At 59.7% G+C, this 728,489-nt stretch carries 649 protein-coding genes, 10 tRNA genes, 1 rRNA gene, 13 pseudogenes and 3 riboswitches; of the genes and pseudogenes, 381 read left to right on the plus strand and 292 right to left on the minus strand.

Translation table 11 applies throughout. The features are described from left to right. Nucleotides 1-190 precede the first annotated feature (190 nt). The 12 genes from rrf to xerD all read left to right on the plus strand — a co-directional run bounded on the left by rrf (nt 191) and on the right by xerD (nt 11,663). Nucleotides 191-307 (plus strand): 5S ribosomal RNA (gene rrf, locus ABIB48_RS00005). A gap of 284 nt (nt 308-591) precedes the next feature. Further along, nucleotides 592-1,083, plus strand: a complete 492-nt coding sequence (locus ABIB48_RS00010) for an SRPBCC family protein (protein ID WP_354211203.1) — start codon at nt 592-594, stop codon at nt 1,081-1,083. 105 nt (nt 1,084-1,188) lie between these two features. Then, nucleotides 1,189-2,328, plus strand: coding sequence for a hypothetical protein (locus ABIB48_RS00015; RefSeq protein WP_354211205.1), 1,140 nt, complete (start codon nt 1,189-1,191; stop codon nt 2,326-2,328). 77 nt (nt 2,329-2,405) lie between these two features. Then, on the plus strand, nt 2,406-3,314 hold the full coding sequence (locus ABIB48_RS00020) for a tetratricopeptide repeat protein (protein WP_354211207.1): 909 nt from the start codon (nt 2,406-2,408) through the stop codon (nt 3,312-3,314). Then, entirely contained in the window at nt 3,304-4,314 is a 1,011-nt protein-coding gene (locus ABIB48_RS00025; protein WP_354211209.1) for an HAD-IIA family hydrolase, read from the plus strand. The genes ABIB48_RS00020 and ABIB48_RS00025 overlap by 11 nt, the downstream gene beginning before the upstream one ends. After that, nucleotides 4,311-4,547 (plus strand): hypothetical protein, encoded by a 237-nt coding sequence (locus ABIB48_RS00030; RefSeq protein WP_354211211.1) that lies wholly within the window; start codon nt 4,311-4,313, stop codon nt 4,545-4,547. The genes ABIB48_RS00025 and ABIB48_RS00030 overlap by 4 nt, the downstream gene beginning before the upstream one ends. Further along, the gene (locus tag ABIB48_RS00035; protein ID WP_354211213.1) at nt 4,544-5,350 is read left to right on the plus strand and encodes a TlyA family RNA methyltransferase; all 807 of its coding nucleotides are present in this window, start codon (nt 4,544-4,546) and stop codon (nt 5,348-5,350) included. The genes ABIB48_RS00030 and ABIB48_RS00035 overlap by 4 nt, the downstream gene beginning before the upstream one ends. A gap of 75 nt (nt 5,351-5,425) precedes the next feature. Further along, nucleotides 5,426-6,502 (plus strand): NAD kinase, encoded by a 1,077-nt coding sequence (locus ABIB48_RS00040; protein ID WP_110105975.1) that lies wholly within the window; start codon nt 5,426-5,428, stop codon nt 6,500-6,502. Next, nucleotides 6,499-8,226, plus strand: coding sequence for a DNA repair protein RecN (gene recN / locus ABIB48_RS00045; RefSeq protein ID WP_315915646.1), 1,728 nt, complete (start codon nt 6,499-6,501; stop codon nt 8,224-8,226). The genes ABIB48_RS00040 and recN overlap by 4 nt, the downstream gene beginning before the upstream one ends. 60 nt (nt 8,227-8,286) lie before the next feature. Beyond that, a complete protein-coding gene (gene pyrG, locus ABIB48_RS00050) occupies nt 8,287-9,993 on the plus strand; it encodes a CTP synthase (RefSeq protein WP_110105977.1) in 1,707 nt (568 codons plus the stop codon). After that, complete coding sequence (locus ABIB48_RS00055; RefSeq protein WP_354211217.1) at nt 9,994-10,692, plus strand: NUDIX domain-containing protein; 699 nt, start codon at nt 9,994-9,996, stop codon at nt 10,690-10,692. It begins immediately after the preceding gene. Then, nucleotides 10,659-11,663: a site-specific tyrosine recombinase XerD gene (gene xerD, locus ABIB48_RS00060; protein WP_502914077.1), complete on the plus strand. Its 1,005-nt coding sequence runs from the start codon at nt 10,659-10,661 to the stop codon at nt 11,661-11,663. The genes ABIB48_RS00055 and xerD overlap by 34 nt, the downstream gene beginning before the upstream one ends. A 61-nt stretch (nt 11,664-11,724) precedes the next feature. Here xerD and ABIB48_RS00065 read toward each other — a convergent pair whose 3' ends face one another. Genes ABIB48_RS00065 through ABIB48_RS00075 form a run of 3 tightly spaced genes read right to left on the minus strand, consistent with a single transcriptional unit; the run spans nt 11,725 to nt 13,902 of the window. Beyond that, a complete protein-coding gene (locus ABIB48_RS00065; protein WP_315915649.1) occupies nt 11,725-12,129 on the minus strand; it encodes a RidA family protein in 405 nt (134 codons plus the stop codon). After that, nucleotides 12,122-12,886 (minus strand): IclR family transcriptional regulator, encoded by a 765-nt coding sequence (locus tag ABIB48_RS00070; protein WP_110105980.1) that lies wholly within the window; start codon nt 12,884-12,886, stop codon nt 12,122-12,124. The genes ABIB48_RS00065 and ABIB48_RS00070 overlap by 8 nt, the downstream gene beginning before the upstream one ends. Further along, entirely contained in the window at nt 12,883-13,902 is a 1,020-nt protein-coding gene (locus ABIB48_RS00075) for a sugar kinase (protein ID WP_354211220.1), read from the minus strand. Before ABIB48_RS00075 ends, ABIB48_RS00070 begins: the two co-directional genes overlap by 4 nt. Before the next feature lie 180 nt (nt 13,903-14,082). Here ABIB48_RS00075 and ABIB48_RS00080 point away from each other — a divergent pair, with 180 nt between their 5' ends. Genes ABIB48_RS00080 through ABIB48_RS00095 form a run of 4 tightly spaced genes read left to right on the plus strand, consistent with a single transcriptional unit; the run spans nt 14,083 to nt 19,218 of the window. After that, nucleotides 14,083-15,519, plus strand: a complete 1,437-nt coding sequence (locus tag ABIB48_RS00080; RefSeq protein ID WP_354211222.1) for a type III PLP-dependent enzyme domain-containing protein — start codon at nt 14,083-14,085, stop codon at nt 15,517-15,519. 3 nt (nt 15,520-15,522) lie between these two features. Beyond that, nucleotides 15,523-17,166 carry an N-acyl-D-amino-acid deacylase family protein gene (locus ABIB48_RS00085; protein WP_110105982.1) on the plus strand — a complete coding sequence of 548 codons (1,644 nt, stop codon included), beginning with the start codon at nt 15,523-15,525 and terminating at the stop codon, nt 17,164-17,166. Further along, a complete protein-coding gene (locus ABIB48_RS00090) occupies nt 17,163-17,798 on the plus strand; it encodes a bifunctional 4-hydroxy-2-oxoglutarate aldolase/2-dehydro-3-deoxy-phosphogluconate aldolase (protein WP_315915653.1) in 636 nt (211 codons plus the stop codon). The genes ABIB48_RS00085 and ABIB48_RS00090 overlap by 4 nt, the downstream gene beginning before the upstream one ends. 25 nt (nt 17,799-17,823) lie before the next feature. After that, entirely contained in the window at nt 17,824-19,218 is a 1,395-nt protein-coding gene (locus ABIB48_RS00095) for a GntP family permease (RefSeq protein WP_110105984.1), read from the plus strand. Between the two features lie 107 nt (nt 19,219-19,325). Here ABIB48_RS00095 and ABIB48_RS00100 read toward each other — a convergent pair whose 3' ends face one another. The 5 genes from ABIB48_RS00100 to ABIB48_RS00120 all read right to left on the minus strand — a co-directional run bounded on the left by ABIB48_RS00100 (nt 19,326) and on the right by ABIB48_RS00120 (nt 25,073). Next, nucleotides 19,326-20,162 carry an IclR family transcriptional regulator gene (locus ABIB48_RS00100; protein ID WP_110105985.1) on the minus strand — a complete coding sequence of 279 codons (837 nt, stop codon included), beginning with the start codon at nt 20,160-20,162 and terminating at the stop codon, nt 19,326-19,328. Further along, nucleotides 20,159-21,802, minus strand: a complete 1,644-nt coding sequence (locus ABIB48_RS00105; RefSeq protein ID WP_315915655.1) for a beta-N-acetylhexosaminidase — start codon at nt 21,800-21,802, stop codon at nt 20,159-20,161. Before ABIB48_RS00105 ends, ABIB48_RS00100 begins: the two co-directional genes overlap by 4 nt. 55 nt (nt 21,803-21,857) lie before the next feature. Further along, nucleotides 21,858-22,682 carry a carbohydrate ABC transporter permease gene (locus ABIB48_RS00110; protein WP_354211983.1) on the minus strand — a complete coding sequence of 275 codons (825 nt, stop codon included), beginning with the start codon at nt 22,680-22,682 and terminating at the stop codon, nt 21,858-21,860. An 83-nt stretch (nt 22,683-22,765) separates the two neighbouring features. Beyond that, complete coding sequence (locus ABIB48_RS00115) at nt 22,766-23,746, minus strand: carbohydrate ABC transporter permease (RefSeq protein ID WP_110105987.1); 981 nt, start codon at nt 23,744-23,746, stop codon at nt 22,766-22,768. Nucleotides 23,747-23,780: 34 nt separating this feature from the next. Then, on the minus strand, nt 23,781-25,073 hold the full coding sequence (locus ABIB48_RS00120; RefSeq protein ID WP_354211227.1) for an extracellular solute-binding protein: 1,293 nt from the start codon (nt 25,071-25,073) through the stop codon (nt 23,781-23,783). Nucleotides 25,074-25,627: 554 nt separating this feature from the next. On the opposite strand from ABIB48_RS00120, the gene ABIB48_RS00125 reads away from it, so the two are divergent. Then, nucleotides 25,628-26,143, plus strand: coding sequence for an 8-oxo-dGTP diphosphatase (locus tag ABIB48_RS00125; RefSeq protein ID WP_354211229.1), 516 nt, complete (start codon nt 25,628-25,630; stop codon nt 26,141-26,143). A 61-nt stretch (nt 26,144-26,204) separates the two neighbouring features. On the opposite strand, the gene ABIB48_RS00130 is transcribed toward ABIB48_RS00125, so the two are convergent. From ABIB48_RS00130 to ABIB48_RS00150, 5 genes are all read right to left on the minus strand, one after another. Continuing rightward, a complete protein-coding gene (locus ABIB48_RS00130; protein WP_354211231.1) occupies nt 26,205-26,534 on the minus strand; it encodes a cupin domain-containing protein in 330 nt (109 codons plus the stop codon). Nucleotides 26,535-26,846: 312 nt separating this feature from the next. Beyond that, nucleotides 26,847-27,986: a bifunctional 2-methylcitrate synthase/citrate synthase gene (locus tag ABIB48_RS00135; RefSeq protein ID WP_354211233.1), complete on the minus strand. Its 1,140-nt coding sequence runs from the start codon at nt 27,984-27,986 to the stop codon at nt 26,847-26,849. 49 nt (nt 27,987-28,035) lie between these two features. Beyond that, a complete protein-coding gene (gene prpB / locus ABIB48_RS00140) occupies nt 28,036-28,965 on the minus strand; it encodes a methylisocitrate lyase (RefSeq protein WP_354211234.1) in 930 nt (309 codons plus the stop codon). Nucleotide 28,966: 1 nt separating this feature from the next. Then, the gene (locus ABIB48_RS00145; RefSeq protein WP_354211236.1) at nt 28,967-30,487 is read right to left on the minus strand and encodes an MmgE/PrpD family protein; all 1,521 of its coding nucleotides are present in this window, start codon (nt 30,485-30,487) and stop codon (nt 28,967-28,969) included. Between the two features lie 61 nt (nt 30,488-30,548). Then, nucleotides 30,549-31,184 carry a GntR family transcriptional regulator gene (locus tag ABIB48_RS00150; RefSeq protein ID WP_354211238.1) on the minus strand — a complete coding sequence of 212 codons (636 nt, stop codon included), beginning with the start codon at nt 31,182-31,184 and terminating at the stop codon, nt 30,549-30,551. A gap of 208 nt (nt 31,185-31,392) precedes the next feature. On the opposite strand from ABIB48_RS00150, the gene ABIB48_RS00155 reads away from it, so the two are divergent. Beyond that, nucleotides 31,393-33,288, plus strand: coding sequence for an AMP-binding protein (locus ABIB48_RS00155; protein WP_354211240.1), 1,896 nt, complete (start codon nt 31,393-31,395; stop codon nt 33,286-33,288). Between the two features lie 21 nt (nt 33,289-33,309). On the opposite strand, the gene ABIB48_RS00160 is transcribed toward ABIB48_RS00155, so the two are convergent. The 6 genes from ABIB48_RS00160 to ABIB48_RS00185 all read right to left on the minus strand — a co-directional run bounded on the left by ABIB48_RS00160 (nt 33,310) and on the right by ABIB48_RS00185 (nt 39,810). Next, nucleotides 33,310-34,593: a dicarboxylate/amino acid:cation symporter gene (locus ABIB48_RS00160; RefSeq protein ID WP_354211242.1), complete on the minus strand. Its 1,284-nt coding sequence runs from the start codon at nt 34,591-34,593 to the stop codon at nt 33,310-33,312. Between the two features lie 195 nt (nt 34,594-34,788). Next, entirely contained in the window at nt 34,789-34,899 is a 111-nt protein-coding gene (locus tag ABIB48_RS00165) for an LPXTG cell wall anchor domain-containing protein (protein WP_354211985.1), read from the minus strand. 1 nt (nt 34,900) lies between these two features. After that, a complete protein-coding gene (locus ABIB48_RS00170) occupies nt 34,901-36,100 on the minus strand; it encodes a family 20 glycosylhydrolase (RefSeq protein WP_354211244.1) in 1,200 nt (399 codons plus the stop codon). A gap of 23 nt (nt 36,101-36,123) precedes the next feature. Continuing rightward, nucleotides 36,124-37,047 carry a glycoside hydrolase family 20 zincin-like fold domain-containing protein gene (locus ABIB48_RS00175; protein ID WP_354211246.1) on the minus strand — a complete coding sequence of 308 codons (924 nt, stop codon included), beginning with the start codon at nt 37,045-37,047 and terminating at the stop codon, nt 36,124-36,126. A 335-nt stretch (nt 37,048-37,382) separates the two neighbouring features. Next, the gene (locus ABIB48_RS00180; RefSeq protein WP_354211248.1) at nt 37,383-39,056 is read right to left on the minus strand and encodes a DUF6297 family protein; all 1,674 of its coding nucleotides are present in this window, start codon (nt 39,054-39,056) and stop codon (nt 37,383-37,385) included. 4 nt (nt 39,057-39,060) lie between these two features. After that, a complete protein-coding gene (locus ABIB48_RS00185; RefSeq protein ID WP_354211250.1) occupies nt 39,061-39,810 on the minus strand; it encodes an ABC transporter ATP-binding protein in 750 nt (249 codons plus the stop codon). A 159-nt stretch (nt 39,811-39,969) separates the two neighbouring features. Here ABIB48_RS00185 and ABIB48_RS00190 point away from each other — a divergent pair, with 159 nt between their 5' ends. From ABIB48_RS00190 to ABIB48_RS00230, 9 genes are all read left to right on the plus strand, one after another. Continuing rightward, a complete protein-coding gene (locus tag ABIB48_RS00190; protein ID WP_110106000.1) occupies nt 39,970-40,851 on the plus strand; it encodes a ParA family protein in 882 nt (293 codons plus the stop codon). Nucleotide 40,852: 1 nt separating this feature from the next. After that, entirely contained in the window at nt 40,853-41,866 is a 1,014-nt protein-coding gene (locus ABIB48_RS00195; RefSeq protein WP_502914078.1) for a segregation and condensation protein A, read from the plus strand. Continuing rightward, entirely contained in the window at nt 41,859-42,503 is a 645-nt protein-coding gene (gene scpB / locus ABIB48_RS00200) for an SMC-Scp complex subunit ScpB (protein ID WP_354211253.1), read from the plus strand. The genes ABIB48_RS00195 and scpB overlap by 8 nt, the downstream gene beginning before the upstream one ends. A 36-nt stretch (nt 42,504-42,539) precedes the next feature. After that, the gene (locus ABIB48_RS00205) at nt 42,540-43,703 is read left to right on the plus strand and encodes a pseudouridine synthase (protein ID WP_354211255.1); all 1,164 of its coding nucleotides are present in this window, start codon (nt 42,540-42,542) and stop codon (nt 43,701-43,703) included. Nucleotides 43,704-43,710: 7 nt separating this feature from the next. After that, nucleotides 43,711-44,814, plus strand: a complete 1,104-nt coding sequence (locus tag ABIB48_RS00210) for a prephenate dehydrogenase (RefSeq protein WP_110106004.1) — start codon at nt 43,711-43,713, stop codon at nt 44,812-44,814. Further along, entirely contained in the window at nt 44,811-45,530 is a 720-nt protein-coding gene (gene cmk / locus ABIB48_RS00215; protein WP_354211257.1) for a (d)CMP kinase, read from the plus strand. The genes ABIB48_RS00210 and cmk overlap by 4 nt, the downstream gene beginning before the upstream one ends. Then, nucleotides 45,527-46,249, plus strand: coding sequence for a lysophospholipid acyltransferase family protein (locus ABIB48_RS00220; RefSeq protein ID WP_354211259.1), 723 nt, complete (start codon nt 45,527-45,529; stop codon nt 46,247-46,249). The genes cmk and ABIB48_RS00220 overlap by 4 nt, the downstream gene beginning before the upstream one ends. Next, nucleotides 46,246-47,787 carry a ribosome biogenesis GTPase Der gene (gene der / locus ABIB48_RS00225; RefSeq protein WP_110106007.1) on the plus strand — a complete coding sequence of 514 codons (1,542 nt, stop codon included), beginning with the start codon at nt 46,246-46,248 and terminating at the stop codon, nt 47,785-47,787. Before ABIB48_RS00220 ends, der begins: the two co-directional genes overlap by 4 nt. Nucleotides 47,788-47,935: 148 nt before the next feature. Next, nucleotides 47,936-48,009: transfer RNA gene (locus tag ABIB48_RS00230), tRNA-Pro, on the plus strand. A gap of 114 nt (nt 48,010-48,123) precedes the next feature. Here ABIB48_RS00230 and ABIB48_RS00235 read toward each other — a convergent pair. The 4 genes from ABIB48_RS00235 to ABIB48_RS00250 all read right to left on the minus strand — a co-directional run bounded on the left by ABIB48_RS00235 (nt 48,124) and on the right by ABIB48_RS00250 (nt 49,898). Next, complete coding sequence (locus ABIB48_RS00235) at nt 48,124-48,267, minus strand: hypothetical protein (protein WP_170120943.1); 144 nt, start codon at nt 48,265-48,267, stop codon at nt 48,124-48,126. Nucleotides 48,268-48,421: 154 nt separating this feature from the next. After that, nucleotides 48,422-48,670 (minus strand): response regulator, encoded by a 249-nt coding sequence (locus ABIB48_RS00240; protein WP_354211262.1) that lies wholly within the window; start codon nt 48,668-48,670, stop codon nt 48,422-48,424. Next, nucleotides 48,667-48,810: a hypothetical protein gene (locus ABIB48_RS00245; protein ID WP_354211264.1), complete on the minus strand. Its 144-nt coding sequence runs from the start codon at nt 48,808-48,810 to the stop codon at nt 48,667-48,669. The genes ABIB48_RS00240 and ABIB48_RS00245 overlap by 4 nt, the downstream gene beginning before the upstream one ends. Before the next feature lie 167 nt (nt 48,811-48,977). Then, the gene (locus tag ABIB48_RS00250) at nt 48,978-49,898 is read right to left on the minus strand and encodes an NADP-dependent oxidoreductase (RefSeq protein WP_354211989.1); all 921 of its coding nucleotides are present in this window, start codon (nt 49,896-49,898) and stop codon (nt 48,978-48,980) included. 816 nt (nt 49,899-50,714) lie between these two features. Here ABIB48_RS00250 and ABIB48_RS00255 point away from each other — a divergent pair. The 5 genes from ABIB48_RS00255 to ABIB48_RS00275 all read left to right on the plus strand — a co-directional run bounded on the left by ABIB48_RS00255 (nt 50,715) and on the right by ABIB48_RS00275 (nt 54,899). Next, nucleotides 50,715-50,987 (plus strand): hypothetical protein, encoded by a 273-nt coding sequence (locus tag ABIB48_RS00255; protein ID WP_354211266.1) that lies wholly within the window; start codon nt 50,715-50,717, stop codon nt 50,985-50,987. Between the two features lie 170 nt (nt 50,988-51,157). After that, nucleotides 51,158-51,433: a hypothetical protein gene (locus ABIB48_RS00260; RefSeq protein ID WP_354211268.1), complete on the plus strand. Its 276-nt coding sequence runs from the start codon at nt 51,158-51,160 to the stop codon at nt 51,431-51,433. Beyond that, on the plus strand, nt 51,364-52,095 hold the full coding sequence (locus tag ABIB48_RS00265) for a histidine kinase (RefSeq protein WP_354211270.1): 732 nt from the start codon (nt 51,364-51,366) through the stop codon (nt 52,093-52,095). The genes ABIB48_RS00260 and ABIB48_RS00265 overlap by 70 nt, the downstream gene beginning before the upstream one ends. A gap of 61 nt (nt 52,096-52,156) precedes the next feature. Continuing rightward, the gene (locus tag ABIB48_RS00270) at nt 52,157-52,594 is read left to right on the plus strand and encodes a response regulator (RefSeq protein WP_170120945.1); all 438 of its coding nucleotides are present in this window, start codon (nt 52,157-52,159) and stop codon (nt 52,592-52,594) included. 178 nt (nt 52,595-52,772) lie between these two features. Next, nucleotides 52,773-54,899 (plus strand): HNH endonuclease signature motif containing protein, encoded by a 2,127-nt coding sequence (locus ABIB48_RS00275; RefSeq protein WP_354211272.1) that lies wholly within the window; start codon nt 52,773-52,775, stop codon nt 54,897-54,899. A 246-nt stretch (nt 54,900-55,145) separates the two neighbouring features. On the opposite strand, the gene ABIB48_RS00280 is transcribed toward ABIB48_RS00275, so the two are convergent. Further along, entirely contained in the window at nt 55,146-56,942 is a 1,797-nt protein-coding gene (locus ABIB48_RS00280) for an acyl-CoA dehydrogenase family protein (protein WP_315915000.1), read from the minus strand. Between the two features lie 506 nt (nt 56,943-57,448). On the opposite strand from ABIB48_RS00280, the gene ABIB48_RS00285 reads away from it, so the two are divergent. Next, nucleotides 57,449-57,940 (plus strand): GNAT family N-acetyltransferase, encoded by a 492-nt coding sequence (locus ABIB48_RS00285; protein WP_354211275.1) that lies wholly within the window; start codon nt 57,449-57,451, stop codon nt 57,938-57,940. 366 nt (nt 57,941-58,306) lie between these two features. Here the strand turns inward: ABIB48_RS00285 and ABIB48_RS00290 are convergent, their stop codons facing one another. Beyond that, nucleotides 58,307-59,032, minus strand: coding sequence for a TMEM175 family protein (locus ABIB48_RS00290; RefSeq protein WP_354211277.1), 726 nt, complete (start codon nt 59,030-59,032; stop codon nt 58,307-58,309). Between the two features lie 217 nt (nt 59,033-59,249). Here ABIB48_RS00290 and gcvH point away from each other — a divergent pair, with 217 nt between their 5' ends. The 5 genes from gcvH (at nt 59,250) to ABIB48_RS00315 (ending at nt 62,424) form a co-directional block, all read left to right on the plus strand. Continuing rightward, on the plus strand, nt 59,250-59,636 hold the full coding sequence (gene gcvH / locus ABIB48_RS00295) for a glycine cleavage system protein GcvH (RefSeq protein ID WP_110106222.1): 387 nt from the start codon (nt 59,250-59,252) through the stop codon (nt 59,634-59,636). A 143-nt stretch (nt 59,637-59,779) separates the two neighbouring features. Further along, entirely contained in the window at nt 59,780-60,280 is a 501-nt protein-coding gene (locus ABIB48_RS00300) for an FHA domain-containing protein (protein ID WP_354211279.1), read from the plus strand. Between the two features lie 49 nt (nt 60,281-60,329). Beyond that, the gene (ftsR, locus tag ABIB48_RS00305) at nt 60,330-61,055 is read left to right on the plus strand and encodes a transcriptional regulator FtsR (protein ID WP_315915153.1); all 726 of its coding nucleotides are present in this window, start codon (nt 60,330-60,332) and stop codon (nt 61,053-61,055) included. Further along, nucleotides 61,052-61,570 (plus strand): bifunctional nuclease family protein, encoded by a 519-nt coding sequence (locus ABIB48_RS00310; RefSeq protein ID WP_354211281.1) that lies wholly within the window; start codon nt 61,052-61,054, stop codon nt 61,568-61,570. The genes ftsR and ABIB48_RS00310 overlap by 4 nt, the downstream gene beginning before the upstream one ends. 317 nt (nt 61,571-61,887) lie before the next feature. Then, nucleotides 61,888-62,424: a MerR family transcriptional regulator gene (locus ABIB48_RS00315; RefSeq protein ID WP_179442535.1), complete on the plus strand. Its 537-nt coding sequence runs from the start codon at nt 61,888-61,890 to the stop codon at nt 62,422-62,424. 154 nt (nt 62,425-62,578) lie between these two features. Here ABIB48_RS00315 and ABIB48_RS00320 read toward each other — a convergent pair whose 3' ends face one another. Then, a complete protein-coding gene (locus ABIB48_RS00320; protein WP_110106022.1) occupies nt 62,579-63,415 on the minus strand; it encodes a ParA family protein in 837 nt (278 codons plus the stop codon). A gap of 151 nt (nt 63,416-63,566) precedes the next feature. Between ABIB48_RS00320 and gcvP the strand changes: the two genes are divergently transcribed. Together gcvP and ABIB48_RS00330 are read left to right on the plus strand one after the other, a co-directional pair. After that, nucleotides 63,567-66,443 (plus strand): aminomethyl-transferring glycine dehydrogenase, encoded by a 2,877-nt coding sequence (gcvP, locus tag ABIB48_RS00325; protein WP_315915154.1) that lies wholly within the window; start codon nt 63,567-63,569, stop codon nt 66,441-66,443. A gap of 282 nt (nt 66,444-66,725) precedes the next feature. Then, on the plus strand, nt 66,726-70,121 hold the full coding sequence (locus ABIB48_RS00330; protein WP_354211284.1) for a pyruvate carboxylase: 3,396 nt from the start codon (nt 66,726-66,728) through the stop codon (nt 70,119-70,121). Nucleotides 70,122-70,249: 128 nt separating this feature from the next. Here the strand turns inward: ABIB48_RS00330 and ABIB48_RS00335 are convergent, their stop codons facing one another. Beyond that, nucleotides 70,250-72,064, minus strand: a complete 1,815-nt coding sequence (locus ABIB48_RS00335; protein ID WP_354211286.1) for an AMP-dependent synthetase/ligase — start codon at nt 72,062-72,064, stop codon at nt 70,250-70,252. 161 nt (nt 72,065-72,225) lie between these two features. On the opposite strand from ABIB48_RS00335, the gene ABIB48_RS00340 reads away from it, so the two are divergent. Beyond that, entirely contained in the window at nt 72,226-73,221 is a 996-nt protein-coding gene (locus ABIB48_RS00340; protein ID WP_354211288.1) for an ROK family glucokinase, read from the plus strand. A 45-nt stretch (nt 73,222-73,266) separates the two neighbouring features. Here the strand turns inward: ABIB48_RS00340 and ABIB48_RS00345 are convergent, their stop codons facing one another. Beyond that, complete coding sequence (locus ABIB48_RS00345) at nt 73,267-73,980, minus strand: hypothetical protein (RefSeq protein ID WP_354211290.1); 714 nt, start codon at nt 73,978-73,980, stop codon at nt 73,267-73,269. Continuing rightward, nucleotides 73,970-74,713, minus strand: coding sequence for an alpha/beta hydrolase (locus tag ABIB48_RS00350; protein WP_315915012.1), 744 nt, complete (start codon nt 74,711-74,713; stop codon nt 73,970-73,972). The genes ABIB48_RS00345 and ABIB48_RS00350 overlap by 11 nt, the downstream gene beginning before the upstream one ends. A gap of 178 nt (nt 74,714-74,891) precedes the next feature. Here ABIB48_RS00350 and ABIB48_RS00355 point away from each other — a divergent pair, with 178 nt between their 5' ends. Both ABIB48_RS00355 and ABIB48_RS00360 read left to right on the plus strand, forming a co-directional pair. Next, complete coding sequence (locus tag ABIB48_RS00355; RefSeq protein WP_354211292.1) at nt 74,892-75,836, plus strand: lysophospholipid acyltransferase family protein; 945 nt, start codon at nt 74,892-74,894, stop codon at nt 75,834-75,836. A 101-nt stretch (nt 75,837-75,937) separates the two neighbouring features. Beyond that, the gene (locus ABIB48_RS00360; RefSeq protein ID WP_354211294.1) at nt 75,938-77,335 is read left to right on the plus strand and encodes a class II 3-deoxy-7-phosphoheptulonate synthase; all 1,398 of its coding nucleotides are present in this window, start codon (nt 75,938-75,940) and stop codon (nt 77,333-77,335) included. A 167-nt stretch (nt 77,336-77,502) separates the two neighbouring features. Here the strand turns inward: ABIB48_RS00360 and ABIB48_RS00365 are convergent, their stop codons facing one another. Both ABIB48_RS00365 and ABIB48_RS00370 read right to left on the minus strand, forming a co-directional pair. After that, nucleotides 77,503-79,659 (minus strand): Stk1 family PASTA domain-containing Ser/Thr kinase, encoded by a 2,157-nt coding sequence (locus ABIB48_RS00365; RefSeq protein ID WP_354211296.1) that lies wholly within the window; start codon nt 79,657-79,659, stop codon nt 77,503-77,505. A gap of 87 nt (nt 79,660-79,746) precedes the next feature. Continuing rightward, on the minus strand, nt 79,747-81,372 hold the full coding sequence (locus tag ABIB48_RS00370) for a LysM peptidoglycan-binding domain-containing protein (protein WP_354211298.1): 1,626 nt from the start codon (nt 81,370-81,372) through the stop codon (nt 79,747-79,749). A 161-nt stretch (nt 81,373-81,533) separates the two neighbouring features. On the opposite strand from ABIB48_RS00370, the gene ABIB48_RS00375 reads away from it, so the two are divergent. Next, on the plus strand, nt 81,534-81,887 hold the full coding sequence (locus ABIB48_RS00375; RefSeq protein ID WP_110106225.1) for an Rv2175c family DNA-binding protein: 354 nt from the start codon (nt 81,534-81,536) through the stop codon (nt 81,885-81,887). A 138-nt stretch (nt 81,888-82,025) separates the two neighbouring features. Here ABIB48_RS00375 and ABIB48_RS00380 read toward each other — a convergent pair whose 3' ends face one another. Next, nucleotides 82,026-83,159: a polyprenyl synthetase family protein gene (locus ABIB48_RS00380; RefSeq protein WP_354211300.1), complete on the minus strand. Its 1,134-nt coding sequence runs from the start codon at nt 83,157-83,159 to the stop codon at nt 82,026-82,028. 73 nt (nt 83,160-83,232) lie between these two features. Then, the gene (locus ABIB48_RS00385; RefSeq protein WP_110106032.1) at nt 83,233-83,802 is read right to left on the minus strand and encodes a hypothetical protein; all 570 of its coding nucleotides are present in this window, start codon (nt 83,800-83,802) and stop codon (nt 83,233-83,235) included. A 218-nt stretch (nt 83,803-84,020) separates the two neighbouring features. Between ABIB48_RS00385 and dinB the strand changes: the two genes are divergently transcribed. The 26 genes from dinB to nrdR all read left to right on the plus strand — a co-directional run bounded on the left by dinB (nt 84,021) and on the right by nrdR (nt 114,674). Next, a complete protein-coding gene (dinB, locus tag ABIB48_RS00390; RefSeq protein ID WP_110106226.1) occupies nt 84,021-85,172 on the plus strand; it encodes a DNA polymerase IV in 1,152 nt (383 codons plus the stop codon). A gap of 242 nt (nt 85,173-85,414) precedes the next feature. After that, nucleotides 85,415-85,792 (plus strand): SCO2097 family morphological protein, encoded by a 378-nt coding sequence (locus tag ABIB48_RS00395; RefSeq protein ID WP_110106033.1) that lies wholly within the window; start codon nt 85,415-85,417, stop codon nt 85,790-85,792. Between the two features lie 544 nt (nt 85,793-86,336). Continuing rightward, the gene (gene mraZ / locus ABIB48_RS00400) at nt 86,337-86,768 is read left to right on the plus strand and encodes a division/cell wall cluster transcriptional repressor MraZ (protein WP_110106034.1); all 432 of its coding nucleotides are present in this window, start codon (nt 86,337-86,339) and stop codon (nt 86,766-86,768) included. A gap of 294 nt (nt 86,769-87,062) precedes the next feature. Further along, nucleotides 87,063-88,061 carry a 16S rRNA (cytosine(1402)-N(4))-methyltransferase RsmH gene (gene rsmH, locus ABIB48_RS00405; protein ID WP_354211304.1) on the plus strand — a complete coding sequence of 333 codons (999 nt, stop codon included), beginning with the start codon at nt 87,063-87,065 and terminating at the stop codon, nt 88,059-88,061. Further along, nucleotides 88,058-88,708, plus strand: coding sequence for a cell division protein FtsL (gene ftsL, locus ABIB48_RS00410; protein WP_354211306.1), 651 nt, complete (start codon nt 88,058-88,060; stop codon nt 88,706-88,708). Before rsmH ends, ftsL begins: the two co-directional genes overlap by 4 nt. A gap of 64 nt (nt 88,709-88,772) precedes the next feature. Further along, nucleotides 88,773-90,620 (plus strand): peptidoglycan D,D-transpeptidase FtsI family protein, encoded by a 1,848-nt coding sequence (locus tag ABIB48_RS00415; RefSeq protein ID WP_354211308.1) that lies wholly within the window; start codon nt 88,773-88,775, stop codon nt 90,618-90,620. A gap of 22 nt (nt 90,621-90,642) precedes the next feature. After that, nucleotides 90,643-92,403, plus strand: a complete 1,761-nt coding sequence (locus tag ABIB48_RS00420) for a Mur ligase family protein (RefSeq protein WP_354211310.1) — start codon at nt 90,643-90,645, stop codon at nt 92,401-92,403. Next, nucleotides 92,396-93,889: a UDP-N-acetylmuramoyl-tripeptide--D-alanyl-D-alanine ligase gene (locus tag ABIB48_RS00425; protein WP_354211312.1), complete on the plus strand. Its 1,494-nt coding sequence runs from the start codon at nt 92,396-92,398 to the stop codon at nt 93,887-93,889. The genes ABIB48_RS00420 and ABIB48_RS00425 overlap by 8 nt, the downstream gene beginning before the upstream one ends. Further along, nucleotides 93,886-94,998, plus strand: a complete 1,113-nt coding sequence (mraY, locus tag ABIB48_RS00430) for a phospho-N-acetylmuramoyl-pentapeptide-transferase (protein WP_354211314.1) — start codon at nt 93,886-93,888, stop codon at nt 94,996-94,998. The genes ABIB48_RS00425 and mraY overlap by 4 nt, the downstream gene beginning before the upstream one ends. Beyond that, nucleotides 94,995-96,551, plus strand: a complete 1,557-nt coding sequence (gene murD / locus ABIB48_RS00435; protein ID WP_354211316.1) for a UDP-N-acetylmuramoyl-L-alanine--D-glutamate ligase — start codon at nt 94,995-94,997, stop codon at nt 96,549-96,551. The genes mraY and murD overlap by 4 nt, the downstream gene beginning before the upstream one ends. Continuing rightward, nucleotides 96,551-97,891: a putative lipid II flippase FtsW gene (ftsW, locus tag ABIB48_RS00440; protein ID WP_354211318.1), complete on the plus strand. Its 1,341-nt coding sequence runs from the start codon at nt 96,551-96,553 to the stop codon at nt 97,889-97,891. The genes murD and ftsW overlap by 1 nt, the downstream gene beginning before the upstream one ends. Next, the gene (gene murG, locus ABIB48_RS00445) at nt 97,888-98,997 is read left to right on the plus strand and encodes an undecaprenyldiphospho-muramoylpentapeptide beta-N-acetylglucosaminyltransferase (protein WP_354211320.1); all 1,110 of its coding nucleotides are present in this window, start codon (nt 97,888-97,890) and stop codon (nt 98,995-98,997) included. The genes ftsW and murG overlap by 4 nt, the downstream gene beginning before the upstream one ends. 6 nt (nt 98,998-99,003) lie before the next feature. Further along, nucleotides 99,004-100,440: a UDP-N-acetylmuramate--L-alanine ligase gene (gene murC, locus ABIB48_RS00450; RefSeq protein ID WP_354211322.1), complete on the plus strand. Its 1,437-nt coding sequence runs from the start codon at nt 99,004-99,006 to the stop codon at nt 100,438-100,440. Next, nucleotides 100,433-101,719: a cell division protein FtsQ/DivIB gene (locus ABIB48_RS00455; protein WP_354211324.1), complete on the plus strand. Its 1,287-nt coding sequence runs from the start codon at nt 100,433-100,435 to the stop codon at nt 101,717-101,719. The genes murC and ABIB48_RS00455 overlap by 8 nt, the downstream gene beginning before the upstream one ends. A gap of 309 nt (nt 101,720-102,028) precedes the next feature. After that, a complete protein-coding gene (gene ftsZ, locus ABIB48_RS00460) occupies nt 102,029-103,198 on the plus strand; it encodes a cell division protein FtsZ (RefSeq protein WP_315915028.1) in 1,170 nt (389 codons plus the stop codon). Nucleotides 103,199-103,276: 78 nt separating this feature from the next. Beyond that, a complete protein-coding gene (locus ABIB48_RS00465; protein WP_354211326.1) occupies nt 103,277-104,008 on the plus strand; it encodes a purine nucleoside phosphorylase YfiH/LACC1 family protein in 732 nt (243 codons plus the stop codon). A 39-nt stretch (nt 104,009-104,047) separates the two neighbouring features. Further along, a complete protein-coding gene (locus tag ABIB48_RS00470; RefSeq protein WP_354211328.1) occupies nt 104,048-104,809 on the plus strand; it encodes a YggS family pyridoxal phosphate enzyme in 762 nt (253 codons plus the stop codon). Nucleotides 104,810-104,886: 77 nt separating this feature from the next. Beyond that, a complete protein-coding gene (locus ABIB48_RS00475) occupies nt 104,887-105,414 on the plus strand; it encodes a cell division protein SepF (RefSeq protein ID WP_110106046.1) in 528 nt (175 codons plus the stop codon). Between the two features lie 183 nt (nt 105,415-105,597). Further along, nucleotides 105,598-105,888 (plus strand): YggT family protein, encoded by a 291-nt coding sequence (locus tag ABIB48_RS00480; protein ID WP_110106230.1) that lies wholly within the window; start codon nt 105,598-105,600, stop codon nt 105,886-105,888. Between the two features lie 148 nt (nt 105,889-106,036). Next, nucleotides 106,037-106,711, plus strand: coding sequence for a DivIVA domain-containing protein (locus tag ABIB48_RS00485; protein WP_110106047.1), 675 nt, complete (start codon nt 106,037-106,039; stop codon nt 106,709-106,711). Nucleotides 106,712-106,863: 152 nt separating this feature from the next. Continuing rightward, on the plus strand, nt 106,864-107,463 hold the full coding sequence (lspA, locus tag ABIB48_RS00490; protein ID WP_315915032.1) for a signal peptidase II: 600 nt from the start codon (nt 106,864-106,866) through the stop codon (nt 107,461-107,463). Next, entirely contained in the window at nt 107,456-108,379 is a 924-nt protein-coding gene (locus tag ABIB48_RS00495; RefSeq protein ID WP_354211332.1) for an RluA family pseudouridine synthase, read from the plus strand. Before lspA ends, ABIB48_RS00495 begins: the two co-directional genes overlap by 8 nt. Before the next feature lie 144 nt (nt 108,380-108,523). Beyond that, the gene (gene dnaE / locus ABIB48_RS00500) at nt 108,524-112,090 is read left to right on the plus strand and encodes a DNA polymerase III subunit alpha (RefSeq protein WP_110106050.1); all 3,567 of its coding nucleotides are present in this window, start codon (nt 108,524-108,526) and stop codon (nt 112,088-112,090) included. Between the two features lie 2 nt (nt 112,091-112,092). Next, nucleotides 112,093-112,668 (plus strand): hypothetical protein, encoded by a 576-nt coding sequence (locus ABIB48_RS00505; RefSeq protein ID WP_354211334.1) that lies wholly within the window; start codon nt 112,093-112,095, stop codon nt 112,666-112,668. A gap of 37 nt (nt 112,669-112,705) precedes the next feature. Beyond that, complete coding sequence (gene hisD / locus ABIB48_RS00510; RefSeq protein WP_396334246.1) at nt 112,706-114,103, plus strand: histidinol dehydrogenase; 1,398 nt, start codon at nt 112,706-112,708, stop codon at nt 114,101-114,103. A 118-nt stretch (nt 114,104-114,221) separates the two neighbouring features. After that, nucleotides 114,222-114,674 carry a transcriptional regulator NrdR gene (gene nrdR / locus ABIB48_RS00515; protein ID WP_110106053.1) on the plus strand — a complete coding sequence of 151 codons (453 nt, stop codon included), beginning with the start codon at nt 114,222-114,224 and terminating at the stop codon, nt 114,672-114,674. A 98-nt stretch (nt 114,675-114,772) separates the two neighbouring features. Here the strand turns inward: nrdR and ppgK are convergent, their stop codons facing one another. Beyond that, nucleotides 114,773-115,567: a polyphosphate--glucose phosphotransferase gene (ppgK, locus tag ABIB48_RS00520; protein ID WP_110106054.1), complete on the minus strand. Its 795-nt coding sequence runs from the start codon at nt 115,565-115,567 to the stop codon at nt 114,773-114,775. 86 nt (nt 115,568-115,653) lie between these two features. Next, entirely contained in the window at nt 115,654-116,532 is an 879-nt protein-coding gene (map, locus tag ABIB48_RS00525) for a type I methionyl aminopeptidase (protein ID WP_110106055.1), read from the minus strand. A gap of 139 nt (nt 116,533-116,671) precedes the next feature. On the opposite strand from map, the gene ABIB48_RS00530 reads away from it, so the two are divergent. Beyond that, nucleotides 116,672-116,845, plus strand: coding sequence for an SPOR domain-containing protein (locus tag ABIB48_RS00530; RefSeq protein ID WP_110106056.1), 174 nt, complete (start codon nt 116,672-116,674; stop codon nt 116,843-116,845). 56 nt (nt 116,846-116,901) lie between these two features. Here the strand turns inward: ABIB48_RS00530 and panB are convergent, their stop codons facing one another. After that, nucleotides 116,902-117,819 carry a 3-methyl-2-oxobutanoate hydroxymethyltransferase gene (panB, locus tag ABIB48_RS00535; RefSeq protein WP_354211338.1) on the minus strand — a complete coding sequence of 306 codons (918 nt, stop codon included), beginning with the start codon at nt 117,817-117,819 and terminating at the stop codon, nt 116,902-116,904. A 158-nt stretch (nt 117,820-117,977) separates the two neighbouring features. Here panB and glnA (ABIB48_RS00540) point away from each other — a divergent pair, with 158 nt between their 5' ends. From glnA (ABIB48_RS00540) to ABIB48_RS00565, 6 genes are all read left to right on the plus strand, one after another. After that, a complete protein-coding gene (glnA, locus tag ABIB48_RS00540; RefSeq protein WP_110106058.1) occupies nt 117,978-119,324 on the plus strand; it encodes a type I glutamate--ammonia ligase in 1,347 nt (448 codons plus the stop codon). Nucleotides 119,325-119,333: 9 nt separating this feature from the next. Then, entirely contained in the window at nt 119,334-122,393 is a 3,060-nt protein-coding gene (locus ABIB48_RS00545) for a bifunctional [glutamine synthetase] adenylyltransferase/[glutamine synthetase]-adenylyl-L-tyrosine phosphorylase (RefSeq protein ID WP_354211340.1), read from the plus strand. A 236-nt stretch (nt 122,394-122,629) separates the two neighbouring features. Then, nucleotides 122,630-122,923 carry a hypothetical protein gene (locus ABIB48_RS00550; protein WP_354211342.1) on the plus strand — a complete coding sequence of 98 codons (294 nt, stop codon included), beginning with the start codon at nt 122,630-122,632 and terminating at the stop codon, nt 122,921-122,923. Continuing rightward, a complete protein-coding gene (locus ABIB48_RS00555) occupies nt 122,851-123,480 on the plus strand; it encodes a Gfo/Idh/MocA family protein (protein WP_354211344.1) in 630 nt (209 codons plus the stop codon). Before ABIB48_RS00550 ends, ABIB48_RS00555 begins: the two co-directional genes overlap by 73 nt. Nucleotides 123,481-123,626: 146 nt before the next feature. Further along, nucleotides 123,627-123,875 carry a hypothetical protein gene (locus tag ABIB48_RS00560; protein ID WP_315915041.1) on the plus strand — a complete coding sequence of 83 codons (249 nt, stop codon included), beginning with the start codon at nt 123,627-123,629 and terminating at the stop codon, nt 123,873-123,875. Between the two features lie 28 nt (nt 123,876-123,903). Then, on the plus strand, nt 123,904-125,376 hold the full coding sequence (locus tag ABIB48_RS00565; RefSeq protein WP_354211346.1) for a beta-sandwich domain-containing protein: 1,473 nt from the start codon (nt 123,904-123,906) through the stop codon (nt 125,374-125,376). Nucleotides 125,377-125,380: 4 nt separating this feature from the next. Here the strand turns inward: ABIB48_RS00565 and ABIB48_RS00570 are convergent, their stop codons facing one another. Continuing rightward, complete coding sequence (locus ABIB48_RS00570) at nt 125,381-126,877, minus strand: arylsulfatase (protein WP_110106061.1); 1,497 nt, start codon at nt 126,875-126,877, stop codon at nt 125,381-125,383. Nucleotides 126,878-127,193: 316 nt separating this feature from the next. Between ABIB48_RS00570 and ABIB48_RS00575 the strand changes: the two genes are divergently transcribed. The 3 genes from ABIB48_RS00575 (at nt 127,194) to ABIB48_RS00585 (ending at nt 130,406) form a co-directional block, all read left to right on the plus strand. Beyond that, nucleotides 127,194-128,621, plus strand: coding sequence for an amino acid ABC transporter substrate-binding protein/permease (locus ABIB48_RS00575; protein WP_502914092.1), 1,428 nt, complete (start codon nt 127,194-127,196; stop codon nt 128,619-128,621). After that, entirely contained in the window at nt 128,618-129,352 is a 735-nt protein-coding gene (locus ABIB48_RS00580) for an amino acid ABC transporter ATP-binding protein (protein ID WP_110106062.1), read from the plus strand. Before ABIB48_RS00575 ends, ABIB48_RS00580 begins: the two co-directional genes overlap by 4 nt. A gap of 142 nt (nt 129,353-129,494) precedes the next feature. Then, nucleotides 129,495-130,406 carry a glutaminase gene (locus ABIB48_RS00585; RefSeq protein ID WP_354211993.1) on the plus strand — a complete coding sequence of 304 codons (912 nt, stop codon included), beginning with the start codon at nt 129,495-129,497 and terminating at the stop codon, nt 130,404-130,406. Nucleotides 130,407-130,534: 128 nt separating this feature from the next. On the opposite strand, the gene glnA (ABIB48_RS00590) is transcribed toward ABIB48_RS00585, so the two are convergent. After that, nucleotides 130,535-131,959, minus strand: coding sequence for a type I glutamate--ammonia ligase (gene glnA / locus ABIB48_RS00590; RefSeq protein ID WP_110106063.1), 1,425 nt, complete (start codon nt 131,957-131,959; stop codon nt 130,535-130,537). Nucleotides 131,960-132,137: 178 nt separating this feature from the next. Here glnA (ABIB48_RS00590) and ABIB48_RS00595 point away from each other — a divergent pair, with 178 nt between their 5' ends. Then, nucleotides 132,138-132,575, plus strand: a complete 438-nt coding sequence (locus ABIB48_RS00595; RefSeq protein ID WP_110106064.1) for an RDD family protein — start codon at nt 132,138-132,140, stop codon at nt 132,573-132,575. 89 nt (nt 132,576-132,664) lie between these two features. On the opposite strand, the gene ABIB48_RS00600 is transcribed toward ABIB48_RS00595, so the two are convergent. The 3 genes and pseudogenes from ABIB48_RS00600 to lipB form a co-directional block, all read right to left on the minus strand. After that, nucleotides 132,665-133,426 carry a DUF4191 domain-containing protein gene (locus ABIB48_RS00600; protein ID WP_315915046.1) on the minus strand — a complete coding sequence of 254 codons (762 nt, stop codon included), beginning with the start codon at nt 133,424-133,426 and terminating at the stop codon, nt 132,665-132,667. Between the two features lie 31 nt (nt 133,427-133,457). Beyond that, complete coding sequence (lipA, locus tag ABIB48_RS00605) at nt 133,458-134,474, minus strand: lipoyl synthase (RefSeq protein ID WP_110106066.1); 1,017 nt, start codon at nt 134,472-134,474, stop codon at nt 133,458-133,460. Further along, nucleotides 134,471-135,217: pseudogene (lipB, locus tag ABIB48_RS00610) on the minus strand (lipoyl(octanoyl) transferase LipB); the annotation flags it as partial. The pseudogene lipB and the gene lipA, both read right to left, overlap by 4 nt. An 82-nt stretch (nt 135,218-135,299) precedes the next feature. On the opposite strand from lipB, the gene ABIB48_RS00615 reads away from it, so the two are divergent. Then, entirely contained in the window at nt 135,300-137,135 is a 1,836-nt protein-coding gene (locus ABIB48_RS00615) for a serine/threonine-protein kinase (protein WP_354211354.1), read from the plus strand. 113 nt (nt 137,136-137,248) lie between these two features. Here ABIB48_RS00615 and ABIB48_RS00620 read toward each other — a convergent pair whose 3' ends face one another. The 5 genes from ABIB48_RS00620 to ABIB48_RS00640 form a co-directional block, all read right to left on the minus strand. Beyond that, nucleotides 137,249-137,677: an OsmC family peroxiredoxin gene (locus ABIB48_RS00620; RefSeq protein ID WP_110106069.1), complete on the minus strand. Its 429-nt coding sequence runs from the start codon at nt 137,675-137,677 to the stop codon at nt 137,249-137,251. A gap of 316 nt (nt 137,678-137,993) precedes the next feature. Beyond that, entirely contained in the window at nt 137,994-138,344 is a 351-nt protein-coding gene (locus ABIB48_RS00625; RefSeq protein WP_110106070.1) for a hypothetical protein, read from the minus strand. A gap of 125 nt (nt 138,345-138,469) precedes the next feature. Next, nucleotides 138,470-140,176 carry a 2-oxoglutarate dehydrogenase, E2 component, dihydrolipoamide succinyltransferase gene (gene sucB, locus ABIB48_RS00630; RefSeq protein WP_354211357.1) on the minus strand — a complete coding sequence of 569 codons (1,707 nt, stop codon included), beginning with the start codon at nt 140,174-140,176 and terminating at the stop codon, nt 138,470-138,472. A gap of 140 nt (nt 140,177-140,316) precedes the next feature. Next, the gene (gene lpdA / locus ABIB48_RS00635) at nt 140,317-141,699 is read right to left on the minus strand and encodes a dihydrolipoyl dehydrogenase (protein WP_354211359.1); all 1,383 of its coding nucleotides are present in this window, start codon (nt 141,697-141,699) and stop codon (nt 140,317-140,319) included. 244 nt (nt 141,700-141,943) lie between these two features. Beyond that, a complete protein-coding gene (locus ABIB48_RS00640) occupies nt 141,944-143,467 on the minus strand; it encodes a leucyl aminopeptidase (protein ID WP_354211361.1) in 1,524 nt (507 codons plus the stop codon). Nucleotides 143,468-143,682: 215 nt separating this feature from the next. On the opposite strand from ABIB48_RS00640, the gene gcvT reads away from it, so the two are divergent. The 5 genes from gcvT to ABIB48_RS00665 all read left to right on the plus strand — a co-directional run bounded on the left by gcvT (nt 143,683) and on the right by ABIB48_RS00665 (nt 150,291). Continuing rightward, nucleotides 143,683-144,816 (plus strand): glycine cleavage system aminomethyltransferase GcvT, encoded by a 1,134-nt coding sequence (gene gcvT, locus ABIB48_RS00645; protein WP_110106073.1) that lies wholly within the window; start codon nt 143,683-143,685, stop codon nt 144,814-144,816. 154 nt (nt 144,817-144,970) lie between these two features. Further along, nucleotides 144,971-145,936 (plus strand): proteasome assembly chaperone family protein, encoded by a 966-nt coding sequence (locus ABIB48_RS00650; RefSeq protein WP_110106074.1) that lies wholly within the window; start codon nt 144,971-144,973, stop codon nt 145,934-145,936. A gap of 4 nt (nt 145,937-145,940) precedes the next feature. Continuing rightward, a complete protein-coding gene (locus tag ABIB48_RS00655) occupies nt 145,941-147,299 on the plus strand; it encodes an MFS transporter (RefSeq protein WP_354211364.1) in 1,359 nt (452 codons plus the stop codon). 117 nt (nt 147,300-147,416) lie between these two features. Further along, nucleotides 147,417-148,715, plus strand: a complete 1,299-nt coding sequence (locus ABIB48_RS00660) for a DUF4192 domain-containing protein (RefSeq protein ID WP_354211366.1) — start codon at nt 147,417-147,419, stop codon at nt 148,713-148,715. Between the two features lie 301 nt (nt 148,716-149,016). Continuing rightward, entirely contained in the window at nt 149,017-150,291 is a 1,275-nt protein-coding gene (locus tag ABIB48_RS00665) for an RNA polymerase sigma factor (protein ID WP_110106077.1), read from the plus strand. A 240-nt stretch (nt 150,292-150,531) separates the two neighbouring features. On the opposite strand, the gene ABIB48_RS00670 is transcribed toward ABIB48_RS00665, so the two are convergent. Then, nucleotides 150,532-150,756 (minus strand): DUF7455 domain-containing protein, encoded by a 225-nt coding sequence (locus tag ABIB48_RS00670; RefSeq protein WP_110106078.1) that lies wholly within the window; start codon nt 150,754-150,756, stop codon nt 150,532-150,534. Nucleotides 150,757-150,944: 188 nt separating this feature from the next. On the opposite strand from ABIB48_RS00670, the gene ABIB48_RS00675 reads away from it, so the two are divergent. Then, nucleotides 150,945-153,065 (plus strand): DNA gyrase/topoisomerase IV subunit B, encoded by a 2,121-nt coding sequence (locus ABIB48_RS00675; protein ID WP_110106079.1) that lies wholly within the window; start codon nt 150,945-150,947, stop codon nt 153,063-153,065. Between the two features lie 69 nt (nt 153,066-153,134). Here ABIB48_RS00675 and ABIB48_RS00680 read toward each other — a convergent pair whose 3' ends face one another. Together ABIB48_RS00680 and ABIB48_RS00685 are read right to left on the minus strand one after the other, a co-directional pair. Then, nucleotides 153,135-154,085, minus strand: a complete 951-nt coding sequence (locus ABIB48_RS00680) for a M48 family metalloprotease (RefSeq protein ID WP_315915055.1) — start codon at nt 154,083-154,085, stop codon at nt 153,135-153,137. Between the two features lie 118 nt (nt 154,086-154,203). Beyond that, on the minus strand, nt 154,204-154,578 hold the full coding sequence (locus ABIB48_RS00685) for a BlaI/MecI/CopY family transcriptional regulator (RefSeq protein ID WP_110106081.1): 375 nt from the start codon (nt 154,576-154,578) through the stop codon (nt 154,204-154,206). A gap of 177 nt (nt 154,579-154,755) precedes the next feature. On the opposite strand from ABIB48_RS00685, the gene ABIB48_RS00690 reads away from it, so the two are divergent. The 5 genes from ABIB48_RS00690 (at nt 154,756) to ABIB48_RS00710 (ending at nt 163,043) form a co-directional block, all read left to right on the plus strand. Beyond that, a complete protein-coding gene (locus ABIB48_RS00690) occupies nt 154,756-156,342 on the plus strand; it encodes a cytochrome ubiquinol oxidase subunit I (protein ID WP_354211370.1) in 1,587 nt (528 codons plus the stop codon). Nucleotides 156,343-156,404: 62 nt separating this feature from the next. Further along, a complete protein-coding gene (cydB, locus tag ABIB48_RS00695; RefSeq protein ID WP_110106234.1) occupies nt 156,405-157,493 on the plus strand; it encodes a cytochrome d ubiquinol oxidase subunit II in 1,089 nt (362 codons plus the stop codon). A gap of 1 nt (nt 157,494) precedes the next feature. After that, on the plus strand, nt 157,495-160,911 hold the full coding sequence (gene cydC / locus ABIB48_RS00700; protein ID WP_354211372.1) for a thiol reductant ABC exporter subunit CydC: 3,417 nt from the start codon (nt 157,495-157,497) through the stop codon (nt 160,909-160,911). Between the two features lie 9 nt (nt 160,912-160,920). Further along, entirely contained in the window at nt 160,921-161,952 is a 1,032-nt protein-coding gene (locus tag ABIB48_RS00705; protein ID WP_354211374.1) for a GNAT family N-acetyltransferase, read from the plus strand. Between the two features lie 146 nt (nt 161,953-162,098). Further along, a complete protein-coding gene (locus tag ABIB48_RS00710; RefSeq protein WP_354211376.1) occupies nt 162,099-163,043 on the plus strand; it encodes a zinc-binding dehydrogenase in 945 nt (314 codons plus the stop codon). 476 nt (nt 163,044-163,519) lie between these two features. Here the strand turns inward: ABIB48_RS00710 and ABIB48_RS00715 are convergent, their stop codons facing one another. Genes ABIB48_RS00715 through ABIB48_RS00725 form a run of 3 tightly spaced genes read right to left on the minus strand, consistent with a single transcriptional unit; the run spans nt 163,520 to nt 167,675 of the window. Continuing rightward, the gene (locus tag ABIB48_RS00715) at nt 163,520-164,461 is read right to left on the minus strand and encodes a hypothetical protein (RefSeq protein ID WP_110106086.1); all 942 of its coding nucleotides are present in this window, start codon (nt 164,459-164,461) and stop codon (nt 163,520-163,522) included. Nucleotides 164,462-164,485: 24 nt separating this feature from the next. Further along, nucleotides 164,486-165,004, minus strand: a complete 519-nt coding sequence (locus ABIB48_RS00720; protein WP_110106087.1) for a DinB family protein — start codon at nt 165,002-165,004, stop codon at nt 164,486-164,488. A 49-nt stretch (nt 165,005-165,053) separates the two neighbouring features. Then, the gene (locus ABIB48_RS00725) at nt 165,054-167,675 is read right to left on the minus strand and encodes a DNA gyrase/topoisomerase IV subunit A (RefSeq protein WP_110106088.1); all 2,622 of its coding nucleotides are present in this window, start codon (nt 167,673-167,675) and stop codon (nt 165,054-165,056) included. A gap of 81 nt (nt 167,676-167,756) precedes the next feature. Between ABIB48_RS00725 and ABIB48_RS00730 the strand changes: the two genes are divergently transcribed. The 3 genes from ABIB48_RS00730 to ABIB48_RS00740 all read left to right on the plus strand — a co-directional run bounded on the left by ABIB48_RS00730 (nt 167,757) and on the right by ABIB48_RS00740 (nt 172,430). After that, nucleotides 167,757-170,432, plus strand: coding sequence for a bifunctional acetate--CoA ligase family protein/GNAT family N-acetyltransferase (locus tag ABIB48_RS00730; protein WP_110106089.1), 2,676 nt, complete (start codon nt 167,757-167,759; stop codon nt 170,430-170,432). A 77-nt stretch (nt 170,433-170,509) separates the two neighbouring features. Then, nucleotides 170,510-171,190: a DUF5998 family protein gene (locus ABIB48_RS00735; RefSeq protein WP_110106090.1), complete on the plus strand. Its 681-nt coding sequence runs from the start codon at nt 170,510-170,512 to the stop codon at nt 171,188-171,190. Beyond that, nucleotides 171,126-172,430 (plus strand): alkaline phosphatase family protein, encoded by a 1,305-nt coding sequence (locus tag ABIB48_RS00740; RefSeq protein WP_354211381.1) that lies wholly within the window; start codon nt 171,126-171,128, stop codon nt 172,428-172,430. The genes ABIB48_RS00735 and ABIB48_RS00740 overlap by 65 nt, the downstream gene beginning before the upstream one ends. 305 nt (nt 172,431-172,735) lie before the next feature. Here ABIB48_RS00740 and sepH read toward each other — a convergent pair whose 3' ends face one another. Continuing rightward, nucleotides 172,736-174,070, minus strand: a complete 1,335-nt coding sequence (gene sepH, locus ABIB48_RS00745; RefSeq protein WP_354211383.1) for a septation protein SepH — start codon at nt 174,068-174,070, stop codon at nt 172,736-172,738. Between the two features lie 259 nt (nt 174,071-174,329). Between sepH and ABIB48_RS00750 the strand changes: the two genes are divergently transcribed. Then, nucleotides 174,330-174,590: a DUF4193 family protein gene (locus ABIB48_RS00750; protein ID WP_354211385.1), complete on the plus strand. Its 261-nt coding sequence runs from the start codon at nt 174,330-174,332 to the stop codon at nt 174,588-174,590. 69 nt (nt 174,591-174,659) lie between these two features. On the opposite strand, the gene ABIB48_RS00755 is transcribed toward ABIB48_RS00750, so the two are convergent. Next, the gene (locus ABIB48_RS00755) at nt 174,660-175,136 is read right to left on the minus strand and encodes a DUF3093 domain-containing protein (RefSeq protein ID WP_110106094.1); all 477 of its coding nucleotides are present in this window, start codon (nt 175,134-175,136) and stop codon (nt 174,660-174,662) included. Between the two features lie 95 nt (nt 175,137-175,231). Here ABIB48_RS00755 and dut point away from each other — a divergent pair, with 95 nt between their 5' ends. The 4 genes from dut to ABIB48_RS00775 are packed head-to-tail and all read left to right on the plus strand — an operon-like array spanning nt 175,232 to nt 177,660. Next, nucleotides 175,232-175,750 carry a dUTP diphosphatase gene (dut, locus tag ABIB48_RS00760; RefSeq protein ID WP_315915073.1) on the plus strand — a complete coding sequence of 173 codons (519 nt, stop codon included), beginning with the start codon at nt 175,232-175,234 and terminating at the stop codon, nt 175,748-175,750. Between the two features lie 45 nt (nt 175,751-175,795). Then, nucleotides 175,796-176,605, plus strand: a complete 810-nt coding sequence (locus ABIB48_RS00765; protein WP_110106096.1) for a DUF3710 domain-containing protein — start codon at nt 175,796-175,798, stop codon at nt 176,603-176,605. Nucleotides 176,606-176,607: 2 nt separating this feature from the next. Next, nucleotides 176,608-176,946 (plus strand): single stranded DNA-binding domain-containing protein, encoded by a 339-nt coding sequence (locus ABIB48_RS00770; protein WP_315915076.1) that lies wholly within the window; start codon nt 176,608-176,610, stop codon nt 176,944-176,946. Between the two features lie 27 nt (nt 176,947-176,973). Further along, nucleotides 176,974-177,660, plus strand: coding sequence for a DUF3159 domain-containing protein (locus ABIB48_RS00775; RefSeq protein ID WP_354211995.1), 687 nt, complete (start codon nt 176,974-176,976; stop codon nt 177,658-177,660). 37 nt (nt 177,661-177,697) lie between these two features. Here the strand turns inward: ABIB48_RS00775 and ABIB48_RS00780 are convergent, their stop codons facing one another. Then, nucleotides 177,698-178,357 carry a potassium channel family protein gene (locus tag ABIB48_RS00780; RefSeq protein ID WP_110106097.1) on the minus strand — a complete coding sequence of 220 codons (660 nt, stop codon included), beginning with the start codon at nt 178,355-178,357 and terminating at the stop codon, nt 177,698-177,700. 1 nt (nt 178,358) lies between these two features. Then, entirely contained in the window at nt 178,359-179,030 is a 672-nt protein-coding gene (locus ABIB48_RS00785; RefSeq protein ID WP_315915077.1) for a potassium channel family protein, read from the minus strand. Between the two features lie 223 nt (nt 179,031-179,253). Between ABIB48_RS00785 and ABIB48_RS00790 the strand changes: the two genes are divergently transcribed. From ABIB48_RS00790 to ABIB48_RS00825, 8 genes are all read left to right on the plus strand, one after another. Continuing rightward, nucleotides 179,254-181,224: an APC family permease gene (locus ABIB48_RS00790; RefSeq protein WP_245932147.1), complete on the plus strand. Its 1,971-nt coding sequence runs from the start codon at nt 179,254-179,256 to the stop codon at nt 181,222-181,224. A gap of 15 nt (nt 181,225-181,239) precedes the next feature. Then, on the plus strand, nt 181,240-182,676 hold the full coding sequence (locus tag ABIB48_RS00795) for a class I SAM-dependent RNA methyltransferase (RefSeq protein ID WP_315915082.1): 1,437 nt from the start codon (nt 181,240-181,242) through the stop codon (nt 182,674-182,676). An 8-nt stretch (nt 182,677-182,684) separates the two neighbouring features. After that, on the plus strand, nt 182,685-185,303 hold the full coding sequence (locus ABIB48_RS00800; RefSeq protein WP_354211389.1) for an HAD-IC family P-type ATPase: 2,619 nt from the start codon (nt 182,685-182,687) through the stop codon (nt 185,301-185,303). A gap of 68 nt (nt 185,304-185,371) precedes the next feature. Continuing rightward, a complete protein-coding gene (locus tag ABIB48_RS00805; protein ID WP_354211391.1) occupies nt 185,372-188,197 on the plus strand; it encodes an aconitate hydratase in 2,826 nt (941 codons plus the stop codon). Nucleotides 188,198-188,434: 237 nt separating this feature from the next. Next, a complete protein-coding gene (gene dxs, locus ABIB48_RS00810) occupies nt 188,435-190,426 on the plus strand; it encodes a 1-deoxy-D-xylulose-5-phosphate synthase (RefSeq protein ID WP_315915087.1) in 1,992 nt (663 codons plus the stop codon). Then, complete coding sequence (locus ABIB48_RS00815; RefSeq protein ID WP_315915089.1) at nt 190,423-191,004, plus strand: DUF402 domain-containing protein; 582 nt, start codon at nt 190,423-190,425, stop codon at nt 191,002-191,004. Before dxs ends, ABIB48_RS00815 begins: the two co-directional genes overlap by 4 nt. After that, nucleotides 191,001-191,669, plus strand: a complete 669-nt coding sequence (locus ABIB48_RS00820) for a hypothetical protein (RefSeq protein ID WP_354211394.1) — start codon at nt 191,001-191,003, stop codon at nt 191,667-191,669. The genes ABIB48_RS00815 and ABIB48_RS00820 overlap by 4 nt, the downstream gene beginning before the upstream one ends. Before the next feature lie 149 nt (nt 191,670-191,818). Further along, entirely contained in the window at nt 191,819-192,808 is a 990-nt protein-coding gene (locus tag ABIB48_RS00825) for an aldo/keto reductase (protein WP_354211396.1), read from the plus strand. A gap of 69 nt (nt 192,809-192,877) precedes the next feature. Here the strand turns inward: ABIB48_RS00825 and ABIB48_RS00830 are convergent, their stop codons facing one another. The 10 genes from ABIB48_RS00830 to ABIB48_RS00875 form a co-directional block, all read right to left on the minus strand. Beyond that, entirely contained in the window at nt 192,878-193,330 is a 453-nt protein-coding gene (locus tag ABIB48_RS00830; protein WP_354211398.1) for a Rieske (2Fe-2S) protein, read from the minus strand. A gap of 232 nt (nt 193,331-193,562) precedes the next feature. Beyond that, a complete protein-coding gene (locus ABIB48_RS00835) occupies nt 193,563-195,707 on the minus strand; it encodes a 3-hydroxyacyl-CoA dehydrogenase NAD-binding domain-containing protein (protein WP_354211400.1) in 2,145 nt (714 codons plus the stop codon). After that, complete coding sequence (locus ABIB48_RS00840; protein WP_354211402.1) at nt 195,704-196,945, minus strand: thiolase family protein; 1,242 nt, start codon at nt 196,943-196,945, stop codon at nt 195,704-195,706. The genes ABIB48_RS00835 and ABIB48_RS00840 overlap by 4 nt, the downstream gene beginning before the upstream one ends. 268 nt (nt 196,946-197,213) lie before the next feature. Beyond that, entirely contained in the window at nt 197,214-198,572 is a 1,359-nt protein-coding gene (locus ABIB48_RS00845) for an HRDC domain-containing protein (RefSeq protein WP_502914093.1), read from the minus strand. A 238-nt stretch (nt 198,573-198,810) separates the two neighbouring features. Continuing rightward, a complete protein-coding gene (locus tag ABIB48_RS00850) occupies nt 198,811-199,389 on the minus strand; it encodes a DUF3000 domain-containing protein (RefSeq protein WP_315915096.1) in 579 nt (192 codons plus the stop codon). Between the two features lie 107 nt (nt 199,390-199,496). Then, the gene (locus tag ABIB48_RS00855) at nt 199,497-200,576 is read right to left on the minus strand and encodes a threonine aldolase family protein (RefSeq protein ID WP_354211407.1); all 1,080 of its coding nucleotides are present in this window, start codon (nt 200,574-200,576) and stop codon (nt 199,497-199,499) included. 15 nt (nt 200,577-200,591) lie between these two features. Further along, nucleotides 200,592-201,317, minus strand: a complete 726-nt coding sequence (locus ABIB48_RS00860) for an SDR family oxidoreductase (protein WP_354211409.1) — start codon at nt 201,315-201,317, stop codon at nt 200,592-200,594. An 18-nt stretch (nt 201,318-201,335) separates the two neighbouring features. Further along, entirely contained in the window at nt 201,336-202,736 is a 1,401-nt protein-coding gene (locus ABIB48_RS00865; RefSeq protein WP_354211411.1) for a DUF6421 family protein, read from the minus strand. A gap of 214 nt (nt 202,737-202,950) precedes the next feature. Next, nucleotides 202,951-203,376 carry a peptide-methionine (R)-S-oxide reductase MsrB gene (msrB, locus tag ABIB48_RS00870; RefSeq protein ID WP_110106109.1) on the minus strand — a complete coding sequence of 142 codons (426 nt, stop codon included), beginning with the start codon at nt 203,374-203,376 and terminating at the stop codon, nt 202,951-202,953. 14 nt (nt 203,377-203,390) lie between these two features. Further along, the gene (locus ABIB48_RS00875; RefSeq protein WP_354211414.1) at nt 203,391-203,882 is read right to left on the minus strand and encodes a hypothetical protein; all 492 of its coding nucleotides are present in this window, start codon (nt 203,880-203,882) and stop codon (nt 203,391-203,393) included. A gap of 120 nt (nt 203,883-204,002) precedes the next feature. On the opposite strand from ABIB48_RS00875, the gene ABIB48_RS00880 reads away from it, so the two are divergent. Next, nucleotides 204,003-205,220 (plus strand): alpha/beta hydrolase family protein, encoded by a 1,218-nt coding sequence (locus ABIB48_RS00880; RefSeq protein ID WP_110106111.1) that lies wholly within the window; start codon nt 204,003-204,005, stop codon nt 205,218-205,220. Between the two features lie 130 nt (nt 205,221-205,350). On the opposite strand, the gene ABIB48_RS00885 is transcribed toward ABIB48_RS00880, so the two are convergent. From ABIB48_RS00885 to ABIB48_RS00940, 12 genes and pseudogenes are all read right to left on the minus strand, one after another. Further along, nucleotides 205,351-206,397 (minus strand): DUF2252 domain-containing protein, encoded by a 1,047-nt coding sequence (locus ABIB48_RS00885; RefSeq protein ID WP_354211416.1) that lies wholly within the window; start codon nt 206,395-206,397, stop codon nt 205,351-205,353. Next, entirely contained in the window at nt 206,355-206,564 is a 210-nt protein-coding gene (locus ABIB48_RS00890; protein ID WP_354211418.1) for a DUF2252 family protein, read from the minus strand. Before ABIB48_RS00890 ends, ABIB48_RS00885 begins: the two co-directional genes overlap by 43 nt. Nucleotides 206,565-207,208: 644 nt before the next feature. Beyond that, on the minus strand, nt 207,209-207,481 hold the full coding sequence (locus tag ABIB48_RS00895; RefSeq protein WP_354212043.1) for a hypothetical protein: 273 nt from the start codon (nt 207,479-207,481) through the stop codon (nt 207,209-207,211). Further along, nucleotides 207,397-207,681, minus strand: a pseudogene (locus ABIB48_RS00900) (hypothetical protein). Before ABIB48_RS00900 ends, ABIB48_RS00895 begins: the two are co-directional and overlap by 85 nt. 172 nt (nt 207,682-207,853) lie before the next feature. Beyond that, entirely contained in the window at nt 207,854-208,552 is a 699-nt protein-coding gene (locus tag ABIB48_RS00905; RefSeq protein ID WP_502914094.1) for an aconitase family protein, read from the minus strand. Between the two features lie 226 nt (nt 208,553-208,778). Further along, entirely contained in the window at nt 208,779-209,000 is a 222-nt protein-coding gene (locus ABIB48_RS00910; protein ID WP_306457006.1) for a hypothetical protein, read from the minus strand. A gap of 108 nt (nt 209,001-209,108) precedes the next feature. Continuing rightward, nucleotides 209,109-209,858, minus strand: coding sequence for a succinate dehydrogenase/fumarate reductase iron-sulfur subunit (locus ABIB48_RS00915; RefSeq protein ID WP_110106117.1), 750 nt, complete (start codon nt 209,856-209,858; stop codon nt 209,109-209,111). Then, nucleotides 209,855-211,795 carry a fumarate reductase/succinate dehydrogenase flavoprotein subunit gene (locus ABIB48_RS00920; protein WP_502914080.1) on the minus strand — a complete coding sequence of 647 codons (1,941 nt, stop codon included), beginning with the start codon at nt 211,793-211,795 and terminating at the stop codon, nt 209,855-209,857. The genes ABIB48_RS00915 and ABIB48_RS00920 overlap by 4 nt, the downstream gene beginning before the upstream one ends. Further along, nucleotides 211,795-212,514 carry a succinate dehydrogenase cytochrome b subunit gene (locus tag ABIB48_RS00925; RefSeq protein ID WP_179442403.1) on the minus strand — a complete coding sequence of 240 codons (720 nt, stop codon included), beginning with the start codon at nt 212,512-212,514 and terminating at the stop codon, nt 211,795-211,797. Before ABIB48_RS00925 ends, ABIB48_RS00920 begins: the two co-directional genes overlap by 1 nt. 67 nt (nt 212,515-212,581) lie before the next feature. Beyond that, nucleotides 212,582-213,838: an NAD(P)/FAD-dependent oxidoreductase gene (locus ABIB48_RS00930; RefSeq protein WP_354211425.1), complete on the minus strand. Its 1,257-nt coding sequence runs from the start codon at nt 213,836-213,838 to the stop codon at nt 212,582-212,584. Between the two features lie 36 nt (nt 213,839-213,874). Next, nucleotides 213,875-215,713 (minus strand): molybdopterin-dependent oxidoreductase, encoded by a 1,839-nt coding sequence (locus ABIB48_RS00935; protein ID WP_354211427.1) that lies wholly within the window; start codon nt 215,711-215,713, stop codon nt 213,875-213,877. A 91-nt stretch (nt 215,714-215,804) separates the two neighbouring features. Next, nucleotides 215,805-217,268, minus strand: coding sequence for a sugar porter family MFS transporter (locus tag ABIB48_RS00940; RefSeq protein WP_354211429.1), 1,464 nt, complete (start codon nt 217,266-217,268; stop codon nt 215,805-215,807). Nucleotides 217,269-217,606: 338 nt separating this feature from the next. Between ABIB48_RS00940 and ABIB48_RS00945 the strand changes: the two genes are divergently transcribed. From ABIB48_RS00945 to mgtA, 7 genes are all read left to right on the plus strand, one after another. Continuing rightward, on the plus strand, nt 217,607-219,484 hold the full coding sequence (locus ABIB48_RS00945) for a transketolase (RefSeq protein WP_354211431.1): 1,878 nt from the start codon (nt 217,607-217,609) through the stop codon (nt 219,482-219,484). 31 nt (nt 219,485-219,515) lie between these two features. Next, the gene (gene tal / locus ABIB48_RS00950) at nt 219,516-220,577 is read left to right on the plus strand and encodes a transaldolase (protein WP_110106122.1); all 1,062 of its coding nucleotides are present in this window, start codon (nt 219,516-219,518) and stop codon (nt 220,575-220,577) included. 85 nt (nt 220,578-220,662) lie between these two features. Beyond that, nucleotides 220,663-221,151, plus strand: coding sequence for a PRC-barrel domain-containing protein (locus ABIB48_RS00955; protein ID WP_110106123.1), 489 nt, complete (start codon nt 220,663-220,665; stop codon nt 221,149-221,151). A 35-nt stretch (nt 221,152-221,186) separates the two neighbouring features. Continuing rightward, nucleotides 221,187-221,885, plus strand: coding sequence for an FAD-dependent oxidoreductase (locus ABIB48_RS18005; RefSeq protein ID WP_218868001.1), 699 nt, complete (start codon nt 221,187-221,189; stop codon nt 221,883-221,885). 35 nt (nt 221,886-221,920) lie between these two features. Then, the gene (locus ABIB48_RS00965; protein ID WP_354211434.1) at nt 221,921-222,679 is read left to right on the plus strand and encodes a diacylglycerol/lipid kinase family protein; all 759 of its coding nucleotides are present in this window, start codon (nt 221,921-221,923) and stop codon (nt 222,677-222,679) included. A 262-nt stretch (nt 222,680-222,941) separates the two neighbouring features. Continuing rightward, complete coding sequence (locus ABIB48_RS00970; protein WP_354211436.1) at nt 222,942-223,451, plus strand: universal stress protein; 510 nt, start codon at nt 222,942-222,944, stop codon at nt 223,449-223,451. Further along, complete coding sequence (gene mgtA, locus ABIB48_RS00975) at nt 223,429-226,080, plus strand: magnesium-translocating P-type ATPase (protein WP_110106125.1); 2,652 nt, start codon at nt 223,429-223,431, stop codon at nt 226,078-226,080. Before ABIB48_RS00970 ends, mgtA begins: the two co-directional genes overlap by 23 nt. A gap of 1,013 nt (nt 226,081-227,093) precedes the next feature. Here mgtA and ABIB48_RS00980 read toward each other — a convergent pair. Beyond that, on the minus strand, nt 227,094-228,740 hold the full coding sequence (locus ABIB48_RS00980; RefSeq protein ID WP_110106127.1) for an ABC1 kinase family protein: 1,647 nt from the start codon (nt 228,738-228,740) through the stop codon (nt 227,094-227,096). Nucleotides 228,741-229,169: 429 nt separating this feature from the next. Between ABIB48_RS00980 and ABIB48_RS00985 the strand changes: the two genes are divergently transcribed. Genes ABIB48_RS00985 through ABIB48_RS00995 form a run of 3 tightly spaced genes read left to right on the plus strand, consistent with a single transcriptional unit; the run spans nt 229,170 to nt 234,523 of the window. Next, complete coding sequence (locus ABIB48_RS00985) at nt 229,170-229,721, plus strand: SPFH domain-containing protein (RefSeq protein WP_354211439.1); 552 nt, start codon at nt 229,170-229,172, stop codon at nt 229,719-229,721. Beyond that, nucleotides 229,663-232,008, plus strand: a complete 2,346-nt coding sequence (locus ABIB48_RS00990; protein WP_354211999.1) for a phosphoketolase family protein — start codon at nt 229,663-229,665, stop codon at nt 232,006-232,008. The genes ABIB48_RS00985 and ABIB48_RS00990 overlap by 59 nt, the downstream gene beginning before the upstream one ends. Further along, the gene (locus ABIB48_RS00995; protein ID WP_354211441.1) at nt 231,998-234,523 is read left to right on the plus strand and encodes a plasma-membrane proton-efflux P-type ATPase; all 2,526 of its coding nucleotides are present in this window, start codon (nt 231,998-232,000) and stop codon (nt 234,521-234,523) included. The genes ABIB48_RS00990 and ABIB48_RS00995 overlap by 11 nt, the downstream gene beginning before the upstream one ends. A gap of 115 nt (nt 234,524-234,638) precedes the next feature. On the opposite strand, the gene ABIB48_RS01000 is transcribed toward ABIB48_RS00995, so the two are convergent. From ABIB48_RS01000 to ABIB48_RS01015, 4 genes are all read right to left on the minus strand, one after another. Beyond that, a complete protein-coding gene (locus tag ABIB48_RS01000; RefSeq protein ID WP_315915114.1) occupies nt 234,639-235,916 on the minus strand; it encodes a beta-phosphoglucomutase family hydrolase in 1,278 nt (425 codons plus the stop codon). Continuing rightward, nucleotides 235,913-238,303, minus strand: a complete 2,391-nt coding sequence (locus tag ABIB48_RS01005) for a glycoside hydrolase family 65 protein (RefSeq protein WP_354211444.1) — start codon at nt 238,301-238,303, stop codon at nt 235,913-235,915. The genes ABIB48_RS01000 and ABIB48_RS01005 overlap by 4 nt, the downstream gene beginning before the upstream one ends. Then, nucleotides 238,300-238,608, minus strand: coding sequence for a DUF488 domain-containing protein (locus ABIB48_RS01010; RefSeq protein WP_354211445.1), 309 nt, complete (start codon nt 238,606-238,608; stop codon nt 238,300-238,302). The genes ABIB48_RS01005 and ABIB48_RS01010 overlap by 4 nt, the downstream gene beginning before the upstream one ends. 871 nt (nt 238,609-239,479) lie before the next feature. Then, entirely contained in the window at nt 239,480-239,644 is a 165-nt protein-coding gene (locus tag ABIB48_RS01015; RefSeq protein ID WP_315915117.1) for a hypothetical protein, read from the minus strand. Between the two features lie 384 nt (nt 239,645-240,028). On the opposite strand from ABIB48_RS01015, the gene ABIB48_RS01020 reads away from it, so the two are divergent. The 10 genes from ABIB48_RS01020 to ABIB48_RS01065 all read left to right on the plus strand — a co-directional run bounded on the left by ABIB48_RS01020 (nt 240,029) and on the right by ABIB48_RS01065 (nt 249,077). Beyond that, on the plus strand, nt 240,029-241,009 hold the full coding sequence (locus ABIB48_RS01020) for a 1-phosphofructokinase family hexose kinase (protein WP_110106133.1): 981 nt from the start codon (nt 240,029-240,031) through the stop codon (nt 241,007-241,009). Nucleotides 241,010-241,316: 307 nt separating this feature from the next. Further along, the gene (locus ABIB48_RS01025; protein ID WP_110106134.1) at nt 241,317-241,817 is read left to right on the plus strand and encodes a hypothetical protein; all 501 of its coding nucleotides are present in this window, start codon (nt 241,317-241,319) and stop codon (nt 241,815-241,817) included. 41 nt (nt 241,818-241,858) lie between these two features. Further along, on the plus strand, nt 241,859-242,743 hold the full coding sequence (locus tag ABIB48_RS01030) for a hypothetical protein (RefSeq protein WP_354211448.1): 885 nt from the start codon (nt 241,859-241,861) through the stop codon (nt 242,741-242,743). Continuing rightward, nucleotides 242,730-244,049: a V-type ATPase 116kDa subunit family protein gene (locus ABIB48_RS01035; RefSeq protein WP_354211450.1), complete on the plus strand. Its 1,320-nt coding sequence runs from the start codon at nt 242,730-242,732 to the stop codon at nt 244,047-244,049. The genes ABIB48_RS01030 and ABIB48_RS01035 overlap by 14 nt, the downstream gene beginning before the upstream one ends. Continuing rightward, entirely contained in the window at nt 244,046-244,489 is a 444-nt protein-coding gene (locus ABIB48_RS01040; RefSeq protein ID WP_354211452.1) for an ATP synthase subunit C, read from the plus strand. Before ABIB48_RS01035 ends, ABIB48_RS01040 begins: the two co-directional genes overlap by 4 nt. After that, nucleotides 244,486-244,776, plus strand: a complete 291-nt coding sequence (locus tag ABIB48_RS01045) for a hypothetical protein (RefSeq protein ID WP_146213032.1) — start codon at nt 244,486-244,488, stop codon at nt 244,774-244,776. Before ABIB48_RS01040 ends, ABIB48_RS01045 begins: the two co-directional genes overlap by 4 nt. Next, the gene (locus tag ABIB48_RS01050) at nt 244,773-245,294 is read left to right on the plus strand and encodes a V-type ATP synthase subunit E family protein (RefSeq protein ID WP_354211455.1); all 522 of its coding nucleotides are present in this window, start codon (nt 244,773-244,775) and stop codon (nt 245,292-245,294) included. The genes ABIB48_RS01045 and ABIB48_RS01050 overlap by 4 nt, the downstream gene beginning before the upstream one ends. After that, a complete protein-coding gene (locus ABIB48_RS01055; RefSeq protein ID WP_354211457.1) occupies nt 245,282-247,030 on the plus strand; it encodes a V-type ATP synthase subunit A in 1,749 nt (582 codons plus the stop codon). The genes ABIB48_RS01050 and ABIB48_RS01055 overlap by 13 nt, the downstream gene beginning before the upstream one ends. After that, nucleotides 247,027-248,475, plus strand: a complete 1,449-nt coding sequence (locus ABIB48_RS01060) for a V-type ATP synthase subunit B (RefSeq protein ID WP_315915124.1) — start codon at nt 247,027-247,029, stop codon at nt 248,473-248,475. The genes ABIB48_RS01055 and ABIB48_RS01060 overlap by 4 nt, the downstream gene beginning before the upstream one ends. A 2-nt stretch (nt 248,476-248,477) precedes the next feature. Beyond that, a complete protein-coding gene (locus tag ABIB48_RS01065) occupies nt 248,478-249,077 on the plus strand; it encodes a V-type ATP synthase subunit D (RefSeq protein WP_354211459.1) in 600 nt (199 codons plus the stop codon). Nucleotides 249,078-249,272: 195 nt separating this feature from the next. Here ABIB48_RS01065 and ABIB48_RS01070 read toward each other — a convergent pair whose 3' ends face one another. Next, complete coding sequence (locus ABIB48_RS01070) at nt 249,273-249,812, minus strand: flavodoxin family protein (RefSeq protein ID WP_110106142.1); 540 nt, start codon at nt 249,810-249,812, stop codon at nt 249,273-249,275. 1,005 nt (nt 249,813-250,817) lie between these two features. Here ABIB48_RS01070 and ABIB48_RS01075 point away from each other — a divergent pair. Then, nucleotides 250,818-251,270: a universal stress protein gene (locus tag ABIB48_RS01075; protein WP_110106143.1), complete on the plus strand. Its 453-nt coding sequence runs from the start codon at nt 250,818-250,820 to the stop codon at nt 251,268-251,270. A gap of 121 nt (nt 251,271-251,391) precedes the next feature. Here ABIB48_RS01075 and ABIB48_RS01080 read toward each other — a convergent pair whose 3' ends face one another. Then, nucleotides 251,392-251,862, minus strand: coding sequence for a pyridoxamine 5'-phosphate oxidase family protein (locus ABIB48_RS01080; protein ID WP_110106245.1), 471 nt, complete (start codon nt 251,860-251,862; stop codon nt 251,392-251,394). Between the two features lie 829 nt (nt 251,863-252,691). On the opposite strand from ABIB48_RS01080, the gene ppsA reads away from it, so the two are divergent. Further along, entirely contained in the window at nt 252,692-255,112 is a 2,421-nt protein-coding gene (gene ppsA, locus ABIB48_RS01085) for a phosphoenolpyruvate synthase (protein ID WP_354211462.1), read from the plus strand. Between the two features lie 1,868 nt (nt 255,113-256,980). Here the strand turns inward: ppsA and ABIB48_RS01090 are convergent. Further along, nucleotides 256,981-257,642, minus strand: a pseudogene (locus ABIB48_RS01090) (VIT1/CCC1 transporter family protein). A gap of 658 nt (nt 257,643-258,300) precedes the next feature. Here ABIB48_RS01090 and ABIB48_RS01095 point away from each other — a divergent pair. After that, on the plus strand, nt 258,301-258,846 hold the full coding sequence (locus tag ABIB48_RS01095; protein ID WP_354211464.1) for a universal stress protein: 546 nt from the start codon (nt 258,301-258,303) through the stop codon (nt 258,844-258,846). Between the two features lie 113 nt (nt 258,847-258,959). Here ABIB48_RS01095 and ABIB48_RS01100 read toward each other — a convergent pair. Next, nucleotides 258,960-259,214 (minus strand): annotated as a pseudogene (locus ABIB48_RS01100) (hypothetical protein); the annotation flags it as partial. A gap of 987 nt (nt 259,215-260,201) precedes the next feature. Between ABIB48_RS01100 and ABIB48_RS01105 the strand changes: the two are divergent. Both ABIB48_RS01105 and ABIB48_RS01110 read left to right on the plus strand, forming a co-directional pair. Further along, a complete protein-coding gene (locus ABIB48_RS01105) occupies nt 260,202-260,642 on the plus strand; it encodes a prevent-host-death protein (protein ID WP_110106247.1) in 441 nt (146 codons plus the stop codon). A gap of 44 nt (nt 260,643-260,686) precedes the next feature. Then, nucleotides 260,687-261,082: a cytotoxic translational repressor of toxin-antitoxin stability system gene (locus ABIB48_RS01110; RefSeq protein WP_211315119.1), complete on the plus strand. Its 396-nt coding sequence runs from the start codon at nt 260,687-260,689 to the stop codon at nt 261,080-261,082. Between the two features lie 481 nt (nt 261,083-261,563). On the opposite strand, the gene ABIB48_RS01115 is transcribed toward ABIB48_RS01110, so the two are convergent. The 3 genes from ABIB48_RS01115 to ABIB48_RS01125 all read right to left on the minus strand — a co-directional run bounded on the left by ABIB48_RS01115 (nt 261,564) and on the right by ABIB48_RS01125 (nt 263,469). Continuing rightward, nucleotides 261,564-261,785, minus strand: a complete 222-nt coding sequence (locus ABIB48_RS01115) for a helix-turn-helix domain-containing protein (protein WP_110106147.1) — start codon at nt 261,783-261,785, stop codon at nt 261,564-261,566. Between the two features lie 408 nt (nt 261,786-262,193). Beyond that, a complete protein-coding gene (gene heR / locus ABIB48_RS01120) occupies nt 262,194-262,997 on the minus strand; it encodes a heliorhodopsin HeR (RefSeq protein WP_354211467.1) in 804 nt (267 codons plus the stop codon). 124 nt (nt 262,998-263,121) lie between these two features. Further along, on the minus strand, nt 263,122-263,469 hold the full coding sequence (locus ABIB48_RS01125) for a DUF4158 domain-containing protein (RefSeq protein WP_502914081.1): 348 nt from the start codon (nt 263,467-263,469) through the stop codon (nt 263,122-263,124). Between the two features lie 1,302 nt (nt 263,470-264,771). On the opposite strand from ABIB48_RS01125, the gene ABIB48_RS01130 reads away from it, so the two are divergent. Both ABIB48_RS01130 and ABIB48_RS01135 read left to right on the plus strand, forming a co-directional pair. Then, entirely contained in the window at nt 264,772-265,125 is a 354-nt protein-coding gene (locus ABIB48_RS01130) for a type II toxin-antitoxin system RelE/ParE family toxin (RefSeq protein WP_354211469.1), read from the plus strand. A 5-nt stretch (nt 265,126-265,130) separates the two neighbouring features. Further along, nucleotides 265,131-265,430, plus strand: coding sequence for a helix-turn-helix domain-containing protein (locus ABIB48_RS01135; RefSeq protein WP_354212001.1), 300 nt, complete (start codon nt 265,131-265,133; stop codon nt 265,428-265,430). A gap of 20 nt (nt 265,431-265,450) precedes the next feature. Here the strand turns inward: ABIB48_RS01135 and ABIB48_RS01140 are convergent, their stop codons facing one another. The 4 genes from ABIB48_RS01140 to ABIB48_RS01155 form a co-directional block, all read right to left on the minus strand. After that, the gene (locus ABIB48_RS01140) at nt 265,451-267,445 is read right to left on the minus strand and encodes a DUF6493 family protein (RefSeq protein WP_354211471.1); all 1,995 of its coding nucleotides are present in this window, start codon (nt 267,443-267,445) and stop codon (nt 265,451-265,453) included. Between the two features lie 1,017 nt (nt 267,446-268,462). Then, nucleotides 268,463-268,960, minus strand: a complete 498-nt coding sequence (gene ybaK / locus ABIB48_RS01145) for a Cys-tRNA(Pro) deacylase (protein ID WP_354211473.1) — start codon at nt 268,958-268,960, stop codon at nt 268,463-268,465. A 24-nt stretch (nt 268,961-268,984) separates the two neighbouring features. After that, nucleotides 268,985-269,443, minus strand: a complete 459-nt coding sequence (locus ABIB48_RS01150; protein WP_354211475.1) for a SufE family protein — start codon at nt 269,441-269,443, stop codon at nt 268,985-268,987. Between the two features lie 125 nt (nt 269,444-269,568). After that, nucleotides 269,569-270,489 (minus strand): sulfurtransferase, encoded by a 921-nt coding sequence (locus tag ABIB48_RS01155; protein ID WP_315915152.1) that lies wholly within the window; start codon nt 270,487-270,489, stop codon nt 269,569-269,571. A 259-nt stretch (nt 270,490-270,748) separates the two neighbouring features. Between ABIB48_RS01155 and zapE the strand changes: the two genes are divergently transcribed. Continuing rightward, nucleotides 270,749-271,810, plus strand: a complete 1,062-nt coding sequence (gene zapE / locus ABIB48_RS01160; RefSeq protein WP_110106248.1) for a cell division protein ZapE — start codon at nt 270,749-270,751, stop codon at nt 271,808-271,810. Nucleotides 271,811-271,900: 90 nt separating this feature from the next. On the opposite strand, the gene ABIB48_RS01165 is transcribed toward zapE, so the two are convergent. Continuing rightward, a complete protein-coding gene (locus ABIB48_RS01165; protein WP_110106153.1) occupies nt 271,901-272,086 on the minus strand; it encodes an antitoxin in 186 nt (61 codons plus the stop codon). A gap of 136 nt (nt 272,087-272,222) precedes the next feature. Beyond that, nucleotides 272,223-272,284: riboswitch (guanidine-III (ykkC-III) riboswitch) on the plus strand. 12 nt (nt 272,285-272,296) lie between these two features. On the opposite strand from ABIB48_RS01165, the gene ABIB48_RS01170 reads away from it, so the two are divergent. Further along, nucleotides 272,297-272,611, plus strand: coding sequence for a DMT family transporter (locus ABIB48_RS01170; protein WP_110106154.1), 315 nt, complete (start codon nt 272,297-272,299; stop codon nt 272,609-272,611). Between the two features lie 111 nt (nt 272,612-272,722). On the opposite strand, the gene ABIB48_RS01175 is transcribed toward ABIB48_RS01170, so the two are convergent. Together ABIB48_RS01175 and ABIB48_RS01180 are read right to left on the minus strand one after the other, a co-directional pair. Next, a complete protein-coding gene (locus ABIB48_RS01175; RefSeq protein WP_110106155.1) occupies nt 272,723-272,908 on the minus strand; it encodes a CsbD family protein in 186 nt (61 codons plus the stop codon). A gap of 199 nt (nt 272,909-273,107) precedes the next feature. Next, nucleotides 273,108-273,182, minus strand: a tRNA-Val gene (locus tag ABIB48_RS01180). A gap of 537 nt (nt 273,183-273,719) precedes the next feature. On the opposite strand from ABIB48_RS01180, the gene ABIB48_RS01185 reads away from it, so the two are divergent. From ABIB48_RS01185 to hisF, 20 genes are all read left to right on the plus strand, one after another. Then, nucleotides 273,720-273,792 (plus strand) — tRNA-Gly (locus ABIB48_RS01185). A gap of 26 nt (nt 273,793-273,818) precedes the next feature. After that, nucleotides 273,819-273,892 (plus strand) — tRNA-Cys (locus ABIB48_RS01190). Nucleotides 273,893-273,940: 48 nt separating this feature from the next. After that, nucleotides 273,941-274,012 (plus strand) — tRNA-Val (locus tag ABIB48_RS01195). 52 nt (nt 274,013-274,064) lie between these two features. After that, nucleotides 274,065-274,137, plus strand: a tRNA-Gly gene (locus tag ABIB48_RS01200). Nucleotides 274,138-274,226: 89 nt separating this feature from the next. Further along, a tRNA-Val gene (locus ABIB48_RS01205) sits at nt 274,227-274,298 on the plus strand. A gap of 52 nt (nt 274,299-274,350) precedes the next feature. Further along, nucleotides 274,351-274,426, plus strand: a tRNA-Gly gene (locus ABIB48_RS01210). Between the two features lie 180 nt (nt 274,427-274,606). Next, nucleotides 274,607-275,449 carry a cytochrome gene (locus ABIB48_RS01215; protein ID WP_354211479.1) on the plus strand — a complete coding sequence of 281 codons (843 nt, stop codon included), beginning with the start codon at nt 274,607-274,609 and terminating at the stop codon, nt 275,447-275,449. 79 nt (nt 275,450-275,528) lie between these two features. Beyond that, nucleotides 275,529-276,110 (plus strand): peptide deformylase, encoded by a 582-nt coding sequence (gene def / locus ABIB48_RS01220; RefSeq protein WP_354211481.1) that lies wholly within the window; start codon nt 275,529-275,531, stop codon nt 276,108-276,110. Continuing rightward, on the plus strand, nt 276,107-277,027 hold the full coding sequence (locus tag ABIB48_RS01225; protein ID WP_354211483.1) for a methionyl-tRNA formyltransferase: 921 nt from the start codon (nt 276,107-276,109) through the stop codon (nt 277,025-277,027). The genes def and ABIB48_RS01225 overlap by 4 nt, the downstream gene beginning before the upstream one ends. Further along, nucleotides 277,024-278,619: an RsmB/NOP family class I SAM-dependent RNA methyltransferase gene (locus tag ABIB48_RS01230; RefSeq protein WP_354211485.1), complete on the plus strand. Its 1,596-nt coding sequence runs from the start codon at nt 277,024-277,026 to the stop codon at nt 278,617-278,619. Before ABIB48_RS01225 ends, ABIB48_RS01230 begins: the two co-directional genes overlap by 4 nt. Before the next feature lie 90 nt (nt 278,620-278,709). Then, a complete protein-coding gene (rpe, locus tag ABIB48_RS01235) occupies nt 278,710-279,387 on the plus strand; it encodes a ribulose-phosphate 3-epimerase (RefSeq protein ID WP_315915685.1) in 678 nt (225 codons plus the stop codon). 116 nt (nt 279,388-279,503) lie between these two features. Beyond that, nucleotides 279,504-279,648, plus strand: a riboswitch (FMN riboswitch). A 123-nt stretch (nt 279,649-279,771) separates the two neighbouring features. After that, nucleotides 279,772-280,512 (plus strand): nicotinamide riboside transporter PnuC, encoded by a 741-nt coding sequence (gene pnuC, locus ABIB48_RS01240; protein ID WP_354211488.1) that lies wholly within the window; start codon nt 279,772-279,774, stop codon nt 280,510-280,512. Beyond that, complete coding sequence (ribD, locus tag ABIB48_RS01245; RefSeq protein WP_354211490.1) at nt 280,509-281,684, plus strand: bifunctional diaminohydroxyphosphoribosylaminopyrimidine deaminase/5-amino-6-(5-phosphoribosylamino)uracil reductase RibD; 1,176 nt, start codon at nt 280,509-280,511, stop codon at nt 281,682-281,684. Before pnuC ends, ribD begins: the two co-directional genes overlap by 4 nt. 2 nt (nt 281,685-281,686) lie before the next feature. Beyond that, on the plus strand, nt 281,687-282,319 hold the full coding sequence (locus ABIB48_RS01250) for a riboflavin synthase (protein ID WP_110106162.1): 633 nt from the start codon (nt 281,687-281,689) through the stop codon (nt 282,317-282,319). Beyond that, nucleotides 282,316-282,954 carry a 3,4-dihydroxy-2-butanone-4-phosphate synthase gene (gene ribB / locus ABIB48_RS01255; protein ID WP_315915689.1) on the plus strand — a complete coding sequence of 213 codons (639 nt, stop codon included), beginning with the start codon at nt 282,316-282,318 and terminating at the stop codon, nt 282,952-282,954. The genes ABIB48_RS01250 and ribB overlap by 4 nt, the downstream gene beginning before the upstream one ends. Next, nucleotides 282,947-283,705: a GTP cyclohydrolase II gene (locus tag ABIB48_RS01260; protein ID WP_354211492.1), complete on the plus strand. Its 759-nt coding sequence runs from the start codon at nt 282,947-282,949 to the stop codon at nt 283,703-283,705. Before ribB ends, ABIB48_RS01260 begins: the two co-directional genes overlap by 8 nt. Continuing rightward, entirely contained in the window at nt 283,702-284,190 is a 489-nt protein-coding gene (gene ribH / locus ABIB48_RS01265; RefSeq protein WP_354211494.1) for a 6,7-dimethyl-8-ribityllumazine synthase, read from the plus strand. Before ABIB48_RS01260 ends, ribH begins: the two co-directional genes overlap by 4 nt. A 213-nt stretch (nt 284,191-284,403) precedes the next feature. Beyond that, the gene (locus ABIB48_RS01270) at nt 284,404-284,667 is read left to right on the plus strand and encodes a phosphoribosyl-ATP diphosphatase (RefSeq protein ID WP_315915692.1); all 264 of its coding nucleotides are present in this window, start codon (nt 284,404-284,406) and stop codon (nt 284,665-284,667) included. 90 nt (nt 284,668-284,757) lie between these two features. After that, a complete protein-coding gene (hisG, locus tag ABIB48_RS01275; protein WP_110106167.1) occupies nt 284,758-285,603 on the plus strand; it encodes an ATP phosphoribosyltransferase in 846 nt (281 codons plus the stop codon). 44 nt (nt 285,604-285,647) lie between these two features. After that, on the plus strand, nt 285,648-286,418 hold the full coding sequence (gene hisF, locus ABIB48_RS01280; protein WP_110106168.1) for an imidazole glycerol phosphate synthase subunit HisF: 771 nt from the start codon (nt 285,648-285,650) through the stop codon (nt 286,416-286,418). Between the two features lie 159 nt (nt 286,419-286,577). On the opposite strand, the gene ABIB48_RS01285 is transcribed toward hisF, so the two are convergent. Next, entirely contained in the window at nt 286,578-287,222 is a 645-nt protein-coding gene (locus tag ABIB48_RS01285) for a TIGR03085 family metal-binding protein (protein WP_315915703.1), read from the minus strand. 113 nt (nt 287,223-287,335) lie between these two features. Between ABIB48_RS01285 and hisI the strand changes: the two genes are divergently transcribed. From hisI to pyk, 11 genes are all read left to right on the plus strand, one after another. Continuing rightward, nucleotides 287,336-287,749 carry a phosphoribosyl-AMP cyclohydrolase gene (hisI, locus tag ABIB48_RS01290; protein ID WP_110106251.1) on the plus strand — a complete coding sequence of 138 codons (414 nt, stop codon included), beginning with the start codon at nt 287,336-287,338 and terminating at the stop codon, nt 287,747-287,749. A 192-nt stretch (nt 287,750-287,941) separates the two neighbouring features. Next, on the plus strand, nt 287,942-289,546 hold the full coding sequence (locus tag ABIB48_RS01295) for an anthranilate synthase component I (protein WP_110106169.1): 1,605 nt from the start codon (nt 287,942-287,944) through the stop codon (nt 289,544-289,546). A gap of 3 nt (nt 289,547-289,549) precedes the next feature. After that, nucleotides 289,550-290,191 carry a Trp biosynthesis-associated membrane protein gene (locus ABIB48_RS01300; protein WP_110106170.1) on the plus strand — a complete coding sequence of 214 codons (642 nt, stop codon included), beginning with the start codon at nt 289,550-289,552 and terminating at the stop codon, nt 290,189-290,191. 98 nt (nt 290,192-290,289) lie between these two features. After that, nucleotides 290,290-290,565 carry an HGxxPAAW family protein gene (locus ABIB48_RS01305; RefSeq protein ID WP_110106171.1) on the plus strand — a complete coding sequence of 92 codons (276 nt, stop codon included), beginning with the start codon at nt 290,290-290,292 and terminating at the stop codon, nt 290,563-290,565. Between the two features lie 2 nt (nt 290,566-290,567). After that, nucleotides 290,568-291,398, plus strand: a complete 831-nt coding sequence (gene trpC / locus ABIB48_RS01310) for an indole-3-glycerol phosphate synthase TrpC (RefSeq protein WP_315915697.1) — start codon at nt 290,568-290,570, stop codon at nt 291,396-291,398. 129 nt (nt 291,399-291,527) lie between these two features. After that, nucleotides 291,528-292,946 (plus strand): tryptophan synthase subunit beta, encoded by a 1,419-nt coding sequence (gene trpB, locus ABIB48_RS01315; RefSeq protein ID WP_315915704.1) that lies wholly within the window; start codon nt 291,528-291,530, stop codon nt 292,944-292,946. Continuing rightward, entirely contained in the window at nt 292,939-293,823 is an 885-nt protein-coding gene (trpA, locus tag ABIB48_RS01320; protein WP_354211499.1) for a tryptophan synthase subunit alpha, read from the plus strand. Before trpB ends, trpA begins: the two co-directional genes overlap by 8 nt. Further along, nucleotides 293,823-294,857, plus strand: coding sequence for a prolipoprotein diacylglyceryl transferase (gene lgt, locus ABIB48_RS01325; protein WP_179442529.1), 1,035 nt, complete (start codon nt 293,823-293,825; stop codon nt 294,855-294,857). The genes trpA and lgt overlap by 1 nt, the downstream gene beginning before the upstream one ends. A 776-nt stretch (nt 294,858-295,633) precedes the next feature. Continuing rightward, entirely contained in the window at nt 295,634-300,193 is a 4,560-nt protein-coding gene (gene gltB / locus ABIB48_RS01330) for a glutamate synthase large subunit (protein ID WP_354212005.1), read from the plus strand. Continuing rightward, the gene (locus tag ABIB48_RS01335) at nt 300,186-301,652 is read left to right on the plus strand and encodes a glutamate synthase subunit beta (protein ID WP_354211502.1); all 1,467 of its coding nucleotides are present in this window, start codon (nt 300,186-300,188) and stop codon (nt 301,650-301,652) included. Before gltB ends, ABIB48_RS01335 begins: the two co-directional genes overlap by 8 nt. A gap of 69 nt (nt 301,653-301,721) precedes the next feature. After that, nucleotides 301,722-303,206, plus strand: coding sequence for a pyruvate kinase (gene pyk, locus ABIB48_RS01340; RefSeq protein WP_110106176.1), 1,485 nt, complete (start codon nt 301,722-301,724; stop codon nt 303,204-303,206). A 141-nt stretch (nt 303,207-303,347) separates the two neighbouring features. Here the strand turns inward: pyk and ABIB48_RS01345 are convergent, their stop codons facing one another. Then, entirely contained in the window at nt 303,348-303,950 is a 603-nt protein-coding gene (locus tag ABIB48_RS01345; RefSeq protein ID WP_110106177.1) for an ANTAR domain-containing response regulator, read from the minus strand. Between the two features lie 180 nt (nt 303,951-304,130). Between ABIB48_RS01345 and ABIB48_RS01350 the strand changes: the two genes are divergently transcribed. Further along, nucleotides 304,131-304,211, plus strand: a tRNA-Leu gene (locus ABIB48_RS01350). A gap of 165 nt (nt 304,212-304,376) precedes the next feature. Here the strand turns inward: ABIB48_RS01350 and ABIB48_RS01355 are convergent. The 4 genes from ABIB48_RS01355 to ABIB48_RS01370 form a co-directional block, all read right to left on the minus strand. After that, a complete protein-coding gene (locus ABIB48_RS01355) occupies nt 304,377-304,832 on the minus strand; it encodes a universal stress protein (RefSeq protein ID WP_354211505.1) in 456 nt (151 codons plus the stop codon). Beyond that, nucleotides 304,829-305,023, minus strand: coding sequence for a phosphoketolase family protein (locus ABIB48_RS01360; RefSeq protein ID WP_354212007.1), 195 nt, complete (start codon nt 305,021-305,023; stop codon nt 304,829-304,831). The genes ABIB48_RS01355 and ABIB48_RS01360 overlap by 4 nt, the downstream gene beginning before the upstream one ends. Nucleotides 305,024-305,125: 102 nt before the next feature. Then, nucleotides 305,126-305,425 carry a hypothetical protein gene (locus ABIB48_RS01365; RefSeq protein ID WP_315915606.1) on the minus strand — a complete coding sequence of 100 codons (300 nt, stop codon included), beginning with the start codon at nt 305,423-305,425 and terminating at the stop codon, nt 305,126-305,128. After that, nucleotides 305,425-305,727: a phosphoketolase family protein gene (locus ABIB48_RS01370; RefSeq protein ID WP_354211507.1), complete on the minus strand. Its 303-nt coding sequence runs from the start codon at nt 305,725-305,727 to the stop codon at nt 305,425-305,427. The genes ABIB48_RS01365 and ABIB48_RS01370 overlap by 1 nt, the downstream gene beginning before the upstream one ends. 205 nt (nt 305,728-305,932) lie before the next feature. On the opposite strand from ABIB48_RS01370, the gene ABIB48_RS01375 reads away from it, so the two are divergent. The 4 genes from ABIB48_RS01375 (at nt 305,933) to ABIB48_RS01390 (ending at nt 307,856) form a co-directional block, all read left to right on the plus strand. Continuing rightward, on the plus strand, nt 305,933-306,439 hold the full coding sequence (locus ABIB48_RS01375) for a universal stress protein (RefSeq protein WP_354211509.1): 507 nt from the start codon (nt 305,933-305,935) through the stop codon (nt 306,437-306,439). A 230-nt stretch (nt 306,440-306,669) separates the two neighbouring features. After that, nucleotides 306,670-306,813: a hypothetical protein gene (locus ABIB48_RS01380; RefSeq protein WP_354211511.1), complete on the plus strand. Its 144-nt coding sequence runs from the start codon at nt 306,670-306,672 to the stop codon at nt 306,811-306,813. A 66-nt stretch (nt 306,814-306,879) separates the two neighbouring features. Beyond that, nucleotides 306,880-307,368 carry an SPFH domain-containing protein gene (locus tag ABIB48_RS01385; RefSeq protein ID WP_354211513.1) on the plus strand — a complete coding sequence of 163 codons (489 nt, stop codon included), beginning with the start codon at nt 306,880-306,882 and terminating at the stop codon, nt 307,366-307,368. Then, nucleotides 307,365-307,856, plus strand: coding sequence for a universal stress protein (locus tag ABIB48_RS01390; protein WP_354211515.1), 492 nt, complete (start codon nt 307,365-307,367; stop codon nt 307,854-307,856). The genes ABIB48_RS01385 and ABIB48_RS01390 overlap by 4 nt, the downstream gene beginning before the upstream one ends. Here ABIB48_RS01390 and ABIB48_RS01395 read toward each other — a convergent pair. Together ABIB48_RS01395 and ABIB48_RS01400 are read right to left on the minus strand one after the other, a co-directional pair. Then, nucleotides 307,831-308,901 carry a zinc-dependent alcohol dehydrogenase family protein gene (locus tag ABIB48_RS01395; RefSeq protein ID WP_354211517.1) on the minus strand — a complete coding sequence of 357 codons (1,071 nt, stop codon included), beginning with the start codon at nt 308,899-308,901 and terminating at the stop codon, nt 307,831-307,833. The genes ABIB48_RS01390 and ABIB48_RS01395 overlap by 26 nt on opposite strands. Before the next feature lie 39 nt (nt 308,902-308,940). Next, complete coding sequence (locus ABIB48_RS01400) at nt 308,941-309,366, minus strand: pyridoxamine 5'-phosphate oxidase family protein (RefSeq protein ID WP_354211519.1); 426 nt, start codon at nt 309,364-309,366, stop codon at nt 308,941-308,943. Between the two features lie 175 nt (nt 309,367-309,541). On the opposite strand from ABIB48_RS01400, the gene ABIB48_RS01405 reads away from it, so the two are divergent. Continuing rightward, a complete protein-coding gene (locus tag ABIB48_RS01405; protein WP_354211520.1) occupies nt 309,542-311,263 on the plus strand; it encodes a GAF domain-containing sensor histidine kinase in 1,722 nt (573 codons plus the stop codon). On the opposite strand, the gene ABIB48_RS01410 is transcribed toward ABIB48_RS01405, so the two are convergent. From ABIB48_RS01410 to ABIB48_RS01420, 3 genes are all read right to left on the minus strand, one after another. Continuing rightward, nucleotides 311,257-311,955, minus strand: coding sequence for a response regulator (locus ABIB48_RS01410; RefSeq protein ID WP_354211522.1), 699 nt, complete (start codon nt 311,953-311,955; stop codon nt 311,257-311,259). The genes ABIB48_RS01405 and ABIB48_RS01410 overlap by 7 nt on opposite strands. Before the next feature lie 264 nt (nt 311,956-312,219). Beyond that, the gene (locus tag ABIB48_RS01415; protein ID WP_315915622.1) at nt 312,220-312,861 is read right to left on the minus strand and encodes an NADPH-dependent F420 reductase; all 642 of its coding nucleotides are present in this window, start codon (nt 312,859-312,861) and stop codon (nt 312,220-312,222) included. Nucleotides 312,862-312,919: 58 nt separating this feature from the next. After that, entirely contained in the window at nt 312,920-313,390 is a 471-nt protein-coding gene (locus ABIB48_RS01420; protein ID WP_354211524.1) for a pyridoxamine 5'-phosphate oxidase family protein, read from the minus strand. Nucleotides 313,391-314,218: 828 nt separating this feature from the next. Here ABIB48_RS01420 and ABIB48_RS01425 point away from each other — a divergent pair. From ABIB48_RS01425 to ABIB48_RS01440, 4 genes are all read left to right on the plus strand, one after another. Beyond that, nucleotides 314,219-314,713 carry a MarR family winged helix-turn-helix transcriptional regulator gene (locus tag ABIB48_RS01425; protein WP_245932166.1) on the plus strand — a complete coding sequence of 165 codons (495 nt, stop codon included), beginning with the start codon at nt 314,219-314,221 and terminating at the stop codon, nt 314,711-314,713. Continuing rightward, nucleotides 314,710-315,132, plus strand: coding sequence for an organic hydroperoxide resistance protein (locus ABIB48_RS01430; protein WP_110106187.1), 423 nt, complete (start codon nt 314,710-314,712; stop codon nt 315,130-315,132). The genes ABIB48_RS01425 and ABIB48_RS01430 overlap by 4 nt, the downstream gene beginning before the upstream one ends. Nucleotides 315,133-315,234: 102 nt before the next feature. After that, entirely contained in the window at nt 315,235-316,212 is a 978-nt protein-coding gene (locus ABIB48_RS01435) for a zinc-binding dehydrogenase (RefSeq protein WP_354211527.1), read from the plus strand. A 92-nt stretch (nt 316,213-316,304) separates the two neighbouring features. Continuing rightward, complete coding sequence (locus tag ABIB48_RS01440; protein ID WP_354211528.1) at nt 316,305-317,222, plus strand: DUF6578 domain-containing protein; 918 nt, start codon at nt 316,305-316,307, stop codon at nt 317,220-317,222. 267 nt (nt 317,223-317,489) lie between these two features. Here ABIB48_RS01440 and ABIB48_RS01445 read toward each other — a convergent pair whose 3' ends face one another. Together ABIB48_RS01445 and ABIB48_RS01450 are read right to left on the minus strand one after the other, a co-directional pair. Beyond that, the gene (locus ABIB48_RS01445; RefSeq protein ID WP_354211530.1) at nt 317,490-319,103 is read right to left on the minus strand and encodes a MutS-related protein; all 1,614 of its coding nucleotides are present in this window, start codon (nt 319,101-319,103) and stop codon (nt 317,490-317,492) included. Further along, nucleotides 319,100-320,704 carry a MutS-related protein gene (locus ABIB48_RS01450; protein ID WP_354212009.1) on the minus strand — a complete coding sequence of 535 codons (1,605 nt, stop codon included), beginning with the start codon at nt 320,702-320,704 and terminating at the stop codon, nt 319,100-319,102. The genes ABIB48_RS01445 and ABIB48_RS01450 overlap by 4 nt, the downstream gene beginning before the upstream one ends. Before the next feature lie 115 nt (nt 320,705-320,819). On the opposite strand from ABIB48_RS01450, the gene ABIB48_RS01455 reads away from it, so the two are divergent. Next, nucleotides 320,820-322,256, plus strand: a complete 1,437-nt coding sequence (locus ABIB48_RS01455; protein WP_354211531.1) for a class I adenylate-forming enzyme family protein — start codon at nt 320,820-320,822, stop codon at nt 322,254-322,256. Beyond that, nucleotides 322,237-323,520, plus strand: a complete 1,284-nt coding sequence (locus ABIB48_RS01460; RefSeq protein WP_354211532.1) for a thiolase family protein — start codon at nt 322,237-322,239, stop codon at nt 323,518-323,520. Before ABIB48_RS01455 ends, ABIB48_RS01460 begins: the two co-directional genes overlap by 20 nt. A 55-nt stretch (nt 323,521-323,575) precedes the next feature. Here ABIB48_RS01460 and ABIB48_RS01465 read toward each other — a convergent pair whose 3' ends face one another. The 3 genes from ABIB48_RS01465 to ABIB48_RS01475 form a co-directional block, all read right to left on the minus strand. Then, nucleotides 323,576-324,325 (minus strand): energy-coupling factor transporter transmembrane component T family protein, encoded by a 750-nt coding sequence (locus ABIB48_RS01465; RefSeq protein ID WP_354211534.1) that lies wholly within the window; start codon nt 324,323-324,325, stop codon nt 323,576-323,578. Continuing rightward, complete coding sequence (locus ABIB48_RS01470; protein WP_502914095.1) at nt 324,325-325,020, minus strand: energy-coupling factor ABC transporter ATP-binding protein; 696 nt, start codon at nt 325,018-325,020, stop codon at nt 324,325-324,327. The genes ABIB48_RS01465 and ABIB48_RS01470 overlap by 1 nt, the downstream gene beginning before the upstream one ends. Nucleotides 325,021-325,112: 92 nt before the next feature. Further along, a complete protein-coding gene (locus ABIB48_RS01475) occupies nt 325,113-325,769 on the minus strand; it encodes a biotin transporter BioY (RefSeq protein ID WP_354211536.1) in 657 nt (218 codons plus the stop codon). A gap of 122 nt (nt 325,770-325,891) precedes the next feature. Between ABIB48_RS01475 and ABIB48_RS01480 the strand changes: the two genes are divergently transcribed. After that, nucleotides 325,892-327,490, plus strand: a complete 1,599-nt coding sequence (locus ABIB48_RS01480; protein ID WP_354211538.1) for an ABC-F family ATP-binding cassette domain-containing protein — start codon at nt 325,892-325,894, stop codon at nt 327,488-327,490. A gap of 64 nt (nt 327,491-327,554) precedes the next feature. Here ABIB48_RS01480 and ABIB48_RS01485 read toward each other — a convergent pair whose 3' ends face one another. Genes ABIB48_RS01485 through ABIB48_RS01500 form a run of 4 tightly spaced genes read right to left on the minus strand, consistent with a single transcriptional unit; the run spans nt 327,555 to nt 329,768 of the window. After that, nucleotides 327,555-328,058, minus strand: coding sequence for a YbaK/EbsC family protein (locus ABIB48_RS01485; protein WP_354211540.1), 504 nt, complete (start codon nt 328,056-328,058; stop codon nt 327,555-327,557). Nucleotides 328,059-328,097: 39 nt separating this feature from the next. Next, nucleotides 328,098-328,991, minus strand: coding sequence for an SURF1 family cytochrome oxidase biogenesis protein (locus tag ABIB48_RS01490; protein WP_354211542.1), 894 nt, complete (start codon nt 328,989-328,991; stop codon nt 328,098-328,100). Nucleotides 328,992-329,007: 16 nt separating this feature from the next. Further along, on the minus strand, nt 329,008-329,265 hold the full coding sequence (locus ABIB48_RS01495; protein WP_373366682.1) for a hypothetical protein: 258 nt from the start codon (nt 329,263-329,265) through the stop codon (nt 329,008-329,010). Next, the gene (locus tag ABIB48_RS01500) at nt 329,262-329,768 is read right to left on the minus strand and encodes a DUF3099 domain-containing protein (protein ID WP_354211543.1); all 507 of its coding nucleotides are present in this window, start codon (nt 329,766-329,768) and stop codon (nt 329,262-329,264) included. The genes ABIB48_RS01495 and ABIB48_RS01500 overlap by 4 nt, the downstream gene beginning before the upstream one ends. A gap of 137 nt (nt 329,769-329,905) precedes the next feature. On the opposite strand from ABIB48_RS01500, the gene ABIB48_RS01505 reads away from it, so the two are divergent. Beyond that, nucleotides 329,906-330,640, plus strand: a complete 735-nt coding sequence (locus ABIB48_RS01505; protein ID WP_110106200.1) for a beta-ketoacyl-ACP reductase — start codon at nt 329,906-329,908, stop codon at nt 330,638-330,640. A gap of 244 nt (nt 330,641-330,884) precedes the next feature. Then, nucleotides 330,885-331,625: an SDR family oxidoreductase gene (locus ABIB48_RS01510; protein WP_110106201.1), complete on the plus strand. Its 741-nt coding sequence runs from the start codon at nt 330,885-330,887 to the stop codon at nt 331,623-331,625. 133 nt (nt 331,626-331,758) lie between these two features. Here the strand turns inward: ABIB48_RS01510 and serB are convergent, their stop codons facing one another. Then, a complete protein-coding gene (gene serB, locus ABIB48_RS01515) occupies nt 331,759-332,673 on the minus strand; it encodes a phosphoserine phosphatase SerB (protein ID WP_354211546.1) in 915 nt (304 codons plus the stop codon). Between the two features lie 159 nt (nt 332,674-332,832). On the opposite strand from serB, the gene ABIB48_RS01520 reads away from it, so the two are divergent. The 7 genes from ABIB48_RS01520 to ABIB48_RS01550 all read left to right on the plus strand — a co-directional run bounded on the left by ABIB48_RS01520 (nt 332,833) and on the right by ABIB48_RS01550 (nt 338,316). Then, nucleotides 332,833-333,618 (plus strand): ABC transporter ATP-binding protein, encoded by a 786-nt coding sequence (locus tag ABIB48_RS01520; protein ID WP_315915636.1) that lies wholly within the window; start codon nt 332,833-332,835, stop codon nt 333,616-333,618. Nucleotides 333,619-333,636: 18 nt separating this feature from the next. Further along, a complete protein-coding gene (locus tag ABIB48_RS01525; protein WP_110106203.1) occupies nt 333,637-334,416 on the plus strand; it encodes a sulfite exporter TauE/SafE family protein in 780 nt (259 codons plus the stop codon). Continuing rightward, nucleotides 334,413-335,222, plus strand: a complete 810-nt coding sequence (locus tag ABIB48_RS01530; RefSeq protein ID WP_110106204.1) for a TrmH family RNA methyltransferase — start codon at nt 334,413-334,415, stop codon at nt 335,220-335,222. Before ABIB48_RS01525 ends, ABIB48_RS01530 begins: the two co-directional genes overlap by 4 nt. Before the next feature lie 36 nt (nt 335,223-335,258). Continuing rightward, nucleotides 335,259-335,720, plus strand: a complete 462-nt coding sequence (locus ABIB48_RS01535) for a peroxiredoxin (RefSeq protein WP_110106205.1) — start codon at nt 335,259-335,261, stop codon at nt 335,718-335,720. Nucleotides 335,721-335,815: 95 nt separating this feature from the next. After that, a complete protein-coding gene (locus tag ABIB48_RS01540; RefSeq protein ID WP_110106206.1) occupies nt 335,816-336,070 on the plus strand; it encodes a type B 50S ribosomal protein L31 in 255 nt (84 codons plus the stop codon). Between the two features lie 99 nt (nt 336,071-336,169). Next, entirely contained in the window at nt 336,170-337,252 is a 1,083-nt protein-coding gene (gene lplAB / locus ABIB48_RS01545; RefSeq protein ID WP_110106207.1) for a lipoate-protein ligase LplAB, read from the plus strand. Then, nucleotides 337,231-338,316 (plus strand): tellurite resistance/C4-dicarboxylate transporter family protein, encoded by a 1,086-nt coding sequence (locus ABIB48_RS01550; RefSeq protein WP_315915637.1) that lies wholly within the window; start codon nt 337,231-337,233, stop codon nt 338,314-338,316. The genes lplAB and ABIB48_RS01550 overlap by 22 nt, the downstream gene beginning before the upstream one ends. Here the strand turns inward: ABIB48_RS01550 and pepN are convergent. From pepN to glgC, 4 genes are all read right to left on the minus strand, one after another. Further along, the gene (pepN, locus tag ABIB48_RS01555; protein WP_354211550.1) at nt 338,313-340,952 is read right to left on the minus strand and encodes an aminopeptidase N; all 2,640 of its coding nucleotides are present in this window, start codon (nt 340,950-340,952) and stop codon (nt 338,313-338,315) included. The genes ABIB48_RS01550 and pepN overlap by 4 nt on opposite strands. A gap of 102 nt (nt 340,953-341,054) precedes the next feature. Continuing rightward, on the minus strand, nt 341,055-342,140 hold the full coding sequence (locus tag ABIB48_RS01560; RefSeq protein WP_110106210.1) for a YeiH family protein: 1,086 nt from the start codon (nt 342,138-342,140) through the stop codon (nt 341,055-341,057). Next, entirely contained in the window at nt 342,134-343,573 is a 1,440-nt protein-coding gene (locus tag ABIB48_RS01565) for an SDR family NAD(P)-dependent oxidoreductase (RefSeq protein ID WP_110106211.1), read from the minus strand. The genes ABIB48_RS01560 and ABIB48_RS01565 overlap by 7 nt, the downstream gene beginning before the upstream one ends. Beyond that, nucleotides 343,570-345,015 (minus strand): glucose-1-phosphate adenylyltransferase, encoded by a 1,446-nt coding sequence (gene glgC / locus ABIB48_RS01570; RefSeq protein WP_354211552.1) that lies wholly within the window; start codon nt 345,013-345,015, stop codon nt 343,570-343,572. Before glgC ends, ABIB48_RS01565 begins: the two co-directional genes overlap by 4 nt. A 107-nt stretch (nt 345,016-345,122) precedes the next feature. On the opposite strand from glgC, the gene glgA reads away from it, so the two are divergent. Beyond that, entirely contained in the window at nt 345,123-346,322 is a 1,200-nt protein-coding gene (gene glgA / locus ABIB48_RS01575; RefSeq protein WP_110106213.1) for a glycogen synthase, read from the plus strand. Between the two features lie 121 nt (nt 346,323-346,443). On the opposite strand, the gene ABIB48_RS01580 is transcribed toward glgA, so the two are convergent. Next, nucleotides 346,444-348,582, minus strand: coding sequence for an HNH endonuclease signature motif containing protein (locus tag ABIB48_RS01580; RefSeq protein WP_354211554.1), 2,139 nt, complete (start codon nt 348,580-348,582; stop codon nt 346,444-346,446). A 214-nt stretch (nt 348,583-348,796) separates the two neighbouring features. Here ABIB48_RS01580 and ABIB48_RS01585 point away from each other — a divergent pair, with 214 nt between their 5' ends. Further along, complete coding sequence (locus tag ABIB48_RS01585; RefSeq protein WP_354211556.1) at nt 348,797-349,552, plus strand: DUF6318 family protein; 756 nt, start codon at nt 348,797-348,799, stop codon at nt 349,550-349,552. 35 nt (nt 349,553-349,587) lie between these two features. Continuing rightward, nucleotides 349,588-350,454 (plus strand): hypothetical protein, encoded by an 867-nt coding sequence (locus ABIB48_RS01590; protein ID WP_354211558.1) that lies wholly within the window; start codon nt 349,588-349,590, stop codon nt 350,452-350,454. A gap of 76 nt (nt 350,455-350,530) precedes the next feature. On the opposite strand, the gene ABIB48_RS01595 is transcribed toward ABIB48_RS01590, so the two are convergent. After that, nucleotides 350,531-352,606, minus strand: coding sequence for an acyl-CoA dehydrogenase family protein (locus tag ABIB48_RS01595; protein WP_315915420.1), 2,076 nt, complete (start codon nt 352,604-352,606; stop codon nt 350,531-350,533). Continuing rightward, entirely contained in the window at nt 352,603-353,370 is a 768-nt protein-coding gene (locus tag ABIB48_RS01600) for a TetR/AcrR family transcriptional regulator (RefSeq protein WP_110106745.1), read from the minus strand. The genes ABIB48_RS01595 and ABIB48_RS01600 overlap by 4 nt, the downstream gene beginning before the upstream one ends. A gap of 65 nt (nt 353,371-353,435) precedes the next feature. Here ABIB48_RS01600 and ABIB48_RS01605 point away from each other — a divergent pair, with 65 nt between their 5' ends. The 3 genes from ABIB48_RS01605 to ABIB48_RS01615 are packed head-to-tail and all read left to right on the plus strand — an operon-like array spanning nt 353,436 to nt 357,101. Continuing rightward, entirely contained in the window at nt 353,436-354,818 is a 1,383-nt protein-coding gene (locus ABIB48_RS01605) for an acetyl-CoA C-acetyltransferase (RefSeq protein ID WP_354211561.1), read from the plus strand. A 4-nt stretch (nt 354,819-354,822) separates the two neighbouring features. Further along, nucleotides 354,823-356,199, plus strand: a complete 1,377-nt coding sequence (locus tag ABIB48_RS01610) for a 3-oxoacyl-ACP reductase (protein WP_354211562.1) — start codon at nt 354,823-354,825, stop codon at nt 356,197-356,199. Beyond that, nucleotides 356,196-357,101 carry a MaoC family dehydratase gene (locus tag ABIB48_RS01615; protein ID WP_354211564.1) on the plus strand — a complete coding sequence of 302 codons (906 nt, stop codon included), beginning with the start codon at nt 356,196-356,198 and terminating at the stop codon, nt 357,099-357,101. Before ABIB48_RS01610 ends, ABIB48_RS01615 begins: the two co-directional genes overlap by 4 nt. A 521-nt stretch (nt 357,102-357,622) precedes the next feature. Here ABIB48_RS01615 and ABIB48_RS01620 read toward each other — a convergent pair. Beyond that, complete coding sequence (locus tag ABIB48_RS01620) at nt 357,623-358,387, minus strand: DUF2786 domain-containing protein (RefSeq protein ID WP_315915412.1); 765 nt, start codon at nt 358,385-358,387, stop codon at nt 357,623-357,625. A 313-nt stretch (nt 358,388-358,700) separates the two neighbouring features. Then, a tRNA-Leu gene (locus ABIB48_RS01625) sits at nt 358,701-358,783 on the minus strand. Nucleotides 358,784-358,973: 190 nt separating this feature from the next. On the opposite strand from ABIB48_RS01625, the gene ABIB48_RS01630 reads away from it, so the two are divergent. Both ABIB48_RS01630 and ABIB48_RS01635 read left to right on the plus strand, forming a co-directional pair. Next, nucleotides 358,974-360,278: a M20/M25/M40 family metallo-hydrolase gene (locus tag ABIB48_RS01630; RefSeq protein WP_354211567.1), complete on the plus strand. Its 1,305-nt coding sequence runs from the start codon at nt 358,974-358,976 to the stop codon at nt 360,276-360,278. An 11-nt stretch (nt 360,279-360,289) separates the two neighbouring features. After that, complete coding sequence (locus ABIB48_RS01635; protein WP_354211569.1) at nt 360,290-361,447, plus strand: acyl-CoA dehydrogenase family protein; 1,158 nt, start codon at nt 360,290-360,292, stop codon at nt 361,445-361,447. A gap of 100 nt (nt 361,448-361,547) precedes the next feature. Here the strand turns inward: ABIB48_RS01635 and ABIB48_RS01640 are convergent, their stop codons facing one another. Beyond that, on the minus strand, nt 361,548-361,787 hold the full coding sequence (locus ABIB48_RS01640) for a DUF5703 family protein (protein ID WP_110106753.1): 240 nt from the start codon (nt 361,785-361,787) through the stop codon (nt 361,548-361,550). Nucleotides 361,788-361,916: 129 nt separating this feature from the next. Here ABIB48_RS01640 and ABIB48_RS01645 point away from each other — a divergent pair, with 129 nt between their 5' ends. After that, nucleotides 361,917-362,231 carry a hypothetical protein gene (locus ABIB48_RS01645; RefSeq protein WP_354211571.1) on the plus strand — a complete coding sequence of 105 codons (315 nt, stop codon included), beginning with the start codon at nt 361,917-361,919 and terminating at the stop codon, nt 362,229-362,231. 78 nt (nt 362,232-362,309) lie between these two features. On the opposite strand, the gene ABIB48_RS01650 is transcribed toward ABIB48_RS01645, so the two are convergent. Next, nucleotides 362,310-363,245, minus strand: coding sequence for an aldo/keto reductase (locus tag ABIB48_RS01650; RefSeq protein ID WP_110106873.1), 936 nt, complete (start codon nt 363,243-363,245; stop codon nt 362,310-362,312). 92 nt (nt 363,246-363,337) lie between these two features. On the opposite strand from ABIB48_RS01650, the gene ABIB48_RS01655 reads away from it, so the two are divergent. Beyond that, nucleotides 363,338-364,174: an undecaprenyl-diphosphate phosphatase gene (locus tag ABIB48_RS01655; RefSeq protein WP_354211574.1), complete on the plus strand. Its 837-nt coding sequence runs from the start codon at nt 363,338-363,340 to the stop codon at nt 364,172-364,174. Between the two features lie 85 nt (nt 364,175-364,259). Further along, nucleotides 364,260-365,549, plus strand: a complete 1,290-nt coding sequence (gene mshC, locus ABIB48_RS01660) for a cysteine--1-D-myo-inosityl 2-amino-2-deoxy-alpha-D-glucopyranoside ligase (RefSeq protein WP_354211576.1) — start codon at nt 364,260-364,262, stop codon at nt 365,547-365,549. A gap of 34 nt (nt 365,550-365,583) precedes the next feature. Here the strand turns inward: mshC and ABIB48_RS01665 are convergent, their stop codons facing one another. Continuing rightward, nucleotides 365,584-366,474, minus strand: a complete 891-nt coding sequence (locus tag ABIB48_RS01665) for a PAC2 family protein (protein ID WP_502914082.1) — start codon at nt 366,472-366,474, stop codon at nt 365,584-365,586. A gap of 96 nt (nt 366,475-366,570) precedes the next feature. Between ABIB48_RS01665 and ABIB48_RS01670 the strand changes: the two genes are divergently transcribed. From ABIB48_RS01670 to ABIB48_RS01755, 18 genes are all read left to right on the plus strand, one after another. After that, the gene (locus ABIB48_RS01670) at nt 366,571-367,350 is read left to right on the plus strand and encodes an HAD family hydrolase (protein ID WP_354211578.1); all 780 of its coding nucleotides are present in this window, start codon (nt 366,571-366,573) and stop codon (nt 367,348-367,350) included. Continuing rightward, complete coding sequence (locus tag ABIB48_RS01675) at nt 367,347-368,513, plus strand: site-2 protease family protein (protein ID WP_354211580.1); 1,167 nt, start codon at nt 367,347-367,349, stop codon at nt 368,511-368,513. The genes ABIB48_RS01670 and ABIB48_RS01675 overlap by 4 nt, the downstream gene beginning before the upstream one ends. Nucleotides 368,514-368,674: 161 nt before the next feature. Beyond that, complete coding sequence (locus ABIB48_RS01680) at nt 368,675-369,742, plus strand: tRNA (adenine-N1)-methyltransferase (protein ID WP_110106758.1); 1,068 nt, start codon at nt 368,675-368,677, stop codon at nt 369,740-369,742. A gap of 66 nt (nt 369,743-369,808) precedes the next feature. Continuing rightward, nucleotides 369,809-371,605 carry a proteasome ATPase gene (gene arc, locus ABIB48_RS01685; protein ID WP_502914084.1) on the plus strand — a complete coding sequence of 599 codons (1,797 nt, stop codon included), beginning with the start codon at nt 369,809-369,811 and terminating at the stop codon, nt 371,603-371,605. A 14-nt stretch (nt 371,606-371,619) separates the two neighbouring features. Next, nucleotides 371,620-373,206, plus strand: a complete 1,587-nt coding sequence (gene dop, locus ABIB48_RS01690; RefSeq protein WP_110106876.1) for a depupylase/deamidase Dop — start codon at nt 371,620-371,622, stop codon at nt 373,204-373,206. Between the two features lie 121 nt (nt 373,207-373,327). Beyond that, nucleotides 373,328-373,534, plus strand: a complete 207-nt coding sequence (locus ABIB48_RS01695; protein WP_110106760.1) for a ubiquitin-like protein Pup — start codon at nt 373,328-373,330, stop codon at nt 373,532-373,534. Nucleotides 373,535-373,539: 5 nt separating this feature from the next. Then, nucleotides 373,540-374,361, plus strand: a complete 822-nt coding sequence (gene prcB / locus ABIB48_RS01700; protein ID WP_354211583.1) for a proteasome subunit beta — start codon at nt 373,540-373,542, stop codon at nt 374,359-374,361. Nucleotide 374,362: 1 nt separating this feature from the next. Then, nucleotides 374,363-375,121, plus strand: coding sequence for a proteasome subunit alpha (gene prcA / locus ABIB48_RS01705; RefSeq protein WP_110106762.1), 759 nt, complete (start codon nt 374,363-374,365; stop codon nt 375,119-375,121). A 64-nt stretch (nt 375,122-375,185) separates the two neighbouring features. Beyond that, nucleotides 375,186-376,556, plus strand: coding sequence for a Pup--protein ligase (pafA, locus tag ABIB48_RS01710; RefSeq protein WP_354211585.1), 1,371 nt, complete (start codon nt 375,186-375,188; stop codon nt 376,554-376,556). Nucleotides 376,557-376,726: 170 nt separating this feature from the next. After that, on the plus strand, nt 376,727-377,710 hold the full coding sequence (locus ABIB48_RS01715; protein ID WP_354211587.1) for an FKBP-type peptidyl-prolyl cis-trans isomerase: 984 nt from the start codon (nt 376,727-376,729) through the stop codon (nt 377,708-377,710). 22 nt (nt 377,711-377,732) lie between these two features. After that, a complete protein-coding gene (locus ABIB48_RS01720; protein ID WP_110106765.1) occupies nt 377,733-378,128 on the plus strand; it encodes an FKBP-type peptidyl-prolyl cis-trans isomerase in 396 nt (131 codons plus the stop codon). 145 nt (nt 378,129-378,273) lie between these two features. Further along, nucleotides 378,274-380,340: a helix-turn-helix transcriptional regulator gene (locus ABIB48_RS01725; RefSeq protein ID WP_110106766.1), complete on the plus strand. Its 2,067-nt coding sequence runs from the start codon at nt 378,274-378,276 to the stop codon at nt 380,338-380,340. 55 nt (nt 380,341-380,395) lie between these two features. Beyond that, the gene (locus ABIB48_RS01730) at nt 380,396-380,722 is read left to right on the plus strand and encodes a hypothetical protein (RefSeq protein WP_245932236.1); all 327 of its coding nucleotides are present in this window, start codon (nt 380,396-380,398) and stop codon (nt 380,720-380,722) included. 21 nt (nt 380,723-380,743) lie between these two features. Beyond that, nucleotides 380,744-381,028 (plus strand): Sec-independent protein translocase subunit TatA, encoded by a 285-nt coding sequence (tatA, locus tag ABIB48_RS01735; RefSeq protein ID WP_110106768.1) that lies wholly within the window; start codon nt 380,744-380,746, stop codon nt 381,026-381,028. Nucleotides 381,029-381,045: 17 nt separating this feature from the next. Continuing rightward, nucleotides 381,046-381,882 carry a twin-arginine translocase subunit TatC gene (gene tatC / locus ABIB48_RS01740; RefSeq protein ID WP_245932237.1) on the plus strand — a complete coding sequence of 279 codons (837 nt, stop codon included), beginning with the start codon at nt 381,046-381,048 and terminating at the stop codon, nt 381,880-381,882. Between the two features lie 35 nt (nt 381,883-381,917). Next, complete coding sequence (locus tag ABIB48_RS01745) at nt 381,918-384,815, plus strand: DEAD/DEAH box helicase (protein ID WP_354211591.1); 2,898 nt, start codon at nt 381,918-381,920, stop codon at nt 384,813-384,815. Nucleotides 384,816-384,948: 133 nt separating this feature from the next. Beyond that, nucleotides 384,949-386,577, plus strand: coding sequence for an amidohydrolase (locus ABIB48_RS01750; RefSeq protein WP_110106770.1), 1,629 nt, complete (start codon nt 384,949-384,951; stop codon nt 386,575-386,577). Nucleotides 386,578-387,018: 441 nt separating this feature from the next. Then, nucleotides 387,019-387,747, plus strand: coding sequence for a polyprenol monophosphomannose synthase (locus ABIB48_RS01755; protein WP_110106878.1), 729 nt, complete (start codon nt 387,019-387,021; stop codon nt 387,745-387,747). 107 nt (nt 387,748-387,854) lie between these two features. Here the strand turns inward: ABIB48_RS01755 and ABIB48_RS01760 are convergent, their stop codons facing one another. The 4 genes from ABIB48_RS01760 to yczR all read right to left on the minus strand — a co-directional run bounded on the left by ABIB48_RS01760 (nt 387,855) and on the right by yczR (nt 391,335). After that, the gene (locus ABIB48_RS01760; protein ID WP_110106771.1) at nt 387,855-388,196 is read right to left on the minus strand and encodes an RNA polymerase-binding protein RbpA; all 342 of its coding nucleotides are present in this window, start codon (nt 388,194-388,196) and stop codon (nt 387,855-387,857) included. A 161-nt stretch (nt 388,197-388,357) separates the two neighbouring features. Then, the gene (locus ABIB48_RS01765) at nt 388,358-389,293 is read right to left on the minus strand and encodes an SPFH domain-containing protein (RefSeq protein ID WP_110106772.1); all 936 of its coding nucleotides are present in this window, start codon (nt 389,291-389,293) and stop codon (nt 388,358-388,360) included. An 83-nt stretch (nt 389,294-389,376) separates the two neighbouring features. Next, the gene (locus ABIB48_RS01770; RefSeq protein ID WP_110106773.1) at nt 389,377-389,862 is read right to left on the minus strand and encodes an NfeD family protein; all 486 of its coding nucleotides are present in this window, start codon (nt 389,860-389,862) and stop codon (nt 389,377-389,379) included. A gap of 63 nt (nt 389,863-389,925) precedes the next feature. Then, nucleotides 389,926-391,335 carry a MocR-like transcription factor YczR gene (gene yczR, locus ABIB48_RS01775; RefSeq protein WP_110106774.1) on the minus strand — a complete coding sequence of 470 codons (1,410 nt, stop codon included), beginning with the start codon at nt 391,333-391,335 and terminating at the stop codon, nt 389,926-389,928. 59 nt (nt 391,336-391,394) lie between these two features. Between yczR and yczE the strand changes: the two genes are divergently transcribed. After that, nucleotides 391,395-392,207, plus strand: a complete 813-nt coding sequence (gene yczE / locus ABIB48_RS01780) for a membrane protein YczE (RefSeq protein ID WP_179442391.1) — start codon at nt 391,395-391,397, stop codon at nt 392,205-392,207. An 18-nt stretch (nt 392,208-392,225) separates the two neighbouring features. On the opposite strand, the gene ABIB48_RS01785 is transcribed toward yczE, so the two are convergent. Together ABIB48_RS01785 and ABIB48_RS01790 are read right to left on the minus strand one after the other, a co-directional pair. Next, the gene (locus ABIB48_RS01785) at nt 392,226-393,164 is read right to left on the minus strand and encodes a putative RNA methyltransferase (RefSeq protein ID WP_110106775.1); all 939 of its coding nucleotides are present in this window, start codon (nt 393,162-393,164) and stop codon (nt 392,226-392,228) included. A gap of 24 nt (nt 393,165-393,188) precedes the next feature. Next, nucleotides 393,189-393,899 carry a peptide deformylase gene (locus tag ABIB48_RS01790; protein WP_354211595.1) on the minus strand — a complete coding sequence of 237 codons (711 nt, stop codon included), beginning with the start codon at nt 393,897-393,899 and terminating at the stop codon, nt 393,189-393,191. Between the two features lie 91 nt (nt 393,900-393,990). Here ABIB48_RS01790 and ABIB48_RS01795 point away from each other — a divergent pair, with 91 nt between their 5' ends. The 5 genes from ABIB48_RS01795 to ABIB48_RS01815 all read left to right on the plus strand — a co-directional run bounded on the left by ABIB48_RS01795 (nt 393,991) and on the right by ABIB48_RS01815 (nt 401,235). Continuing rightward, the gene (locus ABIB48_RS01795) at nt 393,991-396,789 is read left to right on the plus strand and encodes an aconitate hydratase (protein WP_354211597.1); all 2,799 of its coding nucleotides are present in this window, start codon (nt 393,991-393,993) and stop codon (nt 396,787-396,789) included. Between the two features lie 221 nt (nt 396,790-397,010). Further along, the gene (locus tag ABIB48_RS01800; RefSeq protein WP_110106778.1) at nt 397,011-397,556 is read left to right on the plus strand and encodes a GNAT family N-acetyltransferase; all 546 of its coding nucleotides are present in this window, start codon (nt 397,011-397,013) and stop codon (nt 397,554-397,556) included. A gap of 425 nt (nt 397,557-397,981) precedes the next feature. Further along, nucleotides 397,982-398,401: a GrpB family protein gene (locus ABIB48_RS01805; protein ID WP_354211600.1), complete on the plus strand. Its 420-nt coding sequence runs from the start codon at nt 397,982-397,984 to the stop codon at nt 398,399-398,401. A gap of 95 nt (nt 398,402-398,496) precedes the next feature. Continuing rightward, entirely contained in the window at nt 398,497-400,881 is a 2,385-nt protein-coding gene (locus tag ABIB48_RS01810) for an ATP-binding cassette domain-containing protein (RefSeq protein WP_354212018.1), read from the plus strand. A 234-nt stretch (nt 400,882-401,115) separates the two neighbouring features. Beyond that, entirely contained in the window at nt 401,116-401,235 is a 120-nt protein-coding gene (locus tag ABIB48_RS01815; RefSeq protein ID WP_354211602.1) for a type II toxin-antitoxin system YoeB family toxin, read from the plus strand. Nucleotides 401,236-401,512: 277 nt separating this feature from the next. Here the strand turns inward: ABIB48_RS01815 and ABIB48_RS01820 are convergent, their stop codons facing one another. From ABIB48_RS01820 to ABIB48_RS01850, 7 genes are all read right to left on the minus strand, one after another. Beyond that, on the minus strand, nt 401,513-402,520 hold the full coding sequence (locus tag ABIB48_RS01820; RefSeq protein ID WP_354211604.1) for a zinc-binding dehydrogenase: 1,008 nt from the start codon (nt 402,518-402,520) through the stop codon (nt 401,513-401,515). Nucleotides 402,521-402,669: 149 nt separating this feature from the next. Beyond that, a complete protein-coding gene (locus tag ABIB48_RS01825) occupies nt 402,670-403,026 on the minus strand; it encodes a hypothetical protein (RefSeq protein WP_170120977.1) in 357 nt (118 codons plus the stop codon). A 62-nt stretch (nt 403,027-403,088) separates the two neighbouring features. Next, nucleotides 403,089-406,055 (minus strand): Tn3 family transposase, encoded by a 2,967-nt coding sequence (locus ABIB48_RS01830; protein ID WP_110106784.1) that lies wholly within the window; start codon nt 406,053-406,055, stop codon nt 403,089-403,091. 79 nt (nt 406,056-406,134) lie between these two features. Next, nucleotides 406,135-406,707: a recombinase family protein gene (locus ABIB48_RS01835; protein ID WP_110106785.1), complete on the minus strand. Its 573-nt coding sequence runs from the start codon at nt 406,705-406,707 to the stop codon at nt 406,135-406,137. A gap of 564 nt (nt 406,708-407,271) precedes the next feature. Next, entirely contained in the window at nt 407,272-407,925 is a 654-nt protein-coding gene (locus ABIB48_RS01840; RefSeq protein WP_110106786.1) for an ABC transporter ATP-binding protein, read from the minus strand. Between the two features lie 14 nt (nt 407,926-407,939). Further along, nucleotides 407,940-409,895 carry a bacteriocin-associated integral membrane family protein gene (locus tag ABIB48_RS01845; RefSeq protein WP_146213052.1) on the minus strand — a complete coding sequence of 652 codons (1,956 nt, stop codon included), beginning with the start codon at nt 409,893-409,895 and terminating at the stop codon, nt 407,940-407,942. 228 nt (nt 409,896-410,123) lie between these two features. Further along, nucleotides 410,124-410,417 (minus strand): lactococcin 972 family bacteriocin, encoded by a 294-nt coding sequence (locus tag ABIB48_RS01850; protein ID WP_110106788.1) that lies wholly within the window; start codon nt 410,415-410,417, stop codon nt 410,124-410,126. Between the two features lie 449 nt (nt 410,418-410,866). On the opposite strand from ABIB48_RS01850, the gene ABIB48_RS01855 reads away from it, so the two are divergent. Beyond that, the gene (locus ABIB48_RS01855; RefSeq protein ID WP_170120978.1) at nt 410,867-411,043 is read left to right on the plus strand and encodes a helix-turn-helix domain-containing protein; all 177 of its coding nucleotides are present in this window, start codon (nt 410,867-410,869) and stop codon (nt 411,041-411,043) included. Nucleotides 411,044-411,551: 508 nt separating this feature from the next. Here the strand turns inward: ABIB48_RS01855 and ABIB48_RS01860 are convergent. The 5 genes from ABIB48_RS01860 to ABIB48_RS01880 all read right to left on the minus strand — a co-directional run bounded on the left by ABIB48_RS01860 (nt 411,552) and on the right by ABIB48_RS01880 (nt 415,078). Beyond that, nucleotides 411,552-411,929: a PadR family transcriptional regulator gene (locus tag ABIB48_RS01860; RefSeq protein ID WP_110106791.1), complete on the minus strand. Its 378-nt coding sequence runs from the start codon at nt 411,927-411,929 to the stop codon at nt 411,552-411,554. A gap of 171 nt (nt 411,930-412,100) precedes the next feature. Then, complete coding sequence (locus ABIB48_RS01865) at nt 412,101-413,042, minus strand: DMT family transporter (protein WP_211315134.1); 942 nt, start codon at nt 413,040-413,042, stop codon at nt 412,101-412,103. A gap of 10 nt (nt 413,043-413,052) precedes the next feature. Next, the gene (locus ABIB48_RS01870; protein WP_306457003.1) at nt 413,053-413,433 is read right to left on the minus strand and encodes a GntR family transcriptional regulator; all 381 of its coding nucleotides are present in this window, start codon (nt 413,431-413,433) and stop codon (nt 413,053-413,055) included. Beyond that, nucleotides 413,430-414,380 (minus strand): hypothetical protein, encoded by a 951-nt coding sequence (locus ABIB48_RS01875; RefSeq protein WP_146213053.1) that lies wholly within the window; start codon nt 414,378-414,380, stop codon nt 413,430-413,432. The genes ABIB48_RS01870 and ABIB48_RS01875 overlap by 4 nt, the downstream gene beginning before the upstream one ends. A gap of 119 nt (nt 414,381-414,499) precedes the next feature. Continuing rightward, complete coding sequence (locus ABIB48_RS01880; RefSeq protein WP_354211610.1) at nt 414,500-415,078, minus strand: helix-turn-helix domain-containing protein; 579 nt, start codon at nt 415,076-415,078, stop codon at nt 414,500-414,502. A 47-nt stretch (nt 415,079-415,125) separates the two neighbouring features. Here ABIB48_RS01880 and ABIB48_RS01885 point away from each other — a divergent pair, with 47 nt between their 5' ends. The 3 genes from ABIB48_RS01885 to ABIB48_RS01895 are packed head-to-tail and all read left to right on the plus strand — an operon-like array spanning nt 415,126 to nt 418,219. Next, nucleotides 415,126-416,016 carry a class I SAM-dependent methyltransferase gene (locus ABIB48_RS01885; protein WP_354211612.1) on the plus strand — a complete coding sequence of 297 codons (891 nt, stop codon included), beginning with the start codon at nt 415,126-415,128 and terminating at the stop codon, nt 416,014-416,016. Between the two features lie 55 nt (nt 416,017-416,071). Beyond that, complete coding sequence (locus tag ABIB48_RS01890; protein ID WP_354211614.1) at nt 416,072-416,557, plus strand: hypothetical protein; 486 nt, start codon at nt 416,072-416,074, stop codon at nt 416,555-416,557. 21 nt (nt 416,558-416,578) lie between these two features. After that, nucleotides 416,579-418,219 carry a DUF1990 family protein gene (locus ABIB48_RS01895; protein WP_354211616.1) on the plus strand — a complete coding sequence of 547 codons (1,641 nt, stop codon included), beginning with the start codon at nt 416,579-416,581 and terminating at the stop codon, nt 418,217-418,219. A 629-nt stretch (nt 418,220-418,848) separates the two neighbouring features. Here the strand turns inward: ABIB48_RS01895 and ABIB48_RS01900 are convergent. Together ABIB48_RS01900 and ABIB48_RS01905 are read right to left on the minus strand one after the other, a co-directional pair. Beyond that, nucleotides 418,849-419,154: a hypothetical protein gene (locus ABIB48_RS01900; RefSeq protein WP_354211618.1), complete on the minus strand. Its 306-nt coding sequence runs from the start codon at nt 419,152-419,154 to the stop codon at nt 418,849-418,851. A gap of 161 nt (nt 419,155-419,315) precedes the next feature. Further along, entirely contained in the window at nt 419,316-419,579 is a 264-nt protein-coding gene (locus ABIB48_RS01905) for a hypothetical protein (protein ID WP_354211620.1), read from the minus strand. 140 nt (nt 419,580-419,719) lie between these two features. Here ABIB48_RS01905 and ABIB48_RS01910 point away from each other — a divergent pair, with 140 nt between their 5' ends. Further along, nucleotides 419,720-420,301, plus strand: a complete 582-nt coding sequence (locus ABIB48_RS01910) for a hypothetical protein (RefSeq protein ID WP_354211622.1) — start codon at nt 419,720-419,722, stop codon at nt 420,299-420,301. A gap of 7 nt (nt 420,302-420,308) precedes the next feature. Beyond that, complete coding sequence (locus ABIB48_RS01915; RefSeq protein ID WP_315915376.1) at nt 420,309-421,031, plus strand: AAA family ATPase; 723 nt, start codon at nt 420,309-420,311, stop codon at nt 421,029-421,031. On the opposite strand, the gene ABIB48_RS01920 is transcribed toward ABIB48_RS01915, so the two are convergent. The 3 genes from ABIB48_RS01920 to ABIB48_RS01930 are packed head-to-tail and all read right to left on the minus strand — an operon-like array spanning nt 421,028 to nt 424,316. After that, nucleotides 421,028-421,939, minus strand: coding sequence for a sugar phosphate isomerase/epimerase family protein (locus tag ABIB48_RS01920; protein WP_354211624.1), 912 nt, complete (start codon nt 421,937-421,939; stop codon nt 421,028-421,030). The two genes, ABIB48_RS01915 and ABIB48_RS01920, sit on opposite strands and share 4 nt — an antisense overlap. After that, nucleotides 421,936-423,180 (minus strand): dihydrodipicolinate synthase family protein, encoded by a 1,245-nt coding sequence (locus ABIB48_RS01925; protein ID WP_354211626.1) that lies wholly within the window; start codon nt 423,178-423,180, stop codon nt 421,936-421,938. Before ABIB48_RS01925 ends, ABIB48_RS01920 begins: the two co-directional genes overlap by 4 nt. Before the next feature lie 2 nt (nt 423,181-423,182). Next, complete coding sequence (locus ABIB48_RS01930) at nt 423,183-424,316, minus strand: Gfo/Idh/MocA family protein (protein ID WP_354212020.1); 1,134 nt, start codon at nt 424,314-424,316, stop codon at nt 423,183-423,185. A 252-nt stretch (nt 424,317-424,568) separates the two neighbouring features. On the opposite strand from ABIB48_RS01930, the gene ABIB48_RS01935 reads away from it, so the two are divergent. Both ABIB48_RS01935 and ABIB48_RS01940 read left to right on the plus strand, forming a co-directional pair. Beyond that, nucleotides 424,569-425,657: a LacI family DNA-binding transcriptional regulator gene (locus ABIB48_RS01935; protein ID WP_315915372.1), complete on the plus strand. Its 1,089-nt coding sequence runs from the start codon at nt 424,569-424,571 to the stop codon at nt 425,655-425,657. Between the two features lie 7 nt (nt 425,658-425,664). After that, nucleotides 425,665-426,087 carry a pyridoxamine 5'-phosphate oxidase family protein gene (locus ABIB48_RS01940; RefSeq protein WP_354211629.1) on the plus strand — a complete coding sequence of 141 codons (423 nt, stop codon included), beginning with the start codon at nt 425,665-425,667 and terminating at the stop codon, nt 426,085-426,087. Nucleotides 426,088-426,094: 7 nt separating this feature from the next. Here ABIB48_RS01940 and ABIB48_RS01945 read toward each other — a convergent pair whose 3' ends face one another. Both ABIB48_RS01945 and ABIB48_RS01950 read right to left on the minus strand, forming a co-directional pair. Continuing rightward, nucleotides 426,095-428,284: an HNH endonuclease signature motif containing protein gene (locus ABIB48_RS01945; RefSeq protein ID WP_354211631.1), complete on the minus strand. Its 2,190-nt coding sequence runs from the start codon at nt 428,282-428,284 to the stop codon at nt 426,095-426,097. A gap of 192 nt (nt 428,285-428,476) precedes the next feature. Beyond that, on the minus strand, nt 428,477-429,022 hold the full coding sequence (locus ABIB48_RS01950) for an AMIN-like domain-containing (lipo)protein (RefSeq protein ID WP_354211633.1): 546 nt from the start codon (nt 429,020-429,022) through the stop codon (nt 428,477-428,479). A gap of 221 nt (nt 429,023-429,243) precedes the next feature. On the opposite strand from ABIB48_RS01950, the gene cyoE reads away from it, so the two are divergent. After that, nucleotides 429,244-430,236 carry a heme o synthase gene (gene cyoE / locus ABIB48_RS01955; RefSeq protein WP_354211635.1) on the plus strand — a complete coding sequence of 331 codons (993 nt, stop codon included), beginning with the start codon at nt 429,244-429,246 and terminating at the stop codon, nt 430,234-430,236. Nucleotides 430,237-430,335: 99 nt separating this feature from the next. Further along, entirely contained in the window at nt 430,336-430,959 is a 624-nt protein-coding gene (locus ABIB48_RS01960) for a hypothetical protein (RefSeq protein ID WP_354211637.1), read from the plus strand. A gap of 10 nt (nt 430,960-430,969) precedes the next feature. On the opposite strand, the gene ABIB48_RS01965 is transcribed toward ABIB48_RS01960, so the two are convergent. Next, a complete protein-coding gene (locus tag ABIB48_RS01965) occupies nt 430,970-431,398 on the minus strand; it encodes a universal stress protein (RefSeq protein WP_315915366.1) in 429 nt (142 codons plus the stop codon). A gap of 1,259 nt (nt 431,399-432,657) precedes the next feature. Here ABIB48_RS01965 and ABIB48_RS01970 point away from each other — a divergent pair. Continuing rightward, entirely contained in the window at nt 432,658-433,431 is a 774-nt protein-coding gene (locus tag ABIB48_RS01970) for a hypothetical protein (RefSeq protein WP_354211639.1), read from the plus strand. Between the two features lie 11 nt (nt 433,432-433,442). On the opposite strand, the gene ABIB48_RS01975 is transcribed toward ABIB48_RS01970, so the two are convergent. From ABIB48_RS01975 to ABIB48_RS01985, 3 genes are all read right to left on the minus strand, one after another. Next, complete coding sequence (locus ABIB48_RS01975) at nt 433,443-434,483, minus strand: tyrosine-type recombinase/integrase (RefSeq protein WP_354211641.1); 1,041 nt, start codon at nt 434,481-434,483, stop codon at nt 433,443-433,445. Beyond that, nucleotides 434,480-435,220: a tyrosine-type recombinase/integrase gene (locus ABIB48_RS01980; protein WP_354211643.1), complete on the minus strand. Its 741-nt coding sequence runs from the start codon at nt 435,218-435,220 to the stop codon at nt 434,480-434,482. The genes ABIB48_RS01975 and ABIB48_RS01980 overlap by 4 nt, the downstream gene beginning before the upstream one ends. Nucleotides 435,221-435,438: 218 nt before the next feature. Then, the gene (locus ABIB48_RS01985; RefSeq protein ID WP_354211645.1) at nt 435,439-436,647 is read right to left on the minus strand and encodes a site-specific integrase; all 1,209 of its coding nucleotides are present in this window, start codon (nt 436,645-436,647) and stop codon (nt 435,439-435,441) included. Nucleotides 436,648-436,927: 280 nt separating this feature from the next. Here ABIB48_RS01985 and ABIB48_RS01990 point away from each other — a divergent pair, with 280 nt between their 5' ends. The 4 genes and pseudogenes from ABIB48_RS01990 to ABIB48_RS02005 form a co-directional block, all read left to right on the plus strand. Further along, a complete protein-coding gene (locus ABIB48_RS01990) occupies nt 436,928-437,326 on the plus strand; it encodes a hypothetical protein (protein ID WP_354211647.1) in 399 nt (132 codons plus the stop codon). A 67-nt stretch (nt 437,327-437,393) separates the two neighbouring features. Next, on the plus strand, nt 437,394-438,620 hold the full coding sequence (locus ABIB48_RS01995) for an IS110 family RNA-guided transposase (protein WP_354211649.1): 1,227 nt from the start codon (nt 437,394-437,396) through the stop codon (nt 438,618-438,620). A 38-nt stretch (nt 438,621-438,658) separates the two neighbouring features. Beyond that, nucleotides 438,659-438,955: a transposase gene (locus ABIB48_RS02000; RefSeq protein WP_354211651.1), complete on the plus strand. Its 297-nt coding sequence runs from the start codon at nt 438,659-438,661 to the stop codon at nt 438,953-438,955. Between the two features lie 28 nt (nt 438,956-438,983). Then, a pseudogene (locus ABIB48_RS02005) lies at nt 438,984-439,616 on the plus strand (IS3 family transposase); the annotation flags it as partial. Nucleotides 439,617-439,647: 31 nt separating this feature from the next. Here ABIB48_RS02005 and ABIB48_RS02010 read toward each other — a convergent pair. Next, nucleotides 439,648-439,776 carry a hypothetical protein gene (locus ABIB48_RS02010; RefSeq protein ID WP_354211653.1) on the minus strand — a complete coding sequence of 43 codons (129 nt, stop codon included), beginning with the start codon at nt 439,774-439,776 and terminating at the stop codon, nt 439,648-439,650. 260 nt (nt 439,777-440,036) lie between these two features. On the opposite strand from ABIB48_RS02010, the gene ABIB48_RS18010 reads away from it, so the two are divergent. Next, on the plus strand, nt 440,037-440,246 hold the full coding sequence (locus ABIB48_RS18010; protein ID WP_502914085.1) for an IS3 family transposase: 210 nt from the start codon (nt 440,037-440,039) through the stop codon (nt 440,244-440,246). A gap of 210 nt (nt 440,247-440,456) precedes the next feature. Here the strand turns inward: ABIB48_RS18010 and ABIB48_RS02020 are convergent, their stop codons facing one another. The 9 genes from ABIB48_RS02020 to relB form a co-directional block, all read right to left on the minus strand. Continuing rightward, the gene (locus tag ABIB48_RS02020; RefSeq protein WP_354211655.1) at nt 440,457-440,846 is read right to left on the minus strand and encodes a hypothetical protein; all 390 of its coding nucleotides are present in this window, start codon (nt 440,844-440,846) and stop codon (nt 440,457-440,459) included. 307 nt (nt 440,847-441,153) lie between these two features. Beyond that, complete coding sequence (locus tag ABIB48_RS02025; protein WP_354211657.1) at nt 441,154-441,924, minus strand: YfbU family protein; 771 nt, start codon at nt 441,922-441,924, stop codon at nt 441,154-441,156. 294 nt (nt 441,925-442,218) lie between these two features. Further along, nucleotides 442,219-442,689 (minus strand): hypothetical protein, encoded by a 471-nt coding sequence (locus ABIB48_RS02030; RefSeq protein WP_354211659.1) that lies wholly within the window; start codon nt 442,687-442,689, stop codon nt 442,219-442,221. Nucleotides 442,690-443,309: 620 nt separating this feature from the next. Beyond that, entirely contained in the window at nt 443,310-443,771 is a 462-nt protein-coding gene (locus ABIB48_RS02035) for a DUF7919 family protein (RefSeq protein ID WP_354211661.1), read from the minus strand. Between the two features lie 136 nt (nt 443,772-443,907). Further along, nucleotides 443,908-444,129 carry a hypothetical protein gene (locus ABIB48_RS18015; protein WP_440148722.1) on the minus strand — a complete coding sequence of 74 codons (222 nt, stop codon included), beginning with the start codon at nt 444,127-444,129 and terminating at the stop codon, nt 443,908-443,910. A gap of 197 nt (nt 444,130-444,326) precedes the next feature. Next, entirely contained in the window at nt 444,327-444,914 is a 588-nt protein-coding gene (locus ABIB48_RS02040) for a DinB family protein (RefSeq protein ID WP_354211663.1), read from the minus strand. 27 nt (nt 444,915-444,941) lie between these two features. Beyond that, nucleotides 444,942-445,091, minus strand: a complete 150-nt coding sequence (locus ABIB48_RS02045) for a hypothetical protein (RefSeq protein WP_170120980.1) — start codon at nt 445,089-445,091, stop codon at nt 444,942-444,944. Further along, nucleotides 445,088-445,351 (minus strand): type II toxin-antitoxin system RelE family toxin, encoded by a 264-nt coding sequence (locus ABIB48_RS02050; protein ID WP_354211665.1) that lies wholly within the window; start codon nt 445,349-445,351, stop codon nt 445,088-445,090. Before ABIB48_RS02050 ends, ABIB48_RS02045 begins: the two co-directional genes overlap by 4 nt. Further along, entirely contained in the window at nt 445,348-445,635 is a 288-nt protein-coding gene (gene relB / locus ABIB48_RS02055; RefSeq protein WP_354211667.1) for a type II toxin-antitoxin system RelB family antitoxin, read from the minus strand. The genes ABIB48_RS02050 and relB overlap by 4 nt, the downstream gene beginning before the upstream one ends. A 269-nt stretch (nt 445,636-445,904) precedes the next feature. Between relB and ABIB48_RS02060 the strand changes: the two genes are divergently transcribed. Then, the gene (locus ABIB48_RS02060; protein WP_354211669.1) at nt 445,905-446,351 is read left to right on the plus strand and encodes a Clp protease N-terminal domain-containing protein; all 447 of its coding nucleotides are present in this window, start codon (nt 445,905-445,907) and stop codon (nt 446,349-446,351) included. A gap of 431 nt (nt 446,352-446,782) precedes the next feature. Next, nucleotides 446,783-447,010: a hypothetical protein gene (locus tag ABIB48_RS02065; RefSeq protein ID WP_354211671.1), complete on the plus strand. Its 228-nt coding sequence runs from the start codon at nt 446,783-446,785 to the stop codon at nt 447,008-447,010. A gap of 620 nt (nt 447,011-447,630) precedes the next feature. Here ABIB48_RS02065 and ABIB48_RS02070 read toward each other — a convergent pair. Together ABIB48_RS02070 and ABIB48_RS02075 are read right to left on the minus strand one after the other, a co-directional pair. After that, on the minus strand, nt 447,631-450,024 hold the full coding sequence (locus ABIB48_RS02070) for a transglycosylase domain-containing protein (protein ID WP_354211673.1): 2,394 nt from the start codon (nt 450,022-450,024) through the stop codon (nt 447,631-447,633). Nucleotides 450,025-450,209: 185 nt separating this feature from the next. After that, nucleotides 450,210-450,506: an FMN-binding negative transcriptional regulator gene (locus ABIB48_RS02075; RefSeq protein WP_354211675.1), complete on the minus strand. Its 297-nt coding sequence runs from the start codon at nt 450,504-450,506 to the stop codon at nt 450,210-450,212. A 57-nt stretch (nt 450,507-450,563) separates the two neighbouring features. Between ABIB48_RS02075 and ABIB48_RS02080 the strand changes: the two are divergent. Further along, nucleotides 450,564-450,770: pseudogene (locus tag ABIB48_RS02080) on the plus strand (PLP-dependent aminotransferase family protein); the annotation flags it as partial. Between the two features lie 240 nt (nt 450,771-451,010). Further along, nucleotides 451,011-451,631 carry an L-threonylcarbamoyladenylate synthase gene (locus ABIB48_RS02085; RefSeq protein ID WP_110106883.1) on the plus strand — a complete coding sequence of 207 codons (621 nt, stop codon included), beginning with the start codon at nt 451,011-451,013 and terminating at the stop codon, nt 451,629-451,631. 162 nt (nt 451,632-451,793) lie between these two features. Here ABIB48_RS02085 and ABIB48_RS02090 read toward each other — a convergent pair whose 3' ends face one another. Beyond that, nucleotides 451,794-453,656, minus strand: a complete 1,863-nt coding sequence (locus tag ABIB48_RS02090) for a family 20 glycosylhydrolase (protein WP_354211677.1) — start codon at nt 453,654-453,656, stop codon at nt 451,794-451,796. 353 nt (nt 453,657-454,009) lie between these two features. Between ABIB48_RS02090 and ABIB48_RS02095 the strand changes: the two genes are divergently transcribed. Then, nucleotides 454,010-454,573 (plus strand): Dps family protein, encoded by a 564-nt coding sequence (locus tag ABIB48_RS02095; protein WP_110106818.1) that lies wholly within the window; start codon nt 454,010-454,012, stop codon nt 454,571-454,573. Continuing rightward, nucleotides 454,573-455,433, plus strand: coding sequence for an SDR family oxidoreductase (locus tag ABIB48_RS02100; protein WP_308467726.1), 861 nt, complete (start codon nt 454,573-454,575; stop codon nt 455,431-455,433). Before ABIB48_RS02095 ends, ABIB48_RS02100 begins: the two co-directional genes overlap by 1 nt. Nucleotides 455,434-455,479: 46 nt before the next feature. Here ABIB48_RS02100 and hrpB read toward each other — a convergent pair whose 3' ends face one another. The 3 genes from hrpB to ABIB48_RS02115 all read right to left on the minus strand — a co-directional run bounded on the left by hrpB (nt 455,480) and on the right by ABIB48_RS02115 (nt 459,303). After that, a complete protein-coding gene (gene hrpB, locus ABIB48_RS02105; RefSeq protein ID WP_502914087.1) occupies nt 455,480-458,215 on the minus strand; it encodes an ATP-dependent helicase HrpB in 2,736 nt (911 codons plus the stop codon). Then, entirely contained in the window at nt 458,212-458,535 is a 324-nt protein-coding gene (locus ABIB48_RS02110; protein WP_315915352.1) for a putative quinol monooxygenase, read from the minus strand. Before ABIB48_RS02110 ends, hrpB begins: the two co-directional genes overlap by 4 nt. Before the next feature lie 87 nt (nt 458,536-458,622). Further along, a complete protein-coding gene (locus tag ABIB48_RS02115; RefSeq protein ID WP_315915351.1) occupies nt 458,623-459,303 on the minus strand; it encodes an MBL fold metallo-hydrolase in 681 nt (226 codons plus the stop codon). On the opposite strand from ABIB48_RS02115, the gene ABIB48_RS02120 reads away from it, so the two are divergent. Further along, entirely contained in the window at nt 459,302-459,910 is a 609-nt protein-coding gene (locus tag ABIB48_RS02120; RefSeq protein WP_315915350.1) for a pyridoxal-phosphate dependent enzyme, read from the plus strand. The two genes, ABIB48_RS02115 and ABIB48_RS02120, sit on opposite strands and share 2 nt — an antisense overlap. Before the next feature lie 29 nt (nt 459,911-459,939). Here the strand turns inward: ABIB48_RS02120 and ABIB48_RS02125 are convergent, their stop codons facing one another. The 4 genes from ABIB48_RS02125 to ABIB48_RS02140 all read right to left on the minus strand — a co-directional run bounded on the left by ABIB48_RS02125 (nt 459,940) and on the right by ABIB48_RS02140 (nt 463,729). Further along, a complete protein-coding gene (locus tag ABIB48_RS02125) occupies nt 459,940-461,445 on the minus strand; it encodes a flotillin family protein (protein WP_110106823.1) in 1,506 nt (501 codons plus the stop codon). A 118-nt stretch (nt 461,446-461,563) separates the two neighbouring features. After that, nucleotides 461,564-461,839, minus strand: coding sequence for a hypothetical protein (locus tag ABIB48_RS02130; protein ID WP_315915348.1), 276 nt, complete (start codon nt 461,837-461,839; stop codon nt 461,564-461,566). A 101-nt stretch (nt 461,840-461,940) separates the two neighbouring features. Then, nucleotides 461,941-462,405, minus strand: coding sequence for a GatB/YqeY domain-containing protein (locus ABIB48_RS02135; protein WP_110106824.1), 465 nt, complete (start codon nt 462,403-462,405; stop codon nt 461,941-461,943). A 247-nt stretch (nt 462,406-462,652) separates the two neighbouring features. Beyond that, a complete protein-coding gene (locus tag ABIB48_RS02140) occupies nt 462,653-463,729 on the minus strand; it encodes an NADH:flavin oxidoreductase/NADH oxidase (RefSeq protein WP_110106825.1) in 1,077 nt (358 codons plus the stop codon). 91 nt (nt 463,730-463,820) lie between these two features. Here ABIB48_RS02140 and ABIB48_RS02145 point away from each other — a divergent pair, with 91 nt between their 5' ends. From ABIB48_RS02145 to ABIB48_RS02180, 8 genes are all read left to right on the plus strand, one after another. Further along, nucleotides 463,821-464,723, plus strand: coding sequence for a metal-dependent hydrolase (locus ABIB48_RS02145; protein WP_354211683.1), 903 nt, complete (start codon nt 463,821-463,823; stop codon nt 464,721-464,723). A 179-nt stretch (nt 464,724-464,902) separates the two neighbouring features. Further along, entirely contained in the window at nt 464,903-465,571 is a 669-nt protein-coding gene (locus ABIB48_RS02150; RefSeq protein ID WP_354211685.1) for a phosphoribosylanthranilate isomerase, read from the plus strand. 92 nt (nt 465,572-465,663) lie between these two features. Further along, entirely contained in the window at nt 465,664-466,830 is a 1,167-nt protein-coding gene (locus tag ABIB48_RS02155; protein ID WP_110106828.1) for an ROK family transcriptional regulator, read from the plus strand. A 141-nt stretch (nt 466,831-466,971) separates the two neighbouring features. After that, nucleotides 466,972-467,850 (plus strand): ABC transporter permease, encoded by an 879-nt coding sequence (locus ABIB48_RS02160; protein WP_110106829.1) that lies wholly within the window; start codon nt 466,972-466,974, stop codon nt 467,848-467,850. 9 nt (nt 467,851-467,859) lie between these two features. Then, nucleotides 467,860-468,657 (plus strand): ABC transporter ATP-binding protein, encoded by a 798-nt coding sequence (locus ABIB48_RS02165; RefSeq protein ID WP_110106830.1) that lies wholly within the window; start codon nt 467,860-467,862, stop codon nt 468,655-468,657. Between the two features lie 70 nt (nt 468,658-468,727). Continuing rightward, on the plus strand, nt 468,728-469,750 hold the full coding sequence (locus ABIB48_RS02170; protein ID WP_354211688.1) for an aliphatic sulfonate ABC transporter substrate-binding protein: 1,023 nt from the start codon (nt 468,728-468,730) through the stop codon (nt 469,748-469,750). 15 nt (nt 469,751-469,765) lie between these two features. Further along, nucleotides 469,766-471,280, plus strand: a complete 1,515-nt coding sequence (locus tag ABIB48_RS02175) for a sulfatase family protein (RefSeq protein WP_354211690.1) — start codon at nt 469,766-469,768, stop codon at nt 471,278-471,280. 66 nt (nt 471,281-471,346) lie between these two features. Continuing rightward, complete coding sequence (locus ABIB48_RS02180) at nt 471,347-474,190, plus strand: family 20 glycosylhydrolase (RefSeq protein ID WP_170120982.1); 2,844 nt, start codon at nt 471,347-471,349, stop codon at nt 474,188-474,190. Between the two features lie 386 nt (nt 474,191-474,576). Here the strand turns inward: ABIB48_RS02180 and ABIB48_RS02185 are convergent, their stop codons facing one another. After that, entirely contained in the window at nt 474,577-474,975 is a 399-nt protein-coding gene (locus ABIB48_RS02185; protein ID WP_354211693.1) for a DoxX family protein, read from the minus strand. Nucleotides 474,976-475,357: 382 nt separating this feature from the next. On the opposite strand from ABIB48_RS02185, the gene ABIB48_RS02190 reads away from it, so the two are divergent. Beyond that, nucleotides 475,358-475,954 carry an NADPH-dependent FMN reductase gene (locus ABIB48_RS02190; protein WP_354211695.1) on the plus strand — a complete coding sequence of 199 codons (597 nt, stop codon included), beginning with the start codon at nt 475,358-475,360 and terminating at the stop codon, nt 475,952-475,954. A gap of 260 nt (nt 475,955-476,214) precedes the next feature. Here ABIB48_RS02190 and ABIB48_RS02195 read toward each other — a convergent pair whose 3' ends face one another. Both ABIB48_RS02195 and ABIB48_RS02200 read right to left on the minus strand, forming a co-directional pair. After that, a complete protein-coding gene (locus tag ABIB48_RS02195; RefSeq protein ID WP_354211697.1) occupies nt 476,215-477,792 on the minus strand; it encodes an amino acid permease in 1,578 nt (525 codons plus the stop codon). A 399-nt stretch (nt 477,793-478,191) separates the two neighbouring features. Then, nucleotides 478,192-478,434 (minus strand): hypothetical protein, encoded by a 243-nt coding sequence (locus ABIB48_RS02200; RefSeq protein ID WP_354211699.1) that lies wholly within the window; start codon nt 478,432-478,434, stop codon nt 478,192-478,194. Between the two features lie 551 nt (nt 478,435-478,985). Here ABIB48_RS02200 and arfB point away from each other — a divergent pair. The 12 genes from arfB to ABIB48_RS02260 all read left to right on the plus strand — a co-directional run bounded on the left by arfB (nt 478,986) and on the right by ABIB48_RS02260 (nt 491,565). Continuing rightward, entirely contained in the window at nt 478,986-479,408 is a 423-nt protein-coding gene (gene arfB, locus ABIB48_RS02205; RefSeq protein ID WP_110106837.1) for an alternative ribosome rescue aminoacyl-tRNA hydrolase ArfB, read from the plus strand. A 19-nt stretch (nt 479,409-479,427) separates the two neighbouring features. Further along, nucleotides 479,428-480,216 (plus strand): nucleotidyltransferase family protein, encoded by a 789-nt coding sequence (locus ABIB48_RS02210; RefSeq protein ID WP_354211701.1) that lies wholly within the window; start codon nt 479,428-479,430, stop codon nt 480,214-480,216. A gap of 84 nt (nt 480,217-480,300) precedes the next feature. Beyond that, nucleotides 480,301-481,374 carry an alkene reductase gene (locus tag ABIB48_RS02215; RefSeq protein ID WP_354212024.1) on the plus strand — a complete coding sequence of 358 codons (1,074 nt, stop codon included), beginning with the start codon at nt 480,301-480,303 and terminating at the stop codon, nt 481,372-481,374. 235 nt (nt 481,375-481,609) lie between these two features. After that, a complete protein-coding gene (locus ABIB48_RS02220; RefSeq protein ID WP_354211703.1) occupies nt 481,610-482,509 on the plus strand; it encodes an AAA family ATPase in 900 nt (299 codons plus the stop codon). 3 nt (nt 482,510-482,512) lie between these two features. After that, nucleotides 482,513-483,670, plus strand: coding sequence for a vWA domain-containing protein (locus ABIB48_RS02225; RefSeq protein WP_354211705.1), 1,158 nt, complete (start codon nt 482,513-482,515; stop codon nt 483,668-483,670). Then, on the plus strand, nt 483,663-484,844 hold the full coding sequence (locus ABIB48_RS02230) for an XdhC family protein (protein ID WP_354211707.1): 1,182 nt from the start codon (nt 483,663-483,665) through the stop codon (nt 484,842-484,844). Before ABIB48_RS02225 ends, ABIB48_RS02230 begins: the two co-directional genes overlap by 8 nt. A 117-nt stretch (nt 484,845-484,961) precedes the next feature. Next, nucleotides 484,962-485,540 (plus strand): (2Fe-2S)-binding protein, encoded by a 579-nt coding sequence (locus tag ABIB48_RS02235; protein ID WP_110106841.1) that lies wholly within the window; start codon nt 484,962-484,964, stop codon nt 485,538-485,540. Then, on the plus strand, nt 485,537-487,939 hold the full coding sequence (locus tag ABIB48_RS02240) for a xanthine dehydrogenase family protein molybdopterin-binding subunit (protein ID WP_354211710.1): 2,403 nt from the start codon (nt 485,537-485,539) through the stop codon (nt 487,937-487,939). Before ABIB48_RS02235 ends, ABIB48_RS02240 begins: the two co-directional genes overlap by 4 nt. Beyond that, complete coding sequence (locus ABIB48_RS02245) at nt 487,936-488,814, plus strand: FAD binding domain-containing protein (protein ID WP_354211712.1); 879 nt, start codon at nt 487,936-487,938, stop codon at nt 488,812-488,814. Before ABIB48_RS02240 ends, ABIB48_RS02245 begins: the two co-directional genes overlap by 4 nt. Before the next feature lie 4 nt (nt 488,815-488,818). Then, nucleotides 488,819-489,493: an SRPBCC family protein gene (locus ABIB48_RS02250; protein WP_354211714.1), complete on the plus strand. Its 675-nt coding sequence runs from the start codon at nt 488,819-488,821 to the stop codon at nt 489,491-489,493. Nucleotides 489,494-489,668: 175 nt separating this feature from the next. After that, a complete protein-coding gene (locus ABIB48_RS02255) occupies nt 489,669-490,793 on the plus strand; it encodes an AI-2E family transporter (RefSeq protein ID WP_315915320.1) in 1,125 nt (374 codons plus the stop codon). 277 nt (nt 490,794-491,070) lie between these two features. Beyond that, nucleotides 491,071-491,565 (plus strand): FBP domain-containing protein, encoded by a 495-nt coding sequence (locus ABIB48_RS02260; protein WP_315915319.1) that lies wholly within the window; start codon nt 491,071-491,073, stop codon nt 491,563-491,565. Between the two features lie 268 nt (nt 491,566-491,833). On the opposite strand, the gene ABIB48_RS02265 is transcribed toward ABIB48_RS02260, so the two are convergent. Continuing rightward, nucleotides 491,834-493,042, minus strand: a complete 1,209-nt coding sequence (locus tag ABIB48_RS02265) for an acyl-CoA dehydrogenase family protein (RefSeq protein ID WP_354211717.1) — start codon at nt 493,040-493,042, stop codon at nt 491,834-491,836. Nucleotides 493,043-493,473: 431 nt separating this feature from the next. Between ABIB48_RS02265 and ABIB48_RS02270 the strand changes: the two genes are divergently transcribed. Next, the gene (locus ABIB48_RS02270) at nt 493,474-494,886 is read left to right on the plus strand and encodes a mycothione reductase (protein ID WP_354211719.1); all 1,413 of its coding nucleotides are present in this window, start codon (nt 493,474-493,476) and stop codon (nt 494,884-494,886) included. Between the two features lie 68 nt (nt 494,887-494,954). Here the strand turns inward: ABIB48_RS02270 and ABIB48_RS02275 are convergent, their stop codons facing one another. From ABIB48_RS02275 to ABIB48_RS02300, 6 genes and pseudogenes are all read right to left on the minus strand, one after another. Continuing rightward, nucleotides 494,955-495,332, minus strand: coding sequence for a YciI family protein (locus tag ABIB48_RS02275; RefSeq protein WP_110106849.1), 378 nt, complete (start codon nt 495,330-495,332; stop codon nt 494,955-494,957). Nucleotides 495,333-495,442: 110 nt separating this feature from the next. After that, complete coding sequence (locus ABIB48_RS02280) at nt 495,443-495,661, minus strand: hypothetical protein (protein WP_146213056.1); 219 nt, start codon at nt 495,659-495,661, stop codon at nt 495,443-495,445. A gap of 91 nt (nt 495,662-495,752) precedes the next feature. Beyond that, complete coding sequence (locus tag ABIB48_RS02285) at nt 495,753-496,337, minus strand: SDR family oxidoreductase (protein WP_354211722.1); 585 nt, start codon at nt 496,335-496,337, stop codon at nt 495,753-495,755. 16 nt (nt 496,338-496,353) lie between these two features. After that, complete coding sequence (locus tag ABIB48_RS02290) at nt 496,354-497,385, minus strand: aldo/keto reductase (RefSeq protein ID WP_354211724.1); 1,032 nt, start codon at nt 497,383-497,385, stop codon at nt 496,354-496,356. 131 nt (nt 497,386-497,516) lie between these two features. Beyond that, nucleotides 497,517-498,893, minus strand: coding sequence for an aminotransferase-like domain-containing protein (locus ABIB48_RS02295; RefSeq protein ID WP_354211726.1), 1,377 nt, complete (start codon nt 498,891-498,893; stop codon nt 497,517-497,519). 318 nt (nt 498,894-499,211) lie between these two features. After that, nucleotides 499,212-499,712, minus strand: a pseudogene (locus ABIB48_RS02300) (recombinase family protein); the annotation flags it as partial. Nucleotides 499,713-500,030: 318 nt separating this feature from the next. Between ABIB48_RS02300 and ABIB48_RS02305 the strand changes: the two are divergent. Further along, on the plus strand, nt 500,031-500,342 hold the full coding sequence (locus tag ABIB48_RS02305) for a hypothetical protein (RefSeq protein ID WP_354211728.1): 312 nt from the start codon (nt 500,031-500,033) through the stop codon (nt 500,340-500,342). A gap of 144 nt (nt 500,343-500,486) precedes the next feature. Here the strand turns inward: ABIB48_RS02305 and ABIB48_RS02310 are convergent, their stop codons facing one another. Further along, nucleotides 500,487-501,269, minus strand: coding sequence for a hypothetical protein (locus tag ABIB48_RS02310; RefSeq protein WP_146213097.1), 783 nt, complete (start codon nt 501,267-501,269; stop codon nt 500,487-500,489). 1,242 nt (nt 501,270-502,511) lie between these two features. Beyond that, nucleotides 502,512-502,922, minus strand: coding sequence for a hypothetical protein (locus ABIB48_RS02315; RefSeq protein WP_146213098.1), 411 nt, complete (start codon nt 502,920-502,922; stop codon nt 502,512-502,514). Nucleotides 502,923-503,423: 501 nt separating this feature from the next. Between ABIB48_RS02315 and ABIB48_RS02320 the strand changes: the two genes are divergently transcribed. Together ABIB48_RS02320 and ABIB48_RS02325 are read left to right on the plus strand one after the other, a co-directional pair. Next, nucleotides 503,424-503,621 (plus strand): hypothetical protein, encoded by a 198-nt coding sequence (locus tag ABIB48_RS02320; RefSeq protein WP_110107656.1) that lies wholly within the window; start codon nt 503,424-503,426, stop codon nt 503,619-503,621. Between the two features lie 37 nt (nt 503,622-503,658). After that, the gene (locus tag ABIB48_RS02325) at nt 503,659-504,249 is read left to right on the plus strand and encodes a hypothetical protein (protein WP_110107658.1); all 591 of its coding nucleotides are present in this window, start codon (nt 503,659-503,661) and stop codon (nt 504,247-504,249) included. 74 nt (nt 504,250-504,323) lie between these two features. Here ABIB48_RS02325 and ABIB48_RS02330 read toward each other — a convergent pair whose 3' ends face one another. After that, the gene (locus tag ABIB48_RS02330) at nt 504,324-504,518 is read right to left on the minus strand and encodes a hypothetical protein (protein ID WP_354211732.1); all 195 of its coding nucleotides are present in this window, start codon (nt 504,516-504,518) and stop codon (nt 504,324-504,326) included. A 62-nt stretch (nt 504,519-504,580) separates the two neighbouring features. Then, a complete protein-coding gene (locus ABIB48_RS02335) occupies nt 504,581-505,036 on the minus strand; it encodes a GNAT family N-acetyltransferase (protein ID WP_354211734.1) in 456 nt (151 codons plus the stop codon). Between the two features lie 182 nt (nt 505,037-505,218). Between ABIB48_RS02335 and ABIB48_RS02340 the strand changes: the two genes are divergently transcribed. Beyond that, entirely contained in the window at nt 505,219-505,680 is a 462-nt protein-coding gene (locus tag ABIB48_RS02340) for a DUF2975 domain-containing protein (RefSeq protein ID WP_354211736.1), read from the plus strand. A gap of 478 nt (nt 505,681-506,158) precedes the next feature. On the opposite strand, the gene ABIB48_RS02345 is transcribed toward ABIB48_RS02340, so the two are convergent. The 5 genes from ABIB48_RS02345 to ABIB48_RS02365 all read right to left on the minus strand — a co-directional run bounded on the left by ABIB48_RS02345 (nt 506,159) and on the right by ABIB48_RS02365 (nt 510,427). Beyond that, nucleotides 506,159-507,211 carry a HEAT repeat domain-containing protein gene (locus ABIB48_RS02345; RefSeq protein WP_354211738.1) on the minus strand — a complete coding sequence of 351 codons (1,053 nt, stop codon included), beginning with the start codon at nt 507,209-507,211 and terminating at the stop codon, nt 506,159-506,161. Between the two features lie 164 nt (nt 507,212-507,375). Beyond that, complete coding sequence (locus ABIB48_RS02350; protein ID WP_110107737.1) at nt 507,376-508,194, minus strand: alpha/beta fold hydrolase; 819 nt, start codon at nt 508,192-508,194, stop codon at nt 507,376-507,378. A 227-nt stretch (nt 508,195-508,421) separates the two neighbouring features. Then, nucleotides 508,422-508,883, minus strand: coding sequence for a GNAT family N-acetyltransferase (locus tag ABIB48_RS02355; RefSeq protein WP_179442409.1), 462 nt, complete (start codon nt 508,881-508,883; stop codon nt 508,422-508,424). A gap of 387 nt (nt 508,884-509,270) precedes the next feature. Beyond that, nucleotides 509,271-509,729: a GNAT family N-acetyltransferase gene (locus ABIB48_RS02360; protein WP_110107741.1), complete on the minus strand. Its 459-nt coding sequence runs from the start codon at nt 509,727-509,729 to the stop codon at nt 509,271-509,273. A gap of 143 nt (nt 509,730-509,872) precedes the next feature. Continuing rightward, nucleotides 509,873-510,427 (minus strand): hypothetical protein, encoded by a 555-nt coding sequence (locus ABIB48_RS02365; RefSeq protein ID WP_354211740.1) that lies wholly within the window; start codon nt 510,425-510,427, stop codon nt 509,873-509,875. Between the two features lie 264 nt (nt 510,428-510,691). On the opposite strand from ABIB48_RS02365, the gene ABIB48_RS02370 reads away from it, so the two are divergent. Continuing rightward, nucleotides 510,692-511,126 (plus strand): protein-tyrosine phosphatase family protein, encoded by a 435-nt coding sequence (locus ABIB48_RS02370; RefSeq protein ID WP_110107745.1) that lies wholly within the window; start codon nt 510,692-510,694, stop codon nt 511,124-511,126. Nucleotides 511,127-511,394: 268 nt separating this feature from the next. Here ABIB48_RS02370 and ABIB48_RS02375 read toward each other — a convergent pair whose 3' ends face one another. Together ABIB48_RS02375 and ABIB48_RS02380 are read right to left on the minus strand one after the other, a co-directional pair. After that, nucleotides 511,395-511,619: a transcriptional regulator gene (locus ABIB48_RS02375; RefSeq protein ID WP_245932315.1), complete on the minus strand. Its 225-nt coding sequence runs from the start codon at nt 511,617-511,619 to the stop codon at nt 511,395-511,397. 302 nt (nt 511,620-511,921) lie between these two features. Further along, complete coding sequence (locus ABIB48_RS02380) at nt 511,922-513,139, minus strand: integrase catalytic domain-containing protein (protein ID WP_354211742.1); 1,218 nt, start codon at nt 513,137-513,139, stop codon at nt 511,922-511,924. 157 nt (nt 513,140-513,296) lie between these two features. Here ABIB48_RS02380 and ABIB48_RS02385 point away from each other — a divergent pair, with 157 nt between their 5' ends. Both ABIB48_RS02385 and ABIB48_RS02390 read left to right on the plus strand, forming a co-directional pair. After that, nucleotides 513,297-513,758, plus strand: a complete 462-nt coding sequence (locus ABIB48_RS02385) for a hypothetical protein (protein WP_354211744.1) — start codon at nt 513,297-513,299, stop codon at nt 513,756-513,758. A gap of 133 nt (nt 513,759-513,891) precedes the next feature. Continuing rightward, the gene (locus tag ABIB48_RS02390; RefSeq protein WP_315913543.1) at nt 513,892-514,209 is read left to right on the plus strand and encodes a hypothetical protein; all 318 of its coding nucleotides are present in this window, start codon (nt 513,892-513,894) and stop codon (nt 514,207-514,209) included. 117 nt (nt 514,210-514,326) lie between these two features. Here ABIB48_RS02390 and ABIB48_RS18020 read toward each other — a convergent pair. Continuing rightward, nucleotides 514,327-515,362 (minus strand): annotated as a pseudogene (locus tag ABIB48_RS18020) (IS30 family transposase); the annotation flags it as partial. A 346-nt stretch (nt 515,363-515,708) separates the two neighbouring features. Between ABIB48_RS18020 and ABIB48_RS02405 the strand changes: the two are divergent. Continuing rightward, nucleotides 515,709-516,728, plus strand: a complete 1,020-nt coding sequence (locus ABIB48_RS02405; RefSeq protein ID WP_354211749.1) for a glycosyltransferase — start codon at nt 515,709-515,711, stop codon at nt 516,726-516,728. Further along, nucleotides 516,725-517,804 (plus strand): hypothetical protein, encoded by a 1,080-nt coding sequence (locus ABIB48_RS02410; RefSeq protein ID WP_354211751.1) that lies wholly within the window; start codon nt 516,725-516,727, stop codon nt 517,802-517,804. The genes ABIB48_RS02405 and ABIB48_RS02410 overlap by 4 nt, the downstream gene beginning before the upstream one ends. Here the strand turns inward: ABIB48_RS02410 and ABIB48_RS02415 are convergent. The 3 genes from ABIB48_RS02415 to ABIB48_RS02425 form a co-directional block, all read right to left on the minus strand. Further along, the gene (locus ABIB48_RS02415; RefSeq protein ID WP_354211753.1) at nt 517,801-518,685 is read right to left on the minus strand and encodes a glycosyltransferase family 2 protein; all 885 of its coding nucleotides are present in this window, start codon (nt 518,683-518,685) and stop codon (nt 517,801-517,803) included. The genes ABIB48_RS02410 and ABIB48_RS02415 overlap by 4 nt on opposite strands. A 387-nt stretch (nt 518,686-519,072) precedes the next feature. Next, a complete protein-coding gene (locus ABIB48_RS02420; protein WP_354211755.1) occupies nt 519,073-519,810 on the minus strand; it encodes an aromatic acid exporter family protein in 738 nt (245 codons plus the stop codon). Between the two features lie 41 nt (nt 519,811-519,851). Next, a complete protein-coding gene (locus ABIB48_RS02425; protein WP_354211757.1) occupies nt 519,852-520,181 on the minus strand; it encodes an FUSC family protein in 330 nt (109 codons plus the stop codon). A 624-nt stretch (nt 520,182-520,805) separates the two neighbouring features. Here ABIB48_RS02425 and ABIB48_RS02430 point away from each other — a divergent pair. Together ABIB48_RS02430 and ABIB48_RS02435 are read left to right on the plus strand one after the other, a co-directional pair. Next, nucleotides 520,806-522,062, plus strand: a complete 1,257-nt coding sequence (locus ABIB48_RS02430; RefSeq protein WP_354211759.1) for a BTB/POZ domain-containing protein — start codon at nt 520,806-520,808, stop codon at nt 522,060-522,062. 215 nt (nt 522,063-522,277) lie between these two features. Further along, complete coding sequence (locus tag ABIB48_RS02435; protein ID WP_110106893.1) at nt 522,278-522,790, plus strand: tetratricopeptide repeat protein; 513 nt, start codon at nt 522,278-522,280, stop codon at nt 522,788-522,790. Between the two features lie 17 nt (nt 522,791-522,807). Here the strand turns inward: ABIB48_RS02435 and ABIB48_RS02440 are convergent, their stop codons facing one another. The 3 genes from ABIB48_RS02440 to ABIB48_RS02450 all read right to left on the minus strand — a co-directional run bounded on the left by ABIB48_RS02440 (nt 522,808) and on the right by ABIB48_RS02450 (nt 524,217). Next, nucleotides 522,808-523,308, minus strand: coding sequence for a hypothetical protein (locus ABIB48_RS02440; RefSeq protein WP_354211762.1), 501 nt, complete (start codon nt 523,306-523,308; stop codon nt 522,808-522,810). A gap of 237 nt (nt 523,309-523,545) precedes the next feature. Beyond that, nucleotides 523,546-523,845 carry a DinB family protein gene (locus ABIB48_RS02445; protein ID WP_354211764.1) on the minus strand — a complete coding sequence of 100 codons (300 nt, stop codon included), beginning with the start codon at nt 523,843-523,845 and terminating at the stop codon, nt 523,546-523,548. A 66-nt stretch (nt 523,846-523,911) separates the two neighbouring features. After that, nucleotides 523,912-524,217 (minus strand): maleylpyruvate isomerase N-terminal domain-containing protein, encoded by a 306-nt coding sequence (locus tag ABIB48_RS02450; RefSeq protein WP_354211766.1) that lies wholly within the window; start codon nt 524,215-524,217, stop codon nt 523,912-523,914. Nucleotides 524,218-524,375: 158 nt separating this feature from the next. Here ABIB48_RS02450 and ABIB48_RS02455 point away from each other — a divergent pair, with 158 nt between their 5' ends. Together ABIB48_RS02455 and ABIB48_RS02460 are read left to right on the plus strand one after the other, a co-directional pair. Further along, the gene (locus ABIB48_RS02455; RefSeq protein ID WP_110106895.1) at nt 524,376-524,690 is read left to right on the plus strand and encodes a class I SAM-dependent methyltransferase; all 315 of its coding nucleotides are present in this window, start codon (nt 524,376-524,378) and stop codon (nt 524,688-524,690) included. A 435-nt stretch (nt 524,691-525,125) separates the two neighbouring features. Continuing rightward, nucleotides 525,126-525,260, plus strand: a complete 135-nt coding sequence (locus tag ABIB48_RS02460; RefSeq protein ID WP_306457008.1) for a VOC family protein — start codon at nt 525,126-525,128, stop codon at nt 525,258-525,260. A gap of 92 nt (nt 525,261-525,352) precedes the next feature. Here the strand turns inward: ABIB48_RS02460 and ABIB48_RS02465 are convergent, their stop codons facing one another. Further along, complete coding sequence (locus tag ABIB48_RS02465) at nt 525,353-525,766, minus strand: SRPBCC family protein (RefSeq protein WP_110106896.1); 414 nt, start codon at nt 525,764-525,766, stop codon at nt 525,353-525,355. A gap of 334 nt (nt 525,767-526,100) precedes the next feature. Between ABIB48_RS02465 and ABIB48_RS02470 the strand changes: the two genes are divergently transcribed. Further along, on the plus strand, nt 526,101-526,496 hold the full coding sequence (locus tag ABIB48_RS02470) for a GNAT family N-acetyltransferase (protein WP_245932245.1): 396 nt from the start codon (nt 526,101-526,103) through the stop codon (nt 526,494-526,496). A gap of 300 nt (nt 526,497-526,796) precedes the next feature. On the opposite strand, the gene ABIB48_RS02475 is transcribed toward ABIB48_RS02470, so the two are convergent. The 3 genes from ABIB48_RS02475 to ABIB48_RS02485 form a co-directional block, all read right to left on the minus strand. Further along, entirely contained in the window at nt 526,797-527,057 is a 261-nt protein-coding gene (locus ABIB48_RS02475; protein WP_354211770.1) for a hypothetical protein, read from the minus strand. 416 nt (nt 527,058-527,473) lie between these two features. Further along, on the minus strand, nt 527,474-528,133 hold the full coding sequence (locus ABIB48_RS02480; protein WP_354211772.1) for a hypothetical protein: 660 nt from the start codon (nt 528,131-528,133) through the stop codon (nt 527,474-527,476). After that, nucleotides 528,121-528,951: an SDR family NAD(P)-dependent oxidoreductase gene (locus ABIB48_RS02485; protein ID WP_354211774.1), complete on the minus strand. Its 831-nt coding sequence runs from the start codon at nt 528,949-528,951 to the stop codon at nt 528,121-528,123. Before ABIB48_RS02485 ends, ABIB48_RS02480 begins: the two co-directional genes overlap by 13 nt. Nucleotides 528,952-529,309: 358 nt before the next feature. Here ABIB48_RS02485 and ABIB48_RS02490 point away from each other — a divergent pair, with 358 nt between their 5' ends. After that, nucleotides 529,310-529,564 carry a hypothetical protein gene (locus tag ABIB48_RS02490; RefSeq protein WP_110106901.1) on the plus strand — a complete coding sequence of 85 codons (255 nt, stop codon included), beginning with the start codon at nt 529,310-529,312 and terminating at the stop codon, nt 529,562-529,564. Nucleotides 529,565-529,574: 10 nt separating this feature from the next. Then, complete coding sequence (locus ABIB48_RS02495; protein WP_110106902.1) at nt 529,575-530,465, plus strand: FHA domain-containing protein; 891 nt, start codon at nt 529,575-529,577, stop codon at nt 530,463-530,465. 141 nt (nt 530,466-530,606) lie between these two features. Here the strand turns inward: ABIB48_RS02495 and ABIB48_RS02500 are convergent, their stop codons facing one another. The 5 genes from ABIB48_RS02500 to acs all read right to left on the minus strand — a co-directional run bounded on the left by ABIB48_RS02500 (nt 530,607) and on the right by acs (nt 536,502). Next, complete coding sequence (locus ABIB48_RS02500; protein ID WP_354211777.1) at nt 530,607-531,632, minus strand: alpha/beta hydrolase; 1,026 nt, start codon at nt 531,630-531,632, stop codon at nt 530,607-530,609. Nucleotides 531,633-531,749: 117 nt separating this feature from the next. Further along, entirely contained in the window at nt 531,750-532,439 is a 690-nt protein-coding gene (locus ABIB48_RS02505; RefSeq protein WP_354211779.1) for an SDR family NAD(P)-dependent oxidoreductase, read from the minus strand. A 74-nt stretch (nt 532,440-532,513) separates the two neighbouring features. Further along, nucleotides 532,514-533,008 (minus strand): CoA-binding protein, encoded by a 495-nt coding sequence (locus ABIB48_RS02510; RefSeq protein WP_354211781.1) that lies wholly within the window; start codon nt 533,006-533,008, stop codon nt 532,514-532,516. After that, a complete protein-coding gene (locus ABIB48_RS02515) occupies nt 533,005-534,360 on the minus strand; it encodes an O-acetylhomoserine aminocarboxypropyltransferase/cysteine synthase family protein (protein WP_354211783.1) in 1,356 nt (451 codons plus the stop codon). Before ABIB48_RS02515 ends, ABIB48_RS02510 begins: the two co-directional genes overlap by 4 nt. Before the next feature lie 78 nt (nt 534,361-534,438). Further along, a complete protein-coding gene (gene acs / locus ABIB48_RS02520; RefSeq protein WP_354211785.1) occupies nt 534,439-536,502 on the minus strand; it encodes an acetate--CoA ligase in 2,064 nt (687 codons plus the stop codon). Nucleotides 536,503-536,826: 324 nt separating this feature from the next. Here acs and ABIB48_RS02525 point away from each other — a divergent pair, with 324 nt between their 5' ends. From ABIB48_RS02525 to ABIB48_RS02555, 7 genes are all read left to right on the plus strand, one after another. Beyond that, entirely contained in the window at nt 536,827-537,048 is a 222-nt protein-coding gene (locus ABIB48_RS02525) for a 5-oxoprolinase subunit C family protein (RefSeq protein ID WP_354212026.1), read from the plus strand. Between the two features lie 394 nt (nt 537,049-537,442). Beyond that, nucleotides 537,443-538,168, plus strand: coding sequence for a hypothetical protein (locus ABIB48_RS02530; protein ID WP_354211787.1), 726 nt, complete (start codon nt 537,443-537,445; stop codon nt 538,166-538,168). 178 nt (nt 538,169-538,346) lie between these two features. Continuing rightward, on the plus strand, nt 538,347-540,011 hold the full coding sequence (locus tag ABIB48_RS02535; RefSeq protein ID WP_354211789.1) for an ABC transporter substrate-binding protein: 1,665 nt from the start codon (nt 538,347-538,349) through the stop codon (nt 540,009-540,011). A gap of 9 nt (nt 540,012-540,020) precedes the next feature. Further along, a complete protein-coding gene (locus ABIB48_RS02540; protein ID WP_110106911.1) occupies nt 540,021-540,986 on the plus strand; it encodes an ABC transporter permease in 966 nt (321 codons plus the stop codon). Continuing rightward, nucleotides 540,983-541,876: an ABC transporter permease gene (locus ABIB48_RS02545; RefSeq protein ID WP_245932246.1), complete on the plus strand. Its 894-nt coding sequence runs from the start codon at nt 540,983-540,985 to the stop codon at nt 541,874-541,876. The genes ABIB48_RS02540 and ABIB48_RS02545 overlap by 4 nt, the downstream gene beginning before the upstream one ends. Further along, nucleotides 541,873-543,522 (plus strand): dipeptide ABC transporter ATP-binding protein, encoded by a 1,650-nt coding sequence (locus tag ABIB48_RS02550; protein WP_354211792.1) that lies wholly within the window; start codon nt 541,873-541,875, stop codon nt 543,520-543,522. The genes ABIB48_RS02545 and ABIB48_RS02550 overlap by 4 nt, the downstream gene beginning before the upstream one ends. Before the next feature lie 14 nt (nt 543,523-543,536). Then, a complete protein-coding gene (locus ABIB48_RS02555) occupies nt 543,537-543,845 on the plus strand; it encodes a hypothetical protein (protein WP_354211794.1) in 309 nt (102 codons plus the stop codon). 2 nt (nt 543,846-543,847) lie between these two features. Here the strand turns inward: ABIB48_RS02555 and ABIB48_RS02560 are convergent, their stop codons facing one another. Then, nucleotides 543,848-544,123: a GNAT family N-acetyltransferase gene (locus ABIB48_RS02560; protein WP_354212028.1), complete on the minus strand. Its 276-nt coding sequence runs from the start codon at nt 544,121-544,123 to the stop codon at nt 543,848-543,850. Continuing rightward, nucleotides 544,124-544,252 (minus strand): hypothetical protein, encoded by a 129-nt coding sequence (locus tag ABIB48_RS02565; RefSeq protein WP_354211796.1) that lies wholly within the window; start codon nt 544,250-544,252, stop codon nt 544,124-544,126. Between the two features lie 696 nt (nt 544,253-544,948). On the opposite strand from ABIB48_RS02565, the gene ABIB48_RS02570 reads away from it, so the two are divergent. Together ABIB48_RS02570 and mtnN are read left to right on the plus strand one after the other, a co-directional pair. Further along, a complete protein-coding gene (locus ABIB48_RS02570; protein ID WP_354211797.1) occupies nt 544,949-545,416 on the plus strand; it encodes an S-ribosylhomocysteine lyase in 468 nt (155 codons plus the stop codon). Further along, nucleotides 545,413-546,180 carry a 5'-methylthioadenosine/S-adenosylhomocysteine nucleosidase gene (mtnN, locus tag ABIB48_RS02575; RefSeq protein ID WP_354211799.1) on the plus strand — a complete coding sequence of 256 codons (768 nt, stop codon included), beginning with the start codon at nt 545,413-545,415 and terminating at the stop codon, nt 546,178-546,180. The genes ABIB48_RS02570 and mtnN overlap by 4 nt, the downstream gene beginning before the upstream one ends. Here the strand turns inward: mtnN and ABIB48_RS02580 are convergent. Continuing rightward, complete coding sequence (locus tag ABIB48_RS02580) at nt 546,177-546,329, minus strand: hypothetical protein (RefSeq protein WP_170120988.1); 153 nt, start codon at nt 546,327-546,329, stop codon at nt 546,177-546,179. The two genes, mtnN and ABIB48_RS02580, sit on opposite strands and share 4 nt — an antisense overlap. Before the next feature lie 64 nt (nt 546,330-546,393). On the opposite strand from ABIB48_RS02580, the gene ABIB48_RS02585 reads away from it, so the two are divergent. Further along, nucleotides 546,394-547,581: a hypothetical protein gene (locus tag ABIB48_RS02585; RefSeq protein ID WP_354211801.1), complete on the plus strand. Its 1,188-nt coding sequence runs from the start codon at nt 546,394-546,396 to the stop codon at nt 547,579-547,581. Between the two features lie 44 nt (nt 547,582-547,625). Here the strand turns inward: ABIB48_RS02585 and ABIB48_RS02590 are convergent, their stop codons facing one another. Further along, nucleotides 547,626-548,498, minus strand: a complete 873-nt coding sequence (locus tag ABIB48_RS02590; RefSeq protein WP_354211802.1) for an NAD-dependent epimerase/dehydratase family protein — start codon at nt 548,496-548,498, stop codon at nt 547,626-547,628. A gap of 312 nt (nt 548,499-548,810) precedes the next feature. Between ABIB48_RS02590 and ABIB48_RS02595 the strand changes: the two genes are divergently transcribed. Together ABIB48_RS02595 and ABIB48_RS02600 are read left to right on the plus strand one after the other, a co-directional pair. Further along, on the plus strand, nt 548,811-549,263 hold the full coding sequence (locus ABIB48_RS02595; protein ID WP_110106917.1) for a hypothetical protein: 453 nt from the start codon (nt 548,811-548,813) through the stop codon (nt 549,261-549,263). A gap of 143 nt (nt 549,264-549,406) precedes the next feature. Further along, nucleotides 549,407-550,288 (plus strand): VOC family protein, encoded by an 882-nt coding sequence (locus ABIB48_RS02600; RefSeq protein ID WP_110106918.1) that lies wholly within the window; start codon nt 549,407-549,409, stop codon nt 550,286-550,288. Between the two features lie 547 nt (nt 550,289-550,835). Here ABIB48_RS02600 and ABIB48_RS02605 read toward each other — a convergent pair. The 3 genes from ABIB48_RS02605 to ABIB48_RS02615 form a co-directional block, all read right to left on the minus strand. Further along, nucleotides 550,836-551,342: a hypothetical protein gene (locus ABIB48_RS02605; protein WP_110106919.1), complete on the minus strand. Its 507-nt coding sequence runs from the start codon at nt 551,340-551,342 to the stop codon at nt 550,836-550,838. 179 nt (nt 551,343-551,521) lie between these two features. Then, nucleotides 551,522-551,680 carry a hypothetical protein gene (locus ABIB48_RS02610; RefSeq protein ID WP_170120989.1) on the minus strand — a complete coding sequence of 53 codons (159 nt, stop codon included), beginning with the start codon at nt 551,678-551,680 and terminating at the stop codon, nt 551,522-551,524. A gap of 177 nt (nt 551,681-551,857) precedes the next feature. Then, nucleotides 551,858-552,337: a hypothetical protein gene (locus tag ABIB48_RS02615; protein ID WP_110106920.1), complete on the minus strand. Its 480-nt coding sequence runs from the start codon at nt 552,335-552,337 to the stop codon at nt 551,858-551,860. Between the two features lie 154 nt (nt 552,338-552,491). On the opposite strand from ABIB48_RS02615, the gene ABIB48_RS02620 reads away from it, so the two are divergent. Then, entirely contained in the window at nt 552,492-552,668 is a 177-nt protein-coding gene (locus tag ABIB48_RS02620) for a hypothetical protein (protein WP_170120990.1), read from the plus strand. A 40-nt stretch (nt 552,669-552,708) separates the two neighbouring features. Here ABIB48_RS02620 and ABIB48_RS02625 read toward each other — a convergent pair whose 3' ends face one another. Beyond that, on the minus strand, nt 552,709-553,641 hold the full coding sequence (locus ABIB48_RS02625) for a DUF808 domain-containing protein (protein WP_354211806.1): 933 nt from the start codon (nt 553,639-553,641) through the stop codon (nt 552,709-552,711). Between the two features lie 244 nt (nt 553,642-553,885). Between ABIB48_RS02625 and ABIB48_RS02630 the strand changes: the two genes are divergently transcribed. From ABIB48_RS02630 to ABIB48_RS02640, 3 genes are read left to right on the plus strand one after another with little or no spacing between them, the layout of a single operon-like run. Beyond that, nucleotides 553,886-554,848, plus strand: coding sequence for a metal ABC transporter substrate-binding protein (locus ABIB48_RS02630; RefSeq protein ID WP_354211808.1), 963 nt, complete (start codon nt 553,886-553,888; stop codon nt 554,846-554,848). Then, complete coding sequence (locus ABIB48_RS02635; RefSeq protein ID WP_354211809.1) at nt 554,845-555,588, plus strand: metal ABC transporter ATP-binding protein; 744 nt, start codon at nt 554,845-554,847, stop codon at nt 555,586-555,588. The genes ABIB48_RS02630 and ABIB48_RS02635 overlap by 4 nt, the downstream gene beginning before the upstream one ends. Nucleotides 555,589-555,629: 41 nt before the next feature. Next, entirely contained in the window at nt 555,630-556,490 is an 861-nt protein-coding gene (locus ABIB48_RS02640) for a metal ABC transporter permease (protein ID WP_440147954.1), read from the plus strand. A gap of 1 nt (nt 556,491) precedes the next feature. Here the strand turns inward: ABIB48_RS02640 and ABIB48_RS02645 are convergent, their stop codons facing one another. Then, nucleotides 556,492-557,148, minus strand: a complete 657-nt coding sequence (locus ABIB48_RS02645) for an SDR family NAD(P)-dependent oxidoreductase (RefSeq protein WP_354211812.1) — start codon at nt 557,146-557,148, stop codon at nt 556,492-556,494. 361 nt (nt 557,149-557,509) lie between these two features. On the opposite strand from ABIB48_RS02645, the gene cmtR reads away from it, so the two are divergent. Together cmtR and ABIB48_RS02655 are read left to right on the plus strand one after the other, a co-directional pair. Beyond that, nucleotides 557,510-557,869 (plus strand): Cd(II)/Pb(II)-sensing metalloregulatory transcriptional regulator CmtR, encoded by a 360-nt coding sequence (gene cmtR, locus ABIB48_RS02650; protein ID WP_110106927.1) that lies wholly within the window; start codon nt 557,510-557,512, stop codon nt 557,867-557,869. A 24-nt stretch (nt 557,870-557,893) separates the two neighbouring features. Beyond that, complete coding sequence (locus ABIB48_RS02655; protein ID WP_354211815.1) at nt 557,894-559,939, plus strand: heavy metal translocating P-type ATPase; 2,046 nt, start codon at nt 557,894-557,896, stop codon at nt 559,937-559,939. Nucleotides 559,940-560,315: 376 nt separating this feature from the next. Here the strand turns inward: ABIB48_RS02655 and crcB are convergent, their stop codons facing one another. From crcB to ABIB48_RS02680, 5 genes are read right to left on the minus strand one after another with little or no spacing between them, the layout of a single operon-like run. Beyond that, nucleotides 560,316-560,681 (minus strand): fluoride efflux transporter CrcB, encoded by a 366-nt coding sequence (gene crcB, locus ABIB48_RS02660; RefSeq protein ID WP_315913780.1) that lies wholly within the window; start codon nt 560,679-560,681, stop codon nt 560,316-560,318. Then, on the minus strand, nt 560,678-561,184 hold the full coding sequence (locus ABIB48_RS02665; RefSeq protein WP_354211817.1) for a fluoride efflux transporter FluC: 507 nt from the start codon (nt 561,182-561,184) through the stop codon (nt 560,678-560,680). The genes crcB and ABIB48_RS02665 overlap by 4 nt, the downstream gene beginning before the upstream one ends. 38 nt (nt 561,185-561,222) lie before the next feature. Next, nucleotides 561,223-561,777 (minus strand): universal stress protein, encoded by a 555-nt coding sequence (locus ABIB48_RS02670; RefSeq protein WP_354211819.1) that lies wholly within the window; start codon nt 561,775-561,777, stop codon nt 561,223-561,225. Further along, entirely contained in the window at nt 561,770-563,065 is a 1,296-nt protein-coding gene (eno, locus tag ABIB48_RS02675; protein WP_354211821.1) for a phosphopyruvate hydratase, read from the minus strand. Before eno ends, ABIB48_RS02670 begins: the two co-directional genes overlap by 8 nt. Before the next feature lie 54 nt (nt 563,066-563,119). After that, entirely contained in the window at nt 563,120-563,875 is a 756-nt protein-coding gene (locus tag ABIB48_RS02680) for a 2,3-bisphosphoglycerate-dependent phosphoglycerate mutase (protein WP_354211823.1), read from the minus strand. A gap of 16 nt (nt 563,876-563,891) precedes the next feature. Then, nucleotides 563,892-563,968, minus strand: a riboswitch (Fluoride riboswitch). A gap of 103 nt (nt 563,969-564,071) precedes the next feature. Between ABIB48_RS02680 and ypfJ the strand changes: the two genes are divergently transcribed. Further along, nucleotides 564,072-564,986: a KPN_02809 family neutral zinc metallopeptidase gene (ypfJ, locus tag ABIB48_RS02685; protein ID WP_354211825.1), complete on the plus strand. Its 915-nt coding sequence runs from the start codon at nt 564,072-564,074 to the stop codon at nt 564,984-564,986. A gap of 121 nt (nt 564,987-565,107) precedes the next feature. On the opposite strand, the gene ABIB48_RS02690 is transcribed toward ypfJ, so the two are convergent. From ABIB48_RS02690 to ABIB48_RS02715, 6 genes are read right to left on the minus strand one after another with little or no spacing between them, the layout of a single operon-like run. Then, nucleotides 565,108-565,458, minus strand: a complete 351-nt coding sequence (locus tag ABIB48_RS02690; RefSeq protein ID WP_110106934.1) for a metal-sulfur cluster assembly factor — start codon at nt 565,456-565,458, stop codon at nt 565,108-565,110. 35 nt (nt 565,459-565,493) lie between these two features. Then, the gene (gene sufC, locus ABIB48_RS02695; protein ID WP_110106935.1) at nt 565,494-566,261 is read right to left on the minus strand and encodes a Fe-S cluster assembly ATPase SufC; all 768 of its coding nucleotides are present in this window, start codon (nt 566,259-566,261) and stop codon (nt 565,494-565,496) included. Nucleotides 566,262-566,306: 45 nt separating this feature from the next. Next, a complete protein-coding gene (locus ABIB48_RS02700; RefSeq protein WP_110106936.1) occupies nt 566,307-566,663 on the minus strand; it encodes a non-heme iron oxygenase ferredoxin subunit in 357 nt (118 codons plus the stop codon). Then, nucleotides 566,660-567,973 (minus strand): Fe-S cluster assembly protein SufD, encoded by a 1,314-nt coding sequence (gene sufD / locus ABIB48_RS02705; RefSeq protein WP_110106937.1) that lies wholly within the window; start codon nt 567,971-567,973, stop codon nt 566,660-566,662. The genes ABIB48_RS02700 and sufD overlap by 4 nt, the downstream gene beginning before the upstream one ends. Next, on the minus strand, nt 567,974-569,449 hold the full coding sequence (gene sufB / locus ABIB48_RS02710; RefSeq protein ID WP_110106938.1) for a Fe-S cluster assembly protein SufB: 1,476 nt from the start codon (nt 569,447-569,449) through the stop codon (nt 567,974-567,976). Then, nucleotides 569,449-570,222, minus strand: a complete 774-nt coding sequence (locus ABIB48_RS02715) for a helix-turn-helix transcriptional regulator (RefSeq protein ID WP_315913776.1) — start codon at nt 570,220-570,222, stop codon at nt 569,449-569,451. The genes sufB and ABIB48_RS02715 overlap by 1 nt, the downstream gene beginning before the upstream one ends. A 164-nt stretch (nt 570,223-570,386) precedes the next feature. Here ABIB48_RS02715 and ABIB48_RS02720 point away from each other — a divergent pair, with 164 nt between their 5' ends. Genes ABIB48_RS02720 through ABIB48_RS02730 form a run of 3 tightly spaced genes read left to right on the plus strand, consistent with a single transcriptional unit; the run spans nt 570,387 to nt 573,126 of the window. Then, the gene (locus tag ABIB48_RS02720) at nt 570,387-571,391 is read left to right on the plus strand and encodes an ABC transporter ATP-binding protein (protein ID WP_110106997.1); all 1,005 of its coding nucleotides are present in this window, start codon (nt 570,387-570,389) and stop codon (nt 571,389-571,391) included. Beyond that, a complete protein-coding gene (locus tag ABIB48_RS02725) occupies nt 571,388-572,158 on the plus strand; it encodes an ABC transporter permease (RefSeq protein ID WP_110106940.1) in 771 nt (256 codons plus the stop codon). The genes ABIB48_RS02720 and ABIB48_RS02725 overlap by 4 nt, the downstream gene beginning before the upstream one ends. A 14-nt stretch (nt 572,159-572,172) precedes the next feature. Further along, nucleotides 572,173-573,126 carry a COX15/CtaA family protein gene (locus ABIB48_RS02730; protein ID WP_354211831.1) on the plus strand — a complete coding sequence of 318 codons (954 nt, stop codon included), beginning with the start codon at nt 572,173-572,175 and terminating at the stop codon, nt 573,124-573,126. A 350-nt stretch (nt 573,127-573,476) separates the two neighbouring features. Here the strand turns inward: ABIB48_RS02730 and ABIB48_RS02735 are convergent, their stop codons facing one another. Beyond that, on the minus strand, nt 573,477-574,448 hold the full coding sequence (locus ABIB48_RS02735; protein WP_110106998.1) for a heme o synthase: 972 nt from the start codon (nt 574,446-574,448) through the stop codon (nt 573,477-573,479). 417 nt (nt 574,449-574,865) lie between these two features. On the opposite strand from ABIB48_RS02735, the gene tkt reads away from it, so the two are divergent. The 6 genes from tkt (at nt 574,866) to pgl (ending at nt 583,223) form a co-directional block, all read left to right on the plus strand. Further along, complete coding sequence (tkt, locus tag ABIB48_RS02740; RefSeq protein WP_245932248.1) at nt 574,866-576,992, plus strand: transketolase; 2,127 nt, start codon at nt 574,866-574,868, stop codon at nt 576,990-576,992. A 167-nt stretch (nt 576,993-577,159) separates the two neighbouring features. After that, on the plus strand, nt 577,160-578,281 hold the full coding sequence (gene tal / locus ABIB48_RS02745; RefSeq protein WP_354211833.1) for a transaldolase: 1,122 nt from the start codon (nt 577,160-577,162) through the stop codon (nt 578,279-578,281). 5 nt (nt 578,282-578,286) lie between these two features. Beyond that, entirely contained in the window at nt 578,287-579,924 is a 1,638-nt protein-coding gene (locus tag ABIB48_RS02750) for a glucose-6-phosphate isomerase (RefSeq protein ID WP_354211835.1), read from the plus strand. Nucleotides 579,925-579,940: 16 nt separating this feature from the next. Then, nucleotides 579,941-581,485 carry a glucose-6-phosphate dehydrogenase gene (gene zwf / locus ABIB48_RS02755; protein WP_354211837.1) on the plus strand — a complete coding sequence of 515 codons (1,545 nt, stop codon included), beginning with the start codon at nt 579,941-579,943 and terminating at the stop codon, nt 581,483-581,485. Beyond that, the gene (locus ABIB48_RS02760) at nt 581,482-582,423 is read left to right on the plus strand and encodes a glucose-6-phosphate dehydrogenase assembly protein OpcA (RefSeq protein WP_354211839.1); all 942 of its coding nucleotides are present in this window, start codon (nt 581,482-581,484) and stop codon (nt 582,421-582,423) included. Before zwf ends, ABIB48_RS02760 begins: the two co-directional genes overlap by 4 nt. Beyond that, complete coding sequence (gene pgl, locus ABIB48_RS02765) at nt 582,420-583,223, plus strand: 6-phosphogluconolactonase (RefSeq protein WP_110106947.1); 804 nt, start codon at nt 582,420-582,422, stop codon at nt 583,221-583,223. The genes ABIB48_RS02760 and pgl overlap by 4 nt, the downstream gene beginning before the upstream one ends. Nucleotides 583,224-583,327: 104 nt before the next feature. Here pgl and secG read toward each other — a convergent pair whose 3' ends face one another. From secG to ABIB48_RS02850, 17 genes are all read right to left on the minus strand, one after another. Next, nucleotides 583,328-583,600, minus strand: coding sequence for a preprotein translocase subunit SecG (secG, locus tag ABIB48_RS02770; RefSeq protein WP_218868251.1), 273 nt, complete (start codon nt 583,598-583,600; stop codon nt 583,328-583,330). A 256-nt stretch (nt 583,601-583,856) separates the two neighbouring features. Then, the gene (gene tpiA / locus ABIB48_RS02775; protein WP_315913768.1) at nt 583,857-584,672 is read right to left on the minus strand and encodes a triose-phosphate isomerase; all 816 of its coding nucleotides are present in this window, start codon (nt 584,670-584,672) and stop codon (nt 583,857-583,859) included. Nucleotides 584,673-584,739: 67 nt separating this feature from the next. Then, nucleotides 584,740-585,978: a phosphoglycerate kinase gene (locus ABIB48_RS02780; protein WP_354211842.1), complete on the minus strand. Its 1,239-nt coding sequence runs from the start codon at nt 585,976-585,978 to the stop codon at nt 584,740-584,742. An 8-nt stretch (nt 585,979-585,986) separates the two neighbouring features. After that, nucleotides 585,987-586,994 (minus strand): type I glyceraldehyde-3-phosphate dehydrogenase, encoded by a 1,008-nt coding sequence (gap, locus tag ABIB48_RS02785; RefSeq protein WP_315913766.1) that lies wholly within the window; start codon nt 586,992-586,994, stop codon nt 585,987-585,989. A gap of 239 nt (nt 586,995-587,233) precedes the next feature. Beyond that, nucleotides 587,234-587,857, minus strand: coding sequence for a superoxide dismutase (locus ABIB48_RS02790; RefSeq protein WP_110106951.1), 624 nt, complete (start codon nt 587,855-587,857; stop codon nt 587,234-587,236). A gap of 108 nt (nt 587,858-587,965) precedes the next feature. Continuing rightward, on the minus strand, nt 587,966-588,946 hold the full coding sequence (gene whiA, locus ABIB48_RS02795; protein WP_110106952.1) for a DNA-binding protein WhiA: 981 nt from the start codon (nt 588,944-588,946) through the stop codon (nt 587,966-587,968). Nucleotides 588,947-588,969: 23 nt separating this feature from the next. Then, a complete protein-coding gene (locus tag ABIB48_RS02800; RefSeq protein ID WP_110106953.1) occupies nt 588,970-589,968 on the minus strand; it encodes a gluconeogenesis factor YvcK family protein in 999 nt (332 codons plus the stop codon). 2 nt (nt 589,969-589,970) lie between these two features. Then, entirely contained in the window at nt 589,971-590,894 is a 924-nt protein-coding gene (gene rapZ / locus ABIB48_RS02805; protein ID WP_110106954.1) for an RNase adapter RapZ, read from the minus strand. Between the two features lie 143 nt (nt 590,895-591,037). Next, complete coding sequence (gene uvrC, locus ABIB48_RS02810; RefSeq protein ID WP_354211846.1) at nt 591,038-593,104, minus strand: excinuclease ABC subunit UvrC; 2,067 nt, start codon at nt 593,102-593,104, stop codon at nt 591,038-591,040. 239 nt (nt 593,105-593,343) lie between these two features. Further along, nucleotides 593,344-594,012 (minus strand): lysophospholipid acyltransferase family protein, encoded by a 669-nt coding sequence (locus ABIB48_RS02815; protein WP_110106956.1) that lies wholly within the window; start codon nt 594,010-594,012, stop codon nt 593,344-593,346. Next, nucleotides 593,999-594,814 carry an HAD hydrolase-like protein gene (locus tag ABIB48_RS02820; RefSeq protein WP_354211849.1) on the minus strand — a complete coding sequence of 272 codons (816 nt, stop codon included), beginning with the start codon at nt 594,812-594,814 and terminating at the stop codon, nt 593,999-594,001. The genes ABIB48_RS02815 and ABIB48_RS02820 overlap by 14 nt, the downstream gene beginning before the upstream one ends. A gap of 80 nt (nt 594,815-594,894) precedes the next feature. Continuing rightward, on the minus strand, nt 594,895-597,828 hold the full coding sequence (gene uvrA / locus ABIB48_RS02825; protein WP_354211851.1) for an excinuclease ABC subunit UvrA: 2,934 nt from the start codon (nt 597,826-597,828) through the stop codon (nt 594,895-594,897). A gap of 189 nt (nt 597,829-598,017) precedes the next feature. Next, nucleotides 598,018-598,392: a GntR family transcriptional regulator gene (locus ABIB48_RS02830; RefSeq protein ID WP_354212031.1), complete on the minus strand. Its 375-nt coding sequence runs from the start codon at nt 598,390-598,392 to the stop codon at nt 598,018-598,020. A 5-nt stretch (nt 598,393-598,397) separates the two neighbouring features. Beyond that, nucleotides 598,398-600,335 carry an ABC transporter ATP-binding protein gene (locus ABIB48_RS02835; RefSeq protein ID WP_354211853.1) on the minus strand — a complete coding sequence of 646 codons (1,938 nt, stop codon included), beginning with the start codon at nt 600,333-600,335 and terminating at the stop codon, nt 598,398-598,400. Beyond that, the gene (locus ABIB48_RS02840) at nt 600,332-602,083 is read right to left on the minus strand and encodes an ABC transporter ATP-binding protein (RefSeq protein WP_110106960.1); all 1,752 of its coding nucleotides are present in this window, start codon (nt 602,081-602,083) and stop codon (nt 600,332-600,334) included. The genes ABIB48_RS02835 and ABIB48_RS02840 overlap by 4 nt, the downstream gene beginning before the upstream one ends. Before the next feature lie 168 nt (nt 602,084-602,251). After that, nucleotides 602,252-602,950, minus strand: a complete 699-nt coding sequence (locus tag ABIB48_RS02845; protein WP_211315145.1) for a PIG-L deacetylase family protein — start codon at nt 602,948-602,950, stop codon at nt 602,252-602,254. Continuing rightward, nucleotides 602,947-603,861 carry a methyltransferase domain-containing protein gene (locus tag ABIB48_RS02850; RefSeq protein ID WP_354211856.1) on the minus strand — a complete coding sequence of 305 codons (915 nt, stop codon included), beginning with the start codon at nt 603,859-603,861 and terminating at the stop codon, nt 602,947-602,949. The genes ABIB48_RS02845 and ABIB48_RS02850 overlap by 4 nt, the downstream gene beginning before the upstream one ends. A gap of 44 nt (nt 603,862-603,905) precedes the next feature. Between ABIB48_RS02850 and ABIB48_RS02855 the strand changes: the two genes are divergently transcribed. The 12 genes from ABIB48_RS02855 (at nt 603,906) to ABIB48_RS02910 (ending at nt 618,930) form a co-directional block, all read left to right on the plus strand. After that, nucleotides 603,906-606,452: a DEAD/DEAH box helicase gene (locus tag ABIB48_RS02855; protein WP_110106963.1), complete on the plus strand. Its 2,547-nt coding sequence runs from the start codon at nt 603,906-603,908 to the stop codon at nt 606,450-606,452. Between the two features lie 21 nt (nt 606,453-606,473). Continuing rightward, the gene (locus ABIB48_RS02860) at nt 606,474-606,983 is read left to right on the plus strand and encodes a GNAT family N-acetyltransferase (protein ID WP_354211858.1); all 510 of its coding nucleotides are present in this window, start codon (nt 606,474-606,476) and stop codon (nt 606,981-606,983) included. Continuing rightward, a complete protein-coding gene (locus tag ABIB48_RS02865; RefSeq protein WP_354211860.1) occupies nt 606,980-608,263 on the plus strand; it encodes an alpha/beta fold hydrolase in 1,284 nt (427 codons plus the stop codon). Before ABIB48_RS02860 ends, ABIB48_RS02865 begins: the two co-directional genes overlap by 4 nt. 997 nt (nt 608,264-609,260) lie before the next feature. After that, nucleotides 609,261-609,620, plus strand: a complete 360-nt coding sequence (locus ABIB48_RS02870; RefSeq protein ID WP_315913757.1) for a hypothetical protein — start codon at nt 609,261-609,263, stop codon at nt 609,618-609,620. Between the two features lie 1,429 nt (nt 609,621-611,049). Continuing rightward, nucleotides 611,050-611,379: a heavy-metal-associated domain-containing protein gene (locus ABIB48_RS02875; RefSeq protein ID WP_354211862.1), complete on the plus strand. Its 330-nt coding sequence runs from the start codon at nt 611,050-611,052 to the stop codon at nt 611,377-611,379. Nucleotides 611,380-611,504: 125 nt separating this feature from the next. After that, on the plus strand, nt 611,505-613,556 hold the full coding sequence (locus ABIB48_RS02880) for a copper-translocating P-type ATPase (RefSeq protein WP_354212032.1): 2,052 nt from the start codon (nt 611,505-611,507) through the stop codon (nt 613,554-613,556). A gap of 84 nt (nt 613,557-613,640) precedes the next feature. Then, complete coding sequence (locus ABIB48_RS02885) at nt 613,641-614,138, plus strand: hypothetical protein (RefSeq protein WP_354211864.1); 498 nt, start codon at nt 613,641-613,643, stop codon at nt 614,136-614,138. Nucleotides 614,139-614,244: 106 nt separating this feature from the next. Then, nucleotides 614,245-614,847: a DUF305 domain-containing protein gene (locus tag ABIB48_RS02890; protein WP_354211866.1), complete on the plus strand. Its 603-nt coding sequence runs from the start codon at nt 614,245-614,247 to the stop codon at nt 614,845-614,847. A gap of 90 nt (nt 614,848-614,937) precedes the next feature. Then, entirely contained in the window at nt 614,938-615,831 is an 894-nt protein-coding gene (locus tag ABIB48_RS02895; protein WP_110106970.1) for a F510_1955 family glycosylhydrolase, read from the plus strand. A 10-nt stretch (nt 615,832-615,841) separates the two neighbouring features. Then, nucleotides 615,842-616,267, plus strand: a complete 426-nt coding sequence (locus ABIB48_RS02900) for a hypothetical protein (protein ID WP_354211868.1) — start codon at nt 615,842-615,844, stop codon at nt 616,265-616,267. Nucleotides 616,268-616,293: 26 nt separating this feature from the next. Continuing rightward, on the plus strand, nt 616,294-617,799 hold the full coding sequence (locus ABIB48_RS02905; RefSeq protein ID WP_354211870.1) for a multicopper oxidase family protein: 1,506 nt from the start codon (nt 616,294-616,296) through the stop codon (nt 617,797-617,799). 408 nt (nt 617,800-618,207) lie between these two features. Then, nucleotides 618,208-618,930: a VIT1/CCC1 transporter family protein gene (locus ABIB48_RS02910; RefSeq protein WP_354211872.1), complete on the plus strand. Its 723-nt coding sequence runs from the start codon at nt 618,208-618,210 to the stop codon at nt 618,928-618,930. On the opposite strand, the gene ABIB48_RS02915 is transcribed toward ABIB48_RS02910, so the two are convergent. After that, nucleotides 618,923-619,144, minus strand: a complete 222-nt coding sequence (locus tag ABIB48_RS02915; RefSeq protein ID WP_354211874.1) for a ferredoxin — start codon at nt 619,142-619,144, stop codon at nt 618,923-618,925. The two genes, ABIB48_RS02910 and ABIB48_RS02915, sit on opposite strands and share 8 nt — an antisense overlap. Nucleotides 619,145-619,962: 818 nt before the next feature. Here ABIB48_RS02915 and ABIB48_RS02920 point away from each other — a divergent pair. Together ABIB48_RS02920 and ABIB48_RS02925 are read left to right on the plus strand one after the other, a co-directional pair. After that, entirely contained in the window at nt 619,963-620,628 is a 666-nt protein-coding gene (locus ABIB48_RS02920) for a response regulator transcription factor (protein WP_110106973.1), read from the plus strand. Next, on the plus strand, nt 620,603-621,709 hold the full coding sequence (locus ABIB48_RS02925) for a sensor histidine kinase (RefSeq protein WP_354211876.1): 1,107 nt from the start codon (nt 620,603-620,605) through the stop codon (nt 621,707-621,709). The genes ABIB48_RS02920 and ABIB48_RS02925 overlap by 26 nt, the downstream gene beginning before the upstream one ends. A gap of 68 nt (nt 621,710-621,777) precedes the next feature. On the opposite strand, the gene ABIB48_RS02930 is transcribed toward ABIB48_RS02925, so the two are convergent. Both ABIB48_RS02930 and ABIB48_RS02935 read right to left on the minus strand, forming a co-directional pair. Further along, nucleotides 621,778-623,487, minus strand: a complete 1,710-nt coding sequence (locus tag ABIB48_RS02930; RefSeq protein WP_354211878.1) for a copper resistance CopC/CopD family protein — start codon at nt 623,485-623,487, stop codon at nt 621,778-621,780. Nucleotides 623,488-623,554: 67 nt separating this feature from the next. Next, nucleotides 623,555-629,512, minus strand: coding sequence for an Ig-like domain-containing protein (locus tag ABIB48_RS02935; protein ID WP_354211880.1), 5,958 nt, complete (start codon nt 629,510-629,512; stop codon nt 623,555-623,557). Between the two features lie 501 nt (nt 629,513-630,013). Between ABIB48_RS02935 and ABIB48_RS02940 the strand changes: the two genes are divergently transcribed. Further along, nucleotides 630,014-631,051, plus strand: a complete 1,038-nt coding sequence (locus ABIB48_RS02940) for a hypothetical protein (RefSeq protein WP_354211882.1) — start codon at nt 630,014-630,016, stop codon at nt 631,049-631,051. 23 nt (nt 631,052-631,074) lie between these two features. Here ABIB48_RS02940 and ABIB48_RS02945 read toward each other — a convergent pair whose 3' ends face one another. Next, a complete protein-coding gene (locus ABIB48_RS02945; protein WP_354211884.1) occupies nt 631,075-632,040 on the minus strand; it encodes a ketopantoate reductase family protein in 966 nt (321 codons plus the stop codon). Between the two features lie 829 nt (nt 632,041-632,869). Between ABIB48_RS02945 and ABIB48_RS02950 the strand changes: the two genes are divergently transcribed. The 8 genes from ABIB48_RS02950 (at nt 632,870) to ABIB48_RS02985 (ending at nt 643,204) form a co-directional block, all read left to right on the plus strand. Further along, the gene (locus ABIB48_RS02950) at nt 632,870-634,036 is read left to right on the plus strand and encodes an ABC transporter substrate-binding protein (RefSeq protein ID WP_315913733.1); all 1,167 of its coding nucleotides are present in this window, start codon (nt 632,870-632,872) and stop codon (nt 634,034-634,036) included. A gap of 40 nt (nt 634,037-634,076) precedes the next feature. After that, nucleotides 634,077-635,840, plus strand: coding sequence for an ABC transporter permease (locus ABIB48_RS02955; protein WP_315913732.1), 1,764 nt, complete (start codon nt 634,077-634,079; stop codon nt 635,838-635,840). Beyond that, complete coding sequence (locus ABIB48_RS02960) at nt 635,833-636,957, plus strand: ABC transporter ATP-binding protein (protein ID WP_354211887.1); 1,125 nt, start codon at nt 635,833-635,835, stop codon at nt 636,955-636,957. Before ABIB48_RS02955 ends, ABIB48_RS02960 begins: the two co-directional genes overlap by 8 nt. 10 nt (nt 636,958-636,967) lie before the next feature. Next, entirely contained in the window at nt 636,968-638,197 is a 1,230-nt protein-coding gene (locus ABIB48_RS02965; RefSeq protein ID WP_354211889.1) for an MFS transporter, read from the plus strand. Next, nucleotides 638,181-639,959 carry an ATP-binding protein gene (locus ABIB48_RS02970; protein ID WP_354211891.1) on the plus strand — a complete coding sequence of 593 codons (1,779 nt, stop codon included), beginning with the start codon at nt 638,181-638,183 and terminating at the stop codon, nt 639,957-639,959. Before ABIB48_RS02965 ends, ABIB48_RS02970 begins: the two co-directional genes overlap by 17 nt. Then, nucleotides 639,956-640,642: a response regulator gene (locus tag ABIB48_RS02975; protein ID WP_354211893.1), complete on the plus strand. Its 687-nt coding sequence runs from the start codon at nt 639,956-639,958 to the stop codon at nt 640,640-640,642. The genes ABIB48_RS02970 and ABIB48_RS02975 overlap by 4 nt, the downstream gene beginning before the upstream one ends. Nucleotides 640,643-641,491: 849 nt before the next feature. Next, the gene (locus tag ABIB48_RS02980) at nt 641,492-642,874 is read left to right on the plus strand and encodes a threonine/serine exporter family protein (RefSeq protein WP_315913727.1); all 1,383 of its coding nucleotides are present in this window, start codon (nt 641,492-641,494) and stop codon (nt 642,872-642,874) included. Nucleotides 642,875-643,021: 147 nt separating this feature from the next. After that, nucleotides 643,022-643,204, plus strand: coding sequence for a hypothetical protein (locus ABIB48_RS02985; protein ID WP_354211895.1), 183 nt, complete (start codon nt 643,022-643,024; stop codon nt 643,202-643,204). A 1,977-nt stretch (nt 643,205-645,181) separates the two neighbouring features. Here ABIB48_RS02985 and ABIB48_RS02990 read toward each other — a convergent pair. Further along, a complete protein-coding gene (locus ABIB48_RS02990; RefSeq protein WP_354212034.1) occupies nt 645,182-645,574 on the minus strand; it encodes a DUF3253 domain-containing protein in 393 nt (130 codons plus the stop codon). Between the two features lie 418 nt (nt 645,575-645,992). Between ABIB48_RS02990 and ABIB48_RS02995 the strand changes: the two genes are divergently transcribed. Then, nucleotides 645,993-647,528 carry a stealth family protein gene (locus ABIB48_RS02995; RefSeq protein WP_354212036.1) on the plus strand — a complete coding sequence of 512 codons (1,536 nt, stop codon included), beginning with the start codon at nt 645,993-645,995 and terminating at the stop codon, nt 647,526-647,528. 37 nt (nt 647,529-647,565) lie between these two features. Here ABIB48_RS02995 and ABIB48_RS03000 read toward each other — a convergent pair whose 3' ends face one another. Then, complete coding sequence (locus tag ABIB48_RS03000; protein WP_354211897.1) at nt 647,566-648,507, minus strand: phosphodiesterase; 942 nt, start codon at nt 648,505-648,507, stop codon at nt 647,566-647,568. Nucleotides 648,508-649,036: 529 nt separating this feature from the next. Further along, on the minus strand, nt 649,037-649,357 hold the full coding sequence (locus tag ABIB48_RS03005) for a DUF1622 domain-containing protein (protein ID WP_354211899.1): 321 nt from the start codon (nt 649,355-649,357) through the stop codon (nt 649,037-649,039). Nucleotides 649,358-650,038: 681 nt separating this feature from the next. On the opposite strand from ABIB48_RS03005, the pseudogene ABIB48_RS03010 reads away from it, so the two are divergent. Next, nucleotides 650,039-651,237, plus strand: a pseudogene (locus ABIB48_RS03010) (IS110 family RNA-guided transposase). A gap of 337 nt (nt 651,238-651,574) precedes the next feature. Here ABIB48_RS03010 and ABIB48_RS03015 read toward each other — a convergent pair. Continuing rightward, nucleotides 651,575-653,920, minus strand: coding sequence for an FdhF/YdeP family oxidoreductase (locus ABIB48_RS03015; RefSeq protein ID WP_354211901.1), 2,346 nt, complete (start codon nt 653,918-653,920; stop codon nt 651,575-651,577). Between the two features lie 477 nt (nt 653,921-654,397). Here ABIB48_RS03015 and ABIB48_RS03020 point away from each other — a divergent pair, with 477 nt between their 5' ends. The 6 genes and pseudogenes from ABIB48_RS03020 to ABIB48_RS03045 all read left to right on the plus strand — a co-directional run bounded on the left by ABIB48_RS03020 (nt 654,398) and on the right by ABIB48_RS03045 (nt 658,549). Then, a complete protein-coding gene (locus ABIB48_RS03020) occupies nt 654,398-654,859 on the plus strand; it encodes a hypothetical protein (protein WP_354211903.1) in 462 nt (153 codons plus the stop codon). Nucleotides 654,860-655,044: 185 nt separating this feature from the next. Next, nucleotides 655,045-655,257: a hypothetical protein gene (locus tag ABIB48_RS03025; protein ID WP_354211905.1), complete on the plus strand. Its 213-nt coding sequence runs from the start codon at nt 655,045-655,047 to the stop codon at nt 655,255-655,257. Nucleotides 655,258-655,594: 337 nt separating this feature from the next. Next, nucleotides 655,595-656,803: pseudogene (locus ABIB48_RS03030) on the plus strand (ISL3 family transposase); the annotation flags it as partial. An 850-nt stretch (nt 656,804-657,653) separates the two neighbouring features. Beyond that, the gene (locus ABIB48_RS18025) at nt 657,654-657,956 is read left to right on the plus strand and encodes a DDE-type integrase/transposase/recombinase (RefSeq protein WP_502914089.1); all 303 of its coding nucleotides are present in this window, start codon (nt 657,654-657,656) and stop codon (nt 657,954-657,956) included. Continuing rightward, entirely contained in the window at nt 657,953-658,081 is a 129-nt protein-coding gene (locus ABIB48_RS03040) for a hypothetical protein (protein WP_354211653.1), read from the plus strand. Before ABIB48_RS18025 ends, ABIB48_RS03040 begins: the two co-directional genes overlap by 4 nt. Nucleotides 658,082-658,324: 243 nt before the next feature. After that, the gene (locus tag ABIB48_RS03045; protein WP_502914090.1) at nt 658,325-658,549 is read left to right on the plus strand and encodes an IS3 family transposase; all 225 of its coding nucleotides are present in this window, start codon (nt 658,325-658,327) and stop codon (nt 658,547-658,549) included. A gap of 186 nt (nt 658,550-658,735) precedes the next feature. Here ABIB48_RS03045 and ABIB48_RS03050 read toward each other — a convergent pair whose 3' ends face one another. After that, nucleotides 658,736-658,993, minus strand: a complete 258-nt coding sequence (locus ABIB48_RS03050; RefSeq protein ID WP_354211909.1) for a hypothetical protein — start codon at nt 658,991-658,993, stop codon at nt 658,736-658,738. Nucleotides 658,994-659,165: 172 nt separating this feature from the next. On the opposite strand from ABIB48_RS03050, the gene ABIB48_RS03055 reads away from it, so the two are divergent. Continuing rightward, nucleotides 659,166-659,483, plus strand: coding sequence for a hypothetical protein (locus ABIB48_RS03055; RefSeq protein ID WP_354211911.1), 318 nt, complete (start codon nt 659,166-659,168; stop codon nt 659,481-659,483). Nucleotides 659,484-659,913: 430 nt separating this feature from the next. Here the strand turns inward: ABIB48_RS03055 and ABIB48_RS03060 are convergent, their stop codons facing one another. Both ABIB48_RS03060 and ABIB48_RS18030 read right to left on the minus strand, forming a co-directional pair. Further along, a complete protein-coding gene (locus ABIB48_RS03060) occupies nt 659,914-660,177 on the minus strand; it encodes a TetR/AcrR family transcriptional regulator (protein ID WP_354211913.1) in 264 nt (87 codons plus the stop codon). Continuing rightward, on the minus strand, nt 660,137-660,736 hold the full coding sequence (locus ABIB48_RS18030) for an SPW repeat protein (protein ID WP_502914096.1): 600 nt from the start codon (nt 660,734-660,736) through the stop codon (nt 660,137-660,139). Before ABIB48_RS18030 ends, ABIB48_RS03060 begins: the two co-directional genes overlap by 41 nt. 594 nt (nt 660,737-661,330) lie before the next feature. Here ABIB48_RS18030 and ABIB48_RS03075 point away from each other — a divergent pair. Beyond that, complete coding sequence (locus ABIB48_RS03075; RefSeq protein WP_440147692.1) at nt 661,331-661,567, plus strand: DUF4193 family protein; 237 nt, start codon at nt 661,331-661,333, stop codon at nt 661,565-661,567. A 272-nt stretch (nt 661,568-661,839) separates the two neighbouring features. Here the strand turns inward: ABIB48_RS03075 and ABIB48_RS03080 are convergent. Beyond that, a pseudogene (locus ABIB48_RS03080) lies at nt 661,840-661,989 on the minus strand (cold shock domain-containing protein); the annotation flags it as partial. Between the two features lie 1,367 nt (nt 661,990-663,356). Here ABIB48_RS03080 and ABIB48_RS03085 point away from each other — a divergent pair. From ABIB48_RS03085 to ABIB48_RS03120, 8 genes and pseudogenes are all read left to right on the plus strand, one after another. Further along, nucleotides 663,357-664,210: pseudogene (locus ABIB48_RS03085) on the plus strand (AI-2E family transporter). 1,185 nt (nt 664,211-665,395) lie between these two features. After that, on the plus strand, nt 665,396-665,872 hold the full coding sequence (locus ABIB48_RS03090; protein ID WP_354211917.1) for a hypothetical protein: 477 nt from the start codon (nt 665,396-665,398) through the stop codon (nt 665,870-665,872). Further along, entirely contained in the window at nt 665,869-666,510 is a 642-nt protein-coding gene (locus ABIB48_RS03095; RefSeq protein ID WP_354211919.1) for a gluconate 2-dehydrogenase subunit 3 family protein, read from the plus strand. The genes ABIB48_RS03090 and ABIB48_RS03095 overlap by 4 nt, the downstream gene beginning before the upstream one ends. Then, the gene (locus ABIB48_RS03100; RefSeq protein WP_354211921.1) at nt 666,507-668,153 is read left to right on the plus strand and encodes a GMC family oxidoreductase; all 1,647 of its coding nucleotides are present in this window, start codon (nt 666,507-666,509) and stop codon (nt 668,151-668,153) included. Before ABIB48_RS03095 ends, ABIB48_RS03100 begins: the two co-directional genes overlap by 4 nt. Next, nucleotides 668,150-669,253 (plus strand): enolase C-terminal domain-like protein, encoded by a 1,104-nt coding sequence (locus ABIB48_RS03105; protein WP_354211923.1) that lies wholly within the window; start codon nt 668,150-668,152, stop codon nt 669,251-669,253. The genes ABIB48_RS03100 and ABIB48_RS03105 overlap by 4 nt, the downstream gene beginning before the upstream one ends. An 87-nt stretch (nt 669,254-669,340) precedes the next feature. Beyond that, nucleotides 669,341-669,625 (plus strand): annotated as a pseudogene (locus ABIB48_RS03110) (DUF2254 family protein); the annotation flags it as partial. A gap of 92 nt (nt 669,626-669,717) precedes the next feature. Beyond that, on the plus strand, nt 669,718-670,731 hold the full coding sequence (locus tag ABIB48_RS03115) for an SDR family oxidoreductase (RefSeq protein WP_354211925.1): 1,014 nt from the start codon (nt 669,718-669,720) through the stop codon (nt 670,729-670,731). Beyond that, nucleotides 670,728-671,099, plus strand: a complete 372-nt coding sequence (locus ABIB48_RS03120) for a hypothetical protein (protein WP_354211927.1) — start codon at nt 670,728-670,730, stop codon at nt 671,097-671,099. The genes ABIB48_RS03115 and ABIB48_RS03120 overlap by 4 nt, the downstream gene beginning before the upstream one ends. A gap of 75 nt (nt 671,100-671,174) precedes the next feature. Here ABIB48_RS03120 and ABIB48_RS03125 read toward each other — a convergent pair whose 3' ends face one another. The 3 genes from ABIB48_RS03125 to ABIB48_RS03135 form a co-directional block, all read right to left on the minus strand. Continuing rightward, the gene (locus tag ABIB48_RS03125) at nt 671,175-672,947 is read right to left on the minus strand and encodes a glycoside hydrolase family 15 protein (RefSeq protein WP_354211929.1); all 1,773 of its coding nucleotides are present in this window, start codon (nt 672,945-672,947) and stop codon (nt 671,175-671,177) included. Between the two features lie 40 nt (nt 672,948-672,987). After that, nucleotides 672,988-674,478 (minus strand): molybdopterin-dependent oxidoreductase, encoded by a 1,491-nt coding sequence (locus ABIB48_RS03130; protein ID WP_354211931.1) that lies wholly within the window; start codon nt 674,476-674,478, stop codon nt 672,988-672,990. Between the two features lie 173 nt (nt 674,479-674,651). Then, nucleotides 674,652-676,487: a thiamine pyrophosphate-requiring protein gene (locus ABIB48_RS03135; RefSeq protein ID WP_354211933.1), complete on the minus strand. Its 1,836-nt coding sequence runs from the start codon at nt 676,485-676,487 to the stop codon at nt 674,652-674,654. 482 nt (nt 676,488-676,969) lie between these two features. On the opposite strand from ABIB48_RS03135, the gene ABIB48_RS03140 reads away from it, so the two are divergent. From ABIB48_RS03140 to ABIB48_RS03150, 3 genes are all read left to right on the plus strand, one after another. Further along, the gene (locus ABIB48_RS03140) at nt 676,970-677,185 is read left to right on the plus strand and encodes a hypothetical protein (RefSeq protein ID WP_354211935.1); all 216 of its coding nucleotides are present in this window, start codon (nt 676,970-676,972) and stop codon (nt 677,183-677,185) included. A gap of 179 nt (nt 677,186-677,364) precedes the next feature. Beyond that, on the plus strand, nt 677,365-677,853 hold the full coding sequence (locus ABIB48_RS03145) for a hypothetical protein (RefSeq protein WP_354211937.1): 489 nt from the start codon (nt 677,365-677,367) through the stop codon (nt 677,851-677,853). Between the two features lie 219 nt (nt 677,854-678,072). Next, nucleotides 678,073-678,315 carry an HAD family hydrolase gene (locus tag ABIB48_RS03150; RefSeq protein ID WP_354211938.1) on the plus strand — a complete coding sequence of 81 codons (243 nt, stop codon included), beginning with the start codon at nt 678,073-678,075 and terminating at the stop codon, nt 678,313-678,315. A gap of 391 nt (nt 678,316-678,706) precedes the next feature. Here ABIB48_RS03150 and ABIB48_RS03155 read toward each other — a convergent pair whose 3' ends face one another. Both ABIB48_RS03155 and uvrB read right to left on the minus strand, forming a co-directional pair. Continuing rightward, nucleotides 678,707-679,162 carry a recombinase family protein gene (locus tag ABIB48_RS03155; protein WP_354211940.1) on the minus strand — a complete coding sequence of 152 codons (456 nt, stop codon included), beginning with the start codon at nt 679,160-679,162 and terminating at the stop codon, nt 678,707-678,709. Nucleotides 679,163-679,575: 413 nt separating this feature from the next. Then, nucleotides 679,576-681,660, minus strand: a complete 2,085-nt coding sequence (gene uvrB / locus ABIB48_RS03160; protein ID WP_110106491.1) for an excinuclease ABC subunit UvrB — start codon at nt 681,658-681,660, stop codon at nt 679,576-679,578. Between the two features lie 233 nt (nt 681,661-681,893). Between uvrB and ABIB48_RS03165 the strand changes: the two genes are divergently transcribed. Then, the gene (locus ABIB48_RS03165) at nt 681,894-682,370 is read left to right on the plus strand and encodes a DUF4190 domain-containing protein (protein ID WP_354211943.1); all 477 of its coding nucleotides are present in this window, start codon (nt 681,894-681,896) and stop codon (nt 682,368-682,370) included. A gap of 82 nt (nt 682,371-682,452) precedes the next feature. Here the strand turns inward: ABIB48_RS03165 and coaE are convergent, their stop codons facing one another. Further along, complete coding sequence (gene coaE / locus ABIB48_RS03170) at nt 682,453-683,385, minus strand: dephospho-CoA kinase (RefSeq protein ID WP_354211945.1); 933 nt, start codon at nt 683,383-683,385, stop codon at nt 682,453-682,455. A gap of 22 nt (nt 683,386-683,407) precedes the next feature. Here coaE and ABIB48_RS03175 point away from each other — a divergent pair, with 22 nt between their 5' ends. Beyond that, complete coding sequence (locus tag ABIB48_RS03175; protein WP_354211947.1) at nt 683,408-684,136, plus strand: IMPACT family protein; 729 nt, start codon at nt 683,408-683,410, stop codon at nt 684,134-684,136. A gap of 68 nt (nt 684,137-684,204) precedes the next feature. On the opposite strand, the gene rpsA is transcribed toward ABIB48_RS03175, so the two are convergent. Continuing rightward, on the minus strand, nt 684,205-685,686 hold the full coding sequence (rpsA, locus tag ABIB48_RS03180; protein WP_110106486.1) for a 30S ribosomal protein S1: 1,482 nt from the start codon (nt 685,684-685,686) through the stop codon (nt 684,205-684,207). A 258-nt stretch (nt 685,687-685,944) separates the two neighbouring features. Between rpsA and ABIB48_RS03185 the strand changes: the two genes are divergently transcribed. Then, nucleotides 685,945-686,706, plus strand: a complete 762-nt coding sequence (locus ABIB48_RS03185) for an ABC transporter permease (protein ID WP_354211949.1) — start codon at nt 685,945-685,947, stop codon at nt 686,704-686,706. Between the two features lie 72 nt (nt 686,707-686,778). Here ABIB48_RS03185 and ABIB48_RS03190 read toward each other — a convergent pair whose 3' ends face one another. Both ABIB48_RS03190 and polA read right to left on the minus strand, forming a co-directional pair. Beyond that, a complete protein-coding gene (locus ABIB48_RS03190; RefSeq protein WP_354211951.1) occupies nt 686,779-688,122 on the minus strand; it encodes a GNAT family N-acetyltransferase in 1,344 nt (447 codons plus the stop codon). Between the two features lie 89 nt (nt 688,123-688,211). Further along, complete coding sequence (polA, locus tag ABIB48_RS03195; RefSeq protein ID WP_502914097.1) at nt 688,212-690,836, minus strand: DNA polymerase I; 2,625 nt, start codon at nt 690,834-690,836, stop codon at nt 688,212-688,214. A 163-nt stretch (nt 690,837-690,999) separates the two neighbouring features. Between polA and ABIB48_RS03200 the strand changes: the two genes are divergently transcribed. Beyond that, nucleotides 691,000-691,458, plus strand: coding sequence for a hotdog fold thioesterase (locus ABIB48_RS03200; RefSeq protein WP_315913719.1), 459 nt, complete (start codon nt 691,000-691,002; stop codon nt 691,456-691,458). 141 nt (nt 691,459-691,599) lie between these two features. Here ABIB48_RS03200 and ABIB48_RS03205 read toward each other — a convergent pair whose 3' ends face one another. Together ABIB48_RS03205 and ABIB48_RS03210 are read right to left on the minus strand one after the other, a co-directional pair. Continuing rightward, on the minus strand, nt 691,600-691,854 hold the full coding sequence (locus tag ABIB48_RS03205; RefSeq protein ID WP_110106481.1) for a hypothetical protein: 255 nt from the start codon (nt 691,852-691,854) through the stop codon (nt 691,600-691,602). Continuing rightward, nucleotides 691,851-693,239, minus strand: coding sequence for an inorganic phosphate transporter (locus ABIB48_RS03210; RefSeq protein ID WP_110106480.1), 1,389 nt, complete (start codon nt 693,237-693,239; stop codon nt 691,851-691,853). The genes ABIB48_RS03205 and ABIB48_RS03210 overlap by 4 nt, the downstream gene beginning before the upstream one ends. Nucleotides 693,240-693,650: 411 nt before the next feature. On the opposite strand from ABIB48_RS03210, the gene ABIB48_RS03215 reads away from it, so the two are divergent. After that, nucleotides 693,651-694,526, plus strand: a complete 876-nt coding sequence (locus ABIB48_RS03215; protein ID WP_306457054.1) for a pirin family protein — start codon at nt 693,651-693,653, stop codon at nt 694,524-694,526. 28 nt (nt 694,527-694,554) lie between these two features. On the opposite strand, the gene ABIB48_RS03220 is transcribed toward ABIB48_RS03215, so the two are convergent. The 4 genes from ABIB48_RS03220 to ABIB48_RS03235 all read right to left on the minus strand — a co-directional run bounded on the left by ABIB48_RS03220 (nt 694,555) and on the right by ABIB48_RS03235 (nt 699,301). Continuing rightward, nucleotides 694,555-695,613 carry an LLM class flavin-dependent oxidoreductase gene (locus tag ABIB48_RS03220; RefSeq protein WP_245932201.1) on the minus strand — a complete coding sequence of 353 codons (1,059 nt, stop codon included), beginning with the start codon at nt 695,611-695,613 and terminating at the stop codon, nt 694,555-694,557. A 114-nt stretch (nt 695,614-695,727) separates the two neighbouring features. After that, nucleotides 695,728-696,969, minus strand: a complete 1,242-nt coding sequence (locus ABIB48_RS03225) for a pyridoxal phosphate-dependent aminotransferase (RefSeq protein ID WP_354211955.1) — start codon at nt 696,967-696,969, stop codon at nt 695,728-695,730. A gap of 88 nt (nt 696,970-697,057) precedes the next feature. Further along, the gene (locus ABIB48_RS03230) at nt 697,058-697,435 is read right to left on the minus strand and encodes a VOC family protein (RefSeq protein ID WP_315913716.1); all 378 of its coding nucleotides are present in this window, start codon (nt 697,433-697,435) and stop codon (nt 697,058-697,060) included. A gap of 144 nt (nt 697,436-697,579) precedes the next feature. After that, a complete protein-coding gene (locus ABIB48_RS03235) occupies nt 697,580-699,301 on the minus strand; it encodes a long-chain-fatty-acid--CoA ligase (RefSeq protein WP_315913715.1) in 1,722 nt (573 codons plus the stop codon). Nucleotides 699,302-699,488: 187 nt separating this feature from the next. Here ABIB48_RS03235 and ABIB48_RS03240 point away from each other — a divergent pair, with 187 nt between their 5' ends. The 6 genes from ABIB48_RS03240 to ABIB48_RS03265 all read left to right on the plus strand — a co-directional run bounded on the left by ABIB48_RS03240 (nt 699,489) and on the right by ABIB48_RS03265 (nt 703,925). After that, the gene (locus ABIB48_RS03240) at nt 699,489-699,758 is read left to right on the plus strand and encodes a GlsB/YeaQ/YmgE family stress response membrane protein (RefSeq protein ID WP_110106474.1); all 270 of its coding nucleotides are present in this window, start codon (nt 699,489-699,491) and stop codon (nt 699,756-699,758) included. Nucleotides 699,759-699,771: 13 nt separating this feature from the next. After that, nucleotides 699,772-700,974 (plus strand): YihY/virulence factor BrkB family protein, encoded by a 1,203-nt coding sequence (locus ABIB48_RS03245; protein ID WP_354211958.1) that lies wholly within the window; start codon nt 699,772-699,774, stop codon nt 700,972-700,974. 269 nt (nt 700,975-701,243) lie between these two features. Continuing rightward, complete coding sequence (locus tag ABIB48_RS03250) at nt 701,244-701,879, plus strand: uracil-DNA glycosylase family protein (protein ID WP_110106473.1); 636 nt, start codon at nt 701,244-701,246, stop codon at nt 701,877-701,879. A gap of 553 nt (nt 701,880-702,432) precedes the next feature. Continuing rightward, a complete protein-coding gene (locus ABIB48_RS03255) occupies nt 702,433-702,825 on the plus strand; it encodes a DUF3054 domain-containing protein (RefSeq protein ID WP_354211960.1) in 393 nt (130 codons plus the stop codon). 75 nt (nt 702,826-702,900) lie between these two features. Further along, on the plus strand, nt 702,901-703,182 hold the full coding sequence (locus ABIB48_RS03260; RefSeq protein ID WP_354211962.1) for an Lrp/AsnC family transcriptional regulator: 282 nt from the start codon (nt 702,901-702,903) through the stop codon (nt 703,180-703,182). An 8-nt stretch (nt 703,183-703,190) separates the two neighbouring features. Then, nucleotides 703,191-703,925: a copper homeostasis protein CutC gene (locus ABIB48_RS03265; RefSeq protein ID WP_110106471.1), complete on the plus strand. Its 735-nt coding sequence runs from the start codon at nt 703,191-703,193 to the stop codon at nt 703,923-703,925. A gap of 146 nt (nt 703,926-704,071) precedes the next feature. On the opposite strand, the gene trpD is transcribed toward ABIB48_RS03265, so the two are convergent. After that, a complete protein-coding gene (trpD, locus tag ABIB48_RS03270; RefSeq protein WP_354211964.1) occupies nt 704,072-705,142 on the minus strand; it encodes an anthranilate phosphoribosyltransferase in 1,071 nt (356 codons plus the stop codon). Between the two features lie 186 nt (nt 705,143-705,328). Here trpD and ctaE point away from each other — a divergent pair, with 186 nt between their 5' ends. The 4 genes from ctaE to qcrB all read left to right on the plus strand — a co-directional run bounded on the left by ctaE (nt 705,329) and on the right by qcrB (nt 709,662). Beyond that, the gene (gene ctaE / locus ABIB48_RS03275) at nt 705,329-705,967 is read left to right on the plus strand and encodes an aa3-type cytochrome oxidase subunit III (RefSeq protein WP_179442420.1); all 639 of its coding nucleotides are present in this window, start codon (nt 705,329-705,331) and stop codon (nt 705,965-705,967) included. Between the two features lie 90 nt (nt 705,968-706,057). Then, nucleotides 706,058-706,846 carry a cytochrome bc1 complex diheme cytochrome c subunit gene (gene qcrC / locus ABIB48_RS03280; RefSeq protein WP_110106468.1) on the plus strand — a complete coding sequence of 263 codons (789 nt, stop codon included), beginning with the start codon at nt 706,058-706,060 and terminating at the stop codon, nt 706,844-706,846. Between the two features lie 98 nt (nt 706,847-706,944). After that, nucleotides 706,945-707,973 (plus strand): cytochrome bc1 complex Rieske iron-sulfur subunit, encoded by a 1,029-nt coding sequence (qcrA, locus tag ABIB48_RS03285; RefSeq protein WP_110106467.1) that lies wholly within the window; start codon nt 706,945-706,947, stop codon nt 707,971-707,973. Nucleotides 707,974-707,976: 3 nt separating this feature from the next. Further along, a complete protein-coding gene (gene qcrB, locus ABIB48_RS03290) occupies nt 707,977-709,662 on the plus strand; it encodes a cytochrome bc1 complex cytochrome b subunit (RefSeq protein ID WP_110106466.1) in 1,686 nt (561 codons plus the stop codon). Nucleotides 709,663-709,872: 210 nt separating this feature from the next. Here the strand turns inward: qcrB and ABIB48_RS03295 are convergent, their stop codons facing one another. Further along, a complete protein-coding gene (locus ABIB48_RS03295; protein WP_354211967.1) occupies nt 709,873-710,652 on the minus strand; it encodes a GntR family transcriptional regulator in 780 nt (259 codons plus the stop codon). Between the two features lie 76 nt (nt 710,653-710,728). Between ABIB48_RS03295 and ABIB48_RS03300 the strand changes: the two genes are divergently transcribed. Continuing rightward, the gene (locus tag ABIB48_RS03300) at nt 710,729-711,016 is read left to right on the plus strand and encodes an HPr family phosphocarrier protein (RefSeq protein ID WP_110106464.1); all 288 of its coding nucleotides are present in this window, start codon (nt 710,729-710,731) and stop codon (nt 711,014-711,016) included. Nucleotides 711,017-711,195: 179 nt separating this feature from the next. Here ABIB48_RS03300 and ABIB48_RS03305 read toward each other — a convergent pair whose 3' ends face one another. The 5 genes from ABIB48_RS03305 to ABIB48_RS03325 all read right to left on the minus strand — a co-directional run bounded on the left by ABIB48_RS03305 (nt 711,196) and on the right by ABIB48_RS03325 (nt 716,284). Then, complete coding sequence (locus ABIB48_RS03305) at nt 711,196-711,597, minus strand: cytochrome c oxidase subunit 4 (RefSeq protein WP_110106463.1); 402 nt, start codon at nt 711,595-711,597, stop codon at nt 711,196-711,198. Further along, complete coding sequence (gene ctaD / locus ABIB48_RS03310; RefSeq protein WP_110106462.1) at nt 711,594-713,303, minus strand: aa3-type cytochrome oxidase subunit I; 1,710 nt, start codon at nt 713,301-713,303, stop codon at nt 711,594-711,596. The genes ABIB48_RS03305 and ctaD overlap by 4 nt, the downstream gene beginning before the upstream one ends. A gap of 13 nt (nt 713,304-713,316) precedes the next feature. Then, nucleotides 713,317-714,201, minus strand: coding sequence for an aa3-type cytochrome oxidase subunit II (ctaC, locus tag ABIB48_RS03315; RefSeq protein ID WP_110106461.1), 885 nt, complete (start codon nt 714,199-714,201; stop codon nt 713,317-713,319). Nucleotides 714,202-714,380: 179 nt separating this feature from the next. Next, entirely contained in the window at nt 714,381-714,764 is a 384-nt protein-coding gene (locus tag ABIB48_RS03320; protein WP_110106460.1) for a HesB/IscA family protein, read from the minus strand. A 65-nt stretch (nt 714,765-714,829) separates the two neighbouring features. Beyond that, entirely contained in the window at nt 714,830-716,284 is a 1,455-nt protein-coding gene (locus tag ABIB48_RS03325; RefSeq protein ID WP_502914091.1) for a dipeptidase, read from the minus strand. A 70-nt stretch (nt 716,285-716,354) separates the two neighbouring features. Here ABIB48_RS03325 and ABIB48_RS03330 point away from each other — a divergent pair, with 70 nt between their 5' ends. Continuing rightward, nucleotides 716,355-716,957 (plus strand): DUF3043 domain-containing protein, encoded by a 603-nt coding sequence (locus ABIB48_RS03330; protein WP_308467738.1) that lies wholly within the window; start codon nt 716,355-716,357, stop codon nt 716,955-716,957. A 313-nt stretch (nt 716,958-717,270) separates the two neighbouring features. Continuing rightward, entirely contained in the window at nt 717,271-718,275 is a 1,005-nt protein-coding gene (locus ABIB48_RS03335) for an aldo/keto reductase family protein (protein ID WP_354211972.1), read from the plus strand. Between the two features lie 151 nt (nt 718,276-718,426). On the opposite strand, the gene ABIB48_RS03340 is transcribed toward ABIB48_RS03335, so the two are convergent. Next, a complete protein-coding gene (locus ABIB48_RS03340) occupies nt 718,427-719,494 on the minus strand; it encodes a quinone-dependent dihydroorotate dehydrogenase (RefSeq protein WP_354211974.1) in 1,068 nt (355 codons plus the stop codon). 93 nt (nt 719,495-719,587) lie between these two features. Between ABIB48_RS03340 and ABIB48_RS03345 the strand changes: the two genes are divergently transcribed. Continuing rightward, a complete protein-coding gene (locus ABIB48_RS03345) occupies nt 719,588-721,291 on the plus strand; it encodes an FAD-binding dehydrogenase (RefSeq protein ID WP_354211976.1) in 1,704 nt (567 codons plus the stop codon). Continuing rightward, on the plus strand, nt 721,288-722,454 hold the full coding sequence (locus ABIB48_RS03350) for an alpha/beta hydrolase (protein WP_354211978.1): 1,167 nt from the start codon (nt 721,288-721,290) through the stop codon (nt 722,452-722,454). The genes ABIB48_RS03345 and ABIB48_RS03350 overlap by 4 nt, the downstream gene beginning before the upstream one ends. A gap of 72 nt (nt 722,455-722,526) precedes the next feature. Here the strand turns inward: ABIB48_RS03350 and ABIB48_RS03355 are convergent, their stop codons facing one another. From ABIB48_RS03355 to leuA, 3 genes are all read right to left on the minus strand, one after another. Further along, a complete protein-coding gene (locus ABIB48_RS03355) occupies nt 722,527-723,363 on the minus strand; it encodes an isoprenyl transferase (RefSeq protein WP_245932197.1) in 837 nt (278 codons plus the stop codon). A gap of 9 nt (nt 723,364-723,372) precedes the next feature. Beyond that, entirely contained in the window at nt 723,373-724,125 is a 753-nt protein-coding gene (recO, locus tag ABIB48_RS03360; protein WP_110106453.1) for a DNA repair protein RecO, read from the minus strand. Nucleotides 724,126-724,261: 136 nt separating this feature from the next. After that, nucleotides 724,262-726,004, minus strand: a complete 1,743-nt coding sequence (gene leuA, locus ABIB48_RS03365; protein ID WP_110106452.1) for a 2-isopropylmalate synthase — start codon at nt 726,002-726,004, stop codon at nt 724,262-724,264. Nucleotides 726,005-726,303: 299 nt separating this feature from the next. Here leuA and ABIB48_RS03370 point away from each other — a divergent pair, with 299 nt between their 5' ends. Beyond that, nucleotides 726,304-728,268: a M13 family metallopeptidase gene (locus ABIB48_RS03370; protein WP_354211981.1), complete on the plus strand. Its 1,965-nt coding sequence runs from the start codon at nt 726,304-726,306 to the stop codon at nt 728,266-728,268. Nucleotides 728,269-728,489: the final 221 nt, after the last annotated feature.

Genomic DNA, 728,489 nt, shown 5'->3' on the forward strand with positions numbered 1-728,489 from the left:
GCGTTCACTATGTGGTTCCCAACCAACAAACCCACCCGGTTTACTGGCCAAGGAAACCAACCATGATTTTACTAACAAACACGGACCCCGGTCCGCAACCCTTAGTAAAAACATGTACAATAAAATACTGTTGTTCATCACAAGAACACCCAACAAGCCACCCACCCCCACACAGGGTCGGGGAACGAGTTACGGTGGTCATAGCGTGGGGGAAACGCCCGGTCCCATTCCGAACCCGGAAGCTAAGACCCACAGCGCCGATGGTACTGCATTCGTGAGGATGTGGGAGAGTAGGACACCGCCGGACAACACCAAAAAGGGTAGAGGCCCCACACCACCAGGTGCGGGGCCTCCCCACCTTTAACACCACCTTTTTCAGAACCACCGGGCTATCAACACCAGCAACAATAACCACCACCACTCGAGCCGTCCCGCACCAGGGCGGCTCCACTTGTTTAACAATCCACCACCCGAAGGCGCCGGCGAGCCATAATTTTGACGCGACCACCTCGCCCTGCAAGCCCTGCCGCGACCACCCGTGCCGAGCACATTGAGCGGCATCCAGCCCGTGGCCAAAGAGAGTATGGTGGCTTGATGCAGAATCTTTTTTCTCACGCGCACGAACCCGACTATGTGTCTCTACAGCCAACTGAAGAGGCTGCACTTGAGGTGGTGATTGGCGTCCCATCTGATGAGGCCTTCGATGGCTTCACCGACGGCATCCATCTTTGGTGGCCGGTAGCTGAACAGAGTGTGTTCGGTGAAAGTAGCCATGTCGCGATGCTCCGTGATCACTTGGTGGAGGAATCCCTCGAGGGTGAGGAGATCATCTTGGCAGACATAGAGTCCTGGGAGTCGCCAACCCATTTGAGTCTGGTGTGGGCTTTCGGCAATGAATCTGTTGAAGAACGTGAGGTTGATATTAGCTTCGATCTTGTCGAAGGGGGGATGACTCGCGTCAAAGCTACTTTTCACACGCTGCAGGGCTTGGACAGCCTAGGTGAGGGGGAGTTTTTCTGTGATTGGTCACTCATCTTGTCCAGATACGCCAGATTCATGGGTGGAGCCGTTCAGCTCGACTAGACTGGTAGCTGGACCAAAGCGTCCAAGGATTTTTTCGAAGAACATCAAAAGTGAAGAGCGGCTGTTACTGTGCCAGTTAGTGCGCTCGAAGGTTTAGGAGTCGGCATGGCTGAGCATTACGAGGGAAAACGCGAAGACAACTCACGCGGACAAGACAACAAGGGGAACAGCGGTCGGCCTTATGGTGACCGCCCGGCGACGAATGATCGTCAGCCAGCGCGACCTTACAACGAGCGCGGCAACAACAGCAGCCGTAGCTATGGTGATCGTCCTGCCCGTAGCAACGATCGCCCCTCATACGGTGACCGCGATAACCGTGGTGGCCAAGGTGGACGCCCTGCCGGTGACCGCGACTCACGCCCTTCATACGGTGACCGTGATAACCGCAGCGCTGACCGCCCCATGGTTAATGGACGTCGAGAAGACCGTAAGCCTTATGGTGAGCGTGACAACCGTGGTGGCCAAGGTGGCCGCCCTACCGGTGACCGCGATTCACGCCCTTCATACGGCAACCGCGACGACCGTCCGGCCCGCACTGGTGGAGATCGCCCCTACGATGACCGTCCGGCCCGCACTGGTGGAGACCGCCCCTACGGTGACCGTCCCGCCCGTAGCAACGACCGCCCCTCATACGGTGACCGCGATAACCGTGGTGGCCAAGGTGGCCGCCCTACCGGTGACCGCGATTCACGTCCTTCATACGGCAACCGCGACGACCGTCCGGCCCGCACTGGTGGAGACCGCCCCTACGGCGACCGTCCCGTCCGTAGCAACGACCGCCCTTCCTACGGTGACCGTCCCGCACGTAGCAATGATCGCCCTTCATACGGTGACCGCGATAACCGTGGTGGCCAGGGTGGCCGCCCCACTGGTGACCGCGATTCACGCCCCTCATACGGCAACCGCGACGACCGTCCGGCACGCACTGGTGGAGACCGCCCCTCTACGGTGACCGTCCCGCACGTAGCAATGACCGTCCTTCATACGGTGACCGCGATAACCGTGGTGGCCAAGGTGGCCGCCCTACCGGTGACCGCGATTCACGCCCTTCATACGGCAACCGCGATGACCGTCCGGCACGCACTGGTGGAGACCGCCCCTACGGTGACCGTCCCGCCCGTAGCAACGACCGTCCTTCATACGGTGACCGCGATAACCGTGGTGGCCAGGGTGGACGTACCAGCAGTGACCGCACCAGCAGTGCCCGTCCGCATAGCGATCGGGAAGACCGCGGTCCCCGCGTAGCACCGGAACGCAACGCAGCGGACCTGCGCAGTTCCAACCGCCCGGACCGCGACCGTTCACCGGAGATTGATCCGGATGTGACAGGCCAGGAACTGGACAAGGTAACCCGCGCCCAGCTTCGGATCCTCGACGAGCGCAACAACGAGTGGGTATCCAAGCACTTGGTCATGGCCGGGCGTTTGATCGATTTTGTTCCTGAGCTGGCTTTCGAGCACGCGCTGGCTGCAAGCCGTCGCGGTGGCCGTCTGGCCTGTGTCCGTGAAGCTGTTGCCATGACAGCCTACGCGGCAGGCAAGTACGGGGAAGCCCTGCGTGAATTGCGCACCTTCCGCCGCATCAGCGGTTCCAACGTCCACTTGCCGCTCATGGCTGACTGTGAACGCGGTCTGGGCCGACCCGACAAAGCTATTGACCTCATCCAGTCCGAGGACGCACAAACGTTGGACACTGCCGGCAAGGTAGAACTGGCCATTGTTGAATCCGGTGCCCGCGGCGACCTTGGCGAAATGGAAGCAGCCCTCTCAGCCCTGGAAATCCCGCAGTTGGATATCAACCGCGCCTTCTCCTTCAGCCCCCGCCTGTTCCGTGCCTACGGCATGGTGCTGCGCGCAGTCGATCGTAAGGATGAAGCCAAGACCTGGGAGCGCCAGGCACTTGTTGCTGAGGAAGCACTGGGTGTGGACGAGGGATTTGACCAGCTCATCATTGATCTGGGCGACGATGAGGACATCCCGTTGGAATCGCCGCGCGTGCGTGTTGCTGATGTCATGGAACCGGCCACCGCGCCGGTCATGGACGACGACGCCAAGGTACAAAGCGCCGAACTCACCTCAGAGGATGGGAGCCAGGACGAGGTCAATACCGATGACGCCGAGTCCTCCTACTTCGAATCCGATGATGCTGAATCAGACGCTGACAGTGTAGAAGAAGACGAGTTCAGCGCTGCTGAAGGCGAGGAATCAGATAATCCCAGCAGTGAGCACTAATATCTTGCTGACTGATTTTGATGCGGTATTGGCGGATCTGGATGGCGTGGTTTACGCCGGTCCAGCCGCCATTCCCGGAGCCATTGAGGCTCTGAATGGCCTCGCGGCCCGCAACGTCAAGCTGGCGTACGTAACGAATAACGCCTCACGTACGCCAGCGCAGGTTGCCGCGCATTTGCGTGAGCTTGGAGCTCCTGCCGAGGACGGCCAGGTGGTCAGTTCAGCCCAAGCTGGAGCGGCCCTTCTGGCCAAAAAATTCCCGGCTGGCACCAAGGTTCTGGTCACTGGCAGCACGGCTCTGGCCCAAGAAGTTCAAGGCTTAGGAATGAGTGTTGTTGACAGTGCTCATGAGGCACCCGAGGTGGTTATTCAGGGCTTTGACCCGTCCCTTGGCTGGGCAGATCTGGCTGAAGCTACCTACGCCATCAACGCAGGTGCTGTGTGGATTGCTACCAATACCGACATGACCATTCCTCGTGAGCGTGGCATTGCCCCGGGGAACGGGACCTTGGTCGCAGCGGTTCGGGCCGCCGTCGGGCATGATCCGTTAGTTGCGGGAAAGCCTGAGGCGCCCTTGTTTCATACTGCGGCGAGCCGGCTGCAGGTGCTGGCTCCGCTGGTTGTGGGCGACAGACTGGACACGGATATTCTCGGCGGTAACAACGCCGGTATGGCCACGGCGCTGGTCCTTACCGGTGTTGATTCAGGGGACTCGGCGCTGCGGGCCCGCTCTGCGGAACGCCCGCACTTCATCATTGCGGACTTGGGTGAGTTGTATGCCCCCTATCCGGAGGTGACGTTCCACGCCGGCATACTCACCTGTGGTGCTGCTGCCGCACGCGTAGTTGTGGATCAAAGCGGGCGCCAAGGCGTGCAGATTGCTGGGCATGCCGACGATCTCAATGCTTGGCGTGTTGCCTGTGCCGCATGGTGGCGGGCCGTTCCTGAGGCTGCACAGGCCACTGATCCGTTCCTTGACTGGTGCGTGGAACTCCCATGATTGAGCCCGTAACTGAGCTCACCACTGAGCCCACCACTGAGCGCGTGACCGTGCCCACAGGAGATCCGTCCGTGGACGCCCTCGTGGACCTGGCTGCATCAACAAGCCAGCTCTCCGCCGGCGAGCACAAAGCGGTGTATTCGGCCGTCATTGAGGGGCTGGAACGCGAACTGGATGCCGATCCCGCAACTGCGCCGGCCGGCACTCCGCGTAAGAACCGGGAGCTACCATGACCAGGCTGGATCAAGAACTCGTTAACCGCGGGCTTGCGCGCTCACGCACCGTGGCGGCAACGCTCATCAAGGCCGGGCGCGTGCAGGTGGGCGGCGCCCCGGTCCGCAAGTCTGCGCTGAGTGTGGATGAGCACAGTGACATTATGGTGCTGCCAGGAACGGAAGAGGACTACGTCTCCAGGGCCGGACACAAACTGGCCGGTGCTTTGGCGTATTTCCCTGATGTGTCCATTGCCGGCAAGCGCTGCCTGGATGCCGGAGCGTCCACCGGTGGCTTCACCGATGTGCTCCTACGCCGGGGTGCCGCCACCGTGGCCGCCGTGGATGTGGGGCACGGACAATTGGTGGATTCGCTGCGCAATGACACTCGGGTGGCCGTCCACGAGGGGCTAAACATCCGCTACATGCTCCCGGAGGACATTGGCGGGCCAGCAGATCTCACGGTCTGCGATCTTTCCTTCATTTCCCTGACCCTTGTCATGGCGCCCTTGACGCTCTCAACCAAGGTGGGCGGGCAATTAGTCTTAATGGTCAAGCCACAATTTGAGGTTGGTAAGGACCGTCTGGCCCGGACAGGCGTGGTGAGCAGTGAGAATGAACGACGCCGGGCCGTGGCCGTGGTTGCCTCCGCTGCGGTGGCAAATGGGCTACTTTTGGAGGGCATTGGGGTGAGTCCGCTGCCCGGGCAAGATGGAAATATTGAGTATTTCCTACTGGCCAGCCGCCTTGTGTCGGCGCCTGCACCTAAGATCGAAGAACAGGACCGCTCCGTGGAGACGTTATTGTCGCTACTCTGGCCCTGAGCCCTCACTGGGCGTTTGGAAAACCGGGTACAACAGCCCCACCAGAACAGCTACACGAGGATGAGGAAACAGCACATGACTCGGCGCGTCTTGATTCTGGCCCATACGGGCCGTGAAGAGTCGATGCTTGCAGCCCTTGAGGCGTGCGTGGAACTACATGCCAACAACATTGTTCCCGTCATGTACGGCGATGAACTTGCCGATATGACAGGTTACTTGGGTGTTTCCAGCGTCAACATGGAAATCCTTGACAGGGATGTCACGCTCGCCGAGATTGAACTTGTCATGGTGTTGGGTGGGGACGGAACCATTTTGCGCGCCGCCGAGATCGTCCGGGATTATGATGTCCCCTTGCTCGGGGTCAACCTGGGCCATGTGGGTTTCTTGGCGGAGAGTGAGCGAGAAGAGCTCATTCAGACGGTCTCCGCCGTTGTTCAACGCAGGTACTCCGTGGAGGAACGCATGTGCCTGGACGTTATTGTCAGGGTGGCCGGGAAGGTCATGGCTCACACCTGGGCGTTGAACGAGGTGGCTCTGGAAAAGGGCAACCGGGAACGCATGATTGAAGTTGTTACCGAAGTTGATGGACGTCCGCTGACCTCCTTCGGTTGCGACGGCGTGGTCATGGCCACCCCCACAGGGTCCACGGCCTATGCTTTCTCCGCCGGGGGACCTGTTGTTTGGCCCACCGTGGAAGCCCTGCTCATGGTCCCCATCAGCGCCCACGCCTTGTTTGCAAAACCACTCGTGGTGGCTCCCACCTCCACACTGGCCGTGGAAGTTTTGAGCCGCAACGGCGCGCATGGGGTCATTTGGTGTGATGGCCGGCGCACCGTGGAACTCCTGCCAGGGGCACGCATTGAGGTCACCCGCTCGGCGAAACCGGTGAAGTTGGCCCGAACCCAGCAATCCACCTTTTCCGAACGCCTGGTGCGCAAGTTTGAGCTCCCTGTCCAGGGCTGGCGCGGGCCCTCCGTGGAGGAGTCTTCGGTACCCACCACACAATTACCCATCATCAGAACGCCCAAGCCCAAGAGTCCTCTTGAGGGGCACCCGGCCGGGCAGATTCCCCAGCCCCCGGACCTGACCATTGTGACCCACACAGAGAGCTATTCAGGAACCACGGGATACTACGGGCAGGACAACGCATGATCGAAGAAATCCGGATCCGGGACTTGGGTGTCATCTCCGAATCCACCCTGCCGCTGGGACCTGGGCTCAGTGTGGTCAGTGGTGAAACCGGGGCCGGAAAGACCATGGTGGTGACCGCCGTCGGGCTCTTGTTGGGAAACCGCGCGGATGCCGGGGCCGTGCGCACAGGAGCCAAAACGGCCTCCGCGGAGGCAACTGTGACCCTGCCAGCGGGGCATCCGGCCCTGCTACGGGCTGTGGAGGCCGGCGCGGACCTTGACGAGTTCGACGGCGGTGCCGAGCTGATTCTGGCCCGCACCGTCAGTGCGGATGGACGCAGTCGCGCCCACGTGGGCGGACGCAGCGCCCCCATTGGTGTCCTCAGCGAAATAGGGGAGACCTTAGTTGCCGTGCACGGGCAGTCGGATCAGATCAGACTCAAGAATCCCTCAGCTCAACGTGTTGCCCTGGATAAGTATGCGGCGGAGGCCAACAAGGGCTTTACCGGAAAGCTGCGCAGTTACAAGAGTGTTTTTGAGCGGTGGCGGGCCGTCCAGGTCCAACTGCAGGAACTGCGTTCCGCGAGCCGGGAACGTTTGCGCGAAGCCGACTCCTTGACCACCGCACTGGCCGAGATTGATGCCGTTGAACCGCTTCCGGCGGAAGATGAAATCCTCAAGGCACAGGCCGTGAAGCTGGGCAACGTGGAGGAACTGCGCAAAGCTACTCTCGGCGCTCATGAGGCGCTCAGTGCTGCTGACTACGGTGACGGGTTGGATGCCATCACCCTCGTGGACAGTGCCAAACGGCAGGTGGAAGCGGTAGCTGACGCGGATGAAGAACTGGTGCAAACCACTAAGCGTCTCTCCGAAGTGGGCTTTTTATTGGCCGATATTGCCCGGGACCTTGCCAGCTATGCCACGAACCTGGACACGGAGGGCCCTGGCCGGCTGGCCGAGGTGGAGGACCGCCGCGGGGAGTTGGCCGTTCTGGTGCGCAAGTATGCTCCCAGCATTGATGAAGTCATTGAGTGGGCAGATGCTGCACGGCTGCGCCTGAGCGAGCTCAGCGATGATTCTGGCCGGATTGAAACGCTGGAAGCCGAGGAAGTGGCTGCGCTGGCCGAACTGGGCGTGTTGGCGGGGGAGGTGAGCGCGTTACGGCACAAGGCTGGGGCGAAGCTTGCCAAGGCTGTCAGTGCCGAGCTGAAGGCTCTCGCCATGCCCGATGCCAGGCTGGTCATTGAGATTACTGGTGCCGAACGGAGTATCCACGGCGAGGATGACATCGCCTTCCTCTTGGCTCCTCATGCCGGCGCACTGCCGCGCCCCCTGGGTAAGGGGGCCTCCGGTGGTGAACTTTCCCGAGTGATGCTGGCGCTGGAAGTGGTGTTGGCGGCCGTAGACCCCGTTCCCACTTTTGTGTTTGACGAAGTCGACTCGGGGGTGGGTGGCAAAGCTGCGGTGGAAATTGGTCGCAGGCTTGCCATGCTCGCCGAGCACGTGCAGGTTCTGGTGGTGACGCATCTGCCCCAAGTGGCCGCGTTTGCGGACCATCACGTGTTGGTGACCAAGAGCTCTGTGAGCAAAAACTCAACAGGGATTACCACCAGCAATGTGAAGATTCTCAGCTATGAGGAACGGGTGGTTGAGCTGGCCCGTATGCTGGCAGGACAGGAAGATTCCGCCACCGCACAGGCCCATGCCAAGGAACTGTTGGCACAGGCCGCAAGGGTAGCAAAGTAAAAATAAGGGGTGGGTGCACAGAAATTGTGCACCGTTCGCGAACGTTTATTGGTTCATTAGATGATAGGCTCAAATCCCGTGGTGCAACGATCAAATTCCCGGTTCAGTGGTCAGTCCAAGACGACCAAACATATCTTCGTCACCGGCGGAGTCGCTTCCTCGCTCGGCAAGGGACTGACGGCTTCTAGCCTCGGTCACCTCCTGCGCGCACGCGGCCTCTCGGTAACAATGCAGAAGCTCGATCCCTACCTCAATGTGGATCCAGGCACAATGAATCCCTTCCAGCACGGTGAAGTCTTCGTCACTGACGACGGCGCCGAAACGGACTTGGACATTGGCCATTACGAGCGCTTCCTTGATGAAAATCTTGAAGGTTCTGCCAACGTCACAACAGGACAGGTGTACTCCACCGTTATTGCCAAGGAACGCCGCGGCGAGTACTTAGGTGACACGGTGCAGGTCATCCCGCACATCACTGATGAGATCAAGCGCCGCATGCGCCTGCCATCCGAAGGGGAGAACGCACCTGATGTGATCATCACCGAAATCGGCGGCACGGTGGGAGACATTGAGTCTCAGCCGTTCTTGGAGTCCGCACGCCAGGTGCGCCAGGACGTGGGCCGCAACAACGTGTTCTTCGCCCACGTCTCACTGGTGCCTTACATTGGCCCGTCGCAGGAACTCAAGACCAAGCCCACCCAGCACTCAGTTGCTGCGCTGCGCTCCCTAGGTATCCAGCCTGACGCCATCATCTTGCGGTCAGACCGTATTCTGCCCGACGCCATGCATGCCAAAATTGGTCGTGCCTGTGACGTGGATGTGGAAGCCGTCATTGGCTGCCCGGATGCTTCCAGTATTTACCAGATCCCCAAGACCTTGCACGAGCAGGGACTTGACTCCTACATTGTTCGCGCCCTGGACTTGCCCTTCAAGGACGTTGACTGGACCAAGTGGGACAAGCTGCTCGAAGTAGTGAACAACCCCGCACACCACATTGAGATTGCCCTGGTGGGCAAGTACATCGATTTGCCTGACGCCTACCTGTCCGTGACTGAGGCGCTGCGGGCCGGCGGTTTCGCCAACGCCACCAAGGTCAAGATCCGCTGGGTCCCCTCCGATTACTGCGCCACCGAGGCCGGTGCCCGCACGGCCCTGGCCGATGTTGACGCTATCTGCGTCCCGGGTGGGTTCGGCATCCGCGGTTTGGAAGGCAAGCTGGGCGCTTTGAAGTTTGCCCGCGAAAACCTGATCCCCACCTTGGGCCTTTGCCTGGGGCTGCAGTCAATGGTGATTGAGTACGCACGCAACGTTGTGGGACTCGAAGGGGCTTCCTCCTCCGAGTTTGACGAGGACCCGAAGTACCCGGTCATTGCCACCATGGAAGAGCAGCAGGACATTGTGGACGGCAAGGGAGATCTTGGCGGCACCATGCGCTTGGGACTCTACCCGGCAGTGCTCACGGAAGGTTCTGTTGTAGCCCAAACATACGGCACCACTGATGTTGCAGAACGTCACCGCCACCGCTACGAGGTCAATAACAAATACCGTGAGCAGATTGCAGCTGCTGGTCTTGTCTTCTCTGGAACGTCACCGGATGGCAAGCTTGTTGAATACGTAGAATTGCCTCGCGAGGTTCACCCGTACTACGTCTCCACCCAGGCACATCCGGAACTGAGCTCCCGGCCCACCCGCCCGCACCCGCTCTTTGCCGGACTGGTAGCGGCGGCCCTGGAGCGCCAGAACGCCACACGGTTGCTGGAGGGCTAGATGAGAGACCCTGGTACACCGCTGGCAGGGCCGGGTTCAACTCCTGAACAGGAGGACGGCCCGGGGCCCGTTGCGGATAAATTTAGCACCCGCACCTTGCGGTCCTCCTCGACGGTGTACCAGGGAAGAATCTGGGATGTTGTCTCAGATACCTTCAGTCTCACGCCGGACTCGGAGCCGCTGACACGGGACTATATTGCCCACCCCGGCGCCGTGGCAGTTGTGGTGCTCAATGAAGAAAATCAGGTCCTGTTATTGAGCCAGTACCGCCACCCGGTGCACATGGTTCTCTGGGAAATCCCAGCAGGACTCCTGGATGTTCAGGGTGAGGACTTTGTTGTTGGGGCTGCCAGGGAATTGGCTGAGGAAGCCGATCTTGTGGCAGCGCAGTGGCACGTCCTGACTGACTTTTTCAACTCACCCGGATCCTCCAGCGAGGCCATCAGGATTTATCTGGCCCGGGATCTTAGTCCCGTGCCGCAGGATCAACGCCATGTACGCACGGATGAGGAAGCCGAGATTGCATTCCGGTGGGTTGACTTAGCGGAAGCGGTTGAAGCAGTCCTGTCCGGACGCATCCACAACCCGTCCGCCGTCGTCGGAATTTTGGCGGCAGCACAGGCTAGCGCCGGCGGTTTTAGCCAGCTGCGTGATGCCCATGCGCCGTGGCCGGAACATCCGGCCCAGCGCGGTCAGTGAGTGCCACTGCACGTGCTGACGGGCCGGCGCGTCCGTCAGCGGTAGACCGGCACATCAAGGACTATTTACTGCACGTGAGTGTGGAGCGGGGCCTGGCTGCCAATACGCTCCAAGCCTATGAGCGCGATCTTCGCCGCTACGGACTTTTCCTGACAGCGGCTGGCGTGGACCAGGTGGAACAAATCACCCGGCGGCACATCAGTGAATTTTCCCAAGGTTTATCAGACGGAGCCGACGGCGGATCAGCCCTTGGTCTGCGCTCAGTGGCCCGCACCGTGGTTTCGGTGCGTGGCCTGCATAAGTTTTGGGCTCTTGAAGGCATCAGCACAGCCGACCCGGCCGCTGATGTCCACCCGCCCCAGGCCGGGCGCCGCCTTCCCAAAGCTATTAGCGTGCACAGCGTGACCCGCATTTTGGAAGCTGCCGGCTCGGAGACTCCTGCCGGCTTGCGGGATGCGGCCATGCTGGAATTTTTATACTCCACGGGAGCCCGCATCAGCGAGGCTGTGGGGTTGGATGTGGATGATCTTGTCCTGCCCACGGAATCTGATGAAGGGCCTTCCCTGGTCCGGCTCTTTGGCAAGGGTTCCAAGGAGCGGATAGTCCCGCTTGGCTCTTACGCTCTGCGGGCGCTGGAGGCATATTTGGTCCGGGGGCGGCCCGCCCTAGTGGCTAAGGGCCTGGGGACTCCTGCGCTTTTCCTGAACGCCCGGGGCGGACGAATCAGCCGCCAAAGCGTGTGGACCATCTTGAAAACAGTGGCAGAAAAGGCCCAGATCGAAGGTGAGGTCTCACCCCACACCTTGCGTCATTCCTTTGCCACGCACCTGCTTGAAGGTGGCGCCGATGTCAGGGTGGTCCAGGAGCTCCTTGGCCATGCCTCAGTCACCACCACCCAGGTGTACACCTTGGTCACGGCGGAGACGCTGCGTGAAGTGTACGCTGCAGCCCATCCACGCGCGCTGGGCTAAAGGCTGGCGCGCGCGAATGGGCTGCTGAAAATCTCGCTAAAAGTCTCCCGAGGTAACGTTGCTACGCCGTGACGGCCAGGGCATCGATTTCCACCAGCATGACCTCGTGCGGCAGGTCCACGAAGACAGTGGTGCGTGAGGGCAGTGCGCCGCTGGGCACATTTTCCTTGATGAAATCGCCGTAAACCTCGTTCATGGCGGGGAAGTCCTCACGCTTTGTCAGGTAGACACGGAACATGATGACGTCCTCCACGGAAGAGCCGCCGGCCGCCAGAATGGCCTTCACATTTTCCAGCGTGCGGCGGGTCTGCACCTTCACATCCCCTGCACCAATGTACTCATTGGCAACAGGGTCCATGGGCCCCTGCCCTGAGACCTGGAACATATTGCCCTTCTTCACACCTTGCGAGAAGACGTAAGCAGGTGCCGGCGCGTTGGTGGTCAGTACTACTGTTTTTTCACTCATGGAGTGTTCCTTTCGGTGGAACCCAGCCCAGGTCTTTCGAAACGGCCTCGGTTGCGGTTATTAGTGGTGGCAACAATTTCAGGAGATCTTCATAGCTGAGCAGAACTACGGGCACGGAGATTGACGCTGCCGCCACCACCCGCCCGGAGGCGTCTCGGATGGGCGCAGCAATGCAGTGGACAAAGGACTCGTGCTCGGACTTGTCATGTGCCCAGCCTTGTTCACGGACCAGCTCAAGTTCTGTCAGTAGTGCTTCCGGGCTGGTCAGCGTGTTCTCGGTCATCTGTACGTAGTCCAGTCCGGCGGCAATCTGTTCTTGTTGCTGGCGCGGCATATCGGCCAAAATCACCTTCGCCACGGCTGCTGAATGCAGGGCCGCCGTCAGCCCGATCCGTGAGTACATGCGCACCGGGTGGTGGGATTCGTACTTGTCGACGTACACCACTTCGGCCCCTTCCAACTGAGCCAAGTGAATGGTGTGGCCTGTGGTCTGGTTGATGGCGGCCAGGTGTGGGCGGGCCGCCAGGCGAATGTCGCGCTCCTCAAGGGCCTTGGCAGACAATTCGAAGAGCTTGCGTCCCAGCTGGAATTCACCGGCCCGGTTGCGGACCAAAAAATGCTCACTCTCAAGGGAGTGCAGCAGGCGCATGACGGTTGTCTTGTGGACGTCGGCGTTCGTGGCCAGCTCATCGAGCGTGGCTGGCCCATTGGCTAGTTGGGTGAGCAGGCCAAGGGCCCGGATTAGGCTCTGGCTCATGCCTGTCCCCCTGATAGTGCGGGGGAGTCGATCCGCCCCGGCGCCACATGGGTGCCCGCCCAGTCCGCTTCCGAGCAGGCCAGGATGCGCTCCAGTACCTCTGCCTCCGGTAGCGGGCCGCGGTCGCCGGGGACGGTGAGGGTGCAGGCCGCGCTGAGATGCCCACGCCGCAGCGAGGAGCGTTGGTCCAGGCCGCTGAGCATACCGCTGAGGTAACCGGCCGCAAAGGCGTCACCGGCACCAACAGGTTCCAGCACCGTGACGTTCAACGACGGCACTTCCACCCGTCCGCCGTCGCGCATGAGTGCAATGGCGGAGCTGGCAGCATTCTTGAGCACAATCACCGCCGTGTCCGGCAACAGGGCCCTGAGCTGCGCCTCGTCATTGGTGCCGAAGGCGGGCAGGGCCTCATCGGTACCAACAAGCACGACGTCGGACTGGTTGGCCAGGGTGCGCAGCACCGCCTTGTCCGTGCGGCGCCACAGTGCCTCGCGCCAGTTGACGTCGAAGGATACCAAGCGGCCGTGGCGCGGTGCGGTGAGGACGGCAGTGAGCATCTGACGGCAGCCGGGGGAAAGGGCAGCAGTGATGCCACTGAGGTGGATCAGGCCGGCCGCTTCCAGCAGGGACGATACGGCCGGGTTGGTCAACATGGCCGGACTCATGGCGGAGGCGGCCGAGCCTTGGCGGTAATACAGCACCGAGCTTTCTGCTGTCGCGGAATTCAGCGCCGCCGGAACTTTCACATAAAGGCCGGTGGGCAGTTCCTCATCCATTTCCACCCCGCTGACACCCACTCCGTGGGAGGCGAGCTCGGCCAAGATGCGAATGCCAAAACCGTCGCGGCCGGTCCGGCCAACCCAGTGTGCCTCAACACCCATGGCGGCCAGTCCCATGGCCACATTCGACTCAGCGCCGCCCACTCCGTAATAAAGCTCCGTGGCTTCGGCCAGTGGCACGTTGCCAGTGGGGGTGAGCATCGCCATCGTCTCTCCGAGGCATACAACTGATGGCATGAACTGGTGCACTTTCTCTCTTGGGTGGGATGGTTCGCCGGGTTAGGGCAATGCCCGGCACATATTGTGGCCCGAATCTCATGGCCGCCTTGACGGACGAATCCTGACCATGTTAGACATGTTCGTGGTGAGTTTGCAACTAGCGTTGCAGAATACGCAACGAGGCCACAGGGTTGGCCTGTGAAGGGACTATTGACAATGGGCAGCACCGCACCGTCATCGGACGGCACGAACATTTCAGGCACTAGCGCACCAGGCGCGAACACCTCAGGCATCAAGGACGAACTGGTGGATGCCCTGGGTGCGCGGGAACTGGGGTGGCGCTACAAGGCCCTGCCTGCCGCCGCGCACGGCCGCAGCGCGGGCGACTACGTGGCCTCCGGAGTCTCCCTCGCCGAGCTGCAGACTCCCTTGCTGACACTTGACGCAGCAGCCATGGCAGCCAACGTAGCCCACATGGCTCGCTGGTGTGCGCAAAAGGGTGTGCTGATTGCCCCGCACGGCAAGACCACCATGGCCCCGCAAATGTGGCGGAACCAGCTCGAAAGCGGTGCCTGGGGGATCACGTTGGCCAACGCGTCCCAGCTGCGCGTGGGCCATGAGTTTGGCCTGCGCCGGGTCATGCTCGCCAACTCCCTGACGGATCCCCAAGCCATCACCTGGCTAGCCGGGGCACAGGGGCCCGATTTCTCTGTGGTCTCATGGGTTGACTCCCTGCAGACCGTGGCGTTGCAGGAAGGCGTCCTGGCCGGTAGCCCCGGCGCCGTACTGGATGTCATCGTTGAGCTTGGTGGGGCAGGCGGGCGCACAGGTGTGCGCAGCATTGCCGGGGCACTTGAGATTGCCCGTGCCATCCGCGCCGCCACCCACCTGCGCCTGGTTGGCGTGGGCGGCTACGAGGGCTCCCTCGCACACACGGCCGACGTCGCAGACCTCGCCACTGTGGGCGGCTACCTTTCGGGTGTGAAGGAGCTGCATGAGCAGCTGCTGGCCGAGGGGCTATACGCTCCCGGTGCCGAGCTCATTGTCACGGCAGGCGGCAGCGCATACTTTGACGACGTGGTGAACGTGCTGGGCTCCTGCCGTGCCGAGGCAACAGATAGCAGCCCCCAGATTGATGTCATTATCCGCAGTGGCGCCTACATGGTCCACGACGACGGCTTCTACAGGGGCATTTCACCCTTCGCTCGCGGCGGAGAAGCAGCAGCCGGACAGGCCCCCTTTGCTTCGGCCATGCACGCGTGGGCGCGGGTTGTCTCCCAGCCTGAACCCGGCCTTGCCATCCTTGACGCCGGCAAGCGCGACCTGCCTGTTGACGAAGGACTGCCGGAGCCACAAATGCTCGGCACTACCCTTGGCGGGCCCCTGGAAACCCTGCACGGAGCCTCCATCAGCGCCGTCAACGACCAGCACTGCTTCCTGCGTTTTGACCCCGCCACAACCACCGTCGCCCTTGGCGACGTGGTCCGTCTGGGCCTCTCCCACCCCTGCACGGCCTTCGACAAGTGGACACTGATCCCCGTCCTGGCTAACACGGCGCACCCAGAGACCGCGCACCCAGAGGCAGCAAATTCCAACGGCTACCAGCTCGTGGATCTCATCCACACCTTCTTCTAAGCCATGGATATCAACAACAACCAGGCCAGCACTGCCGAGCGGACCATCATCAGCAATGCCACTGTCGTGGACGGGAGCGGGGCGCATGGGTTTCTGGCAGACGTGGTGCTTGAAAATGGTGCGATCCACCAGATAGCCGCACCGGGTAGCCATGCCGGCCAAGCGGGCGTTATCGATGCCACTGGCCTTGTCTTGAGCCCCGGATTCATTGACATGCATGCCCATTCGGACCTGCAACTTTTCCTGGCACCGGGCCACTATGCCAAGCTCAGCCAAGGCGTCACCACCGAGCTGCTGGGCCAGGACGGGCTCTCCTACGCACCCATTGACGACGCCACCCTCACAGGTGTGCGGGCGAAGATTGCCGGCTGGAATGACAACCCGGAAGACTTTGATTTCTCGTGGCGCACAGTGGGGGAGTACCTGGACCGGCTCGATCAAGGCATTGCCACGAACGCCGCCTACCTTGTCCCACAGGGCACTGTCAGGGCCATGGTTCGCGGCTTCCACGACGGTGCAGCAACACCGGAAGAGGTGGCAGCCCAGCAAGGGATCATCCGCACCGCCATGGAGGAAGGCGCCGTAGGCATGTCCTCCGGGCTGACCTACACGCCCGGAATGTACGCAACCACGCAGGAGTTGGCACAACTGTGCTCCACTGTGGCGGATTTTGGTGGTTTCTACGCCCCGCACCACCGCTCCTACGGCAAGGGCGCGCTCGAGGCTTACGGCGAAATGATCGAGCTCAGCCGCACAACCGGCTGCGCCCTGCACCTCTCCCACGCCACCATGAACTTCGCCCCCAACAAGGGCCGTGCCCCCGAACTTCTCGGGCTCATCGACCGAGCCTTGGACGAGGGCGTGGACATTACCTTGGACACGTACCCCTACCTTCCCGGAGCCACAACCCTCTCGGCTATCCTGCCCAGCTGGGCGTCCGCCGGCGGGACCGAGGCGACTATGGCGCGGCTGCGTGATGCGCACACACTGGCCCGCATCCGCGAGAACGTGGAAATCTACGGTTCGGACGGTTGCCATGGGGTGGTTGCGGAATGGGGAACCCTGGAAATTTCAGGAGTCAAAAATCCTGAGCTGGATGCTTGCGTAGGTAAAACCATTGAACAAATTGCTGCGGAGATGGGGGAAGACCCCTTTGACACCTTTGTGCGGATCTTGCTGCAGGACAGTATGGCAACCGGCATCCTGCAGCATGTAGGGCACGAGGAAAACGTCCGGGACATCATGGTTCACCGTACTCACTGCGGCGGCAGTGACGGCATCCTTGTCGGGGCGAAACCGCACCCGCGGGCCTGGGGCACGTTCCCGCGCTTCCTTGGCCACTACAGCCGGGAGCTGGGACTGCTCAGCCTTGAGGAAATGCTCCATCACCTCACAGGGCGCCCCGCAGCACGGCTGAAACTTGTGGACCGCGGCTTGATCCGTGAGGGGTACGCCGCCGATCTAGTCCTTTTTGACCCAAAAACCATCAATGCCACAGCAACATTTCAAAACCCGCGGCAGCCCGCTGCGGGCATCCACTACGTCTTTGTCAACGGCATTGCCGCCATCGAAGCGGGCACACCCACCGGCGCCCTCGCCGGCCGGGCACTGCGCCGCACTCCAGAAGGAACCCGCCCCACACCATGAACGCCACCGAATTCATTGCCCGGCTCGAAGATGACCGCACCCTCGCTGTGGTCCGTGCCCCCAAAATTGCCGATGCCGCCGAACTCTGCCATGCCCTCGTGGCTGGCGGCATCAACAGCGTCGAACTGACATACACAACCCCGAACCTGCTCCAGCACCTTACGCGTGCGGCCGGAACTGCCTCCCAACACGGCGCCGTCGTCGGCGTGGGCACAGTCTTGACGGCCGAGCAGGCCAAGGCTGCAATTGACGCTGGCGCGCAATTCCTGGTCACCCCGGGGCTCCGGCCCGAGGTGGCCCAAGTGGCCGTCGCTGCTGGCATCCCCTTCGCCATGGGGGCTATGACCCCCACCGAGGTGGCCATGGCGCTGGACCTAGGCTCCGCCGTCGTGAAGATCTTTCCCGCCAGCGCCATGGGCCCGTCATACCTGAAGGACCTGCAGGGCCCTTTCCCCGGCATCAAGCTACTGCCCTCAGGCGGCATCAATTCAGCCAATGCCAAGAACTTCCTCGACGCCGGGGCACTTGCCGTCTGCTGCGGCACGGCCGTGGTGCCGCCTGCCGTCGTAGCCGCCGGCACATGGACAGAGATCACAGCCCGCGCCGGCGCCTTCACCGCAATCCTTTCCTAATCAACTATTCTTTGGATAATTTCATATGACAAGTTTCATCAACTGGCTCCACCACGACACGGCGGGGCTGTTGCTTCTTGCTGCCGTGGGCATTGCCGTCCTGCTCATCCTGATCATCAAGGTCAAACTCGAACCCTTCATTGCTCTGCTGGTGGTGGGCGTCCTCGTGGCTCTGGCCGGCGGAGTTTCCGTGCAGGATCTGGTGGGCTCAGCCACCAAGAGCAGTGACGCCATCATTGAGAAGGGTTTCGCCGGGATTCTCGGTCACATCACTGTCATCATTGGTTTGGGCACAGTGCTGGGCGCCATCCTGGAACGCTCCGGCGGCGCCGAGGTCCTCATGGGCCGACTGGTAAAACTCTTTGGCGAAAAGGGCACCCCCCTTGCCATGGGTGTCACCGGCTTTGTGTTGGGCATCCCGGTCTTCTTCGACATTGGCATCTTTGTACTGGCGCCTCTGGTGTACGTTGCAGCGGTTAGGGGCGGGAAGTCACTTGTGCTGTACGCCCTGCCTCTGCTCGCGGGACTGTCCGTCACGCATGCATTCCTGCCGCCGCACCCCGGCCCGGTAGCCGCAGCCGGTCTGTTCCATGTGGACTTGGGCTGGCTCATCATCATGGGCCTGGCCTGCGGTATCCCCGCATGGTTTGCCTCCGGAATCCTCTGGGGAAGCTGGATTGGCAAGCGCGTCATGGTCAACGTCCCCGAAGACCGCGTCATTGATGAATCCGATGAGGCAAAGCGGATAGGTGAACCTGCCCTTGGCACCGTACTGCTCGCCATCGGCATGCCCATGCTCCTGATTCTCGGTGGCACGTTCGGGAACATCTTCGTGCCCGACGGCGGATTGCGCACCGCCCTGCAGTTCGTGGGAAACCCGGCCATCGCCTTGACCATTGCCGTGCTGCTGGCCATGTGGTTGCTGGGCACCCGGCGTGGCATGAGCCGCGAAGAGTTGGCCGAGCTGACCTCCAACTCCTTGCGCCCTGTTGGCATGATCCTGCTCGTTGTGGGCGCCGGCGCATTCTTTGGTGCCGTGCTGGGAGCAACAGGTGTGGGCACCGCCGTTGCGGATTCTCTTGCCACTGCCGGGTTGCCGTTGCTGCTCTCTGCCTTCGTCATAGCGGCCGGCATGCGGATCGCTCAAGGTTCGGCCACCGTTGCCATTGTGACCACGGGCGGCATCTTGGCCCCCAGCGTCCTTGCAGCCGGGTATTCACAGCCGCAACTGGCGCTGCTGGTCATGGCCATCGCCTCCGGGTCAGTCATTGCCAGCCACGTGAACGACGGCGGTTTCTGGATCATCTCCAAGTACTTCAACATGTCCGTCAAGGACACCCTGAAAACCTGGACGGTGCTGGAAACGGTCCTGTCCGTAGTTGGCTTCGGTATGGCTGCACTGCTCTGGCAGTTCGTCTAACAGAACACAGAATACTGAACGCGAAGGCTCCCGGACACATTGTGTGTCCGGGAGCCTTCGCGTTCACGCACTTGTTCAGGTGTATTGGCCAGAGGGCCACGCTTATTTCAGTGCAGCATTGCTGCGGCCTTGCGTGAGCCGAGCTTGACGGAGATCTGCAATCCCGCCTGTGCAGCCATGGGACCCACCTCCCGCACCTTGGCGGGGGTCATGCGTGAAGTCAGTGAGGACACGCTCAGGGCAGCAACAACCATGTCATCGTGGTTGAAAATGGGCGCGGCCACGCACCGGACCTCGGGCTCGTTTTCACGGTCATCAATGGAGTACCCGCGGCGCCGCACCGAGCTCAGTTCAAGCCGGAGCAGTTCCGGATCTGTGATGGTTTTCGAGGTGATGGCTGCCAGCGGTACCGAAAGGATGGGGGCCACAACTTCCTCCGGGCTGTACGCCAAAATAGCCTTGCCCACGGCCGTGCAATAGGCGGGCATTGAGGCTCCAATCCGGGAAGCCATGCGCACTGTGGCCTGGTCTTCAACCTTGTCCAGATAGACCACGTCATGGCCTGAGAGAACCACCAGGTGGACGGTGTTCGCCGTCATGCGCATGAGGGCACGTAGTTCTTCATTCGCGGCGCTGCGCAGATCCAGGGAGTCAAGATAAGACTGGCCCAACCGCAAACTGCCAAAACCCAGCCGGAACCTACCGCTCACCCTGTCCCGCTCAATGAGGTTCTTTTCCATGAGCGGCGCGGCAAGGCGCAGCACGGTGCTCTTGTTGACGCCGGAGAGTTCCGCCAACTCTGCCAAAGCCAGGCCCTCTAAAGAGGGGTGGTCCGAGACAACCGCTAGCAGCAACAGAGCCTTACGCAGTGAAGAAGAGTCATTGCGTTTCTCGCCTACTGTGCCGCCAGTTGCCGCTGTTCCCGCAGCGTCCACGGCGGTCATGATGTTATACCTTCCACGCCAACGGCAGCATGGCTCGCACGGAGTTCCTGCTCGTAGTCGCGCTTCCAGCCGGCTATCCCGGGGCGCTGTTGCCACGGGTGGGGGCCGTCCAAAGGACGGAACGCCACTCCCATGGCTGCCAGCCGGTCCAGGTGGCTGGACTCCAGCCGGTGCCGGAAGTCACTGAAATCACGGTGATCGGGATTGGACCAGAACACCTCGGCTATGGCACTCAGCCGTGGGTATGCTGCGTAGTCCACATGACGGGCAGTGGGCAGGTGTTCGGTCCAAATGTTGGCTTGCGCCCCCAAAAGACGGCCCGGGTAGTCCCGTCCTGCCGTGTCAGGCATCGGCTCAAATCCGTACACGGCTTCCAGCGAAGTAACGAAGCCCACCGGGACAGGTTCGCCGTCGCCGTCGGCCTGCCGGTGATCAAGGTAAAGCTTGTGTTCAGGGCACATGACCACGTCATGGCCACCGGCCAAGGCATCCAGCCCGCCTTGGTATCCGCGCCAGGAATGCACCAAAGTGCCTTCTGGCAGGCCAAAATCGCCCACCTCATCCCATGCTGCACATTTGCGCCCCAAGGTGTGCAGATGCGCAGCTAGCTGGCCAATGAACCAGCCGTGCAGTTCCGCTACGGAGCCCAGACCGAGTTCGGCAGCGCGCTGGCGGGCGAACGCGCTAGATTCCCACTGATCACTTGGCACCTCGTCCCCGCCCAGGCTAATCCAGGGGGAGGGGAAGATCTCCGCAACCTCTTCGAGGACATGGCGGTAGAAGGTGATGGCAAAGTCCGTGGGCTCAAGGACCGTAGTGTTGATGCCCCACCGCGTCCACACCTCCAGTGCCGCACCGGCCGGCCCCAAATCCGGGTAGGCGGCAATGGCGGCCTGGCTGTGCCCGGGAACATCAATTTCCGGAATGACCGTGATATTGCGTTCGGCTGCGAAAGCCACAATCTCCCGCAGATCATCCTGGGAGTAGAAACCGCCGTGCGGTTGGCCGTCAAAAACCCCGGCACGCCACGCACCCAGAGATGATTCGCGCCGCCACGCACCCACCTCCGTCAGTTTCGGGTAGCGATTGATATGAATACGCCACCCTTGATCATCCGTGAGGTGCAGGTGCAGAACGTTGAGTTTGTGCATTGCGGCCACTTCAATGAACCGAAGCACATCATCCTTGGGCTGGAAGTGGCGGGCCACATCCAGCATCACGCCACGATAGCCAAACCGCGGCTTGTCAGTGATGGTCACCGCTGGCAACTGCCAGCCGCCGGCAGGGGCTACGGAAGCTTGCCGGAAGGCGCTGGTGCCCAGTAACTGCAAGAGGGTCTGTGCAGCATAAAAAGCCCCGGCCTCAGAGGAAGCAGAAATCTGCACGGAACGCTCAATGCTGAGCGAATACTCTTCCGGCGCAAGAGAGCTGTCATAGGCGAAGGTGATGGTTGCACCGCTGGCCGAGGCCGCAGGCAGATCCCAGCCGGTTGCGGCGCCCAGTGCGCGGGCCAACCACCGCCTGGCACCGGCAAGTTGCGGGCAGGAGGCCAAGGAAGTGCCAGAGTTCAGCTCCAAGACCTCTCCGGAGGGTTCGGCAATCACTGACCATGGACGGGGGACCAAGAGATGGGATGTCAAGGAAAATCCTTCGTAAAATGCAAAAGGGTGGTTTACATGTCTGCCTGCTGCAAGGTTAGCCCTTGACTGCGCCGGCGAGCCCTGACACCAATTTGCGTTGGACAGCGATGAAGAAAATCAGGACAGGAATGGTCATGATGACCGAGCCGGCCATGATGGCACCCCAATCGTTTTGATCTGGTTTGAAAAACGTCAACAGAGCCATGGGCATCGTGGAGTTTTCCTGGGCCGAGATGATGAACGTCTTTGCGAACAGGAAATCATTCCACGTGGAGATAAAGGAAAACACAGAACAGGCCACTACGCCGGGGGCGACGAGGGGGAACAAGACTGAGCGGACAAAGCGGAAGCTGCTGGCGCCGTCGAGCTTGGCAGCCTCTTCCAACTCGATCGGGACAGCAGCAACAAAGCCGCGCAGCATCCAGATGGCGAAGGGGATGGAGAAACCCATGTGGACAAGGATCAAGGAGCCCAAATGGTTCAGCCCGATGGCCGGGATCGCGTCGCCGAAGCCCTTGAACAGGAAAAACAACGGGATGGTCAGAGCCTCGATGGGCACCATCTGCGCAACCAGGATGATGATGAGCAGCTTGGTGCGCATTTTAAAGTTGTACCGGGTCAGCGCCACAGCCGCCAGAAATGCCAGCGCAGTGGAGAGCACCACCACGCTCAGTGCCACAATCAGGGAGTTCATGAAGTACTGGCCGAAATTGTTCACACTGAGCACCCGGGCGAACGAGTCAAGCGACGGGGTCAGCGTCCATGGAGTGGAGTCACCGGCGTCGAGCGCGGTTTTGGGTTTTAGCGCTGATAGAACCATCCAATACAGCGGGAACGCGACGAACGCGGCAATGATGACGCCAATCAGGTTCACCCCGATGTTCTTCGGTGGCTTCTTGGTGCTCGGAGTGCGTTGCCTGGCGGGGGCCGCGATGGGAGCCTTGATGCTGGTTTCGAGTGTGGTCACAGTACTTCACCGTTCCTTTTGAGCAGGCGCAGATAAACGAGGGTCACGACGAGCAGGATCAGTGTCATGATGACCCCAATGGCCGAGCCCAGTCCGTAGAGGCTGGCGGCGAAGGCCTGTTGATAGGAGTACACGTTCAAAACCATGTTTTGCCCCGCAATGCCGCCGCCGTTTGTCATGACGTAGATCTGGGAGAAGACCTTGAAGTTCCAGATGATGGACTGGATGGTGATGATGATGACAATGGGGCGCAGCATGGGCAACATGATCGAGTAGAAAATACGGGGGAGGGAGGCGCCGTCGAGCCTGGCAGCCTCGATGGTTTCCGTGGGCACAGCCTGGATTCCGGCATAGAGGGTCACCATGACAAAGGGGAAAGAACACCACACTACTTCGCTGGCCACCAAGCCAAAGGCCGTCCACTTCTCATAGGTCCAGGAGAAGTCGTTGAACCCGGACAGGCCAACACCTATCAGTACCTTGTTGATCAGGCCCTGGGTGGAGTCAAAGAGGAACAGCCACACGGCACTGCCTGTCACGGCGGGTGTTGCCCATGCGCCCAAGGACACGGCAAAGAGAACTGTCCGCACCCAGGGGCGCAGGCGGGAGGCGAACACTGCCAGGGCGCCGCCCACTAGAAGCGTCAGCACCACGCAGGCACTGGCGAAGATGACGGTGTCGCGCAGGACGGTCCAAAACTCAGGATCGCCCATGAGGATTCGGTAGTTTTCCAGACCAGTGAACACGAGCGGGGCGCTGCCACTGACCTGGGCCTGTCGGTAGTCGTACAGGGACATGTTGATGAGCTGGTACAGCGGATAGCCCAGGAGGGCTATCAGGACAATGAGAGCTGGAGCCAAATACAGCCAGTGTTCAACCCGGGATGCCCCGCTGACGCGCTTCTTGCGCATCAGCGGGGCAGTGGGTTTCTCGTCCTGCAGGGAAGGCGCAGCGGTGACGGGAAATTGAGTGGACATCAAAAACAGCCTGTCTGGAAGGTGGTGGGCACTACTACTTGGCTTCGAAGATCTTGTTCATGGCGGCAGCGGCATCTGCGCTCGCCGTCTCGACGTCGGCCTTCCCAGTGACAATCTGCTGGTACATGCCGGTGAAGATGCCCTTGGCGTCAATAGTTGACCAGGTGTCTGTGATTGGCACGAAGTTGGTTCCGGCAGCGATCGTGTCAATGAAAGGGGCCACGTAGGCGTTGTCCTCTGCCACACTCTTCTGTACGTCGCTAAATGTTGGCAGGTTACCCATCGCATCGAACATGGCCTGCTGGTTCTTCTTGCTGGCCAGCTCCTTCACAAAGTCAGCCGCCAGGGTATGGCGCTTGGAGCTCTTGAACACGCCCAGGTTGTTGCCACCTGCGAAGGCCGGGGCAATGGAGCCGGCGGTGAGGCCAGGAACGGGAACTACTGCGAACTTGTCCTTGAATTCACTTTCAGCAACGGCCTTGTAATTGAAGTCGCCACCAATCGTCATGGCAGCCTTGCCGGCAATGAACTGCTGGACGCTGGCGTTGCCACCAAATTCTGCGCAGGTCTTGGGCGGGCAAATATCGTCCTTGACCAGGTTCGTATAGGCCGTGATGCCTGCACGGGACTCTGCGGAGTCCAGACCGGAAGTGAACGTTCCCCCGTTATCGGCAGCAATGCTGCCACCATGGGCCCACAAGTACGGCATGGCTGAGAACTGTGAGGCGCCACCGACAGAGATGCCGAGTGTGTCAGGGTTTTTGGTGCGGATGGCGCGAGCTGCCGTCTCAATCTCGGCCAGGGTCTTGGGAACTTCGACGCCGGCCTCCTTGAGCAGGTCTGTGCGGTAGTACAGGGCCCGGACGCCCACGAACCACGGCACACCGTAGTTCTTGCCGTCAATGGCGGTTGTTTCAAGGACCTTGGGGTCCAGATCCTTGCCTTCATCCCATGCTTCAATGTCCGCAGTCATGTCGGAGAGGCCACCTGCTGTGACGTAGCTGGCCAGGTCGGTGTTGCCGAATTCGGCCACGTCGGGTGCGCTGGAAGGGTCGTTGAAGGCGGCTTTGAACTTCTCGGCGCGGGTGTCAACAGGGATGTACTGGACATCTACTGTGACGTCCTTGTGCTTGCCCTCGAAGGCGGCAATGGTGTCATCGACCACCTTTGACTTGGGGTCCTGGTTCACTTCCGAGAACAGCCAAACACGCAGGGTGCCGGTGGCCTCATCCTGGGATGAAGCAGCATTCTCCGAGGTGGGAGGAGCGCAACTGGTCAATGCCATGGCGGCCAATGCGGCCACGGCGAGGGTACGGGTGAATTTCACGGTGTCTCCATGGTTTTTGGTGGGGTGCGGTGATGACTGCAGGAACTGCAGTGAGCATGAGATGACCATAGGAGAGTGCCGGTGCGCGAATGAAGCCCAAAGATCAAAAGTTTCGCTATGCAAAACTAAGCTTCACCGGTTGGTTTTTGCAGATTGTTTGTGCTGCTCGCCACACAATGAAAATGTGTTTCATATTTACTGACTGTGAGCTGCTGCATATTTCCACAGTGGGGGACTATTGTGAAAGATTCCGCCAAAATCTGCGTAATTTTCTGCCGTCGGGGAGTTTCCTCCACTCGCTGCCGGATGTGAAAATGTGTCATCACGGCCGTGGTTGGACTCTTCTGGCAGGGCTGGAAGGTGTTTGTCCTCGCTGGACTACCGCCGGAGTGCGTTTTGTAGGGCAAAATCGGGTACCGCATAGCGCGTGCACCTTGTGCATGTCCGGAATGGGGCTGACCGGCACGGCGGACCGGCGCCTACCTAGCGGGCACTTTGACTGGGCACTGCGGCTGGGTGCTCCGCCCGCGTGGAGCACGGCATAAGCTGGGATCATGAGTGCTGCTGATGTAACCCTATGTTTCCTCCTCCGTGAAGGCCCAGCCGGAGAAGAAGTGCTGCTCGGTCTGAAAAAGACCGGGATAGGAACAGGCAAAGTGGTGGGGATCGGCGGCCATGTGGAGCCGGGAGAAAGCGTTGTCGCCGCTATCTGCCGTGAAGTCGCAGAAGAAACCTGCATAACCATTGAACCCATGGATCTTGTGCCCGCTGGGACTGTGGAGTTCCTCTTCCCGGCCAAGCCTTCCTGGGATATGTTCACCACGGTGTTCCTGTGCCGGGTGTTTGCCGGGGAGGCGCAAGAAAGCGAAGAGATTTCCCCTCAGTGGTACCGCGTCCACGAACTGCCGCATGAATACATGTGGGCCGATGCCATTCATTGGCTCCCAGCATTTTTGACAGGGGAGCGCGGCCATTGGCGGGTTGAGCTCAATGACGACAATGAGACGGTGGCTTCAAGCGTGCACACGCCACCGCGCGGAGCCGTTCCCGGGGATCACTTCGGCAGCTAGCTGATGCGGAGGCAGGTGCTGGAGCTGGTGCGGTGGTGGGAGCCGGAGGCAGGATCGGGTGCTAGGGCTTGGCCACTGTGAGCAGGAACGCCGAATCTTCGAGGGCCTCCACGCTGTGACGGGCCAGTGGAACTACCAAGTGGTCACCGGGAGATCCCTCCCAAGAAACATCGCCAGCTTTCAAAACTAGCTTTCCCGCGATGACGTGAACTGTGGCTTCGCCAGGGTTGTCATGCTCGTCCAAGGAGGAGCCTGCTGTCAGGGCCACCATGGTCTGCCGCAGAACCCGCTCATGGCCACCATAGACAGTCCGAGCGCTGCGGCCGCTGCTTTTAGTCTTCGCGGAAGCCAAGAGCTCCCGTGCCAGTGCCGTCAGGGATGACTTTTCCATGATGCTCCTTGAAGAGGTGGGTTCAACAACGTCTCTTCACAGTACTCCGAAGCCGCCATCTTCTCGCCCCACGTGGTGCGGGCGGTTGGGAGTGTCGTTATTTGTGTTGCCCGCCCGCCGGGGCTCATGGAGTTTTCCTATGCGCCAGTGAAGTGGCTGCGCGTGCGCAGCTGACACTGTTGCGCCGCGCCAGCACCCAACGTGGAGTATCTAAAAACTCGCTGGTTGCAAGCCTACAAACAGGTGTGGCGCAGCAACTGCCATCGAAATTTCGATGCAATTACTGCGCCACCGCTGGTGACAGCCGAGAATTTACGCCACGTGGCGCTCAGCAACACCGTTGTAAGCGCTCAAGGGGCGGATCAGGGCATTCGCAGCGCGCTGCTCCATGATGTGTGCCGTCCACCCGGTGATGCGTGAGGCGATGAACAAGGGCGTGAACATATCAGTATCGAAGCCCATCAGGTGGTAGGTGGGCCCGGCGGGGTAGTCAAGGTTGGGCTTGATAGCCTTGGCCTCGCCCATGGCCTGCTCCAGACCGTCGTAAAGGCCCATCATTTCCGGACGTTTGTAGTGCGTGATCATCCGCTCCAACGCAGCCTTCATGGTGGGCACGCGGGAATCGCCGTTCTTGTAGACCCGGTGGCCGAACCCCATGATCTTCTTCTTCGCGGCCAGAGCATCCTCCATCCACGCCTTGGCGCGGGTGGCGGCTTCCTCCCGCGATTCGTCGGAACGGATGCCCAGCTCCTCGAAGGTGTGCATAACTGCCTCGTTGGCTCCACCATGCAGGGGGCCCTTGAGTGCACCGATGGCGCCGGTGACGGCCGAGTGCAGATCCGAGAGCGTGGAGGTGATGACCCGTGCCGTGAACGTTGAAGCATTGAAGGAGTGCTCGGCGTAGAGGACCATGGAGACGCGGAACGCATCCACCACCTCGGGTGCCGCCTCTTCGCCGAAGGTCATCCACAAAAAGTTCGCTGAGTAGTCCAAATCCGTGCGAGGCTGAACAATTCCCAAACCACGACGGCGGCGCTGATCGTAGGCAACCACGGCAGGGTACTGTGCAAACAGTGACTGTGCCTTATCCAGCTCAGCCTCGGGGGAGGAGTCCTGTGCCAGGGCATGGTTGGCTCCCATGACGGAGACCGCTGTGCGGCCCACATCCATGGGGTGGCAATCCAACGGCAATAGGTCAATGGCGGCCTTGACGCGTGAATCCAGTGACCGGTTGGCCCGCTCAAAGGCTTCAAAAACAGTCAGTTCCTCCTCGCGGGGCAGTTCGCCGGTCCACAGCAAGAGAGCTACTGCTTCAAAAGACTTGCTGGCTGCCAGCTCTTGGACCGGATAGCCGCGATAAAGCAACGAGTTTGAGTCCGGATTGACCTTGGAAATGGCTGTGTAATCGGCAATGACCCCGGCAAGACCCTTGCGTACTTCTTCTTCACTCACAGTGTGCACTCCTTCTTCATGCGACTTTGCATTGTGGATCCCTGTAGACCTAGAGGTTCGAGTTGTTGCTTTCGATGTCAAGACTGGGAATTTGGAAGTTAAAAATCCCAGTATCGAAGTGGTTGTACGCCTCATAGTCAACCAGATCATAAAGACGGGCCCGCGTCAGCATTTGTGGCACGGAACTTTCTTGTGTGCCGTTGGCAGCAATCGCGTCCAAAACCCGCTCGGCCGCACCCATGGCACTACGCAACAGCGTGACCGGGAAAATGATCATGGCAACGCCTGCCGCGGCCAAGGCATCCCTGGTGAACAACTCGCTCTTGCCAAACTCCGTCATATTCGCCAAAACCGGCACGTCCACAGCCTTACACACAGCCTCAAACTCCGCCACAGATTTCATGGCTTCCGGGAAGATCGCATCCGCCCCGGCATCAACAAGCGCCTTGGCCCGGTCAATGGCCGCATCCAAGCCTTCCACGGCACGGATGTCGGTGCGGGCCATGATCAAAAAGTTCGGATCGCGCCGGGCATCGGCGGCGGCGGCAATGCGCTTGATAGCCGTATCCAGATCTACCATGTTCTTCCCGTCCAGGTGGCCGCAGCGCTTGGGGTTGAACTGGTCCTCAATATGGCAACCAGCCAGCCCGGCATTTTCCAGTTCTTGGATGGTGCGGGCCACATTCATGGGCTCACCAAAACCGGTATCGGCGTCAATCAGGCACGGCAGATCCGTCATCCGCGCAATTTGCCCGCCGCGGGTGGCCACCTCGGTCAACGTGGTCATGCCAATATCTGGCAGGCCCAGATCGTTGGCGAGTACGGCGCCCGAGATGTAGACGCCGTCGAACTTCTTTTCCTCAATGAGCCGGGCTGAGAGCGGGTTGAAGGCGCCGGGGAACTGGCGTGCCGCGCCCGGAACAAGCATGGCACGCAGATCCCGGCGCTTCTCTTCAGCAGTTTTCTTGGAGTACAACATGTTAGAACAGGCCCTTGGGTGCGTTGGTCAGATTCACGACGCCGGGAGCTGCCTGAATGTTCAACTGGTCCAGTTCTCCTGCGGCCAAGTTGGGCAGGTTCTCCGCTGCCGCGATGAAACGGGCAATCTCGGCTTCCTCCACGAGACCGGTGGCCAGGGTGCGGAACTTGTTGATGTACTGCGCGCGAGCGAAGGGCCGGGCGCCGAGCGGGTGGGCGTCTGCCACAGCAATCTCATCCGTGATGACCGTCCCGTCGGTCAGGGTGATGACAACTGAGCCGCCGAAGGCCTTCTCGGAGATGTCCAGGGAGTGGTAGCGGCGCGTCCACTCTGCGTCCTCCTCCGTGGTGACCTTGTGCCACAGCTCCACCGTGTCGGGGCGGGCGGCACGCTCGGGGGCGTAGGAGTCAACGTGGTGCCAGGAACCATCCTGTAGGGCCACGGCGAAAATGTACGGGATGGAGTGGTCCAGGGTTTCCCGTGAGGCGGTGGGATCGTACTTCTGCGGATCGTTGGCGCCAGAGCCAATCACGTAGTGCGTGTGGTGGCTGGTCTTGATCAGGATGCTTTCAACGTTGGCCGGGTCTGTGGCTTCCGGGTGTTCCTTGTTCAGCTTGCGGGCCAGATCGATCCAGGCCTGGGCCTGGTACTCGGCCGAGTGCTCCTTGGTGTACGTGTCCATGATGGCGCGCTTGGCTTCGCCGTCGGCCGGCAGCGGCACGGTGTACGCGGCGTCGGGGCCATCCAACATCCAGGCGATGACGCCGTCTTCGCCCTCGTAGATCGGCACGGGGGAGGTTTGTCCGCGCATGGCACGGTCGGCAGCCTCAACAGCAAGCTTGCCGGCAAACGCGGGGGCGTGGGCCTTCCAGGTGGAGATTTCTCCCTTGCGTGACTGGCGGGTGGCCGTGGTGGTGTGCAGGCCCTGGCCGACGGCCTGGAAGATGGTTTCAACTTCAAGGTTCAGCAGGGTGCCGATACCCGCTGCCGCGGAGGGGCCGAGGTGGGCGACGTGGTCGATCTTGTGTTCATGCAGGCAGATGGCCTTGACCAGGTTCACCTGAATCTCGTAGCCGGTGGCGATGGCGCGGACAAGGTCCGCCCCGTTGGCGCCGGTGTGCTGGGCGACAGCGAGGATCGGCGGGATGTTATCTCCCGGGTGGGAGTAGTCGGCAGCCAAGAAGGTGTCATGGTAATCGAGCTCGCGCACGGCCACACCGTTGGCCCAGGCCGCCCATTCGGGGGAGACCTTCTCTGTGATGCCGAAAACAGAGGCGCCGGTGCCGCCGGTTGAGGGTGCGTGGGTCAGTGCTTGGGCGCGGGCGGCCACGATGGGGCCGCGGTTCAGCGAGGCGATGGCGACGGAGGCGTTGTCAATGACACGGTTGATGATCATGTCGGTGACCTCATCCGTGACGGCTACGGGGTCCGTGGCAACTTTGGCGATCTTGTAGGCCAGCTGGTCCTCGTGGGCCAGGTTCTCTTCGCTCTTGTACACGCGCACAAAGTGATCGATGGTCATGATGTTCCTTTTCGCTTCGGTGAATCAAAAATGGGTGAAAACTTTGGTGAGGTAAAAATCTTTAGGCAGCCGTGCTCAATAAGTGGCGCAGGCTGTTGTCTAGATGGACGGTGGTGGCGGCACTGGCCACCGCCGGGTTGCCGTTGGAGATCGCCAGGGCAATGGCAGCATGTTCCCTGGCAGCATCGCGTAGCCGGGCCGGGTTGTCCTTGCCCAGGCGCCGGACACGGACTAGATGAACGCGCAGGTTTTTTAGAGCTTGCGCCAAATAGTGATTCGCCACGGCGGCATCCACCGCCGCATCCAAGTCAGCCGCCAGCTGGTAGTAGTCCGCGCGGGTGGGGTCTTCTTCTGTGATGAGCTCCCCGGCGTTGGCGAGCTGGCGGTGCAGGGCTCGAAAAATTTCCGGTTCTCCCCGTTTGGCAGCCAGCTCCGCAGCCCGGCACTCCAGCGCTGAGCGTAGTTCAAAGAGCTCATCGAGATGATCGAGGGAAATTTTACTGACCACCATGCCACGGCCGCTTTGCGGTTCCGCCAATCCCTCCGCCGTCAGTTTGGCCAAGGCTTCGCGGATGGGGGTGCGGGACACTCCCAACCGCTCGGAAAGCTCAACTTCGCCCAGCACCGTCCCTGGTGTGAGGCGCCAATTAATGATGTCGCTGTGCAACGTTGCATAGGCGCGATCGCTGGCTCGCACGGTTCCTCCCAGTCGCCGGAATGTTTTGCTTATGACATATACATTACCCGTCTATGTATACAAAGACCAGCAGTTTGCCGCTGTTATCTAGAGAATTTAGTAATTATCTCTATTTATGTATACACAAAGGCATGGCGGGTGACTCGATTCAGCGATACTATGGCTCACATCACATCATCGAGTTTGGCTGGCGCAGGGAAGGCAACTCATGGCACACAACGGCACTAGCTACCCGGACGAATATCAACGCAGCATCGATGACCCGGAAGGTTTCTGGCTCGAGGCCGCACAAGCGCTCGATTGGGTGGTAGCGCCTCAGCAAGCGCACAGCGATGTAGATGCTCCTCTTAGCCACTGGTTTCCCGATGGCGAGATGAACACCTCTTATAACGCTCTTGACAGGCATGTTGCGGCGGGTCGCGGAGATCAAATAGCCCTCATCCATGACTCTGCCATGCGAGAAACAATCACGCGCTACACCTACAACGAACTTTTGGCCGCCGTGGCATCCTTCGCCGGGGTGTTACGCGCGCAGGGCGTGGGAACGGGGGACAGGGTAATCATTTACCTGCCCATGATTCCCGAAGCCGCCATCGCCATGCTCGCGGCAGCGCGGCTCGGAGCCATCCATTCCGTAGTGTTTGGCGGCTTCGCAGCGAGTGAGCTGGCCATGCGCATCAAGGATGCCACGCCCAAGGTCATCATCACAACCTCGGGCGGGCTGGAGCCAAACCGTAAGGTGGAATACCTGCCCACTGTCCGCGAGGCACTGGAGAAAGCCGGATTTCCCGCGCTGCCCGTAGTGATCAAACACCGCGACGGATTTGCCACGCAGCCGGCAGATCTAGGCTTCAATGCTGTGGATTGGGACACCGCCCTTGCCACGGCAGTGCCCGCCGCGCCGGTGACTCTGAAGTCAACGGACCCGCTCTATGTGCTGTATACCTCCGGAACTACCGGCACGCCCAAGGGGGTGGTCCGGGATAACGGGGGACACGCCGTCGCACTCTTGTGGACCATGGCGAACCTCTACGATATCCACGCAGGTGACATCTGGTGGACGGCCTCGGATGTGGGCTGGGTGGTGGGGCATTCTTACATTGTGTATGGGCCGCTGCTGGCCGGTGCCACAACGCTGATGTACGAGGGCAAGCCGGTGGGGACTCCGGACGCGGGTGCGTTCTGGCGTGTCATTGCCGAGCATGGTGTGAAGGCACTTTTCACGGCGCCCACCGCGATCCGGGCTATCCGGAAGATGGATCCTGAGGCTGTGCTGCTGAAGAAGTACAGCCTCGGCACTCTCCAAACGCTGTTCACTGCTGGTGAGCGGTTGGATAGCGATACGTACCACTGGGCCTCACGCGTGCTGGAGGTGCCCGTGGTTGACCACTGGTGGCAGACTGAAACCGGGTGGGGCATTGTGGGAAATCCGCGCGGACTGGATCCGCTGCCCATCAAGGCGGGCTCGCCCACACTGCCCATGCCCGGCTATCAGCTGGAAATTGTGGATGGCATGGGCGTCCCCGTGGGTGCGGGCGAGGAGGGGAACATTGTGCTGAGGTTGCCGCTGCCGCCTGGCACCCTGACCACGCTCTGGGGAGACGATCAGCGTTTTGTTGACTCATACCTTTCGGCATTCACGGGGTATTACGCCACGGGGGATTCCGGCTATGTGGATCAAGACGGCTATGTGTTTGTCATGGGCCGCACCGATGATGTCATCAATGTGGCCGGGCACCGGCTTTCCACAGGTGCCATAGAGCAAGTGGTGGGCAAGCACCCGGCCGTGGCTGAATGCGCTGTGATTGGGGTAGCGGATGTGCTCAAGGGCCAAAAAGCTGTGGGTTATATTGTGCTCAAATCCGGGGTGTCCATTACGCAGGAACAACTCCAGCTAGAACTTGTGGCCTTGGTGCGCAAGGAAATTGGGCCGGTGGCGGACTTCAGGAAAGCAATTATTGTTGACGCCCTGCCCAAGACCCGTTCAGGGAAAATTCTACGTAAAACCATGCGCCAGATTGCCGACGGGAATGATTATGTGGTGCCCTCCACCATTGAGGACAGTTCAGTCATCGAGGCGCTTATTCCGTTCCTGCGCGGCTGAGGAGCCTATTGGTGGTGCTGGTTACTGCGGCAGGGCGTGCTCTTCGAGCAGGGCACCCTCTCCCGGCTCCATCGCTTCGTCGGCCGGATCTTGCGGCTGCGAACCCAGATGCCCGCGGGTGAGTTTGTTCATGATCAAGGCGATGGCTCCATCACCGGTGACGTTGGTGGCTGTGCCAAAGCTGTCCAAGGCAATATAGGCCGCGAACATGAGGCCTACCTCAACCTCGCCGAAGCCCAGCATCTGGACCAGCAAGCCTGCAGCAGCGGCGATGGCGCCACCTGGCACGCCCGGGGCTGCAATCATCATGACGCCGAGCATGAGGATGAACGGCAGGTAGGCGCTGAAGGAAATATCGCCGCCGGTAAGCAGTAGAACGGCAATGGAGAAGCAGGTGATCTTCACCATCGAACCGGAGAGGTGGATGGTGGCGCACAACGGCACAACAAAGCCGGCCACCGAGTCAGAGACACCATTTTTCTTTGTTGACGCCAAGGTGACGGGGATCGTTGCGGCCGAGGAAGAGGTGCCGAGAGCCGTGAAGTAGGCGTCGCGCATGTTCCACAGGGCCTTGAACGGGTTGATCCCTGACATGGATCCGGCTACCGAATACTGCGCTAGGAGAACAACAAACGTCAAGGCGAAGGACACCACGGCGACCAGCAAGAATTTTGTGACAACAATCATTGCCGAACCGCTTGCTGAGAGATCCATGAAAATGCCAAAGATGAACAGCGGCAGTGCGGGAACAATGATGCGCCGGATCACCGATTCAATAATGCTGCGGAACTCGATGGCACCGCGGAAGAGTACTTTGCTATGGAAGGCCGTCAGGCCAATGCCTATAACGAAGGCCAGCACCAGAGCGCTCATGACGCCAATCACCGGCGGCAAAACGATTTCCGTTGCCGAGTCACCGGCGCTGGCCACCACCGTCAAGTAAGGGGTGAAGCCGGAGCCGGAACCGTCACTAAGTGATTCAAGCCCTCCGCCGGAGAGTGGTGAGGTGAAGAGCCAACGGCTCACAAAATATGCAAGAAGCCCCGCGAGGACTGTGGAACCGTAGGCGATCCCGGCCGTGAGGCCAAGCCATTTCCCCGCACCCTTGCCCAGCTCGGCAATGGCCGGCATGACCAGGCCCAAGATGATCAGGGGAACAATAAAGCCCAGGAACCCGGAGAAGATGGAATTGTAGGTCAGAAATACGCTGCCCAGCCATATGGGCATCACGGGGCCTGTGAGAATACCCAAGATGATGGCCACGATGATCCAGCCAAGCAGGGGGATTGATTTCAGTAACTTCATGGGGGTCCTCGGGTTGGCTCGCGGGTCCGCGCATTGGCGCGCAAGAATTATGTGGCGCAGGGCACGCCTTTGCAATAGTATGCGCAACTGGGTGGCCTATGTTATTCCTGCACAGCATTCCTGCACAGCATTGGTGCACAGCAAGAAGCCGGTCACCCATGGATACAGGTGCCCGGCTTCTTCACGCGTGGAACTCTAGTGCGTGCTGTTGCGCCTGCGTGAAACGGCCATGATGACCAGACCAGCGAGCAGCGCCAAGGCCGCCCCGCCCAGCAGCAGTGTTGAGCTGGCGCCAGTGCGTGCCAGATCATCGGAATTGCTCCCGGCGGAGGGAGTAGCGGAGGGAGTAGTGGAGGGTGAACTGGCCGCGGGCGACGGCGTCCCTTGCGTGGGTGTGGCACTGGTAGTGCCGTCCGTGGCCGGGCTGGTCAGCGAGGGCTAGTGCGGCGAACCCTGCCAGCTGACCCGCAGCATTCTGAACGGTCACCACATAGTTGCCGCCTTCAAGACCGGTGGGAACCTCCAGGGGCGCTTCACCGGCCGCGTTGGAGAGGACCCACTGGCTCTTTGGAGCCGTGGGTTCCGTGGCGGAAGTGTTCTGGATAGCGGTACGCAACCAAGCATTGACCGGGAGGTTCTTCAGGATGAGGTACTCGCCGCCGTCGAACTCGGTGGAGGGAACACCTAAATCAACGGGGGATACCTCTGGCAGTGCTGCCGGATCCACCAAGGCTGGGGCAGTTTCAGGGGCTGCAGGGGCGGTGCTCCAGTCAACGCCGCTGGTCTTGAAGTAGTTAATGCCTTCAAGGTCCATGCGCCCACCGAAGGTTCCTGCGCGTTGGGTGAAGTTGGCATAGTCTCGTTTGGCTTGCGGGGACCAGCCTACTTCGGCAGTGGCTAGGGTGCGCGGGTACTGGAAGTTTTCGGTCTGGTCCATGGTGCGCATGAACTCGCCCCAATGCACTGTTTCCATACCCAGAATGCGGGCATCGCCAATACCTGGCAGGTGGGTTGCCGGGTCCCAGTCGTAATGGTCCTCGAGGGTGCAGGGGCCGCCGCAGGCCCATGCGGGTCCGACTTCCTGGGCACTATCCTGCTTCTGTGGAATGTAGGTTTTTGCGTCCGGTGACAGGATGACCTTGGCATTGTTTTTGATGATGCTGTTGGCCTCCTCCTGTGTTTTGAAGGTCCATGCTTGGATCACGGAGTTCGGCGGCAAGCCGGCCGTACCGTACTCGCTCCAGCCAATCACCTTCTTGTCCAGGTCGGTGACCTGTCGGCTGAAGGCCGCGATCATTTTCTTATAGTCAACCTCAGAAACTTCGGGGGTCTCGTCGCCGCCAATGTGGATGTACGGCCCGGGTGTCATCGCGGCGAGCTGAGTCAGGACTTCCTTGGTGAATTCATACGTTGCCGGGTTGTCAGCGTCTAGCGCGGTCCCGCCTCCATCCGCGGTGAGCGCGGAGTTGGTGTGTCCGGGTTCGCTCTGCCACTGATTCGTCAGCATGGCTGTCTTACCGGAGATCTCGGTCAGGTGTTGAACTTGAATTGGGCTGCGTTGTCGATGTGTTCCTTCATTTCATCCACGGTGTAGAAGGAACGGGCCACATCAATGCTTACGCCGCGGTGTTCGTAGCGGGGGTAGTCGCTGATGACCACGCCGCCCACGGTCCAAGGCGTGTTCACGACCGAGCTGGATTCAATCCATTGCGGGAAAAGCTGGCGCAACGTCTGCACGCCGTTCAGCGCACCGGCGGATGTGTTGGCAGCGATCTTCAGCCCGTGGGCGTCAGCGGCCAGGGTGTAGCTTTCGGGCTTGTCTTCGGAGCTATCCGGGGCAACGGTGATCTGAACATCGTTGGCGGTCGCCGTTCCCGTGACTACAGGCAGTGTGAAGCCGGTGCTCTTGCGGGCCTTTTGGGCGAAGTAGGTGGCAGCATCCACAGCATCCCCGGTGGCTACAATGCGGCTTTTGGGGATCAGCCGGAACGTGCCATCAGCGGTAGCGGCTGATTCGGCAGGCAACGGCACTAGCGCCAGGTTCTTCGGCGCCACGGGCTGAGCTTTGTCGTAAATCGCAAATTCGGAGATCGAGTAGCCGTACGTGGACCAACGGCTTATGCCTTGCATGCGCAGGAACTTCGCGTTGGCTACACCGAGAGTGATCTCATCGGTACGGCCAGGTCCTACCGTGGAGGTGATGGTTTCAGCATCGGTCCAGGTCACTCCGTCGAGGGAAGTCTGGAGAATGAACTTCTTCGCCGCTGCATTGGGCCAGACAATCTTTACGTGATCTATGGGGCCGGCCTGCGCCAACTCCACCTGAAGCCAGAGGTCATCAAGATAGTTTGAAGACCAGCGGGTGTAGCTGTCGCCGTCAATTGCCATAGCCGCGAAATTACCCGGGAGCTGGTTTTCCACGTTCGATGCGGTAGCCGTACCTGTCAAGGCCACATTTGTTGGGTTTTCCGCTGGGGCCGGAGGCGAGCCCTGTCGTCGCAGTTCCTCTCAGTACTTTCAGTCGATTACTCGCTTTACTCATCTGGGACCGCAAGAGGCATCCAGTGTGGTGTAGCTATTACGTGATGAAACGTTCGACGGCGGTTGCTGGGTAGGCGTCCCGGTAGGCGCCAACGCCTCCTTACGTCAGTGAAGCTCGTGTCAACGACACGAGCTTCACTATGTTTTCCATCACATTACGGCCAAGCCACTTAAGTAAACAGCCAGTACTTTATTGACGAGACGCCGTCATAGGGATGAAGATCCGCTCTCTCGCTTCGGGCTCTGGCTTACTTGTTTGCCGCGGTTTGTGGCACGCCGAACAGGCCGCCATCCTTGGCTGACTTGGGCTTGCGAATATGGGTGCCCCACTGGAACGCCAAGAATGTCAATGTCAGCTGAATGGGGAAGGCAATGGAGGGCACGCCGCCTGAGATCAGGCAGATCAACACCGGCAGCAGAACGATCAGGGACAGGTCGGGTCCAATGAGGAAGGCGCGGATGGCTCCGGTAGGCACAGGGCCTGCGGGTCCGGCCAGGGCGGGCATATTCCAGTCGGGGGCAGGGCGGAAACCCGCCCTTAAGGTGGCGGCGCCGAGCCCCGGTCCGGCCAAGAGAGCGAGAATGAGTAAAGCCGGTGAGCCCACACCCAGTGCCAGAAGCAAGCCGAAGCAAATAATTGCCCACAGTGTCATCGCTGCACCCGGAACAATATAGTGCACCTGCCGGACGGTCTTGGCCGGCAGCGGCATGAGCGTATCCACGGCAGGGTTGCCAGCCGAGAAACGCGCGGTGGCACCGAGTGCGGTTGCGGAGAAGTGCGCACAGAGGTAAATGGCTACGGCAATGAGGATTGCGTTGCCTAGAAACTCCACGGAGGCCAAGGAGGCGGGGATGGCGGCCAGCACCAGCACCCGCAACAACGTGGCGGGGGAGCGCAGCGCCATGGTTGCATGCGTGCTGGCCAGCGTCTTGATGCTGCGGGTGTTGGCAGTCCCCTTGGTGAAAATTAGTTTGAGCCGCACCCGGCTGTTACCGGTGGCCGGTCCCGTACTGAACGAACGGGAGAGCTCGGTGGCGTCCATGGACAGCAGTGAGCTGGCCGCATACGCCCCGGCTGCAGCGCTCTTCTTCAGCGCCGCCGTGGTGATCCGCTCCAGATTCAGGTACACCAGTGCCAGTAACCCCAGCGCAAGGGCCAGGAGCAGCAACGGCCAGCGTGCGCCGTCGGCCACCAGAAGGGGCCAACTCGTGGGGAGGTATTCCAGCCAGGCGGTTTGCCTACCGGTGATGGCGCTGGTGCCCGCCACATTGTTGTACAGAGCCGTGGCCACAAGTGTCAGGGGCGCAAGTAGGGTGATGGCCCCCATGGCCTTCTTCAGCCACGCGCCGGAGCCGGTGACTTGGCACCAGGCCGCGATCCCATACAGGAGCCAGGCCAGGCCAAGCCCGCACAGCACGGCTAGGGCCAAGTTCCCGGGCGTGGGGTCGGCTGCCATGCCCAGGGATAGCGGCAGCACCACAATGACCGCGGCAATGCTGGGCCATGCCATTGACTTTAGGAACCCTGGCTGGATGAAACCTCGACGGCGGACCGGAAGTCCCAGCCACCATGCGGTTTGCGGCACGGACATGGCTACGGGACCCATGGTCATTTCCAGGGTCAGTAGCCCGGCTGCCAGTGTGAGGAGCGCTGTTGCGCTGGCTTGGAGAAGCGTGACGGAGTGGAATCCCGGGGCTACGGCGGAGGCAAGCAGTGCGGATTCGTCTCCCACGCCCAGGCTGTGGCGCAGTGCCACGATGAGGGCGCCGGCCATGGTCACCAGGGTGAGCCCGCCCAGGATGGAGGTATACACCTCGGAGATGAGCTCCATGAGACCGCCCTGGGTGCGGCTAAGGCCTGCCCGGAACGTGTACTGGCGAATTTCCTTGGCGCTGAAGCGCTCGTTGGTTTCCTTAGTCATGGGATTAGTCCGCGTGCGGGTTCTCTGAAGCAATGGCCTCGGCGGCCCGGCCGGGTGTCATGGCGTGGATGGTGTCCGCAATGAACAGGGCCTTTGTGGCTACGGTGATGAGGAACTCGGGATCGTGCGTCACCACCAGCAGGGCTAGTCCAGAGTCCACCTCGGCCCGCAAGCGCGCTGCCAGATTGTGCCGCATGGACGTGTCCAGGCGCTGCTCGGGCTCATCCAGTACCAGAAGGGAGCGGGGGCGGACAAAGGCCGCAGCCAGGAGCATCCGGCGGCGCTGGCCGGAAGAGAGGTTGTACGGACGGGATTTGGCCAGCGCAGAGAGCCCAAAGAATTCCAGCTCAGCGGAAATCACATCCTCCACCTCGTCCACACCATGCCCGGCGCACACAATAGCCAGGTGCTCCTCCACCGTCAGGGCGGGGAAGAACGCGTCATCGTCAAAGACCACAGCCACCTCGCGGCGGAAATCCAAGGTGCGGTCATCAACTTCGTTGCCGTTGATCAACGTTGTCCCGGACACGGCCTCAAGCTGGCCCACCACAGTTTTCACCACAGTGGACTTACCCGCACCGTTGGGCCCCACCAGGGCTAGAGACTGTGAAGAATGCAGGCTGAAGCTGACCACCCCACACACAGCCTTTCCGGCATATCCAGCCTGGAGCTTCTCGGCCCGGACAACGTCCTTGCGTGCCGGGATTGGACGGTGGTGCTGGTTCGCACCGGAGTGGTTCGTTGCTTTGCTCATCACTCTCGAAGTATATGCGGGGCAACATTCAGCCTCAGCTTGAGGGTCAAGGCTCAAAACCCATCATGGGCAAATGTTCAAAACATGGCGCCGGCAACCGGTAACCTAGTAGATGGCAGTGGAGAGAATTTTTTTAGCGGCGAAAGCGTGGACTGACAGGTGAGCAACGAGCAGGGTGCAACGGCACTTGCCGGCGAGGACGTACTGGGCCCCACGGGGCGCCCCTTGACGGAATTCCCCGAACCCCCGGTCCTTACCTCCCATGGTCCCGCGCGCATCATCGCCATGGTGAACCAAAAAGGTGGCGTAGGAAAAACTACTTCGACCATTAACTTAGGTGCCGCTCTGGCCGAATCTGGGCGCAAAGTGTTACTGGTGGACTTTGATCCGCAGGGTGCGCTATCGGCAGGTTTTGGCACCAACCCCCATGAGCTGGACATCACTGTGTACAACGTTTTGATGGACCGCAAAGTGGATATTCGCGACGCCATCATCCACACCGACGTTGAGAACATTGACATTCTCCCCGCCAACATTGACCTCTCCGCCGCTGAGGTGCAGCTAGTTAATGAAGTGGCCCGCGAGCAAGTCCTGGCCAGCGCACTGCGCAAGGTGGAGGATGACTATGACGTGGTTCTCATTGACTGCCAGCCGTCCTTGGGCCTGCTGACCGTCAACGCCCTGACCGCAGCTCACGGTGTCATCATCCCCTTGATCTGTGAATTCTTCGCTCTGCGCGCCGTGGCGCTGCTGGTGGAGACCATTGACAAGGTCCAGGACCGGCTCAATCCAGGTCTGCAGGTGGACGGTGTGCTGGCAACCATGTATGACGCCCGCACCCTGCACGGCCGCGAGGTCTTGGCCCGCCTAGTGGAAGCATTCGGTGACAAGGTCTTCGAGACTGTCATCAAGCGCACCATCAAGTTCGCCGATGCCTCCGTGGCTGCTGAACCCATCACCTCCTTTGCGAGCAACCACCAAGGCGCCGACTCTTACCGCCGGCTCGCCAAGGAACTGATCGCCCGAGGCGGCTCGCCCTAACTTGAATTCACCACAGAACGTCGCGGGGATCGCGGCAGATACACCCACAGCAGCAACACCCGACGCCCAGGCAGTCGGGACCACCACCCGCTTTGAGGTGCGGCTGGACAACTTCACAGGCCCCTTTGACCTGCTGTTGGGGCTTATTTCCAAGCGCGAGATGGATATCACAGATGTGGCGATTGCCACAGTCACGGACGAATTCATCAGCTATTTGAAGGCTTTGGCGGATCTGGGGCAGGACTGGGCGCTGGATGAGGCCAGCGAATTCTTGGTGCTGGCCGCCACCTTGCTGGACCTCAAGGCCGCCAGGCTCTTGCCAGCTGGTGAGGTGGAGAACGACGACGACCTGGCCCTCTTGGAGGCCCGTGACCTTTTGTTCGCACGGCTTTTGCAATACAAGGCGTTCAAGGAAGTAGCCACTCTCATGGGTGCCGAACTTGAACGTGAAGCGCGCCGCTTCCCCCGCCAAGTGGGGCTGGAGCCTCATTTTGCCGCACTTTTGCCCGAATTAGTGTGGCGCCATACCCCCCAACAATTTGCGCAGTTGGCGGCCCGGGCCATGGAAACCAAGGACCCGCCCCGCACCACTGTGGGATTGACCCATCTGCACGTTGCACCCGTCAGTGTCCGGGAGCAAGCCGCCATTATCACCGCCATGCTCACAGCCGGCATGCCGTTGGCACCACAGGTAATGGGTGCCATGGGGTCAACAGCGGGCACGGAGACAACGGAAATCTGGGTTGCGCAGCCGCTCACCTTCGCCGCGCTCACTGCCGATGCGCAATCCTCCATGGTGGTCATTGCCAGGTTCCTGGCCCTGCTGGAATTGTTCCGCGACCAGTTGGTGAGCCTTGAGCAGCCAAATCCGCTGGGGGAATTAACAGTGCTCTGGACTGCTGGGCTCTGGAGAGAGGGACTCTTGAGTGCGCGCGCAGATCCCTCGCCGGCCAGCGGACAGGACTCAGATGGCGTGAGTGACTTCGATGACGAGAGTGGGATTGACCATGCCTGAGCACACACCCGCACTTGATTCCGCAGCGCCCGATTCCGCAGCGTCCGCCGGGCTCCTTGATTCCCGTGACAGTGTGCGGGCGGCTTTGGAGGCTGTTCTCATGGTGGTGGATGAGCCAGTTTCCGAGGAGGCGCTGGCTGCCGTCGTGGGATTACCAGCGCTCACGGTACGTGAGCTATTACACGAACTGGCAAGGGAGTACGACGGCTATACTGGAAAGGGTGACACCGCACCGGTTCGTGGCTTTGAACTCCGGCAACTTGCCGGTGGTTGGCGTGTTTATTCACGCGCAGCCTATGCCGAGATCGTGTCAGCGTTTGTTGTGGACGGCCAGACGGCCCGGCTCACACAGGCGGCCTTGGAGACGTTAGCGGTGATTGCCTATCGCCAGCCTGTCTCCCGAGCCCGCGTCTCCGCCATTCGCGGCGTGAACGTGGACTCTGTTGTGAGGACGCTTGTGCAGCGCGGGCTGATTGAGGAAGTGGGCACCGATCCGGTGTCCGGGGCATTCCTATACCGGACCACGGCGTACTTTTTGGAACGGCTGGGGATGGAGAACGTGGACGAGTTGCCGCAAATTGCACCGCACTTGCCCGGTCTGGAAAACCTACAGGATTTCGATGATTCACACTTTTAGCATGACCACAACATTTAGTACTTTAAGGATTATGTAATGACACCGTCACCCCGTTCCGGAAACTCCTCCGGCCAAAACCAGCCTCGCGGCGGCAAGCCCCGCTCAGGTGCGCCCAAGACCGGAGGCTTCAAGTCCGGCGGTTCAAAGTTTGGCGCACCCAAATCAGGCGGCTACAAGTCCAATTCCGGCGACGGTCACCTGAAGCCCGGCGCCCTTCGTGCCGCAGGCTACAACGCCGAGAAGGCTAGTGCAGCCAGCGCAAGCGGGTACAAGTCAGGTGCCCCCAAACTGGGCGGCCCCAAGGCTGCTGCCAACAAGCCCAAGACCGGCGCTCGTAAGCCGAGCCAGACCGGTGCCCGCCCCTACAACAATGAGCAGTATGGCCGCACCGTCAGCTCCAGTAAGGCCCGCCCCACCGAGCAAAACCGCCGCCCGTTGCGCACCACTGACGACATTGACATTCACAATGCCGAAGGCGTGCGCCTGCAAAAGGTCATGGCCATGGCCGGTGTGGCCTCACGGCGCTTGTGCGAGGACATGATCCTTGAAGGTCGCGTGCAGGTTGATGGCATCACCGTCAACCAGCTGGGGCTAAGGGTTGATCCGCAAGCAGTGGAAATCGTCGTTGACGGCATGACCATCCAGACTAATGATGAACTGGTCTACATGGTGTTCAACAAGCCCAAGGGTGTTGTTTCCACGATGGAAGACCCCGAAGGCCGTCCCTGCATCAGCGACTTCCTCAAGAAGCGCCAGACCGCGGAGCGGCTCTTCCACGTTGGCCGTTTGGACACCGGCACGGAAGGATTGTTGCTGCTGACCAATGACGGCGAACTCTCCAACCGCCTGAGCCACCCCAAATACGGTATCCCCAAGACCTACCTGGTACAGGTCCGTGGGCCCATGGCACACGGCGTTGGCGCTCAGCTCAAGGACGGCGTTGAACTAGAAGATGGTTGGCAGAAAGTTGACTCCTTCCGTTTGGTTGACTCCACCCCCGGCCACGTCTTGGCTGAGGTAGTTTTGCACTCCGGAAAGAACCGCATTGTGCGCCGCATGTTTGACGCCGTGGGCTATCCGGTGGAGCGCCTCGTGCGTGTCAAGTTCGGCCCCATTGCTCTCGGCGATCAGCGTCAGGGCAGCATTCGGGTTCTGGGCCGTCACGAAATTGGTTTCCTGCTTTCAGATGTGGGGATGTAAGCAGCGGATGAATCCTTCGCACTTGAGCGGAGCCGTGCTGGTCCTTGGCAGCGGGCTGCTGGGGGCCAGCATTGGTTTGGGGCTGCGGGCCCGCGGTCTTGACGTGGTCCTCAGCGACCCCTCTCCGTCGGCACAGGCCGTAGCTGTAGACATTGGTGCCGGGCGCGCCTTCGTCCCGGCGCAAGAGCTGCACCCAGAGCTGGTAGTGGTGGCTGCGCCGCCGGATGTCTCCGCGCAGGTAGTGGCCGGGGCTCTCACCCAGTACCCGTCCGCCGTAGTGGTTGACATTGCCAGCGTCAAGGGAGCCATCTTGGCTCAGCTAGAAGCCATGGACTCTCTGGCGCCGGGCGCGCTGGCCCGCTACGTGGGCACACACCCCATGGCCGGGCGTGAACGTTCCGGCCCTGTGGCAGCACGGGGCGAGCTGTTCAACTCGATGCCCTGGGTGCTTTGTCCCTCAGAGTTCAGTAGTGCCCACGCTATCAAGGTGGCGCATTCGCTGGCGATTGACTTGGACGCCGTGGTGTTCCGTTTCACCGCTGAGGAGCACGATGCTGCCGTGGCTTTGGTCTCGCATCTGCCGCAGGTCATGGCGTCTTTGGTGGCGAGCAGACTGGCGGAATCGCCCTCAGCCGCGCTCTCGCTTTCGGGGAACGGGCTTCGCGATGTGACCCGGATCGCTGCCAGCGACCCTGCCTTATGGGTTCAGATTCTCGGTGCCAACGCACCGAAACTGTTGGAGATCATGCAGGGGGTGCGTACCGATTTGGATCGGTTGATCAACACGCTTAGTGCTCCAACAGCTCCCGGGGCACGCCTGGATTTGGCCCAGCTCATGACCGAAGGAAATGAAGGTCAGAGCCGGATTCCTGGCAAGCACGGCGGCCCGCCTCAGCAGTATTCCTGGTTGACGGTTCTAGTTGATGACAAGCCCGGACAGATCGCCAAACTGCTGACTGAAATTGGTGAGATCGGCGTCAACGTCGAAGACCTGCGGATGGACCACTCGGCGGGACTGCAGGTTGGCATGGTGGAAATTTCGGTGCTGCCCGCCAAGCGTGTGGCACTCGTGGAGGAATTGACGGCACGCGGGTGGAAGGTACTTCAATGAGCAATGCAGATGTAACAGAACAGCAGATTCGCCAGGGCAAATCCCTGGTGGTGGCCGTGGACGGCCCCTCCGGTTCCGGCAAGTCCAGCGTCAGCAAGGCCGTGGCAACACGCCTCGGACTGGCATTTCTGGATACCGGTGCCATGTACCGTTCCGTGGCCTGGCACTGCCTGAACGGCCGCATCAGCTTCGCCGACGCGGCCGCCGTTGAGGCGGCCGCGCGAACCGTCAAAATGGCACAGAGCATGGACCCGGGGACGGAAATGTTCACGATCAACGGCATTAACGTCACCGCCGCCATCCGAGAACCGAAGATTTCCGAGGCCGTCAGCGCCGTCGCCACTAACCTTGGCGCCCGCGCCGAACTGATCCGCCGCCAGCAAGCACTCATTGCAGAACACGGGCGCCGGATCGTGGTTGAGGGACGGGACATCACCACGGTGGTTGCCCCCGACGCCGAGGCGCGCCTGATCCTGACCGCCAGCGAGGAAGCCCGGCTGCGCCGGCGCGGCCTGCAATTGGGCGGCACCCAGAGTGCCGAACAGCTGGCCGAGCAGGTCCTGGCACGCGACGCCAAGGACTCCACCGTGGTCGATTTCCAGCGTGCGGCCGACGGCGTGTACACCGTGGACTCCTCTGATCTGGCCTTCGATGCGACCGTTGACGCCGTCATCGCCGTGGTGCGCAGGGCCGTAAACGCGGGTCCGCCTGCATGAGTGGAAAGCAAAAACAGCTGCGGAGTATTTCGGCCGCCCCGCCACGGTGGAAAACCCAATGGAGCCGTCCGCTGGGCCGGTTCCTGGACCATGTGGTGTACAACACCGCTGTGGTGGGACTGGAGAACATTCCCGTCACAGGTCCTGTGGTGTTTGCCGCCAATCACCTGAGCTACCTGGACGGACCCGTCATGGTGGGGGCGAGCAGCCGGTACATGCACGTCATGGTTCGCCATGACATGTTCAAGGGTTTCCTGGGCTGGGTATTACAAGCCTCCGGACAGATCCCCGTCAATAGATCAGGTGACCGTGCCGCACTGCAATACGCCAAAGCGGTCCTTGACCGTGGTGATTGCGTCGGGATCCTGCCAGAAGGTACCCGGGGGAGCGGAGACGCCGCGAACGTCAATAGCGGGGTGGCGTGGCTGGCACTTAACTCAGCGGCCGCCGTCGTGCCTGTTGCCGTACTTGGCACCCGGAACCGGGGAGAACATCGAGATAAAATTCCCTCACCACGGCGCAAAATGCATGTGGTGTTTGGGCAACCATTGACAATCACGCGTGAACCCGGTGTTTCCGGCCGTGTTTCAATGGACAGAGCAACCGAACAAATCCGCCTGCGGCTGGCGTCACACATTGCCGCATCCCAAGCCGCAACAGGGCAGGATTTGCCTGCGGATGATCACCTATCTTCAAAGCACAAAGGACAGCAACCATGAGCGACTCCAAATCAGCCACACCCGCTGATGACCAGGAATACGTGCCCACAGGCACCGACCAGATCGCTGAGCGGCTGGCGGCCATTTCCGATGAGGACGCCGACGCACGCGCAGCAGGCCTCCTCGCAGGCCTAGCCAACTACGAGCTCGACGACGCTGACGCGGCCTTGCTGTCCGGCGAATTCGACGACGGCGAGGACTATGACCCCACGCGGCAGAACCCGATTCTGGCCATTGTGGGACGGCCCAACGTGGGTAAATCCACGCTGGTCAACCGAATTCTCGGCCGCCGCGAGGCAGTGGTGGAAGATACTCCCGGCGTGACCCGTGACCGTGTCCAGTACGACGCCGACTGGAGCGGGCGCCCTTTCACGCTCGTCGATACCGGTGGCTGGGAGCGGGATGCTCGCGGACTTGATTTGCGTGTGGCCGAGCAGGCTGAAATTGCTGTAGAGATGGCTGACGCCGTTCTGCTGGTGGTTGATGCCATTGTGGGTATTACCGCATCAGATGAAGCCATTGTGCGCATGCTGCGTAAGTCCAAGAAGCCCGTCATCCTGGTAGGTAACAAGATTGATGATCTGGTCCAGGAAGCCGATCTGGCAATGCTGTGGGGCCTTGGCTTGGGAGAGCCGCTTCCTGTCTCGGCGGTCCACGGCCGCGGTGTGGCAGACATGCTGGACAAGGTCTTGGAGGTTCTGCCGGAATTCTCCGCAGTAGCCGGTCTTGAACGTACCGGCGGCCCGCGCCGCGTTGCTTTGATTGGCCGCCCGAATGTTGGCAAGTCTTCGCTGCTGAACAAGCTGGCCGGAACAGAGCGCGTAGTTGTTGACAACGTTGCCGGAACCACTCGCGATCCCGTCGATGAAATGATTGAACTGGGTGGACGCACCTGGCGTTTTGTGGACACGGCTGGTATTCGCCGCCGCGTGCACATGCAACAAGGTGCTGACTTTTACGCCTCCTTGCGCACCCAGACAGCGTTGGAAAAGGCTGAGGTGGCCGTGGTGCTGCTAGCCGTTGATGAAGTGCTCAGCGAGCAGGATGTGCGCATCTTGCAGTTGGCCATTGAATCCGGCCGTGCCTTGGTGTTGGCGTACAACAAGTGGGACTTGATGGACGATGAGCGCCGCAAGTACTTGGAACGTGAAATTGACCAGGACCTGGCACACGTAAGCTGGGCCCCGCGCGTGAACATCTCGGCCCTGACGGGCTGGCACAAGGACAAGCTTGTCCCCGCCTTGGACCTGGCCTTGGAAAACTGGGATCGCCGCATCCCCACGGGCCGTCTGAACGCGTTCCTGGGCGAACTGGTCTCGGAGCACCCGCACCCCGTGCGCGGTGGCAAGCAGCCCCGCATCCTGTTCGGCACCCAGGCCTCGAACCGTCCGCCGAAGTTTGTCCTGTTCACCACCGGCTTCCTGGACCCGGGCTACCGCCGCTTCATTACGCGCCGCCTGCGTGAAACCTTCGGTTTCGAGGGAACGCCCATTGAAGTTGCCATGCGCGTGCGTGAAAAGCGCAGCAAAAAGAAGTAGACAGTCCCTCTTCCCCGGCCGGAAATCACTCCGGCCGGGGTGTGAGACGCCAATCACAGTCAAAGTGGTCAAGGCGCCCGAGAATATGGGGTAAACTTTTTTCCGATGGTTCAGCCACGGAAGATAACTTCCAAAGGACCGAACCAATCGGGCTGTAGCGCAGCTTGGTAGCGCACTTGACTGGGGGTCAAGGGGTCGCAAGTTCAAATCTTGTCAGCCCGACCGATGCAAAACCGCTCAAACACTGGTGAAAGCCAGGGTTTGAGCGGTTTTTTGTTGCCCACTAGCATTTCGGCGGTGACGTGAGGCTTCCCCTGAGACTTCCTAGGTTGGCCCCTAGGACATGGCAGTGGCCAACCAGACAATAAAGAGCAGTGCCAGCAACGAGGCATAGATGCGAAACGCCAGCAATAACCATCGATGGGCTTGTGTGGTCCGTTCTTGGTTTTTAGGTGAGGTGCCGGCTCGAAGCGAAAACATGGGTGGACTCCTGCCGAATCAGCTAGATAGGGACAGCGGCCGGGCAAACCTGTCGATGTGGGGTACCGCCATGCTCAAGTAGGCGCGCGGCGCCGCCAGAGGACCAGGTCCCCTGCATCCGGGCACTGTGCCCGAGTGCGGCTGAACGTACCCATTACCGTTGGCCCATCCCTGCCTCGCGGGCTTTGATAATGGTCTGTGCCCTGTCTGCGGCACCTAGTTTCGCAAAGGCGTTGGGCTCCAAATTCCAGATGGGTTTGCTGCCAAGGCCCAGATCCGCGGCCGCCGCCCACTCAATGGCCGTTTGCTCCGCTTCCTTCAGTAGGTAGCCGAGCAACCCAGGCTTGAGACAGGCAAACACGGATTCGTCATCTTCGAACATGGTCAACACGGAAATTTTCACACCGGGAAGGTCCCGCACCAGCCGCCGGGGGTCACCTGATCTTTATTCAGTGCTGGCATGTGCAGATCCAGCAGCACCACATCGGGGAGCAATTCCATGACAGGTTCCACGGCGGCCCGTGCGCCCGCAGCCTCGGCCACCACCCCCAGTCCTTGGCACCCACGAGTCCGGGTCCCCGCCGTCGTCAGTGACAGTCAGGGTTCAGCAGGGCCGCCCGCTATCCTGTGGGTTGCTGGCTGCCGTTCCTTCTTGGACGTGCCAGTGCTGTGGTCTCCGGTGCGTCTTAGCCTGGCGCCCTTGCGCCCATTCACTCCATCGCCAGCACAATCATTCCCCGGGCATGGCGTGTGCGTACTTTCGCCAATGCGTCCAGGGCCTGTGCGAAGGGAAACACCCGTTCGAGTTCCACACGGAGGGTTCCGCGAACAATGTCAGCCATGACCTCCACCAGTTCCTGCTGCACGTCAAGGCCATAAGGGACGCCCATCGTCTGTATCCCGCGTTCCCGCGTCAGCTCATCACCGGAGATGCTGATCAAGGATCCGCCGTCCTTCACCACGGGCAGGCTGGCACTAGATGTTCCGGGCTGGATTGCCAGGGCCGCATCTACGCCTCCGGGCCGCCAGGCAAGAACCTGCTCTGGCCAAGTGGGGTCGCGATAGTCAACAGCCAAATCCGCACCGAGTGAGAGTAAGTAGCCGCGATTAGCGGCAGATGCAGAGGCGCCTACCCGCCAGCCGCGCCGCACCGCGAGCGGGATGGCCAGTGTGCCGATGGCGCCGGAGCCCCCTGCTACAAACAGCGAACCTCCAGCTCGGATGGGCGGCAGCGCCCGCAATGCACGCAGCACGGTGTTGCCGGCGACAGGCACCGCCGCGGCGCTCACAAAGTCCATGCCGTGAGGAATCGGCACAATGAGCGATCCGTTCTTGACGGCAACAAACTCCGCCCACGTGCCACCTTTTGCTTGCATTGAACTGACAAACGCAATCCGATCACCTACCAGATGGCCTGCCACCTTGGCACCCACAGCCTCAATGACGCCAGCGCCCTCAATTCCTACGGGATAGGGGAAGATGGCATCAGTCGGCAGAAAGTAGGAGTCGTGGATACCTACGCCAATTGCATGGACACGCACCAGCAACTCATCGTCGCTGATGTCGGGTATGGGCACCTCCGCGAGGACCACGCGCTGACTCCCGTGGCTCGGGGAGACAAAGGCTTTCATTGTTTGCACAACTCTCCTGCGCTTGATCTTGGGTGGCGTGGCACCGGGGCCTGCCCGTGGGGATGGCCAGCCTCAAGTGGGCGGGCCACCCTGTCTTGAGTATTGCAGTTCCCGGCAGGTGTGCAACACTGCGTTACTTGAGTAATTCCGATCCCTTGGCGCAGGCCAATCCTTTGGCGCAGGCCGAGGTCGGGCTGGTGTCGGCCCCGCGCAGCTCGGTGCCAAGCCAGTGCCAAGCCGAACCGGGTCTGCCACCTGTCCGGCCACCGCCGCATGCCCGGCCATCCCGGGCTGCCACCTGTCCGGCCACCATACAGAATTTGAGAGGAGAGACGTGCCGCCGCCAAACAAGGGGCTTTGCGGTCGCAAGAGCTGATTGCTTGTTCATGGCGGGCTCTCCCGCGCCTTGTGGGTGGGTCTGATTGTGGGTGTGTCTGAACTGCTGGGCATGGAATACGGGATCTTTCATTGTTCCCGGCCCGAATCAGCAATAAACAGGGGTGCGGGTCCCGCCGGGCCGGGCGTCTTGCCCGAGCCGGAGGGGGATCCAGCCCTTGAACCAAGCGCGTCCTGCCGGGAGAATTGGCCCATGGCACTTAACCGGCTGGTGATTGCAGGGCTGTTGCTGATAGCCGTGGCTGGCGCCTGTGCGGGCGAGGGGCCGAAGTGGTGTTCCGGCGCACTAGGTTAACGCCGTTGAGCCAATCCATTCCGTTCGTTGCCCAGGCCGCGGTAGGTGCCAGCTGGGCCATTCCCGGAGCCGCACCAGCCTGGCTTCGCCGGCGCAACATCTTGGGCTGACTCATGATGGGCGGGGTGGTTGCCACTGTCACGGCGCTCTCCATCTTTTTGCTGATAGGCCTCCTGCCTGTGCTGTATCCGACCGGAACATGGCTAGGCAGGGTATGGGTAGTGCCCACTGTGGTCTTGGTGGCCGGTGACGTACTGCCGTACTGCCGTGCTGCTGCCGCGGGGATGACTCCGGGTACCGGTGCGCTTGGGTGTGGTGCGCCGCCGTGGTCTATGCGGCCGGGTGTTATGGCTCTGGGGAAAGTGCTGGCTGTGGCTGATCCGGACGGTGCACCCTGAACGCCAGCAACTCACGTGGCTGATCGTCACGGTGGCGCTGTTGATGGGTGAACAGTTCCTTGGCGGAACAGTGCCCGGGTAGTGGGTGCTGAGTCTGTCCTTGTACCTTTCTCCCCGTTGCCATAGCCGTAGGCGTCCTGCGCTACCGGTTGCTGGGCATCCAGGCACTGATGCGCAGTGCCCTCGTCTATGCGCTGCTGATGGGGTGCATCATGGCGGTCTACGCGGCAGTGCTTGCTGTGGCCGCGGCACGCCTGACAGGAGACCCCGTGACAGCCCTTGTGGCGGCGGCCCTCATTGCCGTAGGCATCAGCCCCCTGCGCACCAGCGTGCAGCGTGCAGTGGACCGCTTCCTCTACGGCAAGGGTGCTGACCCATGTCCGCAATGTCAGGACTCGGTGCACTCGCCGCAGGGGCCGCGGATCACGAGCTCCTCCACGTTGTGACCACAGGGATCGAGGACGGCGTCCGTGCTCCCCACGTGCGTATTGCAAGGCTTGACGTAGGTACGCTCGCCTCTGTGGGGGTGCCGGGTGCCACCGTTGATGGGGAACGCGCCGTCGGCCCTGTGTTCACAGCACCCCTGACCCTGGGCGGGCGGGATGTGGGCACGCTTGAACTGGATGGCCGGACGCCGGGGGAGCGTTACCCAGGGTGGGGCAAGGGGATGTTGCGGGCCATGGCGCCGCAACTTGCCGCCGAGATCCATGCACTCTCCCTCACGGCGGAACTGGCCCACCAGCGCGACGCCGTCCTCGAGGCTACGGCCCGTGAACGTGAACGCCTGCGCGGGGACCTGCATGACGGCCTCGGATCGCTGACCGGCGTCGGGCTGGGACTGGCAGCCCTCAGGGACGTCGTCAGCGGGGAGCTTGCCCGCCTAGTCCCTGTGCTGGAGAGGAAGGTTGCTGCATCAGTGACCGAGATCCGGCGCATCCTGGACGGGCTCCTCCCCGAGGCCCTAGTCAGGCACGGGCTTGCCCATGTGCTGCCGGTGCGGCCTGCTGGCTGTTTCCGTGGACGACGACAATGGCTTCCGCGCTCATCCCGCCGACGGGGTTGGGCTGGCATCCATGCGGGTCAGGGTCACCAGGGTCATAGCTACTAGGTGGGAGCATGAGCATCAATTCCTCGGCGGCCGGGGATTATCCAGACTGGGAGGGTTCCCGGTGAATAAGCCTGTACGCCTGATCATCGCCGACGACCATACCATGTTCCTTCACGGGCTTGCCGCTGCGCTCGCAGCCGGGACTGAGCTGACTGTGGTGGGTCACGCGCGCGACGGCCCCTCACTGATGCTGCTAGTTGAGCGCGAACGCCCTGATGTGGTCTTAACCGACTTGGATATGCCAGCAGTGGACGGCACCAGCGCCATCTTCGGCATCACTGGGGCCTATCCTGACATCCCCGTTTTGGTCTTGTCCATGCACAGCGGCGATGAACAAGTCCTCGGGGCCATCCGCGCGGGAGCCTGCGGGTACTTGCTCAAGGGTGCGGGCCGGGATGAGATTGTGCAGGCTGTGCTGGTGGTGGCCGCTGGGGGAACAGTGTTTGGCAGCGTTGTTGGACGCCGTTTTGGTGGACAGTCACGACCGCTTCTTCACTGACAAGATCGCCAACCGCCGCCTCGTTTTCAACCCGGACGAGACCGGGCAGATTGACGTTCATATGGGCTAGCCGCCTGGTTTTCGTTGCCGGGCGCATGGGCTGGGTTTCCGTTCAATAGATCGAATATTTGTTTGGGTATCTATTGCGTCTTGATTACGGTAAGACTAAAATGGGGGTATGAGTATTCGGGAGCAGGTCCCCGGGGACCGGGGCGGTACAGCCACACAGGATGTGGCTGCGGTCCTTGCCGCGGTGACTGTTCCTTCTATTGAACCCTTTGGCACTGACACGCCAGTATTGGTGGGCTTACCGTTGTATATCCCTATCCCGGTTCCTGATCCTGAACCGGCGTCCGTGGTGGGGATCGCTCGTGAGGTGTATGACCAAGGCCTGCACGCGCTGGGTGTGTTGAAGAAACTCGAGGACGCGCTCAGCGCTTGTAAGGCCTCGTTAGTGGCCCGGGTTGTGGGGGCTGCCGGAGTGGAAGCCGGGGTGATCGGGTTGGATTCCTGGCAGCGTGGAGTGATGGAATCCTCCGCGTTGACACATCTTGGGCTGGTTCTGGGCATCCCGGAACGTACTGCTGCAGTGTTAGCTCACCACAGTACTGAACTGGTTGACTCTCACCCGCGGGTCCTTGCCGGGCTAAGTAATGGCCTGTTTTCCTTCCGTCACGCCACGGTCATGATGGACGAGTTCGGTACCCTGAATGAGCACGGCGATATCAGCGATGAGAAGCTATTGCTCTTCGAGGACCGGTTGTTGAAGCTGGTCTTGAACACGACCGTGGCGTGCTTTCATGCGAAAGCACGCAGGGCACGGGAATCAATGTTCCCAGCCACCATGGCCACCCGGACCAAGGAAGCCTTTCGGCAACGGACCATGACGTGTTTACCGGGAAAAGACGGGATGTCCTGGCTCACCCTGTACGTGCCCACCCTGGCCGCTGAAGGTATCTATACCAACTGCACCCGCCTAGCCAGGGCACTGAAAGCCGACGCGAACACAGCCCAATCCCATGCGGACCAAGCAGGTACCGGCCAAGACTGCCGTGAATACCGGACCCTGACCCAACTCAGAGCCGATGTAGGCGCAACCCTGCTCCTAGGACCACCACCCACCAACACCAATAGCAACAGCAACACCGGCGCCAGGGCTGGTGCCAGGGCCGGTGCGGGGGCTGGCGGCAGTGCTGGAGGTGGTGAGGGTTCCGTTGGGGGTGATGGGCTACATGATCGCGTTAATACCTCGGACGGGAACAATGCCTGGTTCGGGGGAGTGCGGATCGCGGAGGAAGAAGCACCCTGGCACTACACCGGCCCGCGTACCAGCCCGAACCCCAGCTCAAACACCAGCCCGAACCCGAGTTCAAGCACGGGCCCGAACACTGCTGCAGCCCCAAAGCTAAACCCAGAGATAAACCCAGAGCTAGCCCCGGGGGTAGCCGCTGGGGACGGTGAATCGTTCGCTCACACCACAGCAAATAATCCCACCTCGCAACCCTTTATCGGTACCTTCCTGCCCGAAACCAGCGGGTCTGTGGTGGGGGATGAGGTGCTGGTGGGTGAGTTGGTGGGGGATGGATCGGGGTTTATCGATGGTGTGGTGGATGGGATTTTTGAGGATCCGCAAGGAGAGTATTTGAGGCAGTTGGAGGCGGTGGCGCACTCGAAGGTGATCACGGATCCGCCCTTACCCAAAGCGCTGATCTTGTTGAAAGTTCCGGTGTTAGGGCTGTTGGGGATCACGGATGAACCCGCTGAGCTAGCTGGCCCGTTGGCTGGGCCAGTTCCAGAGAACATTGCCCGGCTTCTCTTAGCGCAGTCCACCACGTTCCTGCGGGTCTTGACGGATCCGATCACCGGTGATGTGTTGCCAGCACAGCCGCAACGCTACACGCTCAAGGAAGCAGAGAAACTAGTCCTGCAGGCCTTGGCTGGGCATTGCTACGTAGCGAATTGTCCCAACCCTGTCATTGATACCGATCTAGACCATCTGGAAGCGTTCGAGTTCGGGGGCCAGTCCAGCATGATGAATCTACGCCCTGCTTGTAAACGCCACCACACCATGAAGCACTTCAAAGACGATAAAAACCGGTACGGGCAGCGCCGCTGCATCAACGAACCAGAACGCAACAACATCCGGCTGCGTGGCTGGACACCCCAACCCACCAGCGATGGACGCATCGGCTGGATCACCCCATCAGGGACCTACCAAGAACCACCAGAAGAAGACACCCCACGCCCCCGATACCCCAAATGGCTCAAGAAACTCATCACCAAACAACTCAAAAAACGCTCATAACCAAGGGCCCAAATGACCGCACGGGAATCTGGGAAGGGGTACCAAAGACGATCGGGTGGCTTCTGCAAGAACAGAAGCCACCCGATTACGCATGCGCTCAAAGAGTCATGTTCGCAAGGACGCACACACAGCCATCAGTACGCTGGATTCGCCTGCTCGCCCCAGATTCCTCTGCTTGCGCCGGCATTCGCCGGCTTGCGGTTGAACCGTCCTTGACTGGCGGAGTGAGTCTTACATATTTGAAGGCTAGTTCCTCACTTTGCGTGCTGCACCCGAGAGGCTATGGGCGTCCAAGGCGAACAGGTCCGTGGCGCCCGCTGTTGCGGCACCCAGCAGGCTGCCACTCTGGGGCAGGATTTGCTGGGCGTAGAAACGGGCCAATACCAACTGGTTGTCCGCCAGGCTGGCATCATCCGTCTTTGCCGCAGCAACGGCTGCCCGTGCCAGCATCCAGGCACTGGTGCACAGCCCCCACATTCGCAAGTAGGGTGTCGAGCCGGCCAGCACGGAATTGGGGTCGCCCTGGCCGGTCTTGAGCATCCAATGGGTTGCTCTCTCCAACTCACTGAACTGACGCTCTAATTCCTCCCGGATGCCGTCAAAGTCAGCGCCGGCGTTGGCCAGGTCCGTTTCCACTTCGCGCATGGTGGCAATGAACTCCAGAATGGAGGCGCCTCCTCGGACCCCCAGTTTGCGGCCAACGAGATCGGCCGCCTGAATGCCGTTGGTACCTTCGTAAATAGCGGCAATGCGGACGTCGCGTACGTGCTGGGCGGCCCCTGTCTCTTCAATGAAGCCCATTCCCCCTTGGATCTGTAGTGCCAGCGAGGTGAGCTCGTTCCCCATGTCAGTGCCGAACGACTTGCAGATTGGGGTCAGTATTCCTACGATCTCATCGGCCCGCGCGCGGACTGCCGGATCGGGATCGTGGGTGCTGATATCCACATAGCTTGCGTCCAGCAGCATCAAGTAGCGCAGGGCTGCGATGCTGGCGCGCTGGGTCATGAGCATGCGCCGCACGTCAGGGAATTCGATAATGGCTGAAGTAGCGCCCGTGGCTCCAATGGCCAGACCCTGCTGGCGCTGCTGCGCGTACTCGAGCGATTGCTGGTAGGCGCGCTCTGCCACTGCAAGGCCCTGCGCACCAACACCCAGACGGGCAGCGTTCATCATGACAAACATGATGCGCATTCCCTTGTTCTCTTCGCCGATCAAGTATCCCGTTGCATTCTCGTAGGACAGCACACACGTGGGGGAAGCATGGATGCCCATCTTGTGTTCCAGGGAGACAGTTTCCACGTTGTTGCGTTCGCCGAGCGACTCATCGTCGTTGACCAAGTATTTGGGCACTATAAAACATGAAATGCCGCGGGTTCCCTCAGGCGCCCCGGGCGTGCGGGCGAGCACCAGATGCACGATCTGCTCGGCCATGTCGTGGTCACCGTAGGTGATGAAGATTTTCTGGCCCGTGATGGCGTAGCTGCCGTCCTCATTCTTCACGGCCTTGGTGGTCAGGGCGCCAACATCCGAGCCGGCCTGCGGTTCGGTGAGGTTCATGGTGCCTGTCCACTCGCCACTGACCATCTTGGGCAAATAACGGTTCTTCATTTTGTCATCGCCATAGTGCAGCAGGGCGTCGATGGCACCTTGCGTCAGCAACGGGCATAAGGAGAATGCCAAGTTGGCGCTGTTAAACATCTCTTGGATGGCAAGGCCGACGGCGCGAGGGAAACCGCCACCGCCGTATTCCTCGGGCAGCGGCACGGATCCCCATCCGGCGTCGACATATTGCTGGTACGCATCCTTGAAACCATCGGGGGTGAGAACAGTGCCGTCGGGTTTGAGGTGGGAACCCTGAATGTCCCCCTGTCGGTTCAGTGGCGCAACGATCTCCGCCATGAACTCACCGCACTGTTCCAGGAGCTCGACAACGGTGTCGAGGTCAGCGTGTTCGTAGCCTGGCAACGTGGCGATGTCCGGGTAACCCACAACATGTTCGAGTGCGAAGGCAATGTCTGCAATTGGAGGCTGGTATTCACTCATAATCGTCAGCGTACCGCGACGCGGGCCGTTTGTGGTGAATATTTGTTACTTGCCAGTAATGTGGCGTGGCTCATATTTCTAAAGGTAATGGAAGGTTCCTTCATCGCCTCGCAAAACACTTCCACGTGCGGGGAGGTTCCCGTGGTGGGAACAGGATCATGGCGTGAGCTAAGAAGGAACCCGCAGTGGGGGGCGGTTGGACAAAGTGACATGCGGCTCATTGTCCGTTTCGGTGCAGGTCTTTGGCCTGTTGAGAGGTAATGTTCTTGATAGCCAACGCGCTCTTCTCAGAGTTAGCGGCGGTTAGGCCCATATGAGTATCTCGCCGATGCTTGTATGGGCCGTCTTTATTTGCCCAGAAGTCATAGCCCGCTCAGAAACCTTCGATCACTTGGTCCAGGCCCGGGTTGGTGCCACAGTAATGTGGGAAACGCCGGGGTAATAGGATCAGGCGTGCGTCCAGATCATTCCCCCGAGGCAAGTAAGTGGGGAGGAAACGGAGAATCGTGGTGATTGCCCCAGTTCTTGTTCTGCGTCCTGGACGCGTGGCCGAAGACCTTGAAGAGTTGACAAATGTCTGGCGGGATTCCGTTGAGGCCACCCACCATTTTCTTTCGCTTGAGGCGATAGACAGGCTTGAGCCCCTGTTTAGGGACAAGCACATCCCAAGCCTGCGAATCCATGTAGCGGAGCGAAATGGCTGCATTCTAGGTTTTATTGGCATGGACCGTGATCATGTGGCGATGCTCTATGTGGCTGATGAAGCCAGGTCCAAAGGTGTGGGCAGCAGACTTTTGGAGTGGGCCAAGGATCAGACGCCGCGGCTGACCCTAGATGTCAACGAACAGAACCCGCGTGCCGCTGTTTTCTATGTTAAACGTGGATTTAGGACCGTAGGTAGATCAGAAAACGATGCCCAGGGGCAACCTCACCCGCTTCTTCAACTGTTCTGGGAAAGGGACCTGGTGGAGGCGGCGCTGCATGGAATGGAATTTTAGGCCATCCGTCCACATCCAAGACCCAAGATTGCCGCAGTCCAGATGGTAATAATGGCTCGTGGGGATCACACAGTAGGCTGCCAGTGCCAATCCGTCAGCAACAGGCCCACTCATGACCGGTGGTGCTGTAGGTGGTCTCAAGTCCAAGGAATCCTATGCTCAGTACTAGCGCTCTCTCCGGGGCGGCCAGAGCAAAAGTTCCTGGCGCAAGAACCGCGCCCGGTGCAGTAGCTGCCCGGGGCAGAGTCCCGCCGTCTGTCAGCAGTCCCAGTTACACCGCGAAGGTGCCTCTCACTAGGAAACGCCCAGAGCACTAGGGCATGCCCAAAGCAAGCAAAGCCAGAGTGCGCGGGTGACCCAGTTGCCCTACGGCGCGGGCGTCCCGGCCTTTCCCTCTGGTGGTTTGGTGGTTTTTACGGGGGTGGTTCCGGGGAGTTCAGGTGTGGGGGCAGGCTTCGTGTGGCCAGCACGTGCGGCAGTCTTTGCCTCCTGCCGGGATGCCCGCTCCCGTTCCTGCTGGTCTTGGCGAACGATCTTTTCCGCTGCCTTGACCTCACGTAGCTTCTTGCTGCGGCGCAGCCACATCCTGCCTAGGACAATGAGCGCCACGGCACAGACCACGCCAACCACCATGAATACTTGGCTCCAAGTACCAAACCAGTTGGCGCTGTTGGCCCAGATGGACCGGGCGTTGGCAGCGGATTGCGTGCTGCCGTACAGTACCCCAAGAGTCAGCAGGTTGGGGATGAGCAGCACCAGTCCCAGCGCCACCAAACTCAGCCGCACCCACTTGTTGAACGCCCTCCGGTGCGCCTGCCAGGCAATCAGAACAGGGACAAAGGTGAAAACGAAGCCGTAAAACATGCCCAACGGAATGCTGTTACCCAGTTGGCCGCCAATCTGGCCCCTGATGGAGTTGGCCCACATCAACGGAACCGTCACCGAGGCAATCAAATAGACAATGACAAGAACGGCTATGGCGATAGCACCGATGATGGTGCGCACAAGCCAGACGGGCATTTTGCCCCTGCGGCCGTTGTCTAGGCTGCTAGGGGAACCGCCGGCGGTGGGAGGCGTCACAGAATCAGTCATAGATGAATCATGTCAGAGTCGGCGCTATGGTTCGGCCGCAGAAGTGACTAATTTGCTAGAATGCACCTTCGACTTGTAAAGAACGGCTCCACCCTAAAGACTGGACGTGGTCAAGGAGCGAAAACGGCCTTGGAGCATGTTTTAAGCCTTGGAGCATGTTTTAATTTAAACTTCACTTTCTTCGCGCGGCAGCGATGAACCTCGAAAGGTGCCCATCATGAGCAATATTCCCGCAGATCTGTCCTACACAGCAGAGCACGAATGGGTTTCAGCCCCCACAGCCGACGGCGTGGTGCGGGTTGGCATCACCGATTTCGCCCAGGACGCCTTGGGAGATGTTGTCTACGTGCAAATGCCCGAGAACGGCGCGGATGTTACGGCCGATACCGTGGTGGGCGAAGTCGAATCGACGAAGAGCGTCAGTGACATTTACGCACCATTGACGGGGCAGGTTTCGGCCCGCAACGAGGATTTGGATGCGGATCCATCCCTTATTAACTCCGATCCTTACGGAGCGGGCTGGCTGGTGGAAATCACCCTCAGCGATGTGTCCAGCTACGGCTCATTGCTCAGCGCGGCGCAGTACCAGGAAAAGGTAGGCTAGTAGCTGGAAGCTATGTTCCAGACGCCCGTCCGCGCCGCGGTACCGGGTGGTGCGTGTCAGAGCATTCACAGCAACGGCTCGTAAGTTGGTAATATTGTGGGTTCGAGTGAACCCTCAAAGACTTTTTACAAGGAGGAGTACCAATGGTTGACAGAGGTAACGACGCCGGGGTGAACGATCAGGCGGGCCTCCAGGATCAGCCCGGTGCACCAGATACCACTTCGATTCAGCTTCCTCCGGTCCAGGGCGGTCCAACGTCGGTACCGATTTTGGCGCCTGATGAACAAAATGCCGTGAACTCGCTGCCCGCGGGTTCGGCTCTGCTCATTGCGCACATTGGGCCGAATGCAGGGGCTCGTTTCCTGCTTGACAGTCAAGTGACCACCGCCGGGCGGCATCCAGACGCTGACATTTTCCTTGACGATGTCACCGTCTCACGCCGCCACGTGAACTTCATCAAGTTCGACGGCGGCTTTGAAGTTGTCGATTCCGGCAGCCTCAACGGCACGTACGTCAACGGTGACAGGGTGGATGCAGTCCGGCTACGGACCGGCAGCGAGGTGCAGATTGGCAAATTCCGCCTGACCTACTACTTCAGTGCCAATCCGGGAGCCGGTGACAGTACCAGTTCATCGGATTCCTAAGGGCACCGTGGGAAGCGTGAATTCCGCAGCCGGGCGCCGGCTGGTGGATGTGCATTCCAGCAGCCGGCGGACCGGCGCCGCAACCGTCTTGAATATCGGTGAGGTGCTTGCTTTGCTGTGCGCTGATTTCCCTTCTGTGACGGCGTCCAAGATCCGTTTTTATGAAGAAAAGGGGCTCATCACCCCGCAGCGCACCCCGGCGGGCTACCGCCAATTCCGGGAGCCCGACGTCGAACGTCTGCGGTTTGTCCTGGCGCTGCAACGCGATCACTACCTGCCGTTGAAGGTCATCCGGGAGTATTTGGATGCGATAGATCAAGGCTTGACACCGCTGAACCTCCCGCCAGGAGTATCTGTGGCACCACGGATGGTCTCTGACGAACTTGCCCGAGAACTCAAGAGTAAGTCCCGCCGTTTGACGGCCGAGCAACTGCGGATTGAATCCGGGGCCGGCGCAGAACTGCTGGCAACCATGGTCAGCTATGGACTTGTGGAAAATAAGGACGGCACCTTTGACGAGCACGCCGTAAAGATTGCCCAGGCCTGCACCGCACTGGCCGCGCACGGGCTTGAACCGCGGCACCTGCGCCCGTTCCAAGCAGCGGCAGAGCGTGAGTTCGGTTTGGTGGAACGCGTAGTGGCTCCGCTGTCCTCACGCAAGGATGGCACATCCGCGGTGCGCGCCGCCGAAGCCGCCCGCGAGATTGCCGAACTCTGCTTGACCTTGCACAGCTCCCTGGTCCAGGTGCGGATTGCGGAGATGGAAAGCTCATGATTGAAGTGGAAATTGTTGGCGTGCGGATCGAGATGCCCTCCAACCAGCCCCTGGTGCTGTTGCGCGAGCGGACTGGCCCGCGGCACATCCCGATCTGGATTGGAGCCGCAGAGGCCACAGCCATCGCCTTGGCCGAACAAGGGGTCATCCCGCCCCGCCCACTCACCCACGATCTCTTGTGTGAGGTGGTCCATGCGCTGGGCCGTAAAATAGTGCGCGTAAATTTGACCAAGGTTGAGGAGGGTGTTTTCCATGGCGAACTGGTCATGGATGACAGCACCACTGTCAGCTCAAGGGCCTCTGATGCCATTGCCATCGCCCAGCGTGCCCATTGCTCCATCTGGGCTGCGGAAAGCCTGGTGGATGAGGCTGGGGTTGAGATTGGTCCTCACGAGGAAGCCTCCGGCGCCGGCGAAGCTGCTGGGGATAGTGCCGATGACGATGCCAAGGAACGTGAGGTTCGTCAATTTAGGGAATTCCTCAACGACGTTGAACCTGAAGATTTTGAGAAGTAAACCCCGGTTTTCCGAGCTTTCCCACAGTCACCTAAGGTTCAGGCTGAGGTCGAAACTTTCGACACGCTAAAAATGAAGTGCCGAGATCTTTGACCTTGGACTCGCACCGATCTAACGTCAAGGTATTGAGTTCCCCATTGCAAGCCACGGCTGCTGCGGGCAGACTTGAGAGACGGGCTATCTCTGACTCTCCTTGTATGCCTTGCTTCCATGTGCAACGCAACCATCCATTCAGGGGAGCTTCGAATAGGAGGATCCACGTGAGTGCCACCAGTGACGTCGGCGGAACTAATGCCGCTGCTGTCCCCAGCACGGCTTTGAGTGCAGGGTCACAGGGGTTGCTCTTTACCGAGGATCTTCCAGTTCTGGACCAGAACGCAGGCTACCGCGGACCCACCGCATGTAAAGCGGCTGGGATCACCTACCGTCAGCTCGATTATTGGGCCCGTACCGGGCTTGTTGAACCGGCGGTGCGCGGCGCGGCGGGTTCAGGTTCCCAACGCCTCTACGGCTTCCGAGACATCCTGGTCCTGAAGGTCGTCAAGAGGCTCTTGGATACGGGAGTGTCCCTGCAACAGATCCGCTCTGCCGTGGAACACCTGCGCGAACGCGGTGTTGAAGATCTGGCCCAAATCACGTTGATGAGTGACGGCGCATCCGTCTACGAATGCACCTCCGCAGACGAGGTCATCGATCTGGTCCAAGGCGGTCAAGGCGTCTTCGGCATTGCTGTAGGCCGGGTCTGGCGTGAAGTTGAGGGTAGCTTGGCAGCCCTCCCCAGCGAACACGCAGCAGTGCAGACGTTTCCTGGCGATGAACTGAGCAAGCGTCGGGAAGCACGCAAGATCTCCTAATCTCCACCTTGGCGCGTGAATTCGCGTCTACAGCTTCCATCCTTGAGAAATGCCATGGTTTGACGTAAATGCCACAGCTTGAGCTGTGGCATTTACGTCAAACCATGGCATTTTTGTTGGCTGGGCCGAAAGCGGCGCTGACAGGTGCGGAATCCTAGCCGCGGTAGAGGCGGCTACGGGTGGCGCTCTGGTTCAGCACAGAGTCAAGCAACCGGTCAAAGAGAGCTGAGGCGTTCTTGGCGGAGTCTCCTGGCCATTGGTGCACCGGATGTGCGGCACCTTGAATCTGCTGCCAATTGGCCTGTTCGGGGATGGTGGGGGAGAGCAGTAGATCGCTAAACATGGTCCGCATCTCTGCCAGACGGTACGCGTGCTCATTGGAGCCAGTCCGAACACGGTTGGCCACAATCCCGGCTGGCACCAGCGCCGGAGCGAATTCAGTTCGGAAAAGCTCAATGGCGCGCAAAGTACGCTGAGTGCCGGCAACCGAGAACAGGCCCGGCTCAGCCACCAAAAGAACCCGGCTGCTGGCTGTCCACGCCATGCGCGTCAAACCATTGAGCGAGGGTGGGCAGTCAATCAGGACCAACTGGTACGGAGCACTGCCATCACGGTCGGCATTGGCCAAAAGAGTGGCAAGTCTGCGCAAATCACGTTTGCCCAGATCGGGGCGATCATAAATCCCGCTAAACGCCGAGCCCATGGCAACGTCAAGCGTGGGGAGGGGCCCGTCGTCGTTCTTGTGGGCGGCCAACCAGCCGCTGGGGGCCACGTTGGCACCAAGATCGACCTTCTTGGCATTCTTGATCATCTGGCCAATGTCTAGCTGACCGCGCGGGACAACACCTAGCCCGGTGGTGGCGTCGGCATGAGGGTCAAGGTCTATGACGAGGGTCGGGATGCCGGCAGCCAACGCTGCCGAGGCCAAACCGAGCGTGACTGAGGTCTTGCCGACGCCACCCTTGAGGCTGCTGATACTCACTACTTGCACGGATGAACCATTACCCTTTGCGTTGCTTTTTTACTGATATGCCTGGTATTGGCATTGACACATACAATAGCTGTGGAACGTTCGCGACTTGGAGAACCCATTGACAAATACCTTTGATTTTCTGCCCGGGAGCCAAAACACAAACAACCTTGTGTCGGCCGTCTTTAGCGATCGTCACATCGGGGTTGCATCGCAACCCCACATTCATCATATGTTGAGCGTCCTTGGATTTGGTTCTTTGGACGAGCTTTCTATTGCGGCGCTGCCCAAATCGATCTACATGAGCCAGCCGCTCTCGCTTCAGGCCGCTGTGTCTGAGGAGGCCATGCTGGCCGAATTGCGCGTGCTGGCGGCAAAGAACACCGTGAACAAGTCCTATATTGGCCAAGGCTATTATGGCACCCACACCCCCGGAGTTATCCAGCGTAACGTCTTGGAGAGCCCCGCCTGGTACACGGCATACACGCCCTACCAGCCCGAAATTTCCCAAGGCCGCCTTGAAGCACTTCTGAACTTCCAAACAGTTGTGGCGGATCTCACCGGAATGGTCACGGCCAACGCCTCCATGCTGGATGAGGGAACAGCCGCGGCCGAAGCCGTTGCCTTGATGCGCCGCAGCAACCGCGGTGCCTCCGATGATGCTGTGCTGCTGGTGGACGCCGATGTTTTCCCGCAGACTTTGGCCGTGATCAACACCCGTGCCAAGGCCATGGGCATCCCCGTGCGGGTCCATGACTTCGAGAACGAACTCCCGGACGTTGAGTTCTTTGGCGTGCTTGTGCAGTACCCTGGCGATTCCGGAATGATCCGTGAGCTTGGACCCGTCATCGCTGCGGCCCATGAGAAGAAGGCTCTGGTGGCGGTTGCCGCAGATCTGCTGGCGCTGACGCTGCTGGAATCTCCCGGTGAGCTCGGAGCCGATCTTGCTGTGGGATCCTCGCAGCGCTTTGGCGTGCCCATGGGCTTTGGTGGCCCGCACGCCGGCTACATGGCCGTTCGCAAGGGACTGGAGCGTGCACTGCCGGGCCGTTTGGTGGGCGTCTCCAAGGACGCCGCCGGAAACCAGGCCTACCGCCTTGCACTGCAGACCCGTGAGCAGCACATTCGCCGCGAGAAGGCCACCTCCAACATTTGCACGGCACAGGTGCTGCTGGCCGTCATGGCTGGCATGTACGCCGTCTATCACGGCCCCGAAGGCCTCAAACGTATTGCCACCCGCGTCCACGCCATGGCCGTGGCTGTTGCAGAGACTGCAACGGCTGCCGGTCACACCGTGGTGCACGCCAACTACTTTGACACCCTCAAGATCCGGATAGCCTCTGTTAGCGGCCACGCAGCCGCTGAGCTGGTGGCGGCAGCCCACGCCGCTGGCTACCTCCTGCGCCAGGTGGACCACGATCACGTGCAGATTGCCGTCGATGAAACCACCACGGAAGCAGACGTTGCCGGGTTCGCCACACTGTTTGGCACTGAGTTCACTGGCGCACAGTCTCCCTCCGCTCAGGGGCCGAAAATTGCCCAGTTTGCGGAGGATGTTCTGCTTCCCACCCCGCACCGTGCCACGGGCTTCATGAGCAATGAGGTGTTCCACGCGCACAACTCAGAGACCCAGATGCTGCGCTACCTGCGTAAACTCTCGGATGCAGACTATGCGCTGGACCGCGGCATGATCCCTTTGGGCTCGTGCACCATGAAACTCAACGCCACCGCCGAGATGGCTGCCGTGACGTGGCCGGAATTTTCCAACCTGCACCCGTTCGCACCCGCCGCGGACACCGTGGGCATTGTGGAAATGGCCACACAGCTGGAGTCCTGGCTGGCGGAAATTACCGGCTATGACGCCGTTTCGGTTCAGCCCAACGCCGGTTCCCAAGGTGAATTTGCTGGCCTCATGGCCATCCGCGCCTTCCACGTGGAAAACGGCAACCCGCACCGCGATATTGTGCTGATACCCGCTTCCGCGCACGGCACCAACGCCGCCTCAGCCGTCATGGCCGGGCTGAAGGTAGTCCCGGTTGCCACGGACGGATTCGGCAACGTTGATATTGATGATCTGAAGGCCCAGATCCACGTCCACGAAAACAACTTGGCTGCCATCATGGTCACCTACCCGTCAACCCACGGCGTGTTTGAGACGGAGATTTCCAACATCTGCGCCATGATTCACGACGCCGGAGGCCAGGTTTACGTGGACGGTGCCAACTTGAACGCTCTGGTTGGTTTGGCCCAGCCCGGGCAATTTGGTGCCGACGTTTCCCACCTGAACCTGCACAAGACGTTCTGCATTCCGCACGGCGGCGGCGGTCCAGGCGTGGGCCCCGTAGCTGTTGGTGCCCACCTGGCCAAACACCTGCCCGCCCGCGAGCTCGGCGCAGACACCACGGTGGGTCTGGTTTCCAGCGCACCGTACGGTTCGGCGTCGATCCTGCCCATCTCCTGGGCTTATATCCGCATGATGGGACCGGACGGGCTGCGCCTGGCCACCCAGACGGCCATCCTCTCTGCGAACTATATTGCCCGGCGCCTGAGCGAGCATTACCCGGTTCTGTACACGGGCGCCAATGATCTGGTGGCTCACGAGTGCATTTTGGATCTGCGCGGCATTACCGCGGATTCCGGTGTCAGCGTGGATGATGTGGCCAAGCGCCTCATCGACTACGGCTTCCACGCTCCCACCATGTCCTTCCCCGTCCCGGGCACCTTGATGGTGGAGCCCACGGAATCGGAGGACTTGGCTGAAATTGATCGCTTCATCAACGCCATGATCTCCATCCGTCGAGAAATTGCAGCTGTCCAGGACGGGCAATGGCCGGCTGCGGACAACCCGCTAGTCAACGCACCGCACACGGCACAAAGCATTGCACAGGAGTGGGAACACCCCTACAGCCGCGAAACCGCTGTTTTCCCGGCGGGTGTGGACCCTCGGGCCAAGTATTGGCCCGTAGTGCGCCGGATCGATCAGGCGTACGGGGACCGCAACTTGGTCTGCTCCTGCCCGTCCATTGAAGAACTAGCGGAAGTTTTCTAAACGAGGTGGTTCTCCCCACCAAACCAACTGTGTGCGGAGTCACAGTTGGTTTGGTGGCAGGATTTGCTACGCTGACAACGGTGATGAGCAGCACAGTTTGTGGGGCATCGCAGGTTCGGGAGTTCTAGTCCTTTGGAGCGTTAGATATTTTGCTTCATACAGACTCGGCTTTATTAAGACGGGGTGCCGGCCTGGATTCACACGGGGCCGGTTCCTCTAAGTTCGCTGTTGCGCTGCCTTCGCGGTGCAGCAGCCAAACGGTATCGTCCACACAGGAGTGAGATGTTTTCGAAAATTCTGGTTGCCAACCGCGGCGAGATCGCTATCCGTGCCTTTCGTGCCAGCTACGAGCTCGGTGCCAAGACGGTAGCGGTTTTCCCCTATGAGGACCGCACTTCCATCCACCGCCAGAAGGCTGATGAGGCTTACCTGATTGGTGAAGAAGGGCATCCGGTCCGGGCCTACCTGAACGTTGCTGAGGTGATCCGAGTAGCCAAGGAATCCGGTGCGGATGCCATCTACCCGGGCTACGGTTTCTTGTCCGAAAATCCTGAGCTGGCCAGTGCGGCCCGTGAAGCCGGAATCACTTTTGTTGGTCCGCCGGCTGAAGTGCTGGAATTGACCGGTAACAAAGTCCACGCCTTGGACGCGGCCCGCAAGGCTGGCATCCCGGTTCTGCGTTCCAGCGAGCCGAGCGCGGATCTTGAGTACCTACTGGGAGCCGCTGCGGAGATTGGCTTCCCCATTTTCGCCAAAGCGGTGGCTGGCGGCGGTGGCCGTGGCATGCGCCGGGTGGAAAAGGCTGAAGACCTCGAAGAGGCTCTGAAGGCGGCCATGCGAGAGGCTGATGCAGCCTTTGGTGACGCCACCATGTTCTTGGAACAAGCAGTGCTGCGCCCGCGCCACATTGAGGTCCAGATCCTGGCCGATAACGAGGGCAACGTCATTCACCTCTTTGAGCGTGATTGTTCGCTGCAGCGCCGCCACCAGAAGGTTGTGGAAATTGCTCCTGCCCCGAACCTGGATGAAAACATCCGCAAAGCATTGCATGCTGACGCCGTAAAGTTCGCCAAAGCCATGGGCTACGTCAACGCTGGAACAGTTGAGTTCCTTGTTGACACGGTCGGTGAGCGGGCAGGTCAGCACGTTTTCATTGAAATGAACCCCCGTATTCAGGTTGAGCACACGGTAACCGAAGAAATCACGGACGTGGACCTGGTCCAAGCCCAGTTGCGCATTGCCGCCGGTGAAACCCTCGCCGATCTGGGCCTGAGTCAGGAAAACGTCCACGTCAAGGGTGCGGCGCTCCAGTGCCGCATCACCACGGAAGACCCCTCCAACGGTTTCCGTCCCGACGTTGGCACGATCACCACGTACCGGTCCGCCGGTGGTGCAGGTGTGCGGCTCGATGGCGGCACCATCTACACAGGCGCCGAGGTCAGCCCGCACTTTGACTCCATGCTGGTCAAGCTCACCTGCCGGGGCCGCGACTACAAGACGGCAGTCTCACGCGCCCGCCGTTCATTGGCCGAGTTCCGTATCCGCGGCGTCTCCACCAACATCGCCTTCCTGCAGGCAGTCCTGGATGACCCGGCATTCAATGCCGGGGATGTGGCCACCTCCTTCATTGATGAGCGCCCAGAACTGCTGAACTCTCACGTCTCCAGCGACCGTGGCACCAAGTTGCTGACCTGGCTTGCTGATGTCACGGTGAACAAGCCCAATGGTGAGCTTTTGGTGCTGGAGGATCCGGCCCGCAAGCTGCCCGCCGTGGACCTTGCTGATGCACCTGCCGGTTCACGCCAGCAACTCGCCGAGCTGGGGCCTGAGGGCTTCGCCGCCGCATTGCGTGCCCAGACCGCCGTGGCCGTCACGGACACCACCTTCCGTGACGCACACCAGTCGCTCCTGGCAACCCGGGTACGCACCAGGGACCTGCTGGCGGCTGGGCCGGCGGTCTCCGTGCTGACGCCCCAGCTGCTCTCCGTAGAGGCCTGGGGTGGCGCCACCTATGACGTCTCCCTGCGCTTCCTGGGCGAAGACCCGTGGCAGCGCCTGACCCAGCTGCGCGAGGCCCTGCCGAATGTCTGCCTGCAGATGCTGCTGCGCGGGCGCAATACGGTGGGTTACACCCCGTACCCGGCCGAGGTCACCGACGCTTTTGTCCAAGAAGCTGCCGCGAGTGGCATTGACATTTTCCGCATTTTTGATGCGCTTAATGATGTGGACCAGATGGAGCCGGCCATTAAGGCCGTGCGCGCCACCGGCACCGCCGTGGCCGAGGTGGCACTCTGCTACACCGGGGATCTGCTGGACCCGGCCGAGACCATTTACACCTTGGATTACTACCTGGAACTGGCCCAACGCATTGTTGATGCCGGCGCCCACATCCTGGCCATCAAGGACATGGCGGGCGTGCTGCGCCCGGCAGCTGCCGCGAAGCTTGTCACGGCCCTTCGCGAGCGCTTCGACCTCCCGGTACACCTGCACACCCATGACACGGCCGGTGGCCAACTTGCCACCCTGATGGCCGCCATCAATGCAGGGGTCGACGCCGTTGACGTCGCCTCTGCTGCGCTGGCCGGCACCACGAGCCAGCCCTCGGCCTCCGCTCTGGTGGCCGCCCTGGCGCACACCGAGCGGGACACCGGGATCGATCTGGCTGCCATCAGCTCACTCGAGCCGTACTGGGAGGCAGTACGCGGGCTGTACTCACCGTTCGAATCGGGATTGGCTGCCCCTACAGGCCGCGTGTACCTCCATGAGATCCCCGGCGGTCAGCTCTCCAATCTGCGCCAACAAGCCATCGCGCTGGGCTTGGGGGAGCGCTTCGAGGAAATCGAAGACATGTACACCGCAGCGGATAGGATCCTGGGACACTTGGTCAAGGTCACGCCGTCGTCCAAGGTAGTGGGAGATCTGGCCCTGCACCTGGTTGGCATCAAGGCAGACCCGGCAGACTTCGAGGAGAATCCGCAGAACTACGATATCCCGGACTCGGTAGTGGGCTTCCTGGGCGGCGAGCTGGGCACCCCTCCCGGTGGCTGGCCCGAGCCGTTCCGCACCAAGGCGCTGCAGGGGCGCACCGTCGTGGAACGCATGGGCACCCTAACCGCCGATGACAGTGCCCAGCTGGCCGGAGACAGTGACACCCGCCGTGCGGCACTGAACCGGTTGCTGTTCGCCGGGCCCACGAAGGACTTCGAGAAGATCCGCAAGAGCTACGGCGACATCTCTGTCCTGGATACCCGGGATTACCTGTACGGCCTGCGCCGCGGTGTGGAGCATGTGATGGCGCTGGGCAAGGGTGTGCGCCTGATCGCCGAGCTGGAGACCGTCTCTGAGCCCGATGAGAAGGGCATGCGTACAGTCATGGCCAAACTCAATGGTCAAAGCCGGCCCGTGGTGGTGCGCGATCGCAGCATTGAAAGCACCGTCAAAGCTGCCGAGAAGGCTGAGGAGTCCGTGGCAGGACAGGTTGCCGCACCCTTCGCTGGCGCCGTGAGCCTCAAGGTTGCTGTCGGTGACGTGGTTGAGGCGGGTGCCACCGTTGCCACCATCGAGGCTATGAAGATGGAAGCCTCCATCACGACGCCGGTGGGCGGCACCGTCTCCCGTCTGGCAGTATCTGGCATTTCCCAGGTACAAGGTGGTGACCTGCTGGTGGTCATCGTCTAACAACCGGTGCCGCCGTCTCTTAGAGCGGGCTAATTCAGCAAAAAGGGCCTCGATGAGCTTGACCATTGGCGCAGACATCCGTCCTGCGTGGTCGAGCTCATCGAGGCCCGAGTTGTTTGTGTGGGTGACTAGACGGGTTTCTTGCTCAGGTATATCTCCTCCACCACGGAGTCGAAGTCCTTCATGACCTGGGCGCGCTTGACCTTCAGGGAGGGCGTCAAGTGGCCTGAGGTTTCGGTGAAGTCGGTGTCAACAATCCTGAACTGCTTGATGGCCTCCGCTGACGAGACAGTGGAGTTGGCCCGGTTTACCGCGTTCTGAACAGCAGCCAAGACGATGGGGTCCTGGGCGGCGTTGGCCACGGTGATGCCAGCCGCCAGGCCGTGAGCCTTACCCCACTGCGGAAGAGCGTCTTCGTCAAGGGTGACAAGCGCGGCAATGAACGGGCGTTGCTCGCCAATAACAACACACTGCGAGACGATCGCATCGGCACGAATCTGGTCCTCGAGCAGGGCCGGAACCACGTTCTTGCCGCCGGAGGTGACAATGATTTCCTTCTTGCGTCCCGTGATTTTCAGGAAGCCCTGGTCGTCGAGTTGGCCAATGTCGCCGGTGCGGAACCAACCGTCTACGAAGGTTTCTGCCGTGAGATCATCACGGCCGAAGTAGCCCTTCATAACACAGACGCCCTTGGCTAGAATTTCGCCGTCGTCCGCAATCTTGACCGCGTTTCCCGGTAGCGGGGCCCCTACGGTGCCGATCCTAATGCGTTCTGGTCGGTTGACCGTGATGGGTGCTGTGGTCTCCGTCAGACCGTATCCTTCCAGGATCTGTAACCCAATGCCCTGGAAGAAGTGCCCCAAGCGTTCACCTAACGGCCCACCGCCTGAAACTGCGTGACGAACATTGCCGCCCATAGCTGCCCGCAACTTCGTGTAGACGAGTTTGTCGAAGAGAGCATGCTTGGCTTTGAGTACTATGCCGGCGCCGCCTGCTTGAGTGGCGCGTGAGTAGTCGATGGCCGTCTTGGTGGCAGCGGCGAAGATCTTGCCCTTGCCTTCACCTTCGGCCTTCAAAGAGGCAGAGTTGTATACCTTTTCAAAGACGCGCGGCACGGCCAGGATGAACGTGGGTTTGAAGCTTTGCAAGTCTTCGAGCAGGTGCTTGATGTCCGGGGTGTGCCCAACTTTTGCGCCTCCGGCAACAGCAAGCACGGAAATGTACCGGGCGAACACGTGGGCCAGCGGTAGGAACATGATGGTTTGAGATCCCGGCGGGACAACTGTTTCGCCCAACACCGCCAAAGCATTCTCACTGAGTTCCACAAAGTTGCTGTGTGTAAGCATGCAGCCCTTGGGGCGGCCCGTGGTGCCTGAGGTGTAGATAATGGTGGCCACGTCATCGAGGCCATTGGCGCTGCGCGCTGCTTCCAAAGCCTCGTCGCTGACCTCACGGCCTGCTTCACGCAAGGCGTCCAGGCCATCGCCTTCCAACTGCCACACGTGGGCCAGGGTTGTTAAGTTCTCATTGTGAGCGGCCTGGCGGATGATGTTCTCATGGGCGCCGGTCTCGGCAAAGACCGCCACGGCGGCCGAGTCACCCAAGTTCCACGCCACCTGTGAAGGAGAGGAAGTTTCGTAGATCGGCACGGAAACGGCACCTGCAAACCATATTCCAAAGTCCACCAGGGACCATTCGTAGCGCGTGCGGGCCATGATTCCCACGCGGTCACCCACAGTGATGCCAGAGGCAATCAAGCCCTTGGCGATGGCGCTGGCGTCAGCTAAGAACTCTTTGGCGGAGATATCAACCCAGACATTATCAGCATTGCGCTTGGAGAAAAGTGCCGGGTTGGCAGCCAATTTTGCCTGACGCAGCACAAAGTCGGTGGTGTTCATGGTGCTTGGACTGACAACCTTTGCCGGAACGGAAATCTCTTGCACAATAGCTCCTTTGTTATGTGGACCTGCGATCGTGTTGCTTTACTCTATCCGCGAAGTGCGTTATCCGACGGAACCATAATGTTACTCATGAGTAACATTATGTTCTTCAGCTCACACTTTCAATTTCTGTCCTCCGCAGCTTCGATCGCTAGAATTTGCTCATGTCTTCATCCCGCTCCGATCCTGTGCCAGAACTCCCCGCCCCACTGTCCTTAGGGATTGACATTGGCGGGAGCAAGGTTGCTGCCGGTGTGGTGAATGCAGAAGGCGAGGTCTTGGAGGAACTGCGGCGGGCGACACCCGGACGTGATGCCCGTGCCGTCGAAGCGGTGATCGGCGAGCTGGTGCATGAGCTCGAAGGCCGGCACCGCATTGATTCCGTGGGTATCGGGGCAGCTGGTTGGATGGACTTACCCGGTTCCACCGTGGTGTTCAGCCCTCATCTTGCGTGGCGGGATGAGCCGCTGCGGCAAAACCTTGAAGCCATGTTGCACCGGCCCGTTTTGGTCACTAACGACGCCGATGCCGCCGCCTGGGCGGAATGGCGCTTTGGTGCGGGCAGGGGCCGCGACAGAATGGTCATGCTGACCCTGGGAACCGGAATTGGCGGTGCCCTGGTCATTGACGGCCGGGTGGAACGCGGCAGCTTCGGTATGGCAGGAGAGTTCGGGCACCAAATCATCATGCCCGGGGGGCATCGTTGCGAATGCGGAAACAGGGGTTGCTGGGAGCAATACGCCTCGGGGAACGCCTTGGGGCGCGAGGGCCGCGAGTTGGCCAGAAAGCACTCACCCATGGCCGCCGGCCTGCTCGCTGCGGCTAACGGCCGCCCCAAGAACATCACAGGCTCCGTGGTGACAGCCTTGGCCTTGGAAGGCGAAGCCACAGCGCAGGAGCTAGTCGCTGAGGTTGGGGAATGGCTGGGTCTGGGCATTGCCAACCTGGCGGCTGCTTTGGACCCGGCTCTGTTCGTTATTGGCGGAGGCCTCAGTGCTGCGGGTGAGCTCTTGCTGGATCCCACCCGCCGAGCCTACCTCCGTAACTTAACGGGCCGCGGATATCGGCAAGAAGCCCTCATTATGAAGGCGCAGTTGGGCCCGTCGGCTGGATTAGTGGGGGCAGCCGATTTGGCCAGAACCCAGCAAGGCGCCCACTAGAGAGGTACCGCCGATAAAGAACCGCGCCAACTTGAGTACCATCAGCTAAACGACTGCGCCGTCACCACCGTCGTCGTCGCGATGATGGGGGAGCCGGAACAACAGGTAACCTGTGCCGGCAATGAAGGCGAGGATTACCGCCACCACCAGCATCATGGGGGCGTGGCGCCAGAAGATGGCCGAAAACACCAAAAAGAGTGGGCCACCGGCTGCACCGATCCAAGACAGGACGATGGCCGGATCGGAGGCGCTCAGACTGGGGAGTTCCTCCGGAACAAATCCTTCGTCATCGTCTTCGTCATCGTCTTCGTCGAACTCATAATCTCGCGGACCAAAGGCTGCGCTACCGTCACCAGCTGCACCGGGGGACTGACCAAACCGGTTGCCCGCAGCAGGCTCCCGGGGTGCGGGGGATTCCTGAGCGTGCCAAACACCGAGGGGATCAAAATCAATGACCGTCTTGGGCGTTTCGGCGCCGGGACCGCTGGGCGTGGCAGCGCCGGAATCAAGGGCCGTGCCCATATTAGAAGATCCTCCCGCAGCAGAAGCCGTGCTGGTATCAGAAACCGTGTTGGAATCAGGGGTACCACCTGCATCAGGGGAACCGCCTACCTCTGGTCCGCGTTGATCCTCGGTGTTCCCTTGAGAATTATCTTCCAAAAAGGCGTCCTCTGCCTCTTCCAAGCGTGCCACGAGGTCCCGCCAGACCTCGTCGTCGTCTCCCGTGTGCGGCGTGCCCGCGCCTGGATCAGATTGCATGAGTGTTCCTCCGAAAGAAGTCTGCGGACTGGGAAAAGATCTGAGGCGCGTCATTGTCCATGGTCGCTACATGGTAGCTGTTTTCCAAAGGAACCAGCGTTAGCTGGGCGTTGTGCAAGCCGGCTTTGAGAACATCGATGCTCGAATCGGGAACCACATGGTCCACGGTGGAACGGAACACCAGGGTGGGTGCAGTGATCTGGGGGAGCAGACGGGCGGTGTCCGTGAAAAGCGCGGAGAGCTGATGGACGGCGGCAACGGGTGTGCGGGAGTAGGCGCCTTCATTGATATTGGCAGCCTTAATGTCATCGCCTATGGCGGGAACGCTTTTGAGCACGAATTTCAGCAGACCCGAGTAGGCGGCTCGTTTATCAGCGAATGTTAAGCCTGGGTTAACCAGAGCCACGCCAGCTACCGGATGCAGTGCTGCAACCCGTAACGCCAGCGCGCCACCCATGGACAGGCCGGCCACAAAAACCGTGTCGCAGCGGGCAGCCAATTCCAGGTACGCGGCCTCGAAATCCCTGTACCAGTGCTGCCAGGGAGTCTTCGCCAAGTCCTGCCATGAGGTGCCATGCCCGGCCAGCAAGGGCATGTTGACGGCGAACCCGGCGTCAGCGAGGTAGTCACTCCAGCCCTGCATACTCACTGTTGAGCCGGTGAAGCCGTGACTCACGGCCACCCCAATCCGAGCAAGTTCCCCGTGGCCCTCGTAACGGAATGATTGCGCCATGGCACTGACTCCTTTGCGCCCCGGCCATTCTGGCGGAGATTATGTGTGGCATTGATGCGGCCGTGCTGCCGCGATTCGGTGGTGCTGTCACTAGACTACTGTTGATACGTCCACAGCGGGGGTACCGCAAGGAGCTGGGCAGTAAGTGCGCTTAGCGCGCAAGAGGAGGAATGCCACCGTGATCTATTGGGTACTGAAGAAGATTTTTCTGGGCCCGGTATTAAAGGTGCTTTTCCGTCCCTGGACTAAGGGCTTGGACAATCTTCCCGTGGATGGCCCGGCGGTTCTTGCCAGCAACCACCTCTCCTTCTCGGATTCTATCTTTATGCCGCTCATGGTGCCCCGGCCCGTGGTATTTCTGGCCAAGAGTGATTACTTCACCGGGCGCGGAATCAAAGGCCGGCTCACAGCAGCGTTCTTTAAACTGACCAACCAGCTGCCCATGGACCGTTCAGGTGGTGCTGCATCCGCAAACTCCCTCGGCACTGGTGTTGAAGTGCTCAATGATGGCGGGCTGCTGGGAATCTATCCGGAAGGAACCCGCAGCCCAGATGGCCGCCTCTATCGTGGAAAAGTAGGTGTCGCCAAACTGGTGTTGACAGCCAATGTGCCCGTTATTCCAGTGGCCATGATTGGCACGGACAAGGTCCAACCCATTGGCAGACGCATTCCCACTGTCCGGCGGCTGGGTGTCATTTTCGGTGAACCCATGGATTTCAGTCGCTACCAGGGGATGGCTGATGACAGGTTTGTGCAGCGCTCTGTGACGGATGAAATCATGTATGAGCTCATGCGGCTATCCGGGCAAGAATATGTGGACTCATATGCCTCCACCGTCAAGGACAAGATCGCCGCGGAGAAATCCGCAAAACTTGCCTCCGCCAAGGAAGCCCTAAGCAAGGATCCTGCCGGGACCAAGAGCGCAACTGACGCTGTTCGGCTCGATCCCGTAAGGACTCTTGCGCCCGGCGCAGTGACTGTGATCGGAGCCAAGAAGCCTGTGCAGGAACAAATGCCTGTGCAGGATCAAGGTAGCGAATCCCCGAAGGTAGAGCCCGGCGAGACTGCCGGCCTGGAAACTGGCTCGCAGGCAAGTCCGGAGTCGGGCCCGGAAGCACGCTAATCCCCTCTGGGATGCCAGGTGCTCGCCGATTCATTTATCCATAACATCTCAGTGAATGGACTGGTTAGCAGCTGCCGCTTCGGAGGGGATAGGGTTAAGGGGTGACTGAGCTAACTTCTAACGCATCTTCTGCACCCGCCGCCGGAATTTCCGTCCCCGGTGCTGCCGTCTATCCAGGCCTTGATGACTGGCGTGGTCTGCCGATTGCGCAGCAGCCCACCTGGTCCGAGTCCCCGTCCTTTGCGCCCACGGTCAAGGAACTGTCCGTGCTTCCTCCTCTGGTGTTTGCCGGTGAAGTTGATGTGCTGCGCTCCCGTCTGGCCCAAGCGGCCCAGGGCAACGCGTTCCTGCTCCAGGGTGGCGACTGTGCCGAGACCTTTGAAGCTGCAACGGCTGACAAGATCAGTTCGCGGGTCAAGACCATTTTGCAGATGGCGGTGGTACTCACCTACGGTGCGCAGCTTCCCGTTATCAAGATGGGACGCATGGCTGGCCAGTTTGCCAAGCCACGCTCTTCCAATGATGAAACGCGCGACGGCGTAACTCTCCCGGCATACCGTGGAGACATTGTTAACGGTTATGAATTCACCCCTGAATCACGCCAGCATGATCCCGCCCGCATGCTCAAGGCTTACCACACCTCAGCCTCCACGCTGAACCTGATCCGTGCATTCACACAGGGTGGCTTTGCCGATTTACGCAGCGTCCACGAGTGGAACCGCGGCTTCACCTCCAACCCGGCTCACAGCCGCTACGAGGCCTTGGCCAAGGAAATTGATAGTGCCATCAAGTTCATGGCATCCTGTGGCGCCGACTTCGAAGCCCTCAAGACCGTTGAGTTCTTCGCCAGCCACGAGGCCCTGCTGCTGGACTACGAGCGGGCACTGACACGCATCGATTCACGCACCGGCTTGCCTTACGACACCTCCGCACACTTCCTGTGGATTGGTGAGCGTACCCGGGACCTGGACCAGGCACACGTGGAATTCCTCTCACGCGTGCGCAACCCCATCGGTGTCAAGCTTGGGCCCACCACGTCCCCGGACGATGCACTGGCTCTGATTGAGAAGCTCGATCCCAACCGCGAGCCTGGCCGCCTGACGTTCATTACCCGTATGGGTGCGAACAATATTCGTGAGAAGCTCCCCAACCTGCTGGAAAAGGTTACTGCTTCGGGTGCCCAGGTCCTGTGGGTAACGGACCCCATGCACGGCAACACAGTCACCTCGCCCAATGGTTACAAGACCCGCAACTTTGACGATGTCATTGACGAGGTCCGTGGCTTCTTTGAGGTCCACCAGGCCCAGGGCACTTTCCCGGGTGGCCTGCACGTGGAGATGACAGGCGACGACGTGGCCGAGTGCCTCGGCGGTGCCGACCCCGTGGATCAGGAAGCATTCCTGACCGGCTATGAGTCAGTCTGCGATCCGCGCCTGAACCACAAGCAGTCCCTGGAAATGGCGTTCCTAGTTTCAGAAGCTCTGCGCAAGTCCAAATAAGGGCACGCGTTGACGACGGCGGCCCGCACCTTCCTTTGGGAAGATGCGGGCCGCCGTTGTTCAGTCACCAGTGGTAAGTTCATTCACCAGTGGTAGAGCACAAGATTTTGAGGTTAACGTCCTTCAGGATTCAGGTGCTATGGGGATTACAGGGTGGGCCGGATGTCTTAGACCACTTTGAGGACTATTGTGGATCCCTCCGGCGCCAGCCCACCCTCGGGGGTTTGGATGCGGACCGTGCCGAAGAAGCCGCCCAGGAAGTTCTCCACGTTGACCTCAAAGCCCAGGTCTTTGAGTTCCTTAGTGGCCACATCGACCTGCTTACCCACCAGATTCGGGACCTCGATCATCCGAGGGCCCTTGGAGATAGTCAGGGTGACCTTGCCGCCTGCGGTCAGTGTGCCAGAATCCGGGGATGCTGTGACCACAGAGCCCGCAGGTACCGTGCGGCTAAAGACTTGTTCCGGGGCAATTACGGCCACCAGCCCAACAGCGCTCAGCGCAGTCACGGCATCACCCTGGGACTTGTTTACAACGGTGGGCACAGGAATCGGTTTGGGCCCCTTGGAAAGAACCAAATTCACCTTGGTGTTGGCACGGAATTCCTTGCCAGCGCCAGGATCCTGCTTAAGCACCACTCCGGCTGCCACGTTCTCATTGAATTCTTCCGTCAGAGTACCCATGGAAAGTTTCGCATCCGCCAGTGACTTGGCTGCGCTGTCCTTCGGCTGGCCTGTCAGCTTCGGTACAACGTAGAGAACCGGGCCGATCGAGACCTGGACGGTGACATGGCTGAATTTACGCTGTGAACTGCCAGCGCCTGGGTCGGTGGCGATAACAAAACCAGCCGCCACCTTTTCGTCATGAACATCAGTGGTTGAGGTCGTTTCGAATCCCTCACCGTGGAGGACGGTGAGCGCTTGTTCAACACTCTTGTTGCCCACTTCCGGGATGGTTGCCAGAGCCCCGGGTCCCATGGCCAGAAACCAACCAGCCCCGGCAGTGAGGACAATAAGCACCAGCACGAGCATAATCCACAGCAACGACCGTCGGAGCGGATGCTTGGGACCTAGATCTTTTTGCGGTGTCGCAGCGGCCTTAGTCTTCGCCTTTGCCGCGGCGGAAGCCTGCCGCTTGCTCCGGGGAGCGGACGGGGTGCCGCCACCCTCTGGAGCCTCATCACTACCCGGGGCGCCGCTGGCGCCTAGGCCAGGGGCGAAGGTGGGGATAGCAGCGGTGAGTGAGTGACCGGCGTCGTACTGGTCTTGGAGGTGCTGGTCTTGGAGGTGCTCAGGGCGCGTAGCGGCATACTGTTCCGCATGGGGATCCTCAACATATAGCCGCGGGGAGCGGGGCAGCTCGGAGGTAGGGAAACTTGGAACGGCGAGCACCGTTGTGTTTGCCTGACCCAGGGCGATGGTGGGATGCTCGGCGAACAGGGGGATGCTGGGCGCGGTTCCGGTGCCAAAGTCAAGCTCAGCGGGGCTCAGTGACGCCCGGATATGGCGCAGGTCCTCCAAGAGGGCGCCACCGTTGGCAGGGCGGTGGTCGGGATCCTTCTCGGTCATGTAGCGCACCAGCTCATCCATGACCGGCGGCAGACCTGGGACGTCCTCGGAGGGCGCCGGCATCTGCTCCTGCAGGTGAGACATGACCACGGCCACGGGGATCGTAGCGCGGAAAGGCTGGTGGCCGGTGAGGAGTTCATAGAGCATCACGCCGGCTGAGTAGATGTCACTCCGGGCATCCCCGCCTTCGCCGCGCGCCAATTCGGGGGCGATGTATCCCACGGTGCCAAAGAGTGCGCCAGTGTTGGTGGAGTTGGTTACCGCGCGGGAGAGGCCAAAGTCTCCGATTTTCACCCAGCCCTGGCGGGAGATGAGCACATTTTCGGGTTTGACGTCACGGTGAACCAGACCCGCGTTGTGTGCTGCGGCAAGACCTTCAACCACGGGATCCAGAAAGTTAAGGGCAAGCCGCGGGGTCAGGGCGCCGTTTTTCTCAATAACGTCACGAAGCGTGTAACCGTCAATGAACTCAAAGACCAGGTACGCATGCTGGGGTCCCACACCATGATCATGAATCTGCACCACATGCGGGTGGGACAGGCTGGCAGCGCTCTGCGCCTCCCGGCTCAACCGGGCGATGAAGGCATTGTCGGTGGCCAGATGAGGATGCAGAATCTTCAGCGCAATGTTTCTGTTGAGCCGCAGATCCTTGGCCAGGTAGACGGTGGACATGCCGCCGTGCGCCACCTTGGACAGGACCAGATAGCGTTCATCAACAGTTGACCCTACTAAGGGGTCGGGTGAGTCATCATGCACTCTTCAAGCTTAGAAGCAGAAATGAGAAGGGGCCGCCAGCAACACCGTGCTGGCGCCCCTTTTCGTTGAGAGCGTAGTTGCGGGTCTTTAGCGGAACGACGCCCGGTTGGCCTTGATACCGGCCACGTAGTTGCGCGTGTCGGGGAACATGCCGTGAACGCTTACGGAGTACTGCCCCTGGTAGTAGCCAGCAATGGCCAAGTCCTCCGTGGGTGCTCCGCGCAACAAGGCGCGGATGATGGCTACACCAGCCGTGACATTGTCCTGAGGGTCCAGCAGGTTCAATTTGCGCCCTACCAGTCCGGATGCCCAATCGCCTGCATCCGGGATGACCTGCATGGTGCCAATGGCGTTGGCGGGGGAGACGGACTGGTGGTTGAAACCGGATTCCTGCTGGGCAAAGGCCAACGCGAGTGCCGGATCCACACCCATACTGGTGGCCGTGCGAGCCACAATGTCCTTCATCTGGGCCCGCGTGGGCGAAGGTGCGGCGAGCAGTGCAGCCTTGTTCTTATTGGCGTCGGCCACCACGGCATCCGGGTACGTGTAGTGCAAGAAGGTGTTGGGCACCTTCTGATCCGGGGTCAGCCCGGGCCCTGGAGAAATGGGGGTGACGGAACTGGAACTGGCGGAGAGCCCGGGAATGGACAGAGTCTTGCCCGGGTAGATGGTGGCATTGGCGCTGATCCCATTGGCCGAGACCAGTGCCGCCATGCTAACGCCGTGCCTGGCGGCAATGCCGCTAAGAGTGTCCCCGGACTTGATGGTGTAACGCCCGGAAGTGGCCGCAGGTTTAGCTGCGGCGCCTGAACCGCCCTGTGCTGAACCGCCCTGTGCAGAACCGGCCTGTGCAGTCCCGCCCACCTTGACCTTTTGGCCCGGGTAAATCACAGAATTACTGCTCAGTGCATTCAGTGAAAAGATTGAGCCGAGGCTGACATTGTGCTTGGCGGCAATTCCGCCAAGAGTGTCCCCGGATTTGACGGTGTAACTCTGGGATGTACTGGAGGTAATAGCGGGCTTGGCCGACGCGGCCTGGGATGAACCGGACTGCGCAGCGCCGCCAACTTTGATCTTCTGGCCCGGATAGATCACGGAACTGCCACTGAGGCCATTGAAGGAAAAGATCGAGTTGAGGCTGATGTTGTGCTTGGCGGCGATTCCGCCAAGAGTGTCTCCGGACTTGACGTGGTACACGGCAGCGGGTGAGGACGCGGCGGGGGCGCCGGTGCTGCTGGAAACACCTGAGCCGGCAGTGACCACAAGAACCTGACCGGGGTAAATGATGGAGGTACCGGAGAGTTTATTCAGAGTCAGTACAGAGGAAGTGCTGACAGCGTGTTTGGCGGCAATTGCTGAAACTGTGTCACCGGCACGCACCGTGTAACGTACCGTGGCCTGGGTCTTGGCAAGGAGGGCCTTGCTGCTTTGAGCGTTGCCAATGTGCAGATTGGCGGTGACGGCAGTGGGGACGGAACTGGCCACGACTGCTGCGGGAATGCTGGATGTTTTCGCTTGGGCTGTCCGCGCCTGGATCGCAGCGAGCACATCTGCAGTATTCAGGGTTCCATGGTTGGCATGGGGTTGAATCCCTGCTTGGGCGTGCGCCGGTGCAGCCATGGCTAGGGAAGAGAGCATGACAACGGGGATGGCGGCTGTGGCTACTGCTGCCAGTTGCTTGCCACCGGTGGCAGACGGGCGTGGGGGAGTCATAGAGCGGACCTCGATTTTCCGTTGCGGATGATACTTATGGTGACAATGTTACTCATGAGACTAACGGAAATTTACCCCAACAATTCCTATATAGGCAGCTGGAATGAGTGACCCGCCACATTTATCATGCGCAGGGGCTCAAACTGTGGGAACCTTTGTGGGTGAGTAATCTTGAAACAGTAGTCAGCGAATGGCTGCCCCTGCCCGATGTTGCCGAGAAATTAGATATTTCGGTAACCAAAGTCCACGCCCTTGTTAAAGATGGTTCGCTGTTGGCTGCACGTGTGGGAGAGCGCAACATTCGCGCCGTGCCCGCCGCGTTCCTGACGGACGACCACATCCTTGAAAGCCTCCGAGGGACCATCACGGTTCTGCACGACGCCGGCTTCGAAGATGAAGAAGCCATTGAATGGCTGTTTACGGAAGATCAATCCTTGCCGGGGCGTCCCATTGACGCCTTGCGCGAGGGCCGGAAAACAGAAATCCGCCGTCGCGCCGCAGCGCTTGGCTGGTAGGTTTCCTATGAGTTCTGGCTAATGAGTGTTGGCGTGCTTTGGCACGCGAACACTCATTAGCCGGAGCTGCCCAAGACGTTCAGGTAGCTCAGGCGTTGAGGTACCTCAGGCATTGCGGTATTCGGGGCGTTCTGGAATTCAGGACGTTCTGGAAACCACTCTTTGGCCCAAGGTCTCTAACGCCTCACGGACCTCGGTGGATACGGGTAGCTCTGCCAAAGCCGCGAATGCTTCGGCACTGAGCTGGGCAATCATCTCCTCGGTGCGTTCCAGTGCACCGGAATCGACCATGATGGTGCACAGCCGCTCCACCTCCGCCTCCGTCAGATCCTGACGCCCCAGGTTCTGGTCAAAAAAGTCACGCTCGTGGGTCATTGCGGAGTCAATAGTCAGCCCTACCAGAACAGTGCGCTTGCCTTCCCGAAGGTCGTCACCAGCGGGTTTGCCTGTCTTGGCAGGATCACCAAACACGCCCAGTACATCATCACGCAACTGGAATGCCTCGCCCAGCGGAAGCGCGAAGGCGCTATAGCTCGTCAGCATTGCCTCCCCAGCCCCGGCCAAGGCGCCCCCCAACGCCAAGGGATGTTCGGAGGAATACTTGGCGCTCTTGTAACGAATGATTGAAAAAGCCCGTGCCACGGCCGTCTCATGCGGTTTCGAGGGCCCGGATACTTCCTCTAAAATGTCCAGGTACTGCCCCGCCATGACCTCTGTGCGCATGATGTTGAACACCTCCCGCGCCCGGTGGGAGCCGCCGGACTCAATGCGGGAAAACATCTCTTCGCTGAGGGACAAACAAAGATCGCCGGTCAGGATTGCGGCAGCGTGGCCAAAACGTTCCTCGTCGAGAGAGAACTTCTGCTCGGTGTGCAGGGTACTGAACCGCTTGTGGACGCTGGGTCCGCCACGGCGCGTGTCGGAGCGGTCAATGATGTCATCGTGAATCAGCGCAGCGGACTGAAAAAGTTCCAAAGCGGCGCCTGCTTCAATGATGGCAGTTGAATCGGGGGAGCCTCCAGCGCCCCGCCAACCCCAATAGCACAGCAGTGCTCGCATCCGCTTTCCGCCGGTGACAAGAGTTTTGATGGAATCAATGAGCACCAAAGTTTCCGGGGAAATGCGTGCCAAGAGCTGGTGCTTCTCCGCCAAGAAGCTATCGAGCTTCAGCGCAACGGCCGCAATATATGCATCTTGTTCGTCCGCACTGGAGGCGCTTGCCTTTGGGTCGCTTGTAGTAGAGGCGTCGGGCAGAGCGGGCGTCTGGTTCATGCTTTCGGTTCCTTGCTGTGAGAGGGGCCGGCCGTGCCGGCGGTGGATGCCAGCGGGCCGGCCGGCTAGAAGCCTACTTCAACGAGGCTGGCAGAAGAGCCGCACCGACGGTCAAGGTTGAGGTGGAGGAGGTAACCACAACCGAGACGGTCACAATTTCCTGTCCAGCTGCGCGCACGTACGTTTTCAAGGGCACACCATCCACGGCGTCGCCTGGTTGGGCAGTGAAGCCCTGCCCGGTGAGTGACTTGGTGTAAAAGGCCAGGATCTGTGCTGGAGTCTGCGCCGTGGTTGCCGTCACGGAGGCTGCCGAGACGGGTGAGCCCTGCTCCAGGCTCGAGGACTGGATTTGAGCACCCTTGGGAAGTTCTATGACTTTGGCGGGAAAACCGGCAACGAGTTCCTTAACAGCGGTTTGAGCCGAAGGCGCCGCTGAGCTGTTGACTGGGCCAGAGGCTGTTGCGGACGCGCCGGGTGCCTGAGTGGTCGCCGAGGCAGCCGCGGATGCAGATACGGAGGTGGAAGGTCCCACCGTGGCGCCTTGGCCGGAACAGGCACCCAGGAGCAGGGCTGTGGAGACTGCTGCGGCAGCCAGCAGCTGCCTGTGGCGGGGTAGCAGTGCGCGAAGCGGAGTGGGATTCATGGCTGTCTTCCTTAGCTGTCGGTGCCGGTGTGGTGGCATCATCTTCAGTTTACCCATGTTGGGGATCTGCCAGCCTGCATGTGCTCTCCACCTAACGCCTTAGCCGCCTGCTCACGCCGAGCCGTTTGTCTGTGGCGCCGGATCACTAGACTGGAAGGGTGAATCAGCAGGAACCGCCCGCGCAGCCGATCGTCCCCAACCAGGACGGGTGCACCATCATGCATGTTGACATGGATGCTTTCTTCGTTTCGGTGGAACTGCGTACCCGGCCGGAGCTGCAAGGGAAAATGGTCATTGTGGGACATCCCGAAGGGCGTTCAGTGGTGCTCTCTGCCTCTTACGAGGCACGTGCACGGGGAGTCCGTTCGGCCATGCCCATGTCCACGGCCCTGCGCGCCTGTCCCAACGCGGTTGTCATTGCCCCGCAGCAGCAACTTTACCGGCAGGTTTCTTACCAGGTCATGGAGGTTTTTCGCTCCATTACGGACACTGTGGAGCAACTGAGCGTGGATGAGGCCTTCCTGGATATCAGCGGCTCCCTGCGCCGGCTCGGCACGCCGCTGGAGATTGGTGCGCAGATCCGGACCCGCATCGCTGCGGAGCTTGGCATCACCGCTTCGGTGGGTATTGCCGCCAGTAAATTTGTTGCCAAGGTAGCTTCCACGCGGTGCAAACCCAATGGCATGCTCTTGATCGAGAAGGCCCGCACTGTGGAGTACTTACACACCCTTCCCGCGGAGGCGCTGTGGGGAGTGGGAGCCAAAACGGCGCAGACTCTTGCCCGGCTGGGGATCTTCACAGTGGCGGACATTGCGGGGACACCAGTCTCGGCGCTGCAAAAGGCGCTGGGCAGCACGGGGGCGAGCCTGCATGCCTTATCGTGGGGCCTTGATGGACGGGCCGTAACCCCGGAGCGCCAGGAAAAGAGCATTGGGGCTGAGGAAACTTTTGCGGTGGACACGCACGATGACGAGCTTCTCACCCGAGAATTGCTGCGGCTCTCTCATCGGGTGGCGGCGCGGCTTCGCGAGGCGGAGCTGAGCGGGCGGACAGTGGCGCTGAAGGTTAAGTACGCTGATTTTTCAACGATAAGCCGCTCACGCACGCTCGGGGCCAGCACGGACAGCGCAGCAAACATCTACACAGCCGCGGTGGGCCTGTTGAAAGCCTTGGGGCCCCGTGGGCAGCTGGTCCGCCTTGTTGGTGTCCGGGTGGAGAAGCTAGAAGCTCTTCACGATGCGCCCCTGCAACTTTCCCTGGATCCGAGGGACGGCCAGTCACGCAGTGCTGAAGTGGTGGGGGACGCCATCGCAGCCCGTTTTGGGAGTGCCAAAATTGGTCCTGCCAGGTTGCTGAAACCGCGTGATTGAGTGCTCGATTCAACGGCGCTCAGAAACTCCGCCACACCATGGCTCGATCGGGTTTCAGTTCGGCACGATCACGCCTATTGTTATAGGTAGGAGTTGACTCATTGATGACTTCAAATTGCTGGCAAGCATGCTGGTGCAGAACGCGACGATGTCCGTCACATTCTGCAGATCAGGTGGGAACTAACAATGATGGCAAGACGTTAACGAGACAACACTACGGCCCTGACCTGAAGGAGGTCGTCATGCCCCTCTCCGAGCACGAGCAGAGACTGCTCGATCAGTTGGAACAGCAACTGCATGCTGAAGATCCCAAATTCGCCAACGCATTGTCGAGCTCGCCCACCCGAGCGATATCAACGCGCAACGTTGTCATCGGTGTAGTGGTGATGATTGCTGGGCTGTTGGTCCTCCTAGGGGGTGTTGCAACACAGCTGCTGATTGTGGGCATTGCAGGCTTCCTGGTCATGGGTGCTGGCGTGTATGTGGCCGTATCCAAACCCAAATTCAGCGCCGACGCCGGCGCTCCTGGCAGAGCTGGTTCTAAGCCCGCCGCAAAGCAAAAGAGTGGATTCATGAGCACCCTTGAGGAAAAATGGGACGAGCGCCGACGCGAGCAGTGACACTGCCCGCAGTGAGGTACCGTGCCCTCAATGAGGTGCCGTTCTCGCAACGCGACACCGGCACGCCATGGAACCTCGGCCCTGAATGGCTGCTTAGCTAAGCAGCCCGGCCCCAAGTATCTTTGAGCGCGCTCTGTATTCTCTTAACTGGGATGATCCCTCTGTGAGTAGTTTTTTGAAGTAGTCAGATCTGAGTAGCATTTTTGAAACATGAAGGCCCCCGAGGGGGCCTTTTTTCATGCCCTCACATCGCCGCCATGCGGAACTCCGATTTCCTCCACTTGGGCCCCTAATGGCCCCAATATTGGCTCTGAAAGGCTCTACAGGCGCCGCATGGGCCCTAAAGGACGCGTAACTTTTGATTTTCCCTCCACCGCTTGATAGTCAGAAAGATCCCTGTAATTACGGCAATTCTGGGCACGACACGGCGCAAAGATCCCGGTGAATGGAGTTGACGGTGGAGGATTGTGGAGTAATGTGGAGCAGGTAAGAGGGGAATGGACTAAATTGGTCATCTACTCTCAACAACGAAGGCGGTGGCGGCTTGTTCCTCGGAACACATTCACCGCGTCTTGATGAGAAGGGACGGATCATCCTGCCAGCAAAATTCCGCGAGGAATTATCCAGTGGGCTGGTCTTGACTAAAGGGCAGGAAAACTGTATTTACGTGTTCAGCGCACGAGAGTTTGAAAAAGTGCTGGACCAAATGCAGAATGCGCCATTAGCAAATATGGCGGCCCGTGACTACATTCGAATCTTTCTGTCAGGAGCCTCAGACGAGGTTCCAGATAAGCAGGGACGGGTCACTATTCCGGCCACATTGCGTGCTTACGCAGGGCTGGAGAAGGAACTCGTTGTCATTGGTGCCGGCAGCCGCGCGGAAATCTGGGATGCACACGCCTGGAACGAGTATCTGGCCGCCAAGGAAACCGCTTTCTCGGCAACTGACGAGATGGGCATTCCGGGTATCAGCTAACACCAGCACACCAGCACCACGGTGGTCTTGAATGAGATCTCCAGCCGCCCAGCAAGGCCGTCAAACCTGGCTCACCTTCCCCGGAGCCAGGCGGGACGGGGCTTGGCGCGGAGGGGGATCTGGTTTAAGACCGCAACGGTCTCTTGCCGGCATAACGCAACGATGCGTTGGCGCGTGCTGAACCAGATCAACACCTTAGAAGTAACTGCAGGATAGTTTATTGTCACCATTGATTCATGCCACGGGGGGACTGCCTCCCCCTCCCGGTTTTGACCGAAGAGAAACGGAGTCGTGATGACGTCGGAAAACCCCACGCCACCTACGTCCGAACGCCACACTCCCGTTCTAAAAGACCGTTGCATTAACTTACTCGCACCCGCTTTTGAGGTTGCCCGCGCAGCCGGACGCACACCCGTTGTCATTGATGCCACCTTGGGTATGGGCGGCCACAGTGAAGCCATGCTTCAGCGGTACCCGGATCTGCACCTGATCGGCATTGACAGGGACATGGAAGCGCTGGGGCTGGCCGGGGAGCGGCTGGCACCCTTCCAGGATCGCACCGACTTAGTTCACGCTGTTTACGACGAAATCAAGGATGTCCTTGATGATCTGGGCATCCCCAGTATTGACGGGATCCTGATGGATCTGGGAGTCTCTTCCCTGCAACTGGACGAACGGGACCGCGGCTTCGCCTATTCCTTCGATGCACCTTTGGACATGCGGATGGACACCAGCCGGGGTCAGACCGCAGCGGATGTCATCAACAATTATTCCGAGGAAGAGCTGGTGCGGATCATCCGCAAGTGGGGTGAAGAGAAATTTGCCGGGCGCATCGCCAACCACATTGTCGCCGCTCGCCAGAAGGCACCGCTGACACGTACAGGGGAACTTGTGGAGATCATCCGCAATGTTGTTCCTTCGGGAGCGGCCAAGACGGGAGGCCACCCGGCCAAACGGACTTTTCAGGCTCTCCGGATTGAAGTTAACGAGGAACTGAGCGTTTTGGAAAAGGCCATTCCCGCTGCCGTGGATGCGCTTGGACTGCACGGACGGGCAGTGGTCATGTCCTACCACTCGCTGGAAGACAAAATTGTCAAGTCCGTCTTTGCCGCGGGGTCCAGCTCCTCTGCTCCAGCGGGCTTCCCGGTGGAGCTTGAAGAACACAAAGCCACCTTGAAACGCCTCACTAAGGGCACCGAAATACCAACAGCGCAGGAAATTGCAGAGAACCCGCGGGCAGCATCAGCTCGCCTGCGGGCCGTGGAAAAAATCAGAATCAGGAGTGCCGCATGAGCCCGAGTGCATTACGCACCATCCCTGTCACAGAGGGCAGCGCCGCCCGTGTGCTGACTGATCTACCCCCCGTTATACCCTTTGAATCTCCGGCTACAAAGTCTCGGGCACCGTTGTCCCTGGTGGTGAGCGCCCCGCGACGTGCACGCTCGCCACTCGCGGCGATCGTGGCCCTGATGGTGCTGGCCGCCATGGCTGTGGTTCTGGTCATGAGTATTTCCGTAGCTAAAGGCCAATACCTTTTGGTCGATTTGAAGAGTCAGCAGTCTGAGCTGATCAAAATCAACCAGACCATGGAACAGGATATTGCGGCAAATCAGGCGCCCCAGGAATTGGCCGCCCGTGCTGCTGCCCTCGGCATGGTGCCCGCAGGGTCAACCGGGCAGATTGACGTGCGCACCAAGACCGTCAGTGGCTCTCCTCTGCCAGCCTCGGCAGACACCAAGGGTCTGGTGAACATCCCACCTGCCGTCGTTGACAAGCCACGGCCCAAGGTAGAGCCTGAGGTTCCTCTCAGCCCCGCCGCCAAAATCGAGGCTAAAAAGTCTGCAGAGAAGCCCCAGAACGTGGCCCCCGTCCCTGCACCCGTGATTGTTCCGGACCTTAATGGCGGCACCATTCCGGCACCGGCACAAAAGGACAGTTAACTTTTCTACGATGGACTGAGCGCTTCAGCATTTCGCGAAGTCAGGAACGCAAGGAATTCAAGCGGTGGCACAAAACTCAGGTCCGGACGCACGTAGTGCAACTGCACAGGAACTTAATAAGCTCGGCAGGGTACGTGTCCGCTGGGGTTTCATAGCCATGATGGCAATTTTGCTCGTCATCGCCGGCCGGCTCGTTATGGTCCAAGGCTTTGATACGTCAAAGATGGCCGAGGCGGCTGAGAACCAGCGCACCGTGGAGCAAACCCTTCCGGCTGTCCGGGGAAAAATCATTGACTCCAAGGGCAAAGTCCTCGCCGAGAGCATCATTCGCTATAACATTACAGTTTCGCAGGTTAACTTCAACGAATTCCCGGACTACGACCATCTGGTGCTGGACCCCAAGACTGGTGAAGCGATTGTTGACCCGGCCACAGGCAAATGGAAGATCGTCAACTACACCACTGACGAGGGGATCGAGCAACTAGCCGAGGTACTGGGCCTGCCGTTTGAAGAAATCAAAAAAGCGGTGACAGGAGATCGTGTCCACAACTATGTGGCCATGGACGTGAGCCCGTTGATCGAGAAGAAAATCGGTGATCTGCGCATTCCCGGTATTTACTCCGAGGCCGTGACCAAGCGTGTTTACCCCATGGGCGCCGTTGGCGGGCCGATCGTAGGTTTCCTTGACGGGGAAGGCAAAGCCTTGGCCGGCATTGAGCAGACCATGAATGACAAGCTGACCGGAACCGACGGCACACGCACCTACCAAGCGGGCAAGAACGGCATCATCATTCCCACTGCTCCGGTCCGCACCGTGCCTGCCGTTGACGGGGAGAGCGTCAAGCTCACCATTGACCAGGACATCCAGTTTTACGCGCAGCAGGCAGCCCAGCAGCAGAAGGAACAGTACAACGCTCAGTGGGTCAGCATCACCGTGACGGAAGTCAAGACCGGCAAGATGATTGCTATTGCCGACAGTGACTCCTACGACCCCAACAATGTGGGTGCCTCAGACCCCAGCAACATTGGTTCTCGCACAGTCAGCTCTGCTGTTGAGCCTGGTTCAACCAGCAAGATCATGACTGCTTCGGCACTCGTGGAAGAAGGGCTCGCCACTCCCATGAGTGAGTTCCTGGTCCCGCCAACTCTGACCATTGACGGACAGAATTTCTCCGATTCCTTCACACACGGGACCGAGAAGCGCACCCTTTCGGGCATCATTACCGATTCGATGAACACAGGTACCGTCATGGCAGGGTCCCGGCTCTCACTACAGCAGCGCTATGACTACATGCGTAAGTTCGGTGTGGGTGAGAAGACAGGGATTCCACTGCCTGGTGAGAGCCCGGGCATCTTGGCGGATTGGAAGAACTGGGACGGCCGTCAGCAATACACGGTGCTGTTTGGTCAGGGTGTTGCGCAAACCCCGCTGCAAACCACCATGGTTTTTCAGACCATCGCCAATAACGGTGTCCGGCTCAAGCCAGCCATCATCGACTCCTTCACCCACGCTGATGGCACGGTGGAGACCCTGCCCCAGGCACCGGGCGTGAAGGTCATCAGCCCGAAGACGGCCCAAGACGCCCGCGACATGCTTGAAGGTGTGGTGACCATGACCGACTACAAGGTCGTTGGAATTCCCGGGTACCGCACTGGCGGTAAAACAGGAACTGCCGAGGCCCCTGCCGATAATGGCGTTGGTTTTGACGGCTACACCACCTCCTTTTACGGCATGGCTCCCATGGACGATCCCCGCTATGTGGTGGGTATAACGGTCCAACGCCCGCAAGGCAACGTCTATGGAATCACTCAGGGGTATACGTTTAATCAAGTAATGGGGCAGGTGCTTCGCAGCAACGATGTCCCGCCATCCACAACCCCGCCCGTCAAGCTCCCCAAGTTCTATAAGTAATGACGGATCAGCACCTTCCGCTATGGATCGTGAAAAAGAAAAGGACTTTGCGCACGTGCCTGTGAACAATCCCGGCGGGCCATCGCGCCCCAGCCACCACAGCGGCGCCACTTTGGCGGAACTGGCCGAGGTGGCGGGCGCCGCCCTGGGCCCCGCCCTCGCCGCCCAGGGGGACCTGCGGATCACTGGTGTGAGCCTGGACTCGAGGACTATCCACCCGGGCGATTTGTATCTGGCGCTGCCCGGTTCCCGCAGTCACGGAGCCACCTTTGCCAATGCAGCTGTTGCCGCAGGTGCACTAGCCATCATGACGGACGAATCCGGGCGCAGCCTTCTGGGGGATTTGGTGCCCGTGCCCGTACTCGCGCTATCTGACGTACGTGCCGTGGCCGGGCCTGTGGCCGCGCGGGTGTACGGCACCACCGGTACGGGAGATTCCGGTCACCGCCTGGAACTATTCGGGCTGACGGGCACCAACGGGAAAACAACCACAACCTATTTCCTGAACTCCCTGTTGCGGGCCTTGGGGCATAGCACCGGTCTTATTGGAACCATTGAAATTCTGGCCGGTGAGGAGGCCATCCCCAGCAAGCTGACCACTCCGGAATCCACTGATGTCCACGCGCTGCTGGCACTCATGGCGGAGAAGGGCCTGAGTGCGGCGTCCATGGAAGTTTCATCGCACGCACTGGCTTTTGGCCGGGTGGACGGTGTGGTGTTTGATGTTGCCGGTTTCACCAACCTCACCCAGGATCACCTTGATCTCCATGGCGGCATGGAGGGTTACTTTGACACGAAGGCCGCCCTGTTCACCCCCGCGCATGCCCGCCACGCCGTCATCACCGTCGATGATGACTGGGGCCGGCGCATGGCCGAAGGCGCCAGTGTCCCCGCCGTGACCTTGTCCACTGATCCGCTGGCAGCTCCTGGCAGTGCACAGTGGCAGGTGCGTGAGGTGCAGCGCGAGGGCGTGGGCTCACGCTTTACGCTTAACGGTCCCGCCGGGGCTGTCCTGAACGTCCACACGGGCCTTCCCGGGGGCTTCAACGTCTCCAACGCGGCCTTGGCTCTGCTCATGGTGACCACGCATCTGCTCGGCACAGGCACAGGCTCCAGCGCAGACTCAGCCTCAGGCGCCGGGACCACCTCAGGCCCGGGTTCCGGTGTCGGGCCTGGCATACAGATGCTGACGGTACTGACCCGGCTGCAGGAGGCCCTGGATCGATTCGACCCGTTTACGGTGGAGGTCCCCGGCCGGATGCAGTTGATTGGCACAGCGCCCGTTGCCGTGGTGGACTTCGCACATAACCCGGACGCGCTGGCCCGCGCGCTGGACGCGGTCCGCCCCAGCGCCCCTGATGGCCGCCTCATCGCCGTCTTTGGTGCCACGGGGGAGCGTGACGCCAGCAAACGCCCCATCATGGGCGCCGTGGTGGCGCAGGGGGCGGACGTGGTGATTATCACTGACGATGATCCCCACGATGAAGATCCGGCCGCCATCCGTGCCGGGGTGCTCGCTGGTGCCCGGGAGGCTGATCGAGACGGCGCACTGGGACGCATCATTGAAGAATGTGATCAGCGTGCCACAGCGATTCTCCGCGCCGTTGAACTGGCCAGGGCACAGGATGTCATCCTCGTTGCTGGACGCGGTCACGAGGTGTATCAAGAGGTTAAAGGGGTCAATATTGCCCTCGATGACAGGGTTGAATTGCGGAAGGCGCTGGCGTCCCGCGGATTCCCACTTACCGGAGCAAGCAAGATAGAGTCCCCAACTGATGATTGAAATTACTGCAGCCCAAATCGCCGAGCTCACCCAGGGCGTCCTGACCCAGGGCGCCGACCCTGACGCACGCATTGACATAGCCGCCATTGTTACCGACTCCCGTGATGCCGTGGCGGGCAGCATGTATGTTGCCAAGGCCGGAGAGAGCGCCGATGGCCACCACTTCCTCGGCGCAGCTTTTGCTGCCGGCGCGGTCCTTGCCCTGGCTGAGCGGGAAGTGCAAGACGATTCCGGAACCGTGTTCCCTGCTGTTATTGTCGCCGACGCCGTGCTCGCCATGGGTGCCCTGGCGGCACATGTGGTAGGCCTGATTCGCAGCCACTCACCACTGACGGTCATTGGTATCACCGGCTCGGCGGGTAAAACCACCACCAAGGACCTGCTCCAGGGCATTTTGTCACCGCTGGGAGCCACCGTGGCCCCTGAGGGATCCTACAACGGTGAGGTAGGGGTTCCTCTGACGGTCTTCCGGGCCGTTGCTGAGACCCGCTTTTTAATCATTGAAATGGGTGCCACCAAGATGGGCCACATCAAGTATCTCGGCGCCATGGTGCGCCCAGACTTGGGTGTGGTCTTGGGTGTGGGCACTGCGCACGCCGGAGAGTTCGGCTCTATCGATAACATCGCCCAAGCCAAGGGCGAACTCGTTGAATCACTAGCGCCCTCAGGACGTGCTTTGCTGAACTACGACGACGGCCGGGTCCGGGCCATGGCCTCCCGTTCGGTGGCGCCCGTGAGCTTCTTCAGCAGTGCGGATGCAAACAGCACTGCCGAGATGGTCCAGGCCCGCAATGTGCACACCAACGCGCAGGGCCAGCCGGAATTTGAGTTGAGCTTTCCTGGCTACCCAGAGCCACTGCACGTTTCGAGTAAGTTGTTGGGTCTGCACCATGTGAGCAACTTACTTGCCGCGGCAGCCGCGGCCTTTGCCGTGGGGGCAGCACCAAAAGATATTGTTGGCTCGCTCAATGAGCAGCATGCGGCCAGCCGGTACCGGATGGAACGAACCGATCGCAGCGACGGCGTGACAGTGATCAACGATGCCTACAATGCGAACCCTGAATCCATGCGGGCAGCCCTGCGTACCCTTGCGGAGCTGGGCGGCAGCGGGGCCCGGCGCACCTGGGCCGTGCTGGGCGAGATGCTGGAACTAGGCGATGCTTCGGTCCTGGAACACGATGCTGTGGGCCGTGTTGCCGTGCGGCTGAACATTTCTCGCCTTTTGGTGGTGGGCCAGGGTGCGCGGGCCATGCACGTTGGTGCCGTCATGGAAGGATCGTGGGGCAATGAATCCATGTTTTTCCCTGACGCGGCAGCCGCGGCAGCCGTCCTAGAAGCCGAATTGGCGCCAGGAGACGTTGTTTTATTCAAGTCTTCCAATGGCGCCGGACTGCGGTTTCTGGGTGATCGGATAGCATTACCCACGGGGAACAGCCCCACATCAACGAGTGAGACTACTTCAGGCGAAAGGACTGCCCAGCCATGATTGCACTGCTCATCGGAGCTGGCTTGGCTCTTGCCTTTGCCATGATCGGCACCCCCCTGTTCATACGATTCCTGGTCAAACAGGGCTACGGACAGATCATCCGGGAAGACGGGCCCACCAGCCACCAGATCAAACGCGGAACTCCCACCATGGGCGGTACCGTTGTCATCGGTTCGGTTGTCGCCTCCTACTTCATCACCCACTTGATCGTGTGGCTGATCAACCCAAACTTGCCCGGACCGAGTGCCTCCGGCCTGCTCATGATCTACCTCATGGTGGGCATGGGCGTGGTGGGTTTTCTCGATGACTTCCTGAAAATCACCAAGCAGCACAACACCGGGCTGAACCCCGCCGGCAAACTCATTGGTCAAGCTGTTGTAGGCATTTCGTTCGCAATCATGGCGCTGGGGTTTCCTGATAAAGAAGGCCTCACCCCGGCTAGTACCTTCATTTCTTTTGCCCGTGACATCCCCTCACTGAACCTGGCCTTTGCAGGGGCAGGGTTGGGTGTGGTGCTGTTTGTGATCTGGTCCAACTTGATCATCACGGCAGCCACGAACGGCGTAAACCTGACGGACGGCCTGGATGGGCTGGCAACGGGTGCGGCGATTCTGGTGTTCGGTGCTTACACCCTCATGGGTATGTGGCAGAGCAGCCAGGGCTGCGGTTCCCGTAAGGTGCCCTCCGAAACAGTCTGCTACCAAGTCCGTGACCCGCTGGACCTCTCATTGATTGCAGCCATCATGTTTGCGGCTCTGATCGGCTTCCTCTGGTGGAACACCTCCCCGGCGAAGATCTTCATGGGTGACACGGGTTCGCTCGCCATTGGCGGCGCCATCGCCGGGTTCGCCATCCTCTCCCGCACCGAGTTGCTCCTGCCCATCATTGGTGGACTGTTCGTGCTGATCTCCTGTTCCGTCATTATCCAGGTGGGCTTCTTCAAGCTCTCCAAGGGCAAACGCGTCTTCCTCATGGCACCGCTGCAACATCACTTCGAGCTCAAGGGCTGGCGTGAGGTGACAGTTGTTGTTCGGTTCTGGATTCTGGCAGGACTGATGGTAGCTGTAGGACTGGGAGCTTTTTATGCTGAATGGATTGTTCGACTGTGAGCGCACTGCAAAACCAATCTGAATCGCTGAACCGATTCGAATCACTGACCAGTTGGGACGCCGATTGGGCCGGCCTGCGCGTGGTTGTCACGGGCATCAGCAAAACAGGCTTTTCCGTGGCCGATACCCTCGCCGAACTCGGAGCCCACGTGGTGGTGGTGGCCGCCTCAGATGATGAAGAGGCCGTGGCCAACGCGGACACTCTCAAGATTGTGGGCGTTGCCGAGGTGATTCTCGGTGAAGCCTCCTCCACAGTGTTGCCACTGGTCAAGGGCGAACCGGCCGAGCTCGTTGTAACGAGCCCCGGCTACAAGCCCACGCACCCCTTGCTCGCCGCTGCTGCGGCGGAGGGGATCCCCATTTGGGGAGATGTGGAACTGGCGTGGCGTGTGCGGGAGAAGGCTGGGCGAAAGACTGCCCGCTGGATCACCATCACCGGTACCAACGGAAAAACCACCACCACCACCATGGTGGAATCAATGCTCCAGGCTGCTGGCCTGCGCGCCATAGCCGCAGGAAACATTGGCACACCCATACTTGATGCCGTCCGTGATCTTGAAGGCTGGGATTTTTTGGCAGTGGAGCTCTCCTCCTTCCAATTGCACTGGACACAATCGCTGGCTCCAACCGCGAGCGTTTGCCTGAATCTTGCCGAGGACCATGTTGACTGGCATGGCAGTTTCGCAGCCTATGCAGCCGAGAAGGCAAAGATCTACGCCAATACCGAGATCGCTTGCATCTACAACGCCGAGCAGATCGAGACCGAGCGGATGGTTCAGGAAGCTGATGTGCAAGAGGGCTGCCGGGCAGTGGGCTTTACTACCGGTATCCCGTCGATCGGCATGGTCGGGGTGGTAGAAGGCCTGCTCGTGGACAGGGCCTTCATTGCAGAACGCAAGGACTCCGCCGCTGAACTGGCCAAGGCCAGCGACATTGGTGATTTAGTTCCGCGCCACCTTATGGCCAACGCTGCTGCCGCTGCCGCACTGGTGCGGGCCTGCGGACTCACTCCCCAGGATGTGCGCAAGGGGCTGATCAACTACCACAATGGGGACCATCGCATCCAATCCGTGGCCATGTCGGAAGGCGTCCTGTGGGTCAATGATTCCAAGGCCACCAATCCGCATGCTGCCTCCGCTTCGCTGGCTGCCTTCAAACCAGTCATCTGGATTGCCGGCGGCCTCTCCAAAGGGGTCGACTATGACGACTTGGTGCGCAACCACGCGGCGCGGCTCAAGGCAGTGGTGCTGATTGGCACTGACAGTTCGGCGCTGGCAGCGTCACTTGCCAAATATGCGCCAGATGTTGCGGTTATTGTCACCCAGGCACCCGGCGGGCGCAGTTCCAGCGGATCCGCTCTTCCGGGAGACGCCGTCATGTCGGAGGCTGTAGCCGTTGCCGCCTCGCTGGCCAGTGAGGGAGACACGGTCCTCATGGCGCCGGCGTCGGCCTCCATGGATCAATTCACCTCTTACGCCCACCGCGGCAACGCCTTCATTGGCTCTGTGCGGGAATTGCTGGAATCGCGGGCAAGCGCCAACAAGGAGTCATAGTGGCCAAAACGCCCGCACAGCCACGCAGTTCCGCCAAAAGCATGCCCGCCATGGCCAATGACGGTGCGGTGTCCGCACAGGACGCGGCCAAAGTTTCCGTGGCGGAAAAAGGGAGTCCAGCCAGAGGTAAAGCATCGCTTGGGTCCGCAGTAAAAAGCGGTGCCGGAGCAAAGGGCGGCGGGCCTGTTCGCAAGCCCCTTGCTCGCTACCGTAACTGGTTCAATAGCAAAGTGGGTAAGCCCACCGCCAGCTACTACTGGATCATCGGTACCGCCATCGCGTTGACCATGATTGGGCGCATGACGGTACTCTCGGCGTCGACAGCAGAAACCATCTCCAAGGGACAGGACCCTTACGATCTCTTCATTAAGGAATCGGGCTTTGCTGTGGTGGGCCTGGTCCTGATGTTCTTGTTGTCCTGTGTGCCGAGGAACAGGTGGAAAAAGTTTGCCCCTTTCCTCCTTGGCTTGGCAGTGCTGTTGCTCATCTTAGTTTTCACACCCTTGGGTGTGAACGTACAGGGCAACCTGAACTGGCTCAGCATTGCCGGCTTGCAGTTCCAGCCGTCGGAAGCAGCAAAGCTGGCGCTGGCAATCTGGATGGGAGCCGTGTTGGCGGCCAAAGGACGTCTCTTGCGCAAGCTGGTGCATGTGCTGGTGCCCGCGGCTATTGGGGCTGGCGCGATCATCTTGCTGATCCTCGTGGGTCGTGACCTGGGAACCGCCGTGATCGTGGGGATGATGGTGATTGCCGGACTGTGGTTTGCTGGCGTACCCAAGAGATTCCTTGCCCTGGCGATGGGTGCCGCAGCCATTGTTGTTGTGATCTCAAACCTCACCAGTGATAACCGAACCGGACGGTTTGCCAGCTGGTTGGGCGACTGCAGCGCCCCAGGTGCTTGCGACCAATACCTCAACGGCGCCTACGCCTTAGCCTCTGGCGGCTGGTTTGGTGTTGGGCTGGGTCAGAGCCGGCAAAAGTGGAATTGGATTCCCGAAGCGCACAACGACTTTATCTTCGCCATCATTGGTGAGGAGTTTGGTTTACTGGGCAGCATTCTCATTGTGGGCCTCTATGCTGTCCTGGCATTTTCTATTTTCCGAGTCATTAACGCACGTAACGATCCCTTCTCACGAATAGTCTGCGGCATGATTTTGACGTGGATTATTGGCCAAGCGATCGTCAACATTGGCGTTGTGGTGGGCCTGCTGCCCGTCTTTGGTGTGCCGTTGCCGTTGATTTCTTATGGTGGCACGGCGCTGATCATGGTCCTGGCAGGCGTGGGCGTGGTCCTGTCCTTTTCCCGCACTGAGCCAGAAAGCAGTTTGAAGACTTCATGACAGAGAACCACACCACCGCACTCTCAGTGGTCCTTGCCGGGGGAGGCTCGGCCGGCCATGTGAGCCCGTTGTTGGCTATTGCGGCTGCGATCCGGGTGAAGGCTCCGGAAACCGCGATTCTTGCCGTCGGCACCAAGGAAGGGCTGGAAACCACGCTTGTTCCGGCCGCCGGTTTTGAGCTGACGTTCGTGGAGCGAATTCCGCTGCCACGGAAGCCGTCCATGGATCTTGTAAAATTGCCCGGGCGCATGCTCCGGGCCATCAGAGACGCCAAAACAATCCTCAATGATGCCCAGGCCGATGTTCTGGTAGGTGTGGGTGGTTATGTCTGTACCCCCATGTATTTGGCTGCCAAGTCGCTGGGTGTCCCGATCGTGATCCATGAGGCCAATACGAAGGCCGGTTTGGCCAACAAGGTGGGCGCCCGCTACACCACACATGTGGGGACGGCGTTTGCCGAGACCGCCATCCGGCACGCCCACCTGGTGGGCATGCCCATGCGCAAGGAAATTGCCAGCTTGACCCGTCACGCGGGGCAAGCTGCGGCCACCTCCCGGCTGGGTCTGGCGGTGGGCAAGCCCACACTGATTGTCACGGGGGGCTCACTCGGAGCCCTGCGCTTGAACCAGGCCATTGCTGCATCCTTGCAGGCGCTGGCCGATGCAGGCATTCAGACATTGCACATCACGGGCAAGGGCAAGACTGTTCTCGGCGATGACGGGGCTGCCCTCGCTGCGCCGGGCTACCAACAGGTGGAATACGTGGATTCCATGGAAGATGTCTATGCGGCAGCAGATTTGCTGTTGTGCCGCTCAGGTGCCGGAACCGTCTCGGAGGTGGCCGCTGTCGGGCTTCCCGCAGTGTTTGTGCCCTTGCCCATAGGAAACGGTGAACAGGCCCGCAACGCGGCCGGGCTCGTGGCGGCCGGCGCGGCGCTTCTGGTGCCCGACGGGGACGTGGATGCCGCGTGGGTATCTGCGGAATTGATACCGCTGTGCCTTGACGCGCCGCGGCTGGCACGCATGACCGCCAACGCCTCTGAGCTGGGCATCCGTGACGCCGCCGAAAGCATGGCCGCCATGGTGTTCGCCGCGAGTGGGAAGTAAAGAATCATGAGCGAAAAGAAAAGTACCCCCATGTATATTCCACCCACACTCGCCGAGCTGGGACGGGTTCACTTCATTGGCATGGGAGGCGCTGGAATGTCGGCGATCGCCCGGATCATGCTGAGCCAGGGACTACCCGTCAGCGGATCAGACGCCAAAGAATCGCCCGGGCTAGCGGAACTGGCCGCCCTCGGTGCCAGAGTCTATGTGGGCCAGTCCGGCGCCAATGTGGATGAGGCTGACACAGTGGTGGTCTCCTCAGCAATCCGTGAAAGCAACCCTGAGCTGGCTGCTGGACGCGCAGCAGGTCTGCGCATCCTGCACCGCTCTCAGGCACTCGCCGCAGCCATGGCCGAGGATATTGTTGTGGCTGTTGCCGGCACGCACGGGAAAACCACCACCACCTCCATGATTACCGTCATGCTGCGCGGGGCAGGTGTTGACGCCTCCTTCGCGGTGGGCGGGACAGTGCAGGGCTTGGGCGTCAATGCCGGCCATGGCAGCGCGGGAGTGTTCGTGGCTGAGGCTGATGAATCGGATGCGTCCTTCTTGAACTACCGGCCGCAGATTGCTGTTGTCACCAACCTCGAAGCGGATCATCTTGACCACTATGGGACGGCCCAGGCCGTGTTCGCCGCTTTTGACCAGTTCGCCCAACTCCTCCCGGCCGGGGGAGTGCTGGTGGCGTGCGCTGACGACGCCGGATCTGCGGCCTTGGCTGCCCAGTCCGCTGCCACCGGAACACGCACCATCACCTATGGTTTTGCAGATGATGCCAACGTCCGGCTGCTCCCAGGCCATCACGACGGGCTGCTCACCACAGCATCCGTGCTCCTGCAAAACCTGGAGGGGTCAGAACGCACCCTCGAGTTGCGCCTGCAAGTCCCTGGTAACCACAACCTCAGCAATGCTGCTGCGGCTGTGGCCGTGGCGCTTGCCCTGGGTGTGGATGCAGAGCGTGCCGTTGAGGCACTTGGCACATTCAGCGGTGCTGCCCGCCGCTTCGAAGCCAAGGGAGAGGGACGGGGCGTGTGCGTCTTTGACGACTATGCGCACCATCCCACCGAGGTCACTGCAGCGCTGCGCGCTGCCCGAACAGTTGCCGGCGCACACAAGGTGCATGTCTTATTCCAGCCGCACCTATTTTCCCGCACTGCCGAGTTCGCCACCGAGTTCGCCAAGGCACTTGACCTGGCGGATACCGTGGCTGTTCTTGACATTTATGCTGCCCGGGAAGATCCCGTCCCCGGAGTCACCAGTGAGCTAATCACGAGGGAGCTGAACAAGCCCTTCGGTTACGCTCCGGATCCTCTGGCGGCCGTGGCCCGGTTGTGCGCTGGAGCCGTTGCCGGTGACATCATCTTGACGGTAGGTGCCGGAGACGTGACGGAATTTGGCCCTGTGCTGGTGGCGGCATTGACCTCAGGGGACGTCCATGGCTGAGCCGCGCAAACCGCGGGTTATCCGCACCCGCACCCCAGCCTCACCGCCTGCAGGCAAGCAGGCCGAGGGCCTTTCCAACAGCATGGAAGTTCCTGTGGGCACAGGTGATTCCGCTGCCACGGCAAAATCCGCCGGCAGCCTAGAATCCGCTGGCACGGCAAATTCCGCTGGCACGGTACGGGGCACGAGCGAGAAGGTGGCCGTGGTTCCGGTGCCCAGTGAGAAAGCCAAGCCGTTCATGTGGGTGCCGCGTCTTAAAGCCAGCCTCAAACCTGCTTCAAAGACTCCGGACGCCAAGGTGGCGGGTGCAAAGACCCCGGGCGCCAAGGTGTTGGGCGCAAAGATTCCGGCGGCGCCGGAATCACGTTCGGGAAAGGAGCCGGCGGGGAAGGGCTCGGCACTGCCCGAAGCGAGCAAGCCTGTTTCCAGTGAGCCTGTTTCTAAGAGGGTGGGTTCTGATAAGTCAGTTTCAAGTAAGGCTGCGGCGAAACACCCCACTGCGCTTGCTAGTGCCGGCTCTGAAGATGATGGCGTGGCGCAGGTGCTGGCGTTTCCGATGCCTGAACATAAGCGACGGCGTCGGACTTTCCTGATCTCTGCTGCGGGCGTGGTGGCTGTCCTTGCCCTCGTGATGGGCATCGCCTTGTACTCGCCGGTCTTGGGTGTGAAAACCGTTGTCTTTGACGGCAACAAGTTAGTTAGCGAACACACGTTGCAACTGGCCCTGCTGCCCGTCATGTCCCGGCCGTTGCCACAAGTCACGGAAGCTGATGTTCAGGCGCTGCTAGAACCAGTGGTTCAGGTCAAGAGCTCAAGGATTGAGGCCAGGCCACCCTCCACGCTTGTGGTCCATGTGGTGGAGCGCGTACCTGTGGCGCTGCTAAAGAACGGCAAATTGTTTTCTCTGGTGGACCAGGACGGTGTTGAGCTGGGCACAACCATGGACTCTACAACTGCGGCGCTGCCCCTGATCGATGGCGGGAAGGCGGTCATTGGCAAAGCTACTTTCGCGGCCATGACGGCTGTTTTGGCGACCTTGCCCAAATCCATCCTGACTCAGCTTGCCAATGCCACAGCCAAGTCTCCGGACGCCGTGGAATTGCGGCTCACTGATGGGCGAAGCGTCATCTGGGGTAACGCCAATGACATGGACCTGAAGGCGCAGGTGTTGGAGGCGTTGCTGAACGCTCCGCCACCCACGGCCCAGGAGGGCAAGCCAGTACCGGTGCCTGCGCAGGTATTTGACGTCAGTGCCCCACGTCACCCGGTGACCAGGTGAGGGCAGGACAGAGGCGCCTTGTTCTGTGAGAACATTCTTAAAGAAGGATTTTTGACGTTTTTTTTGCGGATTCGGGCGACACGCGGCGGCGGTAATTGCATGCGGCGCAGATGCACCATAGCGTCACTGACAAGAGTTAGTTGACATAACTATAACCTTCAACTTGAAGGTTAAGCTACCAAGGGTTCAGGCATTGCTTCAAGGTTGCTCCCAGGATTGATGCTGGCAGCTGGCAGGCACTTTGGATTCTCGGTAGCAAAGCAAGCTTTTTTGATCTTCGAAGCAACATACGAACAAGGGACACGTAACGTGGCAGCACCCCAGAATTACTTGGCAGTCATCAAAGTCGTCGGCATCGGCGGCGGCGGCGTAAATGCAGTTAACCGCATGATTGACGTGGGTCTGCGCGGCGTTGAATTCATCGCCATCAACACCGACGCCCAGGCGTTGCTGATGAGCGACGCCGACGTCAAGCTTGACGTTGGCCGGGAGCTGACGCGCGGACTTGGCGCCGGCGCCAACCCCGACGTTGGTCGCCAAGCGGCAGAGGACCACCAAGAAGAAATTGAAGAAGTCCTGCGTGGGGCTGACATGGTCTTTGTTACGGCCGGTGAAGGTGGCGGAACAGGCACTGGCGGTGCCCCCGTGGTGGCCCGCATTGCCCGCTCTCTTGGCGCCTTGACCATCGGTGTGGTCACGCGTCCGTTCACCTTTGAGGGCCGCCGCCGCGCCTCAAGTGCCGACAACGGCATTGAAGCGCTGCGCGACGAGGTAGATACGCTCATTGTGATCCCCAATGACCGCCTGCTGTCCATCAGTGACAGGAATGTCTCCGTCATGGATGCCTTCCGTTCCGCGGACCAGGTGCTGCTGTCCGGTGTGCAAGGCATCACTGACCTGATCACCACCCCCGGCCTGATCAACCTTGACTTTGCGGACGTTAAATCAGTCATGCAAGGTGCCGGTTCAGCGCTTATGGGCATCGGTTCTGCCCGCGGTGAGGACCGTGCTGTCAAGGCCGCCGAGCTTGCCATCGCCTCCCCGCTTCTGGAAGCCTCCATTGATGGCGCCCACGGTGTTCTGCTCTCCGTCCAGGGTGGATCTGACCTTGGCCTCTTCGAGATCAATGAGGCCGCCCGCCTTGTCCAGGAAGTGGCCCACCCCGAAGCCAATATCATCTTCGGTGCTGTCATTGATGACGCATTGGGCGATGAGGTGCGGGTAACGGTTATTGCCGCGGGTTTTGACGCCCCGGACGCCGCACCTGAAGTTGCTGAGCCGGTTGCCGCCGCAGTCCCGCCCGTACCCGCTGCCGTGCCCAGTGGTGCAAGTGTCACAAACCTCAACCAGTGGGGCCAGCAGTCCGCAGCACATGTCCCCGCCGACGGGGGCTTTGATGTGGAGCTGCCCGCTATTGTGGAGCCAGATCTCACCGGTCACCGCGCCGACGAACTGGATGTTCCCGACTTCCTGAAATAGGGGACGTCCCGCCGGCAGCAACCGCTGCCGGCACGCATTTTTCAATCACAATAAGTCATGAATGGTCAGGTTGGTCCAATGTTTTCCCACCAGGAAGTGCGCCCCGGAATTTGGGTCGGCTTCACCGGGACGGAAACAGGCAACCTGGCCTTTCATGTTGGGGATGATGGAGGGGCCGTAGCCCGCCGCCGGGCGGCCTTGAATGCGGCACTGTCCGAGGCCGTCGGAACGGACGTGGCCCTGGCGTACATGAACCAAGTTCATGGAAACGCGGTAGCCATGCTCTCTGCGGGGGCTGCAGCAGGGAAACCTGCTCCCACGGCCGATGCCATGGTCACCTGGGGAACTGCAGGAGCCGGGGTGGCGGTCATGGTGGCCGACTGCGTCCCTGTGGTTCTCGTGGGGGAAACCCTCGATGGCGGTGTGCTGCTGGCCGTGGCACATGCCGGCCGGCCCGGAGTGGAGCGAGATGTCATCGGGGCTGTGGTCTCGGCCATGCGAGCCGCCGGTGCAGACGCCATCGAGGCGTGGCTAGGCCCCAGTATTTGCGGGTACTGCTATGAAGTCCCTGACCAGATGCGCCAGAGTGTTGCTGTGAAGGAACCAGAATCTTTTGCCACCACCTCCTGGGGAACGCCTTCCCTGGACTTGCCGGCAGCGGTGCTGGCGCAACTTCGCAGCAATCACGTCACCGCCCATCCCAGCGGGGAATGCACCCTTGAAAACCACGCATTCCACTCCCACCGGCGTGCTATCCGAGATGGATCGGCAGAGGGCCGATTCATCGGGTTCGCCGTATCCGCCCGGTAGCCCACCAGCTGCCTTTGCGCCAGGAAAGTAAACAACGCCATGAATTCGCAAGACCCCCGCACCCGTGAGCTCGCTGAGCGATTGGCGCAGGTCAAGGAACGCATCCATGCCGCCCAACAAGGGTCCACCGCACCCACGTTGATTGTTGTCACAAAATTCCATCCAGCCGCGGATGTGCTGCGACTGCGCAGCCTGGGCGTGTGTGATGTTGGTGAAAATCGTGACCAAGAGGCAGCCGCCAAAGCCACGGAGGTGGGGGCAATCGATGCTCATCAGCTGCGCTGGCACTTCATTGGACAACTGCAAAAGAACAAGGCTAAATCAGTGGCAGCCTACGCCCATTCGGTGCAGTCAATAGATCGAGGGTCCCTCGTCACGGCACTGGGTAATGCCATGGTTCGCCAGCAGGACGCAACAGGGCGTGAGGCGCTCGAGTGCTTCATTCAGGTTGATCTCTCCGGCGCCTACCCGGATCTAGCGCTGGCACCGCAGCCGGACGGACCCTCGCACAGCGGCAGGGGAGGGGCAACGCCGTCGTCAATTGCTCAACTGGCAGCCCAGATAGCCCAAGCCTCTGGACTGCGACTGGCAGGGCTCATGGCGGTAGCGCCTCTGGGCGTGGCGCCAGACCCTGGGTTCTCGTTGCTGGGCGAGCTCTCAGCCAAGCTGGTATCCGAACATCCTGAAGCCACCAGCATTTCTTCTGGTATGAGCCACGATCTTGAGGCAGCACTGCTCGCCGGGGCGACACACCTGCGTGTCGGTTCGGATATCCTCGGACCGCGCCCGCTGGTGCGGTAGCGTTTTGAAGACAACAGGAACGCAGTACAGCTGTTGACCAACGAGTTTCTAGCTTGGCACATTAATGAGGAGCAACCATGGCTAGCGCTATGCGCAAGACAATGATCTTTCTTGGGCTCGCCGACGGGGACGAGCACTACGACGCTGAGTACGCTCCGGCGTTGCCCAAGGAAGACGCCGCCGTAGAGGTATTCGAACGAGCTGCTGCCCCGGCCCCGGCACCAGCAGCGGAACCTGCCGCACCCAAGGCCGGCGACGAAGAATACCGCGCACCGGTGACCCCCATCAAGCGTGCCGCATCAACCCGGGAAGAGGCTGAAAGTTTGCGCCAGATCACCACAGTCCATCCTCGTTCCTACAATGATGCAAAGATCATTGGGGAAAGTTTCCGGGACGGCATTCCCGTCATCATGAATGTCACCGACATGGGTGAAGCTGATGCCAAGCGCCTGGTGGACTTCTCTGCAGGGCTAGTCTTCGGACTGCGCGGCTCAATTGAGCGGGTCACCAACAAGGTCTTCTTGCTCTCACCGTCATATATTGAGGTGCTCGGCGACGACAAGAAGATCTCGGACACCCAGGCCAGTTTCTTCAATCAGAGCTAACACCTTGTCTTAGACGACTTGTCTTAACCAAGATATTTTGACTGCCCGGGCACAAAGTGTCCGGGCAGTTCGTTAAGCTGGAGACATCAGAGTTAGCTGCGTCCGGGACGTTCCGGAAGCGCACCGATGAGTCTGGCTGCAAGGTTCAAGTTTTTTCTCCTCCTAGGGATTGTGTGCACACGCGTGACAATTGTTTTTGCTCTCCTCTACCTGCTCCTGCTGCTCTATTTCCTGACGCTGCTGCTGCGCATGGTGTTCGACTGGATACAAGTATTCGCCCGTGACTGGCGTCCCAAGGGCGCAGCTCTCGTTGGAGCCTCGCTCGTGTACAGACTCACCGATCCGCCGCTGCGTAAACTCCGGGCCATGATTCCACCGCTTCGGATTGGCTCCGTTGCGCTGGATATTGGCTTCCTTTTATTGCTCGTTGCCGTGGGTATTGGCATGAGTGTGACAAAAAGTTTTGTCAGTTAGAGCCGCGTCGTTAGTTTTCAGCGACAAAAGGCTATATTGTAAAAAGCGATAGAACCCAAGTTCAGATCTCCAGATTTGTATTCGGTACCGTAGTCCGGGGAAGGTTTCGGCCGGTGTCTGACTCACATAAGACCAATGAGGTGACTAGATGGCGCTTACGCCAGAAGACGTTGTCAACAAGCGGTTCCAGCCGACAAAGTTTCGTGAAGGCTATGACCAGGACGAAGTCGACGATTTTCTTGACGAGATCGTCGTTGAGCTTCGCCGACTCCATCAGGAAAACGACGAGTTGCGCAAGCAGCTCGAGCAGGGTGGTTCCAACCCCGCAACGGCCCCTGCCCCGGTAGCACCGCTACTGGCCAAGGAGCCCGCGAAGGTTGAACCCGAGCCCGCAGTTGTTGAGCCTGAGGTAGTTCAGGCCCCCGCAGCTCCGGAACCCGTTGTGGAAGAAAAGGTTGTCCCGGCTCCGGCTCCTACAGCACCGGTTTCCGCAGCACAGTCCGCCAGCGGTGTCCTTGCGTTGGCCGAGCGCCTGCACGATGAATATGTCAGCGCGGGTGTTGAGCAGCGTGACAAGATCATTGCTGAGGCCCAGATTGAAGCCAGCACACTGGTGAACGATGCCCAGGAGAAGAGCCGTAAGACGCTCGGCGCCCTGGAGCAGCAGCGTTCAGTGCTGGAGCGCAAGGTAGAGCAGCTTCGCGGCTTCGAGCGCGATTACCGCTCACGCCTGAAGAGCTACATCGAAGGCCAGCTGCGCGACTTGGACGCCCGCGGCTCAGTGGCAGCCCCGGATTTCACCGAGAGCAGCCTGGAGTCCTAATTCCAGATAACTAGAAGCCGGTGGTGCAAGGAAACTTGTTCCACCGGCTTTTAGTTTCTTAAGTTCCAACAACGGTGCCACCCGTCACAGGGCGTGGATGATTTGGCGCCTATGATGGAAGGAATCCCATTGCCCAATCAACTGAAAGCGTTATGAGCGAGAACTCTTTGCCGGCGCCCGCTGCCAAGCCCCGCCGCCACTTCTGGTGGCTCTGGCTCGGCGTGGCGGCCTTTGCCTATATTTGTGACCAATTAACTAAATGGTGGGTCAGTTCCACCATGGAATTGGGTGAGAAAACCCCCGTTATTCCTGGTGTTTTGCAGTGGTACCACATCCTGAATTCTGGTGCGGCGTTCTCCATCGGCGAGAATTTCACCTGGGTATTCACCATCATCATGGCGGCTGTTTCCGTTGCCATCATTGTCTTTGCCCGGCGCATCCGTTCGCTTTGGTGGGCCATTGGCTTGGGTCTGGTCCTGGGTGGCGCCCTAGGTAACCTGACCGACAGGCTGTTCCGTCCGCCGTCGTTTGGCATGGGCCACGTGGTGGACTTTATTTCCTTCCCCAACTTCGCCATTTTCAATATGGCGGATATGGCTGTTGTGGGCGGCGTCATTGTGATCTGCCTGCTCACTCTGCTGGGTATCTCGCTAGATGGCAGTAGAGCTGTCGCTAAAGCCACGGCGTCCAATGTCACAGAAACGAAGTCCGCAGAAGTTGCAGGGCATGAAGGGGAGGAAGATAATGACTGAAACATTCGTGGTTCCAGAGGCTGTTGCCGGGATCAGAGCCGACGCCGGGCTGGCCACTTTGCTGGGCATCTCCCGATCCGCTGCTGCACTGCTGTGCACGGAGGGCAATGTCTTACAAAACGGTGCTTCCATGGGCAAGAGCGAGAAGTTTAGTGCCGGAGCCAGCATCCAAGTGACCATTCCGCAGCGGCGTGATCCGCTGGAGGTTCGCATTGAGCCCGTCGAAGGATTAGAGATCCTGCTAGATGACGATGACTTTGTGGTAGTTGACAAGCCTGTGGGTGTGGCAGCACACCCTTCCCCGGGCTGGGTAGGTCCCACAGTAGTGGGGGGGCTGGCTGCCGCCGGTTACCGCATCTCCACCTCCGGCGCCCAAGAGCGGGTGGGCATTGTGCACCGACTGGATGTGGGCACCTCGGGAGCCATGGTGGTTGCCAAAACCGAGCACGCCTACACCGTGCTAAAGCAGGCGTTCCGTGAGCGGACCGTTGAGAAGGTCTACCACGCTGTGGTGCAGGGACTGCCCGATCCGTTGCAGGGCACCATTGACGCCCCCATTGGCCGCCATCCGGGCCATGACTGGCGCTTCGCGGTCATTGAAGACGGGCGCCCCTCCATCACTCACTATGAGGTGCTCGAAGCGTTCGGCAAGGCTTCCCTCGTGGAGGTGCATCTGGAGACCGGACGCACCCACCAAATTCGTGTCCATTTCTCTGCCCTGCGCCACCCCTGTGCCGGAGATCTCACTTACGGGGCGGATCCGAAGTTGGCGGCCGAACTGGGCCTGACCCGTCAATGGCTGCACGCCCACAAGCTCGGTTTCACGCACCCGTCATCGGGGGAGTGGGTCAGTGTCACCAGCGCCTACCCGCAGGATCTGAACTACGCACTGGATCACCTGCGCGGCGAACACTAGCCCCACCTCCAGCGCTCGGTTACTTTTGGCTCACTTTCACAGATCGCTCCCTCATTTAGTGAGGGAGCGATTTGCATTAATGCCCCAAAAGTGAGCGAGCGTTTCTGGGGGCTGGCGGTTGACTTGGCCACGTAGAATGATCTGGTGGCTAGCTCATCGACTGACAGTTTTGTCCATCTCCATACGCACACCGAATATTCCATGTTGGACGGTGCCGCCCGCCTGACCGAATTGTTTGACGAGGCCAAGCGGCTTGAAATGCCGGCCTTGGCCACCACCGACCACGGTTATTTGTTCGGTGCCTTTGACTTCTGGCGCAAGGCCACCGATGCCGGCATCAAGCCCATCATCGGGGTGGAAGCTTACGTCACCCCGGGCACGGCCCGTACCGACAAATCCAGGGTAAAGTGGCGCACCGAGGAGTCACAAAAGAAGGATGACGTCTCCGGCGGTGGTTTCTACACCCACATGACGCTGCTCAGCTACAACAACCAGGGCATGCGCAACTTGTTCCGGGCCTCCTCCTTGGGTTCCCTCGATTCACCCATGGGCAAATACCCGCGCCTGGACCGGGAACTGCTCAATGAGTATCACCCCGGATTGATCGCCACCACTGGCTGCCCCTCAGGCGAGGTTCAGACGCGTCTGCGGCTGGGTCAGTACAACGAGGCCAAGGCCGCCGCCTCCGAATTCCAGGACATCTTCGGTGCGGAAAACTATTTCTGCGAGCTCATGGACCATGGGCTGGACATTGAGCGCAGGGTCACCAAGGACCTGCTGCGCCTGGCCAGGGAACTGAAAATTCCGCTGGTCGCTACCAACGATCTGCACTACACGCATGAGCATGACGCCAAGGCGCACGAGGCCCTGCTGGCTCTCCAATCCGCCTCCACACTGACCGAGCCCACCTATGATCAGGGCGGCAAGCGCTTTGCCTTCAGCGGCAGCGGCTACTACCTGAAGTCCGCGGCGGAAATGCGCTCGCTCTTTTCCGAATTGCCGGAGGCGTGCGATAACACGCTGCTGATCGCCGAACGCTGCGACGTCTCCTTCAACACCAACGCCAACTACATGCCCAAATTCCCCTGTCCACCGGGTGAGGATGAGACCTCCTGGCTGGTGAAGGAGGTGGATGAGGGCCTGCGGTACCGCTACCCGTCCGGTATTCCCGATGACGTGCGCAAGCAGGCGGACTACGAACTCGACGTTATTATCCGCATGGGCTTCCCGGGGTACTTCCTGGTAGTGGCCGACTTCATCAACTGGTCCAAGGCCCAAGGGATCCGGGTGGGTCCGGGCCGTGGTTCCGGTGCCGGTTCCATGGTGGCCTACGCCATGCGCATCACCGACCTTGACCCGTTGCGTCACGGTTTGATCTTTGAGCGCTTCCTCAACCCGGAACGTGTCTCCATGCCTGACTTCGACGTGGACTTCGATGATCGGCGCCGCCATGAGGTCATCAAGTACGTGACCGAGAAGTATGGCGATGAGCGTGTGGCCATGATTGTCACGTACGGCTCCATCAAGACCAAGCAGGCGCTCAAGGACTCCTCCCGCGTGCTGGGCCACCCCTTCAGCATGGGTGAAATGCTCACGAAGGCGTTGCCTCCGGCCGTCATGGCCAAAGATATTCTGCTCAACGATATTGAAAACCCGGAGGCCAAGCGGTACGGAGAAGCCCAGGATTTCCGCAACCTGATCAACACTGACCCGGAAGCTGCAAAGGTCTTCGAGCTCTCCAAGGGCCTTGAGGGGCTCAAGCGCCAGTGGGGCGTGCACGCGGCCGGTGTGATCATGAGCTCTGATCCCATCATCGATGTCATCCCGATCATGCGCCGCATCCAGGATGGGCAGATCATCACCCAGTTTGACTACCCGACCGCTGAAGGTCTGGGACTGATCAAGATGGACTTCTTGGGGCTGCGCAACCTCACGATCATCACGGACGCGCTGGAGAACATCAAGGCCAACAAGGGCTTTGACCTTGACCTTGAAGGGTTGGAGCTCGACGACGCACCCTCCTATGAGCTCATGGCGCGCGGTGACACGCTGGGTGTTTTCCAGCTCGACGGCGGTCCCATGCGCGGGCTTCTCAAACTCATGCGCCCGGATAACTTTGAAGACATCTCCGCTGTTCTAGCCCTGTACCGGCCAGGTCCTATGGGTGCCGACTCACACACCAACTACGCTCTGCGTAAAAACGGTCTGCAGCCGATCACGCCCATCCATCCTGAATTGGAGGAACCCCTCGCGGACATCCTCGGCGGGACGTATGGGCTGATCGTGTACCAGGAGCAGGTCATGTCGATTGCGCAGAAGCTGGCCGGCTACTCACTGGGCCGGGCCGACATTCTGCGCCGGGCCATGGGTAAGAAGAAGAAGTCCGAACTGGATAAGCAGTATGCGGGCTTCCATCAGGGCATGTTGGACAACGGGTACTCTGACGCCGCCGTCCAAACACTGTGGGCGATCCTGCTGCCCTTCTCCGACTACGCCTTCAACAAGGCCCACTCGGCCGCCTACGGCGTCATCAGTTACTGGACCGCGTACCTGAAGGCACACCACCCGGCCGAATATATGGCGGCCCTGCTGACCAGCGTGGGTGATGACAAGGACAAACTGGCGCTGTACCTCAACGAATGCCGCCACATGGGCATTACCGTTCTTGCCCCTGATGTCAACGAATCCGCCTTGAACTTCACCCCGATCGGGACGGACATCCGCTTCGGTATGGGCGCCATTCGCAACGTGGGCGCCAACGTAGTCAACGGCTTGGTGGAGTCCCGGCGTGAACGCGGCAACTTTGAGAACTTCTCCGACTTTTTGATGAAAGTCCCCGCCGTGGTGTGCAACAAGCGCACCATTGAATCCCTGATCAAGGCTGGCGCCTTTGACACGCTGGGGCACGCCCGCCGGGCGTTGGCCATGATCCATGAAGAAGCCGTTGACTCCGTGATCAGCATCAAACGGAACGAGGCCGTGGGCCAGTTTGACCTCTTTGCCGGACTCGGTGGCGAGGAGGAGCCGGAATCAGCGCTCACCACCGAAATCCCGGACCTGCCCGAATGGGAAAAGAAGGACAAACTCGCCTTCGAACGCGACATGCTGGGCTTGTACGTCTCGGACCACCCGCTGCGCGGTTTGGAAGGCGTCCTGAGCCAGAACGCTGACATGTCCATCACGGCGTTGCTCGGCGATGACGGGCCACAGGACGGGCACATCATCACCATTTCGGGCATGATTACCAACTTACAACGCCGGATTGCCAAGAGCAGCGGCAACCCCTATGCCCGCTGCGAGGTTGAGGATCTGGGCGGTTCGCTCGAGGTGATGTTCTTTGGCCAGACCTACGGTCCCATCGCCAACATTCTCGCTGAGGACCTGATAGTGGTGGTCAAGGGAAGGCTGCAAAAGCGTGACGACGGCGCCATCACCCTTAACGCCATGGAGCTCACCGTCCCGGACCTGAGCGAAGGCATGGCCGGGCCGCTCGTGATCTCCATGCCCGAACACAAGGCCAACGAACAAGTTCTCCAGGCACTGAAATCAGTGCTTAACGATCATCGTGGCAACACCGAAGTAAAGATGCACCTGGCTGGCAGCCGTTCCGTTAAGATCATGAAACTGCCTTTGCATCATCGGGTCAACCCCACGCCCTCGCTCTTTGGCGATCTGAAGGTGCTGCTCGGCCCCACCTGTCTGGAAGGCTAACCATGAATGAACCCACTGCCGAGGCGGCGCTTTCAAGCCCCCGGTCAGCGCAGCGAGCCCATGCCTCCGGCACGCTTTGGAGCAAAAGTAACAAGGCTTTTTGGCGGCGCTGGCTGGCCATAACCTTAGTGCTCGGGGCAGTCATGGGCGTTGCCTGGTTTGTTCTGGCGCCGGGAGGGGCCATCTACGGCGACGGCTCCGATTATGACAGCTGGTTTCCCAGGGACGCCGCCCTAGCACTGTTGATGCTGGTTGCGGGCGTGGTCGCCTCCGTGGTGCTCCTGCGCCAGGGCCGTAGGACGCCGCGGATCTGGACTACGGCTGCGCCCACGTTGGCCCTGCTGGTGGGTGCGCTAGCCGGGTCCGTGCTGGCCTGGCGAACAGGTGTGTTTGCGGGGGACCTCTTCCACACTCTGCCGGAGAATCTGAGCAACCCGAGCATTGTGTTCTCCCTGCGCTCACCTTCGGTCCTCTTGATCTGGCCCCTGACAAGCGCAGCGGTACTCTTCCTCACGCATTTGTTCGGCTACTACTTCGGCAAGCCCGAGAAACGAGAAGAAATGGAGCAGGGGGAGTAGTAGCCCGGAACACACCCATGGCTCTCAACAGGTAAACTTGCGTGTTGTGAGCAACCATGAATCTTCTGTGACCGAACCCGCCATCAACAGTGGCGCCACATTCACTCTGCGACGCACGGATCTGCGTGGCCAGAGCCTTTCCGTAGCTGAGCTAAAGGGCGCAGTTCCCCGCACCGCCGCCTCCACCGTGAGCACGGCGGAAACCGCTGTGGAAGCCATCATTGCCGATGTCCGCCGGGATGGGCACGCCGCCTTGGCGGCGCTGGCCCACAAGTTCGACGGCGTCACCCAGGAACATCCCCGTGTCCCGGCCGGGGCGCTACAGAAGGCGCTGGAAACTCTGGACCCGGCCGTGCGTGCCGCCTTGGAGGAATCCATCGCCCGTGCCACAGCCTTTGCCCAGGCACAGAAGCCGGCAAACATTGACTTCCCGGTAGCCAACGGTGCCGTGGTATCCCAGCACTGGGTTCCCGTCTCCCGAGTGGGCATGTATGTCCCGGGCGGTCTGGCACCCCTGGCCTCCTCGGTCATCATGAATGCTGTGCCTGCTCAAGCAGCAGGAGTGGCTTCGGTGGCTCTGGCCTCACCGCCGCAGAAGAATAACGGGGGCCTGCCGGATCAGACCATCCTTGCCGCCGCCGCCTTGCTGGGCATTGACGAGGTCTACGCCATGGGCGGGGCCCAAGCAATCGCTGCATTTGCCTACGGCGTAGCCGCCGGAAGCTCGGCAACGGGGGGAGGAGAGGTCATCGAGCCCGTTGACGTGGTAACGGGTCCGGGCAACATCTTCGTGGCCACCGCCAAGCGCCTGGTCAAGGGCGTGGTGGGTATTGACTCAGAAGCTGGCGCAACAGAAATTGCCGTTCTGGCAGACCACACAGCCAACCCGATCTTTGTTGCCGCAGATCTCATCAGCCAGGCTGAACACGATCCCAACGCAGCATCGGTTTTGGTGACGACTTCCCTGGAGTTGGCGGACGCCGTCGAACGCGAGCTTCGCGCCCAGGTGGCACGCACGGCCCACAGGGAACGGGTCCAGACGGCACTTGGCGGCGTGCAGTCGGGGATTGTTCTCGTGAGTGATCTGGCGCAGGGTGTGGCCGTGTGCAACGCTTATGCGGCGGAGCACCTGGAAGTTGTGACGGAGAACGCTGTTGAGGTAGCAGCACAAATTTCCAACGCGGGTGCCATCTTCATTGGTGACTACAGCCCCGTGAGCTTGGGCGATTACTGCGCAGGATCAAACCATGTGTTGCCCACCAGTGGCACTGCCGCGTTCTCCTCGGGGTTGAATGTGACAACGTTCCTGCGTGCTGTCCAACTGATCAACTACAACAAGGACGCCTTGGCCGAGGTGGCCCGCCACGTCATCACGCTCTCCCAGGCGGAGGACCTGCCGGCGCATGGTGATGCCGTGGCAGTGCGTTTCCCCTAAGCAACTTTCTGAGGCTGCACCTCTGGACAGCAGGGGTGCATGTATGATAATTACACGATTGTCATTTGCTCTTGAAATGATCTTAGACTGGTAATTGACACGACCTGAAGGGGGTTGCATGTATTGCCCATTCTGCCGTAATCCCGATTCGCGTGTGGTTGATTCAAGACTGTCCGATGACGGCTCGTCCATCCGCCGCCGGCGTCAGTGTACCGAATGTGGCCGGCGCTTTAGCACCATGGAAACGGCCAGTCTGTCCGTGAGCAAACGCTCCGGGGTAGCGGAACCTTTTAGCCGCAGCAAGATCATCAGCGGCGTCCGTAAGGCGTGTCAGGGACGCCCCGTCACAGACGATGACCTGGCTAAACTCGCTCAGGAAGTAGAAGAGTCAATCCGGGCCAGTGGGGCAGCAGAAATTGATGCCAACAACGTGGGTCTGGCCATTCTGGAACCGCTACGCCGCCTTGACCTGGTGGCGTATCTGCGCTTCGCCAGCGTCTACCAAGCCTTCGAATCCCTGGCGGACTTTGAGGCTTCCATCGCCAAATTAAGAAGCGAGGATGCCAGCTAGAACCTGGCTTCGCGAGCAACAGCACAGCAACTCTCGCTAGAGAGTGGCCAGAGTGATCTGTGCCTCCTAGCGAGAGTTGCCTGTGTGCTCTGATCTTGCTACTTGATGAGTTTGAAGTACACGGCCGCTTGCAAGGCGCCGCCCACAATACCGGCGTTATTGGCCAGTTCGGCAGGGATGATCTTGGTGCGCAGCTTCAGCTGGGGAAGGTAGTCCTCGCTGCGCTTGGAAATGCCGCCACCAATGATGAACAGTTCCGGTGAAAACAAAAACTCCACATGGGAGAAGTAGCGTTGGAGCCGCACCGAGTACTCATCCCAGCTGAGCCCGTCCCTTTCCCGGGCGCTGGCCGAGGCCTTCGTTTCGGCGTCGAAGCCATCCAGTTCCAGATGGCCCAGCTCAACGTTGGGAATAAGCTTGCCGTTGTAGATGAACGCGGAGCCGATCCCCGTGCCCAGCGTGATGACCAAGACGGTACCCTTTACGCCCTTGCCAGCACCGTAACGGGCCTCAGCCAAGCCGGCGGCATCGGCATCATTGATGACCTGCACATCACGGCCCAACTCCTGGGTGAAGATCTCATCCACATTGGCGTTGATCCAGGACTTGTCCACATTTGCTGCGGACAAGGAAATGCCATGGGCAATGATGGCCGGGAAGGTGATACCTACGGGAGCATCAGCCGCTGGGGCGTGATCGCGCGAGGACAGCTCATCCACGATCTCCTTGACCACCTTCGCCACAGCCTGCGGGGTTGACGGGGCAGGGGTCAGGATCCGGAAGCGGTCCCCGATTACCTCGCCGGTGGAAAGATCAACGATTCCGCCCTTGATGCCGGTACCACCAATATCGACACCGATGGCAGTTGTTTTGGGTGAGTGCTTTTTAGACATGCAGGCTCCAAGGATAGAAATAAGGACGCGTTAGACGCCGGTGTTGGACCAAGACAATACTGCGGGAAGCTAAGGCATAGGTAATGCTACGGCAGGGTCAGGACTTCAGCGCCGGTGGCTGTAACTACCATGGTGTGTTCAAATTGTGCCGTACGCTTGCGGTCACGAGTGACCACGGTCCAATCATCCGCCCACATGTCCCATTCAATGGTGCCCAGTGTGAGCATGGGTTCGATGGTAAACACCATTCCCTCTTCCAGGACAGTGTTGTAGGCAGGAGCCGCGTCATAATGCGGAATAATCAGTCCGGTATGGAATGCCTCGCCCACGCCGTGACCGGTGAAGTCACGCACCACTCCGTAGCCAAAACGCTTGGCGTAAGAGGAGATGGTACGGCCAATGACGTTGATTTCCCTGCCTGGCGCCACGGCCCGGATGGCGCGGTTCAATGACTCCTGGGTGCGCTCCACCAGCAGACGGGACTCCTCATCAACATTGCCTACTGTGAAGGTGAAGTTGGTGTCGCCGTGGACGCCGTTCTTGAACGCAGTGATGTCAATGTTGATGATGTCACCGTCTTGGACCACGGTGGTGTCCGGAATGCCGTGGCAGATCACTTCATTGATGGAGGAGCACAATGACTTCGGGAACCCCCGGTAGCCCAACGTGGAGGGGTACGCCTGATGATCCAGGAGGAATTCGTGTCCTATCCGGTCCAGCTCATCTGTGGTCACACCGGGGAGAATGTGTTTGCCAACCTCCACGATGGCCGCTGCGGCAATCTTGCTTGAAATCCGGATCTTCTCCAGCGTCTGCGCGTCCTTGACTTCCGATCCCTTGAAGGGGGCCGGTCCGGCCTTGCCCACGTATTCAGGACGGGCAATCGAGAAGGGAACGGCTAGCTCCGGGCTGATGATCCCGGGTACCAGCTTGCCGATGGGCGCTGAGGTTGCTGTTGAAGACATAGGAACCATCTTACTAAATTTTTGCCCATGGACAGGGAGTGCGTAGTGCTCTCACCGTCCGCCGGCAGGAAAGCCCTATGATGGCAGCAGTTGCAAGTATTCACACACAAGTATTCACACACAAGGCATGGAGGCCGTCATGGCACGCTATTGGTACAACGTACAAACACACGAGGTGGAAAAGGATGCCCAGTCAGGGTGGCAGTCCCTGATTGGTCCCTACGAAAGCCGGGAAGAGGCCGAGCATGCCTTGGCCAAGGTCCAAGAGCGCAATGCCGCCGCGGACGCCCTGGACGAAGACGAAGAAGACTAACTCTCTTCCGGCACGTCCCACAGCACCTTGTGGCCCTTCCCAGCCCCGGGCGGATGTTAGAAGGTGTGTTCCGGTCCGGGGAACACACCAGAGCGAACTTCGTCGCCATACTCGCGGGCGGCGTCAGCCAGAATGGTGCGCAGCTGGGCATACTGCTTGACAAACTTGGCCATCTTGCCGGTACGCAATCCTGCCATGTCCTGCCACACCAGAACCTGCCCCGTGGTGGTGTTGCCCGCCCCGATGCCCACAGTGGGTACGGAAACTACGGCTTCCACGGCGGCTGCCGTCTCGGCTGGGACCATTTCCATCAGCACACAAAACGCGCCAGCGTCAGCCAGCGCTACGGCGTCGTCAATCATGGCCTGAGCCATCTCGCCGCGACCTTGCACGCGGTAGCCACCCAGGGTGTGCTCGCTTTGAGGGGTAAAGCCAATGTGCGCCATGACAGGGATGCCGGCCTGCGTCAGAGCGCGCACGGTTGAGGCGTAGTAGGCTCCGCCTTCCATTTTCACGGCGTGAACCAGGCCCTCTTTCATGAGGCGTACCGAGGATGCGATTGCCTGCTCGGGTGATTGCTCGTAGCTGCCAAAGGGCAGATCCGCCACCACCAGGGCGCGGTGGGCGCCAGCCGTCACCGCTCGGGAGAAGATGATCATTTCATCCAAGGTGATGGGCAGGGACGTTTCATTGCCCAGCACGTTGTTGGAGGCGGAGTCGCCCACCAGCAGCACTTCAATGCCAGCCTCATCAAAAATTTGTGCCGTGTACTGATCGTAAGCCGTCAGCATGGCAAATTTTTGGCCAGCCTTTTTTGCCGCCAACAGATGGTGTGTACGGATTTTCTGTGTGGTGACGGGGATGCCGCCGGGGGTAGCGGTCCGGGCAGCGGCGCCGGAACCGTAAGGGGCCGCCAGCTCGGCGGACGCGGGAGAATCAGACGCGGGGGAGTCAGGGGTGCTTGAGGGTGCCATGACTACAGCTTATTACGATTACGGGTGTGGGATGGGCACCGGGCGCCACACTAGTTAGTAGAGTGAAGATTGCAGGGGACACACCTGCCGCAAACCCGTCCGCCACCTGCCCGCAACTGGTGCCAGGAGGTGCTGGTGCCAGAGGAAGAGGCCCGTACATGAACCGTCAACAGGAATTTGTGTTGCGCACCATTGAGGAGCGCGATGTCAGGTTTGTGCGGCTTTGGTTTACTGACGTTGTGGGCTCCTTGAAATCGGTGGCACTGGCCCCGGCTGAAGTGGAGGGCGCCTTCGAAGAGGGGCTGGGGTTCGATGGCTCCGCCATTGAAGGCCTGGCCCGGATCTTTGAATCCGACATGCTGGCCCAGCCCGATCCGTCAACCTTCCAAATCCTGCCCTGGCGCGGCAACGGCAAGACAGAACAGACCTCCCGCATGTTCTGCGATGTTCTCACTCCCGACGGCGAACCCTCCGCCGCTGATCCGCGCAACGTCCTGAAGCGAACCTTGGCGAAGGCCGCTGACATGGGATTCACCTGTTACACCCACCCCGAGATTGAGTTCTATCTGCTCAAGTCAGATAGGCCCGGACCTGACGGCATCCCCGTCCCTGTGGACCAGGCCGGCTATTTTGACCATGTGCCAGGCGGGGTAGCTCAGGATTTTAGGCGCACCGCCGTGACCATGCTCGAAGACGTGGGTATCTCCGTAGAGTTCAGCCACCATGAGGGCGGGCCGGGGCAGAATGAGATCGATCTGCGCTATGCCGACGCACTCCAAACGGCAGACAACATCATGACCTTCCGAACGGTGATCCGTGAGGTCGCCATTCAACAAGGCACTTATGCCACGTTCATGCCGAAACCATTCTCAGACCACCCCGGTTCCGGGATGCACACCCACTTCTCCCTCTTTGAAGGCGATAGCAACGCCTTCCACGAACCGGGCGCCGAGTACCAGCTCTCCAAGACGGCGCGGCAATTCATGGCCGGGATCCTCAAGCACGCCCCGGAATTCACCGCCGTGACCAACCAGTTCGTCAACTCCTACAAGCGGCTGTGGGGTGGCGGAGAAGCCCCCAGCTACGTCTCCTGGGGCCACAACAACCGCTCCGCCCTGATGAGGGTGCCCCTCTACAAGCCGGGCAAGGGGCAGGCCGCACGCCTTGAATACCGCGGTATTGATTCAGCCGCGAACCCTTACCTTGCCTATGCGGTCCTGCTGGGAGCCGGGCTGAAGGGTATCGAGGAAGGTTATGAGTTGCCACCGGCCGCCGTGGAAGACATCAGTGCGTTGACGAGTGCAGAGCGCAGGCTCATGGGCCATGACCCGCTGCCATCCAGCCTGCATGACGCCGTGCGGCAAATGGAAGAATCAGAGCTCATGCCGGAAATCCTGGGTGAACAGGTCTTCGAAAATTTCCTGCGTAACAAACGTTCCGAATGGCAGGAATATCGCCTCCAGGTGACCCCCTATGAGATCAACCGCTACTTGGGGGTGCTCTAACACACTGCCATGAGTTCCCTGACCCGCACCTTGATCTCACGTGGCTTCTCCGACCTTGAAAACTGTGAGAGGTTTCTAGGATTTAGCGAACTCGCAGACCTGGACCAGACACAGTTGCTGGACGCGCTGGCCATTGCCGACAACCCGGATATGGCGCTGCAGTCATTGGTACGGCTGCTCAGCCGTGCCCCGCAAACCCGGAGCCTGCTCACCTGCGTAGATCCTGACACGGGACGGACACTCTCCAACGCGCACTTGTTCAGGCTCCTCGGGGCATCGGAGTCATTGGCTGACTTCCTGATGCGGCACCCGGAACATCTCGAGGTGGTGGACCCTGCCCTCATGGGGAGCCCTGGTGCAGCAGATCCGGAGGTGCTGCGGGCTTCGCTGCTGCGCTCGGTGGGGGCAGAGCCCACGGCGGAGCGTGCCGTGGCGCAGATGTCCAAAAGCCAGGGGCGGATCGCCTTGCGAACCATGTACCGCAGGCACTTATGCGAGTTGGCGTTACGGGACCTGGCAGCGCCGTCGCCTCAGGCAGCCATGCCCCAGGCCGGAGCGGAGCTGGCGGATTTGGCGGCAGCAGCGCTCGAAGCCGCTTTGGCAGTGGCACGCAATGAGGTCGGGGCAGCCTTGGGAGCCGAGAAGGTGGCGGCTGTGCGGCTATCCGTGGTGGGCATGGGCAAATGTGGCGCCCGGGAGCTGAACTACATCTCCGACGTGGACGTCATGTACGTTGTGGCACTCGATGAACAGGCCGCCGGGGCGCAGGGTATGGATGAGAGCGAACTGGTCAGGGTGGGCAATGCCCTGGCAGGGGCACTCTCACGCACCATTTATGCTTCGGAACGTGAGCCGGGACTGTGGGAAGTTGATGCCAATCTGCGCCCCGAAGGCAAGGACGGGCCGTTGGTGCGCACCCTCGAGTCGTACCTTGCCTACTACCACCGGTGGGCGCAAAGCTGGGAATTCCAGGCACTCTTGAAAGCCCGGACCATCGCCGGAGACAGGGCGCTTGGCGCCGATTTTGAGAACGCTGTGGAACCGCTGATCTGGAACTCCTCTGAGCGGGACGGCTTTGTGGAGTCCGTCCAGGCCATGCGACGGCGTGTGACAGCGAGTATTCGTGACGCGGATGCCGGACGCCAGATCAAACTGGGCAAGGGCGGCCTGCGTGATGTTGAATTTTCCGTCCAGTTACTTCAGCTAGTCCACGGTAAAACTGATCCGAGTGTTCGTTTGCGTGCCACCACTGCGGCCATTGAAGCGCTCACACATGCCGGATATATTGGCCGCACCGATGCCGCCCTGCTGCTCAATCACTACACGTATTTGCGCGTGCTAGAACACAGGATTCAACTGGTGCATATGCGCCGCACGCACACCATGCCAACAGCGCCGGAGCAATTGCGCGCCCTCGCCAGGTCCCTGGAGGGGCCGCTGAGCATGAAGCGGCCCAGTGCGGATTCCCTCGAAGCTAACTGGTCCAAGGTTAAACGTTCCGTGAGTTCCTTGCATGAGCAGATTTTTTACCGTCCCATCCTGGCCACGGCTGCAAATCTCAGTGCAGAGGATGCCGCCCTGACTACCGACGCCGCCCGGGCCCGCCTTGCTGCCCTCGGCTACCGGGACACGGCGGGGGCAGTTCGGCACATCGAGGCCCTGACCGCCGGTGTGAGCCGCCGGGCAGCTTTGCAGCGCCAACTCCTGCCGGTACTGCTCGGCTGGTTGGCCAACGGCGTTGACCCCGACGCCGGGCTGCTCGCCTTCCGCCGGGTGAGCGACGCGCTGGGAACCTCCCATTGGTACCTGGGCATGCTACGCGATCACCAAGCGGCCGCAGAACGCTTGTGTCACCTGCTTTCCAGTTCCCGCCTGGTCAGTGACCTGCTAGAGGTCTCACCGGAGGCCACCGCCTGGCTGGGCAACAGTAAAGAACTTGTTCCGCAAAGCTTTGAATCACAGTGGAGTGAAATTCAGTCAACGCTATCCCGCCATGGGGGAGATACCGGTGCCATCCGGCTCATCCGCCTGCTGCGCCAACGCGAGATCCTGCGCATTGGCATAGCTGACAGCTGCGGGCTGCTGCGCCAAGACGCTGTTTCTCGGGCCTTGAGCGACGTGGACCGGGCCGCCGTGCTGGGCGCCCTCCTCGTGGCCGAAAATGAAATCTACGCTGGCACGCCACCGCTGACCCGCGTCCTCGTGGTGGCCATGGGCCGCCAGGGTGGACAAGAAATCGGGTACGGCTCAGACGCTGACGTCCTGTTTGTGCACCGGCCCGTTGACGGGCTGGCGCAGGACCGGATGGGGGAGGCCACGCAGCAGGCCAAGGCAATCGTTCAGCGGCTCACCACACTGCTGACGGCTCCTTTGAAGCCTGCCATCCAAGCCGAGCGGGTACTCACTGTGGACGCCGGGCTCCGCCCGGAGGGCCGCAACGGGCCCCTGGTTCGGTCACTGGAAGCGTACCGGGAATACTATTCCCGCTGGTCCTCCGCCTGGGAGGCTCAGGCCCTGTTGCGGGCGCTTCCCATGGCTGGCTCGGATGTCCTGGCACGCGATTTCATCTCCATGGTGAACCCCATCCGGTACCCACAATCCGTGCCGGAAATTAACCTTCGCGAAATCAAACGCATCAAGGCGAGGATGGAATCCGAACGGCTGCCACGCGGTGCCGATCCTGCCCGGCACGTGAAGCTGGGCCGGGGCGGATTGAGCGATGTTGAATGGTTGGTTCAGCTCCTCCAGCTTCAGCACGCCCACGCTCACCCCGAACTGCGCACCACCCGCACCATTGCCGCCCTCCACGCCGCTACGGCGCTGGGGCTAGTTGATGGGGACGATTCCGAGACCTTGGAGGCTGCGTGGCGGCTCGCGGGGAAGATCCGCAACGCCAATGTCATGTGGACCGGCAAGAATTCGGATCTGCTGCCCTCGGCCCGCCATGATCTGGAGGCGGTGGCTAGGTGGTGCGGCTACGAACCAGGCAACGCGGCAGCCTTCGAAGAGCACTATCTGGGGCTGACCCGGCGTGCTAGGGCCGTTTTTGAGCGGCTGTTCTACGGCTAACCCGATCCTGGCCTGAAGGGGCCTGTTCCTGGCCTGAGCGGAAGCGGCCGGAAGCGGCTTGAAGTGCGCCGGAATTGACTGTGCTTGACCGCTGCATCTTCAAATCAGAGCTTTAGAACCTGTACGTCTGACTTAGGCCATTCGTTCAGGATTTTTCTGTAGGAGGTTCTGCATGGTCCATTGATCATCAGCGTCGCGGCGCAGCGTTCTGGGGGGGGGTGTTGGCGACAGGCCTGATGGCTGCGCTGGCTCCCAACGCTGTGGCTGCCAGAAACATGCAACTGCGCCCCGCTGGCCAGGAAACCATGATTGGCGTTCCCTTTGAAAAATACTCAACAGTGCGCATCGGCGTCATTGGGTTGGGGAACCGTGGCGGTCCCATGAGCGAGGGCTGGGCCGCAGTGCCCGGAGCCAAGGTAGTTGCTGTTTGCGATATCCGCGCGGATCGCTCAAGCGAGTGGCTGACCGTCTGGCAGCATTGGGGCGACCACGCCCGGAGCAGTACGGTGGTTCAGCCGATTCCTACATGACGATGCTCAATGAGATGGACCTTGACCTGGCCTACATCGCCACTCCCTGGGAATTCCACCACGAGCAAGGCAAAGCCGCCATTATCTCCTGCGCCCACGCCATGGTGGAACTGCCCATCGCCACGGGACTTGATGAGCTGTGGGATCTGGTAGATACCTCTGAAAAGACTCGCAGGCACATGATGCTGGCCGAGAACTGCTCCTACGGCCGCAACGAATTGGCCATGCTGAAGATGGCTCATGAAGGCGTCTTCGGTGATGTGCGCAACGGCCACGGCGGTTATCTGCACGATCTTCGCGATCTGCTCTTTAATGACGGTTACTACATGGATGACTGGCGCCGCAAGTGGCACACCAAGAGCACGGCAAGCTTCTATGCGATGCACGGACTGGCACCCATCGCCGCTGCCATGGACATCAACCGCGGCGATCGGATGAAGACTCTCTCCGCCACGGCCACATTGGCCAAGGGCCTTGCCGACTATCGCGCCAGATTTGTTCCCAAGGGGCACCGTTCCTGGAACGAGACGTACGTCAACGGTGACCTGGTCACCTGAATGATCAGCACGGAAAGGGCCGGATTATCCGCGCCGAACACGATGTCTGAACACCACGCCCGTACAGCCGCATCAACAGCCTTGCCGGCAGTCGCGGTATTTTTGAGGATTACGCAGGCGGCGGCAACACCAATGCCCGGGTCTACATGGAACCGGACCACGGCGGCATGGACTACATCATGGCGTGGCGGACCATCCAATCCATGCGCACAGGCACCATTGCCGACATTGACGTGTACGACTCAGCAGCGTGGTGCGCCCCTGTCCCGCTCAGTGTCATGTCCCTGGCCGATGGTGGCAAACCAGTGGAAATTCCCGACTTCACCCGTGGCGGCTGGGTCCGCCCGCGTGTGGGCCTGGATTCGGTAGCCATCGACATGCCAGCAGTGGTCTAACGCACCTGGAAAGGAGCAATAACAAAACATGAAGAAACTAAGAGCACTTATCGCCATGCTGGCCACCGCGCTGGTCTTTGGCGGAGCAATAACCATCCTGGGCTCCCCTGCCGGGGCGGAAGGAAGCAATTCCGCCCTCGTCATGAGCATCGCCGAGGTCAATCTCCAGGGCCCGGTTATTTCTGATGTCACAGTCACACTGAAAAACACCTCCAACGCAGCCATGACGGATGTTTCGGTAGTCATCACAGGACCCATCAACTGGACCCTGTACCCCGAGACTCAAAGCCTGAGCGCGCCCTTGGCAGCCGGTGCGAGCGCCACTGTCACCGCAGAAATCCACGTACCGAACAACCCCTCCGGTTCGGTAACCCGCAACTTCACCGCCGCTGCAACCTATGCAGGCGGAGATGGCGTCAAGACCTCCTTCGCGCAGCGCAACCAGTTCACAGGTCCCGTTCCGGCCAGCCTGGCCGAACTGTTCGACAATGTTGGCACCACCACTGTGGGCACCACCGCGCAGGGTGACTACGACGGTGGCAAGAACAGCTTCTCACGCGAGAAACTGGCCTTGAAGGGTTACACGCCCGGCGCGAAGATCACCGCTGCAGGCACCGAATTCACGTGGCCTTCAGCTGAACCTGGCAAGCCGGATAACGTGACTGGATCAGGGCAGACCTTCAAGTTCGAAGGCCAGGGCAGCAAGATCGCCTTCCTCGGTTCCGGAGTTCACAACGGCGCCGTTGGCGAGGCCACGGTTCACTACACCGACGGCAGCAGTTCCAAGGGCACCTTCGGATTCCCCAACTGGGGCTTCCAAGAGGTTACCGCTCACGGTGCCAGCCTTGCGGTTGAAGTCATCGGCCGCAACACGCCCGCAGGTTTCGCCAATGAAGAGTTCCCATACCGCATGTTCACTAACACCATTGCCATTGATGCGTCCAAGACCGTATCCATGGTGACGTTGCCGAACAACGCGAACCTGCACGTCTTTGCCATTGCATTCGTTCCCGCTGTTGAAGGCGAAACCCTTCCGGCACCCACTGCTCCAGCAACTACGGTCCCGGCAACGTCTGCTCCGGCAACCACGGACCCTTCCGTGGCTCCGTCGACTGAGCCGACGACGGAGCCTACAACTGACCCGGCCACGGAACCCGTCACCACGAAGGATCTGGTAGCTCCCCCCACCACCGGGACAGCTAGCACCAGCGCAGCTATGTCAGCTACCGCCACCACGGGCGCAGCGGTAGCAACTACTCACCCCGGTGGCTCAGGTTCCGCCTCGCCAACCGCTCCGGAGGCTTCCGGTGGAGACGATGATCTGGCCATGACAGGCAGCAGCGCAGCTCCGCTGATCGGCATGGGCGGCCTTCTGCTCGTGGGCGGTCTGGTACTGATGGTGTCACGGGGCCGCTCTTGTCTTTGTGTTTTCCGCAATTACGCCGGCGCCAGCTCGTTGGCGCCAGACCCCGAGCGCCAGACCGGGAACGCTAGGACGTGAGCGATCAGCCTGCCATGCGCGCCCGGGCGTGGGCCAGCATGGTGGCAACGGGAGCACCGGTGACCAGTTCGCCGTCGTGCACGAACCCTTCCTCACGTCCGGTGAGATCGGCAATCAACCGCGATTTCCACAATGCCAACAAGGGAGCATACTCGGGCAGGGGAGCGAGGTTATGCATTTCCTCCGGGTCCGCGTCCAGATCAAAAAGCTCCTCCGTACCCCACTCCGAGGCCCACAGGTACTTCACATGCCCGTCGGTGACCCACTGCAGCGATTGGTCAAAGTACACGTGCTCACCGTGCAGCCACTCACGCCACGGCTCAACGTCCCCGGCAGGCTCGGCTCCGGAAGGTGTCTGGCGCAGGAACCTCACCAACGATTTACCGTCGCAGGATTCCGGGACCGGCACATTGGCCAGTTCCAGCAGGGTGGGCATGATGTCGCGCAGTTCCACCACCTCGTCCACCACTGTGCCGCGCAGGGCCCGGGGATCATTAGGTGCCGGGACCACTATGAAGGGAACCCGGGCAGAGCCCTCATAACCCACAGACTTACGGTAGAAATCATGGTCCCCAAGCATTTCACCGTGATCCGAGGTGAAGGCAATGACGGTGTCATCCGCCACACCAAATTCATTGAGGGCCTCAAAGATGCGCCCTAGCTGCAGGTCAATCTGCGTCATGAGCCCGTAGTAACCGGCTCTGGCCCTGTGGGTGACGGCCTCCGGCAGCGTCCCAAAGCTCGTCTGGTGGTAGCCGTCGCGGCGTACCGATTCGAAGTGGTGCTCCCAATCGCCTACTCGGCGCTTAAAGGCCGGTAGGTCAAGGTACATCTCCATAGCCCAGGCAGGGGGATCGTAGGGGGGATGGGGGCGGTGAAAGGACAGGTACAAGAAGAAGGGGACCGTGGTGTCGCGGCGGTACAGCCATTCCACTGTTTGGCTGCCAAGCCAAGACGTGGGGTGCAGCCGCTCCGCCTTGTCCCACGGGCGGGCCACGGTGGAGTTGCAGCCTGCACCGTGGTCAAAATACTCCTCGTCCGCCGTGACACCGGGTTGGCGGCGCAGCCACGGAACGTAGTCGTCAAAGAACTTGAAGTCTCGGCGGTTCTCCTTGCGCGCAAAATGAAGGAATCCGTCGTGCAGGATGACATCGTCAAAGCCCACGCGCGAGCGCTCCGGATATACGTGCAGCTTGCCAATCGCCTGGGTTTGGTAACCCGCCTTGCGGAACTCGCCCTGCAGCGTGATCGGATGGACCTCGTCAAACTTCACGCCCTCCTGGTAGCCCACCCGGCCGTGGCGCTCCTGGGACTGGCCGGTAAACAAGGCCACCCGGGCAGGAACGCAGGTGGGTGTTGCTGAATAGCCGTGCCGGAATCGGGCGCCCGCTCCGGCTAGCTCGTCCAAGTGAGGTGTTTGAACGTAAGGGTGGCCCTCAGCCCCCAAACAATCTCCACGCCACTCATCGACGCAAATGAGAATCACATTGGGCTTGGTCATGTACTACTTTCGTCACAGGGATGGTCAGATGCTGGCCGGATGGATAGCCAGGAAGTGGCCGGAAGTACATCCAGCTTACCCAATGAAGCAGTCTTGAGAGATGGACAGCAGTGGCGCATTCGGGGTGAAACTGATATCGAATCGTGATCCATCTCGCATGATCGGAACAAACGCTGTACCGTCGAGGGGTACTTAAATCGCCCCAAGAAGGGCGTGACACCGTTGTGAGGGAAAATTTATGCTCAGGCTTCCACCCCTACGGCGGCGCAGCGGCGGCACATTTGCCGCCCTCGCCGCCTTTTTTACCGTCGTTTTCATGCTGCTCGGGATTGGCGGCGCCTCAGCGTTGAGCGTGCCGGCACCTGCAGCGGCGGGCACCGCAGTGCAGCACACCGGCGTGGAGGGCAAGAAATTCGCCATTGCCACTGACACCACCTTCGCACCCTTTGAATTCCGTGACGGCAGCGGCAATCTGGTGGGCATCGACATGGACCTGCTCAACGCCATTGCCAAGAGTCAGGGCTTTGAAGTTGACATCAAGTCATTGGGCTTTGATGCGGCGTTGCAGGCATTGCAGTCCAACCAGGTAGCAGGCGTCATCGCTGGCATGTCCATCACGGATGAGCGCAAGAAGATCTTTGACTTCTCCGACCCCTACTTTGACTCCGGTGTGCAGATGGCGGTGGCCAAGAACGACGACGCCATCAAGACCTACGCCGATCTCAAGGGCAAGAGCGTCACCGCCAAGCGTGGCAGCGAGGGTGAAACGTTCGCCAAGTCCATTGCGGGCAAATACGGTTTCACCGTCAAGGCACTCGCAGATTCCGCCACCATGTATGACGACGTCAAGGCCGGCAACTCCGTGGCCGTGTTCGACGACTACCCGGTGCTCGCTTACGGTGTCAGCCAGAACAACGGGCTGAAGATTGTCACCGAAAAAGAACAGGGCAGCTCCTACGGCTTCGCCGTTAACAAGGGCCAAAATCAGGACCTGCTGAAGGCGTTTGACACCGGCTTGGCCGAGTTGAAGGCCAATGGCGAGTACGACTTGATCTTGGACACCTACCTGGCCAAGACCGAGGCCACCGAGCAGGGCAGCTTCTTCCAGCTCGTTGCGGACAGCTTCCCCGCCCTCATGAAGGGGCTCTGGCTGACCATGGTGGCCACCGTCCTCTCGCTTGCAATCGCCCTCGTCCTCGGTGTCCTGTTCGGCTTCTTCAAGGTCTCCGAAAGCAAGATCATGCGGGGCATTGCCACTACGTATGTGTCTATTTTCCGTGGCACCCCGTTACTGGTCCAGGCATTCTTCTTCTACTTCGGTTTGCCGCAGATGACAGGGCAGCCCATTAACGTCCTGACAGCAGGTGTTATCACCTTGAGCCTGAACGCGGGTGCCTACATGACCGAGATTGTTCGTGGCGGCATCCAGTCAGTTGATCCCGGCCAGCTCGAAGCCAGCCGCAGCTTGGGTCTGAGCTACGTCACTTCCATGCGCCGTGTAGTGGTGCCCCAGGCCGTGAAGATCATGACGCCCTCGTTCATCAACCAGTTCGTCATCACGTTGAAGGACACCTCCTTGCTGGCAGTGATTGGCTTTGCGGAATTGACCTACCAAGGCCAGCAGATTTACGCGTCCAACTTCCGTACCGGTGAAACACTGTTGATTGTGGCCGCGCTGTACTTCATTGTGATCTCCATCTTGACTCAGCTTTCCAACGTCCTTGACAGGAAGTTCAACAAATGAGCACTGCGAAAATAAGTGTCCGTGGGCTTAAAAAGTCCTTTGGTTCCAATGAAGTGCTCAAGGGCATGGATGTGGACATTGCTGAAGGCGAGGTTGTGTGTGTTATTGGCCCGTCAGGTTCGGGTAAGTCCACGTTCCTACGTTGCCTGAACAAGCTCGAGGACATCACCGGCGGCACCGTCACTGTTAACGGCATTGACTTGACCGAGCCCAAGGTAGACCTAAACGCTGTACGTCAGAACATCGGCATGGTGTTCCAGCACTTCAACTTGTTCCCACACATGTCCGTGCTTCAGAACATCATGCTTGCACCGGTGGAGCTCAAGAAGCTGGACAAGGCTGCGGCCCGGGCCAAGGGCATGGAACTGCTCAAGCGTGTGGGCCTGTCCGAGAAGGCAGATGCCCGTCCCGCCTCGCTCTCCGGCGGGCAGAAACAGCGTGTGGCCATTGCGCGTGCGCTGGCCATGAACCCCGGCATCATGCTCTTCGACGAGGCTACCAGCGCCCTTGACCCTGAGATGGTGGGCGAGGTTTTGCAGGTCATTCGAGATCTGGCTGCGGAAGGCATGACCATGGTGGTGGTCACGCATGAGATGGGTTTTGCTCGCGAGGTGGCTGACCGGGTGATCTTCATGGATGCCGGGGTCATCTGTGAGGAAGGCTCACCCGAGGCCATCTTCAGCAACGCTGCGCAGCCTCGTCTGCAGGAGTTCTTGGCGAAAGTGCTCTAACGTTTGTTGTGTGAGGGGCGTCGGCTGTCGAGCTGCCGCCCCTCTGCTTTAAACGTCAATACAGTTGGAAGAGCGGCAGTAGTACAGACAGAAGTGCGGCAGGTGAAGTGCAACGGCGGGATGAACGGTGGGAGCGAACATGTTGGACATGCAGGAAATCCTGGATGAGATTGTTGCCCATGTGGCGCCGCTGTGTTTACAAGGCGAGGTGGCTAGCTACATTCCTAGTCTGGGGGAGGTCTCCCCGGATAGCTTCGGTATTTGTGTTGCCATGGCTGACGGTGAGGTTTTCGGAGCGGGGGACTGGCAGCAACCATTCTCAATCCAAAGTATTTCAAAAGTATTCTCATTGGCGCTAGTCATGTCCTATGACTATGACTCCATCTGGAAAAGGGTGTTCAGGGAACCCTCCGGCACACCCTTTAACTCGATGGTTCAGCTGGAAGCAGATCGCGGGATTCCCCGGAATCCATTCATCAATGCGGGGGCCTTGGTAGTTACCGACAGGTTGCTCTCCATCACCGGAGACGCGGCCGCTTCGGTACGGGGCTTGCTGAGACAGGAATCCGGGAATCCGGAGGTGGAGATCGATGCACTGGTGGCCGCTTCCGAGGCGGACCACGGTCACCGGAACGCATCCATGGCCCATCTTCTGGCAAGTTACGGGAACCTGGAGAATCCAGTGGATGAAGTGCTGGATAGCTACTTCAAACAGTGCGCCCTCGCCATGAGTTGCGAAGATCTGGCCAAGGCATCGCGCTTCTTGGCCCGGCACGGAGTGGCTGCTGGCGGTACGCCATTTTTGAGTCCTAATCAGAGTAAACGCGTCAATGCCGTTATGCTCACCTGCGGAACCTATGACGCTGCCGGGGAGTTCGCCTACCGTGTGGGCCTGCCGGGTAAGAGCGGGGTGGGTGGCGGCATTGTTGCCATTGTGCCCGGACGCTGTTCCATTACCGTGTGGGGTCCAGCGCTTGGACCCAATGGAAACTCCGTGGCGGGCATCGCGGCGCTGGATGAATTCACAGCCAAGACTGGCTGGTCCATCTTCTAGGCGTGGAAGCGTAACCTAGCGGGGAGCATGCAAGCGCAATGAGGGCTCGGAACGCACTGTTCCGAGCCCTCATTGCGCTCACGGATTCTGATCCTTGCGGACTATCCCAAGTTTGCTGCTTGTTTTAGCTAGCAGCCGTAGTAGAGCTCGAACTCGTACGGGTTCGGGCGCAGCTGCAACGGCTTGATCTCGTATTCACGCTTGTAATCGATCCAGGTGTCAATCAGGTCCTGGGTAAAGACGCCACCGGCCTGCAGGAACTCGTTGTCGTTCTCGAGAGCGATCAGTGCCTCTTCGAGCGATTCGGGAGCCTTGGGGATGTCCTTGGCTTCCTCCGGGGGCAGCTCGTAGAGGTCCTTGTCGATGGGAGCCGGAGGTTCAATCCGGTTCTTAATACCGTCAAGGCCTGCCATCAGCTGGGCGGCGAAGGCCAGGTACGGGTTGGAGGAGGGATCCGGTGCGCGGAACTCCAGGCGCTTGGCCTTCGGGTTGGAGCCTGTGATCGGGATACGGATACCGGCGGAGCGGTTGCCTTGTGAGTACACCATGTTCACCGGGGCTTCAAAGCCCTTGACCAAGCGGCGGTAGGAATTCACCGTGGGGTTGGTGAAGGCCAGTACGGCGTCTGCGTGCTTGAGGAGGCCGCCAATGTACCAGCGTGCCATGTCTGACAGGCCAGCGTAGCCCTTCTCGTCGTAGAACAACGGCTCACCGCTGGTCCACAGCGACTGGTGGCAATGCATGCCGGAGCCGTTGTCACCGAAGACGGGCTTGGGCATGAACGTGACGGACTTGCCCCAGGCCCATGCAGTGTTCTTGATGACGTACTTGAACTTCTGCATGTCATCCGCAGCATGCGTGAGGGTGTTGAACTTGTAGTTGATTTCTGCCTGACCGGCAGCGCCAACCTCGTGGTGGGAGCGTTCGACCTCAAGGCCCGCAGCGTCCATCTCAAGGCACATGGCGTCACGCAGATCCGCCTGGTGGTCAATCGGGGCCACGGGGAAGTAGCCGCCTTTTTGCGGTGTCTTGTAACCGAGGTTTCCGCCCTCTTCCTTGCGGCCCGTGTTCCAGTAAGCCTCTTCGGAATCGATCTTGTAAAAGGAACCCTGCGGGGAGGATTCATACTGGATGTTATCGAAGACAAAGAATTCAGCTTCAGCGCCGAAGAAGGCGGTATCGGCGATGCCTGTTGACTCCAGGTACGCCTCAGCCTTTTCGGCCACACCGCGAGGGTCACGGTGGTAAGGATCGCCCGTGCGGGGGTTCACAATGGAGAAATTCAGTGCGAGCGTCTTTTCCTTGCGGAACGTGTCCACAAAGGCGGTCTTGGGATCTGGGATCAGCTGCATATCTGATTCGGCGATGCCCTGGAATCCACGAATAGAGGAGCCGTCAAAGAGCTGGCCGTGGACAAAGAAGTCCAGGTCGACTGTTTTGGCCGGAACATTGAAGTGCTGCTGGACGCCGGGCAGGTCCGTGAATCGAATATCGACGAACTTAACATCTTCGTCTTTGATGAACTGGAGGACTTCTTCCGCGTTCTTGAACATCTACGCTCCTTGGCGCTGGGGATTTTGGCCGACTGGGTGCGGCCATAGTGCATGTACAACTGGCATAAGCCTAGAACGGTGCCATTACTCACTAGTGACGGAAATGTTTCCGGCACGTTACATCCCCTCCATGCCTGCCCGATACCCGGGTTTCACCCGGCGGCGGTAGGCTGGTGGGGTGGTAGATCGTAAAGACATAGCTTCCTGGCTCAGTGGGCCGGACACTTCCAATATATCCAAATTCCCGGGCGAGCGTTTAGGCCAGCCCGAATCCGGTCCCGGATCCATGGCTCGGGCAGGGCGGCGCATTATTGCCCTCTGCATCGATTGGGGCCTTTCCTACCTGATTGCGATTGCCTTCTTTGACGGCAATCCCAACGCCATTCTTGCCATCTTCGCAGCCGAACAAATGCTTCTTGTGGGCCTTCTTGGCTACAGCGTGGGCCACCGCATCATGGGCATTGAAGTGGTCAGGCTGGATGGCCGGCAGCCCGGGTTACTGGCAGGAGTGATTCGAGCCCTACTGGTGTGCCTGGTCATTCCAGCCATCATTGTGGATGCTGATCACCGCGGCCTTCACGACCAGGCCATTAAGTCCATCTTGATCCGCCGCTAGAGACGTACGAGCCAGACGGGCATGTTCGAAGCAGATGTGAAAGGGCCCGGCAGGAATTCCTGCCGGGCCCTTTCACTTATCAGTAGTTACTAACGTCCGCGTGAGGCTTTGCGGTCGGGGCGTGCCTTGTAAGGGTCAATACCCTTGGGGATGGGCAGCTTGTTACCCATGGAGGTGATGCGCTTGTTCACGGCACTGACCTCAACCTTGGTCAGCTCATTCTTGAGCTTGCCCATCTTCTTAGTGACCTTGGCGATCGGCACCTGTCCTTCACCCTTGCCAGTCTCAATGACCGTGACAGTGACGTTGGGCAGGATCCGGTTGAGACGGCGTCGTTCGGCGTCGACCAAGCCCTTGACACGGGCGGAGGGGCCTTCGGTCACCAAGACAATGCCGGGCTTTCCGATGGCACGGAACACCACGTCCTGGGTGCGTGGGTTCACCGATGCGGGCTGCTCGTCAAAGATCCACCCCTTCTTCAAGGAGCTCAGCGCGGCACCGGCTGCACCTGCCTTGCCTTCAATCTGTGAGTAGGCAGCGCGTTCGGCGCGGCGGGACATGATCAACAGAGCGCATAGCAGGCCCAGAGGGATGCCGAGCAGCAAACCTGTGATCCAGTTATCCAGCAAGAAGCCGATACCGAAAGCAACGGCGATGGGCACCAGGAATGCGCCAAGCATCAGCCAGGTAACCATCGGATCATGCTTACGGGTCATCTTAAAGATGTCCACCATTTGCTTGATACGGCTGGGCTTTTTGTTCTTTTTCGGCTTCTCAGCCTTGGGCTTGCGCGAAAAAAGGGAGCGCTTGGTGTCGTCAGTGCTGCTGGATGATGAGTCAGATTTGGCCATAGTGATTCAATTCTAGCGGGTTTGGATGGAATTATTGTGCGGCCAGCAAGGACGCGGCTTCCTGGCGTGTGAAGCCTGAATCTTCAATGCCTTCGGCAATGTGGGCGAGGTGTTCCGGGATGTCCAGGCCCTTCTTGCGCATGGCCGTGGCCCAGAGCCGGCCGGCCCGGTAGGAGGAGCGCACCAACGGCCCGCTCATGACACCCAGGAACCCAATTTCCTCGGCTTCTTGAGAGAGTTCCAAGAACTCTTGCGGCTTGACCCAGCGGTCCACGGGAAGATGACGTTCAGAAGGGCGCAGGTACTGGGTGATGGTGATTAGATCGGTTCCGGCATCGTGCAGGTCCTGCAACGCCTGGGAGAGTTCCTCGCGGGTTTCTCCCATGCCCAAGATCAGGTTGGACTTGGTGACCATGCCCAGGTCCCGTCCCTGACTGATGACATCCAGAGAGCGGTCGTAACGGAAGGCGGGGCGGATGCGTTTGAAGATGCGCGGAACGGTCTCGACATTGTGGGCGAACACCTCGGGGGCTGACTCGCAGATCGCGGCGATGTTCTCGGGCTTGCCGGAAAAGTCGGGGATGAGAAGTTCGACGCCGGTGTTCGGGTTGAGTTCGTGAATCTTACGGACCGTCTCGGCGTAGAGCCAGACGCCCTCATCTGCCAGGTCGTCGCGGGCCACGCCCGTGACGGTGGCGTACCGCAGGTTCATTTTGACCACAGAGCGGGCCACCTTGGTGGGTTCAAACATGTCAATGGGTGAGGGTTTGCCCGTATCAATTTGGCAGAAGTCACAGCGGCGGGTGCATTCAGACCCGCCAATGAGGAACGTGGCCTCCCGGTCTTCCCAGCATTCGAAAATGTTGGGACAGCCTGCTTCTTCGCAGACAGTGTGCAGCCCCTGGCCCTTAACCAGGTTTTTCATGGCAATGTACTCAGGGCCCATGGAGACCTTGGCCTTCATCCACTCAGGCTTGCGCTCCACAGGGACGGCCGCGTTCCGCTGTTCAATGCGCAGTAGCTTGCGCCCTTCAGGTGCCAACGTCACAGCAATACTCCTTCTGGCCGAGCCGCATCTGCGGGGTTGGCGGTTGATGCCACTGGGGGCTCTGGTTCGGTGATGAGAGGCGCCAAGAACCTTGTTGTGGCGTCCTTTAGGTGATGCAGCAGCCCCGTCGGAGTAATGTCAACCCCGGTCTCTGCCGCCATGGTGGTGGTGCCAGCATCCGCAATACCGCAGGCGATGATCTGGTTGTAGGGGGCCAAACTGTTGTTGGCGTTGATGGCGATGCCGTGCATAGTCACGCCTTCGTGAACCCTAATACCAATGGCTGCAATTTTCCTGGTGGGACCCTTGGCATCGGAGAGAAGCCAGATGCCTGCGCGTCCGTCGACACGTACGCCAACAATGTTGGACTTGGCCAGGACTTCGATGATGATCTCTTCGAGGGCGTGGACATACTCGCGGATACTGTGAGCATCCCGCAGGCGGACGATCGGGTACATCACGAGCTGGCCTGGGCCATGCCACGTGAGTTTGCCACCACGATCAACATTGATCACGGGTGTCCCATCGAAAGGCCGCTCGTGGTCTTCTGTCCGTTTGCCCGCTGTGTAAACAGGGGCATGTTCTAGAAGCAGGACAGTGTTAGGCGCGGTGCCCGAAACGACGGCGCCGTGGACGCGACGTTGCAAGTCCCAGGCGGTGGCGTAGTCAATGAAATTCGGGGTAAATCCAACTTCTGTGAACTCAACACTCATAGCTGACACTTTAGAGGATGAAGCTTTTTCGCGTAAATCAGAAAATACTGGCGGCCGTCATAGCTGTGGATAACTTCAAGCAAGATCTGCAAATGGCGACTACTACTTAGATATGGACATTTCCGCGAATTCTGTGCGCACGTCGAGGCCGCCTCGCCTTTCCGGCTTTGATCCCGTGCGGTGTCTGGGGCAGGGGTCACAGGGGCAGGTGTGGCTGATGGCCCCACAGGACGGTTCAAAGCATGTGGCAGCAAAATTTTTGGTTCCCGCACCCGGCTCGTTGGCCGTGAGTCAAAGAGTAGACCCGCACCGTCATAATGAGAGCCAGGTCACGCGAGAATGGGGGCTTCTGGCCCAGTTCAGGCATGAACATCTGATCCCGGTAGCGGGACTCGTGACAGACCAGGATGGCTCTCTTGTCCTCATCATGGAGTATGCGGCGGGAGGTTCCTTGACCCAGATTGTGCACGCCAGGGGAGTTCTTTCGGTGGGAGAGGCCGTGACAATCCTGACGCCCATGGGACAGGTGCTGGATTTTTTGCATGAACGCGGAGCGGTTCACGGCGATATTTCCAGCGGGAATGTGCTGCTGAGCGCCAGTGGAAAACCGTACCTTGCCGACTTTGGCGTCAGCCGGGTGCTAGGGGACACCGTGGAAACGCCATCGGGCACCGCGGGGTTCTATTGTCCATCCGATACGCGCCGCGATACGGCATCTGATGTTTATGCTCTGGCCGCAGTGGGCTGGTTTGTATTGACGGGGTACACCCCACCGCTCACCCGTGGCCGGGCTCCCTTGTCCAGTCTGGTCCGGGATGTGCCCCGTGAACTTGTAGCAGCCCTCGAAGCCGGGTTGCAGGAAGATCCGAGGCAGAGACCCACGGCGGCGGCTTTGGCCCAAGCAGTCTTTCGAAGTGCACGGGCGGAGGCGCTCATCTTGGCCCACGCTGTTCATCCCAGCGTCCTCCCCGAGCTACCGACCCGTCACAGTGTACTGGTCAAACCAAAGCGGCGTCGGAAGGTGCGCTCTCACGGCCGGTCGTGGTTTATGGGTGGCATAAGAAACGGTGGCGCGGAAGTTGCTCCGTTGAAGAAGGCGAGTTGGTTCCGGCGGCACAGGAAAATCAAGGGGTTGGCACTGCTGTGGGGGAGCGGTGAAAGGGTGCCTAGGCCTGCTAAGAATCCAGTCGCACGGTTGGAGCTAGGAGCAGACGGGCAAAGGCATCGACGGGCTGTGCATCGAAGGCAAGGGCGCCGACGAGACGGGCGTGCCAGACAGGGGCGCCGTGATCGAGTGGGCACAAGGGCCAGCAAATTACGGCTCTGGTTAATCGCCCTATTGGTCATGGGAGTACTCCTGTTTGGGGTTGCTGTGTCCGTGGGAGGACGGCTGCAGGGTGATCTAGGGACCCCGGGAACGAATCAAACCCCACGTGACCAGGACGCACCGGCAGCGGAGGCTGTTGAGAAGGCACCTGTTTGGGCCCGGGCACTCCCTCCACAGATCCGTTTGGGGCTCATGTCAACGGCGGCGGCGGATGCGCTGCCAGCGCTGGCGTGGGTGCGTTCTTATGCACTTTCCAACACGGATGAGACTCTCCTTAGCCACATTAATGCGGCTAACTCGCCGGCACTGGCGGCAGACGTGGCCATAGTGGAGGCTTTGGAAGCGGAAGGTCACGGCTTCACGGGGTTGGAATTCACGGTGGAAAAAGTCCATCACACCCCTGCTGGAGGATCAGTAACAGGGGGTGACGTAGCTAAAGATGCCATTGCCACGGTGCAGGCCACCATTATTACCAGTGCCTTCGCAGAGCAGGACTCCACCGGGGCGCTGGTGCACAACTATCCAAAGGAGCGGCGCCAAGAGCTTCGATTCGTGCTGACGCGGGCAGATTCTAGATGGACCATTCAAGAAATTCTTAACGCCGCCCCCACGCCACAATAGGGTCCGTTCCGAAATGAGCTCACAGACCTGACCAGCCGCGCTTTCAGCGGCACTCACACAAGAGGCGGCAGCCGCAAAAGCAGCTGCCGCCTCTTGGCGAACGTTGGTAAAGACTATGCTTCGAGTGTCGCGTCGAGGGTGATTTCCACGCCGGCCAGTGCCGCCGAAACGGGGCAACCTGACTTGGCTGCGTTGGAGATCGTATCGAAGTCTTCCTGGCTGATGCCGGGGATCTTGGCGGCAAGAGTCAGGTGGCTGCCGGTGATGCCGGTGCCGGGTACAAACGTCACGGCGGCGCTGGTGTTGACGTAGTCGGCAGCGTGTCCGGCCGTGCTGAGCTCGTTCGAGAATGCCATGGCGAAGCAGGATGCGTGCGCGGCGGCGATCAGCTCTTCCGGGCTGGTCTTTCCCTCGGCAGCTTCTGCGCGTGCCTTCCAGGTGATATCAAAGGTGCCAAGTTCCGAGCTGTCCAAGGTGACCTGTCCGGCGCCGGTGGGAAGGTCGCCGACCCAGCCTGCGTGGGCGTTGCGAGTTGTAGCCATGGTAACTCCTTATGAAGATTCAAATGGGGTGTAGCTTGCTGCGTGCAGCCAGCTATACAACTACCATATGCTCTTGATCGCCTCGGCGTGAACGGAATTGAAATTCCACATCGTAAAACTACCAAGATTCGTCACAATTGGCACAACCGCATCGCATAGACGCTTTTAGTGTTCGCCGTGGCAGAACCGCGGGAGGCAATAAGCTGGCTGCAAAAAAACAGCGCGCCCCCGTGGTCATTGCCTTGAATGGGCAGCCGTTACGGGAAGCGCGCTTAATGCAGTGAGGCGGTGCCTGCAGGTACAGCCTCGTAAGGTGTTAGACCCAAAAGACGGCGACGGCGATATTGATCAAGGCCATGCCGCCCACTGCGTGTGCCAGTCCCTTGGAAACGTCCTGGTTGTTCTTGATCTTGCGGCGAGCGATGAACGCTGCGACGGCAACAATGAGGGCGATGATTAGCTTGACGCCAATTTTGACGTTGTTGACATCTCCATCACCCATTTCAGCCAGCCCAACCAGCAGTAGTCCCGTGATGAGCTGTGTCAGCGCACCGATCCACTGCCACTGGCTAACGGTAGGCGTCTTGAAGGCGGCAAGCCAGCCGCCAACAATCGCAGCGGCACCAAGAATATGCAAAAATACGAGCACTAAGCGTAAAAAGTCCATGCCCTCAGTTTAGGCAACTTGGTGACAGAGTGTCTATATAGGGCAGCCTTAACTAACGACGGCGGTGTGGTGACTGAAGAATCCCAAGTCACCACACCGCCGTCGTACTTTTGTGAAGAAAGTGCTTACAGGCCGAGGTCAGCCTCGAAGGCGCCACCCTCAAGGCGGGCCTTGAGGGTCTGCAAGAACCGGCCAGCGTCTGCGCCGTCCACCAAACGGTGATCGTACGTCAGACACAGGTACATCATGTGACGGATGGCGATGGTGTCATCACCGTCTGCATCAGCAACAACCATTGCGCGCTTGACGATCGCGCCGGTGCCCAGGATGGCAACGTTGGGCTGGTTGATGATGGGGGTGTCGAACAGTGCGCCAACGGAGCCGATGTTCGTGATGGAGAACGTGCCACCGGAAAGCTCGTCCGGGCCGATCTTACCGCTGCGGGTGCGTGCGGCAACATCGGAAATCTTGCCGGCCAGGCCTGCAAGGTTCAGATCTCCTGCGTTGGAGATGACAGGGACCAACAGGCCCTTGTCAGTGTCCACAGCAAACGCCAGATGCTCGGCGTTGTGGTAAGTGATCATCTGAGTTTCCTCATTGTATTCACCGTTGACCGAGGGGTGCGCCTTAAGAGCCTCAGCGACAGCCTTGGCAATGAAGGGCAGGTACGTCAGCTTGGTGCCGTTGACGGCCTGGAACTGGTCCTTGGCCTGGGTGCGCAGCTTGACGATCCGCGTCATGTCAATCTCGTGCACCTGCGTGAGCTGCGTGGAGGCTTCCAGCGATTCGCGCATACGGCGGGCAATAACCTGGCGGATGCGCGGTGCCTTGACCGTGGTGCCGCGCAGTGCTGAAGGCACCACGGCGGGAGCGGATTTCGCTGCCGGGGCGGGGGCTGATGCGGTGGCCGGAGCTGCAACGGCCTTCGCGGCCTCTGCTGCTGCAAGGACGTCTTCCTTACGGATACGTCCACCAACACCGGAACCGGTGACCGTGGCGAGATCAACACCGTGGGTCTTGGCCAGCTTGCGGACCAACGGCGTCACGTAGTTGGACTCGGCGCCTGAGGCCGCAGGGGCAGCAAAAGGAGCCGGAGCAGCAACGGGTGCCGGGGCGGCCGGAGCGGGTGCTGCAACAGGAGCCGGAGCGGCGGCAGGTGCAGCAGCAGGTGCCTCAGCGGCCGGTGCGGGTGCCGCGGCAGGTGCCGGAGCTTCGGCAGGTGCAGCAGCTGGTGCGGTACCGGCGGAACCGATGAGCGCCAGAACGCCACCAACTTCGGCGGTCTCATCCTCGGGTACGCGGATTTCGAGCAAGACGCCAGCCACGGGGGAGGGGATCTCGGTGTCAACCTTGTCGGTGGAAACCTCGAGCAGCGGCTCGTCCACTTCGATGGTGTCGCCAACGGCCTTTAGCCAGCGGGTGACGGTGCCTTCGGTGACGGACTCACCTAAAGCGGGCAAAACCAGCTCGTGAGCATCGGTGGCGGGAGCAGGAGCTGCCGGAGTGGCCGCAACTGGCTCGGCCACAGGGGCTGCAGCAGGCTCAGCTGGAGCTTCCTCAACGGGCGCGGCTGCCGGAGCCGCCGGTGCGCCGTCGCCAGTGCCAATGCGGCACAGGGCAGTTCCGACTTCTGCTGTTTCATCCTCAGGTACAAGGATTTCTTCCAAGATGCCGGCGAAGGGTGACGGGATCTCGGTGTCAACCTTGTCGGTGGAAACTTCCAGTAAGGGCTCGTCAATTTCGACGCGGTCCCCAACTTGCTTGAGCCATCGTGTGACGGTTCCTTCGGTAACGCTTTCACCCAAGGCGGGCAAGTTCACGGATTCAGACATTGCGTCCCCGTTCTCCTTCTCGTGCGCTGCATTTGCATCGTTGTGAACGCTTGTGCATTGCTCCGAAATTTTTATTCTAAAAGTATTGGATTCAGCTTAGTGCACCCGGCGCTGGCGCCGAGTGCACTAAGAAGTTGTTGCTAGCCGTGGAGCGGGCGTCCGGCCAAGGCCATTGCCGCTTCTCCCAAAGCTTCGTTCTGCGTGGGGTGTGCGTGGATGAGGCCTGCAATATCCTCCGGGTACGCTTCCCAGTTCACAATCAGCTGTGCTTCACCGATCTGCTCACCAATGTGGCTGCCGATCATGTGAACACCCACAACGGGGCCATCCTTTTCGCGGACAAACTTGATGATGCCGCCGGTACCCAAGATGGCGCTCTTGCCGTTACCAGCAAGGTTGTACTCGGTGGATTCGACGTTGGCGTCGCCAAACTTTTCCTTGGCCTGCTTCTCGTTCAAACCGACGGAGGCAATCTCCGGGTCACAGTAGGTGACCTTGGGGATGTTGATGTCTTCGACGATGACCGGGTTCATGCCGGCGATTTCCTCGGCCACAAAAATACCCTGCTGGAAGCCGCGGTGAGCAAGCTGGATACCGGGAACAATGTCGCCCACGGCGTAGACGTTGCCTACGCCGGTGTGCAGACGATCGTTGGTGATGACGAAGCCGCGGTCAACCGTGACACCAGCTTCTTCAAAGCCCATGCCGGCTGTGGACGGGCCACGGCCAACGGCGACCAGCATGAGGTCAGCTTCGAAGGTCTTGCCGTCAACCAAGGTTGCCTTGACGCCGTCGTTGTTCTGCTCCACACCCTGGAAGAAGGTGCCGGTGTTGAACTTGATGCCACGCTTGCGGAAGGTGCGCTCAAGGACCTTGATGATGGAGGCATCTTCGTTGGGTACCAGTGAGGCCATACCTTCGATGATGGTCACATCGACGCCGAAGGACTTCCACACGGAAGCAAATTCGACGCCAATGACGCCGCCGCCAAGCACAATGGCGCTCTTGGGCAGTTCAGTCATTTTCAAGGCTTCATCAGAGGTGATGACCTTGCCGCCAATTTCCAGCCCGGGCAGGCTGCGGGAGTATGAACCCGTGGCCAGAACAATGTTCTTACCCGTGTAGTTCACACCATTGACGGTGATGGTATTGGCAGCGGTCAGACGGCCTTCGCCTTCGATGACCGTCACACCCTTACCCTTGATGAGTCCCTGCAGGCCCTTGAACTTCCCTGCAATGATGTCGTCTTTGTACTTGTTAACGCCCACCAGGTCAATGCCATTGAGTTGGCTGTTGACACCGATGGAGGATCCTTCACGGGCGAGGTCTGCGACCTCGGCTGCGTGAAGCAGTGCCTTGGTGGGGATACAGCCGTTGTGCAGGCACGTACCGCCCAGCTTGCCCTTCTCCACCAGACCAACGGTCATACCCAATTGGACTGCCCGCAGAGCAGTGGCGTAACCGCCGCTGCCACCGCCCAGAATCAAAATATCGAATTCTTGCCCAGCTGCCTGTTCGGCCACTTAGACGCTCCCTCGCGTTCGGGTGACGCGCGCATTTTTGGCGCGTCATCTCATCATTTATTGAGAGAAGGCTGAGAGTTCTCGTGGAACTTCCAGACTTCTTCGAAGTCAAAGATAAATACTTTCAGGGTTTACCTTACGTTAGTTGCCTAGTACTGCACCGTCACGGGTGTCACAGAAACGCGAATGTGGTCATACTCACTTTTTTGAAACTGCTGCAGCAGCCGTGACGGTGTGGTGGCGTTTACGCGCTTCGCGCAACAACATCCTCAACGTAAGCCACCAGGGTCCGGACGGACATTCCTGTTCCCTGCTTGGGGGTGTAACCGTAGGGTGCGCTTTCGTTGAAAGCTGGCCCGGCAATATCCAAATGGGCCCAAGGAATGGTTTCTCCGTCCTTGCTCTTGCCAATAAACTCCTGCAAGAAGACGGCTGCGGTCATCATTCCACCCATGCGTTCGCCAATGTTGGCCATGTCCGCAACGGGGGAATCCAAGGAAGGGCGTAGCTCCTCCGGCAGCGGCATGGGCCAGATGAGCTCGCCTGCCCTGTCGGCCGCAGCCTTCAGTGCGGCGGTGACACCCTCATCGCCCATGACACCGGCGGTGCGGTGACCCAAAGCCATGACTTGAGCGCCCGTCAGAGTGGCAACATCAATGATGACATCGGGGAATTCCGCTGAAGCAGCAACCAGGCCATCGGCCATGACCAAGCGTCCCTCGGCGTCAGTGTTGAGCACCTCAACAGTTTTCCCGCCGAACATTGTCAACACATCGGAGGGGCGGATGGCCGTCCCTGAAGGCATGTTCTCGGCAATGCACAGCCAGCCGGTGACATTGACGGCAAGCCCCAGAGCTGCCACCGCCAGCACGGCGTTGAGTACTGCGGCAGCACCTGCCATGTCACATTTCATGGTGACCATTCCGGCGCCGGGCTTGATGGAAATTCCGCCGCTGTCAAAGGTAATGCCCTTGCCAACGAACGCGAGGTTGGCCACGGCGCGCTCTGACTTGTATTCAACCTTGACCATGCGCGGAGGCCTTGACGAGCCCTGGCCCACGCCCATGATGCCGCCCCAGCCTTCCTTCAGCAGGCGCTTCTCATCCAGAACCGTGAGCTTCACGGGTAGGCCCTTGGAGAGTTCCCGTGCTGCGTCAGCAAATGTGGCCGGGTATAACGTGCTCGGCGGTTCGTTGACTAGGGTGCGGGTGGCATTGACAGCCTTGGCCACAATGGAGGAGCGCTCCAAGGCGGCTGCCAGTTCCGGGTCCTTAGCCAGCGTGGAATGAATTGTGACCTTGGAGACGGGGAGTTTGCGCCCGGATGCGCTCGTGTGCATGCTGGCGAACTGGTAGCTGCCCAATGCGGCACCCTCGGCAAGCGCGGCAACATGGCTGACCGTTGTAGTTGGCACGGCAAAAACCACATGCTTGAGACCTGCAAGTGCACGCAACGTGGCACCTGCCATCCGGCGCAGCGCCTCTTCGGTGACAGCGGTTCCCTTGACGGGTCCCACACCAGCGAGCACCAAGATGGTGGCACCCGTATCCGGGTGTCCGGGCAGGCGCACCACCTGGTCAGCTGCTCCGGTCACGCCCAAAGCCGTCAACGTTTCCTTCAAGGACGCCAAGGCTGCGGGGGAGAGCGGGGAATCGAGGATTACAGGACCGTTGGCACCCTTGGCCACAGCAATCACCAAGGCATCGGAGGAAGCTTTCGCCAAGTCGGTATTGATGACACGGAAGCTGATAATGTCTTTGACACTCACGGGAAATTTTGTCCTCACTGTGGGGTGTTGATGAATTGTGATGCTGTCTTCGATCGTATCCTCAAAGCCGCCATCGTAAATGCCTTCCCAATGCCCCGCTACTTCCCAGTCTTTGGCCAACGACTGCCCAACGATTACCCAATGATTGCTCAGTGTTGGCACCTTGGAGCCCCAGTGCAACCGAAGCCACCCCAGCCTGCGGTACCGTATGAGCCATGAGTGAAAATTCCGAAGAACTCCTGCACGGGCCCTTGCATGAGTGGCACACCAGCCACGGAGCAAAGATGGCTGAATTTGGCGGTTGGCTGATGCCGCTGCAGTATGACGGCGGCGGTGTGGTGGCCGAGCATAAGGCTGTGCGGACCACGGTTGGCCTCTTTGACGTCTCCCACCTGGGCAAGGCCGAAATTCGGGGGGCCGGTGCCGTCGAGTTCGCGAACCGCTGCTTCTCCAATGACCTCAACCGGATCAAGCCCGGCAGTGCCCAGTACACCCTGGCCCTGACCGACGCCGGCACAGTCACCGATGACCTCATCGCGTATCTACGCGCCGAGGATGATCTGTTCCTGATCCCCAACGCAGCCAACACCAGTGCCGTTGTTGCGGCCTTGGAAGCAGCCCGCGATGCCGAGGGAAGTGACGTTGAGATTTTGAACCTGCACCGCGAATTTGGTGTTTTCGCTGTCCAGGGTCCGCTGGCTAGCGACGTGCTTGACGCCGTAGGCCTGCCCACACCCGCGGACTATATGTCCTTCGTTGACACCACAGTTTCTCTGCACGGAGAAGAGATTTCCTTAACCGTGTGCCGCACCGGCTACACGGGAGAGATCGGCTACGAAGTGGTTCCGGCCTGGGCAAACGCCGCCGTGGTGTGGGAGGCGCTGGCCGTGGCAGTGGCGAACGCTGGTGGCCGTGCTGCGGGTCTTGGTGCCCGCGACACACTACGTACCGAGATGGGTTATGCCCTGCACGGACATGAACTTTCCACAGAGATCACAGCGCTGGAGGCCGGTATTGGCTGGGCTGTAGGGTGGAAAAAGCCGGAATTCTGGGGCAAGGAAACTTTGAGTACCCAAAAGCTGGACGGTGTGAAGCGCAAGTCCGTGGGCCTGTTGGCCACAGAACGCGGAGTGCCGCGTGCCGGTGTTGATGTCCTCGATGCCGCAGGCACGGTTGTGGGGCACACAACCTCCGGAACCTTTTCGCCCACCCTGGGTAACGGCGTGGCACTGGCCTTGGTTGACCCAGGCGTGGAATGGGGGCAGGAACTGGCACTGGACATTCGTGGACGCCGATTGGGCGTGAGCGTGGTCAAGCCGCCATTCGTCACCGTCAAGGTAAAAGCCTAAGAAGTGTGCCCGGCCAGCATCCTGATAAGGCCGCCATAAGTGCCATACCACCGCGGTGCCCCGCCCCGCCAACGCCCTCCCTGGGCTGAGGCGGAATGATTCAGGGGTCCTGCGGTGTTGTGCTGTTCAGAGACACAAGCAGCTGAGGAAAAGCATGAATAATTTTGAGCACACCCCGTTTCATACCCCGGAGTCCCTCTATGTTCTAAATGAGGACCTGCTTGCCGCCGAGGACCTTACCGGTCTGAGCCTGATCATGGCGTTCACCGGATTTTCCGATGCCGGTCACGTGGTCACACAGATCAACGGTGAGCTGGCGGATCATCTGGCCCACGAACCCTTGGCAGTTTTTGATATTGACCAGCTCATTGACTACCGCTCACGCCGGCCACGCATCACGTTTAGTGAAGACCATCTCAGCGACTACAGGCCCCCGTCCCTGGTGCTTCACCGCATGGTGGATGCCTTGGGGACACCATTTTTGTATCTTTATGGCACTGAGCCTGACCTCCAATGGGAGCGGTTCAGTAAAGCTATTCTTGGACTCGTTGACCGCTTAGATGTGAATCTGGTGGCCTGGGTGCATTCAGTGCCCATGCCCGTGCCGCATACACGCCCAATAGGGGCCACTGTCCACGGCAACCGGCCAGAACTTATTGAAGGCATTTCAGCATGGAAAGCCACCATGGAGGTCCCGGCCGCCATTGGCCACGTCATTGAGTTCAAGCTCACTGATGCGGGCCGGAACGTGGTGGGCTATGCCATCCATGTCCCGCACTATCTATCCGACGCCGAATACCCTCCCGCCGCCGTGGCCGGTTTGGAATACTTGGGCGCAGCCGCCTCCTTAATGCTTCCCAGTGAGCGTTTGCGCGAAGCCGGCCGGGCTGTTGAGCGCCAAATCACTGAGCAGGTTGAAGCGTCCAGCGATGTGGCTGGGGTTGTGACAAAGCTTGAGAGGCAGTACGACGAACACAGCGAAGGCACTGCCCGCCGCTCACTGCTGGCTGGCGAGAATGATGAATTGCCCGACGCCGACGAGTTGGGTGCCGCGGTTGAAGCGTACCTGGCTAGCCGGGATGGGGGAGCAACAGCCGAGCCTGATGGTGGCATAAGCTAAATACGTGGATAGTAAGCGTGCGTGGTTGGTTTGGGGTGTTGGAGTTTTTGCCTACCTGATTGCCGTTACCCAGAGGACTTCCTTCGGCGTAGCGGGTCTGGTGGCCACTGACCGATTTGGGGCCACTGCGGCGGCTCTATCTGCCTTCACGGTGATCCAGCTCGTTGTATATGCCGGGCTGCAAATCCCGGTTGGCGTCCTCGTTGACAGGTTCGGTCCCCGCATCATGATTGCCACAGGCGCTGCCCTGATGGCCGTGGGGCAACTGCAATTGGCGGCTGCTTCCTCCATTCCCGCAGGTGTTGTGGGGAGAATCTTTGTTGGTGCCGGTGACGCCATGACCTTCATTGCCGTGATCCGGCTCGTTCCCTTCTGGTTCTCTACACGAAAAGTTCCTCTCCTGACCCAGCTGACAGGTCAGCTGGGTCAATTTGGGCAGCTCATCAGCATTGCCCCTTTTGCTTTTGTGCTCCATGCCGCCGGGTGGAGCCCGGCCTTCGCGGGCTTAGCCGCCCTGGGAGTACTGGCCTGTGTGCTCGCTTTTGCGCTAGTGCGCAACGCGCCCCTGGGCGCAGTGAGTGCTTCCTCGCAGCGGGGCTTGAAGGAATCAATGTCAGACCTGGCCACCGCCTGGCGGCAGCCCGGTACAAGGCTGGGCATGTGGAGCCACTTCGCAACCCAATTTTCCGGCACGGTCTTTGTACTCACCTGGGGATACCCCTTCTTGGTCTCGGGTCAGGGCCTGGACACTGGCACAGCCAGCGTACTGCTGAGCCTGTTCGTTGTGGTCGGGATCGTGTGCGGTCCCTTCCTGGGCAGCTGGGTGGGGAAACATCCGCTACGCCGCTCCACCATGGTGCTGGCTGTGACCTTTGCCACCGTCGCCGTCTGGGCTGCCGTGTTGCTGCAGTCCGGGCCCTCCCCGTTGTGGCTGTTAGTGGTGTTGGTGTTGGTGCTGGCAGTGGGCGGGCCCGCTTCGATGATCGCTTTTGATTTTGCCCGGACCTTTAACCCCTCCCACCGGGTGGGCACGGCCACTGGCATTGTGAATGTGGGTGGTTTCTTCGCAGCGTTGGTGACCATGTATATGGTGGGGCTGATTCTTGACCTGCTCAATGGAACGGGCTTTTCCCCGGAGGGGTTGTATTCTCTCGATGCGTTCCGGGTTGCGTTCTCTTTCCAATTCATTGTTCTCGGAATCGGCATTGCCGCCGTCATTACTAGCCGCCGAAAAGTACGGCGAACCATGGCCGAGCGCGGAGCAGTGGTTCCGCCGCTGCGCGTTGTCCTAGCCGATAGCCGCCGCCGCCAGCAGCAGTACAAAGCCGAACGCCGTGATGAGAAGAACCACCGCAAGTCCTAGCCGCCACTGTGAGAAGTTCACCACGGGCTTGCTGACCAAAGCGCCTGTTATCCACAGATTGAGCGGTTTGCGGTCAGCGCTCTGGAATCCAGATCACCTGGGGACCAGTCTTGGACCATGAATAAACCACTAGAAACCATCAAAGTCAGTGCCGGCGAAGACCTCCTGGCATTCATTCCTCACATGGTGGGGTACTGGCCCGATGCCAGCATTGTCGCCATTTCCATGCTGGGCAAGAAGCTGCGAGCCACCATGCGTCTTGACCTTCCACCCGATTCAACCAGTGGCAAGGAAGTCGGGCGCTTTGCCGCCATCGCAGCGACCCAGCTCGCTAATGACAAGGGCGCCGATGGTTCTTTAATTGCTATTTTCGGTAGACAAGATTGGCGCGTGCCCGGCGGGCTGCCTCAAGCGCAGTTATACAAGGCATTGCGCAAGGCGTTCGAAGCGCAAGGACTGCCCGTGAGGGACGCATGGTTTATTGGTACGGAGCACTGGCGATCCCTCGAATGCACGGACGCCCGGTGCTGCCCGTGGCCAGGAAAAGAGAATCTCTGCATCAAAGAAAGCTTTGTCAACGCCGAATTCATCTTTCGCGGCAGCGTAGTGGGGCGGGCCCCCATGGAACAAGTGCGTGAGTTAATAGCGGTGAGAGACCCGGAGTTTGCTGCCTCAGTGGCCGCCGCCGGCGTCGTTGGCGGTGAAATTCTAGCGGGGAGCATGGTCATTAATGGGTGTGGGGTGCAGCAATTGACGGCCACCTTGCAGGCGTGGGCGTTCAGTCTGGAACTATGGCCAAAACCGCCAGATCCACACATGTGTGCCTTCCTGCTCGCCGGGCTGGCCAATCACAGTGCGCGTGACGCCGTCATGGTGCTCCTCGCCACCACCGCCGAGTATGCTCTGGCAGGTGCCGCTGGTATGAGTTTGGTGGGGCCAGACACGGAACCGATTATGGTGGCCAAGAATTGGTACGGTGGAAATCAAGCTGCCGGGCGGCCTTTGAACGTTGATTGCCTCAGCGATGATCACCTAGTTGAGGCGGCCTACAATTTCAGCAATATCCTCATCGGAGCAAGTGAGCCCAGAATCCCGGGCGAGGAGCCTCGCGTCCTAGATTGGGCTCGGCTTGACAAGGCGGAGCGCTTCTTGCAATTTCTGGCACAGGCCAGTGATGACACTGACAAAGCGCCCGTGCTGTGCATTTTGGGATGGATCCAATGGTGCAAGGGCCGGGGCAGCTGGGCTGGACAATATTTCCAGGCCTGCATGGACTACCAGCCCGGGTACCGATTAGCGTCCCTTCTTGAGCAACTACTTTCCGCCGGTCACGTTGCCGAGTGCGCCAGGAATCCAAAAACTGCCTGGCACCGAGACAACCAGGACAAAGAAACTGATCTCGACGAGGCCGCATAAGCGGGTTGTGATCTTTATTGCACACCAGCATCGCCCTAGAGCGTGGCGTGCGCAAGATGGTAGTGCAAAATCGTGAGACACTGAATGCAAGACCCGGTGGGGTCCGTGTTGATGCATTCATTTTTAGTTGATTGTGCCGAAGATAAAAATCATTCGGACGGCGGGAACAATGCCGTGTTGCGGGGAGTTATACCCTGTGACCCTTCAAGAAAATGTGATGCGCTTACCAGCGCGGACTTGACAGGGTCATAGTGGTGTTGCCCGACGGTAACTCCACAGACCGCCGTAAGAAAGGTTTTCTGTGTCTGCTACTGCTAAGAGCAACGTCTCCACAACTAAGGAGACTGAGGATCCCACCTCGTCAGCAACCGTGCCCCTGACGCCAGCACAGAAGCGTGCTGCCACCATGGCTGCAAAGAAAGCAGCCGCAGCCGAGGCTGCTGGCGCAGAGCCCGCTACTGGTGCCACGGCTGCACCCAAGAAGGCCGCTCCGGCCCGCCGCGGCAAGGCCAAGATTGAAGAAGAGGCTGCCGCCGAAGATCCGATGGATGAAGACGAGCAGGAAGAAACTGCGAAGGAACGTCCCGTCGCCACAGGTACCGGATTCGTATATTCGGACTCTGATGATGATGACGCCCCCGTGCAGCAAGTCATGTCCGCAGGCGCTACGGCTGACCCTGTTAAGGACTACCTCAAGCAAATCGGTAAAGTTGCCCTTCTCAACGCTGAGCAGGAAGTTGACCTGGCTCTGCGCATTGAAGCAGGACTTTTCGCCACTGAAAAGCTCAAAGAGGGCCGCGAGGCCATGGACGCGCAGCTCAGGCGCGACATGGACCGCATTGTCCACGACGGTGGCATTGCCAAGAACCACCTGTTGGAAGCTAACCTGCGCCTAGTGGTATCCCTGGCCAAACGCTACACCGGCCGCGGAATGCTCTTCCTGGATCTGATCCAGGAAGGAAACCTGGGCCTGATCCGTGCCGTCGAGAAGTTCGACTACACCAAGGGCTTCAAGTTCTCCACCTACGCCACTTGGTGGATCCGTCAGGCCATTACCCGCGCAATGGCGGATCAGGCTCGTACCATCCGCATCCCGGTGCACATGGTAGAAGTCATCAACAAGCTGGCACGCGTGCAGCGCCAGATGTTGCAGGATTTGGGCCGCGAACCCACACCTGAGGAACTGGCCAAGGAATTGGACATGACTCCTGAAAAGGTTGTTGAAGTTCAAAAGTACGGTCGCGAGCCCATCTCCCTTCATACCCCGCTGGGTGAAGACGGTGACTCCGAGTTCGGTGACTTGATTGAAGACTCCGAAGCCGTGGTACCGGCAGACGCAGTCTCCTTCACCCTGTTGCAGGAACAGCTTCACTCAGTTCTGGACACCCTGTCCGAACGTGAAGCAGGCGTCGTCGCCATGCGCTTCGGCCTGACCGATGGCCAGCCGAAGACTTTAGATGAAATTGGCAAGGTCTACGGTGTGACGCGTGAACGCATCCGCCAGATCGAATCCAAAACCATGTCCAAGCTGCGCCACCCGTCACGCTCACAGGTTCTGCGCGACTACCTGGACTAGTCCCCAGTTCCTCCCAAGCATTGGCTCGCAAGCGAGCCGATGCTTGGGGCCCTCGGAACTGTGGGCCCACCCGTCTGCTCCCGGTCTGTGGCTCGCAAGCGAGCCGATGCTTGGGGCCCTCGGAACTGTGGGCCCACCCGTCTGCTCCTAGTGAGCGCCGGGTGTGGATGAGGACATAAGAGAAGGGCCCCGGATCTTCCGGGGCCCTTCTCTTATACCGATTCTGTTCAGGCAGGTGTCCTAGTCGATCGAAACGGGCGCCTTTTCGTGCAGGCGGTTGGTCTCGTCGTGCCACTGCGAAGCGAGAGGCTTCAAAGTAGCTTCTACTGCCCGGGCGTGGTGGCCGCAAAAACGCAGCTCACCGCCGGAGGACTCCAATGTTACTCGCACATAAGCTTGTGCGCCGCAACGGTCACAACGGTCAAGGGTAGTCAGTTCTAGGTTGCTGACGGTCGTGGTGGTCATGATGGCCTCCTTAATAAGTTCTTGTACTTATACAACCACCAATGGGGCGCTGTGCTTCCATCGACGTGGGGTACTTTCGCTAACCGCGTATCCCGATGGAAGTCTCTTGGCCCGGCCAGCCTGTAACCACAACGCCGCGCCAGCCATTAACCTTAGTAATTGTTAGGCCAAGCAAACCTTGAAGGAGTATGTCCACAGTGGCACGCCAAAGTTCCGATTACAGCGCACGCCATCTCTCCGTCCTGGAGGGGCTGGAGGCTGTGCGCAAGCGTCCCGGCATGTACATCGGGTCCACCGACTCTCGCGGTCTCATGCACTGCTTGTGGGAGATTATCGATAACTCCGTGGATGAGGCGCTGGCCGGATACGGTCAAAACATCACTGTCATCCTGCACAAGGATTCCTCGGTGGAAGTGCATGACGACGGCCGCGGCATTCCCGTGGATGTGGAGCCTAAGACCGGGCTGACGGGTCTGGAAGTTGTTCTGACGAAACTTCACGCCGGAGGCAAGTTTGGTGGAAGTTCCTACGCTGCTTCTGGTGGTCTGCACGGTGTGGGTGCCAGTGTTGTCAACGCCTTGTCCTCACGCATGGACGCCCAGGTGGATCGTGGTGGAAAAACCTACCAAATGAGCTTCCGTCGCGGGGAACCGGGCCACTTTAAAGACCCCGGAAAGTCCCTCAGCCCTGATGTGGCTTTTGCGCCCTTTACCGAGGCCTCCAGCCTCGATGTTGTGGGCACCACCAAGCGCGGGGTGACAGGCACCAGGATTCGGTACTGGGCGGACCGGCAGATCTTCACAGCGGATGCCAAGTTCTCCTACGACGAACTTGTGGCACGTGCACGGCAGACCTCCTTCCTGGTGCCGGGCTTGAAAATCAAAGTCATTGACGAACGCCGCCTCGCTGGGACACCGGGGGAGTTTGCCACGCATGAGGAGATCTTCCACCACGACGGCGGCCTGTCCGAGTTTGTTGACTTCCTCTCCGTTGGCGGGGCGGTCACGGATATTTGGCGTCTGCAAGGTCATGGCACCTTCACCGAAACCGTTCCCGTTCTCAACGCGGAGGGGCGTCTGGAAAGCACTGCGATGGAACGCGATTGCGAGGTGGATATTGCTTTGCGCTGGGGGGTGGGCTACGAGACCACCATGCGCAGCTTCGTGAACATCATTGCCACACCCAAAGGTGGCCGGCACCAGGAAGGCTTTGAGCAGGCGCTGCTCAAAACGTTCCGCAAGGTCATTGAGGCCAATGCGCGAAAGCTCAAGGCAGGCAACGACAAGATCGAAAAGGACGATGTTATGGCCGGTCTGACGGCCGTCCTGACGGTCCGGCTGGCAGAGCCCCAGTTCGAAGGCCAGACAAAAGAAATTTTGGGGACCCCGGCCGTCAAAGCCATTGTGGCCAAGGTAGTGGAGAAGGCGCTCAAGGAAAAACTCGACTCCACGGCACGCGGGGAAAAAATCCAGTCCGCGCAGCTGTTGGAAAAAGTGGTTTCAGAAATGAAGTCACGCATCTCCGCCCGGGTCCACAAAGAAACCCAGCGGCGCAAAAACGCCTTGGAAACATCCTCCCTACCCACCAAGCTGGCGGATTGCCGCAGCACCGATGTAGCCAAGAGCGAGCTCTTTATTGTGGAAGGGGACAGCGCACTGGGTACGGCCAAAATGGCCAGATCCTCCGATTTCCAGGCTCTGCTGCCCATCCGAGGCAAGATCCTGAACGTGCAAAAGGCCTCGGTGGGAGACATGCTGGCCAACGCCGAGTGCGCAGCCCTAATCCAGGTGGTTGGAGCCGGCTCAGGACGCAGCTTTGACTTGGCCGCAGCACGTTACGGGAAGGTGATCCTGATGACGGATGCTGACGTTGACGGCGCACATATCCGGACACTCCTATTGACCTTGTTCTTCCGTTACATGCGCCCCATGGTCGATGCCGGAAATGTGTATGCCGCTGTTCCGCCGCTCTACCGGGTGGAGGTCATCAACGCAGGCGCCAAAGCCAATGAAATGATCTACATTTACTCTGAGAACGAACTGCATAAGCTCCTCGCCAAGCTGGAAAAGGCAGGAAAGAGCCACAAGATCCCTATTCAGCGCTACAAGGGTCTGGGCGAGATGGACGCTGACCAGTTGGCCGAAACCACCATGGATCCTCGCCATAGGATGCTGCGACGGGTCACAAGCGCCGACGCCGACCGTGCCGAGCACACGTTTGAACTTCTCATGGGTTCAGAGGTGGCGCCCCGCAAGGAATTCATTGTTGCCGGTAGTGAACAGTTGGATCAGGGACGCATTGACGCCTAGCCCCACCTTGCACTAGCCCCAACCCCGCAGCGGCTCGCACCACCTGGCATTAAGGCGCCCTGCGCCGCTCTAGGCCAGAATGCCGGGAACCAGCAGGAGGGCTGTGGGAATGGCCAGGAGCATGAGCGCCCCGGCGATGATCAGTACCTGGCGGCCCGTGGCCAGGGCTGGGGCGGGGGCCAACAATTTACTCAGGCGGGCCGAGGTGGTGGTGGGCGTGTCGATTTGGCTTGCGTTGTCCGCCATCAGCGTATCGGCAGGCAGCTGGGCTGAACCGCTGGCCACCAAGGCGATGGCCGTGACCAAGGTGGCCTTGTCCACGGAACGCAAGGCTACGTCGTCGGCCATGATCTCAATCAGGGACGAAACCGCCTGCTGGGCCAGCTTCGAGGTGGGTAGCCAAGGAAGTGCCGAACGCCATGCGGCGAAGGCCCACAACAGCAGGTGGTGGCGCTGTAACAGATGAGTCTGCTCATGGAGCAGAACCGCATGCAACTCCTCAGGTGAGAGCAACTCAAGGAGCCCCTCTGAGAGCACGGTAACGGAGCGTGAGCCCCCTGGCAGGCAATATGCAACAGGAGCCTGATGATTGATGACGAGAGTGTCGGGACGGTCGGTTGACGGTGAACTGAGCAGGTTCAACAGGTCCCGGTGCCTGCTGCGCTGGCGCTGGATGCGGTAGTAGGTCAGCCACAGCGTGAAGACCAAATGGGCTGAGAGTAGGGCCGCCGCACTGAGTGCAAAAGCGTGGATTAATCCCAGCGTGTCAAGGGAATCCCGGCCCAGCAAGATCCGGGCCAGTCCGTGCAGCCCGCTGGCCAGGTTCTCACCCAGGGGCACCAAACCCCAGCAAAGCATGGCCCCAATCATGGACAGGCCACCAGCAAGGGCTATGGACTGCCACAACACCATGGCGGCAAAAGGTGCCCGGGCAGGCCATGCCGCGCGGGAAAGAAAAACAGGCACCGGCCACGCCAAGGCTATAGCCAAGGCGGCAAGGAACCAGGAGGTCCAGAACATGTTCTACAACTTACCGTCTCTGGCTTGCACAGGGTACTGCGCCAGTGGGCTCCACCAGTGCGCTCAACGAGCTCTGTCAAGCACTGGGCGTGGCAAGTGCGCTTAGTAGATGCAAATGTTAGGGACGTCCCAGAAGGGTGCGCAGTGTCTGGGCCTCGCCGGGACTGACGGTACCGATGAATCGCGCCAAAACGGCTTCGCGGTCCGGGGCGGAGCCCAATACTTCCAGCATGAGTTCTGCGGTGTGTTCTTCGCGACTTGTGACAGCGCGGTAGCGGTGCGGTCGTGAAGCCCTTTCGCGCTCAACCAGGCCCTTTTTTTCCAGCCTGGACAGCACCGTCAGCACTGTGGTGACGGCCAACGGGCGTGACTCTGCATTGTCATCCGTGGTCCGCTGCGAGAGTAAATCCCGCAGAATATTAGCTGTTATGGCTTCCTGATGCTCCCACAGCAGGTCCATGACAGCTCTTTCCAAATCCCCAAGCGTTGCCATTCAAATCCTCTACTTCACTGCAGTCATCAAAACACGTAAGAGTACGCCAAATATACGTACATCACTAAATATACAGCTTTTGACAGCAATGTTCTACACAAGGTAGAAATAGAAGTTCTACAAGATGTAGAACGTGCTGGATAGTCTGAATATTTTTCATGGACGAGGGGAAACATAGTGGAAGCTCTGGACATTGCCAGGTGGCAGTTCGGAATAGTGACCGTGTACCACTTCCTAATGGTGCCGCTGACCATCGGCTTGGGTACTTTGGTGGCCATTTTGCAGACACGCTGGCACAAAACCGGCAACGAAGCCTATCTGCGCATGACAAAGTTCTGGGGCAAGCTCTTCCTGATCAATTTCATCATGGGCGTGGCCACCGGAATCGTCCAGGAGTTCCAATTCGGCATGGCGTGGAGCGAATACAGCCGCTTCGTCGGTGACGTGTTCGGGGCGCCCCTGGCCATGGAAGCCCTGCTGGCCTTTTTCGTTGAATCAACCTTCCTGGGCCTGTGGATCTTCGGCTGGAAGAAGCTTCCCCCACGCATTCACTTGGCCTGCCTCTGGATCGCCGTTGCAGGATCCATTGTTTCGGCATACTTCATCCTCGTGGCGAACTCCTGGATGCAGCACCCCGTAGGTGTGGAAATGCTCAACGGGCGCCCCGTCATGGTGGACGCCTGGGCTGTCTTCACCAACAACACCGCACTCGTGGCCTTCTTCCACACCATTACTGGCGCTATGGCCGTGGCCGGCGGCTTCCTCCTCGGTATCTCCTGGTACCAGCTGTGGCGCCGCCGCAAGGACGGCATTGACACCGTGGATGCCACGGGACGGGTCATTGTGGGCGAATCAGCCACCATACCGGGCCGAGACAAGAAGGATCATTCGGTGTGGATCAAATCACTGCGCTTCGGTGCCGTGGTTGCAATGATCGCTTTTGCCGGGTCCGCCGTCTCCGGTGACTTGTCAGGAAAGCTGATGTTTGAGCAGCAACCCATGAAGATGGCAGCCGCCGAGGCTGCCTGCCATGACGGAACCAGTTTCTCCATCCTGTCCCTTGGTGACGTTGGAAGCCGCGACTGCTCCGAGGTTGTGGCCGTTATGGAAGTACCAGGCCTGCTCTCCTTCCTGGCTCACAACGACTTCACCACCGAGATCAAGGGCGTGAACACTCTGGTACCCGAGTACCAGGCCAAATATGGCAAGTACCTTCCCGATGATCCGATGTACGGTGACCGGGCCGGCCAAGAGATCAACTACGTTCCGGTCATGCCCGTCACTTACTGGGGCTTCCGCATGATGATCGGCTTTGGCGGGCTTGCTGCGGCCGCCGCTGCCGTAGCCCTGTGGGCCACCCGCAAGGGCACCGTTCCCAAGTCCAAGGCCCTGATGCGCCTTGCCCTGATCGGCATCCTTGCGCCCTTTGGCGCCAACGCCGCCGGCTGGATCTTCACCGAAATGGGCCGCCAACCCTTCGTGGTGGCACCCAACCCGTCCATGAGCGGCATCGATCAAGTGTTCATGTTCACCGCCTCGGCCGTTTCCCCTGGCGTCTCGGCCGGCGAGGTGATCTTCTCCCTCGTGGCACTGACCACCGTGTACGCCGTGCTGCTGGTAGTGGAAGTGGTCCTGCTGACCAAGTACATCCGCGGCGGCGTGGTCTCGGCCATGCCGGAACTGGACCAGACCAAAAAGACGGACGACGGCGGCACCGGCCCAGGCGGGGAAGCGGACGACGATGTGCTTGCGTTCGCGTACTGACCTCCAGGGCACCAACACCGTGCCCGCGCCCCTGACTTGCTGCTGAAGCCAAAGGACTAATGATGGATTTTCTTCCCACTTTGTGGTTCATACTGATTGCCGTGCTGTGGATCGGCTACCTCTTCCTTGAAGGATTCGATTTGGGTGTTGGCATACTCATGAAGACCTTCGCCCGCGGCGAAAAGGAACGCCGTGTCCTGCTCAACACCGTGGGGCCTGTCTGGGACGGCAACGAGGTGTGGCTGCTCACTGCCGGCGGCGCCACCTTCGCCGCATTCCCGTTCTGGTATGCCTCGCTGTTCTCGGCACTGTACATTCCCCTGGTGTTCGTGCTGATAGCGCTGATCTTCCGCGCCGTGGCCTTTGAATACCGGGGCAAAGTCCACTCCGATATGTGGCGGACGGTCTGGGACTGGGCCATCGCCCTAGGCTCCTTCGTTGCTGCCTTCGGCATCGGTGCCATGCTGGCCTTGACCACCACCGGCCTGCCGCTGAACGCGAATGGCGACCGCGTAGGAGGGCCCTTCGCCTGGTTCACCTGGTACGCCGTGATTGGTGGGCTCGCCGTAGTGGGCTTCGCTATCATCCACGCCGCAGCGTTTGTTGCCCTGAAGACCGACGGCGACATTCGCCACCGCGCCCGCCGATTGGTGGGCCGGTGGATGCCTGTGGGACTGGCGCCGATGGCGGTGTGGGCCATTGCGGTGGCCCTGGAGAACGGCAAATGGTTTAGCTGGCTTTTGATCGCCGTAGCCGTTGCGTGCGCCGTAGCTTCCTGGATGGCCAACAAGGCAGGCCGTGAAGGCCTCAGCTTCCTGGCCATGGGCGGGTTCCTGCTTGCAGGTGCTACCGCGATCTTCAGCGCCGCCTACCCCGTAGTGCTGCCGTCCACGCTGGATCCGCTGTGGAACCTGACAGTGGAGAACGCGTCTTCCTCAAGCTACACGCTGGGCCTGATGTCCATTGTGGCGGCCGTGGGAGTCCCGCTGGTGTTGGCCTACCAAGCGTGGACGTACTGGATCTTCCGCAAGCGCATCACCGTGGCTCACCTGCCCGAACCGCACGAGTTTGGTCCCGCCGTCGGATACGTTTCTGTTGGATCCACCAGCGAGCCCCACTTCGAGCACACCACAACTGGCGGAGATTCCTAGTATGAGCATGCGCCCCACACTCCCTCCTGGTAATTCAACCAAACTGGCTCTGGCCGGTCTGGGTGGCTTGGCTGCCCTGAAGGCCGTTGCCCTGGTTCTGGGCCTGGGTGCTCTGGCCCATGCCTTGGCCCAATGGGCTGGTCATGAGGCGCTGGATGGCACCAAGTTGCTGGTGCAGGGGAGTGTGGGCGCCATCCTTCTGGGCGCAGCCGTGTGGGGAGCGTCCATTCTAGCCCGCCGCGCAGCGCTCGGTGCCAAGGAAGAATTGCGCGCCAACCTCGTGGCCCACCGCCTTGACCCGCGCAATGGCGGTCAGGGTGGGGCCGTCGGGGCCGAAGGCATGCTGGCCAGCCGTGGACTGGACGGTCTGGATAACTACTTTGCCACGTACCTGCCTGCACTTGTCAGCTGTGCGGTGCTGCCGCTGGCGATCGGCCTGCAAATTCTCATCTCAGACTGGGTCAGTGCCCTGATCGTAGCCCTGACCTTGCCGCTGGTGCCGGTGTTCATGATCCTGATCGGTTTCCACACCCAGGAGCGGGTGGAACAGGCTGCCAACGGCCTGGACAGGCTCTCGAACCATCTGCTGGAACTGGCCCGCGGACTTCCCGTCCTGGTGGGCCTGCGCCGCGCCGGCGCTCAACGCAAGGCACTGGAGGACGTTTGCGAGGGCTACCGCAAATCCACCATGGCCACTTTGCGCACCGCCTTTCTCTCCTCCATGGCGCTGGAACTCATCAGCACCATTTCTGTTGCCGTAGTTGCCGTGTTCATCGGTGTGCGGCTGGTGAGTGGTTCCATGGACTTGGAAGCAGGTCTGCTGGCGCTCATGCTCGCCCCGGAGTGCTTCCGGCCGCTGCGCGATCTGGGCGCAGCCCACCACGGCAGCGAGGACGGAGTGGAGGCCTTGCGCCGTTCCACGGAAATTCTCGGCGCAGCCTCGCCCTCCCAGCCGATCCAGGCACCGGCCGCCGCGGACGTGGTACTTGAGGCCAACAACTTCACCGTCAGCTATCCAGATCGCACCGAAGCCGCCGTTTCCGGATTCACCGCCAGTCTTGCCCCCGGCGAAGCGCTGGTGTTGGCAACACCTAGCGGAACTGGAAAATCCACCATCCTTGCCGCGCTGGCAGGTTTACTGCCGCTGACAGGTCCCGGTGCGGCACGCCTTGGTGGCGAACTTGCCATCCGGAACCCGGCAGCCATCGTTTTTGTCTCTCAGCACCCGGCTTTTACTGAGGCCACGGTGGCTCAGGAAGTGGCCCTGTACGCCAGCGTTCCTCACAACCAGGGCCTCAGCCACAGCGCCATCGTGGCGGCACTGACTGCTGTCAATGCCGCACATCTACTCCACCGTCCAGTGCTGGAATGCAGCCCTGGGGAACTGCGTCGGGTAGCCGTAGCCCGCGCCCTAGCAAGGATTGCTGCGGATCCGGCCGTGGAACTGGCGCTCTTTGACGAGCCCACAGCCCATCTTGACCCCGTCTCCGCCCACGCCGTGAGGAGGGAACTTGCCCGGCTGCGGGGGAGCGTGGCAGTGGTTGTTGCAACTCACGATCAGCTCCTAGGCACACTCTTGTGCGCCAGCGGTCCGGACTCCGGGCTCAACATAGTGGAGTCTGTGGATGTTGTGGAAGTTTCCGATGGCTTGGCTGCCGTGGATACAGGCGAAGTAGCTGTTCCTGTGGCGCGTTTTCAGTGGCGGCACATGCGTCACCTGCCCCTGCGCTCACCACGATTTGCCGCCGGAGTTTTAGTTTCGGCACTGGCCACGCTCAGCGCAGCAGCCCTGTCAGGGATTTCCGGATGGCTCATTGTGTGGGCCTCCGCGCAGCCGCCAATTCTGTACCTGATGACGTTCATTGTGGGTGTCCGTGCCTTCGGCATTGGCCGCTCGCTGCTGCGCTATTGTGAACGGCTACTGACTCATGATGCAGTATTCCGCTGGGCCACAGAACTGCGCCTGAAACTGTGGGACTCACTGGGTTCCTCTGTGGTGCACTGGGGCAGGCTCACCCGATCGGGCGGCGCCCTGGGAACGTTGGTGGCGGACGTTGATGAACTGCGCGACGCCGTGCCGCGCGCCGTGGTACCCATCCCTTCGGCATTGATCTCTTATGGTGCGGTGCTGTTGACCGTGTTCTTGCTGGTTCCGCAAGCTGCCGGCGTTGTCCTGATACTGGGTGTTTTGGTACTGGTACTGCTGCCTGTTCTGGTACTTGCCGCCCAGCGGCGCGCCTCGGCCGCGGCTGCTGTTCACCGGGTGTGGTTGGCCGAACGTGCCACCACCTTGTTTGCCGCTGCCGGCGATTTGAGCGCCAACGGCGTGGGTGCCATTGCGGCTCAGCGGTTCAGGGACGCCGATGCTGCTGTGGCCAAGCCGCTGCGCCGGCTGGCAGGGGCTGACGGTCTAGGCCAGGGCTTTGTCAGCTTGTTGACCTCCCTGGCCGCCATTGCGGCTGCCCTGAGCGCAATTGTGGCTGGTGTTGACCCCCGTGCCGCCGCCGTGGCGGCACTGCTCATGCTTGCCTTGGCTGAGCCGCTGGGCCAATACATAGAAGCAGTCAGTTCTCTTCCGGCCCTCGCCGCCTTGATGAGCCGGACACTTCCTTTACTGGATGCTCCCGTCACAGTCCAAGTCGCGAAGGAGGCCCCTGCTGAGACATTCTCGCAGCAGGTGGGTTCTGTTCCTGGCGAAGCCGTGCGGCGCCAAGACGTGCAGAAGATTGACGCGCCGAAGTTTGAAGTGCAGACGCTTGAGGTGGAGAACATCAGTGCCCGCTACCCCAACTCCGAGCACACTGTTTTTGAAGGCTTGAGCGGGACAGCTCAGCGCGGAAAGTGGTGGAGCATCAGCGGGGCCTCGGGCTCCGGGAAGTCGACCCTTCTGGCAGTGTTGTTGGGCTTCTTGAAAAATGAATCAGGGCATTATTTGATCAACAACCGCCCCGCTGAGCCAAAGACCCTGACCAAGATCGCCTGGTGCCCGCAGGACGCCTACTTGTTCAACTCCACTTTGCGCTCGAACTTGGCGTTGGCTCGCCCGGCAACATCACCCCCTGATGAGGAGCAGCTGCGCGCCGTCCTGCACACGGTGGGGCTGGGCCCGTGGCTCGCTGAGCTGCCGCTGGGACTGGACACTCGGGTGGGGCCCGGTGGGCACCACCTCTCCGGCGGACAGCGGACCCGCGTGTCGGTGGCCCGCACGCTCGTGGCGGGGGCCGACGTGGTACTTCTCGATGAGCCCACAGCACACCTGGGCCAAGACGAGGGCGCCGAGCTGATAGATGATTTGCGTACGGCTCTGAGCGGTGCCGCCGTGGTGCTGGTGACGCACGACGACGACCTTGCCCAACGTGCCGATACTCACCTTCGGTTGGGGGAGCCTGTGTTGGAAGGCGCGGGTGCTCACCTTTAGGCTGAGAGGATGATTGAGGAACCCTCCGGCACGAATATTCCCCTCCCGCATGCTGATGGGCTGGTGTTCCGTCCACCGCTTATAGGCGATGTGGATGCTTGGCTGGGTCTTGTTAAGCGCATTGCGGCGTTTGAAAATGCGCCGTGGCATGCCCAACGTTCCGAGCTGGAGGCTGCACTGGCCGATCCGGGCAATCCCGTGGCGGAAAATGCTCTGGTTGGTGTGGACGCTAACGGCGTGCTGCGCGCTTACGCCGGTGTGAGCAAGAACCCTGCCGGGGACAAAGCCAATGTCCAAGGCGGCGTGGATCCGCTGTGGCGCCGGCGCGGCGTGGGGGCGGCCTTGCTTGCCTGGCAGGAAGCACAGGCTGCCGCACGCTTTGCGCTTGACGGCGCTCTGGTCCTCGACAACGTTCAAGCCCCCGATCCGCGGGTACCCAAGGTGCGCAACCACGTAGAAGAGGACAATGTGGGGCAACGGGCCTTGCTTGCCGGTGCCGGTTACTCTGTGGTGAGGTACTACTCGCAGATGCAACGGCCGTTGCTTGACCTGCCTGCCGTGCAGGCTCCTGAGGGGATCACCATCACGCTGTTGACCGATGAGCTCAGCGAGGCTGTGCGGCTGGCGCATAATGAGGCCTTCGCTGATCATTGGGGTTCTGAGCCGCGCACTCGGGAACGGTGGGCCGTTGAAATGCGGCACGAACACCTGCGCCAAGACTTGTGTACGGTTGCCGTGGACAGCACCACCGGTGAAGTAGCCGGATACCAGCTGGTAACGGTTGACCCGGGGGATTTACGTCCCGGGCATGGCGGTGAGGGGTACACCGAACTGCTCGGTGTGCGCCGGGAGTGGCGCGGGCGCGGGATCGCCCCGGCACTGCTGGCCGACGCCATGACACGTTTTGTGCAAGCAGGTTTGGACCGTGCCGCACTGGATGTGGACACGGAGAACCCCTCTGGAGCTCTCAGGTTGTATGAGAGCATGGGCTACCAGCCGGTGCGCCGCAGCATGGTCTGGGACAAACTACTCGGGACCTGACTAGTTGGGATCTGGCTACCAAGGGCCTGGTTACGCTGGCCTGTGCGCGTTCCGCGCAATTCACTGCTACCAGCGTCTTTTGCACTATCGCAAGCAGTGGTGTCTTTGAAGGGCAGACCAAGCCACTTCGCAAGAAGGAAACCACCATGCGCGCAGTCATCATGGCCGCCCCCGGCGATCTCCGCGTCGCCGAACGTGAGAACCCCACCATTGTTGAGGCTACCGACGCCTTCATCAAGGTGACCGCGAGCTGCGTCTGTGGATCGGACCTATGGCCCTACCGCGGCGCCCACGAGGTACACGACGCTCCCATGGGCCATGAATATGTGGGTGTGGTGGCGGAAATCGGCGCGGACGTCAAAAACACCAAACCGGGCGATTTCGTTGTGGGTTCCTTCATGGCCTCGGACAATACGTGCGAGACTTGCCAGGCCTGCTACCAATCTCGGTGTGTTCATGGAGTGGGTATGGGTGGGATTGGCACGCAGGCCGAATACGCTCGCATCCCCTGGACGGACAGCACCTTGGTAGCTACGCCGGGCGTGCCCGACGCCTATTTGGTCCCGTTGCTGTTGGTGGTTGGGGACGGCGCCGTCGGCCTGCTCGGTATTCTCGCGGCCAGTCAACTCGGTGCCACGAGAATCATTGCCATGTCACGGCACGCCGACCGGCAGGAGATGGCCCGCGAGTTTGGGGCCACAGACATTGTCACCGAACGGGGGGATGCAGGCGTGGCCCGCATCAAGGAACTCACCGGCGGGTACGGGGCACATTCGGTCATCGAAGCCGTCGGCACCCAGGAGTCCATGATGCAGGCCATTCGCGCCACCCGCCCCGGCGGGCATGTCGGCTATGTCGGTGTCTCCCACGACGTGGAACTCTCCGGCCAGGAACTATTCCTCTCCGGCATTCACCTGCATGGCGGGCCCGCACCCGTGCGCCGTTTCCTGCCCGAACTGATCGAGCTGATCTGGGCACGGAAGATCAACCCCGGGCGGGTATTTGACCTCACGCTTCCACTGGCGGACGCGGCGGAAGCTTACCGCGCCATGGATGAGCGGCGGGCCATCAAGGTCCTGCTCACGCCGTAGCTGCTGTTCGCGTGCAAGCCAGAAAGGGAGGACAAGAAGAATTGGCGGCGGAGGCTTGCCACCACCAATTTTTTCTGGCCCCTGCTTGACCCCTCCCCGGTCTACCACGTCTTGAACACCGGCCCGGTGGCTGGCGGGGCCGAGGTGAGGACTACGGCGGATACAGGCTCGCCGCACCCCCAGGCAAGCACTACTTGATCCAGCTCTGGCCCGAGACCAGCCTTCGCCCACGGGAAACGGCGCATGATGATGGGTTCGGTATGGACGCATAATCCCGGAACACATAAGCAACGTCCCAGATCCTTGACACACCTTGTCTTGGTTGAATCACCCACTGACACCAATCCCTTCAAGGAACCGGAAGCCTGCATCACTACTGCATCATCACCACGGCGTCCCGTACCGGGTTCCTCCCTAGCGGCAACGGAGGTGCACAAGGAATGGAGTACCTCACATTGCGCGGCCCTGCGGGCCACTCACAGAGAGCGGCCCTGTTGACCCATCTTCGCCGCAATGAGTGAACCGGGGAAGACCAGTTCCGGGTTCTGCGCATCCCACCGGGGGAAAGATTGCAAAATCCAGTACAGCAGGAACAGGGCCAGAGCTACGAGTTCGCAGACCAGAACCGGGGGCACCGCTAAAGCTTCAAGCCAGCCGCCGGAGATGACGGCAATGGCAACCACGGCGTCGAGCAGGAAACCTGCGGCAATGAGCCAGTACAGCCGCTGATACTCCTTAGTGGGCCGGATGCCGTGGTGGTGTTCGAAGGCTTTGGCCACGGCAACGGTACCGATCGCAAGGAAGAACACGATCGCGGCCGTGACGTGTGTGTACTGCAGGAACGCTTCCCGGGCCAACACCCACATCAGTGCCACCAAGAGCAGCAGACCGCTCGCCGCCAGCAGCGAGCTCCGGACGGCCTGAAATTCGTGGTTGCGACCCTTGAAAATGAAGAACGCGGCAACCACCATGACCACACTGACTACAAGGTAGGTGGAGATTCCATTCGCAACGTCGGGACGGTAAGCAGAGGGCACACAGCTGTTCCCCGGCACGCAATCGATGGCGATCCCTGGAACTGATCCTGGGATCAGGGGTGTTGGGACGAGAGCGATCAGGGGTGCCAGCAACCCGGCCGCGACCAGCAGGGCCCGCTCGAGTCCCGTACCGGAAATGGCCAGCAATCCCAGTGACGCAGCAATCAAGGCACCCACAAAAACGGTGCGGGCCGGTGTGTAGAAGTAGGCACTGACCGAGGACAACACCCCCACCTGGACCATGGCGACGGCGACGGCAACAAAAATGAGCACCACAGTTCCGCCAACGCCCAGCCGCAGGTAGCGGTATGTTCGTTGCAACGATGCCTGATCTGTCAGGTTCGGCGGCGGCGGAGTGAAGTCCCTCCTGTGAAGATGCATCTGGGGCTCCCTGCGTCCGGCGGTTCAGGCGTCGATGTCATGCAAGTGGTGGACCAGATCGTGCAGGAAGTAGCCGCTGATTGTGACTACGGTGAACTCTGACCCGTTGCTGCGGCGCCCTCTGCGGTCCCACTGCTCTGGTGTGACAGCACCAAAGGCGGCTGCCGCATCGAGACCGTTCTGGGTAAGATCTGCTGCTACCTCGGCCGGATCCAGTGCCTCATAGTTGCCGTCAAGAGCGGCCTGGTCTTGGTCCCAGTTTGCAAAGGTGGGGTTGTCCTCACGGAGCATGAGTTCCAGCCTCGAGGTGAACACCTCAAAGACGTCCCGAACATGGGCGCCGTATTCCAGCACCGACCATTTGCCAGGGTCACTGCGTTCCTCGGCACCGGCACGCTGGAGTGCTGCCTCCCACCGAGGCAGCAGCGCGGGCACCATGGTTGCAGCCGTTGCAGGAGTGGCCTTTGACGCACTGAAATTACACTCAGGACAGGGGCGATCCAAGACCCAGGTCCAATCTTTGTCATCAGGAATGATTGCCATGGCCCCAGTCTAGGCTGGGGCCATGGCGGGGTGCGCAAATGCGTCGGCATCAGTCCAACGGCAGTTCAAACGCTTCCTGGGTGGAGTCTGGGATGGGTTTGGGATCACGCAGTGGTGGTGGCGGTGCCGTTGCCGGGCTACTCACTGTGGGAGGGGCCGCGGGCAGGGTTGGCGGCAGGCCGGCGTCGTGCGTGGAAATACTGGGACCGAGCAGGTCAATGCCAGCGGTCAACGGGACACCTGAACCGTCCCGGTGCCCGTGTTCTACGGGAAGTGCCCGCGCCACGCCAGAACTTGAGGAGGCCTTCGCCGGGCCATGACCTGCCCATGCCACCAACAGGTGGTCCTCGCCCTTCAAGAACCGGTGTGCACGCACACCGGCCGTGGCACGTCCCTTGCTCGGATACTCGGAGAGTGCGGTGACCTTGGCCGAGCCCGAGGGTGTTCCCGGCAAAGCGTCCTGCCCACCCGAGACCGTCACCACCACGGCGTCCGGATCGGCAGGGGAAAGGACCCCGAAGGAAAGTACGGCGTCATTGGCCCCCAGCTTGATCCCGGCCATGCCACCGGCGGTCCGCCCCTGCGGACGGACATTGGCTGCACTGTAGCGCAGCAGCTGGGCACCGCGGGTGATGAAGACCAGGTCCTCGTGTTCCGTGGAAATCCCGGCACCCACCACGTAGTCCTTGGGTTTGAGCGAGATGTACTCCCACTCATCGCGGTTCAGCGGGTACTCGGGTGTGACCCGTTTAACCACGCCCGCCGCCGTGCCCACCGCAAAGACGGCGTTCAACGGCACAAAGCCCACCAGTGTTTCACCCTTGGTTAAGGTGATGAAGTCCTTGGCGGGCACCCCACCAGCTAAGTTGGGCAGGGCCGCGGTGGGCGGCAGCACCGGCATATCAACCACTTGCAGGCGCAGCATCCGTCCCAGCGAGGTCAGGGCGCCAATTTCTGCGCGGGCAGTGGTTTTGAATACCGAGGTGAACACATCATGCTTGCTGCGGCCCCCTGATTCCACGAGCGGATCCGCTGTGGCCGTCCGGGCAATTTGGCCCGTGGCGCTCAGCAACACCCAGGTGGGGTCGTCGGCAATTTCCAGGGCTAACGGGGCGGCCTTGCCAGCTTTGGAGCCAAGGCCGGCGGCCAGTGCCTTCGCCACGGACGGTGCCAGGGCCTCTGATTCCAACAGCACAGTTCGCCGGGGGGTGCCATGCTTGGCGGCAACCTCGCCGAGTTCATCGGAAACCAGCCGGTGCAGAACCTCTTCTGAGGCCAGAATTTCCTCAAGGGCGGCAATTTCGCGGCGTAGATCGTCCCGCTCGGATTCCAGCTCCACCATGGAAAAACGCGTCAGGCGGCGCAGTTGCAGGTCAAGAATGTAGTTGGCCTGAATCTCGGAGAGGTCATAGACGGCCATGAGCCGTTCGCGGGCATTGGCCACTTCATCCGAGGTGCGGATGATCTGGATGACCTCGTCAATGTCCACGATCGCAATGAGCATGCCCTCGACAATGTGCAGGCGGGCCTGTTTCTTGCCCAGACGGAAGGCTGTGCGGCGGCGAACCACGTCAATACGGTGGCTGACAAAGACCTGCAGTAGCGGCAGTAGACCCAGAGTTTGCGGCTGACCGTCCACCAGGCACACGTTGTTGATGCCGAAGGACTCCTCCAGCGGTGTGAACTTGTATAGCTGCTCCATGACCGCGGCGGGGTTGAAGCCGTTCTTGATTTCAATGACCAGACGCAGCCCATGCTTGCGGTCGGAGAGATCAATGAAATCTGCCACGCCCACTACTTTGTTGTTATTGCGGGCGTCCTTGAGCTTTTCCCTGACCTTTTCCGGGCCCACCAGGTACGGCAGTTCGGTGACTACCAGGCCCACCTTGCGTGGGGAAAGCTGTTCAACGGCGATCTTGGCGCGCATCTTGAAGGAACCGCGGCCCGTTGCGTACGCATCGCGAATACCCTGCAACCCCACAATGCGCCCGCCGGAGGGCAGATCGGGACCCGGCACATAGGCCATGACGTCCTCAAGAGTGGCGTCCGGGTGCTCAATCAGGTGCCTGGCTGCGGCAATGACTTCTACCAGGTTGTGCGGGGCCATGTTGGTTGCCATACCCACAGCGATACCGCTGGCCCCGTTGACCAGAAGATTCGGATAAGCGGCCGGGAGTACGGAGGGTTGCATCATCTGGTTGTCATAGTTGGGCACAAAGTCCACAACATCTTCATCCAGGTTGCCGGTCAGGGTCAGGGCCGCCGCGGCCAGCCGGGCCTCGGTGTAGCGGGGGGCGGCGGGGCCGTCGTCGAGCGAGCCAAAGTTGCCGTGGCCGTCAATGAGGGGCAGGCGCAAGGAGAAGTCCTGCGCCATGCGCACCATGGTGTCGTAAATGGCCGAGTCACCGTGCGGGTGCAGCTTGCCCATGACCTCGCCCACCACGCGGGCACTTTTCACATGCCCCTTTTCCGGGCGCAGACCCATCTCGGTCATCATGTACAGAATGCGCCTTTGCACAGGCTTCAGACCGTCCCGCGCATCGGGGAGCGCACGGGAGTAAATCACCGAATAGGCGTACTCCAGGAAGGAACTTTCCATCTCATTGGAAACATCAATGTCAACAATGTTCTCAACGAAGTCATCTGCTGCAGGGGGTTGGCGCTTGGCCATGGTGGCGGTGATTCCTTTTCTAACTGGGTGTTGCGGGTGGCATGCACGCCAAAACAGGCATCATGTCGGTACAGTGATTCTATGGTGAAGCCAGAGCTAGCGCCCGAATATCCGGCCCATTGGGAAGCCGATGTTGTTCTTCGCGATGGGGGCACAGGACATTTGCGTCCCATGCGGGCAGATGATGCGCAGGCCGTCCAGACTTTCCACATGGCGCAATCGCAAAACTCCATTTACCTGCGTTTTTTCACTTACAAGTCCAAACTTACGGCCAAGGAGCTGCGCCGTTTCACGGAGCTGGACTATCACGACCGTGTGGCCTTTGTGATCACCCGCGGCGGGGAAATCATCGGCATCGGTCGCTATGACCGCTTGAATGAGCCCACCGAGGCAGAAGTGGCCTTCAACGTCTCGGACGCGCATCAAGGCCGTGGCCTAGGCTCTATCCTATTGGAACACTTGGCCGCTGCGGCCCGCGAAAACGGGATCGATAAGTTTTCCGCCGAGGTCCTGCCCGAGAACCGAAAAATGATGCAGGTATTTTCCGAGGCCGGTTATGAGGTGCAGCGGCACTTTGATGATGGCGTGATCTCCTTGTCATTCGATATTGACCCCACAGAAAAATCCCGGGCCGTCATGGCATCTCGCGAACACCGAGCCGAGGCGCTCAGCGTCGCCGGGTTGGTAGCACCCACCTCGGTGGCTGTGATTGGGGCCAGCCGGGAGTGGGGCAGTGTTGGTCAGCAATTACTGGAGCATGTGATCGAAGGTAAGTTCACGGGCGCCGTCTATGCGGTCAACCAGGATGCGCTGGAGGTTTCGGGCATGATGCCCTACGGCAGTATTGCCCAGGTTCCCGGGCCTGTGGACTTGGCCGTCATTGCCGTCCCCTACGATCAGGTGCCCGGCGTCATTGAACAGTGCGGTCGTGCAGGGGTGCGGGGCTTAGTCATTGCCACGGCAGGTTTCGGGGACGACGGCGAACGCGGCCTTGCGCGGCAGCGGGACCTGGTGCGCCAGGCCCGAGCCAACGGCATGAGGCTGGTGGGGCCGGCGTCGTTGGGCCTGGCCAACACCGACCCCGCCGTTTTGCTCAATGCCTCCATGGCGCCAGAACTGCCCACGCAGGGCGGCCTCGGAGTATTCACCCAATCAGCGGCGCTGGGCGTCTCCCTCTTCGCCTCCCTGAGCAGGCGCAGCCTGGGCATGTCCACCGTGTTGTCCGCCGGAAACAGGGCGGATGTTTCGGGCAATGACATGATGCAGTTCTGGGAAGATGACCCCAACACCACTGTGTGCGCCCTGTACCTTGAATCCATTGGAAATCCGCGCAAATTTTCTCGTATTTCGCGCCGTCTGGCCCGCAGTAAACCTGTCATTGTAGCGAAGTCGGATTCCATTGGCTTGCGTCTTCCTCCGGGGCACGCCGTGCGTACCACCCAGGCCCCGGCTGGTGCCCTGGACGCCATGCTCAGGCAGTCCGGCGTGGTTCGGGTGAACACCATTGAAGAACTTTCCGATGTGGCGCAGATCATGGTGGGGCAGCCGCTGCCCAAGGGGCCGGGACTGGCGATTCTTTCCAATTCCGGGGCTCTCGGCACAGTGGTGGCTGATGCAGCCGAGGAGAACGGGCTCACGGTGGTGGAGATGCAGGCGGCTCTGGAGCTGGACATTGGCCAGTCGCGGGCTTTGCCTCTGCTCAAGAGGACCGTTCTGGCAGCTCTGGGGAAGAAGGGTGCCGATTCGGCCATAGTGACGCTCTTGCCCGTGGTGGGGCTTCCCGTGGACACCATCGCCAAGACGCTGCAGGCCTGTTCGGAGGAATCCGGTAAACCCGTCCTTGCCGTGTTTACTGGGATTGTGGATGTGAGTATTCACGTGAACCGGCAAATGGCCGGGGCGCTGCCAGCGTTTTCCAATCCCGGAGCAGCCATAGCGGCACTGGCTGCGGTCACGCGTTATGCGCACTGGCTAACACTGGAATCATCCGTTTTTGAGCCACCCGCCGGCGTCAACCCACAGGCTGCTGAAGCCCTGCTGGATACGTGGCTAAAGGACGTTGCCGGCGCGCAACTGCGCACCCTCAGCACCGATCAGGCCCGGGAACTCCTGGGCCATTACGGCATTGAGGTCTTGGAGTCCGTGCCGTTCGGTAGCGAAGACCAGGCTGTGGCCGGCGCCGAACGTCTGGGCTGGCCTGTCGCGATCAAGACCTTAGATCCGAGTCTGCGCCACCGCCTGGATTTGGGAGGTGTACGGATCAATATTGAAAACGCGGATTCGCTGCGCCGCAATATTGTGCAAATGCGCAAATTTCTTGAACCATACGGTGAGAAAAACTTGGAAGTGCAGAGCATGGCAGAAGTGGGGCAGTCATGCACACTGCGCGCCATTGAAGATCCACTGTTGGGACCGGTGGTTTCCTTCGGCTTGTCCGGGGACGCCGTCAACCTCCTCGATGACTGGGCGCACAGGGTGCCGCCCCTTTCCGCCTGTGACTCGGCGGACCTGATCCGATCGCCCAGGGCAGCCGTGAAACTTTTTGGCTATGAGGGGCTGCCAGCAGGAAATATTTCTGCCTTGGAAGATTTGGTGGCGCGTGTTGCCATGCTCAAGGATGAACATCCAGAAGTGGCGCTCATAGAATTCAAACCCATCCTTGTTGGACCCACCACGGTGACCGTGTTGGCCGTGGACGTGCGGATCGGAAACTCCGCCCAACGCACTGACAGTGCCAGACGCGCCATGAGGTCCTAGGTGGGTAATTCCACGGTGTTGAGCAGTTTCACGGCGTCAGTTCGCAACGCTCCGTGCAAAGTGCGAAAATAAGGACCATGAACAGCTTTGGAGCAGGTGTACCGGCCAACATCAAGGGCCGCGATTTGGAATCAGCGTTACAGCGCTCTGGTTTTTATCCCCGGCTGGTTGCCGACGTGGTCAATGATGCTTTGGATAATCAGGAGCCGCTGTCCCACCTGGTACATCTGGAAACCCACTTTGACCGTACTGAAGTGCACCGGCACATTACCGTTTTGGTACTGACCCCAGAAATGTTGGTGATCACGCACGTTGATGATCACCAGCTAGATGACTCTGGAGAGCAGATGGTGGCACAGGTCTCCACGGAGTCGGTTCCCGTCAGCCAGATCAAATCGGTGGTACTGAGCTACATTTACGCTCAACCTCAGGATTACAGAAGCTCCGATCAGGCCCGTGAGCTGACCTTGTCAATTGCCTGGTCCGGGGGCCAGCGGGTGGAAATGGGACCGGCGTCGTGCGGGGACGCCGAATGCGATGCCGACCATGGCTACTCGGGAAGCATCGCCCAGGAAGACATCGCCTTGCGCATCAGCGCCGAGGCTGAGGGCCTGCAGGCCGTGGCGGATGCCAAAGCCTTCGCCCGTGCCCTGCGTGCCGTGAACACCAGGACCGGTACGCCAGCTCATCTCGATGCGGGACCCGGCCGGTTCCCTGCCTTCGGCGCACGATTGGCTCGCTCCCATTACCGCCGATAACGCCGTGGGTGTTCCCGAGACCACGCTCGCCAGCGAATCCCTCCTTGCCAGCCAGCCAACATTGCCGGCCGCACCCGAGTACGGCAAAGCCAGCGTTGGTGATGTCCTGACCAGTGCCGCTGCCGTGCTTGGCGCGGAGTCCTACAACAACGTGTTGAGACTGCCCACTGCCCGGCGGATCTGCGTGGTCTTGGTCGATGGGTTGGGGAAGTCACTGCTAAAGAAGCGCGCCTCCCATGCGCCGTTCCTCCGCGGGGTCATGGCCGCCGATTCCGGTGGCGAACACCCCCGTACCCTTCACGCTGCATTTCCCAGCACCACAGCCACCTCGTTGACGGCACTGGGTACGGGGGCAGTACCGGGTCAACACGGCATGGTGGGGTATGACGTCCTTGATCCACGCCAGGACAAGGTGGTGAATCTGCTGGGCAACTGGGACGGTGGCGTAGACCCGCTGCTGTGGCAACCAATTCCAACAGTCTTTCAAACACTGCCACAAGACGTACCAGCCACCACCGTCAGCCTGCCTAAGTTTGCCGACTCAGCCATGACACGCGCGGCCCTGCGAGGAAGCAACTTCAAGGGCGCCACCTCCACCCACGCGAGAGTGGAAGCGGCGGCCGCGGCATTGGCGGCCACACCCAAAGCACTCGTCTATCTCTACTGGAGCGAACTAGATAAGGCAGGGCACGCCTACGGCGCAGACTCGCCCCAGTGGGAGAGGCAATTGGAAGAGCTCGACGCCGGCATGAAACGTCTAGCGGCAACGGCGCCTTCGGACACCCTGATCCTGTTGACGGCCGATCACGGGATGATTGACATCCCCTACTCAGACCGGATTGACTATTCTGTTTTCCCGGACTTGGTGGAGAACGTCCGTCACACCGCCGGGGAACCCCGGATGGTCCACTTGTACCTTGAACCCGAAACAACCGAGGAAAGCCGGGACCGGCTCGTGGCTGCCTGGCTGGAACACTTCCGGAACAAAGCATGGGTACTGACCAGGGAACAAGCCATCACGGCAGGTTACTTTGGCAAGGTGAGCGAGAGCGTCAGCGCACGCATTGGTGACGTGCTGATCCTGGCCCGTGAATCAGTGGCATTCTATGATCTGCGCCGCGTTCGCGTCCAAGCCATGGGAGTGGTGGGCCAGCACGGCTCCATCACCAAAGCCGAAAGGGAAGTGCCGCTACTGCGGATCCCGGTCACAGAGAAAAAAGCCAAGGGCAAACGCCGCTAGTCCCCACACCCTCCCACTGTTCGCAAGCTCGCAGCGGGTCCCTCGGGCGCGTGGCCCCACCCACACCCTCTCCGCCAACCCGTCACGCGCAAGCTCGCAGCGGGTCCCTCGGGCGCGTGGCCCCACCCACACCCTCTCCGCCAACCCGTCACGCGCAAGCTCGCAGCGGGTCCCTCGGGCGCGTGGCCCCACCCACACCCTCTCCGCCAACCCGTCACGCGCAAGCTCGCAGCGGGCGCAGCAACGCAAAACCGCCCCCGGCCGCCAGGAGTTCGGCAGCCGGGAGCGGTTCGGTGGATCAGGATTCAGTCACCCTTGGTGCCAAAGACAATCTCGTCCCAGCTGGGCACGCTGGACCGTTTGGGTTTGGCCGCAGCCTTGCGTTCCAGGCGTGCGGCAACTTCGCTATCGCTGGGCCCACTCTCAGCGGCTTCGAGAGGCCCAGCGGAGGGAGCCCTGTACTCAGACGACTCGGGGGCTGCCGGCTCCTGGAGCGGCTTCAGACGGGCCAACGGCTCGCCGGAAAGGACAATCTCCCGGGTCTCAGTACTGACCTCGGCAACACTGCCAACGTGCGTGTCCTCAACCAATCGGGGTGCCAATTGCAAAAAAGGCATCTTCTTCACTTGATCGCTGGGGGAGTCCGTGCCCTGGGTGGTGCTGGCGGGCTCCTGCGTATCCGTGGTTAGAGAGTAACGGGCTTCATCGCGAGGGTGAGCGCCAGGAACGTGGGTTCCCAGCATGGCTGCGAGTTCGTCGTCGCCGTCCTCGTCAATGCCCAAACGAACACCCCTGCGGGAACGGAGCATGTCCAAGAAACCGTGCCCCGAGTAGCCGGTACTGGAGTCCTGTTCCTTGACGACGGCTTCGGAGGAGGCGTCGGGGGAGTGCTCGGGTTCGGCGCCATCGCCGCCGTCAAAGGACTCCGGCGAGTGCGGATCCGCAACGGCCTCCGCCTCAACATCGAACGGTTTGTCGGCAACGGCACTGAGCCGGCGCTCCGGCACAGGGCTGTCCAACGGCTCAAGTTCACTGAGCTGCTGTGCCCAGCGGTTGGCGTTCTTCAAGGACTTGCGTCCGGCGTGGAAGCTCCACAAGGCTGGAGGGGCTTGGCCAATGCTGCTGGCAGCCCATTCGGTGCCTGGCTCAAAGTCTGCGCTGATGGTCCAGGCACCGGCGTGGTCACGCCAAGCATCCCATCGCAGCGAGGCCTTCTCGATGCCGAAAGCGGAGAGACGGTGAAGAACCATCTCCTCGAGCGTGGTGGGTTCCTGAGCCATGGAGGAGGAGTAGTTTTCCGTGTGCTGCGTGGAAGTTGCTACAGAAACAGCTCGGGCCTGGTTGGCAATGTACTCACGTTCCGCCAAGACGGGACCTTCATAGCGGCGCACCTGTTCAAGCGTCAGCCCCGACTGGTCAGCGACGTCGCTGGCGTTGGATCCGGCACGGATCAGTGACTGGATTTCGCGCGGAGTCATGCGAGCACCGGGCTGGTTAAGCCTGGGTGCGCGTTGGCTGGTCCGGCCCACGGCTGTGCGCAGTGCCTCATCCAGGGGGAGTAGGTAATTGTCCCCATCAGGACCACTGAGCAGCAGATGTTCGCCGTCGTCGTGGACACCCACCAGCCGTAAATCAGCCATGCCGTCCTCCAAAAATTTCTTATTAGTTCAGTTCAAGACTTTGCCACCGATGCGTGGCAAATCCTACTACCGCGCTAGGCGTGGCGTGAGATGGCTACGATTTTGGTCAAGTTTTTCCCGATAGCGCATTCATAGAGGGTCAAACTTAAGCCTGCTGCGAACTCGGCAGCTCTGTTGGGCAGTAGAGCCGCTGGCTTCCTTTAGGGTGTTTGCTGTATTAATCCAGAGTTGCATCTGGCCACAGAGTGAGGGAACAGACATGAACACCGGCACCCGCCAGCACCACAGGGCCCCCCGCGCCACCGCTTCGCCGGTAGCGGTGATCGACCTGAGCGAGAGTGAGCTTGCCGAAAGTTACGAACTGCCCGGTGGCGAGCACGCTCCTGATGACCAAGCCCTGGAGATCCTGACCGAACAGGCAGACGAGTTTACCTGTAGCAGCTGTTTTTTTATCAGGCACCGCTCCCAGCTGGCCAAGCAAAGCAAGAACCTCATGTACTGCCGGGACTGCGAAGGATAGGCCGCGTTATGGCAGAAAAATACCCCGGGAGAATGCTCAACGAGCAGTTTTCCCGGGGTATTTTTCTAGTTAGCGGCCAGCTCGCAGCGCCGCCGCCAGGTGTTCAGGGTTGCGAGAGGACGCCAACCAGTAGGGGGTCCTGTCATTCGGGTCCGTGATTTCAATCTTCACCACGGGCTTGATCCAGCCGCGGATGCACAGATACGCCAAGCCGTTGAGTTTGATGCCGCGCTGATCGGTGGCGTCGTCGCCGAAGTAGACGCTGACTTCTCCCACAAATTGCCGCTCAATCTGTGCCCGGCCTACCTGCAGGGTCTCCGGTGTGACGGCGATGGTGGGTGTGGTTGTCACGAGCACCAGCGTCTGCAGGGCCAGCAACACGGCAAATGCCACGAAGCCCGCCGTGGGGCTGATGGGAATGAAGATCAGGATTCCTGCACACGAGAGACCCAGCACAATCACCCAACCCCAGAAATTTGGCCAGAGCTTTTCGGTGTAGTTTGCCGTGGCTGCGGAGGTGGAGCTTTGTGGCGATTGAGATGACATGGGTCAAGCTTTTCATCTTTCGCCCCGTAATTCACCTTGAGGTGCCCTTATTGCCCGCAGGCGGGAGCCACGGCTTCAAGATAGAGTGTTCTGTTGTGACCCATGAGACTTTTGATGCCAACCCCGCCACCGATCTTCAGAGCTCCGTAGTTCAAGTGCAGTTGCACATGCTCGACGCCGGGATTGAACCTCCCAGCTACGCCCACCCGGGCGATGCTGGAGCGGACCTGCGCAGCCGCATTGATCTGGTGCTGGCCCCGGGGGAGCGTGTGCTTGTCCCAACAGGAGTGAGTATCGCGTTGCCCTTTGGTTTTGTTGCCTTGATCCACCCACGTTCCGGGTTGGCTGCCAAACATGGCCTGACCATTGTCAACAGTCCTGGAACTGTTGACGCAGGGTACCGCGGAGAGATTTCCGTGACCCTGCTGAACACCGATGCGCATCATTCCATCTCCCTGTCACGGGGCGATAGAATTGCACAAATGGTGATTCAACGCGTGGAAACCGCCCAGTTCATTGCCGTGAACGAACTCGCCGATTCGGTGCGAGGCACCGGTGGCTTCGGCTCAACCGGCGGTTTTTCCCCGTCCACGAATCCACCAGCACCCAACTAACTGCTGATCCGCAGTTTCCATCCTTGACAAGGAGTCTTAATTCCCATGGCTTTTGGGTTTGGTAAGAAAAATAAGAGCAGTTCCGAGGCTCCGGTGCCTTTTGTCTCCGAAGCTGACACACAGGACGCCGAGAACGCTGGCACAGAAATAGCAGATGCAGAAGTAGCACAGCCATCGGCTGATGCTGTTGCGCTGCCTCCGGACCCGGCAGACACGGTGTACGAGAGAGATCTCCATGGCCCCCTCGATGTTGACGAAATCGAGACCACGGACGGTTACGTGGATCTGGGCGCATTGATGGTGACCCCGTTGGAGGGCCTCTCGCTTCGCCTTGAAGTTGAAGAGAACACCCAGCGCGTTATTGCGGTCACCTTGGATTTGAACGGTTCCAGCCTGCAGCTCCAGGCGTTTGCGGCCTCACGTTCGGAGCCCTTGTGGCGAGACATTCGTGAGCAGATTGGCCTCTCGGTGGGTGCACAGGGCGGCGAAATTGAGATTCTCGACGGTACCTTCGGTAAGGAAGTGTTGGCGAAGGTACCTGCCCAGAGTGATGATGGCAGCCGGGGATTCAGGGTTGCCCGCTTCATTGGTGTTGACGGCCCGCGCTGGTTCCTCCGCGGCGTCTTGGGCGGTGCTGCAGCTGTTGATAGCCAAGCTGCGCTGCCTTTGGAAGACTTGTTCCGTGGCGTGGTTGTAGTCCGCGGCGAGGTGCCCTTGCCTCCGCGCGATCTCTTGCTCCTGCGCCTTCCCAAGGACGCCATGGCCTCCGCACCCGCTACCAGCGGCCCGGACATGGGCTCTGCTCAAGGTGGTTCCCCGCTGGAGCGCGGTCCGGAAATCACCACGATCGGTTAGCCTTGGCCACTACTGAGCAAGGTGACTGGCCGGCAGCAATCCCCATTGCGGAACTGCCGGCCCGCGGCAGGGCGGTGTGCGGGGGAATCATCGACGCCGTTACGATCCCCCCGGCCACAGCCACACCCGCTTTCACGGCGATTCTCAGCGATACGGATTTTCACCGCGCGGCCCAAGGTCCAGGCAACCACCGTCTGCGGATCGTGTGGCTAGGACGACGGCGTGTCCCTGGCATTAGCGCCGGCGTTCGGCTCCGTGTTGAGGGTATGGTCTCCCTGCGCGAGGGACTGCCCACCATGTACAACCCACGCTACGAGATCATTGGAATTCAGGAGAGCTAGTTGAGTCAGCAGAGCCCCGAAGAAAATATGCCAGATCCCAAGCCGAGTGGCGGATTTGCCGAGATTGCCCAGGAAATGGCGGCGAAAAGTACACTGGTCCGTAAGGAAAACGGCCACATAGATCTCCTCGCCGCAGCCGGTGGCATCAGAGGCATTGCCGAAAGTGTCTTGCCGGGGCTGGTGTTCTTGGTGGCTTTCACCGTGACCCGGGATTTGACTATTGCCCTGGTGGGATCGGTGGCCATGGCTGCCGTGTTCCTGGTGGCCCGGCTGATCCAGCGCACTCCCTTGACGCAGGCGCTGGCCGGAATTGCCGGCGTCGCGCTATCAGCTTTTTTGGCAATGAAAACCGGCAAGGCCGAGAATTTCTATACTGTGGGTTTCTACACCAACGCCGCCTACATCGCCGCCATGGTGGTCTCCATCGCAGTCCGCTGGCCGGTTCTTGGACTATTGTTCGGCTACGCCCGCAATGAGGGTGTGCGCTGGCGGACGCAACCAGAACGGCTCCGCGCCTACCGTGTGGCCACGTGGATTATTGTGGCTGTCATGGGTGCCCGGCTTCTGGTGCAACTGCCGCTGTACTTTGCCGGGCAAGTGGATGCGCTCGGAGCCATGCGCTTGATCATGGGTGTGCCACTTTATGCCTTCGGGCTGTGGATCGCCTGGCTGGTCAGCCGCCCCGTCACCGAGAACAAGTCCATAGAACTCTAGAGACAAGTCCGGGCGCCGGGGCAGGGCAGCAGCGCAGTTAGCGGGCTACCAGCAGGGTTCGTAGTTCATTTTCGGCCGCAATGGTGGTGATGAAGAACAGCTCATCTCCGGCTTCCACCACATCATCCGGGCTGGGCGTGATGGGGGCTTCATCGCGCAAAATAGCCACGAGCGAGGAATCGTGTGGCCACATGATGGCTCCCACGGTTGAGCCAATCACGTGCGAGTCACCAGGAACCGTGAACTCCACCAGAGATGCCACACCGGTTTGCAACGTCAGTAGCCGGACCAGGTCTCCGATCTCCACGGCCTCTTCTACGAGTGCTGTCATCAGGCGCGGAGTGTTGACGGCCACGTCCACACCCCAGGAATCATCAAACATCCAGTCATTCTTGGGATTGTTGACCCGGCCCACTGTGCGGCCCACACCAAATTCAGATTTGGCAAGCAGTGAAACCACCAGGTTGACTTTGTCATCACCGGTGGCCGAAACCACCACATCAGCCTCTTCCAACTTCGCTTCACGTAGGGTGCTGATTTCGCAGGCGTCGCCCACCAGCCAGCGGGCGCCGCGCAGCCCGCTCTTGCCAATCACTTCAGGTTTGGGATCGATCAGTAGGGTCTCATGACCGTGGGACAGCAGTTCCTTGGCAATGGAACAGCCCACGCTGCCGGCACCGACAATGACAACAAGCATATTAAAACTCCTTCACGGGTGCTGCTGCCAGGATGCGCGCAACTTCTGTTACGCGGGCGCTGGCCACCATGGCATGGACGGTGTCGCCCTGTTGGTAGCTGGTATCAGGGCCGGGCAAAATGCCCTCCCCGAAGCGGGTCAAGTAGGCTACCCGAACGTTCGCGGCTTTCTCCATATCCACAAGATGACAGCCAATCCACTGCGCGTTTGGCGAGAGCTCACACAGCAGCAGGCGCCCGGACGGTTCACGGAAGTCGCCCTTGATGGCAGTCTCCGGCAGGATGCGCCGCAGCACCTGATCTGCGCTCCACCGCACGGCAGCCACCGTGGGGATGCCTAGGCGCTGGTATATCTCGGCCCGGCCGGGATCGTAGATCCTTGCCACCACGTGTTCCACATGGAAAGTTTCCCTGGCCACGCGAGTAGCGAGAATATTTGAGTTATCGCCACTGGAAACAGCGGCAAAAGCGTAGGCTTCCTCAATGCCGGCCTGCTTGAGGGTGTCTTGGTCAAAACCGACACCTGTGATCTTTCGGCCACCAAAACCGGTGCGTAGACGCCGGAACGCCCGTTCATCCTGGTCAATAATTGCCACCGAATGGCCCGAGTCCTCCAATGTATGGGCCAAGGTTGCACCCACTCGTCCGCAACCCATGATCACGAAATGTGCCATTGACGCTCCCTGATGTGGCGGGCCCGGAATTTTTTTCCAGGTTCCGCTTGTATGCATGGCTTTTCTAAGCCGTGCGGATAACAATTTCATGCTCTGCAGGGCCCCGCGGTCAAGTCCGGCTCGAAGCCGATGGCGCATCCTGGCATGTCACTAGTGTGTCATGGTGGCGACCCGGCACCCGGATAGGGGCGCTGGTGCCGTCACTGGTGCTAGCGTTACCCGCGTGCTGAATTTTTTCAACGCGTTCAAGCGGGTTCTTGTGGGCCGCCCGTTCCGCAGCGATACGCTGCATCACACGCTGTTGCCCAAACGTATTGCCCTGCCGGTTTTTGCCTCTGACGCATTGTCCTCTGTGGCGTATGCCCCGGATGAAATATTGCTGACCCTGGCACTAGCGGGGGTGGCGGCCGTGGCGCTTTCTCCCTGGGTGGGCTTGGCCGTCATGGTGGTGCTGCTAACGGTGGTTGCCTCCTACCGCCAGAACGTTCACGCATACCCCTCAGGCGGTGGTGACTATGAGATCGCCACCGTCAACTTGGGAAAGAATGCCGGCCTCACAGTGGCCTCCGCGCTCATGGTGGATTATGTGCTGACCGTGGCCGTGTCCATGTCATCGGCCGCTAACTACCTAGCCACCGCCATTCCTGGCTGGCATGGAACGCAAACGGTGATCGCCGTGGTGGGTGTCATCATCTTGGCACTGGTGAATCTGCGCGGCATTCGCGAAGCGGGCTCGGTCTTTGCCGTGCCCACCTACATTTTTATGTTCTGCATCTTCGCCATGACCGCGGCGGGTCTTTTTCAGGCGGCTACGGGCACGCTGGGCCGGGCGCCGTCGGCCGATTTTGAGATTGTTCCCGAAGCCGCCTTCAACCAGGGTCTGGTGGGACTGGCCGGTGCCTTCTTGCTCCTGCGAGCCTTCTCCTCCGGCGCCGCAGCTCTTACAGGTGTTGAAGCCATCAGCAATGGGGTGCCCAATTTCCGCAAGCCCAAGAGTAAAAATGCTGCCACCACCCTGCTGCTGCTCGGGGCCATCGCTGCGGGCATGATGGCTAGCATCTTGTTCCTGGCCAACGCCACGGGCGTTCATATTGTGGCTGATCCGCACACCGAATTCTTAGTCAATGGAGTAGCTCCACCTGCTGACTATGTTCAAAACCCTTCCATTAGCCAGATTGCGGCCACCATATTCGGTGCCGGGTCCATCCCGTTTTTCATCATTGTGGCTGCCACAGGCACCATCTTGGTGTTCGCCTCCAACACGGCGTTCAACGGGTTCCCAGTGCTTGCTTCCATCCTTGCCAAGGACGGCTACCTGCCCCGCCAGCTGCGCACCCGCGGAGACAGGCTTGCGTTCAGCAACGGCGTGCTGCTGCTCGCTGTTGGCGCACTGGTTCTTATAGTTGCCTTCAACGCCGATGTGACCCGGCTGATTCAGCTCTACATTGTGGGCGTTTTCATCTCCTTCACGGCCAGCCAGTTGGGCATGGTGCGGCACTGGAGCCGAGAATTGCTCAAGGTCAAGGACAAGACCATACGGTTCAAAATGATGCGTTCACGGGTCATTAACTCTCTTGGTTTCTGTATGACGTTGACGGTGCTGATCATTGTTCTGATCACCAAGTTTGAACAGGGAGCCTGGATTGCGCTACTCGCCATGGCGGCCCTGTTTGCTGTCATGGCAAGCATCCGCAAGCATTATGACAACGTGGCCCGTGAGCTGGCGGTGGAGACAGACTCCGCCACTAAGGCGCTCCCAGCCCGGATTCACGCTGTGATTTTAGTCTCGCACGTGCGCAAGCCTGTCATGCGTGCTATTGCTTTTGCCCGTGCTTCCCGGCCCTCCACGCTGGAAGCGATCACGGTGGATCTGGACCCCGCGGAGACGGAAGCGACCATTGCGGATTGGGAGCGGCTGCGCATCCCGGTACCGTTGACTGTGTTAGCGAGCCCGTACCGGGAAACGCTAACGCCGCTGATCAACCACATCAAGGCCATGCGCAGGGATTCCCCGCGCGATTTGATTGTGGTGTACATCCCGGAATACGTGGTGGGCAAATGGTGGGAGCAGCTGGTGCATAACCAGACTGCCCTGCGGATTAAGACGCGGTTGCATTTTGAACCCGGCGTGGTGGTGGCCAGTGTGCCTTGGCAGCTGAAGTCCTCCACTGACGCGAAGAAGTACCAAGAGTAGAAGAGCGTAGAGCACATGAGTGAGCCCACCAGCAGTCCCCGACTGAGCGTTACCGTAGGGCCAGTGGCCCATGGCGGCCATTGCGTCGCCCGGCATGAGGGTCGCGTCATCTTTGTGCGCCACGGAATTCCCGGCGAAACCGTTGAGATCACGCTGACTGAGAACGAACCCGACGCCAAATTCTGGCGCGCCGACGTCACCAATGTTGTGGTGGCCTCACCCGATCGCGTAGCCCACTTTTGGCCCGAAGCTGACTCCTTGCGGGCTGGCGCGCGCTCCACAGCGCCCGTGGGGGGAGCCGAATTTGGCCATATTTCACGGTCCGGCCAGCTTGCCCTCAAAACCGCTGTGGTGCGCGAACAGCTCGAACGCTTGGGCGGGATCGCCACGGAGCAGCTCGATTCATTGTTCAGCGCCGGGGTGGAAGATGTCGATGCGGACGGCACTGCTGATCAGCGCTCCGGCCTGGGCTGGCGGACCCGCACAGGATTCGCTGTGACCCGCTCCGGCAAGCTGGGCATGCACGCGCACCGCTCGAACACCATTGTGCCCATCCATGACATGCCACTGGCCCTGCCTGCCATCAACGAGCTCCGTCTGTGGGAACTGGACTTCACCGGCATTGAGCGGATAGAAGTTGCCGCTCCCGCTAATGGCTCAGGCGTACTGGTTTTGCTGGCACCGGAGCCCACCTTGAGCGAAAAGGCTGCCGGGGCCGCTGTCAAACGGGTCGCACGCGCCTTGGCTGCCCTTGAAAACGCGCCCTCGGTGGCCCGTTGGAACCCGGAAAACAGTGCCATTGAGGTGCTCAATGGGCGCGGCTGGGTCAAGGAAACCACAGACGACCACGAATTCCGGGTCACGGGCGACGGCTTCTGGCAGATTCACCGCCGCGCCCCCAAAGTTCTCACGGATGCCGCTCTGGGCGCCTTGCTGCAAGGCGGATACTTAGATGACGGCGCCGATGTAGCTGACCTCTACGCAGGAGCAGGCCTGTTCACGGCACCCCTGGCTGATGCTGTGGGCCCGGAGGGCAGCGTGCTTTCCGTGGAAGGATCCGCCGGCACAAGCCGCGACGCACGCAAGAACCTGCACGCCAGCGAGCAGGTAGAGATTTCGCAGGGCCGGGTGGAGCGAATCCTGGGCACCTCCTCCAGGGGCTCACATACCCCAGCAGGACAGCGCCGCCGGTTTGACGCCGTGGTGCTTGACCCGCCCCGTGCAGGTGCCGGAAAAGCTGTGGTCCGGGCACTGGTTGCCACCTCGCCGCGAGCCATTGCCTACGTGGCGTGCGATCCGGCCGCGTTTGCCCGCGACGTCAAGTACTTTGCCAATGCCGGATGGGCGCTGGCATCCTTGCGGGCCTTTGACCTGTACCCGCACACGCACCACGTTGAAACTGTGGCCCTGTTGGTGCCAGTGAAGAGCCTCCCTCAACCGTCAGACGCCTAGGAACCCACGTGAAGCAGCAGGCCCGCAAGGAAATGGCGGCCCAGCAGGTCAAGGTTGTACAGAACCACAAGCTGGCCCGCCGGGACCTGACCCGCAACAAACCCAAAGGTACGTTGATTGCCGAACGGCGTGAGGCACACCGCCGCGCCGCCATGGCAGCGGCGCGCGCTGCTCTGGCTCCGGTTGACCCCGCACGCCTGGCCACGAATGGTCTGGACGCGGCTCAGGTCCGGGAACGTCGGCTGGCTGAGCTCAGCAATGCTGTGGCGCATGAGAGCAGCCGCAGCATTTGGGCCATTGTGCGGGCCAATGTCTTCACTTTGTTCAATACGGTGTTGGGCAGCGCTCTGTTTCTCGTGTTACTGGTGGGGGACCCGCGGGATGCGTTGTTTGGGTTCATTGTGGTGGCCAATGCCGCCATCGGAGTGGTGCAGGAGTACCGGGCCAAACGCACGCTGGACAGGCTCGCCGTCCTGCACGCCCCGCGGGCTCGAGTACTCCGGGACGGGGCGGAGGTTGCCATTGCCGTAGCTGACGTGGTTCATGATGATGTGCTGTTGTTGCGCACGGGGGATCAAGTCCCGGCGGATGCCACCATCCTGGCGGCAGACGCCTTAGAAATTGATGAATCGCTGCTGACGGGGGAGGCAGATCCCGTCATCAAAATTTCTGGTGACACAGCATTGTCCGGCTCGGCTGTTGTGGCCGGGTACGCCAGTGCACGCGTCCACGGGGTGGGCGCCGAGTCCTACGCTTCGGTGTTGACCGCCGAGGCGCGGCGTTTCTCGCTGGTGAACTCTGAGATCCGCAACTCCATCAACCGCATCATCTTGTACATTGCGTGGGCCTTGATCCCTATCATTTTGCTCGTCATCAATGGTCAGATGAGTGCCCATGGTGGTTGGACCCAGGCCATAGCGTCGGGCCAATGGCGCATAGCCGTGGTCAGCGCAGTGGCAAGCATTGTGGCCATGATCCCTGAAGGGCTGGTGCTGTTGACCAGCATCTCCTTCGGCATGGCCGCCGTGAGTCTGGCCCGGCGCCAAGTGCTGGTCCAGGAGTTGCCGGCGGTGGAAGGACTGGCCCGTGTGGACATGGTGTGCCTGGACAAAACCGGGACCCTGACCGAAGGGCACATGGAACTGGCCAGCACCACTGTCTTTTCCGCCGTTCCCGGCTGGGAAAAAGTCCTGGCCTGGCAAAGTGTCCACCCCAACGCGAATGCCACGGCCCTGGCCCTTGCTGGCAGCTACCGGGACGGGCTGGCGCAGCTTCCCCTCTCCGAGGTGCACTTCAGCAGTGCCCGCAAGTTCAGCGCCGTCACCTTTGGGGCCGGCCCTGCGGCGGGAGAATGGGTGCTGGGCGCCCCGGAGGTGGTCCTGGCAGCCGGGCTCCACCGGGAGGCGTTAGCGGCCGCAGATGAAGCGTCTGGCAGTGGGCTGCGCGCTGTCATCCTTGCCCACCGGGATGTGAAGGAGCCGGCCCACCGGGAGGTACAGGAGCAGGCGGCCCATCCGGCGTCGGACGCTTCCTTCAGCCTTGCGGACCTGACGCCTGTGGCGCTGCTGGTGTTCCGTGAACGGGTCCGCCCCGATGCCGGGGCCACGCTGGAGTACTTCCGGGAGCAGGGTGTGGAGCTGAAAATCATCTCAGGAGATAACCCTCGAACGGTTGCCGCGGTGGCCCGAGATGTTGGGTTTAGCTTCGAGGGTGACGGATATGACGCACGGGAGCTCCCGGATGACGTGGATGCCATGTCCCTGGTTCTGGAGCGTGAAAGCGTCTTTGGCCGGGTCACTCCGGAGCAGAAAAAGGCCATTGTGCTGGCCCTGCAGAGCCGCGGGCACGTGGTGGCCATGACCGGCGACGGCGTCAATGACGCCCTCGCGTTGAAGCACGCCGACATTGGGATCGCCATGGGCAGCGGCGCTGCCGCCACCAAGGCCGTGTCCCGCCTAGTGCTCCTGGACGGGCAGTTCTCGCACCTTCCCTCGGTGGTTGCAGAAGGCCGGCGGGTGATTGCCAATGTGGAACGAGTGGCCAATTTGTTCCTCACGAAAACCACCTATGCGATCATCATTTCCATCACGATTGGCATCTTGATGTGGCGGTATCCTTTCCTGCCGCGCCAGCTGTCCATTGTGAGCTCCATGACCATTGGCATCCCCGCGTTCTTCCTGGCTCTACTGCCCAATGCCCGGCGCTATCAGCCTGGATTTCTCCGGCGAACACTCATGTTCGCGATTCCCTCCGGCACCATTGTGGCCGCCTGCATCATGGCCGTGTACTGGTACGCGAGTGCCTTCCCGAATCCGGCATTGAGCGGGGAACACCTGATTCGCGAGGCACAAACCGCTGCCACCATGACGGTGCTGGTGGTGGCGCTTTGGGTGTTGGGGGCGCTGGCCCGGCCCTTCGATAAATGGCGGGCATTGTTGGTGGCCGCCCTGGTGGTGGGGCTTGTGTTGATCATGGCAGTGCCGTTCGCCCGCAACTTCTTCGCCCTCGATATCCCAAGTGGTGGGCTGTTAGCGGCTACTATTGCGGTAACTGCCGCAGGATGCGTAGCTGTTGAACTGCTCTACCGTTTTTTGAAGAAGCGTGGAGCAGTTTCAGAGCGTGAGTAAGGGGTGCCTAACTGGCATCCTGTCCTGTGCGTGACAAAGATAAAAGTAGTGGCGAGAGGAGTCCATCGATGACTAATGTGGACAGCTTCGGTTCAAAAGGCGTACTTAATGTAGGCGGAACCGATTACGAGATTTTCCGACTGAACTCGGTAGAAGGCGCCAAGAGCCTTCCGTTCAGCCTCAAGGTATTGCTGGAAAACCTGCTTCGTACCGAAGACGGTGCAAACATCACAGCCGAGCACGTTCGTGCGTTGGCAGGTTGGGATCCGAACTCGGAGCCCGATACCGAAATCCAGTTCACCCCGGCCCGCGTCATCATGCAGGACTTCACAGGAGTTCCTTGCATTGTTGATTTGGCCACCATGCGTGAAGCAGTCAAGGACCTCGGCGGCGATCCCAGCCGAGTCAACCCGTTGGCTCCGGCCGAGATGGTCATTGACCACTCCGTGCAGATTGACGTCTTCGGCAACTCAGGTGCTGTTGAGCGCAACATGGACATTGAATACCAGCGCAACGGTGAGCGTTACCAGTTCCTGCGCTGGGGACAGACCGCTTTTGAAGACTTCAAGGTTGTTCCCCCGGGCATGGGTATTGTGCACCAGGTCAACATTGAGTACTTGGCCCGCACCGTGATGACCCGCGAGGTGGACGGCGTCTTGCGCGCCTACCCGGACACGCTGGTTGGCACCGACTCACACACCACCATGGTCAATGGCCTGGGTGTGCTGGGTTGGGGTGTTGGTGGCATTGAAGCCGAGGCGGCCATGTTGGGACAGCCCGTCTCCATGCTGATCCCGCGCGTTGTAGGTTTCAAGCTGACCGGTGAAATCCCGGCCGGTGCCACCGCAACTGATGTGGTTTTGACCATCACCGAGCAGCTGCGTAAGCACGGCGTTGTTGGCAAGTTCGTGGAGTTCTACGGTGAAGGTGTTGCGGCTGTGCCGTTGGCCAACCGCGCAACCATTGGCAATATGAGCCCGGAGTTCGGTTCCACGGCTGCCATGTTCCCCATTGACAGCGTCACTGTTGATTACCTGCGCCTGACCGGCCGCAGCGAAGAGCAGCTTGCTCTCGTTGAGGCTTACGCCAAGGAGCAGGGCCTCTGGCACGAGCCTTCAGTTGAGATCGCGTTCTCCGAGTACCTCGAGCTGGATTTGTCCACGGTGGTTCCCTCCATCTCTGGCCCCAAGCGCCCGCAGGACCGCATTGAGCTGACCAACGCCAAGGTTCAGTTCCGCTCGGATCTGAACAACTACGTTGCTGCTGATGCACATGCTGAAGGCAACACAGTTGATGAGTCCTTGGAAGAGTCCTTCCCAGCCTCGGACGCCCCGTCCTTCACTCACCCGGACACGCACCAGCATGACACCGAGCGCACGCTCGTTTCCGCTGCTAGCGGTGCTAACGGCCGTCAGTCCAGCCCGATTCACGTCAAGAACGAATCAGGCGTTGAATTCGAGCTGGATCACGGTGCAGTCTCAATCGCCTCGATCACCTCTTGCACCAACACCTCCAACCCTTCAGTGATGCTCGCTGCCGCCGTATTGGCTCGCAACGCCGTCAACAAGGGCCTGGTGTCCAAGCCGTGGGTGAAGACCAGCGTTGCCCCGGGCTCAAAGGTTGTCACCGACTACTACGAGAAGTCAGGTCTGGTGCCGTACCTGGAGAAGCTGGGCTTCTTCACAGTGGGCTACGGCTGCGCAACCTGCATTGGTAACTCCGGTCCGTTGGACACAGAAGTTTCGGCAGCCATTGCCGAAAACGATCTGTCCGTGACCGCTGTTCTCTCGGGTAACCGCAACTTTGAAGGCCGCATCAACCCGGACGTGAAGATGAACTACTTGGCTTCACCGCCATTGGTCATCGCGTACGCACTGGCCGGCACCATGGACTTCGACTTTGAAGCCGATGCCTTGGGTCAGGACGCCGAGGGCAATGATGTCTTCCTGAAGGACATCTGGCCCAACCCGGTTGAGGTCCAGGAAGTCATGGATGCCTCCATTGACCGTGAGATGTTCACGAACTCCTACGCCACCATCTTCGACGGTGACGATCGCTGGAAGGCCCTGGAAACTCCTGAAGGCAACGTCTTCGAATGGGATCCCAAGTCAACCTACGTTCGCAAGCCACCGTACTTTGATGGCATGAAGGCGCAAGCTGATCCGGTAGAAGATATCACCGGGGCACGCGTGTTGCTCAAGCTGGGCGATTCCGTCACCACGGACCACATCAGCCCCGCAGGTTCCTTCAAGTCCGAGACCCCGGCTGGCCAGTACCTGTTGGCCAACGGGGTGGACCGCAAGGACTTCAACTCCTACGGTTCACGCCGTGGCAACCATGAGGTCATGATCCGCGGTACCTTCGCGAACATCCGTATCCGCAACCAGATCCTGGACAACGTTGAGGGTGGCTTTACCCGCGACTTTACCCAGGCTGATGGCCCGCAGGCTTACGTCTACGATGCCTCCGTCAACTACCAGGCCGCCGGCACACCGCTGGTTGTTCTGGCTGGTAAGGAATACGGCTCCGGGTCCTCACGTGACTGGGCAGCCAAGGGCACCGCGCTCTTGGGCGTCAAGGCTGTTGTTGCCGAGAGCTACGAGCGCATCCACCGCTCCAACCTCATTGGCATGGGTGTCCTGCCGTTGCAGTACCCGGCCGGGCAGAACGCTGCTTCCCTGGGCCTGAACGGTACGGAAACCTTCTCCGTAGCAGGCGTGACGGAGCTGAACAACGGCACCACGCCTAAGACGCTCAAGGTCACTGCTGTGAGCGAAGACGGCATCACCGTAAGCTTCGATGCCGTATTGCGGATCGACACTCCCGGTGAAGCAGACTACTACCGCAATGGTGGAATTTTGCAGTACGTGCTGCGCCAGATCACGGCAAGCTAGTAAGAGTGAGCAGTTGGTACTAAGGATTAATTGGTACTTACAGTGAGCTAGCGTTCAAGGGGCGGGCAGCCGGGAAACCGGAGGCCCGCCCCTTCGTGTTTTTGGCTTTCAATCAGATCATTTCGGTGCAGAATATAGTGTCGGGAACATTCATCCCGTAGTTCGTCCGGGCCACGCACACGTAAACCAGTCAGACGCGATATTGTTAGATGTTATCTGTGCACCGAGGAGGTACCCATGGGACTTTTAGAAACCATCACGCATCCGCGTGACCTGAGCCGGCTCAGTGAGCATCAAATGGAGGAGCTGGCCCAGGAGATCCGGGGCTTCCTCATTGCAAACGTGTCCCAAACAGGCGGCCATCTTGGCCCCAACTTGGGTGTTGTTGAGCTGACCCTTGCCATCCACAGGATCTTCGATTCACCCCGTGACAGCATTATTTTTGACACGGGCCACCAGTCGTATGTGCATAAACTACTGACGGGTCGGCAGAATTTCTCCACCTTGCGCCAGCAGGGCGGGCTGTCCGGGTATCCGGACCGGGGCGAATCTGAGCATGACATCGTAGAAAGCTCCCACGCCTCCTCATCCTTGTCCTGGGCCGATGGAATTGCCCGGGCCCACCAGCTCAAGGGTGAAAACGATCGCTACGTAGTGGCCGTCATTGGTGACGGGGCACTCACAGGCGGCATGACCTGGGAAGCCATTAACAACATTGCCGCAGATAAGGACCGCAAGGTTGTCATAGTGGTCAATGACAACGGCCGCTCCTATGCGCCCACCGTTGGCGGGGTCGCCGATTACCTGGCCTCACTTCGCCCCGCCATTGACCAGGTGCGTACCCACAAGAAGTATGAAGCGTCCATGGACTGGGGTAAGAAGCGTTTGCAGGACGGCAACGCTGCCGGCCGTTTCGTTTACAAGAGCCTGCACGCTGCCAAAAAAGGCGTCAAGGATTGGTGGGCCCCTCAGGGCCTCTTCGATGATCTCGGCATGAAGTATGTGGGTCCGGTGGATGGCCACGATGAAAAAGCCATGGAAGCTGCGCTGCAGCTGGCCAAGAACTATGCAGGGCCCGTCATTGTGCACGCCTTCACGGAGAAGGGCCGCGGCTACGCACCGGCCCGTGCCGATGTCAACGATCAATTCCACGCCGTGGGCGTCATCAATCCGGAAACAGGGGCCTCTGTAGAGCAATCCAGTGGAAAGTCCTGGACGGGTGTGTTTGGCGAGGAAATCACCAAGATCGCCGAGGAACGCGAAGACATTGTGGCCATAACAGGCGCCATGCTGCTCCCCGTTGGCTTCGCCGCGTTAGCTGCAAAGTTTCCCGAACGTGTCATCGATGTTGGTATCGCAGAACAACATGCACTGACCATGGCCGCCGGCATGGCCTTTGGTGGACTGCACCCGGTGGTAGCCATTTACGCCACGTTCTTGAACCGGGCCTTTGACCAGCTCCTGATGGACGTTGCCCTGCACAAGGCCGGTGTCACAATTGTGCTGGACCGGGCCGGTGTCACAGGCCCTGACGGTCCCAGTCACCATGGCATGTGGGATTTGTCCATGCTGCAGATAGTGCCAGGTCTCCACCTTGCCGCCCCCCGGGATGCGCAACGTCTCCGGGAAGAACTTCGTGAGGCGGTAGCCATTTCGGATGCACCCAGCGTGGTGCGTTATTCCAAGGGTAAGGTGGGCCCGGAAGTTGCGGCCATTGAGCGTTTGTACGACGGCGTTGATGTCCTGTCCCGCTCACAACACGAGATGCCAGGTGCCGCCAAAGAACCCCAGGCAGATGTCCTGATAGTCAGTGTTGGCTCTATGAGCGAACTCTCCCTTGATGTCGCCGCACGGATTGGTGCCCAAGGAATTAGCTCCACTGTGGTTGATCCACGCTGGGTTCTGCCCGTGCCGCGCTCCATTGTGCAGCTGGCCTCACAGCACAGAATAGTCATTGTGGTTGAAGACGGGGTCCGTGCTGGTGGTGTCGGTTCCCGCATCCGCCAAGAATTACGTGCCGCAGGGATAGACACCGCCCTGAATGAGGTGGGTCTGCCGGTGGAATTTTTGGCACACGGTTCGCGCGAGCAAGTCCTAGAACGTGTGGGACTGACGGCACAGCGGGTGGCCCAGGACGTCGTCGAACAGGTCCTTGGCACGAAGGTGCCCTTTGCGCGGCCGCTGCCCGGTGAAGTTGCTCCCCGCACGGGACAGATGCCGATCCTGTGACGGAAGCCTTTCACACTACGCTCCAGGGCCCGGATGTACCCGTGCCTGGGGACTTAGTGGTTGCCCGTAACCGCAAATATGACGGCACAGCCCACTGGGTTGTCCCGGGACGCCACCTTGGCACGGATGAGCATGGGCACTGGATTTTCCAAGGCACGCATGAATTCATTTCCCGGCCCGGTGCTGCCCTGTACACCGAATCGGATGCCATTTTTTTGATCCCGCATACCGGGGATTGGGTGGCCACCTTCTTCGATGACGGGCACCCAAACGGCGTGGAACTGTACATTGATTTGGCACTGGATCTGCAGTGGCACCGCATTCGCCCCTCCGTTATTGAGTTCCACATGATTGACATGGACCTTGACGTGGTGCGCACCAAGGGCCGCGGATTGTTTGTTGATGACCGCGACGAATTTGCCCAACACACTGTGAAGTTTTCCTATCCGCAGGAACTCTGCACACGTATGGAGACCGCCACGGGCGCACTTACGGACGCCGTGGCGGCCTGCCACGCCCCATTCGATGGCCGCGACGCGGCCTGGTTCACCCTTGGAAGGACGCTGCAACCAGCATGAGCGAGACTATGAACACCGAGCAGCACAATGAGACCATTTTGGCGGGCCTTGACCCCAACATTGTGCGTATGTACAAACGCGACGACGCCGGAACGCTGATTTTCCGTGAGGCGTGGGTTGACGCTGGGGGAGCCGAGGAGACTGACGCCGCGGAGGGTAGCGAGCACGGCGCATTCTTCGTTGTCAACCATGGCACCGTGGGTCATGTCAGCACGTCCAAGGAGGCCGCTGTGAACTCCCTGGAAGAGGCCGAAGCCATGCTCGCGGCTTTTTCCGAGCAGTGCACCGAAGACGGCTATGCTGTCCTTTCCCGTGAAGAGCAGGTGCTGGTGGTGGCGCAGTTCGCACTCAAGAGTGACAAGGTCAGTGATCGTGATAAGCACCTGGCTCACCGGGCCAAGGACGCTCTGACGCCACATTTGGCGTGGCGCGGCAGTGGTGTCTTGGAGAAGCTGGAGTTCACGGCGGCAGGGCACGGCTTGGGCAAGCTGAACATTTACATTGTGGCTCCCGACGCTGCACGCGCCGTAGCTAACATCAAGGTGTGCATCCGGGAAGAAAAGCTTGACTTCACGAAGCTGACAGTGGCCACCAGCCCCATTGATGACCTCTCGGCGCTGCGTGCCAAGCACAGCGCCACAGGAGGAACAGCCTTCTCGCTATAACCCCCACCCCGCCAGCCAACGCTCGGTTAGTTTAGGGGCGTTTATTCTGGACGCTCCCTCACCTTCTTGAGGGAGCGTCCTTTTTTGGTGCGGAAGATCAACCGAGCGTTGGCTGGGGTGTTGGGTGTTGCTTTGACTATTGTTGAAGCATGAGTGAAAATCACAGTGAATACCGCCAAGTAGGACGCTCCGGGCTGACAGTTTCCACCGTGGGCCTGGGCTGCAACAATTTGGGCCGTGGGGGAACGGTGACGCAGACGCAGGAGGGTAGTGACGCCGTCGTGCATGCAGCACTGGAGGCAGGCATAACCCATTTTGACGTAGCGGACGTCTACGGGATGACGGCCGGGCTCAGCGAAAAAATGCTCGGCAGAGCACTCGGCCGGCACCGGGGAGAGGTGGTTGTGGCCACTAAATTTGGTATGGATGCCCAGGGCGCCAACGGTTTCGGAGGGGGTGCGCGCGGTTCGCGGAAGTACATCGCGCAGGCGGTGGAAGCCTCGCTGCGGCGCTTGAACACCGACTATATCGATCTGTTTTATTACCATACCCCCGATGGACTCACCCCGATGGCTGAAACACTCTCAGCGATGGATGACCTGATCCATGCCGGAAAAGTTCGCTACATTGGCCACTCCAACCTGGCGGGTTGGCAGATCGCCGATGCCGAATACACTGCCCGTGTGGCTGGCACACAGCGTTTTGTGGCTAGTCAGAATCACTACAATCTCCTTGACCGCCGGGCAGAGCAGGAAGTGACCCCGGCCGCCGAGGCTTACGGGCTCGGTGTCATGCCCTACTTCCCGCTTGCGAATGGGCTGCTGACTGGAAAATACAAGGGCGGCGCGGTGCCGCAGGGCAGCCGGCTCTCGCACACACGCCAGCACATGGTGGCAGAGGCGGAGACGTCCCAATTCCAGGCGTTCAGCGACTTTGCGGCTGCCCGGGACCTGACGGAAGTACAGGTCGCATTCTCCTGGCTGGCAGCACAGGCATCGGTTGCCAGTGTGATTGCAGGGGCCACGAAGCCCGAGCAGGTACAGGAGAACGCGCGTGCCGCATCGTGGAAACCAACCGTGCAGGATCTCGCCGAACTCGATCTAATTTTCCCGAAAACGCCCAAGGTGGCACTCTTCTAGGGCGAATGGGGGTGTACAGCTCTAGGCGTAGCGAGTGGGCGCGACGCCTCAGCCGGGCGTCCGTGGCCTCTAGACAGAAACAGTGATCCATTCACCGTCAATGCTGGCAGCGTACCGGGGCAGCGGGGCCTTCGCCGGGCCGGAGACAACCGTGCCGTCACTTCCCTTAAAGATGCTTCCATGGCAGGGGCATTTGAAGTCCTCGCCACTGGAAGCCACTTTGCAGCCTGCATGAGTGCAGATATCGGAGTAGGCAAGGACGGTGGCCTCGTCGGGGCGGAACAGCATTACCTCCACCTCACCGGCCGTTGCCGCCGCGGAGCCGCCAACAGGCAATTCGGCAATTTTTCCCACCTCGTAGGGTGTGCCGCCCGTGGGAATCTCTTCCGGGGCCTGGCCCTTGCCCTTGGTGTTGCTGACAGAGGGTGCGCAGCCAGCAAGGGCCAGTGCGCAGGCGGCGCCGGTGACGGCAGTGGTAGCTCGCAAAGTGGAGCGGCGGGTCAGGGAAGGCTCAACAGTCATAGAGTCATTCTTTCAGGCCGCGCTGTGAGAATGCCAAACGGCCGCAGTTATCAGGTAGGGGTTCCCCGAGGGAACGGCGAATACCTCTCCGTTCGGGAGAAAACACGTCAAGTGGTTTGACAATGGTTCCTTCTTTCTAGGGACGGCTCCGGTCCCTCACCTTGGCAAGGTGAGGGACCGGAGCCGTACTGGGTAGAAGCTGTGCTGGTGAGTGAGGCAAGCAACCGGTGAGTTACACCACCGGGTGGAACGGCTTCCCGTTGACCCGCTGGGAGGCGCCCACCCGGTCTAGGTACGGGGTGATCCCGCCCAGGTGCATGGGCCAGCCAGCGCCGAGGATCATGCACAAATCTATATCCTCCGGCCCGGCCACCACGCCTTCGGCGAGCATGAGCCCGATCTCTTCGGCCAAAGCGTCCTGGGTTTTGCGCAGCAACTCGTCCCCCGAAGAAGGGGAATTGCCGAAGCTCAACAGGGCCAGGGTCTGGGCCGGGATGGCGAGAGAACCATCCTCATTCTTAACCCAGAGCGCCTTGATACCCGCATCGATCAGGGCCTGCTGGTTGGCGGAGACGTGGAAGCGGTCCCCGAAGGCGGCATGCAATGACTCCGTGACGTGCTGCGCCACCGGAATGCCCACCATGGCTAGCAGCGTGAACGGGGTCATGGGCAGTCCCATGGGCCGCAGCGCGGTATCAGCCGTGTGCGCGTCGGTACCTTCGTCGAAGGCTTTGGACACCTCAGCCATGAGGCGCAGCAGTACGCGGTTGACCACAAACGCAGCGGCGTCCTTGACCAGCACCGCACTCTTTCGCAGCGCCTTGGCGGTGGCGAACGCAGTGGCGAGGACGGCGTCGTCAGTTTTGGGTGCGCGCACAATCTCCAGCAGCGGCATGAGCGCCACGGGGTTGAAGAAATGGAAGCCCACCAGACGCTCTGGGTGCAACAGGTCCGCAGCCATGGCGGTGACGGAGAGGGAGGAGGTGTTGGTGGCCAGGATGCACTCGGGGGAGACAACCGCCTCCACCTGCGCGAATACGGCCTTCTTCACTGACAGCTCTTCGAAGACTGCCTCAATGACAAAGTCGGCGTCAAAGAAGGCTTCCTTGCTGGCGGATCCGGTCACGAGCGCCTTGGTCCGGTTTGCAGCGTCCTGGCTGATACGGCCCTTGGCGAGCAACTTATCCACCTCGCCGTGCACGTACGCCACGCCCTTGTCCACGCGCTCCTGGTCAATGTCTGTCATGACCACGGGCACCTTGAGTTGGCGGGCGAACAGCAACGCAAATTGGCCAGCCATGAGCCCGGCGCCTACCACGCCCACCTTCGTTACGGGGCGTGCCAGCTTGGGATCCGGGGCTCCAGCCGGCTTCTTGGCACGCTTTTGGACCAGGTCCAGGAACGCGTACACAGTGTCGCGGAACTGCGGGGTGCCCATGAGCTCGGCCAGCGCCGCATCCTCGGCCGCGAAGGACTCCGTCTTGGTGAAGTGCTTACCCTTCTCCAAGAGTTCAATGACCTTCGCCGGGGCCGGCGCGGCGTTGGAGGTCTTGGCTTCCACAAATGCCTTGGCACGCACGACGGCGGCATCCCACGCAGCGCTGTTCTCCTCACTCAGCGGTTCGCTCACCGCATTGGGGCGGCTGACGCTTTCGGCGCCGGCGAGCACGCGGGCAGCCCAGATCAGTGATTGTTCCAGGAAGTCCGCGGGCTCAAAGAGCGCGTCAGCAATGCCCAACTTATAAGCAGCCGGACCGCTGAGGGTGCGGTTGTTGGAGAGCGGGTTTTCCAGCATGACTGTTACGGCGTTAGACGGTCCGATCAGGCGGGGGAGCAAGTACATGCCACCCCAGCCGGGCACCAGGCCCAGGAATGCCTCAGGCAGGGCCAGCGCTCCGGCCCCGGTGGAGACGGTGCGGTAGTTAGCGTTGAGGGCAATTTCGAGCCCGCCACCCAGTGCCACGCCGTTGATGAACACGAAGCTGGGCACGCCCAACGCGTTGAGGGTGGAGTAGACGTCGTGGCCCAGCTGGGCCATCCACAGTGCCGCCTCGGGATCCTTGAGGCTCTTGACAGCGGAAAGATCAGCGCCGGCGGCCAGGAAGAACGGTTTGCCGGTGACGCCCACGCCCACAATTTCGCCGTGGGCTGCCCGCTCGCGCTGGGCTTCTAGGACGGTGCCCAGCTCCACCAGGGTGTTGGGGCCCAGTGTTGTGGGGCGGCGGTGGTCCAGTCCGTTATCGAGCGTGATCAGCGCAAAAGTGCCGGCGCTCGGTGCTCCGTCCACACCGGGCAAGGCAATGTCTTGGACAAAGGAGTGAGTCACAACCTCGTCAGGGAACAAGACGGCGAGTTTGTTGAAGTCCTGGGCGCTCATGCTGCGCTCCCTTCCGTGGTTGTTGCGGTGTCCGTACCGGTATTGAAGTGCGGGTTTTCCCAGATGACGGTGGCACCCATGCCCAAGCCGATGCACATGGTGGTGATGCCGTAGCGGACGCTGTGGTCCTCCTCGAATTGGCGGGCTAGTTGGTTCATGAGCCGGACGCCGGAGGAGGCCAGGGGGTGTCCCACCGCGATGGCGCCGCCGTAGCGGTTCACGCGCGGGTCATCATCGGCAATGCCAAAGTGATCCAAGAAGGAAAGCACCTGAACGGCGAAGGCCTCGTTGATTTCAAAGAGCCCGATGTCCTCGATGCTCAGCCCGGCCAGGCGCAGCGCCTTTTCTGTGGCAGGAACCGGGCCAATGCCCATGACTTCAGGGGCCACACCGGCAAAGGCGTAGGTGACTAGGCGCATCTTGACGGGCAGGCCCAGCTCGGCGGCAGCATCGGCAGAAGCCAAAAGCGCCGCCGTAGCGCCGTCGTTCAGGCCAGCTGCATTTCCGGCACTGACCCGGCCGTGCGCGCGGAACGGGGTACGCAAGCTGGCAAGATCTTCCACGGTGGTGCCGGGGCGCGGCGGCTCATCGGCGGTGTTCACGGTCCAGCCTGCGCCGGGCTTCATGGTGGCCACGGGCACTAGGTCGGGCGCAATGGCACCTTCGGCCAGCGCTGCGGCAAATTTCTTCTGGCTGGCCACGGCGTAAGCGTCGGTGCGTTCCTTGGTGATGGCCGGGAAGCGGTCATGCAAGTTTTCCGCCGTGTTGCCCATGTTCAGTGCGGCCGGATCCACAATGCGTTCGGACATGAAGCGCGGGTTCGGATCGGCCCCGGCACCCATCGGATGGTGCCCCATGTGCTCCACGCCGCCGGCAATGACCACGTCGTAGGCGCCAAAGCCAATGCCCGACGCCGTCGTTGTCACCGCGGTCATGGCGCCAGCGCACATCCGGTCAATGGCGAATCCCGGCACGGACTGCGGCAGGCCGGCCAACAGTGCCGCGGTGCGGCCGATCGTCAGGCCCTGGTCCCCGGTCTGAGTCGTGGCTGCGATGGCAACGTCGTCAATGCGCTCAGGGGGCAGTTGCGGATTGCGACGCATGAGTTCGCGAATGCATTTGACCACCAGGTCATCGGCGCGGGTGTTGGCATAAATGCCCTTTTCCCCGGCGCGTCCAAACGGTGTGCGGACGCCGTCAACAAAGACCACGTCCCTAATTTGCCGATTATGGCTCACGTCTATCTCCTTGGTCGCAAACAACGGATACTGCCCAGCCTAAACGTCAGGACAGCGGTTGTGGTGCACATCATGTTACTCGCCAGTAACTTATGCTCCAAATCGTGTGAACTTCGTCAATGCACACTCTCGTCCCGATATAGATCAGCAACGCTATCCCAGCAATGGGGCTTAAACGCCGAACGCTATCGCAGTTCAGTGCGATAGCGTTCGCGAAAATCCAACCATTGGTGGGATAGCGTCGGGGTTGGGCGGGGAGGGGGCTGGGCTAGGGCTGCTCGTCGTCGTGCTTGGGCTTTTTTAGCTCCAGCGGCTCAGGATGCAAGAAGGCATTGCTGAGCATGCTCGCCGTTGTCGCAATCTGCCAGGGCCGGGCGCCAAGGTCTGCCAGCGCCTCAGACACGGACGCAACAGTGATCTGTGCGGGGGGACGCCAGCACACGCGGCGGAGGTGGTCCGGGGTGAGAATGTTCTCGGCCGGTATGTTCATGGCCTCGGAGATCTCAGCCATGCGGTTGCGGGCCGTAGCAAAGCGCGCTGCCGCTTCGGGGTCGCGTTCTGCCCACACGCGCGGCGGTGGCGGGGTGTTGTTGGAGACCTGAAGCGGGGGCAGGTCGGTGCTGTTTTTGGCACTCTGAATCGCGTGGAGCCACTTGGGTGCGTCGCGCTTGGCGGAGCGGCCATGGAACCCGGCGAGGGCCAGCAGCGCGGGAACGGTGGCAGGCATACCCTTCGCTGCGGCGATGATGGCCGAATCCGGGATGAGGCGGCCCGGTGCGATGTCGCGGTGCTCAGCCAGTTTCTCACGGGTTTGCCACAATTCGCGGACCGCAGCGAGTTGCACCCGGCTGCGTACGGTGTGTGATCCCGAAGTACGCCGCCAGGGATCCACCCGTGGTTCGGGCACTCCGGCGTCGAGGAGGTGCTGGAATTCCTGGGCGGCAAAGTCTAGTTTGCCACCTTCTTCCAGTAGTGTTTGGAGTTCCTCTTCCAGATCTACCAGGACTTCCACATCCAGTGCGGCGTAGCGTAGCCACGGCTCGGGAAGGGGACGGGTGGACCAGTCTGCGGCGGAGTGCTCCTTGGCCAGGTGGAAACCCAGGAGTGATTCAACCACGGCACCGAGCCCCACGCGGGGTAGTCCGGCGATCCGGGCTGCCAGTTCCGTGTCAAATAACTTATCTGGCCACATGCCCACTCCCGCCAGGCAGGGCAGGTCTTGACTGGCTGCGTGCAGAATCCATTCCACGCCGCGCAGTGCCTCGTCGATGACCTTCAGATCAGGGAAAGCTTCCGGATCAATGAGCCAAGTACCGGCGCCTTCGCGGCGGATCTGCACGAGCATGGCTCGTTGGCCGTAGCGGAATCCGGAGGCGCGCTCGGTGTCCACGGCGGCGGGTCCGGTACCGCCTGCCAAGGCTGCTGCGCACCGGCGTAGGGCAGGTTCTGTTTCCACAACGGCGGGAATGCCGTCCCGGGGCATGTCCAGATTCACCAGCTCAGGGAGTTCGCCCAGTTCAACCTGCACGCCGTCAATTAGCACAGAGGTGAGAAGTTCTGGTGCCAGATCGGTACTTATCCCGGTGGCTGCGCCGCCGGTGGAAGCGTTCTGGTGCGTTGGTGCGATGGCGCCGCGGCTGTGATGTGTTGTGGACATTTTGGCCCTGGCGCGGCTGTGTGCGTTTGAATCTGCATTGGTCATGATGGCCTTAGTCTACCGAATGGAGACCCGGAGCGTCCGATCGGCCCGGATTAAAGGGTTATTGCTTCCGTCCGAACCCACCAGATCACCCTTGCGAACAACCCGCAGCGCCCAGGTGGAGCTGGTGGCTGTGTATATGCGTATGGGAGCAGATGAGTTTGCCTTAGCGATCAGGCCGGTTCTGCCGCGGTGCCAGCAGCGTGACGCCGTCTGGCACCGGTGGTACACCCGCGAAGGTGCATAGGATGTTGGCCCACGCCTCAAGATGCTCTTTCATGGAGGTTCCAACCGGCGTCCAGGAGGCTCGCAGTTCAAGGTCTATCGCGTCGGGGCGCGTGGCCAAGGTGCCGTAGCTTTCGGACAGGATGCGGGTGGCTGTCCCGCCCACATGGGTGTAGGTGACACCTTGTTCCTCCAATGCCTCCACCAACCAAGCCCACGCCACGTTACCGAGCAAGGAGTCGTTGCCCATCTCGGATTCCAGCTGCGCACGGATATAGGTCACAACCCTGAATGTGCCGCCCCACAGATCAGAGCCGTTCGGGTCATGGAGGAGAATGAACCGTCCCTTAGCGAGTTCTTCGTTATTGCAGAGAATTTCTGCGCCCAAAGCTACTCCGAACGGGGCCAGCCTGGCCGGGGCAGGAACCTCGGCGAGTTTTAGTTCGCTGCGATACCGGGCAGCACGCAACGAGGTCAATGCGCTCAGAAACTCTGGCGGCAGTGCTGGAGAGGGGCTCACACACGAACATTATGATGCGCTCGTCACAAAGTTCCGCAGGCGCGCCGGAACCGGTCTCATTAACCGGGCCCGCCGCTACCTGGCGCGCACTATGGAACAGCGCCGCTTTAGGCCTGTGGCACAAGCTGCAGGGCAGCTGCGAGTGCTGCGGTGAAGGCGTCAACGTCCTGCTCAGACGTATCAAAGGAACACATCCAGCGCACCTCCCGGGCGCTCTCATCCCAGTCGTAGAAGCGGAAGCTTTCCCGCAGGAGCTCTGCCACACCGGCTGGCAGAACGGCAAAGACGCCGTTTGATTGGGTTGCCTGGGTGCATGTGACGCCGGGCAGGGATTCGACGGCGGTGCGCAGGCGCGCGGCCATTGCATTGGCATGTGTGGCCGAGCGGAGCCATAAATCGTCCGCCAGCATGGCCAGGAATTGTGCCGAGATGAAGCGCATCTTGGAGGAGAGCTGCATATCCATTTTGCGCAGGTAGATCAGCCCATCGCACGCCGACGGGTTCAACGCCACTACCACTTCGCCGTACAGCATGCCGTTTTTGGTCCCGCCAAAGGAGAGCACATCAACGCCAGCGTCCGAGGTGAATTCACGCAGCGGCACGCCTAGGAAGGCGGCTGCATTGGCAAGCCGGGCACCGTCCATGTGCACCTTCATGCCCAGCGAATGTGCATGATCACAAATGGCGCGCACCTCGGCCGGGGTGTAGCAGGTGCCCAGTTCAGTGGTCTGGGTGATGGAGACGGCCAACGGCTGGGCGCGGTGCTCATCGCCAAAGCCCCAGGCTTCCTTATCGATCAGCTCCGGCGTCAGCTTCCCGTCCGGTGTGGGAACAGAGAGCAGCTTCATGCCGCCCACCCGCTCCGGGGCACCGTTTTCATCCATGTTGATGTGGGCGGTGGAAGCACACACCACAGCACCCCACCGCGGCAGCAGTGACGAGAGTCCCACCACGTTGGCCCCGGTGCCATTGAACACCGGGAACACCTCAACCTCACGGCCAAATAGTGCGGTCATCTGCCTCTGAAGTTCGGCCGTGTACACGTCCCCGCCGTAAGCCACCTGGTGGCCGCCATTGGCGCCAGTCAGTGCCGCCAGCACCTCGGGGTGAAATCCCGAATAATTATCCGAGGCGAAGCCCTTCAGGTCTCTCTGGTGCAGCGGGGTGGATTCCTTGCCAATGCTCACTATGTGCCTTTTCTCTTATGAATGTGGTGCCAAGACCAACCGGGCACCATTGATGTCCGCGGCCGGCGTGGTGAAAAGTCCCGCAACAGTTTGACCCAGCTGGTCCACATCTGTGAAACCGGGGAACGTTCGTTCAGGGGAGCGCGCGCGCATAGTGGCATCCACCAGGGCCTTCACCACCAGCACGACGGCGGCCGCGGCACCTTCCGCCGGAACCGCACCTTCCGCCGGAGGGGCAGCGAATCCGGCGGCCACGGAACGCACCCACGTTTCAGCTGCTGCCTTCACCGCCGCGTAGTTGGCGTCACCGGCGGAGGGGTTGGTGACGGTGGTGGAGGAGACTATTGCCAGCCGGCCCACGGGTGAGGCAGCGAGGTCGTCATAAAAGGCCTTGCTGGTATTCCGTAACGTGGTCAGGACCGTTGTGTGCAGGAAGTCCCAGTCGCTATCGCTTTGGCCAGTGATTCCCGTGCCGCCGCGCCACCCGCCAACCAGGTGGATCAGGCCGTCAATGCGGCCATAGCCGGTTCGAAGATCGGCCGCCAGCTCGGCCACGTCCTCTGGGTCAGCCAAGTTGCACACGAGAGGGACTGCGCCCTCGGTGAGTTTGGCGGCGGCACTGATGCGTTCGGCGTCGGACCCTACAGTGAGCACACGCATGCCAGCGCCGAGGAGGGCGCCGGCTACAGCAATTCCGGCGGCACTGCTGCCACCGGCGATCAAAACGAGGGGACTGTTCATGCTTTCAACAGTACCCACCTAAGCTGCGCTCGTGCCGGTTATGCCAGCGGTGGATTCAATGACGTCCCGCATTTTCTTGTTCAGGGCCTCGTAGAACATGGAGTGGGGGAACTCATCATCCATGACGGCGTCGGTCATTTCACGTAGTGGCGCCGTCAACGGCAGGGCGTCCGGACCCTTGGCCCAGAGTGAGGCCGGGTGGGGTGTCAACGTGGCGGAGACCAGCTGGTAGGCGGCGAGCCAGTGCGCCACCTTGGGCCTGTCAATGGAACGCCAATACAGCTCCTCAATCTCATGGCCCAAGGCAATCACCACGGCGGGCACTTCTGCCCAGTCAATGCTCAGCTTGGTGTCGGTCCAGTGCAGCACGTGGTGCTGGTGCAGCCAGGCGAAGAGCAGCTGCCCGCCCAGGCCGTCGTAGTTGCGCACCCGGGAGCCTGTGATGGCGAAGCGGAAAATCCTGTCAAAAATGACGGCATACTGAACAAGTTTTGCGTGTTTGCGAGCCTCAGCAGAGGCGTTCTCATCCGCTTCCACGGCCACGGATTCGCGGTACGCAGTGAGGTCGCAGCGTAACTCTTCCAACGAATACAGGAAGTACGGCATGCGCTGCTTGATCATGAACGGATCAAAGGGCAGGTCCCCGCGCATGTGTGTCCTGTCATGGATGAGGTCCCACATGATGAAGGTTTCCTGCGTCAGTTCCTGATTCTCTAAAAGTTCCAGAGCATCTGCCGGCAATTCCAGGCGGGTCACTTGTGCTGCCTCCCGGACCACCCGGCGGAAGCGGGCGGCTTCGCGGTCCTGGAAGATGGCGCCCCACGTGAACGCGGGAGTTTCGCGGACGGCGACGCTTTCGGGAAAGAGGACGGCGGAGTTGCTGTTGTAGCCGGGGGTGAAGTCAATGAACCGCAGGGGAACAAAAAGCTTGTTGGAATAGTCCCCGGCTTCCAGTTCGCTAATGAATTCAGGCCACAGCGTTTCTACGAGTACGGCCTCCACCAGGCGGGACGTTGAACCGTTTTGGGTGTACATGGGGAACACCACCAGATGCCCCAAGCCGTTGACGCGGTGGTCTTGAGGGTAGAAGGCCAACAGAGAATCAAGGAAGTCAGGCACGCCCAGCCCTTGTGCGAGCCACTTGGTGAAATCATCCACCAGCAGGTGCAGGTACTCGCCGTCGTGGGGGAAATAAGGTGCCAGGGCAGTAATGGCAGCTGTGATGGCCTCAATTAGCTCCGCCGCAACGGGGTGGTTGGCTTCCTCCGGCACGGAGCCGTCCTTGACCTGGAGTTCCGCCAGTGCCGTGGCAGCCTGTTTCAGGGCCAGCCACGCAGGGTGATGGGCCAGCTCAGAGTAATCGAAGGAACTGGCGTCAAAGAAATTGGCGTTATTGATGGTTTCCAGCGTCAGACTCATGGCCGTCTCCTAGGCTCGTCGGTGGCCGGAGGTGTTCCAGACCGGTTGATTCCGAGCGTAGCAATGGAATAGAAGATCTAATGTCAAAAGAGCCTGAGCATAAGAAACTCTCTGGCTCAGAGTGTTGTGAACAATTCAGGCGACAGTTCTCTTGAGCCTTTTGGCGGGGGACTTCCCGTGAGCTCCCCGCAGAGCCCAGCTCCCCGCAGGGCCTTTAGGCTGGGTCAGCAGGGCGAAGGGTCAGGCAGATGGAATTGATGCAGAAGCGTTCGTCCGTGGGGGTGTCGTACCCTTCACCCTTGAAGAGGTGGCCTAAGTGAGAATCGCACGCGGTGCAGCGCACTTCGATGCGTTCCATACCGAGTGTTTTATCATGCAGGTACCGCACGGTGCCTTCTGCCAGCGGTGCAAAGAAGGAAGGCCAGCCGCAGTGTGAGGAGAACTTCTCCTTGGAAGTGAAAAGCTCGGCACCGCAGGCGCGGCATTCGTACACGCCCTCCTGCATGGAGTCCCAGTACTCGCCGGTAAAGGGGCGCTCTGTGCCAGCCTTGCGCAGGACCTTATACTCGGCAGGCGAAAGTTCTTCGCGCCACTGAGAATCGCTCTTGGTAACGGTGGGGGAGTTCTCAAAGCTGTTCATACTGTTGCCAACGTTTAAGAGTCACCAATAAATCCCGAATCAGAGTACAAATGCAAAACGGGGAGCCCCAGCTTGCGTTGTGCCTGATGCGCCCAGTCCTGCCGGAAGGTGTCTGCCACGGCGTGCGGGCGGGTGACCACCACGGCCTGCCGAGCGCCGGATTCGGTGACTTTGGCAACCAGGGAGGCAACGGCGTCGCCCTCGGCAACAGTGCCAGTGGCCTTGGCCCCGGCTTCGGCAAGCGAGGACAAGGAGGCCGCCAAGATGTCCGCAGCCTCTGCCCTGACAGTGTTAACGTCAGGCTTTTCGCGGAATTCCCGCAGGGCGCCGGGCAGATCCAGCATGGTCAGTTGATCAACCACGTCCACCAGTAGATTGCGCCGAGTATCTGCCGGCACTACCAGGACCAACTCCACATCATCCTCAGGCCCGTAGAGCTCCGTGATGTTTCCCGCGTCAATGGACGTCAGTGCTTCTTCTGTCAAAATGATGATTGCCTCGCTCATGGCACCAGCATATGCGTCCTGAGAAGAAAACAATGAACAAGCACAGAGAAGTGCGAAGAAAGTTACGAAAGCTCCGGTGCGCCGCTCGACGCGCGCCGGGGCAGTGGGCACAATGGTGGCATGGCATCCTCTTCTCAGCCCTCGCGTCCATGGCTCAAGTGGGGCGCCCTCGGTGCCGCAGCGGCGGGGACCGGGGCAGCCGTTGTGGTGACGGCAACCTCTGGCCTTGCCGCCTACTTTGCCCGCCGCGTAGTGACCCCGGAAAAGCAGCGAGTGGACGATGTTGCAATTCTCGCCGTCATTGCCGACGGCCCGGCGTTGCAGATCGTGCTCGAGGCCACACCCGACACCACCATTGATGGCAGCTACGGGCTGTTCTTCAACAACAGCCGCGCCCACGCCGTGATTGGCAAAATCATCTCCTATGTTCCGCGCGAAGGCAGCGTCACGCGTGAAGTACTTGCCGTGCACGGTGGGGATTTGCGCACCGCCACGGCCGGCTGGTGGTCCGGCAACCTCCACGCACACCCCGAAGAGATGGGGCTGCTCAGTGAGGACATCACCTTGAACCTTCCCGTGGGCCCAGCACCTGCCTGGCTGCTGCCGGCCCCCGATCCCGGAGCGAGCTGGGCCATCATGGTCCATGGGCGCGGAGCCACCCGCAATGAGGGGCTGCGGGCCGTTCCCACAGCGCACCGTCTGGGTATGAATGCGCTCCTGATGTCCTATAGGAACGACGGCGATGCCCCCGCAGCGCCAGACGGACGGTATGGGCTGGGGGTCACCGAATGGGCCGATGTGGAAGTCGCCATTGACTTTGCCATCTCCCGTGGGGCCAAGGACGTGGTGCTCTTTGGCAATTCCATGGGTGGGACCATCAGCCTGCAGACGGCCGATCTGGCCCGCAACCGCAAACACGTCTTGGCGTTGGTGCTAGATGCTCCCGTCATCAACTGGGTTAACGTGCTAGCGCACCAGGCACAGCTGAACCGGATCCCCAACTTCATTGGCCAATACGCCGAGGTCATGCTGACCCACCCACTGGGCCGGCGCATTACGGGCCTGGCTGGGCCCGTAAACCTCAAGAGTATGGACTGGGTTTCGCGCGCCGTTGAATTGCGGACACCGTCACTGATTCTGCACAGCATTGATGATGATTTTGTGCCCTATGAGCCCACGGCGGAACTGGCGCGGCGCAATCCAGAGATGGTCACGTTCGAGCCGTTCAGCAAGGCCCGGCACACCAAGGAATGGAATGTGGACCCGGAACGGTGGGAAAACGTGGTGGAAGCCTGGCTGCGGCCACGGCTGGGCTGCTACGGCCTGCCACGGAGCTAAGTTCCAAGCCTCACGGTTTGTAGGTATCTACCTTTCGTGGGTGCCAAGACGGGCAACAGCTTAGGCGGGCATCAGCTAGGACCGGCCGTGCTCAGCCAGCAGCTGCAACGGTCAACTTCGGCATCCAAGATCACGCGCCTAGAGTCCGGTCACCGGCTCGGGCATGGGCCCGGGCCAGCGTCTGCCCGCACACTGACGCGTAGAATTTTGCACCGCGAGGGCGGATGTCGTCAACGTTCACGGAACCCTTCCAATCGTGGAGTTGCCGTAGGTAAAAGTCCCTGATGATCCCGTCCACTCCCTCCGCGGACTGCCACCCGAGGAAGATGTCCCCCGATGCCTGAAGCAGACGCTGACCCTCAACCACCCGTTGCCCGTGGCTGGGATACTGGCTGGGCCCAAGGTATCGCTCAAGTACCGATTCCTGGGCCTCCTTGGCCTGAAGGACCAGAGGGTCGTTTGCGTCCCTGCCCGTCAGGAGCAGAATCCAGGCCCGGGTGCCAACGCTTCCTACACCAACCACCTTGCGAGCCATATGTACAAATGAGAACTCCTTGACCGGATGGTTCTTGAAAGCCAGAGTGGCCGCGTACTCGTGCAGGAGCATTCGCATCGAATCCTCGAGCCGGTTGCGTGCTCCAGCATCGCCAATCAGGTCCTCGATGGGTTCAATGAGCGGGGGATCCGCCTGAATCCGCAGCTCGCCGTCGATCTCCCGCACAAGTTTGGAAAATACAGCTGCACTGTCCTTAGTACGCGCCTTGGCCACAATTGCTTGGGTCTTCTTTACCTGGCGCTTGCCGGCCCGCTTAGCTTCTTTCTCTGACCGGACCCATGAAAGTATGCGGTCCGCGTCCAGCCGGTCGTACCAGGCGTCCAGCACGCGCGCCTTGGCAGCCCCACGCATTTGCTTGCGGTAGCCCTCTGCAACGGCCAGCGTTGTCTTCCGCCGTTGTTGTGCTGTGAATCCGGCATTGCGGGTGCCGATCTCAAAGCTTGCCGCCAGACGTTTGAGGTCCCACTCCCACGGCCCTGGCAGGGTTTCATCGAAATCGTTGATATCGAACGTTAACTTGCGCTCTGCGGTTCCGAAAACACCGAAATTCGAGAGGTGGGCGTCGCCACAGAGTTGTGTCATGATGCCTGAGTTTGGTGTGGTCGATAGATCCGCGGCCATGAGAAGCGCCGCCCCCCCCGAAAAAAGGTAAACGGCGAGACCATCATCTGCCCGTAACGAATGGGCACGAGCTCGGGGACACGCAGGACCGATTGTCCCTCAAGAAGAGTGACGGGATCCGGCCGGTCAGGTGCGGAACCCACCGTGCGTGGCTTGATCTGGGGCATTCTTTCCTTGCCGTCCGGCCGCCGCTGCGCCGTTCCTCGGCGGTTAATTTAGGCATGACATTCCTCCACATCCTCGCAGGCGATGCCCCTGTCTGAATAGGCAAGGAGGGTCTCATAAAGCTTGATCTGGCGTACAGGAAGCGAGTCCGCCCGCCTTCACCATCAGTATGTCAGCAGCTTGGGGTGGGGGCTAGAGGCCGACGAGAAACGATTCACGCCCTCAAGGGGCGGTTAGCACCGTGGACGGTGCCCAGTTTGGAGACGCACGGGCCGCCTTGACACTATCTGGGAATAGGCAATAGATCTCTCCGCTTGGTGGCCGCCTATAGATAGTCTTGTCCCTGAAAAATTCGCAATACCGCATCGTGGTGCCATCCAAGCATCGAGGGCGTCTAGCTGACCGTCCAGATCGCTGTGGGTTGAAATGATCGGGAGAATCTTGTTAGAGAGGCCTACCCTTAAATTACTTGCCCATGGCTGTAGACGTCAGCCGAGATCATTGTTGGGATGTTGCAGGTCTTGCCCGTGAGGAGAGAGTTTCCGGCTGTGTAAAGCCCACTCCGTGCCTCACGTTTGTCCAGTCCGCACGGGGATAATCAGAAAGGTTTTCAACTCGTCAAAGAAGGCTGAGGCAAATTTCGTGTTTAGAACGCCAGGACCGGGGTGGGCTTAGGCCGCCAGAAGCTGGCGCAGGACGTTGTGGAGGATCCCGCCGTTTTGGAAATATGCGGCCTTGGCGGGGTGTCGATCCGCACGATTGCTTTGATGTCTCGGGACTCTCCATCCTGTTGAACCCGCACCAAGACTTGTTTTGGGATGTCGGCGGCGCCGGCTAGCCCCATGATGAAGTACTCCTCTTCACCGCTGAGCCCAAGCGTCTCTGCGTTCTCGCCGGGGCTGAACTGTAGCGGGAGCACGCCCAGTCCCTGGAGGAGCCCGAGCCGTATTCGGCCCCGGCGATAACAATCAATGGGACGTTGTCTTAGAGATATTTCCGTGACGCCTCGAAGATGCTCAGCTGTTCGCCGTCTGGCAGATGGCGAGTGAATCCCACCCCCTCGGTGCCGGGCACCAACTTATTGCGCAGTCTGAGGTTGACGAACGTGCCCCGGATCATAACTTCATGGGTGCCGCAGCGAGATCCGTAGGAGTTGAAGTCGACGCGCTGTACGCCGTGCTACAGCAGATAACGGTCGGCGAACATCCGTCGAAGCATCATCCCAGGCGTACATGTCGGCGGTGGGAATTTGAAGATTTTGCCAGTTGTGATCCCCATCGAAGACGTTGGCTTAGCCGGGCGCAAACAGCTTGTCATGAACTGCTTCGCCAACCACTTCCTGGATTTTTTGGCTGGAGGGCCAGATATCGCGCAGGTAGACGGGCTCACCCGACGCGCCCTCGCCCAGTGAATCCGTGAGCAGGTCAATGTTCATGGTGCCGGCCAGCGCATAGGCGACCACGAGCGGTGGTGAGGCAAGAACATTCATTTGGGTCTGGGGGTGGATCCTGCCCTCGAAGTTGCGGTTCCCGCTGAGCACCGAACTGACAGTGAGATCGTTGGCTGTCACGGCCTGTGGTGCCTGCGGAATTAGCGGACCGGAGCTGCCGATGCAGGTGGTGACGACGCGGCCGTGCTCGACAATAACCGGCGTTGTGCCCGGCAATGTTACTTGAGCCGGATTCGACGGGTACTGTGAGGTCGCTCCGTCACCGCCACCGTCTCCGTCGCTGCCACGGTCCACGGGCCGGTCGCCTGGGCGATCCCTGTCGCAGGCCAGCGGGATGCGATCCTGCGGGCGCTTGGGACTGTCGATGAATGGTTCCACCCCGGCCAGCTCGAACTCGACAGACTGGGAATGGCTCGCTCCGTGCCCGGCGTCATGCCAGAGCCCCTGTTCCTTGACGCAGGCCACCACCAGCTGAATTTGCTGTTCCGGCCATTCGGTCAGACGAAGATAATCCAAGGTGATCGCGCCGATCGGGAAAATTGCGCAAGTTCAACCATATTCCGGGCTCATATTTCCAAGGGTGGCGCGATTGGCCAGTGGAATGGCAACCACACCCGGACCGTAAAAACCGACACCCCAGCCCAACACGCCGAGACCTTTGACCACGGGCGTGTGGGTGTGGTGCTGTCCGGGCTATCCGGATATGCCTGGCGCAGCGCCACGCCATTAACGCTGCCGGGTCCTTTTGCAGCCTCCCGGGTGAAGATCACGCGGGAGAGGTACTCAAGGTTGATCTGGTGACAGATGCCTGTATCGGGGGGCGGACCAGGAAGTCGGAGAAGGCCTGCTGCGCCCAGCGCAGCAGTTCACGTTGGTAGCGTTCCTTGTTGCGGAAGAATTCCAGCTTTGCGTTGGCCGCAAATGCGCCCGAAGTGCCGAAAACATCAGTGATGACAGAGTGGTCAATCACCAGTTCCGAGGGGATCAACGGGTAGATCTTCTGAGGATCACCGACCAGCCGACCTTCTTCATTGCTTGCATTGCCAACCGTCAGCGTAGTGCGGGCTCCGAAACTGTTCCACAGCGGGGCCTAGGATCAGGTGTTTTCTTTGGGCAATGCGGACAGGACATCGGCATTGAGGAAGGAGATCATGTCCAGTGGGATTCCCACCGGGCACACGGCGGTGCATTCGCCGATCTGTGTGCAGCCGCCGAATCCTTCGGCGTCGTGTTGGTTGACCATGGCCAGTGCCCGTTCGTGGCGTTCGGGCTGGCCTTGGGGGAGAACGCCCAGGTGGTTGGCCTTGGCTCCGGTGAAGAGCATTCCTGATCCGTTGGGGCAGGCTGCGATGCAGGCTCCGCAGCCGATGCACACGGCGGCGTCGAAAGCTCGGTCAGCGTCTTTTTTGGGCACGAGGGTTGCCGCGGCGTCCGGGGCTGATCCTGTGGGGGCGCTGATATAGCCGCCCGCCTGGATGATCCTGTCCAAGGCGCTTCGGTCCACGATGAGGTCCCGCAGGATCGGGAAGGAAGCAGAGCGCCACGGTTCAATGTCTATGGTGTCGCCGTCGTTGAAGTGGCGCATGTATAGCTGGCAGGTGGTGGTGAGCGCCTCGGGGCCGTGGGCGATCCCGTTGATGACCAGGCTGCACATGCCGCAGATGCCTTCGCGGCAGTCGTGGTCAAAGGCCACCGGATCGTCTCCGGCAGCACTGAGCTGGTCGTTGAGTACGTCGAGCATTTCCAGAAAAGACATGTCGGGGGAGACTCCGTCCACCCGGTAGCTGACCATCTGGCCCGCGGCGGTTTGGTCGTGTTGGCGCCAGATGCGCACGGTGATGTTCATTTGTAGCTCCTCTGCGCCAGTTCCACGTTGTGATACTCGAGGTTCTCCTTGCGCAACCGCGGAGGGGAGCCTTCGCCGGTGAATTCCCACGCCGCAACATAGGCGAAGGCATCATCGTTGCGCAACGCCTCGCCGTCGCCGGTTTGGCTTTCGGTGCGGAAATGGCTGCCGCAGGATTCACCACGGTGGAGCGCATCGATGCACATGAGCTCGGCCAATTCGAAGAAGTCTGCGACCCGGCCTGCACGTTCCAGCGTCTGGTTCAGTTCCTCGTTCATGCCGGTGACCTTGACGTCCAACCAAAACTCCGCCTTGAGCGCACGAATCAGACCAACAGCATGTTCAAGGCCCTCGGCGTTGCGTTCCATTCCGCAGTACTCCCACACGATGGCTCCGAGCTCCTTGTGGAAGGAGTCAACGGTCCGGTTGCCGTCAATGGACAGGAAGCGGTTGAGGCGTTCGCGGACCGTTTCCAGCGCTTTCACTGCCTCTGGGTGGGAGGAATCTGCGGTGCCAACAGGGTTTTTGGCGAGGTAGTCGTTGATGGTGTTGGGCAGGATGAAGTACCCGTCAGCCAAACCCTGCATCAGTGCGCTGGCACCCAGCCTGTTGGCGCCGTGGTCGGAGTAGTTGGCCTCACCGATAACGAACAACCCGGGGATGGTGCTCTCCAGGTCGTAGTCAACCCACAGCCCGCCCATGGTGTAATGCACGGCCGGGTAGATGCGCATCGGGGACCGGTATGGGTCCTCGTCGGTGATCTTTTGGTACATGTCCAGGAGGTTGCCGTATTTCTCCTCGATCGCGTCCCTGCCCAGACGGGTGATGGCATCCGCCAAATCAAGATATACCCCGCGCCCGCCAGGCCCCACACCGCGGCCGGCGTCGCACTGGTTCTTGGCGGCACGGGAGGCGACGTCCCTGGGGACGAGGTTGCCGAAGGCTGGATATTGGCGCTCGAGGTAGTAGTCCCGTTCGTCCTTGGGAATATCCCCGGGTGCCCGGGTGTCCCCGGCCTGCACAGGCACCCAGATGCGCCCGTCGTTGCGCAACGATTCGCTCATCAGTGTCAGCTTTGATTGGTGTTCGCCGCTGACAGGGATGCACGTCGGGTGGATTTGGGTGAAGCAAGGATTGGCGAACAAAGCACCCTTGCGGTGGGCCCGCCACGTGGCACTGGTGTTGCACCCCATGGCGTTGGTGGAGAGGTGGTAGACGTTGCCGTAGCCTCCTGTGGCAAGGACGACGGCGTCCGCCAGGTGGGTCTCCAGCGTCCCGTCCACGAGGTCCCGGACCACAACCCCGCGTGCCAAGCCGTCGATGACGATGAGTTCGAGCATTTCGTGGCGGGTGTGCACTTCCACCGTACCTGCGCTGACCTGGCGCTCAAGGGCTTGATAAGCGCCCAGCAGCAGTTGCTGGCCTGTCTGCCCGCGTGCGTAGAACGTCCTGGACACCTGTACCCCGCCAAAGGAGCGCGTGTCCAGCAGACCGCCGTAGTCTCGGGCGAAGGGAACCCCCTGGGCAACGCACTGGTCGATGATGGCGGAACTGACCTCCGCGAGCCGGTAAACATTTGACTCCCTGGACCGGTAGTCCCCGCCCTTGACGGTGTCGTAAAAAAGACGGCGGATGCTGTCGCCGTCATTGCGGTAGTTTTTGGCTGCGTTGATTCCGCCCTGGGCTGCAATGCTGTGGGCGCGCCGGGGGCTGTCCTGGTAGCAGAAACTCTTGACGTGGTAGCCGGCTTCGCCCAAGGTGGCCGCAGCCGAGGAGCCAGCCAGCCCGGTGCCGACAATGATGACGGAGAGCTTGCGCCGGTTGGCAGGGTTGATCAGCTTGGCACCGAAACGGCGGGTCTCCCACTGGTCCTGAAGCGGCCCGGCGGGGGCCTTCGCATCCTGAATCGGTTCTCCCACCGTGAATAACGGCTCCATCAGCTCACCCATCCTGTGAAGATTGCCAGCGGTGGAACGAGAAAGCCCACCAGAATGATCAGCATGACAACGGTTGCCAGCTGATTGAGGAAACGCCGTGTGGCGACGGATTTGTTGGCGCCCAGGGAAGCGAAAGCGCTCCAGATTCCATGGCGCAGATGGAAGCCGAGGGCAATGAGGGCGATCACGTAAGAGAGCACAACCCACCAGATTTGGAACCCGTTGACCATTCTTTGGTAGGGGCTGTCAGAGGCACCACCGGGTGCAATGACATCCGCGGAGAGGTGCAGCAGGTGGTAGATCACGAAGAGGCCTATGATCACCCCGCCCCAGCGCATGGTGAACGAGGAGTAGCTTCGTTGGACGCCGCGCCGGTTCTTGGTGGTCTCGTATCGCCAACCGCCTTTGCCTGCCGTGGCCCGGCGCGAGCGGTGCCACAGGGTGAACGCGGAAAAGATGTGGAGCAGGACACTGACCAGCAAAATTACCCGCAGGATCCACAACGCGCCCGCATACGGCAGCAGTGGCTGGCCGATCTCCCGCAAATACCCGGCATAACTGTCAAAGCCCTGTTGGCCCTCGAAGACCTTCAGATTGCCATACATGTGGGCTAACAAAAAAAGGATCATGATCAGCCCGCTGATCGCCATTGCCGCGTGTAGCGCCACAGATGAACGCGCTGCGGTAGAGCGCACACCGGCCACATTGCCCGTTCTCATGCGCCCACCCTAGGCTCCGTTCCGCCAACACGCCAGCAGGGGCAGGCGCTTTGAAGGGCACCGCCAACTACCCGTCCCCGGCCCTAGCCTCAGCCAGGACTCTCTCCAACGGGATTTTCGAATCTGCTAACCGTGCCACATCGACTTGCCGGCCGCAGCGCACCAGGGCCTTGATGGTCTCGGTCTGGTCCCAGATGTTCACGTTCATACCTGCCAGCACCCGGCGGTCCTTGAGCCAGAACGTCATGAATGTCAGAGCTGCCGGGTCGCCGCGGAATATGATCTCGTTGTAACTGCCAGGGGCCACATAGCCGGAATACTCCATCCCCAGCTCGTACTGGTCGCTGTAGAAATAAGGCAGCTCCGCATAGACTGCGTCCTGCCCCAGCATGGACCGGGCCGCCACGGCCGGCTGGCTCAGTGCGTTATACCAGTGCTCACTGCGGATGTGTTTGCCCAGCAGCGGGTGGAAGGCGTTGGCAACATCCCCGGCAGCGTAGATATCGGGATCTGAGGAGCGCAGGTGCTTATCAACCATGACACCATTCTCAAGCTCCAGTCCGGCTGCCTGTGCCAGCAATGTGTTGGGTACGGCGCCAATGCCTGCCACTACAAGGTCCACACCGAGCTGCGAACCGTCGCTTAGCGCCACGCCGGTGGGCTGCCGGGGATCATCGCCAATGATCCGGGTCGCCTGGACGCCGCAACGCAGGTCCACGCCATGGTCGCGGTGTATCTTGGCAAATATTTCGGCCGGTGCGGTGCCTAGAATTCGTTGGAGCGGAAGCTCTCCCCGTTCCAGCACAGTCACTTCCAGACCCGCCGCGCGTGCGGCTGCGGCGACTTCGAGCCCAATCCATCCGGCGCCGAGGATTGCCACACGTGATGAAATTGAAAGCGCAAATTTTAGTTGTTGGCTATCTTCGATGCGGCGCAGGTAATACACCCGATGTCTGTCGCTGCCGGGGACCGAAAGCTGACGTGGTGACGCTCCGGTGGCCAGCAACAATTTGTCGTAGCTGACAGGTCCGCCTCGGGCACAGTCCACCCTGTGTGCTGAACGATCAATCCCTGTGACCTTGGTGCTGGTGCGAAGCTCGACGTTGTGCTCGGCATACCAAGACTGGGCATGAACAAAGATCTTTTCCCGCTCTGATTTTCCCTGCAGAAAATCCTTGGACAGCGGCGGCCGCTCATAGGGACGCTCGGGCTCCTGTCCAAGAAGCACTATGCGCCCGGCAAAGCCCTCCTCACGCAGTGCCTGGGCAGTCTTTGCCCCGGCCAACCCGGCTCCAACAATGACGAAAGTCTCTTGGGCTCCCATGCTCTCTTCCTCTGTGCGGACTGAGCCGCTATTGATTTAGATCGATTGGCTGTAACCAAAGAATTCGTGATCGTTGTTGTAACCGCCTTGGCCACCGCCAACTTCGGAGAAGTCCTCAACGAATTCGATGCCCTTGATCCACTTGACCATTTTGAAACCGAGCTGGACCTCATTACGCAGCCGCAGAGGGGCGCCATGGCCGTAGGACAGGGCTTGATCGTTCATATCGTAAGCGAGCATAGTCAGCTCATAATGCATTTGCTCGATGGGTTGGGCATCGTAATACAGGCCCTTGTCGGAGCCCTCGGCGAAGGAGTAGAAAACAACCCACTTGGCTTCCGGGGCTGGTTTGACCAGGTCCATGATGGTTTGCAGTGAGACGCCTCCCCATTTTGCAACCCCTGACCAGCCCTGGATACAAAAGTGCTGGGTGATCTGCTCATGCTGGGGTAGGGCACGCAACGCCATCAGATCCAGGTGCACAGGGTTCGCTACCAGCCCGCTGACCTGCAACTTATAGTTGGCGAAGTCGCCATCCCTGAGGTCTTTATATTCCTGTGATTCGGGATATTTGCCGTTGTGCCAGAAATAGGGGGAGATGTCCTTCTCCGTGTACTGCCCCGGCTTGGAATCGATATGTTCGAATAAACGTTGTGCGGGGCCAATCAAGGCATACCCGACCCGTTGTACCTTCCGAGGGTAACGGTACGTCAGCGGAGTCGCTGCCACCCAGGCGACCACCACGATGACCATAGACGCGGCAAAAATCCAGAACCCGGTCCAGGATTCGCTCTCCTGCGCGGCATACATGTGATTGAGGTTGGCTAAAGCACCAGTCGTCAGGACCAAGGTGACATGGATGACGATGAACAAACAGAAATAGCACATGACTAAAAAGTGCAGGGACCGGGCCACCTGAATACTGAAAATGCTACTGATCCACCTGAATTTTGTGGACAGTGCTGGCGACATGCCCAAGCCCGTGATCAGTGCCAGCGGAGCTGCGATGAAGACGGTCAGGAAATACGCGATCAGCTGCAGGCTGTTGTAGTTGGTCCAGCCTGTTTCAACGGGCCAGTTCAAGGACAAGTATTGGATGGCGACTGAGATGGAGTTGGGGATGACGTCCCAGTGCAGCGGCACCAGACGCAGCCACTGCCCCGTGGAGAAGAGCAGAACATAGAAAATGAGGCCATTGAGCAGCCACAGCGTGTCGATGCCCAAGTGCCACCAACGTGCCAGCCCGATGGTGTGGCGCCGGCCCGGCAAGCCGACTCCGGCGGGCAACGTGATGGAGTCTTCTTTTGCGGTGTACAGCGGATTGGTGGGAACAGGTTTTTGCATCCGGAACCAGCCCCTGCCCGGGGTGCTGTGGCGGGTCCAGTACAGCCGGGGATGATCGGCTAAGATCTGCCAACCTGAGCGGATGATGAAGAGCATGAAGAACAGGTTCAAGAAATGCTGCCAGCCCAGCCACGCAGGGAAGCCTACAGGGGCATCGGCGCGAAGTCTTGATGTTCCGGGATACTCGGCCATGAAAGCCGCCACCCCAGGGAGCCCGCGGATACCCTTGGCCACCGCGATCCCGATGACCAACACTACGAAGCCGATCGGAATCAGCCACAGCAGGTTAAACCACTTGCTGGCACCGATCCGTACCCGGGGAGCCACCCCGTATTGTGCCGGAATCGAGCCAGCCCACTCGGGGTCGATGACGTCGTCGTCCTTGTGAGTGAGTTCTGAGCGGAAGCTCTTGTAGGTGGGTGGACCCTCATCCGTTGCGGGCACCGGAGGCAGCTGGGAGTGTGCGCCTTGGGCAGGGACGGATGAGGTTTCTGATGGAGGATCCAGATTATCGTCTGGGTGACGTGCCATATTTTTGAGCCTATCCCCACTGGTGTGGATCTGCTAGGGTGCCAAGCTGACCACTGTCGATGGATGAATCCCAGCGTGGCGGTTGCGCCGGCTATGTCCTTGGTGGTGTCTTGTGGCGTATCAGTTTGCTCTTGTCCTCAAGTTCTAGACCGCTGACCTCAGGCAGCAGTGCCTTGACGAACCAGAAGGACAAGACGGCAAAGAACGCAAACCCGGCGTAGACGAAGCCAAGGCCGACGGCGGCACTCATGATCGGGAAGAGCAGTGTCACGATGAAGTTGAAGATCCAGTTGAATGCTGTGGCAATACCTAGGGCCAGTCCACGGATCTTGTTCGGGAAGACCTCTCCTAAGACCACCCACATCACAGGCCCCCACGTGGCGGCAAAGAAGATGACGAACAAGTTGGCACCGACTAAGGCGATCGGCCCCCATGGTGCCGCGAGAGTGAGGGAGTCCCCTGAACCAGTCGCTTGGGAGAACGAGATGGCGGCCGCAATAAGCCCCACGAACATGCCCGCCGAACCCACGAGCAGCAGGCGCTTACGGCCTACACGATCGACGAAGAAGATGGCCACAAACGTCAATAGAACGTTAATGGTGGCCGTGATGACGGAGGTTGTAAAAGAGTCTTGTTGGCTGAACCCAACAGACTGCCACAACGTGGTGGAGTAATAGAAGATCGCGTTAATACCCACCAGCTGTTGAAAGGCGGCCATGCCGATGCCGATCCATAGGATGGGTTGGAGCCCCAGTGCGGGCCCGCGCAAGTCGCGGTAGGTGGAGCGCTTTTCGTTTTCCAAGCTGTCTTGAATTTCTTTCAGGCGCTGCTCCGGGTTCGCTGGATTGGCGACGCGCACAATCACCGCGAGCGCTTCCTTACTGCGGCCCTTGCGGATTAGAAAATGGGGAGATTCGGGGATGGTCAGCGACAACAAACCATAGACGACGGCGGGAATGACACCAACCAGCAGCATCCACCGCCAGGCAGGCATGCCCCACCACAGTTCGTTGCTGGCGCCGCCTGCAGCCCCGGCCAGACCGGCGTCGGAGAGCAGTGCCAAAAAGATGCCCAGGGTGATGGCTAATTGCTGGAGCGAGCTCAGCGCGCCACGCATGCGGGCAGGGGCCATCTCACCAATGTAGGCAGGGGCTATGACCGAGGCGATGCCAATGGCGAGTCCACCAATAAGCCGCCACGTCATCAGGTCCCACACGGCGAAGGCGTATCCCGAGCCGATAGAGCTGGCAACAAACAAGAGCGCGGCCAAGACCATGACGGGCTTGCGTCCCCAGATATCTGCAAGTTGTCCGGCGAACCATGCGCCGACGGCACAGCCGATCAAGGTGATGGCGACGGTGAACCCGATGGCTGCGGAACCGAGGTTGAAGTCGGACTGGATTGAATTGACGGCGCCGTTGATCACCGATGTGTCAAAACCGAAGAGCAGACCACCCAACGCGGCCGCGAGGGTGATGACGATGATTCTTCCCTTATGGGGAATGGATTCGCCCCCGGGACGCGGGACGGCCTCTTCTGCTGGACTTGTTCCCACGTGGAACCGCGATCCTGGCCCTCTTGGATGGTCACTAGCGAAGCTGGGCCTGTTCTTGGGCTGTGGCCGTCGGCTGCCATGCGGCTCGGCAACCTTGTGAGGAAATCTATCACTTTGCCCACAAACGCAACAGAGCAGGCAACGGTGCAACAGCAGCCACATCTGTACACCTGAGGGCGGCTGTCTGGCTGTGTTCTGTGCTCTGGTAACTAGGGGCTCTGGTGGCTGTGGATCCACGGGTGTAGCTTGATTAAAGGTGCCGCCCAGACCCTGCAGTTCACTGTCTTGATCACTCATGGAAGATTTCCACGAGAACCCCCGGTGGCAGGAGCCCCACCATGCATGAAGAACATCTTGCTATCAACCGCAGACTAGCTGCACAGTTGCGGGTGGACTCTATCCGTTGCAGCACCAGTGCCGGTTCAGGCCACCCCACCTCGTCCTTGTCCGCGGCAGATCTGATGGCGGTCCTTTTGACGGGACATCTGCGTTACAACTGGGATCAACCCGATTCCCCGGTCAATGACCATCTGATCTTCTCCAAGGGCCATGCGTCCCCGCTGTTGTACTCCATGTACAGGGCTGTCGGGGTGGTCGATGAGGACGAGCTCCTCAATACCTACCGCCGCTTGGGGGCGCGCCTGGCCGGGCACCCCACCCCGACAATTCCATGGGTTGATGTGGCAACAGGTTCCTTAGGCCAGGGCCTGCCCGACGCCGTCGGGATCGCCTTGGCCGGGAAGTACCTAGACAAGTTGCCCTTCCACGTGTGGGTGTTGTGCGGGGACAGCGAGACGGCTGAGGGCTCCATCTGGGAGGCGTTGGACAAGGCCAGCTATTACCAGTTGGGGAACTTGACCGCGATTGTGGACATCAACAGGCTGGGCCAGCGCGGCCCCACTGAACTTCAATGGGATGTACAGCGATATGTTGCCCGTGTGGAAGCTTTTGGGGCCCGTGCCATCGTCATTGACGGTCACGACCTAGCTGCCATCGATACGGCACTGCGCCAAGCTCGCTCCGATACAGATACGCCCACAGTGATCCTAGCCAGGACCATTAAGGCCAAGGGCGTGACGGAGTTGGAGGACAAGAACGGCTGGCACGGCTTGGCTCTCCCGCCGGAGATGGCGGAACGGGCCATCAGTGCGCTGGGTGGACCCACCCATTTGGTCATCAAAACACTTTCACCAACCCAGGGCCACGCAGTCCCGGCCATCAAAGCCAACCCGGGTGCCGCCGTCGTACTTCCCAGCTATGAACTGGGCGAGAAGGTGGCCACCAGGGTAGCCTTCGGAGCTGCCATCGCCGCACTGGCGGCCCGCCCCGAGGTCGTCGTCCTTGACGGGGAGGTCGGGAACTCAACGCACGCCGAAGAGTTCGCCAAAGTGTGCCCAGAACGGTACTTTGAAATGTTCATCGCAGAGCAACAGCTGGTCGCATCGGCCGTGGGCTTCGCGGTGCGCGGATACATCCCGTTCGTCTCCACGTTCGCGGTATTTTTCTCCCGCGCCTTTGACTTCATCCGTATGGCAGGGATCTCACAGGTCAACATCCGATTGGTAGGCTCCCACGCCGGAGTTGAGATCGGGGAGGACGGACCATCCCAGATGGCGCTGGAAGACCTAGCCGCCCTGCGCGCTGTATACGGTTCGGTCATTTTGTACCCCGCTGATGCCACCTGCGCTGCCAAGCTCACCCTGACGATGGCCGACACCGAAGGCATTGTTTACCTGCGCACCACAAGGGGCGCTTACCCGGTGATCTATCCCGCTGCCGAAGCGTTCCCTGTTGGCGGCTCGAAACTCCACCGCGCCGGGCCCGAGGACCAGGTGGCCCTGATCGGCGCCGGCGTGACGCTCCATGAGTGCCTGTCTGCTGCCGAGGAACTTGCGAAGTTGGGCATCATGGCCCGGGTCATTGACGCCTACTCGGTCAAACCCATCGACAGGGCGGCCCTGATTGAGGCCTGCAACGTCACCGGCAGCCGTCTGGTCGTGGTGGAGGACCACTATCCTGAAGGGGGATTGGGCAGCGCGGTGCTGGAAGCCTTGGCCGATGCCCCCGTGCCCGCACTGAGAATTGCGCACTTGGCCGTCCGCGGACTGCCCACTTCAGGCAAGCCCTCCGAGCTCCTGGACGCCGCTGGCCTATCTTCCCGGCACATTGTGACGGCCGCACGCGAACTAGCCGGGCGCGGACACAGCGATGACTGACACAGCGGGCACTGAAACATAAGGAAACACGATGAAACCAACACAGCAACTGCACGAGTTCGGTCAGAGCCTCTGGTTGGACAACATCACCCGGAACCTGCTCGATTCCGGCACGCTCGAGCGTTACATTACCGAGGACTCCATCACCGGGTTAACGTCCAATCCGAGTATTTTTGACAAGGCTATTGCAGCCGGAACTGACTATGACCAGGACATTGCCGGCGGCAAGGTGGCAGGGGGCTCCGATGAGGAAGTCTTCTTCGACCTGGCACTGGCTGACCTGCGGCGGGCCGCCGACCTTTTCGCCCCGGTCCATGCACGCACCGACGGGGTGGACGGCTGGGTCTCCTTGGAAGTCTCCCCTTTGCTGGCCCGGGACACGAACGCCACCGTGGAACAGGCAAAGGCGCTGCACGCAAAAACGGAGCGTCCGAACATCTTTATCAAGATCCCAGGAACGGCCGAGGGCCTGCCGGCCATCGAGGAGTGCATCTTTGCAGGGGTGCCCATCAATGTGACACTGCTTTTCTCGGCCAAACAATACCAAGATGCCGCCGAGGCATACCTACGCGGCATCGAGCGGCGGGTGGCTGCCGGGTGGAACCCCGTTGTTCCCTCCGTAGCCTCGCTGTTCGTGAGCAGGTGGGACAAAGCTGTCGCCGGACGGGTTCCAGACCACCTTGAGAACCGGCTGGGCATCGCTGTCTCGACGCTTGCCTACAAGGGGTACCGAACGCTGCTGGAGTCCGCGAGGTGGGGCCGGCTGGCCAACGAGGGAGCCAGGGCTCAGCGCTTGCTGTGGGCGAGTACCTCCACAAAGAACCCGGCCGCGCCGGATATTTTGTACGTCCAAGCGTTGGCCGCGCCCTTCACCATCAATACGATGCCTGAGGCCACGCTGTCCGCCTTCGGCGATCATGGGGAGGTGGGAGACCTACCAGTGGCGAAGGCCCAAGCCGCGAAGCAGACCCTGTCATCCTTCGCTGAGGTCGGCATCGACCACCAGAAGCTTGCCGGAGAACTCCAACACGAAGGCACCGAATCCTTCGACGCATCATGGAAGAACCTGTTGGAGAGTATCCGCTCCAAGTGATAAATGGTGACAGCAAGCAGCCGCTAATACCGAGTCTGCCGGGAATGCAGGGGACGCCGGCACAGCACCTGCGAAAGGATGAACCATGGCAACAAACGAGGCACCAAACGAGAACAGCAACAGCACGCTCATGAAACTTAGTGACATGGGTGCCAGCATTAAACTAGGCGATGAGGATGTCCGTAAATATTCCGTGAAAGACAAGGACGGCCACGACATCGGGAAAGTCCATGACCTGCTGATCGATCCGCGCGAAAAAAAAGTCCGGTTTTTGGTGGTGGAATCCGGCGGGTTCCTAGGGATGGGCGAGAAGAAGTCATTCATCCCCGTTGACGCCATCACCGGCATCACCCCGGGCGAGGTTCACATCGACCAAACCCGTGAGCGGGTAGCAGGGGCGCCGCCGTACGACCCAGAGCTGGTCACCACACGGTCCTACCACCAAGACTCCTACGGCTATTATGGCTACTCGCCTTACTGGATGGGTGGCTATTCATACCCGGTTTTCCCCTTCCACTTTTTAGGACCAGACAAGGAGCCAGAACCACCTTCCGATTCCACTTCTTCACCCTGAGGTGCTGCGCCATGTCACTTCTAAGAACAAAACTCGTGAAGAAGGAAAAAGCAGCCGAAGGGACCATGCTGTTCCAGTTTGAAAAGCCTGAAGGATTCACGTACACAGCCGGTCAATTCGCGGACTACACCCTGCTTGAGCCTTCAGAGACCGATGCGGAGGCAAACACCCGGGGATTCACGCTTGCCAGCGCCCCCTATGAGCCGAACCTGATGTGCACAACCCGCATGCGTGACACCGCATTCAAGCGTGTACTCAAGAACATGCCTTTGGGCACCGACGTGGAGCTGGATGCCCCCTACGGTTCTTTTACCCTGCACAGCAAGCTGGACAGGCCCGCGGTTTTTCTGACCGGCGGAATCGAAAATCACGCCTGTGCGCAGCATCATCTTGCAATCGGTCCACGACAAGACTGGGCACATGATTATGTTGTTCTACTCCAACAAGCGTCCCGAGGATGCAGCATTCCTGGACGAGCTGAACCATGTGGCAGATGCCGAAGCCAACGTCACCGTCGTGCCCACTATGACGGGGCCGGAAAATCCCGGCATGGCTGGACCGGGGAAACCGGGTACGTCGATGCAGCGATGCTGGCCAGGCATATCCAGGACCTGAGCGCGCCGATCTACTATCTTTGCGGGCCAGCCAGGATGGTGACCGCCATGCGCAGCCTCCTCAACGGTGCAGGGGTAGACGACGACGATATCCGCACCGAAGAGTTTACCGGCTACTAGAAGCCGGCGGCCAGCCCCGTTTCTCAAGGATCGTGGTGATCTTCGAACCGAACCCGGAGAAGGTCGCGCCCTATCTGAGCCGTCAGCTGTGCACGGAGTTGGCCGTACGCATGCCGGAGATCCTTATCGAGCAGCTGCCCACCAGCCATGCCGGGCACGGGCGTGAGTTGGCCAGGGCCGCTGCACAGCAGTCCTTGGCGTCCTGCTCTGGTGGCGAGGGTTCGGGTGGATTGCCACTGCTGATCGTGTCCGTCAGCGGAGACGGTGGTTTCAACGACGTGGTCAATGGCGTCATGGACGTCCCCAACAGCACCACGATCTGCGCCGTTTTGGCGGCTGGGAACGCCAATGACCATCGGCGCAGCATCGCGACCATGACCGTCGTGGACGCGATCGTTGCCGGGCCCATCCGCCAGATGGACCTGTTGAAGTTGACTGTCCGTGACAATGGTGGCCTAACCAAAGAGCGATTTGTGCATTCCTATGTTGGTTTCGGACTCACTGCGGCCATGGCCCGCGGGATCGAAAACTCTGGCAAGGGGCGGGTGCCTGAACTGTTTGGCGTGGTACTAACGCTTCCCAGGTTGCGGTCCTTCGAAATAGTGCGGCCCGACGGGGCCCGGGCCCGGTTCGACAGCCTAGTTCTTGCCAACGTCAACGGAATGGCAAAGTACGGAACTGTGAGCGACTCAAGGATTCCTGCCGACGGGCAGTTCGAGGTCATCTCCCTGCCGCACACCACGCGTGGGGCTCGGTCACCAGAGAAGCGTTTCCCGTTACGAATTCAGTACTGAGGTCCCTTTGCCAGGCCAATTCGATGGTGAGATCTTCGACGTTCCAGCTGGTGCCTCCGTTCTGGTGGAAAGCGCCCACCGTGCTCTGCGAACGCTCGGATAGCAGCTCGCCATGAAGACCCTCAACGGGCCCGCAGAAAGGGCTGGGGATGGTGGAAACGCCCATTGGTAGAGATAGCCGGTGCGGCCAGATAGAGACTTTGGACCCTGTGCACGGCTCCCGCCGGGAGTCAGTATGAGAACTAAAAGGACGGTTCATGCCATGAAAGAATCGACACGCCCAGAAGGCTCGCCAGTTGTGGTGGGAGTCGACGGTTCACCGGAATCAATTCTTGCTTTGAAATGGGCAAACACGTTGGCACCAACCCTCGGGGCCACCATCACAGCGGTTATCGCATGGCATCTTGAGTCGATGTACGGCCCCTTCGCATCTTCTGACTGGGATCCTGAATACACGGCACAGCAGGTCATCGAAACAGCGCTGGTTCAGGCATTCGGAGACACGCCACCGGAAGGCCTGACCAGCAAAATTGTCCGCGGCCAGCCAGCGAAGGTTTTGCTGGACCTGGCTGAATCGGCGCAGCTTCTCGTTCTCGGCTCACGTGGACACGGCGGATTCGCAGGCTTGTTGCTGGGCTCTGTCAGCTCGGCCTGCGCCGCACACGCCACCTGCCCGGTGCTGGTTGTGCACACTGAAACGAAGCAAGAGAGATTGACCAGCCCTGCCCAAGGATTCCAAGGCGGTGACGATGAGCCTGCTGGCAAAGCATGACGTCAACGGCCTACCGATAAAGTTGCTGTCCATCGCAGATGCGGCCCAGAACACGCCCGAGCAGGTGCTGGCTGAACTTGACTCGAGCGCTCTGGGACTTTCCAGCCGTGAAGCGCAGGATCGCCTGGCTGCCGTGGGACCCAACGCGCTGCGCAGTCACAAGGCCAGCCCATGGTCAGTGCTGGGCCGGCAGCTGGGCAGTCCCATTCTGATCCTTTTGATTGTCACTGCCAGCCTGTCCCTGTTTCTCGGGGATGCGACGAATTCGATTGTCATTGGGGTCATCCTGCTGGTCAGTGTGGGCTTGGGCTTCAGCAACGAATTCCGGGCCGAACGCGCGGCCGAGGCACTGCATTCCCGCGTCACTCACACGGTTGTTGTCCTCCGGGACGGCACTGCCTGCCAAATTGACGTGGTGGGTTTGGTGCCCGGGGACGTGGTGCGGCTGGCCTTGGGTGCCATCATCCCGGCGGACATCCGGCTGCTGACCAGCGAGGAGATGTTATGCGATGAAAGCATCCTCACGGGGGAGTCCCTGCCTGCGGAAAAGACCACTTCAGCCATCGTCGGGGAGGCGGCACTGGCGGACCTTTCCTGCTGCTTGTTCATGGGAACCGTCGTCCAGAGTGGAAGCTGCGCGGGAGTTGTCGTCGCCACCGGAGGCCGGGCCGAGTTTGGTCGAATTGCCATGGGTCTGGGGGAGCGTCAGCCGCAAACCGAATTCCAGCGGGGCCTGAAACGCTTCTCCTTTCTGCTGCTGCAAGTGGCCGTCGGCCTGACAACACTGATCTTCATTGCAAACCTCCTGCTGGGCCGCCCCCTGCTGGAGTCCCTGCTGTTCTCCCTGGCCATCGCCGTCGGCATCACCCCGCAGCTGCTGCCCGCTGTCGTTAGTACCTGCCTCGCAGCAGGAACCCGGGCCTTGGCCAAGCGGCAGGTGTTGGTCAAGAGGCTCATCTGCATCGAGGATCTTGGCGACATGGATGTACTGGTCACGGACAAAACCGGGACCCTAACCGAGGGGCGTATCAGCTTCCAGGCGGCCCTGCCCATCCTGCCCGAGGTTTCCGAGCAGGGGCTCTTCACGCTGGGACTTGTCGCCACTGAAGCTGACTACACGCACGGCACAGTCTCCACTGTGGGCCAAAACTCCCTTGACGCCGCTCTCTGGGAATCGCCGCAGGCCAACGACTTTGATGCTGGGCGCCACCGCAGACTCGGCATCATACCGTTCGATCACAGGCGCCGAATGACCAGCGTTCTGGTGGTGGATGCGGCCGGTGCCCAAAGGATTGTCACGAAGGGCTCACCCGAGGATGTCATGGAGCTGTGCTCCAATATCCCGCCGCATGCGCTGGCGCAGTTGGATAAACAGTACGACGCCGGGGCACGGGTCATCGCCGTCGCTACCCGCACCGTCGTGGGCATGACCGCGATCAAGCCAGCGGATGAGAACAGTCTGACCCTGGCCGGTTTCCTCATTTTCCTGGACAAGCCCAAGGCCAACGCCAAGGACTCCCTGGTGGAGTTGGCTTCCTTGGGCATCGCTGTCAAGATTGCCACGGGAGACAACGCCAAGGTTGCCGAAAAAGTGTGCCGGGACCTGGGCTTGGTGTCCGGCGGGACGCTGACGGGCGTCCAAGTTCAGGCGCTGACGGATCCGGAACTGGCCACGGCCGTCCGGGACATAACTATTTTCGCCCGGGTCTCACCCGAACAGAAGGCGCGCATCATCCGTATGTTGCGCCAGGACGGCCGCGCTGTCGCCTTTCTGGGTGACGGCGTCAACGACGCCCTGGCGCTGCACCACGCCGACGTCGGCATATCCGTGGACAGTGCCACCGACGTGGCCAAGGATGCGGCCGACATTGTGCTGATGGACAAGGACCTTGGTGTCCTGGCCGAAGGAGTGCGGGAAGGGCGCCGAATTTTCGCCAACACGATCAAGTACGTCCTCATGGGAACTTCGAGCAACTTCGGAAACATGTTCAGCGCCGCAACCGCCTCCGTTGTGCTCAGCTTCTTGCCCATGCTCCCTGGCCAAATCCTGCTCAACAACCTTCTCTACGACACCGGCCAGCTTGCCATTCCCGGGGACAAGGTCGATGCGGAGCAGCTGCTGGCCCCCTCTCATTGGGACATTGCGTTCATCCGCCGGTTCATGCTCTTGTTCGGCCCGATCAGCTCACTGTTCGACTTTGCCACGTTCGGCCTCATGCTGTTCGTCTTCACGGCGGCACCGGGGGAGTTCCGGGCCGGCTGGTTCATCGAGTCCATCGCCACCCAAACCCTGATCATCTTTGCCATTAGGACCCGGCGCGTGCCGTTTCTGCGCAGCCGCCCCTCCGCCGGACTGCTCTGGGCTTCTCTGGGTGTTGTGGCGGTCGGCATCTATTTGCCGCTTTCACCCTGGGGCGCCATCTTGGGCTTTGATCCGCTGCCCGTGCCCTTCTTTCTGGCGTTACTGGCGATGACGGTGGTGTATCTGGTGCTGGTGGAATTTGCCAAGAGATGGTTCTTTTCCCGCCCATCCCAAGGACGGCCGGTGGCGCGCGGCCGCGGACGCGCCCACCACATTCACCGGCGTGCGGCAAGATTTAGTGTGGCCGCTGCGCTGAAATCGCCGTGAAGCCGCGAAACAGGTCAAGCAGTGAAACTGTGAAGCCGTGCTGCGGGAAATCAGCGGCCAGTTAGGGCTTCTTTCGGAACAGGCCCAGTCGCGGGGACGTGTACGCTGCTGCGCCGAGGGGAGGTGCATCCAGAACTGGACCAGCCGCCAGCCGATCACCCCCAGAAGTGCTACTCCTGCCGGTGTGCCGAAGCCAATTCGCGGCTGCGAGCAGTATATCCAGGCCCACCCTGCGGGGCTCTTGACGAGGTGGAGGAGTCGTTCGGCCATCGTGCCAAGGAAGGTCTCGATCCAGTCCTCATTCACCGGCGGGATACGCCGCGCGATGGACCGCGGCCACTTATTAATTGTCCGCGGTGTGTGGCGGGTCAGGAACCACATTCCGACGCCCGAGGCAAGGAGAGCAACAAGTGCGAGGACGGAGTCAGTTCGGTAGTACATATTGGCAGAGATGGTGGTGAGGGACAGTAGCAGTCCCGCGGCAAAGAGTGTCGCCAACACGAGATTGGAACCGGAAATTTGGATGGCCGCAGCGCTCAGGGCTTTTTCCGGGGGACTCCTGCGCGTTGCAACAAGCGGTACCGGACTGCCGCCGCCCCGCCCCGGGCACCACATGGCTGACGCCAACGTCGGATGAATCGATGCGAAGAAGGGTGAAGTAGCTCGGGCGTCCGGCGCCCAGGACGGAGGCGCTGAGTGCGGAATAGGCAAGAAAGGAGGCAAGCTCAAGACCGACCGCCAGTAGTACCAGATACACGGATAGCTGTTCAAGGGAACCCAGTGTCGGCACGGCATTGGAATATTGCGGCAGGATGATCCACCACACGGAAGCGCCATGGATGATGACGGACGCAGTCACCAAAAGCCACCGGGGGATGCGACCGTGAACCACTGCCGGGGGTGTGGGGGCCCCGCGTGTGGGAAGTCTAGGTTCCTCGGAACCCTCTACAACCGGTTCAGGCCGCCCGTCGGAAGGACTCAAGCCGGTGTCAGGGTAGGGAAATCGAGAATCATCATCTTCGTCCACCGCCCCGTCGGTGCCGCCCCGTCCATGCCAAATAGGTGCTCAACGCCCCCACTGCACCAACAGCGCCGGCAAGGAGCGGTTTCCCCCACTTTGTCAACCGCTCGCTATCCGCCGTTGCCACATCCCCGATGCCTCGGATGAAAGCGGCGGCAACCATCCCGGCAACCAGTCGGTTGCCAATCTGTTCAACACGGGCCACCATCGGCTCCAACTCGGAGGCACGCAGACGGACTTCGACGCCGTCGTCCATGCGTCCAGCCAGCCGCTCCAATTTCTCCGGCAGGTCCAGGCCGAGCTCGGCCACCGTCAACCCCAACCGGGAGAATGCCTGGGCCAGATTCCGGGGTTCAAAACGCTCCAGTGCCATGTGCTTGGCATAGGGCTTCAGGACGTTGCCGAGGCTGAAGTCAGGATTTAAGCGGGCCCCCATGCCCTCCGTCATGAGCAGCATCTTGGCCAGCAAGGCCATTTCACGAGGCAGCTGAAGACGGTGGTTGCGCAAGATCGCCAGCAGCTGGACCACCAGCGGGCCGATTTCGAGCTCACCTAATTTTTTGTCCTGGTACATCTGGACAAATACGGTTGCGTCGTAGCGTAGCGCAGCGCGGTCTGCGGTGGGCGGAGCAGTAGAAAGGTTCAGCAGCGCACTACTGATCCGGTCGGGGTTGTTGGTGGTGAGTGCCTGCAGTAGTTTGGCCAACTGCTCACGCAGAGGTGCACGCACTTCCCCGACCATGCCAAAATCAATGAGGCCAATGGTGCCCGACGTTTCGACAAACAAATTGCCGGGGTGCGGGTCCGCGTGAAAGAAGCCATCTTCAAAGATCATTTTGGCAGCGGCCCGGGCTGCCCGGTCGGCAAGGTCATGCGTGTCGATCCCCGCCTCAATCAGCCCTTCGACGTCGTCGACCTTGATGCCGCGGATCCTCTCGATGGTGAGTACCCGAGAACTCGTTGTCTCCCAAAAGATCCTGGGAATGTGGATGCCCGGGTCAGCAGCAAAATTCGCCGCAAAACGTTCCGCGTTGCGGCCTTCTTGCAGGTAGTCAAGTTCAGCGCGCAGGGTGGCTGCGAAGTCAGCCGCGATGCCGCTGAAATTGAAGTCAGCAGCAGCCGGCCACGTACGGTTCGCGTAGGTGGCTAGGTTCTGTAATATCTCCAGGTCCTCGTTGATCCGTGCCACAACACCCGGGCGGCGAACCTTGACAACAACTTCGGTGCCGTCGAAAAGTCTCGCCGCATGGGCCTGGCCGATCGAAGCGCTGGCCAAGGGTGCGTCGTCGAACGTGGCGAACAGTTGTTCCGGCGCGGCGCCCAATTCCTGCTGGATGACAGCGCGGACAGCGTCCACTGCCACAGGTGGTGCACCGTCTTGAAGTTTGGAGAGCTCGGTGAGGTAGCCCGGGGGCAGCAGATCCGGGCGGGTGGAGAGCATCTGACCGAGCTTGATGAACACGGGGCCGAGCTCTTCCAATGCAAGCCTGATGCGGTGGGGGTTCGTGATTTGGGGTTTTGAGCCCACGGCCTGTGCCACCCGCCAACGGTCCACCCCGGTGGCGGCCACGAGGGATCCTAGTCCGTGGCGACCAAGTATCTCTGCGACCTGGGCCAATCGCTCAAGGTGGGTGTTCATGCCCGTGGCTGCGCATCATCGGCGCCACCGTGGCAATTAGTGTTGTCTGCAGGTCTGCTCATACCCCTCAGTATGGGCAGTAGGGCGGGAAGTTGCCAATGGCGCCACACGGTAAAACTATCTTCTCGCAGGTGCGTCACACGGGCGTAGGATGAACCGTATCGACGGTATTTTGAACGCGAACAGTCATGATCGCGACGCCGTCGATTCGGATGCAAGTGGACGGTTTTTCAGCCGAGACGGGAGCGCTGACCCAGACGCAGCACATGGCTGAACCGGCTCCGACCGATCCACACATGCCAACCGTGAACCGGTTCCAAGTCTCTCTGAGCATTGACCGCCGGCCCCAGCTGACCCGGATCTGCCAGCGAAATTAACACTTTATGGCTTGGTTCCTTGAGAATTGAGCCCGATTCCTAGGGACTTGTCATGACCGTCATTGTGGCCCATATTGTGGTGGTCGTGATTCTGGCGCTGATTGCGCTCAAACTCTCGATCCGTGTTCTCACAGGGTACGAGATGGGTGTGTTGTTCCGGCCCGACCGGATGCCCAACGTCCACTTGCGGATCATCACTATGCCGATCCAGTGGCAGGGCATCATCATCCGTGAGAACGTCAGCGTGGACATTCGAGAAAGCCTCGATGTCAGGACAGTGGATTGGGGTGTGGAGGTCACCGGCGTGGAGCTCAAAGACCTCCAGCTGGCGGACAGCATGAAGCGCATAATGGCCCACCCGTTTGCGTTGCAGTTGCGCAACCTGCAATCCCTGATCGAAATCGGCGTCGACAAGAACACGACAGTGTTCTTCCCGCCCTGCGCACCCAACAATGACAAGGGATCAAGCCATGACCAACAACACCGATGTCTGCGCAACCGCCCCGCTGCCGGGGCCCCCGTTGAGTCAGGAACTGCTGCACCGCATGGATGCCTATTGGAGGGCGGCGAACTACCTGTCGGTCGGACAGCTCTATCTCTATGACAATCCGCTGCTCAAGCGCCCGCTGGCGCTCTCGGATGTGAAACCGCTGGTGGTGGGGCATTGGGGCACCACACCAGGACAGAACTTCATCTACGTGCATTTGAACCGGGCGATCGCGAAGTACGGGTTGGACATGTTCTACGTTTCCGGGCCCGGGCATGGCGGACCGGCATTGGTGGCCAACACCTACCTGGAGGGCAGCTATTCGGAGATCTACCCTGACGTCAGCCAGGACGAGGCTGGCATGATGAAACTGTTCAAGCAGTTCTCGTTCCCGGGAGGCATTTCAAGCCACGTGGCACCGACCACTCCGGGCTCGATCCATGAGGGAGGGGAGCTGGGCTACTCGCTCAGCCATGCGTTCGGGGCCGTGTTCGATAATCCGAGTCTGGTGGTCGCGTGCGTGGTTGGAGATGGGGAGGCCGAAACAGGGCCGTTGGCCACATCGTGGCAGTCCACGAAGTTCCTTAACCCTGTCAGCGACGGGGCAGTTCTGCCCATCCTGCACCTGAACGGATACAAGATCAGCAACCCCGCCGTGCTGGCCCGGATCGAGCGCGAGGAACTTGATGCGTTCCTGCATGGCTGCGGGTGGGACCCGCGCTATGTCGAAGGCAGCGATCCGGAGCAGATGCACCAGCGGATGGCCTCCGTGCTGGATTCGGCCATTGAGGACATTCTTACCATTCAAGCCGACGCCCGTACCGGTGGTAGTACCACCAGGCCGCGCTGGCCCATGATTGTGCTGCGATCCCCCAAAGGGTGGACAGGGCCCAAGGTGGTTGACGGCCTGAAGATCGAGGGCACGTTCCGCTCGCACCAAGTGCCATTGCTTGTGGACGATGGCCACCCAGGTCACGTCAGCCAGTTGGAGGCGTGGATGCGCAGCTACAAGCCCGAGGAACTGTTCGACGCGGACGGGCGGCTGCTGCCCGAACTGGAAGCGTTGGCCCCGTCCGGGGAACGGCGGATGGGTTCGAACCCGCACACCAACGGCGGGCTGCTGCTGCGGGACCTGCGCATGCCCGACTTCCGCACGCACGCCGTCGCCGTGGCCGCACCCGGAGCCGTCGAGGCCAAGGACACTCTTGTGCTGGGGAATTTCCTGCGTGAGGTGATCGCGCTGAATGCGGAACGGCGCAACTTCCGTCTCTTCGGTCCGGATGAGACATTGTCCAACCAGCTGGGCGCCGTATTCGAGGTCACCGACCGCCAATGGGAGGCCCGCACGATCGAGGGCGATGAGTTTTTGGCCCCGTCCGGTTTGGTGCTGGACTCGATGCTCTCTGAGCATCAGTGCCAGGGCTGGCTGGAAGGCTATCTGCTGACGGGCCGCCACGGCCTGTTCAACTGCTATGAGGCTTTCATTCACATTGTCGACTCAATGTTCAACCAGCATGCCAAATGGCTGAAAATCACCAAGGGACTGCCGTGGCGCCGTGACATCGCCTCGTTGAACTACCTGCTTGCCTCCCACGTGTGGCAGCAGGACCACAACGGTTTCACCCATCAGGATCCCGGCTTCCTTGACCATGTGGTGAACAAGAAGGCGGACATTGTCCGGGTGTACCTCCCACCGGATGCGAATTGCCTCCTCACCGTCGCCGACCACTGCCTGCGAAGCCGCCACTACGTCAACGTCATCGTCGCTGGCAAACGCGATATGCCCCAATGGCTTTCCATGGACGATGCCGAGATCCACTGCACCCAGGGAATCGGGATCTGGGAGTGGGCCGGCAACGACCGTGGCGCCGAGCCCGACGTCGTCATGGCCTGCTGCGGTGACACCCCTACCCTTGAGGTGCTGGCCGCCGTCTCGATCCTGCGCGAGCACCTGCCCGAGCTTAAGGTCAGGGTGGTCAATGTGGTGGACCTGATGAAGCTCCAATCAGCCAGCGAACACCCCCACGGGCTCTCCGACGCAGACTACGACTCGTTGTTCACCCGCGACAAGCACATCATCTTCGCGTTCCACGGATACCCATCCCTGATCCACCGCCTGACGTACCGGCGCAGAAACCACAACCTGCACGTGCGCGGCTACAACGAGGAAGGCACCATCACCACGCCCTTTGACATGCGCGTGCAAAACCGGCTCGACCGCTTCCACCTGGTCCAAGACGTCATCGACAGGCTGCCCCAGCTCGGGGCTAAAGCGGACTACCTCAAGCAGGAGATGGCCAACAAGCTCATCGAGCACAGCCTTTACATCAACCAACACGGTGCGGATCTGCCGGAGATCCGCAACTGGACCTGGGACCCGGACGGGGCATGTCATGGCCAGTAAGAAACCGGCGGCCGCCAATCCGGGGAGACCTGTCCCCGGGAGCGATGCCGCGACCGCGGAGAGCTTGAAGACGCTGCCCATGCAGGAAGTGCAGCACCAGCTGGGAACATCGCCGGAGGGGCTGCACCAGGTGGAAGCTGCGAAGCGGCTGATTCAGTACGGTCCAAACGAGATCGCCGAGCACCACGCGAATGCGCTGCTGAAGTTTTTGTCATACTTCTGGGGCCCGATCCCCTGGATGATTGAGGCCGCCGTCATCCTGTCCGCCGTGGTGGGGCACTGGCCGGATTTCTTTATCATCTTGGTGCTACTGCTGGCTAACGCCCTTGTGGGCTGGAGTGAGGAGCGCCAGGCTGGCAATGCCATCGAGGCATTAAGGGCGAAGCTGGCAGTCACAGCGCGCGTCCGACGCGACGGAACGTGGGTCACCCCGGCCGCCCGGGAGCTGGTTCCGGGAGACGTCATCAGGCTTCGGCTCGGCGATATCATTCCCGCCGATGCGCGTCTTTTCGAGGGCGATGAGATTGAGGTTGACCAATCCGCACTGACCGGGGAATCGCTGCCGCTCACCTGTGCCCCTGGCGATCCAGTGTATTCAGGCTCGATTGTCCGCCGCGGCGAGATTGACGGTTTAGTCTACGCAACGGGCGCCAACACCTACTTCGGCGCAACGGCGGAACTGGTGCAGGGTGCGCACACGGTCAGCCACTTCCAAAAGGCCGTGCTGAAAATCGGCAACTACCTCATCATTCTCGCTGCCGTGTTCGTTACTGTGATCATCGTCGTGTCGCTGCTGCGCCATGACCCGCTGCTGACCACGCTGCAGTTCGCCCTGGTGCTGACGATTGCGGCGATCCCTGTCGCCATGCCCACGGTGCTGTCAGTTACCATGGCTGTTGGTGCCCGGATCCTTGCCACGAAACAGGCCGTCGTCTCCAGGCTTGTGGCGATTGAGGAACTCGCCGGCGTCGACGTTCTCTGCTCCGACAAGACAGGAACGCTGACCCAAAACTCACTGACACTGGGGGACCCGTTCTGCACCGATGGTGTCACGGCCGCAGAGGTGATCATTGCCGGGGCGTTGGCCTCCCGTGCAGACAACGACGACCCCATAGATCTCGCTATCCTCGGCGGGCTCAGCGACCCTGACGCACTGCACGGATACACCGTGACGGGCTATCAGCCCTTCGACCCGGTCAGCAAGCGCACCGAGGCCACCGTCACGGAAAAAGGGGCCGGTACAGGAACAGAGCAGCCCACGTTCAAGGTCAGCAAGGGGGCGCCGCAGGTGATGCTGGCCCTGGCTACTGACGCCTCCGCCGTGAAATCCGCCGTCGATGCGGCGGTCAACGATTTCGCCACCCGCGGGTACCGTTCCCTCGGCGTGGCCCGCACCGGCCCGACGGGTGACTGGCGCTTTCTGGGCGTCCTGCCGCTGTTTGATCCTCCGCGTGAGGATGCTGCGGCCACCATTGCCACCGCCCGTGAAATGGGTGTGGAAGTGAAGATGGTGACCGGGGATGCGTTGGCAATCGCCAGGGAAACCGCCGTCAAGGTCGGTTTGGGCGCCAACATTCTCGACGCCGCCGGCCTGGGGGAGGTGCAGAAGACGGAAAGCGCCGCAACTGCCGAGTCCATTGAAAAGGCCGACGGTTTCGCCCAAGTCTTCCCGGAACACAAATACCACATTGTCGAGGTCCTGCAGCAGCGCGGCCACATCGTCGGCATGACAGGCGACGGGGTCAACGACGCCCCGGCCCTCAAGAAGGCGGACTGTGGCATTGCGGTGTCCGGTGCCACCGATGCCGCCCGTGCTGCGGCCGCGATTGTGCTGCTCACCCCGGGCCTGTCGGTGATCATCGATGCGATCAAGATCAGCCGGCGGATTTTTCAGCGGATGAATTCCTACGCCATGTACCGCATTGCCGAGACGCTGCGCGTGTTGCTCTTCGTTACCCTCACCATCCTTGTGTTCAACTTCTACCCGGTCACCGCGATCATGATCGTGATGCTCGCACTGCTAAACGACGGCGCGATCCTCTCGATCGCCTACGACAACGTCCGCTACCGCAGCCAGCCAGAAGCGTGGAATATGCGCGTGGTGCTGGGGATAGCGACAGTGCTGGGTGTGCTCGGCCCGATCGCCGCCTTTGGCCTGTTCTACCTTGGCGATCGGGTCTTCGGCATCGGCCGTCCCCAGCTGCAGACCATGATGTATCTGATGCTCTCGGTGGCCGGTCACCTAACCATTTTCCTGACTCGAACACGCGGCCCGTTCTGGTCCATCCGGCCGGCCCGCATCCTGCTGTTCGCCGTGTTGGGGACCCAAGTAATTGCCACGCTCATTGCCGTGTTCGGACTGTTTATGACACCGCTGGGATGGGGGTGGGCGGCCTTCGTCTGGGGTTACGCCATCCTATGGGCGTTGCTCAGCGACCGTGTCAAGCTCCTCGCGTACAAGGTGCTTGATCCTGCCGTTGCACTAGCTGCTGGGGGCGGTCACAAGATCCGGTGAGAGCTCGCTGGTGCTGCAAGAAAACTCGAACCGGTCCCCACCTAGAACACTGGCCCCGACTGGAACACGGAGCGCACATTAGATCCTTGCGTATGGCGTCGTCGTGTGTTCGGGGTTAGTTGTAAAGCCGGCTGTCGAACACGGAACGGGGCTGTTGCTGTGGGCTAGGGTGGGCGATGACCACGCGAGTGCCGTCCGGGTCGTGGCCCTCAACGAACGTCACCCCTGCGCTGGTATGCGTGTAGGTGTAGGCGCCGCGGTCCTTTAATACCTGCTCGAAGTGAGTCAGAGCCTGGGCACTATCGGTGGCCCACATCAGGTGTTGCTCGCCAATGCCACCCGTGGGGTGTCCCTTGCGGCTACCTTTGGCCACCAGATAAATCTCGAAACCATCCGGAGATAATATCAGCGCTCCGTTGCCGTGGCGCAGGGCGAGAGTGCAGCCGAAGACGTCCTGATAAAAACTCAGAGAGCGTTCCAATTCGGCGACGACGATGACGGCGGATGCAACCTTCGCTGTGTAGTCCATTACTCCATTCTTGCCCCGTCCAACCGGTCTGGCTAGAGCGGGCTTTTCGCCGTCTTTGACCGGAGCTGCATCCGGATCAAGCAGTAGATCGGCCAGATCAGCAAGGACAACATCGGCACCGTGTCGCCGTAATTGGTCGGCATAGTCGTGGGTGCCGTCGGTGTCGTGATGATTGACTCCAATCACCAGAGCAAAGTGGCCGGCTTTGCCTGCCTCTACCCCCGCCAAGGCGTCTTCGATGACCACGGCCTTGGCAGGATCCACACCCAGCAACCTGGCACCTTCAAGGTAACTGTCCGGTGCGGGCTTGCCTGCCAGATTGCGTTCCTTGACCACCTGGCCGTCAACACGGGCGTTGAAAAGTTCGGCTATCCCCGCAGCGTCAAGCGCCGCTGCTGTGTTCTCACTGGCGGAGACCACAGCAGTGGGTGTTCCTTGGGCATGCAGGGCCTTCACCAGCGCCACGGCGCCGGCGTAACTTTCGATGCCACTGGTTTTAAGGGCGTGCAGAAGCAGCACGTTCTTACGGTTTCCGAGGCCTATGACCGTGTGGGCGTCAGCAGCATCCCCATCCGTTCCTTCGGCCAGGGTGATACCTCGTGCGGCTAAGAAATTTCGCACCCCGTCGGCGCGTGGTTCTCCGTCAACGTAGCGCTGGTAGTCAGCGCCCGGATCGAACGGGCTGAAGGACTTTCCGAGCCGGGCACCCTCTTCGTGGAGGAATTCGTCAAAAGCCTGCTTCCAGGCAGCGGCGTGCACCGAAGCGGTCTTCGTCAGAACACCGTCGAGGTCAAAGAGCCAAGCGTCATAGGCGGCAATGTCCACAGCAGGGTGTCCGCCACCGGGGTGGTGCAGGTTACTCATGGTAAGTCCTTCGCTGTGCGGATCCTGCGGCGTCCACTGCGCAGGAGAGGTTCGCGACCCGCCGGCTGGGTGGGCCGTTTGGCTTCTTCTGGTGCCAGCACCAACGCCGGTGTGGGGCACGACGTCGGCTCTTTTTTCACGATGACGGGCTCACCAAAATGGAATATCTCCAAGGCTGTACCTTCCAACAGCTGGTAAATCGTGCAGCCAGGGATGGTTTCGACCTGCAGGCACCGCCCCTGAAACAGGACGCGAAAGCACACCCGAGTCAGGCCCTCGGGTAGGCGCGGGGCAAAACGTAGCGTGCCACCTCGTTCACGCATACCGCCCAGACCGGCAACCAGGGCAATCCACGTGCCAGCCAGCGATGCGATGTGCACGCCGTCGCGAGTGTTGTGTTCAAGATTTTCCAGATCCATCAAAGCTGCCTCGGCAAGATAGTCATAGGCCAAGCTCAAATGACCTACTTCGGCGGCCATCACGGATTGAGTACATGCGGACAGCGAAGAGTCGCGCACGGTGAGGCGTTCGTAATAGCGGAAGTTCGCGGCCTTTTGTTCCGCGGTAAAGGCATCCCCGCTCAGGTGCATGGCAAGGACCAGGTCTGCCTGTTTCACCACCTGCTTGCGGTAGAGGTCGAAATACGGGAAGTGCAGCAGCAGCGGGTATTCTTCGGCGCTGGTACCGGCAAAATCCCACTCCTGGTGCGCCGTGAAGCCATCTGCTTGCGGATGCACCCCGAGGACGTCGTCGTAGGGGACCATCATGTCCCGCGCGGCGTCGCCCCACGCGGCCATCTCCTCCTCGTCAATGCCCAGTTCACGGGCCCGGTCCGGATTTCTCTTGGCAACCTCGACGGCGGAGACCAGATTGTGCTGGGCCATCAAGTTGGTATAGATGTTGTTATCCGCGACGGCACTGTACTCATCGGGACCGGTAACCCCGTCGATGCAGAATCGGCCTTGGGCATCGTGGTGGCCTAGGGATTGCCAGAACCGTGCGGTCTGCATCAGCAACTCCAAACCAATCTTCGCCTCGAAGTCAGTGTCCCCGGTGGCGTTCATATAACGGACGAGTGCGTCGGCAATGTCGGCACCCACGTGGAAGGCTGCAGTTCCCGCCGGCCAGTAGCTGGAGCATTCCGCTCCTGTGATGGTGCGCCAGGGAAAAGCTGCCCCTTTCATACCGAGCTGGGCTGCCCTATCAAGCGCGGGCTGCAGGGTCGAATGCCTCCAGGCCAAGGCATAAGCAGCAGCTGTGGGGACGGTGTATGTCAGGACAGGAAGAACAAAAGTCTCCGTGTCCCAAAAGGCGTGCCCACCGTACCCGGTCCCTGTCAGGCCCTTGGCGGGGATAGCCCGGCGCTCGGCCCGGGCCCCTGCCTGCAAGACGTGGAACAACGCGAACCGGACAGCCTGTTGGATCTCGGCATCGCCATCCACTTCGACGTCGGCCCGGGCCCAGAAATCATCCAGATAGGTCCGCTGTTCGGCCAGTAGTCCCTCCCAACCGCTCTGGTGTGCCCCCGTCAGGGCGGCGTCCACCTGGTCGCCAAGCTCTTGGCGGGTTCGTTCCGCGGACCAGCCATAAGTGACGAATTTGACGAACCGCAGCCGCTGCCCCGGCTCCAAAATGACCGTCATGCTGACCCTGCCCATATCGGTGAAGCTCTCGCTCAGCACCTGCATGGAGTCTGGCCCATCCACCAGATGATCCATGGCTGCAGCCACCAAAAGGTTGCTGAGCTCGGTCCTGTGTACCAGCTCTACTCGCATGCCGTCGCTGGCGTGCATCTGCGAGCGCAACGGTGACTCCAGCACGGCCGCTGCACGGGGGTCTTCACTGCCGGGAGGCAACGGCTCGTTGACGACCAACTCTGACTGGATCACCAAGCGAACCGGGCCGTCGACTGCCTCAATTTGATACTCGATGGCAGCGACGGAACGTTGGACCAGTGACACGAGCCGGGTTGATGATACGTGGACGGTCCGCCCTGCTGGTGAGGTCCAAAGCGCATTGCGCCGCAGTACACCGGCAGCAAAGTCAAGGACTCGTTCGTGGCTGTGGAGCGTGCCGTAACGCACATCGAAGGGTTCATCGTCCACCAAAAGCCGGATCAGCTTGCCGTTGGCCACATTAATCATGGTCTGGCCGGACTCTGGGTAACCGTAGCCGGCCTCCGCATAGGGCAGTGGGCGCAACTCGTGGACACCGTTGAGGTAGGAACCCGGCAGCTCGTACGGTGCACCCTCATCCAAGTTGCCCCGCCAGCCGATATGGCCGTTGGAGAGCGCAAACAAGGATTCGCTCTGCGCCAGCACGTCCAGATCCAGATCCGTCTCACGCAGGCACCATGCCTCGCAACTGAACGCTGGATGCGAAATCACGCGGACGCCGGATTGTTTTGGACCGGATCAGCCAAGGCCCGCAGGTGTTCAAGGGACCCGGCGCCTTGAGGCTCTTCACTTTCGCTCCGGTACCGGCGGCCGAAGTCTTCGAGGCGTTCCGGATCGTGGCCGTACCACTTGCGCAACCGTGTTGAGAAAAACACCGTCTTGCACCACTCATCCAGATTCGCTTTTTCCCTGCTCAGGCCGTGTGACCAGATACGGTCTACCAGCACCCGGGAACCCTCCCCGTGCGCCCTGCCTTCGTAGATGCGGCCCGCCCTCACCTTGTGTATGTCCGCCATGACCCGGCATTCCTCTCCTCGGCACCAGTCTCGCAGTTCCGGTTACCCGTGGCTAGGACGTATGTGTCAAAAGCATTATTTCCTTGGCCCGTATTAACTACGAACCATAAGAGGGTCGTATTCGTTGCGATGGAACGAACATTTCCGGTGTGGTGGTGGAGAAGGATGCGCTGACCGTGTGCCGTGCGAAGTGGGGCACCTGCGGGGTCGGGTAGCAACGGCTTTCCGGGCACGAGAAGCTTCGTCACAAGATCCTGCGCCGGGCACTGCACCAAGCGAGAAACGGTAACCACCACATACAAATGGTCGATGACCTCATGCACACACTCGCCGGCACAGCCCACATCAGTGACTGACCACACGTTAAGCCCCCGCTAATCACATCAGGAACCGTAGCCGACGCCGCAACAGTCCTGTTTCGCCGACTCCGATTGGGTGTCCGGGATGACGAAGGCCGCCAGACAAAGACGCAATGACAAGATCCAAAAGTGGCTACCCAGAATCCATCAGACTGCTAATCGCATGAGGGCTCCGCTGGCAGCGTCCCAACCTGCAGACCCTGGAGTATCAGCAAAGGAGCCGCGCAACGATGCCTCAAGGAACAGCCAGCCACTCACGTCGCCAAGATCTCAAGGTCACAGCGAACCGACTCGGCGGTTGTTAGAGTCTCAATCGTCACCCCATCCCCGGATGCCAGGGCGTTGGAAACGTTAGAACATGCAATGGCTGGCACCCTTTCCCCAATAGGGCAAAGGTAGCTGGCTGGCGGACAGCGATCCGCGCCGCCCTTGCCTTATGCCGGAACGCTGGTCAAACCGCTAACTCGCCGGATTCTGGAAGCACTTCGACGGTCCATGTGGTTCGCTTCGAATCACGTCGTCTCATTCTTAGCACGGGCGCGGTCCCGAGTAGCGACGATGTCCACGGGCTGGCCCGTGGACTGGGCTTCACGCTGGTTGAGGCGTTCCTCGACGCTCTCCTTGGTCAGGCTGGCGGCTATCCTTGATAGGCAGGCCTCGGGATTGCTGTGAGGCATGGCTGCTGCAATCACGTGCCTACGCGGATTTCTCGGTATAACCATCCGGTGTTTCACCAGGCTGCCTTCGGAAGTGGAAGTCTAGTGGCAATCCTTGCGCCGAGGGCTGGTGTGGACGTCCAGGCGTCGCCGTATTCGTCTTCCTGAGGTTGGCTATTGGACAAGACGTCATCTCTGCGAAACATGCGCTGCTCGTTGCCAGCCCAGATGAAGGCGCTGGAACACGCATGGACGTCATTGCTTTAGTGTCCTATGCTTCTATCCACTAAGCAGAGCTGTCTTTTGCGCAGTCCGGGCCTGCAACGCAGTAGGACGGAAACGAATCCTGGGGGTACCAGTTAAGCCATGGAATCGGTCGATTCACAGTTGGTCAGCTCGCCAAGGATGGGACTCACGGAAGCCTCTTCCTTGTGGAGCTCCAAACCAATCCTCACTCTCACCATGAACCCCGCACTGGACGTTAGCACTTCAACAGACCTCGTCTACAGTGGTCACAAGCTCCGGTGCGGCCGTAGCAGCCTCGATCCGGGAGGTGGTGGGGCAAACGTAGCCCGGGTGATACAACGGCTTGGCGGTCAAGCCTTGGCTGTGTTCACCGCAGGCGGTACCACCGGAGACACCTATCGCCGGTTGATGGAAGCTGAAGGGATCCCTGTTTTGGTGGCAGCAGTCGGTGGGATAACCCGGCAAGACGTCACGGTTGATGAGAACTCGACGGGGAATCAATTCCGATTCGTCTTGGAAGGTCCCGAGCTCAGTGAAGGGGAGTGGCGCACCTGCCTGAAGATTGTTGGCCGGTCCATCCGAGCAGGTGGATATGTGGTTGCCAGCGGTAGTCTGCCGCCGGGGGTACCGGAGGACTTTTATGCCCGAGTCGCGCGGCTGGCACGAGAGGCCGATGTGCGGTGCGTGGTGGACACCTCTGGGCCGGCACTTACAGAAGCCCTCGCTGAAGGAGTCTTCCTGGTCAAACCCAGCCGGCGGGAACTGGCTGAACATGTCGGCGCGGCCCTTGACAGCGAACAGAGCCAAATCGACGCGGCTTCATCACTGATTGCAGAAGGGCGCGCAGACTACGCCGCGCTGACACTCGGAGAAGCCGGGGCCGTGCTTGCCTCCAAGGCCAGCGTCATCCGGTTACCGACGCCGTCGGTGAAGGTGGTCAGCACCGTCGGAGCCGGGGACAGCTTTCTGGCCGCATTTGTTCTGCGGCTCGCACAGGGAAACACGGCTGAGGCGGCATTGAGAACAGCAGTCGCCGCGGGAAGTGCCGCGGTGATGTCCCCGGCAACAGAACTGTGTTGCCGGGACGACGTCGAGCGCCTCGAAGCGGAAATGGTTGCCAGAGCACTCGAAACTAATTGAGGTGACTGACGGTTGAGCCAGATTCGCGTATCTGCCAAGGGGGAGTCTCCAACACGGCGTCGGTGTCCGGCCTCGCACGTTCACAACTCTCAGGCCAGCGCTGGGAGTCGAACTGGTAGCCTTCCCAGGATGGTCTAACGGGCGGAATCGCTACGGCTAAGTTCAGCGCAGTAGATAGCCAAAGGACCCGAGAAACGTGACCCACCTTTCGATTCATTGTCCTGCAGCGTCCACGGCCAGGCCGCTGCAGCACAGGAACGGTCCAAGACCAGTAATCGGGGCACAACAGTGTGGGCATTGAGAGGCCATGACAGCAGTGCGCTGGACCGAAATGGCGCCTACACTGGGCCCCAGAGACATTCCGATGGAGGTCGTCGTGGCGCGATTGAGTATTCTTGACCGTTTCAGGCCTGTGGGTGCGCCAGGCCCGGCTGGCCCGTCAGGTGTCCCAGCCGTTGACGACCAGGGCCCCGCGATGGAATTGACGCCTGTGTTCGCAGCCTTGGCCGCCGATGTCAAAGCGGGTGAATTGCTGGTCGAGGAGGCTCGTCGCCAAGCCGAACATGACGTAGCGGCGGCACGGACCCAAGCAGCGGCCATGGTGTCCCAAGCTCGACTCGATGCCAGTGCGGCACGCGCCGAAGCGGCCGCCCAGGTTCAACGTGAGGCCCAGGAGAGGGATTCGCGGGCTATGGACCAGGCTGCCCTGGAGGCCAATGCTCTGGAAGAGTCCGGATTAGCCAGGATTCCCGCCGTCGTCGCCAAGGTCATCGACACCCTGCTCAGCCCACGGAAAGCTGGACGGTAATGGAGGCGGGCTGGGTTGCGGCATCCGTTCGGGCCCGATCCATGGCGCAGCGCCGTGTGGGGGCTGGTACCAGCCGTACACTGGCCACAGAACCTACCTTGGATGCTGCACTCTCCTCACTGCAAGAGTCAAGCTATGCGGAACGACTCCACGGCGTGTCAAGTCTTTTCGTCGCTGAACGCGCCGTTCAGGAGGCCTGCTTGTGGCAGCTTCGAGTGCTTGCTGGCTGGCTTCCAGCCTCCGGCACCGCACTCGCCCGGGCCGCGGCGGGCATTTTTGAAATTGAGAACATTGTGGCTTTAGCCCACCAGCTCGACGGCGGCCCACCAGCTCCTGAGCCCTATCGTCTGGGTACGCTGGCGACCGCCTGGCATCGCCTCAGTTCGGCTGGTTCACGTGAGGAACTCGCCACAATCCTGCGCACCTCGCCTTGGAAGGGTGCCGATGGCGGTGGGCGGGGACCGCTACGGCCCGCGTTGACCGTGGCCTGGGTGCGCAGGCTGGCCGTCATCGCACCCCCGGCGCAGTCGTGGTGCGGCGCCGTGTGTGTCCTTACTGCTGCACGGAGTCTTACGGTTGACGGCGTTCTTCCGGAACGAGCGCTTCTGAACTTGTTACGCCCTGTTCTTGGCCGGTCATGGGAAAGCGCAGACAGCATCAGCAACTTTCGCACAGCGCTGCCGCCGTCGCTGCAAAAAATAGTCGGCGATATTGACTCGCCGACTGAACTTTGGCGCGCGGAGGCCCGTGCGCATACCGCTGTGGAGTCGGATGGATTCCGGCTCCTGCGCCACTCCAGACCCGGACCTGACGTTGTGCTGGGGGCTATTGCTGTCCTGTCGATGGATGCGTGGCGCGTGCGGGCCGCCCTCGCAGCGGCTGCCGCCGGTGCCGGCTCAAGCGAGGTGCTTGATGAGGCCGCGTGAATCGCTGGCGCCAGCCCGGATGCAGCGGGTAGCCCTAGTGGTGGCGGAACAGGACAGGGCGAGCATGCTCATGGAAATTGCCCGCAACGCGCAGGTGGAACTGGACCTACCCTACGAGCCCGGCAATGGCAGCGGGGAAGTGGACAAGGCCGCGGCGGCCGCCGTCGTCAACGGGCCCACGGCAGCGTTGGTGGGCTGGACTCCGCAACACGGGATTCCCGCACTCACCGAAGCACTAGCCCCGCTGGGTGCCGCAGTTGTTCCGCTGCCCGGGCCGAGGTGGATCCAACCTCCCACGTTGTTCGGTGGAAGCAGCCGTGAAGGAATGTCTCGGACACTCGTGGACACGTACGGGACAGTGCCGTACGCGGACCTTGACCCTTCACGCCTCGCGGCACTGGCCTATGTCCTGATGTTCGGAATAATGTTCGGCGACGTCGGACATGGGGCGATGTTGCTGGCCTGCGGTTTAGTGTTGCGCAGCGGGCGCATCAAAAAACTTGCTTCCCTAAAAAGGGCCTGGCTTTTTGTGAGTGCCTCCGGGATGGCCGCCATGGTTTTCGGAGCACTATACGGGGAGGCCTTCGGTCCCACAGGACTGGTTCCTGTGCTGTGGCTGGAACCTCTAGCCAACCCGGTGCCACTTCTGTTGGCAGGCCTGGGTGTCGGGGCTTTCCTGCTTGCCGGAGCTTACGCCGTCGGCACCATCAACCGTGTACGGGAGGGAGGCTGGGGCTTGGCGCTCTATGCCCGCTCCGGTGCTGCAGGTTCACTGTTGTTCCTATCCGTGGGGCTCCTCGTTTGGGGGCTCGCCGCGGGCATCGGAATCTTGACCGCCACCTCAATCGTGCTTAGTTCTGGCTCACTCGTCTTCATTTTCATTGGCCTGTACGTTGAAGCCGGAGGCGGGGGTACCGCCGTCGTCCAAGCATTCATCGAACTCATGGACACGATCATCCGGCTGGGTTCCAACATTGTCTCCTTTACCCGGCTCGCCGCGTTTGGGTTGACTCACGCCGCCCTGTTGATGGTGGTCTGGAACGGTACGACGGCGTTGTGGGTGCCAGGGTGGCGCGCAGGCGCTGCGGTACTGCTGTTCCTGGTGGGGAACATTGTTACCTTTGCGCTGGAAGCCCTGGTCGCAGGAATTCAGGCACTGCGGTTGGAGTATTACGAGTTGTTCTCACGCATTTTTCAAACAGAGGGGCGCCCCTTCAAACCGTGGGCGCCGGAAGCAACCACCGTCGGCAACCCGGCCACCACAACGGCCGATACAGGCATCCCAGCTGAAAGGCAACTACCGTGAATCTCTGGCTCGTCACCATTCCCGTGTTCCTGATCGCCACCACGGGAGCAATTCTCCTCGTCAAACGCTGGCGAAAATCGGCGTTCAAATTTCTGCTGGCCATCAATATCGCGGTGATGGTAGGAGCCCTAGCGTTGCTCGTTGGGGCTTTGAGCTCCGGTCCGGCTGCCGCGGCCGGTGGAGTGGAACCAGCTGTCGCAGCCGCAGCCGCAGCCGCGCCGCCCGGTGCCGGCGGCGCGGCCTTGATAGCAGCAGCCATCGCCGTAGCAGGTTCCTCGATCGGCGCTGCCTTTGCCGTGGCTTACACCGGATCGGCTGCTTTGGCCGCGATGAGTGAGCGTCCTGAGATCTTCGGCCGGGCAATGGTTGTAGTTGGCCTGGCCGAAGGAATTGCCATCTACGGCCTCATAATTGCCATCATTTTGATAGGCAAAGCGTGAGTACGCCACGCGCATCGACCCCTGAAAATTTGTTGTCCAGTTCCAGCGCGCCCAACACCATCGCACCCGATAGGATTGCCGCGATCGGTGAACAGGCCCTCTTGGCCGGGTTCCAACTCGCCGGCGTAACCCTCCACGCGTGTGAAAACGAGGCAGAAACCCTCCACGCATGGTCTGCACTGCCAGTTGAAACAGCACTGGTGATCCTCACACCTCGTTCAGCACGGGCCTTGGGGCCGGCGCTCTCGGACTCGCGCTCACCCATGACGTTGGTGCTTCCATCATGAACGGGCTGACGCCGGTGTCTGAGGCCGCCTTGGCGCCGGTGCGGCAGACGCTGCGGGCATCGGCCGAAAGCCAGGTCGCCGAGTTCCGCAATGGCGCTCTCCAGGAAGTGTCGGCCATACTGGCTTCAGCGCAGGCAGAGGCTGCCCAGATTGTCACCAACGCCGCAGCTGCGGGGGCCGCATCGGCCCGGACCGAGGCAGCACTGCGCTCATCCCGGGTGCGCAGGGAGGCGCACGAGCTGGTGCTCGCGCGGCAGAGTTCAGTGATAGAAGAACTCCGCCACCAGCTGGCGGGGACTGCATCAAAATTGCAAAGCGACCCTCGATACCCGGAGTTGTTGGCAAGGTTGCGGGAAAACTGTCAAGACTTGCTGGGACCTGAAGTGAGTGTTTCCTCGAGCAGCGACGGCGGTATCATCGCTGTTGCAGGTTCGCGCCGGTTGGATCTTTCCCTTCCCGTTCTTGCCGAGATGACATTGGACTCCCTGCCCGAGGCGCGTGAGTTGTGGAACCGGTAGCAGAGGGGAAGGATGGGCAAGTGGTCCGGGTCAGTGGTCCACTCGTGGAGATCGAAGGTGTGGAGAGGCTGTCCATGCTTGAGCTGATGACGCTCGGCCCGCAGAGGATTGCTGCAGAAACCGTGGCCATCGCGGGCACCAAGGCAACGTTGCAGGCTTATGAGTATACGGGCGGGTTGAAGGTTGGCGATGTTGCCGCAGCGACCGGTGCGGAGTTGTCCTCTCTCATGGGGCCGGGCCTGCTGGGTCAGGTGTTCGACGGACTCTTGCGGCCCCTGTCTTCGGCGCCGATGTGGCTGACACCTGCGCGTTCGCAATCCACGGCAGATCCGGTGGTTCTGGCGCGCGAGTGGACCTTTGTTCCCACTGCTGTGCCCGGTACGAACGTTTCCGCAGGCGACGTCCTCGGCACCGTGCCAGAGTCTGGATCGGTGGTCCACCGCGTGCTGGTTCCTGCCGGCGTTTATGGCGTGCTCAGCTGGGTGGCCCCGGAAGGCAAGGTTCGCGTGCTTGATCCGATCGCTGTAGTGGCTGATCACGTTGTGTCGCTGGCCGAGCGTGTCCCGATTCGTCGTGCTCGTCCCTTTCTGGCTCGGCACACCGCAGCCGTTCCATTGCACACCGGCCAGCGGGCCCTGGACTTGGTTTTCCCGCTAGCACGTGGTGCCGCGGCGACTGTTCCGGGCGGCTTCGGAACGGGCAAGACGATGATGCTGCAACAGGTAGCCAAATGGAGCGATGCCGACGTCATTGTCTATGTGGGTTGCGGGGAACGTGGCAATGAAATGGCCGACGTCCTCGACGGACTCTCACAGCTCGAAGATGCAAGGACTGGGGGCAGGTTGATTGATCGTACGGTCATCATCGCCAACACCTCCAACATGCCCATGATGGCACGAGAGGCCAGTATCTTCACCGGGATCACTGTGGCGGAGTACTACCGCGACATGGGATACGACGTCGTCGTCATTGCCGACTCCACCTCGAGGTGGGCTGAAGCCCTGCGTGAATTCGCCAACCGCAACGGCGATCTACCTGCTGAGGAAGGCTATCCGGCCAACCTCTCCTCCGAGCTGGCCTCCTTCTACGAGCGGGCAGGACGGGTGACGACACTGGGTGGGCAAAGTGCTTCGGTAACAGTGATAGGGGCTGTCTCTCCGCCCGGTGGTGATATGAGTGAACCTGTCACCACTGATTCCCAACGCTTTGTCCGGTCGTTGTGGATGTTGGACCGGGACCTGGCCTACTCCCGCCACTATCCCGCGGTCAGTTGGACGGGTTCATTTGCTAGGGACGCCGAAGAGTTGGGCAACTGGCATGCGGCCAACGGGCAGCCCGGTTGGGCGATCCGCCGGGCACGCACCGTCGCCCTTCTGGCCGAGTCGGACCGGTTAGCTGAACTCGCGGAAATCATCGGACGGTCCTCGCTGCCTGGGCATGAGCAAGTCCTGCTGCTGGGAGGGCGACTGCTGCGCGACGGGGTGCTGATGCAAAACGCCCTCAGCAACAACGACGGCTACTGCTCACTGGAGAAAGGTGCTGCGCTACTGGACCTGGTGCTCGACGTCGTTGACGCTTGCCAGCGGCTTGTGGAGCGTGGTGTGGCAGTGGCCAGCATTGAGGAAGCCGATTTTGGACCGGTACTGAGGGCCCGCGAGGAATTCGGGCCCTCCGACGATGCCTCGGTGCGGGCCCGAAGTGCAGAAGTGCTTGTGGCTTTAGAGGCACTGCAATGAAGGACTCGACCGGACCGGCCAAAGAGCCTATTGAAGGCACGGACCCCGCGCCGCTGTCTGATCGCTTCGGCGCGCAGATCTCCCATGGCGACATCCGGGAAGTTCGGGGGCCACTGCTTGTAGTGGGCGGGGCTGGCGGTGTTGGGTGGGACGAATTCGCCACCATTGACCTAGCCGGAGGGGAAAGCCGTCATGGGTTGGTGCTGGAGGTGGACCGGGATCTGGCAACCTTGCAGGTGCTGGAAAGTACCGATGGTATGTCCCTGGGCGGAATCGGGGTCCGGTTTGACGGCCGTCCTCTGCATGTCCAAGTCGGCACCCAGTGGCTTGGCAGGGTCTGCAACGGTCGTGGGGAACCGCTCGACGGCGGGCCACCGGTGACGGGCACGGCAACACTGCCTGTTAGCGGGTGGCCGCTGAATCCGGTTTACAGGGAGCCTCCACAGGAGCCAGTTCTGACCGGCATCTCAGTGATCGATGGGTTAATGACCCTTGTCAGAGGACAAAAGCTGCCTATCTTCTCGGTGCCGGGATTACCTCACCTGACGCTGGCCACCCAGATAGCGGCACAGGCCACCTCCAGCGGCCAGTCGTTTCGGGTGGTATTTGCTGCCATGGGGTTGACCCATGCGGACATCGCCTTTGTCCGGGATCGTCTTGAAGAACGCTCTGCAGAGAAGGAACTGATCCTGCTACTGAACGCTGCCGACGATCCGGTCATAGAACGCATCCTCACCCCGCGGATTGCGCTAACGATCGCCGAACACTTGGCCTATACCGAAGGTCACGATGTTTTGGTGGTCATGTCCGACATGACCAGCTACGCCGAAGCCGTACGTGAGGTGTCCGCCGCCCGGCGCGAAATCCCGGCCCGGCGTGGTTACCCAGGCTATCTGTACAGCGATCTTGCGACCCTTTACGAACGCTGCGGGAGGGTCAAGGGACACGATGGTTCTGTGACGATTGTGCCGGTGCTGACGATGCCGGCAGGCGACATCACTCATCCGGTGCCGGATCTGACCGGATATATCACGGAAGGTCAGATCGTCCTTGCCCCCGACATAGCCGCGCGCGGCATCTATCCTCCGGTGGATGTCCTGTCCTCGCTTTCTCGGCTAATGCGCAGTGGCGCAGGCAAGGGTCGGACCCGGGAAGACCACCCCGATGTGGCGGCACAGGTGTTGGCCGCCTTGGCGCGCGCGCGGCAGGCCACCGAGCTGGCCGAGCTGGTGGGTGAAGCTGCTTTGAGCGAAACAGACCGCAGCTACATTTTGTACCGAACCTTGGTGGAGAAGGGACTTTTTGATCAAGCGCGGGATGAGAGCAGGACTTTGGAAGATACCTTGGGCCGGGCTTGGACGGCTTTGGCGGCACTTCCGGATAAAGAATTGACGATGCTGCCCAGGGTGTTCTTGGATCGATACCTGCCCAGAAGTGGCAGCTGAAAATGAGCGGCACGGGACGCGCGGCAAGGGTTCGGCTTGAACGTCGCCTTGAAACAGCGCGCCACGGTGCGCGCCTTTTAGACCGCAAACAGCGTATCTTGATGGATCAGATTGAACGGCTACACCTGCACATGGACCAGACCCGGGCGGAGTGGGAGGATCTCGCCGGGGAAGCTGCCGTGTGGCTGCGTCGCTCAGCCGCCCTGGACGGCAGCGCCCGGATAGCGGCGGCGGCGCCGTTGGCCGACGCTACAGTATTTTTCCGGTGGGGTAACGCGATGGGTATTACGTATCCCGAAGATGCGCAATGCGCTCTTCCTGCGTTGCTAGCGCAGTCGGGAAGTTCGGCTCTATCCTACGCTGCTTCTGTCCATCGCAGCGCGCTCGTTGCTGGAGCCCGCCATGCCTCTATCCAGCGCGCTGAGTTGCTGCTGGCTGCTGAACTTCTGGCAACCCGGACACGTCAGCGAGCGGTTGAGAGCCGGTGGATTCCCAAGCTGGAGGACGAGCTGGCGAATATTCGAAGGCAGCTCGACGCCCAGGAGCTTGAAGAGAGCCTGCGCCTTCGCTGGGCCGCCGACAGGAAGTCTGGCGACGGATGAGGGCGCGGTTTTATTGGTGGCATGAGGGACCACGATATTCTAGGGACAGGTCCTGAGAGTTTGCTAACTTGTGAGCTACGGCGAGCACTTGTTCCTTTGCATCGCACGCCCATTCCAACGAGCAGGGTGACGACGCAGTTAGCGCATGTTAGCAACCCTCCATCACTGTGCGACGCCGGTGGCAGGCAGCCAAGTTTAGTGGTGAATGAACTGTTCCATGGCTTTTCCTACGCTGACGCCCCAGTCTCGAGCTCGGTCCAGCTCACCTTCTTCGAGGGTGTTGTCCCTGGACACGAGGAAGCTCTCTGGCGAAATGACGGTGCGCGAGCCGCGTTTCGTGAGCGCGTGTTCGATGTGCCCTGACGCTGCTCCTGTCAGAATGTGCGCCTTGTCCGCTCGCGTGTCGAAGGCTGCGCACAGAGCAGGAACCAGATCAAGATCCTTGATCCATTCACGTACCCCCATGCCCGGCGTTGAGGGTTCGAGTGACAGATGCTTGGAGGCGTCGCTGGCCCACGTTATTGCTTCTTTGCGCGATTCCGGTCTTGTCATGCCATGGACATGGGTTGGTCCGCCCAGAACCAACAAGTCGGCCGAACGCGTGGCCTCTTTAGCTCGCGGATCGTTGACGTTTGCCGTGACCACCACGCCAAAGGGAGCCAGCCCTTCAGCGACCGCCAAAGCGACGGCGCGTGTGTTGCCAAACATGGATTCATAAACGACGACGACACTCATCTGGATTGCCTTTCTTGTGGATCAAGAGTTAGAGGTTTCTGTTTCAAGACTTACTGGTCCCGGTCCAGTGCACTAGTGCCGAACGTCCCACTGCTCTGGAGGGGGAGCTGACGGCTGTGGGGGACTAGGAGGCGTCGCTCAACGCCATCGTGACTGTCAGGGGGCCGCTGCACTACTACTCATGGTCATTTACCTCTTGTGGGGTGAAATTCAACACGGATAACCTGGGGGTTTTCCCCTCTAAGGGCTCCTTGGGGTCGAGGTTGGCCATATGGGGGAGCATCGAAGGAGTGTGCTGGCCGTCCTCGCCTGGAGTGATTCAGCCACCATGGATGCAGCAGGGGAAAGGGCTATGGCCTCGTGGCCGTGTTCCCTTCAGGTTTCGCCAACGCCGGCTTTAACCGGGACATTGGGCCGAGGATACGACGACGGGTGGCCAGCAAGGTGATTACGGAACCGTGCCCTCGGCAACGGCTGAGGCAAATTCACCCAAGTCCAGGCGTTGCACACACCGTGATTTCGGAGTCTATGCATAGCAACACCCGACATGCCGTGGTGGCCGCGGGCAGGGGAACCCCAGCCTGCTCAAGTGCTGCCCGTGAAGGCATATGCGAATGGATGTGGTCCTTCGGCGGGACACGTGACCAGGCTGTCGTCTGCGGTGTCTAGCATGACGCGGCATCTTTGCCGACTGGCCGCGCGTTTAGACGCTTTGGTCGGCCTCTAGGCAGTAAGGGGTTCTCCACGCGGGATACTGCGGGAAGTTTCCCCTTCACCGGCAAGGGTACGGGTTTGTTGCCACAGGAAGAGACTCTGGCATAGGTCTTCAGCCATGTTGTGCACAAGGTGCTTCCGACGCAGTGGGAGGCACCTCGGTCCCGTGTTCCGTAGCTGAGTAGGGTTGTCGTCATAAAGAGGACTGGTGACGTTGGACCCTAGACGGCGCTGACCTAGGGCGTCAGTATTGATCACAGAAGACAGCTCAACCAACGGAAGGCTTGCACCATGGGTAAAGAGAAGGAAACTGGCCGTATTGTCGTCGGAATCGATGGGTCCGCAGAGTCCATAGTAGCCCTCAGGGAAGCCGAACGTGTCGCAAAGGCAACTGGTTCATGGCTCGATGTGGTGACATGCTGGAGCGATTCAACATTCGCAGCCGGGCAGTCTTCAACGAGTGCTTCGGATCTTGAAAACAGGGCCCGCCAACTCCTCCAGGACAGTGTCTCGAACACCTTCGGGACACCATTGCCGGATAGAGTCTCCACGAGTTTGGTCCGGGGCCAGCCACGACAGAAACTGATTGAGCTCAGTGATGGTGCGGACATGTTAGTGGTTGGGCGGCGGGGGCATGGCGGGTTTTCCGGCCTTCTTTTGGGCTCAGTCAGCCAGGCGTGCGTGGCCCATGCGCACTGTCCAGTGCTGGTCGTTAATATGGGCCACGATGGTGAGAGCCTTTAGCGCGATCAGTAGTGAGACATCAGTAATGAAACATGTCGACTCCGATGACCGGCATGCCGGGACGTCGTGTTGCCGAACATGGAGTGACTGAAATTACCGCCAAGGGGCCGCTTCAGGTGTCCTACTCGAGCCCGGCCCGGATCGTGTCATCCAAGGGAACATTCCACGTCATGGAAGCATCAAGGGTGAAGCGTCTGCCCGTCACTTCCTCAGCGACGATGCGTACGAGTTGGTCTTTTCCAACTCCCTGCCACGGAAACATGCCTTTGCTTGCCGTGTTAAGAACCTGGCTGTCTGAGGCGGTGATTTCGGTATGGCCCTTGACGACCACGCTCCACGCTACGCCGAACTCTCCACTCACGGCGTCGGCCTCTAACGCAACCCATGCTTCGTGGCGGAGTGCATCGAGCTTTCTGCCGCCACCTGTTCGAAAGATGAGGGACTGCCCGTCTACCTTGTAGTTCACAGGGAAGACGTCGGGGCGTCCGTCCACGATGACGGCGAGCCGTCCGATGGACGTTTCAGAAAGTACCTTCCAGCATTGCCCGGGGGTAAGATTTTCTACTTTTGGTGCCAACGGATTTGCTCTCATGCAGATCATATTACGTCTGCTCCACCCTAGGGGAATAGGGTCCAAAGTCCCCGATGCCAGTACTGGATGGCCCATGGCTGGACGTGAACACGGACTAGGGTGTGATGGGGCGCCGTTGGATGCTATATCGATTCAATTCCCTCAGCGGGTACCAAACGTAAGATTGTGCTGGGAACCTCAAAGAGATTCCTCTTGAGCAGTGCAGGTGGACAAGGGCGAATGGTTCTTGGGTTCCATGGCGTTGTGGTTCCAACATTCGATGGGCGCTGTGGACTTTTAGGGATAAGCGGGTTCTGGCAGCGGCGCAGAGTCTTTGTCACGGACCCACTCTGCAAAGCGGGGGGCAGATCTTGCAGTGGCGGCAGGTCTACCGCAGCTCATGCACCATCCGCACAACTTCGTACCTGGGACAACACGCTGGCGCCGAGGCGCCTGCTCGCCCTCGCCCTAGTGAAGATCCATGCGAAAAATCTGCGGCTTCGAACACTGAGTAGCAACTAGTCGCCCTCCGGCTACGGATCTGCCTGTTCCTCAGGGAAAGTCGACTCGAAGACAGGAGGCACGGTTCCTTTAAGGACCGTGCAGGCACAAATAGCTCCTTCGCTGGTTGCAGTCGGGTCCTAATCTAAGTGAGTGCGGGACTATTCCTTGCCAGTAGAGCAGAGGTCCCTTCGTCCCGAAGTGGCCCCCACGTGGAAAGCTTGTCGGACAGTGGGACTTTGGCCCCTACCCGGACTTGACCCAAGGGAGTTGACTCGTGACGTGGGCACCTAGCTTGGGAATGCCCCACGGAGCAGAACAGCGAAGATGCGAAGGAAACCTGATTACTGTGGATAAAGAGAGTGTTGTTTGGCTTGAGGACGTCGGCATCAAGGACGTTGCCTACGTTGGCGGAAAGAATGCCTCACTGGGAGAGATGATCCGATCCCTGGCTGCCGACGGTGTCAGGGTGCCCGCCGGTTTTGCCCTCACAGCTGCCGCGTACCGGACGTACATCGCGGAAAACGACATGGCGCCACGGCTGGAGCAGATCCTCGCCACGAAAGACTCTGCAGGCACCAATTGGCGATCGATCGGGAACCAGGTGCGTGAACTGATCCTTGCTGGTGAGTTCCCGCCCGAGACAACCACGCAAATCCGTTCTTTCTACCGCGAGCTGGCCGTGCGCACCGGGCACGAAGATCCCGCCGTCGCAGTTCGCAGCAGCGCCACTGCCGAGGACCTGCCTGATGCCAGCTTCGCCGGACAGCAGGAAACCTTCCTGAACGTCAGGGGTGAGGAACAGCTGCTCGATGCCTGCCGACGTTGTTACGCATCGCTCTTCACCGACCGTGCCATCAGCTACCGGGAGATCATGAAGTACGGGCACCTGGACGTGGCGCTGTCAGTGGGAGTCCAGCTCATGGTTCGCTCGGACCTAGGGGCTGCCGGCGTCATGTTCTCCCTCGATACCGAATCCGGCTTCCCTCGAGCCGCTGTCCTTAGCGCCAACTGGGGACTCGGTGAGACAGTGGTCCTAGGCATGGTGAACCCGGACAAGTACGTTGTCTTCAAACCGCTTCTGGGCATGCCAGCGTTCTCGCCCGTGATCGAAAAGTTACTTGGTTCAAAAGGGTGCAAACTTCTTTACTCCTCCGACGGCGGCGCGGGAACGCGCATGGTCGACACAACCGATGCTGAACGGACTTCGTTTTGCCTGAACGACGACGAGATCCTCCAACTGGGCAGGTGGGCCGTCCAGGTCGAGAACCATTATGGACGACCCATGGACATGGAATGGGCGAAGGATGGGATGAGCGGGGAATTGTTCATTGTCCAGGCCAGGCCAGAAACCGTCCAGGCGCGCAAGAGCGGTACCGTGATGAGCACGCACCGGCTGACGGAAGAAGGGCGGCTGCTGGTAGAAGGCGCTGCGGTGGGCGATTCCATAGCCTCTGGCATCGCCTGCGTGATCAAGAGTGCTGCGGACATCGGCAATTTCGTGGACGGCGCTGTCCTGGTCGCCGAACAAACAGATCCGGACTGGGTCCCGGTCATGAAGCGTGCCAAGGCCATCGTCACTGACAAGGGTGGGGCAACCAGCCATGCGGCGATCGTCAGCCGCGAACTGGGGATTACAGCCGTCGTCGGGACAACTGATGCCACCAAAGTGGTTGTGGATGGGCAGTCCATCACGGTGTCCTGCGCGGACGGGGACACAGGCCACGTTTATGAGGGACTTTTGGCGAGTGCCCAGGACGATGTGGACCTCGGCGAATTACCAGTCACGCGGACGTCCGTCATGCTCAATCTTGCCAGCCCTTCTTCGGCGTTCAAATGGTGGCGCCTGCCCGCAAAGGGCATCGGGCTGGCACGCATGGAGTTTGTCATTAATGACATGGTCCAGGTGCACCCGATGGCACTGGCATACCCTGAACGGGTCACGGATCCGGCGGATCGGGCCAAGATCAAGGAACTGACGCGCGGTTTTGCCGACTCCTCAGACTACTTTGTGCAAACCCTTGCGCGCGGCCTTGCCAAGTTAGCCGCACCGTTCCATCCCGCGCCGGTAGTCGTACGGTTCAGCGATTTCAAAACGAACGAGTACGCCCACTTGATCGGTGGCTCAGTCTTTGAAGGGGAGGAATCCAACCCGATGATCGGATTCCGTGGAGCATCGCGCTACTATGATCCGCATTACCGGGCCGGTTTTGACTTGGAATGCCGGGCCATCCTCCGCCTTCGTAACCAGTGCGGCTTCATGAACGTCATAGTGATGGTGCCGTTCTGCCGGACACTTGCTGAAGCGGACCGGGTCCTGGCCGTAATGGCCGAAAACGGACTTGTTCGTGGTCAGGACGGGCTCAAGGTCTACATGATGTGTGAAATCCCTTCCAACGTCATTCTGGCGCCAAAGTTTGCCGCCAAGTTCGACGGCTTCTCCATCGGCTCAAACGATCTCACCCAGCTTGTTCTCGGTGTAGATCGGGACTCGGCCATACTCGCCCCGCTCTTTGACGAACAGGACGAGGCCGTCAAGACCATGATTAGTCAGGCGATAGCCGGAGCCCATGCCGCAGGCATCCGGATCGGGATATGCGGGCAGGCACCCAGCAATCACCCTGAGTTCGCTCAATTCGTGGTTGCGGAAGGCATCGATTCCATCTCGCTGAACCCCGACAGCTTTCTGCGTACCGTCCCGGTCATCGCAGCAGCAGAAGCGGCGCAGAAGCAAAACCCGATTGCGGCGGCTAAATCATCCAGGTTTTAACGGATGGTGTTGGTGCTTTGAAAGAAAAAAATTCAATGGCAGTGTCGAACAAGTGTCCAGATGAGCTTCCTCAGAAGGCGGCCCCTCCTGTGATGAATGGGCAGAACAAGCCTTCAGACCGGCGTGGTTCGGCTACCCGTATGCGTGCGCAGATGGGAACACCGGCGGAGATCGACCGCTCCTGAGAACCAACACTTGCAGTTTGCCCCGCCAACCTATTTCGCGGCTAAAGCCCGTTCGGAATCTAAACGGCAGATAAGTGATGCTGTAATTATTGCGGAGATTACCCAGTCCACCGGAAAAACTAAGGTGGCTTTGATGCTAGGAAAGTCCATTTTGCTCTGAATGGTGGGGGCCACACGATGGCACGGGGCCTCGTGGAGCGCTCGATGAACGGTCTGGACTGAACGATGCACCCCGGGCGAAGGGACCCCGCATCTGGAGCGTAGTCGCAGAGACCGGAACGGGAAGGATATCGCAACCTATCACGAGGGTGATCAGCGGCAGCTGGTGTGAAACCCACCATCAAATTTCGGCTGGCTGACGGCTATTGCCGTGGCGCCCCGGACCAAGACGCCGGCTCGTATGCGAACCAGAGATTACCAGATGCGCGGGCCGTGATCCGTATACTCCTCGTGACGCAAACTTGCAGCGCAGGATCAGGGCCGGCAGCTGCTGTTCAGTAATTCTGTTCTGATCCCCAATGGTGCCGAAGGCGAGCCCAACAATTTCAAGAACAAGACGATGCTTGCCCGTGCCGCCACCTAGCCATTGTCTGGATACTCATTGTCAGGTGGCCGCTGCTGCGCGGGGCCCAGGGTATCCGCATTGCCGATGTGCATATAGACCACCTCGGCGGCAGTGTCCGCAGTGACGGGTACCGTGGCCGGGCGTCAAGATTTTTGCAGGGTCAAGGTGGGCCAGACACCAGAATCTTATATATTGGGCGAGTCTAACACCGTCGTCAACAGCATCGCACTGCCTCTTGGAGAGGCGCAGCCGCGTGAGTCAATGAGGCGGCAAAGGCCCGTCCCACATGTGTCGTGAAACGTGAGACGCTTGCTCGTGTGGCGCGCATTGCCTCCTGCTGCTGCGCCATAGTTCCGATCAGCACGATCGGAGCGGGAACCTGGAAAATGACCCGTTTTGTTTTCCCGCCATTGCGCGCAGCAGATGATGGAAGTCGAAGGAGATGCCTGTCTCGCCCGCATCGTGACCAACGCTGGCACAGGCCTTTTCGCTGTTGGTGTCGTTCAGGTGGGCGGTTACACGGCCGGTGGGTCAGACCGCTGAACTACCGTGTGCACCCGTCTGGCGCGTTGGAGAAAGGAGTCCACCCAGATGTGGGCGTGGGCCACATGCTTCATCCGAGGAATGCGTTTTGGTGGCTATAGCAAAAATTGCTCAGCTATTTGGCAGGGGAGCCCGCCAGACAATGTGGGCCGTGCATGGTGGGCATGACTGCCATGATCCGGAAGGGTACTGTCTGGTTCGCTGGAATTGCATTGAAGATATTCTCGGACGGCTGTAAGGCGCACTTTGCCGGTGCCTTCACTAGAAAAATCAGGAGGACAGCTTGAGGGAAACGCTCCCTATTTTACTGGTTCAGGTGTGAAGGGTGTGGGCTTGCGCCGAACTCTTACCTGCCGGGCGGGCGGCAATGACTGGCGCTATCCTCTCGCCAAACAGTCCTGCAACGGTGGCCGTTCAAACGTCACGGTAAGTCCCGAGGACGTTGATACCGTCGGGGAGGAGGTCAACCGGTGTTCCTAGCGTCGATGAGCTTGTCATCACAACAGGGCAACAACTGAAGCCAGGCATCCCCTTCATCCTGGTGACGGAGTCCGTATTGTGATTCTTGGTGGCGGCTAAATTAAACCGCTTGCACCGAGGACGCTGCCGATGCCACAGTTCGCCGCTAGTGCTAGAGCACCGCCAATGACCAGACGAGGCGCCGAAGTAATTTTGGAGCTGCCCCCAATGGCGGCGCTAAGAGTACCCGTGAGGGCCAAAGCCAGCAGGACAGCTATGAACGTCACAGGGATCCGCAGCTCGGTTGGCGGCAGCAAAATAGCGAGCAAGGGCAAAACCGCGCCGACGGTAAACGCTACCGCCGAGGCATATGCGGCCTGCCACGGATTGGCTACCTCGTTTTGGCTAATGTTGAGTTCTTCAGATAGGTGCGCGGACAGGGCATCGTGGGCCGTCAGCTCAACGGCCACTTGCGCCGCTGTGGCGGGACTGAGACCTTTAGCCCGATAGAGCCCCGTAGGTTCAGCCAATTCTGCGTCCGGGTCCTCGACGAGTTCGCTCAGCTCCTTCTCGATCATGCCCGCTGACCTTCGCGTTGGCTGCTAACGGAAACATATTCACCCAAAGCCATCGAAATGGCGCCACCAACTAGCGCAGCGACTCCCGCGACAAGAATCGGGGTTGACGAGTTCGCCACACCCGCGACTCCAACGACCGTCGCGGCGACGGAGACGATACCGTCGTTGGCGCCGAGCACCCCTGCCCGAAGCCAGTTCAGGCGCCTTCGAGGGCGCTTTGTGCCGTTTGATTCTCACTACTTCTTTGAAGAAGCAGCCCCGCCAGTGCCAGGACCAACATCTGGTACATGATGTGTGGCATCTGTGCTGGCGCCAATCAGTATGGGCCGGGGGTGATCCGCTCACGAGCTGGGATGTGAGGCTCCTTGGCTTGCCCAATCCAAATGCAGTCTCAACTGCATCATCGAGGTTCTTTTGTGAAGCCCCATCAAAATCGAATTTTCCCACTGCGTAGGGCACTATGTAGGCGTTTGGATACTTCCAGAACATCAAGGCTTTCACCTGTGCGAGGAGATATTTTGCCAACCATACGGCTTCGCTCAGAGCCCTAATGGACGAGGCTCGTCCGTCGCCTCCGATGATGATGGTGGGTTTTCAAGGTTGTCCTCCCGTCCTCACGGGGTGGATCTGATCCCGAGTTACGGGATCTAAAACGTAGAAAAGGCTCCTCCGTTGTCCCAAGGGTGGCACTATCGTGAATCGAACGTTAGGGACTTTTGACCCTGTGCAGCTGCCTTCGCCGGCGTTGATCATTAAAGTGGGTCGGGCAGCGAAGTGGAAAGTCTGAGCGGATCAAGCCCCTTCTGGGAGGTGCCTCGCGGCCGGAACTGCAGGAATCAAACGTGAAAGAGTCGAAAGATGGTTGAAGCCATGGAAGAAGAGAGAGTCCACGAGCGTGCGCGCATTGTGGTGGGTGTAGACGGGTCTCCCGAGTCGGTCTTGGCACTGAAGTGGGCACAGACGCTGGCGCATTCACTTGACGCCACGATTACAGCTGTCACCGCATGGCATGTGGACACCATGTTCGGCACGTACATCAGTCCGGACTGGGACCCGAACGAGGATGCGCGCCGGATTCTGAGGATCGCCACGCACGAGGCATTCGGAGACAACCCGCCGAAAGGATTTACTGGAGTATCCGTTCGTGGAAGACCAGCCCAAGCCTTGCTCGAGTCCGCCCAATCTGCGCAGATGCTCATAGTTGGCTCGCGTGGTCGCGGTGGATTCACAGGAATGTTGTTGGGCTCCGTGAGTTCTGCCTGCGCCGAACACGCAAGTTGTCCGGTCTTGGTAGTACACGGTACAGCGGATATAGCGGAGGCGCAGGCAGCCTTGGATGTAAGCCATGAGGTCACCGAAGCGACCAGCCCGTCAGCTGCGCTGCGGCGCGAAACGACTTCGTAAGATCGTACGGTTGAAGAATGTCCATGGTTTCTCCGTCAGACTTCTTACAGAGCCTCTTCCTGATTTGGTGCTACTAGACACCGACATCAAACCCCAGGAAGAGGCTCCCTCCGTTAAGAACACGGCGATGCTAGAAAATAAGAGTGGCCAGTTTCATGGCCACCATTCGGCAGTTTTTCATGGCCGCCAACAATGGTCGGCAAGGTGTTGGGGAAAGTCCTATGGCAAGACCTTTGCGCCCTTCCCGAGGGTTCTTGAACCATGGCTTGCAGGAGTCGGTAGAAGATCATGCCGGGGGCGTGTGAGTGTCTGCGCTTGAACCAAAAGGCGAACTCGTCAAGGAAGGTGCTCAGGTGTTCTGGCTGGATGCCGACTAGCGTCACGAATTTGAAGTCATGTCGAGGAGGCTGCGTGACGGCGTTCGTCAAATTGGCGTCCGTGGCGAACGTTAGGATTTGGACGGCTTCACGTCTAGTCGTGAGTCACGAATACGGGAACGGTCGAGCATTCATAGGATGTCGGGTTTCTCAAGGCCTGTGCAGTCAATTGGACACCATTCAATTTGTGGCAAGGCTGGTGGGCTTGAAGCGGCATCCGAACGCTACGCTGTGCTGCTGGCAAGGGGAATCGGGAGCTGGTGTCATGACATCGGCCGGTGGCTCGGATGCCTAGAGGGCTGGTGATAGACGATGAAAATGGTGGAATTCTAACTCAAAAACGTGAGCAGAAATCGAGCCTAGTTCCGCCCCAAATCATGCCAAAAACGTGAGCAACTTTTCGTTCAAAAACGTGAGAAAACCGTGACCTGGGTCCTTTTTGGCCTCAAACCACTCTGACCTGCTGAACCTAACCGCAGGTCACCAGGACCATGTTGGTACCCCGGGCCGGACTCGAACCGGCGGTCAAGAGAATCTAACCTCCTGAGTATGGCGGGCTGTCGTTGACCCTCAAAAACATTGAGTTCTAGCGAATTTTGGGTGATTTCAAAGACGATGGTATGCCGTAGATGGCGGTTGTTTTGGTTTAAAAAGGGGGAGTAATAAGGGGAGTGCCTCTTGCGCTCGCTTTCACGTCAACTGGATTTCGGCTGCGACTATCGGCGTGGACAGGTTCGCCGGTGATTGGCCGTCGTGCTCTGTCCATGCCAACTTCTGTGCTGCCTATTTTACGCCTGGCGCCGGAAGCGGGCACTTCGTTGGTTGCAGATGGGTGACCTTTGGGCCGTTTCAATACTGCTGACACCCGACTTCAAATGGTCGGTGGTCGAGGATGACCTCAAGTCCAGGCGTCCTGGACTTGACCATTCTTCGCCTACGTACTTGACGTACGTGATGTACATATGGATGATGGGCTGTATGAGTACCCCTAAACATGAGAGCGCCGGCGGACGCGTTTACGGTTTTACCCAGGCGCGGGAGTCACTGAAGGCGATCCTAGATTCCAGCGAAAGGGGTGGATTGTCTACGATCAGCCGTCCGGATCGAGCTCCGGCAGCCGTGGTCAATGGTGAGAGCTTGCGTCGCTTTTTGGCGTTAACGGTCGCGCCGAACGTTCAGGTCGTGAATGAGGACGGGGCGTGGGCTGTTTTCATGTCTGGGCAGCCGTTTGCCGCCGAAGCCACGGAGCTAGGGGAGGCCCTAGAAGACTTCGTGGACGCACTGCGGGACTATGCAGAAGATTGGGAAGACCACCTGTATGCCGCCCCAAACCATCGGGAGAATTGGGCGCTGGTCCAGCTCGTTGATCTATCCACGGATGAACAGTTGACCACCTGGCTTACTGGTTCCGTGGCGTGAGCGTCCGTCGGCTCGGTGGTCGGGATGACCACGAGAAATTCTGTGTGACCGAAAAGTGGGAATTGGTGGTGAATGCCCGCGGGAAGCCCGTGCGACACCACACAACATACCGACTTGCGCTGAAGGACGGGCGGATCCTGCGAACGCGTATTTCACGCCCGGTGGACCGGACAACGTACTCAGCGTCGATCTGGAACCACGTTCTCCAAGACCAGCTCACGGTCGAAGACGATTTGTTTTGGGCCTGCGTTGAGGATGGGGTGTTACCTGCGCGCGGTACTGCGTCCGTACCCGAGTCGGCGATTCCCCTGGCGCTGGTCTGGCAACTCACTCGCACTGCTGGTATTGATGAAGCAGTCGTTGCGCGAATGACGAAGGAGCAGGCTGTCCAGGCGATCAATGACTATTGGATGTCCCAAGGGAACCAAACCGGCGACTGACGGCTCAGCCCCCGGGCAGCAGGGCTTTTTCGCCATGGCGGGGTGCGGATTCAAAATGGCCAGCACCTGATTGGCAGGTTACGCCGACCTGTATGTTTCGCCGACGGAGGACATCCAGTTGCTCAGAATCTGTTTTGCGCGGCTTCGAATCCATCAAATTACGCTCATCGACAGAGAAAAGTAAAGACCGGCACTGGACCCCTAGGGGCGGAACCGGTCGTGTTGGTCAAAAATTACCACATGTGTCGCCTCGATTCGTCGACTTGACGCCCAGCCGCGTGGCACCTCTGCCCGGAAGCGGCTAGCAAAATTGGCTGGGCAACCCGCGCGTAAGGTCTCAGCCTTTGGCCCAGAGGCGCCCCAAGCTTCGTACCTGCGCACGACACCGTCGAAGGAGCGAAACGTGGCGCGGGCACGCCAAATATTGGGTTTGAGCTGCATGCGGGTGATCTGACCCCACGTGCCCAACGTCAGGCGTGCTCTAGGCAAAGTGATCTTCCGTCGTTGCGAGCCACTCATTGAGGTCGCTGCGGCTGATACGCAGGTGCCGGCCAATGCGGTGAGCTCGTGGACCAAGGTGCTTGACCCGCCACTGGTAGAAGGTCTGCTCCGGAATTTGCAGTTCCTTGCAGATGTCCCGTGGGCTCAGCCATTCCTCAGCGACTGCTGCGGTGGACGGGACATGGCTAATTTGCTCGCTCATCAGATGCTCCTGTTCAACATGGACGTTCCCCTTTCCATGGCGCAAAGACACTGAAACCACATGACCGCCGTTGGCATGCCGGAAGAACGACGACGGTGAGCTCGCTTACCGCTGTCCCCGAGCGGGGACTCTACTATTTGGGTTGACGTCGGGCCGCTGATAATAATGCCAGCGTTGTGCGGCAAGGCGCGCGTGCTGGCTAGCCATGTCATCGGCTCCAACGTGGTGAACCACCAAGTCCCGTCGGGCTGGACCGGACCGTGCGTGGACGGAAATGGGGGAGGGCGGTCATGCGGCATAACGTTTTTTTTCTCGGAATAATCGGTATTCCAAGACAGTTGCCCCGAAATCGACCAAGCCTCGACAAGGACGAGGAGGCACAGGGTGTTAGCGATTCAGGCAGACGAGTCAGCCAGTGAGTGCGGGAACGATGGCTCCCGAGAACACCTGCCACGCGAGGGCCGACTTGGCCACCAGGCTCAGGGTGATATAGGTGCGCTCGCCCTGCAGGTAACTCTTCCACTTGCCGACCTGCTTGTACTGCAGCCACTGATTGACGGCGAAGGTGTTGAAGAAGAGGAACAATGACATCACAATGCCCACGACGAAGCTGGGCGCGGCAACGTCGCTTTCGCTTCCGGGACGCAGGAAATAGATCAGAACAATGATCCAGGGCACGCTCCCGACCATCGAGCCGAAGATGAAGGGCAGCATCCCCCCGGAGCCAGGTTTCTCGTACTTCTCCTGCAGGGCGCCGAGGAGGATCATCGCAGCATTCACTGTGAAGACCGCGAACAAGGCTGCGATATCGGTGACCCCGTTGATGGCCAGGATCAGCCAGATCATGATCGATGAGCTGAGTGCGTACTCGGTCCAGCGGAAATAGTTGTGGTTCTGCTTGAGTCCATTCTTGTAGCGGCCGAAGAACCACGGGCTAGACACCAGGAAGTGGAAGACGGCACTGAGTGCGAGGAAAACGACGACCCCGACACCGATGTTGATCTCGAACACCGTCACGCGTTCCGGCGGTATGGGGGCACCGGGTGGGCCGGCCAGGTAATCCGCCGTGACGGGGAACAGAACCTGGGTGCTCAGCATGGTGAGAATGATCGTGAAGGCGATGGCCTGCAACAGGTGCAGGCTACCCGCGACGACGTTGTAGATGCGAAGCCGAGCGATCTGCTGCTCGCCAGAGTATTTCTTCTTCGCCATGACCGTACTCCTCTGTCTCATGTGGGTTCAACGCTAACATCGACTCACAGGTGAGGACACCCTTCTGCATGCGTGGGATTGCGGAGGAGCCGAAGCGGAGAGCACGGCTTGACCCGGCTGACAGTCAGTGCTCCGAAGTCGTGATCAGAAAATCGATCAGCAGCGGTGCGAGCGCATCGGCAGATGCCTCGTGGGTCTGGTCCGGCAGGGTCCTGTATGTTCCCTGAGGCACGGCACGTGCGGTGACTTTGGCTGTCTCCACGCGCTCGGTGGATGGCTTGACCACTGAGGGATCCGCGATCCTGAGCTGCGCCGCAACGTAATCGACCACAGCCCATGGCACATCGAGCGGGTCGGCAAGAAGCGCCCGCAAGAACCGGGCCGTCCTGACCTGCACGGCAAACCCAATCCGGCTGTGCTCAACCCTGTGCCTGCGGATCAACTCCAAATCGTTCTGCGAAGGTTCTCCCACGAACCGCCCGAACGCGGCGGTCTACGCATCACTCAAAAAATTCAACTGGCACAACTGTGAGAGAGGCTGAACGGATATGAGTTGCTTGAGGCCGTGGGAATAGAGACGACCTTTGAAGTTGAGAGTGTTGATTTTCTCGAGCAAATCGCTGAAGAGTCTGAATACAGCAATCAATAGCTGTAAGCGTGTTCTGGGCCACAGATTGGCAAGTGACAATGCCAACCGACCCTCAACAAACTCTCCAGAATCAACGCAAACTGGAGAGTGTTTAGTAGCTGCCATTGTTCCGCATCTTCCCCGGAAGCGCAGGTCAATACTGGGTAGTGACAAGGGATAGTAGGTTGATGCTTGGAAAGCGGCGATGCCAGGCGCCAGCCACTGTTTGACGGTTTTGGGCTGCACAGCATTCTTATGGACCGGCCAGCAGCGAGGAGGCCTGCCCACCGGGAATCCGGCGAGCGGCGCATTCCAAGCGTATGTCTGATCATTAGCGTGTGCATCCGCCCCCGTCTGCCTGCGTTTGAGGACCCTTGGGCTTCGGGGCAACCCGTGTCGCGTGTAAAGGGAGAGTCCACTTGGCTGAAAAGGGGGAGTGATTTCTGAAGAAAATTTTGTTGAATTGGGGGAGTAAAGGGGGAGTTGGGCCGTTTTTGGCCTTTAACGACTCTGACCTGCAGAATGAAACCGCAGGTCAGAGGCACTTTTTGGTGCCCCGGGCCGGACTCGAACCGGCGGCCAAGAGAAACTCAGGATTCTCATGCCAACAGTCATCGTTTCACGTCAAAAACCGTGTATTTTCGACGGAGTGCGGGGCTATGGGACCCCTTTGATATGCCAAGGATTGCCATGGGTTTTCGTTCAAAAACGTGAGTAAAACGTGACGTGGACCGGCAGCAAAGCGATGATTGGTTGCTCTGATGGCCGTTTGCAGGTTCGTCGGTATGGTTGATGGCATGTCGCTGGTTGTGACGGGCGGGCCGTCGTATGCCAACAAACTTGGTCGTCCAGGGAGTGGTTTCAATTCCCCGGAGAGAATCTCCGGGTTGGCGGTCAATTCGGATTCTTGGTGGCGTTTTCTGGGGTGTTAGCGGCCGTGAATATCAAGACATCAGGGGGGTTTTGACCACTGGTAGACCTCTGATTGGGTGTTCCGAACGACCCGGATGAATGGCATCTACGTGACCAAGTTGCGAACGGTCGGAAGTCTGAAGCGGGAAACGATCCGAGACCGAATTCTTGGCAGAGGGTCAGCCTTGATATACCCCTTGAGTTGTATGACTTGAGTGTTGTATTCTGGTGGTGATGTGGATCGTTGATGTGGGTTTGGTTGAGGCATGGCTGTCCGTTTTGGATGACGACTCCTATGCGCAGGTCCTTGCTGCCATGGAGTTGTTGGCCGAGCGTGGGCCACAGCTTGGCCGGCCCTTGGTAGACACTGTGGTTCGGTCGCGGCACAAGAACATGAAAGAATTGCGGCCGGGATCCAGTGGCCGTTCGGAGCTGCGGGTGTTGTTTGCCTTTGATCCGCAGCGCCAAGCGATCTTGCTGATTGCCGGCGACAAGGCCGGGAACTGGTCTAAGTGGTACAAGAAGAACATTCCGATTGCCGATGACTTGTTCGATGATCATTTGCAGACTTTGAAAGGAGAGCTGTAGTGGCAATGTCCATTGAGGAGATGCTGGCGAAGCGCCCTGTCGACCGGGCGGTCGTGGAAGGGCATAAGAAGCGGATGCTTGATGAGGTCCGCGCCTATCGCCTGCGTGAACTCCGGGAAGCATCTGAGTTGACCCAGGTCCAGCTTGCCGGGCGTCTGCATGTCACCCAGAACCGGGTGTCTAGGATCGAACACGGTGACATAGACCGGGCTCAGGTCGACACTTTACGCAAATATGTTGAAGCCATCGGTGGAAAACTTCGTATTGAGGTGGAGCTCGGCGACGAACGCATCCAAATCGCGTAAGAATTTGAATGACCAGCGGATCAGGCCTTACTTCGGGTGCCCTTCCAAGCTTCGTCAGCCGCAATCGCTGCCGAGCGTGTCAGTTCGCTGTTATGAGGAACAACGTCGGTCAACGCGCGAAGAGCAATGGACATAGCCGAGCCTCCCGAGGTTATGGACACCATGACGGCGGGGATGCTGACTTGGGTGCCGTACCTGGCAGAAAGGTGGGCGGCCAACTCAACCAGTTCGTTGGCGCCGTCGACTGCGGAAAGCTCCGGCAGTATTTCTGAAAGAGTCTGCAGTACGCGGTACCCGGCAATGGGACTCGCGGCCGATGCGCGTGTTAGGGACATTGCGACCCGTCCGGCTAAGACAAAGTTTTCGGCCAAGTTGATTTGCAGCTGAGCGGCGAATGTGAGTGGGTCAAGGAAGCCAGACGCGGCCAAAGCTGTCACAGCATCTGCGGCACAGGCACGTTGTTCAGTGTCAATTGCTGAAAGCGCCAACACGAGAGCGCTGTATCCAGGGCCGCTGAGGGGTGCACTTGCGGAACCCAAGGCTCGCATGAGCGGAGTAAAGCCCTGTGCACCAGACACCTGAGTGGCGAACCATACTGTCGGATGTGCGTGGGCAGCCAGGGTGTCCAGATTGCTGCGGTAGAACCAAGCGGCCCATTCGACGATCTGGTCGAAGCCGTCCTGTACGCGAGCAAGTTGGGCCCTTTGACTGAATTCGTTTGACACGAGGGTTACATCGAGGGCATCGGCGACGTAGTGCTGCACGGCCGTTGCGGGCTCGGTTCTCGTCCAAACAGGAACTGAGCCGGTGTGTTCAAAGTTGACGTCAGTATCGTCCTCGAGTTGGCTGAGTCCACGAATCCACGTACCGCCGGAGGGCCATGGCGGTCGGGCGAGGCCCCATCCCTGCTCACACCCGGAAATGATCATCCGCGCTTGGACGATGGAATCAGCCAGAATGTGTGCGGGTGAATTTGGCGTATCATTGTCGAGCTCCTCAGTCTCGCTCTCAAACTCCGCTTCCAATGATTCATGGTCAATCCACTCATCTTGTAGTTGGTAGTCGGACTCACCAAGCCAGGTCAGAGTAGCCGTGGCTAGATGTCGCCGGGGTGACAAACCCTCCGGGTCTCTGACTTGTTCAAGAACCTCCCTCGAGCGCCTCAGGACAGCATCGCGTTCCGGAGCTGGCTCAAGTCGAGTAAGCGCCTCCAGTATCCTTGGAATATCTGCACCGTCGCCAGCTCCGCCGTAGTGGGCCAGAAGGAACTCCAGTAGTTGTCCTGTTGACTCAATCGGCGGACGGATCATGAATCCGTTCGTTGCAGGTTCCCGGCGCGGCCCTTTTATGTGGACCCTGCCGCCACCCGCCAGCGAGCTCCGGGCTGCGACCAAAGCCCTCCCAGTAAGTGCAAGGTCAGGCGGCAACTTTCCCAAGACTTCCGCTACGATATCGCCGACCTCGTCAGGATAGCTAAACGAAAGTGTCTCCAACAATTCCAATTGGTCCTTGACGAGAATCCGCTCGGGTCGCCGCAAGATGGGTCCCGATTTGTCAATTAGAGTCTTTGGATCCTCGAGAAGCTTTGTGACCTTCCCGAGAGCGTTTTGCGCGAAGTGAACGGCATTGAGCGTGGCGCTGCCCAACACGGCTACTAGGGTGCGTTCGTGGGCTGCGACTTCGACTTGAGTGAGGTACTGGTAGTGGATAACCGAGACATACCAATTGATGTTGTCGTCAGAGTAGTTACGCAGCAACGCGTCCAGACACTCCCGGGTCAGTCTCTCGCGGAAGACGGCATCGTTATAGGAGAGAATACTGAACACATCATGCCACGTGTTTTCGACTAGCCAGCTGCCCACTAGAAGCTTGCTGGCCCCCATTCCTTCGACTCTGAAAAGAGCCCAAAGCTCCTGCTCCAGAGCTCCGGGTTCCGTCCTGAACCAAGTTGCAATGGTTTCTGCCCTGTTGTATTTTCCGGCACCTTTTTGCGCCTCCCGAAGGGCAAGCTCCAAGTACTCAACTGTATTCAGAACCGCAGGTCGCGCTCTTGCGACGTCTCTAGCCAGCTGCCATCCAAAAAGCCCGCCCCAGCGTCGTCTGACCGCGACTTCAGCTATGAATGCTCTAGCCCAGGTATCGGATCGGTCCGAGATTCCGGTTAGCAGCGCATGATGCATTGATTCGTGGTGGGGGCTCAGTTTTCTGGATCTGGCTGAACCCGTGGGGATAGCTGTGTCGGCGGCGAACTTTGCTGTGCCTAATGAAGCGATAACAAAGCAGGCCCGATCGGTGGGCCCCTCTTGGCGAAAGAGCCTAGACGCGGGGAGTATCTTGGTCAGGACTTCGCGTTCTTCCTCCGTGGCGCCGGCCAGCACGCTGCGAAAGTCAGCAGTTCCAGAGTTTGGGGTTGCCGCGAGCGCACGTAGTGCGGATCGTCTGTCTCCAAGCTTCATATACGCTCCTCGGCGAATCCCAAATATTAGATTTGGGTGGCCAAGAAACTTGACTCGTGTAGAACTTCCAGCACTGATCGAGACTTCTAGTCCAGCATCCCCGCGTTCAGATTACAACACTGATGTGCCGCAGGGGTAGGTGAGCCCGATCAATGACGTGAGCTGGACCCTTGGCGCTGTCGCGATGACCTGCGGTGCTGTCGTCACGTCTAGCTCAGTGCCCGCCGATGTTGTCCAGTAGTGAATATGGCGAACGGAGGGCCAATTCTTAGCAGTCACATTCGAGGAACGACCAAGCCGCGAACAACCGGGGAATCTCGAGGATTTTTTGTCCACATCTTAGGAAATATGAGAGCAAATTGAACCTGATTCGGCCGAGTTGGAGCCATTTCGTGATCAACTTTTCGTTTAAAAACGTGAGTAGAACGCGATTTGGCAATTCTGCGGACCCGAATAATACGGTAAAACCGCAGGTCAGAGGCCCTTTTGTGCCCCGGGCCGGACTCGAACCGGCGGCCAAGAGAATCTCAGGTTCAAATTCTGCAAATATGCCAGCTACCAAAAGAGCTCCGGGCGCTACGGGTGACCGATCTTTGCAGTGCTGGCCTTCGTGATGGCAATCAAATCCGCCGGTGCCAGTTCAATATCGAAGCCGCGCTGGCCGCCAGAGACAAATATGCTGCTGTACTCCAGGGATGAGCTATCAAGAACAGTGGGGGAGGGCTGGCGCTGACCGATGGGGGAGATGCCACCCAGGACGTAGCCTGTGCGCCGCTGGGCCACGGCCGGATCAGCCATTGCGGCCTTCTTGTGGCCCATGGCCTGGGCCAGCGCCTTCAAATCTAGAGTCCCATTGACCGGAACAATGGCGACCGTGAGCGTGCCAGCAACATCTGTCATGAGCGTTTTGAACACCCGTTCCGGCGCGATGCCCAGAACATCCGCCGCCTCCATGCCGTAACTCGTAGCGGCGGGATCGTGCGCGTACGCGTGGGCGGTGAACGCAATCCCAGCCTTGGTCAAGGCAATAGTTGCAGGGGTGCCAGGACCTGCACCCGCTGATTTCTTGGCCATGATTCTCTGGTTCCGCCGTTTAGCCTATGCAGCCGGACGGACGCCATTGGCAAGCTTGCGCTTGACGCGGCCCAGCATGGCGGACATGCCACGCATACGCAGGGGCGAGATGGCGCGTGTCAAGCCCAACTGTTCCGGCATATCGTCCGGAATCGCAAGGATCTCAGCAGCAGTCAACCCATCCAGTCCTTCGAAGAGAACCGAGGCGAAGCCGCGGGTGGTGGGTGCCTCAGGCGGGGCCTGGAAAAATAGGCGAATCACATCGCCGTTGTCAGTCGCTTCGGATTCCACCGTCAAGAACAGGGGTGACTGGCATTCCATAACTTGTTCCAGAAGTTCAGGATGGTTGAGCAGCCGTTCCGGCAGGGCAGGAAGCGAGCGGGAGAATTCCAGCAACAGCGTCAAGCGGTCGCGTTCTTCCAACTCCTGGAAGTCATTGACGATTTCGGCCAGTGCTGGGGGGAGTGCTTGTGAAGTAGTCATCAACTAAAGCGTACGATTCTTTTCCGGTCTTATCCAAAGTGTGTGAAACATAAATGGTGGGCCCACGGCTTCGAGGGCCCTGTGGTTGGGTCGCCAGCGACCCAACCACAGGGAGATGCTGGGGACTAGTTTGAGGCGGGCAGTTCCCCGCGCTCAGGGCCAACAGCGATGGGCACGCGCACGGCGTTGCCCCACTCGGTCCAGGAACCGTCATAGTTACGCACAGTGTCAAAGCCCAGTAGGTACTTCAGGGCAAACCAGGTGTGGCTGGAGCGTTCACCAATGCGGCAGTACGCCACCACGTCATCTCCGGGAACAAGGCCAGCTTCCCCGAGATAAAGAGCCTCAAGTTCCTCGCGGGTGCGGTAGCTGCCGTCCTCGGCAGCGGCGCGCGCCCACGGGATGGACGCTGCAGTGGGGATATGGCCACCCCGCAGTGTTCCTTCCTGAGGATAGGCGGGCATGTGGGTGCGCTCGCCCGTGTATTCCTCAGTGGAACGGACATCGATGAGCGGCTTGCCCAGGTGCGCTAGCACGTCTTCCTTGTAGGCACGAATGGGAGCGTCGTTGCGCTCCACCACCGGGTAACCGGCCGACGGCGTAACAACAGTGCGCTCGGTGGTCAGTTCGCGGCCCTCGGCGATCCACTTGTCTCGGCCGCCGTCGAGCAGGCGGACGTCTTCGTGACCGAACAGGGTGAAGACCCACAGAGCGTACGCGGCCCACCAGTTGGACTTGTCACCGTAGACAATGACAGTGCTGTCTCGCGAGATGCCCTTGGCTTGGGCAAGCAGCGCAAAAGCCGCGCCGTCAATGTAGTCGCGAGTGACGTCGTCGTTCAGGTCAGTGTGCCAGTCGATTTTGACGGCGCCGGGGATGTGGCCGGTTTCGTACAAGAGCACGTCTTCGTCGGACTCGACAAGAACAATGCGCCCGTCCGTTGCGGCGCCATCGGCGAGAGCCTCGGCCAGCCACTGCGTGGAAACCAGACGCTCCGGGTGGGCGTAGGAGGCGAACTTCTCGTTTGTTTCTACTGCAACTGGCATGATGCCCCTTCTGAATTTAACCGTCCTGGCCGGTGCCGCCCGGGAATTTCCGGGACGCTTCTGCGGCCATGGGAGAAGATTGGCTGGCCTCCGCACATGGGGACAGCAGCGTTTCCTGTTCTATCAGCTTAACGATTCAAGGCCCCGATTACTTCCCGGCGTTAACGCAACGCAATATGGCACGGGTATTCTTATCACCGTGAGTTGCGGGCTTGAGCATGAGTCTGCGCAAAAAATTCTTGATGATCGGAAATCTTTCTTGGTACAGGTTGAACAACTTTCCACGCGCCGCCCGGCAGTTTCAGTGGATGAACTGCTGGCGGGTTTTGTCCCCTCGCCGCGTTTTGGTGAAGTTTCCTTCGACAGCTACCGCCCGGATCCTGCGCAGCCGTCCCAGTCTCAGGCCGTGACCATGTTGCGTGAATTCGCTCAGGGTGCTGCCAAGAAGCCGGCCGGTGGGCTGCGTAAGTTCTTTGGCGGCAAGGCCAAGAATGCTGGGGGCGGCGGGCGTGCCGGGATCTACCTCGACGGGGGGTTTGGTGTGGGTAAGACTCACCTGCTCTCCTCGCTATGGCACGAGGTTGAGGGGCCCAAAGCCATTGGCACCTTTGTTGAGTACACCAACCTGGTGGGGGCCCTGTCCTTCCGCAAAACGGTGGAGGCGCTCAGTGCCTACAAGTTGGTGTGCATTGACGAGTTTGAACTCGATGATCCCGGTGACACGGTGCTGATGTCCCGGCTCATGCGGGAATTGGCCGACGCCGGAGTGAAGTTGGCGGCCACCAGCAACACCCTGCCGGGTTCCTTGGGAGATGGACGTTTCGCTGCTGTGGACTTCCAGCGCGAGATCCAGGTACTGGCGGACCAGTTTGAGATCCTACATATTGATGGCGAGGATTTCCGGCACCGCGGTCTGCCCACGCCGCCGGAACCCATTGCCAACAGTGACCTGGATGCGCGCATGCGCCAGGACTTCGCCGGGCGCACGGTTGCGGTGGATGATTTCAGTGTCTTGGTGGACCACCTTGCCGGGGTTCACCCGTCCCGCTACCGGCAGCTACTGAACGGGGTGGACGCCGTGGTCTGGCGCAATGTCCACACCATCACCGAACAGTCCGTGGCGCTGCGCTTTGTGGTTCTTGCTGACAGGCTCTATGACAAGGACGTGCCCATCTTGGCCAGTGGGGCACCCCTTGACCAGCTGTTCACCCCTGAAATGATGACCGGCGGCTACCAAAAAAAGTATTTCCGCGCCGTGTCACGTTTGACTGCGCTGGCCCGCGAGGCTCAAGAAGCCAGCGTTAGAACCCCTGCCGTATAAACCTGTCGCTTAAACGCGAAAAGGCGTCGGTGCCGTCTCTCGACGGGACCGACGCCTTCCTTGACGCGAAACTAAAGGGCGAAGGGCTGGTTACTGAGCGGCGCCGTCAACGAAATCGCCGGCAGACTTCTGGACCGAATCAACGTGGTCCTTGAACTTGTCACCGGTCTTGCTGTCGACGAAGTCGCCAGCCTTCTCGATGCCGCCCTTGATTGCTTCCTCGTGACCGTTGATCAGTCCCGCGGCCTTGCCCTTTACATCGTCAAAAATTGACAAAAGGCACCTCCCTTCGATTCTGGGGCCATTGGCGCCCCAACTTTTCCCAGCATAGTAGCGGCCCGCCCATTGTCAATAGTTCCCACGACTCTGTGGTGTGCCGCTTTCCGGGGCAGGTGTCCTTGTGCCAAAATGAACGATGCCAAGTGGCACCCGGACGAGGTGCGCCGTACCCGGCCAGCGACAAGACGGCGCCAAGGAGTGGTAGTCATGGCATGGATGATTTTAGTTGTGTCCGGAATGCTGGAGGCCGTTTGGGCCACGGCACTGGGAAAGAGCGAGGGTCTTTCGAAGCTGGGCCCCAGCATCGTGTTTGTCGTGGCACTGATCGCCAGCATGGTCGGTTTGGCGTGGGCTATGCGAACGCTTCCCATCGGTACCTCATATGCGGTGTGGGTGGGAATTGGTGCCACCTTGACGGTGAGCTATGCAATGATCACCGGCACAGAGGCAGTCTCACTGCTGAAGGTGTTGCTCTTACTAGGACTTGTTGGCTGCATTGTGGGCCTAAAAATAACTCACTAGTCTGTTCTGCTTCTAGCCTGCTTTGAGTTTGATGGCAAGAAAAAAACCCGCCGGCCCAGCTCTGTGCTGGACCGTCGGGCTTTCTTCTTGGGTGGCGAAAGTACCTATGGCCTACTTGTCGAAGACGTCCTTCGCGGCGTCCTTGACGTGCTCCCCGGCCTGTTTGGCCTTGGCTGCGGCCTGGTCCGCAGCACCTTCTGCCTGAAGTTTCTCGTTGTTGGTGACGTCACCGAGGGATTCCTTCCCCTTGCCGACGACTTCTTGGGCCTTGTTGCTGATCTTATCTCCGAGTCCCATGGGACCTCCTTCAATTCGAATCCAACTAGAACGGTCTCTACGGTAGGAAAAAAGTCTGAGAGTTTCCTGAGTGTTACAGCCTGCATCGCGTGGTGCGTATTACGGCGTCAGTGGCAGGAGCTGCCGTACTTTCCCTGTTGAGGACACAAAATAAGCCCCTCCAACTCAGCGTTTGTGCTGGTTAGAGGGGCTTTTCTTTTGGTGGGCGATACTGGGTTCGAACCAGCGACCTCTCCGGTGTGAACGGAACGCGCTACCACTGCGCCAATCGCCCAATTTGCGTCCACTAGCCCGCGGGCTGTGTGTGCTCCTTGGTGCGTTCAAAACAATAGCCCAAACTTTTCGCAGCGCATAATTTGCTGTGTTCGAATACGCGGTTCGAATACGTGGCCCTGCCGAAGGATCGGCCGCGAATCGCTCACCGTGGCCTGTCTTTGGTGTACGCGCTGCTCTAAGCTGGCCCCACGCCAGCGCCGCCCCTTACGGAAGGATGCGCCACCGAGGGACGCTAAAAGCGCCCCCGGGGAGACGGTGCTGCATTTGTAAATGATGAATGTGACGAGGGCCTCATGAAGGATTACTGTCCTAAATGGCTTTAAAAGGCTCCAATACGGCTGGAAATGACACTCGTGTAATTCGAATGTCGGGCTCAAAAACCGCACCAATTCAACGATTTCCCTGTGTTGGTGGCTGTCAAAGATGTGCGGGGGAGTGTTCGATTTGGCGTTTGGGATTCTGCTCATGTAATGTTTTCACCGCAGCAACACGGACTACCGAAGCGGAAACGCAGAGGCTAGGAAATGTAGCTTGTGCGGTTGTAGCTCAGCTGGTAGAGCACCACCTTGCCAAGGTGGATGTCGCGAGTTCGAATCTCGTCAACCGCTCGCATGACACCATAGTCAGTTCGCATGGTGGGGTGGCCGAGAGGCGAGGCAACGGACTGCAAATCCGTGCACACGGGTTCGAATCCCGTTCCCACCTCCATTTGGCTGATCTATTGTGTTTTGCTGTATAGTTCAGCGAGATGCCTTAGGGCGATTGGCGCAGCGGTAGCGCGCTTCCCTGACACGGAAGAGGTCACTGGTTCGATCCCAGTATCGCCCACGGATGAATGTAAAAATTCATTCTCTTCGGAAGCAATTTCGAAAAAAGTATTGCGGTTGTAGCTCAGCTGGTAGAGCACCACCTTGCCAAGGTGGATGTCGCGAGTTCGAATCTCGTCAACCGCTCGTAAAAAATGGTTCGGGAATTGCCGGAATCCTCCGGGATTCCGGTAGTTTCATCGTGACCCAAGGTTTTCATTGAATAATGAGAATTTGGGCGATTGGCGCAGCGGTAGCGCGCTTCCCTGACACGGAAGAGGTCACTGGTTCGATCCCAGTATCGCCCACGGATGAATGTAAAAATTCATTCTCTTCGGAAGCAATTTCGAAAAAAGTATTGCGGTTGTAGCTCAGCTGGTAGAGCACCACCTTGCCAAGGTGGATGTCGCGAGTTCGAATCTCGTCAACCGCTCCAGAGCGAAAGTGCCGGACCCTGAGGGTTCGGCATTTTTTGTGCTCTCGGGAGTGCTAGAAACGCAGACTTGGGGTTAGCCCGGCGCTGCCCGCATGGGGCGTCCCGGCGGCGGAGCCCTGTTATCCACAAACTGCGGGACCTCCGCTGGGAAGTGTCAGTGTGTAATGGAATAGTAGAGGTATGACAGCACCAGCATTGGCCCACAGCACAGAGCTAGGGCGCATGTACGCCCGTTCCCTGCAGGATCCGCCTAAAGTCCCCTCCATCACCACCGTCATCGGGCAACAGTCCACTTCTCTTGACGGTTGGATTGGGTACATGGCGGCAACTGCCGTATCCAAACATCCTGACCTGGCTGCTGCCGTAGGAAATCCCGGACAGTTGCGCACTGTGGTGCGCGATAGCTCCAACGCCGCAGAACAGTTCCGGGATGCCGCAGCTGCTCGCGGAGATAGGGTCCACAACTACTGCGAACAAGTGGCCTTGCGCGCGCTTGACCGCCCGCACCAGTTGGCGGAAGCCCAAGAAGCCCTCGCCGAAAACGGCGAAGAAAACTTTGCGCTGCGCTTCGATCATTGGTGGAGCGAGTACAAGGTTGCGCCGCTGGTGCCGGAAGTCACTGTGTGGAATGAAACCCTAGGCTATGCGGGCACGCTGGATCTGGTGGCAACCATTGGTGGGCGGCTGTGCATCATCGACTACAAAACTAAGGGCACTGACCGTAACGGTCAGGTAAAGAGCCTGGACGCGAAGGTGGTCATGCAGCTTGTGGCCGGCATGAAAGCCGAAGAGTCAGTGATAGATCCAGCCGCCGGTAGCTGGGAGCCGTGGAGGTACGGCCAGGATCCCATTCTTCTCGGCGTGGCGATTGGCGAAACCGAAGTTCGTACGCTGCAGGCCAATCCACAGGTACTGAAGGCCCACTGGTTTAAGTTCGCCTCCTTGCGGCGTGTGTGGCAAACCTCATTGGACGCAGCCGAAGCGGGGAGCCCTTTGCTCGATATTTCGCCTCCTGCGCAGTAGGCGCCAACTAGACTTGTCACAACTTCAGTTCCACGGGTCAACTTCGGCCTGCATAAATACCAAAGTGAGGTGCCCACACATGGCCATCCTGAGCATTCGCATCATTGGCGATCCGGTCCTGAGAACGGTCGCCGAGGAAGTGAGCGAATTTGGCCCTGAGCTGGCCAAATTGATTTCCGACATGAATGAAACCATGGTGGACGTTCGCGGCGCCGGGCTGGCAGCACCGCAAGTGGGCGTCAACAAACGCATCTTCACATACTCTGTTGACGGTGTAGAAGGGCACATCATCAACCCGATCCTGGTGGCCAGCGATGACTTTGCCCCCGGCGATCCGGAAGGTTGCCTGTCCGTGCCCGGCCTAGGCTACACAGTTTCCCGTCACCGCTGGGTTCGGATCACCGGGGTGGACCTGCATGGCCACCCCATCGATATGGAAGCCACAGGTACCCTGGCTAAGTGTTTCCAGCACGAAACAGACCACCTCAACGGGAAACTCTATGTGGACCGGCTCGAAGGTGAGGACCGCAAGGACGCGCTGCGTGCCATTAGAACAGCTAACTATCACAACATCACGGCAGAAACAGTTGCCAAGCGCGCAAAAACTGTGGGTTCCGCTTTCGGTGCTTCTGCTGGTGTTGTTGCCGGGGCCGCCCAATGAGGGTGCTTTTCGCTGGAACTCCTGCCGTGGCGCTGCCTTCCCTGGAGGCCTTGCGCGCTGCCGGTCATGAGATCGTGGCTGTCCTGACACGCCCGGACGCCCCGCTGGGACGTAAAAGGGTGCTGACGCCATCTCCCGTTGCTGCCCGGGCCCAAGAGTTGGGGCTGCCCGTCATTAAGACTGACAAGATCGGCTCCGACGCGGCCGCCGCCATCTTTGCCGCCGCACCCGAAGTGGCCGCCATTGTGGCTTACGGGGCACTTATTCCACCATTCGCACTGGGTATCCCGGCTCACGGATGGATCAACCTGCACTTTTCGCTGCTCCCTGCCTGGCGAGGTGCGGCGCCTGTGCAGCACGCTGTCATCAACGGAGATGAAATTACTGGCGCTTCCACGTTCCTCTTGGAAAAAGGACTCGACACCGGGCCGGTCTTTGGCGCCATGACTGAGAGAATCCAAGCCACTGACACCAGCGCCGTATTACTGGAGCGGCTCTCTCACAGCGGTGCAGTATTGCTGGCACAGACCATTGATGGGATCGGTGCGGGGATGCTTTCCGGCATCCCTCAACAAGGCGAGATCACGCTCGCACCCAAGCTTTCCCTCGAGGACGGGCATGTGAATTGGGGCGCACCAGCTCTGGCTATCAACCGCCGCATCCGTGGGGTGACCACCGAGCCCGGTGCCTGGACCATGCTCTCCGGTCAAAGGTTCAAGCTGGGAGCTGTGCTCCCGCGTCCGGACATCACAGCATTGGCTCCCGGGCACGTGATGGTGTCCGGGAAAGATGTTCTTGTCGGTACTGGATCGCACGCAGTGGAATTGGTGGACGTGCAGCCTTCGGGCAAAAAACTTATGAAGGCAACAGACTGGGCCCGCGGCCTGGCCAACAAGGAAGATGTGGTGTTTGAATGACCAGCGAGCAAAGCGGGCATTCCAGCGCGCAACGTGGCGGCCAGCAACGAACCAGCGGCCACGGCGGCGCTCAGGGTGGCGGCCAGGGTGGCGGTGTCCGACGTCGGGACGATGCCGGACGCGAACGCAACCGCAGCACCACCCGGAACAAGACCGAAACGGCACCGGGCCAGCGCACCCGGGTGGCGGACCCCGCACGGCTGGTGGCCTTTGAGGTACTCCGGGCTGTCTCCGCCGATGACGCGTACGCCAACCTGGTGTTGCCGGCACGTATCCGCAAACATGGGCTGGACCGCCGTGACGCAGGGTTCGCCACCGAGCTGACCTACGGGGCGTTGCGCGCCCAGGGCACCTACGACGCCATTTTGGCTACGTGCGTGGACCGCCCGCTCAGTGAGCTGGATCCCGCCATCCTGGATGCCCTGCGCCTAGGCGTCCACCAGCTCCTGGCCATGCGTGTTCCCACCCACGCGGCCTTGGACCAGACCGTAGGCCTGGCGCGTGCCGTGATTGGTGCTGGCCCCTCAGGCCTTGTCAACGCGGTACTGCGCAAAGTTGCGGCAAAGGACTTATCCGAGTGGCTGATTGAACTTACCGCCGGAATTACTGATGAGGTCAAGAAGGCCTCCATTGAGCACGCACATCCGGAATGGATTGTGCGCTCGATGCGCCAGGCGCTCGTTGCCCATGGCCGGGACGTGAGCGAAATTACCGCCCTGCTGGAGGCGGATAACGCTGCCCCCGTGGTCAACCTCGTGGCCCTGCCCGGGTTGGGTGATCTTGCTGAAGCCTTTGAGGCCGGCTTCACCCCCGGTGAGCTTGTGGCCGATTCTGCCCTCTCCTCGGGAGGGGACTTGGGCCGTCTGGAAAGTGTCCGTGAAGGCACTGTGCGGGTCCAGGACGCCGGCTCCCAGCTGGTGGCCCGTGCCTTGGCCGGAGTAGAGGTTACTTCCGGCAAGGACGGCAGCGAGGAGCGCTGGCTTGATCTGTGCGCCGGACCCGGCGGTAAGGCAGCACTCTTGGCGGCTCTGGCGGCTCAAAAGAATGCTTGGCTGCTGGCCAATGAACCGGCACCTCACCGTGCCAAACTCGTAGAGCAGGCACTGGCCGCTATCCCGCACGATAGCTGGACCGTGCGTACCGGAGATGGCCGTGATATTGGCCGCGAACACCCCGGCGCATTCGATAGGGTCCTGGTGGACGCTCCGTGCACAGGCCTTGGTGCCTTGCGCCGCCGGCCCGAATCACGGTGGCGACGCAAACTTTCAGATGTGGCGGAGTTGGGTCCGCTGCAGCGTGAACTCCTCGCTTCCGCCCTGGACGCGGTCAAGCCCGGTGGAGTGGTGGCTTATGTCACCTGCTCCCCGCATGTGGCAGAAACCATTGCCGTGGTGGAGGATGCCATGCGCAAGCGTACAGATGTTGAACTGGTGGACGCCGGAGCCGCACTGGATGCGGCAAGCCTCAGCGGCGCAGTTCATGCCGGCAACACCACCGCGGCTGTTCCCGGGCACCAGATGATGGCCCAGTTGTGGCCGCACATCCACCAGAGCGACGCCATGTTCATTGCGCTCATCCGCAAGAACGGCTAAGAACGCGCTGCCCCGCTACTCCACCCACTAGACATCCGCCCACTAGCGATAGAACCAGTAGCGATACAACCAGTAGATAGAGGTATCTTTGTGAGCCGCACCGGCATTAAATGCTGCATCAACCCCAGTATCCTGTCCGCCGACTTTGTGAATTTGCAGGCCGAGTTGGACCGTATTTCCAATGCCGATGCGGTCCACGTCGATGTCATGGATAACCATTTTGTGCCCAATCTAACCATTGGGTTGCCCGTGGTTGAGCGGATTGCGCAGGTGAGCCCGGTGCCTTTGGACGCGCACTTGATGATTGCCGAGGTGGACCGTTGGGCGCCACTGTATGCGGATGCGGGGCTGGACTCGGTGACCTTCCATGTGGAAGCCTCCAACGCTCCCATCAAATTGGCTCGCGAGCTGCGGGCCAGGGGTGCGAAGGCGGGGATGGCGCTGCGCCCGGCAACCGCCGTCGAACCTTACTTGGATATGCTGCCTGAGCTGGACATGCTCTTGATCATGACGGTGGAGCCGGGTTTTGGCGGGCAGGCGTTCCTGGATATCACGCTGCCTAAGATTCGGCGCGCCCGGGCGGCCATAGAGGGTAGCGGTGTCAATGTGGCTCTTCAGGTTGATGGGGGGATCACGGAAGAGACCATCACCCGTGCTGCCGAGGCCGGTGCCAATATCTTCGTGGCCGGCTCGGCCGTCTACGGTAAGCCGTCACCGCAGGAAGCCATCGAGTCGCTGCGTGCCAAGGGCCAACTGGCTTTCGGCTGAGCCGCCCGCCTGTGGCATGAGCCACGGCCGGGAGGAACTTCCCGTAGCAACTGCCAGATGTAATTGATGTCATACTATTAACAGGCACCCGTAACAGCGGGTGCTAAAAGAAATATCACGTGCTCCGGGGTCGGTGTAATTCCGAACCGGCGGTTATAGTCCGCGACCCGTGCGCAGCCAGTTGGAAACAACCGGGCGTGCACGGTTGATCTGGTGAAATTCCGGAACCGACAGTTAAAGTCTGGATGGGAGAAGCACGAACAGTTTTGGCCGTCAGGTCAAGGGTGTAGCGGCGGCTTTTTAGCCGTCCCATTCTTGTACCCTGCTCGGCTTAGCTGTACGTTACCCCCGGAGCCATCGCGGTCTCGAAAGGGTAAGGTAACAGTGGATTTTCTGCGATGGCTCTTTGATGCCAAACTCGAATTCGCCGGTGGCGGATTCCTGCTCTGGCGCGAAGTAATTGGAAACATATTTGGGCTCGCCAGCGCCCTCGGCGGTATGCGCCGTAAAATCTGGGCCTGGCCGGTGGGCATCATCGGCAACCTCCTGCTCTTCACAGTCTTCATGGGCTCAGTCTTCGGCTCCACCGAGCATGTGAACCTCTTGGGTCAGGCCGGCCGGCAAATCATGTTCATCGCCGTCTCGATCTACGGCTGGCAGCGTTGGAACCAGACTCGTCACCAAAAGAACGACGACGGCGCTCATGTGGGTGACGCCGTCCAGCCTCGCTGGGCTGGAGCCCGCGTACGCTGGCTGCTGGTAGGCGCCATGGTGGGCGGAACAGCCATCCTCACCCCAATCTTTACGGCCATGGGTTCCTACGAGCCTGTCTGGGCGGACGCATGGATTTTCATGGGCTCACTTCTGGCAACCTATGGCATGGCCAAAGGCTGGGTTGAGTTCTGGCTGATCTGGGTAGCGGTGGACTTGGTAGGTGTGCCGTTGTTGTTCAGCGCCGGATACTACGCCTCCGCTTTCATGTATGTCTTCTATGGTGCATTTACTTTGGTTGGTTTCTTCGTATGGTGGAGGGTGCGTCGCACCACAGATGCCCTAGCCCGGCAGGTATCTGTTGACGCTACATTCCCTGACATTACTGTGAGCAACAGAAAGGCCAGACTATGATCTTCTCCGCCATGGACAACAGTTTCCGCACCCCTGCTCCTGAACACTTTACCGCTGCCGAAATTTTAGGCATGGAGACGGCTCTCTCAGCAGCCCGGCAAGGGGTGCGCAGTTCAAACCCGCTTGTGGGAGCTGTCATCATTGACGCGGACGGCACCTTCCTTGCCATCGGTTACCACAAGGGTGCGGGAACACCCCACGCGGAAGCTGATGTCATCAACAGGCTCCTCGGCACAGGGGTTAAACGGGATCTGTCCGCGGCCACGCTCATTGTCACCCTTGAACCGTGCAGCCATGTGGGCCGTACCGGGCCCTGTACTCAGGCCATCCTCGACGCCGGAATTGGCAACGTGGTCTACGCACTCCCGGACCCTCACATCCCGGCTGCTGGCGGGGCGCAAATCCTGCACAACGAAGGCATCAACGTCCGGATGGGGCTCATGGCCGCCGAGGCTGAGGATCTGAACCGGCGTTGGTTTGTTGCTGTGCGTGAAAACCGCCCTTTCATTACAGCGCGGCTGGCTCAGACGGTGGACGGCAGGATTGCCGCCGTGGACGGCACCAGCCAGTGGATCACCTCGCAGGAATCTCGCCAGGACTCCCATGAGCTACGGGCCCGTGTGGACGCCATTGTGGTGGGCACCGGAACCGTCATGGCCGATAACCCGCGGCTGACAGCGCGTGCGGCAGATGGCTCTGACGCCGAACATCAGCCACTGCGCGTGGTCATGGGGAAAAGGGAGATCCCCGCCGACGCCGCTGTGAAGGGTGTTTCGGGTACCCCAAGCAGCCCCGACCGTTTGGGGGACGAGGATTTCTTGGCCCTGCGCACTCACGATCCAGCCGCCGTGGTACGTGAACTTTATGGGCGCGGGGTAGGACACCTCATGATTGAAGGTGGTGCCATGATCAACGCCGCATTCCTGGCCCAGGGGCTCGTGGATGAGCTGGTGGTTTATCTGGCTCCGACTCTTCTGGGATCTGGCATTCCCGCCCTCACCGATCTAGGCATCGGAACGCTGGAACAAGCCCAGCGCTGGGAATGGGATGCCACCACCACCGGACCCGTGGAAATACTGGGCCCGGACTTGAAATTGACGCTGATGCCCGCCAAGGCTCACGCCCGCGAACAACGCCCGGACGCTCACGGCGCCGGCGAGCAAGGAAGTTAGAGATGTTTACTGGAATTGTTGCAGGCCGCGGCACCGTCCTGGCCTTGAATCAAACACCCGAATCCGGCAGCGCCGTCCTGGTGCTAGAAGCCGGGCCGCTGCTTGAGGGCCTGGAATTGGGAGGCTCCCTGGCCATCAATGGTGTTTGCCTCAGCGCCACACGCCTCGAGGGGGACACCATTGAGGTGGACGTCATGGGCGAAACCCTCACCCGCACCACCATCGGCAGCTTGCGTCACGGCGATCACGTGAACCTGGAACGGTGTGTGCCCGCAGGAGGACGGCTTGACGGTCACGTTGTCCAGGGCCATGTGGATGGCACCGGAACGTTGCTGGAGCGGGAGAACTTGGGCAGCTGGGAGCGGCTGCGCTTCCAGGTTCCCCGAGAACTTTCCCGCTATATTGCCGAGAAAGGCTCCATCGCCATTGATGGGGTGTCCCTAACAGTGACGGCCGTAAGCCCGGCTCAAAACGCCCAGCAGTGGTTTGAAGTAGGGCTGATTCCCATCACACTTTCAGCCACAGGTCTGGGAGAGAAAGCTCAAGGCGGCGCGGTGAATTTGGAAGTGGATGTGCTGGCCAAATACACTGCACGGCTTCTGGAGTTCAGCACCTTGAAGGGGGATGTGGCATGAGGAACGTTCTAGATCCTGTTCCCCTGGCCATTGCCGCCATAGCGCGCGGGGAAGCGGTGTTGGTGGTTGATGATGAGAACCGCGAAAACGAAGGCGACATCATCTTCGCCGCCCAGCACAGCACCCCCGCGCTCATGGGCTGGACCATCCGCCACAGCTCAGGTGTGATCTGCGTTCCCCTGGATGAGGCCCATGCAGATCGCCTCGCCCTGCCGCCCATGGTGGCGGTTAATCAGGATGCCAAAGGTACCGCCTATACGGTTTCCTGCGATGCGGCCCACGGCGTCACCACGGGTATCAGCGCCACGGACAGGTCCCTGACAGCAACGGTGCTTGCCAACCCGGACTCCACGCCCGGCACCGTGACTCGGCCAGGGCATATATTCCCACTACGAGCTGTGGCTGGGGGAGTGCGGGCACGTGCCGGGCATACTGAAGCTGGTGTTGACTTGTGCAAACTTGCCGGATGCGAAGCGGTAGCCGTGATTGCCGAGGTGGTCGATGATGCCGGAGAGATGCTGCGCTTGCACGGGCTGCGGGAATTTGCTGACCGCCATTCCCTGGTGCTGATCTCCATCGAGGACTTAGCCGCCCACTTGGCGGCGATGGATGATGCGGAGTCCCACCATGTCTGAGCAAGAGAGCGCCAACGGCACTGTTGTTGTAGGCGGTCCGGTGGTATCTCTACCCACCCAATTTGGTGTCTTCGCAGTTCAAGCCTGGGTGGACTCCGCAACGGGTGCCGAACACCTGAGCCTGAGTGCCCCCGGTGAGTCCGGCCAGGGTGAGTCTGCTCCCGGTGAGTCTGGCCAGGGAAGTTCGGCAGGCGCCGTCGTGCCTTTGGTGCGGCTGCATTCGGAGTGTCTGACGGGAGATGTGTTTGGCTCCTACCGCTGCGATTGCGGGGAACAGCTGGACCATGCCTTGGAACAAATCCATCAGCAGGGCGGCACGTTGGTGTATTTGCGTGGACATGAGGGGCGCGGGATTGGACTCGCCAATAAAATCCGTGCCTACAGTCTCCAGGAATCCGGCGCGGACACAGTGGAGGCCAATGAGCAGTTGGGACTGCCTGTTGACGCCCGGGACTACTCGGCCGCGGCTGGGATACTCAGCGCCCTGGGGCACACTCGTATTGCTCTGCTGAGTAACAATCCGCTCAAGGAAGCTGATCTGTCCCGTCATGGCATTGACGTGGTGGCAATGGTCCCGGCGCACATCCCGGCCCGCACGGAAAACCTCCGCTATCTGGTAACCAAGCGGGACCGGATGCACCATGCCCTTGCCCTGGATGAAGCACCACCGGCACCACCGGCACCGGACACTGGTGCCATCACCACACTCCCTCACATCATGAATGACACTACGGAAGGACACACAGCATGAGCGGTCACGGAGCACCCGTCATTGGATTCGACGGGGCAGAGAAAGCCCAGGCAGCAGGATTGAGGCTGGCTATTGTCGCCGCCAGCTGGCACACCGAAATCATGGGCGGGTTGCTGGCCGGTGCGCTGCGTGGTGCTGTTGACGCGGGAATTGCCGAACCTTTAGTAGTGCGGGTTCCGGGCAGCTTTGAATTGCCGGTGGCAGTGGCTCGTTTGGCGCCCTCCTATGATGCAGTTGTTGCCTTGGGTGTTGTGATCCGCGGCGGCACCCCGCACTTTGACTACGTCTGCCAGGCCGCCACCCTGGGCTTGACTGATGTCAGTGTCCGCACAGGAGTCCCTGTGGGCTTCGGGGTCCTAACTTGCGATACCGAGGAGCAAGGCCTAGCCCGCGCCGGGTTGCCGGGATCCGTGGAGGACAAAGGGCACGAGGCCGTCACGGCTGCACTTGCCACGGCACTGACGCTGGCAGCGCTGAACGTCTAGCTGAAAACTGCCGGGCGCTTCGAAGCTGCGCTCGGTTATCTGGGTAACGGTGTGCCAGTCTTGGAGTGGCACACCGTTCTGTGCAAACGGCGAGCCGCTTCGGTGCGGTGGACGCCGCCACCCTCCCACTGTCCGTATCTTGACTGTCCGTATGTTGGACGCGCGGAGTCTGCAAATCCGCGAAAACGAGCCAAACCCAGTAAGGTGGACTGCGTGAAGACCTTCGAATCCCTTTTTGATGAGCTCAGTGCTAAAGCAGCAGCCCGGCCCGCTGGCTCCCGTACCGTCGCCGAACTTGATTCCGGCGTACACGGTATCGGCAAGAAAGTGGTTGAGGAAGCCGCCGAGGTGTGGATGGCTGCCGAGTATGAATCGGAAGAAGCCTGCGCCGAGGAGATTTCCCAGCTGTTCTACCACCTGCAGGTCATGATGATCGCAAAAGGGTTGACCCTTCAGGATGTTTACAAGCATCTCTAGCCACCTGCCGTGGCTGCTTGAAAATTTCTGAAATGGCGTCCCACAGGGAGCCGAAACTTTTTGCCTGTTCCTACCTGAAAGACTTTTATCATGCTGCGTGTTGCCGTCCCGAACAAGGGTGCCCTGTCCGAAGCTGCTTCTGCAATGTTGGCGGAGGCCGGCTACCGCCAGCGCCGCGACTCCCGCGAACTAGTCATGGTTGACCCTGAAAACAACGTTGAATTTTTCTTCCTGCGCCCCCGCGATATTGCCGTCTATGTAGGTGCGGGTACCTTGGATGTTGGCATCACCGGACGCGATTTGCTCATGGACGCCCAGGTTGACGCCGAAGAACTGCTGCCCTTGGGGTTCGCCATTTCCACCTTCCGCTTTGCCGGACCCGTGGGTGACTTCAGCAGTGCAGCCGAACTTGAAGGCAAACGCCTGGCCACCAGTTACGACGGCCTGCTGCGCGAATACCTGGCCGAGCTGGGAATCAACGCCCAGGTGGTCCGCCTTGACGGCGCTGTGGAATCCTCGGTCCGTCTCGGTGTTGCTGACGCCATTGCTGACGTGGTGGAGACCGGCAGCACACTCAAGGCCGCCGGCATGGAAATCTTTGGCGAACCCATCCTGAATTCCGAGGCGCTACTTATTGGCCGCCGCGGTGTAACCCCGCCCCCCGGTCTCGAAGTGCTCATCCGCCGCCTCCACAGCGTTTTGGTGGCACGCCAGTATGTCCTGCTGGACTACGACGTACCCAAGACACTCATGGATCAGGCCACCGCCCTGACACCGGGACTGGAATCTCCCACGGTGTCCCCGCTGCGTGATACCGACTGGGTTGCCGTGCGCTCCATGGTCAAGGCTAAGGACACCAACCGGATCATGGATGAGCTCTACGACCTGGGCGCCCGCGCCATCCTGGTCAGCAACATCCACGCCTGCCGCATCTAAGCTGCCAGAGCCCTCCATAACTTAATGCAAAGAAGGTACATGCCATGAGTGTTGCCATTCGAGTCATCCCCTGCCTGGACGTGGACGCCGGCCGCGTGGTCAAGGGAGTGAAGTTCCAAAACCTGCGCGACGCCGGTGATCCCGTTGAGCTCGCACAGCGTTACGATCGCGCCGGTGCCGACGAGTTGACGTTCCTTGATGTCACCGCATCCTCGGGCAACCGGGAGACCACCTTTGAAGTGGTATCCCGTGCCGCCGAGCAAATCTTCATCCCGCTGACCGTAGGCGGGGGAGTCCGTGAGGTCTCCGATGTGGACAAGCTGCTGCGCTATGGCGCGGACAAGGCCTCCATTAACACTGCGGCAATTGCCCGCCCAGCCGTCATTGACGAGATCACCCAGCGGTTTGGTTCTCAGGTCTTGGTGCTCAGTGTTGACGCACGCCGCACCCAGGGTGGGATCACGCCTTCGGGCTTTGAAGTGACAACGCACGGCGGGCGCAAGGGCACCGGTATGGATGCAATTGAGTGGGCTAAGGAAGCCGCAGATCGGGGTGTGGGGGAAATCCTGCTGAACTCGATCGATGCTGATGGCACCAAGGAGGGGTTCGATCTGGAACTCATCCGCCTGGTCCGAGCAGCAGTGAATATTCCCATCATCGCCTCCGGCGGAGCTGGCAAACCGGAGCATTTTCCGCCAGCCGTGGCTGCCGGAGCCAATGCTGTGTTGGCCGCATCCATCTTCCACTTTGGCCCAGATAGTGCCATTGCTGACGTCAAGCAAGCCATCCGAGACGCAGGATACGAAGTCCGCTAAAAACACCCGATGCTCTCACACCCAACGCTCTTACGCTGCCGGGTGTGAGAGCTTTTTGTGTAGGGGACGCCAGTGCTAGGGACTATTACTGGCCGATAGCCAGAACAAGGCTCAAGCGGGAAAATGGAACTGCGCGAAGGCGGGATTGCGCGAGGGGGATTAGAAGCCTAATTCGGCGGTGCGCAGCAGGGCCACGGCGTCAGGCTGGCCTTCGAAACTGACCAGGGCCTCCCCGGTGCGTCCATTGGCGTGCATGAGGAGTTCACCTGGGGTGCCGATGATGGCCACAGAGACGGGTGCCCGCTTGGCAACGTGGCGAGGTCCGGCCGGGTTAACCAAAACAATGCCCAAATCCACCCCGCGGTACAAGATCGCGGCACGCTTGACTAACTCTGTCCACAAAGCCCCGGAATAGGCGGCGTCCAAGGTGCGTGGCGCCCACCGGTCGGAGGCCCGCCGGACATCCTCGGTATGGATGAAAAACTCGGTGAGGTTGGCGGTATGGTCCACGGACTTCAGCGCAAACAGGGACAACTTCGGAGGCCCGGCCCGGAACTTCTCCACGAGTTCGGCAAAGGCCGCGGGTGTGCTGGAGGCGAGGGCCAGTTCCGCAATGGCCTTCTCCGCGGCCTTTCGCCAAGGTTTAAGTACCATACCCAAACCTGCACGCGGATTATGCTCGCGCAGGTAAAGGTGAGCGGCCAGGTCCTGGGTCTGCCATCCTTCACAGAGCGTGGGTGCTCCCGGCCCGGCGGCCAGCAGGGTCTCGGCGAGTACTTCACGGGATGGTTCTACAAATTGCATCACTTGTGAAATTAGCATGTATTGGCTCCCGATGGCATGCTGAATCGCCGCAAGCTGGCTGCCGGGTTTCAGATTGCCGGTTCGGGGGGTGTGTGGCACTAGAATTGTCTATGATGCCGCAAAGTCCAGATCCCCAGTCCACGTCCGCCGCGCCTCTGTCAGAACAGGGCATTGAATTGGCTTCAGAAGTCGCTGCCAGGCTCAAACATGATGACGCGGGCCTGGTTGCCGCCATCATCCAGCAGTTCGACAGCAAAGAAGTGCTGATGCTGGGGTGGATGGACAATGAGGCGTTGCGCCGCACACTGTCTTCAGGCCGGGTAACTTTTTACTCCCGCTCACGTCAGGAATATTGGCGCAAGGGTGATACTTCCGGCCACTTCCAGTACGTGAAGTCCGCAGCCTTGGACTGCGATGGTGACGCGCTGCTGATCACCGTGGACCAGGTGGGAGCGGCCTGCCACACCGGCAGCCACACCTGCTTTGAGGGCCGTGCGCTGGAAGCTGTGACCGGCCAACGCACGTAGCTAACGCCCTCCCGCACTCCCCAAGCAGCCCTTAGCCAGTGCTGTGAGCGAGTGCATCATCGGCAAGGGCCCGCGCGTGCGGTGTGGTGGCGCCGCAGGTCCTCCGCATTGGCAGTCTTCACATTGCCGGTCTTCACGCAGTACAGGAATTTGCTTCACCCGTCCGCTTGAGTCAAGAAAGCTAAACATCCCATGCAAGATCTAGGTGTTATCAGTCCCTCCCTGACGGAGTTCCGTGAGTTGGCCCGCTCCCGCAGGGTCATCCCCGTGCATTTGAAGGTGCTGGCCGACGCGCAAACGCCCATTGGCCTTTACCGGGCCTTGGCGGCGGAGGCCCCCGGCACGTTCTTGATGGAATCGGCTGCCGTGGGTGGGGTCTGGTCCCGCTACTCTTTCATCGGCGTGCGTTCCAGCGCCACCTTGACCACGCACGACGGCGAGGCGCTCTGGCAGGGGGCCCCTCCAGTAGGCGTGCCCTTGAGCGGGAATCCTGTGGACGCCATGGAAGCCACCCTCAAACTTTTGGCCACGGAACGGTTTCAGGGGCTGCCTCCCTTCACCTCTGGCCTGGTGGGCTTTGTGGGCTGGGAATCAGTGCGGCACTGGGAAAAGCTCCCCACGCCGCCGCCGGATGATCTGAAACTGCCCGAACTCTCACTGAACCTGGTTGCCGATATGGCCGTCCATGACAATAACGAGGGCACTGTCTTGTTGATCGCCAACGCCATCAACGTCAACGGTACCAATGAGAATGTGGACGGCGCCTGGCATGATGCGGTGGCGCGGGTCCACGCCATGGTGAACCAGTTGCGTCAGCCAGTGGTTCAGCCCATGTCTGTTCTGCAGGTTCCGGCAGCCACTTTTGCCCAGAGTGTTCAGGAGCGCTGGGACCGCAATGACTACCTGAAAGCCTTGGACATCGCTAAAGAAGCCATTGTGGACGGCGAAGTGTTCCAGGTAGTTGTGTCCCGGCGCTTTGAAATGGTGTGCCAGAGCACGGCACTGGATGTGTACCGGGTATTGCGCAATACCAACCCCAGCCCCTACATGTACCTCTACAGCTTTGTAGATGCGGAGGGTCAGCCCTATTCCATTGTTGGCTCGTCCCCGGAAGCTTTGGTGAGTGTGCTGGGCAATGAAGTCATCACGCACCCCATCGCAGGTTCCCGCCCGCGCGGAACCTCCACGGAAGATGACAAGTGGTTGGCCAAGGATCTGTTGGCGGATGAAAAGGAACGCTCCGAGCACCTCATGCTGGTAGACCTTTCACGCAACGATCTTTCCAAGGTTTGTGTCCCGGGCACCGTGGATGTCACCCAGTTCATGGAAGTTGAGCGTTTCAGCCACATCATGCATCTGGTCTCCACTGTGGTGGGCACGCTGAGTCCCGACAAGAACGCTTATGACGTCCTGGCGGCAACCTTTCCTGCCGGAACCCTCTCAGGAGCACCGAAACCACGGGCTCTGAGCCTGCTGGATGAGTTGGAACCCCACCGTCGCGGTATCTACGGTGGCGTGGTTGGCTATATGGACTTTGCCGGGGACATGGACATGGCCATTGCCATCCGCTCGGCACTTCTGCGTGGGGGCAAGGCTTATGTCCAGGCAGGCGGTGGCATTGTGGCGGACTCAGTTAACGAAACCGAGGCCCTGGAAACTGTCAATAAGGCCGCAGCCCCGCTCCGGGCAGTCTATGCCGCAGCATCGCTGCGCACCCTGGGTGAAACCCTTGAAGAAAATATGGCTGAAAGCCTGAGCGATGCCAGCTCCGGCACAGCGGACGGATCAGGTGCGTAAGTAATGAGCCAAGATCAGAACAACCCCGAGCTTCCCCTTCCGGGCGCCGGTCACACCACCGCCACGCGCACGCCCTTCTTCAAACGCAAATCAAGCTTGGTGCTGTTGATGGTGGTGGCGTCATTGGCTATCTTCGGCACCACTACCCAAACCTGGATCCATGTGAACATAGCACCTGGTGAGGTGGTTCAGAGCGATCTGAACATCCCCGGCAATAAGGCTGCAGTAGCGGTTTCTGCCTTGGCGCTGGTGGCACTGGCAGGCGCCCTGGCTATCACCATTGCCGGACGGGTTGCCCGTTTCATCACCGCAGCGGTGGTCTTCTTGGGAGCTATTGGCGTTGTGGGCCTGGCACTGGGTATCCTAGCCGATCCCGTGGCTGCAGCCGCAGCTGAAGTTGGGGTAGCAACAGGTATTGAAGGCCAGGGCTCACAGGCCACGGCAACAATTTTTCCGGCTCTAGCTGCCGCCGCCGCTCTTGTGTTAGCTATAGGGGCACTGTTGGTGCTGTGGTTCGGGCGTTCCTGGACTGTGCGTACCAAATATGACGCTGCGAAGGACACTGGTGCAGGCGTCTCGGAGGCTCCGGTGGATGAGATTGATAGCTGGGACAGGCTTAGTCGCGGGGAAGACCCCACCGCCTAGCCACGGCACGAGTCCGCAGGGTGTCCAGCTTTGGGCTTCCGCGGCCAAGTAATGGCAGAATGTAATATTAGTATCCGCGTTAAATAGGGAGATTTACCATGAGCAACAAGTCGGCTGCATCAGTAACCGTGCAAGAGCCCATTGACCACAGCATTGAGCTGGGCCACGGAAACAGCCCGGCAGCTTGGACCAGTGTCGCTGTCATGCTGGTTGGTTCGTTGATTGGCTGCATCGCGTTCGTCATCGGCGAAAGTGCCACCATAATGTTCTGGATCGGCGTGGGCGTCATTGCCGTGGGCGTCATCCTGGGCCCAGTCCTGAAGGCTGCTGGCTACGGCGTTGGCGGAAGCAAGCTGAAGAACAACGGCCACTAGCAGTGAGCGTTCTGCTGGACATCATTGACGGTGTCCGGGAAGACCTCCATGCCCGCCAGCAACTTCTCAGCCTGGAAGAGTTGCAGGAGCGGGTCAAGACGGTAGCCCCGGCGCTAGATGCTTGGGCGGCTCTGGGTGGTGACCGTGCTGCGCGTGATGACCTCAAGGTCATTGCAGAAGTTAAGCGCCGCAGCCCGTCCAAGGGTCAGCTGGCGGGTATTGCAGACCCGGCGGCCTTGGCTACTTTGTACCAAGAAGGCGGCGCCAGCATCATCAGCGTGTTGACTGAGGAACGCCGCTTCAGCGGTTCCTTGGCCGATCTGGACGCCGTACGTGCAGCAGTGAGCATCCCTGTTCTACGCAAGGATTTCACCTGTGATCCGTACATGATCTGGGAAGCCCGGGCCCATGGAGCGGACCTTGTTCTTCTCATCGTGGCTGCCTTGAGTGATGAGGAACTGCGCAGCTACCTGGCTCTGACCCACGAATTGGGTATGAACGCTGTGGTGGAGACGCATACGGCCGAGGAAATTGCGCGGGCTGTTGCCGTTGATGCAAAAATTATTGGCATCAACGTACGCAACCTGAAAACCCTCGACGTGGACAGGGGAGTCTTTGCGGCCTTGGCTGGTGGCATTCCTGCCGGCAACATCGAGAACGGACCCATCGTGGTGGCCGAGTCGGGCGTACGTGACGTGGCCGACGTCGAGCATTACACGGCGCACGGGGCCCACGCCATTCTTGTGGGTGAGGCACTTGTCAAAGATGCCACTCCCAGGGAGCGGATCACCGAATTCAAGGCAACTGGGGCGCAAGCCATTAGCACCCGCTAGCAGCCGGGCCCGTCCGCACAGGGAGGGCCCGGTTGCTAGCCTGTCTGGGGGCCTTCGCATCTGCCGCAGGGGCCACCAGCACCTTCGACTATCAGTGCACAATTATTTAGGAACAGGACGGTGGAACTGATGGCTCAACTGCCAGCAGCTTCGTCACAGGATCCCGCAGACATGGTGGATCCGGCAACAGCATTCTTACAGGGCGCCACTGCTCAGCATGTAGCATCCGAGCATTCGCTGCGGCATGCGCCCGGGCCCTACTTCGGCAGCTACGGCGGCCGTTGGATGCCGGAATCGCTCATAGCCGCCCTGGATGAAATTGAAGCGACGTTCGAAAAAGCTAAAATTGATCCGGAGTTTCTGGCCGAGATTGCGGATCTAAACAAGAATTATTCCGGCCGGCCGTCCTTGCTCACCGAGGCCAAGCGATTCAGCGAGCATGCTGGTGGGGCCCGTATCTTCCTCAAACGCGAAGACCTCAACCACACCGGTTCACACAAAATCAACAACGTTTTGGGTCAGGCTTTGCTGGCTAAGCGTATGGGCAAGACGCGCATCATTGCCGAGACCGGTGCCGGCCAGCACGGTGTTGCCAGCGCAACCGCCGCTGCCCTGTTGGGTCTTGACTGCGTTGTCTACATGGGTGCCGAAGATTGCCGCCGTCAGGCGCTGAATGTGGCCCGGATGCAGTTACTGGGGGCCACAGTGGTGCCGGTAACTAACGGTTCCCAGACCCTCAAAGATGCCATCAATGATGCCTTACGCGACTGGGTAGCGAACGTTGAAAACACCCACTACGTGCTGGGCACCGTTTCCGGCGCACATCCTTTCCCGGCCATGGTCCGTTTCTTCCATGAAGTGATTGGTGAAGAGGCCCGTGGCCAGATCATTGATCAGATTGGCCGCCTGCCCGACGCCGTATGCGCTTGCATTGGTGGTGGCTCCAACGCCATTGGCTTGTTCCATGGGTTCTTGGATGACTCCGCTGTAAAGATGTACGGCTTTGAAGCTGCTGGCGACGGCGTTGAGACGGGCCGCCACGCAGCCACCATCACGCTGGGCCGTCCTGGTGTGCTTCACGGCGCCCGCTCCTACCTCATGCAGGATGAAGACGGCCAGACCATCGAATCGCACTCCATTTCTGCCGGTCTGGACTACCCGGGTGTTGGTCCTGAGCACGCCTACTTGGCGGATCTAGGCCGGGTTAGCTATGAAGGCATTACCGATGCTGAGGCCATGGACGCCTTCAAGTTGCTGTGCCGCACTGAAGGCATCATCCCAGCGATCGAGTCCGCACACGCATTGGCAGGTGCTTTGAAAGTTGGTCAGCGCCTCACTGCCGATGCCCAGAAAGCCGAGGACGTTGTCATCATCGTGAACCTTTCCGGGCGCGGCGACAAGGACGTGGAGACGGCTGCTGAATGGTTCGGTCTCCTCGATGAGAACGGCAATGTCAAGGGCACTATGCTCTCTACTCGCACCGCCAAGGGTGCGGCGCCGGGAGCCGGCGTCATGGATAGCAACGCAGAGGATGCCAGCAATGAGTGAAATCATCAGCAACAGTAACGCAACCCCTGCCATTTTCAGTAAGTCCGGGGCGGCCATCGACAAAGCCAAGGCGGCCGGAAGAAAGGCCTTGATCGCTTACCTGCCCGCCGGGTTCCCGGACAAGCAGGGATCCATTGATGCAGCCATCGCGGTGGCCCGCAATGGTGCCGACATCATTGAAATTGGAATCCCTTATTCTGATCCCGTCATGGATGGCCCGGTCATTCAGGCTGCCACCACGCAGTCGCTGGAAAATGGCTTCCACGTATCAGATGTGTTTGATATTGTGGCGGCTGTCACGGCGCAAACCGATGCGGCAGTGCTGGTCATGACCTACTGGAACCCCGTGATGCGGCTCGGTGTGGACGAGTTTGCCCGCCGTCTGGCTGAGGCCGGTGGCGCTGGCCTGATCACACCAGATTTGATCCCGGATGAAGCCGGCGAATGGTTTGCTGCCTCCGATAAATACGGTTTGGACCGGGTGTTCCTGGTCGCTCCCTCTTCCACTGCCGAACGCGTAGCCATGACGGTTGAGGCCACCCGCGGTTTTGTCTATGCCGTCTCCATCATGGGTGTCACCGGTGCCAGGACTACTGTCTCAAGCGCAGCTGAGGCCGTAGTGGCGGCAGCTCACAATGCAGGTGCCGAGCGTGCCTGCGTAGGGCTGGGTGTTTCGCGGCCAGAGCATGTGCGTGAAATTGCTGGCTACGCGGATGGGGTGATTGTGGGTACGGCCTTGGTTGTTGCTCTGCGTGATGGCGGTGTTGCTGCTGTGGGCGCCTTGGCGAAGGAGCTCAGCTCCGCTTTTGATGCTCCGCTTGATACACCTTCTAAGACCCCCTCCACACCCGAAGCCACCACAGGAGTACCTCAGTGATTGCTTCCCTCGCCCCACTTGCCTTGACCGGCAACGTGGTTGCGGCCATTCCGGCACCAGCTTGGTCTGGTTTTGATATTGGACCATTGCGTGTTCACGCGTACGCCCTATGCATTCTGCTGGGCATTGTTGCGGCCATTTGGCTGACAGACCGCCGCTGGCGCAAACGCGGCGGACCCGAAGGATCCATCTGGGATATAGCCATCTGGGCTATTCCCTTTGGCATCATTGGTGGCCGGCTCTATCATGTGTTTTCCTCACCGGATGCGTACTTCGGGCCGGGCTTTGACGGCACGGGCAACCTGGCGCTCATCCCGCAGATTTGGCTCGGCGGGCTCGGCATTTGGGGTGCCGTAGTTCTCGGTGTGGTGGGTGCCTGGATTGGCTGCCGCCGCGCCAATGTAAAGATTTCGGCATTCATTGACGCCGCCGCTCCCGGCATTCTGCTGGCCCAGGCCATTGGCCGTTGGGGGAACTACTTCAATCAAGAACTCTTTGGTGGGCCCACCACGCTGCCGTGGGGACTGAGCGTTTCACCGGAATTTGTGCCGGTAGGCTTCAGCCCTGACACTCTGTTCCACCCCACTTTCCTCTACGAATGCCTCTGGAACCTAGCAGGTGTTGCTACCCTGTTGCTCTTGGACCGCAAGCTCAAGTTGCGCAATGGCCGGCTCTTCCTGCTCTATGCCATGATCTACACCGCTGGCCGGGTCTGGATTGAGATGCTGCGTATTGACACCGCCGAGCAGATCACCATCTTGGGGATGACAGCACGGCTGAACGTGTGGACCAGCATTCTGGTGTTTATTCTGGCCTTGGTGTTGTTCCTGGTGATTGGGCGGTACCGCAGAGGCAAGTCCAGTGATTCCGTCTACCTCCCCGGCCACGGACCCGCTGAGGAGGACGCCCTAGTGGGAACGTCCGGCTCTGATGCGCCCACAGCTAACGCTGCCACTGACGCCCCTGGCGTTGGCCCTAGCGCTCCCACTGATGCCGGCACTCCTGCGGAGGCTAAGAAAGCAAGCGAAAACTAAGAACATCCCATTCCCTGCACAGGTGGGGAGATAAAGGCGGTTCCGGAATACCGGAGCCGCCTTTTTCGTGCACCCCAACCAATGAGTGGCCCCAATGCGTGAAGATCCGGGTGTCCCAGGGGCTTCTTCTGGCATCCGCTCTCTGAGCCCGTCCTCTGCCGCTGCCACCCACCAACCGGCCGACCCACCGACCCACCAACCTGCCGACCCACTGCGCACCAAACCGCCAGCCCACTGCGCACCAGAGGCCTCTGGGTGCAGTGAGTCGATGCCACTAAGCAGTACACACCCGCAGAAATATTACTGATCGTGCTGAATGTCTTGTTATGTGAGAATTGAATATTTTCACCTTCTGCACGGCTATATAGTGAAAGCCGCTGCATGGACCGCCTGAACAATGGATCTGCCTTCCTCAGTGCAAATGCACTAAGGAATCACGAATTCATGCGTAAACAGATCGGTGCTTAGCGCTCCGGTACCCCTCGGGGGTGTATCGCCGGGGCTTAAGCCACGCAGGGATCGCTACGGCAGGACCGCCAGAGGGATTAGTCTTCAGGCGCATGGGCCAGCGTTGTCCCGCATCAAGTGTTGTCCCACATCAACGCTCATACCTGGGGAAGGACCTCAACATGGTGACCAAGCAACAAAAAGGCAGTTCCCCTCGGCAAGCGGTTCAGCGGCGCGCGGCGCAGCAGCAAGTGAGCCAGCATCACCAGACCCTGCCTGACCAGATACAGCAGCCTGCAGCGCTCTCGCCGTTTACTCGATTTGCCACCATGCCGGAAAAGGCGGGGCTGTACAACCCCGAGCATGAGAAGGACGCGTGTGGGCTGGCCGTTGTTGCTACCCTGCGAGGCACTCCCGGACACCATATTGTGCAAAAAGCACTGATCGCACTGCGGAACTTAGAACACCGTGGCGCGGTCGGGGCTGATGAAGGCACGGGCGACGGCGCCGGCATTTTGACCCAGATCCCGGATGCGTTCTTCCGGGATGTGACGGATTTCCAGCTTCCCGCGCAGGGTAACTACGCGGTGGGAACCGCCTTTCTCCCAACAGACCCCCAGGAGCTAGCCGCCGCGCGGGAGGGCTTAGAGTCCCTTGCCGCTCGTGAAGGCCTGAGAGTTCTGGGTTGGCGGGATGTGCCCGTGGTGGCAAGTTTGGTGGGCGCTAGCGCCCTGGCCTGCATGCCTTATTTCAGTCAACTCTTCCTGACACTGGCCACCGAACCGCAGCAGCCGCTGGCAATCACCGAAGCCAATGAACTGGATGGTTTGGCCTACCGCCTGCGCAAGCGAGCGCAACAGAAATTTGGCGTGTACTTCCCTTCGCTATCATCCAAAACCATGGTCTACAAGGGCATGGTCACCACGGCCCAGTTGGAGCCTTTCTACCCGGACCTCTCCGACGAGCGTTTCGCCAGCAAGCTTGCGGTAGTTCATTCACGGTTCTCCACCAACACCTTCCCGTCGTGGCCGTTGGCGCAGCCTTTCCGCGCCATCGCCCACAATGGCGAAATCAATACCGTCAAGGGAAACCGGAACTGGATGCGCGCCCGGCAGTCCACCCTGGCACACCCCTTGCTGGGGGACACCCCGGAGGAGTTGTTTCCCATCTGTACCCCCGGCGCCTCGGACTCTGCCTCCTTCGATGAAGTGGCAGAACTGCTGTGGCTCGCTGGGCGGCCCATCACCGAAGCCATCATGATGATGATTCCGGAAGCGTGGGAAAACCATGCCACCATGGACCCTGCCCGGAGGGCGTTCTACGAATACCACTCACTCATGATGGAGCCGTGGGACGGGCCGGCCGCGGTGTCCTTCACTGACGGCACCCTGGTCGGTGCCACGTTGGATCGCAATGGTTTGCGCCCCGCCCGCTATTGGACCACCACTGACGGGCTGGTTGTGCTGGCCTCCGAGGTTGGCGTTCTCGAGCTTGCCCCGGAAACCATCTCCAGCAAAGGCCGGGTAGCGCCGGGCACCATGTTCCTGGTGGACACTGACAAGGGTGTGATCATCAGTGACGCCAGCATCAAGGCCCAGGCCGCAGCCGCCCAGCCCTATGAGCAATGGGCAAAGGAGAACACCTTGCGCCTGGCTGACTTGCCGGATCGCGAGCATGTCATTCACACCACCGCCTCAGTGCTGCACCGCCAGCGCACGTTTGGCTACACCACTGAAGAGCTGAAGATCCTGCTGGGGCCCATGGCCGCTACGGGTGCCGAACCTCTCGGTGCCATGGGGACCGATACTCCGGTGGCGGTGCTCTCCAAGCGGCCAAGGCTCCTCTTTGACTACTTTGTTCAACAGTTCGCTCAGGTGACCAACCCGCCCTTGGACGCGATTCGTGAAGAACTCGTCACATCTTTGAACACCACCATTGGTCCGCAAGGGAATCTGCTCTCCCGCAACAAAGTGGCGGCGCCCCAGCTTTCCCTGACCTTCCCTGTGATCAACAATGATGAACTTGCCAAGATTGCCAATATGGAAACCCCTCTTGGGGCGGATGGTTCCGGTGGGGCGCGGATTGCCATGAAGGTCCGTGGCTTGTACAAGCACGACGGCGGCGAGCGTGCCTTGCGTGCCCGGCTGACCGAGATCTGTGAGCAGGTTTCCGGGGCCATCAACCGTGGTGTGCAGTATGTGGTGCTCTCCGATAGGGACTCTTCCGCCGCGTGGGCACCCATCCCGTCACTGCTATTGCTCAGCGCCGTTCATCACCACTTGTTGCGCAGTGCCAACCGCACTAAAGTCTCCCTGGTGGTTGAGGCGGGAGATGTCCGCGAGGTCCACCACGTTGCTGTTCTGGTGGGTTACGGGGCGGCAGCAGTCAATCCATACCTGGCCATGGAATCGGTGGAGGAATTGGTACGCACCGGTGATGTGACGGTAGTGACGGCGGAGCAGGCTGTGTACAACCTGATCAAGGGATTGGGTAAAGGCGTCCTGAAGATCATGTCAAAAATGGGCATCTCTACCGTGTCTTCCTATTGCGGAGCGCAAACTTTTGAAGCTTTAGGGCTATCGCATGAACTCGTCAGTGACTACTTCACCGGCACTGTATCCCAGCTGGGAGGTGTGGGCCTTGATGTGATCGCCGCAGAGGTCAGCGCCCGGCACATCCTTGCCTACCCTGTTGATGGGGTAGACGTGCCGCACCGCCCGCTTCTGGGCGGTGGCGAGTATCAGTGGCGCCGCGATGGTGAACCCCACCTGTTCAACCCTGACACCGTGTTCCGGCTCCAGCATGCCACCAGGGAACGCCGCTATGACATCTTCAAAAAGTACAGCGACGGCATCAACGATCAGGCCCGCGAGCTTAACACCTTCCGCGGCCTGCTCACCTTCAAGGACCGCCAACCCATCCCGCTGGAGGAAGTCGAAGCAGTACACAGCATTGTTAAGCGGTTCTCCACCGGAGCCATGAGCTACGGTTCCATCTCCCAAGAGGCGCACCAGACGCTGGCCATTGCCATGAACCGGTTGGGTGCAAAATCAAATACGGGGGAGGGCGGGGAAGATGTTGACCGGCTCCTCGATCCGGAACGCCGCAGCGCCATCAAACAAGTTGCCTCGGGCCGTTTTGGTGTGACAAGCCTGTACCTGAGCAATGCCACGGACATCCAAATCAAAATGGCTCAAGGCGCCAAGCCTGGTGAGGGCGGGCAGCTCATGGCCCAAAAAGTATACCCGTGGATTGCCGAGACCAGGCACTCAACACCCGGGGTGGGACTCATCTCTCCGCCGCCGCATCACGATATTTATTCGATCGAAGACTTGGCCCAGCTGATCTATGACTGCAAACGAGCCAACCCCAGCGCCAGGGTCCACGTCAAGCTCGTCTCCGAGATGGGAATTGGCACCGTAGCGGCCGGCGTGACCAAGGCCAAGGCCGACGTGGTCCTGGTTTCCGGGCACGACGGCGGAACCGGCGCCTCCCCGCTGAACTCGCTTAAACACGCGGGGATGCCATGGGAGCTGGGGTTGGCCGAAACTCAGCAAACCCTGCGTCTGAACGGTTTGCGTGAACGGGTCGTGGTACAGGTGGATGGACAGCTGAAGACGGGCCGCGATGTGGTGATTGCCGCGCTGCTAGGGGCCGAGGAGTACGGCTTCGCCACGGCACCGCTGGTAGTTTCCGGCTGCGTCATGATGCGTGTGTGCCATCTGGATACCTGCCCCGTGGGTGTGGCCACCCAGAACCCCGAGTTGCGCAGCAGGTTCACGGGAAAGCCAGAATTCGTGGTCAACTTCTTCGAGTTCCTGGCGCAGGAGGTGCGTGAGACATTGGCCGCGCTAGGCTTCCGCACTTTGGAGGAGGCCATTGGTCACAGCGAGGTGCTGGACTTGCGTGCAGCCGTGGGCCATTGGAAAACAGCGGGGCTGGATCTGAGCCCCATCCTCTCCGATGCAGGAGTTCGCCTGGATGCCCCCGTGCGGAATCTGGTCCAACAAAACCATGAGCTGGCGAAGCACTTTGACCAGCAGCTCATCACCATGGCACAGGATGCACTCACAGCGCGTGTCCCGGTGAAAATCAGTCTGCCTATTGTCAACACGGACCGTTCGGTTGGCACCATGCTGGGCCATCACGTCACCCGCACGTTTGGTATTGACCTGCTGGGTCCGGACACGATTGACGTGACGCTGAAGGGACAAGCTGGTCAGTCACTGGGCGCATTCCTGCCCGCAGGGATCACGCTGCGTTTGCTCGGCGATGCCAACGATTACGTGGGCAAAGGACTTTCAGGGGGCCGGATCACGGTGACTCCTGAGCGTGAAAGCAAGTTCGTCGCGGAGGAAAATGTGATTGCCGGGAACGTCATTGGCTACGGTGCCACCAGCGGGGAGATGTTCCTCCGCGGACTAGTGGGGGAGCGCTTCCTAGTCCGCAATTCCGGGGCAACCGCTGTGGTTGAGGGTATAGGGGACCATGGGTGTGAATACATGACAGGTGGCACCGCCTTAATTTTGGGAGCCACAGGACGCAATTTTGGTGCAGGCATGTCCGGCGGCACGGCTTACGTTTTGGACTTGGACAGGATGTCAGTGAACAAGGCGGCGCTGGAAGCGGGGGAACTGGTGCTCTTGAGCCCGGACAGCGTTGATGCAGACGTGATCGGCTCACTGTTGCGCCGGCACGCCGAAGAGACCGGTTCAGAAGTTGCCTCAGCCCTCCTCGCCGATTTCCCGGCCACCCTGGCGCGGCTGACAAAGGTCCTGCCCCGCGACTATGCAGCAGTTTTACAAACCCGGTTGGCAGCAGCTGATCTGGGTGAGGATCCGGATGGGGCAACCGTCTGGGCGAAAATTTTGGAGGTTACCCGTGGCTGATCCACATGGATTCTTGAACAATCGCGAACGTATCACCCAGAAGCGGCGCCCCGTCCCCGTGCGTCTCATGGACTTCAAAGAAGTCTATGAGGCTCAGGAAAAAGGCGTACTCAAGGCCCAGGCCGGACGTTGCATGGACTGTGGGGTGCCGTTCTGCCATCAGGGCTGTCCCTTGGGAAACCTGATTCCGGAATGGAATGACCTCACGTGGCGGGACAAAGGCCAGGATGCTATTGAGCGCCTGCACTCCACCAACAACTTTCCTGAGTTCACTGGCCGGCTGTGCCCGGCTCCCTGTGAAAGTGCCTGTGTGCTGGGGATCAATCAGCCTGCCGTGACCATCAAACAAGTTGAGGTCTCGATCATCGATGAGGCCTTCAACCAGGACTGGGTCCACCCGCTGCCGCCCACCAGGCTCACAGGCAAGACAGTCGCCGTCGTAGGTTCCGGGCCTGCCGGGCTGGCTGCGGCCCAGCAGCTGACCCGAACCGGGCACACCGTGGTGGTGTACGAGCGCGCGGAACGTATTGGTGGGCTGCTGCGCTACGGGATTCCTGATTTTAAGCTGGAGAAGGAGAGTGTGGATCGCCGGGTGGTGCAGATGGAGGCGGAAGGAACCCGTTTCCGCACGGGCGTGGAGGTTGGGCGTGACATTGGGTGGCAGGACCTGCGGCGCCGAGTTGACGCCGTCATTGTTTGCACGGGTGCCACGGTGCCGCGTGATCTGCCTATTCCGGGCCGTGAGCTGGCGGGTGTACATTTCGCCATGGACTATCTGGTGCAGGCCAACAAGAAAGTTGCGGCTGAAACGTTCGCCGCCGGCGAGGCAGGGCTCATTGATGCACGCGGTAAGCATGTGGTCATCTTGGGCGGTGGAGACACCGGTGCCGACTGTTTGGGGACGGCGCATCGCCAGGTGGCCGCATCAGTGACAACGCTGGCTATTGGCCAGCAGCCTCCACGGGAACGTTCTGCACACCATCCGTGGCCCATGTTTCCCAACCTTTTTGAGGTGGCCAGTGCGCATGAGGAAGGTGGGGAGCGGACATACTTGGCGTCCACGGTGGAATTTTTAGGCGACAACGGAGTTCTGAGCGGGCTAAAAATTGCCGAAACAGAATACCGTGATGGCGCCCGTGTGCCCAAGGCTGGTACGGAGCGGATTATCCCGGCGGATCTGGTGCTCCTTTCCCTAGGATTCACAGGTCCTGAATCTGAGCAGTTGGTTCAGCAAATCTCGGTCAGTGTGGACTCCCGCTCAAATATTGATAGGGACGGCTACTACATGACACAGTGCGAGGGCGTGTTTGCTGCCGGAGATGCCGGGCGCGGACAATCACTGATTGTGTGGGCCATTGCCGAGGGCCGGGCCTGTGCGGCTGCAGTGGATAAATACTTGATGGGCGAGACTTTTTTGCCTGCGCCTGTCTCACCCAGTGACTCGGCTATCAGTGTGTAGTGCCGAGACGATAGGCTAGAGGCAAGTCACTAAAAATTTCTGCTGAAAAACACACACAAGGTAGGTACATTGAGACGCGCAAAAATTGTTGCGACTTTCGGGCCGGCAATCGCCAGCTATGAAAACACACTTGCGGTACTGGAGGCGGGCGTCAACGTAGCCCGCATGAACATGAGCCACGGCGATTACACCGTGCACCAAAATACGTACAACAACGTCCGTAAGGCCGCTGAGGCACTGGGCAAGCCCGTAGCCGTGATGGCTGACTTGCAGGGCCCCAAAATCCGGTTGGGCCGTTTCGCCAATGGCGAGGGCTATGATCTGGCCGTGGGCGATGTTTTCACCATCACCACCGAGGACGTTCCGGGCACCAAAGATATCTGCTCCACCACGCTTAAGTCTTTGACTGAAGACGTCAAGGTTGGCGACATCATGCTGATCGACGACGGCAAGGTCTCCGTTCAGGCAACTGCGGTTGACTCCATCAAGGTTGTTACCGTTGTTACCGTTCCGGGCAAGGTCTCCAACAACAAGGGCATCAACCTACCCGGTGTTGCTGTGAACGTCCCCGCCTTGAGCGAAAAAGATGAAGATGATCTGCGTTGGGCACTTGAGTGCGGCGTGGACTTGGTCGCATTGTCGTTCGTGCGTGACGCCGCTGATATCAGCCGTGTCCACGAGATCATGGACGAAGAAGGCCGCCGCGTGCCGGTGATTGCCAAGATCGAAAAGCCGCAGGCCGTGGCGAACTTGGAAGCAATTGTTGACGCGTTTGACGCCATCATGGTTGCTCGTGGGGACTTGGGTGTGGAGCTTCCCTTGGAAGATGTCCCGCTGGTTCAGAAGAAGTGTGTTGAAATGGCACGCCGCTGGGCCAAGCCCGTCATCGTAGCCACGCAGGTGCTTGAATCCATGATCGAAAGCCCTCGCCCCACCCGCGCAGAAGCTTCTGACTGCGCAAACGCTGTGCTCGACGGTGCAGATGCAGTCATGCTCTCCGGCGAGACAAGCGTTGGTAAGTTCCCGATCGAGACCGTCAAGGTCATGGCCCGGATCATCGAAGCTGCTGAAGAAGAAGCCGGCATGAAGCTGATCCCCAAGCTCGGCTCTCAGCCCAGAACCCGCGGCGGCGTCATCACCGCAGCAGCTGTGCAGATCGCCGATCAGCTGGACGCGAAGTTCATTGCCACGTTCACACAGTCGGGTGACTCCGCTCACCGTCTCTCCCGCCTGCGCCCGTCCAAGCAGGTCTTCGCGTTCACTCCGGATGAGCGTGTTCGGAACCAGCTGGCCCTTGCCTGGGGTATTGAGCCCGTGCTGGTTCCCTCTGTTGCTCACACTGACGCCATGACCGAGCAGGTTGATACCACGCTGTTGGCCAAGGGCTTGGTTGAGGAAGGCGACATGGTTGTTATTGCAGCCGGTTCCCCTCCCGGACAGGCTGGCTCCACCAACTTGGTCAAGGCACACGTGGTTGGCGATCAAGCTGATATCGGAAAGACCGGCGGCGTTCGCGCAGTCAAGGAAAAGATTGGTCCCTGGCCCGTTGGCTAAGCTTTCTTGACCAAAGCACGAGACGGCGGCACCCACCAATTGGTGGGTGCCGCCTCAGTGCTTTGTGGGCCGGTGAGCTATTCTGGGCCCACGCCGGCAGGGTTCCCTGGCTGAGGAACGAAGCGAGGGGGCCGGTGGGGACTAGTTGACCTGGTTGATAATGGTCTCGGCTACTTCGCGCATGCTCAAGCGGCGGTCCATGGAGGTCTTCTGGATCCAGCGGAAAGCCTCGGGCTCGCTCAAGCCCATCTTGGTGGTCAGTAGGGACTTGGCGCGCTCTACGAGCTTGCGGGTGGCGAACTGCTCCTGGAGATCGGAAACTTCTTCCTCGAGCGCCTTGATCTCTTCGTGGCGGGACAGTGCGATCTCCAGTGCCGGGATCAGGTCAGCGGGGGTGAAGGGCTTGACCACGTAGGCCATGGCGCCGGCGTCGCGGGCACGCTCCACGAGTTCCTTCTGGCTGAAGGCTGTGAGCAAGACCACGGGGGCAATGCGAGCCTTGACGATGATCTCAGCTGCCGTGATGCCATCCATGACGGGCATCTTGACATCCATCAGGACCAGGTCCGGCTTGAGTTCCTTGGCGAGCTCCACGGCCTTCTCGCCGTTGTCCGCTTCGCCAACAACGTCGTAGCCCTCTCCTCGAAGAATTTCCATGATGTCCAGGCGGATTAGTGTTTCATCCTCAGCAACAATGACGCGGCGTGCGGGGGAGGTGGGGGTTGATTCCGCTTGTTCAGACACAAAGACTCCTTGTAAAGGGTGAGGTACACCACATTTTGCAAATAATTACCCCCGAAGGGGCTTCAGTTCCACAAAACAGCCTATATGCATGTAGAGTAGTTGCGCGCACTCGTTCGGAAGTGATTCCACAAACGGGGGCGTGATGTTCGTAACGGTGTTGCTTGCAGCACGTCAATGAAGGCCCGAGTGGCGGAATGGCAGACGCGCTGCACTCAAAATGCAGTATCGAAAGATGTGTGGGTTCAAGTCCCACCTCGGGCACATTTCATACAAAGAATGACCTCCTGGAGACAGGGGGTCATTCTTGTTTCCGCCTGGTGCTGTCCGCGTAGCTCCGCTGGTGAATGGGAGATGGGGGGGGCAGTGCCCTCGCTGGGGCCGGTATTTCCTTGCCAGCATCATTGTGTCGCAGATATGTCCCCCAGTTCATGCATGGTCCTGTCCTGGCTTTGGGGCGTGGACAATGAGCACGGGACAGTGGGCGTGGGAAACGCAGGCGGAACTGACCGAACCCATCAGCAGGCCGGTGAATCCGCCAAATCCACGCCGGCCCAGAACCAGCAGTGAAGCCTCCTTACTGGCCTCGATCAGGCTCTGTCGGGGAGGCCCCATTTTCAGTCCGGTAGTCAGGTTTTCGGGCCAGTCCATGCCAAATGCGGCCTCGATCGCAGTGTCCAGAATCCCCTGTGCCGCCCCCTTGAAGTCGAAGGTGCCCACAGAGTAGGGGAGTTGGTAAGAAGTGGGAATTGTCCAGCACAGCAGAGCGTGGACGGGTGTGCTCAGTCTGGTGGACAGTCTGACAGCTTCCTGCAGTGCCGCAATGGAGGGTTGGGATCCATCGACCCCCACCACGATGGCTGTAGGGATCAGTTTGCCGTTCATGATGCATTCCCTTTGCTCTTTGGAGGCGTCCAGACCCAGTCGCGAATCTCCGGTAGATCCTTCCGATGCTCCCGAATACAACTTCCGTGCTTCTTGAACATCGATTGGCAATGGCCCGCCTGTTCCTGTGCCTCGTCAAAGTGCAGGCCCACCCGGTCCACGGCCTCCAACGCAAGGTGGTATGGGCTCATCAGGTTCAGGTGGCCGTGTAGGAGTTGATGGAAGGTGCGGCCGTAGCCGTGCAATGCCACTATCACCTCACCGTCTGCCGTGAATAGCCATTCAAAGTCGCGTCAGGTATACCGCGCGGATGCTCTTGCTTGTCCACGACCACCAGGTTCAGGCTGGGAACGGGGGTTCCGCCAAGGAAGTTCACGGGCGTGCTCCAGCCATTTTTCTTGTTGGATGGTCATGGAAGCACTCACCCTGGCAGACGTCTCGTAGGTGGCAAGAAGCCCGGGGTGGACCAGGACAGGATCGTTGCCGGAGACAACCGCCGGGGCCTGCCAGGCGCCCTCCAAGGGAGCCGCCTCCGCTTCGCCGTCCCCCACAACACAGGCCACGACGGCGGGACCGCCATGGCCGGGACCCATTACGAAGGGCATCCTGGCCCGGTATTGCGAATCAGCCGGTTGAGGTGGACGCAAATCAATAAAATCCCCGGGCTCGTATCCCAGTGCCCGAGCAAGCGATGTTTGATGTCCTCTGCCGCCAATGGTAGGCGCAGCACGGCATTGTCCTGAAGATAGATTTGCGCCGCAGTCAGGTAGCTGGCGGCATTCCAGTACCGGCGCAAGAGGGAGAATTCTGCGAGCAATCCGGCTTGACTGGACCCTCGTTGGGTTTGGTGGTTGATTCCATCAAGGTCGCTGTTCAAGGCAGGCTCCGTGTTCATTTCGCTGATTGTGTGCCGGGTCGACCGTCGTTCCGACGCAGGCAAACAATGTCCGTTACTCTCAGCGTGGCACGCACGGATTCATACCGTTAGGGCCCTTAGACTCTGTCAGGGCACGCCAGTGGCCGTGAAAGATGGAGGGAAGGCGCAGCTAGGCTGAACTGCTCGAAGCGCACACGAAAACTAACGAAAGATGGTTCGAGTCATGGAAGACCAGACAACCCATGGGGGATCACACATTGTGGTTGGTGTCGATGGCTCACCCGAGTCTGGGCTGGCCCTGCGATGGGCACAAACGCTGGCGGGCACACTTGGGGCAACCATCACCGCCGTCACAGCCTGGCACTTTGATACCTCTTTTGGCCCCTATACGCCGTCTGAATGGAATCCCGAGTCAGACGCCCAGCAGGTTCTGGCGGACGCCCTGGCACAAGCGTTTGGGGATCAGTTCCCTCCAGGATTGAAGGCACAGGCAATCCGGGGCCGTCCGGCACAAGTTCTCATCGATGAGGCAAAGTCCGCCAAGATGCTCATTGTCGGCTCCCGTGGGCGTGGGGGATTCGCCAGCTTGTTGCTGGGCTCTGTCAGTTCGGCGTGTGCTGAACACGCAAGTTGCCCGGTGTTGGTGGTTCATGGAGCGGAAGATGCTGCGGAGGTGGTGACTGTGGGCGAAATCCATGAGGACGTCGATGAGCCTAGCCGTATCAGCTGAGCCGGCAGACCTCACACAGATTTCAATTGCCGGCACAGCCCGACTGAGCGGTGAGCAAGATCTTCGTGAACTACAGTCCGCGGAAAGTGGCTTGAGTGGAGGGTTGAGCTAACGTAAGTTTCGCTGTCCGTGAGTTCGCGTCAGCGCTTACGCGGCGACAACCCCTCCGGTTTGTCGATCACGGTCCGCCCGTGTCATTCCACGAGTGGACGGCTCTCTAAGGAAACGCCATGGCCATCCTCGTTGGTAGCATTCTGGCCATCGTCATACTGCTCTTGATCGTGGCAGTGCTTGCCCTCCATGTAGTCAATCAGCATGAAATCGGCCTATTTTTCGCCTGGGCCGCGTCACAAACGTCAAAAAGCCCGGCCTAGCCCTGACTATCCCCGTGATCGAAAGGATGTCGTGAAATCGTTGGTTGCCATTGAAAACGTGACTCCGTGATCGACCAAATTGCCCAGACGGCCTTGCGGAAAGTCGTTGGGCAACACACCCTAGATGAGACGCTGGCTGCGCTTAAGGACATTCAGCTCCCTGACAGCATGAAACGTGCCATGGCACGCCAAACGGAAGTAGAGACGGAAAGGCGGGCAGAAATCATTGCCGCCAAAGGCGAATCATTGGCCGGCGGCGCGCTCGTCGGCGGCTCGGACACCATGATGGCAGACCCGCTGGCGCTCCAGCTCAGGAACCTCCAGACGCTGGTGGAGTTGGGCGTGGACAAGAACACCACTGTTGTATTCCCCGCCCCGCTGATGAGCGCCATCAGCGAACTGGGTGCTTTCATGGCCCGCGAGACCGCATTGGCGAAAGCTTTGAAGACACCTGGCGTTGCCGCGACGGGAATGCCCCGCGGCCTCGTTGACCCGCTTGCTGCCGTCCTCGAGAACCAGGCCAGGCAGACTCCTACGGACTTTAGGACTCTTTGATTTATGCGCGCCGGGCGGAGCGGCTCCACCTTGGCCTGCTTCTGGTTCATGTGATCCCTGAGGATCTGGTGTCACATGGGAATCCCGAGTACCGAAGTGTTCACGACGCCATTGCCGGCCTCCTGGAGAGTGAGGCAGGCAGGGCTCGGGAACTTGCGCCAGCTGTGCATGTGCAGACCAGGCTGGTCAGTGGTGAGACGGTTCCTGTGCTGGTCGAGTTGTCAGCCAGTGCCACCATGGTGGTGGTCGGAACGGACCGGATGGCCACGCGGGACGATATGGAGGGGCGTATGATCCTGGAGTCAACCGTCTCCTGCCTGCGAGCCCGCCAGATACATCTGAGCGTTTCCGACCGCTTCGACTCTGCGATACTCGTGGTGGGAAGCCGCGGCCTGGGAGCGGTGCAGCACGCGATCATGGGCTCAGTGACACAGGTTCTGCTTTTGCACGTTCCCTGCCCCCCTATCCTGACCCGACCAGCCGGGTGAGGATGACTTTGAGGGCCTTGGTTTCCGCCGCCCGGGAGAACGTGTCGTACGCTTCAAGGAACTGGTCAAAGGTGAAGTGGTGAGTTGCCAGTTTGCTGGCCGGGATCTTGTCCTGGGCCACGAGTTTGAGCAGCATCGGGGTGGTGCTGGCGTTGACCAGGCCCATGCTGATGGTGATATTTCTGATCCACAGCTCCGCCATGTTCAGGGTGACCGCCTGCCCGTGGACGCCGACGTTGGCCACGTGGCCGCCCGGCCGGACCAGATCCAGGGCCATGGTGAGGGTTTGCGGGGTGCCAACGGCTTCAATGGAGACGTCGACTCCGGCACCGTCGGTTAGGGCGAGTACCTGGGCTTTCCAGCCCGGGGAGCCGGAAACTACTGTGTTAGTGGCCCCGAAATCGAGCGCCTGATCAAGGCGGTTTTCATCCAGGTCGATGGCTATGATCGTCGCTGCTCCGTAGAGTCCGGCCGTGGCAATCGCGGCCAGGCCTACGGGGCCGGCCCCGATGACGGCGACGACGTCCCCCGGGGCGACTTGCCCGGCCTTGACACCAATTTCAAAGCCCGTCGGGAGTATGTCCGAAAGCATGACACCTTGATCGTCGCTGACATTCTCTGGCAATTTGTACAGCGAGTTGTCCGCATACGGGACCCTGACATACTCTGCCTGGGTCCCGTCAATGAGGTGGCCGAAGATCCAGCCAATGCCGGACTCACCTTCATCTCCAAGGCAGTGGGAGTACAGGCCGATTCTGCAGTTGGTGCAATGCCCACATGACTTGATGCACGAGATGATGATGCGGTCGCCGACGGTAAAGTTGCTGACCGTCTGGCCCAGTTCGATAACCGTCCCGACCCCCTCATGGCCAAGAATGCGCCCATTGTGCACGGCAGGAACGTCCCCCTTGAGGATATGCAGGTCAGTGCCGCAAATGGTGGTTGTATCGACGCGCACAATGGCGTCGGACGGATGAAGTATTGCCGGATTAGGGACATCGGTCCAACTGATCTGTCCTGGACCGTCGTAGACGAGCGCTTTCATTGTTTGTCCTTGCGTTGGGGGTGGTATTCGGACACGTGACTACTCAAAGGTTGAGCGTCGTGCATCGGCCAGTGGTGTAGTCCAAATGTCGGCCCTGGGGACGGGAAACCGCCGCCCATTGAGCGTCACTGTGTTGATGCGCACCACGTGTTCCTTGTTGCCGCCCTGCCACGGTTGAAGGGGCGGGACTGTGGGTTCGGCGAGCCCGGAGTCGTAGTGGAGCTCTTGGCCGATGCCGCACAGGACCACGCTCCAGGCTTGCTCTGTTGTCGCGTCGTAGCCATCGATTTCAAAGGCCACCTGGGAGTTGGAAGTTACGGCAAGGAATTTGGCTCCTTCGGCGGTGCGAAAAATGACCGAGACGTTGTTCACCGCGTAGTTGACCGGAAAGATTTCAGCGTGAGCTTCAATGACAACGGCCGGGGAATCGGGGGTAGTCACTGCCGGATTTGATTTCATCGTCATAGAACCGACTCTAGGGGTCTGGTGCCGGGGGCTGTAGGGCACAAAGCCCCCAACGGCGTGGGCTGGGTGGCCATACTTGAGAGCCGAACTTCGGCCAACCAGCGTAGTCTGTCGATAGTGGCCCAAATGAGGTGGGCCAGTGCCCGAATACCGATGGCCGATCGAAGGTGGGTCTATGGAAGAATTTAACGTGGATTCGGCTGAGCCATTGCTGCCGACTGCAACAGGCACAAGGATTGAGGATCTGCTCAGGGAATTTGTTGATCGAGCGGGCGAACTGCTCTCAACGCAGGAACGAATGAGGGGCTTGTTAGCGGCTGTCGTTTCAGTGGCCGAAGACCTCAGCCTTGATGCAGTTTTAGAGAGGGTGGTGAAATCGGCCTGCACGCTCTTGAACGCCCGCTATGCCGCGCTGGGAGTCATCGGTGAAGACCAGTCATTGAGCCACTTCATTACCGTTGGTATTGATGAGGATCTGATTCGCAAGATTGGTCCCTTGCCCACTGGGCACGGAGTCCTGGGCCTGTTAACCAGTGACCCGCGCCCGTTACGCCTGCATGATTTGAATGCTCACCCGGCCTCCGTTGGCTTCCCTGACAACCATCCGCCCATGGTGACTTTTTTGGGTGTCCCCGTACGTGTCCGGGGGAAGGTCTTTGGCAACCTGTACTTGACTGAGAAGGCAGGCGCCGAAGACTTTACGGTCGAGGATGAGGAATTGGCTGTAGCCTTGGCGGCCGCGGCCGGGGTTGCCATTGAAAATGCCCGTTTGTTTGAGGATGCCAGGCGCCGTTCTCGTTGGCTGGAAGCGTGTATGTACGTCACGGGCCGAATGATGGATGACGAACGGAACATCACCGAGAGTAGTCTGGACATGATCGCGGAGTCCGCTATGGCGGAATCGGACTCCGCCCTGACCATGATTGTGGTATCTGCGGAGAACGGACCTGAGCTTTATGTCGCAGCGGCCGTCGGGGAACGTGCACCGCTGCTGGTCGGGCGCACGTTGGCGTTGGACTCCCCGGCGATCGCAGAAGTGTTGCAGTCAGGTATCCCGACGGAGTTTGAAGATGCCACTGATCTGCTAGGCGAAGCGGACGGGACTGCCTTTGGGCCAATAATGGTCATAGCGTTGGGCCCGCAGGGAACAAATCAGGGTCTTTTGATCTTGGCGCGGAGCCAGGGTTCAGCCAGCTATTCCCGGATCGAAAAGGAAATGAGCGCCGTGTTTGGATTCCATGTTGCTTTGGCCTTGGAACTGGCCCGGACGCACAGGTTGCGTGAACAGCTCATGGTTTTCACCGACCGGGACCGAATCGCCAGAGACTTGCACGACGTCGTCATTCAGAGGCTTTTTGCCGCAGGGCTCAGCGTCCAGAGTCTGCAGCGGTTCATCACGGACAAGACGGCCTCGAAGAGGATCAGGGCCGTCACAACCGAGCTTGATGAGACCATTCGTGACCTGCGCAACACTATTTATTCACTGAGGGTCAGTGCCGGTGAAACGGAGCTGCTCAGCGATTTGATTCTGCGGGCCGTTCGCAATGCTGCCAGGCCGCTGGCCTTCGCACCGCGGTTGAATCTGGCTGGCCCCATCGACTCTACGATTTCCGAGGAGACGGCCAAACACCTTTTGGCAGTCTTGTCCGAAGGATTGAGCAACGCGGTGCGCCATTCCGATGCCGGCGCCATCGAAGTTTCCGTTGATGTTGTGGGGGAGACGGTGACCATCACTATTGACGACGACGGCGTGGGGTTGGGAGCCCCGGGTCAACGAAGCGGGCTTTCCAACATGGAACAACGGGCCAAAATACTCAACGGGACATTTGAGATTGGAAGTACAAACGGAAGGGGAACCCGCCTCAGGTGGTGCGTACCTGTGGCAGGTCCTCAATGATGTTCTGGAGTGCTCTTCCACCGCGTGTCGGTAATGAATACCGCCGCCTGGGTGCGTCGTTCAAATCCCAGCTTGGCCAGCATCGATGAGACGTAGTTCTTGATCGTCTTTTCGGCGAGAAACATTTCGCGGCCAATATCCCGGTTGGTTAAGCCATGCCCAATGAACTGCAGGACGCGGGCTTCCTGCGGGGTCAAGGCCGAGATTCGTGGATCCATGCGTTCTGGTTCGGCCAGTCCCTGGATCACTTTCGCCATCACCTCGGGGCTAAAGAGTGATTCGCCTTTGGCGGTCCGGTGAAGGGAGGTGAGTAAGTCTGTGCCGTCAATTTCCTTCAACACGTAGCCAGCTGCGCCGGCAAGAACAGCACCACGCAGCGCCTGTTCGTCGTCGTAACTGGTGAGAATAAGGCATCGCAGCGTTGGATCAACGGACCGTACGTCACGGCAGACTTCTATGCCCGTACCATCGGGCAGGCGGGCATCCAACACGGAAACGTCCGGATGCAATGCCGGAATGTGACGGGTGGCCTCCTGAGCCGAACCGGTAGAACCAATGACCCTGAAACCCTCGCCCTCCAGGAGTTCCTTCAATCCCCGCCGGACGAGTTCATGGTCGTCGAGAATGAAGACCGTTATGGGAGCTACAGGCTCGCGCGAGGTCAGTCGATCAGGATCAATTGGCCGATCCATGGTCCTCATTCTCCGTTCGTGATGATGGTTCCCACTGAGGGTTCTCTTGAGGCGTTGAAGTAGTCTTCCTTCGTTTGTATCAGTATTGCCAGTCTTTCTTACCCACCAAGGTCCAACAAGGGTACAAAGTCATAGGGGATCAGCCCGAGTTCTGTGTGTCCAGATCCGCCAGTTGCTGACCTTCCTGGCAGGCCAGCAACCTGCCCTTACCTCAGCGATCCCTGCTAGGGCTGCGATATGTGCCGCCGAGGCAGTTCGGAACTTTTAGGGAAGGAGGTTCAAGGACGTGTCCCAGTTGAAGTTCTCATGGGCGGGGCTGACTTGCAGGCCCATGACCAACAGCATCATGGCCTCCAGGTCGCGCGCCCGGCGAAGCGGCCCAACATCGATGGGCCGCAACCCCGACGCGGCAACAACGGAGCTGACCTTGAGCTTGGCCTGTTCCGAGTCACCAGCAATGAAGACATCCAGTGGCACTCTGGCCACCGATCCCAACTCCAGCGGCTTCGCGAAACAGGTGTTGAATGCCTTGACCACGAACGCATCGGCAGTGGTGTGAAGAGCGATTTCTTCGGCGGCTGAGGTTCCCACGGGGGTCACTAGGCTGTCGAAGGTGGCCAAGTCAACGGGGTTGCAAATATCCACCACTACACGTCCTGCCAGGGCATCACCGTAGAAGATCACCGATTTCTTGGCCTCAGCAAACGGTACAGCGAGGAAAACGATGCCGCCTTCGACGACGGCGCCTTCCCCGCCACCCTGAGCCCCGGCTCCGAGAAACTCGACGAGCTCGCGGGTCTTTTCCCCGTTGCGTCCCAGAATCTGCACGGAGTGCCTGGCACTGATCATCCGTACAGCGATGGACCTGGCCATATTGCCGCTACCAATGATGGTTATTTGTTCCATGGCTTTGCTGTCTTTCAGAAGGAGATGCGTGTGTAGGTGAATCTTGATGTGGTGGTTCTCATTCGGCTGAGGCGTGGGTGGCATTCGCTTGGGGGGTCCACCACTGCGCTGGATCGATCACCTTGAATTTACGGCCTGTGACTAAAGTTGGAACAATGCGGACAAAGGCATTCTTGTGCCCGGAGTGCCAGGGAAAGAGCATAAGAGAGTAGCTATCCAACACATCCTGGGTCGAACTGATGAGGGCGGCACTGCCTTTCACAACAACACTCCACGCAACGCCGCTGGCGGGGTCGACGCCGTCGGCCTCAAGGGCTACAGGCGTATCACGCTGGGCTGCGGCAAGCTTTGTTCCTTCGCCGGTGCGAAAGACAATGGTGCCATGGTCAACGGTGAAGTTGATGGGAAAAATATCTGGGTGGTCAGTGACCCAGACGGCCAGACGCCCCACGGATACTCCGCGAAGTAGGGCCCAGCACTCATGAACGGGTAGTTCCTCCGTGTGGGCGGCAGCTGGTTTGTTCATCATGGAATCGAGCCTAAACGGACGGCGCCGGTGGCACTAGAGTCTAAAGACCCGCAGCGGTGGCGATGCTCAAATTGCACTGCGGAAACGTGGAGTGGAAAGGTTTATGGTCCTCCCTGGACATCGGTATGCGGGCTGCGCTTTGTTCTAGGCCAAAGTCCTGAGCGGAACAAGCGGCTGCCCGATGTGCGGCGGAACGTCCAAGCCGGCAACCAGTCGGTTACCGATTTATTCAGCCCGGGCCGTCAGCGGAGCCAACTGCTCTGAATACAAGTGGACTTCGACACCGTTGTCCAGACCGTCAATCAAAGGTCGTATCTTATCGGGGAGCTCGGCACCCAGACCTAGCGCCGCCTAGACCCCATTTAGCACCTACCGGAGCATGCTGGCTGGGTGGTGTCCTCGGACGGGTTAGTTACTGCTGGCCCTCCGGGGACCCGCAAACGGTCAAAGCGCTGGCAGCTCGGACAAACAAGCCGCATGACCACGATCTTCACGCATAAGTCGAGAGTCGAGCGCCCCCAGGTCAAACTGCGGACGATCCAGGCTCAGGACGCACCCGTGCTTCACCGGCCGCTTCAGGACTCCGAAGCGGCGATTTCTACTGTGTCAGTGCACTCCGGGAGCCAGAGAAGATTGCCGTGGTCTATTGATGAGCCCCGCTGCAGCAGTCTCGTTCTGGCGGTGATTGATAAGGCTAGGAACGCAATGACTGGAACGAGTTGAACTGGACTTTAGGCAAGGGCGGACCTTCTGCTAAATGACCCGCCCCGATTTTAGCTTGTGCACAAGTAACTTGTGCACAAGCTTTTAACGTGCAAGACTGTAGATATGAGTGAGAGTGAAGAATCAATGGAGCCAAGTTCTGAACCTCTGGACCGCATGGTGTGCTTCGCACTGTACGCAGCAGCGCGAGCCACCAACCGCCGCTACATTGCCCTTTTAGCGCCTTGGGGCCTGACCTACCCGCAGTACTTGGTCTTAGTCCTGCTGTGGACGCGCCGTTCATTGTCCGTCAAGGAAGTTGCCGAGCATCTCATGCTTGACTCCGGCACCGCATCTCCACTGATTAAAAGACTCGAAGCCCGCGGCCTTCTCAGGCGCGAGCGGTCAGCTGCGGATGAACGCGCTGTCATTGTGTCCTTGACTGACTCTGGACTCGGCCTGAGGGAAGAGCTGGCCCATATTCCAGGCTGTATTGCCCAGTCCATTCACCTGACTCAGGCTGACGGACAAGCTGCACTTTCACTACTTCATGATCTGACTCAACGCCTCTCCAGCGCACTCGCCCTTGGAGAGAACCCCACTGAAAGGTCCACGCAATGAACCCCCTCTACACAGCTGAAGCCCTCTCCACCGGCGCAGGCCGAAATGGTCGCGTCAGGACAACTTCCGGAACGGTGGAACTGGACTTGGCTCTCCCTAAGGAAATGGGCGGATCTGGAAAGGGCGCAAACCCTGAAGAGCTGTTCGCTGCCGGATATGCGGCATGTTTCCACTCGGCCCTGCAGATGGTGGCACGCACCCAGAAAGTTGCTATCTCAGACACCTCCGTAGGGAGCCGCGTGAAGCTTCTTCCCAATGGCGAGGGCGGCTTTGTTCTCGCCGTCGAGCTGGAGGTTGTAATCCCCGAGATTGACCGGGACAGCGCCCAAGCGTTGGTGGATGCCGCCCACCAAGTATGCCCCTACTCCAATGCGACCCGGGGCAACATCGAGGTCACCGTTACCGTCGTTGACGACTAATCCTTCAACACTTCAACGCTGCACTTCACATCACCGTGGAGAGCAACCCATCAAAAATCACCGCTTCCTCGGGAGCAACACAGAATCACGATTGAGAGAATCATGCGCGCCCTAATGCACACTACGTTCGGCGATCCCTCGGAAGTCCTCACCGTTGAGAACGTCCCCGTCCCAGAACCCGGCGACGGCGAAGTCCGGGTCCGGCTGCTCCTGTCCCCCATCCATAACCACGATCTATGGACGATTCGCGGCACCTACGGGTTTAAGCCTGAACTTCCCGCGCGCGCCGGGTCCGAAGCCGTAGGTGTCATTGACTCCATCGGGGCTGGGGTCACGGAGCTGAAGGTTGGCCAACGCGTTGCCACCGGTGGCACCTTTGGGGTGTGGGCCGAGCAATTCATCGCACAGGCTGCGGCACTCATTCCTGTGGATGACAGTATTTCCGACGAGGTGGCTGCACAACTAGTGTCAATGCCCTTCAGCGCTATCAGCCTTCTAGACTCCTTAAAGCTGAACACGGGCGACTGGTTTGTGCAGAACGCCGCCAATGGAACCGTAGGGCGCCTCCTAGCGCAACTCGCCCAGGCCCGCGGGATCAACGTTATTGGTCTTGTCCGGCGCAGTGCTGGCATTGCCGAGCTTGCCGCACAGGGAATCAACAACATCGTTGCCACAGACACTGACGAATGGCCCGCGCAAGTGCGGGCCATCGCAGGCGATGCACCCTTTGGGGTTGGTATTGATTCCGTTGGTGGACGTGCCAGCGGGGATGTCCTCTCGCTCCTGGCAGAGAACGCCACGTTGGTTGTGTTCGGCGCCATGGCCTCTCCCATCATGGAGATCGGCTCCGGAGATGTCATTTTCAAACAGGCAACTGTTCGCGGATTCTGGGGAAGCAAGGTCAGCACGTCCATGCCTGCCCCACAGCGCGGTGCGCTGTTGGGTGAACTGGTCGGGTACATCAGCAGTGGCGTGCTGACACTTCCCGTGGAAGCGAGCTACTCCTTCGACGAGGCCAAAACTGCAGCCAAGGCAAACTTCACACGTGGCCGCACCGGCAAAGTCATGCTGCACCCCTAACACTGTGAAGCTTTAGTCTGCATGAGCTCGAAGTTTTTATGCGGTGAGGTGTTGCTCTGTGGTGCAGCACTGCTGCCCGCTAGGGTGGGTTTATGCAGATTGAAGTGATCATCACCGGGTGGGAGCAAGGCTGTTGTGGGGCCCCTTTTCAGGTAGGTTCTCCCATGACATGGAAGCTCCAGGCCGAGGATCCAGCACAGAAGCACGCGGATGCTCTTCCTCGGTTCCAGGAGGAGCATCATGAACAGACCCCAGAAGACGTACCTCAGTGGGATGTAACAGGTGTGGTTGTTGCCATCACGGGCATCAACTATCCAAGCCTGCCCATCACGGGGGAGCCACGGTCCTTCACCCCGGACACCGAGCATCCACAAGACTGTGCCATTTCTTCTGTAGGCGAGCCTGCTGAGCCTGATTTTGAGCAGTACAGCGTGGTCTTTGAGGTGGCTGAGCATGCCGAACTGCCTCCCTATGCCCCGGAGGAAACACTGCGGCAGATTGAGTTCGAGGCCATAGCTGAGGAACTCAACCACGCACGCATGCATGACGGAGTTGGTGTGGTGCTGGAAGCTCTCGCCGATCATGCCCAGAACAGCTACGGCACAGTTGCCCGCATAACTCGCGAAGCCAATAGGTCAGCGGTTACCGCGGAGCCTCACAACACGGAGGCCACGGCCATTCGCTGGGCGCGCAGCAGCGCGAAAGACGACGGGATCCTGGTTAGCGTTGGCGATGGAACCTGGCTGCTACCGGCCACGGCCGCTGATGCCGATTCTGTGGGAAAGTTCCTTCTTGCTGCTGCGCAAGGACGGGTGGCAGAACACGTCAGGCCTGGCGAGGGCAAGGCCCAAGATCTCGCAACAGAGTTTCAGGGAACAGATGGGCATCTCTGGTCAGTGAAAACAGAGTTCGAACCCTTCGATTCTGGAAATGGAGTCTTTGCCGTTGTTGGCACGCTCTGGGAACGCGTGCAACGAGGGGAACACCGCTACCAGCCGTGGGAGCGCTGACACACTTCCTCTCAAAAATTCTCGGCTCCTGGCAAATAGGGAATGGGGCAACTCCGGTGGACTGGCGAGGCATGCCGTCAACGAAGAAAAGGCAGCTGGGTCCGCCTTCAGCGAGGCCGAGCGGTTGTGGCAAGAAGGCACCGCCGCCCGCGCCGGCTTCGACCCAAAGTACGGTGGCTGGGCCGTGCTCATCTTCGCTGGAGGGATCCGGAAGCGGCCTGAGGAATAAAGCGGTTCTGCCGAGACTTTCAGCATCCCACCAGGGAGTCAGTCGTTGGGTTGGTCCGTTCGCCTTCCAGCACCATCTCCATCAGCAGTTTCGCCCTCTGTATCGGCAAAGGTGCGCTGGTAGAGGTCCTTGCCGTAGCTGGTGGGTAGCGGTGCTGCGGGGATGAGCCGGAAGGGTCGTTGCCCGTCCGTGCCGCGTTCGGCACGGAGGAATACGGTGGTGTCCGTATGCTCCTGGTGGTAGCGGTGGGCAAGGGTGTAGAGGTGGGTGACAAACACCATCTTGATATCGATGTCCCTCATGGCGTGAATAAAACCGTCCGCAATCTCGGAAGCTTCCCTCTCATTAGTGGCGGCGAATGACTCGTTGCACAGAAGCATGGCGCCAGGAGCCATCGCCGGGACGAGGGAGCTCATCCGTGCCAACTCTTCGTCGAATTTCCCACTTGTCATGGTGGCGTCCTCCTCACGCTTGTAGTGCGTGAACACACCAGTGGTGACTGTGGCAGAAAATGATTCAGCGGGGGCAGCCATGCCCGCTTGCATCATGATTTGTGCCAGACCAAGGCTGCGCAGAAACGTTGATTTCCCGCCCTGGTTGGCGCCTGTAATGATCAGCAGCGGTTTGTTTTCTGCTCTGAGCTCGTTGCCTTGCACCCGCCCGCGCACACGCAGAGAGAGGCACGGATCGAATAAGGCTTGCGCGCTCCAAACGTTACTTCCCAGCGGGTGGGGATCGGGTAGGCATTCCGGTTCGCCCTTGGCCGAGAGTTGCTCGTGGAGGTTTAGGGATCCCAGGTAGAAGCCGAGTTCGTTGCGTAGGGAGGTGAAGAAGTTGAGGATATGGTCTGTGGATTGTCCTAGTGCGTTCGCAGCAAGATTTACTCCGCGGTCCCGAAGCCGGCCCAGTGCTTCTCCTCCGGCTTCATCACGTGGTGCCACGGTGTAGCTGTAGGTGGGCTTGCCAAGCATAGAGTGCCGTAACCGGAAGCGGCGGTTGTCTGGCTGCGGGGATCGCAGAACGTACTCTATGCCTTGACCACCTGTGCCAAGGCTGGCACTCATCAGAACACCGTCGTTGAATCGAAGGTAGCGCAGGTGCTCGCGCATCTCATCGAAGTAGTCCTCGTCCAACTCACGGCGGACAGTTTCGAAGAATCGGGTAAACCCTTCAGAGTTAAACAGGTTGGCATTCTCTTCGGTGAGTGTCCGCAATCGGCTGAGCAAGGGAAGGAATGTTTCGGCTCTGGTGATCGAGGTATGCAGCAGGGAGGAGCTGTTGTGCGTCATGAAGAAATTGTTGTGGAATATTTTCCGCTCCTCCACGATGGCCTGCACCGCCAGTTTGTAAAACTCGCGGACTAGCTCAGGCTGCGCCAACACATCAGTAAGTACCGCTTGGCGGTAGCGGATCGCCTCCACATTGCTCAGGCCGGTGAGCATGGCGGAACGGGCCGCAACATAGATCACTGGGTCATCAAGTGCCATCGCATGCCAGAGGGTCTCCAGTTCGAGATCGGAAATCAGGTCTTGCTGACCGATGAGTGGCTCATCCACGCGGCCTTGGCGGCGGGCATAAGGCCTTTCCAAGGATTCCAAAAGGTCAGCGTCTATCTGAAAGTCTTGGTCCTTGAACATCAGCAGGGCCTTCATGATGACCCTGCCTCCTCGGTGCCACGGTGGGCTGCTATTCTCTCGTAGGTCAACCCGTATTTATCCGCAATGGCATGGGCGTAGGCTCGCCCGTTTGCTTTGATGCGGATAACTTTGTGTGTGCGGATGGCCGGGTCATGGGGATCTACTTGGCTGACCATGCTGACAGTCTTGTGGTTCAGGGTGGAGAGTTCGTCAAGGAAAGTGACGCACACTCCCAGCGCGTCCAGCTCAGTAACCCGCTGCAGGATTTTGCTACTCAGATAGACGGCATCGGCCACCGTGGTGGAGTTGAACACCTCATTCAGTACCATCAGGCTTGCCGGCGTAGCCAAGGCCAGATCGGCGTGCAGCCGGTTCAGTTCATCCTGTAGCTTGCCTGCCAGGGTGGCGAGATCCTCTTCCTTTTCGAAATGGGTGAAGATCTGATCACACAAGAACAGACGCACCTCCCTCCCCGGAACAGGGCAGCCAATCCGCGCCAAATGATGCAACTGGCCAATGGTTCGGGCCAAGGTGGTTTTGCCACCGTTATTGGGACCGGAGATGACCAGAATGCGTTCAGGCCCACTGAGAGTGATGTCGTTGGCGACCACAGTGTTACCCTGGCCGATCATTTGGGCGGCTAACGCAAGATCGAAGGTATCCAGAACCTGCTCGGCCTTGTTTATGAGTGAAACACGGGGGTAGCTGAAGTTGAGCCCGGCCTTGCGCAGCGGGCGGATGTACTTCAGGTAGCTTAGGTAGAACTGGAATTCGCGGTCGGCAAGGGCCACAGTCTCATCCATGTAGTCATGGTGCTGCTGGCAGAAGGTATCAAGTGCGGCGAACAATTCTGGATACAGCTTGGCAACCATGCCCAAGATATTCAGGTTGGCGAAGTCTTCTTCCTTCCAGTCCGGGCGTGTGTCGCGGTAATCGCTCTGTGCTCCCTGCTGGAAACGCTCGAATGTTCCAGTGACCTGATCGCTGTAATTTGCCTGGTCTTCGAAGCGGCCCACTGTGACCTTGTCACCCTTCACTAAGATTGCGTACTCCACGGAATCCAGTGCTTCCTTTAGTTTCCGTGATTCCGAGAGCATCAAGGTAAAAGCCGCCGAGGCCAGATACTTTTGGAGGTGGTCGGACAGCCCGAGCAGGCCCAAAGAGCCCACGCCTACCGTTTGCAGGCCCTCCGAGAAGGTCATTACACTCTGGCAGTACTTTTCAACGGCGTTGAGGAACCACAGCGCCCGGTGGTAGTGAGAGTAATCCTGATGCTCCGTCGCCATCTCTTGGGTGCGGTATGTGAAGTCCGCCACCAGTGTCTGGGACTCGAACGCTGACACCAGCTCGCGTACCTCGCGGCGCTCCAAATCCTCAAACACACCCTGCCGGTAGCGCACCGCATCAACGTCCCGCAACGGACGGTAGAAGAAAGGTCCCAGCCTGTACCGGTCTTTGCCGGTCACAGCTGCCACCACCTGATCCAGGTTCAGATCGGAGAAATACCCGGGCTGCGTACCCTGATCCACACCTAGCGGCACCCGTCCAGTGAAAAGGATGCTGTGCGCATGATGACCCAAGGCTAAGGAGCGAGGAACTTCGCCACTAACAACCATCACGCCACCGCCTACATATCGAAAGAGCAGGGCCCATCAACTCTGTGCCCATGATAGGCACAGTCCAGCGGCATAAAGGAGAGCTGAGTGAATTTTCGCCCTAGGATAATAGGAAATGCCTTTCAAAGACCAGCTCAAGCAGTGGGCCACGCAACGGCCAGACCACCCGGCAGTGATTGCCGGGGCGCAATCCATGAGCTATTCCCAGTTGCTGGCCAGCCTCCAGAGCCAACCACAGCCAGGACGGCAGGGGATTTCTGTCATCAATGAGCCCACCGGTGCAGAGCTGGTGGTGCAGTTTTGCGCCGCTGTCTTTCAGGGGCGCACCGCTATGGTGCTCGACGCCGGATGGCCGCAAACGCACCAGCACCAGCTCCGTGAGCTGGCACTGACCTGGGCCGGGCACATCGGCTCCGGTGAGCGACCTTTCCTGCTAGGCCTATCCTCGGGGACCAGTAACATCCCCAAGGGTTTCCTCCGCAACGCGGCATCCTGGCGGGAATCATTTGAAGAAAGCTCCCGGTACTTTTGTCTCTCAGATTCAACGCGCACCTTGGCTCCGGGGCCGCTGTCTGCAAGCATGAACCTCTATGCGCTGGGCGAGTCTCTGTTCACCGGCGGAACCCTTGTTGTCCTCCCACAGTTCAGCGCCGATGCTGCCATAGAAGCCATCACGGACCACGCGGTCAACCGGCTCGTGCTAGTGCCAGCAGTGCTGGACATCATAGTGCGGCGCGCACTAGCAACCGGTGCGGACGGGGGAATGCTCCAACACATTCTCTGTGCCGGTTCGGCACTCTCTCAAGAAGTCATAGAGCTGGCACGGACGTGGGCTCCCAACGCTAGAATCCAGCAGTACTACGGCGCCGCCGAGCTCGGTTTTGTCACCGCTTCGCCAGTGCAAGCTCTTGAAGCCACACAGCCTCCCGGCACTTCAAGCACTGACGGCGGTGCCGTAACTAGCGGTGGGGTGGGCCTGCCCTTTCCTGGGGTTCAGCTGAGCATCCGCGGCGAGGACGGCGGGGAAGTTCCGGCCGGGGAGGTGGGACTGGTCAGTGTCAAGAGCCCCTATATCGCCCAAGGCTACGCCTGGGGTGATGACGGGCTCGCCTTCCGTGCATTGGGAGACAACGGCTGGCACACGGTGCACGACCGTGGCAGCATCGACCCGGAGGGTTTCCTCCACCTAGCCGGGCGGGCCAGCGATATGATCATCACCGCCGGCAACAACGTTTATCCGCATGCGGTGGAAAAGGCCTTGCGCAGCGGGGTTGATTCAGGGGCGCAAATTCTCGTGGTGGGCATTCCGGACACCGTCCGGGGGCAAAGGGTGGTGGCCGCCTTTTATCCAGAGAGCCAAGCGCAGGGCCATGCCAGCGCTGGGATTCTCCCGTCTCTGCGTGCGGCTGCGGCTTCATTACCGGCAAGCCACCGCCCCTCGCATTTCTATGAGCTGGGTGAGTTACCGCTGACAGGCAGCGCCAAGATCAGTAGGGTGCGCTTGGCCCAATGGATTGTAGAAGGAGACCCCCGTGCCAGACGCCGGACATGATGGAATACACAATGATCCACGGAGAACTCCTGTGGTGCTGCTGGCTAGGCGGTTGCCTAACGCCAAGGCCGGGGGAGCCTATAAGAATCACAGGGCACATGATCTCGCCGCAGCGGTGATCAGCCACCTCGTGATGAAATCCGGGATCAACCCGCTGGCCATCAACGATGTCATCTTGGGCAATGCCACCGGTGGTGGAGGAAACGTTGCGCGGCTGGCAGCCCTGACTGCCGGGCTGGCCGAGAGTGTGCCGGGGTTGAGCGTTGACCGGCAGTGCGGATCCGGTTTGGAAGCGATCATTTTGGCCTGCCGTCTGATCCAAGCCGGAGCGGGTGAGCTGTATCTTGCCGGCGGCGTGGAAAGTATCAGTACCGCTCCCGCCAGGGCGCATAGGAACGCAGAGGGCGCCTTGGAGTTCTATGACCGCGCCCAATTCGCCCCGCTGGCAACAGGGGATCCGGATGCCGGTGTGGCTGCGGAAAATGTGGCCCGCCACTATGGCATCACCCGTGCACGGCAAGACGCCTACGCCATGGAAAGTCACACACGAGCACTCGCTGCCCAGCGCAACGCAGCGTTTACTCGCGAACTTGTGCCCTTCGCGGACCTTGCTGCGGATCAAGGCATCCGTGGCAACCTCAACGCGAGGCTCATGGCACGCTTCCCACCGGCTTTTGTTGCGGGCGGAAGCGTCACAGCCGGTAACTCGTGCCCGTTCAGTGATGGGGCTGCAGTGGCTGTTGTCACCTCGCTGGAGCATGCCAGGACACTCGTGGCAGCGGGAGATACAGATACTGGTGCCAGTGTGGGGTTGGCGTTTCGGGCAAGTGCCGTTGCCGGCAATGATCCGAATCTATTGGGAGTGGGTGCGGCCCGCGCCATGGAGCTTCTTCTTGCCAGTACTGGTCTAGGGATCGAACAGCTGCGCCATTCCCGCGTGGAGTTCAACGAGGCCTTTGCCGCCCAAGTCCTTGCCGTGGCGGACCTGCTGGATCTGGACCCGGTGCTGTTCAACCACGACGGCGGTGCGTTGGCTTTGGGGCATCCGTACGGCGCCTCCGGGGCTGTCCTTGTAACGCGGCTGCTCGCTCAAGTGCAGGCAACGTCCCAACAAACCCCGGAGGCCAGGTCCCAGCCTGCGCTGCAGACCGGGTCCCAGGCTAGGGCGGCCGCCGGTCAGGACGCCTTCGCGATGCTCAGCATGGCAGGGGGGATGGGGCTGGCTGCCCACTTCCAAACTGTGGATTTGCGTCCACAACGCTAGGGCTACGGCTGCAACACTGGGTTTGCGCTCATCACGCCCGCTTGCGCCAGTAGCGCTAGGGGAGGGATTCGCCGTCGTGCTTGAGTGTGTCGTGCTTGAGTGTGTTGGGCTTGAGGGAGTTGTGCTCGCTGGCGGGGAGCCCAGGGGAGTGGGGTGCAACGTCAAAGGGTTCGGGATCGCCGAGGCCCCTGGCCGCCAGGGCTTCTCCGGTGGCCCGTGCGTAGGCCACGGTGGCAATCACCACGGGCAGTGAACGGGCCAGTAAGTTGCGCTCCAGGCCGCGGGCCCGGGCGGCGTCGCGCACGTCGGCAAAGGCACCAATGACAAACGGTATGCTGCGCAGCATCAGGGCCACCGTGAGGGAAAAGCGTTCGGGATCGGCGCCAAAACGCTGCAAGGGCTGGACCAGTGCCGAGAGCCCGTCAAGAAGTTCGTCTACGGGCGTGGTGGCGGTGAGAATGTTGGAGGCCAGGACGGTGGCCACAATGGCCGCAATAACCTGCCACGCCACCACAGGCCCGTGTTGCCACCACTGATATGCGGCAATGAGTACCAGGAACACCAGCATCATCCGGATGGCACGCCACAGTCGCAGCCAGGACAAACCCGCCACAAAGTGCGCGGCTGTGACAGCCACCAGCGTTGCCGTGGTAATCCACGCACCCACCAGGGTTGAGATCATCGGCGAGGCCAAGCACAGTACCGCCACGGCCAAGAGCAGAACAGCTTTGGCGGCGAGGGGCATGCGGTGGATCACGGAGGAGCCACGGACGTACCCGGCCACCATGAAGGCGTGCCCGCGCACTAGCTTGCCATCTCGCGGTACGCCGCAATGGCTTCCTGGGGTGCGCCGTCGAACGCCACCTGGCCTGCTTCGATGACCAGGACTCGGTCAAAGGTGGCGGCCAGGACAAGATCATGCGTTGACATGATGATCTGTTGGTCCAGGGTGCTCAGGCGTTGCATGAGTAGCCGGGTATTACGCAGATCCAGCAGAGTGGAGGGCTCGTCCAGGACCAGGATGCTGGGGTCAACGGCCAGCACCGTGGCCAGCGCCGTCAGTTGGCGTTCGCCACCAGAGAGTTCGTAAATACTGCTCTGTGCAAGATGGTCAAGACCGTAGCTGGCCAGGATGTCCAGGGCCTTCTCCTGCCGCTGTTTTTTGCTCAGTTTTTGCCGGCGCAAGGAGAGCTCAAGGTCCTCCTGTGGGGTAGGCATGACCAGCTGTGACAAGGGGTCAGTGAAGACGAAGCCAACACTGCGCCGAACAGCAGACGCTTCGCTGCGTGTATTGCGCCCCTGGACATGAACTGTTCCCGAGGATGGCAGAACAAGGCCGTTGAGCAAGCGGAGCAGGGTTGATTTCCCAGAGCCGTTGGCGCCAATAATGGCAATGCGTTTTTCGGTGAGCTCCAAGGTCAGCGGCGCCAGTATCTGTTTTGCCACTTGGGTGCGAGGATCATCCGGGGCAAGGGTCAGCCCAGCGTCAGCTAAGACTATGCCTTGGCTTGGGGCGCCGCCTTGGCTTGGGGCGCCGCCTTGGCTTGGGGCGCCGCCTCTGCTTGAAACACCGCCAGAGTTTGAGGAGGTGCTCACCGTTGGCGGCGGACCAGGAGGTCGGGGAAGGCTCTGTGCAGGCTCAGCGCAATCACCACGGCGAGAACATTTTTTAGGACATCTCCGGGAAGATAAATCAGATCCGCTGCAATGGCGGCCGGGACGCTCATGCCCTTGAAAACAAAGCCCACAATGCCACTGATGTGAATAACTACGGTGCCGGCCATAGCCGCCATAAACAGTGCGGCGGGGCGCCACCGGCTACGCACAGCCCAGGTGGCGAGCAGGCCAATCACGGCAGCCCCGAAGATGAATCCCACAATGTAGCCGGCTGAGGGGCTGGCCAAGACGGCCGGGCCGGCACGGAAACCGCTGAAGATGGGCAGACCTATCAAGCCCAGCAGCACGTACAGGCCTACGGCTGCTGTGCCGCGGCCCAAGCCAAGCACCAATCCGCACAGGGCCACCACCAGGGTTTGCAAGGTAATGGCCACGCCCAAAGGGCCCACATTGATGCCGGGGACGGCGATGGAGGCTGCCATCAGGGCGGCAAAGACTGCGATGAGCGAGAGATCCATGGCACCCCAGCGCCGCCGTGGGAGAGCAATGGGGAGGATATCTTCGTCCTTTGCTGGTGCTTTTGCTGGTGTGACTTTGCGTGATGTTTGATGCATTCTGCGTGCTTTCTTCATGGAGGGATTCTCGTAGCGCCTGAACGTCGTTAGACTAAGGAGGTTGTCCAACGCCATGGCAAGCAAATTATGCTCGCGGGTGGCGTGTTCGGCACCTACCCATTCTTTGAAAGGTTACTACGTTGATTACGGTCCAAGACCTTGAGTTACGCGCAGGAGCGCGGTTGCTCATGGACGAAGTGTCATTCCGCATCGACAAAGGTGACAAGGTTGGGCTGGTGGGGCGCAATGGCGCCGGCAAAACCACGTTGACCCGTGTCCTGGCCGGGGAAGGTCTTCCGGCCGGTGGCAAGGTCACCCGTTCCGGTGAAATTGGTTACCTGCCGCAGGATCCGCGTACCCCTGACATGGAGCAGCTGGCACGGGATAGAATTCTCTCCGCCCGTGACTTGGACAAGGTCATTACGAAGCTGCGTAAAGCTGAAGCTGACATGGCCAGCGATGACACCAGCATTCGTGACAAGGCCATGCGCCGCTATGACCGTCTGGAGGTGGAGTTCCTCGCCGGTGGCGGTTACGCTGCCGAAGCCGAGGCTGCTGCGATCTCCTCAAACCTGGCCCTGCCCGAACGTATCTTGAACCAGCCGTTGAAGACACTCTCCGGTGGTCAGCGCCGTCGTGTGGAATTGGCTAGGATCCTGTTCTCCGGCGCCCAGACCATGCTCCTGGATGAGCCCACCAACCACTTGGATGCCGACTCGATCGCCTGGTTGCGTGACTTCCTCAAGAGCCACCATGGCGGGCTGATTGTGATCAGTCACGACACCGAACTGCTAGAAGCCACCGTCAACAAGGTCTATCATCTTGACGCCAACCGTGCCACGATCGACCAGTACAACCTTGGCTGGAAGAAGTACCTTGCCCAGCGTGAAACGGATGAGCGGGCCCGACGCCGGGAGCGCGCTAACGCTGAAAAGAAGGCTGGCGTCCTCATGGAGCAGGCCAACAAGATGCGCGCCAAGGCTACCAAGGCTGTGGCCGCACAGAATATGGCTAAGCGGGCCGAGCGGCTGCTAGCGGGGCTAGAAGACGTGCGAGCTCAGGACAAGGTGGCGGCGCTGCGCTTCCCCGATCCTTCACCCTGTGGCAAGACCCCGCTGATGGCTGAGGGTCTGAGCAAGTCATACGGCTCACTGGAAATTTTCACGGATGTCAGCCTCGCCATCGACAGAGGATCCAAAGTGGTCATTCTGGGTCTCAACGGTGCCGGAAAGACAACACTGCTGCGCATGCTGGCAGGTGTGGCCAAGCCGGATACGGGTGAAATTATTGCCGGTCATGGCTTGAAGGTTGGCTACTACGCGCAGGAGCACGACACCCTGGACGTGACACGGACTGTTCTGGAAAACATGCGCTCTGCCGCCGGTGACATGAACGATGCCGAGGTGCGTGGCATCCTTGGCTCATTCCTGTTCTCCGGTGATGACGTCAACAAGCCTGCAGGGGTGCTCTCCGGTGGCGAGAAGACCCGCCTAGCGTTGGCTACCATCGTGGCATCCAGCGCCAACGTGCTGCTGCTCGATGAGCCCACGAACAACTTGGACCCGGCCAGCCGCGCCGAAATTCTTGGCGCACTGAAGAACTACACGGGTGCAGTGGTACTTGTCAGTCACGATGAAGGCGCTGTCGCAGCTCTTGATCCCGAGCGTGTGGTGCTCCTGCCCGATGGTGATGAAGACCTCTGGAACCAGGACTACCTGGACCTCATCACGCTGGCATAATTTCCGCCGTACTAGTTCCCACCGCGCAGCGTTCCGGCTGTGCAGAAACTGCCGTGTGCTTGGTTTAGCGCACGGCAGTTTCTTTTGCCCCTGTGATTCTCAGAAGCTGGTCAAAGCTGAGCGAGAGCATGGCCTGATGGCTGCCGGCCCCAGCCCAAAGCACGGGGTACTGCCGTAGTTCGGTGTCGAGGAGGCAGCGCAGTTGCTGCGGGTGCCCGAGAGGGGCAACACCGCCCACCGGCTGGCCTGCGTGCTCGAGCACAAAGTCCGGGCCCGCACGGTTGATCTTGGAGAGCCCGTTTTCACGGGCCACCTTTTTCGTGTCAACCTTGGCAGCACCGCTGGCCATGATCAGCAGGGGTGCCCCGCCACATTCAAAGATGAGGCTATTGGCGATGGCGCCCACCTCGCAACCTAGGACTGCGGCAGCGGTGGCTGCAGTGGCGACGGAATCCGGCACGAGCAAGACAGTGTCGGGGAGCCCAGCCTCTGTCAGGGCGCGGCGGACATTTTCCACCACAGGATCGGACAGTTCGGCAGCGGCATCGCTTCGCAGGAACACATTCACGCTTCTTAGCCTAGGCCGGAACCGGGGTTCGTCAAGGTGCTAGAAGCCCTGGGCATCCAGGAGTGCGTCTTCGGCTTCCTCAGCGCTGGGCTTGGCACCGGGTTTGCGCACCTTGACGTGGCGGCGCGGGTGGAACGCTGAACCGCGGCCGTAAAGCTCCTCAACGGGCACACCGGATTCTGCGGCTTCCAACGCATCGAAGTCATCGTTACGGCGTTGCATGCGCGCCGCGTAGCCGAAGCCGATAAAGGCCAGGATGCCGAAAGCTATCCACTGCAAGGCGTAGCTTAAGTGTGAGCCTTCGTCGATGGACGGGGCAGGGAAGGCGACGGGGTTAATCGCGGCTGCGGGGGATTCACTCGCAAGCTGGCCGTAGGAACCAGTCTTGATGGGATACCCCACCTGCCCGGCATACTCCTTGAGGTCAATCGATGCCAACTGCCCTTCCGGGGCGCCACGGTCCAGTTTGGGCTCGGCAGGTTTGAGCCGGGCAATGACCTCAACAACTCCCGGTACCGGTTGCGGAACAGTGTCCGGATGGCCGGCCTCGTTATTACCAATGGGCAACCAGCCACGGTCCACGATGACCGTATCGCCATTCTCGAGTGTCAACGGCACCAACACTTCATAACCCGGAGCGCCATTCAGGGGGCGGTTGCGCACTATCCGCTGGTCCGAGTTCTGGTAAGTCCCCTTCAACCGGACCTGAGTCCACTCCTTGGCAGGATCCAGCTGATCAAAATTAGCGGCAATATTGGCATAGTCCACCACTGCACCCGCATAATTTTGCTGAATCTTGTGAATGTTCTCAACCACAGCGTTGCGTCGATTCATCTGCCAGTTACCAAGAGCCACACAGGCGATGGCAAAGACCACCGCCATGGCGAAGTAGCCCAACCACCTACTGGTCAACAGAAACTTGTACGTCTTCATGAACTAGGTGGAATCCTTAGGGCTCAAGGGCAGTGGGGGAGAGGGGCAGTGTTTCTTTCCACAGCAAGCGGCTCTGGAGATAATCCTCTAGCCAAGCCGTGTGATCGGCGCAGGCCAACCAGATCTTACGGCGCTCCTCTGTGTGTATCTTGGGATTGTTCCAGAGCAACTGCGTGGTAGCAGAGGCGCGGCAGCCCTTGCGGGAACAAATCGGTGTTTGCACCACAGGCGATTCAGGCTGTTCTTCCCCGCCCAGCATGTCAAAGATATTCAAGGTCCCTGGCCTCCCATTTCATCGGACGTGGTTTCATCCGGCGTGGTCTCGACGGGGACTGTTGCGTCCGGCTCAGTTACGTCAGTGTCCGCGTCGTCGGGGACGATCTCACCCTGGAGGATGCCTTCAGAGGAGGAGTCGGTGCCGTCCGTGGTGAACTCTGCGTCCGTCACGGCATAGAGGGGAGCCTCATCGAGCAGTTCCACAGTTTCCTGGTGGACGGTGTCCGCTCCACCATTGGCGAGCATGACAGCAACCCAGGGCAGCACCACGGCGCCAACAATGGGGACGATCTTGAACCAGCCGTCAAAAACGAAAATAAGAACCAGGCAGACCATACGGATGCCCATGGTCAATGAGTACTGAATCATTCTGTGACGCATGTCTTCGCTATGGGCGATGGCTGCGTTCGTAATGGCTTGAACAGGGGTGCTGGGTTCGCCGCGGCGGGACTTGCTGCGCCGGCGTGCACCGAATTTCGGTGTAGCTGATTGTTCTTTCATCACACTCCAAGGGACCTCTTTATTCTCTCACTGCCGCCGTGCACAACCAAAAGCTCGAGTGGGTACCGCCGCGGCTTTCACGTAGGATTCCTTAACTAGGGTGAAACTTCCACATCATTTACTTTCAGGAGGAATATATGAGTGCATCGGTAGGCGCGCAAAAGCAGGCTCGCAGTGTTTTGGTCACGGGTGGCAACAGGGGAATTGGTCTGGCCATCGCGAAGGCATTTCTGGCCAATGGCGACAAGGTGGCTGTGACCTTCCGTAGCGCTTCGGAACTACCCGAGGGCATCCTGGGTGTCCAGGCGGATGTTACTGACGCTGCGTCGATCGACGCTGCATTCACGGAAGTAGAAGCCGCCCATGGTCCCGTTGAGGTGCTCGTTGCCAATGCTGGCATCACGAAGGACACGCTCTTGATGCGCATGAGTGAAGATGATTTCACCTCTGTGGTGGACACGAACCTGACCGGTGCGTTCCGTGTGATCAAGCGTGCCTCCAAGGGCATGATCCGGATGCGCAAGGGCCGTGTGGTGTTGATTTCATCCGTGGTAGGGCTTTACGGCTCTCCTGGCCAGATCAACTACGCCGCGTCCAAGGCCGGCCTGGTGGGCATTGCCCGCTCACTGACCCGGGAGCTAGGTTCACGCGGGATCACGGCTAACGTGGTGGCCCCCGGTTTCATCAGCACCGATATGACGGCGGCGCTGCCCGAAGAAACCCAAAAGCAGTACCTATCCACCATCCCTGCAGGCCGCTTCGCCTCGGCCGAGGAAGTGGCCGATGTGGTCCGCTGGATTTCCAGCGACGAGGCGGCCTACATCTCCGGGGCAGTCATCCCTGTTGACGGCGGATTGGGCATGGGCCACTAAAGCCCGACGGCGCGTGCCCCGCCCGGCTGAACAGGCACAGCCTGCTCAACGTGATGGGCTGCTTGAGCGGCACGGTCTGCTCAGCAGTACGGGCTGCTTGAGCCGCACACTGTTCGCACATGCTTGGCACGTACTCGGTAGTACGTTAGGTCAACGCTAAGATTCGACAAGAGTAAGCCTGCGCGGGAGCGAAAGACAGCAGCCGGCGCAAGGCAGGCAAACATGAGAAAAAAGGAAAACTTGCATGGGAAAGCTCGATGGAAAGACAGCCATTGTCACCGGATCTTCACGGGGCGTAGGCGCTGATGTAGCCAAGTTCCTGGCTGCTGAGGGTGCAGCCGTTGTGGTCAACTACCGCCAGAAAGCGCCGCGCGCCAACAAGGTAGTTGCCCAGATTGTGGAGGCAGGGGGACGGGCCGTGGCCGTTGGCGCTGACCTCACCACCCAGGAAGGGGTGCAGGCTCTTGTCAGTGCGGCCTTGGAGAACTTCGGTTCACTGGATTTGGTGGTCTTGAACGCCTCAGGCGGCATGGAAGCCGGTATGGCGGAAAACTACGCTCTGCAGCTCAACCGCGACGCGCAGGTCAACCTGCTCAACGCGGCCATGCCGGTACTTCCCGCCGGATCTCGCGTGGTATTTGTCACAAGCCACCAGGCGCACTTCATTGAAACTGTCCCCACCATGGCCGAATATGAGCCGGTGGCCAAGAGCAAGCGTGCCGGAGAAGACGCCTTGCGTGCCTTCATTCCTAACTTGGCTGCGGAAGACATCTCTTTGGTAGTTGTCTCGGGGGACATGATTGAAGGCACCGTGACAGCAACTTTGCTGGACCGTGCCAACCCGGGTGCCATCGAAGCACGACGCGCGGAAGCCGGCAGGCTGTACACAGTTGCCGAATTTGCGGCTGAGATCGCTGCCATGGCCACGGCCGATGTCCCCTCGGGTCACACGGAATACGTGGGCGGCGCAGACTACTTCAAGTAGCAGCGGAGCCTATTTCAGGCTCGAGAACAAAAAACAGCAGCGGTCCTCCGGCGAAAACCGGGGGACCGCTGCTGTTGTGGCGCCGGAACTATGTTGGGCCGGAACCGTCTGCTTGATGAACTATTGCTTGGTTTTAGATGTTGGCCAGGACCAGTGCAACATCTAGGTTGGCGATGTTGATTTGGGCATCGGCCGCGGCGCGCACGGCGGGCTTGGCGTTAAAAGCCACGCCCAGAGCGGCTGCTGCCATCATGTCCAGGTCATTGGCGCCGTCACCAATGGCCATGGTGGCCTGTCCGGGGATGGCCGCTTCTGCACTCCACGCCCGGAGTTGAACGGCCTTGGCTGCTCGGTCCACCACGGCCCCGCTGACCTTCCCGGTCAAGTATCCGTCAACAATTTCCAGATCGTTGGCCAGGGCGTGATCCAAGCCCAAGCTTTCGGCCAGGGGTGTCAAAATTTGGGAGAAGCCCCCGGATACTGCACACACCACATGCCCTGCAGCCTTCGCCTCGGTCACCAGCCGTTGCGCACCGACTGAGAGTTTGATCTTTTGGCCCACATCGGCCAGAACGCTTTCGGGCAGTCCGGCGAGAGTGGCAACCCGGTGGTGCAGGCTCTGCTCAAATTCCAGCTCTCCCCGCATGGCAGCTTCCGTGACACGGGTAACCTCCGCCTCCGTCCCGGCATGGGCTGCTAGCAGCTCAATGACTTCCTGCTGAATCAGAGTCGAATCTACGTCCATGATGATGAACTTGCGTTTCGCCGCCCGCAGCGAATCAGGCACGATGGCGGTGCTGATGCCTTCTTGTGAGGCTTCCGCGAGAGCTGCGCGCAGACGGGCAATACGTGCCGCTCCTTGGGCCTCAGTGGTGCCACTGGGTTCGAGTGCGCCCAGCTCAAAAATGGCAGCTTCGAATCCGGAGTGGCTTTCCATGCGTTCCACGGCAACGGTGTAGCCGTGCTCGGCCAGGATTGTTTTGACCGAGGCCAGAGTCTTGGGGGAGAGCGTTTGGCCATAGCTGACAGCAGTAAATGTGGAGGGCATGAGAAGTATTCTAGCCAATCAAGAGCTGGCCCCAAACGTCCAGGGTTCGAATCCTGTGCCAGATGCCTGCCAACAGTTGGAATCAGCGTTGTCATGAAGGGCTCGGCAGCGTTGGTCCGGTTAGCGTTGGCCGCCTTCCGTGCCCTAGGCTCACTAGTTATGAATGAAGTTTTGGGTTTGGCCGGTGTCAGCGTAGTCCGCGGCACCAAAACACTGTTGGACAACATTGATTGGCGGGTTGCTGAGGGCGAACGCTGGGTGGTGCTGGGACCGAACGGTGCCGGGAAGAGCACCCTCATGCAAATTGCTGGTGCCCGTATGCACCCCACCCGGGGTGTGGCTGGCATCCTCGACGAAGTGCTGGGCGCAGTTGACGTCTTTGAACTGCGTCCCCGCATTGGTGTGGCCTCTGCCGCACTGGCGCACCAGATTCCGGAGCATGAGAAGGTCCTCAACGTGGTGGTCACCGCCTCCTACGGTGTGACCGGACGCTGGCGGGAGGATTACGAGCGCGACGACGAACGCCGTGCCTTCAATCTCTTGGATCAGTGGGGTGTCTCCACCTTCTTCAACCGTCCGTTCGCGTCCCTCAGTGATGGTGAGCGCAAGCGTGTCCAGATTGCACGAGCCCTGATGAGCGATCCCGAACTGTTGCTCCTGGATGAGCCAGGTGCCGGCCTTGACCTTGCCGGACGTGAAAGCCTAGTGAAACGGCTCAGCGAACTGGCCGCGGACCCCCTGGCCCCGAGCACGGTTCTGGTCACCCACCACCTAGAAGAAATTCCTCCGGGCTTCACGCACGCGCTGCTGCTGCGTGAGGGCGCCGTAGTGGCCCAAGGCCCGTTGGCCGAAGTACTCACGGAAGAACACCTCAGCGCCACGTTTGGCCTGCCACTGTCTGTAACAAGTAACGCGGGTCGCTACACGGCGACTGCTCGCAACTAACCGGCGTAGTACCAAACGGTGAATACGCTCGATTCCTTCTTGATCCTGCTGGGCGGGTTATGGGCCGGAACCATCAACACAGTTGTTGGTTCCGGCACGCTCGTCACCTTCCCAATCCTGATTGCGCTGGGGATTGCCCCCGTCATGGCTGTTGTCAGCAACGCTATGGGCCTGATCGCTGGGGGAATCTCCGGAACGTGGGGGTACCGTCACGAGTTGCTAGGCATGGGGCGCAACCTTGCCCGCCTCATGCCCGCCTCGCTGCTGGGTGGAATCACCGGCGCCTACCTGCTGCTGCACCTTCCTGAAACGGTGTTCTCCGTGGTGGCGCCGCTGTTGATTGTGCTGGCACTGCTTTTGGTTATTTTCCAGCCTCGCTTACAGGCGGTCATCAAGGCGCGCCGCGAGTCAAACCCCTCAGCCCGTTCCCATGATCTAGCCATGATGATCCTGGTCTATTTGGCTGGCGTCTACGGCGGCTACTTTGTGGCGGCGCAGGGTGTGCTGCTCGTGGGAATCTTGGGGATTTTCATGTCCGGAACCCTGCAAAACGCCAACGCCGTCAAGAACGTGCTCTCACTGACGGTCAACGTTGTGGCGGCAATCTCCTACCTGCTGTTTGCGCCGGAGAAAATCATCTGGGTGGTGGTCGGTTTAATCGCCGTCAGTTCACTGATTGGCGGGTTCATCGGCGCAAAGATCGGGCGCAAGTTGCCGCCGCTGGTACTGCGCTCCGTCATTGTTACGCTGGGCCTGGTGGCACTTTACTTCATGATTGCGAAACTCCTAGCCCTATGATCATCCATCTCGAAACCGCCAACGACCCCCGTGTGAGTGACTACGTTTCCCTCACGGACGTCCAATTGCGCAAGGTCAAGGAGCCTGCCGAGGGCCTGTATATTGCCGAAAGCCCTAAGGTGGTGCGCCGCGCTCTCGCTGCCGGACACCAGGCTCGCTCCTTTTTCCTCGCGGAGAAAAGGATGCCCGAGGTACTTGACGTCCTTGAAGCGCACCCTGACGTCCCCGCGTTTGTGGGCACCGGGGCCATGCTGGAGGAAATCACAGGCATCAACCTCCACCGCGGAGCCATGGCCGCCATGCACCGTCCCGCACCCGTGGAGATCGGCTCCTTACTGGCAGGGGCGCGCCGGGTAGCCGTCCTTGAAGACATCAGCGATCACACCAATATTGGGGCAATCTTCCGCTCCGCCGCCGCCCTGGGTGTGGATGCGGTGCTCATCAGCCCGCGTTGCGCAGACCCTCTATACCGGCGCAGCATTCGCGTGAGCATGGGTGCCGTTTTTCAAATCCCATGGGCCCGCCTGCCAGAGGGGCCAGGCGCCCTGGACGTGCTGCATGAGGCCGGATTTACGACGGCGGCGCTGGCCTTGGAGCCGGATTCGCTGTCCATCCATGAACTCGCGGCGCGCAACGAAGCAAAATTGGCTCTCATTCTCGGCAGCGAAGGGTATGGGCTCAGTCCTGAAACCCTGGCATCCGTCAACCATGCAGTCATGATCCCCATGTATGCAGGAGTGGACTCACTGAATGTGGCTGCCGCTAGCGCCGTTGCCTTTTTCGCCACGGACCCGCGCCGGCAATAAGCGCCCCCAGAAGCCATGCGCGGGTAGTGTTGAACCATGAAGATAGCCGAGCAAGTACCCGACTTCGAACTCTCCGACCAGCACGGTCAAGTTCGTAGCCTTACTGAACTCACCGCAGAAGGTCCCTTGGTAATTTTCTTTTACCCCCTGGCCAGCAGCGGCGGCTGCACCAAGGAAGCCTGCCATTTCAGGGACCTGCAGCAGGAATTTGCAACAGCAGGTGCCTCACTGGTGGGTATCAGTACCGACTCAGTGGCCAAACAGCTCGATTTTGCGAACAAGAACCACTTTGACTACCCACTTCTGAGCGACCGGGACGGCGCGGTGGCGGATGTGTTTGGTGTCCGCAGGCGTTTGCTGGCGAAGGCGCTTCCCACTAAAAGGGCCACGTTTATTGTTGATTCGAACCGAATCTTGCGTTTTCAGATTTCCAGTGAAACCAACATGGACGTGCACGCGAACAGCGCACTTGAGGCTTTGTCACAGCGGGCTTGGTGAAATGGGATTGAGACGGTAAAGTTTCTAGCTGGTCCTCGTGACCATAACATTCATCCGTCTGGCAAAATCCAGGCAATAACATTCTGAGGTTCATTGTGAAGCAGAACACCCACCCGAAGTATGAAGCCATCGTATTCAACGACCTGGCTTCCGGTACCAAGTTCCTGACGCGTTCCACCGCGACGTCCAAGAAGACCATCGAATGGGAAGATGGCAACACCTACCCCGTCATCGACGTTGAAATCTCTTCCGAGTCGCACCCGTTCTACACGGGCAAGCAGCGCATCATGGACAGCGCCGGCCGTGTTGAGCGCTTCAACGCTCGCTTCGCAGGCTTCGGCAAGAAGTAATACTTCTTACCAACAGTTTTTTCTAAGGCAGGGTCCGCACGGAAAGTGCGGGCCCTGCCTTTTTTGCGCTTCCCCCCGCCAGCTTGGGAAGATAGAGCCATGGCTTCTGAACTGCACGGTGAAAATTCTGAACTGCATGGTGAATATAAGGTTCACGGCGGCAAATTGGTGGTGGTAGATTGCCGCGTCATTGATGAGACGCTAGCGGATGTACACGTCAGCGGCGACTTCTTCCTGGAACCTGACGAGGCACTTGATGACATTAACGCCGCGTTGAACGGCTTGCCTGCCAACCTTTCTGCCGATGCGCTGGCAAATGCCATCACGGCAGCACTGCCCCCGGAGGCCGTGCTCTTTGGTTTCTCCGCCCAGGCCGTAGCCATCACGCTCCGCCGGGCGCTGACGAAAGCAACGAGCTGGCTCGATCACGAGTGGGACGTCATCGCCCCAACCATTTTGCCAACGGCCCTCAACGTGGCATTAGATGAGGTATTGACGGAGGAAGTGGGTGCGGGGCGCCGCAATCCCACCCTGCGCTTTTGGGACTGGGACGAGCCATCCGTGGTGATTGGCAGCTTTCAGTCCGTGCGCAACGAATTGGAGCCGGCCGGCGTCGAAAAGTACGGTATCAAGGTGGTGCGGCGGGTCAGCGGTGGTGGCGCCATGTTCATGGAGGCCGGAAACTGCATCACTTACTCCCTGTACGTGCCCCAGACGTTGGTGGACGGGCTGAACTTTGAGGACTCCTACAAGTTCCTTGACGCATGGGTTTTGGCCGCCCTTGAATCCATGGGAATTGAGGCGTTTTATGTGCCCCTCAATGACATTGCCACGGGCAAGGGCAAGATTGGTGGTGCAGCCCAGAAACGGCTCAGCAATGGCGCCATGGTGCACCATGTGACAATGAGCTATGACATTGACGCAGACAAAATGGTGCAGGTGTTGCGGATTGGCAAGGAAAAACTTTCGGATAAGGGAACCCGCTCGGCCAAGAAACGGGTGGATCCGCTGCGCCGCCAAAGCGGCATGAGCCGGCAGGAAATTCTAGAACGCATGGCGGCAACGTTTAGCGCGCGTTATGACGCCCGCCCAGCCCTGCTGACCGAGGCGGAACTGGCGGAAGCAGCACGCAGGGTGGAGAGTAAATTTGGCACAGAGGAATGGCTGAACCGGGTTCCATGAGTGCCCTTGCCCGTGTGAGCTCCCGTATCAAGGGTGCCTGGCCCAATCAGCCACCAGCGGCCTTTGCCTTTGTCATGGCTACCGGCATAGTCTCCTCGGCTCTACTTGATGCGGGATGGGGCCTAGCTGCAAGAGCACTGCTGTGGATGGCCGTTGGCGCTCTTCTGGTGTTGCTTGTTGGACTGGTGGGCAGATTAGTGATCCATACCAACGACGCCGTGATTGACTTCCGTGACCCCCACAGAGGTTTCGGATATCTGACCATGGTTGCGGCCATCAACGTGGTGGGTGTGGGTTTCCACCCCGTGGCGCCAGCCGTCACGTGGGTCATGGCTGCCATGAGTATTCCCTTGTGGCTTTTTCTGGCCTATGGTGTGCCGCTGTCCATGATGCTGCGCACCGAAATTGGTGAGACGTTGCGCCCACGCCTGCTGCCCGTGGATGGGACCTGGTTCCTGTGGGTGGTTTCCACCCAGTCACTGGCCATGGTGGCGGCGTCCCTGGCCACCGGTGGCAGTCAAGTACGGTTCCTAAGCGATGCGGCGGTGGCGTTTTGGGGCATTGGCATCATGCTTTATTTGACGCTCACCACCCTCGTCATGCTACGTCTGCTCACGGGCGGTGAGAACCATGGCGGGATTGTGCCCACCAACTGGATCTTCATGGGGGCCACGGCTATCACCGTCCTGGCCGGTTCTATGATCTTGCACCTGCCAGCAGAGGTGCCCGTCATCCACGTAGCCGGCCCCACCGTGGGCGGCATCAGCTATCTGCTGTGGGCTTTTGGCTTGTGGTGGGTTCCCCTTTTGGTGGCCTTCGGTTTCTGGCGGCATGCGGTGCGGCGCGAACCCCTGCGCTACTCAACGGCGCTGTGGTCCATTGTGTTTCCCCTGGGCATGTTCGCTGTGGCAACCTACCGTTTTGGCACGGTCAACCACATGCCCCTTGTTGCCTGGCTGGGAAACGTGGCCACGTGGACGGCCGTGGCAGCCTGGCTTGCAGTTCTTCTCGGCATGACGCTGACCTTTATCCGCTGGGTGCGGCGTGGGAATCCCGCCGGTTAGGCCCCAGCCTGCGCCCTCAGCGCACGGAGCATTTGGTCCCGCTGTTCCAGCACAATTCTACGTAGCCCTGCCGGGGCATCCGCATGCCCGGCCAGCCACGTGTCCGTGCGGTGCACCACGGGATGGTGTTCCGGGCTGGTGCCGGCGGCCAAATCCTGGCGCGAAGGGAACAACCCGCCCACAATGCGCCCGGCAATTTCCAGGCTCCGACTACGCCATACATCCTCAATAGACTGGAAGTAGGGCTCAGTGAACGGCGCCAACAACACGGCCTCACCCACCATGAAACCTGCGATCGTGGCACTGAGGAGCTCGTTGCTCAGTTCCTTGCCCTCCACAGCCTCCGCCCAGCGCTCTGCTTTAAGTTCAGCGACTGGCAGAGCCGCGACGGCGGCACAATGGTTGGCCCGGTGTTCCGCCGTGGTGTCCTGTGCCAATTCGGCATCCAACTCGGCGCGCGTAGCATTCCCGCGCGCGGCAAGTTGTTGCCACAGCAGCCAGCGCAAGCTCCCATCCACTACAAGACCCGGCGGCACGTTCACCCCAGCCAGAAGTTCCCGGCTGCGCTCATTGAGCTCATCGCTGCTCCGGCCCAACAAGGCCAGCGTACGGGCCCAGACCAGCTGTTCATCACTGCTGGGGGCGGCTTGCTGTAGGAGCTGTTTGAGACCGGAATGCAACTGTTCCCCAGCCCCGTCACGGTCACGGATGGGGCAGAAGTGTTCAAGTGCGTACAGGGCATTCTCTGCCAGGGTTTGCAACAAGCTGGTGTCGGCCTCGCCACCAGCATGAGCCACCACCGTACGCAGATACACGGCTGCGGGCAACAGGGCATCCCGTGTGGCGTTCCACAACGCAGACCAGACAAGGCTGCGGGCCAATGGGTCAACTATGCGGCCCACCCCCGTCAGCGCCGTGCTCAGTGAGCCGGCATCCAACCGAACCTTGGCGTAGCTCAAGTCCCCATCATTGAGAAGGACCAGGTCAGGGGCAGGGCACCCTGTGGCCTCTGGCACCTGCGTCTTAGCGCCCACCACATCGACAGCGAACGAGGCGCTCCTGACCAGGGCACCGGCGTCGTACGTGAAAAAGCCAACGTCAAGGCGGTGGGGGCGCACGGCCACACTGCCGGTCAACGGATCAAAGGCTGTTTGTGTGATGGACAGTGACGTCACGGCGCCCTTGTCAACATCCAGATCCGGGACCAGCGTGGACATGCCCGAGGTGCCAAGCCACTGGGCTGCCCAGGTCTGAAGGTCGCGGCCCGATGCCTTGCTGAGCGGGACTAGCAGGTCCTGCAGCGACGTGTTGGCGTATGCGTGGTTCTTGAAATACTCGCGAGAGCCGGCGATGAAGGCCTCCCTGCCCACGTACGCCACGAGTTGCTTCAACACGGAGGCACCCTTTGCGTAGGTGATGCCGTCAAAGTTGGACTTGGCGGCTTCCAGATTCGCGATGTCAGCGAGGATGGGGTGTGTTGTAGGCAGCTGGTCCTGAGTGTAGGCCCAGGCCTTGCGACGGCTGGCGAACATGGTCCAGGACTTCTCACCCCAATCGGTGGCCTCCGCAACTGCGAGGTGGCCCATATAGTCGGCAAAGGACTCCTTCAGCCACAAGTCATCCCACCACGCCATCGTGACAAGATCGCCAAACCACATGTGCGCCATCTCGTGCATGATCGTATTGGCGCGTTGCTGATACGCGGTGTCTGTGGCGCGGGAGGAGTGCAGATAGGCCTCGGTGAGAGTCACCAGACCAGGGTTTTCCATGGCGCCGAGATTGTATTCGGGCACAAACGCCTGATCATACTTGCCGAAGGGGTACGGATAGTCGAAGAGCTCGTTGAAGTATGCCAGCCCGGACTTGGTCACCGCAAAAATGGCCTCGGTATCAAAGTGGCTCGCCAGTGACGCCCGGCAATAAGCGGCCAAGGGGATGTTCATCTGCAGGCCGGCATGACTGCTCTCGGGAGAGAAAACCATGGAGAAATGATCTTCTGCCTTGAAGTACGGTCCGGCCAGTACGGTTGTAATATATGTGGAAATCGCTAAGGTGGGGGCAAAATCCCAGCGGCTTAGCTCAGCGCCCGCCGCTGTCTTTGTAGCCACTGTCTTGTTGGCCACGGCTTGGTTGGATGCCACCAGCCAATGCGCTGGTGCCGTGACATGGAAGGTGAAGGGGGCCTTCAGATCGGGTTGCTCAAAATTGGCAAAAACGCGGCGGGCGTCAGCCGGCTCGTATTGGGTATAGGTGTAGGTTATACCGTCCGCGGGATCCACAAACCTGTGCAGTCCCTCGCCGCTCGTGGAGTAGGCGGCCGTGGCGCTCACCACTACCTCGTTCTGGGCGGCTAGGGCGGGCAGGATAATCCGCGCCCCGTCAACCACCTCGGCTACGGGTAAGTGGTGCCCGTTCAGGATCACCGATTCAACAGATAAACCTATGAAGTCCAAGAAAGTGTGTGATGCTCCGGGGGCGGACATGTCAGCCGCGAAGCTAATAGTGGTTCGGCTCGCGAAGCCAGGAACGGCAAGGTCTTCCGCTTCGCTAAGATCCAGTGCTACATCGTAGCCATGGACGGTGAGGAAGGACTTCCGGAGGGCGGCTTCACTACGCAAAAGATTTTCATTGGACACCAATTCATTCAATCATGTACCGCCACCAAAGCAAGCACGGACTAAAGGAAGCTGGGCGTCCAAGGCCACGAGGCGCCCAGTGTATCAAGACACCCAAGGATGTTAGGGGGTCATCAGGTGCACGGCGCCAAAGGCCAACGCTGCAATAAGGGCCCAGGCGCACATGGCCATGGCGGTTGCGCGCAGTCCGGTAGCCAACAGGTCCCGGACCCGGACGCTGGAACCCAGTCCAAAGAGTGCAGCACCCAAGGCAATGTCTTGAGCCAGGGCGCCCCCTTCAATGACGCTCTGCGGCAACCAGCCCGTGGTTCGAATCGCGGCCAGCAGAAGGAAGCCCACCACAAACAGGGGCACTACGGGCGGAAACCGGGTAGCCTTCGCCGTGCTTGTATCCGTTGGGGCTGCGTCTGAACGGCTTTGATGTGCTGCCAGCTCACCCTTCTGGCGGCGGCGTTCCACACCCCCGGCTACTCCCACAATAGGTGCCAGAAGCACTACGCGCGTGAGCTTGATAACCACGGCCGCACTGAGCGCAACGTTTCCCGCCGTCTGTGCCGTCGCCACCACCTGTCCCACGTCATGAACGCCAGCGCCCACCCATTGGCCAAACTGCAGCGCGGAGAGACCCAGAGGATGCATCAGCAGCGGCAGTACACCAATCGCCAGTGTTCCACACAGTGTCACAAGGGCCACTGGCAGCACCGTGTCTTCATGTTTGGTCCCCTTGACAGCGGCCATGGCGCCGATGGCGGAAGCTCCACAGATGGAGAAGCCGGTGGCAATCAGAAGAGGTAGATCGCCGGCCAGCCTAAAAAGCTTCCCCAAAGCGTAGGTGCCAGCAAAACTGAGCAGCACCACAGTAACCACCAGTGCAACACTGAACCAGCCCAGATCCATGATGTCTCCTAGGCTGAGCTTCAGACCTAAAAAGACGATTCCCACGCGCATCAGATGCTTCCCGGCAAAGTTCAACCCGGCGCGCCACGGTCCTTGGCACAGTGTTGAGGTGCCTGGGAGGTTGACGGCGGCAATGCCCAGTACCACTGCTACCGTCATGGCTGGCAGCATCGGTATCAGGGCATGAACAACCAAAGAGAGCGCCACGGCCGCAAAAGCTACAGCCATTCCAGGCCCCAGCTTCCGTATGCCGTCCCCTAAGGCTTGCCGGCCGGCGTCGGGCTTCACCATGGGCTGGGCTTGTAGTCCTTGAGGAAGACACCGTATTGGTCTTCGCCAGATTCGCCCATGACGATGGGATCATAGACTCGGGCAGCTCCGTCCACCAGATCTAGTGGCGCGTGGAAGCCTTCCTCGGCCAGGCGAACCTTGGTGTAGTGCGGGCGTTCGTCAGTGATCCAGCCGGTATCAACTGCCGTCATCAGAATGCCGTCGGTCTCCAGCATCTCCTGGGCGCTGGTGCGGGTCAGCATGTTCAATGCGGCCTTGGCCATGTTGGTGTGCGGATGGCCCGGGCCCTTGTAGGCACGGGAGAACTGGCCCTCCATGGCGGAGACATTAACAATGTACTTGCGGTGGGCTGCGGAAGCCTGCATGGCCGGGCGAAGACGCGAAACCAGCAGGAAAGGTGCCGTGACGTTGCAGAGCTGGACTTCAAGCATTTCCAACGGGTCCACCTGGTCCACTACCTGGGTCCAGCTGTTGATTGCCGCCACATCAGGAACCAGGCCTCCGGCGTCGATGGCTGTGCCTGCCTCGATGCGATCCAAAGAGGCCGAGCCCATGGAGAGCGCCAAAGCGGCAATTTCATTGCCAGCCAGTTGCGGGTGTTCCATCATCTGGGTGGCCAGGGCTAGCGGATGTTTGTCGTGGGCATGGCCAAATGTGACCAGTTCTGGCATGGGGGAGTCGGTGGGCAACTCCTCAAGTTCAGCGTCAACGAGCGGTTTGTAGGCGTTGCCGGAGCGGCGAACTGTCTGTGCAGCATTGTTGATGATGATGTCCAGCGGGCCGGCTTCGTTGAGGGAATCAGCCAGGGCCACAACCTGGGTTGGATCACGCAGGTCTATGCCGACGATGCTCAGGCGGTGGAGCCATTCGCTGCTGTCTTCCATGGCGGCGAAGCGGCGGGCAGCATCCTTGGGGAAGCGAGTGGTGATGGTGGTGTGGGCCCCGTCGCGCAAGAGGCGCAAGGCAATGTACATACCGATTTTTGCCCGGCCTCCCGTGAGGAGGGCGCGTTTGCCGCTGAGGTCGGTCCGCGCGTCGCGCTTTGAATGGTTGAAAGCGGCACAGTCCGGGCACAGCTGGTGATAGAACGCGTCTACCAGGGTGTAGTGCTGTTTGCAGATGTAACACGGGCGGGAACGCAGAAGCGTTCCCGCCGTGTCACCAGTCGTTGAGGGTTTGAGCTTGTTGCCCCGAGTCTCATCGTCAATGCGATCCGGAGCCGCGGTGGCGGTCAACGCGATCACTGCCTTGTCGGCGTCGTTGATCGCATCACGCTTGACCACTCGACGGTGCCGTTTGACTGCCTTGAACATTTTTCCTGTAGCTCGGCGAACCGAAACATAGTCAGGGTGCTCTTCGTCGTAGACATGGATGGACTCCAAAACCTTAAGACAATTTTGGATCTCTTCAGGGGTTAATTCGGGGGCGCTCACCCATCAATGCTAGCCTCTCCGTCATATGACATTGACCCAGCATGAACGGGGGTGATGGCAGAAAGTTGATTCTCCACTATTTTCATTGCCGTCTCCTCGGACAATTGGTTCCTGTCGATGGCGATGGCCAGTGCCTCGGGCAGCTCTGCCGCCGCTTCTAGAGCGAGTTTTCTTTCATGCTCGTCAGGCGGCGAAACGAACTGTCCCTTGCTCAGGACCGTGAGCCCGGACTCGGTGATGGTGAAACCCCGAGCCCTGTCCAATTCGACGTCTACACCGATCGTTGCTCCGGCTGGGATCTTGACGTTCTTATCAATGATGGCGCGGCGTATAACGGCGCCGGCGCCAACCGATACCCGATCCATGAGCACAGATTCCTGTACCCGTGCACCTGCGGCTACAAAGACGTCGTTGGAGAGGACAGAATTCTCCACTACACCGCCGGAGACCACAACGCCAGGGGCGACTATGGAATCCAGAGCTGTTCCCACCGAGTTCTGTTCCCCGCGGACAAACTTCGCCGGTGGAGAGGTTGTATTACGCGTGAAGATAGGCCATGCCCTGTTGTACAGGTTAAAGATCGGCATGGGCGAAATCAGATCCATATGCGCGTCATAGTAGGAATCGATGGTTCCTACATCTCGCCAGTAGTTCCGGTCCCGGTCAGTGGCATCAGGGATGTCATTGGTGGAGAAATCGTAGACGTAAGCCTCATCTCGGCTTACGAAGTACGGGATGATGTCCCCGCCCATGTCATTTTTCGTGTCTTCCTTGAGCGCGTCCTGTTCCAGGGCTTCGATCAGGGCATCTGCGTCAAAGACATAGTTTCCCATGGAAGCAAGGAACTGGTCAGGGGCATCCATCAGCCCCGGAGTCGATTCAGGTTTCTCCACAAAGGCTGAGATCTTGTGGGCGCCAATTGCCCCGTCAATGGGGGTTCCATCAATTTCGATGACACCAAATTGGTCAGCCATCTCCAAGGGCTGGCGCACGGCGGCAACTGTTGCGCGGGCGCCAGAGGCGATGTGGCTTTGGACCATTTGTTCAAAGTCCATGCGGTAGACGTGATCGGCTCCCACCACCACCACAATATCGGGCTCAGCATCGCCGATGAGGTTCAGAGACTGGTAGATGGCGTTGGCACTACCTAGGAACCAGCTCTTACCACGGCGCTGTTGTGCGGGAACGGAGGCAACATAGTTACCCAATTGTGTTGACATGCGCCATGTTTCCGAAATATGACGGTCAAGGCTATGCGATTTGTATTGTGTCAACACCACAATTTTGAAATACCCTGAATTTGCCAAATTAGACAATGCGAAATCGACTAACCTAAATCCGGCGAAGGGAACAGCCGGTTTAGCGCGGTCAGCTGTCAAGGGCATTAACCTTTTACCCTCACCACCTGCTAAGACGATCGCCAGAACCTTCTTGACTGACATGATTCAACCTCCGACAGCTTGTATGGTGCACCTCGCGGTGGCCTGATCTGCAGGTCACAACAACTTCACACTAGAACAAATGTGTCCCGACAGACTACCTTGTTAGTGTGCGTATCGACATTGTGACAAAAGAGTTTCCGCCCGAGATTTACGGTGGGGCCGGCGTGCATGTAGCCGAGCTCAGCCGTGTCTTGGCAGCCAAAGCAGATTTGCATGTGCATGCCTTTGGAAAGGAACGGGACAAGGACTTTCATGGCGCAAATGTGACGTCATATGAGAATCTTCCTGAACTTTCACAAGCAAATGCAGCAATACAAACATTGGGTGTTGATTTACGGGTTGTTTCGGCCATCGCAGGCTCAGACTTGGTCCATTCACATACCTGGTATGCGAACATGGCCGGGCATATTGCTGCGCTTTTGCATGATATCCCGCATGTCCTCAGCGCCCACAGCCTCGAGCCGTTACGGCCCTGGAAGGCTGAACAGTTGGGAGGCGGTTATGCCGTTTCCTCGTGGGTTGAAAAGACTGCTTACGAATCGGCAGCAGCGATCATCGCGGTATCAGCGGGCATGCGAGCAGACATCTTGCGCAGTTATCCCGATGTAGATCCGGCCAAAGTGAAAGTCATTCATAACGGTATTGATGTGGCTCAATGGCAGCGGGACGAGGAAGACGGATTTGTCCGCTCGCTCGGTATCGATCCAGACCGGCCCAGTGTGGTGTGGGTAGGGCGGGTAACGCGTCAAAAGGGCGTGCCCTACCTGTTGAAAGCGGCTGCGTACCTGCCGCCCGAGGTTCAATTGGTGCTCTGTGCCGGCGCTGCTGACACCCCGGAGCTCGGGGCTGAAGTCAATGAGCTCATTGACGGTCTCAAGGCTCAGCGCGATGGCGTCATCGTCATCGAGCGCATGTTGCCGCGTGCTGAGCTAATTCAAGTTCTCAGTCACGCGACTGTGTTTGCTTGCCCGTCCATCTATGAACCCTTGGGAATTGTGAATTTGGAGGCCATGGCGTGCGGTGCTGCCGTGGTTGCCAGCGCCACGGGCGGCATCCCAGAAGTTGTGGCACACGGCGAGACAGGTTTGCTGGTTCCTCTCGAGCAGGTCAGTGATGGAACTGGAACACCGCTGGACCCGGAAAAGTTTGTTGCTGATTTTGCCGCAGCCATGATCGAAGTTGTCAACGATCCTGCTCGGGCACGTGAGATGGGAGAGAAGGGCCGTCAGCGGGCCAGGGATAACTTCTCTTGGGAGTCAATTGTGGAGCAGACTCTCGATGTTTATAAGAGCGTTCTTCCAGAGTAGTAGTTGTAGCTAAGTTGTAGCTAAGACAGAGGAGGCCCGGTCAATGACCGGGCCTCCTCTGTCTTCTTACGGCGGTTGTGGGGATGATCTGGCATTTTTGGTGATGCGGCCGTGCTGTGGCTTAGTTGGTGTTTTTTGGGAGGCCGTGGTGGTAGTTGTTGCGGCGTTTGGTTTGGGTGGGGTCGATGGTGAAGGGGGGTGTGTACCAAGGTGTGCCGTTGATGAGTTGTAGTTGCCATTGGCTGTGGTGGAGGAGGGTGTGGTGGTGTTGGCAGAGGAGGGTGGCGTTGTTGAGGTCAGTGGGGCCGCCGTCTTGCCAGGGAGTGATGTGGTGGGCTTCGCACCAGGTGGCGGGGCTGGTGCAGTCGGGGAAGGTGCAGCCGAGATCGCGGGCGTAGAGGGCTTTGCGTTGGGTGGGGGTGAAAAGGCGTTGGGTGCGGCCTAGGTTGATGATGTTTTGGCCGGTGCTGTAGGTGATGGTGGTGATCTCAGGGTCACAGAGGGTTTGTGCGAAGAGGTTCAGCGGCATGGGGCCGCTATGGGTGGTGTAGATAGTGCCGGTGCCGGTGGCGGTGTTGTTGCGGAGTTCTGCTTCGGTGCAGCTGAGGATGAGTTGGGTTTTCAGGCCGCCGTTGAGGGGGAGTTTTCCAGTGCGGGCGGCGAGTTTGACGCAGGAGATGAGTCCGTCGAGGAGTTTTTGTCCGTAGGTGCGGGTGTCTTTCACGGCCGGGTCGGTGCTGTTCGGGTCGATGGAATCTAGCCCTTCGAAGGGTTCATTGCTGCCCGGGGCTGGGACGTTGATGCCGTAAAGCTGATGAGGCCACGGCACTGTTTCCTCAGCATCCACTGGATCCGCTGGATCCGCAGCATTCGCAGCATTCACTGGATCCGCAGTTTTGGCTGCAGCCACCGCAGCCCCCGCGTCCACTGCATTATCGGTAGATGCGGTAGTTACTGGGTCCGCTGCTTGTACTGGATGCTCTGTTGCGGCTGGGGCGAACCAGAACCAGGTATCGCCGTCGAAGACGGGGGCGATGGCGTTCTCGGGGGCTTGTGGTGGCCGTGGTGGTATTTCCCCGGGTTCTAGCTTGCGGCGCCATCCGTTACCCAGAGGTGGTGGTGTGACTCTGGCCGGTTCTGGTTCCGTGGTTTTCGTCAGCGTTGGCGGGTCAGATAATTCCGGTGGCTCGGGTGGCTCTGGCTCTGGTGGGTTGGGGGTGGTGAACTGGGCGGAGAGATCGCGTAGTTGTTCTAGAAGTGAGCTTTGCCCAGTACATTCTGGGTTACGGCTGGTGTCTGTCCCGCCGCTGGTATTTGTGCCGGCAGTCCCGCCTGTGCCGTCTTCTTGGTCTGGGTCGTTGGTGTTGATGGTGTTGGGGTTGGTGTGTTTGTTGGGGTTGGTGGCGAAGCTGATCAGGGCGAAGAGTTGTTCGTATTGTTCGATGGTGCAGGCGCCGTAGAGGGAGACGAGTCCGCGGCGGGGTTGGCGGAAGAACAGGCCTTGTTTGGCGATGAGGTCTGAGGTGCTGGGTTTATTGCCGTCGGGGTCTAGGTGACTCATGATCTGGTTGCCTACGGCACGGATGAAATCGGGGCCTTGGAGTTGGGCGGTAGAGACGAGGGCTTCTTCAACCTCGGTGGCTTCTTCGGTGCTGATACGCGCGTTTTTAGCCAGCCGGGAGGCTTCATCGAGGTAATGGGCCACGGTAAGGGCCCGTTCTTGAGAGAGGGAGCCGTTGAAGAATGCTGTTGCGAGGCCTGTGTAAGCGGTAGGGGCTGTGGCGCCGGTAATGGTGTCGGTGATGGGGAGGACTTCTTTAGCCAGGCGGATGCGCCGGTTCGCTTCGGAGGTGCTTAGTTGCAGGGATTGCACTAAGAGGTTGGTGCCTCCTCGGGCTCCGGTCTCTGCGTAGCGCCCTGCGTGGACTCGTTCGTTGAGTTCACCGGCGGCTTGTACTGCTAGGGCTTGGCCAAAGCGTAGGAGTTGCTCAAGGTCTTGAGCCCACCGAACACATTCCACATCAGTGAACACCCCGAGATCCAGACCCACACTGACCTCCCGGCCCAGAACAGGGCTGGCATCAAGACCAGCATCAGGGTGGACTGAAGGAGCAGGCTCGCCCACCGTGTTAGCACCAATGGGCTCGGTGGTGGTGGATAGGGCGTGGGCGAGGTTGAGGAGTTGATGAACGTGGTCACCAACTCGTAAAGCCCCTGAAAGGGATCCCGGATTGACCGGGTTCCCCCTTGCTGTATCCATACATCTATTCTATTAGCAGGCACTGACATAGAACATGAGACCAAGCACATCCGGGGACCACCACATCACCAACACCCCTGTGGAGGAAACAACACCGCCACCACGGCCGTCGAGATCCGGAAAGCGGACCACTGACTACCGAATTGGAGTCTGTCAGCCAGAGTAGAGGGCGCCCAGAACAGTTCAATAGCTGGGCTGTGGATAACGTGGTGGCGTGTCAGGCGGCTGCACTGTATTTTGGAACCAAGCCAACCGCAACGACTTCTACTGGGAAGCCGCTGTCAGGCAGCAGACTTGGGGGCAGGCGATGCGCCACACTGAAGGTGGACGTCCGGGCGGGCGTCGAGCCATTCTGAGGCTGTCAGTAATAAGCATATTGATCTTGGTTGGTTGCTCATCAGCACCGAAAGAAATGGCAACCAGCTCACCAGGGGCGCCCACTGTTGTCGGCAGCCAACCGGCCATCACCTCGGAACCAGCACCGACTCCAGCTGTCTACAAACCCGCTACGGACAAAGGTCCTGCCGAAAACGTACCTGTCCCAGTTTTGCCTGACAAGGCCACAGAGTTTACCAAGGACGGGCTGATTGCCTTTGCTGAATACTGGTACTCAACCCTTGGTTATGTCTATGAGACTGGCGGTTCTGGACCGTTGATGGAAATTACTGAACCCGCTTGTAAGCCCTGCATATTTGTCAATCAACCGATCGCGGAATTGTATGAGAGTGGAGGCTGGATTGCTGGTGGTCGGATGACAGTGCATCAGTCAACGGCGTCTTTCGAGCAGACACCCGACGGGACCTACCAAGTCATCCTCATGATTCAGCAGGCGCAGGTTCGGGCCTATGATGCAAACAAGATTCTGCGGAGTGAGCGCCCTCAAGGTGGCGCGCGGGCCAACATCGTGGTCGCAAGATTTATAGACAACCACTGGCAAGCCCAGACAGCCGAAGCGGTTGCAAAACAGTGATCATGAAACGTTTCCTAGCGACTTCACAACAAGCAATGTTGATAATCTCGATTGTTCTTCAGCCGCCAATTGGGCTGGCATTGGGTGAGATTGACATTCCGAACTGGGACGATTCAGATCTCGTCACCGAGGGATGGAACCCGTCCGGAGGTGGAGACTATTTGGAGCAGACTCCGTCGGCAGGTCCAGCAGATCCCTTTCTCTACGAGGCCCGGGTTGCTTGTACCTCAGGCGATTCCGCAGTGTTTCCGGAATGTGCTGCCGTAATGCCAGAATGTGGCGGCGGCGATGGTGGAGAGCCTGGAACCGTGGTCTATTGGTATTCGACATTAAAGAATGCTGCCCAGAAAGTATGGGCATTTCATTCTGGTCCTGTGTGCATCTTTGGCGAAAAGCCGAGGGATTTACTTGCCGAGATTGCAGGCCAGATCGCTCACGAATTTCAGCGAACCCCAGTAGCCGCGGCAGAATTCGGCAGCCAGCCCGGCCCTCATACTCTCCGCGGGAAGGAAACTAACGTTTGGGCTGCGGCGAAAACGCAGACATTCAACCTGAGCATGCTGGGCCAAAACGTCACCATTACTGCTACGCCTGCGGGCTACACCTGGGATTACGGCGATGGTACAACTTGGGGCCCGACGCCCATCCATGGGGCGCCACTACATGCCGACCGCATCGGTGAACAAACACAAACCAGCCACGTCTACACCGAAACTGGACGGCTGACAATCGGACTCACAACACACTTTAATGGCAGCTACTCGGTCAATGGTGGCCCGGAACTACCCATCCCCGGCCAGGGAAACATCGCCTCCCCAGCACTGCCGCTCACTGTCTGGCGTGCCGAAACCCACCTCTACGCCGACGATTGCATTGTCAACCCCCACGGCGTCGGCTGTTAGGGCACGCCCCAAACAAAACTAACCCCAGCAAGACGTACGGCGGCGGAATCAACCCGCCGCCATACGTCACAGACAACTACTTCTTGGCGGCAGTCTTTGCCCGCTGGATCAAAATCTTCTCATCTATAGGACCATCTGAGCTGGCACGCAGCTTACGGTAGTAGTCGCGAGCTTCATCTTGGCGCTCACGCTCAATTCCCGTGGCGATGGTGGCGCGCAGGTGTTCTGGACCGTAGCCGAAGGCATCCACCAGATCCAGTGCATGCGGCCGCAACTTGCTAAGCACTCGGTTAATGTAAGGGGCAAGGGTGCGGGCGCGCAACATGGAAATTCGGCCGTTCATCAAGTACCAGTCCAGGTGCTTTTCAATCAAGGACAGGCCAAAAAGGTCCCGCAGGCGCGTCATAACCCGCTTGGTTCCCGGATCGGAAATCCTGCCAAGTGCTGCCGTGAACGATTCCCACTGCAACAGTTCAGCATGGGCCCGGGCAGCTTCAATGAGATCATTCTGGTGGTCATTGAATATCTGTGCACCCTTATCCTTCGGCTGCTTCGCAGCTTCCTTCAAAGCTCCAGCAACTTCGGCCACCATGGTCTGCACCCGGTCAGCCAGCATCTGGTGCTGTGTACCGGCGTCTTTTAGCGCCTTGGCCGACTTTTGAGCGGAACCCGTGTCAGAAACAAACTGCGCCACCTGACGCAGGCCTGTCTTGTTAAGGGTCAGATCAGCGGCCGCTCCAGCCACGAAACGAGCAAGAACGCCGAAGTCCAGGTTACGGAACTCCTTGCTGTAGTCAGCCAGAAGGCGCTTGGCCACCAACTGCAGAAGTACCGTGTTATCGCCTTCAAAAGTGGCGTAAACATCAAGGTCTGCCCGCAACGAGGTAAATCGGTTTTCCGCCATAAAGCCAGCGCCACCGCAGGCCTCGCGGCATTCCTGCAGCGTCTCCAAGGCGTGCCAGGTGGTCAGTGATTTGTAGGCGGCCGCGAGAGTCTCCAGATCCTGCCGGTCTTCGTCGGTGTCATGCGCACCGGAGAAAACATCGTTGAACTTCACCAGAAGATCCTCATGGGCGAACGCGGCCGCGTACGTAGTTGCCAGCAGTGGCAATAGTCGGCGCTGGTGGCGCTGGTAATCCAGCAGCACTACTTCTTCAGTGTCTGAGGCTGCGTTGAATTGACGGCGTTCAGTGGCGTACTGAATGGCGATCTTCAAGGCAACTTTGGAAGCAGCAACGGCTGCACCGTTGAGAGAAACACGGCCCTGGACCAAGGTGCCCAGCATGGTAAAGAAGCGCCGGCCGGGGCTTGCGATGGGGGAGCTGTAGCTGCCATCGGGGGCCACATCGCCATAGCGGTTGAGCAGGTTGGTGCGGGGGATGTGAACGCTGTCGAAAGCGAGCCGCCCGTTGTCAATGCCGTTTAGTCCGCCCTTGATGTTGTCATCACGGCCCTGTATTCCGGGTAGGAACTCCTTGGTTTTGGGGTCGCGCAGGTCAACGTAGAACGCATGCACGCCGTGGTTGACGCCCTTGGTTATGAGCTGGGCAAACACCACGGCAGCAATACCATCTACGGCCGCGTTTCCGATGTACTCCTTCCACGCAGCGGCGAACGGCGTGTTGATGACGAACTCCTGGCTCGAGGCATCATAGGTGGCAGTGGTTGCGATGGAGGCTACATCGGAGCCGTGCCCAATCTCCGTCATGGCGAAAGAGCCGGGGATGTCCAGATTCATGATGCCAGGCAGCCATTTGTCCTGGTGCTCCTGATTACCCAAGTGCAGTACTGCGGAGCCGAAGAGACCCCACTGGACGCCGCCCTTGATTTGCAGGGACGGGTCGGCAATGACGAGTTCCTCAAAGCCGGCAACATTGCCGCCATGGTCATCGCTACCGCCAAGACGGGTGGGGAAAGCACGGTGGACGCCGTTTTGTTGCACCAAAATGCCTAGCTGTTGGAAGACCCGTTTGCGGTGCTCGGTGTGAGTGAGCCCCTCAATCTTGTGGAGTTCCGGGTTCCCTGCCAAGGCGCGGGCTGCAAGACGAACATCGGCCCACTTGCCTAGGAGTAGTTCACCCAGCGCGGCAACATCGACGCCAGCGTCGCTGTTGTTGGCTGCGGGCGAAAGCGGATTCATTGTCTGCGTCATGATTTTCCTTCTGCTGCTGTTGTTGAACGGTGAGGGGGCGTGAGGGGGACAAGCTGCCCCACGCCGTCGAACAGCCAGGCCGAAATTTGCCCAGCCATGGTTGTGAAATCTGGCTTGTTGTCAAGATCCGGGGTCTGGAGCCACAATTCCCCTGCCGTGCGCACCATGCCTATGGCTGCTTGGGGCCAGTAATCCACCAGCGGGGAGTTGGGATCGCCCAGCAGATGCCCCATCGGCTCGGTGATCATGGCCGTGACGCTGTCAAAGAACCCCGTCAACTCACCAGAGGGCCGGGCTTCACCATCGTCTGGAAGCGTGGCAAAGAAGTAGACGTTGGGGGAGGTCTGCGCCATTTGAAGGTAGGCGGAAATCATTGCGGTCACCCCTTCGCGGGGGGAGCTTGCACCTTGGCGGGCCGCGGCAATGGTTTGCTGCATCTGCCGGATCACTACGGCTCCCACAGCGTGGCGCAACCCTGACTTATCGCCAAAGTAGCGGTAGAAAACAGACTTTGACGTTCCTGCCGTGACGGCTATCTCCTCCATGGAGGCGTCTGCCCCCAGCCTGTGGATGGCCCGGCGGGTTGCCTGAATCAAGGAACGACGGCGTTCCTCACGGTGGGATTCCCATCGCACCGAACGCCCGTCGAGGGAGGCGTCAGCGGCCTTGGCAGGTCCGGGCAAGGAGGAGTCCGCGGAGCAGGCCAAGGAAGAAGGCGAGGAGGAGTGGGAGGATGCTGTTGGCTCTTGCTGTAACGAGTTCACGATACTCAGCGTATCAGGTACGCTGAGTATCAGTAACAATCGGTGTCCCCGTAGAAGAGAGCCTCATGACAAACCACTCAGCAGCAGAGAATCAGCATTCCGTTGACACGAAGGATGGAGCAAAGGTGGCCTCTGCCCCCACGTCCCGTGCTGCCCTGCGTAAAGCAGTAGTTGTTGGTGGCAATCGAATTCCCTTCGCACGTTCGGGCGGCGCATACTCGCATTCCTCTAACCAGGACATGCTGACAGCTGCCCTAGATGGTTTGGTGGCCCGGTTTGGTCTGGCTGACGAGGAAATTGGTGAAGTTGCCGCCGGTGCAGTACTGAAGCATTCACGAGACTTCAACCTCACCCGGGAAGCCGTACTGGGTTCCGCACTATCTGCAACCACCCCTGCCTATGATCTCCAGCAGGCCTGCGCCACAGGAATGGAAGCCGTGATTGGACTTTCCAACAAGATCAAGTTGGGTCAGATTGATTCCGCCATTGCCGGCGGGGTGGACTCTGCCTCGGATGCACCCATCGCCGTCAGCGAAGGTCTACGTGCCATCCTGCTTGATCTGAACCGTGCCAAGACCATGGGGCAGAAGGCCAAGATCATCAGCCGCATCCGGCCCAAGGATCTCTCCCCGGATGCACCCTCCACTGGTGAACCGCGCACGGGACTTTCCATGGGTGAGCATCAGGCACTCACCACGGCACAGTGGAAGATCAGCCGCGAGGCCCAGGATGAGCTCGCCCTTGCCAGTCACAAGAACCTTGCGGCAGCCTATGACAACCACTTCTTCGATGACCTCATCACGCCCTTCCGCGGACTGAACCGTGACTCCAACCTGCGCGCCGATACCAGCATGGAGAAGCTGGCCAAGCTCAAGCCAGCCTTCGGCAAGTCCCTCGGGGATGCCGCGACCATGACGGCAGGGAACTCCACCCCGCTGACTGACGGTGCCGCAACTGTGCTGCTGGCCTCCGAGGAATGGGCCACCGCACGCGATCTGCCCATTCTGGCTGACATCGTTGACGGCGAGGCGGCGGCAGTCGACTTTGTCCACGGCAAGGACGGGCTGCTCATGGCTCCCGCGTTCGCGGTCCCGCGCCTGCTGGCCCGCAACGGATTGACGCTAGCCGACTTCGACTACTTTGAAATTCATGAGGCCTTCGCCGGTACTGTCCTTTCCACACTGGCAGCGTGGGAGGACGAGGAGTTTAGCAAAACCCGTCTGGGCTTAGATGATGCCTTTGGTTCCATTGACCGGACCAAGCTCAACGTCAACGGGTCCTCGCTGGCTGCGGGTCATCCCTTCGCCGCCACAGGGGGGCGCTTGGTTGCCTCGCTGGCTAAGATGCTCCATGAACGCGGTCAGGTGGATGGCCGCCCGGCCCGCGGCTTGATATCGGTCTGCGCCGCCGGCGGCCAAGGCGTTGTCATCATCATGGAAGGGCGCTAATTCCATGAACCCGCACAATAAGACTTCGCGACCGCAGCAAAATTCAGACAAGTACACAGAGTTTGTCAGCCGTGGCCTGGGTAAGGATCTGGCAAAGCGTTTGGGTTTGCCGCAGCCGGCCATCCTGCGGCGGTATTCGCCTCTTGCCCCGCTGGTTGAGGGCCCCATTCTGGTTGTTGGCCAAGGAGCAGGGGCCGACGCCGTTGCAACAGTGTTGCTTAGCTGGCACCAAGATGTTCGCCGGCACACCGCGCCCAAGGAAAAGTTGGGCGCCATCGTGGTGGTCTTGGACGAGCTGGGGCATCCTGAGCAACTTTCCGCGCCCATGCTCAGCGTCGCCGCGGCCTTGCGTGGCCTGAACCGGAACGCCCGGGTGGTCAGCATCTCCCGGCAGGCTTCCAGCACAGACACCCCCGCAGTTGCCGCGGCACGCAACGGGGTGGACGGAATTGTGCGCTCACTGGCCAAGGAACTGCGTGCCGGGGCCACAGCCAATGGGATTGTGCTGGCAAACGGTATTGCAGCGGACGCACCCAGTGCCATGTCGGCGCTGCGTTTCTTCCTTTCGGGCCGCTCGGCATTCGTTGATGGACAGTTCCTCACTGCATCCTGCGCAGGATCCGTCACCGAACCGGATTGGGTCAAACCACTGACCGGATCCGTTGCGGTGGTCACGGGCGCGGCCCGGGGCATTGGCGCAGCAATTGCGCGGACACTTGCCCGCGACGGTGCAACCGTTTTCGTCGTTGATGTGCCAGCAGCAGGAGATCACCTGGCAGCGGTTGCCAATGAGATCCATGGCACGGCACTGCAGCTGGATATCACTAGTGCTGACGCCGGGGAGCGCATCTTAGAACACGCCATCTCCCGCTACGGGCGCCTGGATATTGTGGTGCACAACGCCGGAATCACCCGGGATAAGTTGTTGGCCAACATGGATGGTGCCAAATGGGACTCCGTCATCGCCGTCAATATTGCCTCGCAACTGCGCATGAACGAGGTGTTCCTCGCCAGCCCGGAGTTTGGTAACAATTCACGGATCATCAGCGTTGCCTCCACCAGCGGTATTGCCGGGAACCGGGGTCAAAGCAACTATGCGGCGTCGAAGGCAGGGGTTATGGGCATGGTCTGGTCTACTGCGCCGTTGTTGGCCGAACGCGGAGGTACGGTGAACGCCGTCGCGCCTGGATTCATTGAAACGGAGATGACGGCGAAGATTCCCTTCGCCACAAGGGAAGTTGCCCGGCGCCTGAACAGCCTTCAACAGGGCGGCAAACCCGGTGATGTTGCCGAAGCGATCGCCTTCTTTGCGCAGCCCAACGCTGCCGGTGTCACGGCGAATGTGCTGAGGGTGTGCGGGCAGAACTTGGTGGGGCAATGAGCGAGGAAACGTTGTTGACAGAGATGCCATCGCTGTCCAAGCTTTACATCAATGCTGCTGCTGCTGCGGCTAAATCCAAGCTGCTCCGGGCCCAACCCGTTGTGGCGTTGCCGTCGCGCGCTGTGGAAGTCCGCGGTGTGCAGGCCAATCTTGCCAAGGTCACAGAGTTTGCCCACCTGATGGGAGAGCCGGCCCGTGATGTGTTGCCCTCCGGCTATTTGCACGCACTGGTGTTTCCCGTGACCATGTCCGTCATGGTCCAGGAAGACTTTCCGCTGCCACTGTTGGGAATGATTCACCTGCGCAATCAGGTGGAACAGCTGGCTCCCGTGCTCTTCACGGATGAGTTGACCGTCCGGGCCTGGGCGCGGGATCTGAGCGGTCACCGAAGCGGTACTCAGGTGCAGCTCGTGAGTGAAATCCACACTGCGGACGGTACGGAATTGTTGTGGCGTGGAATTTCCACGTACCTGGCCAAGGGTGTTTTCCTGCTTGGGCTGGACAAGCCGACGGCCGCTTCCCTCCGGGAAGACTTTGTGCCGCCAGCACCCACCGCAGAGTGGCGCCTGGGCGTTGATACGGGGCGTGCTTATGCAGCGGTATCGGGCGATTTCAACCCGATCCACCTGAGCGTACTGACGGCCAAGGCGCTGGGCCTGCGGCGCTCCATAGCCCATGGCATGTACGCCGCGTCCCGCGTTCTGGCCACGGTTCCGAGTTCCAAACCGCATTCCTTCAGCTGGGACATCAGCTTTGACTCGCCCATCTTCTTGCCTGCCACCGTCGCCTTAGAGGTCCTTGACCGAGAATCTGAGGATGGTCTCTGGCTGGGCTCGGAGTTCACCGCATGGAACGCCCGCAGCACCAGACGCTTCTTCAGCGGCACCGTAACAGCTGACTAAAGGTTTGTTGGCTCCTGATACGGGTAGGCTCCAATGATCGCCTGAATCCGCTCGACGGCGGACTGGTCCAGGCCACTGGGGGAGACCCCATTCCAGGCCTGGACCGCCACCTCACCAAAATTGTGACAGTGACGGGCTGGAACAGCCTCTCCCATGAACATGTCAAAGGCCACCTGCAGGGTCACCGCAGCAAGGGCAGCTGCCTGAGCAGTGAGTACGCAGGTGGCGTCTGAAGCCTGAGTAGAGTGGCCAGCCTGCTGGGCCCGCCGCTGCTGGAAGGTAGCCTCGGTTCGCCACAGCCAGGACGCACCACGATACGCCAGCCTAAAAGCTCAAACCGCCAGGAATCCTTTAAAGAGTGCCGGGCATGGGACAAGAAACGGTGTGAGGGCCAGAGCCACGGCAGCTACGGACCCGGCAACCCGGCAATCCGAGCAATCCGAGCAATCCGAGCTGAGCTACAGTGCGCCATGGGTGGTTGCCTGCTGCTGCCTGATGAATGTCGTGGTTAGCCTATCTTTTCAGCTTTCTAAAGTGTGGCGGCCGGGCGCACCTACGGAGCTGTTGACTCTTGCCAAGGTGCCCGCGTAACTGCCTGCTGAATGGGCGCTGGGGGAGCCCATTGACATGGTGTGGCGGCGTGCCGGACGAATCGCCGGGTACAACACGCTGACATGCTCATCTGCACGGTCACGGCGGCTGCTCAGTACCAGTTCATTGCCGGGGCTGTCCGTTGCTACCTCGGCACTGTAAATGGCCTCAATCCTGCCAGCGACTGTCATAAGAAAACCCAGTTGAAATTGCCTGCGCTCCAGAGTCTTTTCATGGGCGCTCAGGAAGTCCTTGTTCAGATATGAGATCCACCAGTTCGTCATGGCTGATTCCACTTGCAGTCGTAACGAAACCAAGAGCCGCACAATCTGCGCCACATCGGATTCGGCTCCGATCAGGTAAAGGACTTTTTTACTGCTACCAGTGGCCTGCAGGACCCGGACAGTATTAAACGCCAAGGCGATCATGGTGAAACCGCGCGCCTGACCCACCCGGTACTGGCCAGAAAATTCCACCCGCTCTTCCACCATGAGCTCTTGTGGCTTGCCTGACTTTCCGGCTTCTGCATCGATCGTGGCCTGCTCTATTCCGTAGCGGACCATGAGCCGTTCGGCATGTTCTTGAAAAGCCTGGGCTTCGGCGGGGAAGGGCGTGTTGGCGGCCTTGGCGAGCAACTTGGTGATGAGTTTGAGGGTTTTCTCCGCCTTACGGCCCGGTTCCTGTTCCGTTTTCATGAGAAGGCTCCTTGTGCTGGGGCTTTTGCCCTGGTGTTGGGCCGTGAGTACCTGGTGTGCCTGCGGTCCAGGAAACGGTGGACGCTTCCTTACCTGGGACTCTAGCGAGAGGCACTGACATTGAAAGCATGAAAGTAAAAAGTATGAAAGCAAAAACTATGAAAGCCACAGCAGGGAAGCCAGTGATGCCACCCAACTTCAGCATGGTGACGTTCGGCACATAGCTACCTTCTCTGGGTAGTTGGCTACTGACCCTGTTTTTGGGCAAACAAAAAGACTCCCTGAGAACCGTGGTTCCCAGGGAGTCTGTCAGTGCGCGGAAAGGGACTTGAACCCTCACCCCGTTTCCAGGACTAGCACCTCAAGCTAGCGCGTCTGCCATTCCGCCACCCGCGCAGGTGATCGCAGGAATCTGATTCTCACTCTCGTTTGAATCGTTGTTCCCTGCAGCAGCGATGAAAACAATAGCACGACTTTTGCCAGAAACAACAATCGAGTCCTGCCCTACGGTTTTGGGGCACGCCGGGAGCTAGAAACGTCACAAAAGGTAGGCTGGATCAAACGCACCAGTCAGAGGAGTTATGCCGTGAATACCGTCAGGCCCGAGGATGAAGTTGCAGGCATCTGTGCCGATCTCATTCGCTTCGACACCAGTAACTACGCCGACAATGAAGGTCCGGGGGAGCGGGCCATTGCCGAGCATACCGCGGCGCTCATCTCCGAGGCCGGGCTCGCACCGGAGTTGTATGAGTCCTCACCCGGGCGTGCCAATGTGGTCACCCGAATTGAAGGAGAGGACTCGTCCCTTCCGGCACTTGTGGTGCACGGGCACTTGGATGTGGTTCCGGCACTGGCCGCGGATTGGAGTGTGGACCCTTTTGGTGGTGAACAGCGGGACGGGCTGATCTGGGGTCGGGGTGCCGTAGACATGAAGGACATGGACGCCATGATCCTTTCCGTCATGCGGTCTATGGGCCGTGAAGGCCGCAAACCCAAGCGTGACATTGTCTTTGCGTTCTTTGCCGATGAGGAAGCTGGCGGCACTTACGGGGCCCGCTGGTCCGTTGACAACCGTCCGGACCTCTTTGAGGGCGCAACGGAAGCAATCTCCGAGGTGGGCGGCTTCTCTACGGAGATCAATGGTCAGCGCGCGTACCTGCTGCAAACGGCGGAAAAGGGTCTGGCCTGGCTGCGTCTGACCGCCCACGGCAGGGCAGGGCACGGCTCCCACATCAATACGGACAACGCGGTGACCAGGTTGGCCCGTGCCGTCACCCGGATTGGTGATTACACCTGGCCCATCGAGTACACCGACACCACCCGCGCATTCCTTGAGGGCGTCTCGGAGCTGACAGGCATTGAATTTGATGAATCAAACCCGGACACCTTACTAAGCCAGTTGGGTACTGTTTCACGCTTTGTGGGCGCAACCTTACAAAATACTGCCAACCCCACATTTCTTTCCGGCGGTTACAAGGCCAATGTGATACCCGGCACAGCCGAAGCCATGATTGACATCCGGACCCTGCCGGGCCAACACCAACAGGTTCTGGAAATTGTGCGCGAACTGGCAGGAGAGGGGATCGATATTTCCACTATCCACAATGATGTCTCGCTCGAAACACCGTTCGCCGGCAACCTTGTGGACGCCATGATTGACTCCCTTCACGCTGAAGACCCGGGCTCCACGGTCCTGCCGTACACGCTCTCCGGCGGCACTGATAACAAGTCGCTGAGCCGCCTGGGGATCACCGGTTATGGCTTCGCCCCGCTACAACTGCCCCCGGAACTGGATTTCACCGGCATGTTCCACGGAGTGGATGAGCGCGTCCCCGTCGATTCTCTGAAATTCGGCGCCCGCGTCCTAGACCGTTTACTCAGCACCTACTAAGAAAGATCACCATGAGTACGCAGCTGCACGAACTACTGCCGGACGATTTACTGGAGCGCTTCCGTGACCGCGCCAAAGGGTACGACGAGCGTAATGAGTTCTTTCATGAGGACTTGGTTGAGCTGAAAGCGCAGGGTTATCTGCGCATGTTTGCCGCGGAGTCCGACGGCGGACTCGGCTTTGGCTTGGAAGCGGCGGCGGCCGCGCAACGCAGATTGGCCACGGCGGCCCCGGCCACCGCTTTGGCGATCAACATGCACTTGGTGTGGACCGGCGTCGCCCACCTTCTACACGAGCGTGGGGATAACTCCCTCCGCTATGTGCTGGAGGAGGCCGTGGCCGGGGAGGTGTTTGCCTTTGGCAACTCGGAAGCCGGCAACGATTCGGTGCTTTTTGATTCCAATACGGTGGCCGCACCTCTGAGCGATGGCAGTTATTCCTTCACGGGGACCAAAATCTTCACCTCGCTCTCCCCGGCCTGGACCCGTCTAGGCATCTTCGGCAAGGATGAAACGGGAGAAGCGCCGGTGCTGGTGCACGCCTTCATCACGCGGGAAACACCCGGCTACAGCATCAAGGATGACTGGAACACGCTGGGCATGCGAGCCAGCCAATCGTGCACCACGGTGCTTGAGGGTGCCACCGCCCCGGCGGACCGCGTGTTCAGGAAACTGCCTGTGGGGCCCAACGCTGACCCGCTGATCTTTTCCATCTTCGCCTGCTTTGAAACATTGCTGGCCGCCGTCTACACGGGGCTGGGGGAGCGGGCGCTGGCGATCGGTGTGCAGACGGTACACAAACGCCGGTCCAAGAAGACGGGCAAGAGCTACGCGCAAGATCCCGATATTCGCTGGCGCATTGCTGACGCAGCGTTGGCCATGGACGGGCTGTATCCGCAGCTGGAATCAGTGGCCCGCGACGTGGACCAGTTGGTCAATCACGGCAGTCAATGGTTCCCAAAATTGGTGGGGCTGAAAATCCGTGCCACGGAAACCGCGCGCACTGTGGTGGATCTGATGATCCGTGTCAGTGGTGGTAGTAGCGACTTTGCCGGTAATGAACTGGGCCGGCTGTACCGGGATGTTTTGGCGGGAATGTTCCACCCCTCTGACGATGAATCCGCCCACAGCACCATCGCCAACGCCTGGCTGGGACCGGTGGAGGACTAGAAACCGGCAATTCAGAGGCTAGTGCAGTTCATCAGTGCCTAGTGCAGCTCAGAAATTGAGCGCAGGGAATGCTTGCAGCCGTTGCAAGGGTGGTGCGTGCTTAATAAATGTTGAGGGTCCGTTCCACCCTCAACACCTTGCGGCGCATCACGTATTTACGCTGTCCACCCATGTACAAGGTGCTGCGCGCCAATTCCCACTGGCCATATTCTGCATGTTCACGCAGGCGCTGGTAAGCGCCGGGGACTGATTCACCCGGGGTTAGCGTTATCTCAAGGTATTCGTAATGATGCAGGGGAGCCCCGCGCCCGGCAGGGGCTCTCTTGAGATTTTCACGCATGAACAGACCTTCCTCTGAGCCGTGACGGCAGCTTGTATATCCCAAGCTACCCTTTGCCGCGCTCAGAGGAAGGCCTCCACCCGGAATAAGGACTTTCAAGTTCCCTAACTCACTGGTACCGTCAAACGCATGAGCATCGATCCCCGCACAGCACTGAGTGCACTGACCACAGCCTTGGAAGAACACTTGGTGGCTGCATCAGCTCGCCGCGGGGAGGAAGATCCCATTGTTGAAGCAACGTTCCTAGGCATTATTGACGCCTTTGAAGCCTACGAAGAAGCTCTCTTCGACGCCTTCGATGAAGTGACGCCCCTTGTGATCTACGGCGATGACGGCGATGACGGCGAATTTGACGACGAGGATTTCGACGGCGACGGCGACGGTACCAGTGACAACAGCGACAACGGTTCGGACTCAGCGCAGAACGGTCCCATCAGCGACTAGAGCCTTATTCGGCTGACTTTAGTGCGGCTGGATTGGGAGCGGCTGACTTTAGTACAGCTGACCGGAGGCAAGCACCCGTTAATCCTGCCGGGAAACTTCACAGAGGACACTTACTATTTGTTCGGGCAGCTGATCCAGTGACGAGCTCAGAATGTCCTGGAGTTGTTCTTGTGTGCGCGGGCCAACCACGGCGGAGGCAACGGCGTGGTGCTCGAGGAGCCAGGCCAGCGCCACATCAACGGGTGAGCGGCCCAATCCTTGAGCGGCCGTCACCAGCGCGTCAGTGATCCAAACCGGGCGGCCTTCCAAATACTTTTCCACGTAGCTGGCCATGGTGCTGCTGGCTCCGCGTGAGTCAGCTGGAATCTGGCCACGGTACTTTCCGCTCAGGACACCGCGTCCCAGTGGAGCCCAGCACAAGAGCCCTGCGCCCACGTGCTCTGCTGCGGGAATGATTTCCGCTTCTGCCTCCCTCGCCACCAGGGAGTACTCCACCTGGTTGGCCACTATTGTGGCCTCGGATAGGGACGCGGCGCGTGCCAGCTGCCAGCCGTTGTAGTTGGACACTCCCGCATAGCGGACACGTCCGCTGCTGACAGCAAATTCCAGGGCGCCAAGCGTCTCTTCCAACGGAACGTTCTCATCCCACACGTGCGCCAACCACAAATCCAGGTGGTCCGTGCCCAACCGCGCCAATGAGGCATCCAGTCCGGCCAGCATTGCACGGCGTGAGGTATCCACCATACGTCTGTCATTGCGGTGGCTAATGCCTGCCTTGGAGACCAGGACAACATCGCTGCGCGGGACTACATCGCCGAGCAACTCGCCCAGAATTGCCTCACTGCGCCCCTCAACATAACTGACGGCAGTGTCCAGCGTGGTGCCCCCGGCGTCGATGAAATCGCGTAGTTGTGCCCGTGCCGTATCAGCGCTGGTTTCATTTCCCCAGGTCATTGTGCCCAGTGTCAGGGCAGAAACGCGCAGTCCGCTGGTGCCCATGAATCGTTGTTCCATAGCTGCAAGCTTACGGTGAATTAGCTGTGTGAATTGCCCGGCCCGGCGCCCCTTGGCCGCCACGGCCCCGCACATGCTCTAGGCTAAAACCCGTGAACTGGTTTGAAGCTGCCTTCTTAGGCCTTGTCCAGGGCCTGACTGAATTCCTCCCGATTTCCTCAAGCGCCCACCTCTTTGTTGTTGGCAAATTCCTGCCCTCCGGCGCCGATCCTGGGGCGGCCTTTACGGCTGTCAGCCAGTTGGGCACGGAAACTGCAGTGTTGCTGTACTTCTGGCGCGACATCGTGCGCATCATCAAAGCCTGGTGGGGTTCGCTGCGGGGGCAGGTGCCGCGCACCGATCCTGACGTCCGCATGGGCTGGTTGGTCATTATTGGCAGCCTCCCCATTGCAATTTTGGGTGTGGTGTTTCAAAGCCATATTGAATCCACGCTGCGAAACTTGTGGCTGGTTGCCGCCACCCTCATAGTCTTTGGCCTGTTTCTGGCGGTAGCTGACCACGTGGCCAGCCAGAAACGTGAGCTCAAGGATCTGAGCTACAAGCACGGCATCCTTTACGGCTTTGCCCAGGCGCTGGCCCTGATTCCCGGGGTTTCGCGCTCAGGCGGCACCATCACGGCAGGCCTGCTCATGGGATACACCCGCGAGGCGGCGGCGCGTTACGCATTTTTGCTGGCCATTCCCGCAGTCTTCGGCAGCGGCTTCTATGAGCTGTACAAGATTTTCGGTAAGCATGAGGGTGCGGCGGGACCGTTTGGCATGGGCGAAACAATCCTCGCTACGGTCATTGCGTTCGTTGTGGGATATCTCATCATTGGCTGGTTCCTGAAGTACATCTCAACCAAAAGCTTCCGGCCCTTTGTTTGGTACCGTATTGGGTTGGGTTTGCTGTTGTTTATCCTCCTGGGTACCAACGTCATTACCCCCTAACATCCTGACAGTCTTGGGAAGCCGCCGGGGTAGTTCACAGCAAGCTTCGTGTTGTTTGTAAGTTGCGAGCTATATGCTGGTGCCTGTGAAAACTTGGAAGACCCACGCCCTGCCTCAGTTGCCCGGCGTCATGCCAGCCCTTTCCCTGCATGAGACCACACGCCAACGCGTAGTTACTCTGGCAGATACCGGTCCTGCCAGCATGTACGTTTGCGGCATTACCCCTTACGACGCCACCCATATGGGCCATGCCGCAACTTATGTGGCCTTTGACTTGTTGAACAGGGCCTGGCGTGATGCCGACCGCACAGTCAACTACGTTCAGAACGTTACGGATATTGATGATCCGTTACTGGAACGGGCCAACCGCGACGGCGTTGACTGGCGTGAGCTGGCAGTAGCCCAGACGGAGCTGTTCCATGCTGACATGGAGGCTCTGAATGTTCTGGCACCGGAGCACTACATTGGTGCCGTCGAATCCATTGAATGGATCGTCCCAGAGATTGAAGACCTGGTGGCACAGGGGCTTGCCTACGCTGTTGAGGGCAGTGCAGGAGAGCCCGACGGCGATATTTACTTCTCCGTGGAAGGCGCCTCATCGGCACAAAAACTTGCCGAACCCGAATCGCCGTGGTGGCTGGGTCAGGTTTCGGGCCTCAGTCAAGAACAAATGCTCCCAGTCTTTGCCGAACGCGGTGGGGACCCCGCCCGCCTTGGCAAGCGCCACCCGCTCGATGCGCTGCTGTGGCGGGTAGCCCGGGACGGCGAACCCTCATGGGATGGTTCCTCCCTGGGTGCCGGACGGCCGGGCTGGCACATTGAATGCACCGTCATTGCCCAACGCTTCCTACCCAAGCCCTTCACCGTGCAAGGTGGCGGCAGTGATCTCATCTTCCCGCACCATGAAATGGGTGCCGGTCACGCCTACGCACTGAGCCACACGCCCATGGCCTCACATTACGTGCATACCGCCATGGTCGGTTTAGACGGCGAGAAAATGAGCAAGTCGCTGGGCAACCTGGTCCTCGTCTCGCAACTTCGTGCCGACGGGGTAGACCCAGCCGCAATCCGGCTGGCCATCCTGGCCCACCACTACCGAAGCGACTGGTTCTGGACTCAGGAACTGTTGGAAGCGGCGCAGGACCGTTTGGACCGCTGGCGCAAGGCAGCACCTCGGGCCGCCAAAGGCTCCGCAAAGGTGCTGCTCGCCGAGCTGCGAGCAGCCCTCTCACAAGACCTGGATGCGCCGCGGGCACTGGCAGCCGTGGATGCCTGGGCAGAACTATCCACAGTCAGCGACGCGAGTAAAGCATCAGACCGTGATGCCGATCTGGTCTCCGACACGCTCGAGGCTCTGCTGGGGATCGAACTCTAAAGACCGTTGCACAGCGCCGGCAGCTAATGGAGCGCTACTGCTGCTCGTTACCGCGCCGGCGCAGATAGCGTTCGAATTCCTGGGCGATGGACTCCCCGGTGGCTTCGGGGAGTTCCGCAGTGTCCTTGGCCTCTTCGAGCTGCTGGACGTAGGCGGCAATTTCCGCGTCTTCTGTGGCGAGATCGTTGACGCCGCGTTCCCAGGCGCTGGCATCCTCGGCCAGCTCGGCGGTGGGAAGGGAAACCCCCAGGTAATCCTCAATTTTATTGAGCAGGGCCAGTTCCGCCTTGGGGGAGGGCGCCTGGGCCACATAGTGAGGTACGGCTGCCCACAGGGAAACTGTGGGCAGCCCAGCCAGAAGGGCCACCTCGTTGAGCACACCCACAATTCCTATGGGGCCCTCATATTGGGACGTTTCAAGGTTCAAGCTGGTGGCGAGCTGTTCGTCGTCGCACGTTGCTGTGACGGGGATGGGGCGGGAGTGGGGAACATCTGCCAGTAGGGCTCCTACCAGCACCACGTAGTCAACGTTCAGTTCTGCGGCCTTGGCCAGTAATTCCGCCGTGTAAGCGCGCCAACGGTAGGACGGTTCAATCCCGTGCACCAGGACCACATCAAGAGAAGACCCGGGCACGGAAGCTTTGGCGATCTTGGTGACGGGCCACTTGATTTTGTGTCCGCCGGTAGACGTCAGACGAACTTCAGGCCTGGTGAACTGGAAATCATAGTATTCATCCGGTTCAATCGAACCCACCCGTTTGGCATCCCACAGGTGGTGGAGGTACTTCAGGGCATCGCTGGCCGCATCACCGGCGTCGTTCCAGCCCTCGAAGGCGGCCAGCAGGACGGTAACGCGCTGCCCGCCGGCTGCCGCTCTCAGGAACGCTGCCGGTTGCTTGGCTTGCTCATCATTGAATCTGCTCACCTGCCCAGCCTACGGGCCGAAGCTGTTTGCGGCATCACCCACCACGCGCGGCTGTGGAAAAGCGGCTCTTCACGTCCTGCCACGTAGACTAGGGGCATGCTTTCACCCACTTCTGCCATGAACCTTCACGAGACTTCCGCCGCTCTGGTGCTTAAAGCCGTCCTGTGGGACATGGACGGGACCTTGGTAGACACCGAACCTTATTGGATTGCCGCTGAAATCGAGCTGGTGACGGCCCATGGCGGGTATTGGGATGAGGAAATGGCTCACGCCCTGGTTGGCAATGCGTTGGATTCCACCGCCAAGGTACTCCAGGGTGCCGGTGTGGACCTTTCCGAGCGCGAGATCATCGACTACCTCTCCAACTCCGTGGTGGCCGGGCTGCGCAGAGAACTTCCGTGGCGCCCGGGCGCTCGGGAATTGCTGGCTGAACTGCATGGCCGGGGCGTGCGCTGCGCCCTCGTGACCATGAGCGAACGTCATATGGCGGCGGAAGTGGTGGCCGCTCTGGGCGAGGAATATTTTGAATTCCTGATCACCGGCGATGAAGTCACGCATGGCAAACCGCATCCCGAACCGTATCTGCTGGCTGTGAAAGAACTGCAGCGCAGCGATCCCGGCCTGACCCTGGCCCACTGTGCGGCTCTGGAGGATTCCGTTCCGGGAGTCGCCTCGGCCATTGCGTCAGGGATGGCCACCATCGCCATCCCCAATGCCGTTCCGTTGGGTGAAGATGCCCGCCGCACCACCTGGGACACGCTTGCGGGAAAGAGCCACGACGACGTCCAGGCAGTTCTCGCCGCACACGCAGCATTTCTCGATGGTGACGCAACTTCTCTCGCTGGTGACGCAACCTCGGCCGGGGCTGCTTTGTGAACGGTTCCACCGGCAGTGTGAAGCAACGGCGTGAAGGAATGGTGCTGGGCTCCGTCAAGGGAACACCCATCATCTTGGCCAACTCCTGGTTCCTCATCGCCACCATTACTGTCTTGATCTTTGGCCCGCAGCTACAAGCCGGGTTTGGCGGCTGGGCCTATCCGGTTGCTTTTGCCTACGCGCTGCTGTTGCTCTTGTCTGTTTTTATTCACGAGTTGGCCCATGCCGTGGCGGCAAAGATGTACGGCTGGCAAACACACAAAATTGTTTTGAATCTCTGGGGTGGCCACACCGAATTCGATTTCAGCAAGGCCACTCCTGGCAAGGCCTTGGTAGTAGCGTTTTCAGGGCCCGTTGCTAATTTTGTGTTGGCGGGGCTGGGCTGGCTTGTCAAGACAGCGCTGCCCGTGCCGCTCTCGGCTGAGCAAGTCACCCTGGGAGGGTCCATTGCTTTCCTCTTGGCCAATATTTTCATTTGGGCGAACCTGCTGATTGGTCTGTTCAACATTTTGCCCGGCTTGCCGCTGGACGGTGGCAGGCTCGTGGAGTCAATCGTGTGGAAATCCACAGGCAGCCAGGAAAAGGGTACCGTGGCGGCTGGTTGGGCCGGGCGCATCATTGTGGTGTTGATTGTTGCCGTGGTGTTGGTAGTGCCGTATCTGCAGGGTGCGCAGCCGCAACTGACAACGTCATTCATTGTGATCTTGCTGGCGGGTTTCCTGTGGATGGGAGCTTCTGCCTCCATCAAGGGGGCAAATATGCGCCTGCGCCTGCCCGCCATCACTGCTGGCGCCCTGGCCGCACCCGCGGTGAGCGCTTCCCTTGAATGCACCGTGGCCCAGCTCTGGACGCTGCGTGGACAGTTTCCTCAAGAGCCCATAGTTCTCTTTGGCCGTGACGGCCGTCCTACGGCAGTGGTTGACGAATTTGCTTTGGCCCATGTCCCGCCACAGGCTGCGCTGCTCACCCCGGCCAGCGCGGTGGCGAGGACCCTGTCCAAGGGAGCCTACGTTCCGGAGGCGGCCTCAGGCGTGGAGCTTGTCTCCTACCTGGCCCAACTTCCGGATAAGGAATATGCGGTCATTAACCTGGAGGGGAAAGTCACCGGCCTGCTGAGCCAGGCGAAGGTTGTGGCCGCCATGACCGGCAAGGGCACTGCGTGAGGGCCGGCAAAACTCGCCAGCCATAAACCTCGCCAGCCTGAAACCTCTTCGAGCTCTTCCACCCTTTTCCAGCTTTTTCAGCTTTCCCACTATTTTTCCGGCCCGCCAGGCGCGGGCTGCAAACGCTGAACTTTGAGAACCAAACGTGAGGATCCATTTAGATGAAGCAAGACCCAACAGCTCAAGATGCCGGCCAGGCGCCGCACGGTGCGGCTGCCCGCCGCGGTACTTTCCGCCCCGGGGAGCGTGTACAGCTGACTGACGAGCGCGGCCGCATGAACACCATCACCCTGACACCCGGAACGGCGTACCATACGCACAAGGGCTTTTTGAACCATGATCTGCTGATCGGCTCTCCCGAGGGCTCCATGGTAGAAAGCAACGTGGGCCAGCAATACCAGGCACTGCGCCCCCTGCTCTCTGACTTTGTGCTTTCCATGCCCCGCGGTGCGGCAGTGGTGTACCCCAAGGATGCCGGACAGATCATCACCATGGGAGATATCTACCCGGGTGCTCGTGTAGTTGAGGCAGGTGTGGGATCCGGCGCGCTGTCCATCTCGCTACTTCGAGCCGTGGGAGACAACGGCTATTTGCACTCTTTTGAACGCCGTGAAGAATTTGCAGATATTGCCCGCGGCAACGTGGAAACCATTTTTGGCGGCCCCCACCCGGCCTGGAAGATTTCCCTCGGAGACTTCCAAGACCAGGTGGTGGCACAGGAAGCTCCCGGCAGCATTGACAGGGTTGTTTTGGACATGCTGGCACCGTGGGAATGCCTCGACGCGGTAGCCACAGTGTTGGCGCCCGGCGGCGTCTGGATCAACTATGTTGCCACCGTGACTCAGCTCTCCCGCACGGCTGAAGCCATTAGGGCAGATGGTAGGTTTACCGAGCCTGACGCTTGGGAATCAATGGTGCGCGGCTGGCACCTTGAGGGCTTGGCCGTCCGCCCGGACCACCGCATGGTGGCTCACACCGGTTTCCTCATGGTCACGCGCCGGCTCGCTGATGGTGTGACGGGAATGTCCCCGAAGCGCCGCGCGTCGAAAACCGATTTTGCGCAGGAGGACCTCGACGCTTGGACACCTGCGGCTGTGGGCGAACGGTCCGTCTCGGACAAGAAGCTGCGCCGCGCCGCACGTGACGCCTCTTCCACTGTGCAGACCAAGCGTAATCAAGAGCAGTCACAAGAAACAGAAACCCGCCAGGACGGTTTCGGCGAGCAGTAGCAGTATGCTCGGCACTACCGGTTAGCCACGGCTGCGGCGGGATACGCTGCGGAAGGACACAAGGTCATGAACGACTCAACGCACTCCACACCCGAAGATGCGCAGGATGGCACCACGCCTACTGCGGTTCCCCCCGCGCCCGGCTCTCACGGCTCGGCCTATTCGATCGGTCCAGGCCAACAAGCGCTCCTGGAGCGTCAACTCAATGTGCTCCGGGACAAGGCCCGCAACCTTGACCGGGCGTTGGCCTCGGCCACAGCCAATAACTCCAAGCTTGTGGCGGTACTGGAAACAGCCAAGTCTGAAATCCAGAAACTGCGTTCGGCCCTGGAGCGTGACGGTGAGCCACCCTACAGTTTCGGCACCATTGTGGCCTTGAACCGGGTCACGCCCACCAGCGGAGCCAGCACCGCGGTGACCTCGGAAAGCATTGACGTATATGCCTCAGGGCGCAAGATGCGGGTAGGCATGAGCCCGCTGCTGCGCATGAACGAGCTCTCCGTGGGGCAAGAAGTGCTCCTTAATGAGGCGTTCACCGTGATTGCGGCGCTGGGGTGCACCGATGTTGGGGAACTTGTCACCGTGAAGGAATTGTTGGGCACGGACCGCGCCTTGGTCATTGGCCGCTCCGATGATGAACGGGTGCTGCGGCTCGCTGGTACCTTGCATGGCGCCGTCAGGGTGGGGGACGCGCTCACCATGGATGCACGCACCGGCTACGCTCTGGAAAAGATCCCGCGCTCCGAAGTGGAGAACTTGATACTGGAGGAAGTGCCGGATATTTCCTATGCGGACATTGGTGGGCTTGCCTCCCAGATCGAGCAAATTCGTGATGCCGTGGAACTTCCCTTCCTGCATCCTGACCTCTACCGCGAACACGGGCTCAAAGCGCCCAAGGGCATTCTTCTCTACGGCCCGCCCGGCTGCGGAAAGACGCTCATTGCCAAGGCTGTGGCCAATTCACTGGCCAAGCGGGCGCGGGAACGCTCAGGTGTTAAGGATCAGAAAAGCTACTTCCTCAACATCAAGGGACCTGAACTGCTGGATAAATATGTGGGGGAGACCGAGCGCCAGATCCGGCTGATCTTTAGCCGGGCCCGCGAAAAGGCCTCCGACGGCAGCGCCGTGGTGGTGTTCTTTGACGAGATGGATTCACTGTTCCGTACCCGCGGTACGGGGGTTTCTTCCGATGTGGAAACCACCATTGTGCCCCAGCTGCTCAGCGAGATCGACGGCGTTGAACGCCTGGATAACGTGATTGTCATTGGCGCCTCCAACCGGGAAGACATGATTGATCCAGCCATCCTGCGTCCCGGCCGTCTTGACGTCAAGGTCAAAATTCAGCGCCCGGACGCAGAGTCTGCGGCGGATATTTTTACTAAATATGTCACCACATCCCTGCCGTTCCACGCCGATGACGTTTCAGCGAACCACGGCAGCCTCCAAGAAACCGTTGACGCAATGGTTCAGCGCACGGTTGAGGCCATGTACGCCACGGACAAGGGCAATGAATTCCTTGAGGTGACCTATGCCAACGGTGATACTGAAATGCTGTACTTCAAGGACTTCAACTCCGGTGCGGTGATTCAGAACGTGGTGGACAGGGCCAAGAAATATGCCATCAAGGACCTGCTGACCAGTGGTGAGAAGGGCATCCGGATTGAACATATGCTGCGCGCGGTGGTGGATGAGTTCCGTGAGCATGAGGATATGCCCAACACCACCAACCCTGACGATTGGGCAAGAATTTCCGGGAAGAAGGGTGAGCGGATCACCTACATCCGCACCATCGTCCAGAGCAAGGAAGGCCAAGTGCCTGGCCGGACCCTGGAAACCCTGCCAAACACGGGGCAGTACCTGTGAGTGCCGTCCGTGTCATGGGTGCCGAGACGGAATATGGCATCCATGCTCCCGGCACCCAGGAGTTCAATGCCACGTGGCTTTCCGCCCAAGTGGTCCATGCTTACTCACGCGAAACCAGTCACCGGGCGTCTGCTGGCGGGGAAACCCGTTGGGACTATACGGACGAGGACCCGCTCGCGGATGCCAGGGGCTGGTCCATGCCCCGGGCCGCAGCGGACCCCAGTCAGCTCACGGATAGCGAACCGATTCTCACGGCAGCCCAAATCGCTTTGGAGGGCGGGGATGTAGGTGATCACGGGTGGAACACGGGGGCGCCCATGATGAACATGGTGCTGGGCAACGGGGCGCGGTTGTACGTGGATCATGCGCACCCGGAGTACTCTTCACCGGAAGTCTCCAACCCGTTGGATGCCGTGCGCTGGGACGCTGCCGGAGACTTGGTGGCGCTGGCCGCTGTGCGCAGAATTGCCGCCACGCCCGGCATGCCGGGCATTAATCTGTACAAAAACAATACGGATAATAAATCCGTCTCGTACGGCAGCCACGAAAATTATTTGATGCCACGCAGTGTCCCCTTCAAGGACATTGTGAGCGGCTTAACAGCATTTTTCGTCACTCGCGCACTCATGTGCGGAGCTGGCCGTGTGGGCCGGGGGCAGGACGGCTCGGGCCTTGGCTTTCAACTGAGCCAGCGCGCGGACTTCTTCGAAGCGGAAGTGGGGCTGGAGACCACCATTCGGCGCCCCATCATCAATACCCGTGACGAGCCACACGCCACGGCCACTAAGTACCGGCGCCTGCACGTCATTATTGGTGACGCCAACTTGTGTCAAGTATCGAATTTTCTCAAGTTCGGCACCACCGCCCTGGTCCTGGACATGATTGAACACGGATCGGCACCAATGATTGAATTTGCCGACCCCGTAGCAACTCTGCAGGCCGTCAGCCACGATTGGGAACTCAAAGAACTCCATCTACTGAACAATGGTGAGCTGGTCAGCGCCCTGGAAGTGCAGTGGCGCTACTTACACGCCGCCAAGGAGCACTGCGCCACCAACGGCTCCAGCCACCCAGAGACCGGTGACGGACACAGCGCGCAGGTCCTGGCCAAATGGGAAGAGGTTCTCACGGCGCTGGGGGAGGACCCCATGTCCCTGGCCGGACAGTTGGAATGGGTGGCCAAGCTTAACCTGCTTCAGCAATATCGTCTCCGCGACACCATGGACTGGGATGATCCCCGGCTGGGTCTGATAGACCTGCAATGGTCTGATATCCGCCCTGAAAAGGGACTGTACTACAAGCTCTTAGCGCATGGCCGGATCGAGCGGATGGTCAGCGATGAATCAATTGCCGCCGCAGTTCTGCAACCGCCCACAGACACTCGGGCCTATTTCCGGGGCCGCTGCATTCAGAACTTTGGCCCGCACGTTGTGGGTGCCAGTTGGGACTCGGTGATCTTTGAACTCCCACAGCAGCGCAGCCTGCAGCGGGTCTCCACCAAGGAGCCACTGCGCGGGACGGAGGCGCTGACGGGTGATCTGTTTCGCACCCACACGGAACTGCCAGATTTCCTCGCCGCATTGTTAGCCGGCGGAAACTAGCCCCCACGCTGGCTTGGGTGCACCACGGCCCGCCCACTACACGCAAACCCGGCGGGTCCGTGGCAGGATGGTAACAGCTAGTACTATCAGGCTCCGAGCAATCAGTTACGAAGGATGCATCATGGCTTCTCAGGAACAGAAAAACGTCTCCTCCCGTGCCGAGGAAGAACACGTCGACGAGCTTCCCGTACCAACCCCGGCCCCGGATTCGGCAGCAGCCCAGGTAGCCACTTCCGGTTTGGATGACCTGCTGGATGAGATAGATGGGGTGTTGGAAGTCAACGCCGAGGAATTTGTGCGCGGCTTTGTCCAAAAAGGTGGCCAGTAGCGGCCATGACGGGCACCCGGCACAGCGGTTTCCCCCCGCTGGAAGGTGAGGGCTCCTCGTCGTCGTTCCTTGATTTTGTGAGCCGGAACAATCCCGGACTATTGCCCTTTGGGCGCGATCTGCCCGCTGGCTCCATGCCTGCAACCCCGCACGGCACCACCATTGTGGCGTTGACATTTGCTGGTGGGGTGCTCATGGCGGGCGACCGCCGGGCCACGATGGGCACCATGATCGCCAGCCGCCACATTGAAAAAGTGTTCCCCGCTGATAAATATTCGGTGCTGGGCATTGCCGGGACGGCCGGGATCGCCATTGATATGGTGCGCCTCTTCCAGGTGGAACTGGAGCATTACGAAAAAATTGAGGGAACGCGGCTTAGTCTCGAGGGCAAAGCCAACCGCCTCGGGGCCATGGTACGGGCCAACCTGCCCATGGCGCTGCAGGGACTTTCGGTGGTGCCACTCTTTGCCGGGATTGAATACGGAGCAGCCACTGGACGCTTGTTCTCCTACGACGTCACCGGTGGCCGCTACGAGGAACTTGAACACCACAGCGTGGGTTCCGGCTCGGTGTTTGCCCGCGGCGCCCTAAAGAAGCTGTGGCGCCCGGAGCTATCCGAGGAGGACGCTGTGGCTGTTGCCGTGGAGGCGCTCATTGACGCTGCCGATGATGACAGCGCCACGGGTGGGCCGGATCTCATCAGGGCGTTGTGGCCCGTGGTCTATACCGTGAAGAACGACGGCGCCACCCGGGTTTCCCAGGAGGCATTGGCCGCCGCCGTGGCCGGGATTGTGACGCACCGCAGCATCGAACGCAGGGAGGCCTGAGATGTCGCAGCAATTCTATGTATCACCTGAACAAGTCATGAAGGACCGGGCCGATTTTGCCCGCAAGGGCATTGCCCGGGGCAAATCCGTTGTGGTGCTCAGCTACCGCGATGGCATGGCACTTGTGGCCGAAAACCCTTCACCGACGCTGCACAAGATCGGTGAGATTTATGACAGGATTGCCTTCGCCGCGGTAGGGAAATACAACGAATTTGAGAGCCTGCGCCAAGCGGGGGTGCGCTACGCGGATGTGCGCGGCTATTCCTATGACCGGGTGGATGTGACGGCCCGCGGGCTGGCCAGTGTCTACGCCCAAAGCCTGGGCACCGTCTTCACCGCCGAGCAGAAACCCTTTGAAGTGGAGCTGGCCGTGGCCGAGGTGGGTGTCTCCGAAGCAGGGGATCACATCTTTCGGCTCAATTTTGACGGCTCCATTTCTGATGAGGCCGGCTTTCTGGCGATGGGCGGGCAGGCCGATGCCGTGCAGTCCACCCTTGAACGGTTGTGGGTGCCCGGGGCGTTACTGGCCCAAGCACTGCACTGGGCTGTAACCGCCCTGGCAGCGCCCCGCATCTCCACCGGCGCGTCCGAGACCGGGCGCATCCACTTACTTGATGCCACAACGCTGGAGGTTGCCGTGCTGGAGCGCAACGCCTCACGGGTGCGCGGTTCGCACCGGGCCTTCAGGCGCCTGGGCGCCGCTGACGTGGCAGCGCTCCTGGCGAGCGGGAAGCAACCCCCAACGCCCTCACCGGCGTAACGCCCAGCAAGCTGCCCAGCAAGCTGCACATCATTGACTCAACAACTGCAAGGAGAGAAGACCGGTGGACCGGCGGATATTTGGCATTGAAACCGAATTTGGCGTTACTTACTCTGCGCCCGGGGCTAAGCCCCTCACACCGGAAGAAGTAGCCCGCTACCTGTTCCGCAAGGTGGTCAGTTGGGGGCGCTCTTCCAACGTCTTCTTGCCCAACGGCTCAAGGCTGTACCTGGATGTGGGCTCACATCCGGAATATGCTACGGCTGAGTGTGATGGCATAGGCCAGTTGATTGCCCAGGACCGTGCGGGGGAGCTGATCTTGCACGATCTGGTGCAGGAAGCCCAAGGACAGCTGGCACGTGAGGGATATGACGGGAAGATTTTCCTGTTCAAAAATAATATTGATTCAGCAGGTAACTCGTACGGTAGTCATGAAAACTATCTGATTACCCGTAAGGGCGAGTTCAACCGCCTGGCGGATATCTTGATTCCTTTCCTTGTCACCCGGCAGCTGATCGCCGGTGCGGGCAGGGTGCTGCCCGCACAACAAGGTGGGAAATTTGCCTTCTCACAGCGGGCTGATCATATTTGGGAAGGTGTTTCCTCAGCCACCACCCGTTCCAGACCCATCATCAATACCAGGGATGAGCCGCACGCCGATGCAGAGCTGTTTCGCCGCCTGCATGTGATTGTGGGGGATTCGAATATGTCAGAGACCACCACCATGTTGAAGGTGGGCACCATGGATCTGATTCTGCGCATGGTGGAGGCCGGCACCATTATGACTGACATGAGGTTGGAGAACCCCATTCGCAGCATTCGTGAGATCTCCCATGACCTCACAGGCACCCACCCCTTGAAGATGGCTGATGGCCGGACCATGACCGCTGTAGACATTCAGCGGCACTATTTGGGGAAGGTCTCGGACTTTGTTCGCTCACACGGGGCCCACAACAACCTTGTCCCACGGATTCTGGATCTGTGGGAAAGGACCCTTGATGCTATTGAGGCTGAGGATTATTCAACTATTGACACCGAAATTGACTGGGCCATCAAGGCCAAGCTGCTAGGTTCCTATGCAGATCGGCACAATCTTTCTTGGGGTTCCCCGCAGGTGGGGCAGCTTGATCTGCGCTACCACGACATTGATCCGCACCGTGGCCTTTTCAACATGCTCGAGCGCCGCGGTGCCGCCGCAAAGCTGGTGGATGAAGCGGAGATTGTGGCAGCAGTGGACACGGCGCCGGCCACCACGCGGGCCCATCTGCGCGGAAGGTTTGTCAACGCCGCCAGGGAATCCGGGCGGGACTACACCGTTGACTGGGTGCATTTGAAACTCAATGACAGATCCCACCAGACTATTCTGTGCAAGGACCCGTTCAAGAGCGCTGACGAGCGGGTTGATGAGTTGATTGCCTCCCTCCACGAGCAATAGCTAGTGAACCGACAGCTTTCATTCAGCTTTCACGGATAAGCTGGACCCGGCCCGGTGTTACCCATCACATGGGTGTGCTGTGCCCGATTGAACTTCTTGCTTGATGTCATGGTTTCCTTCACGTGGCGCCGGCACCTGACCTGATTCATCCCGCCATCGAAAGTGTTTCTGTGCGTCGACTTCTTGCACTGCTTCTTCCGCTTCTGCTTCTTGTGACCGCCTGTTCACAAGAAGCCAACTCCTCATCACCGGAGGCAACAGCGAATGCCTCCGCGTCCGCGCCGTCGGCCAATGCCGAACTTCTTGCCTCGGTCAAAGCCGTCAGCGAAGGTGACAAGAAGGCCCCCAAGGTAACCTTTGACAAGCCCCTGAGTGTCCCGTCCGAGGCCATGCGCTTGGTATCCCCTGGTGACGGTGCACAGATCAAATCCGGACAGTCCGTTGAATTCCGTGAAATATCCATGAACGCCGCCACAGGTGACCTCCTCGGTGAAACCTTCAGTAAGCCCAGCGGTGGTTCCATCGTGTTGAACGATTCCTTCAAGGATCAGTTCGCTGTTGTCTACAACACCTTCACTAGCGCCAAGGTGGGCGCCTACATCGCCTACGGCATCCCGGGCACTGCGGCAGTGGCAGCCACCGCTGAAGCCCCCGAGCAGCCGGCCCAGCCCGCCAGCTTGAGCGTTTTCCAGGTCATGTCCGCCAAGGATGCCCCGCCGGCAGCCAAGGTCATGAGCAGTGAGGACGTCAAGGCATTGGCCAAGGCTGGCAAGCTGCCCACCGCCAAGTTTGATGCCAAGGGTGTCCCTAGTATCACCATCCCCAAGAATGACGCGCCAGCAGATTTGGCCGTTGAGGTGCTGACGGAAGGCACCGGTGCGGTCCTGACGGCGAAGGACACCATCTCGGCGTTCTACACCGGCTGGACCTGGGACGGAAAGTCCTTCGATTCCGCCTATGAGCGTGGCTCCGCCAGCGAATTCCCGCTCAACGGTGTCATCCAGGGCTGGACCCTGGGCTTGACCGGCCAGAAGGTTGGATCCACAGTGCTGCTGACCATCCCCGCGTCCATGGCGTATGGCGAGAATGCGGCAGCCCAGGGCAAACCGGCGGGTCCGCTGGTATTTGTTGTTAAGATTGAATCGAAGAAGTAAACAACCATGTAGAAGGAGCACCATGTCTTTTGGAGCACGCAGTTTTGACCGCACCAAGCCGGAAATTGACTTCCCGGCACACGCTGTCCCCACCGAATTGATGATTGAAGACATCATTGAGGGCACCGGCACCGAAGTAGTGCGCGGCAGCACCGTCTCAACCCATTACGTGGGTGTCGCCTTCTCCACCGGCGAGGAATTCGATTCCTCCTGGGGCCGCGGCACGCCGCTGGACTTCAAGGCCGGTATTGGCCAGGTCATCCAGGGCTGGGACCAAGGCCTGTTGGGCATGAAGGTTGGCGGCCGCCGTCGTCTGGAAATCCCCTCGGAGCTGGCCTACGGCTCGCGAGGCGCCGCCGGCGCCATTGGCCCCAACGAAGCACTGATCTTCGTGGTGGACCTGGTAGCAGTTCGCTAAGTCGCCGCTTCAGCAAGAATGCCGTCGTTTGACGCAAATGCCAGGGTTTGAACTGTGGCATTTGCGTCAAGCGGCGGCATTTTTTGCTCGTAACGTGGGTGCAGTCCTGACCGGAAAGCCGGGACCCGCCTAGTACGCTGACAAGGTGCCCACAAAAATTGATGCCACCGAACGCCTGTTGAACCTGGTGATCGCCCTCTTGGGCACCAACCGCGGCTACAGCAAGTCCTATATCCGTAGCCATGTCAACGGTTATGCGGGAGAGGGCGCCACGGCTGCACAAGAGAGCAAGGTGGGGGTGGCCTTTGAGCGAATGTTTGAACGCGACAAAAACCAGTTGGCCGCCCTCGGCATCCGAGTTTCGGCTACGAACAGCTATGACAACGAGCTTGAGGAGCAGTACCTGTACCGGATAGACCCCAAGGATTACCAGGTGCCCCAACTGCGCCTCGATGAGCCCGCCATGAACCTGCTGGCCATCGCTGCGAACTTGTGGTCGGAGGCTACCTTCGGGGCAGCAGCACAGTCGGCGTTGCGCAAGATCGCCACCCGGACCGGGACCAGCTGGTATGAGGATGAAACCACCGTCAGCTCACGTGTCCGCACGGCCGAGCCCGCCTTCGAGCCGCTGTGGGATGCGTTGCGCCAACAGAAATTGGTCAGTTTTGACTACCGTCGCAGCGGAGCGGAGGAGGGCACCACCCGCACTGTGCAGCCATGGGGGCTGGGCAACAAATATGGGCAGTGGTATCTGGCCGGTTTTGACGTGGACAAGGGTGAAGAGCGCAACTACCGACTGAGCCGGTTCACTTCCGAGGTAAAAGTCCACACTGGACAAAGTTTTGACCGCCCCACCGCCTTCTTCATTTCCACCGTGTTGGAGCGCCTTGGTACGGGGGACCCTTACTCAGCCCAGGTTGCCGTCCCGGACGGTGCTGCCCATTCCCTGCGCAGCCGGCTTGGGACAGTGGTGCTGGACACTCCGGCCCGGCCCGGTTGGCAGGTGCTCCGGGTGGAATACCGGGAACCGGAATTAATGGCCGACGACGTTGCCGCCTTGGGAGCCCAGGCACACGTCGTGGCTCCTGCCGGACTGCGTGAGGCGGTGGCCGGGAAGCTGCGCCGGGCGGCGGATGCGGCAGCCAAAGGCCTAGTGGCTGGTGCTAGCGCAGCTGCTCCAATCCACTGGGACAAGCCGCTGAAACTGGGCAAGGCCAAGCGTAGGGACACCCCGGACCGGCTGTTGCGGCTGCTGTCCCTGGTCCCGTACTTGGTGGCCAACCCTGGTGTCTCGGTGGCGGAAGTTGTTGCGGAATTCGCCATTACGGAGAAGCAGTTTCAGCGTGATCTGGATACGCTCAACGTCAGCGGCAAGCCCGGCTACTTCCACGGGGACCTGATGGATGCGACCACGGAAGCCGGGCAGGTATTTATCCGTGACGCCGAGACCCTCGCCAGCCCCCTGCGGCTCTCCCACGAGGAGGCCTGCTCTGTCCTGGTGGGTCTGCACGCGCTCACGGCTGTGCCGGGTAGGGGTGAGGCGGCCCTGGCCCAAGCCACGGAGGCGTTGCGCAATGTGGCGGGCGAAGACGCATGGCTGGCGGACGCCGTGGGGCTGGAATTGGTCTTGGGGCCTGAAATGGGTCACCTGGCAGCACTGCAGCAGGCCATCAATGACAGCCGATCCTGCGCCATCCGCTATCTGGTGGGCTCCCGGGACGAGCTCAGTGAGCGGATCATTGAACCGCTGCGGCTGTTCTCCATGGATTCCGCCTGGTATGTGCGGGCGTGGTGCCAACAGGCGCAGGATCGCCGCAGTTTTAGGGTGGATCGGATCGAGATCCTCAAGGACGCGGGGGAGCAGAAACATGGCCTCGGGGACCAAACCGGATGGCAGCCGGGGGCGGGAATTTATGATCCCGGCAGTCATGACCTGCAGGTCTTGCTGGTAGCGGATCCTGCCACAGCCCAACGCCTGGCGCCTGCCTACAATGCTCGCATGTTCGACGGCGGCCCGGACCAGGTGGGTTTAGCCATCTCCGTCGGCGATACCGCCTTGATTGGGCCCCTCATGGCTCGGCTGGGCGGGCACGCACGCGTAGCCGGACCCGAGGCGTTGCGAATAGCAACGGCCACATGGTTGGCGGAAGCAGCCAGCCACTATGACGCTGTTGGCGAAACCGTCCCGGAAACTCACAGGGGCGATGGATAGACTAAGCAACATGCCTTGGTGGTCTTGGATTTTGATATGGATAGCGCTGCTTGCCGTGTCCTTGCTGTTTGTGGCTTTTTTGGCTTTCAAACTCTGGCAGGGAGCCATGGCAACCATGCGCACCTTCTCGCACGTCTCAGCCGAGGTCACCCAGAACTGGGACTCCAGCTTAGAACGCGCCGAAGTGCAGCACGTCACAGAACCGCGTAATGTAGTTCCGGGCGCGGCAGTTTTTGCAACGCCTGAAAAAATGAAGCATGATTACCTAGCTGCCAAAGAAGAACGGCGTTTTGCCCGCCTTCAGCGGCGCGTCGCCCGCAGGAAAGAACGCGGACAGCTCCAATCCTTGCGCGACATCGAAGCTTTACAAGACGTAGGATGAACCAAAAGGAAAGGCGTTACCGTGGGAAGACTTTTTGAGAGCCCCTGGGCTATCACCATCATCATCATTGTTGTCCTCTTGCTGTTCGCAGCACCGAAACTTCCGGGCATGGCTCGCAGCCTGGGCCAGTCCATGCGGATTATCAAGTCCGAGGTCAAGGAAATGAAGAATGACGGCAAGGACGAGACTCCTCCGTCCGCTCCGCCCGCCGCGCCGCAGAGCACTGATGTGCCTTTCGAAGGCAAGATCGTCAATAACCCAGCACAGGGCGACGGAACCGGTACCGGTACCGGCGCTCAGTCATAGAAACCGTCGCTGAACCGGTGAGTGCCACCAAGGGGCGTAAGGCCAACCCTGAAGGGCGGATGCCTCTCAAAGCTCACTTGATTGAAGCGCGCAACCGCCTCTTCAAGAGTGCCTTGGCCATGCTCCCTGGGGTTGTCATTGGCTGGATCCTCTACGATCCACTGATGTACGCCCTGACGGCACCCTTGCGTGATATCAGCCAAATGCGGAACATCAACGCGTCGTTGAACTTTGAGGGCGTCACAACGTCCTTTGATTTAAAGATTCAAATCTCGCTGATCCTTGGCTTGATTATTGCCTCACCCGTATGGATCTATCAGCTTTGGGCGTTTATCACTCCGGGGTTGACCAAGAAGGAACGCCGCTACACGCTTTCCTACATGTTTGCCTCGGTGCCATTGTTCTTGGCCGGAATTTTTGCCGGCTGGATCATTTGGCCTAACATTGTGCGCGCCCTGACGTCCTTCACCCCCGCGGGTGGCAGCAACATCATGAAGGCCATTGACTACTTGCAGTTTGCCCTGCAGTTGATGCTCTTCATGGGTGTCGCCTTCCTGGTGCCGGTGCTGCTTTTCGCCCTGAACGCCATCGGCATGATTCGGGGCCGGACGTACCTAAAGGCCTGGAGATTCACCATTTTGGGTGTGACGATTGTCTCCGCGATGGCCGCTCCTGGTTCTGATGTGATGAGTATGTTCTTCTTGGCCGCACCCTTGCTGGTGCTGTACTTCGGTGCCATTGGGCTGTGCATGCTCAATGACTTGCGCAGGGACAAACGCGCCGCCAAGAAAATCGTTGAATCTGAAGTGAACGCTGATGTTCCAACACCATCAACGGATCTGGAAATACTCTGATATTTTGACCGGTGCGGCTGGCGTAGGCTTGTACTATGCCTTCCACTGACATGCCAAGCCCTTCCGAACGTTACTTGGCAGCCAAAGTGCGGGTTCAAGACAGCAACACTGACCTTGGTGACTTCAAGGCGGGGCTGAATTTTGAACTCGATGATTTTCAAGACACCGCGTGCCGAGCCGTCCAGGCCGGCCGCGGTGTTTTGCTTGCCGCCCCTACCGGAGCCGGAAAAACCATTGTGGGTGAATTTGCCGTTCATTTGGCGTTGCAGCGCGGTAATAAGGCTTTCTACACAACTCCCATCAAGGCCCTGAGCAACCAAAAATTTCGGGAGTTCTCCGATAAATACGGGGCAGAGAACGTGGGTCTGCTGACCGGAGACACCAGCATTAACTCAGAAGCCCCCGTGGTGGTGATGACCACCGAGGTGCTCCGGAACATGCTCTACGCCGATTCCCACACGCTGGCGGGGTTGGCCTATGTGGTCATGGATGAAGTTCACTACCTGGCCGACCGCTTCCGCGGTGCAGTGTGGGAGGAAGTCATCATTCACCTGCCCAGCGAAGTGGCCGTAATTTCCCTCAGCGCCACCGTCTCCAACGCCGAAGAATTCGGCGCCTGGCTGGGCACGGTTCGGGGAGATACCGCCGTGGTGGTCTCCGAACACCGCCCCGTTCCGCTATGGCAGCACGTGATGGTGCGCCGCGATCTGGTAGACCTCTTCGCTGAGAACGTGGCCTTCGACGAAACCGCCCCCGGAACCCCCGGAGAACGTGCCCCTGCACCTGCCAAGATGCCGAAAATTAATCCCGAGCTACTCAAACTGGCCCGCAGTGAATCGGTCAGCACGGGCAGAGACACGGTTCATGGCCGCAGAGGCGGCAGCGGTTCCCGCGGCCGCGGATACCAGGGCACCCCCTACCAGGAGCGTGAGAACCGCTCCAGCAGCCCCCAGGGGTGGGCTCGGGCAGCCTCACGTCCGCAAGTCATCAGGGCCCTTGAGAGCCAAGACCTGCTACCGGCCATCACCTTTATTTTCTCCCGAGCCGCCTGTGACGCCGCCGTGCAGCAGTGCGCGGCCGCCGGGATGTGGCTGACCACGGAGGAAGAACGGGAGGAAATTGCCCGCCGCGTAGACAATGCCTGCGCCGAACTTCCGGATTCCGATAAGGAGGTACTGGGCTTTTGGGGTTGGCGTGATGGATTGTTGCGCGGACTTGCCGCCCACCACGCTGGCATGCTGCCCAGCTTCAAGGAAGTGGTGGAAGACCTCTTTGCGCACGGCCTGGTCCGCGCCGTCTTCGCAACAGAAACCCTGGCCCTGGGCATCAATATGCCGGCCCGCACTGTGGTGCTGGAAAAACTGGAAAAGTACAATGGTGAAGCCCACGTGGCCATTACCGCGGGTGAGTACACCCAGTTGACGGGACGTGCTGGACGCCGCGGCATTGACGTGGAAGGCCATGCCGTGGTGCTGTGGCAACCCGGCACCGACCCGGGCGCCGTGGGCGGGCTGGCATCCAAGCGGACGTATCCGTTGAATTCTAGTTTCCGCCCTACTTACAACATGAGCATTAACTTGATTGCCCAATTTGGCCGCACCCGCACCCGCACCATTTTGGAATCCTCCTTTGCCCAGTTCCAAGCAGATCGTTCCGTGGTGGATTTGGCTCGCCAGGTCCGCTCCAGGGAGGAGTCACTGGCTGGCTATGAGAAGGCCATGACCTGCCACCTGGGTGACTTCAACGAATATGCCAAGCTGCGCCGCGAACTTTCCGATCACGAATCCGGCGCTTCCAAGTCCAAGGCCAAGCAACGCCGTGACGCCGTGGCACACTCACTGGCCAACCTGCGCACAGGCGATGTGGTGATGGTGACCGGCGGGCGCAACCCGGGTTACGCCGTCGTGCTTGACGCCGATGGCAAGGCACGGGTTCCCCGGCCCGGGGTGCTGGGCCTGGACAAGGAGTACCGCCGGCTGAACGCACACGAGCTCGCAGGTCCGGTGGAGCCGCTGGGCCAAGTGCGGGTTGCCAAGGGGTTCAACCCCAAGGTGCCCAAGGACAGGCGCAATCTGCTGGCGGCTGTGGAGGCCAAGCTGGCCCAACCCACGGCGGCGCTCCCGGACCGCTCCGCCGCCTTCAATCTGACCGGCTCGGCAGCGGGCGACGATGAAGCCATTGCCACGCTGCGCCGGAATCTGCGCGCCCACCCCTGCCACGGTTGCAGCGAGCGTGAAGATCACGCCCGCTGGTCTGAACGGTGGTGGAAGCTGCGTAAGGAGACCGATGGTATTGTGCGGGCCATCCAGTCCCGGACCAACACGATTGCCCGCACTTTTGACCGGGTCATTGACCTGCTGGCAGGCTACGGCTTTGTTGTAGCGGATCAGGCCGGAAATCTGGTGCCCAGCGAGGATGGCCAGCGTCTGCGCCGCGTATACGGTGAAAAGGACTTGCTCATTGCTCTGACGCTGCGCAAGGGCTCCTTCGCCGACCTTGACGCGGCTGAACTGGCGGCTTTCGTCACTACCTTGGTCTACCAATCCAAGCGCGACGCCGAGGGGAGCCGCCCGCGGATGCCTAGCGTGAGTTTGGAACAGGCGGTAGAAGATGTGGTGGTGCTGTTCTCGCACCTGCAGGCTACTGAAGAGTCTCACAAGCTGCCGCTGACCAGCGAACCTGAGATGGGCCTGGTCTGGGCCATGTACAAGTGGGCCAAGGGCCGGAGCCTGCACGATGCCCTTAATGGCACGGATTTGGCCGCGGGTGACTTTGTGCGGTGGACCAAGCAGGTCATCGACCTCTTGGGCCAGCTCTCTTCGGTGCCAGCTGCGCCGCCAGGATTTTCCAGCACCTGCCGTTCCGCCGTTGCATTAGTGCGCCGCGGCGTTGTCGCTTACACCACGGTCGAGAACGAGCCGGTGCAGAGCTAGCCGGTGCAGAACTAGCCGGGGGTGTGCCAGCCCACCATCGCTTCATCGCACGGGTGCAGCGCCCCGATTTTTTTCAGTGAAATATTTTAGTTGCTTTTGTCCCTCAGGGACATTGTGAAAGGACCATGTAGCCATGTCATTGACCCTGTACCGCAACGGTTCGGTATACAGTTCCGCAGACCCCCTAGCCACAGCCATGCTGGTGGATGGGGACGTGGTGGCGTGGGTAGGATCCGAGCACGCAGCCACCTCGCTCCTGGACTCACGTATGCGCGAGGTGGACTTGGCAGGAGCCTTGGTGACACCCGGCTTTGTGGATTCACACGCGCACATCACCGAGACCGGCTTGGCGATGACGTCAGTGGACCTTTCCGGGGCACGCAGCGCCCGCGAACTGTTGGATTTGGTGGCGGACGCCGCGCCTACAAGCACTGGTGTTTTGTTGGGTCACGGCTGGGACAACTCGCTGTGGGCTGATGCCCGGCTACCCCTTGCCGGTGAGCTGGAGAACGCCGCAGGAGGCCGGGAAGTGTATTTGGCCCGGGTGGATGTTCACTCGGGCCTGGTTTCGCCGGCACTGGCACGGCGCTGCGCGCTGGCCGGTATGATCGGCTGGGATGGCGAGGGCCTGGTCAGCGGCGGCGCACATGCTACCGCGCGTGACGCCGCCCGGGACCTGTTCCCCGAACAGCGTGAGTCCGCTCAGCGGAAGGCCTTGGTTCACGCAGCTGCCAATGGGTATGTGGCTCTGGCGGAAATGGCGGCGCCCCATGTTGGCTCGCCGGAGGACCTTGCAGCGCTCGTGGCGCTTGGCCAGGTACAGGGTGGACAAGCGCTTCCGCAGGTATTGCCCTATTGGGGGCAACTTGTCTCCAGCGCCGAGGAAGCCCGCGCCTTGCTCGCTACCCTTGGCACCGATGTCCTGGGGTTGGCGGGAGATATCAATATTGACGGTTCCCTCGGTTCCCGCTCCGCCTTCTTACGCCAACCTTATGCGGATGCGCCCGGGAATTACGGCAGCGCCCAGCTCACCGTGGAGCAAGTGGGGGACCACTTCGCGGCAACGTCTGAGCTTGGTCTGACCGGGGGATTCCATGTGATTGGCGACGGCGCCATGGAAATCGCCGTGGAGGGACTGGAACGTGCCGCACAGCGTGTGGGCATCGACCAGGTCCGGGCCGCCGGGCACCGGCTGGAGCACGCCGAGATGGTGGATGCGGCTGCCATGGACGCGCTGGCAAAATATTGCGTCACAGTTTCAGTGCAGCCGGCTTTCGACGCACAGTGGGGAGGCGTGGATGGCATGTACGCCCGCCGGCTGGGTGTTGAGCGAGCCAAGGAAATGAACCCGCTGGGCCGCTTTTATGCCGCCGGGGTGCCGCTCTGCTTCGGATCGGACACGCCAGTGAGCCCTTTGAACCCGTGGGCCAGTGTGCGCGCAGCACTGAACCATCACGAAGCAACATCCCGTATTTCAGCCCGTGCCTCCTTCATTGGGCATACTCGCGCTGGTTGGCGTGCGGCAAAGAACGAGAACCCCTTCATGGGCCAGCTGGTCCCCGGCGCTCCGGCCAGTTTTGCCATTTGGGATGTGGAGCAACTCATGGTGCAGGTGGCCGACGAGCGCGTGCAGTCCTGGTCCACTGACCCGCGAGCCCGCACACCACTTCTGCCGGCGCTAGATACGGGCAGTGATCCCCGTTGCCTACAGACGGTGCACCAGGGCCGGGAACTGTTTGTTGCCGACGGATTTGCGCTCTAGCCTCCGCGGCCGGAGGTAGCCCTCAGTGAGTAACAGGCGGGCTTTTAATGCGTAAAAAAGATTACTGGAGACTCGCGGGGCTGACCTGCACGGATACGTGTCTGCGCAGGTCAGAGCCGTGTTGACAGGCTAGCTATAGGGAATTAGCTTTAGGGGAGCGGTGAACCTCCCACGGGAGGTTACCGGTCGGTACGGATTTGAGTTCTGCCGACACTTTGGGGATAAGTTCACGCGCCAGTAGAAAACAAATCCGATCGCCACCATGGTGAACGTCGCATTTGGTCCGAAGGCGCGTGAACTTATCTTTTCCCCCGGGCCCTCGCCTATACTAGACACTTGGCGCTACCCGTCTGCCACTGTGGCTTGATGGCACTTGCCCGCCCGGGCGGAAGCTGAGGTAGTGCCCCTCACCTAAAAATCATTACGGAAAGGCACCAATTGCTGCGTGTCCTGACGATCATTCCCACCTACAACGAGATCGAGTCACTGCCGAAGACTCTGGCGCGTCTGCGGGCCGCAGTGCCACATTCGGATGTGTTGGTTGCCGATGACAACAGCCCCGACGGTACCGGAGCATGGGCGCAGGAATATGCGGACAATGATCCGCAGGTCCACGTCCTCCACCGTGCCGGTAAGGAGGGACTCGGTGCCGCATACCTTGCCGGTTTCACCTGGGGCCTCGATGCAGGCTATGACGTGCTTGTTGAAATGGATGCTGATGGCTCCCATCAGCCCGAGCAGCTACCGCTGCTCCTGGACGCCATTGAGCAGGGCGCAGACTTGGTGCTTGGTTCTCGCTGGGTCCCCGGCGGCAAGGTTGTCAACTGGCCGCTGCACCGCAAACTGATTTCCACCTGCGGCAGCCTCTACTCACGAGTGATTCTGGGGATCTCCATCCGCGATGTCACGGGCGGCTACCGGGCCTTCCGCCGTGGCACCTTGGAAGCTCTTGACTTCAACTCCGTCGAATCAGTGGGTTACGGATTCCAGGTAGATATGCTGTGGCGTGTCTGCCAAAAGGGCATGAAGGTGGTTGAAGTTCCCATCACGTTCGTGGAACGCGAATTCGGCGCCTCCAAGATGAGCGGCAACATTGTCCAAGAAGCCATGGTCAATGTCACCAAGTGGGGATTGAGTGCCCGCTGGAACAAGCTGACCGGTCGCAAATAATCCGCCCCCTGGCAGCGCTGTGATAGTTGTTCCCACCTGCCTTAACAGATAAGGGTGCCCCCGAGGAGTATCTCGGGGGCACCCTTATCTGTTAACGCAGGTGTTGGCTAGACCTTTTCCCCACGCTTTTCGCGCAGGATGGTCAGGCGGTCCGCCAGGATGACTTCCAGTTCAGGAAGGGTGCGGCGCTCCAGCAGCATGTCCCAGTGAGTGCGGACAGGCTTCTCGTTGGATGTGTCAGGTGCCTCACCGTTGACCAGCAGGGCTTCCTTGCCGGTCTTGGACATCCAAGTAGCTGGCAGCTCGGCCTCGGCTGAGAACATGACAAACACTTGCTCACCATCTGCACAGCGGTATTCCACACGTTGGCGGGGAGCCGGCTCCACGCCTGATTCCGTCTCCATGCTTTGTGCGCCCAAGCGCATGCCACGCAGGCTGCGATCGCTCATAACTTCTCCCTCAAGTTGATTACTGCTGTTTCAACGCTGCACGTCCGCCAGTTGTTCCTGCTCTGCCGGGATGAAGCAAAAAATCCGGCCGGGCAAACGCCGCGCGGCCAATCACCCATTATACGTGATTGGCCGCGCGAGGTTTGCAGGGGTACGTTGGGTTATTGCCCGGCACCTGCGAGAGGATCGACGGCGTCGTCCGTGTCAGGGGTGGTAGTTCCCAGAACGTTGCCAATGCCCTTCAGGGCCTCACCCACTTCGCTGGGAATGATCCACAGCTTGTTGGAGGTTCCGGAGGCAATCTTGGGCAGTGTTTGCAGGTACTGGTATGCCAGCAGCTTCTGCGTGGGATTGCCCTTGTGAATGGCGGAAAAGACCTTCTGGATCGCCTGAGATTCACCGTCGGCACGCAGGATGGCTGCCTTGGCATCACCCTCAGCCTTCAGAATGGAGGACTGGCGTTCACCTTCAGCAGTCAAAATAGCAGACTGCTTGGTTCCTTCAGCTGTCAGAATCGCGGCACGGCGGTCACGCTCTGCACGCATCTGCTTCTCCATGGAATCCTGGATGGACAGGGGCGGGTCAATGGCCTTGAGCTCAACACGGCTGACGCGGATACCCCAGCGGCCCGTGGCCTCATCGAGCACGCCACGGAGCTGGCCGTTGATCTGGTCGCGGGAAGTCAGTGCTTCTTCAAGGTTCAAACCACCCACCACGTTACGCAACGTAGTGGTGGTCAGCTGCTCCACAGCCTGAATGTAGTTGGCAATCTCATATGTTGCCGCACGCGGATCCGTGACTTGAAAGTACACCACGGTGTCAATGGAGACCACCAAGTTATCTTCGGTGATGACCGGCTGCGGGGGGAAAGAGACTACTTGTTCACGCAAATCAAGCAGTGGTAGCAGACGGTCCACGAAGGGGATGAGGACTGTGAGTCCAGGATTGAGTGTGCGCTGGTACTTACCCAGACGCTCCACCACACCGGCGCGGGCCTGCGGAATGATGCGTACTGAACGCACCAGAACAATAACTACGAATATCAGCAGGACAAGAACAACAAATAGCCACACGATTGTGCCGGCTCCGTCTACCATGAAATCCCCTCTTTTCTGTGTAAAAAACGTGTCTCTACACCGGCCAGCTCACGCAGTTGCGGGCCCGCTCAGCGTAGAAATACTTAGGCTGTTGTGGCGGCCGTTCCGGACGCTTTGTGGGTGCTGGGGTGGGTGATGACGGCTGTGGCCCCATCAATGGCGGCAACTTCAACCGTGGCGCCTACAGGAATCTCGGTGCCCCCTTGGACACGAGCACTCCAAATATCTCCGCCAATCTTGACCAGCCCACCACCGGTACTCACAGCTTCCAACACCACGGCAGAGCGCCCAATGAGGCGGTCCACGTTGGAGAGCTGGTCAGCTGGACCGCGGTGCAAATGGCTTAGGGCCAAGGGCCTGATGAGAACTGTCGTGGCGAGGGCCACAACGCAGAAGATGACAATCTGTAGCCACAGCTCGGCACCGAAGAGGAACGCCACGAGTGCGGCGAGGGCTCCGACAGACATCAAGATGAAGTACAGACTCAGCGTCAGCATTTCGGCCACTGCCAGGAGCAGAAAAACCGTCAGCCAGATGATCCAGCCGAAATCATTGATCCATTCAAGCATTGGGTCCCCCTTAGGGCTTATTTCGTATCTACGACACTACTACGTTGAGCTGAAAGTTTCCGGTTAGATTACTGCCTGTTGGGGCAATCTTAAGGGTTCTGAACCGACGTGGCCGGCAATGTCGCTCAGGATCGCCACGCCGTGACGTAACTGGGTGCTTTCATAGCAAAAAGGCAGCCGCAAATACCGCTCAAATGCACCATCGAGGCCAAAGCGCGGGCCGGATACTAGAGCCAATCCCTGCGAGCGCGCTGCCAGTGCCAGGGCGGAACTGGACATTGTCTCGGTGTTGATCCATAGTGACAAGCCCCCGTTGGGGATGTTAAGGCTCCACTGTGGCAGCAGTTCTTGTAGGAGTTGGACCAGGGTGTCGCGTCCGCGCCGAAGTTCCCGGCTGCGGCTGGCAGCCATGGACGGCAGATCCTTGAACAGCGCCAATGCTGCAAGCTGTTCCACGATGGGGGTGCCGAGGTCTACGGCGGGTCGGTTGCGCAGGATTCTGGCCTGCATTTCGCGGGAGCTTCTGATCCAGCCAATTCGCAGTCCGCCCCAGGCGAGCTTGCCCAGTGAGCCCAGCGTGATGATGTTGGGGGAGAAGCTCGCCATGGGGGGAAGCGGCCCGCGGTTGATGTCCAGCAGGGCAGTGGTTTCATCGACAACCAGAATTGTTCCTTCTCTATCCGCGGCGGCTGCTAGGAACTCCCTTTCGGCTATGGACATGCTCAGTCCTGTGGGGTTGTGAAAGTCCGGCATCAGGTAGGCCATGCTGGGAGCCGCGCGACGGATTTGCAGGAGCGCCTGCTGCACATCCCAACCGCTTTCCGCCCGGACGGGGAAGGCGAGAATGCGTGCGCCGAGAGAGGTGAAGGTATCCAGTGCATGAGGGTAGGTGGGTTGCTCAACCAGGATCCGTTCCCCGGGGGAGTACAGGGTGCGGGCCACTAGATTCAGCCCGTGTTGGGCCCCAATGGTGACCATGATTTGATCCGCCGAGGTGGGCAGGCCCCTGTCAGCGAAGTGTTGAGCGATGGCCTCCCGCAGATCCGGTAGGCCAACCATGTCAAAACCGTCATGGGAGAGATAGTTGGGAAGTTCGGCCAAGGCGGATGCATAGGCGCACTGCAGACCTGGGTAGGCGGGAGCTGTTGCCTTCGTGAAGTCAAAAGGCAGGCCGGAGTGTAAAGAATGCTCGCCCCGTTCCATGCCGGGCAGGCACAGGGTACTTCCGGAACCACGAACACTCTCCAAAAAGCCGTCCTCGCGGAGTTTTGAGTAGGCGGCCGCAACCGTGGTACGGCTCAAATCCAGTGCCTGGCTCAGTTCCCGCTCAGCAGGCATGCGCGCACCACTAGACAACCGTCCGTCAAGGAGCAGAACCCTGATGCGTTCGGCCAGTGACTGGTAGGCGGGGGCGTTGCCGCGCCACTCGCCCAGTTCTCGGGCTAGCCGGTGACCCGTGACAAAAGTGTTCATGAGTCCACATTAGTTGAATTGGATCTATCTTGTCAGGCCACTTTGCCTAGACTTGCAGTATGAATTCTTCATCCGCATCTTTTCTCACCACTCAAAGACTCTCTGCCCGGCTTGTGCGGCTCGTGGCCGGCTTGCTCTTGTACGGTGTGGCGATGGCGTTGATGATTCGGGGCAATATAGGCGCTTCACCGTGGGATGTCTTTGCCCAGGGCGTATCCCGTACAACACAGATCTCCTTTGGCATGTGCACCATCATTATCAGTGGGGTGGTGCTGCTGCTGTGGATTCCGCTGAAGCAGCGCCCGGGGGTCGGTACCATTGCCAACGCCGTTCTGGTCGGGGCTTTTGCTGATGTAGGCCTGTTTCTGATCCCGGAGGCTCATCACTGGGCGCTACAGGTACTCACCTTCAGCTCCGGCTTGTGCCTTATTGCCTTTGCTACCGCACTGTACATAGGAGCTGGCCTAGGCCCGGGCCCGCGGGATGGGCTGATGACGGGACTGGTTCGTGTGAGCGGAAAGCCAGTATGGCTGATCCGGACCGGCCTGGAGTTTTCGGTGGTGGTGATTGGCTTCCTGCTCGGCGGGGTAGTGGGGGCAGGTACGGCGGCGTTTGCGCTAGGGGTGGGGCCACTCACCCAGGTGACGCTGCGTTGGCTCCATGTTGACCTGCACGCCAAGACCCCGGGCAGCGCCGTGACGGCGGCGGCCCCTGCGCCTGCACCTGACATTGCCCCTGCGCCTGCACCTGACATTGCCTCTGAAACCGACCCTGCCCCTGCCTCTGAATCCGCCTCTTTGCACAGTCGTGAAAGAGAACGGGACGTGCGGCGGCAACAAGGCGCCGAGCCGGAGCCTCTGCCGGCGGATTAGTTTTGCTTTCCAGTGAACTTAGTTTTGCTTGGCCGTAAATGTGGAGATTCGGAAAGCAGCAGTCGCTGCGCTCAGTGCTGGCAGGCCAGCAAGGTGCGTACTGGCCTCCTTGGCCTCTAGGTGGTGGCCGGCTGGGCCCATCAGGGCCACATTGGCAATGTCCGCCGGGCCCAGCTGCAGGGGAACGACTAACTCACAGTTCCCTGCCGGGGTGAAATGAGCCTCGAGGGAATGGTTGAGCGCGGCTTCCTTGTCTTCTTGAATTCCTAGCAGAGACGCCTCCTGGGCGATCTCGGCAAGATGACTTGCCAGTGGGGTCACCACCACCAAGGTGCCACCGGGTTTGAGTACGCGGGCAAACTCTTTGGCATTGCGGGGCGCAAAGACCACCAGAACCACATCGGCCGTGTTGGCTCCCAGCGGCAAGGCACGCCACAGGTCCCACACGATGTTCAGTGCTTCGGGGTTACGCCGAGCAGCCCGGCGTAATGCGAACTTTGAAATGTCCATGCCCACCGCGAACGGGCTGCGAGCGCCGCCGGAATTCTCACAGCCGCCCTTTGGCCAGTGGTGATCTTGGTTCCCAGCCGGCGAATTCTCAGTTTCTGGGTGGAAAGCTGCCAGGATCTGTTGAAGGTACCAGCCGGTGCCGGTGCCGGCGTCCAGAATCATGTGCGGCCCGGGCCCTGGCAGGAGCCGGCGGATAGTACTCGCCAGCGCGTCGCCGAGAGGGCCGTAGTGGCCGGCGTCCAGAAAAGCGTCACGGGCCGCCACCATGGCGGCCGTGTCCGGAACAAACTTGGTGCCATGGCCCGTGAGTAGATTCAGATATCCCTGGCGTGCAATGTCAAAGCTGTGGCCGCGCTCGCAGCAGAGGGCGCCCTCCCACTTTTCGGGGGCTGTGAAGCCACCTCCGCAGTGGGGGCAGAGCAGTGCGTTCAGTGCAGAGAATTCCATGGCTCCAATCTTAGGGGTGCCACCCTAGAACCCCAGCCCCTCCCTGGCGGCAAGAATGTCCGGATTGGCCCAGTGCTGACTGTATTGGGCGTTGCTGGCGAGCGAGCGGGTGTGTGCCTTGTCTATATAGAGGGTGCCGAAGAGGTGATCACTCTCATGTTGGACTATGCGCGCCTGCCACCCCGAAAACTGGCGGGTCTGCGCAGTGCCGTGCTCGTCGTCGTACTTCAGTTCAACAGCGCTGGGGCGCTCAACCACCGCCTGCCACCCCGTCATGGACAGGCAGCCCTCGTAGTGGGCCGCCAACTCCGTGCCAAGTGGCGTGTAGCGAGGGTTGATGAGAGTGAATGGTTCTAGAGGTTCGCGCTGCCGGGCGGTGGCATTCTCCACACTGACTTCGAACATATCTTCGATTACGGCTAGTTGCAGCGGTATGCCGAGCTGGGGTGCGGCCAATCCAACCCCGGGAGCTGCATGCATGGTAGCTCGCATGATCTCGATGAGCCGGGCAAGATCCGTGTCACTGACTTGACCCGTGAAGGGAAGGGCGCGGGCACGCAGTGCGGGGTGGCCTGCCTGCACAATCTCGGGCAGCCCAGCGGATTCCAGCCCAGCGGATTCCAGCCCAGCGGATTCCAACCCAGCGGATTCCAGCACGGCGGCAATAGATTCGCGCAGGTACTCCTCGGTCAAAACATGCCTCATGATGCTGTCCTCCAGTGGATTATTTACCATCTCATTGTGTCAAGCCTTTGCCCACCCCCTTGCCATTGCGTGGGTGAGGGCTATGGTGGCTTAAAGGGCTCGCAGAGATCAGAGGATTGTCATGTCTTCCAACAGTTTCGATGCACGCAGTGAACTCACCGTTGACGGTGAGAGCTACCAGATCTACCGCTTGGACAAAATTCCGGGCTCGGCCAGGTTGCCGTACAGCCTGAAGGTTCTGCTGGAGAACCTGCTCCGCAACGAGGATGGGAACCTGGTCACGGCCGAGCAGGTACGTGCCGTGGGGGAGTGGGATCCGGGAGCCGAGGCCAGCAAGGAGATCCAGTACACGCCGGCCCGGGTGCTCATGCAGGACTTCACCGGCGTCCCCTGCGTGGTGGATTTGGTGGCCATGCGTGACGCCATGGCGGATCTGGGCGGGGACCCGGCCAAGATCAACCCGCTGATCCCCGGCGAGCTGGTCATTGACCACTCGGTCATTGCTGATGTCTTCAACCGCCCCGACGCTGTCTCGAAGAACTCCCAATTTGAATTCCAGCGCAACCAGGAGCGCTACCAGCTGCTGCGGTGGGCCCAACAGTCATTCGCCGACTTCCTCGTGGTGCCGCCAGATACGGGGATCTGCCACCAAGTGAACCTGGAATACCTCTCCCGCGTGGTGTTCACCCGCGAGCGCGACGGCGTGAAGCAGGCTTACCCGGACACTCTGGTAGGCACGGACTCACACACACCCATGGTGAATGGCTTGGGCGTGCTGGGCTGGGGAGTGGGTGGCATTGAGGCGGAGGCCGCCATGCTGGGCCAACCCATGAGCATGCTGGTCCCGCAGGTGGTGGGTTTCAAACTCACCGGTGAGCTGCCCGAGGGCACCACCGCCACGGACCTGGTGCTCACCGTGGCCGAGCTGTTGCGCAAGACCCGTGTGGTAGGCAAGTTCGTAGAGTTCTTCGGTCCCGGCGTGGCCAATGTGCCGCTGGCCAACCGTGCCACCCTGGGCAACATGAGCCCCGAGTACGGGTCCACCTGCGCCATCTTCCCGATCGACGCCGAGACCCTTGACTACATGCGCCTCACCGGCCGCAGCGAACACCAGATCCAGCTGGTGGAGGCTTACGCCAAGGAACAGGGCATGTGGCACCATCCAGAACACACCCCGGATTACAGCCAGGTGGTGGAACTTGACCTCTCAACGGTGGAGAGTTCCATCGCCGGTCCCAAACGCCCACAGGACAGGATCCCGCTGCGCAGCGCCGCACGTGCCGTGCGCGGACTGCTTGCGGGGGAGTCACAGGAAGTGGCAGTCATGGCAGGCGGACTCGACGACGCCGGAGATGAATCCTTCCCCGCCAGCGACCCCGTGGCCATCAGCGCTCGCATCCAGCGCGATGAACCGCCCCACCAGTACTTGGACGACGCCGGGGAAGGACTCGAATGGCCCAGCGACCCCGTTGAGATTGTGCTCGACGGGGTGAAGCACAACCTGGACCACGGCGATATCGTCATTGCCGCCATCACCTCCTGCACCAACACCTCCAACCCCTCCGTCATGATCGGCGCCGGGCTGCTCGCCAAAAAGGCCGTGGAACTTGGCCTGGACCGCAAGCCGTGGGTGAAGACCACACTGGCCCCCGGATCCCGCGTCGTCACCGACTACCTTGACCGGGCAGGGCTCAGCCCGTACCTGGACAAGATTGGGTTCAGCCTGGTCGGATACGGCTGCACCACCTGCATCGGCAACTCCGGACCACTCATCCCCGAAGTCAGCGCTGGCGTGAACAGCAAGGATCTGAACGTTTCCGCCGTGCTCTCCGGAAACCGTAACTTTGAAGGCCGCATCCACCCCGAAGTGAAGATGAACTTCCTCGCCTCACCTCCGTTGGTCATCGCGTACGCGCTCGCAGGCTCCATGCATGTGGACCTGTTGAAGGAGCCACTGGGAACTTCCTCCTCGGGGGAACCGGTGTTCTTGAAGGACATCTGGCCAACGACGGCGGAGATCAAGTCCGTGGTAAACGCCAGCCTTGAGGCGCAAATGTTCACGGACGGCTACGCGGATGTGTACCACGGAGATGAAAACTGGCGCGGTATGGAGGTGCCGGAGGGCGACATGTTCGCCTGGTCTGACGAGTCCACGTATGTGCGCAAGCCACCGTACTTTGATGGCATGGGACGGGAGTCGGAACCTGTTCAGGACATCGTGGGCGCGCGGGTGTTGGCTCTACTGGGGGATTCGGTCACCACGGACCACATCTCCCCGGCTGGGAACATTAAGAAGTCCTCTCCTGCCGGTCAGTACTTGCAGGCGAACGGTGTTGCCCAGGCCGACTTCAACTCCTATGGCTCACGCCGTGGCAATCACAACGTCATGATCCGTGGCACCTTTGCGAACATTCGCCTACGCAACCAGCTGGTGCCTGGCGTCGAAGGTGGATTCACCAAGCGCTCACCTAACGGGGACACGGAGACCATTTTCGAGGCATCCAACACCTTCCAGGCTGAGGGGACGCCGTTGGTGGTGATTGCGGGGACTGACTATGGATCCGGCTCCTCGCGTGACTGGGCTGCCAAGGGCACCATGCTGCTGGGGGTCAAGGCCGTCATTGCCGTGTCCTTTGAGCGTATCCACCGCTCCAATTTGATTGGCATGGGCGTGCTGCCTCTGGAGTTTAAGGAAGGCGAGACGGCAGAGTCCCTGGGCCTGACAGGCTTTGAAACGTACTCGATCACGGGCTTGGCTGGTGCCAACCCGTTGCCGCGCGAGGTCACGGTGCGCATCGAGTCAGAGGGGGAAACCCGCGAAGTCGCCACCAGGTTGCGCATCGACACACCTGCCGAGGAAGCGTACTACGTCCACGGCGGTATTTTGCAGTACGTATTGCGTCAGTTACTGGAGGCGTAACCGCCACGTCCCGCAGTGGCGTTCTGTCTGCGCCGGCCCGTCTGCTACGAAGGCGCCACTTATTCACTGGCGCATGATGGGGCTCTTGCCGTGCGCATAATATAAGTGGCTTGCCTGCGCCTCTGCCACTGCCTCTGCCGCTGAGGCTTTTGTTACGTAAGCGCCTACCCATGAATCCGCAGCACACCAGCAGTTTTCGATCAGCCGTGCATAATGTGTTAATGACAAAAGCTATTAGTACCGAACGCCTTATCCTGCGTCCTTGGGAAGAAACCGATGTTGACTTTGTCTTTGACTTGTACTCCCGGTGGGTAGTTCAGCGGTTCATTGGAACTGAGCCGACGGTCATGGACAGCCGTACCCAGGCAGTGGCGAAGCTCAAAAGTTTTCAGGCCCTGGACCATCCAGTGCACGGCATCTGGGCCGTGACTCGCAAGGATGACGGCGTGCAGGTTGGCACGTTACTGCTCAAGCCCATCCCGAAGTCCGGCGAGGAGCCCACGGAACCGTCCGGGGACGTGGAGATCGGCTGGCACTTCCACCCCGACCACTGGGGCAATGGCTTCGCCTCGGAAGCGGCAGAGGCTGTCCTTGAGCATGGTTTTGCCTCCGGTCTGGAGCGAGTAGTGGCCGTGACGAACTCCGCGAACACGGCTTCCCAAAGTGTCTGCCGGCGCATTGGCATGGAGCACAAGGGCACTACGAAGAAGTACTACAACGACACCTGTGAGCTGTTCGTGGTGGAGAACACGACCGCCGCGTCCTGATCACCCACCCCACCCAGCAACCTGGAAACACGTTCGCCATCGAACGCGATGGCGACACCGTACTGCGCAACGCCGGCCCGTGGACGCCCCCGGTGCACCGCTATTTGGATTACGTGGCCGCGGCCGGTGGGTGGGCTGGGTGTGGCAGGACACCGTCCTGACCGACGACGCCCACTAGCAGTCACCGGTCAGGATGCCCGCCGAGGTTATCTCCCACAACGACTTCGCCCCGCAAATGGACCACGCACGCAGGCGTGTCGGATTGCTGCTGGACTCCTACGGCTCCAGCGCCACCTAGGATGAGCTCCTGCACGTTGCTATCATCCGCCTGCGGGAGCTGGGCAAACCGGCACTGGCGGACGACGCCGGAGCGTACCTTCGCGACGCAGCCCAGCTGGCGTCGCTGGTGGACGGGGGAGAAAGCCGTGGCTGAGTACCGGCGCCAGCCCGACGTCACCCGGACCGAACATATTGGTGGGGTGGAACAGCGCAAAATCGCCGTAGTTGACTATGATCTGAAGCGGCCTGACCGCTACCGGTTCGAAGAGCAAAAGATCCTCGCAGTGTTGCAAGACGCCAACGTGCGGGTGCGGGGACCGGGTCACCGCATGGTGCGTACGTCCGCTCTGGATGTGCACGTCCACGTCATGGAAGCGGCCGCTCCCGCAGCCGACGCCTACCTGCTGTTGCGGAACAGGCTGCGCAGCGACCCTGCGGACCGCAGGGTGTATGAGGAGACCAAGCGGATCCTGGTCAGTCGTGACAGGCCGGACATGAACGCCTACTCCAACGCGAAAAGCGCAGTGATTGCAGGCATCCTGCACCGGGCAGGACTGGAGAAGTGAGCGCCGGCTCCCCACATGTAAACTAGGGCCGGCAATGGAAGATGCCGGCCGCCGTCGCACATTCCAAGCACCCTGACCCAGTGAATCGAGAATCCATGCACACGTCCTCCACCGCTTCCTCCCATGGCGTGCATCCGGCTGATCGCCACGAGATGATCCGGGTGCGGGGTGCGCGGGTGAACAACCTCAAGAACGTGAGCATCGAGATACCCAAGCGCCGGCTGACGGTGTTCACGGGAGTGTCAGGTTCGGGTAAAAGTTCACTGGTGTTCGGCACCATCGCCGCGGAATCCCAGCGGATGATCAATGAGACCTACAGTGCGTTCGTGCAGGGGTTCATGCCCACGCTGGCGCGCCCCGACGTTGATGTTTTAGAGGGCCTGACCACCGCCATCCTCGTCGATCAAGAGCGGATGGGCGCCAATCCGCGCTCCACCGTGGGCACCGTGACGGATGCGAACGCGATGTTGCGGATCGTTTTCAGCCGCCTAGCCCAGCCGCACATCGGCTCACCGCAGGCCTACTCCTTTAATGTTGCCTCGATTTCCGGCGCGGGCGCCGTCACGATTGAGAGGGCGGGGGAGAAGGTCAAGGAGCGGCGCAGCTTCTCCATTACCGGCGGCATGTGTCCGCGCTGCGAGGGCATGGGCAAGGTCAACGATTTCAACCTAGACGCCATTTTCGACGCCGGCAAGTCACTGTCCGAAGGCGCTCTGCTGGTCCCCGGGTACAGCATGGACGGCTGGTACGGGCGCATCTTCGCCGGCTCCGGCTTCTTTGACATGGACAAGAAGCTGGGAAAGTTCACGAAGAAAGAGCTCCACGATCTCCTGCACAAGGAGGCCACCAAGATCAAGGCCGAGGGCATCAACGTCACCTACGAGGGCCTCATCCCCAAGATGCAAAAGTCCATGCTGTCCAAGGACGTGGACGCCATGCAACCGCATGTTCGCGCCTTTGTGGAACGTGCCGTGGTGTTCACCACCTGCCCAGAATGCGCAGGCACCCGGCTGGCGGAGCACGCCCGTAATTCCACCATCGACGGCGTGAGTATCGCCGATGCCTGTGCCCTGCAGATCAGCGACCTAGCCATTTGGGTGCGTTCGGTCAAGGACCCGTCGGTGGCCCCGCTGCTGAAGGCGCTGGGGGAGACCCTTGATTCCTTCGTGGAGATCGGCCTAGGGTATCTGTCCCTGGACCGACCCGCCGGAACGCTGTCCGGGGGAGAGGCGCAGCGCACCAAGATGATCCGCCACCTGGGCTCCTCCCTGACGGACATCACCTACGTTTTCGACGAGCCGACGATCGGCCTGCACCCGCACGACATCGCCCGCATGAACAAGCTCCTGCTGCAACTGCGCGATAAAGGCAACACGGTGCTGGTCGTGGAGCACAAGCCCGAAGCCATCGCCATTGCCGACCATGTGGTTGACCTGGGACCGCTGGCCGGTTCTTCCGGGGGAGAGGTGGTGTACGAAGGAGACCTTGCAGGTCTGCGCGCCAGTGGCACCATCACCGGGCGGCACTTGGATGACAAGGTGGGGTTGAAAGCATCCTTCCGCAATGCGGGTGGTGTGCTGGAGGTCCGCGGCGCCAGTGAAAACAACTTAAAAGACGTGGACGTAGACATTCCCTTAGGCGTTCTGACGGTGATCACAGGAGTGGCCGGCTCGGGCAAGAGCTCCCTCATTCACGGCTCCGTATCCGGGCGTGAAGGCGTAGTGACGGTGGATCAGGGCGCCATTCGCGGCTCCCGGCGCAGTAATCCCGCCACCTACACGGGACTGCTTGAGCCTATCCGCAAGGCTTTTGCCAAGGTCAATGGCGTCAAACCCGCCCTGTTCAGTGCTAATTCTGAAGGCGCCTGCCCCACCTGCAATGGCGCTGGGGTCATCTATACAGATCTTGGGATGATGGCTGGCGTCTCCACCATGTGCGAGGAGTGTGAAGGCCGCCGCTTCCAGGCTGCCGTGCTGGAATTCCACCTGAGCGGGAAGAACATTAGCGAGGTGCTGTCCATGAGCGTGGACCGGGCCGCGGAATTCTTTGCCGACGGCGATGCCAAGCTGCCTGCGGCCCACAAGATATTGGTGCGCTTGTCCGACGTCGGGCTTGGCTACCTCACGCTGGGACAGCCGCTGACCACGCTGTCCGGAGGTGAGCGCCAGCGCATCAAACTGGCCACGCACCTGGGGGAGAAGGGCGGCATTTACATCCTGGACGAGCCCACCACAGGCCTGCACTTAGCGGATGTTCAGAAGCTGTTGGGCCTGCTGGACCGTCTGGTGGATTCGGGCAAATCAGTCATTGTCATTGAGCATCACCAGGCCGTTATGGCTCATGCTGACTGGATTATTGACATTGGTCCCGGTGCCGGGCACGACGGCGGATCAATAGTTTTTCAGGGCACGCCGGCTGAGCTTGTGGCTTCGCGGCAGACGCTGACTGGCCAGCATTTGGCAGCGTACGTGGCGGAGTAACCGGGACGGGCTGCTGAGGTCTGGAAGAATCTTTTCCCGCTGATTGAACAGGTCAACAATGACCGTATGGCAGTGCAAATCACTTCGAGAAGTCCAACGTCACCCTTTTGTCTCGGGATGAATATGACGCACTTGAGCAGACAGTACACCTACTCAAGGTGCCCGCGAATGCAAGCCGCCTGAGCGAAAGTCGCCAGCAGTCAAATGCGGGTATTTTAGAAGAGCCTGAGCTCAGTGAATCAGGTTGGTCTTCGCACCGCATGGTCCAGGAGAATCACCAAGGAGCGCCGCCTCGGCTATCTTGTGCAGGATGACGACCCGGTTGTCCTGCAGACATGGTTTCACTACAGGTAGTGCTCGGTTTACCTGGAAAACCCGACATTTCAGCACTCGCAATATTGCGCCGATAATCTGCATTATGTCAAGTAACGTCAAATCGCACCTTCCGAACCGGTAACTGGTGGATACATGGTGGATCGAAAAAATGCACACCTCGTGGGTCGAGACCGGCGCAGGAGCACCCTTTGAACGCTACAGCTTAGCTGCATGGCAAGGTCCAGGGGCGTGCTGGAGTCTGGACGGCAACTATGGGCACTTACGTGATCGTCGCCGTTGGCTCAGTCTTAGACTCTCAGCTATCGCAATCGACAATCATGCGCCCGCTATTGCCGCCAGTAAGCAAAGAAGCGAACGCCTCAGGGATCTTGGCGAATCCAATGACGAGGGTGTGGACGCTGCGAACCTTTCCTGCGCGTAACCAGGTGGCAACCTCGGCTTCGAATTCTGGGCGCAAGTCCTCGTTTGATGTCACGTCAAAGCCGCGCATGGTCAGCTGCTGGTAGACCATGCGCAGGTAATTCGAGGGGCCCTTGACTTCACTCCCCCTCGCGTATTGCGACGCGCCACCGCAGATCACCGCGCGCCCACCGAAGCGCAGGTGCTCCAGCGCGGCTTCCAGCGCTTCCCCACCAACGTTGTCATAAAATAGATCGATCCCAGTTGGTGCCGCAGCACTGAGCAGATCCAGTACCGCGCCGTCACGGTGATTGAAAGCGGCATCGGCGCCCAAGGTGCCCAAGAGCTTAACTTTCTCGGGTGAACCCGCACTGCCAATGACGGTGGCGCCAACGGCTTTGGCGAACTGCATGGCGCAGCTGCCCACTCCGCCGGCCGCCCCGGAGACAAAGACCGAATCCCCCGCTTGTACCTCACCAAAGCGCATCATTCCGGTGTACGCGGTGAAGCCGGTATGTCCAAGTATTGTCAGGTGGGCCTCCAACGGAATGCCGGACCCCAGGGCTGGAATACTGCGCAGCTCATCCTCTGCTGCAATGTCAATACTGCGCCACGGTGATTTTCGCACCGCCAAATCGCCCGGTTTAAACGCCGCGCTGCGGGATTCCAAGACCTCCACCACGCCGTCACTGGCGGGCACGTCTCCGGCTTTGATGCTTGGCCCGTAGGGGGTGTCCGGACCCCCAATCCTGTTAGCGAGCCCGGCATTCAGGCCCAGCCTGCGCAGCCTCACCAGCACTTGCCCTTCATGGGGCTCCGGGACTTGCCTCGTTTCGATCCGAAAATGCCGTGCCTCTACGGTGCCGTCCGGGTAGCTGTCAAGCTGTACTTCTTGTGCATCCATGGCACCAGCCTAATCCCCTCAGTGCCCAACTACAGTGCACCAGTTCGTGGGATGGCTTGTCTGCAGGTGCTACTTTTTTGCCGGATCCAGGGGTATGGCCCGGTTAGCTTTCCTCGGCCCGGGACTGGCGAAACCAAGAAGCGGTGCAGCTAGCGTCGACGTGTGAAGATGCGCCAGAACCGGCTTGTGGGGATGAAGGCCGCCGCGGCAAGAATGAGAGGAACCCATAGTGCAGCTTTTCCGCTCCAGCCAATGCCCACTCCGTTGTCCCCTGAGAAGGCCAGGACTTTGACGAACAAGAAATGAGCCTCAAATTCCCCTCCTGTTTGTCCCACAATGGCCAACATTCCGGCGACGAAGGTGGAAAAGAACAGCCAGTAAGCCAAGAGTATGATCATGGCTGCGGCTACCCCCGTTCCCCACAACGGCCCAGAAGTATGCTCCCCTTCGGCGTAGCTAGCTGCCAACTCCCCCGGCCTGCCCAATCCAGCGAGGACTTCTTGCAAACTGCAGGTATGCGTTTCGGCGTCAATACGGGGTGGCTTGTGAAAAAGTGAAATATCCGACGCTAAGGTTTTGTCGAGCGCCGTAGTGGTCTGTATTTGCCGCGTTTGATCTGGTTGTTGCGGGGCCAGGTGTAGTCGCCGGTGAGGTTGATGTGTTCCCATCCCAGGGGTGAGAGGAACCGCAGCAGGTCGGGGTCCGTGGCGTTGCCCTCCTGGTTCAAGGTGGTGATGGTGCGGTCGAGGTAGACCGTGTTCCAGAGAACGATGGCCGCGGTGAGAAGATTCAGCCCCGAGGCCCGGTAGCGCTGTTGCTCGAAGGATCGATCGCGGATCTCTCCCAGACGATTGAAGAAAACGGCACGGGCCAGGGTGTTCCGTGCTTCTCCCTTGTTCAGCCCGGCTGTGACCTTGCGCCGCAGGTCGGGATCTTGGAGCCAGTCCAGCAGGAAGAGAGTTCGTTCCAGTTTGCCCAGTTCCCTCAGTGCGGTAGCGAGGCCATTTTGGCGTGGGTAGGCGCCGAGTTTGCGCATCATTAGGGAGGCGGTCACGGTGCCGGTTTTGATGGATGTGGCCAGGCGAAGGATTTCGTCCCAGTGTGCGGTGATGGTTTTGGTGTTGATGGTGCCGCCGATCAACGGAGTTAACGTCGACAGTCCCGGATCGTTGGTGGGTGTGTAGAGGCGGGTGTCGCCGATGTTGCGGATCCGGGGTGCGAACCGGTATCCGAGCAGGTGCATGAGGGCGAAGAGATGGTCGGTGAACCCGGCAGTGTCGGTGTAGTGCTCCTGGATCGCCAGATCGGACTCGTGATACAGCAGCCCATCCAAGACGTAGGTCGCGTCGCGGTCCCCGACATTGATCAGTTTGCTGTGGAAGGGCGAATATTTGTCAGAGACATGCGTGTAGATCATCCGTCCGGGCTCGGACCCGTATTTCGGGTTCACATGCCCGGTGGATTCGGCATGGCTACCGGCGCGGAAGCGCTGCCCGTCCGAGGAAGAGGTGGTGCCATCGCCCCAGTGCGCGCCGAATGGGTGTGCGTGCTGGGTATTGACCAGCTCGGCCAGGGCGGCACTGTAGGTTTCATCCCGGATATGGGAAGCCTGCTGGCGGTCGAGCTGGGCGTAGGTGACGCCGGTGCATGACTCTGACATCTTGGTCAGGCCCAGGTTGATTCCGTCGGCCAGGATTGCGGTGAGCAGGAGCTGCTTGTCCTTGGAGGGTTGGCCGGACTTGAGGTTGGTGAAGTGGCGGGTGAAGCCCGTCCAGCCATCGACTTCCATCAAAAGGTCGGTGATTCGTATTCGCGGGAACATGGCGCTGGCCTGATCGATCAGGGGTTGGGCGTGTGGTGGCACGATCGTCTCGAGCGGGGTGATCTTCACGCCGCTGGCCGTGATCAGCACCCCGGGCAGCTCATCACGGGACGCCAGGGCGTTGACTTGGTGCAGCCGTTCACTAAGCAGGGCAAGACGGTTCTTGAGATATTCTTCGCCGCCATTGGCTGTGACCAGGGGAAGGTCCCCGGCGTTCTTCATGGCCGTGTAGTCGGAGCCGGCCAGCAGGTAGTCATCGAAGTCACGGAATTGCCGGGAGCCGGTGACCCACATGTCTCCTGAGCGCAGCGCATTCTTGAGTTCCGCCAGGGCGCAGAACTCGTAGAATCCACGGTCTGTGCCGTTCTCGGTAAACACCAGTGGCTTCCACCTGGCCCGGATGAACGACGTGGGTGCATCCTCCGGGATCTTTCGGGCTCCGGTGGTATTCATTGTGCGGATGACCGTGATTGCGGCCACCAGGTCTTGGGCGGCGGGGGCTGCTTGGAGGTCGAGGACGGCAAGAAATGCCGGGGTGTAGCGGCGCAGCGTGGTGAAGTGGGCGCTGACGAGCGCGAGGTGGTCCTCGAGGGCTGGCCGGGTCAGGTCCTTGGCTTGGGCGATGCTTTCAGCCAAGGACTCCCAACCGATCGCAGTTTCGATCGCGGCGAAGGGATCTTCACCGTTCTCCTTGGCTGCGATCAGGGTATCGCCGAGCTTGGAGTGCAGGCGCATCATGGCTGCGACGGTTGCACGGGAGGCCAAGGTGTTCTGGTTTTGTTTGTTCCGGGCGGTGCGAATGATCCGGCCAATAATTCGGTCATGTAGATCGATGATTTCATCGGTGACGGTTGCCATACTTTCCACGGACATGGCGAACAGAGTCGCGTACCGGCGTCCGGGCTCGAACTTGGCTAGATCTGCCGCGGTCATCGAGGCGCCCTCGCGGGCCAACTTCAGCAACCTGTTCCGGTGCACCAGTTTGCCGGCGTCCCAGGGCAGGTCAAGTGCACGCCAGGTCGTGAGTCGGTCGATGTGCTCGTTCATCGACCGTGCGTTGGGTCGCAGTGGTGCCTGCCGCAGCCAGCCGATTTCGGTCAAGGAACTATCGGTGCGGCGAAGCAACAAACCATCCAGACGCCCTCGGTGCTCCTGGGAGAGTTGGTCGCATAAGATGGCGTAGATTCGCCGGTTCGCCCGGGTCAGGGCCTGCGCGCAGGCCCTTTCAATGACCCCCACCCCGGGCGAGGCAACCTTCCTTGAGCGCAGGAAGTCCCGCGCGCCTTCGACCAAGACGAGGCCCTTGTCTGTTTGTGCGGCCACCTCGTCGACGTGTTCCACGATCTGACGGAAGTCCTTGATACCGAATGCGGACATGCCCAGGTACGCGCGAATCTCCCGTCCATGTTCTTGCCGCGTTTCCCCACGTGTCCCATATTCATCCCAGGCCTCGGCCGGGATGGCCAGGCGGGCCGCGACCCAATCGATCATTTCAGGGGGCACTTCGGTGTCGTCGGCCAACGCGATACCCGGGTGCCGAAGCAGACACAGCTGGATGGCAAAGCCCAACCGGTTGGCATCCGCACGTCGTTGGCGAATCAACGACATGTCTGCTTCGCTGAGTGTGTAGTGGGCAGCGAGGACCCCGGCACCAGTGGGGATTTCAAGGACTTGGCCGCGTTCGGCAGTCGTGAGCAAGGAACGAAGGACCATGTTAGAAATCCTTAGTTAGTTGGAAGGCCACGAAGTACGGTCTTGTCCTCGCGCTGCTGCGGAGAGCCATGCCCGCGAGTCATGGTTTGGCCAGGTGCCGGTAGATGGTGGGACGGCTGACGCTGAATTCCTGGGCGATGTGCTCGACGGTATGGGCACGTTTCCCGTCGGCATCCTTTTCCTCATACATTTCCCTTGCCAGCTTGACCTGGCGGGGACCGAGTTTTGGTTTCTGCCCACCGGTGCGCCCTCGTGCCCGGGCGGCGGCTAGCCCGTCGCGGGTCCGTTCGGACATCAGCGCGTGTTCGAACTCGGCTATTGAGCCGAGGATCTGGAAAAACATACGTCCGGCGGGTGATGACGTGTCGATGCCCTGGTCCAGGACCACCAGGTCCACGCCGCGCTCCTGCAGCGTATTGGACAGGTCTATGAGGTTTTCCAACGACCGCCCAAGACGGTCCAGCTTGGTGACAACAAGCTGGTCGCCGGACCGGTTGGCCGAGAGCAGCGCCTTGTCGAGTTCGGGCCTGCGGGCGAGTTTTCCCGAGGCGGTGTCGAGGAACACCTGCTCGCAGCTCGCCGCGCGCAGGGCGTCGTGTTGGGCCTCGGGGTGCTGATCGCGTGTTGAGACACGCCCATATCCGATTCGCATCACCAAAATGTATCACCAACCCGGTTGAGCGTTACATTGACGCGTACACGGCAAACGTTACAAAATCGGCTGCGGCAATCCGAGGGCCACGAAACCGAAGACAGAATGTCTCGCGAACGTTCGTTACCGGACATCGTGGAGGCTTGGCTTGGCCCGGATACTCGACGAATTCACAAGCCACCCCAACCACAACATGTACGCCCGGCAGTGCGCTTGTGATGGCTACTTTGTCTATCTGGTTCTTCCTGCTCAGTCTGCTGTTTTTCCTGTCACGCGAGACCCGAACTTCCGGGGACGTGGCCATGCACATCCAAGCCGGCTCCCAGCCCTACTCGGAGTCGCTACCAGTAGGCGACCCCAACAAATGCCCCGCCGGGACCAGCCCGGCGGGGCATTTCACTGACCAACCTTCGTCAAAAGCCGTCACGGCACCATCGTGAAACAACGGGACGGTCAACACCTAAGTTGTCCTGTTAGGAGACGAGAACCCCCCGTTTGGACAGTCGAGATCTCGTCAGTTGTCACCACCATCGTTCTTTGCTGCCAATTCCTCGCTGGCTGGGTCTATGGGACTAGTGCGCGGGATTCAAGGACAAGACTGGTGTCGCATCGTGATTCGACGTGATCGTTATGGGTGGCGATGAGGATGCTTGCTCCCTTTTCGGCCAGATAGCGAAGGGTACTTATGACCATGTCTGCGTTGTCGTCATCGAGGGCTCCGGTGGGTTCATCGGCCAGGATAAATACGGGCTTTTTTACGAGCAACCGAGCGAGGGCCACTCGCTGTTGCTCGCCACCACTGAGTTCGTAAACTAGGTCCCTGGAACGTCCAGTGAGTCCAACATGTTCCAGCGCTTCTTCGTAGACCTTGTGCTTCTCAGTGCGGCTTAGTTTGCGATTCTCTCCGCCGGCCACGGTGAGGTTGTCGTGAATGCTCGTGTTTTCAATTAAGGCGTAATTTTGGAATAGGTAGCCGAGGGTATCGCGGCGAAAGATGCGCTGTTGACGCTGGTTGTAAGAGGTGGTATTGGCACCTTGTATCAGCACGTGGCCAGCGGTGAGGGGCTCGAGGAGACCAAGGCAGTTTAGTAACGTGGATTTACCCGACCCACTGGGTCCGCGGACGGCCATCATTTCACCGCTATTGACGGTGACATCGAGTTCTTCCCAGAGAGTGCGTTGGCCGATCGTCTTTGTGAGTCCGTGTGCAGAAATCATCGAATCCTTCCTTTCTATGCGTCCGCCGAGTGTGAACGGATCAGTGAAGTTTTATAGCCCCGCAGCGCGAGTAGGGTGAATGTGACGCTGAGGAGTGCAATGGCTAGGGCGATGGTAGGCGCCCATTGTACGAGTGGTTGTGATTCTCGAAGGATAGGTGAGGTGGCTCCCGTAGATCCGGCGGCTGTCGCTGCTGCGTCCTTTGCTGCCAGAGCGATCCCATAACCGATCAGTGCAATTGCTGCGGCGGACTCTACGGCTAGCAGCCACGCGTTGACTTGCCAAGACTGCCAACCGTGGATGAAGCTAACAAAGATTCTTTGGGCGTTCTTGCGGGTGTAGACGAGAGCGGCGCCCAGGGAGGTGACCAGCAAGACCAAGAGTGCTGCGCCGATGCTGAAGAGGTGGTTGCGGAAGGCTGCCGCATCCTTTTGGAAAGTGGCACTTGCGTCTAGAGCTGCTGGGCGGAATCCTGTGACAAACCCTGAGGCTCCCGCCTGATCGGTTCTGGCGATCATGTCTTCCGGATCAGTGAACAGGAGCCCTCCACTGGTTGCGTACGCGTAGTAGTCGCCATCGGGCATCCATGTACCGCCGGAGGGCACCGCAAGGACGACTGCATTGGGAAAAGATGTGTCCGCTTGAATGCCGTCGAAAGAGGAGAAGGCATTGATGCGCTGGTCGTCTGCAATGAGGACGGTCTCTTTTACGGGGCGATCCACGCCAATCGAGAACGAAACCGTTTCGGAGATCTTTTCCAGCTCTGGTTTCAATGAATTCGGTACCAAAAGCCGGACAGTGTCTGATGGAAGGATTCGTTGGCCCTGAGCGTCAAGCACAGTTTCGCGTTTGAGATAGGTCGAATTGACATACACCACCGGCGGTCCCGACACGGGGGCGACCGTCCCATTCGGGTCATAGGACTGGAGCGCCTCAAAGGGGAACATTTGGGCGAAAACCACGGTCCCGTCTCGGTCGGCCTTCCTTGCAGCTTGACCAAAGAGCTGACCGTGCTGCATGAATTCTTCCTGCGACAGGTTGGTTTTGAACTGAAGCATGGAGAGGTCGCTGTTGGCGGCCCAAACAGCCTTGCTTTCTTGCTGCCCCAGGACCTGTCCGCCCAAGACCAGAGTCGCCGAAACGATACCAAAGGCAAGGAAGGAAGCGACGATCTTGACTACGTAGACGGCGCCGAGGGTGCTCTTCGCAGGGATTTGTCCCTTTACGGCAGCTATGAGGGGAACCCTCCAAGCAAGCAGCAACACCCCACCATGAGTCAATAGGGCTGCTGTCGACAAGCTGGCAGCCACCAGGGCAGCGAACCAAGCGAATCCAGCAACCTGATGGAGTGAGTTATAGAAGTACAGTGCGACTAATGTGATCACAGCGAGTCCAGCGTAAATCGGTGTTGTGAACCGTGCCAAAGCAATTAGATCCCGACCGAGGGATGTCCAGTACGAGCCACCCTGGAGCCGCTGAATAGCGTAGCTTCTAGCATTGAGGATCACCCCGGCTCCGGCGCTAACAATGACTATTAGGGCCAGGACCATGTAACTGTTTCCGAGCCCCGATGTGGATAGGAACCATTTGAAAGTCTCCAATGGACTAACGGACGCTGTACTAACTTCCAGTCCCATGCCCTGAAGCCCGGTGATTACTGCTTGTTCCAAGGAACTAGATCCAAAAACAACATATTGACCGCGGACATCCAAGGATGAGATCTTCGCGAAGGGCTGCACCGTTGTGGTCATAGATCGCGTAAAATCCGGATATCCTTTCTCAATCCATGAAGCAGAACTGGCCGAACTAGCTCCCACAGCCAGATATAGATTGCGGTGAGAGGTGGGGTTGCGCAGATCAGGAACAAGCCTGGCAATATTTCCCTGATGTTCCAATGCTGCGGACTGGATGAATGCCGAGGCAGCGCGCATATCAACATTCTGGACGTCACCCCCAACGGTGAGATTCATATCCGCACCTTGGAGCACGATCTCGTCCGAAGCCGACATGAAACCTAAGGCAAGTAATACTGAAAAGACTGCAATTACAAAGTGAACAAACCCAATAATCTTGTGAACCATCAATGCTTCTATCGTTCGGAAGAGGAATCTACGCAAAATATACGATGACAACAAAAATAGCCCTTGCCACCCGATGTCAGCGCGGCTACGGGGGGGCGAGGGCTATTTTAGAGTTATTTAGCAGAAATTGTAGAAGTACTGGTAGCTGACGCCCGGGATTTGGGTAACGGACTTGAACGACCAAGCATTGGCCACAGTGCAGCCTGAACTATAGTTCGCCCCGTTGGCCTGAACGGTCGAGTAGTGGTTCATTCGTGCATGGAAGTAGTTAGAATAAGCCACTGAACCGTTGGTTCCATACTCCAACACACCCCCTCCAACGTTCATGGATGCCGCCATGGCGGGCGCAAGAGCACCAGCCGACAAGGCCGCCGTGAGACCAAGAAGTGCAAATTTCTTCTTAAAGGACATTTCTCCCCCTTGGGAACATCGCTTGAGTAGTAACTTGAGTAGTAAAGAGCTGGCGCGGATAGAAGTAGGCAGAGTCACAGACCTGGCTCAAAACTCGGACGATCGAAGACCTACCTCTTGAGATTTGCCGTCAGTTCACCTTGACTATAACAACTCACAGCAGGCTTGTCGGAATTGAGTGAGATATTTCTTGGAAATTTCTTTTACTTAATTTCAAGTTCCGGTATCTCTGATTGTTTATCGTGCACAATAGCCACGAATCTCCCCGTGGGCCTGTCCACCATTCGCCTAGATTGTTGATTTCCCGCCATATAGCAGCCATGCACAACTAAGATACACCCGCAATGGTTTTGACGGATTACCAATTTCACGCGGCAAGGCGCGGTCGGTGTCGTACCCTCGAAGCAACAAGTTGGCGGAGCAGTGGAGTTGCTGGCGGGAAGCAGGGGTTGTCGTTTTCGGATCGGGCGGACATCGCTGTAGGCATCCTGGCTGGCAAGTCGGATCGGCAGATCGGTGTTGATCTCGGCCGGGACCACACCACTATTTGGCGCGAACGTCGATGGAACTCGACGAAGACCCGTGGCTACCGGCCCGTGAGTGCTGCCTGCTCTGCCGGGCGGTAGCGCAGGCGCCCGGAGACACGGAAAACCGAGACGAACCAGATCCTTGCCGCGCGGCTGAGGGAGGATCTGGGGAGGTCCAGGACGCCGCGGCAGATTGTGGGCCGTTTGCGTTTGGCTATACATCTGCTAAATCGCCATGTCGGGAGTCCTGAGCCCTGGAGATGCTCTCACCCCTGGGATGGGAACACATCAACCTCACCGGCGACTACACCTGGCCACGCAACAACCAGATCAAACCCGGCAAATGCAGACCACTACGGCGCTCGACAGAACCTTAGCGTCGGATATTTCACTTTTTCACAAGCCAACCCAATACCCTCACGCAGATCAGCGAGAATACTCTTTCGGCGACGCCCTGATACTTTACTCTCCAGATACCACTCAACTTTGAACAGATACCAGTTCCTGCCCATCGCATGCCGGACTCCCAGCCGCTTCGACTTGCTCAAGGCACCGCTGCCACCGAAGAACTGTTGGGTTGCATTGTCAGAGTTTTTGTCTTCGATGTTCAGGCCATGTTCCGCTCTGATTCAGGGCCAGGGTGCGTTCCGGCCGTAGCTAGTCCCCTATTGGCTACTTCAACAATTTCCCGCCACTTGCGAACTGCTCCCATACGGGCCTGTTCGCCGGAGTTAGTGAGCGCATAATACTTGCGGGCCGGACCCGAAGTTGAAGGCTGCAGGTAGCTACTGAGCCACCCATCACGCTCAAATCGGCTCAGCACCGGATACACGGCACCCGTAGCCAGCCCGGACAGGCCCACCGCGCGCAGCCTCTCAACCAGGTCATAGCCATACGATTCCTGCTGGTGCAGCAGCGACAGAATCAGCATCGGCAGCACTCCCCTCAGCAATTGGGGGTCATGGGGTGAAGTAACGTAATCCATGCCCGCTAGTCTGCCATAACTATTAGTTACAAACTAATAGTTATGGACCGTTAGTGCGTGGCGTCCTAGATAGGGAAAGTTCGGCGGCGTATCCCCCGCTGGAGCGTCTGCCGCCACGCCAAGGGGCATCCCGGATAATCCTTACCGGAGCAACTTTCTGCCCATCAGGGCTCAGCCGCGCGGCCCGCTCTCGGGAAGCACCACGGCGGTGGACGGGTTCCCGGCAACCTTGCGTCCCTGCGGCTTGAGTTCGCTGACCAGCACGCTCAGGACAATCAGCGCAGCACCCACTAGCGCAAGGCCAGGCAACCGGTCCCCCGCGATACGGCCGAAAACGCCCGCCCAGAGAGGCTCCCCGGTGTAAATGATGGTTGCCCGGGTGGGGTCCACAGATTTTTGCGCCCAGTTCATAGTCAGCTGGATGACGCAGCTAGCCAGGCCAAGCCCGGCCCCAGCGCTAAGCCATATCCAAGAGAACTCCGGAACAGCCTCACCCACAACCGGCATAGACGCGAAAGCTAAAAGACTGCAGACAAGGAGCTGCACAACAGTCACGCGGCCCAAGTGGACCCGGGTGGCAAAAAGGCTGATCAGAACAATCTCAGAGGCAATCGCCACGGTACTAATCAGTGTCACGACCTCCCCCTTACCCAGACCCCCCGAGAAGGCTTCGGGCCCTGCAAGGAGAACTAGCCCAGCGAAGGCCAGCGCTGCTCCGGCAAAGGCCATGAGATGCGGGCGTTTTCGGAACACCGCCCACTGGAGAAAGGGCACCATGGGCACAAACAGCGCCGTCAGAAACGCGGAGGTACTGCTGCTGATGGTCTGCAGGCCCACGGTTTGCAGACCATAGCCAAAGAAAATCGTGATGCCAATGGCGGCACCGGCGCCCGCATCAGCCAGGGTCATGCCGCGCAGGGTGCGATGGAAAATAAGGCTGGCAACAAGTGCGGCAACACCGAAGCGGACACCCACGAAGAACATGGGTCCGCTGTATTTCATGGCCAAATGAATCACCAGATAGGTCCCACCCCACAGAATCGTGATGAACAGCAGGGCAAGCTCTGGCCAGCTCAGGGAAAAGGGGCGTGGTCTACGCGCGGTGGGCACCATTCTGTCCATATTAAGGCATACCCAGGTCTGTTGACCTCACTTCCAATGCGCTTTCAAGAAGGCTGCGTGCGGCCTCATCACCAAGCCCCAAGGACCGGATTTGATGGACGTAGTCTGCGGCCGCTTTTTGGGCCTGGTGCACGATGGGATCCTCATGAGAGCAGACAAAGGTACCGTGGCGCCCGCGGGTCTCAATGACGCCATTTAGTTCAAGTTCCCGGTAAGCGCGGGCCACGGTGTTGGGTGCCAAGGCCAAATCGGCGGCGAGTTTCCTTACCGTAGGTAGCCGTGTTTCTGGTGCCAGCGATCCCTCATTGATGAGACGCAAGATTTGTGCGCGAAGTTGCTCGAAGGGTGGCAGAGCTGAACGAGGGTCAACGGTGAGCATCATGGTTGGTACGGGGTGCTCGGGGCAGGGCCCTGTGTAGTGGCAGCGAAAGCAGTGTTGGTCCACAGCCGGTGGCGGAAGTAGTTGTAGGCTCCGCCGTAGCCGAAGAACATGACGATGGCGATGAATCCCCACGAAATGGCCAGTTCCCCATAGGGGGACCAGAGTGATGAAGTGTGGGATGGGTCGATTGCCTCGGCTAAACCGAGTCCGGCGGCGGCCAGTGCCAGCCACGCCAACCCAGCACTCAATTGGCCCAACTTCCGGAATGTGTCCGCCCGCAGGGCGTCATCCCACGCCAATTCCAGGGGATCGCTAACAGGTTGGGGCTGTTGCAGCATCCTTTGGGAAACCAGTTTGGATCCTGTTGCTACCACTAGGGCGAGAACCAGGAAGGGCAATGCCATACTTTGCAAGAAGGCGCCTCCGTTGACCTTTCCGGCCGCTCCCATGGCGAGGACGGTGACGTCCAGGGCAACTGCCAGCGCAAGGAGAAGTGGTGCTGTTGCTCGCCGCCAAGGGCTCATGTAGTCGGCAGCATCGACAGCCGCCGCCCTGGCCATGCGTGGGGAGTCCTCACGCTTGGTAAAGAGGGAGTCCCGCAGCGCCAGGGCAACGTCAAAGGTGGACATGCCGATGATGAACGCGGGAAGTACCACGAGCCACGAGAAACCAAAGATGGGCCCAGGCGTGGGTGTCAACAGCAGCACGGTAGCGGCAACCAAGGTCCCGGCAAGGCCACCAAGCCACTGTGCCGTGTCGCTGCGGTGAAGCCTGCGGGCAACGGAGGTATTGATCTCATCCGTTCCCATGGGAAGGCCCACTCGATCCCAAAACCTCTGCATTTGGCTCTGCCTGAATCGGCGGAACTGCGAAGCCGCTGCCACGCTTGCCGCGAGCAGTGCGAACATTCCTAGCAGTACCCAGGAAACTCCTACATCAGTTGACATGACTCCCCTTAGTTCTGATTTCTTTGTCTCAATGTATCATTACAATGAATTGAGGCAATACCGACAGCACGGCTGGCTGGCAGTGGGAGCCAGCGCACGGCCTCGGACTAGTTCTCCCACTACCCCGCCGCGTGGGGAGCGTCGTGAAGGTGGGCTCGTTCGCCGTCGTGGTTGAAAATGGAGAGGATCTCCACAGGACCCTCGTGGGCGCAAATGGCGTGCGGGACCATGGTGGAGAATTCGGCCACCTCGCCCGGGTGTACCAGGATGGTTCGCTCCCCCAGTTCCAGCCGCGCAATCCCGGCTAGAACGGTAAACCAGTCCCGACCGGGGTGCACTCCGAGCTGGTGGGGCCGGTCCGGGGTGATGCGCATTTTGGCGACGGTCTTGCCGTTCAGGCCGTCTCCCGTGGAAAGTACCCACGTGGTAAGGCCTTGTGAGTGGCCGGGCTGAGGGCGGATGACCACATCCTGATCGTCCGCTGTCTCCACTAGAGCATCCAGAGTGGTGCCAAAAGCGCGGGCGATGGGTACCAGCTGGTCCAACGCTATGCGCCGATGCCCGGTTTCAAGGCGGCTGAGGGTGGACTGGCTGAGCTCGCACCGGGAAGCGAGGTTCTCCAGCGACCAGCCGCGCGCCAGTCGGAGGCTGCGGATCCGTTGGCGGATCAGGGCATCAACAACAGATTCTTGCGTCATACGCAAAAGTGTATGCGTTATCAGCACTGGAAAGCTACCGTGGAAATATGAGCAACCACGAACACGAAAAACACGCCCAAGGCCACGCACACCCTCACACGAACGACGCCGAACTAGCGCAGACACTCAACCTAGACGCCCGCATCCTCGGCTCCTACCTGACAGAGGCCACCGCCTGGGCAGCATCCCTTGCTGCGAAGGAGCCGGAGACAATGATTGATGTGGGTGCCGGATCCGGTGTGGGCACGGTTGCGTTGGCACAGCAATTCCCGCATGCAGCAGTCACCGCCCTAGATAAGTCGGCGCAGATGCTGACCATGACCCGTGCGGCGGCAGCCGAGAATGGGGTCGGGGCTCGCGTGCGTGGGATCCAAACCGATCTTGATGAAGCCTGGCCGTCGGAAATAACAGCGGATCTGTTGTGGGCGTCCTCCTCCCTGCACGAGGTGGCCGATCCCTACCGCGTTCTGACGGACATGTTCGCCGCACTGAATCCAGGCGGTCTGCTGCTAGTCCTTGAAATGGACGGGCTGCCCAGCTTCCTCCCCGAAACTCTGCCGGCAGGCTCGCCGCTGGCACCGGGCCTGGAGCCGCGCCTCCATGAAATCCTGGCCGGCATGGGCTGGAACCACTTCCCGGACTGGCAGCCCGTCCTGGCAAGCGTGGGATTCACAGTCCAGCGCCGCCCGTTCCCCACCGTGGGAAGCTCGACGCCGGAACTTGCCGCTCGCTATGCCCGTCACTTCCTAGCACGCATCCACCAGACGCTCGCTGGCGCGGCCTCCCCTACCGACGCGGCCTCCCCTACCGACGCGGCCTCCTCCGCAGACATGGCATCTCTCGAGTTGCTGCTGGGTGACGGACCGGAGTCCTTGGAACGCCGTGGAGACTTGCAGGTGCGTGGACACCGCACCGGTTGGGCTGCCCGCAAGCCGTAAAGACACCGCTAGTGCGGGCCTGTCACTGGCGCCGCACGTGGATTAGCCTGAAAGCATGACAAGCATCGTATGGGCACCCGCAGACCTCATCATTGCCACGAACAAGGACGTGGCCGTGCGCTTTGCTGGGGTTGAAGTTACGGACAACATCCCCGAACATATGTGGCGTGTTCCGGGCGAACGGGGCATCAGGGTCCATCTTGCCGGGGTGAGAGGCGAGGTCACCATGGAACTTGACGGCGCCCATAGCGCCGCGTTGGAAGCCTGGGTGGCGGAACGCAAAGCCCACGGCCGGGAAACTGCGGGGCGGGCTCCCGTCATGCCGGGCGAGACGGTGCTTACCCCGGTCCAGGTCGTCATCTCCGATAACCACGACACCGAGTACAAACGCGTGGCAGGCAAGGTAGCAGGCACAGGGAACGAGTGGGACGCCTCCTGGGTGTTCCTGCCCGAGCCGCCTGCAGGGGTCAAGCACCTTTCCCTCGAATTCACACTTCATGGCGAACTGACAGGCAAGAGCGTCCGCATCCAGCTGGACTGACGGTGCCGGTAGGCTAGGGCCATGCCACAAAATCGCCGTGTTCTGGAACCTGCCGCTCTGCTCGCCGGGCCCCGTGGCCGGCGGCTTTGTTTGGAGCTTGCGGGCTTGGCCGCCGATGCGGTAGCCACGGAATCTTGCGGCACAGGGCAGGATAGTGGCGGCTTTGGGTCGGCCAGATTCTACGCCGCCTACAACCGCGACCCGGATCGCGGCACGTCAACTGTTCTCTTCGGACCCGGCGCCGAGCAGCCGGTTCCGAACCCCACGGCCCAGGACGTGGCCGCTCTACTGGAGGCGGTGCCGCTGCCCACGCTCACGGAGTCCCTTCTTCTGGAAGCGCTCAGTTCTACAGTCAACTCGGCCCGTTACTGGCAGGAGCCGGACGGTGACGACGTCCTGGCCGCCACCCCCGCAATGCGCCGCGCCTTACATCGCTTTGCCCAGCAGTTAGCGGATTCGCCGCTGACGCACTGGTGGACGTCTCCCCTGGAGCCTGCAGCCCAGTGGAACGCTGCCTTCGTTGCGGACCCGCCACGTCCGCCCGCGCCAAAGGGAAACACCGCCGAGACGCTCACACAGTGGCGGCTGGAAACTCCTCAGGACGAGGCCAACGCCGTCCGTGAACGCCCCAGCGACCCCACCTCGAACTGGAGCGGGGATTGGTGGTCCCGCCCGCCCTGGGCACTGCCCACCAGCACCCGCATGATGCATGGGACGGAGTTGGGTCCCGTTCGGTTGGGCCCCGTTGGCCTGTGGCTCGTAGAGGACGGCTTCGGCGAGGATGAGGCCGTCCTCGAAGCGCTCATTCCGCCTGCCAAAGCCCGGATTTACGAGATCGACTCCCCCGAAGACTGGGCCAGGCTGTGCCGCGAGCACTCACTGGAGGTGACGGCCTCCAAGCGTCAGGATTGGTACCGGACCACGGGGCGCAACGGGAAGTGGCTCATGCCGGATTGGTCCATGCTGAAAGAGAAGTACGACGCCGTCCACCTCACCATGGGTGGGTACCTGACAACGGCCGGGCGCGAGATCACCATCGATGAAAAATACTCGTCCGTATTGGCTGGCTGGGATCCCGACGCAACCTACTGGCTCTGCGAGGTTCCGGCGGATGCGCCATCGCGGCAGACGTGGCGTCAGGATCCGGACGGTCTCTCCTGGGCGCCCCAAGGTGACCGGCCCCGCTGCCGGACGGCACCGGAACGCGGCCAGTGGATCTATAACGTGCAGGGCTACCGGGTCTCCGAGGTGACCACTGTCCTGGGCCACGGTGAGGAACTGTGGCAGCGGGCATCGAAGGACGTGCTGACGTGGAAGGTTAAAACCCGCAGCGGCTTCAGCGTGGACACACCGGGCCCCGTGGTGGAGGGCCAGAACGTCAATGTCACCGCATCCTTGCTGGGTGTGAAGGTTGTGGAACCCGTGCAGGTGGTTGCCGTGGTGGACACCCCTGACCGCTCAGGCTTCGCCTACAGAACCCTGCCGGGACATCCCGTCAGCGGAGAGGAAGCCTTCATTGTGCACCGTGACGGTGACGCGGTGCACCTGAGTATCCGCTCCCTAACGCGTGCCGCCCCGCAACAACCGTGGCACGGGCTGTTTCCGGTATTGCTAATGGTGCAGAAACTCGTGCGGTGGAGGTACTTCCGCGCCCTGCGCTAGCCACCAGTTCCTCGCCGTCACCATAGGCGTACTTGCCGCCCCGCAAGGCGGAGGCCACTGCTGCCACCAGACAGGCCACGATGGCGAAGCCAAAGGCCACGGCCAGCCCGTCGGCAAACGGGCCGGAGATCAGAGTCGGGAAGAACCCGCGTCCGGTGAGGAAAGCAGCGTCGGCCGGGGGAAGTTGCGCCAACGCGGCGGGGCCCAGCAAAGTCTGGACCGGGTTGTATCCCAAAAGTGAGGCAAAGAGGACGGAGACCGGGGGCAGGCCGGCGAGGCGTCCGGCGTCGGCCGCGCTCACCCCATGGGCCATCAATCCGGCATTCAGGGTGGCTGGCAGGGTCCGGGCCAGTCCCGTGACCATGAGGAAGAAGAAGCCGATGGAGAGCACCATGGCCGAGTTCTGGAAGGTGGTGCTCATGCCAGCACCCACGCCACGGCGGTTGGGCGGCAGCGCGTTCATGATGCCGGCCCGGTTGGGGGCGGCGAACAGGCCCATGCCAATCCCGTTCAGCAGCAGTGCCAGGGCAAAAGTCCAATACGCAAAGTTCACCGGCAACAGCAGCAGCCAACCAAAGCTGAGAGCCGCCACCACCATGCCGCCGGTGGCCAGGAGTCGGGCTCCGTGCTTATCGGAAATAGCGCCCGAGATGGGCCCGGCCACCGGCGGTGAGTGGGAGCATGTAAATCCCGGCCCACAGTGGCGTATCCGCAAAACTGTAGCCATGGCGCGGCAGCCAGATCCCCTGCAGCCAAATGATCAGGATGAACATGACCCCGCCACGGCCAATGGCGGAGAGCACCAGCACCAGGGCTCCCCCTATCACCGCAGCCAGAACCCACGGGTTACTCCACCCCATGGTGTGAACACCGTAGGGGTGAATGCCGTAGGTGATGCCCACCAACACGGCAATCAAGCCCACCGCGAAGCTCACGTTCCCCCACCAATCCAGACGTGCGGGCGTCCGCGCTCAGGTATCGTGCAGCCGCAGGTACGCTCAGACTGTGCCGAAGAGCCCTACAGGGACGGACACTAAGAACACCAGCCGGCCAAAGCTGACAACCAGCACGGCTGTGACCACCATGTAGCCCATGATCAACCACAGAAGCAGGCTGGTGTTTCCGGGGCCAGGGGGTTAATGCCCACACCGCGAAAAATATCGGGCAAGGCAATCAGCAAAATGGAGGCGTTGATGGAGGCCATGAGGACGCCAAGAGTGGTGTTGGAAAGGACTATCCACTTGTAGTGCGGATTGGCTAAGTCCCGCACCTGCCAGCTTGCAGCTTTGCCGCCACCACGCACTCTCGCTTGTTCCACAATGCTGCGCCCCTCATCAGAATTTGGGGCAGGGAAATTCATTGCCTCTGCTAACTATCAATGCTAGTCCCGTGCGAGCTGTGGGGACCTGAAAGGTTGCTGGGAAGACTATGAAGCCCGCGTGGCGTAAGGCTCGCTCCAGTATTGCTTCCGCTCAATCCAGTCCTCGATAGAGTAAGTGCATGAGTCTTCGCCCCAGTCCCTATTGCGCCGCCGCCAGCTGGATCATGAACTCCGAGCTGCCGTGGCAGCGAGTTCTCACTTTTGGTCCGGCGGCGTTTGACAGCCATTCCCGGCTGCGCTTCATCCCGGATCCCACCCGGGCCGGACAAGACGAAACTGACGGCCCTGTTGCTACCGGAGGGCTTTCCGAGACCGAACGGCTAAACATTGTGGTGTCCACTTTGCTGAGCTACACCACAACACCTCAGGAACTCTTCTTCGCATTTTGGGACGGTTACGGATTCGCCATGCCCGGCGCCCGCTTCGAAACCCCGCACCGGGAATTCTTCCTCTATCACGGGAGCGTTTCGGAGAACGGAAGCTGGGACATTGCCACAGAGGATCAGGCTCCCGGACAGCCGTGGCTGCCAGAGCCTGCCTACATCTGGCCGGCAGACCGGTCATGGTGCGTTTCCAACGATGTTGACCCGCACTGGGCCGGAATTGGGGCAGGAGCGGAAGCCATCGAGGCCCTCTGCGAGGATGAACGCCTTGATGTTATCCCTGCCGATCCGGCCCAACCCCAGCCCTTCTACACCTAGGAACCCCATGATCTTTGGGCAAACACCCCTTCACCATGTGGGCATCAACGACTTCAACCCGCCCAATCCAGACATCTGGCCCGCAACCTTGGCCCCCGTGCAGCACATACTGCGCGAGGGCCTGGATCTGGGCCGCGCCACGGTGTTCGTGGGCGAGAACGGCTCCGGGAAGTCAACACTTGTCGAGGCCATCGCCATGGCCTACGGGGTGAACCCGGAGGGCGGCTCCACCGGCGCCATGCACCACAGCCGCCCCACCGAATCCGATCTCCACTCCTACCTCAAAGTGGATCGCAACATTGGCAGCAGCAAATACGGCTACTTTCTGCGCGCCGAAACCATGCACGGCTTCTTCAGCTACCTCGAGGACAACCCCTCCACCGGCATCCCTGACAGTAACTATCACGAGATGTCCCACGGCGAATCGTTCTTAGAGCTGATCGTGAACCGTTTCCGGGGCGGCGGACTGTGGATCCTGGACGAGCCCGAATCCGCACTATCCTTCTCCGGCTGCCTGTCCCTGCTCAGCGTGCTCACCGCGTTGATGGACGACGGCGACTCCCAAGTCATCCTCTCGACCCACTCCCCGCTGTTGGCATCCCTGCCGGGAGCCGACATTTACGAGGTGGGGCCGTGGGGGTTGCGTCCCAACAGCTGGGAGGAGCTTGAACTCGTGCGGAACTGGCGCTCGTTCATGGATGCGCCGGAACGCTTCCTGAAGTACATTTAGCCAGCTAGTTCGCGCACCAAATGTGGTTCCACCAGTTCGGCGTAGCGGGCCTTGACCGTGTCAACGACCTGCGCGTAGGGCAGGTTCCAGATGTCCTCGTTGAAGATTTCCACCTCAACAACGCCGTTGTAGCCTGCCTCGGCAACCCACTGGCCGATGGAGGCGAAGTCAATTACGCCGTCGCCCATGAAACCGCGGGACAGCAGTGCCTCGGCGGCGATAGGCAGGTTGAAGTCGCAGACCTGGTAAGAGGCAATGCGGCCCGCTGCGCCGGCACGGGCGATCTGCTCGCGCAGGGACGGGTCCCACCAGACGTGGAAGGTGTCCACCACAACGCCAACAGCCTCGACCGGGTGTGGCGCGGCCAGATCCAGAGCTTGACCCAGGGTGGAGAGCACTGCGCGGTCTGCGGCATACATGGGGTGCAGCGGCTCGAGCACCAGGCGGACACCGTGTTCCAGTGCGAACGGCACCAGCTCGGCGAGGCGGTCTGCCACGCGCTGGCGGGCCAGGACAATGTCTTTGCCACCAGCCACGGCGGTAGCTTCACCGCCCCCGTCTACGGCGCCGGGTGAGACACTGAAGTCCGGCAGCCCACCCACCACCATGATGATTTCGGTGGTGCCCAGGGCCTTGGCCTCGAGGATGGCGGCCTTGTTATCGGCCAGCGCTGCGGCCTGTCCAGCGCCATCGGCTGCGGTCAGGAAGCCGCCACGGCACAGGCTGGAAACCTGCAGACCGGAGGCCTTGACCAGCTCGACGGCCGTTTCTAGGCCAACCTCGGCCACCTTGTCACGCCACAGCCCAATGTGTTTCAGGCCCGCAGCCACGCTTAGGTCAAGGGCCTCGGCCAGCGATGCCTTCTTAATGGTGGCGGTGTTGATGGACAGCTTCTTAAAGGTGCTCATGCTTGTGCTCCTTCCAGGACGGTGGACTCGGCGCCCTTGGCCACTGAGGCGACCCCGGCCGCGTTCAAGAAGCCTGCCATGCGGGTGGCTGCCTGTTCGGGATTGAGCAGCAGCCCGGCTGTGTTGGCCAAGCGGAACAGCTTGACCAAGTGGTTCAGGTCCCGGCCTGAGTGCAGGCCGCCGACCATTTGGAACCCAGCCTGGTAGCCGTTGAGCCAGGCAAGGAAGGCAATACCCGTTTTGTAGTAGTACGTGGGTGCCTCGAAGATGTGCAGGCCAAGATCCCGGGTGGAGTCCAGGATGGCGCGTGCTTCTGCCGAGCGGCCGGCATCGTACTCCTGCAACGCAGTGGATGCGGCAGGGGCAATGGCGGCGAAGATGCCCAAGAGGGCGTCCGAATAGTGTTCGCCGTCCCCGTCGATCAGTTCCGGGTAATTGAAATCGTCGCCCGTGTACAGACGCACGCCCTCAGGAAGGCTGGCACGCAGCGCAACTTCATGTCCGGCGTCGAGCAGGGAAACCTTCACCCCGTCAACCTTGGAAGCGTGGGCCTCAATCAGCTTCTGGAATGTTGCGGTGGCTGCGGCAACGTCGTCGCTCCCCCAGTAGCCGGCCAGAGCCGGGTCAAACATGGTGCCCAACCAGTGCAGGACCACGGGTTGCTTGACCTCGGAGAGCAGGGTGCCATAGAGGTTCAGGTAATCATTGGGACCGGAGGCAACCTTGGCCAAGGCGCGGGAAGCCATAATGATGACCTTGGCCCCTGATGCCTCGACCACGGCGATCTGCTCTCGGTAGGCAGCTAGCACTGCGGCTAGCCCGGCCTCGCCCGGCTCCACCGTGGCGGGATCCAGCTGGTCGGTGCCGGCACCGCAGGCCAAAAGGTCACGCACGGTGCGTTCCGGGGTGGCAATGAGCGCGGCCTCGGCGGCGGAGCGGTTGATGAGCTCCTGCGTGGCGGCCCAGTCCAGTCCCATGCCGCGCTGTGCGGTGTCCATGGCGTCGGCAATGCCCACGCCCCAGCTCCACAGCTCACGGCGGAATGCCAAGGTGGCGTCCCAGTCAATGTCAGCCGGGGCGCCGGGGACGTTGTTGCCCAGCACCTTCGGGGTGACGTGCGCGGCGGCGTAAACCTTGCGGGAAGTGATCAGCTCGGTGGGTTTGCGCCAAGGACCAGTTGCATTCAGCGTCAGGTTCTCTAACTCGCCGCTGGGCAGCGGAAGGGTGATTGAGAGTGTCATTGTTAAAGCTCGATTTCTGGGATGTCCAGGGTGCGGCGCTCGGCGGAAGAGGCCAGGCCCAGTTCGGCCAGCTGTACGCCGCGGGCTGCGGAGAGCAGACCGAAGCGGTGTTCGCGGCCGGCCACAACATCGCGCAGGAACTCTTCCCACTGCAGCTTGAAGCCATTGTCCAGGTCTGCGTTCGCGGGGACTTCCTGCCACTGGCTGCGGAAGGATTCGGTCACGGGCAAATCCGGGTTCCAGACGGGCTTGGGTGTGTTGGCGCGCTGCTGGGAGACGCACTTGTTAAGGCCGGCGACGGCGGAGCCGTGGGTGCCGTCGATCTGGAATTCAACAAGCTCATCGCGGTAAACGCGTACGGCCCAGGAGGAGTTGATCTGGCCAATGACGGCGTCACCTTCCGGGGTTTCGAGCTCGAAGATGCCGTAGGCGGCGTCGTCCGCCGTTGCCTTGTATTCTTTGCCTGCCTCGTCCCAGCGAGCCGGGATGTGGGTTGCAGTCTTGGCGTTGACACTCTTGACCTTGCCGATGATGCCCTCAAGGACGTAGTTCCAGTGGCAGAACATGTCAGTGGTCATGCCGCCGCCATCTTCCTTGCGGTAGTTCCAGGAGGGGCGCTGTGCGGCCTGGTGGTCACCTTCGAACACCCAGTAGCCAAACTCTCCGCGGATCGAGAGGATGCGTCCGAAGAATCCCTCGTCAACAAGACGGCGCAGCTTGACCAGACCCGGTAGGTACAGCTTGTCATGCACAACGCCTGCTGTGATGCCGGCGTCCTTGCCGATGCGGGCCAGCTCGATGGCCTCTTCGAGGGTCTCCGCTGTGGGCTTCTCGGTGAAGATGTGTTTGCCATTGGCCATGGCCTTCTTCAAGGTGGCGGCGCGCAGGCTGGTCATGGAGGCGTCGAAGACGACGTCGACCGTGGGATCGGCGATGATCGCATCCAGATCGGTGGTCCAGTGCTCAACGTTGTGCAGTTCCGCCAGTTCGCGGACCTTCTCGGCGTTGCGGCCTACCAAGATGGGCTCAATGCCAACTTTGGTGCCATCTTCTAGCGTCAGCCCGGTTTCACGCAGGGGCAGGATGGAACGCAGCAGGTGTTGGCGGTAGCCCATGCGCCCGGTGATGCCGTTCATGGCAATGCGAATGACGCGCGGCTTGCCGCCGGCGACGTTGCTGGCTTCGTTGCCAACAGATGTGGACTGTGCAGTTGCCTGCTCGGTGGATGCTGTCAGAGTCATGTGAATCTCCCGGATGGTGTTGTTGGAGAGCCGGACTGCCCGGCGTGGCCTGATACTTGGAAAGCGCTTTCCATCTGCTGTTCAACATATCATTGGGGCAACCCGTTCACAAGACCAAACCGCGTCCTTCATGACAAGGAAAATGCTGTGCCCGTCAAACTCACTGAGGTTGCCCGCCTTGCAGGCGTCTCGCTAGCCACTGCATCACGCGTCTTGAATGGTTCCTCGCGAAACCCGGCCGCCGACATCACCGAGCGGGTCAGGGTTGCCGCCGAAGAGTTGGGGTACGTAGCCAATGCGCAGGCTCAGGCGCTGGCCCGCTCAACCACGGGCCTAGTGGGACTGGTGGTGCACGACATCGCCGATCCTTACTTTTCCGCGATTGCCCACGGCGTTCAGGAGGTTGCGCTGAAGTCGCGGCGCCAGGTGCTGCTGGCGGGGACAGATTTTGGCGGCGGTGACGGGGCCACTGACGGTTCCACTCACAGCGCCACTCACAGCGCCGAACTAGCGGCCGTGAATGCATTCATCTCTTACCGCACAGATGCCATCATTCTTGCCACGTCACGCTTCCTCGAAGAGGACCCTCTGCTGAGCCGGAATCTGGAGCGGTACATCAAAAATGGCGGCCGGGTTGTCACCTTGGGAGCCACTTCCATCCCTCATGCCAAAGTGATTTCCATTGGCAACTTTGAAGGTGCCCGTGATCTGGTTGCTGCGCTGGTGGACCGGGGACTGGTGCGCTTTGCCATTCTGTCCGGACCCCATGACAGGAACACTGCGCGATCACGCGTGTCAGGTTTTCACCAGGCCTTGACTGAGCGTGAATTAACTCCCCTGGCCGTTGTGGAAGGCGAATTCTCGAGCCGCGGTGGGTTTAACGCCACCCTGGAATGCCTCGATACCTTGGGGATCGTTGCCGCAGGTACCTCCCTGGACTCACCCCTTTGCATCCTTGCCGCCAACGACGTCATGGCTCTCGGAGCAATGACTGCGCTGCGGTCCAGGGGACTAAGGATTCCCGAAGATGTACAGGTTGCAGGATTTGATGACATTCCCACCCTGCGGGACCACTTCCCAGGACTGAGCACCTACCGGCTGCCCCTTGAAGAAATAGGGCGGCTGGCGGCAACCCTGGCGCTAGAGGCGGAAACGCAGACCGGATCGACAGTCACAGGGACGGTAGTGCTGCGGGAAAGTGCTGGCACCACCGCCAGCTCGGCGAATGGTGCATAATCACAGTATGAACAGTGAAGAGCATCCGGGTCAGGTTATGGGCGAAGACGAAGCCTGGCGCTTCCTCGAACACACACGCTTTGGGAGGTTGGCACTAAGCGTGGGAAACATGCCAGACATTTTTCCAATCAACTATCTGGCCCATGATGGGAAACTGTTGATGCGTACCAATCCCGGGACGAAGTTGGCGGAGCTAACCATCAATGATTCCGTGGCTTTTGAGATAGACGGACTTACCGAAAGTGAAGCCTGGAGTGTGGTACTCAAGGGCACTGCCCGGGTACTGGAATCGCAAACAGAGATTGACGCAGCCAGCGAACTGCCTCTTACTCCCTGGCTACAAACCTTGAAATACACCTTCGTGGAGATTCTCCCCCATAGTGTCCGGGGATTCCGGTTCGCCCTAGGCACTGAGCCAGAACGGTACTAAAGGAGCTCTACGCTGCGTCAGCGAGGCCCAGAAGCTGCTGATCTTGAGCCCGTAGGATCGCCAAACGAGTCAGAATGGCGTCGTCTTCCTCGTCGTACGGCGTGGCCGCCGGAGGATCGGGCAGAGTATCGCCACCCCAGCAATCCTCGGTCAAACCAACACCGTCCCAGCTCTCGCTGTCCCCTACAACACCGTCCCAGGAATCGTTGCTTCTCTCCTGCCTCGCTGCGGCAGCTAACGGCTCGCCAGCTAAGATTCGCTGGCCAATTTGCCCACCACTGGGGTGCTGCCCTAGCGAGCCCTGGATAATCTTTTTCAACCATTTCGGATAGACCGGCGGTTGCTGTTCCGGGGGTTCTGGCGGGCAGTAACGGCCTGAAGGCGATATCCACGAGATGGTTCCGTTTTCTTCCACGCGGGGCGACCAGCCACGGAGCCGAAGGCTCTGACGCTCGGGTTCTGCAATGCAGCGCCGCCTACCATGCCTGTCTTTGTCATCTTTGAAGTGCTTAACCCGATGGTGGTGCCCGCACAGGTGCTCCAAGTTGTTATAGATGGACCTGCCACCGCTTTCGAAGCTCTTAACATGGTCTACATCGCAATTAATAGCTTTGGCCATGCAGCCGGGGAACTGGCAGTAAACATCTCTAATCAGCAGCATGGTCCGCATGGCGCGGTCGATCCGATAACGGTCCGGATACCGATCGATGGGTCTATTAGTTAGGGGATCAACGAGGACTCTGAGGAAGCTGCCGGCCTCTACGGCCAAGCGTTTGGCGACTTCCATACTTATAGGTCCGGTTCCCTCCATCCATGCCGGCTCATTGGTCACGCCGAGTAAGGATAGCGCCGGAACTAGTAGGACAGGAGTGACTTGTGGCAGCGGTGGCCATACTTCACCACTGACGGTGCTTGCAATACTCAACTCTGGCAGCTGGGAATTGCAAAGCCAATCCGGGCGGTTGCGAGGATCCGGCTCGTGAAACAAGGGGTCGTAGTAGTTGGCATCTTCAAAGACTGGAACTTGCCACGGGTGGAGCAGGGCCCCACCGCGATCAGGGTCGGGGAAAAGCCCCTCCCCACATGCATCTGGCTCCGGCCGCAGCTGCCATGGAAGCAGATCGAGACTAGCGCCGGAATCACCGCCAGAAGCCGAGCCGTCCATTTGTCCCCAATGGCCACGGGTACTCTCAGTGTTTGTCACTACGGGGTTTGCAGGCACCGCGTTTGTGGTTCCGGCCTGTGATGAGGCTGGCAAATGGATGCCGTTCTCGTCCATACTCTGCCTCAGCAGCAAGGCGGCCGCCACGTCTGCGCGCAATTGCGAGAGCGTCCGGACTTCATGATCGCCCCGGGCGGCTTGTGCCGTATAAGTGCACTGGTCCCAGATCCCCTCGATAGTAGGGGCTGGACCGTAAAGGCTAAACCAGGACATACCGTCAAATCCACGGTGGACACGCACATTCCGGTCAGCATAAGCACGCCTGGTCCGCGCCACGATGGTCTCGGGATAGCTGCGCTCTCGCAATCTGCGGGCGGTAGAGCGAAAGCTTGGCAGAGTTTTATTGCCGGCATGCTCCAACAGACGCTTCTCGAAAGAATCGATGGCTTCCTGCGGGATCTCGGCTTGGTGTAAAAGGCTGGTTTCCTCCGCAATGATGAGCGCAAAATCCCAGCCCAATTCCCCTGCTGAGAGCAGTTCCATGGAGGTGGGAAGTTTCCGCACTAACATCATTGACTTCTCGATCAACACTCCAGCGACACTCTCAGGAACATGCAAAATATTGGCCAGCTCGGCGCTAATCTGGTCCAAGGCGCAGCCTTTCTGCCACCAATCGAGCGTCAAGAGCCCGCCTTCCAGCATGGCTGCAGATTCCAGGCGGTCCACCATGAGTGCTACCAGAGCTGCACATTGGTTCTGATGCCTCCGCAGAGCTGAAAGTGCTTCACCACAGCCGTCTATCAGCGCCCGGACACTCTCAAGCTGCGATTGGGGCGCAGCAATTTCCGATGGGCCCTCATCAGGCTGCGCACTGTTTGTTCCGGGAATGGGCAGCGGCGGTAATGCCTGCATGGAGGAAATGAACCACGACAGCGGTTCAAGGGTGGGAAGAGCGAGCCCGTCAATGAGGTCCGCCGCACTGAGTGGGGTGGATGACGCGTCCCGATCCGCCGGGACTTCCCTCGAATTGCCCATACCACAATTATAATATATAGATATGGCTAGATCAATAGAAGCCTAAATCTATACGTATATAAATCCGATTATCGCGATAGGCAAAGCCGCACCGAAGACCGAGCCGGCGGTCAGGAAAAAGGTGAGTGCCGCCGTCGTACTTGAAGAAGTACAACAGCGGCACTCGAGACTTCTAACAGCGGCGGCAGGTGCCTACCAGCGGTGCGCCACGTCAATAATGATGCGGGATGTATTGCCTGGTCCGTTCAGAACAAATGCCGTGAAGGGGAGCCTGGCCCGGACTCCTAAGGCCAAGGTGGTGGTACCTTCAAAGCTGCCTGCTAGGGCTACCTGACGGAAGGTGGCATACCCGGCTGTATTGACCAGCTCGTTACGGTTGGCGGGAGTGTAACTAGCCGCGCCACTGCTGGTGTAAGCGGGAGCTTTGACGGTTATTTTTAGATCGGCCGCGCCCCGCACGGGAACTGCCACGCCGCTGCCTGGCCGCACCACTTCAGTCACATATTCAACGGTGTAGCCATTGGCTTGGCCCTTGAGATCCACCACCAAGCGGTCAAAGCACGCGTGCTGACCTGCGCGAACGTTGGCAACTGTGGCGTTAGAAGCGCTCCCTGCCGTCTTGGCGAGAGAGCCCCACGTAATGCCACAGTAGGGCGCCGCCTGTGCCGGCGCGGGTGCTATAAGGATAAATGCGGCCAGCAACCCCACAACTGCTAGCCAGGCTTTGATGTATTTCATGGGAATCACCCTTTCCGGAAGTGACAATGTTTAGCTCATATATGAGTTATTTCACGGTAGATCTTTGCTGTGCTCCTCGCAGCAGTCCGGGCAGAAAGAACTCCCAACTGTTACAGCCTGCGTTCCAGAGCAGATAATCGTTACCTAGGTCTCCGTAGCTGATGGTTTGTGACGAGCCGCGATACGCTGGTGAGAATCACCGTTCACTCTTGGAGTTGCCCATGGCCGTGCGCAGTTTTTCCGATCCGGGTCAGCCGGACCATCTAGACGTAAGCACCAGTTTTGACGGTACGACGCACCTGGATGGTAAAGACAGCGCATTGGCTGCCCGTGCCACAGGATCATCATGGCGTGCTTCGGTACTGCGTTATTATTCGCTGACCAAACCGCGGGTGCTGTATGGAAATGTACTCACGGCGGCCGCCGGGTTCCTCTTTGCCAGTCCTGGCGCGCTGGACTGGTTCCTGTTCTTGGCAGTATGCATCGGCACCACCTTGGTCATTGGCTCCGCCTGCGTTCTGAACAATGTTCTTGACCGCGATATTGATACGTTGATGGCCAGGACTAAAAAGCGGGCCACTGTCACGGGAGGTGTGGGGGCACGCAATGCTCTCATTTACTCCGCCCTTCTCGGTCTAGGCGGCATGGCCGTACTAGTGGCGTGGACCAACACATTAGTTGTGTTCGTGGGATTGGCCGGCTTTTTAGCTTATGTGGTGCTCTACGGCATGCTTTCCAAACGCCTGTCCATCCACGGCACCTTGGTGGGCAGCGTATCCGGGGCCGCACCCATTCTGGGCGGCTATGTTGGAGCCAGCAACGAGCTCGACGCCGGCGCAGCAATAGTCTTCCTCATACTATTTTTCTGGCAGCTGCCAGCGTTCTATTCGATCTCCATTTACCGGCAGCAGGAATATGCCCGAGCCAAGGTGCCTGTCATTTCAATTGTTCGAGGTGTTGCCAACACCAAGGTTCAGATCCTGGTGTACACAGCCGTTTTCGTGGCTGTTTCACTTCTCCCCCAGCTCTTTGGCTATACCGGCTGGTTTTACACGGCCCTGATGGCAGTCCTCGGAGCCGGGTGGCTCGTCTTGGCCGTTCGCGGGCTTCGCACCACGGATAACGATCGTTGGGCACGCCTCATGTTCCGATACTCACTGATCATGATGTTCGCTATTTCGGCGCTACTCACAGTTGGCCCGCGCCTGCCCTGAGCAAAAACTCTCCGCCGATGAGTCCTAGACCGGGCCGGCCCTTGACCGTGAGTAAAAATCGGCTTCCAATTGAGGTAAGGGCTTATTTAATTTGGCCCTGTGCGTGCGTCCGGACGGGGCAGTCCGGCCAAGGTGCCGGGAGGTCGAGACAAAATGGTGTTCCTTGTTCTTGCAGTTCTAGTGGTGGCAACCACTGCAGCCACCGTATGGATGGCAGGCTCAGCAATCCGCCGCAAAGCTGATCCCGACGCAACGTTTTGGTACACGTTCACGGGCCTGTGCATAGTGATGCCCATGATCTTGATCCCGGCGATGAAAACGCCTGCACTATCTGGTGCCTTGGTTCTGGTGGCGGCTGCCACGGCCGTTGGAACACATTTTTATGCCCGTCGGCACGCACGTCAGGCGGCTGCCAACAAGCGAGACCTCGCACTTGTTGCTGCTCTTGAGGAGACCTCGGCCTGGCATGAGTCACTGCTCGTCCAATGGAGCCGTTACGAATTGGACCCGGCTGCAGCCATTGATTTTCCGGATATGAGCGATGTTGGCGTTCCTGAAACTGCCTCCCTTATCAGAGCAGTAGCTGTTGCGGGACGGCTCTCCCCCGCGCTGAGTAGTGAGGCTCTGACGGAGCAGCAGATAGGGACCTACCAGCAAGCCGTGGCCCAGCTTGCGGCTGCCTTGGAGAGGGCCGAAGCTGCGGCACAGCACAGTTCCTTCTGAACCAGGAGCATTACTGAACCACGAGTACGGGCACGGGCGATTGGTTGACCACTGCAGCGCTGACGGAACCGAGCAGCAAGCCCATGATGCCGCCATGACCACGCCTTCCCACAACGAGCATGCGCGCACCTTCTGCAACGGCGGCGAGCCCACTGGCGGCCGGTCCCTTGATGAGTCGGGCCGAGACAGAGTTGGGTACGTTCTCACCAAAGGCCTGGAAGAGCGCGTCGCGCAGAACCTTTTGCGCACCTTCCTCAAAATTCCCAATGCCCAATGCCGCGTAGCTGGCGTGTTTGGTGGGCATTTCCCAGACCGCTACAGCGTCCACTGCGCCACCTAGCTCTGCTGCCAACCGAGCACCTTCTTTGAGTGCGCGGACGGAGGCTGGCGAACCGTCAACACCAACAACAATACGGACCTCTGGCGTAGCTTCAGACACGAACTGCTCCTTACGGTTGCGGGCGATTCCCGATACTCCTATTCTCCCGTAGAAAGCCAAAATGACGTAGTTGGCCTGTTTTTGGGCTCGCCGCAGAAATCGGATAAATCCTACGCTAAGTGAAAATTGAGCCGCTCTTTCCCGGGAGTCGTCGCGGCTGCAGTAGATCATCCTGTGGAGGTCACCCGGAGTGACAGTGAATCTCTGGTGCTCATCTCAGGTAGTGCAGACCGAGCGCGCACTGCCCTGCTGGAGCTGGCAGCTCAGCTTGTTGCGGTCTCAACGAGCACCACCGGAACTCTCATCAGGCGCTTGATCGGCCGTTTACGGCGGATGCTGGCACTGAGTACGGCTGATCAGCAAACCTGCGCCAACGATGTCCTGTCCGCGGCACGCGGTTCGTCCACCTGCGGGACACCTAGGTGTTTTTTAATTGAGTCGTGCTTTTGTCTCAAGTTGTTGATTGCCGTTCGCGTTTCGTCGGCCTTCGCTTGCGGGTGCGTGGCCCTATGGTTCGAGACTCCACATCCTCGCGGACCCGATATGAAGAAGGTCCCGAAAGTGTCGCTCTGCGGCGGCGGAGTACTGAATGTCAACGGTTCAACGCGAATTAAAATGAGTGATCGCAATGGCAAACCCGACCCTATTGTCCTCTTGGTCGCGCCAGATGCCAGGTGCGGGGTTTTGCATCCTCGTACCGGGTTATTTTCGGTCACTTCGTCTTGCGTTGAATACCAGGCGGCGAATCGAGTAAACCAATCAGGTTCCCAGTCGTCGTTGAGTACAACCCGAACAAGTACCAGAGCGGCAAAACTCCGGACTTCCACACGGGTGCGAGAGAGTCGCTCTACTAACTGCGCCGCCAACGCACCCAGCTGAGGTGTGTCAAGGATCTGGGACGTTGATACTGGTATTGGGTGTTCTGCCGGGTGACCCTATGTGAGACTGACGGCTCCAGGCGGGGTTTGTCTTGAATCTGATCTGTCTGCTCGGCGGACGCCTTCTATTAGGTGGCGGTCAAGCGGGCATGACCTTATAGGAGCTTGAGCACGGCCAGTGATCTCGTCAACGTCTTGTCTGCCAGCCTGATCGCCACCTTTCAATTGTAGGCAGATTAGAAGGATGGGAAACAGGCCGCGTTGACTCATAGAAAACCTCCGCGTAGCCGTATACGTTGCCTCATTTGATTTCCTCCGCTTCGGCGTGGCGTCAAATTCGTGTTTGCGGTATCGGGTACGCCAGTTTCTATGGAGCTGACAATGGCGCAACGACAAGCAGTGGTGAAGAAGCGGGCCCTGACTTACAAGAGGTCCTCGCGGGCTGTAAAGACCCGGATCCTTGATGAATTGGTCGAGTTGACGGGCTGGCACCGGGACTACGCGCGTGCGGCATTGCGGCATGCGTTGAACCCTCCACCACCGAAACCCAGGACGGGCAGGAGGCCACTCTACGGGCCGGACCTGATCCCGCCGTTGGTGTTGTGCTGGTCGGTGTTGCGGGCCCCGGCAGGGAAGTTGTTGGCACCCATGATGCCGGCCCTGGTGCCACTGCTGCGCAAGGAAAAGGAGCTCGTCATCACGGATGCCCAAGCGGCATTGCTGGTGCGGATGAGCGCAGCAACCATCGATAGAAAACTGGCAGGAGCCCGATCCACGATGCTCCCGCATGGACGCTCCCACACCAAGCCCGGGTCCTTGTTGAAGTCGCAGATTCCGATGCGGACGTGGGCCGAATGGGATGACGCCGTGCCTGGTTTCGTGGAGATCGACTTGGTCGCCCACGAGGGCGGGAACGCCTCCGGTGAGTTCTGCTTTACCCTGACAGTGACGGATATTTCCACGGGCTGGACCGTCAACCGCTCGGTGCAGAACAAGGCCGCCAAATGGGTGTTTGAAGCCCTGCAATATGTCATGGCCGCATTTCCGTTCCCGATCATCGGGAACGACTCGGATTATGCCGAGGAAAACGCTAAGCCGAGGGAGCGTGCTGTGGGCCATGTTCTGCGGGGAATTGGGGTATTTTCCTCGGCTTAGTGTTTCGGTGGTTACCGGAGGGTGTAGAGCTTTTGCAGGTTTTTCTCGCTGAGCCACTCCGCGGTGGCGTGGTTGATGCCGGGGGTGGCCGTGTTCATGGATTCGCGCATCATGTCCAGGGTGGCGAAGGCGTAGAAGGCCGAGGTGGTGCTCATGCTTTCGTGTCCGAGCAGTTGCATGATGATGGGCAATGGGATTCCTTGTTTGTAGAGGTCCATCGCTTTGGTCTTGCGGATCATGTGGCAGTGCAACGTGGCGGGGATCGATGGGCAGGACTCTCGGGCGATGTCTCCGGCCTTCTTGAGGATTGCTGAGAGGCTGTCTTCCGAGAGTCGGGTCGGTTCACCGAGATGGAGGCTGTAGAACAGCGGGCGCGTGGCGGGCAAGGACACCCACTGGGGATGAAATTCTTCGAGGTAGACCTGCAGGTGCTCGACCGTTGTGTCGCCCAGAGGAACGACGCGGCTTTTGCTCCCTTTGCCGGTCAGCGTGAGGTGGGCCGGTTTCGCCAACTTCAGGTTTCCCAAGGTCAGAGTGGTGAGCTCACTGACGCGTGCTGCGCTCTCGTAAAGAAGTATTAGCAGCATGCGGTTGCGCCGGGACTTTATGCTGGTGCCGTTGAAAGCAGCAAGGATCGCCATGGTCTCGTGCTGTTCAAGGTATTCGATGGGCCTTTTCGCCAGGGCAGGGGCTTTGAGAGCCTTTGCAGCCTGTTGGAGTGCCACCAAACGGAGGTCTTCCTGGGAGGCATACTGCAGGAACGCCTTGATGGCGGTCAGGCGCAGGTTCACCGTCTTTGGCTGATAACTCTTGGTTTCCCGCATCCAGATCAGCCACGCCTTGAGCAACCGTCGCTCGAAGTGATCAAAGCTGATGTCCTTGCTTTCGATATGCTGCTCACCAACAAGAAAGCTCACGAAGCATTCCAAGGAGATCCGGTACGCTTCAATGGTCTTGGGCGACAGGCCCCTAACTTTGGGCATGTAGTCATGCAAATAGTTGCGTGCGTAGCCCCAGAAATTCGGGGCATCGGTGCTCGTGTCTCGTTTCATTCGAATCCCACCTCGGGCAAAATTTCCTGGCTCCCACGGGTCAGATCGGCGTAGCCGTTCATGAAATCCGGGGATGTATGAACGTAGTAATAGGTGCTCTCCAGCGAGGCATGTCCCATATAGCGGGCCAGGTAGGGCAGCATGGTGTTCACATCAACACCTTCGGCCATCCACCTCTCGATGTTGCCATAGGCAAAGTGGTGTCGAAAGTCGTACGGTCTTGGCTGTTTACCTTCGGTGGTCCGCGGTAACCGGGCTTGGTCCCAGATCTTGTTGAACATGAAACCGATCATGCCTGCCGTCAGCGGCTCTGCAGTGGCGGAGGCGAAGAATGAGGTGCGTTCATTGTCCAAGGCCCGTTGCAACGCCTGATCACAGACCTCCAGGATGCCGCTGATCTCTCCGGTGACCGGAAGCCGACGGCTGCGGTTGCCCTTGGACCAGTGCACGTCAATGAATCCTTCAGCGAGGTTCACATCCTCGCGCTGGAGGCTGCGGACCTCGCCGGTGCGTAGCCCGCAGGAATGCATGAGCGCGAAGAACGCGGGCCCCTGCCATTTCCAAGGTGTGAGCGTTTTCAACCGGGCCGCGGAGGCAAAAAACCGGCTGATTTCCTCTTGCGTCAGCAGATACGGTTGCGGGCGGAGAAATTTGGCTTTCCACTGATCCGATAGCACGTAGGCGTTTTCGTTGCCGTTGAGTCTCTCCCATCGACCGAAGTCCCTGATGTAAGACATCCAGGATCGGCAGGAATGTGGCTGGCTCGCCTGCAGGGAAGTCACCCACCCCTCAACGGTTGACCGGTCGAAATTCTGCAGTCCATGATCCGTGCAGTAACGGTCAAAATTCTGCAAATGCCAGAGGCGGGATGTGCATTGGATGCCCATACTTTCCTTGAAAGCAAGGAATTGTTCGAGATCGGGTGCGAACACACTAGAGAATCTCGGCACGTTCATCAGAGCACTCCTTCCATCTCCGGGAGTGGCAGGACACACGCACGCATATGCTCGGTGTCTGTACTCAGATAAACATTGGTGGAATCGGGGTTCGAATGGCCCAGAACCGCCGATATCGTCGGCAATGGTGTTCCAGCACGCAGGAGTTTAGATGCCGCATTGTGGCGCAGCAGCCTTGTGCCGACCCGTGGGCGATCCACCCCAGCCGCCTTAAACACCCTTCTGATCACTGCATAGACACCAGCATGGTCAGCCAGCTGCGTATAGGGCGCCAGCAATCGTAAAAAGACATGTCCGTCCGCCGACTTAGGACGCTCATCGAGGACATATTCTGCAAGTTTCTCCGCGATCACGGGAGGTATCGGCAGCGTCAAAGGATTGCCGGTCTTTTGCTGGATAATCCCGATCGTCAGGGTCCGCCAGTCGATATCAGTCATGCGCAAGGCAACCAGATCACAAGCACGCAAACCGGTGACTAACGCCAGCAAGGTGATCGCTGCGTCCCGAGCAGGGATCTTCCCGCCCAGACAGGCCTGAACGGCGGCTTCCTCCTCATCGTTCCCCAGCACTGAAATGATGTCGTGGTGCCGTTTCGCCGCCACCATTTTCAGGGCATCGACTAGATCAGGACGTTGGATGAACTGCAGGAACGGGCGACAATTGATCACCGCAGCCCACATCGTGCCAGCCGCCCAGCGCGCCCGTAGCGATCCCAGAAATCCCAACACACTGGCACCCTCAGCATCCTGAAGCGACCTCACCCCGATACCTTCTAAGTACAGGAGATAGTCGAGGGCCATCCGGACATATCCGTTTTGTGTCTCTGCAGCCAATCCTCGCAGTTCGATTTCTTCGGACCAAGCACTCAAGAGTGTGGCAAACTCCTGGGATTGTGGAAGCCCACGACCTTGTCCGCGCTTTCTCACCGAAAGGTCCACCCGCCCGGTCAGAACATAGGAATCAAAGACTGTCACCAGCCGGTGATAGTCACGGCAACGCTGAACACTGAACTTCCCCGTCCGAGGGCTCGTCGTCAGCGCAGCGAATTCTGCACCCAAACCCGGCGTATATACGCCATTTTGCTCCCTGGAAAATAGCTCCAACCACCGGATCCACTTCCGGTAGTTGCCGATCGTCAGCGGCGCATACTCAGCCACCACCAATGCAGCAACAACCCGCTCACCAATTTCCCTGACCGTCGGTTCCATGACATTCCCCTTCCACTGGACCAATGGATAAGACGAACGTAACCCCGGAGAAAGTCGGAAACACTAAGCCGAGGAAAATACCCCAATTCCCCGCAGAACATGGCCCACAGCACGCTCCCTCGGCTTAGCGTTTTCCTCGGCATAATCGGAGCTAAGCCGAATTCGGCTTAGCAGCGACAACGGCAGTGAGTTCATTAACGAGCACTTGTTCAACTACTGCAAGGACCACAAGATCACGTTCACCAGGTCCCGGCCCTACAACAAAAATGATGGCGCCCATGTGGAGCAAAAGAACTGGGCCAGGGTCCGGGAACTCGTCGGCTACCTGCGCTATGACACCCCGGCGGAGCTGGCTAAACTCAACCAGATCTGGGAGCTCGACCGGTCCTTCACCAATTACCTGCTGCCCCAACAAAAGCTCGTCTCCAAGCAGCGCTACGGCGCCAAAGTCATCAAGCACTACGACGTGCCAGCGACCCCACACCAGCGGGCCATCAAAGACCCGACGGTCCGAAAGCGTCCGATCATCACCATGAACGCCGCCTTCAAGCGCATCAAGCCGGCCCATCTCCAACGCGAGATCCTCGCGCTGACCGGCGAGCTGGAAAAGCTCTCCCTAGCCAAGAAAATTCCGCCGACCAAACCACCTGTCAATACCTGGTGGAATAAAAGGCCCTAGCGGAGGTTTCTAAATGAGGCAACGACTCAGCTTCCCGGAGGTATTGCTATGAGGCAACAAGCAGGCCATGGCTCAGATTATCGCGGGTGTAGATACACATAAAGACACCCATTACGCGGCGGTGATCAGTTTGCACGGCGAGCACCTCAGCGCGGTGCAGTTCCCGGCAACGAAAGCGGGATATCAGGCACTGACAGCATTTATCACCTGCCAAGGAGAACTCCTGCGGGTAGGAATCGAGGGGACCAACTCCTACGGGGCAGGATTGACCCGTCATCTTCAAGCCCGAAATATTGAAGTCGTGGAAGTGATCCGCCCGGCCAAAGTGGTGCGCCGTATGAAGGGTAAATCCGATGCCATTGACGCCTACACTGCAGCGCACACTGCCTTGACCCATCAAGACGTCGTCACTCCGAAAACCAGTATCGGCACGGTAGAAGCCATCCGGGTCATCCATGCTGGGCGCAGATCAGCATTGAAGGCGCACGCTGAGGTTGTTACCCAGATCAAGAGTCTTCTCGTCACGGCTCCAGAGAAGGTTCGTGCCCAGTACCAGAGCCTTTCCACCAAGAAGCTCGTGGGCCAACTTGCCGCTTCCCATACTCATGTAAGGGCTGACTGTGTGGAAACGGCAACGCGTTCAACGCTGAAACGATTGGCGAAAAGGTATATCTACCTAGATGAGGAAATTACTATCTGCGAGGGTGAACTTCAGGCTCTCGTAGAGCAGGTAAACACGGCCCTGACCGCCGTAAGGGGAGTTTCCACAATCATTGCCAGCCAGCTGCTCATTACAGCCGGCGACAATCCTGAGCGGCTACACAGCGAGGCTGCTTTTGCGGCTCTCTGCGGCGTATCGCCGTTGCCGGCCTCCTCTGGACAAACGAACAGGTTTCGCCTCAATCGTGGCGGCGACAGGGCAGCGAACTCTGCCTTGTATCAAATCGCTTTGGTACGCATGGCCAGCGATCCAATGACGAAAATCTACGTTGCCAAGCGCACGGCCGACGGTAAGACGAAGAAGGAAATCTTGCGGTGCCTCAAACGTGCCATTGCCAGGGAAGTCTTTCACCTGCTCACCAACCCGCAACCGGTCCTCCATGGCAAAGACCTCCGAGCCTTCCGCCTCGAAATTGGGCTCACTCTCACTGCCGCGGCGCAGTTCCTGGACTGCGATCTCAACCGCCTATCCAGACTCGAACGAGGTATCACCAAAGACCAGAAACGAGCCCTTGAATACCAAAAGTGGCTCACTGATTATCAGCAGCTGCAAACACTGAAAACAGTCGCTTGACACCTATAGGAGCATCAGTCTTTGAAAGGATTGTTCCCATGTCTTCTCGACCAACCTATTCCGATGAGTTCAAAGCTGATGCCGTTGCCTTGGCTGAATCCTCTGGCCGACCATTAGCTCTTGTAGCTGCTGAACTCGGCATCTCCCTGACCGCACTCAAACGCTGGATCAAGCTCTCCCACGAGGGCCACGAAGGTGGCGGCCCTAAACCTGATTTACCCGTGGATGCCGCTAAATACAAGGCTATGGAAGTTCGAATGCGCGAGCTTGAAAGGGAGAATGAATTCTTAAAAAAAGTTTCAGCGTGTCTATCGCCAAAGAACAACGGTAGATGACCTCTATCGTCTTGTTCAGCAGCAGGAGAACGCTGGAGAAAAAGTAGCCTGGATGTGCCGGCAACTCGGTGTGCCACGCTCCTCGTACTACCGCTGGAAAGAAGCAACAGATACGCCCACAACCATTCGCCACCGGGAGCTGACCGATCAGGTGAAGACTGTCTTTGATTCCTCCGACGGGATCTTTGGCCACCGCATGGTCCACGCAAAACTCAACACAGCCGGTGTTGATATCTCCGTGGGAACGGTGGCCTCGATCATGGCAGAGAATGGCTGGGCAGCCAGACGAATGCGGGCTTTCAAACGCACCACCATCCCCTCAGACCCGGAGAAAGTCTTCAAAGACTTGATCGGCCGAGACTTCACCGCTGCAACCCCAGGCACCCGCCTAGTCGGCGACATCACCTACTTGCGCACCGGTGAGGGATGGCTGTACCTAGCCACCGTCATCGACCTATGCACCCGCATGATCGTTGGCTGGGCCATGGCAGATCACATGCGTGCCTCCCTGTGTGTCAGCGCGCTGACGATGGCCAGAGAACGCGGCCATCTACGTGCCGGCGCAATTTTTCATTCCGATTATGCCGAGGAATCCTTTAAACCGAGTGACGGCTCTGCGGACCTGTGTTTCCGCGAATTCACGTCTAGTTTCTCGGCTTAATGATTCGTGGATTATTGCTGTTGTCGAACTTTCATGTTTGGCAATGGTCAGGCCAGCCCTCGTGTGCGAAGCCGTCATGGGACGGGCGCGGCAGCCCATTTAGTGCTTGTTTCGCTTCGGTCAGCACGGGGACGGCGCTGAAGTCCGGGGTACTGCTCATACCTTTGTGATGGAGTCACTCCGTATGGGACGAAAGTGAGCCAGAATGTTAAGCCGAGGACTATATCCCTGATCACCGGAATGACGCGGTGAGGAGCTCGTCACTCGGTTTAACTGATTCCTCGGCATAATCGGAATTAAGCCGAATTCGGCTTAATTCCGATCATGGTGTGCAATACACCTCCCGTGAACTTGGATCCTGGTGCGCTGGCAACAGGATCCGCCAGTCCATGGGGGCCAAGGGCGTGTGTTGGGATTGCCGTGGCTGAGTCATTTTTCGCGTCCCTGAAGAACGAGTTCTATCACCACTACAGCTTTGACACCCGCCAAGAAGCCAGGCGGACCACCATGCGCTACATCGAGGTTTTCTACAACCGGTGGAGACCACACACCCACAATGACGGCCTACCGCCGGCAACGGCCATGGCCAACTTCACCACCCAAAACCAGAAACAACACCTCGCTGCCTAACCCAGAAAAAAACTAACCAACGTCCCAGATCCTTGACACACCTCACATATGCGGGCGAGAGGCGACGCTACGATCCAGCGGCAGGACTGACTTTCGTAGTTTCAGGAGTCGTACTAGGAGTACGCAATGGAAGTTGGGACTACCCCGGGTTTCGTTGACTTTCTCAAGAAAAGCCGGGTCAGTCCCTTACGTCCCCCGCAGAGAACCAAACTAACTGATGATATGGACTTCAATGTCGGCTTGGCGGTCTTCGCCCGTGTAGTTCAGGTACCCGCGGAGTTTTTGCGATGTCCCAAGTGCCTCGAGTGGGGCAGAAGGGAACGAAGTGTGTATTACCCGCGGGTCATGGCCAACCGGTACATAGTCCACGTTTTCTTGGCGAGCTGCGTTGTGGTCGAACACAAAGTTCGCGATGCAATCGCCGTCTAGGAACTTAGTGCCGAGTTGTCGAATTGTTTGGCCGTCTTGGCTGACACCATGGATGCCGATCAGGAAAGTGTCTAACTGCGGCACTGGACCGCTCAGTTCGTACTTTACGATGAAGGAACCATTGCCCGGGTACAGGGAAACAGAAGTAAGCAAGGGCACGGAGGTTGTCATGTTCACAGCATACTGTGGCTAGGCATGGTCCCTGCTTCGGTAAAGTCTTCCCTATGGTATATAAGGGAACGACTGGCGCACCGCTCGGTGGAGGAATTATCAACACGTGCAAACCAAAGCAGCGGCAAATCAACAGCTCTCCATGTCCTACATGCGGGCAGGGTAAAGGGAAGGCCTGTCAGGACAATCGGCCTGGGAAAGACTTGTGCCCTATGTCCAAGACGCACAGCAGTCAGGCAAAGACCGTTTAGTGATCGGCCCTGTCGGGACATGACCGAAACCATCTGACGAAGCCGAAGATAGCTTGTCAGTCCCTGGGGTACGACCAGGCACCGCGAATTATTTGGAGCTGTTCGACGGTGTAGGTGTAGTTGTTTGGGCCGCCACCTGACATTATCATTTTGTCCCAAAGAGGTTTCGATACTGACAACATTCGCTGGTAGGTGGCCAGCACTGGCATGTGGGAATTGCCTCGCTCATGCACGTCATCGAAGCGGTCAGCCAGTCGGGTCCACTTGCCATCATTGATGAGGTAGTGAGCGTAGGAGGCGAGTTTGCCTTCAAGTGGGTTGTTGAAGTCGAACCCGCGGAAGCGCAATGCGTAGGTATCGCCGAGTGAGGCGCGCCCCGCATCGGTCAGGCGCTCAACGCTGCGTTCAATGACATCGAACATGTCCAAGATGTCCCTCACCAGAGCGCTTTCCCTGGCCGTCATTTCAGGTTGGATCATTTGGAATGTTTTGTAGTACTCGGACGTGTAACCGCGAGTGAGCACTTCGACCATAGACAGGTGATAATCCTTCTCCCCTTCCGGCAATTTCGTAGTGTTAGCCAGGACCTCGTGCAGGAGCGCCAGCTGTCGGCGCTGGAAGGCCGACAAAGATTGGGGCGTTGTTGCATCTACAGGTCGGCCCTCATCGCGACCGATGGCTCGCGAAATCAGGTTCCGCAGCAGGTCGCTAGTGTTCAGTCCCTTTGCTTGTGCAAGCGCGTCGAACTCCTCGCGGATTTCATCATCAATCCGAATGTTCAGCTGTGCCATCATCTTCTCCTGTATCGCTATAGCGTTACGTATCACAGTAACACGCTATTTTGTTGGGAGCAATGTTTCATGGGGAGGGAAGTGTTCACCATCAGCTTTAGTCGACGTAATCTTTATTATCGGCGCAAAAACGATGGGATTTGCAGTGGATGCGAGAACTCCCATCAGGGGCTTAAATCCTCACAAACCACCAACTGCAGACTAACCGCTAACCGCCATGGATTCAAAGACACCGACTGCGTCATCACTGCTTTTTTCACAGCGTGAGAGGCGTTCTCGCCCAATAGGATGGTGATGAGATGCGCAAAGAAAATCTTGGGATTCAAGGATCTAAGACACGCCTTGGTAGAAAAATTTCATATCAACAATTCCGCCGCCACCACCAGCCAAAGCTGTGAGTATCTTTTCATCCTCTTGAATGGCAAACCATAATTTGTGGTTACCGAAAGACTCGTCTCCGGTTATTCTCACGACTGGGCTGCCCGCGTCATCAACTAAAACCCATGATCCCATAAGATTAATCGAATCGGTCCAAGAAAGTTTGGAAATGTCAGTCACGAGGGAATCAGAATGAAAGGCGTCGCTCGGAAGGTTTTCAATTTGTACAGTTCCGTTATCTTTAAAGATAAGAGTCGAGTGCTGGTCATCTGGTCCTTCGAGTTTCCAGGAACCGTAGATTTCCTTATCTTCAATATTAGAGGGCAAAGTTGGCTCGATTTCACATGACACAAGCGTTAGGCAGAGAATCATACTCAATAATAGAGCGAAAAATTTTGATAACGGCGCTACTCTTATTACCATGAAGTATTTTCCGTCCAGTTGAATTGTTGCTTATGTGGTGACATTGGGCCGGTATTCGGAGCGACTGAATCAAAAAATTTTCTCGTTCACGGTATCAATCCAAAAGCCGATCCTGCCGTCATAAAATTTTGGCCTTTGTATGTGAGTGTCGCAGTTCGACTCTTGTAGTCTATGTTGGTAGCACCAACTTCAAGAGCGTATGAACCGAGTGCGGGTCTGCCCAAGTTTTAGTTGACAGTTTGGGTTGCTATTTCGGTGACCGGTTGAGTGGTCTTGTTTATGGTCTCAAACTCGATCGGTGTTAGCTTGCCGAGTCGTCGTTGCCGTCTTAGCCGCCCCCTACACAAGCGTGGCCGTCATCCACCGAAAGCCGAAGGATGTCCGCATCCTGCCACCGGCGCCCCATCCACTACCGTGCACACTCGCCGAAACACCGCTCGAAAGACCCTGGCGAACCCCACAGGCCGCATAATCACGGCAGTTACATGGATAGCCAATTCCCTAATTTTGCGTAATCCGATAGTCACCGCCAGAACGAGCGCAACCAGCGCGACGAGGATCGCTGAGGCTGACCCGGCTCTTCGCTCGTCTCCTTGGAGCGTTCCATGCAACGCTCGCATTTACACGGGAAAAGATTCCAAGAGATCAGTTGGTGGACGGTAGTTATGTTCGCTGATGTAATGCAAAACAAGAGTGGGGGCCAGCCACACTCGTTGCTGACGATCGGTAACTTTCAAGCAAGCTGAACCCAGCTGAAGCTGGCCGCCGTGGAACGTCCGGTAGGCTATTGGACCAAAACTGCCTGAAGAAGCTGAACAATACTGGCACATATGAAAGCCCCTCGTGACGAAGACAGGATCCATTGCAGCCACTTCAAGAGCCTGGACAAAGGTTTCTGGAAAGAGCCCGGCCGTGTATTCAGATCCTGGTTCAAGCCAGCCAAAGGCAGTCCATTGACCAAAGGTGGCTGGAATACCGGCGAGTCCAACAAGTTCTTGATGTTTACTAGGACGCTTCACACGCCCTAACCACCCTTTAACTTGCGGCTCTCCTACCGTTGTTCCATCAGCGATATAGGGCAAAACTACTCCATTCATCAGTTGCTATGGGCTTGGGCTTGCAACATTTCGACAAGCAGCCAGTCGAAACTTCTACCATTTTTAACGAGCTCGGATACGCGTGTTGGAGTCTCAACTGTTACCGGGCCACCCACGATTTTCAGCCCTGCTGGCGGATACAGCAGGTAGTCAGGGACGATATCGCCGGGCCGGGCAACTTCTGCGGCGCGTTGTGTAAACGGCCAGCGAGGAGACAACTCGATTTTATTTCCAAGAGAATCAAAATTGACTCATTATGAGGTCCATAAAAACGAATCTTGGTTCCAGCTGGAACTGTCACTGTACTCAGGTCACCAGCGAGAATTCCACCGTACCCAGACAATACCTGTGGATTTTTCCCAGCCAGCGCTGCGATCCCATGACCGGCCGAGCTCCCTGCCCCACCGGTGAATAATCGGGGTCTGAGGATGAGTGGTACGGAAATTCACGCTAAGGGGGTTATGTCCGGGTCGGATCATCCTTGATGTGAACATGCCACGCTCGTAACGGGACCCTTCACCGGGATGGCTGATGCTTTGGCTATGCCCTGTCGGCTAGCTCTTTCATCCGCAGACGCTGCTCTTTCCACTGATCTGGCGTGAGGTCTGGAATGTTCGGCGCGGATGGGCGCAATCCGATGAAGCCGTCTAACTGCTCGTGCACGATATCCAAGTGTCCGGCATGACGGTGAGACTCGGCGATCATGTGCACCAGGAGGCGTTCCACCGTAGTGTGCCGATGCTTTATCCACCACGGCACAACGGCCGGGGAATCCAGTTCCAATTCGTCGAGTACTGCATCGGCTGCGGTGGTTGTCTCCCGATAGATCTTAACCGCATCGACAAGCGTCATATTAGGCGGAGGGAGGAAGTCTGCCTGAGCGTCCTCGGCTTCGATGACGCCCCGGATAACGGGGTCCTCAATTTCCCGTCCAAGACATGCAATGAAATATTCGGATTCGGTGACGGCCAGATGGAGCAGCAGGCCCATGACATGGGTGCCGGTTGGAGTCAAGGCAGTACGTGCTTGGGCATCACTCAAGCCCTCACATTTCCACAAGATCGCTTCGCGGGCATCGTTCAGAAATTCACGAAGCTGTGTCCCGCTGGCATTTTTATCAATTGGCATGAACTGAGTCTAATATTGCTGTCATTCTCAATACCCCTCAGCACAGCCCTCGCCTGTCAGGAGGGGAACCTTGAGCGGGACAAGATAGTGTCGGGCATCTGCAGCAGCTTCGATCCCCGCCAATTCAGCCCAACTTTGGCTACTGAGCGCCCCGTAAATCGGGAATCCCGTGTTCATCCATAAATACTGCTGCGATGATCAACATCAATCACCAAAACGACCAGACGCGCATCTTGCAGATCGCAGACAATTCGATAATCGCCGAAGCGATACCCCCACAGGCCGGACATCCCTCCAGTGAGGGCCTTGCCTCGGTCCCGGGGGTTTTCGAGTATGGTGATCGCTCGGAGCGCGGCACGAATAGGCCGGGCATTCTGGAGATCAGCTTTCCGAAACCACTTCGCCAGGTCGGGCGCTAGCTCGACCTCCCAGCTCACTGGATCTCATCCAAAATGCTGGCATCAACCAAGGCATCTTTTAGCCCAAGCTCGCCCTCTATCACGGCAAGAGGCGCAGATTGGACACGGCCCGATCGAAGATCCGCAGCACGAGCAATGATGCGCTGTTCCCATTCCAATTCCGAAAGGTTTCGCTCCAATACCTCGCGTACAACGTCGCCTAGGCTGCGCCGAGTTGCTTTGGCGAGCGCTTCAAGACGCTCACGCAGATCTTCAGGAAGCCGCACCGAGATGGGCCGGCCAAGAGGTGTTACAGTGCTCATGTAAACATTGTAAACGATGTTTACATTGACTAACAGTGCTCCTGCTCTTGCCTACCCGAGCAATGCTGCTGGCGAAAGATACTTCTGATTAATTTCTCGTTGCCCAAACGACACCTCGACTGTGTGTCCGCGACGCTGCCCGAAGGCGGAACCCTCAGCGGGAACGCCTGATACGGCTGCGGCTCGATTAGCGGCCGGGTCACAGGACATCCCCCTCCAAGGAGGTGCGCCCGTGGTGTCGTCGCGTCGCGAAGACTACGCTTTGGGGCATGACCGGTTCGAAGATGTCTCAGAACTACACCGACGGTGCCCAGCGGGCGGTGGTCATGGCGCAGGAAGAGTCAAGGGTCATGATGCATGACTCGTACATCGGTCCCGAGTATCTACTATTGGGGCTTTTGCACGCTTATCCAAACACGGTGCAGACGGCGCTGGGCGTCTGGCCGGACAAAATGCGTGATGCGATAATGAGTTTCGCCTCCTCTAGTCCGCCAGACACCTCAGAAGAGTTGCCGTTCACCCGCAAGTCTCTGGAGGCACTCAAGACCGCGCAGCGCAGCGCGCGGGAGCTTCATTCCGATCACGTCGGGACCAAGCACCTACTGTTCGGGGTGCTGAGTGTCCATAGCGACCGCCTGGATCGGGCACTGGTCGCTGCGGGTGTGGATCGAGACAGTGCACAAACGCGGGTAATGGCGGCACTTACGCAAGGGTGACCGGCTGGTCAGAACTGGGCAACAGGCAGCGATCCCCACCGCCCTATCCTCGCAAACACCCGTAAGGGGTCCATCCGGATAGGCATTTCGGAGTGTCCCGCAAGCCGGTCCGAGACTGACATGCGGATTCATCGGCGGGCTGGAGCTGAAGAGTCGCCCATGACAGTTCCCGGGCGGAACACACTCTAGATTCCGGCGGGGAACCCTGGAACTCAAGGGTTGTTTCTTAAACCGCCAAGCTACCAGCGAAGCGTGAATCGTGCATATCGCAGCTAAGGGCCGGGCGCGTAGACTGGATACCAGAAGTATTGGGTGGCTAATGACCAGCGATCATGGCAACACTGAGGTTGACGCACAAGGCAATCGTGCTCGAGGTTCGGCGCGCGCCATATGAGGTTGAACTCGACGGCGACGCAGCCGGGGCGGTCGCGATGAATGAGTCGATCGAGATACCGATCGCAGCTGGAGATCACACTGTGCGCATTCACAGTGGGCGTGACTCGAGTCGCACCGTGGCCTTCGCCGCAGTTGCGGGCGATACGGTCGCTTACCGGTGCACTGGCAAGAGGTTCCTGCCGCTCTTCCTGGCGTCCTTCAGTGATCCCGCATTGGCCCTGGTGCTCGTCCCAGAGCATGAGTATGAGGGCCACGAAGAGTAGCGGCAATACGGCGGCCATCTGAAGAACCTCCAGCGGGCTCAGGGACAGGAACGCTTTTTGGGCAGCAGCAGTCCTTTGCTAAGACGATCGTTTGAGATCCTGATTGTGGGATTTCTACCCATCACCAAGGATCTGATCCTCGGCCCTATCAGTGGTCACTTGGTTGTGACTAGGCACAATGCCCTCGCTCGTTGCCGTGTGTACCGCCCCGGCGCGTCCGGAAAGTTACTCAAACGGTTAGCCTGACGGGTGCATGACTCTGATGGTGATCAGGGTAGACAGTTTCCAGTTCTGCTGGGGGTGGCGCCGCCGCACTCGCTGATCCGGCGGTGATTGGGCCGGAAGGAGTCTATGACATCAGGCCTCACTCCCCCTGCTTCTCCAGTTCCTTAGTTCTGGAGAGGAGCGCCCATGCCCCATCATTCAACAAATCCACTTTTGGACTTATCAGCCAAAGACGCGCCCACGGGTCAACGCCGCCAGGAACGGCATGGGCAGATGCAGGCCATTGCAGCGTGGTAGCCGACCTCAGCGTAGTTTTCCCGTCTTCTGCGGCAGCGCCCCATCGTCAAGAATCTCGAGAAGGAACAGACTTGTCCCTCCCAGCTGTGCAGGGTGGATCAAGGCTGTGCAGCCGGTTTGCTGGGTTCAGCCGGCGCTGCCGGGGAAGAAGGCCCTGCTGGGACTGTGGGTTTCTCCGGCGTCGTTGGTTCGCTCGGGACGGACCCTTGCAGAGGATTGGCAGGTTGTAGTGGAGCCTGCTCGGTGCCAGGAACAGGCAACTGCACATCCCCTGGCTTGGGGTCGTTGACCCCTGCAACGTAGGGCGCAGTAGGTGCAATCATGCTGAAGGGAGGCGGGGTAAGAGGCTTTGGCCCATAGCCTTGCGTAGCAGCCGCGGCATTCATGACGGCGGCCCAGTTACTGCCAGCGAGTTGATTGCCGTCAATGTTGGGGTAGTAGATGCCGTTGATGGTGATGTTCTGGTTGATGTACTTATCGTCATTGCCCTGGTAGCTGCCAAACCAGGCCGCTGTGGAAACTCCGGAGTTCCCGCCCACGGTCCACGTCTGGATATTGCCATCCGTTGTGCCCGTCTTGGCGAAAGAGGAGTCCTTGTTGTTGAGCGGGATGGCGTAGCCGGAACCGTTGGTGAGCATATAGTTCAATGCGTGTGTGACACCGGCTGCCACCTCCGAGGTCATGGCTCGCTTGCAGTCGGCGCCCGGAACCGGATACTTTGTGCCGGCCGCATCTGTGACCGAGATCAGTGCGACAGGACTGCAGCGCACGCCGTCGTTGGCAAAGGTGGCAAACGCCGTCGCCATGTCAATGGGGGCCACATCGTGGGTGCCAATCAGTGCCGAGATCTCGGAGAGGTCGTACGGCTTGTTGGTGTGCCCGTCCTTAACCCCTGCGGCCGTGGCCATTTTCTGAATATTGCAAAAGTCTAGGGCCGTGGCGGTCTGGAAGGTGACCGTGTTGATGGAAATGGCCAGCCCAAGGTACGCCGTCATCGAATGGTAATCGTTGGGCCCGTCATTAGGGAGCAGGCTCTGACCAGGCACGGAAGGATCGTAAGAACCCGTGGTGGTGCCGCAGGAGTTCTTCCACGGATAGCCCACAGGGTATTCCTGCACGGCACCGTTGATGGAGGTCATCATGGAATGGCCGCTGTTGAGCCACTCAGCAAACACAAAGGGCTTGAACGTGGAACCAATGGCGAAGCCACCGGCACCGTGGAGCGGTTGGCCACTGGCGTCATTGACGGGTAAGGCAAAATTGCCCATGTAGTTACCCGGAGCGGCGGCCGGGTTGTAGACGGTGTTTTGGGCCATGGTGAGCACCTTGCCGGTGCCTGGCTGAACACTGACTACGGCGGCACCGCGCTGCAACGGATCGGCTGCGGAGATGGTGTTGTTAACTTGTTCCTGCGCCACCTTTTGCAGTGCCGGTTCCAGCGTGGTCTTGATGCTCAAACCGCCTTGATAGAGAAGCTTGGTGCGAGCCTCTTCCGTGGCACCAAACGTCTTGTCATTGAGGATGAGCTGTTGCACATAGTCACAGAAGTAGGGTGCCATGGTGGCGGCTGTACAGCCTTGGGCAGATCGTGTTATGTGCAGGGTCAATGGAGTCTTGACAGCCGCATCGTGGTCTTTTTGGCTGATTTTTCCCTGCACGAGCATCTTTCCCAGCACATCGTTACGGCGGTCAACCAGATGCTCCGGCTCGGTGATGGGATCGTAATAGCTGGGGTTGTTCACAACTCCCGCGAGTGCAGCAGCTTGGGGAAGAGTCAGGTTAGCCGCTGTGGAATTGAAGTACAGTTTGGCGGCGGCTTCAATGCCGTAGGCTCCATTGCCAAAATAAATGATATTCAGGTAGCCGGCCAGGATCTGGTCTTTTGACATGGTCTTTTCCAAGCTGATTGCCAGACGCATTTCATTGACCTTGTCGGCCATCGTCTTTTCCAGACCGAACTTGGCTTCGTCGGTTTTACCATCAGCCACGAGCTGTTCAATCAGCATGTTATTCACGTACTGCTGGGTGATGGTGGAAGCACCCTGACGGCCGCCGTTGACAGTGGCTACAAGCGCACGCAGGATGCCCGTGGGGTCCACTCCGCCATGTTCGTAGAATCGGGCATCCTCGATAGAGACAATGCCGTCTCTGATAAAGGGTGACATGGCCTTCAAATCAACGATCTGGCGATCTTGTGCATACAACGTGGCGATGGTTGAGCCGTCGGAAGCAAGAATGGTGGTTGCTTGGGGTGGGGCAGCCATATCCAGTGCTGCTGGAGCATTTGTAATGAAATCCTCTGCCCCGCGCATGGCCGTTGTGGCAATGGCTGCGCCCGGTACGAACATAACCGCGACCAATGTTCCTGCTAGAGCGCAGATGGCGAAGAAACGCCCCAACTGGGCCAAGGACCTCCCGGCACCCAGCTGCCCGGAGGGCACTCCGGATGGTTTCCTAGCGGGGCCTGGTTTCGATTGTGCGTCCTGGGCCATGGGCTTTCCCCTCGTTAGCTGCGGTGGCTCGTGCCGTTTCCTCTGCCGGACCATGGTTGGCAACCGACGGCATAGGCACTTTTCAGAGTGCACCTTAAAAATGGGAATTAGCTGAAAGCCCCCTGTCCGCAAATACCTGGCACTCCCGAGAAACAGGCTTATGGCGCTAATTTGGGGCAGTCCGGCTATTTCGTTATTCGAGCCCTGGATTGCCCAATTTGGGTGGCCATGTGGGCGTGACCGCAGCCTTTAAGCCCGGCTACGACTCCGGGAATGTCCGCCTCGGCGCGGTTTTGGCTGAGCTTCTTCTTCGCATCGACCCTAGTGATAATCAACTCGATGCCAACAATGGCTCGCAGCTGAGCTGTGATGAATTTCTTGGGCGCATCCTCAACGTTCCAAGGATGCTCTGATTCGGCTTCATTGACGGCGGTCAGTGCGCGGATGTGGTTGCCAAGCCAGACTGGATCCTCGTAGATCACAAGGTTGCTGTGTAGGTGAACGGTTGAATAGTTCCACGTTGGCACAACGCGTCCAGTGGGCTACACCTATGGCTACGCCTGCCAGACGGAAACAGCCTCGAACGGCTTGCCAGCGATTGTGAGAGAGCCGGAGTCATTAGTGCGCCCGGCGACGAGTGGTTCCCCGCCGAGCCCGCCGGCCCCTTCGTTCGCCTCAACTACTCAGGACCAAATCCCGGGGCCTATGCACAAGGCGCCCGCATCCTGGGCCAGGCCCTAAACCGCAATAGCCAAAAGCTGGGGTCTGGGCAGAACTGGAATAGGGCCATCCTTCACTTACAGAAATGCGTCCTGCAGACAGCAATGGTCCTTCTCCTCGGCTCACACCACCTTCGGGAGGAGATTCGAGCCCGCCTGGGGGCTTCTGGCGGCAAACGTAGTGACGGTGCCCCGATGGGCAGGAAAAACGCTCTTGGAATGTGGGTAATGGCGGCGGTGCGAGCCGCGGGGTCGTATGCTCGGGGCATGGCTAAATTTTTCGATATCCACCCCCACGATCCGCAGGCGCGTTCTGTCAGCCAGATTGTGGCCATCTTGCAATCTGGCGGTCTCATTGCCTACCCCACTGATTCTTGCTATGCACTGGGTGCACAGCTGGGCAACCGTGAGGCATTGGAACGCATCCGCACCATCCGCCGCCTCGACAGCAAGCACCACTTCACGCTGGTCTGTAAAGATTTCGCACAACTGGGCCAGTTCGTCATGGTTGACAACGATATTTTCCGGACCATTAAGGCTGTGACTCCCGGTCCCTATACCTTCATCCTGCCGGCCACTAAGGAAGTCCCGAAGCGGCTGGCACACCCGAAGAAGAAAACTGTCGGGGTCCGCATTCCGGATAGCCGCCTGATCCACGACATCCTCGAAGAACTTGGCGAACCCATGCTTTCAAGCACCCTGCTGCTGCCTGACGAGGAAGAACCGTTGACGCAGGGCTGGGAAATCAAGGAAGCGCTGGACCACGTGGTAGACGCTGTCATCGATTCGGGTGACGTTGGCGCCGAACCCACCACCGTGGTGGATTTCTCCAGCGGATATGCCGAAGTAGTCCGCCGCGGCATGGGGGACCCCAGCCGCTTCGAATAGGAGGTCTCTCAGCTGGATGTTCCTCAGGCAGGGCGTTTAGGCCAGCGTGCCTTGCTGGCACAAAGGCAAGGGCCGCCGTCGTGTTCCCTCAAGAACGTCCGACGGCGGCTCTTACCTTGTGCGATTAACCCTGGTTCTCAGCCGGGTATTGCAGGCAGCATCTTAGTGAGCGCGTGCCCCTGAGCGTCGATTCCTGCGCGTCAGCCCGAAGAAAGCGGCCCCACCGAGCATGAATAGCGCCGCGGTGCCGAGGAGCATGTTGCTGGAGCTACCTGTCATGGCCAGGCCCGTCCTGGCCGTTGGACTGTTGGCAGGCACCATGGGCGCTGCAGTTGTCGGTGCAGCAGTTGTCGGTGCTCCAGTTGTGGGCGCTGCAGTTGTTGGTGCCGCCGTCTCCGGCGCCGGGTCAACGAGGGATACCTCCGCGTTCACTGCTGCAGGGGCAGCCCCCAGGCTCCTAGCAAGTGGTTCAAACGCGGCATAGCTGGCCACCAATTTTGGTGAGCCCCACATTTGCTGCGCGAAGGAATCCTGCCAGGCAAGGAACGCCGTTTCAACTTGCTGTTCTGTCAGCGCGGCAGGGTTGTCCGACCAGATGGAGAGGTGGGCACCCATCAGCGGCTTGTCCGCAGGGAGGTCATAGTCTCCACCATTGCCGGCAACTCCCATGAAACGCCGCGGATTCCAGCGCTCGTAAATACCTTCGGGGTTCTTATTGGGGCCTGTGCCCACGCCGTCGCCCGTCAGGATGAAGTACAGGTAGTCGCCATTGGCGTTGACCATGTCATAGCCGGCATCGGAGATCTGGCCTGCGTTTGGTTTGGAGTTGTTCCAACGAATCCAGCCCTCAACCTCAGCTGACTTATCCAAGTCTAGGATTCCTTCACCGGGATAAACATCATCATTCCAGACCTTGGCGGTCTTGTTCTTAGTCTTGAGCAGGGCGATCAGATCATTCATGTACCACTCATAACCATCAAGAATAGTAGCGCCAGGACCCACCTTTTCGGCAGCGAAACTGAGCAGCTGTGGCGCGGAACTTGCCGTCACGGTGTCAGGGCCATTGCCCTGCCAGGGTGCGGGGAAGAATTCGTCGCCCCCTAGATGGAAGTACTTACCGGGGAAAAGATCAGCCATTTCGCCCACCAATTCCTTCATAAAAGCCCGGGCTTCAGGGATGGAGTAGTCAAGGTGGCTATTCAGGGTCTGGCCGTTCCTCAACGTCAGCCGCCACTCGGGGTGCACCTTCAAAACGTGATCCAAATGGGCTGGCGAGTCAATGTCCGGTACCACCTCGATGTGGTACCTGGCAGCCGTTGCCAGCAGGTCCCGCACATCGTCCTGGCTCCAATGTTCAGGGGAGACAATCTCAGGGTGAGTTTTGGATTCAATCCGGAACCCCACGCCGTCGTTCATGTGGAACTGCAAGGTGTTCAGCTTGCGGTAGGACATGCTGCGCATGAGCTGCTCAGCCCACTCCGGTGAGTAATACTTGCGGGCCATGTCCACCATGACACCGCGCTGAACATAGGCCGGCCAGTCGGTGACGGTGCCCGAGTAATTATCCTCAGTTCGGAGCACCTGCAGCAGCGTCCTGCTCGCGTAAAAGGCCCCGGCGGCATCACTTGCGCGGATCTGGAGACCGTCATTGACGGTGATCTCATAGGCTTCCGCCGTGTTGTTGTGGACTTTCGCCAGGGTGAGGTGGATGTCATCCGCATCGACGGGCCCGCCCAGTACTGTCTGGGCAGGTGCACCCAGGTGTCCCTCAGAAGCCAACTCATGAGCCAGCGTGGTGGCTTCTTGGCCAAGCTCTGTGGCGAAGGCCGGGTCCACCACAATCCGTGTGCCAGGCAGCGGGCTCCACGCCGTGACGCCGGGTTCAAAGGTCTGCACATTGGGAACCAGCGCCGCCGGAGCGGGCAGGGTCTGCTCCGCAGCAAATGCCAGTCCCACCGGAATGCTCGAGCAGGCCAGGACAGATGCTGCGGCCATGATGGCCAGCTTTCGATTCAATGAGGGCATGCGGGCAACTCCTGAAAGCCAACGACTAAAAATGTGGCACTAGATGATCAGATATGAAACATTCATAGTAAAACTACGGTCTTGCGATCAGGAAGGTGCAATTGTGACGTGGGCAACTAGACCCTATTCCGGCGGTGCTGGTGAGTGCACGGTTCTTCCCGCGCCGCCCAGATCCCCAGGTGCTGATCAACACCGCGCTGCCCAGACTGCTGAGACAGGGCTGACACATTGGAGCCCGCTATTGCGTGGCTCTAGATCTTCGGCTCCGTTGTGGTTAGCGTGGGAGTGGTTGGAATGAATGCTGCTCCGGCCTCAAAGAGTCCACACGAGCATCAAAGAACAAGGGAGTTGCCATGGTCACCAAGAGAACAGCCCATGCGGGATACACGGTTCCGGGCCTTACGTTGCAAGACGGCCATAAGATGGCCACCTTGCTTCAGCCCCGTCTCCACGCCCTGAACGATCTGCAGTTAACGCTCAAGCATGCGCATTGGAATGTGGTGGGCAGGGACTTCATCAGCGTCCACGAGATGCTTGACCCCCAGATTGATCTGGTGCGGGCCATGGTGGATCAGACGGCAGAACGGATTGCCACCTTGGGTGTCTCCCCCAACGGCCTGCCCGGCGCTCTCGTGTCCGCACGGTCCTGGGACGACTACTCGATTGGGAGGGCGCACACCTCAGCCCACCTTGCCGCACTGGATCTGGTGTACACCGGCTTCCTCAAGAGCCACCGCGAGACTCTGGCGAAGGTGGGCGCCCTGGATCCGATCACCGAGGATATGCTCATCCAGCAGTGCGCACAATTGGAGTTGTTCCAGTGGTTCATGCGCGCACACTTGGAGGACGACGACGGGGACCTCGCCAGTGCCGGGAGCAAGACCGAACGTTCGGCGGCGGCCAAGGCGCCAAAATAGTGCCGATTCAACACACTGCCGCAGGTGCCCGTACCGATTATCCACGCACCGCCATTGTTACGGGCGCCGACTCTGGCATAGGCAAGGCCACGGCCATTGCCTTGGCCGGTGCGGGGCATGATGTTGGGTTTACTTGGCATGACGACGAGGCCGGAGCCGCCGATACCGCCAGGAGCATTGAAGCCCTGGGTCAGCGTTCTCATGCCGCGTGGTTGGACACGAGGAACTTCGCAAGCTGTGCCCCCGTGATCACGGATCTGGCTACTGCGCTGGGCTCGTTGGGCGTGTTCGTGAACAATGTGGGCATTGGTTTGAACAAGTCCGTCATAGACACTGAACTCCAGGAGTGGCAACGGATTCTGGACACCAACCTCAACGGCGCTTTCTTGTGTATGCAGGCAGCCGCGAAGATACTAGTCGCCGGCGAAAAAGGGGGCCGAATGGTGGTGGTCACAAGCATTCATGGCCATCAGCCACGGTTTGGCTTTGGTGCGTATTGCGCCTCTAAATACGGTCTGGACGGCTTGACCAAGACGCTCGCCTTGGAACTTTCCGGCCATGGCATCAACGTCAACGCCGTGGCACCGGGTGAGATTGCCACGCACTTGCCTGTGACTGAGAGCCGGCATCCGCATGAGATCCCGCGCCCGGGAATCCCTTTGGGCTATGGCGGTACAGCCGAGGAGGTGGCTGCTGTCATCACCTTCTTGGCCTCCCCCGCGGCAAGTTACGTCACGGGGGCCAGCTGGGAGGTAGACGGCGGCATGGCCGAAGTGGGCGCCCAAGCCAGCTCGCACTTGACCAACAACGATTGGCGGGAGGCCACAAGAAGTGGCACCAGCCAAGCTTCCGAGGAATGAATCAGAACAGTGTGAATCTAAACAGTGCGAACCGGAACAGGCTGATTCAGGACATGCGCTTCTTGACCTTGGCGGTTGCCGGAGCGCTCCATGGATCTTCGGGCCAGGGATGTTTGGGATAGCGCCCACGCATCTCGGCCCGGACCTGTGCGTAAGGACCACTCCAGAAAGAGGCTAAATCACCCGTCACGGCCAGCGGCCTGCGCGCGGGTGAGAGCAGATGGAACAGCACCCGCACCCTGCCGTTGACCAGATGGGGAGTCTCTGCCAGCCCAAAGCATTCCTGTAGCTTAACGGCCACCACGGGAGGGCCCTCCTCGGATACTGCGGGGTAGTCGATCCGGATCTGGGAACCGCTCGGCACGGCCAGCGATTCAGGGGCCAGCTCGGCCAGACGCGATGCCTCGGGCCACGGTAAGAGCCTGCGCAGCGGATCTGTCAGTGAAAGCGCGGACAACGCACGTCCCCCGGCAACAGCCTCAAGTTCCGGCCCGAGCCAGTCCGGCAGGCGGGCCAGTAGCGCCTTATCGCCAACGTCCGGCCACGGGGATCCCACCACACGGTGCAGCAGCGCCATGCGGCGGCGCAACATATCCGCGCTGCCCTGCCAGTTCAGCAAGCCTAGGCCCTCCTTGGCCAGCGCTGCCGCCACCGCCTCACGTCCTTGCGCGGCGGTCGCCTTCACGGGGGTAGAAGCGAGGATGATCGCCCCAAGCCGGCGCTCCCGCCGGGCCGAGACCCTACCGCTGTTAAACGTTGCCACCACGGAGTCCTGGAGCAGATGTGCTGCCACGATTTCCACGAGCCCCTGATCCAGCGGCGCCGCGGAACGGATGATGGCGCCCGTGCCAGCAGCATCACGGCCCTGCGCACGGGCAACATCAGCCACAGCCAACCACTCGTGCCCCGTCAGCGCACTGCCCGCAGGCAGGCCGGCCCGGGTGCCGGAGGAAAGCAAATATTGCGCACCGGCGGCGTTGGGGACCAGCCGCGCCACCTTATCAGGAAAGGCCAGCCCGACGACGAACCCCACCACATCAGCCCGCCCCACCGGTGGAATTGAACCGGTGGAAAGAGGCCCAGCGGGCATGGAGCCAGGGAGGATTGGATCGGCGGGGATGGAACCAGCAGTACTTGTGCCTGCGGCCGTGTCCTTCTCCGGCTTGCGGGCGTCCTTGTGCACGAGTTGTTCGAGCCGGCGCACCTCCTGGTTCCAGCGGCGCGCAGCTGAGTCCCCTGATGAACGCAGGCCGGCGCGCATGGGGGAAAGTAGTGCCGGCAGATCGGCGCCGGGAGCCCTCCCGTCGCCGGATACCAGGGCCACAATTTCGGCGGCCGCCGTGGCGCCTACCACGGAGGCTCCGTTGAGTAGCGCACGGGCCAGGCGGGGATCGGCGGGAATCTCCGCGAGTGTCTTGCCAAGTGCCGTGGCGTGTCCTGTGGCATCAAGGGCACCCAGGCCCGTCAGGGTGTCCACGGCCATAGCCATGGACTGAGCGCTGGGGGCATCGGGCAGCCGCAGGCCCACTCCCCCGGGGGCACCCCAGCATGCCAACAGCAGGGCTGCGGCACTGAGATCGGCAACAGCAATCTCAGGCATGGGGTGGGCCGGTGCCGCGGCAAAAGTCTTTTGGTCGTAGCAGCGCACCACGGTTCCTGGACCCAGCCGGGCTGCGCGGCCCGCACGCTGTTCGGCCGAGGCTCGTGAGGTGGAAACCGTAACGAGCCCCGTCATCCCCCGCACCGCGTCACGGCGGGGCTCGCGTGAGAGACCGGAATCAATCACTAGGCGCACCCCCGGCACCGTCAGCGAGGACTCCGCCAAGGAGGTCGAAACAATGATGCGCGGGGCTCCGCCAGGCTCCCGTGCCGAAACGGCACGGTCCTGCTCCCGGGCCGAGACCTGGCCGTGCAACTCCAGCACCTCCGTCCCGTGAGTGGATGAGCGCAGGCGGGAGGCAATGTGGGAGACTTCCCAGGCGCCGGGAGCGAACACGAGCGCGTCAATCTCATGGTTCTCGGCGACGGCGCGTGCATGGAAGGTGGCGGCCGTGTCAGCAACATGGTCAAGGAAAGCGCGGGTGATTCCGCGCTGGTCAAGGCGGGGCTGGGCAGGAGGCGCCCATTTAACCTCGAGGGGGAACAGCGCCGAGGGGCAGTCAACCACGGGAGCCGGGGACCCGGCGTCGTCCGGGCCCAAGAGCCGGGCAAAACGGGCCGCATCCAGCGTGGCTGACATGGCCACAAGGCTCAGATCGCCGCGTAGTTGCCGGACTTCGCCCAGCAGGCCCAGCAGGAGATCGGTGTCCAGACCGCGCTCGTGGACTTCGTCAAGGACCACAGTGCTGACGCCTTCCAGCCCCGGGTTGTGCAGCAGGCGGCGTAGCAGGATCCCAGGGGTGAGGAATTCAATGATGGTCTCGGCGCTCACCCGGCTTTCCCCGCGCACGGTGTAGCCAACCTTGCTTCCGAGAGCGCTCCCATCCAGGCTCGCCAAGCGGCGGGCGGCGGAGCGGACGGCTACCCGGCGAGGCTGGGTCACCAGGATCCGCTGTGAGGAACTCGCAGCGAAAACGTTGGCGGCCAGGGGCGGCACCAGGGTGGTTTTACCCGTGCCCGGAGGTGCCTGAACCACGGCAGAAGCGCCCCCGTCTGCGGCGGAGGCGAGGACGGTGGCCAGCTCGGGCAGTGATTGGGCAAAGACCAGCCCCTGCCCAATCGCAGCAAGGTTAAAGGGCCCCTGCGGGAGATGCCCCACAGCGGGCGTAGACAGGGAACTCAACTGATCTGAAGTTCGCCCATCTCGCCCCAGGAATCGCCCTCAACCTTGCGCGAAACAATCTTTGGGGTAGAGATTAGTGCCGGGCGCATGGTCTCTAGCCCTGCCTTGAAGTGGTCGCTGTTGACGTGGGCTCCGGCGGCGTCGTCGTCCAGGAACGCCTCAATCAAGATGAACTCATGGGGGTCAGCGACGCTGCGTGACCAGTCAAACCAGAGATTGCCCGGTTCGGCGCGGGTTGCCTCCGTGAAGGGGCCCACACGCTCCATGAACGTGGCGGCGGACTCGGGCTTGACTTGAAATTTCACAACAATGAAGTACATGCTGACAAGTCTAGGCCAGTGCCGGAGCCACACCCTGCCCCTTGCTGGCGTTGTAGCCCCGTTGCGAGCTAGCTGGCTACGTTCTGTTCACCAGCCGCGCTCTCGCCACTGCGGCAAGGAAGACCGTTCGGCACCCAGAGTGGTGCCATCCCCGTGTCCGGGAAGCACCTGTGCGGAGTCAGGATAGGGGGCGAAGAGGCGGTCCTTGACGTCGTCAAGCAATTGTGTGAAGCGCACCGGATCCGCTCCCGTATTCCCCACGCCGCCGGGGAACAAGGAATCACCGCTAAAGATGATGGGGGCACCGCCCTTCTCGGCCGTCAGGACAAAGGCTATAGAACCCGGTGTATGGCCGCGCAGATGAACTGCTTCCAGGGTGATGCCGTCCACGGAAAGGATGTCACCATGGTGCAGGGGGCGATCGGTAGAAACCCCGCATTCTGCGGCGATTCCCTCAACATCTTCAAATCCAGCTGCCGTTGGCACCCCTGTTTGGGACACGAGCGCCCCCAGCGCCCGGACATGATCCCAGTGCTGGTGCGTGGTGGCGATCATGGCCAGGTGTGGCACTACCCCGCCCGGGGAATCGTGTGCAGCGTCCGCAATAAGACTATTGATGGCGGGGAGGTCATCCGCGGCGTCAATGAGAATTTGTGCACCCGTAGCCTTTGCCGTAATCAGGTAGACGTTGTTGGCCATCCCGGACACCACGGTGCGGCGCACTGTGTGGGACGGCAGATCGTAAAGAATAGAGGCAGCTTCAGTCATGCGCACCAGCTTAGCCGGGCATCCGCGGTTGCGGTTGAACGCTGGGCCAACTCGACGCCATGCACTCACTGGACCTAACCTGTGGTGGAGTCCTACCTGGGGCGGAAACGCGGGCCTGGCCAATGCCAGTGCTGCAGCAGCCCTGGGCGTGCCATCAACTGTCTTTGTCCCGCTCACTGCTCCGGCAGTGAAGGTGGCCGCGCTGGGCAAGGTGGGAGCCGCCGTCGTACAGGAAGGCACAGAGTATGTGGACGCCTACCAGCGGGCCATGGACTTTGTGGCCGCCAGCGGTGCACTCTATTGCCACGCCTACGATCAGCCTGAGATTGCCGCTGGTGCCGGAACCATTAGTTTGGAACTTGAAGAACAGCTCGACGGCGTGGACACTGTCCTTGTTGCTGTGGGCGGCGGCGTTGAAAGTGTTCTGGTCAGTGATGAGCAGATCGCTGCGGCACGCATTTTCCTGTGGGAAAACTACCGCATAGTGCTTGAAAATGGTGCCGCCGCGGCCTACGCTGCCCTGCAATCCGGAGCCTATGTACCGCGCAGTGACGAACGTGTTGCCGTCATACTGTGCGGTGCAAACACCGATCCTGCAGGGCTGTAGACCGCGGCGCAGTGGAACGTGCGCGGCGGCTAGTTCCGTTCCGAGTTCAGGTCCGTGGCAATGCCGCCGCCCTCATGACTCTTGCCGTTCTGAGCGTTCTTGCCAACCATGCCCTGAATGAGCCCAATGATGTCCAGACCCGTGGAGTCCTTGATCAGCTGGGTGGTTTCTTGGACACCGCTGGAGACATTCTTGCTCAGCTGGCTCGCACCGTCGTTGGAAATAACTGTCATGTCCTTGATGGCAGCCATGGGAGCGGCCACCTCGCGGGCCATGGCAGGGAGCACTTCCAGAACCTTGCTGAGGATGGCTGCCTCGTTGAACTTCTCGTAAGCTTCAGCCTGCGCGGCGATGCCGGCGGCCTCTGCCACACCCTTGGCCTCGGTGGACTCGGCCTCAGCCTGTCCCCTAGATTTGATGACGGCGGCATCTGCGCGTCCGCGAGCCTCGATGACTGCTGCGTCAGCGTTGCCTCGCGCCGTGTTGGCTGCAGCGTCAGCCTCGGCAGCCACCCTGTCACCCTCAGCGGTCAGTTTACGCTTGGCAAGTTCAACCGTGGCCTCAATTTCAGCGGCTTCAGAGGCGCGGCGCCGTTCCTCCAACTTGGCATCAGCTTGTTGGATCAGACGGTACTTCTCGGCATCTGCGGGCTTGCGCACCTCAGTGTCCAGCTCCCTCTCGCGCAACTCGGCACGGCGCAGGGCAACCTGCTGGTCCCGAATGATAACCTGCTCCTGCTGCTCGGCTGCAGCTAGCGGACCGGCGGCGTCGGCTCGTGCCTGGCGGGCATCTGCAACTTCCTTGAGTTCGGCACGCTTGATGATCAGCTGCTGCTGTGCCAGGGCCACTTGTTCATCAGCAATGGCCTTGGCCTGCTCGGCTTCTTGGAGGAACTGGGCCTCTGCGATCTTGGCATTCTTCTCGGCCAGGGCCGCCTCGGGGCGGCCCAGATTGCGCAGGTAGCCGGTCTCGTCATCTACCGACTGGATCTGGAAGGTATCAATCTCCAGGCCCTGGTTGTGCATGGAATGCTCCGCCTCTTCCTTCACGCTCTTGGCGAAGGTGGCACGGTCCTTGATGATGGATTCCACCGTCAAGGTGCCCACAATGGAACGCAGCGAACCCGAGAGGGTCTCTTGGGTGTAGTGGTCAATGGCATCCTGCTGATTCAGGAACCGCTGGGCAGCTTTGCGCACGGAATCTGCGTCGCCACCAACCTTCACCTGGGCCACACCCGTCAGATGCAGCTTGATGCCGTTCTTGGAAATAGCCTCGATCTTCAACGAAACCTGCCGGGAGGCCAAGGACAACGGGTAGGCGCGCTGGGTGAAGGGGTTGATGAAGATCCGGCCAAAAACCACACGCTGGCTGTTCGGATCCGGCTGGGCCTTATTATCCTTGGAAGAAATAACCAGGGCCTGGTCCGGGCTGGCAATATGCAGGGCCATCCGCGAAATGATGGCTGCAATAATAGCGAGCACCACCAGAACGCCGAGCCCAATGAACAATGGAATGAGCGTCAATACTGAGGACATGACACCTTTCAAATCTCGCGGCGGGCGCTGCTAAGACACTGACGTCCCGCCTGGTTCCTCCAATCCTACGGACACCAGAAGATTTCTCCACTTAGTGGAGTAACATGCCCCCGTATTGCTATTTCATACCGGCCGCCACGGGCACGTGCTCTACTGCGTTGCGCCGGTGGATGTTCTTGGCATTGCGGTTGAAACCCTTGACATCCATGTTGTTAGCCAAGCGGAAATCGGCAAGCGCCTGATCATAGATTTCATTCATTCGCCGGCCCGAGTATTCCCCTGTGGTGCCGTCGGTGAAGCTGATGGAAATCATGGTCTGCGCAGGAAAGTGCCTGCTCATCCGTACATATCCGTCGGTGTCTTGTGTGAGCTGAATCAAGGAGTTCCGTTCCATGGGCTGAGAGGGCGTGGCGAGTGTGGTGTTTGTTGCTTTTGTTTCGTTTGTTGCGGGCGCTGTGGGCAAATCCTGCTGGCTCGCACTACTGCTGGCGCGAACTACTGGAGGCGCGTGCGCACCATATCCGAGATGGCCTTGCCGTCAAAGCGGCCCGCGATTTCGGCCGTAATGGGCTTCATAGCCACACCCATTTGACGCATGGACAGCTCGCCCTGTTCAGCTTCAAGACCGCTGATGATCCGGTCCACGATTTCCTGTGCTTCGCCAGCGCTGAGAACCTGGGGCAGATAAGCCTCGATGACGCCGGCTTCAGCCAGCTCGGCTGCGGCCCGGTCAGATTCCCCGGCCTCAGTATAAATCTTGGCCGTATCGTGACGTTTGGCTGCTTCCTTCTGCAACAAGGTGATGACCTGAGCGTCATCAAACTCGATGGGGGTCTTGCCACCCTTTTCACGCGTTTCAATCTCACCCAAAACGTTCCGGACAGTAGTCAGGGCAATCTTGTTGCCGGCTTTCATGTGCGTGATCACGTCATTCTTGAGTTGCTGCTTCAGCGTGGACATTCTCTCCCCTAAATTTGTCAGGCTGCCGCTCTGCGGCCACCGCTTTCCATTATTCCACTCTGCGCCGGCCCATGGGTTCCGAACCTAGCCTGAACGCGGAAGTGCGAGCGGGCCCCAACACCGGGGCAAGTCATGGCTGGTAGAGGCCGGGCCTCTTGGACGGTGCCGGGCTGGGGAGCACCGGGCGGATTCAGGGAATGACGCTGTGTGAGGTGTTCGCGCCCCTCTCTTGATGAGTGCGCGGCCCTCATTTGATGGGTGCGCGGTGATACGGTGCCGGCTGATAGTGAACCTCCACGCCCAGCGCGGCAGCCGCCCGCAGCGGAAAGTTGGGATCACGCAACAATTCACGCCCCACCATGACCACATCGGCCAGCTCTGTGGCCACAATCTGCTCTGCCTGCTGGGCACTTGTAATGAGCCCCACGGCGGCCACCGGTATTTGCGCTGCTGTTCGGATAGCCGTGGCCAAGGGCACCTGGTAGCCGGGGCCCACAGGGATGCGTGCGGGAACGTTTCCGCCTGAGGAAATGTCCGCGAGGTCCGCACCGTGCTCGGCAGCCCAGCGCGCAACTCTCGAGGTGTCCTGAAGCCTCCAACCACCGTCCACCCAGTCAGTCGCCGAGAAGCGCACCAACACGGGTATGGAGGGGCCGACGGCGGCCCGGACGGCGTCGATGGTTTCCAGTAAGGCACGGGCTCGGTTACGCAGCGAGCCACCATAGTCATCGCTGCGCATGTTGGTCAAAGGTGAGAGGAATTGGTGCAGAAGGTAGCCGTGGGCGGCATGAATTTCGATCAGTTCAAACCCGGCCTCAACAGCCCGTGCGGCAGCGGCACCAAAGGCTGCGACTATCTGGGCAATACCTTCCGCGGTGAGGGCGGTTGGTGTGTCATAGCCGGGAAAGGCGAGTGCACTGGGCGCTAGGGTGACCCATCCGCCGTCGTCTTCGTGGACGGTCCCTTGACGCTCATCCCACGTGCGGAAGGTGGACGCTTTGCGTCCGGCATGTGCCAACTGGATGCCCGCCACCGCGCCCTGGCTGCGGATGAAGGCCACGATCCTGGCGAAGGCGTCACGTTGGGCGTCATTCCACAGGCCCAAGTCTTGCGGAGAGATGCGTCCTTCAGGAAGCACGGCCGTGGCCTCGGTAAACACGGCACCGGCACCGCCTTTTGCGAAGGATCCCAAATGCACCAGATGCCAATCCCCAGCCATCCCGTCCTGTTGTTCCGCCGAGTACTGGCACATGGGGGTAACCCAGAGCCGGTTGCGGACGGACACACCGCGCAGGGTGATCGATTCAAACAGTGCGCTTCTCATGGGGGAATACTACTGCGATGAGACTGGGATAAAGCCTTGAGAAACGCATGTGAGCGGCACCGCATGTTTTCTGCAGGCGCACTGAGTGTGAATGTCAGCCCCTACACATACCCTTGGTGCAGCAGGTTTTGTCCACGTAATGCGGGTTCAGAACGAAGACCCGAAAATGCAAGGACGTGCCCTCATGATGGGAGCCCACCACGCCGCCAGTGGAGCTGCCGCCTGGCTGGCCCTGACCACCTCGTTCGAGGTAGGACTAGGGCGCCTGGGACAGGTGGTTCCGGCATTACCGGAGACAGTCACCATTGGCATGGGCATGATGGATTTGACTCCAGCCTCTGTCATTGCCGGGGCCCTGGTGACCGCCGGTGCGGCCCTAGTGCCAGATGCTGACCACCGGCACGCAACCATAGCCCACTCCCTTCCACCGCTGTCTAACATCTTGTGTATCCAGGTGGGAAAGTTCTCCGGTGGCCACCGGCACGGCACACACTCCCTCCTGGGCCTGGCCGTCTTCGTTGCCATTGCTGCACTGGCTGGCATGTGGACCATGGAGCTGCCGGGCCACGGCATCATCTATCCGGGTGCCGGTCTGCTGGCTGTTCTACTAGCCTCCTTTGCCGCGAAGGCCCTGAAATTTATTCCCGACACCATGCGCAAGTTTCCATGGGTGGTGGGGATCGCCGTCGGAATCTTCGCTACCCTCTTTGCGCCGCAACACGCCTATTGGTTTCCGCTGGCTATGGGCTTGGGCGTCATCATCCACATCCTGGGCGACATGCTGACCACAGGAGGGTGCAATCTTATTTGGCCGCTGCGGATCAAGCCGCCGCGATTCCTGCGCAAGGCCCCGTTAGTGAAGAACATTTGGCGGCCCAACGGCAATATTGCGATCCCGCTTTTAGGTAACGCCGGTTCCGTTCGGGAATGGCTGCTCCTGATCCCCATCAGCGCCTATGTTCTTTGGAGTATCGCCGCCACCGTATTCTCCTAAGCGTGAAGGCATAGGCTACGCTACGGCCACACCCGCAACTTCAGTACACCGAGAATATGCACCGTCAAGATACTCGGGGAACTTAACACTGTTAACATGGCAGCTGAGCCAGCGTCGCTATGAATAGGTCCGGGCACCATCAACGAAGTCAGCATCAACGAAGAAGGAAGCGTGCACGGATGTATGTCAAGATTTGTGGTCTGCAAACGGCTGAAACCATTGCTGCGGCCGTAGCTGCCGGTGCCGACGCCATTGGTTTTGTCTTTGCCCCGGGCAGTCCACGGACCGTGAGCGCAGAATTGGTGGCAGAGCTGGGCCGCGAAGTACCGGCGGGTATTGAGATTGTTGGCGTGTTCCGGAACCAGCCCATTGACCAGGTTATAAAAATTGCGGCTCGGGCCCAAGTAGGCACCATCCAGTTACATGGTGAAGAGACGCTCCAAGACATGGCCCGGATCCACAACGCCGGATTCCAATCCCTACGGGCCTTCTCAGCACCGTTGTACAACAGCCTTTGCCCTGATGAAAAGATCGCGTGGGATGGTGAACGTCTCCTGCTGGACGCAGTTGAACCGGGTGCCGGGGTCACTTTTGATGCAGCCGTGTTGTCTGCAGGAAAGCCACATGGATTCTGGCTATTGGCTGGCGGTCTCAATCCACACAATGTTGCTGCGGCTGCCAAGGCCATGCAGCCCTCCGGAGTGGATGTCTCTAGCGGGGTGGAATCGAGCCGGGGCGTTAAGAGTGTCCACCTGATCCGTGATTTCATCACTGCGGCACGCTTAGAAATTACAACAGCAGCTGCCTCAGGGATGACCCAAGGATTACCTGAGGAATATAGACAATAGACTTTACATAAATAGCTCGCCCTGGTGCATAATGATGATTAAGGGGCACGGATTGCATCTTGCCCCGTTGAGATGAATGGGAAAGAGGGGACGTGCTTACACCTGACGACAGCGCCCTGCAGGCAGTCCGGCGCCGCCATGAGTTGCGCGTCTTGGAATCGCTTGCCACACACGGCAACCGCACACGGCGCGAACTTGAGACTGACACAAAGCTCTCCCGAACAACGCTTTCGGCCATTGTGGGCGAGTTGCGCGCCAGAGGAGTCATCACCGAAAGTGATCAGGAGTTCCATGGGCCTGGCCGCAGCGGGCGGCCCACCAAAGCCCTCACTCTGAACCCTAATGCGGGCGCTGCCGTTGGCATCGAGCTGGGCCGGCGGCGCATCAGTATCTCGGTCATGGGGTTTGACGGGTCCACCACCGCACGCGTCCGTAAGGACATTTCCTCGCTCCTGCCGCTCGAAGGCAAAGTCTTAGCGGCTGCGGATATGTTGCAAGAACTCATTAGCGCAGGCCGCATCAACGCCGAAACCAATATTGGCACAGCCGTTGGCATTGCTAGCCGCCACCCAAATCCCGCGTCACTTTCTGACGATCTTGAATTGCAAAGCGACCCGCAAGGCGCTTCGCTGGCCCCTCTGCGAGAGCTACTCCCCGCCCCCCTCCTGTGGGACAACAATATTAGGCTGGCGGCCATGGCTTACCGCAATAACAGTCAGGACCTGCTCTATGTGGTCCTCTCAGCGGGCCTTAGCTCCGCCGTCATCTCCAATGGATCGCTGATGCGTGGAGGCAACGGCATCGCCGGAGAGCTAGGCCATATCAGCGTTGACTTCGCTGGACCTCCCTGTTGGTGTGGCCGTCATGGCTGCCTGGAGAGCTATATTAACGAAGCAAACGTTCTGCTGGAGGCCGCACACCGGGGGCAAGCCTTTTCAACCATCGAAGCTATGGCATTGGCCGCTGCACAAGGCAATGGAATCGCCATCAATGTGGCCTCGTGGGCTGGTGAGCTTCTGGCTCGCGCCCTGATGAGCGCGTGTGTTTTGCTCGATCCCAGCCGCGTTGTCATTGCAGGTGAGCTTTCGCAATTTGGTGAACTCCTTCTTGAGCCCGCACGGCGCGCCTTCAGTGAGCAAAACCTTGACCTCGGACCGCAGAGCACAGAGATCAGCACAGCACCGTTTGCGCCCAGCGCAGGAAGCGACGGTGCAGCTCAAATGGCCCTTTTGCACTGGACCCAGGCCATCCTCAATTAGCGATGCGCAGGGCGCTTAGTAGCGCCGTTTCACTGAATACCAAAAGCTAAGTTTCGAACCCGTTCAGCCGCACACCACCGCATAACTGATAGTTATGTAAGGAGTGTTGACATCATGTGATCCATGCCATAAGTTTGATCCATGGCAGCAAAAGATACCTACATCGCGGTTGAAACACCACCCCTCGCTAGCGGCAGTCCAGCACCTGAAAACTCGCAGCAAAAACCCAAACCAGCATCCAGGAAGAGCCCTGCAACAAGCGGGCGCAAACTTGGCCGCAAGGCATTGCTGGCTATCAACTTTGGCTCTGTAGCAGCCGGGCTCGGAGCATGGACTGCTCTGTCAGCCGCAGGAGTTGTTGGCCTGCCTGGCCCCGTAGAAGTGCTGATCCGGGCCGGAGAGGTATTCGCTGACGGTACTCTCGCTGAAGATACCGGAGCATCCCTTGCCCGCGTTCTCAGCGGCTTCCTCCTTGGCAGTCTGCTTGCCGTTCCTGTTGGCTTCTTGATGGGTTGGTACCAGGTAGGCCGAGCCATCATTGAACCCTGGGTACAGTTCTTTAGAACCATTCCTCCACTGGCCCTACTTCCCCTTGTTATGGTCACCATGGGTATCGGTGAAACACCGAAGATCTTCGTCATCTTCTTGGCCGCATTCCTCTCCTGCGTGATCTCCACCTACCAAGGCGTGGTCAGCGTAGATAAGACACTCATCAATGCCGCCCGGGTTCTGGGCGCTGACTCAATGATCATCTTCCGCCGAGTGGTAGTTCCCGCATCCTCACCGTTCATCCTGGTAGGTATGCGTATTGGCCTCGGAGCAGGCTGGGCCACCGTTGTGGCCGCTGAACTGATCGCCGCCCCCAACGGTTTGGGTATGCGCATGCAGCAGGCCCAGCAGTTTTACGACATGCCCACAATTCTCGTGAACGTAATTGTCATCGGCATTCTCGGTCTACTCATGGACCGCTTGCTCTTGATGATCGAGGCCCACCTGACCCGCTGGCAAGAACGTCGCTAAGGAATAGCCATGACAACCACCACATCAAAAGCCATGATCCGCTTCGAGGATCTACGCCAGGAATTCACACTCACCGGCAACACCTTCACCGCTCTTGACGGCGTGAGCCTAGACATCGCCGACGGCGAATTTGTCACCGTAGTGGGCCCGTCCGGTTGCGGAAAATCCACCATGCTCAATGCCGCAGCAGGACTCCTTGACCCCACCAGTGGCCGGGTCATGGTTGATGACAGAGAAGTTGACGGACCGAGCACCCGAACCGGTGTCATCTTCCAGCAATACGCGCTTTTCCCGTGGCTAACCGTACGCAAAAACGTTGAGTTCGGGCTGGAGCTCAAGAAGGTTCCCGCCAAGGAACGCCGCGTCATAGTGGATCACTACCTTGAACTCGTGGGTTTGACCCGCTTCGCTGAAGCACTGCCGAAGGAGCTCTCCGGTGGTATGAAACAGCGGTGCGCCATTGCACGCGCCTATGCCGTGAACCCAGAGATCCTCTTGATGGATGAGCCCTTCGGTGCGTTGGATGCCTTGACCCGTGTGCACATGCAAGAACAGCTACTCAAGACCTGGACCCAAGAACGCCGCACAGTCATGTTCGTTACGCATGATGTTGACGAATCAGTTTTCCTAGCATCGCGAGTGATCGTCATGGCTGCCCGGCCGGGTCGCATCTTCAAGGAAATCAAGATTGACCTTCCCTACCCGCGGACCGAGGAAATGCGCCTCTCAGACGAGTTCGCTCGCCTACGCACCCAGGTTTGGGAAGCTGTCTACCACCAGCCCGGTGTGGCAGAAGCCCACCAATAAAAACTCGCTTCCCGCCTAGATCCCCTCATACCCCCTGCCCAGACTTGGGCAAAACTCTTCAGGAGAAACCATGAACAACCACGTCACACGCCGCAATGTCCTGCAACTCTCTCTGGGTGCCGCAGCAATCTCCCTACTAGCAGCCTGCGGCGCTAAGGCCGATGATGCCAGTTCTTCGAATGCAGCCAAGGAGCCCGTGGAGATCAAGGTTGGCTACATTGCCGACTACAACGGTGCAGCACTGATGGCAGTTGCCGATCAGGAAGGTTACTGGGCCAAGGCTGGCCTGAAGCCCAAGTACTTGCCGTTCACCAACGGCCCGCTGGCCATCCAGGCACTGGGCACCAACAACGTGGACGTGGTCTACATTGGCTCCGGCGCACTGTGGCTGCCCGCATCAGGAAAGGCTGAAATCTGGTCCGTTAACTCTGTCTCCAACGCGGACCGCATCATTGCACAGCCCGGGATCAAGACTCTGGCTGAGCTCAAGGGCAAGAAGGTTGCAGTGCCTACCGGTACTTCCGGTGACCAGCTGTTCAGCCTGGCCTTGGCCAAGGAAGGCCTGAGCCGCGAAGACTTCAAGGTCACGGCCATGGAACCGCCGGCCATTGTTGCAGCATTCGCTGCCGGCCAGGTTGACGGTGCCGCCTTGTGGTACCCGCTCATTGACAGTGCCAAGAAGGGTCAGCCGGACATGGTTGAGCTGTTCTCTAACGAGGACTTCATCGACACGCTCACGTTCCCCTCCACGTTCGTAGCCGCTCCGGGCCGCGCAGCAAAGGATAAGGACCTTGCCACCGGGTTCATCTCCATTGTCAAGAGCGCCAACGACTACCGGCACAGCAACCAGGAAAACACCATTGCCCTGACAGCTAAGTTCCTCAAGCTTAAGGAGGAAGACATGGCAGCCCAGGCCAGTGTGGCCAAGCTGTTCACCTCCCAGGAACTGGACAAGTTGTCCTCGGACGGCACCATCTACACCTGGTTGGATGGTCTCCAGCAGCAGTTCAAGAAGGATGAGAAGATCACCGAAATCTCCGATCCCAAGTCCTTCTACAACTCTGAACTGTTCGTCAGCACCCCAGCGGTCTAAGCCTCAGTGACTTCTGTGAACACCACTAAGCGCCAAAACATGCTGTTCCTCATGACGGATCAGCAACGCATCGACACCCTGGGATGCTACGGCAACACCTCACAGCACACTCCCAACCTGGACAGGCTAGCTGCGCGCGGAACAACTTTTGACCGGGCCTACACGCCTACGGCCATTTGCACCCCTGCGCGTGCCAGCCTGCTCACAGGCCTGCAACCGTTCGAACACGGATTGTTGGCCAACTACGAGTGGAATTCAGGCCACAGGGAGGAGCTCCCTGACGGGCTGCCTACTTTCTCTGCGGCGTTGACTGAGCAGGGATACCGGCTCGGTCACGTGGGCAAATGGCATGTTGGCAAGGATCGTGGACCCGATTACTACGGTTTTGAAGGAATTCACCTGCCGGGTGCTCTGAACGTCTTTGACGATCCGGGATACGAAGGCTGGCTTAAAGCCAACGGATATCCGGATTTCCACATCTCCAACCCTGTCTACACCACCCGGGCGGACGGCAGCCAAGGTCACTTGATCGCCGGCGTGACGGATCAGCCCACGGAAGCCACCTTTGAGGCGTTCCTGGCGGATCAGACCATCGCTAAGCTGCGTGAATTTGCTGCAGGTGCCTTGCAGGAAGAGTCAGGTGCAGAGGACGGCACACCGTTCTTCTTGTCCTGCCATATCTTTGGACCGCACCTGCCCTACCTGATTCCGCAACAGTGGTATGACATGGTTGACCCCTCCACCATTGAGCTGCCCGGTTCCTTTGCCGAAACGTTCCACGGCAAGCCGATGGTACAGCAGGCCTACGCCGAATACTGGTCCACGGACTGCTTCACCGTGGATGAGTGGAAGAAGCTCACCGCTGTGTACTGGGGCTACGTTGCCATGATCGACCATGAAATTGGGCGGATCCTGGACGTCCTTGACGAGCTGGGCTTGACGGACAACACGGCCGTCATGTTCACCGCTGACCACGGTGAATTCACAGGTGCTCACAGGCTCAATGACAAGGGCCCTGCCATGTATGAGGACATTTACCGCATACCGGCAATTCTGGCACTTCCCGGAGAAGCCGAACGCCGGGAAGACCGCTTCATCAGTTTGCTGGACTTCACTGCCACCTTCCATGAGATTGCCGGGGCGGACGCCTCCGGTGTCCGTGGACGGAGCCTGCTGCCACTGGCTCACGGAGAAGATGTGGAGGGCTGGCGCGAGAATATCCTGTGCGAATTCCACGGCCACCACTTCCCCTACGCCCAGCGCATGATCCGCAACAAGGAAGTGAAATATATTGCTAACCCTGAAGGCATCGACGAGTTTTACGACATGATCGCCGACCCTGACGAGCTCACCAATGTCATCAACGTCCCGATCTACAAAGATCGGGTTAGCACCATGCGCCGGGCAATGTACCGCCAACTCGTTGAGCGCGGCGACAAATTTGCCCAGTGGCTAGCTTTTGCAGGCGATATCCCGGCCCATGAACGTGTGCGCCCGGCCACCGCCGTCGAACGATTCATCACTGTGTAGTCTCACCCACTAACGGATGCCTCTTGCGGTCCAAGAGAAGTAAAGCGAGTATATCGATTGAAAGCATTGAAAAGAACGACGACGGCCGGGCTCGCCTGCGCTGCCGCCCTCGGTTTGTTTGCTGCGGTCCTACCCACAGCTTTTACCGCTCCCCCGGCCCAAGCGGCTCCGATTGTGGTGCCTCCCAGCGTCCCGGTGGAGTACCCGTCCAACCTGGCACTAACCGGAACGGTTACGGCCTCAAGTGTGGAGCCGGGGGCTGGGGCGGGGTTCACAGCTAACCTCATCAACGACGGGAACACAGGCACCCGATGGTCCTCAGCCTACGAAGATAACTCCTGGATCCAGGTGGAGTTGGAACAGGCCGGTCCCGTTGATCATGTGAAGATCGTCTGGCCCAATGCCGCAGCCCGTGACTACAAGCTGCAAACTTCTCTTGATGGCACGTCTTGGGCAGATGTGAAGACCATGACCTCCACTACCGGGCCGACCCGCACCGACGAGGTCACCCTGGGCGTGCCGAACACGAAGTTCCTGCGCATGCAGGGCGTTAAACGCTGGTCCACGTACGGATACTCGATCTCGGAGTTCGAGATCTATGCCAAACCCCAGCCGGTTCTCCCGGACAGCTTGGCTCTTGTGCCGATGCCGGTGGCCTCTGCTGCTACCGCTGATGGCACGTTCCAGCTGCTGCCAGGAAGCCGTATTGTGGCCTCAGGTGACGCCGTAGATGCTGCCAACTACTTCGCAGAAAAGGCACGCAAGAGCACCGGCTTCGCCTTGCCCGTGGTCAGTGGTATTGCTTCGGCCAGTGATGTTCAGTTCACGGTGGGAGCCGACCTCTCCGATGCTAAACCGGAAAGCTACACGCTGCAGGCTGACAGCAACGGGGTGAAGATCGCTGCGAACACTTCAGCCGGTGCGTTGAATGGTGTGCAAACACTGCGCCAGCTCTTCCCGCAATGGATTGAATCCGGCACCGCGGTCAACACCCCCTGGACCGTGGACAGCGTGGTCATCAGTGACTACCCTCGCTACGAACACCGCGGTGTGGGCATTGATGTGGCCCGTTCCTTCTACACAGTGGATGAAATGAAGGAGCACATCGATAACGCAGCCCAGTTCAAGATGAACGCCCTCCACATTCACCTCACCGATGACCAAGGCTGGCGAATCGCCATGGACCAGCCAACGGTGAACCCCTCCGGAATCAAGTACACGGACCTGACGGACATCTCCGGCAAGACCGCTATGACCACCAACCCGAGTCAGAGCGAACCAGGGCACACAGGCTTCTACACCAAGGACGATTATAAGGAGATTGTGAAGTACGCCGGGGACAACGGCATGGTGGTCATCCCGGAAATTGACATGCCAGGTCACACCACCGCGGCCCTGCACGCCATCCCGCAACTGAACTCAGCCAAGTCCGCCCCCAAACCGGCGCCCGGCAACTCCACACCTAACTCACAGGGCACAGGTGATGTAGGCGTCAGTTCCTTCGATTCGGATAACGACGCTACCTACGAATTCACCAAGGAAGTCCTGAAACAGCTTGCTGCCCTGACTCCTGGCCCGTACATCCACATCGGCGGAGACGAGTCCCATGTGACATCTACTGCCGACTACAACAAGATGATCGGCGCGTTCACCAAGCAGGTCACCGACGTGAACAAGCGTGTTATTGGCTGGAACGAATACGGTTCCGCTAACTTGCCGCCAAACTCCGTGATTCAGCTATGGGTTGGCGGTGGCCAGGGCGAATCAGACAAGATCATCAAGAATAACGCCAAAGTCATCCTCTCCCCCGCATCCAAGACGTACATCCCGCAGAAGCAGGATAATTCCGAGCAGTTTGGCGGAACCTGGGCCTGTAGTGGTGCACCTTGCACCTTGCAGACACACTATGACTGGGACCCAGCAAAATTCCTGCCCGGCATTGGCGATGACCGCATCCTAGGTGTAGAAACAGTCCAGTGGGGCGAATGGATCCGCGGCATGAACCAGACTGAAAGCTACCAATACCCGCGTACCCTGGCCACGGCCGAGGTTGGCTGGTCTCCGCAAGCCAACCGCAACTACGCAGACTTCACCAAGCGCGCGGCAACACTCGGTGGCCGCATGGCTCTTGAAGGGTTGAATCACTTCAAGACCCCTGGTATCAACTGGAGCACCGCCCCTGCAGCCCCTGAAACCGCCCCAGCCTTGGTGGATCCGGCAACACTTCCAGAGGTATCCCCCGTTGATTTAGGTGTTCCCTCCACCGAGTTCGACGGCGGCGAATACCTCACCTTGAAGAACCTCCCGGTCAATGCTTGGCTGCGCGTGGCCATCCAGAACACTTCCGCCACTGAACCCACGGCTCCAAAGAGCCAGTGGGTCCGCTCCAACGAGGCCGGTGAAGCACCGCTGGAGGTTCCCACCGGTCTTGAAGGCGGCAACTATGTGGTGACCGTTCAGAATGCTGCGGGTCAGCTCGCAGGGTTCGCCGCACTAGCCCTCGCAGAAGAAGCAGCGCCGGAAACTACTAAACCGGCAACTGCCCCAGCCACCACGGCGCCGGCAACCACGGAACCCACTAACGAGGCAACCGAGGAAGCCACCACGGCGCCGGCAACCACGGAGCCGACTAACGAGGCAACCGAGGAAGTCACCACGGATCCAACCGATGAGGCAACCACTGCTCCGGCCACCACGGATGCCACGCTCACCAGCCCGGCCACGGGCGATACCGGTACCGTTCCCACCCGCGTGACGACGTCGCCCACGGCGTCGCCCACGGGAACCAGCGCAGATGAACTGGCCAGCACTGGCGCCAGCTCAACACTGCTGATGGGTGGTGCAGTCTTGGCGCTGCTCGCTGGTCTGGTCATCATGGCCGGATCACGCAGGCGCTCCAGCCAGCACTAAGTTACATCCCCACAAAGGGGCCGGTGTTTCAGACAGCCTTCCGTCTGAAACACCGGCCCCTTTGTGTTTGGGTGCGGCTGCTCGTTTCGACTTTTGTGGTGCCAATAACTGAAACCATCATGAAAGTGGCGCTGCCTAAGCTGATCGTTGAATTTCGCATCCCTCGGTCCGGACTGTCTTCGGGCTTGCGATGAGGCACATCTCGGCTCGCATGCCCTGAGCCGGACCGGTGGCATTCATGTCGTAGCCTGAGTTTCGCTAAGGATCGTGGTGGTTGCCACGTTCATGGGCAATTCTGAAGCAGAAGCTACCTCAAAACAGGATCGCTCCTACAGGCGGTACTTGAGACTTTTGGGTTCTTGCATGGCACGTAATGGTCAGTGCCACTAGCTGCGGCGAGCACTCCATGCCCACGCGACAAGTGGTACCTGCAAAGGCAGCCGCACGCTGTGTACGCGTTTGGCCGAGGCCGTCCCCCCCGGACCATACGCTCGCCGGAGCGCTGAAACGTGACCGGCGGTAAAGCCCATGAACATGATCGCCGTGGTGGTGGCCGCAAATTTTCGTGTGGCTGGGATCAACAAGCCAATGGCAGCCAGCGCCTCGGGCGCGGAGGAGACGATCACCCATTGGTGGCGGGTCATGAGTCCCAGTTTCCCGCCCTTGTCACTGCACAGGGATGGGGGAACCACCGGGTAGTAAAACTCCGGAGATCTAAGGTGATTCACTGAACTAGCGGCAAGCAGTGCCGCAAGTGCCCAAGCATTGAGTGTGGCTGGCTTCATGTCTCCATCGTTGCACGTCTACAGTGAATCCTGCACCGCAACCAGGCCATTTTCTCCATGAGAAGTCCCAACGCACCCCAACGATAATTGCAGGGAGGGAACCGAACTACCAACAGCATGGAAACTACTCGTAGCTCCAATTCCCTGCCCGCTGTAGCGGTTGCCCACCGTATGACCGGGCGGCGCATCCACCGGCGATTCGCTGGGGATGAGCGGCAAACCCCCGATTCTCCCCCACGGCAGCAGATGCCTCAACTGTGACGCTTCAGCTGCCTTCGAAGGTCACGGCATCGATGAAAAAGGGTGGGCAAGTGCCAGCCACGGGGATAGATTGAACGGGTGAGCGATCGCTCTCCGTATCGTCTGCCGAAAGGTTGTTCCGATGAGCTACAAAGTGGGCGTTTTCGTGGGCAGCCTGGCCTCCGATTCCATCAACCGAAAACTTGCAAGGGCGCTGTTGAAGTTGGCTCCGTCAGAACTGAGCCTGATCGAGATCCCGATCGGTAAGTTGCCACTGTACAGCCGCGATTACGACTCCGACTACCCACCGGAGGGGCGTGCATTCAAGAACGCCGTGGCCGCCGTAGACGCCCTAATTTTCATCACCCCGGAATATAACCGCAGTATCCCGGGCGCACTGAAGAACGCCATCGATTGGGGTTCCCGCCCCTGGGGCACCAACTCTTTTGCAAAGAAGCCTTCTGCGGTCATCGGAGCATCGACAGGGCAGGTTGGCACGGCTGTGGCGCAACAGCATTTGCGCAGCATTCTCTCCTTTGTGAATTCCCCGGAGATGGCGCAGCCGGAGGCATACGTACGGTTCACCCAGGGCTTGATCGACGACGACGGTAATGTCGCCACCGAGAAAACCACCGATTTTCTGCGGAATTGGTTGCAGGAATTTCATATTTTTGTGGTCCAAGTGGTTGGTGCACAACGGATTACACTGTCGCGGCAGGACAGGCTCGGTCCTGAATGAGATGCTGGCGCGAGTCCCTCCGGCACGCAGCTGTTGTTGAGCACTAGGCGGGCACCTTGGCCGGGGACGTCAGCGCCCACGGCAGGCACTAGCGAAGGATTTCCAGTGCCGCTCCCAAGTGCACGGATGGTCCGTTCCAATGTCTAGGCCAAGTGGACTAGATCCTCTTGGCTCGAGGGTCGCTCACCTTCGGCACCTAAAACGGGCGTATGTCGCGGCTTCAGGGTAGGTGCTGGCTCGTGAATTTTTATAGAGCCCGGTCAGCGCCGGACGGCCGACCCCGAGTACTCAGCGCCGCCTTCCAGTTCCACACTGTCCTCGATGTCCTCAGGGCCGCTCAGGTCCACCTCCATCAGGGGAACCAACTGGGATTTGCTGACGAATCGGTGAATCAGCCACAAGCCAAGGAACATGGGGATGCCAATATAGGAGGAGAGGACTTCCATGCCGTGGCCGGCTAGGACAGCCTCGTAGTTCTGCCCGGCAATGACCAAGATCAGCACGGCGAAAGCCAGGAGCGGGCCAATGGGGAAGAAGGCTGCCCGATACGGCAGGTCCGCAACCGCGTTTCCTTGTGCGAGGAAGGCTCGCCTAAAGCGATAATGCGAGAGGGCAATCCCCGCCCACACGATGAATCCGCACAGGCCGGAGACGTTAATCAGCCATGCGTAAGCAGCTCCCTGCCCCACAAGGGCACTTAGGAAGCCAAACAGCCCGACGGCGGCCGTGGCCAGCAAGGCGGCGATGGGCACTCCGCGTGAATTGGTCGTCCCAAAGATTTTGGGAGCCTTGCCATCCTTGGCCATGGCATAAAGCATCCGTGTTGAGGCGTAGAGTCCGGAGTTTCCTGCCGAGAGAATTGCCGTCAAAATGACGGCGTTCATCAAGCCAGCAGCAAAGGCAATACCGGCACGTTCAAAGACCAGAGTGAAGGGTGAGGCACCAATATCAGCCTCCCCTGAGGAGAGCAGACTCGGGTCAGTCAGCGGAATCAGGCAGCCGATCACGAAGATGGCGCCAATGTAGAAAATCATGATGCGCCAGAAGACTGAACGTATGGCGCGCGGAACTTCACGCCGTGGGTTCTTCGCTTCACCGGCGGCCACACCCACAAGTTCGGTGCCTTGGAAGGAGAACCCAGCAATCATGAAGACGGACAGAATGGAAACCCATCCACCGTGGAAGACGTCTTCCCGGTTTTGCCAATTGCTCAGTCCCAGTGCACTATCTCCCAGAACACCAATAATCATGAGCACACCGGCCACGAGGAACAAGATGACGGCAACCACCTTGATCAGGGAGAGCCAGAATTCGCTCTCACCGAAGGCTTTGGCTGAGAGCGCGTTGATGCCAGTCAGTAGCAGCAGGAATCCTCCAGCCCAGACCCAGCCTGGTACTTCGGGAAACCAAAAATCCATGATAATCCCGGCAGCAACCAATTCTGCAGCTACCGTAATGGCCCAGTTAAACCAATAATTCCACCCAATAGCGAAGCCAAAGGAGGGTGAGACAAAGCGGGTGGCATAGGTTTGAAACGAGCCAGCTACGGGAATCTTGGCGGACATTTCCCCCAATGACTGCATGAGCAAAAACACCATCAAACCCACTAGGGCATAGGCAAGCAACGCTCCACCAGGGCCAGCCTGCGCGATGGTCCCACCGGAAGCGACGAAGAGCCCAGTGCCAATGGCGCCGCCAATGGCGATCATCTGCAGATGGCGGCTGCTGAGCCCACGCTTGAGCTCGTTGTCATCTGGCACATAACGTGTCTGCTTACCCAGCCGGGGACCACTCTGCCCTTGTGTTTCGAGCCTCGGATCGAGCGAGAGTTTACTCATGGGTTGCTCGTCACCCCAGCACCGGACAAGTGGCTAAAAAATCGGGTCCTCGTAGAGGCTGAGGAACAGTACTTCTGATGCATCTGCAACTTCCTGCTTCGTGGCCCCCAACGAGTCGAGGCCACGCTAAATGAGTGAATATGAGCCCAAGGTCGGCAGTATGCTGGAAATTCCCTGCTGTTCTCGATAAGGCCGACAACAATCCATTATGACGGCGAACTGTCATAATGCTGAATCAGTGCTCCACATCACTCTGTTTGGCCGAATTTATGAGCCATCGCCATAGAATTTGCACCATTCATAAGCATTGCTGTTGCTCAGCAATTGCTTTTTGGAGATGCAGGACAGCCTAGGCGGCTACGCTAGCGCCGGCCAGATGAGGCTCCCGCTTTGGCCCTTTCAGTCAATAACCATTTGTGGGCGCGGGTCAGGAAGTCTAGATTCCAGCCAGTTGATCAGCTGCGCGAGTTTGGCCAAGGTTGCGTTGTCTATACCTTCGTCGGCATGGATGACGCGATGCCAGCGGCCGTAGGCGGCCGTAATGGAATAGCTAAATCCGTCGTAGTACATTGGACCGGATTTGTCCTCCGTGAGCCCAAAGAAATCGACTTTACTGAGCCAGTGCTTTACGGATGCCAGCAATGCCGCCGCGCTTCTTGAATTCCACCACTAGTTCGGTATCCATGGGCGGGAGGCAATTTCCACTTGCTGGACTCTACCGCCAGGCCCTACAAAATACGGTGATGTTCCGCGCAAAGACACCAAATAGCCCACTTCGCCTTTGGTGCCATGACTGCCGGATGTTCCTGTGATGACATGACAGCCACCTAGAGAAGATGACTCACACGCAAGTAGAGCTAATTGTAGGCAACAAGAAGACGGTACGCCATGATCAAGGTGTGCTTGGGGAGACGCCGTTAGTGATGGGAATTTTTGTACGTACCATGGGTGGCGATCAGTCCCATGATGACAGTGATGATGACGATGCATCCGATGACAATGGTTAGTCCCCACATATTCATTTAGCTCAGCTCCTCGGTTCGATGGCGGCTAGGTGGCGAATGTTCAATGCACAAATCTTTGTTCGCCTGCTTCCATCATGCACCCACTCCCCCAATGTCTCTAGTGCCACGGGAAGTAAGGAGCCATCAGGCGGGCGTTCTGTGCAAAGCGTCCCGTGTAAGACTTGAGCCATGGACTTGATGGTTTCGCCCACGCTCACCATTCCCGCGGTGGAGCTTGGCTGGCGTTTTTCACGCTCCTCGGGACCCGGTGGCCAGCATGTGAATACCTCCGACTCCCGGGTGGAGCTTCTGTGGAATATTGATGAATCATTGGCGATCTCCGAGGAACAGCGAATGGTTCTGCTGGCCCGGCTGGAACGCCGGCTGGTGAGCGGGGTGGTCACCGTGACCGCGCACGAGCAACGTTCGCAGCTTCGGAACCGGGAAGTTGCGCTGGTAAAGCTGGGTGTACTTGTTGCCGCGGCGCTGGCTCCTCCGCCCGCGTCACGCCGGCCCACCAAGCCCAGCCGTGGCTCAAAGCGGCGGCACCAGGCAGCAAAGCAGCAGCGCTCTACAACGAAACAATTGCGCAAGCGCCCGCCCTCGGATTGAGCACAGCTAGAGTTGGCCCATGGCTGAGATTTCTCCCAGAGGAGGCACCACGGCGGTGCTGCTAGCGGCAGGCGCCGGAACCCGCCTAGGGCTGGGCCCGAAGGCGCTGCTGCCCTTTTGCGGCACCACCTTGGTGGCGCATGCCGCTGGCGAATTGTTGCGCGGTGGCTGCTCACAGGTGATCGTGGTCATTGGGGCCGGTGCGGATACAGTCCGGCAAACATCGCTACCATCGGGGTGCACAGTAGTGGTGAATCCTCGCTGGGCCGAAGGCATGGGCACCTCCTTTGCCGTGGGCGTCCGCTGCGCGTTGGACCCTGGCTTCGCGCTGGATCTTGACGTCGCGCCGGACACCAGTGCCGCCGTCGAGCCTGAACATGGTGTTCCTGGACCGGCGGCCGGCCAAGGTCAGGCGGCCCGCCAAGAGGTAGATCCTGCGGAAGAACGGGCTCCTGGGCAGGTGCTGGTGGCGCTTGTGGATCAGCCCGGTATGACTGCCCGGCTCGTGGCCCGGCTCATTGCGGCCCACCTCCCCGGACGGATCACTGCAGCCGGATACCGCTCCGAGTACGGGGTTCGCCCCGGCAGTAGTGACGAACCCAGCGCGTTGCGCCGCGGCAACCCCGTCCTTTTCTCTCCCCGGCACGCCGGGCTGGCCGCACGCTCGGCAAGCGGCGATGCCGGGGCCCGGCACTATCTGCGTATTCATGCCGACGCCACAGACCTCGTGGACTGCTCAGATCTCAATGACGGCGCCGATCTGGATACCCCCGAACAACTTCATCTGTTGGAGCGGCCCACACCCTGACGCCGCAACCGCACAGTCGTCCGGGAATAGCCGGTGCGGTGCCTGTGTTGTGGCAGGGGCAGCTTGTCAACGAAATTTTTGGAGATGTCCTTGAACCTGTTTTCACCCGTCACCCTCGGCAACCTTGAACTCCCCAACCGAGTGGTCATGGCCCCGCTCACGCGCTCCCGCTCCGGCGAGGACGGCGTGCCCGGGGACATTGTGGTTGAGTATTACCGTCAACGAGCGACCATGGGGCTGCTGACCAGCGAGGGCGTCTACCCCAGCTTCGCCGGACAGGCGTTTGCGCGCCAGCCCGGGCTGGTCACCGAGTCGCACATTGAGGGCTGGCAGCGGGTAACTGATGCCGTGCATGCCGACGGCGGGCGGATCATCGCCCAGGTCATGCACTCCGGGCGCGTCACCCATCCGGACATCAACGGCGGGCATCAGGTGGTTGCCCCCAGCGCCATTGCGATCGACGGCGTGGCCCGGACCAAGAATGGCAAGTCACCCTTCCCGGTACCCCACGGTTTGGCAGGCGATGAACTCGCCGGCATGATCGAGGAGTTTGTGCAGGCCTCCCGCAACGCCATGACCGCAGGCTTTGACGGCGCCGAACTTCACGGCGCCAATGGGTACCTGCTGCACGAGTTCCTGTCCCCCGCGTCCAATCAGCGAAGCGATGGTTATGGCGGTAGCGCAGAGAACCGTGCCCGCTTTGTCATCGAGGCGGTGACTGCGGTCGCCGAGGCCATTGGTGCCGAGAATACCTGGTTGCGTATCTCCCCCGAGCACAATATTCAGGACGCCTTGGAAACGGACGCGGCAGAAACCCTGGCAACGTACACGGCCCTGGTGGACGGCATTGCGCCCCTGGGCCTGGCCGGACTGAGCATTTTGCACAAGGAACCCTCTGGACACCTGGTCCAGACATTGCGCACCCGGTTTGGCGGGCCTGTCCTGCTGAACACCGGCTTTTCCACCATCACCACCTTGGCCGACGCCCAGGCCATGGCTTCTATTGCGGACGCCGTGGTGGTAGGGCGCCCGGCGCTGGCCAATCCTGACCTGATCCGCCGCTGGTCCGAGGGTCTGCCGCTGAACGAGCCCGATGCGCGCACCTTCTACACCGAGGGCGCGGCCGGGTACACCGACTACCCGTTCTGGGCGAACTAGCGAGGCCCTAAGGTTCCGCACTTCAAATCTAGTTCTTGAGGTTCGTTCCTGAGCCCGGTCCATGAGGCTCGGCTCCGGGAAGCCCGACGCCGGGAGGTCGCCTTCCTTTTACGGGCGGCCTCCCGCTGGTCTGCTGGAGTGCTCGGGCCTGCTGGAGTGCTCGGGCCTGCGGGAGCGTTGGCCAAAAACCCACCTTTTCTGCGGGAGCGTTGACTTGGGGTTCTATGCTGGTGCCATGACTTCCACGTCCATCACCTCGGCCGCCGCGCTGGCCGCACTCTTAGCCGAAACCGGGTACTTGGCCGATGAGGGCCTGGCCACCATCGGCTACCTGGCCTTGGCCATGGAACGGCCCCTGCTGCTGGAGGGCGAACCCGGCACTGGCAAAACCGCGCTGGCAGAGGCCCTCGCCCAGGCATTGAAGATCCCACTGATCCGGCTCCAATGCTATGAAGGCATCGACGCCTCCCAGGCGCTCTATGACTGGGATTTCACCGCCCAGATCCTGCACCTGCGCAGCGTGGAGGCAGGAAGTGACAAGGCCCCCGGCGCCAACAGCCTGCGTACAGCGGAACTGGAAAACTCGCTCTACGATGAACGCTTCCTACTGGCCCGGCCAGTATTGAAAGCGCTGCAGCAAAGCCCGGCCGTGCTGCTGATCGATGAAATTGACCGTGCCGACGACGAATTTGAGGCGTTCCTTCTCGAAGTCCTCTCCACCTACCAGGTTTCCATTCCCGAATTTGGCACGGTCAAGGCCGCAACACCGCCCATCGTGGTGCTGACCTCCAACCGGACCCGGGACCTCCATGATGCGCTCAAACGCCGCTGCCTGTACCACTGGATCGATCACCCGGGGCTGGCCCGCGAGGTGGAGATTGTGCGCACCAGACTCCCCCAGGTTCCGCCACCGCTGGCCGAACAAGTGGTCCGTGCCGTGCAGCAAATTCGGGTCACCGAGAACATCATGAAGCCTCCGGGCGTGGCCGAAACACTCGATTGGGCGCGTGCCCTTCACCTTCTAGGCAGCCCCGAACTGGACCTGGCCTCCGCCGCAGCCAGTATCGGCGCCTTGTGCAAGTACCGTGAGGACACCGAACGGGTCTCCGCCGCCCTGGCCCGGATGCTGGGTTGACCCATGGCGCAGGCGGAACCGCGGTCAAAGCGGCAGCAAAGCGGTGCGGGGTTCAACGCCACCGCCCATTCGGCCGAGGAAATCCTGCTGGCCTTCGCCGCGGCCCTGCGCGCTGCCGGGGTGAAAGTCACCGCTGACCGCTCACGAAGCTTTCTCGAGGCCGTGTCCAGACTCTCGTTAGAGAACCGGGCGGAGGTTTTTTGGGCTGGCCGGGCCACACTGTGCGCCGCACCGGAGGATCTGGAGCGCTACCAGCGCACTTTTGAGGCCTGGTTTGCCCCGGGCCATGCTCCCGCCACCCACCAAGCGGGCGCTCCCACCACCGTGAGGGCTGCCTCTCTGACGGACGAGGGCGCAAGCGGCGGCGAAGAAACCGCCGAGGAGGCATTGCGGGCAGTGGCCAGCCGGCGGGAACTGCTGCGGCACCGGGATATTCCAACGCTTGATCCGGCCGAACGTGCCCTGCTGCAGCGGATGTTCACCGAACTGGCCGTGACGTTGCCAGCGCGGCGCTCCCGGCGCCTTCACCCGGACCGGCATGGGCGCATCGATAGGGTGCGGACTCTGCGGGACCAGCTGCGCCGCGCTGGAGAACCGGGTCCGCTGCGCCGGTCCAAGGCACCACCCAAACCACGCAACGTGGTGTGGTTGGTGGATGTTTCCGGTTCCATGGCCCCCTACGCGGACAGCCTGTTGCGACTGGCACACCGCGTCCTCCAGGCCGGTCCGCGCCAGGTGGAGGTGTTTACCCTAGGCACCCGGCTGACACGGGTGACCGCTGCCCTACGGATCCCCGACCCCGACGACGCGCTGGCGATGGCCGGGCGCACCGTCCCCGACTGGTCCGGAGGCACCCGGCTGGGAGAGGCTTTGCGTGCCTTCAACGATAGGTGGGGCCAACGCGCGATGGCCCGGTCCGCCGTCGTAATTGTGGCAAGTGATGGGTGGGAGCGCGGGGACCCCACACTGCTGGCTCACCAAGTGGAACGTCTGCACCATGTGGCCCGGTGCATTATCTGGGCCAACCCGCACCGGGGCAAAACCGGTTATGAACCCGTGCAGCAGGGAGTTAAGGCCATCCTGGAGCACGTTGATTACTTTATTGGGGGCCATTCGCTGAAAAGCTTCGAGGAGTTGTTGGTTGTGATGGGCAATGCGTGAAGTGTTGAAGGATTTGATCGACGCCGTTGAGGCCGGGCACACCGTGGGGCTGGGGACTGTGGTGCGCACTTTCCGCTCGGCGCCCCGTCCCGCGGGGGCGTCCATGATGGTCGACGCCGATGGCCGGGCGGTGGGTTCGGTCTCGGGCGGCTGCGTGGAGGGCGCTCTCTACGAGTTGGCCACGGGGGTGATTGAGAGTGGCACCCCCAAACTGCAGCGGTACGGTATCACCGACAATGACGCCTTCGAGGTGGGGCTGACCTGTGGGGGCATCATTGATGTGTTCGTGGAGGCCGTTTCACTGAAGACCTTCCCGGAACTGCCCGGCGTGGGCGCTGATGTGGACGCCGATGTTCCCGTTGCCGTGGTGAGCGTGATAGACCACCCAAACCCGGCCTGGCTGGGGCGGCACCTGGTGGTACGACCTGACGGATTTGAAGGGAGCCTGGGCAGTGACCGCGCCAACCACGCCGTCAGCGATGACGTTATGGGCCTGCTGGCCGCCGGGCGCAACACAACCCTGATGTACGGTCCTGACGGGGAACGGCGCGGGGACGGCATGCGGGTTTTTGTGGCCAGTTTTGCCCCGCAGCCGCGCATGCTGGTGTTCGGTGCCATTGATTTTGCCGCGGCCGTGGCCAAACAGGGTAGCTTCTTAGGCTACCGAGTCACCGTGTGTGATGCCCGTGCCGTCTTCGCCACGAAGGCCCGCTTCCCCGTGGCGGATGAGGTGGTGGTGGAATGGCCGCATCGGTACCTGCAAGGCCAAATTGATGCAGGACTGATTGACCCGCGGACAGTAATTTGCGTGCTCACCCACGACCCCAAGTTCGACGTTCCCCTGTTGGAGGTGGCGCTGCGCCACGAGGTTGCCTATGTGGGGGCCATGGGCTCACGCAAAACCCACGATGACCGGATGGACCGGCTGCGTGAGGCGGGGCTCAGCGCAGCCGAGCTTGACAAGCTCTCAAGCCCTATCGGACTGGATCTGGGCTCGCGCACACCGGAGGAAACCGCCGTGTCCATTGCGGCAGAGATCATTTCACTGCGCTGGGGCGGGAAGGGCGGACGGCTGAGCCACATGGACGTGCGCATTCATCACGTGCCCCTCGCCGATGCCGACCATGAGGGCGCCGAGCACCCGAACCTTCAGCTTGAACCCGCGGAAGAATAGCACAAGGGAGCCGATTTTTCGCCCTAACGTTCTGCGATGCCGTCATGTAACGTAAGAGCCATCATGGGCTGGAGGCTGGCTATTGGGCTGGGTCTCCACAGCGATTAGGAGATCTCAATGGCGAGTTCCACATCCATCAGCGTTGAAGTTGACGGCGTTAGTTACACCGATAACGTCGAACCCCGGCTCTTGCTCGTACAGTATCTCCGTGAGCGGCTGGGCAAAACCGGCACGTTGATTGGCTGCGACACCACCAACTGTGGGGCCTGCACCGTCCATCTTGACGGGGTCAGCGTGAAATCGTGCACCATGTTTGCCGTCCAGGCCGACGGACACAAGGTCACCACCATTGAGGGGATGGCGCAGAACGGCAAGCTGGCACCACTGCAGGAGGCATTCCACCAGTGCCACGCCCTGCAATGTGGCTTCTGCACTCCGGGGATGATCATGCAATCGGCGTCACTGCTCAAGGAAAACCCGCATCCCACCGAGACCGAGATCCGGGAGGGTCTGGAGGGGAATCTGTGCCGGTGCACCGGCTACCAGAACATCGTGGCTGCCGTGAAATCTGTGGCTGACGGTGTGGAGTACGGGGATTCAGGAGTCTGCGTGTCCGAATCCCTGACCCACGAGGTGGCTAAGGAACTCACCGACGAACTCACCGACGATGATAGCGAAACGGCAGGTGTGTCATGAGTACCACAACAGAAAGCGCTCACTCCAGCGGGCCCAGCCCCGAAATTGGCAAGTCGCGCCTGCGCAAGGAGGACGCCCGCCTGATCACCGGCCGCTCCCGGTACACAGACAACATGGTGCTGCCGGGAATGTTGCACCTGGCCATGGTCCGCAGCCCCTACGCGCACGCCAGAATCACCAACATTGAGCTCACCGAAGCAAAGGCCGCCCCCGGCGTTTTCGCGGTCCTGACCGGCGACGATCTGGCTGCTGAGCAGGGTTCATTACCCAACGCCTGGCCCGTGACCCCTGATCAAAAGGCGCCGGCACACCCTGCCGTCGCCATTGAGGAAGTCGCGTTTGCCGGGGAGATTGTGGCAGTAGTGATCGCCCGCAGCGCAGCCGCCGCACGGGACGCAGCTGAACTTGTTGATGTCGACTATGACGAGCTGCCTGTGGTCATGGACTTGGAGGAAGCATTCACGGATGCGGTTCTGGCGCACACTTCACTGGAATCCAATAAGTCGGCCACCTGGGTTTTTGATTCGGCGGAAGCTGGCACGGGCACCTCTATTGAGGATGCTTTGGCAGCCTCTGATGTGGTGGTGGAGCGGACCCTGTACCAGCAGCGTCTTATTCCGGCCTTCATGGAACCTCGCTCCACCGTGGTTGACCCCACGGGTGAGCAGATCACCATGTACTCAGCCACCCAGATCCCGCATATCCTGCGTGTGATGCTGGCGTTGACACTGGGCATCCCGGAAAGCAAGCTCAGAGTCATCGCACCGGATGTGGGCGGCGGTTTTGGTGGGAAGCTGCAGGTCACCCCGGAAGAGATCATCACCTTGTTGGCGGCCCGGCGCATGGGCAAACCGTGCAAGTTCACCGAGACCCGCAGTGAATCCCTGCAGGTGGGCCACCACGGGCGGGCGCAGGTACAGAGGATGAAGATCGGCGCCACGAAGGAGGGCATTGTCACCGGTCTTTCCGTGAACCTGCTGGCGGACATGGGCGCCTATCTGGGCTTGATCACCTCCGGTATCCCCATCCTGGGCGCTTTTATGTACAACTCCATCTACAAGTTCCCGGCCTACCGTTTTGAGTGCAACAACATCTTCACCAACAAGCCGTGGACCGACGCCTACCGCGGAGCTGGCCGGCCCGAGGCCACCTTCGCGATTGAGCGGATGATGGACGAGCTCGCCACCGAGTTGAACATGGACCCGCTGGTGCTGCGTGAGAAGAACTGGATCAAGCACACCGAATTCCCGTTCGCCACGGTGGCCGGGCTGGAGTACGACACCGGCAACTATGAGGCTGCCACAGCCAAAGCAGTGGCTCTCTTCGACTATGACGGGCTGCGCGCCGAGCAAAAGCGCCGCCGCGACGCCGGCGCAACCATCCAACTAGGCATCGGTGTCTCCACGTTCACGGAGATGTGCGGTCTGGCCCCTTCCCGAGTCCTGGGTGCCTTGAACTATGCAGCCGGCGGCTGGGAACATGCCCAGGTACGGGTGCTGCCTACCGGGAACGTGGAGGTTGTGACGGGTTCCTCGGCCCACGGGCAGGGACATGAAACCGCCTGGAGCCAGCTGGTTGCCGACCGCTTGGGCGTGCCCTTTGAAAACGTCGAGGTGCTCCACGGTGACACCCAGGTCTCCCAGCGCGGACTGGACACGTACGGTTCCCGCTCCCTGACGGTGGGCGGCATGGCCGTGCTGGCGGCGGCGGACAAGGTCATTGAAAAAGCCAAGGTCATTGCCGCACACCTGATGGAGGCCAATGAGGAAGACCTCGACTTCACCCATGGCGCCTTCACCGTCCGCGGCACGGATACCTCAACGTCCTTTAGCGAGATCGCCTTCGCGGTGTTCTCCGCCCACAACATGCCGGACGGTGTGGAACCCAATCTGGACTCCGAAGCCACCTTTGATCCTGTCAACTTCTCCTACCCCCATGGCACCCACTTGGCGGCCATGGAGGTGGACACTGAAACCGGACAGGTCAAGGTACTCAAATATGTGTGCGTGGATGACATCGGTGTGGTGGTGAACCCTATGATCGTGGAGGGGCAGGTGCACGGCGGCCTGGCCCAAGGCATCTCCCAGGCACTGTATGAGGAGGCCGTCTACGACGACGCCGGTACCCTGGTTTCGGGTTCCTTTGTGGACTACCTGGTCCCCGGTGCCCCCGATCTGCCGCACTACATCACGGCCAGGACAGAGACCCCGGCCACGAGTAACCAACTCGGCGCCAAGGGAGTGGGCGAGGCCGGCACCATTGCCTCCACCCCCGCCATTGTCAACGGGGTGCTGGACGCCATCCGCCACCTCGGCGTCACCGACATCAAAATGCCGTGCACACCCTCGCGTGTATGGCATGCCCTGCAGGAAGCCAAGTCCACCGGAGGTGTGCAATGATCCCCAGCGCATTTGATTACGCCGCGCCCACCACCGTTGAGGAGGCCCTGGCCCTGCTCGCAGGAGCCGACGCTTCCGGGGACGATGTCAAACTGCTCGCCGGGGGCCAAAGCTTGATTCCCGTCATGAAGCTGCGCTTGGCAGACCCTTCCCTGGTGGTTGATTTGGGGCGTATCCCGGGCCTGTCTGGCATTACGGATAACGGTAGTTCCCTGACGATTGGTGCCATGACCCCGCACCATGTGATGGCCACCGACCCCCTGATTGCCGCCCACGTGCCGCTACTTTCCCAAGCGGCGGCCACGGTGGCGGATCCGCAGGTGAGGCATCGCGGCACCTTCGGCGGCGCCTTGGTACACGCCGATCCGGCCGGTGACATGCCAGCACCCGCGTTGGCCATGGATGCTGTTTTCAATATCACCGGCCCCGCTGGCCCCCGCTCCGTAGAGGCGGCTGGCTTCTTCCAGGGCTACTTCACCACGGCCGTGGAGGAAGGCGAGATCCTCACCAGCATCACCGTGCCAAAGTTCGATGGTTGGGGATCCCACTATGAAAAGTTCACACGCGTGGCCCAGCAATGGTCCATTGTGGCCGTCGCTGCACTGGTCCGAGTGGAGGGCGGCGTGATCGCCGAGGCCCGCCTGGGGTTGACCAACATGGCCAGCACTCCCCTGCGGGCTTTTGCCACCGAGGCCGCGCTTGCAGGGTGCGCCGTGGATGCGGAGGCAATTGCCGCAGCCTGTGCGCACGCCGCAGAAGGAACTGATCCGGCCAGCGACCTCAACGGGGATGCCGCCTACCGACGCCACCTCGCAACCGTGGTGGCACGGCGCGCAGTGCTGGCCGCCGTCGGGCTTCAAGGGACAAGGGGGTAAGGGCATGGAACTCAACCATCACTTCGCTGTGCCGTCGTCGCTGGAAGCCACGTGGCGCTCCTTCAACCAGCTGGAGGAGATTGCCCCATGCTTTCCCGGGGCCACACTGACCGGGGTGGACGGGGACACGTTCACCGGCACGGTCAAGATTAAACTGGGGCCCATCGCCATGCTGTACGCCGGGACGGGAGAGTATTTATCGCGCGACGAGGCCACACACACCGTTATCATCGCGGCCACGGGGAAGGACAAACGCGGTAATGGTACCGCCGGCGCCACCGTGACGGCTGTGCTGAGAGCGGACGGGGACGGGACCACGGTGGATGTCTCCACCACCATGAATGTCACAGGCAAACCGGCACAATTTGGCCGTGGCGTCATCCAGGACATCTCGGACAAGCTGCTGGAGCAATTTGTGCAGTGCGTCATCAGCAAGGCAGAAGGCCCGCCCGAAGATGCGGTAGAGCCCGTTCCGGTGGTGGAAGCTGAAGCACTGGCCGAGCCTGCCGAAAGCAAAACACTCGCCCCGCCACCAACCAGGGCCTCGGCGCCGGAACTGGACTTGGGCCAGACGGTATTGCCAGTGCTGGCCAAACGGTTCGGCCCGGCGGTGCTGGCAGCGGTGGCGCTGTTGGGTATAGTGCTGCTGATCTGCGGACGACGGAGAAAGGAGAACTGACGCTCGTTTAGTTTCGGGGGTATATTCGTTAACGCTCGGTTGTTTTCGGGCCAGCGTGAGTCCCGGAGAGTATCAGCAGAGCGATGTGAAAAAAGTTGACGGGTAGACACAGCCCGATCACCGCTTTCGCGCTGATTCCAACTTCAACGAACACCGACGACCACGAGAGTGACTCATGCCTACTACACCCACCCCGCCAACCCGAGGCTCACTGCCGCAGGACCGGGTGGGGATCTGGCGGGATGGATTCGGGCGGACCGCGATCCGCTCGGCGCAGGCATTACTCATTCTGGCCTTCGCCTCGGTTGTCCTCTGGGCAGCCACGAGGGTTCCGGTGGTTATCATTCCGGTCCTCATCGCCCTGATTCTTGCCTCGGCGATCAGCCCGCTGGTGCATTGGCTGACCAAGCGCCACTGGCCTAGGGCGCTGGCAGTTCTTTCCGCATTCGTTGGGATCCTGGCCGTCTTCGGCGGGGTGGTCACCGGCGTTGTCTTCCTGATCCGATCACAGGCCCAAGACTTGGTCTCGAGGGCAGATGATGGCATCGATCAGCTCCACAGCTTCTTGAACAACGGTCCCTACCCCATTTCCGACGCACAGATAAACTCCATCCGGGAATCCGTGCAGAAGTTCATCACCAGCAGCGCCTTCGGAACAGAAGCGCTGACGGGACTGCGTGTTGCCGGAGAAATAGGTGTTGGTGCGGTCCTGATGGCCGTCATTTTGTTCTTCTTCCTCAAGGACGGGCAGAAGATCCGTGATTTCCTCTTCGGTTTCCTCCCTCCCCGCCAGCGCAGAAAAGCTCATACGGCTGCCGAACGCAGTACCGTGGTGCTGGGCGGGTATCTGCGGGGAACCTCCCTGATTGCCCTTATTGACGGTCTTATTGTGGGCATTGCCGTGGCCATCATGCAGATTCCCCTGGCCGTGCCGCTGGGCGTGTTTGTGTTCATTGGGGGCTTTATCCCCATCATCGGCGCCACAGTCGCCGGCTCCTTGGCAGTTCTCGTTGCCTTAATCTTCAACGGCCCCATCGCGGCACTGGTTGTTCTTGCGATCATCGTCGGCGTCAACCAGCTTGAACACCATCTGCTCCAGCCACTGTTGATGGGCAAGGTGTTGAGCATTCATGGTCTGGTCATCCTTCTGGCCTTGGCGGCGGGTTCCACCCTGGCCGGGCTGGTGGGAGCCTTGCTGGCAGTTCCACTCACCGCTGTTGGCTGGACCATCATCAAGACGTGGTTGGAACAGGAAAGCCCACCGGCGCAACGCTCACCCGTTGCCCACCCGGACAGCTGATACGGCAAACTGAATGGGGCCCACATTCTCGGCGCGGGTATAGGATCGTTCTTGTGTTGTTTTCATCAGTGAGTTTTGGCCCCGTGGGTCGTTTGGAGGTCGCCGGCTGTTCTTGCGCCGGCGGCAGATAGCCTTCCCTTCCCCGTATTCAACTGCTGCGCTGTGCGCACAGTTCCCCGCCTCTACTTCTATGTGCGCCCCTGCGGGATCTCCTCAACTCTTGTGCCAGCCACTGCTGTAGGCAGTGCACCGGCCGGACAGAAAAGGCCCAACACCCATGCTTGCCCTGACAGAAACCCAGATTCGCGCTTCATTCATGAACGCTTCCCAACGAGAGCGCAACAACCTCAACCTCCCAGAAAACTTTGAATCTCTCAAGTGGGACGGACAAGATTTCATCGGTTGGCGCGACCGCAAATACCCCGCTCTTGGCTATGTGATCGCGTGGGTTGACGGCACCCCGCGGGGTATCCTCTTCCGCCACGTCGAGGGCCGGATTCGTTCGCGCGCCCAATGCGCCTGGTGCGAAGACGTAACCCTTCCCAACGACGTTGTGTACTTCACTGCCAAGCGTCCCGGCGCCGCTGGACGAAACGGAAACACCCTTGCTACCCTGATGTGCGCCAACTTTGAGTGCTCCACCAACGTCCGCCGCCCGGCGCCGCCGGCCTACCTTGGCTTCGATGTGGAGGCGGCGAAGGCAGAACGCATGGCCGCACTGCAGGTGCACATCGAGAAATTCATGCACACCATGGCGCCCGGTCTCGATTAGGAGCTGCGACGTGTAGGCGTGGGCTTCGGCCGTACTTTGCCCGGCGCCCCCTACAATGTCGCCATTCCGCGCTGCACAATCTCCTGTTGCGGCCCCTCTATCTGTTCCCATCATGAAGGCACAGGACCTAGCGGATGAAAAGACGGGGCCGATCCCCATGACTTCGGAGGCTCGGCTCATCGGCTCAACTCCCCCGGGCCGGTTGATTCTAACGATCCCCACGCCATGAGTCACTTGGCCGGAGATGGTTTCGAAGTTCTTGGTGAAGTTAGCGGAAGGCGGGTATGCCGGTGATATGGTTCCCCAGAATCAAGGTGTGAACCTCGTCGGTGCCCTCATAGGTGCGCACAGATTCAAGGTTGTTAGCGTGGCGCAGCGGCGAGTAGTCCAGAGTAATTCCATTGCCGCCCAGAATGGCCCGGGCATCGCGGCAGATCTTGATGGCCTCGCGGCAATTGTTCAATTTGCCGACCGAGATCTGCACAGGTTCCAAAGTTCCGGCGTCCTTCATACGTCCCGTGTGGATGGCCAGCAGGGTGCCCTTTTGGATTTCCAGGAGCATGTCAACGAGCTTTTGCTGCGTGATTTGGTAGGCGGCCAGTGGCTTGTTGAACTGCTGGCGTTGCAGTGAATAGGCCAGCGCCGCTTCATAACTGTCCCGCGCGGCACCCATGGTGCCCCAAATAATCCCGTAGCGGGCCTCGTTGAGGCAGGCGAAGGGTGCGCGCAGGCCCTTGGCACCCGGGAGCAGGGCCTCGCCGGGCAGCCTGAGGTCCTCGAAGCTAAGTTCACATTGAATCGAGGCCCTCATGGAGAGTTTGCCTTGTATGGGAGTCGCTGTGAAACCCGGGGTGTCAGTGGGCACCAAGAAGCCGCGTACGCCGTCGTCCGTCTGGGCCCAGATTACCGCGATCTGGGCTATCGAGGCCAACCCGATCCAGCGTTTGGCGCCGTTCAAAATCCACTCATCGCCGTCCCGCCGGGCAAAGGTTGCCATGGAGGAGGGATCGGATCCGGCAGTGGGCTCGGTCAAACCAAAGCAGCCGATGATCTCACCTTTGGCCATGCCGGGCAGATAGTGCTTCTTTTGCTCTTCGGAACCCCACTTATGGATGGCGCTCATGGCCAAAGACCCCTGCACGCTGACAAAGGTTCGCAACCCAGAATCGCCGGCCTCCAACTCCATGGCGGCAATGCCATATTCGACGGCGGAGCGGCCAGGACATCCATACCCCTGCAAATGCATGCCCAACAGGCCCAGAGCCCCCATTTCCTGCACAATTTCCGTAGGGAACACGGCGTCCTCGTACCACGTGGCAATGTTGGGCCGGATGCGTTCATCGACAAAACGGCGCACTGTGCGCCGTAAGTTCAGTTCCTCCTCACTGAGCAGCGCATCGAGGTTCAGGACGTCCGAGAGTTGGGCGCTGTCTGTACCGGTGCGGGTGGTTCCGGCTGGTTCGGTGTTGTTGCTCATGGTGCCTCTTAGGGGTTTCGGAAGAGATAGTGAAGGGGCGGCTCTAGCATCCGTGGCAGCTGTGGTGGTGGCAAAGCGGTAGAACAGACCGGCGATCACGGACTGGCGCGCCCGGATGCGTTCGCTAGGTGGGTTCTGGTGGATTCATCGCCGTCCTAGTGAACGTGTGTTGAGTGTGTGAGTGTGCCTGCGTGAATCAAAGTGAACTTCCGTTCACTTTTTATGAGCTTAGAGTCAATTTCTGATCGCATCAAGTTGCGCAGCTCACATTTCACGCACCCAATGACCGGCTCCCGCACAGACCCCGAAGCCCGGCCACTAACCCACCGTGGAGCCAATCTCACCCTTTTATGAGGCAGCCCGCGCGGGAACCTTCGAGACAAACCGTTGGCTGGCACGCACTTTTCACACCGGAACTGTAGCCTTGGACCATGTCCCACTTTGACCTCGTAATTATTGGTACCGGATCCGGCAATTCTATTCCCGGTCCGGAATTCGAACACTTGAACATTGCCATTGTCGAGGACGGCTTGTTCGGCGGAACCTGCCTGAATGTGGGCTGCATCCCCACGAAAATGTTCGTCCACCCCGCTGAACTGGCCGACGCCGCACGGCACGGACGTGCGCTCGGCGTTGACGCACAACTCAATGCCGTGGATTGGCCCGGCATCCGGGACCGGATCTTTGGCCGCATCGATGCCATTGAGGACGGCGGGCGCGCATACCGCGAGGGCCCGGAATGCCCCAATATTACTGTTTTTGCCGGACGTGGCCGGTTCACGGGGCACAAGGCCCTACACATTGACCTGCACCACGGCGGCACCGCTGCGGTGACCGGCGAGCGCTTTGTTTTGGCCGCAGGTTCCCATGCCGTAGTTCCACAGCTTGCGGGCCTGCCCACCGGCGCGGAGTTGGCCATGAGTAATACGGTTCATACCTCGGACACCATCATGCGTTTGGAGGAGTTGCCAGCGAGCATCGTGATTCTGGGCGGAGGCTATATTGCTGCGGAATTTGCGCACGTCTTTTCCTCCTTTGGCGTTCACGTTACCCAGCTGGCTCGTGGGAAACGCCTGTTGAAGTCCCAAGATGATGAGGTCTCCGCCCAGTTCACGAAGGAGGCCGCGGCACGCTACACGGTTCTTCTGGAGACCACGGTGACAGGTTTTAAGCAATCGGCGGACGGCGTGGTGCTTGAGGTAACGGGGCCAGAAGGGCCAGGCAAGGTGGCGGCGGATGTGCTGCTGATCGCCACCGGACGCAAGCCGAACGGGGCGCACTTGGACGTGGAGAAAACCGGGGTGGTTCTCGATGATCAAGGCCGGGTGGTGGTGGATGAGTATCAGCAAACCGGGGTTGACGGTATTTATGCGCTGGGTGATATTTCCTCCAAGTTCCAGCTTAAGCATGTGGCGAACCATGAGGCCAAGGTGGTCAAACACAACTTGGCGAATCCTGACACGCCGATTAGTTCAGACCACCGTTTTGTGCCCGCAGCCGTGTTCACAGATCCGCAGATCGCCTCGGTGGGACTCACCGAGGCGCACGCGCAGAAGGCTGGCATCCCCTATGTGGTGAAGGTGCAGGCTTATGCGGACATTGCGGCGGGCTGGGCACGCGAGGACAGCGGCCATTTCCTGAAGGTGCTGGCTGATCCCTCCACGGGCCTGCTGCTAGGCGCGCATGTGATTGGGCCGGAGGCGGCCACCGTGATTCAGCCACTAATTCAGGCAATGCACTTTGGCCAAACCGCCAAGGAGGTGGCCCGCGGGCAATACTGGATCCATCCGGCACTGTCCGAGCTGGTAGAAAACGCACTGCTGGGACTGCCAGAACCACGCTGATTGAGCGTTCTGAGGCCGAGCAAGTTTGTTCAGATCCACGGGTCTTCATCCATGGGTCTTCGGGGCAGTCAGCTGCTGGGTACCCAGGCGCCGCTGGCCACGTGGACTGCGCCTGGGCGGACTTCCACATCGCCCCATGCCAGCGACGGCGAACGCCGGGCCCAGTCAAGGGCCGCATCCAAGGTGGGCACCTCAATGACGACGAGTCCGCCCAGAGCCATCGTTGTCCCCGCCAACGGACCGTCTTGTGCATGTGCAATTCCACTGACCAGGGTCAGTGTGGTGGTATTGGCAGAGGGCTGAAGGATTTGGGCTTCCCGCAAGATTCCGGCCTGATGGAGCGCGGCCGCGTACCGTGACATGGCTTGCTGAGCTTCGGCCATGGCCGCCTCATCGAGATCCTCCGGGTCTTGTTCCGGATAGTGCAATAGAAGTGTGTAGCGCATAGCTAATTCTCTCTCCCCCGGGCCGGCTGGACCAGCCCCTTTTCATAGGCGTGCACCACGGCTTGGCTTGGACACGGCCTTGTACCCCTAGTTTGCCCAAGACACGGGCCTCATTTGTTCGGGCGTCCGGCCTTGGGCCGGCGTAGGCCGAGCACCACAAGGATGATGCCGACTCCCGCGACGATCAGCCCGATGGAGAACCACATTCGGTTACCGGTCATAAAACTTCCCGGGATCAGGTTCATTCCCTGCCCGGCAAATACTCCACCGATGATCACAGCGAGCAGACCGATGGCGATGAGGGCGATGCGCCCGAAACTGCTGTTCATGTTAGCTACATTACCCCTGACCACTTCGCGCTCAACGGTGACAGCCAACAGTTCACGGCTGCAGTCCGAGCCCTGCGGCAATCAGGCCGCTTCACCCAAGAGTCCAGCAGACCGTTGGGCTGACGGGACTAGTCGCGTTCCCCTCACAGTGGGTTGGCCCGTAGTGGAACCACCGAGCATGAATTACCGTTACCGTATGCCTGCGATCCCCACCCGGCGATGTCCGCGAGCGCACTATCTTGAAGCTCGGCTCTTCGAGTGCCATGCTCACGGCAGCCTCTTCCGCGGTGTCACGGTAGCGGGTCCAGGCGGCGAGGAAGACCACCGCGTTGGCCATATCCGTTTGTTGGCCCAAGTGTCCCAGCGGTGTCAGCCTCACTACGGAGCCCACGGCTGTTTCCATATGAGGGAACAGTCCAATCTCTACGACGTCGGTGGCTAGCTTCATACCTATGGGGTTGCCAATCAGCCCCGGGTAGATGCAGTTGACCTCAAGCATTCTGCGCAGGTCCTCCGGATCAAAATCAATCAGCAGGCTTGTCACCTCCATGCCTGCATTGTTGACCAGTATGTCCAGCCCTCCCAATGCTGTCACCACCTGCGTCATGGCCTCATCCCAGCTGGCCTCGTCACGCACGTCCAGATGGACAAACTGGCGCCGCTGGCGCCCTTGCACAAAGCACCGTCTACCCTCACCGGCCTCCAGTAATTTTCCTGCTCCGCTGCTCCTGAGCCTTGGGTCCATACGGGTAAACGCCTACTTGGGGCTCGCTGGCCAGCGTGAGGTTTTTCTTGTCCTCGTCACTTAGCACCAGATTCGCCGCACCCAGATTCTGGGACAACTGCGTAAGGGTCCGCGCGCCCAAGATCACCGAGGTGACGGTGGGACGGTCCGCAAGCCAGGCCAGTGCTACCTGTGATGAGCTGACACCGTGGGCAGCGGCCACCTGCGCTACGGCACCCACCACCTCCCACGTATGCGGGTTCGCATTGCGTTCCGCCCACGCTTCCATGCCACGCTGCGGGTTTTCGCCCAACCGGGTAGCACCGGCCGGAGCCACATCCCGTTGGTACTTTCCACTTAGCCATCCACCGGCCAACGGCGACCACGGCAACAGCCCAACACCAGCATCCAGAGCAGCCGGGACAATCTCCAGCTCAATCTCCCGGCTCAACAGGCTGTACTGCGGCTGCAATGTCAGCGGCGGGTTCCACCCGTGCGCAGCAGCCACATGAACCGCCTTGGTCAGCTGCCAGCCCAGAAAGTTCGAGAACCCGTAGTGGCCGATCTTCCCGCTACTGACAGCATCGTTGAGAAAGCGCAGCGTCTCCTCCAGGGGCGTGATGGGGTCCCAGGCGTGCAATTGATACAGGTCAATCTGTTCCACACCGAGCCTGCGCAAGGAGGCATCCAAGGCGCGCGTCAAATGCCGGCGGGAGGTTCCGACGTCGTTCGGGGCAGTGCCTGTGGGGAACCTCCCCTTGCTGGCAAGTACGACGGCGTCCCTCGCCTCGGGACGTTGGGCCAACCAACGGCCTATGATGCTCTCCGAGGCTCCGGCCGTGTAAACATCGGCGGTGTCGATGAAGTTGCCTCCTGCACCAACATAAGTGTCCAGGATGGAGTGGGAGGTGGACTCATCGGCCTCGGCTCCGAAGGTCATGGTGCCCAGCGCGTAGTTGGAGACTACGGTGCCGCTGCTGCCCAGGGTGTGAAACTTCATGGTGTTGCCCTTGTCATCGATGTTCACTGTGTTCTGAAACAGCTCACTGTGCCAACTATGCCCCAGCAACGCCTCAATGGGGAGGTTTGCGGCTATCAGCTTAGGGCTGTATCAGTATCCCGATGACTAGATCACAAGAGGGATGCCACGCGCCGCACACCCACGCCAATCTGGGCGATCGAGGCAGCACTGAACGAGAGACGAATGTGGGGTGCCGTGGGCTCATCCACGTAGAACTGGCGCCCGTCACCAATCATCACGCCAGCTGCGTGGGCTGCTGCCGTGAGAACCAGCGAATCACTGCCCTCCGGAAGACGCACCCACAGATGGATGCCGCCGGTGGGAATGTTGGTGATTCTAGCCCCGGGCATGGAGGCATGAACCTCGGCCACCATGGCGTCCCGGCGTTCGAGTAGTCCTGCACGCAGCCGTTTCAGGTGCCGAGGCCAGGCCCCTGAGCTCAACAATCCCAAGGCGATTTCCTGTGCCAGCGGTGGCACACACATGTCATCGGCAATCCGTGCCGTGCGAAGGCGTTCACCGGCAGGGCCCCGTGCCGCAATGGCACCCACGCGGAGCCCTGGCGCGGCGGGCTTGCTGAGGGTGGCGATGGAGACCACGTGCCCGTCAGGATCCTGGGTGAACAGAGGTGGCGGGGCGGTGCCCTCCAGAGCAAGGTTCCTGGCCCAATCGTCCTCAATGATGAAGGCACCGTACTGTTTGGCCAGAGCCAGCACCTCAACCCTCCGCTCCGGGCTCAGCACCGCTCCTGTGGGATTGGCGTAGCAGGGCTGCAGATAGATGAGCTTGGCGCGGGTGCGTTCCAGTGTCTCGGCCAGATGATCGGTGCGAATGCCGTTGGCGTCGGAGGGTACCGCGGCTAGGTGTAGCCCGGCTGCCTGGGCTGCGATGGTGGCACCGGGGTAGCTGGGACTTTCGGTGATCAGTGTGGTGCCCGGATCGGCGAGGGTTCGCATGGCAAACACGAGCGATTGCTGGCCCCCGGGCATGATGAGCATGTCTGCCACATCGGCACCGAGTTCCGCGGCAAACACACGGCGCAAGTCCGGCAAGCCCATGGGAGGCGCCATGGTCCAGGCCCGGTGGCTCTTGGCGCAGCGGGCCCCCAAGGTGCGCAATTCATCAAAGGGCTGAAGTTCGGGTGCCAAATAACCCCATGACAGCTGGACATGATCGGCGCTTCCCTGGGCGTTAAGCCGCCCGGCGCGGCCAGCATCAACCCGTGAACGGCCCAGCGCCGTGGACTGCCAGGCGTAGTCGGATTCACCCGCTGTGTTATTTCCGTTCACGAAGGTTCCACGGCCTGGTTCAGCACGCACCACACCTAGTGCGGAGAGCGCGGTGATCGCCTGTGTGATGGTTACCGGGCTTGCGCCGTAGGTTTTTGACAGCTCCCTGACTGAGGGAAGTTTATCTCCTGCACGCATCAATGCGGCCTGCTGCTTTAACATGCCAGCGATTTCCTCGGACCTGTTACTGATAGACATGAAACAACTAGATAACGTTACTTCTCATATCGCAAAAGTGTTACCCACTATTGCGCGAAAGATATGGGGTTCGAGGAGGATCGGTACGGAAACACGTTGAGGGTGTGTCGATGCTTAGTCTGGCTTTGAACGGTTACACCGGCCGTCGGGATCCGTAGGATCGCGGATGGGGCCGCCGATGCTTAGTCTGGCTTCGTGCTGAGTGGGCTCCGTCAGAAGTCGACCGCACAATTATCAGGAGCGTAATGGTTCGGCTGCCCTGCGTTGTCCGCGTTCAACGGCCCGGTAGATTGTGGATTGGCTGATGGAGAATAGTTAGGCCATTTCGGTCATGGCGTATTCTCCCGCATCGTGCAGTTCCAGGAGCTGGGCCTCTTGTTTCACGGTGAGTTTTGGCTGGTTTCCCCGGAGTCCGCCGTTGGCCTTGGCAACCTTCATCCCTTCGCGGGTGCGCATACTGATGAGGCTGGCTTCGAATTCGGCGATCATCGCCAGGACATTGAAGAATAGTTTGCCCATGGGATCGGTGGGGTCATGGACGGAGCTACCGATGCTGAGTTTTATTTCACGACCGGCGAGGTACCCGGCTACTTGGTGGGCGTCCGGGACGGATCGGGCCAAGCGGTCGAGCTTGGTAACCACGAACGTGTCTCCGGCCCGGCCCGCGGCCACGGCCACGGCTTCGCGAAGTCCTGCGCGATTCTTGTTTCTGCCGTTAGAGCAATGATCAAAATAGATTCGTTCCGACTCAACACCAAGGGCAGCCAGGTCTTGCGCCTCAATTGAGACGCGCGCGTAGCCAATCAGTATTTTAGATATGAGAAATAGTGTGTCGTATAAAGCCCCGTTACCGGTCACTTAGCCGGATGGGTCATACGGGACGGCGCAGGGCTGAATTTCACAATGATGCAGGTCAGGAGCTCTATGTTGGCCGGTGGTGGACCGGCTTACGATACACCTTGCCGATGCCTAAATGGCACACCTCTTTCGGACGTGACAAGAGTTCCAAGTACAAGGAGGTAATCGTTTCTGGTTCTGCTAATAGGACCGCGAATGGCGGCGCCCGAAACGAACAGTCATAGACGCTCTGACAGGCCCAGTCGCATTGATTTCAGGATTCGTGGTTGGATTACAGGCATGGGGAAACGATGGAGCGGCCACAAATGGCTTGCCTTGGCTTGGGCATTGTTGGGCTTGTCTTTGGTATCAACAATCGTGGCATTGGGCGTCTGGTTTTTCGGTGTTGACCCCGACGATTACGAAACAAGGAACTTCAGCGCAGTACTTTTTCAGCGCCAGCTGACGCTAGCCGGAGCGTTACTTCTCCCGGGGCTCTCAGCCGCAGCGGCTATTCGATCGATGTTCGTCACGCCTCGCCGCCCGTCCCGGGTTATCGCATCATTTCTTGTCCTGCTATTGGCGGCAGTAGTGTTCTGGTTCTGCTGTTGATGGGGCTTTTCGGCAATTGACCATGCGAGCCGGGCCGCCTTGTGGCACGACTAGAGTACTTTCCGGTGAGGGTTTCCCGTTAGCCGTAGACTCCGGACACCGCGGGAACCCAAACTTTCGGGGAGCAGTGGTCTTCTGGGTCGGTTATTCAACGATGCTGATCGGGGCTACCCCGATCCTTACGTTGACTGGCAATGGCCCCGTCCTGACACGGGGGAGGTTAATTGGTGGCTCGACGATGAGGATCGTCCCGGCTACTATTCCGATGAAGGGTTCGCCGGTGCGTTGTGTGGCCACGATCTGCGCTTCGACAGGACCGCGAGCAGCAGGAACTAGGAACGGCAGCTCCTGAGGGAATCCGATAGAGGACAAGCTCTCAAGGTCGGCGTCATCAGTTGTTCCAGGATTGAACATATCCACAGTGAGTATTTGATCCGGATCGTCCAGGCTCAAGTTTGGGTTCGGAGTTGTGAAGCTAATTTCTTGGTTGGAACTCTGGCCACCTCCCATTCTGCACGGTGAGGACCAGTGTGTAGAACACTTGTATCCACTCAATTCAAGCTCTGGGCCGGCTACTTTCATCGTCGTTGCGTAGTCATTGGCCGCATACGGCCAGCTTCGATCCTGAACCGCAGAAGTAACGAGGCGGAATTTAGGGACAAGCCCTCCTTCAGCAACGAGGTAGCTGGCGTTCGTGGTGCTGAACTCCTTTATGACAGGTGGGTGCGGGTCATCGGGGAAGAACCTAGGGCCCCTGACAACCTCCGTGATCACTTTGTGGACCTTTGCCGCATCGCTGTGCCACAGTGCCAGGAATGAAGCATCCAGCACTTCGCGCAGTCTGTCCCAGTCGCCGTCGCGCCCACCTCTTTTGGCCGAGATATCTGCATACTGGATGACGCCATCCCGGGTTGTAACAATGTTCACCGAAGTCGCCGATCTGTCGACCTCATTTCCCACGGGGTCCTCTGACGCACGACACCAAACTTGGGCGGCGTCGCTATTGGCACGTACTTGTGCGCAAAAGAAACCCGATTCTTCCAAGCGTGAGACGACGAGTGCAACCTCACCGCGATCCGATACTGGCACTGCCACGGAACTCTCATCCACCAGCTCATGATCAAACGGGTGCGTCGGGACTGAAAGGCTGGTGCAGCCCGTGGCCAGAACCGCCGCTGCCACGAACATACAAAGCAGGGAAATCGCTCTTTTCACTGGTTCCCCACTCGTTCAAAACCCCAAAACATAGTGGCCATGGCTAGTTTATGCATCGGTCCAGTCTGTCAGTAGCCGAGAGAAAGCACCTCCGCCCAGAGGTTGATTCTGTCGGCCGGGGACGCCGGTGAAGGTTCCCCTGCGGGCAGCACCATCGATCACGCATCGACTGCTGAGCTGGGCGGTTCAACGCCCCGGAGCCGGACAGGCTTACGGGACGGTTCTGAGATCCTATACGGACAGACCCCTTACGGAATAAAGAGAGCCGCATTCATGGGGAACTCCAGCGTGCCGGAGACTGCGACGGTAGCTCCGAGAAGACTGCGGCGGGTGACTTACCGCTTGACATGAATTTGGCTTTCTCGTCGGTGTGCTTTCAAACGTTTGGTCGCCGCGACGATAAACGCGCAGATAAATGTGGCCGTTAGAACGGCGAATATCACCAGAGCAGGATTGACCCAGACCGGGATCATGTCATAACCGGCGTTGCATTTGTTGTGTAGAGGGAAGAATCGCCCTGGTTCTTGCCAGTTCTGCGACCGATAGTTATTGTCAAGCAGTTGGCCTGCCTTCGCGCATGTCTCGTCAGTGTCCTTACCGGAGGCGAATATCCCGATGAAAAACGTGACGCCGAGGACAAGGAAGGAGAGCAAGGTTAGTCCAAGCCATCCTCGTAGTGGCATTCGTTGCAATTCAGATCATTTCCTTGTGAGTCACGGCGAGTGCACCCATAACGACCGCGGTAGCATTCGGGCTGGGTGCCATCTGTCAATTCTTCCAGGATATGAAAGTTGGATCGCCCAACCAAGGGATGATTTCATCAACCGTGATGACCGCAGAGCGTTCCAGCTGCGGGAGCTGGTGCTTCCATATGGGTGAATTCTTGATCGCTCTTTCATGGCCATTCACCCACGAACCTTTCAGACAGTTCTAGTGTATGAATGGTTCCAGAGCCTACTCACACAAGGGCAAATCGGCCGGTATTTCGATGATTTCAAGAACCTTATCCGTAGCAGTATCGATCATCACGGCGTGGTTCTTCGGCCAAGACGGATCCACATTGACTTTGTAATCGACGCTCTCTGGTGCAACGGCCTCCGCTGTCCCGTCCGATCCCCTGCGCATGGCATCAAAGATACGGCCCGTCTCCGAAACTACCGTCACGGTCTCCTGGGGCAGCTCGGATACATTGCCGTCAACTGGGGTCGAATTCCAGATGGACTCGAATCCCCCTGAGCATTTTTCACCCGGTGTTGAGGCGATGCCCCCGGCAGCTTCAGCTGATGCGCTTGCCTGTGCCGAGCAACCAGTCAGTGCCATCATGACCACTACTGCAGTCATTGCCAGAACATTTCTTGAATTCATTTCCCCCACCTTTACGCCCAAACGGTTCCAAAAACCGAGCCTACCAAGACCTCAGCCTACGCCGTGGCAACGATGATTAATAGCAATTGAGTTCGGCGACGGTTCAACCTACGGGTTGATGTAAAGCGTAGTGTTGCTGTGTTTCGATGTATTGAAGATCAGCCACTAGGCCTGTAACTCATTTGGGGGAACCATGAAATTTGTTCGATTACTCGCAGTTGGGATCATTGCCACCTCGTCTAGCTCGGGCTGCACGACCGCGACAGCACCTATCAAGACAGTCCAGAGCTCCACGGTGAAGTCAGTAAGCTCTAGCCCACTTGCTACCGCACCACTTTCTAAGACCCTGTCCGGAACATTCGTTTCTCAGGCCATTCCAACAAGCGGCGAGATCATCATCACCCAGACTCCCGATAGCCTGACTCTGGAATTAACAGACTTTTCCACTAGCCCTGGGGACTATGGGGCCGAACTATATTTGACCGCGAGTACGGGGGGGCCATGACCAAAAATGCGGACGGGTACAACGTCGTCAATGAACCCACCACCTACAGTCTCGAGAAACTCAAATCCATCACTGGAAACCAGAGCTATGACCTGAGCTACATGATTGATTTTTTCCCTGACGCTCACAGCATCACGATCTACAACACCCATTCCAGAGAGGCCTTCGGCTCAGCAAATCTGCTAGAAAAATAGGCCACTACAAGCTAACAATGACTAAAAGGTACCCAGCATGGATCAACCTCACGACGTGAAGATTACCGAAGCGGACAGCGAAACGGTGGCTGCCCAAATCTCCCGCCACAGCATTGGGCTTCTGAGGGGCACCGCATTCACAGCACTTCTCATCATCTACGTGGCCTGGACCCTAGCAGTTGCCTTCCAAAGCTCAGTCCAATTTAGCGGGTCCGTGGCGCCCTATCTTGGCGCCCTAATTGGCTTGGCCTTCTTGATATCGCTGCCTGGACTTGGCTATCTCTGCACCGTGCGGGACAAGAACGGGAACTTCATGGCCCCCACTGTGATGGTTGTGCTGATTTTTATCAGCTATGGACTACTGGCTGGCGTTGTTCTCGTCTTGGGGCTGTCCTTGGCAATCGGAACATCCTCAACGGTGGGCGAGGCTTCCATGTGGGTGGGTATCCTGTCACCGATTCTGTCCGTCGCTCTGTCCATGCTCCTCGCCGGAATCGTCCGGACAAGACTGGTGTGGGAACCGCAATCAAAGAGACTCAAGACTGCCAAGTACTGGCTGTACCTTTCGCCGCCGTCGTTATTCCTGATTTGCCAGGTGCTGTACATTGTGGGCCGCCTCGTCGGATGAACTCAAAAGCCTTAAAAGCGAGAAACGGCGAGGCACCAGATGCGCGGTGTCTCGCTGTTTCTACTATCTGGTTTTCAGCCAATCACCTCGAAGATCGTAGCTAGGCCTTCTGGGTGCATGGGTAACAACTCGCCGCCCTCAGTGACGCCAGTGATGTCAGGGACGAGGAACTCCTTGCCACTGATGCTGGAGCCGCGGCTGACACGGCGAGCGTATGCATAGCTGTCCCGTAGGAGGTTCCCTTGCGGAAGCCCGCATGGGTCGCGCATGACCCCGAAATCACCATCGGTGCAAACAAAAGCGGCCCACTGACATCCCCTCTTCAGGTCTATCAGAGCAAGAGTTCCATAGAAACGACACCTGGTTCCGTTGACGTTGGATAGGTCCTGAATCCGATTCGCTCATAAGTGCGGATGGCGGGCGAATTCCCGGCGATGACATTTAGCGTGATTCTGGACGCTCCCAGTGCTTGAACCTTGGCCACGGCCAGCTCGACTAGAGTGGCGGCGAGCCTCTGACCTCGTTGTGCGGGATCGATGATGACCCGACCGATCCGGAATGTCTCGTCGTGCTGGGTGAGATCGAAATGGCCTACGGACATGCCGTTGCTGCTGCTCGCCCCAATCCATGCGCTGAGGTTCGGCTCGCTCTCCATCTCTGAGAGCTGCTCTGTCGTTAGTGGCCACCTCAAGCGTGGCCCAGTGAAAAGGTAAAGAGCCGCAGCATCTGGTACCCACTCAACTACCGTGGCAAGATCTGCTTCTTTTCGTGGCCGAATGGAGATCATAGATAAAGTCTCACACAGAGCTCCAAGCACCCGCAGGGGGTTCCCGTCAGCGACACATGGAGTAGCCTCGCCCCAACCCGAGTGCCAGCAGCCGTATTTCATCATTGCCAGTCTCGAAGGGCACAGGTATCGTGTCGAATGGAATGACCCCTTGGGCGAGAACCAAGTTACGGTAGGAGAAAATGATGCGTCGAGGAACCTCAACTGCGTTAATGACGGGACTTCTCATCGTGCTGCTCTTTCTCGTCTATATCCAAGTCCGGGTTCTTCCCACCGCGGTGGAGCAAGTGATTTCCACGTTCCCCGAGGTCAGCAACATCGCGGTTCCGGCCATCATCTGGGGAGTCCTGGCAATTGCCTGCTGGCAAGCTGTCGCCCTCATTGGATTGAAGATTGTCGCACTCGCCCGGAAGGACAAATTCGGGCCACCGGCCTATGGCTGGTTGCGCGCCATCGTCGGCTGTCTCCTTGCCTTCATAATTCTCGGGATCTCAGCTTTCATCGCATTGAACATCCTGGGTTACGGAACCCCAGGCGTCCTACTTTGCCTGATAGGTGGAGATCTCATAGCCCTGATCGGCGCCAGCTCTCTCTCACTCTTCCTCGGGACAAGGCCCTTCAGAGGGCACTACGCGCACGCCTGAACCATTCGGCCACGGCATCGGTTTGAGGCAAAACCTAATCTGAACCAAATAGCCGCAAGTGTCCCGCCAGGGGTTCCCCTCTGGAACTGCCATGGAGCGACTTTTCAGCTCCAGCGCGCGCATGAATCCACAGGCCGATATCCGACCGGCTTATGGGACAGGATTCAAAACCGCGCGCCTCACCAAAAGTTCCAGGGGTAGTCTTTCGCCATCAGGGTTTCAGGGCGATTCCTCGAGACGGCTGCCACAATCTTGGCAAGTGACGACTCCACTGTCGCCGCGCATGCACTAGAAGGCGTTCTCGTCAATGACTACTTCGATGACGTGCGAACCGACGAGATGCTCAATACGCTTTGGCTCTGCTCCCCGAGCCCGGGTGCGAAATACTCTGATGCCGAAGAACTTCGTATGGTGATAATTGAGACGCTCGAAAACTCAGCTACCCGCCCCTCTAGCGTTTCCCAATTCGCCCCTGTTATCAGGGAAGGTGGGAGGTATCCCAGGCGCTGGTATCTTCTTCGATGAGTAGCCCCTCGGAGGTGTAAAAATCGGGGCTGTTTCGATCTACGCCAAGGGCCCGGCAGTACTCGTTTAAACGGCTGAGTGGGAATCTGTCTCTAATTACTTTTGCCGTGTAGCTCTCAAGATTCTCGAACGGTAAGGGTTCTCCACTAATATCCCACTCCCATCGGGACTGGTAGCTGGCTTGGATCGACCGAAGATAGTTGGCCCCTGACTTGATCCAGAGCGAGGTGCCCCCGTAGCTGACAATCTGCTTGTTGCTGGTGATATGACGATGATGAGAACTACGGAAATGCAGGCAATCCAGCCGGGCTCCGATGACATTGGCTGTCCCTATATCCCCATCTTGGCTAAAAACAGCCGTCCACTGATCATCAGACGTTGCCACCAACAAGTGTTTCGGCGATACACCGGCCCCCGGTTCAAAACGGCCGAGCATAGTAGGGAGTGGCTCGTTCAAATTTGTGTAGCTGCGGCCACCGAGCCCATCCAACCATTCCCTTGTAGCCGCAGCGACTCGGTCGAAAGAGGCATTGACGTACCAGATGGGCTCCGTGAACGGCCGGTGCGCTCCACCGTAAAGCGATTCCGAGTCGCTAGATTTCGGATCCGATGGTCCAGGGCCTTCGATCTCAGTCAAGAGCTCGAAGAGCGCATCGGTCGGCTCTCCGTCTGGAAGTGCTTCAGCCAAAACTCTAATTTCCGGCAGCCATTCAGGTGGCGGCCCGATCCAACGTAAGATACCTGCAGCGTCAGCGAGTACATCGTCGTCCGGATCAATGAGCGCGCCTTTGATCCAATCCACCGAAGCTAGGCCGCGGGCCACCAGTCCCCAGCAGGCATACGCGCGTTGGGCGAAATCTTTGTTCCGCAGCGCTTCTTGATGAAGACGGATATATCCCTCAACATCATTGGTGAACGTAGATAGATCGGGGACCCCCCGTCTATCCGTTCCAGAAACATCCTGAGGCAATCGAAGTCCCTGAGCGAAGGTCGGCACTGAATTCATAGGCACAGTATGCCACGCCCGGATAGCGAACCCTTGCCTTCGTCCGACAGGGTTGAGCCAAGTCTAGCGATGGCCATAAACGAACGTCCCGTAGAGCGTTCCGCCTGCGGCCACGGAATGGATGTTCGAGGTCGCCTGAACTGGGTGCCATCCCCGGACAGCAATCAGGCGACAGGCAAGCTGGAAGAGCCATTTTGCTTCCAACTTTCCATCCGAACAAGCCACTCTTGGAGGAGGGTTGCGGTGATTTCATGTTGGTCAAGATGTGCGTTATGTCCTGCTCGGTCCAGAATCGCAATTGTAGACTGCAAGTAGTGGTCTGAAAGCTCCATCTGATCCTGAAAACCGACTACGTGGTCTTGTCGTCCCATGATGAAAACGGCGGGACCCTCAAACTTGGGTGCTCGTTCCTCCGGCTCGATAGACAGCGCGTAGCGTCCCGAAATCCGTTCGATCGCGGCTTGGTCGAATGCTCGCAATCCTGGCAGGACGGAATCGCGGAAGAGTGCCCAATTCTCGCTGGATTGGACGACCGCCATTGCCTCGTAGTCTGAGCGATCCACAGCATCCAGGGATTCCAGTAGGAGTTTGTCTTTTCGCAAGACAGTCTGCGACGGCACCGTTCGAGAGCCGTGCTCTGCCACTACCACCGGGCAAAGGAGCGCGATGCCTAATACCTGGTCGCCGAATTCGGCCGCAATGTGCCGGGCGATCATTCCGCCAAACGAATTTCCAAGGACGGCAAATTTTTCGGCGCCAAAGGTCCTGCGGGCGAATGCAACCACTGCCTCCGCGACGGCATCGGCACTATCAATCTGCGGCCCTGCTGCTGACATTCCCATGCCCGGTAGGTCAATGTAGACACGTTTCCATTCCCCCTGGGAAGCAAGTGCGGGATCAAGTCCAAGCAATAGGCGATGGTCGACGCAGAATCCATGGATTATCAGGATCGGGGTGCCTGACCCGTATTCAACAGAATGCATGGTTGAACGCTAGTAGCACCCGGCAACGCCAAACAGTTTGGGTCGTTAGGTCGCCGTGGCAGAAACCGCGATGGTTCATGCCTGATCAGCCCGTGGTCTCCATGCATACATGAGAGCTGTACTCCACCGCCCGTTCAAGGTTCCCGTTACTGGCTGGTGTGGATGGGTGATGCAGGCTATGTGGAAGTTCAGTGCAGTATTTTTTTAGCACGTACACCGACGGTGGCTCAGACACGACTGATCGGCAAACGAAGTGTTGGCTGCTCTCGGCGCGTCCAACCAAGAGATTCATAGAGGGCGAGCCCGTCTTCGCTGGCCGCAAGGTCAACTCTCGCAACGGCGGTTTCGTCACGAAACCAGCGGACAAGTGCTTCGACGCATGCGCGGGCATGTCCCTGGCGACGGTGGCCTTCGAGGGTGATCACGTTCGACAAGTGTCCGGTGACGGTGGCGCTACTCGATGGGGACGGCGGTGCCGTATGCACGTAGCCGAGTGCGGCTGCAACAGCTGTGTCAGCGACGTAGACGATGTACGCGCACGCGTCCACGTTCAAGTGCTCCGCGAACCACTTCGACGCTTCGTAACTCCATGCCGCTTCGGAGTGGCCCTCATGGCCCATGGCTTCGAACATCGCTGCCCGAAGTGCCACTAAGGTATTGACGTCATCGATTGTTGCCCGCTGAATCATAAGGTAAGTGTGCCAGAGCAACCGCATTGACAGCACAATGGAGAAAAGCCTCGAGCGGAGGGTCGTGCACCAGATCGGCTACTGGCTCAAGGGCATCTCAGCCGCTCAGTTCTTTCTGGCAAATTTCGTCCGCATATGCTTTTCTCACGCAACCTTCTGCGCCCGCTCAATTCGCGCTGCTTCCCGCCCAGGGTTAACCACTGACAGTCCGAAGCTTGATCGCCAACTGGCTTCCCTACCCCGCATCCCATGACCTAGACCAGGCAACCCGCAAACCATCCCGATGAGCGTTCCGCCTACGGAAACCTGCTCTGGCCGAGAATCACCCAGGAGTCAGCTTCAGTGCCAACATTGAAAGCTGCACGGTGATGGTCCCTCTTCGGGTGTCTATCGCAGCAAGAGTTCCATAGCCAAGACGCTGGGTTCCACTGACGTTGGAGTAGTTCTGAATCCGATTCGCTCATATGTGCGGATGGCGGGCGAATTTCCGGCGATGACATTTAGCGTGATGCGGGAGGCTCCTAGCGCTTGACCCTTGGCCACGGCCTGCGCGACGAGAAGCCCGGCGAGCCCTTGACCTCGTTGTGCCGGATCGATGATGACTCGACCGATCCGGAAGGAAACGCCGTGCTGGGTGAGATCGAAATGGCCTACGCGTTTGCCGTTGCTGTCGCTCGAGCCAATCCATGCGCTGAGGTTCGGGTTGCTCTCCATCTCTGAGAGCTTCTTTGTCGATAGTGGCCACGTCAAGCGTGATCCAGTGAATAGGTAGAGAGCCGCAGCATCGGGTACCCATCCAACTATCGTGTCGAGATCAGCTTCTTTTCGCTGCCGTATGGAGATCATAGATAAAGTCTCACACAGAGCTTCAAGCGCCCTTATGCCGTTCCCCAAACGGCGGGGCAGCCATACTTCCTGATCCCACTACTTGTCTGGGTTTTTTGGGGCAAACGGCTCCTGCTGCGCTGACGGGGAATCAGTGTTACCAATCATGGACCAGCGTGAGAGGTGGCAGTAGTAGGTTCCTGCCACATTTTGATGAAACGCGGCAGATTCTTTCCTTGCCCAGATTCGGAGGACAGCACAGTTGCCGGTGATGGTGATTCCTTCCAGAACTGAACCAAGTGCCGTTCCACTGAAGATTCCACGACCAAGTCAAAGGCTTCGTCGCGGCCCGTAGCGTGGAGCCTGACTCGGTAGCTGCCCTTCTCACCAGCCATGATCGTGCCGACGTCCTTCATATCCCAGTCAGTTGGCGTGTTGAAGTACGCTCGGCCCTCCGGGAGCCTCACGGACACCTCGTGGATGTCTTCCCAGCCTGGAGAGATGGACTCCGGTCTAGCTCGAAGGACCTCAACAGTGAGGTCAATGGGTCCTGAATAAATTCCAGTGGAGACCAACGGAACCGCCAGGCCAGTCTCCTGCATCTGCCCGCGCACGGCCGCCTGGAGGGCAGCTAAAGGGTCTACCGAAGGAAAGGGCTCCACGACGAAGTCCACGACATGACTCCAGGCATTAATCGCGAAAGTTGCCGATTCGAGCACGGGCTCTGCCTTTCAAGCAATTTGGAATGGGACATACCTGCTTTTATCGCTCGTATTGAATGTATACGACACTGGCCAGCACAAAGCGTATTGGCGTGTGAATCGGCGTCAGAGAGCATGATGGATCGGGTGATAACTTACATTATTTGTATCGCCTCAGGCCAAGAGGCACTGGCAGACGGGTTGTTCCACTCAGGCTTCCCTTACGGCCCCGTCCCCACGATACGCACTGCCTTGTCCTTTGTCGGCAGATAGGTTGGGATCATGCACAGTGTTTGGGATGCTGACGATTCGGGTGTGATGCGTTTGCCGTCGGGCCGATTACTGCGCGGCCGCGGCCTACATCAACAAATCCCCAGTGGAGCTACACCCGACTTCGCGGTCTACCTCCTGGGCAAGAGACCTTCCCCGTCCAAATGGGAAGCACGATGGGTGCTGTGGCCCGACTTTCCGCTGCCCAAGGACCGCGACGACGCGCGGGACGCGCTGCGTGAAGCCTGGCTTCGTTCCGAGAGAGAACGAGTCGAGATCTTTTGCGATGGCGGCCATGGGCGCACGGGCACCGCGCTGGCGTGTATCGCTGTGCTCGACGGCGTGCCCGCCGACAAGGCAGTGAAATTCGTTCGCGAGCAATACAACTCACGCGCAGTCGAGACACCGTGGCAACGCCGGTACGTCGCGCACTTCACCGCGGACTGACCCACTCGCCTGACGACCAGCCTCAAGAGGTCTGTCGCACAAGCCGTTCCTCAAAGGAACGTCGGCTCTACCAAGCCTTGAAAATTTGCTTGTGATCCCAGTGGCCCCTCTGTGGTCCGGCATATGGGACGTTTTCAAAGGTCTGTGCGAGACACCACGGGATGAACTTCTTCTGCGAGATCGCGGTCTTAGGTGGGTTTCCCTGCAATCTTCTGGAGTGCTTGCACGTGGGCTTCAAGGCGGATCGTCCTGCGCTCGTCAGGGATATCTAGGTGATCTGGCGCGCGTCGCGCCGGTCCACGGACGCGTTCTTCCCAGAAGAGACGTAACCGGCTGAGGCTAGGACCTTCACGTTCTTAGAGAGGGTCGCGTCAGAGACCTCCAGCGCATCCTGGAGTACGGCGAAATCAAGATTGTCAGCCTGGTGCAAGAGTCCACAGATCCTCAACCGCACGGGTGCATGGATGATGTTATCGAAACTACTCTCACTCACGTCCCAACACCTCCACGGCCGGGCAGACCCGGCGGCCCCTCTGGAGGACAGAGCGCTACGTTGTCAACTGCAATTTAGAACTGACCACTGCCGCAAACGGTCAAATCTAAATGCCGCCTGTGGTCAGTTTAGAGTTGCAGTTAACACAGAACAGCACGAATACTCAACACCAGCTCCGACCCAGCCAGATACCCAAAACCATACATCTCAATAATGGTTCCATTGATGGGAACGCCTATAGCCGCTTCTTACAATGCGAGTCAGTAGATCATCGCCGGGGCTGACCTCCCCGGGGAATCATGTCAAGATGCCCGCTTAGGTTTCTTCGTGGAATCATTTGATAGTGCCCGCAGGGCTGGTTGATTCTTGGCGCCTTGTTTTGCCGTTGTTAGTGTCAGCAGTTCGCTGGCGAGGTGTTGGAGCTGGCGTTGGATGGCGGCCGGGTTCAGCGGTTTGTTCTCCCTTGCCAGTTTTGTCTTGACTGCTTTCTTCACGGTCCCCGTGTCGGCCAGGACTTGTTGGTACGGGGTGGCCGGCAGGTCGTACTTCTTGGTGATCTTCGCCCCGGTGCGGACTTTCTTGACGAGTTTCTGCTGGGGACCGAAGTGGTTCGTCAACAGGCGTTGCAGCGCCCAAATCTGGTTCAGCAACTCCAGTTCTGCAGCGGTGTCGTAGCGGTGGTAGCCGACGGTCTGGCGGACGATGTGCCAGTTCTTCTGCTCCACATGCGCACCGTCATTCTTGTTCCCGGACCTAGACCTAGTGAACGTCAAATTCTCCTGCTCACACCAGCGAAACAACTCCCAATTGATGAACTCACTGCCGTTATCGCTATCGAGTCCAAGGATCGGAAACGGGAACGCCGCAGTGGCATCCTTGATGGCCGCAAACACCCATTTCTGGGCCTTGTTCTTCACCGACCGGGTCTCGGTCCATCCCGTGGCGATGTCAGTGATATCAAGGGTGAAACAGAACTCGCCCCGGGAATTGCCACCCTCATGACCAACTAAATCTATCTCGACAAAACCGGGGACAGCGTCGTCCCACTCGGCCCAGGTCCGCATCGGGATGGAGTCTTTGAGCAGCGTCCCGGGCTTGGTACGAGAGCGCCCGCGTGGGTCAAGCTTTCCCCGATCTCCTTTGAGCCGGCGATCGATCATGGCCGGGGCAATCCGTAACAACAATTGAGCTGTCACATCGTCAATATCCAGTTCCTTGAACCGGCGCAGCCGGGGCACAAGATCGGGTAAGGCCGCCGCCAGCAACCTGCCACAGGGTGTGCCCTGAACGGCCCAGCAAAACCTCAACGCCTCTATCACGGACTCCCCGTACAGCGGCGGCCGGGGCGGCCTCGCCTTCACCACCTTAAGCACCAGCGCCTGCCGTAACCCCTTACGCGCATGGTCCCGATGCCAGCCCGTCACCGCGCACAACTCATCCAAAATAGTCTTCTTAGCAGCCCGGCTCGAACGGGAATACCGAAGGGCACTGGCCTTCGTGATCGCCTGACGTTGACTCATCAAAAGCTCCATGGCTCACAGTGCCCCGCCAACAGATGCCAGCACGGCAGACGCGCCGCTACGCGGGCATTACCAAATGATTCTTCGATAACAGCTACGCGGGCATCTTTGATGAGTCAACGCGGGCACTGGGATAAGAAGACTTATGCTACTAATCATGAGAACTCTCAAGAGCGACGACGGACCTGATGATGACCACCGGCGGGACGCAGGGGTTAGTGATGCAACCGTCAAGGCACTGGGGAAACTCTCGGAAGCTTTAGAGGTGGTGGAGCACGCCCGCGGATATCTCTATGGATTCCATCGCTTAACAGGCAAAGCAGATTTAGCGCTCGGTGAAGCTGTTGAGCTTCTGCGAGAATCCGGTGCTGAGGCACTGGCCGAGCATCTGGAGCAAGAGCTAGTCGGTAGGAACGTCATCAATGGTCGTTGGACGTTCCAGATAGTAGAGGATTACGACGATGGGTATTACTCCGCGTTTAAAGAAGCCGAGTCTATGGCCAGGCATGAACTAGTCGAAGGGAAACGTCATCTCTTTGAAGCAGAGATGAAAGAGGGCCGGCGTACACACGGTCTACCCCACCACGAAGCCCTCCCCACCGAACAAGACACTCAATAAGAACTACCTAACAGTGGCATCAGCGATGAACACAGAATAAGAACAACTGTATTCGCGGTAAGTCCCAACACTATTGGATATATCCACAGTAGATTGAACTGTTATACCCTTGATACCAACGAAGGAGAACACTATGAGCACCAGTGAATACCCGACGCAACAACCAGAACCAACCGAAGGCGGCTACGGCACACCCACTCCGGAGCAAGAAATGCCCCCAGGTGTTGAGGCTGTCACCATGGAAACGCGAAAGCAAGCATCAACCAACGAAGAAAATCTCGAAGGGAAAGACCACAAGGGGTCCACCCACGAAAAACCAGATAGCGAAAACGCCCAACGAGACGATAAAAATAATCCGGATACCCTCCCTGATGGCTCTGGAACAAACCGAGAAGGTGCGGGTTCCGAGCATGGCCAAGAAGACGGCGACGAGTCCTTCAGTGCTGGCTGATCACTCTCACACCTTGAACGTTTGAACTCGTCCACCCATCATCAGGTCGTAAACAACCGTACGTTTGCTGAAATTTGAATAGATATGCAAGAACCCGAGCAGCGGTGGGCGGTGTCCAGCGGTCTTAGCAACATCGTCGTTGAGCATCTTGGTGAATACTTCTCGGGGTGTCAGGAATCCCAGGACGGCGCGGGGGGGGCGGTCGTTGCGCTCGTCCGCGATGGAGTCTAGATAGGGCTGGTGGCTGGTCAGCTCGATACCCTTGGGCAGATATTCCCTGATCAGCCCATTCGTGTTCTCATTCGACGGGCGTTACCACGCCGAGTGGGGGTGCGCGAAATACACCGGCAAGTCCGTAGCCAGCGTGAGTTGGGCGTGGCGGGCCATCTCGGTGCCTTGGTCCCACGTCAAGGACCCGCGCATCAACACCGGCAGGTCATTGACCAGATCTATGAGGACATCGGCGAGTCCGTCGGCCTTCTTACCTTCGGGCAGGCCCAGCATGATCAGGAACCTGCTGTTCCTCTCAACGAGGGTTGCGATGGCACTCTTGCTGCTTTTATCGACCATCAAATCACCCTCCCACGCGCTGGGAACACGGCGATCTGAGGCTTCCTCGGAACGGTCATCAATGCTGACCATGCCAATGATCCGTCCACCGTTGTGTTCACCCAGCGGCTTCACGGATTTACGCTTCGTACGCTTGGATTGCAGCAGGATTCCTGACTAGGCCAGCTCGCCCTTAGTCAGGGCGTAGATCCATCGGTAGATCGCTTCGTGGGAGACAGTGTGGCCTTCGACGTCGGGTGATTCCGTCATGGTCTCAACGCTGGCGTCTGTGGCTTCTAAACGCAAACGGCCTTACGATCTGCCGCGGCGCCCTCGACCTGGCCAGATCCACCTTCACCCGGGTTGCAAGAACCACATCTGTATCGATTTTCCGTGCCTACGGACGGCTTCGCCGGCGCTCGGCAGCACAGTCGGCACTCACCGGACGGTAGTCACGGGTCTTCGTCGAATTCCAGTGGCGTTCGCGCCAAATAATCGTGTGGTCCCGGCCAAGATCCGCGCCGATCTGCCGATCCGTCTTGCCAGCCAGTATACCTACAGCGATATCCGCGCGATCCAAAAACGACAACGCCCTACGACCCACCAGCAACTCCTCTACTCAACCAACTTGTTGCTTCGAGAGTATGACACCGCCTGCCCTCCGCAGGTCACTCTGGCTCTCCTAGGAACTGGTCGATGGTTAAGACTACTCACACCTACTCTGTCCGCTAGGAAGAGTGAATTGGTATTTGTGACGTCCTTGTGTTATCTAATAGTAACGAAATCTGAATTGATCCCCATCCGCGTCTTGAGGCAATAAAAAATTAAGGGAGCCTGCTGGCCATGTCGATGCTGCTATGAAATCCCAGGTACCTATAGGGTCCAGCCCTTTGCGCATTGCCGTCCTAGCCCATCTTCACCATCCGATCACCTCACCATTCGCAGGGGGTATGGAGTCCCACACTGCGCACCTGGTTACCGGATTGGTTGCTCAAGGTCATGAGGTAACACTCTTCGCTAAAGGCGGCAGTGTTGTTGACTGCCCTCTGGTCCCTGTTCTTGACGCTGGGTTCGTAGTGCGTGGGTACCCGGAGGACGAGAGGACTAACGAACAGCATGAGGTCCTCGACGGAGCCATGGAGCGAGCGGTGAAACTCATTCAGGCAGGTTGCTTTGACGCGGTGGTGAATAATTCATTAAGCCCTGTACCCCACCGTCTTTTGATGCAGTTACCTACCCTTCATGTTCTGCATACTCCGCCGCTACCCCGATTGATCGAGATGTTGAGGGATCCGGCCACAACGCTGCAGCAGTGGCACCGTTACGTTACTGTCTCCGAAGCCAATGCATGTCCTTGGCGAGAATGGCTACCGACCATTGAAATCGTTCACAATGGCATCGATTTGTCGCACTGGGACGAGTGGGCCGAGCCGAAACATTCAGTAGCGGCTTGGACCGGACGTATCGCAGCGGAGAAAGGTACCCACGTGGCAATTGCCGCAGCACGTGAAGCGTCCCTGAAATTGCGTATTGCCGGTCCCATCCACGACCAAGAGTACTTCCGGAGCCAGATTGAGCCGCAACTCGATGATGACATCATGTATTTGGGACACCTAAATCAACAAAAATTACAGCGCTTGATCGCTTCGTCCCAAGTATTTCTCTCCTCTCCTCTCTGGGAGGAACCGTTCGGACTCACCACGCTCGAAGCTATGGCCTGTGGAACCCCGGTGGCTGCGCTACCTGCCGGTGCTATGGCTGAACTCATTGGCACGACCGGAGGCGTTGTCGCTGACAGCCGCGACAGTAAGTCACTATCGGTGGCAGCGACCCGAGCCAAAGACATGGACCGTAAGCAGGTTCAGGCACGAGCCAGCAGGTTCGCTCTGGCTGGAATGATCGAAGGTTATGAGCGGATACTTCACTCTATGGTTCATCGTTCCTTCTCCCAAGCCTCAGAGGGGTCATGAACCGATACAAGGTTTCTTACTACGCCCATCATTTTGGTACTGGCCATCTGCGTCATGCCCAAAAAATTGCGGCCAGCAATTTGTTCGATCTTCAAGTCACCAGCACAGGTCCTCGTAACAACGCTCTGCTGAAGGGCAACTTGGAATATGTGAACCTAGTTCCAGATGTGATTGCTGCTATTCCTGAACCAGCATTGCCGCCCGGATCTTTCTTGCACTACGCCCCCACAGGCGAGCTCATTCAACAACGTTTTGCGGAACTCAACAGGGCGTGGAAACAATTCGCTCCGGATGTAGTGATGGTCGATGTTTCCGTAGAAGTCGCACTCTTCGCTCGATTGAGTGGCTATCGGGTTGCTTTCCGTCGGATGCCAGGCAATCGGAACGACCCGGCACACCAACTGGCGTACTCGTTGGCGGACACCATTTTCGGCTACTTTCCTGTCAGTTTGGAAGATCCCACGCATCTGGAGAAATTTGGTTACAAGACTCACTACCTTTCGGTGGCAGAGCCAAAGGATTCTTCGTTTTCCCCCGGTCATGACACTTCCTACACGCCGGGACAGCAGAAAGTGGTAGTGCAAACATCCTTAGCATCCGCGATTCCCTTAGAGCACCTGGCACGAGCCGCCGCTGCTTCGCCAGAATGGGACTGGGACGTTGTGGGTTCCGTGGAAGCAGATGCCACACCGCTTCCTTCAAATTTGAGACTCCACGGTGTTCTTTCGGATCCAATACCCATCATGCGCTCGGCTACAGTGATCATCAGTTCTGCTGGACACAACGCTGTGGTCGCTGCTGCGAACTGCCACAGACCCGTTCTGTTAGTGCCCGAAGAGCGCCCGTATGCGGAGCAACTGACCTTTGCAGTGGCTCTGCACAAACGTGCTGGTCTCGAGATGGTCGAAAACTGGTCTACATCGGTAGATTGGCCACGGATACTAGAACAGGCCGCAATCAGTGATCCACACGCGCTAGCAAAAACTCTTTTTATTCAGCCGACCAATTTCAATGAAAGACTGCTCGATCTCTTGCATGCAACGGCAACAGACGCCCAGACTTCCGTCATTTTCTAGTAAGCCGTCGAGATATGAGCTGCTTGAATTTCTTCAGCCGTGGGAATACGCCGCACAGTGAGGGAAGCCCTAGACGGTATCCAAGAAATCAATCCCAAACGGGCAAAAGCCCTCAACCAACCTTCCATGGGCCATACACTCCAGCGGGAGTGAAACAAACGCGCATTCTCAACAATCTCCAAGAAGTGGTTCAACGGCGGGTTATAGACCCCATGGTGCTGATGGAACACCGGTGCTTCTATGAACTTCACTGGGATCTTTGCCTCCCGGATTCGAAACGCGAAGTCAGTATCCTCTCCGCCGTATCCGGTATAACTCTCGTCGAACCCACCCACTTCGGCAAAGACAGTAGCGTGGATTGCGAAACCCAAAGACCAGAACATTGCGTGTCCGGACATGTTTGATTCCGTGGGGAGTCGATCACGGGTGTGATGTCTGATGGAGGCGGCGAGTAAAGACTTATCATCCGCTACCTGTGTGGACTCTAACGGCTTCGTCAAATATCGTGGCTCTGCCATGGCTAGGACAGTCTCCTCGCTCAATACCTGCATGAAAGTGCCGAACAAGTCCGACGATGGAATGGAATCCACGTCCAGGAAAATAAGGTTTGGTGTTCGGGCAGCCGCGGCAGCCCTATTCCGCGCTTGCGACAACGGCAAACCCGAACGAGACTCAGAGGAAGATATGTGGATGATGCGCAAAGGAACATCACAACGTATCGGAGCCGGACAGGAATCGTCCATATAAACGATCACCACCTCAGCAGGACGCAGCTTGGAGGCATTCACACCAGCCAACAAACGCCGTAGATGGTCCGCCCGACCATGCACTAAAACGAGCACTGAAAAATCACCTACTGTCCAGGTTTGCTCACCTGTCATAATCACCCTCTATTTCTTGTTGCGGACACCTTTGAACATGTCGGTGCTGGACTTCTATATTGAGTGCCTACAAGAGCTACCTTAGGTTGACGAGGTAGGGTCTTGAATACCGGACCAAGGACACGTGTTACAAATCGAGTCATTGTTGTTCCGCGTAATGGCCACGCTCCTACTCTTACTAGACTCGCTGAAGCCCGTAAAAATGCCTCCAAATTAACGGGAAAGTGGACGACATCGTCCTCGTCCCCATCGAGACACTGCCCGAAGAAGTGCATACCTCGCTTCGAAACCGCCAGGCACAACTCGTACGCTGACCTTGCGGTAACCACCTAAGACGAAAGGTAAAAAGAAAACTTTAGGTACGGTGAGTACTATGAACTTTTCATTCTAAACCGGTTCTTCTGCCCTATCTTTTATAATTCGTTGGTGCAGGGAGTTTAAGATCCGCTCGCAATCGAAAGCTACTGCAGCACCTGGGGTCAACGACAAGTCCTCTTGACGCGCCGAACGTTTCAGTTCAGAATCAAGCAGATTAAGTGCCTCCCGAGCTTGATCAAAATGTCGTTGCTCGGCCGTTCCCTTATCCCAAGAACTCATCAGAGATCCTACCGATTGCAAACACTCGCTCATGGGCTTGCAAGTATTTGGATGAAGTCGATTGTTAGAGTCGTTGCCCCAAATAACAGTGGAAAGAACCTCTGTAATATCACGAATATTAAAGGCAACGGCTTCCAAAGTATTCAGGTCTTCAAAGCTCTCAGTGACAAGCTGGTGACGGGAATGCAGGTAGGCACGGGGGTTACCTTTACGGCTTTCATCCGCGTGGTAGGCCGCTCCCCTAATCTCACTCACAGTAGTGTTAATAAGCCCTGAGCGTTGAGACCAATCTTCACGTTCCGGCGGCCAACTCTCCACCAAAGCACGAGCGATGTCCTCTAGCTGACCGACCAACAGATTCCTACCGCGAGAAACCAGCAATCGAGCGGCATCTATGGCCAAAGGCGGGAAGATCAGCAGATTCACGACCAATCCTACGGTGACCCCGAGGGCCATCTGCAGCGCGTACCCAACCGAGTACGAATCCGCATCCTGCCCACCAACGATCAAAACAAAGAGAACAGCCACGGGCACATAATCTTTGCCCACCCCCAAACGAGGGTCACCTGCTACCAAAACACCAGTCCTACCGCCAAAGAAATGCTGAGAATATTCGGAGTACCTGCTAAAAGAACCCCGGCGGCCAGTGCAATGCCTATAAAAAGTCCAGCCAACGTTTGCAATCCTGCTCGCACCGACCCCATCAATGTCGGATACATGCTAACCAAAGCGCCCAGCGGAGCGTAATACGGATATTTATCCGCCACTCCGGGCATGTAACGAGCTAGAATCCATGCCACTCCCACAGCCAGTGACGTTTTCGCGGCCAATAGCAGCCTCTGTCCTGCCAAGCTCGATTTCGCCCAAACTAAGAACCGTTTCCAAGTCTTCTTCACCACGGAAAACACCCACGTGACCCGAGTACCATTCGTTCACTCTCCATGTTTCGTTACAAAGACCCCACCTTCCCAAATGGTGGGATAGAAAATGCCATAGCGACCACTGTTTGAGCGGTAAAGCTGTTTCCTACGGGAAGCCCAGAGAAAAACTCAAGAATCCAGACCACAACTACCTAAGCACCATCATTATGTGGCGTCCTCATGCCGAGAGTCAACGGACTAAATCGCCCGGGTATAGGCACCTTGTACAGACTCCGGAACATCCCACTTGACCTGGACAGAGGGTGGCGAGCCGAAGACTCGTGACGTGAGAGTCAGTACTTACTAAACACGGACCCCGGGTCTACGTCTTCACGTTTAGAAGTAGACCCGCATTCCCCATTTTCCGACAAGAAAACTCTGAACTTTTAGTGCACGTTTGCTCAAATTGGTCCATCCCACAGGAGGTTCCCTTGCGGAACGCGACTGAAAGAGTCGTCGCGATGGCGCTGAGCTGGTTTCGATGACCCGTGTGCCTACCGGCTTTGCGATGTATCGTCCACCCCAGTTGGGGGCTACGTCGCCGCTTTCAGCGTCCTGGTGCTCGGGTTTTGATGTGCCACTGATTACATCTAGCCTGTTGTCATGTCGTATGACCTTGCCGTGTACATGCCGGAAGCACTTGACCTTGACGCCCTGACCGCTGTGGTCGATGAGTCCCCGGGGCTGCGACTAGAGGAAAGTGTTGACACAGACTTGTCCGGGCCCCAGTTCCTGCGCCTGCTCCGCGGTAAGAAAGCGGCCTACTGTTCCACCCTCGAAGGCCCTTTCGATGTCGAAGTAGATGACATTCCGGATGAGGTCACCGCCTCGGTCCTTGGCGTAGGAACCATGTACAGCATTCTGGTCGAAGGTAGCGATCCGGTCGCCATCCCCCATGCTGTCCGGTTCGCAAAACGCCTAGCCAAAGCAGGGCAAGGTGTGGCCATGGATCTTCAGACGGATGAGCTCTGGCCCAAAACCAGCATTCGCCGAGCAGTCAAACCCGAGAAAGACGCCATAGTCGACTTGGTAGAGGTGCGCTGGTACCACCTCATGGACGAAGCCCCAGACGACTTCCCGCAGCGATACCTTGACCTGGCCCGGCAAATCCTTCCCGAGGCGGTACCTACGCGCTTCGGCTCCTTTGAACCATTGCAGGGGAATCTGGCCAGGGATGGCGACTCAGCTTTCACTGCTGCTTTCGCAGACGAATATGGGAACAGTGTGTTTACGAAAGCTACGTTGCCGGTCTCAAGCAGCTTCTTCAACGGCGTGTTCGGTGGCAACACAGATCAAGACCGTGGCTACCGCGACGGCGACGTTCAGACAGTATCCCTCAGCGTCCACAGAGAAATACTGGAGGATCCTACGTGGCGCAAAGCCTTCGAACGATTCGTCGTCGCCGTGGCCACCGAACTGCGCAGCTTTTATACCACCGTGGAGGTGGACCCCGGCTGGCACTGGAACGGGCGCTCACTATGGACGACAGCATCCAAAACCCATCGGTACTACCAAACAACTAGTTCGGGTCGCTGGCAAGGTCTTGCCCCTCACCCGACCTGGTTGTCGTGGTTCTCTCCGCTGTACGCCGACCTCGTCCGGCCCCACCTACAAGGCACCCTTGTGGAATACCCCGATGGGTTGCTGCACATCTTCGGGGACGGGCCGCTGGACAGTCACGAGATCATCGAACGCTGGCCCAATGTGGCCCAGTGGCTACCCGCAGAGCTCACGGTCGTTGCAGACCCCAGTGACAAGGACCAATTCGCGGATTTCATGCCTGAAAGGCTCACCCAGATGCTGGTAGCACCGCCCACCAAGCCGAAGTTCATCTACGAGGTATATCGACCAGGCGAATGACCCGTATGCGAAGCAACAGTACAGAGCGATTCTGGGCACGGTTCCTCAAATTCTCGCAGCTGGACACATCCAAGATGCAAACTGCCAACCAATCGCTCTGGTTAGGAACAGAACGCCGCTAGGAGCCCAGGTGATCACAACGACGCCAAACCAAATCAAACCAGTCCCGCGGGAGGTTCGACTTACGGCACTCAGCTTATGGAAGACTGAACGTCATGTCTTTAGACGATGAGCTTGACCGGATCTTTGCCGCCAGGGACCGGAATAACATGCAGCCGACCATAGATGCAATGCTCCCTCTCTACGCATCCAATCCAGATAATGCACGAGTGCTCTACGAGGCAGGAGGAGCATACGACACCGGTGGCCAGGAAGAAGTGGCTCGGGGATTCTATGAGCGGGCTCTCGCTGCTGGGCTGGAAGGCGACCTGCTGCGCCGTTGTTATGTTCAGTACGGCTCAACGTTGAGGAACGTAGGCGAATACGAGAAGTCACTCGACGTCTTCGCAACCGCTCGCAACACATTTCCAGAATCGCCTGCTCTGGGCATTTTTGAAGCAATTACCCTCCACGCCGCAGGCCAACCAGATGCGGCCGTTGCAGCCCTGCTGGACTTGTTGGTGGATTTCGTTCGCACATCAGACATCGAGAGGTACAAACCAGCGATCAGCGGGAACGCAGCATATATCCGTTCACTGGGAAGAAACGGATCAGACGTCTCCACCTAATCCCGCAACAGGTTCCCTTATTTGGACGTCCGCTCACCCCGTAATCGGGATGCTGTGATCACGAGCACATCGACGGCTTGCAGAATGGTGTCGTAGAGGTCGCCACCAAGTAATCGATCGTTGAAGGCCCGCCCCACGTCGTCAAAGGAACCGGGCGTGGAGAACCGCAGATCATCAAAGTAATCGTGCTCCCGCTTTTCGGGAGCCACGTAATCCCAACGCATCAGTTCGTCGATGAGTTGCTCCCGGGTCAGCTGCCCCACAGCGTACCGTTGGCATACCTCGTAGGGGTCAGCGCCTGAGAATCCTTGCCGGACAGCGATCACCGTTCCTGCCGTTTTCAGTGCCGAAGACAAGCTGGGCTGGCTGATGCCCAGCGCTCTGGCCCATTCCCGCTGCGTACCACCCAGGGACGTCAGACGGGACAGCTCCCGCCGATAGTCCAGCTGGTTCAGGTGCACCTGCTGCCGTAGCGTCCTAGCGCGTCCCGCCTCTATAGAGTAATCAGTTATGGCCACTCCAGCCACCTCCTATAGAACACCCTATCAAGGGAGGGCAGAGGTATCTATATTCAGTCGAAATCCGACTAATTTGATGCGGACCGAAGGTTCAGTTCACCATCCTCACGTAGGAACCCCGCGCTACCGCGAGTCTTTCCGCAGAGGGTTCGAGCTGCAGGCACTGTACGGCCTCGCTTTCGGCACCAGCGGCCCGAGTGTTCTCTCTGTGGCCGCACGTCTCGAGGGACTTGGGGGTTACCAGGGGTTCAGCGTTATCTCGCTGTCCAGCGGCCCGCGTCCGGCTAACCATGCCATAAACAACCGCCGACTATCAGATGAATCGAGTCGCTCGGAGGCGGTTGCAAGCAATGCCGGAAGTTCCCAGTCCACATACTCATCCGGCCAACCCAACGGGCCGTAGCCCAGTCCGAGATCGACGTGGTGCATCTCCACCTCACGGAGCCTGTGTGCCGGGCAACCAGCCACACCGTAATGCCCTCCGCCAAGGAAATGCCCGTTGGGCCATCCTGCAGCAGTTGATTGCGTGAATACCACTTCGAGACGCTCCATGCTGAATTGGAGATCGGCGATGATCTCACCAGCTGACCGCGTGGCCCCATCTTAAATGTCGGTGCTGCGCTGTTGCTCACCACTTTGGTATTTAGGAACATCATGGCCACTCAGCGCACCTGACAGTCTTCGCGCATGGGCGTCCGCATTGCGAGCAAGATGGGTCCGTACATGGCCCACGGTCCATCCCGGCAGCCGACTTGCCGATTGGACGCCCTCGTTCGTTAGCTGGTACACGCGACGCATCAACCGCCCCTGCGCTTCACGGCACAATCGGGACGCCAGTTCCGGATTACTCTCAAGATCCACGAATACATCAACCTTTCTTGGCCACTCGATCACAGGCAACTCTGCCACAATCGCTCACAATGGCATGGGATGGGCAGACACGATCCAGATAAGACACCGATCAACCGTGCAGGGGTTGCTGTGTTGCACCATATTCTTCACCCCAGTAGGAGCGGATCCTAGGTATTCAAAGCGAAGTCCCGCCTGATAATCGATAGTCTGAAGGCATGCATCAGACCCGAAGAGCACCAACAGCTTCGACTCACGGCGCTGTTCTGCATGATGAGGTTCGCCCCGGCTGGTCGGCGGAGGTGGTCTCGTGGCTATTGGGATCACCCTTGAGCGGTCAGCGACTGGCAGTACTGGATCTCGGAGCCGGCACAGGACTGGGAACGCAGACCATCGCAACACTCGGACACTCCGTCACTGCAGTTGATTCCTCTGCAGACATGCTCTCCGCGCTCCGGACCTCCTGCCAGGAACTGCCCTCCGGAGTCGATGATCGCATCACGGCCGTTGGTGGATCGGCAGATTCTTGTTGATTACTACCCAGGAATCCGTGTAATCCTCAATACTCCACATGGACTTGTGAGCGTTATGGCCAGCGACCCCTTGCCGTTCAGCTACGACTACCTTGCCGAGCAAGTCTGAATTAGGACGTCCCGCAGAGGGTTCCCGCTAGCGGACGGCCGTGTGAGACTTGGGAGGTGAACGAAGATCTAGAGGGTTCCCTGCACCATATCGAGCTGTGGGTGCCGAGCCTTGAACGGGCCAAGGATGAATAGGGTTGGATTCTGACTCGTTTGGGATACTCGCCGGATCAGAATTGGGATCAAGGAATTAGTTGGCGGCGAGGTACGACCTATATTGTCGCCGAGGAATCCCCAGCACTGACCAGCAGAGAGCATGAACGTACAGCGCCGGGATTGAATCACTTGGCATTTCATGCTGGAAGTGAAGAAAAGGTCGATGCCCTAATGGTGGATAGCCAGCTCCATGGCTGGCGGCCGTTATTTGCAGAGAAGTACCCCCACGCTGGCGGTCCTGACAACTACGCTGCCTACCTAGTGAACTCCGACGGCTTCGAAGGCGAACTCATAGCCACCAAATGATCCAATTCGGTCCCGCCTATGTCCATAAGGTGTTGGGTTACCGGATGACTTGTCTGTGCGTCAGTTCCTCGGTGAGGTGGCGATTCCGTGTTTCAATCAATTTTTTGCATATAGCGGGCCAGGACCAGCTTCTCAACGAGTAGCCCGACGGGGCCGAAGGGTGCCGCGAACTCTATGCGGTCAATCATCGTGGTCCACTTCGCGTCCTGGTTGAACTCATGGATATGCCGGAACGACTTAAACGGGCCATTAACCTGTTCATCAACGAAGGAGTCTGGCGCCACCATTTGTGTGATCCGGCTTGTCATCCGCAGCGGAAGACCGAAATGCCATGCGCGCCACGTCACCTCTTCTCCCAACGAAATGAGTCCCGAAGTGACACCAGCGACAGCTTTTTCACGAGAGTGCGCCATCGAGTCCCTATGCGCGTCAATGCTGCGCGCCAAATCAAATAGCTGCGCTTTTGGCATGCTAAAAGGTGTCGTGCATTCGAAAGAAACGACCATGATCAGAGTATGTCAGGTAGTTCCGTCTTTGCCCGTATCGCGAGGCAATCACTGGCAAACAGCCATAGAAGCGGCTCCCGGTGGCATGAGATACCCACCCCAGCAGCTGGATGTATGGAACACCACGAGGTTGCCCCGCAGAAGGACAAGAGAGGAAAACTTTGACAAAGCATCCCGGTTCAAGATGGTGCTCTAAGCTGATCCACTGAAAAATGAGAATTTCGTCATTAGAACTACCACCGAAACGGACTGGCGCGAGATCCGGAAGCTTCGCCTGGAAATGATAAGTGACACCCCAATAGCATGCTCCGAGACTGAAGCTGATGCGTTGGCCGTGGATGAAACGGAGTGGCGTCGCCGTGGGGCACAAGGTTCCCGAGAAGGCTCCATCACCGTTGCTGCGATCGCTGAAAACGGAAACTGGCTAGGGACTATGGCCGCGTACATCGCCCACCCAAGTGTTGGGCCGCTGTTTGTAGGTGTCTATGTAACTCCGGATTTTCGAGGAACTGAACTAGGTCTAACAGACTCCTTGCTATCGGCGATTGAAGCGTGGGCCAGCAATAACGGTGGACGCCTTACTCTCCATGTGCACGAAGCCAACGGGCAAGCGCAAAAGGCCTATTCCAAGAGAGGCTTTGAGTTCACCGGTCACTCGGCTGAATACTCTTTAGATGCCAGCAGCCGTGAAGTAGAGATGACTAAGGAATTGATACCTACAGCAGTTTGATGCCGCCTCGATCCGCCGCGTTGAACCTGTGATTAGTAGCCCGTTCGAGGTTCCCCCGCGGAACATGGCGGGCTGACGTGGGTGCAAATCGAGTTTGCTCCCTAAACGCACCGCCGACCGACCGGCTTGCGGGACAATTCCACTGCGTCTATATGGCAAACTCTTGCTGGACTGGCTGCTGGCTTGTACAGCTCAACGTTCACAATCCGGGGATGGCGGTCGGCTTCGATTCTGCTCATAACCCGATAGGTCAGAAAAGGGGGCGTCGACGCCCTATCCCTCCAGCGTTGATTGCCTTCGCTAAGATCCGGAGTTGCTGAGCCTGTCTGCAAGATACCGGCGTGCTATATATCCAGCCATGGCAGGTACAGAAGCGAGGATGACATACTCCAGCCAGAGTGGGTGAATGACGGCTGGCTCAACGAGAATGAATGAACAGCAGACTGCCACGATCAGGAGACCGAATACCACGGTAGCGTTTGTGGTTGCAGGTTTCTTTCCGGTTTCTCGTTCAGTTTCGTTAAACCCGCCGACGGCGAAGCCAATGAGTGCCGTAGACATGACCAGTCCAATTACTGCCAAGAAAGTCATAAACTCCCTGAGAATAGTGTCCTCTCCACTAATGCGTAGTTACAACCGATTGGGTTCTCTTGCTGATACCTTGTAAATCCACTAGTGCTCGTGAAGAGAGTCAAGCTCGAAGACGATTCGGGTACAAGCTACGTATGGTGGGGCGTACCGGTGAGGGGACCCCCTCCGGGCAGGCTATAGGTGGTTTCTATTGGCAAGCCGCAGTCCAGTGGGTTTGAGGCTCCTCGCGCCCCGATCGTCAGGTTTTCCGCTACCAGTAGGCTACCCCGAACAGGCCGCTGACTCCTTAGCGTGAATTTCCCGGCAGATCTTCCCCCAGACCCCGATATGGCCACAAGGAACTCGAGCACGCTAGCTAGTACCCGGCAGACAGGGCTTCGTGGCAGCTAGCTCAGCGTGTCCCCAGATGATGGTTGCCTTGTGGCCCTTATGGTGGTCTGCACCGTGGCGAGAGTGGGAGTGGCCGGAACACTGCTAAAACCGAAACGAACGGCCGGAACTATCTCCGCTAAGGGTCCACAGCAGCACCCGCCCCACAGGATGGACGCGCTTTCAACTCTGCGCAAACCGGTGACACCGTAATATTCGCGTCTGCCTGGCGCTGCCGTTCCTGCCGTCCTGACGCCGGGGCTCAACAAGCGCGCCAGCGGGTTGATCAGGCTCAGCCAGCGGGGGTGAACTGCTATAGCCCGGGGAACTAAAGCCAGAAGCAGCCCTAGCCGGGTGCGCCCGCCAATGCTGGCACTTAGCCGCAGCGGACCTGCCTTTACGCTCAGTACCTCACCCCCGCCTGTTGACGGGCCCACCTTGGCGTGGACAGGTACCAGCAACACTTCCTCGAAAGTGTAGGTGGTTTCGATGAAGTTGGCGATTTCACGCTGGGGAGCCAGAAGCAGCCGCCGGCCCGATGGAAGTTCCACCATGACGTCAGCGAAGGCACCGTAGGGTGACTCGTCCCAGATCCCCACCACGGCGCGAAGTCCGCACTGGCTGCCGAACCCGGCAATGTGTCCTTGAAAAATCCAGCGCCCGCTCACAGTAACCATGGGGTCACCAGCTTCTCGCTCTCCTCCCACATTGCCCTGGCCAGATTCGCATCCTCGGCTTGCCGGCTGGTGCGGGCAGCTTTGGACTTGGCAAAGTATTCTCCTGAACGCCAGTCCTGACCAGGTTCACCTATGGCCAGCCAGACTAGAGTTTGTGCGCCCTGTGCCGGGGTCAGCATGTAAGAGCGCAAGCCACTGCCGTACAGAAAACGCAAAGAGCTCTTAGAGCCTGCCGAAAAGTTCGTCGCCACCCCGCCCGGGTGGAAGGCAGCAGAGCTCAAACCCTGTGTGTTGAACCGCCGGTGAAGTTCTTTGGTGAAAAGAATATTAGCCAGTTTGGCGTTGCCGTAAGCGCGGTTGGATGAGTACTTTTTAACCAGCTCAAGATCCGCAATATCCATTTTTCCAAACAATACATGGGCCACGCTGGAGGTGTTGATCACCTTGGCTGCGCTGGAGAGCAGCGTATCTTGCAGTAAGCGTGTCAGAAGAAAGGGCGCCAAGTGGTTGACTTGAAAGGTTTTCTCATGGCCGTCCGCCGTCAGTTCACGGCCCGCCATAATGCCCCCGGCATTATTGGCCAGGACATCTATTCTGGGATATTTTTCCTTCAGTGCTGCCGCTAACTCTGCTACTTGGTCGAGCAGGGAAAAATCGGCAATGAAATAATCGGCGCCAATATCCTGGGCCACGGCCCGGGTCCGCTGCGCAGAACGCCCAATGACAACAATGGTGTCCCCTGTCTGGGCCAGCGTCCTCGCCGCTGCCTCACCAATCCCGCTACTTGCTCCGGTGATGACGATGGTGCGTTGTTCCACAGTTTTTACTCCCAAAGTCAATGATTTGCCGGTGATTAGTCCGGCTACATTTACGCTATCTCACCGGCGCCGGATGGCTAGTTCCACGCCTATCCCGCCACGCACCCGCTTATTTTTTTGCGTGATTTCTAGTTTCTAACCCGAAATGAGTGCTGCGTTCCCACGGTGGCAAAAAAACAAGCAAAGAATGATGTGACTAGACCTTTTTTCAACTACACCTAGCATTCGAACAGAAGAGTCATTACTGTTGCAGCAAGTGCAGCAGGTCACAGTCATCCACCGTTAGCTGTGGCCTTGGCGGCACTTCTGGAGGTGCATAGGGGCACCTTTTTAGAAAACAGCTAAGGAAGGCACTCAGATGAGCGAGAACCAACCACTGACAGACGATTTCAAAACCGTCCCTGTGAGCGACTGGTCCGATTTGGGCCAGCAATTGTGGTCATATTTGACCGGGCGCGGAGCAGCAGTCAACTACAGCTTCATGGACATGACGGTTGAGGTCCCGCGTGACATTGGCCCTGACGCACCGCGGGCAACCTGGAAGTTCAATGGGACCATGCGGGTCACCACCAGCGACAATGCAAGCACACCAGATTCTCCTTCGAGCCCGTAGGAAAAAGACCATGCGCTTCGACATCGATGTTGAGTTTTCCGCTCATTTGCCGGCTGAAGACGGCAAGGAGAGCGCAACCGTCCACGGCAGCATCAAGGCTGCTGGTAAGCAGATTCATGTCACAACGGATAACGCGGCCTTGTTCCGGCTAGGATCTCGAAGAAACTTATCTGCCATCAAGGGGATGGCTGCGACGCTTGCTAGGCACGGCATTGTTGTGACAGTCACTGTGCCGGAAGGCACCATTGTCAGTCTCGGTGCGGTGGAGGTATCAGCCTTTCAGCGGCTGATAACAACATCGCCCCACATCAAGCCCGGCAAGTCAAACACTTGGGCAACGGTGGTCAAAGCACAGGCTTCTAGCAATTTCCAAGGGCGCCTTGCTCCGCCTACCACTCCCTTCCCGCTTGCCCCCACCTTTCAGCGCCTCTACCGAAGGAGCCCCACCACCACACACTACGCACGGGGCGGGGGCCGGCCCAGGCTCATATTTGTCCGGGACAGCGAGACATGGGATGGCAAGCCACCCAATGAGTACTCTCTCACCGAGGAAACCACTGTTATTGGTAGCGGTCCAGATGCCAACTTCAGGTTGCCGGAACTGGCAGGTAGCCATGGGAGCATCATTCACAATGAAAACGATGAATATGTTTTCTGGGCGGGCGATCCGGCAGGAACGCATGCCCATGGTCAGATCCTGCGCACGGGTGCGAGATTGTTGATGGGCCCGTGGCGGATGGTCTTCTTCCGGGAGGAATATGCAGACCACGGCCGGCCATACGGAGGAAGAACCGCTGGGGAGTTTGCCCGCCTCCAACGGCCTCAGTTTGACCCGCGCTCAGGCCAGCTTGAATACGATGCCATAGTTGGAATGGGTGACCCGCGGCAACCGAAAAAGTAGCACTCCCTAAACTCTGTCCCTGAACGCTAACGCCTTCAGGGACAGAGTTTTTGGGGTATCAAATCAACCATCCAGGCCCGATCTCAGGTCCTGGAACCACTGCTACTGCTACTGCTACTGACAGGCACTGCGAGTACGCAACTAGTCCGCGCTATTGAGAGATTCCATAAAGGCGAGGCTGTCAGTGCTGATATTGGCACGAGCCTTATCACGGCTGATACCCGGCTGCCCGTCACCAGCTTGAGCCCCGTAGTCACCAAAGTCCGCGTGAACAGCTCCCTCGATGACGGTGAACGTGCTATCCGCCGGCAATAGAGCCTTGGAGTTGTTGATCTTCTCTACTGTCGCCAATCCGTCATTGGATCCGGAAAGCGAGAGCACTTTCACCGGCACCGCACTCATGTCAGTGGCGGGATAGGAAGCGAACAGCAGTAGTCCTACTACCGGATCAGTGCTCGCGCCTGAGAAGGACTGTGCGTCAAGGGCGGAGACGGTGCCGCCCAGCGAGTGTCCGCCCACCACCCAGCGATCCACCTGACTGTGCATCGTTCGGGCGCCCTTGAAAGCGCCGGTGGCGAGGAAGGCGATACCCAACGGCTGTTTGGGGATGACTACGGTGAATCCTTCTTCGGCAAGCGGGCGCAGAGTAGCCACGTAGGCGCGTGCATCAACCCGGGCGCCGGGCTGGAAAAATAGGCCAAGCCGTTTTTCGCTGTGAGCAGGCGCCAAGACGATCTGATCCGATGTTTCGTTGACAGTGACGCGGGCGTCCGAGTGCATGGCCAGAAGCGAGGGTTCAATGGCTGCGGACGGTACCAGCCACCCTACGGCAGCCAACACCAGCGTGAACGCCACCACCCCCATCCAGCGCAAGGGCTTGAACCGCTCAGCTCTGGGCGATTGCCGCCAGAAGCGGATAGCCAACACCGAACTAACCACAAACACCACCACCAGGATAGTCGCGTAGGCAATCTGCCCATGTTTGAGCATGCTGCCGGTAAGAATCGCAGCTGCAACGCTCACAATGACACCCGCCAGGCACAAGATCCGTGCGGTCCACAACAGTGCGGCATCTGCCCGACGGGCCCCTGCCCGGGATCCTTGGGGCTCGCGCTTGCGCTTACCCTGGCGCTCGCTTGGGATCGGTTCATGGTCCGGACTGGTCATTTTTGACTCCCCTAAATTGCTTGATACGTGGTTGGTCATTGATGCTAGTCCTCCTAAGAGATTTCCTGCCGCTGTGGACCGTGAACTGAAAAATCTAGGCCCGGCCAGTGGAGCCGATCAGGAGAATGCGGTGGAGGGAAGATCCGGCTCATCGGCCATAATTGCGCTCACTATCCGCTGCGCCACGGCTGCTGGATCCAGCCCTTGCCCCAGACGTGGCGGCACACCGGAGATGGGGCGTGTGTGCAGACCGGTTTCCGTGTGGGGAGGCCGCACATCTAGAACCCGTATATGTTCCCGACGCAATTCCGCACCCATGGCGGCGCTAAAACCAGTCAAAGCGCACTTGGTAGCTGAGTATGCCGCCATCCCCTTCATCGGTTTCTCGGCAACGATGGCGCTAAGGTGCACCACCACTGAACCAGGTTTGAGCTGCGGGAGTAGATTCTTGAACAGCCGCACCGGAGCAATAAAATTGAGCAGCAACATCTGTTCGAAGGCGTCGTCATCCAATTGCGACAAGGGGCCAAAAGCAACCACACCGGCTGCATAAATGACACCGTCAAGACCGCCGCCCCTCGCAGCTGCCGCAGCCACAGCAGCGGCTCCGCTCGGCAATGTTAGATCCGCGGAAACCGTACCTATTACCGAATCACCCAGCTGGTCCGTCAAAGCAGCCAGCTTCTTTTCGTTGCGCCCCGCGAGGACCAGCCGAGCCCCCTGCAGGGAAAGCTGGCGGCTAATGGCGGAGCCCAATCCCCCGGTGGCGCCGACAACGAGCATCTTGGAATTGAGTAACTGTGTCATGGGCGATGGTATCAACACCTCACTACACAGGCAATGAGGATTATCCTTCTTGAATCCGCAGAGAAGCTAAACTGTCAGGCCAGCACCTGACGCTTGGAGGAAATCACTCCAGTATCAAAGCCTGCAAGGTGCAATCCGCCGTGGAAGCGGGCATGCTCAATTTTCACGCACCTGTCCATAACCACCTCAAGGCCTGCCGCCTCGGCCGTGGCCGCTACCTCTTCGTGCCATGCACCGAGTTGGAGCCAGAGTGTCTTGGCGCCTACGGCGATGGTTTCTTCCAGCACCGAGGGCAGGTCATCGTGACGGCGGAACACATCCACCAAATCAGGAACCTCGGGCAGATCGGCCAGAGTCTTGTACACCGGCTGCCCCAGAATCTCAGTGGCCACGGGGTTCACAAAGTAGACCCGGTAGCTGCTGGATGAGAGCAGGTACGTTGCCACGAAGTAGCTGGCCCGGGATGGTTTATCCGAGGCGCCCACAATGGCGATGGAAGTGGTCTTGCGCAAAATTCCAAGACGTTGGGGGGCCGTGGGGCTATTCCAGGTACGTTCTGCCGTGCTCATGCTTTTGCCCCCATTGTGCGGGATTCAATATATTCATGCTCGGAGGGCGCATCGCCGCCGGCCTCTACGGCCTGGGCCGCTGTGAGCGCCTGGTCCAAATCCCAGAGGATGTCAGCCACGTCCTCGAGTCCTACCGAGATCCGAATCAGGTCCTCCGGCACCCCGGCAGCTTCGAGCTGCTCCGCCGTGAGTTGTTGGTGTGTGGTGGATCCAGGATGCAGGACAAGGGTGCGCGAATCACCAATGTTGGCCAAATGGCTGGCCAACTGCAGAGCATCAATGAAGACCTTCCCCGCAGCACGCCCGCCCTTGACGCCGAAGGCAAAGACGGAGCCGACGCCGTTTTGCAGGTAGCGCTGTCCCCGCTCGTAGTGCGGGTGACTGGGCAGCCCGGCGAACTTTACCCAGGAAATCCGTGGGTCAGCTTCCAGCCAATTAGCCACTGCCAAGGCGTTGCGCAGGTGCTCGTCCATGCGCTGTGGCAGCGTCTCAACACCTTGCAACAGCTGAAAGGCAGACTGTGCGGAGAGTGCCGGGCCGATATCGCGCAGCTGTTCGGAGCGCAATTTGGTCAAGAAACCGTACTCGCCAAAGTTCCCCCACCAGGAGACATTGCCGTACGAGGGGACGGGTTCGGTCATGGAAGGGAACTTGCCGTTGCCCCAATTGAACCGTCCGGATTCCACCACGACCCCGCCCAAGGTGGTGCCGTGGCCGCCCAGGAATTTCGTGGCCGAATGGATCACAATGTCTGCGCCGAACTCCATGGGCCGGATCAGGTAAGGAGTACTCAAGGTGGCATCCACTACCAGCGGCACCCCGGCGGCGTGCGCCACGTCTGCCAGACCTGAGAGATCGGCGATGTCTCCGGAGGGGTTCGCGACAATTTCGGTGTACACCGCCTTCGTGTTCTCTTGGATAGCTGCGGCGAAGTCGCCGGGATCGTTCGAGTCAACGAAGGTGGTGTCAACGCCGAAGCGGCGCAGCGTCACATCCAGCTGGGTGATGGTGCCACCGTACAGCTTTGAAGATGCCACAATATGGTCCCCGGCCCCAGCCAATGCTGCAAAGGTGATGAACTCTGCTGCCATGCCGGAAGCGGTTGCCACGGCCCCAATCCCCCCTTCTAGGGAGGCGATACGCTCCTCAAAGGCTGCCACTGTGGGGTTGCCAATGCGGGAGTAGATGTTGCCGTACTTTTGCAGCGCAAATAGCTTCGCGGCATCGTCGGTGTCCTTGAAAACGAACGAGGTGGTTTGGTAGATGGGTACCGCACGGGCGCCGTGCTCGGCGTCGGGCGTGCCACCTGCATGGAGGGCCCGGGTACGGAAGCCAAAAGTGTGTTCGGTCATTGGAGACTTACCTTGTCATAGTTGCTGGCGGGAATGCGGAAGGCGCCCCTGTGGGTGCCGCTGTTGACGACGCGGCGCTCATGGCGATTCCTTCCCGAGGTACTGTTTGATGGCTGCGGAGATGCCAGCCAAAGATTCTTCATTCTGCAGCGAGGTGGTGTCTCCCAACGGTGTCCCCTGATACATTTGTGCCAGCAGCCGCCTCATAATTTTTCCGGAGCGAGTCTTGGGAACATCCGGAACCACCACAACGGCGGAGGGCTTGGCGATCGGACCAATCATGTGTGCCACCTGGGCTCGCAACTGCGTTTGAACTGCGGCACCACCGAGTTCACAGGATGGTGCCAGCACCACGAAGGCGACGACGGCGTGACCGGTCAAGGGGTCTGCCACCGGGGTCACCCCGGCTTCAACCACCACCGGATGGCTCACTAGGGCGGATTCGATCTCGATGGTGGAGAGCCGGTGTCCGGAAATATTGATGACGTCATCGATCCGGCCCAGAATCCAAATGTCACCGTCCTCGTCATAACGGGCGCCGTCACCGGCCAGGAAGTAGCCTTGCCGGGCGAACTTGCGCCAATAGGAATCCAGGTAGCGTTGTGGGTTTCCCCACACGGTCCGGGCCATAGCTGGGCCGGTTCCGTCCACCACAATCAAACCCTGCTCACCGCGCGAAACGTCAGTTCCGGCGTCGTCTACGATGCGCACGCTCACGCCGGGCAGGGGGCGTGAGGCACACCCGGGTTTGAAATTCGTATCGGAAGGACGCGGGGACAAAATCGTGGCCCCCGTCTCGGACTGCCACCACGTGTCCACCATAGGGACGGCGCCTGCACCTAGCTGATTGCGCAGCCACATCCACGCCTGAGGATTTACGGCCTCACCCACGGTGCCTAGCAGCCGGATCGAGGAAAGGTCGTAGTGGGATGGCACGCGGTCGGGAAACCAGCCCATGAGCGAGCGGACCAGTGTGGGCGCCGTGTAATAGCTGGTGACACCGTAACGTTCAATGATCTCAAAGTGCCGGCCAGGGTGCGGGGTGTTGGGGGTACCCTCGAAAATTACCTGGGTGACGCCGTTGGAGAGTGGGCCGTAGATCTCATAGGTATGTGCCGTGACCCAGGCGAGATCGGCCGTGCACCAGTGCACATCAGTATCCCGCAGGGCTGGATCGGGGTTGCTGAAGAGCAGTTCGTGAGTGTAGGAGGCCTGGGTCAGGTAGCCTCCGGTGGTGTGGACCAGGCCCTTGGGAGCGCCGGTGGTCCCGGAGGTGTACATGATAAACAGGGGGGTTTCGGCGTCGAAATGTTCGGCCGTGTGCTCCGTGCCGGCCTGTTCAAGAGCGTCATGCCACCAGATGTCCCGGCCGTGCGTCCACTCAACCGGTGAACCGGTGCGCTTGATAACCAACACATGCAAAATGGCGTTCTCCCCCGCCACCGCCACGTCCGCATTGGCTTTGACAGGGACGGCCTGCCCGCGGCGGAACTGCCCGTCGGTAGTGACCAACAGCTTCGCGCCGGTGTCCTCCACCCGGAACTTCAGCGCCTCGGCAGAGAAACCGCCAAAGACCAGGGAATGAATGGCGCCAAGGCGCGCCACGGCCAAGGTGATGACAATGGTTTCAACCAGGACCGGCAGGTAGATGACAACCCTGTCCCCCTTGACGATGCCCAGCGCCGTGAGGGCGTTCGCGGCCCGGCACACCTGATCCTGGAGTTCTTGATAGGTGACCTGGCGGCGATCCCCGGGTTCGCCCTCAAAAAACAGTGCCACCTTCTCGCCGTTGCCAGCGGCCACATGGCGGTCCACGCAGTTGACGGCTGCGTTGAGCTTGCCACCAGCTAACCACTCGATGCTCGGGACGCGCAAGGCGGATGTGGCAGAATCCGCAGAATCCGCAGCGGACTTGATGTTCGGCGAGGCCTGCGGGTCAGGTGCTTGGAGGTCAAGTGCCTGCGGGTCAAGTGCGGGGGTGAAGGTGTGGGTGGTATGCCACGGCTGGGCCCAGTCAAGCCGGCGTGCTTGCTGATCCCAAAACTCGAGCCGTTGCTGTTCAGCTGACGCAGGGCCCGCCGCCGCACCGGCTAGTACAGGGGACGCGCTCGGTGCAGGAGCCGGGGCAAGGGTGGAACTCATGTATTTCTCCATCTTTCCCGGAGCTGACACTTCCGGTGCGGGCGGGCGCGTAAAAGCGCTGCCTAAACTGGCAGTGTTGCGGATTCTTCGGCCCAGGTCCCTCAGCCGCGCAACATATATCTTCCACTACTAGAGCGCATGAACACAGAAGCAGACAAATTTGCGCAACCCAAAGAGACTATTCTCAGAACTACTACGTCTCATGGACAAGATTAGTGACACCGAATCGTTCATTCGTTCATCTAGTGGTATTTTCAGAGCCACCGCTGTACGTGGCACTCACGCAGGAAAAGGCCCTTGTTTCAGCCGGGCGCTCTGGACGCCGTGGAGGATCAGGTTCTTTCCGTCACAAGGGCACCAGCGCCGCTATTTGTCACAGACATGAATGGCGGAAGGCGCTTTCAGGTGGGCGAATCCCCCTTCTCTCTCCTGGCGGGAGAAAGGCTGAAACTGGGCCAGCCGGCGTCGGGCTTCAGAAGCTACAGGGCCTTTCGCGGAGGGCTTTCACTGCCCCAGGTCTCACGATCCATTGATTTACTCTCCTGATTTGATCCGGGACCTGTTGCGCACGGAACCATCCTGACGGTACGGCGCCCCACTGCCGGGCATGAGCTGGGTAGCCCTGATGTGCTCGTCGGTGGGGGCAGCGTCATTGAAGCAGACTTTGATCAGGCAGCCCAGCTGGCACCCGGAGCGATATCCCGTCCAGCATCTTCATCTCAACGGAGCGAACCGCTCGCCTGATCCAGGCTGGCCCGCACACGTGCCGTGAGTTGCGTGGGGAAAACCTACATCCGTAGCTGCTATAGCCGAATAGGCGTTGCCGACCGCCGCACCCCCCGAACACTGGCCATGCGGCCAGTATCACTAAGGGTGTGAGAGAAAATGTCGGTGGCGGCTGAGAAGATTGAGGGGCAGCATCAACAGACGGAGACTTCTCATGAGCACCTTGATTCAAAAATTCCTTGCCCTTTTTTCAACAACCGTTCAGGATCACCCGGAACCCGTTCAGGAACAGCTGTCCGCTGATGGGATGCCGCTTGCGGGACCCACCTACCTGCGTGAATTTGCCCACCGGCTAGGTCTCGAGGTGGACGATCTTTCCACCGCAGAACAGTCTGAGCTGAAGAGGCGCCTTGATGCTTCCATGGACTTTCGCGAACAAAACTACGATCTCATGTACCGGCAGGTCTACCAGCTAGGCCACGGGTTCTCACTCGCCGATGCGGAACGTGTCAGCACACAGATTAGTGAGATCTGTGCACAGCAAGAGGCACAGGCATATTTGGACTACCGTGAGAATGCCGTCGCAGCTGAGGCCCTGATGGGCGCTGCCTCGATCCTGCAAAACGAAGGCCAACACGGCGCAGCGGCACGCCTCTTTGCCCTCGCCGATGCCCGCCGCCACCGCAGCTCACAGCTAGGCGAAGCGTTGGAGAACAAACTGCCCTCGGAGCAAGATCAGGACCGGCAGAATCAGGAGCCGGAGCCCCAGGACGATGCCGGGGCAGCGTCAGTGGCGCCCAAGGTCGTCATCGGGCCGGAAGAGGGCTCTGGAGAAGGAACCGTTGATGTACATGAGCTGGATTCCAAGCCTGGCCTTGAAGGGCTCATGAATAAGAACACGTCTAAGGGGACAAAAGACACCAAAAAGGTCATCAAATAGGCCGCCTCTAGCATCACACATCATTGTGCTCGCCTATGATGTGTGCCACATACCAACAAGTAGGCTCCGTCACAACAGTTATGGTTGATGGCGGTGCCCGCAAGGGCTTCCCTTACTGACCCAAGCTAACGGCGGCACCGTGCACCACCCCATTTCTCCGGTATGCAGGAAGAAGTTCATGACTTTCGCTCACCCCCAGGCTCACAAGCTCATTCCGGCCGCCACAGTTTTGGCGGCCGCCCTTATTCTCTCCGGCTGCACGTCCGCAAAAACGAGCAACGACCCTAGCAAAGACGCTGGCGCCCCCGTCACAGGCGGAACCTTGGTGTACGCCTCCGGCGATGCCGAACCGTCCTGCCTAGATCCTCACGTAGGCGGTAACTACCCTCAAGCCTTAGTTGCGTCCCAGTATTTGGAGACCCTCTACACCAAGGACGCCGACGGGAAAATCATTCCGTGGTTGGCACAGGATTCCACCGTCACAGAGGACGGACTGAAGCGCATCGTGAAGATCCGCGACGGCATCAAGTTCACCGATGGTACGGCCCTTGACGCGGAGGCTGTGAAAGTCAACTTTGAGCACTTACTAAACCCCGAGACGGCCTCTTCCACGGGTTACCTGGCCTTGGGCAAGATTTCCTCCATGACAGCCGTGGACGCAACCACACTGGAAATCAAGCTCTCCTCACCGGATAACTCATTGCTTGAGTCCTTCTCGATGCCCTGGGTTGCCATCGAGTCACCCACCGCGCTGAAGCGTTCCAAGGCAGAAAACTGCGAATCCCCCGTAGGAACCGGGCCGTTCAAAGTGGAGTCTTGGAAGAAACAGGACGCAGTGAACCTGGTCCGAAACGCCGATTACGCGCTCCCCGTACCGGAAGCGGGCCACGCCGGCCCCGCCTACTTGGACGGCATCACCTGGCGGTTCATCCCCGAGGCTGCCACAAGGTTTGCGGCACTTCAGGCCGGTCAGGTGCAGGTGATTGACAACGCCCAGCCGGATGCAATTGCCGCTGCTAGCAAGGGCGCGTCCATCAAACATTTGGATGCGCCCCGCCCCGGCGCCGCCAATCGCATTGAGCTGAACTCCTCCAAGGCACCGTTCAACGACGAAAAGGTCCGGGAAGCCTTCGTCCACTCTGTCAACGTGGACGCTGGCATTGAGTCCCTGTTCTTCGGCACGGCCTCGCGTTCTTACTCACCGCTGTCAAGCGTTGAACCGCTGGCTTTCTCCGAGAAGTCACTGTTCTCCTACGATCCGGCCAAGGCTGGCGAGTTGCTCGATGCTGCGGGGTGGAAGGACCGCGACTCCGCGGGATACCGCATCAAGGACGGCAACCGCCTGACGCTGGCCTTCCCGGTGAGCACCAGCCAGTCCATCCCGGCTGAGCAGTCACTCTTCGAGCAAATGCAGGCCACGGCCAAAGAATCGGGCTTCGAGATCAAGATCAAGCTCCTGGACATCTCCAGCTGGTACGGGGATCTGGCGAAGAATGACTACAACTTGGTCTCGGCACCGTACACGAAGGTTGGCCCGAGCGTGCTGTCCATCCTGTTCCACTCCAAGTCCACCATCCCTGCCCCGTCCGGATACTTTGCCAACCTTTCCCAAGTCAAAGACCCCACGCTAGATGAGCTCCTTGACAGTGCCGGAACCACCAAGGACCCTGCGCAGCGCAAAGAACTCTACACCGAGGCACAAAAAATGGTCCTGGAGGGCTACTACTTGCTGCCCCTCTACGACCAGCAGAACCACTTCTTGTATTCCGAGAAATTGAAGGATGTTGGCACCACCACAGCCGTGGCCTCGCCAACTTTCTTCGATAGCTGGCTTGCCAACTAGGCATCAGCCGTGAGTCCCTCCGCAACCACCTCGACCCGGCAGGGCGGTGCCCTCAAGGCATCGCTTCGCTGGCTCCTGAGCACACTAGCTGGCGGCATCTTCGTGCTCTGGGCGGTTGCAACAGCCATCTTCTTTGGCATCCGGATGATTCCGGGCGACCCGGCGGCAGCCATCATGGGCGGCCCCGGCTCCCAGGCGTCCGCCGAGGCTCTCGAGGCGGCCCGGATTGAGTATGGTCTGGACCAGCCGCTGTTCGTGCAGTACTTTGGCCAGTTGCGGCGGCTGGCCGTGGGAGACCTGGGTACGTCCTATTCACTCAAGAGCCCAGTCTCAGAGGTGCTGGCTGAGATTGTTCCCTCCACCCTTGTCCTCGCCGGTCTCGCCTTGGTGGTGGCGTGGCTCATGGCCCTGCTTCTGGCCGTGTTGTCCACCCGTATTTCCGTGGTGGGTTCTGCCGTGGAGATCATCTCCGCCGCGGTCCCACACTTTTGGTTGGCCAGCGTGCTCATCATGATATTTTCGACGGCGCTGGGCTGGTTCCCGCCCGTCAGCACCAACACCCCGGGCGGGCTGGTGCTGCCAGTGGTCACCCTGGCCCTACCGTTGGCCGGATTTCTGGGCCAAGTTATGCGTGACAGTCTTGAAAAGGCTCAGCACTCGGCCTTCGCCCTGTCTGCCCGAGCCCGCGGAGAATCAGAGATCGGTGTGCTGCTGCGCCATTCGCTGCGTCACGCCGCACTGCCCGGTATTGCCTTATCCGGCTGGGCCTTGGGTTCGCTGTTGTCCGGGGCCGTGGTGGTTGAATCCATCTTTGCCCGGCCGGGACTGGGGCGAGCGCTTCTCTCCGCAGTGACCGCACGCGACATTCCGCTGGTGACCGGTGTGGCCCTTGTCTCTGCGGGTGCCTACGTGCTGATTATGGCTGTCTCCGACCTGGCCGAACGCCTGGTAGACCCGAGGATCGGGGAGCCATGAGTATTCATAATTCGATGCTGCCCCTGACGGATCCGGTACTGGTGTCCGCAGGTACCCGGGTGCCCCGCCCCGGCGCAACCTTGGCGCGGCGGTTGGTGCGCCGCCTGCCCACCGTAATAGCCGCCGTCGTACTTCTCTTTTTTATTCTCGCAGCCATAGCACCGTATCTTTTGGCGCCGGATGACCCCCTGGCCATCAACCCCGCCGCAGCGTTCTCCCCGCCGGGTCCGGGGCACTTACTGGGAACGGATGAGTCGGGGCGTGATATTTATTCGCGCATCATTCACGGTGCGCGGCCCTCCCTGCTCATTGGTGCTGCGGCGACTGCGGCAGGACTCGGCCTGGCCCTGGTGCTGGGTATTGCCGCCGGATTTGGTGGGCGGTGGCTGGACTTCGGGATAGGCCGCATCCTTGAGGTTCTTTTTGCCTTGCCCGGATTGTTGCTGGCGCTGGTGTTTATTGCCCTGGCCGGGCCGGGCGTGGGCACTACTGTGTTGGCGGTGGCGCTGACAACGGCTCCGGGGTACGCGCGGGTGATTCGCGGCCAAATCATCGCCTTACGCGCCTCCCCCATGGTGGAGGCCGCCACGGTGCTGGGGCGGAGCAGGTGGCGCATCCTCACGGCTCATATTCTGCCCAATGCGCTGGCACCGGTTGCTGTCCTGGCAACGCTGGGGTTGGGACAAGCGGTGCTCTGGGCAGCATCGTTGAGCTTTCTGGGGCTTGGTTCCCCACCGCCGGCACCGGAATGGGGCACCATGCTCTCGGCCGGGCGCACATACCTCTCGCTGGCGTGGTGGATGACGTTCTTCCCCGGATTGGCCATTGTTATACTGGCCGGCTCTGCCACCGTGCTCTCGCGCTCCATGAAGGCGGCAAGCTCACAATGACAACGCTCAAGCCTGTTCTTCAGGTCACGGACCTGAACGTTTCCTTCGGCCTGGACACCGTGGTGCGCGGCATTTCACTGACGGTAAATCCGGGTGAATGCCTGGCTCTTGTGGGTGAATCGGGGTCCGGCAAATCAGTCACGGCCCGGTCGCTGCTTGGCCTCGCCGGGCGCGGCGCCCACGTGCGCGCCAAGACGCTGTCCGTGGCCGGCTACGATGCCCAGAAATTATCCACGCGAGGTTGGCGGAAACTGCGTGGTGCGCACGTGGGCTTCATCTTGCAGGATGCCTTGACCTCGCTGGACCCTCTGCGCACTGTCGGGAAAGAGATTGAGGACGTACTGCGCCTGCACGGCTCCGCGTCCGGATCGCAGCGGGCGGCACGTGTCATTGAACTGCTGCAGGCGGTGGGTCTGGATGACCCGGTGCGCCGGGCGGGGCAACGTTCCGGGGAACTTTCCGGTGGCATGCGCCAGCGGGCGCTGATTGCCTCCGCCATTGCCATGGATCCGGCCCTCATCATTGCCGACGAGCCCACCACAGCCCTAGATGCCACGATTGCTGCAGCCGTACTGGGGCTGCTGCGTGATTTACGCCGCGGCGGGGCGGGAATGCTACTGATCAGCCACGATCTTGCCGCCGTTTCTGCGACCGCAGATTCCATCGCCGTGATGGCCAACGGGCGCATTGTGGAACAGGGCCCGCGCGCGCAGGTTCTGGAGGATCCGCAGCATCCTTACACCCGTGCTCTGCTTGCCGCCGCACCGTCGGGGAAGCCCCGTTTCACCCGGTTGTCCCCCAGTGCTGGTGCGCCCTCTTCTGCTCCGCAGCCCTCCGGAGCAGCCACCACAGCTCCCCCACTTGGGGCCGCGGATGCACAGCCGCTGCTGCGTGCGCGGGGGCTTGCGAAGTCCTTTCCCATGGCTGGTTCAGCGGATTTCCGGGCCGTTTCCTCCGTGGACTTTGAGCTTTTCCCGGCCCGAACCTTAGGTGTTGTGGGCGAGTCCGGCTCCGGGAAGACCACTACTGCTCGCATGGCTCTGGGATTATTGGTGCCCGACGCCGGATCCGTTGAGTTTTGCGGTGAGCCCTGGAGCGCTGCTGCTGAGTCAGCACGGCGTGCGCGCCGCCCATCTCTGGGCGCCATTTACCAAGATCCACTCTCCTCTTTTGACCCCCGCCTCTCGACAGCTTCTCTGCTGGCAGACTCCCTGAGTTTCGGGGCCACACGCAATCCCCGCAGCTACTCTGGCGAAATCTCACAATTGCTGGAAATGGTGGGGCTGCACCCGGACCTGGCACCCCGGAACCCGGCCACGCTCTCCGGCGGGCAGCGCCAACGCCTGGCTATTGCCCGCGCCTTGGCGCCGAAGCCCAAAGTGTTGATCTGTGATGAACCGGTCTCGGCATTGGATGTATCCATCCAGGCGCAGGTCCTTGACCTCCTTGATGAGCTGCAGCAAAGCCTCGGGTTGAGCTACTTGCTGATCTCTCATGACCTGGCCGTGATCCGGCATATGAGTGATGATGTCCTAGTCATGAAGGCAGGGGAAGTTGTTGAATCCGGCGCCACAGAGTCGGTGTTTACCAATCCTCAGCACAGCTATACGCGGGCGTTGCTCGCGGCAACGTCGAGTGAGTCCTGAAGAGCGTCAAGTACATGGCGCAGGATGTTGACCACACGTTAATGCTTTCTAGCTTCAAGGAGTCGGTCACCGTGCAGAAACTTCGGAAACTTCCCCGGTGGGCAATGATTCTCTCCTCTTGCGTGGCCGCCGTGGCCGTTGCATTTATTGTGTTGGGGCTGATCGCCGTACTGACAGGGGCAGGCACGGACAAAGTGCTCTTTAACGGTGTGGGAGCTTTGGCTTTCGGGATTGGCGCTTGGTCCATTGCCGTCAAAGGCAACCCCGAACTTTCCAGAGGCACCCATGCTGCACCTAATCGTCAAAGCCCCACACGCTGGTGAGCTCATGGGTTCCGCAGTACCTTTCGCATCTTGTAGTTGCTCAGCATCACCCCTCGGAGGACCGGGTGTTGCTCTGCTTCCACTCTGAAGCCGAAGCGTTCGAAGAAGGGCCGCGCCGCGATGCTCACGTTCGCGTAAAGAGTGGGCGTTCCATTGCTGCGTGACTGAGCTTTTACGCACGCCAGAAGTTGCTGAGCCACTCCACGGCGCTGGTGGCGGGGCGAAACGAACATCATGTCCAGGTCACCGTCCACGGTCACATCCGAGAACCCGGCAATTTAACCGCCGATCCTGGCAACAATACTGTTCCGTGCCGCCATCGCAGCGTGCCAAATCTGCAGGACATCCCACTCAGGCTGAGCCCACGCCTGTATTTGTTCCGGCATGTAATCTGCGGCGGCAGTCACGGTCACCGCCAAGATGAAGAGAGCCAGAGTTTCTGGCGCATCCGCAGGCTCCTACCCCCTGATGCTCACGGACTGGCCCTCGAAGGGCTACTGAGACTCCATTACCTCAGTGTCACAGTGCACTGACAGCGGGGGAAAGGAGTAGTTGGCAGCTAATTTCTGCGCAACTTAACTTCTACTTCACTTTCGGGTACAACTCTGCGCAGGCTACTTGGCGAGTTTCGCCCGGCGCTTGCTAAGGTGCCACCATGGCGCCGCTGAACGAGCTACGCCTTGCTGGCAGCTGCCAGTGCGCACAGCGAAAGTCAGCATGGGCCATCACCTCGTGATTGCTCACTGCGACAACGTAAATACACAGCTGCAGACCGTTCACCGATCCCGGAGTTCTGGGCTCCCACGCTGGTGCGCTCATTGCGGTGGCAGCCTCACGGGCTTTCTTACACATCCCCCAACCCTCCAGTTCACGTGGTGAGGGATTGCCGGCGCAGTGGGCGCATAGTTAGCGGTACCTGCAGTGGGCTGGCACACGATTCTGGTAACAATCTAGCCCGTTCGATGCTTTCCGTTCCCCGCCTACAACTTTAGGGTTGGCCTATGCGCCTGCCCCGAATATCACCTGCTTCACAATTGGTGTGGGTCTGCAGGGCTAGGATTGAAGCTGGCCGTTTCCACTACCTTCCGTAAGGAAAGCACATCATGCCCACCCCACATATGAACGTAGAGTCCTTCAACCTCGACCACCGCACGGTAGCGGCCCCCTACGTGCGCGTGGCCGACCGCAAGGAGCTGGCGCACGGCGATGTCATTACCAAATATGACGTGCGCTTCACCCAGCCCAATGTGGCCCATTTGGAGATGCCGGCAATCCATTCACTGGAACATCTGTTTGCCGAACACTCCCGGAACCACTCCTTTGCCGTGCTTGATTTCTCTCCCATGGGTTGCCAGACCGGCTACTATCTGATTTTGCAGGGTGAACCCGATCTGCCAGCCGTGATGGAGTTGATCGAGGCTACCCTGAGCAACGTCGTGGCAGCCACCGAGGTCCCTGCCGCCAACGAAATTCAGTGCGGCTGGGGAGCCAATCATTCCCTCGAGGGTGCCCAGGCGGCGGCCCGTGAATTCCTGGCCAAGCGTGACCAGTGGTCGCAGGTCAGCGCATGAGCCCGGTGGACTTCATCATCATTGCAGCTATGGACGAGGAAGTGGCCCCGTTCCTGGCACGCGCTACCTCCCATGGGGAAACAGTGCAGGTGGGCAACGCGATCCACCACCGGGTCACACTTGCTGGCCGAGACGCGCTGGTTGTCCGGGGTGGGGTTGGCCTAGTCAACGCAGCCTGTGCCGCCACCTCGGCCCTGCTGCTGGCCCACAAGAACACCGCCGGCGCCCCTGCCCCCCTTCTCATCAGCGCAGGCACCGCCGGCGGCTTGGGTGAGGACGTTCGGGTAGGCGACGTGGTGATCGCCACTGACACTATCAATGCCGACGCCGATGCCCGCGCCTTTGGCTACTTGCTGGGCCAAGTCCCTGGCATGCCAGTCTCTTACCCCGTGCCCGGGGCGCTCCGGCAGCTCAGCGCCGTCCAACCCAGTCAAGGCGGTTTGGTGCAGAGCATTCACCAAGGGTTAATGGTCTCCAGCTACACCTTCGTGGGCCACGAGCGTTCAGTGATTATCAAGGAAACGTTCGACGGCGTGCTGGCCACTGACATGGAATCCTCCGCCATCGCCCAGACCGCTTACTCCTTCAACGCCCCGTTCCTTGCGGTGCGCGGCGTCTCGGACTTGTGCGGACCTGCCTCTGACGCGGACTTCCTGGTCCACGTGGACGATGCCGCCGAGCGATCCGCCGAAGTTGTCATGGCCGTGGTTCAGTCATGGCTGGGCGCCGGTTCACCCCGCCCAGAGGCTGCTCCCACCACCTAACGCAGGCGCTGGGCGGGACCATCGCCTTGAACTAAGGTGGGCTCGATGGTGTTAGCCAGGGTTCCGATGCCGTCCCACGGCTCGGCGGCACCCAAACCCCGACGGCCTGCTCGCGCCGGATTGTTGCCCTGCCGGCAAGGAGCTTCCACGCCTTCTTTTTTGGTGCGAAGGGGTGTGCCCGGCGGTGCACGCCCTTAGTCTTAGGTGCAGGCAGTGACGCGCATCAGTTGGAAGGTAGGCGAGAGCCCCGTGGTTGGAATTCTCTGGTGGGCGGCCCTTCTCGCCGGTTTCGCTCTCCTTGCCCTAACGTGGAAGAGCCTCATCGGCACCCTGATCGTCACACGCCCGCACAATGACCGCATTTCCGATTCAGCCGCCCAGTTATCAACTGCGCTCTTTTCTCTGCTACGGCGGCCTGTGAAGAAATACCAGACCCTTGACAGGCTGCTGGCCTGGCAGGCGCCTCTGACACTGTTTATTCGGCTTGCCGTCTGGATGGTGCTGTTCTATTTTGCCTTTGCACTCATGCTTGTCCCCTTTGTCCATGGCGATCTGGCCCGGGCGCTGAGCGAATCCGGCTCGGGATTGTTCACGCTTGGTTACTCCCCGCCTGCCGGCCCCGGCAGCACAACGGTGGTTTATATGGCTGCCTTCACAGGGCTTGCTGTAGTGGCCCTGCAGATCGGGTATCTGCCAACCCTTTATGCAGCCGTCAACCGCAGGGAATCCGAGGTGACCTTACTTCGCTCCCGCGCGGGAACCCCGGCGTGGGGCCCGGAATTGCTTCTGCGCACAAGATTCGGGCTTTCTGGGCAAGGCAGCACCAAGGAACTTGAAGATCTCTACCGCTCATGGGAGCGGTGGGCGGCCGATGTTGCAGAGTCCCACAGCACCTACCTGACATTGTGCTGGTTCAGGTCCCCACTCCCGGACTCAAACTGGCTGATAGCCCTGCTTAGTGTCATGGACAGTGCGGCACTCCAGCTTTCCTTGAGCCCCAGCATCGCCCCCACCGTCAGAGCGCGGCTGCTGCTGCGCATGGGTTTTTCTTGTCTACAGCAAATAGCGGCCGCCATTTCCCTACCGGTAAACGACGACGTGGACCCAGACGGAGAAACCCAGCTGACCTTTGAAGAATTCAAAGAAGCTGTCAGCATGCTCAGCGCGGCTGGCTATCCTGTGGAGCAATCTGCGGAACAGGCGTGGCCACACTTTCGAGGCTGGCGGCTCAATTATGAGGACCTCACCTACCGGCTGGCCAGGACGATCGATGCCCCGGCTGCCCTCTGGAGCGGCCCCCGCAGGCTGGGCGCAGCACCGAGTCCACCCAAACGCCCCGCCAACCGGGTGGCCTCCGATGCTGGCCCAGACGATCCCCAGCGCTACACCACGCGCCCATGAGCGAGCACAAGGTGGTGGAACCTGTGAATCTAGCGGATCAGTCCCTATTCTTCCTGGCGGTCAAAGCGCCGGGGCAGGCTGGTGTGCCAGCTGTAGCGCGGTTCGAAGCCCAACAGGCGCCTCGCCTTTTCGATCGATAACAGGGTTTCCCGTCCCACAAGCTCACGGCGAAGCGGCACGTTCGGGAACACTTCCGCGGCGAGCTCGGCACTGGGCCGGAGCATAACGGTGTCGGCGTTGGCAATGATGAACGCCTCGAAACCGGGTTTCTCCCGATCAAGTGCCAGGGCCACAGCCTGCGCCCCGTCCCGCCCGTCAATGTAGCCCCACAAATTCCATTTGCGTGCCATCGGATCGGCGGCAAAATTCGGGAATGCCTCATAGTCCGACTCATCCATGACATTGGAAAACCGCAACGCCGAGATACTCAACTCCGGATCCCACCGCACCAGCTCACGGGCCAGCTGCTCCTCCAGATGTTTCACAAGCGAATACGTGCTCTCCGGACGGGCCGGATATTCCTCGTCAACGGGCAGGTAGGGCGGATCGATGTCAAAGGGTAGCCCCAGCACAGTCTCACTAGAGGCGTACACAATCCGCTTGACTCCGGCCCGCCGTGCCGCCTGAAACACGTTGTAGGTGGAGAGCATGTTGTTCTCGAACGTCGCAGCATCCGGGAGCAGCCCCGGTGCCGGGATAGCGCCAAGGTGCACCACGGCGTCGAACCCGCTATGCCTGTCATCAACTCCTAGGAGCGCGTCCAGCACCTGGCCGTAGTTGCGCAGGTCAACCATGAGGAAGTTTAGCCCACGCTCACCCACCCGATCCAGATTCAGCACCTCGTGCCCACCGCCGAGAAGCCCGCGAACCACGTGCCGGCCTAGTTTTCCGCTGCCACCAGTCACTGCAATTTTCATAAATCCACCTTTATTCTGACCAGCCCCACCATACTTTTGGCTCACCACAAATGAGCCGGACTGCTCACCAGCGTAGAACTTCCGCCCCGGCACGTCCACCATAGGCACCTGATGGCTTCCTGTAAATATGGCACCCCTGCGCCGTACTCTTCTCTAGCGCCGTTCAAGCTATGACTTGTCCTCCAATTCCAATACCATGCCCACAGAACGGGCCTGCAGCAGTTTCTTGCCACCCACACAGTCAACAAAGCCGAGGGCCACGAACCCCGCGACAGCCGGGCCCATAGTTCGGTTGGAACCACAGATGGGCGCGTGAGTGCCTCTGGTTTCATTGAGCTCTTGCGCACAGGCTCTGGCATTGAGGCAATGCGCCCACTGCCAGAAATTTCTGCTGAACTCTCTGCCCAGCGTGCAGAGCCGGTTGCCGCGCATTTTTCCGAGGGAGGTTCCGCGCAAAAGATTCCAATCCATCATCTCCTCACCGGCCGCGCATCGTCTCCCCCGGGGCTTCCTCACATCAAATTCTTGGTGGACAATGATGCCATGACGGAAATGTTTACAGCCCGCAGCCAAATCAAGTCCGAAGACCATGAAAGCGTAGAAGCGGCTGTCCGCAAGGCCACCGACGAGCTACTTAGCATCCTTGAGGCCCACGGAATCACCGCTACCTTTGCTGACATCGCCCAACTGGGGCATGCTGAATCCTGGGATGATGAAGGCCTGCGCTGGGCAGAAGTGAGCTGGCTGATCGAATCTAACGAGTGAGCCTCCGGTGACACGTCTGGAAGGGAAGTCCTCCTCCACGCTGCCTGATGGCGTCACATCTGATGCGCCCAACCAGGCTCAGCTATCCCTATTGAACGGGGCGTTCCGCCGTGCCATGCTGTGCAGATGCACCAGGAGGAATTATGCAGAAAATTGTGCCCAATATTTGGTGCCAAGGTAACGCGGACGAGGTAGGTAACTTCTACGCAGCCACCTTTCCGGACACATCCATGGAAGTGAGCGCCTCATACCCCGAGACGAACCTGCCGGACTTTCAACAGGCACTGGCCGGGCAGCCGCTGGTTGTCGATGTCACGCTCAGCGGATACAGAATCCGGCTGATCAATGCGGGAGGAGAATTCCGGCCCACACCAGCTATTTCCTTCATACTCAGCATGGATCCCGCCGCCCACGGTGGCGAAGCGGCCACGCGCGCAAACATCACGTCCATGTGGGCGGCGCTTGTAGATGGTGGCGAGGTGCGCATGGAGTTAGGCGAATATCCGCATAGCAAACTCTACGGCTGGGTGGAAGATCGCTACGGGGTGAATTGGCAAGTGATGATGACCGAGCCCACCCCGGAACCACGTCCGCTGGTAACCCCACAGTTCCTTTTTACAGGGGACGCTGCTCAGGCGCAGCTAGCCATGGATCTGTACACCGGCCTCTTTCCTGGGGCGAGGACCGGGGTGGTGGTTCCGCACGAAGGAGGCAACGGCGCCATCGTGTTTGCTGAGTTCGCTTTGGCTGGTCAGTGGTTCTCAGCAATGGATGGTGGCGCAGATCATCACTTCACGTTCTCGCCAGGGATCTCGCTCGAGGTCGATTGCGCAGACCAAGAGGAGATCGACACCTTGTGGGAAGCACTGAGCGCGGTGCCCGAGGCAGAGCAGTGCGGTTGGCTGAGCGACCGCTTCGGCGTAAGTTGGCAAATTGTGCCTCAAAATATGGGCGAGTTGATGCAGCGCCCAGGGGCCTATCAAAGAATGCTTGCCATGAAGAAGATTGTAGTGGCAGATTTGTGAGCCGGAACTGGCGGTGACCGGAGGCGGCTCTGGGGCAGAGATAACCACGCTCAGGTAAGCGTCTAGTCCTCCACCACCCGATCCGGCAGCTCTGGGCGGGTCTTGGCTAGTTCAGCTTTTGATGGATCCCCGGCGCCGGATCCAGCCGATTGCTCCTGTTGCTACAAAGAGCACTAGCCCAATTATTGCCAGCCAAAAAAGACCCTTAACCGCGAATCCCAAGACTGCCAAGATAAGCCAAATAATCAACAATCCAACTATCAGTCCCACAGCGTCACACTCCCAAATTCAGTGTTTTTACTCCGGTATGCGGACGCCCCTATTTCACCTAGAGAGTGGCTGCTACCTGTGCCTTAAGGCTAGACTCCGGGCCGAACAATATCAATGAGCCGACGAGACTGAACTAAAGTTCTCGCGAAATCGCTGGCTCTCTAGGGCATGTTCGGGTGCTTTGGCGCGGTGTCATGTGGAGTGCCATCCATACTCCGGTATTTTCCACCCCGGGCCATGGACGTCCTCTCAGTAGGTCGTTAGCATGAAAAACGGATCAGTTTTTAGCAAGCAAGTTTCTCATAAAAGTTTCATCCTCATAATTTCCAAGAACGTCAACCATTGAGAAGAAGGAACCCCATGAACCAGCATCAGTCCACTGAACCACAGCCCCAAGTACCTGACCCGTTCCCGGGGAGCCCGCAGCCGGATTTTCCACTCGATCCAACCGAACCAGTGGAACCCTTGGAACCCAATGGCCCCACCGCACCTGCCCCACCTGTGCCAGAACCAAATAATCCCAGCCAACCGGAGCCATTTTTCCCGCCAGCTCCCTCGGTGATTTAACCACCTCTAAAGAACCAGTTATCTTCTCAATTCCGAGGATCTTTGCGTTGGCTTGAGTGGCTGCATGCAGTGCCCGTTCGGGTGAGGCTTTTCCATGGCGGATAGTAGAGTCGATGTCTCGCCACGTGTTGTAATACGTGAGGAACGTCAGCGCTGAATCTGTTCCCCTGCCAAGCATGATGTCATTGGGCCAAGTTGTCTGCGTATCAAATTTCACGGGGGTGGGCAGGCCATGAATCCTCGCAGAAGATGGGCATGCTGGCTTCGTTCATCTCAGAAGTAACTGCGTGAGGCATTCCCCTTACGCCAGTAACACCTCCGGTAGCAGAAATTTTTACGGCTATGACGCCGTGGCCCGGGTTTAGCAGACCGTTCCTACGCGTTTCTTCGGGATTGTTACAGATCGGTACAATTTGTGGGCTCCGTGGCCTCCGGGATGGACAGCAGCGGACCGTAAGGAATCAGCGTGGGACCCAGAGAATCGCCACGGTCAATATCTTCCCCTACGCTCACTATCTCGTAGCCAGGCTCTCCGAAGCTACGGATGATTGTCACACCGGTGTTCATCCGGGTCAGCACCGCCTGTTTTGTCCGCCCCCTAAATCACCGATCACCAATGGGGCTACGCATGAAAATTGATACGAATTTCTCCGCCCACCGGCGCATCAATCTATACGGTGCGATCTGCCAAGACGGTGTCTGCACGGCCTGTCGGTGATTGCCTTACTCTGATCATTGTGACTTACCCTCACGATTCAAGATTTCCCCGCTAGATGTAGTGAACCGAACACTATAAAATCCTGCAGCACTACGTGCCGGGGCGCTGCCCGCGGCTATTTTGAGATCATCATTTTGGGGTAGATCAAATATCGATAGCTCTATGACCACTCCATTCATCATGGTCAGAGTTCCGCCCGTTGCACTAGCTGGGGCCCCGATCATGAACAGGGCCCCGCCGTCTAGCTCTCCACCATTGCAGATCTGAATGCCGACGGGGGCGAGGACAGCGCCATTGCAATAATCGTGAAATTTACCGGTGACTTTGATTTCATAATCACCATCACGGTTCGGTTCCCCCGAGAGCCAAACGCTGGATTCATCCAGTGTTCCTACGTTATGGAAGTTCGCTGCCGCTAATTCATCCTCCTGTGACGGGGCACAGCCAGCCAGCACAGAGAGAACAACCACCCCGACCGTGATTTTGCTGGACATCCAGCGCCTTGAAATCATTCACTATCCCCCACTTCCCTACAACCACCATAGACTGGGCACTCGAATTCAACGTCGATTTCGAGTGCAACACTGCTGGTTACGTAGTCACGGCCGCACAAGACAGCCCTACCACTGGGGCACATAGAGAGTCCAAATGCCTGTGTTCCACCTTTATGAAAGCGGGTTGCTGCGGTATTCGCCCCCGAAGACCGTACCGGCGCTGCTTGCCGTCATCCTCTCCCACCACCATGCCGAGGTGTTGGTCAGAGCAGGTACCGTGACGGTTCTAGATGAAGGTAAAATCAGCCAGCCGAAGTGGTCCCGTTGGTAAAGATTGTTGATGAAGAATCTCATCGAGGCAACGTCGCCACTTAGTGCTTGCTTCGAAGCCTGTTAATTCCTTGTACGGCAGCCGTAATTACCGAGCCAATGATGAAGCCGGCGAGGCAGGAGAACGCCGTATTAACGAGCCAACCCAGAACTGCGCCGGCGGAGCCGGTGGCATCATGGACCAGCATCTCCACGTGGTGAACGAACCCGTAGGGTGCATGCCAGCCCAAGTCATCCATACCTACTAAAATCAGGTGTCCGCCTACCCACAGCATGGCAACAATGCCCACCTTGCTCAGTATGGACATCACAATCGGCATCCCCTTGACCAGTCCACGGCCTACCTTTTGCGCAACGGCTGAACTCTTCTTGGCCAAGTGCAGGCCAATGTCATCCATCTTCACAATCAGGCCAACCACACCATAAACCACCACCGTCATGAGGAAGGCGATCAAGATGAGAATCAAGGTTCGGTTCAGGAAGCTCTCGTGGGCAACCTCGTTCAATGAGATGACCATGATTTCCGCGGAGAGCACCAGATCGGTTCGCACGGCAGCCCCAATAATGGCCTTTTCTTCACGTACCGCGCCGTTTGCACCTAGGCCATGATGCTTGATCGCTCCCATGGCTTCAAGAATTTTCTCAGCACCTTCGAACACCAAGTACGCGCCGCCGATCATCAAGATCGGTGTCAAGGCCCACGGGGCAAACTGTGAAAGAAGCAAGGCCACCGGCAAGATAATCAGAAGCTTGTTCCGGATGGATCCAACCGCGATCTTCCAGATAATGGGAAGCTCCCGTTTTGGCGATAATCCTTCAACATACTGCGGGGTGACCGCAGCATCATCAACAACCACGCCAAGTGACTTAACGCTGGCCTTACCAGCTCCCAAGGCAATGTCATCAAGGGAAGCGGCCGTGACCTTCACAAGGGCCGCTACGTCATCCAGAAGTGCTACGAGGCCACCGGCCATGCCGAAACTCCTTGTGTAGTATTTTTTTGACTAACCGAACGTATCCAGTCAAAGGACTCCCCTAAGCGATGGGAAATCCATCAGAAGTTTACAGCCCAGCGCGTTCAGTGCGATGGGACGGGGTCCTGCGAGTTAGCCAAATCTCTTGACTGGCTTGTGTCCACTGTGACTAGGAATACCTCGATCCAAAGTATTTAGGCGTACTGTATTAGTTATTTCGGCATGCCTAACTTAGGCTTTGGGCATGAGAGTAAATTACTTCAGATCTCCGCACCCCCTGCGGCTTTCCTTGGCAGCCGGGGCCCTCACGTGCGCATTGGCACTGACTTCCTGCACCCCCACAGCAAGTAATGTGAGTGTTGATGGCGAGAACCGCCCTGTGGTCCTGACCACTTTCACAGTCCTGGCCGACATTGCTGCGAACGTGGCGGGAAACAAGCTCACGGTGGAATCCATCACTAAGGTGGGGGCGGAAATTCATGGCTACGAGCCCACCCCGGGAGACATCCGCAGGGCAGCCAAGGCAGATCTGATCTTAGATAACGGCTTGGGCCTGGAGGCATGGTTTGAAAAATTCGTTCAGGACCTCGACGCGCCCCATGCCGTGGTTTCCGATGGCATAGAGATCATGGAAATTGCCGAGGACAAGTACAAGGACCTGCCCAATCCACATGCCTGGATGTCACCATCCAACGTCCAGGTCTACGTGGAGAACATGGTCAAGGCCTTCACAAAGCTGGACCCAGCCAACGGCACCTACTACCAAGCCAACGGCGCTGCCTACAAGGACAAATTGCAAGACGTCCAGGACCAGCTCATCAGGGATCTCTCGGCACTGCCCACCAGCCAGCGGGCCTTGGTGAGCTGCGAGGGCGCCTTCTCCTACTTGGCTCGCGATGCCGGCCTGAGTGAAAGGTACATCTGGGCCGTCAACGCAGAACAGCAAGCCACGCCACAGCAAATCACCGGGACCATTGACTTTGTGCGCCGCAACAATGTTCCTGCGGTCTTTTGTGAATCAACGGTCTCCGCCGCGCCCATGGAGCGAGTTGTCGAGGCCACCGATGCCGTTTTTGGTGGCACGCTCTACGTCGATTCCCTCTCCGAACCTGACGGGCCCGTACCCACCTATTTGGACTTGATCCGACACGACGCGAAGGTCATCACTGAGGGTCTGACCGGTGTCAGCAACGGTGTGTTGCCATGAGTGCCACCATTGATGTTGACTCTGTCACCGTCAACTACGGAGACGTACCGGCGCTGGATGGCGCCACGCTGCGTCTGGACAAGGGCCGAATCTGTGGACTGGTGGGCATGAACGGCTCCGGAAAGTCCACTCTCTTCAAGGCCATTATGGGGCTGGTGAAGCCCGACGCCGGCGCGGTCACCATCGACGGCGGCTCACCAGCTGCGGCCAGACGCAGCGGAGCTATCAGCTACGTCCCCCAAAGTGAAGACGTGGACTGGCAGTTCCCGCTCTCTGTGCATGAGGTAGTCATGATGGGCCGCTATGGTCATATGGGCATGACCCGGCGGCCGCACAAGAAGGACAAACTGGCCGTGGCAGAGGCCTTGGACCGCGTGGAGCTCTCCGACTTCGCGCAGCGGCAGATTGGACAGCTCTCGGGCGGGCAGCGAAAGCGAGCCTTCGTGGCACGGGGCATTGCTCAAGGCGCCACCACCCTATTACTGGACGAGCCTTTTGCTGGAGTCGACAAGCGCTCAGAAGCCACCATCTGCGCCCTATTGAAGGAACTAGCTGCTGATGGGGCCGCCATTCTGCTCTCAACCCACGATCTCCACGCACTGCCGGAACTGGCTGACGAGGCGGTGTTGATCATGCGCCGCGTCCTAATGCACGGGGACCCCGCGGTGGTCCTGCAGCCGGAAAACCTTGCCCTTGCCTTTGGCTTAGACGTCATGAACCGAAACGAGATGGCTCTGTGAGTATTTTCGAGTTCCTACTGGATCCTTTCGACTTTGTCTTTATGCAACGTGCCCTGGCCGTTACGGTAATCGCCGCCGTGGTCTGCGCCGTACTATCCTGCTGGCTAGTTCTCATCGGCTGGTCCCTCATGGGCGATGCCGTCTCGCACGCGGTCCTTCCCGGAGTTGTCTTGGCTTACATAGCCGGGGTCCCCTTCGCTGTGGGTGCGGTGTTGTTCGGGTTCCTGGCCGTTGGACTTATCGGGGCCGTGAGGGACACGAGCAGGGTCAAGGAGGACGCTGCAATCGGCATAGTCTTCACTACGCTCTTTGCTCTGGGCCTGGTCCTGATCTCGGTCACGCCCAGCCAGAGCGATCTCACCCACATTATTTTTGGCAACCTTCTGGGTCTGAGCCACGAGGATCTTGTTCAGGTACTGGTGCTCGGTACCATCACCTTGGTTATCCTTATCCTCAAACACCGCGACTTCACCTTATTTGCTTTTGACCCAACCCACGCCCACGCAATTGGGCTCAACCCGCGCCTGCTCGGAGCCTTCCTGCTGGGGCTACTGGCGCTAACCTCAGTAGTGGCGTTGCAAGCCGTGGGCGTGGTGCTGGTGGTTGCCATGTTGATCATTCCAGGCGCCACCGCCTACTTGCTCACGGACCGATTTGGGAGGATGCTGGTTCTTGCGCCGACCATCTCAGCCGCGTGCGCCGTCGTCGGACTCTACGCGAGCTACTACCTGGATGCAGCCTCCGGCGGCATGGTGGTGTTGGTCCAGGGCGCGGCTTTTACGCTGGTCTACCTTTTTAGCCCGCGCCATGGCCTCGTAGCCACCCGGCTAGCCGCCGCCCGGCGAAGGAAGGCTGCGTCCGCACCCGAACAGCTCGCAAGAACGCACACTCTAGCTGGCTAATTCAGGGCTTCACGTACAGAATCTCTCCTGTTGACTTTCCGGTGTGCAAGTCCCAGTAGGCTTCGGCAATCAAATCGGGATCGAAGAAGGTCCCTGGCTGAACGGCGCCACCTATGGTCACCGTTCCAACCCTGATACCCTGCGTGGCGAGCTCATCGCCCAAGGTGAAGGTCAGGTTGCGGAGCCCGGCCTTGCTAATGGAGGCCGATGCCCTGGATGCAACAGGATTTAGAGCCAGCAATCCTCCCGTGAAAAGGATGGACCCTGTTCCACGTTCAATCATGGACGGAGCCACCAGCTGGGCGCAGCTCAGCGCCCCCACCACATTGATCGAAAAATCCCGGGCCAAATCCGAGGGGTCAAGAACGGTGGGGTTGGCAATGGTGTTGGCTCCGGCGTTGTAGACCAAGGCATCCAAGATTCCGTGTTCGGCGTGGATGCGGGCGAACGCCGTTTTCAGACTCTGCGCGTCGCTGGCATCAGCCACGATGCCGTGGGCTTCGATACCTGCATTCTTGAGCTCCGAAACGCGAAGCTGTAGTGACTGCAGGTTCCTCGCCAGCAGGATCACCGTGAAGCCGTTGGCACCAAACTTCCTGGCCACGCCGGCGCTTACGCCCGGACCGGAACCCATGATGGCCACAAACTTCTTGTTCATTTCTGCTGCTTTCATTTGATATGCCCGTGACGAGTTGATAACCAACGGAATGGAACTAAAGACGTTCAAGGCGTGGGCAGGCATTCCGAGTCATTCGCGTGGAGGGACTGAATTTTCAATGTATCACTGCAAAAGTACTTGTTTTGGAGCCCGTTGGCCCCTATCGGCAGATAGTTTGACTTCCGGCCCGGGCCCGCAGGAACCCTAGGCCCTATTCCCTTCTTGAGCGTGAGAATTTTCATCTGGCGGTTGAAATTTTTGTCAATAACCACGCCATCATTTTTGGGCACATGAAATTCCATCACGCGTCTTAGCGCACCTCGCCAAAGGTATATGTCAGCTTCTGCTGTATAGTCAGCGTATGCTGACTATTGCTTCCCGTGTTGATATCATGAACCGTTTGGGCCGCGCCATGTCGGATCCAACCCGCTCACGTATCCTGACGAGCCTGATCGAAGGCCCAGGATATCCGGGGCAGCTTGCCGTGGATTTGGGCCTGACCCGCTCCAATGTCTCGAATCACTTGAGTTGCTTGCGCGGGTGCGGCCTTGTTGCTGCTGTGCCGGAGGGACGGCAAACAAGGTATGAGATTGCTGATGAGCACCTCACTCGGGCATTGGTTGCTCTGGTGGATGTGGTGTTGGCAATAGACGACGGGCAGGGATGTCTTGAAGTGAATTGCGTTGTTCCGCTGTGTTGCGGCACCGAGGTTCAGGCATGAGGGTTCAGGCATGAGGGTTCAGGCATGAGCCGGGAATGTTGCGGATCTGAGGAACCTGACACTCGGGGGAATGCCACAGTGCGCAACGTTGCTTCGGGAAGTGCGCACCCTAAGGCCGCCACCGCATCAGCAGCTCTTCTGGGATCACAGGAGTTGCCCCGCGACACCGGGGAAGCCCCTGAGGCATTCACGCCTTGGTGGCAGGACGTTCACCTTCTAGTCCCGATCTCCGCCGGGCTCCTGCTTGGCATTGGCTATGGCTTGGAGTGGGCGGGAAACAAGCCCGCTAATACTGTTGTTCTGGCAGGCAGCCTAGTATTGGGCGCCTCAACATTTATCCCCGGGGCCATGCGACGGCTGCTGCGCGGGCGCCTGGGCGTAGGGCTGTTGATGAGTATTGCCGCCGCAGGAGCAGTCTTGCTGGGCCACGTAGGCGAAGCTGCGGCGCTGGCGTTCCTCTTCTCCATCGCTGAAGCCTTGGAAGACCGAGCTCTGGATAGTGCCCGCCACGGGCTACGTTCTCTGCTGTCCCTAGTCCCCGAAACGGCAACCATTTCACGCAGTTCGGGGCAGGTGGTCATTCCCGCCCGCGAGATCCGCGTGTTGGATCGACTGGTTGTTCGCCCAGGAGAGCGGGTGGCAACTGATGCAGTGGTCACCTCCGGAAGATCCAGCCTGGACACGTCCGCCATCACGGGCGAGTCAATTCCTGTAGAGGTTGCACCTGGAGAAGCAGTGCCTGCCGGAGCAATCAATGGCAGTGGCAGCCTGGAACTGGAAGCGAGTGCGGACGGGTATGAGAATTCCCTAACAACAATTGTGCGGCTCGTGGAAAATGCACAAGCCCGGAAGGGCGAGCGTGCCCGGATCGCGGACCGCATTGCCCGCCCCATGATCCCCGTGGTCTTGATTGTGGCCGGGTTGGTGGCACTGCTTGGCTCCCTGTTGGGCGAACCGAGTATCTGGATTGAACGTGCCTTGGTTGTCCTAGTCGCGGCATCCCCGTGCGCTCTGGCCATTGCCGTGCCGGTGACAGTAATTTCAGCCATTGGTGCGGCCAGCCGTTTTGGGGTGGTGATAAAATCCGGCGAGGCTTTTGAACAGCTCGGTGCCGTGAAGCTGGTGGCGTTCGATAAAACAGGCACTCTGACACGCAACATGCCCGAAGTTGTTGCGGTGGAGACGGTACCTGGTACTGATCGCAGCAGAGTTCTCGCCGTGGCATCCGCGCTAGAAATGCACAGCACCCACCCACTGGCAGCAGCCATTCTTGCCGAAACACCCACACCTCCGCCAGCCACTGACATTTTTGAGACCCCCGGAGAAGGGATCCGCGGAAATCTTGAGGGGGTCCCGGCCAGAATTGGCAGCCCTCGCTGGGTGGCGCCCGGGGCGTTGGCCGCGGCGTGCAGGCGGCTCGAATCCGAGGGCATGACAGTCATTGTTGTGGAAATCGCCGGATCCCCGGCGGGGCTGATCGGCATCCGCGACGAACTCAAGCCTGAAGCCGCTACCGCCATTGCCGAGCTCAACGCCCAAGGGGTCAGTACCGTGATGCTGACAGGTGATAATACCCGGACCGCTCAGGCGTTAGCCAGCCAGGCGGGTATTAGTGAGTATCTGGCCGAACAGCTCCCGGCAGATAAGGCCTACGCTCTGGAGGCCTACTCCACCCGCTACCGGACAGCAATGATCGGTGACGGCATCAACGATGCCCCCGCCTTGGCAGCCGCTGATGTGGGGATTGCTATGGGCGCCACCGGCTCGGCTGCTGCGATCGAAACCGCTGCGGTAGCCTTCACGGGGACAGATCTGCGGCTGATCCCCCAAGCGCTGGCCCATGCCCGCCGCGGACGGCGCATCATGACGGCCAACATTGCACTAGCCCTAGCCCTCATCATTATTCTGTTCCCTTTGGCTCTCTTTGGAGTGCTGGGCCTGGCCGGCGTAGTACTAGTTCACGAACTGGCCGAAGTAGTGGTGATTCTCAACGGGCTCAGGGCCGCGAAAGGCCGCGCTGTACTGCCTGCACTGGGGACCCAAAAGCTGCTCACCCCGTCCGGGGCGTGATCGCCATCGCTTGCTGACAGGTGTTTTGCCACCGTGGATTGTGGGAACCCTGGCATAATACTCGGCCTTATTGGCGCAGGCTCGAGCTAGGCACTGCGGGAATAGATCAGGTGGCAGCTGGAGACCTCCTAGCCGTCTGAGACTAAAAGGTTCTCCGCGATCCTTGTCCACGTGGTTCGGGTATCCTCACTGGCCAGCATGGCACCTATGCCCAAGAACTAAAACGGGAGGCCTGCTCAATACTGCGGGCACGGTCAAAGAGCTGAACTTTCCTCATGCTGTTTTGTGTTGTGCACTCAAAGGCGACGCTCATGAAAAGAAAATGCCAGCTGATGAGTGTTAGGACGCCAGCGCCTCATACCAGGGACACGATCCCTTATAAGAGCGTCAGTGCAAATCCCGCCGTCGCGGCGAGCACACAGGCCATCACAGTTCCCAAGGAATTGACCACCGCAAACCACGTCCGTCTGGACTGGATAAGCCTGACCGTTTCAAAGCTGGCTGTGCTGAACGTTGTGTAGCCGCCCAGCAGGCCAACCCCCAGAACTAGTCCCCAGCTCGAATCGGTGTAATGTCCAGCAACCAGACCAGTCAACAATCCCAGACACAGCGATCCACTGACGTTGATCAGTATGGTTCCCACTGGCAAAGCGGTGCGAGCCCGAGCCCTGACCAGCCCGTCAACAATAAACCTAAGACCGGCGCCAACACCCCCAGCCAGGGCAAGCAAAAGCACTGTCATTTGCTTTCCTTTCCGGTAATGGCCAAGACCCTACGTTTTCTAGCAGCAACGAAGCGATGATACTTTGCGCCCACCCAGATACCGAACAGCGCAGCCGCAACACCACCGACAATACTGAGGGTCACGTATGTCAGTGCTGCCACCGGTCTGTCGGCGTCGAAAAGGTGCATGGCATCTACGGCCAGGGTGCTGTAAGTGGTAAAAGCGCCCATGAACCCTGTTCCCACCAAGAGCCGCACAAACCGTGACCAGCCTAGGTCTGGACCGCGCCGGGACAGTCCCTCAAGCAACGCACCCAAGGCAAAAGCACCGCATACATTAATCAACAAGGTCGGCAGCGGCCAACCGCCAGGGACAGGAAGAGTAATGCTGAGACCGTATCTGGCCAAAGCACCGAAACATCCCCCCAGCATGACAAGCACTACGAATCCCGGGTGAAGATGAATTGAACGGTGCCGCGGACCAGGAGTGTCAACATCGCTGTCCACTGGGAGGCTATCCATCCCCGGGAGTGACTCTGGTTCCATGTTTTCCGATCTTGCTAGTGCCATTGAGAAGCATCCCTTGCGGCGTGCGGATCCAGCGGAATCACCAACACAGGACGGAGCTGACGGTGGGTTAGATGCACAGCAACCGATCCTAGGAGAAGTTGCTCCAAACGTGCACCCACCCCGCGCTCACGCGTTCCCACAACAATGAGGCAGGCAAAGACGTCCGCGGCGAGACGCCCCAGAGACCGGGCAGGCTCCCCAGCAAGACTCACAAAGGTCCATTTCACCTCGTCAGATCCCAGCTCCATGGCGATTACTTCCCGGATTGAGCTGGCCGTACCTTCGACGTCGTCCGGTTCATCTACCCCATCCGGATCGATCGGCGCCGATCTACTACCTGTTCCGTCATTGTCCTGGACCAAATACCGGGTGACATCCACGTAAGCAAACACGAGTTCTACGCCTAGACTGTACGCCAGATCCGCAGCTTGCCGGATCACGATCAGTGGCTGCCCTGGCACCACACCCACGAGAATGGGCCCCTTCAACTCAGTCCTGGACGCAGCCGCTGCCGATTCTTCAACCTTCTTTTGGTGATCACGCATCTCGAGTCCTTCCACCTTCCGTCAGGACGAGCCCGTAGGGCATCGTAGGGCTTGCATCAGCGATTTCCAGGAGCCGGTTGTATTTGGCTACTCGCTCCCCCCGGGCCGGCGCCCCGGATTTGAGTTGTCCACAGCCGGCGCCTACGGCCAGATCTGCCACAAAGGTATCCTCTGTCTCCCCGGACCGGTGTGAAACCATGGCGGAAAAGCCGCCCCGATCGGCAACGCTGAGCGTGTCAAGGGTTTCGGTCACGGTGCCGATTTGGTTGGGTTTGATTAAGACGGCGTTAGCTGCGCCGGTGCTGATACCCTCGCGGACCCTGTCAGGATTGGTGACGAACAGGTCATCTCCAACAACCTGCACCCGCTGCCCCAGAGCCGCGGTTAGTTCCGGCCACCCGTGTGGATCATCCTCAGCAAGCGGGTCTTCTAGGCTGCGAATAGGGTAGTCCGTGATCAGCTTCTGGTAGTACCCAGTCATTTGTGTAGGTGTGAAGCTGCGCCCGTTGAACGCGTACGTGCCGTCATGGTAGAAGTAGTTTGCAGCCGGATCCAGGGCGATTGAGACACCCTCGAGACCCAGAGTGTAGCCTGCATCGACTATGGCGGCCGTGATCAAATCCAGAGCTTCTTCAGGCCGCGATATTTCAGGGGCATAACCACCCTCATCCCCCAGCCCCGTGGAGAGGCCCTTGCGCCGCAGTGTTGCACTTAGTGCATGGTAGATTTCCGTGCCCCACCGGATACCCTCAGCCAACGTGGGGGCACCGGTGGGGGCGATCATGAATTCTTGGAAAGCCAGCGGGTTGGCGGCATGGGCTCCCCCGTTGAGGACGTTAAAATGAGGGACAGGGAGGCGTTCCGCCTTTCCCAAAGTGTGTGCAATCCATGCGTGCAGTGGATGGCGGGAGTGAGCTGCAAAGGCCCGTGCGCTGGCCATGGAAACCGCAACCACGGCGTTAGCTCCTAGCCGGGACTTCTCCGCCGTCCCATCCAAATCGCGCAGAGCCTCATCCACACCCCGTTGGGCACTCCAAGACTGGGAAAGCAACAGCTGGCGAATCTCAGCATTGATACCGTCCACGGCTTTAATAACCCCGCGCCCGGAGTAGGCTTGGCCGCCGTCGCGCAGTTCCAGAGCCTCATGGGCGCCGGTGGATGCCCCGGAAGGTGCCGAGGCCGTGGCAATGGTTCCATCCTTAGATGTGAGGGTGACGCGCAGCGTTGGGTAGCCGCGTGAATCGAGGATCTGCAGTGCGTGGACGTCGGTGAAAGATAACTCAGTCATGGTGATTACTCCAGTGTGCGGTGGGGGTTGGCAAGGACTGTAAGAATCCTGTTTTCACGTGCCTCCGTCCATGGCCAGTACGCTCGCTGCGTGGGCTGCTGCGCCGGGGTTAAGATAAATCCCACCCCGAGGGCATGGCACACAACCAGGCTGAAAGCTGTAGCGCAAGGGTTGCCCTGTAGGTAGATTTAGCCGCTCAACTTCATCCTCACTCAGGGAATCGATGAGCATGCACAGGGCGCGCAGTGAATTGCCGTGCCCAATCACCAAAACGTTGGAACCTGACACCAACACAGGCCTCAGGATTTTGCTCCAGAGACCCCGGACGCGTGTGACCACAGCATCTAGGGACTCTGTTTCCAAAATGGCGCTTGCTGGCATAGTAGCCAATGCCGGGCTGGCCCTGATGGACTCTAGTTGCCAGCCCGTCATGGGCGGAGGCGCCTGATGCATTGACCTGCGCCACTGGTGGAGGACCTCGGGGCCGAACTCACGCAGTAATTCTGTTCTGCTCCGCCCGGTCAAGGATCCGTAGTTACGTTCGTTGAGCTCCCACGCCCTCAACACAGGCACGGTGCCTGCTGGGAGCAGGCCGTTGACAAGATTGGCACTCTCCACAGCACGGCTCATGGTGGAAGAGAAAATTATTTGAGGGATAAATCCTAAGTCGGTGAGGGTTTCCCCCGCATGGCGGACTTCCTCACGGCCACGCGGTGTCAATACGGGATCAAGTAGGCCCGTAAAGCGACCCTGTGCATTGAGGGTGCTTTCTCCATGACGAAGAATAACAAGGGTGCCGACATTGGGCATAGCCCACCTACCTTTATCTAAGGTAGGAACCATCAGCCAGACGGCGGTTCGAGCTGCAACTGCGCTCCGGCGGGATCCATCACCACTTTAGACTCTACCTTTTTTGCCGCAACTAACGCCAGCCTCCGCGTTGGGCCAGCAGAGATGCCCGCGGAGCTGCTACAGAAAGTCAGAGTGGAGCCGGTATTCTGGGTCCATGACTTTCAACGAAGGTGCGCGGCTAGACCCCTCGCAAGGTGAAGATAGGCGCGGCCGTGGCAGCACCGCAGGTAAGGGCCGAGGCGCAAAGGTGGGCTTGGGTCTAGGCGGTGGCATTGTGGTGTTGATCGGTGCGCTGCTGGGAATAAACCCTGATCTGCTCACGGCGTTGATAGGTGATACAGGCAACCAGCCAGCCATCGAAGCGTCCAACGGGTCCGCATTGGAGAGTTGCCGAACAGGTCAGGACGCCAATGAGCGCCTTGACTGCAGGATTCTTGGCACAGCCAATTCGCTCAATAGCTTCTGGCCCGGTTACTTGGACCAGTATGGGGTGGGCTATTCCCTTCCCAAGACAGTGATCTTCAGCGGAAGCGTCAGCACTGCGTGCGGCGCGGCCAGCTCAGCCGTGGGTCCGTTCTACTGCCCCGGCGACAACAACGCCTACTTTGACCCGGACTTCTTTGCCCAGTTGGAAACCCAATTCGGCTCCTCGGGCGGGCCGCTTGCTCAGGAGTATGTGGTTGCCCACGAATTTGGTCACCACATACAGAACCTGACAGGCACCATTGGCAAGGCCCAACAGGGCCCCAAGGGCTCACAATCCGCAGCAGTCCGCACCGAACTGCAAGCAGATTGCTACGCCGGCATCTGGATGCGTTATGCCTCATCCCAACCCGCCCCTGGCAGCAACCAACCCTTCTTGAAGCCGCTGACTCAAAACGATCTCAACGATGCTCTTTCGGCAGCGTCCTCTGTTGGGGATGACCGGATTCAAAAGGCCGCCACCGGACGAACCAATCCAGAATCATGGACCCACGGCTCCAGCGAGCAGCGCCAAAAGTGGCTGTACACCGGCTACCAAAGTACCGATATGGCAGCCTGCGACACCTTCTCAGTGCCGAAGGTATAGCCGCATTAACTGCAGACGCGCGCTACGATTCCCGGAGCGGGGATGGATTTCAAAGGTCGCTTAGCGACCGAAGAAATCTTACTGCCCGCGAGGGAACTGTAGCGCGCGTCTTATGTGGTGACTAGATGTTGAAGCCCAGAGCACGCATCTGGTCGCGACCGTCGTCCGTGATCCGTTCCGGACCCCACGGCGGCATCCACACCCAGTTGATGCGCCATTCGTCAACGATGGGGCTGAGGGAGTTCTCCACCTGCTCCTCGATGACGTCCTGCAAGGGGCACGCCGCCGTGGTGAGCGTCATGTCCAACAGCACGGCACCATCGTCGCCGTAACGCAGGCCATAGAGCAGGCCCAGATCCACAATATTGACACCCAGTTCGGGGTCAATAACGTCCATGAGCGCCTCCTCGATGTCCTCGAGAGCGGTTTGGCCAGCAACCGGGGCTGCGCTTGTTTCGCTGATGTCAGTCATGATTCCATCCTAACGGTCGGTGGAGTAGCCGGCGATTAAGCCGAAGCCGTCTCTGCAACCTGGTAGCGGTCGTAGCCTTCTTCTTCCAAGCGGTCGGCAAGCTCGGGGCCGCCCTGCTCGGCGATGGCACCGTCAACGAAAACGTGAACGAAGTCCGGCTTGATGTAGCGCAGGATCCGGGTGTAGTGAGTGATGAGCACAGTGCCCAAACCGCCGGTTTCGATGGAGCGGTTGACACCCTCGGAGACAATCTTCAGCGCATCAACGTCAAGGCCTGAGTCGGTCTCATCAAGGATTGCGAACTTGGGGTGCAAGAGTTCGAGCTGGAGAATTTCGTGACGCTTCTTCTCGCCACCGGAGAAGCCTTCATTGACGTTGCGCTCGGCGAACTCAGGCTCGATGCGCAGTTTCGCCATGGCAGCCTTGACGTCCTTGGTCCAGGTGCGCAGCTTGGGTGCTTCGCCGTCGATTGCCGTCTTGGCGGTGCGCAGGAAGTTGGTCATGGTGACGCCGGGGATTTCCACGGGGTACTGCATGGCCAGGAACAGTCCGGCACGGGCACGCTGGTCAACACTCATCTGAAGAACATCTTCGCCGTCGAGGGTGATGGAGCCGCTGTCAACGGTGTAGCGGGGGTGCCCGGCAATGGTTGCCGCAAGGGTGGACTTGCCTGAGCCGTTGGGGCCCATGATGGCATGTGTTTCACCGGTGTTGATGGTCAGGCTGACACCCTTGAGGATGGCCTTGACGCCCTGCTCGGTCTCAATACTGACGTGCAGGTCCTTGATTTCCAGAGTAGACATACTCTATTTTCTCCTAAGAATTTTTGTATCTGTGGGCGAGCGACGCTACTGCGTGCTGACACCATTAAGAATGTTGGTGACGTCCACATAGACGTCGTCACCATGAACGGTCAATGAAAAGACAGGCACGGGCTCGAATGCGGGCAAGGTCAGCGGTTGACCTGATGTTAGGTCGAAAGAGCTGCCATGCGCCCAGCATTCAATGGTGCGCTCCTCCACGTCGCCTTCGCTGAGGGATATCTCTGCGTGTGAGCAGGTGTCCCCGATGGCATGAAGCTCCCCATAGGAGTCACGCACAATAGCGATGGGGTAATCGTCCACCTCAACTAAGAAGGCGGACTTCACCTCTACATCACTGTCCTTGCAGACAATGACGCCGGCGGGCGCGGAGGAATCACTCACAGTGCGGTCGCCTCAAGTTCACGTTCAACGGTCTCGCGCAGGCGCTCTTCAAGAGCCGGCACCTTGATCTGTTGGATGACCTCGTTCAGGAAGCCACGGACCACCAGACGGCGGGCCGATTCCTCGTCAATGCCACGAGCCTGCAGGTAGAACAGCTGCTCATCATCAAAGCGTCCCGTGGCACTTGCGTGTCCGGCACCCTCGATCATGCCTGTCTCGATTTCCAGGTTGGGCACGGAATCCGCACGGGCGCCCTTGGTCAGAATCAGGTTGCGGTTCATCTCATAGGTGTCAGTACCTTCAGCCTGCTTGCGGATCAGCACGTCGCCAATCCATACGGCGTGAGCATTCTCGCCCTGCAGGGCACCCTTATAGGTAACGCGTGACTTGCAGTTCTTGGTGGAGTGATCCACAAAGAGGCGCTGTTCCAAGTGCTGACCCGCATCAGCGAAGTAGAGGCCGTACATTTCTACCTCGGCACCGGTGCCGCTGTAGCGCGCGGCTGGGGTGGTGCGCAGCAAATTGCCGCCGAGGTTGATGACCACGTGCTTGACTTTCGCATCGCGGCCCACCTTGATGTGCTGAGCGCTGGCGTGCACGGCGTCGTCGTTCCAATCCTGGATGCTGACAACAGTCAAGTTGGCACCATCTTCGACAAGGATCTCCACGTTCTCCGAGAGCACTGCGGTGCCGCGGTGGTCAAGGACAACAACACCCGTGGCGAACTTCTTGGCGTGAACCACAATATGTGAGGCTGCGGGAATCTCGCCCTGGCCCGTCAGGGTCAAGGTGGTGACGTTCTCGGAATTGCCAACAAATTCAGCAGGCAAGGTGACAACGGTAGCTTCGGCAAAGTTTTCCCACGCGGCCGCGGCAACGCGGTCCTCGGGGATGCCTGCGGAACCGATGCGTGAGTCCTCGCGGCCCACGGTCTCAACCGTGACGCCGTCGGGCTTGTTGACTTCTACCAGCGGGGCGGGACCGTTAAGTTCTTGGCCCTTGACGCCAACACGATCAAGTCCGCGCATGCGCTTGAGCGGGGTGAAGCGCCATTCTTCTTCTCGACCCGTGATTACGGGGAAGTCGGCCAGCTTGTAGGAGGTCAGGCGGCCTGCGCGAGAGGAATCGGGAACGCCGACTCCTCCGCCATGACTGTCGCCACCGTGGCTGTGGGCCTTGGCAGCGGCGCCGCCCAGGGGGCCACTTTCAGGGTTGATCTCGGAGAGGCTTTCGCCTTCTTCGGTCATGCCCTTGATGAAGCCCTGCGTCCATACTTCGCCGGTTGTCTTTTCTTCTGTGAGCTCGGTCATTTAACCGACGGCCCCTTCCATCTGCAGTTCGATCAGGCGGTTCAGTTCAAGCGCGTATTCCATGGGGAGTTCCTTGGCGATCGGCTCGATGAAGCCGCGCACAATCATGGCCATGGCCTCGTCCTCGGGCATGCCGCGGGACTGCAGGTAGAACAACTGCTCTTCGCTGACCTTGGACACGGTGGCTTCGTGACCCATGGAGACTTCGTCTTCACGAACGTCAACATAGGGGTAGGTGTCCGAGCGGGAGTAGTTATCAACCAGCAGGGCATCACAGCGAACCGTGTTGGCCGAGTGGTGTGCACCCTCGCGGATCTGGACCAGGCCACGGTAAGCTGCGCGGCCACCGCCACGGGCGACCGACTTGGAGATGATGGAGGACTGCGTGTTAGGCGCAATGTGAACCATCTTGGAGCCGGTGTCCTGGTGCTGGCCTTCGCCGGCAAACGCAACCGAGAGCGTCTCGCCCTTGGCATGCTCGCCCACCAAGTAAACAGCCGGGTACTTCATGGTGACCTTAGAGCCGATGTTGCCATCAACCCATTCCATGGTGGCGCCTTCGTGTGCAATGGCCCGCTTGGTGACCAGGTTGTACACGTTGTTGGACCAGTTCTGGATGGTGGTGTAGCGAACGCGGGCGTTCTTCTTGACCACGATCTCGACAACGGCCGAGTGCAGGGAATCCGAGGTGTAGATCGGTGCCGTGCAGCCTTCGATGTAGTGCACGTAGCTGTCTTCATCGGCAATGATGAGCGTGCGCTCAAACTGGCCCATGTTCTCGGTGTTGATACGGAAGTACGCCTGCAGCGGGATTTCCACGCGAACGCCCTTGGGGACGTAAACGAAGGAACCGCCGGACCAGACTGCCGTGTTCAATGAGGCGAACTTGTTATCGCCCACAGGGATCATGGTGCCAAAGTACTCCTGGAAAATCTCCGGGTGTTCCCGCAGGGCAGTGTCGGTGTCGGTGAAGATGACGCCCTGCTCCTCTAGGTCCTCGCGGATCTGGTGGTACACAACCTCGGACTCGTACTGGGCGGTGACGCCACCCACCAAGCGGTTGCGCTCGGCTTCCGGGATACCCAGCTTCTCGTAGGTGTTCCGGATGTCCTCGGGGAGCTCTTCCCAGCTGCCAGCCTGCTTCTCCGTGGAGCGCACAAAGTACTTGATGTTATCGAAGTCAATGCCGGAGAGGTCTGCACCCCAGGTGGGCATGGGCTTGCGATCAAAGTACTTCAAACCCTTCAGGCGCATATCCAGCATCCATGCTGGTTCGCCCTTCTTGGCCGAGATATCACGAACGACTTCTTCGCTGAGGCCGCGGCGTGCGTTATCGCTGGCCTCGTTTTTGTCGGACCAGCCGAACGCGTAATTTCCCAAACCATCCAGTTCGGGGTTTCTTTCGAGGATGTCGTGGTTGGTGGCATCCACCACGTCACCATGAGCGCTTACATCCTGCGCTAATTGATCCGTCATCACGGCCTTTCTTGCTGATGTTTGGAAATTGAGTCCACGGGGCTTTTCATGCCGGCAGGTATGACCGCTAGTTTGCGGACCACTGCCCGCCCCGTTGGCACATGTGTAGTGCACACGTGCCCCCCACTTGCCATAGTGGAGAGCCTGCGCACGTCGACGCCAATCAACCGGGAGAAAACCTCGGTCTCGGCATCGCAAAATTGAGGAAAGGAACTGGCAAGTTCCTGAATGGGGCAATGCCCCTGGCACAACTGCTCCGCTGCCATGGCGCTTCCGCTGTTGAGCGAGTTTGAGGTGGCAACGAAGCGATCCGCGTTCAGCGCCGCCGCCAAGGCCTTGGAGCGTGCGGCTACGTCCATGCCAGCAGCATCTACGAGCGGTTGGTACTTCGCCTCCATGCGGGCAAAGCGACGTTGAGCAAAATCCACTACACCTGCGTCACCCCGAAGCTCGGAGATCTCATTGAGTGCCTGTGCGGCAATCTGCAGATAATCCTCACCGATCTCTGTCTGGCCACGCCGTGAGACAACATAGCGGCGGGCAGGACGGCCGGCACCGCTTTTTGCGTTGCTGACCAGCTTGACCTCTATGAGTCCTTCACGAGTCAAGGTATCCAGGTGCCGGCGAACGGCTGCGGGCGTCAGTCCCAAGACGGCACCCAATTGGGCTGCGCTGACAGGACCTTGTTCCAGGACGGCAGTCATGACACGGTCTCGGGTACGTTCATCAGGTTCGGCGCCGGGCGCAAGCCCACGCGTTACTGGCTGATTCATTGACACCTCCACGCAGTCGATATTTCGCACACCATTAGATAAGACAAGTATGCCGTAATTGAGGAGTCACTGCCACTAAGGTGAGCCTACCCACGGCGGGTTCCACGGTGCGGAAAATCAACGCTCCCGGCAAAGCTCCCAATTGCTTCGCGTACAATGGCCGCGTGAGAAAGACACTAAACCCTGCCCTGATCATCCGCGGGCTTATCAAAGACGTTGGGCCCGTACCCGCATTAGATGGCCGGATGAAGCGCGTAGTTTCCAATATTAGCCTCACGGCCCACTTTGGTCAGGTAACGGCATTACTCGGCGCAAATGGTGCCGGAAAAACCACCACGATTGAATGTGCACAAGGCCTGCAAACACGGACCGGAGGCCAGATTTCCCTCCTAGGCCAGGACCCTGAAACGGCCGACGCCGGACTACGCGCCAGAGTTGGTGTGATGCTCCAAGACGGCGGACTGCCACCTGCCGCCCGGCCCGTCGCCTTGCTGCATCATGTGGCTGGCCTCTACGCGACCCCGCTCCCAGTTGATGCACTGGTGGACCGGCTCGGGATTAGTGAGTTTGCCGACACCTCCATCCGCCGCCTGTCCGGCGGCCAGAAGCAACGCGTGGCTCTCGCCGCCAGCCTCCTGGGGAACCCTGAGGTCTTGTTTTTGGATGAGCCCAGCGCGGGCCTTGACCCTGCCTCACGCATCATGGTCTTTGAGCTGATCCGCGAGCTGCGCGATGCAGGTAAAGCCATTATTCTCACCACGCACCTCCTTGACGACGCGCAACGCCTCGCCGACTACGTTTACATCGTAGACAAGGGTGAATCAGTAGCCAGCGGAACCGTCCAGGAACTACTTCAAACCTCCACGGAATCACTGAGACACCGCGCCATGACCTTTGAGGCATCACCACGCCTGGATGTGACTGCACTGCTACGGCCGCAGCTGGAATGCACCGAGACCCGTCCCGGCAGCTATGTCCTCTCCGGCCAGTTGGAGCCATCAGATCTGGCCCGTTTTGGTTCTTGGTGTCAGCGTCTGGACGTCATGCCGACCTCCGTACACCTGGCCTCCCAATCCCTGGAAGACGTCTTTTTGGCCATCTCCGAGGGATCCATGCCACAGGCCCCCGCCTCCTCCGAAACCAACCCGCAGACCATGGGAATTTCATGAGCACGCTTTTCCACAATGCCGCTCCGGCACAACCCGCCACACTAGCTAGGCGAATCCTGAACCAGGGCAGGTACGAGGCCGGCACCATGCTGCGCAACGGCGAACAGCTGGTCCTCATGGTGGTGATGCCCCTGCTCGGGCTCTTAGCCTTGGTGTTCACTCCCCTGCTCGATGGCATGGGCCACCCTCGCGTTGCCATCGCCGCACCCGGCATCCTTGCGCTCTGCGCCTTGTCCACAGCCTTCACCGGCCAGGGCATCGCCACAGGCTTTGATCGGCGCTACGGTGTGCTGCGGTTCATGTCCACAACACCGCTGGGCAAGGGCGGGCTCATTGCCGGCAAAGTCATTGCCGTGCTCGTTTCGCTGGCCCTGCAGGTGGTTCTCATTTCAGCGGTGGCCGCATTCATGGGCTGGCGTCCGCCCCTGATAGGTGTGCTGCTGGGCATCCCCCTGTTGATCCTAGGCGCAGCCGCGTTCACTGCCTTGGGTCTACTGATCGCCGGCACCGTGCGCCCCGAGGCGACTCTGGCCATCACCAACCTCGGGTGGATATTGTTTGCCGCCCTTGGCGGGATTGTACTGCCCGCGGCAAAGTTCTCCAGCTCTCTTGATGGAATTGTGCAGTGGCTGCCCTCAGGAGCCCTGGGCAATTTAATGCGTGCGGCACTGATTGAAAGCCGCCTCGATCTGTGGGGGCTCCTTGTTTTGTTGGCATGGGGTGTGGCAGCCGCCATTGCCGCCGTCAAATGGTTCAAATGGAATTGAAAGGCGTCACTGAAGTGAGTCAAAGCAGCACCGTAACAGCCCTGCGCAACTTTACCCAAAAGCTGCCGAGCACGCTCACGCCCGCCATCAAGCGGCTAAGCGTGGCATCCCTGATTGGCCAGGGCATCCTGATTGTCTCGGGCGGCGTTGTCCGAGTCACAGGCTCCGGCCTGGGCTGCCCCACCTGGCCCAAATGCACGGCTGATTCCTTGACCAATACGGCGGAAATGGGCATTCACGGCCTCATCGAGTTCGTGAACCGCACGCTGACTTTCGCCTTGGCCGCTGTGGGGCTGGTCCTGCTGATCATGCTGTGGAATCTGCGCAAGGAGCGCAAGGACCTGTTTTGGCTGGCGTTTGGCCTGCTGGCCGTCATCCCCGCCCAGGCCATCATTGGTGGTGTCACCGTGCTGACAGGCCTGAATCCCTACGTGGTGAGCCTGCACTTCCTGGTCTCGGCCGCGCTCGTTGTGGTCTCCATGCTGCTTGTCAACAGATGCTACGGGCGAACCGGTGTTACGGGGCCTACTACCATTGCGCGCGCCCGGCCGCTGGTCCGTCAGCTCAGCGTTATTGCCGCCATCGCCAGCTACCTTGCAGTAATCCTGGGCACCCTGGTCACCGGCTCCGGTCCGCACTCGGGCGATTCCACGTCACCGCGCATGGAACTCAACGGCTACTTTGTCACGCGCCTGCACGCTGTCCCCGTCTATGTTCTCGTAGCAACTGCCCTTGTGCTGGTCATCCTTCTGTGGCGCAACGGCAAGGACAGTGTTGTGCGCAATGCGGCCCTGCTGTTGTTCGTCTCGGTACTTTTCCAAGGCTTCATTGGCTACTGGCAGTACTTCACAGGCATCCCGATCCTGCTCGTGATTGTCCACATGTTGGGCGCCTCCCTCATGCTCAGCGTTGCCACCAACATGGTGGACGTGGCACTGCGCCGAGGCAAGAATTCTGTGGCGGCCTAGGCCTCACTGCGCCACCCCTGCACCTCCTTAACCAGCCATGCACGACGGCGGCCGGCACCTTCTCCTTGAGGTGGCCGGCCTCTTTTGTGCTCCCTTCGGCACAGTCACACGCCTTGACCGCTTAGGTCACCTAGGCCGCTTAGGCCGCCACTACCCTGCCAGGCCTGGGTTGTAGCGGCAGGACTCTCGAGCGGTGTTGGGCGCGAGCCACGCTCACCGCGTGCGTGTGATCCGACCAGTTCCCGTGCGCGGCAGTGCTTAAGCTATAACGGCCGGAGCCTCCCTAGTGGGAGGCGCCGGCCGTTATATGTACGTGCGTGTGAAGACGTGCGTAAAAGGACCAGTGTCACTTAGCGCATGAGTGCGGAACCAACAAAGGGATCTACTGCCAGGGACAGGAACAGCAGCGTCAAGTAGCTGATAGAAACGTGAAAAACCTTCATGGCATTCTTCTTGGTGACGAGGTCCTTCTTCGAGTTGCTGTAGAGGGTGTGGGCCTCGTACAAGAACCAGGCGCCGGCTCCCAGAGCCGCAACGGTGTAGACAATTCCTGCGCCACCGAGTGGAATCATGAGCAGCGAACACGCCACCATGGCCCAGGTGTAGAGAACTACCTGGACGGCCACCGTGCGTGACCCCGCCACGGCACCGAGCATGGGCACGTTGACGGCGTTGTAATCGTCGCTGTACCGCATAGACAAGGGCCAGTAATGCGGCGGGGTCCAGAGGAAAATGACCATGAACAAGATGATGGCCGGCCACTGCACGGAGTTAGTCACGGCCGCCCACGCAATAAGGACGGGGAAGCATCCGGCAGCCCCACCCCAAACAATATTCTGGGAGGTGCGGCGCTTGAGGATGAGGGAGTAGACCACCACGTACACGAAGATGGCACCGATCCCCAACATACCGGTGAGCGGGTTGACGCTCCACAACATCGCCACAGCAACAACCGTCAAAATCCAGGAGAAAATGAGCGCTTCACGCGGGGTGATGACACCCGTCACGAGGGGGCGCTTGGAGGTTCGGTTCATCACCTTGTCAATGTCGCGGTCAATGTAGCAGTTGAAGGCACCGGCAGCACCGGCAGCCAGTGCACCGCCCACCATGGTGGCGACCATGAGCCACAGGCCGGGAACCCCGCCCTGGCCGGAAAAGCCCTGCGCATAAAACATGGTGGGCAGGGTTGTGACCAGAAGAAGCTCCACAACCCGGGGCTTGGTCAGCGCCACATACCCCTTGGCCTTGTCCGAAAAGCTCACCGCAACTTTGGCCGAAGCCTGCGTTGTTGGGGTATGTGTCGCACTCACGAGAAATGTCACCATGTTTTCATTGTTGTATCTGTGCCGGCGAATCCTGACCGGCAGTTAGTGCACCGACTTATCAACGGTGGCACCGTGCCTGCGCGCGTAGAAGCCGCGGGCGCGTTTAACCTTTGCTCAATCATAGCCGCTTGAGCGGGTGCAGCGTGAAAATAGCGAATGTCCAAGTTTACGCCGCGTTCTCGCAACATGTGAAAATGAATCACACCCCCCGCCGCTATATCGTGTAGCTTTAGAAAATCCTGACGGCTTGGAATTTATAGTGGTCTGAACCACCCATAGGACTAAGCTGGGAATTACTTTAATGCGATGACGCAGGGCGGACCTGCCAGAGAGGGCCGGAAAACTTCGGTTGACCGACCGGACGGCTTGGACCGTACCTGCCCTATTTATGCCCCTAACGAGAGGGACCTGTCAGTGTCAAATCTGGATTTGCCAACGTTCACATGGACCGCCACCGACCAGCGCGCAGTGGACACCGCACGCATTTTGGCCGCTGACGCCGTAGAGAAGGTCGGCAACGGCCACCCCGGAACGGCCATGTCTTTGGCCCCTGCAGCATACTTGCTCTTCCAAAAGGTCATGCGGATTGATCCCAAGAACCCCGATTGGATTGGCCGCGACCGCTTCATTCTTTCCCCCGGTCACACCTCGCTGACACTTTATGTACAGCTGTTCCTCTCCGGTTACGGTCTGGAGCTCTCTGACTTAGAAGCCCTGCGTACCTGGGGTTCCTTGACCCCCGGGCACCCCGAATACAAGCACACGGCCGGCGTGGAAATCACCACCGGACCGTTGGGCCAGGGCCTGGCATCAGCAGTGGGCTTCGCCTACTCGCAGCGCCGTATGCGCGGCATGCTCGATCCCGAAGCAGCCCCCGGCACCAGCCCCTTCGACCACACTGTGTGGGTTATTGCCTCTGATGGTGATCTCCAAGAAGGCGTCACGAGCGAAGCGTCCAGCCTTGCCGGCCACCAGGAACTGGGCAACATGGTTGTTGTGTACGATTCCAACCACATCTCCATTGAAGATGACACCAACATCGCCTACTCCGAAGATGTACTCAAGCGCTACGAGGCCTACGGCTGGCATGTCCAGCGGGTGGACTGGACCAAGACCGGTGAATACGTAGAAGACGTTGCAGAATTGCATGGCGCCCTGGCAGCAGCGAAGGCAGAGACAACCAAGCCCTCACTGATCTCACTGCGCACCATCATCGGCTACCCGGCCCCCAAGAAGCAGAACACGGGAGCCATCCACGGCTCCGCTCTGGGCGCAGCCGAAGTTGCTGCCGTCAAGGAAGCTCTGGGCTTTGATCCCGAACAGCACTTCGCTGTGGAACCCGCCGTCTTGGATCACACCCGCCAGTTGCTCGAGCGGGGCGCTGCCACCCACGAAGAGTGGAACACCAGCTTCACTGCCTGGGCCGAGGCAAACCCGGAGAATGCTGCCCTGCTCGAACGCATTGAAAAGAAGGAACTGCCGGCCGGCTGGGAAGAAAACCTGCCGGTCTTTGAAGGCGGCAAGGATGTTTCAACCCGTGCAGCCTCCGGCAAGGTCTTGAACGCCATTGGCGGTGTCCTCCCCGAGCTCTGGGGTGGTTCCTGTGACCTGGCAGGTTCGAACAACACCACCATTGAAGGCACCGGCTCTTTTGTGCCCGCCTCCAAGCAGACCGAGACCTGGTCCGGTGGCCCCTACGGCCGTGTTTTGCACTTTGGTATCCGTGAGCACGCTGCCGCCTCTATTGTGAACGGCATCCACCTGAGCGGGCCCACTCGTGCCTTCTCCGGTACGTTCTTGATCTTCAGCGACTACCAGCGCCCGGCCATCCGCCTCTCAGCCCTCATGGGGGTACCGTCCATTTATGTCTGGACGCACGATTCCATTGGCCTGGGCGAGGACGGCCCCACCCACCAGCCTGTGGAGCAGCTCTCGAGCTTGCGCGCCATCCCGGGCCTGGATGTGGTGCGCCCCGGTGACTCCAACGAGGTCTCGGCCTCCTGGAAGAAGATCTTGGAGACCACGGAGAACCCTGCCGGTATTGTGTTGACTCGCCAGAACATCCCCACCTACGTGCGCGGCACGGGAGCAGCCACTGCCACCGATTTCGCCTCTGCGGATCTAGTGGCCAAGGGCGGCTACGTCCTGGCCGAAGCTGTGTCCAACGGCGCCGTGGTTACCCCTGCGGTCATCTTGATCGCTACGGGTTCCGAGGTCCAGCTGGCCGTTGAGGCCCGTGAGGCTTTGGCTGCGCAGGGCATTGCTGCCCGCGTTGTCTCCATGCCATGTGTGGAGTGGTTCAAGGCTCAGAGCCCCGAATACCGGGATTCAGTTCTGCCTGCCGGTATCAAGGCTCGTGTCTCTGTTGAAGCCGGCCTTGCTCTTGGCTGGCGTGAATTTGTTGGCGATGCTGGCCGCTCCATCTCTCTGGAACACTTCGGCGCCTCCGCTGATTACAAGGTTTTGTTTGAAAAGTTCGGCATCACTACGGAAGCAGTCACGGCTGCTGCCAAGGACTCCATCGCTGCGGCCAGCGCCTAAGCGGCGAAGCCGTTCCCTGCGGTGTGGGGGCGCTGTTCTTGCAGCTCCCCACACCGCATCACACCATTTTGCCCGCTGCCGTCGGTTCGCACCGGCGGCAGCGGGAATAGATTATCTCGCCTGCAGTGCTGATAGATGCAGGGCCTTCACCTCAAGGAAGTAGCAAAATGACGAATTCAACTCCCACTGCCGCACTCTCCGCCGCTGGCGTCTCCATCTGGCTAGATGACCTGTCCCGCGACCGCCTCAACAGCGGTAGCTTGGCCAAGCTCATCGAGGAGAAGAACGTTGTTGGTGTGACCACCAACCCCAGCATTTTTGAAGCCGCCATCACCAAGAGCAATGACTACCAGGCAGAGCTGAAGAAGTTCTCGGCAGCCGGTATTGGCGCCGAAGACGCTGTCTTTGAGATCACCACCTCCGATGTTGCCGACGGTTGCGATCTGTTCGCCCCCATTGCCAGCGCAACCAAGGGTGTTGATGGCCGTGTCTCGATCGAGGTTGACCCCCGCAAAGCGTGGGATACCGAAGGCACCTTCGCCGAGGCCAAGCGCCTCTACGCCAAGGTCAACAAGAGCAACGTTTACATCAAGATCCCCGCAACATTGGAAGGCTTGGAAGCAATTACGGCAACCTTGGGTGAAGGCATTAGCGTCAACGTCACGTTGATCTTCTCACTGGAGCGCTACCGGGCCGTTGTCAACGCATTCTTGAGTGGGCTTGAACTGGCCAAGGCCAACGGTCACAACTTGGCTGATATCCATTCGGTGGCGTCCTTCTTCGTATCCCGCGTAGACCTGGAAATCGACGGCCGCCTGGACGCCCTGGGCACCGAAGAAGCAGCTGCCCTCAAGGGTAAGGCTGGCCTCGCCAACGCCCGCCTGGCGTACCAGGTCTTCGAGGAGATCTTCTCCTCCGAGCGTTGGGCCTTGCTGGCCGACGCCGGCGCACTCCCCCAGCGCCCCCTCTGGGCCTCCACCGGTGTGAAGAACCCGGCCTACCCCGACACCTTGTATGTCACCGAACTGGTAGCCACCAACGTGGTCAACACCATGCCGGAGAAGACCCTGGACGCCACGTTCGATCACGGCGTTGTCACAGGTGACACCATCACCGGCACCTACGAAGATGCCAACGCGCTGCTGAACCAGCTCGAGCGCCTGGGCATCTCCTACAACGAGGTTGTAGCTTTGCTTGAAACTGAAGGTCTGGACAAGTTCGTTGCCAGCTGGAAGGAACTCTTGAACCATGTTCAGGACGCCCTTGACGCTGCCGGTTCGGAAGGCTAACCGCCATGACATCATTGGCATTCGCGGCCACAGGCGCCGCAAAGGACGCTGGAGCCAGCCAGCTGCTGACACTGGTGGCAGACCAAGTTGCCTCACGGATCTTCGCTAAGGATGCCACGTTGTGGGGTCGAGAAGCCGAGGCTGAGTCTGCAATTCGTCTTGGCTGGGTAGAAGCGCCTGAGGTTAGCGCACCTCTGCTCGAAGAGATCACTGCCTTGCGTGAGGAATTGCGTGCGGAGGGCATTAACCACTTTGTGCTGTGCGGCATGGGCGGATCTTCACTGGCTCCTGAGGTCATTACGGCCACAGCAGGCGTGGAACTCACCGTCCTGGACAGCACCGATCCTGACCAGGTCCGGGCAGCTGTCAGCGACCGCCTGACTACCACAGCCATTGTGGTCTCCTCCAAATCGGGATCAACGCTGGAAACAGATTCCCAGCGCCGCATCTTCGAACAGGAGTTCACGGCCGCCGGCATTGACGCCAAGTCCCGCATCATCATTGTGACCGATCCGGGTTCTCCCCTGGATGGCGCTGCACGCGAAGCCGGTTACCGCAAGGTTTTCAACGCAGATCCCAATGTGGGCGGACGCTACTCGGGCCTGACCGCTTTTGGCCTGGTGCCTTCGGGCCTGGCCGGGGCTGACATTTCAGCTCTGCTGAACTCTGCTGAGGAAGCTGGCGAAATGCTGCGCGATGACGACGTCGATAACGTCGGTCTGCGTCTTGGAGCGGCTCTGGGCGGTACCTCGCCGCTGCGCAACAAGATTGTGATCGTGGATGAGGGCTCGGGCATTGTGGGCTTCGCCGATTGGGCCGAGCAGCTCATCGCCGAGTCCACCGGCAAACAGGGCACGGGTGTGCTGCCCGTGGTGGCAGATCCGAACTCCCCCGAGGTCACCAGCGGTGCCGCCGATGTTCTTGTGGTCCGGCTGGTGGGTGGGGATTCCGAGACCGAACTTCGTGAGAACGAGGTCAGTATTGCCGGTGATCTAGGTGCTCAGATGATGGTGTGGGAATTCGCCACTGCTGTTGCGGGGCGCCTGCTGGGCATCAATCCTTTTGACCAGCCTGATGTTGAGGCTGCCAAGGAGGCCGCCCGTGGTTTGCTGGACGCTACCCCTGAGGCCACCGCGGCACTGTTCACCGATGGTGCCGTTGAGGTTCGCAGCGCAAACAACGACGCCGGATGGCTGGCCGGGGCGGCAACTCTCCCCCAGGCACTGACTGCTTTGGCAGACACGCTCGGCGCAGACGGCTACCTCAGCGTTCAGGCGTACCTGGACCGGCTGGCTTACGCCCCCTTGGAATCCGTACGCAATGACCTCGCCGCGCTGACCTCACGCCCTGTCACTTTTGGCTGGGGCCCGCGCTTCCTGCACTCCACCGGCCAGTTCCACAAGGGCGGCCCAGCCGTTGGCGTGTTCTTGCAGGTCACGGGTGCTGCGACCACCGATTTGGCTATTCCTGACCGACCGTTTAGCTTTGGGGAGCTCATTTCCGCCCAAGCCGCTGGTGATGCAGCCGTGCTGGCAGATCACGGACGCCCCGTGCTTCGTCTACACCTGCTGGATGTGGCTGCTGGCGTTGCACAACTCAAGACTGCGGTAGCCACACTTGCTGGCCGCCACTTAGACGCATAAGGCTACTCTCCAACAGATGTCCACCTCTGCCTCAAACCACAATGAAAACCCGCTCCGGGACAGCCGCGATCGCCGGCTGTCCCGGGTTGCGGGCCCATCGTCTCTGGTGCTCTTTGGAGTGACCGGGGACTTGTCGCGCAAGAAACTCATGCCAGCCGTGTATGACCTCGCCAACCGCGGCCTGTTGCCGCCCAGTTTTGCTTTGGTGGGCTTTGCCCGCCGCCGCTGGGATGACGAAGATTTCGCCGCTGAGGTCAAGGCCTCAGTGGAAGCACATTGCCGTACGCCCTTTGATGAAGCGGTGTGGAACCAGCTGAGCGAAGGTATCCGATTCGTGCAGGGCGAATTCGATGACCATGATGCCTTTGAACGGCTCAAGGACACCTTGGCCGAACTGGACCGGACACGTGGCACGCGCGGTAACCATGCCTTCTACCTCTCAATCCCGCCGAAGGCTTTTGAGCTTGTCTGCCGCCGCCTCTCAGAACACGGGCTGGCACAGAGCGCAGATACCTCGTGGCGCCGGGTGGTCATTGAAAAGCCGTTTGGGCACAACCTTTCCTCAGCGCGGGACCTGAACAACATTGTAGAATCGGTATTTCCCGCTGACTCCGTCTTCCGAATTGACCACTATTTGGGCAAGGAAACGGTACAGAATATCTTGGCGCTACGCTTCGCCAACCAGTTCTTTGAGCCCTTGTGGAACGCAAATTATGTGGATCACGTCCAGATCACCATGGCGGAGGACATTGGCACGGGAGGCCGTGCAGGCTATTACGACGGCGTGGGTGCTGCCCGCGATGTCATCCAGAACCACCTGCTTCAGTTGCTGGCGTTAACGGCCATGGAAGAGCCCATCTCCTTTGATGCGGATCATCTGCGGGCCGAGAAGGAAAAAGTCCTGGCAGCCGTCAAGTTGCCCAAGGACCTGTCCAAGCATTCTGCCCGCGGCCAGTTCTCCGGCGGCTGGCAAGGTGGTGAGCACGTTTTGGGCTACCTGGAAGAAGAGGGCATCCCGGCAGACTCCATGACCGAGACCTTCGCCGCGCTCCGACTCGACATCAACACCAGGCGCTGGTCAGGTGTGCCGTTCTACTTGCGTGCAGGTAAGCGGCTGGGCCGCCGTGTGACGGAAATCGCTGTGGTCTTCAAGCGCGCACCCAACCTTTTGTTCACTGATCATGCGGAGGATGACTTCGGCCAGAATGCTGTGGTGATCCGTGTCCAGCCGGATGAGGGTGTGACGATTCGCTTCGGTTCCAAGGTGCCCGGCACTCAAATGGAGGTTCGCGATGTAACCATGGACTTTGGTTACGGACACGCATTCACCGAATCCAGCCCTGAAGCTTATGAACGGCTCATCCTTGACGTGCTGCTCGGTGAACCTCCCTTGTTCCCGCGCCATGAGGAAGTTGAACTCTCGTGGAAGATCCTGGATCCCTTCGAGGAGTTCTGGGCCGCCGAAGGCACCCAGCCGGAGCCTTACGAACCGGGCAGTTGGGGCCCTGCCTCTGCCGATGAATTGTTGAAACAAGATGGAAGGACGTGGCGTAGGCCGTGATAGTTGACCTGCCTGACACAACTACCTCCAAGATCACCAAGATGATCGTCAAACTGCGTGAGCAAGGTGGCGTTGTGGCCCTTGGACGGGTGTTGACCCTTGTGGTCATCACCGAACTGGGAAACGAAGAGGATGCTATTGCAGCAGCCAACCTCGCCAGCCGTGAACACCCGTGCCGGATCATAGTACTCGCTGCCGGATCAGCAGCGGCTGCCACACGGTTGGATGCTGAAATCCGGGTGGGTGGAGACGCCGGCGCTTCCGAGGTCATTGTGCTGCACGGGCATGGCGAGTTGGCTGCCGAGAACGAATCCCTCGTCTCCGGCCTGCTGCTCCCTGACGCTCCCATTGTGGCGTGGTGGCCCAACCAGGCACCGGCAAAACCCAGCGAATCCCCCGTGGGACGTATTGCGCACCGGAGGATCACTGATTCCGCCAATGCTGCGGACCCCCGGGCGGCCCTGAGCAATATTGCCCAAACCTATGCGGCAGGTGACACCGATCTCGCATGGACGCGCCTGACCAATTGGCGCATTCAGTTGGCCGCAGCATTGGATGGCTTTGATGCCTCGGACCCCATTACCCGTATCCATGTTGAGGGTGCCATTGATTCCCCCAGTACTCTACTGCTGGCGGCCTGGCTACACATGGCATTGGAAGTGCCCATCACCGTTAAGGACGATACTCGCGGAACAGGTATTCGTACAGTCGTCTTGGAGCGTCTGAAGGGGACAGTGGAGCTGACCCGCCCCGCCACCACCGATGCTGTGCTCACTCAGCCTGGCCAGCCCGTCCAGCACATCGCGTTGCCCCGGCGTTCCTTGCAGGATTGCCTGGCAGAAGAGTTGCGCCGGCTGGATCCCGATGAAGTATTTGGTGAAGTGGTCACCGACGGCTTGAGAAAGCTATTGTCAGAAGAAGAGGTAATGCAGGCATGAGTTCCAATGTGCGCGTGACACCCCACCCGTCATTTGATGTTCTGGCAGCCACCACGGCCGCCCGGCTGATCACACGGTTGTTGGATGTGCAAGGTGATCGTGGTGAAGCCACCGTGGTCCTTACCGGTGGATCCGTTGGCATAGCCACGTTGCGCGAAGTGGCCAAGTCACCGGCACGGTTGGCAGTGGATTGGGGCAAGGTCAACATCTGGTTCGGTGACGAACGTTTTGTTGAGACCAATTCACCAGACCGCAACTGCGGCCAAGCGGCTCAGGCTCTGCTGGATCAGATTCCAGTTGATCCGGCACGTGTTCACATCATGGCTGCCTCGGACACCGTGGCCAGTCTTGATGAAGCTGTTCAGAAGTATGCGGCGGAGCTGGCGGCAGCCGCCAAGACAGAATGGCTAAAGGACGACGACGCACCAGAGCAGGAGCCCGTAGTCCCCCGCTTTGATGTTTTGTTGCTGGGTCTGGGACCGGATGCACACATTGCCTCGCTCTTCCCGGATATGGCTGGCATCCGCACCAAGGGGGTCTCTGTGGTGGGGGTAACCAACTCACCCAAGCCACCGGCGTCGCGCGTGTCATTGACACTGGAAACCATCAACTCTGCCCAGGAAATCTGGATTGTTGCTGCCGGGGCGGACAAGGCTGCAGCGGTGGGATTGGGCCTAGCTGGTGCCAACGAAGTTCAGGTACCAGCATCCGGTGCTCGGGGCTTGGTAAAAACTTTGTGGTTGCTAGATGAGGCAGCTGCGGCGAAGGTTCCCAGCGCCCTCATGCGCCGCGAAAACTAGCCCTGCATCGCTCCACGCGGGAGAGAAGCGCAGAGCGGAAACAAAAGAGAAGGTCCCCACCAGCGTGATGCCGGTGGGGACCTTCTGCCTTTGATGCTGATCGGTTAGGCGCCGATGTTGCCGTAGGACATGATCAGGCCCAAGCCAATGATGACCACGCCCCATACAATGCCCAGGACCACCGTGAAGCGGTTCAGGTTGCGCTCGGCCACACCGGATGAGCCCAAGTTGGAACTCATGCCGCCGCCAAACATGTCAGAGAGACCGCCGCCACGGCCCTTGTGCAGCAAGATCAGCAGGGTCAACAGCAAGCTGGTGACACCCAAAAGGATCTGCAGGGCGATTTGTAGTGCTTCCACGAGTGGCCTTTCGAACATGATGATGGTGAAACTCAAGTATGTGTGCGGTACCAGCCCAAAGCGTGCAACAACGTGCAGCGGTGGCTGTGTCCGCAACCAAGTCTAGCCGTGTACACCCACTCAACGCGAATGGACACGACATATGACACTGGTTTGATGGGCCCACGCGACCGAGGGTCCCGCCGCGAGCTTGCGAGCGGACCAGGGTCGTGATGGGCCCATCACGACCGAGGGTCCCGCCGCGAGCTTGCGAGCGGGAGGGAGGTCGTGGGGACTATTTGGTTACGAGATGGTTTTCAAAGCGGGCAATGTTGGCAAACTCGCCGGCATCGAGGCTGGCACCGCCCACCAGGACACCGTCAACATCGCGCTCGGCCATGATGGCTCCCACGTTGTTGGCCTTGACCGAACCGCCATAGAGCAGGCGCGTCTTGGCAGCTGTTTCGGCACCGAACAACTCTGCCAGTTCGGCACGGATAGCAGCACACATTTCCTGTGCGTCCTCCGGTCCTGCAACCTCTCCTGTACCAATGGCCCAGACGGGCTCGTACGCAATCACAAGCTGTGCGGCCTGTTCTGCACTCAAACCTGCAACACCGCCGCGGATCTGCTCGAGTGTGTGGGCTACATGGGTGCCTGCCTTGCGGATTTCCAGACCTTCGCCGGCGCACAGCACGGGTGTCACGTTATTGCGAAACGCTGCCTGAACCTTCGCGTTGAGCAAGGCATCGCTCTCGCCATGAATTTCGCGGCGTTCGCTGTGGCCAACCAGCACATAGGCGCAACCGAGCTTGTTCAGGAAAGCACCAGAAATGTCACCGGTGTAGGCGCCTGAATCTTTATCGGAGAGATCCTGTCCGCCGTAGACCAGCTTGAGCTTGTCTCCCTGAACTAGGGTTTGCACGCCGCGCAGGTCGGTGAAGGGAGGGAAGACGGCAACTTCCACCCGGTCAAAATCATGGCGGGCGTCGGAGAGGGTCCAAGCCAGTTTTTGCAGGAGGGTGATGCCCTGGACATGGTCCATGTTCATCTTCCAGTTGCCTGCAATCAGCGGCGTCCGGTCAAAATTGCCGTTTGTTGAAGTAGTCATCGCTTCTCTCGTTTCTTGCGTTACAAAAGGGTGGTGGCGAGGAGTCCCCGCCACCACCCGGGTGGGCCTAGCGGTCCAGTGCAACCAAACCGGGGAGTTCCTTGCCTTCAAGGAACTCCAAGCTTGCGCCGCCACCGGTGGAGATGTGGCCAAACGCGTCATCAGCAAAGCCCAATGAACGCACGGCTGCAGCTGAATCACCGCCACCAACAACGTTGAAGCCGCCATTGCCGGTATTGCTGGCCAAGGCTGCGGCTACTGCTTTGGTTCCTGCGGCAAACGCAGGGAATTCAAAGACACCCATGGGGCCGTTCCAGAAGACTGTCTTGGCACCGGAAATAGAGGCGGCAAAGGCTGCCCCGGATTCCGGACCAATATCCAGGCCAAGCCCGCCTGCACCAAAGCTGCTGGCTTCGATGGCGTGGGCAGCAACCACCTCATGGGCGGCATCTGCGGAGAACCCGGCAGCCACCACAACATCGGTGGGCAAAACAAAGGACGTTCCCGCGGCTTGTGCACGGGCCAGGTAGTCCTGAACCACAGGGATCTGATCAAGTTCTAGCAACGAGGCGCCAACCTTGTGCCCTTGGGCGGCAAGGAAGGTGAACAGCATGCCGCCACCCACCAGGATGGAGTCAGCCTTGCCAATCAGGTTGTCAATGACTGCCAACTTATCGGAGACCTTGGATCCGCCCAGGACAACCACGTAGGGGCGCTCGGATTCGGTGGTCAGCTTGCGCAGAACCTCCAATTCCGTACGCACCAGATCGCCCTGGTAGGACGGGAGAACCTTGGCGATGTCGTAAACACTTGCATGCTTGCGGTGCACAGCACCGAAAGCGTCGTCTACATAGGCGCCATTAGTCCCCGTCAGCGCGGCGAGCTCGGCAGCGAAAGCCGCCCGTTCGCCGTCGTTCTTGGACGTCTCGCGCGCATCAAAGCGCACATTCTCCAGTACCAGTACCGAACCGTCAGCCAATGCGGCAGCAGCTGCCGTGGCGGCGGGGCCGGTGGTGTCGGCAGCGAGCGTGGCATTGAGTCCGGGAGCCAGTTCGCTCAGACGAGCCACTGCCGGCGCCAGTGAGTACTTGGCTTCCGGGGCGCCCTTGGGCCGGCCCAGATGGGCACAAACCAGGACGCGTGCACCGGCCGCAGCAAGGGCGTTAATAACGGGCAGGGAGGCTTTGATGCGTCCGTCATCTGTGACGTTAGAGCCGTCGAGCGGCACGTTCAGGTCACTTCTGACCAGTACGTACCGCCCGCGGACACCTTCATCGACGAGTTCGCTGAGGGTGTGGAGTGTCATTCGTATCCTTAGAGCTTGGAGGCGACGAGCTCGGTCAAGTCGACCAGGCGGTTGGAGTAGCCCCACTCGTTGTCGTACCAGGAAACAACCTTGACCTGGTTGCCGATGACCTTGGTCAAGCCCGAGTCGAAGATCGAGGAGGACGGGTCGCCAACAATGTCAGAGGACACGATGGGGTCTTCGGTGTAGGTCAGGTAGCCGGCAAGCTTACCCTCAGCAGCAGCAGCCTTGTAGGCGGCGTTGACTTCTTCAACGGTGACCTCGCGGCTCACAGTTGCGGTCAGGTCAGTTGCTGAGCCTGTGGGGACGGGTACGCGGATGGCGTAGCCATCGAGCTTGCCCTTGAGTTCGGGCAGAACCAGGCCAATAGCCTTGGCGGCACCGGTGGAGGTCGGGATCATGTTGATGGCAGCACCTCGGGCACGGCGGAGATCGCTGTGCGGGCCGTCCTGCAGGTTCTGATCGGCAGTGTAAGCGTGGATGGTGGTCATGAGACCGCGCTCCAGGCCAAAGTTGTCGTTCAAGACCTTGGCCAGCGGGCCCAGGCAGTTGGTGGTGCAGGATGCGTTGGAGATGATGTGGTGTGTTGCCGGATCGTACAGATCGTCGTTGACGCCCAAAACGATCGTGATGTCTTCATCGGATGCCGGAGCGGAGATGAGGACCTTCTTGGCGCCAGCATCAATGTGCTTCTGTGCGGCAGCGGCCTTGGTGAAGAAACCGGTGGATTCGATGACGATGTCAACGCCAAGCTCGCCCCAAGGAAGGTTGGCGGGATCGCGCTCAGCCAAAACGGTGATGGTCTTGCCATCAACAACGAGGTGGCCGTCAACAACCTCAACTGAAACGGACAGGCGGCCGTTCACGGAGTCGTACTTGAGCAGATGAGCCAAGGCTTCGGGGCTGGTCAAGTCATTTACTGCAACAATTTCAATGTCTGCACCCTGTGCCAATGCGGCGCGGAAGTAGTTACGGCCAATACGGCCGAACCCGTTGATACCAATACGAGTAGTCACTTGTTCTCTCTCCTTGGTGCTCCATTGAGCACACGTAGACAGGTTGAAGTTCAGCTTCAACCACTATTTCCCGCACGACGTTGGGCAGAGATTCTTATACTGGGCAGCTAGTGAAGCGTGCACCGTGATACATATTACGTTCTATGGGACCCGCTCCGTTAATCTTACGGAGCGGGCGTCCATATATTGGTCATTTTGGGGCCCTGCGGGCAGGCCACACATGACGGTTTTTGTACTGCCTACGGCAGGATCAGCCCTGTTGCGTTCTTGCGTGCAGCATCAAAGCGCTTGGCCACATCCGCCCAGTTCACAATGTTCCAGAATGCCTTGACATAGTCAGCCTTGACGTTGACATAGTCCAGGTAGAAGGCGTGCTCCCACATGTCCAGCATCAGCAACGGCGTGGTGGCTACGGGGATGTTGCCCTGCTGGTCGAAGAGCTGCTCGATGATCATGTTTCCACCGAGGCCTTCAAAGGACAGCAGCGCCCAGCCGGAGCCCTGGATGCCCATGGCTGCTGCGGTGAAGTGTGCGCGGAACGCGTCGAAGGAGCCAAAGGCGTCGTCGATCGCTGCGGCCAACTCGCCTTCGGGCTTGTCCCCGCCCTCGGGTGAGAGGTTGTTCCAGAAGATGGAGTGGTTGGTGTGACCACCGAGGTGGAAGGCCAGGTCCTTGGAGAACCTGTTGATGTTGGCGAAGTTGTTGCTTTCGCGTGCCTCTGCCAGCTGCTCCAGTGCCTGGTTGGCGCCCGCGACGTAAGCCGCGTGGTGCTTGCTGTGGTGCAGTTCCATGATGCGGGCGGAAATATTCGGCTCCAGAGCAGCGTAGTCATAGCTGAGTTCCGGAAGTGTGTACTTAGTCACTGTTCCTCCATTGCGATTCTTCATATTTTTTGCCAGCTGAAAGCACCGGCACGGTAAAGCGGCCCATACTGGACCGAACTTCACCTCTACTCTTTCATACTAGGACGTTCACCCGTCGAGCATGTCGAAAGTGACATTGGACTCAGTGCCGGGAACTCCTAAATCTTTGGCTTTTTTATCGGCCATGGCCAACAGCCGCCGGATTCGTCCCGCAATGGCGTCCTTGGTCAGCGGCGGATCAGCCAAGCGCCCTAGCTCATCGAGGCTGGCTTGTTTGTGGGCCACGCGCAGTTCCCCGGCATATTTGAGGTGATCAGGGACGTCCTCCCCCAAAATTTCCAAGGCCCGTTCCACCCTGGCACCGGCTGCAACAGCGGCCTGTGCTGAACGGCGCAGATTGGCGTCGTCAAAGTTGGCCAAACGGTTTGCTGTGGCACGCACTTCCTTACGCATGCGCCGTTCTTCCCAGACCAAAAAAGTGTCATGGGCGCCCATGCGCACCAGTAGTGCAGCGATGGTGTCGCCGTCCCGAATGACAACCCGGTCAATTCCCCGTACATCGCGGGCCTTCGCGGCAATGTCCAGGCGGCGGGCGGCGCCCACCAGGGCAAGGGCGGCTTCCGGTCCGGGGCAAGTGACCTCCAGGGACGAGGAGCGCCCCGGTTCCGTCAGAGAGCCATGGGCCAGGAACGCTCCCCGCCAAACAGCCTCAGCATCTGCTGTGGAGCCATTGACCACGGCAGATGGCAGCCCGCGGACGGGGCGTCCCCTTCCGTCGAGGAGACCACTTTGCCGGGCCAGAGCTTCACCGTCGCGCACCACCCGCACCACGTAGCGGCTTCCGCGGCGCAAGCCACCTCCTGAGATCACCACGATCTCACTTTGGTGACCATACATTTCTGCAATGGCAACGCGTAGCCGCCTGGCAGTTGCTGCCGTGTCCACCTCAGCTTCGATCACAATCTTGCCGGCGATGATGTGCAGGCCGCCGGCGAAGCGTAGCAGCGCAGAGACTTCCGCCTTGCGCACCGATGACTTTTTTACGTCAAGCCGGGACAATTCCTCTTTTACCGCAGCGGTTAGCGCCATGATTCATCCTCCACTGTTCACGTTCATTTCTGACCACCAAAGATATCCCGGTAGGCCGCTGCAAGCCGCAACGGGTCATGGACCGCATCGCCCGCTGAACTTCCCACCTTACCGAACACCACCCGTGCGCCAATCATTGCGGCTGCTTGCTTGAACTCTTCGGCGTCCCCAATAGAGCCTGGATCAGCCAGCACCACGTCAACACGAAATTCCGGAGCATACCGGGAAATGACGTGCAGGTGATCAGCCGCATTCATGCCGGTTGCCTCCTGATCGTTGACGTCCAGGTTCATGGTGATAAGCCGCTTGGCTTGAGTGGTGCACAGGGCCTGACGCATCTCCGGGAGGAGCAGGTGTGGCAGCACAGAGGTGTACCAGGATCCCGGCCCCAGAATCACCCAGTCTGCGTTGTGAATTGCGCTGACAGCCTCACGGCAGGCTGGGGCGTTCTCCGGTACGAGACGCACATTTTCCACTTCACCGGCTTTGGCGAGCAGTGACTGGCCGCTTATTAGAGCACCAGGGACACCATTGCCGCGCACCTCGCCTTCAATCGTGAGGGGAACACTGGCCATGGGCAGCACTTCACCCCGGGCCCCTAGCAGCGCCCCGGCCCAGCGCAGCCCTGCTACGGGGTCTCCGAGTAATTCCCAGAGTGTGACAATGAGCAGGTTCCCCAACGCATGGTTATCGAGGGATCCGCTGACGCCTTCACGGGAGGTAAAGCGATGTTGCATGACATCACGCCAGGTCCTCCCCCAGTCCGTGTCATCGCACAGGGCGGACAGTGCCATGCGCAGATCCCCTGGCGGCAAGACACCCAATTCTTCGCGCAGACGGCCGGAGGATCCGCCGTCGTCAGCAACAGTGACCACAGCGGTGACTTGACTCGTGACCAGGCGCAAGGCGGAGAGCGATGCTGCCAAGCCGTGCCCGCCACCCAGCGCAGCAACTTTGACCTCTGAATCTGAGGCAGGGAGCTTATTCGCGGAAGGGATGATCGGCAAAATGCCCGTGTACACGCTTACTCCCTGCCCAGATCACGATGGCGGATGCTGGTGGTGACGCGTGGGAGCTGGCTCAGACGTTTGGCGAGCTCAATTGCAACTGCCACTGAGCGGTGCTTGCCGCCGGTACAGCCCACAGCAATGGTGGCGTAGTGCTTGTTCTCACGGCGGTAGCCATCAAAGACGGGCTCGAGCATGTGCACAAACCGCTCCACGAAGTCTTCGGCACCGTTGTCGTTGAGCACAAAGTTGCTGACGGCTTCATCCTGCCCGGTCAGTGGCCGCAGCTGCGGTATCCAGTGCGGGTTGGGAATGAACCGGACATCGGCCACGTAGTTGGCGTCCACAGGGAGGCCATACTTGAAGCCGAAGCTCATGATGGTCAGGCTCAGAACCACGGGACCTGATTCCGAGAACAGCTCCGTGACGGCAGTGCCCAGCTGGTGCACATTCATGACGGAGGTGTCCAGGATCATTTCTGCCTGGTCCTTCATTTCGGCCAAGAGCAACCGTTCGGCCGCAATGCCGTCGGTGATGCGCCCGTCCTTTTGGAGCGGGTGCGGGCGCCGGCCTTGTTCGAATCGGCGCACCAGCGTGTCGTCACTGGCGTCTAGGAATAGGACCCGGTAGCTGATCCCTGCCGCGGAGAGCGCGTTCAGGGAATCCCGGATGTCGGCAAAGAGCGCCTTGCCGCGAACATCAACCACCACGGCGAGCTTGGGAAGTGCAGCAGGCATGCGTGAGACAAGCTCGGCCAGTGCTGCGAGCATCTGCGGTGGGAGGTTTTCAATGACAAACCAGCCTTGGTCTTCCAGCGCGTTGGCTGCTGTGCTGCGTCCGGCACCGGACATGCCGGTGACCACGAGAAGCTCGGATTCCACAGGCTTGATGGGGGTGAGCTCGCTGTCGTTGGCGGCAGTGGGTTCTTGCTGTTGGGTCATTGCTCTTCCCTGTCGGTTGTTGGCGTGCACGTAGTATCATCCCAGCCTACTGGCCGCGGGGCCCGCATTGAACGAAGCGAAATGTGGGAGGACAGTTGGCGCTACTGGCCGCGGGGCCCGCATTGAACGAAGTGAAATGTGGGCTAATCGAGAATTTCGCCCGTGGTCATGTTGACGGCCGGTGCCTGTGGTTGCTCTTTTTCTTGCGCGGCCACGGTGTTGTGAATGGCCTGAGCGAGCACGGGTCCAATCCCCTTGGCCTGCCCCAGTTCCTCTAACGAGGCAGCCCGCACCTTCTTCAAAGAGCCAAAGTGTGCCAGAAGGGTTTTCTGCTTGGCTGCACCCAGTCCCGGCACGGTGTCCAGGATTGATGCTGTCATGGCTTTGCCGCGTTTGGCGCGGTGGAAGGTGATGGCGAATCGGTGGGCCTCGTCGCGGATGCGTTGCAGCAGGTACAGGCCTTCGGAGGAGCGCGGGAGAATGACCGGGAAATCACTCTCGGGAACCCATACCTCTTCCAGCCGCTTGGCCAGGCCAACCACTGCAACATCCGTGATGCCCAGGTCTGCTAGGGCGCGCGAGGCCGCATTGACTTGGGGCACACCGCCGTCAACAACCACCAGGTTGGGCGGGTAGGCGAACTTGGATTTAGGCGTCTGGGCGGCCATCTCGTCTATGTCACCGCCTGGGTCAGCAACAACATCCAGAGCAAGCCCACCAGCGTGAACTAAAGCCCCCGCGCCACCATCATGGCGCCCTAGACCGGCCGCAATTTCACCGCTCGTCCCCACGGCTTGGGCGCGAAGTTCCTTTTCCGCCAGATAGTTGCGGAAACGCCGCGTGATGACGTCATACATTGAGGCGGTGTCGTCGATCGCGGCGTCACCGTTGATGGCGAATTTGCGGTATTCGCTCTTCTTGGCCAGACCATCTTCGACCACCACCATGGAGGCCACAACATTGGTGCCTTGGACGTGTGAGATGTCATAGCACTCGATCCGTAGCAACGGCATAGGCAGTTCAAGGGCTTCCTGCAGCTCTTGCAGCGCGAGTGACCGGGTGGTCAGGTCGCCGGCGCGGCGGGACTTGTGCAAGATCATGGCCTGGCGCGCATTCGCCTGCACGGTATCCATTAGGGCAGCCTTTTCGCCGCGTTGGGGGACTTTGATGGAGACCTTGCCTTGGCGCAGCCCAGCGAGCCACTGGGCCAACTCCTCATGGTTTGTGGGCAGCTCAGGCACCAGGATCTGGCGCGGGATGGCACCTTGTTCGGCATCTTCACCGCCATAAACTTGCTGCATGAGATGTTCCCAAAGCTGGGCATCAGTGGCGTCCTCAACTTTTTCAACCACCCAGCCGCGCTGTCCGCGGATGCGTCCACCACGGACATAGAAGACTTGGACCGCGGCTTCCAGCTCATCTTGTTCGACGGCGAAAATATCCGCGTTGGTGTCCTCGGTCAGCACCACAGCGTTGCGTTCAAAGACCTTTTTCAGGGCGATGATGTCATCGCGCAACCGGGCGGCTTGTTCATAGTCGAGCTCGGCCACGGCGGCAGCCATCTTCTTCTCCAACGTGCTGATGAAGCGTTTGGCTTCTCCGCCCATGAAGTCACAGAAGTCCTGTGCCAGATCCTTATGCTCTTCAACGCTGATGCGGCCAACGCAGGGGGCGGCGCACTTGTCGATGTAGCCGAGCAGGCAAGGACGGCCACTGCGCTCGGCACGGCGCAGCACCCCAACACTGCAGCTGCGTACAGGAAAGACGCGCAACAAGGTATCCATGGTTTCGCGGATGGCACCCGCCGTGTAGGGCCCGAAGTAGCGGGTTCCTTTGCGCCGTTCCCCACGCATCACCTGCACACGCGGGAACTTTTCACTCATAGAGACGGCTAGGTAGGGATAGGTTTTATCGTCCCGGAACGCCAGATTGTAGCGGGGGGCGAATTCCTTGATCCACGTGTATTCAAGCTGCAAGGCTTCCAACTCGCTGCCCACAATGGTCCATTGCACGCTCGCTGCGTGGTGGACCATGGCGTGGGTTTTGGGCAGCAGGGTGGCCGGATTGGCGAAGTAGGAGTTCAGGCGGGAGCGGAGGTTTTTCGCCTTGCCTACATAGATGATGCGCCCGTGTTCGTCACGGAAGCGGTAAACACCTGGATCCGTGGGGATTTCTCCGGGTGCGGGCCGGTAAGTTGCTGGATTTGCCACAAGTCCATCCTAGGCGCACGCGAGTACTGTGCGAGATACGTGCGAGCGGTGGGAGCAGGCTGGGTGGGCCCACAGACGCGAGGGCCCCACCACGAGCGCGCGAGCGGTGGGAGCAGGCTGGGTGGGCCCACAGACGCGAGGGCCCCACCACGAGCGTGCGAGCGGTGTCACCAGGCTGGGTGGGCCCACAGACGCGAGGGCCCCACCACGAGCGTGCGAGCGGTGGGAGCGTCTGGGGACTATTCGATGCTGGGGCTCTGGTTGTACTTGGGGCTGCGTTCTTGGCTAGTCAGTTCAGCAATGGCGTCCATGATGGTGTCGGTTACCAGGCGGCGCGCCGGAAGGGAATGGTCCGGCCCGGTCTTCTCAAAGTACAGCGGCTTGCCGAACCGCAGCGTGAACCGTGCGGGCCGGAAGCCTTTGCTGCCGGCGGGTTGCAGTTTTTCGGTGCCGATAATCCCTACGGGCACCACGGGGGCACCTGTGGTGAGAGCCAGCCAGCCCACACCGGTTCGGCCGCGGTACAAAATGCCGTCACGTGAGCGGGTGCCCTCGGGGTAGATGCCCACACCTTCATTGCGACCCAGGATTTCCAGAAGTGTTTTGAGCGCCTGCACGCTCGCAGCTTGTTCCCCGCGTTCCACAGGGATGGAATTCACTGACTCGAAGAAGGACTTCATGAGTTTGCCCTTGACGCCCTTGCCCGTGAAATATTCAGCCTTGGCGAAGAAGGATACGGGACGCGGGGTCAGTGCCTGCACAATGACCGAGTCGAAGAAGGAGAGGTGGTTGGGTGCCACAATGAAAGGCCCGTCCTTGGGCACATTGTCGAGGCCTTCAACCGTGGGGCGGCACAGGGTGGCGATAGTGCCGCGCGTCAGAAGACGGGTTGCGTCATACAGCGCCATGGCCGGCCTCCTTGGCTGCATTTGTGCCGGACAGTTGGGCGGCTAGTTCCTCTGCGGAATGTACGACGGCGGCAACTCCTGCCGCTTCCAGCTCGCCTTCAGCGGCAAACCCCCAAGCGACGCCAATGCAGTTAATGCCGTTACTGCTGGCACCGTGCACGTCCTGGTGCCTGTCCCCCACCATGATGGCGTCCACAACAGCGCCGGTATGCAAGTCAGCGCGGGTATTCAAGTCTGTGCCGGGGATGGCATCCAGCGCAGCAAAAGCGGCGCTGTCCGCCAGCGCTGCGGCAATGATTTCTGCCTTGCCCGCCCGGTAGTCGGGGTCTCCCGGCCTCAGGTTTTCGTCACTATGGGACCCGCGGATGATGTGAAAATATGTGTCGAGTCCGTGGAGGGCCAGCAGTTCCTTGGCCAGCGGCTCGGGTTTTTGCGTGGCTACGGCGAGGTAGACGCCAGCGTCTTTTAGTTGCACCAGAAGGTTCTCGATGCCCGCATACACCACGGACATGGCCATACCGTGTTCCATGTACCAACCGCGGTAGACGGCAATGACCTCGTCAACGTGCTCGTGAGGAACACCCAGAAAATTGATGAGCCCGTCAGCAAGTTTGGGCCCGATCATCGACTTGAGCACGTCGGGGCCAGGAACCGGCAACCCCTTTGCTGCCAGAGCATATTCCAAGCCGCCGGTGATGCCTCCTGCGGGGTCCACAAGGGTTCCGTCAAGGTCAAAGAGGACCACCGAGGGCAGGCGTTGACGTTGGATGACCGTATTTATGGCAGGGGTTACTGTACTCACGTCCATAGTTTCTCACGACCCCACCCCGCAGGGCCGCATCCATGCACCTGCGGGCATATCTTCAGGTGCGGGCGCCCGCCTTAGAGAACTTCGCGCAGGAAGGTTGCCGTGTAACTGGTCTCACTCTTGGCAACCTTTTCAGGGCTGCCCGTGGCCACCACCTTTCCCCCACCGGTGCCGCCGTCGGGGCCCAGATCCACAATCCAGTCAGCGCTTTTAATAACATCCAAGTTGTGTTCAATGACAATGACGGTGTTGCCCTTGTCCACCAGCCCCTGCAGCACGAGCAAGAGTTTGCGGATGTCCTCAAAGTGCAGGCCAGTGGTGGGCTCGTCCAGCACATAAATACTGCGCCCGTTGGAGCGCTTCTGCAACTCTGCCGCCAGCTTCACTCGCTGCGCTTCACCGCCAGAAAGCGTAGTGGAGGCCTGCCCCAGCCGCACATAACCCAGGCCGACGTCGACCAGGGTACGCAGGTGCCGGGCGATGGGCGTGAATGCGGCAAAGAACTCTGCACCCTCCTCGATGGGCATGTTCAGCACATCGGCAATGGACTTGCCCTTGTAGTGCACCTCGAGAGTTTCGCGGTTGTAGCGGGCGCCGTGGCACACTTCGCAAGGAACGTACACATCCGGCAGGAAGTTCATTTCAATCTTCAACGTGCCGTCACCCGTGCAGGCCTCGCAGCGCCCGCCTTTGACGTTGAAGGAGAACCGGCCGGGCTGGTAGCCGCGCATCTTGGATTCGTTGGTCTCAGCGAAAAGCTTGCGGATGTTATCAAATACGCCTGTGTAAGTGGCAGGGTTGGAGCGCGGCGTGCGCCCGATGGGGCTCTGGTCAACATGGACCACCTTATCGAGGTGTTCCAGGCCATCGATGCGCAGGTGCCGCCCGGCAACCTGCTTGGCGCCGTTGAGCTTGTTGGCCAGCACCTTGTACAGGATCTCGTTGACCAGCGTTGACTTGCCGGAGCCACTGACACCGGTGACAGCCGTCAGCACACCCAGCGGGAACTTCACATCAATGTTGAGCAGGTTGTTCTCCCGTGCACCCACCACGGCAAGTTCCCGGGATTTGTCATACTTGCGCCGCTTGGCGGGCAAGGCAATGGACTTGCGCCCAGACAGGTAGTCACCGGTCAGGGAGCGGGTGTTCGCGAGAAGATCGGGCAGGGACCCTGAATGCACCACTTCGCCACCGTGCTCACCGGCGCCGGGGCCAATGTCCACGATCCAGTCGGCTTCCTTGATGGTGTCCTCATCGTGTTCCACAACAATGAGCGTATTCCCGAGGTCGCGCAACCTGGTGAGCGTTTCAATGAGGCGGCGGTTATCGCGCTGGTGCAGTCCAATGGAGGGCTCATCCAAAACGTAGAGCACACCCACCAGTCCGGAGCCGATCTGGGTGGCTAGGCGGATGCGCTGGGCTTCGCCGCCGGAGAGGGTGGCTGAGGCGCGTTCCAGGTTCAGGTATTCCAAACCCACATCCAGCAGGAACTTCAGCCGGGCCTGGATTTCCTTCAGCACCTGGCTGGCGATCTGCGCTTCGCGACCAGTCAAGACCAGGTTGGAGAGGAAGTCAAAGCAGTCGCGCATGGACAGGGCGCAGACTTCGGCAATGTTCTTCTCGTTGATCAGCACAGAGAGGGAAGCCGGGTTAAGGCGCGCACCACCGCAGGCAGGGCACGGGATTTGGCGCATGTACTCTTCGTAGCGGTCACGGGCCGAATCCGATTCGGTCTCCATGTGTTTGCGCTGAATATACTGGACGGCACCTTCAAAGCCGGTGCTGTATTTGCGTTCGCGGCCAAAGCGGTTCTTGTACTGAACCACCACCTTGTGGTCCTTGCCGTACAGGATAGCTGTGCGTGAGGCGGTATCGAGCTTGTTCCACGGGGTCTCCATCTTGAAATCCAGCTCCGTGGCCAGACCTTCAAGGAGTCTGTTCCAGTATTCGGTGGTGGCAGTACCCAGCGACCACGGCGCAATGGCGCCTTCGCGCAAGGACAGGAACGGGTTGGGAACCACCAGTTCCTCGTCCACCTCCAGCTTGGTACCAATACCGCTACACGCGCTGCAGGCACCAAAGGGGTTGTTGAAGGAGAAGGATCGTGGTTCAATCTCGTCGATGGCCAGCGGGTGTTCGTTGGGGCAGGCCAGGTTCTCGGAGAAGGAACGGATCCGTCCGGCGTCGCCTTCCTCTAGATCCACAAGTTCCACCAAGACCCGGCCGTCAGCCAGCCCCAGCGCAGTTTCCACAGAGTCCGTGAGGCGCTGCTGGATGCCATCCTTAACCACCAGACGGTCCACTACCACCTCAATGGTGTGTTTGAAGGTCTTCTTCAGTTTGGGCGGCTCGCTGAGCTGAATTTGCTCACCGTCCACCTTGGCCCGGGAGTATCCTTTGGCGGTGAGCTCCCGGAACAACTCCACGAACTCGCCCTTGCGGTCCCGCACCACGGGGGCCAGAACCTGAAAGCGGGTGCCTTCTGCCATCTCAAGGAGTTGGTCAACAATCTGCTGCGGTGTCTGCTTCGCAATTGGTTCCCCACAGACGGGGCAGTGCGGGGTACCCACACGCGCCCAGAGCAGACGCATGTAGTCATAGATCTCGGTAATGGTGCCCACGGTGGACCGCGGGTTTTTCGAGGTGGACTTTTGGTCAATGGACACGGCCGGGGAAAGGCCTTCAATGAAGTCAACATCGGGCTTGTCCACCTGCCCCAGGAACTGCCGGGCATAGGCTGAAAGTGACTCAACGTAGCGGCGCTGACCTTCAGCAAAAATGGTGTCGAAAGCCAGTGAGGATTTACCCGAACCGGAAAGGCCCGTGAAGACGATCATGGCGTCGCGGGGCAGATCCACGTCAATGTTGCGCAGGTTGTTCTCCCTGGCGCCTTTCACGATCAGGCGCGAGAGATCCGGCCGCTTGGGCGCAGCTACCTTAGCTGGGCCGCCAGGGGCTTCAGTACTTACAGGGGTTACTGGGGTTTCTGGGGTTACAGACTGGGCCATTGTTTCCTTCACATCACTGGCTGCCACACCGTCAGCGGCCGCCTCTCACGCTTGGCCGTCCGCAGTGCGCTCACAACAGGGCCGCGAGTCCGGCGCACGTTGCTTTCACTCATTAGTATAATCGAAAGTTCGTTCGAACGCGCGCCCGGGTCTGGCCCGGTTTCCGCCCGCTTCTAGAGTTTTGGTGGGCTAGCTGCGCTCCAGGGCAGCCGTGAGAATACGCAGCGCCTTGGCTTGAGAGACGCCCAGCTCACGCACGACGGCGGCGAAGGCCTCCGCGGCTTCCGCCACCTGGGCGGCAATCTTGTCCCCGCCGGAGGCGATGGCTGTGCCACTGCGTCCAGCTGTGAGAACAATGCCGGCCTGCTCAAGTTCGCGGTAGGCACGGGCCACGGTGTTCGCTGCTACACCCAGATCTGTTGCCAGTGCCCGCACCGAGGGGAGCTTGGTCCCGACCGCGAGGTCACCCGAGGACGCCAGGTCCAGAATCCGGAGCCGAACCTGTTCAAAGGGCGGCACCGTCGATTCCGTATCCAGGCGCCACCGGTGCATCAAAATATCCATGGAATTCACGTCTGACTCACCTCTTCGACCAACGGTTCACCAAATTGGCTCATGTATAGATCGTAGTAGAATCCTTGGCCCGCCAAAAGCTGTTCATGGCTGCCTTGTTCAATGATTTCTCCGTGGTTCATGACCAAGATTAGATCCGCGTCGCGAATCGTGGAGAGCCGGTGGGCAATGACAAAACTCGTCCGGTTGGCGCGAAGCCTGTTCATGGCTTGGCGGATCATGACCTCGGTGCGGGTATCAACCGAGCTCGTGGCCTCGTCCAGAATCAAAATTCCCGGATTGGCGATCCAGGCACGGGCTATGGTCATGAGCTGGCGTTGACCCTGACTGAGCCCACCGCCGTCGTCGGTCAACACCGTGTCATAGCCATCGGGCAAAGATCGCACAAAATGGTCAACATGGGTGGCCTCGGCAGCTTCCTGGATCTCTGCGTCAGTGGCGTCGAGCTTGCCGTAGGCCAGGTTGTCCCTGATGGTTCCGCCAAACAGCCACGCGTCTTGCAAGACCATGCCGAATTGGCTGCGCAGGTCATCGCGCGTCAGGTGGGCGGTGTTGACCCCGTCCACGGTGATAGCGCCTGAATCAATTTCATAGAAACGCATGAGCAGGTTCACCAGCGTGGTTTTTCCAGCACCTGTGGGACCCACTATTGCCACAGTCTCGCCCGGCTCAGCCACCAGGGAAAGATCCTTAATCAAGGGCTCCTGCGGGTTGTAGGCGAAGTTGACATGCTCGAAGACGACGCGGCCGGCTGCGTTGCCGAGCTTGGCGGCCGGGCTGTGGTCCGGGCGTTGCTCCTTCGCATCCAGCAGCTCAAAGACGCGTTCGGCAGAGGCCACCCCGGATTGTAGGAGGTTGATCATGCTGGCAAGTTGGGCCATGGGCTGACTGAACTGGCGTGAGTACTGGATGAATGCCTGAACACTGCCAATGGTCAGCGTTCCCTGAGCAACCTGAATACCGCCAAGCACGGCCACCACCACATAGTTCAGGTTGGCCACAAAGTTGGTGCTGGGCATGATGATGCCGGAAATGAACTGCGCCTTGGCGCTGGATTCGTAGAGGTAGTCATTAGTTACCCGGAACTTTTCAATTGCCGCTTCCTGCTGGCCGAAGGCCTTGACAATCTCGTGGCCGGTAAACATCTCCTCAACGTGGCCGTTCAAATCGCCCGTACTTTTCCACTGTGCGGCGAACTGTACCTGCGAGCGCTTGGCGATCAAGACGGTCAGGAAAGCGATGATGGGCACCGTCAGTAAGGAGATGCCGGCCAGGATCGGGGAGATGGAGAACATCATGCCCAGTACCCCAAAGACCGTCAGTACGGCTATGAGGATCTGGGTCAGCGTCTGGTTGAGGGTTTGGGCGAAGTTGTCAATGTCATTGGTGACGCGGGAGAGCACGTCTCCTCGGGATTCTTGTTGGAAGTGTGACATGGGGAGGCGGTCCAGCTTGTCCTCGATGTCTCGCCGGAGCCGGTACATGGCTCGTTGGACTATGCCCGTGGTCATGTACCCCTGGGACCAGTTGAAGAAGAACGCCGCTACGTAGAGGGAGAGGACAACCATGAGTATGGCGCCGAGTGCGGCTAGGTCCATGCCTTGTCCGGGGACAACGTTCATGGCGCTGAGCATGTCTGCTAGTTGCCCTTGTCCGCTGGCCCGTAGTTGCTCCACAGCTTGGGCCTTGGTGGTGCCGGCGGGAAATTGTTGGAGCATCTTGCCCACAACGCCGTCAAAGATGATGTCTGTTGCGTTGCCGAGGATCTTCGGCGCCACCACTGAGAGGGCGACGGAGATGGCGGCCATGAACACAACAAAGACAATCCGCATCTTATCTGGTGCCATGAGGCCCAGAATTCTTTTCAGGCTGGGCCCGAAGGACAGTGCTTTTTGTGGAGGGCCGCCACCGCGGCCGCCTCGCATCATGCTCATGCCGGGGTCTCCTGTTCTTGTGCGTCCTCAGCGTTGATCTGGGAGGTGACGATCTCTTGGTAGGTGGGGCAGGAGAGCAGGAGTTCTTCGTGAGTACCCTGCCCCACCAGCTTTCCTTCATCGAGCACCAGGATGTTATCCGCGTCCTTGACGGTGCCCACCCGTTGGGCAACCACTAAGACGGCGGCATCCCGGGTGACAGGCTTGAGAGCCATACGCAGTTTCGCGTCAGTGACATAGTCCAGAGCAGAAAAGCTATCGTCAAATAAGTAGACGGCGGGTTGGGCCGCTATGGCACGTGCAATGCACAGGCGTTGGCGCTGTCCACCGGAGACGTTGGAGCCGCCTTGTTCAATGGGAGCTTCGAGCCCTTCTGGCAAATTGCGCACAAAGTCGGCAGCTTGCGCCGTTTCCAGCGCCTGCCACAGTTGCTCATCCGTTGCCTGTGGGTTTCCCATGCGAATGTTACTTGCCACTGTGCCGCTGAAAAGATAAGCCCTTTGCGGCACCAAGCCAATGGAGCTGCGTAGTGTGGCAAGGCTCAGTGCCTTGACGTCATACCCGCCAAGTTCTATGGACCCTTGGGTGGTATCAAGCAATCTGGGGATGAGGTTCACCAGTGTGGACTTTCCGCTACCAGTGGAGCCGATGATGGCCGTGGTGGTTCCTGGCCCTGCGTTGAAACTGACGCCAGAGAGGACAGGGCTCTGAGCCCCGGGATAACTGAAGGTAGCATCGTGGACCCGCAACACGCCGTCGAGCCGGTCAAGGGAGATGGCATTGGGCGCATCCATGACGGTGGGCTCGGTGGTCAGGACCTCGGTGATGCGTTCTGCACTGACGGCCGCCCGCGGGATCATCATGAACATGAACATGGCCATCATGACAGCCATAAGGATTTGCATGATGTAGCTCAAGAACGCTGTGAGCGCCCCAATCTGCATCTGGCCGGCATCAATGCGTTGTCCACCAAACCACAAAACGCCCACACTGGTGATGTTCACAACAAAGAAGATGGTGGGGAACATCAAGGCCATGAGCCGTCCGGCCCGCAGTTGGGACGTGGTCAGGGCGCCATTGGCGGTGGCGAAGCGTTGGGCCTCATAGTCGCGCCGGCCAAAGGCGCGGATGACACTAATGCCGGTGATTTGCTCCCGCAGCACACCGTTAATGTCATCCAATTGGCGCTGCACTTTACGGAAAGTGGGGACCAGCACCCGGACAATCAAGGAGATTGCAATAATCAGCACGGGCAAGATCACCAGCAGCAATCCGGAGAGCGGCACATCCTGCGCCATGGCAAGAACAATCCCACCGATGCACATGATGGGGGCCGTGACCATCAAGGTGAAGGACATCAGGGTCAGCATCTGCACTTGCTGGACGTCGTTGGTGGTGCGGGTAATGAGGGAGGGCGCCCCAATGGTGCCCATCTCCTGCGAGGAAAATGACTCCACCTTATTGAACAGATCCCGCCGGATTTGCCGGCCCACCCCCATGGCGAGCCTGGCGCTCAGGAACGTTGCCGCAATGGCACACACCACCTGCCCGGCCGTAATCAGCAGCATCCACAGGCCCAGGTTCATGATGACGTCAATCTGGCCCTTGACCACGCCGTCATCAATGATGTCCGCATTGAGCGTTGGAAGGTACAGCGAAGCGAGAGTGGAGAGGAATTGCAGCACCACAATGGCTATCAAGGGACCCTTGTGGGGCGCCAGATTGCGGGCTATGAGTTGAAACAGCACAAATCCTCCTGTGGTTCCGTTCGGTCACGTTAGTTCACACTGCTCATAATTTACTCCCCTCGCCGTGTCATTGCCTGTGAGAGCATCGCGCATCTTGCAGGTGTGGCGATTCCGCTCATCGCAACGCCCATTGCGGAGCCAACCAGGGCCTGGAACTACACCACTGGCTTAGCCGTACAGCTCAAACGCCACGGCTCCACCAGAAGTGACCATCTCTGTCTGCTTGCGGGCCTGAACATCCACAGCTTCCTCACTCAGCGCTCGCAGGTATTGGCTGTGTTCTGCCAGCGACGCGCAGGCTTTTTCAATGCTGGCAGCTGACACCGGCTGGGCATGGGTGGGGTGTGGAGACATGATGGCCACCCACTTGCTTTTGTGCCGCGGCAGGCCCTCGGCCAGTAGTTCGGGGAAGATCCATTCATTGTCAGCATCCCCTACGGCATCCAGGACAGCCCGGCCCACTGCCCTGTGATCGGCGGAGTTCCACCGCCCCGGTCCCCACTCATCCCGGTGATTCAGGCTCAACACCACATCTGGGCGGACCCGGCGAATCTCCCGGGCCAAGTCGCGGCGCAACCCCAGCCCCTCTTCGATCCGCCCGTCAGGATAATCCAGGAACACTAAATCGCTCACACCTACCCGGGCACAGGCGTTCTGCTGTTCCATGACACGCAGCGGCCCCGACTCTTCCGGGTGCATGCCTGCAATGCCGGCTTCCCCACGAGTCGCCAACACGTAGCTGACCTGTTTTCCGGCGGTGATCCATTCCGCCACCGCCGCCGCCATCCCATATTCGGGATCATCCGGGTGTGCCACGAGCACCAGGGCCCGCTGCCAGTCCTGGGGAAACTCTTGCATTTCACTCATTGTTTCTCTCCCACCATAAAGATCCGCCGGAACGGAAAAATTGTGCCACATTCACCCGGCGGATAGGCCGCCACCAAAAGAGGTTCGAACATTTGTTCGAATTTGATCATTTCTTCCGCACCCAGAGCTGCCGCCACTGGCCTCAAGGCGGTGCCCCGGACCCAGCCCAACACCGTGGACTCCCCCGGCAATAGATGGTTGTACGTTGTCTCCCATACATCTGCTGTGGCCCCGTTGCTCAGCAACAGCTCCTGGTATTCAGAGGGTTCCGCCACCGCATCATGGTGGCCCAACACACCGTCCAGCTGTTTGCGCCAGCGCGGACTGCCTGCCAATTCCCGGAGCAACACGTGCGACGGCGAGCCAAAGTTCCCCGGGACCTGCACTGCCAGCCACGCACCAGGGCGCAGTTCTGCCACCCACTGCGCCATGAGGTCGCGGTGCCCTGGCACCCATTGCAAGGCGGCATTGGACACCACCACATCAACTGGTGGAGCCCCGGCGGCTATGGCTGGTCCAGCGAACCCGCCGGACCCCGGCCGCCAGGCAGTGATATCGCCCTGCACGAACGCCAGCCCCGGCTCTAGCTGAGCTGGACGCCGGTGAGTTGCGGGCGGGAGAGAGGGGCCGCCGTCGTGCGCCGGATCAGGCGTGAGAGTAGAAGCAGGAGAAGGCAGAAGCGTGCGGGCCTGGGCAATCATGGCCGCGGAGCTGTCTAGTCCCAGGACGCTGGCCCCGGGCCAGCGCTGCGCGAGCGTTGCACTGAGCGTTCCTGGCCCGCAGCCCAAATCCACCACGGATCGCGGCGCCGTTGCCCCGATCCGGAAGGTCAGGTCAAAGAAGGGCCGGCTGCGAAAATCACTGAAGTGGCCGTACACGTCCGGTTCCCACAGAAATGTTCCATCACCCATGCCGTTATCCTCCCATAGCGCCGAGCACCTAAGCTGGGATGACCATGAATCTTCTTGAACAGCTTGCCACCCTAAATCCGCAGACCTCCTCCGACGACGATATTTTGGACGCGTTTTTGGAGTGGACCCTTGACCGGGGGTTGGAGCTGTACCCGGCACAGGAGGAAGCAGCGCTGGAGCTGGTGAGCGGGAACAACGTGATTTTGTCCACCCCCACAGGCTCGGGCAAGTCAATGGTGGCCATTGCAGCGCACTTCAACGCCATGGCCCGCGGCGCTGCCAGCTACTACACGGCACCCATCAAGGCGCTGGTCTCGGAAAAGTTCTTTGCCTTGTGCGAGATCTTCGGTGCCGAGAACGTGGGCATGATCACCGGCGATTCCTCCGTGAACCAAGACGCACCGATCATTTGCTGCACTGCTGAGATTCTGGCGAACATCGCCCTGCGCGAGGGTGAGGATGCCGACGTTGGCGTGGTCATCATGGATGAGTTCCACTACTATTCGGACCCGCAGCGCGGCTGGGCCTGGCAACTGCCGCTACTGGAGCTCCCGCAGTCCCAGTTCCTGCTCATGAGCGCCACCCTCGGGGATGTGAGCCGTTTTGAACGCGAGCTGACGGAGCTGACCAACCGGGACACCACCACCGTCTCCTCCGGCGAGCGCCCCATCCCCCTGCATTACTACTACGTGCAGACAGGCATCCACGAGACCTTGGAAGAACTGCTCGCTACGAAGCAAGTCCCCGTCTATGTTGTGCACTTCAGCCAGGCTGAGGCCATTGACCGGGCGCAGACCCTCATGAGCATCAACGTGTGTACGCGGGAGGAAAAGGACAAGATTGGTGAGCTCATAGCGGGCTTTCGCTTCTCCGCCGGCTTCGGCAAAACCCTCAACCGCCTGGTCCGTCACGGGATTGGTGTCCACCACGCCGGCATGCTGCCCAAGTACCGCCGCCTGGTGGAGCAACTGGCCCAAGCAGGTCTGATGAAGGTCATCTGCGGTACCGACACTTTGGGTGTGGGTATCAACGTGCCCATCCGTACCGTGCTGCTGACAGCCCTGAGCAAGTACGACGGTATCAAGACCCGCATCTTGCAGGTGCGCGAGTTCCAACAGATCGCCGGGCGTGCCGGACGTGCCGGGTATGACACCGCCGGGACCGTCATTGTCCAAGCCCCCGAGCACGTGATTGAAAACGCCAAGTCCATGGCAAAGGCGGTTGCCAAGTTTGGCGACGACCAAAAGAAGCTACGCCAGGTAGTGAAGAAGAAGCCCATGACAGGCTTTGTCAGCTGGGGTGAACCCACCTTCACCCGCCTGGCCGAATCCGTGCCTGAACCGCTGACCTCCAGCTTCACCGTTACCCACGCCATGTTGCTGAACCTGCTAGAACGCCCCGGCGATCCTTTCCAGGCTGCCAAGGCGCTACTGACCGAAAACCATGAGTCCCCGTCCAAACAGAGGGTGCTGATCCGCAAGGCCATCGGCATGTACCGGGAGCTCCTGGGTGCCGGCGTGGTGGAGCGTATCCCCGAGAATGAGCTGGAATCCGACGGACGCACGGTCCGCCTCACCGTCCATCTGCAAATGAACTTTGCGCTGAACCAGCCGCTGTCGCCGTTTGCGCTCGCAGCCCTTGACCTGCTCGACGCCGAGTCGCCTAGCTACGCGCTGGATGTTATCTCCGTGATTGAATCGACGCTGGAGAAGCCACGTCAAATACTCTCAGCCCAGCTCAAGCGTGAACGCACCGAAAAGGTCGCTGACATGAAGGCTCAGGGCATTGAGTATGACGAGCGGATGGCCATCCTCGACGAGGTCACCTACCCCATGCCCTTGGCCGAGCTGCTTTTTGGTGCCTTTGACGTGTACCGGAAGGCCTCGCCGTGGATGGGTGACTTTGAGCTGAGCCCGAAGTCGATCATCCGTGACATGTATGAGCGGGCCATGAACTTTGGTGAGTACGTGCAGTACTATTCACTGGCCCGTTCCGAGGGTATTGTGCTGCGCTACCTCACCGACGCTTACAAGGCGCTGCGCCAAACCGTCCCCCAAGATGCGCTTCGCGAAGACCTCGAGGACATCATCTCGTGGCTGGGCGAGCTGGTCCGCCAGGTGGACTCCAGCCTGCTCGATGAGTGGGAGAAAATGACTAGTGGCCAGGATACTGACAGTGCCACCTTCCTCGAAGAAACAGCCCTGCCGCCGGCCCCGCCGCGTTTGACCGATAACGCACGTGCGTTCCGGGTCATGGTCCGCAACGAGATGTTCCGCCGCGTAGAGCTTGCTGCGGATGATGACGTTCAGGCTTTGGGTGCGCTCGATTCCGATCGCGGCTGGGACGCCGACCGTTGGGCCGACGCACTGGATGACTACTGGGACGAGCATGAATACATTGAGGCAGGCCCGGCCGCCCGTGGCCCGGCGCTGCTGCATATAGCCCCGTCAGCTGAGAGCTGGTCCGTGCGCCAAACCATTGTTGACCCCGCAGGAAACCATGATTGGCATATGCACGCCACGGTGGATCTTGAGGCGTCAAATGAGGCAGGTGCCGCCGTGGTACATTTTCAGGAATTCAGCAGGATGTAAGCTGCACGATAAGCTAAATTCATGAACTTGCTACGCACCGCTGCGCCCGCCGATGTCCCCGCTATCCTTGGCATGATTCACGATCTGGCTGCTTATGAAAAAGAGCCCGACGCCGTGAAAAACACCGAAGAGATGCTGCACGCCAATCTCTTCGGTGCGAATCCGCAAATCTACGCGCACGTGGCGGACTCCCCTGTTGCCGGAGAACCGATTGTGGGGTTCGCCCTCTGGTTCCTGAACTACTCCACGTGGGAGGGTACGCACGGGATCTATCTCGAGGACCTGTATGTGCGGCCCGAGGCGCGGGGCGGCGGCTACGGAAAAATGCTGTTGCAAAACCTGGCCCAGATTGCTGTGGAACGCGGCTATGCGCGGGTGGAGTGGAGCGTTCTGGATTGGAACGAGCCCTCCATTAACTTCTATAAGTCATTCGGAGCAGCGCCCATGGACGGCTGGCACGTGTTCCGTTTGGACGGGTCCGCGCTGAACACCTTCGGGGCTGCCAGCACTGCGGCGGAGGTTTCGGTATGAGGTCCTCAGATTCCTACACGATCCGTGGTGTGCGCATGCGCGACCACCGCTTTACCGTCCCCCTAGACCATGGGAACCCGGATGGTGCGAGCATTGAGATCTTTGCCCGCGAATTGGAGGACGCCCGGACCGAAGCGGGCGCACTGCCCTGGCTGCTGTTCCTGCAGGGCGGACCCGGTGGCCGTGGCAACAGGCCCGCCGGGCTCAGCGGCTGGCTGGCTGAAGCCACCAAACATTTCCGTGTGCTCATGTTGGATCAGCGCGGCACCGGGCTTTCCACCCCGGCCACCCGCCAGACCCTGCCACTTCTCGGTTCGGTTGAGGACCAAGCAGACTACCTCTCGCACTTCCGCGCCGATGACATTGTTGCCGACGCCGAGATGATCCGCGCCGAACTCGGCTCCGGACCGTGGAGCTTGTTTGGCCAAAGCTATGGCGGCTTCTGCATCCTCACGTACCTCTCCTTCGCCCCCGGTGGTGTGCGCGAGGCTCTCGTCACCGGCGGCTTGGGCCCGTTGACCGGACCCGCCGACCAGGTTTACCAGGCCACGTTTGCCCGTCTGCGCAGCCGCAACGCCGAATACTTTGCCAAGTACCCGGCGGACCGCCCCCTCCTGACACGGCTCATGCGCCACGTTGTGGCCGTGTCCGAATACCTGCCCACAGGTGAACGGCTCACGCCCGAACGCGTGCAAATGCTGGGCAACTTCCTGGGCGGCAACACCCGCTTCGATGCCCTCCATTACCTGCTTGAGGACGCATTTGTGCCCACGCCAGAGGGCGATCGGCTCTCCGACGCGTTCTTAGCCCAGGTCAGCGCCTATGTCAGCCGCGCTGCCAATCCGCTGTACGCCGTGATGCACGAATCAATTTATGTACAAGGTTCGGCCAGCAATTGGGCGGCAGCACGGGTGTTGCGTGAACATCCCGACTTCCACCCCGATGCTGATGAGCCGCTGCTGACGGGTGAGGCAGTGTACCCCTGGTACTTCGCGCAGGACCCGGCACTTGAACCCCTAGCGGAGCTCGCAGAACTGCTGGCGGCCCGGACGGAAGGGTGGGGTGCCCTCTACGATGTGGCACAACTGGGGCGCAACACCGTACCCGTGGCTGCCGCCGTCTACAGCGACGATATCTTCGTGGACCGGGAAATCGCTCTCGCCACGGCCGCCGCCGTCAAGGGGCTGCAAGTCTGGGAAACCGCTGACTTCCACCACGATGGCATTGCTGATGATGGTGAGGGCATCTTCGCCAGACTACTGGGCATGGTCCGCGCCTAAGCGTCATAGGTGGTAGAGGCCCCTTAGCTAGCTGAGACCTTCGAGGCCTCATCCCCGGTATCAGCAGAGTCAGAGGGCTGGCTGCAGCCGAGGCGCGGGTTCTCTAGTTCCCCCACCTTAGAGGATCGCTGCGCGGGGCACAGGTCCCTGGATTGTCCAGAGAGAGACTCGGCGCAGAGTTGTTCGAACACACTCCCACCACTTGCGAAGTCAACCCAGCGTCACCGGGTGCATCGCCAAGTGTGGCAAGCGATACGTGCCCTGGGTCAGTTTACTGTGCTGTCAACGAGTTCAGCCCCCAATGGTGGACTTTGACGTCAATCCCTCGCAGCGAAAGCTCAGGTTATCCGGGTATACCCAGCCCTAACGAACGATTTCTACTGACAATTGTTGCGTTCGAGTGCCAGCGTCATTTGGGGGAGGAATGAGAGGGTAGAAATCTAGCCCGTGGCTGCCCGTGACACCCTGAATCCGGGCTAGTGGGTCCTCCAGCGCTCTAGAGCCACGTATCCCATTCGGACCGGGTAGCCCCCTGGCTAATCAAGGGTGGATTCAGGCTTGACACTAAGCAGCTATGTTCTTTTCCTGCATGGTGAGATTGCAACCATCCAAGCTACTAGATTGTGGTCGTTGCACGTTCAACAGTGTGAGATATGTATGCCGAGCTGGGAAATACCGCCCCACTGCTGAACCCTGCGCCACCACGGGGTGTGGGGGTTCAACCCCTAAAGAAGGCACGAACACGCGGTGGCATGCACGGGACGTGCAGCCTGGGAGCGATGCTCTCCTCGAGGATCCCTATTCCTGCGCTGCCGTTTAAAGCGCATCGGAGAGCGGCGGCCGCATTCTGAACCGGCCGATGAATACCAGTGCTCCCGCGTGGCTAATTCTCCAACAGTGTCCGCCTCATTACAGTGGGACAAGAACCACTTTTTTGAACTCTGCAATCGCAACACCAAGGGCACGCGTGACGTGCAGACAAGACAAGGAGCTATCCATGAAAGCGAAATTGGCCTTCGCAGCCGGACTGGCCGTGGGATATGTTGTGGGCACCCGCGTGGGCCGCCGCGGCTACGAGAACTTGAAGAACAATGCGCGCGCGGTATGGGAGATGGACGCTGTCCAAGAGACCATCGAACATGTGCAAACCACCGTCAAGGACGAAACTGGAAAAATAGCTACCCGTCTTCTTCACCCGGGGGAAAACAGCTCACCCATTGCATCCTCCTCCCCTGAAACAGAGTCAAAGCGGCACAGCGGGCTCCCAGACGTGGACACTGACCCGGCCCTGAACGATGACTTGGGCCAGGATTGGACAGATGAAGGCGGCGCGCTGCCCTCGGGTCCAGCGGCCTGACGGCACCGCCTAATTCCGCTCAACGGTGTCAGCCACCTTCAGAATATTACGGCGGAAACGAGCCGTGACCTGATCCAACAAGGTAAGAATGCGCAACCGGGATGCAGCGGGGTTTGAGGCCAATCACGGCGTTCATTGCCGATGCATCCAGCGCTGCCCGGTAGCACCTTAATCTTTTCTGCTCATAATCTGTCCCAACCGCGGCGGCAACGGTGGAGATGAACTCTACGACGACAGTGCGGGTAAATCCGCTGAGACGTGAGAAAGCTAACCCAGGACTTCGACTCGACTGCCCTCGGTCAGCTGATTAGTCAGGGACGGTAGCCCGGACATGCCGATAATGACGGTCACCCGGGTAGATGCGAGCGAAAAATTTCGCGCAAGGGCGCTGATCCTCTGCCGGATAGTTCAGGTAACGGGCAAAGCGCCACGGCAAAGGTTCCAATGGGTGCGGCGGATTACCGTCAGATCAGGGCTACACATCTGAGCTGCCGTAAGTCCATGCCTTTGCGGCGTGTTCTGGAAAGCCCCAACTCATGAAGCATCTGCATCATGGAATGATTTTTCTGGAGCTGACGGACAGAAGGCGCTGCTGGAGTGCTGCCCATATCCTCTACAGGTCCAGTGCAACTTCCAGCCCTGGCGCCAACGATGGAACATCTGGCCTATCCCCGGCAGTAACCGTGCTGTTGTAGGCAGCACGCTTCCCCCGGGCGTCCTCAAGCGCACGTTCGCCACCGGCGTCGCCCTCCCATACCCATTTGGACGGCCTAGGCCAAGAAAAACACGATAACGCCGTCATGCCCATCAATGATCAGCACCAGAAGTGTCGCTACCGACACGTATTCGCGCCCTGCCCCAACGCGTGGCGTGCCCGCTATCAGGAGGACATCCAGACCCCGGCAAGCAAAATGGTGAGGATGTGGGGGCCAGTAGGAAAATCCCTGCAGCCACAGCAATCCCCAGTGTCAGGCGCAGTAGGGTCTGAAACCCGGTCCTGACTGAGCCCATAAAGGTGGGAGTTCACAAAAACACGTGTTGGTTATCACTGCCAGGGGCCCACGTTAGCGGCTAGGTTGACCAATTGTACTGGTCCTAAATCGCTTCTTGACACTCTTTGCCGAGGTTGAGGTGTACTACGCCCATAGATCGCACCGGTACAACCGGCGCCAACGCTTCCGCCGTAAATAAACGGCCAACAATATTCCTGACGCGGTTCAGCCATACTCAACTCCCTGCCCGTTCCTCTTTGCATATATAGGGAGACAGTCACAGAGCAGCCGCACATTACCTTGACCGCTTATACCCCTAGGGGGTATAATGAGTTTGTTGTCAGTGAAGTAGTTTGTCTCGGCTCAGGAGCATTCCGGCCGCCACTGCCGTTCAACCCCAACACATCATTCATCCTCATTCGAAGGAATTCACTGACATGTGTGGAACCGACACCCGCAAAGACCTCAACCTGACCCCAGCCACTGATACCGGCTGCAGGTGCTGCACTTCCGACCCAACAGCCTTAGTGTCAGGTGCCGCAGTTCCGAGCGAAGCTGCCAGCACACGTTACGCCTTGGAGGGCCTGACATGCGGGCATTGCGTGAAAACTGTGGAAACGGCTATCTCAGCCGTGCCAGGAGTGGAATCGGCCGCCGTTGAACTGGTGGCCGGCGGCATCTCTACACTATCCGTCACCGGTGGCGCCGGCCGGGAATCGGTGCGAGCCGCCGTCGAAAGCGCTGGGTACTCCCTGACCCGAAGCTAACCAGCTGCCGATTATTTGTGCACCGCCGAGCAAGGAGAGTCATGGAGAAGAACAGCAACCCCACTGCCCACCAATCAACCGGCACTGCACCGAAAGAGGGCAATCACTCCAGCACAAGTCCCACTATGATGGATCACTCATCGATGAAACATACGGGCATGGATCATGATGACCATGCCGTGCATGGCGGGGGCCAACATGCCGGGCACAGCACCGCCATGTTCAAGAACCGCTTCTGGCTGACCTTGATCCTTTCCATCCCTGTCGTGTTCTTCAGCCCCATGTTTGGGCACCTCCTGGGCTACACCGTCCCGGCGTTCCCCGGTTCGGCTTGGATCCCGCCACTGTTGGGCACAGTGATCTTCTTCTACGGCGGCCAGCCATTCCTCAAAGGTGGGTGGCAGGAAATCAAGTCCCGCCAGCCGGCCATGATGCTGCTGATCTCCATGGCCATCACGGTGGCGTTCATTGCGTCTTGGGTGACGAGCCTGGGCATTGGCGGATTCGACTTGGACTTTTGGTGGGAGCTGGCGCTGCTGGTGGCCATCATGCTGCTGGGGCACTGGATCGAAATGCGGGCATTGGGCTCGGCCCGGGGCGCCCTTGACGCCCTCGCCGCGCTATTGCCGGATGAGGCCGAACGGGTTACCGACGGCGGCACCGAAACCATCAGCATCGCCGAACTGAACCCCGGGGACATTGTTCTGGTCCGACCCGGGGCCCGGTTGCCGGCCGACGGCGAAATCACCGACGGATCCGCGGAAGTGGACGAGTCCATGATTACCGGCGAATCCAAGACCATCTCCAGGACGGTTGGCGACCCCGTGGTGGCAGGGACCGTTGCCACCGATAATTCCCTGCGGGTGAAAGTGACCGCCGTCGGCGATGACACAGCGTTGGCCGGAATCCAGCGGCTGGTGGCTCAGGCACAATCCTCCACGTCCCGGGCACAAGCCCTGGCCGACCGTGCCGCCGCGTTCTTGTTCTACTTCGCCGCCGGGTCCGGCGTCATCACTTTCATCGTTTGGTCGCTGCTGGGCAGCATTCCAGATGCCGTGACCCGCACGGTGACAGTGCTCGTCATTGCCTGCCCTCACGCCCTGGGCCTTGCCATTCCATTGGTCATTGCTATCTCCACCGAACGCGCAGCCAAGGCTGGGGTATTGATCAAGGACAGGATGGCACTGGAGCGGATGCGCACCATCGATGTGGTCCTCTTCGACAAGACCGGAACCCTGACCAAGGGCGAACCTGCACTGACGGACGTTGCGGCCCTTGAAGAACTGACCACGGATGAATTGCTGGCACTGGCCGCCGCTGTGGAATCCGACAGTGAACACCCCGTGGCCCGAGCCATTATTGCAGCCGCGAACAAGACCGGCACACCAGCCATGGCAGCCACCGGTTTCCAATCGATGACCGGCCGCGGTGTCCAGGCCACCATTGACGGTTCCACCGTGGCCGTCGGCGGTCCGGCACTGCTGAAGGAACTCGCTCTGGCCGAACCGGAGCGGATCAAGACCGCAACAACGCGCTGGATGGACAGAGGGGCTTCAATTCTGCACGTCATCAAAGACGGTGCCGTGATCGGTGCCGTCGCGCTAGAAGACGAAGTCCGTGAGGAATCCCGGCAGGCCGTCCACGCCCTGCAATCCCGCGGCATCAAAGTTGCCATGATCACCGGTGACGCCCAGCAAGTCGCCGCCACCGTGGCCGCGGAGCTGGTCATCGACGAGGTCTTCGCCGAAGTCCTGCCCCAAGACAAGGACCAGAAAGTGACCGAACTCCAAAGCCGCGGCATGAAGGTGGCCATGGTCGGCGACGGCGTCAATGATGCACCTGCCTTGGCCAGAGCAGAAGTTGGCATCGCGATCGGCGCCGGAACGGACGTCGCCATGGAATCAGCCGGGGTGATCTTGGCTGGTAATGATCCCCGCGCTGTACTCTCCGCCGTGGACCTCTCCAAAGCCAGCTACCGCAAGATGTGGCAAAACCTGATCTGGGCCACGGGCTACAACATCATCTCAGTCCCACTGGCTGCCGGAGTGCTCGCCGGCGTCGGCTTCGTGCTCTCACCAGCGGCCGGGGCTGTGCTTATGTCCTTGTCCACCATCGTTGTGGCCCTGAACGCCCAACTGCTGCGCCGGCTTAAGCTCGACCCGGCTGAAGTGAGCTAACCCCTAACTCACCGGAACCATCCAGTTCGCTCCGGTACACTACACAACGACTGAGACTGCCAAACCACCAGAGAGGATCCCGCCATGAACGCGTCAAGCACGCTGCGACTGCCGGTATTCTTGCTGCGTTGGGTGGGCCTAATCACGCTGGCGGCCGCTATTGTGGGCGGCCTTCTGGGTATGCACGTCATCGGCAGCGCACAGGCTGCACCGATGGCGTCCGTGCACATCAGCACCGCTGCCGCTTCAGCTGCTGCCGACGTGGCTGGGGCTCCTGCTCGTGCACACCCCGCAGCATCACTAACCATGTCAGTCGCCGACCATGCCGAGGTTGCGGCAGTGGCCTCCCTCCACGGAAACATGAATGTGTGTGGGTGTTCACCCTTGGGATGTGAGATGCCCATGGCCAGCCACGGAGATTGCATCCCCTTCGCCGGGGCGGCTACGCCAGCGGCCCCGCAACCGGGCCTCGTGCCCGACCCTGCCGCCGGGCCCACCGTATCGGGCCATGAGGGATACAAATGCGCAGGGCGCGTTCTGGACCCGCCGTCCTTGACTCAACTCTCCATCAGCCGGACGTAAACCGCTCGATTCTGACCTGTCACCGAGTGACAGGTCCTCGTTAGCGCACCCCGCCGAGGGGTGACGTCCATTTGTAGTGAAATTTTTGAGTTGAGGACTGTTTACTGTGAAAAAAATTCTAACCGTTTCCGCCGCCGCACTAGCCGCCGTTATTGCTCTGTCCGGTTGTTCCACCAGCCCCGATGCAGGCTCTATGGAAGGCATGGACCATGGCAGCTCGGCCATGTCCACCGCACATTCCCCTGCCATAGGCGCCGAACACAACGCGGCGGATGCAATGTTCGCGCAAATGATGCTGCCTCACCACTCCCAAGCAGTGGAGATGAGTGAGATCATGTTGGCAAAGCCCAGCCTGGACGCAAAAGTCATCGCTTTGGCCAAGGATATCAAGACTGCCCAAGCCCCTGAAATCGCCACTATGACCAGTTTCCTGAGCATTTGGGGTGAGCCGACCACCATGACCGGCGATCACTCCATGGCGGGTATGATGACCAGCGCCGACCTGGACAAACTCAAGGCAGCTCAAGGCAACGAAGCCGCAAGAATGTTCCTGACCCAGATGACCGCCCATCATGAAGGGGCCTTAGAAATGGCCAAGACCGAAGTCGCCGACGGCAAGAACGCCGACGCCGTCACCTTGGCCAAGTCGATTGTTTCCAGCCAAGAGGCCGAAATTAATGACATGAAAGAGCTACTAGCAGCCCTCTAAAATGTCACCCGGGCAACTGTCGGTGGCGGTCAGAATCAGCTTTCGACCGCCACCGGCCACAGCTTTCCCACTTCCTTCTGGAGATTTCTGATGACCCCCAAAGCGCTCTTTTCGCACACACACCTCCCGCTGATCAGCGCGGCCCTGCTCGTGCCATTTGCTCTGACCGGTTGCACAACAACGGCCACCACTGCAGTTTCTCCTGACCCTGCACCAGCTTCTACCGGACACGTGCATGGGATCTTTGTGGATCCTGTATCCACGCAGATCCTGCTCGCCACCCATGACGGTCTCTACGACGCCACCGGACCCACCATGACCAAGATTGGCACCCAGACCGTTGACTTGATGGGGTTCACCACAACCGCCGATCCGCTGGTTTTCTATGCCTCCGGGCATCCCGGACCCGGCTCAACACTGCCTGACCCCGTGGGACTGATCCGTTCCGTCGATGCCGGCAAAACGTGGGAACCTCTCTCGCGCGGTGGCCAGTCAGACTTCCACGCTCTCAGCAGCACTGAGCACGGGCTCGTCGCCTTTGACGGAAAATTGTGGACCAGCGCAGACGGCCTCACATGGACCACATCAACGGCGAGCTTTGCCCCGGCAGTCTTGGCAGGAAACCCGGCCACCCCAATAGTGTTGGCCACCACCCAAGAAGGCTTGAAACGCTCCACCGACAGCGGAAGAACCTGGAGCGCAGTCCCGGGCGCCCCACTGATGCAGTTCGTATCCTTCGCCATCGGAACAGCTACAACAGGCTCGGCTCCAACACAGGTGGTTGGTATCACTCCGGGCGGTAATGTCCAGATCTCCAACGATGCCGGGCTGACATGGACTTCCACAGGGAAGGTTGCTGGGCAGGTCCAAGCGGTCACCGCAGTGGCCGGTACAGCCGGCACACCAAGTATCTGGGTAACTGCAGCTGATGGTATGCAACGCTCGTCCGACGGCGGAGCCACCTTCGCCCCAACCACTCCCTAAGGTCGTGAGCATGGGGGAGTTCTTTGCCACCAACACCCCTGACGATGCCCTGAAAGCTGAAATAGGCATCCGGCCTGTCCAATCCCAAGGAGCCGGGAAATCTTCGCCGTTTGCTGACCGGGGCCCGCTTTCTCGTCGTGGGCTCGGCGCTGGAGCAGCACGCGGCATCCGTGTTTGGCTTGGGCTGGAGACCTTGGATTGGCCCCAGACTCACCGCCGTCCTTGCCCTGTGCAGAGGCTGAGCCACTGGCGACCTGACCCACTAGCGACCTGCCCCACTATCGACCTCAGACTAGTGCGCCCGCACATTCGCGTGGTCAACATCAACGGGGCAGCCATTCTCATCGCCTGGGGCCTGACGATGCGCACCGGCCTATGGATGAAGTGTATCTATCAATTACAAAACCTCGCCGGCACCTTCATCACCCCCGTCTAACCGGAAACCAATTAAAGGATTTCATTATGAACACCACCCCCACCCGGCGCTCCTTCCTAAGACTGTCCGTAGCCGCTACAGCCATAGCCGCACTCAGCGCCTGCACTCCCCCACCGGCGGCATCCGGAGCGAACCGGATCCTGCCCACGGATCCGTTGATCGCAGACTTCGAAGCCGCCCGGGTCACTTCCGGGAGGACCATCAGCGCAACGCTAGCACCGGCACCACTGACCACCACGCTGGCTAGTAAAACCATCTCCACCGCCGGGTATAACGGCGCCCTCGTGGCGCCCACCCTGCGCGGCTCGGTGGGCGACCAACTCAACGTCACCATTGCAAACAAACTCAGTAACGGCACCAGTGTGCACTGGCACGGCTTAGCCCTGCGTAACAATGACGACGGCGTTCCCGGCCTGACCCAAGACGCCTTCGCCCCCGGTTCCCAGAACAGCTACGACTTCAAACTGCCCCACCCTGGCACCTACTGGTATCACTCGCATGTGGAAATGCAGCGCGAACAAGCCCTCTACGGGGCGCTCATCATCGACGATCCCAACGAGACACTTGTCTATGACAAAGAATGGGTAATCGTCCTAGACGACTGGCTCGACGGCGTTACCGGCACTCCCGATGGTGTTCTGAAGGAACTTTCCCAAGGCGTGAGCACAGGTATGGGAGGGGGCGGCATGCCCATGAGGCACATGCTCATGGGGACCTCCAGCGAATTCTTGGGCGGAGACGCGGGCGACGTTGCCTACCCCTTCCATCTTTTCAACGGCAAGGCCCCGGAACACCCGGAAACATTCGTGGCCAAATCGGGCGAAAAAGTCCGTCTGCGCATCATCAACGCCGCCGGGGATACCGCCTACCGTGTGGGGATCCCAGGTCAGCAGCTGACCCTAACCCACACCGACGGGTTCCGCATCAAGCACACCGAGGTGGACGCCGTCGTCCTCGGTATGGGTGAACGCATCGATGCCCTCATCACCGTCAAGGAAGGCTTTACTGCCCTTCTCGCTCTGGCAGAGGGGAAAGGACAAATGAGCTACGGGCTCATCTCCACCGGTACTGGAACCACGCCTACCTGGGAGTCCCTGCCTGGCACCCTGAGCGGCACCGTGGTCGACGGCGGCCAACTCACCGCAGACCCCTCCGTGACACTGCCCGCCAAGAAACCCGACCGGACTTACGAACTGCGCCTGACGGGCGGAATGATGAAGTACGACTGGGGCATCAACGGCCACCGATTCGACATGACCAAACAGTTTGAGAACGCTTTCGACCTCAAAGCTGGAGAACGGGTGGAAGTGAAGTTCATCAACGAAACCATGATGTGGCACCCCATGCACATCCACGGTCACACGTTCCAAATCGGGACTGACGGGTCGCGGAAGGACACTGTCATCGTCCGGCCCAAGCAGACTGTGACCGTCCAGTTCGATGCCGACAATCCCGGCCAGTGGCTCTTCCACTGCCACAACGCTTACCACGCCGAACGTGGAATGATGGGTGTTTTCTCCTACCTCAGCTAACATCCAACCATCATGAATCCCACAATACCGACCACTGTGTGTGGGGCGTACCCGCAGGCTGGTTGAAACAGGACTTCTGGCAGGATCAAGCGGTAACCAGGCACAACTTTGTTGAACCGGCATTGGAAATTCGAAGAAGTGGGAACCACAAAACTGAGCTGTGCCGCAAACAATAAGACCCAAGCCTCGGAGTCGGGACAGCTCAAGGATGCACCGGTAAGTGCGCGCTGGGAAACAGATTAGTACCAAAGAGTCTCCGCTTGTGACTCAAACTGCTGCTGTTGAAACCTTGGCTGCACAATTTGCTCCGATAATGGTGCTCAGCCAGCCAGCTTTGCGAGCACACGAGTGAAGGCTATGAACCTGTACTAAGTATTTCTGGTCCACTTCATCTGCTATTTTGAGCGCATGAGCGAACTAGTGGGCTTCCATGACAATGAACCGCACACACCTAATATCGCCGGGCGCCTGAACTGGTTGCGGGCCGGTGTTCTCGGCGCCAACGACGGCATAGTATCCGTCGCCGCCACCGTCGTGGGAGTCGCCGGCGTGACCAACTCACCCACCCCCATTCTTGTCGCTGGAATCGCCGCACTGGTTGGCGGCGCTGTTTCCATGGCATTAGGTGAATACGTGTCCGTGAGTAGCCAGCGGGACAGCCAACGGGCCCTTATCGAGAAGGAACGCCGCGAACTGGCTGAAGATCCTGAAGCTGAATTGGCGGAACTCACCGAGATCTACCGCACCCAAGGCCTCAGCGAAGCCACTGCAACACAGGTGGCCCTTGAGCTCACCGCCCACGATGCTTTATCAGCACATCTGGCCGCTGAACTGAACATCAGCGAGCATGAAGAAGTCAATCCATGGCAGGCAGCTTATGCCTCGGCAGCCGCATTTACTGTTGGCGCAATCCTGCCCCTGATAGCCATCTTGCTACCGCCAGCGGAATGGCGGATCCCCGTAACGTTCTTGGCGGTACTGTTCGCCCTCGCCCTGACGGGAACGGTGAGTGCTTCCATCGGAGGCAGCTCCAAAACCACCTCTGCACTGCGCCTAGTAGTTGGCGGCGCCCTGGCACTAGCGGCGACCTACGGAATCGGCACCGCCCTCGGCGCAAGCGGAATCATCTAAACACCCCCCCCAAGACTGTCCAGATGTTGCCTAGACGTATCCGTCTGGCTCTTCTATTCCCGGAACTGGTGGCCGGATTGCTGCGGCCACCGTTGGTGGAATGCAGGGCCAAGGGATAGCCCCAGTCATCGCGGACCAAAACGGTGGGCAATAGTTCGGTGCACAGCCCCCGCCCGTCGCACCTGGTCCAGTCGATGTGGAGCATTTCGTTCATGTTGTCCTCCTGGTTTGCCTCAGGCAGGCTCCCCTGCCGGCATGCTGGTGAATGACGCGCGAGATGTTCCAAAAATTCGCTTTACCGTTCGGCCCGCACACCCGTTCCCACGCCGTGGAAGGTCACCATCAGGGTGCCAACAGTTCATCAATGTCAAAAGGTTTAGCCAAATAGTCCTCCGCACCGCTGTTCAGCCCTCCAACACAGTCTGCAGGATCACTCAGGGCCGAGAGGATGAGCGCCGGCGTAGCTTCTTAGCAACGGACATGCGATGGCTGAACCAAGGTCGGCAACAGTGAGAGCGTTAGTGCAGTTGGCTGTGGCGAGGAAATCCGACGGCGCTAAGCACGTCCTTGGCCTGAAGACGGAAGCGCGGTGTTCATTTCCGGTTTCTCCCCCGGGAGATGGCAAGACCACGGCCAGCGGGAAGAGATTCAGCATGATGCGCAACAAAACGTTGCCCCATGGGGCGGTTGCCACCCATGAGCCAAGATAGTTTCCCGGGGTGATCGACATTGGCGCTGCCGCGTTAACTGATTGACAGCTCTGGTGACATAGCTTACGCTGAGCGCATCCGGCCACTACCGTGAACGGTCCAGCCATATTGTTGTGGATTATATGCCACAGTGAATTGGGGAACCTCGCATGAAAAATCGCATTGCTTCGTTCGGGATTAGTCTCCCTGAAGCGTGGGCGCTTGATGACTGCGGGCGAGGTTCCCGGACGTCCCAACCCTTTAGCGGATCGTCATCCGTGGCCTCAGCTGTACGTTCTGTCTCGCACCGTTCGAAAACCATTGCCATAGACTGGACACCGGCGTGAGTCGCATCGTCGTTGTCGAGGATGAGCCCATCCTCGCCCGGCTCCTAGGCCGAATCCTCAGCGGAGCCGGCCACACGGTCACGGTGGCTGGCACTGTAGCTGATGCCCTCAAAACCATCAGGACTGTTGACCCGCACTTGATCATTTTGGATCTGGTGTTGCCAGATGGCCGCGGCGAGGATGTTCTGGCCGAACTAATGCAATCCCGTCCTGCGAGTCAGGTTTTGGTGCTCTCATCCATGACACAGGTGGCTACCCGGGTGGGTGTTTTGGAGGGCGGTGCGGTGGATTTCTTGGCCAAACCGTTTGCCAACGCCGAACTGTTGGCCCGGGTTCACGCCCGCATTCGAACGGCCGCCCCGCCCTTAGCAGTCCCCCGCTACCTTCGAAGAGCTGGCGTCGAGATAGATGTCCAGCAACGCGAGCTCGTCTCTGATGGGCGCCGCATCTCACTAACCCAACGCGAGTTCGTGCTCCTAACCCACCTCCTTCAGCGGGCGCCCGAGACATGTACCAGGGCCGAGCTTCTTGAGCGCGTCTGGGGCACCAGCTACGACACCGGGACAAACGTGGTTGACGTCTGTGTGCGCCGGCTGCGATCCAAACTCTCACAGGACCAAATTGAAACGGTGCGTAATGTTGGATATAGGATCGCGATCTAAAGCAGTCCTCGCCGCCGCGTGGGTGGTGTTCGCGGGCGTGAACTGTTACCTCACCTTTGTGCTGCCTGGCAAGGAAACCATCCCCTTTCATCTGGTATGGGCTAGTTTCGCGCTGCTTTACGGACTCTGCCCGTGGCCACGGCGTGCCACCATGATTGCCTTCTTCGTTGTCACAACAGTGACTGGTGCAGCCCTGGTGGGCCATGCCATTGCAGGGAACATCGAATGGGAAGAATGTACCGAGATCTTCTTGATGGCCGGTATTATGGCGCTGTTGATCTGGCATGTTGACCGTCAGTGGAATTCTCAGTCCCAACTGCGCGCACTGCAGCAGGCTGACCGCCACCGCAGTCAACAGCGGGAAAATGCCGCTCGGTTCGGTTCGCATGAGGTACGCACGCGCCTGACAATCGCTAGGGGCTACGCGCAACTCATCGCCGATCAGTCCACCGAGCCGACGGTGCGCGAGGACGCCGAGCTGGTGGTAGCCGAGCTCATTAAGGCGTCAGCGTTGGCAACCAACTTACTAACCCTGGTCCGGGTTGTGGAGCCGCCGAACACCGAGCCGGTCGACGTCGACAGGATGCTGGCCGTGATCTTGCGCCGATGGGCTATCACCGCCGACAGGAATTGGAGTTCCCGGAGTGAAGCTGGCACCGTCCTGGGCGACAATGAGCGACTCGAGGCAATAATGGACTGCCTGATCGAGAATGCGGTCAGGTTCACCGGCCCAGGAGACACCATCGCTGTAACAGCCGACCCCCTAGGCAGCGAGCTGGTGCTGACTGTCAGCGATACCGGAGCAGGCATCCCAGAGGCGGATCTGGGCTCCATTTTCGAGGTCTTTCAGACCGGGTCCGCTGCCGGCGAGCGAGCTGGGAGCGGTTTGGGTCTGGCCATCGTCAAGACCGTCACGGAGGCCCGTGGCGGCACCGTCTCCGTGGCCAGCACGCTTGGCCACGGCACCACATTTACCTTGCGGTTACCGCTACTATCTGTGCCGCCATCCCCGCTTGGGAAAACCGTCTCAGCCTCGGCTGACCCTGATCCCCTTGATGAGTCGGTCAATTTACTCAGCTGAGATTGGGACCTTCACGAGTACACAGGTCTGACTCCTGGTGCCTCCCCACGGCTGGGCACCGGCACGGTTCACTTTGCCACCACCACATCAATCACGGCCGCGGGCTGCTCGAGCTCGTTGATTCGGACGGCGACTGTGATTTTCCACATTCCAGCGACTGGCAGGTCCATTTCTGCTTGGTAGCTTCCCTCCGTCTCCCCTGGTTTGACTGTGGCAGCCAGCGGTCCAAGGCTCTGGTTTGGTTCCGCCACGCTTACTTGAGGCAGACTGAAGGGACTTAGAGGATCCCCACCAACGTCAGTGATGGTAAAGAGCAGTACGTTCGTACCCGCCTTACCAGCGCTGAAGGTGCCGGTGAGATGCCCAGTTCCAAGGTCAACGAGTATTTCAGTTCCTGACGGGTCCAGCACCTCGAGCGTCCGCGGATTCTGCAACGTCAGTGCTGAGGTGAGCCCAAGCACCATTACTATCCCAATAGCCTCAAGACGCACGGCAAGGGCTAAGCGGGACCAAGCTTTTCCCTTAATTCCCTCGTTTACCAGACGTGGGAGAAGTCCAAAACGGTTCCATGCCGCAAATCCTCCAATCACAGCCACGATTGCCAACTTGACCATCAACAACCGACCGTAGGAGCTTCCAACAAGAGTTGCCACCGAACCAACCATCACCACGGCCATGATTGTCCCCGAAATGCCCAGCAGCACCACCAGTCCTCCAGCCAACGTGGAGAATCTGCCCAAGACCATGGCGGCCAGTGCAGGGTCACCTTTGTGCCGCCGGGCACGGGCTAGATGCAGTACCAGTCCTACGAGGCCGCCTAGCCAAACTGCTGCCGTCGCGGCGTGAACCAGGTCCGAGCCCATCACCAGCCAGCCGGGTTCGTACGCCTGAGTGTGGCCGATGGGTAGAACAGAAAACAGAGCCACACCTGCCCCCACCGTTGCCGTCCAGCTAGAGCCCGCTCCCGGAATTCTGGATGCCAACAGCATCAGCAGTACCCCGGCAAGGGCAAAGACAAGGGTTAACCCCTGCCCCCCGGACCACCCGATTCCCCAGACGGCTGGATCAGCCAGATCTCCAAGACCCGAACCTCTCTCCCGCACCGCGCTGAGGGGCACGAGCAAGGTGTAGGCGCTGATGGCGAGGAATCCAGCCACCCAAGGTAGTGGACGAGCCGCCACAGTGGTCCGGGCAACGAAGAGATCGAAAGCCGTGAGTCCTATAAGGACGAACAAACCCAGATAACCAAAGGCGTTGAGTACTCCGTAGAGCAGGTCCACCCCTCCGGAGGCATCCGGGACGACAGCCGGAACCCCTGCGCCGGCCCTCCCGACGCTGAACGAGAGCACACCGGAAATGGGATGGGAGTCATCTGAGATGACGCGCCAGCTGAGCCTGTAGCTACCGTTGGCAAGTTTTGGCGGCAGGGTAGCCGTGACCGTGGCGTCCAGTTGGTCTACGTGCAGGATTTGGTGTCCGCCACTGCTTTCGTAGAGCTGGAAACCGTCAAGGACAGGGGCCACGGTTTCGCCGAAAACAAACTCCACCGAAGCGGGAGCTCTGGTGAGGGCTGCGCCATCGGCAGGCAGGGAGTACAGCAGCGCTGCGTGCGCCAAGACTGGCGTGGGTGGGACCACCAAAGCGAGCGACAGCATGGCGAACAGCAACGCGAGCAAGCGGCGGGCATTTAGTTTCGGTGCCCTAACTTTCTGCCAGCGCATTTGACGGGATGGTTCTCTGAGCACGATCGTCTCCTCGTCCTGTATGACTGAGCCCATGCAGGCAGCGTACCCCGCCGCCCAACCCACACGTGCGGGTTGGGCGGCGGGGTACGCTGCAGTGGTGCTAGTTGCCAGTTGTGAAGCTCCAGGTCACGGGTGCCAGCAGGTTGCCTGCAGCATCCTTGATCCCGTTGCCCAGGGTGAGCGTGTACTTGGTGTTCGCCAACAGTGTGCCTGTCGGGTTCAGCGTTGCCACCCTGGTTGTTCCGGAGTAGCTGACGACTGACGGGAAGACGGCGCCGTTGGAGCTCCGCTTGATGGTGAAATTCCCGTTGGCCGCGGCCGTGGCGGGCAATCCTGTGACTGCCTCGCTGAAGGTTGCGGTGATGTTTGCTGTCCGGCTGACCCTGGTGGCGTTGACCGCAGGGGTTCTATTTGTCACCGTTGGGGCGGGACCGGTGATGAAGGTCCACGTCTTGGCGGTGAGCGGGTTGCCTGCCACGTCCTTGACCGCGTTGCTCAGAGACAAGGTGTAAGTCTTATCGCTGACCAGTGGTGCGTCAGGAGTCAGTGTGGCAACCCTGGTGGTGGCGTTGTAACTGACCTTCGAGGCGATGGTTGCCGTTCCCAGCTTCAGGGTGAAGTTGGGGGTGCTGGCAGCGGTGGTGGGCATGCCCGTCACCGCTTCGCTGAAGGTGGCACTCAACGGGGTCCGTTTGGTGGCCGTTCCCAGTCCAACACCGGTGGCTCCGGCGGCAGGATTAGTGCTGGTCACCGTTGGGGCGGGACCGGTGATGAAGGTCCACGTCTTGGCGGTGAGCGGGTTGCCTGCCACGTCCTTGACCGCGTTGCTCAGAGATAAGGTGTAAGTCCTATCGCTGACCAGTGGCGCGTCAGGAGTCAGTGTGGCAACCCGGGTGGTGGCGTTGTAACTGACCTTCGAGGCGATGGTTGCCGTTCCCAGCTTCAGGGTGAAGTTGGGGGTGCTGGCAGCGGTGGTGGGCAGGCCCGTCACCGCTTCGCTGAAGGTGGCACTCAACGGGGTCCGTTTGGTGGCCGTTCCCAGTCCGACACCGGTGGCTCCGGCGGCAGGATTAGTGCTGGTCACCGTTGGGGCGGGACCTGTGATGAAGGTCCAGCTTGTCGGTGCCAATGAACCGCCTGAGACGCTCTTGATGGCCGTGGTCAACGAGAGGGTGTAGGGCTTGTCAGTGGCCAAGGCCGACGTTGGGGTCAGGGTTGCCGTTCGCGTTGCCGCGTTGTAGCTCACCGAGGCCGCAACGGCCGTGGTGCCCTGCTTCAGTAGGAACGTGGAGTTACTGACGCCCGTGACAGCCTCGTTGAAGGTGACTGTTGGCTTGACGTTGTTCGCCACGCTTGTGGCACCAGCTGCAGGGTTCTGGCTGGTCACCTTAGGGACTGTGGCAACGGTGGTGGCAGTGAGCACAGGCACTGACACGGTGTTTCCGGCCGCGTTCCAGGCTGTCACCCTGTAGGCGTATTCTCCGGTGCCGGCGGTCTTGTCGGTGTACGTGGTGACGTTCGCCAGGGTGGCAGCAATCTGGGCGTACGTACCAGCCGTTCCGTTGGTAAGTGGCGCACGCTCAATTTTGTAGCCGATCTCGTTCTTCGCATTGCCCCACGAGGTGGGATCCGTGATCGAAACTGGGGTCCCATCAGTCCAGCTCAGCAACACCTCATTAGCGGCTCTGGTGAAGCTCAGTACAGAAGCATCAGCCAGGGTGCGTGGGGTGCTGACCGCGATGGGCCTCATCATGTCCATTTCCTCGTGACTGAGGATGTGGCAGTGCCACACATATTCCCAGCCGAAGTTGGTCATGACATTAGTGATGGGGTCGATCGGGTTGCCGTTGGTGTCGGTGTTGTTGAACCCTGCCTCGTAGCCATTCACGCCGGTGATGGAGCCCTTGGCGCCTAGAGGCATCATCGGGTTCAATGGCCGGTTGCTGTCCGGGATGGCGAACGGGAGTTTCGGCAGGATGGGGCGGACCGCCACGATGGTGTCCTCCAATGGGCTGACACGCACGGTATCCTTCCAGCCGATTTCGCCAGGTTCAGGCGGGAGGATGATGTTATCCCACGTGACCCTGTTGAGCAGTTGCACGTCATTGAGGTGGAAGTGCAGCGGGTGGGTGTCCACACCGTTGTGGGTGATCTTCCATATCTGTGTGCCATCAGCGCTAGTGGATATGGGTGCCACCTTGAGGCTGTTGATCCCCTTGGTGCCATCTAGTAATTCCGTGGCAGGGTTGACGTACGGGTAGAGGATTATGTTTTGCAGAAGCGGAGTTGCCCCTGGCGCCTCCAACCCGATGTTGCCGCTCATGCGCCCCCACTCATCAAAGTTGGCCGCATTCATCTCGTCGTGGACACTCTTGCCTTGGATGGGAACACTGAGCTGCGGGCCAGCCAAGGTATCAAACTTGAACTGTTCGCCTCCCTGTTCGGCGATGCGGGCGAAGCCGTCGCACTTCGCTGCGGGGTTAACCGCTGCGTTGCAGTAACCGCTGCCAACAAACGTCGATCCGTATGCCTGGTTGTAGGCGGCTTGGCCAACCACAATGGGGTTCTGACTGGATTCAAAAACTCCGGCGGGATTTCCCGCTGCATCGGTGTGGTGATCGAACGCCGCCATTAGCTTGCCCATCTGGTCAGCCGTGGTATTCGGCCGGTCGAAGGCAAGTGCAGGTGCCGCGTTCGAGACCTTGACCTGCATGACTGAGCGAGTGTCAGGTCCGTAGCCAGGCAGAGTAGAGGGTGCGCCAGCCGGGAACATGTCCGGTGCACCGGTGTAGTAGTCGTAGCCTGGGATTCGGCCCGGGAACGCGGCCGGTGCATCGTTGTACAGAATCAGCGTCTTGCCTCTGTAGGCCGAGAAGTCAACGATCACGTCGGCACGTTCTGCCGGGGCGAGCAGCAGCGAGTGCTGGTCCACGTTGCCCACATCGAATCTGGTGGCGTCCATGATGAACGTTGTCTCATGGGCGGGAACCACAGCCGGGGTAGGTAGGAAGCCCCCCTCGTTGCCGATCTGGATCCAGTCGGGGCCCTTGGGGCTCTTTGCGGTGTCCGGAGTAGGCATGACCACCGGGTCGGTCTGTGCCAGGGAGAGCTCGCTGGCCTTCAGGGCAACCTCGGTACCGGTTGCGGGATCGGCCACGTACCACGAAAGGTTCCAGAACCTATCGTCGGAGCCATTGAGGATCCGGAAACGGTAGGACTTGGGGTCCATGGTGGTGGTGGGATACGCGGTACCGTTCACAACAGGGGTGTCATGGAAGGCCTCCATGCCCACAGAGTTGTTCGGTGTGGACGGGATCAAGGCAGGCTCACAGAAGTCAGCCACGTTCGTGTCGCAATCAGGTTCGTAGTAGGGGTTGGCAATGGGCGGGTACTTGGCGTCTTTGGCCGGTGGCCAGAACCACGGTCCGTAGAACCAGCGGCCGAATGCGCTCATGCCGCTGGCGTCGCCCGGGTTCTGGGCGGGCATGTAGACGTGCGGCTGCCAGAGGTTGCCCTCTCCGCCCCACTTCTTCGCATCCCATGTGGGGTCCAGCTGGGCCATCCTTGTTGCGCTGGGCACGAAGGTCTTGTCCTGGATGGTCAGTGGGATCCCCATTCCGAGCCCTTCAAGAGCTCCTCCGGGGGCCATCAGCTTTTGCTCGGCGTCGTCAGTGATCATGTAGCCTGCTTCTTCACCGGCGTACACGTTCAAGCGGGTGATGCCCCACGCATGGTCGTGGTAAAACATCATTCGGGCGCTCTGCTGATTGGTGTAGAAGAACGTTTCGGCACCGGGCCCGGGGTCCGGCATGTCCGGGACGTTGCTGACGCTGACGCCCTTGGGATACGCGGTGTTCTCACCGGTTGGGGTGACCCACTGGTGCGGTGTGCCGTCGCTGATCCACGGGGTAATGCCTCCGTGCAGGTGCAAGGTGGCACGGTTTTCAGAGAAACACGTGTCCGGTTTCGGCGTCTCCCCGCACATGGGATTGCGTACACCGTCCAGAACGCTTTGCTCGTCTGCCGCCATGTCTTCTGGAACCTTGGTGACGGGGTTGAGAGTCATCATCTTGGGGCCCGCACCTGCACCCATCACCGAGGTGTCGACCGGCAGGAACAGATCGCCGCCTTTACCGGTGGGGAGGAGATTACGGAACAGAACACGGACGGGCTTGTTCTTCGTGGCGAGTATGGTTGGGCCGAGGTAATGCGGGTTGTCCACGCCGTTGAAGCTGATGGGGCTGTCGGGGAGAGCCGGGTCAATGTTGGCGTTGCCGAGGGTTACGTTCTTACCCGGGACAACGCTGGTTGAGAGCTGGACATAACCGCGAAGAAGGGTGGCCGGCAGATCACGGTGGAACTTCATCCGGTACTGCACCACTGCTATTTCGTAATAGTCCGTGCCTGGGTAGGTGGTGGTGTCGGGCACTGCGACCGGAATGTACTGACCTAGGTCGTTGGCATTTGCCTCGCCTTGGCCTGGCAGTGTGTCCACGAACTTCTTGATTCCGGGGGTGAGGTACCCGGCGCCGGGTGTGGTTACAACGATCTCGGTGACTGAGCCCTTGACAGCAACTTTGGCTGTTCCGCTTGCGCCCTTGTCGGCAACGCCCACGGTGTCTGCAATGGTCACGGTCGGCGCTGAGAGGTAGCCTGCACCACCGGAGGTCATGTCGATCCGGGTGACGCCAATGGTGGCCACAACCGTGGCCCGCGTTGTGGGTTCGGTCTTACTGGCATCCGTGACGGTTACCGTTGGAGCCGAGGTGTAGCCACTGCCGGCGACGGCTATTTCAACGCCGGTGACTACGCCATTGGCGTCCATGGTTGCGCTGGCAGTTGCCTGCACGCCGTCGGCCAGGTCAGGCTTGGAGATGTTTACCAACGGCTGGGCTGCATAGCCCTTGCCTCCATCGGTCAGTTTCAAGTCATCAACTGTACCGCTGGCCAGCGCCGTTGCCTCCGAGCCGGGAGCAGGGTCGCCGCCTGTCAGAGTCACTGTGGGTGCGGTGAAGCCGTAACCCGTCTCGTTGACGTCTATGCCGGTGATGACGCCGGTGGCGATCTTCGCGGTGGCCTTAGCCATTGTGGTGGGGGTGACTCCGGCAGTCGTGATTGTCACCGCGGGCGGAACCGCGTAGCCGGCGCCTGGGCTGGTTACGCTCACACCTGAGATGGCTCCGGTCTTCGGGTCCACCGAGGCCGTTGCCTCGGCCCCCGTTCCCGGGTCGGTGATGGTCGGTGTGACATCAGCACCAAAGGAATAAGTGCGGTCGTGGGAGAAGTCCGGATAGTTCGTAGCTCCCAGCTTGATCGCCGAGTCCTTGGCCGGGGGAACGTTGGCGGCCATCGTCGTATCGCCGCTTGCTGGCGTGCTCAAGGTGTCACCGTTGGCGGGAGCTCCGGTGTCCACCGGAATCCCCTGCCCGTAAAAGCCGATCACGTCGTTTTTCTGTACAGTCACAGCTGGCACGGAGTAGGTTGTGACCTCTCCGGTGGTCACGGCTGGTACCGGAACCTGCAGCTGGTCGCTGGCGTATACGACTGTGTATTCTCCCGCAGTGCCGGTAGGTCGCAGCACCAAGGCGTGGAACAGGTTGCCAGCTGAGGTGGTTGGACTCCCGCCAGCATTGCCCTGGTTCCAGCTCTGGAAGTCGTGGAGAGTGCCAGCGGGCAGTTTCGTATGGTCAAGGACCACCAGTACCGGGCCTAGTGTGCCAGTTGGCTTAGCGTAGTCGGTGGCGTAACTACGCTCGGTCAGCGGGTTGCCATACAGGACCGGGGTGGGGGTTCCGACGCCGATGCTCACCATTGCGTCTGCCAGAGTTTGCGGGCTGTTTGCCCAGTTAGGGTAGGGCCCGAAGTAGTGCGGCACTTTCGTCGAATCGGTGGCGCTCGAGGGGACCGCGGCCTCCGCAGCAACGGGACCGGAGAAATTGTTCAGTCCTCCCAGCGCTCCCATGCTGCCGGCCAGCAGAGCGAACGTCAAAATGACGGCCGGTCTGCGCAATCGGCGCCTCGGGGCCCGGTGGAAGGGGTGGTGGACGGGTGTTTGCATGATGATTCCCCTAACAAACGGAGCACGGGATTCCGGGCTATATGTGACGAGTCTCATCCAGCACGCGTCAGAAGGGGCTGTTTATGACACAAGTGTCATCTAGGCACGCGCTCTACCCAATAATGTCTACACAATCGATGCCGTACTGGGCTTCAGGCCCCGTTAGCCAAAGTTGCACGCAACAGTACTGAATAAGGAGCTCGATGATTGCTTTTTTCAGGGATACAGCTAATAGTTCTGCCATGCTGGCCAAGCCTGCGACCGTTTTTATGGAGGAAAAAGTTAGGGCTGGCTAAGGGTCTTCTTAGGTGGACAGCCATGAGCGTGCCCCGATTATCTAAGAACATGGCGCGGTGCGACGGACTCCCACAACCGCCGTCCCAGATCCGCATCATGGCATGGCAGAACTGCTCATTTTGTTCCTTGCCACCGTCCCAAGACGGAGGATAATTGAGATTAGAGGTTATTCCACTGCTTCCATGGATCGGGCAGAGGACATAAATGAGCGTAGGGGCTGACGGTGGTGGGAAGGTCACCATGCTGTGGAGGGCGAACACTCGGGAGTTGTCATTGGGTGGGGTGGCCGTTGCCCTGCTGTTGATTAGCGCGTGCAGCGCTCCCCCTCAAGCTCCCGCGCCGTCGTCGCCCTCTTCCGTTGCGATATCCACGGCAACGGTAACCTCCGCTGCCGCCCCCGCGCCATCCGCCCCCGGGCCATCCAACTCCGCGCCATCCGCGAGCACCGTCGGTGCCAGCGGCGATGAGCCTGCGAGAGGCAGCGGGGCGAACAACGGCAGCTCACTCGCCTGGGTGCCTCCGGGACCAGTTGACCCCGCCGATCCCCCGCAAGCTCAGTGGTATGTGTTGCTACAGAACAAGGACTGTGCCAGCTTGGACATGGCCGTCAGCCCACGCAAGGCCAGTAGTGCTGATGGATTCGCCCTGTGGAGTGCCGTGAGCTCAATCTGCCGTGCCGTCGAGCAAGGCGACGCCTCCGGATGGAGGGACGCTGCAACTAGGCTGTCCGCACTGATCCAGCCTGGCCCTGAACGGTGCCTGGACAGGACCGCCTACAACCTTGTGGCATCATTTCTCGCCGCGCACGCCCAAAACCCCACAGAATCTCCGCCGCCATGGAATGGGTCCAGCACAGCGTGCCCGTTGGGCTTAGCCGGGCTGGATGCCCTCGACGGCCAAGGACCCACGGGCAAGCCCTCGAGTGGACTCGCTGGCGGCCGGTTCCAGCTGGCCGGGCGCTTTGTGGACGTAGTCACGGTGATGGTTGGCGGTCAGCCGGTGGGGGTCGAGGCAGACCCTGCACGGCCGGGACACTGGATGGTGGTGATTCCCCCGGCCGCCGTGGCAGGCCAGGTCCAGGTGACGGCCGCCGGTTCTGGCGGACCGATCCCCGGCTCTCTGACATTCACATACCTCCGGGATCCGGAGGCAACCACCGCGCCTGAGCCACCACGTGGCATTTCCACCACCACGCCAAACATTGCCAGCAGTACCCCGCAGACATCAAAAGGCAGTGGCTGACGGGTGCCAACCGAAGTGAAAGCTCAGGCCATGGGGCCGGGCGACGGCGCAGGACCCGACGGTCCGGGAGTTCCACTGAGCAACCTAGTGAGCTCAGGGGCGTCACCGCCACTGCCGTGGATGGCGGTCTGCAGGTACTGAGCAAGCGCACCCATTTCCTCCGATGAGCCCCGGGTGGGGCCTGCGAACCACAATTCCCCCCTCGGGCTAGCCAATACCCGCCTCCAGTAGGCAACAGCGAACGCCGCCGGCAAACGCAGGTAGAGGGCCCGCAGATTAGCCGGGACCTGCGTGTTTCCGCTAGCCTGCAGGGCCCGGAAAGCCTGAGCTGTGGCATGCACCATCAAGCGCAGAGTTTCCCTGTCGGCAGCCAACCGGGGCGCATCAGTGCCGAACTTGTACAGTGCGTAGGCCATGGGGACAATGAAGGCGGCGTGAGCCAGAAGCCAGCCGGGCATATCGGTGGCGATCGCGGCCGGAAAACCGGCTTCTTCCATCACTTTTTTCAGGCCCAGCGTGCGCTGCGAAATAGCGCCGCCCGGCTCAGCCAGCATTGTCTTTTGCTGTTTGATCAGGACATATCGGGTTATTGCCCCGTCTTGGACGCCGCCAGCGGCCGGGAAGCCCAGCAAGACACGGCCGCCCAGTGCCTGGACAAGCTGGCCTTCGAGCCCAGCGGTGTTACCCATAAACAACACGTCGAATCCGTCGTCCATGATGCCCAGCACCGGCAAGGCGCTTGTGAGCTGCCCTGCCCGGACAGCGACCACTACGACGTCGTACCTGTCTTCCACGCCAAGCGCACCTATTGCCCTGATTGGCAATGCGATTTGCTCCCGTGACTCAGAGTCAGCCACAACCAGCCCTGCATCTTGGAGCTGAGCCAGTCTCTGGCCGCGGGCCAGCATCACCACCTCGTGTCCGGCGCCCATCAGCTTTGCCGCGTATACACTGCCGATCACTCCGGCTCCCAGCACGAGAATCCTCATGAGCTGTCCCTTTCCTCAAGCGACACTGTCAAAACCACAGGCGGCCCGCCTCCCGGCGTCGTTTCCCCAGCCAAACCCCGCAGGGCCCACAAGCTTAAGGTGTTAATTGCCACAGTATGCCTGCCGGGCGCGGAGTTCCACCATCAATTCCGGCCCAATCGACGCCCAATAGTGTCTTCGAGGAACCCTCGTACCCACTTCGCGTGCACTTTGGAACCTCGTGGTGGTTCTCAGTCCTTTGGGCTGGTTTCTAGCGTTGCTGCTGCGGCATGCACACCCATTCCTCTAAGCTCTGTCGCCCCCGAGCAACTGACATTGGTCAGATCGTCGACGCCGGTTGTCCTGGCGCGCCCGGGGTCCTTTTCGGTGGCATGAATAAGGCCGAGACACACGCCGCGGTGGAACTTATCGAAGCCGCCAATCCGGAACTGGTGCGCGCCGCGGTCCAGACGCGGATGAAGAGTGCCTTACCTGAAAATAGCAAGCTCAAACCCACAACACGTAGACGCCCAGTCCCCATTGGCTTCTATGAGCCGCCAATCGAACGCGGCATTCCTTGCGATGGTCGGCCAAGGACCGGTTCCGCTTACCTGCGAGCGCTACCGCACCGGCATCCAACGGGAACCGGCACGTGCGGCAGCCCGGCGTCGAGCTTCATGTTCTTGACAAGCTGGGGGGCGGGGCATCCTGGGCGGGCGCCGAATCCGGACCAATATGACCAAAAGTCCCCTTGTGGTTACCAATACGACCAAAAGATTGATGGCGGGCCCGAACGAACGGAACATGAAAACAGAACCGCAAAGTGTTCCAGATCACAAGGGAGTGAATCATGTTCCGTTCTTCACCGCTCAATTCAGGGTCCGTCAGCCGCCGCCAGGCACTGGGTTTCGGCGTCCTCGGCGCAGCTACCCTCGCAGCAGCGCTAACCGGATGCGGCAGCACCAACGCCGACAAGCCGGCCGCCAACGCCGTCCCCGAAGGCTTCCCCAGCTACTATCCCGCCGACTACTCGAAGATCGTGGACGCGTCGAAGGCCGAAGGTGGCAAGCTCACCATCTACTCCAACACCGATCAGGAAAACTGGGCACCCATCCTGCGGGATTTCAAGGCCAAGTACCCGTGGACGCAGGTCTCCGCCGACAACCTGGACAGCGACGAGGTGTTCCAGCGCCAGTTGAGCGAGATGGCGACGGGCAAGGCACCCGCGGACATGCTGGTCTCCAACGCCGTCCAGGCATGGGCCAGCTATGGAGAGAAGTCGGACACCCTGATGGAGTACGACTCCCCCGAAACCAAGCAGCTTCCGGACTACGCACAGCTAATGCCGAACGTTTGGGCCATGTCATTGGACCCGGTGGGCATCGCTTACAACACCGCGCTCATGAAGGAGGCACCCACCAGTATTGCGGGCCTGGCCAAAACTGTCACCGCGGATGCGGCCGGCTACAAGAACAAGATCACCACGCGCGATGTGAAGGGTGCATGGGGCTTCACCGTCTCGCATGCCTTCGCCAAGGGAAGCTCCGACGCATGGACAGGTCTGGACGAGATTCTGCCCTCCGCCCGGCCGGAATCATCCTCCGGAACCCAGAAGGAAAAGATTCTATCCGGCGAATACGTGGCCGGGTTCTTCATCAGCTCCGCCGTGGGTTACCCCGCGGAAAAAGCCAGCGGCGGGCTGGTCAAGTTTGTTCTGCCCACCGACGGGACGGTGGTGCTGGGCCGCGGCATCGGCATCACCCCGAAGGCCCCCCACCCGGCCACGGCCAAGCTGTTCTTGGACTTTGTGCTTTCCGAGACCGGCCAGAACGCCGTTGCCGAAGGAGGGCTCAGCTCCTACCGCGACAACGTGGAACTCAGCGAGGGCCGCCACACGTACCAGGAAGTGGAAAAGCTGGCCGGTAAGGACGGCATCATCCGCGTCCCCTACACCGTGGTGCCGGATGCCGAAGTCACAGCCTTTGTTTCCAAGTGGAACGCGCAGCTGGGCAGCTGACACCCTCCGAGATCTCTCCAGCGACCAGGCAGGCCAAGCAATGACCATCACCCGCACCAAACGTGCAACCTCGCATCCGGTTGGCCGTTCCACCCTGCCGGCGCCGAAATACCCACGGGTCTTCGGCGTCGACAGGGGCCGGATCGTGCAATACGGCGTATTCATCCTTTTGGCGCTTTTTGTGCTTGCGCCAATTGTGCCCATCCTCTACCAGTCCTTCCGCGACCGGCCTCTCTACGAAGCCGGCGGGCTCCTGACGCCTAGCAACTATACGCGGCTGTTCACCGACGCCGGCTTCGGCCAGGTCATCTTGAACACGGCCATCTTCGCCGTCGGCACCACCGTGCTCACCCTCCTGATCGCCATCCCCATGGCGGTGTTGGTGGTACGCACCAAGCTCCCGTTCGGGCGGCTGCTGGGCCTGTCCATGCAATGGCCGTTCTTCATCTCCACCCTGATCCTCGGCTTCGGCTGGATCACCCTGTACGGCCCGGCCGGATTCATCAGCGTCCAGGTCCGCCAGTTCCTGGGCTTCCTGCCATGGAACCTGTATTCCCTGGGCGGCATGGCGGTCACCGAGGCCGTGGGCCTGGCCCCGATCGCCTATGTTTTCTGCGCCAACGCCCTGCGCCAGTCCGACGCATCATTGGAAAGTGCCGCCCGCGTCTGCGGCGCCGGACCCCTGCGCATCCTGTTCAAGGTGGTGGTGCCGATGCTGCGTCCGCCCATCGTCTACAGCTCCATCCTGGTGTTCAGCATGTCACTGGAAACCCTCAGCGTACCGCTGCTTTACGGCACACCCGTGCGGATCGAGGTGTTCTCCACGTTCCTGTACACCAACGGGCTGCAGTCCATCCAGCCCGACTACGGCATCCTCGGCGCGGCCTCCACCATCATCCTGGCCGTCACCATCGGCACCGTCGCCATCCAGGCCAAGGTGCTCAAGAACGCCCGGCGCTTCATCTCCGTCAGGGGCAAGGCAACGCGCCCCCGGCTGCTGGACCTGGGCAAGTTCAAGTGGGTGGCCGCCGTCGCGATCGTCATTTACATTGTGTTCGGCGCCTTGCTGCCCATTCTGGGTCTGGTGTTCCGCTCCTTCACCATGATCTTCACCCCGCTGGCGAACCCGTTCGACTCGCTGACGCTCTCCAACTACGAGCGCGTCTTCACGTTCCCGGTCTACGTCCAGTCCATCACCAACAGCGTCATCATCGCCGCCGTGGGCGCAACGCTCGTGAGCATACTGGCACTGCTGGCCGTCCTCGTGGCACGCCGCTCACCGTTCAGGTTTGCCCGCAGCGTGGAGTACCTGGCCTTGATTCCGCAGGCCATGCCCGGCATCATCGTGGGCATCGGCTTCTTCTGGGTCTTCGCGCTCATGCCCGGCGGCGGTCTGGTGCAAGGCACCCTGATGGCGGTCATCATCGCTTTCGGACTGCGTGCACTCCCGACGGCGTTCGGCTCCATTGCCCCGGCCATCATGCAGATTGGCCACGAGCTCGACGACGCCGCCCGCACCTCGGGTGCCGACTGGTTCGGGGCCTTCTTCCGCATCCTGCGCACGTTGCTAAAGCCGGCCTTTGTGGGCGCGCTCATCCTGGTCTTCGTGACCATGATGAAGGAATACTCCGCCGCGCTGTTCCTCTCCTCCGCCAACACCGGCGTCATCGGCACCACCATGCTCGACCTCTGGGTCCAAGGCAACACCGGCTCCGTTGCCGCACTGGCCACCATCCAAATTGCCATAACCGCAGTGTTCGTCGCCGTGGCGAACCTGTTCATGAAGGGACACTCCGATGCCTGAAGTACACGTAAAGGACCTGCACAAAAAGTTTGGCGACGTTACCGTGCTGGACGACATCAATTTCACCATCAAGGAAGGTGAGTTCTTCACGCTCCTTGGCCCCAGTGGCTGCGGGAAATCCACCACACTGAACAGCATTGCCGGACTAGAATCCCCTACCTCGGGCTCCATCACCGTGGGCGGCGTGCCGTTCGTTGACACTGCGCACAAACTGTATGTTCCCACCGAGGAACGCAACTTGGGCATGGTGTTCCAGTCCTACGCCCTCTGGCCGCACATGACGGTGGAACAAAACCTGGTGATGCCGCTGGCCATCCGCAAAGTCTCCAAGGAAGAGAAGGCTTCCCGCATCCACGAAGCCCTCGACACCGTGGGCCTGGCACATCTGAAGGACCGCTTCCCGCACCAGCTCTCCGGCGGCCAGCAGCAGCGCGTGGCCCTGGCCCGCGCACTGGTCTACTCTCCATCGGTCCTGCTCCTGGATGAGCCACTCTCCAACCTGGATGCCAAGCTGCGCGAACAGTCCCGGGCCTGGCTCAAGCGCCTGCAGGTGGACCTGGGCATCACCACCGTTTATGTGACGCACGATCAGGACGAGGCGCTCTCACTCAGCGACCGGATCGCCGTCATGTTTGAGGGCAAGATGGCGCAGATCGGCACCCCTGCTGAAATCTATGAAAAGCCCGCCACAGCCGCCGTCGCCGCCTTTGTGGGCAGCTGCAACTTCTTCACCGGTTCCTTGACGGCGATCAGCGGCGGCACGGCGACCGTCCGCCTCGACAACACCGGGCTGGAGGTCAAAGTGGCCAGCACCCTGGCCTTGAAGCCGGGCGACGCCGTCACGGTGGCAGTGCGCCCCGAACGCCTGCGCATCACCTCCTCCTCCGATGCCGCCGGCACCAACGTGCTGGAAACCACCGTGCTGACCCGCTCCTATGTGGGCTCGCGTTACGAATACGGACTGCAGCTGGGCAGCAATGTAGTCCAGGTGGTCTCCCCCGTTGGGGACCTCGACGGCGGTGTGCGGCTGGTCTTTGAGCCCGAAGATGCGCTGTTGTACCCGGGCGCCGACGTCCCCTCGGCCGAAGCACAAGAACTCATGACAGTGGCGGCATGAGCCGCCGGCCATGAATGCTTCCGGCCAGGCGCCCCGGCAGGTTCCCCGGCCTGGGCGCCTGGCCGTCATGCTAGTACTGGCGCACGCCGTCGTCATTCAGTCCATCACCTTTGGCATGCGCCCCACCCTCTCCTACGCCGTCCTGGATGCGGGCGGATCCCAGGCCCTGCTGGGCGTGCTGGTGGCGGCGTTTGCCGTGCCGGCGCTCATACTGGCATTGCCCGCAGGGCACATCATCGACCGCACCGGCGAGCGCGCTTCCCTGATCGCCGGCGCGGCGGCGCTGATCGCTGCAGTGCTGCTGGCGCTTCTGGGCGGCGGTGCGGTGCCGGTGCTACTGCTGGCCACCATGTTCCTTGGCGTGGGCCAACTGCTCTCCGTCATTGGCGAGCAGGCCATCGTGGCCAACACCACCAGCCGCGGGCAATTCGACTCCAAATTCGGCCACTTCACCTTTGCGTCATCACTGGGCCAAACCATCGGCCCACTGCTCCTGGCACTTCCGGGCGGCACTTTGGAGACACCGCCCATTCTGGCCATCTTCACGGTATGCGGCGCGCTGGCCGTGGTGTTGCTGGGCATTTCCTTGTTCATCAAAAGCTCGAAGCGGGCACCTTCCACGGGTCAACGTGCACGCATGCGCCCCTCGGTGGCGGCGCTGCTGCGCACCCCCGGAATCCTGCGGGCACTGCTGGCCGGCAGCCTGGTCCTTGCCTCCGTGGACCTGTTTCTGGCATACCTTCCGGCGCTCGGGCACGAACGCGGCATTGCTGCCGGAATGGTCAGCGCCATGCTCGTGGCGAGGTCCTTGTTCTCCATGTTCTCTCGGCTGTTCCTTGGTCCCATGGTGAAGGCTTTTGGCCGCCGCCGGCTCATGGTGTCCAGCATTGCGCTGTCCTCCGTGGCGCTTCTTCTCTTTGCCCTGCCCCTGCAACTGTCCATACTGATCATGCTGGCTGCCATTTACGGCTTCGCCATTGGCACCTGCCAGCCCATCACCATGTCCTGGATTGCCGAGCTGGCGGATGCCGGCACACGCGGCCTGGCCATGTCGCTGCGGCTGGCCAGCAACCGGCTCGGCCAGACACTGCTGCCCACCGCACTGGGCGCACTATCAGCGGTGGCCGGGGTTGGCGGCGTCTTCATCGGCACCGGAATCATGCTTGCCGGGGCGGCTTGGTCAGGGGCCGCCGTCGGACAAGCCGCAGAAGAGGAGAGTGCCGATGAACCCGCAGGCTGAGCCCCCACCGCTCTCGCAGACCGCCGCCCGCAAACGCGGTCCCCGGCACATTTTCTGGCAAAATGGGGGAATGCGACGACGGATAACATTGCGGACCCAGCTCCTGCTGCTGCAAATGGTCATTGTCCTTATCACAGTAGTGGGCACCGGCGGCGTTGCCATCCTTACCCAGCAACACCAGCTCCGCGCCAATTATCAGGACCGGATGGTCGGCGTCGCACAATCGGTGGCCGAGAATCCAGTGATCGTTGAGGCCTTTAACACCCGCGATCCCAGCAGCATCATCCAGCCCATCACGGAGCTGATCAGCAAGTCCTCAGGGATTGCGTACGCAGTGGTCATGAACGCGGATGGCATCCGTTATTCGCATCCCGACCCGTCCAAGATTGGCAAGCATGTCTCCACGGATGCTGCAGAAGTACTCTCCGGGGACATCTTTGTGGGAACGCAGACGGGAACGATGGGCACGTCGTGGCGGGTCAAAGTACCCATTTTCAGTGCAGGGCATGCGGTGATCGGGGCGGTGTCTGTGGGGGTGCTGGAGTCGGACCTGCGTAATGAATACCTCTCCAATGCCACCTGGCTGTTCGTCACGATCGGGGTCGCGGCGATCTTTGGCGTGGTTGGCGCGGCGTGGGTGACCGCCGTGATCCGCAAGCGCATCTTCGGCCTGGAACCGGAGCAGATCGCTGGACTGCTGGAGGAGCGCGAAGCCATCCTGCATGGGGTGCGTGAAGGCGTGCTGGCCGTTGACAACCGCGGACGCATTGCCCTGATCAACGACGCCGCTGTGCATCTGCTCTCCCTCGGCGACAAGCCTGATGTAGTGGGCAAACTGGCCCGGGAGACCTTGGACGGCTCCTTGGTGGAGCTGTTGAAGGACGACGGCGCTGAACAGTCACTCATACTCTCCGGCGAGCGGGTGCTGCTGGTGCGCCGGGACGTGTCAAAGATCGGCGGCCGGGAGATCGGCTCCATCCTCATCTTGCGGGACAACACGGACTTGCACGGGTTGCTGCGCGATCTCGACGGCGTGCAGGGCCTTGCTGACGGGCTGCGCGCCCAAGCACACGGCTTTGCCAACAAGCTGCACGTCATTTCCGGGCTGCTGGAGCTGGGCCGTGTGGAGCAGGCGGTCTCCTACATTTCGCATGCGCGCGCGGGCGGGGCGCTCACGCGATTAGCCGGCCAGTCCGGTATCCGGGAGTTGGAAGTTGCCGCACTGCTACTCATGAAGCAGGTCCGTGCCGATGAACTCGGCATCGACATCACCATCGAGGACGCCTCTGCACTGCCGGCACTATCCGCGTGCGCCTCCGCGGAGACCCTGCGCGAGGACCTCCTCACGATCATCGGAAATCTGATTGACAATGCCGTCGAGGCCACGGGCTCTGGCGGGCGGATATCGGTACTGATGGCTTACTTGGCCGGCTCCGGTGAAGTTTCCATCTCAGTGTCCGACTCCGGGGAGGGCATCGCCCCCGAGTTGCGGGACCGTGTCTTTGCGTCCGGATACTCATCCAAGGCGGCCCTTCCGGGCGCCTTGTCCACCGGGCGCGGCATCGGCCTGACACTGGTGAAGCGGATCGCCGCCCGGCATGGTGGGGTTGTTGACATTAAGGAGGGGCTGGAAAGCACTAGAACCGGTGGCTCGTCCCCGAGCGGGGCCTTCGGCGCCCGAATCACGGTGTATCTGCCAATCGACCCCGAGAACCTGATGTCCGAACGGCTACTTGACGCCGAGCCGGTGGAGCCGGCATGAGCACAATACTGAGAGTTGTGATCGTCGAAGATGACATTGGCGTGGCGCTCATCAATCGTGAATTTGTTTCCTCCCACCAAGGCTTCACCGTGGTGGGAGTAGCTCACTCGGGCGGAGAGGCGCTAGAACTCATTGGACGCCTGAAACCTGATGTGGTCCTGCTGGACTTTTACCTTCCAGATTTCTCTGGCCTGGAGGTCCTTTCCCGGCTCAGCCCGGAGCTAGTGAGTTCCATGGAAGTCATCGCCGTCACGGCCGCCCGCGACGTGGACAGCGTCCGGCTTGCCAGGGCGCGGGGCGTGCGGCATTATCTGGTCAAACCTTTCATGGCGTCGGCACTCTTTGAACGGCTGGAGGAAGTGGCACAGCAAATCGACACCTTGCGGCTCAGCTCACGCGGCAGACTGCTGGACCAACGCAGCGTGGATGCGCTCATTGCCAGCACGGCCGAGCGCTATGCCCCGCCACCGAAAGGCCTCTCCGAAGTCACGCTACAGCGGGTGCACCTGGCGCTGCAGGCGGCAGGCACCGATGTCTCGGCGGCTGAATTGGCGGAACTGGTGGGCATGTCACGGGTGGGTGTGAGGCGCTATTTGGAGCATCTGGTGGACATTGGCCGGGCCACTCTCACACCGCGGTATGGGGGCGGGCGGCCGGAGAACCGGTACAGCGCGGCGTCCTGACACTCGTGATCGGGCTCGCCTGCCTTGATCGGGAAAGTGCCATATCCCCCACACCGGGTCCGTCATTATCGGTGCCGGAAAGCTCCCTGATCCATCGCTAGCCCACCATGATTTCTGGCTCACATCAGCATGGGAGGTGAGGACGTCACAGCAGCCGAACTCCCCGCCAGACTCCTAGGAGCACACTTTCCCAGTCAGGAGCCTCCAGTGGACCCTGACTGTTTCAGCGAGGACTTCCAATAGCGCAGGACATGCCAGATGCGATACAGAGACCCCTCACGCGCGGCGCAAAGAGCACCACCGTTGCTGGCTCAGTTGCCACCTATGACGAGTCAAAGACGGGCTCGGTCGGGGAGCGCACGCCTGACGAAAATTTCTGATTGACGGTGTAGGCGGCGTTTGCACCTAGTAGTTTCAGCGTAGTTTTCAGCAGCCAGGAAACGGTCCCTGACGCTGATGGCGAGTACATTTTGAGCGGGCTCTCTGCGGGCAAATGACCCTCGTTTATCCCTGCTGTTGGCACCTGGTCACCCTTTAGAATTTACTTGATCCTGGTGGTCATCGGTTGGGTTATCGTTCAAGGGATAGGCGCTGCTCCGTCGGTGGGGTGACTTTCGGTTGGATAGCTATGGCGTGTGGGCGGATGCGTTCGCCGGCATTCGGCATAATTAGTTCAGTGGTTTCTGGTCCTCGTTCGGAATTGGTGGTGTACATGGTGGCAGTTGGAGGCGTTCCTTTTGACTACTTTCCTAGGTTTTCAGACGAAGAGCGGACAGTGTGCCGGGACGATATGTGTGAGGGGTCCATGACAAGTGCCGTCGATGACGCCGGCTTAGGGGCAGGGTCGTTATGATGAGCCGGTCCGGTGAGTGCTCCGGGGAGTTAGTAGCCCGTGCCAACGGGGACGGGATTGTCCATCTCTGGGCTGTTCTGGACTTATCAATTCGATTGGCGGAGGTATTGTTCGCCTCCGGGGCCGGCGCCGAAGAAGCGACGACAACTATGAGTATTGTTGCTGAAAGTTACGGAGTGGGTGGGACTACTGCGGATGTGACGCACACCATGTTGACGTTGACGTGGACGGACCCGGATACTCACGAGTCGGTTTCGCGCAGACGTATTATTCGGGAGAGGGGACTTGATTATGCGCGGCTGGCTTCTGCTGCGGCACTGATCACACGAATCAGTGATAGAAAGATTGGCATCGAAGCAGCCCGCCGGCGCTTGTCTGTGATTCTTTCGGGACCACCGCAGGTTCCCAGGCTGTTGCGCAGAGCTGGCTGGAGCCTGATTGGTGCGGGTGCTGCAGTACTTTTTGGGGGTGGATGGCTGGTTGCCGCTGTAGCTTTTGGTGCTTCGTTTGTGCTGGAGGCGATCAGTACCGGGCTAGGGTTTCGTCGTGTACCGGTTTTTTATCAAAGCGTGCTCGGTGGAGTCATTGGTCCTGTTGCTGCCGCGCTTGTCCACTATATTGATCCAGATGCTTCATCTTCTTTGGTTGTTGTGGCCACGATTGTTGTATTGCTGGCTGGGGTCACCACGTTCGGTGCGGTCCAAGATACGCTGACGGGTTTCTACGTCACTGGCCTTGCCCGGATGACTGAAGCCGTCGTGATCACTGTTGGGATCGCAGCCGGGATAATTGGGACCTCGCTGTTACTGGCACGAGTCGGGGTGCCCTTGGTGATTAGCGTCAGCGAAGCACGATCTTCCCATGGGCCTACGGTCACGATCGTGGCCGCCATCGTTATCGTGGTCGGTTTTGCTTTGGCAGCCCAATTACCGTGGCGGGCTCTGGGCGCCGTGGTCGTTCTTGGCGCCGCTACAGAGTTCTTTTACTTATTGTCCATTGCAGCCGGGGCTGGAACCGTTTGGGGTTCGGCCCTGACCGCTGTGGTGATCGGCGCTCTTGCCTCGCTATCGGCTCGGCTGACTCGCACTCCTCCTCTGCCCACAGTGGTGACATCCCTCGTTCCTCTGCTACCTGGCTTTGTACTCTTCAACGGTCTCATGCAGGTTGCTGACGGGTCTGTGACCGGTTTGCTGGGCATGTTCACTGCGGCGGCGGTTGCTGGAGCTCTTGCTGCTGGCGCTATTTTGGGGCAGTTCCTTATAGATCTCGCCGTCTCGCCGGTTCGGGGCCCACGCCGTGTCACGGGTCCACTACTGGCCTTGCCCGCACGGTTCTCACGAAAACGCTCCCAGCGACGGGACAGTGAAGCCCCTCATTGAGGGGAGTTCGCCAGTACCTGGGTCGGGGAAGGCCTCCCAAGCAGTGCCGCATGATCCACGACGCCGCTGATGCCCTAAGGTGGTGTTGAAAGTTATCCAGCATGGGGTGATGACAGTCCTACGGCACCGGGTGGGAGAATTGCGTATATGGATCCGTTGATTGCAACGAGCGTCATTTTGATAGCGGCCATCATTATTTTCATCTGGAACAAATTTCCTCCTGCGGTTGTCGCCCTCGCAGTGGCGTTGGTGTTGTTCTTTTCTGGAACAGTGACTTTTGAGCAGGCCATTATCGGGTTCAGTGACCCGTCAGAGGAAACGCGTAACTAAACCTTTCCCCCACGTCACTTCGAAAGCGAGAACCTCCCCTCGCCCAAGCCTCAGGATCCACTGAACGACGTACCCTGCGCGCTAAGAGTCCACTGTGTAGCCCGCACCATCTGGCTCACTCACCCGTTCTGATGCCTAAGATGGTTCCAATCAAAAGTGGTGCCGCAATTCCAAGGCTCGTAAGATCCAGCTAGCGAAATCCGTACAATCCCCCCGGAACTGCCACCAGGAAGAAACCCAGCAGTGGTGCCGAGAAACGCGCGACGAAGAATGATAATGCGTTCATCGTGGTAGCGGCAATCGCTGTTGGTGGTGGCACACCCCACGATTTGAACATGGCTACACGCAGCGCCATATCACTCGGTGGCGGCGCCAACGCCTCCATCGACGTCGCACGATAAACCGAGACACCCGGAATAAAAAACCTACAGCATCGCGCTCGCCCCTTGCCGCACCACTAAGACTGCAACAAGTGAGGTGGATCCGGTCCTTGCAGCCAGTGTAAAAGCAGATCTCGCCATGTCACGGACAACGCTGCAGATAGGGTTCCGTTTGCGTATGAAGGCCACACAGGCCAGCGTTTGAACTAGGAAACAATCGCTCCATGTCGAAGTCCGGACTGTCTCACACGAGGCTTTCCTACCACTGGACTTACGCTGTGCCTACGGTAGAACTGGTTAAGTCAGGAATAATGCTCCAAGCCAAGTGTACGAACAGTAAATCAGTGAAGCTTTTGGGTGAACGTGCCGGTGGTCGGAACACTGCCATGGTCAGCATCGACGATCGGTCCGAGCAACCGTCAGATCGCCTTGTTCCCGGTGCGTGTGAAAAGGATCTGGTGGCCAGCAAGGGCGGCAAGAGTGTTATCGGGACGCCGATGGAGCGGCACAGCAGCTTGGAACTTGCTGTGCCTGTCGGCGGGCAAGAGGGTCCGACCGTCTCGCCGAATTCCCGATCGATCGTGCCACTGGCCTGCTCGCCCTGAGGCGTGATTCTTTGGCGTGGGATCAGGATACGGAGATGGCCTTCCACGCCGAACTGACACTGGCTATTGATTTTCTCGTGAACTTCGCGCAGGCCCACGCACTGTCGGAACGACCTTCGAATACGAACCCGAATGGGCTGATCCCGGAGTACATGCCAAGACATCGAGCTGACGAGTCACCAGCCCTATATGGACTCTATTTGCCGATCAGCACAACGATCGGCCCCTGGCAGTTCTAGAATTCCTGACACCAAGGACAGCATTTAGCAAGCTACTCAACGACTATGTAACTAAGCCGGCTTGACACCGCCAACGCTCTCCCGCGGACTTGGATCCAAGAATGCGGGGCGTTGGGCGAGCAATCCAGGGTGCCCCACCAACCACGCCACCTTGACTTTGGCCGCGCTCCACCCCTTTGGCTTCTTCCCAGGTCCGATCCCACAGCCTGTTCCTTATCGCGATGCGAGGTAACGAGCGGGGCATCCAAGTCCAGACTGAGCGGCTCCACAGCTGCGGCGGTCAACGCCGGGCCCCGGTCCTCGCGGGCTTGACAGACCGGGGAGTTTAACCCGCCCCACAACGTCTGGAATCCGTAAGCGAAGAGATCTAGGTTGGCCACGCTACGCTGAATGGAGCGAGAGATCGTAGAATTTGAGGTGTTCTTGCCAAACACGCTCGGCCTGCTTCGCAGGATGTACAGATCACAGCCATGCTCTCCACCGTGGGCCAGTATGAGAGCCAAGGACCCAAAATCGCCCTGGGGGAGGTAGTGGGCGCGGGCCTTGACGAACTGACTCAACCTGTCCTCACACCATCGGTGGAATCCCAGCGCGTCCACGAGAGACGTCAATACGTTTGACCCGGCCTGTCAGATCAGCTGCTGACCAGTCGTGGCGAGAGTAATGGCAGCGGAAAAACTCCGGTCTAGGCTGCAGTGTCCACCGGTCCGGCCGGAGCCGTGAGCATGAAAAGGCGCTTTCCGAGGTCTCGGGTCACTGACCAGAGGACGCCTCGCGCATAGATGACACGGGACTAAGCCGTATCGGGCCTCGCGCGTTCTCAGCTTCTACTGCCATGCCTTTCTGAGTGGCCGTGAGCTCGCCACGGGACGCCATCTCTGCTGCAACACGACGGACCTCGCCCATGCTCTCGCGCCAAGCGTCGCCGTCACCGCACACTACTCTGGCGACCTCACTCGGGCAGATCGAGGAGTTAGCGCGCTTGCGTAGTAAGGCTCGAATGGTCGCAGAAATTCTTTCATCGAATGCTGTAGGTTCGCTCTTTTCCCACCAAGGTTGACCGCGTTCACCTAATGCGATCTTTGCATCGTTAACTCGTGCACGAGCATCGTCTTGACGGGACTTGACGGCGCGTCGAGCGGCCATGAGTTCATCGACCAATTCCTGACGCAGTTTTGGAGGAATGCCAGGATCGCTCGCTCGCCACTTCCTGCCCTTGATAATGAGGTAGTGTCCGTCCTGAGTGACTTCCCCAGTCTTCTCATTCGGCACAGCCTGCCCCTCCCTACTAACTATTATGGCGTTGTTCCAGCGCCATCAGTTCGTTGAATATCTCACCATAATACTGTCCGTGTTTTGCTGGCAAACTCCGAATATCTGGTAATACGACGCTGAGCTGTTAGCCTTGCACCGCACCGGCAACGCACTATCATTCATGTAGACCCTTGTAATCAGTCGCCCCCACCGGTGGCTCAGCATTATTCGACACTGCATTGGAGCCCCCATTACCGACGTAAACGCTTCACATGATGTCTACTACGGCAATCCCGCCACAGACGACGACATTGAACTAATCGAGGAAAGCCTGCCGTCCGTCGCTGCCCGCTTCAAGAATAGGGCGGACGTTGTCCTGCATAAGGGCCGGTATGTCCTGCTCAACCGTGACCGCACACCCAACCAGGCCATGGTGGATGACTTGTTGTTCATCCGCGAGACTCTTGAAAAGGCCGGGCTGAGCTACCTGCTGGTGCGCGGCAACGACGAACGTCCGGTGATCTCGGTCGATTGGGAGGACCGAGCTTTGTTGCGTGAGGCTCTCGTCGAGGCCTCCGCCGACGAACCGTTCTATTCATTGACGGTGGACACCCGTAAAAAGTCCGCGGTGTTGGTGGCTGACGGGATAGTCGCCAGGAATAACAGGTCTCGGATTCTCCGCCTGTACCGGCCGCGATGGGAGCCCGGGGGCGGACTCACTTACGGAGCGGCGCTTGGGGTTCAAATTGAGCTGTGGAGCTTTAACGGAGAGGAGTTGGTGCTGCCCATCGAAAACTCGCTGACCCGGCGCACACTGTTGGCACAGGACGCCGTGCGCGGTACCGTGAAGAAGTATGGTCACGTCTGGCCGACCATTGAGAATATGTTCGCTGATCACGCCTCCGACATCGGCTTCGACATTGACTTAGTCTTCTCCTGGGTTGACGGCAGCTCACCTGAGTACATTGCTGCCCGGCGCGCCCGGATGCAGGGCGTGGTGGTGGGTGAGGGTGACGACCATGAGGCACGCTTCCGGCAGATCGACGAGCTCAAATATGCGCTGCGCTCCATTTACACCTTCGCGCCGTGGATTCGGCGCATCTTTATCGCCACGGACTCCCCCACCCCGGTCTGGTTGGACGAGCATCCTTCGGTGACGGTGGTCCGCAGTGAGGAGTTCTTCGCCGACCCTTCAGTACTTCCAACGCACAATTCGCAGGCCGTTGAATGCCAGCTGCACCACATAGACGGCCTGTCCGAACATTTCCTCTACTCCAATGACGACATGTTCTTTGGCCGACCCGTCAGCCCTGACATGTTCTTCACCCCCGGAGGGATCACGAAGTTCATCGAAGCTGAGACGAGAATCGGATTGGGCGAGAACGACGCCGAGCGCAGCGGTTTTGAGAACGCGGCCCGGGTCAACCGCAAATTGCTTTGGGATAGGTTCGGGCGCATCACGACCCGGCACCTGGAACACACGGCCGCACCGCTGCGCCGCAGTGTCATGGCGGAAATGGAGCACGAGTTTCAAGCTGAATTCAGGGCCACCGCGGCCAGCACCTTCCGGGCTGCGGAGAACATTTCCGTCACCAATTCTCTGTACCACTACTACGGGCTACTCACGGGCACGGCAACGATCCAGACAGATGCCAAGGTGAAATATGTGGACACGACGGCGCGGGCCGGCTTGAGGTGCCTGCCGAAACTGCTTGCCAAGCGAAACATGGACTTCTTCTGCCTCAATGACGGCAGTTTCCCCGAGGTACCCGCGGAGGAACGCGCCGAATTGGTGACCGATTTCCTGCAGAAGTATTTCCCTATTGCGGCACCGTGGGAAAAGTGACACGCTCGCCCCAGCCGACCGTCACAGCAGCAGAGGTTTAGTGCGGCCCCGGCCCACGCCGTCGTGCCTGCACTGGGATGCCCCTAGTGCGCACTGCGTGGTCAGGGATGCGCACCCCAGCTGCAGCGAGGCGTTGCTGTGTCTGCTCCGCACTGACCTGCTCGCCAACGGTGGGACCAGAGCCCAATGGCACGGTGGAATGGACGACGGTGTGCTCGTAGATGTGGACTAGGTTGTAGGCCTGCCCGCCATCGCGGCCGCGGGTGCCGCCTGCCGGCATGTTCAGGTCCTGCGTGTAGCACGTGGCGGAGGCAACAGATACCGGGATCCCGGCGAACATGGCGGTGGTCGAGTAATGCAGGTGGCCGGCCAGGATGGTGCGCACATCCGAGCCGCGCAACACAGCCGCCAGCTCGGACTGCCGGCGCAGCTCAACGAGCACGGCGAGGTCCAGCACGCTGGGCACCGGCGGGTGGTGGAGTGCCAGGATGGTGCCGTCAGGGGCAGGCGTGGCGAGTTCCCCGGCCAGCCACTCCAGCTGCTCGGCGTCGACCTCACCGTGGTGGAAGCCCGGCACCGATGTATCCAGGGTGATGACCCGCAGTCCATTCAGGAAGTAACGGTGGTTCACTGGGGCGCCGCTTGCCGGCTCCCTCAGTAGGCCTGCGCGGAAGTTTCTGCGATGGTCATGGTTCCCCACGGCCCAGATCACCTGTGCGCCCATGTTTTGGCAGGCTGGCTCCACAATCCCGCGCAGCTTGGCGTAGGCTTCGGGCTCACCCTTATCGGCGAGATCGCCGGTAAAGATGACTGCCTCCGGCCGGGCACCTGATAACGCAATCTGCGCAAAGATTTGGCGCAGCCGCTGCTCACTGTCCACCGCCCCGTACAGCATGCCCCGTCCACCCACCAGGTGGATGTCGCTCATGTGAAGCAGGAAATGACGCGGTCGGGGGTGTTCGGCCTCAATGAAGTCCATGACTGCCTTAATGGTCGGGTGGATGCGGCGTTCACCGTGTACCTCTCATGTACCTCCATCCAATCACTTCCCACATGAATTCCGGGTCAACAGAGCAGTAAATTTGCGACAACGTCTGAGGCTGCGCGAACGTTGACCAATGATGGAGCACCGGAAAACAAGTCCTATAGCGTGCCGAGAGGCTATCAATTTCGCGGCGAGGGAACCGCCTGCGATGGAGCCCGCGGCCCACAGCTCACGTCAATGTAACGGAACAGAACGCCGTGACGGCTAGCAGAACGCGGATGGCCACAAATGCGAAGATCATGGTTCTTCCCCTGTCAGAACTGAGCACTGGGGCCCTTCTTCACTCACACTACGCACGTGCGATTGAACCTTAAGGAAATCACCCTGCGGCAGGACGGCTCCGCGGCCACCCCGGGACGAGAGTTGGTCCGGCAGTTGGCAACCCTACGTGCTATCAGGGGCGAGAGCACTTGGACGGCAACCCGCAACGATGTAGCCCAGCGGCCTTCACTCCGCCGTGGATCTAGAGACAATACGCAAAAACTATGCTGTATCTTTCTCCTCTTGGGGGCTTTTCTTGTTGCTTCTGCCACGGTAAGCGTCCTGTTATCTCCAATTCGAGGGACCCGCTGAAGAAAGTTCCAATGAGCACGACTGCTGCTAGGACAGCGAGGGTTTCCATCGAGGATGTGACTGCTACTGTGCGGATAATATCGGCCGCGACTAAGAGCTCGAGGCCGAGAAGAATCGACCGGCCGAGGACCCGCCGGAATTGCTGATACACCTCGCATTCGCGACGAATAAGGCGGGAAAACGCGAAAAGAGCGGCAAGCAACGTTCCCATAATGACGGAAGCGAAGCCAACGCATCAACCGCACGGCCGGTTGAATCAATCAGATGTTGAAAACCAGCCATATTCGTCTTTTTCCGGGTCCAAGCGCCACTCCTCCAACGGTAAATGTGAAAGCTTCTGCATGGAACGGGCTTTAACCCGGACAAGCTAGAAGGCGCAACAATCGACCAGCGGGATGAGGTCCGGAACTGCCAGTTGAGCATGAGGATGTCATGAAATGCCAAATTAGGTATACCTCGGTGGGCATCCTCTACCCACAGGGCTTGGGCATAGGAAAGCTAGCGAAACGTGTGCGCTTACTACTCAGCTGTCACAGTGACCAACTATTTTCTGCTCATTTTCATAATCAATCATTGGAGACGCGGAAACGATCGAATCATCTCTATGCTCGACAAAACGGTCATCGGCACCAACGTTACCTTTTTGATAGCCCCTTAAGGATTAAGTATTGGGGTTGTTGGCCTGTCGGTCCCGGCATGATTGAATCCCCCAGTTGTTGATGATCAGGGGGGTGTTGTCACCGGGATTCGATAGGCGCCTGGGGATCGCTAATGGGGACCGGACCAGCACAGGGAAGGAACGCGTGGGTCAGCCGTAACGAAAGATGCCGAGCCTTGCCGCCGTAGGACATGCCAACGCTAGTTTCACAGGACTATTTCTGGGAGGTTTGCGGTGATCAAAGGACATGAACTCGTCTACATTTTTAACGGTGTTGATGTCGGCAAGAGCAATCATCACGTGGTCGCTATCGGCCGAGCCGTCAAGAAACTCCTGGACCGGGCACTTCCCGAAGACGAGGCGAAGCTGCACGCCATCATCAGAGCTGTAGCCGGCAAGGGCACAGTGTTGCTAGTCGTGGATCAGCCCTCGACCATTGGTGCGCTGCCGGTAGCTGTAGCCAAGCCGAGGGCATCTTGGTTGGTTACATTCCAGGTTTGGCGATGCGCCGCATCGCCGATCTGCATCCCGGAGAAGCCAAGACCGATGCACGGGATGCAGCCATAATTGCCGACGCTGCCCGGTCCCTGCCGCACACGCTGCGTTCGGTCGTCATCGCTGATGAACAAGCCGCTGAGCTATCCATGCTCTGCGGTTTTGGCGACGATCTGGCCAAGCAGGCCACCGCGACCTCGAACCGGATCCGGGGCCTACTCACCCAGATCCACCCCGCCCTGGAACGGGTCATCGGGCCGCATCTGGATCATCCAGCCATGGTCGAGCTGCTGATCAAATACCCATCCCCGGACAAGCTCCGCAAAGCAGGCCTAACCCGTGTCAGCGCACTAATGTAACGCCATGCACCACGGGCCGGGAACCGCTGGACCACAGATCTCTTCGCCGCCTTGGATGAGCAAACGGTCGTGGTCTCAGGGACCGGGGCTGCCAGCATTGTCCTGCCCCAGCTCGCGGGCATGCTCAAGCAGCTGAGGACCTCTCGGACCGAGGTCCTCAAACAGGTCGATTCCCTCGTGGACGCCCACCCTCAACACCAACGTCCTGACTTCGATGCCAGCGGTCGGGGTCAGGAGGGAAGCACGCATCATCACCGAGGTGATCGGCAAGGAATTCCAGAGCGCCGGCCACCTCGCCTCCTACGCCGGGCTGGCACCGGTGACGTGGCGTTCCGGGACCTCGATCCGCGGCGATCACCCCTCAAAGAAAGGCAACAAGTCCTGAAGCGGGCGTTCTTCCTCTCCGCGTTCGCGGCCTTGAAAGACCCACTCTCACGGGCCTACTACGACAAGAAACGAGCCAAAGGGAAACGACACAACCAGGCCCTGATCGCCCTCGCACGCAGGCGCTGCGACGTGCTCTTCGCGATGCTCCGCGACGGAGCCCTCTACGACGCACCGACCATCAAAACTACATAGCCACTCAAAGAAAGCAGTTGCCGGACACACCCCGGCAGTCACTACTCCCTGCCCAAAAATACTTCAACAATATTTTGGCAGAAAAACAGTCAAACCCCTTGACGAAAAACATAGTGTCCTCTAAAAAATCCCATAACCCCACAGGTACCCGGCATCCAGATACTTAACACTTTCTCCAGATATTGCGAGGGACACTCCCATGACATCACTATCGTCTCGCCCGAAAGTCGACGGTCGCCAGACCAGCACAAAAAATTCGGGCTAGGACTCTGTCTACCACTACCGCCGTCCAAGCCTAAGGGCACGTTGAAGGGTACCGGTTCCTGCCTGGCGCGGGTCAGGCCGGGATCGAGGTACCGGACCCAGCACCCTCCACTATTTGGCTGACGCGAACTGGCTCGAGCCGGACCACGACATGCTTGGACACGGGAGTGTTGCTTCCTTCCGCCACAAATTCCAGCGGAACCAGCACGTTCGCTTCCGGATAGTACGCTGCCGCGCAGCCCCGGGCACTGGGATACGCCACCACCCGGTAATTGTGTAACACCCGTTCCTTGTTGTCCGCATACTCGCCGTGAATATCCACGTATTGGCCATCCGCAATACCCAGAGCGAGCAGGTCCGCAGGATTTACGAACACCACCTCGCGGCCATTCTTGATCCCCCGGTACCGGTCACTGTGCCCGTAGATAGTGGTGTTGAACTGATCATGTGAACGCATGGTCTGTAAAATTAATCGCCCCGGTGGGCACTGGACGTGTTCCAATTCGTTCACCGTGAACATGGCCTTGCCGGTTGCGGTATGGAAGGTCCGTGAATCTCGCGGGCCGTTGGCCATCACAAATCCACCTTCTTGTCGGATCCGCTGGTTATAGTCCTCGCAACCATCCACCACGTGCGAAATATGATCGCGGATCACGTCATAGTTCTTCTCGAAACCGGCCCAGTCCACGTTCACTTTTTCCCCCAGCGTGGCCCGGGCCAGCCGGGAGACGATCGCGACCTCGGAGAGAAGGTTCGGAGCCACCGGTTCCACCTGGCCCCAGGACGGATGGACCGCACACACCGTGTCTTCTACGGAGACGAACTGCTCTCCGCTGTCCTGCCGGTCGATTTCTGTCCTGCCCACAGTGGGTAATATGAGGGCTTCTTGTCCCACCACGGTGTGGGATCTGTTGAGCTTGGTAGAAATCTGGACTGTCATTTCCAGGTTCTCCATCGCCGCCTCCGCGGCGTGGGTGTCGGATATCGCTGCCACTAGGTTCCCGCCCATCGCCACGAAAACCTTCATAAAGCCTTGGCGCATTTTCTGGATGGTTTGTACGGCGTCAGTTCCATGCTTGCGGGGTGGATTGAAGCCAAACTCCTGCTCTAGCGCATCCAGGAACACCGGTGACATCTGTTCCCAAATGCCCATGGTGCGATCCCCCTGTACGTTGCTGTGCCCTCGGATGGGGGATGCGCCAGCGCCAGGTTTGCCAATATTGCCGCGCAGCAGCAGCAAGTTGACGATCTCCTTGATGGCGGCCACTCCCTTCTTCTGTTGAGTCAGGCCCATAGCCCAAGTGATGATGACCCGGTCCGCTTTGAGGTAGCGCGCGGTCAATTCGTCGACCTCCGCTACGGAGAGTCCGGTGGATTGGAGCACCGCATCCTCATCAAGACGTAACAGATGAGCTTTGAGCTCTTCCAACCCCTCACAGTGGGCCTCAATGAATTCCCGGTCCAGCACCATTCCAGGATTCGCTTCCTCCGCTTCCAAGACGCGCTTGGAGACCGCTTGCAGCAGCGCCATGTCCCCGCCCAAACGGATCTGCACAAACTGATCCGCTATATCCGTGCCGCGCCCAATGATGCCTTTGATTTCCTGCGGATTCTTGTAGCGCCGCAGACCGGCCTCGGGCAGCGGATTGACAGCAACAATCGCTGCACCATTGTTCTTAGCCCCTTCTAAGGCTGTGAGCATCCTAGGGTGGTTGGTGCCCGGGTTCTGGCCCATAATGATGATCAGATCAGACTTGCCGAAGTCGTCATAGGAGATGGTACTCTTACCGATGCCCAACGTTTCTCCCATGGCCCAGCCCGTGGACTCATGGCACATGTTGGAGCAGTCCGGCAGGTTGTTGGTGCCGAAGGCGCGCACGAATAGTTGGTAAGCGAACGCCGCCTCATTGGAAGTGCGCCCACTCGTGTAAAAAACTGCCTCATCCGCAGATGCCAAGCTGTTCAGTTTCTTTGCGAGAATTGAGAACGCCTCATCCCAACTCACTGGCCGGTAGCGATCCTCACCAGCTGGCTTGTACACCGGCTCGGTGAGACGGCCCTGCTGACCCAACCAGTACTCCGACTTCTGGCGCAATTCATTCACCGAATGTTCTGCCCAGAAGTTCGACGCCACCGTGATTGGAGTGGCTTCCCATGTGACCGCCTTGGCCCCGTTCTCACAGAACTCGAAAGTCTTGCGTTGGTCGGGATCAGGCCATGCACAACTCATGCAGTCGAATCCATCCTTCTGGTTCATCGCCAGCAGTGTCTTACGGCTCCTGTCCACACCCATATCCCTGAGTGCCGGACCCATTGAGTGCAGAACACCAGGCACTCCTGCCGCCCAGGTCTTCGGCGCCCCGACCTCAACGGCATCTTCCCTGGGCTCATCCATACGAGGAGAGGTTTTACGTACCATGGTCCACTTCCCAATTTTTGACACTGTCTGTGACTCACAACATCTAAACTAGGCATAACAGTTATTCACAGACCTCGCAAGCATTACCTCAAGTTACTACCTGTGTAGGTGCGTCCAACCCAGCATCGGTGCTGAACCAAACATTGGTCAGACCCCAACGCCGTACACCCAGCTAATTTGGCAGGTCAAAATATCTCTCTGGTCCAACAATGACGGGTGTGCATTGTTTAGCAGGTCGATGTTGTGTGATCCGCTCAAGTTTCACATCAACGCGTGCCGGGTCCGCATGCGATGAACTCCTTTCCGGTCATAAAGTCCTGGAAGTAATAGCCGGATTCCTCGCCTAGGACAAAGTGAAAGTGCCCCTGGAGTTGTTACCTCTACACACGCGTGCCAATTTCCCCGCTGGAAAAGCTGTCGCAGGGACGCGAAATTCGTGCTCTGGCATCTGAGATTTGGAGGCATATGCTTCTTACTATGGCGACTTTAAATACTAATGACGGACCCGATGACAGCCACCAGCGGAGGGCTGGGGTGAGCGACGCTACGGTACAAGCCTTGGGAAAGCTTTCGGAAGCATTGGAGGTGGTGGAGCATGCCAGGGGCTATCTTTACGGGTTTCATCGTCTTTCCGGTAAGGCAGATTTGGCGTTGGGTGAGGCTGTTGATCTTCTCCGTGAAGCTGGGGCTGAGTCATTAGCGGCGAATTTGGAGCAACGAATTGTTGGCCGTAATGTCATCAACGGTCGATGGACGTTCCAAATAGTCGAGGACTACGACGATGGGTATTACTCAGCGTTCAAGGAAGCAGAATCAATGGTGCGGCAGCAGTTGGTGGACGGGAAACGCCACCTGTTTGAGGCTGAGATGAAGGAAGAACGGCGTTCCCACGGTCTAGCCCATCACCAAGCCCGGCCAACAGAACAAAAAGACCGATAAAACCCTGACCAACGGGCCTTTGGAGTGACTAGTTGTCCCGGAAACGTCGTGGCGGGGGCGCTGAGCCTCGTCGCGTCCAAGCCGCGTGAACCAGTCTCGCCCATTGAGTGGATGCCCCTTCAAATACAGGTGCACTTGTGGCAGAGTCAGGTTGCCCAGTAATTTGTAGAATGGAGAGAACCATCATGATCGAAATGTTGCATAACGCAGGTATCAAGAGCGAGTACGCCTACGCCGGGGGTTTCGCCTCCATCGCGCTCTCCGTCGGCTCGTGGCTGGTCAGCCGCGCCAGGTCGGACCATTCCAAAGCACAATCAGACAGGTGGGGAATTTTTATTGGCCATTGGGCACCCACGTTCTTCGCACTAGGAATCGCACTAAAACTGGAGGAAAGGTAATAACGAAACCTCACCAGCTGCGAATTCCCATGAGGTCAGCACCGTCCAACGGGGTCGCGCACCGGACATTTCCGGCCCGGTATTTCTGACTGCTGCCAAAGCTCGGACACGACTCCCTTTCTGGGTAGCCGACAGGGCTTTCTATGTGGTCAGGAGTGCACACCGTGCTCGACGTATTTCACTGCTCCTGCCGAGTCTAATGTGGCTCTTCCGAATGCAGGGTGTAGTCCAGGTTGCCGTGTGTGGTTTCCGGGGCGGGGAACTCGTTTGGGCGTAGGTGAGGGCCTTGGTAGAGAATCAGATTGTCTAAGATCTCGTTTTCTACAGCAAGGCCCTCGTGTTCAACGCTACCTTCCAATGCCCTGACCTGACTACTTTCTGCGGCCTTGACGGGCTTGGCTTGGAAGCGACTGGGCAGTTCCTTGCTGCAGATCGTGCCGTGATTGCCTGTCGTGTGGTGGCCACGGATCAGTGGTGCCGTAAGTGTGGCTGTGAGGGTATTCCGCGTAACACTGTGACGCGGGAGCTCGGCCATGAACCTTTCGGTTGGCGGCCGACGACTTTGCTGGTCCGGATCCGCCGCTATCGGTGTACCGGGTGTGGTCATGTCTGGCGGCAAGACACGTCCCAGGCGGCTGAACCCAGATCGAAGCTTTCCCGCCGTGGCCTTGTATGGGCGTTGGAGGGCATTGTGTGTCAACACCTCACCGTTGCTCGTGTCGCCGAGGGGCTGGGCGTGTCTTGGAATACCGCGAACAAGGCTGTGTTGGCCGAAGGGCGGCGGGTGCTGATCGATGATCCGCACCGTTTCGAGGGAGTAAAGATCATCGGTGTTGACGAGCACGTGTGGCGCCACACCCGGCATGGGGACAAGTACGTCACCGTCATCATCGATCTCACCCCGGTGAGGGATAAGACTGGCCCGTCACGGCTGTTGGATATGGTCGAGGGCCGCTCCAAGCAAGTCTTCGCTACCTGGCTGAAACAACGGTCCCAAGCGTGGCGGGACGGGGTGGAAGTCGCGGCTATGGATGGGTTCTCCGGGTTCAAAAGTGCTGCCGCCGAGGAACTGCCCGCCGCTGTTGCTGTCATGGACCCGTTCCACGTAGTCCGTCTTGCTGGCGACGCTCTCGATGACTGCCGTCGCCGGGTGCAGCAGAGCACGTGTGGGCACCGGGGACGGGCCGGGGATCCGCTCTACAAGGCCAGGCTGACGCTGCATACCGGTGACGGGTTGCTGACCGAGAAGCAACAACAGCGAATCACTGATCTGTTTGCTGAGGAGAAGCATGTAGAGGTCGAAGCGACGTGGGGTGCGTATCAGCGCATGATCGCCGCCTACCGGGAGAAAGACCAAGCCCAGGGAAAGAAGCTCATGCAAGCCCTCATTGACTCCCTCAGCACCGGGGTCCCTACGGCCCTCAAGGAACTGAAAAAGATGGGTGGAACACTCAAACGCAGGGCAGCCGACATACTCGCTTACTTCGACCGGCCAGGGACCTCCAATGGCCCCACCGAAGCGATTAAATGCCGATGTCGGCATTTGATCGCATATGCCGATGTTTGGGTTATGCCGACTTCGATGAGGAATCGCTTGTCCTGTACAGGTTTCCCTGTGCTTTTGTCGGCATAGTTGGAGGGGTTCGAGCCATGGGAGGATCTTGGACTTGGGCGTATGAATGAATGTCAGGAACGATTTCGAAAGCCTTGATTATTCGGGCACTGCATTCCCCATCACCTACTCGGCCGCGGGTGTTAGATGCGAGCCGACCCACGCCGTTGCGGATACCTAGATAAAGTCACTATCCACTGACTACCCAGATTGCTAGAAGACATAGTGAAGCCAGCTAGTACTTCATGGATGACCTATACTCTGCGACAGAGATGATCCCCGAATATGCCGACCCCAATTCCTTGGCACCCGCTCGTGACAAGGATGTTGAAACAATGTCGGCATAACCCAAACATCGGCATATGCGATTAATGGACGATTGGAACACCTCCGCGGCTCTGCCCTCGGCTTCCGGAACGTCACCAACTACGTTGCCAGATCCTTGCTGGAATCCGGCGGGTTCAGACCGAAACTACACTCTGGATTCTGAAGAGCCTCTAATGTCTTCTCCGTCAGGAGTTTTCCCAGCCAGGGCAACATCTTTCTGGCTGTAGGACTGCGGACCTGAACTTCGATCCTTACCCACCGCGACTTTACAATCAATCATCGCCCGAACATTCACAGAAGAATTCGTGCAGCACAGCCGCACTGAGAGATTCTTTTTTTACGTCACGGGGGGAGAAACTGTCGCATTCCAATCAGGAATAGGCGACGCCAACCAAAGGTCCAGAGTATTCGAGGAACTCATCGGTGTCACACTCGCTGCACCTCGGCCCTCACGTATTTGCGCACGGGAGAGGGGTGGCTGTATTCGGCCACCGTCATCGACCTGTGCACCCGCATGATCGTCGGCTGGGCCATGGCAGATCACATGCGCGCCTCCCTCTGTGTCAGCGCGCTGGAAATGGCCAGAGACAGGGCCATCTGCAAGCAAACGGAATTTTTCATTCAGATTATGCCGAGGAATCAGTTAAACCGAGTGACGAGCTCCTCACCGCGTCATTCCGGTGATCAGGGATATAGTCCTCGGCTTAACATTCTGGCTCACTTTCGTCCCATACGGAGTAACTCCATCACAAAGGTATGAGCAGTACCCCGGACTTCAGCGCCGTCCCCGTGCTGACCGAAGCGAAACAAGCACTAAATGGGCTGCCGCGCCCGTCCCATGACGGCTTCGCACACGAGGGCTGGCCTGACCATTGCCAAACATGAAAGTTCGACAACAGCAATAATCCACGAATCATTAAGCCGAGAAACTAGATGTGAATCCGCGGAAACACAGGTCCGCAGAGCCGTCACTCGGTTTAAAGGATTCCTCGGCATAATCGCTGTTAAACCGAATTCGGCTTAATTCAGACCAAGGGGCTCAATACACCTCCCTCGAACTGGGGGCTTGGTGTACCGGAAATAATATCCGCCAGTCGATGGGATTAGCCGGTGTGTGTTGGGATTGCCGTGGCTGAATCAGCGCTCTCGTCCCTGAAGAACGAGTTCTACCACCACTACAGCTTTGATACCCGCCAGGCCGCCAGACAGACCACCATGCACTATATCGAGGCCTTCTACAACCGGTGGAGACCACACAGCCATAACGACGGACTACCGCCGGCAACAGCCATGGCCACCTTCACTACCCAAAACCACAAACAACGCGCGGCGCCTAACCAAAAAAGAAACTAACCAACGTCCCAGATCCTTGACACACCTCAAAGCTGTCTGCGTGGTTGTCCATGGACAGTCCGTTATGGGGGTTGTAGAGTTTGAGATGAGAAACCTCGTGGTTTATTGCCTAAGCAAATGGCAGGGTTCACCCCTTTCATTCTGGCTAAAAGCTTGTAGGAGTTTGTCATGGCGATTCATCCCTTATTACACAATCTTGATGAGTTTATTGTCGATGTGGAAGATTCTTTGGAATGCCCCGTGTGCCACACGTCCGCTGACCTCATCATTGAATCCCTCCAACCCCACCAGCCACGCAGGCCCGGGATGGTGGAGGTGGAGTACAGTTGCGGGCGCTGCGATTCCTATTCCGCCCACACAGCCAGTGTGCAGGCCGTCGCTAAAGTCCTGCAGAACACCCCTGCCGTCTGCGACAGTTCGGGAGTGCTCAAGTTTGGCGAACACTACATCCACTGTGGCGAACCCATGGAAGATACAAACCCCCTAGCAGCCCCGATGCCCAGACCGAGCAATGATCCGCATGCAGAACCACATGGTGCACCCCTGGCCTCCATGTTGCGGTGCCAGTGCGGATTCCATATCCAGATAGATCATCCTTCCCCGAAAGAGCTCTGACATGGAACTGGAATCCAAACAACCCCTACATAATGCGAATCCCGGGACCGGGATAAGTGTGGTTGCGCAGTCCTCAAGCCAGCATCCCTGTGACTGGGGACGCGCCTTGGCGGGTGTCGTCAGCCAGCTGGTCGAGCAGATCATGGACACCACCGGGATCGATCCCTGTCACGAACCCGCCGGGCTGGACCTGTCCCTGCACATCAGCGACCTGCCCGGAGGCAAGAGGATCACCGCAACCTGGCAGCCGGATCCCTCAGCAACAGAGAACTCTTCCAGAACCGGGGAAATCTTCGCAGCGTCGACGTCTAAAAAATAGGCTTTTTGGCATTAAGTCTGCTCCTCAGTAGTCAAAGGTTGTCTTGCTGCGCGCCGGCATCGTGCCATTGCCGGGTTCCTAGGGCCAAGGCGGTGTCAGGTCCGTACAGGCTGGAGGCCAGCATGATGGCGATAGCTTTTAATTGCTCCATACCGCGGCGGGGCAGCCCGTCAAGGTCTGAGCGCCATACGTCGAGGGTTGAGGAGAATATGGCCCTAACCTAGGTCGCGGCGCAGGTCTTGATCCGTTCGACATCGGCCCGCTCGGGCAAACACTTGACCGACACCGCAGCGATGTCGTGTTCGAGGCTCTTTTGGAAGCTGCGCAGTTGATAGGCGCGCCTTGGGATGGGTGCTGGCTGCACGCCAACGGATTATCCGCAGCACGGAGGACTTGTGGTCGGCCAGATGTAGCGCTTCCAGCGTGCCGATCAGTCCGGCGGCAGGACCCCCGGAATGGCCAGTAAGTCAACATCCCACGCCGTGGCCGGCAGCTCTTCAGCCATCAACGCCACCAACAGTTCGGACTTGGAGGGAAAGTAATAAAAGAGCAACTTCTTGGCAGCGCCGGCGGATTGGGCGATTGAGGTGCCATTGAATCCGTTGTGAGCCATGAGCTCCTCGGCGGCATCCAAGATCAGCGTCCGCGCATCGTCACCGGTCCTCGAGCCTGCCTGCCCCTGTTTTACGCTCACTGCGCCCTCCAGTCTGTGGTCTCCATGGTTCCGGTATCGGGTTGAGGGGCCGGATAGATCCGAACCCTTCAATTCCGTCACCTACCGCCCAGCATCCGCCCCTGCAGGCCGACAACCGTGCGGTGTCGGGGTCTTGCCACTGACGGGCGGTCGTGGTGCTGGCGGTTTCACTCGCGGCCCTCATGCCCGCAGACATCACCAATGCGGTGACGCCGATTGTAACGATGTCGCGCACCCATGCAGTGACTGACATTCCCGTCATGGCGGTGAAAGCAAGCACCCACGGCGAGATAAAGAGCAACACGCCCAGAATTCCCTGTGATGATTCCATCGACTGCAGACGCGGCGCCGATGGATTGATCCGCGCGGCAAAGATTGTCAGCACCCCCAGTATGATCAACGTCGTTGTCGTCTTTGCATCCCTCCGCGTCCAGATCGCCGCGAAGACTGCATACAAACGAGCGGCCGCAGCCACCCCGTTCCGCCATGCGGTGCGCCGCTTCATCGAACTCAACCTCCTCAAATATCGCTCATTGACACTTGCTGGTGCACTCCTCATTGACCAGCTGGTCAAGAGTCCTGACCCGTCGAATTAGACCTCGGCACCACCACCGAAGGCCCCTCCCGCGTGGCTGGCCTGCTTGAGGCTTTTGCTACTGTGGCGACACTGCCCGGCCGCCGACTCCTTCTCGGATGCGCGGGACACCAAGGATTCCCGGGAGCTGAACAACGAAGTGAGCACCGGTCCGTCGAACTCCTCCACTGGGGCACCACCGGCAGCAGGGACCTGTCATGAGGTTTCCAACCTTCACGCCGGGACCTCGAGCAAAGTCCTGTCTCACTGCAGTCCCCGAGCGTTGACAGCTTCGCTGGCCCTGCGGTGCAGGTGTCGCGGGCGAGATACCGTCCTGAATACCACAACTGACGGAACCTTCCCATCCTTTGTCCCCCAGCTGTGTCCTCTCGTATAGTCCGGTGGTGCCGTGTGTGGTGAAGCCCGGATAATTGTTGCACTTTGCAGTGGCCAGATGGTGGGGGATGCTACGTGCGCAGGCATTGGTGCCCCAAAAATAGTGCCTGGAAAATGAGGTGGACCGCTGTGTCAACTGACCACGACATGTGACCATCCGATGTCAAGCAATCCGAGGACAGCTTGCTAGCGGCGGTCCAGTCCGTCCAAGCCTGCGACATACTTAGTACTGTTCAGGAACTCGATGAAACTCAGGACCTGGAAGAGAGCCAAGGCCCCTCAGCAGAATTTATCGACGAAGAACTCATCGTTCAAGTCATGTCACCGTCCGAAGACGAATTCATCTGCTGCTTGTCCTTCCTGGTCCACCACCGCTCACAAATAGCACGCCAGAGCTACGGCACCGGGTGCGAAGGCTAGACAAACACGGCAAACCTGACCTATGAAGGGCAGCGCCTTGGACGCAGTGAGCTCCGGCGAGTCCTAGACCCCTAACGGCGGAAGTATCTTCTCCAACGAATTGACGGTGTCGGGCATCCAGACAAAAGATGGAATGTGTCAGGACCCTTCAACGAATCCAGGGAGGATCCTGACATACTCTAAATCAGATTTTTGGCCCTTACCGTGGGCAACGAACGTCCTGACTCGAGCGTGGGCAGTAGAAGGAATCTGGTCACACTGGACTGGTGTTCTCCGCCTTGGAGCCCTTGGAGCCTTGGAGCCTTGGAGCCTTGGACAGTATCAAACTGAACCTTATGGTTATCCTCGAGAGATCGGTAACCGGAGCTATCGATAGCGCTGTAGTGGGCAAAGACGTCCGCCGTGCTTTCATTAGGGGCAATGAAACCAAAGCCCGTCTCTGCTTTGAATCAATTAACTGTGCTTGTAGCTATGACTACATTCATGCATTAATCCTTCATCCACCGCTAGGTCACTGACTGCGGCGGACCGCATCGCCCGTGACCCCCAATGTATGGGCCAGGAGATCGGACGGGCAAGAAAAATCGCGCTATCGCAGCGGGGCCTAAACGGCTATTCGGAAGCTTTGGCCAAGGGTCGTCCTAGTGTGGGCTAAGACCCCCAAGACGCTCTAGCCTGGGGATGCGGGAGCCGTCAGCACCAAACTGTCCCCGAGCAGTCGAACTCCGCAGCCATTGAGCGCCCGGTCCAAGCAAGCCACCACAGTTGGAGTGCCGCCGGTAGGCCGTCGTCTTGCCAACATCATCTTCGAGCACGTCGATATACCTACTAGTCCCGTTCATTTCCTTCCTGCGCACGCCTGGAGCAAGAAGCATAACTCCGGCGGTCCGTTGTTGAATCCAAAAACGGGCGATGGCTCGAGAAAAAGCGCCCACTGCAGCTCGCACCCATGGTGACAGAGCATGGGGCCTCCCGGTGTCCAGGAGCCGGAAGGATGGCCCGGTCCCACATTCTCCAAGGACAGTCAGGACCGTAAGGCGGTCCCAGCCCATCTTGGCAGTGTCCAGCGGTTCAATGAGCTCACCGCTACGAAAGTGATGGTTCCGGAAATGGCGCGGACTAACAACACTCCCTCACAGATCCCTTCGTTCGGGAACAGGGCGAGAGCCTGGGTGTCGAAGCCGCGCCAGAACCCGATGCTGTGAGTCCGGTAATGAACGGGGAACATTTTCTGACCTGGCTCACATCCGTGCACACGAAGTAACCCCGATAGGCTGCCGAGGCTGACCTGGACGGTTTGGAAGGATCCGTTGATTTGCCGAATGTTCACGGTGGTGTTGTGACCAGGCTGCAGACTTCACACCGCTACTGGCAGCGACTATCCTCGGTCTTCTCTTGCGGCTGGTGATGGTGGTTCTTGCGGTGGACTTCGAAACCAGCCGACTGCTCCTGTTCCATCGGGCCGTCCGCGGAGGGGAAGTGTGAGGATCAATGTCTCCCCCGCAACGACGGGGAAGGCCCAAGTCAGCGCGGTCTCCCCTGTTCCGTCAGCGATTGCGCGGCCCTCCAGAGCGCTCTTGATGTCTGGAATGGTGTCCGTCAAGATTGGTCTGCTCCACCAAATCATTTGGTGCCCGCTAAAGCTGCATGAAATGAGGGCGTTCCGCACGGGCCTAGTCGGTACCTTGGGTGTCGGCGCAGGGATTCTTATCTGGGGAACGGTCTCCTCTTTGAGCACCGTGTTGAGCTACATCGGGATTCCCTGTTCATAGCTCTGGGCATTGATCCTGTGATTCGTTGGCTGGAACGCAAACACCTACCGCATCCAGCGGCTGTCGTCGTCGTCCTTGCAGGCCTGTTGGTTGTCACTGCCGGTATTCTCTTTCTGGTCATTCCCCGCATAATTGAGCAGACCCAGAATCTAATCGAGCAAGCTCCCATCATTGTGGCTCAGGTCTGCGCAAGGGGCTGGGTCAAGCACATTCAGCAGCTGCTCGGCGGGTTTCTGGACGTCAATGCGCTGGTCAAGAGCACCGGAGACTTTCTCAGCGATCCAAAAAACTTCGTCACCATCGGTGGAGGACTGCTGGCCGTGGGCGAAGGTGTGGCTGGAGGCGTGACCGGGCTGCTCCTCATCGTTGTCCTCACGCTCTATTTCATCATTTCCTTGCGTGGCATGAAGAAGGCCCTTTATCAGCTGGTGCCAGCGAGCCGACGGAAAAATTTGTTGAAGTAGCCGAGGACATTTCAGGGGCTGTGAGCAGCTATGTCATTGGACAACTGATCCTTGTCGTGCTCAATGGTGTTCTCTCCGCCGTTGTTTTGACCATCGTCAGTGCGCCCGTCCCTTTGCTTTTATCCCTGCTCACCTTCCTTGGTGCCCTCGTTCCTCTGGTGGGAACAGTCGCCTCAGCGGTGATCATCATCTTGGTGTGTCTGGTCGCCTCACCGCAGACAGCACGGATCGTGGGCATCTACTATTTGATCTACAGGCAAGTGGAGGCCTACATTCTGACTCCAAGGATCATGCACCAAACCATTTCCGTCCCTGGTGCTCTAGTGGTCACTACCGCTATCACCCGGGGGCGCTGGCGGGTATCCTCGGAGCCCTGGTCGCCATCCCGCTTGACGCTTCGGCTCTGATCATCATCCGCAGATTCCTCATTCCACGGCAAAAAGCACGATAACTCCTCACACGGACGGGCTTCTTAGATATTCTGGGAGCCAGCACCTCATCCGATAGTCGGGTCATCATTGTCGTTCTGACTGCACGCTCGCTCTTTTTCGCGATCACTACCCCAGCGATCAGCACCACATCAGGTTGTACCGTTAGCGTGCGTGCACATTCCTGCAGCGCCAACGCGGTGTCACTTTCCCGTCCGAACACCAGCACCCTGACAACGGTGTTGTTGCAGAAGGGGTCCGCTTCCCCGATCCCGGAGTTTGCACAGGATGGACGCGCTGGTGCGCCGTCGACCGAAGCTACCTGACCCGAGGAACCCAGCAGCCAACCAATCAAAAACCGCTCCTGCAACTCTTCTACTGACTGCTATGCCCAGCGGCTTCTTGTGGACGGTGTCTTCAGGGTGCCAAGTATTAACCCACGGCCCACCACTTCAGCACACAAGGCACCCCTGTCTGTAGCTAGCGGCTTTTCTTAGGTATCCCGTGAGGAACCCCCGCCATTCTTTGATACTTTCTGTGTATTAACCGAGGACATTCTATGAGTTCTGCCGATCCCTTGACCGCCTGCCGCGATATGGCTATGGTCAAAAAAGGTGATCCAAACAGTGCAATTGCCCCGGCCGCCCTGCTATTACCCATGGAGTGGCCGCCGCGGAAAGTGGCGTGTTCCATGAATCAGCAACTGCCGGATTGCCCTTCGGGAGTCATCGACGCCTCAGGTTCGATCCTGAATCTTTTCGTGCTACTACAAGCAGGCGACTGCTTGAAACGGCTACCGAGCCGCCCTGAACTTCCAGTGCTCACCCAGACCCCAAACACTGGGATGCACGACCCCGGGTCGCAGGAACTGGCTCATTCCAAGACCCTTGCAGTGGGTTGCATGAGACGGGATCGTGTGAGCCAACTGGCATTCCGTGCCACAGCAATGCTGCACTCCTCAGAATTTTTGTTTGGCTCGGGAGCCGTTGTTGGGGCGAGGTCATCAGGAAATCGACTCGGAATTCGTCTGGGACTCCTTGAAAGCCCGGACATTTTAGGAGAGGGCCGTTCTGGTCTAGTTAGCTGTGAAGTTGGCTGCGAAGACTGGTGACCATGAAGATACCTGTCATTTTCTTTGTTTGACTGACCGAAGAAGGATGAAAAATGTTTAAGCGACCACGCAGTGAAGCGGCCAACGATGTTGCGGCCGTTGTCTATGGGATCGACCGGATGGTGAAGAACGTCGAGACGGGGCGCTTCGAGCGGAGTTTGGCGGGCTTGAGCGCTATTGGGGCCCTGGTTACCTCAGCTGAGATTTATTTTGAACACGACAGCGCCAGCTTTGGCAACAAGTGGATGTGGGTTCCTGTTGCCCTCGGTCCGGTAGGGGCAGCGGCGGGCTTCGCCGGGGTATTTAGCCGTCGGCTGGCAAAGACCGTGCTGCCTGTGGTCTCTGCGATTATCGTTGCCAATGGTCTGCAGGGGACTTATCTGCACGCACGAGGCATTCACCAAAAGCCTGGGGGCTTCAAGAATTTTCGCTACAACATGGAGATGGGGCCACCTTTGATGGCGCCGTTGTTGGTAACGATGGTGGGCGGGATGGGGATTCTGGCTGCGGTTTTGAGGCGGGAAAAGTGAGCGGGCTGCCGCTGAATGAAAATGCCGGGAGCGGACGGTTCCCGGGTTTCGATGTGATGGGCCAGGAAAAGCATTGGGATGAGGTGACGAGCGCCGTCGTCGTTTCGCGGTTGGGCATGCCGCCGGATATCCGCTTCTTTAACGCCGCCGAGGAGGCGACTGCCACGGCCCTGTGCGATCAGTTGCTTGACCAGCGCGAGCCGCCACGGGTGCCGGTGGTCAACATGGTTGATGCTCGGCTGGCTGAGGATCAGACGGACGGTTGGCACTACGAAGGGATGGCACCTGACGGGCAATCGTGGCGCGACTCCCTGTCCGCGCTTGACGAGGATGCCATGGAGCACAGCGGTTGTGCCTTTGCTGAGGCTGCGTGGGAGACCCAGACAGCAATTCTTCAGGCAGTCCAAGATTTGGGGGCCGAGGATTGGCATGGAATCCCGGCATTACGGGTGTGGAGTCTGTGGACCCGCTACGCATGCACAGCGTTCTACTCCCACCCGTGGGCTTGGGAAGAGATAGGATTCGCCGGTCCCGCCTATCCACGCGGCTACAAAAATATCGGCGTCAACAAGCTGGAACCGTTCGAGGTCGCCGACGCCCATCCTGCTCAGGACCCACTGCGAAAGGGAACCTCATGAACCGCGTCCGGGAACGTAACGAATCGGCTTGGCTGCTGCCGGCCGGGCCCGGCATCAACCACCGTCTGCGTGATGACATGCGCATATTTGATGACAGCGACGAGGTTGACGTTGTCATTGTTGGGTGTGGTGCTGGCGGCTCCACGATGGCGCAGCGTCTGGCCCGGGCTGGCTGGAGTGTTGTGGCCATGGACGCTGGCCCGTTTTGGGATCCGGAGAAGGATTGGGTCTCGGACGAAGCAGGTTCCCACCACTTGTATTGGACGGAGCCGCGTGTGATCGGTGGGGCGGATCCGGTGCCGCTGGGATCCAACAACTCCGGCCGCGGGGTGGGCGGTTCGATGATTCATTACGCCGGCTACACCCCCCGTTTCCACCCCAGTGACTTCCGCATCAACAGTGCAGACGGAGTAGGGGCAGACTGGCCCATTGACTACGAGGACCTCAAGCCCTTCTACTCAGACATCGAGGCGGAACTGCCGGTGGCCGGTGAGGGCTGGCCGTGGGGGGACCCTCACTCATACCCGCAACGTCCGCACCCGGTGTCCGGCAATGGAGACATGTTTCTCCGGGGCGCCCTCGCGTGCGGTATCACCGCCAAAGTGGGGCCTGTGGCTATCAGCAACGGCCGTTTCGGCAACCGGCCGCACTGCATTTACCGCGGCTTTTGTTTGCAAGGCTGCAAGGTGAACGCCAAAGCCTCCCCGCTGATTACGCATATTCCGGATGCCCTGGCACATGGGGCCGAGGTCCGTGCGGACTCGATGGTGACCCGCATCGAGGTGGACCAGCACACCGGCAAGGCTACCGGTGTGCACTACAACCGGCAAGGGCGCCAACGCTTCCAGCGGGCCAAGACGGTGGTTGTTGCAGGCTACTCCATCGAGACACCCCGTCTGTTGCTCAATTCGACATCCACCCGCTTCCCCGAGGGCTTGTGCAACGACTTCGACTTGGTAGGCCGCTACTTGATGGTTCAAGGAGCACCGCAGACCGCCGGACGCTTCGATGACGAGGTCAGGATGTTCAAGGCGCCCCCGCCGGAAGTCAGCACCGAAGAATTCTACGAAACGGACCCTAGCAAAAACTACAAGCGGGGATTTTCGATCCAAACGGTGTCACCACTGCCCATCACCTGGGCCGAGCATGTCGCCGCACAAGGACACTGGGGCGCCGGGTTACGCCAGTACATGAGCGACTACGTGCACTGGTCCTGCCTGGGGGCACTGTGCGAGTTCCTGCCGCTGCCCGAGAACCGGGTCATCCTCTCCAGTGAGTTGGACCGCCATGGGCTGCCCGTGGCCCAGTTCAACTACTCCCGGTGCGAGAATGACCGGGCGCTGATGAAGGCAGCCCAATCCGTGATGGAGAGTATCCTACAGGCTGCCGGGGCGGATGAGGTCATCACCATCAACCGCTATGCCCACCTTGTCGGGGGGGCACGGATGGGAGCCGATGAACACAGCGGCGTGGTCGACGGCGACTGTCGCAGCTTCGCCGTACCGAACCTGTACATCACCGATGGAAGCGTGCTGCCCACTGAAGGCAGCGCGAACCCGGCGCTGACCATCATGGCCATCGCGGCCCGAGTCGCCGACAGGATGACCAGCGGCAACCATGCAAGGCAAGGAGGCCGGTCATGATGGACGCCATCATCGACCATATAGAGACCAGGGTGTACACGGTTCCCACCGACAGTCCTGAAGCGGACGGCACCATCGCGTGGGATTCGACCACCATGGTGCTGGTGCGTATCAGCTCAGGCAGCACTACCGGAATGGGCTGGACCTATGGTGCGCCGGCCTGCGGGCAGGTCGTCAGCGACGTTCTGGCACCAATCATCACGGGACGAAGTGCGCTGGACATTGGTGGCTGCTGGGAGGTAATGGTCAAGGCGGTGCGCAACAGCGCCCGGCAGGGCGCCATTGGCTACGCTATTTCCGCAGTGGACATCGCGCTATGGGACCTGAAGGCACGGTTGCTGGAACTGCCACTGCACAAACTGCTAGGCGCTGTCAGGGACAAAGTCCCGGTCTATGGCAGCGGCGGCTTTACCACCTACACGCCCGAACAATTGGAGACCCAGCTGGGCGGCTGGGCACACGGGCAACACATCCCCCGCGTGAAAATCAAAATTGGTGAATCGTGGGGCACCGAACCGGAACGGGACCTCGCCCGAATGCGCCAGGCACGGCACGTGATCGGCGAGGACGTTGAACTTTTCGTCGACGCCAACGGCGGCTACACACGCAAACAAGCCATCCGCGTGATGGAAGCTGCCAACGATCTTGATGTGCGCTGGTTTGAAGAGCCCGTCTCCTCGGATGACTTGGCTGGGCTGCGTGAAATCCGTGATGCGATCAGCGCTGACGTCACGGCCGGTGAATACGGGTTCGATCTGGTGTATTTCCGCCGCATGTGCGATGCGCAGTCCGTGGACTGCCTCCAAATCGATGCCTCCCGGTGCGGAGGCATCACCGAATGGCTGCGTGCCGCCGCCGTTGCCGCCTCCCACGGGCTCGAGGTGTCCGGGCATTGCGGCCCCCACCTCCACGCCCACGTCGCCGCCGCAACACCGAATCTGCGCCACCTTGAGTGGTTCCACGACCACGTGCGAATCGAGACAATGTTCTTCGACGGCACCTTGAATCCCCAAGGCGGCACCATCACCCCCGACAGTTCAGCCCCGGGCAACGGACTGACCCTGCGTAGCAGCGACATCGAAGAATTCCGGGTGCGATAGGAACGCAGCAACCAGCCCATCACCAGCAAGGAGCAGGAATGAACACGGCACCCGCAGGACGCCAAATCGAACTCCGCCACGGCGTGTCAGTGTCTGGATGTCTTCCACGACCTCTTACGTCCCCTGGCCATCCGCCAGCTCCTCGATGGCCGGTGGGCCGACTCGGACGCAGTGGTTCGGTTGATGATCCCGCAATACCACTTTGTCGATTTTCTGGACTTGGCGCTCGGGGAGATTTGGCACTACGGTTCCGGAGCCGCCCAATTACCGGATCGCCTGGCAGGCATGCTGGCAGACCTGAAGACGGCGGCCCTGCCCGAATACCAGGACGATCTTCAGCGGTGGGGTCGAACGAGTTTGCCCTGGCAGTGACGGCCAGGGTGGTCAGCTGGACCAGCTTGGAACCCTAAAACCATAAGTCACCACCATGTGCCAGCACAGCGCTGGCAGAAAGCAGGCATCCCATGGATACTCCACAAGTTGTTGTGATCACCGGGGCAAGCGCCGGCATCGGTCGGGCGACGGCGCAAGCGTTCGGACGGCGTGGCGCCAAGGTAGGGTTGCTCGCCCGGGGCCAGGCAGGGCTGGACGGGGCAAAGAAAGACGTCGAGACCGCCGGTGGTCAGGCCCTGGCCATCCCCACCGACGTCTCCGACTACGCTCAAGTAGAAGCGGCAGCCGATGCCGTTGAAAAGGCTTTTGGGCCGATTGATGTTTGGATCAACGTGGCCTTCACCTCCGTCTTCGCGCCTTTCCTGAAGATTAAGCCGGACGAGTTCAAACGCGTGACCGAGGTCTCTTACCTGGGTTTCGTCTATGGAACCCATGTGGCACTCTCCAGGATGGTCCCGGCCGGGCACGGCACCATCGTTCAAGTCGGATCCGCCCTCGGGGCTCGGAGCATCCCGCTGCAATCCGCCTACTGCGGAGCCAAGCATGCTGTGAATGGGTTCACGTCCACGATTCGCACGGAACTACTCCACGATAAATCCGACGTACACATCACCATCGTACAAATGCCGGCAGTGAACACACCGCAGTTCTCTTGGGTGCTGTCACGGCTGCCAAATCATCCCCAACCCGTGCCGCCGATCTACCAGCCCGAGATCGCGGCCCGCGGCGTGGTGTTCGCAGCAGACCACCCCCAGCGAAAGCAATACTGGGTCGGCGCGTCCACGGTGGTGACCATCTTCGCCAACAAGTTTGCCGCACCCCTGCTGGACCTGTATCTGTCTCGGACCGGGTTCAAGTCCCAGCAAACCGATAAGAAAGCTCCCGCCGACGCTCCCCAGAATCTCTGGGAGCCCGCGGACGGAGTCGACGGCCGGGATTTCGGCGCCCACGGCGTCTTCGATGACAGGGCGCACTCCCATGCACCCCAGCTGTGGTTCTCCCACCACGCCCGGCTTTCCACCGGCGGGGGTGTAGCTGCCGGTCTGGGGCTCGCGGGCCTGTTGATACGCAGGCTCGTGCGATGACTCCCGGCCAGCATTCCATCTTCGCTGGGCTGCCCGGACCCGTCAACCCCGTGGCGGTCCAGGCACTGACACCCGATGAAAGTCTCAGGACCCTGCGCGCGAAATTGATGCACGGATTCGGTCCGGGGGCGAGCGAGGACACCGTGATGGCTTTCACCCGCGACCGAGAGGTCGTTGGAGGACGACTCACGGTGGTAGGGCTTGAAGAACTCGCCGCACACACGGCTCGGGCGCGCGGGGACACCACCAACCTGCTGGGCCAGGTGATACGTTCGGCCCGGAAGACAGAGATGGTATTGGGTGTTGTCTTGGTCGCTAGCGTCAGGGCGGTCAGCATCCTGCGTCGACGCCACCACCGCGGACTTTAGGAAACCGCGGACCGTGGGAGCAGTATGGGGCGCTGCCAACGGTGTTGACCGTTGGCAGCGCCCCGCAGTGTTTTTCTAGGTTGTTCCCCACGGCTTGGCGAGCCGTGCTGAGCATTCCAGCATGAGCGCATGAACGAAGGCTTGGGGAAGGTTGCCGCGCAGCTGGCGCTGGGTCACGTCGAATTCCTCCGAGAACAAGCCGGAGGGACCGCAGGCGGCTCGGTTTCGTTCAAACCACCGCGTGGCTTCGACTTCCCGTCCTTGTTGGTGTTGGGCCAAGGCCATGGTGAACCCGCAGAGCAGGAAGGCACCTTCGGCATCCTCCAGCGGGCCCGGTCCCTGACGGAAGCGGTAGAGGAAGTTGTCGGTACCGAGTTCTTCCTCCAGCGCGTGCAGCGTCGCCAGGGTGCGGGGGTCATCCGCTGAGACCCCTCCCCGGATCGGTGGCAACAAGAGTGCGGAATCGTTGCGTTCGTCATCGGGGGCCCGCTGCCATCGGCCGCTGGAATGCGTCGAGGTGGCTGCCGTCTCCGCCAGGATCCGTTCGGCCAAAGCCAGCCAGTCGCCCATCCGGGAGCTGGGGGCTCCGTGGTTGCTGATCGCCCGCAGCCCTGCCACACAGATGAGTCGGCTTTCCGTCCAGTTCTTGTCATCGAGTTCCCATATCCCCGCCTCGGGATCCTGCCAGCGGGCAGCGATGGCGTTAGCTGCTGTCTCGGCTGCTCGCCAGCCGTCGGCATCGAGGTGGTCGTGGCTGGCTGCGGCTGAGAACAGCAACAGTGACTCCCCCAGGGCATCGAGCTGGAATTGCGCGTTGACATGGTTGCCAGCGATATCCGATCCACCAGGATAGCCGGGCAGTTTAAGCATCCGCTGGTCAGGGACAGGACCGCCGAGGGTGGTGTAGGCCGGTTTCAGGTTGGGTCCGTCTTCCAACAGCCGCTCGGAAACGAATCGGACCGCATCATCGAGCAGCGGGTGCGGGCCGGCGGCCGCGACGGCTTCCCCGGTGAAGCACTGGTCCCTGATCCACACATACCTGTAGTCGTAGTTGCGGCCTTGTTTGGCCCGCTCCGGCAAACTCATGGTCGCCGCAGCGACCATGCCGCCACCGGAGCTTGTCAGTCCTCGCAGGACCGCGTAGGCGTGGCGGGCATCTCGGGGAGTAAGAGTCTCGGCAAGTTCGGGAACCGCGTCCTTCCACGCAGCCGCCGTGGCTTTCCAGGCCGTGTCAGGATCAACTAGTTCCGCGGGCAGCTCCCCTTCGCTGAGTTCCAGCACAAAGTCATGGTGTTCACCGGCCCGAACAGTGAGATCCATGGCCAGCGCCGGTGATCCGTTGCCGGTGGCTGGGCGAGCATCGTCGGCCCCTAGCCACCGCACTCGCAATGAACCCGTGCGTCCTGTCCAGATCCCATCCTCGCGTGTCAGGGAACGGAGGCCGCTGTGGCCAAACCCAGCCCTGGGGTCTAGGACAACGCGGACGTGAGCATCGCCGTCGACCGCCACAACCCGGCGCAGCACCACTGCCCGGCCAGGCTCTGCGGGAAACGCCAGCGCTTCTCTGCATTCGATGATGCCGGTCTCGGTGACCCACCGGCTGTGCCAGATCAATGTCCCGTCTTCGTAGTAGCCGCCCCAAACGAACCGGCCACGGGGGGTGATGGCGTAGCTGCCGTGCCCGCCTATCAGGGAGGAAAACACTGCATCGGAGTCCCAGCGCGGCACACACATCCAGACAAAGTCACCTTTGGGCCCGACCAGGATCCCACGTTCCCCGTCGGCTATCAGCGCGTACTCCCGCAGTACGTGCGGTGCGAACTGCCAGCTTTCCTTCGTCTCCACCATGATCAATCGTCCTCACTTCCGATATGCCTCAATACGCGTTTTAAATGCCTGCGGCATTGGCATAAAATTGTTGGTCTTCACGCCAGCCACCCTGACCTTGGCCGATATCCTTATAGTCTTCGACGAATTCAATTGCACAGACCCACTTGACCATTTTGAAACCCAGCTGAGTTTCAAGTCTGACCCGTACAGGGGCGCCGTGTTCGATGGGCAGGGGTTCCCCATTCATCTCCAGTGCAAGGATCGATTGTGGATTTCGGGCCAGATGCACCGGGATGGTGCCGTAGAAGAATCCGTAGCGGCCTTCGCCTTCGGTCAGGCCTTTGTCATCAAAGGCATAGAACACGACATGCTTCGCACTCTCCAGAGGTTCAACAAGGTCAATGATGCTTGCCAGCGGAACACCGCCCCATTGCGCGACGGCAGTCCAGCCCTGGATGCAGTTGTGCTTGGTGATTTGTGAGTGGTCTCCCACTCCCCGCAACTGTTCCAATGACAAGGACACCGGATGACGGACCAGTCCGCCGATCGGCAAACTGTAGCCATTGAACCCGTCCTGGGCCAAGTGTTCGTACTCTGTGCTGGTGGGCGGATAGCCATTGACCCGGAAGTAGGGCGAGATGTCCCTGCTGCGGAACCGCTGGCGCGAGAGGAATGATTTAGATATTGCCCGTTCGAAAGGGTTGACCATAATCCCCAACAGTCGCTGCGTCCGACGGCGATAACGCAGAGAAAACCAAGTAATGATCACATGAAGCACAAGGATCAAGAACAAACCGGCGCAGCCGATGATGATCGCTGTGGTGCCGTTCGCCTCCGGGTTTGCCAACACAATGCTGGCCGCCTCCCGCGGCACATCGTGCACCAACACCATAGAGACGTGAATCACCGTGAACACTGCGAAAGCAACGAGCCCGAGGAAGTGCAAGCTGCGGGCACCCTGCTTTCCGTGAAACAGCTTGCCGTACCACGGGAAGCGGGCGAGCACGGACGGGGACATGGCAGCACCTGTGAGGATCTGGAACGGGGCCAGCAGGAAAATGATCACGAAGTAAGCCAGCTTTTGGGCCGGTTCGAACGGCTCCCCAGGAATTTTAGGTGGGATTTGGAAGTGGAGGTAGGTGCCGATGGACTTGATGGAGTCAGGGATGATGGACCAGTGCGTGGGGATTAGGTAGTGCCAATACCCGGTGGCAAAAACCATCACTAGGTAGACCACCCCGGTCAGGATCCAGAACTGGACACTCATGAAGTGCCAATGCCTGCCCAACCCAATGTTCTTTTTCCCCGGCAGGGCGACCACCGGGTTCCAGGCCTCCTCTTCATCCAGGGACGACCACGGCTTACGAGAATCCTTTCCATACATTTTTTTCGAGAACCGCGCCCATTCCCGACCCGGCGGACAATCGTCATACCAGTACAGCTTCGGGAACGCAGAAAGCACTTCCAGCCCGCTACGGGCTAGCAACAGGAGAAAGAAGAGGTTCAGGAAGTGAGTTACAGCCACCCACCACGGGAAGAATGCTGGCATGCCGATTCCAATCCTTTCGTGCCACTCTGTCTGGCAGAGGTTCTGTCTAACGCGCCGTACCTGTGAACGAGCCTGCCCCCAGACCCTCACCGGCCAGTCCCCAATCCAACACCAACCGGGGTCAGCGTCCGCAGGCCCCGTACTCCCCCGGGCCTGTGGAGCAACCCACCGTTCTACTTATCCTTATCCTTGTTGTCTTGGCCGATGTGGAGTTTCCCCTTGACCCGCTCAATGCCCTCCGACACGAGGGCCTCGGCGGAATCACGGATAACGCCAAGTTCAAAGGGATCCCCCTTCAGGAGCGCTTCACCGGTATTCTTGGCAAACTCGGCCGTGATGTGTGGCGGGAGCGGGGGGACGTTCCTGCTCGTATAGGCATCGATGAGAGTGATACCACGGTGCGCGAACGCCGCATCCCAGGCAGCCGCCACGTCGTCGTCGTGCTTAACACGGATCCCCCGAAACCCGAGCAGTTCAGCCCACCCGGCGTAGTCTACGGATTCGACGTCTTGGGACGTTTCCCACACCGGATTGGCGTCTTCAGTGCGCATCTCCCAGGACACCTGGGTCAGATCATTGTTGTGCAGGACCATGATGATCAGTTGCGGGTTGTCCCATTCCTTCATGTACTTCTTAATCGTGATGAGTTCGTTCATCCCCAGCATCTGGAACGCCCCGTCACCGATGGTGCAGATGACGGGCCGCTCAGGATAGGCAAACTTTGCCGCCACCGCATACGGCATGGCCGCCAGCATGGTTGCCAGACGCCCGGAAAGATCCCCCATCATGCCATTGCGGAAGCGAATATGGTGACCATACCAATCGGCAGTGCTGCCAGCGTCCGCCGTGACAATGGCCTGCGGGGGCAGGCGTTTGTTCAGCTCATGGTAGACACGCCTCGGGTTGACGCCGTCCTCGTAGGCCAGCATCGCCTGGGCTTCCATCTCGTTTTCCCACTCGATCATCTCCTTGGCGACGTTTTCCTGCCACGAAAGATCCGTCTTCGCGTCTAAGTGCGGGATGAGCACCATCAATGTTGCTTTCACATCGCCCCAGAGATTCAACTCAGTAGGATAACGCAACCCCATTTGTTCCGGCTTCAGATCGACCTGGATTGCCCTGGCCTGCCCGCTCGGCGGCAGGAACTGGCTGTAGGGGTAGTTGGTCCCCAGGAAAACCAGGGTGTCGCAATCCTTCATCTGGCGCATGCTCGGACGGGTGCCCAACAGACCCAGCTGCTGGCTGTGGTGTGGAACGTCCGAAGGAACCACCTGCTTGGCACGAAGCGTAGTGATCACGCCAGCCCCAGCAAGCCGTGCCGCTTCAAGGACTTCATCGGTTGCACCGTTGGTGCCATGGCCCACGAGGAACGTCACCTTGGCTCCGGCATTGATGATGGCCGCCGCTTTCACGATCTCAGCTTCAGGGGGAACGATGGAAATCGAAGGAGCCACAGCGCTGGAGCGCGATACCCAGTTGGCCGGGGAAAGCTCCGCCATCTTCATGCCCTGGACATCATGGGGAAGAATGACCACCGCTGGCCCAAGCCGGACCCGCGCCGTTCGGAACGCAGTGTCAACTACAGCCTGGGCCTGCTCCGGTGAAACGATGGTCTGAACATAGACCGCAACATCAGACAAGGTCCGTTCAAGATTGCTCTCCTGCTGCGTGAACGTCCCCAGTGACGGCAGGCCTTGTTGCCCGATGATGGCGACCACTGGTTGGTTGTCCATCTTCGCATCGTAGAGCCCATTCAACAGGTGAAAAGCCCCCGGGCTTGAGGTCGCAATGCACACCCCCACCTCACCCGTGAACTTGGCATACGCCGTGGCCATCAGCGAACAAATCTCCTCATGGGTGGGACGGACATACTTTAGTCCATGGCCCTTACGTTGGGCCTTGCCGAGAGCACCATCAAACTCACCAATCCCGTCCCCAGGGAAAGCGAACACCCGGCTCACACCCCAGTCCTGAATTCTTTGAATCACGAAGTCGCTTACCGTTTCCATCTCACACCACTTTCACATCGGATTTCAGCTCGAATCGAAGCGGCCTAACGTGCAGTTGCTGGGATCCCGGGCCATGAAGGTTGCAGCTCTGCAGTATGTAGTGCCCACTGGGAAATCGGGCCGATCAGCTGCAAGCGCATCTGGTACATAAGGGAACCCGTCTCCACAGTGCTAAATCCTTGGGCAACACTGCCGGAGCTGGGGCAAATGCACCGCTTGCAACACCTGATTTTGACGATAGCCACATCTGCTCAAGCGGTCAAGGAGAATCTCCTGGCCCCGCAGGCAGCCCGCGGGCGGTGTGCACTCAGAGGGTATTACCGACCCCCGGGCGAAAGCCTTGGGCGGACTGCGCCACGTCCACAGGGCCACTGCGACTGGAGCCTGACGCAATGCGTCGTTCAGGGGCTATGCCGACTACATGCAGACACCAAATTTGCCGAGGTAGTAAACGACTGGCGCAACACAGCACACACAACGACGTGGCAATCATGTGCGCCGAGGCCATGCTGTGGTGGTGGTACCACCGCTCATTGATCAGCGATGCGCTTCCGATGCGCGAGAGTGCGGTCCTGGACATCATGACAGAGCAATCAGCCAAACCACACACCTTGACCCCGCTCGACGATTTCCTTGCACGACTGGATGGCGCTGCGGAACCTAATGATCTAACCATGCGCTCATGGCCGATCAAATGAGCTGGGCGGCCATAACATTGACACACTCTTGGTTCTCTGCTCGGCAAGGCACTGCAATGCGGCTGTCGAGCTTACGATTACAGAGCCTTGCCCGCAAGAGTTTGTCAAAGCTATATGGCGTAAAATCACGATTAATCTTGCGGATTCCGCAGAGAAAAGCATGACGAAAGGAAATCGACGTGAGCATGTCAGGAATGCCTAAACTCGCTACTGCCGATGGCATGAGCAGTGGAATAAGCGGACGACGACGATTGTCAGCACATGAGCAGAGTGCTGCGAAAGGCACGGCTCTGATGTATCTTGAGGCGCTGCGGGCAGGTTACGGTTTGTGCCAAGCCCTTAAACCAAACTTCATCGCAGCAAAAATCCTCCGACACCGGATTGACGGCAGGGCCACAATATTTGTGCGCGTTCTCGGTGGCAGGCATTTGTTGCAAGCGGCAGTCATCTTCCTCGCACCCCGCTCAGCCTGCCTCCATCGAACTGGGGCTGTCGTGGACCTGATACATGCATCCACCATGCTGATTCTGGCGCTCACCGACGCTCGAAGACGCAAGGCAGCCTTGGCTGACGCCGCTGCCGCCGTTCTCTTAGCCACAGCCGAACTGCTGGCCAGTACCTCCCAACGCCACCTTCCTCTTCAAGGAAAAAACAATGAAACTGTGTGAGTTAACTTGGTGAGTTCTTTGATCGCTGCCCATCGCCCGCTGGGTCATCGGGCCGGAGCGCCTATAGTCAAAAGTCAGAAACCGCTCCACGCCAAGGCACGTCATCACCCCTCGCCAGCGCTGTTTGCTTTCCAAAGCTCCACGGAACTGCTGATGAAATGTGCCGACCCGGTTTGGATTTAGTCTTGGCTTCCTCCTCTAAGGAGAAAATAGCAGCTGTTGCGCCAGACTCTAGACGCCGATGACCCGTTCTTCGCCGCCGCGAGTTTCTCCGATGCGGATAGGGGGAGACCTACACCCGACATTATCGCCGCAGCCCTGGATACCGCCGGGGTATATGCCAACCATGCCATCTTCATAGGTGACGGCATGCGGGGCGCTGCGGCAGCGGTGGAACCAGCGATGCTGAATTGCCCGACGACGTCACCTTGGTGGTCCACCGTGCCGGCCAGATACCGCTAGAAGGTCTAGATTCCGGTGGGATGGGACAGCCGATGTCTAGGTCTCGGCGTCCATAAAATGCAAGACGGAAAGCTGCAACTGTCGAGAATTGCGCCGACCAAGAGACGAAAATCGAAGCTGCGACTGGTTTCACACAGGCGCAACTTTCGTTAGTCTGTGCGTGTGGGCTGGTGCCGCATCCAAGCATCGCCGAGAAAACGTCATCTTGTGAAGATGGCAGGACTTGGTTTGCAACGATCCCGGGGCTAAGGACTTTTTGATCTTGGGAAACCGAATCGTGTCAGCTGACAGGTAGCGGACCCGAACTGGTCGAACCCGTCAGCTCACGAGGCTTTGTCAGTCTGTAGTTCATCTCAGTGCCTGGTGTTTCTGCGCGAGAACTTCTCACGCTTCATGGACCAGTCCGGGCCGCCTTCAAAAACCTCAGGTACCGACTCCGATACTGCCGCGTCCACATTTTTTTGGTGACATCTTCCAGGAGTTGTCCAATATGGTGTTCCTCGTGCGGGTCCTCAAAAAGCTCCAGCGATGGCTGGATCCCGGTTGGGCGAAGATCGGTCACGAGGATCCCGGCGCGCACGTGTTTGACCACTCGGACTGACTCCCACGGACGGTCTTGCGCTCCAACCGCGCAATCGCAGCCAGGACCGTGAGCCCGAACCGTATCCCCGTCACGGACATAACTGAGTAACTCTTGAAGCTGCAACCGTACATCCGTGTTCTTACCGTTGGCCTTCTCACAGAACAGCCTGTCCACCGCGCCGAGTGCATCAAGCCGCCATGCCTCATTTTGATCGGTGGCACTAACCCGCACGTAACCGCCCATCTGAACTTTGTGTCCAGCCATTCTTAGACCCTCAACCAGTTCTGTCCAACATTGCCTGAAGGGCAACCTGATTGACATGACCGTATGACAATCTCGAACTGTTCGCTCGGGTGCACCATGATCAACGCAACTCAGCCCCGGTCAGACTCTCGGAGATGAGGTGGCCAAGCATAAACTGCGAGGACAGCAACCAATCCAACCGCTGAGCAGCTGCGGAATTCGAACCGTAACTTCTTGACGAAACAGCCAGTCAAAGATTTTCGCAGAATTAGCAATGAAATCTATTGCTGCAAGTCAGAGAATGTTAAGAGTTCAAAACCTTCGTCAGTTATCAAACCTTTTAACCCCGTTTAAACTTCCCCAACCAAACAGGCGCAGCAACTGCCCCCGCGGGTCGCAACAACATCGACCCGCGGGGGCAAGCGCACGCACCATTAGTCGTGGCCGGCTTCACGCATCTGGCGCAGTTCCTTCTTCAGATCCCCTACCTCATCGCGCAGCCTGGCGGCCAGTTCAAAGTGGAGATCAGCGGCGGCACCATGCATCTGTGCCGTTAGTTCCTCGATCAGGTCCATCAATTCCTTCGCAGGGCGGGAGGCGGTGCTGCCAGAGGCCTTCTTCTTGCCACCCTTTCCACCTGTTTCACGCTTGAGACGTGCCTCCTCCAGCAGGGCTGCAGTGTCCGCGTCTTCCCTAGCCAATTGGTCGGTAATATCGGCAATCTTCTTACGCAACGGCTGCGGATCAATACCGTGTAATTTGTTGTAGCTGACCTGAATTTCTCGGCGCCGGTTGGTCTCGTCAATGGCGAACTGCATGGAGGCCGTGATCCGGTCTGCGTACATATGCACCTCGCCAGAGACGTTACGGGCTGCACGCCCAATGGTCTGAATCAGTGACGTGGAAGAACGCAAGAACCCTTCCTTATCCGCGTCAAGGATGCTGACCAGGGAAACCTCGGGCAAATCAAGGCCCTCACGCAGCAAGTTAATCCCCACCAACACATCAAAAACGCCCATGCGGAGTTCACGCAGCAGTTCCACCCGTCGCAAGGTGTCAACATCGGAGTGCAGGTACTGGACCTTGATGCCATTGCCTAAGAGGTAGTCCGTGAGATCCTCGGACATGCGCTTGGTCAAGGTGGTCACCAGCACGCGCTCATTTTTTGCTGTACGTTTGCGGATCTCTCCCAGCAAGTCATTGATCTGGTCCTGAGACGGCTTCACAATAATCTGGGGGTCAATCAGTCCCGTGGGGCGGATGATCTGCTGCACGTAGCCGTCCGAAACCCCCAGCTCGTACTTTCCGGGAGTGGCCGAGAGGTACACGGTCTGGCCAATGCGTTCCTGGAATTCATCCCATTTCAGTGGCCTGTTATCCATGGCGGAGGGCAACCTGAAGCCGTGGTCTACAAGGGTGCGCTTGCGGGACATGTCCCCTTCATACATGGCCCCGATCTGCGGAACCGTCACATGGGATTCGTCAATGACCAGCAGAAAGTCATCCGGGAAGTAGTCAATCAAGCAATGCGGGGCGCTGCCCTGATCACGGCCGTCAATGTGCCGCGAATAGTTTTCAATGCCGTTGCAGAAACCCATCTGCTCCATCATTTCCAGATCATACGTGGTGCGCATGCGCAGCCGCTGCGCTTCAAGGAGCTTGTTCTGGCTTTCAAGTTCTTTAGTTCGTGCAGCCAGCTCATCCTCAATTTGTTTGACGGCACGAGCCATGCGGTCAGGCCCGGCTACGTAGTGAGATGCCGGGAAGACATACATCTCGTTTTCTTCCCTGATGATTTGCCCTGTTAAAGGGTGCAGGGTGTAGATGCTTTCAATCTCGTCCCCAAAAAACTCCACCCTGAGGGCCTGTTCCTCATACATGGGGATAATTTCTACGGTGTCCCCCCGGACGCGGAAGGTGCCGCGGTGGAAGTCAATGTCATTGCGCGTGTATTGCATGCTCACAAACTTGCGCAGCAGATCGTCACGGTTCATGGTTTCCCCACGGCGCAGCGTGACCATCCCAGCCACGTACTCTTCCGGGGTGCCGAGTCCGTAAATGCATGACACCGTGGCAACCACAATCACATCACGCCGGGTCAAGAGCGCGTTTGTTGCCGAATGCCGTAGCCGCTCTACCTCTTCATTGACGGAGGAATCCTTCTCAATGAAGGTATCCGACTGCGGAACATACGCCTCCGGCTGGTAGTAGTCGTAGTACGAGACGAAATATTCAACGGCGTTATTAGGCAGCAGCTCCCTAAATTCGTTGGCAAGCTGTGCTGCCAGGGTCTTATTTTGCACCATGACCAGTGTGGGCCGCTGCACCTGCTCAATGAGCCACGCCGTTGTGGCGGACTTGCCTGTTCCGGTGGCACCGAGCAGGACCACATCTTTCTCACCGTTGTTGATGCGTTCGGTCAGTTCCTTAATGGCTGCAGGCTGATCGCCTGCCGGCTTGAACTCACTGATGACTTCGAAGGGTGCAACGACCCGGTTGATTTCCTGCGCAAGGCTCATGGCGTTAACGCTACCGCGTCCTATGCACTATGGGGCACTTCCTCTGCCAGTTGTTCACCTCTGGCAGCTAATGGGGAGGACTCCCCATGACACAACACCAACTTGTCAGCCATGCCATGACAAAATGAGACTAAGCACGAAGGTGTTGCTTCAGCCACTTACGGGGGCTACACGGAACCCATCGACATCACACTGCACACCACCGGCTTGAGAAAGCTTCCTGAGAGGAAAACATGAGCGAGAATCCCGAAAACCCCTACGGCCAGCCTGTAAAGACCCAGGCACCCTACAGCCAGCCCGGCCAGGCCCCTGCACCTTACGGCCAGCAGCCTCCCGCACCTTACGGCCAGCAGCCTGCCCCCTACGGCGCACCCGCTGTGGACCCGGGCAAGACACTGTCCATTGTTGCCATCATCCTGCCGTTCGTGGGCTTTGGCCTGGTCGGTATGATCTTGGGCTTCGTGGCCCTCTCCAAGTCCAAGAAAGCCGGCTTTGGACGTAACACTCTGGCCTTGGTGGCCGTCATCATCGGTGGACTCGCCGTTGTTGCTTCCATCATTGCGACCATTGTTATTGTCGTGGCAGCCATGAACGCCGTCAACGAAGTGGGCGGATTGGACCTGATCACTCAGGTTGTCAACCAGTGCCAGAGCACCGGTGCCGAATCCGTTGTGGTTGACGGACTGGAATACTCCTGCGCCGGCTACTAAGCCAAAAATAAGTCTCGGCCTTTCCCTCCGGGGAACCGCAGACTAGCAGGGCCCGCACCCCAACGGTGCGGGCCCTGCTTCGTTAGAGGGGTGCTGCCGCCAGCTCAATTGTGGCGTGCTGGCCCGGATCTGCCGAGGCCAAGAGAGTTGATCCTCCCCCTTGCGGCAGCGGGAAATAGCCTGCCGTAGCCAAAGCAGCCAACAGACTCCCCCTGCTAGTTCCTCTAGCCGTCTCGATGACAAACACTGGTCCATGTGCCGAACGGGGCGGTACAATCTCCGCACTCGCCCCCAATGCCAAGTGAAGCCGCGCAAGCAGTCTGTCCCTTGCGCCCTCCTCAAGGGGCACCGACGCTGCTGCGGCGTGAACAGTGGACGCATCTGGGGACGCTGTGGCAGCTATTCCAGCTGCCAGGTTCACAGCAAACGGCACTAGCCGGTCAAACCACAGTGCATCCACTGCGCCAAGAGCATCCTCTCGGGTGCCATCGTTAACAATCACCACATCGGCCGCTGACATGCGCTGTGCGTCGCTGGCCTGGGCACCAATGCGCGCCATCGCATCTTCGTACGACATGCCACGATCAGTCATCATTCGCCGCAGACGGCTCTCCAATGGCGCTTGCGCAACCACCACCAGATGGAAGGCGGGGCCTTGCCCTGTCTCCACGAGCAGCGGAATGTCCTGCACCACAATGGTTCCCGGCCCGGCGCTGGTCTTCAGTGCGGTGGCCGCCTCCCTCACCAGAGGATGCGTGATGGCGTTCAGGGCCGCCAGTTGTGCCTTGTCAGAAAAAACCATGGCGCCCAGGGCCGGACGGTTCAGTGCGCCATCGGCCAACAACATGCCGGCACCAAAATGTTCGACGACGGCGCGCAAGCCAGGCGAGTCAGGGGCCACCACCTCGCGGGCCAGCTGGTCCGCATCAATGACCAAGGCACCCAGGTCGCGGAAGCGGGCGGAGAGCAGCGATTTTCCGGCGGCAATGCCACCAGTGAGTCCCAATGAAAGCATGACTCCACACTAGACTGATTTGGTGAGCCAGACTGTCCAGCCCAGCCCCGGGCCCCCGCGGGCCACGCCCGGCCCCAACTCGTACACAACCCTTCGCGCCGGAGCCGATTTCCGTCATGAACTCGTGATCAAGCGTTCCCGTTTCATCACGGTGCTGCGCCGAGTGGACGAGGAGCCGTCAGCCAGGACCCTGGTGGCCGAACTGCGCAAGGAGTTTTACGACGCCCGGCACCACTGTTCGGCCTTTGTCATTGGCCCCGGCCGCGATCTTCAGCGCTCCAACGACGACGGCGAACCTTCCGGCACAGCTGGCACACCCATGCTGGATGCGTTGGTGAAACGTGAGACTCGAGCTGGTGATGGGGTGCACAGCGCTGACCTCAGCGATGTGTGCGCCGTGGTCGTACGCTATTTTGGCGGCATTCTCCTGGGTGCCGGTGGGCTGGTGCGGGCGTACTCAGAGTCCGTCAGCAAAGCCCTGGAGTTGGCTCCCTTGGTGAGCCGGGACAGGCTCAAACTTTTCACTGTAGCCGTCCCCCATGCGGCGGCAGGCCGGCTGGAAAATGATCTGCGCAGCGCCGGCTACCTCATGACGGGCAACAACTATGACGCCCTCAACACCCATGTGGGATTGGCCATAGCTGATGATGATCTGATCATCAACACTGCTGTGGAACGCCTTGCCGCATTAAGTGCGGGGCGCTGCACGTTGGCAACAACCGGCACGGACTGGGTGGACTCAGAGCTTTAAAAGAAGAACGGGTCCACCACCCGAAGGTGGAGGACCCGTTCAGAACTACTGTGTGAAAGGCTGGGAAATTAGTTTCCGGTCAGCTTTTCGCGCAGGGCAGCAAGTGCCTCGTCGGAAGCCAGAGTGCCGGCGCCCGATTCGGTTGCAGCAGGCTCGGAGGAGTAGGAAGTCCCTGCGGACTCGCCACCTTCACCGGCGTTATCAGCAGCTGCATCTTCTGCGGCGTGCTCGGCAACCTGCTTCTTGTGTGCTTCCCAGCGAGTCTGGGCATCAGCGTACTGCTGCTCCCAAACGGCGCGCTGGCTCTCGTAGCCTTCAAGCCACTCGTTGGACTCGGAATCGAAGCCCTCCGGGTACTTGTAGTTGCCCTCTTCGTCGTACTCAGCAACCATGCCGTAGAGTGCGGGATCGAACTCGGTGGAGTCGACGTCAACACCTTCGTTGGCCTGCTTGAGTGAGAGCGAGATCCGGCGGCGTTCCAGATCGATGTCGATGACCTTGACGAACAATTCGTCGCCAACGGAGACAACCTGCTCGGCCAGCTCAACGTGGCGCACGGCCAGCTCGGAGATGTGAACCAGGCCTTCGATGCCGTCTTCAACGCGAACGAACGCACCGAAGGGAACCAGCTTGGTGACCTTACCCGGAACAACCTGCCCGAGGGCGTGGGTGCGGGCGAAGGTCTGCCAGGGATCTTCCTGCGTAGCCTTGAGCGAGAGCGATACACGCTCGCGGTCCAGGTCAACTTCCAGAACCTCAACGGTGACTTCCTGGCCAACTTCGACAACCTCAGACGGGTGGTCGATGTGCTTCCAGGACAGCTCGGAAACGTGGACGAGGCCGTCTACGCCGCCGAGGTCAACGAAGGCACCGAAGTTGACGATGGAGGAAACAACGCCGGGACGAACCTGGCCCTTTTCCAGCTTGTTGAGGAACGTGGAGCGAACCTCGGACTGGGTCTGCTCGAGCCAGGCACGGCGGGACAGAACAACGTTGTTGCGGTTCTTGTCCAGCTCGATGATCTTGGCTTCGATCTTCTGACCGATGTAGGGAGCCAGGTCGCGCACACGGCGCATCTCGACCAGCGATGCAGGCAGGAAGCCGCGCAGGCCGATGTCGAGGATAAGACCACCCTTGACCACCTCGATGACGGTACCGGTAACGACACCGTCTTCTTCCTTGACCTTCTCGATGTCGCCCCAGGCACGCTCGTACTGCGCGCGCTTCTTGGAGAGGATCAGTCGGCCTTCTTTATCTTCCTTCGTGAGGACCAAAGCTTCGACCTGATCGCCAACGGAGACTACGTCTCCGGGATCAACGTCGTGCTTGATGGACAGCTCGCGGGAGGGGATGACACCTTCGGTCTTGTAACCGATGTCGAGCAGAACTTCGTCGCGATCAACCTTGACAACGATACCTTCAACGAGGTCACCGTCGTTGAAGTACTTGATGGTTGCATCTACTGCGGCGAGGAATTCTTCAGCAGTACCAATGTCGTTAATGGCAACGACGGGAGTGGTACTAGTCTTCTCGGGGGTCGTGATGGTCATGTAGTAGGGGCTCCGATGTGGATAGTTGGTTTCGACGGATCCGTAGCTTCGCCGCATAGTACTCGCGACGTAACCGTTGCCGGACCCGAATATTATTATGAGTGCAGGGGTTCCTGCGCAGTGCTGTGCATATTTTGGGCAAGTGAGGACCGCAAAGGCCACCACATCACTCATTACATACCCGCTCAGTCTAGTTGTTCGGGAGTGGGAGCGCAAAACGCATCCGCCACTTTTCGGCAGCTTGCAATAATGGCGTGTGTGAATGCTTCTACACTTCTGGTCCTTGGGCCGAATGCCTGGTTTTTGCTGGCCGTGATGTTGCTGTTGGCCGCCGTAGTGTGGCGTTGGGCTCTGGGCCGTTCACCCTTCCAACTAGTGACTGCAGGAGCCCGGGCACTTGCACAGTTGAGTGCCGTTGCTCTGATCATTGCGTGGCTGTCACAGCACACGGCGCTGTCCTTCAGCTTTGTAGCCTTCATGTTTGTTATGGCGGTCTGGACGTCGGGGCACCGGGTTGCCCCTTCGGGGCGGTGGTGGAAGGCAGCGATTCCCCTGGCGGCAGCCGTGGCGCCCATGGCCGCTCTCATGTTTGCTTTTGGGGTGCTGCCCTTCAACGCGCTGGCCATCATCGCCGTGCTGGGTCAGCAGATTGGCGGGGCCATGTCCGCGGTCACGCTCAGTGGGCGGCGCATCCGTGACGAATTGCACCTGCGGCACGGCGAGACTGAGGCTGCTGTGGCTCTGGGATTCCGCTGGCCGACTGCCCGCTTCATGGTGGGCCTGCCTGTTGCCGGCGAGGCGGTACTACCGGCTGTTGACCAGACCCGCACGGCCGGGCTGGTCACGCTGCCGGGCGCCTTCGTGGGAATGATCCTTGGCGGGGCCGCCCCACTTGATGCAGGCATGATCCAGCTCCTCGTGCTGATTTCCCTGCTGTTCGTCAATTCCACAGCCGCCGCCATGACACTGTGGCTGAGCACTCTGGCGGCATGGGACCGACCACGCTCAGTGGCCGTTTGAGTGCACCTTTCCCGCTTGCCCGTGGCTGACTTCCTGCACGTAGGCGGGAAGGGTGCGCTCAAGTGAAGAAAGCTAAAAATTGGTCATGCAATGCGCTGATTCCTTGGCGGAAAACAGCGCGTCAAAGGCGGCTACCGTCCCGGCAAGATCCTCGCGAATCCGGCCTGCTGCGTGGAGGGTTTGGGCACTGACGGCGCCCAAATACAGGCTGGAGAGTTCACTGACGCCCATGCTCAGCCCAAAGGGAACCGAGCCGTCCTCCGGGCAGCGGGTGACCGTGGCCTTGCCGTGGATTACATCGATCCGGAAGATCCCGGAGGCATGGCCCAGCGGGTCGCCCACGTGGATGGTCAGGCTGCCGTCAGCCCTGTAGTCACGCGCAGCCAGTGCCGCAGGCGTGTCCAGTATCCGCAGCCACAAGAGGTCCTCCGTGGAAGTGCGCTTGTACCGCCGCTTGGCTGCCATGGCCCATTCCAGCGGGTCCACTACTGGAGCCATGGACCACGTGATCACCTCAATTAAATCGAGTGAGCCCAGGAACTTCCACAAGGCCAGGTAGGCGCCGTCGCTGGCCGCGAGCAGGTCCACAATCTGCACGGTGGCCAGGGAGCTGTCAGTGCTCGGCTTGTACGTCACGTAGCCGTCAACAGCTCCGTGCTGGTCGTAGTGGAGCGCCGCCCGAACGTTCTTGACCGGTTCCATGCTCCCGTAGTTGCCGTGACCCGAGGCACTGAGCCGGTACATGTCATGCCGGCCTATTGATCCGTACCGACCCGCATGAACTTTGGCAAAGACCTCATTGTGGACGTCCCGGACGGTGGCCGGATCCGCGATTTCAACCTGGCCTTGTTCGGCTGCCGCGGGCACAATAAAGTCCAGGCCGCCCTTGACGTTGACCTCAATGTCACTGGCGTGGGTTGCCACGCCGAATCCGAAGCGCCCGTAGATGGTGGCCTCGGACGCTGTCAGGGCCGCCACCGGGATCCCGGCCGCCTTGGCCTGGGCCAGGTCAGATCCCATCATGGCCCGCAATAATCCACGACGGCGGTGGCTGGGCCGGACCGTCACAGCAGTGATCTGGTGGACCGGAAGCAACGTTCCCCCGCCAACATTGAGGGTCTTTCGGTGATACGCGTAGGTGGCTACCGGATAGTCGATCCCCCACGCACCGGCGGGTGCCACCGTGTCTTTGAGGTAGGCCCCGGTAGCCATCCGCTCATCGGCCTGCTCACATTCAACATACCGTTTGGCGAGCTCCGGGGTGGGAGCGTCCCCGTGGAACCCTAAAGCCACCGCCTGAATCCAGGCACTGACCTCCGCCGGCACCTCTCCGTCCACGAGCCGGCAGGGGAAGGTGCGCAGCTCATAGGGGAAGGACCGCGGGGCCCGCTGGCGGGTGCTGTGTTCGTTACTCATGAGCTCTTCCATCCGGGTCGGCGAAGTGAGGGGCGGTGCAGTGAGGGTCGGTGCAGTGAAGGTTGGTGCAGTGAAGTGCGAGGCGGTGCTTAGTGTCCGGCGTCGTTCCAGCTGGCGCCGATGCCCACCTGGACTTCCAGCGGCACCTGCAGTTGGGCTGCGGCACCCATTTGTTCTGTGACGAGCGCCTTGACGGTGTCAAGCTCCCCGGGCCAAATTTCCAGGATCAATTCATCATGAACCTGCAACAGCATCCGCGATTTCAGGCCCTGCTCCGTCAGCGCCTTGTCCACGCCGAGCATGGCCTCCTTGATGATGTCCGCGGCCGAGCCTTGGATGGGTGAGTTCAGTGCCACCCGCTCGGCCAACTCGCGCAGTTGGCGGTCGGTGCTGGCCAGATCGGGCAGGTAGCGGCGGCGGCCCTCAATCGTGGAGGTGTAGCCGTCAATGCGGGCTTGTTCCACCACGCCACGGAGGTAGTCGCGGACGCCGCCAAAGCGGTCAAAGTAGTCCTTGACCAGGGTGCGGGCCTCATCGACGGAGATTTCCAGCTGCTTGGACAAGCCAAAGCTGGTCAGCCCGTATGCCAGCCCATAGGACATGGCCTTGACCTTGGAACGCATGGCGGAGGTGACCTCTTCCGGGGCCACACCAAACACATGCGAGCCAACGTAGCGGTGCAGGTCCTCGCCCTGGGCATAAGCCTCAATGAGGCCGGCATCCCCTGAGAGGTGGGCCATGATGCGCATTTCAATTTGCGAGTAGTCGGCTGCCAGCAGGCACTCGTAGCCTTCGCTGACCACGAAGATGTCCCGGACCCGGCGCCCTTCCTCGGTGCGGATGGGGATGTTCTGCAAATTGGGGTTGTTTGAGGACAAGCGTCCCGTGGCAGCAACATTTTGGGCGTAAGTGGTGTGGATGCGCCCGTCCTGACCCACCGATTTCTTCAGAGTCTCCACCATTTGCTTGAGCTTGGACGCCTCGCGGTGGGCCATGAGCTGGGCTAAGAATTCGTGCCCGGTCTTTTCCAACAGCATCTTCAAGGAAGCGGCGTCGGTGGTGTAGCCGGTCTTGATCTTCTTGGTCTTGGGCAGCCCCAATTCTTCAAAAAGGACTTCCTGGAGCTGCTTGGGCGAACCCAGGTTGACCTCGTGCCCAATCGCGGCAAAAGCGGCCTCCTGTGCTGCGTTCATGGCAGCGGTGAAATCGGCAAGCAGCGTGGCCAGGCGCTCTTGAGAAACGTCAATGCCCGTCAATTCCATCTCGGCCAGAATAGCGGCCAGAGGAAGTTCCAGCTCGCGCAGCAGGCCTTCAGCGCCACGCTCCACCAGCATGGGGGCGAAATGTTCGCTCAACAGCAGGGCCACGTAGCCGCGCTGGACGGCGTCGGTGAATTTTTTCTCACCCTCCAGTCCCAGGTCCAGCTGCCCGGATTCCTCTTTTGCCGCTTCGAAGGAGACCTTCAGGTGGACTTGGCTCAGCTCGGCCAGTTCGTAGCTGCGCCGGTCAGGCTGGATCAGGTAGCCAGATAGTGAGGTGTCATCGATGACCCCTGCCAAGGCCAGCCCGCGTACCGAGAGCGCCTTGAGCGCTTCCTTGTACTCGTGCACCACCTTCGGCGCATCGGCTGCCAGCCAGGTGGCCAGGGTGTTCTCCAGCGCCTCATCGGCGGTGCTCAGTTCAACCACCACGGCGGAATCGGCACGTACCAGCGCTACCGCGACGGCCTCGTGGGCCAGACCGGCCTTTTCGCTGAGCACATCTACAGCTACGGGGCCCGGGGCGGCCTTCAGCCAGGTGGTGAGTTGGCCCGCCTCAGTGAGAAGCTGATGCTCGGGCACCTCGTGAGCCTCACCGGCATCCTCCGGTTCCTCCTCACCAAAAAGGTCAAAAAGTCGCTTGCGCAGGGTGTTGAACTGGAGTGCGTCAAAGAGTTCCTCAACAGCCTCACGGTCCGGGGATTGCAACAGGGTTTGTTCCAGGGCCACGGGCAGGTCCATGTCACGCAGCAGGTGGTTCAAGTGGCGGTTGCGTTTGACGTCCTGCACATGGGCTCGCAGCGACTCCCCCACCTTGCCGCCAATAGAGTCAACGTTTTCCAGGATCCCGTCCAGGTCCCCGTAGAGCTTGAGCCATTTGGCTGCAGTCTTGGGCCCCACACCGGGAACGCCGGGCAGGTTGTCCGCGGATTCGCCCACCAGCGCAGCCAGATCCGAGTAACGGTTGGGAGGGACCAGGTACTTCTCCTCGACGGCCGCAGCATCCATAGGCGGGATGTCGGAGATGCCCTTCTTCGGGTACAGGACCAGCACTTTTTCGGTGATGAGCTGGAAAGCGTCACGGTCACCGGAGACCACCAGCACGTCCCACCCGGCGGCTTCGCCCTGGGTAGAGAGCGTGGCGATGATGTCATCAGCTTCAAAACCGTCCACCGAAATGGTGGGAATCTTCATGGCTTCCATGACCTTGATGATGAGATCAATCTGGCCGTAGAACTCCTCAGGAGTTTTATTACGTCCGCCCTTGTACTCCGTGTACTCCAGGGAACGGAAAGTGGGTGTGTCTAGATCGAAGGCCACCACCACATGGGTTGGTTTTTGCTGCCGGATCATGGTCAGCAGCATCGAGGTGAAACCATGCACTGCATTGGTGTGCTGGCCCGTGTCCGTGGCGAAGTTCTCCGGGGGCAGTGCGTAAAAGGCGCGGAAGGCCATGGAGTGGCCGTCAATCACCAGCAGGCGCGGGGTTTCCCCGCTGGGAAGCCCGGTAGCAGGGGCTGTAGCGGGCGCTGTGGCTGGCGCTGAAACCGGGCTGGTTGCAACAGTGGACTGGGGGGCCGTCTTGGCAGAATCACTCACAGGTGCCAGCCTAGTCATCATGAGCGATAAATTCACACCGCATCCCCTGACCGAAGAACTCCTCGCCGCAGGAATCCCCACCGAAATTCACGCCATGCTCGGAAAGCACGGCGTGGGCGCCTTGGTCACCAAGATGGGAATCGTGTTCACCGAGATGAGCGCCGAATCCATGGTTGCCACCATGCCTGTTGAGTCAAACACTCAAGTGACGGGTGTGCTCCATGGCGGAGCTCACGTGGTTTTGGCCGAAACGTTGGGTTCCTTTGCTGCTGCTTTTCACGCTGGTCCCGGCAGCAAGGTGGTGGGTATTGAGATCAATGCCACACACCACCGGGCCGCCAGCACGGGCCTGGTCACCGGCACCGCCACGCCCATCCACCTGGGCCGCACCCTCACCACCCACGAGGTTGTTATGAGAAATGACGCTGGCCAGCGCTTATCCACCTGCCGCATCACCAACATGATCCTCTCAAACTAGCCCCCACCAACCCGTACCAATCCGCACCGCCGGAACGCTCCGTTGAGCCTTGGAAGCCTTTAACTTACGACGCCGGGCACCCGCCTTCCGCAGTATGCAAAAGGTGAGTGCCCGGCGTCGTTCTTCAATGGTGAGGCGGGCTTAGACTTCCACGCCAAATACGTGCATGGCGGCCTTGTAAAACGGCGGCACAATCAGCACTATTCCGGCCACCACAGCCAGGATGCTGAACCCGAAGCAGACGTAGGAACCAAATTTGGCAGCGCCCGGGGAGTTTGCTTCCGGATCATCACTGACAGCATCCAGCCGCACGCCCAGGGAGTACATGGTGACGACAAATACGGCGCCAACCAAGGTGACGATGGCGACAATGACGAATCCAAACCAGTCAATCATTTGTTGCCCTTCTTAGCGTCAATCTTTGCCTTGTCCTTGGGAGCTTCCGCCTGCGCGGCAGCCTTGGTCATGGCCTTCAAGACAGCCGTATCGGCACGGTCCAGGGCCGTTTGCGCGTCGGCGCGGACGGCGGCGGTCTCGGCAGCACGCCTGGCTGCCTTTTCGGCCACCTTCTGTGCGGCACGGGCCTTGGCGGCCAACTTCTCGCGCTCCTTCTTGCTGGGGATGTTCAGCGCTTCACCCACGGCGTCAACGTCACTGATGGCGTTGTTGTGGTCAACCACTTCACGCTGTGACCTGTAGAACATGAACAAGATGGCGCCCAGTCCCAAGATTGCCACGATGACCAGGCCTACTGTGCCGGTGCGGATCAGCAGGGCGGCAAGGCCACCCACAATGGCCGCCGAAGGTAGGGTCAGGAGCCAGGCAATACCAATCTTGCCAATGGCGCCCCAGCGTACTGTGGCACCCTTGCGGCCCAGTCCGGAGCCAATCACGGAGCCGGAGGCCACGTGCGTGGTGGAGAGAGCGAAGCCAAGGTGGCTGGAGGCCAAAATGGCGGCTGCCGTGCTGGTTTCAGCGGCGAAACCCTGGGCGGGCTTAACGTCTGTCAGGCCGGAGCCGAGCGTGCGGATGATGCGCCAGCCGCCGGCATACGTACCACCGGCAATCGCAATGGCACAGGCCGTGATGACCCAGAGGTGCGGACCTGTTCCTGCTGTTTGCAAGCCCGATGCCACCAGTACCAAGGTGATTACACCCATGGTCTTCTGGGCGTCATTGGTGCCGTGAGCCAGTGCCACGAGGGAGGAACTGAAGACCTGTCCGCGGCGGAAACCGCCACGTTTCTGAGTCAGCTTGTCTCCGGAGTCCGGGTCGGAACGGCGGGTAATACCGTACGCCAGCCGCGTACACAGGTAGGCGACCAGGCCGGCAATGGCCGGCGCCAGGATGGCCGGCAGGAGCACCTTGGAGATAACCACCATGAAGTTCACTGCACCGAATGACCAGGTACCGACGATCGCGGCTCCGATAAGCCCACCGAACAGTGCGTGGGACGAGCTAGAGGGCAGGCCCAGCAACCAGGTGAACAAGTTCCACAGCACGGCACCCATGAGCCCGGCGAAGATCATCTCCGGGGTGATGGCGACACCGTTGGGCCCGCCCTCATTGATGATGCCGCCGGAGATGGTCTTGGCCACCTCGGTGGAGAGGAAAGCACCCACCAGGTTCAAGATTGCGGCCAGGGCCACAGCAGTCTTGGGTTTGATGGCGCCGGTGGCAATGGGAGTTGCCATGGCGTTGGCTGTGTCGTGAAAGCCATTCGTAAAATCAAAGAAGAGGGCCAGTGCTATGACTAGCACGACCATGAAGGTGAGATCCACCCGCGATCCAATCTTGAGGGGGCAAAGGCGAGACTACAAGAATTATTGAGCAGGAAACTTTGTGCCACCGCCCATGACATGAGACAGCGCTGGTGAACCCAACCGCTACGATCCTACGATGATTTTCCCACGCTTGGTGCCCAGAACCCAAGCAGCAGGTTAACGGAAGGTGAACACGGGGTTAACCCCGGCACTAAGAGCGCGCACTAGCATTGGTCCAAGAGCCGCCTGAGCCGAGGTGCTCGCTATCCGCAACACCGTGACCTTGGCCCGTTTTCTGGAAGGACCCCTGCAATGAGTAACCTTGAAACTAGCCCAGATGAGCTGCTTTGCCCCAGTGATCCCGGGCCTTTGGTGGCGGGCGTGCAAATCTTAGCGCCGCGCCTGGTGCCCCTGGGCGGCCCCCGTGCCATGACCGTGCGGCGAACTCTGCCACAACGAGGCCGCTCCCTCATTGGGGCGTGGTGTTTTGTTGATCACTATGGTCCCCATCATATAAAAAACAACCCGCCCATGGCAGTCCCGCCACATCCTCACACCGGGCTGGCTACCCTTAGCTGGCTCTTTAGCGGAGAAATCCTGCACGCCGACAGCGCCGGCAATCACACCTTGATCCGGCCCGGGGAGCTGAACTTAATGACCGCCGGCCGTGGCATCAGCCACTCGGAGTATTCAACGCCCACCACCCACACCTTGCATGGGGTTCAACTGTGGGCGGCGCTGCCGGACGCCGCACGCTTTACCTGGCCCAAATTTGAGCATTACCGGCCAGTTCCACGGCAACTACCCGGAGTGGTCATCAGTGTCTTCCTGGGCTCAGCACTGGGCGAGCACTCCCCCGTTGAGACATTCACGCCCATGGTGGGTGCCGAGATCAGGCTCGACGCCGGCGCCGCGCTGACACTTGATCTGGCCCCAGGCTTTGAACATGGATTCCTTGTTGATACTGGATCCCCGAGCATTGCCGGCACCACGGTTGCCAGCAACGAGCTGGCCTACTTGGGGCTGGGACATGACACGGTGCACCTGGTTGCAGGCCACGCCCCTGTCCGGCTGCTCTTCATAGGAGGCGAGCCCCTCAACGAGTCCATCCTGATGTGGTGGAACTTTGTGGGCCGAACTCACGAGGAGATCGTGGCGTTCCGGGCTGCCTGGCAAGCCGTGATAGGGCAGGAACCAGGCGGTGCGCAGTTTACTTTCACCCTGCCCACCGGCCAGCGTGATGCCCCTCTGCCAGCTCCGGCGCTGCCTACGGTCAGGCTGCGTCCACGCGCCAACCCGAGCTGAGGGCAGAAAGTTCCCTGGCCAGTCTTGGCTACTCTTGGCTGAGGTTGGCCCGCACGCGCGGGGCAACCTCAGTGGCGTAGAGCTCAATGCTTTTCATCAGGGACGCGTGCGGCAGCGTGCCGTGAGAGTATTTCAGATCAAACCGCGAGAGTCCCAGTGTCTTCGCTACCCGGGTGATCTTTTTCGCCACAGTTTCGGGTGAACCCACCACGAGTGCGCCGTTGGGTCCGGCCGTGGCATCAAATTCTGCACGGGTCAGGGCTGGCCATCCCCGGTCCTTGCCAATACGGTTGTGCATGATGGCATAGTGGGGCCAGAGCTCATCCATAGCTTCCTGGTCCGTTGCGGCAATATGGCCTGGTGAATGGACGCCAATGGGCTGGCCGGGCTGGCCGAATTCCTTCAATGCCCGGTGATAGAGCTCGGCAAAGGGTGCAAACTGCGCAGGCTCTCCCCCAATGATGGCCAGCATGAGCGGCAAGCCGTAGTGGGCGGCCCGCACCACCGATTGGGGGCTGCCACCCACGGCAATCCAGGTCTTCAGCGTGCCGGACTCCATGGCCGGGTACACGCTCTGCTGGTGAAGTGCCGGGCGTAGATTACCGCTCCAACTGACGGGTTTTTCCTTGAGCAGTTCGGTGAACAATTCAAGTTTTTCCTCGAAGAGCTCCTCATAATTGGCCAAATCAAGGCCGAAGAGCGGGAAGGATTCCGTGAAGGACCCCCGCCCAAGGATCACCTCCGCGCGGCCGGAGGAAACGGCGTCGAGCGTGGAAAAGCGCTGATACACGCGGATGGGGTCATCGGAGCTCAGTACCGTGACGGCCGAGCCCAAGCGGATGCGCTGTGTCTGCCCGGCAATGGCTGCCAGCACCATATCTGGGGCGGAAATGGCGTAATCGTCACGGTGATGCTCTCCCACGCCAAAGTAGTCAAGGCCCAAGGTGTCAGCCAAGACGGCTTGTTCTACGACGTCGCGAATCACGTGCGCGGCGCTCTTGGGCGCTCCCGTGGCGTCTAGGGTGATGTCACCGAAAGTGTCCAACCCCAGTTCGATGTGCCGGGGTGAGGAAGTGTTCGTAGCCAAGGGGGTTCCGTCCAATCTCAAAGAAAGATGCGTTTGCATCTAAGTGGGGAACTGTTGTGCCACTCAAACTATTCCCGCCGCGGCTAGTGGCGGCGCGGCTAGTGAGGCCGAAACTCAGGCCTGCCTGGCCATGAGTGCGGCTTTGCTCCGGTAGACGGCCAGAAAACTGCTAATTCGCCGGATGGCTTCTTCAATGTCACCCACGGAAGGCAGGATGACGAAGCGGAAGTGGTCAGGGGTGGGCCAGTGGAACGCGGTGCCGTGGCTGACCAAGATTTTCTGATCCTGCAGCAGATCGATCACAAATTTCTCATCCGAGTCAATGGGGTAGATCGCCGGATCGAGCTTGACGAACAAGTACATGGCCCCCGCTGCCGGGACGCAGGAGACACCGGGCAGCGCGTTCAGGAGCTCCGAGGCCCTGTCCCGCTGTTCATGTAGGCGTCCACCGGGCTTTGTGAGGTCGTTGATGCTCTGGTAGCCGCCCAGTGAGGTTTGAATGGCATGCTGGGCCGGCACGTTCGAGCACAGGCGCAAGGAGGCAATGAGTTCCAGTGCCTCCTTGAATCCAGCCATGGCGGAGCGGGGACCGGAAAGTGCCACCCAGCCCGCCCGGTAGCCTGGCATACGGTACGCCTTGGAGAGGCCACTGAACGTGAGCACACACACGTCTTCGGCTAGCGAGGCCATGTGAATGTGGCTGCGGCCGTCGTACAGGATCTTCTCGTAGATCTCATCCGAGAAGATCACCAAATCATGCTCACGGGCCAGCTCCATGAACTTTTCCAGGATGTGCCGCGGATACACCGCACCTGTGGGGTTATTGGGGTTAATGATGACAATGGCCCGGGTTTTCGGCGTAATTTTCGCCTCAACATCGGCCATATCAGGCCACCACGCCATCTCCTCATCACAGAGGTAATGCACGGGCACACCCCCGGTGAGTGTGACGGTAGCGGTCCACAGTGGATAGTCCGGTGCTGGGATAAGGACCTCGTCACCGTTTTCCAAAAACGCCTGCAGCGTCATTGAAATAAGTTCGCTGACACCATTTCCCACGAAGATATCATCCACACCGATCTTCATCAGACCCTTGGTTTGGTAGTACTGGGAGATAGCGGTCCGGGCCGAGAAGATGCCCTTGGAATCGCTGTAGCCCTGTGCCCCGCGGAGGTGGTGGATCATGTCCACAACAATGGATTCCGGCGCCTCAAGGCCAAACGGGGCCGTATCGCCTAAATTCATGCGCAGGATCCGGTGCCCCTCCGCCTCCATTTTCTGGGCGGCGTGCAGGATGGGACCGCGAAGTTCGTACCGGACATTGGCTAGTTTTGAAGAATGTTGCATGGGGCGCATACATTCCATCTTCACACAAGGGCGGGTGGCCAAAGCCGCATTGTCCGCATTCCGGTCAGCCGTGCCCCCCGCTGCGGCAAGGACGCCTTCACTCTTGAATGACGCTGAGCACGTTTCCTGCAGGATCCCTAAACCAGGCAATCAAGGGCCCGCCCTTGCGGAAAATCCCCGCAGAATCCGTCTCCATCGGGGTGCCCGCGTAGTGTTCAAGTTCCACACCGGCCCGCACCAACGCCTCCACGGCGCCTTCGATCTCGGGAACAGGAAAGTTCAAAACAGTGAAGGATGCTGGCTGATGCGCGGCACCCTTGGGATAGAGAATAATCTTTGACCCGCCGGGCGGATGCAATGAAAGCATCCCGTTCTCCTCGCTGACCACCAGCCCCAGAGTTCCGCCATAAAATGAACGTGCCACAGCAATATCATCGACTGAGAATCCACTGAAGGCGCTGCTCTTTTCAAACATGGTGAGTACTTCCTTCTTGCCAGCGTGTGCCTATCCTCATCCAGTGTAGTTATCAGGGGTAGGGGGGCACCAGAGAATTTTTTTACTTCGCTTGAACTTCCCTGATGTGGGCGCGCTTCCTGAGGCCCTGAATTCCGGCGAGTGCTACAGGGATTTTTCCGAGGCTTCCTTGACTTGTTTGCGCAGGATCTTGCCCAGCATGGAGCGTGGCATGTCCGGCACTTCAATGATCCGCACGGGCACCTTGTACCGGGCCAGGTATTCCTTGCAAAAGGCGCGCAGGCCGGGCTCGTCCAACACAGTCCCGGCTTCCAATTGGACGGCTGCCACTACCATCTCCCCGCCCCTTGGGGAGTTCGCACCGAACACGGCAGCCTCAAGGACGGACTCGTGCCGGCGCAGCACCTGCTCCACCTCGGAGGGAGAGACGTTGAATCCGCCCGTGATGATCAGCTCCTTGGCGCGGTCAACTATGGTGGTGAATCCTTCCGGATCAACCGTGACAATGTCCCCGGTACGCAGCCAACCGCCGTCGGTCAGAGTTTTTGCGGTTTCCTCCGGATTGTTCCAGTAGCCCGGAAATACCTGCGGGCCTTTGAGCAGCAGTTCTCCCGGCTCGCCCGCAGTGACCTCGCGGGAGGGATCCTCAATGTCCACAACCTTCATCAACGTTGATGGGAAGGGAACGCCAATGGTCCCTGTTCGCCGCGTTGAGGCGAACGGATTTCCCAGCGCCACAGGTGAGGACTCGGTCATGCCATACCCCTCAACAAGGAGCCCTCCGGAGACTGACTCCCAGAGCTCCACCACGTGTTCGGGCAAGCTCATGGCCCCGGAGATGGCGAATCTGATGGACCGCAGTGACACCCCTTGTTCTTGGGCGGCCACTGCGGTGCGCTCGTAAATGGGCGGCACGGCGCAGTAGACGGTGGCAGGAGTCTTCTTCATGGCGGAGATCACTAGATCCGTCTCGAATTTGGGGAAGAGAACAAGCAGGCCCTGTTTGCGGATACCGAAGGTGAGGTAGAGGGTCATGCCGAAGGCATGAAACATGGGCAGCACGGCGTAGAGGACCTCATTGCGCAATTGCGCACCTTGCATCCAGGCCTCGCCCTGCAGCGCATTGGCGTAGAGGTTGCGGTGGGTGAGCATGGCACCCTTGGGCCGGCCGGTGGTGCCGGAGGTGTAGCCAATAACCGCCAGGTCCGCCACGCCGGGCCGGGTGGCCGAGGCCCCAAGAGCCTCACCGGCTAGGAGTTCGCGCCACGGCATGGTCCCTGGGGCGGGCCCTGACAATGCCTCGCGGGAGGTTCGCATTTTCCGCAACGGCAAGGACAGAGCCAGGCGTTTGACGGTGGGAAATTCCGTCAGCAGATTCACCGAAATGATCCGCTCCGGAACCATCCCGTCGGGGAAACTCGCCACGGCGGATATGGCCTTGTCCCAGACAATAGCAATCCGGGCACCGTGATCCTGGAATTGGTGTAGGAGTTCCTCCGAGGTGTACAGCGGATTGTGCTCCACCACCACAGCGCCCAAGCTCAACACCGCGTAGAAGGAAACCACGTGCTGGGGGCAGTTTGGCAGCACCAACGCCACCCGGTCCCCCGCCCGGACTCCAAGCCGGCTCAGCCCGCCCGCGGCTCGGGCTACCTGCTGCCCTAGCTGGCGGTAGGTGGTGCGGCGGCCAAAGAATTCCATGGCCGGGCTGTCTCCAGCTTCCTGCACAGAGCGTTCAAACATATCCACCAGAGATTCCGTGGGCATCTGAATCTCTGCCGGAACACCCGCCTGATAGTTCGCTACCCATGGTTGCTGGACAGGGCCCGGTGATTCGGCCGTGGTGGTGCACTCGTTGTTCGGCATGGTTCCATCTTGCCGCTTGCAGAGAGAATTCTTCAAACATTTACCCGTGGGTGCTGGACTCATGGCGTGAGGCTCGTTAGCGTGGAATCACTGACCTTGTAGGAAATAACTTACAGTAAACTACTTGGACTTATTGCCCTACGAATAGCAGCACTTTCACTACTAATGCACTATAAGGAGAGCCGTCATGGGTTTTATCGGATGGATTATTTTGGGCCTCATTGTCGGGGCTATCGTCAAGGCCATCATGCCCGGCAAGGTAGGCGGCGGCTGGGTCACGAGCTTGATCCTTGGCGTGGTGGGCGCCGTGGTGGGCGGCTGGATCGGTGACGCTCTCTTTAACAAGGGTGAAATGGGCTTCTTCAATATCTGGTCCTGGATTCTGGCCATTGTGGGTGGTTTGGTGGTTGCCGGGATTTACGGTGCTATCACCGGACGCAGCAAGACAGCCGCCTAGGAGCTTCTGAACCGTGATATTAAATCAACGAGGCCCGGCCACAGCGCCGGGCCTCGTCACGTCCGGAGCAGCCGTGGCTAAAGCCGGCGCTCCAGCCCCTGACGACGACCGCAAACCGGACACCCCCGCCCAACTGCCAGCAAAGTCATGGAAGTACGCCGGGCGGCGTTCATTGGCCAAGTTCAGCGCAGATGGCTGCACGGATCTAGCAGCATCACTGACCTACTTCGGCGTGCTCTCCCTTTTCCCGGCGCTTCTGGCCCTGACCTCGATCATGGGTCTAGTGGGTCAGGCAGAACAGACCTCCGCACTTCTGCTCGATATGGTGAGCCGCGCTGCTGGCCCCGATACTGTTGAAGCCATCCGGCAGCCAGTAGAGCAGCTGACAAGTTCCCCCGCTGCCGGGTTGACCCTAGCTCTGGGAATTATCACGGCTCTATGGTCCGCCTCGGGTTATGTTGGCGCCTTTAGCCGGGCCATGAACAGGATTTATGGCATGGATGAGGGGCGGCCCATCTGGAAACTGCGCCCAGTCCTGCTACTAGTGACACTGGCCGTAGTTCTCTTAGTGGCCATCATGGCCCTAATGGTCTTAGTCTCTGGGCCCGTAGCACAGGCTGTGGGTGAGGTGTTCGGAATCGGACCTGCCGCTCTCACGGTCTGGTCTATCGCCAAGTGGCCCGTGGTGGGTATCTTGGCAGTGGTGCTGATTGCCATCTTGTACTACTTCACCCCTAATGTGCGTCAGCCAAAATTCCGCTGGATTAGTATTGGTGCTACCGTCGCGTTGGTGGCCGTAATTGTGTCTTCAGCAGCGTTTGGCCTGTACGTGGCAAACTTCTCGCACTACAACAAAACCTACGGAACCATTGCTGGCATGATCGTGCTGCTGCTCTGGATGTGGATTATGAACCTGATGCTGCTGTTCGGGGCCGAGGTAGACGCAGAACTTGAACGCGTGCGTGAACTCCAAACAGGGATCAAAGCGGAATCACAACTTCAGCTGCCCCCGCGCGATATTTCCGCCAGCGCCAAGAAACAAATCAAAGAACATCAGCTTCTCACCGAGGGCCGCCAACTACGTACCGAACTAAGCACAGATGCGGAGCCTCCGGTGAGTAAAACTGCCGAGGCCCGCACTCTGCTGTGGCTCGCCGGAATCGGCGCCGGTGCCCTTGTTGTGTCCGCGGTACGCGCCCGGCGGCGTCAACCCTGAGTGTGCCACTCGGCGAGAGCGTCGCAGAAGCGCCCGCTGACGCTCCCGGAGGGAAACATCCAGTGGCCCTAAAAAACTGTCCGGGGGCAGGTTTGGGGCCTCTTTGAAGCTGTTGCATTTCTCACAATTGGGGAATTTTCCATCTCCTTAGCACAGACCCGCGATGCCCTGTTGCCCGGAAATAATTGATAGGCTGGGAAGTCGGCCCTGCTCTCTTAACGAAAGCTGCCGCAACCACTCCCATTCCCTCTAAGGAGAACTAAGCCTCAATGACATCCGTGGCCACTGAATCACCGCGTGAACAGCTCTGGAATCGCCGTTATGACGAGAACATTGCTCCCATCACCGAACTTTGCGACTCGCTGGCCGAAGCGCGGCCCGAGCAGCAAGTGGCCTACGTGGACCCCGTTCACGACGTGGACGAGTGCAAGATCATCAGCCTGTTCTCAAACGTTGGCGAATTGGACTCCTCCGGGTTCGTCACAGCAGGAGATGAGCAGGCAGCCACACGGCTTCTGGGCATCCACTGGCAGCTGGGCCTGCGCCCCAGCTACGTCATGCCGTGGAACGTCCACCCTTGGTTCACCCCGGGCGAAGCCAATGGCCGCCTCACGGCACCCCAGATTGAGCAGGGCCTGCGCCCGCTCGTAAAATTCCTCACACTTGTACCGCGCGCCTCAGCTTTGGTTGCCCACGGCACCGAAGCGCACCGGTTGGCGGATCAGTTGTTGAAGGCTCAGGGCCCCATGCTGTACAAGCGCGGTTTTGGAATTTACAAGGTCCGCTCACTATCCGGCCGTAGCTTCGCTGGCTCCGCGGAGCGTCAGGAGCAGTGGCTGCTGGAATCCGCCAAGGCCTATGCCGAGTCAATGACGCGCAACGGAATCACCGTCAAGGGACGCTAAGGCTTCACCCCGGACCTCTCCCATTGCACCAACAAAGCGGCCCCAGCCATGACGGTTGGGGCCGCTTTGTTGGTTTGGGAGTATGGACCGGACACCACACAGGGAAGTGAACTGGTGGGTTCTAGTGCGGCGGACCAGCCGGTGGGCTAACACCGAGTCAGAGCAACGCCCCGCCAGGTTTTCCAGGACCGCCTTGCACGTTACCCAAGCCAGGCAGCTCTGAACCGGCAGCAGTGATCCACTCTGACAAGGCCAGCCGTGCCGCACAGAGTGGCTCTCAGTGCAGCCGCGCAACAGAGCCGTGTCGTAGGCGGCTTGAAGTGCTGCCCTGTCAATTTTCTTTCCTCTCATCAGGGCGACAAAAACGCGTTGGGCACCTGCGTCCATCCAACTCAAAGCAGTCAGTGGCCAAGGCCCCTCGAAAATACTCAAGGAAACACGCCCGGCGCAACAATGCCTGCCCCGAGGTATTATCCATCCTGCTGCAAACGGGGTGTGCAAACCTCTCTTGGGGACCGCTGGCGCAGAACTTTTTTCGACTAAACTTGGCCGAGTGACGCAAACGAATTCCAAACAAAGTTCCAGAACCCTCATCTATGCCGCCATAGCGGACCTTGTGCTGGTAGTGCTGTTCGCCCTCTCTGGCCGAAGCTCCCACAGCGAATCACTCACGGCAGCCGGCGTACTCCAAACCGCCTGGCCCTTCCTGGCTGCACTGGCCATAGGCTGGCTTGTGTGCCGCATGTGGCGGGCCCCTCTGGCCATCTGGCCCCAGGGCGTGTGCCTGTGGTTGATCACCGTGGCTGGCGGTATGGCCTTGCGCATCCTCTCCGGGAACACCGCCGAACTGCCTTTTGTCATTGTTGCCACCCTGGTCTTGGCACTATTCCTGCTGGGCCATCGGCTCCTCGCAACATTCGTAACGCGACGGGCCAAACGAGCGTGATTCAGGCAACGATTGAGTTACGATCGTTAGAAGCTTTTAGCCGCAAAGACAAGCCCCACGAGAGGGAACACACCTGTGATCACCGCATTTGTCCTGATTAAAACTGATGCCACCCGGATTCCCGAGTCTGCCCAGGAAATTTCCGAATTGGTCGGAATCAGTGAAGTTTATTCAGTGACCGGCGAGTGGGACCTTATTGCCATTGCCCGGGTAGAAAAGCATGAGGATCTGGCCGACGTTATTGCTGACAAGCTCTCGAAGGTGAATTCGGTTGTTTCCACCACCACGCAGATTTCCTTCCGCGCCTACTCCCAGAATGATCTGGACGCGGCGTTCTCCCTCGGCTTCGACCACTGAGCCCCGGGATGCAGCTGGAAATTGCTGTTCAGGACGTCCCCGGCGCACAGCTCGCAGCCGCCCATGGAGCGGCCCGCATTGAGTTGTGTTGCGCCCTGCAACTGGGCGGGCTGACGCCCTCCCAAGGACTACTCCAAAGCGTCCGCTCTGCTGAACCGGCTCTGCCCATTCACGCCCTCATTCGGCCGCGCCCGGGAGACTATGTCTACGACGAGGCTGCTGTGGCGCTCATGGTTGCGGAGATCAAGGCCATGCGCGACGGCGGTGCCACCGGAGTAGTCATTGGGGCCCTCACAGCGGCTGACACCATTGACTATCAGAGCGTCCAGACATTGGTGGCGGCCGCCGATGGATTGCACATCACCTTTCACCGGGCTGTGGACCATCTTTCGTTGTCCGACGCCGTTGCCGCAGTCCCACATCTGGCTGACTTGGGCGTCTGCCGCATCCTCAGCTCCGGTGGGGCCGCCAGCGCAGGAACCGGGCTGGAACAGCTGCAAGCCATGCATGAGGCATCGGCAGGAGCATTGAGCATCATGGCAGGTGGCGGTGTGAAAATCTCCGACTTCGCCGCGTTCTACGACGCCGGTCTGCGTGATGTGCATCTTTCAGCCAAGCGGACCCTCAACACCAGGCCCCCTGGCCACCTCACGGGTGCGGCCCTGGCTGAGGATCACAGCTATTTCGCTACGGATGCCGCGCTGGTGGAACAAGCCGGACAAGCCGCGCGAGCCCTTCACTAGCCAGTGCCTGAACTGAGCCGGGGCGTCCCTGGCCTTGGGACTGCCCGGGCTCGGGAGTACACGGAATTAGGGCTGTTAAGACTTGGGACGGCCAAGGCTGGGGTATTGGGCATGTTTGTAAACCGCCAGGGATAGTCTCTCTTGGGCTAGGCCTGTTCGGCTTCGCCGCCCAAGGCGACCCAGCGGCTCAGGACCGTGGCAGCCGCGCCACTGTCAATAGCTGCTTCAGCCTTGGCTAGGCCAGCTGCCATACGTTCCTGCAGCGTACCCAGCCCGGAAACGTTATACGCCACCAGCCCTGCCGCCGCGTTCAGGACCACGGCGTCGCGCACGGGCGAATGTTCCCCATCCAGGATGCGGCGCACCACCTCGGCATTGAAGGGGGCATCTTTCCCCCGCAGGTCCTCGATGGTGGCACGGGGAATGCCCAGCTCAAGGGGTTCAAAGTGACTCTCGGTGATCTGGCCTTCCCGCACTTCCCAAATGGTGGAGGTGCCCGTGGTGGTAAGTTCATCCAGGCCATCGCTGCCACGGAACACCAAAGCCCGCACGTTCCGGGCCGCCAGGACGCCCGCCATGAGTGGGGCCATGCGGGCATCCGCCACACCAATGGCCGAGGCAACCACCCTGGCTGGGTTAGTAAGCGGGCCTAGGAAGTTGAAAGCGGTGGGGACGCCTATTTCCTTCCTGGCAACTGCGGCGTGGCGCATGGAGGGGTGGAAGAAATTAGCGAAGCAGAAGGTGATTCCCACCTCTGTCGCGGCCCGGGTGAGAATCTCCAGCGGCAAATCCAGACGCACGCCCAGGTTCTCCAGAACATCAGCTGACCCTGCCGCTGAGGAAGAAGCACGGTTGCCGTGCTTGACCACCGTAGCCCCGGCGCCGGCGCACACCAAGGCGGCCATGGTGGAAATATTTACCGTATTTAAGCGGTCCCCGCCGGTGCCAACAATATCCAGCGCGTCTCCCGGAACATGCAACGGCCTGGCGTTCTCTAGCATTGCCTCGACGAGTCCGTTAACTTCCGCGACGGTTTCACCTTTGGCTCGCAGCGCCACCAGGAACCCGGCGATCTGCACATCCGTAGCATTTCCGGCCATGATCGTGTTCATGGCCCACTGAGTTGCATCCTGTCCAAGATCTTGACCCGCGATCAGTGCGCCGATCAGATTGGGCCAGGTGTGTGTGCTTACCGGAATGTTTTGGAGAGGATTCACCCTCCAGATATTAGACGAATAAGTGACAACTCCAGCGTTTGTGACCATTGACACGTGGAGCGTGTTGTGCATACAGAACTGGGTTTTTGCTGTGAATACGCAGGAATTTCGCAAGTTTGTAGAAAAAGATCACGTGATCGGAGTTTTGCATTGGGTTCTGAGGCTTTTTATAGACATAATGTCTATGTGACAACTGCGACCCATGCCCCCAGTACCCCGGCGCATCCGACGCTGAACCGCCCGAACATGGTTTCTGTAGGAACCGTAGTTTGGCTGTCCAGTGAGCTGATGTTCTTTGCCGGCCTTTTTGCCATGTACTTCACACTGCGCTCCACCACAGGTGGTTTGTGGGCTGAAGAAACGGCCAAGCTGAACTTCCCGTTCGCCTTGGTAAACACCCTCATCCTGGTTTCCAGCTCCTTCAGCTGCCAGATGGGTGTGTTCACCGCGGAGAACCTTCGGCCTCGCCGCACTGGACGCCTCTTCCAATTCTCCAAGTGGGGAATGACGGAGTGGTTCCTGTTAACCTTCGTTCTTGGTTCAATCTTCGTTGCCGGTCAGACGACCGAGTACGCGATGCTGACTTCCGAGTACGTGACCCTGAATTCAAACGCCTATGGCTCCGCCTTCTACATAACGACTGGTTTCCACGGCCTGCACGTTATTGGTGGTCTCATAGCATTCCTCCTTATCATTGGCCGCGCCTATGCAGCCAAGAAGTTTGGACACTTCGAAGCTACGAGTGCGATCGTGACTTCTTACTACTGGCACTTCGTGGATGTTGTGTGGATTGGCCTCTTCTTGGTCATCTACGTGCTGAAGTAAGCTGCCAACAGCTCTCTTCTCTACAAGGTAAGAATTAGCATTTGCGGCTCTCACTAGGGGCTGCTGGATATAGATCAAAGGAACCACCAAGTGAAGGCACTCTCGCAGAAGCGACGTCATCCGCTGGCCGCACTAGCGTTGCTAGTGATGGGGCTCATGCTGACAGGTGGGCTATACGCCGTTGTCACAACCGTGAATCAGGCTAAGGCCGATACCACCACTTACACAGCGCAGGAAGTACAAGAGGGCGAGAAGCTTTTTATTGCTAACTGCGCCACCTGTCACGGCCTCGGCGCCAACGGCACTGACGCAGGACCGTCTTTGGCCGGTGTTGGCGCCGCAGCTGTTGATTTCCAGGTTGGCACGGGCCGCATGCCCATGCAGATGCAGGGCCCGCAGGCTCGGCAGAAGCCGAAGCAGTTCACCACCTCCCAGACCCGTGAAATGGCTGCCTATGTAGCCACACTCGGTGACGGTCCGGCACTGCCTGAAGAGCAGTACATCGACGGTGGCGGCGACGCTGCTGTTGGCGGCGAGCTGTTCCGCGTTAACTGCGCCATGTGCCACAACGCTGCCGCTGCCGGTGGCGCCCTGACACGAGGCAAGTTCGCACCCCCGCTGGCTGGTGTCTCGAGCAGCCACATCTACAGCGCCATGGTGACCGGCCCGCAGAACATGCCGGTCTTCAACGACACAAACATCACCCCTGAAGGCAAACGCGACATCATCACCTTCTTGAACACCATTGAAAACCAAGGTGCGCCTGGTGGAGCACAGCTTGGCTCACTGGGCCCTGTCTCAGAAGGCTTGTTCCTCTGGACCGTGGTTCTGGGTGTCATCATCGGATTCACCATTTGGCTCACCTCACGGACTTCCTAAGTCCTAAGAAGCCTTAAGATTTTGGCTGCAGCTGCAGCCACAGAAACATACATTACGACCCCGGGAATGTACCGGGATAAGAGAAGGATGAGGGGATTATGGGCAACCATAGTGACGGCTCGCCGACAAGCTCGGACGCCGTAGCTAAGGCTGGTCACGAAGAGGTGGATAAGTTCCAAGACCCGGGACTGCCTCCACATCGTTTGCGACTAGCTGACACGGACCCCAAGGCTGCAAAGCGGGCCGAACGCCAGGTGGCATGGCTATTTATCATTTCCATTGTCGGAACCTTGCTGTTCTTCGTCGCCTACTTCGGTATCCGTCTGGATGACACTTTCGGCCCGCTGCGTCTGCAGAACACACTTCTGGGCTTGGGCGTGGCCTTCGCCATGCTCGGCATTGGAACGGGCATTGTGCACTGGGCCCGTGCCCTCATGCCGGACCACGAAGTTGCTGAAGAGCGCCACGCGATCCGCAGTGAAGAGGATCGCTTGGCCGCTGTGCAGATCGTCGACGACATTTTGGACGAGACAGGCATCAAGCGCCGTCCGCTAATTCGCAACACGCTCATCGGTGCTGTGGCGCTGGCACCCCTGCCTGCCATTGCAATCTTCCGTGACTTGGGCCCCCTTCCGGGCGACTCGCTGCGTCACACACTCTGGAAGGAAGGCGAGCGTCTTGCTCGCGACCCTGACGGCACTCCGATCAAGGCCTCCGATGTCACCATCGGCTCAGCATTCCATGTGATTCCTGAATCGTTGAACAGCCTGACCGAAGGCAAGATCGCTGCCAAGGCCAAGGCCGTTGTACTGCTGATGCGCTTGAACCCCGAAGACCTCAACCCTTCGCAAGGCCGTGAGGACTGGGGCTACAACGGAATCGTTGCCTACTCCAAGATCTGCACCCATGTTGGGTGCCCGGTTGCACTGTACGAACAGCAGACGCACCACCTGCTGTGCCCTTGCCACCAGTCGACTTTTGACCTCACGCAAGAATGCAAGGTCATCTTTGGACCCGCCGTTCGCCCGCTGCCTCAGCTGCCTATCGCAGTTGATGCTGACGGCTACCTGGTGGCTCAGAGCGACTTCCACGAACCTGTTGGACCAAGCTTTTGGGAGCGTGGCTAAACCATGTCTACAACACAGCAAACACCCGCACAGGAAACACCGTTCGTTCCCGCAACCGCCACGGGCCGCATCACCAACTTTGTTGATGAGCGTGTGGGCGGCTCAGGCATACTGCGTGAATTCGGCCGGAAGGTCTTCCCTGACCACTGGTCCTTCATGTTCGGTGAAGTCGCCCTGTACTCCTTCGTCATCTTGCTTCTCTCGGGCACTTTTTTGACGTTCTTCTTTGATCCGTCCATGGCGGAAACACATTACAGTGGCCCCTATGTCCCACTCAAGGGTGTAGAGATGTCAGTGGCTTACGATTCCACGCTGCGGCTCTCCTTTGAGGTACGTGGCGGCTTGTTCATGCGCCAGGTCCACCACTGGTCAGCCCTGCTCTTCGTGGCCGCTGTCTCTGTGCACATGCTCCGTGTGTTCTTCACCGGCGCATTCCGCAAGCCCCGCGAGCTGAACTGGGTGGTGGGCGGTGTACTGCTCATCCTCTCCATGGCTGCAGGCTTCACTGGCTACTCCCTTCCCGATGACCTGCTCTCAGGTAACGGCCTACGCATCATTGACGGTGTGGTTAAGTCCATCCCCGTCATTGGAACTTACATCTCGTTCTTCCTGTTTGGCGGGGAGTTTCCGGGTACGGCCATTATTGGGCGTTTGTACATGTTGCACATCATGTTGGTCCCAGCCATGATCCTGCTCATGATCGCGATTCACCTGTTCATGGTTGTTGTTCACAAGCACACGCAGTACCCTGGCCCCGGACGTAACGACCGCAACGTAGTCGGCTACCCGCTCGGCCCGGTATACGCTGCCAAGGCCGGTGGCTTCTTCTTCATTATGTTCGGCATCATTGCCTTCATCTCCGCGACCTTCCAGATCAACCCGGTCTGGAACTACGGCCCCTACGATCCCTCCCCGGTTTCCGCAGGCACACAGCCTGACTGGTACATCGGCTGGGTCGATGGTGCACTTCGCTTGATGCCAGGGTGGGTGTTCAACATTCCGATGGAGTGGCATATCCCGTTCCCGTGGGGCACCAACACGCTCTCGATGAACGTGCTTGCCCCCGCTCTGATCCCCGCTGGGATTGTGTTCACCTTGCTGTTCATCTACCCGTGGATCGAACGCTGGGTGACCCGGGACAACCGTGAGCACCACGTGCTTGACCGGCCGCGCAACGCACCAACGCGCACCGCTATTGGTGTTGCAGGCTTCATCTTCTACTGCGTCATGTGGGCAGCTGCCAGCTCCGACTTGATCGCAACGCACTTCGAGGTCTCCCTCAATGACGCGTTGTACTGGATGCGGGCGCTATTCATCGTTGGTCCGATCCTTGGCTTCATCATCACCAAGCGAGTTGCTTTGGCGCTCCAGCGCAAGGACCGTGAGATTGCACTACACGGCCGTGAGACCGGTCGCATTGTGCGCCTGCCGCACGGTGAGTTCCAGGAAATCCACGCACAGCTCGATGACTACAAGCGTTACAAGCTCGTAGGCTTCGAGTCCCCCGTTCCTGAAGAAGGCATCCCGAACGAAAACGGCATTGTGACGAAGAAGGAAAACCTGCGCTCCAAGCTCAGCAGCTTCTTCTTCGAGGATCGTGTAGCTCCGGCCGCACCGTCCGAGCTCGAAGCCGGTCACCATCACGAGGCTATTACAGCCGCTGACGATGACAAGGCGATCACACACTAATTTTGTGAGAGATCTGTAGTTCAAGAGAAAAGGCGGTTCCCATAAGGGAGCCGCCTTTTCTCTTTGTCGTTCAGTATTTCCCAATTTCCCAACACTGCTACGCGCCGTAGCTTCTCGGGTGGAGATAGCCAAAGGAGCCGTGCTCACGGTTCACCCCACCAGCGCCTGGAAGGCACAGCTGCCCGGCCACAGCCCTGCAGTAGACGCGGTCTAATACATACGACGAGGGCGCACGCCAGGACGTTGCAGGGGCACACGCAGCTTATAGCGATCAGCCCGGTAGAAGGACACCGAGTAGTCAACCGTGGACCGTGAGACAAAGGCATGGCGTTCGGTCCTCAGCACGGGCGCACCAATATCAACGTGCAATAGCCGCGCAATGGACGGTGTCGCGGCATTTGCCTCAATGGTGTCCTCACCCCATTCAATGATGAGCCCATAACGCTCCCCCAACACGTTGTACAGGGATGCCGGCGGTCCGGCGTCGAGAATCCCGGGCACCCGCCAGGCCGGGATAAAGTTTTCATCCACGCTCATGGGCAGGTCATCAGCCAACAGCAAGCGGCGCAGCCGGATCACGGCCTGGCCTTCCTCAATTTGAAGTTCTCGGGCAAGCCGTGCAGTGGCGGGAATCTGCTCAAAGGCGAGGGTACGTGCCGCGGGGCGCAGTCCGCGTCGGGCCATTTCTTCTGAGTAGGAGGTGAGCTTGAGAGTGAGATCGAGTTTTGCCCGGGCCACAAAGGTACCCACGCCCACGACTCGCTCCAGCAGTTCTTCTTCTACCAGGGCTTGAACAGCCTGACGAAGAGTCATGCGAGCAACACCGAAGCGTTGGGCCATGTCCCGTTCCGAGGGCAGTTGCCGACCCGGCTTGCTGTGCTCTACTACATAACTGCGCAACAGTTCCCGCAGTTGGATGTGCACCGAAACTGGGGTACTCCGATCCAACTCACCCGGGATCTCGTACGCCGATGGCACTAAATAGCTCATGATTGTCCTCCCCTCACAAGTACCACCCTAAAACACGACTACTCTCTATACAGAACCATCTACCGTAGGAGTAATCATGTACACCCGGAAAGCCTTAGTTGCCGCAAGCGTAGGCTTGCACGCGCGTCCGGCTGCCGTCTTTGTCAGGGCCGTCAACGGCACTGGGCTACCCATCACACTGGCGAAAGCCGGCAGTGTCCCCATTGACGCACGCTCACTTTTGGCTGTCATGAGCGCCGACTTTGAGCACGGCGCCGAAGTGGAGATCAGCGTCGCCCCCAGCGACGCTCCTGAAGAGAGCGTAACGGCCGCTGTAGACCAGCTGGCAGCCTTGCTTCTCACCGATCTGAGCGGCACTCTCTAACAGGCACTCGGGGGCTTTACCGTCCCGCACGTGGGCGCAGCACCAAGAAACATTGACGCTGCACATCCTAGCAACACTAGATCACAGCAACACAAAAGGGATTGCCCCGCACCAGTGGTGCGGGGCAATCCCTTTTGTGTTGCTGATCCTGTATGAAACCTGTTTAATGCAGGGCGAATTTAGTGTGCGTGGTCTCCACGGCTGTACTCGTAGACCCAGCCAACCAACGCGATCACGGCCAAACCGGCACCGAAGAGGAACACCCACCAGCCAACAGCCAAGCCCAAGAAGCCAAAGAAGCAAGCCAAACCAAGGACTAGCGGCCACCAGCTCCAAGGGCTGAAGTGCCCTTGTTCGCCAGAGCCTTCGTGGACCTCAGCGTCGAGACGGTCCTCGGGACGTGGCCCGATTCTGTTACCGGTGAAGTGCAGGTACACACCCACCATGAGGCACAGCGCGGAGAGCAGCATGAGCGCGAGGTAACCCACGTGCTCCTGCCAATCCACCATGAAACCGTAAACAACGGCTACAGGAATAAAGAACACACCCAGCAGCATGAAAAGCCAAGATTCTACCTTCACTTTGCAGCTCCCTTCGAGGATGCAGTCACAGGCTGAACTGGCTGGTAATGCGGGGCCAGCTCAGGATGGTGTAGATCCAGTGCCGGACGCTCCGAACGGATACGCGGCAAGGAGGTGAAGTTGTGACGTGGCGGCGGGCAAGAAGTTGCCCACTCCAAGGAAGCACCAAAGCCCCAAGGATCATCAACCTCAACCTTCTTGCCACTGCGCCAGGTAATGTACACGTTCCAGAACCAGGGGATCATGGACGCGCCCAGAACGAACGACGAAATGGTGGAGAACTGGTTCATCCAAGTGAAGTTATCTTCAACAAGATAATCAGCGTAACGACGCGGCATACCCATAACACCCAACCAGTGCTGGATCAGGAAGGTGCCATGGAAGCCCAGGAACAAGAGCCAGAAGTGGATCTTACCAAGGCGCTCGTTGAGCATCTTCCCTGTGAACTTGGGCCACCAGAAGTAGAATCCGGCAAACATGGCAAAGACCACGGTTCCGAAGACCACGTAGTGGAAGTGAGCCACAACGAAGTACGTGTCCGAGACATGGAAGTCCAGCGGCGGTGAGGCCAGGATGATTCCGGTCAGGCCACCGAACAAGAACGTGACAATGAAGCCAAGGCTCCACAGCATGGGTGTTTCAAATGTCAGCGAGCCTCGCCACATGGTGCCGATCCAGTTGAAGAACTTCACACCCGTTGGTACGGCGATCAGCATCGTCATGAAGGAGAAGAACGGCAACATTACCTGGCCGGTCACGTACATGTGGTGTGCCCACACAGTGACGGACAGCGCAGCAATGGAAATGGTTGCAAACACCAGACCCTTGTAACCGAAGATCGGTTTGCGGCTAAAGACCGGGAAAATCTCGGAAACAATACCGAAGAACGGCAAAGCAATAATATAGACCTCGGGGTGGCCGAAGAACCAGAACAGGTGTTGCCACAACAAGGCTCCACCGTTTTCGGCATCAAATATATGAGCCCCAAAACGTCTATCTGCTCCCAAGGCGAACAATGCAGCGGCCAACGGAGGGAAGGCCATCAGGACCAAGATGCCAGTGATCAGCGTGTTCCACGTGAAGATGGGCATACGCCACATGGTCATGCCCGGGGCACGCAGGCAAATGATCGTGGTAATGAAGTTCACGGAACCGAGAATGGTACCGAAGCCGGACAGCGCCAAACCGAAGACCCAGAGGTCTCCACCGACGCCAGGGCTGTAGGTGGTGTTTGAGAGCGGTGCGTAGGCGAACCAACCGAAGGCTGCTGCGCCCTGGGGGGTGAGGAACCCGGCCACGGCGATGGTGCTACCAAAGGTGAAGAACCAGAATGCCAGCGCGTTCAGTCGCGGGAAGGCAACATCGGGTGCACCGATTTGCAGCGGCATAATGACGTTGGCAAAGCCAGCAAAAAGCGGTGTTGCAAACATCAGCAGCATGATGGTGCCATGCATGGTGAACAACTGGTTGTACTGATCCTTGGTCTGCAGAATCTGCATACCAGGCTCAAACAACTCTGCCCTGATGATAAGCGCCATGACGCCACCAAGACAGAAGAATATAAATGATGCGATCAGGTACATGTACCCGATGGTTTTGTGGTCGGTGGAGGTGATCCAATTGACGACAATGCGTCCCTTGGAAACCGGAACGACTCTAGGAGCAGCTGAATTGACTTCAGTTGCCGAGTACTCGAGCGTAGACACTTTCCTCTCCCCCCTACTTCTTCTGGTTCTCGGTGATGGCAGCGTTCGGGTTGCGGTCGTACTTCTCAGTCAACTCACCAGTCTGGCCCTTGGCCTTCAACTCGGCAAGATGGGCATCGAACTCGGCCTGCGTGACAACCTTGACGTTGAAAAGCATCTCTGAGTGGTATTCGCCACAAAGTTCCGCACACTTACCGTCATACGTACCCAAAGCGGTAGGCGTCAGGGTCATGTAGTTGGTCTTACCCGGGAGCATGTCCTTCTTATCCAAGAAGGCAGGAACCCAGAAAGAGTGAATAACATCGCGTGCGTTCAACTGGAGTTCAACCGAACGGTTCACCGGCAAGTACAGGGTGGGCAGGGTGGACTTATCGAACGGCTTACCGTCCAGTTCAGCCTGGACGCCGACGGAATAAACAGATTCCTTGACGTCCTTACCCTCCAAGTAGTTGAAGTCGAAGGACCACTGTTTGGCTCGGACGTCGATAGTGACATCCGGGTTAGCGTCACGGGCGTTGATGGATTCCTGCTCGATGTTCGTGAAGTGGAAGAACACCAGCACCATGAACAACGGCACCAACACATAAAAAACCTCCAGTGGGAGGTTGTAACTTGTCTGGCGCGGGAAACCCGTGGCACCCTTGCGGCGACGGTACGCAATAATGCACCAGATGATCAGGGCCCAAGTAATGAGACCAATGATCAAAATTGTGATCCATGTATTAACCCACAGATCGATGATCCCAGCCGTGTGATTGGTGGTATCACGTTCGGCTGGCATCCAGCCGTTCTTATTCTCTGCCGTACATCCTGACAAAGCTAACGCTCCGGCAATCGCCAACCCGGCTATGGGGATGACTTTCGCGCGTCGGCTGCCGGTTCGGTCCTGCGAACTCACAGACGGCCCTTCCTCTTGTTACTGTGCTCTGCAACGGTTGCATACCGCTGGAGCTAATGGGTTTTACTACTCGATGTAGAGCTTACCGCTATGGCACGCAAAATGCGCACTAAACCCTCCGTGCGTCGGATGTCCACAAAGAATATTTATGGACAGCCCCACCTCGAGCAGAAGTTTCTTTAATGGAATGAATCGCCGCAGGCGCAAGAGCCCCCGGCACTAGGGTTATCAATGGTGAAACCCTGCTTTGAGATTGTGTCCTCAAAGTCGATGCTGGCACCGTCTAGGTAGGGCACGCTCATCTTGTCAATGACCACCTCGACGCCGTCAAAGTCACGTACGGCGTCTCCTTCGAGCACGCGCTCATCAAAGTACAGCTGGTAGATCAAACCGGAGCAGCCTCCGGGCTGAACTGCCACACGCAGGCGCAGGTCGGTGCGGCCTTCCTGTTCAAGGAGGCTACGTACCTTGCCGGCAGCAACATCAGTGATCAGCACACCGTGGGTGGGCAGCTCACTTTCAACAGCGGCAGATGTGGTTTCTTCGTGGACATTTGCAGTCATGGCGTTTCCTTACGTGAGGGTACAAGTACATGCTACGTCGAGCCCGGCAGAGGCGCTAACTTGGTTCAGACTTGCTGACCCGTTTGACGATCCCCCAGCGCACCGCTATTGACGGCCGCCAACAGGAGAGCCTGGGACACAATGGCCTTTTCAAAGTCACCCAAATGCAACGACTCATTGGCGCTGTGGGCGCGGGAATCCGGGTCCTCAACACCTGTGACGAGAATTTGCGCAGCCGGGAAGGTTTCTTTCAGATCGGCAATGAAGGGGATGGACCCACCCATTCCCGTCTCCACAGCCGGCACTCCCCACGACTCCCCCATGGCCCACAGTGCGGCTTGGGCTGCGGGCGCAGAGACGTCGGTGGCGAAGGACTGACCGGATTCGCCCGGCATGAAAGTGACTTGGGCGCCAAAGGGAGCATTGCTCTGCATGTGCTGCGCCAAGGCCTCCATGGCCGCGGCCGGATCCTGCCCGGGAGCCAGTCTCAGACTGATCTTGGCCCGCGCAAAAGGCAGTAATGTGTTGGAACTCATATCAACGCTGGGGATATCCATACCAATGACGCTCAGCGCTGGTTGGGCCCACAACCGTGAGGCAAGGCTGCCGCGGCCAGCCAGCTTAACGCCGTCGAGCACGGCAGCGTCAGCCCGGAATGTTGCTTCCGGATATTCCAGTGCAACCTCGGGTCCCCGGTGCAGGCCAGCAATAGCCACCGAGCCCTGATCGTCATGGAAGGTGGCAATCAGGCGGGCCAACAGGGTGGGCGCATCAAGTAGAGGCCCACCAAACATGCCCGAGTGGACGGCATGGGCGCTGACCCGGACCTCCACGGTGCCGTCAACCAGTCCACGCAGGCTCGTGGTCAGGGCCGGTATACCTACCTGCCAGTTAGCTGAATCGGCAACAACAATGACATCACCAGCTAGCAAATCACGGTATTCGGCCAGGAAGTCCTTGAACGTGGGTGAACCCGCCTCCTCTTCTCCTTCAATAAAGAAGGTAATGCCGACGCCGAAGTCAGCACCCAAGGTTTCGGTGACGGCCCGGAAGGCGGCAATATGTGCCATGATGCCGGCCTTGTCATCTGCTGCACCGCGGCCGTAGAGCCGGCCCTCACGCTCGGTGGCCACAAAAGGCTCGGTGTCCCAGAGTGCGCTATCTCCGGGCGGCTGTACGTCATGGTGGGCGTAGAGGACCACGGTGGGCATACCAGGGGCCGGAAGTTTTCGGGCCACGACGGCGGGGCCGCCCGGGGCGCCGTCGGCCTTGGGAACGCGCAGGATCTGTACGTCTTCAAGGCCAGTGGTGCGGATAAGTTCTGCCACGGCTTCTGCACTGCATTCAAGCGCGGCGGCGTCAAAGGCATCCCAGGCGATTCCGGGAATGGCCACCAGTTCTACGAGTTCCGCCACCGTGGCGGAAAGGTTTGCCGCTACGTTTGCTCGAAGCGCGGCCGTGGGGAGCTGTGCGCCCATGCGGGGATCCAACCCGGCATGAGGCGTGTGTTCAAGAGTCATGAACCAAAGACTACCGCCGCCAAAACACCTGCGGTCAAGGTGGCGGCCGTGTTCGGGGTATTCTAAACGGGTGTTTGGACGTAAGAAAGATCAAGCCCCCGACCCGCAGCTGGCGGCTGCCTCCAACGAGCCGATTGTCAGGTCCAAGGACCCGCAGTCAGCCAAAGGCGTGCCCACGCCGTCCCGGAAGGCACAGGAGGACGCCCGCAAGCGGCCCCTTGTTCCCAACGACCGTGGGGCAGCCAAAGTAGCAGCGCGAGACGCTCGCCGTGAAGAGCAGGCCCGTATGCGCCGCGCCCTGGACACCGGAGAAGAACGCTTCCTGCCAGCCCGTGACAAGGGCCCGCAGAAGCGTTACGTCCGTGACTATGTGGACGCCCGCTTCAGCCTCGGCGAATACGTCATGTTTGCGGCACTGGCCATTGTGCTGCTGACAGTTGTCATCCCGCCCACGAACAACGCCACGATTATCCTCTTTGGCCTTTTCTGGGTCATGGTGGCAGGTGTGGCAATTGATGTTTGGCTCATGTCACGCAAGCTTAAGCGCCTTGTAATTGCCAAGTTCGGCGGCGTGGATTCCGGTGTGATCTGGTACGCCTCCATGCGTTCAATGCAGTTCCGCCGTCTGCGCCTGCCCAAGCCCATGGTGAGCCGCGGAGAGTGGCCTTCCTAGTCCCCACTCCCTCCCAAACCTCGTGCCTCGACTCGGGGCCCTCGGGAGCGTGGGCCCACCCACACCACCCAACTTTTGTGCCTCGACTCGGGGCCCTCGGGAGCGTGGGCCCACCCACACCACCCAACTTTCGTGCCTCGGCTCGGGGCCCTCGGGAGCGTGGGCCCACCCACACCACCCAACTTTTGTGCCTCGGCTCGGGGCCCTCGGGAGCGTGGGCCCACGTCATTGAACATACCCACTGCGCAGCACGCCGGTCATTTCCTGAAGGAAGTGACCGGCGTTTCACTTTAAGTGTGGTTAAGCTGGAGCTATGGAATACCGCCACCTTGGCCGATCCGGCCTGAAAATCACTGAAATCACCTACGGCAACTGGCTCACCCACGGCTCGCAAGTGGAAAACGAGGTTGCCACGGCCTGCGTACGTGCAGCGCTGGACGCCGGCATCACCACCTTCGACACGGCGGACGCCTACGCCAACGGGGCAGCGGAGGAAGTTCTTGGCGCCGCCCTGGCCTCGGAGCGCCGCGAATCCCTGGAAATCTTCACCAAGGTTTACTGGCCAGTGGGACCCAAGGGCCCCAATGATACGGGCCTGTCCCGCAAACACATCATGGAGGGAATCAATAACTCCCTGCGCAGGCTGAACATGGACTACGTGGACCTGTACCAGGCGCACCGCTACGACTTTCAGACTCCACTGGAGGAGACCATTGCCGCCTTCGGCGATGTGGTTCGGGCCGGCAAGGCTCTCTACATCGGAGTTTCAGAGTGGACCGCGCAACAACTCCGTGACGGCCAGCGCCTGGCACGCGAGGCAGGGTTCTCACTGGTCTCAAACCAGCCGCAGTACTCAGCGCTCTGGCGGGTCATTGAACCGGAGGTGATCCCGGCCGCGAAGGAGCTGGGCATGTCCCAGGTAGTGTGGTCACCCATGGCGCAGGGCGTGTTGAGCGGGAAATACCTTCCGGGCGCGCCGCTGCCTGCCGGTTCGCGCGCCACGGACGAACACGGCGGGGCAAACACCATCAAGGGTTTCCTCAACGATGACATTCTGGCCAATGTACAAAAATTGCGCCCGGTTGCGCAGGAGCTGGGGCTGAGCATGCCACAGCTTGCTATTGCGTGGGTATTGCAAAACGAGAACGTCGCAACAGCCCTGGTGGGGGCCTCACGGCCCGAGCAGGTGGCCGAGAACGTCAAGGCCTCCGGCGTGAGAATCCCGGCCGAGCTCATGGAAGCCATTGACACTGCTCTGGCTCCGTCCATCATGAACGATCCTGCGAAAACAGTGAGCCCGCCCACCCGAGTGGCGTAGGGGCGTATTAGGGGGCAGGAGCACACAGGCGGGCACCGAGGTCCTCTCGCGGGCAGTAAGATTTCTCGCGCGTTCTTCGTTCCTCAGACCGTGCGGGGAAATCCATCCCCGCGCCGAGGATCTCGACCCCCGCTGCAGCGCAAATGTGTTGCTACTTGCGCAACGCGGCAAGTTCCTTGTTGATACGAGCCGCCCAGAAAGGGCCCTCGTACAAGAACGCCGTGTAGCCCTGAACGAGGGTGGCGCCAGCGTCGAGCCGTTCCTGGACGTCGGCACCGCTTTCCACACCACCTACTGAAATAAGAACCAGAGAATCCCCTACGGCCGCCTTGAGCTGGCGCAGGACCGCCAATGAGCGGGCCTTCAACGGCGCTCCGGAAAGCCCGCCAGCACCCTTCTCCTGGACCAAGGCGTCCGGGCTGGCCAAGCCCTCGCGGCTGATGGTGGTGTTGGTGGCGATAATGCCATCCAGTTTGAGCTCCAGGGCCAGGGCTGCAACATCCGCAACGTCCTCGTCGGCGAGGTCAGGGGCAATCTTCACCAGCAACGGGACATGCCGAGCCGCGGAGGCATTGGCCGCTTCACGAACTCCCACAAGTAGCGGCCGCAGCGTAGCCACGTCTTGCAACAAGCGCAGCCCGGGGGTGTTGGGTGAGCTGACGTTGACCACAAGGTAATCGGCCGACGGCGCAAGGGTCCGGGCGCTGATGAGGTAATCCTCCAACGCATCTTCTAACTCGACCACCTTGGTTTTGCCAATGTTGACACCAATGATGGGCCGGACTCCCGGGTAGGTCTTGCTCAGCCCAGCCAGCGCTTCCTTGAGACGAGGAGCCACGGCTGCGGCGCCGTCGTTGTTGAAGCCCATGCGGTTGATCACGGCACGGTCCTCCACGAGACGGAAGAGGCGTGGTTGGGGGTTTCCTTCTTGAGCCTGGCCCGTGATGGTGCCAACCTCAACGTGACCAAAGCCCAGGTTTACAAGGGCGTTGATGCCCTTGCCCTCTTTATCAAACCCGGCCGCCAGGCCAAACGGTGTGGGGAACGTCAGGCCCAATGCCTGTGTGGTCAGAGAGCTAGACGGGGTGAACATGCGGCGCAATACTGCACCGCCTCCCACGGTATGGATCGCCTTGATCATGGTGAAGCCGATCTTGTGCGCCTTCTCGGCATCCATCCAAGAAAAGCAGAGCCGGAAAACTGTGGGATATATACGCATACCCCTAGTTTTCCGGTTCGGCGGCACAACTGCAAAACGCCTGAACGTGAGCTGTACGCGTGACGGCTGACTAAGAGACGTTAGCATGGCCACATGAATACCAATGGCGGTGGCGTGTGGCAGCATTCGGACGTGGTGGTTGTAGGGGCGGGACTGTCCGGATTGGTGGCCGCAGCAGAGGCGTATAACGCGGGGAGCCGCGTGTTGATCCTAGATCAGGAGCCCGAAGCGTCACTGGGCGGGCAAGCACATTGGTCCTTCGGCGGGCTGTTCATGGTGGACACTGCGGAACAACGCCGTCTGGGGGTCAAGGATTCAGTGGAGCTCGCCATGAATGATTGGCTGGGTTCAGCAGCCTTTGACCGTCCCGAGGATGGCTGGCCACGCGCCTGGGCGGAAGCCTATGTCAACTTTGCTGCGGGAGAAAAACGGGCCTGGCTGCATGCGCTTGGAGTCAGGTTCTTCCCACTTGTCCAATGGGCTGAACGTGGCGGCTACGACGCCCAAGGTCACGGCAATTCCGTCCCCCGATTCCATGTGGCGTGGGGAACCGGCCCCGGCATTCTCTCCCCCTTTCTGGCCAAGGTCCGTGAGGGGGTGGCCGCAGGGCGCGTTCAGATCGCCTTCCGCCACCGCGCCACGGAACTGGTGTTCCATTCCAGATCCGTCACCGGGGTGCGCGGCGAGCTTCTTGAGCCCTCCGGTGTGAACCGAGGCGAAGCCAGCAACCGCACTGTTGTAGGAGATTTTGAGGTGTCCGCCCAATCAGTTATTGTCACCACTGGTGGGATTGGCGGAAACCACGCCATGGTCAGGGAACAATGGCCCAACAGTAGCGGTCCGGACTATATGCTCAGCGGAGTCCCCGCCTCCGTGGACGGAGAGTTCCAACAATCCGTGGCCAACTCCGGTGGGGCACTGATCAATACAGACCGCATGTGGCATTACACAGAGGGCATCCACAACCCTGAGCCCGTGTGGCCTCTGCATGGAATTCGGATTCTTTCCGGGCCCTCACCCCTGTGGCTCGACGCCACGGGACAACGCCTGCCCATCCCGCTGTTCCCGGGCTTTGATTCATTGGGCACGCTTCGTCATTTAGAAACCACGGGACATGAACATTCCTGGTTTGTGCTCAACAAGACCATTCTGAACAAGGAATTTGCTCTCTCTGGTTCCGAACAGAACCCGGATCTGACAGGCAAGGACGTGAAACTTCTGGCCAAACGTGCCCTTCCCGGTACCCCGGCACCCTTGCAAAAGTTCCTCGACGCGGGCATTGACTTTGTTCAGGCTGCCACCGCCCAGGAACTGGCGCTCAAGATGAACGCGTTGACGGGCAACTCACTGATCGATCCGGAAAACTTGCACCAAACTATTCTCGCGAGGGATATGCAAGTGGACAGTGGCCTTGGCAAGGATACTCAGCTCAATGCCATCCGGGAGGCGCGCCGCTTTGCCACCGACAAACTGATGCGAGTGGTTCCCCCGCATCCAATCCTGGCAGCGGAGCACGGCCCGCTGGTTGCGGTTCGCTTAACAACTCTGACGCGCAAGAGCCTGGGCGGGCTCACAACGGACCTTTCGGCCAGGGTGCTCGGTGGCGACGGTGAGCCCATCCCCGGCCTCTTTGCTGCCGGCGAGGCTGCTGGCTTTGGCGGGGGCGGCATGCACGGCTACCGATCCCTAGAGGGAACTTTCCTTGGCGGCGCCCTGTTTTCCGGCCGCGTTGCCGGCCGTCACGCGGCAGAAGCTACCGGGACTGCGGCTGCTGCAGCTGGGAGTACCGGGGTATGAGCGCCGCTACCACGCTCTGGGGGCCAGATATTCTGGGCCCGGACTACCAAGCAACAACGCTCTTGGTGCCAATGCCCGGCCAGAACCTCAACGCACAGACCACTACTGCCCCCGGGGCCGGAGCGAACGCTGACAGCCCCAGCCCCAGCCCCAGCCCCAGCCCCAGCCCCAGCCGAGAGTACCGGGCCACCCTGGTCCGCCACCGGCCCCAAGGTGGCCCCCGTCAAGCCTCCCCAGCAATAGCGGGCACGCCTGTGCTGTTCATTCACGGGTGGAGCGACTACTTCTACAACACAGGATTGGCTGAGTTCTTCACGGATCGCGGATACAACTTCTATGCTCTTGACCTGCACAATCACGGCCGCAGCCTGGAGTCTCCTGAACTGGGCGGCTATGTGGGTAATCTGGCCGATTACGACGCCGAAATACTCGCCGCATATGACCTCATTGACAGGGAGAGCGCGCCTCATCAGCAAAGGGCAGAAAGTGTGCCCGGCTCACTAGAGCCCGGTGAGAGGCCGGCACGGCCCTTCATTCTGGTAGGTCACTCCACTGGCGGGCTCATCGCCACATTGTGGGCGCACCACTATCCCGGCCGGGTCAGCCATCTGGTACTGAACAGCCCTTGGCTGGAGATCCAGGGCGGGGCCGCGATCAGGCGGGCGGCTACACCTTTGGTACAGTTGGCAGATTTGCGGCCACTGCTGCGGATGCGTGTGCCCGAACGGTCGTTCTACTGGCGCGGCATCAGCAATGAAGCTTATGGAGAATGGCCGGTGGACAAGGCACTCCGGCCACCGCACGCGTTTCCTGTTCGGGCCGGCTGGATGAAGGCCATTTTAGCCGCGCAACAGGAAGTGGCCTCCGGACTGAAACTACCTATGCCCATTCTGGTGCTGCTCTCCTCCAAGAGCATGCTTGGCCCTGTCTGGAACGATGCGATGCTGCGTGCCGACGTGGTCCTTGATGTGCGCTCTCTGGCGTTACGTACCCTCTCACTGGGAAACTCCGTCACCTTGGAACGGATCGAGGGGGCCCTTCATGAGGTTCTTCTCTCTCCCCAACCGGTGCGAGATGACGCCTATACCAAAGTGGCCCGCTGGCTGCAAGGTTATGTAACACCTGTGCTAAAACCTGCTTTGACCAAGGGCACTGATGATTAGGCATGATTCTTTCTAGGGGGCCTGTATTTTCAGTGCCCTCAGAAGGTCCCGTAGTCCTTTACGTGGAGGCCACTAGCCGTGGGCTGCTGCATCCACGGCGCCACCATAACGCCGGTCCCGGCGGGCGTATTCATCCACAGCAGCCCACAGGGTCCGCCGGTCCACATCCGGCCACATGGTGTTCATGAAAACAAACTCCGCATATGCTGATTGCCACAGCAGGAAATTTGAGAGCCGCTGCTCTCCGCTGGACCTCAGGAATAAGTCCACATCAGGGACATCGGGCAGGTACATATACTTCTGGATGGTTTTTTCATTGACCTGTTTGGGGCTCAGCCGCCCCGCCGCCACATCCGCGGCCAAGGCCGCCACGGCGTCTGCAATTTCCGCCCGGCCCCCGTAATTAACACACATGGTCAACGTAATCACATCGTTGTCCTTGGTGTGCTCCTGGGCGGCCTCAAGCTCCTTGATGACAGAGCCCCACAACTTGGGCCGCCGTCCTGACCATCGAATGCGCACACCCCACGCGTCGAGTTGATCCCGTTGGCGTCTTAATACGTCCTTGTTAAATCCCATCAGAAAGCGGATTTCTTCGGGCGAGCGCTTCCAGTTTTCCGTCGAGAAGGCATAGACACTGACATATTTTATGCCCATTTCAATAGCCCCGGCCATGACGTCCAGCAGCGCCGGCTCACCCGCTTTGTGCCCTTCCACCCGGGGCAGGCCGCGCTGGTTGGCCCAGCGTCCGTTGCCATCCATGACAATGGCAACGTGCTCGGGGATGAGTTCTTGGGCAATGGCAGGGGCACTCTCCCCTGAGGTGTGCGGCCAAGGCGCCACTACCGGAAGCTTAGCCGCGCTCCGGCTGCTTTTTGCCTTGCCGCCTTTGTTTCCACTGCGCTGCATTGCCATACTCTAAACACGCTCCACAAGTTTCAGGGAACGCACAGTGCGTTCCAAATGCCATTGCACATAACCGGCCACAAGACCCGCCGCCTCGCGACGATGAAGGGCCAAGGAGCCCTGTGCCCCGGCCCAGTTTCCGCTCAATAGCTGCCCCAGAAGCACCATAGTTTCCGGAGCAGGGGCGGGGGAACCCGGCGGCCTGCAGTCATGACACACGGCCCCACCCAAGGATGCATTGAAGGCGCCATGAGGGCCCGGCTCACCGCAGCGGGCGCAGGCTGAGAAGCTCGGCGCCCAGCCTGCGATCGAGACGGCTCTTAGGAGGTAGGAGTCAAGGATCAGCTCGGGCGCATGGGCGCCTCGGCTGAGCGCGGCCAGGGCCCCCACCAGCAGCAGGTAGTGCGCTGTTGAGGTTTCGCCATCAACATCGGTGAGCCGCTCCGCCGTTTCCGCCATGGCCGCCGCCACCACGTATCTGTCATAATTGGCGGCAATCGCATCGCCGTAGCTTGCCTTCGCCACTGCCTGGGTGATGATGTCCAAGGAACGTCCCTTGACCAGCTGAAGATCAGCCACCATGAACGGTTCCAGCCGAGCACCAAATTTACTGCTGGTGCGCCGCACCCCCTTGGCTACGGCACGCAGCTGCCCATGATGGTGTGTCAGGAGCGTGATAATTCTATCTGCTTCACCCAATTTGTGCGTGCGCAGAATCACAGCATCATCCCGATAGGTGCGGGCGGCAAAAGATTGATTGGACACTGACCCATTATCCCATCTTTGCCTCCCGCCGCGGAGCAACCCGCGCCGAGCAATGGATCCGCCAAACAAGCCCGGCAAACAAGTCACCCCGGTAGCTGCCAAGAGGTGGCAGCTACCGGGGTGCACTGTTTGGTGATTAGACGTTCTGAGAGTCACGCACCGCACGGTTGACGGCTGAAATAACTGCCTTCAAGGATGATGTGGAGGTGTTGGCGTCAATGCCAACACCCCACAGTACGCGTTCACCAACGGCACACTCCACAAATGCCGCAGCACGTGCATCCCCTCCCTCTGAGAGAGCATGTTCGGAGTAGTCCAAGACCCGCACATCCATGCCATCTTCAGCCAGAATACCCAGCAGAGCTGCAATGGGCCCGTTGCCGGTTCCCGTGCGGGTGTGGACTGTGCCGTCAATGGTGACCTTGGCAACGAGCATCATCTCGCCGTCGTCATCCGTTGACGTGGTAAACGGCCCAATGCGGTAGCGGCCCCACTGCTCATCGCTACCCTCTGCGGGCAGGTATTCATCCTTGAAGATTTTCCACAGTTCGGCGGCGCTGACTTCTCCACCTACCGTATCGGTGCGCTGCTGGATGACGCCGGAGAATTCAATCTGTGCCCGGCGCGGCAGGTCCAGGCTGTGCTCATTCTTCAACAGGTACGCCACACCACCCTTGCCGGACTGGGAGTTGACCCGGATGACAGCTTCGTAGCTGCGGCCCAGGTCCTTGGGGTCAATGGGCAGGTACGGGACAGCCCAGGTGTGTGCTTCCACGGCAACGCCGGCCGCGGCAGCGTCGGCCTCCATGGCTTCAAAACCCTTCTTAATGGCATCCTGGTGCGAGCCGGAGAAGGCGGTGAACACCAGATCGCCACCGTACGGTGAACGCTCAGGTACCGGCAGTTGATTGCAGTACTCTACGGTGCGGCGCACTTCATCAATGTCAGAGAAGTCAATCATGGGGTCAATTCCCTGCGTGAACATGTTCAGGCCCAAGGTCACCAGATCCACATTGCCGGTGCGCTCACCGTTTCCGAACAGGCAACCCTCAATCCTGTCAGCACCTGCCAGGTAGCCCAGCTCGGCAGCAGCAACACCGGTACCACGGTCATTGTGCGGGTGCAAGGAGAGCGCAATGCCTTCCCGCGGGTGCAGGTTCCGGCTCATCCATTCAATAGAGTCGGCATAGACGTTGGGTGTGGCCATCTCCACGGTGGCGGGCAAGTTGATGATGACCTGGTTCTCGGCTGAGGCTTCGAAGATGTCGGCAATGGCGTTGCAAACGCGCAGGGCGTATTCGGGCTCGGTTCCCGTGAATGATTCGGGCGAGTACTCATAGGTGATGCGGGTATCGGTCAGGGTCTCTTCATACTTCTTGCACAGGCGCGCACCCTGCAGGGCAATGTCAAGGATGCCGTCCTCGTCCTGGTTGAAGACAACGCGACGCTGCAGCACCGAGGTGGAGTTGTACAGGTGCACGATTGCCTGCTTGGCACCGATCAGGGACTCGTAGGTCCGCTCGATCAAGTGCTCGCGTGCCTGAGTCAAAACCTGGATCGTGACGTCGTCCGGGATGTGGCCGCCTTCGATGAGCTGACGCACAAAGTCGAAGTCGGTTTGTGAGGCGGACGGGAAGCCTACTTCAATCTCCTTGAAGCCCATCTTGACCAGCAGTTGGAACATCTTCATCTTGCGGCCCGGGCTCATAGGGTCAATCAGAGCCTGGTTGCCGTCGCGGAGGTCAACGGCGCACCAGCGCGGCGCCTTCGTGATTACTTTGTCCGGCCATGTCCTATCCGGCAAGCTCACGGAGATCTGATCCTGGAACGGGATGTAACGCTCGACGGGCATTCCGGAGGGTTTTTGCGCATTTCGCATGGAGGTGACCTTATCTGTTGTACAACGAAGTGGGAGGCCGGCCGGGCAACACAAACACCGCAGCGAGGGTGGCCATGGTCCGTGTCGAACAAATCAACAGGTTCTAGGCCTCGCCGCGGCAGCTAAGAAGAAGCATTCCAGTGCGCACATTTTTACCCTAACACGGCACGTAGGATGGTGGTGAACGAACTCACTTTGTGGGTTCGCCCACCTTCCAAAAAGCACACACCTGTGAGCGCACCACGCCTGCAAGCCAGCAACGCTTGAAGGCGGTAACCCATGAAGGGGAAACGATTTCTTTGACCCACGCCGGCATCAATTTCAGCCATCTTGACCCGGGCACAAGGCCCCAGGATGATCTATTCCGCCATGTCAATGGCACGTGGTTGGACGCTGAGGTGATCCCGGAGGACCGGGCAGTCACCGGATCTTTCATCACCTTGCGCGACGAATCCGAAGATGCCGTCAAGGCCATCATTGAGCAGGCAGGCGCGCAGGCGGACCCCACCGACTCCGCCAACGCGGCACTGTCCGCAAAAATTGGTGCCTTGTATGGAACCTTCATGGATGAGGCCGCCATTGAAGCAGCCGGGGCCGCTCCCCTCGTTGCAAAGCTCCGCAGCATTGAGCAGGTAGGCAGCATGGAGGCCCTGGTCCGGCTCATGGGCGATCTGGACCGTACCGGTGGCAGCACCTTGTTCGGTGCCTATGTCAACAACGACGCCGGAAATCCAGACCGCGCCCTGCTGCACCTTTTCCAATCTGGCCTAGGGCTCCCGGATGAGTCCTACTACCGGGATGAAAAATTTGAGGCCATTCGCACCGCCTATGTTGGACATATCCAGACCATGCTGGAATTGGCGGGCATAGCCGACGCCGCCGTCAAGGCGCCGCGCATCATGGCCCTGGAGACGGAGATTGCCGCAACACACTTGGACAAGGTGTCCTTGCGCGATCCACAGAAAACCTACAACCTGATGAATCACAGTGAAGCCGTTGCGCTTTTGCCTGCACTAGCTACCTGGCTCGAATCTCTGGGTGTGACGCAGGAGCAAAGCGCTGAAGTGGTGGTGGCCACGCCTGATTTCTTTAGCGGGCAACAAGCCCTGCTGGTGGAGGGCCGCCTGGCCGATTGGCAGGCATGGCTGGCCATGCGCACCATCTCCAGCCTGGCAGGCTACCTGTCAAAGGAATTTGTTGATAGTAACTTCGCTTTCTACGGCACAACCCTCAGCGGGACCCCTGCCATCAGAGACCGATGGAAGCGAGCCGTGGCCCTTGTTGAAGGATCCCTAGGTGAGGCGGTGGGCCAACTCTACGTAGCCAAACACTTCCCTGAATCACACAAAACTCGTATGGAAGCCCTAGTAGCTAACCTCATCGAGGCCTACCGCAGCAGCATTGCCGAGCTTGCCTGGATGAGCAGCGAAACAAAAGAAAAGGCCCTCGAAAAATTGGCGGCCTTCACTCCCAAGATCGGCTACCCCGCCAAGTGGCGTGACTACTCCGCCCTGGAGATTAGAGAAGGGGACCTGCTGGGCAACATTGAGCGCAGTAACGCCTTCGAGCTGGCGCGGCAGCTGGCAAAGATTGGTGCCCCCATTGACCATGATGAATGGTTCATGACACCCCAGACAGTCAATGCCTACTACAACCCCACCATGAACGAGGTGGTGTTCCCGGCCGCAATCTTGCAGCCACCCTTCTTCGATGTAGAAGCTGACGACGCCGCTAACTACGGTGGGATTGGCGCCGTCATCGGGCACGAGATTGGCCATGGTTTCGATGACCAGGGTTCACAATTTGACGGTTCCGGGGCACTGCGGAACTGGTGGACTGACGCGGACAGAAGCGCTTTTGAGGCTCTCACCAAGAGATTGGTGCAACAGTACAACGTACTGTCCCCCATGGCCGCCCCCGACGAGTTCGTCAATGGTGAACTGACCCTCGGTGAAAACATCGGCGACCTCGGAGGATTAGCCATCGGTTTCAAGGCCTACCAGCTCAGCTTGAAGGATTCCAGCTCAGCTGTCATCGATGGTCTCACGGGTGCCCAGCGCTTCTTCTACTCTTGGGCCGAATGCTGGCGCACCAAGATCCGATACGAGGAAGCTGTCCGACGCCTCACAATAGACCCGCACTCCCCCGCGGAACTACGCTGCAATGCGGTGGTCAGCAACCTCGATGCCTTCCATGAGGCCTTCGGCACCGTACCGGGCGACCAACTGTGGCTGGCACCGGAGCAACGCGTCAGCATCTGGTAGACAGACGGTACCTCAGAGGCAGCCACTAAGCACCTCACACACAAGGGGGCGGGGGGGGGGGGGGGGGGGGGGGGCCCCCCCCCCCCCCCCCCCGGGGGGGGGGGGGGGGGCCCCCCCCCCCCCCCCCACTTCGGGGCCCTCGGGTGTGTGGGCCCACCCACACGCTCCCACGCTTTGCCGACGTGTGGCTCGCAAGCGAGCCGCACTTCGGGGCCCTCGGG

The sequence above is a fragment of the Arthrobacter sp. UYCu511 genome, from assembly GCF_040547105.1.
Classification (GTDB): Bacteria; Actinomycetota; Actinomycetes; order Actinomycetales; family Micrococcaceae; genus Specibacter; species Specibacter psychrochitiniphilus.

Excerpts from the sequence above, each read along its gene's own strand:
- ABIB48_RS00015 (WP_354211205.1), top strand. The coding sequence starts at position 1,189 with ATGGCTGAGCATTACGAGGGAAAACGCGAAGACAACTCACGCGGACAA.
- ABIB48_RS00030 (WP_354211211.1), top strand. The coding sequence starts at position 4,311 with ATGATTGAGCCCGTAACTGAGCTCACCACTGAGCCCACCACTGAGCGC.
- ABIB48_RS00035 (WP_354211213.1), top strand. The coding sequence starts at position 4,544 with ATGACCAGGCTGGATCAAGAACTCGTTAACCGCGGGCTTGCGCGCTCA.
- ABIB48_RS00040 (WP_110105975.1), top strand. The coding sequence starts at position 5,426 with ATGACTCGGCGCGTCTTGATTCTGGCCCATACGGGCCGTGAAGAGTCG.
- recN (WP_315915646.1), top strand. The coding sequence starts at position 6,499 with ATGATCGAAGAAATCCGGATCCGGGACTTGGGTGTCATCTCCGAATCC.
- pyrG (WP_110105977.1), top strand. The coding sequence starts at position 8,287 with ATGATAGGCTCAAATCCCGTGGTGCAACGATCAAATTCCCGGTTCAGT.
- ABIB48_RS00055 (WP_354211217.1), top strand. The coding sequence starts at position 9,994 with ATGAGAGACCCTGGTACACCGCTGGCAGGGCCGGGTTCAACTCCTGAA.
- ABIB48_RS00065 (WP_315915649.1), bottom strand. The coding sequence starts at position 12,129 with ATGAGTGAAAAAACAGTAGTACTGACCACCAACGCGCCGGCACCTGCT.
- ABIB48_RS00070 (WP_110105980.1), bottom strand. The coding sequence starts at position 12,886 with ATGAGCCAGAGCCTAATCCGGGCCCTTGGCCTGCTCACCCAACTAGCC.
- ABIB48_RS00075 (WP_354211220.1), bottom strand. The coding sequence starts at position 13,902 with ATGCCATCAGTTGTATGCCTCGGAGAGACGATGGCGATGCTCACCCCC.
- ABIB48_RS00085 (WP_110105982.1), top strand. The coding sequence starts at position 15,523 with ATGGATATCAACAACAACCAGGCCAGCACTGCCGAGCGGACCATCATC.
- ABIB48_RS00090 (WP_315915653.1), top strand. The coding sequence starts at position 17,163 with ATGAACGCCACCGAATTCATTGCCCGGCTCGAAGATGACCGCACCCTC.
- ABIB48_RS00095 (WP_110105984.1), top strand. The coding sequence starts at position 17,824 with ATGACAAGTTTCATCAACTGGCTCCACCACGACACGGCGGGGCTGTTG.
- ABIB48_RS00100 (WP_110105985.1), bottom strand. The coding sequence starts at position 20,162 with ATGACCGCCGTGGACGCTGCGGGAACAGCGGCAACTGGCGGCACAGTA.
- ABIB48_RS00115 (WP_110105987.1), bottom strand. The coding sequence starts at position 23,746 with ATGTCCACTCAATTTCCCGTCACCGCTGCGCCTTCCCTGCAGGACGAG.
- ABIB48_RS00125 (WP_354211229.1), top strand. The coding sequence starts at position 25,628 with ATGAGTGCTGCTGATGTAACCCTATGTTTCCTCCTCCGTGAAGGCCCA.
- ABIB48_RS00130 (WP_354211231.1), bottom strand. The coding sequence starts at position 26,534 with ATGGAAAAGTCATCCCTGACGGCACTGGCACGGGAGCTCTTGGCTTCC.
- prpB (WP_354211234.1), bottom strand. The coding sequence starts at position 28,965 with ATGTTGTACTCCAAGAAAACTGCTGAAGAGAAGCGCCGGGATCTGCGT.
- ABIB48_RS00145 (WP_354211236.1), bottom strand. The coding sequence starts at position 30,487 with ATGACCATCGATCACTTTGTGCGCGTGTACAAGAGCGAAGAGAACCTG.
- ABIB48_RS00155 (WP_354211240.1), top strand. The coding sequence starts at position 31,393 with ATGGCACACAACGGCACTAGCTACCCGGACGAATATCAACGCAGCATC.
- ABIB48_RS00160 (WP_354211242.1), bottom strand. The coding sequence starts at position 34,593 with ATGAAGTTACTGAAATCAATCCCCCTGCTTGGCTGGATCATCGTGGCC.
- ABIB48_RS00170 (WP_354211244.1), bottom strand. The coding sequence starts at position 36,100 with ATGCTGACGAATCAGTGGCAGAGCGAACCCGGACACACCAACTCCGCG.
- ABIB48_RS00180 (WP_354211248.1), bottom strand. The coding sequence starts at position 39,056 with ATGACTAAGGAAACCAACGAGCGCTTCAGCGCCAAGGAAATTCGCCAG.
- ABIB48_RS00185 (WP_354211250.1), bottom strand. The coding sequence starts at position 39,810 with ATGAGCAAAGCAACGAACCACTCCGGTGCGAACCAGCACCACCGTCCA.
- scpB (WP_354211253.1), top strand. The coding sequence starts at position 41,859 with ATGCCTGAGCACACACCCGCACTTGATTCCGCAGCGCCCGATTCCGCA.
- ABIB48_RS00205 (WP_354211255.1), top strand. The coding sequence starts at position 42,540 with ATGACACCGTCACCCCGTTCCGGAAACTCCTCCGGCCAAAACCAGCCT.
- ABIB48_RS00210 (WP_110106004.1), top strand. The coding sequence starts at position 43,711 with ATGAATCCTTCGCACTTGAGCGGAGCCGTGCTGGTCCTTGGCAGCGGG.
- cmk (WP_354211257.1), top strand. The coding sequence starts at position 44,811 with ATGAGCAATGCAGATGTAACAGAACAGCAGATTCGCCAGGGCAAATCC.
- ABIB48_RS00220 (WP_354211259.1), top strand. The coding sequence starts at position 45,527 with ATGAGTGGAAAGCAAAAACAGCTGCGGAGTATTTCGGCCGCCCCGCCA.
- der (WP_110106007.1), top strand. The coding sequence starts at position 46,246 with ATGAGCGACTCCAAATCAGCCACACCCGCTGATGACCAGGAATACGTG.
- ABIB48_RS00235 (WP_170120943.1), bottom strand. The coding sequence starts at position 48,267 with ATGTTTTCGCTTCGAGCCGGCACCTCACCTAAAAACCAAGAACGGACC.
- ABIB48_RS00250 (WP_354211989.1), bottom strand. The coding sequence starts at position 49,898 with ATGAAAGCCTTTGTCTCCCCGAGCCACGGGAGTCAGCGCGTGGTCCTC.
- ABIB48_RS00260 (WP_354211268.1), top strand. The coding sequence starts at position 51,158 with ATGCGCAGTGCCCTCGTCTATGCGCTGCTGATGGGGTGCATCATGGCG.
- ABIB48_RS00265 (WP_354211270.1), top strand. The coding sequence starts at position 51,364 with ATGTCCGCAATGTCAGGACTCGGTGCACTCGCCGCAGGGGCCGCGGAT.
- ABIB48_RS00275 (WP_354211272.1), top strand. The coding sequence starts at position 52,773 with ATGAGTATTCGGGAGCAGGTCCCCGGGGACCGGGGCGGTACAGCCACA.
- ABIB48_RS00280 (WP_315915000.1), bottom strand. The coding sequence starts at position 56,942 with ATGAGTGAATACCAGCCTCCAATTGCAGACATTGCCTTCGCACTCGAA.
- ABIB48_RS00290 (WP_354211277.1), bottom strand. The coding sequence starts at position 59,032 with ATGACTGATTCTGTGACGCCTCCCACCGCCGGCGGTTCCCCTAGCAGC.
- gcvH (WP_110106222.1), top strand. The coding sequence starts at position 59,250 with ATGAGCAATATTCCCGCAGATCTGTCCTACACAGCAGAGCACGAATGG.
- ABIB48_RS00300 (WP_354211279.1), top strand. The coding sequence starts at position 59,780 with ATGGTTGACAGAGGTAACGACGCCGGGGTGAACGATCAGGCGGGCCTC.
- ABIB48_RS00310 (WP_354211281.1), top strand. The coding sequence starts at position 61,052 with ATGATTGAAGTGGAAATTGTTGGCGTGCGGATCGAGATGCCCTCCAAC.
- ABIB48_RS00330 (WP_354211284.1), top strand. The coding sequence starts at position 66,726 with ATGTTTTCGAAAATTCTGGTTGCCAACCGCGGCGAGATCGCTATCCGT.
- ABIB48_RS00340 (WP_354211288.1), top strand. The coding sequence starts at position 72,226 with ATGTCTTCATCCCGCTCCGATCCTGTGCCAGAACTCCCCGCCCCACTG.
- ABIB48_RS00345 (WP_354211290.1), bottom strand. The coding sequence starts at position 73,980 with ATGCAATCTGATCCAGGCGCGGGCACGCCGCACACGGGAGACGACGAC.
- ABIB48_RS00350 (WP_315915012.1), bottom strand. The coding sequence starts at position 74,713 with ATGGCGCAATCATTCCGTTACGAGGGCCACGGGGAACTTGCTCGGATT.
- ABIB48_RS00370 (WP_354211298.1), bottom strand. The coding sequence starts at position 81,372 with ATGACTCCCCCACGCCCGTCTGCCACCGGTGGCAAGCAACTGGCAGCA.
- ABIB48_RS00380 (WP_354211300.1), bottom strand. The coding sequence starts at position 83,159 with ATGAACCAGACGCCCGCTCTGCCCGACGCCTCTACTACAAGCGACCCA.
- ABIB48_RS00385 (WP_110106032.1), bottom strand. The coding sequence starts at position 83,802 with ATGAATCCCACTCCGCTTCGCGCACTGCTACCCCGCCACAGGCAGCTG.
- dinB (WP_110106226.1), top strand. The coding sequence starts at position 84,021 with ATGCATGTTGACATGGATGCTTTCTTCGTTTCGGTGGAACTGCGTACC.
- ABIB48_RS00395 (WP_110106033.1), top strand. The coding sequence starts at position 85,415 with ATGCCCCTCTCCGAGCACGAGCAGAGACTGCTCGATCAGTTGGAACAG.
- rsmH (WP_354211304.1), top strand. The coding sequence starts at position 87,063 with ATGACGTCGGAAAACCCCACGCCACCTACGTCCGAACGCCACACTCCC.
- ftsL (WP_354211306.1), top strand. The coding sequence starts at position 88,058 with ATGAGCCCGAGTGCATTACGCACCATCCCTGTCACAGAGGGCAGCGCC.
- ABIB48_RS00420 (WP_354211310.1), top strand. The coding sequence starts at position 90,643 with ATGGATCGTGAAAAAGAAAAGGACTTTGCGCACGTGCCTGTGAACAAT.
- ABIB48_RS00425 (WP_354211312.1), top strand. The coding sequence starts at position 92,396 with ATGATTGAAATTACTGCAGCCCAAATCGCCGAGCTCACCCAGGGCGTC.
- mraY (WP_354211314.1), top strand. The coding sequence starts at position 93,886 with ATGATTGCACTGCTCATCGGAGCTGGCTTGGCTCTTGCCTTTGCCATG.
- murG (WP_354211320.1), top strand. The coding sequence starts at position 97,888 with ATGACAGAGAACCACACCACCGCACTCTCAGTGGTCCTTGCCGGGGGA.
- murC (WP_354211322.1), top strand. The coding sequence starts at position 99,004 with ATGAGCGAAAAGAAAAGTACCCCCATGTATATTCCACCCACACTCGCC.
- ABIB48_RS00455 (WP_354211324.1), top strand. The coding sequence starts at position 100,433 with ATGGCTGAGCCGCGCAAACCGCGGGTTATCCGCACCCGCACCCCAGCC.
- ABIB48_RS00465 (WP_354211326.1), top strand. The coding sequence starts at position 103,277 with ATGTTTTCCCACCAGGAAGTGCGCCCCGGAATTTGGGTCGGCTTCACC.
- ABIB48_RS00470 (WP_354211328.1), top strand. The coding sequence starts at position 104,048 with ATGAATTCGCAAGACCCCCGCACCCGTGAGCTCGCTGAGCGATTGGCG.
- ABIB48_RS00475 (WP_110106046.1), top strand. The coding sequence starts at position 104,887 with ATGGCTAGCGCTATGCGCAAGACAATGATCTTTCTTGGGCTCGCCGAC.
- ABIB48_RS00485 (WP_110106047.1), top strand. The coding sequence starts at position 106,037 with ATGGCGCTTACGCCAGAAGACGTTGTCAACAAGCGGTTCCAGCCGACA.
- lspA (WP_315915032.1), top strand. The coding sequence starts at position 106,864 with ATGAGCGAGAACTCTTTGCCGGCGCCCGCTGCCAAGCCCCGCCGCCAC.
- ABIB48_RS00495 (WP_354211332.1), top strand. The coding sequence starts at position 107,456 with ATGACTGAAACATTCGTGGTTCCAGAGGCTGTTGCCGGGATCAGAGCC.
- ABIB48_RS00505 (WP_354211334.1), top strand. The coding sequence starts at position 112,093 with ATGAATGAACCCACTGCCGAGGCGGCGCTTTCAAGCCCCCGGTCAGCG.
- nrdR (WP_110106053.1), top strand. The coding sequence starts at position 114,222 with ATGTATTGCCCATTCTGCCGTAATCCCGATTCGCGTGTGGTTGATTCA.
- ppgK (WP_110106054.1), bottom strand. The coding sequence starts at position 115,567 with ATGTCTAAAAAGCACTCACCCAAAACAACTGCCATCGGTGTCGATATT.
- map (WP_110106055.1), bottom strand. The coding sequence starts at position 116,532 with ATGTCTTCAACAGCAACCTCAGCGCCCATCGGCAAGCTGGTACCCGGG.
- ABIB48_RS00530 (WP_110106056.1), top strand. The coding sequence starts at position 116,672 with ATGGCACGCTATTGGTACAACGTACAAACACACGAGGTGGAAAAGGAT.
- panB (WP_354211338.1), bottom strand. The coding sequence starts at position 117,819 with ATGGCACCCTCAAGCACCCCTGACTCCCCCGCGTCTGATTCTCCCGCG.
- glnA (WP_110106058.1), top strand. The coding sequence starts at position 117,978 with ATGAACCGTCAACAGGAATTTGTGTTGCGCACCATTGAGGAGCGCGAT.
- ABIB48_RS00545 (WP_354211340.1), top strand. The coding sequence starts at position 119,334 with ATGAGTTCCCTGACCCGCACCTTGATCTCACGTGGCTTCTCCGACCTT.
- ABIB48_RS00550 (WP_354211342.1), top strand. The coding sequence starts at position 122,630 with ATGGCTGCGCTGGCTCCCAACGCTGTGGCTGCCAGAAACATGCAACTG.
- ABIB48_RS00560 (WP_315915041.1), top strand. The coding sequence starts at position 123,627 with ATGGAACCGGACCACGGCGGCATGGACTACATCATGGCGTGGCGGACC.
- ABIB48_RS00565 (WP_354211346.1), top strand. The coding sequence starts at position 123,904 with ATGAAGAAACTAAGAGCACTTATCGCCATGCTGGCCACCGCGCTGGTC.
- ABIB48_RS00570 (WP_110106061.1), bottom strand. The coding sequence starts at position 126,877 with ATGACCAAGCCCAATGTGATTCTCATTTGCGTCGATGAGTGGCGTGGA.
- ABIB48_RS00575 (WP_502914092.1), top strand. The coding sequence starts at position 127,194 with ATGCTGCTCGGGATTGGCGGCGCCTCAGCGTTGAGCGTGCCGGCACCT.
- ABIB48_RS00580 (WP_110106062.1), top strand. The coding sequence starts at position 128,618 with ATGAGCACTGCGAAAATAAGTGTCCGTGGGCTTAAAAAGTCCTTTGGT.
- glnA (WP_110106063.1), bottom strand. The coding sequence starts at position 131,959 with ATGTTCAAGAACGCGGAAGAAGTCCTCCAGTTCATCAAAGACGAAGAT.
- ABIB48_RS00600 (WP_315915046.1), bottom strand. The coding sequence starts at position 133,426 with ATGGCCAAATCTGACTCATCATCCAGCAGCACTGACGACACCAAGCGC.
- ABIB48_RS00615 (WP_354211354.1), top strand. The coding sequence starts at position 135,300 with ATGGACATTTCCGCGAATTCTGTGCGCACGTCGAGGCCGCCTCGCCTT.
- ABIB48_RS00620 (WP_110106069.1), bottom strand. The coding sequence starts at position 137,677 with ATGGCTACAACTCGCAACGCCCACGCAGGCTGGGTCGGCGACCTTCCC.
- ABIB48_RS00625 (WP_110106070.1), bottom strand. The coding sequence starts at position 138,344 with ATGGACTTTTTACGCTTAGTGCTCGTATTTTTGCATATTCTTGGTGCC.
- sucB (WP_354211357.1), bottom strand. The coding sequence starts at position 140,176 with ATGTCTGAATCCGTGAACTTGCCCGCCTTGGGTGAAAGCGTTACCGAA.
- gcvT (WP_110106073.1), top strand. The coding sequence starts at position 143,683 with ATGAGTGAAAATTCCGAAGAACTCCTGCACGGGCCCTTGCATGAGTGG.
- ABIB48_RS00650 (WP_110106074.1), top strand. The coding sequence starts at position 144,971 with ATGAATAATTTTGAGCACACCCCGTTTCATACCCCGGAGTCCCTCTAT.
- ABIB48_RS00660 (WP_354211366.1), top strand. The coding sequence starts at position 147,417 with ATGAATAAACCACTAGAAACCATCAAAGTCAGTGCCGGCGAAGACCTC.
- ABIB48_RS00670 (WP_110106078.1), bottom strand. The coding sequence starts at position 150,756 with ATGACCACCACGACCGTCAGCAACCTAGAACTGACTACCCTTGACCGT.
- ABIB48_RS00675 (WP_110106079.1), top strand. The coding sequence starts at position 150,945 with ATGTCCACAGTGGCACGCCAAAGTTCCGATTACAGCGCACGCCATCTC.
- ABIB48_RS00680 (WP_315915055.1), bottom strand. The coding sequence starts at position 154,085 with ATGTTCTGGACCTCCTGGTTCCTTGCCGCCTTGGCTATAGCCTTGGCG.
- ABIB48_RS00685 (WP_110106081.1), bottom strand. The coding sequence starts at position 154,578 with ATGGCAACGCTTGGGGATTTGGAAAGAGCTGTCATGGACCTGCTGTGG.
- cydB (WP_110106234.1), top strand. The coding sequence starts at position 156,405 with ATGGATTTTCTTCCCACTTTGTGGTTCATACTGATTGCCGTGCTGTGG.
- cydC (WP_354211372.1), top strand. The coding sequence starts at position 157,495 with ATGAGCATGCGCCCCACACTCCCTCCTGGTAATTCAACCAAACTGGCT.
- ABIB48_RS00705 (WP_354211374.1), top strand. The coding sequence starts at position 160,921 with ATGATTGAGGAACCCTCCGGCACGAATATTCCCCTCCCGCATGCTGAT.
- ABIB48_RS00710 (WP_354211376.1), top strand. The coding sequence starts at position 162,099 with ATGCGCGCAGTCATCATGGCCGCCCCCGGCGATCTCCGCGTCGCCGAA.
- ABIB48_RS00715 (WP_110106086.1), bottom strand. The coding sequence starts at position 164,461 with ATGCATCTTCACAGGAGGGACTTCACTCCGCCGCCGCCGAACCTGACA.
- ABIB48_RS00720 (WP_110106087.1), bottom strand. The coding sequence starts at position 165,004 with ATGGCAATCATTCCTGATGACAAAGATTGGACCTGGGTCTTGGATCGC.
- ABIB48_RS00725 (WP_110106088.1), bottom strand. The coding sequence starts at position 167,675 with ATGGCCAAGCGCCAACCCCCTGCAGCAGATGACTTCGTTGAGAACATT.
- ABIB48_RS00730 (WP_110106089.1), top strand. The coding sequence starts at position 167,757 with ATGGTGAAGCCAGAGCTAGCGCCCGAATATCCGGCCCATTGGGAAGCC.
- ABIB48_RS00735 (WP_110106090.1), top strand. The coding sequence starts at position 170,510 with ATGAACAGCTTTGGAGCAGGTGTACCGGCCAACATCAAGGGCCGCGAT.
- ABIB48_RS00740 (WP_354211381.1), top strand. The coding sequence starts at position 171,126 with ATGCGGGACCCGGCCGGTTCCCTGCCTTCGGCGCACGATTGGCTCGCT.
- sepH (WP_354211383.1), bottom strand. The coding sequence starts at position 174,070 with ATGGCTGATTTACGGCTGGTGGGTGTCCACGACGACGGCGAACATCTG.
- ABIB48_RS00750 (WP_354211385.1), top strand. The coding sequence starts at position 174,330 with ATGAACACCGGCACCCGCCAGCACCACAGGGCCCCCCGCGCCACCGCT.
- ABIB48_RS00755 (WP_110106094.1), bottom strand. The coding sequence starts at position 175,136 with ATGTCATCTCAATCGCCACAAAGCTCCACCTCCGCAGCCACGGCAAAC.
- ABIB48_RS00765 (WP_110106096.1), top strand. The coding sequence starts at position 175,796 with ATGGCTTTTGGGTTTGGTAAGAAAAATAAGAGCAGTTCCGAGGCTCCG.
- ABIB48_RS00775 (WP_354211995.1), top strand. The coding sequence starts at position 176,974 with ATGCCAGATCCCAAGCCGAGTGGCGGATTTGCCGAGATTGCCCAGGAA.
- ABIB48_RS00780 (WP_110106097.1), bottom strand. The coding sequence starts at position 178,357 with ATGCTTGTTGTCATTGTCGGTGCCGGCAGCGTGGGCTGTTCCATTGCC.
- ABIB48_RS00785 (WP_315915077.1), bottom strand. The coding sequence starts at position 179,030 with ATGGCACATTTCGTGATCATGGGTTGCGGACGAGTGGGTGCAACCTTG.
- ABIB48_RS00795 (WP_315915082.1), top strand. The coding sequence starts at position 181,240 with ATGAGTGAGCCCACCAGCAGTCCCCGACTGAGCGTTACCGTAGGGCCA.
- ABIB48_RS00805 (WP_354211391.1), top strand. The coding sequence starts at position 185,372 with ATGACTAATGTGGACAGCTTCGGTTCAAAAGGCGTACTTAATGTAGGC.
- dxs (WP_315915087.1), top strand. The coding sequence starts at position 188,435 with ATGGGACTTTTAGAAACCATCACGCATCCGCGTGACCTGAGCCGGCTC.
- ABIB48_RS00820 (WP_354211394.1), top strand. The coding sequence starts at position 191,001 with ATGAGCGAGACTATGAACACCGAGCAGCACAATGAGACCATTTTGGCG.
- ABIB48_RS00825 (WP_354211396.1), top strand. The coding sequence starts at position 191,819 with ATGAGTGAAAATCACAGTGAATACCGCCAAGTAGGACGCTCCGGGCTG.
- ABIB48_RS00830 (WP_354211398.1), bottom strand. The coding sequence starts at position 193,330 with ATGACTGTTGAGCCTTCCCTGACCCGCCGCTCCACTTTGCGAGCTACC.
- ABIB48_RS00835 (WP_354211400.1), bottom strand. The coding sequence starts at position 195,707 with ATGAGCGCCCAGGACTTCAACAAACTCGCCGTCTTGTTCCCTGACGAG.
- ABIB48_RS00860 (WP_354211409.1), bottom strand. The coding sequence starts at position 201,317 with ATGAACAGTCCCCTCGTTTTGATCGCCGGTGGCAGCAGTGCCGCCGGA.
- ABIB48_RS00865 (WP_354211411.1), bottom strand. The coding sequence starts at position 202,736 with ATGAGTCTGACGCTGGAAACCATCAATAACGCCAATTTCTTTGACGCC.
- msrB (WP_110106109.1), bottom strand. The coding sequence starts at position 203,376 with ATGAACAGCTTTGAGAACTCCCCCACCGTTACCAAGAGCGATTCTCAG.
- ABIB48_RS00875 (WP_354211414.1), bottom strand. The coding sequence starts at position 203,882 with ATGAGCGAGGCAATCATCATTTTGACAGAAGAAGCACTGACGTCCATT.
- ABIB48_RS00880 (WP_110106111.1), top strand. The coding sequence starts at position 204,003 with ATGGCATCCTCTTCTCAGCCCTCGCGTCCATGGCTCAAGTGGGGCGCC.
- ABIB48_RS00885 (WP_354211416.1), bottom strand. The coding sequence starts at position 206,397 with ATGGCCGCGGATCTATCGACCACACCAAACTCAGGCATCATGACACAA.
- ABIB48_RS00890 (WP_354211418.1), bottom strand. The coding sequence starts at position 206,564 with ATGCCCCAGATCAAGCCACGCACGGTGGGTTCCGCACCTGACCGGCCG.
- ABIB48_RS00915 (WP_110106117.1), bottom strand. The coding sequence starts at position 209,858 with ATGAACATCACCGTGCGCATCTGGCGCCAACACGACCAAACCGCCGCG.
- ABIB48_RS00920 (WP_502914080.1), bottom strand. The coding sequence starts at position 211,795 with ATGGAGCCGTTATTCACGGTGGGAGAACCGATTCAGGATGCGAAGGCC.
- ABIB48_RS00925 (WP_179442403.1), bottom strand. The coding sequence starts at position 212,514 with ATGAGAACGGGCAATGTGGCCGGTGTGCGCTCTACCGCAGCGCGTTCA.
- ABIB48_RS00930 (WP_354211425.1), bottom strand. The coding sequence starts at position 213,838 with ATGGGAGCCCAAGAGACTTTCGTCATTGTTGGAGCCGGGTTGGCCGGG.
- ABIB48_RS00935 (WP_354211427.1), bottom strand. The coding sequence starts at position 215,713 with ATGGCACGTCACCCAGACGATAATCTGGATCCTCCATCAGAAACCTCA.
- ABIB48_RS00945 (WP_354211431.1), top strand. The coding sequence starts at position 217,607 with ATGCATGAAGAACATCTTGCTATCAACCGCAGACTAGCTGCACAGTTG.
- tal (WP_110106122.1), top strand. The coding sequence starts at position 219,516 with ATGAAACCAACACAGCAACTGCACGAGTTCGGTCAGAGCCTCTGGTTG.
- ABIB48_RS00955 (WP_110106123.1), top strand. The coding sequence starts at position 220,663 with ATGGCAACAAACGAGGCACCAAACGAGAACAGCAACAGCACGCTCATG.
- ABIB48_RS00970 (WP_354211436.1), top strand. The coding sequence starts at position 222,942 with ATGAAAGAATCGACACGCCCAGAAGGCTCGCCAGTTGTGGTGGGAGTC.
- mgtA (WP_110106125.1), top strand. The coding sequence starts at position 223,429 with ATGAGCCTGCTGGCAAAGCATGACGTCAACGGCCTACCGATAAAGTTG.
- ABIB48_RS00980 (WP_110106127.1), bottom strand. The coding sequence starts at position 228,740 with ATGAACACCCACCTTGAGCGATTGGCCCAGGTCGCAGAGATACTTGGT.
- ABIB48_RS00985 (WP_354211439.1), top strand. The coding sequence starts at position 229,170 with ATGACCGTCATTGTGGCCCATATTGTGGTGGTCGTGATTCTGGCGCTG.
- ABIB48_RS00990 (WP_354211999.1), top strand. The coding sequence starts at position 229,663 with ATGGATGCCTATTGGAGGGCGGCGAACTACCTGTCGGTCGGACAGCTC.
- ABIB48_RS00995 (WP_354211441.1), top strand. The coding sequence starts at position 231,998 with ATGGCCAGTAAGAAACCGGCGGCCGCCAATCCGGGGAGACCTGTCCCC.
- ABIB48_RS01000 (WP_315915114.1), bottom strand. The coding sequence starts at position 235,916 with ATGAGTAACCTGCACCACCCCGGTGGCGGACACCCTGCTGTGGACATT.
- ABIB48_RS01010 (WP_354211445.1), bottom strand. The coding sequence starts at position 238,608 with ATGGCGGACATACACAAGGTGAGGGCGGGCCGCATCTACGAAGGCAGG.
- ABIB48_RS01015 (WP_315915117.1), bottom strand. The coding sequence starts at position 239,644 with ATGCCTCACAGCAATCCCGAGGCCTGCCTATCAAGGATAGCCGCCAGC.
- ABIB48_RS01020 (WP_110106133.1), top strand. The coding sequence starts at position 240,029 with ATGGGACTCACGGAAGCCTCTTCCTTGTGGAGCTCCAAACCAATCCTC.
- ABIB48_RS01025 (WP_110106134.1), top strand. The coding sequence starts at position 241,317 with ATGACAGCAGTGCGCTGGACCGAAATGGCGCCTACACTGGGCCCCAGA.
- ABIB48_RS01030 (WP_354211448.1), top strand. The coding sequence starts at position 241,859 with ATGGCGCAGCGCCGTGTGGGGGCTGGTACCAGCCGTACACTGGCCACA.
- ABIB48_RS01035 (WP_354211450.1), top strand. The coding sequence starts at position 242,730 with ATGAGGCCGCGTGAATCGCTGGCGCCAGCCCGGATGCAGCGGGTAGCC.
- ABIB48_RS01050 (WP_354211455.1), top strand. The coding sequence starts at position 244,773 with ATGAACGGGCTGACGCCGGTGTCTGAGGCCGCCTTGGCGCCGGTGCGG.
- ABIB48_RS01060 (WP_315915124.1), top strand. The coding sequence starts at position 247,027 with ATGAAGGACTCGACCGGACCGGCCAAAGAGCCTATTGAAGGCACGGAC.
- ABIB48_RS01065 (WP_354211459.1), top strand. The coding sequence starts at position 248,478 with ATGAGCGGCACGGGACGCGCGGCAAGGGTTCGGCTTGAACGTCGCCTT.
- ABIB48_RS01070 (WP_110106142.1), bottom strand. The coding sequence starts at position 249,812 with ATGAGTGTCGTCGTCGTTTATGAATCCATGTTTGGCAACACACGCGCC.
- ABIB48_RS01075 (WP_110106143.1), top strand. The coding sequence starts at position 250,818 with ATGGGTAAAGAGAAGGAAACTGGCCGTATTGTCGTCGGAATCGATGGG.
- ABIB48_RS01080 (WP_110106245.1), bottom strand. The coding sequence starts at position 251,862 with ATGAGAGCAAATCCGTTGGCACCAAAAGTAGAAAATCTTACCCCCGGG.
- ABIB48_RS01095 (WP_354211464.1), top strand. The coding sequence starts at position 258,301 with ATGGTTGAAGCCATGGAAGAAGAGAGAGTCCACGAGCGTGCGCGCATT.
- ABIB48_RS01105 (WP_110106247.1), top strand. The coding sequence starts at position 260,202 with ATGAGTACCCCTAAACATGAGAGCGCCGGCGGACGCGTTTACGGTTTT.
- ABIB48_RS01115 (WP_110106147.1), bottom strand. The coding sequence starts at position 261,785 with ATGAGCGAGCAAATTAGCCATGTCCCGTCCACCGCAGCAGTCGCTGAG.
- heR (WP_354211467.1), bottom strand. The coding sequence starts at position 262,997 with ATGGCGAAGAAGAAATACTCTGGCGAGCAGCAGATCGCTCGGCTTCGC.
- ABIB48_RS01130 (WP_354211469.1), top strand. The coding sequence starts at position 264,772 with ATGTGGATCGTTGATGTGGGTTTGGTTGAGGCATGGCTGTCCGTTTTG.
- ABIB48_RS01135 (WP_354212001.1), top strand. The coding sequence starts at position 265,131 with ATGTCCATTGAGGAGATGCTGGCGAAGCGCCCTGTCGACCGGGCGGTC.
- ybaK (WP_354211473.1), bottom strand. The coding sequence starts at position 268,960 with ATGGCCAAGAAATCAGCGGGTGCAGGTCCTGGCACCCCTGCAACTATT.
- ABIB48_RS01150 (WP_354211475.1), bottom strand. The coding sequence starts at position 269,443 with ATGACTACTTCACAAGCACTCCCCCCAGCACTGGCCGAAATCGTCAAT.
- ABIB48_RS01155 (WP_315915152.1), bottom strand. The coding sequence starts at position 270,489 with ATGCCAGTTGCAGTAGAAACAAACGAGAAGTTCGCCTCCTACGCCCAC.
- ABIB48_RS01170 (WP_110106154.1), top strand. The coding sequence starts at position 272,297 with ATGGCATGGATGATTTTAGTTGTGTCCGGAATGCTGGAGGCCGTTTGG.
- ABIB48_RS01175 (WP_110106155.1), bottom strand. The coding sequence starts at position 272,908 with ATGGGACTCGGAGATAAGATCAGCAACAAGGCCCAAGAAGTCGTCGGC.
- ABIB48_RS01215 (WP_354211479.1), top strand. The coding sequence starts at position 274,607 with ATGACAGCACCAGCATTGGCCCACAGCACAGAGCTAGGGCGCATGTAC.
- def (WP_354211481.1), top strand. The coding sequence starts at position 275,529 with ATGGCCATCCTGAGCATTCGCATCATTGGCGATCCGGTCCTGAGAACG.
- ABIB48_RS01225 (WP_354211483.1), top strand. The coding sequence starts at position 276,107 with ATGAGGGTGCTTTTCGCTGGAACTCCTGCCGTGGCGCTGCCTTCCCTG.
- ABIB48_RS01230 (WP_354211485.1), top strand. The coding sequence starts at position 277,024 with ATGACCAGCGAGCAAAGCGGGCATTCCAGCGCGCAACGTGGCGGCCAG.
- ribD (WP_354211490.1), top strand. The coding sequence starts at position 280,509 with ATGATCTTCTCCGCCATGGACAACAGTTTCCGCACCCCTGCTCCTGAA.
- ABIB48_RS01250 (WP_110106162.1), top strand. The coding sequence starts at position 281,687 with ATGTTTACTGGAATTGTTGCAGGCCGCGGCACCGTCCTGGCCTTGAAT.
- ribB (WP_315915689.1), top strand. The coding sequence starts at position 282,316 with ATGAGGAACGTTCTAGATCCTGTTCCCCTGGCCATTGCCGCCATAGCG.
- ABIB48_RS01260 (WP_354211492.1), top strand. The coding sequence starts at position 282,947 with ATGTCTGAGCAAGAGAGCGCCAACGGCACTGTTGTTGTAGGCGGTCCG.
- ribH (WP_354211494.1), top strand. The coding sequence starts at position 283,702 with ATGAGCGGTCACGGAGCACCCGTCATTGGATTCGACGGGGCAGAGAAA.
- hisG (WP_110106167.1), top strand. The coding sequence starts at position 284,758 with ATGCTGCGTGTTGCCGTCCCGAACAAGGGTGCCCTGTCCGAAGCTGCT.
- hisF (WP_110106168.1), top strand. The coding sequence starts at position 285,648 with ATGAGTGTTGCCATTCGAGTCATCCCCTGCCTGGACGTGGACGCCGGC.
- ABIB48_RS01285 (WP_315915703.1), bottom strand. The coding sequence starts at position 287,222 with ATGCAATTTGTAGAACCATCCCGTGAAGTACTCGCCGAGACCCTGCTG.
- hisI (WP_110106251.1), top strand. The coding sequence starts at position 287,336 with ATGCCGCAAAGTCCAGATCCCCAGTCCACGTCCGCCGCGCCTCTGTCA.
- ABIB48_RS01295 (WP_110106169.1), top strand. The coding sequence starts at position 287,942 with ATGCAAGATCTAGGTGTTATCAGTCCCTCCCTGACGGAGTTCCGTGAG.
- ABIB48_RS01300 (WP_110106170.1), top strand. The coding sequence starts at position 289,550 with ATGAGCCAAGATCAGAACAACCCCGAGCTTCCCCTTCCGGGCGCCGGT.
- ABIB48_RS01305 (WP_110106171.1), top strand. The coding sequence starts at position 290,290 with ATGAGCAACAAGTCGGCTGCATCAGTAACCGTGCAAGAGCCCATTGAC.
- trpB (WP_315915704.1), top strand. The coding sequence starts at position 291,528 with ATGGCTCAACTGCCAGCAGCTTCGTCACAGGATCCCGCAGACATGGTG.
- trpA (WP_354211499.1), top strand. The coding sequence starts at position 292,939 with ATGAGTGAAATCATCAGCAACAGTAACGCAACCCCTGCCATTTTCAGT.
- gltB (WP_354212005.1), top strand. The coding sequence starts at position 295,634 with ATGCCGGAAAAGGCGGGGCTGTACAACCCCGAGCATGAGAAGGACGCG.
- ABIB48_RS01355 (WP_354211505.1), bottom strand. The coding sequence starts at position 304,832 with ATGAACGGCAAACTGATCCCTACAGCCATCGTGGTGGGGGTCGATGGA.
- ABIB48_RS01360 (WP_354212007.1), bottom strand. The coding sequence starts at position 305,023 with ATGAGCCCATACCACCTTGCGTTGGAGGCCGTGGACCGGGTGGGCCTG.
- ABIB48_RS01365 (WP_315915606.1), bottom strand. The coding sequence starts at position 305,425 with ATGGGTCCCGGCCATGGCGGTCCCGCCGTCGTGGCCTGTGTTGTGGGG.
- ABIB48_RS01370 (WP_354211507.1), bottom strand. The coding sequence starts at position 305,727 with ATGAACACGGAGCCTGCCTTGAACAGCGACCTTGATGGAATCAACCAC.
- ABIB48_RS01375 (WP_354211509.1), top strand. The coding sequence starts at position 305,933 with ATGGAAGACCAGACAACCCATGGGGGATCACACATTGTGGTTGGTGTC.
- ABIB48_RS01380 (WP_354211511.1), top strand. The coding sequence starts at position 306,670 with ATGGCCATCCTCGTTGGTAGCATTCTGGCCATCGTCATACTGCTCTTG.
- ABIB48_RS01395 (WP_354211517.1), bottom strand. The coding sequence starts at position 308,901 with ATGAAAGCGCTCGTCTACGACGGTCCAGGACAGATCAGTTGGACCGAT.
- ABIB48_RS01400 (WP_354211519.1), bottom strand. The coding sequence starts at position 309,366 with ATGACGATGAAATCAAATCCGGCAGTGACTACCCCCGATTCCCCGGCC.
- ABIB48_RS01405 (WP_354211520.1), top strand. The coding sequence starts at position 309,542 with ATGGAAGAATTTAACGTGGATTCGGCTGAGCCATTGCTGCCGACTGCA.
- ABIB48_RS01410 (WP_354211522.1), bottom strand. The coding sequence starts at position 311,955 with ATGGATCGGCCAATTGATCCTGATCGACTGACCTCGCGCGAGCCTGTA.
- ABIB48_RS01415 (WP_315915622.1), bottom strand. The coding sequence starts at position 312,861 with ATGGAACAAATAACCATCATTGGTAGCGGCAATATGGCCAGGTCCATC.
- ABIB48_RS01420 (WP_354211524.1), bottom strand. The coding sequence starts at position 313,390 with ATGATGAACAAACCAGCTGCCGCCCACACGGAGGAACTACCCGTTCAT.
- ABIB48_RS01425 (WP_245932166.1), top strand. The coding sequence starts at position 314,219 with ATGAGTGAGAGTGAAGAATCAATGGAGCCAAGTTCTGAACCTCTGGAC.
- ABIB48_RS01430 (WP_110106187.1), top strand. The coding sequence starts at position 314,710 with ATGAACCCCCTCTACACAGCTGAAGCCCTCTCCACCGGCGCAGGCCGA.
- ABIB48_RS01435 (WP_354211527.1), top strand. The coding sequence starts at position 315,235 with ATGCGCGCCCTAATGCACACTACGTTCGGCGATCCCTCGGAAGTCCTC.
- ABIB48_RS01440 (WP_354211528.1), top strand. The coding sequence starts at position 316,305 with ATGCAGATTGAAGTGATCATCACCGGGTGGGAGCAAGGCTGTTGTGGG.
- ABIB48_RS01445 (WP_354211530.1), bottom strand. The coding sequence starts at position 319,103 with ATGAAGGCCCTGCTGATGTTCAAGGACCAAGACTTTCAGATAGACGCT.
- ABIB48_RS01450 (WP_354212009.1), bottom strand. The coding sequence starts at position 320,704 with ATGGTTGTTAGTGGCGAAGTTCCTCGCTCCTTAGCCTTGGGTCATCAT.
- ABIB48_RS01455 (WP_354211531.1), top strand. The coding sequence starts at position 320,820 with ATGCCTTTCAAAGACCAGCTCAAGCAGTGGGCCACGCAACGGCCAGAC.
- ABIB48_RS01475 (WP_354211536.1), bottom strand. The coding sequence starts at position 325,769 with ATGAAGAAAGCACGCAGAATGCATCAAACATCACGCAAAGTCACACCA.
- ABIB48_RS01490 (WP_354211542.1), bottom strand. The coding sequence starts at position 328,991 with ATGAAGACGTACAAGTTTCTGTTGACCAGTAGGTGGTTGGGCTACTTC.
- ABIB48_RS01500 (WP_354211543.1), bottom strand. The coding sequence starts at position 329,768 with ATGAAAGAACAATCAGCTACACCGAAATTCGGTGCACGCCGGCGCAGC.
- ABIB48_RS01505 (WP_110106200.1), top strand. The coding sequence starts at position 329,906 with ATGAGTGCATCGGTAGGCGCGCAAAAGCAGGCTCGCAGTGTTTTGGTC.
- ABIB48_RS01510 (WP_110106201.1), top strand. The coding sequence starts at position 330,885 with ATGGGAAAGCTCGATGGAAAGACAGCCATTGTCACCGGATCTTCACGG.
- serB (WP_354211546.1), bottom strand. The coding sequence starts at position 332,673 with ATGCCCTCCACATTTACTGCTGTCAGCTATGGCCAAACGCTCTCCCCC.
- ABIB48_RS01520 (WP_315915636.1), top strand. The coding sequence starts at position 332,833 with ATGAATGAAGTTTTGGGTTTGGCCGGTGTCAGCGTAGTCCGCGGCACC.
- ABIB48_RS01530 (WP_110106204.1), top strand. The coding sequence starts at position 334,413 with ATGATCATCCATCTCGAAACCGCCAACGACCCCCGTGTGAGTGACTAC.
- ABIB48_RS01535 (WP_110106205.1), top strand. The coding sequence starts at position 335,259 with ATGAAGATAGCCGAGCAAGTACCCGACTTCGAACTCTCCGACCAGCAC.
- lplAB (WP_110106207.1), top strand. The coding sequence starts at position 336,170 with ATGGCTTCTGAACTGCACGGTGAAAATTCTGAACTGCATGGTGAATAT.
- ABIB48_RS01550 (WP_315915637.1), top strand. The coding sequence starts at position 337,231 with ATGGCTGAACCGGGTTCCATGAGTGCCCTTGCCCGTGTGAGCTCCCGT.
- ABIB48_RS01560 (WP_110106210.1), bottom strand. The coding sequence starts at position 342,140 with ATGGTGAAGCCCGACGCCGGCCGGCAAGCCTTAGGGGACGGCATACGG.
- glgC (WP_354211552.1), bottom strand. The coding sequence starts at position 345,015 with ATGTCAGTCAAGAAGGTTCTGGCGATCGTCTTAGCAGGTGGTGAGGGT.
- ABIB48_RS01580 (WP_354211554.1), bottom strand. The coding sequence starts at position 348,582 with ATGGATACAGCAAGGGGGAACCCGGTCAATCCGGGATCCCTTTCAGGG.
- ABIB48_RS01590 (WP_354211558.1), top strand. The coding sequence starts at position 349,588 with ATGTTGATAATCTCGATTGTTCTTCAGCCGCCAATTGGGCTGGCATTG.
- ABIB48_RS01595 (WP_315915420.1), bottom strand. The coding sequence starts at position 352,606 with ATGACGCAGACAATGAATCCGCTTTCGCCCGCAGCCAACAACAGCGAC.
- ABIB48_RS01605 (WP_354211561.1), top strand. The coding sequence starts at position 353,436 with ATGACAAACCACTCAGCAGCAGAGAATCAGCATTCCGTTGACACGAAG.
- ABIB48_RS01610 (WP_354211562.1), top strand. The coding sequence starts at position 354,823 with ATGAACCCGCACAATAAGACTTCGCGACCGCAGCAAAATTCAGACAAG.
- ABIB48_RS01615 (WP_354211564.1), top strand. The coding sequence starts at position 356,196 with ATGAGCGAGGAAACGTTGTTGACAGAGATGCCATCGCTGTCCAAGCTT.
- ABIB48_RS01620 (WP_315915412.1), bottom strand. The coding sequence starts at position 358,387 with ATGAAAACGGAACAGGAACCGGGCCGTAAGGCGGAGAAAACCCTCAAA.
- ABIB48_RS01635 (WP_354211569.1), top strand. The coding sequence starts at position 360,290 with ATGAGTACGCAGCTGCACGAACTACTGCCGGACGATTTACTGGAGCGC.
- ABIB48_RS01640 (WP_110106753.1), bottom strand. The coding sequence starts at position 361,787 with ATGCGTGAAAATCTCAAGAGAGCCCCTGCCGGGCGCGGGGCTCCCCTG.
- ABIB48_RS01645 (WP_354211571.1), top strand. The coding sequence starts at position 361,917 with ATGAGCATCGATCCCCGCACAGCACTGAGTGCACTGACCACAGCCTTG.
- ABIB48_RS01650 (WP_110106873.1), bottom strand. The coding sequence starts at position 363,245 with ATGGAACAACGATTCATGGGCACCAGCGGACTGCGCGTTTCTGCCCTG.
- ABIB48_RS01670 (WP_354211578.1), top strand. The coding sequence starts at position 366,571 with ATGCTTTCACCCACTTCTGCCATGAACCTTCACGAGACTTCCGCCGCT.
- ABIB48_RS01680 (WP_110106758.1), top strand. The coding sequence starts at position 368,675 with ATGAAGCAAGACCCAACAGCTCAAGATGCCGGCCAGGCGCCGCACGGT.
- arc (WP_502914084.1), top strand. The coding sequence starts at position 369,809 with ATGAACGACTCAACGCACTCCACACCCGAAGATGCGCAGGATGGCACC.
- dop (WP_110106876.1), top strand. The coding sequence starts at position 371,620 with ATGGGTGCCGAGACGGAATATGGCATCCATGCTCCCGGCACCCAGGAG.
- ABIB48_RS01695 (WP_110106760.1), top strand. The coding sequence starts at position 373,328 with ATGGCTTCTCAGGAACAGAAAAACGTCTCCTCCCGTGCCGAGGAAGAA.
- prcB (WP_354211583.1), top strand. The coding sequence starts at position 373,540 with ATGACGGGCACCCGGCACAGCGGTTTCCCCCCGCTGGAAGGTGAGGGC.
- prcA (WP_110106762.1), top strand. The coding sequence starts at position 374,363 with ATGTCGCAGCAATTCTATGTATCACCTGAACAAGTCATGAAGGACCGG.
- ABIB48_RS01720 (WP_110106765.1), top strand. The coding sequence starts at position 377,733 with ATGTCTTTTGGAGCACGCAGTTTTGACCGCACCAAGCCGGAAATTGAC.
- ABIB48_RS01745 (WP_354211591.1), top strand. The coding sequence starts at position 381,918 with ATGCCTTCCACTGACATGCCAAGCCCTTCCGAACGTTACTTGGCAGCC.
- ABIB48_RS01750 (WP_110106770.1), top strand. The coding sequence starts at position 384,949 with ATGTCATTGACCCTGTACCGCAACGGTTCGGTATACAGTTCCGCAGAC.
- ABIB48_RS01760 (WP_110106771.1), bottom strand. The coding sequence starts at position 388,196 with ATGAGCGATCGCAGCCTGCGTGGCATGCGCTTGGGCGCACAAAGCATG.
- ABIB48_RS01765 (WP_110106772.1), bottom strand. The coding sequence starts at position 389,293 with ATGGTAGACGGAGCCGGCACAATCGTGTGGCTATTTGTTGTTCTTGTC.
- ABIB48_RS01770 (WP_110106773.1), bottom strand. The coding sequence starts at position 389,862 with ATGCTTGAATGGATCAATGATTTCGGCTGGATCATCTGGCTGACGGTT.
- yczR (WP_110106774.1), bottom strand. The coding sequence starts at position 391,335 with ATGAACACTTTTGTCACGGGTCACCGGCTAGCCCGAGAACTGGGCGAG.
- yczE (WP_179442391.1), top strand. The coding sequence starts at position 391,395 with ATGAATTCTTCATCCGCATCTTTTCTCACCACTCAAAGACTCTCTGCC.
- ABIB48_RS01785 (WP_110106775.1), bottom strand. The coding sequence starts at position 393,164 with ATGGAATTCTCTGCACTGAACGCACTGCTCTGCCCCCACTGCGGAGGT.
- ABIB48_RS01790 (WP_354211595.1), bottom strand. The coding sequence starts at position 393,899 with ATGGTAAATAATCCACTGGAGGACAGCATCATGAGGCATGTTTTGACC.
- ABIB48_RS01795 (WP_354211597.1), top strand. The coding sequence starts at position 393,991 with ATGTCTTCCAACAGTTTCGATGCACGCAGTGAACTCACCGTTGACGGT.
- ABIB48_RS01800 (WP_110106778.1), top strand. The coding sequence starts at position 397,011 with ATGACAAAAGCTATTAGTACCGAACGCCTTATCCTGCGTCCTTGGGAA.
- ABIB48_RS01810 (WP_354212018.1), top strand. The coding sequence starts at position 398,497 with ATGCACACGTCCTCCACCGCTTCCTCCCATGGCGTGCATCCGGCTGAT.
- ABIB48_RS01820 (WP_354211604.1), bottom strand. The coding sequence starts at position 402,520 with ATGGATGCACAAGAAGTACAGCTTGACAGCTACCCGGACGGCACCGTA.
- ABIB48_RS01830 (WP_110106784.1), bottom strand. The coding sequence starts at position 406,055 with ATGGTCCTTCGTTCCTTGCTCACGACTGCCGAACGCGGCCAAGTCCTT.
- ABIB48_RS01835 (WP_110106785.1), bottom strand. The coding sequence starts at position 406,707 with ATGCGAATCGGATATGGGCGTGTCTCAACACGCGATCAGCACCCCGAG.
- ABIB48_RS01840 (WP_110106786.1), bottom strand. The coding sequence starts at position 407,925 with ATGATTTCTGCACACGGACTCACAAAGACGATCGGCCAACGCACTCTC.
- ABIB48_RS01845 (WP_146213052.1), bottom strand. The coding sequence starts at position 409,895 with ATGAATCTCACCGTTGGGGGTGACGTCCAGAATGTTGATATGCGCGCT.
- ABIB48_RS01850 (WP_110106788.1), bottom strand. The coding sequence starts at position 410,417 with ATGTCCTTTAAGAAGAAATTTGCACTTCTTGGTCTCACGGCGGCCTTG.
- ABIB48_RS01860 (WP_110106791.1), bottom strand. The coding sequence starts at position 411,929 with ATGGATTACGTTACTTCACCCCATGACCCCCAATTGCTGAGGGGAGTG.
- ABIB48_RS01865 (WP_211315134.1), bottom strand. The coding sequence starts at position 413,042 with ATGGTGCCCACCGCGCGTAGACCACGCCCCTTTTCCCTGAGCTGGCCA.
- ABIB48_RS01870 (WP_306457003.1), bottom strand. The coding sequence starts at position 413,433 with ATGATGCTCACCGTTGACCCTCGTTCAGCTCTGCCACCCTTCGAGCAA.
- ABIB48_RS01875 (WP_146213053.1), bottom strand. The coding sequence starts at position 414,380 with ATGTCAACTGATGTAGGAGTTTCCTGGGTACTGCTAGGAATGTTCGCA.
- ABIB48_RS01880 (WP_354211610.1), bottom strand. The coding sequence starts at position 415,078 with ATGACGCAAGAATCTGTTGTTGATGCCCTGATCCGCCAACGGATCCGC.
- ABIB48_RS01885 (WP_354211612.1), top strand. The coding sequence starts at position 415,126 with ATGAGCAACCACGAACACGAAAAACACGCCCAAGGCCACGCACACCCT.
- ABIB48_RS01890 (WP_354211614.1), top strand. The coding sequence starts at position 416,072 with ATGACAAGCATCGTATGGGCACCCGCAGACCTCATCATTGCCACGAAC.
- ABIB48_RS01895 (WP_354211616.1), top strand. The coding sequence starts at position 416,579 with ATGCCACAAAATCGCCGTGTTCTGGAACCTGCCGCTCTGCTCGCCGGG.
- ABIB48_RS01905 (WP_354211620.1), bottom strand. The coding sequence starts at position 419,579 with ATGAATTTCCCTGCCCCAAATTCTGATGAGGGGCGCAGCATTGTGGAA.
- ABIB48_RS01910 (WP_354211622.1), top strand. The coding sequence starts at position 419,720 with ATGAGTCTTCGCCCCAGTCCCTATTGCGCCGCCGCCAGCTGGATCATG.
- ABIB48_RS01915 (WP_315915376.1), top strand. The coding sequence starts at position 420,309 with ATGATCTTTGGGCAAACACCCCTTCACCATGTGGGCATCAACGACTTC.
- ABIB48_RS01920 (WP_354211624.1), bottom strand. The coding sequence starts at position 421,939 with ATGAGCACCTTTAAGAAGCTGTCCATCAACACCGCCACCATTAAGAAG.
- ABIB48_RS01925 (WP_354211626.1), bottom strand. The coding sequence starts at position 423,180 with ATGACACTCTCAATCACCCTTCCGCTGCCCAGCGGCGAGTTAGAGAAC.
- ABIB48_RS01930 (WP_354212020.1), bottom strand. The coding sequence starts at position 424,316 with ATGAACGGCATCACCGGGCGCATGGGCTACCGCCAACACCTGCTGCGT.
- ABIB48_RS01940 (WP_354211629.1), top strand. The coding sequence starts at position 425,665 with ATGAACAGTGAAGAGCATCCGGGTCAGGTTATGGGCGAAGACGAAGCC.
- ABIB48_RS01945 (WP_354211631.1), bottom strand. The coding sequence starts at position 428,284 with ATGGGCAATTCGAGGGAAGTCCCGGCGGATCGGGACGCGTCATCCACC.
- ABIB48_RS01950 (WP_354211633.1), bottom strand. The coding sequence starts at position 429,022 with ATGAAATACATCAAAGCCTGGCTAGCAGTTGTGGGGTTGCTGGCCGCA.
- cyoE (WP_354211635.1), top strand. The coding sequence starts at position 429,244 with ATGGCCGTGCGCAGTTTTTCCGATCCGGGTCAGCCGGACCATCTAGAC.
- ABIB48_RS01970 (WP_354211639.1), top strand. The coding sequence starts at position 432,658 with ATGGCGCAACGACAAGCAGTGGTGAAGAAGCGGGCCCTGACTTACAAG.
- ABIB48_RS01975 (WP_354211641.1), bottom strand. The coding sequence starts at position 434,483 with ATGAAACGAGACACGAGCACCGATGCCCCGAATTTCTGGGGCTACGCA.
- ABIB48_RS01980 (WP_354211643.1), bottom strand. The coding sequence starts at position 435,220 with ATGTCTTACATCAGGGACTTCGGTCGATGGGAGAGACTCAACGGCAAC.
- ABIB48_RS01985 (WP_354211645.1), bottom strand. The coding sequence starts at position 436,647 with ATGGAACCGACGGTCAGGGAAATTGGTGAGCGGGTTGTTGCTGCATTG.
- ABIB48_RS01995 (WP_354211649.1), top strand. The coding sequence starts at position 437,394 with ATGGCTCAGATTATCGCGGGTGTAGATACACATAAAGACACCCATTAC.
- ABIB48_RS02000 (WP_354211651.1), top strand. The coding sequence starts at position 438,659 with ATGTCTTCTCGACCAACCTATTCCGATGAGTTCAAAGCTGATGCCGTT.
- ABIB48_RS02010 (WP_354211653.1), bottom strand. The coding sequence starts at position 439,776 with ATGAGCAGTACCCCGGACTTCAGCGCCGTCCCCGTGCTGACCGAAGCG.
- ABIB48_RS02020 (WP_354211655.1), bottom strand. The coding sequence starts at position 440,846 with ATGACAACCTCCGTGCCCTTGCTTACTTCTGTTTCCCTGTACCCGGGC.
- ABIB48_RS02030 (WP_354211659.1), bottom strand. The coding sequence starts at position 442,689 with ATGGTAATAAGAGTAGCGCCGTTATCAAAATTTTTCGCTCTATTATTG.
- ABIB48_RS02040 (WP_354211663.1), bottom strand. The coding sequence starts at position 444,914 with ATGCCAATTGATAAAAATGCCAGCGGGACACAGCTTCGTGAATTTCTG.
- ABIB48_RS02045 (WP_170120980.1), bottom strand. The coding sequence starts at position 445,091 with ATGAACACGGGATTCCCGATTTACGGGGCGCTCAGTAGCCAAAGTTGG.
- relB (WP_354211667.1), bottom strand. The coding sequence starts at position 445,635 with ATGAGCACTGTAACACCTCTTGGCCGGCCCATCTCGGTGCGGCTTCCT.
- ABIB48_RS02060 (WP_354211669.1), top strand. The coding sequence starts at position 445,905 with ATGACCGGTTCGAAGATGTCTCAGAACTACACCGACGGTGCCCAGCGG.
- ABIB48_RS02065 (WP_354211671.1), top strand. The coding sequence starts at position 446,783 with ATGAATGAGTCGATCGAGATACCGATCGCAGCTGGAGATCACACTGTG.
- ABIB48_RS02070 (WP_354211673.1), bottom strand. The coding sequence starts at position 450,024 with ATGGCCCAGGACGCACAATCGAAACCAGGCCCCGCTAGGAAACCATCC.
- ABIB48_RS02085 (WP_110106883.1), top strand. The coding sequence starts at position 451,011 with ATGGCTAAATTTTTCGATATCCACCCCCACGATCCGCAGGCGCGTTCT.
- ABIB48_RS02090 (WP_354211677.1), bottom strand. The coding sequence starts at position 453,656 with ATGCCCTCATTGAATCGAAAGCTGGCCATCATGGCCGCAGCATCTGTC.
- ABIB48_RS02095 (WP_110106818.1), top strand. The coding sequence starts at position 454,010 with ATGGTCACCAAGAGAACAGCCCATGCGGGATACACGGTTCCGGGCCTT.
- ABIB48_RS02110 (WP_315915352.1), bottom strand. The coding sequence starts at position 458,535 with ATGTACTTCATTGTTGTGAAATTTCAAGTCAAGCCCGAGTCCGCCGCC.
- ABIB48_RS02120 (WP_315915350.1), top strand. The coding sequence starts at position 459,302 with ATGCGCACCAGCTTAGCCGGGCATCCGCGGTTGCGGTTGAACGCTGGG.
- ABIB48_RS02115 (WP_315915351.1), bottom strand. The coding sequence starts at position 459,303 with ATGACTGAAGCTGCCTCTATTCTTTACGATCTGCCGTCCCACACAGTG.
- ABIB48_RS02125 (WP_110106823.1), bottom strand. The coding sequence starts at position 461,445 with ATGTCCTCAGTATTGACGCTCATTCCATTGTTCATTGGGCTCGGCGTT.
- ABIB48_RS02130 (WP_315915348.1), bottom strand. The coding sequence starts at position 461,839 with ATGGAACGGAACTCCTTGATTCAGCTCACACAAGACACCGACGGATAT.
- ABIB48_RS02135 (WP_110106824.1), bottom strand. The coding sequence starts at position 462,405 with ATGTCCACGCTGAAGCAGCAACTCAAGAATGACGTGATCACGCACATG.
- ABIB48_RS02140 (WP_110106825.1), bottom strand. The coding sequence starts at position 463,729 with ATGAGAAGCGCACTGTTTGAATCGATCACCCTGCGCGGTGTGTCCGTC.
- ABIB48_RS02145 (WP_354211683.1), top strand. The coding sequence starts at position 463,821 with ATGTCAGCCCCTACACATACCCTTGGTGCAGCAGGTTTTGTCCACGTA.
- ABIB48_RS02150 (WP_354211685.1), top strand. The coding sequence starts at position 464,903 with ATGTATGTCAAGATTTGTGGTCTGCAAACGGCTGAAACCATTGCTGCG.
- ABIB48_RS02160 (WP_110106829.1), top strand. The coding sequence starts at position 466,972 with ATGGCAGCAAAAGATACCTACATCGCGGTTGAAACACCACCCCTCGCT.
- ABIB48_RS02165 (WP_110106830.1), top strand. The coding sequence starts at position 467,860 with ATGACAACCACCACATCAAAAGCCATGATCCGCTTCGAGGATCTACGC.
- ABIB48_RS02170 (WP_354211688.1), top strand. The coding sequence starts at position 468,728 with ATGAACAACCACGTCACACGCCGCAATGTCCTGCAACTCTCTCTGGGT.
- ABIB48_RS02185 (WP_354211693.1), bottom strand. The coding sequence starts at position 474,975 with ATGAAGCCAGCCACACTCAATGCTTGGGCACTTGCGGCACTGCTTGCC.
- ABIB48_RS02190 (WP_354211695.1), top strand. The coding sequence starts at position 475,358 with ATGAGCTACAAAGTGGGCGTTTTCGTGGGCAGCCTGGCCTCCGATTCC.
- ABIB48_RS02195 (WP_354211697.1), bottom strand. The coding sequence starts at position 477,792 with ATGAGTAAACTCTCGCTCGATCCGAGGCTCGAAACACAAGGGCAGAGT.
- arfB (WP_110106837.1), top strand. The coding sequence starts at position 478,986 with ATGGACTTGATGGTTTCGCCCACGCTCACCATTCCCGCGGTGGAGCTT.
- ABIB48_RS02210 (WP_354211701.1), top strand. The coding sequence starts at position 479,428 with ATGGCTGAGATTTCTCCCAGAGGAGGCACCACGGCGGTGCTGCTAGCG.
- ABIB48_RS02215 (WP_354212024.1), top strand. The coding sequence starts at position 480,301 with ATGTCCTTGAACCTGTTTTCACCCGTCACCCTCGGCAACCTTGAACTC.
- ABIB48_RS02220 (WP_354211703.1), top strand. The coding sequence starts at position 481,610 with ATGACTTCCACGTCCATCACCTCGGCCGCCGCGCTGGCCGCACTCTTA.
- ABIB48_RS02225 (WP_354211705.1), top strand. The coding sequence starts at position 482,513 with ATGGCGCAGGCGGAACCGCGGTCAAAGCGGCAGCAAAGCGGTGCGGGG.
- ABIB48_RS02230 (WP_354211707.1), top strand. The coding sequence starts at position 483,663 with ATGCGTGAAGTGTTGAAGGATTTGATCGACGCCGTTGAGGCCGGGCAC.
- ABIB48_RS02235 (WP_110106841.1), top strand. The coding sequence starts at position 484,962 with ATGGCGAGTTCCACATCCATCAGCGTTGAAGTTGACGGCGTTAGTTAC.
- ABIB48_RS02240 (WP_354211710.1), top strand. The coding sequence starts at position 485,537 with ATGAGTACCACAACAGAAAGCGCTCACTCCAGCGGGCCCAGCCCCGAA.
- ABIB48_RS02245 (WP_354211712.1), top strand. The coding sequence starts at position 487,936 with ATGATCCCCAGCGCATTTGATTACGCCGCGCCCACCACCGTTGAGGAG.
- ABIB48_RS02250 (WP_354211714.1), top strand. The coding sequence starts at position 488,819 with ATGGAACTCAACCATCACTTCGCTGTGCCGTCGTCGCTGGAAGCCACG.
- ABIB48_RS02255 (WP_315915320.1), top strand. The coding sequence starts at position 489,669 with ATGCCTACTACACCCACCCCGCCAACCCGAGGCTCACTGCCGCAGGAC.
- ABIB48_RS02260 (WP_315915319.1), top strand. The coding sequence starts at position 491,071 with ATGCTTGCCCTGACAGAAACCCAGATTCGCGCTTCATTCATGAACGCT.
- ABIB48_RS02265 (WP_354211717.1), bottom strand. The coding sequence starts at position 493,042 with ATGAGCAACAACACCGAACCAGCCGGAACCACCCGCACCGGTACAGAC.
- ABIB48_RS02270 (WP_354211719.1), top strand. The coding sequence starts at position 493,474 with ATGTCCCACTTTGACCTCGTAATTATTGGTACCGGATCCGGCAATTCT.
- ABIB48_RS02275 (WP_110106849.1), bottom strand. The coding sequence starts at position 495,332 with ATGCGCTACACACTTCTATTGCACTATCCGGAACAAGACCCGGAGGAT.
- ABIB48_RS02280 (WP_146213056.1), bottom strand. The coding sequence starts at position 495,661 with ATGAACAGCAGTTTCGGGCGCATCGCCCTCATCGCCATCGGTCTGCTC.
- ABIB48_RS02290 (WP_354211724.1), bottom strand. The coding sequence starts at position 497,385 with ATGAAGTTTCACACCCTGGGCAGCAGCGGCACCGTAGTCTCCAACTAC.
- ABIB48_RS02295 (WP_354211726.1), bottom strand. The coding sequence starts at position 498,893 with ATGTCTATCAGTAACAGGTCCGAGGAAATCGCTGGCATGTTAAAGCAG.
- ABIB48_RS02305 (WP_354211728.1), top strand. The coding sequence starts at position 500,031 with ATGGGGAAACGATGGAGCGGCCACAAATGGCTTGCCTTGGCTTGGGCA.
- ABIB48_RS02315 (WP_146213098.1), bottom strand. The coding sequence starts at position 502,922 with ATGAATTCAAGAAATGTTCTGGCAATGACTGCAGTAGTGGTCATGATG.
- ABIB48_RS02320 (WP_110107656.1), top strand. The coding sequence starts at position 503,424 with ATGACCAAAAATGCGGACGGGTACAACGTCGTCAATGAACCCACCACC.
- ABIB48_RS02325 (WP_110107658.1), top strand. The coding sequence starts at position 503,659 with ATGGATCAACCTCACGACGTGAAGATTACCGAAGCGGACAGCGAAACG.
- ABIB48_RS02330 (WP_354211732.1), bottom strand. The coding sequence starts at position 504,518 with ATGCGCGACCCATGCGGGCTTCCGCAAGGGAACCTCCTACGGGACAGC.
- ABIB48_RS02335 (WP_354211734.1), bottom strand. The coding sequence starts at position 505,036 with ATGATCTCCATTCGGCCACGAAAAGAAGCAGATCTTGCCACGGTAGTT.
- ABIB48_RS02340 (WP_354211736.1), top strand. The coding sequence starts at position 505,219 with ATGATGCGTCGAGGAACCTCAACTGCGTTAATGACGGGACTTCTCATC.
- ABIB48_RS02345 (WP_354211738.1), bottom strand. The coding sequence starts at position 507,211 with ATGAATTCAGTGCCGACCTTCGCTCAGGGACTTCGATTGCCTCAGGAT.
- ABIB48_RS02350 (WP_110107737.1), bottom strand. The coding sequence starts at position 508,194 with ATGCATTCTGTTGAATACGGGTCAGGCACCCCGATCCTGATAATCCAT.
- ABIB48_RS02355 (WP_179442409.1), bottom strand. The coding sequence starts at position 508,883 with ATGATTCAGCGGGCAACAATCGATGACGTCAATACCTTAGTGGCACTT.
- ABIB48_RS02360 (WP_110107741.1), bottom strand. The coding sequence starts at position 509,729 with ATGATCTCCATACGGCAGCGAAAAGAAGCTGATCTCGACACGATAGTT.
- ABIB48_RS02370 (WP_110107745.1), top strand. The coding sequence starts at position 510,692 with ATGCACAGTGTTTGGGATGCTGACGATTCGGGTGTGATGCGTTTGCCG.
- ABIB48_RS02380 (WP_354211742.1), bottom strand. The coding sequence starts at position 513,139 with ATGAGTCAACGTCAGGCGATCACGAAGGCCAGTGCCCTTCGGTATTCC.
- ABIB48_RS02385 (WP_354211744.1), top strand. The coding sequence starts at position 513,297 with ATGAGAACTCTCAAGAGCGACGACGGACCTGATGATGACCACCGGCGG.
- ABIB48_RS02390 (WP_315913543.1), top strand. The coding sequence starts at position 513,892 with ATGAGCACCAGTGAATACCCGACGCAACAACCAGAACCAACCGAAGGC.
- ABIB48_RS02405 (WP_354211749.1), top strand. The coding sequence starts at position 515,709 with ATGGAGTCCCACACTGCGCACCTGGTTACCGGATTGGTTGCTCAAGGT.
- ABIB48_RS02410 (WP_354211751.1), top strand. The coding sequence starts at position 516,725 with ATGAACCGATACAAGGTTTCTTACTACGCCCATCATTTTGGTACTGGC.
- ABIB48_RS02415 (WP_354211753.1), bottom strand. The coding sequence starts at position 518,685 with ATGACAGGTGAGCAAACCTGGACAGTAGGTGATTTTTCAGTGCTCGTT.
- ABIB48_RS02430 (WP_354211759.1), top strand. The coding sequence starts at position 520,806 with ATGTCGTATGACCTTGCCGTGTACATGCCGGAAGCACTTGACCTTGAC.
- ABIB48_RS02435 (WP_110106893.1), top strand. The coding sequence starts at position 522,278 with ATGTCTTTAGACGATGAGCTTGACCGGATCTTTGCCGCCAGGGACCGG.
- ABIB48_RS02455 (WP_110106895.1), top strand. The coding sequence starts at position 524,376 with ATGCATCAGACCCGAAGAGCACCAACAGCTTCGACTCACGGCGCTGTT.
- ABIB48_RS02460 (WP_306457008.1), top strand. The coding sequence starts at position 525,126 with ATGGTGGATAGCCAGCTCCATGGCTGGCGGCCGTTATTTGCAGAGAAG.
- ABIB48_RS02465 (WP_110106896.1), bottom strand. The coding sequence starts at position 525,766 with ATGGTCGTTTCTTTCGAATGCACGACACCTTTTAGCATGCCAAAAGCG.
- ABIB48_RS02475 (WP_354211770.1), bottom strand. The coding sequence starts at position 527,057 with ATGTCTACGGCACTCATTGGCTTCGCCGTCGGCGGGTTTAACGAAACT.
- ABIB48_RS02480 (WP_354211772.1), bottom strand. The coding sequence starts at position 528,133 with ATGGTTACTGTGAGCGGGCGCTGGATTTTTCAAGGACACATTGCCGGG.
- ABIB48_RS02490 (WP_110106901.1), top strand. The coding sequence starts at position 529,310 with ATGAGCGAGAACCAACCACTGACAGACGATTTCAAAACCGTCCCTGTG.
- ABIB48_RS02495 (WP_110106902.1), top strand. The coding sequence starts at position 529,575 with ATGCGCTTCGACATCGATGTTGAGTTTTCCGCTCATTTGCCGGCTGAA.
- ABIB48_RS02500 (WP_354211777.1), bottom strand. The coding sequence starts at position 531,632 with ATGACCAGTCCGGACCATGAACCGATCCCAAGCGAGCGCCAGGGTAAG.
- ABIB48_RS02505 (WP_354211779.1), bottom strand. The coding sequence starts at position 532,439 with ATGACACAGTTACTCAATTCCAAGATGCTCGTTGTCGGCGCCACCGGG.
- ABIB48_RS02510 (WP_354211781.1), bottom strand. The coding sequence starts at position 533,008 with ATGAGCACGGCAGAACGTACCTGGAATAGCCCCACGGCCCCCCAACGT.
- ABIB48_RS02515 (WP_354211783.1), bottom strand. The coding sequence starts at position 534,360 with ATGACCGAACACACTTTTGGCTTCCGTACCCGGGCCCTCCATGCAGGT.
- acs (WP_354211785.1), bottom strand. The coding sequence starts at position 536,502 with ATGAGTTCCACCCTTGCCCCGGCTCCTGCACCGAGCGCGTCCCCTGTA.
- ABIB48_RS02530 (WP_354211787.1), top strand. The coding sequence starts at position 537,443 with ATGAGCACCTTGATTCAAAAATTCCTTGCCCTTTTTTCAACAACCGTT.
- ABIB48_RS02535 (WP_354211789.1), top strand. The coding sequence starts at position 538,347 with ATGACTTTCGCTCACCCCCAGGCTCACAAGCTCATTCCGGCCGCCACA.
- ABIB48_RS02545 (WP_245932246.1), top strand. The coding sequence starts at position 540,983 with ATGAGTATTCATAATTCGATGCTGCCCCTGACGGATCCGGTACTGGTG.
- ABIB48_RS02550 (WP_354211792.1), top strand. The coding sequence starts at position 541,873 with ATGACAACGCTCAAGCCTGTTCTTCAGGTCACGGACCTGAACGTTTCC.
- ABIB48_RS02555 (WP_354211794.1), top strand. The coding sequence starts at position 543,537 with ATGGCGCAGGATGTTGACCACACGTTAATGCTTTCTAGCTTCAAGGAG.
- ABIB48_RS02570 (WP_354211797.1), top strand. The coding sequence starts at position 544,949 with ATGCCCACCCCACATATGAACGTAGAGTCCTTCAACCTCGACCACCGC.
- mtnN (WP_354211799.1), top strand. The coding sequence starts at position 545,413 with ATGAGCCCGGTGGACTTCATCATCATTGCAGCTATGGACGAGGAAGTG.
- ABIB48_RS02590 (WP_354211802.1), bottom strand. The coding sequence starts at position 548,498 with ATGAAAATTGCAGTGACTGGTGGCAGCGGAAAACTAGGCCGGCACGTG.
- ABIB48_RS02600 (WP_110106918.1), top strand. The coding sequence starts at position 549,407 with ATGCAGAAAATTGTGCCCAATATTTGGTGCCAAGGTAACGCGGACGAG.
- ABIB48_RS02615 (WP_110106920.1), bottom strand. The coding sequence starts at position 552,337 with ATGTCCAGCAAAATCACGGTCGGGGTGGTTGTTCTCTCTGTGCTGGCT.
- ABIB48_RS02620 (WP_170120990.1), top strand. The coding sequence starts at position 552,492 with ATGCCTGTGTTCCACCTTTATGAAAGCGGGTTGCTGCGGTATTCGCCC.
- ABIB48_RS02625 (WP_354211806.1), bottom strand. The coding sequence starts at position 553,641 with ATGGCCGGTGGCCTCGTAGCACTTCTGGATGACGTAGCGGCCCTTGTG.
- ABIB48_RS02630 (WP_354211808.1), top strand. The coding sequence starts at position 553,886 with ATGAGAGTAAATTACTTCAGATCTCCGCACCCCCTGCGGCTTTCCTTG.
- ABIB48_RS02635 (WP_354211809.1), top strand. The coding sequence starts at position 554,845 with ATGAGTGCCACCATTGATGTTGACTCTGTCACCGTCAACTACGGAGAC.
- ABIB48_RS02640 (WP_440147954.1), top strand. The coding sequence starts at position 555,630 with ATGCAACGTGCCCTGGCCGTTACGGTAATCGCCGCCGTGGTCTGCGCC.
- ABIB48_RS02645 (WP_354211812.1), bottom strand. The coding sequence starts at position 557,148 with ATGAACAAGAAGTTTGTGGCCATCATGGGTTCCGGTCCGGGCGTAAGC.
- cmtR (WP_110106927.1), top strand. The coding sequence starts at position 557,510 with ATGCTGACTATTGCTTCCCGTGTTGATATCATGAACCGTTTGGGCCGC.
- ABIB48_RS02655 (WP_354211815.1), top strand. The coding sequence starts at position 557,894 with ATGAGCCGGGAATGTTGCGGATCTGAGGAACCTGACACTCGGGGGAAT.
- crcB (WP_315913780.1), bottom strand. The coding sequence starts at position 560,681 with ATGACAGTGCTTTTGCTTGCCCTGGCTGGGGGTGTTGGCGCCGGTCTT.
- ABIB48_RS02665 (WP_354211817.1), bottom strand. The coding sequence starts at position 561,184 with ATGGATAGCCTCCCAGTGGACAGCGATGTTGACACTCCTGGTCCGCGG.
- ABIB48_RS02670 (WP_354211819.1), bottom strand. The coding sequence starts at position 561,777 with ATGCGTGATCACCAAAAGAAGGTTGAAGAATCGGCAGCGGCTGCGTCC.
- eno (WP_354211821.1), bottom strand. The coding sequence starts at position 563,065 with ATGACTGAGTTATCTTTCACCGACGTCCACGCACTGCAGATCCTCGAT.
- ABIB48_RS02680 (WP_354211823.1), bottom strand. The coding sequence starts at position 563,875 with ATGCCCAATGTCGGCACCCTTGTTATTCTTCGTCATGGAGAAAGCACC.
- ypfJ (WP_354211825.1), top strand. The coding sequence starts at position 564,072 with ATGACTTTCAACGAAGGTGCGCGGCTAGACCCCTCGCAAGGTGAAGAT.
- ABIB48_RS02690 (WP_110106934.1), bottom strand. The coding sequence starts at position 565,458 with ATGACTGACATCAGCGAAACAAGCGCAGCCCCGGTTGCTGGCCAAACC.
- sufC (WP_110106935.1), bottom strand. The coding sequence starts at position 566,261 with ATGTCTACTCTGGAAATCAAGGACCTGCACGTCAGTATTGAGACCGAG.
- sufD (WP_110106937.1), bottom strand. The coding sequence starts at position 567,973 with ATGACCGAGCTCACAGAAGAAAAGACAACCGGCGAAGTATGGACGCAG.
- sufB (WP_110106938.1), bottom strand. The coding sequence starts at position 569,449 with ATGACGGATCAATTAGCGCAGGATGTAAGCGCTCATGGTGACGTGGTG.
- ABIB48_RS02715 (WP_315913776.1), bottom strand. The coding sequence starts at position 570,222 with ATGAATCAGCCAGTAACGCGTGGGCTTGCGCCCGGCGCCGAACCTGAT.
- ABIB48_RS02725 (WP_110106940.1), top strand. The coding sequence starts at position 571,388 with ATGAGCACGCTTTTCCACAATGCCGCTCCGGCACAACCCGCCACACTA.
- tal (WP_354211833.1), top strand. The coding sequence starts at position 577,160 with ATGACGAATTCAACTCCCACTGCCGCACTCTCCGCCGCTGGCGTCTCC.
- ABIB48_RS02750 (WP_354211835.1), top strand. The coding sequence starts at position 578,287 with ATGACATCATTGGCATTCGCGGCCACAGGCGCCGCAAAGGACGCTGGA.
- zwf (WP_354211837.1), top strand. The coding sequence starts at position 579,941 with ATGTCCACCTCTGCCTCAAACCACAATGAAAACCCGCTCCGGGACAGC.
- pgl (WP_110106947.1), top strand. The coding sequence starts at position 582,420 with ATGAGTTCCAATGTGCGCGTGACACCCCACCCGTCATTTGATGTTCTG.
- secG (WP_218868251.1), bottom strand. The coding sequence starts at position 583,600 with ATGTTCGAAAGGCCACTCGTGGAAGCACTACAAATCGCCCTGCAGATC.
- tpiA (WP_315913768.1), bottom strand. The coding sequence starts at position 584,672 with ATGACTACTTCAACAAACGGCAATTTTGACCGGACGCCGCTGATTGCA.
- ABIB48_RS02780 (WP_354211842.1), bottom strand. The coding sequence starts at position 585,978 with ATGACACTCCACACCCTCAGCGAACTCGTCGATGAAGGTGTCCGCGGG.
- whiA (WP_110106952.1), bottom strand. The coding sequence starts at position 588,946 with ATGGCGCTAACCGCTGCGGTAAAAGAGGAATTGTCCCGGCTTGACGTA.
- rapZ (WP_110106954.1), bottom strand. The coding sequence starts at position 590,894 with ATGACCCAACAGCAAGAACCCACTGCCGCCAACGACAGCGAGCTCACC.
- ABIB48_RS02815 (WP_110106956.1), bottom strand. The coding sequence starts at position 594,012 with ATGGCGCTGTATGACGCAACCCGTCTTCTGACGCGCGGCACTATCGCC.
- uvrA (WP_354211851.1), bottom strand. The coding sequence starts at position 597,828 with ATGGCCCAGTCTGTAACCCCAGAAACCCCAGTAACCCCTGTAAGTACT.
- ABIB48_RS02830 (WP_354212031.1), bottom strand. The coding sequence starts at position 598,392 with ATGGATATTTTGATGCACCGGTGGCGCCTGGATACGGAATCGACGGTG.
- ABIB48_RS02835 (WP_354211853.1), bottom strand. The coding sequence starts at position 600,335 with ATGAGCATGATGCGAGGCGGCCGCGGTGGCGGCCCTCCACAAAAAGCA.
- ABIB48_RS02845 (WP_211315145.1), bottom strand. The coding sequence starts at position 602,950 with ATGAGTGAAATGCAAGAGTTTCCCCAGGACTGGCAGCGGGCCCTGGTG.
- ABIB48_RS02850 (WP_354211856.1), bottom strand. The coding sequence starts at position 603,861 with ATGGGTGATGGAACATTTCTGTGGGAACCGGACGTGTACGGCCACTTC.
- ABIB48_RS02855 (WP_110106963.1), top strand. The coding sequence starts at position 603,906 with ATGAATCTTCTTGAACAGCTTGCCACCCTAAATCCGCAGACCTCCTCC.
- ABIB48_RS02860 (WP_354211858.1), top strand. The coding sequence starts at position 606,474 with ATGAACTTGCTACGCACCGCTGCGCCCGCCGATGTCCCCGCTATCCTT.
- ABIB48_RS02865 (WP_354211860.1), top strand. The coding sequence starts at position 606,980 with ATGAGGTCCTCAGATTCCTACACGATCCGTGGTGTGCGCATGCGCGAC.
- ABIB48_RS02870 (WP_315913757.1), top strand. The coding sequence starts at position 609,261 with ATGAAAGCGAAATTGGCCTTCGCAGCCGGACTGGCCGTGGGATATGTT.
- ABIB48_RS02875 (WP_354211862.1), top strand. The coding sequence starts at position 611,050 with ATGTGTGGAACCGACACCCGCAAAGACCTCAACCTGACCCCAGCCACT.
- ABIB48_RS02880 (WP_354212032.1), top strand. The coding sequence starts at position 611,505 with ATGATGGATCACTCATCGATGAAACATACGGGCATGGATCATGATGAC.
- ABIB48_RS02885 (WP_354211864.1), top strand. The coding sequence starts at position 613,641 with ATGAACGCGTCAAGCACGCTGCGACTGCCGGTATTCTTGCTGCGTTGG.
- ABIB48_RS02895 (WP_110106970.1), top strand. The coding sequence starts at position 614,938 with ATGACCCCCAAAGCGCTCTTTTCGCACACACACCTCCCGCTGATCAGC.
- ABIB48_RS02900 (WP_354211868.1), top strand. The coding sequence starts at position 615,842 with ATGGGGGAGTTCTTTGCCACCAACACCCCTGACGATGCCCTGAAAGCT.
- ABIB48_RS02905 (WP_354211870.1), top strand. The coding sequence starts at position 616,294 with ATGAACACCACCCCCACCCGGCGCTCCTTCCTAAGACTGTCCGTAGCC.
- ABIB48_RS02910 (WP_354211872.1), top strand. The coding sequence starts at position 618,208 with ATGAGCGAACTAGTGGGCTTCCATGACAATGAACCGCACACACCTAAT.
- ABIB48_RS02915 (WP_354211874.1), bottom strand. The coding sequence starts at position 619,144 with ATGAACGAAATGCTCCACATCGACTGGACCAGGTGCGACGGGCGGGGG.
- ABIB48_RS02925 (WP_354211876.1), top strand. The coding sequence starts at position 620,603 with ATGTTGGATATAGGATCGCGATCTAAAGCAGTCCTCGCCGCCGCGTGG.
- ABIB48_RS02930 (WP_354211878.1), bottom strand. The coding sequence starts at position 623,487 with ATGGGCTCAGTCATACAGGACGAGGAGACGATCGTGCTCAGAGAACCA.
- ABIB48_RS02935 (WP_354211880.1), bottom strand. The coding sequence starts at position 629,512 with ATGCAAACACCCGTCCACCACCCCTTCCACCGGGCCCCGAGGCGCCGA.
- ABIB48_RS02940 (WP_354211882.1), top strand. The coding sequence starts at position 630,014 with ATGAGCGTAGGGGCTGACGGTGGTGGGAAGGTCACCATGCTGTGGAGG.
- ABIB48_RS02945 (WP_354211884.1), bottom strand. The coding sequence starts at position 632,040 with ATGAGGATTCTCGTGCTGGGAGCCGGAGTGATCGGCAGTGTATACGCG.
- ABIB48_RS02950 (WP_315913733.1), top strand. The coding sequence starts at position 632,870 with ATGTTCCGTTCTTCACCGCTCAATTCAGGGTCCGTCAGCCGCCGCCAG.
- ABIB48_RS02955 (WP_315913732.1), top strand. The coding sequence starts at position 634,077 with ATGACCATCACCCGCACCAAACGTGCAACCTCGCATCCGGTTGGCCGT.
- ABIB48_RS02960 (WP_354211887.1), top strand. The coding sequence starts at position 635,833 with ATGCCTGAAGTACACGTAAAGGACCTGCACAAAAAGTTTGGCGACGTT.
- ABIB48_RS02965 (WP_354211889.1), top strand. The coding sequence starts at position 636,968 with ATGAATGCTTCCGGCCAGGCGCCCCGGCAGGTTCCCCGGCCTGGGCGC.
- ABIB48_RS02970 (WP_354211891.1), top strand. The coding sequence starts at position 638,181 with ATGAACCCGCAGGCTGAGCCCCCACCGCTCTCGCAGACCGCCGCCCGC.
- ABIB48_RS02975 (WP_354211893.1), top strand. The coding sequence starts at position 639,956 with ATGAGCACAATACTGAGAGTTGTGATCGTCGAAGATGACATTGGCGTG.
- ABIB48_RS02980 (WP_315913727.1), top strand. The coding sequence starts at position 641,492 with ATGATGAGCCGGTCCGGTGAGTGCTCCGGGGAGTTAGTAGCCCGTGCC.
- ABIB48_RS02985 (WP_354211895.1), top strand. The coding sequence starts at position 643,022 with ATGGATCCGTTGATTGCAACGAGCGTCATTTTGATAGCGGCCATCATT.
- ABIB48_RS02990 (WP_354212034.1), bottom strand. The coding sequence starts at position 645,574 with ATGGCCGCTCGACGCGCCGTCAAGTCCCGTCAAGACGATGCTCGTGCA.
- ABIB48_RS03000 (WP_354211897.1), bottom strand. The coding sequence starts at position 648,507 with ATGGACTTCATTGAGGCCGAACACCCCCGACCGCGTCATTTCCTGCTT.
- ABIB48_RS03005 (WP_354211899.1), bottom strand. The coding sequence starts at position 649,357 with ATGGGAACGTTGCTTGCCGCTCTTTTCGCGTTTTCCCGCCTTATTCGT.
- ABIB48_RS03015 (WP_354211901.1), bottom strand. The coding sequence starts at position 653,920 with ATGGTACGTAAAACCTCTCCTCGTATGGATGAGCCCAGGGAAGATGCC.
- ABIB48_RS03020 (WP_354211903.1), top strand. The coding sequence starts at position 654,398 with ATGGCGACTTTAAATACTAATGACGGACCCGATGACAGCCACCAGCGG.
- ABIB48_RS03025 (WP_354211905.1), top strand. The coding sequence starts at position 655,045 with ATGATCGAAATGTTGCATAACGCAGGTATCAAGAGCGAGTACGCCTAC.
- ABIB48_RS03040 (WP_354211653.1), top strand. The coding sequence starts at position 657,953 with ATGAGCAGTACCCCGGACTTCAGCGCCGTCCCCGTGCTGACCGAAGCG.
- ABIB48_RS03055 (WP_354211911.1), top strand. The coding sequence starts at position 659,166 with ATGGAACTGGAATCCAAACAACCCCTACATAATGCGAATCCCGGGACC.
- ABIB48_RS18030 (WP_502914096.1), bottom strand. The coding sequence starts at position 660,736 with ATGAGGAGTGCACCAGCAAGTGTCAATGAGCGATATTTGAGGAGGTTG.
- ABIB48_RS03090 (WP_354211917.1), top strand. The coding sequence starts at position 665,396 with ATGTTTAAGCGACCACGCAGTGAAGCGGCCAACGATGTTGCGGCCGTT.
- ABIB48_RS03100 (WP_354211921.1), top strand. The coding sequence starts at position 666,507 with ATGAACCGCGTCCGGGAACGTAACGAATCGGCTTGGCTGCTGCCGGCC.
- ABIB48_RS03105 (WP_354211923.1), top strand. The coding sequence starts at position 668,150 with ATGATGGACGCCATCATCGACCATATAGAGACCAGGGTGTACACGGTT.
- ABIB48_RS03115 (WP_354211925.1), top strand. The coding sequence starts at position 669,718 with ATGGATACTCCACAAGTTGTTGTGATCACCGGGGCAAGCGCCGGCATC.
- ABIB48_RS03120 (WP_354211927.1), top strand. The coding sequence starts at position 670,728 with ATGACTCCCGGCCAGCATTCCATCTTCGCTGGGCTGCCCGGACCCGTC.
- ABIB48_RS03125 (WP_354211929.1), bottom strand. The coding sequence starts at position 672,947 with ATGGTGGAGACGAAGGAAAGCTGGCAGTTCGCACCGCACGTACTGCGG.
- ABIB48_RS03130 (WP_354211931.1), bottom strand. The coding sequence starts at position 674,478 with ATGCCAGCATTCTTCCCGTGGTGGGTGGCTGTAACTCACTTCCTGAAC.
- ABIB48_RS03135 (WP_354211933.1), bottom strand. The coding sequence starts at position 676,487 with ATGGAAACGGTAAGCGACTTCGTGATTCAAAGAATTCAGGACTGGGGT.
- ABIB48_RS03155 (WP_354211940.1), bottom strand. The coding sequence starts at position 679,162 with ATGGCTGGACACAAAGTTCAGATGGGCGGTTACGTGCGGGTTAGTGCC.
- uvrB (WP_110106491.1), bottom strand. The coding sequence starts at position 681,660 with ATGAGCCTTGCGCAGGAAATCAACCGGGTCGTTGCACCCTTCGAAGTC.
- ABIB48_RS03165 (WP_354211943.1), top strand. The coding sequence starts at position 681,894 with ATGAGCGAGAATCCCGAAAACCCCTACGGCCAGCCTGTAAAGACCCAG.
- coaE (WP_354211945.1), bottom strand. The coding sequence starts at position 683,385 with ATGCTTTCATTGGGACTCACTGGTGGCATTGCCGCCGGAAAATCGCTG.
- rpsA (WP_110106486.1), bottom strand. The coding sequence starts at position 685,686 with ATGACCATCACGACCCCCGAGAAGACTAGTACCACTCCCGTCGTTGCC.
- ABIB48_RS03190 (WP_354211951.1), bottom strand. The coding sequence starts at position 688,122 with ATGAGTAACGAACACAGCACCCGCCAGCGGGCCCCGCGGTCCTTCCCC.
- polA (WP_502914097.1), bottom strand. The coding sequence starts at position 690,836 with ATGGCCTTCCGCGCCTTTTACGCACTGCCCCCGGAGAACTTCGCCACG.
- ABIB48_RS03200 (WP_315913719.1), top strand. The coding sequence starts at position 691,000 with ATGAGCGATAAATTCACACCGCATCCCCTGACCGAAGAACTCCTCGCC.
- ABIB48_RS03205 (WP_110106481.1), bottom strand. The coding sequence starts at position 691,854 with ATGATTGACTGGTTTGGATTCGTCATTGTCGCCATCGTCACCTTGGTT.
- ABIB48_RS03215 (WP_306457054.1), top strand. The coding sequence starts at position 693,651 with ATGACCGTGCGGCGAACTCTGCCACAACGAGGCCGCTCCCTCATTGGG.
- ABIB48_RS03225 (WP_354211955.1), bottom strand. The coding sequence starts at position 696,969 with ATGCGCCCCATGCAACATTCTTCAAAACTAGCCAATGTCCGGTACGAA.
- ABIB48_RS03230 (WP_315913716.1), bottom strand. The coding sequence starts at position 697,435 with ATGTTTGAAAAGAGCAGCGCCTTCAGTGGATTCTCAGTCGATGATATT.
- ABIB48_RS03235 (WP_315913715.1), bottom strand. The coding sequence starts at position 699,301 with ATGCCGAACAACGAGTGCACCACCACGGCCGAATCACCGGGCCCTGTC.
- ABIB48_RS03240 (WP_110106474.1), top strand. The coding sequence starts at position 699,489 with ATGGGTTTTATCGGATGGATTATTTTGGGCCTCATTGTCGGGGCTATC.
- ABIB48_RS03250 (WP_110106473.1), top strand. The coding sequence starts at position 701,244 with ATGACATCCGTGGCCACTGAATCACCGCGTGAACAGCTCTGGAATCGC.
- ABIB48_RS03265 (WP_110106471.1), top strand. The coding sequence starts at position 703,191 with ATGCAGCTGGAAATTGCTGTTCAGGACGTCCCCGGCGCACAGCTCGCA.
- qcrA (WP_110106467.1), top strand. The coding sequence starts at position 706,945 with ATGGGCAACCATAGTGACGGCTCGCCGACAAGCTCGGACGCCGTAGCT.
- qcrB (WP_110106466.1), top strand. The coding sequence starts at position 707,977 with ATGTCTACAACACAGCAAACACCCGCACAGGAAACACCGTTCGTTCCC.
- ABIB48_RS03295 (WP_354211967.1), bottom strand. The coding sequence starts at position 710,652 with ATGAGCTATTTAGTGCCATCGGCGTACGAGATCCCGGGTGAGTTGGAT.
- ABIB48_RS03300 (WP_110106464.1), top strand. The coding sequence starts at position 710,729 with ATGTACACCCGGAAAGCCTTAGTTGCCGCAAGCGTAGGCTTGCACGCG.
- ABIB48_RS03320 (WP_110106460.1), bottom strand. The coding sequence starts at position 714,764 with ATGACTGCAAATGTCCACGAAGAAACCACATCTGCCGCTGTTGAAAGT.
- ABIB48_RS03325 (WP_502914091.1), bottom strand. The coding sequence starts at position 716,284 with ATGACTCTTGAACACACGCCTCATGCCGGGTTGGATCCCCGCATGGGC.
- ABIB48_RS03335 (WP_354211972.1), top strand. The coding sequence starts at position 717,271 with ATGGAATACCGCCACCTTGGCCGATCCGGCCTGAAAATCACTGAAATC.
- ABIB48_RS03340 (WP_354211974.1), bottom strand. The coding sequence starts at position 719,494 with ATGCGTATATATCCCACAGTTTTCCGGCTCTGCTTTTCTTGGATGGAT.
- ABIB48_RS03345 (WP_354211976.1), top strand. The coding sequence starts at position 719,588 with ATGAATACCAATGGCGGTGGCGTGTGGCAGCATTCGGACGTGGTGGTT.
- ABIB48_RS03350 (WP_354211978.1), top strand. The coding sequence starts at position 721,288 with ATGAGCGCCGCTACCACGCTCTGGGGGCCAGATATTCTGGGCCCGGAC.
- ABIB48_RS03355 (WP_245932197.1), bottom strand. The coding sequence starts at position 723,363 with ATGCAGCGCAGTGGAAACAAAGGCGGCAAGGCAAAAAGCAGCCGGAGC.
- leuA (WP_110106452.1), bottom strand. The coding sequence starts at position 726,004 with ATGCGAAATGCGCAAAAACCCTCCGGAATGCCCGTCGAGCGTTACATC.